Annotated in this window: 851 protein-coding genes, 12 tRNA genes, 3 rRNA genes, 7 pseudogenes, 4 riboswitches and 2 other annotated features (2 of these 879 cut by a window edge); of the genes and pseudogenes, 376 read left to right on the forward strand and 497 right to left on the reverse strand. The window is 57.5% G+C overall.

The window, feature by feature from the left end:
- Positions 1-221 carry the 3' portion of a tRNA-binding protein gene (locus tag AC22G1_RS08850; RefSeq protein ID WP_487316432.1) on the forward strand. The gene continues 118 nt to the left of window position 1, outside the view, so the window shows 221 of its 339 coding nt (coding positions 119-339); its start codon lies off the left edge, out of view; it ends in the stop codon at positions 219-221.
- Between the two features lie 36 nt (positions 222-257).
- On the forward strand, positions 258-866 hold the full coding sequence (locus AC22G1_RS08855; RefSeq protein ID WP_487316707.1) for a flavin reductase family protein: 609 nt from the start codon (positions 258-260) through the stop codon (positions 864-866).
- Here AC22G1_RS08855 and AC22G1_RS08860 read toward each other — a convergent pair.
- On the reverse strand, positions 838-2,268 hold the full coding sequence (locus tag AC22G1_RS08860) for an aminotransferase-like domain-containing protein (protein ID WP_487316433.1): 1,431 nt from the start codon (positions 2,266-2,268) through the stop codon (positions 838-840). The genes AC22G1_RS08855 and AC22G1_RS08860 overlap by 29 nt on opposite strands.
- A 179-nt stretch (positions 2,269-2,447) precedes the next feature.
- On the opposite strand from AC22G1_RS08860, the gene AC22G1_RS08865 reads away from it, so the two are divergent.
- On the forward strand, positions 2,448-3,854 hold the full coding sequence (locus tag AC22G1_RS08865) for a cytochrome ubiquinol oxidase subunit I (RefSeq protein ID WP_487316434.1): 1,407 nt from the start codon (positions 2,448-2,450) through the stop codon (positions 3,852-3,854).
- Entirely contained in the window at positions 3,854-4,864 is a 1,011-nt protein-coding gene (gene cydB, locus AC22G1_RS08870; RefSeq protein ID WP_487316435.1) for a cytochrome d ubiquinol oxidase subunit II, read from the forward strand. The genes AC22G1_RS08865 and cydB overlap by 1 nt, the downstream gene beginning before the upstream one ends.
- 32 nt (positions 4,865-4,896) lie before the next feature.
- On the opposite strand, the gene cobO is transcribed toward cydB, so the two are convergent.
- Positions 4,897-5,478, reverse strand: a complete 582-nt coding sequence (gene cobO / locus AC22G1_RS08875) for a cob(I)yrinic acid a,c-diamide adenosyltransferase (RefSeq protein WP_487316436.1) — start codon at positions 5,476-5,478, stop codon at positions 4,897-4,899.
- A gap of 70 nt (positions 5,479-5,548) precedes the next feature.
- On the opposite strand from cobO, the gene metH reads away from it, so the two are divergent.
- Positions 5,549-9,202: a methionine synthase gene (metH, locus tag AC22G1_RS08880; protein WP_487316437.1), complete on the forward strand. Its 3,654-nt coding sequence runs from the start codon at positions 5,549-5,551 to the stop codon at positions 9,200-9,202.
- Between the two features lie 38 nt (positions 9,203-9,240).
- On the opposite strand, the gene AC22G1_RS08885 is transcribed toward metH, so the two are convergent.
- Positions 9,241-9,459 (reverse strand): hypothetical protein, encoded by a 219-nt coding sequence (locus AC22G1_RS08885; protein ID WP_050660440.1) that lies wholly within the window; start codon positions 9,457-9,459, stop codon positions 9,241-9,243.
- Positions 9,460-10,393: 934 nt separating this feature from the next.
- Here AC22G1_RS08885 and AC22G1_RS08890 point away from each other — a divergent pair.
- The 7 genes from AC22G1_RS08890 (at position 10,394) to AC22G1_RS08920 (ending at position 17,353) form a co-directional block, all read left to right on the forward strand.
- Positions 10,394-12,043: a hypothetical protein gene (locus AC22G1_RS08890; protein WP_487316438.1), complete on the forward strand. Its 1,650-nt coding sequence runs from the start codon at positions 10,394-10,396 to the stop codon at positions 12,041-12,043.
- A 145-nt stretch (positions 12,044-12,188) separates the two neighbouring features.
- Positions 12,189-12,767, forward strand: coding sequence for a DUF6037 family protein (locus AC22G1_RS08895; protein WP_487316439.1), 579 nt, complete (start codon positions 12,189-12,191; stop codon positions 12,765-12,767).
- A gap of 119 nt (positions 12,768-12,886) precedes the next feature.
- Positions 12,887-14,434, forward strand: a complete 1,548-nt coding sequence (locus AC22G1_RS08900; RefSeq protein ID WP_487316440.1) for an RNA-directed DNA polymerase — start codon at positions 12,887-12,889, stop codon at positions 14,432-14,434.
- A gap of 348 nt (positions 14,435-14,782) precedes the next feature.
- Positions 14,783-15,076, forward strand: coding sequence for a hypothetical protein (locus tag AC22G1_RS08905; protein WP_487316441.1), 294 nt, complete (start codon positions 14,783-14,785; stop codon positions 15,074-15,076).
- Positions 15,077-15,192: 116 nt separating this feature from the next.
- Positions 15,193-15,480: a hypothetical protein gene (locus tag AC22G1_RS08910; protein ID WP_487316442.1), complete on the forward strand. Its 288-nt coding sequence runs from the start codon at positions 15,193-15,195 to the stop codon at positions 15,478-15,480.
- Positions 15,481-15,850: 370 nt separating this feature from the next.
- Entirely contained in the window at positions 15,851-16,435 is a 585-nt protein-coding gene (locus AC22G1_RS08915) for a hypothetical protein (RefSeq protein ID WP_487316443.1), read from the forward strand.
- 258 nt (positions 16,436-16,693) lie between these two features.
- Positions 16,694-17,353 (forward strand): DUF4291 domain-containing protein, encoded by a 660-nt coding sequence (locus AC22G1_RS08920; RefSeq protein ID WP_487316444.1) that lies wholly within the window; start codon positions 16,694-16,696, stop codon positions 17,351-17,353.
- 141 nt (positions 17,354-17,494) lie between these two features.
- Here the strand turns inward: AC22G1_RS08920 and AC22G1_RS08925 are convergent, their stop codons facing one another.
- On the reverse strand, positions 17,495-18,406 hold the full coding sequence (locus AC22G1_RS08925; protein WP_487316445.1) for a helix-turn-helix transcriptional regulator: 912 nt from the start codon (positions 18,404-18,406) through the stop codon (positions 17,495-17,497).
- Between the two features lie 288 nt (positions 18,407-18,694).
- On the opposite strand from AC22G1_RS08925, the gene AC22G1_RS08930 reads away from it, so the two are divergent.
- Together AC22G1_RS08930 and AC22G1_RS08935 are read left to right on the forward strand one after the other, a co-directional pair.
- Positions 18,695-19,645, forward strand: coding sequence for a GlxA family transcriptional regulator (locus AC22G1_RS08930; RefSeq protein ID WP_487316446.1), 951 nt, complete (start codon positions 18,695-18,697; stop codon positions 19,643-19,645).
- 584 nt (positions 19,646-20,229) lie between these two features.
- Positions 20,230-20,805 (forward strand): RebB family R body protein, encoded by a 576-nt coding sequence (locus AC22G1_RS08935; RefSeq protein WP_487316447.1) that lies wholly within the window; start codon positions 20,230-20,232, stop codon positions 20,803-20,805.
- Here the strand turns inward: AC22G1_RS08935 and AC22G1_RS08940 are convergent.
- Together AC22G1_RS08940 and AC22G1_RS08945 are read right to left on the reverse strand one after the other, a co-directional pair.
- Entirely contained in the window at positions 20,802-21,701 is a 900-nt protein-coding gene (locus AC22G1_RS08940; RefSeq protein ID WP_487316448.1) for an aspartyl/asparaginyl beta-hydroxylase domain-containing protein, read from the reverse strand. The genes AC22G1_RS08935 and AC22G1_RS08940 overlap by 4 nt on opposite strands.
- A gap of 94 nt (positions 21,702-21,795) precedes the next feature.
- Entirely contained in the window at positions 21,796-22,692 is an 897-nt protein-coding gene (locus AC22G1_RS08945) for a LysR family transcriptional regulator (protein ID WP_487316449.1), read from the reverse strand.
- A 99-nt stretch (positions 22,693-22,791) separates the two neighbouring features.
- On the opposite strand from AC22G1_RS08945, the gene AC22G1_RS08950 reads away from it, so the two are divergent.
- Both AC22G1_RS08950 and AC22G1_RS08955 read left to right on the forward strand, forming a co-directional pair.
- Positions 22,792-23,571, forward strand: a complete 780-nt coding sequence (locus AC22G1_RS08950; protein WP_487316450.1) for a dioxygenase family protein — start codon at positions 22,792-22,794, stop codon at positions 23,569-23,571.
- Positions 23,568-24,239 carry an alpha/beta hydrolase gene (locus tag AC22G1_RS08955; protein ID WP_487316451.1) on the forward strand — a complete coding sequence of 224 codons (672 nt, stop codon included), beginning with the start codon at positions 23,568-23,570 and terminating at the stop codon, positions 24,237-24,239. Before AC22G1_RS08950 ends, AC22G1_RS08955 begins: the two co-directional genes overlap by 4 nt.
- Positions 24,240-24,293: 54 nt before the next feature.
- Here the strand turns inward: AC22G1_RS08955 and AC22G1_RS08960 are convergent, their stop codons facing one another.
- Positions 24,294-26,549: a TonB-dependent receptor gene (locus AC22G1_RS08960; RefSeq protein WP_487316452.1), complete on the reverse strand. Its 2,256-nt coding sequence runs from the start codon at positions 26,547-26,549 to the stop codon at positions 24,294-24,296.
- A 238-nt stretch (positions 26,550-26,787) separates the two neighbouring features.
- On the opposite strand from AC22G1_RS08960, the gene AC22G1_RS08965 reads away from it, so the two are divergent.
- Complete coding sequence (locus AC22G1_RS08965) at positions 26,788-27,945, forward strand: E22 family MetX-like putative esterase (RefSeq protein WP_487316453.1); 1,158 nt, start codon at positions 26,788-26,790, stop codon at positions 27,943-27,945.
- 32 nt (positions 27,946-27,977) lie between these two features.
- On the opposite strand, the gene AC22G1_RS08970 is transcribed toward AC22G1_RS08965, so the two are convergent.
- The 3 genes from AC22G1_RS08970 to AC22G1_RS08980 form a co-directional block, all read right to left on the reverse strand.
- On the reverse strand, positions 27,978-29,255 hold the full coding sequence (locus AC22G1_RS08970) for a PepSY-associated TM helix domain-containing protein (RefSeq protein WP_487316454.1): 1,278 nt from the start codon (positions 29,253-29,255) through the stop codon (positions 27,978-27,980).
- Positions 29,252-31,504, reverse strand: coding sequence for a TonB-dependent receptor (locus AC22G1_RS08975; protein ID WP_487316455.1), 2,253 nt, complete (start codon positions 31,502-31,504; stop codon positions 29,252-29,254). The genes AC22G1_RS08970 and AC22G1_RS08975 overlap by 4 nt, the downstream gene beginning before the upstream one ends.
- 107 nt (positions 31,505-31,611) lie before the next feature.
- A complete protein-coding gene (locus AC22G1_RS08980) occupies positions 31,612-32,793 on the reverse strand; it encodes a multidrug effflux MFS transporter (RefSeq protein WP_487316456.1) in 1,182 nt (393 codons plus the stop codon).
- 85 nt (positions 32,794-32,878) lie between these two features.
- Here AC22G1_RS08980 and AC22G1_RS08985 point away from each other — a divergent pair, with 85 nt between their 5' ends.
- From AC22G1_RS08985 to AC22G1_RS09045, 13 genes are all read left to right on the forward strand, one after another.
- Entirely contained in the window at positions 32,879-33,298 is a 420-nt protein-coding gene (locus tag AC22G1_RS08985) for a MarR family winged helix-turn-helix transcriptional regulator (protein WP_487316457.1), read from the forward strand.
- A 55-nt stretch (positions 33,299-33,353) separates the two neighbouring features.
- Positions 33,354-33,620, forward strand: coding sequence for a hypothetical protein (locus tag AC22G1_RS08990; RefSeq protein ID WP_050657994.1), 267 nt, complete (start codon positions 33,354-33,356; stop codon positions 33,618-33,620).
- Positions 33,621-33,641: 21 nt separating this feature from the next.
- Positions 33,642-34,328 (forward strand): glutathione S-transferase family protein, encoded by a 687-nt coding sequence (locus AC22G1_RS08995; protein WP_487316458.1) that lies wholly within the window; start codon positions 33,642-33,644, stop codon positions 34,326-34,328.
- Positions 34,319-34,831: a GNAT family N-acetyltransferase gene (locus tag AC22G1_RS09000; protein WP_487316459.1), complete on the forward strand. Its 513-nt coding sequence runs from the start codon at positions 34,319-34,321 to the stop codon at positions 34,829-34,831. Before AC22G1_RS08995 ends, AC22G1_RS09000 begins: the two co-directional genes overlap by 10 nt.
- A gap of 69 nt (positions 34,832-34,900) precedes the next feature.
- Positions 34,901-36,913 carry a S9 family peptidase gene (locus AC22G1_RS09005; RefSeq protein ID WP_487316460.1) on the forward strand — a complete coding sequence of 671 codons (2,013 nt, stop codon included), beginning with the start codon at positions 34,901-34,903 and terminating at the stop codon, positions 36,911-36,913.
- Between the two features lie 638 nt (positions 36,914-37,551).
- A complete protein-coding gene (locus AC22G1_RS09010; protein WP_487316461.1) occupies positions 37,552-38,421 on the forward strand; it encodes a hypothetical protein in 870 nt (289 codons plus the stop codon).
- 202 nt (positions 38,422-38,623) lie between these two features.
- Positions 38,624-38,818, forward strand: coding sequence for a hypothetical protein (locus AC22G1_RS09015; protein ID WP_487316462.1), 195 nt, complete (start codon positions 38,624-38,626; stop codon positions 38,816-38,818).
- 308 nt (positions 38,819-39,126) lie between these two features.
- Entirely contained in the window at positions 39,127-39,666 is a 540-nt protein-coding gene (locus AC22G1_RS09020) for a hypothetical protein (protein WP_487316463.1), read from the forward strand.
- Positions 39,667-39,741: 75 nt separating this feature from the next.
- Positions 39,742-41,142 carry a hypothetical protein gene (locus tag AC22G1_RS09025; protein WP_487316464.1) on the forward strand — a complete coding sequence of 467 codons (1,401 nt, stop codon included), beginning with the start codon at positions 39,742-39,744 and terminating at the stop codon, positions 41,140-41,142.
- A gap of 117 nt (positions 41,143-41,259) precedes the next feature.
- Positions 41,260-41,667: a hypothetical protein gene (locus tag AC22G1_RS09030; RefSeq protein WP_487316465.1), complete on the forward strand. Its 408-nt coding sequence runs from the start codon at positions 41,260-41,262 to the stop codon at positions 41,665-41,667.
- A gap of 79 nt (positions 41,668-41,746) precedes the next feature.
- Positions 41,747-42,058, forward strand: a complete 312-nt coding sequence (locus AC22G1_RS09035; RefSeq protein ID WP_487316466.1) for an SMI1/KNR4 family protein — start codon at positions 41,747-41,749, stop codon at positions 42,056-42,058.
- Positions 42,059-42,174: 116 nt separating this feature from the next.
- A complete protein-coding gene (locus tag AC22G1_RS09040) occupies positions 42,175-42,582 on the forward strand; it encodes a hypothetical protein (RefSeq protein ID WP_487316467.1) in 408 nt (135 codons plus the stop codon).
- A 295-nt stretch (positions 42,583-42,877) separates the two neighbouring features.
- Positions 42,878-43,177, forward strand: a complete 300-nt coding sequence (locus AC22G1_RS09045) for a CPCC family cysteine-rich protein (RefSeq protein ID WP_487316468.1) — start codon at positions 42,878-42,880, stop codon at positions 43,175-43,177.
- A 98-nt stretch (positions 43,178-43,275) separates the two neighbouring features.
- Here the strand turns inward: AC22G1_RS09045 and AC22G1_RS09050 are convergent, their stop codons facing one another.
- Positions 43,276-45,036, reverse strand: coding sequence for a M61 family metallopeptidase (locus AC22G1_RS09050; protein ID WP_083445770.1), 1,761 nt, complete (start codon positions 45,034-45,036; stop codon positions 43,276-43,278).
- Positions 45,037-45,104: 68 nt separating this feature from the next.
- Between AC22G1_RS09050 and hinT the strand changes: the two genes are divergently transcribed.
- The 9 genes from hinT to AC22G1_RS09095 all read left to right on the forward strand — a co-directional run bounded on the left by hinT (position 45,105) and on the right by AC22G1_RS09095 (position 53,216).
- Complete coding sequence (gene hinT / locus AC22G1_RS09055; protein WP_050658004.1) at positions 45,105-45,455, forward strand: purine nucleoside phosphoramidase; 351 nt, start codon at positions 45,105-45,107, stop codon at positions 45,453-45,455.
- Between the two features lie 104 nt (positions 45,456-45,559).
- Positions 45,560-45,665: riboswitch (TPP riboswitch) on the forward strand.
- Positions 45,666-45,702: 37 nt separating this feature from the next.
- Positions 45,703-47,751: a TonB-dependent receptor gene (locus AC22G1_RS09060; protein WP_487316469.1), complete on the forward strand. Its 2,049-nt coding sequence runs from the start codon at positions 45,703-45,705 to the stop codon at positions 47,749-47,751.
- Between the two features lie 9 nt (positions 47,752-47,760).
- Positions 47,761-48,006: a hypothetical protein gene (locus AC22G1_RS09065; protein ID WP_050658006.1), complete on the forward strand. Its 246-nt coding sequence runs from the start codon at positions 47,761-47,763 to the stop codon at positions 48,004-48,006.
- Positions 48,003-48,602: a nicotinamide riboside transporter PnuC gene (pnuC, locus tag AC22G1_RS09070; protein ID WP_487316470.1), complete on the forward strand. Its 600-nt coding sequence runs from the start codon at positions 48,003-48,005 to the stop codon at positions 48,600-48,602. The genes AC22G1_RS09065 and pnuC overlap by 4 nt, the downstream gene beginning before the upstream one ends.
- A complete protein-coding gene (locus tag AC22G1_RS09075) occupies positions 48,583-49,353 on the forward strand; it encodes a choline/ethanolamine kinase family protein (protein ID WP_487316471.1) in 771 nt (256 codons plus the stop codon). The genes pnuC and AC22G1_RS09075 overlap by 20 nt, the downstream gene beginning before the upstream one ends.
- Positions 49,354-49,430: 77 nt before the next feature.
- Positions 49,431-50,522 carry a sensor histidine kinase gene (locus tag AC22G1_RS09080; RefSeq protein WP_487316472.1) on the forward strand — a complete coding sequence of 364 codons (1,092 nt, stop codon included), beginning with the start codon at positions 49,431-49,433 and terminating at the stop codon, positions 50,520-50,522.
- Complete coding sequence (locus AC22G1_RS09085; RefSeq protein WP_487316473.1) at positions 50,519-51,331, forward strand: LytR/AlgR family response regulator transcription factor; 813 nt, start codon at positions 50,519-50,521, stop codon at positions 51,329-51,331. Before AC22G1_RS09080 ends, AC22G1_RS09085 begins: the two co-directional genes overlap by 4 nt.
- A gap of 40 nt (positions 51,332-51,371) precedes the next feature.
- Positions 51,372-52,316, forward strand: coding sequence for a DMT family transporter (locus AC22G1_RS09090; RefSeq protein ID WP_487316474.1), 945 nt, complete (start codon positions 51,372-51,374; stop codon positions 52,314-52,316).
- Between the two features lie 231 nt (positions 52,317-52,547).
- Positions 52,548-53,216 carry a hypothetical protein gene (locus AC22G1_RS09095; RefSeq protein ID WP_487316475.1) on the forward strand — a complete coding sequence of 223 codons (669 nt, stop codon included), beginning with the start codon at positions 52,548-52,550 and terminating at the stop codon, positions 53,214-53,216.
- Between the two features lie 188 nt (positions 53,217-53,404).
- Here the strand turns inward: AC22G1_RS09095 and pyk are convergent, their stop codons facing one another.
- Together pyk and AC22G1_RS09105 are read right to left on the reverse strand one after the other, a co-directional pair.
- Entirely contained in the window at positions 53,405-54,841 is a 1,437-nt protein-coding gene (gene pyk, locus AC22G1_RS09100; RefSeq protein ID WP_487316476.1) for a pyruvate kinase, read from the reverse strand.
- 73 nt (positions 54,842-54,914) lie between these two features.
- Positions 54,915-55,772, reverse strand: coding sequence for a MurR/RpiR family transcriptional regulator (locus tag AC22G1_RS09105; RefSeq protein WP_487316477.1), 858 nt, complete (start codon positions 55,770-55,772; stop codon positions 54,915-54,917).
- A gap of 203 nt (positions 55,773-55,975) precedes the next feature.
- Here AC22G1_RS09105 and zwf point away from each other — a divergent pair, with 203 nt between their 5' ends.
- From zwf to AC22G1_RS09125, 4 genes are read left to right on the forward strand one after another with little or no spacing between them, the layout of a single operon-like run.
- Positions 55,976-57,424 (forward strand): glucose-6-phosphate dehydrogenase, encoded by a 1,449-nt coding sequence (zwf, locus tag AC22G1_RS09110; protein WP_487316478.1) that lies wholly within the window; start codon positions 55,976-55,978, stop codon positions 57,422-57,424.
- Positions 57,424-58,128, forward strand: a complete 705-nt coding sequence (gene pgl / locus AC22G1_RS09115; RefSeq protein ID WP_487316479.1) for a 6-phosphogluconolactonase — start codon at positions 57,424-57,426, stop codon at positions 58,126-58,128. Before zwf ends, pgl begins: the two co-directional genes overlap by 1 nt.
- Positions 58,125-59,954, forward strand: a complete 1,830-nt coding sequence (edd, locus tag AC22G1_RS09120; RefSeq protein ID WP_487316480.1) for a phosphogluconate dehydratase — start codon at positions 58,125-58,127, stop codon at positions 59,952-59,954. The genes pgl and edd overlap by 4 nt, the downstream gene beginning before the upstream one ends.
- Positions 59,951-60,583 carry a bifunctional 4-hydroxy-2-oxoglutarate aldolase/2-dehydro-3-deoxy-phosphogluconate aldolase gene (locus AC22G1_RS09125; RefSeq protein ID WP_487316481.1) on the forward strand — a complete coding sequence of 211 codons (633 nt, stop codon included), beginning with the start codon at positions 59,951-59,953 and terminating at the stop codon, positions 60,581-60,583. Before edd ends, AC22G1_RS09125 begins: the two co-directional genes overlap by 4 nt.
- Positions 60,584-60,678: 95 nt before the next feature.
- On the opposite strand, the gene AC22G1_RS09130 is transcribed toward AC22G1_RS09125, so the two are convergent.
- From AC22G1_RS09130 to AC22G1_RS09145, 4 genes are read right to left on the reverse strand one after another with little or no spacing between them, the layout of a single operon-like run.
- A complete protein-coding gene (locus tag AC22G1_RS09130) occupies positions 60,679-61,917 on the reverse strand; it encodes an ABC transporter permease (protein WP_487316482.1) in 1,239 nt (412 codons plus the stop codon).
- A complete protein-coding gene (locus AC22G1_RS09135) occupies positions 61,910-62,617 on the reverse strand; it encodes an ABC transporter ATP-binding protein (protein WP_050658019.1) in 708 nt (235 codons plus the stop codon). The genes AC22G1_RS09130 and AC22G1_RS09135 overlap by 8 nt, the downstream gene beginning before the upstream one ends.
- Positions 62,610-63,755, reverse strand: coding sequence for an efflux RND transporter periplasmic adaptor subunit (locus AC22G1_RS09140; RefSeq protein ID WP_487316483.1), 1,146 nt, complete (start codon positions 63,753-63,755; stop codon positions 62,610-62,612). The genes AC22G1_RS09135 and AC22G1_RS09140 overlap by 8 nt, the downstream gene beginning before the upstream one ends.
- A 4-nt stretch (positions 63,756-63,759) precedes the next feature.
- Positions 63,760-64,464 carry a YIP1 family protein gene (locus AC22G1_RS09145; protein WP_487316484.1) on the reverse strand — a complete coding sequence of 235 codons (705 nt, stop codon included), beginning with the start codon at positions 64,462-64,464 and terminating at the stop codon, positions 63,760-63,762.
- A gap of 181 nt (positions 64,465-64,645) precedes the next feature.
- Here AC22G1_RS09145 and AC22G1_RS09150 point away from each other — a divergent pair, with 181 nt between their 5' ends.
- Positions 64,646-65,425, forward strand: a complete 780-nt coding sequence (locus tag AC22G1_RS09150; protein WP_487316485.1) for an ABC transporter ATP-binding protein — start codon at positions 64,646-64,648, stop codon at positions 65,423-65,425.
- Entirely contained in the window at positions 65,425-66,609 is a 1,185-nt protein-coding gene (locus AC22G1_RS09155; protein ID WP_487316486.1) for an ABC transporter permease, read from the forward strand. Before AC22G1_RS09150 ends, AC22G1_RS09155 begins: the two co-directional genes overlap by 1 nt.
- Before the next feature lie 112 nt (positions 66,610-66,721).
- On the opposite strand, the gene AC22G1_RS09160 is transcribed toward AC22G1_RS09155, so the two are convergent.
- From AC22G1_RS09160 to AC22G1_RS09170, 3 genes are all read right to left on the reverse strand, one after another.
- Positions 66,722-66,967 (reverse strand): hypothetical protein, encoded by a 246-nt coding sequence (locus tag AC22G1_RS09160; RefSeq protein WP_487316487.1) that lies wholly within the window; start codon positions 66,965-66,967, stop codon positions 66,722-66,724.
- Between the two features lie 95 nt (positions 66,968-67,062).
- The gene (locus AC22G1_RS09165; RefSeq protein WP_487316488.1) at positions 67,063-68,403 is read right to left on the reverse strand and encodes a sodium-dependent transporter; all 1,341 of its coding nucleotides are present in this window, start codon (positions 68,401-68,403) and stop codon (positions 67,063-67,065) included.
- The gene (locus tag AC22G1_RS09170; RefSeq protein ID WP_487316489.1) at positions 68,400-69,722 is read right to left on the reverse strand and encodes a sodium-dependent transporter; all 1,323 of its coding nucleotides are present in this window, start codon (positions 69,720-69,722) and stop codon (positions 68,400-68,402) included. The genes AC22G1_RS09165 and AC22G1_RS09170 overlap by 4 nt, the downstream gene beginning before the upstream one ends.
- Positions 69,723-69,895: 173 nt before the next feature.
- On the opposite strand from AC22G1_RS09170, the gene AC22G1_RS09175 reads away from it, so the two are divergent.
- Entirely contained in the window at positions 69,896-70,498 is a 603-nt protein-coding gene (locus AC22G1_RS09175; protein WP_487316490.1) for an FMN-dependent NADH-azoreductase, read from the forward strand.
- A 46-nt stretch (positions 70,499-70,544) separates the two neighbouring features.
- On the opposite strand, the gene AC22G1_RS09180 is transcribed toward AC22G1_RS09175, so the two are convergent.
- The 6 genes from AC22G1_RS09180 to AC22G1_RS09205 all read right to left on the reverse strand — a co-directional run bounded on the left by AC22G1_RS09180 (position 70,545) and on the right by AC22G1_RS09205 (position 75,263).
- Entirely contained in the window at positions 70,545-71,204 is a 660-nt protein-coding gene (locus tag AC22G1_RS09180; RefSeq protein ID WP_487316491.1) for a ChrR family anti-sigma-E factor, read from the reverse strand.
- Positions 71,194-71,745 carry a sigma-70 family RNA polymerase sigma factor gene (locus tag AC22G1_RS09185; protein ID WP_487316492.1) on the reverse strand — a complete coding sequence of 184 codons (552 nt, stop codon included), beginning with the start codon at positions 71,743-71,745 and terminating at the stop codon, positions 71,194-71,196. Before AC22G1_RS09185 ends, AC22G1_RS09180 begins: the two co-directional genes overlap by 11 nt.
- 110 nt (positions 71,746-71,855) lie before the next feature.
- Entirely contained in the window at positions 71,856-73,073 is a 1,218-nt protein-coding gene (locus AC22G1_RS09190; RefSeq protein ID WP_487316493.1) for an FAD-binding domain-containing protein, read from the reverse strand.
- Positions 73,055-73,207, reverse strand: a complete 153-nt coding sequence (locus tag AC22G1_RS09195; protein ID WP_487316494.1) for a DUF2256 domain-containing protein — start codon at positions 73,205-73,207, stop codon at positions 73,055-73,057. The genes AC22G1_RS09190 and AC22G1_RS09195 overlap by 19 nt, the downstream gene beginning before the upstream one ends.
- Positions 73,177-74,694, reverse strand: a complete 1,518-nt coding sequence (locus AC22G1_RS09200) for a cryptochrome/photolyase family protein (RefSeq protein WP_487316495.1) — start codon at positions 74,692-74,694, stop codon at positions 73,177-73,179. Before AC22G1_RS09200 ends, AC22G1_RS09195 begins: the two co-directional genes overlap by 31 nt.
- 32 nt (positions 74,695-74,726) lie before the next feature.
- A complete protein-coding gene (locus AC22G1_RS09205) occupies positions 74,727-75,263 on the reverse strand; it encodes a glutathione peroxidase (protein ID WP_487316496.1) in 537 nt (178 codons plus the stop codon).
- Between the two features lie 66 nt (positions 75,264-75,329).
- Between AC22G1_RS09205 and AC22G1_RS09210 the strand changes: the two genes are divergently transcribed.
- On the forward strand, positions 75,330-76,055 hold the full coding sequence (locus AC22G1_RS09210) for an SDR family NAD(P)-dependent oxidoreductase (RefSeq protein WP_487316497.1): 726 nt from the start codon (positions 75,330-75,332) through the stop codon (positions 76,053-76,055).
- Positions 76,056-76,347: 292 nt separating this feature from the next.
- On the opposite strand, the gene AC22G1_RS09215 is transcribed toward AC22G1_RS09210, so the two are convergent.
- Complete coding sequence (locus tag AC22G1_RS09215) at positions 76,348-77,205, reverse strand: dihydrodipicolinate synthase family protein (protein ID WP_487316498.1); 858 nt, start codon at positions 77,203-77,205, stop codon at positions 76,348-76,350.
- A gap of 89 nt (positions 77,206-77,294) precedes the next feature.
- Between AC22G1_RS09215 and AC22G1_RS09220 the strand changes: the two genes are divergently transcribed.
- Entirely contained in the window at positions 77,295-77,720 is a 426-nt protein-coding gene (locus AC22G1_RS09220) for a VOC family protein (RefSeq protein WP_487316499.1), read from the forward strand.
- Between the two features lie 229 nt (positions 77,721-77,949).
- On the opposite strand, the gene folE is transcribed toward AC22G1_RS09220, so the two are convergent.
- Positions 77,950-78,501: a GTP cyclohydrolase I FolE gene (gene folE, locus AC22G1_RS09225; protein WP_487316500.1), complete on the reverse strand. Its 552-nt coding sequence runs from the start codon at positions 78,499-78,501 to the stop codon at positions 77,950-77,952.
- An 11-nt stretch (positions 78,502-78,512) separates the two neighbouring features.
- Positions 78,513-79,208 (reverse strand): dihydromonapterin reductase, encoded by a 696-nt coding sequence (gene folM / locus AC22G1_RS09230; protein ID WP_487316501.1) that lies wholly within the window; start codon positions 79,206-79,208, stop codon positions 78,513-78,515.
- A 69-nt stretch (positions 79,209-79,277) separates the two neighbouring features.
- Between folM and AC22G1_RS09235 the strand changes: the two genes are divergently transcribed.
- The 21 genes from AC22G1_RS09235 (at position 79,278) to AC22G1_RS09335 (ending at position 96,655) form a co-directional block, all read left to right on the forward strand.
- Complete coding sequence (locus AC22G1_RS09235) at positions 79,278-79,859, forward strand: 4'-phosphopantetheinyl transferase family protein (RefSeq protein WP_487316502.1); 582 nt, start codon at positions 79,278-79,280, stop codon at positions 79,857-79,859.
- A gap of 166 nt (positions 79,860-80,025) precedes the next feature.
- Entirely contained in the window at positions 80,026-80,721 is a 696-nt protein-coding gene (locus tag AC22G1_RS09240; protein WP_487316503.1) for a beta-ketoacyl synthase chain length factor, read from the forward strand.
- The gene (locus tag AC22G1_RS09245; RefSeq protein ID WP_487316504.1) at positions 80,709-81,533 is read left to right on the forward strand and encodes a lysophospholipid acyltransferase family protein; all 825 of its coding nucleotides are present in this window, start codon (positions 80,709-80,711) and stop codon (positions 81,531-81,533) included. Before AC22G1_RS09240 ends, AC22G1_RS09245 begins: the two co-directional genes overlap by 13 nt.
- Complete coding sequence (gene apeE, locus AC22G1_RS09250) at positions 81,478-81,738, forward strand: ApeE family acyl carrier protein (RefSeq protein ID WP_050658042.1); 261 nt, start codon at positions 81,478-81,480, stop codon at positions 81,736-81,738. Before AC22G1_RS09245 ends, apeE begins: the two co-directional genes overlap by 56 nt.
- Positions 81,735-81,983, forward strand: coding sequence for an acyl carrier protein (locus tag AC22G1_RS09255; protein ID WP_050658043.1), 249 nt, complete (start codon positions 81,735-81,737; stop codon positions 81,981-81,983). Before apeE ends, AC22G1_RS09255 begins: the two co-directional genes overlap by 4 nt.
- Positions 81,980-82,516, forward strand: a complete 537-nt coding sequence (locus AC22G1_RS09260) for a COG4648 family protein (RefSeq protein WP_487316505.1) — start codon at positions 81,980-81,982, stop codon at positions 82,514-82,516. Before AC22G1_RS09255 ends, AC22G1_RS09260 begins: the two co-directional genes overlap by 4 nt.
- A 53-nt stretch (positions 82,517-82,569) precedes the next feature.
- Positions 82,570-83,805, forward strand: a complete 1,236-nt coding sequence (locus tag AC22G1_RS09265; protein WP_487316506.1) for an AMP-binding protein — start codon at positions 82,570-82,572, stop codon at positions 83,803-83,805.
- The gene (locus AC22G1_RS09270; RefSeq protein WP_487316507.1) at positions 83,798-84,163 is read left to right on the forward strand and encodes an ApeI family dehydratase; all 366 of its coding nucleotides are present in this window, start codon (positions 83,798-83,800) and stop codon (positions 84,161-84,163) included. Before AC22G1_RS09265 ends, AC22G1_RS09270 begins: the two co-directional genes overlap by 8 nt.
- Entirely contained in the window at positions 84,160-85,839 is a 1,680-nt protein-coding gene (locus AC22G1_RS09275) for a glycosyltransferase family 2 protein (protein WP_487316508.1), read from the forward strand. Before AC22G1_RS09270 ends, AC22G1_RS09275 begins: the two co-directional genes overlap by 4 nt.
- On the forward strand, positions 85,836-87,362 hold the full coding sequence (locus AC22G1_RS09280) for an HAL/PAL/TAL family ammonia-lyase (RefSeq protein ID WP_487316509.1): 1,527 nt from the start codon (positions 85,836-85,838) through the stop codon (positions 87,360-87,362). The genes AC22G1_RS09275 and AC22G1_RS09280 overlap by 4 nt, the downstream gene beginning before the upstream one ends.
- Positions 87,349-87,768 carry an acyl-CoA thioesterase gene (locus AC22G1_RS09285; protein ID WP_487316510.1) on the forward strand — a complete coding sequence of 140 codons (420 nt, stop codon included), beginning with the start codon at positions 87,349-87,351 and terminating at the stop codon, positions 87,766-87,768. The genes AC22G1_RS09280 and AC22G1_RS09285 overlap by 14 nt, the downstream gene beginning before the upstream one ends.
- The gene (locus AC22G1_RS09290) at positions 87,756-88,250 is read left to right on the forward strand and encodes an outer membrane lipoprotein carrier protein LolA (RefSeq protein ID WP_487316511.1); all 495 of its coding nucleotides are present in this window, start codon (positions 87,756-87,758) and stop codon (positions 88,248-88,250) included. Before AC22G1_RS09285 ends, AC22G1_RS09290 begins: the two co-directional genes overlap by 13 nt.
- The gene (locus tag AC22G1_RS09295) at positions 88,247-90,367 is read left to right on the forward strand and encodes an MMPL family transporter (RefSeq protein ID WP_487316512.1); all 2,121 of its coding nucleotides are present in this window, start codon (positions 88,247-88,249) and stop codon (positions 90,365-90,367) included. The genes AC22G1_RS09290 and AC22G1_RS09295 overlap by 4 nt, the downstream gene beginning before the upstream one ends.
- Positions 90,364-90,909: an ApeN family LolB-like membrane protein gene (gene apeN / locus AC22G1_RS09300; protein WP_487316513.1), complete on the forward strand. Its 546-nt coding sequence runs from the start codon at positions 90,364-90,366 to the stop codon at positions 90,907-90,909. The genes AC22G1_RS09295 and apeN overlap by 4 nt, the downstream gene beginning before the upstream one ends.
- Positions 90,902-92,068, forward strand: coding sequence for a beta-ketoacyl-ACP synthase (locus AC22G1_RS09305; RefSeq protein ID WP_487316514.1), 1,167 nt, complete (start codon positions 90,902-90,904; stop codon positions 92,066-92,068). The genes apeN and AC22G1_RS09305 overlap by 8 nt, the downstream gene beginning before the upstream one ends.
- Positions 92,061-92,522: a hotdog family protein gene (locus AC22G1_RS09310; RefSeq protein ID WP_487316515.1), complete on the forward strand. Its 462-nt coding sequence runs from the start codon at positions 92,061-92,063 to the stop codon at positions 92,520-92,522. Before AC22G1_RS09305 ends, AC22G1_RS09310 begins: the two co-directional genes overlap by 8 nt.
- The gene (gene fabG, locus AC22G1_RS09315) at positions 92,519-93,244 is read left to right on the forward strand and encodes a 3-oxoacyl-ACP reductase FabG (protein WP_050658054.1); all 726 of its coding nucleotides are present in this window, start codon (positions 92,519-92,521) and stop codon (positions 93,242-93,244) included. Before AC22G1_RS09310 ends, fabG (AC22G1_RS09315) begins: the two co-directional genes overlap by 4 nt.
- Positions 93,244-94,470 carry a beta-ketoacyl-ACP synthase gene (locus AC22G1_RS09320; protein WP_487316516.1) on the forward strand — a complete coding sequence of 409 codons (1,227 nt, stop codon included), beginning with the start codon at positions 93,244-93,246 and terminating at the stop codon, positions 94,468-94,470. Before fabG (AC22G1_RS09315) ends, AC22G1_RS09320 begins: the two co-directional genes overlap by 1 nt.
- A gap of 4 nt (positions 94,471-94,474) precedes the next feature.
- A complete protein-coding gene (locus tag AC22G1_RS09325; RefSeq protein ID WP_487316517.1) occupies positions 94,475-95,731 on the forward strand; it encodes an NAD(P)/FAD-dependent oxidoreductase in 1,257 nt (418 codons plus the stop codon).
- A gap of 72 nt (positions 95,732-95,803) precedes the next feature.
- Positions 95,804-96,202 (forward strand): hypothetical protein, encoded by a 399-nt coding sequence (locus AC22G1_RS09330; RefSeq protein WP_123421278.1) that lies wholly within the window; start codon positions 95,804-95,806, stop codon positions 96,200-96,202.
- 33 nt (positions 96,203-96,235) lie between these two features.
- Complete coding sequence (locus AC22G1_RS09335) at positions 96,236-96,655, forward strand: META domain-containing protein (protein WP_083445776.1); 420 nt, start codon at positions 96,236-96,238, stop codon at positions 96,653-96,655.
- Here the strand turns inward: AC22G1_RS09335 and AC22G1_RS09340 are convergent.
- From AC22G1_RS09340 to ubiG, 5 genes are all read right to left on the reverse strand, one after another.
- Positions 96,652-97,212 carry a GNAT family N-acetyltransferase gene (locus tag AC22G1_RS09340; RefSeq protein ID WP_123421280.1) on the reverse strand — a complete coding sequence of 187 codons (561 nt, stop codon included), beginning with the start codon at positions 97,210-97,212 and terminating at the stop codon, positions 96,652-96,654. The genes AC22G1_RS09335 and AC22G1_RS09340 overlap by 4 nt on opposite strands.
- A gap of 112 nt (positions 97,213-97,324) precedes the next feature.
- Entirely contained in the window at positions 97,325-98,455 is a 1,131-nt protein-coding gene (gene nrdB, locus AC22G1_RS09345) for a class Ia ribonucleoside-diphosphate reductase subunit beta (RefSeq protein WP_487316518.1), read from the reverse strand.
- A 41-nt stretch (positions 98,456-98,496) separates the two neighbouring features.
- On the reverse strand, positions 98,497-100,818 hold the full coding sequence (gene nrdA, locus AC22G1_RS09350) for a class 1a ribonucleoside-diphosphate reductase subunit alpha (protein ID WP_487316519.1): 2,322 nt from the start codon (positions 100,816-100,818) through the stop codon (positions 98,497-98,499).
- 246 nt (positions 100,819-101,064) lie between these two features.
- Positions 101,065-101,718, reverse strand: coding sequence for an HAD family hydrolase (locus tag AC22G1_RS09355; protein ID WP_487316520.1), 654 nt, complete (start codon positions 101,716-101,718; stop codon positions 101,065-101,067).
- Positions 101,715-102,419, reverse strand: coding sequence for a bifunctional 2-polyprenyl-6-hydroxyphenol methylase/3-demethylubiquinol 3-O-methyltransferase UbiG (gene ubiG / locus AC22G1_RS09360; RefSeq protein ID WP_123421283.1), 705 nt, complete (start codon positions 102,417-102,419; stop codon positions 101,715-101,717). Before ubiG ends, AC22G1_RS09355 begins: the two co-directional genes overlap by 4 nt.
- A gap of 126 nt (positions 102,420-102,545) precedes the next feature.
- Here ubiG and gyrA point away from each other — a divergent pair, with 126 nt between their 5' ends.
- The 11 genes from gyrA (at position 102,546) to AC22G1_RS09415 (ending at position 113,571) form a co-directional block, all read left to right on the forward strand.
- Entirely contained in the window at positions 102,546-105,119 is a 2,574-nt protein-coding gene (gene gyrA / locus AC22G1_RS09365; protein ID WP_487316521.1) for a DNA gyrase subunit A, read from the forward strand.
- 46 nt (positions 105,120-105,165) lie between these two features.
- Positions 105,166-106,239, forward strand: a complete 1,074-nt coding sequence (gene serC, locus AC22G1_RS09370; RefSeq protein ID WP_487316522.1) for a 3-phosphoserine/phosphohydroxythreonine transaminase — start codon at positions 105,166-105,168, stop codon at positions 106,237-106,239.
- On the forward strand, positions 106,232-106,810 hold the full coding sequence (locus AC22G1_RS09375) for a chorismate mutase (RefSeq protein ID WP_487316523.1): 579 nt from the start codon (positions 106,232-106,234) through the stop codon (positions 106,808-106,810). The genes serC and AC22G1_RS09375 overlap by 8 nt, the downstream gene beginning before the upstream one ends.
- A gap of 1 nt (position 106,811) precedes the next feature.
- Positions 106,812-108,083 (forward strand): 3-phosphoshikimate 1-carboxyvinyltransferase, encoded by a 1,272-nt coding sequence (gene aroA, locus AC22G1_RS09380; RefSeq protein WP_487316524.1) that lies wholly within the window; start codon positions 106,812-106,814, stop codon positions 108,081-108,083.
- 72 nt (positions 108,084-108,155) lie between these two features.
- Complete coding sequence (gene cmk, locus AC22G1_RS09385; RefSeq protein WP_487316525.1) at positions 108,156-108,845, forward strand: (d)CMP kinase; 690 nt, start codon at positions 108,156-108,158, stop codon at positions 108,843-108,845.
- A 90-nt stretch (positions 108,846-108,935) separates the two neighbouring features.
- Entirely contained in the window at positions 108,936-110,609 is a 1,674-nt protein-coding gene (gene rpsA / locus AC22G1_RS09390) for a 30S ribosomal protein S1 (protein WP_487316526.1), read from the forward strand.
- Between the two features lie 50 nt (positions 110,610-110,659).
- Entirely contained in the window at positions 110,660-110,950 is a 291-nt protein-coding gene (locus AC22G1_RS09395) for an integration host factor subunit beta (RefSeq protein ID WP_487316527.1), read from the forward strand.
- Between the two features lie 104 nt (positions 110,951-111,054).
- A complete protein-coding gene (locus AC22G1_RS09400) occupies positions 111,055-111,312 on the forward strand; it encodes a LapA family protein (protein WP_417356732.1) in 258 nt (85 codons plus the stop codon).
- A 3-nt stretch (positions 111,313-111,315) separates the two neighbouring features.
- Positions 111,316-112,485, forward strand: a complete 1,170-nt coding sequence (gene lapB / locus AC22G1_RS09405) for a lipopolysaccharide assembly protein LapB (RefSeq protein WP_487316528.1) — start codon at positions 111,316-111,318, stop codon at positions 112,483-112,485.
- Positions 112,486-112,494: 9 nt separating this feature from the next.
- Complete coding sequence (gene pyrF / locus AC22G1_RS09410; RefSeq protein ID WP_487316529.1) at positions 112,495-113,196, forward strand: orotidine-5'-phosphate decarboxylase; 702 nt, start codon at positions 112,495-112,497, stop codon at positions 113,194-113,196.
- A 60-nt stretch (positions 113,197-113,256) separates the two neighbouring features.
- Positions 113,257-113,571 carry a ComEA family DNA-binding protein gene (locus AC22G1_RS09415; RefSeq protein WP_050658074.1) on the forward strand — a complete coding sequence of 105 codons (315 nt, stop codon included), beginning with the start codon at positions 113,257-113,259 and terminating at the stop codon, positions 113,569-113,571.
- 10 nt (positions 113,572-113,581) lie between these two features.
- Here AC22G1_RS09415 and rrtA read toward each other — a convergent pair whose 3' ends face one another.
- On the reverse strand, positions 113,582-114,151 hold the full coding sequence (gene rrtA, locus AC22G1_RS09420; protein WP_487316530.1) for a rhombosortase: 570 nt from the start codon (positions 114,149-114,151) through the stop codon (positions 113,582-113,584).
- 47 nt (positions 114,152-114,198) lie between these two features.
- Here rrtA and AC22G1_RS09425 point away from each other — a divergent pair, with 47 nt between their 5' ends.
- Both AC22G1_RS09425 and AC22G1_RS09430 read left to right on the forward strand, forming a co-directional pair.
- Positions 114,199-114,765: a tRNA-uridine aminocarboxypropyltransferase gene (locus tag AC22G1_RS09425; RefSeq protein ID WP_487316531.1), complete on the forward strand. Its 567-nt coding sequence runs from the start codon at positions 114,199-114,201 to the stop codon at positions 114,763-114,765.
- A 9-nt stretch (positions 114,766-114,774) separates the two neighbouring features.
- Positions 114,775-115,182 carry an acyl-CoA thioesterase gene (locus AC22G1_RS09430; RefSeq protein ID WP_464950783.1) on the forward strand — a complete coding sequence of 136 codons (408 nt, stop codon included), beginning with the start codon at positions 114,775-114,777 and terminating at the stop codon, positions 115,180-115,182.
- Positions 115,183-115,397: 215 nt separating this feature from the next.
- Here the strand turns inward: AC22G1_RS09430 and AC22G1_RS09435 are convergent, their stop codons facing one another.
- Positions 115,398-116,582, reverse strand: coding sequence for an amino acid aminotransferase (locus AC22G1_RS09435; protein WP_123421292.1), 1,185 nt, complete (start codon positions 116,580-116,582; stop codon positions 115,398-115,400).
- A gap of 130 nt (positions 116,583-116,712) precedes the next feature.
- Between AC22G1_RS09435 and rsuA the strand changes: the two genes are divergently transcribed.
- A complete protein-coding gene (gene rsuA, locus AC22G1_RS09440) occupies positions 116,713-117,405 on the forward strand; it encodes a 16S rRNA pseudouridine(516) synthase RsuA (protein ID WP_487316532.1) in 693 nt (230 codons plus the stop codon).
- On the opposite strand, the gene AC22G1_RS09445 is transcribed toward rsuA, so the two are convergent.
- Positions 117,402-117,977 carry a DUF5655 domain-containing protein gene (locus AC22G1_RS09445; RefSeq protein WP_487316533.1) on the reverse strand — a complete coding sequence of 192 codons (576 nt, stop codon included), beginning with the start codon at positions 117,975-117,977 and terminating at the stop codon, positions 117,402-117,404. The genes rsuA and AC22G1_RS09445 overlap by 4 nt on opposite strands.
- Before the next feature lie 64 nt (positions 117,978-118,041).
- Between AC22G1_RS09445 and AC22G1_RS09450 the strand changes: the two genes are divergently transcribed.
- Positions 118,042-118,878, forward strand: coding sequence for a 23S rRNA (adenine(2030)-N(6))-methyltransferase RlmJ (locus tag AC22G1_RS09450; protein WP_487316534.1), 837 nt, complete (start codon positions 118,042-118,044; stop codon positions 118,876-118,878).
- Here the strand turns inward: AC22G1_RS09450 and AC22G1_RS09455 are convergent, their stop codons facing one another.
- Positions 118,879-119,079: a zinc ribbon domain-containing protein gene (locus tag AC22G1_RS09455; RefSeq protein ID WP_487316535.1), complete on the reverse strand. Its 201-nt coding sequence runs from the start codon at positions 119,077-119,079 to the stop codon at positions 118,879-118,881.
- 137 nt (positions 119,080-119,216) lie between these two features.
- Here AC22G1_RS09455 and AC22G1_RS09460 point away from each other — a divergent pair, with 137 nt between their 5' ends.
- A complete protein-coding gene (locus AC22G1_RS09460; RefSeq protein WP_487316536.1) occupies positions 119,217-119,753 on the forward strand; it encodes a hypothetical protein in 537 nt (178 codons plus the stop codon).
- On the opposite strand, the gene AC22G1_RS09465 is transcribed toward AC22G1_RS09460, so the two are convergent.
- From AC22G1_RS09465 to AC22G1_RS09475, 3 genes are read right to left on the reverse strand one after another with little or no spacing between them, the layout of a single operon-like run.
- On the reverse strand, positions 119,747-120,622 hold the full coding sequence (locus AC22G1_RS09465; RefSeq protein WP_487316537.1) for a fructosamine kinase family protein: 876 nt from the start codon (positions 120,620-120,622) through the stop codon (positions 119,747-119,749). The two genes, AC22G1_RS09460 and AC22G1_RS09465, sit on opposite strands and share 7 nt — an antisense overlap.
- A gap of 58 nt (positions 120,623-120,680) precedes the next feature.
- Positions 120,681-121,415, reverse strand: a complete 735-nt coding sequence (locus AC22G1_RS09470) for an START domain-containing protein (RefSeq protein ID WP_487316538.1) — start codon at positions 121,413-121,415, stop codon at positions 120,681-120,683.
- Positions 121,327-122,676 carry a M20/M25/M40 family metallo-hydrolase gene (locus AC22G1_RS09475; RefSeq protein WP_487316539.1) on the reverse strand — a complete coding sequence of 450 codons (1,350 nt, stop codon included), beginning with the start codon at positions 122,674-122,676 and terminating at the stop codon, positions 121,327-121,329. The genes AC22G1_RS09470 and AC22G1_RS09475 overlap by 89 nt, the downstream gene beginning before the upstream one ends.
- A gap of 270 nt (positions 122,677-122,946) precedes the next feature.
- Here AC22G1_RS09475 and thrS point away from each other — a divergent pair, with 270 nt between their 5' ends.
- The 7 genes from thrS to ihfA all read left to right on the forward strand — a co-directional run bounded on the left by thrS (position 122,947) and on the right by ihfA (position 129,922).
- On the forward strand, positions 122,947-124,875 hold the full coding sequence (gene thrS, locus AC22G1_RS09480; protein ID WP_487316540.1) for a threonine--tRNA ligase: 1,929 nt from the start codon (positions 122,947-122,949) through the stop codon (positions 124,873-124,875).
- 3 nt (positions 124,876-124,878) lie between these two features.
- Positions 124,879-125,424, forward strand: a complete 546-nt coding sequence (gene infC, locus AC22G1_RS09485) for a translation initiation factor IF-3 (protein ID WP_487316708.1) — start codon at positions 124,879-124,881, stop codon at positions 125,422-125,424.
- Positions 125,425-125,502: 78 nt separating this feature from the next.
- Entirely contained in the window at positions 125,503-125,700 is a 198-nt protein-coding gene (gene rpmI, locus AC22G1_RS09490) for a 50S ribosomal protein L35 (protein WP_050658089.1), read from the forward strand.
- A gap of 13 nt (positions 125,701-125,713) precedes the next feature.
- Positions 125,714-126,067 carry a 50S ribosomal protein L20 gene (gene rplT / locus AC22G1_RS09495; RefSeq protein WP_050658090.1) on the forward strand — a complete coding sequence of 118 codons (354 nt, stop codon included), beginning with the start codon at positions 125,714-125,716 and terminating at the stop codon, positions 126,065-126,067.
- A 44-nt stretch (positions 126,068-126,111) separates the two neighbouring features.
- Positions 126,112-126,233 (forward strand) — a sequence feature (Phe leader region).
- A gap of 17 nt (positions 126,234-126,250) precedes the next feature.
- Positions 126,251-127,234 carry a phenylalanine--tRNA ligase subunit alpha gene (pheS, locus tag AC22G1_RS09500; RefSeq protein WP_487316541.1) on the forward strand — a complete coding sequence of 328 codons (984 nt, stop codon included), beginning with the start codon at positions 126,251-126,253 and terminating at the stop codon, positions 127,232-127,234.
- 15 nt (positions 127,235-127,249) lie between these two features.
- The gene (gene pheT, locus AC22G1_RS09505; RefSeq protein ID WP_487316542.1) at positions 127,250-129,628 is read left to right on the forward strand and encodes a phenylalanine--tRNA ligase subunit beta; all 2,379 of its coding nucleotides are present in this window, start codon (positions 127,250-127,252) and stop codon (positions 129,626-129,628) included.
- Between the two features lie 3 nt (positions 129,629-129,631).
- A complete protein-coding gene (gene ihfA, locus AC22G1_RS09510; RefSeq protein ID WP_050658093.1) occupies positions 129,632-129,922 on the forward strand; it encodes an integration host factor subunit alpha in 291 nt (96 codons plus the stop codon).
- Positions 129,923-129,937: 15 nt separating this feature from the next.
- On the opposite strand, the gene AC22G1_RS09515 is transcribed toward ihfA, so the two are convergent.
- A complete protein-coding gene (locus AC22G1_RS09515; protein ID WP_487316543.1) occupies positions 129,938-130,666 on the reverse strand; it encodes a DUF1853 family protein in 729 nt (242 codons plus the stop codon).
- 163 nt (positions 130,667-130,829) lie between these two features.
- Here AC22G1_RS09515 and AC22G1_RS09520 point away from each other — a divergent pair, with 163 nt between their 5' ends.
- From AC22G1_RS09520 to AC22G1_RS09580, 13 genes are read left to right on the forward strand one after another with little or no spacing between them, the layout of a single operon-like run.
- Positions 130,830-131,774, forward strand: a complete 945-nt coding sequence (locus AC22G1_RS09520; RefSeq protein WP_487316544.1) for a YbgA family protein — start codon at positions 130,830-130,832, stop codon at positions 131,772-131,774.
- The gene (locus AC22G1_RS09525) at positions 131,764-132,474 is read left to right on the forward strand and encodes a MerR family transcriptional regulator (protein WP_487316545.1); all 711 of its coding nucleotides are present in this window, start codon (positions 131,764-131,766) and stop codon (positions 132,472-132,474) included. Before AC22G1_RS09520 ends, AC22G1_RS09525 begins: the two co-directional genes overlap by 11 nt.
- Positions 132,471-133,859, forward strand: coding sequence for a deoxyribodipyrimidine photo-lyase (gene phrB, locus AC22G1_RS09530; RefSeq protein ID WP_487316546.1), 1,389 nt, complete (start codon positions 132,471-132,473; stop codon positions 133,857-133,859). Before AC22G1_RS09525 ends, phrB begins: the two co-directional genes overlap by 4 nt.
- Positions 133,859-134,287, forward strand: a complete 429-nt coding sequence (locus tag AC22G1_RS09535) for a nuclear transport factor 2 family protein (protein ID WP_487316547.1) — start codon at positions 133,859-133,861, stop codon at positions 134,285-134,287. The genes phrB and AC22G1_RS09535 overlap by 1 nt, the downstream gene beginning before the upstream one ends.
- Positions 134,284-135,003, forward strand: a complete 720-nt coding sequence (locus tag AC22G1_RS09540) for an SDR family NAD(P)-dependent oxidoreductase (protein ID WP_487316548.1) — start codon at positions 134,284-134,286, stop codon at positions 135,001-135,003. The genes AC22G1_RS09535 and AC22G1_RS09540 overlap by 4 nt, the downstream gene beginning before the upstream one ends.
- A complete protein-coding gene (locus AC22G1_RS09545; protein WP_487316549.1) occupies positions 135,000-136,232 on the forward strand; it encodes an NAD(P)/FAD-dependent oxidoreductase in 1,233 nt (410 codons plus the stop codon). Before AC22G1_RS09540 ends, AC22G1_RS09545 begins: the two co-directional genes overlap by 4 nt.
- Entirely contained in the window at positions 136,229-136,957 is a 729-nt protein-coding gene (locus tag AC22G1_RS09550; protein WP_487316709.1) for a DUF1365 domain-containing protein, read from the forward strand. The genes AC22G1_RS09545 and AC22G1_RS09550 overlap by 4 nt, the downstream gene beginning before the upstream one ends.
- Positions 136,954-138,195 carry a class I SAM-dependent methyltransferase gene (locus AC22G1_RS09555; protein WP_487316550.1) on the forward strand — a complete coding sequence of 414 codons (1,242 nt, stop codon included), beginning with the start codon at positions 136,954-136,956 and terminating at the stop codon, positions 138,193-138,195. The genes AC22G1_RS09550 and AC22G1_RS09555 overlap by 4 nt, the downstream gene beginning before the upstream one ends.
- Positions 138,180-138,659 carry a DUF2878 domain-containing protein gene (locus AC22G1_RS09560; protein WP_487316551.1) on the forward strand — a complete coding sequence of 160 codons (480 nt, stop codon included), beginning with the start codon at positions 138,180-138,182 and terminating at the stop codon, positions 138,657-138,659. The genes AC22G1_RS09555 and AC22G1_RS09560 overlap by 16 nt, the downstream gene beginning before the upstream one ends.
- Positions 138,656-139,102 (forward strand): chalcone isomerase family protein, encoded by a 447-nt coding sequence (locus tag AC22G1_RS09565; protein WP_487316552.1) that lies wholly within the window; start codon positions 138,656-138,658, stop codon positions 139,100-139,102. The genes AC22G1_RS09560 and AC22G1_RS09565 overlap by 4 nt, the downstream gene beginning before the upstream one ends.
- Positions 139,102-139,620, forward strand: a complete 519-nt coding sequence (locus tag AC22G1_RS09570) for a DUF3833 domain-containing protein (RefSeq protein ID WP_487316553.1) — start codon at positions 139,102-139,104, stop codon at positions 139,618-139,620. Before AC22G1_RS09565 ends, AC22G1_RS09570 begins: the two co-directional genes overlap by 1 nt.
- Positions 139,621-139,651: 31 nt before the next feature.
- The gene (locus AC22G1_RS09575) at positions 139,652-140,818 is read left to right on the forward strand and encodes a methyltransferase (protein WP_487316554.1); all 1,167 of its coding nucleotides are present in this window, start codon (positions 139,652-139,654) and stop codon (positions 140,816-140,818) included.
- The gene (locus AC22G1_RS09580; RefSeq protein ID WP_487316555.1) at positions 140,818-141,339 is read left to right on the forward strand and encodes an AraC family ligand binding domain-containing protein; all 522 of its coding nucleotides are present in this window, start codon (positions 140,818-140,820) and stop codon (positions 141,337-141,339) included. The genes AC22G1_RS09575 and AC22G1_RS09580 overlap by 1 nt, the downstream gene beginning before the upstream one ends.
- Here the strand turns inward: AC22G1_RS09580 and AC22G1_RS09585 are convergent.
- Both AC22G1_RS09585 and AC22G1_RS09590 read right to left on the reverse strand, forming a co-directional pair.
- Positions 141,336-141,752, reverse strand: coding sequence for an acyl-CoA thioesterase (locus AC22G1_RS09585; RefSeq protein WP_487316556.1), 417 nt, complete (start codon positions 141,750-141,752; stop codon positions 141,336-141,338). The two genes, AC22G1_RS09580 and AC22G1_RS09585, sit on opposite strands and share 4 nt — an antisense overlap.
- Before the next feature lie 75 nt (positions 141,753-141,827).
- A complete protein-coding gene (locus AC22G1_RS09590) occupies positions 141,828-143,723 on the reverse strand; it encodes a methyl-accepting chemotaxis protein (RefSeq protein WP_487316557.1) in 1,896 nt (631 codons plus the stop codon).
- Between the two features lie 159 nt (positions 143,724-143,882).
- Between AC22G1_RS09590 and AC22G1_RS09595 the strand changes: the two genes are divergently transcribed.
- The 3 genes from AC22G1_RS09595 to AC22G1_RS09605 all read left to right on the forward strand — a co-directional run bounded on the left by AC22G1_RS09595 (position 143,883) and on the right by AC22G1_RS09605 (position 145,769).
- Positions 143,883-144,383, forward strand: coding sequence for an MgtC/SapB family protein (locus tag AC22G1_RS09595; RefSeq protein WP_487316558.1), 501 nt, complete (start codon positions 143,883-143,885; stop codon positions 144,381-144,383).
- Positions 144,380-145,213, forward strand: a complete 834-nt coding sequence (locus AC22G1_RS09600; protein ID WP_487316559.1) for an NAD-dependent epimerase/dehydratase family protein — start codon at positions 144,380-144,382, stop codon at positions 145,211-145,213. The genes AC22G1_RS09595 and AC22G1_RS09600 overlap by 4 nt, the downstream gene beginning before the upstream one ends.
- A gap of 70 nt (positions 145,214-145,283) precedes the next feature.
- Complete coding sequence (locus AC22G1_RS09605) at positions 145,284-145,769, forward strand: aminoacyl-tRNA deacylase (protein ID WP_050658112.1); 486 nt, start codon at positions 145,284-145,286, stop codon at positions 145,767-145,769.
- 26 nt (positions 145,770-145,795) lie between these two features.
- Here the strand turns inward: AC22G1_RS09605 and efpL are convergent, their stop codons facing one another.
- Complete coding sequence (efpL, locus tag AC22G1_RS09610; RefSeq protein WP_487316560.1) at positions 145,796-146,365, reverse strand: elongation factor P-like protein EfpL; 570 nt, start codon at positions 146,363-146,365, stop codon at positions 145,796-145,798.
- A 57-nt stretch (positions 146,366-146,422) separates the two neighbouring features.
- Complete coding sequence (locus AC22G1_RS09615; protein ID WP_487316561.1) at positions 146,423-146,920, reverse strand: DUF3592 domain-containing protein; 498 nt, start codon at positions 146,918-146,920, stop codon at positions 146,423-146,425.
- Between the two features lie 121 nt (positions 146,921-147,041).
- On the opposite strand from AC22G1_RS09615, the gene AC22G1_RS09620 reads away from it, so the two are divergent.
- The gene (locus AC22G1_RS09620) at positions 147,042-147,854 is read left to right on the forward strand and encodes a M23 family metallopeptidase (protein ID WP_487316562.1); all 813 of its coding nucleotides are present in this window, start codon (positions 147,042-147,044) and stop codon (positions 147,852-147,854) included.
- Here AC22G1_RS09620 and sbcB read toward each other — a convergent pair.
- A complete protein-coding gene (gene sbcB, locus AC22G1_RS09625) occupies positions 147,851-149,266 on the reverse strand; it encodes an exodeoxyribonuclease I (RefSeq protein ID WP_487316563.1) in 1,416 nt (471 codons plus the stop codon). The genes AC22G1_RS09620 and sbcB overlap by 4 nt on opposite strands.
- Before the next feature lie 309 nt (positions 149,267-149,575).
- Between sbcB and AC22G1_RS09630 the strand changes: the two genes are divergently transcribed.
- The gene (locus AC22G1_RS09630) at positions 149,576-150,001 is read left to right on the forward strand and encodes a hypothetical protein (protein WP_050658117.1); all 426 of its coding nucleotides are present in this window, start codon (positions 149,576-149,578) and stop codon (positions 149,999-150,001) included.
- Positions 150,002-150,043: 42 nt separating this feature from the next.
- On the opposite strand, the gene AC22G1_RS09635 is transcribed toward AC22G1_RS09630, so the two are convergent.
- Positions 150,044-150,331: a hypothetical protein gene (locus tag AC22G1_RS09635; RefSeq protein WP_123421321.1), complete on the reverse strand. Its 288-nt coding sequence runs from the start codon at positions 150,329-150,331 to the stop codon at positions 150,044-150,046.
- Between the two features lie 129 nt (positions 150,332-150,460).
- On the opposite strand from AC22G1_RS09635, the gene AC22G1_RS09640 reads away from it, so the two are divergent.
- The 5 genes from AC22G1_RS09640 to AC22G1_RS09660 are packed head-to-tail and all read left to right on the forward strand — an operon-like array spanning position 150,461 to position 157,064.
- Positions 150,461-150,715: a hypothetical protein gene (locus AC22G1_RS09640; protein WP_487316564.1), complete on the forward strand. Its 255-nt coding sequence runs from the start codon at positions 150,461-150,463 to the stop codon at positions 150,713-150,715.
- 51 nt (positions 150,716-150,766) lie between these two features.
- Positions 150,767-151,969 (forward strand): TolC family protein, encoded by a 1,203-nt coding sequence (locus tag AC22G1_RS09645; RefSeq protein WP_487316565.1) that lies wholly within the window; start codon positions 150,767-150,769, stop codon positions 151,967-151,969.
- Complete coding sequence (locus AC22G1_RS09650) at positions 151,966-153,012, forward strand: efflux RND transporter periplasmic adaptor subunit (RefSeq protein ID WP_487316566.1); 1,047 nt, start codon at positions 151,966-151,968, stop codon at positions 153,010-153,012. The genes AC22G1_RS09645 and AC22G1_RS09650 overlap by 4 nt, the downstream gene beginning before the upstream one ends.
- Before the next feature lie 9 nt (positions 153,013-153,021).
- Entirely contained in the window at positions 153,022-156,165 is a 3,144-nt protein-coding gene (locus AC22G1_RS09655) for an efflux RND transporter permease subunit (protein ID WP_487316567.1), read from the forward strand.
- Entirely contained in the window at positions 156,165-157,064 is a 900-nt protein-coding gene (locus tag AC22G1_RS09660; protein ID WP_487316568.1) for a cation diffusion facilitator family transporter, read from the forward strand. Before AC22G1_RS09655 ends, AC22G1_RS09660 begins: the two co-directional genes overlap by 1 nt.
- A gap of 31 nt (positions 157,065-157,095) precedes the next feature.
- On the opposite strand, the gene AC22G1_RS09665 is transcribed toward AC22G1_RS09660, so the two are convergent.
- The gene (locus AC22G1_RS09665) at positions 157,096-158,889 is read right to left on the reverse strand and encodes a M4 family metallopeptidase (protein WP_487316569.1); all 1,794 of its coding nucleotides are present in this window, start codon (positions 158,887-158,889) and stop codon (positions 157,096-157,098) included.
- A 327-nt stretch (positions 158,890-159,216) separates the two neighbouring features.
- On the opposite strand from AC22G1_RS09665, the gene AC22G1_RS09670 reads away from it, so the two are divergent.
- The 5 genes from AC22G1_RS09670 (at position 159,217) to AC22G1_RS09690 (ending at position 163,776) form a co-directional block, all read left to right on the forward strand.
- Positions 159,217-160,278, forward strand: a complete 1,062-nt coding sequence (locus AC22G1_RS09670) for a 3-deoxy-7-phosphoheptulonate synthase (protein WP_487316570.1) — start codon at positions 159,217-159,219, stop codon at positions 160,276-160,278.
- The gene (gene tyrA, locus AC22G1_RS09675) at positions 160,278-161,387 is read left to right on the forward strand and encodes a bifunctional chorismate mutase/prephenate dehydrogenase (RefSeq protein WP_487316571.1); all 1,110 of its coding nucleotides are present in this window, start codon (positions 160,278-160,280) and stop codon (positions 161,385-161,387) included. Before AC22G1_RS09670 ends, tyrA begins: the two co-directional genes overlap by 1 nt.
- A gap of 123 nt (positions 161,388-161,510) precedes the next feature.
- Positions 161,511-162,161 (forward strand): hypothetical protein, encoded by a 651-nt coding sequence (locus AC22G1_RS09680; protein ID WP_487316572.1) that lies wholly within the window; start codon positions 161,511-161,513, stop codon positions 162,159-162,161.
- Between the two features lie 105 nt (positions 162,162-162,266).
- Positions 162,267-163,097 carry a hypothetical protein gene (locus AC22G1_RS09685; RefSeq protein ID WP_487316573.1) on the forward strand — a complete coding sequence of 277 codons (831 nt, stop codon included), beginning with the start codon at positions 162,267-162,269 and terminating at the stop codon, positions 163,095-163,097.
- Positions 163,098-163,239: 142 nt separating this feature from the next.
- Positions 163,240-163,776: a glycine zipper 2TM domain-containing protein gene (locus AC22G1_RS09690; protein WP_487316574.1), complete on the forward strand. Its 537-nt coding sequence runs from the start codon at positions 163,240-163,242 to the stop codon at positions 163,774-163,776.
- 24 nt (positions 163,777-163,800) lie between these two features.
- Here AC22G1_RS09690 and AC22G1_RS09695 read toward each other — a convergent pair whose 3' ends face one another.
- Genes AC22G1_RS09695 through AC22G1_RS09705 form a run of 3 tightly spaced genes read right to left on the reverse strand, consistent with a single transcriptional unit; the run spans position 163,801 to position 166,516 of the window.
- Entirely contained in the window at positions 163,801-164,451 is a 651-nt protein-coding gene (locus AC22G1_RS09695) for a MarC family NAAT transporter (protein ID WP_487316575.1), read from the reverse strand.
- 59 nt (positions 164,452-164,510) lie between these two features.
- Positions 164,511-165,827, reverse strand: coding sequence for a hypothetical protein (locus AC22G1_RS09700; protein WP_487316576.1), 1,317 nt, complete (start codon positions 165,825-165,827; stop codon positions 164,511-164,513).
- Positions 165,791-166,516, reverse strand: coding sequence for an SDR family NAD(P)-dependent oxidoreductase (locus tag AC22G1_RS09705; protein WP_487316577.1), 726 nt, complete (start codon positions 166,514-166,516; stop codon positions 165,791-165,793). Before AC22G1_RS09705 ends, AC22G1_RS09700 begins: the two co-directional genes overlap by 37 nt.
- A gap of 81 nt (positions 166,517-166,597) precedes the next feature.
- Here AC22G1_RS09705 and AC22G1_RS09710 point away from each other — a divergent pair, with 81 nt between their 5' ends.
- Positions 166,598-167,377 carry an IclR family transcriptional regulator domain-containing protein gene (locus AC22G1_RS09710; RefSeq protein ID WP_487316578.1) on the forward strand — a complete coding sequence of 260 codons (780 nt, stop codon included), beginning with the start codon at positions 166,598-166,600 and terminating at the stop codon, positions 167,375-167,377.
- A gap of 4 nt (positions 167,378-167,381) precedes the next feature.
- Here AC22G1_RS09710 and AC22G1_RS09715 read toward each other — a convergent pair whose 3' ends face one another.
- The gene (locus AC22G1_RS09715) at positions 167,382-168,152 is read right to left on the reverse strand and encodes a CoA-transferase subunit beta (RefSeq protein WP_487316579.1); all 771 of its coding nucleotides are present in this window, start codon (positions 168,150-168,152) and stop codon (positions 167,382-167,384) included.
- A complete protein-coding gene (locus AC22G1_RS09720; RefSeq protein ID WP_487316580.1) occupies positions 168,145-168,999 on the reverse strand; it encodes a CoA transferase subunit A in 855 nt (284 codons plus the stop codon). Before AC22G1_RS09720 ends, AC22G1_RS09715 begins: the two co-directional genes overlap by 8 nt.
- 287 nt (positions 169,000-169,286) lie before the next feature.
- On the opposite strand from AC22G1_RS09720, the gene AC22G1_RS09725 reads away from it, so the two are divergent.
- From AC22G1_RS09725 to modF, 5 genes are all read left to right on the forward strand, one after another.
- Positions 169,287-170,279 (forward strand): Bug family tripartite tricarboxylate transporter substrate binding protein, encoded by a 993-nt coding sequence (locus tag AC22G1_RS09725; RefSeq protein ID WP_487316581.1) that lies wholly within the window; start codon positions 169,287-169,289, stop codon positions 170,277-170,279.
- Between the two features lie 41 nt (positions 170,280-170,320).
- Positions 170,321-170,827 (forward strand): tripartite tricarboxylate transporter TctB family protein, encoded by a 507-nt coding sequence (locus AC22G1_RS09730; RefSeq protein WP_487316582.1) that lies wholly within the window; start codon positions 170,321-170,323, stop codon positions 170,825-170,827.
- Between the two features lie 63 nt (positions 170,828-170,890).
- Positions 170,891-172,372, forward strand: coding sequence for a tripartite tricarboxylate transporter permease (locus AC22G1_RS09735; RefSeq protein WP_487316583.1), 1,482 nt, complete (start codon positions 170,891-170,893; stop codon positions 172,370-172,372).
- Positions 172,373-172,420: 48 nt separating this feature from the next.
- A complete protein-coding gene (gene pcaF / locus AC22G1_RS09740; RefSeq protein WP_487316584.1) occupies positions 172,421-173,635 on the forward strand; it encodes a 3-oxoadipyl-CoA thiolase in 1,215 nt (404 codons plus the stop codon).
- A gap of 81 nt (positions 173,636-173,716) precedes the next feature.
- Complete coding sequence (gene modF, locus AC22G1_RS09745; protein ID WP_487316585.1) at positions 173,717-175,138, forward strand: molybdate ABC transporter ATP-binding protein ModF; 1,422 nt, start codon at positions 173,717-173,719, stop codon at positions 175,136-175,138.
- 43 nt (positions 175,139-175,181) lie between these two features.
- On the opposite strand, the gene AC22G1_RS09750 is transcribed toward modF, so the two are convergent.
- From AC22G1_RS09750 to AC22G1_RS09760, 3 genes are all read right to left on the reverse strand, one after another.
- A complete protein-coding gene (locus tag AC22G1_RS09750) occupies positions 175,182-177,074 on the reverse strand; it encodes a TRAP transporter permease (protein ID WP_487316586.1) in 1,893 nt (630 codons plus the stop codon).
- Positions 177,075-177,079: 5 nt separating this feature from the next.
- Positions 177,080-178,012, reverse strand: a complete 933-nt coding sequence (locus AC22G1_RS09755; protein ID WP_487316587.1) for a TAXI family TRAP transporter solute-binding subunit — start codon at positions 178,010-178,012, stop codon at positions 177,080-177,082.
- A gap of 248 nt (positions 178,013-178,260) precedes the next feature.
- A complete protein-coding gene (locus tag AC22G1_RS09760; protein WP_487316588.1) occupies positions 178,261-179,151 on the reverse strand; it encodes an aldo/keto reductase in 891 nt (296 codons plus the stop codon).
- Between the two features lie 303 nt (positions 179,152-179,454).
- Between AC22G1_RS09760 and cyoA the strand changes: the two genes are divergently transcribed.
- From cyoA to cyoE, 5 genes are all read left to right on the forward strand, one after another.
- Positions 179,455-180,369, forward strand: a complete 915-nt coding sequence (gene cyoA / locus AC22G1_RS09765) for a ubiquinol oxidase subunit II (protein ID WP_050658143.1) — start codon at positions 179,455-179,457, stop codon at positions 180,367-180,369.
- A gap of 2 nt (positions 180,370-180,371) precedes the next feature.
- Positions 180,372-182,354 carry a cytochrome o ubiquinol oxidase subunit I gene (gene cyoB / locus AC22G1_RS09770; protein WP_487316589.1) on the forward strand — a complete coding sequence of 661 codons (1,983 nt, stop codon included), beginning with the start codon at positions 180,372-180,374 and terminating at the stop codon, positions 182,352-182,354.
- A 12-nt stretch (positions 182,355-182,366) separates the two neighbouring features.
- A complete protein-coding gene (gene cyoC / locus AC22G1_RS09775) occupies positions 182,367-182,975 on the forward strand; it encodes a cytochrome o ubiquinol oxidase subunit III (RefSeq protein ID WP_487316590.1) in 609 nt (202 codons plus the stop codon).
- Positions 182,975-183,316 (forward strand): cytochrome o ubiquinol oxidase subunit IV, encoded by a 342-nt coding sequence (gene cyoD, locus AC22G1_RS09780; RefSeq protein ID WP_487316591.1) that lies wholly within the window; start codon positions 182,975-182,977, stop codon positions 183,314-183,316. The genes cyoC and cyoD overlap by 1 nt, the downstream gene beginning before the upstream one ends.
- A gap of 64 nt (positions 183,317-183,380) precedes the next feature.
- Positions 183,381-184,247 (forward strand): heme o synthase, encoded by an 867-nt coding sequence (gene cyoE / locus AC22G1_RS09785; RefSeq protein WP_487316592.1) that lies wholly within the window; start codon positions 183,381-183,383, stop codon positions 184,245-184,247.
- Positions 184,248-184,290: 43 nt separating this feature from the next.
- Here the strand turns inward: cyoE and thrC are convergent, their stop codons facing one another.
- From thrC to AC22G1_RS09805, 4 genes are all read right to left on the reverse strand, one after another.
- A complete protein-coding gene (thrC, locus tag AC22G1_RS09790; RefSeq protein ID WP_487316593.1) occupies positions 184,291-185,538 on the reverse strand; it encodes a threonine synthase in 1,248 nt (415 codons plus the stop codon).
- A complete protein-coding gene (thrB, locus tag AC22G1_RS09795) occupies positions 185,538-186,437 on the reverse strand; it encodes a homoserine kinase (RefSeq protein ID WP_487316594.1) in 900 nt (299 codons plus the stop codon). Before thrB ends, thrC begins: the two co-directional genes overlap by 1 nt.
- Position 186,438: 1 nt before the next feature.
- The gene (thrA, locus tag AC22G1_RS09800) at positions 186,439-188,832 is read right to left on the reverse strand and encodes a bifunctional aspartate kinase/homoserine dehydrogenase I (RefSeq protein WP_487316595.1); all 2,394 of its coding nucleotides are present in this window, start codon (positions 188,830-188,832) and stop codon (positions 186,439-186,441) included.
- A 219-nt stretch (positions 188,833-189,051) separates the two neighbouring features.
- Positions 189,052-190,134, reverse strand: a complete 1,083-nt coding sequence (locus AC22G1_RS09805; RefSeq protein WP_487316596.1) for a putative porin — start codon at positions 190,132-190,134, stop codon at positions 189,052-189,054.
- 124 nt (positions 190,135-190,258) lie between these two features.
- Between AC22G1_RS09805 and AC22G1_RS09810 the strand changes: the two genes are divergently transcribed.
- The gene (locus AC22G1_RS09810; protein WP_487316597.1) at positions 190,259-190,744 is read left to right on the forward strand and encodes a MarR family winged helix-turn-helix transcriptional regulator; all 486 of its coding nucleotides are present in this window, start codon (positions 190,259-190,261) and stop codon (positions 190,742-190,744) included.
- A gap of 93 nt (positions 190,745-190,837) precedes the next feature.
- A complete protein-coding gene (locus AC22G1_RS09815; RefSeq protein ID WP_487316598.1) occupies positions 190,838-192,022 on the forward strand; it encodes a DcaP family trimeric outer membrane transporter in 1,185 nt (394 codons plus the stop codon).
- A 286-nt stretch (positions 192,023-192,308) separates the two neighbouring features.
- Here AC22G1_RS09815 and acs read toward each other — a convergent pair whose 3' ends face one another.
- From acs to AC22G1_RS09830, 3 genes are all read right to left on the reverse strand, one after another.
- Positions 192,309-194,222 carry an acetate--CoA ligase gene (gene acs / locus AC22G1_RS09820; protein ID WP_487316710.1) on the reverse strand — a complete coding sequence of 638 codons (1,914 nt, stop codon included), beginning with the start codon at positions 194,220-194,222 and terminating at the stop codon, positions 192,309-192,311.
- A 150-nt stretch (positions 194,223-194,372) separates the two neighbouring features.
- Positions 194,373-196,031, reverse strand: a complete 1,659-nt coding sequence (gene actP, locus AC22G1_RS09825; RefSeq protein ID WP_487316599.1) for a cation acetate symporter — start codon at positions 196,029-196,031, stop codon at positions 194,373-194,375.
- The gene (locus AC22G1_RS09830; protein WP_050658155.1) at positions 196,028-196,339 is read right to left on the reverse strand and encodes a DUF485 domain-containing protein; all 312 of its coding nucleotides are present in this window, start codon (positions 196,337-196,339) and stop codon (positions 196,028-196,030) included. Before AC22G1_RS09830 ends, actP begins: the two co-directional genes overlap by 4 nt.
- Positions 196,340-196,471: 132 nt before the next feature.
- Here AC22G1_RS09830 and AC22G1_RS09835 point away from each other — a divergent pair, with 132 nt between their 5' ends.
- Positions 196,472-199,810, forward strand: a complete 3,339-nt coding sequence (locus AC22G1_RS09835; protein WP_487316600.1) for a hybrid sensor histidine kinase/response regulator — start codon at positions 196,472-196,474, stop codon at positions 199,808-199,810.
- On the opposite strand, the gene AC22G1_RS09840 is transcribed toward AC22G1_RS09835, so the two are convergent.
- Positions 199,746-200,411 carry a response regulator gene (locus tag AC22G1_RS09840; protein WP_487316601.1) on the reverse strand — a complete coding sequence of 222 codons (666 nt, stop codon included), beginning with the start codon at positions 200,409-200,411 and terminating at the stop codon, positions 199,746-199,748. The two genes, AC22G1_RS09835 and AC22G1_RS09840, sit on opposite strands and share 65 nt — an antisense overlap.
- Before the next feature lie 162 nt (positions 200,412-200,573).
- Here AC22G1_RS09840 and cobB point away from each other — a divergent pair, with 162 nt between their 5' ends.
- The gene (cobB, locus tag AC22G1_RS09845; protein WP_487316602.1) at positions 200,574-201,278 is read left to right on the forward strand and encodes a Sir2 family NAD+-dependent deacetylase; all 705 of its coding nucleotides are present in this window, start codon (positions 200,574-200,576) and stop codon (positions 201,276-201,278) included.
- Here the strand turns inward: cobB and AC22G1_RS09850 are convergent.
- From AC22G1_RS09850 to potA, 5 genes are all read right to left on the reverse strand, one after another.
- Positions 201,259-202,176: an alpha/beta fold hydrolase gene (locus AC22G1_RS09850; RefSeq protein WP_487316603.1), complete on the reverse strand. Its 918-nt coding sequence runs from the start codon at positions 202,174-202,176 to the stop codon at positions 201,259-201,261. The genes cobB and AC22G1_RS09850 overlap by 20 nt on opposite strands.
- 68 nt (positions 202,177-202,244) lie before the next feature.
- A complete protein-coding gene (locus AC22G1_RS09855; RefSeq protein ID WP_417360230.1) occupies positions 202,245-203,288 on the reverse strand; it encodes an extracellular solute-binding protein in 1,044 nt (347 codons plus the stop codon).
- Entirely contained in the window at positions 203,285-204,052 is a 768-nt protein-coding gene (potC, locus tag AC22G1_RS09860; protein ID WP_487316604.1) for a spermidine/putrescine ABC transporter permease PotC, read from the reverse strand. The genes AC22G1_RS09855 and potC overlap by 4 nt, the downstream gene beginning before the upstream one ends.
- A complete protein-coding gene (potB, locus tag AC22G1_RS09865; RefSeq protein ID WP_487316605.1) occupies positions 204,045-204,905 on the reverse strand; it encodes a spermidine/putrescine ABC transporter permease PotB in 861 nt (286 codons plus the stop codon). The genes potC and potB overlap by 8 nt, the downstream gene beginning before the upstream one ends.
- Positions 204,898-205,992, reverse strand: coding sequence for a spermidine/putrescine ABC transporter ATP-binding protein PotA (potA, locus tag AC22G1_RS09870; RefSeq protein WP_487316606.1), 1,095 nt, complete (start codon positions 205,990-205,992; stop codon positions 204,898-204,900). Before potA ends, potB begins: the two co-directional genes overlap by 8 nt.
- A gap of 112 nt (positions 205,993-206,104) precedes the next feature.
- On the opposite strand from potA, the gene AC22G1_RS09875 reads away from it, so the two are divergent.
- The 4 genes from AC22G1_RS09875 to AC22G1_RS09890 all read left to right on the forward strand — a co-directional run bounded on the left by AC22G1_RS09875 (position 206,105) and on the right by AC22G1_RS09890 (position 209,281).
- Positions 206,105-206,725, forward strand: a complete 621-nt coding sequence (locus tag AC22G1_RS09875; protein ID WP_487316607.1) for a LysE family translocator — start codon at positions 206,105-206,107, stop codon at positions 206,723-206,725.
- A gap of 96 nt (positions 206,726-206,821) precedes the next feature.
- Positions 206,822-207,796, forward strand: coding sequence for an oxygen-dependent tRNA uridine(34) hydroxylase TrhO (gene trhO / locus AC22G1_RS09880; RefSeq protein WP_487316608.1), 975 nt, complete (start codon positions 206,822-206,824; stop codon positions 207,794-207,796).
- Complete coding sequence (locus AC22G1_RS09885) at positions 207,789-208,526, forward strand: DUF975 family protein (protein ID WP_487316609.1); 738 nt, start codon at positions 207,789-207,791, stop codon at positions 208,524-208,526. The genes trhO and AC22G1_RS09885 overlap by 8 nt, the downstream gene beginning before the upstream one ends.
- Complete coding sequence (locus AC22G1_RS09890; RefSeq protein ID WP_487316610.1) at positions 208,523-209,281, forward strand: glucosaminidase domain-containing protein; 759 nt, start codon at positions 208,523-208,525, stop codon at positions 209,279-209,281. The genes AC22G1_RS09885 and AC22G1_RS09890 overlap by 4 nt, the downstream gene beginning before the upstream one ends.
- A 27-nt stretch (positions 209,282-209,308) precedes the next feature.
- Here the strand turns inward: AC22G1_RS09890 and ttcA are convergent, their stop codons facing one another.
- The 4 genes from ttcA to AC22G1_RS09910 form a co-directional block, all read right to left on the reverse strand.
- Positions 209,309-210,223, reverse strand: coding sequence for a tRNA 2-thiocytidine(32) synthetase TtcA (gene ttcA / locus AC22G1_RS09895; protein WP_487316611.1), 915 nt, complete (start codon positions 210,221-210,223; stop codon positions 209,309-209,311).
- An 86-nt stretch (positions 210,224-210,309) separates the two neighbouring features.
- Entirely contained in the window at positions 210,310-211,224 is a 915-nt protein-coding gene (gene uspE, locus AC22G1_RS09900; RefSeq protein ID WP_487316612.1) for a universal stress protein UspE, read from the reverse strand.
- A 51-nt stretch (positions 211,225-211,275) separates the two neighbouring features.
- The gene (locus AC22G1_RS09905) at positions 211,276-211,971 is read right to left on the reverse strand and encodes an OmpW/AlkL family protein (protein ID WP_487316613.1); all 696 of its coding nucleotides are present in this window, start codon (positions 211,969-211,971) and stop codon (positions 211,276-211,278) included.
- Between the two features lie 136 nt (positions 211,972-212,107).
- Entirely contained in the window at positions 212,108-212,830 is a 723-nt protein-coding gene (locus AC22G1_RS09910) for an FNR family transcription factor (RefSeq protein WP_487316614.1), read from the reverse strand.
- Positions 212,831-213,062: 232 nt separating this feature from the next.
- Between AC22G1_RS09910 and AC22G1_RS09915 the strand changes: the two genes are divergently transcribed.
- Positions 213,063-214,334 (forward strand): tyrosine-type recombinase/integrase, encoded by a 1,272-nt coding sequence (locus AC22G1_RS09915; RefSeq protein WP_487316615.1) that lies wholly within the window; start codon positions 213,063-213,065, stop codon positions 214,332-214,334.
- 77 nt (positions 214,335-214,411) lie between these two features.
- A complete protein-coding gene (locus tag AC22G1_RS09920; RefSeq protein WP_487316616.1) occupies positions 214,412-214,678 on the forward strand; it encodes a hypothetical protein in 267 nt (88 codons plus the stop codon).
- Here the strand turns inward: AC22G1_RS09920 and AC22G1_RS09925 are convergent.
- On the reverse strand, positions 214,675-214,935 hold the full coding sequence (locus AC22G1_RS09925) for a hypothetical protein (protein WP_487316617.1): 261 nt from the start codon (positions 214,933-214,935) through the stop codon (positions 214,675-214,677). The two genes, AC22G1_RS09920 and AC22G1_RS09925, sit on opposite strands and share 4 nt — an antisense overlap.
- A gap of 143 nt (positions 214,936-215,078) precedes the next feature.
- Between AC22G1_RS09925 and AC22G1_RS09930 the strand changes: the two genes are divergently transcribed.
- Entirely contained in the window at positions 215,079-215,636 is a 558-nt protein-coding gene (locus AC22G1_RS09930; RefSeq protein WP_487316618.1) for a hypothetical protein, read from the forward strand.
- A gap of 631 nt (positions 215,637-216,267) precedes the next feature.
- On the opposite strand, the gene AC22G1_RS09935 is transcribed toward AC22G1_RS09930, so the two are convergent.
- From AC22G1_RS09935 to AC22G1_RS09945, 3 genes are all read right to left on the reverse strand, one after another.
- Positions 216,268-216,927 (reverse strand): response regulator transcription factor, encoded by a 660-nt coding sequence (locus AC22G1_RS09935; protein ID WP_050658183.1) that lies wholly within the window; start codon positions 216,925-216,927, stop codon positions 216,268-216,270.
- 131 nt (positions 216,928-217,058) lie between these two features.
- On the reverse strand, positions 217,059-217,325 hold the full coding sequence (locus AC22G1_RS09940) for a DksA/TraR family C4-type zinc finger protein (protein ID WP_464950835.1): 267 nt from the start codon (positions 217,323-217,325) through the stop codon (positions 217,059-217,061).
- 77 nt (positions 217,326-217,402) lie between these two features.
- The gene (locus AC22G1_RS09945; RefSeq protein WP_487316619.1) at positions 217,403-218,293 is read right to left on the reverse strand and encodes an AraC family transcriptional regulator; all 891 of its coding nucleotides are present in this window, start codon (positions 218,291-218,293) and stop codon (positions 217,403-217,405) included.
- 133 nt (positions 218,294-218,426) lie between these two features.
- On the opposite strand from AC22G1_RS09945, the gene AC22G1_RS09950 reads away from it, so the two are divergent.
- On the forward strand, positions 218,427-219,164 hold the full coding sequence (locus AC22G1_RS09950; RefSeq protein WP_487316620.1) for an SDR family oxidoreductase: 738 nt from the start codon (positions 218,427-218,429) through the stop codon (positions 219,162-219,164).
- Between the two features lie 35 nt (positions 219,165-219,199).
- On the opposite strand, the gene AC22G1_RS09955 is transcribed toward AC22G1_RS09950, so the two are convergent.
- Both AC22G1_RS09955 and AC22G1_RS09960 read right to left on the reverse strand, forming a co-directional pair.
- Positions 219,200-220,060 carry a hypothetical protein gene (locus tag AC22G1_RS09955; protein WP_487316621.1) on the reverse strand — a complete coding sequence of 287 codons (861 nt, stop codon included), beginning with the start codon at positions 220,058-220,060 and terminating at the stop codon, positions 219,200-219,202.
- 46 nt (positions 220,061-220,106) lie between these two features.
- Positions 220,107-221,675, reverse strand: coding sequence for an esterase-like activity of phytase family protein (locus tag AC22G1_RS09960; RefSeq protein WP_487316622.1), 1,569 nt, complete (start codon positions 221,673-221,675; stop codon positions 220,107-220,109).
- Positions 221,676-221,901: 226 nt separating this feature from the next.
- Here AC22G1_RS09960 and AC22G1_RS09965 point away from each other — a divergent pair, with 226 nt between their 5' ends.
- Together AC22G1_RS09965 and fabA are read left to right on the forward strand one after the other, a co-directional pair.
- The gene (locus AC22G1_RS09965) at positions 221,902-223,884 is read left to right on the forward strand and encodes an AAA family ATPase (protein ID WP_487316623.1); all 1,983 of its coding nucleotides are present in this window, start codon (positions 221,902-221,904) and stop codon (positions 223,882-223,884) included.
- A gap of 79 nt (positions 223,885-223,963) precedes the next feature.
- The gene (fabA, locus tag AC22G1_RS09970; protein ID WP_050658190.1) at positions 223,964-224,482 is read left to right on the forward strand and encodes a 3-hydroxyacyl-[acyl-carrier-protein] dehydratase FabA; all 519 of its coding nucleotides are present in this window, start codon (positions 223,964-223,966) and stop codon (positions 224,480-224,482) included.
- A 48-nt stretch (positions 224,483-224,530) separates the two neighbouring features.
- On the opposite strand, the gene rmf is transcribed toward fabA, so the two are convergent.
- The 21 genes from rmf to prpB all read right to left on the reverse strand — a co-directional run bounded on the left by rmf (position 224,531) and on the right by prpB (position 255,464).
- Entirely contained in the window at positions 224,531-224,710 is a 180-nt protein-coding gene (gene rmf, locus AC22G1_RS09975) for a ribosome modulation factor (RefSeq protein ID WP_487316624.1), read from the reverse strand.
- Positions 224,711-224,912: 202 nt separating this feature from the next.
- A complete protein-coding gene (locus AC22G1_RS09980; RefSeq protein WP_487316625.1) occupies positions 224,913-226,574 on the reverse strand; it encodes a DUF3466 family protein in 1,662 nt (553 codons plus the stop codon).
- 24 nt (positions 226,575-226,598) lie between these two features.
- Complete coding sequence (gene uup / locus AC22G1_RS09985; protein ID WP_487316626.1) at positions 226,599-228,500, reverse strand: ATP-binding cassette ATPase Uup; 1,902 nt, start codon at positions 228,498-228,500, stop codon at positions 226,599-226,601.
- Positions 228,501-228,569: 69 nt separating this feature from the next.
- On the reverse strand, positions 228,570-230,699 hold the full coding sequence (gene rlmKL / locus AC22G1_RS09990) for a bifunctional 23S rRNA (guanine(2069)-N(7))-methyltransferase RlmK/23S rRNA (guanine(2445)-N(2))-methyltransferase RlmL (RefSeq protein ID WP_487316627.1): 2,130 nt from the start codon (positions 230,697-230,699) through the stop codon (positions 228,570-228,572).
- 127 nt (positions 230,700-230,826) lie between these two features.
- The gene (locus AC22G1_RS09995; RefSeq protein WP_487316628.1) at positions 230,827-232,500 is read right to left on the reverse strand and encodes a sulfatase family protein; all 1,674 of its coding nucleotides are present in this window, start codon (positions 232,498-232,500) and stop codon (positions 230,827-230,829) included.
- 111 nt (positions 232,501-232,611) lie between these two features.
- Positions 232,612-233,163: a cell division protein ZapC domain-containing protein gene (locus AC22G1_RS10000; RefSeq protein WP_487316629.1), complete on the reverse strand. Its 552-nt coding sequence runs from the start codon at positions 233,161-233,163 to the stop codon at positions 232,612-232,614.
- Between the two features lie 90 nt (positions 233,164-233,253).
- Positions 233,254-234,264: a quinone-dependent dihydroorotate dehydrogenase gene (gene pyrD, locus AC22G1_RS10005; RefSeq protein ID WP_487316630.1), complete on the reverse strand. Its 1,011-nt coding sequence runs from the start codon at positions 234,262-234,264 to the stop codon at positions 233,254-233,256.
- 57 nt (positions 234,265-234,321) lie between these two features.
- Entirely contained in the window at positions 234,322-239,172 is a 4,851-nt protein-coding gene (locus AC22G1_RS10010; RefSeq protein WP_487316631.1) for an NAD-glutamate dehydrogenase, read from the reverse strand.
- A 299-nt stretch (positions 239,173-239,471) separates the two neighbouring features.
- Positions 239,472-239,693: a DUF2835 family protein gene (locus AC22G1_RS10015; protein ID WP_487316632.1), complete on the reverse strand. Its 222-nt coding sequence runs from the start codon at positions 239,691-239,693 to the stop codon at positions 239,472-239,474.
- Between the two features lie 2 nt (positions 239,694-239,695).
- The gene (gene pepN / locus AC22G1_RS10020; protein WP_487316633.1) at positions 239,696-242,197 is read right to left on the reverse strand and encodes an aminopeptidase N; all 2,502 of its coding nucleotides are present in this window, start codon (positions 242,195-242,197) and stop codon (positions 239,696-239,698) included.
- A 48-nt stretch (positions 242,198-242,245) separates the two neighbouring features.
- Positions 242,246-243,697 (reverse strand): Na+/H+ antiporter NhaC, encoded by a 1,452-nt coding sequence (nhaC, locus tag AC22G1_RS10025; RefSeq protein WP_487316634.1) that lies wholly within the window; start codon positions 243,695-243,697, stop codon positions 242,246-242,248.
- Positions 243,698-243,735: 38 nt separating this feature from the next.
- Positions 243,736-245,103 carry a sodium-dependent transporter gene (locus tag AC22G1_RS10030; RefSeq protein ID WP_487316635.1) on the reverse strand — a complete coding sequence of 456 codons (1,368 nt, stop codon included), beginning with the start codon at positions 245,101-245,103 and terminating at the stop codon, positions 243,736-243,738.
- A gap of 81 nt (positions 245,104-245,184) precedes the next feature.
- Positions 245,185-247,215 carry a carboxy terminal-processing peptidase gene (gene prc / locus AC22G1_RS10035; RefSeq protein ID WP_487316636.1) on the reverse strand — a complete coding sequence of 677 codons (2,031 nt, stop codon included), beginning with the start codon at positions 247,213-247,215 and terminating at the stop codon, positions 245,185-245,187.
- Between the two features lie 3 nt (positions 247,216-247,218).
- Positions 247,219-247,830, reverse strand: coding sequence for an RNA chaperone ProQ (gene proQ / locus AC22G1_RS10040; protein WP_487316637.1), 612 nt, complete (start codon positions 247,828-247,830; stop codon positions 247,219-247,221).
- A 70-nt stretch (positions 247,831-247,900) separates the two neighbouring features.
- Positions 247,901-248,374: a free L-methionine (R)-S-oxide reductase MsrC gene (gene msrC, locus AC22G1_RS10045; protein ID WP_050658204.1), complete on the reverse strand. Its 474-nt coding sequence runs from the start codon at positions 248,372-248,374 to the stop codon at positions 247,901-247,903.
- A gap of 122 nt (positions 248,375-248,496) precedes the next feature.
- Complete coding sequence (locus AC22G1_RS10050) at positions 248,497-249,156, reverse strand: SIMPL domain-containing protein (RefSeq protein WP_487316638.1); 660 nt, start codon at positions 249,154-249,156, stop codon at positions 248,497-248,499.
- On the reverse strand, positions 249,153-249,413 hold the full coding sequence (locus AC22G1_RS10055) for a YebG family protein (protein WP_083445786.1): 261 nt from the start codon (positions 249,411-249,413) through the stop codon (positions 249,153-249,155). Before AC22G1_RS10055 ends, AC22G1_RS10050 begins: the two co-directional genes overlap by 4 nt.
- 131 nt (positions 249,414-249,544) lie before the next feature.
- Positions 249,545-250,720: a 2-methylaconitate cis-trans isomerase PrpF gene (gene prpF / locus AC22G1_RS10060; protein ID WP_487316639.1), complete on the reverse strand. Its 1,176-nt coding sequence runs from the start codon at positions 250,718-250,720 to the stop codon at positions 249,545-249,547.
- A gap of 82 nt (positions 250,721-250,802) precedes the next feature.
- Positions 250,803-253,391: a Fe/S-dependent 2-methylisocitrate dehydratase AcnD gene (gene acnD / locus AC22G1_RS10065; RefSeq protein ID WP_487316640.1), complete on the reverse strand. Its 2,589-nt coding sequence runs from the start codon at positions 253,389-253,391 to the stop codon at positions 250,803-250,805.
- Between the two features lie 57 nt (positions 253,392-253,448).
- Entirely contained in the window at positions 253,449-254,576 is a 1,128-nt protein-coding gene (gene prpC, locus AC22G1_RS10070) for a bifunctional 2-methylcitrate synthase/citrate synthase (protein WP_487316641.1), read from the reverse strand.
- 15 nt (positions 254,577-254,591) lie between these two features.
- Positions 254,592-255,464 (reverse strand): methylisocitrate lyase, encoded by an 873-nt coding sequence (gene prpB / locus AC22G1_RS10075; protein ID WP_487316642.1) that lies wholly within the window; start codon positions 255,462-255,464, stop codon positions 254,592-254,594.
- A 146-nt stretch (positions 255,465-255,610) separates the two neighbouring features.
- On the opposite strand from prpB, the gene AC22G1_RS10080 reads away from it, so the two are divergent.
- From AC22G1_RS10080 to AC22G1_RS10095, 4 genes are all read left to right on the forward strand, one after another.
- Complete coding sequence (locus AC22G1_RS10080) at positions 255,611-256,813, forward strand: paraquat-inducible protein A (RefSeq protein ID WP_170164071.1); 1,203 nt, start codon at positions 255,611-255,613, stop codon at positions 256,811-256,813.
- Positions 256,782-259,307 (forward strand): MlaD family protein, encoded by a 2,526-nt coding sequence (locus AC22G1_RS10085; RefSeq protein WP_487316643.1) that lies wholly within the window; start codon positions 256,782-256,784, stop codon positions 259,305-259,307. Before AC22G1_RS10080 ends, AC22G1_RS10085 begins: the two co-directional genes overlap by 32 nt.
- Positions 259,308-259,397: 90 nt before the next feature.
- Positions 259,398-260,762 carry a 16S rRNA (cytosine(1407)-C(5))-methyltransferase RsmF gene (gene rsmF, locus AC22G1_RS10090; protein ID WP_487316711.1) on the forward strand — a complete coding sequence of 455 codons (1,365 nt, stop codon included), beginning with the start codon at positions 259,398-259,400 and terminating at the stop codon, positions 260,760-260,762.
- A gap of 231 nt (positions 260,763-260,993) precedes the next feature.
- Positions 260,994-261,545, forward strand: a complete 552-nt coding sequence (locus AC22G1_RS10095) for a flavodoxin family protein (RefSeq protein ID WP_050658270.1) — start codon at positions 260,994-260,996, stop codon at positions 261,543-261,545.
- A 39-nt stretch (positions 261,546-261,584) separates the two neighbouring features.
- Here AC22G1_RS10095 and AC22G1_RS10100 read toward each other — a convergent pair whose 3' ends face one another.
- The 13 genes from AC22G1_RS10100 to yceD all read right to left on the reverse strand — a co-directional run bounded on the left by AC22G1_RS10100 (position 261,585) and on the right by yceD (position 271,858).
- Complete coding sequence (locus AC22G1_RS10100; RefSeq protein WP_487316644.1) at positions 261,585-262,370, reverse strand: TatD family hydrolase; 786 nt, start codon at positions 262,368-262,370, stop codon at positions 261,585-261,587.
- Positions 262,360-263,304, reverse strand: a complete 945-nt coding sequence (holB, locus tag AC22G1_RS10105) for a DNA polymerase III subunit delta' (protein ID WP_487316645.1) — start codon at positions 263,302-263,304, stop codon at positions 262,360-262,362. The genes AC22G1_RS10100 and holB overlap by 11 nt, the downstream gene beginning before the upstream one ends.
- Entirely contained in the window at positions 263,304-263,936 is a 633-nt protein-coding gene (gene tmk / locus AC22G1_RS10110; RefSeq protein WP_487316646.1) for a dTMP kinase, read from the reverse strand. Before tmk ends, holB begins: the two co-directional genes overlap by 1 nt.
- Positions 263,933-264,925, reverse strand: a complete 993-nt coding sequence (gene mltG / locus AC22G1_RS10115; protein WP_487316647.1) for an endolytic transglycosylase MltG — start codon at positions 264,923-264,925, stop codon at positions 263,933-263,935. Before mltG ends, tmk begins: the two co-directional genes overlap by 4 nt.
- Positions 264,922-265,683: an aminodeoxychorismate lyase gene (gene pabC / locus AC22G1_RS10120; protein WP_487316648.1), complete on the reverse strand. Its 762-nt coding sequence runs from the start codon at positions 265,681-265,683 to the stop codon at positions 264,922-264,924. The genes mltG and pabC overlap by 4 nt, the downstream gene beginning before the upstream one ends.
- Positions 265,684-265,746: 63 nt before the next feature.
- The gene (gene fabF, locus AC22G1_RS10125; protein WP_487316649.1) at positions 265,747-266,985 is read right to left on the reverse strand and encodes a beta-ketoacyl-ACP synthase II; all 1,239 of its coding nucleotides are present in this window, start codon (positions 266,983-266,985) and stop codon (positions 265,747-265,749) included.
- Between the two features lie 76 nt (positions 266,986-267,061).
- Positions 267,062-267,298, reverse strand: coding sequence for an acyl carrier protein (gene acpP, locus AC22G1_RS10130; RefSeq protein ID WP_050658220.1), 237 nt, complete (start codon positions 267,296-267,298; stop codon positions 267,062-267,064).
- A gap of 156 nt (positions 267,299-267,454) precedes the next feature.
- Positions 267,455-268,186 (reverse strand): 3-oxoacyl-ACP reductase FabG, encoded by a 732-nt coding sequence (gene fabG / locus AC22G1_RS10135; protein ID WP_487316712.1) that lies wholly within the window; start codon positions 268,184-268,186, stop codon positions 267,455-267,457.
- Positions 268,187-268,205: 19 nt separating this feature from the next.
- A complete protein-coding gene (fabD, locus tag AC22G1_RS10140) occupies positions 268,206-269,132 on the reverse strand; it encodes an ACP S-malonyltransferase (protein WP_487316650.1) in 927 nt (308 codons plus the stop codon).
- Between the two features lie 14 nt (positions 269,133-269,146).
- Complete coding sequence (locus tag AC22G1_RS10145) at positions 269,147-270,100, reverse strand: beta-ketoacyl-ACP synthase III (RefSeq protein ID WP_487316651.1); 954 nt, start codon at positions 270,098-270,100, stop codon at positions 269,147-269,149.
- Positions 270,101-270,107: 7 nt separating this feature from the next.
- Entirely contained in the window at positions 270,108-271,130 is a 1,023-nt protein-coding gene (plsX, locus tag AC22G1_RS10150) for a phosphate acyltransferase PlsX (RefSeq protein WP_487316652.1), read from the reverse strand.
- 15 nt (positions 271,131-271,145) lie between these two features.
- Positions 271,146-271,313 (reverse strand): 50S ribosomal protein L32, encoded by a 168-nt coding sequence (gene rpmF / locus AC22G1_RS10155; protein WP_050658224.1) that lies wholly within the window; start codon positions 271,311-271,313, stop codon positions 271,146-271,148.
- A gap of 23 nt (positions 271,314-271,336) precedes the next feature.
- On the reverse strand, positions 271,337-271,858 hold the full coding sequence (gene yceD / locus AC22G1_RS10160; protein WP_487316653.1) for a 23S rRNA accumulation protein YceD: 522 nt from the start codon (positions 271,856-271,858) through the stop codon (positions 271,337-271,339).
- Between the two features lie 153 nt (positions 271,859-272,011).
- Between yceD and AC22G1_RS10165 the strand changes: the two genes are divergently transcribed.
- Positions 272,012-272,593, forward strand: coding sequence for a Maf family protein (locus AC22G1_RS10165; RefSeq protein ID WP_487316654.1), 582 nt, complete (start codon positions 272,012-272,014; stop codon positions 272,591-272,593).
- Here the strand turns inward: AC22G1_RS10165 and AC22G1_RS10170 are convergent.
- Positions 272,590-273,231 (reverse strand): HAD family hydrolase, encoded by a 642-nt coding sequence (locus tag AC22G1_RS10170; protein ID WP_487316655.1) that lies wholly within the window; start codon positions 273,229-273,231, stop codon positions 272,590-272,592. The genes AC22G1_RS10165 and AC22G1_RS10170 overlap by 4 nt on opposite strands.
- Entirely contained in the window at positions 273,228-274,187 is a 960-nt protein-coding gene (gene rluC / locus AC22G1_RS10175) for a 23S rRNA pseudouridine(955/2504/2580) synthase RluC (protein WP_487316656.1), read from the reverse strand. The genes AC22G1_RS10170 and rluC overlap by 4 nt, the downstream gene beginning before the upstream one ends.
- A 413-nt stretch (positions 274,188-274,600) precedes the next feature.
- On the opposite strand from rluC, the gene rne reads away from it, so the two are divergent.
- A complete protein-coding gene (rne, locus tag AC22G1_RS10180) occupies positions 274,601-277,477 on the forward strand; it encodes a ribonuclease E (protein WP_487316657.1) in 2,877 nt (958 codons plus the stop codon).
- A gap of 67 nt (positions 277,478-277,544) precedes the next feature.
- Here rne and AC22G1_RS10185 read toward each other — a convergent pair whose 3' ends face one another.
- Positions 277,545-278,024 (reverse strand): low molecular weight protein-tyrosine-phosphatase, encoded by a 480-nt coding sequence (locus AC22G1_RS10185; RefSeq protein ID WP_487316658.1) that lies wholly within the window; start codon positions 278,022-278,024, stop codon positions 277,545-277,547.
- Positions 278,025-278,269: 245 nt separating this feature from the next.
- Here AC22G1_RS10185 and AC22G1_RS10190 point away from each other — a divergent pair.
- The 3 genes and pseudogenes from AC22G1_RS10190 to AC22G1_RS10200 all read left to right on the forward strand — a co-directional run.
- Positions 278,270-278,989, forward strand: a pseudogene (locus tag AC22G1_RS10190) (PAS domain-containing protein); the annotation flags it as partial.
- Between the two features lie 201 nt (positions 278,990-279,190).
- Positions 279,191-279,571, forward strand: a pseudogene (locus tag AC22G1_RS10195) (methyl-accepting chemotaxis protein); the annotation flags it as partial.
- 65 nt (positions 279,572-279,636) lie between these two features.
- Complete coding sequence (locus tag AC22G1_RS10200) at positions 279,637-279,864, forward strand: hypothetical protein (protein WP_487316659.1); 228 nt, start codon at positions 279,637-279,639, stop codon at positions 279,862-279,864.
- On the opposite strand, the gene radD is transcribed toward AC22G1_RS10200, so the two are convergent.
- The 5 genes from radD to htpX form a co-directional block, all read right to left on the reverse strand.
- Positions 279,861-281,537 carry a DNA repair helicase RadD gene (gene radD, locus AC22G1_RS10205; RefSeq protein ID WP_487316660.1) on the reverse strand — a complete coding sequence of 559 codons (1,677 nt, stop codon included), beginning with the start codon at positions 281,535-281,537 and terminating at the stop codon, positions 279,861-279,863. The two genes, AC22G1_RS10200 and radD, sit on opposite strands and share 4 nt — an antisense overlap.
- Positions 281,534-282,421 (reverse strand): tyrosine-type recombinase/integrase, encoded by an 888-nt coding sequence (locus AC22G1_RS10210; protein WP_487316661.1) that lies wholly within the window; start codon positions 282,419-282,421, stop codon positions 281,534-281,536. The genes radD and AC22G1_RS10210 overlap by 4 nt, the downstream gene beginning before the upstream one ends.
- Positions 282,418-283,407, reverse strand: a complete 990-nt coding sequence (locus AC22G1_RS10215) for a DNA-binding protein (RefSeq protein ID WP_487316662.1) — start codon at positions 283,405-283,407, stop codon at positions 282,418-282,420. The genes AC22G1_RS10210 and AC22G1_RS10215 overlap by 4 nt, the downstream gene beginning before the upstream one ends.
- A 203-nt stretch (positions 283,408-283,610) precedes the next feature.
- The gene (locus tag AC22G1_RS10220) at positions 283,611-284,132 is read right to left on the reverse strand and encodes a putative glycolipid-binding domain-containing protein (protein WP_487316663.1); all 522 of its coding nucleotides are present in this window, start codon (positions 284,130-284,132) and stop codon (positions 283,611-283,613) included.
- Positions 284,133-284,216: 84 nt separating this feature from the next.
- Positions 284,217-285,098, reverse strand: coding sequence for a protease HtpX (gene htpX / locus AC22G1_RS10225; protein ID WP_050658237.1), 882 nt, complete (start codon positions 285,096-285,098; stop codon positions 284,217-284,219).
- Between the two features lie 132 nt (positions 285,099-285,230).
- Here htpX and pepE point away from each other — a divergent pair, with 132 nt between their 5' ends.
- From pepE to AC22G1_RS10245, 4 genes are all read left to right on the forward strand, one after another.
- Positions 285,231-285,932: a dipeptidase PepE gene (pepE, locus tag AC22G1_RS10230; RefSeq protein WP_487316664.1), complete on the forward strand. Its 702-nt coding sequence runs from the start codon at positions 285,231-285,233 to the stop codon at positions 285,930-285,932.
- Positions 285,933-285,990: 58 nt separating this feature from the next.
- Positions 285,991-286,605 (forward strand): FKBP-type peptidyl-prolyl cis-trans isomerase, encoded by a 615-nt coding sequence (locus AC22G1_RS10235; protein ID WP_050658239.1) that lies wholly within the window; start codon positions 285,991-285,993, stop codon positions 286,603-286,605.
- A gap of 52 nt (positions 286,606-286,657) precedes the next feature.
- On the forward strand, positions 286,658-287,329 hold the full coding sequence (locus tag AC22G1_RS10240; protein ID WP_487316665.1) for an alpha/beta hydrolase: 672 nt from the start codon (positions 286,658-286,660) through the stop codon (positions 287,327-287,329).
- Positions 287,330-287,401: 72 nt separating this feature from the next.
- Positions 287,402-287,866 carry an NlpC/P60 family protein gene (locus AC22G1_RS10245; RefSeq protein ID WP_487316666.1) on the forward strand — a complete coding sequence of 155 codons (465 nt, stop codon included), beginning with the start codon at positions 287,402-287,404 and terminating at the stop codon, positions 287,864-287,866.
- A 25-nt stretch (positions 287,867-287,891) separates the two neighbouring features.
- Here the strand turns inward: AC22G1_RS10245 and AC22G1_RS10250 are convergent, their stop codons facing one another.
- Entirely contained in the window at positions 287,892-289,070 is a 1,179-nt protein-coding gene (locus AC22G1_RS10250) for an MFS transporter (protein WP_487316667.1), read from the reverse strand.
- A gap of 78 nt (positions 289,071-289,148) precedes the next feature.
- Between AC22G1_RS10250 and AC22G1_RS10255 the strand changes: the two genes are divergently transcribed.
- Positions 289,149-290,093 (forward strand): AraC family transcriptional regulator, encoded by a 945-nt coding sequence (locus AC22G1_RS10255; protein ID WP_487316668.1) that lies wholly within the window; start codon positions 289,149-289,151, stop codon positions 290,091-290,093.
- Here AC22G1_RS10255 and yjjG read toward each other — a convergent pair.
- From yjjG to bioB, 5 genes are read right to left on the reverse strand one after another with little or no spacing between them, the layout of a single operon-like run.
- Positions 290,090-290,758, reverse strand: a complete 669-nt coding sequence (gene yjjG, locus AC22G1_RS10260; RefSeq protein WP_487316669.1) for a pyrimidine 5'-nucleotidase — start codon at positions 290,756-290,758, stop codon at positions 290,090-290,092. The genes AC22G1_RS10255 and yjjG overlap by 4 nt on opposite strands.
- A 36-nt stretch (positions 290,759-290,794) precedes the next feature.
- A complete protein-coding gene (gene bioD / locus AC22G1_RS10265; RefSeq protein WP_487316670.1) occupies positions 290,795-291,433 on the reverse strand; it encodes a dethiobiotin synthase in 639 nt (212 codons plus the stop codon).
- Positions 291,412-292,149, reverse strand: a complete 738-nt coding sequence (locus tag AC22G1_RS10270) for a methyltransferase domain-containing protein (protein WP_487316671.1) — start codon at positions 292,147-292,149, stop codon at positions 291,412-291,414. Before AC22G1_RS10270 ends, bioD begins: the two co-directional genes overlap by 22 nt.
- A complete protein-coding gene (locus tag AC22G1_RS10275) occupies positions 292,136-293,224 on the reverse strand; it encodes an aminotransferase class I/II-fold pyridoxal phosphate-dependent enzyme (RefSeq protein WP_487316672.1) in 1,089 nt (362 codons plus the stop codon). The genes AC22G1_RS10270 and AC22G1_RS10275 overlap by 14 nt, the downstream gene beginning before the upstream one ends.
- Positions 293,225-294,259: a biotin synthase BioB gene (gene bioB / locus AC22G1_RS10280; protein ID WP_487316673.1), complete on the reverse strand. Its 1,035-nt coding sequence runs from the start codon at positions 294,257-294,259 to the stop codon at positions 293,225-293,227.
- A gap of 98 nt (positions 294,260-294,357) precedes the next feature.
- Between bioB and bioA the strand changes: the two genes are divergently transcribed.
- Positions 294,358-295,629, forward strand: a complete 1,272-nt coding sequence (bioA, locus tag AC22G1_RS10285; protein ID WP_487313314.1) for an adenosylmethionine--8-amino-7-oxononanoate transaminase — start codon at positions 294,358-294,360, stop codon at positions 295,627-295,629.
- A gap of 44 nt (positions 295,630-295,673) precedes the next feature.
- On the opposite strand, the gene AC22G1_RS10290 is transcribed toward bioA, so the two are convergent.
- The 4 genes from AC22G1_RS10290 to AC22G1_RS10305 are packed head-to-tail and all read right to left on the reverse strand — an operon-like array spanning position 295,674 to position 298,692.
- On the reverse strand, positions 295,674-295,925 hold the full coding sequence (locus AC22G1_RS10290) for a hypothetical protein (protein WP_050658250.1): 252 nt from the start codon (positions 295,923-295,925) through the stop codon (positions 295,674-295,676).
- Between the two features lie 42 nt (positions 295,926-295,967).
- Entirely contained in the window at positions 295,968-296,732 is a 765-nt protein-coding gene (locus AC22G1_RS10295; RefSeq protein WP_487313315.1) for an SAM-dependent methyltransferase, read from the reverse strand.
- Positions 296,729-298,474 carry a tetratricopeptide repeat-containing diguanylate cyclase gene (locus tag AC22G1_RS10300; RefSeq protein ID WP_487313316.1) on the reverse strand — a complete coding sequence of 582 codons (1,746 nt, stop codon included), beginning with the start codon at positions 298,472-298,474 and terminating at the stop codon, positions 296,729-296,731. Before AC22G1_RS10300 ends, AC22G1_RS10295 begins: the two co-directional genes overlap by 4 nt.
- Positions 298,475-298,476: 2 nt before the next feature.
- On the reverse strand, positions 298,477-298,692 hold the full coding sequence (locus AC22G1_RS10305; RefSeq protein ID WP_487313317.1) for a hypothetical protein: 216 nt from the start codon (positions 298,690-298,692) through the stop codon (positions 298,477-298,479).
- Between the two features lie 149 nt (positions 298,693-298,841).
- Here AC22G1_RS10305 and asnS point away from each other — a divergent pair, with 149 nt between their 5' ends.
- The 3 genes from asnS to AC22G1_RS10320 all read left to right on the forward strand — a co-directional run bounded on the left by asnS (position 298,842) and on the right by AC22G1_RS10320 (position 302,723).
- Entirely contained in the window at positions 298,842-300,242 is a 1,401-nt protein-coding gene (gene asnS, locus AC22G1_RS10310; protein ID WP_487313318.1) for an asparagine--tRNA ligase, read from the forward strand.
- A gap of 87 nt (positions 300,243-300,329) precedes the next feature.
- On the forward strand, positions 300,330-300,923 hold the full coding sequence (locus AC22G1_RS10315; RefSeq protein WP_487313319.1) for a LemA family protein: 594 nt from the start codon (positions 300,330-300,332) through the stop codon (positions 300,921-300,923).
- Positions 300,924-300,926: 3 nt separating this feature from the next.
- Positions 300,927-302,723, forward strand: coding sequence for a M48 family metallopeptidase (locus tag AC22G1_RS10320; RefSeq protein WP_487313320.1), 1,797 nt, complete (start codon positions 300,927-300,929; stop codon positions 302,721-302,723).
- 28 nt (positions 302,724-302,751) lie between these two features.
- Here AC22G1_RS10320 and AC22G1_RS10325 read toward each other — a convergent pair whose 3' ends face one another.
- From AC22G1_RS10325 to yejK, 3 genes are all read right to left on the reverse strand, one after another.
- Positions 302,752-303,405, reverse strand: coding sequence for a hypothetical protein (locus AC22G1_RS10325; RefSeq protein ID WP_487313321.1), 654 nt, complete (start codon positions 303,403-303,405; stop codon positions 302,752-302,754).
- A gap of 95 nt (positions 303,406-303,500) precedes the next feature.
- Positions 303,501-303,779, reverse strand: coding sequence for a PilZ domain-containing protein (locus AC22G1_RS10330; protein ID WP_123421412.1), 279 nt, complete (start codon positions 303,777-303,779; stop codon positions 303,501-303,503).
- A 182-nt stretch (positions 303,780-303,961) separates the two neighbouring features.
- A complete protein-coding gene (gene yejK / locus AC22G1_RS10335; protein WP_487313322.1) occupies positions 303,962-304,978 on the reverse strand; it encodes a nucleoid-associated protein YejK in 1,017 nt (338 codons plus the stop codon).
- A 66-nt stretch (positions 304,979-305,044) separates the two neighbouring features.
- On the opposite strand from yejK, the gene AC22G1_RS10340 reads away from it, so the two are divergent.
- The 3 genes from AC22G1_RS10340 (at position 305,045) to AC22G1_RS10350 (ending at position 307,508) form a co-directional block, all read left to right on the forward strand.
- Positions 305,045-305,269 carry a YejL family protein gene (locus AC22G1_RS10340; protein WP_487313323.1) on the forward strand — a complete coding sequence of 75 codons (225 nt, stop codon included), beginning with the start codon at positions 305,045-305,047 and terminating at the stop codon, positions 305,267-305,269.
- Between the two features lie 63 nt (positions 305,270-305,332).
- On the forward strand, positions 305,333-307,189 hold the full coding sequence (locus tag AC22G1_RS10345; RefSeq protein ID WP_487313324.1) for a DUF3413 domain-containing protein: 1,857 nt from the start codon (positions 305,333-305,335) through the stop codon (positions 307,187-307,189).
- 242 nt (positions 307,190-307,431) lie between these two features.
- Positions 307,432-307,508, forward strand: a tRNA-Pro gene (locus AC22G1_RS10350).
- Here the strand turns inward: AC22G1_RS10350 and AC22G1_RS10355 are convergent.
- Positions 307,487-307,672, reverse strand: a complete 186-nt coding sequence (locus tag AC22G1_RS10355) for a hypothetical protein (RefSeq protein ID WP_487313325.1) — start codon at positions 307,670-307,672, stop codon at positions 307,487-307,489. The two genes, AC22G1_RS10350 and AC22G1_RS10355, sit on opposite strands and share 22 nt — an antisense overlap.
- A gap of 55 nt (positions 307,673-307,727) precedes the next feature.
- Between AC22G1_RS10355 and AC22G1_RS10360 the strand changes: the two genes are divergently transcribed.
- The 3 genes from AC22G1_RS10360 to AC22G1_RS10370 all read left to right on the forward strand — a co-directional run bounded on the left by AC22G1_RS10360 (position 307,728) and on the right by AC22G1_RS10370 (position 308,982).
- Positions 307,728-308,249, forward strand: a complete 522-nt coding sequence (locus AC22G1_RS10360) for a P-loop nucleotide/nucleoside kinase family protein (RefSeq protein WP_487313326.1) — start codon at positions 307,728-307,730, stop codon at positions 308,247-308,249.
- A 100-nt stretch (positions 308,250-308,349) separates the two neighbouring features.
- Positions 308,350-308,426, forward strand: a tRNA-Pro gene (locus AC22G1_RS10365).
- 94 nt (positions 308,427-308,520) lie between these two features.
- Entirely contained in the window at positions 308,521-308,982 is a 462-nt protein-coding gene (locus AC22G1_RS10370) for a hypothetical protein (protein ID WP_487313327.1), read from the forward strand.
- 42 nt (positions 308,983-309,024) lie between these two features.
- Here AC22G1_RS10370 and AC22G1_RS10375 read toward each other — a convergent pair whose 3' ends face one another.
- From AC22G1_RS10375 to AC22G1_RS10390, 4 genes are all read right to left on the reverse strand, one after another.
- Positions 309,025-311,667 carry a putative bifunctional diguanylate cyclase/phosphodiesterase gene (locus tag AC22G1_RS10375; protein ID WP_487313328.1) on the reverse strand — a complete coding sequence of 881 codons (2,643 nt, stop codon included), beginning with the start codon at positions 311,665-311,667 and terminating at the stop codon, positions 309,025-309,027.
- 72 nt (positions 311,668-311,739) lie between these two features.
- Entirely contained in the window at positions 311,740-313,095 is a 1,356-nt protein-coding gene (locus AC22G1_RS10380) for an FG-GAP repeat domain-containing protein (protein WP_487313329.1), read from the reverse strand.
- Between the two features lie 29 nt (positions 313,096-313,124).
- Complete coding sequence (locus AC22G1_RS10385; protein ID WP_487313330.1) at positions 313,125-314,330, reverse strand: DUF945 family protein; 1,206 nt, start codon at positions 314,328-314,330, stop codon at positions 313,125-313,127.
- Between the two features lie 131 nt (positions 314,331-314,461).
- Entirely contained in the window at positions 314,462-316,651 is a 2,190-nt protein-coding gene (locus AC22G1_RS10390) for a S46 family peptidase (RefSeq protein ID WP_487313331.1), read from the reverse strand.
- Between the two features lie 164 nt (positions 316,652-316,815).
- On the opposite strand from AC22G1_RS10390, the gene AC22G1_RS10395 reads away from it, so the two are divergent.
- Positions 316,816-317,670 carry a tetratricopeptide repeat protein gene (locus tag AC22G1_RS10395; protein WP_487313332.1) on the forward strand — a complete coding sequence of 285 codons (855 nt, stop codon included), beginning with the start codon at positions 316,816-316,818 and terminating at the stop codon, positions 317,668-317,670.
- A 24-nt stretch (positions 317,671-317,694) separates the two neighbouring features.
- Here AC22G1_RS10395 and AC22G1_RS10400 read toward each other — a convergent pair whose 3' ends face one another.
- From AC22G1_RS10400 to apbC, 6 genes are all read right to left on the reverse strand, one after another.
- Positions 317,695-318,006: a putative signal transducing protein gene (locus tag AC22G1_RS10400; RefSeq protein ID WP_487313333.1), complete on the reverse strand. Its 312-nt coding sequence runs from the start codon at positions 318,004-318,006 to the stop codon at positions 317,695-317,697.
- Positions 318,003-318,752: a lipase family protein gene (locus AC22G1_RS10405; RefSeq protein ID WP_487313334.1), complete on the reverse strand. Its 750-nt coding sequence runs from the start codon at positions 318,750-318,752 to the stop codon at positions 318,003-318,005. The genes AC22G1_RS10400 and AC22G1_RS10405 overlap by 4 nt, the downstream gene beginning before the upstream one ends.
- A 74-nt stretch (positions 318,753-318,826) precedes the next feature.
- Positions 318,827-319,243 carry an alternative ribosome rescue aminoacyl-tRNA hydrolase ArfB gene (arfB, locus tag AC22G1_RS10410; RefSeq protein WP_050660044.1) on the reverse strand — a complete coding sequence of 139 codons (417 nt, stop codon included), beginning with the start codon at positions 319,241-319,243 and terminating at the stop codon, positions 318,827-318,829.
- A 7-nt stretch (positions 319,244-319,250) separates the two neighbouring features.
- Positions 319,251-319,838, reverse strand: coding sequence for a dCTP deaminase (gene dcd, locus AC22G1_RS10415; RefSeq protein ID WP_050660045.1), 588 nt, complete (start codon positions 319,836-319,838; stop codon positions 319,251-319,253).
- 9 nt (positions 319,839-319,847) lie between these two features.
- The gene (gene udk, locus AC22G1_RS10420) at positions 319,848-320,477 is read right to left on the reverse strand and encodes a uridine kinase (RefSeq protein ID WP_417356485.1); all 630 of its coding nucleotides are present in this window, start codon (positions 320,475-320,477) and stop codon (positions 319,848-319,850) included.
- A gap of 47 nt (positions 320,478-320,524) precedes the next feature.
- Positions 320,525-321,559: an iron-sulfur cluster carrier protein ApbC gene (gene apbC / locus AC22G1_RS10425; RefSeq protein WP_487313335.1), complete on the reverse strand. Its 1,035-nt coding sequence runs from the start codon at positions 321,557-321,559 to the stop codon at positions 320,525-320,527.
- 181 nt (positions 321,560-321,740) lie between these two features.
- Between apbC and metG the strand changes: the two genes are divergently transcribed.
- Complete coding sequence (gene metG / locus AC22G1_RS10430) at positions 321,741-323,750, forward strand: methionine--tRNA ligase (protein WP_487313336.1); 2,010 nt, start codon at positions 321,741-321,743, stop codon at positions 323,748-323,750.
- A 57-nt stretch (positions 323,751-323,807) separates the two neighbouring features.
- On the opposite strand, the gene AC22G1_RS10435 is transcribed toward metG, so the two are convergent.
- The 3 genes from AC22G1_RS10435 to AC22G1_RS10445 are packed head-to-tail and all read right to left on the reverse strand — an operon-like array spanning position 323,808 to position 324,692.
- Positions 323,808-323,930 (reverse strand): hypothetical protein, encoded by a 123-nt coding sequence (locus tag AC22G1_RS10435; RefSeq protein ID WP_487313337.1) that lies wholly within the window; start codon positions 323,928-323,930, stop codon positions 323,808-323,810.
- A 9-nt stretch (positions 323,931-323,939) separates the two neighbouring features.
- Positions 323,940-324,179 (reverse strand): hypothetical protein, encoded by a 240-nt coding sequence (locus AC22G1_RS10440; protein WP_487313338.1) that lies wholly within the window; start codon positions 324,177-324,179, stop codon positions 323,940-323,942.
- Positions 324,180-324,194: 15 nt separating this feature from the next.
- Positions 324,195-324,692 carry an acyl-CoA thioesterase gene (locus AC22G1_RS10445; protein WP_050660050.1) on the reverse strand — a complete coding sequence of 166 codons (498 nt, stop codon included), beginning with the start codon at positions 324,690-324,692 and terminating at the stop codon, positions 324,195-324,197.
- A 153-nt stretch (positions 324,693-324,845) separates the two neighbouring features.
- Here AC22G1_RS10445 and AC22G1_RS10450 point away from each other — a divergent pair, with 153 nt between their 5' ends.
- The gene (locus tag AC22G1_RS10450) at positions 324,846-326,912 is read left to right on the forward strand and encodes an acetyl-CoA hydrolase/transferase C-terminal domain-containing protein (protein WP_487313339.1); all 2,067 of its coding nucleotides are present in this window, start codon (positions 324,846-324,848) and stop codon (positions 326,910-326,912) included.
- Here AC22G1_RS10450 and arsB read toward each other — a convergent pair.
- From arsB to AC22G1_RS10475, 5 genes are all read right to left on the reverse strand, one after another.
- The gene (gene arsB / locus AC22G1_RS10455) at positions 326,866-327,921 is read right to left on the reverse strand and encodes an ACR3 family arsenite efflux transporter (protein WP_487313340.1); all 1,056 of its coding nucleotides are present in this window, start codon (positions 327,919-327,921) and stop codon (positions 326,866-326,868) included. The genes AC22G1_RS10450 and arsB overlap by 47 nt on opposite strands.
- Positions 327,921-328,628, reverse strand: a complete 708-nt coding sequence (gene arsH, locus AC22G1_RS10460) for an arsenical resistance protein ArsH (protein ID WP_487313341.1) — start codon at positions 328,626-328,628, stop codon at positions 327,921-327,923. The genes arsB and arsH overlap by 1 nt, the downstream gene beginning before the upstream one ends.
- Positions 328,621-329,085, reverse strand: coding sequence for an arsenate reductase ArsC (locus AC22G1_RS10465; RefSeq protein WP_487313342.1), 465 nt, complete (start codon positions 329,083-329,085; stop codon positions 328,621-328,623). Before AC22G1_RS10465 ends, arsH begins: the two co-directional genes overlap by 8 nt.
- Positions 329,086-329,120: 35 nt before the next feature.
- The gene (locus AC22G1_RS10470; protein WP_487313343.1) at positions 329,121-329,462 is read right to left on the reverse strand and encodes a metalloregulator ArsR/SmtB family transcription factor; all 342 of its coding nucleotides are present in this window, start codon (positions 329,460-329,462) and stop codon (positions 329,121-329,123) included.
- 62 nt (positions 329,463-329,524) lie between these two features.
- Positions 329,525-330,100: a manganese efflux pump MntP gene (locus AC22G1_RS10475; protein ID WP_487313344.1), complete on the reverse strand. Its 576-nt coding sequence runs from the start codon at positions 330,098-330,100 to the stop codon at positions 329,525-329,527.
- 15 nt (positions 330,101-330,115) lie between these two features.
- Positions 330,116-330,277, reverse strand: a riboswitch (yybP-ykoY riboswitch).
- 122 nt (positions 330,278-330,399) lie between these two features.
- Between AC22G1_RS10475 and AC22G1_RS10480 the strand changes: the two genes are divergently transcribed.
- Both AC22G1_RS10480 and AC22G1_RS10485 read left to right on the forward strand, forming a co-directional pair.
- Positions 330,400-330,840: an SH3 domain-containing protein gene (locus AC22G1_RS10480; protein WP_487313345.1), complete on the forward strand. Its 441-nt coding sequence runs from the start codon at positions 330,400-330,402 to the stop codon at positions 330,838-330,840.
- 136 nt (positions 330,841-330,976) lie between these two features.
- Positions 330,977-331,435, forward strand: a complete 459-nt coding sequence (locus AC22G1_RS10485) for a hypothetical protein (RefSeq protein ID WP_487313346.1) — start codon at positions 330,977-330,979, stop codon at positions 331,433-331,435.
- 51 nt (positions 331,436-331,486) lie between these two features.
- Here the strand turns inward: AC22G1_RS10485 and AC22G1_RS10490 are convergent.
- From AC22G1_RS10490 to AC22G1_RS10525, 8 genes are all read right to left on the reverse strand, one after another.
- A tRNA-Leu gene (locus tag AC22G1_RS10490) sits at positions 331,487-331,573 on the reverse strand.
- Positions 331,574-331,584: 11 nt separating this feature from the next.
- A tRNA-Cys gene (locus tag AC22G1_RS10495) sits at positions 331,585-331,658 on the reverse strand.
- A 55-nt stretch (positions 331,659-331,713) separates the two neighbouring features.
- Positions 331,714-331,787, reverse strand: a tRNA-Cys gene (locus AC22G1_RS10500).
- A 160-nt stretch (positions 331,788-331,947) separates the two neighbouring features.
- Positions 331,948-332,022: transfer RNA gene (locus tag AC22G1_RS10505), tRNA-Gly, on the reverse strand.
- A 163-nt stretch (positions 332,023-332,185) separates the two neighbouring features.
- Positions 332,186-332,734 (reverse strand): CDP-diacylglycerol--glycerol-3-phosphate 3-phosphatidyltransferase, encoded by a 549-nt coding sequence (gene pgsA, locus AC22G1_RS10510; protein WP_050660059.1) that lies wholly within the window; start codon positions 332,732-332,734, stop codon positions 332,186-332,188.
- Positions 332,735-332,753: 19 nt separating this feature from the next.
- A complete protein-coding gene (gene uvrC / locus AC22G1_RS10515) occupies positions 332,754-334,562 on the reverse strand; it encodes an excinuclease ABC subunit UvrC (protein WP_487313347.1) in 1,809 nt (602 codons plus the stop codon).
- A gap of 1 nt (position 334,563) precedes the next feature.
- On the reverse strand, positions 334,564-335,208 hold the full coding sequence (gene uvrY / locus AC22G1_RS10520; RefSeq protein WP_487313348.1) for a UvrY/SirA/GacA family response regulator transcription factor: 645 nt from the start codon (positions 335,206-335,208) through the stop codon (positions 334,564-334,566).
- A gap of 122 nt (positions 335,209-335,330) precedes the next feature.
- Positions 335,331-335,933, reverse strand: a complete 603-nt coding sequence (locus tag AC22G1_RS10525) for a TetR/AcrR family transcriptional regulator (protein ID WP_487313349.1) — start codon at positions 335,931-335,933, stop codon at positions 335,331-335,333.
- A gap of 145 nt (positions 335,934-336,078) precedes the next feature.
- On the opposite strand from AC22G1_RS10525, the gene AC22G1_RS10530 reads away from it, so the two are divergent.
- On the forward strand, positions 336,079-336,636 hold the full coding sequence (locus tag AC22G1_RS10530; RefSeq protein ID WP_487313350.1) for a carboxymuconolactone decarboxylase family protein: 558 nt from the start codon (positions 336,079-336,081) through the stop codon (positions 336,634-336,636).
- A gap of 45 nt (positions 336,637-336,681) precedes the next feature.
- Here the strand turns inward: AC22G1_RS10530 and moeA are convergent, their stop codons facing one another.
- Positions 336,682-337,902 carry a molybdopterin molybdotransferase MoeA gene (gene moeA / locus AC22G1_RS10535; RefSeq protein WP_487313351.1) on the reverse strand — a complete coding sequence of 407 codons (1,221 nt, stop codon included), beginning with the start codon at positions 337,900-337,902 and terminating at the stop codon, positions 336,682-336,684.
- A gap of 309 nt (positions 337,903-338,211) precedes the next feature.
- Between moeA and AC22G1_RS10540 the strand changes: the two genes are divergently transcribed.
- From AC22G1_RS10540 to fdhD, 8 genes are all read left to right on the forward strand, one after another.
- Positions 338,212-339,105, forward strand: a complete 894-nt coding sequence (locus AC22G1_RS10540) for a LysR family transcriptional regulator (RefSeq protein WP_487313352.1) — start codon at positions 338,212-338,214, stop codon at positions 339,103-339,105.
- A gap of 267 nt (positions 339,106-339,372) precedes the next feature.
- Positions 339,373-340,341, forward strand: coding sequence for a GTP 3',8-cyclase MoaA (gene moaA / locus AC22G1_RS10545; protein WP_487313353.1), 969 nt, complete (start codon positions 339,373-339,375; stop codon positions 340,339-340,341).
- Complete coding sequence (gene mobA / locus AC22G1_RS10550; protein ID WP_487313354.1) at positions 340,342-340,890, forward strand: molybdenum cofactor guanylyltransferase; 549 nt, start codon at positions 340,342-340,344, stop codon at positions 340,888-340,890.
- Complete coding sequence (gene moaB, locus AC22G1_RS10555) at positions 340,887-341,390, forward strand: molybdenum cofactor biosynthesis protein B (protein ID WP_050660096.1); 504 nt, start codon at positions 340,887-340,889, stop codon at positions 341,388-341,390. The genes mobA and moaB overlap by 4 nt, the downstream gene beginning before the upstream one ends.
- A gap of 1 nt (position 341,391) precedes the next feature.
- Positions 341,392-341,880, forward strand: coding sequence for a cyclic pyranopterin monophosphate synthase MoaC (gene moaC / locus AC22G1_RS10560; RefSeq protein WP_123421438.1), 489 nt, complete (start codon positions 341,392-341,394; stop codon positions 341,878-341,880).
- Complete coding sequence (gene moaD, locus AC22G1_RS10565; RefSeq protein WP_487313355.1) at positions 341,873-342,118, forward strand: molybdopterin converting factor subunit 1; 246 nt, start codon at positions 341,873-341,875, stop codon at positions 342,116-342,118. Before moaC ends, moaD begins: the two co-directional genes overlap by 8 nt.
- Before the next feature lies 1 nt (position 342,119).
- Positions 342,120-342,584, forward strand: coding sequence for a molybdopterin synthase catalytic subunit MoaE (moaE, locus tag AC22G1_RS10570; RefSeq protein ID WP_487313356.1), 465 nt, complete (start codon positions 342,120-342,122; stop codon positions 342,582-342,584).
- The gene (gene fdhD, locus AC22G1_RS10575; protein WP_123421441.1) at positions 342,581-343,390 is read left to right on the forward strand and encodes a formate dehydrogenase accessory sulfurtransferase FdhD; all 810 of its coding nucleotides are present in this window, start codon (positions 342,581-342,583) and stop codon (positions 343,388-343,390) included. The genes moaE and fdhD overlap by 4 nt, the downstream gene beginning before the upstream one ends.
- Positions 343,391-343,457: 67 nt before the next feature.
- On the opposite strand, the gene AC22G1_RS10580 is transcribed toward fdhD, so the two are convergent.
- Complete coding sequence (locus AC22G1_RS10580; protein ID WP_487313357.1) at positions 343,458-345,785, reverse strand: FdhF/YdeP family oxidoreductase; 2,328 nt, start codon at positions 345,783-345,785, stop codon at positions 343,458-343,460.
- A gap of 342 nt (positions 345,786-346,127) precedes the next feature.
- Between AC22G1_RS10580 and mog the strand changes: the two genes are divergently transcribed.
- Positions 346,128-346,664, forward strand: a complete 537-nt coding sequence (gene mog / locus AC22G1_RS10585) for a molybdopterin adenylyltransferase (RefSeq protein ID WP_487313358.1) — start codon at positions 346,128-346,130, stop codon at positions 346,662-346,664.
- 25 nt (positions 346,665-346,689) lie between these two features.
- On the opposite strand, the gene AC22G1_RS10590 is transcribed toward mog, so the two are convergent.
- Entirely contained in the window at positions 346,690-347,445 is a 756-nt protein-coding gene (locus AC22G1_RS10590; protein ID WP_487313359.1) for a molybdopterin-synthase adenylyltransferase MoeB, read from the reverse strand.
- Positions 347,446-347,596: 151 nt separating this feature from the next.
- Between AC22G1_RS10590 and AC22G1_RS10595 the strand changes: the two genes are divergently transcribed.
- Together AC22G1_RS10595 and AC22G1_RS10600 are read left to right on the forward strand one after the other, a co-directional pair.
- Complete coding sequence (locus AC22G1_RS10595; RefSeq protein WP_487313360.1) at positions 347,597-348,484, forward strand: bestrophin family protein; 888 nt, start codon at positions 347,597-347,599, stop codon at positions 348,482-348,484.
- Positions 348,485-348,800: 316 nt separating this feature from the next.
- Positions 348,801-351,077, forward strand: a complete 2,277-nt coding sequence (locus AC22G1_RS10600) for an FdhF/YdeP family oxidoreductase (RefSeq protein ID WP_487313361.1) — start codon at positions 348,801-348,803, stop codon at positions 351,075-351,077.
- Between the two features lie 66 nt (positions 351,078-351,143).
- Here AC22G1_RS10600 and AC22G1_RS10605 read toward each other — a convergent pair.
- Positions 351,144-351,233: transfer RNA gene (locus tag AC22G1_RS10605), tRNA-Ser, on the reverse strand.
- A 183-nt stretch (positions 351,234-351,416) separates the two neighbouring features.
- Between AC22G1_RS10605 and AC22G1_RS10610 the strand changes: the two genes are divergently transcribed.
- The 7 genes from AC22G1_RS10610 (at position 351,417) to AC22G1_RS10640 (ending at position 356,886) form a co-directional block, all read left to right on the forward strand.
- On the forward strand, positions 351,417-352,076 hold the full coding sequence (locus AC22G1_RS10610; RefSeq protein ID WP_487313362.1) for a Bax inhibitor-1/YccA family protein: 660 nt from the start codon (positions 351,417-351,419) through the stop codon (positions 352,074-352,076).
- A 48-nt stretch (positions 352,077-352,124) separates the two neighbouring features.
- The gene (tusD, locus tag AC22G1_RS10615; RefSeq protein WP_487313363.1) at positions 352,125-352,493 is read left to right on the forward strand and encodes a sulfurtransferase complex subunit TusD; all 369 of its coding nucleotides are present in this window, start codon (positions 352,125-352,127) and stop codon (positions 352,491-352,493) included.
- Positions 352,487-352,849 (forward strand): sulfurtransferase complex subunit TusC, encoded by a 363-nt coding sequence (gene tusC / locus AC22G1_RS10620; protein WP_487313364.1) that lies wholly within the window; start codon positions 352,487-352,489, stop codon positions 352,847-352,849. The genes tusD and tusC overlap by 7 nt, the downstream gene beginning before the upstream one ends.
- Before the next feature lie 3 nt (positions 352,850-352,852).
- Positions 352,853-353,113, forward strand: a complete 261-nt coding sequence (locus AC22G1_RS10625) for a DsrH/TusB family sulfur metabolism protein (RefSeq protein ID WP_487313365.1) — start codon at positions 352,853-352,855, stop codon at positions 353,111-353,113.
- Positions 353,114-353,431 (forward strand): TusE/DsrC/DsvC family sulfur relay protein, encoded by a 318-nt coding sequence (locus AC22G1_RS10630; protein WP_050660107.1) that lies wholly within the window; start codon positions 353,114-353,116, stop codon positions 353,429-353,431.
- A gap of 163 nt (positions 353,432-353,594) precedes the next feature.
- Positions 353,595-354,620 (forward strand): patatin-like phospholipase family protein, encoded by a 1,026-nt coding sequence (locus AC22G1_RS10635; RefSeq protein ID WP_487313366.1) that lies wholly within the window; start codon positions 353,595-353,597, stop codon positions 354,618-354,620.
- Between the two features lie 121 nt (positions 354,621-354,741).
- A complete protein-coding gene (locus AC22G1_RS10640; RefSeq protein WP_487313367.1) occupies positions 354,742-356,886 on the forward strand; it encodes a TonB-dependent receptor in 2,145 nt (714 codons plus the stop codon).
- A gap of 25 nt (positions 356,887-356,911) precedes the next feature.
- Here the strand turns inward: AC22G1_RS10640 and AC22G1_RS10645 are convergent, their stop codons facing one another.
- Positions 356,912-357,079 carry a rubredoxin gene (locus tag AC22G1_RS10645; RefSeq protein WP_487313368.1) on the reverse strand — a complete coding sequence of 56 codons (168 nt, stop codon included), beginning with the start codon at positions 357,077-357,079 and terminating at the stop codon, positions 356,912-356,914.
- A gap of 359 nt (positions 357,080-357,438) precedes the next feature.
- Between AC22G1_RS10645 and AC22G1_RS10650 the strand changes: the two genes are divergently transcribed.
- From AC22G1_RS10650 to AC22G1_RS10660, 3 genes and pseudogenes are all read left to right on the forward strand, one after another.
- Positions 357,439-358,050, forward strand: coding sequence for a hypothetical protein (locus AC22G1_RS10650; RefSeq protein ID WP_487313369.1), 612 nt, complete (start codon positions 357,439-357,441; stop codon positions 358,048-358,050).
- A 573-nt stretch (positions 358,051-358,623) separates the two neighbouring features.
- Positions 358,624-359,262 (forward strand): annotated as a pseudogene (locus AC22G1_RS10655) (PAS domain-containing protein); the annotation flags it as partial.
- Positions 359,263-359,409: 147 nt separating this feature from the next.
- Positions 359,410-359,850, forward strand: a pseudogene (locus AC22G1_RS10660) (methyl-accepting chemotaxis protein); the annotation flags it as partial.
- Between the two features lie 134 nt (positions 359,851-359,984).
- Here the strand turns inward: AC22G1_RS10660 and AC22G1_RS10665 are convergent.
- The 5 genes and pseudogenes from AC22G1_RS10665 to AC22G1_RS10685 form a co-directional block, all read right to left on the reverse strand.
- A complete protein-coding gene (locus AC22G1_RS10665) occupies positions 359,985-360,311 on the reverse strand; it encodes an SIMPL domain-containing protein (RefSeq protein WP_487313370.1) in 327 nt (108 codons plus the stop codon).
- 35 nt (positions 360,312-360,346) lie between these two features.
- The gene (locus AC22G1_RS10670) at positions 360,347-360,784 is read right to left on the reverse strand and encodes a hypothetical protein (protein ID WP_487313371.1); all 438 of its coding nucleotides are present in this window, start codon (positions 360,782-360,784) and stop codon (positions 360,347-360,349) included.
- Positions 360,785-360,977: 193 nt separating this feature from the next.
- Positions 360,978-361,310: pseudogene (locus AC22G1_RS10675) on the reverse strand (DMT family transporter).
- 196 nt (positions 361,311-361,506) lie between these two features.
- A complete protein-coding gene (locus AC22G1_RS10680) occupies positions 361,507-361,992 on the reverse strand; it encodes a hypothetical protein (protein ID WP_487313372.1) in 486 nt (161 codons plus the stop codon).
- 257 nt (positions 361,993-362,249) lie between these two features.
- Complete coding sequence (locus tag AC22G1_RS10685) at positions 362,250-362,900, reverse strand: hypothetical protein (RefSeq protein ID WP_487313373.1); 651 nt, start codon at positions 362,898-362,900, stop codon at positions 362,250-362,252.
- A gap of 125 nt (positions 362,901-363,025) precedes the next feature.
- Here AC22G1_RS10685 and AC22G1_RS10690 point away from each other — a divergent pair, with 125 nt between their 5' ends.
- On the forward strand, positions 363,026-363,979 hold the full coding sequence (locus tag AC22G1_RS10690) for a transposase (protein ID WP_487313374.1): 954 nt from the start codon (positions 363,026-363,028) through the stop codon (positions 363,977-363,979).
- A gap of 444 nt (positions 363,980-364,423) precedes the next feature.
- On the opposite strand, the gene AC22G1_RS10695 is transcribed toward AC22G1_RS10690, so the two are convergent.
- The 12 genes and pseudogenes from AC22G1_RS10695 to lrp form a co-directional block, all read right to left on the reverse strand.
- Positions 364,424-365,092 carry a hypothetical protein gene (locus AC22G1_RS10695; RefSeq protein WP_487313375.1) on the reverse strand — a complete coding sequence of 223 codons (669 nt, stop codon included), beginning with the start codon at positions 365,090-365,092 and terminating at the stop codon, positions 364,424-364,426.
- A 97-nt stretch (positions 365,093-365,189) separates the two neighbouring features.
- Positions 365,190-365,615 carry a hypothetical protein gene (locus tag AC22G1_RS10700; protein WP_487313376.1) on the reverse strand — a complete coding sequence of 142 codons (426 nt, stop codon included), beginning with the start codon at positions 365,613-365,615 and terminating at the stop codon, positions 365,190-365,192.
- 114 nt (positions 365,616-365,729) lie between these two features.
- Positions 365,730-366,365, reverse strand: a complete 636-nt coding sequence (locus AC22G1_RS10705; RefSeq protein WP_487313377.1) for a hypothetical protein — start codon at positions 366,363-366,365, stop codon at positions 365,730-365,732.
- Between the two features lie 1,010 nt (positions 366,366-367,375).
- Positions 367,376-368,278 carry an aspartyl/asparaginyl beta-hydroxylase domain-containing protein gene (locus AC22G1_RS10710; protein ID WP_487313378.1) on the reverse strand — a complete coding sequence of 301 codons (903 nt, stop codon included), beginning with the start codon at positions 368,276-368,278 and terminating at the stop codon, positions 367,376-367,378.
- Between the two features lie 231 nt (positions 368,279-368,509).
- Positions 368,510-368,866 (reverse strand): GIY-YIG nuclease family protein, encoded by a 357-nt coding sequence (locus AC22G1_RS10715; protein ID WP_487313379.1) that lies wholly within the window; start codon positions 368,864-368,866, stop codon positions 368,510-368,512.
- Positions 368,859-369,698: an NAD(+) synthase gene (gene nadE, locus AC22G1_RS10720; protein WP_487313380.1), complete on the reverse strand. Its 840-nt coding sequence runs from the start codon at positions 369,696-369,698 to the stop codon at positions 368,859-368,861. The genes AC22G1_RS10715 and nadE overlap by 8 nt, the downstream gene beginning before the upstream one ends.
- A gap of 53 nt (positions 369,699-369,751) precedes the next feature.
- Entirely contained in the window at positions 369,752-371,038 is a 1,287-nt protein-coding gene (gene serS, locus AC22G1_RS10725) for a serine--tRNA ligase (protein ID WP_487313381.1), read from the reverse strand.
- Positions 371,039-371,057: 19 nt separating this feature from the next.
- Positions 371,058-372,401 carry a replication-associated recombination protein A gene (locus AC22G1_RS10730; protein ID WP_487313382.1) on the reverse strand — a complete coding sequence of 448 codons (1,344 nt, stop codon included), beginning with the start codon at positions 372,399-372,401 and terminating at the stop codon, positions 371,058-371,060.
- The gene (gene lolA / locus AC22G1_RS10735; RefSeq protein ID WP_487313383.1) at positions 372,398-373,000 is read right to left on the reverse strand and encodes an outer membrane lipoprotein periplasmic chaperone LolA; all 603 of its coding nucleotides are present in this window, start codon (positions 372,998-373,000) and stop codon (positions 372,398-372,400) included. The genes AC22G1_RS10730 and lolA overlap by 4 nt, the downstream gene beginning before the upstream one ends.
- A 1-nt stretch (position 373,001) precedes the next feature.
- Positions 373,002-374,834: pseudogene (locus AC22G1_RS10740) on the reverse strand (DNA translocase FtsK); the annotation flags it as partial.
- A 102-nt stretch (positions 374,835-374,936) separates the two neighbouring features.
- Positions 374,937-375,482 (reverse strand): annotated as a pseudogene (locus tag AC22G1_RS10745) (DNA translocase FtsK 4TM domain-containing protein); the annotation flags it as partial.
- Entirely contained in the window at positions 375,475-375,966 is a 492-nt protein-coding gene (gene lrp, locus AC22G1_RS10750) for a leucine-responsive transcriptional regulator Lrp (protein ID WP_050660635.1), read from the reverse strand. The pseudogene AC22G1_RS10745 and the gene lrp, both read right to left, overlap by 8 nt.
- A gap of 133 nt (positions 375,967-376,099) precedes the next feature.
- On the opposite strand from lrp, the gene ald reads away from it, so the two are divergent.
- The 5 genes from ald to infA all read left to right on the forward strand — a co-directional run bounded on the left by ald (position 376,100) and on the right by infA (position 380,016).
- The gene (gene ald, locus AC22G1_RS10755; protein ID WP_050660636.1) at positions 376,100-377,218 is read left to right on the forward strand and encodes an alanine dehydrogenase; all 1,119 of its coding nucleotides are present in this window, start codon (positions 376,100-376,102) and stop codon (positions 377,216-377,218) included.
- Positions 377,219-377,311: 93 nt separating this feature from the next.
- Complete coding sequence (gene trxB, locus AC22G1_RS10760; RefSeq protein ID WP_487313384.1) at positions 377,312-378,259, forward strand: thioredoxin-disulfide reductase; 948 nt, start codon at positions 377,312-377,314, stop codon at positions 378,257-378,259.
- A gap of 73 nt (positions 378,260-378,332) precedes the next feature.
- Positions 378,333-379,040, forward strand: a complete 708-nt coding sequence (aat, locus tag AC22G1_RS10765; protein ID WP_487313385.1) for a leucyl/phenylalanyl-tRNA--protein transferase — start codon at positions 378,333-378,335, stop codon at positions 379,038-379,040.
- Positions 379,031-379,750 (forward strand): arginyltransferase, encoded by a 720-nt coding sequence (locus AC22G1_RS10770; RefSeq protein ID WP_487313386.1) that lies wholly within the window; start codon positions 379,031-379,033, stop codon positions 379,748-379,750. Before aat ends, AC22G1_RS10770 begins: the two co-directional genes overlap by 10 nt.
- 47 nt (positions 379,751-379,797) lie before the next feature.
- On the forward strand, positions 379,798-380,016 hold the full coding sequence (gene infA / locus AC22G1_RS10775; protein ID WP_008482294.1) for a translation initiation factor IF-1: 219 nt from the start codon (positions 379,798-379,800) through the stop codon (positions 380,014-380,016).
- A 60-nt stretch (positions 380,017-380,076) separates the two neighbouring features.
- On the opposite strand, the gene clpA is transcribed toward infA, so the two are convergent.
- Together clpA and clpS are read right to left on the reverse strand one after the other, a co-directional pair.
- The gene (clpA, locus tag AC22G1_RS10780; RefSeq protein WP_487313387.1) at positions 380,077-382,335 is read right to left on the reverse strand and encodes an ATP-dependent Clp protease ATP-binding subunit ClpA; all 2,259 of its coding nucleotides are present in this window, start codon (positions 382,333-382,335) and stop codon (positions 380,077-380,079) included.
- Between the two features lie 27 nt (positions 382,336-382,362).
- Positions 382,363-382,677, reverse strand: coding sequence for an ATP-dependent Clp protease adapter ClpS (clpS, locus tag AC22G1_RS10785; RefSeq protein ID WP_050660672.1), 315 nt, complete (start codon positions 382,675-382,677; stop codon positions 382,363-382,365).
- 201 nt (positions 382,678-382,878) lie between these two features.
- On the opposite strand from clpS, the gene cspD reads away from it, so the two are divergent.
- Positions 382,879-383,088, forward strand: coding sequence for a cold shock domain-containing protein CspD (cspD, locus tag AC22G1_RS10790; RefSeq protein ID WP_050660641.1), 210 nt, complete (start codon positions 382,879-382,881; stop codon positions 383,086-383,088).
- A 108-nt stretch (positions 383,089-383,196) separates the two neighbouring features.
- On the opposite strand, the gene AC22G1_RS10795 is transcribed toward cspD, so the two are convergent.
- Positions 383,197-385,425 (reverse strand): NADP-dependent isocitrate dehydrogenase, encoded by a 2,229-nt coding sequence (locus AC22G1_RS10795; RefSeq protein WP_487313388.1) that lies wholly within the window; start codon positions 385,423-385,425, stop codon positions 383,197-383,199.
- A gap of 237 nt (positions 385,426-385,662) precedes the next feature.
- On the opposite strand from AC22G1_RS10795, the gene rluE reads away from it, so the two are divergent.
- The 6 genes from rluE (at position 385,663) to AC22G1_RS10825 (ending at position 391,060) form a co-directional block, all read left to right on the forward strand.
- Complete coding sequence (gene rluE / locus AC22G1_RS10800; protein WP_487313389.1) at positions 385,663-386,277, forward strand: 23S rRNA pseudouridine(2457) synthase RluE; 615 nt, start codon at positions 385,663-385,665, stop codon at positions 386,275-386,277.
- Positions 386,274-386,693: an NUDIX domain-containing protein gene (locus tag AC22G1_RS10805; RefSeq protein ID WP_487313390.1), complete on the forward strand. Its 420-nt coding sequence runs from the start codon at positions 386,274-386,276 to the stop codon at positions 386,691-386,693. The genes rluE and AC22G1_RS10805 overlap by 4 nt, the downstream gene beginning before the upstream one ends.
- A 56-nt stretch (positions 386,694-386,749) precedes the next feature.
- Positions 386,750-387,865, forward strand: coding sequence for a tRNA 2-thiouridine(34) synthase MnmA (gene mnmA / locus AC22G1_RS10810; RefSeq protein ID WP_487313391.1), 1,116 nt, complete (start codon positions 386,750-386,752; stop codon positions 387,863-387,865).
- Between the two features lie 8 nt (positions 387,866-387,873).
- Positions 387,874-388,470: a high frequency lysogenization protein HflD gene (hflD, locus tag AC22G1_RS10815; RefSeq protein WP_487313392.1), complete on the forward strand. Its 597-nt coding sequence runs from the start codon at positions 387,874-387,876 to the stop codon at positions 388,468-388,470.
- The gene (gene purB, locus AC22G1_RS10820) at positions 388,470-389,837 is read left to right on the forward strand and encodes an adenylosuccinate lyase (RefSeq protein ID WP_487313393.1); all 1,368 of its coding nucleotides are present in this window, start codon (positions 388,470-388,472) and stop codon (positions 389,835-389,837) included. The genes hflD and purB overlap by 1 nt, the downstream gene beginning before the upstream one ends.
- A gap of 101 nt (positions 389,838-389,938) precedes the next feature.
- Entirely contained in the window at positions 389,939-391,060 is a 1,122-nt protein-coding gene (locus AC22G1_RS10825) for a ribosomal protein uL16 3-hydroxylase (protein WP_487316713.1), read from the forward strand.
- A gap of 26 nt (positions 391,061-391,086) precedes the next feature.
- Here AC22G1_RS10825 and AC22G1_RS10830 read toward each other — a convergent pair whose 3' ends face one another.
- The gene (locus AC22G1_RS10830) at positions 391,087-391,554 is read right to left on the reverse strand and encodes a DUF4826 family protein (protein ID WP_487313394.1); all 468 of its coding nucleotides are present in this window, start codon (positions 391,552-391,554) and stop codon (positions 391,087-391,089) included.
- Between the two features lie 211 nt (positions 391,555-391,765).
- Here AC22G1_RS10830 and AC22G1_RS10835 point away from each other — a divergent pair, with 211 nt between their 5' ends.
- On the forward strand, positions 391,766-392,836 hold the full coding sequence (locus AC22G1_RS10835; RefSeq protein WP_487313395.1) for a Glu/Leu/Phe/Val dehydrogenase dimerization domain-containing protein: 1,071 nt from the start codon (positions 391,766-391,768) through the stop codon (positions 392,834-392,836).
- A gap of 71 nt (positions 392,837-392,907) precedes the next feature.
- Here the strand turns inward: AC22G1_RS10835 and ilvC are convergent, their stop codons facing one another.
- The 9 genes from ilvC to AC22G1_RS10880 form a co-directional block, all read right to left on the reverse strand.
- Positions 392,908-394,344 (reverse strand): ketol-acid reductoisomerase, encoded by a 1,437-nt coding sequence (ilvC, locus tag AC22G1_RS10840; RefSeq protein ID WP_050660648.1) that lies wholly within the window; start codon positions 394,342-394,344, stop codon positions 392,908-392,910.
- 14 nt (positions 394,345-394,358) lie between these two features.
- Positions 394,359-395,861 (reverse strand): threonine ammonia-lyase, biosynthetic, encoded by a 1,503-nt coding sequence (gene ilvA / locus AC22G1_RS10845; protein ID WP_487313396.1) that lies wholly within the window; start codon positions 395,859-395,861, stop codon positions 394,359-394,361.
- The gene (ilvD, locus tag AC22G1_RS10850; RefSeq protein WP_417358324.1) at positions 395,855-397,681 is read right to left on the reverse strand and encodes a dihydroxy-acid dehydratase; all 1,827 of its coding nucleotides are present in this window, start codon (positions 397,679-397,681) and stop codon (positions 395,855-395,857) included. The genes ilvA and ilvD overlap by 7 nt, the downstream gene beginning before the upstream one ends.
- A complete protein-coding gene (locus AC22G1_RS10855) occupies positions 397,668-398,603 on the reverse strand; it encodes a branched-chain amino acid transaminase (RefSeq protein ID WP_487313397.1) in 936 nt (311 codons plus the stop codon). Before AC22G1_RS10855 ends, ilvD begins: the two co-directional genes overlap by 14 nt.
- Entirely contained in the window at positions 398,600-398,818 is a 219-nt protein-coding gene (locus AC22G1_RS10860; protein ID WP_487313398.1) for an ACT domain-containing protein, read from the reverse strand. The genes AC22G1_RS10855 and AC22G1_RS10860 overlap by 4 nt, the downstream gene beginning before the upstream one ends.
- Before the next feature lie 3 nt (positions 398,819-398,821).
- Positions 398,822-400,462: an acetolactate synthase 2 catalytic subunit gene (ilvG, locus tag AC22G1_RS10865; RefSeq protein ID WP_487316714.1), complete on the reverse strand. Its 1,641-nt coding sequence runs from the start codon at positions 400,460-400,462 to the stop codon at positions 398,822-398,824.
- Positions 400,463-400,813: 351 nt separating this feature from the next.
- Positions 400,814-401,170, reverse strand: coding sequence for a hypothetical protein (locus tag AC22G1_RS10870; RefSeq protein ID WP_487313399.1), 357 nt, complete (start codon positions 401,168-401,170; stop codon positions 400,814-400,816).
- Positions 401,167-404,166 carry a D-2-hydroxyglutarate dehydrogenase YdiJ gene (gene ydiJ / locus AC22G1_RS10875; protein WP_487313400.1) on the reverse strand — a complete coding sequence of 1,000 codons (3,000 nt, stop codon included), beginning with the start codon at positions 404,164-404,166 and terminating at the stop codon, positions 401,167-401,169. Before ydiJ ends, AC22G1_RS10870 begins: the two co-directional genes overlap by 4 nt.
- 68 nt (positions 404,167-404,234) lie before the next feature.
- Complete coding sequence (locus tag AC22G1_RS10880) at positions 404,235-405,512, reverse strand: dicarboxylate/amino acid:cation symporter (protein WP_487313401.1); 1,278 nt, start codon at positions 405,510-405,512, stop codon at positions 404,235-404,237.
- A 163-nt stretch (positions 405,513-405,675) separates the two neighbouring features.
- On the opposite strand from AC22G1_RS10880, the gene AC22G1_RS10885 reads away from it, so the two are divergent.
- Positions 405,676-407,427: a monovalent cation:proton antiporter-2 (CPA2) family protein gene (locus AC22G1_RS10885; RefSeq protein ID WP_487313402.1), complete on the forward strand. Its 1,752-nt coding sequence runs from the start codon at positions 405,676-405,678 to the stop codon at positions 407,425-407,427.
- Positions 407,428-407,455: 28 nt separating this feature from the next.
- On the opposite strand, the gene AC22G1_RS10890 is transcribed toward AC22G1_RS10885, so the two are convergent.
- Positions 407,456-408,454: an XdhC family protein gene (locus AC22G1_RS10890; protein WP_487313403.1), complete on the reverse strand. Its 999-nt coding sequence runs from the start codon at positions 408,452-408,454 to the stop codon at positions 407,456-407,458.
- A 189-nt stretch (positions 408,455-408,643) separates the two neighbouring features.
- Here AC22G1_RS10890 and AC22G1_RS10895 point away from each other — a divergent pair, with 189 nt between their 5' ends.
- Positions 408,644-409,201 (forward strand): nucleotidyltransferase family protein, encoded by a 558-nt coding sequence (locus AC22G1_RS10895; protein ID WP_487313404.1) that lies wholly within the window; start codon positions 408,644-408,646, stop codon positions 409,199-409,201.
- A gap of 75 nt (positions 409,202-409,276) precedes the next feature.
- Here the strand turns inward: AC22G1_RS10895 and ppsA are convergent, their stop codons facing one another.
- On the reverse strand, positions 409,277-411,619 hold the full coding sequence (ppsA, locus tag AC22G1_RS10900; protein ID WP_487316715.1) for a phosphoenolpyruvate synthase: 2,343 nt from the start codon (positions 411,617-411,619) through the stop codon (positions 409,277-409,279).
- Positions 411,620-411,785: 166 nt separating this feature from the next.
- Here ppsA and ppsR point away from each other — a divergent pair, with 166 nt between their 5' ends.
- The gene (gene ppsR, locus AC22G1_RS10905; RefSeq protein WP_487313405.1) at positions 411,786-412,598 is read left to right on the forward strand and encodes a phosphoenolpyruvate synthetase regulatory kinase/phosphorylase PpsR; all 813 of its coding nucleotides are present in this window, start codon (positions 411,786-411,788) and stop codon (positions 412,596-412,598) included.
- Positions 412,599-412,622: 24 nt separating this feature from the next.
- Here the strand turns inward: ppsR and AC22G1_RS10910 are convergent, their stop codons facing one another.
- A complete protein-coding gene (locus AC22G1_RS10910; protein ID WP_487313406.1) occupies positions 412,623-413,591 on the reverse strand; it encodes a 2-dehydropantoate 2-reductase in 969 nt (322 codons plus the stop codon).
- A 130-nt stretch (positions 413,592-413,721) separates the two neighbouring features.
- On the opposite strand from AC22G1_RS10910, the gene AC22G1_RS10915 reads away from it, so the two are divergent.
- Positions 413,722-414,042: a hypothetical protein gene (locus AC22G1_RS10915; protein WP_487313407.1), complete on the forward strand. Its 321-nt coding sequence runs from the start codon at positions 413,722-413,724 to the stop codon at positions 414,040-414,042.
- A gap of 52 nt (positions 414,043-414,094) precedes the next feature.
- Here the strand turns inward: AC22G1_RS10915 and AC22G1_RS10920 are convergent, their stop codons facing one another.
- Positions 414,095-415,420, reverse strand: a complete 1,326-nt coding sequence (locus tag AC22G1_RS10920) for an SLC13 family permease (protein ID WP_487313408.1) — start codon at positions 415,418-415,420, stop codon at positions 414,095-414,097.
- A gap of 250 nt (positions 415,421-415,670) precedes the next feature.
- Between AC22G1_RS10920 and AC22G1_RS10925 the strand changes: the two genes are divergently transcribed.
- Genes AC22G1_RS10925 through AC22G1_RS10935 form a run of 3 tightly spaced genes read left to right on the forward strand, consistent with a single transcriptional unit; the run spans position 415,671 to position 417,689 of the window.
- Positions 415,671-416,042, forward strand: a complete 372-nt coding sequence (locus AC22G1_RS10925) for a GntR family transcriptional regulator (protein ID WP_123421478.1) — start codon at positions 415,671-415,673, stop codon at positions 416,040-416,042.
- Positions 416,026-416,877, forward strand: coding sequence for an ABC transporter ATP-binding protein (locus tag AC22G1_RS10930; RefSeq protein WP_487313409.1), 852 nt, complete (start codon positions 416,026-416,028; stop codon positions 416,875-416,877). The genes AC22G1_RS10925 and AC22G1_RS10930 overlap by 17 nt, the downstream gene beginning before the upstream one ends.
- Positions 416,877-417,689: an ABC transporter permease gene (locus AC22G1_RS10935; protein WP_417361150.1), complete on the forward strand. Its 813-nt coding sequence runs from the start codon at positions 416,877-416,879 to the stop codon at positions 417,687-417,689. Before AC22G1_RS10930 ends, AC22G1_RS10935 begins: the two co-directional genes overlap by 1 nt.
- Positions 417,690-417,754: 65 nt before the next feature.
- Here the strand turns inward: AC22G1_RS10935 and AC22G1_RS10940 are convergent, their stop codons facing one another.
- The 12 genes from AC22G1_RS10940 to AC22G1_RS10995 form a co-directional block, all read right to left on the reverse strand.
- The gene (locus AC22G1_RS10940) at positions 417,755-418,132 is read right to left on the reverse strand and encodes a DUF1801 domain-containing protein (protein ID WP_487313410.1); all 378 of its coding nucleotides are present in this window, start codon (positions 418,130-418,132) and stop codon (positions 417,755-417,757) included.
- 27 nt (positions 418,133-418,159) lie between these two features.
- A complete protein-coding gene (locus tag AC22G1_RS10945) occupies positions 418,160-418,552 on the reverse strand; it encodes a GFA family protein (RefSeq protein WP_487313411.1) in 393 nt (130 codons plus the stop codon).
- Between the two features lie 137 nt (positions 418,553-418,689).
- Positions 418,690-418,953, reverse strand: a complete 264-nt coding sequence (locus tag AC22G1_RS10950) for a hypothetical protein (protein WP_487313412.1) — start codon at positions 418,951-418,953, stop codon at positions 418,690-418,692.
- Between the two features lie 106 nt (positions 418,954-419,059).
- Positions 419,060-419,482 carry a DUF4279 domain-containing protein gene (locus tag AC22G1_RS10955; protein ID WP_487313413.1) on the reverse strand — a complete coding sequence of 141 codons (423 nt, stop codon included), beginning with the start codon at positions 419,480-419,482 and terminating at the stop codon, positions 419,060-419,062.
- A gap of 202 nt (positions 419,483-419,684) precedes the next feature.
- Positions 419,685-419,909, reverse strand: a complete 225-nt coding sequence (locus tag AC22G1_RS10960; RefSeq protein ID WP_487313414.1) for a hypothetical protein — start codon at positions 419,907-419,909, stop codon at positions 419,685-419,687.
- Positions 419,910-420,197: 288 nt separating this feature from the next.
- Positions 420,198-420,662 (reverse strand): DUF4265 domain-containing protein, encoded by a 465-nt coding sequence (locus tag AC22G1_RS10965; RefSeq protein ID WP_487313415.1) that lies wholly within the window; start codon positions 420,660-420,662, stop codon positions 420,198-420,200.
- A gap of 107 nt (positions 420,663-420,769) precedes the next feature.
- The gene (locus AC22G1_RS10970; protein WP_487313416.1) at positions 420,770-421,231 is read right to left on the reverse strand and encodes a hypothetical protein; all 462 of its coding nucleotides are present in this window, start codon (positions 421,229-421,231) and stop codon (positions 420,770-420,772) included.
- A gap of 122 nt (positions 421,232-421,353) precedes the next feature.
- A complete protein-coding gene (locus AC22G1_RS10975; RefSeq protein WP_487313417.1) occupies positions 421,354-421,767 on the reverse strand; it encodes a hypothetical protein in 414 nt (137 codons plus the stop codon).
- Positions 421,768-421,895: 128 nt separating this feature from the next.
- Complete coding sequence (locus tag AC22G1_RS10980; protein WP_487313418.1) at positions 421,896-422,816, reverse strand: toll/interleukin-1 receptor domain-containing protein; 921 nt, start codon at positions 422,814-422,816, stop codon at positions 421,896-421,898.
- A gap of 108 nt (positions 422,817-422,924) precedes the next feature.
- Entirely contained in the window at positions 422,925-423,368 is a 444-nt protein-coding gene (locus tag AC22G1_RS10985; protein ID WP_487313419.1) for a GNAT family N-acetyltransferase, read from the reverse strand.
- A 1,246-nt stretch (positions 423,369-424,614) separates the two neighbouring features.
- Entirely contained in the window at positions 424,615-425,829 is a 1,215-nt protein-coding gene (gene sstT, locus AC22G1_RS10990; protein WP_487313420.1) for a serine/threonine transporter SstT, read from the reverse strand.
- Between the two features lie 177 nt (positions 425,830-426,006).
- Entirely contained in the window at positions 426,007-426,486 is a 480-nt protein-coding gene (locus AC22G1_RS10995; protein ID WP_487313421.1) for a LabA-like NYN domain-containing protein, read from the reverse strand.
- A gap of 143 nt (positions 426,487-426,629) precedes the next feature.
- Between AC22G1_RS10995 and AC22G1_RS11000 the strand changes: the two genes are divergently transcribed.
- Positions 426,630-427,682 carry an FAD:protein FMN transferase gene (locus AC22G1_RS11000; RefSeq protein ID WP_487313422.1) on the forward strand — a complete coding sequence of 351 codons (1,053 nt, stop codon included), beginning with the start codon at positions 426,630-426,632 and terminating at the stop codon, positions 427,680-427,682.
- A gap of 46 nt (positions 427,683-427,728) precedes the next feature.
- On the opposite strand, the gene AC22G1_RS11005 is transcribed toward AC22G1_RS11000, so the two are convergent.
- The 3 genes from AC22G1_RS11005 to AC22G1_RS11015 all read right to left on the reverse strand — a co-directional run bounded on the left by AC22G1_RS11005 (position 427,729) and on the right by AC22G1_RS11015 (position 431,202).
- Positions 427,729-428,799, reverse strand: coding sequence for an alkene reductase (locus AC22G1_RS11005; RefSeq protein ID WP_487313423.1), 1,071 nt, complete (start codon positions 428,797-428,799; stop codon positions 427,729-427,731).
- A gap of 165 nt (positions 428,800-428,964) precedes the next feature.
- The gene (locus AC22G1_RS11010) at positions 428,965-429,780 is read right to left on the reverse strand and encodes a formate/nitrite transporter family protein (protein ID WP_487313424.1); all 816 of its coding nucleotides are present in this window, start codon (positions 429,778-429,780) and stop codon (positions 428,965-428,967) included.
- A 504-nt stretch (positions 429,781-430,284) separates the two neighbouring features.
- On the reverse strand, positions 430,285-431,202 hold the full coding sequence (locus AC22G1_RS11015) for a D-2-hydroxyacid dehydrogenase (protein WP_487313425.1): 918 nt from the start codon (positions 431,200-431,202) through the stop codon (positions 430,285-430,287).
- A gap of 184 nt (positions 431,203-431,386) precedes the next feature.
- Positions 431,387-431,561: riboswitch (cobalamin riboswitch) on the forward strand.
- 77 nt (positions 431,562-431,638) lie between these two features.
- Between AC22G1_RS11015 and AC22G1_RS11020 the strand changes: the two genes are divergently transcribed.
- Complete coding sequence (locus AC22G1_RS11020) at positions 431,639-433,561, forward strand: TonB-dependent receptor (RefSeq protein WP_487313426.1); 1,923 nt, start codon at positions 431,639-431,641, stop codon at positions 433,559-433,561.
- 12 nt (positions 433,562-433,573) lie between these two features.
- Positions 433,574-434,083, forward strand: a complete 510-nt coding sequence (locus AC22G1_RS11025) for a DUF6580 family putative transport protein (RefSeq protein ID WP_487313427.1) — start codon at positions 433,574-433,576, stop codon at positions 434,081-434,083.
- Positions 434,084-434,137: 54 nt separating this feature from the next.
- Here AC22G1_RS11025 and AC22G1_RS11030 read toward each other — a convergent pair whose 3' ends face one another.
- Positions 434,138-435,913, reverse strand: a complete 1,776-nt coding sequence (locus AC22G1_RS11030) for an SLC13 family permease (protein ID WP_487313428.1) — start codon at positions 435,911-435,913, stop codon at positions 434,138-434,140.
- Between the two features lie 195 nt (positions 435,914-436,108).
- Between AC22G1_RS11030 and AC22G1_RS11035 the strand changes: the two genes are divergently transcribed.
- Both AC22G1_RS11035 and AC22G1_RS11040 read left to right on the forward strand, forming a co-directional pair.
- Complete coding sequence (locus tag AC22G1_RS11035; protein ID WP_487313429.1) at positions 436,109-436,669, forward strand: LemA family protein; 561 nt, start codon at positions 436,109-436,111, stop codon at positions 436,667-436,669.
- A 10-nt stretch (positions 436,670-436,679) separates the two neighbouring features.
- Entirely contained in the window at positions 436,680-437,702 is a 1,023-nt protein-coding gene (locus AC22G1_RS11040) for a hypothetical protein (protein WP_487313430.1), read from the forward strand.
- A gap of 24 nt (positions 437,703-437,726) precedes the next feature.
- On the opposite strand, the gene AC22G1_RS11045 is transcribed toward AC22G1_RS11040, so the two are convergent.
- Together AC22G1_RS11045 and AC22G1_RS11050 are read right to left on the reverse strand one after the other, a co-directional pair.
- A complete protein-coding gene (locus AC22G1_RS11045; RefSeq protein ID WP_487313431.1) occupies positions 437,727-438,860 on the reverse strand; it encodes an E22 family MetX-like putative esterase in 1,134 nt (377 codons plus the stop codon).
- Between the two features lie 9 nt (positions 438,861-438,869).
- On the reverse strand, positions 438,870-440,168 hold the full coding sequence (locus AC22G1_RS11050; RefSeq protein ID WP_487313432.1) for a GntP family permease: 1,299 nt from the start codon (positions 440,166-440,168) through the stop codon (positions 438,870-438,872).
- 202 nt (positions 440,169-440,370) lie between these two features.
- On the opposite strand from AC22G1_RS11050, the gene AC22G1_RS11055 reads away from it, so the two are divergent.
- Positions 440,371-441,021, forward strand: coding sequence for a response regulator transcription factor (locus AC22G1_RS11055; protein WP_487313433.1), 651 nt, complete (start codon positions 440,371-440,373; stop codon positions 441,019-441,021).
- Here the strand turns inward: AC22G1_RS11055 and AC22G1_RS11060 are convergent.
- The 6 genes from AC22G1_RS11060 to AC22G1_RS11085 all read right to left on the reverse strand — a co-directional run bounded on the left by AC22G1_RS11060 (position 441,002) and on the right by AC22G1_RS11085 (position 450,037).
- The gene (locus AC22G1_RS11060) at positions 441,002-444,358 is read right to left on the reverse strand and encodes a PAS domain-containing hybrid sensor histidine kinase/response regulator (protein ID WP_487316716.1); all 3,357 of its coding nucleotides are present in this window, start codon (positions 444,356-444,358) and stop codon (positions 441,002-441,004) included. The genes AC22G1_RS11055 and AC22G1_RS11060 overlap by 20 nt on opposite strands.
- Positions 444,358-445,098 carry a 3-hydroxybutyrate dehydrogenase gene (locus AC22G1_RS11065; RefSeq protein WP_487313434.1) on the reverse strand — a complete coding sequence of 247 codons (741 nt, stop codon included), beginning with the start codon at positions 445,096-445,098 and terminating at the stop codon, positions 444,358-444,360. Before AC22G1_RS11065 ends, AC22G1_RS11060 begins: the two co-directional genes overlap by 1 nt.
- Position 445,099: 1 nt before the next feature.
- The gene (locus AC22G1_RS11070; RefSeq protein WP_050660008.1) at positions 445,100-445,756 is read right to left on the reverse strand and encodes a CoA transferase subunit B; all 657 of its coding nucleotides are present in this window, start codon (positions 445,754-445,756) and stop codon (positions 445,100-445,102) included.
- Between the two features lie 3 nt (positions 445,757-445,759).
- Complete coding sequence (locus AC22G1_RS11075) at positions 445,760-446,452, reverse strand: CoA transferase subunit A (RefSeq protein ID WP_487313435.1); 693 nt, start codon at positions 446,450-446,452, stop codon at positions 445,760-445,762.
- Between the two features lie 110 nt (positions 446,453-446,562).
- Positions 446,563-447,528 (reverse strand): protease SohB, encoded by a 966-nt coding sequence (gene sohB / locus AC22G1_RS11080; protein WP_487313436.1) that lies wholly within the window; start codon positions 447,526-447,528, stop codon positions 446,563-446,565.
- A gap of 85 nt (positions 447,529-447,613) precedes the next feature.
- The gene (locus AC22G1_RS11085) at positions 447,614-450,037 is read right to left on the reverse strand and encodes a VolA/Pla-1 family phospholipase (RefSeq protein ID WP_487313437.1); all 2,424 of its coding nucleotides are present in this window, start codon (positions 450,035-450,037) and stop codon (positions 447,614-447,616) included.
- Positions 450,038-450,206: 169 nt separating this feature from the next.
- Between AC22G1_RS11085 and AC22G1_RS11090 the strand changes: the two genes are divergently transcribed.
- A complete protein-coding gene (locus AC22G1_RS11090) occupies positions 450,207-450,950 on the forward strand; it encodes a YciK family oxidoreductase (RefSeq protein WP_487313438.1) in 744 nt (247 codons plus the stop codon).
- A 38-nt stretch (positions 450,951-450,988) separates the two neighbouring features.
- Here AC22G1_RS11090 and AC22G1_RS11095 read toward each other — a convergent pair whose 3' ends face one another.
- A complete protein-coding gene (locus AC22G1_RS11095) occupies positions 450,989-451,978 on the reverse strand; it encodes a carbohydrate kinase family protein (RefSeq protein ID WP_487313439.1) in 990 nt (329 codons plus the stop codon).
- A 103-nt stretch (positions 451,979-452,081) separates the two neighbouring features.
- Between AC22G1_RS11095 and AC22G1_RS11100 the strand changes: the two genes are divergently transcribed.
- Positions 452,082-453,230 (forward strand): 3-phenylpropionate MFS transporter, encoded by a 1,149-nt coding sequence (locus AC22G1_RS11100; protein ID WP_487313440.1) that lies wholly within the window; start codon positions 452,082-452,084, stop codon positions 453,228-453,230.
- 35 nt (positions 453,231-453,265) lie between these two features.
- On the opposite strand, the gene tesB is transcribed toward AC22G1_RS11100, so the two are convergent.
- From tesB to AC22G1_RS11115, 3 genes are all read right to left on the reverse strand, one after another.
- Positions 453,266-454,141 carry an acyl-CoA thioesterase II gene (gene tesB / locus AC22G1_RS11105; RefSeq protein ID WP_487313441.1) on the reverse strand — a complete coding sequence of 292 codons (876 nt, stop codon included), beginning with the start codon at positions 454,139-454,141 and terminating at the stop codon, positions 453,266-453,268.
- Between the two features lie 11 nt (positions 454,142-454,152).
- On the reverse strand, positions 454,153-454,797 hold the full coding sequence (locus tag AC22G1_RS11110) for an MBL fold metallo-hydrolase (protein ID WP_487316717.1): 645 nt from the start codon (positions 454,795-454,797) through the stop codon (positions 454,153-454,155).
- 69 nt (positions 454,798-454,866) lie between these two features.
- Entirely contained in the window at positions 454,867-455,328 is a 462-nt protein-coding gene (locus AC22G1_RS11115; protein WP_487313442.1) for a hypothetical protein, read from the reverse strand.
- 84 nt (positions 455,329-455,412) lie between these two features.
- On the opposite strand from AC22G1_RS11115, the gene AC22G1_RS11120 reads away from it, so the two are divergent.
- Complete coding sequence (locus AC22G1_RS11120) at positions 455,413-456,633, forward strand: diguanylate cyclase (protein WP_487313443.1); 1,221 nt, start codon at positions 455,413-455,415, stop codon at positions 456,631-456,633.
- 42 nt (positions 456,634-456,675) lie between these two features.
- Here the strand turns inward: AC22G1_RS11120 and sucD are convergent, their stop codons facing one another.
- The 8 genes from sucD to sdhC all read right to left on the reverse strand — a co-directional run bounded on the left by sucD (position 456,676) and on the right by sdhC (position 466,249).
- A complete protein-coding gene (gene sucD, locus AC22G1_RS11125; RefSeq protein WP_050659998.1) occupies positions 456,676-457,548 on the reverse strand; it encodes a succinate--CoA ligase subunit alpha in 873 nt (290 codons plus the stop codon).
- Positions 457,548-458,714 carry an ADP-forming succinate--CoA ligase subunit beta gene (gene sucC / locus AC22G1_RS11130; protein ID WP_050659997.1) on the reverse strand — a complete coding sequence of 389 codons (1,167 nt, stop codon included), beginning with the start codon at positions 458,712-458,714 and terminating at the stop codon, positions 457,548-457,550. The genes sucD and sucC overlap by 1 nt, the downstream gene beginning before the upstream one ends.
- Positions 458,715-458,826: 112 nt before the next feature.
- Complete coding sequence (gene odhB / locus AC22G1_RS11135) at positions 458,827-460,029, reverse strand: 2-oxoglutarate dehydrogenase complex dihydrolipoyllysine-residue succinyltransferase (RefSeq protein WP_487313444.1); 1,203 nt, start codon at positions 460,027-460,029, stop codon at positions 458,827-458,829.
- Positions 460,030-460,047: 18 nt separating this feature from the next.
- Complete coding sequence (locus AC22G1_RS11140; RefSeq protein WP_487313445.1) at positions 460,048-462,864, reverse strand: 2-oxoglutarate dehydrogenase E1 component; 2,817 nt, start codon at positions 462,862-462,864, stop codon at positions 460,048-460,050.
- A 169-nt stretch (positions 462,865-463,033) separates the two neighbouring features.
- Positions 463,034-463,741, reverse strand: a complete 708-nt coding sequence (locus AC22G1_RS11145) for a succinate dehydrogenase iron-sulfur subunit (protein ID WP_487313446.1) — start codon at positions 463,739-463,741, stop codon at positions 463,034-463,036.
- 10 nt (positions 463,742-463,751) lie between these two features.
- Positions 463,752-465,473, reverse strand: a complete 1,722-nt coding sequence (sdhA, locus tag AC22G1_RS11150; protein WP_464950910.1) for a succinate dehydrogenase flavoprotein subunit — start codon at positions 465,471-465,473, stop codon at positions 463,752-463,754.
- A gap of 57 nt (positions 465,474-465,530) precedes the next feature.
- Entirely contained in the window at positions 465,531-465,878 is a 348-nt protein-coding gene (gene sdhD / locus AC22G1_RS11155; RefSeq protein ID WP_050659992.1) for a succinate dehydrogenase, hydrophobic membrane anchor protein, read from the reverse strand.
- Positions 465,872-466,249, reverse strand: coding sequence for a succinate dehydrogenase cytochrome b556 subunit (gene sdhC / locus AC22G1_RS11160; protein WP_123421906.1), 378 nt, complete (start codon positions 466,247-466,249; stop codon positions 465,872-465,874). The genes sdhD and sdhC overlap by 7 nt, the downstream gene beginning before the upstream one ends.
- A gap of 446 nt (positions 466,250-466,695) precedes the next feature.
- Between sdhC and AC22G1_RS11165 the strand changes: the two genes are divergently transcribed.
- The 10 genes from AC22G1_RS11165 to AC22G1_RS11210 all read left to right on the forward strand — a co-directional run bounded on the left by AC22G1_RS11165 (position 466,696) and on the right by AC22G1_RS11210 (position 484,365).
- Positions 466,696-467,976, forward strand: coding sequence for a citrate synthase (locus AC22G1_RS11165; RefSeq protein WP_123421720.1), 1,281 nt, complete (start codon positions 466,696-466,698; stop codon positions 467,974-467,976).
- 215 nt (positions 467,977-468,191) lie between these two features.
- On the forward strand, positions 468,192-469,745 hold the full coding sequence (locus AC22G1_RS11170; protein WP_487313447.1) for a S10 family peptidase: 1,554 nt from the start codon (positions 468,192-468,194) through the stop codon (positions 469,743-469,745).
- A gap of 178 nt (positions 469,746-469,923) precedes the next feature.
- A complete protein-coding gene (locus AC22G1_RS11175; RefSeq protein ID WP_487313448.1) occupies positions 469,924-471,573 on the forward strand; it encodes a phospholipase C in 1,650 nt (549 codons plus the stop codon).
- Between the two features lie 35 nt (positions 471,574-471,608).
- Positions 471,609-472,988, forward strand: a complete 1,380-nt coding sequence (locus AC22G1_RS11180; RefSeq protein WP_487313449.1) for a cytochrome-c peroxidase — start codon at positions 471,609-471,611, stop codon at positions 472,986-472,988.
- A gap of 163 nt (positions 472,989-473,151) precedes the next feature.
- Complete coding sequence (locus AC22G1_RS11185) at positions 473,152-474,186, forward strand: efflux RND transporter periplasmic adaptor subunit (protein WP_487313450.1); 1,035 nt, start codon at positions 473,152-473,154, stop codon at positions 474,184-474,186.
- Positions 474,183-477,296 carry an efflux RND transporter permease subunit gene (locus tag AC22G1_RS11190; RefSeq protein WP_487313451.1) on the forward strand — a complete coding sequence of 1,038 codons (3,114 nt, stop codon included), beginning with the start codon at positions 474,183-474,185 and terminating at the stop codon, positions 477,294-477,296. The genes AC22G1_RS11185 and AC22G1_RS11190 overlap by 4 nt, the downstream gene beginning before the upstream one ends.
- Complete coding sequence (locus AC22G1_RS11195) at positions 477,289-480,321, forward strand: efflux RND transporter permease subunit (protein WP_487313452.1); 3,033 nt, start codon at positions 477,289-477,291, stop codon at positions 480,319-480,321. The genes AC22G1_RS11190 and AC22G1_RS11195 overlap by 8 nt, the downstream gene beginning before the upstream one ends.
- A gap of 107 nt (positions 480,322-480,428) precedes the next feature.
- A complete protein-coding gene (locus AC22G1_RS11200; RefSeq protein WP_487313453.1) occupies positions 480,429-480,659 on the forward strand; it encodes a hypothetical protein in 231 nt (76 codons plus the stop codon).
- Positions 480,660-480,731: 72 nt separating this feature from the next.
- On the forward strand, positions 480,732-483,248 hold the full coding sequence (locus AC22G1_RS11205) for a hybrid sensor histidine kinase/response regulator (protein ID WP_487313454.1): 2,517 nt from the start codon (positions 480,732-480,734) through the stop codon (positions 483,246-483,248).
- Positions 483,220-484,365: a response regulator gene (locus AC22G1_RS11210; RefSeq protein WP_487313455.1), complete on the forward strand. Its 1,146-nt coding sequence runs from the start codon at positions 483,220-483,222 to the stop codon at positions 484,363-484,365. The genes AC22G1_RS11205 and AC22G1_RS11210 overlap by 29 nt, the downstream gene beginning before the upstream one ends.
- Here AC22G1_RS11210 and cheB (AC22G1_RS11215) read toward each other — a convergent pair.
- Genes cheB (AC22G1_RS11215) through AC22G1_RS11255 form a run of 9 tightly spaced genes read right to left on the reverse strand, consistent with a single transcriptional unit; the run spans position 484,362 to position 492,737 of the window.
- A complete protein-coding gene (gene cheB / locus AC22G1_RS11215; protein WP_487313456.1) occupies positions 484,362-485,381 on the reverse strand; it encodes a protein-glutamate methylesterase/protein-glutamine glutaminase in 1,020 nt (339 codons plus the stop codon). The genes AC22G1_RS11210 and cheB (AC22G1_RS11215) overlap by 4 nt on opposite strands.
- Positions 485,378-485,947, reverse strand: coding sequence for a hypothetical protein (locus AC22G1_RS11220; RefSeq protein WP_487313457.1), 570 nt, complete (start codon positions 485,945-485,947; stop codon positions 485,378-485,380). The genes cheB (AC22G1_RS11215) and AC22G1_RS11220 overlap by 4 nt, the downstream gene beginning before the upstream one ends.
- 2 nt (positions 485,948-485,949) lie before the next feature.
- Entirely contained in the window at positions 485,950-486,765 is an 816-nt protein-coding gene (locus tag AC22G1_RS11225) for a CheR family methyltransferase (protein ID WP_487313458.1), read from the reverse strand.
- Positions 486,750-489,143, reverse strand: coding sequence for an aerotaxis transducer Aer2 (gene aer2 / locus AC22G1_RS11230; protein WP_487313459.1), 2,394 nt, complete (start codon positions 489,141-489,143; stop codon positions 486,750-486,752). Before aer2 ends, AC22G1_RS11225 begins: the two co-directional genes overlap by 16 nt.
- Positions 489,134-489,616 (reverse strand): chemotaxis protein CheW, encoded by a 483-nt coding sequence (locus tag AC22G1_RS11235; RefSeq protein ID WP_487313460.1) that lies wholly within the window; start codon positions 489,614-489,616, stop codon positions 489,134-489,136. Before AC22G1_RS11235 ends, aer2 begins: the two co-directional genes overlap by 10 nt.
- Positions 489,606-490,058 carry a chemotaxis protein CheW gene (locus tag AC22G1_RS11240; protein ID WP_050659976.1) on the reverse strand — a complete coding sequence of 151 codons (453 nt, stop codon included), beginning with the start codon at positions 490,056-490,058 and terminating at the stop codon, positions 489,606-489,608. Before AC22G1_RS11240 ends, AC22G1_RS11235 begins: the two co-directional genes overlap by 11 nt.
- 8 nt (positions 490,059-490,066) lie before the next feature.
- Positions 490,067-492,103 (reverse strand): chemotaxis protein CheA, encoded by a 2,037-nt coding sequence (locus AC22G1_RS11245; RefSeq protein ID WP_487313461.1) that lies wholly within the window; start codon positions 492,101-492,103, stop codon positions 490,067-490,069.
- An 8-nt stretch (positions 492,104-492,111) separates the two neighbouring features.
- Positions 492,112-492,471 (reverse strand): response regulator, encoded by a 360-nt coding sequence (locus AC22G1_RS11250; RefSeq protein ID WP_050659974.1) that lies wholly within the window; start codon positions 492,469-492,471, stop codon positions 492,112-492,114.
- Positions 492,468-492,737 carry a hypothetical protein gene (locus AC22G1_RS11255; RefSeq protein WP_487313462.1) on the reverse strand — a complete coding sequence of 90 codons (270 nt, stop codon included), beginning with the start codon at positions 492,735-492,737 and terminating at the stop codon, positions 492,468-492,470. The genes AC22G1_RS11250 and AC22G1_RS11255 overlap by 4 nt, the downstream gene beginning before the upstream one ends.
- 122 nt (positions 492,738-492,859) lie before the next feature.
- Between AC22G1_RS11255 and AC22G1_RS11260 the strand changes: the two genes are divergently transcribed.
- Positions 492,860-493,648: a CLCA_X family protein gene (locus AC22G1_RS11260; protein ID WP_487313463.1), complete on the forward strand. Its 789-nt coding sequence runs from the start codon at positions 492,860-492,862 to the stop codon at positions 493,646-493,648.
- Here the strand turns inward: AC22G1_RS11260 and AC22G1_RS11265 are convergent.
- Positions 493,635-494,792 carry a benzoate/H(+) symporter BenE family transporter gene (locus tag AC22G1_RS11265; RefSeq protein ID WP_487313464.1) on the reverse strand — a complete coding sequence of 386 codons (1,158 nt, stop codon included), beginning with the start codon at positions 494,790-494,792 and terminating at the stop codon, positions 493,635-493,637. The genes AC22G1_RS11260 and AC22G1_RS11265 overlap by 14 nt on opposite strands.
- A gap of 63 nt (positions 494,793-494,855) precedes the next feature.
- Between AC22G1_RS11265 and AC22G1_RS11270 the strand changes: the two genes are divergently transcribed.
- Positions 494,856-495,377, forward strand: a complete 522-nt coding sequence (locus AC22G1_RS11270; protein WP_487313465.1) for a helix-turn-helix domain-containing protein — start codon at positions 494,856-494,858, stop codon at positions 495,375-495,377.
- Between the two features lie 26 nt (positions 495,378-495,403).
- On the opposite strand, the gene AC22G1_RS11275 is transcribed toward AC22G1_RS11270, so the two are convergent.
- The 6 genes from AC22G1_RS11275 to AC22G1_RS11300 all read right to left on the reverse strand — a co-directional run bounded on the left by AC22G1_RS11275 (position 495,404) and on the right by AC22G1_RS11300 (position 502,747).
- A complete protein-coding gene (locus AC22G1_RS11275) occupies positions 495,404-496,783 on the reverse strand; it encodes a family 43 glycosylhydrolase (RefSeq protein ID WP_487313466.1) in 1,380 nt (459 codons plus the stop codon).
- 194 nt (positions 496,784-496,977) lie between these two features.
- Positions 496,978-497,733, reverse strand: coding sequence for a 3-deoxy-manno-octulosonate cytidylyltransferase (gene kdsB / locus AC22G1_RS11280; RefSeq protein WP_487313467.1), 756 nt, complete (start codon positions 497,731-497,733; stop codon positions 496,978-496,980).
- Positions 497,730-497,918: a Trm112 family protein gene (locus AC22G1_RS11285; RefSeq protein WP_050659967.1), complete on the reverse strand. Its 189-nt coding sequence runs from the start codon at positions 497,916-497,918 to the stop codon at positions 497,730-497,732. The genes kdsB and AC22G1_RS11285 overlap by 4 nt, the downstream gene beginning before the upstream one ends.
- Entirely contained in the window at positions 497,908-498,876 is a 969-nt protein-coding gene (gene lpxK / locus AC22G1_RS11290; RefSeq protein WP_487313468.1) for a tetraacyldisaccharide 4'-kinase, read from the reverse strand. The genes AC22G1_RS11285 and lpxK overlap by 11 nt, the downstream gene beginning before the upstream one ends.
- Complete coding sequence (gene msbA / locus AC22G1_RS11295; RefSeq protein ID WP_487313469.1) at positions 498,876-500,657, reverse strand: lipid A export permease/ATP-binding protein MsbA; 1,782 nt, start codon at positions 500,655-500,657, stop codon at positions 498,876-498,878. The genes lpxK and msbA overlap by 1 nt, the downstream gene beginning before the upstream one ends.
- 2 nt (positions 500,658-500,659) lie before the next feature.
- Positions 500,660-502,747, reverse strand: coding sequence for a DNA internalization-related competence protein ComEC/Rec2 (locus AC22G1_RS11300; RefSeq protein WP_487313470.1), 2,088 nt, complete (start codon positions 502,745-502,747; stop codon positions 500,660-500,662).
- Positions 502,748-502,808: 61 nt separating this feature from the next.
- On the opposite strand from AC22G1_RS11300, the gene AC22G1_RS11305 reads away from it, so the two are divergent.
- Positions 502,809-503,297: a DUF2062 domain-containing protein gene (locus AC22G1_RS11305; protein ID WP_336407661.1), complete on the forward strand. Its 489-nt coding sequence runs from the start codon at positions 502,809-502,811 to the stop codon at positions 503,295-503,297.
- Between the two features lie 26 nt (positions 503,298-503,323).
- Here AC22G1_RS11305 and AC22G1_RS11310 read toward each other — a convergent pair whose 3' ends face one another.
- The 3 genes from AC22G1_RS11310 to AC22G1_RS11320 form a co-directional block, all read right to left on the reverse strand.
- Positions 503,324-504,556 (reverse strand): FtsX-like permease family protein, encoded by a 1,233-nt coding sequence (locus AC22G1_RS11310; protein WP_487313471.1) that lies wholly within the window; start codon positions 504,554-504,556, stop codon positions 503,324-503,326.
- Positions 504,553-505,176 carry an ABC transporter ATP-binding protein gene (locus AC22G1_RS11315; protein ID WP_232338737.1) on the reverse strand — a complete coding sequence of 208 codons (624 nt, stop codon included), beginning with the start codon at positions 505,174-505,176 and terminating at the stop codon, positions 504,553-504,555. The genes AC22G1_RS11310 and AC22G1_RS11315 overlap by 4 nt, the downstream gene beginning before the upstream one ends.
- An 85-nt stretch (positions 505,177-505,261) precedes the next feature.
- Complete coding sequence (locus AC22G1_RS11320; protein ID WP_487313472.1) at positions 505,262-506,455, reverse strand: ABC transporter permease; 1,194 nt, start codon at positions 506,453-506,455, stop codon at positions 505,262-505,264.
- A 78-nt stretch (positions 506,456-506,533) separates the two neighbouring features.
- Between AC22G1_RS11320 and AC22G1_RS11325 the strand changes: the two genes are divergently transcribed.
- From AC22G1_RS11325 to AC22G1_RS11355, 7 genes are all read left to right on the forward strand, one after another.
- The gene (locus AC22G1_RS11325) at positions 506,534-507,079 is read left to right on the forward strand and encodes a hypothetical protein (RefSeq protein WP_487313473.1); all 546 of its coding nucleotides are present in this window, start codon (positions 506,534-506,536) and stop codon (positions 507,077-507,079) included.
- Positions 507,080-507,082: 3 nt separating this feature from the next.
- Complete coding sequence (locus tag AC22G1_RS11330) at positions 507,083-508,132, forward strand: agmatine deiminase family protein (protein ID WP_487313474.1); 1,050 nt, start codon at positions 507,083-507,085, stop codon at positions 508,130-508,132.
- Entirely contained in the window at positions 508,129-509,010 is an 882-nt protein-coding gene (locus AC22G1_RS11335; protein ID WP_487313475.1) for a carbon-nitrogen hydrolase, read from the forward strand. Before AC22G1_RS11330 ends, AC22G1_RS11335 begins: the two co-directional genes overlap by 4 nt.
- A gap of 65 nt (positions 509,011-509,075) precedes the next feature.
- A complete protein-coding gene (gene mfd / locus AC22G1_RS11340) occupies positions 509,076-512,540 on the forward strand; it encodes a transcription-repair coupling factor (RefSeq protein ID WP_487313476.1) in 3,465 nt (1,154 codons plus the stop codon).
- Positions 512,524-513,279, forward strand: a complete 756-nt coding sequence (locus tag AC22G1_RS11345; protein WP_487313477.1) for a CsiV family protein — start codon at positions 512,524-512,526, stop codon at positions 513,277-513,279. Before mfd ends, AC22G1_RS11345 begins: the two co-directional genes overlap by 17 nt.
- Before the next feature lie 132 nt (positions 513,280-513,411).
- Positions 513,412-514,479, forward strand: coding sequence for an ABC transporter substrate-binding protein (locus AC22G1_RS11350; protein WP_487313478.1), 1,068 nt, complete (start codon positions 513,412-513,414; stop codon positions 514,477-514,479).
- Entirely contained in the window at positions 514,476-516,092 is a 1,617-nt protein-coding gene (locus AC22G1_RS11355; protein ID WP_487313479.1) for a hypothetical protein, read from the forward strand. The genes AC22G1_RS11350 and AC22G1_RS11355 overlap by 4 nt, the downstream gene beginning before the upstream one ends.
- On the opposite strand, the gene nagZ is transcribed toward AC22G1_RS11355, so the two are convergent.
- The 3 genes from nagZ to psrA all read right to left on the reverse strand — a co-directional run bounded on the left by nagZ (position 516,053) and on the right by psrA (position 520,188).
- Positions 516,053-517,051, reverse strand: coding sequence for a beta-N-acetylhexosaminidase (gene nagZ, locus AC22G1_RS11360; protein WP_487313480.1), 999 nt, complete (start codon positions 517,049-517,051; stop codon positions 516,053-516,055). The two genes, AC22G1_RS11355 and nagZ, sit on opposite strands and share 40 nt — an antisense overlap.
- Positions 517,052-517,163: 112 nt before the next feature.
- Complete coding sequence (locus tag AC22G1_RS11365) at positions 517,164-519,494, reverse strand: acyl-CoA dehydrogenase (protein WP_417357783.1); 2,331 nt, start codon at positions 519,492-519,494, stop codon at positions 517,164-517,166.
- A gap of 31 nt (positions 519,495-519,525) precedes the next feature.
- Positions 519,526-520,188, reverse strand: coding sequence for a TetR family transcriptional repressor PsrA (psrA, locus tag AC22G1_RS11370; RefSeq protein ID WP_487313481.1), 663 nt, complete (start codon positions 520,186-520,188; stop codon positions 519,526-519,528).
- Positions 520,189-520,534: 346 nt separating this feature from the next.
- Here psrA and AC22G1_RS11375 point away from each other — a divergent pair, with 346 nt between their 5' ends.
- From AC22G1_RS11375 to secF, 7 genes are all read left to right on the forward strand, one after another.
- The gene (locus AC22G1_RS11375; RefSeq protein ID WP_487313482.1) at positions 520,535-520,951 is read left to right on the forward strand and encodes a hypothetical protein; all 417 of its coding nucleotides are present in this window, start codon (positions 520,535-520,537) and stop codon (positions 520,949-520,951) included.
- A gap of 57 nt (positions 520,952-521,008) precedes the next feature.
- The gene (locus AC22G1_RS11380; protein WP_487313483.1) at positions 521,009-521,458 is read left to right on the forward strand and encodes a GNAT family N-acetyltransferase; all 450 of its coding nucleotides are present in this window, start codon (positions 521,009-521,011) and stop codon (positions 521,456-521,458) included.
- Positions 521,459-521,545: 87 nt separating this feature from the next.
- Positions 521,546-523,486 carry a protein-disulfide reductase DsbD family protein gene (locus tag AC22G1_RS11385; protein ID WP_487313484.1) on the forward strand — a complete coding sequence of 647 codons (1,941 nt, stop codon included), beginning with the start codon at positions 521,546-521,548 and terminating at the stop codon, positions 523,484-523,486.
- A complete protein-coding gene (locus tag AC22G1_RS11390) occupies positions 523,483-524,067 on the forward strand; it encodes a thioredoxin family protein (RefSeq protein ID WP_487313485.1) in 585 nt (194 codons plus the stop codon). Before AC22G1_RS11385 ends, AC22G1_RS11390 begins: the two co-directional genes overlap by 4 nt.
- Positions 524,068-524,114: 47 nt before the next feature.
- Positions 524,115-524,501 carry a hypothetical protein gene (locus tag AC22G1_RS11395; RefSeq protein WP_487313486.1) on the forward strand — a complete coding sequence of 129 codons (387 nt, stop codon included), beginning with the start codon at positions 524,115-524,117 and terminating at the stop codon, positions 524,499-524,501.
- A 61-nt stretch (positions 524,502-524,562) separates the two neighbouring features.
- On the forward strand, positions 524,563-526,347 hold the full coding sequence (gene secD, locus AC22G1_RS11400; RefSeq protein WP_487313487.1) for a protein translocase subunit SecD: 1,785 nt from the start codon (positions 524,563-524,565) through the stop codon (positions 526,345-526,347).
- Positions 526,347-527,264 (forward strand): protein translocase subunit SecF, encoded by a 918-nt coding sequence (secF, locus tag AC22G1_RS11405; RefSeq protein ID WP_487313488.1) that lies wholly within the window; start codon positions 526,347-526,349, stop codon positions 527,262-527,264. Before secD ends, secF begins: the two co-directional genes overlap by 1 nt.
- Positions 527,265-527,293: 29 nt before the next feature.
- On the opposite strand, the gene mtgA is transcribed toward secF, so the two are convergent.
- Positions 527,294-527,971 carry a monofunctional biosynthetic peptidoglycan transglycosylase gene (gene mtgA / locus AC22G1_RS11410; protein ID WP_487313489.1) on the reverse strand — a complete coding sequence of 226 codons (678 nt, stop codon included), beginning with the start codon at positions 527,969-527,971 and terminating at the stop codon, positions 527,294-527,296.
- A gap of 84 nt (positions 527,972-528,055) precedes the next feature.
- On the opposite strand from mtgA, the gene AC22G1_RS11415 reads away from it, so the two are divergent.
- On the forward strand, positions 528,056-528,910 hold the full coding sequence (locus AC22G1_RS11415) for a nitrilase-related carbon-nitrogen hydrolase (RefSeq protein ID WP_487313490.1): 855 nt from the start codon (positions 528,056-528,058) through the stop codon (positions 528,908-528,910).
- Positions 528,911-528,949: 39 nt separating this feature from the next.
- On the opposite strand, the gene AC22G1_RS11420 is transcribed toward AC22G1_RS11415, so the two are convergent.
- The 5 genes from AC22G1_RS11420 to AC22G1_RS11440 form a co-directional block, all read right to left on the reverse strand.
- Complete coding sequence (locus AC22G1_RS11420; RefSeq protein WP_487313491.1) at positions 528,950-530,386, reverse strand: carbon starvation CstA family protein; 1,437 nt, start codon at positions 530,384-530,386, stop codon at positions 528,950-528,952.
- 100 nt (positions 530,387-530,486) lie between these two features.
- Positions 530,487-531,185 carry a two-component system response regulator BtsR gene (btsR, locus tag AC22G1_RS11425; RefSeq protein ID WP_487313492.1) on the reverse strand — a complete coding sequence of 233 codons (699 nt, stop codon included), beginning with the start codon at positions 531,183-531,185 and terminating at the stop codon, positions 530,487-530,489.
- Entirely contained in the window at positions 531,182-532,846 is a 1,665-nt protein-coding gene (locus AC22G1_RS11430; protein ID WP_487313493.1) for a LytS/YhcK type 5TM receptor domain-containing protein, read from the reverse strand. The genes btsR and AC22G1_RS11430 overlap by 4 nt, the downstream gene beginning before the upstream one ends.
- Positions 532,847-533,848 carry an isoaspartyl peptidase/L-asparaginase family protein gene (locus AC22G1_RS11435; protein WP_487313494.1) on the reverse strand — a complete coding sequence of 334 codons (1,002 nt, stop codon included), beginning with the start codon at positions 533,846-533,848 and terminating at the stop codon, positions 532,847-532,849. It abuts the gene before it with no gap.
- Between the two features lie 64 nt (positions 533,849-533,912).
- Positions 533,913-534,533: a hypothetical protein gene (locus tag AC22G1_RS11440; RefSeq protein WP_487313495.1), complete on the reverse strand. Its 621-nt coding sequence runs from the start codon at positions 534,531-534,533 to the stop codon at positions 533,913-533,915.
- Between the two features lie 134 nt (positions 534,534-534,667).
- Here AC22G1_RS11440 and AC22G1_RS11445 point away from each other — a divergent pair, with 134 nt between their 5' ends.
- Positions 534,668-536,338 (forward strand): AMP-binding protein, encoded by a 1,671-nt coding sequence (locus AC22G1_RS11445; protein WP_487313496.1) that lies wholly within the window; start codon positions 534,668-534,670, stop codon positions 536,336-536,338.
- Between the two features lie 76 nt (positions 536,339-536,414).
- Positions 536,415-537,620: a phospholipase D-like domain-containing protein gene (locus AC22G1_RS11450; protein WP_487313497.1), complete on the forward strand. Its 1,206-nt coding sequence runs from the start codon at positions 536,415-536,417 to the stop codon at positions 537,618-537,620.
- A gap of 57 nt (positions 537,621-537,677) precedes the next feature.
- Here the strand turns inward: AC22G1_RS11450 and gnd are convergent, their stop codons facing one another.
- The 9 genes from gnd to AC22G1_RS11495 all read right to left on the reverse strand — a co-directional run bounded on the left by gnd (position 537,678) and on the right by AC22G1_RS11495 (position 549,019).
- A complete protein-coding gene (gene gnd / locus AC22G1_RS11455) occupies positions 537,678-539,192 on the reverse strand; it encodes an NADP-dependent phosphogluconate dehydrogenase (RefSeq protein WP_487313498.1) in 1,515 nt (504 codons plus the stop codon).
- 227 nt (positions 539,193-539,419) lie between these two features.
- A complete protein-coding gene (locus tag AC22G1_RS11460; protein ID WP_487313499.1) occupies positions 539,420-540,088 on the reverse strand; it encodes a phytanoyl-CoA dioxygenase family protein in 669 nt (222 codons plus the stop codon).
- Between the two features lie 85 nt (positions 540,089-540,173).
- On the reverse strand, positions 540,174-540,527 hold the full coding sequence (locus AC22G1_RS11465; RefSeq protein ID WP_487313500.1) for a pYEATS domain-containing protein: 354 nt from the start codon (positions 540,525-540,527) through the stop codon (positions 540,174-540,176).
- A complete protein-coding gene (locus tag AC22G1_RS11470; RefSeq protein WP_487313501.1) occupies positions 540,524-541,126 on the reverse strand; it encodes a hypothetical protein in 603 nt (200 codons plus the stop codon). Before AC22G1_RS11470 ends, AC22G1_RS11465 begins: the two co-directional genes overlap by 4 nt.
- Before the next feature lie 172 nt (positions 541,127-541,298).
- Positions 541,299-542,138 (reverse strand): IS3 family transposase, encoded by an 840-nt coding sequence (locus AC22G1_RS11475; RefSeq protein WP_487316718.1) that lies wholly within the window; start codon positions 542,136-542,138, stop codon positions 541,299-541,301.
- The gene (locus tag AC22G1_RS11480) at positions 542,074-542,472 is read right to left on the reverse strand and encodes a transposase (protein ID WP_487313502.1); all 399 of its coding nucleotides are present in this window, start codon (positions 542,470-542,472) and stop codon (positions 542,074-542,076) included. The genes AC22G1_RS11475 and AC22G1_RS11480 overlap by 65 nt, the downstream gene beginning before the upstream one ends.
- Before the next feature lie 256 nt (positions 542,473-542,728).
- Entirely contained in the window at positions 542,729-545,056 is a 2,328-nt protein-coding gene (locus AC22G1_RS11485) for a hypothetical protein (RefSeq protein ID WP_487313503.1), read from the reverse strand.
- A 549-nt stretch (positions 545,057-545,605) separates the two neighbouring features.
- Complete coding sequence (locus tag AC22G1_RS11490) at positions 545,606-545,908, reverse strand: DUF2004 domain-containing protein (protein WP_487313504.1); 303 nt, start codon at positions 545,906-545,908, stop codon at positions 545,606-545,608.
- Positions 545,909-547,138: 1,230 nt separating this feature from the next.
- Positions 547,139-549,019 (reverse strand): methyl-accepting chemotaxis protein, encoded by a 1,881-nt coding sequence (locus AC22G1_RS11495; protein ID WP_487313505.1) that lies wholly within the window; start codon positions 549,017-549,019, stop codon positions 547,139-547,141.
- Positions 549,020-549,288: 269 nt separating this feature from the next.
- On the opposite strand from AC22G1_RS11495, the gene AC22G1_RS11500 reads away from it, so the two are divergent.
- Positions 549,289-549,849, forward strand: coding sequence for a PhnA domain-containing protein (locus AC22G1_RS11500; RefSeq protein ID WP_487313506.1), 561 nt, complete (start codon positions 549,289-549,291; stop codon positions 549,847-549,849).
- A gap of 166 nt (positions 549,850-550,015) precedes the next feature.
- Positions 550,016-553,135 (forward strand): EAL domain-containing protein, encoded by a 3,120-nt coding sequence (locus AC22G1_RS11505; RefSeq protein WP_487313507.1) that lies wholly within the window; start codon positions 550,016-550,018, stop codon positions 553,133-553,135.
- On the opposite strand, the gene AC22G1_RS11510 is transcribed toward AC22G1_RS11505, so the two are convergent.
- Positions 553,098-554,009, reverse strand: coding sequence for a LysR family transcriptional regulator (locus AC22G1_RS11510; protein WP_487313508.1), 912 nt, complete (start codon positions 554,007-554,009; stop codon positions 553,098-553,100). The two genes, AC22G1_RS11505 and AC22G1_RS11510, sit on opposite strands and share 38 nt — an antisense overlap.
- Before the next feature lie 104 nt (positions 554,010-554,113).
- Here AC22G1_RS11510 and AC22G1_RS11515 point away from each other — a divergent pair, with 104 nt between their 5' ends.
- Positions 554,114-554,875: an SDR family NAD(P)-dependent oxidoreductase gene (locus tag AC22G1_RS11515; RefSeq protein WP_487313509.1), complete on the forward strand. Its 762-nt coding sequence runs from the start codon at positions 554,114-554,116 to the stop codon at positions 554,873-554,875.
- Positions 554,876-554,916: 41 nt separating this feature from the next.
- Here AC22G1_RS11515 and AC22G1_RS11520 read toward each other — a convergent pair whose 3' ends face one another.
- The 3 genes from AC22G1_RS11520 to AC22G1_RS11530 form a co-directional block, all read right to left on the reverse strand.
- Positions 554,917-555,402 carry a hypothetical protein gene (locus tag AC22G1_RS11520; protein WP_487313510.1) on the reverse strand — a complete coding sequence of 162 codons (486 nt, stop codon included), beginning with the start codon at positions 555,400-555,402 and terminating at the stop codon, positions 554,917-554,919.
- 63 nt (positions 555,403-555,465) lie between these two features.
- A complete protein-coding gene (locus AC22G1_RS11525; RefSeq protein WP_417358739.1) occupies positions 555,466-555,855 on the reverse strand; it encodes an ABZJ_00895 family protein in 390 nt (129 codons plus the stop codon).
- Entirely contained in the window at positions 555,852-556,664 is an 813-nt protein-coding gene (locus AC22G1_RS11530) for a helix-turn-helix domain-containing protein (RefSeq protein ID WP_487313511.1), read from the reverse strand. Before AC22G1_RS11530 ends, AC22G1_RS11525 begins: the two co-directional genes overlap by 4 nt.
- 118 nt (positions 556,665-556,782) lie before the next feature.
- Between AC22G1_RS11530 and AC22G1_RS11535 the strand changes: the two genes are divergently transcribed.
- Positions 556,783-557,244: a carboxymuconolactone decarboxylase family protein gene (locus AC22G1_RS11535; RefSeq protein WP_487313512.1), complete on the forward strand. Its 462-nt coding sequence runs from the start codon at positions 556,783-556,785 to the stop codon at positions 557,242-557,244.
- Positions 557,245-557,267: 23 nt separating this feature from the next.
- Here the strand turns inward: AC22G1_RS11535 and AC22G1_RS11540 are convergent, their stop codons facing one another.
- The 4 genes from AC22G1_RS11540 to AC22G1_RS11555 all read right to left on the reverse strand — a co-directional run bounded on the left by AC22G1_RS11540 (position 557,268) and on the right by AC22G1_RS11555 (position 559,413).
- Positions 557,268-557,396: a hypothetical protein gene (locus tag AC22G1_RS11540; RefSeq protein ID WP_487313513.1), complete on the reverse strand. Its 129-nt coding sequence runs from the start codon at positions 557,394-557,396 to the stop codon at positions 557,268-557,270.
- An 81-nt stretch (positions 557,397-557,477) separates the two neighbouring features.
- The gene (locus AC22G1_RS11545) at positions 557,478-558,317 is read right to left on the reverse strand and encodes an EamA family transporter (protein WP_487313514.1); all 840 of its coding nucleotides are present in this window, start codon (positions 558,315-558,317) and stop codon (positions 557,478-557,480) included.
- Positions 558,314-558,853 (reverse strand): HdeD family acid-resistance protein, encoded by a 540-nt coding sequence (locus AC22G1_RS11550; protein WP_487313515.1) that lies wholly within the window; start codon positions 558,851-558,853, stop codon positions 558,314-558,316. The genes AC22G1_RS11545 and AC22G1_RS11550 overlap by 4 nt, the downstream gene beginning before the upstream one ends.
- Positions 558,854-558,939: 86 nt before the next feature.
- The gene (locus AC22G1_RS11555; RefSeq protein WP_487313516.1) at positions 558,940-559,413 is read right to left on the reverse strand and encodes a DUF6438 domain-containing protein; all 474 of its coding nucleotides are present in this window, start codon (positions 559,411-559,413) and stop codon (positions 558,940-558,942) included.
- A 239-nt stretch (positions 559,414-559,652) separates the two neighbouring features.
- Here AC22G1_RS11555 and AC22G1_RS11560 point away from each other — a divergent pair, with 239 nt between their 5' ends.
- Positions 559,653-560,900: a NupC/NupG family nucleoside CNT transporter gene (locus AC22G1_RS11560; RefSeq protein WP_487313517.1), complete on the forward strand. Its 1,248-nt coding sequence runs from the start codon at positions 559,653-559,655 to the stop codon at positions 560,898-560,900.
- Between the two features lie 27 nt (positions 560,901-560,927).
- On the opposite strand, the gene AC22G1_RS11565 is transcribed toward AC22G1_RS11560, so the two are convergent.
- Complete coding sequence (locus tag AC22G1_RS11565; RefSeq protein WP_487313518.1) at positions 560,928-562,136, reverse strand: Aq_097 family APC-type transporter; 1,209 nt, start codon at positions 562,134-562,136, stop codon at positions 560,928-560,930.
- A 76-nt stretch (positions 562,137-562,212) separates the two neighbouring features.
- Complete coding sequence (locus AC22G1_RS11570; RefSeq protein ID WP_487313519.1) at positions 562,213-562,986, reverse strand: IclR family transcriptional regulator; 774 nt, start codon at positions 562,984-562,986, stop codon at positions 562,213-562,215.
- A gap of 123 nt (positions 562,987-563,109) precedes the next feature.
- On the opposite strand from AC22G1_RS11570, the gene AC22G1_RS11575 reads away from it, so the two are divergent.
- Genes AC22G1_RS11575 through AC22G1_RS11585 form a run of 3 tightly spaced genes read left to right on the forward strand, consistent with a single transcriptional unit; the run spans position 563,110 to position 567,187 of the window.
- The gene (locus AC22G1_RS11575) at positions 563,110-564,555 is read left to right on the forward strand and encodes an NAD-dependent succinate-semialdehyde dehydrogenase (RefSeq protein ID WP_487313520.1); all 1,446 of its coding nucleotides are present in this window, start codon (positions 563,110-563,112) and stop codon (positions 564,553-564,555) included.
- Positions 564,556-564,599: 44 nt separating this feature from the next.
- Entirely contained in the window at positions 564,600-565,766 is a 1,167-nt protein-coding gene (locus AC22G1_RS11580; protein WP_487313521.1) for an iron-containing alcohol dehydrogenase, read from the forward strand.
- Between the two features lie 56 nt (positions 565,767-565,822).
- Complete coding sequence (locus AC22G1_RS11585) at positions 565,823-567,187, forward strand: hypothetical protein (RefSeq protein WP_487313522.1); 1,365 nt, start codon at positions 565,823-565,825, stop codon at positions 567,185-567,187.
- Positions 567,188-567,211: 24 nt separating this feature from the next.
- On the opposite strand, the gene AC22G1_RS11590 is transcribed toward AC22G1_RS11585, so the two are convergent.
- The 3 genes from AC22G1_RS11590 to AC22G1_RS11600 form a co-directional block, all read right to left on the reverse strand.
- The gene (locus AC22G1_RS11590; protein ID WP_487313523.1) at positions 567,212-568,312 is read right to left on the reverse strand and encodes a threonine aldolase family protein; all 1,101 of its coding nucleotides are present in this window, start codon (positions 568,310-568,312) and stop codon (positions 567,212-567,214) included.
- Between the two features lie 90 nt (positions 568,313-568,402).
- Complete coding sequence (locus tag AC22G1_RS11595; protein WP_487313524.1) at positions 568,403-569,020, reverse strand: DUF2971 domain-containing protein; 618 nt, start codon at positions 569,018-569,020, stop codon at positions 568,403-568,405.
- A gap of 64 nt (positions 569,021-569,084) precedes the next feature.
- On the reverse strand, positions 569,085-570,047 hold the full coding sequence (locus AC22G1_RS11600) for an alpha/beta hydrolase fold domain-containing protein (protein WP_487313525.1): 963 nt from the start codon (positions 570,045-570,047) through the stop codon (positions 569,085-569,087).
- 152 nt (positions 570,048-570,199) lie between these two features.
- On the opposite strand from AC22G1_RS11600, the gene AC22G1_RS11605 reads away from it, so the two are divergent.
- Positions 570,200-571,081 (forward strand): transporter substrate-binding domain-containing protein, encoded by an 882-nt coding sequence (locus tag AC22G1_RS11605; RefSeq protein ID WP_487313526.1) that lies wholly within the window; start codon positions 570,200-570,202, stop codon positions 571,079-571,081.
- A 78-nt stretch (positions 571,082-571,159) separates the two neighbouring features.
- Here the strand turns inward: AC22G1_RS11605 and AC22G1_RS11610 are convergent, their stop codons facing one another.
- The 9 genes from AC22G1_RS11610 to AC22G1_RS11650 form a co-directional block, all read right to left on the reverse strand.
- A complete protein-coding gene (locus tag AC22G1_RS11610; RefSeq protein WP_487313527.1) occupies positions 571,160-572,038 on the reverse strand; it encodes an SPFH domain-containing protein in 879 nt (292 codons plus the stop codon).
- Between the two features lie 174 nt (positions 572,039-572,212).
- Complete coding sequence (locus tag AC22G1_RS11615; RefSeq protein WP_487313528.1) at positions 572,213-572,836, reverse strand: hypothetical protein; 624 nt, start codon at positions 572,834-572,836, stop codon at positions 572,213-572,215.
- 79 nt (positions 572,837-572,915) lie between these two features.
- On the reverse strand, positions 572,916-573,317 hold the full coding sequence (locus AC22G1_RS11620) for a GNAT family N-acetyltransferase (protein WP_487313529.1): 402 nt from the start codon (positions 573,315-573,317) through the stop codon (positions 572,916-572,918).
- Positions 573,318-573,329: 12 nt separating this feature from the next.
- On the reverse strand, positions 573,330-573,710 hold the full coding sequence (locus tag AC22G1_RS11625; protein ID WP_487313530.1) for a VOC family protein: 381 nt from the start codon (positions 573,708-573,710) through the stop codon (positions 573,330-573,332).
- An 18-nt stretch (positions 573,711-573,728) separates the two neighbouring features.
- Entirely contained in the window at positions 573,729-574,109 is a 381-nt protein-coding gene (locus tag AC22G1_RS11630) for a VOC family protein (protein WP_487313531.1), read from the reverse strand.
- Positions 574,110-574,205: 96 nt separating this feature from the next.
- Positions 574,206-574,640 (reverse strand): NUDIX domain-containing protein, encoded by a 435-nt coding sequence (locus tag AC22G1_RS11635; protein ID WP_487313532.1) that lies wholly within the window; start codon positions 574,638-574,640, stop codon positions 574,206-574,208.
- A 5-nt stretch (positions 574,641-574,645) separates the two neighbouring features.
- The gene (locus AC22G1_RS11640) at positions 574,646-575,095 is read right to left on the reverse strand and encodes a SixA phosphatase family protein (protein WP_487313533.1); all 450 of its coding nucleotides are present in this window, start codon (positions 575,093-575,095) and stop codon (positions 574,646-574,648) included.
- A gap of 72 nt (positions 575,096-575,167) precedes the next feature.
- Positions 575,168-575,467, reverse strand: a complete 300-nt coding sequence (locus AC22G1_RS11645; RefSeq protein ID WP_487313534.1) for a hypothetical protein — start codon at positions 575,465-575,467, stop codon at positions 575,168-575,170.
- 75 nt (positions 575,468-575,542) lie between these two features.
- Positions 575,543-575,983: an SRPBCC domain-containing protein gene (locus AC22G1_RS11650; protein ID WP_487313535.1), complete on the reverse strand. Its 441-nt coding sequence runs from the start codon at positions 575,981-575,983 to the stop codon at positions 575,543-575,545.
- A 233-nt stretch (positions 575,984-576,216) separates the two neighbouring features.
- On the opposite strand from AC22G1_RS11650, the gene AC22G1_RS11655 reads away from it, so the two are divergent.
- Positions 576,217-577,464 carry a DEAD/DEAH box helicase gene (locus AC22G1_RS11655; protein WP_487313536.1) on the forward strand — a complete coding sequence of 416 codons (1,248 nt, stop codon included), beginning with the start codon at positions 576,217-576,219 and terminating at the stop codon, positions 577,462-577,464.
- A 160-nt stretch (positions 577,465-577,624) separates the two neighbouring features.
- On the opposite strand, the gene AC22G1_RS11660 is transcribed toward AC22G1_RS11655, so the two are convergent.
- From AC22G1_RS11660 to AC22G1_RS11670, 3 genes are all read right to left on the reverse strand, one after another.
- Entirely contained in the window at positions 577,625-578,164 is a 540-nt protein-coding gene (locus AC22G1_RS11660) for a DUF6265 family protein (protein WP_487313537.1), read from the reverse strand.
- 428 nt (positions 578,165-578,592) lie between these two features.
- Positions 578,593-579,876 carry a DUF4910 domain-containing protein gene (locus AC22G1_RS11665; RefSeq protein WP_487313538.1) on the reverse strand — a complete coding sequence of 428 codons (1,284 nt, stop codon included), beginning with the start codon at positions 579,874-579,876 and terminating at the stop codon, positions 578,593-578,595.
- A complete protein-coding gene (locus AC22G1_RS11670) occupies positions 579,869-580,654 on the reverse strand; it encodes an AAC(3) family N-acetyltransferase (protein WP_487313539.1) in 786 nt (261 codons plus the stop codon). Before AC22G1_RS11670 ends, AC22G1_RS11665 begins: the two co-directional genes overlap by 8 nt.
- Positions 580,655-580,997: 343 nt before the next feature.
- Between AC22G1_RS11670 and AC22G1_RS11675 the strand changes: the two genes are divergently transcribed.
- Both AC22G1_RS11675 and AC22G1_RS11680 read left to right on the forward strand, forming a co-directional pair.
- Positions 580,998-581,246, forward strand: coding sequence for a hypothetical protein (locus AC22G1_RS11675; RefSeq protein WP_487313540.1), 249 nt, complete (start codon positions 580,998-581,000; stop codon positions 581,244-581,246).
- Positions 581,247-581,281: 35 nt separating this feature from the next.
- Positions 581,282-582,238: a transposase gene (locus AC22G1_RS11680; protein ID WP_487313541.1), complete on the forward strand. Its 957-nt coding sequence runs from the start codon at positions 581,282-581,284 to the stop codon at positions 582,236-582,238.
- 236 nt (positions 582,239-582,474) lie between these two features.
- Here the strand turns inward: AC22G1_RS11680 and AC22G1_RS11685 are convergent, their stop codons facing one another.
- The 5 genes from AC22G1_RS11685 to AC22G1_RS11705 form a co-directional block, all read right to left on the reverse strand.
- Entirely contained in the window at positions 582,475-582,810 is a 336-nt protein-coding gene (locus tag AC22G1_RS11685) for a hypothetical protein (protein ID WP_487313542.1), read from the reverse strand.
- A gap of 126 nt (positions 582,811-582,936) precedes the next feature.
- Entirely contained in the window at positions 582,937-583,473 is a 537-nt protein-coding gene (locus tag AC22G1_RS11690; protein ID WP_487313543.1) for a hypothetical protein, read from the reverse strand.
- Between the two features lie 108 nt (positions 583,474-583,581).
- Positions 583,582-583,953: a hypothetical protein gene (locus AC22G1_RS11695; RefSeq protein ID WP_487313544.1), complete on the reverse strand. Its 372-nt coding sequence runs from the start codon at positions 583,951-583,953 to the stop codon at positions 583,582-583,584.
- 835 nt (positions 583,954-584,788) lie between these two features.
- Positions 584,789-586,837: a dipeptidyl-peptidase 5 gene (locus AC22G1_RS11700; protein WP_487313545.1), complete on the reverse strand. Its 2,049-nt coding sequence runs from the start codon at positions 586,835-586,837 to the stop codon at positions 584,789-584,791.
- Between the two features lie 56 nt (positions 586,838-586,893).
- On the reverse strand, positions 586,894-588,405 hold the full coding sequence (locus AC22G1_RS11705) for a fumarate hydratase (protein ID WP_487313546.1): 1,512 nt from the start codon (positions 588,403-588,405) through the stop codon (positions 586,894-586,896).
- Between the two features lie 79 nt (positions 588,406-588,484).
- Here AC22G1_RS11705 and pabB point away from each other — a divergent pair, with 79 nt between their 5' ends.
- The 3 genes from pabB to AC22G1_RS11720 all read left to right on the forward strand — a co-directional run bounded on the left by pabB (position 588,485) and on the right by AC22G1_RS11720 (position 591,873).
- Positions 588,485-589,816, forward strand: coding sequence for an aminodeoxychorismate synthase component I (gene pabB / locus AC22G1_RS11710; RefSeq protein ID WP_487313547.1), 1,332 nt, complete (start codon positions 588,485-588,487; stop codon positions 589,814-589,816).
- On the forward strand, positions 589,813-590,370 hold the full coding sequence (locus AC22G1_RS11715; RefSeq protein ID WP_487313548.1) for a CoA pyrophosphatase: 558 nt from the start codon (positions 589,813-589,815) through the stop codon (positions 590,368-590,370). The genes pabB and AC22G1_RS11715 overlap by 4 nt, the downstream gene beginning before the upstream one ends.
- A gap of 120 nt (positions 590,371-590,490) precedes the next feature.
- Complete coding sequence (locus AC22G1_RS11720) at positions 590,491-591,873, forward strand: L-serine ammonia-lyase (RefSeq protein WP_487313549.1); 1,383 nt, start codon at positions 590,491-590,493, stop codon at positions 591,871-591,873.
- Positions 591,874-592,049: 176 nt separating this feature from the next.
- On the opposite strand, the gene AC22G1_RS11725 is transcribed toward AC22G1_RS11720, so the two are convergent.
- From AC22G1_RS11725 to AC22G1_RS11745, 5 genes are all read right to left on the reverse strand, one after another.
- Positions 592,050-592,268 (reverse strand): VF530 family protein, encoded by a 219-nt coding sequence (locus tag AC22G1_RS11725; RefSeq protein ID WP_487313550.1) that lies wholly within the window; start codon positions 592,266-592,268, stop codon positions 592,050-592,052.
- A 74-nt stretch (positions 592,269-592,342) separates the two neighbouring features.
- On the reverse strand, positions 592,343-592,999 hold the full coding sequence (gene msrQ / locus AC22G1_RS11730) for a protein-methionine-sulfoxide reductase heme-binding subunit MsrQ (RefSeq protein ID WP_487313551.1): 657 nt from the start codon (positions 592,997-592,999) through the stop codon (positions 592,343-592,345).
- A gap of 3 nt (positions 593,000-593,002) precedes the next feature.
- Complete coding sequence (gene msrP / locus AC22G1_RS11735; RefSeq protein ID WP_123421811.1) at positions 593,003-594,007, reverse strand: protein-methionine-sulfoxide reductase catalytic subunit MsrP; 1,005 nt, start codon at positions 594,005-594,007, stop codon at positions 593,003-593,005.
- Positions 594,008-594,177: 170 nt separating this feature from the next.
- Entirely contained in the window at positions 594,178-594,735 is a 558-nt protein-coding gene (locus AC22G1_RS11740; RefSeq protein ID WP_123421812.1) for a hypothetical protein, read from the reverse strand.
- A 91-nt stretch (positions 594,736-594,826) separates the two neighbouring features.
- Entirely contained in the window at positions 594,827-595,993 is a 1,167-nt protein-coding gene (locus tag AC22G1_RS11745; protein WP_487313552.1) for a mandelate racemase/muconate lactonizing enzyme family protein, read from the reverse strand.
- A gap of 90 nt (positions 595,994-596,083) precedes the next feature.
- Between AC22G1_RS11745 and AC22G1_RS11750 the strand changes: the two genes are divergently transcribed.
- Positions 596,084-596,977, forward strand: a complete 894-nt coding sequence (locus AC22G1_RS11750) for a LysR family transcriptional regulator (RefSeq protein ID WP_487313553.1) — start codon at positions 596,084-596,086, stop codon at positions 596,975-596,977.
- A gap of 24 nt (positions 596,978-597,001) precedes the next feature.
- Here the strand turns inward: AC22G1_RS11750 and AC22G1_RS11755 are convergent, their stop codons facing one another.
- The 5 genes from AC22G1_RS11755 to cysB all read right to left on the reverse strand — a co-directional run bounded on the left by AC22G1_RS11755 (position 597,002) and on the right by cysB (position 607,355).
- On the reverse strand, positions 597,002-600,976 hold the full coding sequence (locus tag AC22G1_RS11755; protein WP_487313554.1) for a hypothetical protein: 3,975 nt from the start codon (positions 600,974-600,976) through the stop codon (positions 597,002-597,004).
- Between the two features lie 98 nt (positions 600,977-601,074).
- Positions 601,075-602,451, reverse strand: coding sequence for a Re/Si-specific NAD(P)(+) transhydrogenase subunit beta (gene pntB / locus AC22G1_RS11760; protein WP_487313555.1), 1,377 nt, complete (start codon positions 602,449-602,451; stop codon positions 601,075-601,077).
- 4 nt (positions 602,452-602,455) lie between these two features.
- Positions 602,456-603,979, reverse strand: a complete 1,524-nt coding sequence (locus AC22G1_RS11765; protein WP_487313556.1) for a Re/Si-specific NAD(P)(+) transhydrogenase subunit alpha — start codon at positions 603,977-603,979, stop codon at positions 602,456-602,458.
- Positions 603,980-604,597: 618 nt separating this feature from the next.
- Complete coding sequence (locus AC22G1_RS11770; protein ID WP_487313557.1) at positions 604,598-606,283, reverse strand: diguanylate cyclase; 1,686 nt, start codon at positions 606,281-606,283, stop codon at positions 604,598-604,600.
- Between the two features lie 97 nt (positions 606,284-606,380).
- Positions 606,381-607,355, reverse strand: a complete 975-nt coding sequence (cysB, locus tag AC22G1_RS11775; RefSeq protein WP_487313558.1) for an HTH-type transcriptional regulator CysB — start codon at positions 607,353-607,355, stop codon at positions 606,381-606,383.
- 147 nt (positions 607,356-607,502) lie between these two features.
- Between cysB and AC22G1_RS11780 the strand changes: the two genes are divergently transcribed.
- A complete protein-coding gene (locus AC22G1_RS11780; RefSeq protein ID WP_487313559.1) occupies positions 607,503-608,276 on the forward strand; it encodes a hypothetical protein in 774 nt (257 codons plus the stop codon).
- A 79-nt stretch (positions 608,277-608,355) separates the two neighbouring features.
- Here AC22G1_RS11780 and topA read toward each other — a convergent pair whose 3' ends face one another.
- On the reverse strand, positions 608,356-610,902 hold the full coding sequence (gene topA / locus AC22G1_RS11785) for a type I DNA topoisomerase (RefSeq protein ID WP_487313560.1): 2,547 nt from the start codon (positions 610,900-610,902) through the stop codon (positions 608,356-608,358).
- Positions 610,903-611,121: 219 nt separating this feature from the next.
- Between topA and astB the strand changes: the two genes are divergently transcribed.
- Both astB and AC22G1_RS11795 read left to right on the forward strand, forming a co-directional pair.
- A complete protein-coding gene (astB, locus tag AC22G1_RS11790) occupies positions 611,122-612,462 on the forward strand; it encodes an N-succinylarginine dihydrolase (RefSeq protein ID WP_487313561.1) in 1,341 nt (446 codons plus the stop codon).
- A 185-nt stretch (positions 612,463-612,647) separates the two neighbouring features.
- The gene (locus AC22G1_RS11795; RefSeq protein WP_487313562.1) at positions 612,648-613,988 is read left to right on the forward strand and encodes a dicarboxylate/amino acid:cation symporter; all 1,341 of its coding nucleotides are present in this window, start codon (positions 612,648-612,650) and stop codon (positions 613,986-613,988) included.
- A 29-nt stretch (positions 613,989-614,017) separates the two neighbouring features.
- Here AC22G1_RS11795 and AC22G1_RS11800 read toward each other — a convergent pair whose 3' ends face one another.
- The gene (locus tag AC22G1_RS11800; RefSeq protein WP_487313563.1) at positions 614,018-614,809 is read right to left on the reverse strand and encodes a DUF3025 domain-containing protein; all 792 of its coding nucleotides are present in this window, start codon (positions 614,807-614,809) and stop codon (positions 614,018-614,020) included.
- A gap of 94 nt (positions 614,810-614,903) precedes the next feature.
- Here AC22G1_RS11800 and AC22G1_RS11805 point away from each other — a divergent pair, with 94 nt between their 5' ends.
- Complete coding sequence (locus AC22G1_RS11805) at positions 614,904-615,650, forward strand: HAD-IIA family hydrolase (protein ID WP_487313564.1); 747 nt, start codon at positions 614,904-614,906, stop codon at positions 615,648-615,650.
- Between the two features lie 147 nt (positions 615,651-615,797).
- Entirely contained in the window at positions 615,798-617,417 is a 1,620-nt protein-coding gene (locus AC22G1_RS11810; protein WP_487313565.1) for a M28 family peptidase, read from the forward strand.
- On the opposite strand, the gene AC22G1_RS11815 is transcribed toward AC22G1_RS11810, so the two are convergent.
- A complete protein-coding gene (locus AC22G1_RS11815; RefSeq protein WP_487313566.1) occupies positions 617,386-617,871 on the reverse strand; it encodes a glutathione peroxidase in 486 nt (161 codons plus the stop codon). The two genes, AC22G1_RS11810 and AC22G1_RS11815, sit on opposite strands and share 32 nt — an antisense overlap.
- 71 nt (positions 617,872-617,942) lie before the next feature.
- Here AC22G1_RS11815 and AC22G1_RS11820 point away from each other — a divergent pair, with 71 nt between their 5' ends.
- Complete coding sequence (locus AC22G1_RS11820; RefSeq protein ID WP_487313567.1) at positions 617,943-619,532, forward strand: cation:proton antiporter domain-containing protein; 1,590 nt, start codon at positions 617,943-617,945, stop codon at positions 619,530-619,532.
- Here the strand turns inward: AC22G1_RS11820 and AC22G1_RS11825 are convergent.
- The 3 genes from AC22G1_RS11825 to AC22G1_RS11835 form a co-directional block, all read right to left on the reverse strand.
- Entirely contained in the window at positions 619,483-619,788 is a 306-nt protein-coding gene (locus AC22G1_RS11825) for a hypothetical protein (protein ID WP_417355162.1), read from the reverse strand. The genes AC22G1_RS11820 and AC22G1_RS11825 overlap by 50 nt on opposite strands.
- 88 nt (positions 619,789-619,876) lie before the next feature.
- Positions 619,877-620,716 carry a mechanosensitive ion channel family protein gene (locus tag AC22G1_RS11830; protein WP_487313568.1) on the reverse strand — a complete coding sequence of 280 codons (840 nt, stop codon included), beginning with the start codon at positions 620,714-620,716 and terminating at the stop codon, positions 619,877-619,879.
- A 76-nt stretch (positions 620,717-620,792) separates the two neighbouring features.
- On the reverse strand, positions 620,793-621,410 hold the full coding sequence (locus tag AC22G1_RS11835; RefSeq protein ID WP_487313569.1) for a trimeric intracellular cation channel family protein: 618 nt from the start codon (positions 621,408-621,410) through the stop codon (positions 620,793-620,795).
- Positions 621,411-621,582: 172 nt separating this feature from the next.
- Between AC22G1_RS11835 and AC22G1_RS11840 the strand changes: the two genes are divergently transcribed.
- From AC22G1_RS11840 to AC22G1_RS11850, 3 genes are all read left to right on the forward strand, one after another.
- Entirely contained in the window at positions 621,583-622,005 is a 423-nt protein-coding gene (locus AC22G1_RS11840; RefSeq protein WP_487313570.1) for a hypothetical protein, read from the forward strand.
- A gap of 122 nt (positions 622,006-622,127) precedes the next feature.
- Positions 622,128-624,365, forward strand: a complete 2,238-nt coding sequence (locus AC22G1_RS11845) for an aminotransferase class V-fold PLP-dependent enzyme (RefSeq protein ID WP_487313571.1) — start codon at positions 622,128-622,130, stop codon at positions 624,363-624,365.
- A 70-nt stretch (positions 624,366-624,435) separates the two neighbouring features.
- Positions 624,436-624,603 (forward strand): hypothetical protein, encoded by a 168-nt coding sequence (locus AC22G1_RS11850; RefSeq protein WP_487313572.1) that lies wholly within the window; start codon positions 624,436-624,438, stop codon positions 624,601-624,603.
- Between the two features lie 24 nt (positions 624,604-624,627).
- On the opposite strand, the gene AC22G1_RS11855 is transcribed toward AC22G1_RS11850, so the two are convergent.
- The 3 genes from AC22G1_RS11855 to AC22G1_RS11865 form a co-directional block, all read right to left on the reverse strand.
- The gene (locus AC22G1_RS11855; RefSeq protein WP_487313573.1) at positions 624,628-626,259 is read right to left on the reverse strand and encodes an amidohydrolase; all 1,632 of its coding nucleotides are present in this window, start codon (positions 626,257-626,259) and stop codon (positions 624,628-624,630) included.
- 9 nt (positions 626,260-626,268) lie between these two features.
- Positions 626,269-626,571 (reverse strand): MGMT family protein, encoded by a 303-nt coding sequence (locus AC22G1_RS11860; protein ID WP_050659471.1) that lies wholly within the window; start codon positions 626,569-626,571, stop codon positions 626,269-626,271.
- Between the two features lie 91 nt (positions 626,572-626,662).
- Positions 626,663-627,793: a hypothetical protein gene (locus AC22G1_RS11865; protein WP_487313574.1), complete on the reverse strand. Its 1,131-nt coding sequence runs from the start codon at positions 627,791-627,793 to the stop codon at positions 626,663-626,665.
- Positions 627,794-628,028: 235 nt separating this feature from the next.
- On the opposite strand from AC22G1_RS11865, the gene AC22G1_RS11870 reads away from it, so the two are divergent.
- Positions 628,029-628,307, forward strand: coding sequence for a hypothetical protein (locus AC22G1_RS11870; protein WP_050659469.1), 279 nt, complete (start codon positions 628,029-628,031; stop codon positions 628,305-628,307).
- Here the strand turns inward: AC22G1_RS11870 and AC22G1_RS11875 are convergent.
- Positions 628,304-629,572: a cyclic di-GMP phosphodiesterase gene (locus AC22G1_RS11875; protein WP_487313575.1), complete on the reverse strand. Its 1,269-nt coding sequence runs from the start codon at positions 629,570-629,572 to the stop codon at positions 628,304-628,306. The two genes, AC22G1_RS11870 and AC22G1_RS11875, sit on opposite strands and share 4 nt — an antisense overlap.
- A gap of 155 nt (positions 629,573-629,727) precedes the next feature.
- Here AC22G1_RS11875 and AC22G1_RS11880 point away from each other — a divergent pair, with 155 nt between their 5' ends.
- Positions 629,728-630,780 (forward strand): PepSY-associated TM helix domain-containing protein, encoded by a 1,053-nt coding sequence (locus tag AC22G1_RS11880; RefSeq protein ID WP_487313576.1) that lies wholly within the window; start codon positions 629,728-629,730, stop codon positions 630,778-630,780.
- On the opposite strand, the gene AC22G1_RS11885 is transcribed toward AC22G1_RS11880, so the two are convergent.
- The 4 genes from AC22G1_RS11885 to mscL all read right to left on the reverse strand — a co-directional run bounded on the left by AC22G1_RS11885 (position 630,770) and on the right by mscL (position 636,298).
- Positions 630,770-632,335: a polyhydroxyalkanoate depolymerase gene (locus AC22G1_RS11885; protein WP_487313577.1), complete on the reverse strand. Its 1,566-nt coding sequence runs from the start codon at positions 632,333-632,335 to the stop codon at positions 630,770-630,772. The two genes, AC22G1_RS11880 and AC22G1_RS11885, sit on opposite strands and share 11 nt — an antisense overlap.
- Before the next feature lie 129 nt (positions 632,336-632,464).
- On the reverse strand, positions 632,465-635,107 hold the full coding sequence (locus AC22G1_RS11890) for a M1 family metallopeptidase (RefSeq protein ID WP_487313578.1): 2,643 nt from the start codon (positions 635,105-635,107) through the stop codon (positions 632,465-632,467).
- 105 nt (positions 635,108-635,212) lie between these two features.
- Entirely contained in the window at positions 635,213-635,812 is a 600-nt protein-coding gene (locus AC22G1_RS11895) for a YIP1 family protein (RefSeq protein ID WP_487313579.1), read from the reverse strand.
- 9 nt (positions 635,813-635,821) lie between these two features.
- The gene (mscL, locus tag AC22G1_RS11900) at positions 635,822-636,298 is read right to left on the reverse strand and encodes a large conductance mechanosensitive channel protein MscL (protein ID WP_123421832.1); all 477 of its coding nucleotides are present in this window, start codon (positions 636,296-636,298) and stop codon (positions 635,822-635,824) included.
- Between the two features lie 135 nt (positions 636,299-636,433).
- Here mscL and thiD point away from each other — a divergent pair, with 135 nt between their 5' ends.
- Positions 636,434-637,198 (forward strand): bifunctional hydroxymethylpyrimidine kinase/phosphomethylpyrimidine kinase, encoded by a 765-nt coding sequence (gene thiD, locus AC22G1_RS11905; protein ID WP_487313580.1) that lies wholly within the window; start codon positions 636,434-636,436, stop codon positions 637,196-637,198.
- Here thiD and AC22G1_RS11910 read toward each other — a convergent pair.
- The gene (locus AC22G1_RS11910; RefSeq protein ID WP_487313581.1) at positions 637,195-637,935 is read right to left on the reverse strand and encodes a methyltransferase domain-containing protein; all 741 of its coding nucleotides are present in this window, start codon (positions 637,933-637,935) and stop codon (positions 637,195-637,197) included. The two genes, thiD and AC22G1_RS11910, sit on opposite strands and share 4 nt — an antisense overlap.
- Positions 637,932-638,687: a Nif3-like dinuclear metal center hexameric protein gene (locus AC22G1_RS11915; RefSeq protein WP_050659461.1), complete on the reverse strand. Its 756-nt coding sequence runs from the start codon at positions 638,685-638,687 to the stop codon at positions 637,932-637,934. The genes AC22G1_RS11910 and AC22G1_RS11915 overlap by 4 nt, the downstream gene beginning before the upstream one ends.
- Positions 638,688-638,824: 137 nt before the next feature.
- On the opposite strand from AC22G1_RS11915, the gene AC22G1_RS11920 reads away from it, so the two are divergent.
- From AC22G1_RS11920 to AC22G1_RS11930, 3 genes are all read left to right on the forward strand, one after another.
- Complete coding sequence (locus AC22G1_RS11920) at positions 638,825-639,172, forward strand: hypothetical protein (RefSeq protein WP_487313582.1); 348 nt, start codon at positions 638,825-638,827, stop codon at positions 639,170-639,172.
- Between the two features lie 117 nt (positions 639,173-639,289).
- Entirely contained in the window at positions 639,290-640,765 is a 1,476-nt protein-coding gene (locus AC22G1_RS11925; protein ID WP_487313583.1) for a DASS family sodium-coupled anion symporter, read from the forward strand.
- Positions 640,766-640,886: 121 nt separating this feature from the next.
- Positions 640,887-643,475 (forward strand): TonB-dependent receptor, encoded by a 2,589-nt coding sequence (locus tag AC22G1_RS11930; RefSeq protein ID WP_487313584.1) that lies wholly within the window; start codon positions 640,887-640,889, stop codon positions 643,473-643,475.
- A 27-nt stretch (positions 643,476-643,502) separates the two neighbouring features.
- On the opposite strand, the gene AC22G1_RS11935 is transcribed toward AC22G1_RS11930, so the two are convergent.
- The 8 genes from AC22G1_RS11935 to rnm form a co-directional block, all read right to left on the reverse strand.
- Positions 643,503-643,838, reverse strand: coding sequence for a hypothetical protein (locus AC22G1_RS11935; RefSeq protein WP_487313585.1), 336 nt, complete (start codon positions 643,836-643,838; stop codon positions 643,503-643,505).
- A 65-nt stretch (positions 643,839-643,903) separates the two neighbouring features.
- Positions 643,904-644,185, reverse strand: coding sequence for an excalibur calcium-binding domain-containing protein (locus tag AC22G1_RS11940; RefSeq protein WP_050659456.1), 282 nt, complete (start codon positions 644,183-644,185; stop codon positions 643,904-643,906).
- A gap of 19 nt (positions 644,186-644,204) precedes the next feature.
- Positions 644,205-644,942, reverse strand: a complete 738-nt coding sequence (locus tag AC22G1_RS11945) for a c-type cytochrome (RefSeq protein ID WP_487313586.1) — start codon at positions 644,940-644,942, stop codon at positions 644,205-644,207.
- A gap of 43 nt (positions 644,943-644,985) precedes the next feature.
- Complete coding sequence (gene rluB / locus AC22G1_RS11950; RefSeq protein ID WP_487313587.1) at positions 644,986-645,867, reverse strand: 23S rRNA pseudouridine(2605) synthase RluB; 882 nt, start codon at positions 645,865-645,867, stop codon at positions 644,986-644,988.
- Entirely contained in the window at positions 645,860-646,426 is a 567-nt protein-coding gene (scpB, locus tag AC22G1_RS11955; RefSeq protein ID WP_487313588.1) for an SMC-Scp complex subunit ScpB, read from the reverse strand. The genes rluB and scpB overlap by 8 nt, the downstream gene beginning before the upstream one ends.
- A complete protein-coding gene (locus AC22G1_RS11960) occupies positions 646,410-647,234 on the reverse strand; it encodes a segregation and condensation protein A (protein ID WP_050659452.1) in 825 nt (274 codons plus the stop codon). Before AC22G1_RS11960 ends, scpB begins: the two co-directional genes overlap by 17 nt.
- Entirely contained in the window at positions 647,231-647,851 is a 621-nt protein-coding gene (locus AC22G1_RS11965; RefSeq protein WP_487313589.1) for an L-threonylcarbamoyladenylate synthase, read from the reverse strand. The genes AC22G1_RS11960 and AC22G1_RS11965 overlap by 4 nt, the downstream gene beginning before the upstream one ends.
- Positions 647,848-648,675 carry an RNase RNM gene (gene rnm / locus AC22G1_RS11970; RefSeq protein WP_487313590.1) on the reverse strand — a complete coding sequence of 276 codons (828 nt, stop codon included), beginning with the start codon at positions 648,673-648,675 and terminating at the stop codon, positions 647,848-647,850. Before rnm ends, AC22G1_RS11965 begins: the two co-directional genes overlap by 4 nt.
- Positions 648,676-648,822: 147 nt before the next feature.
- Between rnm and AC22G1_RS11975 the strand changes: the two genes are divergently transcribed.
- The 9 genes from AC22G1_RS11975 (at position 648,823) to AC22G1_RS12015 (ending at position 656,708) form a co-directional block, all read left to right on the forward strand.
- Positions 648,823-649,032 carry a hypothetical protein gene (locus AC22G1_RS11975; protein ID WP_487313591.1) on the forward strand — a complete coding sequence of 70 codons (210 nt, stop codon included), beginning with the start codon at positions 648,823-648,825 and terminating at the stop codon, positions 649,030-649,032.
- Positions 648,926-649,025, forward strand: a sequence feature (Trp leader region). It overlaps the preceding gene by 100 nt.
- Positions 649,033-649,049: 17 nt before the next feature.
- Positions 649,050-650,063, forward strand: coding sequence for a 3-deoxy-7-phosphoheptulonate synthase (gene aroF / locus AC22G1_RS11980; RefSeq protein WP_050659449.1), 1,014 nt, complete (start codon positions 649,050-649,052; stop codon positions 650,061-650,063).
- Positions 650,060-651,574, forward strand: a complete 1,515-nt coding sequence (locus AC22G1_RS11985) for an anthranilate synthase component 1 (protein ID WP_487313592.1) — start codon at positions 650,060-650,062, stop codon at positions 651,572-651,574. Before aroF ends, AC22G1_RS11985 begins: the two co-directional genes overlap by 4 nt.
- Entirely contained in the window at positions 651,571-652,149 is a 579-nt protein-coding gene (locus AC22G1_RS11990; protein WP_487313593.1) for an anthranilate synthase component II, read from the forward strand. The genes AC22G1_RS11985 and AC22G1_RS11990 overlap by 4 nt, the downstream gene beginning before the upstream one ends.
- Positions 652,146-653,156: an anthranilate phosphoribosyltransferase gene (trpD, locus tag AC22G1_RS11995; RefSeq protein WP_487313594.1), complete on the forward strand. Its 1,011-nt coding sequence runs from the start codon at positions 652,146-652,148 to the stop codon at positions 653,154-653,156. Before AC22G1_RS11990 ends, trpD begins: the two co-directional genes overlap by 4 nt.
- Positions 653,149-654,489 (forward strand): bifunctional indole-3-glycerol-phosphate synthase TrpC/phosphoribosylanthranilate isomerase TrpF, encoded by a 1,341-nt coding sequence (gene trpCF / locus AC22G1_RS12000; RefSeq protein WP_487316719.1) that lies wholly within the window; start codon positions 653,149-653,151, stop codon positions 654,487-654,489. Before trpD ends, trpCF begins: the two co-directional genes overlap by 8 nt.
- A complete protein-coding gene (gene trpB / locus AC22G1_RS12005) occupies positions 654,486-655,664 on the forward strand; it encodes a tryptophan synthase subunit beta (RefSeq protein WP_487313595.1) in 1,179 nt (392 codons plus the stop codon). Before trpCF ends, trpB begins: the two co-directional genes overlap by 4 nt.
- A complete protein-coding gene (gene trpA, locus AC22G1_RS12010; RefSeq protein ID WP_487313596.1) occupies positions 655,661-656,443 on the forward strand; it encodes a tryptophan synthase subunit alpha in 783 nt (260 codons plus the stop codon). Before trpB ends, trpA begins: the two co-directional genes overlap by 4 nt.
- A gap of 43 nt (positions 656,444-656,486) precedes the next feature.
- A complete protein-coding gene (locus AC22G1_RS12015; RefSeq protein WP_487313597.1) occupies positions 656,487-656,708 on the forward strand; it encodes a DUF3820 family protein in 222 nt (73 codons plus the stop codon).
- Between the two features lie 46 nt (positions 656,709-656,754).
- On the opposite strand, the gene cspE is transcribed toward AC22G1_RS12015, so the two are convergent.
- Together cspE and AC22G1_RS12025 are read right to left on the reverse strand one after the other, a co-directional pair.
- Positions 656,755-656,964: a transcription antiterminator/RNA stability regulator CspE gene (cspE, locus tag AC22G1_RS12020; protein WP_050659441.1), complete on the reverse strand. Its 210-nt coding sequence runs from the start codon at positions 656,962-656,964 to the stop codon at positions 656,755-656,757.
- Positions 656,965-657,242: 278 nt separating this feature from the next.
- Complete coding sequence (locus tag AC22G1_RS12025) at positions 657,243-658,325, reverse strand: peptidase C39 family protein (protein WP_487313598.1); 1,083 nt, start codon at positions 658,323-658,325, stop codon at positions 657,243-657,245.
- Between the two features lie 150 nt (positions 658,326-658,475).
- Between AC22G1_RS12025 and AC22G1_RS12030 the strand changes: the two genes are divergently transcribed.
- The gene (locus AC22G1_RS12030; RefSeq protein WP_487313599.1) at positions 658,476-659,894 is read left to right on the forward strand and encodes a RimK family ATP-grasp domain-containing protein; all 1,419 of its coding nucleotides are present in this window, start codon (positions 658,476-658,478) and stop codon (positions 659,892-659,894) included.
- A 33-nt stretch (positions 659,895-659,927) separates the two neighbouring features.
- Positions 659,928-660,461, forward strand: coding sequence for a septation protein A (locus AC22G1_RS12035; RefSeq protein WP_487313600.1), 534 nt, complete (start codon positions 659,928-659,930; stop codon positions 660,459-660,461).
- Positions 660,462-660,486: 25 nt separating this feature from the next.
- Here the strand turns inward: AC22G1_RS12035 and AC22G1_RS12040 are convergent, their stop codons facing one another.
- Positions 660,487-662,511: a methyl-accepting chemotaxis protein gene (locus tag AC22G1_RS12040; RefSeq protein WP_487313601.1), complete on the reverse strand. Its 2,025-nt coding sequence runs from the start codon at positions 662,509-662,511 to the stop codon at positions 660,487-660,489.
- Between the two features lie 180 nt (positions 662,512-662,691).
- A complete protein-coding gene (locus tag AC22G1_RS12045; protein ID WP_487313602.1) occupies positions 662,692-664,293 on the reverse strand; it encodes a methyl-accepting chemotaxis protein in 1,602 nt (533 codons plus the stop codon).
- A gap of 331 nt (positions 664,294-664,624) precedes the next feature.
- Between AC22G1_RS12045 and AC22G1_RS12050 the strand changes: the two genes are divergently transcribed.
- Positions 664,625-664,924 carry a YciI family protein gene (locus tag AC22G1_RS12050; protein ID WP_487313603.1) on the forward strand — a complete coding sequence of 100 codons (300 nt, stop codon included), beginning with the start codon at positions 664,625-664,627 and terminating at the stop codon, positions 664,922-664,924.
- A gap of 38 nt (positions 664,925-664,962) precedes the next feature.
- On the opposite strand, the gene AC22G1_RS12055 is transcribed toward AC22G1_RS12050, so the two are convergent.
- Positions 664,963-665,820, reverse strand: coding sequence for an NAD(P)-dependent oxidoreductase (locus AC22G1_RS12055; RefSeq protein ID WP_487313604.1), 858 nt, complete (start codon positions 665,818-665,820; stop codon positions 664,963-664,965).
- Between the two features lie 181 nt (positions 665,821-666,001).
- Between AC22G1_RS12055 and AC22G1_RS12060 the strand changes: the two genes are divergently transcribed.
- The 4 genes from AC22G1_RS12060 to cdd are packed head-to-tail and all read left to right on the forward strand — an operon-like array spanning position 666,002 to position 668,905.
- Positions 666,002-666,352, forward strand: coding sequence for a CidA/LrgA family protein (locus AC22G1_RS12060; RefSeq protein WP_157052946.1), 351 nt, complete (start codon positions 666,002-666,004; stop codon positions 666,350-666,352).
- Complete coding sequence (locus tag AC22G1_RS12065; protein ID WP_487313605.1) at positions 666,321-667,037, forward strand: CidB/LrgB family autolysis modulator; 717 nt, start codon at positions 666,321-666,323, stop codon at positions 667,035-667,037. Before AC22G1_RS12060 ends, AC22G1_RS12065 begins: the two co-directional genes overlap by 32 nt.
- A complete protein-coding gene (locus tag AC22G1_RS12070) occupies positions 667,034-668,023 on the forward strand; it encodes a 2-hydroxyacid dehydrogenase (RefSeq protein ID WP_487313606.1) in 990 nt (329 codons plus the stop codon). The genes AC22G1_RS12065 and AC22G1_RS12070 overlap by 4 nt, the downstream gene beginning before the upstream one ends.
- A gap of 3 nt (positions 668,024-668,026) precedes the next feature.
- Positions 668,027-668,905, forward strand: coding sequence for a cytidine deaminase (cdd, locus tag AC22G1_RS12075; protein WP_487313607.1), 879 nt, complete (start codon positions 668,027-668,029; stop codon positions 668,903-668,905).
- Here the strand turns inward: cdd and AC22G1_RS12080 are convergent.
- Positions 668,902-669,084 (reverse strand): type II toxin-antitoxin system antitoxin, encoded by a 183-nt coding sequence (locus AC22G1_RS12080; protein WP_487313608.1) that lies wholly within the window; start codon positions 669,082-669,084, stop codon positions 668,902-668,904. The two genes, cdd and AC22G1_RS12080, sit on opposite strands and share 4 nt — an antisense overlap.
- A gap of 3 nt (positions 669,085-669,087) precedes the next feature.
- Entirely contained in the window at positions 669,088-669,942 is an 855-nt protein-coding gene (locus AC22G1_RS12085; RefSeq protein WP_487313609.1) for an SPFH domain-containing protein, read from the reverse strand.
- Between the two features lie 124 nt (positions 669,943-670,066).
- Here AC22G1_RS12085 and AC22G1_RS12090 point away from each other — a divergent pair, with 124 nt between their 5' ends.
- The 7 genes from AC22G1_RS12090 to AC22G1_RS12120 all read left to right on the forward strand — a co-directional run bounded on the left by AC22G1_RS12090 (position 670,067) and on the right by AC22G1_RS12120 (position 678,954).
- A complete protein-coding gene (locus AC22G1_RS12090; protein ID WP_487313610.1) occupies positions 670,067-671,110 on the forward strand; it encodes a hypothetical protein in 1,044 nt (347 codons plus the stop codon).
- Between the two features lie 66 nt (positions 671,111-671,176).
- A complete protein-coding gene (tpiA, locus tag AC22G1_RS12095; protein WP_487313611.1) occupies positions 671,177-671,929 on the forward strand; it encodes a triose-phosphate isomerase in 753 nt (250 codons plus the stop codon).
- A 126-nt stretch (positions 671,930-672,055) separates the two neighbouring features.
- On the forward strand, positions 672,056-672,988 hold the full coding sequence (locus AC22G1_RS12100) for an isopenicillin N synthase family dioxygenase (protein WP_487313612.1): 933 nt from the start codon (positions 672,056-672,058) through the stop codon (positions 672,986-672,988).
- A 332-nt stretch (positions 672,989-673,320) separates the two neighbouring features.
- A complete protein-coding gene (locus tag AC22G1_RS12105) occupies positions 673,321-675,228 on the forward strand; it encodes a winged helix-turn-helix domain-containing protein (RefSeq protein WP_487313613.1) in 1,908 nt (635 codons plus the stop codon).
- A gap of 148 nt (positions 675,229-675,376) precedes the next feature.
- Positions 675,377-676,444 (forward strand): OmpA family protein, encoded by a 1,068-nt coding sequence (locus AC22G1_RS12110; protein WP_487313614.1) that lies wholly within the window; start codon positions 675,377-675,379, stop codon positions 676,442-676,444.
- 54 nt (positions 676,445-676,498) lie between these two features.
- A complete protein-coding gene (locus AC22G1_RS12115; RefSeq protein WP_487313615.1) occupies positions 676,499-677,116 on the forward strand; it encodes a DUF502 domain-containing protein in 618 nt (205 codons plus the stop codon).
- 50 nt (positions 677,117-677,166) lie between these two features.
- Positions 677,167-678,954 carry a DUF885 domain-containing protein gene (locus AC22G1_RS12120; RefSeq protein ID WP_487313616.1) on the forward strand — a complete coding sequence of 596 codons (1,788 nt, stop codon included), beginning with the start codon at positions 677,167-677,169 and terminating at the stop codon, positions 678,952-678,954.
- Here the strand turns inward: AC22G1_RS12120 and AC22G1_RS12125 are convergent.
- Positions 678,928-679,557 (reverse strand): putative metalloprotease CJM1_0395 family protein, encoded by a 630-nt coding sequence (locus AC22G1_RS12125; RefSeq protein ID WP_487313617.1) that lies wholly within the window; start codon positions 679,555-679,557, stop codon positions 678,928-678,930. The genes AC22G1_RS12120 and AC22G1_RS12125 overlap by 27 nt on opposite strands.
- A 169-nt stretch (positions 679,558-679,726) precedes the next feature.
- On the opposite strand from AC22G1_RS12125, the gene yfbR reads away from it, so the two are divergent.
- Positions 679,727-680,287 (forward strand): 5'-deoxynucleotidase, encoded by a 561-nt coding sequence (gene yfbR, locus AC22G1_RS12130; RefSeq protein ID WP_464948813.1) that lies wholly within the window; start codon positions 679,727-679,729, stop codon positions 680,285-680,287.
- A complete protein-coding gene (locus tag AC22G1_RS12135) occupies positions 680,247-681,560 on the forward strand; it encodes an anti-phage deoxyguanosine triphosphatase (RefSeq protein WP_487313618.1) in 1,314 nt (437 codons plus the stop codon). Before yfbR ends, AC22G1_RS12135 begins: the two co-directional genes overlap by 41 nt.
- A gap of 25 nt (positions 681,561-681,585) precedes the next feature.
- On the opposite strand, the gene AC22G1_RS12140 is transcribed toward AC22G1_RS12135, so the two are convergent.
- Together AC22G1_RS12140 and AC22G1_RS12145 are read right to left on the reverse strand one after the other, a co-directional pair.
- A complete protein-coding gene (locus AC22G1_RS12140; RefSeq protein WP_487313619.1) occupies positions 681,586-681,741 on the reverse strand; it encodes a hypothetical protein in 156 nt (51 codons plus the stop codon).
- A 56-nt stretch (positions 681,742-681,797) separates the two neighbouring features.
- Complete coding sequence (locus tag AC22G1_RS12145; protein ID WP_050659418.1) at positions 681,798-682,430, reverse strand: YchE family NAAT transporter; 633 nt, start codon at positions 682,428-682,430, stop codon at positions 681,798-681,800.
- Between the two features lie 214 nt (positions 682,431-682,644).
- Here AC22G1_RS12145 and AC22G1_RS12150 point away from each other — a divergent pair, with 214 nt between their 5' ends.
- From AC22G1_RS12150 to AC22G1_RS12160, 3 genes are all read left to right on the forward strand, one after another.
- Complete coding sequence (locus AC22G1_RS12150; protein WP_487313620.1) at positions 682,645-683,301, forward strand: 2OG-Fe dioxygenase family protein; 657 nt, start codon at positions 682,645-682,647, stop codon at positions 683,299-683,301.
- Positions 683,302-683,386: 85 nt separating this feature from the next.
- Complete coding sequence (locus AC22G1_RS12155; protein WP_487316720.1) at positions 683,387-683,731, forward strand: YchJ family metal-binding protein; 345 nt, start codon at positions 683,387-683,389, stop codon at positions 683,729-683,731.
- A gap of 66 nt (positions 683,732-683,797) precedes the next feature.
- The gene (locus tag AC22G1_RS12160) at positions 683,798-685,081 is read left to right on the forward strand and encodes a short-chain fatty acid transporter (RefSeq protein ID WP_487313621.1); all 1,284 of its coding nucleotides are present in this window, start codon (positions 683,798-683,800) and stop codon (positions 685,079-685,081) included.
- A 43-nt stretch (positions 685,082-685,124) separates the two neighbouring features.
- On the opposite strand, the gene metA is transcribed toward AC22G1_RS12160, so the two are convergent.
- The 4 genes from metA to AC22G1_RS12180 form a co-directional block, all read right to left on the reverse strand.
- Positions 685,125-686,078 (reverse strand): homoserine O-acetyltransferase MetA, encoded by a 954-nt coding sequence (gene metA, locus AC22G1_RS12165; protein WP_050659414.1) that lies wholly within the window; start codon positions 686,076-686,078, stop codon positions 685,125-685,127.
- A 104-nt stretch (positions 686,079-686,182) separates the two neighbouring features.
- A complete protein-coding gene (pdxH, locus tag AC22G1_RS12170) occupies positions 686,183-686,818 on the reverse strand; it encodes a pyridoxamine 5'-phosphate oxidase (protein WP_487313622.1) in 636 nt (211 codons plus the stop codon).
- Between the two features lie 42 nt (positions 686,819-686,860).
- Positions 686,861-688,093 carry a cysteine desulfurase-like protein gene (locus tag AC22G1_RS12175; protein ID WP_487313623.1) on the reverse strand — a complete coding sequence of 411 codons (1,233 nt, stop codon included), beginning with the start codon at positions 688,091-688,093 and terminating at the stop codon, positions 686,861-686,863.
- An 88-nt stretch (positions 688,094-688,181) separates the two neighbouring features.
- Complete coding sequence (locus AC22G1_RS12180; RefSeq protein WP_487313624.1) at positions 688,182-688,664, reverse strand: VC2046/SO_2500 family protein; 483 nt, start codon at positions 688,662-688,664, stop codon at positions 688,182-688,184.
- A 113-nt stretch (positions 688,665-688,777) separates the two neighbouring features.
- On the opposite strand from AC22G1_RS12180, the gene AC22G1_RS12185 reads away from it, so the two are divergent.
- The 7 genes from AC22G1_RS12185 (at position 688,778) to AC22G1_RS12215 (ending at position 692,019) form a co-directional block, all read left to right on the forward strand.
- Positions 688,778-688,862 (forward strand) — tRNA-Tyr (locus tag AC22G1_RS12185).
- Between the two features lie 50 nt (positions 688,863-688,912).
- Positions 688,913-688,997, forward strand: a tRNA-Tyr gene (locus tag AC22G1_RS12190).
- A gap of 71 nt (positions 688,998-689,068) precedes the next feature.
- Positions 689,069-689,797 (forward strand): hypothetical protein, encoded by a 729-nt coding sequence (locus AC22G1_RS12195; protein ID WP_050659410.1) that lies wholly within the window; start codon positions 689,069-689,071, stop codon positions 689,795-689,797.
- Positions 689,798-689,876: 79 nt separating this feature from the next.
- Positions 689,877-690,173, forward strand: coding sequence for a hypothetical protein (locus AC22G1_RS12200; protein ID WP_487313625.1), 297 nt, complete (start codon positions 689,877-689,879; stop codon positions 690,171-690,173).
- A 37-nt stretch (positions 690,174-690,210) separates the two neighbouring features.
- Positions 690,211-690,591, forward strand: coding sequence for a RidA family protein (locus AC22G1_RS12205; RefSeq protein WP_050659408.1), 381 nt, complete (start codon positions 690,211-690,213; stop codon positions 690,589-690,591).
- Between the two features lie 86 nt (positions 690,592-690,677).
- Complete coding sequence (gene xthA, locus AC22G1_RS12210) at positions 690,678-691,487, forward strand: exodeoxyribonuclease III (protein WP_487313626.1); 810 nt, start codon at positions 690,678-690,680, stop codon at positions 691,485-691,487.
- Between the two features lie 58 nt (positions 691,488-691,545).
- Positions 691,546-692,019 carry a DMT family transporter gene (locus AC22G1_RS12215; RefSeq protein WP_487313627.1) on the forward strand — a complete coding sequence of 158 codons (474 nt, stop codon included), beginning with the start codon at positions 691,546-691,548 and terminating at the stop codon, positions 692,017-692,019.
- Here the strand turns inward: AC22G1_RS12215 and AC22G1_RS12220 are convergent.
- From AC22G1_RS12220 to AC22G1_RS12235, 4 genes are all read right to left on the reverse strand, one after another.
- Positions 692,016-692,372, reverse strand: coding sequence for a hypothetical protein (locus AC22G1_RS12220; protein WP_487313628.1), 357 nt, complete (start codon positions 692,370-692,372; stop codon positions 692,016-692,018). The genes AC22G1_RS12215 and AC22G1_RS12220 overlap by 4 nt on opposite strands.
- 81 nt (positions 692,373-692,453) lie before the next feature.
- The gene (locus tag AC22G1_RS12225) at positions 692,454-694,145 is read right to left on the reverse strand and encodes an NAD-dependent malic enzyme (RefSeq protein WP_487313629.1); all 1,692 of its coding nucleotides are present in this window, start codon (positions 694,143-694,145) and stop codon (positions 692,454-692,456) included.
- A gap of 3 nt (positions 694,146-694,148) precedes the next feature.
- Positions 694,149-694,547: an acyl-CoA thioester hydrolase YciA gene (gene yciA, locus AC22G1_RS12230; RefSeq protein WP_050659403.1), complete on the reverse strand. Its 399-nt coding sequence runs from the start codon at positions 694,545-694,547 to the stop codon at positions 694,149-694,151.
- 58 nt (positions 694,548-694,605) lie between these two features.
- On the reverse strand, positions 694,606-695,037 hold the full coding sequence (locus AC22G1_RS12235; RefSeq protein WP_487313630.1) for a DUF412 domain-containing protein: 432 nt from the start codon (positions 695,035-695,037) through the stop codon (positions 694,606-694,608).
- A 268-nt stretch (positions 695,038-695,305) separates the two neighbouring features.
- On the opposite strand from AC22G1_RS12235, the gene pta reads away from it, so the two are divergent.
- A complete protein-coding gene (gene pta, locus AC22G1_RS12240; RefSeq protein WP_487313631.1) occupies positions 695,306-697,345 on the forward strand; it encodes a phosphate acetyltransferase in 2,040 nt (679 codons plus the stop codon).
- A gap of 336 nt (positions 697,346-697,681) precedes the next feature.
- Here pta and rssA read toward each other — a convergent pair whose 3' ends face one another.
- Positions 697,682-698,659: a patatin-like phospholipase RssA gene (rssA, locus tag AC22G1_RS12245; protein WP_487313632.1), complete on the reverse strand. Its 978-nt coding sequence runs from the start codon at positions 698,657-698,659 to the stop codon at positions 697,682-697,684.
- A 189-nt stretch (positions 698,660-698,848) separates the two neighbouring features.
- Between rssA and AC22G1_RS12250 the strand changes: the two genes are divergently transcribed.
- The 3 genes from AC22G1_RS12250 to AC22G1_RS12260 all read left to right on the forward strand — a co-directional run bounded on the left by AC22G1_RS12250 (position 698,849) and on the right by AC22G1_RS12260 (position 699,993).
- Complete coding sequence (locus AC22G1_RS12250; protein WP_487313633.1) at positions 698,849-699,007, forward strand: hypothetical protein; 159 nt, start codon at positions 698,849-698,851, stop codon at positions 699,005-699,007.
- 66 nt (positions 699,008-699,073) lie between these two features.
- A complete protein-coding gene (locus tag AC22G1_RS12255; protein WP_487313634.1) occupies positions 699,074-699,373 on the forward strand; it encodes a hypothetical protein in 300 nt (99 codons plus the stop codon).
- A gap of 41 nt (positions 699,374-699,414) precedes the next feature.
- The gene (locus AC22G1_RS12260; protein ID WP_487313635.1) at positions 699,415-699,993 is read left to right on the forward strand and encodes a CBS domain-containing protein; all 579 of its coding nucleotides are present in this window, start codon (positions 699,415-699,417) and stop codon (positions 699,991-699,993) included.
- A 130-nt stretch (positions 699,994-700,123) separates the two neighbouring features.
- On the opposite strand, the gene putP is transcribed toward AC22G1_RS12260, so the two are convergent.
- The 8 genes from putP to AC22G1_RS12300 form a co-directional block, all read right to left on the reverse strand.
- Complete coding sequence (gene putP / locus AC22G1_RS12265; RefSeq protein ID WP_487316721.1) at positions 700,124-701,602, reverse strand: sodium/proline symporter PutP; 1,479 nt, start codon at positions 701,600-701,602, stop codon at positions 700,124-700,126.
- Positions 701,603-701,960: 358 nt separating this feature from the next.
- Positions 701,961-702,719 (reverse strand): SDR family oxidoreductase, encoded by a 759-nt coding sequence (locus tag AC22G1_RS12270; RefSeq protein ID WP_487313636.1) that lies wholly within the window; start codon positions 702,717-702,719, stop codon positions 701,961-701,963.
- Positions 702,720-702,721: 2 nt separating this feature from the next.
- Positions 702,722-703,597, reverse strand: a complete 876-nt coding sequence (mmsB, locus tag AC22G1_RS12275) for a 3-hydroxyisobutyrate dehydrogenase (RefSeq protein ID WP_487313637.1) — start codon at positions 703,595-703,597, stop codon at positions 702,722-702,724.
- A 9-nt stretch (positions 703,598-703,606) separates the two neighbouring features.
- Positions 703,607-704,716: an enoyl-CoA hydratase/isomerase family protein gene (locus tag AC22G1_RS12280; protein WP_487313638.1), complete on the reverse strand. Its 1,110-nt coding sequence runs from the start codon at positions 704,714-704,716 to the stop codon at positions 703,607-703,609.
- Positions 704,713-705,489: an enoyl-CoA hydratase gene (locus AC22G1_RS12285; RefSeq protein WP_083445896.1), complete on the reverse strand. Its 777-nt coding sequence runs from the start codon at positions 705,487-705,489 to the stop codon at positions 704,713-704,715. The genes AC22G1_RS12280 and AC22G1_RS12285 overlap by 4 nt, the downstream gene beginning before the upstream one ends.
- Positions 705,490-705,498: 9 nt before the next feature.
- Positions 705,499-706,656 (reverse strand): acyl-CoA dehydrogenase family protein, encoded by a 1,158-nt coding sequence (locus AC22G1_RS12290; protein ID WP_487313639.1) that lies wholly within the window; start codon positions 706,654-706,656, stop codon positions 705,499-705,501.
- Between the two features lie 13 nt (positions 706,657-706,669).
- Complete coding sequence (locus AC22G1_RS12295) at positions 706,670-708,160, reverse strand: CoA-acylating methylmalonate-semialdehyde dehydrogenase (protein ID WP_487313640.1); 1,491 nt, start codon at positions 708,158-708,160, stop codon at positions 706,670-706,672.
- Positions 708,161-708,171: 11 nt separating this feature from the next.
- Positions 708,172-709,344: an acetyl-CoA C-acyltransferase gene (locus AC22G1_RS12300; RefSeq protein ID WP_487313641.1), complete on the reverse strand. Its 1,173-nt coding sequence runs from the start codon at positions 709,342-709,344 to the stop codon at positions 708,172-708,174.
- Between the two features lie 479 nt (positions 709,345-709,823).
- Here AC22G1_RS12300 and AC22G1_RS12305 point away from each other — a divergent pair, with 479 nt between their 5' ends.
- The 6 genes from AC22G1_RS12305 to AC22G1_RS12330 are packed head-to-tail and all read left to right on the forward strand — an operon-like array spanning position 709,824 to position 716,794.
- Positions 709,824-710,243 carry a MerR family transcriptional regulator gene (locus tag AC22G1_RS12305; protein WP_050659390.1) on the forward strand — a complete coding sequence of 140 codons (420 nt, stop codon included), beginning with the start codon at positions 709,824-709,826 and terminating at the stop codon, positions 710,241-710,243.
- Between the two features lie 27 nt (positions 710,244-710,270).
- Positions 710,271-711,440, forward strand: a complete 1,170-nt coding sequence (locus tag AC22G1_RS12310; RefSeq protein ID WP_123421874.1) for an isovaleryl-CoA dehydrogenase — start codon at positions 710,271-710,273, stop codon at positions 711,438-711,440.
- A 47-nt stretch (positions 711,441-711,487) separates the two neighbouring features.
- Positions 711,488-713,092, forward strand: coding sequence for a carboxyl transferase domain-containing protein (locus AC22G1_RS12315; RefSeq protein WP_487313642.1), 1,605 nt, complete (start codon positions 711,488-711,490; stop codon positions 713,090-713,092).
- A 9-nt stretch (positions 713,093-713,101) separates the two neighbouring features.
- A complete protein-coding gene (locus tag AC22G1_RS12320) occupies positions 713,102-713,896 on the forward strand; it encodes an enoyl-CoA hydratase-related protein (RefSeq protein WP_487313643.1) in 795 nt (264 codons plus the stop codon).
- Complete coding sequence (locus AC22G1_RS12325) at positions 713,889-715,868, forward strand: acetyl/propionyl/methylcrotonyl-CoA carboxylase subunit alpha (RefSeq protein WP_487313644.1); 1,980 nt, start codon at positions 713,889-713,891, stop codon at positions 715,866-715,868. Before AC22G1_RS12320 ends, AC22G1_RS12325 begins: the two co-directional genes overlap by 8 nt.
- Entirely contained in the window at positions 715,868-716,794 is a 927-nt protein-coding gene (locus AC22G1_RS12330) for a hydroxymethylglutaryl-CoA lyase (RefSeq protein WP_487313645.1), read from the forward strand. The genes AC22G1_RS12325 and AC22G1_RS12330 overlap by 1 nt, the downstream gene beginning before the upstream one ends.
- A gap of 24 nt (positions 716,795-716,818) precedes the next feature.
- Here AC22G1_RS12330 and AC22G1_RS12335 read toward each other — a convergent pair whose 3' ends face one another.
- The 7 genes from AC22G1_RS12335 to AC22G1_RS12365 form a co-directional block, all read right to left on the reverse strand.
- Positions 716,819-718,696, reverse strand: coding sequence for a sensor domain-containing protein (locus tag AC22G1_RS12335; protein ID WP_487313646.1), 1,878 nt, complete (start codon positions 718,694-718,696; stop codon positions 716,819-716,821).
- Positions 718,693-719,256, reverse strand: coding sequence for a heme NO-binding domain-containing protein (locus AC22G1_RS12340; RefSeq protein ID WP_487313647.1), 564 nt, complete (start codon positions 719,254-719,256; stop codon positions 718,693-718,695). The genes AC22G1_RS12335 and AC22G1_RS12340 overlap by 4 nt, the downstream gene beginning before the upstream one ends.
- Before the next feature lie 92 nt (positions 719,257-719,348).
- On the reverse strand, positions 719,349-720,446 hold the full coding sequence (gene proB / locus AC22G1_RS12345; protein WP_487313648.1) for a glutamate 5-kinase: 1,098 nt from the start codon (positions 720,444-720,446) through the stop codon (positions 719,349-719,351).
- A 42-nt stretch (positions 720,447-720,488) separates the two neighbouring features.
- Positions 720,489-721,070 carry a thymidine kinase gene (locus AC22G1_RS12350; protein WP_487313649.1) on the reverse strand — a complete coding sequence of 194 codons (582 nt, stop codon included), beginning with the start codon at positions 721,068-721,070 and terminating at the stop codon, positions 720,489-720,491.
- Positions 721,071-722,540, reverse strand: a complete 1,470-nt coding sequence (locus tag AC22G1_RS12355) for a Na+/H+ antiporter NhaC family protein (RefSeq protein ID WP_487313650.1) — start codon at positions 722,538-722,540, stop codon at positions 721,071-721,073.
- Positions 722,541-722,584: 44 nt separating this feature from the next.
- A riboswitch (Lysine riboswitch) is annotated at positions 722,585-722,761 on the reverse strand.
- An 81-nt stretch (positions 722,762-722,842) separates the two neighbouring features.
- Entirely contained in the window at positions 722,843-723,769 is a 927-nt protein-coding gene (locus AC22G1_RS12360; protein ID WP_487313651.1) for an electron transfer flavoprotein subunit alpha/FixB family protein, read from the reverse strand.
- Positions 723,769-724,518 carry an electron transfer flavoprotein subunit beta/FixA family protein gene (locus AC22G1_RS12365; protein ID WP_487313652.1) on the reverse strand — a complete coding sequence of 250 codons (750 nt, stop codon included), beginning with the start codon at positions 724,516-724,518 and terminating at the stop codon, positions 723,769-723,771. Before AC22G1_RS12365 ends, AC22G1_RS12360 begins: the two co-directional genes overlap by 1 nt.
- A gap of 137 nt (positions 724,519-724,655) precedes the next feature.
- On the opposite strand from AC22G1_RS12365, the gene AC22G1_RS12370 reads away from it, so the two are divergent.
- Complete coding sequence (locus tag AC22G1_RS12370; protein WP_487313653.1) at positions 724,656-726,284, forward strand: electron transfer flavoprotein-ubiquinone oxidoreductase; 1,629 nt, start codon at positions 724,656-724,658, stop codon at positions 726,282-726,284.
- A 111-nt stretch (positions 726,285-726,395) separates the two neighbouring features.
- Entirely contained in the window at positions 726,396-726,800 is a 405-nt protein-coding gene (locus AC22G1_RS12375) for an H-NS histone family protein (RefSeq protein ID WP_487313654.1), read from the forward strand.
- Positions 726,801-727,155: 355 nt separating this feature from the next.
- Here the strand turns inward: AC22G1_RS12375 and ribA are convergent, their stop codons facing one another.
- Positions 727,156-727,803, reverse strand: a complete 648-nt coding sequence (gene ribA, locus AC22G1_RS12380) for a GTP cyclohydrolase II (protein WP_050659375.1) — start codon at positions 727,801-727,803, stop codon at positions 727,156-727,158.
- 256 nt (positions 727,804-728,059) lie between these two features.
- Between ribA and rimO the strand changes: the two genes are divergently transcribed.
- From rimO to AC22G1_RS12410, 6 genes are all read left to right on the forward strand, one after another.
- Positions 728,060-729,376 carry a 30S ribosomal protein S12 methylthiotransferase RimO gene (gene rimO / locus AC22G1_RS12385; protein ID WP_050659374.1) on the forward strand — a complete coding sequence of 439 codons (1,317 nt, stop codon included), beginning with the start codon at positions 728,060-728,062 and terminating at the stop codon, positions 729,374-729,376.
- Between the two features lie 144 nt (positions 729,377-729,520).
- Entirely contained in the window at positions 729,521-730,525 is a 1,005-nt protein-coding gene (locus AC22G1_RS12390) for a phospholipase C/P1 nuclease family protein (protein ID WP_487313655.1), read from the forward strand.
- The gene (locus AC22G1_RS12395) at positions 730,509-731,513 is read left to right on the forward strand and encodes a hypothetical protein (RefSeq protein WP_487313656.1); all 1,005 of its coding nucleotides are present in this window, start codon (positions 730,509-730,511) and stop codon (positions 731,511-731,513) included. The genes AC22G1_RS12390 and AC22G1_RS12395 overlap by 17 nt, the downstream gene beginning before the upstream one ends.
- Positions 731,510-732,010 carry a hypothetical protein gene (locus AC22G1_RS12400; RefSeq protein WP_487313657.1) on the forward strand — a complete coding sequence of 167 codons (501 nt, stop codon included), beginning with the start codon at positions 731,510-731,512 and terminating at the stop codon, positions 732,008-732,010. Before AC22G1_RS12395 ends, AC22G1_RS12400 begins: the two co-directional genes overlap by 4 nt.
- 121 nt (positions 732,011-732,131) lie before the next feature.
- Positions 732,132-733,640, forward strand: a complete 1,509-nt coding sequence (locus AC22G1_RS12405; RefSeq protein ID WP_487313658.1) for a methyl-accepting chemotaxis protein — start codon at positions 732,132-732,134, stop codon at positions 733,638-733,640.
- Between the two features lie 71 nt (positions 733,641-733,711).
- Positions 733,712-734,902: a class I SAM-dependent rRNA methyltransferase gene (locus AC22G1_RS12410; protein ID WP_487313659.1), complete on the forward strand. Its 1,191-nt coding sequence runs from the start codon at positions 733,712-733,714 to the stop codon at positions 734,900-734,902.
- 24 nt (positions 734,903-734,926) lie between these two features.
- On the opposite strand, the gene AC22G1_RS12415 is transcribed toward AC22G1_RS12410, so the two are convergent.
- From AC22G1_RS12415 to AC22G1_RS12430, 4 genes are all read right to left on the reverse strand, one after another.
- Entirely contained in the window at positions 734,927-736,357 is a 1,431-nt protein-coding gene (locus AC22G1_RS12415) for a KAP family P-loop NTPase fold protein (RefSeq protein ID WP_487313660.1), read from the reverse strand.
- A 78-nt stretch (positions 736,358-736,435) separates the two neighbouring features.
- A complete protein-coding gene (locus AC22G1_RS12420) occupies positions 736,436-737,050 on the reverse strand; it encodes an ankyrin repeat domain-containing protein (protein ID WP_487313661.1) in 615 nt (204 codons plus the stop codon).
- Positions 737,051-737,123: 73 nt separating this feature from the next.
- Positions 737,124-740,981: an ATP-dependent RNA helicase HrpA gene (gene hrpA / locus AC22G1_RS12425; RefSeq protein WP_487313662.1), complete on the reverse strand. Its 3,858-nt coding sequence runs from the start codon at positions 740,979-740,981 to the stop codon at positions 737,124-737,126.
- A gap of 109 nt (positions 740,982-741,090) precedes the next feature.
- Positions 741,091-741,504: a CBS domain-containing protein gene (locus AC22G1_RS12430; protein ID WP_487313663.1), complete on the reverse strand. Its 414-nt coding sequence runs from the start codon at positions 741,502-741,504 to the stop codon at positions 741,091-741,093.
- Between the two features lie 117 nt (positions 741,505-741,621).
- Here AC22G1_RS12430 and AC22G1_RS12435 point away from each other — a divergent pair, with 117 nt between their 5' ends.
- Positions 741,622-742,440 carry a M90 family metallopeptidase gene (locus tag AC22G1_RS12435; protein ID WP_487313664.1) on the forward strand — a complete coding sequence of 273 codons (819 nt, stop codon included), beginning with the start codon at positions 741,622-741,624 and terminating at the stop codon, positions 742,438-742,440.
- A gap of 26 nt (positions 742,441-742,466) precedes the next feature.
- On the opposite strand, the gene AC22G1_RS12440 is transcribed toward AC22G1_RS12435, so the two are convergent.
- The 6 genes from AC22G1_RS12440 to fabV form a co-directional block, all read right to left on the reverse strand.
- Positions 742,467-742,829, reverse strand: a complete 363-nt coding sequence (locus tag AC22G1_RS12440) for a hypothetical protein (protein WP_123421891.1) — start codon at positions 742,827-742,829, stop codon at positions 742,467-742,469.
- A 75-nt stretch (positions 742,830-742,904) separates the two neighbouring features.
- The gene (locus AC22G1_RS12445; RefSeq protein WP_487313665.1) at positions 742,905-743,849 is read right to left on the reverse strand and encodes a CorA family divalent cation transporter; all 945 of its coding nucleotides are present in this window, start codon (positions 743,847-743,849) and stop codon (positions 742,905-742,907) included.
- Positions 743,842-745,203, reverse strand: coding sequence for a class II fumarate hydratase (locus AC22G1_RS12450; protein ID WP_487313666.1), 1,362 nt, complete (start codon positions 745,201-745,203; stop codon positions 743,842-743,844). Before AC22G1_RS12450 ends, AC22G1_RS12445 begins: the two co-directional genes overlap by 8 nt.
- Before the next feature lie 15 nt (positions 745,204-745,218).
- Positions 745,219-746,073, reverse strand: a complete 855-nt coding sequence (locus AC22G1_RS12455) for a M28 family peptidase (protein ID WP_487313667.1) — start codon at positions 746,071-746,073, stop codon at positions 745,219-745,221.
- Between the two features lie 31 nt (positions 746,074-746,104).
- Positions 746,105-746,944: a glycerophosphodiester phosphodiesterase gene (locus AC22G1_RS12460; protein ID WP_487313668.1), complete on the reverse strand. Its 840-nt coding sequence runs from the start codon at positions 746,942-746,944 to the stop codon at positions 746,105-746,107.
- A 119-nt stretch (positions 746,945-747,063) separates the two neighbouring features.
- Positions 747,064-748,266, reverse strand: coding sequence for an enoyl-ACP reductase FabV (fabV, locus tag AC22G1_RS12465; RefSeq protein WP_050659359.1), 1,203 nt, complete (start codon positions 748,264-748,266; stop codon positions 747,064-747,066).
- Between the two features lie 255 nt (positions 748,267-748,521).
- On the opposite strand from fabV, the gene imuA reads away from it, so the two are divergent.
- Genes imuA through AC22G1_RS12480 form a run of 3 tightly spaced genes read left to right on the forward strand, consistent with a single transcriptional unit; the run spans position 748,522 to position 753,594 of the window.
- Positions 748,522-749,187 (forward strand): translesion DNA synthesis-associated protein ImuA, encoded by a 666-nt coding sequence (imuA, locus tag AC22G1_RS12470; RefSeq protein WP_487313669.1) that lies wholly within the window; start codon positions 748,522-748,524, stop codon positions 749,185-749,187.
- 1 nt (position 749,188) lies between these two features.
- Positions 749,189-750,565, forward strand: a complete 1,377-nt coding sequence (locus tag AC22G1_RS12475) for a Y-family DNA polymerase (protein WP_487313670.1) — start codon at positions 749,189-749,191, stop codon at positions 750,563-750,565.
- Entirely contained in the window at positions 750,565-753,594 is a 3,030-nt protein-coding gene (locus AC22G1_RS12480; RefSeq protein WP_487313671.1) for an error-prone DNA polymerase, read from the forward strand. Before AC22G1_RS12475 ends, AC22G1_RS12480 begins: the two co-directional genes overlap by 1 nt.
- A 2-nt stretch (positions 753,595-753,596) precedes the next feature.
- On the opposite strand, the gene AC22G1_RS12485 is transcribed toward AC22G1_RS12480, so the two are convergent.
- From AC22G1_RS12485 to AC22G1_RS12545, 13 genes are all read right to left on the reverse strand, one after another.
- Positions 753,597-753,953 carry a hypothetical protein gene (locus AC22G1_RS12485; protein ID WP_487313672.1) on the reverse strand — a complete coding sequence of 119 codons (357 nt, stop codon included), beginning with the start codon at positions 753,951-753,953 and terminating at the stop codon, positions 753,597-753,599.
- 112 nt (positions 753,954-754,065) lie between these two features.
- The gene (locus tag AC22G1_RS12490) at positions 754,066-754,752 is read right to left on the reverse strand and encodes a response regulator (RefSeq protein ID WP_487313673.1); all 687 of its coding nucleotides are present in this window, start codon (positions 754,750-754,752) and stop codon (positions 754,066-754,068) included.
- Positions 754,752-756,359, reverse strand: coding sequence for an ATP-binding protein (locus AC22G1_RS12495; RefSeq protein WP_487313674.1), 1,608 nt, complete (start codon positions 756,357-756,359; stop codon positions 754,752-754,754). The genes AC22G1_RS12490 and AC22G1_RS12495 overlap by 1 nt, the downstream gene beginning before the upstream one ends.
- A gap of 30 nt (positions 756,360-756,389) precedes the next feature.
- Positions 756,390-757,931: a tripartite tricarboxylate transporter permease gene (locus AC22G1_RS12500; RefSeq protein WP_487313675.1), complete on the reverse strand. Its 1,542-nt coding sequence runs from the start codon at positions 757,929-757,931 to the stop codon at positions 756,390-756,392.
- A 3-nt stretch (positions 757,932-757,934) separates the two neighbouring features.
- Complete coding sequence (locus tag AC22G1_RS12505; RefSeq protein WP_487313676.1) at positions 757,935-758,402, reverse strand: tripartite tricarboxylate transporter TctB family protein; 468 nt, start codon at positions 758,400-758,402, stop codon at positions 757,935-757,937.
- A 9-nt stretch (positions 758,403-758,411) separates the two neighbouring features.
- Positions 758,412-759,362 carry a tripartite tricarboxylate transporter substrate binding protein gene (locus AC22G1_RS12510; RefSeq protein ID WP_487313677.1) on the reverse strand — a complete coding sequence of 317 codons (951 nt, stop codon included), beginning with the start codon at positions 759,360-759,362 and terminating at the stop codon, positions 758,412-758,414.
- 9 nt (positions 759,363-759,371) lie between these two features.
- Positions 759,372-760,637, reverse strand: a complete 1,266-nt coding sequence (locus AC22G1_RS12515) for an OprO/OprP family phosphate-selective porin (RefSeq protein ID WP_487313678.1) — start codon at positions 760,635-760,637, stop codon at positions 759,372-759,374.
- A 566-nt stretch (positions 760,638-761,203) separates the two neighbouring features.
- Positions 761,204-761,318, reverse strand: a 5S ribosomal RNA gene (gene rrf, locus AC22G1_RS12520).
- A gap of 116 nt (positions 761,319-761,434) precedes the next feature.
- Positions 761,435-764,330 (reverse strand): 23S ribosomal RNA (locus tag AC22G1_RS12525).
- 229 nt (positions 764,331-764,559) lie between these two features.
- Positions 764,560-766,096, reverse strand: a 16S ribosomal RNA gene (locus tag AC22G1_RS12530).
- The 16S, 23S and 5S rRNA genes sit together here, the layout of an rRNA operon.
- Positions 766,097-766,481: 385 nt before the next feature.
- Positions 766,482-767,036: a D-glycero-beta-D-manno-heptose 1,7-bisphosphate 7-phosphatase gene (gene gmhB / locus AC22G1_RS12535; RefSeq protein WP_487313679.1), complete on the reverse strand. Its 555-nt coding sequence runs from the start codon at positions 767,034-767,036 to the stop codon at positions 766,482-766,484.
- Positions 767,033-768,736 (reverse strand): PglL family O-oligosaccharyltransferase, encoded by a 1,704-nt coding sequence (locus AC22G1_RS12540; RefSeq protein WP_487313680.1) that lies wholly within the window; start codon positions 768,734-768,736, stop codon positions 767,033-767,035. The genes gmhB and AC22G1_RS12540 overlap by 4 nt, the downstream gene beginning before the upstream one ends.
- A 15-nt stretch (positions 768,737-768,751) precedes the next feature.
- Positions 768,752-770,095, reverse strand: coding sequence for a UDP-glucose dehydrogenase family protein (locus AC22G1_RS12545; protein WP_487313681.1), 1,344 nt, complete (start codon positions 770,093-770,095; stop codon positions 768,752-768,754).
- A gap of 275 nt (positions 770,096-770,370) precedes the next feature.
- Between AC22G1_RS12545 and AC22G1_RS12550 the strand changes: the two genes are divergently transcribed.
- On the forward strand, positions 770,371-770,562 hold the full coding sequence (locus AC22G1_RS12550; RefSeq protein WP_050660363.1) for a hypothetical protein: 192 nt from the start codon (positions 770,371-770,373) through the stop codon (positions 770,560-770,562).
- 26 nt (positions 770,563-770,588) lie between these two features.
- On the opposite strand, the gene AC22G1_RS12555 is transcribed toward AC22G1_RS12550, so the two are convergent.
- From AC22G1_RS12555 to rfaH, 21 genes are all read right to left on the reverse strand, one after another.
- The gene (locus AC22G1_RS12555; protein ID WP_487313682.1) at positions 770,589-771,596 is read right to left on the reverse strand and encodes an NAD-dependent epimerase; all 1,008 of its coding nucleotides are present in this window, start codon (positions 771,594-771,596) and stop codon (positions 770,589-770,591) included.
- A 63-nt stretch (positions 771,597-771,659) separates the two neighbouring features.
- Entirely contained in the window at positions 771,660-772,673 is a 1,014-nt protein-coding gene (galE, locus tag AC22G1_RS12560; protein WP_487313683.1) for a UDP-glucose 4-epimerase GalE, read from the reverse strand.
- Positions 772,674-772,675: 2 nt separating this feature from the next.
- Positions 772,676-773,557, reverse strand: a complete 882-nt coding sequence (gene galU / locus AC22G1_RS12565; protein WP_487313684.1) for a UTP--glucose-1-phosphate uridylyltransferase GalU — start codon at positions 773,555-773,557, stop codon at positions 772,676-772,678.
- Positions 773,558-773,568: 11 nt separating this feature from the next.
- Positions 773,569-775,515: a polysaccharide biosynthesis protein gene (locus AC22G1_RS12570; protein WP_487313685.1), complete on the reverse strand. Its 1,947-nt coding sequence runs from the start codon at positions 775,513-775,515 to the stop codon at positions 773,569-773,571.
- 23 nt (positions 775,516-775,538) lie between these two features.
- Positions 775,539-776,090 carry a sugar transferase gene (locus tag AC22G1_RS12575; protein ID WP_487313686.1) on the reverse strand — a complete coding sequence of 184 codons (552 nt, stop codon included), beginning with the start codon at positions 776,088-776,090 and terminating at the stop codon, positions 775,539-775,541.
- A 15-nt stretch (positions 776,091-776,105) separates the two neighbouring features.
- Entirely contained in the window at positions 776,106-777,032 is a 927-nt protein-coding gene (locus tag AC22G1_RS12580; RefSeq protein ID WP_487313687.1) for an NAD-dependent epimerase/dehydratase family protein, read from the reverse strand.
- Positions 777,029-778,099 (reverse strand): glycosyltransferase, encoded by a 1,071-nt coding sequence (locus AC22G1_RS12585; protein WP_487313688.1) that lies wholly within the window; start codon positions 778,097-778,099, stop codon positions 777,029-777,031. Before AC22G1_RS12585 ends, AC22G1_RS12580 begins: the two co-directional genes overlap by 4 nt.
- 87 nt (positions 778,100-778,186) lie before the next feature.
- Positions 778,187-779,755, reverse strand: a complete 1,569-nt coding sequence (locus AC22G1_RS12590; protein WP_487313689.1) for a heparinase II/III family protein — start codon at positions 779,753-779,755, stop codon at positions 778,187-778,189.
- Between the two features lie 76 nt (positions 779,756-779,831).
- The gene (locus AC22G1_RS12595) at positions 779,832-781,973 is read right to left on the reverse strand and encodes a bi-domain-containing oxidoreductase (protein WP_487313690.1); all 2,142 of its coding nucleotides are present in this window, start codon (positions 781,971-781,973) and stop codon (positions 779,832-779,834) included.
- A gap of 31 nt (positions 781,974-782,004) precedes the next feature.
- Entirely contained in the window at positions 782,005-783,021 is a 1,017-nt protein-coding gene (locus AC22G1_RS12600) for an acyltransferase family protein (protein ID WP_487313691.1), read from the reverse strand.
- Positions 783,018-784,316 (reverse strand): hypothetical protein, encoded by a 1,299-nt coding sequence (locus AC22G1_RS12605; protein ID WP_487313692.1) that lies wholly within the window; start codon positions 784,314-784,316, stop codon positions 783,018-783,020. Before AC22G1_RS12605 ends, AC22G1_RS12600 begins: the two co-directional genes overlap by 4 nt.
- A gap of 86 nt (positions 784,317-784,402) precedes the next feature.
- A complete protein-coding gene (locus tag AC22G1_RS12610; protein ID WP_487313693.1) occupies positions 784,403-785,473 on the reverse strand; it encodes a glycosyltransferase family 9 protein in 1,071 nt (356 codons plus the stop codon).
- Positions 785,470-786,705 carry a hypothetical protein gene (locus tag AC22G1_RS12615; RefSeq protein WP_487313694.1) on the reverse strand — a complete coding sequence of 412 codons (1,236 nt, stop codon included), beginning with the start codon at positions 786,703-786,705 and terminating at the stop codon, positions 785,470-785,472. Before AC22G1_RS12615 ends, AC22G1_RS12610 begins: the two co-directional genes overlap by 4 nt.
- 7 nt (positions 786,706-786,712) lie before the next feature.
- A complete protein-coding gene (locus AC22G1_RS12620) occupies positions 786,713-787,279 on the reverse strand; it encodes a D-sedoheptulose-7-phosphate isomerase (RefSeq protein WP_487313695.1) in 567 nt (188 codons plus the stop codon).
- 2 nt (positions 787,280-787,281) lie between these two features.
- Positions 787,282-788,220 (reverse strand): ADP-glyceromanno-heptose 6-epimerase, encoded by a 939-nt coding sequence (gene rfaD, locus AC22G1_RS12625; RefSeq protein ID WP_487313696.1) that lies wholly within the window; start codon positions 788,218-788,220, stop codon positions 787,282-787,284.
- Position 788,221: 1 nt separating this feature from the next.
- Positions 788,222-789,619, reverse strand: a complete 1,398-nt coding sequence (hldE, locus tag AC22G1_RS12630; RefSeq protein ID WP_487313697.1) for a bifunctional D-glycero-beta-D-manno-heptose-7-phosphate kinase/D-glycero-beta-D-manno-heptose 1-phosphate adenylyltransferase HldE — start codon at positions 789,617-789,619, stop codon at positions 788,222-788,224.
- Positions 789,612-790,901, reverse strand: a complete 1,290-nt coding sequence (gene wecC, locus AC22G1_RS12635; RefSeq protein WP_487316722.1) for a UDP-N-acetyl-D-mannosamine dehydrogenase — start codon at positions 790,899-790,901, stop codon at positions 789,612-789,614. Before wecC ends, hldE begins: the two co-directional genes overlap by 8 nt.
- A gap of 71 nt (positions 790,902-790,972) precedes the next feature.
- Positions 790,973-792,043 (reverse strand): non-hydrolyzing UDP-N-acetylglucosamine 2-epimerase, encoded by a 1,071-nt coding sequence (gene wecB, locus AC22G1_RS12640; RefSeq protein WP_487316723.1) that lies wholly within the window; start codon positions 792,041-792,043, stop codon positions 790,973-790,975.
- Positions 792,044-792,139: 96 nt separating this feature from the next.
- A complete protein-coding gene (locus AC22G1_RS12645) occupies positions 792,140-793,102 on the reverse strand; it encodes a Wzz/FepE/Etk N-terminal domain-containing protein (RefSeq protein WP_487313698.1) in 963 nt (320 codons plus the stop codon).
- A 96-nt stretch (positions 793,103-793,198) separates the two neighbouring features.
- Positions 793,199-795,940, reverse strand: coding sequence for an SLBB domain-containing protein (locus tag AC22G1_RS12650; protein WP_487313699.1), 2,742 nt, complete (start codon positions 795,938-795,940; stop codon positions 793,199-793,201).
- Between the two features lie 768 nt (positions 795,941-796,708).
- Positions 796,709-797,206 (reverse strand): transcription/translation regulatory transformer protein RfaH, encoded by a 498-nt coding sequence (gene rfaH / locus AC22G1_RS12655; RefSeq protein ID WP_050660351.1) that lies wholly within the window; start codon positions 797,204-797,206, stop codon positions 796,709-796,711.
- A gap of 263 nt (positions 797,207-797,469) precedes the next feature.
- On the opposite strand from rfaH, the gene AC22G1_RS12660 reads away from it, so the two are divergent.
- The gene (locus AC22G1_RS12660) at positions 797,470-798,963 is read left to right on the forward strand and encodes a peptide MFS transporter (RefSeq protein ID WP_487313700.1); all 1,494 of its coding nucleotides are present in this window, start codon (positions 797,470-797,472) and stop codon (positions 798,961-798,963) included.
- A 167-nt stretch (positions 798,964-799,130) separates the two neighbouring features.
- Positions 799,131-801,134: a BCCT family transporter gene (locus AC22G1_RS12665; RefSeq protein ID WP_050660349.1), complete on the forward strand. Its 2,004-nt coding sequence runs from the start codon at positions 799,131-799,133 to the stop codon at positions 801,132-801,134.
- 27 nt (positions 801,135-801,161) lie between these two features.
- Here AC22G1_RS12665 and AC22G1_RS12670 read toward each other — a convergent pair whose 3' ends face one another.
- The 12 genes from AC22G1_RS12670 to ccmA all read right to left on the reverse strand — a co-directional run bounded on the left by AC22G1_RS12670 (position 801,162) and on the right by ccmA (position 812,384).
- Positions 801,162-803,324, reverse strand: a complete 2,163-nt coding sequence (locus tag AC22G1_RS12670; RefSeq protein ID WP_487313701.1) for a GGDEF domain-containing protein — start codon at positions 803,322-803,324, stop codon at positions 801,162-801,164.
- A 99-nt stretch (positions 803,325-803,423) separates the two neighbouring features.
- On the reverse strand, positions 803,424-804,539 hold the full coding sequence (locus tag AC22G1_RS12675; RefSeq protein ID WP_487313702.1) for a PP2C family protein-serine/threonine phosphatase: 1,116 nt from the start codon (positions 804,537-804,539) through the stop codon (positions 803,424-803,426).
- Between the two features lie 210 nt (positions 804,540-804,749).
- The gene (locus AC22G1_RS12680) at positions 804,750-805,541 is read right to left on the reverse strand and encodes an MlaA family lipoprotein (RefSeq protein ID WP_487313703.1); all 792 of its coding nucleotides are present in this window, start codon (positions 805,539-805,541) and stop codon (positions 804,750-804,752) included.
- A 13-nt stretch (positions 805,542-805,554) separates the two neighbouring features.
- Positions 805,555-806,748 carry a c-type cytochrome biogenesis protein CcmI gene (gene ccmI / locus AC22G1_RS12685; RefSeq protein WP_487313704.1) on the reverse strand — a complete coding sequence of 398 codons (1,194 nt, stop codon included), beginning with the start codon at positions 806,746-806,748 and terminating at the stop codon, positions 805,555-805,557.
- Entirely contained in the window at positions 806,748-807,206 is a 459-nt protein-coding gene (locus AC22G1_RS12690) for a cytochrome c-type biogenesis protein (RefSeq protein WP_050660369.1), read from the reverse strand. The genes ccmI and AC22G1_RS12690 overlap by 1 nt, the downstream gene beginning before the upstream one ends.
- Positions 807,206-807,736, reverse strand: coding sequence for a DsbE family thiol:disulfide interchange protein (locus AC22G1_RS12695; protein ID WP_050660344.1), 531 nt, complete (start codon positions 807,734-807,736; stop codon positions 807,206-807,208). Before AC22G1_RS12695 ends, AC22G1_RS12690 begins: the two co-directional genes overlap by 1 nt.
- A complete protein-coding gene (locus AC22G1_RS12700) occupies positions 807,733-809,685 on the reverse strand; it encodes a heme lyase CcmF/NrfE family subunit (RefSeq protein WP_487313705.1) in 1,953 nt (650 codons plus the stop codon). Before AC22G1_RS12700 ends, AC22G1_RS12695 begins: the two co-directional genes overlap by 4 nt.
- Positions 809,675-810,136, reverse strand: coding sequence for a cytochrome c maturation protein CcmE (gene ccmE, locus AC22G1_RS12705; RefSeq protein WP_487313706.1), 462 nt, complete (start codon positions 810,134-810,136; stop codon positions 809,675-809,677). The genes AC22G1_RS12700 and ccmE overlap by 11 nt, the downstream gene beginning before the upstream one ends.
- Positions 810,120-810,338 (reverse strand): heme exporter protein CcmD, encoded by a 219-nt coding sequence (ccmD, locus tag AC22G1_RS12710; protein ID WP_487313707.1) that lies wholly within the window; start codon positions 810,336-810,338, stop codon positions 810,120-810,122. Before ccmD ends, ccmE begins: the two co-directional genes overlap by 17 nt.
- On the reverse strand, positions 810,338-811,075 hold the full coding sequence (locus AC22G1_RS12715; RefSeq protein ID WP_487313708.1) for a heme ABC transporter permease: 738 nt from the start codon (positions 811,073-811,075) through the stop codon (positions 810,338-810,340). The genes ccmD and AC22G1_RS12715 overlap by 1 nt, the downstream gene beginning before the upstream one ends.
- 8 nt (positions 811,076-811,083) lie before the next feature.
- The gene (gene ccmB, locus AC22G1_RS12720; protein WP_487313709.1) at positions 811,084-811,755 is read right to left on the reverse strand and encodes a heme exporter protein CcmB; all 672 of its coding nucleotides are present in this window, start codon (positions 811,753-811,755) and stop codon (positions 811,084-811,086) included.
- The gene (gene ccmA / locus AC22G1_RS12725; protein WP_487313710.1) at positions 811,752-812,384 is read right to left on the reverse strand and encodes a cytochrome c biogenesis heme-transporting ATPase CcmA; all 633 of its coding nucleotides are present in this window, start codon (positions 812,382-812,384) and stop codon (positions 811,752-811,754) included. The genes ccmB and ccmA overlap by 4 nt, the downstream gene beginning before the upstream one ends.
- Before the next feature lie 186 nt (positions 812,385-812,570).
- Between ccmA and AC22G1_RS12730 the strand changes: the two genes are divergently transcribed.
- Entirely contained in the window at positions 812,571-813,215 is a 645-nt protein-coding gene (locus AC22G1_RS12730; protein ID WP_487313711.1) for a hypothetical protein, read from the forward strand.
- A gap of 1 nt (position 813,216) precedes the next feature.
- Complete coding sequence (locus AC22G1_RS12735; RefSeq protein WP_487313712.1) at positions 813,217-813,522, forward strand: EscU/YscU/HrcU family type III secretion system export apparatus switch protein; 306 nt, start codon at positions 813,217-813,219, stop codon at positions 813,520-813,522.
- Here AC22G1_RS12735 and AC22G1_RS12740 read toward each other — a convergent pair.
- The 32 genes from AC22G1_RS12740 to AC22G1_RS12895 form a co-directional block, all read right to left on the reverse strand.
- Positions 813,519-813,896, reverse strand: a complete 378-nt coding sequence (locus AC22G1_RS12740) for a DUF2802 domain-containing protein (protein ID WP_123422262.1) — start codon at positions 813,894-813,896, stop codon at positions 813,519-813,521. The genes AC22G1_RS12735 and AC22G1_RS12740 overlap by 4 nt on opposite strands.
- Entirely contained in the window at positions 813,896-814,387 is a 492-nt protein-coding gene (locus AC22G1_RS12745) for a chemotaxis protein CheW (protein WP_487313713.1), read from the reverse strand. Before AC22G1_RS12745 ends, AC22G1_RS12740 begins: the two co-directional genes overlap by 1 nt.
- Positions 814,384-815,226: a chemotaxis protein CheW gene (locus tag AC22G1_RS12750; protein ID WP_487313714.1), complete on the reverse strand. Its 843-nt coding sequence runs from the start codon at positions 815,224-815,226 to the stop codon at positions 814,384-814,386. The genes AC22G1_RS12745 and AC22G1_RS12750 overlap by 4 nt, the downstream gene beginning before the upstream one ends.
- Complete coding sequence (locus AC22G1_RS12755; RefSeq protein WP_487313715.1) at positions 815,223-815,996, reverse strand: ParA family protein; 774 nt, start codon at positions 815,994-815,996, stop codon at positions 815,223-815,225. The genes AC22G1_RS12750 and AC22G1_RS12755 overlap by 4 nt, the downstream gene beginning before the upstream one ends.
- 15 nt (positions 815,997-816,011) lie before the next feature.
- Positions 816,012-816,920, reverse strand: a complete 909-nt coding sequence (locus tag AC22G1_RS12760; protein ID WP_487313716.1) for an OmpA family protein — start codon at positions 816,918-816,920, stop codon at positions 816,012-816,014.
- A gap of 1 nt (position 816,921) precedes the next feature.
- Positions 816,922-817,665, reverse strand: coding sequence for a flagellar motor protein (locus AC22G1_RS12765; RefSeq protein WP_487313717.1), 744 nt, complete (start codon positions 817,663-817,665; stop codon positions 816,922-816,924).
- A complete protein-coding gene (gene cheB, locus AC22G1_RS12770; protein ID WP_487313718.1) occupies positions 817,658-818,770 on the reverse strand; it encodes a protein-glutamate methylesterase/protein-glutamine glutaminase in 1,113 nt (370 codons plus the stop codon). The genes AC22G1_RS12765 and cheB (AC22G1_RS12770) overlap by 8 nt, the downstream gene beginning before the upstream one ends.
- Before the next feature lie 15 nt (positions 818,771-818,785).
- Entirely contained in the window at positions 818,786-820,933 is a 2,148-nt protein-coding gene (locus tag AC22G1_RS12775; protein ID WP_487313719.1) for a chemotaxis protein CheA, read from the reverse strand.
- A 12-nt stretch (positions 820,934-820,945) separates the two neighbouring features.
- Positions 820,946-821,677, reverse strand: a complete 732-nt coding sequence (locus AC22G1_RS12780; RefSeq protein ID WP_050660327.1) for a protein phosphatase CheZ — start codon at positions 821,675-821,677, stop codon at positions 820,946-820,948.
- A gap of 9 nt (positions 821,678-821,686) precedes the next feature.
- Positions 821,687-822,058: a chemotaxis response regulator CheY gene (gene cheY / locus AC22G1_RS12785; protein WP_417357653.1), complete on the reverse strand. Its 372-nt coding sequence runs from the start codon at positions 822,056-822,058 to the stop codon at positions 821,687-821,689.
- Between the two features lie 70 nt (positions 822,059-822,128).
- Positions 822,129-822,869, reverse strand: coding sequence for an RNA polymerase sigma factor FliA (locus tag AC22G1_RS12790; RefSeq protein WP_487313720.1), 741 nt, complete (start codon positions 822,867-822,869; stop codon positions 822,129-822,131).
- Positions 822,841-823,713, reverse strand: a complete 873-nt coding sequence (locus AC22G1_RS12795) for a MinD/ParA family protein (protein ID WP_487313721.1) — start codon at positions 823,711-823,713, stop codon at positions 822,841-822,843. The genes AC22G1_RS12790 and AC22G1_RS12795 overlap by 29 nt, the downstream gene beginning before the upstream one ends.
- A gap of 32 nt (positions 823,714-823,745) precedes the next feature.
- Positions 823,746-825,056 carry a flagellar biosynthesis GTPase FlhF gene (gene flhF / locus AC22G1_RS12800; protein ID WP_487313722.1) on the reverse strand — a complete coding sequence of 437 codons (1,311 nt, stop codon included), beginning with the start codon at positions 825,054-825,056 and terminating at the stop codon, positions 823,746-823,748.
- 5 nt (positions 825,057-825,061) lie between these two features.
- Complete coding sequence (gene flhA / locus AC22G1_RS12805; protein WP_487313723.1) at positions 825,062-827,173, reverse strand: flagellar biosynthesis protein FlhA; 2,112 nt, start codon at positions 827,171-827,173, stop codon at positions 825,062-825,064.
- An 83-nt stretch (positions 827,174-827,256) separates the two neighbouring features.
- Positions 827,257-828,390: a flagellar biosynthesis protein FlhB gene (flhB, locus tag AC22G1_RS12810; RefSeq protein WP_487313724.1), complete on the reverse strand. Its 1,134-nt coding sequence runs from the start codon at positions 828,388-828,390 to the stop codon at positions 827,257-827,259.
- Positions 828,390-829,169, reverse strand: a complete 780-nt coding sequence (gene fliR, locus AC22G1_RS12815; protein WP_487313725.1) for a flagellar biosynthetic protein FliR — start codon at positions 829,167-829,169, stop codon at positions 828,390-828,392. The genes flhB and fliR overlap by 1 nt, the downstream gene beginning before the upstream one ends.
- On the reverse strand, positions 829,166-829,435 hold the full coding sequence (gene fliQ / locus AC22G1_RS12820; protein WP_487313726.1) for a flagellar biosynthesis protein FliQ: 270 nt from the start codon (positions 829,433-829,435) through the stop codon (positions 829,166-829,168). Before fliQ ends, fliR begins: the two co-directional genes overlap by 4 nt.
- Positions 829,435-830,178: a flagellar type III secretion system pore protein FliP gene (fliP, locus tag AC22G1_RS12825; protein WP_050660319.1), complete on the reverse strand. Its 744-nt coding sequence runs from the start codon at positions 830,176-830,178 to the stop codon at positions 829,435-829,437. The genes fliQ and fliP overlap by 1 nt, the downstream gene beginning before the upstream one ends.
- On the reverse strand, positions 830,175-830,495 hold the full coding sequence (locus AC22G1_RS12830) for a FliO/MopB family protein (protein ID WP_487313727.1): 321 nt from the start codon (positions 830,493-830,495) through the stop codon (positions 830,175-830,177). The genes fliP and AC22G1_RS12830 overlap by 4 nt, the downstream gene beginning before the upstream one ends.
- The gene (gene fliN, locus AC22G1_RS12835; protein WP_123422268.1) at positions 830,492-830,884 is read right to left on the reverse strand and encodes a flagellar motor switch protein FliN; all 393 of its coding nucleotides are present in this window, start codon (positions 830,882-830,884) and stop codon (positions 830,492-830,494) included. The genes AC22G1_RS12830 and fliN overlap by 4 nt, the downstream gene beginning before the upstream one ends.
- Positions 830,871-831,947 (reverse strand): flagellar motor switch protein FliM, encoded by a 1,077-nt coding sequence (fliM, locus tag AC22G1_RS12840; RefSeq protein ID WP_487313728.1) that lies wholly within the window; start codon positions 831,945-831,947, stop codon positions 830,871-830,873. Before fliM ends, fliN begins: the two co-directional genes overlap by 14 nt.
- A 10-nt stretch (positions 831,948-831,957) precedes the next feature.
- Positions 831,958-832,485, reverse strand: coding sequence for a flagellar basal body-associated protein FliL (fliL, locus tag AC22G1_RS12845; protein ID WP_487313729.1), 528 nt, complete (start codon positions 832,483-832,485; stop codon positions 831,958-831,960).
- 50 nt (positions 832,486-832,535) lie between these two features.
- Positions 832,536-834,311, reverse strand: a complete 1,776-nt coding sequence (locus AC22G1_RS12850) for a flagellar hook-length control protein FliK (protein ID WP_487313730.1) — start codon at positions 834,309-834,311, stop codon at positions 832,536-832,538.
- 32 nt (positions 834,312-834,343) lie between these two features.
- Complete coding sequence (fliJ, locus tag AC22G1_RS12855; protein ID WP_487313731.1) at positions 834,344-834,781, reverse strand: flagellar export protein FliJ; 438 nt, start codon at positions 834,779-834,781, stop codon at positions 834,344-834,346.
- Complete coding sequence (fliI, locus tag AC22G1_RS12860; protein ID WP_487313732.1) at positions 834,778-836,127, reverse strand: flagellar protein export ATPase FliI; 1,350 nt, start codon at positions 836,125-836,127, stop codon at positions 834,778-834,780. Before fliI ends, fliJ begins: the two co-directional genes overlap by 4 nt.
- The gene (locus AC22G1_RS12865) at positions 836,114-836,872 is read right to left on the reverse strand and encodes a flagellar assembly protein FliH (protein ID WP_487313733.1); all 759 of its coding nucleotides are present in this window, start codon (positions 836,870-836,872) and stop codon (positions 836,114-836,116) included. The genes fliI and AC22G1_RS12865 overlap by 14 nt, the downstream gene beginning before the upstream one ends.
- A 13-nt stretch (positions 836,873-836,885) precedes the next feature.
- Complete coding sequence (fliG, locus tag AC22G1_RS12870) at positions 836,886-837,920, reverse strand: flagellar motor switch protein FliG (RefSeq protein WP_050660310.1); 1,035 nt, start codon at positions 837,918-837,920, stop codon at positions 836,886-836,888.
- Positions 837,910-839,646 (reverse strand): flagellar basal-body MS-ring/collar protein FliF, encoded by a 1,737-nt coding sequence (gene fliF, locus AC22G1_RS12875; protein ID WP_487313734.1) that lies wholly within the window; start codon positions 839,644-839,646, stop codon positions 837,910-837,912. The genes fliG and fliF overlap by 11 nt, the downstream gene beginning before the upstream one ends.
- A gap of 10 nt (positions 839,647-839,656) precedes the next feature.
- Positions 839,657-840,025, reverse strand: a complete 369-nt coding sequence (fliE, locus tag AC22G1_RS12880) for a flagellar hook-basal body complex protein FliE (protein WP_050660309.1) — start codon at positions 840,023-840,025, stop codon at positions 839,657-839,659.
- A 60-nt stretch (positions 840,026-840,085) separates the two neighbouring features.
- Entirely contained in the window at positions 840,086-841,393 is a 1,308-nt protein-coding gene (locus tag AC22G1_RS12885; protein WP_487313735.1) for a sigma-54-dependent transcriptional regulator, read from the reverse strand.
- Positions 841,390-842,400, reverse strand: a complete 1,011-nt coding sequence (locus tag AC22G1_RS12890) for a sensor histidine kinase (protein WP_487313736.1) — start codon at positions 842,398-842,400, stop codon at positions 841,390-841,392. The genes AC22G1_RS12885 and AC22G1_RS12890 overlap by 4 nt, the downstream gene beginning before the upstream one ends.
- Positions 842,401-842,532: 132 nt before the next feature.
- On the reverse strand, positions 842,533-843,981 hold the full coding sequence (locus tag AC22G1_RS12895; protein WP_487313737.1) for a sigma-54 interaction domain-containing protein: 1,449 nt from the start codon (positions 843,979-843,981) through the stop codon (positions 842,533-842,535).
- A 224-nt stretch (positions 843,982-844,205) separates the two neighbouring features.
- Between AC22G1_RS12895 and pseB the strand changes: the two genes are divergently transcribed.
- The 7 genes from pseB to pseI are packed head-to-tail and all read left to right on the forward strand — an operon-like array spanning position 844,206 to position 851,691.
- The gene (gene pseB, locus AC22G1_RS12900) at positions 844,206-845,207 is read left to right on the forward strand and encodes a UDP-N-acetylglucosamine 4,6-dehydratase (inverting) (RefSeq protein ID WP_487313738.1); all 1,002 of its coding nucleotides are present in this window, start codon (positions 844,206-844,208) and stop codon (positions 845,205-845,207) included.
- Positions 845,204-846,343: a UDP-4-amino-4,6-dideoxy-N-acetyl-beta-L-altrosamine transaminase gene (gene pseC / locus AC22G1_RS12905; protein WP_487313739.1), complete on the forward strand. Its 1,140-nt coding sequence runs from the start codon at positions 845,204-845,206 to the stop codon at positions 846,341-846,343. The genes pseB and pseC overlap by 4 nt, the downstream gene beginning before the upstream one ends.
- Positions 846,340-847,158, forward strand: coding sequence for an aldo/keto reductase (locus tag AC22G1_RS12910; protein ID WP_487313740.1), 819 nt, complete (start codon positions 846,340-846,342; stop codon positions 847,156-847,158). The genes pseC and AC22G1_RS12910 overlap by 4 nt, the downstream gene beginning before the upstream one ends.
- Before the next feature lie 10 nt (positions 847,159-847,168).
- On the forward strand, positions 847,169-847,918 hold the full coding sequence (locus AC22G1_RS12915; RefSeq protein ID WP_487313741.1) for a cytidylyltransferase domain-containing protein: 750 nt from the start codon (positions 847,169-847,171) through the stop codon (positions 847,916-847,918).
- A complete protein-coding gene (locus AC22G1_RS12920; protein ID WP_487313742.1) occupies positions 847,911-849,194 on the forward strand; it encodes an aminotransferase class III-fold pyridoxal phosphate-dependent enzyme in 1,284 nt (427 codons plus the stop codon). Before AC22G1_RS12915 ends, AC22G1_RS12920 begins: the two co-directional genes overlap by 8 nt.
- Positions 849,194-850,645, forward strand: coding sequence for a UDP-2,4-diacetamido-2,4,6-trideoxy-beta-L-altropyranose hydrolase (pseG, locus tag AC22G1_RS12925; protein WP_487313743.1), 1,452 nt, complete (start codon positions 849,194-849,196; stop codon positions 850,643-850,645). Before AC22G1_RS12920 ends, pseG begins: the two co-directional genes overlap by 1 nt.
- A complete protein-coding gene (gene pseI, locus AC22G1_RS12930; protein WP_487313744.1) occupies positions 850,642-851,691 on the forward strand; it encodes a pseudaminic acid synthase in 1,050 nt (349 codons plus the stop codon). The genes pseG and pseI overlap by 4 nt, the downstream gene beginning before the upstream one ends.
- 31 nt (positions 851,692-851,722) lie before the next feature.
- Here pseI and AC22G1_RS12935 read toward each other — a convergent pair whose 3' ends face one another.
- The 24 genes from AC22G1_RS12935 to AC22G1_RS13050 form a co-directional block, all read right to left on the reverse strand.
- On the reverse strand, positions 851,723-851,983 hold the full coding sequence (locus AC22G1_RS12935) for a hypothetical protein (protein WP_487313745.1): 261 nt from the start codon (positions 851,981-851,983) through the stop codon (positions 851,723-851,725).
- The gene (locus AC22G1_RS12940) at positions 851,980-853,278 is read right to left on the reverse strand and encodes a motility associated factor glycosyltransferase family protein (protein ID WP_487313746.1); all 1,299 of its coding nucleotides are present in this window, start codon (positions 853,276-853,278) and stop codon (positions 851,980-851,982) included. Before AC22G1_RS12940 ends, AC22G1_RS12935 begins: the two co-directional genes overlap by 4 nt.
- A 109-nt stretch (positions 853,279-853,387) precedes the next feature.
- On the reverse strand, positions 853,388-854,026 hold the full coding sequence (locus AC22G1_RS12945) for a GNAT family N-acetyltransferase (RefSeq protein ID WP_487313747.1): 639 nt from the start codon (positions 854,024-854,026) through the stop codon (positions 853,388-853,390).
- 331 nt (positions 854,027-854,357) lie between these two features.
- Positions 854,358-855,041: a class I SAM-dependent methyltransferase gene (locus AC22G1_RS12950; RefSeq protein ID WP_417357682.1), complete on the reverse strand. Its 684-nt coding sequence runs from the start codon at positions 855,039-855,041 to the stop codon at positions 854,358-854,360.
- The gene (locus AC22G1_RS12955; protein WP_487313748.1) at positions 855,041-857,209 is read right to left on the reverse strand and encodes a motility associated factor glycosyltransferase family protein; all 2,169 of its coding nucleotides are present in this window, start codon (positions 857,207-857,209) and stop codon (positions 855,041-855,043) included. The genes AC22G1_RS12950 and AC22G1_RS12955 overlap by 1 nt, the downstream gene beginning before the upstream one ends.
- Positions 857,210-857,223: 14 nt before the next feature.
- Positions 857,224-857,544 carry a hypothetical protein gene (locus AC22G1_RS12960; RefSeq protein ID WP_487313749.1) on the reverse strand — a complete coding sequence of 107 codons (321 nt, stop codon included), beginning with the start codon at positions 857,542-857,544 and terminating at the stop codon, positions 857,224-857,226.
- Positions 857,545-857,961 carry a flagellar export chaperone FliS gene (fliS, locus tag AC22G1_RS12965; RefSeq protein ID WP_170164148.1) on the reverse strand — a complete coding sequence of 139 codons (417 nt, stop codon included), beginning with the start codon at positions 857,959-857,961 and terminating at the stop codon, positions 857,545-857,547.
- 45 nt (positions 857,962-858,006) lie between these two features.
- Positions 858,007-859,440, reverse strand: coding sequence for a flagellar filament capping protein FliD (gene fliD, locus AC22G1_RS12970; RefSeq protein WP_487313750.1), 1,434 nt, complete (start codon positions 859,438-859,440; stop codon positions 858,007-858,009).
- A gap of 27 nt (positions 859,441-859,467) precedes the next feature.
- Positions 859,468-859,863 (reverse strand): flagellar protein FlaG, encoded by a 396-nt coding sequence (locus AC22G1_RS12975; RefSeq protein ID WP_487313751.1) that lies wholly within the window; start codon positions 859,861-859,863, stop codon positions 859,468-859,470.
- Positions 859,864-859,929: 66 nt separating this feature from the next.
- Positions 859,930-860,745: a flagellin N-terminal helical domain-containing protein gene (locus tag AC22G1_RS12980; protein ID WP_123422282.1), complete on the reverse strand. Its 816-nt coding sequence runs from the start codon at positions 860,743-860,745 to the stop codon at positions 859,930-859,932.
- A 207-nt stretch (positions 860,746-860,952) separates the two neighbouring features.
- Entirely contained in the window at positions 860,953-861,771 is an 819-nt protein-coding gene (locus AC22G1_RS12985; protein ID WP_487313752.1) for a flagellin N-terminal helical domain-containing protein, read from the reverse strand.
- A gap of 81 nt (positions 861,772-861,852) precedes the next feature.
- Positions 861,853-863,070: a flagellar hook-associated protein FlgL gene (gene flgL / locus AC22G1_RS12990; protein ID WP_487313753.1), complete on the reverse strand. Its 1,218-nt coding sequence runs from the start codon at positions 863,068-863,070 to the stop codon at positions 861,853-861,855.
- 4 nt (positions 863,071-863,074) lie between these two features.
- Complete coding sequence (flgK, locus tag AC22G1_RS12995) at positions 863,075-865,051, reverse strand: flagellar hook-associated protein FlgK (RefSeq protein WP_487313754.1); 1,977 nt, start codon at positions 865,049-865,051, stop codon at positions 863,075-863,077.
- A gap of 11 nt (positions 865,052-865,062) precedes the next feature.
- The gene (flgJ, locus tag AC22G1_RS13000) at positions 865,063-866,043 is read right to left on the reverse strand and encodes a flagellar assembly peptidoglycan hydrolase FlgJ (RefSeq protein ID WP_487313755.1); all 981 of its coding nucleotides are present in this window, start codon (positions 866,041-866,043) and stop codon (positions 865,063-865,065) included.
- Positions 866,040-867,122 carry a flagellar basal body P-ring protein FlgI gene (locus AC22G1_RS13005; RefSeq protein WP_487313756.1) on the reverse strand — a complete coding sequence of 361 codons (1,083 nt, stop codon included), beginning with the start codon at positions 867,120-867,122 and terminating at the stop codon, positions 866,040-866,042. The genes flgJ and AC22G1_RS13005 overlap by 4 nt, the downstream gene beginning before the upstream one ends.
- A gap of 10 nt (positions 867,123-867,132) precedes the next feature.
- Positions 867,133-867,804: a flagellar basal body L-ring protein FlgH gene (gene flgH / locus AC22G1_RS13010; RefSeq protein WP_487313757.1), complete on the reverse strand. Its 672-nt coding sequence runs from the start codon at positions 867,802-867,804 to the stop codon at positions 867,133-867,135.
- 9 nt (positions 867,805-867,813) lie between these two features.
- Positions 867,814-868,602 carry a flagellar basal-body rod protein FlgG gene (flgG, locus tag AC22G1_RS13015; RefSeq protein ID WP_487313758.1) on the reverse strand — a complete coding sequence of 263 codons (789 nt, stop codon included), beginning with the start codon at positions 868,600-868,602 and terminating at the stop codon, positions 867,814-867,816.
- Positions 868,603-868,612: 10 nt separating this feature from the next.
- On the reverse strand, positions 868,613-869,359 hold the full coding sequence (gene flgF / locus AC22G1_RS13020) for a flagellar basal-body rod protein FlgF (protein ID WP_487313759.1): 747 nt from the start codon (positions 869,357-869,359) through the stop codon (positions 868,613-868,615).
- A gap of 108 nt (positions 869,360-869,467) precedes the next feature.
- Positions 869,468-870,775, reverse strand: coding sequence for a flagellar hook protein FlgE (gene flgE, locus AC22G1_RS13025; RefSeq protein ID WP_487313760.1), 1,308 nt, complete (start codon positions 870,773-870,775; stop codon positions 869,468-869,470).
- Between the two features lie 17 nt (positions 870,776-870,792).
- On the reverse strand, positions 870,793-871,491 hold the full coding sequence (locus AC22G1_RS13030; protein WP_487313761.1) for a flagellar hook assembly protein FlgD: 699 nt from the start codon (positions 871,489-871,491) through the stop codon (positions 870,793-870,795).
- Between the two features lie 12 nt (positions 871,492-871,503).
- Complete coding sequence (flgC, locus tag AC22G1_RS13035; protein ID WP_123422289.1) at positions 871,504-871,917, reverse strand: flagellar basal body rod protein FlgC; 414 nt, start codon at positions 871,915-871,917, stop codon at positions 871,504-871,506.
- Positions 871,918-871,919: 2 nt separating this feature from the next.
- Entirely contained in the window at positions 871,920-872,321 is a 402-nt protein-coding gene (flgB, locus tag AC22G1_RS13040) for a flagellar basal body rod protein FlgB (protein WP_487313762.1), read from the reverse strand.
- Positions 872,322-872,375: 54 nt separating this feature from the next.
- Positions 872,376-873,212 (reverse strand): CheR family methyltransferase, encoded by an 837-nt coding sequence (locus tag AC22G1_RS13045; protein WP_487313763.1) that lies wholly within the window; start codon positions 873,210-873,212, stop codon positions 872,376-872,378.
- Between the two features lies 1 nt (position 873,213).
- Positions 873,214-874,143: a chemotaxis protein CheV gene (locus AC22G1_RS13050; protein WP_487313764.1), complete on the reverse strand. Its 930-nt coding sequence runs from the start codon at positions 874,141-874,143 to the stop codon at positions 873,214-873,216.
- 83 nt (positions 874,144-874,226) lie between these two features.
- Between AC22G1_RS13050 and flgA the strand changes: the two genes are divergently transcribed.
- The 3 genes from flgA (at position 874,227) to AC22G1_RS13065 (ending at position 875,842) form a co-directional block, all read left to right on the forward strand.
- Positions 874,227-874,958, forward strand: coding sequence for a flagellar basal body P-ring formation chaperone FlgA (gene flgA, locus AC22G1_RS13055; RefSeq protein ID WP_487313765.1), 732 nt, complete (start codon positions 874,227-874,229; stop codon positions 874,956-874,958).
- 97 nt (positions 874,959-875,055) lie between these two features.
- On the forward strand, positions 875,056-875,388 hold the full coding sequence (gene flgM / locus AC22G1_RS13060) for a flagellar biosynthesis anti-sigma factor FlgM (protein ID WP_050660579.1): 333 nt from the start codon (positions 875,056-875,058) through the stop codon (positions 875,386-875,388).
- Positions 875,389-875,398: 10 nt separating this feature from the next.
- A complete protein-coding gene (locus AC22G1_RS13065; protein WP_487313766.1) occupies positions 875,399-875,842 on the forward strand; it encodes a flagellar protein FlgN in 444 nt (147 codons plus the stop codon).
- A 24-nt stretch (positions 875,843-875,866) separates the two neighbouring features.
- Here AC22G1_RS13065 and AC22G1_RS13070 read toward each other — a convergent pair whose 3' ends face one another.
- A complete protein-coding gene (locus tag AC22G1_RS13070) occupies positions 875,867-876,325 on the reverse strand; it encodes a hypothetical protein (RefSeq protein ID WP_487313767.1) in 459 nt (152 codons plus the stop codon).
- Positions 876,322-876,903 carry a FlgO family outer membrane protein gene (locus AC22G1_RS13075; RefSeq protein WP_487313768.1) on the reverse strand — a complete coding sequence of 194 codons (582 nt, stop codon included), beginning with the start codon at positions 876,901-876,903 and terminating at the stop codon, positions 876,322-876,324. Before AC22G1_RS13075 ends, AC22G1_RS13070 begins: the two co-directional genes overlap by 4 nt.
- A 116-nt stretch (positions 876,904-877,019) precedes the next feature.
- On the opposite strand from AC22G1_RS13075, the gene AC22G1_RS13080 reads away from it, so the two are divergent.
- From AC22G1_RS13080 to luxS, 4 genes are all read left to right on the forward strand, one after another.
- A complete protein-coding gene (locus AC22G1_RS13080) occupies positions 877,020-878,087 on the forward strand; it encodes a flagella assembly protein FlgT middle domain-containing protein (RefSeq protein WP_487313769.1) in 1,068 nt (355 codons plus the stop codon).
- Positions 878,088-878,160: 73 nt separating this feature from the next.
- Positions 878,161-878,236: transfer RNA gene (locus AC22G1_RS13085), tRNA-Arg, on the forward strand.
- A gap of 472 nt (positions 878,237-878,708) precedes the next feature.
- Complete coding sequence (locus AC22G1_RS13090; protein ID WP_487313770.1) at positions 878,709-879,191, forward strand: FKBP-type peptidyl-prolyl cis-trans isomerase; 483 nt, start codon at positions 878,709-878,711, stop codon at positions 879,189-879,191.
- Between the two features lie 77 nt (positions 879,192-879,268).
- Positions 879,269-879,781, forward strand: a complete 513-nt coding sequence (luxS, locus tag AC22G1_RS13095; RefSeq protein WP_487313771.1) for an S-ribosylhomocysteine lyase — start codon at positions 879,269-879,271, stop codon at positions 879,779-879,781.
- Between the two features lie 42 nt (positions 879,782-879,823).
- Here the strand turns inward: luxS and AC22G1_RS13100 are convergent, their stop codons facing one another.
- The gene (locus tag AC22G1_RS13100; protein WP_487313772.1) at positions 879,824-882,205 is read right to left on the reverse strand and encodes a fatty acid cis/trans isomerase; all 2,382 of its coding nucleotides are present in this window, start codon (positions 882,203-882,205) and stop codon (positions 879,824-879,826) included.
- Between the two features lie 109 nt (positions 882,206-882,314).
- Positions 882,315-882,974 (reverse strand): hypothetical protein, encoded by a 660-nt coding sequence (locus AC22G1_RS13105; RefSeq protein WP_487313773.1) that lies wholly within the window; start codon positions 882,972-882,974, stop codon positions 882,315-882,317.
- 59 nt (positions 882,975-883,033) lie between these two features.
- Between AC22G1_RS13105 and AC22G1_RS13110 the strand changes: the two genes are divergently transcribed.
- Positions 883,034-883,690 (forward strand): DUF2982 domain-containing protein, encoded by a 657-nt coding sequence (locus AC22G1_RS13110; RefSeq protein WP_487313774.1) that lies wholly within the window; start codon positions 883,034-883,036, stop codon positions 883,688-883,690.
- Here AC22G1_RS13110 and AC22G1_RS13115 read toward each other — a convergent pair.
- On the reverse strand, positions 883,678-884,544 hold the full coding sequence (locus AC22G1_RS13115; RefSeq protein ID WP_487313775.1) for an EamA family transporter: 867 nt from the start codon (positions 884,542-884,544) through the stop codon (positions 883,678-883,680). The two genes, AC22G1_RS13110 and AC22G1_RS13115, sit on opposite strands and share 13 nt — an antisense overlap.
- Positions 884,517-885,020 (reverse strand): GNAT family N-acetyltransferase, encoded by a 504-nt coding sequence (locus tag AC22G1_RS13120; RefSeq protein WP_487313776.1) that lies wholly within the window; start codon positions 885,018-885,020, stop codon positions 884,517-884,519. Before AC22G1_RS13120 ends, AC22G1_RS13115 begins: the two co-directional genes overlap by 28 nt.
- Positions 885,021-885,114: 94 nt before the next feature.
- Between AC22G1_RS13120 and AC22G1_RS13125 the strand changes: the two genes are divergently transcribed.
- Positions 885,115-885,492 carry a DUF3634 family protein gene (locus tag AC22G1_RS13125; protein WP_487313777.1) on the forward strand — a complete coding sequence of 126 codons (378 nt, stop codon included), beginning with the start codon at positions 885,115-885,117 and terminating at the stop codon, positions 885,490-885,492.
- A gap of 64 nt (positions 885,493-885,556) precedes the next feature.
- Here the strand turns inward: AC22G1_RS13125 and AC22G1_RS13130 are convergent, their stop codons facing one another.
- Positions 885,557-888,676: an ExeM/NucH family extracellular endonuclease gene (locus AC22G1_RS13130; protein ID WP_487313778.1), complete on the reverse strand. Its 3,120-nt coding sequence runs from the start codon at positions 888,674-888,676 to the stop codon at positions 885,557-885,559.
- A gap of 254 nt (positions 888,677-888,930) precedes the next feature.
- On the opposite strand from AC22G1_RS13130, the gene slyD reads away from it, so the two are divergent.
- From slyD to AC22G1_RS13145, 3 genes are all read left to right on the forward strand, one after another.
- Positions 888,931-889,413, forward strand: coding sequence for a peptidylprolyl isomerase (gene slyD, locus AC22G1_RS13135; protein ID WP_050660592.1), 483 nt, complete (start codon positions 888,931-888,933; stop codon positions 889,411-889,413).
- 129 nt (positions 889,414-889,542) lie between these two features.
- The gene (locus tag AC22G1_RS13140; protein ID WP_487313779.1) at positions 889,543-890,406 is read left to right on the forward strand and encodes a TraB/GumN family protein; all 864 of its coding nucleotides are present in this window, start codon (positions 889,543-889,545) and stop codon (positions 890,404-890,406) included.
- Positions 890,403-891,206 (forward strand): hypothetical protein, encoded by an 804-nt coding sequence (locus tag AC22G1_RS13145; RefSeq protein WP_487313780.1) that lies wholly within the window; start codon positions 890,403-890,405, stop codon positions 891,204-891,206. Before AC22G1_RS13140 ends, AC22G1_RS13145 begins: the two co-directional genes overlap by 4 nt.
- Here AC22G1_RS13145 and AC22G1_RS13150 read toward each other — a convergent pair.
- The 3 genes from AC22G1_RS13150 to AC22G1_RS13160 form a co-directional block, all read right to left on the reverse strand.
- The gene (locus tag AC22G1_RS13150; RefSeq protein WP_487313781.1) at positions 891,203-892,156 is read right to left on the reverse strand and encodes an alpha/beta fold hydrolase; all 954 of its coding nucleotides are present in this window, start codon (positions 892,154-892,156) and stop codon (positions 891,203-891,205) included. The genes AC22G1_RS13145 and AC22G1_RS13150 overlap by 4 nt on opposite strands.
- Positions 892,157-892,206: 50 nt before the next feature.
- Positions 892,207-892,283 (reverse strand) — tRNA-Pro (locus tag AC22G1_RS13155).
- A 39-nt stretch (positions 892,284-892,322) separates the two neighbouring features.
- Positions 892,323-892,399 (reverse strand) — tRNA-Pro (locus AC22G1_RS13160).
- 528 nt (positions 892,400-892,927) lie between these two features.
- Here AC22G1_RS13160 and AC22G1_RS13165 point away from each other — a divergent pair.
- On the forward strand, positions 892,928-893,854 hold the full coding sequence (locus tag AC22G1_RS13165; protein ID WP_487313782.1) for a glycosyltransferase family 9 protein: 927 nt from the start codon (positions 892,928-892,930) through the stop codon (positions 893,852-893,854).
- Here the strand turns inward: AC22G1_RS13165 and AC22G1_RS13170 are convergent.
- Entirely contained in the window at positions 893,841-894,887 is a 1,047-nt protein-coding gene (locus AC22G1_RS13170) for a DUF418 domain-containing protein (RefSeq protein WP_487313783.1), read from the reverse strand. The two genes, AC22G1_RS13165 and AC22G1_RS13170, sit on opposite strands and share 14 nt — an antisense overlap.
- Before the next feature lie 25 nt (positions 894,888-894,912).
- On the opposite strand from AC22G1_RS13170, the gene smrA reads away from it, so the two are divergent.
- Positions 894,913-895,488, forward strand: a complete 576-nt coding sequence (smrA, locus tag AC22G1_RS13175) for a DNA endonuclease SmrA (protein ID WP_050660627.1) — start codon at positions 894,913-894,915, stop codon at positions 895,486-895,488.
- Positions 895,489-895,529: 41 nt separating this feature from the next.
- Here smrA and AC22G1_RS13180 read toward each other — a convergent pair whose 3' ends face one another.
- Positions 895,530-896,324 carry an extracellular solute-binding protein gene (locus AC22G1_RS13180; protein WP_487313784.1) on the reverse strand — a complete coding sequence of 265 codons (795 nt, stop codon included), beginning with the start codon at positions 896,322-896,324 and terminating at the stop codon, positions 895,530-895,532.
- Positions 896,325-896,490: 166 nt separating this feature from the next.
- Here AC22G1_RS13180 and AC22G1_RS13185 point away from each other — a divergent pair, with 166 nt between their 5' ends.
- From AC22G1_RS13185 to AC22G1_RS13210, 6 genes are all read left to right on the forward strand, one after another.
- The gene (locus AC22G1_RS13185; RefSeq protein WP_487313785.1) at positions 896,491-897,585 is read left to right on the forward strand and encodes an MBL fold metallo-hydrolase; all 1,095 of its coding nucleotides are present in this window, start codon (positions 896,491-896,493) and stop codon (positions 897,583-897,585) included.
- Between the two features lies 1 nt (position 897,586).
- Positions 897,587-897,898, forward strand: a complete 312-nt coding sequence (locus AC22G1_RS13190; RefSeq protein WP_050660600.1) for a hypothetical protein — start codon at positions 897,587-897,589, stop codon at positions 897,896-897,898.
- Entirely contained in the window at positions 897,871-898,707 is an 837-nt protein-coding gene (locus AC22G1_RS13195; RefSeq protein WP_487313786.1) for an MbnB/TglH/ChrH family RiPP precursor modification enzyme, read from the forward strand. Before AC22G1_RS13190 ends, AC22G1_RS13195 begins: the two co-directional genes overlap by 28 nt.
- An 8-nt stretch (positions 898,708-898,715) precedes the next feature.
- Complete coding sequence (locus AC22G1_RS13200) at positions 898,716-899,408, forward strand: HvfC/BufC family peptide modification chaperone (RefSeq protein WP_487313787.1); 693 nt, start codon at positions 898,716-898,718, stop codon at positions 899,406-899,408.
- 8 nt (positions 899,409-899,416) lie between these two features.
- Positions 899,417-900,001: an HvfX family Cu-binding RiPP maturation protein gene (locus AC22G1_RS13205; RefSeq protein ID WP_050660602.1), complete on the forward strand. Its 585-nt coding sequence runs from the start codon at positions 899,417-899,419 to the stop codon at positions 899,999-900,001.
- 194 nt (positions 900,002-900,195) lie between these two features.
- Positions 900,196-900,841: the 5' end (the start) of a cytochrome ubiquinol oxidase subunit I gene (locus AC22G1_RS13210; protein ID WP_487313788.1), read on the forward strand. 782 nt of this gene lie beyond the right edge of the window; only the first 646 of its 1,428 coding nucleotides appear in the window; its start codon is at positions 900,196-900,198; the stop codon falls past the right edge of the window.

Genomic DNA, 900,841 nt, shown 5'->3' on the forward strand with positions numbered 1-900,841 from the left:
GCCCGGAGCTTGGTGTGCGAAAATCCTCGGCGCAAATTACCGACCACTACACGCCAGAAGAACTGGTGGGCCGCCAGGTGGTGGCGGTGGTCAATTTTCCGAGAAAGCAGATAGGCCCTTTGATGTCCGAGTGCCTGGTGACCGGCTTTCATGACCAAAACGGCGCCGTCGCCCTTTGCGTACCGGACAAACCCGTGCCCCTTGGCACCCGGCTGCTCTAAGCGCCGGTTCAGTAAAACGAGATGTCTATGTCACAGATGCATTTTTATCAGCCATCCCTGGGCCACGGCCTGGCCCACGACCCTTTTAACAGCATCATCGCGCCTCGGCCCATCGGCTGGATCTCCAGCCAAAGCGGCGATGGCGTGCTAAACCTCGCGCCCTACAGTTTTTTTAACGCCTTTAACTACGTGCCGCCCATCATCGGCTTTGCCAGCATCGGCGCTAAAGACAGCCTCAAGAACATCCAAGAGACCGGCGAGTTTTGCTGGAACCTTGTGACCAAGCCACTGGCAGAAAAAATGAACCAAACCTGCGCCGCCGTCGGCCCGGAGGTAGACGAATTTAAGCTAGCGGGGCTGACCCCCAAAGCCTCAAGCGTGGTTGCCGTGCCCCATGTGGCTGAGACCCCGGTGGCCTTTGAGTGCAAACTCAGCCAATGCATCCAGCTCACCACCGCTGCTGGCGCTGCCGTTAACAGCTGGCTGGTGCTGGGGGAAGTGGTAGGGGTGCATATCGACAAAAGCCTTTTAAAAGACGGCGTTTTTGACACCATTGCTGCCCAGCCAGCCCTTCGCGGCGGCGGCCCGGCCGATTACTTCACCATCAGCGAGGCGCTTAAATTCCAGATTTACCGCCCCGCTTAAGCCCGTCAGCCAAGGTACGAAGCCGGGCCAGGGCCTGGCGCCTTGGCCCGCTCCAGGGGTGGGCAAAGCTTAGCCGAAGGCAGTGGCGGTAAAGCCCTTGCTGGCTGGTGAACATAGGCCCTGGGGTGATCATGATGCCTTCTTGCCGGGCGCGCTGATAAAGCGCCAGGGTATCGAGCTCTGGCTCCAGGTTCAGCCAAAGGCACAAGCCGCCATCGGGCACCCTGTAGTGGCAATCGCCAAAGTGCTGGGCCAGCAAGTCGAGCAGTGCATTGCGCTGCACCCGCAGGCTTTGTTGCTCCCGGCGCAGATGGCGGTCGTAATCGCCACGGCGGATGAAATCGTCCAGGCCCTGCTCGATAAAGCGGTTACTGGCAAGGGAGGTTATCTGCTTTAACTGGGCCAGGCGTTTGGTAAAGGCGGGGCCTACCACATAGCCCAGGCGTAAATCCCGCGACAAACTCTTTGAAAACGAGCTGCACAGCAGAGTGTGCTCGGGGGCAAGCGCCAGCATCGGCGGCAAGGGTTCGCTGCTGAACGAAAGCTCGGCGTAGATGTGGTCTTCTATCAGGGTCAACCGGTGCTGCTTTGCCAAGGCCGCCAGTGCAAGACGTGCCTCAAGCGGCATAAGGGCGCCGGAGGGGGTGGCAAAACTGGGGGTTAACACCAGCGCCGTGATTGGCCACTGGGCCAGGGCCTTGGCGACATCGGCGGGGTTAAGGCCGGTAGTCGGATCGCAAGGTAGCTCCAGCACTTTCAGACCAAGCTCTTGCAGCAGCTGCAAGGTACCAAAATACCCTGGGCTTTCCACCGCCACCACATCCCCTGGCTGGGTACAGCTTTTCAGCGCCAGCAACAGGGCGTGTTGGCAACCGTGGGTTACCACAATGTCGGCGGCCTGCGAAGCGCAGCCTTGCTGGCGCAGCCTATGGGCCAGGGTCTCGCGAAGCTCAGGCAGACCGGCAGGGTCTTCATAATGCTGATGCTGCGCGCCCTTGGTATGGCGCATGGCCCGGCTGATTGCCCGGTGCAGTAGCTCAATGGCGGGGGGCTTGGCGTCAAAGCGGCTCTCGGCAGGCAGCAGATCGAAGGCGGCGCCTTTAAGCATCACATCATGCACCACATCATCAATGCTCAGCAGCCGTGGGGCGGCCTCAAGGCTTGAGGGGGTGGCGGTGGGCGCTTTGGCCGGACGCGGGGTCACAAAGTAACCGCGCCTTGGCTGCGCTTCCACCCAGCCCTGTGCTTCCAACTCGCCAAGTGCGTGTAGCACCGTTGCCCGGGACAGCTGCAAACGCTGCATGAGCTGCCGCACCGACGGCAGCATGTCTCCTGCCTGCCAACGGCCTTTTTGAATGTCGTCTAATAAGGCTCTGGTCAGGCGCTGGTAACGAAAGGCCACGGGCTTGGCTCCGGCTAAAAAGGGGCCCCAGTGTAATCTGTTCCTATAAAAATTAAAAAAACAGTGTCTGTTCTCAATTGGATGCGCGCCCTAGGCTAGCCCCGCTCGCCAAACCAAGGGGCATACCATGACAATCCAAACACTGCTTCGTTATTGCTACCGGCACGGAGGGGCTTTTTATGGGCTTCTTTGATGCTTTGCACCTGGCCCGGGTCCAGTTCGGGTTTACCGTGTCTTTTCACATTATCTTTCCGGCCATCACCATTGGCCTAGCGTCCTTCCTGGCTGTGCTAGAAGGCCTGTGGCTTTTGAAAAAAGAACAAGTTTACAAAGACTTGTATTTTTTCTGGTCCAAGATCTTTGCCGTTAACTTCGCCATGGGGGTGGTCTCTGGCATCGTGATGGCCTACCAATTCGGTACCAACTGGAGTTATTTCTCCACCTTTGCAGGCTCCGTGACCGGGCCGCTGCTCAGTTACGAAGTGCTGACCGCCTTTTTCCTTGAGGCCGGCTTTCTTGGCGTGCAGCTGTTCGGTTGGGGCCGGGTTAGCCCGCGCATGCACTATTTCGCCACCCTGATGGTGGCCTTGGGCACCTTGATCTCCGCCACCTGGATCCTCGCTTCCAACAGTTGGATGCAAACCCCTCAGGGCTTTGAGGTCGTAGATGGCAAGGTGATACCTGTTGACTGGTTTCGCATCATCTTCAACCCGTCCTTTTTCTATCGTCTACCGCACATGGTGTTGGCGGCCTACCTCAGCACCGCGCTGTTTGTGGCGGCTACGGCGGCCTGGCACCTGCTGAAGGGCAACGGCAATAGCGCGGTGAAAAAGATGCTGTCTATGGCGATGTGGATGCTGCTTGGCGCCATGCCGCTACAGCTATTGGTGGGGGATGCCCATGGCATTAATACCCTGGAGCACCAACCGGCCAAGCTCGCGGCAATTGAGGCGCACTGGCAGAACCGCCCCGGTGAGGCGGTGCCTTTGGTGCTGTTTGCCCTGCCAGACAACGACGACGAGACCAACCATTTCGCCCTTGAGGTGCCTCATCTTGGCAGCCTCATCCTTACCCATAGCTTCAGCGGCCAGATCCCGGCCCTCAAAGACTTCCCCAAGGAAGACCGGCCCAACGTGCCGGTGGTGTTCTGGACCTTCCGGGTAATGGTGCTGCTGGGCATGTTGATGCTGGCCTTAGCGTTTTGGGGGCTTTGGCTTAGAAGGAAAAATCGGCTCTACAGCCATGGCGGCTTCCTGCGCTTTGCGCTGCTGATGGGGCCAAGCGGGCTGGTTGCGCTTTTGGCGGGGTGGATGACCACCGAAATTGGCCGCCAACCTTGGGTGGTGTATGGCCTGATGCGCACCAAAGACGCGGTATCCAACCACGCTACCGCCGCCATGGCTGGCACCCTTATCACCATCATCGTGGTTTACCTGCTGGTGTTTGGCACTGGGGTGTATTACTTGCTGCGCCTGGCAGCTAAGGGCCCACAGCAGGCATTGCCCGTAAATCCCGATCCCAACCATAGCCCGGCCCGGCCGTTAAGCGCCGCAGAAGAAGGCTTGTACGACGAGGAGACACACTGATGGGTATCGACTTACCGGTGATCTGGGCGGTGATCATCGCCCTTGGGGTGATGCTTTACATCATCATGGATGGCTTCGATCTTGGCATTGGCATCCTTTTCCCTTTGATCAAAGACCGCCAGGAACGGGATTTAATGGTGAACACCATAGCCCCGGTGTGGGACGGCAACGAAACCTGGCTGGTGCTGGGCGGTGCAGGCCTGATGGCCGCCTTCCCTCTGGCCTATTCGGTGATCTTAAGCGCCCTTTACTTGCCGCTGCTGGCTATGTTGATTGGCCTGATTTGGCGTGGAGTTGCCTTTGAGTTCCGCTTTAAGTCCGACGAATCCCACCGGCCCTTTTGGGACAAAGCCTTCTTCAGCGGCTCGCTGTTGGCCACCTTCAGCCAGGGGGTGGTGCTGGGCAGTTTTGTGCAGGGCATCAAGGTGGTGGATAACGCATACGCCGGGGGCATTTTTGACTGGTTCAGCCCCTTTAGCCTCTTTTGCGGTTTTGGGCTGGTGGTAACTTATGCCTTGCTGGGCAGCACCTGGCTGGTGCTAAAGACCGAAGGGCGGCTTTATGCTCAAGTGTGCCGGCTTAGCCGCCAGTTGGTGTCCTTGCTGCTGATGTTCATGCTGGCGGTGAGCCTGTGGACACCGCTGCAATCACCGGCGGTCTTTGCCCGTTGGTTTAGCCTGCCGAACCTCTATTTCTTCCTGCCGGTACCGGTGCTAACCCTGCTTGCCTGCTGGGCATTGGTCAGGTCGGTGAGCGGCAAGCCCCACCTGGCGCCCTTTGTGCTGACGCTAATGCTGGTCTTTTTGGGGTACAGCGGCCTTATCATCAGTATTTGGCCACACGTTATTCCGCCCGGCATTACCCTTGAGCAGGCCTCTTCGCCGCCGCAAAGTCAGGGGTTTGCCCTGGTGGGGGGGCTGCTGATCTTGCCGGTTATCCTCGGCTATACGGCGTGGTCCTACTACGTATTCAGAGGCAAGGTCCGCCTCGGCGACGGTTACCACCACTAGCAAAAAGCCCCGCAATGCGGGGCTTTTTGCTTTTAGTAATCGAGGCCGAGCTGGGCTTTTATGCCAGCGTCAAAGGCGTGTTTGACCGGGCGGATTTCTGACACCGTATCGGCCATCTCCACCAGGCGGCGGTGGGCGCCGCGGCCGGTCACCACCACATGCTGCAGGGCAGGGCGGCCAGCGATGGCCTCCAGCACCTCGTCAACATTGAGGTAGTCATAGCTCAGCATGTAGGTAAGCTCGTCCAGTACAACGAGGTTAATAGCCGGGTCTGTAAGCCAGGCCTTGGCTTCATCCCACACCTTTTGGGCGGCAGCCATGTCCAGCTCGCGGCTCTGGGTTTCCCAGGTAAAGCCGGTGGCCATTACCGCGAAGGGTACGCCGTGGCTCTGTAACAGGTCGCGCTCGCCACAGGCCCAGCTACCTTTGATAAACTGCGCCACGGCCGCCGTTTGGCCATGGCCCACGGCCCGGCACACGGTGCCAAAAGCGGCGGTAGATTTGCCTTTGCCGTTGCCGGTTAATACCAGCAGGATGCCTTTTTCATCGGTGGCGGCCTCGATACGGGCGTCGACCTTTTCTTTGAGCCGCTGTTGGCGCGCTTGGTGGGACATTAGGGCTACCTGTTTTTTGCCAATTTGCGTATTATGGCCGTCCAAACGTATAAACGTCCAATGGTGTCCGATGTCCGAACAACTCCTTGCCGCTCTCAAAGACCGCATCCTCATTATCGACGGCGGCATGGGCACCATGATCCAGAACCGCCAGCTGGAGGAGAACGACTTTCGCGGCGACAGGTTCGCCGATTGGCCGAGCGATCTCAAGGGTAACAATGACTTATTGGTGCTCACCCAGCCCAAAGTCATTAAGGACATCCACCGCCAGTACCTGCTGGCGGGGGCCGACATCATCGAGACCAACAGCTTTAACGCCACCCCCATCGCCATGGCCGACTACGGCATGGAGGCGCTGTCCAAAGAGATAAACCTTGAAGCGGCTCGCCTGGCCCGCCAGGCCGCCGATGAAGTGGCGAGTGAAACCGGCATTCCCCGCTTCGTTGCCGGGGTATTGGGCCCCACCAACCGCACCTGCTCCATCAGCCCCGATGTCAACGACCCCGGCTTTCGCAACGTCAGCTTTGACCAGCTGGTCGCGGCCTACACCGAGTCTACTGAAGCGCTGATTGACGGCGGCGCCGACATCATACTGGTGGAAACCATCTTCGATACCTTGAACGCCAAGGCGGCGCTCTTTGCGGTAGACGCGCTTTTTGAGCAAAAGGGGATCAAGCTGCCGGTGATGATCTCCGGCACCATTACCGACGCCTCCGGCCGTACCCTTACCGGCCAGACCACCGAAGCCTTTTACAACTCCCTGCGCCACGTGCGGCCGCTGTCCATGGGCCTTAACTGCGCCCTGGGCCCCAAGGAGCTGGCGCCCTACATTGAAGAGTTGTCGCGCATTGCCGAGTGCTATGTGTCGGTGCACCCCAACGCCGGCCTGCCCAACGAATTTGGCGGCTACGACGAAACACCCGAGCAGATGGTCGAATTTATCGGCCAGTGGGCCGAGGACGGCTGGCTGAACCTGGTGGGGGGCTGCTGCGGCACCACCCCTGCCCATATCAAGGCCATGGCCGAAGCGGTCAAGGGCCTCAAGCCCCGGGCGCTGCCGGACATCCCGGTAGCCACTCGCCTGGCTGGCCTTGAGCCTTGCAACATCTTTGCAGATAGCCTCTTTGTGAACGTCGGTGAGCGCACCAACGTCACCGGCTCGGCGCGGTTCTTGAAACTCATCAAATCCGGCGATTATGAAACCGCCCTTGAGGTGGCGCGCCAGCAGGTGGAAGCAGGGGCACAAATTATCGACATCAACATGGACGAAGGCATGCTCGATGCCGAAGCGGCCATGGTGCGCTTTTTAAACCTGATTGCCTCGGAGCCCGACATCAGCCGGGTACCGATCATGATAGATTCGAGCAAGTGGCACGCCATCGAAGCGGGCCTTAAATGCATTCAAGGCAAAGGCATTGTTAACTCCATCTCCATGAAAGAAGGGGTGGAGAACTTTAAAGCCCAGGCCCGGCTTATTCGCCGCTACGGCGCCGCCATGGTGGTCATGGCCTTTGACGAAGACGGCCAGGCCGACACCTATGAGCGCAAGGTGGAAATTTGCACCCGCGCCTACCGCATCTTGGTAGACGAAGTGGATTTCCCTCCCGAAGACATCATCTTCGACCCCAACATCTTCGCCGTGGCCACCGGCATTGAAGAGCACAACGACTACGGCGTCGCCTTTATCGAGGCCTGCCGCACCATTCGCGACACGCTTCCTCATGCCCGTATCTCCGGCGGCGTCAGTAACGTCAGCTTCTCGTTCCGGGGCAACAACCCGGTGCGCGAAGCCATCCACGCCGTGTTCCTCTACCATGCCATCAAGGCGGGGCTGAGTATGGGGATCGTCAACGCCGGCCAGCTGGCCATTTATGACGATATCGACGACAAGCTCCGTGAAGCGGTGGAAGACGTAGTGATGAACCGCCGCGAGGATTCCACCGAGCGGCTGCTGGCCATTGCCGACGACTACCGGGGCGACGGCATCGAGAAAGAAGCCCAAACCCAGGCCTGGCGCGAACTGCCGGTCAATAAACGGCTGGAATACGCCCTGGTTAAAGGCATTACCGATTTTATCGACGAAGACACCGAACTGGCCCGCGCCGCTGCCACCCGCCCCTTGGATGTAATCGAAGGGCCGCTGATGGACGGCATGAACGTGGTGGGGGATTTATTCGGCGCCGGCAAGATGTTCCTGCCCCAGGTGGTGAAATCTGCGCGGGTCATGAAAAAGGCGGTGGCCTACCTCACCCCTTATATCGAGGCCGAGAAAGAAGAGGGCAAGTCTAACGGCCGGGTGGTGATGGCCACCGTCAAAGGCGACGTGCACGATATCGGCAAGAACATTGTTGGCGTGGTGCTGCAATGTAACGGCTTTGAGGTGATTGATCTGGGGGTGATGGTATCGGTCGAGAAGATCATCGAGGCCGCCAAAACCCACAACGCCGACGTGATTGGCATGTCGGGGCTCATTACCCCGTCGCTCGACGAGATGATCCACAACGTCAAAGCCTTTAAAAAGGCCGGGATCAGCCTGCCGGTGATCATCGGCGGCGCCACCACCTCGAAAATCCACACCGCCGTGAAAATAGCCCCCCACTACGAGCACGGCGCCCTGTACGTCGCGGACGCCTCGCGCACTGTGCCGGTGGTCAGCAAGCTCATCGGCGGCGGCCGCGACGCCCTGGTGGCCCAGGAGTACAAAGAGTACGACATCATGCGCGAAAAGCGCCTCAGCCAAGGCCGCCGCAAGGCCCTGGTGAGCTTGGCTGCCGCCCGCGACAACCGCGCCAGCACCGACTGGGCCAACTACCAGCCCTTTAAGCCCAACAAGCTGGGCATCCAGGTGTTTGACGACTACCCCCTTGAAGATTTGATTGAGCGCATCGACTGGACGCCGTTTTTCCGCTCTTGGGAGCTGCACGGCCGCTACCCGGACATCTTTAAAAACCCCACCGTCGGTGCCGAGGCCCAAGAGCTGTTCGACAACGCCCAGGCGATGCTTGAGAAAATCCTTTCCGAGAAATGGCTCACCGCCCGCGCCGTGATTGGCCTCTTCCCGGCCAACAGCGTCGATTTTGACGATATCGATATCGAAACCGATGAAGGCACGGTGCGCCTGCACCACCTTCGCCAGCAGATGGAGCGGGCCGGTAACCACAACTTTGCCCTGTCAGACTTCGTGGCCCCCAAAGGCACGGTGCAAGACTACATGGGCGGCTTTGCGGTAACCGCCGGTGTCGGCATCGACCCTTATGTAGAAGCGTTCGAAAAAGCCGGGGACGATTACTCGGCCATTATGCTCAAGGCCCTGGCCGACCGTTTGGCCGAAGCCTTTGCCGAGCGCATGCACGAACGGGTGCGTAAAGAGTTCTGGGGCTACGCCGCCGATGAGGCGCTGAATAACGAAGATCTTATCCGTGAGCGCTACAAAGGCATACGCCCAGCCCCCGGCTACCCCGCCTGCCCGGACCACACCGAGAAGGGCCTGCTGTGGGAGATCTTAAAACCTGACCAGCGTATCGGCCTTAACATCACCGAGAGCTTTGCCATGTTCCCCACCGCCGCCGTGTCCGGCTGGTACTTTGCCAACCCCGAGTCCCGCTACTTTGGCGTGTCGGATATCGACCGTGACCAAGTGCAAGATTACGCGCGGCGTAAGGGCTGGACTATCGAGCAGACGGAAAGGTGGTTGGCGCCGATTTTGGGGTACGATCCCGAATAAAGAAAAACCGCCTGATGGCGGTTTTTCTTTATTAAGCGTCAAAGGAATAGGTAAGCGTGTAGCTCAACCGCTAACACCCAAAGCGGCGCCAACACCAGCCAGAAACCGTTGAACATGGCGATGGCACAAATCACCACAATCACTGCGCCTGGGCCTTTTATCAGGGCTATCAACAGATCCGCCGACATGGTGGCTTTAGGGTCATTAAAGAAGGAACGGGCGTAAGCCATGATCCCGCAGTAGCCAATGCCAATCATGGCCACTCCAAATCCCCCAAGCAGTAACAACTCGACCACCGAATATCCTCCCTGAAATGCCCAATTGAGCCTGAGTATTGCCATTCTACCGGCGTCAGCTCCCAAGTCGAAGCCATCATCAGCCCAGGATCAGGCATACCTGTATCTTTTTGTCTTTTTTATGCCTCACGGTTTACCCGCAGCATCGATGTGGTTATGGTGGTTTAAGTTGCGTTTATGTCGATGTAAGCAAAGGGGTTTTGCAAAGGGCGGGGAAGCTCTTTGGGACAGCGATGATAGGGATATCAGCATTTGGGGGCTGTAACTCAGGGGCGGTAGCGTGGGTTTTGGTTTACTCCGCAATAGCTTGAAAACGCCTTTATTTGCCGGTTCGCGCACCGGCGGGCGCCCAACTTTTGTTTCGGCAAAAGTTGGCAAAACCATCGCCCACGTTCCGCGATATCTTTGCTTCTGGTCGTTCTCGGTTCACCGGTTCATACGCGTGTCCCGACGCGTACTCACCTGCTTCGACGTCCCTGTCTCAGCTGCCCCTTCACTCCCGCCAGCAAAGCGCTGCACTTAACGGGCAAAAGAGCTGGTGGCTTCGTTGGGGGCGTTTAGAAGGTGTGCCTTTACGTTTTCTGTTTTTATATACAGTGTATCTGGTGCAGATATCTGAACAGGGCTATTGTGACAACGCGCTAGGCTCGCTTTTACTGGAACGACCAGTAATAAGTTGCTAAAAAATAATATGATTTAACTCATCCGATGTGATGATAACGAGCGCATGTCTCGCATAAAAATGAGACCGCTCGGCTTCATCGAGTCAAAGAAACTGTATGAGTAGAGAATAAATAGGGATATCAGTTGGTTAGCATAACAAATAGCAACTGATCTGATGAGTGAAAGCGAGCGCGCTCGCTAATAAAACTGTTATGCCCTAAAGAGGTAATTTGTGAACCTAGATAGCCTAATTACAGTTGCAGGTTTGTTTGTTGCGGTTTATGCCATTATCCCTAGGGTAAGAAGGCTGGAAATTTCTCTTAGATTTGGAAGATTAGGTTGGCTAATACTATTTGTAGCGTTAGCATCGATCTTGTATTTGCAGTTCTATCAGACATTTCGTTCGCTTGGGCTTACGCCGGGGTATAACCTTTCCAGGTGGTCAATTACTACCTCTAATGCATCATTCATCATTCTTCTTCTGATGTCTCTAGGGTTATATGCCTACCTCAGAGTTAAGAAAATATCCAAATCAAATGTAGTTAAGTTTAGAGAATATGTCTTCGAGCTTTCCAGGGAGAAGAAATACTCAGAGTTATTTTCTTTAATTGAAGGAAACATTGCTCAGTTAGCTCGCATATATAATGGGCATTATCCCTTATCAAGACTTCAGGATTACCTTAAAAGTCAATCAGCAGAGTATCCAGATCTTCAAGCTTTGCTTGCTGAGACAGAGGGTACACAAAAACAAGCCAAACCAACTCTCCGCGATAAATTGGCTAAATTATTTCGGAAAATAATCGGATCTCTTGCTGATCTTCTGCCGTCCTACAACCGAGAAAAGGAGGTTGCCAAAGAAATAGTTCATGAGGTTTTAATAAATAGAAACACCGTAGAAGCAATTTCGAGAATCAGGCCGTATTTCGCATTGCAAATGCTTTCATCAGATTTTTATGAGAATAATGAGTTTGTAGATACCTATCTAAGGTGCTTGGCGGAAGATACAAAGAGCGTCCTTTATCATGAAATACGAAACAATCAAAATTTAGCTTATAGAGATAGCTATGCGCTACCGAAAAGAAATAGGCTCATTCATTATTTTTTCGCAGATTGTAAAGTTGCTGAAAAGTTTGGTGTATATAAACCTTTTGGTGAATTTGTTATAGCTCATTTGGATGCTCTATACAGTCGCTCGGCGCCTGATCCATATAACGAGCCAATGGGTGATTTTCATGAAAATGGGCAATGGGATTCAGAGCTGCTCGTTGGGATTAGATTCTTCGATATCATGATTACTAGTGCTTTATATCAAAATATACAGTGGCACATGTGGCTTTATTATTTCCCACATTTTGTTGAGCGCATATTAAGAAACCTGTCCCCTAACGAAAAACTTGTCGACCCTTGTGCAGAATGGCCAACTAAGTATCATTACGCACTCTATGAAATAACGTCATGCTTGTGTAAGTGGGTTGAATCCGTCGATCATATTCCGTTAGAACAAGACAATGTGGTATTAGAGTCAACATCGGCAAGCCATGAAAATGGAAACATACCCAAAAGTAGCATGTTAGCGCTAGGTCAAATTGTGAAACAAATATTAGTGAGTGATGTGGTTGCTGACAGGTTTAAAAAATACATAACAGATATGGTGTACCGGAGATATTTTGAGCTGAGAAAAGTGGATGCGACTAAATCTTATGCAGATACATTAATAAATTGCATTCGATGTGGAGGTTTTAGTATGGGAAAAACCTCTCCTGATTACACTCAATATCTTCTTGATGCATTTGACGATTTTGATCGCATCCCGTATGAACTTGATCTTTCTGATGAACTACGGCAAATACTGCAAGACGATGCCAGTGCTGCTATGGCATAACAAGGTGCTGCTGTCGGACAATTTTTCCGCTGCGCTCCAAAATTGCCGCAGAGCACGGCGTTATGTAACTAAATCAATTTAAGTGCTTGAATTTCAAACAGGTATCCCCATCTAAGAATTATGTATTCATAGTATGAGGGATTATATGTTTTTCAGTAACATACAGGCATTTGAGCAACGAATGTGGCAGCAGGGCGTAGAGGTCGCATTCTTTACCGTCCAGTATCACAACTGTGCAATAGAGGTGGCGTACTCTAAGGCACAAAAGAAATTTTTGTTTGCGTTTGTGGACCATAATTTGGGTTTTACTTGCTCGTTAAAGGGGGCTTACGCAAATGGGTACATAAACCACTACGAAGCAGTTGAACAGTTAGCTGCATGCCGAAATCATGGAACTTTTGATCCTATTCATTTTTATGAGTTCCTTAATGCTCAGTTGCCACGCGTAGCCTTTGGGGAACTAACTACCAGAGAATATGTAGGTGTAGTTGGTAAAGCTGTCTCTAATTTTGAAGATAGAATTTACTTCAATCATTGGCGTAGGGCTTCTATTTCGGATAAGCAAGAGAAAAAAGCTCTTGAGTTAATGGGGTATGAGGTAGTTAAATTCTGTAAAGATAACGGGCTTACTCCAGTATTTTATCCATATCCTACAGAACGAACGCTTAAGGCATTTGGTGACTTTGGTAGGGACTATGATGCTCATGGTTTAAGTCAAAAATAACCGTTACATAACAAGTCGAATCAATTGACAAAATACATGTCACGAATTTTTCTTCGTAAAATATAGTGCCAAGTATTTTGCAACTGTTCTTAGCGTTATAAATACACAACGGATAAAACGTGGATCATTTAAAAAAAGAATCAATAGACTGGGCGATTACCCATATTCGCCGATTTGGAGATACGGATATTTTTCCTATCCCTTTTGAATACGAAGCCGTTAAACATTCTTGGGAAAATTTGAAGAAGGCAATATCTGAGATAAATATAGAAGAATATGAAGGACGGCCGTTCAAAAGAATGCTGGTTCCGAAACAAAACGGCGGCTATAGAGTAGCAATACAGCTCGATCCAATAGATACAATTATTTATACAGCTTTAGCATATGAGGCTGCGGTACTTGTGGAAGAATCCAGGGTCCCCCTAGATCAAAAAATTGCTTGCTCATATAGAGTGCAACTTGGAGCAAAAGGAGAGTTGTTTCGGAGCAATAATGGATGGGATGATTTTCATGAGAAATCACAAGAATTAGCTAAAAGTGGAAATTTTGAACTAGTAGTGACTGCGGATATTGCTGATTTTTTTAATCAAATAGGCCATCACAGGGTTAGAAACTCACTTGAACATGCTGGAGTTGACCCCGAAAGAGCCAAGAACATAGAAAATCTACTGATGAACTTCACCCGAGGTCAGTCTCAGGGCATACCAATAGGGCCTAGCGGTTCTGTTATATTTTCTGAGGCTTGCTTGAGTGATGTTGATAACTTTCTATTAAGAAAAGGTTACGTTCACACTCGATATGTAGATGATTTCCGAATTTTCTGTAGAGACGCTGAGCAAGCTCATAAAGCACTTCATGATCTAACCGAGTATCTTTACACCGCACACAGGCTATCACTTCAGGCGCACAAAACGAAATTCTTCGACGTGGATGATTTTATTGACGAAGAGCTTATAGACCCTGAAGAGTTGGAAAATAAATCTCAAGAGGAAAAACTTGAGGCTCTACAAGAGTTCTTCAATCAATACCAAGATCAAGATGAAGATGATGGTCCAGACATTAACGCGGTAATTAGAGATAATTTAGTCGAGCTTTTTGATGCTTGCCTTAATCAAACACCTATACATCTTGGCACAGCAAAGTATCTTCTTCGGCGAGCTACGACATTAAGAACCGGACTTCTTCGAGAGATCGTTCTAAATAATATCAATAAGTTAGCTCCCACAATGCGCGAAGTTGCTTACTATATAATGGCAACAACATCAGGCGGGTACGCAAAAGAAGTAGCTGATAAATTTCTCATTGGATGCGCCGAAACAGATTACGAATTTTTGCAATATGTTCAATCATGGATTCTTGAGCTGTTATTGGTAAAGATGGCCACTCCGATGGAAGCAAAAATTGCTGAACTATGTGAAAAATATCGGATGTCTCTTGGCCAAAGACCTTATGCATTGCTAGCTCGAGAAAAGGGTTATAACGATTGGGTAAGAGAGCAGAAAGAAACTTGGCTGAATAATTCCCCTTGGGATCGTCGCGCTATAATTTGGTCCGCAAAAGCTCTATCTAAAGACGAGATGAATTTTTGGCTTAAAAGAGTACAAAACGCTGGTGATATATTAGATAAGGCAATTGCTGAGTCAGTGCTTAATACAGAGAACTCATAGAATTCTTCTAACAAAAAAATAAAGTACATATATGGACGCCCCGTATTTTGCAGTTGTAACAATAAAAGGGAACATCCATCTTCTGAGTAACTAAAAGACGTATTTCTTGAATGCATCGGATCCAGCAAGCCGGGCATGTCTTTAATTGGCTTTAACATAAATGTGAAAAAGGACACCCATCTTCAGTTTTTCAAAATTTCAGTGAATTAGGGTGTGAAAGGGCGTTCAGTGTGGCAGCAGGCAGTGCACTCCAAGCCAGTAGCGCACTGCGCAGGGCTGGATGAAGGGGAGGGAGTGGTACGCTATAAATGCCGAGTGCAATGACCCTGTTTGTCCTGGGAGTGTAGGATGGTGATTTGGGTTCTCAAGATAATTGCGTTTGTTTTGGTCGTGTTGTTTGTTTTTTCTGCTTTGCATGCAATCCATTTTATTAATTCTGGCATGCTTAGGGTCAAGGATGAATATAAAACCTTAGTTAGAGCAGTTCCATTTTTCTTTCTTGTAAAAAGAATATATAAAGAAGATGGTTTGTTATTTAGACGGCAAGGGATTAGATGGTTGCTTATCTCTGTTGCTGCACTTTTAGCTGTTTTTTGTGTTTTCTATTTTTCCTATTATTTTGGGTTTTATCATCAGACATAATTTTTTCTTCTGCATTATTACTCATTTGGTGAGTTGAGAAATCTAAAGAGGGCATATATGTCCTTTTTTACTTTTCGCCGCTGCATTGTGGCAATGCCAGTTAGATGAGGTAAACCATGAAGAGAAAGCAACTGGCCATTGCCCTTGTGCTGGTTGGCATTGCTTCGGCAGGCGCCTTTATGGCGCCGTTCAAGCAGTTGGAACTCTACGGCCTTTATGGCGTATATGAGCAAGGCTCTGGGTTGGACGACGATGCCTTGGCCTTTGTGGATGCTCATAAGGCCCGTTACCGCGATACCTACCTTCACCTGCTTAACGGTGCCCAGCCTGGTTCCATTGCTGAAAAAGTGGCGTTTGTTTTTGCCGATGTCTTTAAAGGCGATGCTGAGATAGCCCAGACATAAAATATCTGGCGTCTTCCGCTGCCAGCAAAGACAGCCGCTGCCATTGGGCCGATGAAGAGAGCAATAGGTTTGAGCTGGAAAGAATCCAAATTTCTGAGCGAGCCCAAGAAAATGCCAACAAGATGTTGGGCATAACAACTGCTGATCGCCCCTCTAAAAATACCTTTGCCGCATATCGGGTGGTGGATAAAGGCTCTACCTGCCAATAAATTAAAAATACGAGTGTCATTTTTTATTTTTATCTTTTTATATCGGTTGCATCAACACCTCCGGAATTTATGCGTGCAGCACGCTGCATTAGAGATTACTTTAAACGTAAATCATCATTGAAATTTAAAGAATGAATATAAAAGTTCTTATCCTTTTTCTAATGTTTTTTGTACAAGGATGTGCATATGTAGTGGTAGATAGTTCTTACTATCCTAAAGCAACTGAGAATGTTTTAGATGATAGTAAAGTTTATAACCCTAACGATGTATCCAATGTTATTTCATTTGATGGATACGATTTTTATATCTCCACCGATGATTATGAAACAGTATATAGAGGATTTCAGATCTTAGGATTTGAAGTTCAAAGAGATGATGACTATAAATATAAAAGTAAACAGTTGCGAATTTATCTTGGAGTTAAAAGTGAGAAAAAAGTAGCTTATTTAAGTGACTTTTCAATTGTAAACTCTCAAACGGGAGAGGTAACAACTCCATCTAAGTTGTGGAAAGTTAGTGATGGGGACGGTTGTTATCTCGAAAAAGATGTAGGTAAGCATGAAAATAGTCTCCATGGAGAGATTAAAGTTATAAGAAAAGATGTTGGGTTTTCATGTTTTAATATGTTATATGATTTAAATGATTATTTATCAAAATATCACTATTTGATTTTGAAAACAGGAGAGGGAAAGGAATTTCATATATTCTTCTCTCGGAAAAATGTGATTTGGAAACAGACCCATTAAATGGTCACAATCTACAAAGGAAACCATCTTCAGCCTCTAGGAGGTCTAGTAAGTCTATGAAAAATAAAGAAAAGCACACCCATCTTCTAAGTTATATATTTTTGTAAATTTCTCAGTGTTAGGTTTGCGTAATTAAACGGTTTAGAGATGGGACTCCCATTTTATTCGTTGCCTGATAAAAGCAAAGGATGCCTTTTTTAATCTTGCCATGTCTCTCGCTATGGATAATAATTTTATAGATTTTAAGTCTAAATAATAATGATGTTGAAGAAAGTGAATATTGGTTTAAAAATAGATAAGTACGAAAATCAGAAAGCACATTGGCCAATTGAAGGTCAACATATTCTAGCTCAATATAACGATGAATATGTGGTGGTTTATCAGGCCTATCGGCCTGCTATTGGTCTTTTTGCCGCTGAGAATCAGTACTTCGGTGGCGAATTCAGTTACACAAGGATGAGCTGGATAAAAACGAATTTTCTATGGATGATGTATCGCTCTGGTTGGGGTACTAAAGAAGGGCAAGAAGTCACCTTAGCAATCAAGCTTAAGGCTAGTTATTTCAGAGCGATTCTTGAAAATGCTGTGGAGTCACGGTTTCAGCCCGATAAATTTGCAGATATGGCGACATGGAAGCAACACATGCAGTCTTCTGATGTAAGGTTGCAATGGGACCCGGATCATTCACCTAATGGTGATAAGGAAGTGCGAAGGGCTGTTCAATTGGGTCTAAGGGGGGAATTTCTTACTCCTTTTAAAGGTGATGGTATATTGGAGATTGAAGACATAAGTCAGTTTGTCTCAGAGCAGAGAGAACTCGTACTTTCTGGAGATTATGGTAATCTTTATACTCCCCTTGAGTCAGTCTATGTACCCGATAGTGAAAAAGCTATTTTCAATATTGGTCTTACCGTTTAAGTAATAGAAAATAAAGGATATCCATCTTCTGAGTGACCTAAAGAATTACTATTAAAAGTTTCTGCCCTCGAATTTTCTTCTTTTTCTCCAGTCCTGTTCTGATATTAATATCCCACTTTTGATATTTTCAGTGGGGCTCTATTACGATCTGCGATCGCGGCGCCAGGCACCTGGCGTTACGCCTACCCAATATTTGAACACTCTTGTAAAGTGGCTTTGGTCAGCGAAGCCGCAATGAAATGCAATTTGGACAAGTGATAGATTGGTTTTAAGAAGCAAGCCTTTGGCGGTTTCTATTTTGTACCACCTTAACCACCTGTGCGGAGGCATTCCCGTTGCTTCTTTAAAGCCACGAACAAACTGGCTCATTGTGAGATCGCAAGCCTCGGCTACGGCTTCAAGAGAAAGGTCTCTCTGTAGACAACCAGCGAGTACTTCTTTTGCCCGTTCTTGTTGTGAAAGAGAAAGCCTGTGTCGTGTGGTGGGGGCTGCTACAGGCATACCACCATAGGTATGAGCAAGATGTGCACCTAGGGCATAGGCGATGTTGTCAACGAAGAACGCACTGGTGTGCTGAGGGTTTTCAATGAACGGGATCATAGCTCGCGCTAAATGCGCCATTACCGGATCTTGAACACCCCGGCCAGACAAAACGGATAGTTCATCAATGCGCCTTACGCCAATATCGTCCGCAATCTGATGTAGAAGCTTTTGTGGTACGTAAAACTGGACACAGTCGAAGGGGCTCTGCAAGAAAGCAAGGGTATCGTTCCTCAAGTCATAAAAACTGGCTTCATTCTCCCTAAAGCCCGGTTGAGGAACGGATCTCCCATTGAGCCAAAGCTCACCAGAGGGAAAATCTTTGAGCTGAAGCGCTATCACGTGAGCATCTTCGGTGGGTATCGGCGTTGTGAGGCCATGGCCTTCAGTTGCGCAGGTTAGCCGCGTAGCAGAGAAACGTGTGTCCTTTTTCAGGGTTTTCACGACTGTGGGAGCATCTTCGATGCGAAAATGCTCTCTCACCCGGTCACCATAGTCAGAAATCTTCGACATGGTCGAACACCACTCATCCCTACCAAAGCGCTTAATGGGCCATTATGCCCACCACTGTTGAGGTGCGCAATTTACCAAGTCACCCACCTTTCTTGTCATCGCCCAGGCGCTGGCGTTCTCGTTATCGCAGCTCCGGCCCTGCCGGGCTAACTGCGTGTAACGTTCAATGAGCAACTTCTAACGTTCAATACAGTGCCAAACGCTCCCTTCTAACATGGCGTGCTAATGGCTCGTTTCTCCTTGTGGGAGATGAGTGAGAGTAGCCCAAGCAAACGAAGGGACGAGGTCATGAGAAAGGTAGCGATCGTGCTCTATCCCGATGTTCTGATGCTGAATGTGGCAGGGCTTCTGGACGTCTTTACCGTCGCTAACCGCTACTTGCCTAAAGATGAAGCGTACAAGGTCTACACTGTCGCTGCGGATAAGGAGCCTTTCCATGCCTCTAATGGGGTCAAGATGGTGGCAGACTTCAGTGTCGATGATGCCTCTCAGAACTTCGATTTAATCCTGATCCCAGGGGGGCCGGGCGCAGATCCTCAAACTCACCCCGAGCTTGTCTCCTGGATAAAGAACAAATTGGCAGCAACCAATAGGTGTGTGTCGGTCTGTGGCGGCGCCTTTATCCTTGCTGCAACCGGGCTGCTGGAACAACGCCGCGTCGCCATTCACTGGAATGATGTCGATAAATTTAGCCGGCGATTTCCCGAGGTGATTATCGAGCGAAATAAAATAATTGTTCGCGATGGTAATATTTTATCCTGCGCAGGCGCCGCAGCTGGTATAGACCTTGCCTTGTCTCTTGTTGCTGAAGACCATGGAAAACCGCTAGCAATTGATATAGCGACGGCTGTACTCGCTGTTACGCAATATAAAGGCCAACAGGTACAGTTTGGGCCTGTATTGGCTGAGGTGTCAGACTCTGAAACGCCCATCAGCAAAGTTCAGTGCTACATAATAGAAAACATATCTGAGCCGCATAATATTGAAGAGCTGGCCGATATCGCCAATATGAGTGTGAGAAACTTCACTAGACAATTTAAAAATGAGACCGGTTTTTCACCAATAGAGTACGTGCAGCAATGCCGATTTGATAGAGCGCGGCAGCTTTTAGAGTCTACTAAGCTACCGCTCAAGACGGTTGCATTTCACTGTGGGCTGTCTGGAGCACGGCAACTTAGAAATCTCTTTATCAAGTACTTTGAAAGATGCCCATCAGCATATAGAGAGCAATTCGAATAGTGATAAATAGCGATAAAAGTGAGTAATAGAAAAAACCTATCTTCTGATCCCTTTCAGGCTTCAGATTTTATTAAACTTTCTCAACACGTTGATGAATTGAAAAAGCTCCTCTTCATTCAATCCCTCTAGTCGTGAAAAGAATGCATCCGATTTAACCATGCTTGCAGCCTGAACCCTCTCGTGACCGCTGCTGGTGAGGCTGTAGACAATGCCTCGCCCGTCGTCGGGATCTGCCGTCGCTTGCGCCAGAGCATTGTTGGCACAGTGCCAGCTGTGGGATAAAACGAGCGAAGTTCTCTCGCGCTTCTACTGATACGGTGTCTGCTCAACAAGCTATTTGGCGCCGATGCGAAAGGGCATCGTCTCGGTCGCAGAGTGTCTGATTGCAGCGCTGGGCGCTCTGGCTGGCTGACGCTGATGCTGCCGCTGCGCCAAAAAGAAGGGGGACCGTTTGTGTTCATGCGGGGCTATGTTGCAAAGCGCGGTATGGCATGATGCTGATCTCGCGTGGCTAATCGCAAGCTTGTCAACGAGCTACGCTTACCCTTTCGCCCGGTTACTTCCCTGTAAGCAAGGAGCGCATCATGTCCCAAAGCACCACGGTCAACCCGATGATCACCGACGCTGTTACCCAAGCCAATACCAAGGTCGTGGCCGAATCGCCAGCTATGGCCATGGCCACGATCTACCAAACAGTGGCCCATGCCACCGGCCTGGCCCTTGAAAATGCCGTTAACGCGCAGAACCAGCAAAATATCGTTGCCCAGGCCGCGACGACCCAAGGGGTGATGCAAATTTACTCTCTGGACACGGCGGCGAATCCCCAAGGGGTTTTAGATGCGTTAAATGGTGGCAGTGCCAAGGTCCAGGCGGCAAGCTTTGGGGGCATAAACTCGCAGATAACCGATGCTGTGAACCAAACCCTTCACGCTGTGCTGGGGAGCGCCGGGGATTTTTCCTATGCGGTGCGAAGCGCCAGTGAGGCGATGCAAGCCACCTTGAATGAGATGAGTGCCGTCAATTACCAAGGCGCGCTGCATACGCTGCAGCTGGCTGCCACCGCCACTTGCCTGCGCTTGATGCTGGCAGACCCTACTCAGGCCGAGGCCTATGGCGAGGTGCTAAATACCATTCGCCGTCTTGGCCAACCGCAGGTTTAAAAGAAAATGGCGTAAATCAGCCCGGCGTACAGTGCGTATTGCAGCAGGTAGTAAAGGGGTTTGTTGAAGGCTTTGATCCGCTTACCCAGCAAGCGCACCTTGTAGATCCCGGCAAAGAGCCGGTTAAGCAGGCCGACTTTGTCGCCCTCCACGTTCTTGGTGGCGGAGGCGGCCATCACCAGGCTCGAAAAGGCGCGGTTAAGCCAGCGTATCGGCGCCCAGGTCAGGGGGCGCTCAATGTCTAAAAACAGCACGATGCGGTTTTGCGCCGATGTGTTTTGGGCGTGGTGAATATAGGTTTCGTCAAACATCACCGCCTCACCGTTACGCCAGCTATAACGCTCGCCATCTACTTCGATAAAGCAGTCGTTTGACTCGGGCACATCCAGCCCCAGGTGGTAGCGCAGCGAGCCGGCGTAAGGGTCGCGGTGGCGCACCAGCTTGGCGCCGGGTGGCAGCATGGCAAACATGGCGCCTTTTACCGAGGGCAGGGTGCGCAGCAGCGCCAGGGTTTGTGGGCAGCTTTGCCGGGCAGAGTGCAGATCGGCCCCGTACCATTTGAGGTAATAGCGCTTCCAGCCGGTTTTAAAAAAGGAGTTAAAGCCGATATCGTCTAGCTCTGCCGAGGCTTTGATGCCCGCTTGCGCGTCAAGGGCCAGGGCCTCGTCACGAATGCTTTGCCAGTGCTTGGAAAGTACCGCCAGTTCAGGAAACTGCTGAGGGTTGATGTAAGGGCGGTTATCGATGCGGGAAAAAAGATAAAACAGGCAGTTTATCGGCGCCAACAGGTTGGCATGGTCGGTAAACTTGCGGCGCAGCTTGGCGTGCTGCACCTGGCCGCGATGCTGGACATAAAACCCACAGGCAATAAAAACCAGCAGTACGTAAAAACCCATCCGTTTTCTCCAGCGCCACGCTCCTAACAGCTAGTTAATCGTGCTTGCCGGCATTGAGCAACTACCTGTTGGGAAACTCAGTCTCGCCTTGGGGTTATCCCCAGTTCACTTGCGAAAATTTCTCCACCAAAAAGGCCACCAGGCTTTTTACCCGGGCGGGCAGCAATTTTCGGCTCGGATACACCACATAAATGCCAAGGGTAGGGGCCTTGTACTGAGGCAAAAGCTCCACCAGACGCCCGGCTTTAAGGTCGCTGCCTACCATAAAATCGGGCTGCAACACGATGCCGCCCCCGGCCAGGGCGATGGCGCGGCAGGTGTCGCCGTTGTTGGTATAAACCCGGCTTTGGGTGCGCACCGTTACCGGACCTTGCGGCCCCTCAAAGCGCCAATCGTCCCCCTCAGACCAATGGCTATAAGCGAGCACCGGGTGCTGACTCAGCGCCTCAATAGCCGCCGGCGCGCCATGGCGCTCAACATAGCTAGGTGCGGCGCAAAGGCGCATACGGGTGCTGGCAAGGCGCCGGCTCACCAGGCTTGAGCTGGGTAACCGGCCAATGCGCACCGCCAAGTCAAAACCTTCTTCCACCAGATCCACCACCCGGTCGGCAAGGCTGATGTCCAGCTCCACCTTGGGGGCAAGGGCCAAAAATTCCCCCCAGAGCGGCGCCAAGTGGCAGATGCCAAAACTCACCGGCACATTCACCCGCACCCGGCCTTGGGGTGCCAGGGTGTCGCTGCTGACCATGGCCTCCACTTCCCCGATGTCTGCCAGTACCGCTTTAGCGCCGGGGTAGAAGCGCTTGCCCGCCTCGGTAAGGGATAAACGCCGGGTGGTGCGGTGCAACAGCCTTGCTCCTAGGCGCTGCTCCAGGGCATCAACATGGCGAGACACCGCCGCTTTTGACATGCGCAAGGCCTCGCTGGCCGCCACAAAGCTACCGGCATCCACCACCGCCACGAACACTCGCATTTCAAGGTCCCGGTTCATTTTATTGTCTCACTAGGTGGGATAGTTAATCTGGGTGTTAGCGGTTTATCACGAGTTTTGGCGGTAACACAATGGGCCATCAGCAGAACGGAGGGGATCATGGCTCCTGCACTTTTTGTTTCTCACGGCGCGCCCAGCTTTGCGTTGGAGCCGGGCCTGGCGGGCCCGGCCTTACAAGCTCTGGGCGTCAACCTTAAACCCAAGGCGGTGGTGATTGTCTCGCCCCATTGGATGACCCGTGGCGGCGTTGCCGTTACCACCGGCACTCACCTTGAGACCATCCACGATTTTGGCGGCTTTGCCCCGGCACTGTACCAACTGGCGTATCCGGCCAAAGGCGACCCAGTTCTTGCCAGCGAAGTAATGGCGCTTCTTGAAAAGGCTGGCTGGCCGGTAGTTGCAGACCCTCACCGCGGCCTGGACCACGGCGCTTGGGTGCCCTTGCTGCACCTTTACCCCAAAGCCGATGTGCCGGTGGTGGCGGTGTCCATGCCGTACCCCATGGACGCCAAAGCGGCCCTCGCGCTTGGCCAGGCCTTGGCGCCCCTTCGCGCTCAAAACGTCTTGGTGCTGGGCTCGGGTAGCCTTACCCATAACCTTTATGAGTTTCGCCAGCACAGTCTGGAAGACGAAGCCTATGTGGCACGTTTTGCCGCTTGGGTGCGTGAAAAGCTCGCCACCGGTGACGATGCCGCCTTGGTCGATGTATACAACCAAAGCCCGGATGCCCGCCGCGCCCACCCCACCAACGACCATTACCTGCCGCTGCTGGTGGCTCTTGGCGCCCGCCGCCAGGGCGATGCCTTTGGCGTGCTGGAAGGCGGTATTACCCATGGCGTGCTGGCCATGGACAGCTTTTTGTTTGGAGAGGCTCAATGAATCAGCGTCAGTTAACAGCCTTGAGCCAAGATGCGGCCTCCGGCCTTTATTACCAAAAGCGCCAGGCCACCGGCCAATGCCGTGGCCAACTGGTGCTGCTGCACGGGGTAGGGGGCAATGAAAGTAACCTGCGCGCCTTGGCCGAATTTTTGCCGCCCGACTGGGCGCTGTGGTTTGTGCGCGGCCCTCTGACCCTGGGCCTGGGCCAATTTGCCTGGTTTCAGGTGAGTTTCACCGCCGCTGGCCCCAACCCGAACCTCGGCCAAGCCGAAGCCAGCCGCCAAAAGCTGCTGGCCTTTATAAAAAGCGCGCTTGATACCACGGCGCCCCGGGTGGTGGCCGGTTTTAGCCAAGGCGGTATCATGAGCGCCAGCGTTGCCCTTACCGAGCCAGAGTCTGTTACCGGCTTTGGCATGTTAAGTGGCCGCATCCTGCCGGAGCTGGCGCCGCAGCTGGCGAGCGCTGGGCGCCTGGCGGTCCTTGAAGGCTTTGTGGCCCACGGCCGCTATGACAATAAATTGCCCATCGACTGGGCCGAGAAAGCCACCACCTGGCTAACTGCACTCGGGGTGCGCCACCAGCTAAAACGCTACGACATGGACCATCAGCTAAGCGCCGAGGAGTGCCGCGATTTTAGCCGCTGGCTGGGGCAATTGAGCGCTAAGTAACGGGCACAAAAAAGGAGGCATCAGCCTCCTTTTTTATCCCTTCGTGGCGCCCGCTTAGAAGCGGTAGCCCACCGAGAGGCTCACCGTTCTTGGGTCGCCGTAGTAACCCACTATGGTGTCCTCGCCGCCAAGGCCGGGGCCTGTCACATTGCCTTGGGCATCGCGGGGGGCGGCAAAGTTGTAGCCCGCCAGGCGGTATTCTTTATCCCCCAAATTGCGGCCGGTGAGCTGCACTTCCCAGTTGCCCTTGTACCAGGCGACAGAGGCGTTCCACAGGGTGACCGAGCCGGCATCGAGCATGGACGGGGTTTCAAAAATCTGGGTTTTGTCGCGGTAATTCACGCCGCCGGAGATCACCATATCGCCGCCAAAGGCCTCCAGGTTGTATTGGGCCAGCAGGCTGCCGGTCCATTTGGGGGTATTGGCAAAGCTCCACAGATCTGACACGTCCACCACTTGCCCGGCATTGGGGTCAAAGTAGTCAACCCGCTTGAATTTAGGATCCACGTAGCCGAGGTTGGCGGTAAATTGCAGGGCCTCGGTGGCAGCCAGGGTCGCCTCCAGCTCCATGCCTTTGATTTCTGACTTACCGGCGTTTAGCACTTGGGAGGCCACGTCGGTGTTGTTGTTCACCGCCCGCTGCACCGTGATTTGCATATCGTCGTAGTTGGAATAGAAGGCGGCGATATTGGTGCGCAGGCGATGGTTAAACCACTCGGCCTTGGCGCCAACCTCGTAGGTGTCGACGATTTCCGGGCTGTAGGGCTTGTCAGCGTCGGGGTTGACCGCTTTATTGGCCCGCATGTCAAAGCCGCCGGACTTAAAGCCGTTGGTGTAGGAGCCGTAGACCATCAGATCTTGGGTCAGCTGATACTCCAGGCCCACCCTGGGTGAGAAGCGGCTAAAGGTGGCGCTGTCGGCAAAATCCGATTGCACCGCAAAGGGCGGGGTGGCCGGATCGTGCGGGTAGCGAATGCCAAGGTAGACATAGCGGTACACGTCGGCGTCTTTTTTGTCGCGGGTGTAGCGGCCGCCAAGGGTCATGGACAAATCCTTGGTGAGCGGGAAGGAGCCCTGGGCGTAGGCCGCGTAGCTCTTGGTGTCAACGCAGCCGCCGTTCTCAACCGTTACCCCTTGCAGGCCAAGCACCGTCTCAAACACGCCACAGGCCTGGCCGTCCAGGTAGTAAACCCCGCCTACCGCCTTCCAGCCGCCGTTATCAAAATTGAGCTGGAATTCCTGGGTGAACTGGCGGTCGTCGTAGAGCGCCGGAATATCCAAAGACGGCTGGGCGGTGGAGTCAAAATCGATATTGGTGTCGGTGTCGCCATCGCGGTGGGCGGTGATGGATTTAAAGGTCCAGTCGTTGTTGATGTTGTAGGTGATGGTGAGCGCCTCGCCGCCGGTTTCCACGCTGTTTTTGGTGGGCATGGAGGTGTCGGAGTCATAAACGCTGCCGTAGGGCTGCTGGCCGGTTACCAGGGAGGGGGTCAAGCGGTAACCGCCCTTGGCGTTGGAGTCGTCCCAGGTGCGGTCGGCCATGAAGTTAACACTGAGGTTGTCGCTCGGGTACCAGGCAAAAGACACCCGGCCGGCCTGGATGTCTTTGTCGTAGTTGTCGGCGCCGGTGTTTTTAAACTTGCCGAAGCCGTCGCGGTTAAAGGTGCCGTAGGCAAATCCGGCCCAGAAGGTGTCAGACAGCGGCATTTGCCCCGAGATAGTAAAGTCCCGCTGGTTGTAAGAGCCCACCGTGCCTTTGAGGTGCAGCTCTGGGTCGCCGTGCAGTTTTTTTGTGACGTATTTCACGGCGCCGCCAATGGTGTTGCGCCCATAAAGGGTGCCCTGGGGGCCGCGCAGCACTTCGATGCGCTGCACATCGAGAATGTCCATCACCGCCCCTTGGGGCCGCGCCACATAGACATCGTCAATGTAAATCCCCACCCCTGGCTCAAAACCCCAAAGCGGGTCTTGCTGGCCGATGCCGCGGATATAAGCGGTCAGGGTGCTATTGGTGCCGCGGCTCACTTGCAAGGTGGTATTTGGTGAATACCACTGCACGTCGGCCAAGTCTTCCACCCCCCGCTGGCTCATCTGCTCGGCCGAGAGGCTGGTAACGGCTACCGGCACCGATTGCAGGTTTTCGGCGGTGCGCCGGGCGGTGACTTCAATCACTTCCAGGCTGGGTTCGTCGCTTTTGGCGGCGGGTTCGTCGGCGGCCAGCGCCGGGGCACTGGCGGCAAGGCCCAGGCAGACAGCTAGGGCGATGGGTGTGAGGTTGTAACTGGGCTGCATTTTTTGTCGTACTGACATGGTTAACACTCTCCGTGTCTATTGTTATTTCGGTGTTAACTGTATGCCTATTCGTCAATTGTTAACGCTGTACCTTAGTACTATGGCCAAGGGGGCCTGTCTCTATCAGACTGATTTTGCAAGGAAGATAATAAGGAACAGCAAAAATGTGCAGCATAAACCGCCTTTTGCCGGGGCAGCCGTTGGCGCGCGCCGGGATCCATTTACGTAACAATCTGGCAGTCGCGGAGGGCAGGGCATGAAGTGGCTTCTCTCCCTTGGGCTGCTGCTGGCAAGCCTGGGTATTCAGGCGCTGCCGCTGGTTGAAAAGCAGCGTTTTGATCTTGCGAGCTTTACCACCCAATCCGGGGCCGTGCTGAAAAAGGTGTCGGTGGGGTGGGAGGCTTACGGCACCCTCAATGCCGATAAATCTAACGTTATCCTCATTACCCATTTTTTCTCGGGCACCTCCCATGCCGCCGGTAAATACCACGACAGCGACCCGGCCCCCGGCTACTGGGACGCCATCATCGGCCCGGGCAAGGCCATCGACACTGACAAGTACTACGTGCTGAGCGTCGACACCCTGGCCAATGCCAACGCCTTTGACCCCAATGTCATCACCACCGGCCCGGCCAGTATTGACCCTGCCACCGGCAAGCCCTACGGGCTGCGCTTTCCGGTGGTCTCCATCCGTGATTTTGTGCGGGTGCAAAAGGCGCTGCTCGATAGCCTTGGTATCCACAAACTCCATGCGGTGGTGGGGGCGTCCATGGGGTCGTTTCAGGCCCTTGACTGGGCGGTGGCCTACCCCGATGAAGTGGAGCGGATGGTGAGCGTGATTGGCGCCGGCGAAATGGACCCTTGGACGGTGTACGGCCTTGAGCGCTGGAGCGACCCCATCAAAGCCGACCCGGCCTGGCACCACGGCGATTACTACGCCAGCGGCCAGCCGCGAGAGGGCCTTAACAAGGCGCTGGCTTACATTATCTATGACGCCAGCTACCCGGACGGCTTTAACCGCCGCTACCCGGCCCCCACCGACAAGGCCCCGAAAGTGGATATCGACGCCGGCTTTGCCTCGGTCAAGGCGCTTTTGAGCCAGGCCGCCCTTCGCGCCAAATACCAAGATGCTAACGCCATCTTGTATCTGGTGCGCGCCTCGCAAATTTACCTGGCAGGCTACGAGGGCAATTTGGAGGACAACCTGAAAAAGGTCACCGCCAAAACCCTCTTTATGCCGGCGAGCCACGACAGATTGCTGGTGCCTAAAATGGCCCGCAGCACCTTTGAAACCTTAAAAAAACTGGGTAAAGACACCCAGTATCAGGAAATAGACGGCCCCTGGGGTCACCTGGACGGGCTGGTGTCCATTCCCAGCCAGGCCGGGGTGTTAAAGGCCTTTTTGGCACAGTAAAAAAGCGGCCCGAGGGCCGCTTTTTCATAGGCTCAGCCAGCCAAGTTGAAAAAGCGGCGAAGCCTGGGGATACGCTTAAGCAGCGCCCACTCCAATGCCAGCAACATCAGCAAGGATGCCAACAACATGGGCAGCACCAGGCTCAGCCCCAGCACCAGGGCGGTAACGGCGCCAGCCGCGTTGGTGCTGGGCGGCGCGCCCAGGTTGTGGCTGGGTTTGCGTTTTAGCCAAAGCCAGAGGCCGGATAGGCTCAGCAGGCTAAGGGCCAAGGCTGTCATCAAACCCAGCAGTTGGTTGGCCCAGCCAAAGAGCTGCCCCTCGTGGGCGGCGATGCCCACCCCGATGACGCGGTCCACCAGCGGCTTTTGCGAAAAATCCTCTCGCTTTAGCACGCTGCCGTTCGCCGCCAGCCAGGCGGTGGCGCGAAGGGGGCGGTTTTGGGTATCGGACGCGACCTTCCACTGGCCACTGTGAGCGTCGCTGACCGACAGCTCCACCGGCGGCGCCAGGCCCAGGCTTTGGGCCTTTGCAAGCACCGCGGGGCCGAGTTGGTGGTAATCGCTGACCATGGCGCCGAAGTGGTGCTTTTTCTCAGCGGGACTGGTGGTCCAGTCCTGGCTGACCGGCGCGCTATAAGCGCGCAGCGCCTTGAAGGCGCCGCCCCAAACGCTGGTCCAGGGCAGGGCGGTGATGAGCAGAAAAAGCGCCAGGGCCGACACCCAAATCCCTACAACACTGTGCAGGTCTCGCCAAAAGGCGCGGCCTTTGAGGCTAAAGCGTGGGTAAAGCAGCCCGCCCAGGCCCCGGGCACCGCGCGGCCACCACAAATACAGGCCGGTTAGCACCAGCACCAGGGCCCAGGAACCGGCCAACTCCACCAGCAAGGCACCGGCTGTGCCAGCCAGTAGCTCGCCGTGCAAGGTCTTGGCCCATTGGCTGAGGAGCGCACTGGCAGGGGCCTTGCCCAGTACGGTCAGGCGGTAAGGGTCAACAAAGAGCTGCCAAGGCTGGCCCTGGTATTGCAGCGTGACCCGCACCGCCTCGTTGTCGCCTTGAGGGAGGCGGTAACTGGCAAAGCGGCTGCCAGGCAGTGCCTTGAGGGCCGCTTCTATCTGGGCTGTGGGGCTTGCCCGGTCGCCGCTTTGTGCCAGATGGTGATAGGGCTCTTCCGCCTTTGCATCGAGCTGAGGTTTGAAAAGGTAAAGGGCCCCCGACAGGCTCAATACCAACACAAAAGGGATACAAAAGAGGCCGGCGTAGAAATGCCAGCGCCAGAGAGTGGCATAAAGGGGTTTACGCGAAGGGCTCATAGGTCGTAACTCAAGCTCAGGTAGAAGGTGCGGCCCGGCCAGGGGTGGGCGACGTAGTCAACATCATTGGTGAGGTTATCCACTCCCAGAGCGAGCTTAAGCTGGTCGGTTGCGGCATAGCGGGTTCTCAAACCCAGGCGCAAATAGCTGTCGATAGCGCCGTAGACATGACGCGCAGTGTCGCTGTTATCCAGTTGGCCGTAGCTGTTGCTGGCGTACTGAAGGTTGGCACCGATGTTCCAGCGGGCGCTGAGGTCGTAATCGGCCAGGAGATTGGCCCGCCATCTGGGCAGACGCGGGTAACGCTTGCCTTCAAGCTCGGGAGCGGCGCTGTTTTCGATGATTGTGCTGTCGGTGAAGGTGAGGTTGAAATTGAGGTGCAGGCCGCTTGTCAGCAGGTCACGTTCGCTGGCAATAAACTCCACGCCGCGGGTGCGCACCTCGTCAATGGGCACAAAAGTCGTGAGGCTCAGGCCGCCCGCCAGGGTGGTGGACTGGGACTCGATAACGTCCCGAACCTTGTCTTGAAAGAGGTTCAGGCGCAGGTAACCGCCGCCATTGTCTTTTTGCAGCATCAGGTTGTGGTGGGTGCCGTTTTCCGGTTTGAGTTCTGGGTTGGCCTGGCTGATGGCGTTAAAAGCTTGGTACTGGCTAAAGAGCTCCTCGACGATGGGGAAGCGGTAAGCCTTGGCCCAGGAATAACGCAGTTGCCAATCCTCGGCCGGCTCATAGCCCAGGCTGAATTTGGGGGAGAACTTGTTGCTTGTGGTGCCGGGCACGGCCTCGCGCACCAGCTCGCCGTTGTCCTGCTTGCTAAAGTACCCCTTCTTACTCTCGAAAGACTCAAAGCGGCCACCAATATCGACGCTCCAGCGCGGCGCCAGTTGCCAGTGCAGCTGGGCAAAAAAGGCATCGATTTGGGTTTGGCCGCCGTTCTCGCTGGTCAGGATGTCCCTGTCTTTGGCGCGAAAATCAGCCGAGCTGTAGAGGTTGTAGTGCAGCTCATAGGCTTCATGGCGAAGACCTGTGACCAGGCTCAAGTCTTCGCTACCCAGCTCACGGATCCGTAGTTTCACCTCCGCCGTCTGCCAGCCGGTGTCATCATAGTCGGCTACCTGGCCAGCGGGAGTGAAGGCCGGATCTTGGGGGTTACGGGCAGAGGTGCCGGTGCGGTCTTTGAGGATATCAAAGCGACTGAGGTTGACCTCCAGCGCCAGGTTGGAGGTCAGATCCCCTTTGACACGCAGCCCCGCCGACAGGCTCTGCCGGTCTTGCTCGCTCACCCCAAGGCGGCTCGCCGGTACCGAAAAGGTGACGCCGTCCTGGGTGACATCCCCTGAATAAACAGGGTTGCCCTGGCTATCGCGCAGATAAGTGTTGGGGTCATCCTGCAGGTTCGCGCGGTCTTCAAAAGCCAGGTTCAACAGCGCCGACCAATTGCCAAAGTCATAACCGGCTTTGAGCTTGAAGTTGTCGGTCTGGCTGCTCACCTCGCCGGTGTCGCCAAAGTAGCGTTGGTTGACGCCCTTGGTGTCCTGCCCCTCTATGGCGCCGGTGACGGGAATGGGGGCGGCCGCCTGGCTCTTGCCGCCAAAGTAAAAGCTTTGAGGTTGGGAGTCGCTTTGCAGGTGGTTGTAGGAAACATAAAGGCTCAGATCGCCAAACTTGTTGCCTGCCGACAAAAAGCTTTTGTAGCCGCCGGGGTGGCTGTTGTAGCCGTAGGCGTCAAAGTCCTGGGTGAAATAGGTGCTGTCAAAGTGCAGCTGTGGGCCCTGGGGTATGGCGGTTTCAATCAGTACCACGCCACCCATAGCGTTGCCGCTGTATTCGGCGCTAAAGGGCCCGTAGAGTACCTCGACACTGGCAATTTCGCTGGCTGACACCAAGGTCCAGCGCGGCGCGCCGTTCCAACGCGATTGCAGAAAATAATGTAGCGGCACCCCGTCGGCAAAGACCATGGAGCGGGTGGTTTGGAACATATTGGCGCCGCGAATACCCAGCGTGCCGTTGGCGTCGCCAATAAAGCGGCGGCGAATGGCGATGCTGGGCTCGTATTTGACCAGATCTTCGGTGGTGACCAAGTTGGCACCGTTGAGATCGGCCGGGCTCAGGTGGGTAGCGGGGCTGGGGCCCTGCTCGGTGCTGAGGTTTTTATTTCCCCATATCACCAGCCTTTCTACGCCCTCATCGGCAAAGCCGGGGGTTGCAAAAAGGGTGGCAATGGTGGAGGCAAGCAAATGTTTGCGCACGTTTTTTCCCTGGATTGGCAAATTGCCGCCGAGTCTAGGGAAATGGCCGTCCTTAGCAATGCGACATATTGTCGCAGGGGGGGCACCGCGCCCGTAAAAAGCCGCCTTTAGGCGGCTTTTTTGCTGGTCCAGATAAGGGCCAGGCACAGCAGTGAACAGACCCCTTGGGCCAGTACCACGGCGATGACTTTTTCTGGCAGCAGCGCCGAGCCTGCCGAGATAAGCCCGGCAATGGAGAACTGAATGGCCCCCAGCACCGCCGCCGCCGTGCCGCCGTGCTCGGCAAAATACTCCATGTAACTGGCCTGAATGTTGGGGGTAATGGCCCCCATGGCGCCAACGGTTACGATCATCGCCGGCAAAAACAGCCAAAGGTGGGGGGCAAAGCTCATCACCAGCAGCAGCGCGACAATGCCAAGGGCCTGCAGGCTCAGGCTCCAGCGTAAGATTTGCTGCGGCGCAAAGTGGCTTAACAGCTTGCGGTTGGACAGGTTCATCACCAGCATCATCACGATATTGGCGCCAAACAGCAGCGCAAAAACCCCAGGACTTACCCCAAAGTGCTGCTGGTAGATAAAGGAAGAGTGGGTGATAAAGAGCATCATCACCGAGAAGGCAAAGGCCTGCAGCCCCATGTAACGCAGCGCCGGTTTAACGGCAAATACCGCGCCGTAGCGCTGCCAGACGCTGACATGGGCATGAGGTTTGGCCTTGCCCACCTCGCCGGTAAACACGAAGCCCTTCATCAAGACCGTTAAGAGCGCGCCGTAAATGGCCAGGAATAAAAAGATGCTCTCCCAGCCAAAGCCCAGCAGCAGGCTGCCAAAGCTGGGGGCAATGGCTGGCGCCACCACCATGATAAGGCCAATCAAGCTGAAGAACTTGGCCGCCTCCCGGCCCGAGAGGCTGTCGCGCACCAGGGCCGGTACGCAGACAATGGCCCAGCCGGCGCCAAAGGCCTGCACGGTGCGAAGGGCAAGCAGCATTTCAATGCTTTTAATGCGGGTGATGGCAAAGCTTGCCACGGCAAAAATCACCAGGCCGCACAGCATCACGGCCCGGCGCCCGAAGCGGTCAGACAAAGGTCCTGCCACCAGTTGGCCGATGGCAAGGGTAAACACATAAACCGAGATGCTAAGGGCGATTTGGTGCACCTCGGTGCCCAGGCCTGCGGCCATGGCCGGGAAAGCGGGCAGGTAGGTGTCAAGGGCAAAGGGCCCCAGGGCCATGGTCATGGCCAGCAACACGGCAAAGCCGAAGTGAAGTTTGGGAGCGGCGGGGTTGTTCAAAAGCGCTGTCCTCTCGATGGTGCTTGACGGGGCGGCGCACCAAGGTGATAGTTGATTAAGTCAACCAGTTTAAAGCATTCCTGCCATGCCTAACAGCCCCTCGCTGGAACTCACCCTTTCGGCCCTTCGCAACCAGATGCGCCAGGCCCTTAACCGCAGCCTTGGCGAGCAGGGCATTGCCTTGTCGCCGCCCCAGACCCAATTGCTGCAATTGGTGGCCAGCCACAGCGGTATCTGCGCCAAGGCCCTGGCCGAGCGCACCGGCCGCGACAAAGCCACCATCACCCGCATGCTCGGGCCGTTGCTGGCAGAAGGGCATATCCTGCGAAGCGCTGACCCGGCTGACGGCCGCCGGCAGATGCTCAGCTTGAGCGCCTCGGGCCGGCAATTGGCCGAGGCCTGCCTAACGGCCCGCCGCCAGGTGCATGAAACGGTTTTTAGCCCCCTGAGCGAAGCCGAAAAGGTGCAGGTGGCAACGCTCTTGGAAAAATGCCTCAACCGCTAGCGCCCTTGGGGGCTATCAAGCATCATAGGCCTGACATTTACCAACCCGGTTTGCCATGAGCACCCAAGACAACCCCTTTGATCAAGAAGAACTCCTTGAAATCGTTGAAAACCAACTGGCCGACAACGAGCCGGTGAAGGTCAAGGAGACCCTGCTGCGCCTGACCATGAAAGGCATGGCCCGCGAAGAAGCGGTGGAGTACATCGCCTGCGCCTTGTCGCTGGAGATAATCGACGTAGTGGAAAACGGCCAGCCCTTTAACCACAAACGCTACGCCGCGCATCTGGACACCCTGCCCGAGATGCCCTGGCTGGAAGAATAACCCGCGCCGCAAGGAGGCCCCGTGTACCAGCTTTATATTGCCAACAAGAACTACTCGTCTTGGTCGCTGCGGCCCTGGTTGCTGGCCAAGGTGCTGGATATCGGTTTTGAGGAACGGCTGGTGCCCTTTGAAGACGGCTCAAGCTTCGAGGCCTTTCGCCATTTCTCGCCCACCGGCAAGGTGCCGTGCCTGGTGGACGGCGACATCACGGTGTGGGACAGCCTTGCCATCACCGAATATCTGGCCGAGCGCCACAGCGGCGTGTGGCCGGCCGATGCCCGGGCCCGCGCCTTTGCCCGCAGCGCTTGCAGCGAGATGCACTCGGGGTTCTCGGCCCTTCGCAACCTTTGCGGCATGAACTGCGGAATACGGGTAAAACTCTTTGCCATGCCGGCGGCCCTTGAAGCGGACATCGCACGTATCAAAGCCCTCTGGCAACAAGGGCTCGATAGCTTTGGCGGCCCCTATCTTGGTGGCAGCGCCTTTAGCGCCGTCGATGCCTTCTTTGCACCTGTGGTGTTTCGCTTCCAAACCTACGGTATTGCCCTTAGCGGCCCCCTGGCTGACTACGCCGCGCGTGTGCTGGCGCTGCCGGCCATGGAGCAGTGGTACCAGGCGGCCCTTGAGGAAACCTGGCGCGAGCCCAGCCACGAAGCCGAGGCCAAGGCCGCCGGCCAGTGGCTGGAGGATAAGCGCGCATGCCGCTGATAAGCACCGCCCGCCTTTACTTGCGTGAGGTTGTGCCTACCGACGCCGCGTTTTTGCTGGGGCTGTTAAACGAGCCCGGCTGGCTTGAGAACATCGGCGACCGGGGCGTGCGCGATATCGAGGGTGCCCTTAACTACATCGAGCAGGTGCCCCTTGCCTCCTACCGCGCCCACGGTTTCGGGCTTTATATGGTGTGCCTGCAAGATGCCACCCCCATCGGCCTTTGCGGCCTTATCCAGCGCGACTACCTCGACTGCCCTGACCTCGGCTATGCCCTTTCCAGCCCTTATTGGGGTAAGGGTTATGGCGAAGAGGCGGCGTTGGCAGTGCTGGCCCTGGCCGGGCAAAAGGGCATTGCCACAGTGAAGGCCATTACCAGCCAGCACAATGTAGCCTCGGCCAAGTTGTTGGAAAAAATCGGGTTTTCAGAGGTTGCCCCGGTTACGCCACCGGGGAGCGACAGCCCCTTACGTTGCTTTTGCCGCGCCCAGGCAACGACTTGACCGGCGGGCGCAGCCAGCGGGCGCACTTTGCATTAGGGTAAGGCGAATGTAAAAAAATTGGGAAGCCCGATGAAACCTTGCGCCTTCGCCCTGGCCATATTGGCCGCCTTGCCGGCACTAGCTGCCGAGCCTTTTGAACCCATTGATGTTTTCAGCCTGCAATACGCCACCGATCCCGAGCTTTCCCCCGACGGCAAGGCGGTGGCCTATGTGCGTACCGTTATGGACATCAAATCTGACCGGAGCCTCGGTAACCTTTGGCTGGCCGCCACCGACGGTAAAAGCGACCGGCCCCTGACCTCCGGGCCGCACAACGCCCGCTCGCCGGTGTGGTCCCCCGACGGCAAAAAGCTGCTCTATATCGCCAACGACGACGGCTCCAACCAGCTTTACCTGCGCTGGATGGACAGCGGCCAAACCGCGCGGCTTACCAACCTCACCCAAAGCCCCGGCAACATCAGCTTCTCGCCAGACGGTAAATGGATAGCCTTTACCATGGCGGTGCCCAACACCCCGGCGCCTTTTGCCAAGATGCCGGCCATGCCCAAGGGCGCCCACTGGGCAGAACCGGCCAAGGTGATTGATAAGGTCTACTACCGCGCCGACGGGGCAGGGTACTTGGACGACAGCATCACCCAACTGTTTGTGATGGGCGCTGACGGCGGCGCGGTGCGCCAGCTCACCAAAGACCCATTCAATCACGGCGGCAGCTACAGCTGGGACGCCGACAGCCGCTCGCTGGTATTGAGCGCCAACCGCCACCAGGACTGGCAATTCCAGCCCATTAACACCGAGCTGTACCGGGTTGGCCTGAATGGCGACATTACCGCGCTCACCGACCGTAACGGCCCCGACAACAACCCCCGGGTCTCCCCCGACGGCAAGCGCATTGCCTACACCGGCTTTGACGACAAAAAGCTCGGCTACCAAAACAGCGCCCTGTACCTGATGAACAAGGACGGCAGCGGCAAAAAAGTGCTGGCAACCGGCCTTGACCGCGCCATCAAAGACGCCTTTTGGGACAAAAGCGGCGATGGCCTCTTTGTCAGCTTTGACGACAAAGGCCACACCAAACTCGCCTATGTCAGCCTTGCCGGCAAGGTCAGCACCCTCACCGACGACATGGGCGGCACCGAGCTTGGCCGCCCCTACGACAGCGGCAGCTTCTCGGTGGCGGGTAACACCCTGGCCTACACCCGCACCAGCACCAGCCGCCCGGCCGACGTAGCGGTGCTCACCAAAGGCGGCAAGGTGCGCCAGCTCACCCACCTAAACGACGACCTGTTCTCCTTTAAGCAACTGGGCAAGGTGCAGGAATACTGGGTGACCTCCAAGGTCGACGAGCTGCCCATCCAAACCTGGCGGGTATTGCCGCCGGACTTTGACCCGGCCAAACAATACCCGCTGCTCCTTGAGATCCACGGTGGCCCCTTTGCCGATTACGGCGCCCGCTTTGCCGCCGAAATGCAGCTCTACGCCAACGCCGGTTATATCGTGGTGTACGCCAACCCCCGTGGCTCAACCAGCTACGGCGAGGCTTTTGCCAACCGCATCCACCATAACTACCCCAGCCACGACTATGACGACTTGATGTCGGTGGTGGACGACGCCATCGCCAAAGGCAATGTCGATACCCGCAACCTCTTTGTCACCGGCGGCTCCGGCGGCGGGGTACTGACCGCGTGGATAGTGGGCAGCACCGACCGTTTTCGCGCCGCCGTGGTGGCCAAGCCGGTGATCAACTGGCTGAGCTTCACCCTCACCGCCGATTTCAGCCCCTATTTCAGCCAGTACTGGTTTGCCAAAAAGCCCTGGGAAGATCCCATGGGCTACTGGCAGCGCTCGCCACTCTCAAAGGTGGGCAATGTTAAAACCCCCACCATGCTGCTTACCGGCGAGTCGGACTACCGCACCCCCATCTCCGAGACCGAGCAGTTCTACCAGGCCTTGAAGCTGCAAAAGGTCGACACCGCCATGGTGCGCATCCCCGGCGCCGGCCACGGCATCACCGCCCGGCCCTCCAACCTGATGCGAAAAGTGGTCTACGTGCTCTCCTGGTTCGACAAGCACAAAGCGAACTAACCAAGAAGGCGCCCAAGGGCGCCTTCTTTCTCTTTACCTAACAGAAACATCAGCTTAGTCTGGAACCTGAATAAAGGCTGACCTCAAGCCGCCGCCTGTTTGTCGCGACTTTTGCGCAGCAAGCCACCAGGGATGGGTAACAACTCAGGATGAGAACGGGACATTGAGAACCACACTCAAGGGCGGTAGCGTGTTTTCTGTTCCCTTTGTTTTTCACATATCCATTTGATAATAAATGATTTTGTGCTGTTTCTTCTTTGACGGTGTGCTCTTTTATCGCAAGGGTTATTCGGGTCGTCCATGCTCCTCACCTGCCGGGTCGAATGGCTGTATGGATGTACAGTTTATCTGCTGGGACAGCTGCTTCAGGTCATTTATGACGATAAAGAACGCTCGTTTTTCCCGGTTTGACCGGTTTTACTTCATTGAAGTAGAAGACGTTATTTCTCATCCGATGTGATGATAACGAGCGCATGTCTCGCATAAAAACGAGACCGCTCGCTTTTGTGGAGTCATTCTTGGCTTTCACACGAAAATCTATAGGACGATCAGCTGGTTAAGCTTTCAATACCGACTGGTCATATGAGTGAAAGCGAGCGCGCTCGCTAATAAAACTGTTATGTGCCAAGGAGTCTAGGTTGAAACGATACAAAGTCATTCGTTTTCAGTTTGATGGAAGGGCTGCTGTTCTCAATCAAATAATATCGGACGACTGGGAACCTAGCGTCAAGGACAACTGGCTTGAGAATAAACGAAAAGTTAAAGAAGAGATTATTGCTGAATTTGGTGCAATTAACTGCTTTCGAAAGATTCAGGACTTTTCAGATTTAGATTCAGATCAACCATCTTTAATAGCGTTTCATAACCAGTTTATGAAACAAATTTCTAACGCTTATTCTTTCGGGGCATATTATCCGGCTCTCACTGGTGCATCTTCTTTGGGGGAAAGGATATTAAACCACTTGGTTCTAAAGCTAAGAGAATATTTCAAAGCTACTCCTGAATACCAGAAAGTGTACAGAAAGAACTCTTTTGATAACTGGGATTTAGCTATCAACACTTTAGAATCATGGGATGTCTTACTACCTGAAGCAGTCGCAACCTTTAGAGAGTTAAAAATTATTAGGAATCACTCTATTCATTTTAATCCTGAAACGGATGAAAATTACAAAGAGGCGGCTTTAAAAAGTATTTTGTTGTTAAAAAAAATCATAGGTCAGCAGTTTTCGGGTTTTGGGGCTCAGCCATGGTACATCGCCGGCACTATGGGGGCTTGTTACGTAAGAGAGTCATTTGAAAACGTTCCATTTGTTAAAGAGATAGTATTACCTAATTGCGTAAAGGTTGGTCATCTTCATTCTGTTGAAAGAGTCGGACATCAATTTCAAATAATAGATGAGGAAAATTATGCAGATATTAGTGTTACAGATGAGCGCTTTAAAGAGTTGGTAAACAATGCCAGCAAATATGATAAAAATAACCTGTTAATAGATGGAGACGGCACATAACAAAACGCTGTTGTCGCTCCCTTTGGTCGCTGGGACGCAAACATGTGGGCGCTGGGACGCAAACATGTGGGCGCTGCGCTCTCGCCCACATGCTTGCGCCCCAAAGCTTAGCGTTAGATGCTCGCCAAGAAATTTACATTGAAGGAATAATTTATGAAAAGGAAACTAACAGGGAATGATGGTAAAGCAATAATTATCCCTGATGGATATCGAGGCCTTCAAGGTACGGATGGTCGCATGGTTCCTATTCCGCCTGGAGGACGAGGACTGCAAGGAAACGACGGCCGAATGGTGGCCATTCCCTCTGGCGCCAGAGGTCTACAAGGTTCTGATGGAAGAATGGTTGCAATTCGTTCAGGTGCACGGGGGTTGGAAGGAAGTGATGGCCGAATGGTAGAAATCCCAAGTGGTGCTAGGGGCTTACAAGGCTCCGATGGAAGAATGGTCGCAATACGTGCAGGTCACCGAGGCCTGGAAGGCCCTGATGGGCGAATGGTTAGCATTGCGCCAGGAAAACGTGGTGTGCCTGATGCAAAAGGCAGAATGCGAAATAAATAGTATGCATCTAACAAGGCAAATCAGTCCGACGGTTTTTCCGTTGTGCGTTTTGTGGTTTAACGCTACGCTACCACAAAACACTCCACTCCAAAACCGCGGCTGTTTGCGGCGTTAGACCGCCATGAAGCAACAGGAAGCGTCAATAAAATGAGTCCCGCCCAGCAAGCCAACATCGCAGCTGGTCAGCTACTGATCGTTGCTGCCCAAAAGATTAGCGCTTCATTGGATAGCTTCTCGGGCTGGCTTGCTGCTGGGTTCGGAGCGGCTCTGGCTCTTTTCATCGCTAATCTAGACACTGTTTCAAGCTACATTGAACCTCACAGCATTCGGTGTGCGGCCATCCTTTTTCTCATATCTGCCGTTCTGGCGGTCATTCAAAAGCTTCTAGCCGTATTTATCGGCGCCGGCACCGCCGCTGGTGTTGCAGGCGCTGCGTTTGGTAAAGATCTGGCTGATCGTGGCGTAGATATCGACATCACTACGTTCTTTGCAGAGACAAAGAGAGCGCTTTACTGGCCTGGTAGTGCTTTCGCTAGCCGGGCCTTTGTCAAAGCGCAATCCGGAGACTTTGCTGGTCCCGGGCGCATGTACGTAAAGATTGGGCAGCTCCAAGCTCTCATCGTTGTGATCCAGGCAGCACTTTCACTGGCCGCAGCCTCAGTTGTAGTGTGTGGGCTGGCGGTCTAACAAGTCATTCAAGCCGATGCCGCTTCGCGGCACGGCTTAATTCCAGCGTTATAGCTCAATCGAAATGGAGTATTCATGTCTTACGCATTAATTGACAATGCATCACTTACCGCTGTAGATAGAGTTACGGGGCGGATATTAGTAAAAAATCCAGATACTATAAATGGCGATCTAGTTGCATTTGAAAATGTTATTCAAGCAATTCTTTTCTATGATGATTTGGTGTGCATCGATAACTATAAACCCGAACACCGAGAAACTAGGATTAACACCTTCGATTTTATTAGATTCCTTCCACAAGATGATTTGGGGTTAACAGGTGTTGATCAATTAGCTAAAAATGAAGCTCAACAGATTAAACCTGAACTACGAGGTGGTGAATTTGTAGATGATGATTTTAAAACGCTAGTAGAAATGTTAAAGCTTAATATGGTTTGCACTTGGGATATGCGTTCAAGTGTTTATTATCTAACACTGAAAATGCTAGGGCAGCCATATACTCCTGAGTATGAGAAATATAGTGAGTTAAGTGCATCAATATTTAACGAACTATCAGATGTCGGTGATACAAAAGGAAGATGGTCTACAGACGTAAAATTGGTTGGCTCTGATGGTCATCATCACACAATTCAAGAAATGAAGGCCCAAACCAATGGATATGGTGGTATAACTCGTCCGTTGGAGATGTTTATAGCTTCTCTAAATTGGTTAGCCTATAAATCAATTTATTACAGTATGGCGGCAAAGCATTTAAAAGCAGATTCATTCATACACCCTATTAGACATGCATACCAAATGCACTGGATGTCAAAAACTGGAGCTTTTGGTCACGATTATACTTCTAAGTTAATAGGTAACCTAAGCAATAAAATTTCTACTACAACCTCCGAAATATTAGATCATGGAAGAGCAAGTTCTATTTCAATGGATCTCCCTATTTTTTCTGCTTGGCTTACCGTTGAAGCAGGTGGGATTGATAATGTTATTGCGTCGGCACTTGAACTTAAAGAATCCAATCACTTTATTACAGCAAGAGAAGTAATCAGAGAAATTAAAATAGCTTACGATGAAGATGGAATTGCATCAGCGAATTCTAAAGTTACCAAGCTGATGGGCGACCTGGATAAAATAACTGGTGACATCAAACGTAATTTTGGCGTACCTTCGTCACAAGGTATTCAAGGTAGTTTCCTAATCAAGTCTATTAATGGTTTAACAGCTCTAGCTGGTATCCCTCCCTTACCGGATAAAGAGTTTGCATTAAGCACTCCTGAGTTCATGAAATCGAAACGAACTAAAGCGTTTTCGACGATATTTAAAGATGTGGCAAATGAATTGACTTCTATAGAGAGGTTAGGAGGAGTAAGAGATTCTATGGCATCATCTTTTAATATCGATGATGAATATTACGTACGTCCGAAAACCGAAGATCCTAGATTCAGAAGATCAACATCTAGTTGGAAAATACCCATGTAACAAAGAGCTATAACAAGTTGCTCAAACGGACAAAAAACAGCTGGCTTTTGCTCGTTCCTCGCTAATTTTACCCAGCTATTTTATTGCCGCTTAGCAAAGCGTTAGGTGAAATCACACATGGATTTAGACCTGTCCATAGCAGGCGCGAAAGAGGAGCGCGCGAGACTTATGCAGTTTCACGTACTCTTGAACAGCCCGGATATCATCCCTGAGCAGGCCTATCGAATGTCAGCAAACCTGTACCCTCTCGTTTGCTACATCAATAACATTATCGGTCTGTACCTCAGTAAAAATTATGAAATTATACCTCTTTTCATAAGCCGTGCTCTATCACATATAAGCAATCATCCAGCACAACCTGCGGGTATCGCTTATCAAACTACCGCCATGCTTTACCTAAAACACATGACGCATATTCTCAAATCATATTCAGCTATATCTCGCGAGTTTCTATATGAGCTTATACCTGAAGAAGTTTTGAATGCCGGCCCTCAGCAAGTTCCTTTCAACGCAGAGAGCACCTAAAAAATGGTTCAAGTTGCTCGCTTCGCTCACTGCGGGACCGGCTAAAGCCGGCCCCTTAACCAAACGTTAAATGGCCAAGATGAATATCGCAGAAATTAAAGAAACTCTGAAAACTTGGATTGATGAAGGATTCATCGAGGGAGAGTTATCTGTCGATCCAGAATGGTATGTACTTTGGAAGCCAGAAGAACTCGAAGAGTTTAATCGGGAATATGAGTTGGCCGAATTCGCACCAGGATTTATTACATTCGGCAGCAATGGTGGTGGCGAGCTTCTGGTCGTAAATGAAGAAGGGGTAGTGTTCTATATCCCAGCAATAGGCATGGCTCCTGATACAGCAATAGAAATCGCAAAAAATCTCAGCGAGTTTAAAGGGTTTATGCAGCGGTGAAAGGGCCATTTAAGAAGTTGCTCAAGTTCACTCCGGCCGCAAAAGGCGCGGCCTCCGCAGGACAACCTACGCTGCGTTTCGGTGCCCATTAGCAAAAGCGTTATACGTAAAAGAGCATGAATCGAGCTATCGAAGATGAAATGAAAATTCTTTGGTCTGATTTTGAAGACTATGACGTCGCTCAAAAGCTTGAGGCATTTGAAAGATTAAAAAAGTCGACAACTGAAGAAGATCTACCTAGATTGGTTGAGTTATTGAAATCTGAAAAGAACGATTTTTGGGTTCGTGAGCTACTATCAGAGCCAATTTCAGATCTAGGTGGCACGAAATACTTACTTGAGTTATTTGATGCTCTTGAGCTAAATGCACAAGAAGGTCATGATAATGACAGTTTTAACCATTTTCTCACGGAAATTGCTTGTTCAGATCCTGAGGGGTGTAAAGAGAAATTGTCCAGCCTATTGGCGCAGCCTGGGTTTCGTCATCGAGAGGCTGCCCAATGGCTGCTAACATTCTGCGAGTAACTACGCATAACAAGTGACTATGACGTTCCATCAATAAATTATGTCTAATTTTCGTCCCATTTCTCGCCATTCTTAATCATGAATTGGGGATGGCGATTTGCGTTCTCAAATAGGCGTTCGGGCCACTCTAGAGACCTTTCCTGGTTTGAGCGATTTACTAAACAGGCTATAAGCCAGCAAGTTGCTCACGCTTTATACATGGGTGTTTCACTTTGTCTTTTGAAAGCAGGCTCAACAGTACAAGACTTGGCTAAAATCATCCTTCGAGATTTTTGCTATTGCGCAGGTGAATAACATGAGCAGAGAACAAGCCGCGAACGGATTGTTTGCTTGTCCTTGTTGTGGTTATGCCACATTGGAGGAGCCGAGCAGCTACGAGATATGCGACATCTGTTTTTGGGAGGATGACGGCCAGGACGACCCGGATGCCGATGGATTCTTTGGTGGCCCGAATCACCTGCCCTTGACCGAAGCGCGGGTTAACTTTTTGACCATCGGTGCTTGTGACCCAAAAGACAAAGCCCACGTGCGTAGCCCCACTGAGCGGGATATCAATGTCAGGTTCTACAGCAAAAATAAGCTTTACCATTCGTAGCGGATTTATCGCCGCCGGTTTGGGCTGCGTGGGTAAGCCACTGCGCCATAAAAAAACGCCGCTTTCGCGGCGTTTTTTTGTTCTTCTAAGCCAGCGGCTTACAGCTCCAGCCAGCCTTTGAGTTGGTCAGGGTCTGTTATTTCCAGCACGGCGGTGTCGAGGGGGGCCGGTTGGGGGGTGAGGTCAAAGGTCATGAGCTCGTCGCGGCGAAAGGCGTGCACTTCCACCGGGCGCTCGCCGATGGCGGTGAGCTGGGTTTGCAGCTTGCCAAGGCGGGCGCGAAGGCCATCGATGGCGACTATCACATCGCCAGCGGCAAGGCCGGCTTGGTCGGCGGCGCTGCCGTGGGTGACGGATAGGAGCTTGATGCCGCCGTCGGCGTCGGCCAGTTTGGCGCCAAGGGTGAGGCGTTCGCTTCGGGCCTTACCGGGGTTGCCGCCGGTGTCGTTGTCGTCACTGGCGGGTTTAAAGCTCAGGCTCACCCCAAGGGCGGCTAGCAGTTTTTGTACCGGCAAATCTTCGGTGCCGTGGAGCGCTTGGTTAAAGAAGCTTTCCAGGGATTCGCCCAGCAGGCTCTCGGCAATGCGCTGGTGGCTGGTGTCGTCGGTGCCGAGGCCCTGGCGGCCAAAGTCTTCCCAGAGCCGCTCCATGACATCGTCAAGGCTGAGGCTGTGCTCGGAGCGAAGGCGAAGGGTTAAATCCAGGCACAGGGCCATGATGGCGCCCTTGGTGTAGTAGCTGACGATGGCGTTGGGGGCGTTTTCGTCTTGCTGGTAGAACTTGGTCCAGGCGTCGAAGCTGGAGTCGGCAAGGCTTTGCACCAGGCGGCCCGGGCCTCGGGCCACTCGGGTGAGGGTGGTGGCCAGGCGGTCTAAGTATTCGGCGGCGTCGATAAGGCCGGCGCGGTGCAGCATTAAGTCGTCGTAATAAGAGGTAATGCCTTCATAGGCCCACAGCTGAATGCTGTGGCTCTCGCGTTCAAGTTGGTAGGGCAAAAAGGCCTGGGGCTTGATGCGTTTGACGTTCCAGTTGTGAAAGTACTCATGGGAGCACAGCGCCAGGAAGTCGTTGTAATCCTTACCGTTCAGCAGATAACGGGGGATCATCAGCGCCGTGGAGTTGCGGTGCTCAAGGCCGCCGTAACCGTCGCTGGTGACCATGGTCAGGAACCAGTATTCGTCAAAGGGGTAGGGGGCGCCGAAGAACTGCAACTGGGTTTCGCAGATGGCGGCCAAGTCCCGCTTGAGCCGCTCTTTGTCGCCATAGTGGTGGCCGGTGAGCACCAGATGGTGGGGAATGCCGCAGGCTTCGAAGCTCAGCACCTCGAAATCGCCCATCTCCACCGGGTGGTCGATAAGGGCGTCGTAGTCTTGGGCGCTAAAGCGGCCAAAGTGCCAGGGGGCACTGCTTTGGCGGGTCAGCCCGGTTGCAAGCTGCCAGTGGGGCGCCTCGACGGGGGGCTGGATATCCAGGGTCACCGGCTCGTTTTCCTGGCCGGCGACGGCTAAAAACACCGAGGTGCCGTTAAAAAAGCCGTGGGTTTCATCCAGGTGGCTACCGCGCACCGATAAATCCCAGGCGTACACCTGATAGCGCACCTTGACCGGTCCCTCGCAGGGCGCCAGTTGCCAGCGGGCCTTGCCCAGCTTTTGCACGGCGATGGGGGTGTCGTCTTCGTCGCTGGCCTCTATCCACTGCAGGTGTTTGGCAAAGTCGCGGATAAGGTAGGAGCCGGGGATCCAGGCGGGCAGCCACAGCTGCTGGCCCAGGTGGTCTGGCTCTTCAATGCTGAGGGTCACGTCGAACAGGTGGCGGCTGAGATCAGCAGGCTTGATGTCGTAATGGATGGCGGCGATCATTGGCGTGCACTTTCAAGGATTTGCCATGCAGTCTAGCATGGTCTTCGAGGCCGCTTAAGGAGCCAACGATGAGCGAAGAAACCATTTTTTCCAAAATCATTCGCCGGGAAATTCCTGCCGATATCCTGTACCAGGACGATCTTGTCACCGCTTTTCGTGACATCAACCCCAAGGCCCCCTTGCACGTGCTGGTGGTGCCCAACATCCTCATCCCCACCGCCGATGACATGGCCCAAGAGCACGAGCCCTACCTTGGCCGAATGATGACGGTGGCCGCCAAAATCGCCCGTGAAGCGGGCGTTGCCGAAGACGGCTATCGCCTGTTGATGAACTGCCGTGACCACGGTGGCCAGGAGGTGTACCACATCCACCTGCACCTTTTGGGCGGCAAACCGTTGGGGCCAATGCTGGCCCGCTAAGCCCAAGTCTTTTTAGTGCCGGGTAACGCCCGGTGCCAGTGGCGGCGGCGCCAACTGGCGTTAAGGGGCTGACATCCTGTGACAGCCCCGTTACAATCAGCGCGATTTTCACCAGGGGGAGGCCTTAGAGGCCTGAGATGTCGGTGCACCGACAGACCCTTTGAACCTGATCCGGCTCGTACCGGCGTAGGGATGGTGCCCGCCATAACTGCCGCACGCCCCGGATCTCTTATAAAAAGAGGTCCACATGTTCAAAAAGTCTCTTATTGCGCTCGCGCTGGCCAGTACCACGGCCATGGCGGACGACAGCATCGAACGCATTCAGGTGACCGGGGACTTTCGCGCCCAGGCGCTGAGTGACCTTACCGACTCCGTGTCGGTGCTCTCTGCTGACACCCTTGAAAAACGCCACACCCAGGCCCTCGACGAAGCCCTGGCGCTGGTGCCTAACGTCAACGTGGCAAGCGGCGCCAGCCGTGGCCGCTTTTTGCAAATTCGCGGCATTGGCGAGCGCAGCCAGTTTGTTGACCCGGTTAACCCCTCGGTGGGGCTCTTGGTCGACGGCTTTGATTTTTCAGGCCTTGGCCTTGCCGGGCTTATCAGCGACGTGAGCCAGGTGGAGGTGTTTCGCGGCCCCCAGGGCACCCGCTTTGGCGCCAACGCCCTGGCCGGATTGGTGAACATTCGCACCCAGGACCCAACCGATACCCTCGAAGGCTATGGCCGGGTGAGCCTGGCTAACCACGACGCCCATCGCCTGGAAGGGGCCATTGGTGGCGGCCTGGGGGGCAGTTGGTCGGCGCGGCTGTCGGGCTCAAGCTACAAGAGCGATGGCGACAACCACGACGCCTTTTTGGGCAAAGCCACCAACGACCGCGATGAAGACACTGCCCGCCTTAAGCTGCGCTACCAGCAAGGCGACTGGCAGTGGGATGTCACCGGCCTTTTTATCGACGTTAATAACGGCTACGACGCTTTTAGTTTCGACAACTCCCGCACCACGCTCTCCGACCAGCCCGGGCGCGACAAACAGCTGAGCCGGGGCCTTGGCTCCCGGCTCAGCTACAGCGGCTGGAGCAAGGCCCGTGTTGAGCTCAACACCACCATCAGCCACTCCGATAGTCTTTATAGCTATGACGAGGATTGGTCCAACCCCGGTTATTGCCAAAGCCGCGACTGCCCCTATGGCGACTACGAAAGCTTTGACAGCTATCAGCGAGACCGCAACACCAAGGTGGTAGACCTTCGCCTGGTGTCCAGCCCCGAAGGGCGGCTCGGCAACGCCGACTGGGTGCTGGGGCTGTACGGTAAATTCCAGGACGAATCCTTGGTGCGCGATTACACCTACGGCGGCATTCAAAGCGATATCAACAGTGACAACAAAGCGGTGTACGGCCAGCTTTCACTGCCCCTAGCCAGCCGCTGGCGCCTTGATTTTGGTGGCCGCCTTGAGCGCTGGAGCGCCGACTATCATGACTCCAACCCCTTGCAGCTCGCTCACGGCGAGACCTTGTGGGGCGCCAATGTGGACCTTTCCTACAGTCTTGATTCGGGCCTCTATTACCTGGGCCTGAGCCGGGGCTACAAACCCGGCGGCTTTAATACCGAGGGCGGGGTGCCGGACGACAAACGCAGCTTTGACACCGAAACCGCCCTTAACCTCGAAGCAGGGGCCAAGTGGTGGCTTGAAGACGATTTGTCGGTGGCGCTGAGCGTCTTTCAGATGTGGCGCGACGACATGCAGGTCAAAACCTACCAGACCCTGCCCCGCGACGACGGCTCCACCGAGTTTGTGAACTTCCTCGACAACGCCGCCTCCGGCCGCAACTATGGCCTGGAAGCCGAGGCCGACTGGCAGCTGCTGCCAAGCCTTCGCCTGCGTGGCTCGCTGGGGCTGCTTAAAACCCGCTATAAAGACTTTGTAAACGCCGAGGGCGTGCGCCTTGACGGGCGCGACCAGGCCCAGGCGCCGCGCTGGCAATACTCGCTGGCCGCCGATTGGCAGCTTAGCGACAACTGGCTGCTGACCGTCGAGAACGAAGGCAAAGACAAATACTATTTCTCAGACACCCACAACGAGCAGTCCTGGGCCTATAGCCTGTGGCACGCCAACCTGGCCTGGCAACACCAGCACTGGGAGCTGTCGCTGTACGGGCGTAACCTCTTTGACCGCAAGTACGCTACCCGCGGCTTTGGCGGTTTTGGTAACGATCCGGCCGACGGCTATGCCGAACACCCTTATTACCAGTTGGCCGACGGCCGGGTGGTGGGCGCCAGCGCCACTTACCGTTTTTAAGGAGCCTGTATGAACCTGTCTGTTGAGATCTCCATGTACCCCCTGGCGGACGATTACATTCCGCCTATTCAAGGCTTTATCGATACCCTCAACCGCCACCCACAGCTGACGGTGCTCACCAACACCATGAGCACCCAGGTGTTTGGCCCCTACGACACCGTGCTCAAGGTGGTAGGGGAGGCCATGAAAGCCTTTCATGCCGAGGGCAAGGCGAGCTTTGTCTGTAAATTCCTGGGTGGGGATCTGCGCCCGTGACGGCCTTTGTGGCGGCGGTTATCGAGCAGCTCAAGGCCACCTCGCCCCTTGAAGGCGTTGCGGTGCTGCTGGCCGTTGCCTACCTGTGGCTGGCCATGCGCCAAAGCCAGTGGTGCTGGCCGGCGGCGCTGGTCAGCACCTTGCTGTACGTGTGGCTGTTCTACGATGTGGCGCTACTTAGCGAGTCGCTGCTCAACGTCTATTACATGGCCATGGCGGTTTATGGCTGGTGGAGCTGGCGCCAGGGCACGGCCGGCGGCAGGTTGCCGGTCAATAGCCGCCCCCTTGGCTGGCACCTTAAGGTGATTGGCGCCGGGGCGGCGCTATCCCTGGCCTGGGGCCACCTGATGGCCACCCATACCCAGGCTGCCTTTCCTTATCTGGACGCCGCCACCAGCTGCTTTGCGGTAATAACCACCTGGATGGTCACCCGCAAGGTGCTGGAGAACTGGCTCTATTGGATTGCCATCGACGGTTTGTCCATCTGGCTGTACCTGCAAAAAGACTTGGCCATGACCGCGCTGCTGTTCGTGGCTTATGTGCTGATGGCCATCGCCGGGTATTGGAGCTGGCGCCGTGCCTTGCAACCTGCCTGAGCCCTGGCAAGAGGCTAGCCGCACGCCCTTTAGCGGCGGCCTTACCAACCGCCACTGGCTGCTTAGCAGCGTTGAGGGTAGGGCGCTCCTTCGGCAAAACAGCGCCGCCCTTGAGCTTGGTATCAACCGCCAGGCCGAGCACCAGCTGTGGCAAGCGGCAAGCGAGGCAGGCATCAGCCCGGCGCTTATCTGGCAAGAGGGCGACTGGGCCTTAAGCCGCTTTATCGACGCGCCAACAGGCGCTGCTAACACCCCGGCGCGGCTCGTTGCGCTCCTAAAAGCTGTTAACTGGCTGCAAGGCGTTGAAGGGGCGAAGTTACCCTTATTGCCCCTTCGAGAGCGGGCCCTGGCCCTTGGCGCCACCGACGGCCCCTGGCAGGCCTACCGGCTGGTGGAGGCATCTCCCTTACCAGAAGTGCCTGCCCATGTGGATTTGAACCCCGAAAATTGCCTGTGGCAAGGGGAGCGTTTGTGGCTGATTGACTGGGAATACGCCAGCCTTGCCGACCCTTATTACGACCTGGCAGCCATTGTGGTCAGCCATGAAGTGGCGCCACAGCTGCTTTGCAGCCACTGGCAATCGCTCACCGGCAAGGCGCTGGTGCCAGAGCGGCTACTGGCCATGTGCGCAATCTATGCACACCTTTGTGAATGCTGGTGTCGCCACCCGCAGGCGGGCTACCTTGCTTACGCTGCGCATTATCGCAAAGCATGGCAGCACTGCCTTGTGGCGCTGGCAGGGGTCGATTAGCCTCTGCGTCAGATCCCTTACCGGCAAGCTTGCATGCCTTCTGTTGATTTTTCCTGCCGCTGTGGTGGGAGCCTTTTATGAGACGCACCCTGTCCGATGACCCTCGGGATGTGGGTAAAGCGCTGTTTGGCGAGAGCCACGATCGCTACTTCTGGTTTTTGCATACCCTTGGCTGGTTCAGCTACGGGGTACTTTTTTGGATCTCCAACTATCTTGCCGGCAGCCCCGGGCGCTACTGGGTGCATATCGTCTTTTTAAGCTCCACCGGCTGGCTGCTGTCCATTCCGCTGCGCTACCTCTACCGGCGGGTGTGGAATTTCAAGCCCCGCACCATTGTCATCATCGCCATCCTTGCCTGCCTGGTGGTGGGCATGGCCTGGCAGCTGGGGCGTAACTTCTTCTTCTACGCGGTGCTCTATCCCAACCGGGCGCCGGATGCGTGGTCGGGTTATTACGGCTACGTGGTGGCAACGGTGCCGATTCTGGCGGCCTGGAGCTGCCTGTATTTCGGTATCAAGTACTACCGGATGCTGCAAATTCTCAACGAAAAGGCCCTCAAAGCGGCCAACGCCGCCCAACAGGCACAGCTAAAAGCGCTGCGTTACCAGCTTAACCCGCATTTTTTGTTCAATACCCTCAATGCCATCTCGACCCTTATCATGGTCAAGGAGAACGACACCGCCAATCGCATGGTGGGAGGGCTGGCCGAGTTTTTGCGCTATTCGCTGGAGAACGACCCCATTCGCCGGGTGCCGTTGGAGCAGGAAGTGCGGGCCATGCAAAAATACCTGACCATCGAGGAGATCCGCTTTTCCGATCGCCTCAAGGTCCACTGGCAGATAGAGGATGAGGCCAAAGGGGCCTTGGTGCCGTCGCTTATCCTGCAGCCCATTATCGAAAACGCCATCAAGTACGGGGTGGCCGGTAAGCTCGATGGCGGGAATATCTGGATTTTAGGTAAACGTTTTGGTAGTGATCTGCTGCTGGAGATCACTGACGACGGCCCCGGCCTTGGCCAGGGCAAGAGCACCAGCACCGGCCTAGGCCTTGCCAACAGCCGCGAGCGCCTCGCCACCCTGTACGGTGACGACTTTGCCTTTACCTTGTCACCCCACGAACCATCGGGGCTGACAGTAAATTTACGCATACCCTACCAGACAGAAGAATGACCATAACAACCCTTATCGTTGACGACGAGCCGCTGGCCCGCCAAGGCCTCAAGGTCAGGCTGGCCCAGTGCCCACAGCTGCAACTGGTAGGCGAGGCCTCCAGTGCCCATGACGCCCTTGAGGCCATTGCCACCTTAAGACCGGATTTGATGTTCCTGGACATCCAGATGCCGGGCATGACCGGCATTGAGCTGATTGAGTCCATGCTGGAGCGGGATTTGGACATGCCGCTGGTGGTGTTCGTGACCGCCTATGACGACTACGCCGTCAAAGCCTTTGAGCTGCACGCCCTTGATTACCTGTTAAAGCCCATCGACGAAGAGCGCCTTAGCGCCTGCCTTGAGCGCATCGACGAGCAGCTTGGCCAGCGCGATCAGGCCCGGCGCGAAGCGCGCATGTTAAAGGCCCTGGCCGAGCTTGCTGGGGTCAGCATCGACGAGATGCAGCAGCGCCTAGACCGCGGCGAAGCGGTCACTGGCGATTACGCCAGCCAACTGGCCATTCGCGACGGCTCGGAAGTGAGCCTGGTGGCAGTGGAAGACATCGACTGGGTGGACGCCGCCGGCGATTACATGTGCATCCACGCCAAGGGCGTGACCCACATCATGCGTAAAACCATGAAAGAACTGGAAGCGATGCTGGACCCGCGCCGCTTCGTGCGCATCCACCGCAGCGCCATCGTCAACCGTGAACGTATCGGCCAGCTGATCAACCTAGCCAGCGCCGACTACCTGGTGCGCCTTAAAAGCGGCGACGAGCTGAGGGTAGGGCGCTCCTATCGCGAAAAGGTCAAACAACTGTTGTTGTAATAAAAGGGCCTGCGGGCCCTTTTTTCATGGAGTCTATCGAATGTCCCTGTCTGGACGCGCCGGCCTTGGGGCCGGACTATCCCTGACCACCGCCGTGCTCTGGGGGCTGCTGCCCATCGCCTTAAAAGAAGTGCTGGTGGACATGGACGCCTACACCATCACCTTCTACCGCTTTTTTGTCTCAGGGCTGCTGCTGGCCCTGTGGCTGGGGGCAAGGGGCGCCTTACCCAAGCCGTCGCGCCTTAAAGGCACGAGCGGCGCGCTGATGCTGGTATGCGTGGTGGGGCTTTTGGCCAATTACGGCTTTTATCTGTTGGCCCTTCGCCATCTTGACCCACGCACCGCCCAAACCGTTATCCAACTGGCGCCGCTGCTGTTATTGCTCGGCGGCGTTTGGCTTTATAAAGAGCCCTTTGGCGGCGCCCAGTTAATTGGGGTGTTGATGCTGGTGCTGGGCCTTGGTTTGTTTTTTAACGAGCGGCTGGTGGCGATTTTTACCGACGTTAACGGCGCTGGGTTTGGGGTGGCGCTGATGGTGGTGGCGGCGGTGAGCTGGGCAGGTTACGCCCTTGCCCAAAAAAAGCTGCTGCGGGCCTTAAATTCCATGCAGATCATGATGCTTATCAACCTCGCCGGTGGCTTGTTCTTTTTAACCTTGGCCCATCCGCTGCAAATTCTGGCGTTAAATGGCCGGGAGCTGGGCTGGTTGGTGTTTTGCTGCCTCAATACCCTGGTGGCCTATGGCGCCTTTGCTGAAGCCCTTAACCACTGGGAGGCGTCCAAGGTTTCGGCGCTGCTGTCTATCGCGCCGCTGTTAACTTTTTTCTTTGTGGCGGTACTGGCGCCCATCATGCCCTTTGGTTTTGATACCCGGCAATTACCCTGGCTTTCCTACCTGGGGGCGGCGTTGGTGGTGCTGGGCTCGGTGGTGAACGCCCTTGGCAGCCGCCTTAACCGCAAGCGGCGCGGCAATATCGAGGTATAAGGGCCTTGCTGGCCCTTTTCCTGCCAAACCGGCCTTAGGCCCTGTTCAGGGGGCCTAAGGCGACCCCTTTTCTTGGATACTTAAACGCCGCTTCACCATCTTTATGCGATTTGTCTGTCGTCATTGCTTTACATTTGCCCCTCTTTTGTTAATTTAATGTTCAACCTGCTGTAAAAGCAGGAAAAGCGGGGCAATTAAGACCACCGCTGTAAAGATGAGGGAGTCTTTAAAATGGATAAGGGGATCTGTGTCAGGACACTTGCCCTGCTGCTTGCATTCTTTTCTTTGCATCTTCATGCCCTGGATCAGCGCATATTGCCACCGCTGTTGATGGTGGGCGACACCAGCCAATCGCAATACGCGGTGCGTTGGTGGCAATGGCAAAAATCGGTGCCAGGTCCGGCCAGCCCGTACTCGGACATGACCGGCCTTCGCTGCGACTACAACCAGCACGGTGACGTGTGGTTCCTGGCGAGTGCCCCCAATGGCCAACTGGTGGACCGCTACTGCAACGTGCCGGCCGGCAAATACCTGTTTGTGCCGCTGTTCTCGCAGCTCGCTGCCCCCAATTTTGAAAACGAATACGACTGCGCCGCCGTCAAAAATGCGGTGGCGGTGGACTGGCCACGAATGAGCGAGCTGACCCTGGAGATTGACGGCGAGAGTGTCGGCAGCTTGGCGCCGTTCAGGCAAAAGTCCAAAAGCTGTTTTGATCTTCTAGGCGGGGTGGCTCGTGACCGGCTGCCGCCGAAGATATTCCCGTCTGCCACCGAAGGTTACTGGGTGATGATCAGGCCCCTTGAGCCTGGCGAACACAAGCTTAAGATCCTCTCTCGCTACAACGCTGCAGACGGCCGCGAGCTGGTGCAAAACATCCGCTACACCGTCAATATCTACTGATATCGACCAACAAAAAAGGTGCCATCAAGGCGCCTTTTTTACTGCCAGCGTCATTAATCGACGTGCGGGATTTTACAGGTATTGGCGTCGCCGATGGTTTCCATACGGTCGCCATGGGACTATCGGTCCCCGCAATAGAACCAACAAAAAAGGCGCCATCAAGGCGCCTTTTTTACTGCCAGCGATTATCAATCGACTTGCAGAATTTTACAGGTATTGGTGCCGCCGATGGTTTCCATACGGTCGCCATAGGTCATCAATACCAGGTCGCCGGTGCTCACCAGGCCTTTGGCCTTGAGCAGGGTCAGCGCCTCGCGCTTAAGGGCCTCATCCCGGTAGTGGCTGGAGTCGAACGCCACCGGGAACACGCCGCGATACAGCGCCAGGCGATTGAGGGTGCCCGCATGGCGAGACAGGGCGAAGATGGGCAAGCCGGAGCTGATGCGCGACATCAGCAACGGGGTACCGCCGCTTTCGGTCAGGGCGATAATGGCCTTGACGCTACCAAGGTGGTTGGCTGCATACATAGTGGAGAGGCTGATGGTTTCTTCCACCGAGTTGAAGCTGTGGTTCATGCGGTGGGTGTCGATGATGGCCGCCGGGTTTTTCTCGGCGCCCACGCAAACCCTGGCCATGGCCGCTACCGTCTCGGCCGGGTATTTACCGGCGGCGGTTTCGGCAGACAGCATCACCGCGTCGGTGCCGTCGAGCACCGCGTTGGCCACGTCCATCACCTCGGCGCGGGTGGGCATGGGGTTTTCGATCATCGTTTCCATCATCTGGGTTGCGGTGATCACCACCCGATTAAGCTCGCGGGAGCGGCGGATAATGCGCTTTTGCTGGCCTACCAGTTCGGCGTCGCCAATTTCCACACCCAGGTCGCCCCTTGCCACCATCACCGCGTCGGAGGCGAGGATGATGTCATCAAGGGTTTCGTCGGTGGCTACGGCTTCGGCCCGTTCAATCTTGGCGCAAATAAAGGCCTTGGAGCCGGCCGCTTCGGCCAGTTCGCGGGCGTAGCGCAGGTCGTCGCCGGAGCGGGGGAAGGACACGGCCAGGTAATCGACGCCGATAGCGGCGGCGGTTTTGATGTCGGCCTTGTCTTTTTCTGTCAGGGCAGGGGCGGTCAGGCCGCCACCTTGGCGGTTGATACCTTTGTTGTTGGACAGCGGGCCACCAATCAGCACCTCGGTGTGTACCTTGGCGCCTTCTACGTTGGTGACTTTCAGTTGTACCCGGCCGTCGTCAAGCAACAACACATCGCCCGGGCTGACATCGTCAGGCAGGGCTTTGTAATCGAGGCCCACGGCGCCCTGGTGGCCTTCACCCTTGGCCATGTCGGCGTCAAGGATAAAAGGTGCACCGATGGCCAGTTGGATGGGGCCGTCTTTAAAGGTGGAAACACGGATCTTGGGGCCTTGAAGATCGCCGAGGATGGAAACGTGGCGACCCAGGCGTGCTGCGATATCCCGCACGGCTTGTGCCCGTTGCAGGTGATCTTCTGGTGTACCGTGGGAGAAATTCAGACGAACAACGTTGGCACCGGCACGAATGACTGCTTCGAGGTTATTGCCTTTATCCGTGGCGGGGCCCAGCGTGGTAACAATTTTCGTTCTTCTCAACATGACCGATTACCCAAAAATGCGGTGACGCCACTATAGCATATCACCGCTTTTTTTGTAATTTTACTACAATCGGTCAGTGTTTATCCTCTTCCTTCTCCAGGCGGGACTCGCGAAGCACGTCCTTAACCCGTCGCAAATTTTCACGAAAACGTGGACCACGGCGCAAAACAAAGCCGGTGGCGAGGATATCAATCACGGTCAGCGACGCCAAACGAGAGGCCATGGGCATATAAACGTCGGTGTCTTCAGGCACTTCCATGCCGATGGCAATGTTAGCTTCGCGTGCCAGCGGCGAGTCTTTGGAGGTGACCGCCACCACGGTGGCGTCGTTGTCACGGGCGATGCGAGCTAGCTCTACCAGGCTCTTGGTACGGCCGGTGTGCGACAGCAACACTACCACGTCGTCGGTGCTCGAATTCATGCAGCTCATGCGCTGCACCAACACGTCGTCGGAGTAGACCACCGGCACGTTAAAGCGCAGGAATTTATTTAGCGCATCGTGGGCCACAGCGGCGCTGGCACCGAGGCCAAAGAAAGAGATTTTCTTGGCCTGGGTCAGCAGATCCACGGCGCGGTTGATGGCGCTGGTGTCCAGGCTGCGCCTGGCGGTATCCAGGCTTGCCATGGCAGATTCGAAGATCTTGGCGGTGTAGGCATCGGGGCCATCATCTTCTTCTACATGGCGGTTTACATAAGGGGTTCCGTTGGCCAAGCTTTGGGCCAGGTGGAGCTTGAAATCAGGGAAGCCCTTGGTGTCGAGGCGGCGGCAGAAACGGTTAACCGTAGGCTCGGAAACATCAGCCGCCTTAGCCAAAGAGGCAATGGACGAATGGATGGCGGACTGGGGGTTGGCGAGGATCACCTCGGCCACTTTGCGTTCCGATTTGGAGAGCGTACCCAGGCTCTTGGCGATTTTATCCAGGGTATTCATGGCGACATTTTCCTTATGGTTTTAGTGCTCTGCCGAAAGTGACTGCCACTTTGAGTGATCATTTTCGTCATTATTATGAAAAAAAACCTCTTATGAAAGTTAGCGCGACGATTTTCTTTGGGGTTTGGATGGACAAGACAGGGCGAATGGCGCTTATAATGTAGTTAAATTACAACCTTATTGATCAGCGGAAGGAAGCACGCATGAAACGGGATCACGCCATAGGCCCGTGCGATCTGGTGTTGTTCGGTGTGAAAGGGGACCTGGCAAGGCGTAAGCTGCTGCCGGCGCTCTATCAGTTGGACAAAGCCGGCCTGCTGCACGCCGACAGTCGTATCATCGGTGTCGCCCGACACGAGGCCGACCTCATTGAGAAGACCCTCGATACGTTCCTCAAAGAGCCTGCCGACCCGGCAGTGCTGGCAAGATTCAAAGCCCGCCTGGGCCATGTCACCCTCGACTTTGCCGACACCGACGCCTACCAGGCCATAGGTGAAGCGGTTAACCCCGACACCCCCGAAGTTTATTACTTCGCCACTCCCCCTTCTTTATATGGCGACATCTGCCAGGGGTTGTCTGCTGCCGGGCTTATCCGCGACAACAGCCGGGTGATCATGGAAAAACCCATCGGTCACGACCTCGCCTCCAGTCAGGTGATCAACGATAAGGTCGACGCCCACTTTGCCGAGCGCCAGATCTACCGTATCGACCACTACCTGGGTAAGGAAACGGTTCAAAACCTGCTGGCGCTGCGCTTTGCCAACGCCATCTTCGCCAACAACTGGGATTACACCTGCATCGACCACGTGCAGATCACCGTGGCCGAAGAGGTGGGTATCGAAGGGCGCTGGAGCTACTTCGACAAAGCCGGGCAGATGCGCGACATGGTGCAAAACCACCTGTTGCAGGTGCTGAGCCTGATTGCCATGGAGCCGCCGGTGAGCCTGGATGCCGATGCCATCCGAGACGAAAAGCTCAAGGTACTCAAGGCCCTTCGTCCCATTACCAGCAGCAACATCAATGATGTGGCGGTACGCGGCCAGTACACGGCCGGTTTCTTGCGCGGTAAGGCGGTGCCCGGCTACGCCGAGGAAGAAGACGCCAACACTGGCTCGAACACCGAAACCTTTGTGGCGGTGCGGGTGGATATCGACAACTGGCGCTGGGCCGGTGTGCCTTTTTACCTGCGTACCGGTAAAAGGATGCCGTCCAAGACCACCGAGGTGGTGATCAACTTCAAGGCGCTGCCCCACAACATCTTTGCCAAGTCTCAGCAGCAGTTGCAGAGCAACAAGCTCATTATCCGCCTGCAACCCCACGAAGGGGTTGAGCTGCAGGTGCTGAACAAGGTGCCGGGGCTTGAGTCCAACATGCGCCTGCAAAGCACCACCCTGGACTTGTCCTTCTTCGACGCCTTCAAAGACGAGCGCATTGCCGACGCCTACGAGCGTCTGCTGCTGGAAGCCATGATGGGCAACCAGGCGCTTTTTGTGCGCCGCGACGAAGTGGAAGCGGCCTGGAAGTGGGTTGACTCCATCCTGACCTCCTGGGAGCTAAGCGGCGACAAGCCCAAGAGCTACCAGGCTGGCAGTTGGGGCCCGGTGGCCTCCATCGCGCTCATTACCCGCGACGGCCGCAGCTGGGAGGAATGATGAAACTGACAGTAGAAAAGCGCTTTAACGACCGCGCCCTGCTGGCAGAGCAGCTGGCCACCAAAGTGGCCGGCCAGCTGCAAGAAGCCATCGACGCCAGGGGTAAAGCCTCCCTGGTGGTCTCTGGCGGCCGCACGCCGCTGGCGTTTTTCCTCGCCCTGTCGCGCCAGCCCATCACCTGGTCCAAGGTGCTGGTGACTCTGGCTGACGAGCGCTGGGTGGACGTAGAAGACGCAGCCTCCAACGCCGCCCTGGTGCGTGACAACCTCTTGCAAGGCCGCGCTGCCAGTGCCCGCTTTGTGGGCCTTAAAACCCCCCATGCCACGGTGGAAGCGGGCTTGGCCCTTGCCACCGACTGGCTGGGCGCGCTGCCCAAACCCCTTGATGTGGTGATCCTTGGCATGGGCAACGACGGCCATACCGCCTCGCTGTTCCCCGATTGCCCGAACCTCAAGCATGGCCTTGAGACCCGCGACACATTGATTGCCGCCCATCCTGCCAGCCAGCCGCTGGCGCGCATCTCCATGAGCCTGGCCACCTTGCTTAACAGCCGTCAGATCTATCTGCACCTGGAAGGCAAGGACAAGGCCGAGACCCTGGCCAAGGCCCTGGCGGATACCGACGTTACCGCCATGCCCATTCGCGCCATTGTTGGCCAGAAGCAGACCCCTGTGGATGTGTACCTGTACCAGGAGGAAGCATGAATAAGGTAGTGGCCGAGGTTACGGCCCGTATCGAAGCGCGCTCCAAAGGCGCTCGCGAGCAATACCTCAAGCATATTGCCCAGCAACGGGCCGGCGGCGTGCACCGCTCCAGCCTCTCTTGCGGCAACCTGGCCCACGGCTTTGCCGCCTGCGGCATGGAAGACAAAGACAGCCTCAAGTCTTTTACCAAGGCCAACATTGCCATTGTCTCGGCCTACAACGATATGCTCTCGGCCCACCAGCCCTACGAGACCTACCCGGCGCTGATTAAAAAGGCGCTCCATGAGGTGGGTTCGGTAGCGCAGTTCGCCGGTGGCGTACCGGCCATGTGCGACGGGGTAACCCAGGGCCAGCCGGGCATGGAGCTTTCCCTGCTGTCTCGCGACATCATCGCCATGAGCTCGGCGGTGGCGCTGTCGCACAACATGTTCGACGGCGGCCTGATGCTGGGTATCTGCGATAAAATCGTGCCCGGCCTTTTGATCGCCTCTGCCACCTTTGGCCACCTGCCGTTCGTATTTGTACCGGCCGGGCCCATGCCGTCTGGCATGCCAAACAAAGAAAAGGCCCGTATCCGTGAAGCCTATGCCCAGGGCCAGGTTGACCGTAACGAGCTGCTGCGCGCCGAGAGCGAGTCGTATCACAGCGCCGGTACCTGCACCTTCTACGGCACTGCCAACTCCAACCAGCTGATGGTGGAAGTGATGGGCATGCAGCTGCCGGGCTCTTCCTTTGTGAACCCCAACACCAAGCTGCGTGACGCCCTGACCGAAGCGGCCGCCAAACAGGTGGCGCGCTTGAGCGAGATGTCCGGCAACTACACCCCCTTTAGCGAGATTTTGACCGCCAAGACCCTGGTTAACGCCATGGTGGCGCTGCTGGCCACCGGCGGCTCTACCAACCACACCATGCACTTGGTGGCGGTGGGCCGCGCCGCTGGCATCACCATCAACTGGGACGACTTTGACCAGCTCTCCAAAGTGGTGCCGCTGCTGACCCGTATCTACCCCAACGGCCAAGCCGACATCAACCACTTCCAGGCTGCCGGCGGTATGGGCTACCTCATTAAAGCGCTGCGTAAACTGGGCCTTTTGAACGAAGACGTCAAAACCATCGTCGGCACCGGCCTTGACCAATACGAACTGGAGCCCTGGCTTAACGAAGGCAAGCTCGAATGGCGCGCCTGCCCCGAGAAGAGCCTTGATACCAGCGTGCTGGCCGACCCTGAAGCGCCCTTTAGCCCCGAAGGTGGCCTCAAGGTACTACACGGCAACCTCGGCCGCGGCGTGATTAAGGTCTCGGCGGTGCCGAGCGCCAATACCGTAATTGAGGCGCCAGCGGTGGTCTTTTCTGACCAGCACCAGTTGGACGCCGCCTTCAAAGCCGGCGACCTCAACCGCGACTGCGTCGTGGTGGTGCGTTTCCAGGGCCCCAAAGCCAACGGCATGCCGGAGCTGCACAAGCTCACTCCGCCGCTGGGCGTGCTTCAGGAAAAAGGCTACAAGGTGGCGCTGGTGACCGACGGGCGTATGTCTGGCGCCTCCGGTAAGGTACCGGCCGCCATTCACCTGACTCCCGAAGCCCTGGACAACCCGGTGCTGACCAAGGTCCAAGACGGCGACATCATTCGCCTCGACAGCCACAGCGGCGAGCTGACGCTGCTGGTTGACGAGGCCGAACTTGCCAAGCGCGAGAGCGCCAAGGCCGACTTGCTGCCCAACAGCATCGGCATGGGCCGCGGCCTCTTTATGAACCTGCGCCCGCAACTGTGCGGCGCCGAGCAGGGCGCTACCTTGTTCCGCTTCCCCCATGAGGACAACCAATGACCTGGAAACTTGCCCCCAAAGACGTGCTCACTGCCAGCCCGGTAATGCCGGTACTGGTGATAGAGAAGCTTGAGCACGCCGTGCCCCTGGCCAAAGCGCTGGTGGCCGGCGGGATCAGGGTTCTGGAAGTCACCCTGCGTAGCGACTGCGCCCTCGATGCCATCCGCCTTATCGCCCAAGACGTACCCGACGCCCTGGTGGGCGCCGGTACCGTGCTGAACGGCGAAGACTACGAAGCAGCCATCGAAGCCGGCGCCAAGTTTGTGATAAGCCCTGGCATGACCCCTTCGTTGGTTCAAGCGGCCCTCAAAGGCCCGGCGCCGCTTATTCCCGGCGTCAGCACCCTGTCTGAGGTGATGGAAGGCATGGACTTGGGCCTTGGCTACTTCAAGTTCTTCCCCGCCGAAGCTAGCGGCGGCGCGCCTGCCCTTAAAGCCATGGGCGGCCCCATTCCGCAGGTGAAATTCTGCCCCACCGGCGGTATCAGCGAGAAGAACGCCGCCAGCTACCTTGGCCTGCCCAACGTATTGTGCGTAGGCGGCAGCTGGCTGGCGCCCAAGGAGCTGATTGAAGCGGGCGACTGGGATGGCATTACCGCCATCGCCAAAGCGGCCTCAAGCCTGAAATAAAAAAGCGCCGAAAGGCGCTTTTTTATTGTCTTGGCTTTGAAAGCCAGTTGCTTTTGGTTTGAGCAAGCGGCGAATAAAGGCTCCCAGGGGAGCCTTTATTCATATCGGAGGGCGTCTATGGGGTGCAGGTTGGCGGCCTTGATGGCTGGCAGGATACCAAAGAGCACCCCTACAAATACCGAAAACCCCAGCGACAGTGCGATGGCCCACAACGGCACGGTGGCCGCCGGAATGCCGGGGATCACCGCCGTTACTCCCAAGGCCAGGCCATAACCCAGGGCCAGGCCTATTACCCCACCCAACAGGCACAGCAGCACCGCCTCGGCCAAAAACTGCCAGAGGATATGGGCGCGGGTGGCGCCAAGGGCTTTTAAGATGCCAATCTCGCGGGTGCGCTCGGTCACCGACACCAGCATGATGTTCATGATGCCGATGCCGCCCACCAGCAATGACACCCCCACCACGCCGGCGGCTACCCAGGTGGTGCCATTGGTGATGGCGCCGATGCGGTCTTGCAGCTGCTTGGCGGTTTCCAGCTTGAAGTCGTCAGGGGCGGTGCCGGTTAGCTTGTGGTTGCGCCTAAGCAAGCGAGTGAGCTGGGCGGTGACCTTATCCTCCTGGGAAGGGTTATCCACCGCCATGGAGATGGTGAGGTTGGGGGTGGAGACAAAGCCTTGCAGGGCCCGGGCGGTGGAGTAGGGGATGAATATCTGGTCATCCTGATCAAAGCCAAAGAAGCGGCCCCGTTCTTCCAGCACGCCGATGACTTTGAACCACTCTTGGCCCAGCTGCAGGTACTGGCCTATGGGGTCGCCCGTTATCTTGAGGTTACTGACCACGGTTTTACCCAGCACCACCACCCGGCGTCGGTATTGCTCGTCACTTTTGGAGAAAAAACGGCCCTTGTCGGTGTAGACGCCGTTTAGCTCCTGGTAGCTGTAACCTACTCCAAAGGCCATAGAGGTGGTCTTGCGGCCCTGGTAGCTCAGCAGCCCCAAGTTGCCCGACAGCGGCGTTGTGACAGTGACGCTGGACACCCCGGAGACACTGTTGCGGATAGACTCCACATCGGTCTCGGTGAGCTTGGCAAAGTTACCGGCAAGCTGCTCCTTAAGGGGGGTGTCGGCCCGCACCGACAGCACGTTGCTGCCAAGGCCGGAAAGTTGTTTGTCGATACTGGCGGTAAGCCCCTGGAGCACCGCCACCACAGCTATGACCGAGGCAATGCCAATAACAATACCCAAGGTGGTGAGCACCGAGCGCATGCCGTGGGCGCGAATGGCGTTAACGGCGGCGCGCAGGCTCTCATAAGCGGTAGCACTGAGATTAGACAAGGCGCGATCCCTCCCCATCCACCAGAGAATCGCTGGTGATCAGGCCGTCCATAACCCGCACCACCCGCTGGCAGTGGTTGGCGATATCCTGCTCGTGGGTCACGATAACAATGGTTTGGCCCTCGCCGTGCAGCTCGTCAAACAGCGCCATGATGTCGCGGGTGGTTTGCGAGTCGAGGTTCCCGGTGGGTTCGTCGGCCAGCAAAATGGCGGGCCGGGTCACCAGGGCCCTGGCAATGGCTACCCGCTGGCGCTGGCCACCGGATAACTGATTGGGTCGGTGCTTGGCTTTGTCGCCAAGGCCCACCTTGTTGAGGGCGTCCATGGCCTTTTGGTGGCGCTCTTTAAGGCTAAGGCCCCGGTACACCAGCGGCTGGGCCACGTTATCTAAGGCACTGGCCCGGGGTAGCAGGTTAAAGCTTTGAAAGATAAAGCCTATTTGCTGGTTTCGCACCTGGGCCAGGCGGCTTTGCGGCAGCCCGGCTACGTCTTCTCCCCCCAGCCAATACTGGCCGCCGGAGGGAATGTCCAGGCAGCCAAGGATATTGAGCAACGTCGATTTACCCGAGCCTGACGGGCCGATAATGGCCAGGTAGTCGTTCTGGCGCACCGCCATGTCGATGCCCTTTAAGGCCCAGAATAACTCGCCGGCCATATCGAAGGCCTTGGTAATGCCTTCGAGACGAATGACATCAGTCATGGGCGACTATCCTGTCGCCGTCCTTGAGGCTGCGAAGGGCACGGGCCGGGCCTTTGACCACTTTATCGCCGGCCTTAAGGCCGCTGGCTATCATCTGCTGGGTGTCGTCAGACAACCCCAGGGTAACAGCCTGGCGATGGGCGACACCGTCTTTGTCCAGCATCACGAAGGGCTTGTCGTTGTCGTCGTAACGCACCGCTTCAATGGGCACCAGCAGCGCGTTGTCGGCGGTTTCGGTGTAAATCTCGGCGCGGCAGCTCATGCCGGGGCGAATGGCCTTGCCTTTGAGGTCGCTCAGCAAAATCTTCACGGTAAAGCTCATGCCCTGGCGGCCCACGGCCTGGCGAGCAGTGGTGGCGATAGACTCGACTTTGCCGGTAAGCGGGGTGTCGGGGAAGGCCACGGCAAAGATGTCGGCGCTCTGGCCCACCTTAACCCCGGCGATATCGGCTTCGTCCACTTCCACCTCGGTGAGGATGGCGGAGGTGTCGGCCAGGGTCATCAGGCTGGAGCCCACGATATTGGTGGTGCCGGGGATAACGGTTTCCCCTTCCTTGATGTCCACCGCCGTCACCACCCCGTTCATGGGGGCGTAGAAGCGGGTCTTGGCCAGCAATTCCTTGACCCGGTTAAGGTCGGCCTCGGCTTGCTTGAGGGCCTGCTCGCGGGTTTGCAGGTCAATCTCGGCAAGGGTGAGGTCCGATTTGGCGGTCTCAAAGGAGTCGGTGTCTAATAGGCCTTTGGCGTGCAGGGCCACCTTGCGGGCCACTTGGGCGCGCAGGGTTTGCAGGTAGCTTTTTTGGCGCTCAATGGCGATACGGCTCTGGCTGACATAGGCGCTTTGGGCGTCTACCTGAGCCTGGTAGGTTTGAGGGTCGAGCTGAATAAGCAGCTGGCCTTTTTTGACGGTATCGCCTTCTTCGACGTACACGTGCTGCACCATGGCCGAGACTTCCGAGCGCAGCTGCACCTGTTCGCGATAGGCAAGCTTGCCTGAGGCCAGCACCGAGCGTTTCAGCTCGCCGATGGTGGCGCTTGCTACATCCGCCTTGATGCCAGCAGGGCCGGAGTTGACCTTGATAACCACAATCAAGCCCAGTACCACCAGGATCGCCAGGCCAATCAGGATACGACGCATCGGCTCAGCCTTTGGTAAAGAAGATTAAGACGGCCAGAGCGCTGTAAGCCACCACGTAGGGCAGGGTAGCTATCACCCAGGCCCGGGTTTTGTCGATGCGGGTCCAAAGGGTAATGCCAAGGGCCGACAGGAAGATGCCCCAAAAGGTAAAGAGGGTCAGGGTATTGGCAAAGTTGGCCCAGGGGTTAGTGGGCTCAAGGCTTAGCAGTGCGTTGAGGGAGAAGAGGTTGGCATCAGCAAGGGTCGGCAACGGCGTGGAGATGGCCACCACCAAAAACGACACCAGGGACGAGAGCAGCTCCGGGGCACGGGCCCAAACCGCCAGGGCAAACCAGTCGCCAAAGCCATGGGTATTTTCGTCATCCACCTTGGTGGCAAGCATTAGGTAAAGGCCATGAAGGGAAAATATCACCAAAGAGAGAACTATTGTCCCAAGGCTAGAGGTAACCAGTAGAGCATATGGTGTTAGCTGCGCTTCAATGTTCTGGCGCTCGGCCGGGCTTTTGTCGGCCAGGGGGGCCATGAACTGTTCTTTGATGCTGTCAAAGTCGTGGCCCAGGAAATAAAAGGCAAAAAAGGCGATGGGCAAACCGACATACAAAAGGAAGGGGAGGAAGGTCCAGTATTTGCTATGGTTGACGCCGTTAAGAGCGCGGCTTGGCGATACGCAAATATCAATGATGGCCGAAAATGGCGACGAACTTTGCATGAAAAGCCCCTTGTTGTTTTTTGGCCGAGTTCAGGCCGTAAATTTCCACCTGTGGCAAGTTTCCCGGCAGGCTGCAAGTGGTGTCAAGGGCGCGTTTGGCATGTTTACTTTTTGTAACAAACTGGATTGTATGGAAATTAAGCACTGGTAGATGATAGAGAAAAAGCACAGGGGAGTTGCGATGATAAAAGTTACGGGGTTGGCCAAACGTTTCGGGGTGCCGGATCCGAAGAAATTGACCGAAGAAGAAAAAGCCGATCCGCGTTACAAGGGGCGTTTTTTCCACTCGGTGCTCAATGTCGGTTTTGAATGTGAACAAGGCCAGGTACTGGGGCTGCTGGGCCCCAATGGCGCCGGTAAAACCACCACCTTGCGGATGCTGAGCTCCGCCCTTAAACCCGACGCTGGCAGCATTGAAGTCGGTGGTGTCGACGTGGTGAAAGACCCGGCCAGCGCCCGTAAAAAAATCGGTTTTTTATCTGCCAGTACCGGCCTTTACGGGCGCCTCAGCGCCCAGGAAAACGTCGCCTATTTTGGCAAGATGCACGGCCTTGGCCCCGAGCTCTTGGCCGAGCGCATGGAAACGCTCTTTAGCCTTTTGGACATGAAAACCTTTTTGCACCGCCGCGCCGACCAGATGTCGTCTGGCATGAAGCAGCGCACCTCCATAGCCCGGGCGCTGGTGCATAACCCCAGCGTGGTTATTCTCGACGAGCCCACCACCGGGCTCGATATCATGGCCACCGAAACGGTACTGGCGGTGGTGCGGCATTTAAAGGAAACCGGGGTGCCGGTGATTTTCTCAACCCACCATCTGGACGAAGTCTCTGCCCTTTGCGACAGGGTGGTGGTCATCGATAAAGGCCAAACCGTTTTTAACGACAGTTTCAGCGCCTTTGCCCAAGACCAAGGTGATTTACGCCAGGCGCTGCTGGCATTGGTGAAAAAGGATGCCGCCTGATGTGGACGCTGTATAAGAAAGAATTGCTGGAACTGGTGCGGGACAAAAAGACCCTCTTTTTTGCCATCGCTATGCCGCTGCTGATTTTTCCGCTGCTGTTTGGCGGTATCGGCATTATTACCGCCAAGCAAATGCAAAAGGCCGAATCGGAAGAATTAAAGGTGGCCATTACCCGGCCGCTGCCGATGGTGACCGACGCCATCCGTAACGCCAGCCACCTGCAACTGGTGACCGACGCGCCCCTTAGCGATATCAGGGCCGTTATTCGTAGCGGCAAGGTGGATGTGGTTATCAAGGTGCCAGACGATTTTGATGGCAAGGCACTCAAGCAAAGCCAGTGGCAGGTCTATTTTAACGATGCCTCGGCGCTTGGGGCGGTGATGAACCGTATCGGCACCGCTTTGGAGCCGGTAGAAAACCGCCTTCGCCAGCAATACAGTGACGCGGCCGGTATCGACGAAACCGTGCGCCTGGCGCTTGGTGAGCCCATTGATTTGCAAAAGGTGTCGGTGGCGGACAAACGCGAGTCCATCGGTGAGCGCATCGGCGGCTTCTTGCCCTACATCCTCTTTTTTACCTGCCTGATGGGAGCCATGATGCCGGCCATCGACTTGGGCGCCGGTGAAAAGGAGCGGGGCACCCTGGAAACCTTGTTGCTCTCGCCGGTGCCGCGCACCCAACTGGTGCTGGGTAAATTTCTGGTGGTGTTTACCACCGCCGTGCTGGCGTCATTGCTCTCGGTGTTCAGCTTTGGCTTTTGGGGCATGCTTATCGGCCAGCATTTCGCGGTAGACGCCATCATCAAGGTGTTTGCCACCATCGGCGTACGCGACATGCTGCTGGTGCTTTTGATGCTGGTGCCCATCGCCGCCATTTTCGCCTCGGCCATGTTGTCGCTGTCGGTCTATGCCCGCAGCTATAAAGAGGCCCAAAACTACATGGGCATGCTCAATATCCCCCTTATCATGCCCATTGTGCTGGCCATGCTGCCGGGTATCAGCCTTGATGCCCAGTGGGCGCTGGTGCCCATCACCAACGTGGCGCTGGCCATCAAGGAGATCTTAAAAGGCACCGTCGATTACGGCCTGCTGGGGCTTATTCTGCTCTCAACGGCGGTGATAGCGGCGCTGCTGATAAGCTTTTGCGTCTATTGCTTTCGGCAAGAAAAGGTACTGTTTCGCTGACAAAAAGGGCGCCTGCGGCGCCCTTTTTTATGGCCTTAACTTTGGTGCGCTTGGTTGAGATCGGATGCCAGCCCCATATCACCCCCCCACGCCCATCATCCATGCTGATGTATCAATGTGATTCGGTAGTAGTGCCGTCTTTGGCCGGCAAGGGCTTTTGGCCGAGCTTGTCGAGGGCGGCCTTTTGGGATTCGAGGTTGAATTTGTCCACCAGCGCCTGCATTTGCAGGTCGAGGTTTTCCTGGGTGAGGCTACGTACCTGATGGAGCTGAATAAGGTTAAAGGCGACTGAGGCAATAAAGAGCAGCGCGATAACCACCATGGCATCAAGGTGCAGGGTAAATTTTCGTTTGAGCATATTGGCGCTTGGCAAGCTGACGTGGGCACACCTTAGCAACGCCCCAAGGCGCTGCCAACAAGGTTAATAAAAAGCCCGGCGAGCTGGGCTTTTTTTCAGCGAAAACTCTGGGCCAACAAGGCGGCAATAAGCAGCGGGCACACCCATTTGACGTACCAGCGCCAGAACCGCAAGACGCCGCTCGAAGCCAGGGTGGAAGAGCCTTCGGCCAGGGCCTCAAGGCAGCGGTGGCGGTGCCACACCCAGCCGGTAAAGACGCACAGCAGCAGCCCCACAAAAGGCTGCAGGTACTGGGTGGAGACGCTTATCACCAACCCGAACAAGCGGTCGAACTGCCAGAGGATAGCCAGCGCCAGCAGGCTCACGCCGGCGCCGATAAGCCAGGTGGCCTGGGCGCGGCTAAGGCGGGTTTCTTCAGCCACAAAGCTGACCGGCAGCTCCAAAATGTTGATGGACGAGGTAATGGCGGCGATGCCCATCAGCAAAAAGAACGCCAGTGCTACCCAAGGGCCCAGGGCGCCGAGCTTGGCAAAGAGCGCCGGCAGTAAATCAAACACCAGGGTGGATGACGACACCAGGTTGCCGTCGCTGCCGTGAATTTGCACCCCAAGGTTTTGCGCTGCGTACATGGCCGGCAGAATCAGCAGCCCTGCCAAAAACGCCACGCTGGTATCCACCAGGGTGACCGACAGTGCCAGCTTGGGCAGGTTGGAGTCGGCCTTGAGGTAAGAGCCGTACACCATCATTGCCCCCACCCCGAGCCCAAGGGAGAAAAACGCCTGGCCGGTGGCCGAGAGCAGCAGCGCCGGGTCGCCAAGGGCGCTCAGATCTGGCGTTAAGTAACGAGCCAGGCCTTCAGCGGCGCCCTCGCGGGTGAGCATAAAGCCAATCAGCGCCAGCAGCAGTGCAAACAGCATCGGCATCAGCCGCTTTGACCAGTTCTCCAGCCCCTGGCTGACACCACGGCTCACCACAAAGGCGGTCATGGCCATAAACACCAGGGTAAAGAGGGTGTTGCGCACAAAGCCAAAGTGCTCGCTCCACTGGGCTGCGGCATCAAGGCCACCCAAGCGAAGGCCGGCGCCCAAGAGGTAACTCAGTAACCAACCGGCGACAATGGCGTAAAAGCTCAAAATCAAACAGACGGTAAAAATGCCGGCCAGGCCGGTAAAGACCGCCAGTTTCTTTTGGCCAAGGGCCATCAGGGAGCGCACCGAGTTGGCTTGGCCATGGCGGCCTATCAAAAGTTCGGCCACCAGCACCGGGTAGGCGAGGGCAAACACCAATATCAGGTAGACCAGCAAAAAGGCGCCGCCGCCGTGCTGGGCGGCCTGGGTTGGGAAACCCCAGATATTGCCAAGGCCGACGGCCGCGCCGGCGGCGGCCAGTACAAAGCCCAGGCGCGAGCTGAATTGTCCACGGTTTTGGGTTGTCATTGGATACTCTGGACCATCACCAGCAGGATAAGTAAGGGGCAAACCAGTTTGACATAGCCGGGCCAGAGCCTCCAGAACCATGATTTTGCAAAGGTTTCGTCCTCGGCTGCCAGGGCTTTAAGGAGGCTGTCGCGCCGCCATAGCCAGCCGACATAGACGCAGAACACCAGCCCCAGCAGTGGCTGGGCGTATTGGGTGACCACTTTGACCACCAGCGAGAACAGGGTGCCAAACTGCCAGCAAATGAGCGTCATAGCGATAAGCACCAGCCCCAGCACCCAGGCGCTGGCAACTCGGCGGCCACTGCCGGTGCGGGCCACCAAAGACGCGGTGGGCACTTCCAGCATCGACAAGGTTGAGGTCAGGGCCGCCACCGCCAGCAACAGGAAAAAGCCAAAGGACAGCACCAGGCCAGCGCTGCCCATGGTGGCAAACAGCCGGGGGAAGAGGTCGAACACCAGGGTGTCTGAGGAAATAAGCTGGCCTTGGGCATCGAGGATGGCAAGGCCCTGGGCTTTGGCCACATAGAGAGTTGGGATCACCAACAGCCCCGCCAAAAAGGCGATGCCCGAGTCAATCAAGGTGACTTGCAGGCCAAGGCGCGGCAAGGAGGCGTCTTTATCGAGATAACTGGCGTACACCATCATCACGCACACCCCGATTGACAGCGAGAAAAACGCTTGGCCGGTGGCGGCCAGCCAGAGGTTGGGTGCCAAGAGCTTTTGCGGGTCTGGGGTGAGGTAGGCACTAAGCCCTTCGCTGCCACCGGGTAGGGTCAGCACGTAACAGGCCAGTGCAATAAGCACCACCAAGAGTGCCGGCATCAACCGTTTGGACCACTTTTCAATCCCTTCTTGCAGGCCGCGCTGCACCACCCACCAAGTAATAAGGCCAAACAGCAGCCCCAGAATGAGGTTACGGCCGAGGCTAAAAGCAGTAAGCCAAGGCCAGCTCACCCCCACCAGCCGCAGCAGGGCATCGCCCATGTAGCCCAGCAGCCAGCCAGCAATGATGAGGTAAAAACTCAAAATGGCGCTCACTGCCAACAGCCCCAGCCAGCCGGTGAGTTTGCCCAGGCCGCCTGCCAGGGAGCCAAGGTCGGCAATGGGCTCTTGGTGGCCACGGCGGCCAATGGCCATTTCCGCCACCAAGGCCGGGTAGGCCAGGGCAAACACCAGCAGCAGGTACAACAGCAAGAAGGCGCCGCCGCCGTGCTGGGCGGCTTGGGTGGGAAAGCCCCAGATGTTACCCAGGCCCACGGCAGAACCGGCCGCAGTCAGTACAAAGCCCAGGCGGCTGGAAAATTGGGTTTTAACCATGTCTTAGCAAAACGTAAAGAAAGGAAGGCGCATCATACCGGCTTGCCGTCGCCAGCGTCTATTGACAAGGTTATCTTTCGATTTATCAGAACGTAGGTTGCGATTTTTAGCAGTATTTATTTGTTTTTTTGTCGGTAGAGTAAGCCTCAACGTTAACCCGCGAGGATCTCCCCATGAAAAAAGTACTGCTTCTGACCAGCTCCATCTTCGGTGACAACGGCAACTCTTCCCAACTGGCCGGTTACTTCAAGGCTGCTGCTGCCGGTAAAGACCTTTCCATCACCGAAAAAGATCTGATAGCGCTTGATCTCCCCCACCTGGCCGCCCCTGAGCTGCTGAGCTGGATGGCTGCCCCTGGCGAGCGCACCGCCGAGCAAGCCGAACTGGCCAAGCTCTCTGACAACCTGATTGAAGAGCTCAAAGCTCACGACGTTGTCGTGCTGGCCGTACCCCTTTACAACCTCGGCATCCCCAGCCAGGTCAAAGCCTACTTTGACCGCCTGGAGCGCGCCGGCGTGACCTTCAAATACACCGAGAATGGCCCGCAAGGCCTTATCGAAGGCAAACAGGCCGTGGTACTGGCTGCCCGTGGCGGCGTGTACGCCGGCAGCGAGTGGGATTCACAAACCCCGCACCTGTCTACCCTGTTCACCCTGATGGGCATCACCGAGCAAAGCTTTGTCTACGCCGAAGGCCTGAACATGGGCGACGAGCCCAAAGCCAAAGCTCTGGCTGAGGCCAAAACCAAAATCGAAGAGATTGTGGCTGCCCTCTAAGGCGCACCATAAGAAAAGCCCGGGCAAGTGCCCGGGCTTTTTTGTGTCAGAAGAAAAGCCGCAATAGCGGGTTGGCAAGGCGCCCCAGGGGCCCGGTGAACACCAGCGGCGCGGTGAGCACCGTCAGGCACAGGCAAGGGGCGTCTTCGGTGTAGGGCTGGTGCTCGTGGTGCTGGTCAAGATGGGTAAAATCCCCCTCCTGATAGCGGCCAGACTCGTCCTTGATATGGCCCGACAGCACCAGGGTCAGCTCTTCGCCGCCGTGGGTGTGCTTGGGAATGCGGGTGTGACTGTCGATATACAAAAAGCTGGCCTTGGCCGCCTTTTCGCCAAGGTCTACATCGGCCGACCAGACTTTCGAGCCCAGGCGGCGCCAGCTGCCCACTTTGCCAGCCAGAGGGCGAAGCGCCCGGGGCAGAGTGAAGGACTCGCCGTTGACGGTAAGGGTCTCGTTTTTTGCCGGCACCGCCACCGGTGCCGGGGCATCATCCAGGCGCAGCAGCAGCGCGTCAAAGAGGCTGTCGTCCAGGGCCATGATCTCACCCAGCTCCTCGCCGGCGGCGTCCTGCTCCAGCTCGTCGCACAGGGCCCGGCAATAGCTGCACGCCTCCACATGGGCGGCCAGGGCCGCGCTGGTGGCCGCAGGCAGCAAGCCTTTGGCATGGGCGGCCAGTAAATCGGGAGCGGGATGGTGCTTAATCTTCACGGTGCAAATGCTCCTTGAGTCGTTCCAGAGCGAGACGGACCCGGGATTTCACGGTACCCAGGGGCACCCCCAATTCAAGGGCGGTTTCCTGCTGGGTTTTGTCTTCCACGTAAATTTTTTCAATAACTTGGCGCTGGGCATCGGGCAATAGCGCCAACAGCGCCCGGGCCTCGTCACCCAAGATTTGCTCGTCAACTGGCACGTCGTCAGCTTCTTGGCTGGCCAGCGGCCAAAGATCGTCGGCCATCAGGGTTTCGGGGCGGGCGGCCTGGCGGCGCATCATGTCAAAACTCTGGTTGCGGGCCACCCGGTAAACCCAAGTGCTCACCGCTGCTTTTTCAGGGTCGTACAGGTGCGATTTGTTCCACACCGTCAGCAACGTTTCCTGCACCAGCTCCAGTGCCAGTTGCTCATTGCCAAATTGCTTGTAACCAAAGGCCTTAAGCCGGGGAGCAAAATAGGTAAACACCCGGCCAAACGCCTTTTTGCAGCGGCCGGAGGCGATTTTTGCAAGATCGTTGGCCAGCTCGTCGCCACTCACGTTGCTATCCCTAGGGTTACCTTGATGCTTGGCAGTATACCTTGCCTGAGACCAAGCCGGGGTGCTCATCGAAATTGCTCCAAAGGGGGCTGATGAGGCTCGATACGTGCTCAGGTGCTGTTTGGATCACTGGCTTTAAAGCCCCAGGAGGCCAAAGAGACTGGCGCCGGATAGCCCTCGGGGCGCTTTGCTTGCAGCCAGGGCAGGTTGTGAATGGTATCTGCCGGTAACAGGCCAAGCTCTGGCAGCCAAGCCTTGATGTAGCTGGCATCCAAGTCGTGCTGGCGGCTTTGCCAGGCCACGTCAAAGTATATGGGCCTGGTGCTGGCGCCAAGGCCGGCAATGTAGGCCCAGTTGCCCCAATTGGCGGCTACGTCGTAGTCCAGCAATTGGCGCTCGAACCAGTCGGCGCCGGCGCGCCAGTCTTGTTTGAGGTCGTGCACCAAAAAGCTCGCCACATTTTGGCGGGCGCGGTTACTGATGTAACCGGTGGCCAGCAGCTCGCGCATGGCCGCGTCCACCAGCGGCAGGCCGGTGTGGCCCTGTTGCCAGGCGAGCAGGCGCTCATCGGTTTGGGTGCTGGCGTGGGGGGCAAAGGCCTTTGCCCCTTGCTGGGCCAGCCAATGCTGGAAGAATTCGCGCCACAGCAGCTCGTCAAGGAGCTTATCGCGGCCCTGGCTGGCCGGGGCGCTGTGCAGGCATTGCCAGACGTGGTCTATGGCCAAAACCCCTTCGCCCAAATACACCGACAGCTGGCTTGAAAAGCTGTTGCCCAAAAGGCCGTTACGGCTCTGGTGGTAGCCTGCCAGCAGCTGGTCGCGAAAATACAGTAGCCGCTCGTTGGCGGCATCTTCACCCGGGTCAAAGCGAAAGGCACCAGAGGGCAGAGTTATGGTCGGCGCCTTAATCGGCGTGGTAGGCGGCAAGGCGTTGAGCCGGCCCATGGAAGGCGCCTTGAGACTTTTTCGAAACTGGCTGAAGCTGCCTTTGGCCTCGCGATGGTCAAACAACCTATTGGCCGGGGCAAGCTCTGCGCCAAGGGCTTTGGCCAGCGCCTTTTCTTCAGGGGCCACCGGGCTTGCCATGCGAAGGGCGCTCAGTTGATGCTCGCGAATAAATGCGGGCAGCGCTTCAGGTTCGAGCACGAAAATATCGCTGCCTCTTGCCCTTAGCGCTTCTTGAATTTTGCAAAGATTGGCTTGCAGCCAGGCGCGGCGCAGGGCGCTAACACGCGTTGGCCAGCACCACAGCAACATCGCCTCACCGATGTTTTCAAATAGCGGGTTGCGGTGCAGCCTGAGCTGGCCGTTTAGCAAGATCCCCTGCATTTTCTACTCCTTCTACAACGCTCGGAGCAGTATTTGACCTGATCCCAGCTGTCTCTGTACTTACGCCGCCACTGAAAAGTCAGGCCACAGACAGGGCAAACCTTTACAGGTCGTTGTTTTCTATGCGCCGCCATTGCCAGGCCACCTGCTGGTTAATGGCATCGAGTTTGGCCTCGTCCCAGCGGTCCAGGGTGCGATACACCATGGCCAGCCGTGGGTTACCGGCAAGGGTGGTGCGGTTACGGGCCAGAAAATGCCAATAGAAGCTGTTGAAGGGACAGGCGTCGGCGCCGGTCAGCTTGTTCACCTTGTAGCGGCAGTGCTGGCAGTAATTGGACATGCGCTGAATGTACTTGCCGGAGGCGGCGTAGGGCTTGGAGGCCAGCAGGCCGCCGTCGGCGTGCATGACCATGCCCAAGGTATTGGGCAGCTCCACCCATTCATAGGCGTCCAAATACACGGCCAGGTACCAATTGCAGATGGCTTCAATGTCCAAACCTGTGATCAAGGCAAAATTTCCGGTGATCATCAGCCGCTGAATGTGGTGGGCGTAACCGTTTTGCAAGGTGTTGCGAAGGGCCTCGCTCATGCAATGCATGCCGGTTTTGCCGCTCCAGTACAGCTCCGGTAGTGGCCGGGTGCTGTTAAGGGCGTTGTGGCTCTTGTAGCCCGGCATCAGGGTCCAATAAAGGCCGCGCACATACTCGCGCCAACCGAGGATCTGGCGCACAAAGCCTTCCACGGCATTGATGGGAGCATGGCCCCGGTAATAGGCCTGGCAGGCCGCCTCGCACACTTCTCGGGGGCTTAATAGGCCCAGGTTGATAAGCGGCGAGAGCCGGGAGTGATAAAGATAATCTTCGCCGCTGGCCATGGCGTCTTGGAAGGTGCCAAAAGCCGGGAGCCGCTGGGTAATAAAATCGTCCAGTTCCTCAAGGGCCTGCTGGCGGGTCACGGCAAACTCAAAGGGCAGCAGCTCACCGATATGGTGGGAAAAACGCGCTTCAACCAGCGCCAGCACCTCCTGGGTAATGGCATCGGGAGCGTAGCGCTTTAAGGGCGGCAGAGCCTGGGGTTGCCAGGCTTCGCGGTTTTGATGGTCAAAATTCCACTGGCCACCCTCAGGCTCGGCGCCAGCCATCAGCAGGCCGGTATTTTTGCGCTGCTGGCGGTAAAAGTGCTCCATGCGCCATTGGCGCCGGCCCTGGCTCCAGCGGGCAAATTCTCTTCGTGATGTGAAAAAGCGGTCGTCCTCAAGGAGGGTTACCCCAATCCCAAGCTCGGTCTGCCAATGCTGCATCTCGGACAGCAGCCGGTATTCGCCGGGCTCGGTAATGAGCACCGCGTCGGCATCATCAAGGTGGCGTTTTACCGCGTCCAGCAGGGTCGATGGGCTTTCTGGCAGCGCGCTGTAAATGACCTTGACGCCTTGCTCGCCAAGGGCCTTAGCAAAGTGGCGCATGGCACTAAACACCAGGGCCAACTTTTTTTTGTGGTGGGGGCTGTAGGTGGCTTCGGCCATGACCTCTGCCATCAAAACGCGGTCCCCTGGCTGGTAGTGGCGAAGGCTTGAGAGGTCGGTACTTAACTGGTCACCCAGGACCAAAATGAGTTTTGCCATCGAAAATTAAAGCGGGCACGGGGCCCGCTTTCCTAAAGTGCCTTTTCGATGGCTGTACGCAGCTCCTCGCTGTCCGGTTTGGTGCGGCTGGAAAAGAGCTCGATAACCTTGCCGTCTTTACCAACCAGATACTTGTAGAAATTCCACTTGGGCGACTGGCCGTCTGCTTCACGGGCCAGAATGCGATAGAGCGGATCGGTCTCGTCCCCTTTGACATGGAGCTTTTCAAACATGGGGAATTTGACCTGGTACTTGGTAAAGCAGATATCGGCGGTGGTTTTTTCGTCGTCCGCTTCCTGGTTGAAGTCGTCAGACGGGAAGCCCAGTACCACCAGGCCTTTGTCCTTGTACTGGCTGTACAGGGCTTCAAGGCCATGGAACTGGGGGGTAAAACCGCAGTAACTGGCGGTATTGACGATGAGCAGTGTCTTACCTTGATACGCCTGGCACAGGTTAACGGTCTGCTCGGAATTGAGCTTGCGCTTGACGAACTTGAGCGCGTCGGGGCAGTCCGCCGCCAGGGCGGGCATGGCCAGCAAGGCTAGGGCGGGGATCAGTTTCTTTAGCATCACATAAGCTCCATTTAAGACTGAGAGTCGTACGACATCAGACCCGGCATCAGATCAGGAGCTTTCATGTTCAGCCATCTTCCGTCTCGCTGCAATGCACTTGTGATAGGCGCCAGTGGCGGTATCGGCGCCGCCCTTTGTGACGAGCTGCAGGCACTGGCGCAAGTTGAGCGCCTGTATGGGGTCAGCCGCCGGGGTCAGGGGCCCGCCACCTTTAATCTCGCCGCCGAGCTTGCCACCGATGAAGGCAGGGCAGAGCTTGCCCGCTGGCTTGCCGGCCAGCCGCTGCACCTAGTTATCAATACTTTGGGGCTATTGCATGGCGAAGGGGTTTGGCCGGAAAAGCGGATAGAGGATGTCAGCGCTGAGGCGCTTTTAAAAAGTGCCCTCATTAACGCCTTTAGCCCGGCCCTTTGCCTGCAGGCCTTGTGGCCCAACTTGGCCTTGGCCAAAAACGCCCTGGTGGGGCATTTGTCGGCAAGGGTTGGGTCTATCTCGGATAATCGCCTTGGCGGCTGGTACAGCTACCGCGCTGCCAAGGCGGCGCAAAATCAGCTTAACCGCACTCTTGCCATCGAACTTGGCCGGCGGCTGCCGGGTGTCTGGCTGCTGACCTTACACCCCGGCACCACCATCAGCGATTTATCCACGCCCTTTCTTGGCAATACCCCCAAGGATAAGCAGTTCAGCCCACAGCGCGCCGCCCGGCAGCTATTGTCGGTGCTGGCCGGAGCCGGGGCCCAGCACCATGGCGGCTTTTGGGCCTGGGACGGCCAACCTATACCTTGGTAGGGGATATCAACAAAATCTGGGGGCAAGGCTGTGGATAACTGCATTTATCCCCAGCCAAGGCCCCTCAACCGGGAAATCTGCTTGGCTGGGTGTTTTTTGCCCAGCAGTTGCCGGGCTGTTAACGCATGTGATGCGCAAACGTTTGAATGGGCGCAAAAAAAAGCCGCCACATGTGAGATTGATCAGGAGGGAGTCTCTGTGGCGGTGTCAAATGACAAATGCTTGCCCCTGCAATAAACGACACTGCCGGCATCCGCCTAAAGTACTAGGTGAAATAAAATTTTTAATTTTTCTAAATGCCTAAAAGCTCCAGGGCGACCAACACCTCTTTTACCTGGCGCACAGCTTCCGGGCTCAGGGGCTGCAGCGGCTGGGGCAGGGTATGGCTAGCAAGGCCCAGTAGCGCAGCGCTGGCTGCCATCACTTTAAGGGAGCCAAAGCGGGTAAAAAGCGCCCAAAGTGGGGCCAGGGTGCTCTGCTGCTTCTGGGCTTTGGCGGCCAGATACAGCGCCCTGCACGCGTCGGGGAAGAGCCCGGCGGCCACTGAATGCCAACTGGTTACCCCGCTGCCAAGGGCCTCTGCCGCGGCCCCATCCCCTGCCACTCCCAAGTTGATGTGAGAGGGAAGCAAGGCGCGCAGCCGCCGGTTATCTGCCGGGGTGAGCCCAGGTAACTTGAAGGCGGCAACCCGGGGAAGTTGCGCCAGGGCCTGGCGCAAGGCATCGCTGAAGGTAAATTGGGTGGTGCGGGGGTTTTCATAAACGCAAAGGGGCAGGTCGCAAGCGGCGCTCAAGCTTTGGTAGAGCCCAAAGACTTCGTCCTCATTCAAGGGCTGGTAAGACACCGGCGCCAGCAGCAAACTGGCGGCGCCTTGGCGCTGGGCCCCTTCGGCCAAACGCAGCACATCGCGGGTAGCCAGGGCGCTTATTCCTACCATCACCGGCACCTGCCCGGCCTGGGCTATCACCCGCTCACTGATGGCAAGGCGCTGGCCAACCTCAAGATAAGGGGCGCAGCCGGTGGAGCCGAGGGCGCCGATGCCATCGACCCCAGCTTCGGTGAGGCGGGCCACCAGCCCATCGAGGGCCTGATAGTCGATGCCGTTACCGGCAAAAGGGGTCAGGGGATAGGCGTAAAGGCCGGCTTTCATCGCTAAAATCCTTGAGTCGAGGCGCTTTGGCAGCGTACTGTCAATAGCGAGATTAACCAAGGGTTATCAATAGCAATCAAGGAGTTGCCATGGCACTTTCGCCTTTTCACCTGGCCATTCCGGTCTTCGATTTGGCCCGGGCCCGGGCTTTTTACGGTGAGGTATTTGGCCTTACCGAAGGCCGCTCGTCCAGCCAGTGGGTCGATTTTGATTTTTTCGGGCACCAACTGGTGATCCACGAACACCCCAAGACCCCTTCACAGCAAGCGGCCCATACCAACCCGGTAGACGGCCACGACGTGCCGGTCCCCCATTTTGGGGTGGTATTGCCTTGGGAGCAGTGGCAACAACTGGCCGAGCGCCTCAAGGGGTTCAAAATCCCCTTCGTAATAGAGCCTTATGTGCGTTTTCGGGGGCAGGTTGGGGAGCAGGCCACTATGTTCTTGCTAGACCCCTGCGGCAACGCGTTGGAGTTTAAGGCCTTTAAGGACATCAGCCAGCTTTTTGCCAAGTAACGGATAAAAGAAAGCCGCCACAGGGAAGAGAGAGGGTCTGGGGGCTGTGGCGGCCAAGGGACTTGCTTGCCCTGGCATTGTATCGCCATCGCATTCAGCCAGAAGCCCCAAGCCGGACAACAGTGCGTTACGAATAAATGTGACGAAAATCACTGTTTGCTGAGTGTAACGATAATCCGCATTCAGCCATGAAAAAGGGCGCCCAGGGCGCCCTTTTTGCTGCCGTTTATCAGCGGATAAGCGACAGGAACTCGCGGCGGGTGTCGGTAGACTCGCGGAACGAGCCCAGCATTACGCTCGATTTCATGGAGCTGTTTTGCTTTTCAACGCCGCGCATCATCATGCACATGTGCTTGGCTTCAATCACCACCGCCACCCCTTGGGCGCCGGTAACTTCCTCGACTGCCAGGGCGATTTGGCGGGTGAGGTTTTCCTGAATTTGCAGGCGGCGGGCGAACATATCGACGATGCGAGCAAACTTGGACAGCCCCAGCACCTTGCCGTTTGGCAGGTAGCCGATGTGGCATTTGCCAACGAAGGGCAGCAGGTGGTGCTCGCACAGGGAATAGAGCTCGATGTCCTTAACAATCACTAATTCGTCATTGTCGGAGCTGAACACGGCGCCGTTAACCAATTCTTCAAGGGATTGCTCGTAGCCACGGGTCAGGTACTGCATGGCTTTGGCGGCACGCTCGGGGGTTTTTAGCAGACCTTCACGAGAAGGGTCTTCGCCCAGGCCACGGATGATGGCTTCATAGTGCTTGGCCAGTTGTTCTGTCATGAATTGCTCTCTCAACGGATATGTCGGCCGCCATCCACATGGAGGGTGCGACCGGTAACGTAACGGCTGTTCAAAAGGTAGTGGACGGCAAGCCAAATCTCGTCGCAGCCCGGCTCAATGCCCATCACCGACTTGGCCAGGGTCTTGGCCTTGTACTGGGCGTCGTCATCTTCGTTAAAGATGATAAGGCTGGGAGCGATGCTGTTTACCCTCACCCTTGGCCCCAATAGCTTGGCAAAGGACAAGGTCAGGCTCGACAGCGCCGCCTTGGAGGCCACGTAGGCAATGTGCCGGTCACTTCCTTTTTCTACGGTGTAATCGGTTATGTGGATGATGCTGCCGCCATCTTCTATCTGGCCGGCCAGGTGCCGGTTAAGCAAATAGGGCGCCTTGGCATGCACCTGCATCATGGCATCGAAATGGCGAGCGGCGTCATTGATATCGGCTTCCAGATCCCAGCTCGAGGCGTTATGGATAATGGCGCCAAGGGGTTGGCCCGAAAGCTCGCCCACCAACGCAGCGATACCCTCATCGGTGGCAAAATCGGCCTGGATGCAGCGCACGCCCTGGGCGGTCAATTGGTCAATCTGCTCGCGGTGCTGGCGGTAGGTCATGATGACCGGCTGGCCTTGTTCCAAAAAGCGGTTAACCAGGTGCAGGCCGACGCGCTTGGCAGCGCCGGTAATAAGCACGGGATTGGCCGTCATTTGGCTTTCTCAACGGTTAAAGTCAAACTGGGCAGTCATACTACCTGCTTGGCCGCTTTGGATCATCTCATGCCGCTACTTTTGTACAGTCGTTGCCCCCTTGCCCTGTTGCGCGAACCGCTAGGGTTGGTGGCTGGGCAAAAATCGGCCCAGCGCCAGGGAGCGGCTTGGCTGGGGGCGGCGCTATTAAGCCGGCTGCTGGGAAGGGCAGTGAGCCCTAGCGAGATAAGTCGCAGCCCACAAGGGGCGCCTTTGCATCCCGAGGCCCAGCTCAGCCTGTCCCATAGCGGTGATTGGGTAGCGGCGGCGGTGGCCTTTTCACCTGTGGGTATCGATATCGAGGTGCCCAAGGCCGGGCGTGATATCCCGGCTATGGCCGCTTATCTCGGCTGGCCGGCAGAAGACTTTTACCGCAACTGGTGCAGCTTTGAAGCGGCGGTGAAAACCGGAGTGGGGGAGCTTGGGCCGCGCCAATTGCAATGGCAGGAAAAGACCCTCGTTCTACCCTGTCAAAACCTGCTGTATTGCTTTACGAGGCAACAACCTTTTTTCATGTCTTTAGCGTCTGTCACAAAAACCAGGCCCAGATGGCAGAGCCCAGTGTTAATGCTTGCTGAATATTTGCTAGAATGCCGTGCTCCAACGGGCTAAAAGGCAACGGCGCCTTACGCAATGGTTTTAGTGCTTCTTGGCAGGGAATGGACAAGCGAAGAAGCGATGAAGGATGCAGGACAAATAATGACAACCGGCTTTGGCGCCACGCACAAGATGGACAATAACGCGTGCTCCGGCCCCTTCGTAAAAGAGGGCGCCCGCCGTGCTGAGTTTTAAGGTCAACGCCTGGTGCGCCTGGGCCCCCGGCATCGAAACCCCGGCCCAGTGGCAACAATGGCAGCGCGATGGCGAACTGGGCGAGCCCCAGATGCCGAGCCTTGACTGGGTAAGCGCCGCCCAGCGCCGCCGCCTCTCTTCCCTGACCCGTATTCAGCTTGCCTGCGCCAAAGCCGTTATCGGCGATGACAGCCTGCCGGTGATTTTTGCCAGCCGCCATGGCGAGCTACACCGCACTTTTCAATTGCTCACCACCCTTGGTGAGCAAGAGCCCCTGTCGCCCACCCATTTCAGCCTGTCGGTGCATAACGCCGCCGCCGGTCTTTTTGGCATTCTTCGCGAGGACAGAGCCCCTGCCAATGTGGTGGTGGGGGGCGATGACAGCTTGATGCTGGGCCTGGTGGAAGCCTGCGCCATGCTCGGCAGCGGCCAATGCGAAGAAGTGCTGTTGGTGGCCGGCGAGCAGCAAGTGCCCGCACCTTATGTTCAGTTTATGGCTAGCCGGCAGGTGGATCATGCCTTGGCGCTGCGCCTTGGCCGCGGCAGCGACATTAAGCTGACCAGCGATGCCCTAGGCCAGGCGCAGCCTTGGCCCCTTGCCATGCAGCTGGCCGCATTGCTGGCCAGTGGGCAAAGTGGCCGGTTGGCACTGGCAGAGCAGGGGTGGGCATGGCAACGCTAAATAAACTGTGGCGCATCTTGGCAACCGGCTTTGCCTTCAGTGCCTTTGGTATTGGTGGGGTTTGCTTGAGCCTGACCGTCTTTCCCCTTATCAGCCTGCGCTATGGCAATACCCTTAAGCGCAAGTTGGTGGCAAGAAAGGTGGTAAGCCGCAGTTTTCGGTTTTTCCTCAATAGCCTGCAGTGGCTTGGGATCTGCCGTTACCGGGTAGACCGCGAAGAGGCCCTTAACCGCCAGCCTTGCGTGGTGGTGGCCAACCATCCGTCGCTGCTTGACGTGGTACTGCTTATTGCCCACATGCCCAAGGCCGATTGCGTGGTCAAGGCCGGTATCTGGAAAAACCCCTTTATGCGCGGGGTGGTTAAAGCCACCGGCTACATCAGCAATGCCCACCAGGGTGAAGCGCTACTGGAAGCGGCCCGGCAAAGCTTGGCCCAGGGTTTTTCACTGATCATCTTCCCCGAGGGCACCCGCACCGAACCCGAGGTGAGCCTCAACCCCCTGACCCGGGGTGCGGCGCAGCTGGCGCTTAAAAGCGGTTATCCGCTGCTGCCAGTGAACTTGGACATCACCCCCCGCACCCTTACCAAGCAAACCGCCTGGTACCAGGTGCCGCCAGAGCCGTTTCGGCTCAGCGCCAGGGTAGGGCAGCCGGTGGCGCCCCAGGATTTTAACCATCAAGACAACTGTACTGCCCTGTCGGCCCGGGCCCTGACCCGTTATTTGGCCGAGGTTTTAGATAAGGAAAACAACACAGATGAGCAATCTGGAAACCGAACTCAAGGCACTGATTATCAGCGCCTTGGAACTTGAAGACGTGACCGTTGACGATATCGACACCCAGGCGCCGCTGTTCGGCGAAGGCCTGGGCCTGGATTCCATTGACGCCCTGGAACTGGGGCTGGCCATTCAGAAACGTTACCAGGTGAAGATCGACGCCAACGCCAGTGACACCAAGTCACATTTCGCCAGTGTCGCCACCCTGGCCAACTTTATCCGCTCTCAGGAGGCCGCATGACCCGCGACCAGGTATTTGCCGAATTGAAGACCATTCTGGTCGAAGACTTTGAAATCGACGCCAGCAGCATCGTGCCCGAGGCGCACCTGTACAGCGACCTGGATCTCGACTCCATCGACGCAGTGGATCTGGTGGTCAAGCTGCAAGATCTCACCGGTAAGAAGATCCAGCCCGAGCAATTTAAGGCGGTACGTACCGTCGAGGACGTGGTAGACGCCGTACTGAGCCTGGTGGCCGCGGCTTGAAACCCGGCGCCTTGCTGTGGTTGCTCTACCCGCTGGTGATGGCCCTTGGCCTGCGCTGGCTCGAGCCGATTTGGCTGGCGCTGCTGGCCCTTGGGCTGTTGGCGCTGCGCTGGCGCGTTGCCAGCGGTGCCGAGCGGGTATGGCTGCCACTGGCGGCCCTGGCCTTGGGGTTTTCGGCGCTCAGTAACAGCGCCCTTGGCCTCAAGCTCTATCCGGTGATGGTCAACCTGGGATTATTGCTGTCCTTTGGCGCGACCTTGTGGCGCGGCCCCAGCATGATAGAGCGCTTGGCAAGGCTCAAAGAGCCTGACTTGCCGCCCTCCGGCGTCGCTTATACCCGCAAAGTCACCTGGGTTTGGTGCGGTTTTTTCCTCGCCAATGGCGCCATGGCACTCTTTACGGCGCTGCTTGGCTCCCAGCAGCTTTGGGCCCTGTATAACGGGGTCATCAGTTATTGTCTTATCGGCGGTCTTTTTGCCGGCGAATGGTGTTTTCGACAGTGGTTTATTCGCAGCAACAATCAGCCTGGCTAGACGCCCTTAACGAGCGCCTGACAAGCCGCGCCCCGTTATTTCTTGCCCCAACCATGAGCGGCCTGGCCCTTTCACGCCATGCCGGCGGCCTTGGCGCCCAGCTCAAATCTGGCGAGCGCTGGGTGCTGTGGGATCAAGACCCGGCAGCCTTTTTTGCCGCGCTGCTGGCTTGCTGGCAGGCGGGCGCTACCGCGATTTTGCCCGGTAACGGCCAACCCGGTACCTTGGCGCTTATCGAGGCTGATGGCCTTATCAGCAGCGAGGAATTGGCCTTTGCTGGCCGCCAACTCGACCCCTTGGCCTTTTATGGTGAGCCTTGCTGCCCGGCGGTCTTGCCCATCGTGCTCTTTACCTCCGGCAGCACCGGCGAGCCCAAAGCGGTGGATAAAAGCGCCGAGCAGCTGCTTGGCGAACTGGAGGCGCTAAGCGCCACCTTCGGGCCGTTGCGCGGCGCGGTGCTGGCAACGGTCAGTCACCAGCATATCTACGGTTTGCTGTTTCGCCTGCTCTGGCCCTTGGTGAGCGGCGCCGCCGTGGCGCGCGAAACCATCAGCTACCCCGAGCAACTGGATGCCATGGCAGCGGCTCTTACCGGGCCCTTGGCACTGGTGGCAAGCCCGGCGCATCTTGAGCGGCTGCCCGATGCCTTTATGGTGATAGGTTCGCGCCTTGACGCCTTGTTCAGCTCCGGCGGTTTGCTGGGCGAGCAGGGCGCGGCCCAGGCTCACCAGCGCCTCGGGGTCATGCCTACCGAAGTGTTCGGTTCCACCGAAACCGGCGGCGTGGCTTGGCGCCGCCAGGGCCAGAACCGGCGCTGGACCCCTTTTGCCGGCGTCGATTGCCAAATCGACGTTGAAGGGGGCCTAGTGGTCAGCTCGGTGGTTGCCGGTGGCTGCCAAAGCATGGGTGATAGGGTCGAGATAGGCGCCGATGGCCGCTTTGCGCTGCTGGGCCGGCGCGATCGCATTGTCAAAGTCGAGCAAAAGCGCCTTTCTCTTGATGCTATGGAGCAGGCCCTGATAGGTAGCCCCATGGTCAGCCAGGCCCGTTGCCTGCTCCTTGAAGGCCGGCGCCAGCAACTGGGCGCGGTGCTGGTGCTCACCGAGCCTGGCCGTGAGCAGGTGGCGCGCCTTGGCAAACACGCCTTTTACCAGCAGCTTCGCCAGGGGCTGTTGGCCGAATTTGAACCCGTGGTGCTGCCGCGCCGCTGGCGCCTGGTGGCGCACTTGCCGGTCAATGCCCAGGGCAAGATAACCAACCTGGCGTTAAGTGCCTTATTTGATGAGTGATGTCATGCCGACACTGCCCCCCGTTTTAGCTCGCCATCCAGGCGAGGACCAGCTGACACTGGTGCTTGAAATAAGCCCCGAGCTGCCCCAGTTTCAGGGCCATTTCCCCGGCCTTCCCATTTTGCCCGGCGTGGCGCAGCTCGATTGGGCCGCCCGCTTTGGTGCCGCTGAATTTGGCCTGGTGCTGGACAGCCAGCGCATGGAAGCGGTGAAGTTCCAGGCCCTGGTTCAGGCAGGCACTCCGTTACATCTGACTTTGTCCTATGACGACGCCAAAGGGCGCCTGGCCTTTACCTACAGCTCGGTCAAGGGCAACCACGCCAGCGGCCGCATTGTGATGGCAAGGGAGGCGAGGTGAGTTTTCGCCCCTGCCTGGTGGTGCCGGTCTACAACCATGGCCCGGCCGCCCGTCGTACCTTGCCAAAGCTGGTTGAGACCGGTTTGCCGCTGGTGGTGGTGGACGACGGCTCGGCGCCCGAGCACAGTGCCGTGCTGGACGAGCTGGCCGCGCGCTATAGCGCCATCACCCTGGTGCGCCATAGCCAAAACCAAGGCAAGGGCGGCGCCGTTATCACCGGCCTTCGCACCGCGCTTACTATGGGCTTTAGCCACGGCCTGCAGGTGGACGCCGACGGCCAGCATGCCTTTGACGATATCCCGCGTTTTTTAACCCAGGCGCAAGTCACCCCCGCCGCGCTTATCGCCGGGCAACCCGAATATGATGCCTCGGTGCCCAAAGGCCGCCTTTACGGGCGTTATGTCACCCATTTTTGGGTGTGGGTGGAGACCCTGAGCTTTGCTATCAAAGACGCCATGTGCGGTTTTCGGGTCTACCCCCTGGCTGCCACCGTGGCCCTTTTTGACCGGGTGCAGCTGGGCCGGCGCATGGATTTTGATATCGAAGTCATGGTGCGGCTCTATTGGTCCGGCATGGCTATCCACCAGCTTAAAACCCGGGTTATTTACCCCGAGGACGGCGCCTCCCACTTCAAGGCCTGGCAAGACAACTGGCTTATCTCCAAGATGCATACCCGGCTCTTTTTCGGGATGCTCTGGCGACTGCCCAAACTCATCGCCCGGCATTTTCAGCGCCCCAAGCACTGGTCGTCGGTGGCAGAGCGGGGCAGTCGCCTGGGAATGCGTAGCCTTTGGCTGGCCTACCGGCTCTTTGGCCGCCCCGGCTTTCGGCTCTTTTTGTACCCGGTGATGGCGTACTTCTTTATAACCGGGGCCAGCCGCCGCCACTCCCTCGATTACCTGACGCGGCTTTATCGCCATGAAGGCCCCTTGCCGGGACTCGCCAAAGCCCCTGGGCTCTGGGCCGGTTTTCGCCATCATCTGGCCTTTGGCGAGAGCATTCTCGATAAGCTCGCCGCCTGGGCCGGGCGGGTGGAAAAGCAGCGAGAGGTTCGCTTTGATGGGCGCCAACATATTGAAGACATTAAACAAAGTGGCCGCGGCGCCTTGCTGGTTGGTGCCCACCTTGGCAACTTGGAGCTGTGCCGGGCGCTGTCGGAACAGCCGATGACGGTGCTGGTGCTGACCGAGCACGCCCTCAAGTTCAATGCGCTGTTGGCCGAGATAAACCCGGCGGCGCGGATGAACATGCTGGAAGTGAGCCAAATGGGCCCCGATACCGCCATGGTGCTGCGCCAGCGCATCGACGCCGGCGAGCTGGTGGTGATGGTGGGAGACCGCACCTCGGCCAGCAAAGCTGGCCACACCCAGGCCTGCGATTTTCTTGGCGAGCCGGCGCCTTTTCCCATCGGCCCCTGGGTGCTAGCCCATGTGCTGGAATGCCCGGTCTACACCCTCTTTTGTGTGCGCCAGGGGCAAGGTCATCTGGTGAGCCTTGAGCCCTTTGCCCCGCAAGGTATCAAGCTTGAGCGCAAGACCCGCCAGCAAACCCTGGCCCTTTGGGCCCAGCGCTTTGCCGATCGCCTGGCGGCCCATTGCCGCCAGGCGCCGCTGCAATGGTTTAACTTTTTTGATTTTTGGCAGGCCGATAAAGGCCAGCGCAAGGACCCTTTATGACGGTGGTTTTCGGCCAAGGGCCGCTACGCATTGAAGACATTAACGCCCTGGCTGCACGTGACGTGGCGGCCGAGCTGGACGGCACTGAGCCCTACCGGGCCCTGATTGAAAAAGGCGCCGGCTTTTTAGACCGGCTCTGGCGCGAAGAGGGCGAGATTTACGGGGTGACCACCGGCTACGGCGACTCGGTCACGGTAGACATTCCCAAATCCCTGGTTGAAGCGCTGCCCCTTAACCTGACCCGCTTTCATGGCTGTGGCCTTGGCCGCCACTTTAGCGTGGAGGAGGGGCGGGCTATTGTCGCAAGCCGTCTGGCGTCCCTCAGCAAGGGCCACTCTGGGGTCACCTGGGCGCTGCTGGCAAGGTTGCAATGGCTGCTCAGTGAAGACGTTATTCCGGTTATTCCCGCCGAGGGCTCGGTGGGAGCCTCAGGGGATCTCACTCCGCTTTCTTATCTAGCGGCGGTGCTGGTCGGCGAGCGCGATGTCTATTACCAGGGCCGTATCCGCCCAACTAAGGACGTGCTGGCCGAAAAGGGCGTTGCCCCTTTGACCTTGAAGCCCAAAGAGGGCCTGGCCATCATGAACGGCACCGCGGTGATGACGGCCCTTGCCTGCCAAGCCTTCACCCAAGCCAAGTATTTAAGCGCCATGGCCACCCGTATCACGGCGCTGATGAGTAAAGCCCTGGGCGGCAACAGCTATCACTTTGACCAGACCCTCTTTGCGGTCAAACCCCACCCGGGGCAAAGCGAGGTGGCCAGCAGGCTAAGGGCGGATTTGCATTATCACGGTGAAGCGAGCCACAGCCGCCTGCAAGACCGCTACTCGCTGCGCTGCGCCCCCCATGTGATTGGGGCCTTGGAAGATGCGCTGCCCTGGCTTCGCGGCCTTATCGAGACCGAGCTTAACAGCAGCAACGACAACCCCATTATCGATGCGGTGGGCGAGCAGGTGCTGCATGGCGGGCATTTTTACGGCGGCCACATCGCCATGGCCATGGACACCCTGAAGGTGCAGGTGGCTAACCTTGCCGACCTTTTAGACCGCCAGTTGGCCTCCTTGGTGGACAGCCGTTACAACAACGGCCTGCCCACTAACCTCACCGGCGCCCAGGGCCCTGAGCGGGCCATCAGCCACGGCTTTAAGGCGGTGCAGATTGGGGTGTCGGCCTGGACTGCCGAAGCCCTCAAGCACTGCATGCCAGCATCGGTGTTCTCCCGCTCTACCGAGTGCCACAACCAGGACAAGGTCAGCATGGGCACCATCGCCGCCCGCGATTGCCTGCGCATCATCGAGCTGACCGAACAGGTAACGGCGGCTGCCTTGCTGGCCGCCAGCCAAGGTTGTTGGCTGCGCCAGCGCGACCACGGCTTGGAGCTGGGCGACGAACTTGCCGAGTTTTGCGCCAGCGTGCAACGCCTTTGCCCCCCGGTTATTGCCGACCGCCCCTTGGAAGGGGAGCTTCGCCAAATGATGGCCGAGCTTCGCGCCCGTACCTGGAGTCTTTATGACAATCCGTGAAGTGACAGTGGAACTGCAAGTGCCTTTTCACGACCTAGACCCGATGCGAGTGGCTTGGCACGGCAATTACCTGCGGTATTTCGAGGTGGCCCGCAGCGCCTTGTTGGACAGCTTTGACTACAACTACGAGCAAATGGAAGCCTCCGGCTACGTGTGGCCCATTGTCGATTTGAAGGTCAAATACATCCGCTCGGCCACCCTCAACCAAAAGCTGCTGGTGAGCGCCAAGCTCACCGAGTTTCACAATCGCCTTGGCATGAGCTTTGATGTGCGCTGCAAGGAAACCGGCCAGCGCCTTACCAAGGGTCAAAGCGTGCAGGTGGCGGTGGATAAAACCAGCGGCGAGATGCAGTTTGTCTCCCCTCGGGTGCTGTTTGAAAAACTGGGGGAACCATGGCCTTATTGAGCGCCTTGGCCCTTGGCGCCGCCCTTGCCACGCCGGCCCCCTGCGGCACCTTCAGCCAAGAAAAGTCCCTGGCGGGGCTCGCCAAACCTTTTGTCAGCGAAGGGCGCTATCAGCTTAAAGACGGCTTACTTAGCTGGCACACCCTCAAACCCTTTGAGAGCACCCTGCAAATCTCAAAAGCAGGCCTTTATCAGCAGCTGCCAGGCCAGGCGCCCCAGCAAATAGCCTCGGCCGATAACCCCCTGGCGGCGAGCCTTGCCGAGCTGTTAGGTGCCGTGGTGCGGGGCGATACCGCCGCCCTTAAGGCGCACTTTAGCGTTGAAGACGAGGGTGCCCAGCAAACCCTGGTGCCCAAGGATGCCTTGTTGCAAAAAGCCATCAGCCGCATCGTGATTGACGGTGAGCCGCCAACGGCCATTCGCCTTGACGAGCCGAAGGGCGGCCAGACCCTTATCAAACTGCAACCCGGGCAGTGTCAGTGAAGGCCTGGTGCCTGGCGCTGGTGCTATTGGTATTGCTGGGCTGGCGACTGGCCCTTGGGGTGTCGCCATCCACCCAGCTTGCCGATCTGCTGCCTGCCAACCTGGCCGGGCAAAGCGCGGGGGACAGCGCTGCCTTTGCCACCCTTAAGGCCCGTTTTGACAACCAGCTGTGGCTCGTCGTCGAAAACACCGACCCCAAGGCGCTGGTGCGCGACGCCAACACCCTCGCCAAAGCGCTGAGTCAGGCCGACTTTCTAAAAAGCTGGCAAGGCGGCCCGGACAGCCGCTTTGAGCGCTACGGTGAGTATCGGGCTCAGCTGATGGCACAAAGCGATCGCCAGCTGAGCGATGAGGCACTTGTTAACCGGGCGCTGGGGCTGTGGTTTGGGCCAACCCCTTCGAGCCTGCGGGCCGACCCGTTATTGACCTTCAGCCACTGGCTCGACAGCCAAAAGCCGGCAACAACGCCGCTGGTGCTGCAAGAGGGCTGGCCCCTTTGGCACAAAGACGGCCGCTATGCCGCCATCCTTACCTTGTCCCTAAAGGGCTCGGCCTATGACGGCGCCTTGCAGGCCAAGGTTTCCTCGTGGCTGGCGGCGCTGCCGGTAAAAGTGCAGGCGGTGGGAACGCTGCTTTATGCCCAACAGGGCGCCAACCAGGCCCAGCGGGAGGTGAGCCGCTTTGGCACCCTGGCGCTGGCGGCAGTGCTGGCGCTCATTGCCTGGGGTTTTGGCGGCTGGCGGGCCTTGGGTTTTATGGGGGCCTTGCTGGGGCTGTCGCTGCTGGGGGCGCTCACCGCCTTGTGGTGGTGTTTCCCCCACGCCCATTGGCTGGCCCTGGTGATGGGGGCGAGCGTTATCGGCATTTGCGCCGATTACGGCTTTCACGCCCTGGCGGCAGGAGCGGCGCAGCGCAGCATTCGCGGGCCGCTGCTGGGCGGCCTGGTATCGAGCCTGGTGGCCTATGGGGTGCTGGTGCTGTCGCCTTTTCCGGGGCTTTCGCAACTGGGCGTCACCGCCCTTGGCGGCCTGCTGATAGCCTACGGCTACGTGCGCTACGCCGCCAAGGTGCCGCTGGCTCCCAGCCGCCAGTGGCCGGCGCGTTTTATGGCGGCGGTTGATAAGCGCCAAGGCGTTGCCCGCTGGCTGCTGCTGGCTGTTATTGTGCTGTGGTGCGCCTTGGGGGCAGGGCGCTTGTCTTTTGATGATGACATTCGCCAGTGGCAGCCCAAAGATGCGGCCTTGGAGCAAGTGGCTTCGCGCCTCGAATACTGGCTGGGCCAGCGCCCTGGCGGCCAATACCTGTTGCTGCGAGCGGCCGATACCCAAGGGCTTTTGGAACAAGAAGAAGCCTTGATGCCAAGGCTCGATGCCCTCAAAGCCAAGGGCCAGTTAGGCTCGGTGCTGGCGCTCAGCCAAGGCTTTCCGTCCCTTAAGCGCCAGCATGGCGACCACCTTCGCATCAGCGCGCTGTGGCAGCAGCTCGATAGCCGTCTGGGCGGCGCCCTGGGGCCAGCGCCCGCTTTCATGCCGGGATTGACGCCACAAAGTTGGCCCAAGGGCGATGGACGCCTGCAACTGCTGCTCGAAGGCGCGAGCCCAGCCACAGTGATGGTGCTGCAAGGCCTGACCCAAGAAGGGGCGGCGGCCCTTGGCGATCTGGGGCTGATTGACCCTACCGCGCGTATCACCCACACCTTTGGCCATTATCGTGACCAAGTGTTGTGGCTGGTGCTTCTGGCCTTTGGCATCCTGGCGCTGGTGCTGCTCACAGCCCTTCGCGCCAAGGGCGTAAGGGTGCTTTTTGCCACTGCCCTGGCCCTTGGCGCCGCGGCGGTCACCCCGGCCTACCTTGGCCAGCCTTTTAACCTTATCCATGCCCTGGGGCTGATTTTGGTGCTGGGGCTTAGCCTCGATTACTGCCTGTTTTTTGTCTCAGACAAGGTCAGCAGTAGCCACACCCTGCTGGCGGTGCTGCTGTCGATGCTCTCCAGCCTGTTTGCCTTTGGGCTGCTGGTGGCGTCCAGCACCCCGGTATTGGCCGGCTTTGGGGCGCTGGTGGCGGTGGGGCTCTTGTGCGCCTGGTTAAGCAGCCTGTTTTGGGCGAGGTCTTTATGAAAAAAACGCTCCTCATTTTGGTGCTGCTGTGGCTGGCCGGTTGCCAGAGCCTGACACCGCCGCCGCAAGCAACCGTCAACCTTGGCGATAACATCCAGTGGCGGCTGCCACCTTTGGATTGGGTGAAAGTGCCCAGCCAGCGCACCCAGCAGGTGGTGGCCTGGCATGGCGATAACCGCTGGCAGCTGGTGGGGGAGCTTGGCCTTGACCAGAAGGCCATGACCCTCACCGCCCTGAGCGGTTTTGGCACCTTTTTATTCCAGGCCCGCTTTGACGGCCAAGCCATCACGGAGCAGCGTTCGGCGTTGTTGCCGCAACAGGCTGATCCGGCCCATCTGCTGGCCGACTTGCTGCTGTGCTTGATGCCGCAGCAAAGCCTGGAAAAAAGCCTCGCTGGCGAGGGAGTTGAGGTGATTGACGGCGATGCCACGCGCCAGATCGTAAAGGGCGGCAAGGTGATCGCCACCATCGCCCATCAAGCCAAGGGCTTTCGCTTTGAACAGCAGCAACTGGGTTACGGATTTGAGGTGACCTATGAATGAGCTTTATTTGTCGGCGCCAGGGCTGGTAACGCCACTGGGTAGTGATTGCGCAACTGTCTCACAGGCCCTTTTTGCTGGCCAAAGTGGCCTTTGTCAGATCTCCGATCTGTTGCTGGGCGACGCTCCTGCCTGGGTGGGCGCCGTTACCGAGCCATTGGCGCCGCTGCCTGAAGCCTTTGCGGCCCTCGATTGCCGTAACAACCGCATGCTGCGCCAGGCCCTTGACCAAATCAAAGACGCCATCGAGGCGGCCAAAGCCGACTACGGCGCGGCGCGGGTGGCAGTGGTGCTGGGTTCGTCTACCGCCGGTATCGACGTGGGGGAAAAGGCCCTGGTCCAGTGGCAGGCGAGCGGCGAGCTGCCGGATGATTTTCAGTACGAGGTGCAAACCCTTGGCTCGGTTGCCCGCTTTGCCGGCGCCTACCTGGGGGTAAGTGGCCCCTGTTACACCCTTTCCACGGCGTGCTCCTCGGCCGGTAAGGCCTTTGCCAGCGCCCGGCGCCTTATTTTGGCCGGGCTTGCCGACGCTGTGGTGGTTGGCGGCGCCGATAGCCTGTGCCGGCTGACCCTCAACGGCTTTGCCGCCTTGGAGTCTATCTCTGCCGGGCCCTGCGCGCCCTTTAGCCAGGGCCGCCAGGGCATCAGCATCGGCGAAGGGGCGGCGGTGTTTTTACTGTCACGGCGTAAAGGCGCTGTAACGCTTGCCGGGGTGGGGGAGTCGTCCGACGGTTACCATATCTCGGCGCCCGACCCTAAAGGCACAGGCGCCCGCCTTGCCATGCAAGAGGCCTTGGCCCAGGCCGGTATCGGCGAACAGGATGTCGGTTATGTCAACCTGCACGGCACCGGCACCCCAAAAAACGACGAGATGGAAGCCCATCTTGTGGCCGATTTTTTCAGCGCCGCCCCTTGGGTCAGCACCTCCAAAGCCCAGATAGGCCACTGCCTGGGCGCGGCCGGTGCCCTTGAGGCGGCTTTTTGTTACCTTGCCCTTTGCCATGGCAAGGTGCCTCCCCAGTTGTGGCGTGGCCAATACGACAGCGCGCTGCCGCCGCTGCGTTTTGCCGATGCCGGCCAGGACGCAGCCCTGCGTCATGTGATGTCCAACTCTTATGCTTTTGGCGGCAGCAATGTCAGTGTGATTTTGAGCCATGAATGAACAACCGCTTTTTAAGGCGCCCAGCCATTACCTGGCGCATCGCGCGCCGATGCTGCTTATTGATGAGGTGCTGGACGTTGGCCACGACTTTGCCCGCTGCCGGGTCGTTATCAGCCCCGATTGCCTCTTTGCCGACGCCCAAGGGGTGGGAAGCTGGGTCGGCATTGAGTTTATGGCCCAGACCATCGCCGTTTATGCCGGTTGGCTGGCCGAGCAGGCCAGCGAGCAGGTGAAAATGGGCTTTTTGCTGGGCACCCGCCGGTTTGAGTCTGACTTTCCCCGCTTTGCCTTTGGCGAGGTGCTGGAAGTGTCGGTCAGTAAGAGCTTTGCCCAGGAAAACGGCCTGAGCGTGTTTAGCTGCACCCTGAGCGGCCCAAGGGGCGAGCAACGGGCCCAGCTCACCGTCTATCAGCCAGAGGATGCCAGCCACCTTTTGGCAGGAGAACAACCATGAAACAGATACTGGTTACCGGCGCCAGCCGCGGCATCGGCGCCGCCATCGCCAAAACCCTGGCCGGCCCGGGGTGCGCCGTGGTCATTCACTATCGTAGCCGCGAAGAGGCCGCTGCCAAGGTTTTGGCCGAGATTGAAGCGGCTGGTGGCAATGGCCGCCTGCTGGCCTTTGATGTGGCCGACCGCGAAGGCGCCAAGGCCGCCCTGGAAGCGGATATGGCGGCCCATGGCGCCTATGACGCGGTGGTAGTGAACGCCGGCATTAGCCGCGACGGCGCCTTCCCGGCGCTCACCGACGAGGACTGGGACAGCGTTATCCACACCAACCTCGATGGCTTTTACAACGTCCTCAAACCGGTGGTGATGCCCATGGTGCAGCGCCGCAAGGGCGGGCGCATCGTGACCCTGGCATCGGTGTCGGGCCTTATCGGCAACCGCGGCCAGGTGAACTATTCGGCCTCCAAGGCCGGCATTATCGGCGCCACCAAGGCCCTGGCCCTGGAGCTTGCCAAGCGCAAAATCACCGTTAACTGTGTGGCGCCTGGGCTGATTGAGTCTGACATGACCGATAACTTGGAAGCCGCCGAGCATATTAAAGAGCTCATCCCGCTGCGCCGGGCCGGCCAAGCCCAGGAAGTGGCAGACTTGGTGGCCTTTTTGTGCTCCGACAAGGCAAGCTACATCACCCGCCAGGTGATCGCCGTTAACGGGGGGCTGTGCTGATGCGCCGAGTGGTGGTGACCGGCATGGCCGGGTTGAGTTCTCTTGGCCATGACTGGCCCAGCATCAAGGCTGCCATGCAGGCCGGGCAAAACGGCATAGTGCGGATGGACGAGTGGGACCGCTTTGAGGGCCTTAACACCAAACTGGCCGGCCCTGTGGCCTTTGAGCGCCCGGGGCATTATTCCCGTAAACAAGTGCGCTCCCACGGCCGGGTGTCGATGATGGCTACCCGCGCCACCGAGCTTGCCCTGGAGCGGGCCGGGCTTTTGGGCCATGCCTGCCTGAGTGATGGCCGCACCGGCATCGCCTATGGCTCGTCTATCGGCTCGACGCCGCCGATCATGGGGTTCTCGGCCATGCTTGAGCGCAACGATTGCTCCAAGATAACGGCCACCAGCTACATCCAGATGATGGGGCACACCACTTGTGTCAACGTCAGCCTGTTCTTTGGCCTCAAGGGCCGGGTGATCCCCACCTCCAGCGCCTGCACCTCGGGCTCCCAGGCCATAGGTTACGCCTATGAGGCCATCAAATACGGCCACCAGGAAGTCATGGTGGCCGGCGGCGCCGAAGAGCTGTGCCCCACCGAGGCGGCGGTGTTTGACACCCTTTATGCCACCTCGACCCGTAACGACAGCCCGGAACTCACCCCAAGGCCCTTTGATGCCGGCCGTGACGGCCTGGTGATAGGCGAGGGCGCCTCCACCCTGGTGCTGGAATCTTACGACCATGCCAAGGCCCGTGGCGCCACCATCCTCGCCGAGCTGGTGGGCTTTGGGACCAACTGCGACGGCAGCCATGTGACCTCACCCACCTCCGAGACCATGGAAGTGGCCATGCGCCTGGCATTAAAAGACGCCAGCCTCGATGCTGGCGCCGTGCAGTACGTCAGCGCCCATGGCACCGCCACCGAGCAGGGCGATATTGCCGAGAGCCAGGCCACCGGCCGGGTTTTTGGTGAGGGCATTGCCATCAGCTCACTGAAAAGCTACTTCGGCCACACCCTGGGGGCTTGCGGCGCCCTGGAAGCTTGGCTTGGTATCGAGATGATGCACGATGGCTGGTTTGCGCCAACCCTTAACCTCACCGAGCGCGACCCGCGCTGCGCGGCGCTCGATTATCTTACTGGCGGCGGCCGGGACATGGCCGTGGATTGCTGGATGAGCAACAACTTTGCCTTTGGTGGCATCAATACTTCGCTGATCTTCACCCGTTTCAAGGATTAAAAAAATGAGAAAGGACGACAGTGGCGACAAGGTTCAAGTTGCCATCATTGGTGCCGGCCCGTCAGGGACCTTGGCGGCCACGTTGCTGCATCGCCAAGGCATCAAGGTCAGGGTGCTGGAAAAGGGCCATTTCCCCCGGTTTTCCATTGGCGAGAGCCTGCTGCCCCAATCCATGGTCTATCTGGATGAGGCCGGTTTTGGCGAGGCGGTGGCAAGCCAGGCGGCAGAGCTTGGCTTTCAATTTAAAAACGGCGCGGCCTTTCGCCACCGTGGCCGCTATATCGATTTTGACTTTACCGACAAGTTCTCCCCTGGCCCCGGCACCACCTTTCAGGTGAAAAGGGCGGCCTTTGATAAATTGCTGGCCGACCAGGCCCAGGCCCAGGGCGTGGATATTCGCTTTGGTCACGGCATTGAGGCGGTGGCCATCACCGACGAAGGGGCAACCCTTACCGGCCATGATGACAAAGGCCAGCCCTACCGATTGGACGCCGATTTTGTGCTGGACGCCTCGGGCTTTGCCCGGGTTCTGCCAAAGCTCTTTGACCTTGAAGCGCCCTCTGGCCTTGCCAGCCGCCAGTCCTTTTTCACCCACGTCAAAGACAACGCCCATCCGAGTGAGCTGGATAGAAACAAAATTCTCATCAGCGTCCACCCTGAGCACAGCGATATCTGGTATTGGCTTATTCCGTTCAGTGACGGTACCTGCTCACTGGGCGTGGTGGGGGAAGAGCGCTACTTTGCCGGGCGTGACCTCGACAACGCCGCCATGCTCAACGCCCTGGTGGCCGAAGAGCCTGACCTGCAAAAGGTGCTGGCGCGGGCCGAGTTTTTAAACCCGGTCAACACCTTAAAGGGCTACTCGGCCAAGGTAAAAAGCCTCTATGGCAAGGGCTATGCGCTGTTGGGCAACGCCGGGGAGTTTCTCGACCCGGTGTTTTCCTCCGGGGTGACCATCGCTTTTACCTCGGCCAGCCTGGCAGCCAACACCCTGGTGCGCCAGTTCCGGGGCGAAGCGGTAGACTGGCAGCGCGACTTTGCCGAGCCGCTGCAAGGGGGCGTGGACGTGTTTCGCACCTATGTCGAGGGCTGGTACGACGGCCTCTTTCAGGACGTTATCTTCTATCCCGCGCCGCAGCCGCAAATCAAACGCATGGTGTGCTCCATCCTGGCCGGTTACGCCTGGGACAAAACCAATCCCTACGTCAAAGAGTCCACCCGCCGTTTGGGGGCCTTGGCCGAGGTTTGCCGGGCCGGATGAACCACCAGGCGCCCCTGCTGGCGCCTTTGGCCGGTTTCTGCGACAGTGAGCCTAACTAACAAAGGAGGGGCCATGAAAAAGTGGGCCTTTTTAATGGCGCTGGGCCTTGGCGCCTGCACCAGTGTGCCCCCGGAAGGGGTGGACGCCCGCATGCACCAGTGGCAGGGCTACAGCGCCGAAGCGTTGATGGACAAATGGGGCGTACCCGCCCAGACCAACAAGGTAGAAGGCCAAGACTGGCTTATCTACCGCGACACCAAAACCGGCTCTAAACCCAGCATTGGCATCGGAGTCGGTGGTGGCTCGGGGAACGTGTTTGGCTCTCTAGGCACCGTCTTTGGCGGCGGCCCCAGTGTGGACGGCTGCACCCGCCAGGTGGTGGTGGTGGACGGTAAGGTTTCGCAGATCCGCTGGCAGGGCGATCCTAAGCTATGCTGGGAGTTGACGCCGTCACCGACCGGCAGTCAGTAACGCCAAACAGGCTGGCAGACAGGGAGGTCAATCATGAAAAAAGCGTTAGGGATGATGGGCTTGGCGCTTGGACTCTGTGCCTGCCAAAGTGCCAGCGACCCCGGCTTCTACGACAACCTCTGGCGCCTTGATGCCAGCCAAGTCAAAGGCCCCCTGGCCACCGCCGCCCGTTCGGTGAAAGGCATTACCCTCAAACTCAGCTCCGACGGCCGCTTAAGCGGTGAGGGCGGTTGTAACCGCTACTTTGCCGACTACCAACTGGTAAACGGCGCAGCCATGACGGTGGGGCATATTGGTAGCACCAAAATGGCCTGTATGGGGGAGCTGATGCAGGCCGAAGGGCTTTACCTGGACCGGTTGCAAAAGGCCAACTGGCTGGAGCGCGACGGCGCCAATCTCAAGCTGTTCTCAGACGGTTTTGAAAGCCCGCTGGTGTTTGTGCCAAGCCCTTAATCGGACTCCAGCACTTCGCGGTTTTGCCGCAGATCCATGTTCACCCGCAGCAGGCCGTCTTCCATGATGGTGCGGGTGGGAAGCCCAGCCCGGCGAAACACCCCAATCATGCCGCGGTTTTGCGGCAGCACTTCGGCGATAAATTCCTCTACCCCTTGTTCCCGAGCAATTTTCAGCAGGTGCTGAAAAAGGATGCTGCCTACCCCCAGATTTTGCAGGCTATCGAGCACAGCGCAGGCAAACTCGGCCCTTTTTACCTTGCTGCCCGGCAACAGGATGTAGCGGCCTATGCCCAGAGCCTCTTCTTCGCCTTTCTCGCTGTAATGGCCAGCGGCAATGGCCACATGGCTTTCAAAGTCCACGTCGGTAAAGCGGGCAGCTTCGTCCAGGCTCATCTGCCACTTGGGGCGCATAAAGCGGTAGTAGATGGAGCGGTCCGACATGTGCTCGTAGGCTTTGAGCAGCGCGTATTTGTCTTCCCGGCGGATGGCGCGGACAAAGACGGGGGTGCCGTCTTTCATGCGGTCAAAGGACAGATAATGGCGGGCGTTGATCATGGGCGGCTCAACCGGAATTTGCGCATAGTGTAACCACTTATGAGTGCAAACACAGGATCTGGATCAACAGCGCGGAGGAGTTGTTAAAAACCCCGCCGAAGCGGGGTTTGGTTTAGAGGTCGAAGTCGTCCAGATCGCCAAGGTCGACGTTGGCGTCGATTTGGCCCACCAGATAGGAGCTTATTTCCGACTCCTGAGGTGCCACCTGCACGTTGTCCGAGACCAGCCAGGCATTGATCCAGGGGATGGGGTTGGAGGCGGTGGCAAAGGCCGGGGCCAGGCCCACCGCGTTCATCCGCACGTTGGTGATGTATTCCACGTACTGGCTGAGGATGGACTCGTTCAGGCCGATCATCGAGCCATCTTTAAACAGATACTTGGCCCAGGCCTTTTCCTGCTCGGCGGCTCGTTTAAAGAGCGCTTCGCACTCGGCTTTGCACTCGATGGCAATTTCGGCCCACTCGTTGCCTTCTTTGCCGTCACGCATCAGGTTCAGAATTTGCTGGGTGCCGGAAAGGTGCAGCGCTTCGTCGCGGGCGATGAATTTGATGATCTTGGCGTTGCCTTCCATCAGTTTGCGCTCGGCAAAGGCAAAAGAGCAGGCAAAGCTGACGTAGAAGCGGATGGCTTCCAGGGCGTTGACCGCCATCATGCACAGGTACAGCTTCTTCTTGAGGTCGCGAAGCGCTATCTCATAGGTTTTGCCGGCCACTACATGGGTGCCTTCGCCGTGCAGCTGCCAGATCTGGGTGTATTCGATGAGCACATCGTAATAACCGGCGATTTCATCGGCGCGCTTTTGGATTTCCTCGTTCATCACGATGTCGTCGAACACCTTGGACGGGTCGGCGACGATATTACGGATGATGTGGGTGTAGGAGCGCGAGTGAATGGTCTCGGAAAAAGACCAAGTCTCAATCCAGGTTTCCAGCTCAGGGATAGACACCAGCGGCAGCAGCGCCACGTTGGGGCTGCGCCCCTGGATGGAGTCCAGCAGGGTCTGGTATTTGAGGTTGGACAGGAAAATGTGCTGCTCGTGCTCGGGCAACTGCGCAAAGTCGACGCGGTCTTTGGAGACGTCCACTTCTTCGGGGCGCCAAAAGAACGACAGCTGCTTTTCGATCAGCTTTTCAAAGACTTCGTATTTTTGTTGATCATACCGGGCCACGTTGACCGGCTGGCCGAAGAACATCGGTTCGGTCAGGGCGTTGTTGTTGACCCGGCTGAAAGTGGTGTAACGCATTGGTAGCTCCCTGAGAAAGGGGGGCCAAGCCCCCCTTTAAATCAAATCTTGCAAGCGCCGCCGGCACAGCCGTCGTCGTCTTCTTCCACTGCAACCGTTGCCTGGGGCAGGGAAGCGGCGGTGACGGTAAAGTCCTTTTGGGCGTCCGCCGCACCGTCACGGGTGTTGTGGTAGTAAAGGGTCTTCACACCGTATTTATACGCGGTGAGCAGGTCTTTGATCATCGACTGCATCGGCACCTTGCCGCCCGGGAACTTGGCCGGATCGTAGTTGGTGTTGGCGCTGATGGACTGATCGATGAACTTTTGCATGATGCCGACCAGCTGCAGGTAACCGTCGTTGTTGGGAATGTCCCACAGCAGTTCGTAGGCGTCCTTGAGCTGCTCGAAATCCGGTACTACCTGACGCAGGATGCCGTCTTTGGAGGCCTTCACCGAGATGTGGCCGCGCGGCGGCTCGATGCCGTTGGTGGCGTTGGAAATTTGCGAGCTGGTCTCAGACGGCATCAGCGCTGACAGGGTGCTGTTACGCAAACCGTGCTGGACGATGTCTTTACGCAGCTGTTCCCAATCGAGGTGCAGCGGCTCTTCGACAATTTTATCCAAGTCTTTCTTGTAAGTGTCGATGGGCAGCACGCCTTTGGCGTAGGTAGTTTCCTCAAACATCGGGCAGGCGCCGCGCTCTTTGGCCAGTTCCATGGAGGCTTTGAGCAGGTAGTACTGCATGGCCTCGAAGGTCTTGTGGGTCAGGCCGTTGGCGGAGCCGTCGGAGTAACGCACGCCGTTTTTAGCCAGATAGTAGGCGTAGTTGATAACGCCCACGCCCAGGGTGCGACGGCCCATGGTGGCGATGTGCGCGGCTTTAACCGGGTAGTCCTGATAGTCCAGCAGGCTATCGAGGGCACGCACGGAAAGCTCAGCCAGCTCTTCAAACTCGCTGACATCATTGATGGCGCCGAGGTTAAAGGCAGACAGGGTGCAAAGCGCAATCTCGCCGTTCTCGTCGTTGATGTCCATCAGCGGCTTGGTGGGCAGGGCGATCTCCAGGCACAGGTTGGACTGGCGCACCGGCGCCACAGCCGGGTCGAAGGGGCTGTGGGTGTTGCAGTGGTCGACGTTCTGAATGTAGATACGGCCGGTGGAAGCGCGCTCAGACAGCAGCAGGGAGAACAGATCCACCGCTTTAAGGGTCTTCTTGCGGATGGACTCGTCCTGCTCGTACTTGGCGTACAGCTCTTCAAACTTGGCCTGATCGGCAAAGAAGGCGTCGTACAGGCCGGGCACGTCAGAGGGGCTGAACAGGGTGATGTCGCCGCCCTTGATGAGGCGCTGGTACATCAGGCGGTTGATTTGCACGCCGTAGTCCATGTGGCGGACCCGGTTTTCCTCAACGCCACGGTTGTTCTTCAGCACCAGCAGGTTTTCCACTTCCAGGTGCCACATGGGGTAGAACAGGGTGGCAGCGCCGCCCCGGACCCCGCCCTGGGAGCAGGACTTAACGGCGGTCTGGAAGTGTTTGTAGAAGGGGATACAGCCGGTGTGGAAGGCTTCACCACCGCGAATGGGGCTACCCAGAGCGCGGATGCGGCCAGCATTGATACCGATACCGGCACGCTGGGAGACGTACCGGACGATGGCGGCCGCAGTGGCGTTGATGGAATCGAGGCTGTCGCCGGTTTCGATCAGTACGCAGGAGCTGAACTGACGAGTAGGGGTGCGCACACCGCTCATGATTGGGGTGGGCAGCGACAGCTTAAAGGTGGACACGGCGTCGTAGAAACGCTTGATGTAATCCAGGCGCGTGTCGTGGGGGTAGTCGGCAAACAGGCAGGCCGCTACCAGGATGTACAGGAACTGGGCAGACTCGTAAATCTCGCCGGTCACCCGGTTTTGTACCAGGTATTTGCCTTCGAGCTGCTTGACCGCCGCGTAGGAGAAATTCATGTCGCGGCTGTGGTCGAGAATGTCGTTCAGAGCATCGAAGTCGCTGCGCGAATAGTCGCTCAGCAGGTGCTCGTCGTATTTGCCCATCTCCACCATTTTGCTGACATGGTCAAACAGGTGGGGCGGCTCGAATTCGCCGTAGGCTTTTTTGCGCAGGTGGAACACCGCCAGGCGGGCAGCCAGGTATTGGTAGTCCGGCGCTTCTTCGTTTATCAGGTCGGCAGAGGCCTTGATCAGGGTCTCGTGGATATCCGCCGTCTTTATGCCCTCGTAGAACTGGATTTGGGCACGCAGTTCCACCTGGGATACAGACACATTGTTAAGGCCTTCGGCAGCCCAGGTAACCACACGATGGATCTTCTCAAGATCAATGGATTCCTGTTGGCCGTTACGCTTGGTGACTAGGAGGTTCTTGTTCATGACGTACCTATCGGACTTTTCCCTAAGCTTGCGCCAGCAAAGACGGCGACACTGGCGTATGTTTCTTGTGCATTAGATACACAAGATGTTGGGTTTGGTTTTGATTTTAGAAACAAGATAGTGAGGTATGGGCGGTCTTTCAAGGTGTAAAAGTGACGGCTTTTTGACCCCGTTAGTGGCCACTAACCTAAATGGGGTCGGCTTTGCCTAAGTTGTCAAAATGCAAGCCCCGATCAAAAAAAGCGATCAGCTGTTTGATCGTGTGATCTTGCACCAATTCAGCAGATCCTCCGGTGCCGCCAGCACCGCCTTGGCCGGCCAACTGGGGTGGCTGTCGTCCACATAACCCCAACTGGCCACAAAGCCCTGCATGCCGGCGCCCTGAGCCGCTTCCATGTCGGTCAGGGCATCACCAAGGTAAAGGCAATGCCCCGGCTCTACTCCCATCAACTCGGCGGCGTGAAGGAGCGGCGCCGGGTCAGGCTTGCGACTGGCAAGGGTGTCGCCGCAAACCAGGGCCTTGCAGGCATCAAGCGCCGGAAAATGGGGCAGGGCGGCCACCGTCAGGTGGGTCACCTTGTTGGTAACAATGCCCCAGGGAATTTGGGCGTCGTTGAGCGCGCCAATCAGCTGGCTGACCCCTTCAAAAAGCCGGGTCTCGGCAGAGATGTCGCGCAGGTAGGCGTCCCAAAAGGCCTGGCGCAGCGCCTCTTGCTCAAAGGCGCCTTCGCCAAAGCCTAAAGTCAGCAGGCTCTTGGTGCCGTGGGTGGCATGGGGGCGAACCTCGGCCAGGGTTTTTAAGGGCAGGTTGTGGGCGGCCAGCACTTCGTTTAGCGCCCGGCGAAGGTCGGGCGCGGTATCAAGCAGGGTGCCGTCGAGGTCGAAAAGAACCGCGCTCATGCCGGTTTCCGGGCGGCGACCAGGTAGTTCATGTCCAGTTTTTCTGAGCGGCTGAACTGGCCGGTCAAGAGGTTGTAGCTCATGCCTACGGCTTTTAAAGGAATAAGCCCGGCGTTGTCGCAAAAGGCCATCAGCTCGGCCGGCTTGATGAATTTTTGAAAGTCATGGGTGCCGGCGGGCAGCCAGCGCAGGATGCGCTCGGCGGCAAAAACCCCAAGGGCCCAGGCTTTGGGGGTGCGGTTAAGGGTAGAGAACACCAGCATACCGCCGGGCTTACAGAGCTTGGCGCAGGCGCTCACCACCGATTGCGGGTCCGGTACGTGCTCGAGCATCTCCATGCAGGTCACCACGTCAAACTGGCCGGGCAGCTCTTCGGCCAGGGCTTCGGCGGTTATTTGCCGGTATTCAAGGGCTACTCCCACTTCTTCGGCGTGAGCGCGGGCCACGTTCAGTGGCTCGGTGCCCATGTCAGCGCCGGTCACCACCGCGCCCAGGCGGGCCATGGACTCACTTAAAATGCCGCCGCCGCAACCGATATCGACGATGCGCTTATTGCCAATGCCATCGGCCATTTCCTCAACGAAGGCCAGGCGCACCGGGTTTAACTGGTGCAGGGGTTTAAATTCCCCTTCTTTATCCCACCAGCGGTGGGCCATGGCTTCGAACTTGGCAATTTCAGTGTTATCAACGTTGTTATTCATCTTTACCTTCCGACATTGGCAGACGGGCCATTATAGCCCTGAGTGCGTTGCCTTTTCATGGTCAACGTCGACCGTTGTGGTATAGTGGCTCACTTTGTTGGAAGACCTTTAAAAGGGACGACTGAGATGAGCGATCTGGCCAAAGAAATCGTACCGGTCAGCATCGAGGATGAGCTCAAAAGCTCCTACCTTGATTACGCCATGAGCGTTATCGTCGGCCGGGCGCTGCCCGATGTCCGCGATGGCCTCAAGCCGGTACACCGGCGTGTTCTGTTTGCCATGAACGAACTGGGCAACGACTGGAACAAAGCCTATAAGAAATCGGCCCGTGTGGTAGGGGATGTTATTGGTAAATACCACCCCCACGGTGACTCGGCGGTCTATGACACCATAGTGCGTCTGGCCCAGCCTTTTTCCATGCGTTACACCCTGGTAGACGGCCAGGGCAACTTCGGCTCCGTGGACGGCGACTCTGCCGCCGCCATGCGTTATACCGAAGTGCGGATGGCCAAGATCTCCCACGAGCTGCTGGCGGATCTGGATAAAGAAACTGTCGATTTCGTTCCCAACTACGACAACACCGAACAAATCCCCGATGTCCTGCCGACCCGTGTGCCGAACCTCTTGGTTAACGGCGCCGCCGGTATTGCCGTGGGTATGGCCACCAACATTCCGCCCCATAACTTAAAAGAAGTGGTGGGCGGCTGTGTGGCGCTGATTGATAACCCGGATTTGACCATCGATGAGCTGATGGAATACATCCCGGGCCCCGATTTCCCCACCCACGGCATCATCAACGGTAAAAGCGGTATCCGCGACGCCTACCACACCGGCCGTGGCAAGATTTACATCCGTGCCCGCGCCGAAGTGGAAGTGAACGAAGACAATGGCCGCGAGACCATCATCGTTCACGAGCTGCCCTACCAGGTAAACAAAGCGCGGCTGATTGAAAAGATTGCCGAGCTGGTTAAGGAAAAACGCCTCGAGGGCATCAGCGCCCTGCGCGACGAGTCCGACAAAGACGGCCTGCGGGTGGTTATCGAGCTCAAGCGCGGCGAAGCCGGCGAAGTGGTACTGAACAAGCTCTACTCCCTGACCCAGATGCAGGTGGTGTTCGGCATCAACATGGTGGCCCTGGACCAAAACCAGCCGCGCCTCTTTAACCTCAAAGATGCCCTTGAGTGCTTTATCAATCACCGCCGTGAAGTGGTGACCCGCCGCACCATTTATGAGCTGCGTAAAGCCCGCGAGCGAGCCCATGTGCTGGAAGGCCTGGCCATTGCGCTGGCCAACATCGACCCGGTTATCGAGCTGATTCGCCGCAGCCCAACCCCGGCCGAAGCGAAAGCTGGCCTGGTTAGCACCCCCTGGGAGCTGGGTAACGTAGCAGCCATGCTTGAAGGCGCCGGTGTTGACGCCGCTCGCCCCGAGAGCCTGGAGCCGCAATACGGCATCCGTGACGGCAAATACTTCCTGACCGAAGTGCAGGCCCAGGCCATTTTGGACCTTCGCCTGCACCGCCTGACCGGCCTTGAGCACGAGAAGATCCTCGACGAGTACAAAGGCCTGCTGGACATCATCAAAGAATTGCTGTTCATCCTGGCCTCCCCTGAGCGCCTGATGGAAGTGATTCGTGAAGAGCTGGTGGCCATCTCCGAGCAATATGGCGACGAGCGCCGCACCGAGATCAGCGAGTCTTCTGCCGATATATCCATCGAAGATCTGATCAATGAAGAAGACGTGGTAGTGACCCTCTCCCACGAGGGTTACGTGAAATACCAGGTCCTGACCGATTACGAGGCCCAGCGCCGCGGCGGTAAAGGCAAAGCGGCCACCAAGATGAAGGATGAAGACTTCATCGAGCAGCTGCTGGTCGCCAACACCCACGACACCATCCTGTGCTTCTCCAGCCGTGGCCGCCTCTATTGGCTGAAGGTGTACCAGCTGCCGCTGGCCAGCCGTACCGCCCGTGGCCGCCCCATCATCAACCTGCTGCCCCTGGAAGCAGACGAGCGCATCACCGCCATTTTGCCGGTGCGCGAGTATGAGGAAGGCAAGTACATCTTTATGGCTACCGCCTTTGGTACCGTGAAGAAAACTGCCCTGACCGAATACAGCCGCCCACGCTCCAGCGGCATCATCGCTGTTAACCTCAATGACGGCGACCAGCTGATTGGCGTGACCATCACCGACGGCAGCAACGAAGTGATGCTGTTTAGCGATGAAGGCAAAGTGGTGCGTTTTAGCGAGCAGCAAGTGCGGGCCATGGGCCGCGGCGCTACTGGTGTGCGCGGTATCAGCCTGGAAGACGGCCAGTCTGTGGTGTCCATGGTTATCCCCAGTGAAAACGTGGATATCCTCACCGTGACCGAAAACGGTTATGGTAAGCGCACCGAGCAGGCTGAGTATCCGGCCAAGAGCCGGGCCACCAAAGGGGTGGTATCCATCAAGGTCTCCGAGCGTAACGGCAAGGTGGTGGGTGCGGTAGCAGTTGAAGATGGCGATGAAATTATGCTTATCTCCAACCGTGGCACCCTGGTGCGCACCCGGGTCAACGAAGTGTCCCGAGTCGGCCGTAACACCCAGGGCGTGACCATCATTCGTACCGCAACGGATGAGAAGGTTGTCGGCTTGCAGCGCATCGCCGAGGTGGACGAAGAAATTGTCCCCGAGGCGCAAGGCGAAAACGCCGACGAGTAATTCAAAAGCGGCCATGGGGCCGCTTTTTGTTTTTAGATAGGGTCGTATGAACAACGTATTCAATTTTTGCGCAGGTCCCGCCATGCTTCCGCCGGCGGTGATGCAACGTGCCCAGAGCGAGATGATTGACTGGCAGGGCCGCGGCGTGTCGGTGATGGAAGTGTCCCATCGCGACAAGCCCTTTATGGCGGTTGCGGCCAAGGCCGAAGCCGACCTTCGGGAATTGATGGCCATTCCCGATAACTACAAAGTGTTGTTCCTGGCCGGCGGCGGCCGCAGCCAATTCACCGCCGTGCCCCTGAACCTGCTAAAGGAAGGCGAACAGGCCGACTACCTCATTACCGGCCAATGGTCCAAGGCGGCTTATGAGGAGGCCAAGCGCTTTCGCGATGTGGCCATCGCCGGCGAAATCGATATGAACACCAAACCCATCTCGCTGCCCACTGATATCAAGGTGCGTGACGGGGCCAAGTACCTGCACTATTGCCCCAACGAAACCGTTGATGGCATCGAGATGTTCGAGGAGCCCAAGGTAGCGGTGCCGCTGGTGGCGGACATGTCCTCTTGCATCCTGTCGCGCCGGATTGATGTGTCCAAGTACGGCCTCATTTATGCCGGTGCCCAAAAGAACATCGGCCCCTCCGGCCTGGTGGTGGTGATCGTCCGTGACGATCTGCTTCGTGACGACGTGTTGGTGCCCTGTATCTGGGATTACGCCAAGCAAGCCGAGCAGGGCTCCATGCTCAACACCCCGCCAACTTATTCCTGGTACCTGGCGGGGTTGGTGTTCGAATGGCTCAAAGAGGTGGGGGGCGTTGCCGCCATGGAAGCGCATAACGCTGCCAAGGCTGAGCTGCTGTACGGCGCTATTGATAGCATCGGGCTGTATCAAAACTTGGTGGCCCCGAGTTGCCGCTCACGGATGAACGTGGTGTGGCAACTCAAAGATGAAAGCCTCAACGAGGCCTTCCTTGCCGAAGCCGAAGCCCTGGGGCTGATGGCCCTTAAAGGCCACCGTTTTGTGGGCGGCATGCGCGCCTCCATGTACAACGCCATGCCGCTGGAAGGTACCCAGGCCCTGGTGACCTTTATGGCGGACTTTGCCAAGCGCCATGGCTGATCTCAGCGCCCTGCGCCAGCAGATAGAGGAGATAGACAACCGCTTGCTGGCTCTGCTCAGCCAGCGGTTGCTGGTGGCCGACGAGCTAGGCGAGCTCAAAGGGGGTAGGGTGTTTGACCCTACTCGCGAGTTTGCCCTGGTCGAGCAGCACGTGGAGAGCTTTACCCAGCTGCCGGCGCCACTGGTGCGCCAGTTTAGCCGCGACCTCATCTCCCTATGCCGGGCCCGCCAGGGGCCGTTTCGCATTGCCAGTCGGCAACCGCCGCTGGTGCATGCGCTGCTTGGCCGCTATACCCAAACCTTGCCAAGCGATGCCCCCTTCGAGGCGGTGTTCGAAGGGCAGGCCCAAGGGGTATTGTGGCTCGGCGACCTGCCAGACTCCCTGGCCGGGTTGCTACCCGCAGCTACCTTCGCTTTTGAGGGGCAGCAGGGCTTTTTGCTGACCACCCAAGGCGCCACCGGTGGTGCCTGGCAACTGAGTGACAAGGCACCCGGCCAAGGCGTGGGTGCCAAATGGTTTTTGATTTCCGGGCATCAGTTTGATGCCTGGCCCTTACTCTCGGAAGATTGATATGGAATTACTGACACTGGCCGCCGGCGGTACTGTTGCCGGAACCTTGTCTATGCCTGGTTCAAAATCCCTGTCCAACCGGGCATTGCTGCTGAGCGCCTTCTGCGCCGCGCCCACCGCCTTGAGCAACGTGCTGGACGCCGACGACATCCGCCATATGCGCGGCGCCTTCAAGGCGTTGGGGGTGGCGGTGGCTGAGCAGGGTGAGAGCCTGGTAGTGAAGGGCCCCTGGCGTCCCGGCACGCCAGCCGAGCCGATTTTCCTCGGTAATGCCGGTACCGCCATGCGCCCCTTGACCGCGGCTCTTGCTTTGACCCCGGGCACCTTTGAACTGGTGGGTGAGCCGCGCATGTACGAGCGGCCCATCGGCGATCTGGTGGACGCCCTTCGCCAGCTGGGTGCCGACATCCAGTACCTGGGTGAAGAGGGCTACCCGCCCCTTAAAATCAACGGCAAGAAACTGGCCGGCGGCACCCTGAGCGTTAAAGGGGATCTGTCCAGCCAGTTCCTGTCTGCGCTGCTTATGGCCGCGCCTTTGTGTGAAGGGGACGTCACCATCAAGGTCGACGGCGAGCTGGTCTCCAAACCCTATGTGGAACTGACCCTGGGTTTGATGGCCATCTTCGGCGTGGTTGCCGAGCGCCCCGACGACCAGACCTTTGTCATCAAAGCAGCCAGCCAATACCAAAGCCCCGGTAATTACTATGTGGAAGGGGACGCCTCTTCCGCCTCCTATTTTGCCGCCGCTGGCGCCATTGGTGGTGACGTCACCATCAAGGGCCTTTTCAAAGGCATGCTGCAAGGGGATGTGGATTTTGTGGACGCCCTTGAGCAAATGGGGGCCAAGGTCCAGTGGGGCGAACATCAGGTGCGGGTGCAAAAAGGCGAGCTCAAAGGCATTGATATCGATGCCAACGCCATTCCCGATGCTGCCATGACCCTCGCCACCACGGCGCTTTTTGCCGAGGGGCAGACCGTCATTCGCAACATCTACAACTGGCGCCTTAAAGAAACCGACCGGCTGCACGCCATGGCCACCGAGCTGAAAAAGGTGGGCGCTGAGGTGGAAGAAGGGCAGGACTTTATCAAGGTCAGCCGCGGCCAAGCCATCCGCCATGCCGAGATTGACACCTATAACGATCACCGCATGGCCATGTGTTTTGCCTTGCTGGCACTGGGCAATAGCACCATGGGTATTCGCGATCCCAAGTGCACCGCCAAGACCTTTCCGGATTTCTTTGCGCGTTTTGCGGCAATCCGTAAAGGTATTTGAAAGACTTTTGCCCTATAATGCGCGCCCGACGCCTGCAGGCTTTAGCCTGTATCCGTAGAAATGGAGGATTTTATGGCTGAACTGGTACCCGTCGTTACCGTAGACGGACCAAGCGGCGTAGGCAAAGGCACCCTGTGCCAATTGCTGGCGGACAGGCTCGGTTGGCACTTCCTTGACTCCGGTGCCATCTACCGGGTGTTGGCCCTGGCGGCGCTGCATCATCAGTGCCCCTTGGAAGACGAGGAAGCCCTGGTGCCGCTGGCCGCGCACCTGGATGTGCAGTTTGAGCCGGTAGCTGAAGGGGTGAAGGTTATCCTCGAAGGCGAGGATGTCACCAAAGCCATTCGTACCCAGGAAGTGGCCGGTACTGCCTCGCAAGTGGCGGCCTTCCCTCGGGTGCGCGAAGCGCTGCTGCGCCGTCAGCGGGCCTTTCAGAAAGCTCCTGGCCTGGTGGCAGACGGCCGGGACATGGGCACGGTGGTCTTTAAAACTGCCCCGGTGAAACTGTTTCTGACCGCCAGCGCCGAAGTCCGCGCCGAGCGCCGATACCAGCAGTTGCTGGCCTCAGGGCAGGATGCTAAAATCGAACGTCTTTTAACCGAGATCCGTGAGCGTGACGAACGCGATGCCAATCGCGCCGTGGCGCCACTGAAGCCAGCGGAGGATGCTCTGGTCATTGATACCAGCCATCTTTCTATCGAGCAGGTGCTCGATGCCGCCTGGCAGGCGGTCTGTGCCAAGATACCGGCACTGGCCAATTAAGAACCCTTCTGCGCCAAGGAACGGTGTAGAACACATGAACAACCCCATGTCGGATGGATGCCACATGGTTTGTTAAATAAGCAGACACACATGACTGAATCATTTGCTCAACTGTTCGAAGAAAGCTTGAAAGAGATCGAAACCCGCCCGGGTTCCATCGTTAAAGGTACTGTTGTTCGCGTTCAAAAGGACATCGTACTGGTCGACGCTGGTCTGAAATCTGAGTCCGCTATTCCTGCCGAACAGTTCAAAGATGCCAACGGCGAAATCACCGTAGCTGTCGGTGACGTTGTTGACGTCGCGCTGGACACCGTAGAAGACGGCTTCGGCGAGACCATCCTGTCTCGCGAGAAAGCCAAACGCTACGAAGCCTGGCTGGTTCTCGAGAAAGCTTACGAAGAAAACGCCACTGTTATCGGTATCATCAACGGTAAAGTTAAAGGCGGTTTCACTGTCGATCTGGACGGCATCCGTGCCTTCCTGCCTGGTTCTCTGGTTGACGTTCGTCCTATCCGTGACACTGCTCACCTGGAAAACAAAGACCTGGAATTCAAGGTCATCAAGCTGGACCAGAAGCGCAACAACGTTGTTGTTTCCCGTCGCGCTGTGATCGAATCTGAGAACAACGTTGAGCGTGAGCAACTGCTGCAAAACCTGCAAGAAGGTATGGAAGTCAAAGGTATCGTTAAGAACCTGACTGACTACGGTGCCTTCGTTGACCTGGGTGGCGTTGACGGCCTGCTGCACATCACCGACATGGCTTGGAAGCGCGTTAAGCATCCTTCCGAGATCGTCAATGTTGGCGATGAAATCACCGTCAAGGTACTGAAGTTCGACCGTGAGCGTACCCGTGTATCTCTGGGCCTCAAGCAACTGGGCGCCGATCCGTGGGTTTCCATCGCCGAGCGTTACCCTGAAGGTCACAAGCTCAAAGGCCGCGTGACCAACCTGACCGACTATGGCTGCTTCGTTGAAATCGAAGAAGGCGTTGAAGGCCTGGTACACGTTTCCGAAATGGACTGGACCAACAAAAACATCCACCCCTCCAAGGTTGTTAACCTGGGCGACGAAGTGGAAGTTATGGTTCTGGACATCGACGAAGAGCGTCGTCGTATCTCCCTGGGTCTCAAGCAGTGCAAACTCAACCCCTGGGAAGAGTTCGCTGGCCGCTTCAACAAGGGCGACCAAGTCTCCGGTAAGATCAAGTCCATCACTGACTTCGGTATCTTCATCGGTCTGGACGGCGGCATCGACGGTCTGGTTCACCTGTCCGACATCTCCTGGAACGCTACTGGTGAAGAAGCCGTACGTGAGTACAAAAAAGGCGAAGAAATCACCGCAGTTGTTCTGCAAGTGGATGCCGAGCGCGAGCGCATCAGCCTGGGCGTGAAGCAACTGGAAGCCGATCCTTTCAACAACTACCTGAACGATAAGAAGAAAGGTGCTATCGTTAACGGTACCGTGATCGCTGTAGACGCCAAAGGTGCTACCATCGATCTGGGTGAAGGTGTTGAAGGCTACCTGCGTGCCTCCGATATTTCTCGTGAGCGCATCGAAGATGCTTCCACCGTGCTGAAAGCCGGCGAAGAAGTTGAAGCCAAGTTCATGGGTGTTGATCGTAAAAACCGCACCATCTCCCTGTCCATCCGCGCTAAGGATGAAGCAGACGAGCGTGATGCCATCGATCACCTGAACAGCCAGGACGACGTGGTTATTCCTAACGCCATGGCTGAAGCTTTCAAAGCTGCTAAGAGCGAAGACTAATCAGGCGGGTGGGGTTTTGGCCCCACCCTCTTTGGCGCCGAGGAAACCTTATGACCAAATCAGAACTCATTGAGAGTTTGACCGCCAAGTATGCTGACCTGCCTGCGCGGGATCTGGAACTGGCAGTTAAAGAAATTCTGGAACAGATGGCCAACACCCTGGAAGCAGGGGAGCGCATCGAGATCCGGGGATTTGGCAGTTTTTCCCTGCATTACCGGGCACCGCGGGTTGGGCGTAATCCCAAGACCGGGGATTCGGTGGAGCTGCCTGCCAAGCAGGTACCCCACTTCAAGCCGGGTAAGGAACTGCGGGAAAGGGTCAATCTGAGCGCTGGTTCCTGATCAGTATTTAAGAAAAAAAGGCATGCGAGAGCATGCCTTTTTTGTGTCTGAGGCCGCTTTTAGGCAATAATAGCGGCGTTCGATTTTGGCCCACAGGAGGTGCGGTGCTAACCCTCATCAAATGGCTTGTTGCCGTCGTTATCTTTATCCTGGCTCTGGCTGTTGGTGCCGAAAATGCCCAACCTGTTGCCGTTAACTATCTGGTTGCCCAGAAAACCTTTTCTTTGGGGCAGTGGCTGGGGATCGCCTTTGCTTTTGGTGCATTACTGGCTTTTATTGTGCTTGGCAGCCTGTGCTGGGTACAAAAGCGCAGAATTGCCCTCCTGCAGCGCAAGTTGAGCGCCAAACAAAAAGACGCCTGATTTATGGTTGAACTTCTGTTCCTGCTTTTGCCCATTGCGGCCGGTTACGGCTGGTATATGGGCCGTCGCAGTGTGCGCCAGGAACGGGAGGTTCACCGCAACCGACTCTCTCAGCGTTATTTCAAGGGCCTTAATTTCCTGCTCTCCGACCAGCCAGACAAAGCGGTGGACCTGTTCATCGACATGCTGGCGGTAGACTCCCAGACCCTCGAAACCCATATGGCGCTGGGTAACCTTTTTCGCCGCCGTGGTGAAGTCGACCGAGCTATTCGCATTCACCAAAACCTGGTGGCCCGCCCCTCTATTGGAGAGGAAGACCGGCGCCTGGCCATGCTGGAGCTTGGCCAGGACTTCATGGTGGCCGGGCTTTATGACCGGGCCGAGAATATCTTTGACGAACTCAAGGACGACCCTGAGCATAGCCAGCAGGCCCAAGAGCAATTGCTGGCCATCTATCAGCACACCAAGGACTGGCACCAAGCCATCAAGGTGGCCAAGCGCATGGGTAAAGACAGGCCCATGGCCATTACCCGCGCTCTGAGTCACTTCTACTGCCAGCTGGCCGGGCTTGCCCTTGATAAGGGCAATAGCCGTGAAGCCCTCAAGGAATACAAAAAAGCCTTGGATGTGGACGGCGGCTGCACCCGTGCCCGAGAAGGCCTTGCCAAGCTCTACCGGGAGGGCGGGCAACTCGAAGAGGCGCTCGCGGTATTGGTGCCGGTGGTCAGTACTGACCCTGATAACAGCTCCGAAGTGCTGCCTGTTATCGCTGACCTTTTTAGCCGTCTGGGTGACAGCGAGGGCTACTATAACTTTCTTGCCAAAGCCGTCAGCCAGGACAGCGGCGTTTCGGTGGTGCTGGCTTATGCCGATCTCACGCAAGCGCAAGCCGGTATTGGCAGCGCCGAAGCGCTGCTGCTTGATGAGCTAAAACGCCACCCCACTCTCAAAGGCTTTCGTCGCCTTATTCAGTATCAGCGCGAGAAGGTCGCCGAGCCTTCCGCCAAGGAGAGTCTCAATCTGCTGGCCGAGCTGGTTGAGCAACAGATCCGTATTCGCCCCACTTATCGCTGTCGCCACTGCGGTTTTAGCGCCAACAAGCGCTACTGGCTCTGCCCATCTTGCCAGCAGTGGGGGCAAATCAAACCCATCCGTGGCCTGGATGGTGACTAAGGAGAACCCATGCCAAATAAGCCTGTCGTCGTTGCGCTGGATTTTGATGACAAAGCCAAAGCCCTGGCGCTGGTTGACCAGCTCGACCCGCAGCAGTGCCGCCTGAAAGTCGGCAAGGAAATGTTTACCCTCTTTGGCCCCGATTGGGTGAAAACCCTGGTCGATAAAGGATTCGATGTTTTTCTCGACCTTAAATTTCACGACATTCCCAATACCGTGGCCAAAGCCGTGGCCGCAGCGGCGGAGCTGGGTGTGTGGATGGTCAACGTCCACGCCAGTGGTGGCCGCCGGATGATGGAAGCGGCCAAAGCGGCCTTGGCGCCTTATGGCGATAAAGCGCCGCTGCTGATCGCGGTCACGGTGCTGACCTCCATGACCGATGAAGAGCTTCAAGAATTGGGCGTCAGCGCTAAGTGCGCCGAAGAGCAGGTTTTGCTCCTGGCTTCTTTGACCAAGGCTGCCGGCCTTGACGGCGTGGTGTGCTCGGCCAAGGAAGCCCAGCGACTCAAGGAAGCCCTTGGCCAGGACTTTAAACTGGTCACCCCGGGGATCCGCCCGGCCGGCAGCGACGCTGGCGACCAGCGCCGGGTACTGACCCCCAAAGAGGCCTTGGCGGCTGGTTCGGACTACCTGGTTATTGGCCGGCCCATTACCCAGGCCGACGACCCCATGGCGGTGCTTGGCGCCATCAATGACAGCCTGAAAAACTGACTATACTTACCTCTGAGCTAAGGATGTGCTCATCTGGGACAACCAAGGTAAGGACAACCTATGAAACGGACTTTGCAATTGCTGTTACTGGCGGCCAGTGTACTGGCCTGCAATGTGGCTCTGGCGGTAGACGTCGATAAGACGACAACTGACCAAGGGGTTGTGCAAGAGACTGCTGAAGCCATTGATATCAATTCTGCCTCGGCAGAGGAAATCGCCCACACACTCAAGGGCGTCGGAGCGAAAAAGGCAGCGCTTATTGTTGAATACAGAGAGGCCCATGGCCCTTTTACCAGCCTTGAAGACCTCAAGAAGGTAAAAGGTCTTGGAGAAAAGCTTCTCAGCGCGAACGCCGATAAAATTCGCTTTAAATAACAAGGGGCCGTCAGGCCCCTTTTCTTTTGCGCCAAATAATACTCACCACCCACCAAGGCAATACCGCCAAGGCCCCGAACAAATGGGCATCGGTTGCCACCGGTGCGCCGATAAGATTGATGGTTTCAGCCGCGGCGCCATGCCACTGCTCCCAGCCAATCTTGGCTATAACCCCGATGATGATAAGCCAGCCGGTTTTCTCGCCTCGGCGAATGTCTTCTAGTGCGCCCATCAACAGCAGGCCATGCAAGATACCCGAAAGCCCAACGTACCATTGAAGGGCAGGGCAGAAGGCCAGTAATCCAAGGCTGCTGGCCACACTCAGGTAACCCAGGCGGTCCCACCAACCCCAAAAGCTGTAATAGCGGCCATGGAGCCAGGCAATGACGAGGGCGCCGGCACTGTTCATGGCCAGATGCCAGCCATTGGTATGCAGCAAATGGCCGGTGACTAGCCGCCAAAGCTGGCCGTCGAGGATGGCTTGGCGTTGGTACATCAATTGCTGGTGCAGATCGGCCGGCAGCAGCATCAACAGGCTGGCCAACAGGATCAGGCTGAAAGCTCCGACCAGATGTGGCATCAATGGCAAACTCTTTTTAGAATGGGCCTCCATCCTAAGGGGGAGTCATGGCCCGAGCAAGTTGCCCAAAGTGCAATCGTTTGATAATTCACTGTATTTGTGCGCTTATCCGGCCTTTGGCATGCCGCACCCAGGTAACGCTGGTGCAATATCCCGGCGAGGAAACCCACCCTCTGGGTACCGCAGCATTGGTGCAAGGCGCTTTGGATTGTGCCTTGCTCCGCACAGATGCGCTGCTCGAGGCGCCAGCCTGGCCGGATGGAACGGCTCTGTTGTTCCCGGGGGAAGGGGCCCGCAACCTCGCCACTTTGGCTAGTGCGCCGTCCCATCTAGTGGTTTTGGATGGCACCTGGCGCAAGGCCCTTCGGCTCTACGAGCAGAGCCCGGCACTCAAGGCCTTGCCTAAGGTGTGTTTGCCCCAAGGGGCAGTGAGCCGCTATAGGCTTCGCAGCACCCGCAAAAAAAGTGCCTTGAGTACGGTAGAGGCGGTGATGATGGCGCTTGCCATCATCGAACCGGGTATCGATTTATCTCCCCTTGAAGACGGCTTCGAGGGGCTCATTGAGCGGGCAATGACCCGCCTGCCGGCATCGGTTCGGCAACAATATCTATAAGGAAATCCCATGGCAGTACACCACACCCTGATCAAGGTTCGCGGCTATCACCTGGACGTCTACCAGCATGTCAACAATGCCCGCTACCTGGAGTTTCTCGAAGAAGCCCGCTGGGGCTGGCTGGAAGACTCGGGTGAGCTGGCTTGGTTCCAGTCCCACAAGCTGGCCTTTGTGGTTGTTAACATCAACATCAATTATCGCGCCGCGGCCACCCTTGGCCATACCCTTCGCATCAAAACCCAGCTTGCCGAACTGGGTGAGCGCTCTGGTGTGGTGCGCCAGGAAATTTATTTTGATGGCTCCGACACCCTGGTAGCGGACGCAGCCATTACCTTTGTGTGCATGGACCAACGCACCGGCAAAGCTGTTGCCATGGAGGGAGAGCTGGCGACCTTTTTGCAAAAACACCTAGAGTGAATTTGACGAAAACGTTACAATGCGCCCGACCCTACAACAGAGGCCGGAGTGCAGCATGGAACACCATGACACCCACGAGCCTTACTACCAGCTTCAAGACGAGGTAGTCAAAGAACTGCCCCTGGAGTTGGAAGAAGATGCTCATCTTTGCTAGATGCATTACGTGAAACAAAAAAGGCAACCCTCGGGTTGCCTTTTCTTTTTCTATCAAAACCTTAGAGCACTTTGGTGATGGCGTCGGCCAGGTAATCCACGTTGCTGTGGTTGATGCCGGCCACGTTCATGCGGCTTGAATCCACCATGTATACGGAAAATTCGTCCTTGAGGCGATGCACTTGCTCTTTGCTGATCCCCAGGAACGAGAACATGCCGTACTGCTTGGTGATAAAGGAAAAGTCCTTTTTGTCCTGGCGGGCGTGGAGTTTATCCACCAGCAAGGAACGCAGCTCATGAATGCGGCCACGCATCTCGGCCAGCTCGGTTTTCCAGAGCTCGGTGAGCTCGGTTGAACCCAGCACGATATCGATGATGGCGGCGCCGTGAGCTGGCGGCATGGAATAGATGCAGCGGGCTACGTTTTGGATGACGCTGGACAAAATCGCCACGCGAGTGCTGTTTTCACCAACCAGGGTCAGGGCGCCGATCCGCTCGCGATAGAGGCCGAAGTTTTTTGAACCTGAGGTGGTGAGCAAGAATTCGGGCAACGTCGCCGCCAGGGTGCGGGGGCCAAAGGCGTCTTCGTCGAGGCCATCGCCAAAGCCCTGGTAAGCCATATCAATAAGGGGAGTAAAGCCCTTTTCCTTAGCCAGTTCGGCAAAGGCCAGCCACTGCGCTTGGTTAAGGTCGGCGCCAGACGGGTTGTGGCAGCAGGCGTGCAGCAGCACCACATCACCTTTGGGGACCGACTGCAGGGCATCCATCATGCCGGCAAAGTCGACGCTGGAATTGTCCTTGTCAAAATAACGGTAGGATTTGACTTGGATGCCGGCGGCGTTAAAGAGGGCGTTATGGTTGGCCCAAGTCGGGTCGGTTACCCAGATGGTGGCGCCGGGGTTACAGCGTTTGATGAACTCGGCGGCCATGCGCAGCGCGCCGGTGCCGCCCGGGGTAGACACGGTGCACTGGCGGGCCAGCACCGGGTTGCCTTCGCCAAAGACCAGCTTGGCCAGTTTGTCGTTAAAGCCGGCGTCCCCTGCAGAGCCAATGTAGGTCTTGGTGGTTTCGGTCTCAATGCGTTGGCGCTGGGCCAGGGCGACCGATTTGAGAATGGGTGTTTCACCCGTCTCGGTTTTGTACACACCAACACCGAGATCCACCTTGCTGGGGTTTTCATCGTTTTTATAGGCGATGGAAAGGCCAAGGATGGGGTCGGCGGGCACGGCTTGCAGGCTTTCAAACATGGTCGGTTGTTCCAAAAGGGTGGGCGAGAAATCGTTTCCCCTAGCCTAAGCCAAATAGCGGCCAAGGTTAAGTGGGTTAAGGCGGCAAATGTGGCTAGAATAGTGCACTTTTTCTTAAGGGCGAGACTCAATGCGTCTGGATAAATTTCTTGCCGACAATTCCCTTTACTCCCGTGCCCAAATCAAAAGATTGATGCACCGGGAAGAAGTCACCGTCAACGGCGAGGTGGTTAAAGACCCCGGCTTTAAGGTGACTGACACCGATGAGGTGGTGTTGGAAGGCGAAGCTATGCGGGCGGTTGGCCTGCGTTATTTTATGCTGCACAAGCCCAAGGGGTATGTGTGCTCCACCGACGATCCTGAGCACAGCTCGGTGCTGGCTCTGCTGGACGACAAAGAGCGTTTTGGGTTGCACATGGCTGGCCGCTTGGATCTCGACACCACCGGGCTGGTGCTGCTCACCGACGACGGCCAATGGTCGCACCGGGTGACCAGCCCCAAACACGACTGCGCCAAGCGCTACCGGGTTTGGCTTGACGATCCCTTGATTGACGATGCCGAGCAGCGTTTTGAGGAAGGCGTGCAGCTAAGGGGCGAGCGGCATTTGACCAAACCGGCGACCCTTGAGCGCGTGAGCGAGACCGAAGTGCTGCTGACCATCAGCGAAGGCAAGTACCATCAGGTCAAACGGATGTTTGCCGCCCTGGACAACAAAGTGGTGGATCTGCACCGCGAAGCCATCGGTCCCTTGGAGCTCGATGCCAGCCTTGCTGAAGGGGAATACCGGCCGCTAACCGCCGAGGAAGTGGCGCTACTCGGTTAACGGGCCAGTTCAAAGGCGAGGCTGAGCTTTTCGGCCAAGCTGTCGTCGAGTTCGGTCGTCGATATCAGGCGGACCTTGTGGGTAATGCGGTCTTTTTTGGCCAGGCCGCCGCTATCGACAAAGCGCTCATCAAAGGGTTGGCCCTTCCCCAGGGCCAGCCCCAATTCCAACTGCTGGTTCCCGGCGGCTTTAACTGTTGCAAAAACCTTGTTGTGATAGGCCGCCACCTGGGTTTTGGCCGGGCAAAGCTTCACCTCGTCCGACAACGACAGCAATAAATCCTCCACCGCATCATAAAGGGGCCTCAAGGCCGCCTTGCCGCCGCTGTATTGGGCATCGACCAAACGTGGCGCTTCAAGAAGATAGTGCTCTTCATCGGTGCTGTGGCTATCGAGGATAAGGGCAATGGTTGCTCCGCCCAGGCCATATTCGTCTTTGAGCCAGGTCTTGGCGTCCTTGGGCGCTTCGGCGGCCACCAGGGCGCGCCAGTCTTCCAGTTCCCGGCCGGTGGTGGCCGCCAGGTTCTGGGCCATGGCCTGCGCGTGCTTAATGGCGGGGTGAAGATGATACATGCTTAGGTGATCTCAAAAGGCCATGGCTTTAGAATGCCTGCACCCATTCTTTTAGACCAGTGCCATGCTCAGCTACCGTCACGCCTTTCACGCCGGCAACTATGCCGACGTTCTCAAACATGCCGTTATTGCCTTTGTGCTTGATTACCTAAAGCAAAAGGACAAACCCTTTTATGTGCACGATACCCACGCCGGTGCCGGCCGCTACCTGCTGAGCGATGCCAAGGCCCAGAAAACCGGGGAATTTAAAGACGGCATTGCCAAGGTGCTGGCCGCCGCCGATGCGCCGCCAGCCCTGGCACCCTACCTTGAAGTGGTGCGCGCCATGAACAAGGGCGAGCTGCTGCATTACCCGGGCTCGCCCTTTTTGACGCGTGCGCTGCTGCGAGACCACGACCGCCTGTTTCTAACCGAGCTGCACCCTGCAGACATGGTGCTATTGGAGCAGCTCTTTGCCAAAGACCGCCAGGTGAGGGTAGAAAAGGCCGACGCCTACGAGACCCTGGTGGCTAAGATGCCGCCCAAGGAAAAGCGCGGCCTGGTGGTCATCGACCCGCCCTATGAGCTCAAAGAAGACTACCAAGCGGTGGTGCATGCCATCAGCGACGCTCACCGGCGCTTTGCCACAGGTACTTATGTGCTTTGGTACCCGGTGGTAGAGCGCGCCCGGGTTGAGGCAATGATGGCGGCGTTCAAAGCCACCGGCATCAAAAAGCAGCTGCGTATCGAGCAAGGCCTGCTACCAGATACCGATCAGCACGGCATGACTTCTGCTGGCCTGCTGGTGGTCAATCCGCCTTGGACCCTCAAGGCTGCCATGGACGAAACCTTGCCCTGGCTGGACAAGGTGCTGGCCAAGGGGGCAGGGCAGTATCGTTGTGAGTGGTTGGTGGAGGAGTGATCAGTAAAGCTGCTCGTCGTCGCCGTCTACCTGGACGCTGAGCTGGCCGTCTAAGTCTTCGGTTACCTGGATATGGATGGGGCTGCAACAGTTGGCGCAGTCTTCGATGAAATCCTGGCCGACATCATCCGGCTCTAGGGTAATAAAGGTGTGGTGGCCGCAGGTAGGGCATTCAACCCGCCATTGCCTGACTTTATCCATAACGCCTCCAAAAGCGTGGCGATGACTGTCAGTATGGCATTGGGCCAGCGGGTTTACGTTTATTTACCCGCCATTGTTCGAGTTGGTTTAGGTGCATGGGGCATACTTGAACTGTGACGTAAATGAGGAACTTTCCCATGAAAAAGACCCTGATCACGGGCATCGCTGCCCTAAGCATGATCCTGGTACCGACACTGGCCGAGGCCCATGGCGGCCACTACGACGGTCATTATGGTGGTCACGGTGGTCCAGGCCGGGTCATCGTGGTGAAACCCGGCTACCATCACTACGGCCCGCCGCCGGCCCGTCGCTCTTACCACCACGGTAATGCCCTGGCCGGTATTGCCACCTTTGCGGTCTTTGCCGGTATCACCTATGCCATCGTCAACAACGCCTATTATCGCCAGCAAGGGAATAACTACGTTTATGTGGATAATCCCCCGGCCGGCAGCTACCGGGTGGTCAACCAGCCTGGCACCACTACCACCACCGTAACCACCACTACTTCCGTGGCGCGTGGCGAGGGCCTGAGCCCCGGCACCGTGGTGGATGAAATCGTCGGGCCCACCAAGAAGGTGGCTTATGAAGGGCGGCTTTATTACATCGCCGATGGGATCTGGTATCTGCCGGTCGATGGCGGCAGCCAGTTCGTGGTGGTGCAACCCCGTTACTGATGGTGATAGAGGTTCAGCAGGGCGCTGGCGCTCTGCTGGGCTTGTTGCCAGTAATGCTCGCCAAAAAGGTTGGTGTGGTTGAGCAGGTGGTAGAGGTTGTATAGCTCGCGCCGGCTTTCGTAGTTTTCATCCAGCGCCAGGGTATCGTCGTAAGCGGCGTAAAAGTCCGGGTCGAAGCGGCCAAAGAGCTCGGTCATGGCGATATCTGCCTCCCTGTCCCCGTAGTAACAGGCCGGATCGTAAAACACCGGTTGGTCTTTAATAAACCCGATATTGCCTCGCCAAAGATCCCCATGAAGCAGGCTCGGCGTCGGCTGATGATGCTTTAACAGCCGGCAGGCACAATCAAGAAGCGCCTCTTGTTGAGGCAACAACAAACCTTTCTCTGCCAGCATCCCCAGCTGGAACGCCAAGCGCTGCTCGCAAAAAAAGCGGTGCCAATGCTTATGCCAGGCGTTGGGTTGAGGGCTGTTACCGATGAAGTTGTCCTCGTCAAAGCCGTACATGGCTTGGTCCTGGCGCTGGTGCAGGGCGGCAAGCCCTTCGCCAAGGCGCTGCCAGCCCAGGCGGCTGGGGGCGGCAAACTCAAGATACTCAAGGACCAGGTAGGCAAAGCCCCGGGTGGCGCCCACGCATACCACCTCGGGGCTGCGCAGCGGGCCAAAACGGGATAGCTCACCAAGGCCAAAGGCCTCTGCCTGTAGCTGCTCTAGGTGACACGACTCGCTTATCTTGACGAACAGGCTCAGGCGCCCATCGCCCACCACGTAGCTTTGCCAGCGCGGCCCGGTTTGATGCAGGCGCCGCTCAGACAAGACAAAAGGCCTGCCGATAAAGGCCGAGATCTCTTCTTGCAAGGCATGCCACATGGTCGTTCTCCTACCGCAATCGCTGGTGATAAGCGTAGCCGTAAATACCCAGGCAGGCTCAGCGCTCGCTGCGGGTACGGGTGGCCGGAGGTTCCTTGATAAAAGGGTATTGGCTGTCCTGGTATTTCAGTTCGGTGATGCGATTGCAAAGCCCGGCCAGGGTTTTGGCCGTTGAGCTGACACTGAGTTTGTTAACCAGCCAATCGGGCAGCCAACCGGCCGGGTCGGCGCTACCGGTGTAACGAATTTCGGTCAGCCCCTGGCCAAGGGGCGTCAAGCGCCACTGCCCCGACACCCCGTGCATGCGCACATAGCCTTTGAGTTGCGGGTAGCGCTCGGCGGCGTCTTTGATGTCAAGATGCAGCGTGAAGTCTGGGTCTTGGCGCCAGGCCGAGAGGGTGACCGCGTCACGGTTTTTGGCCGGCCAGGGCAAATGAAAGCGGGTATGGATAACGTCTTCGGTAGCGGACGGTTTGTCGAGGCGTTTTACCGCCTCGACATGGGCCATCCATTGGGGTACGGCTTCAAGATCGTTCATCACCGCCGCAAAGGCCGAAAGCCGGGTGACGACCTGGCACTGGGCCTGCACACTGACCAGGCCATCGCGACCTTGCTCAATCCACAGCTTGACCCCGTTTCGCTCCGGCTGGGCCTGCCATTGGCCAAAGGCGAGGGGAGGGGCCAGTAGCAGCCCCCACAGCAGTTTAGAAAGCGCCGGCTGCGCCCGGGAATACCACCGGGCTTTCGGTGCCGTCTTTGGCAACGGCGGCAACGCCGAAGAAGTAATTGTCAATGACCACTCCTTTGAGGGTGTAACTATCTGTATTTCCAACGTAACGACTGTGCGTCCAAGTCGGTTCGGTGGTCAAGCGCCAATACACCTTATACCCCGCCAGTTGTTTATCTTTGCCGGCCTGCCAGCTCAGGGTGGTATCCGGGCTGACTGCACCTTTGATGGTGACATCCGCAGGCGCCGTGGGCGCCCAGGCCATGGAGGCGAGGGTAATGGCATCAAGCGCTGCTACCTTGCGGGCGTAGTCAAAGTCCACCCCGGCCAGCACATCGCCATAGGCCACGCCGTTTTCGGTGCGAAGGTCTTGGTGCTGGCGGTTGTAGTTTTCGTGGGTTTCCATCAGCCGCACCCCGGGATAACCGGCGTCATTAAAGGGACTGTGGTGGCCGCCCCGGCCGAAGCGGTCGAGGCGATAAACCATCATCACGTCCAGCATCGGCAGGTACTGGTGAGCCAAGGCTTTGATATAGCGGCCCAGGTTGCGGGAGGGGGAGTCCAGCTCGCCGCCGGTAAAGCGTCGGGCCCTGGCTTCTGCTGGCGTTTCCACCGCGCGGGTGCCCTCGGAGAACACCCGGACCGTGTGGTTATCTTTGATACCGTCAATGCCCTCGGTGTTGCCAATCATATCGTTGTTGATCACCGCATCGATATTCCAGCCCTGCTCGCGAGCGTATTTGGCGAGGATCTTGCCGCCAAAGAGCCCTTGTTCCTCGGCAGAGAGGGCGGCAAAAACGATGGTGCCGGGAAAGTCGTATTTGGTCAGTACCCGCGCCGATTCCAAGGTGGCCGCGATGCCAGAGGCGTTGTCGTTGGCGCCGGGGGCGTCGGCGGTGGCGTTCATCACATCGGTCACCCGCGAGTCGATATCGCCTGAGAGTAACGCCATGCGTTTTTTGTCTTCACTGCCCCATTTGATGGCGATGACGTTGGTGATGAGGGTCGGGTTAGGGATGCGTTTTTCACCGCTGACGGTATCGGATACCCGGATCACCTCCAGGCAGCCGCCGCACTCTTTGCTGATGGCCTTGAACTGGGCTTCTATCCAATCGGTGGCAGCGCCGATGCCGCGGGTCTTGGACGTTTGGCTAGAAAGGGTGTGGCGGGTGCCAAAGCTTACCAGTTTGGTCACGTCAGCCTTCATGCGCTCGGCAGACATGGCGGCGCCAATGTCATACAGCTCGGGTTTTTCTGCCGGCGGTACAGTCTGCGCCTGGGCAAGAAACGGCAGCAAGGTGGCGGCCAGCAGGGTCTTTTTGATCATGGTTATCTCCTGTTGTCAGTGCCTCTAACCTAACAGCGGCATCGGGCCAGGCCAGTGCTCTGCGCTGGTGCGTCTTGCTGATGCGACCAAAGGGCGGGGTCATTGGCGTTGCACCGGGCCGACCAACACCGCTATCATTGCCTCTCTTTTGGTCAGGGCGGGGTTCCCGCTGCCGAAGCGCCCTTGGTTTGGGTGGTAAGCAACTGACGTTTCACGATTTTAACTTTCAAGTGGCCCTTGGTACGGGTCACCACTGACAAGGACATTCTCATGCCTGCTATTACCCTGCCAGACGGTTCCGTTCGTCAATTTGCTAACCCGGTCTCCATTATGGATGTGGCCATGGACATTGGTCCTGGCCTGGCCAAAGCCACCATTGCCGGCCGTGTCAACGGCGAGCTGATGGACGCCAGCGACCTTATCGAAAACGACGCAACCCTGGCCATCATCACCGCCAAGAACGACGAAGGTCTTGAGATCCTTCGCCACTCCTGTGCCCACCTGTTAGGCCATGCCATCAAGCAGCTGTGGCCCCAGACCAAAATGGCCATAGGCCCGGTGATCGATAACGGCTTCTATTACGACGTCGACCTGGACTTTCCTTTGACCCAGGAGCATATCGAGCAGCTCGAAGCCCGCATGCACGAGCTGGCGGAAAAAGACTACGACGTCATCAAGAAAAAAGTGAGCTGGCAGGAAGCCCGGGACACCTTCGAGTCTCGCGGTGAAAGCTACAAAATGGCCATTTTGGACGAGAACATCAGCCACGATGATCGCCCAGGCCTCTACCACCACGAAGAATACGTCGACATGTGCCGTGGCCCGCACGTGCCGAACATGAAGTTCTGCCATCACTTCAAACTGATGAAGGTGGCTGGCGCCTATTGGCGTGGCGATGCCAAGAACAAGATGCTGCAGCGCATCTACGGCACCGCCTGGGCCGATAAAAAAGCCCTTAATAGCTACCTGGTGCAGCTGGCCGAAGCCGAAAAACGCGATCACCGCAAAATCGGCAAGCAGCTGGACTTGTTCCACTTCCAAGAAGAAGCGCCGGGTATGGTGTTCTGGCATAACGACGGCTGGATAATCTTCCGCCAGCTCGAGACCTTTATCCGCGAGAAACTGCGCGAGTTTGACTACCAAGAAGTCAAAGGCCCGCTGATGATGGACCGGGTGCTGTGGGAGAAATCCGGGCACTGGGAAAAATATGGCGACGCCATGTTCACCACCAGCTCCGAGAACCGCGATTACGCCATCAAGCCCATGAACTGCCCGGGCCACGTGCAGATCTTCAACCAGGGCCTCAAATCCTACCGCGACCTGCCGCTGCGCATGGCCGAGTTCGGCTCTTGCCATCGCAACGAGCCGAGCGGAGCCCTGCACGGCCTAATGCGGGTGCGCGGTTTTACCCAGGATGACGCCCACATCTTCTGTACCGATGACCAAATCCAGGCGGAAGTGGCCAGCTGTATCGACATGGTTTACAGCACTTACGCCACCTTCGGCTTTGAAAACATCAAGGTCAAACTCTCTACCCGCCCCGAGCAGCGCATCGGCTCCGATGCCATCTGGGACAAAGCAGAGCAGGGCCTGGCCGAAGCGCTGAGCGCCAAAGGCATCGAGTACGATCTGCAGCCCGGTGAAGGCGCCTTCTACGGCCCGAAAATCGAATTTACCCTGCACGATTGTCTCAACCGTGCCTGGCAATGTGGTACCGTGCAGCTCGACTTCGCCCTGCCGGGCCGTCTGGGTGCCAGTTTTGTGGCCGAAGACAACGACCGCAAGGTGCCGGTGATGATCCACCGCGCCATCCTGGGGTCCTTGGAGCGTTTCATCGGTATTCTTATCGAGGAATACGCTGGATTCTTCCCGGCATGGCTGTCGCCGACCCAGGCGGTGGTGATGAATATCACCGATGCCCAGGCCGATTACGTGCAGGAAGTGGTAAAAACCCTTGAAAGCGCGGGTATTCGTGCAAAAGCCGACTTGAGAAACGAGAAGATTGGCTTTAAAATCCGCGAGCACACGCTTAAGCGCGTCCCCTACCTGCTGGTTGTAGGTGATAAAGAACGGGAAGCAGGCGAAATCGCCGTCCGTACGCGCAAAGGACAAGATCTCGGCAAATTCAAGCTGGAAGACTTCATTAGCCAGCTGCAAGGCGAAATTGCCAGCCGAGGCAAACAAACCGTGGAGGAATAACGTATTAAAGGCGGAAGACGGGGCCCAGTGGTCCAGCAGAAACCGAAACACCGTATCAATGACCTGATCCGTATCCCTGAAGTTCGCCTGATCGGCGCTGAAGGTGAGCAGCTTGGCGTCGTTAAAATCCAGGATGCACTGGCCCAGGCTGAAGCAGCCCAAATGGACCTGGTTGAGATCAGCCCTAACGCTGAGCCGCCGGTCTGCCAGATCATGGATTACGGTAAGTTCCTCTACGAGAAACAAAAAAGCGCAAAAGAACAAAAGAAAAAGCAGAAACAGATCCAGGTGAAGGAAATCAAATTCCGCCCTGGCACAGATGAAGGCGACTACCAGGTAAAACTGCGCAACCTGGTTCGCTTTCTGGAAGACGGTGACAAAGCCAAAATCACCCTGCGGTTCCGCGGTCGTGAAATGGCGCACCAAGAGCTCGGTCGTGACCTGCTTGAGCGGATCAAGGCTGACCTCGAAGAGCTGTCTGTTGTTGAGTCCTTCCCGAAAATGGAAGGCCGCCAGATGGTGATGGTGCTGGCACCCAAAAAGAAATAATCAGGCGCCCACAAGTAGCGGGCCATTTCGGCCCGTTCGCCCTGGTTGTTGGTTGTTAACAATGCGGAGTTATTCGTAATGGCTAAAATGAAGACCCATCGTGGTGCTGCCAAGCGGTTCAAAAAAACCGCGTCTGGTGGCTATAAGTTCAAGCAGTCCCACCTGCGCCACATCTTGACCAAAAAATCCTCCAAGCGTAAGCGTCAGCTGCGCGATACCCATCAGGTTGCCGCTGCGGACAAGCCGCTGGTCGACCGTATGCTGCCTAATCTGTAAGGGGATTTGAGAGATGCCAAGAGTTAAACGTGGTGTAACTGCTCGCGCTCGTCACAAGAAGGTAATGAAGGCCGCCAAAGGTTACTATGGCGCCCGTAGCCGTGTTTATCGCGTTGCCTTCCAGGCCGTGATCAAAGCCGGTCAATACGCTTACCGTGACCGTCGTGCCAAGAAACGTCAGTTCCGTCAGCTGTGGATTGCCCGTATCAACGCGGCTTCCCGTCAGAACGGTCTGTCCTACAGCCGTCTGATCAACGGTCTGAAGAAAGCTTCCGTGGAAATCGATCGTAAGATCCTGTCTGACATCGCTGTACACGACAAAGCCGCCTTCACTGCTCTGGTCGAAAAAGCCAAAGCAGCACTGTAAGACGGAGGGGGGCTCCGGCCCCCCTTTTTTGCCCAAAGAGACAACCCAATGCCAACACTGTTTTTCTTTAGCTTCTTCTTTACTTCCTGAATGTCAGGAGGCCTTACCTTGGTGAAGAAGAAGCTAAAGGAAACCCAAGGCCTCCCAGACGGGAGGCTTTTTTGTTTGTGATACGAGGACGCCATGCAACATCTTGACGAGATCGTCAGCCAGGCCAAGGCAGCCATCGACGCTGCTGCGGACATGGCGGCACTGGATGCCATCCGGGTCGATTACCTGGGTAAAAAGGGCCTGTTGACCCTGCAAATGCAATCTCTGCGTGACCTGAGCCCGGAAGAGCGCCCCAAGGCTGGCGCCGTGATCAACCAGGCCAAAGAGGCGGTTCAGGAAGTACTGAACGCCAAGAAAGACGCCATGATGGAAGCCGAGCTTAACGCCAAGCTGGCTGCCGAGCAGGTGGACGTCACCCTGCCTGGCCGTCGCCAAGCCCTGGGCGGCCTGCATCCGGTAACCCGTACCATCGAGCGTATCGAAAGCTTCTTCGGTGAGCTGGGTTTTGCGGTCAAAGAAGGCCCGGAAATCGAAGATGCCTTCCATAACTTCGACGCCCTGAACATCCCGGCCCATCACCCGGCCCGTGCGGACCACGATACCTTCTATTTCACCCCTGACATGCTGCTGCGCACCCAAACCTCCGGCGTGCAAATTCGCACCATGGAAGTGGAAAAACCGCCGCTTCGCATCATCTCTCCTGGCCGCGTCTACCGTAACGACTACGACCAGACCCACACCCCCATGTTCCACCAGGTCGAAGGCCTGCTGGTAGACGAGAACATCTCCTTTGCCGATCTCAAAGGCATTCTTCACGACTTCCTGCAGAACTTCTTTGAAGAAGACTTGGAAGTGCGTTTTCGCCCCAGCTTCTTCCCCTTCACCGAGCCCTCTGCCGAGGTGGACGTGAAAGGCAAAAACGGCAAGTGGCTGGAAGTGCTGGGCTGCGGCATGGTGCACCCCAACGTGCTCAAGGCTGTGGGTATCGACCCGGAAAAATATACCGGCTTTGCCTTTGGTATGGGCGTGGAGCGCCTGACCATGCTGCGCTACGGCGTTAACGACCTGCGGGCGTTCTTCGAGAACGACGTACGTTTCTTGAAGCAGTTCAACTAAGGCAGGGAGTGAGTCATGAAATTTTCTGAAAACTGGCTGCGCCAATGGGTAAGCCCCGCTATTGATACCCAGGCCCTGTCCGAGCAATTGTCCATGGCCGGCCTGGAAGTGGACGGCATCGAGCCGGTCGCCGGCACCTTTCACACCGTAGTGGTGGGTGAAGTGGTGGAATGTGCCCAGCACCCCGACGCCGACAAACTGCGCGTTACCAAGGTCAACGTCGGTGAAGACGAGCTGCTGGACATCGTCTGCGGTGCGCCCAACTGCCGAGCGGGCTTGAAAGTGGCCGTCGCCAAAGTAGGCGCTGTGCTGCCCGGCGATTTCACCATTAAAAAGGCCAAGCTGCGCGGCCAGCCGTCCCACGGCATGCTCTGCTCCTTCACCGAGCTTGGTATTGATATCGAAGCCGACGGCATCATCGAGCTGCCGGCAGACGCCGTTGTCGGCACCGATATCCGCGACTACCTGGCGCTCAACGACAGCATCATCGAAGTAGACCTCACCCCCAACCGCGCTGATTGCCTGGGCGTACTAGGCCTGGCCCGGGAAGTAGGGGTTCTCAATAACCTTGACGTTACCAATGAGCCCTGCGCACCTGTTGCCGCCACCATTGACGATAAGCTCGCCATCAACCTCAAGGCCCCTGATGCCTGCCCGCGCTACCTGGGCCGGATCATCAAAGGTGTGGATCTGTCCCGCCCCAGCCCCCTGTGGCTGACCGAGCGCCTGCGCCGCAGCGGCATTCGCAGCATCGACGCGGTGGTGGATGTCACCAACTATGTGCTCATTGAGCTCGGCCACCCCATGCACGCCTTTGACTTGGCCAAACTGGATGGCGCCATTGAGGTGCGCCTGGCCGATAAGGGTGAAAAGCTGGTGCTGCTGGACGAGTCCGAAGTGGAACTGGCTGACAACACCCTGGTTATTGCCGATGCCAATAAAGCCCTGGCCATGGCCGGTGTCTTTGGCGGCATGCATTCTGGCGTGACCAGCGACAGTAAAGATATCTTCCTGGAAGCCGCCTTCTTTGCGCCTACCGCCATCGCCGGCCGCGCTCGCCAATACGGCCTGCACACCGACGCCTCCCACCGCTACGAGCGCGGCGTCGACCCGCAGCTGACCCATAAAGCCATGGAGCGTGCCACCGCACTGCTGCTGGCCATCGTCGGCGGCGAAGCCGGCCCTGTGGTGGAAGCGGTATCCGAAGCGCATCTGCCTAAAGGCGCGCAAATCGTGCTGCGTAAAGCGCGCCTCGCCAAAGTGCTGGGCGCCGACATCGCGGACGAGAAGGTGACCCAAATTCTCGCGCGGCTTGGCACCGAGCCTGCCTTTGACGGCAGCCAGTGGACCGTCACCGCCCCGAGCTACCGTTTTGACATGGAGATTGAAGAAGATCTCATCGAAGAAGTGGCCCGGGTCTTTGGCTACAACAACATTGCCAATAAGGCGCCGCTGGCCAGTCTCACCATGACTCGCCATAAAGAGGCCGAACTCAGCCTCAAGCGGGTGCGCTCCTTGCTGGTGGACTTGGGTTACCAGGAAGCCATTACCTACAGCTTTGTGGAGCCCAAGGCCCAGGCCGCGCTGTTCCCGGCTGAAGAGGTGCAAATCCTGCCGCACCCCATCTCGGTAGAAATGTCTGCCATGCGGGTTTCCTTGTGGCCGGGTTTGTTGCAAGCGGTGCTGCATAACCAGAACCGCCAGCAGGGCCGGGTGCGCTTTTTTGAAAGCGGCCTGCGCTTTATCACCCGCGATGGTGAGCTCAAGCAGCAGAAGATGCTGTCAGGGGTTATCACCGGCAGCGCCTATGGCGAGCATTGGACCCTGGAGCAGCGCGGCAGCGACTTCTTCGACCTCAAAGGCGATTTGGAGCAGCTGCTGTCACTGACTGCCGCCCTTGACGAGTTCCGCTTTGAGCGCAGCAGCCTCGATGCCCTGCATCCGGGCCAAAGTGCCCAGATCGTGCGTAATGGCGAGGTGGTTGGCCACTTCGGCGTGCTGCACCCGGCCGCTGCCAAGGCCCTTGGCCTCAAGTCCCAACCCTTGGTCTTTGAATTGCAATGGGAATTGCTCGGTGAGCGCCGGATCCCCGATGCCAAGCCGGTTTCCCGTTTCCCTGCCAACCGCCGTGACCTGGCTGTGGTGGTGAAAAATGAGGTGGCAGCGGGAGAAATTCTCGAGGTTTTGCAAAAAATTGGCGGAAAACAAGTAGTTGACGTAAACTTGTTTGACCTGTACGACGGTAAGGGCGTTGCCGATGGCCATAAGAGCTTGGCTGTCAGCCTGACGCTACAGGACACAGCGCGTACCCTTGAAGACGGCGAAATCGCCGATGTAGTCTCCAAGGTGGTTGACGCGCTGAAAAGCCAGTTTAATGCATCCTTGAGGGAGTGATCTATGGCGCTGACCAAGGCAGAAATGGCCGAGCACCTCTTTACCAAGCTGGGGATCAACAAACGGGTAGCCAAGGATCTGGTGGAGTCCTTTTTTGAGGAGATCCGCCAGGCACTGGAAAACGGGGAACAGGTCAAATTGTCCGGCTTCGGCAATTTTGAACTTCGGGACAAGAATCAGCGTCCCGGCCGTAACCCGAAGACCGGTGAGGATATTCCCATTTCTGCCCGGCGCGTGGTGACATTCCGCCCAGGCCAGAAACTCAAGAGCCGCGTGGAAGAGGTTCAAGAGTAACGAAAAGGAGAGCCATTATGGCTCTCCTTTTTCGTTATTGGGCCAACCTGCCGGCACCAGCATATGCCTACGGCCGCTGCGGCCGTCCTGCACCATGATGGGCGCCTGGCACTGGCCGGTAAAGGCCGCTAACTCGCTACTGGGTGTGGTGGCCAGCCACTGCCAGCGCGCCAATGCCCGCCAGTCTCCGTCCGGCAGTTTTCCTGCCTCAAACCACTGACCTTGCTGATGCCCGGGCGAAAGCCAAGGGTAAGAGGGGCCGTCGCCAAAGAGTATGCCCCGGCTACAGAGCTTGGAGCGCGCCGGTTGCCAGCCTTTTGTCGCCAGCCAGGCTTGTGCCTCGGGCCTTGCTAAAAGTGGCAGTTGCCGCGTTGTAAGATGCGCCGCCTTTTGCTCCAGCCAATCCCGCTTGCCCGGCCCCAGCCAACCCGATGGCAGACCCAGGTAGAATTTTACGGTCAGTTCCCAATGCTCAATCTCGCCGCGCTCTACATCTTTGACGATAAGGTCCGGCGCGCCGAGGGTGCGGCCTTGGGCGGTAATTTGGCAATCTTGCGCCAAGATCTGGTAGCGGCCGCTGCCGCGAAGAAGCGCGGCCACCAGTAACTCAAAACGCCGGCCAAGTTTGGTGGTAGCCGCCAGCTGCTGGCCAAGAGCAACCAAGTCTATTTGCCCGGGGGCGGGCAGTAAGGCGGTGTCGCCTATCTGTAGCAGGGCGGGCGTACTGGCAACCCAGTCAAGCATCTGCCGGACCTGCTGCGCTGAAAAGGGAGGTGAGCTTTGCATGGGGCGAGATTACCAGAAAAAATCCTGACCAGCTGATCCACCACTAAGTTGTACCCGTATGCGCTCTCAATGCTGAAAACCTATACGTGAATTAATATTTGTATAGATAATTGGGGGTGCTATGGAGATCAAAGTTGGCGTTAGTGCCTGTGTGATCGGCCAAAAGGTGCGGTTTGACGGTGGCCACAAGCTGTCGCGTTTTATCAGCGATGAGCTGGGCCGCCATTTTCGCTTTGTGCCGGTTTGCCCGGAAATGGCCATCGGCATGGGCTCGCCCCGGCCCACCATTCGCCTGGTGGGCGACCCGGAACACCCCAGGGTGCAAGGCAGCAAAGGCCCCGAGCTTGACGTAACCGAGCAGCTGCAGGCTTTTGCCGATACCGCGTTGCCGGGCATGAGCGAGCTAAGTGGCTACCTCCTTTGCGCCAAATCCCCCACCTGCGGCATGGAGCGAGTGCGGGTTTATCGCCCTGACGGCGAAGGCCTGGGTAAGGTTGGGGTAGGGGTGTTTGCCAAAGCTTTGATGGCGCGCTTTCCCAACCTGCCGGTAGAAGAAGACGGGCGCCTTAACGACCCCTTGCTGCGCGAGAACTTCGTGCTGAGGGTGATGGCCTATCACCAGTGGCAGCAGCTGCGCCAAGACGGGTTGACCCTCGCTGGGCTTATGGCCTTTCACCGCCGCCACAAGTTCTTGCTGCTGGCCCATAACCAACCAGTTTACCGCGAACTGGGCCCGATGCTGGCTGCTGCAGACACGGCCACCCTCAAGGAGGTGGCCGAGGCTTATATCAGCCGTTTTATGCAGGCACTTCACTCTCCGGCCAGCCGCAAAGATCACACCAATGTGCTGATGCACCTGCAGGGCTTTTTTAAAAAAATGCTGAACGGCACCGAGAAACAAGAGCTTGGCGAGCTGATTCAGCAATACCGCCAAGGCCTGGTACCCCTGGTGGCGCCCCTGACCCTGATTAACCATCACCTGCGGTTGCACCCGGTGAGCTACCTCGCCGAGCAAAGCTACCTCAACCCTTATCCGGCAGACTTGAAACTTCGTTATGGACTCTGAACTTCTCAAAATTGGCGACCTTGCCGAGCGCAGCGGCGTATTGCCGGTGACCCTGCGGGCCTGGGAACGCCGTTACGGGCTGCTAAAGCCCCAGCGCACCGCCAAGGGCCACCGGCTCTACCCGGTGAGCGAGCTGGCCAAGGTGGCGCAAATTCGCCAGTACCTGGCCATGGGCGTTAGCCTCGGCGACATCAAAACCTTGCTGGCCGGGCTTGGCGAGCCGGTGGTAACGCCACTTGCCGAACCGGTATTGGCTCTGGCGCAAAGCCTGAATGTCAAAGCCCTTCGCCAAGCCCTCGATAACTTATTGAAAGAGCAGCCCCTGGGGCTGTTGTGCGAAGCGCTCTGGCAGCAGCTTCAGCAGTGGCCACAGGGGCCTTTCTCAAGCGCCGGCCAGGGGCTTTTGGAGGCTGAACTTAGCCTGCGCCTTAGCGCTATCAGCCGTTTGCAGCAGCCGCAAAAAAGGCCGGTTGCGCTGCTGGCCGGTACCATGGCGCCGCTGTGGCGGTTGATGGTGCTGGCACTGTTGTCTCAGCGCTATCAGGTGGTGGACTTGGGGCCGCACCTTTCTGACCGCGAGTTGCAACTGGCTCTTAATGCCATTTCGCACCAGCAGCTTTTTCTTGGTGCCATCAAAGGTTCGCTGCCGGCCCACCAATCGGTGCTGCCGGGCGCCTTTTCTCTCAAGGAGTGGTTATGACCGCCCTGGTCTGGTTTCGAAACGATCTTCGCAGCATCGACAACACCGCCCTGAGCCGTGCCATGGAGGCAGGGGAGGCGAGGGCGCTTTTTATCGCTACCCCCGGCCAGTGGCAGCGCCATCACATGGCGCCGGCTAAATTGCGCCTTATCAATCACGCGGTGGATAACCTTGGCGAGCATTTGGCCAAGGCTGGGGTGAGGCTCGATGTGCTGGTGGTGGAGGATTTTGCCGCCGTGCCAGCGGCCCTTGCCGCGTATTGCCGCGAGCACCGGATCTCCGCTCTTTATGCCAACCGCGAGTATCTGGTCAACGAGCTGGCCCGGGACAGCGCCGTGGCCGAGGCTCTGGCTTGCCCCTGCTATTTCCTGGACGATGCTTTGCTGGCTCCCCCCGGCTCGGTGCTTACCCAACAAGGCGAGCCCTACAAGGTGTTTACCCCCTTTAAAAAGCAGCTCAAAGAGCGATTGTTGCAGCACCTTGGCCAGGTGCAGCCAAGGCTGAAGGGCGATGCCATCGAGCCGCCGGCAAGGGTAGCCTTCTCAAGCCCCGATGGTGACGCATTGCTGGAAGGTTGGCCGCTGGATGAAGACGCGGCGCTTTTAACCATGCGCCGTTTTGTCACTGAACGGGCGGCCGATTACAAAGCCCAGCGCGATTTTCCCAGCCTTGATACCACCTCAAGGCTGTCGGCGGCGCTCTCCATCGGCCTTATCTCGGTGCGCCAATGCCTGTGGCGGCTTTTGCACGAGCATGGCGACGTGGTCTGGGATGACGCCTCCGGCCCCGGCACCTGGCTTAATGAGCTGATTTGGCGAGATTTTTACCAGCATGTGGCCTGGCATTTTCCCCGGGTAGTCAAAGGCCGGGCCTTCCAGGCCGATACCGACGCCATTGCCTGGTCTTATGACGAGGCGGCGTTCAAAGCCTGGTGTGAAGGGCGGACCGGCTTTCCCATCGTTGATGCTGCCATGCGCCAACTGGTGGCCACCGGCTGGATGCACAACCGGCTGCGGATGATCGCCGCCTCTTTCTTGGTCAAGGATCTGCAGCTCGACTGGCGCCTGGGGGAAACCTTTTTTATGCGCCACCTGCTCGATGGCGATTTTGCCGCCAACAACGGCGGTTGGCAGTGGGCGGCCAGTACCGGCACCGATGCGGCGCCGTATTTTCGAATTTTTAATCCCACCGAGCAGGGCAAACGCTTTGATCCTAAAGGGCAATTCATCCGTAACTGGGTACCGGAGCTGCAAAGCGTGAGCGACAAATACCTGTTTGAGCCAGCCGCTTACCCCGGCGCGCTCGACTACCCGCAGCCCATCGTCAATCACAAAGAGGCCAGGCTGAAAACCCTGGCCCTGTTCAAGGCCATCAAGGAGGGCTGATGGACGCTGCACTGACCCGGTTCTTAGAGACCTACCAGCGCCTGGACAAGCACAATCTGGCAAGCCTTGGCGAGATTTACGCCAAGGATGTGCTGTTTGAAGATCCCGCCCATCGCTTGAAGGGCCTGGCGGCGCTGCAAGGTTATTTCGCCTCTTTGTATGAAAACGTCAGTGCCGTGCAATTTGCCTATGCTGCGCCTTGGTTACACGGCGAAAAGGCCCAGGTGCAATGGACCATGACCTTAACCCACCCGCGCCTGGCCGGTGGCCGGCCAGTGGCGGTGGAAGGGGTCAGCCTGCTGCGCTTTGCCGGTTCTGGCAAGGTGGAGCATCACCGGGATTACTTTGATCTGGGCGCCATGCTTTACGAGCAGCTGCCGCTATTGGGCCCGGTAGTCAAAGCCGTTAAACGCAGGCTTGCCTCATGAAAGTGCTGATAACGGGCGCTACCTCCGGCATTGGTTGGCAACTGGCCCACGATTATCTGGACGAAGGCCACGACGTTATCGCCGTTGGCCGCAAGCGCCAGGCCCTGGCGGTGCTTAAAGACAAGGGCGCCAAGGTGCTGGCACTGGATTTAACCGACCGGCAGGCAACCCTCGACGGCCTGGCCGGGCTTGGCCCGCTCAACCTTGCCATTCTCAACGCCGGCACTTGCGAATACCTCGACATGCCCGATTTCGACTCGGCCGCCTTTATCCGGGTGATGCGGGCCAATGTGGAGTCCATGGCCATTTCCATCGAAGGGGTGCTGCCCAGCCTTATCGGTTGCGAAGGGGCAAGACTCGTGGGGGTGGCGTCGGCGGCAGCCTATCTTCCCCTGCCTAGGGCCGAGGCCTACGGCGCCTCCAAGGCGGCTATCCATTATTTGTTCGACACCCTGGATATCACCCTGGCTCGCCAGGGGGTGGCGGTGAGCACCGTGTTCCCGGGTTTTGTCAAAACCCCCTTAACCGACAAAAACGACTTTGCCATGCCGATGCAGCTCTCTGCCCAAGCGGCGGCGCGCTGTATCCGCCGGGGCATCGACAAAGGCCAGCGCCATATTCACTTTCCCAAAACCTTCACCTGGACCTTGCAACTCTTGGGGCTGCTGCCTCAGGGGCTGTGGCGCCGGCTTGCCAAAAGGATGATAAAAGCATGAAACGTATTGCCGTCGTGGGGTCCGGTATCGCCGGTATGACTGCCGCTTATTACTTGTCGCGCCAGCATCAGGTGAGTCTCTTTGAAGCAGGCACCCGCCTTGGGGGCCACACCCATACCGTAGACGTGACGGTCGATGGCGAAAAGAGCGCCATCGACACCGGCTTTATCGTCTTTAACGACCGCACCTACCCCAACTTCCGGCGGCTGCTGGCCGAGCTGGGGGTGGCCTATCAGCCCACCGAGATGAGCTTTTCGGTGCGTAACGATGGCGTCAACCTTGAGTACAACGGCCATAGCCTTCGCACCCTCTTTGCCCAAAAGCGCAACCTGCTGCGCCCGGCATTTTGGCGCCTTATTCGCGACATCTTGCGCTTTAACAAGGCTGCCAAGCTGGAGGCCGCCAAAAGCGGCAGTCAAACCCTGGGCGACTTTCTGGCCGAGGGGCAATTCGGTCCGCTTTTTATCGACAACTACCTGCTGCCCATGGGCGCTGCCATCTGGTCCATGGGGATCGATGAAATGCGCGACTTCCCGCTGAGCTTTTTTGCCCGCTTTTTTGAAAACCATGGCCTTTTAGACGTGGCCAACCGGCCGCAATGGTTCACCATCGAAGGCGGCTCGCGCCAATACATAGCGCCGCTGACGGCGCCTTTTAAAGACAATATTCACCTAGCGACCCCCATCAACCGTATCGAGCGCCTAGGCGGGCAGGTACGGCTTATCAGCGACGGCAAGGATTGGCTGTTTGACGAGGTGGTGCTGGCCTGCCATGCCGACCAGGCCCTGGCCATGTTGGCGGCGCCGAGTGCGGCAGAAAACCAGGTGCTTGGCGCCCTGGGGTTTAACGACAACGACGTGGTGCTGCACCTTGATACTGGCCACTTACCCAAGCGCCAAGCCGCCTGGGCCAGCTGGAATTACCGCATGGGCCGTAGCCGCCAAAAGGCGGTGCTGACCTACCAAATGAACATCCTCCAATGCTTGGATAAGCGCCACCAATACCTGGTGACCTTGAACGACGAAGTGGATGAGGCCAAGGTGCTGGGCCGTTACCGTTACAGTCATCCGGTTTACACTTTGGCGGCCATTGAAGCCCAGCAGCAGTGGCGCGACATCTCCGGCGTCGACGGGGTGCACTACTGCGGCGCCTATTGGTTTAACGGCTTTCATGAAGATGGCGTTAATAGCGCCCTGAGGGTATGCAGCGCCCTTGGAGTGAGCCCATGACCAGCGCCCTTTACACCGGCCAGGTACGCCACCGCCGGCATCTGCCCAAGGTGCATGGCTTTAGCTACCCCTTTTTCATGTGGTATCTCGACCTAGACGATCTGCCGGGCGAGGAGGGCCGCTGGTTCTCTTGCCGCCGTTTTGCCCTGGCGCGGTTTTACCGGCCTGATTACCTCGGCGCCAAAGGCCAGCCCCTGGCAGACGCCCTGCGAGAAACCTGGCAGGCGCAAACCGGCAGCGCCCCCGAGGGTAAGGTGTATGGCCTTTTAAACCTGCGCACCCTGGGCCTTTACTTCAGCCCGGTTAATTTCTATTACGGCTTTGACAGCCATGGCGAGCTCACCCACTTTTTGGCCGAGGTGTCCAACACTCCCTGGAACGAGCGCCATTGCTACGGCCACCGGGTGGTGGATGGCAAGTTGCCTGACCACCCCAAGGTGTTTCACGTATCCCCCTTTAACCCCATAGCGCAGCAGTACCGCTGGCGCATCAAGCCCCCCGGTGAGCAGCTTTTTGTACACCTTGAGAACCATGACCCCCGTGGCCACGTATTTGATGCAACCCTGGCCTTAAAGCGCCATGCGCTGAGCCGCCAGCATATTCGCCGCCAGTTGCTGCGCCGCCCGGTAATGACCCTGACCGTTGTGCTGGGCATCTACTGGCAGGCCCTCAAACTCGCCATTAAAGGCCTCAAATTTTACAGCCACCCCAAGGAGACGGCATGACTGAACCTGTAGCCGCGGCCATTGCCGCCGACCTTCCGCTTTCGCAGCGCCTTGCCCGCAAAATCGTGCTGGGCCTTCTGGCCAAGCTGGAGTACGGCACCTTGCGGGTAAAAGACGGTGAAGCCGAGCTGCAATTTGGCAGCGGCCAGCCGGTGGCAACCCTCGAAGTGCTGGACAGCGCCTTTTACCCCCAGCTGCTTCTTGGCGGCTCCATTGGCGCCGGGGAAGCTTATATTGCCGGGCTGTGGCGCTCGGACGATCTCACCAGCCTGGTGCGGATTATGGTGCTCAACCTGCCGCTTTTAGACAGCCTTGAGCGGCGCCTGGGCTGGGTCACCTGGCCGTTGCAGCGGCTCAAGCACCTGGTTAACCGCAATAGCCGCCAGGGCTCGAAGAAAAACATCCTTGCCCACTACGACTTGGGCAATGAGCTCTACAAAAGCTTTTTGGACCCAAGCCTGATGTATTCGTCAGCCCTCTATCCCCACGCTGAGGCGAGCCTGGAAGAGGCGCAGCAGCATCGGCTGGATGTGATTTGCCAAAAGCTTGACCTGAAACCGGGCGATCATCTGCTGGAGATAGGCACCGGCTGGGGCGGCCTTGCCCTCCATGCGGCCAAGCACTTTGGCTGCAAGGTCACTTCTACCACCATCTCTGATGCCCAGTTTCAGGAAGCGAGGGAGCGGGTAAAAGAGGCCGGGCTTGAGGGGCAAATTACCTTGCTCACCGAGGATTATCGCGACCTAGACGGCCAGTACGACAAGCTGGTCAGTATCGAGATGATTGAAGCGGTAGGGCACCGCTACCTGCCGGCTTTTTTTGAAAAGTGCCAGTCCCTTCTCAAACCCGACGGCGTGATGCTGCTCCAAGCCATCACCATCAGCGACCAACGCTACGACAGCTACGCGCGCTCGGTGGATTTTATCCAGCGCTACATCTTCCCCGGCGGCTGTCTGCCGTCCAACAGCCGGATGCTGGGCCTGATGGCCAGGCACACCGACTTTGTGGTGCGCGACCTCAAAGACTTTGGTTTTGATTACGCCCGCACCCTAAAAGAGTGGCGCCAGCGTTTTCATCACGGCTTTGAAGGGCTGCGCCCCCATGGCTTTGACGAGCGCTTCAAGCGGCTGTGGGACTACTACCTCTGCTACTGCGAAGGGGGGTTTTGGGAGCGAGCCATCTCGGTGGTGCACTTGGTAGCCACCCGGCCCGGTAACAGGCAATGCATTGGCTGTTAAACCTGCTGCTCTACCAAGGCGCCTGGCTGGCCGCGGTGCTGGCCAAAAGCGCCTGGCCGGTGTTGGCGATATTGGCGCTGCACTTGTGGCTCAGTCGCCAGCGCCGCGCCGATAGCCGGCTGATGTTGCTGTTCATGTTCACAGGCGCCTTGGTTGACGGCAGCTTAAGTGCGCTGGGGCTGTTTGATTTCGGCCCCGGGGTGCACTTGGTGCCGTTGTGGCTCTTGGCCCTTTGGGCGGCCCTTGCCATGCTCCCCAACCACAGCCTTGTCTGGCTTAAAGGCAGGCCTTTGTTCAACCTGCTGCTAGGCGCCCTGGCTGGGCCCTTGGCCTATTGGGGCGGGGTGCGCCTGGGGGCGGCCCAGTTTGGTTGGCCTTTAATGCCAGCCTTGGCCACCCTGGCCATGGTGTGGGCGGGTTTGTGGCCTGGTTTGATGGCGCTGGCAAAGCGGGAGGCGGTATGAAAACGCTGTGGCTTTTGTGTCTGCTCGCCATGCCAGCCTTAGGGCAGTGGCAGCTTAAAGGGCAGGGCCGCTTTGAATATCTTTTTTGGGACATCTACGACGCCCGCTATTACACCGGCCCAAAGGCCCAGGCGCTTTCGCTTCATTATTTACGGGACATAAAGAGCCAGGACATCGTCAAGCAAACCGCCAAGGAGTGGCGCCATCTTGGCCTTTATCGCCAGCCTTGGCTGGACTGGTTTGCCGAGCATTGCCCTGATGTGAAAAAGGGCGACACCCTGCGCCTGGAAGTCACCCAAAGTGAAAGCCGCTTTTATCTCAACGGCGAGCGACTGGCCAGCAATAGAGACCCTGACTTTGGCCCGGCCTTTCTGGCCATTTGGCTGTCGCCCAAGACTCGGGCCCCTGAACTTCGCCTGGCACTGCTGGGCAAGGAGGATTGATGCGCGTTTTATTACTAAGCCTTTGCCTGCTACTGGGGGGCTGCGCCGCTGGCATCGAGGATTACCAAGGCACGAAGCCTGCCCTTGAACTGGATACATTCTTTAACGGCAAGGTGCTGGCCCACGGCATGTTCCAAGACTACAGCGGCAAGGTTATCAAACGCTTTACCGTGGTAGTTGAGGGTAAATGGCAGGGTAATACCGGCACCCTGGACGAGCACTTTACCTACAGTGACGGCAGCACCCAGCGCCGGGTCTGGACACTCAAAAAACTGCCCGGCGGCCAATACCAGGGCCAGGCCAGCGACGTGATAGGCACCGCCAAGGGTAAGGCGGTGGGTATGGCTTTTCAGTGGGGCTACACCTTGCGCCTGACCATGGATGACGGCGATACCCTGGATGTGACCATGGACGATTGGATGTACCAGCTCGATGCGCGGCACCTGATGAACCGCACCACCATGAAAAAGTTCGGCTTGGCGGTGGGGGAAGTCACGCTCTTTTTCGAAAAGCAGTAAAATGGCCGGCCGTTACGTATAATGCGCCGCCATGCAAAGCCACCTTGACCAATTTCATGCCTTAAGCGAGCTGCTTTCCCGTTACAAAGGGGACTGGCAGCTGATGCCCTTTACCCAGGCCACTTGGCCCTGGCCCGAAATGGCAGGCCTTGAGGCCTTTAGCGCCGACGAACTGGACGCCCTCGCCCTTGACGGCCAACGGGCTCTTATCGAGCTGTATCGGCCCGGGCTTTTTGCCTGGATGCAAACCGAGTTGGGCGCTTTTGCCGCCGAGGGCCCCGAGCCCCTTGCCCGGCTTTCGGTGAGCATGAAGGGGCGAAAATGGCAGCAAATCACCGATTTTAGCCAGGCGGTGCGCCCAGTCGCATCGGTGCTGGAATGGTGCGCTGGCAAAGGCCACCTGGGCCGTGTTTATGCCAGCCAAGGCCATGCTGTAAAGGCCCTTGAGCTGCAAGCCGACCTTTGCGAGCAAGGGCGCGAGCAAGCCCTGCATTGGCAGCTGGACCACCAGTTTGTGTGCGCCGATGCGTTGTCGGCAGAGGCGGCGCAGTATGTGCGCCAAGACCAGCACGCCATGGCGCTTCACGCCTGCGGGGATTTACACAGCCGGCTTTTACAGCTTGCCGTAAAGGCGGGAACCGAGGCGGTGAGTATCTCGCCCTGTTGCTATCACCTTATCGCCACCGAGCACTACCAGCCGCTTTCAAACGCCGGGCGCCAGTGGGATTTAACCCTCACCACCTTTGACCTTCGCCTGCCGCTGCAAGAGCTGGTAACGGGCGGCGAGCGGGCGAGTCGCCTTCGCCACCTGGAGCAGCAATACCGCCTCGGCTTTGATGCCCTGCAACGGGCGCTAAGTGGGGTGGATGCCTATCTGCCGGTGCCCAATGCCCCAAAATCACTTTTTACCGCCGATTTTGCTGGCTTTGCCCGCTGGGCCGCCGACAAGAAAGGCCTGGCGCTACCCGCCAGCATCGATTGGCAGCATTACCTGGCGCTTGGCCAAGCTCGCCAGCAGGTGGTCAGGCGCATGGATTGGGTACGGCACTGGTATCGAAAACCCCTGGAGCTGTGGCTGTTGCTGGATAGGGTCTGCTTCTTGGAAGAAGCGGGCTACCAGGTAAGCCTTGGCACCTTTACCGACAAACAGCACACACCACGTAACGCCCTGATTGACGCACGAAGAGGACGCTTCTGATGTACCTGCCTTTAACCCTGCAACAGCAACGGCTAACCCAGGCCCGCATGTCGGCCCGCCAGCGCCTGGTAACCGGCACCCTTATCGGCTGGGAACAAGGGCAAGGGGTGGTGCGCCTTGGCAAGGGCTATCACCCGCTAAAAGCCAGCGATTTGTTATGGCTACCCGCCGACACCCTGTTTGCCCTGGGCGCCGGCAGCGACAGCGCCTTTAGCCAATTGTGGGTGTCGGCAAGGTTGCCTTTGGCGCTACCAAACCGGGCCGGGCTGATTAGCGACCCTTGGCTCTTGGAAACCTTAAAACGGGCAGGGCAAGCCAATCAGGAGCAAGGCGCCCTGTTGCTGTCGGCCTTGGCTGGCGAGCTTGCCAAGGCCCGCACCCATCCCCTTGCTAAGGCGCTGGATTGGCCGGTAAGCACCGGGCCCTTGGCCGATCTGCCGCTTATTGAAGCCGGGCGCCAAGGCCAGCATCAGCAGCAGCGGGATATCGACCCAAGGCCGCTGGCGCTGACCCCGGCTTAAACCAGCGCTTTAAAGGCCTCTGGCACCGCCACGGCGCAGCGTTCGGCGGTGTTGAAAAACACGATACCAACTTTAGCGACGGCCACCGGCCGGCCGTCTTGGCGGGATAAACGCTGAAACACCTCTACCCCTTTGCGGCCCATCTCGCCGACGGCAAGTTCCATGGTCAGTTGCTCGGGGTAGAAGGCTTCTCCCTGGTAGTTGACCACCAATTCGGCAATCACCTGGGCGGCGCCTCCGATGTTCCCCTCCCCAAGACCATGGCTGGCAAGCCACTGGCAGCGCCCTTCGTGCAGTAAGGTCACCAGGGTGTCGTGGCCAAGATGCTGGCCGTAGTTGATGTCGCTGATGCGAAGCGGCAAAGCGCACTGAAAGAGGGGCGTCTCGGGAAAGGTCAGTTGTACTCTGGCCATGCACAGTTCCTTTTGGCAAAAACTCAGGCTAAGGCATTGGTGGGCAATAAAAAAGGCACCCGAAGGTGCCTTTTTTCACAGCTGGAACTTGGCCACTTCCGTGGACACCTGGTGGCCCAAGGCTCGGAGCTGGTCGGCTTGCTGGGCCGCCTGGTGGCTGGCGCTCGACATCTCGTCGCCGACGCCGCGGATGATCTCGGTGTTTTTGCTTATCTCCTGGGTCACCGAGGTTTGCTCTTCGGCAGCCGAGGCGATTTGTGCCGCCATGTCGTTGATCTGGTTGATGGCGCCCAAGATCTCCCCAAGGCGTTGGTTGGCCGCTTCGGCGTCGGTAACGCTCTTGTCGGCCATCATCCGGCCCTTGTCGGTGGCGTCCACCGCCTTGCTGGCGGCCCCTTGCAGCACCTCAATCATGCCCTGAATTTCCTGGGTAGAGCTGTGAGTACGCTGTGACAACACCCGTACCTCGTCGGCCACCACTGCAAAGCCGCGGCCTTGGTCGCCGGCCCGCGCCGCTTCGATGGCAGCGTTCAGTGCCAGCAGGTTGGTCTGCTCGGCAATGCCACTGATGGTGGAGAGGATGGAGGTAATGTTCTGGGCATGCTGGTTCAGGTCGCCAATGATGCTGTTGGCGCGAGACACTTCTCCGGCCAGGCCTTCAATGGAACGCTGGCTTTGCTCCACCTGGCGGCGGCCTTCTTCGCTCAGGCCCACACAGTTACGGGCCGACACCGCGGTTTGCTCGGCGTTACCGGCAATTTCCTGGGTGGCAGAGGCCATTTCGGTCACGGCAGTGGCTACCATGTGAATTTCGGTTTGGTGGCGCTGGATACGGTCATTTTGGCTGCGGGCACCCTTGGCGGTTTGCTCGGCTTCGGCCAGCAGCCCTTGGGAGGCGTCTTTAAGCCTAGAGATAATGCCGTGTAGCTGCTCCACAAAGCGGTTGAAGCTCCCCGCCAGGCGGCCAATTTCGTCCTGGCTGTTTACCTTAAGACGAATGGTGAGGTCACCGTTACCGTTGGCGATGGCATCGAGGTTCTCGGTGATATCAGACAGGTGGCTTAGCAGCATGCGGATAAGCCAGGACAGCACCAAGCCTACCACCACCAGGATCAGCAGGCTGATCCCAAGCTGGGTGTAGAGCTGCTTGCGCACTGGTGCCATCAGGGTGTCTTTGTCCATCACCAGGATAAGGGCCCAATTGGTGCCGGGAATGCTCTCGGCAAACAGGTAACGCTGGCGGTTATCCAGCACTTTTTCTTGTAAGGCGTGGGTCTTTAACAGGGCGTCAAGGCCGCTGCCGGTGAAGTCAGGGGTGATGTCCGAGGCTTTTTTTGAGCGGCGGCTTTCATCGGGATGGGCGATCACCTGGTCGCTTTTATCCACCAGCACCGCGTAGCCGTTACCGGGGATCTTCAAGGCGTTAACGTGCTCGGTGAGCTGCTCAAGAGGCAGGTTGCCCCCTACCACACCGATTATCTCGCCGTTCTTCCACACCGGTTCGGCAACGGTTACCACATACTGGTTGTTGGTGGCGGAGACAAAGGGCTCGGTCAAAAAGCTGCCGCGCACGCTGGTGGCCCCTTTGTACCAGGCCCGTACCCTAGGGTCGTAACCGGCCTTGTTGGGAATACTTGGGTCGTTGCGGTACATGCCGCCATCGGGGGTGCCGAGGTAGGTCAGGGAAAAGCCCACCCCTTCCTTGGCCTGGTCCAAAAAGACGTAGCTTGGGATGTCGGGATGGTCGGCAATGGATTTGGCGGTTTTTATCATGGTTTGGCGACGGTCAGCCATCCACTCGCCAACGCTTGCGCTGAAGGTGTTGGAGAAGAGGTTGACCTCTTCTTCAAGCGAACTGTTGATGTTTCTCTGCAAGGCGCTAAGGCTTTGCCAAAGCACCGCGATAAAGAAAACGATGAAACAAAGGCCGGTAATGGCCAGGATCTTCAAACGCAGGGACCAGTTATTCATCTTTTTACCCAGGCGGTGCTATGTACCCTTCATTATCGGCACTGGGGTTAACTTTCTTTACGTTAAGGGAAAGAATATTTTCACCATTGCCATTTGCGGTTACATTGGCCGCCCCCAGGGCAACCGGGGCTAGGGAACTTACTTTTTGGAATAAACATCATGTGGCCAGAACTTATCGATATTGCCCCTTTTAGTTGGACAGACATCTTGATGTGTGTGCTTTGCGGCGCCGTGGTGGGGCTTGAGCGCCAGCTAAGAGGCAAGCCGGTGGGCATTCGCACCTCGGCGCTGGTGGTGCTGGGCACCTATTTCTTTGTGGCTTCGGCTTTGTCGGTCACCAACGAAAGCTCCGACCCGTCGCGGATCATCGGCCAGGTGGTCACCGGGGTCGGCTTTTTAGGGGCGGGAGTGATGATGTCCCGTGACGGGGTAGTGGTGGGGGTCACCTCAGCCGCCGCCATCTGGGCACTGGCCAGTATTGGCGTGGTTATCTCCCTTCATCATGACTTTACCGCCCTGAAACTGTGTCTGGTGGTGGTGGCGGTACTGACCGGCGTGGATATCTTGGAAAACAGCTTCCAGTCTCTGCGCCGCGGGGTGCACCAACGCTACCAAAGCTGGCGGCAAAAACTGCCCAAAGAGCCCTGGGAGGGGCAATGACCCTCTTGGTGACCGGCGCCAGCGGCCGCCTTGGCCGCGAGGTGGTACGCCAGGCAAGGGCCGAGGGCAGGGCGGTGCTGGGGCTGGATCTCACCCCAAGCGACACCGCAGAAGCCTTTGATTTACGCAAAGACGAGTTGGCGCCGAGGTTAGAGGGGGTAACGGCGGTTATCCACTGCGCCGCGCTGCACGGGCGCCATTTTGACTTGGGTGTAAGCCACCAGGCCTTTATCGACACCAACATCAGCGCCACCTTGCGTCTCATCCAAGCGGCCAAACAGGCTGGCGCCAGCCGCTTTGTCTACACCAGCACCACCTCTATTTACGGTAAGGCCATGGTCGATGCCGACAACGCGGTGTGGGTCGATGAACACCTGGTCCCCAAACCCAGGGACATTTACGACATCACCAAGCAGGCCGCCGAGGCCCTGTGCGCCGAGGCCTTTGCCCCGGGTTTTGTTACCACGGTACTGCGGGTTTCCCGCTTTATGGACGAAAGCGCCAACGATATTGCCAACTACCGGCTTTACCGGGGTCTTGACGAGCGAGACGGCGCCGGCGCCCATCTGCTGGCTGCCTGCGCCCCGCTCAGGGCCTTTGAGTGCTTTAACATCTCCAACCGCTCTCCTTTTGGGCGGGATGATGTGGCCGAGCTTAAGCGCAATGCCCCGGCCGTTATCCGCCGCTACTACCCTGAGGTTGACGCCTGGTACCAGGCGCGGGGCTGGCAGCTGCCGGCCAGCATCGACAGGGTCTATGACATCAGCAAAGCCTGCCGCCTTTTAGGCTATGGGCCGAGGTTTAACTTTGAGGTGCTGGCCGCGCCTTAAAGCCCTTTGCGGCGCGCCAGCAAAGGGCCACACCTATACTGAATGCTGGGCGTTGACGAAGGAGGTTGTGATGAGCATGTCAGAGTCCCTGCGCAACTACCTCGCTGTCAGAAAGGTGCGTGCCGAGCACATCCACCATGCGTACAGTGAAGGGGCGCTGCAAAGCGCCATTGCCAGCCAGGTGCCGTTGAAATACATGGCCAAGGCGGTGGTGCTTGAAGATCACGAAGGCCGCCAGATCATGGCGGTAGTACCGGCCAGCCACAAACTCAGCTTGTCCAGGGTCAGGGCGCTATTGGACAGGGATTGTCGGTTGGTGTCAGAACGTGAGCTGGCCGAGCGTTTCCGCGATTGCGAACTGGGCGCCATTCCGGCCCTGGGCGAAGCGTTCTCGATGGAAACCCTGGTCGACGAGTCACTGTGGTGGCGAGACGATATCTTCATGGAAAGCGGCGATCATAAGGATCTGTTGCACATCAAAGGTGAACATTTCAGGGCCCTGCTACCCCATGCCAAGCAGGGCGCCATCGCCTTTGAAGAGCAGCAATGGCATTAAAAAAGGGCCGCTAGCGGCCCTTTTCCTTACTCGGCGCGGCCCATGAAACGCCGCTCCGTGGTGTGGATCTTCACCTTATCCCCCACCTTGATGTATTCCGGCACCTGAATGGACAGCCCCGTGGCAAAACTGGCCGGTTTGGTGCGGGCGGTTGCGGAGGCGCCTTTCATTTCTGGCGCGGTATCCAGTACTACCATTTCCACCGACTGGGGCAGCTCCAGGCCCACGACCTGGCCGTCTACCAGCAACAGCATGATGCCTTGGGTGTTTTCGTCCAAGAACAGCAGTTCATCCTGGATGTCGGTAGACTTGATGGGGTATTGGGTGTAGTCGGCTTGGTCCATGAAGATGTGCTCGTCGCCATCAACATAGGAGAGCACCGCGTTGGCCCGCTGCATGTCGACAATGGTCAACAGATCGTCGCCTTTAAAGCGCTCTTCAACCTTGAGGCCAGTTTTCAGATCGGAAAACCGCATCTTGTACAGGGTGGCAGCGCCGCGGGCCGAGGGGTTTTGCACCTCAATTTCCCGCACGATAAGCAGCTTGCCGCCCAGTTCGACCACAAGGCCTTTTTTGATTTCGTTTGCCCTTGGCATAAGGCACCTCACACAAATGGATGGCGCATCTTATGCCAGGAGCGGCCTGGCCGACAATCAGCTCTTGCTGCGTTTAAGCCAGATGTAGATGAGCGGGCCAAAGCCGAGCAGGGCGGAGAACAACAGGAATACCCCTTCGAGGATCACCGGCAGCCAGAAGGCGTTAAAACCGGCCAAGCGGGCATTGGCAGGTTGGTTTGGCATGTAGTAAAGCCAAAGGCGCTCACCCACCTGGGGCGGAACGGCAAAGGGGTTGTATTCGGTCAGGTCGCTTTTGGAGATGAATTCGTGCCAGTGGCCTCTTTTATCGTTGTAATAAATGGCCAGTTGCAGTTTTTCTTTCATGCCAAAGCGTTGCGGCAGGTGGCGAATAAGGTGCTGGCGCACCACGCCCCGGGTTTTTTCGGCGTGATCGAGCCAACTGACCCGGTCGTGGACCGACAGGCTGAACTTGATGGCCATCAATACGGCGATGACGGCGAAAACCACAAAGGGCACCAGCAGCAGATGCGGTAACCAGCGGCCTTCGTTGTTGTTTTGATTGTCGCTTTGCATTGAGGGTCAAGCATGTTTCGATAACAGTGAACGAGTAAACCATATTTTCAGGCCAAGTTCACGCCCGGCGTTAAGCTACATTCGCTTAACAAAGTAGTTGATCTTTCAAGGTTTTAAACCCATGTTGCGCCGATATTTTTGGCTTTTTGCATTGCTGTATGCCAAACCGCTGCTGGCCTGTAGCCAGGAGCCGGTGTGCGTACAAATGCAGGAGCTGGGGCAAGAGCTCAAACTGGTGGCCAGTAACCATTCCACGGCGCCGGTGACGGTCAGAGTTGATGCGGTGCTGTCGGGGCTGAAAGCAAGCCCAGGCCTGCCGGCGGTGATGGAGCTGGGGCCAAAGCAGCAAAAGACGCTGCAGACCCTGACCATCATCGCGCCCTGGAAGCTCCACTACTGGTCTCGCTGGTCGCGCGGCTCGGTCAGCGCCCGCCAAGACCAAGACGCCCGCTATCGGCTGCCTTGGCAAACCGGGCGTTATAAGGTGTTGCAGGGCTGGGGCGGTATGTTCAGCCACGATGAGCCCTTTAGCTTTTATGCCGTGGATTTTGCCATGCCAGAAGGCACGGTGGTGACCGCTGCCCGGGCCGGGCGGGTGGTGGCCATGAAAATGGACTCAACCAAGGGTTGCGCGTTCGCCCGCTGCGCAGGAGACGCCAACTACCTGGTGCTTGAGCACAGCGATAAAACCCTGGGGGAGTATTTTCACCTGCAACCCGGCAGCGCCTTGGTGCGAATTGGCCAGTGGGCTGAGGTTGGTACGCCCTTGGCCCATTCCGGCAATACCGGGTTTTCTACCGAACCGCACCTGCACTTTGTGGTGAAAACCGCAGGGGAGGATGGTCGCCCTCATTCCCTGCCGTTTGTGTTTGCCACCGATGAGGGAGACATCTCTGGGCTAAGCACCGGCCAGGGCTACAGCCCCGGCCCTTAGAGGGACTGGGCGTACTGGTAGAGGCTTTTCAGGATGCCCATGGCCTTGGCATCCTCGGCGCGCTCCTCGGCCAACTGCTCAAGCTCCACCATGAATTCCTGTAGCCCAAAGCCGCGGCTGCCTTGCATCAACACCTCTTCGCGGTAGCGCTGCCAGCGCAGCTGCTCCTGTTCGCTAAGGGTTTGGGCGAAATAACGCGCCCGGTAACGGAACAGTAAGGTGTTAAGGCGCTCATCCTTAAACTGAATACCGCTAAGGCGGTTTGGATCTTGGTTTTCTCTAACCAGAGCCATGGCCGCTTTGTCGGCATCAGAGATAAAGCCACTGTAAAGGGCTTCTTCTGCGTCCGGGGTAGGATAGTCCCCTTCCTGTGCAAACAGGGCGCCCAGCTTCTCTCTAAGCTCCGGGTGCTGCTTTAGCAGCTCAAGGTTATCGCGGCAACGAGCCCGGTCTATGCCAAGGGCATCGGCCCGCTCCGGCCCCAGGGTCTTGGCGGGCGCCAGGATAGGGCACTTGTTGATGTGCACCAGTTTTACCGGTAGCCGCGACTGGCCTTCATCGAGATCGGCGGTTTTGGTGTAAAGGCGCTCAACCAATGCCTGGCCGTCAAGCTCAAGCAGTGGCGTCAGATCGCCATTGAGATCCACCACCACCACCGCATTTTTATTGACCGGGTGCCAGGCCATGGGCACCACATAGGTGGTGCAGCCCTGGGCGGCCGAAAAGCGGCTGGAGGTGTGCACCAGAGGCTGGAGATTAATGATGTCGATAAGCTCGGCCACTGCCTGCTTGCGCCGCAGCTTGAAAAAAAACTGGTACAGCTTGGGTTGGTGCTGGCGAATAAGCTTGGCAAGCGCAATGGTGGCTTCCACGTCGCTTAAGGCATCGTGGGCCTTGCTGTGCGCCAGCCCATTGGCCTGGGACAGGGACTCGAGCTTGAAACTGGGCAGGCCGTCTTCGTTTTCGGGCCAGATAATGCCGTCTGGGCGCAATGCATAGGTAGCCCGGGTCATATCGATGAGATCCCAGCGGCTGTTGCCGTGCTGCCATTCGCGCTCATACGGATCGTAGAAGTTGCGATAGAGCATGAAGCGGGTCACTTCATCGTCAAAACGCAGGCTGTTGTAGCCCAGGGTGCAGGTTTGTGGCTGGCTCATCTGCTGGTGGATAAGCCGGGCAAATTCGGGTTCGGCCATGCCTTGCGCCAGAGCCTGCTGCGGCGTAATACCGGTAATAAGGCAGGCCATGGGGTGGGGCAGGTAATCGTTACCAGGCTGGCTGAACCAGACTTTGGGCTCATCGATGATGTTGAGATCTTCATCGGTACGGATAGCGGCAAACTGGCAGGGCCTGTCCCTTTTGGGATTGGCACCGAAGGTTTCAAAGTCGTGGAATAGCAGGCTGGCGGTCATGGATAGGGGAAGTCTGGCCAAAAGGGCAGTCTAGCCTAAACACAGTGCAGGCCCAAGGCGCGACGAATTTTGGGCGAAAAAAAAGGCCGCAGAGGTGGGAAAAGCGGCCTGAATAAGAGGGGTCTCGACAGGGTCGATTACCTTGCTTGCGAAATTCATTCTACGCAGGGAGGCAAAGTTGAAAAGTGTGAAGCTGCGCGTCGTTTAACGGGTGTTCAGTATTAGTGGAAGAGCAATTTGTTACATCTTTAACTATATTTGCCTAGGCGTTTTACATCCGCAATTTCAACGGCAAACACAGGGTGATATATGGACTTACGCTTGTTGTTGGCAGCCGCATTCTCTCTGGCCTATTGCAGCTTTATCGGCCTGGTCATGGAACACTACTACAGCAACCGTCAGGGCTACGAATTTGTGGACTGGCGGTCATTGGCCGCAAGCAAATGCGAAGACCATCTTCGCAAGCGGCTCAAAGATCCCCTGGCTCGCCAGTTCTCGGTATGGAGCAGCAATATTGCCGAGCTGGACGAGCGCCGCTTCTGGGTGTCGGGGACTTTGTCCGTGGAGAACTACCTGGGGGAATGGCAGGACGCCAGTTACCGCTGCGATCTGGAAATCTCGTACAAACTGACCGACCCCTTCGACAACCAGTTCTGGTTGGTCAACGCCATTGATACCCAAAACGATGCCAGCCTTCTTCGCCTGACACGGGTCGAAGTGCCGTACCTAAAATAAACCTTGCAAGCATCCAGGGCCGCCTTAGGGCGGCCTTTTTCGTTACTGGGATTTGGGGTCTTGCTTGAGGGCCAGGAGGTCTAGGTGAGTCAGTTGCAGCTCGTCACGCTCATCGATGGTGAACTGGCAGATAAAATTCACCGGGCCCTTGCTGACCAGCGCCTTACCGCTGACCACCAACACCAGATCCCGCTGCTCGACATTGATGGCATCGGTTCTAACCATACCCAGCCTTGCCCTGACCGCCATTTCACAGACGCGGGTTGCCTTGGCTCGATAGGGAACAGGGGCGGTGGCCATCTGGCTGGCCAGCAGCAGTGCGCTCAACATCAACGGACTTCCTCTTTCTTGGCTCGGGGACATTTGCTAGAGTCCCTGCCCATGCAGACTACGCGAACTCTTCGACAATGGCGACGCATCTGTACTTGCGTCCTTGCCCTGTTACTGGCTTTTCAGTCAATGCTGGCCGTTGCCGACGTAGTGACGCCGCTTAACGCGCCTGAAACTGCAACTGTGCAGCAAGCGGCGCTAGGCGATGCCGACGGCCTCGTTCACCACCATTGCTGCCATTGCCATGGCGGCCACACCATGACCCCAGGTGAACTGTGGAAAGCCGCCCCCGTTTTTGTTGAAAAGCCTCGCCAAACCGGCGCGGCCTTTGTGTCTTTGCACCCCGACTCGCTGTTTCGCCCTCCCATCCTCCTTCTGGTTTGAGCCTTAACGGGCGTTTTTCGCCCAACCGTTCAACCGATGTGAGGACACTTCATGTCTTTGTTTTTTGTACGGCTGGCCCTCTGTGGGCTGGCGGCTGCGGCGTGCTTTGGCGCGCAGGCGGCGGATTTTGCGAGCTGGCTTGACCGCCAACTCTTGGCGCAGCCAGCGGTTATTGCCGAGCAGCAGCGTTTACTTGAAGCCAGGGCCGAGGCCGACGGCCTGGCCAAACCCCTCTATAACCCGGTGTTGTCAGCCTTTGGCGAGAAAAACGGCAACGACAACAACGTCGCCCTGGGCCTTGAGCAAACCCTGGATTGGTGGGGGCAAGGGGATAGCCAACAGCAGGAAGCGAGGCTCACCCGGGTACAGGCTGCCTTGGCTTTCGATGCCAGGCTCCAGCAACAAAAGGCCAAGGTGCTCGCTGCCATGGCTCGGTTTTTAGCGGCGGCCGACGAGCAGCAGCTGGCCCAGCAGCAGCGCCGCTATCTGGGCACCTTGCTGGCACTGGTGAAAAAACGCCAGGATGCCGGGGATCTTGGGGTAGTGGATGCCGAGCTTGCCCGCTTAAATCTCAGCTCCCGCCTAAAGGCCCTGGCCGATGCCGATGCTGCCTATGAAGAGGCACGCGCTGAGCTTGAAGCCTTGTTGCCCAACGCAAGCGTGCAAAAAAGTACGGAGCTTGACGGTTACCTGGCGCGCCTTCGCCTTCCCGAAGGTGAAGAATGGCTTGCCAGCCATCCTGCCGTAGCCCTCGCCAAAGCCCGCTGGCAGCTAAGCCGCCAGCAGGTTGAAACCCGGCGCCGGGCGGTAAAAGTCAAACCGACTGTGGGGCTCAGTGCTGGCCGCGACGGGGGCAGCAGCAGCGTCGGGGTTGGGGTTTCCATTCCTTTGAACCTTCGTAACGACTTTCAAAGTGACGTGGCCGCCACCGGCTACCAGGCCCTGGCATCGGAGGCTGCCTACCAGCAGCAATACCTTGACCAACGCGCTGCCTGGCGCGCGGCCAAGGGCCGCTTGGCAAGCTACCAGCGCCATTACCGCCAATGGCAGCAGTGGCGCGAGCAAGACGTGCAGCCCCGTCTCGAACGATTTTGGCAACAAGGGGAGCTGGCTACCGCCCAGTACCTTCAAGGGCTCAATGCCCTGGCCCAAAGCCAAAGTGACGGTATCGCCCTTGAGCAACAAACCCGCCTAGCCCTTATTGATGCATTGGCCCAAAGCGGCCAACTCTCTGTCAAAGGAGTGACGCTATGAAAGCTTCACTGATTTTTTTGCTGCTGGCCTTCGCCCTGCCAACCCAAGCCGAAGAAGGCGTCACCTTAAGCCCCGAGCAACAGGCGGCCGTGGGTATTGAAACCCGCGCCATCACCCCGGCGCCGGCCCAGTATCGGTATCTGGTGCCAGGGGAGGTGTTGGTGGATCAGTACCGCAGTTACCTTGCCTCCCCCCGCTTGCACTCTGTGGTGCTAAGCCGCCATACCGCCCTTGGCGACCACGTCGTTAAAGGCGCGGTGCTGGTGACCCTCTTTAGCGCCGAACTTGCCGAGGCCCAGGGCGATTATCTGTCGGCCCGGCCTGAATGGCTGCGGGTAAAAGGGCTTGGCAAAGCGGCAGTGGGCGAGCAGCGCTTTGTGGACGCCAAAAGCCGCTTTGACGCCAGTCTCGCCAAATTGCGGGCCTATGGCCTGGATGAGGGCGACATCGCGGCTGCTCCTTTGGGCCAATATCCGCTGCGCTCGGCAATAGACGGCGTGGTGCTATCTGACAGCTTCCAGCAAGGCCAGGCCGTGGCCCCCGGTGAGGCGCTGGTCCAGGTGGCCGATGAAACGTCGCTTTGGGTGCAAGCCCAGTTACCCGGCACCAGCACTCTGGATATTCCCAAAGGCACCAAGGCCTTGGTGAGCATCGGCGATACCGCCTGGCCTGCCACGGTTAGCCAGGCTGGCCATACCCTGGACCCGGTTACCCGCACCCGCACCGTGCGCCTTGCCCTGCCTAACCCCCAACACGCCCTTCACGCCGGCATGTATGTGGATGTGGCCTTTCTCTTTGAGACCCCGGCGCCGGTGATGGCGCTGCCGCAAGAGGCCCTTATTCGCAGCAGCGACGGCGACTGGACCGTCTTTGTAGAGCCCGAGCCCGGTCATTTTGAGGCAAGGGAGGTCACCCTCGGCCAGGTTTTTGACGACCAGCAACAGGTACTGGACCTTGAGCCCGGCACCAAGGTGGCGGTGAAGGGTGCATTTTATATCGCCTCCGAGCTCGCCAAGGCGGGCTTTAGTACCCACAACCACTAAGGGGCCAGCATGCTAAATCGTATTGTTGATTGGGCCGTTGCCAACCGGCTGCTGGTGGTGTTGGCGCTATTGGGGGTGATGGCCATGGCGGGGTGGCTTATTCCCAAGCTAAACCTCGATGCCTTCCCCGATGTCACCAATGTGCAGGTCACGGTAAACACCGAGGCGCCCGGCCTTGGTGCCGAGGAGGTGGAGCAGCTTATCAGCTACCCCATCGAATCGGTGATGTACGCCTTGCCGGCGGTGGAGGAGGTGCGTTCCATTTCAAAAACGGGCCTCTCGGGCGTGACCGTGGTGTTTAAAGAGGGCACCGACATCTACTTTGCACGCCAGTTGGTGTTTGAGCGCCTGGAAGCGGCAAGCGCCCTTATCCCCGATGGAATAGGGGTGCCACAAATGGGGCCCAATACCTCCGGCCTTGGCCAGGTTTACCAGTATCTGCTGGTGGCCGAGCCCGGCAGTGGCTACGACGTTATGGCTCTTCGCAGCCTCAACGATTACCTGGTCAAACTGATGCTGATGCCGGTTGAAGGGGTCACCGAGGTGTTGTCCTTTGGCGGCGAGGTGCGCCAATACCAGGTGAATTTGAGCCCCTCGCGGCTGCTTGCCTACGGGCTTACCCAGCAACAGGTGCAGGCGGCAATCGAGGACAACAACCTCAATGTGGGCGGCTGGTACTTGGACCGAGGCGCCGAGCAACTGGTGATCCGCGGCACCGGCTGGCTTGCCCCGGGGGATAAAGTGCTGGAGGAGCTTGGCAAGCTGCCCCTTAAAACCGCTGACGGCGTCGTGGTGCGGGTTGAAGACGTAGCCCAAGTGGAGCTTGGCCCGGAGATCCGCCAAGGCGCTGTAACCATGACCAAGCGCGGCGAGGGCGATACCCCGCAAGCGTTGGGGGAGGTGGTGTCCGGCATTGTCCTAAAACGGATGGGGGCTAACACCAAAGCCACCATCGATGGCATCAAAGCGCGGGTTGAGCGCATCAACCAGGCGCTGCCCAAGGGCGTGCGTTTTGAGCCCTTTTACGATCAGGCCTTCCTGGTCAGCCAGGCAGTGGGCACGGTCGAGAAGGCGCTCCTTGAAGCCTTGGTGCTTATTGCCATCATCCTCACCTTGTTCTTGCTCGATCTAAAGGCCGTTACCCTGGTGCTGGTGTCGATTCCGCTGTCGGTGGGGATGGCGCTGATGGTGATGAGTCTTCATGGCAGCTCGGCCAACCTGATGTCCCTTGGCGGGCTGGCGGTGGCCATCGGCATGATGGTAGACGGCGCGGTGGTGATGACCGAAAACATCTTCAGGCGCCTTGGAGCCAAGGCGCCGGGCACCTCGGCGCGCCAGCAGGTGGTGCTGGCGGCAAGGGAAGTGGCCAAGCCGGTGTTCTTTGCCGTTACCATCATCTTGGTGGTCTTTGCGCCGCTCTTTGCCCTCGAAGGGGTGGAAGGCAAGCTCTTCAAACCCATGGCCATTTCCATCATGTTGGCCATGGCCACCTCGCTGGTGGTGTCGCTGACCCTAGTGCCGGCCCTTGCTAGTTACTTCTACCCAAGGGGCGTTAACACTCGGGTGAGCCCGGTGGTAAGGGTTAGCGAGGGCGGTTACCGGCGTTTGCTCGGCTGGGCCATGGGCCATAAAAAGGCGCTGCTGGGCGCCGCCTTGTTGCTTTTTGTGGGGGCGCTGGCCATTTTGCCGCGCCTTGGCACCGAGTTTGTGCCTGAGCTTGAAGAGGGGACTATCAACTTGCGGGTGACCCTGGGGCCGTCCACCAGCTTGGATAACGCCCTGGCGCTGGCGCCCAAGCTGGAGGCAACCTTGATGGCTTTTCCCGAGGTCACCTATGCCTTGTCGCGCATCGGCCGCGCCGAGATAGGGGGCGACCCGGAGCCGGTCAGTAATATCGAAATTTATATCGGTCTGCTGCCCACCGGCCAGTGGACCAGCGCCCCGGACCGCCAACACCTTCAACAGCGGATGCGAGAAGCGCTGTCGGTCTTCCCAGGGCTGCTGCTCAATTTCTCCCAGCCCATTGCCACCCGGGTTGACGAGCTGCTGTCTGGGGTCAAGGCCCAGTTGGCGGTGAAGCTGTTCGGGCCGGATCTCTCGGTGCTAACCGCCAAGGGCCAGGCCATTGAAGCGCAAATCAAAAACATTGCCGGCACCAAGGACGTGGCCCTTGAGCAAGTCAGCGGCGAGTCGCAACTGGTGGTCTCACCCAGGCGCGATGCCCTTTCCCGTTATGGGCTGTCGGTGGGCGATCTGATGCGCTTGGTTAGCCAAGGGTTGGGCGGCGCCAGCGCCGGGCAAATCATCAACGGGAACGAGCGTTACGACATCTACGTGCGTCTGGATAACGCCTTTCGCAAGGATGCAAGCCGCATAAGCGAGCTGCGGCTGCGTGCCCCTAGCGGCGCTTTGTTGCGGGTAGCCGATATTGCCGACGTACGTTTTGCCTCTGGGCCGCCGCAAATTCGCCGGGACGACGTGCAGCGCCGGGTGGTGGTGCAAGCCAACGTAGGGGGGCGGGACATGGGCTCGGTGGTGGCCGAGATTAAGGCGGCGCTCAGTGCCAAGGTGGCGCTGCCGGCGGGCTACTCGGTGGAAATCGGTGGCCAGTTTGAAAACCAGCAGCGGGCCCAGCAGCGGCTGTTGCTGGTGGTGCCGGTCTCCATTGGCCTTATTGCCCTGTTGCTGTATTTCGCCTTTGGCTCGGTCGGCCAAGCCCTGCTTATCCTCGTTAACCTGCCGCTGGCGCTGATTGGCGGCATTGTCGCGCTTTACATCAGTGGCCAGTATCTGTCGGTGCCGGGCTCGGTGGGTTTTATCACCTTGTTTGGGGTGGCGGTGCTGAACGGGGTGGTGCTGGTGGAGGCCATTAACCATCGCCTTGAAGCGGGGCAAAGCGTGCGCGAGGCGGTGCTTGAAGGGGCGGTGTCGAGGGTCAGGCCGGTATTGATGACGGCCACCACCGCTGCTTTGGGGCTTATTCCCATGCTGCTGGCAACTGGTATTGGTTCAGAGATCCAAAAACCCCTGGCAACGGTGATTGTTGGCGGCCTGGTAACAGCCACCTTGCTGACGCTCCTGGTGCTGCCGGTGTTGTATCCCTGGTTCTCAAAAGGCAAGCTCGGGGAATTGCGCGCTGGCAAGGAGTTGTAATGAGCCACAGTCATCATCATCATGCCCACGACGACGTGGGCAATATCAAGGTCGCCTTTTTTCTCAACCTGGGCTTTACCCTGATAGAGATAGTAGGGGGCCTACTCACCAACTCGGTCGCCATCCTAAGCGACGCGGTGCACGACTTGGGCGACAGCCTGGCCCTTGGGCTTGGCTGGTGGCTTGGCAACAAGGCTAAGGCCGGCCCCAGCGCCCGCTTTAGCTACGGGCCCAAGCGCCTTAGCCTGCTGGCGGCCCTTATCAACGCCTTGGTGCTGGTAACGGGCGCGGTGCTGGTGCTGAGCGAAGCCATCCCCCGGCTTTGGGACCCGCAAATGCCCCATGCCGGGGGCATGATTGGCCTGGCGATACTGGGGATAGTGGTTAACGGCGCGGCGGTGTTTCGCCTTAAAGGCGCCAAAAGCCAAAATGCCAAGGTGGTCAGCTGGCACCTGCTGGAAGACGTGCTGGGTTGGGTGATGGTGCTGGTGGTCGCGGTGGTGATGCTCTTTGTGAAGTGGCCGATACTGGACCCGCTGCTGTCGGTGTTCTACACCGCCTTTATCCTCTACAACGTGGTGAAGAACCTGTGGGACACAGTGCTGCTGTTTTTGCAGGCAACCCCGGCGGACATCGATTTGGCTGCGGTTAAACGAGATATCCTGGCGATTGACAACGTCAGCGACGTTCATCACCTCCATGCTTGGTCCTTTGACGGAGAGCAGCATGTGGTTACCGGCCATGTGGTTGCCAGCCACGCCTTGGATGCCAGCGGCTATCTGGCGCTCAAATCTGCGTTGGCGGGGCTTTGCCAGCATTACCCCTTGGCTCACACCACCTTTGAAATCGAGTATGGCGATGAGCCATGCCGACTATCAGAACCGCATCATGCCCATTAAAAAAGGGACCGGTTTAACCGGCCCCTTTTCATTAGTTGCTGTAACTGCCTACCAGGCTGACGCCAGAGTAGCTGGAGTAGCCGCGCAGCATCACATAGTAGGTGCCGCTTTGTGGCGAGCTGAATGAGCAGGTTTCATTGTTGCCGTTGCGATAAGGGCGACAATCATAGCTGCTGGTGGTCGGCGCGCTGCCAAAGCGCACGTACAGGTCGGCATCGCCGCTACCACCGCTGATGTTAAAGCTAAGGCCGCTGGCGCCGCTCGGTACCGACAGGGTCCAGACTTGCTCGGAGCCGGACGAACCGCTGATGCCAGTCACGGCCTGGCCGTTGGTCAGGGTGCTGCCACTGGGCGGCGGCGTGCTGCCGCAAGAGGCGTCAACATCGACCCCGCTAAAGGCCGCTTCCACGTCGCTGACCGAATAGCCAAGGTCGTCTGCGGCCTGGGCAACACCGCAGGCGGCATCGTCGTAGTCGGAGTTGGCGTTCCAATACAGCTGGTTGGCGGTCACGAAGGCTTCAAAAGCTTTGTGGGTATCCCAGCCGCTGGTGGTGGCCAGCAGGTAGAAGGCGCGGTTAAAGACCCCTGAGCTGTAGTGCACATCCAGGCCGCTGTAGTAGTCGTCGGCACTGTCGATGGAGCTGCCGTCGAGGCTTGGCTGGTTCATGTAACGCAAGGCACCGGAGCCTTTGAAGATCTCGGCGCCCACTTTCCAGTCGTTGCTGCCCTTCATGTAGTACTCGGCCGCTTCGCCAGCCATGTCAGAGAAGGCTTCATTGATACCGCCGCTCTGGCCGGAGTAGGTCAGGCCGGAGTTTTGCTCGGTAAAGCCGTGAGACACCTCGTGGGCAGAGACATCAAGGCTCACCAGCGGGTAGAAGGTGGAGCCGCCATCGCCGAAGGTCATGGCCGAGCCGTCCCAGAAGGCGTTCTGGTAGTTGTTGCCGTAGTGCACCTTCATGGTCAGCTTGAAGGTCAGCGGGCTGGTGTTAAACCAGTCGGAGTACATGTTGAAGATAACGCCACCAAAGTAGTGGGCATCGTTCAGCGGCGAATAGGCGCCGTTCACCATGGGCTCGGTGCTGTTTGGACAGGTGAACTGATGCACAGAGCCGCCGGAGGTGGCGTTGTTCATATCCACCGTGGTGACGTTGGTATTGTCCATGCGGCAGTTGTCGTCCACCACCAGGTAGCCGTAGTCGGTGCCGTAGTAGTACTCGCCGGTCTTGGTGTTACCGCCGGGGCCGGTGGCGTTTTGTGAAAAGGTCAGCTGATCCCAGGTTTTAAGCACCGCGCCGGTGTGGGCATCGATAAGGGTAAAGGGGCGGCGCGGGTTATCGCCGGCCACAAACTGGTCCACCTGGTACACCAGATGAGCCTGCTGCGCCTCGTCCAGCCAGATAAACAGCTTGGCATTGGAGCGGTCCACCTTCTTCAGCCCGGCATGGCGCTGGGCTCGAGCCACGGCCATTTTCTCCGACAGGGTCGGGGTGACATCCGGCAAGTCGCCATCAATGCCTTCAACGTAGCGGCCCACCAGGTTGGAGTAGATCCCCATGGCATCGGTGTCGGCCACTACCGACACCCCGTACACCTCGACGCCTTTGTAGTACTGGCGCAAGCGCGACTTACTGGCTTTACCCACCTTAACTGCCTGGCCTTTAAAGCTTTGGCTGTCGCTCAGGCCCAGCATTTTTACCGGATCCTGGTCGGCGCCCAGGGCTTGAAAGCGCGGGCTGTTGGGTTTGATGTCAATAATAGTTGCCGACATGGCGGGGGTGCTGACTGCAACCGCCAAGGCGGCCAGTGCGAAAGTTCTCTTCATGTAGTCCTTCCTTAACCTTTGTTTTTAATTGGCTTATTGACGCCCACTCGTTTTGGTGGACATGCAACAGTTACGTAACAAAGTCAGAAATTGCAACTAAAGGGTAAAAAACAAGCAAATGTATTTATTGCGATGTGTTGGTATGCCTGCCACGGGGTGTCGTGGCACAGTCAATGGCCAATAAAATCGAGGCAAGGGCTAGGAAAATAGGGGCTGTGGTGGTAGTGTTGGGGTCGTTGCGTAGGCTGGTTTTATCTAAAGTCAATATAGATTTCGATTAAAGCCTTGCCATGTTGTGTAAATAAAAGTTTAAGCAAGGTGTAAACAATGCAAAGAGATGCCCTTAACAACGTTCATATCCGTGGCGAACAAGTCCTGGTTTCCCCCGCCGAATTGAAAGCCGCCATTGCGGTCTCAGAGCAGGCCCTGGCCCAGATAGCCAAGGCGCGCCAGACCATCGCCGATGTGATCTGCGGCCAAGACGATCGCCTGTTGGTGGTCTGTGGCCCCTGTTCCATCCACGACATCGAAGCGGCCAAGGCCTACGCAACCCGTCTTAAGGCGCTTCACGATGCATATCAGGACCGGCTCTATATCGTCATGCGGGTGTATTTTGAGAAGCCCCGTACCACGGTTGGCTGGAAAGGCCTTATCAACGATCCCCACCTGGACGGCAGCTTTGCGCTGGAAACCGGCCTGCGTCTGGCCCGTGAATTGTTGGTGTGGCTGGCGGAGCTGGGCATGCCGGTTGCGACCGAAGCCCTCGACCCCATCAGCCCGCAGTATTTAGCAGAGCTTTTTGCCTGGTCAGCTATCGGGGCCCGTACTACCGAATCCCAGACCCACCGGGAGCTGGCGTCCGGTTTGTCGATGCCGGTGGGCTTTAAAAACGGTACCGACGGCAGTCTTTCCACCGCAATTAACGCTTTACAAGCCGCGTCTCAGCCCCATTGTTTCATGGGGATCAACCAGAGCGGCCAAGTGGCGGTGCTTCAGACCGAGGGCAACCCTCATGGCCACGTAATCCTCCGTGGCGGCAGCGCGCCGAACTACGATGAAAGCTCCGTAAATGATGCTTTACAAAGCTTGCAAAAAGCCGGCCTTAACGAAGCCATTATGATTGACTGTTCTCACGCAAATTCCGGCAAGGATCACCGCCGTCAGCCGATGGTGGCAAGGGATGTGCTGCGTCAGCGCCAAAATGGCAACGGCGCCATCATGGGTGTGATGCTCGAATCCAACCTGGTGGAAGGCGCCCAAAGCGGTGGCCCGCGTGAGTCATTGGTTTACGGGCAGTCCATTACCGATGCCTGCATGGGCTGGGACACCACCGCCCATCTTCTGGAAGAGCTGCACGGCGGCATGCAGCAGGTAGAGGTAGCGTCCTGATGCTTGAGGATCTGCGTAATCGCATCGATGCGGTGGACAAAGCGCTGCTCGATCTGCTCGACCAGCGCCTGGCGCTGGTGCGGGAAGTCGGTGAGGTCAAGCGGGAGCATGGGCTGCCGATTTACGCACCGGACAGGGAGGCCAGCATGCTGGCCTCCCGCCGTGAGGAAGCGCAAAAACGCGGCCTGAGCCCCGACCTTATCGAAGACATTTTGCGCCGCTGTATGCGCGAGTCTTACCAGCAGGAAGTGGGGGCCGGCAGCAAGTGCCTGCGCCCGGATCTTGGCCGGGTGGTGGTGGTGGGTGGGCGAGGGCGCCTGGGTAAGCGCTTTGCCGAATACTTTACCGCCTCGGGCTATCAGGTGTCGGTGCTGGATAAAGACGATTGGCACCAGGCAACCGAGCTGCTGGCCGATGCCGGTCTTGTCATCCTGAGTGTGCCGATTAATGTCACCGAGGCGGTGACAGAGGCGCTGCCAGCATTGCCGGCTGATTGCACCTTGATGGATCTGACCTCTATCAAGGAAAAGCCCCTCGGCTGGATGCTGGCAAAGCACCCAGGACCGGTGCTTGGGCTGCACCCCATGTTTGGGCCCGATGTGTCCAGCTTTGCCAAAGAGGTGATGCTCTATTGCCAGGGCCGGGGCGATAACGACTGGCTCATTGCCCAAATGGGGCTGTGGGGCGCCAAACTGGTGGCGGTTGACGCTGCCGAGCACGATGCCAGCATGGGCTTTATTCAGGCGCTTCGGCATTTCAACAGCTTTGCCTATGGTCTGCACCTTAAAGCCAGCGGCGCCGACCTCAATAAACTGCTGACCATGAGCTCGCCCATCTACCGCTTGGAGCTGGCCATGGTAGGGCGCCTTTTTGCCCAAGACCCTTCGCTGTACGCCGACATTATTTTGTCCAACAGCCAGCACCTTGGGGTGATAAAAGGCTTTCGCGAACAGCTCAATCAGGTAATTGCCTTGCTCGAAGCCAATGATAAGGCAGGTTTTATTGAGCGATTCGAGGAAGTTGCGTCCTATTTTGGTCCATTAGCATCCGATTTTATGCACGAAAGTCAGCTACTCTTAGCCAAGAGCAAGGACAGCCGCAGTGGTTGATACAGGGCGCCAGCCGTCTGCTCGTATCCCACCTGCTGCTTCGCTCATCTTTACCCAAACCGGAATTTTTAGATAAAATCCGCTCGGCGCCAGGAAGGCGCCTTAACCATCAAGGACTTGATCATGATGAGAACCGTACTCTTTTTAGGTTACGGACTGCTGTTGGGGGCCTATCCCCTGTCCGCCCTGCTTGCTCCGAATTTGGCTTTCAATCCGTTTTTTGCCGTGATGCTGGTAGTGCTTTGGCTTGGGCTATATAGCCATGCCCGCCGCACCCCAGTGCTGCTGCCTGGTATCTGGCAGGCATTGGCGGTGGCTCTGATGCTGCTGCTGCTGTTCCAGGGCCTGACCGCCTGGCAATACCACATTTTGTCACCCGATCATCACTGGTACGATTTTTCCGATACCAACAGCCTCTCTACCTTTTTGGTGCAGCTGGCGCTGCTGCTGCCTTGGGTGGCACTGATGCTGCGCTACGGCGATTGGCGCCACCCGGCCTGGCTAAAAAGCCCCAAGGGCCGCTGCGCCCAGTGGCTGGCCGAGCACTTTGACGGTGAGGGCCGCCTGCAGCTCTTTACCCTGGGTTACGACCTCAAGGCCGAGCTCATCCCCAAAGGTGTGGCCGTTACCCTGGTAAGAGGGCGCCAGCAGTTCCACCAGGTCTTGCCAGACCTTTACCATCTGGCCGATTTTTTGGTGGCCAACACCCCCTTTATGGACGACTTGGTCGACGAGCCGCTACCTGCGGCCGAAGACGGCGCCTTGGTTCGCTAAACGAAATCCCAGCCCCGGTGGCTGGGATTTTTACTGTTAAGCCGATGCTGCCGACACCTTTCTTCCCTTGCTCCCATTGCCATCTTTGGCAAGAGATCAGCTGATATGCAAAAGCTGGCTTTGGTTATTGCATTGCTGCTTATTGGCCTGTGGTGGTGGCAATACGCGCCGGCGCCGCTCGTAGCGCCTGAAGATAAGGCGCCGGCACCTGGCGCCCAAACCTTGCCGCCGCCAACCCTTACTGAGCCAGAGCGCCCGGCGGGTGAGATTGAAGCAATGCCTTTGGATGCACCGCCAGATAACCTTGCCATCTTGCAAGGGCGCTTGGTGCCCTTTGATTACGCCTTTGATGTGGCCAAGCTGTTGGACGCCGCTTCTGCCTGGCCGGACATCGATGCCGAGGCCATGTACCGCCTGGCAGAGGGCATGGAGCGCTGCGCCATACCGCCCAGCCAGGCAACCGAAGAAGAGCGCCTCTGGCTGACCCATTGCCAAGGGTTGCCAGCCGCCTGGCGGCAAAAAGACTTTATTCAGCAGCTTAAAGTCGCCTCGGCCGACCAGGGGTTTATCCTTGGCCAGCTGATGCAGGGCTTTATGCTGAGTTATCAGGCCGACTCGGCCCGCTTTGAGGGGCGCGACTGGGCGGCCTTGCAGGCCAAAGCCATCAGCTACTTTCAGGCGGCGGCAGACCAGGGCGCCATCATGGCGTTGGCGGTGCTGGCCAATGCCTACGCCGACCCCAATAACGGCGAGTATTACCAGCCGGTCAGGGCCCTGGCTTACACCCGTTTTTTAAAGGCGCTGGTGCCCGATTTCTCGGCGCCGGGGCTGGAGAGCCGGGTGGCGGACTTACCCTACTACGACAAAGACGAAGCGGCCGAGCAGCAACGGGCATTGGAAGATGCCTGGCTGCAACTGCCGCAGCTGTGGCGCTAGCCATTCAGTTTTCTCTCAGTTTCTGCCTGCAATCTGAATGCACCGGCAAAGAAGGCCGCTTTTTTCGCGGCGTTCAGCCTTGGCAATGGGTTGGGTGCCTAAGGTTTGTCGGGTCTCTTGTAAGAGGAGAGGAGGGAGAACAATGAACAAATCCATGGTTGCAGGTATTGCCGTGGGCGTGGCTCTGGCCGCCGGTGGCGGCGCCATCGCCGCATATAACCTTAACGACGGCCAGGACTATGCCAAGGTGCTGGACGTGCAAGCGGTCACCAAAGACATCAGCACTCCAAGACAGGTGTGCCAGGATGTCACCACCACCGTCAGAAAACCGGTTCAGGACGAGAACCGTGTGGCCGGCTCGGTGATTGGCGCTGTCGTGGGTGGTGTGCTGGGCCATCAGATAGGTGACGGTAATGGCCGCAAACTGGCCACCGTTGCTGGGGCGGCTGCCGGTGGTTACGCCGGTAACCAAGTGCAGAAAAACATGCAAGACGGTGACCTTACCACCCGCACCGACCGCAAGTGCCACACCGCCTACGACCGCTCGCAAAAACTGCTGGGCTACGACGTCACCTATGAGCTGGATGGTAAGCAAGGCAAGGTGCGCATGGCCCATCGCCCCGACGACACCATACCGGTACAAAACGGCCAGCTTCAGTTTGCAGCGCCCAACAGCTGAAAAAGGCGCCGCAAGGCGCCTTTTTTATAGCCCCAGCCCCGATTTTATCTTGGCAAGCAGGTCCGGGTCCGTTACTCCGTTCACCACAAACTGCACCGCGATACAGAAGATCAAAAAACCCATGATCTTGGTCAGGGCCTGCATGCCGGTTACCCCCAGCCAACGGGTAATGAAATTGGAGGCCAGCAAGGTCAGATAGGTGATCACCCCCATGATGAGCACACCAAGGATGATGGCCAGGTAGTGCATGATGGTGGTGGCCAAGGTCGCGAGGGTAATGATGACGGCAATGGCGCCGGGGCCGGCCAGGCTCGGCATGGCCAGCGGGAAGAAGGACACGTCCTTGCGTTGCCGGTTTTCCTTGTGGGCGGCGTCGGTAAAGCCCTCGTCCTTGGGGTAAAGCATGCCGATTGCCACCCGGCCAACCAAGATCCCCCCGGCGATACGCACCCCCGGCAGGGAAATGCCGAAAAAGTTCATGATAAGGGTGCCAGCCAGCAGGAACACCACCAGGATGGCCACCATGTAAATCACCCCCATCTTGGCCTGTTGCCGGCGCCAACTGGGCAAGTCGCCTTCGGTAAGGCCAAGGAACAGCGCCGCCGTGCTGAAGGGGTTGATGATGGGCAGCAAGGCGGCAACCGTGGTAAGGGTCAGCTCGAAAAAGTGATTCATGGCAAGGCGTCCTTTCTGGCAACCTCACCAGCTTATCAATATTCCGATAAAAATCAGCCCTATGCGATAAAGATCATGGCGCCAATGGCAAGCGCCAGGCTTGCGGCCACAAAGGGCAGGTTATGGCGCCGCAACGCCGGGTAGGGCAGACCATAGCGGGACACCATGGCCAGCATGGTACCGGAGAAGGGATTGGCCACCACGCCGATGCTCCAACTGGCAAGGTAGGTAAAGGCCAGCAGGTTGGGGTCGACCGTCATCGCCTGGGTCCAGGAGCCAGCAATGGCAATGGAGGCAATGGGGTGCAGCCCCAGATAGGCAAGTACCACTATTCCCACCAAAATGGCGGCGGTATGCCAGTGGTTGAGGGTCACCGCCATGTGCCCGGCCCCCAGGGCGTTAAAGGCGCTGGAAAGCCCCACCGCAAAGACCCCCGCCGCCAGGAACAGGCAAAGCTCCCCGCCCATGGCTGGCATTTGCAGCCGCGCATGACGGGCAACGTCCCCCAGCCCCTGGCGGCCGCCGCCCAGGCCTTTTATCAGCAAGGTGATAAGGGGCGCCGCGCCCGACACCAGCAGCGGAATGGAAAGGCTGGGCTCAAAATGGCTGATGGTCAGCACCAGCAAGGTGAGCACCAGGGGAATGGCCAAGGACCCCAATGACACCGGAAAACCGTTGAAACCCAGGAACTCGGTTTTGTCGTTTAGCCTTATCTGCCAAACGGTGATGGCCATCATCAGCAGGGAAAGGGGCAGGCCCCAGTGGATCAGGCTGCCAAGGCTGGCCCCCGGCGCCCAGCTAAGGGCCAGCGCCATGCCGGCCATCAAGGGCGACCAGAACATGCTGGTGGTAAAGGCGCGGGCCAGCAGTGAGCCCTGGTTGAGGGTCAGCGGCTTGTGGGCACTTAAGCGGTCACCGGCGACATAGAGCGCCGACATGTTGATGGCCGCTGAAAAGGCGTGCACCCCCAGCAAGGTTTGCCACAGCGCCCTTGGCCCCTGAGCCAGCTTGCCTTCCTTGCCCTTGGGGGGCAGGCACACCAGTTTGAGCATGCCGGCGCCCATGATGATGCAAATCAGCGGCATGTTGATGGCCAGGGCCCGCTGCCACTCCACCGCCTTGCCCATGTACAGCACCATGGACATGGGCGCCAGGCCACAAAGGCTCAGCAGCAGCACCTGGTTTCTCAGCAGCGCCGACAACCTCGGCAACTGGATAAGGGCCGCCAGCCACAGCGGCAAGGCTCCCCAATAAAGAGGAATGGGCAAAAAGAGATGCGCCACCGCCAGAGCCAGGCCGGTGGACATCAACAGTGTTAGCAGGGTGCGGGCCCCTTCGGTCATACCGGTGCCAGCCCGGTGGTGACGCCGCCGCACACATAGAGGGTTTGGCCGGTAATAAAGCCCGAGCGCTCGTCGAGGAAAAAGCTCATGGCGTGGGCAACGTCTTCGGGCTGGCCCATGCGGCCTACCGGAATGTTGTTGACGATTTTTTCAGCCTGGGGGCTGCCGGGAGGGTTGTTTTCCCAAAAGGCACCGGTGGCGATGGGGCCAGGGGCGACGTTGTTCACCGTGATGCCAAAAGGCGCCAGCTCCAAGGCCCAGGTGCGGGCCATGGCCAACAAGGCGCCCTTGCTGGCGCTGTAGGCGCTACGCTCGGTTTTACCCAATACCACCCGGCTGCAGTTGTTAACGATGCGGCCAAAGCCTCTGGCCTTCATGACCGGGCTCAGCGCCTGCACACAGTGCAGTGCGCATAGGGTATTGAGGTGCATCAGCTGCAAAAAATCGGCTTCGCTGACATCTTCCATCAAGGCCGGTTTTACCAGGCCCACGTTGTTAACCAGCCGGGTGATGGCAAACTCCTCGGCCAGGGCCTTAACCAGGGTGGTGGTGGCTTTGCCGTCACTTAAATCAATCTGGTAGTGGTGGGTCAGGGAGCGGGCCTCGGGGGTGTTGATGTCCAGTACTATCACCTGGTAACCCTCTTGTTGCAGGCGCAAACTGATGGCTTGGCCGATATTGCGGGCACCGCCGGTAACAAGGACATAAGGGGCTGAAGACATAGATTAACTCCTGAAGAAACTTGGCGATGGGACTATCATGTGCGATATTCGCACCAAATGTTCGGTATTCAATAAAAAGCCATGGCAGAGCAGCAAAAAAACGACACCGTAGACAAAGACTTTCTGGCCACCTTTGCCCGTGGCTTGGAGGTCATTAAATCCTTCGATGCCCAAACCCCGGCCATGACCCTGACCGAGGTGGCCAAGAAGAACGATCTCTCCCGCGCCTCGGCCCGCCGCTTCTTGCTGACCTTGCAAAAGCTCGGTTACGTGAGCAGTGACGGCAAACAGTTTCGCCTCACCGCCCGGGTGCTGGATCTGGGCTACAGCTACTTGTCTACCCTCAACTTCGGCGGCGTTATTACCCGCTACATGGAAGAGGTGACCTTGAAGCTTGGCGAGTCGTGCTCGGCCTCGGTACTGGACGGCCAGAGTATCGTCTACATTGCCCGGGTGCCGGTGCGCGGCCTGCTGCCCATCAACCTGCAAATTGGCGCCAAGCTGCCCGCTTACGCCACGTCCATGGGCCGGGTACTGTTGGCTGCCATGCCGCAGGAACACCTCGACATCTTCCTGGCCGAGGCGCCCTTTGAGGCCCTTACCCCTTACACCCTGACTGAGGCCAGCCAGCTTCGTGAAGAGGTGGACAAGGTACGCCAGCAAGGCTACGCCATTAACGATCAGCAACTGGAACTGGGCCTGCGCTCGGTAGCGGTGCCGGTGTTTGACCGCCATCGCAATGTCCGTTTTGCTTTGAATGTCAGTACCCATGTGTCCAAGGTCTCGAAAGAAAAACTGATCGCCGAATTCGTGCCGCTACTGGAAGAAACCGCAAAAAAAATCACGGCATCGCTGCCGTGATTGTTCAGTTGTAGGCGGCCTGGGTCCGGGCATTCAAGTCCCGTAATATGGCCAGCTCCTGCTCGGTTGGGGCAGGGGTGATGGCCACCTTGTCTGCCACTTTTAGCGGCCAACCTGTGGCTTCAACCACCTGCTCGACGCTCACCCCGGGGTGCACTGAGGTCAGGGTCAGCTCGCGGCTCACCGGGTCTGGCTCCAATATCCCCAGATCGGTTATCACCATGGCCGGGCCCTTGCCGGGCAACCCAAGCTTTTCACGGCTGTCGCCGCCATCGAGAAAGCCCACCGAAGTAATAAAATCGAGCTTTTCAACAAAGGCGCGGTTGGAATGCTTGAGGGTAATAAGCACCCGCTGGCAGTGAGAGGCTATCTCCGGCGCGCCGCCAGCGCCAGGCAGGCGCACCTTGGGATTGGCATAGTCGCCAATGACGGTGGTGTTGATGTTGGCAAAGCGGTCAATCTGGGCGGCGCCCAGGAAGCCGGTGCGAATTTTGCCGCCCTGCAGCCAGTAGCGGAACATCTCCGGCACCGACACCACGCCCTTGGCGGTATCGGCCAGTTCGCCATCACCGATAGACAGCGGCAGCACCTGCGGTTTGGTGTCTAAGGTGCCGCTTTCATAAATCAGCTTGATGTTACGGGCGTGGCTTAGCCGCGCCATGTTGGCCGCCGCGCTTGGCAGGCCGATACCGACAAAACAGACATCGTCTTCGGCCAGCATCCGAGATGCCGCCACCGTCATCATTTCAGAAGAGCTGTAGCTCGCCTCAGACATAATCGGCCTCGCGCAGTTTATCCATGAATTGCTGGTGGTCCTGGGTGTCCAGCACGAATTGCTGCATCCAGGCGCTGAAGGTGGCGTGATCCCGCGCTATGGCATCCCACTTGATATAAAAGCGGTTGTTGCGAGGGTAATAGCCGCTGGCATAAGAAGGGAAGGCGCCCATGGGCACACAGCACACCGCTTCAATCACCCAAGACGGGATGATGGTGCCGCCTTGGCTGTCATCTACGCTCTCGACAATCTCTTCAACGGTGACAATGGCCACCTTGGCTGCCAACACCGCTTCTTTTTGCACCCCAACGATGTCTTTGAGCCAGACATTGCCTTCTTTGTCGGCCTTTTGGGCGTGGATGATGGCCACGTCCGGGTTGATGGCCGGCACCGCCGCCAACACCTTGCCGGTGAAAGGGCAGGTGAACGACTTGATGTTGGGGTTGACGCTGGCATAAGAGGTGCCCTGGTAGCCGTCAAAAATGGCGACCGGCAGGCCACTGGCGCCGGCTGCATAGGCGTTGGCCATGGCGGCGTGGGCGTGTTCTTCGATGGCAAGGGGTTTGGGGTTGTGGTTCTCGAAGGCATCGCGAAAGCGGTGCAGGGAGCCCACCCCGGGGTTGCCGCCCCAGGAGAACATCATCTTGTCGACACAGCCCATACCGATGAGCTGGTCATAGATAAGGTCTGGGGTCATGCGAATAAGGGTCAGGCCGGTGATCCCCTGACGGATGATCTCGTGTCCTGCCGCGAAGGGGATAAGGTGGGTAAAGCCTTCCATCGCCACTGTACTGCCGGGCAGAACATAACGACTGATGGCTTCCGTTAAGGTCAAGTGCTGAGCCATGATTTCCTCTATGTTCGTATATCGCACATATGTTCGATTAATGAAAAGCGTAAGAGCTGCCTTAAGGCCTTGTCAAGGGACTTTGCAGGGGGTTTTGTGCCCTGAACTGGACGGATCTGTACGAAAGGCCCCGTGTTACAGGGCGTTAGCCTCTTTACGCTTCCGTAAAATGCAAATTGCCATAGCCTTTAGTCGTAACTGGCTTGATCGGCCTGCACTTTCATGCAAGAGTCTAATCGTCAGCATTTACGAACAAAAGTTCGATAATCGAACGAGAGGTGATAACGATGAAAAAACGCACATTTGTGGGGGCTCTGTTTGCCATGGGAGCCGCAGCTGCGCTCTCCTTTACGTCATCTGCCAGCGCGGCAGGAGACTGGCCGCAGGAAAACATTACCTTGGTGGTGCCTTACGCCGCCGGCGGTACCACCGACATCCTGTCGCGCCGCGTTGCCGACTTGCTGCAAGGGGAACTGGGTAAGCCGGTTATCGTTGAAAACCGCCCCGGCGCCGGCTCCACCGTTGCCACTGCGCAACTGACCCGAGCCCGCGACCCTAACTACCGCATTCTGATGGCCTCACCGGGCCACTCCATCGGCGCCGCCATCTATCCTGGCCTGCGCTACGATCCGGTGAATGATTTTCGCTTTATCCGTAACGTCATCAACATTCCCAACGTGCTGGTGGTACCGGCCAACAGCCCTTACAACAGCGTGGCGGATGTAGTTAAGGCGGCCCGTGAGAAAGACGGCATGGCCTTTAGCTCCTCCGGTGTGGGTAGCTCCATCCACATGTCTGGCGAGCTCTTTAAAAGCATGATCCACGGCAAAATGGTGCACGTGCCGTTCCGTGGCTCAGGTGAAGCGCTGCCGGCTCTCATCTCCGGCGACGTAGACTTGTCCTTTGAAAACCTGCCCGCGGTGCTGCCCTCTATTAAAGGTGGCCAGCTCAAAGCCCTGGCGGTAACCACCACTCACCCCTCTCCTTACCTGCCTGGCGTACCTACCATCGCTGAAGCGGGTAAAGACTTGGGTCTTGCCGATTATCAAACCTCCGCTTGGTTCGGCTTGATTGCCAACAAGAAGATGTCTGATGAAGCGGTAACCAAACTGCAAGCCGCCCTCACCAAAGTCATGGCCAGCGACGCTTTCAAGCAGTTCCTGCCGCAGATCGGTGCCGAACCTGCCACCGAACAAGGCGAAGCCTTCAAGGAATTCGTAGCCAAAGACGTGAAAAAGTGGGCCGCCGTGGCTGAAGAAGCCGGCATCCGCCGCAACTGATAGACCAAGGGCGGGGGCAACCCCGCCCGAGGAGAAGACCGATGGAAAGCCTTTCCATGACCCAACCCAAATCCCGCACCCTGCATTTTAACGTCGATGTCCTTTTGGGCATGGTGTTTCTGGTGGCCTCGGCCGTGTTCCTGTGGGAGCTGGTGCCCAACTACATCGAACAACCCGGTTACATGCAGCACCCGCTGCTGTCACCGCGCTTCTTGCCCGAGGTGATGGGCTGGATAGTGCTGGTACTGAGCCTGGGCCTTATCCTCGGCGGCTTGACCCGCCAGGTAGGCAACAGCCAGGAGCGCCTGCTAAAAGACGTTCCCTTTGCCCAGTACGCCAGCATCTTTGTGGCCCTGGTGGTTTACGGCTTTGGCTTTCAATGGCTTGGTGCCATGGTCAGCGGAGTTGGTGCCACCTTATTGCTCTTTGCCGCCCTTAAGGTGCGACACCCTTTGCTGTACGTATTTGCTGTGCTGTTCCCACTGGCCGTTTGCTGGGCCTTTATCAGTGGCTTGAATGTGCCATTGCCCAGCGGTGACCTGTGGTGATCCGATGCAAGGACGCGACGAGCCGTCGCCGGCTCGCCCTGAAACACACTTGAGACGTATCGGATGGAAAACTTTCACGAGGTGCTCAGCCTTTTCCTGAGCTGGAACAACCTGCTGATGATTGCCGTTGGCGTGCTTATCGGCGTTATCATCGGTGCCATTCCTGGCCTGACCGCCACCATGGCTGTCGCCCTGGCGTTGCCCTTTACCTTTGCCATGGAGCCCATCACCGCCATTTTGCTGCTGGTGGGGATCTACAAAGGGGGCATGTACGGCGGCTCCATTACCGCTATTTTGATTCGAACCCCCGGCTCGCCGGCTTCGGCCTGTACCTTGCTTGACGGCTACCCGCTGGCCCAGCAAGGCCAGGCCAAGAAGGCCCTGCAAATGGCCCTTTATGCCTCTTGCATCGCCGATTTCATCTCCAACCTGTCCTTGATCTTCTTGGCCGGTTACCTGGCGAAAATTGCCCTCAGTTTCGGCCCGCCGGAATACTTCTGGCTGATCTGTTTTAGCTTGACCATCATCATTTCGGTGTCTGGCAACTCCATTCTCAAGGGCCTTATCGCTGCCGCCTTTGGCATCATCGTGTCCACCATCGGGCTCGATGCGGTGTACGGCACCCAGCGCCTGACCTTCGACAACTTCGATTTGATGGACAAGGTCAACTTCGTGCCGCTGCTGATTGGTCTGTTTGCCATCCCGGAGATCCTCGATTTCTACCTGACCAAGGCCAAGCCCCATATCCAGTCCGCTGCCAAGGGCGCCTCTGTGACGATGGGCGAGCTTAAGCAGTCGCTAAAAACCATCATCCGAGGCTCGGTTATCGGCGTGATCATCGGCGCCATTCCCGGCACCGGCGCCACCGCTGCGTCCTTTATTTCCTACTCCGAAGCGCGCCGCACCTCGCCGCGCAAAGACAACTTCGGCAAAGGGGAAATCGAAGGGGTAGCGGCGGCCGAGTCGGGCAACAATGCCGTGGCCGGGGCGACCCTCATTCCGCTGCTGTCTCTTGGCATTCCGGGGGATGTGATCACCGCCATCATCCTCGGCGCCTTTATGCTGCACGGCCTGACGCCGGGCCCGCTGATGTTCCAGGAAAACATCAACCTCATCTATGCCCTGTTCTGCGGCATCATGCTGAGCTCTGTGGTGCTCTTTATCACCGGCAAGGTGGCCATCCGCTACTTCTCGCTCATCGCCGACATTCCCAAGGCGGTGCTGTTCCCGGTGGTGCTGATGTTCTGTATCTACGGCGCCTATGCGGTGAACAACAACACCTTTGATATCAGCATCATGCTGCTGTTCGGTATTGTTGGTTTCATCTTCAACCGCACCGGTATTGCTGCCGCGCCGTTTTTGATTGGCTTCATCCTCGGCCCCATGTTCGAGGACAACCTGCGCCGCACCATCTTGATTGGCAAGGGCGAAGCCAGTGTCTTCTTCCGCAGCCCCATCGACTGGTTCTTTCTGGCTCTGACGCTGCTTTCCCTGGGTTTTGCCGGCTTCCGTTACTGGCAGTCACTGAAAAAAGGCAAAGCCTGATATTTCGGGCCGGGCAGCCGCCCGGCCCCTTCAACTCGGTAGCATGTTATGACTGATGCATATATCTGCGACGGTATCCGTACCCCCGTGGGCCGCTTCGGTGGCGCCCTGGCACCGGTTCGCCCCGATGACTTGGGGGCCATGGTGCTCAAATTCCTGCTGGAAAATAACCCTAAGCTGGCCCCCGACGCCATCGACGACGTGGTGTTTGGTTGCGCCAACCAAGCCGGTGAAGACAATCGCAACGTCGCCCGGATGTCGGCGCTGCTGGCCGGGCTGCCCGAATCGGTCCCCGGCACCACCGTCAACCGCCTTTGTGGCTCGGGGATGGACGCCATCGGCATTGCCGCCCGCGCCATCAAAAGCGGTGAGCAGCAGCTGGTGTTGGCAGGCGGGGTCGAATCCATGTCTCGCGCGCCTTTTGTCATGGGCAAAGCCGAGAAGGCCTTTAGCCGCGAGCCCAACGGCCTTTACGACACCACCATCGGCTGGCGCTTTATCAACCCGCGCATGAAGGCCCAGTACGGGGTGGACGCCATGCCGGAAACCGCCGAAAACGTGGCAGATGACTTTAATGTCAGCCGTGAAGACCAAGATCTCTTTGCCTTTGCCAGCCAGCAGAAGGCCGCCAAAGCCCAGCAAAAGGGTATTTTGGCCGAAGAGATCATGCCGGTGACCGTAGCCCTAGGCCGCGGTAAAACCCTCGAATTCAGTGCCGACGAGCACCTGCGCCCGGACACCACCCTTGAAGCCCTTAACGCCCTCAAGGCGCCGTTTAAGCCCGATGGCAGCGGCTCTGTTACCGCAGGTAACGCATCGGGCGTCAATGACGGCGCCGCCGCCCTTATCGTTGCCTCCAAGGCCGCTGCCGAGAGCCATGGCCTGACCCCCAAAGCGCGCATCGTGGCCATGGCCACCGCCGGGGTGCCGCCCCGGGTGATGGGCATTGGGCCGGTACCTGCCGTGAAAAAACTGTTGGCGCAGACCGGCATCAGCCTTGATGAGATTGGCGTTATCGAGCTTAACGAGGCCTTTGCCGCCCAGGGCCTGGCGGTGCTGCGCGAACTTGGCCTCAAGGACGACGATGCCAGGGTCAACCCCAACGGCGGCGCCATTGCCATCGGCCATCCTCTGGGCATGAGCGGTGCCCGCCTGGTGCTGACCGCCACTCGCGAACTGCACCGCAGCGGTGAGCGTTACGCCCTTTGCACCATGTGCATTGGCGTGGGGCAGGGCATTGCCATGCTGTTGGAAAGGGTTTGAGCACCCTTGCGCCGATAACGGCTTTGTGACAAAAACAAAAAGGTGCCCAAGGGCGCCTTTTTTGACCCAGGGAGCCGTTGTATGTGGAGTATCAAAGAGGCCCGGTTTCGGGTAACCCAAGAGCTGTCCCTCGAGGTGCCAGCCTTGAGCTTGGAAAAAGGCGGCTGCCTTGCCGTCACCGGCGGCAACGGCGCCGGTAAATCGCTGCTGCTGCGGGCCATCGCCGGGGAATTAGCGCTGCTTGCCGGGGAGCGAACCGGCCCAAAGAGCGACGCCCTGGTGTCCATGGACCGGCAACTGGCGCTGTGGGATGAGGCTTTTAAAGACGCCAACACCGATTGGGTCAAAGACGACGAAGCGCTGGTGCCCAGTGCCCGCACCCTGCTGGGCGCTACCTTGGCGCCAAAAGCCCTGGCGCTGGTTGACGCCTTTGGCCTGGGCCATGCCCTGGATCGGCCCTTTACCGTGCTCTCCAGCGGCGAAGGGCGAAAGTTGCTGCTTATCAAAGCGTTGCTGGACGAGCCATCGCTGTTGCTGCTGGACGAGCCCTTTAGCGGCCTGGATAAGGGCGCGCGCCAGGCGCTGATGAGTGAGCTTAAAACCCTCAACAGCCAAGGCACTACCCTGGTTCTGGCGCTAAGCCGCCTGGACGAAGTGCCGGATTTTTGCCCCCAGGTGGCGCTGATGGACCGCTGTGTGTTAACGCGCCTTAGCGACAAAAAGGCGCTGCTTGGCGAGCGCCAGCAACAGGTGCTGCCCGAGTTGCCACCGGCTCCTAAAGCCTTGCCGGAGGTGAGCCGGCCGCTGTTGAAAGTCGACAACCTCAAGGTGAGCTACCAGGACAACCTTATTATCGACGGCCTGAGCTGGACTTTAGCGCCGGGCCAGCACTGGCAAATCGCCGGGCCCAATGGCGCCGGTAAATCCACGTTGCTGTCGGTGCTGACCGGCGAGAATCCCCAGGGTTTTAGTAACGAGGTGTACCTTTTTGGCAAAAAGCGCGGCTCCGGGGAGACCTTGTGGGATATTCGCCAGCAGCAGGGGTTGGTGTCGCCAGCTCTGCATGGCGCCTACCGGGTCAATTGCAGCGCCCTTGAGGTGGTGCTGTCGGGGTATTTTGATTCCATTGGCCTTTACCAAAGCGCCGGTGACAACCTGCGGCAGTTGGCGGCGCGCTGGCTTGGCATTGTTGGCCTGGCGCATAAAGCGGGCAGCGCCTTTTTATCGCTCTCTTATGGGGAGCAGCGCTTGCTGCTTATCGCCAGAGCCATGGTTAAACACCCGCCGCTGCTTATTCTCGACGAGCCTTACCAGGGCATTGATGAAGGGCACCGTCAGCAAATTAACGGCTTTTTGAGCTTGCTGATGGCCAAAGGGGAAAGCCAGTTGCTGCTGGTAAGCCACCACGATGAAGACATGCCGGTGGGGATCACCCATCAGCTGCTCTTTGAGCAGGGCGAGGGCGGCTGGCATTACCGGCAAAGGCCACTGAGCGCGGGGTAAAAAATACCGGGCAAGGCCCGGTATTTTTATCTCAAGGGGCTGATTAATCGTCAGCCTTACCTTTTTTCCAGTCCCACAGCATGATGGCGGCCAGCACTACCAGTGCGCTGATACGCAGCACCGGGTTGTGCACCAGCATCAGGCAGGCGATGACCAGCAATACCACGCGCAGCACGGGGCCCAAGCGGTTTACCAGACGGCCTTCCACGCCACAGGCGAAGGAGATAATAAGGCCGATGGTCGCCAGGATGGCCACGGTGAAGTCAAAGGCGGTTTCATCGGCGCGCCACAGCAGCCCGGAGTAGGCCATCATCAGCGGGATGATGAAAAAGCCAAAGGCGAGCTTGAAGGCTTGCACGGATGACTTCATCGGCGACGCACCAGCGATACCGGCGCCGGCAAAAGCAGCCAGAGCGATGGGCGGGGTCACGTTGGAGGTCTGGGACAGCCAGAACACGATAAGGTGCGCGGTCAATACCGGTACACCAAATTCGTTCAGGGCCGGCACCGCCATCACCGACAGCACGATGTAAGCCGCAGTTACCGGCAGGCCCATACCCAGCACCACAGCAGCGATGGCGATAAGGATAAAGGCGCCCCACAGGTAGCCACCGGACAGCGCCAGCAGTGCCTGGGTAAATTGCAGGCCGATACCGGTTTGGCCGACCACACCCACCACGATACCGGCCGTGGCACAGGCGGCGCTGATGGGGAGGATCATCAAGGCGCCGTCGCGCAGGCCTTCGAGCAGCGCTGAGAACTTCACCCAGGTTTTGCGGCGGCTAAAGGCAGCCAGCACAATGGCCAAGCAGCCTGCCAGGCCCACCAGCACCGGTGAGTAGCTCATCAAGAGCAGCACGGTGATAAGTACCAGCGGCACCAGGTAATGCCAGCCCTGTTTTACCACGACCCGCACTTTCTCGACGTTGTCCATGCCCTTGAGACCGAGCTTACAGGCCATCAAGTGCACGTACAGCAAGGTACAGAAGAAGTACAGGATGGCCGGCGCGATGGAGACCAAGAGGATCTCGGAGTAGGGCAGGCCGGTAAATTGCGCCATTACAAAGGCGCCAGCGCCCATGACCGGCGGCATGATCTGGCCCCCTGTGGAGGCTGCCGCTTCAATGCCGGCGGCTTGCTCGGGCTTGTAGCCGAGCTTTTTCATCATCGGGATGGTCAGGGCGCCGGTGGTCACGGTGTTGGCGATGGCCGAACCGGAGATGGAACCCAGAGCCGCCGAGGCCAACACCGACGCTTTGGCCGGGCCACCGCGATAACGGCCGGCAATGGCGAAGGCGCAGTCGATAAAGAACTGGCCGGCGCCGGTTACCTGCAACAAGGCACCGAACAGCACGAACACGAACACTACGCCCGCGGAGATAGCCAGCGGAGCGCCGAATACGCCGTTGGTTGAGAAGATGTGGAAGCGAATAAGCTCCTGCAAATCAAAACCTTTGCTGGCAAATTCGTCCGGCAGCAGGTTGCCCCACAGGGCATACACCAGGAACAGAATGGCGATAAGGCTCATCACCCAGCCCACGGTGCGGCGCGTGGCTTCCAGCAGCAGTACGATAAGCACGGCGCCGGTGTAGAGATCCACGTTACCCAGACCGTCCAGCAGGAAGCTCAGGTCGTCATAATCAAAGTGCGACAGGCGATAGCCTGCCCAAACCGCGATAAGGGCGCAGATAAAATCGAGTCCGCGACCTAGAACATAGAGACCGTTGGGGGAACCGTCTTTCTTGAAGGTGGGTTTGACTAGGAAAATGAGGACCAGCACCCAGCTCAAGTGGATGGGCAGGAACACCGGCGCGGAGAGTTCAGCAGCCAGGCCATGCCAAATCTGGAAAACAGTAAGGGCTATCGCAATAGCCCCGATTAAATAATCGAACCCGCCAAGCTTGACGGGTTCTTTTGCGACTTCTTGTTGCTGCATGGGGCTTATTTGCCTTTCATCTCATTGTAATAAGCCAGGCTGCTTGGGTGCAGAGGCGCACCTTCGAGACGTTCCATGTTAGCAACGGTGGTGTTTTTGGCATCGGCGATGACGTTTTTGATCTTGTCCATGTTAGCAAAAGCGGTCTTCACCATTTCGGTGGCCAGTTTCGGGTCAAGATCCTTCTTCACAACCAGCACGTTCCAAACGGCAGGGGCAGTGAAGGCCGGTACCTTGTTATAGGTTTCGGCGGGGATGTCCATACCGGCATAGGCGGGCAGGGCAGCGTGGATCTTGGCCAGCTCTTCTTTACTGAAGGACAGCACGCGAACGTCGCGGGTCAGGGCCAGCTCGGTGATGGCACCGACACCGGCGCTGCCGATGATAACGCCAGCGTCAATCTGACCGTTGGCCAGGGCTTCGGTGGTGGCGGTGTAGTTCAGGCTCTGGGCTTTGAAGTCGCCTTCATTGATGCCAAGGGCTTTGAGGATGGCGGTAGAACCTACGCGGGTACCGGAACCGGGGGCGCCAACAGACACTTTTTTGCCTTTGAGGTCTTCAACGGACTTAATGCTGGAGTTGGCAGGAACGATGAACTGCACCACGTTGGGGTACAGGGCGAACAGAACGCTGACGTTCATGGGGCGGCGGAAAGGCGCTTCGCCTTTCATGGCGGCCAGCACGGAGTCGCCCATGGCGATACCGGCCAACTGTTGGCCAGAAGCTACTTTAATGATGTTTTCAACAGAAGCGGCGGTAACTTCGGCGCGCATGTTGAAATCTTTGATGTTTTCACTCCACACCTTGGCCAGCATGCCGCCGAAGGGGTAGTAAGTGCCGCTCTGACTGCCGGTACCGATGGTGTAGTTGGCCGCGGCTACAGGCAGGCTGACTGCCAGTGACACGGTCACCAGTGTGCGTTTCAACCAGGATGTCATAGTGGATTTCCTTCTTAGTATTGTGTCTCGCCAGTTTATGAATAATTGGCATTTTGTCAGTGAGACTTTAGTTTAATGTGCTTTTGCTTCACGGCAACGACAGTTGACGTTAGCCGGTCGTTATCTGCGTTAAGTGGTAAGCGACCAAATAACCTCGCATTTTGAAACGCTGGCTACCGTTAACGTCGACCTGCCGTCATGATAACAAAGCTTCTTTATGCCGAAACACGGTAATGCTGAAACCTTGCTCAGGGCACATCGTGACCGCGACAGGCCACCCATAACCGATACCACTGCTCGTTACTCAGCCTTACCTCAAGGGCGGCTGTGGCTTCTTGCAGCGCCGCAACGCGGCCTGAGCCGGTAATAGGAAGGGGCTGGCTGGGGTGGCGCAGTATCCAGGCGTAGGCGAGGGTGGCTAGGCTACAGCCGTGCTCTTTGGCGAGGTCTTCAAGCACGGCCCGCACCCGAAGGGCTGCCGGGTCTTGGCCACTAAATAATCTGCCACCGCCAAGGGGAGACCAAGCCATAGGCCTGATGCGTTTGCCCTGGCATTGGCTAAGGGTGCCGTCGTCCAAGGATTGGTGTTCAAGGACCGACAATTCCAGTTGGTTGGTTACCAGCGGGAACTGGTCATCAAGCAGTGAAAACTGCGCGGCGCTGTGGTTGGATACCCCAAAGTGCGCCACTTTTCCCTCTTTTTGCAGTTCCCTGAAGGTTTCGGCGAGGGCGGCGGCGTCCATCAGATAATCAGGGCGATGAATAAGAAGAAGGTCGAGCTGCTCGACCCCCAGATTGGCTAACGAGGCCTCAACCTGGGAACGGACATAAGCCGCGGAAGTATCATAATGATTAAGCTGATAGGGGCGATTGTCGCTTGTCAGCTTAATACCGCACTTGGAGACAAGCTGGATTTGCGCCTTAAGATGAGGGGCAATCTTCAGCGCTTCCCCAAACAGCTGTTCACAGCGGTAGTCACCGTAAATATCTGCATGGTCAAAGGAGCTGATCCCTAATGCCAGTGCCTCCTCTATAAAACGAATGCGAGCTTGAATATTGAGCTGCCAGTCGGCCAAACGCCACATGCCAGCTACAATGTTCGACAACTCAGGCCCGTTAGGGGCAACTGCTACTCTCATATATCCCTCGGGAAAACAAAAGAAAGAGTGTGCCAGAGTCGCTTGCTAATACAAGCAAGGTCATGCCGGGGAAACGGTCTGATACCTTGCTTTTTGTCAAATGAAGTCAATAACTTTTAACGGAATGTAAGGCGAGACCGTACGAAAAGGTGTTTTGTTCCCCACGCGGGTTGAACGGGGTGTTTTTCACTGGAAATGGTAGGGTTTTTCTTGGTACATTCCGCGGCTAACAATTACAACGCAAGTCCCCTGTAGCGAGCTCTTATGTTCCTCGAGGCAGTCATTTTGAGGTGAGGTTATGATATGAAAAGTAAGTGGTTAACCAGTCTTACTAAGGTGCTCTCCCTGGGAGCGGCCTTTTTGTTGGCTGGGTGTGACGATATGGTTCTGATGAACTCCAAGGGCCCGGTAGGGCAGGGCGAATGGTCGTTGATCGTTACCGCCTTCATCCTGATGCTGATCGTGGTTGTTCCCGTCATCATCATGACTGTGCTCTTTGCTTGGCGTTATCGCGCATCCAACACCAAGGCTACTTATACCCCCATGTGGTCTCACTCTAATGCCCTTGAGGCAACAGTGTGGTCCATCCCTCTGGTCATCATCGCCATCCTTGGCGTGATCACTTGGAAGTCCAGCCACGAGTTCGACCCCTATCGTCCTCTGGATTCGGACAAGCAACCTCTGACTGTTCAAGTCGTATCTCTGGATTGGAAATGGCTGTTCATTTATCCGAAGCAAGGCATCGCTTCCGTGAATGAGCTGGTGATCCCGCCCGGTACCCCGGTGAAGTTCGAGATCACCTCCGGCACTGTTATGAACTCCTTCTTCATTCCGCAGCTCGGTGGCCAGATTTACGCCATGGCGGGGATGTCGACTCAGCTTCACTTGCAGGCCGACCACCCGGGTACTTATGACGGTATCTCTGCTAACTACAGCGGTGCTGGCTTCTCCGGCATGAAGTTCAAGGCCATTGCTACTGCCAATGACCAAGACTTTGAAGCCTGGGTTGCCAAGGTTAAGAGCGGCTCCAAAGAGCTGACTTATCCTGGCTACAAAGCGATCGCTCTGAAACAGGACCATATGCCTGTTGAGTACTTCTCTTCTGTAGAGCCGCAGATTTACCACCAAATCGTGATGAGCTTTGACCAAGTGGTTGAGCACAAGATTGAATACAATCACGAAATTGGCGAGAAAATGGGCGCTGGCGCTGAGGAATAACGATGTTTGGAAAATTAACCTGGGATCAAATTCCCTATAACGTGCCGATCCTGGTAGGCACCTTTGCGGTAGTTGCGCTGCTAGGGATTGCCCTGGTCGGCGCGCTGACCTACTACAAAAAGTGGGGCTACCTGTGGCGTGAGTGGCTGACTTCGGTTGACCATAAAAAGATCGGTGTCATGTACATGGTTGTTGCCATCGTGATGCTGCTTCGCGGCTTTGCCGACGCCATTATGATGCGTTCGCAGCTGGCCCTGGCCCATGATGGTCAAGGTGGCTTCCTGCCTCCGCACCACTACGACCAAATCTTCACCGCCCACGGCGTTATCATGATCATCTTTATGGCCATGCCTATGGTGATCGGCCTGATGAACATCGTGGTTCCGCTGCAGATCGGTGCCCGTGACGTTGCCTTCCCCTTCCTCAACAGCATCAGCTTCTGGCTGTTTGTGGGTGGCGTGATCCTGGTAAACATCTCCCTGTTCGTTGGCCAGTTTGCCACCACCGGCTGGGTTGCTTATCCGCCCCTGTCGGAGAAGGCGTTCAGTCCCAGCGTGGGGGTTGATTACTATATCTGGGCGATGCAGATATCCGGTATCGGTACGACCCTGACCGGCGTTAACTTCTTCGTGACCATCCTGAAGATGCGTGCCCCCGGCATGTCCCTGATGAAGATGCCCGTGTTCACCTGGACCATCTTCGTTACCACCATCATCATCATGGGCGCGTTCCCGATGCTGACTGTGGCACTGGGTATGCTGACCGTAGACCGTTACCTGGACTTCCACTTCTTTACCAACGATGCGGGCGGCAGCCCGATGATGTACGTCAACCTATTCTGGGCCTGGGGTCACCCCGAGGTGTACATCCTCATCCTGCCTTGCTTCGGTGTGTTCTCTGAAGTCATATCGACCTTCAGTACCAAGCGCCTGTTCGGTTATACCTCCATGGTATATGCCACCTGCGCCATCGGTTTCCTGTCGTTCGTAGTGTGGCTGCACCACTTCTTCACCATGGGCTCTGGCGCCAGCGTCAACGCCTTCTTCGGTATTGCGACCATGATTATCGCCATTCCGACGGGTCTGAAGATTTTTAACTGGCTGTTCACCATGTTCCGTGGCCGCGTGCAATTCAATGCACCGGTACTGTGGACCCTGGGCTTTATCATCACCTTCTCCATCGGTGGTATGACCGGCGTACTGCTGGCCGTTCCCGGTGCTGACTTCCTGCTGCACAACAGCCTGTTCCTGATTGCCCACTTCCATAACGTGATTATCGGTGGTGTGGTGTTCGGTGTTATGGCCGGTATCAGCTTCTGGTTCCCCAAAGCCTTTGGCTTTAAGCTCAACGACAAACTGGGCCAAGCTTCCTTCTGGTGCTGGTTCGTGGGCTTCTTCCTGGCCTTCATGCCGTTGTACGTACTGGGCTTCATGGGTATGACCCGTCGTCTGAACCACTACGACAACCCGGCTTGGACTCCCTGGCTTAACATTGCCGTTATCGGTGCTGTGGTGATCCTGTTCGGTATCATCTTCCAGCTCATCCAGATCTTTGTGAGCATCCGTAACCGTGATGCCAACCGCGATCTGACTGGTGACCCGTGGAATGGCCGTACCCTGGAATGGTCCACTTCCTCACCGCCGCCTTTCTACAACTTCGCCCATACCCCGGTTGTTCATGACCTTGACGCCTGGTGGGATGAAAAAGAGAAAGGTACTGCCTACAAGCAGGTTGCTCCCTATGAGCCTATCCACATGCCTAAGAACACTGCATCCGGTGTCTTTGTCGGTGCGTTCATGACCGTGTGTGGTTTTGCCCTTATCTGGGACATCTGGTGGCTGGCTGCCGTGACTTTCATCGGTGTTATTGCGACCGTTATCGTTCGCTCCAACATCAAGGACGTTGATTACTACGTCCAAGTTGATGAAATCGAACGTATCGAAGGCGAGCACAAAGCTAAGCTTGCCGCCGCAGCGAAGGTGTAAGGAATTTCAACTATGTCGAGTGAAGCTATTCACGCACACGATGCCCACGACCATGGGCATCACGATGCAGGAGCCCTGAAGGTTTTCGGCTTCTGGATCTACATCATGACCGACTGTATTCTCTTCGCGACCCTGTTCGCGGCTTATGCAGTCCTTTATAGCCACACCGCAGGCGGCCCGTCTGGCAAGGATATTTTCGAACTGCCTTTTGTGCTGGTCGAAACCTTCCTGCTGCTGATCAGCTCCTTTACCAGTGGCCTGTCTATGCTGGCCGTTCACGCTGGCAAGAAGAGCCAAACCATCGGTTGGCTGATCGTCACCGCTCTGCTGGGCGCTGGCTTCGTTGGTATGGAAATCTATGAGTTCCATCACCTGATCCTGGAAGGTGAAGGCCCTCAGCGCAGTGCCTTCCTGAGCGCCTTCTTCAGCCTGGTAGGTACCCACGGTCTGCACGTTAGCTTCGGCTTGCTGTGGATGATCGTGATGATTTTCCAAGTTGCCCGTAACGGCCTGACTGATGTGAACAACGTCCGTCTGCAGTGCCTGAGCTTGTTCTGGCACTTCCTGGATATCGTCTGGATCTGCGTATTTACCGCTGTTTACCTGATGGGGGCCCTGTAATGAGTGCACATTCTCATACTGACGCCGGCGCAAGCCACGGCTCTTTCAAGTCCTATTTTATTGGCTTTATCCTGTCGATCATTCTGACCGTGATCCCCTTTGCCATGGTGATGAACAGTGCAGCCTCCACGGCTGTTACCGTTACTGTCATGGTCATTGCCGGGTTGGCTCAGGTACTGATCCAGTTGGTATTCTTCCTGCACATGAACAGCTCGTCTGAGCAGCGCTGGAACGTCAATGCCTTTGTCTTCGCCGTGATCATCGTTGCCATTCTGGTGGCGGGTTCCGCTTGGATCTTCTGGCATCTGTACGGTCTGACCATGCCAATGATGGGCCACTAAGGCCTATCCCAAAGGGGGCAGCCGAGAGGCTGCCCCTTTCACTCTCAAGCCAGCAGTATCACCCATGATTAAGAAGTTCATTGGCATCACCAAGCCAGGCATCATCTTCGGTAACCTTATTTCGGTTGCCGGTGGTTTTTTTCTGGCCTCCAAGGGCAGCTTTAGCTGGTTGACCCTGGTAAGCACCCTGGTGGGTGTTTCCTTGGTGGTGGCTTGTGGTTGTGTGCTGAACAACTGTATCGACAGGGACATCGATAAAAAGATGGAACGGACGCGTAATCGAGCCACCGCTACTGGTGAGCTGCCGATGGGCGTTGCCCTGGTATACGGTATTGTCTTGGGCGTGCTGGGTACCGCTTTGCTTTGGGCTACTACCAACCTGTTGGCGGTTGCCATTGTCTTGGCCGGCCTGGTCATCTACGTGGGCTTATACAGCCTGCTGTTCAAGCGCCATTCGGTACATGGCACCCTGATTGGCAGTTTCTCTGGCGCTGCGCCACCTTTGGTGGGGTATTGTGCTGTGAGCAACCAGCTGGATCTGGGCGCCGTTATCCTGTTTTTGATTTTCAGCCTCTGGCAGATGCCCCATTCCTACGCCATTGCCATCTTCCGCCTCAAAGACTACTCGGCCGCATCCATTTGCGTGCTGCCGGTGGCCAGAGGGGTAGGGGTAACCAAGAAGCACATCATTGCCTACATTGTCGCCTTTGTGGTGGCCAGCTTGTTGCTGACCGTTACCGGCTACACCGGCTATGCCTACTTCGTGGTGGCACTGGGTCTGGGCACCTACTGGTTGCATATGGCCATCAAGGGTTACAAAACCAAGGATGATGCCACCTGGGCACGTAAGCTGTTTGGGTTCTCCATCCTCACCGTGACGGTGCTGAGCCTGATGATGTCTATCGATGCGGCCGTAGCTGCCGCCGGCTGAACCATCAATAGCCATTAAAAAGGCGCCCATTGGGCGCCTTTTTTCATGCCTGAAGTAAATAATGCCGAAGCTGCTGCCAGTCGTTCCCCAGCTTTTTGGAAAGGTTGGGCTTTTCCATGGCATCTTGCAGGGCCTTGGGTAGCGGCACCGGAATACCGAGAATGGTGCTGACGCTTTCGGCAAACTTGGCCGGGTGGGCGGTACAAAGGAAGGCGCCGCGCTCTTTGTCTTCAAGGTTATTGAGCAGGGCCTTGAACGCCACGGCGCAGTGGGGCTCGCCTAGGTAGTCGAGAATTTGCAGGGTCTGCATCGCGGCCTTGGTATCGGCTTCACTGACCGCTTCCCCTGTCAAAGACCAGCCATGGCTGGTCAAGAGGTGTTCGACCCTTGGCCAGTTGTTAGGGCGGCTCACGTCCATGGCGTTGGAGAGGGTGGCAACGGTGGCATGGGGCTGCCATTGGCCGTTGGCTAGATAACGGGGCACGGTATCATTGCTGTTGGTGGCGGCGATAAAACGCTTGATGGGGGCGCCCATGGCCTTGGCCATCAGGCCGGCGGTCAGGTCGCCAAAGTTACCGCTCGGCACGCTCACCACCAGGTTGGGCTCGGTCAGGGCCAAATCCCAAAAATACAGGATTTGTGCCAGCAAACGGCTGATGTTAATGGAGTTTGCCGAGTTAAGGCCGATGGCGTTTTTCAGCTCTTCGTCGTCAAAAGCCGCTTTTACCAGGGCTTGGCAGTCATCGAAACTGCCTTCCACGGCCAGGGTCTCGATATTGCCGCCTAGGGTGCAAAAGAGCTGCTCCTGGGGGCGGCTTATTTTGCCCTCAGGGTAGAGCACCACCACCCGCACCCCTTTTAAGCCGTGAAAGGCATGGGCGACTGCCGCGCCGGTGTCGCCCGAGGTGGCGGTGAGGATGGTGATGGGCTTGCCGTCGCTGAGCCGTGCCAGGCACTGGGCCATAAAGCGGGCGCCGAAATCTTTAAAGGCAAGGGTCGGGCCGTGGAACAGCTCCAGGGCAAAGTGTGGGCCGACCGGCACCAGCGGCGCTTCGAAGGGAAAGGCCTTGGCGATCATCTCGGAGAGCGTCGGCTCGGAGAAAGTGTCTTTTAAAAAGCCTGACAAAATCTTCTGGTAACGCTGATGGCGAGGAAGCTCAGCGAGCTCACTGGCGTCCAATACTGGCAAGCTTTCCGGGAAGAACAGTCCTTGGTCTTTACCCAGGCCCTGGCGCACCGCCTGGCTGAAGCTAACCCGTTGTTCGGGGTGTTTGAGGTTATAAAACTGCATCATGACTCCAGAGTCCGTGCGCCGAGGTCGTCAACCCGGCAAAGATGGGCAAAGCCGTTATGGGGGGCCACCCATTGCTGGGCGTCGGCCAGGGCCTGTTCGGCAGCGGCCATGTTATCAAAGACGGCAAAAAGGGTAGGGCCGGAGCCTGACAAACCACTGCTTAAGGCCCCTTGGGCCATCAATTTATCTTTTAACGCCAAAAAGCCCGGCACCAGCGGGGCGCGGCATGGCTCAACTACGTTATCGACCATCAGCTTGGCCGCCAAACGCCCCTCGCCGCGATGGAGCGCATCGACAAAACGCCCCAGGTTGGAGGCCTGCGCCACCGCTTGGCTAAGGGCAATCTCTTTGGGCAGGATGGCGCGCATGGCTTTGGTTTCCAGGCGAATACCGGGGTAGGCCAGCAGCCAGACCCAATTTTCTGGCACCGGCAGCTTGGCGTCATGCAGGCACAGGCCGCCCAGCAGGCAGGGCAGCAGGTTGTCCCAATGCACGCCGCCGGAAAGCTCGCCTTCCAGTTCTGCCATCAGTGCCTTGGCCGCATCAAAATCCAAAGGAGAGCCAAAGTAGCGATTGATGGCCTCCACTGCGGCCACCACGCTGGCTGCCGACGAGCCGATACCGGAGCCGATGGGCATGCCTTTTTCAAGATGCATGGCAACCGGAGTGGTAATGCCGGTCAGCTCGCGAAACCGCCACAACGCTTTTTCGACGATATTGGTGCCGCTTAGCTCATGGGCGTAAGGGCCTGTGACCTCAAGGCTGTCTTTAACCGCTTCTTCGACTGTCAGCACATCACCGATGGCGGGGCCATCAAGGGGCGCCAGGGCAACCCCCAGGCTGTCAAAGCCGACATTGAGGTTGGCGGAGGTGGCGGGGGCAAAAACGCGGACCATGTTAAACCTCCCGCATCCAGTTAAGGGTACGCAGCACGTCGGCAAAGATGCCAGCGGCGGTAACATCGGCGCCAGCGCCGTAGCCGCGCAGCAGCAGCGGCACCGGGCTGTAATAACGGGTCAAGAAGGCCAGCGCATTTTCGCCGTCGCGAACCCGGTGCAGCGGGTGGTTGGCGTCCACCGCCTGCACGCCAACCAGGCCTTCGCCATTCTCTATTCGCCCGACATAACGCAGTACCTTGCCTTCGGCCTTGGCGTCGCTGACCTTTTGGGCCATGGCGTCATCAAGCTCAGGGAGCCTTGCGAGGAATTCGTCCTGGCTGAGGCTGGCAAAGCTTTGGGGCAACAGGCCAGTGAGTTTGATGTCGGCAAGTTCCAAATCGAGACCGGCTTCACGGGAGAGAATAAGCACCTTGCGGGCCACATCGAGACCGGACAAATCATCTCGTGGGTCAGGCTCGGTAAAGCCTTTTTCCATGGCTTCACGTACCGCCTGGGAAAAGGACACACCGTCTTCGAGGCGGCCAAGCAAAAAGGACAGGGAGCCTGAGAGAATGCCGGAGAAACTTTGCAGCTCGTCACCGGCGTGCAGCAGGTTTTGCAGGTTCTCGATAACCGGCAGGCCAGCACCCACTGTGGTGTCGTAGAGGTAGCGGCGGCGGTGCTGCTTGGCGGTTTTCTTAAGCGCCTTGTAGTGGGCGAGGGCGCCGGTGTTGCCTTTCTTGTTGGGGGTGACCACATGAAAACCCGCTTCCAAAAAGGCCTGATACTGCGCCGGCAGTTCGTCGCTTGCTGAGCAATCCACCAATACCGGGTTTAATAAGTCCTGGCTCAGGGCTCTTAACGCCGCCAGATCGAGTGGCTGGCCTTCGGCTTCCAGCGCCTGGTGCCAATGGGCAAGGGACAGCCCCTTGGTATCCACCAGCATTTTCTGGCTGTTGGAAAGCGCCACCACCCGGGCGTTGATGCCCTGTTTGGCCAGCCAATGGCCCTGGCTTTCCAATTGGCGCAACAGCTCAGAGCCCACATTGCCGCAGCCTAGCAGTACCAGCTCCAGCGGCATGGAGCTGTCAAAAAAGGCCTGGTGCACCATCTTCAATCCGCGAGCGGCGCAATCACCTGGAATAACGGCCGAGATGGCCCGCTCCGAGGAGCCTTGGGCGATGGCCACCACATTGATGTTGGCCCGGCCCAGTTGAGTAAAGCAGCGCCCGGCAACACCCTTGGCCTGGCACATGTTGTCGCCAATCAAGGTGAGGATGGCCAGATCCCGCTGGACGCTGACCGGCTCGAGCATGCCCGAGGCAAGCTCAAGGGAGAAAGCGTCTTCGATGGAGTTAACGGCGCGGCGCTCGTCCACCGAGTTCAAACAGAAACTGATGCTGTATTCGCTGGAGGACTGGGTAATGAGCAGCACCGATACTCCGGCCTGGCCAACGGCGGCGAAAATGCGGCTGGCCATACCCACCATGCCTTTAAGGCCGGGGCCGCTGACCGACACCATCACCACATCGTTGAGGCTGGAAAGGGCCTTGACCGGCTTGTCAGACGGCTCCACTTGGGTATCGATGCGGGTGCCTGGCAGGCTGGGGTCGAGGCTGGAGCGGATCCAGGTGGGGATATGAAAGCGGCCTACCGGCCCCAGGGTTTTGGGGTGCAGTACCTTGGCGCCAAAGTGGGAGAGTTCGAGAGCTTCAGAAAAGGAAAGCTGGCGCAGCTTTTGGGCCTCAGGCACCAGGCGCGGGTCGCACTGGTAAACGCCGTCCACGTCAGTCCAGATGATCAGCTCTTCGGCGCCCAGGCAGGCAGCCAGCACGGCTGCCGAGTAATCCGAGCCGTTACGGCCCAGCAGGCACTGGCCGCCGTCTCGGTGCCCGGCGTAAAAGCCGGCCATGATGGCAAGACGCGGCTGCTTTTCTCTCAGCCCCCGGCATTTATTGCGAGAGGCGTCCAAGTCCACCAAGGCGTCAAGACGAGGCCCATAACCGAGGAAGAGACCGGCCGGGTCGAGCTGCACCGGTTCATCCGCTTCAAGAATGTGGCTCAGTACCAACACTGACAAACGCTCGCCAGCACTGGCGATGGCAACCCGGGTGCCTTCAGGGCAATGGCCCAGCAAGGCAATGCCCTGGCACCAGGCTTCCAGTTGGTTGGCCCATTGCGCTAACGCATCGGTCAGGGCCGGGTAACGCGCCTGCCAAGGCGCCGTGATGGCCTGAATATCAGTGGCCTGGGTATCGTCGCACAGGGCAACCAGTTGATTGGTTACCCCTGCCGGCGCCGATAACACCACGGCTACGGCGCTGTTTTCCAGGGTTTCTCTTACCTGCCGGGCAACAGATTCAAACCTGTCTGGCGTGGCAAGGGAGCTACCACCGAATTTCATGACCTGCATTTTTTACTCTCCATAAACAAAAAGCCCGCCGGTGAGGGCGGGCTTTTCTGATGTTTGAATTGCTTCTTGTCAATTCACCAACAGCGCCCGCCAGTGCCACACAATGGTGGTACCGGTAATGGTGCGGGTAATGGTGGTGAGTTGACGCAAATTCATGGCTGACTCCTAAAGCGATGGCTATATCCTTCTCTTATCAGGGCCATCCTTGTCAACAAATTTTTAAAAATAATAGCCGATGTTGATGTTGAGCCTGGAGTGCCAACCGTTGTTGTCGGGGCTATCAAAGCCGATACCGTCGCCACCGGCAAACCACATGTTTTTACCGGCTATCCAGTCAATGTAGGTGTAAAGGCCGCCCTTGACTAACAGACAGCCCGTCACGTTCTGTATTGAATTATCGATGCCCTGGCCGGATGCCAAGGTCTGGGTGTGGTCGTTATAACAGGTAACGGTGTCAACAAAGTCGTTGTTCACTGTAAAGGTCTTGGCGAGATTGAGCGACACCACATCGGCTTCACTTGCCACCGGAAAAGGGAATTGGAAGGCGGAAAGCTCAACGGTATCGGTACCGGTGTCGTACTTGTAGTGCGCTTCTTGCAGCTGCACCTGCCAGCCGGCATCGTTGCTCCAATCGGCATGAAGGGCGCCAGCCCAGCGGCTATCGTGCGTCTTGGAATCATACCGATACAAACGACCAAGTTGAGCGGATGCGCCTAACTTCAACTTACTGGATGCAAAATGCAGGGTGCGCTCTGCCCGCAAGTTGATTTGGCCATTTTCGTCGGCCCGCTGGCCGTCAACGGCGGCCAGATCGAAAGAATATCGGTCGTAGCGGTCGCCGCTCTGGTATTCGGCATTGTGAAAATAGGCGGCGTGAAATAACCAGTCGCCGTCTTTTTGCTCGTACACCACGCCGGTGTCGTAATCGTCTTCGAGCCCAAGATAATAGGTGCCGCCGAACCAAAATCCGTGGGAGGAAACGGGCAGTAGCCCAAAGGGCACTAGGGTGACACCCACTTTGACGCTGCGGTCTTCATCGAATTTGTAGCCGACATAGGCGTGGTGAATGGCTTCAAAGTCCTGATACCAACGGTACTGCGCCGAGTAAAACCAATTGCCGTCGTCACCGTTGATGTCGATACGAAACAGCTCAATATCCCACTCGCCGTTTTTATCCTTGTTGCTCTGGTCGTAGTCCTTCCAAGCGTAATTGAGGCGCACCGCGCCGCCAATTTTAACGTCAGCCCAGGCAGGTTGCGTGCCAGTGAGCGCCAGTACGGCGATAAGGAGATGCTTTTTCATGGCAGGTCCATATTGTTCGTGGGCGAACAAGTATGGTGCTGATGTTTCAAAGGATCAAATCAAGTACTTATCAAAGCTATCCTTCGCAGTCTAAAATACCGCTTTTGTTCCGGGGGTAAGCTGTATGCAACCAGTAGATGAAGTATTGACCGCGCTTCGGCGCATCATTCGCGCCATTGACCTCCATTCCCGGCAGTTAACCAAGGAAACCTCCCTGACCGGCCCTCAGCTGATGTTGATGCGGGCCATCGCCGAGCATCCCGGCGATACCACCCGTAGTATCGCCAAGGTGGTAAATCTCTCTCAGGCTACAGTTACCAGCATAATTGACCGCCTAGAAGCAAAAGGGCTGGTATTTCGTCAGCGCTCGACCCTCGACAAGCGCAAAGTTGAATTAACTTTGACCGATCAGGGTAAAGAGGCTGTCTCCACCGCTCCGGCATTACTGCAAAATGCCTTCATCAAGCAATTTGAAGAATTAGCGCTTTGGGAACAAACTTTGATTCTGAGCTCCCTGCAAAGGGTGGCCAGTATGATGGATGCTGAAGGGATAGATGCATCACCCATGTTGACCTTGGAACAGCATTTGGCTTCGACCAAAGGCGAATAGGAAACTTAGGGAACTTTTGCAATATTTAAAGAATGAACTTCGGCAACATTAAAAAGATTGCCAATTGCAGCTACCACTACAGGAAGAGAGAACATGAAAAAGACTCTGCTCGCTGGCGCCATCGGTGCCATCGTATCCATGCCCAGCCACGCCGCTTTTGAATTGCTCAAAACCGACAACACCACTGTGACTTTCGGCGGCTACGCCAAAGCCTCTTTGAACGTTAGCAAGTTCAGCGAAGGCGCGCCTGCCAGCTCCAGCCTGGGCCGCATCTATTATGTTCCTAGCACCGTCTCTACCTCTGGTGGTAACGGTAACAACGACGACACTCTGCTGGATTTCACCGCCCGTGAAACCCGCTTTAACTTCGGCACCAAGACCCTGATCGACGGCCACGTCATCACCAGCTACCTGGAACTGGATTTCATGTCTGGCTACCCGGGCGACGAGCGTACTTCCAACTCCACCTCTCCTCGTCTGCGTCACGCTTACTTCACCTACGACAACTGGCTGTTCGGTCAAACCTTTACCACCTTCGAGAACACCACTGCACTGCCGGAAACCACCGACTTCCTGCCGGCTTCCGACGCTACCGTGTTCAACCGTCAGCCGATGGTACGTTACACCTCTGATTCCGGTGCTTGGCAGTTCGCTCTGGAAAACCCGGAAACCACTTACAGCCCCTACAACTCTGCCTCTCGTGTAGACGAAGACAACAGCATCCTGCCTGATCTGGTTGGTCGCTATAACATGAAAGGCGACTGGGGCAGCCTGGCCGTTGCCGGTCTGGTGCGTCAGCTGCGTGCCGACACCGTTGATGCCAACGGCGACGTACAAGACAACGAAACCAAAATGGGCTTTGGTGTGAACCTGTCTGGCCTGCTTAAAGCTGGCGATATGGACGATTTCCGCTTCAGCGTAACCGCTGGTGAAGGTATCGGCCGTTATGTGGCTCTGAACACCTTCAACTCCAGCAACGTCAAAGCCAACGGCGACCTGGACACCATCTCCACTGTCAGCGCCTTTGCCGCTTACCGTCACTTCTGGACCGAGAAACTGCGCTCCAGCTTTGTACTGTCTGGCACCTGGGCTGACAACAACGATACTGCCTCTCAGGCCCTGACCAAGAGCGTACAGTCTGTTCACGCCAACCTGATGTACTCTCCGGTTAAACCGATCTCCTTCGGTGCCGAGATTGTTTATGCCGAGCGTAAACTGGAGAACAACGACAAAGGCGACCTGACCCGTCTGCAACTGTCTGCCAAATACACTTTCTAATAAAGTGTTGGCCGAAAAAGCGCCGCTTGATGCGGCGCTTTTTTTATCCCTTTTTAAGCCTCGCCTGTTCCTTTCTTCCCTTGCATAACCATTCCCGTCACCAAAGAACCCTTACCGGACAATAAAAATGCGCGGTTTATCACCCGCCAATTTTTGTCAGGAGCGAAGACTGCGAAGGAGGCTTACGCCAAGAGAGTTGGATTAAAAGCTGCAGCGCTATGGTGAATTAGAAGAAATTGAACGTAAAAAAGCCCGCCTTAAAGGCGGGCTAATGGTTGGTAGGGTACTACTTGTTAAGACGGCTCTCGATAAGCACATCAATAACGCTGGGGTCGGCAAGGGTGGTGGTATCACCCAAAGCCTCACACTCGTTGGCGGCAATTTTACGCAAGAAACGGCGCATAATTTTACCGGACCGGGTTTTGGGCAAGCTCGGTGCCCACTGGATAAGGTCGGGGCTGGCCAGGGCGCCGATTTCTTTACGCACCCATTGGCGTAGGGCTTGGCGCAGCTCTTCGGTGGCTTCAACCCCGGCATTGAGGGTGACATAGGCGTAGATGCCTTGGCCCTTGATGTCGTGGGGGTAGCCAACGACCGCTGCTTCTGCCACATCGTGGTGGGAAACCAGTGCCGATTCCACCTCGGCAGTACCCATACGGTGGCCGGAGACGTTAATCACGTCATCGACCCGGCCTGTTATCCAGAAATAACCGTCTTCGTCCTGGCGGGCACCGTCACCGGTGAAGTAGTTGCCAGGGAAGGTGGAGAAGTAAGTTTGGATAAAGCGCTCGTGGTCACCATAAACGGTGCGCATTTGGCCGGGCCAGGAGTCGCTTATCACCAGGTTGCCTTCCCCCTCAACCGGGTTGCCGGTGGCGTCCACCAACTGCGGCTGGATGCCGAAGAAGGGCAGGGTAGCCGAGCCGGGTTTGGCATCTACCGCGCCTGGCAGCGGGGCGATCATGATGCCGCCGGTTTCGGTTTGCCACCAAGTGTCGACGATAGGGCAGCGGCCCTTGCCAATCACCTCGTGATACCAGCGCCAGGCCTCGGGGTTGATGGGCTCGCCCACGGTGCCAAGGATGCGAAGGCTCTTGCCGTCAAGCTTGGCAAAATGCTCGTCGCCCTGGGCCATCAGCGCCCGGATAAGGGTTGGTGCGGTGTAGAGAATGGCTACCTGATGGCGGTCTACCATTTCGGCCAGGCGGCTTGGGCCGGGAGAGTTGGGCACGCCTTCGTGCAGCAGGCAGGTAGCGCCGTTGGCCAAAGGCCCATACACCAAGTAAGAATGCCCGGTGATCCAGCCGATATCGGCGGTACACCAGTACACTTCACCGGGTTTGTAATCAAAGACCACTTCGTGGGTCAGGGCGGCATACACCAGGTAACCGCCGGTGGTGTGCAGCACCCCTTTGGGTTTACCGGTAGAGCCGGAGGTGTAAAGGATAAAGAGCGGATCTTCGGCGGCCATTTCTTCGGCCGGGCAGTCTTTGCCGGCGCCTGCTTCCAGGTCATGCCACCACAAGTCGCGCCCTTCAACCCAGTTGATGTCGTTGCCGGTACGCTTGTAGACAATCACCTTGTCCACAGTGGTGATGTCTTTGTGCGACAGGGCCTCATCCACGCTGGCTTTAAGGGGAATGGCGCGGCCGCCACGCAGGCCTTCATCTGCGGTGATAACCAGTTTTGATTTGCCGTCGATGATGCGCCCGGCAATGGAGTCGGGGGAGAAACCGGCAAAGACCACGGAATGGATGGCGCCAATGCGGGCACAGGCCAGCATTGAGACCACCGCTTCCACCACCATCGGCATGTAGATGGTGACTACGTCGCCTTTTTTAATGCCCTGGGCTTTGAGGACATTGGCAAAACGGCACACTTTGGCGTGCAGTTCGCTGTAGGTAACGTTGGTAATGGTGTTGCCGTCATCCGATTCCCAGATAAGGGCCACGGTGTCGCCGTTCTTGGCAAGGTGGCGGTCAAGGCAGTTGGCACTGGCGTTGAGGGTGCCGTCTTCGTACCAGCGGATGTGGAGGTTATGAGGGTCGAAGGAAACGTTCTTGACCTTGGTATAAGGCTTCATCCAGTCAATGCGTTTACCCTGCTCGCCCCAAAAGGCCTCCGGGTCTTTCACCGACGCCTGGTACAGAGCCTGGTATTTGGCCTTGTCCACATGGGTGTTGTCGGCGATGTGCTGCATGACGGGGTAGCGATCTTTCAACATAGCATTCCCTATCTTGTTATCGGATTGTTGGTCCGAGTATGTATAGCAAGGGGGGCCCCTCACCATTAGACCAAAGTAGAAAAAACCCGGCAGTTGCCGGGTTTTTGACGGGTGATGGCGGCTGTTTTAGTGCTCTACGGCACCGGTAGCGCCCACCCCGGTATGGCAGCGAACGAACTGGGGTACAAAGCGTGCCCGTTCCTCGTCTGCCGCTTCGGACTTGTCGGTAATGCTGAAGAACCAAGTACCCACAAAGGCCACCACTACCGAGAACAGCGCGGGGTATTTGTAGGGGAAGATGGCATCTTCAAAGCCAAGCACCGCCACCCACACGGTGGGGCCGATGATCACCAGGGTAACCGCGGTGATAAGGCCCATCCAGCCGCCAATCTTGGCGCCACGGGTGGTGAGCTTGGACCAGTACATGGACAGGAACAGCACCGGGAAGTTGGTGGAAGCAGCGATGGCGAAGGCTAGGCCCACCATGAAGGCGATGTTCTGTTTCTCAAAGGCGATGCCAAGGAGGATGGCAACGATACCAAGGGCAACGGTGGCCATGCGCGACACTTTCAGCTCTTCACGCTCGGAGGCTTCGCCGTGGCGGAACACGCTGGCGTACAAGTCGTGCGACACCGCAGAGGCGCCAGCAAGGGTCAGGCCGGAGACCACCGCCAGGATGGTGGCAAAGGCCACGGCAGAGATAAAGCCGTAGAACAAGTCGCCGCCCACCGCTTTAGAGAGGTGCACCGCTGCCATGTTGTTGCCACCCAAGAGGGCGCCGGCGGCATCCTTGAATTCCGCATTGGTAGACACCAGCAGGATGGCGCCAAAACCAATGATGAAGGTCAGGATGTAGAAGTAGCCGATAAAACCGGTGGCAAAGAACACCGATTTACGGGCTTCTTTGGCGTCACTGACGGTGAAAAAACGCATCAGGATGTGCGGCAGACCGGCAGTACCGAACATCAGCGCTATCCCCAGGGAGATGGCGGAGATGGGATCTGACACCAAGCCGCCCGGCGCCATGATGGCCGCGCCTTTGGGGTGTACCTTGACCGATTCTTCAAAAAGGTGCGACGGGTTAAAGCCCACATGGTAGAGCACCATGATGGCAATGAAGGTAGCACCGAACAGCAACAATACTGCCTTGATGATCTGCACCCAGGTGGTGGCCAGCATGCCGCCGAAGGTCACATACAGCACCATCAGCACACCCACCAACACCACCGCATAGTGGTAGGGCAGGCCGAACAGCAGTTGGATAAGCTTACCGGCACCTACCATCTGGGCGATGAGGTACAGGGCCACCACCGCCAAGGAGCCACAAGCAGCCAGGGTACGGATGGGTTTTTGCTTGAGGCGGTAGGACGCTACGTCGGCAAAGGTGTAGCGGCCGAGGTTACGCAAGCGCTCTGCAATCAAAAACAGAATAAGCGGCCAGCCCACCAAAAAGCCGATGGAGTAAATCAGGCCGTCAAAGCCGGAGAGATACACCAGGCCGGAGATCCCCAAAAAGGACGCGGCCGACATATAATCGCCGGCGATGGCCAAACCATTTTGAAAACCGGTTATGCCGCCCCCAGCGGCGTAATAGTCGGCGGTGCTTTTGGTGTTTTTGGCCGACCACCAGGTGATAGCCAAGGTCAGGGCCACAAACAGCAAGAACATGACGATGGCCGACACGTTCAAGGGTTGCTTATGCACTTCCCCTTCAATGGCACCGGCGGCACTGGCCAAGCCCGGCAGCATCAACAGGGTGGCGGGGAGGAGATGTTTCATCTTCATTTTTTGGCCTCCTCGATAATGGCGCTGTTTTCTGCGTCAAACTCGCGGTTTGATTTGCGCACATAGATGCCGGTCAGTACAAAGGCGCTGATAATGACGCCAAGCCCAACGGGGATCCCCCAGGTCACAACAGAGCCTTCGCTGATCGGTTTACCGAAAGTGGCGGGGCTAAAAGCGATGATCAGGATAAAAGCGAAGTAAATAACCAGCATGATCGCTGACAAAAACCACGCAAAGCGCTCCCTACGCGCCACCATGTCCTGAAATCGCTTGCTGCTGTGTATTTTTTCGTATAGCGGATGGTCCATGATGGAACTCCTTGTTAACAGGTCGTTCACAAGTTAGTCAGGTTCCGGTAATTTCGGCCAGTCGACTTTAGTCGAACCCACAGAAATACAGGGCTGTGGTACAAATAGCGGGTAACATTTGGAGGGGATGGAATGCCGCTTTGGTTAATGGGGACCTTTTCCCTGGCCTACGTTTTATTGCTGTTTGGTATTGCTTATTGGGGCGATCGCGCCCGGCGCAAATTCAACCCTCCCAGCCGTAAATTGATCTACGCCTTTTCGCTGGCTGTTTATTGCTCGTCTTGGACCTTCCTTGGCACCGTCGGCCAGGCCTATCACTCGATTTGGTCTTTCCTGCCGGTCTACTTGGGGCCGGTATTGCTGCTGGCCTTTGGCTACCCGATGATCAAAAAGCTCATCCGGGTCTGCCATGCCCAGCGCATTACCTCGGTGGCGGATTTTCTGGCCGCGCGCTACGGCAAATCACAAATCCTGGCGGTAACCGTCACCTTGATTGCCATCCTGGCCAGCCTGCCGTACATCGCCTTGCAGTTAAAAGCCATGGTGATGGGGTTTGAGCTGCTGGCCGATACCCGTTTGCCCCGCACCGCTATTGCCGCTGCGGTGGCGCTGGCGCTGGTGCTGTTTGCCTCCTTGTTTGGCACCCGAAAGCTCGATGCCACCGAGCATCACCCCGGGCTGATGCTGGCCATGGCCTTTGAGTCGGTGGTGAAACTCGTCGCCCTTATCACCGTGACGCTGGTAGTGGTGTACGCCAGCTTTGACGGCTTTGGGGATCTCATCACCGAGGCGGTTATCAAAGACCGCATCACCCAGGAGGCCTCTTCCTCGCTGCCGGCGGTGCTGGCCCAGAGCCTGGTGGGGGCCTGCGCCTTTTTATGCCTGCCAAGGCTGTTTCATGTGATGGTGGTGGAGAACCAGGAGCAGCGAGATTTAAAAACCGCCCGCTGGATCTTTTGCTGCTACTTGGTGCTGATGGCCATTCCGGTGGTGCCGCTTGCCATGGCCGGTAGCCTTATCGCGCCGGTTGACCACAGCCCAGACGGCTTTGTGATCTCCCTGCCGCTCTACCAAGGCCACCCCTGGGTAGCGGCGCTGGCACTGCTGGGCGCCATTTCCGCCTCCACCAGCATGGTGGTGATGGCGGCGGTGACCATCGCCATCATGGTGTCCAACGAATTGGTGCTGCCGCTGCTGCTACGTACCGGCTCTATCGCTGGCCGTAACTTCGAACGTTTCTCCACCCTGCTGCTGCGCATTCGCCGCTTGATCATCCTGGTGCTGATGGCCCTGGGTTTTGGCGCCTATTACCTGATGGGCCAGCAAGAACGGCTGGCCGGGTTTGGCCTTTTTGCCTTCGGTATCTTTGCGCAGCTGGCGCCGGCGCTGATTGGTGGCCTGTATTGGAGCCAGGGCCACCGCAAAGGGGTGATGCTGGGCATTGTGGCCGGCCTTGGGGTCTGGTGGCTGCTGGCCGGGCAAATGCTGTCGAGCTACGCCATGCTGGTGTCCCTCCTGGTCAACGCCATGACCTACGTGCTGGCCTCCATGGCCCTTCGCGCCGGGGTGCGAGACCGGCTCCAGGCTGCCGCCTTTGTTGCCCACCAGGGCGGCCGTAATGGCGGTAAGCACCAGGGGTATCTGAGCGTGCAAGACCTCAAGCTGCTGGTATCGCGCTTTGTGGGCCCTGAGCGGGCCGAGAGGATGCTCCAGCGCTATTTGCGTGACGGGGTGATGAGCCGCCAGTCGCTGCCGCGCCTGGCCCCTGACGATTTACTTGAAGAAGCCGAGCGCTTAATGGCCTCGGTCATTGGTGCCTCCAGCGCTGCCCTGGTGCTGCGCTCGGCCCTTGAAGGGCGCGACATCGGCCTTGATGAAGTAGTGACCCTGGTGGATGAAGCCACCGAGCAGCTGCATTTTTCCCGCGACTTGCTGCAAGGGGCTATCGAGCATGCCTCCGAAGGCATGTCGGTGGTGGACAGAGACTTGAATCTCGTCGCCTGGAACCGCCGTTATTTAGAGCTTTTTGAGTATCCTCCCGGCTTTATCTACGCCGGGCGCCCTGTGGCCGATCTGATTCGCATGAACGCCGAGCGCGGCTGGTGCGGTAAAGGTTCGGTGGAAGAGCACGTGGCGCGGCGGGTCAACTACATGAAGATGGGCAGCCCTCACAGCTCCGAGCGCCAGCGCCCCGACGGGCGGGTGATAAAGCTGCAAGGCAATCCCATGCCCAACGGCGGCTTTGTAATGACCTTCTCCGACATCACCTCCTATCGCGCCGCCGAGCGGGTGCTAAAAGACGCCAACGAGGCACTGGAGGCCCGGGTTGAAGAACGCACCCACGAGTTGGTGGTGGCCAAGGCCGCCGCCGACAAGGCCAACCAGGGCAAAAGCCGGTTCCTGGCCGCCTGCGGCCACGACCTGATGCAGCCCCTGAACGCCGCCCGGCTCTTTGTGTCGGCGCTGCTGCAACGCACCGAAACTGGCACCGAGCAGGCTTTGTTGCTGGAAAACACCACCATCTCCTTAAAAGCCGCCGGCGAGCTGCTCACCGATCTCTTGGACATCTCCAAGCTCGATGCCGGCACCATGAAGGTGCGGCGGGTCAATTTTGCGCTGGATGAACTGCTGGGCAACCTTGCCTACGAGTTCAAGGCCCTGGCTGACGAGCAGCAAATCGACTTTCACTGGGTCAGCTCCGATGCGGTGGTGGATTCAGACAAAATGCTGCTGCGCCGCATCGTGCAAAACTTTTTAACCAACGCCTTTCGCTATTCTCGTGGCGGTAAGGTATTGCTTGGCGCGCGCCACCGTGGCCGCGACCTTTGCATCGAGGTGTGGGACACCGGCCCCGGCATCGCCAAGGAAAACCTCGCCATCATCTTTGAAGAGTTCAAACGCTTTGATAAGGGCGAGAAGGGCCTGGGCCTTGGCCTTGCCATCGCTGACAGGATGAGCCGCATTTTGGGCCACACCTTGTCGGTACGGTCCTGGGAAGGGCGCGGCTCGGTGTTTTCGGTGACGGTGCCGCGCGGGGTGCGAAGCGCCGCGGCGCCGCAACAGTTGATGCCCATGAACGACCGCACCCTCACCGGGCGCCACGTGTTGTGCATCGACAACGAGACCGCCATCCTCGATGGCATGCGCTCCTTGCTGACCGGCTGGAACATGAAGGTGTCGACGGCCCGTAACCGTAGCGAAGCCCAGGCCATCATTGCCCGCGAGCAAATCGACATGGTGCTGGCCGATTACCACCTCGACGAGGGGGACAACGGCCTGCAGGTCATGCAGCTACTTCGGGAACAAAAAGGCGGTTTGCTGCCGGGGATCTTGATAACAGCCGACACCCGTCAGGAGCTTATCAGCGAGACGCAGCAGTCCGGTTTTGGCTTTATGGCGAAGATGGTTAAGCCAGCGGCCCTGCGTGCCATGATGGATCGGGCACTGGGCCCAGGCTCTGCAGGGCGATAACCGCCTGGGTGCGGTTACGCACATCGAGCTTTCGAAAAATGGCGGTGGCGTGGGCCTTGATGGTGGCCTCCGACACCCCCAGCTCGTAGGCGATTTGCTTGTTCAAAAGGCCGTCGGAGAACATCACCAGCACTTTGTACTGCTGCGGGGTGAGAGACGCCAGGCCCTGGGCCAGCTGATGTTCCTGCTGGGATTGGGGCTCGGGCATAAAGCCGGGCGGAAACCAGGTATTACCAGCCAATACCTGATTAAGGGCTTCGGCGATGGCATCGGGGTGGGAAGACTTTGGCACAAAGCCCAAGGCGCCGTGATGGTAGGCGCGGCTCATTGAGCTGTTATCCTCATGGGCAGACACCACCACCACCGGCACCGCCGGGTAATGCTGGCGCATCAGGATAAGAGATGAGAAACCATTGGCCCCTGGCATGGTCAGATCCAGCAGCACTAAATCGGGGTTGGCGACACTCAGGGCCGCTTCCAGCGCTTCGACATCACTGGCTTCACGGATCTGGGCCTGGGGCAGGGCGGCTGAGATAGTCAGCCTAATGGCGGCACGGAACAGTGGGTGATCATCTGCTATCAGGATATCGACCGGGATCATCAGGAGCCTTGTATATAAGATCTGCTGCTTGAGTGTATCGGTTATGGGCTGGTAAAAAAAGACTTAGCAGCTGGTCGGGCATGTGTAACGAGCCCCAGCGCAATAGATTGAAAATCATAAGATTACACTTTTAAGTGTAATAAAAGACATGGGAAGTGTAACGTGAGCCAAGGCCATTACAGTCGTATTGTTGTGCTGACCGGCGCCGGGATCAGCGCCGAATCCGGTATAAAAACCTTCCGGGATAACGGTGGGCTTTGGGAGCAGCACCGCCTGGAAGATGTGGCCACCCCCGAGGCCTTCTTAAAAGACCCGGCCCTGGTGCAGCGCTTTTATAACGAGCGCCGTGCCCAACTGCCCGAGGTGTCCCCCAACGCCGCCCACCTGGCCCTTGCCGAGTTGGAAAAGGCCCTCAGCGGCACCCTGGTCATTACCCAAAACATCGACGACCTTCACGAGCGAGCCGGTAGCCACCACCTGGTGCATATGCACGGTGAGCTCAGCAAAGCGCGCTGCGTCAAAAGCGGGCAACTGTTTAGGGTCACCGAACCCTTGGACGAGCACAGCCTGTGTACCTGCTGCGTGCCGGCCAATACGCTGCGCCCCCATGTGGTGTGGTTTGGTGAGATGCCCCTGGGGCTTGATAGGATCTTCCACGCCCTGGCCCAGTGCGATCTGTTTATCGCCATCGGCACCTCGGGCCAGGTTTACCCGGCGGCGGGCTTTGTGGACGAAGCCTTATCACAAGGGGCGCACTGCATTGAGGTAAACGCCGAGCGCTCGGAAATAAGCCACAAATTCCAGGAGCACCGCCGCGGGCCAGCGTCTGTGGAGGTGCCCAAGCTGGTCAAGGAACTGCTGGGCTGACAAAGTCGGCAATGTACGCGCTGATGGCGCCGGCCTGGGTGTAAAACAGCTCATGGCCGGCGCCGCCAAAGGGCACCAGCTTGGCGTTGGGAATATGGGCCAGCACCGCCGTGGCATTGTCAAAGCCCACCACCTCATCTTCCAGGCCATGCAAAATCAAGGTCGGGCAGCGGGTTAGCGGCTGGGCCAGGGGCGTAAGGCGTTCAAACTGGCGGACATCGTTTTGTAGGCCATCGGCAAAGTAGGGAAACAGCGACAGGTATTCCTCGAAGGCCAGCTCCATCTCGTTCTGCCTGCCTTGGTTCGGGAAATAATGGCTCAGTACCGGTGATGCCAGCCAGGCAAGGTAGGTGTGGTCTAGCGCCAGGCGAATAAGCCGGGCGTAACGGCCATCGCGTTTGTCTTCTGGCAGCGGTAGCGCCAGGGCCTCAATCAGTATCAGCGCCTTGCACTGCTCGGGGTGGCGATGAGCAAAGGCCAGGGCACTGGGCCCGCCACCGGAGATCCCCACCACCACCACCTGCTGATACCCAAGGTTAGTGACCAGCTCTGAAAACGCATCGGCCTGCTGGGTAGGCGTGGCGCCGGTTGTCAGCGGCGTGCGCAGGTAACCGGGGCGGCTGACCGAAATAAGCGAAAACCGGTCATCAAAAAGGGGTTGGTAGAGCGGGAAGTTGAGGTTGCCCCGGTAGCTCGAAGGGGTGCCGTGGAACTGCAGTATCGGCTCGCCTTTACCTTTTATCTGGTATTCCAGCGGCCCCTGGCGGGTCTGCATCAGCTGGCTTTGGGCTGTCCATTTCTCGTAGCTAAGCTGTTGGAACCGTAAAAAGCGTTGATAACCCAGGGCCAGCAGCACCACTATCACCAGCCCCAGTACGATGAACAGCCGTTTTAGCATGGACAGACCCTCGCAGCAGGCACTTTCCAAGCATAGGAAACAAAAAAGGCTCCCGAAGGAGCCTTTTTTCAGTGGCCGGTTTTGAGTTTGGTCCAGTACTTCTCGTAGATACCGATGGCATCGCCAACGTCGGTCTGGAACTGGCCCTTATCCACGGTGGCTTTGTCGGGGAAGATAACCTTGGAGTTCTTCAGCGCGTCAGGCAGCAGCGCCTTGCCGGGCAGGTTGGGGGTGGCGTAACCCACGTACTCCACGCATTCCTTGGCCACTTCGGGGCGCATCATGTAGTTGATGAATTTAAGCGCCGCCTCGGTGTGCTCGGCGTGAGAGGGAATGGCAAAGGAGTCTACCCAGAAGATGGCGCCTTCTTTGGGGTAGATATAAGCGAGATTCCCGCCTTCCTTGTTGGCCATGTACACCTCGCCGTTCCAGATCATGCCGATGTCGGCATCGCCAGACAGATACGGCAGGCGCGGCGCATCGGAGTTGAACACCTGGGTGTTGGCCACCAGCGGCTTGAGGGTCTCGTAAGCCTTTTCAATCTCTTTAGGGTCGGTGGTGTTGGCTGAGAAACCGTTCAGCGTCAGGCCAATCTGAAACACTTCGCGCACATCGTCGGTCAGCAGCAGCCGGCCCTTGTATTCGGGCTTGAACAAGTCCTTCCAACTGGTGATGGTTTTGGGGTCGATTTCATCGGCGTTAACGCCAATGGCGGTAGAGCCCCAGAAGTAAGGCACCGAGTATTGGTTGTTCGGATCGTAGGGCTTGTTGAGCAGCGCCGGGTCGAGGTTTTTGAAGTTATCGAGCTTGCTCTTGTCGATTTTTTGTAAGAGGCCGTCTTTGCTCATCACGCTGATGTAATAGGTGGATGGCACCACCACGTCGTAACCGGCGCCGTTGGTGAGCTTGAGCTTGGCAAACATCGCCTCGTTGGACTCGTAGTTGGTGACATTCACCTCGATGCCGGTTTCCTTGGTGAAGTTCTCAATCACGTCATCGGGAATGTATTCAGACCACACATACAGGTTCAGCTCTTTGTCTTGTGCCTGGGCGGCAAAGGCACTTAGCCCCAGCATCAGCGCCAGGGCGCCGCGGCGGATCTCTTTGTTCATTTTTTCTCCCTCATCAACCATTGGGACAGCAACACCAGAATTAGCGATATCCCCAGCATCACCGCTGCCAGGGCATTAACCTCGGGTTTGACCCCGACTTTCACCATGGAAAAGATCTTCACCGGCAGCACATCAAAGCTGGGCCCTGTGACAAAACTGGAGATGATCACGTCGTCCAGCGACAGGGTGAAGCTTAGCAGCCAGCCACCAGCAATAGCGGGTTTTGCAAGTGGCATCAAGATCTTGCGAAACACCACAAACTCGTTGGCACCCAAGTCTCTTGCCGCTTCCACCATCCGTACGTCAAAGCCTTTAAGGCGCGAATAGACGGTGACAACCACAAATGGCAGGCAGAAGGTGATATGGGCAAACAGCAGCGGCCAAAAGCCCTGACCAAGACCCAACAGCACAAAGAGCGCCAGGAAGGACACGGCCATCACGATGTCTGGCGACATCATCACCACAAACAGCAAGGTTGAGAGCGCTCCTTTGCCCTTGAACTGGTAGCGAAACAGCGCCACCGCCGCCAGGGTGCCGATAAGGGCGGCAAAGGTGGCCGCCAGCAGGGCTATCACCACCGAGTGCCAGGCGGCGTCCATCAGGCCGTGGTTATTCCAAAGCTCCACAAACCATTTCAGGGTAAAACCCTTCCATTCCAGGCCAAAGCGGTGCTTGTTAAAGGCGTTAACCAGCAAAATGCCAATGGGCACATACAGATACACCAGCACCAGGGAGATGATAAGGGCGCGAAGTGACTTAACCATCCAGCGCCTCCCGGCGGTTGATACGCTTGGCCGCCTGCCAGTAAAGCGCCAGCAGCAGGCCCATAAAGAGGGTGATCACCACGCTGGCCGCCGACCCAAAGGGCCAGTCTTGCACCAGCAGAATTTGCCGCTTGATGATGTTGCCCACCAGCATATCCTTGCCGCCGCCCAGCATGTCCGAGACATAGAACATGCCCATGGCCGGCAGGAACACCAGCAGGCAACCGGCAACGATACCGGGCATGGTCAAGGGCAGTACCACATGAATAAAGGTGCGGATTTTGCCGGCGCCAAGGTCGGCGGCGGCTTCAAGGTAACGGCCGTCGAGTTTTTCAATGGCACTGTAAAGGGGCAGTACCATAAAGGGCAGCAAAATGTAGACAAGGCCGAAGATAACGGCACCATTACTGTAAAGCCAGGTGATGCCGTTATCGGTAATGCCGGTAGCGATCAGCACCGCGTTCAGCAGCCCTTTCTTACCCAGCAATATTTTGATGGCGTAGGTGCGAATTAGGCTGTTGGTCCAGAACGGCACTATCACCAAAAACAGCAGCACCGGCCGCCACTTGGGGTTGAGGCTGGCGATGGCGTAGGCAAAGGGGTAGCCGATGAGCAGGCAAATCAGGGTCGCGATAAACGACAGCTTGACCGACAGATACAACACCTCGGCGTAGAGCGGGTCCATCAGCTGCTTGTAGCTGTGCAGGCTAAGAGGCAGCTGCACCAGGCTGTTGTCGCCTTTGCTGAGGAAACTCGACACCAGGATCATCAGGTTCGGCAGCAGTACAAATACCACCAGCCAACAGCTGATAAGCCCTATGGCCCAGAATTTAAAGGACTTGAGCTTATTCATCTGCCAGCACCACCTCCCATTGCGGCACCCAACTCACCACCACCGTTTCATTAAGGCTGTGGTCGAAATCCGGGTCGTCCTCGTCGAAAAACTCCGACACCTGGATCCGGTTGCCGTCGGCCAGCTCCACCAACGAATCAAGAGTCGCGCCTTTATAGGTGCGCTCAACCACCCGGCCGGCGAGGCCTTGCTCGCTGCTGACCGCATCAAGGCGCAGGTCTTCGGGGCGCAGCATCACTTTGACCTTTTGGCCAGGCGCAAAGCTGTCTTTACCGTTCACCTTGAAGGGCTTGCCAAGGATGGTGACATCCAGATGGGTGCCGTCGTGGCCCACCACCTCGGCGTCAAAGATATTGATTTCGCCAATAAAGCGCGCCACAAAAAGGCTTTCGGGAGTCTCGTAAATCTCCCTTGGGGTGCCCAGCTGCTCGGCGCGGCCGTTATTCATCACCAAGATGCGGTCAGACATAGACAGCGCCTCTTCCTGGTCATGGGTGACGAAGATAAAGGTGATGCCCAGGCTGCGCTGGAGCTGCTTAAGCTCCCACTGCATGGCTTTTCGAAGCTTGAAATCGAGGGCCGAGAGGGATTCGTCCAGCAGCAACACCTTGGGCTTGTTCACCACCGCCCGGGCGATGGCAACCCGCTGCTGCTGGCCGCCGGAGAGCTGATGGGGCTTGCGCTTGGCAAAGCTGTCCAGCTGCACCATTTTCAGCGCGTCCATTACCCGGCTTTGAATGTCGCCGGCGGCGACTTTCTGCATTTTCAGGCCAAAAGCGACATTGTCGAATACCGTCATATGGGGAAAGAGCGCGTAGCTCTGGAACACGGTATTCACATTGCGCTTTTCAGCGGGCAGGGCGGTGTTGTCGATACCGGCTATTTCAACGGTACCGGCGTCGGCGTTTTCCAGGCCGGCGATAAGGCGCAGCGCCGTGGTTTTGCCGCAGCCTGACGGGCCAAGGATGGTAAAGAACTCACCGTCTTCGATGGTCAGGTCCAAACCGGCCAGCACGGCCTTGCCGTCAAAGTGCTTCTCAACACCTTTAAGCACCACTACCGGGGGCTTTTTCTCAACGTGGGTCATGTTTGTTTGTGCAAGTTGGCCAGCAAAAGAGGGCATTTTAAAGAAATGCGCTGGCACTGATAAGGGTAATGAAGGTAAAAAGCGGGGTTAAGTCTTGTGAACGCGGTTTTTTATGTCTTTTGAACAGTTTTTGCTGCTGGCCGGCGCCCACTTGTTGGCGGTGGTAAGCCCGGGGCCGGATTTCGCTGTGGTGAGCCGCCACGCCATTGCCTTTGGCCGGCGCTGCGCCCGTTTTGTGGCCTTTGGTGTTGGCTGCGGCATCCTAGTGCACATGGCCTACACCTGGGCCGGGGTGGCTTTGCTACTAAAAACCCACCACTGGCTGGAGGTGAGCTTTTCGGTGGTGGCCGCCGCCTATCTTCTTTACATGGCCTGGGGCGCCCTTCGCTCAAGCCAGGGTATGGCCCTTAGCGCCGAGCAGGGCGATGCCCCTGATGCGTGGCTGTCCTTTCGCCGCGGCTTTTTAACCAATGCCCTTAATCCCAAGGCAACGCTGTTTTTCCTGGCGCTGTTTGGCTCAGTGCTCAATACCAGCCCCAGTGGCTGGCAGATGCTGGGGATCTCCGCCTACTTGGCCTTTGCTACCGGCCTTTGGTTTGTGGTGCTGGGCTGGCTGCTTACCGCCGGGCCTTTGGGGCGATTCCTGGCGGTGAAGGGCTATTGGATAGACCGTATCCTTGGGGTTTTCCTGGTGGCGCTTGCCGCACGTCTCATTTACGGACTTTTCTGGTAGAATGCTGCCTTAACATCAAAAAGGGCGCCAACAGGCGTCCTTTATCTTGGTTACGCGCCGGCTTTACGGGTCGGTCAGCTGAAAGAGGACATCACTATGGCCCAGTTTGTGGTCGCGGCCTTGTATAAATTTACCCGCCTGCCTGAATTTGAACGCCTCCAGCAACCGCTGCTGGACTTGATGAGCAAGCACGAGGTCAAAGGCACCTTGTTGCTGGCCGCCGAAGGCATTAACGGCACCGTTTGCGGCCCCCGAGCCGGTATCGACACCCTCAAAGCCTTTTTGGATGCCCAGCCTGCCTTTGCCGGCTTGAGCTACAAAGAATCGTTCAGTGACGAGCAAACCTTCTATCGCACCAAGGTGAAGCTCAAAAAAGAAATCGTCACCATGGGCGTTGAAGGCATCGACCCCAACCGGGTGGTGGGCACCTATGTCAAACCCCAGGACTGGAACCGTCTGATAAGCGACCCCGAGGTGCTGCTGGTTGATACCCGCAACGACTACGAAGTAGCGGTAGGCACCTTTAAAGGCGCCCTTGACCCCAACACCAAGGCCTTTCGCGATTTCCCCGCTTATGTAAAAGAACACCTGGACCCGGCCCGCCACAAAAAGGTGGCCATGTTCTGCACCGGCGGCATTCGCTGCGAAAAATCCACGGCGTACCTTAAAGAACAAGGCTTTGACGAGGTCTACCACCTTGAAGGCGGCATCCTTAAATATTTGGAAGAAGTGCCAGCCGAGCAAAGCCTGTGGCAAGGCGAGTGCTTTGTGTTCGACCAGCGGGTTACCGTTAAACACGGCCTTATCCAGGGCAGTTTTGACCAGTGCTTTGCTTGCCGCCGCCCCATCAGCGACCAAGACAAAGCCTCTGACCGCTACCAGCAAGGGGTGGCTTGCCCCCACTGCTTTGACGAGATGAGCGAAGAGCAAAAGGCACGTTTTAGCGAGCGCCAAAAACAAATCGCTCTTGCCAAGGCGCGCAACCAAACCCATATTGCTGCCGACGTCACCCAACTCAAGGCTGAGAAAGAGGCCCGCAAACAGGCCCTGGCTGAAAAGAACAATGACTGAACAAGAACCCCAGACCGTCCACGTAGGTGGCTCGGTAGATAAAGCCCTGGCCCGCGCCATTTCGCTCGATATCGGCGCCATGCTCAAAGAAGCCTGGCAAGGGGCTGCCCGCCTTGACCGTGGCATGCTCTCACCGCTATTGATGCTGGTGGGCCTGAGCCTGGTACTGGGCTCCATCATGCTCGAAGTAATGGATATGCTGGGCTGGTCTATCACCGACATCCAGGGTCAAAGCCTGCTGCAACTGGTGCTCACCGTGATGTTGGCGCCGGCCTACGCCGGTATCCAATTGATTGCCCTGCAACATGTGGTGGGGCTACGCCCCCCGCTTAACATGCTCTGGCACTGGTATCGAATTGGCCCGGTGCTGAGCCTGGCGGCCTTGCTGACCATGGCCATCTCCAGCCTCGGCACGGCGCTGTTCATTATTCCCGGATTGTTGCTGCAAGTGGTGCTGGCTCCGGTGCTGATGCTGGTGGCCGATAAAGGCATGTCGCCTTTTGCTGCCATTCGTGTCTCGGTGATCGTTGGCTTCAAATACTTTGCGGCCTTCCTGGTTTGCCAACTGCTGCTGATTGTCACGGTGGTGGCAGGGGTGCTGACCTTTGGCCTGGCAGCCTTGTGGCTGGCGCCGTTTTATCTTCGTTTTCAAGCCATTATCTACCGCGAGCTGTTTGGTGTGCGGCTTAAACTGGCCCGTGGCCAGCAACAGGCGCTGTTTAACGCATGATGGTGCAAACCCTGCGTGCGCCGCTGTTGCTGCTGGTGGTATTGCTGGCGCTGCTGGCCTGGCTGCGCCAAGGCGGTGAGGCGCCGGCGCGCCAGGCCAGTATCGGCTCGACGGTCGTGCCGGACTTTAGCCAGTACCAGGATGTGGCCGAGAAGAAAAAAGCCTTTTTCTCTTACCTGCGCCCCCTGGTGGAGGCCGAGAACGCCCGCATTCTTACCGAGCGTGGCCGTTTAAAAGCGCTGCTGGGCAAAAGCAAATTAAGCCCCGCCGAGCAGGAATGGCTGGATAACCTTGCCATCCGCTACGACGTGCCGTTGCCTCTTGATACCGAGAACCGCCAAACCTTGCTGCGCCGGGTAGATAAACTGCCGGTGGCGCTGGTGCTGGTGCAGGCCGCCAATGAGTCGGCCTGGGGCACCTCCCGCTTTGCCATCGACGGCAACAACTTCTTTGGCCAGTGGTGTTACGTGGAAGGTTGCGGCCTGGTGCCGCAAGACAGGGTAGAGGGGGCCAGCCACGAGGTGGCCAAGTTCAGCTCACCCCAGGCGTCGGTGCGCAGTTATATCCATAACATCAACACCAATAACGCGTATCGCGGGCTTCGGGAGATCCGCCAAACGGCTCGCCAAAAGGGCCAGGACCCTAAAGCCGAGAGCTTGGTGCAGGGCTTGATGCGCTACTCAGAGCGAGGCGGCGCCTATGTGCGGGAGCTGTCGAGCATGATAAGCCACAACCGGCGCTACATGACCGATTAAAAAACGCGCCCTTGGGCGCGTTTTTCGTTACAGGGCTTTGACTGCCAAGGTCAGGGCCGGGTCAATCTCGATGCCGTCTTCGTCGTCTTCAACCACCGGGTTGGTAAAGCTTTCCCGGTCAAAGGCGGTGTCGCCATCCAAACCCTCGGCGTTGTCGCGGCTCAGGCCCTTGAAGTCGAACAGGGCGGTGTCAGCCAGATGCGAGGGCACCACGTTTTGCAGGGCTTTAAACATGGTCTCGATGCGGCCTGGGTATTGGCGGTCCCAGGTTTGCAGCATCTCTTTAATCACCTGGCGCTGCAGGTTGGGCTGCGAGCCGCAGAGGTTACAGGGAATGATGGGGTATTCCCGGGCCTCGGCGTACTTGATGATGTCTTTTTCGCGGCAATAGGCCAGCGGACGGATCACCATGTGTTTGCCGTCGTCCGACACCAGCTTGGGCGGCATCGCCTTCATCTTGCCACCGTAGAACATGTTCAGCAGCAGGGTTTCGAGGATGTCGTCGCGGTGGTGGCCAAGGGCAATTTTGTTGCATTTAAGCTCGGTCGCGGTGCGATAGAGGATACCGCGGCGCAGCCTTGAGCAAAGCGAGCAGGTGGTTTTGCCTTCTGGCACCTTTTCTTTAACGATGGAGTAGGTGTCCTCGTTAACAACGAGGTACTCCACGCCCAGAGTGTCGAGGTACTGGGGCAGAACATGCTCGGGAAAGCCGGGCTGTTTTTGGTCAAGGTTCACCGCCACCAGGTCGAAATGCACCGGGGCCGAGGCCTTGAGGTTCATCAGGATCTCAAGGAGGGTGTAGGAATCCTTGCCGCCGGACAGGCAAACCATGATGCGGTCGCCGTCTTCAATCATGTTGAAATCGCTAATGGCCTGACCCACATGGCGACGCAGCCGCTTTTGCAGCTTGTTGAAATTGTATTGTTGCTTGTGGCCGGACATGCCCGCTCCCATACAGCCTGCTTAGGGGCGCATATTATACGCAAAAGAAAACGCCGCGCTATGCGCGGCGTTTCAAGTTGCGGGCCTTAATCCTTGGCGGCGGGTTTAAGGGCCAGAAGGTCGCTCTCGAGGCGGTCAATCACCTGCTCGGCGGTGTTGCCGATAAGGGCGGCAGTCAGGCCGGTGCGGCCCACGGTGCCCATGATCACCAGCTCCGCGTTAAGGCTCTCGGCCACGGCCGGGATAACGTCTTCGGGCAGGCCTTCTTTGACATGGATATGGTCACCGGCAATACCAAAGGCCGCGGCATGCTCTTTGGCCTGCTTCTCGTGGTGTTCCTTCATGGCCTGGGTGTAGGCCTGAGGGTCAAACTCCGGGATCTCGATGGCAATGTTCACCGGGGTGCCGGGGTAGGCGGTAACCAGATGCAGGTCGGCGTTGATAAGCTCGGCAATGGCTTTACCTTCGCGGGTAATGACATCGTCCAGCTGTTGGTGGGCGTCGTCTTCAGAGCCGCAGTTCACCGCTGCCAGTACCACGCCGTTCTCGGGCCATTCATGGTCTTTTACCAGCATCACCGGTACCGGGCATTTACGCAGCAGGTGCCAGTCGGTGGGGGTAAAGATAACGGCCTTGAGGGTGGAATGTTCGTGGGTGGATTTAAAGAGCACGTTAAAGCCGCCTTCGCTAACGGCTTTGAGGATGCTTTCATAGGGCCTGTTGTGCCAGGCGGTCATGACTTCCACTTTCAGGCCATCGGCCTGCAGGGGTTTTGCCAGCTCGTCCAGCCATTCGCGGCGCTGGCTGAGAATGCCGTTACGCATTGCCTCGCGCTCGCTGGATGAGAGCATGGTGGTCATTTCGTAGGAGAAGTCGTAAATGGTCAAAAACAGGGTGATCTGGGCACCGGTTTTCTTGGCCAAAAAGGCTGCTCGGGACAGGGCAGGTTGCTGCGTTTCATTAGGATCCACAACAACCAGGATTTTATTGAAATCTGCCATGATACACCTCCATCAGAAGGGGCCCGGTACGGACCCCTTTTTCATAAGGTATTAAAAACGATAGCCAATAGCCAGGTAGGCGACAACAGGGTCGATGTCCACATCGACTTTTTGCACGGTCTGGCCATTTACTTTAACCCGGGCCTTGGTGTCGATGTCGGCATACCACACGGCAGCGCGCACAAAGAACTGTTGGTTGATGGCCCAGTCAACCCCTACCTGGCCCGCCAGGCCTACGCTGTCGGACAGGGTCAGCTCTTTGTCACCGGTCAGGCCAAGGGAGTCGAGGGTGTCGCTCATCTGGCCGGAGATCTTCTCGTTAAAGAACTTGGTGTAGTTCAAGCCGATGCCCACATAAGGGCGCACCGGGTTACCGTCAAGAAAACGGTACTGAAGGCTCAGGGTAGGGGGCAGCTGCTTGGTTTTACCCACGTTCAGGCCGTCAACCGGGGTGCCGGGAGAGCTTAGGGTGATTTCGTGGCTGAACGGGGTGGCGGCCAGCAGCTCGACAGACCAATTGGCGTCGATGTCGTAGTTGACGGTCAGGCCCAGTTGGGTGTCGTCGTCCACCTTCACTTCGGTGGAGTTGGCCGGCAGACCAGCCGCGGCCTCAACGTTGGTCAGGTGGCTGGAGCTGTCGTTGGGGTTGACGTTGATGGCGCCAGCGGTGATACGCCAACCGGCGTCATCAGCTACAGCAGAACCACAAACCAGAGCGGCCGCAAGGGCCAGAGCAGAATAGCGCATGGGAACTCCCTACCAAATGCTTTAAGGGCTAATGAATAACTGGCAGCAAGAGTAGTCCCGGGGTTGGGCGGTTAAGTTGTTCTGGATCAAAAGAAAAAGGCCCCTTGGGGGCCTTTGGCGTTGCAGATGATTTAGATCAAACCTCGAGGGGATCGGCGGCAACTTTAGAGAGGCCTTCAAGGTCCACCACGGTAATGAACTTACCCGATACTTGGATAAATCCGGCCTTTTGGAAGCGGCCCAGCAGGCGGCTGATGGTTTCGACCGTCAGTCCCAGGTAGTTACCGATGTCGCCGCGGGTCATGGTCAGGCGAAATTCCTTGGGGGAAAAGCCGCGGGCGCCAAAACGGTTGGAAAGGTTCATCAAAAACGAGGCCAGCCGCTCTTCGGCAGTCTTTTTAGAAAGCAGCAGCAGCATGTCCTGGTCGCCCTTAATCTCTGAAGACATCAAGCGCATGATCTGCTGGCGAAGCTTGGGCATGGTGCCGGAGAGGCTATCTAAGGTATCAAAGGGAATTTCGCAGACCATGGCTGTTTCCAGCGCCTGGGCAAAGGACACATGGTTGCCCTGGCCGATGGCGTCAAAGCCGATGATGTCGCCAGGCAGGTGAAAACCGGTGATTTGCTCTTCGCCTTCTTTGGTGAGGGTGTAGCTTTTGATGGTGCCGGAGCGAATAGCGTAGAGCGAGTCCAGGTTCTGGCCAGCCTCAAACAGGGTGTCGCCTTTGTGCACCGGCTTTTTGCGCTCGATGATGCTGTCCAGCTGGTCCAGCTCTTGAGTGCTCAGGGTAAAAGGAATGCACAGCTCGCTCATGGCGCAGTCGTGGCAATGAATGGCGCAGGTAGAATTACGATGCATCTTGGTATCCCTCTGGCTGGCTGACCTGGGCCCGGATTGGCTTCAATGCCTTTTAATGGGTACAGCTGTGGCCCAATGTTTGCCTAGGATAACGGCAGCGGCGCCTCTATTGCCAGCATGTGGCTAAAAAAGGCAGGGATGTTGGCCCGTTCCTGCCTAAATTTCGACACGCTGTATATAAATACAGTTAATGGTAATATCCCCACCATCACCTGCTTTACAACCCGCCATCATGCAATTGCCCCCGGTATTACCACTTTTTGACCGTACCAGCCTGGATGAAGGCAACCCTGTTATTAATCAGCACCTTGCCGAGCTAAGCTTGGCCGCGGTGCCACAGGCGGGGCTGATTTACCAGTTTGCAGTGCAATACCTGGCAGAATCGGCTCACCACGACAACAACTTCAAAGCCTACCGCTCCGAGCTCACCGGTTTTTTGCACTGGTGCTTTGATGTGGCCAAGCAAAGCCCGGTAAGCCTCGACAGGCGCGGCTTTGGCCAATACATCCTTTATTGCCAGGCGCCGCCAGACGAGCTGATCGCTTATCGCAACGTGGCCCAGTTTGTGGCCGACGCCGGTTGGCAGTGCCGGTTGCCCAACCCCCACTGGCGCCCCTTTCTTGGTAAAAAGGGCCAGCCGTATCAGCTCAGCCCCCGGGCCCTGGCAACAAAAGTGGCCATCCTTTCTTCCTTTTATACCTTCTTGATTGATGAGGAACTCACCGAGCGAAACCCCGCCACCCAATGGATGCGCCATAACGCCCGCAGCCGCCAGGTACCGGTTTCCCTTGCCTGGGACGGCGAGGACGATCTCAAAGCCTTCTCCGAGTTGCAGTGGTCCTACGTTATGGCCACCGCCAGAGCCATGGCTGACCAGGCGCCCGAGCGCCACGAGCGCACCTTGTTTTTGGTAAGCCTTCTTTATGGCTGCTACCTGCGCATCTCGGAAGTGGCCGCAAGGCCCGGGTTTTCGCCGGTGATGGGCCAGTTTCGCCGCGACAGCAAAACCGGCGTCTGGGGTTTTCGGGTGCCGGTCAGTAAAGGTGGCAAGCGGCGCAATGTGGCGGTATCCAAAGACTTGCTGGTGGCCCTTGAGCGCTACCGGCGCTTTCTAGGCTTAAGCCCGCTGCCAGCGCCGGGGGACAGCACGCCCTTATTTATCCGCCAAAAGGCGGCCGGGCGGGGCAGGGAACAAGGCCAGCTCAATGCCAACCTGGGGGTGAGGCAACTTCGAGAAGAAATAGACAAGCTGATAAGCCAGGCCTGCGACGCTGCCATGGCCGACGGTTTTACCCAGGACGCCCAGGAAATGCGCGAGATGACCGCCCATAACATTCGCCACACCGGCATCAGCCACGACATCAACCTCAACCACAGGCCGCTTTCCCACGTGCAGGCCGACGCCGGCCACGACAGTATCCATACCACCAGCCTTTACCTGCATACCGCCGTGCAAGAGCGCCACCAAAGTGCCAGCAATAAAAAGCTCGACCCCCTTGAATAAGGGAGCTTGATTTCAATCAAGCTTTTCCACATTAGCGGCGAGTAATGTAAGGCGGTGCTAAAAGAGGAGGGCAGGGAATGCAAACACCGTCGCACTATATATTGAGTTTCGATACCCCATCGAACTTGTTAAGCCTGGAGCTACACAACCTGCTTATCAGCTGGCACGCCAAACGGCTTTGCCGCCACAGCTGGTACCTGGAAACCCGGCTCCACCACTTGGCAGAGCCGATACTGGACGAGCTGAAAAAGCACCTTGGCGAGAAGGACAGGGTAGTGGTGGTGCAATGCCAGCAATTGGCGCTCTTTAATACCCTGACCGACCCTTTTAAAACGTCCCGTTAGTCGTCCACTTTGTCCGGCTCTGAGTCCACCGCCGTGACCGACACCTCAACCCGCGCCCCCGGCGCCCAGCCGGTTTGGGCAAGCAGCGCTGCATCAGCCGCTGCTGGCACCTCAAAGTAGTAGCCAATCACAGTGTTGCCGTCGGCCGACAGCACTGGGTCCAGCTCCGCTTTTAGCGACTCCCATTGCTGATGGCTGATCCCCAGCTCCTCGGCAATGGCGGCCCCTTGCTGGGCATCTCCAAAATAGTTTTCCATCTGTATTCTCCCATGGGTTAACGCCACCACTTATGCCGCCAACCAGCACTCGCCACAACCTATATCTGGGTATAAGCGTTAATGCCGATAACGGGATTTATCGGCATTGTAATTATAAGGAAGTAAGGAATAGAATAATTTACGTGTATAAAGATAAGGGACTGCATATGCCGTATCCAAAAGACAGGGGCGAAACAGATAAAAAGCATGACTTAGTCTTGAACTATTCAAAAATAGCATATGAGGACTGTCAACAAACATTAAATGATATCGAGTCAAAAGCAGCTAAGTTCATAAGTCTTCTTTCGACAGGAATCGTTGCATTTACGGTTTTGATTAGAATTTTTCAAGAGAAAATTTTTTCAATGGACTCATTTGGAAGTGTTTTTAGTTTTGTTTTAGTCCTCATTACGTACTTTTTCTTCTCCGTTGCGTGGTACCGTCTTTATAAAACGCTGAGTATATCGACTCATCCTATTAGAAAGTTCGATCGTTATTTCATGAATGTTCTGTTAAGCAGAAGCTTAAATAAGGCTAGGAGAGGACTTGCAATACATCACCGAGATGCTATTAAAGTTATGTGTGATGTAATACACGTTAAATCAGATAATCTTCAGATAGCTTATGATTTTGTGTGTTACTCAATGGTGTCTTTCACAATTTCATTTGTTTGCTCTGGTTTTTTAATGAAAGGAGATTGATATGCTTTACAGGGTTGATGACGAAGATGATGACGATCGAATTTCGGACCCTGAATGGGTAAGAAAGCAGCATGCTCCACCTCCACGTAATAGCGACGACTGAAAAAAGCCCCGTAGGGGCTTTTTTATTGCGAATCTTATAGTGGCCAGGGGAGTTAGGCTGTTCGCAAGCCTAAAGCGAGTAAAATTAGCTGAGATGCAGGCGCAGCGTGGTCTCTAATATGTAGTCAGCTATCACCAGTAGCGCGCCAAAACAGACGAAGAACTGTCGATTTGGACCACGTTAGCAGTGTGCAAGCCACGGAGCAGCGGCTAGCGTGGCTGCCTTGATGCTGTCTCTGATGCCGCTGAAACCCGTCTACGCCGGTGCGCATAACATTGCGCATAATGTATATTATGTTAAATCGCATGTGGCATTATACCAGCCCCTGGTCATTTAGGTTTAGACGTCTACTGCTCTTGGCTTTGGTTTAGCTTTATTCCTGCTGCTGCCAACCTTTTTCGGGCTGCACTGTGCCAATAACCATATGGGCAAGCTACGAAGCCACGGTGCGTGGGCGCCGCTACGCTTACCGATCGGCATATTGCCCCTGCTTGCGGTTAACTTTTCACGTAGCGACGCGTCGGTTTTTTAGCTTTGGGTGGAATATCCCAGGCCCCGGCGGTTAATCACCGGCAGCTCGCCACCTTGGCTGCGCACTTTGCGGCGGATATACGACAAATGCACTTGCAGCGCGTTATGGCTGATCTGATGGCCTTGCTGGGTCAAGGTGCTGATGATGCTCTCGGGCGTTACCGCCAGGCCCTGGCCGTTGAAGATGCACAGCAGCACCTGGAATTCCACCGGCGTTAAATGGACTTGCTGGTCGGCAAAATACAAAGATTTACTGCGCACCGACAAGCTGTAGTCGCCGGCCTGGTGGCTCTCATGGCCCCACTTGATATTGCAGCGCCTTGATAACGCCTTGAACTGCGCCACCAGCTCCTGGCAAGAGCTGAGTTTGGAGATAAAAACGTCGGCCCCATTTTCCAGCGCCGAGACCAAGGCGCAGCCGCTACTGGCCACCGCCACCAAGGCGGTATGTTGGTGCTGCTGGCGTAGCTGCTCTATAAGCGCCAGCCCTTGCGTGCTGTCGTTATCAAGGTCCACTACCACCAGCTCCGGCTGGGTGGCCAGTACCTTTTCCATGCTGTCTGGCGCCGGCGTGGCTTCAACAACTTGCACGGCAGCCTCTTGGCAGCGGGCCAGAAAGCGCGGGTCCGGGTCATGGGAAAATAACAGTGCCTTCATTGCCCACCTTTGCAGGCAAAACGGCGAAATGTGTGGAAAGCCATGAGATCTCGTATCAATAGCATTTGTATTGACACTAGAGAGTCAGCCTTAAGAGTCTGTTAAATCTGGAAGATAGTTTTGCAGGTCGCCTAACGTAACTGACTGTCTTTACTGCCTCTTCTGTTGTAGAGGGCATTTTTATCGGCCTTGGCATCCATTGCCTGCTGGCAGTTGACGCAATATTGCACGCCGGGCAGTGCCTGGCGGCGCTTTTGGGGAATAGGCTCGCCGCATTCTAGGCAAAATTCACTGCCAGGGCCCTTGCCGAGCTTGGCCCGCGCCGCCGCAACGGCGTCGTCTATTGTGGAGTCGATTTGCTTGGTAACGGCGTCGTCACCGGCCCAACCTGATGCCATGGTGCCCTCCTCTTCTACTCTTGCTCTTTCAAGCCTAGCATTGCTGCCTTGCTCGCCTCAAAGCCACGGTTATCAGGCTATACCGACAAATTCAAACCATGGCCCTGGCGCAAGCGGCCGGCATCGGCTGCCGGGCTGTGGCCAAAAAATCGCCGGTATTCGCGGCTAAACTGCGACGGGGTGCCGTACCCTACCCTGTAAGCTGCCTGGGCCGCATCGAAGCCTTCAAATACCATCAGCCGCCGGGCTTCGTGCAGGCGCAGGCTGGTGCGGTAATGAATGGGGCTAAGGGCCGTTAATGCCTTGAAGCGCTCAAAGAGTACCGACTCGCTAAGGCCCACTTCACTGGCCAGTTCCTGCACCGTAAAAGGCTCGCAAAAATGCCCTTTTACCCACTGCACGGCGCGGCCGACGGCGTTGTCGCCAAGGTTGCCGGCGATATGGCGCAAGGTGGCACCAGCGCCGCCTTTAACCAGGCGGTAGACAATCTCCTGCTCGATAAGCGGCGCTAAGGCGGCGATATCTTCCGGGGTGTCGAGCAGCGACAGCAGCCGAAAGCAGGCATCAGCCAGTTCTGGCTCTGTAGGCGTGGTCGCCATAGGCGCTGCCAGGGGCGCGGCAGGAAGCGCTTCTACATAGCGGGCTACCAGCGCCGTATCAAACCCCAGGTGAAAGCTTAAAAACGGCTCGTCAACACTTGCCTTGGCAATGTGGCTAACCGCCGGCAGATCCACCGACACCACCAGATAGCAGCTTGGGTCGTACCGGTACGACAGGCCGTTCCAAAGGGCCGCTTTGGCGCCCTGGGCCACTACGCAAAGAGACGGCCGGTACGCCCAGGGAATGGGCAAGGTTGGGCTGTGGCTACGCATCAGCCGCAGCCGCTCTATGGGGGTGTCGTTTATTCCATCCACCTTGGCATGCCGGTCAATCAAGCAAGCCAGTGGCGATAATTCTTCTCTAACCATTTGACTTTATTGGTTCTGATCCGTTTTTAGGTGAGCGCTCCGGAGGATAGTGCAAGGAATGCGGAGTGCAAGCCAATGTAACGCGCTCGCGTGGCGGTAACAATAGCCAGGCATTTTCACACCGGAGCCTGTTATGAAACCGACCAACCAAACCGCTATTATCACTGGTGCCTCTCGTGGCATTGGCGCCGTACTTGCCAAACGTTTAGCCAAAGACGGCTTTGACGTGGTGGTGAACTACACCGCGTCCCAAGCGGCAGCCGAAGCGGTAGTAGAAGACATTATCGCCATGGGCGCCAAGGCTATCGCAGTGCAGGCCGATATCACCCAATCTGGCGATATCGCACGGCTTTTTGATGCCGCCCAGCAGCTTGGCCCCCTCGGCGCCGTGGTATGCAATGCCGGCATTTTGGAGCTGGCGCCTATGAGCGAGTTTAGCGACGAGGCCTTTGCACGATTGATGGCAGTAAACCTTACCGGCGCTTTTTACACCCTCAAAGAAGCGGCCCGGCGCTTGGATAAAGGCGGGCGCATTGTGGCGATATCGACCAGCGTTAACGGCAGTTATCTTCCAAGCTACGGCCCTTATGCAGCCAGCAAGGCGGCAGTTGAAGCCATGTGCAAAGTGCTTTGCAAGGAACTGGCCGGGCGCGAGATCTCGGTTAACGTGGTGGCGCCAGGGCCTGTGGCTACCGAGTTATTTATGGAAGGAAAATCGGATGAGCTGGTGGCCCGTATTGCCGGCATGAACCCCTATGGCCGCCTCGGCCAGCCAGAGGACATCACTGATGTGGTCAGTTACCTGTTAAGCCCGGCCGCGGTTTGGGTTAATGGCCAGGTGCTGAAGGTCAATGGCGGTATGGTGATATGAAAAAGGCCCCGTTCGGGGCCTTTTCTTTTGCCAAGTTAGTTACAAAAGCCCGAGGCGTATTGGTAGACCGCCTGGGTTTTGGTGGTGCCGTCCGGCTGGTTCCAGGCGCTAAGGCCCTGCATGGCCTCAAAAGCCTGCTTGGCACGTTGCACCACCTTTTGGATGTAATCGGCGCCGGCGTCTTCATATTTAAAAGAGGCCTCGGCTACCATGGGCCGCAGCGCGCCGCTGGGAGATTGGCTGTACCACAAGGTCAAGCTCAGCTCGGCATCGATGGAGCCAAGGTCAAGCACCAGCCCCTTATAGACCCGCTCATACACCACCAAGCCCCCTACCCGCGCCAGGCTCAGGCTGTCGCTCATGTAATTGGCATCGGCAAAGCCCGAATAGAGGGTGTTGATGTCGTCCCCGGCGTTAACGGTGCGGTTGCTGGGCACGGTGGTGGAATGGCTGTAAATCACCTTAAAGCTGTCGCTGCTTTTGGCGGTGATGTCGGCTTCGAGTTTGCTCTCGCTGCCACTGGCGCTGCTGGAGACATCTTCAAAATCGGCAATGTAACGGTCCGGGCTTCTGAATTTGAGGGTCAGTTCGGTGTCGCCCTCTTCGGTGCGCTGGCGAAAGCTGTAGCCCAGGGCCTTTAGCGGGCAGCTGCCGGGGTGGTCGTAGAAGCTGACGGTACGCACTTTTTCCAGGGTGAGATTACCGCTGATGCTGCGGTTGATGGCGCTTTGAACTGCGCTTTCAAAGGCGGCGGCATATTGGTCGGCCTGGCCCTGCTCACCGGCGAAGGTGAAGTTGGCCGGGTTTAGCATCAGTTTGTATTCGCGGGATGTCACATCGGGGTTGGCCATGGCGGCAAGCGGCAGCAATGCGGCGGCCAGGAGGTATTTTTTCATCATTCGCTCCATGAAAAAAGCCGGCGCTGGGCCGGCTTTTTGGGGGTTACTCGATACCTAAATCGAGGCCTTTGACGATATAAAGGGTGTTGGCGTCGATGCGCGATTTGGCGTCATCGAGGTATTTTTGCTCTAGCTCGCCATCGTCGGTAGACCACACCGCGAAGTCGTCGTCGTTCAAGACGCCGATGCGGCTGTTGTTGATGATCCACAGCCCTTCCATTTTGTCGTGGGGGTAGCCAACTTCGGCCACCATATCCACCACCATCTTCTTGGTTACCGGCATGATGCCGTCGTTGGCCAAGAGATCCCAGCCGGCGCTGCTGTCACCGTTTGCCAGGTTGTCGTTTACCACCTGCTCAAGGGTGCGCCCATCGATGGTCAGGCCAACGCTTGGGTCTTGAACCATGTTGGTGGCAGCGGCCACTTTTTCGAGATCGGTAGCAGCGCTGATATCAATCTCGTAGACGCGCTTCATGGCGTTGGGGTTGGTGTTGTAGAAGGCGCCGTCGCGCTCAATCACCAAAAAGCGGGTCGCGCTCAGGGCCTTGATGGCGCAGTTGGAGTTCTGCAGCTTCTCCTGGCGGTACAGGTACTGGGAGATAGCGCCGGTTTCGAGGTTGACGGTCACGATACGGGTGAGATCGGTGCGGTTCTTGCCGGGGTTATCCAGGCTCGATTGCATGATCCCCACCAGGGTCTTTTGGTCAGGGGTGACGGTCAGGCCTTCCATGCCGCGGTTGGCCCAGCGGTGGGCAAACTCGGCAGGCAGGTTGAAGTTGTCACGGCTGTCGGCGGCAAAGGGGTTGATGCGGCCAATTTCTTTACCTGTGGCATCAAAATGCACCATATGAGGGCCGTACTCGTCGCTCACCCAGAAAGTGCCGTCTTTCATGGCCACCAGGCCTTCGGAGTCCAGACCATAGTCGTCGGTCTTGGTGGGGTTGGTGGTGGCGTCATAAGGCTGGGTGGGGTCAACCAGAATGGGGGTGCCGTCGGCGTCGTAAGGAATTTCGTTGGTGCCGCCAAGGGCGGCGCTGTTAGGCAGGCCGCTGATGGGGTTGCCGTCGCGGTCTTTAAGCAAAATGGTGCTTACTTGTCGTACTGAGCCGGTGGCCTGGATCTCAAACAGGCCGATGCGCGGTGTGTAATCCGGGGTCGGGAACTTCTTACCTGCGCCCAGGCTGCCGGTGTAGCTGGCGTTGGGGCCTCGGTCGGTCAGGCCGTAAAAACGCATGGGGTTGGCCGGATCGGCGTCCATATCGGAGCCGTAGCCGCCGTTGCGAATTTCCATGGTGGAGCCGGGAATGGCGGCGTTGGGGAGATCGTTGCGCATCACCGAGTAAGGCAGCTCAACACCGCTGGAGGAGAAGTTGTCAGGGTTACAGACATAGGAGGTTTTGGCGATCTCACCGGCTTCAAGGGTGCCGTTGCCGTTGGCGTCGACGCCACTGTCGATTTGCACGCCGCCCAGCCAGCATTGGCTGTTACCGGTGGCAAGGTCGGTTTGGGTAACCAGGCTATTCAGGCCATTGCTGCCGTTATCGCCATCGTCGTTACAACCGGTTAGCGCGACCAGGGTTGCCAGGGCAACCAGAGACAGTTTCCTTTTCATGATTATTTTTTCCAGCAGGTTAACAGGACGCTGGAAGGCTAGAGGGTAATTACTGCATATTTATGAATGGGTTGTGACATATATGTATGGGCCCTGTCGCAAATTGTCTCAGCCAAGGTGCTTGATAGGCAGGCCTTGGTGCCAGGCCTTGCTCCGGGTAACAGCCGCTGCCACCACTGATGGGGCGTGATATCATGAATCATTATTTCTTCTTTCTAAGTCTTTGATGCTCAACAACCTGCTTTTAGAAGCGACTCAGCTTCGGCCAGGCTTTTCCTTGCAAGCCCTGCCCTTTGGCTCCGCCTTCCTGCTAGGGCAGGAAAACGGCGTGGCAGAACTGGCCCAGGCCGCTGCCGACCACAGCCCCCTAGGCCACGTTTACATGAGCGCGCCGTCTTACCTCGACACCATCGCCATATTCAAAGCCGCCATCGCCGGCCAGCCCAAGGCGCAGCGCCTGGGTAAACTGTGGGACTGGTGCTACGCCGAGAACCTTTTTGAGCCGCGCCGCCCTTATTGCTTGAAACTCAAAGCAGGCAGCGGTGATGACTTTTGCAATGCCGTCACCGAACTGCTGGACGCCGCCATTGGCGGCAAAGACACTGAGGCCCTGCTGGCTGCCATTATCCAAAGCCAGCCCCAGGAGCCAAGGCTTGGCGCCTACCTGCCAACTTTGCTAGCCCAGGTTGCCAAAGGCGAAGGCTTCGCCCACCCGGTGCTGCTCAATTTGCTTGTCAATCAAAAGCCCGATGAAGTGCCTATCGTCCACAACCGGGATTTATCCGAAGTGGGGCTTTTTGGCGAGATCACCTTCGAGACTCAAGAAGGCACGGTGCTGGTTAACCAGCACCTGCTGCGCCCAGGGGATTTGCACAAAGCCAACGGCGGTTACCTTTTGGTGTCGGCCACCGAACTGGTCGAGCAACCAGAGCTTTGGACCCGCCTTAAAGAAGCGCTTTTTTCCCAGCGAATTCATTGGAGCCAGTATCGCGGCCAGCTCCAGGGGAACCCGCTCTTTATGCCAGACCCCATGCCGCTGGATGTCAAACTGGTACTGTTTGGCGACCGGGGCGATCACCTGGATCTGTTGAGCCTCGACAGAGATCTGGCGCCACTTTTCCCCTACTTTGTGGAATGGCAGCCTTTTGTGGCAGCAAGCTGTGCCAGCGAGCTGGCGGCGCACCTGGGCTTTGAGGCCCAGAAAAAAGCCCTCAAGCTCCCCTCCCCTGGTGCTCTAGCGGCCCTTATCGCCCACGGCTGCCGCCTCTTTGAAGATCAGCACCGCATTGCCCTTTGCCACCACCGCTACAACGAACTGCTCAGCCGCGCCAACTTCTTTGCCAAAGGCGAGATGATTGAAGCGCAAGACATTGAAGCGGCCATCAAGGCCCGGGATAACGCCCAGTCGCTGTCTAAAAACATGAGCCGCGACGCCATGGCCAAGGGGCAAATTCTTATCGACACCCAGGGGCTTTGCATCGGCCAGGTGAACGGTTTGACGGTGCTGGACATGGGCAGCGTGGAGTTCGGAGAACCGTCACGAATCACTGCTACAGTGCACTACGGTGATGGTGACATCATCGACATTGAGCGAAAAGCCGAGCTGGCGGGGAATATTCACGCCAAAGGGGTAATGATCCTGACCGCCTTCCTGGCTGCCCGTTTTGCCCAGGAAAGCCCGCTGCATTTATCTGCCTCTTTGGTATTTGAGCAGTCCTACCACGAGGTAGACGGCGACTCGGCCAGTGCCGGCGAGTTGGTGTGTTTGCTGTCAGCGCTGGCGGAATTGCCGGTGCGCCAGGACATTGCCATTACCGGCGCCATTGACCAGTTCGGTAACGTGCAGGCCATTGGCGGCGTGAATGCCAAGGTAGAAGGCTTCTTTGACGTTTGCCAAAGCCGCGGCCTAACTGGCAGCCAAGGGGTGATTTTGCCCAAGGCCAACCTTGAGCAACTAAACCTCAATGACGAGGTGTGCCAGGCAGTGGCTAAGGGTGAGTTTCACCTCTGGTGTGTCAGCCATGTCGATGAAGCCATTGCCTTGATGATGGAAACCGACGCAGGCCAGGTAGACGATGAAGGCCTGTACCCAAAAGACTCGGTGTACGGCCGTATTCATCTTCGCCAAACGGCACTGATGGAGCTGGAAGAGCCTATATCTACGGTCGGTAAGCGCTTTTTGAACTGGCTGGGGCTCGGCAGGCACTGAATCTGTTGGCTGGTCTGCGTTGTTTAGCGTACAGTTGTTCGCTAATCTTTCGCCCGTTCGTGAATTAAAGGATATCTTTGTGCTGACAGACAAACACAGTTTCAGTCGTGAAGAGTTGCTGGCCTGCTCCAGGGGCGAACTCTTTGGTCCCGGTAACAGCCAGCTGCCTGCGCCCAACATGCTGATGATGGACAGAGTGAGCCATATTCACCTTGAAGGCGGCGAATTCGGTAAAGGCCAAGTGATTGCCGAACTGGATATCAACCCTGATCTGTGGTTCTTCCAATGCCATTTCCCGGGTGACCCAGTGATGCCGGGCTGCCTTGGCCTTGACGCCATGTGGCAGTTGGTGGGCTTTTTCCTTGGTTGGCAAGGCGGCCCCGGTAAAGGCCGGGCCCTGGGCGTAGGTGAAGTGAAATTTACCGGCCAGATCCTGCCTACCGCTAAGAAAGTCACTTACCGCATCAACATCAAACGCCTTATCAACCGCACCCTGGTGATGGGCATTGCCGATGGCGAAGTAGAAGTAGACGGCCGGGTGATCTACACCGCTAAAGATCTGAAAGTGGGTCTGTTTAAAGACACCTCCAGCTTCTAAAACAAAAGAGCCCCGCGGTTGCGGGGCTTTTCTTACCATCGATATCAGTTATTTCAGTTCCACACCATTGATGACCCTGTCTTCGACGGCAGTGCGCCATCCTGAATACCAGTGACTTCGAGCATCCACATTCTGGTAAGGGCAAGCCTCTCTTGGCTTACCACCGATCCCGGCCTGATAGCCGCGAGATTGAGCCCTTTCAAGACGGTCACGTTTTTGTCTTCTCATCCTTTACATCCTCTTCCTAATGAAGCTGAAGGTACGGAAACGCACAGCCGATGATGCTGTACCTTTAACTAATTAGAGAAAATGACGGGGATGATCAAATCGGGATCTGAGAGCATAGCACTTGACATCACCCAAGCACTTGACTTCCCTTTTAATTTTTTATGACAAAAAAAACCGCTCAGAGAGCGGTTTTTCATCGTCTTTAGTGTTTGCGTCGGCGTAGCCCCAGCAAACCCAGGACCCCGAGGCCGAAGACGCCAAAGCTGCCGCCGCCGGAACGGCTGTAACTCTCATCCTGATTGTCTTCACAGGTGGTGGCAGTTTCATCTGAAGGTTCCAGCAGAACTGGGCGCAGTACATATTGGACGTTACCGTCGTCATCCAGCACCTGATTGCCTGAGCTGTCACGCAATGTGGTAACTGCCGTGGCTGCGATTTGGCCAGCATCGTTTATCTTACGGGCTCCCTCCAGTACCCAGTCTTCCCGGGCGGCACAGGTGTCGCCGTTGTAGACCTGACTCAGGGTGCTGCTGTCAAATTGCAGGCGTGTGTTGATGTCGGCAAAAACGTCGTTATCAGCATCATAAACGAAAGCATGTTGACGCCGAGAACTGGACGGTGGCAGCTGCTCGTAGTCGGCGGCGCCAACCACCAAATCACTGCTATTCACGTCATAAGCGGTGGAGTTAGCACTCTCGTAAAAGGTAGACGGATAGGTGATGGTGTCTGTGTCGTAGTTATAAACAAAGAAGCGGTAGGTACTGTAGCTGGCAGGATAGCTAGTTTTTCCGACCACTAGGTTGTTATTGTTGATGCCGTAGGCAACGGAAGAGCTTATGTCGCTGTTGGTCTTGGTAATGGCCTTGATGGGCTTACCGGTACTGACATCAAATATAGTCGCAACCTGGCGGTTGGAGTCACCGTCTAAATAGGTGGATTCACCAGCAACAATGCCGTTGTCATTAATGGCATAGCCGTAGGAGTTATATGACGCTGGATTATCGTCATCGCCGGTTCTTTCACCCAAGATCCCGAGGGATACCGGGTTACCGGGCACGCCGTTAGCAAGAGGCCAAACAGTAGCCCGGTATTGATAGCCACTGTTCCTCATGCACACAAGGATCGGCAGAACTTCGTCGCTTTCACTGCAGCTATCCAAGGCCGTGCTGCTGCCGGTAGAGAACTTGGATGAGCTGTAGCCAACGATATAGCTGCTCGAAGCGCCTTCGGCAACGGAGATCCCACCCAGTTTTTCATCGGCGGTCACCACTGTAGTGTCTCCGCGGGTGATGTCTGGGTAGGTAAAAAGCGGATAGAGCGGATAGCTGGTGCCGTTATTGTCGGTAAAAAAACCGCGGTTGTCGTAATTACGCTGGTAAACCGACACATCATCATCGCTGCTGTCTTTGTAGGTGACCAACTGCCAAGGCGCGGTGTTATACCCGAAGTAAAAATTGTCGATACCGCCAGTCACATAACTGGTAACGGTCAGCAAATCATCGCTACTCGCCAGACCAGGCACCAAAGACACGGAAGGGTCGGCCACAAAGCCGTTACCTGAAGTCCGTGCCCGGTAGCTGCCTGAGGTTGAGTTTGTAATATCATCTACAAGATCGGTGACGGTTTCATCGTCGTAGACACCAAAGAGATCGGAATAAATGTCGTTAGTGGTATCTGTCTCGGTGATCCTGGACGTCAAAACACCGGTAACTACACCGCTCTCAGTGAGGCCTTGAACACTGAGGTGATAAGGCGCGACCGGCTGAGTATCAATAGGCACCAGCTTGTAACTGGTGGGAATGGCGGCAATGGCCTGGTTGGTGGCCAATGCCACCAATGAGAGGGTAAAGAGACTTTTTTTCATGAATTCGGTATTCCTGCACACAGCTTATTGTTGGGCGTCCAATGCTTCCCACCGGGCAAAGGCCTCTTCCAGGGCTTGCTCCAGTTCGGCCAGCTTGTCCAGCATTGGCTGGGTTTCGCTGACGGGGCGTGTAAAAAAGTCCGCCTCGTTGATTTGATTCTGCACTTCGACCATCTGGGTCTCGAGTTGTTCAATCAGACCCGGCAGACTTTCCAGCTCGCGCTTGTCTTTGTACGACATTTTGGCATTGTTGAGCGGTTTTTCGGTGTCTTTTTTCGGCTTAGCGTCAGCTTTGACGGCTTTTGCCTCATTTGCCACAGCTTGCATTCTGGTTCGCGCCGCGGCGGCATCGACGTAGCCGCCGGCGTGCACCTCAAGATTGCCGTTACCGGCAAACCACAGCACGCTGGTTACGCTCTGGTCGATAAAGGCCCGGTCATGGCTGACCAGCAGCAGCGTGCCTTGATATTCGGCAAGCATTTCTTCAAGCAATTCAAGGGTTTCAATATCCAGATCGTTGGTCGGTTCGTCAAGGATAAGAAGGTTAGATGGCCGGGCAAAGAGCTTGGCCAGCAGCAAGCGGTTACGCTCACCACCGGAGAGCGCCTTAACCGGCACCCGAGCCCTTGCCGGGGTAAACAAAAAGTCTTGCAAGTACCCCAGCACATGACGGCTTTTACTGCCAAGGGCCACTTCCTGTTTGCCGTCTGCCACCTGCTCAGCGGCCGAGAGCTCCGGGTCCAAAACGGCACGGTGCTGATCAAAATAGGCAATTTCAAGGTTGGTGCCCTGGCGCACCGTACCGCTGTCGGGGGCCAGTTGGCCGGTCAGCAGTTTGATAAGGGTGGTTTTACCGCAGCCGTTAGGGCCCACCAGCGCCAGGCGGTCGCCGCGCTGCACCACCAAGTCCAGGTGCTGAACTATGGGTTTTCCCTGATAGCTATAGCTCATGTCTTCGACATCAAACACCAGCTTGCCTGAGCGGTCTGCTTCTTCCACCTGGCCCCGTACTTTGCCAATGACATTACGGCGCTCGGAGTGGGTTTGGCGAAGCGCCTTAAGCGCCCTCACCCGCCCTTCGTTGCGGGTGCGGCGAGCCTTGACGCCCTGGCGGATCCAGACTTCTTCCTGGGCCAGCTTTTTATCAAACAGCGCGTTTTGCTCGGCTTCCACCCGCAAGTCTTCTGCTTTGGCATCAAGGTAGGCGTCATAACCCACGTCATAGCGGGTCAGCTGGCCACGGTCCAAGTCCAAAATGCCGGTGGCCACCTGGCGGATAAACTGCCGGTCGTGGCTGATAAACAAAATGGCACCGCTGTAGGACTTACAAAATTGCTCCAGCCACTGGATAGACTCGATATCCAGGTGGTTGGTGGGCTCGTCCAGCAGCAAGACAGTGGGATCACCAGCCAGGGCCTGGGCCAGAGATACCCGGCGCAGCCAGCCCCCGGAAAGCGCATTGAGCTTCTCTTCACCACTCAGCCCCGCCAGTTGCAGGGCGCGCTGAATTTGGGTGTCCAGCTGCCAGCCGTCGCAGGCGTCCAGTTGGCTTTGCAAGGATGCCAGCTTGTTGAGGGTTTTCTCGTCGCTGTGCTCGGTAAGGCTTGCCGAGAGTTCGTGGTAAGCCAGCACCAGTTCCCCGACTTCGGCTAGGCCCTGGGCCACAAAGGCGTAACTGGTGATGTCTTCGCGCGGCGGCGGATCTTGAGAGAGCCGCGCCACGCCACCGTCATGGTGGAACTGCAAGGTGCCGTCATCGAGGGTCATGTCGCCGCTGATGATTTTCATCAGGGTCGATTTGCCGGTGCCGTTGCGGCCCACCAGGCACAGGCGCTCGCCTTCTTGCAGGCTAAAGCCGGTGTTGGCCAGCAGGGGCGCATCGGAAAAGGACAGGTAAGCGTTGGTAAGGGTCAGGACTGCGGCCATGGTAAAAGGCTTCTGTTATTCCGGTTTAAAAGGGCAGCCGGAGCTGCCCTTGGGTTAAGGGCTAGAGTGTCAATCTCTGGGGGAAAACACCAGCTTAAAGCACACATGGATGTGCGGATTGCGCTTGTAGTCTTCCGGCAAGGTGGCCTTGGATACATCTTCAATCTGGTAACCCAGGGCCTCCACGGCGTCACGGTCGAGCTTGAAGTGGCGCTTGTTGTTGGAAAACACCACGGTAGCGCCGGGGCTCAGCACGTAGCTTATCTCGTCCAAAAGCTCGATATGGTCGCGCTGCACGTCAAAGCTTGCTTCCATCCGCTTGGAGTTGGAGAAGGTGGGCGGGTCAACAAACACCAGGTCAAATTTGTCTTGGCAGCGATGCAGCCAATCCAGCACGTTGGCCTGCACCAACTGGTGATCGCGGCCCTTGATACCGTTGCCGCGCAGGTTCTCCTCTGCCCAGTCCAGATATGTGCGGGACATATCCACCGAAGTGGTGGTCATGGCGCCGCCCTTGGCGGCATGCAAGGTGGCGGTGCCGGTGTAGCAAAAGAGGTTCAAAAAGCGCTTGCCCTTGGCCATCTCCCCTACCCATTTGCGGGTCAGGCGGTGGTCAAGGAACAGGCCGGAATCGAGGTAATCAAAGAGGTTAACCCGGCAGCGCACGCCGTATTCTTCCACCCAAAAGTACTGGTGGCGGCTTTCCAGCTTCTCATATTGATTGCTGCCGCTTTGGCGGGCCCGGGTTTTCACGGCGATTTTATCGGACTGCACCCCGGTTACCGCCACCGTGGCCACAATCAAGTCTTGCAGGCGGCGGGCCGCCTTTTCCGGCTCGATGGTTTTGGGCGGCGCGTATTCTTGGATAACGATGCGATCGCCATAGCGGTCGACGGCGGCGTTGTAGTCGGGCAAGTCGGCATCATAAAGGCGGTAGGCTTCAATGCCTTCGCGCTTGGCCCATTTCTCAAGAGCTTTGATGTTCTTTTTCAGGCGGTTGGCATAGGCCTCCACCGGGCCGCTCAGGGCCGATTGGGCTACTTCGCTACTTTCTACCCGCGCTTCACCCTGGCGCTCGTCCAGCTCGTAGCTGGCCAGTACCGCTTCAATGGCGCCGTTATTGAGTTGCCACTGGTTGGATTTCAAGAGTTTTAACTGGCGCAGGCTTTCTGGGCTACCGGTGTAAACCCCCAGGCGCCAACCCATGAACTGGCGCGCTTTAACGCCAAGCTCTCTGTAAAGGTACAGTACTTCGGCCATATCCCCCAGGCGCTCGCCATAGGGAGGGTTACACAGCAGCAGGCCCCGCTCGCCGGGTTTGTCACCCAAGTCTTTGAGCGGCTGGGTTTCGAAGGTCAAAGCGCGACCAACGCCGGCGGCCTTGGCGTTGTTTCGGGCCTTCTCTACAACCCGTTTGTCGCTGTCAAAACCAAAGAACTTACCTTCAATGGGCTGGGCGGCGTCGATGGCGGCTTTAACTTCTGTGTTCCAAATCTCGGCGTTGTGCAGCGCCCAGTTTTCAAAGGCAAAGGCGCGCTTGAGGCCAGGGGCGCGTTTACCGCGAATAAGGGCCGCTTCAATCACCAGGGTGCCGGAGCCGCACATGGGGTCGACCAGAAAGTCGAGGCTGGGGTCTTTGTGCCAGCCGAGCTTGTACAAAATAGCGGCGGCTAGGGATTCTTTGAGCGGCGCGTCGCCAGCCTGGGTGCGATACCCCCGCTGGTGCAGCGGTTTACCCACCAGATCAAGATAAATGGCCAGGCCCTTTTTACCCAAGTGGGCATGGACGCGGATATCCGGGTCTTTCACATCCACCTGAGGGCGCTGGCCGCGCTCTTCGCGAAACACATCGACGATGGCGTCTTTGATTTTCATGGCGCCAAATTGGGTATGGCGGATCTCGCTATTTGAGCCGGTGAAGTCCACCGCAAACTTGTTGCCAACCGAGAAATGCGAGGGCCACAGCACCTTGGCAGCCAGGGCGTAGATGTCGTCAGCGGTTTCGGCTTCACCTTCGGTCAGGGGCCACAGTACCCGGCTCGCCAGGCGCGACCACAGGCAGATGCGATAGGCGTTTTCCAAGGTGGCATCGGCCTTGACCCCGCCGTGGCCGGGTTTGGCGGCGATATCCAGCAACGCCAGTTCGTCCACCAGCAAAGCTTCCATGGCGGGGGCACAGGTAATAAAGAGTTGAGACATGGGAAGATCCTGACCAAGTTAGCCCGCGATTATAGCGCCTTGGGCCCCCTTAGCTCAAAGCCTGCAACAGGGCTTTGCGCCAAGCTCTGGCAAAAAAGCGGCGCCACCGGGGCGCCACTTTTTATCGTCAGGCCAAAAGCGCCTCAGGATCTTGGTTAAGGTTTCGGGGCAATCGTCTTTTGCTGGCTCTTTGCTCGGCCAGCAACTGGCAAAGGGCTTCAAAAATCGGCTCGGGCAATTGCTGGCGATTAGCCGGGGCCATCAGGTTGATTTGTTCAAGCGGGTCGGCATCAAGGTTGTAGCACTCAAACTGGGCCTTGACGCCGGTCGGCACCGGCAGGTTGTCGGCGTTGCCCGGGCCTTGGCTGAAACGGGGGTTGTCAAAGTAGCGAGAGAACTTCCAGCGCCCGCCCGGAAGCGCGCTGGTGATGATGGTCTCCAGGTGCTTGGGCTGGGTAACGGGTTTGTAGGGTTTGTCGGTGATGGCGCTTCGCATGTCGGCGCCGGTTTCTATGGTGTCGTCCGACATGAAATAGAGGGTGCGAGACTTGCCGTCGTTGTTGTCCCTGAGCCAACTGGCCAGGTCTTCGCCCACCAGAGGCGCCGCTTCGGTATATCGGCGGCTAAAGCGCTCAGCCATGGCGTGTTGCTCGCGGCTGCCTGCACCGGCCAGGCCCAAGAGGGTCGGCAGTAAATCCAAGTGGCTGGTGAGCCCTTTGTGCTCACCCGGCTTGAGCTCGGCTGGGTATGACAGATAAAAGGGCACATGGACCGTTTCTTCATAGGCGTTGTACCACTTTTGGTGCAGGCCGCCATGGGCGCCCAGCATCTCGCCGTGGTCCGAGGTAAAGACCACTATGGTGTCTTCAAAAAAGCTGCATTGCTCAAGTGTTTGGTAAACCTTGTGGATATGGCGGTCTACCTCGGCAATCAACCAGTAATAAAACTGGCGATAGCGGGCGATATCGGGCTGTGGCAGGTAAAAGAGCGGGTATTGGCTGGCGTAATCGGCCTGGCAACTGGGCTTGCTGGCCAAGTCTTCATCGGCGGTGGGGGCCGGGTCGATTTGCGGCAGGTGGCCGGCTTTCACCTGCTCTTGAAAGTGCTCGAACCATTGCACATCGAAAAAGACGATGTCATGGGGGTTCACAAAGCTTGAAACCAACACAAAGGGCTGGTCGTCCCCTGCCCTTGCCTTGGCATCCAGCTCTTCGAGGGTGCGGCAAACCTGGTCTGCAAAGCCCGGGTCACGGTTGGTGCCGTCGTTGGCTTGCAAGGAGCCGTGAGGCTCGGGGCCTATCCAGCCGTGCCAGCCATAGGGCTGCAGCCGGTTGGCGACCTTGTAGTTACCTATTTTGTCGGGAATGGGGCTGCCGTCGGTCTCGGTGGTCAATAACGCGGTGCGGGTACCCGGCACCAGCAAGTCTTCGTCCGACAGATGCCATTTCCCCCGGTAGTAGGTTTGATAGCCAAGGGCCTCAAACCAGTGGCCCATGGTGGGCAGGGTGTCGGCGTCCAGCCAGAACATGGCCGGATCGAACGAGGATTTGCCCATGCCCGGCGTCTGGCTCACCCCATGCAGGGACGGATATTGGCCGGTAAAAATCGTGGCTCTGGCTGGCGAACAGGCGGTGGCGCCGGTGTAATGGTTTTGAAAGCGGATACTGTTTTTGGCAATGGCTTCCCGGCCGGGGCAATGGGCCAGGCGCCAGGCTTTGGCGTCAGCATTTTCGTAAGGGGGCGGGAAGCGTTCTTCATCGGTCATGATGACCAAGATATTGGGGCGTTTGGGCGATGCCATGTGTCCTCCTGACAGTGCGTCGATTGGCCTAAGCGGCCAGACTGGCAGGAAAACAGTGCTTGGCGTCCCTGCCACCGCTTAGCCTAGCAGTGGCAAAGGACACTCGCCGGGTCAGCTAACCCGGCGCAGGTTATCGCCTTGACGTTGCCACTGGGACGGCCAGAGGCGATTGTTCATCACCTTGACCACCTGGAAGCAATCGAGGGTTTGGCTGTCCGATAAGCCCAGCGGGCCATCCAGCAGCATGCACAGGGTCGAGTTGGACTCGAAGCTCTCGATGGCCAGGCATTGGCCGCGGCCAAAGGCGGTTTGCAGTGACACCAGTGCCGGGCTTGTCGCCGCCTCTACCCCTTGGGGGTTCTCGGCAAAAAACCAGCTTTTGGGCATGGAGGGCTTGGCAAAGCGGCGAATGGCGCAGGCGTTAAGCGCAGCCTGCACCCGCTCCGGGTCTGACAGCGTATCGCAGGGCGCCAGAGCGTTGATAACGGCCGCATAATAATGGGCATCGTCAACATCGAAAGCGCCGCCAAGGCAGGCATCGGGGATGAGCCACTTGGAGCCGTATGGCGTCATGAACACAAGGCCGCCACCAAGCTCGATGCTCAGTCGGTTGTGGTCTTGGTCAAATTGCCAGGCCCAAGTGTGGGCCGGTTCCAGAATCATGCTGCATCTCCCTGATAAGATGTTAAAAATTATACAGCATGATCCTGAAAATTAAAGGTTTTTTGAAAATCGTTCAGGATCGCGGCGCGATCATTCGATCCCATCCACGATCGCCTTTACCAGCGCGGGCCCTTGATAAATAAAACCGGTATAGATCTGCAACAGATCGGCCCCGGCATTGAGTTTTTCCTGCGCACTTTGCGCAGAATCTATACCGCCCACCCCGATAATGGGCAGCTCGCCGGCCAGCATGCCCTTGAGTTTTGTCACGGTTTGGGTGCTGAGCGCGCGCACCGGCCGGCCGGAAAGACCACCGGCTTCGCTGCCGTGTTTAAGGTGCTCGACACCGGTGCGGGCCAAGGTGGTGTTGGTGGCAATCACCCCGTCCATGTGGTGGCGGCGCAGGCAATCGGCCACCGATTGGAGCTCTTCATCGTTCATGTCGGGGGCGATTTTCACCACCACCGGCACGTAGCGGCCGTGCTGCTCAGCCAGTTTCAGCTGGCGGGCTTTGACTGATGAGAGCAGCTCGTCGAAGGCCTCGCCGTATTGCATGCTGCGAAGCCCGGGGGTGTTGGGAGAGGAGATGTTTACCGTCACATAGGAGGCATGGCCATAGACTTTGTCCAGGCAGATTAGGTAGTCCTCGGTGCCCTTTTCAACCGGCGTGTCTTTGTTCTTGCCGATGTTGATGCCGAGAATGCCCTTATAGTTGGCCGCTTTGACGTTGTTGACCAGGTTATCGACGCCGAGGTTGTTAAAGCCCATGCGGTTGATGATGGCATCGGCTTCCGGAAGGCGGAACAAACGAGGCTTGGGGTTACCGGCCTGGGGGCGCGGGGTGACGGTACCCACTTCGATAAAGCCAAAACCCATGGCGGCAAAGGCGTCGATACAGGCGCCGTTTTTATCCAGACCCGCCGCCAAACCCAGCGGGTTTTTAAAGGTCAGCCCCATACGTTCAACAGGTTTATCCGCAACCGATTGCGCAATGAGCCCTTTGAGGGGACTTTTACCCAGCCAGGCCAACTGGCCAAGGGTCAGATCGTGGGAACGCTCCGGGTCCATCCGAAACAACAAGGGCTTAAGCAAGGAATACATGTCACCTCCAAAAAAAACCTCGGCACCAGGCCGAGGTTTTGCATTATACCCACAAAATCAGGCGGCTGTGGCCGGCTGGCAGTGGTGAATAAGGATGCCCAGCTCACGCAGCGCCACCGAGAACTTGGCGAACTCGTGGGTTTGGCTGGTGCGGAACTCAGACAGCATCTGGTTCCAACGGGTGAGGATGGCTTCATGCCCCTCAATCCACTGCTCCACCACATCTTCTACCGGGCAGCTGTCGTCGGTGCAGCTTTGCAGCACGGCGGCGGTCAGCTGGCGCTGGTGCCAGTCCAGCTCTTCGCGGTAGGAAGCGCGGGCCAGGGCTTGCCAGTGGTTGGTAACCGGCTGGCCGATGATCTGCTCGAGGAACCAGTGCAGGCCCAGTTGCGCGCCCAGTTTGTAGTAGCTGTTGGCCACCAGGGTTTGAGGCAACTGCTGCTGCTGGGCCACTTCGGCGATGTCCATCACGCAGAACAGGCTGGAGAGCTGCTCTATTTCATAGGCAAGGGATTTGGGCACACCGGCTTCCACCAGTTGCTCTGCCTCGGCGCGAATGCCCTCGGCTTCGTCTTCCACCATGTAACCCATCAGGTTGGCTTTGATTTTCTCAACGCCGTCCTTGTAGAAGGCAACCCCTTCTTCGATGGTCATGGCCTTGTTGCGATGGCGCAGGAACCAACGGGTAGCGCGGCGGATGGTGCGGCGCAGCTCGAACAGCAAGCCAGACTGCACGTCGCTGGCGATGACGTTATCCAGAGCGGTGACTTCAGCCCAGAGGCGGCGCAGGTCGAAAATGGCCGCGGCCATGGCGTAGCTGTGGGCGATGTCCACAGCGGTGCCGCCGGTTTCGTCCATCATGCGATGCACGAAGTTCAGGCCCATGTCGTTGGTGATGCGGTTGGCAAGCTGGGTCGCGATGATTTCGCCGCGCAGCGGGTGGTTAGCCATGGCATCACTGAACTGGTCTTGGATCAGCGCCGGGAAGTTGGCCTTGAGCAGTTTGGAGTGGTAGGCATCTTCGGTGATCTCCGCCACGTTAAACATCTCTTTGAGAACCATCTTGCTGTAAGCGGTCAGTACCGACAGCTCAGGCCGGGTCAGGCCCTTGCCTTGGGCGGCGCGCTCGGCCAGCTCGTCTTCAGATGGCAAAAACTCCAAGGCTCGGTCCAGCTTGCCAGCTTTTTCCAGCTCTTGGATAAAGCGGCTTTGCTCTTTGAGGGCGCTGCCCCCTTTAAGCTCGGTGATGGAGATGGAGTGGGTCTGCTCGTAGCAGTCTTCCAGCACGATGCGGGCCACGTCGTCGGTCATGTCATACAACAGCTTGTCGCGCTGCTTGCGGGTCATATCGCCGCTTTGCACCAGAGTGTTCAGCAGGATTTTGATGTTCACTTCGTTATCGGAGCAATCCACACCGCCGACGTTGTCGACAAAGTCGGTGTTGATGCGCCCGCCACCCAGGGCGTATTCGATACGGCCGCGCTGGGTCAGGCCCAGGTTACCGCCCTCGCCTACTACCTTGGCACGCAGCTCGCCGCCGTTGATGCGGATGGCATCGTTGGCACGGTCGCCCACTTCGGCGTTGCTTTCGCTGGCCGCTTTCACGTAGGTGCCGATACCGCCGTTCCACAGCAGATCCACTTCCATCTGCAGGATGGCTTTCATCAGCTCGTTAGGGGTCATGCTGACTTTTTTGGTGTCGAGCATGCGCTTCATCTGCGGGCTGAGCTTGATGGCCTTGAGGCTACGGCTGAAGATACCGCCGCCTTCGGAGATAAGCTCTTTGTTGTAATCGTCCCAGGTGCTGGTGGGCAGGTTAAAGAGACGCTCGCGCTCGGCAAAGCTCAAAGCGGCATCCGGCTCTGGGTCGATGAAGATGTGCATGTGGTTAAAGGCGGCCAGCAGGCGGGTGTGCTTGGACAGCAGCATGCCGTTACCAAATACGTCGCCGGCCATGTCACCGATACCGGTCGCGGTAAAGTCGGTAGTCTGGCAGTCGATACCCATTTCCCGGAAGTGGCGCTTGACCGACTCCCAGCCGCCACGGGCAGTGATACCCATTTTCTTGTGGTCGTAACCCACGGAGCCGCCAGAGGCAAAGGCGTCGCCCAGCCAGTGGCCGTACTCTTCGGCAATGCCGTTGGCAATGTCAGAGAAGGTTGCGGTGCCTTTGTCGGCCGCTACCACGAGATAAGGGTCGTCTTCGTCGTGGCGCACCACGTCAACCGGCGGCACGATGTCGCCGCCGACAATGTTGTCGGTGATGTCCAAGAGCGCGCGGATAAAGGTGCGGTAGCACTCTTTACCTTCGTTGAGGAAGGCTTCGCGGCCACCGGTGGTGGGCAGCTTTTTACAGACAAAGCCGCCTTTGGCGCCCACAGGGACGATAACGGTGTTCTTCACCTGCTGGGCTTTCACCAGGCCCAATACCTCGGTGCGGAAGTCTTCGCGGCGATCAGACCAGCGCAGGCCGCCACGGGCCACCTTGCCACCACGAAGGTGCACACCTTCAACCCGCGGGCTGTAGACGAAGATCTCAAAAGCCGGCAACGGCAGCGGCATGTCGGAGATCATGTCCGGCTTCATCTTGAAGGAGATATACGGCTTCTCGTTGCCGTCTTTGCTCTTTTGGAAGAAGTTGGTGCGAAGGGTGGCGCTGATAAGCTCCACGTAGGAGCGGATGATGCGATCGTCATCGAGGTTGGAGACTTGGTCCAGCTCCTCGTTGATTTGGCCAACCAGCTTCTCCAGGGTTTTTTCGGCCGCCGGCTTTTTGGGGTCGAAACGCTTGGTAAAGAGCTGCACCAGCATCTGCGCCAGGTGCGGGTAACGCACCAGGGTTTCTTCGATGTAAGACTGGCTGAAAGACGAGCCAATCTGGCGCATGTACTTGGCAAAGGCGCGCAGGATAACCACTTCGCGGCCGCTTAGGCCGGCGCCGAGGACCAATTTGTTAAAGCCGTCGTCTTCGAAGTCGCCGCTCCACACCTTGGCAAAGGCGTCTTGGAAACGATGCTGGCTCTCTTCGAGGTTCAGCTCCTTGGCGCCGGTCAGCTCCATGTAGAAATCCAGCACCCAATACGGCTTGCCGTCACTGGTGCGCACTTCACAGGGGCGCTCGCCGATGATGCGAAGGCCCATGTTTTCGAGCATTGGCATCACGTCAGACAGGTAAATGGGCTGGTCCATGTGGAACAGCTTGAGTTTCACCAAGCGCGGGTTACGAAATTCCTGTGGGCGATAGAACAGCATGCCAAGCTGGTGCTCTTCGCTCAGGGCTTCGAGTTGCGCGATGTCAACAGCGGCGGTGCTGGGCAGCACTTCTTCCTTGTAGGAACGGGGGAAGGCCTGCACGTATTTACGGGCCAGCTTTTTGCCGTTGGCTTCGCCATGGATAGACAACAAGGCCGCTTCCAGCTTGTCTTCCCAGCTGCGGGCCGCTTCGATGAGGTTCGCTTCTATCTCTTTCACGTTGATATCTTTGTCAGCGTCCTTGACCCGCACTAGGTAATGGGTGCGGCACAGGGCGGATTCGGAAAAATAAGTGGTAAATTCCACTTCCTCTGAAGAGCCCAGGGCCTGTGCCAGGATGCGCTGGGTGGCGATCCGCAGCTGGGTGTTGTAACGCTCTTTGGTCACATACACCATGCAGGAGTAGTAGCGGCCAAAGACATCCTTGCGGATAAAGAGCCGGGTACGGTCCCGCTCCTGCATCTGCAGCACGCCAAGGCCGACTTGCATCAGCTCTTCTTCCTTGGCCTGGATCAGCTCATCGCGCGGATAGGTTTCCAGGATGTTCATCAGCGCCTTGTAGGCGTGGCTGCCCTTGGCAAAACCGGAGTTCTCCAGCACCCGCTGCAATTTTTTGCGGATCATCGGAATTTGCATGGCCGAGTTGTTGTAGACGCTGGAGGCGTACAGGCCGATAAAGCGGTCTTCGCCCACTACATTGCCGTCGGCGTCAAAACGCTTGATACCGATGTAATCGATATAAGCGGGGCGATGCACCCGGGATTTGGAGTTGGTTTTGGTGAGCACCAGCAGGTGCGGGCTTAAGGCTTCTTCCCAGGCGCTTTCGCCAAGGGCCGAGAGGCTACGCTTGTGCACTTCTTTGGACGCGCGCATCAAACCGAGGCTCGAGTCGATTTGCGGGCGCAGCTCATAGTCGCCCTTGACCGGCTCGATGGCGTAATAGCGATAGCCCATCAGGGTAAAGTTGTGGTCGTTCACCCACTTTAAGAAGGCGTCCACCTCTGCCCTTTCTTCTTGTTCTACCGGCAGTTTGGTGTTTTCAATGCGGCCGATAACCTCGTCCATGCGCTCTTGCATGGGTTGCCAATCGGTCACCGCCAGGGTGACATCGGCCAGCACCACCCGCAGCTCGTCGGTGAGGTTGTCTATCACCTTCTGCTCGGTCTGGCGGTCCACCTCGATGAGGAACACCGTCTCGGCCTTGTCGCTTTTCTTTTGCTCTGACAAGCGGCGCAGCGCCGTCACCTGGCTGTGCTTGTCCCGGGCAAAGGCCAGAGGAATGTGCAGCATCAGGTGCGAGGTGATGGCATGGCGGCTAAGGGCCATGCGAATGGAGTCCACCAGGAACGGCATATCGTCGTGGACGATTTCGATGATGGTGTGGCTCGACTGCCAGCCGTCACGGCTCACTTCCGGGTTAAAGACGCGGATATAGCTCTCACCGGCCTTTTTCTTATTCAAGGCATTCCAGAGGCTTAAGGCGGCGCCATAGAGGTCGGCATCGTTACGACCGGAAAAGTCGTCCACCGACATGGTGCCATAGATCTTCTGGACAAAGCTGGTGATGAGCGGGGCGCGATCGGAAGGAACTTTGGAATCAATGAGTTTGCAAACGTTATCAAGCAGTACGGACGAATGACCGTCTATCAGTGCCATGTGACTCTCTTCCCTTAGGTACTGCAAAGCGGAAAATCCGCTTACCCCGTGATGTGAGTGGAATTGGGTTGCCTAGTATCAAGCGACCGCCAAGCGGTAATGCTTGAAAGCACGAACAATTCTATGCCTTTCCACAGCAGGTTGCGAGGGGCGCCCAGCAAAAATGCCGGTTGCCAAAGCACTGGTTAGACCTCAATTAAAGGCCAGTAAAAACAAGGGCTGGCGCGCCCTTGCCAGGGAAGGTTTACGCTCACGTCAAAGCGCCATTAACGGCGGTAATGGCAAAAAGGTCTCAAAGACTATGGCAGGGCGTAAAAACGGACAATGTCATTGTTTGGCCCGAGCTCCAGGGCAAAGCGCCCGTGGAGCCCGGCCAGGGTGACATGGGGGCGCAGGTGGCGAAACGGCACCGACAGCAATTGGCCGCCGTCGGCGCGCAGCAGAATACGGGTATCGGGCCGCTGGTAAGCGGCCTCCAGCGGCCCGTAATCCACATCCAGAGTCAGGGTAAACTGACGCATCCTCAGCCTTTAAGAGCCTTGCCCAGCAGCTCGCCAAGGTCGGCCGAGGTTTGCGGGGTTTGCAGGCCTTTGAGCAGCGCTTCCAGCCCTTGGCGACGTTTCGGGTCAAAACGGCGCCATTGCAGCAATGGCCCCACCATCCGGGCCGTGGCCTGGGGGTTGATGGCGTCAAGCTTTGGCAGCACCTCGCCCAGCCACTGATAGCCGGCCTCGGTATGGCACTCGGGGTTGGTGGCGATAAAGGTACCGATAAGGGCCCGGGTGCGGTTGGGGTTGTTCCAGTTAAAGGCGCTGTGCGCCATCACTTTACCCATGCGTTTAAGGGCGCCGCTGCGCTGGCCTTGTAGCATCAGCCACTTGTCCATCACCTGGGGGTTATCCTCAAAACGCTCGGCAAAATCGGCAAGCAGCACGTCGCTGTTGGCCAGATCCCCTGCCACCGCTGCGGCCAGGGCGCCTTGGCGCTCGGTCATGTTGCGGGCTTGCTGGTAGCGGTCAAACACCCCTTGCTCCAAGGGCTCGGCCAGCAAGGTCAGCAGGCTGTTGGTAAGGGCGCGGGCGCCTTTTTCTTTGACGTCTTTGACCATCTGGTAACGGTCGTGCAGCACCGCAAAGAGTCGCTCGCGCACTTGGCTGCGAAGGCGCTGGCGAGCCGCCACCAGGCCGTCCAGGTCGATTTGGTCAAACCAGCCTTGCATGGCGTTAACCGACGGCACCTTAAAGAGCTCGGCGTCCAGGAAGGCGTCGGTCAAAGGCCGGGTGGCAATGCCGTGCAAGGAGCGCAGCCACAGCTCCAGGGCTGGGTGCTCTTCCCCTTGCAGCCAGGCGGCGACCAGCCGCTGCAACAGCCGCTCGGCGGCGTCCACCCGCACAAAGCCGTCGCCGGCCTTTTCCATCAGCGCCGCCAGTTCGTCGTCAGACTGCTCAAACACCAGTTTGACCGGCGCCGAGAAGCCGCACAGGGGCGCGAGAATGGGCTTTTCGTCAAACTGGCCGAGGGCGAAGGTCTGCTCGGCCTCTTGCAGCTGCAATACGTCCTTGCCGTGGCCCAAGAGCTCGATGGCAAAAGGCAGCGGCAGCGGGCCTTTTTCAGCCTGATCGCTGGTGGGCGGAGTCAACTGGCTGAGCTTGATGCCGTAGTGGCCGTTTTCCCAAATCTCTTTGACGGTCAGCACCGGGGTGCCGGACTGGCGATACCAGCCTTTGAAGCGGGTGAGATCCACATCGTTGGCGTCGGCCATGGCGTCCACGAAATCGTCGCAGGTCACCGCCTGGCCGTCGTGGCGCTTGAAGTAGAGATCCATGCCGGCCCGAAAACCCGCTTTACCCAAGAGGCCATTTAGCATGCGGATAACTTCGGCGCCCTTGTTGTATACGGTCACGGTGTAGAAGTTGTTCATCTCCGCCACTTCTAAGGGGCGGATGGGGTGGCTCATGGGGCCCGCGTCTTCGGCAAACTGCAAGGTGCGGATCACCTGGGCTTCTTTTATACGGGTGGCGCTGGAGCCGGCCCAGTCGCTGCTGAACTGTTGGTCGCGAAATACCGTCAGGCCTTCTTTGAGGCTGAGCTGGAACCAGTCGCGGCAGGTCACTCTGTTACCGGTCCAGTTGTGGAAGTACTCGTGGGCGATGATGGCGGCGATGTTGTCAAAGTCCTGGTCGGTGGCGGTGTCGTCATCGGCCAGCACGTACTTGGCGTTGAAGATGTTAAGGCCCTTGTTCTCCATGGCGCCCATGTTGAAGAAATCCACCGCCACAATCATGAACCGGTCGAGGTCGTACTCGAGGCCGTAGGTGTCTTCGTCCCACTTCATGGAGAATTTCAGCGCCTCCATGGCGTGGCGGGCCTGCACTCGCCTGCCCTTGTCCACGAAGATCTGTAGCAGCACGTCACGGCCACTGGCGGTGGTAAAGCTGTCTTCCAGCAGGTCAAAATCCCCGGCCACCAGGGCAAAGAGATAACAAGGCTTGGGGTGCGGGTCGTGCCAGGTGGCAAAGTGGCGGCCACCTTCGAGCTCGCCGCTTTCAACCAGGTTGCCGTTGGACAAGAGCTGCGGATACTGCGCTTTATCGGCTATCACCTTGGTGGTGTAGACAGCGAGCACGTCCGGGCGGTCGAGAAAATAGGTGATGCGGCGAAAGCCTTCGGCCTCGCACTGGGTACAAAAAGCGCCGCCGGAGCGATACAGCCCCTCGAGAGCGGTATTGGCGGTGGGGTCAATCTGGGTGACGATTTTCAACGTGGCGCTGTCTTTTGCCACCTCAATCACCAGTTGGTCGTTTTCAAAACGGGGGGTAACGGCTTTGCCGTCCAGCTCTACTGACACCAGCTCCAGCTGCTCGCCGTCCAGGCGCAGCAAGGGGTCGGTGCCGTTCTTGGTCAAGGTACTGACGGCGGTGACCCGGGTTTGGGTATCGTGCAGCTCAAAGGTGAGGTCGAGAGCGCTGATGAGAAATGCGGGGGCTTTGTAATCCGCCAATCGTTTTACCGGCTTGTTGGCCATGCCTACTCCTTTGAAAGGAAAGCCCGGCAATGCCGGGCTTGGAACAGGTTACTGCGCAGGTCCCGCGGCAGGGGGACTGAGCCTGAGGATCTTGACACCCAGGTAGGCGTATATCACCGCCAGTACCGGATTGATGAGATTGAACAGAGCATAAAAGATATAGTCCGCCGGGGAAACATGCAGAACCGAATGCATGTACGCCCCGCAGGTATTCCAGGGTACCAGAGGCGAGGTAATGGTGCCGCCATCTTCGAGGGAGCGAGACAAGTTAACCGGCGCCAGGCCGCGCCGCTCGTACTCTTCTTTGAACATTCGGCCCGGCATGACGATAGCCATATATTGGTCGGCGGTAAGAATGTTGGAGCCAATACAGGTGGCAATGGTGGCCGCAATGAGGCTACCGGCGCTTTTGGCCGCCCCCAGTAGGCCGCGAATAAGGCGGGTCAGCAGCCCGGTGCGCTCCATCACCGCGCCAAAGCTCATGGCGCACATGATAAGCCAGACGGTATTGAGCATGGAGCTCATGCCGCCGCCGGAAAGGAGCTTGTCCAAGGTGGGGTTGCCGGTCTCGATGCTAATGCCGTTAAAAAGGGTGGTCCACATCAGCTTAAGGCCGGCCACCAGCCCCTCGCCCCCTAGGCGATGCACCAACTCGCTCTGGAATAACAGCGCCCACACGCCTCCCAGCAGCGCGCCGATAAACACCGCCGGGAAGGCGGGCATCTTGCGCATGGCCATCACCAGCAAGGCCACCAGCGGCACCAGGTGCCAGACGGAGATATCAAAGTTCTGGGTCAAACCGGTAAGGATGGCGTCGATGCGGGCGCTGGAGGCGTCGCCCTGGCTGCCAAGGCCCAGCAGCAGGAAGATAATGAGCGCCAGCACAAAGGACGGCACCGTGGTCCACATCATGTGGCGAATGTGGGAGAACAAATCTGAGCCCGCCACCGCTGGTGCCAGGTTGGTGGTTTCAGACAGCGGCGAGATTTTATCGCCAAAGTAGGCGCCGGAGACCACGGCGCCGGCGGTGGCGGCCGGTGACAGGCCAAGGCCCCCTGCTACCCCCATCAGCGCCACGCCAATAGTGGCGGCGGTGGTCCAGCTCGAGCCGATGGCCAGGGACACCACGGCGCAGATAAGGCAGGTGGCGGCATAGAAAATCGACGGGTTGAGGATCTTAAGGCCGAAGTAAATCAGGCTCGGTACGGTGCCGGCCAGCAGCCAGGTGCCGATAAGGGCGCCCACGGCCAGCAAAATCAGCACGGCGCCCAGGGAAATACTGATGCCCTTAATGATGCCCTTTTCAATGTCGTGCCACTGGTGGCCGTTTTTAAGAGCAATGATGGCGGCCACCATGGCAGAGAGTAGCAGCGCTATCTGGTTGGGGCCGTAGGAGGAGTCGTCGTGGAACAGCGTCACCGACGCTGCCAGCAAGGCAATAAGGACCACCACCGGGATGATGGCGTCCAGCAAGGAAGGCGCTTTTATTTCGGCTTTCATCGGGCTCTCTTTATAAAAGGCGGCCGGGGCCGCCCTGACTACAGGTTGATGATCCCAACAAGTTGCAGGAACACCAGCAAGATGGCGACAGGCGCCAGGAATTTGATGACCGGATACCAGCTTTTGAACACCACCGGGGCGTCAATCATGTCGGCTATCAAGGATTTATTGGCCACCCAACCGGTAAAGATGGCAATGGCCAGGCCGCCGATGGGCAGCAGGATATTGGCGGTCAGGTAATCAAGCACCGAGAAGAAATCGGTGCCGGCAAACTGGGCGATGGGCAGCTCTGCCACCGAGGCAATGGTGCCAAGAGACAGCAACCAAATCCCCAAACCGGCAGTGATGGCGGCGCCCCAGCGGCTAAAGCCGCGTTTTTCCACCAGCCAGGCCACCGACGATTCAATCAGCGCCAGCGCCGAGGTAAAGGCGGCAAACACCAGCATGATGAAAAACAACACCCCCACCAAGCGCCCGCCCGGCATCTGGCCAAAGGCAATGGGCAGGGTCTGAAAGATAAGCCCCGGCCCGGCGCCCGGCGCCAGGTGGTGGGCAAAGACGATGGGGTAAATGGCCATGCCGGCGATAAGCGCCACCAGGGTGTCGAAAAAGGCTATCCACAGCGAGCTTTTGGCGATGGATACCCCCTCTGGCAGGTAGGCGCCGTACATGATCATGATCCCCGAGGCCAGGCTCAAGGTGAAAAAGGAATGGCCCAGGGCCACCACCACCCCGTTGATGGTGAGCTTGGAAAAATCCGGGTCAAACATGAAGTGCAGGGCCGCCGCAAAATCCCCTTCGCTGGCGGCGTAACCGGCCAGCACCAGCAGCAGCAAAAACAAAATGGGCATCAGGGTCGATACCGCCCGCTCCAGGCCGGCCTTAACGCCTTTGCCTATCACCAGCACCGTGCCAAGAATAACCAGGCTAGTCCAGCCCAGCAGCGCCCAGCCGTTGGAGGTCAGCCCTTTGAACAGCGCTTGTACCGCCGCTGGGTCGCCATTGCCAAAGTCCCCTGCCCCGGCTTTAAAGATATAAGCCAGGCCCCAGCCGGTAATGACCACATAAAAAGACAGGATAAGGTAGCCGCTTATCACCCCCATCCAGCCCACAAAGCCCCAAAAGGCCGGCTTACCCGAGGCTTTGGCCACTTCGGTGGTGGATTTACCGGGGGTGCGGCGCCCGTATTTACCGATGGCCACTTCCGCCATCATCACCGGTATGCCAATGAGCAGGATACAAATGAGGTACACCAGCACGAAGGCGCCGCCGCCGTTCTCACCTGTGATGTAGGGAAACTTCCAGATATTGCCAAGGCCTACGGCGGCGCCGGTGGCGGCGAGGATATAGGCGAAGCGGTTCGACCAGCGGGTGGCCCCGCCTTTCTTGCTGTTAGCTTGCTGCATTGGCCGTCCTTGTTGTTATTGTTCGATAAAACCCTAACAGAGCAGCCAGAAAAAAAAAGGCCCCAAAATCGGGGCCTTATCTCATTTTTTAGCTAAGTCATCGACTTTGACGTAGTCGAGAGTGATGCGGGCGGCTTCGGCCAGATCCACATCGGGAAGCTCGAAGTCCTTGGGCACGTCGTCCAGGGTCTTGTAAGTCGGCTTGCCTTCGAATGTGGCCCAGGAGTTGATGCGCTCCAGGCGTTTGGCTTCGTCGTCCTTACGTTCTTTTTCCCGGTCGGCTTTATTCAAAGACACCGTTTTGTCCGCTTTGTGGGCGTTATATTCCTTAAGATCATCAAGGATATAAGCGTAGCGGGGGTCTTTGGCCATGCGCGCGTCATGCAGTTTTTGCAGCTCGGCGGTGTGGCTGACCATGTCCAGCGGCTGGTAATCGGCCGGGGGGATCTGATCCCAGGGCAGCGAGTTGTCGTTGGTGCTCTCGCCTACTTTATCCGGGTCGATTTCTGGGGGCAGCAGTACATCCGGCTCCACCCCTTTGTGCTGGGTGCTGCCGCCATTGATGCGGTAGAACTTGGCAATGGTGTACTGGATAAAGCCCATTTTGTTGTCGAACATGTCGTACAGGCGGCCAAGACCGCGGTGCTGCTGCACTGTGCCTTTACCGTAGGAGTTCTGGCCAATGATAAGGGCGCGGCCATAGTCTTGCAGGGCAGCCGAGAAAATCTCCGACGCAGAAGCGCTGTAGCGGTCAATCAGCACCGTCAGCGGGCCGCTGTAGGCCACTTCGCCGTCGGAATCGCCTTCCACATCCACCCGGCCATTGGCGCTACGCACCTGCACTACCGGGCCCTCGTCGATAAAGAGGCCAGTCAGGGCCGAGGCTTCGGTCAGCGCGCCGCCGCCGTTACCGCGAAGGTCCATGATGATGGCGCCAACCTTGTCTTTCTTCAGTTTGGCGATTTCTTTTTTCACGTCGGCAGACAGGCCCACATAGAAGCTCGGCACGTTAATCACGCCCACCTTCTGGCCTTTGTATTCGCCGTAGGGAATGGTGTAAACCTCGCCCTTGGCGGCGCGGTCTTCCAGGCGCACCTTGTCACGCTCAATGACAACGGTCTTGGGCTTGGCCGAGACCGAGCCACCGGGCAGCACTTCCAGGCGCACCTTGGAGCCTTTTTTGCCCTTGATAAGCTCGACCACGTCGTCAAGGCGCATGCCAACCACGTCGGTCATCTCGCCCTTGGTGCCCTGCCCTACGGCAATGATTTTGTCCTCGGGCTTGAGCTGGCCGGATTTATCGGCCGGGCCACCTTTAACCAAAGAGGCAATCACGGTGTAGTCGTCGATGGACTGCAATACCGCGCCAATGCCTTCCAGTTGCAGGTTCATCTCCACGTCAAAACGCTCGGCGCTACGGGGAGACATATAGCTGGTGTGGGGCTCTACCTGGTTGGCAAAGGCGTTCATGGCCAACTGGTAGACATCCTCGCTCTGGGACTGGCTAAGACGCTTGATGGCGTTGTTGTAACGCTTGGTCAAGGTGTCTTTGATTTCGTCCCATTTCTTGCCGGTCAGGCTGAGGTTGAGCTCGTCGTATTTGACGCGCTCGCGCCAAATCTCGTTAAGCTCGGCCTCGTCCTTGGGCCAGGGGGCTTCGGTACGGTCGTAGACATATTTGTCTTCGGTATCAAAGCTCATGGGTTTATCCAGCAGCGACAAGGCATAGGCAAAGCGTTCAAAGCGGCGCTTCATGCCAAGGTCGTAGATGGCGTAGGCCCAGCTGTTGTCGCCGTCGATAAGGTCGTTATCGATTTGGGTGGCGTAGAGCTTTTTAAAACCGTCGATGTCGCTTTGCAAAAAGATGCTGCGGTTGTAGTCGAGATCTTTTAAGTAGCGGTCAAGGATCTCGCCGGACAGTTTGTCGTCCAGCGAGAAATGCTTGTAGTGGGAGCGGCGCAGCAAAGTGGTGATCCGCTTGGTCTCTGTCGCGTGCTGTGCTTCTGGTGCCAACTTGGGCAGCGCATCTTCACCGAGGGTGGGTGCCACCGCATAGCTGAACGTGGACACCATGGCCGCGGTTAACGCGGCCAGTCGAATCACCTTTACCATCCGTTACTCTCCCTTGGCGGCGATCAAATGCTCGCCCTTTACATGCATTACCATGCCGGTAACCAGCTGAACCTGCACAGAATCCTTATCAACGGCTACCACGGTGCCCGGCAGAGGGCGCTGGCCCCCAACCACCCGCACATCGTCACCCACTTTCAGGGCGTTGATGTCCAGGCGCGGTGCCTGGCGGGGTTTGGGCTTGGCGCTAGGAGCCGGTTTACGCGGCGCCTTTTTATCATTGGGTTTGCGCTGGGGCTTTTTGTCCGGGTCGACACCGGCCTTACGCATGGACTCATGCAGGCTGGTTTGGGCGTGCTCGGCTTCGCTGTCGGTAACGGCGATGCTGTCGGCGCCGTCCAGATCAACCCGCGCGACACCGGCTTTAACGCTACGCAGGTAACGCCAGGCGTTGGTGTAGTGGCGCAGCGCCATGCGCAGTTGGGTCTTGGAGACCCGCTCGTCGCTATCCAGGCGCTCGGCCAAGTCTTGAAAAATACCGATTTTCAGCGGTTTGGCTTCGCCCTTGAGGGTAAAGCATTGCGGGAACGTCTCAGCCAGAAAGGCAAGTACTGCCTTGGTATCGGGGAGTTTTGACGAACTTTCAGTTTGTTCCATGAGTATTCCTTTGCCAGACACGCAGGGCCTTAAAACCTGCGCAGCGGCTTATTCTAAAAGGTCAGGCAGCTTATTTACCAGTGTTGCTGAGGGCATCGCCCAGCGCCTTGACGAATGCATTAAGCCCGGCTTCGTCATCGGCATCAAAGCGACTGAATGAAGGGGAATCTATATCCAGCACACCGATAATGGCGCCGTTGACCACCAGGGGCACGACTATCTCGGCGTTGGAGGCGCCATCACAGGCGATATGACCGGGGAAGGCGTGAACATCGTCCACTCGCTGGGTGGCCTTTTGGGCAACGGCTGTTCCGCACACCCCTTTGCCAACCTCGATACGCACACAGGCAGCCTTACCCTGGAACGGCCCCAGCACCAGGGTGTCGCCCTGAAGCAGGTAGAAGCCGACCCAGTTGAGGTCATCAAGGTGTTCATTCAGCAAGGCGCTGATGTTGGCCAGGTTAGCGATAAGATCCGGTTCACCGTCGATAAGACCCAATGCCATCTGGGTTATTTCGGTATAAAAAGCGGCTTTATTGCTCATAGATTTTTGGTTTTGCCCTTAGGGCCTTAAATTCGAACTGTCGGTATAACGTAGGAAGCTTGGCCCTGTCCAGTTAAGGATGCGCCAGACAGGGCCTAAGGCGCTATTTTAGAGCCGGGCGGTCAGTCTTTAATCGCAAATCGGGCTGACACGCTGGCGCTTACATCAATGGTGCCTGGGGTTTGCATAGGGCCACTGTCCATGGCGGCAGCGCGCATGTACACCACCGGCGCCCGGCCGCCGCCCTGCTCGTCCACACTCACCATTTTACCCAGGCTGGTGCCACCGGCATTGGCCAGCAGCGCGGCTTTACTCTTGGCATCCATCACCGCTTGGGCCAGCAATTCACGATAGAGCTTGTCTTGCCCCGAATAAGCCAGCTGTACCTGGCCGATACCGTCGCTGTGGGCGTCTACCGCCACTTTCAGCGCCTTGGGGTAAAGGTCAAAGTCGTGCACCGTTACCCGGTAGCTTTGCTGAGCGCGAAGGCCGGCGGCTTTGCCGTCTACATAGCGCGGCGATACGTCAAAGCGGGTGCCCTGGATGTCTTTGTCGGCCACGCCGAGCTTTTTAATGGCCGCCAAAAACGGTTTGGCTTTGGCTTCGATGTCTTTTAGCAGCACATCAGACTGCTCCCCTTCGCTGCTAAAGGACACGGTGAAGCTAACTTCATCCGGCGCCACGGCGCGGCTTGCTTCGCCCTGCACCGCTACGTAACGGTCCATGGCCATGGTCAGTGGGCTGGCTACCGCCAGCACCATGGCCAACGCTGCTACTTTCATGGGCTCTCCTTTTTCGGTTTGGTTGCTGCCGGTTTGCCTTTAAGGGCCGCCAGCAGCGCATCCTTTTCGGTAGCAAGGAACAACCCCAGTTGCTCCCGGTGCTCTTCACTTAAGGTCACGGGGCCTTTTTCCAGCAGGTCGGCCAACAGATCGGCGCTGTCGAGCAGCTTGTCATAGGCATCTGCTTCCTGTTTGCTGGTAAAGGTCATCTTCTCTATCCCCTTGCGTACTACGACGTATTGAATAACGACGGCCATAACGACTCCTGATTTACTGTATGAATGAACAGTAAATCATTTCCTCGGTCAGGTCACGCCGAAATTCAGAGGACAGGGGCAGTATTGCAAAGCTTTATGAGAGGCTGATGAACGCCCCGCTTTACGCCGGGTTAAAAGCACTCCTCGGGCACCCTCACCCAGCCCTCCATGATGATGCGGGCGCTGCGGCTCATGGACACTTCTTGCACCTGCCAGTTGCCGCTGGCGTCCTGCCCTGCCTTGGCGCCTACCAGCAAGGTGCCAGAGGGGTGGCCAAAGCGAAGGCTGTTAGAAGAGCCGCCGGCCGCTTCGCTCACCAAGGTGCCGGGAATGGCCGCCGCGGTAGCGATGGCGACAGCCGCAGTGCCCATCATGGCGTGGTGCAACTGGCCCATGGACATGGCCCTGACACAAAGGGCAATGCTGTCGCCAGCCACGGTTTTACCGCTCGACGCGTTATAGCTAGTGGGAGGCGCCACAAAGGCAACTTTCGGGGTGTGCTGGCGGGTGGCCGCTTCTTGTGGGGTTTTGATAAGCCCCATCTTGAGGGCCCCGGCGGTGCGCAGCGCTTCTAAGCGCGCCAAAGCGGCTTTATCGCCATTGATATCACCTTGCAGCTCGGTGCCCCGGTAACCAATGTCACGGGCGCGCACAAAGATGGTGGGAATGCCGGCGTTAATCAGGGTGGCCTCAAGGCTGCCAAGGCCGGGGACGTCCAGTTGGTCGACAAGGTTTGCAGTGGGGAACAGCGCCCCTTCATCGTCAGCCGGGTCAACAAAGGTCAGCGGCAGCTCTGCGGCCGCAAAGGTGACACCGTCTAGCTCAAAATCGCCGGTCTCCTGGACCTGGCCCTCACTGATGGGCACCCGGGCGATGATGGTTTTGCCGATGTTTTGCTGCCAGATATGAATGTCAACGTGGCCGTTTTGGGGCAGCAAGGCGCTGTCAACCAGGCCGCTGTGAATGGCAAAGGCGCCCACCGCTGCCGAGAGGTTACCGCAGTTACCGCTCCAGTCCACAAAGGGCTTATCGATGGCGACTTGGCCAAAGAGGTAATCCACATGGTGGCCCGGCCTTTGGCTTTTACTGAGGATAACCGCCTTGGAGGTGCTGGAGCTGGCGTTACCCAGGCCATCAATCTGTTTGCCGTAAGGGTCTGGGCTACCGAGCACCCTAAGCAGCAGCTTGTCTCGGGCTGGGCCCGGCTCACGGGCGGCAGGGGGCAAGTCGTTTAAGCGAAAAAACACCCCCTTGGAGGTGCCGCCGCGCATGTAGGTAGCCAGAATTTTGATTTGCGGTTTACTCATTACATCACTCCACACCGGCTGCCCGGCAAAAAGAGCCCCATAAAAAAGGAAAGCCGCCTTCCCTGGCGGCTTAAGGGGATGATCAGTTATTGGCGTCCAAAAAATCCTGGGCAAAGCGCTGCAGCACCCCGCCCGCCTGGTAGATAGACACCTCTTCGAGGGTGTCGAGGCGGCAGGTGACCGGCGCTTCAAGGCGCTCACCGTTGTGGCGGTGCAGCACCAGCGTCAGCTCGGCGCCGGGGGCAGGAGTGCCTTTAACATCAAACGTCTCGGTGCCATCAATGCCCAGGGTATGGCGGTCGGTGCCGTCTTTAAATTGCAGCGGTAATACCCCCATGCCAATCAAGTTGGTGCGGTGAATGCGCTCAAAGCCTTCGGCCACGATGGCCTCAACCCCAGCCAGCCGCACCCCTTTTGCCGCCCAGTCGCGGCTTGAACCTTGGCCGTAATCGGCGCCGGCGATAATGCAAAGGGGTTGGCGCCGGGCCATGTAGGCCTCGATGGCCTCCCACATCCTCATTACCTTGCCTTCAGGCTCCAGGCGCGCCAGGGAGCCTTGTTTTACGGCGCCGTCCACCACCGCCATCTCGTTGATAAGCTTGGGGTTGGCAAAGGTGGCACGCTGGGCGGTGAGGTGATCGCCTCGGTGAGTGGCGTAGGAGTTGAAGTCCTCTTCGGCCAAGCCCATTTTGGCTAGGTACTCGCCGGCGGCGCTGCTGGCCAGGATAGCGTTAGAGGGCGACAGGTGGTCGGTGGTGATGTTATCCCCCAGCACCGCCAGCGGCCGCATGCCCTTGAGGCTGCGCTCACCGGCCAGGGCGCCTTCCCAGTATGGCGGGCGGCGAATATAGGTGCTTTGTGGCCGCCAGTCATACAGTGGCTTGACACTTTGGCCGTAGTCCACCTTCAGGTTAAACATGGGGTCGTACACGGCTTTGAACTGCTCTGGCTTTACACTTTGCTTGATGATGGCGTCTATTTCGCCGTCATCGGGCCAGATGTCCTTGAGGGTAATACTGCGGCCTTCGGCGTCCACCCCCAGGGCGTCTTTTTCGATATCAAAGCGGATGGTGCCGGCAATGGCGTAGGCCACCACCAGCGGCGGCGAGGCCAAAAAGGCCTGCTTGGCATAGGGATGAATGCGGCCGTCAAAGTTTCGGTTACCGGAGAGCACCGCCGTGGCATAGAGGTCGCGCTCGACGATCTCCTGCTGGATAACCGGGTCCAAGGCGCCGCTCATGCCGTTACAGGTGGTGCAGGCAAAGCCCACCACCCCAAAACCGAGCTGCTCGAGGTACCCCAGTAGCCCTGCTTCTTTCAGATACAGCTCTACCGCTTTGGAGCCCGGTGCCAGGGAGGTTTTGACCCAAGGCTGGCGCACCAGGCCCTTTTGCACCGCGTTGCGGGCCAAGAGGCCGGCGGCGATGACGTTGCGGGGGTTAGAGGTGTTGGTGCAGCTGGTGATGGCGGCGATGATAACGGCGCCATCTGGCATCAGCCCCGGCTCTTGCTGCCAGGCGCCGGCAATGCCCCGTTTGCCAAGCTCGCTCACCGGCACCCTTTTATGGGGATTGGAGGGCCCGGCGATGTTGCGCACCACCGAGCTTAAATCAAAGCGCAGGGTGCGCTCATACTCGGCGCTCTGAAGGCCATCGGCCCAGAGCCCGGCGGTTTTGGCGTATTGCTCTACCAGTTGCACCTGGGCCTCTTCGCGGCCGGTCAGGCGCAGGTAATCAAGGGTCTGCTCGTCAATATGGAACATGGCGGCGGTGGCGCCGTATTCTGGGGTCATGTTGGCGATGGTGGCCCTGTCGCCCAAGGTGAGGCTGCGAGCGCCCTCGCCGAAGAATTCAAGATAGGCACCCACCACCTTTTCGCTACGCAAAAACTCGGTGATGGCCAGCACGATGTCGGTAGCGGTAATGCCGGGCGCCGCCTTACCGGTCAGCTCAACGCCGACGATATCGGGCAGGCGCAGCCAGGAGGCGCGGCCCAGCATCACGCTTTCGGCTTCAAGGCCCCCTACCCCCACGGCTATTACCCCCAGGGCGTCAACATGGGGAGTGTGGCTGTCGGTGCCCACCAAGGTATCGGGGAAGGCAACGCCGTCTTTTACTTGCACCACCGGCGACATCTTCTCGAGGTTGATTTGGTGCATGATGCCGTTGCCAGGAGGAATAACCTCGACGTTTTCAAAGGCGAGCTTGGTCCAGTTGATAAAGTGGAAACGGTCTTCATTGCGCCTGTCTTCGATGGCGCGGTTCTTATCAAAAGCGTCTTTGTCAAAACCGGCGTGCTCGACCGCAAGGGAGTGGTCAACAATCAGCTGGGTAGGCACCACCGGGTTGACCTTGGCCGGGTCGCCGCCGCGCTCGGCAATGGCGTCGCGAAGGCCAGCAAGGTCTACCAGGGCGGTCTGGCCGAGAATGTCGTGGCACACCACCCGGGCCGGGAACCAGGGGAAATCCAGCTCCCGTTTGCCGTGGATGATTTGCCCCAGGTAATCGTTAAGGCGCGCCGGTTCTGCTCGGCGCACTAGGTTTTCGGCCAGCACCCGGGCGGTATAGGAAAGGCGCGCATAGGCCCCCGGCACCAGGGCGTCGACGGCGGCGCGGGTATCAAAATAGTCAAGCGAGGTGCCCGGCAGGGCTTTTCGAAATTGGCTGTTCATGCCTTGAACTCGTGTTGTCACTAACGGCAAAGGGCCCCGAAGGGCCACTTTTCTTTATCAGGAGCGGTTTTCCAGGGCAACAAATTCCCTGACATCAGGCCCGGTGTATTCGGCCGAAGGCCGGATAATGCGGTTGTTGGCCCGCTGCTCCATTACATGGGCGGTCCAGCCCGATACCCTTGAGCAAACAAAAATCGGGGTAAAAAGCTTGGTGGGAATGCCCATGTAGTGATAGGCGCTGGCGTGGAAGAAATCGGCGTTGGGGAACAGCTGCTTTTTCTCCCACATAAACTGCTCGGTGGCCTCGGAAACCCGGTACAGACGGTCGTCCCCAAAGTCCCGGGCCAAGGCCTTGGACCAATACTTGATAACGGCGTTGCGCGGGTCCTTGGTGCGGTAGATGGCATGGCCAAAGCCCATGATCTTCTCTTTTTGCTCCAGCATGGCGTTTAGGCGCGACACCGCTTCTTCTTCGCTGGCCCAATGCTCAATCATGGCCATGGCCATCTCGTTGGCACCGCCGTGCAGCGGGCCACGGAGCGAGCCGATGGCGGCGGTCACGCAAGAGTGCATGTCAGAAAGGGTGGAGGCGCAGACCCTGGCGGTAAAGGTGGAGGCGTTGAACTCATGCTCGGCGTAGAGGATGAGCGACACGTTCATCACTTTTTCGAAAAGCGCGCTCGGCGCTTTGCCGTGCAGCAGCGCCAGGAAGTGGCCGCCGATGCTGTCGCAGTCCGAGTCGGTGTCAATGCGCACTCCGTCATGACTAAATCGGTACCAGTAGTTGATGATGCCGGGAAAAGTCGCCAGCAGGCGGTCGGATACGTCCATCTGCACGCTAAAGTCCCCTTCTTGCTCCAGGTTACCCAGGGCCGAGCAACCGGTGCGCAGCACGTCCATGGGGTGAGCGTCGGCAGGGATTTTCTCCAACATCTCGCAAAGGGTGGCTGGCAGCTTGCGCATGCCCTTGAGCTTGGTCTTGTAGGCGCCAAGCTCGGCTTCATTGGGCAGCTCACCGCGCAGCAGCAGATATGCCACTTCTTCAAAGCAGGCTTTGTCGGCCAGGGTTTCAATGTCGTAGCCGCGATAATGCAGGCCGTTACCGGCGGTGCCGACGGTACAGATGCTGGTTTGTCCGGCGACCTGGCCGCGAAGGCCAGCTCCCCCCAATGCTTTATCAACCATGCTGCATTCCTCTTTTTATTTATCTTTGGCAAATAGGGCGTCGAGCTTTTGCTCGTACTGGTGGTAATTGAGGTAGTCGTACAATTTGCTGCGGGTTTGCATGGTGTCTACCACGGCGTTTTGGTGGCCGTCGCGAAGGATGGCTTCAAAGACCTTGACCGCGGCGGCATTGGCGGCGCGAAACGCCGACAGCGGATAAAGCACCATGTCAACGCCGTGCTCGGCCAACTGGGCCTTGTGGTAAAGCTCTGTTTGGCCGAACTCGGTCATGTTGGCTAGCACCGGCACGCCGCAGGCAGCTTTGATGCGGTCGTAATGGTTAAGGTCGGTCATGGCTTCGGCAAAGATCATGTCGGCGCCGGCTTCGGCGTAGGCAGCGGCGCGCTCGACGGCGGCGTCCAGGCCTTCTACAGCCAGCGCGTCGGTGCGGGCCATGATTACGAAGTTGCTGTCCTGGCGGGCATCAACGGCGGCTTTGATGCGGTCTTGCATTTCGCTGGTGGAGACCACTTCCTTGTTGGGTCTGTGGCCACAGCGCTTTTGCGAAACCTGATCTTCCATATGCACGGCGGCCACCCCGGCCCGCTCCATGGTCTTGATGGTGCGGCCAATGTTAAAGGCGCCGCCCCAGCCCACATCGATATCCACCAACAGCGGCAGATCCACGGCGCCGGTAATGCGCTCGGCATCGAGAGCCACATCGTTAAGGGTGGTAATGGCCAAGTCAGGCAGGCCAAAGCTGGCGTTGGCCACGCCGCCGCCAGACAGGTAAAGGGCTTTAAAACCAGCCGCTTTGGCCATCAGCGCCATATAGGCATTGATGGTACCGGCAATTTGCAGGGGGTGTTCGCTGGCAACCAGCTCGCGGAATTTGCGTCCCTGAGACATGACAAACCTCACATGGGGAAAACTCCTCTCAGACTAATCCTTGCTTTACGTTAACGTCAACCTCAAGCTGAAAGACCTTGATCTGCTTGAGGCTGCCTGGCTGAGCAGATAGCATGGGCGGATCGCCGTTAACGGATCGGCCCGCCATGTCCGAACCCCAGATAGTCTGCCCCCACTGCTTGCTGCATATGAGCGGCTGCGCCTTGGATACCGGCCATAACGCCTGGTGCCCGCGCTGCGGCGGCGCCATTGCCGAAGGCCGGCGCATGAAAACCCGCACCATGGTGGCCCTGGCGATGACCCTCTCCCTCGGCACCCTGTGTTTGCTGTTCATGCCCCTGGTGAGCTTTAGCGTCTTTGGCATCAGTACCGATGCCACCTTGCTAAGCGGCATTATCAACCTCGCCCAAGAAGGCCAGTGGATCCCGTCTTTTCTGGTGTTCCTGACCGCGCTGGCGGTACCTATCTTGATGTCTTGCCTGCTGCTCTTTGTGCTATTTGCCCCCGACAGCCATATGCGCCGCCAAAGCATGGTGGCCCTTGGGTATCTCAAGGAATGGTGCATGCTCGACATCCTGCTGGTGGGGCTTTGCGTGTCCATGGTCAAACTGGGAGACATTGGCGATCTGCACCTCAAAGCCGGCATGTGGAGCCTGGTGCTGGGGCAGCTGGCCATGGCGGCATTGCTGCAAGGTATTCGCCCGGCCGAGCTTTGGCAGCGCATTGCCGAGCAGCCCCTTAAAAATGTCGATGGGCTACGAAGCTGTGTGCGCTGTTATGCCCTCAATGTGGCCTCCGCCGAGTATTGCTGGCGCTGCCAGCGCCATTTGGAAAGCCGCCCTACCCAGGGCCGGCGCCTTTGCTGGATGCTGCTTATCGCCTCTTGCGTGCTACTGGTGCCGGCCAACTTTTTGCCCATCAGCTACACCACTTCTTTTGGCTCCACCGGCGCCGATACCATTCTTTCCGGGGTGCTTACCTTAAGTAACGCTGGCAGCCCCGGTATTGCGGTGCTGGTGTTTGTGGCTTCCATCGTGGTGCCCATCGGTAAGATTTTGCTGCTTGGCATCATTCTTTACCGTTCCAAGGGCCATGAGTTTTCGCCGCGCCGCGCCCAAAAGCTTTACAAACTGGTGCACTTTGTCGGCCGCTGGTCGATGTTGGATATTTTTGTGATCACCATTATGGTTACCCTTGTTGATCAAGGGGTTTTGTCTCAATTCGAGGTGGGCCCCGCCGCCACACCTTTTGCCATGGTGGTGGTGCTGACCATGCTGGTCACCATGCGTTTCGATACCCGTTGGTTATGGATACAAGATGAAAAAAACCGCCGTCAACGTGATGGATAAACCCGAGATCCGCAAGGTGCGGCGTGTGTCTTTGGTGTGGGTGGTGCCGCTGCTGGCCATTGCCCTGGCCAGCTATTTGATTTATCAGCAGTTTGTGGAACGCGGCCTGCTGCTCACCCTCACTTTCCCCGAGGCCAAGGGCCTGGTGCCCGGCAAAACCGAGCTGCGCTACCAGGGCTTTAAGGTAGGAGTGGTTAGCCGCCTCAGTTTTAACGCCAAAACCGGGGAATTTACTGCCCACATCAACGCCATGCGCGATGTGGAGCCGCTTTTAAAGGAAAACACCCAGTTCTGGCTGGTTAAACCCACGGCCAGCCTGTTGGGGGTATCGGGCCTTGATACCCTGCTCTCCGGTAACTACATCGCCATGCTGCCCGGTGACGGCAAGCCCCAGCGGGATTTTGTTGCCCGCCATACCCCGCCGCCCGAACCGGTGCCAGAAGGGGTGTTCATGGTGGAGCTTGCGCTGCGTAACTTAGGCTCGCTGACCGACGGCTCCCCTGTCTATTACCGGCGCGTGCCCATCGGCGAGGTGCACAGCTACCGCCTGGACAAAGAAGCCGGCGCCGTGGTGTTGCAGCTCACCTTTGATGAAAACTATGCCGACTTGGTGAAAAGGGACAGCCGCTTTAAAGATGTGTCCGGCCTTAAAATTCAGGCCGGCCTTAACGGCGTGAAAGTCGACAGCCAGGGCCTGGTGTCCATGCTAAGCGGCGGGCTGCAAATGGACTCCCCGGACGACTCCCCGGCCGCCAAATACGGCCAGCGCTTTGTGCTGGACCAGGAGCGGCGCTTTAACCACCAGGTGCACCTTAACTTTGACCAGCAGGTGTTCCTGCCCAAAGGCACTCCCATCATTGCCCATCAGCAAGTGGTGGGTGAAGTGATGGACAGCAACGACTCCGGGGTGTTGCTGGGCTTTAACGAGCAGCCGGTCAATCCCTTCTACGCCTGGGTAGCCCAGCGTAGCCTCAAAGATTTACAGGTCGCCACCCTGTTACATCCCCAGTACATTCGCTTGCTGCAAGGGGTGGATGGCCGCCATATCCTCCACAACGAGCCACCGCTGCCCAACAAGAGCGACAGCGAGCTTTTGGTTAAGATCAGCAGCGACCACAAGCTGGCCGATGGTACGCCCATTCAGTACAAAGGCTTTACAGTAGGTGAAGTGATTTACTCGCACCTTGAGGGTGACAAGGTCATTGCCGAAACCAGCATTCAGCAGGCTTACCGGCAGCTGGTTCGCCGCGACAGCCGCTTTGAATCTGCCGATCCGTTGCAAGTGGACGCCAGTTTTCAAAAGTTCAAGCTGAAAACCGCCCCTCTCGAAACCTGGTGGGAAGGGGCCGTTAACATCCTGCCCGGCAAGGGCGAAGACGCCCCCTATGACAGCCTTTTCGTGTTGGATAAGCAAAGCGCGGTACCGATGCAGCATTTGACGCTGCATGTCTCGCCGCCCCACTCCCTGCCCACCGGTACCCCGGTGCGCCGCAACGGCTTTACCATAGGGGAAGTGCAAAGCAGCACCCTGGAAAAAGGCGGCAAGGAAGCGCAGATCAAGGTGGCCATTCGTAAGGACATCACCCTTGGCGCCAAAAGCCGCTTTTATTGGCAGCCTCCTATCGCCATGAAGGCCGATCTTAAAGGGATCCGGGTCAGCATTCCTGACCTTGCCTCGGCCGTTGCTGGCAGCATTGAGCTGGTGGATGCTAAAGACCCGGGCAGCAAGGAAGAGCGCACCCGCATCTTTACCAATAAAGACAGCGCCCTGGCCGTTGGCCCCGAGATAACCCTGTTGGTACCGGCTCTTACCGAGATAACCCCGGATGCGCCGGTCAAATACCTCGGTTACCCGGTGGGCAAAGTGGTCAACCTCGATGACAACGACCAAGGCCGGGTGTTGACCATCCGCTTTGACAGCAATCTTGCCGAACGCTTTGCCCGCCACGGCAGCCAGTTCAGCCTGGTGCGCCCGCAGCTGTCCCTTGGCGGGGTTGACCATCTTGACGCCCTGCTCGGCCCTTATATCGCCGTGATGCCGGCTAAGGATAAGAGTGCCCAGCAAGAGACCGCCTTTACCCTCTCCCCCACCCTTTATCCCCATAAAGAAGTGGTGGTGGCTGCCACCAGCGCCGCCGGGCTCAGTGCCGGGGCGCCGGTGTGGTACCGGGATCTGCCGGTAGGCCAGATCTTGAGCCTTAAACTGATGCCGACCGGCGATGGGGTCTTTATTCGCCTTGCCATCCGCGATGAGGCGGCCCAGTGGGTCACCAGCAACAGCCGTTTTTGGGTGAAAGCCGGCTTCAAAGCCAGCTTCGGCTTCCTGGACGGCTTTAAATTCAACACCGACAGCCTGCAAGCCATCGCCCAGGGCGGCATTCAATTTGCCACCTTTGGCGGCGGCCAGCCGGTCGACAAACCCATGCCGCTGCAAAGCGACGCCCCCGAGCACTGGGAGCAATGGTCGCCGGAGCTGCCGCGTCCCCAAAGCTAAGGCTTTTTGCTACACTCTCGGGCCTGTTTTAAAGGCCCGAGAGTCAGCGTGCACAGCAAAGCCTTCCTTCCCCCTTCCTTCCTGGCGGCCATGGACGCCATCATGCCAAGCGAGCTTAGCCGCGAAGACTTTGCTGCTGCCTGCCAGCGGCCGCTGAGAAAGGCCATCCGCGTTAACACCCTCAAGATAAGCGTTGCCGACTTTCAGGCGCGTATGGCGCCCAAGGGCTGGCAACTTTCTCCCATTCCCTGGTGCGAGAGCGGCTTTTGGGTCGAGCGCGACGACGAGTCAAAAATGCTGGGCAACGAGCCCGAGCATCAGCTGGGGCTTTTTTACGTGCAGGAAGCCTCGTCGATGATGCCACCCACGGCCCTTTGGCATGTCCTTGAAGGCCAAGCACAAAAGGTGCTGGACATGGCCGCGGCACCCGGCTCCAAAACCACCCAACTGGCCGCCCTGATGCAAAATGGCGGGGTGCTGGTGGCCAACGAGCTATCAGCTTCGCGCCTTAAATCCATGGCCGCCAACATTCAGCGCCTGGGGGTGGCCAACGTGGCCCTGAGCCATTTTGACGGCCGGGTCTTTGGCAGCGCCCTGCCGGAAACCTTTGACGCCATCCTCCTCGATGCCCCTTGCGGCGGCGAAGGCACTATCCGTAAAGACGCCGACGCCCTGAAAAACTGGTCCCAAAGCCATATCGACGAGATAAGTGCCCTGCAACAGCAGTTGTTGGCGTCGGCCTTTTCGGCCCTTAAGGTTGGCGGCGTGCTGGCCTACTCCACCTGCACCCTTAACCGCCAGGAAAACCAGCAGGTGCTGGACAGCCTTATCAAGGCCCACCCAGGCAAGGTCGAAGTGCTATCTCTTGAAGGGCTGTTTGAGGGAGCCGACAAGGCGCTGACCGAAGAGGGGTACCTGCATATCTGGCCGCAGATTTACGACTCCGAAGGCTTCTTTGTGGCGGCCATTAAAAAGACCGGCAGTGTCGAGAGCGAGCCCCCCGGCTTTAAGCTCGGCAAGTTTCCCTACCAAAGCGCCCCGAAGAAAGTGGCCGAGGCTTTTGGCCACTACCTTGCCGAGCAGTTCGGTTTTACCCAGCCGCTAAACCTTTGGCAGCGCGAGCAAACCTTGTGGCATTTCCCCAAGGCAGGAGAAGCGCTCATTGGCCGCTTTCGCATGGACCGTCTCGGTATCAAGGTGGCCGAACAAGCCGGCAAGGAATGGCGATTGCATCAAGATTTCATTCAGGCCTTTGGCCAACACTGTCAAAGCATTGCCCTGAGCCTTGACGAGGCCAGCGAGTTCTTAAAGGGCCGCGACATCGCAAGAGACACCCCCGCCGGTGGCGAGCAGCTGGTTTCCCTGGAAGGATATCCACTGGGTAGCGTCAAGGTTATCAAGAACAAACTGAAGAACAGGCTGCCCAGGGAATTGGTTAAAGATCAGGGGCTTTGATGAATAAAGCCCGGCGTTTTATTGAATAAATGGCGTTAATGGCAGGCAAAGTGAGCAAGGCTCAGCTACCCTAAATCACAGGTTTTGCACACTTTGTACACACCGTTAATTAGCGCACGGCTCTCACCGAGAGCCATTCCCCTAAGCCCGAAACAAGGACCTGGTTTCGGGCTTCTTTTATGTGCAAAGCGCCGGCTTTTACCCACCCGTTGAACCGACATGGAGTACGACATGCCCAAGACCAGTGTTGTTTATCATTCCGGCTACGGTCACACCCAGCGCGTAGCCGAAGCGGTGGCCGAAGGCGCCGCTGCCACCCTTATCGCCATCAGCAGTGAGGGGGACATTAGCGAGGCCGACTGGGCCACCCTCAAAGACAGCGCCGCCATTATCTTCGGCACCCCCACCTACATGGGCGGGCCCAGCTGGCAGTTTAAGAAATTCGCCGATGCCAGCTCCAAGGTGTGGATGCAGCAAGGCTGGAAGGACAAAGTCTTCGGTGGCTTTACCAACAGCGGCAGTCTCAACGGCGACAAGCACAGCACCTTGAGCTATTTACAGGTGTTGGCCAGCCAACATGGCGGGTTGTGGGTGAGCTTGGGGCTGATGCCGGCCAACACTTTGGCCGCAAGCCGCAGCGACATCAACAACCTGGGCGGCTCCATGGGGGTGCTGGTGCAATCTCCCACCGATGCCGGCGCCGACGCCATACCCCAGGGCGATATCGATACCGCCCTTGCCTACGGCAAACGCGTAGCTGCCATTGCGGCGCGCCTTGGCTGAATACCCCTTTCGTAAAAAAGGCGCCATCCGGCGCCTTTTTTAGTTAGCCAGCAGAGGCTTGGCCTTGGGAAAGCAGCGATAGAAGTTGTCGGTGGTTATCTTGGCCAACGCTTCAAGGCTTACCCCTTTGAGTTCGGCCACAAATTCGGCCACGTCGCGCACATATTGTGGCTCGTTGGATTTCCCCCGGTGCGGCACCGGCGCCAGGTAGGGGCTGTCGGTCTCCACCAGCAACCGCTCCAGCGGCAGGGCTTTAACGGTTTCGCGAAGCGCCTCGGCGTTACGAAAGGTCACGATGCCGGAGATGGAGATAAAAAAGCCAAGCTCGATGGCCTGCTGGGCCATGTCCAGATCTTCGGTAAAGCAGTGCAGCACGCCACCGACCTCAGCCGCCTTTTCTTCACGCAAGATGCCAAGGGTGTCTTCCTTGGCGTCGCGGGTGTGAATGATAAGGGGCAGCTGGCGTTGGCGCGCAACCTGGATGTGGTGGCGAAACGATGACTGCTGAACCTCGGCGGTTTCCGGTGCGTAAAAATAATCCAGCCCGGTCTCGCCGATGGCCACCACTTTGGGGTGGGTGGAAAGGTCATGCAGGGAGGCCAAGTCCTGGGCTTCTTTTTGGTCCAGCGGATGCACGCCGCAGCTTGCCACCACGTTATCAAAGCCGTCGATGGCGGCCATCATGTCCGGGAAATTCTCTAAGGTCACGCAAACGCACAGGAAGCTGTCTACGCCTCGGCCTTTGGCGCGGTCAAGGGCCGCTGCCAGAGTGTCGTCTTCGCTGAGTTTCAGTCTTTCCAGGTGGCAATGGGAATCAACCAACAAGGCTATCGCTCCTTCCTTCCAATAACTGCCAGGCAATGTCCATCAACAACCATTTGCTGTTAACGGCGGGCTGCTCCAAGAGCAAACGGCGCTGGCCGAGGACCGCTTGCCAAAGTTCGGTCAAGGCCGCTTCGCTTAGCCGCTCCTGCCTGTCGAGGCGCTCATGATACAGGGCTGGCAGCCCCTGGGCCAAACGGGCTTGGTCAAGCAACCGGTGGGTTAGCTCGTCCAGGCAAAAAAGCGCCTCTTTGTGCCAGCGGTCGGCAAAGGTTTCGGGAGTAAGCCGCCGGGTTTCAAGGGCTACCAAGTCGCCCTGGAGCTTTTGCACGTTTTCAAGGTACTGGCCGGCAAGGGCGGCTTTGAGGGCCAAGGGCGCGCCGTGAAAACGCCGCAGCAGTGGCAGGTTGGCCGCAATGCCCTCCCCGGCCAGCCATGCCAGGGAGTCGGCTTCGCTAGGCGCCGGGACATGCAGCTTTTGGCAGCGCGATAAAATGGTGGGCAGCAGCTGCCCCGGCTGGCTGCTGGTGAGTAGCCAATAGGTTTGGGCTGGAGGCTCTTCCAAGGATTTAAGCAGCGCATTAGCGGCATTGAGGTTAAGGTGCTCGGCGCCGTTCATCACCACCACTTTGGCGCCGCCCATCAAGGCGGCGCTATACACAGGCCCGGTGAGCGCGCGGATGGCGTCCACTTTGATGGTGCCGTTATCCGGCTCTACCCGGTACAAATCGGGGTGGGTACCGGCCGCCACCAACTGGCAAGCATGGCACTGGCCACAGCCGACCCGGTTTTTACACAAAAGATGACGGGCCAGCTCGTCTGCCAACAAACCCTTGCCAACCCCATCTGGGCCGGTCAGCAAATAGGCGTGGGCCAGGCGATCATGAGCCTGCCACTTGGCAAACTGGTCAAGATAAGGCGCCAGCCAGGGCAGCATCAGTGGCGCTCCAAAAAGTCGCCAAGCGCCTTGTCGATGGCCTGGTGCACCAAGGCCAGCTCTTGGCCGGCATCGATGGTGACAATGCTGGGGTCTGCAGAGGCTAACGCCAGGTAGCGCGCGCGGGTGCGCTCAAAAAACGCCAGCTGCTCAAGCTCGATGCGGTCAAGCTCGCCCCGGGCTTTTGCCCGCTCCAGGCCCAGTTTTGGGTCAATATCCAGATACAGGGTCAGAACCGGCTTGAAGTCCCCCAGCACCGCTTGGCGAATGCTGTCGATAAGGGCGCTGCTGAGCTGCCGGCCGCCGCCCTGGTAGGCGCGGCTGGAAAGGTCGTGGCGATCGCCCACCACCCAATTACCGGCGGCAAGGGCCGGTTTAATGACATTCTCCACCAACTGCACCCTTGCGGCGTACATCAGCAGCAATTCAGCCTGGGGCGTCAGGGGCTCGTCGTGAACGTTTTTAACCAACTCGCGCATTTTCTCTGCCAGCGGCGTGCCGCCAGGCTCGCGGGTTTGCACCACGGAGGCGCCGCGGCTTTCCAAAAAAGCGCGCACCCTGGCGACGGCGGTGGATTTACCGGCGCCTTCCAGGCCCTCGATAACGACAAATCCGGGGGCATTCAGGGTCATTTATGGCCTCGTTGGTAGCGGTTGACCGCGTTGTTATGTTCACGCAGGGTCTTTGAAAAGACGTGGCTGCCGTCGCCTTTGGCTACAAAGTACAGGTAATCGGCCTGGTCCGGGTGCAACACCGCATCAATGGCGGCCCGCGACGGCATGGCGATGGGGGTAGGCGGCAGCCCTTTAATCACATAGGTATTGTACGGGGTCGGCTTTTTAAGGTCAGCCCTGGTGATGTTGCCGTCAAAACTTTCGCCCAGGCCGTAGATCACCGTGGGGTCGGTTTGCAGGCGCATACCCTGGCGCAGACGGTTGATAAAGACCGAGGCAATAAGCGGCCGCTCGGCCGGTACCGCCGTTTCTTTCTCGACAATAGACGCCATGATAAGCGCTTGGTATGGGTCGCTGTAAGGTAATCCGTCGGCCCGGTTTTGCCAGGCGCTATCGAGGTAGCCGAGCATCGCCTTGTGGGCGTGTTCAAAAATGCTGAGCGCCGTATCACCGCAGCGGTACTGATAGCTGTCAGGTAGCAGCCAGCCTTCTACGTTATCAACCCCCAACGCCTTGGCCACTGCTGCTTGGCTAAGCTCACCGGCTTTCAGCTCAGGCTGGTTGGCAAGATGGGCGCGCCACTGGCTAAAGCGCTCCCCTTCCACCAGGGTGGTTAAAAAGGTCTGCTCTTTACCAGCAGCTGCGTCAGCCAGCAATTGCTGAGCGGTGGTGGTTGGGGTCAGGGCGTAACAGCCCGCTTTGATGTGCGCCAGCTGCGGCTGAAGCTTTAGGAGCACCTTAAAAGGCCAGCGCTGCTGTAGCCAGCCAGCGCCTTGCATAGTTTTAATGAGCTGATAGGCGCTGACGCCGCTATCTATGCGGTAGGTCTGGGCCACCGGGACGGCCAACGGCCTCTCAAGAGCCTGGCGATATTGCCACGTCGCCACACCGATAAAGGCCACCCCGGCGGCCATCACTACCGCCAGTACCCAAAACAGTTTTTTCATAGTTGCAAGCTATTGATAAGAGAACGGGTTTGCGAAAAATCGCCAAAATGTTTTTGCTCGATGCGCCGCACCGGCACCACGCCCATCAGGGCGTTGGTGACAAAGACTTCGTCAGCAGCCAACAAGGCAGCAAATCCCCAGCACCCCACCCGCACCGAGCTTTGCGCGAGGATCTGCGAACGCAGCGTGCCTTGCACGCCAGCTTTATCAAGGCTCGGGGTATGCAACTTGCCATCGTTGAACCAAAACACATTGGCACTGATGGCCGAGACTACATGGCCGCTTTCGTCCAGCAAAATGCCGTCGTCACAATTAAGTTCACTCAAGGCCTGGGCCGCCAACACTTGCTCAAGGCGATTGCAATGCTTGAGCCCGGCCAGCAATGGGCTTGAACCGAGGGTAATGGGAAGCTGCGCCAGGCTGATGCCTGCCTGGCGCCATTGGGGGTAATGGGCAGGCTCGGCAAAGCGGCTTAGCCAAATGTGATTGTCACCTGGGCCCGGCTTGTAGCCGCGGCCACCGGGGGCCCTTGCCACCAAGATCTTAAGGCCACCCTGCCCTTGCCGCTTGGCCTCGGCCATTACTGCCGGTGTCAGTGTCTGCCAGTCGATGGGCGCCATGGCAAGGCGCGCACAGGCCTCGTCCAGACGATATTGGTGGGCCAGCCAGTTAACCGGCAAGCCGGCGCTGACGCGCACCGTGGTGAAATGACCGTCGCCGTATTGCAGGCGGCTGGGATAAGGTTCGAGGCTTAGCATAGGTAATAAAAAACGCCTGATAAGCCGTAAGGTTATCAGGCGTTTTTGCCAAGTTACACCCTTTTAGACGCGGCTGAACAACAAGGAGCCGTTGGTACCGCCAAAGCCAAAGGAGTTACACAGCACATGGTCGACCTTGGCTTGGCGTGCCTGGTGGGGCACGTAGTCCAGGTCGCAACCTTCAGCGGGGTTGTCCAGGTTGATGGTGGGCGCGATGGCGTTGTCATAGATGCTCATCACCGAGATGATGGCTTCAATGGCGCCTGCCGCTCCCAATAGGTGTCCGGTCATGGATTTGGTGGAGCTCACCATCATCTTGTAGGCATGGTCGCCAAACACCGCTTTGACCGCGTTGCTTTCGGCAATATCGCCGGCTGGGGTGGAGGTGCCGTGGGCGTTGACATAGCCCACCTGGCTTGGGTTAAGCCGGGCATCTCTAAGGGCGTTGACCATGGCCAATGCCGCACCGGCGCCGTCGTCCGGCGGTGAGGTCATGTGGTAGGCGTCGCCGCTCATACCAAAGCCGGTAAATTCCGCGTAGATGCGGGCGCCACGGGCCTTGGCATGCTCATAGTCTTCCAGCACCATGATGCCGGCGCCGTCACCCAGCACGAAGCCGTCGCGGTCGCGGTCCCAGGGGCGGCTGGCCGCTTGGGGGGCGTCGTTACGGGTAGACAGCGCGCGAGCGGCACCAAAGCCGCCCATACCCAGCGGCGTGCAGGCCATCTCGGCGCCACCGGCCAACATGATGTCGGCATCGCCGTAGGCAATCATCCGCGCTGCATGGCCGATGTTATGAACCCCTGTGGTACAGGCGGTGGTGATGGCGATGTTAGGGCCACGCAAACCATGCATGATGGACAGGTGTCCGGCCACCATGTTGATGATGGTGCTGGGCACGAAAAAGGGCGACATCTTACGCGGGCCGCTGGCCAGCAAGGATTCGTGGTTTTTCTCAATGAGGCCCAGGCCACCGATGCCGGAGCCGACAGCCACGCCAAAGCGGGTCATATCGGTCTTATCCAGTTCGATGCCACTGTCTTTAAGGGCCTGGATCCCTGCAGCAACGCCGTATTGGATAAAAAGATCCATTTTCTTGGCGTCTTTGCTGGACATGTATTCGGTGACGTCAAAGTTCTTAACGTTACCGGCGAAACGGGTGGTAAAGGCGCTGGTATCAAAGCAGGAGATGGTATCGATGCCACTCTGCCCTGCCAGAAGGGCTTGCCAGGATGCGTTTACGCTGTTGCCCACCGGCGACAGCATGCCCATACCGGTTACAACGACACGACGCTTGGTCACGGCGTTAGCCTCCGAAAGGAATATTTACGAGGGTCTAGACAGGAAACAGGCGGCCAGTTGGCCGCCTGTTGGAAGATTAGCCTTGGTGAGCGGTAACGTAATCGATAGCCGCTTGCACGGTGGTGATCTTCTCGGCTTCTTCGTCCGGGATCTCGGTGTCGAACTCTTCTTCCAGCGCCATCACCAGCTCAACGGTGTCCAGAGAGTCAGCGCCGAGGTCGTCAACGAAAGAAGCTTCGTTTTTGACTTCTTCTTCTTTAACGCCCAGTTGCTCGACGATGATTTTCTTAACGCGTTCTTCGATAGTGCTCATAGCTTGTTATTTCCTTAGCAGTACGCTGTGAATAGCGAATGGGGGCTAGTGTATTCGATCCCCAAATCTTTGCAAGGGAAAGGAATTCCGCGAAGTTGCTGGTCAAACCACGAATAAATAACGGTGTTCGACGCAATTCGCGCAATTTCCCATCACTTACGCCATCACCATGCCGCCATTGACGTGCAAGGTTTCTCCAGTGATGTAGCCCGCTTCATTGGAAGCAAGAAAGGCAACGGCACTGGCAATTTCTGCGGGACTTCCCAACCGGTCAAGGGGTACTTGGCCGAAGATCGCCGCTTTTTGTTCCTCAGTCAGCTCACGGGTCATATCGGTGTCGATAAAACCGGGAGCCACTGCATTAACGGTGATATTGCGTGAGGCCAGCTCACGAGCGAGGGATTTGGTGAAACCCAACAGACCTGCTTTGGCAGCAGCGTAGTTTACCTGTCCCTGGTTGCCCATGGTGCCGACCACAGAGCCGACGGAAATGATCCGGCCGGTCCGTTTCTTCATCATGGGCCGCAACACGGCCTTGGAAAGACGATAAAGGGATTTGAGGTTGGTGTCGATGACCATGTCCCATTCTTCATCTTTCATGCGCATCAACAGGTTGTCGCGGGTGATACCGGCGTTGTTGACCAGAATATCCACATCCCCTGCCCGCTCCTTGACGGTGGCCAGGGTCGCTTCGATGCTGTCGCTGCTGGTGACATTGAGGTTAAGGCCACGGCCTTCACCCAGGTAATCACTGATGGCTTGGGCGCCGTTATCAGATGTGGCGGTACCGAATACGGTAGCGCCCTGGGCACTCAAACGCTCGGCAATGGCGCGGCCAATACCACGGCTGGCACCGGTAACCAGGGCCACTTTGCCGGTCAATGACAAAAAGTCAGACATGTTTTCCTCACTTAACAGCGGCCTGCAGCTCTTCACTTGAGTGAAGCGCGCTGGCGTTCAGGCCTTTATCAATCCGTTTTACAAGACCGCACAGCACTTTGCCGGGGCCGCACTCGAAAAGCTCGCTGATACCGGCCTTGGCCATGGCTTCAACCGATTCAGTCCAGCGCACCGGGCTATAAAGCTGGCGCACCAGCGCGGCTTTGATGGCCTCGGGCGAAGTCTCGGTGGCAACGTCCACATTATTAATGACGCTGATCTCTGGCGCTTTAACCTCAAGGGCCGCCAGACGCTCGGCCAGTTGCTCGGCCGCAGGCTTCATCAGCGCGCAGTGGCTTGGCACTGATACGCTAAGCGGCAGCGCCCGTTTAGCACCTTTGGCTTTGAGTACCTCGCAAGCGCGGTCCACCGCCGCTTTGCTGCCGGCGATAACCACCTGGCCGGGGCTGTTGAAGTTAACCGCTTCAACCACGTCGCCTTGGGCCGCTTCAGCGCAACCTTCAACTACGCCATTATCGTCCAGGCCGATAATGGCGGCCATGGCGCCGCTGCCCGCTGGCACCGCGCTTTGCATAAACTGCCCGCGGGCTTCCACCAGAGCAATGGCGTCTTTAAATGCCAAGCTGCCGGCGCAGACCAGCGCCGAATATTCACCGAGGCTATGGCCAGCCAGCATCGCTGGCGCCTTGCCGCCAAGGGCCAGGTAAGCGCGATAGGTGGCAACAGAGGCGGCCAGCAAAGCCGGTTGAGTACGCTCGGTGGCGTTCAGGTCGGCCTCAGGGCCATTTTGCACCAGGGCCCACAAGTCGTAGCCCAGCACTTGTGATGCTTCGTTAAAGGTTTCCAGCACCACGGGGTGGGCTTGTGCCAGCTCGGCCAACATGCCGACGCTCTGAGAACCCTGCCCCGGGAAGATAAAGGCTGTTTGTTGCATTTTATATGGCCTTATTAATAACGAACCAGGGCCGCACCCCATGCAAAGCCGGCGCCGAAGGCTTCCAGCAGCAGGAGTTGGCCACGCTGAATACGGCCGTCCCGCACCGCCTCGTCCAAGGCGACCGGCACGGAGGCAGCAGAGGTATTGCCGTATTTGTCGAGGTTAACCACGACACGGTCCATGCCCATGCTGAGTTTTTTAGCGGTGGCGGTAATGATCCGCAAGTTGGCCTGGTGGGGAACCAGCCAGTCGATGGCTTCTTTTTCAAGGCCATTGCTGTCGAGTATTTCGGTCACCACACTCGCCAGCTTGGTCACCGCCACCTTGAACACTTCGTTGCCCTTCATTTGCAGCCAGGCATCGGCTTCGTGTTTGACGCGGCTCGGCAGCGGCGCGCACAGCAAGTCGCCGTAGTGGCCGTCGGCATGGATGCAGCTGCCAAGAATGCCGGGCTCCAGGCTTGCCCCCAGCACCACAGCCCCGGCGCCATCACCAAAGAGAATGATAGTGGAGCGGTCTTCAGGGTTGCAGACCTTGGTCAGCACATCGGCGCCTACCACAAGTACCTTCTTGGCAGAGCCTGCGCGAATGAATTGGTCCGCCACCGTCAGCGCATAGGTAAAGCCCGCGCAGGCAGCGCCCACGTCAAAGGCGCCGATACCGGGAATACCCAGTTCGGCCTGCAGCCAGCAGGCGGCAGAAGGGAAAGAATGCGGCGCCGTGGTAGTGGCAAAGATGATGAGGTCGATGTCGCCTGCTTCGATGCCGGCGGCTTCGATGGCGGCTTTGGCGGCAGGGACAGCCAGGGTGACTACGGTTTCGTCTTCAGCGGCGACACGGCGCTCGCTGATCCCGGTGCGCTCAACGATCCACTGATCGCTGGTTTCGACCATCGCTTCCAAATCGGCGTTGGTGCGCACCTTCCCAGGCAGATAGCTGCCTGTACCCAGAATTTTTGAATGCATGTAAGGCTCAGTGCTTGTCCAATAAAACGGTGCCGATGCTGCTTTCGATGCCGTCTGGCAAATGGCGCTCTGCACTGTGCAGTGCCTGCTCGATGGCATTAAAGAAAGCATCAATGCCGGCATTCCCGTGGCTCTTCACGACAATACCGCGCAATCCTACCAGACTGGCCCCGTTGTACTGGTCGGGGTTCACCCTGGCGTAAACCGTTCTTACAAAAGGCCGGATCAACCAGCCAAGCACCCGGCCCCAAAGGCTCTGCCCGAAGCTTTCCTTGAGCTGAGCCAGGAAAAACTGGGCGATACCTTCACAGGTTTTGAGGGTTACGTTGCCAACAAAGCCGTCGCAGACAATCACATCAGCCTTGTTGGTGAAAATGTCATGGCCTTCGAGGTAGCCGATGTAATTGATGCTGGGGGCATCTTGCAGCAGGTTAGCGGCGTGGCGAACCTGGTCGTTCCCCTTCACCTCTTCCTCGCCGATATTAAGCAGCGCCACTCTTGGCGAGCCGATACCTTCAACGGTACGGGCCATGGCTGAGCCCATCACGGCAAATTGATAGAGGGTCTCGGAGTCGCAGGCGACATTAGCCCCCAAATCCAGCATATAGACGCGCTTACCGTTCACTGCCGGCATGGCAGAGACAATGGCGGGCCGGTCGATACCGGGCAGGGTCTTAAGAAAATGCCGAGAAAGGGCCATCAGCGCCCCGGTATTACCGGCACTGACACAGGCCTGGGACTGGCCATCGGCCACATCTTTGATGGCTTCGCCCATGGTCGAATCGCGTTTGGTGCGAAGCGCACTGGACGGGCGTTCATCCATGCCGACGGTACAGGCAGCCGACACCTGCGTCAGGCGCGGGTGGTTTTCAAGACCGGCGGATTTGATGTCACTGCTGATATCGCCGCAGACAAAAAGGCGGACCGATAAAGAGGGGTAAAGCAGCAGTGCCCGCGCTATGGCGGGCACTGTTACGGCGGGGCCTAGGTCCCCACCCATGGCATCTACCGCTATGGTAAACGCTTGCAAGTCAGTTACCGGGGATTAACCGATAACTTTCTTGCCACGGTAAAAACCGTCGGCAGTCACGTGGTGACGGCGATGGGTTTCACCGGAGGTTTTGTCCACAGACAGGGTAGCTGCGGTCAGTGCGTCGTGTGAACGACGCATATCGCGGCGGGCCCGGGACTTTTTGTTCTGTTGAACGGCCATTGACTAGTCTCCTTAAATCGTGATCACTTCTTCTTCAACTGTTCGAGAACAGCGAAGGGGTTCGGACGCTCATCAGCAGGCTCGATTTTGCCAAAACTCATCTCTGACGAAGACACTGCACACTGGTCTTCAGCATGCATTGCGACCAAGGGCAGTGCCAGGATCAACTCGTCTTCGATAAGTTTTCGCAAGTCCATCTCGCCATTTTCGTCGAGTTCGACAGGCTCATAAGCTTCCGGGAGCTCTTCTATTACGGTTTTGGCAAAAACAGGCGTGTAGGCGAAGCTTACCTCTGCGAGGAAGGACATCGGCTCATTGCAACGCTGGCACTCCAGCTCAAGCTCCACGGCGGCTTTACCTTCGGTAAAGACCAGCCCCTGGGGGTCAACACCACAATGTAGCTGAATATCCACTTCACCCTGCCGGGTCAGTGACAATTCCATTAAACGCGTCAATTCGGTGACAGGCACCATACCGTCGTAATCATCACGACGTTGGGCGGCTTTCACCGGATCGAGAGTTAAGGGCAGCTTAACTTTTCGCATAAGGCGCGCATCTTACTCGGGACCTAAGTCCCTGTCAAAAAAGCCAACAGGCCCTTACGGGCCCGAGAAATTAACAAAGCAGTGAGACTGCCCTGTTTTGCCCGCGCATTTTACGGGAAAATGCCCCGGCAAGTGAAGAAAAATAGGTGGTTTATGAAGGTGATTTTGGGCTCAAGCTCAGTATTTCGTCAGCAGTTGCTGAAAAAACTGGCAATCGCGTTCGATTGTGTCAGCCCTGACATCGATGAAAGCCCCCTGGAGGGGGAGTCGATAACGGCTTTGGTTGAACGCTTAGCTGTTGGAAAAGCAAAAAAAGCAGCTGAGATAACGGCTGAGCCGGCGCTGGTTATCGGATCAGACCAGCTGTGTGTGGTAGACGGCACCATCTGCGGCAAACCCCTTAACCGGGAAAATGCCATTGCCCAACTGACGGCGGCCTCTGGGAAAACCGTGACTTTTTATACCGGCCTTGCCCTTTTTAATAGCGAAACTGGCAGGTGCCAGTCGCTGGTGGAGCCCTTTGAAGTGACTTTTCGCTCTTTAAGCCAGCGCCAAATTGAAAACTATGTTGATAAAGAGCAGCCGTTTTGGTGCGCCGGTTCTTTTAAATGTGAAGGTTTGGGCATTGCCCTTTTTGAACGCCTTAACGGCCGCGACCCCAATACCCTTATCGGCCTGCCTTTAATTGCACTGACCCGGATGCTGGAAAACGAAGGCGCCGGCCCGCTCGATTAAGCCAAAGACCAATCACGCCAGTCATCGATAAGTAGGTCTGCACCAGCGGCGCGCAGTTTCTCGGCGCCATGTACCCCAAAGGTCACGCCAGCGGCCCACATGCCAGCCGCCTTGGCCATAGTGATATCCAGCACCGAGTCGCCAATCATCAAGGCCCGCGACGGGCTTATTCCGGTTTGCGCCAAGATCTGCTCCAGCATATCAGGGTGCGGTTTAGACTGGGCGTCATCGGCAGTGCGGCTGGTAATAAAATGCACTTCAAGGCCGGTTTGGGCAAAGACCCGCTCCAGCCCTGCCCTGGCCTTGCCGGTTGCCACCGCCAGGGTTTTGCCGCAGGCGCGAAGCTCACCCAGCATGGCTTCAACCCCGGGGAAAAGCGGTGTTGGGGTTGGGTCAAGGTCCACATACTGGTCACGGTACACCGCGAGCAGCTGCTCGCGGCCTTTCTCATCGAGGTTGGGAAAGAGCTGGTCCAGCGCCGGGCGAAGGCTAAGCCCAATGATGTTACGCACCGCTTCTTCACTGGGCTCAGGCATAGCCAGTTCCCTGGCCGTTGCCTGCATACTCGAGACAATTCGCCCCACCGAGTCCATCAAGGTGCCGTCCCAGTCAAATACCACCAGCGCGATGTCCTTCACTGACTCTTCTCCAACTGGGCAAGCAGGGCGGCAAAGCTGCCATCCGGTTTGGCGGTGACCGACACGGCGTCACCCGTGTTTGGGTGGGTAAAGGAAAGGTGCCAGGCGTGCAGCATCAAACGCGCCAGGCCGGCGTCTTTCAAGCGAGCATCAAAGTCCTTGTCACCGTACTTGTCATCACCGGCGATAGGGTGCCCGGCATGCAAAGTGTGCACCCGGATTTGGTGGGTACGGCCAGTAACAGGGAAGGCGTTAACCAAGGTTGCCAAGCCGCCAAAACGGCGCTCAACCTTGAAGCGGGTTTCAGAAGCCTTACCCTCGGTATCCACCCGCACTACCCGCTCACCCGATTGCAGGGTGTTTTTCAAAAGCGGCGCCCGAATAACCTTTTTATTACCCGGCCAGTCGCCACGCACCAGGCACAAGTAATCCTTTTGCATGGTTTTTTCGCGAAGAGCTTCGTGCAGGCCGCGAAGCGCCGAGCGCTTTTTGGCAATCAGGATGCAGCCGGAGGTGTCACGGTCCAGGCGATGGACTAGCTCCAAAAACCGGGCGTCAGGGCGCAGCGCGCGCAGCCCTTCAATAAGGCCAAAAGACAGCCCGGAGCCACCGTGCACCGCCAAACCGGCCGGCTTGTTGACCACCATCAGGTAGTCGTCTTCATAGAGCACACAATCGTTAAGGCGCGACACCTGGCTTAAATTGGCATTGGGCAGCGCTTTTTCTTCGGCCACCCGCAGCGGCGGAATGCGCACTTCGTCGCCCGCCTGCAACTTATAGTCAGGCTTGACGCGCTTTTTGTTGACCCGGACCTCGCCCTTACGTAAAACACGGTAAATGAGGCTCTTCGGCACTCCCTTGAGGAAGGTCCGTAAGAAGTTATCGATGCGTTGACCGGCCAAGTCCGGCTCAACGGCCACATACTGCACTGTGGCGGTGTTGTTGGCTGTGCTCATAGGGCGCGCATTCTACCACAGGGAAAATGGCCGCAGTATGCTTGCCGAAATAACTGATCCAATGGGATAATAGGTAAGCCTGCATCGACTAAGATGAGTCAGGCCAAATGAATTTACAGGGCGCGGTAACCAACACCGGGCCCTGATATGGAAAAAGGCACAGCTTCGCGCCGATTGCGTGCGCGTCACTGGACTTGCAAAACGACTGGATGCCTTTTTGGTGAAAAGCCTTTGGACAAAACCGTTGTCCCTTCACCAGACATCGTTCAAACGAATAACAAGTGGAAACGCCGAGCGCGCCCCAACCTTCAACCAGCCGTGAGGCTGCCTGTAATACCTGCACGGGGCCAGGCCCAGAGGATGCGCACTCCGTCAATGTGAGTGCTGTGGCCATTACAAGGTAATGAGTCACTATGAAAAGAATGCTAATCAACGCAACTCAGGCTGAAGAGTTGCGGGTGGCTTTGGTGGACGGCCAGAAACTATACGATCTGGATATTGAACACCCTGGTCACGAACAGAAAAAAGCCAATATTTACAAAGGTAAAATCACTCGCGTAGAACCCAGTCTGGAAGCGGCTTTTGTCGATTACGGTGCTGAACGCCACGGTTTCCTCCCCTTAAAAGAAATTGCCCGCGAATACTTCGTCGAAGGCGCCAAGGTTTCCGGCCGTCCCAACATCAAAGATGTGTTGAAAGAAGGCCAGGAAGTCATTGTCCAAATCGACAAGGAAGAGCGTGGCAACAAGGGCGCCGCCCTCACCACTTTCCTGAGCCTTGCCGGTTCTTACTTGGTATTGATGCCCAACAACCCCCGCGCCGGTGGTATTTCCCGCCGTATCGAGGGTGACGAGCGTACCGAGCTCAAAGAAGCCATGTCTGGCTTGGAAGTGCCGGAAGGCATGGGCCTGATTGTCCGCACCGCCGGTGTCGGTAAATCTGCCGAGGAGCTCAAGTGGGACTTGGACGTGCTACTGCACCACTGGCAGGCAGTCCAGGAAGCAGCCAACAGCCGCCCTGCCCCCTTCCTTATCCACCAGGAATCCAACGTAATCGTTCGGGCGATCCGCGATTACCTGCGCCGTGACGTAGGCGAAATTGTTATCGACCACAGCCGAGTGTTCGAACAGGTTAAAAACCACATCCAGACCATGCGTCCGGATTTTTTGAACCGGGTCAAGCAATACAAAGGCGAGATCCCGCTGTTCAACTACTACCAGATTGAGTCGCAAATCGAGTCCGCCTTCCAGCGCGAAGTGCGGCTGCCTTCCGGTGGCTCTATCGTTATCGACACCACCGAAGCCCTCACCGCCATCGATATCAACTCGGCTCGCGCCACCAAGGGCGGCGATATCGAAGAAACCGCGCTCAACACCAACCTGGAAGCGGCCGACGAGATTGCCCGTCAGCTGCGTCTGCGTGACCTTGGCGGCTTGGTGGTCATTGACTTTATCGACATGACCCCGGCCCGCCACCAGCGGGAAGTGGAAAACCGCCTGGGCGAAGCTGTCCGTGCCGACCGCGCCCGCGTGCAGCTTGGCCGCATCAGCCGCTTTGGCTTGATGGAGATGTCTCGCCAGCGCCTGCGCCCGTCTCTGGGCGATGCGTCCAACCACATCTGCCCGCGTTGTACCGGTACCGGTTTTGTGCGCTCTACCGAGTCTCTGGCGCTGTCCATCCTGCGTCTTATCGAGGAAGAGTCTCTTAAAGACAACACCGCCCAGGTAGAAGCGCAGGTTCCCGTGAGCGTTGCCGCTTATCTGCTGAACGAAAAACGGGGCGCTATTCGCTTTATCGAGCAGCGCCACGACGTGCGCGTCTTTATCGTGCCTAACACGCACTTGGAAACGCCGCATTTTGAGGTGCTCCGTCACCGCGAAGACGACGAAATCGAAGATGCGTCTTACGACTTGGCCAAAGCCCCCGAGCAGCAAAAGGCCGTTTACGTGCCGCCAGTCGCCGCCAAGCACAAGCGTGATGAACCGGTGCTCAAAGGCCTGCAAGCCCCTGCCGCTCCGGCTCCGACCGCACCTGTTGCCAAACCGGTGCAGGCTAAGCCGGTAGCGGCTAAAGCCGAAGCCAAACCGAGCCTTATCAGCCGCATTATCAAAGCGCTGTTTGGTTCCAGCGAAGCCGAAGTGCAACAGCCTGAAGCCAAAGACAACAAGCGCCAACAACACAACCGCAAGGGTGTTGACGCCCGTCGCCAGCAAAAAGGCCGTGGCAATAATCGCAACAACCGTGACGACAACCGCGACAGCCGCAACAACCGTCAGCGCAGCGAAGGTGGCGAGCGCCGTGAGCGCAACGCGCCGGTGGCCAAAGCCGACAACCGCGAACGTGACCGTGAGCGCGATGCCAAGGCTGCAGAGAACCGCGACAACCGCCGCGAGGAAGAGCGCAACAAGCGCCGCCAACGCAGCGACGAAGACCGCAACAGCAAACGCCAGCAAAAAGCGCATGAAGAGCAGCAGGTTGAAGCCGTTGTTGAAGAGGTCAAGGAAGAGGTTGTCAACGAAAGGCCAGCACAAGTGCGCCGCGAGCGTCGCCAGCTGACCCAGTCGGTGCGCATGAAAGACGGTGAAGCCCAGGTAAGCCGTACCGAGGTGGACGCCGCGCCGCAGGTTGCCGAGCAGCCCAAGCCGCAACCAGCCAAAGTGCAGCAGCCCAAGGTTGAAGCCGAGCAAGAAGACGTTGCCGTAGTTGAAGCCGGTGAAGACACCACGTCTCATTACAACAATGAAGACGGCGACAACCGTCAGCGTCGCCGTGGCCCGCGTCACCTGCGCGGCCATCGTCGCCAGCGCCCTGACCGTCAGGCTGAAAGCACCGAAGAGCAAGGCGAGTTGGACTTGGCTGTTGCCCAAGAACAAGCAGAGCCGAAGATCGATACTGTCGAATCCGTTGAGCCGGCCGTACAGATCGCCGAGCCTGCGGTAAAAGAGGTGGTGCCTGAGCCGGTAGTCGAAGTACAAGCAGCCGCTCAAGAGCCTGTTGCTGCCCCGGTTGTTGAAGCAGCACCCGTTGTTGAAGCAACCCCGGTGGTGGAAGCCGACGCGCCAAAAGCTGAGCCGGTGAAAGCCAAGCCCAAAGCCGAAGCAAAAGCGCCCAAAGCTGCCAAGCCAGCCGGCCGTGCCCAAGCTCCGATGGCTCGCCCTGCCGAAATCGACCTGGCGCCTGTGGTGCGTAACCCGCAGCCATTTGATCGCCAGCCGGTTGCCAGCAGCGGTAAAGCCGGTGGCTTGAATAGCCCTGACAGCCGGGCTTCAAGCCCCATGGCGAAGGTCTAAAAGACCCTAAAAGAAAAGGCGCCGAAAGGCGCCTTTTTTATCGCTGCGTTTTAGTTCGCTGGCCTGGTTACTCCGGGCTCTTCACCAGGGTTTCTATCAAGCCGTCAACCGCGGCTTCCACCAGACTCAGCACTTCTTCAAAGCCCTTGGCTCCGCCGTAGTATGGGTCGGGCACCTCATCCACCAGGCTTTGGGTTGCAAAGTCCATCAGCAACTTCACCTTGTGCTTGTGGCGCTCAGGGCAGCGGCTCATCAAATCCCCCAGATTGCGCCTGTCCATGGCCAGCAGCAGATCGAAGTGAACAAAATCGTCGCTGGAAACCTGCCGTGCATGGATATTGGCAAAGCTATATCCCCTTTTCTCCCCGGCCTGGCGCGCGCGGCGATCCGGCTCTTCGCCAGCGTGATAGGCAATGGTGCCGGCCGAGTCCAGATCAACGTTTAGATTTCTATCGGCGAAACGTTTCCTGGCCACGGCTTCAGCCGTGGGCGACCGGCAAATGTTGCCCATGCAGATAAATAAAATGCGGTGTTGCTTGGCGGTCATCAACATTGACTCCCTGCTCACTGGCTGCCTGACTTTCTTGCTTTTTCTTTTCTAAAGATAAGATACAGATAATGAAGAAAAAAACACCTCCATCAGAAAGGCAGGGCTGATTGAGCCGCTTAGTACAGGGCCAAATGATGTGATGGCCGTCACGTAACGATGAGAAATCGTCTAGGCACAAGCCCATCAACGCATTAGCGACCGCCTATTAATAAAGGAATGTAAAAAATGATTAAGGGACGAACATGTTTCAGCATAAGAAGCAGTGGTTGGAGAAGATTGATAGCCTCCAACAACAGGTAGCGGACCACCAACACGACTTGGCGGCCATCAAGGAACATGTCGGCTTTATCAGCTTCAGCCCAGACGGCGTTATCGAGGAAGTGAATACACTCTTTAGCAAGGTAACCGGCTTTCGCGCCGAGGAACTGGTGGGGCATCATCATCGGATGCTTTGTGAACCAGACCTCGCCTCTTCTCCTGGTTACAAAGCCTTTTGGGCCGACTTAGCCCAGGGTAAGCCGCAACAAGGCACCTTCAGGCGGCGGCGCAAAGACGGTTCAGCCCTGTGGTTGGAAGCGACCTACTTCCCGGTTGAAGACGAAAATGGCGCCATTTACAAGGTCATCAAAATCGCCTCAGACATTTCCGAAGCCTTCAAAGCCTCTCAGGAAAAGTGCGCCATCTTTGAGGCGGTGAATAAATCCCAGGCCGTGATTGAGTTTACCCCTGACGGTTACGTACTGAGCGCAAATAACAATTTCTTACGGGTATTTGGTTATCGCCTGGACGAGGTACTCGGTAAGCATCACCGGATGTTTTGTAAGGCCGATTTTTACGAACGTAATAAAGACTTCTGGCAGCGTCTGCAATCCGGGCAACACTTTAGCGGTAAGTTTGAAAGGCTGAGCGCCGACAGCCGCCCGGTGTGGCTGGAAGCCACTTATAACCCGGTATTCAACGAAGACGGCAAGGTCTACAAGATAATTAAGTTCGCCTCCGACATCAGCCGGCGGGTCAACCAGCTGCAGCAGGCCGCCGAACTGGCGGCCTCCACCTCCGAGCAAACATCGCAAATCACCACCAATGCCAAACATGCCCTTGAAGATGCAGTAAAGGCCTCCCAGCACATTACCAGCCAAGTGGAAGAAGCCCGCAGCACCAGCAGCACCATGGAGCTACATTCATCGTCCATCAGCGACATCGTCTCTACTATCAGGGCCATTGCCGAGCAGACCAATCTGCTGGCCCTTAATGCCGCCATTGAAGCGGCCCGTGCCGGTGACCATGGCCGGGGTTTTGCGGTGGTCGCGGACGAAGTGCGAAAGCTGGCCACCCGCACTGGAGAAGCGACTCAGGAGATAGCCCGGGTGGTATCGGACAATGGCCAGCTCATCACCACCATCAGCAAGCAGATGGAGGGGATCAACGCCGAAGCTGGGCAAGGCCAGCATATGATCTTGGATATCAACCAAGGCATGGAGGAAGTGGAAAAAGGCGTTCTTAACTTTACCCGCCTTATCCACGAACTCACCACCGCCGTTTAATGGCCTGCATCCAATGGGCTGTTGCATACGTAGTTGAAAGACGTGCAACACCAAGGATGCAGAAAATGGAAAATTACTCGGCAGTGGATATGGCTGAACGGCTAGCCGTTATGGAGTTTATCGTCACCCAAACCTTGTCAATGGCGCTACAAGGCCATCCCCAACAGGCACAATTGCTCACCCGGCTTGAAAGCCAACTGGTTGAGCGGCTCAGCAGCAGCGCCTTTGCAGACAGGCCCGCCTCCTCCATGGCCAAGCGCATCTTGAAAAACGCGAAGGCGGGGCTTGCTTAATCCTCTTGGTGTTGGCTGATGCGGCCCTGGTAGTCAAAGACCCGCTCTTTCACGCGCCAGCCTTTTTGCTTGGCAAGCACCAAAAATTTGGGTTTACGAAGCTTTGCCAAAAATCCGCCAAGGCGCGCATCGTCCGGTAAAAATAATGCGCCGGGGGCCGGATTTGCTTCGGATAAAAAGCGGCGCAGCGCCTTGGAGCCCCATTTCAGGCTTTCAGTTACATCTTGCCCGTCTAGGTCAAGGTAAGTCAGCGTGAGAGCATCATCCGTGATGGCGCAGTGCCAGTCGGCCACCTTGAACAGGTGCTTGTCGCGGCTCTTCATGGCCTCTCTGAGCTGTTTGTCGATATCCACCAGGGCATGTTGGCAATGAGGACAGTGGCGGGCAGCAATATCGGCCTCGCCGCCACACTGGCCGCACAGGCGAAAGCGAAAGCGAAAATCGCATTGCTGCTCGGGCCCGGTCATTCCCTGGCAGCGGCGGCCAAAGTGCTCGATGATGTCGCCGTCTTCATCCACCTTGCCCCAGAAGGTGTTGGTAAAGTCGCACACAGGGCATGGCACCGAAACCGGCACCGTACCGGGTGGCTTGGGTTCACCTACCTCGGGGCTGAAGATATCGACATCGCTGCCGGCATAATCAAGCACCAGGCAATCGTCTTTTCCCTCAAACAAGCGAAGGCCGCGCCCCACCATCTGCTGGAAAAGCGACACCGATTCGGTGGGGCGCATCAAGGCAATAACATCCACATGAGGGGCGTCAAAGCCGGTGGTCAGCACCGATACGTTGACTAGGTATTTGAGCTTTTGCGCCTTAAATTCGCTGATCAGCCGCTGGCGCTCGGCGCTTGGCGTGTCGCCAAGAATAAGGGCGCTTTGCCCCTCAGGCAGGCAGGCGAGGATCTCCCTGGCGTGTTTACGGGTCGCCGCGAAGATCATCACCCCGCGGCGCCTATCACTGAGCTCAACCAGGTGCTGCACCAAGGCCGGTGTCAGCTTGCCCTGCCCGGCTAAGGCGCGGTCCAGGGCCGCCTCGGTCCAATGCTCTACCTCTTGGGAAAAGTCGTAACGGATGGCGGGCGCCGGCACCTTGTGCACAGGGGTCAAAAAGCCGTCTTTTATCAAGCGGCGCAGGGGAAGCTCATAAACGCAGTATTTGAACAACTTAGGCTCGGTACTACGCACTTGGCCACTGGCATGAAACTGATAAAGCCAGCCACCGTCCAGGCGATAAGGTGTGGCGGTAAGGCCCAGCACAAAAGCCGAGGCGAAATGGCGCAGCACCTGGCGGTACTGGCTTTCATCATCGGGGCCTATGCGGTGGCATTCATCCACCACCACCAGGGAGAAGTCGTCGCCAAATTGCGAAAGATTAGGCGCTACCGATTGTATTGAGGCAAACACCACCTTCCCCGTACTGCACTTTTGCCCAAGGCCTGCCGAAAAAATAGAGCCGTCTTCTCTCACCGCCTCGTACTTGGCGGCGTTTTGCTCCACCAGCTCGGCCACGTGGGTGAGCATCAGCACCCGGCCCTTGGCTATGCGGGCAAGTTCGGCGATCACCAAGCTCTTGCCGGCGCCGGTAGGCAGTACCAGCACTGCCGGCTCGCGGTTTTTCTTAAAGTAATTGACGGTCGCGCGGACGGCTTCTTGCTGATAGGGCCGCAGTTTCATGAAAAGGCTTTGGCTATGGCTTCTTTGGGGGTGGCATCGACATATTCTTTCAGGCTTTCCAGGCTCTGCCAACGCCCTACCGCCGCCACATCCACCAGGCTGACCCCGTTACGCACCGCCAAGGTGGCAAAACTGCGCCGCAAGCTATGGCAGCTGACCCCTTCCAAACCCAATGCTAAGGCCCGTTTTTGCAAAGCATGATTGAGGCCATGGGTGGTCATGCCCTCGCCCATCACCGCCCCATGGCGATTAACCCGGCGCAGCAACAATCCTGAGCAGAGCGCGCTCTGCTCGCGCCACTTTTGCAGCCAAAGGCCTGGGTCAAGGGGCGCTGGCAGCTTTGGCAGCACCAAGACCTTGCCAAGGCCCTGCTGATCGGTCTTGGAAAAACGAATACGAATGGCAAGGCCGGCCTCTGTAAGCTCCAGATCCTCAAAGCGCAGGTTGGCAAGCTCGCTGCGCCGCATGGCAGCGGAGAGCCCCAGGCTTATCATCAAGCCGTCGCGAAGGCCAAGGAGGCCGTCTTTCTCGCAACTTCTTAAGAGGGTGTCGATTTGCGCCCGGCTAAGAGTGGCGGCCTTTTTTTTGTCGGTGCCTTTTTGTAAGCGGCCAAGGGCCTTAAAGGCTTGGCGCACCTCGTCGTTCACGGGGTCAACAAACCCTTGGCGCCGATGCCAGGCCTTGATGGCACTGATATGGCTGCGAAGGGTGCTAACCGAAAGATGTGCCCCTTTTATCCCCAGGTAACGCTTTAGTTGGCTTGGGCTTGCTGGCAGCGTAAAGCCAGCGGTTACAAATTGCTTAAGGCCAGCGCTGTATTGGTTGCGGGTGCCTGGCGCCGTTGCCAGCTCCAGCCAATCGTCCGGCAGAGCAGGCAGGCTCATGCGCCACCCAGGGAGGTTTTCAGGGCTTCGAGCTCGCTTTTAAGCTGCTGGCGCTTTCGTACCTGCTCAGTCAAAAAGGCCACCTCGCCTAACAGCGTATCTAGCTGCTGCTGTTGCTGCCCAAGAGCCTCGGCAAGCTCTGGCGCAGCGCTCTTGCGGGTAAGTTCGCTATTAAGAGCCGCTATCTCTGCCAAGGCCTGCTCAAGTGCCTGGGCCTTTTTATCTGCCTCGGCTTTTAGCGCCGGCAAGGCGCTGGCTTGCTGCTGCAACGATTGCACCATACCACTTAGGTTGCGGTTGTCTTCCTGGCTGTCTCGAAGGGCATCTTCGAGCTTTTTCTGGGCGTTTTGCCACTGCCAGCGGCTCTCCTCAAACGCCTCTTGGCGTTTACTGGCTTCGGTTTGCCAACGTTCCTGAAAGTGCTGCTGCTGGTGAAAAAGGTGATTGACCTGGGCCCGGTTGTCCTCGGCCTCGCGCTGCCATTGCCCGGCCTGCTGGCGCACCAGTGCCAACTGCCGCTGGCTCTCGGCCAGCAGTTTTTGTTGCTGGCCCAACTCTTCGCCAAGGGCCGCTTCGCGCTCTGCGCCGGCCTGCAAGGCTTGTTGCTGCTTGGCTTGCTCCTCGCGGGCTGTAGCGAGAGCGGCCAGCGCGTCGTTTTTTTCCTGCTCTAAGGCGGCAACGCGGGCATTAACCGCGGCTTCAGCGCTGTTGATCGCTGCGTCTTTGTCCTTTTCCATTTGCTGAAAAAGCGCGTCCAGAGACTGCTGAAGGTGTAACGGTGTAGCGAGCCTTACACTGCGCTCTTCCTGGGAAGAGGCGTGCCACTCCTGCAAATAACGGCTAATAGAGCTGTTGGAGCCGCCCCCCAGCCATTGGCGAACGTTATTCACCGATGGCTGCTTGCCCTCGTCCACCAAGGTCTGCGCCGCTTTCCATACGTTGTCGCGATTGGCCCTGAGTTGCTGGCCGAGGGGGTTAACAGGCATAAAGCACCTTTATGTAAATGTGTAATAGTTACATTACACACATTTTTACGGACAAGTATCATTCAGTCAATCTTATTCATTAAATTTTAAAATGGATATTTTGGTAAGTTATATTGTGTTTTGTAACGCCAGCGCTGGGGAGCATCAGGCCAATAAAATCGGGGCCTTAAGCCCCGATAAAATGCCTTTGTGATGCCCGGACATCAACATAACTGACACCACAACTCGCCATAATCTTTGACCATACCGTTATCGTCGATACTGAGGTCGGCCGTAAAGCCGGTAGCCAGATTGGTGTAACGGTAAAGCCGCGGTGCGAGGTGGGCGTAGTTTTGCTCTACCACTTCAAAGCGGCCCTGAGGGAAGCGATACCAGATAACCTTGATGGTTCTGTCGTCTCCGACAGCCAAATCGAGCCTTTTGATGGGTAACATGTTGGTGGCCAGGGTAAAGCCAAGATCCACATCCAGGCAGCCTTGCCACTCGGGCCGGGGCTCGCCGTCGCAGGTCCAGTTGCCCTCCCCGTCGCCGATAACGGCAATGGGCAGCCCCCGTTTGGGGATCACCGTCGCCTGGCGGGTGCGCCAACAGGAAAAGCAGCGAATTTCGTAATCGATGGCAAAGGCCTTGCCTTCATAGAGCCCCAGTACCGTGCCTTCCAGGTCGTGCTCGTTAAAACTCAGATGCTCAAGGCTTTGCCAGGGCCCTTTCCACAACATGTCCATCCACACACTCCGCCGACTGATGTTTCTTTCAGCCTAGGATAAAAAAAAGGCCGCACAAGGCGGCCTCAAGGAGTGGGGATAAGGTTAGCCGGCACGCAGGGCGGCGATACGTTTCTCGATGGGCGGGTGGCTCATCAGCAGCTCACCCAGAGTGCGTTTGCCGCCTTGGATGCCAAAGGCCGCCAGTTGGCCTTCAAGGTGGGACTCTTCATGAGCACGGCCCAGACGCTCCAGCGCACCAATCATTTTTTGGCGACCAGCCAGGGTGGCGCCGCCGGCATCGGCACGGAACTCACGTTGACGAGAGAACCAGGCGACGATGATAGAAGCAAGGATACCGAACACCATCTCCAGCACCATCACGATGGCAAAGTAGGCAAGGCCGCCAAGGCCTTGGCCTTCTTCCTCGTCGTTGCCGCGAAAGAAGTTGGAAATAATGCCGGCAACGACCCGCGCGAAGAAAATCACAAAGGTGTTGAGTACGCCCTGGATAAGGGTCATGGTCACCATGTCGCCGTTGGCTACGTGGGAGACCTCATGGCCCAGCACTGCTTCCACTTCGTCACGGTCCATCTTGTATAAAAGGCCGGTGGATACCGCCACCAGCGAGTTGTCTTTGCTGGGGCCGGTGGCAAAAGCGTTCATGTCGGGTGAGTCGTAGATGGCCACTTCCGGCATTTTGATACCGGCTTGCTGGGCCTGGCGGGCAACGGTGGTTACCAACCATTGCTCCATTTGGTCGCGGGGTTGGTCAATCACCCGGGCTCCGGTGGAGCGCTTTGCGACCCACTTGGACATCAACAAGGAGATAAAGCTGCCGCCAAAACCAAATACGGCAGCGATCACCAGATAGCCGCCGATAGAGTGATATTGCACACCCAGCGCCGACATCACGATGTTTAGCACCACGGACAACACCAGGATCACGGCCAGGTTGGTTGCCAGGAACAATATGACGCGTTTCACAATAAGACTCCTTTGGTCAAAGACGCGTTGGTCTGATTGACATAATATGTCCGCACTTTTGGTTTTCAAGCCCACCGACAATAAATTTTCGTTATCATTGGCACCTTTACCGTCACCATAAAGGTTTCACTGATGCGAGCCTTACTGCTTTCGGCGTCCCGCGTTGGCGATACGCCCTATCTTGTCCATGCCCTGCCCTTTATCGACGCCCTACTCAAAAGCGGCGAGCGCGAGCTGCTGTTTGTGCCCTATGCCGGGGTCACCATTTCTTGGGACGACTACACCGGTAAAGTGGCCGAAGCCCTGGCGCCACTCGGTATTACCGTCACCGGTATTCACAGCACTGATGACCCCATCAAGGCGGTGCGCCAGGCCAAGGCCATCGCCGTTGGCGGCGGTAATACCTTTAGGCTGGTGACCGAGCTTTACCAGCAGCAGGTGCTGGGCGCCATCAAAGAGCAGGTGCAAGCGGGCACGCCTTATATTGGCTGGAGCGCCGGCTCCAATGTGGCGGGCAAAAGCGTGCGCACCACCAACGACATGCCCATCGTCTACCCGCCAAGCTTTGACGGCATCAACCTGGTGCCTTTTCAAATCAACCCCCACTTTACCGACTACGTACAGCCGGGCCATAACGGTGAAACCCGTAGCGACCGCCTCAACGAGTTTTTGACCTTAAACCCGCAAGAGCGCGTGGTATGCCTGCCAGAAGGCACGGCTCTGAGCCTCGATGGCAACAAGCTGACCTTGCTGGGCGGCAAAGGCGGTTACCTGATGCGCTTTGGCGACACCCAGCGCATTGAAGAAGGCAGCGATCTCAGCCACTGGCTGTAACGAGGCCGGGGGCTCTGCTAAGATCCCCTTTCTTTTTAGCTAAGTAAGTGAGTCAGACATGGCTGATTATCAAACCCTCGAACAGAAAGCCAGTTACGGTGTAGGCCGCCAAATGGGCGACCAGCTGGCCCAGCAAGCCTTTGACGGCCTGGATATCCCCGCCGTTCAGCAAGGTCTGGCCGACGCCCTGCGCGGTGAAGAATTTGCCGTTACCCCGGACGAGATCAACGCTGCCTTTGACGTTATTCGCAGTCGCCTCGAAGACGAAGAAAAAGCCCGCCACAGCGCCTTTATCGGTGCCAACGAGGCTTTCCTGGCCGAAAACGCCCAGAAAGACGGCGTAACCGTGACCGATTCTGGCCTGCAGTACGAAGTGCTGACCGAAGGCAATGGCGCCATCCCCACCGCAGCCAACAAGGTCAAGGTGCATTATCACGGCACCCTGATTGACGGCACCGTTTTTGACAGCTCCGTTGCCCGTGGCGAGCCCATCAGCTTCCCGGTGACCGGCGTTATCAAAGGCTGGGTTGAAGCCCTGCAATTGATGCCGGTAGGCTCCAAGTGGCGCCTGACCATTCCTCAGGATCTCGCCTACGGCGAACAAGGTGCCGGCCGGGCCATTCCGCCCTTCGCAGCCCTGGTGTTTGAAGTCGAGCTGCTGGACATCGAATAACCAGCCACGATGCAAAAGGCAGCTTCGGCTGCCTTTTTTAATGGAATTGCCCATGAGCCTTTTGCCACACCTGACCCTTGAAACTGCTCCCAACCCCGATGCGGCCGTTATCTGGCTCCATGGTCTGGGGGCCGATGGCAACGACTTTGCCCCGGTAGTGCCCGAGCTTGGCCTGCCCCAAGGGGCGGCAGTACGTTTTATCTTCCCCCACGCGCCGAGCAGGCCGGTGAGCGTTAATGGCGGTTATGTCATGCCGTCTTGGTACGACATTTTTAGCCTCGACCTCGAACGCAAGTTGGATGAAGGGCAGCTCAGAGCCTCAAGCGCTGCTGTTAAAGCGCTTATCGAGCAAGAGCTGGCCCGGGGCATAGCCAGCAACCGCATTGTGATAGCCGGCTTTTCCCAAGGCGGCGCCGTGGCTTATGAAACGGCGCTGAGCTATGACAAACCCCTGGCCGGGCTATTGGCGCTCTCGACCTACTTTGCCACCAAGGCAACGGTTGAGCGGAGCCCTGCCAATAACAGCCTAGCCATCGCCATTCACCACGGCGTGCAAGACCCGGTGGTACCGGAGCTTTTGGGCCAGCAAGCCAAGGATGCCCTTACTGCCATGGGTTACGCCCCTGACTACCGGCGCTATAACATGGAACACAGCCTTTGCTTGGTGCAAATCAAGGACATTGGCGCCTGGCTTACCCAAGTGCTGCGCCTAAACTCGCACTGAAACAAGGCCTTGCCCAGCTGGGCAGGGCCTTTAGCTGCTGCTAAGGTGGCAAAAACACCTGCCGGCCCCGCCATGAGATTTGTCACTGCCCTCGCGTTTTGCCTTTTGTTAAGTAGCTGCGCCAGTAAGGCGCCGCCCCCAGCACCTGCGCCGCAGCCCAAAGCGGCCAGCACCGTTACCGAAAAGCTCCATAGCCAGTATCGCCAGTGGCGTGGGGTGAAATACCGCCTGGGGGGCACCAGCAAAAGTGGGGTGGATTGCTCCGCCTTTACCCAAATCACGTTTGCCCAGCAGTTTGATGCGTCGCTTCGGCGCACCACCGCCGAGCAGGTCAAACAAGGCCATTGGATAAGCCAGCAAAAGCTGCGCCCGGGAGACTTGGTGTTTTTCAAGATTGGCCGGGTGCGCCATGTGGGCATTTATCAAGGCGACGGGATGTTTTTGCACGCCTCCACCAGTTTAGGGGTAACCGTCTCAGCCCTTACCGACCCTTACTGGCAAGCCCATTACTGGACGGCCCGGCGGATACTCCAGTAAAAAAGCCGCCTCTTGGGCGGCCTTTTCAACGCAGCTTACACAAGGAGCGGTAGGTAATGGCTGCGGCCACCAGCATCAATATGCCGCTCGCCAGCATCACGCCCTGGGCGTCGCTGCTGTCGACAATCACGCCGCCAAGGGCCGCCCCCAGAGCAATGGCCAATTGCACTGCCGAGACAATCAACGCGCCGCCGCTCTCGGTTTGGTCCGGCACCACCTTGGTTATCCAGGTTGACCAGCTGACTGGCGTGCCGCCAAAGGCAAGCCCCCACAGCACAATGGCCGGCAGGCACAATAACCCCGCGCTCCCCATCGCCCCCAAGGCCAGCAAAGCCGCCATCATCATCAGCGCGGTGAGCAACAATACCCTGGCCAGGTGCCGGCCAATCAAGCGCCCGGCCAGCAAGGTGCCGAAGAAATTGGCAAGCCCGAAGCCCAGCAGTACCAACGCGATGGTTTGCAGCCCGAGTTGCTGGCTTTCAAGATAATCGCGAAGGTAGGTAAAACCGGCAAAGTGGGCGGTAAAGATGAGCACAACCACCCCTATACCCAGGCCAATACCCGGCCTTTTCAGTACCATCCACAGCCCCGACACGCTGCCGCCAGCTTGCGGGCTTAGCGGTGGCAACAGCAGCCATTGGCCAGCCATAGTAAGGGCGCTCAGCACTGCGGCCATCATAAACACCTCACGCCAACCCAAAAGCCCGCCAAGATAACTGCCGAGGCCAGCGGCGGTGATGGTAGCCAGCGGCACCCCGCTAAAGATAAGGGAGAGCGCTCTTGGCGCCTGCTCTTCGCTGACCAAGCGAATGGTGGTGGCCGCGGCTATGGCCCAAAAGCCGCCCAACGCCAAGCCTAGGCCGATGCGCGCTGCCAGCAACACCCACAGGTTTGGCGCGGCGGCCACCATCAGGTTGGACAGCAGCATCAGGCCGCTCAGGCTCACCATTACCCGGCGCCGGTCGATATTGGCGGTCAAAGGCACAACGGCAAGACCTCCCAACAGCGCCATCACCGCCGTCACTGTTACCGCCTGCCCCATTTGGCCGGCACTGACCCCAAGCTCGTTGCCCATGGGGGTGAGCAGGCTGGCCGGCAAGAATTCGGCAGTCACCAGGGCGAACACCCCCATGGCAATGGACCAGACCGCAGCCCAGCCGGTAGTGGAGGCCCCGGCCGCGGCAGGAGTGGAAGAGTCGGACATGCTTACCTCTGAAATTATCCAAAATCGGGGCTAAGAATACGGTAAGCTTTCCGGACGAACTATCACACTAAGTCCGTAATGATTGATACATCGTCTGGAGCACCGCCGTCCAACCAAGACCGGCTCAGCCAACTGCTGATGGGTATGCGCCTTTTTGGCGTCTGTTATCGCCATGTGCAGGCCGAAGCGCCTTTTGGCCTGAGCTACAGTCATCAGCCCGGCCGCAGCCATCTGCATGTGGTGATTGAGGGCGAGTTGGAACTGCGTACCGCCAGTGGTTACCAGCGTTTGGTGGCCGGGGATGCCTTGCTGCTGCCGCGCAGCCAGGAGCACGCACTGCTAAGCGAACGAGAGCTGGCCTGCGCCGACATCCTCTCATTAGACGCAGAACCGGTGTGCGACCATTTCGGGTGCCTGGGCGGCAACCCGGACAGCAGCCACCGTTTTTTCAGTGCCTGTATGGCCATGGATCTGGGGCCAATGCAGCCGCTGGTGGCGCAAATGCCGGAGGTTATCCACGTTGGCACCTTGCTGGACCGCTACCCCGAGCTTGGCGCCATCCTCGATGCCATGCGCCGCGAGTCGTCTTTGATGCGGGCAGGCGCGGCAGGTATTTTATCGCGTCTGGCAGAAGTGCTGGCCGCCACCCTTATTCGTGGCTGGGTTGAATGCCAATGTGACAACAGCACCGGCTGGATACAGGCCATCAAAGATCCGCGCATGGGCACCTTGCTAAGCGCTCTGCATCAAGATCCCGGCCAAAGCTGGACCGTTGCTTCCATGGCCAGCCATATCGGCATGTCCCGCTCGGTATTTGCCGAGCGCTTTAAAGCCATGACTGGCCTCACGCCTCTTAGTTACTTGAGTGAACTTCGCATGCAGCTGGCTCGCCAGTGGCTGGAGCAGGACAAGATGGCGTTATCGGAAGTGGTGTATCGGTTGGGGTACGGCTCCAGTAGCGCTTTCTCGCGCGCCTTTAAAAAGGCCACCGGCCAGACGCCGGGGGCCCTTCGTAGCCTTTAAGCCAGCAGCGCCTGCAGATCGCTAAGGGCGCTCACTTCAAAAGTGGGGGTGATGCCGTCAGGGCGAGCCTTGCCGTGGCGGTTAAACCAGCAGGTATCCAGGCCCACACCGGCGCCACCGGCCACATCGGCGTGGGGGTTGTCCCCTACCATCAGCGCCTTTTGCGGCTGGCCGCCCATTTTTTCAAAGCTGTAATGGAAAATAGCCGGATCTGGCTTGGCAATGCCCGCCTCTTCGGAGGTGACCACCAAGTCGAACAGCTCATGCCAGCCAGCCTTGGCAAGACGCCCCGGCTGCATGGCCTTAAAGCCGTTACTGATGATGCCAAGCTTGGTGCGACCCTTGAGGCTTTGCAGCAGCTCATGAGCGCCGGCCATGGGCGGGCAGTTGTCAACCATGGCGTCTTGAAACTGGCTGTTAAGGGCGGTGGGCTCCACCCCGAACTGGCGGCCAAAATGGGCAAAGCGGCCTTGCTGCAATGCCAGCATGTCGATTTGCCCCAGGTGGTATTGGTCCCAGAGCTTGAGGTTGGCGGCCTGGAAATCGCTATAGCATTGCTCGGTCATGTCATGGCCATAGCGCGCCAGCAGGCTTTTCAGGCCCCCTTTGGAGTCGAAATAAAACAAGGTTTCGTCGGCGTCAAAAAGCACCCATTGATACTGCATGAAAGGCTCCGCTGCCGTGAAAAGGCTGGCAGCCTATCACGGATGCCAGTTGACTTCGATATCGGCGGGGTTGGGGCTGTGGCCGGCGGTGGCCAGCAGCGGCGCCTGGATATGGCGTTTCAGATATGCCAGGTTCTCCTCAACGCGGTCCATCTTGCCAAGGCCGCAATTGGCCACCCAGCCCATCAGCTCAAGGCCATCACGCTCAATGGCCTCGGCGGTCAGCAATGCATGGTTGACGCAGCCAAGCTTCATGCCCACCACCAACACCACGCCGCCGCCCCAGCTTTTAGCCAAGTCAGAAAAGCGCTGCTGCTCGTTAAGCGGCACCCGCCAACCGCCGGCCCCTTCCATCAATAGCCAATCAGCCTGTTGCTGCTGCCAGGGCGCCATGGCACTCAGCACGGTATCGACATCGAGCGCCACCCCGGCTTCGGCCGCGGCTAGATGCGGCGCTATGGGCGGCGCGAAATAAAAAGGGTTGTGGGCATCGAGGGGCAATTGCAGGTTGGAGTGGCGCCAAAGGCGCTCGGCGTCGTCGCGGCCACCAGAGGCAATGGGCTTGAGCCCGGCCACCTTGTGCCCTTGGCGAGCGAGATGTGCAAGGATGGCACAGCTAATGTGGGTTTTACCGGCGTCGGTGTCGGTGCCGGTTACAAAAAGGCGTTTTGCCATGAAATCAATCCAATTCGGTAGGTCAGTGGCAGCCCCAGCAGCGTACGTTTCGCCTCAATGGCGGCCACAAATTGGCGGTAACGCGCCTTGCCGGTGAGGCCCTGGGCTCGCCCTGGCACATGGTGAGCGCCAATGCCCTTAAGGCTTTGGCGTAGCGCGGCAAGGTCATCAAAGTGCACCACAAAGTCTTTGACCTTGAGGCGCGCGCCTGTGGGCAGCATGGCTGCCAAATTGTTTTCATCGGGCATGGCCAGAAGATGGCCCTGGCTTTTGCCCCAGGCGCTTGCCAGCTCGCGAAGGCTGCCTGCCAGCGGCAAAGTGAGCAGCGCCTGGCCGCCGGGAGCCAACACCCGGCCAACTTCCCCAAGGGCCAAAGAAAGGTCGCTGCACCATTGCAGCGCCAGGCTCGAGACCAGCAAATCCACTGAGCCAGAGGCAAGTGGCAAGTGCTGAGCATCGGCTTGAATAAAAGCGCTGTCCGGCGCCTTTTGCTGCGACTCAAACAGCATGGCGCTACTGATGTCCAGGCCAAATCGCTTCTGGGCATTGAGCCTTGCCAGGCAGTAACCGGTGCCGCAGCCCAGATCCAAAGCGGTGTTTACCCTCGCGGGTGCCGCTTCAAGCAACCAGTCGGCCACTTGTTGCTGCAAGTGCGCGCGGCTGTCGTACTGGCGGGCGGCGCTGCCAAAGGCGCGGGCCACATCAGCAAGGGCCATGGCAGGCCTCCAGACAATCAAGCAGTGCATCCAATTGTGAAGTACTGAGTCCGGCATTAAGGGTGATGCGAAGTCTGGCCTGGGGCACGGTGGGTGGGCGAATGGCCGGGCAGAAAAAGCCCGCTTCCAGCAGCTTTTGCGACAAGGCAAGGGCCGCCGCGCTGTCTTGGCACAATACCGGTTGAATGGCGGTGTCGGAGGCCAAGACCGCTATGCCCCGCTGCCGGCAACCGGCCTGAAAATGGCGAATCAGCTCGCCGAGCTTTTCCCGGCGCCAAGGCTGGCTTTGCACTTTTTTAAGGTTGCTTTGCACCAGGTTGACGGTGGCCAGCGGCAGCGCCGTGGAGTAGATGTATTCTCGGCAAAGGTTGTCGATGGCCTCCCCCAGAATTTGGGGGCCAGCCACAAAGGCGCCGCCGGCGCCAAGGGCTTTACCGAAGGTCGCCATCAGAATATCGGGCTTGGCGCCTTGCTGCTCCATCAAGCCGCGGCCATTCTCCCCCAGCACGCCTATGCCGTGGGCATCGTCGATATAAAGGGTTTGCCCCAGGGCTTTTAATGCTGGGATGTCGGCAGTGTCGCCGTCCATGGAGAACACGCCGTCACTGACAATCAGGCTGGGGGCTTTAACTAGCCCCTGCAGCTGGGCCACATCTAGGTGGCGATAGCGGCGAAAACGCCCACCGCTTTGCAAACTGCCGTCCAGCAAGGAGGCGTGGTTAAGGCGGTCGTGAAAGACCGGCACCTCGCCGAAGAGTTTGAGCACGCCGCTGTTGGCGGCAAAACCGGAGGAGAAAAGCCGTACCGACTCAAACCCCAGCCAGTCGACTAGCGCATCGCAAAGCTGCTGGTGCGCCTCACTTTGGCCGCTCACCAAGGGCGACGCCGTGGCACCGCCCCCAAAACCTTGCCCTTCGGCGGCCAGCGCCAGGTAATCGTTACCGGCCAAGTCCAGGGCATTGAACCCTGCCACCTGCACCCGGCCTTGACCCAGGCGGGTCACCTGGCGGCTTTGCCGCCAGAGTCCTTCGGCCCGCGCTTTATCGAGGCGCGGGCCTAGCCAGCTACTGAGCATTTAGCGCACTTCGTAGTAATTGACCGGGGTGTTTTCCATGGCGATTTGTGCCGACAGCACCGCTTCGGTGGTTTCGTCGTCGGCGCCGTGGTACTGCTCGGTGTTGATACCCAGCTTGGCGAACAGTTGCAGATCGGTGTTGGCTTCCGGGTTCTTGGTGGTGAGCAGCTTGTCGCCGTAGAAAATGGAGTTGGCACCGGCAAAGAAGCACAGCGCCTGCATTTCTTCGCTCATTTTCTCGCGGCCGGCCGAGAGGCGCACATGGCTTTTAGGCATCAGGATGCGGGCCACGGCAATAGTGCGCACGAATTCGATGGGGTCGAGATCGTCAACGTTTTCCAGCGGCGTGCCTTTGACCTTGACCAGCATGTTGATTGGCACCGATTCGGGATGCACGTCGAGGTTGGCCAGCTGCTGCAAGAGGCCGGCGCGGTCACGCTTGTCTTCACCCAGGCCGACGATGCCGCCGGAGCAAATTTTCATGCCGGCGTCGCGCACATGGCTCAGGGTATTGAGGCGGTCTTGGTAGGTGCGGGTAGTAATGATCTGCCCGTAAAACTCGGGGCTGGTATCGAGGTTGTGGTTGTAATAATCAAGGCCAGCGGTTTTTAGTGACAGCGCCTGATCGGCGGTCAGCATCCCCAAGGTCATGCAGGTTTCCAGGCCCAGGGCTTTCACCTCTTTGACCATGGTCATCACATAGGGCATGTCTTTTTCTTTGGGGTTCTTCCAGGCCGCGCCCATGCAAAAACGGGTGGCGCCCACTTCCTTGGCCCTGCGTGCTTCGGCTACCACCTTTTCCACTTCCAGAAGGCGCTCGCGCTCCACTTCGGTGTGGTAATGGCCTGATTGCGGGCAGTATTTACAGTCTTCGGGGCAGGCACCGGTCTTGATGGACAGCAGGGTGCTGACCTGCACTTCATTGGGATTGAAATTGGCGCGGTGCGCGGTTTGGGCGCGGAAAAGGAGATCGTTAAAGGGCAGATTGAAGAGAGATTCGATCTCGGCAATGGTCCAATCGTTACGCAGGCTCACAGGCGTTCCTTATCATTTGTCTTTGCTTGGCTAGTGTAGGGATAGCCGTTAAGCTGTCAACGCCTACCAGTTAAATCACATTTACAGTTGGTTATTTAGTGAGCATTTCAAGTTCCGACACCCAGTTTGACCGCCACCATATCTGGCATCCCTACACGGCTCTTCGCGATCCCCTGCCCACCTATCCCATTGCCCGCGCCAACGGCGTGCGGCTTTACTTAGAAGATGGCCGGGCGCTGATTGATGGCATGTCCTCCTGGTGGGCGGCCATTCACGGCTATAACCACCCTGCCCTCAACGATGCCGTGACCGCACAGCTGGGCAAGATGAGCCATGTGATGTTTGGCGGCATTACCCATGAACCGGCCATTCGCCTTTGCCAGCAGCTGGTGGCCATGACCCCGGCGCCCCTGGAAAAGGTCTTTCTGGCCGATTCGGGCTCTATCAGCGTGGAAGTGGCGCTGAAGATGGCGGTGCAGTACTGGCAAGGGCGTGGCCAACCGCAAAAATGCCGCTACCTGACTCCTCGCCGCGGCTACCACGGCGACACCTTCGGCGCCATGTCGGTGACCGACCCGGACTCAGGCATGCACTGGATGTTCAAAGGTTTGCTGCCGGGCCATGTGTTTATGCCGATGCCAGAGGCGCCCTTTGACAGGGACGCCAGCAGCGATCTGGCCATCGCCGAGCAATACTTTGCCGAGCACCACCAAGAGCTGGCCGCCGTTATTTTGGAGCCGGTGGTGCAAGGGGCTGGCGGCATGCGCATTTACTCGCCGGATTATGTGAAAGGCATCAGGGCGCTTTGCGATAAGTACCAGGTGCTGCTTATTCTCGATGAAATTGCCACCGGCTTTGGCCGCACCGGCAAACTGTTTGCCATGGAATGGGCCGAGGTTTGCCCCGATATCCTTTGCCTGGGCAAGGCCCTTACCGGCGGTTATATGACCCTGGCCGCCACCCTCACCACCCAGGAGGTGGCGGATGGCATCAGCGACTCCCCGGCCGGCTGCTTTATGCACGGCCCCACTTTTATGGGTAATCCGCTCGCCTGCGCCGTGGCCTGCCAAAGCCTGGCATTGCTAAGCGAAAACCGCTGGCAACAGCAAGTCACAGCCATTGAAGCTCAGCTCAAAGCCGAGTTGCTGCCACTCAGCGCCCATGAGGCGGTTGCGGATGTGCGGGTGCTGGGGGCCATTGGCGTGGTGGAAGTCAAAGACCCGGTGAAGATGGCCGAGTTGCAGGCCAAATTTGTCGCGCTAGGAGTGTGGATCAGGCCCTTTGGTAAGCTGATTTACCTGATGCCGCCTTATATCATCAAGCCGGATGAACTGACTCAACTGACGGCGGCCATTAAAGCGGCGCTGTAAATGGCGAGAAAAAAGGAGGCAGCTGCCTCCTTTTTTATATTCGCTTAGAAACCTGCGCGGCTGTATACCGCCACGGTGTCGCCTAAAAATTGCACCGTGATAGTTTTGTCACCGCTTTTCCATTGGCAGGATTGGGCTTTTAATACCGCATCGCCACAGCTGTCGGCTTTACCGAGCAGCGCTTCAACATCGGCTTTTTTCATGCCAACACTGAGTTTGTCGTAATTTTCCAAAGTCACCTTGGAGCAACCCGCCAGGGCGGCCATCAGGGCAAAAGGTAAGATCCAGCGTTTCATCGTTGTTCTCCATGTAAAACCCCTAGAGCATATGCCAGAGCCTTAAATGGCCTCTAGTCGCTCGCGCCAAAATTCATCCACCTCTAAAGGTTTCGTTAAGGCGGGCACCACCAAGGTGGTGATTTGGCTGGTCACGGCGTGCTCGAGATCCTGCAGTTTCACCCGCTCGGCCCGGCAATCGCCAATGGGGTAAATATTGGCTTCGTAGAGGATCACTTCGTGGTCACCTGGGTACCATTGCATCAGCTTATCGGCCAACAGCGCCAACCATTTGGGCTCGGTATCAAAGCGTTTGAGGCTCAAGTCGCCGGTCAAGCCCACCTGCCAGAGGATCAGTAGCGCGCTTGGGTCAATGCTGCGTTTAAAGAGTAAAAACTGGGTGGCTTCCATGCTTTGGCAGCCTCTTTTGCCTGGGTCGAGGCCAAGGTCGGCATAAAGGCAGGCGTCGGCGGAGATCCCAGGGTCGAGGCGAGCCTCGATACCGGCTTTTTTAGCGGCCTGCATCAGCATGTGGGGTACATCGGCAAAAATAGCCGGATGGCCGTAAAAGACGGCGCAGATATTCTGGCCGGTTTCAGCCGCCGCCATCACCTGATCGCGCATATCGACATAGGTTTGCGGGCGATACTTGCCTTCGGCGTAATGGGTATGAAGAGACTCAAGATCGGGGCGAACATTTTGCAGCCAGGCCAGCGCCAGGCCATCAACCAACGCAAACACTTTGTCTGCCGTTTTAATCTCGCTGAGCGCCCTTTCACTCAAATGCTTACCCAGGGTGATCCCCAGGCCCACGATGACCAGACTCATACGGAGTTTTCCTTTTCCGTTGCCACTTCCACGCTGTTTTTGCCGTTTTCGCGGGCCAGGCACATGGCCTTTTGGGTCCGCTGGAGCAGGCTCTCAAAAGTGCTGTCGTCTTCGTTTTGCTGTGCTATTCCAAAACTCAAGGCATAAAGGAGGTCAAGATTGACGTCTTCGCCGCGTAGCCCCGGTCGCTGGCAGGCCCTGACCCGCTCTTTGGCCACTTCTATCGGCACATCTTCCATGACCGCCACAAACTCGGCGGCGCCAATGCGGCCCAGCAAGAACTCGGAGCCCACAGCCGAGGCAAAACGCTGGGCTACCCGGTGGATCACCCGGTCCGAGGTTTGCACACCGTATTGCAGGTTGAAGCGGTAAAAATTATCCACTCCAACCACCACTAAGGTCAGTGGCCTACCCTCGGCAAAAAGCGCATCGCATTTTTTAAAGAAGGTGGTCCTGTTGTAGAACAGGGTTAGCTCGTCCCGCTCGGATAACGCCTTAAGTCGTTTTTGTTGATGGCGATTTCTAAAAAGCAGCACCATCAGCAGCGCGCAAAACAGCACCAAACCTAGCAGACCTTGCACCAACAACCAGAAACGTTGGTGGGCGTTGTCGTCTTGCAACGTGAGCAGCTGGTTTTGCTGCTCAAGCAGGGAGATTTGCTGCTTTTGGCTATCAAAACGCAATTTGGCCTGCAGGTAGGACAGCCGGGTATTTTTGCTCTCATTAGCCAGAGACTCGACAGCACTGGCATACTTTTCGGTATAACCCACCAGCTCTTTGTCTTTGTCAGCGGCATTGATTTTGGCCATCAACAAATACAGGTCGCTTTTTTCCTTCCATTGGCTGCCCCCCAGCATATCGAGGCCACGGCTGGCCCAGCTGTAAGCGAGAGCTTTATTGCCCAAGGCATAAAAACTTTTGGCAATGCCGATGCTGGTATTGAGTTGGCCGTCTTTGTAACCGGCATCGTCAAAGCCATTTTTGGCTTTCAAAAAATAGCCAAGGGCATCGGTGGCATCGTTTTTCTTGAGATAATAATGGCCAATCACCAGGTTAGCGCTGGCCACATAAATAGGGCCTGCACTCTTGGAGCAAACCGCTAATTGCTTTTGAGCCGCCGCCAGGCTTTGTTCCGCATCGCCCTTGAGGTGATAAATGGTGGTGAGGGACTGCTGGGCAATACAGCGCTGATAAGGGCTGCCCTTCTCTTCCACCAAAGCCACCAATTTTTCGGCATTGGCAAGAGCGGTATCAAAGTCCTCTACCCGGCTGTACATGTAAGTCATGATGTAAAAATAATCGACCTTGGCCTGGGTCTCGGTCAGTTTTGGATACAGCTCACTGGCCCGTAAAATGTATTCAAAACTGGCATCAAAGTGGCTGCGAATACCTTCCATTTGGGCAAGTAAATAGAGGGCCCGCATTTTACGGTCTGGGTTCTCGGTGGCTGCAAGGATTTGCTTTAACGAACCGGTGGCGGTTTCGTATTGCCCTTTCAATATTTCCTGGTGGGCTTGCAACAATTGGTAACGAATAAGCTCGTCTTCTGTGGCGCTGTCTATTTTGCCGGCCAACTGCCGAAGCAAGGCTTGCGTTGCCTGAGGGTCTTTAACGCGAGACGCTTCAGCCTGGGTCAGCAGGTTTTCAACATCCGACTCTGCCGCCGTTGCAAACGAAGACGGCCCGCCAAGGGCAAGCAGTAAAAACGCTGTCGATGCCAGGCGGGCCAGCAGCTTTGGCAAAATTACTCTCCGAAGCTGGTTACAACGCTGATGATCATATTGACGGGGGGGACAGCGGCCAGTGTACCCACCTGGGCCATGTCGCCTTGCAAGAGCGCATCCTGACAACGGCTATCCAAACCTCTGGATACCATCAACGCGCGGGGATTGTGTTGAAACTCACGGGCCACTGCAGCATCCCGGCCCAGCTCATTAAGGAAGTTCAATAACTCAACCATAAGTTTTCTACCTTCACTGGTTAACCCCGACCTAATGTACTCCTTTTAGCAGGGAAGTAAATTGCCCGCCAATGCCGCTTGTCTTGGCCTACGTTGCAGGTATCATGTCTGCTCCTTAACGAAGTGAAGCCAAATAAAAGGAAAAAGGCATGACGCAAGCGTCGGTAAAAGCGGTATTGGCCGGTGAGTTTCCGGTTGGTACCGAAGTGCAGGTTAAAGGCTGGGTACGTACCCGCCGGGATTCCAAAGCCGGGATCTCTTTCGTGGCTGTCTATGACGGCTCCTGTTTTAATCCCCTGCAAGCCGTCGTGCCCAATTCGCTGAATAATTACGAAGACGACGTCAAGAAACTGACCGCCGGCTGCTCAGTGGTTGTGACCGGCAAGGTGGTGGATTCTCCTGCCTCCGGCCAAGCCTTTGAACTGGACACCAGCAGCCTTGAGGTACTGGGTTGGGTAGAAGATCCCGACACCTACCCCATGGCGGCCAAGCGTCATTCCGTTGAATACCTGCGGGAAGTGGCGCACCTTCGCCCCCGCACCAACTTGATTGGCGCCGTGTTCCGGGTTCGTAACTGCCTGAGCCAGGCCATTCACCGCTTTTTCCATCAGAACGGGTATTTCTGGATGGCCAGCCCCATCCTGACCGCCTCCGATGCCGAAGGTGCCGGTGAAATGTTCCGGGTATCAACCCTGGACTTGGCCAACCTGCCGCGCACCGACAAAGGCGACGTGGATTTCAGCCAGGACTTTTTCGGTAAGGAAACCTTCCTGACCGTATCCGGCCAGCTGAACGGCGAAACCTACGCCTGCGCCCTGGGTAAGATTTACACCTTCGGCCCCACCTTCCGCGCCGAAAACTCCAACACCAGCCGCCACCTGGCGGAATTTTGGATGGTGGAGCCGGAAGTGGCCTTTGCCGAGCTCAAAGACATCGCCCAGCTGTCTGAAGACATGCTCAAGTTCGTGTTCAAGGCGGTATTGGAAGAATGCCCTGACGACATGGCCTTCTTTGCCGAGCGCGTCGACAAGGACGCTATCAACCGTCTTGAGAAGATGATTGATGCCGAGTTCGTGCGCATGGATTACACCGATGCGGTAGAGATCTTAAAAAACTGCGGCAAGACCTTCGAGTTCCCGGTGGAATGGGGTACCGATCTGCAATCCGAGCATGAGCGTTATCTGGCCGAAGAGCATGTTGGCGCGCCGGTTATCCTGCAGAACTATCCCAAGGACATCAAAGCCTTCTACATGCGCCTTAACGACGACGGTAAAACCGTTGCCGCCATGGACGTACTGGCCCCCGGTATCGGCGAGATCATCGGTGGCTCCCAGCGCGAAGAGCGCCTTGACGTGCTGGACGCTCGTCTCGAAGAAATGGGCCTGAATAAAGAAGACTACTGGTGGTACCGGGATCTGCGCCGCTACGGCACCGTGCCCCACGCCGGTTTTGGCCTTGGTTTCGAGCGTTTGGTGTCTTACGTGACCGGTGTGCAGAACATCCGTGACGTCATTCCCTTCCCCCGCTCGCCGGGCAACGCAAAATTCTGATACAAAAAGCCCCGCACCTGCGGGGTTTTCTTTTTAGGCCATCCATCAGTAAAGTGGGGCTAACTCTTTGACCAAGGAAGAATCCCGATGACCGGATTGATCGTACTGGTGGTGATCGTCGCCATCCTCGCTTTTTGGCTGGTATCCATTTACAACCAGCTGGTAACCCTCAAAGCCCGTTTTGAAAATGCCTTCTCGCAAATCGAAGTGCAGCTCAAGCGCCGCTACGACCTTATCCCCAACCTGGTAGAAACCGCCAAGGCCTACCTCAAGCACGAAAGCGAAACCCTGACCAAGGTCACCGAAGCCCGTAACCTGGCGCTGGCGTCCTTGCAGGCAGCCAGCAGCCAGCCCGGCAACCCTGACGCCATTGCCGCCCTCAGCCAGGCCGAAAAGCAACTGACCAGTAGCCTGGCCGGTTTTAACGTGCAGCTGGAGGCCTACCCGGATCTCAAGGCCAACCAGAACATGATGCAGCTCACCGAAGAGCTGACCGCCACCGAAAACAGGGTAGCCTTTGCCCGCCAGGCCTTTAACGACGCGGTGACCGGCTACAACATTTACCGTAAATCCATCCCCAACGTGCTGGTTGCCGCCACCTTCGGCCACCCCACCGACGCTTCCTTGCTGGAATTTGAGGACAGCGCCGCCATCCAGGCCGCCCCTAAAGTCAGCTTCTAAGCCATGGATTTTTATAGCCATCAGGACCAGGCCAGAAAGAAGACCTTCTGGCTGCTGGTCTTTTTTGTGGCAGGGCTCTTGCTGCTGTCGCTCGTTACCACGCTGGTGGTGGGTTTTGGCCTCAATGCCAACCAGAGCGACGGCTACCAGGACACCAAACCGCTATTGAGCCTCGGCCTTTACGGCTGGGTGACGGCCGGGGTGATGAGCGCGGCCATACTCGCCGCCCTTTTTAAGTACTTCAGCCTCAAGGGCGGCGGGCGCAAGGTGGCCGAAGCCCTCGGCGGCCGGCGGGTCAGCCAGGACACGCAGGATCTAGCCGAGCGCAAACTGCTCAACGTCGTGGAAGAAATGGCCATCGCTGCCGGGGTGCCGGTGCCGCCGGTGTACATTCTTGAAAATGAGAAAGGCATCAACGCTTTTGCCGCCGGCTTTTCCATCAACGATGCGGTGATTGGCGTGACTCGCGGCGCCGTAGACACCTTCACCCGCGCCGAATTGCAAGCCGTTATCGGCCACGAATTTAGCCACATCTTTAACGGTGACATGCGCCTTAACCTGCGTTTGGTGGCCTTGCTGTTTGGGTTGCTGTTTGTAGGCCAGTTGGGCCGGCTGCTGCTGCACGCCGGCTCCGGGTCATCGCGGAACAACAAGAAGGACGGCAACGCCCTGCCCCTTATCGGCCTGGGGCTGGTTATCATGGGCTACCTGGGGGTGCTTTGGGCGCGCATCATGCAATCGGCCATCAATCGTCAGCGTGAATACCTGGCCGACGCCTCGGCAGTGCAATTTACCCGCCACCCCGAGAGCCTGGCATCGGCCCTTAAAAAGCTGGGCGGCCACGTGGTGGCCTCGGCGGTGCAGCACCCGGACACCCAAAACTACAGCCATTTGTTCTTTGGCCCGGCGCTCACCGCCCAGTTTGGTGGGCTCTTTGCCAGCCACCCGCCGCTACGCCAGCGCATTTTACGGCTCGACCCCAACTGGGACGGTAACTACAGCCGCCAAGAGCCCAATCAAAGCGAGATGGTCAGCCCCAAGGTCAAACCAAGCCGCCAGGCCGATATCGCCATGCAGGCCGCCGTTGCCCTGGCAGCCACCCTACCCTACGGCTTGGATAAGGCCAGCCGCGACCCGCTGGACAGCTGTTACCTTGTTTTTGCGCTGCTGCTGGACGAAGACAGCGCCGTGCGCGAGCGGCAGCTGGCCATGCTGCAAAACCCGGCGCCGGTAGCCAAGCTTTTCGAACAGCTTGGCGAGTTGCAACCGGGGCAGCGTTTCCCGCTGGTTGAAAAGGCTATTCCCAGCCTTAAGGCGCTGTCTGACAGCCAGTATCGCCAGTTCCGGGATACCTTGATGAAACTGGTGCAGGCCGACGGTAAAACCAGCCTCTTTGAGTGGCTGCTCTACCGTTTGGTTACCCATCAGCTGGGCGCTCAATACGAAGCGCCGACCGGCCAAGGCATGAAGGTGCGCAAACTCTCCGCCTTGAGCGAAGAGGTGCAATTGCTGCTGAGCGCGCTCGCCCACCTTAACCCCGATAGCAACGCCGCAACCCGCGCCTTTGGCATGGGCGCCAACAGCATGGGGCTTTACAACATCACCCTGTTGCCAGAGGCGCCAACGCCGCAGGCACTGGGGCAGGCCCTTAGCAAGCTGCAAGGCGCCTCTGAGCCGGTGCGCCAGCGGTTTTTACAAGGGGCGCTCAAAGCCATCCGCCAGGACGGCGTGGTGACAGGAGAGGAAGCAGAATTTTTCAGGGTGCTAGCGGTGTGCCTTGATTGCCCCGTGGCCTTATGAAAAAGCCGTGGCAACCGCCACGGCTTTTTTAAAGGGCAACCACCACAAACCGCCCATGACGGGCACCACGTAGCGGCAGAAAATAGACATCGCCCACGGCGTAATAGCGGGTGCCTGCCACCCACACTTCAATGGCGCCGGGGGGTAAGGCACTGACCACAGTACCCACAGCCCAAATCTCGCTGGGGTCGACCAGGCCGTAATAGCCATAGCTTGGGTACCAGCGATAGTAACTGTCGTAGGCGCTGTAAAAGGTCAGGCCCCCCAACACAAAGCTCACCGCCACCCTTGGCAACTGGCGCACATAGTAATGATGGCGCGACGGGTGCCAGTGTTGGGTATACCCGGAATACCGGGGCGGCTGATGGTAACGAGGCTTGGGCTGTTGCCAATGGGGATAGGACGGTTTGCCCTGCCAATCAGAGCGGTGTTTGGGCTCGTGACGCTGGCCCTGCCAGTTATCCTGTCGACGATGCTCTTGGCGCCCTTTATGTTCTTGGGGCGCAAAGCGTTGGCGTTTGAACTCTTCGCCTTTTTGGCGGGTTTGATGGGGGTTATTGAGGGTGACCGATTTATTTTGCCACTGGGGCGAGTCACGGCGGCGCTGCTCATCCCTGTCGGCGTAGGCCGGCATGGCCAGCACCGCCGTTGTCAGCGCCATGGTAAGGGCAGCTTTTAACATAAGGGACTCCTGTGACAGCTTTCCCTTATAAGACCGCAGCACCCCGGTGAAAGGTACAACGGACCGCCCTTTTGTTTAAAAAGCGCTCACCTTTGTTAGTTTGAGAAGGACAGGCCGACTTCAAAGCCCGGATCTTTAGCCTCACAGCGGATCACTACTGCATCGGCCATAAAAGGCGGTAACCGGTCCATGCCTCCTTCTATCTTGACTTGCACCTGGGTGCCTTCGGCCAGAGGTTCATCAAGCATCACCCCCATGCCATTACCGCTCAAGTTGCTGCAATGGCCAGCAAGATGCGCATCCTGCACGATTATCTCTACCGGCGAGTTGATTTCCATACGCCGCTCGCGGCGCAGATCTTCGGCTCTTATCATGCTGTTCCCCTTTTAAGGTACCGCGTTCTTATTGTGCTCGGGCAGCCTGAAGGCTGCCGCTCTCCTGCCTTTTCCCTACCAGCCGACCGCCGGGAAAAGTTGCGCTCTGTCGAGAATTTATACTGCCGACCGGCAGAATCAAGCCTCTTTGGCCAATAAAAAACCGGCTGACGCCGGTTTTTTCAATCCGTGCTACCTAGCCGACGTTTTAGCTGGTCGCGCAGGTTGGCCGGCAAACCCTTGATGGTGAGGGTGTCGGTGGCGGCGTTGTAGACAACCCGCTCGCCCAGGTGCTTTTCTTCAAAGCTGATGGTGACGCCAGCGCCAGTACCGGAAAATTTCACCAGCGGCTTAAGGGCACTTTGCTCCACCGGGAATTTGTCTTCCAGGCCGTATTCGCCTTGTACCGCGAAATCGGCAAAGCGGCTTTCCCCTTCCCAGGGCGGCAGCGCATCGGAGAGCTCAGCAACGTCCACTTCGTCACCGCTTGAGGCCTTTTCCTTACAATAATCAAAGACCTGTTTGCCCACTTCCTGGCGCTCTTGGCCTTCAAGGCCGGCTGCGGCGCAGTAGTCGTCCACGGCGGTGAGCAGGGCCTGACTCTGGGCCTTGGCATTAACCCCTTCTTCGCAGCCGAGAAAATCGAGGAAGAAATCCGAGACTTTGCGCCCGGCGCGGCCACGGATAAAGCTGATGTATTGGCGCCGCTCAGGCTCCACCTGCCAGGCGGTCAAATCGATACTGGCCGCCAGTTGCAGGCTTTTGAGTTCCAAAAAGCGGGTCTGGCCCAGCTCCAGGGCGTCGGTGATGGTCACTGAATCCTGGGCTTTGAGCTGCATCACCAGCAGTTTGTCTACCGCCAGATGCTGGTAGTGGGCGATGAGCAGATAACCGGTTTCAATCAGCGCGTAGTGATTGAGCTGGGCTTGCAGCAGTTCGGCGGCTTGCAAGGAGAAGGGCACAAAGGGCTGCTGGCCGTCGAGGTAATTGGCAAGAGCTTCGGCAAAGCCGCTACCGCCGTCTTTAAAGGCGGCAAAACCTTTACCGGGCTTGGCGGCGTAGCTGGCGTGCAGCTCGGCAATGAGGTTGGACACGGCGTCGCTGTTGGGCAGTTGCTGCTCACGGGGACGCACCACCAACAGGCCTTCCTGGTTAAGATCCAGGCGATGGAGAATAACGGCTTTAACGTCGATGCTCATAGGGTATCTGGCAGGTTAACAGGGCGTGGTATCATACCAGCTTTGCAGACAGACCGAGACCACCCCATGCCCTTTCAATCCAAATACGATCCCGAGCACATCACCAAACTGTCCAGCGACATGCTGGCGCTGCTGAGCAAAGAAAAGGTGCCGGTAGACTTGGCCCTGATGGTGCTGGGTAACGTGCTGAGCAACGTGGTCAACGACAACGTTCCGGCGGGCCGGCGCAGCGAACTGGTCAAACAATTTGCCAAAACCCTTGAGCAAAGTGTGGTCGGCGGGCACCACTGATTGCCGGGCGGGGGCATTCAATGTGACAATGCCCCTGCCAAATCAACAACAAGCAGACAGGCAATGACGGGACAGGAAAAGGACAGATTGGAGCCACGGCTGGCCGAGCGTATCTCCAGGCTGATTAACTGGGGCCACTGGTTTACGTTCTTCAATATCTTGCTGGCGATGCTGATTGGCAGCCGCTACCTCATTGAAAACGGCCTGCCCGACACCTTCCTTGGCCTGCTTTATACCCTGGTGACCTGGGCCGGACATTTTGCCTTCCTGGCCTTTATCGTTTTTGTCATCACCCTCTTTCCCTTCTCGATACTGGTGCCGCTGCCGCGGCTGGTGCGCTTTTTTGGCGCCCTGGTGGCGACCCTTGGCCAATTGACCCTGGTGGCTGACACCTTTGTGTTCAGTCAATACCGGCTGCACCTTAACGGCTTCTTATGGGATTTGATTGCCTCAGGCGAAGGCCAGGTACTGACCCGCCACTACTTTACCTGGATGGCCCTTGGCATCCTGCTGGTGGTGATCTTTGCCCTGGAGCTGGTGGCCGGGAATTTCCTCTGGCGCCGGCGCCACCGCTTTAAAGAAACCCGCATGGGCTTTAATGTGGCCGCTGCCTTTGTGGTGTGTTTTTTCGCCTCCCACAGCATGCACATCTGGGCTGATGCCCGGGTTTATTACCCCATTTTGCGCCAAGGGGCGGTGTTCCCCGTCTCCTACCCCGCCACAGCCAAGACCTTCCTGGCCAGCCACGGCCTGCTGGACATGGACGATTACCAAAAGCGGCTGCAAGACACCAAAGGCACCGAAAGCCTGTTAAAGATGCCCAAGACCCTGGCCCCCTTCAGCCACCCCGACACCAAGGTCATCGTGGTGGTGGTTGAGGGTCTTCGCGCCGATGCCCTGGCCCCCGACACCATGCCGCACCTCGAAGCCCTGGCCGAGAAGGGCCTTCGCTTTAATGACCATTTCTCCGGCTCCAACGAGCCGCGCGACGGCATGTTCAGCTTCTTCTACGGCCTGCCTGCGGTCTACCAGAATGCGGTCAAGCTGGGCCGCGACCCATCCTTATTGGTGCAAAGCTTTAAAGACCTCAACGACCCCATCGGCGTCTTTGCCTCAGACGGCCTCACCCAGAACGACCTGGGGCAAACGGCCTTTCGCGGCATGAGCATTCCTGATTTTAGCGGCAGCGTCTCTCACCGGGACCAGCAGGCGCTAGACGCCCTCCTGGATTGGACCGCCAAGCGCCAGGGCGGCTACTTTGCCTACTTGCAACTGGGGGCGCCGGCCAGTTTCTCCACGCCCAAGGATTACCCCAATCCCTTCCAGCCAGATTGGCCGGTGGTGAACCTGGCCGAGCTGGACGCCAGCAGCGATGTGGATCAGGTGAAAAACCGCTACCTTAACGCCGTGCATTTCAGCGATGGCCTGCTGGGCAAGCTTATCGACACCCTCAAAGCGCGGGGCGAGCTGGACCACACCTTGCTGCTGGTCACCTCCGACCATGGCATGGAGTTTAACGACAACAAAAACGACACCTGGGGCTACAACAGCGATTTCAGCCGCTATCAAACCCAGGTGCCACTGGTGATCAACTGGCCCGGCATGGCCCACCAGACCTTTGATGGCTTGACCAGCCATCAGGATATCCTGCCTACCCTAGTGGGCAGCGCTCTGGGTAGCCAGGTGCCTGGCAACCAGTACAGCTCCGGCACCAGCCTTTTTGCCGACCAACGGCCTGGCTGGGCCATTCTTGGGGATTTCCATGAGTTTGCCATCTTGCAAAACGATCGCGTGCTGGTCATGAACCGCTTCGGCCAGTACAGCATTCGCGACAACAACTACCGGCCCATTAAAAAGGCCCACGTCAGGATTGGCACCCTGATGGAAGCGTTAAAAGAACTGAAACGCTTCTACCGGTAAAAAAGGCGGCCAGATGGCCGCTTTTTTATTGCCGTGCTTTTGCTTGGCCACTGATATTGCAGGTAAAAATAGGCGCCCCAATGCCGTAAAGGGCGAAAAGCCGCCCTCTTAGGCCCATCTCGGGCAAAAAGTCGCCAAACAGACCGTCAAGCACCAAACAGGGCTTGCATGAAAGGCGCGGATGAGTAAACTTGTCGGCGTTGCAAGGCAAGTCCCCACGCTTATTGCAACAACGTGGTCAACGGCGCGTAGCGCAGCCTGGTAGCGCACTGTCATGGGGTGTCAGGGGTCGGAGGTTCAAATCCTCTCGCGCCGACCATAACGGAAAAAGCCCTCGTCTAAAGACGAGGGCTTTTTCTTTATCTGCGCCTTGCCCGCCGCTTCGTTGCCGGGCATGCTGGGGGCATGACGTTTTTTGCCTTTTATTTCAGCCAGAAAATTATCGCCATTCCCTAAATGGCGGGCTGAACCTTGTCTTCCCAAACCCGCCTCGAAAGGCGGGTTTGTCGTTTTTCGGGGCCTTAATCAGGAGAGCGCCATGCCCCACCCACAATTGCACCTTTTTTGCGGCCATATCGGCTCGGGTAAATCCACCCTCGCCCGCCGTATCAGCGCCGAGCAGCATGCACTGCTACTGAGCGAAGACAGCTGGCTTGCCAACCTCTACGGGCCGCAGATGCGCACCCTGGCCGATTACGCCGCCTTCGCGCCCCGTTTGAAAGCCGCGCTCTTTGAGCATCTGCTTGCCCTGTTAAAGGCCAGCAATACCCTGGTGCTGGATTTTCCCATGAACACCCGCCAAAGCCGGGTCTGGGCGCGCCAGCTGATTGACGCCAGTAATGCCCGCCACCGGCTGCACTGGCTTGAGGTGCCCGAGGCCATTTGCCTTGAGCGGCTATTGGCACGAAACCGCCGGGCCGAGCACCCTTTTGCCCCCAGCGCCGAGCAATTTGCCGCGGTTTGCCGCTACTTCGAGCCGCCAAGCAGTGACGAGGGGTTTGACCTTTGCCATCACCCCTGGGCAAATTCCGGGCAGGACGCGCACAAAGCCAGCAGTTAAGCGCGAGGGCGCAAACTTTGCTTGCATCCAGAGCCCAGATCGGTGAGAGTAGCGGCCGCTGCATGGCAAGCCCCCACGCTTATTGCAGCAACGTGGTCAACGGCGCGTAGCGCAGCCTGGTAGCGCACTGTCATGGGGTGTCAGGGGTCGGAGGTTCAAATCCTCTCGCGCCGACCATAACGAAAAAGCCCTCATCGCAAGATGAGGGCTTTTTTCATGGCCCTTTTGCCGCCACACTGTCCCTTTCCCATTCTTAAGCGAGCAACCGCCCATGTCGCTGGTCCTTTGCCATATCGATGACAGCTTCTCCCACACCATGCTGCTGGAAAGAGGCAGTCAATATCAGCTCCTCGACGACGAAGAGGCCCTGCTCCACTACCTGACCGAAGATTACTTAGGGATGGTGGCCCACGCTGGCGAGCTGGACGAAGACCAGCAAGAGTCGGCCCGGGAGCGCTTTATTCAACTGGGCCAATTCATGGAAGGCCAGGCCCTGGCCGATGCCCTGAACGATCTCACCGTTGGCCTTCGCCGCATCGTTTATCTGGACACCCTTGACGCCCTTTGCGAGCAAAGCAGCCCCTTCGCCGACGCTCTTCGCCGCTTCTTCTGGGAGCAAGACGAAGACGGCGACGAAGACGACCCCACAGCCCCGGTACCCATGGACAGAGCAGACGATCTGTTGGCCGTGCTGGACGAGTTTTTGGTGGATGGTGAATACCGCCATATTTAACGAACAAAAAGGCCCCTGACCGTCAGGGGCCTTTTTGTTCGGTCAGGCCAGGGTGGCCGGCAGGGATTGAAGCTCTTCAAGCAAGGTGGGCTGATCTATGGCGTAGCCCTGGACCATGTCCACGCCCAAGCGTTTTAAAAGGGTCAGGGTTGTCTGATCGGTTACATACTCGGCGATGGTCACTTTCCCCAAGGCCCTTGCCAGCGAGGCAATGGTACGCACTGCCACCCGGTCAAAGTGGGTGTTCTTAATTTCCCGGATAAAGGCGCCGTCAATCTTGATGTGGTCAACCGGCAGCGCCTTTAAATACGACAAAGAGCTCATGCCCGAGCCAAAGTCGTCCAAGGACAAGGTGCAGCCCAGGGCCCGCAGCGCATCCATCAGCTCGGTGGCGTGGCCCAGGTGTTCGATAACAGCGGTTTCGGTGACTTCAAAGCACAACCGCTCTGGCGCCAAGTGACCCTCTTTGAGGGTGGCCAGCAGCCACTGGCAAAAACCTTGGTCAGAAAGCGACGCCCCGGAGAGGTTAAAGGCCAGGCGCTCGGCAGGCCTGGTGGCGAGCCAAGCAAGGCCCTTGGCGATCACGGCTTTATCCAGGGCCACCATCAGGCCGTAGCGCTCGGCGGCCGGAATAAAGCGCCAAGCCGGAATAAGCTCGCCGCTATCCCAAAGCCGCACCAGCACTTCCCGGTGCACCACCTTGGCCGGTTGTTCGGTTCTGGCAATGCTTTGTACCGCCAGCGCCAGGCGGTCTTCCGAGATGGCGCTTCGCACCTTTTCGGCCCAGACCATGGTCTCTTCACGGGCTTTGAGCCAGCCGTCGCCGTCGCGGTAGCACTGCAGGCGATCGCCTCCTGCTTCCTTGGCGGCGTAGGCGGCCATATCGGCAATACGCTTTAAGTCGGCGGTGTCGCTGGCGGCGCCAAAAGGCACCAGCCCCATGGAGGCGGTGACCGGGAAACGGTGCTCGCCCGCCACCACCGGCGCCTGTCGAAGGGCGTCAAGCAATTGCTGGCCTTGGCCGGGTAAATCCTCGCCGCTCAGTAAGATGCCAAATTCGTCGCCTCCCAAGCGGGCAATAAAGGCGCCAGGGGCCAGCCCTTCGCATAAGCGCTCGGCCACCCCCAGCAGCAGCTGGTCGCCTTTTTCGTGACCGAAACGGTCGTTTACCAGTTTGAACTGGTCCAGGTCCATCAGCAGCAGTGCCTGGCGGGCAGCGCCTTGCTGCCAGGCTTTGGTCAGGGCCTTGTCGAAGGCATAACGGTTGGCAAGGCCGGTCAAAGCGTCGTGGCTGGCCTGATGGCGAATGCGGCGCATCAGCTCTGCCTCATCCGTGACATCCCTCAGTAGCCCTTCAAACCCAAATTCGACCTTACTGAGCACCACTTCGATATGGCGCTCCACCTCTTTGATGCAAAGCGGCAGCTGCACCCGCACCGAGTCTTCGCCGTTATTAAGGCGCTGCTTGGCCTCACGCCAGCGCTGCTGGCCACGGAGCTGGCTAAATACCTCGCCGATGTCCTCGTTGCCAAAAAGCTCGGCCGCCCCTTTTGATAAAAACTCCGGCTCGCCGCGCTCATCCAGGCTGAACACCAAATGGCCCCTTAACCCTTCGATAAGCCGGCGGTATTTGGCTTCCCTGGCAGCAAGGTCGGCTTCGGCCAGTTTTAGTTGGGTGATGTCACGAACCGTGATGGCAAGGTTGCTTTTGGCCCGCACCCCTTGCAGGTGCAGGCTGCGCCCAGCAAGGGGCTCCAGGCTGGTAATGATGCTGTCACCAATGTCGAGCCCGGCCAGTTGGCCGGTCAAGGAGGGGGCAGCCAAGGCCTCGCAAAAGGCGCTTAAGGTCATGTCAGGCGCCGGGCTAACCAGCCGCACCGCAGAGTCGTTGTATTCGGCAAGGTGCCACTCGCCGCCGTCCGGGGTGAATACCAGCAAGCCATCGACCGACGCCTTGGAAGCGGCCTGGAAAATACCGCGGCTGCGGTTTAGGGCCCAGGCCCTTTTTAACGAAAAGTGCATCAGTACCGACAGCATCAGCGCCACCACCATGGCGCAGCCCAGCATCAGGTACAAGTGGCCATTAAGGCCGGCGCTGGGTGAGAGTTGTAGCTGTAGGTTTTTGTTAAACCAAATAAAAGGCTCGCGGATGGTCACTTCACCGGGGTGGCCAAGGGCGTAGACCGCCTGCTCATCTAGCCGCACCGAGGCGGCAAAACCGGTGGCAAGGGCGCTGTCGATGATGGTGGGCAGCACCTGGCAAAGGGCGATGCCGTAGCGAATAGCGCCAAGGCGCGCATTGATGGGTTCGCTCCCCCATAGCCACTGGCAACCTTGGGGCACCTTTTCCTGGCGGGCGATACGCAGAGCGCCGCTGCCGTCCACCCAGGCCAGATACCCCAGCCCCGGCAACATGTTTTGCAGGTTGCCCGCTTCCTGGGCAAACCAGTTCTCGGTATTGGGGTGGGTTTCGGGCCACACCGAAGCGAGCTGCTTGATGGCAGCCTGGCGTTCGGTGGCAAAGGTTTTGAGGCGCTCGCGAATTTGCAGGGCCAGGATATGGGTTTGTTGGCGCTGGTGGGCCCGGCTTTGCTCTATGACCCAATAGCCGGTACTGCCCAGCAAGGTCCAGAGAAACAGCAGCAGTGCCACAGGCAGCAGGCGATGGGGAGTAAGGCCAGACACGGTTAAGGCTCAGGCTTGTTCTTTACCGAAAAAGCTTACCCCCGCTTAATGACAACCCGGTGACAAATCCCCTTAAGGCCCAGTGGCGGCGGCGTCCAGCTTGTCGGCAAGGACCAGGATATGGGTTTGGTCGCTATCACTTGGCCCCGGCAAAATCGCCAACCAGCCCTTGCCCTGCTGCCAGCGGCTACCATCCTTGGGTAGCGGCAAGGTCAGGCTGCCATCGCGCTTGAGGCGGCCATCGCTAAAGCGATAAAGCGCCAGTTTATTTTCGCCATCCTTGATGGCAAAGAAGGTGCCTCCGGCGAGCTCGGTGGCGGCCATCAGCGGAATGCTGAATTCGCCGCTGCCAAGGGATACGTCCATGTCCGCGTCGATACCGTCATCCAAGGCCACCAGGGTGCGCCCGTCCAGGCGGCGAATATCCAGCGCCACCGACACCGAACCGGTCAACAGCGCCGAGACTATCTTGCCAACCCCCAGCTTTACCGACGGGGTGTATAAATCCATATGGCCGTCGCCATCTAAGTCTTGGCGGTTGAGCTTGAACACCACGCCCTGGGTGTTGAGCGCCGTGTCGGGGGCGACCGCAAAGCCCAGGCCATTGGCGGTTTTGATGCCAAAGCGCACCTCAAAGGACTGGTTTTGGTCTAAAAGGCTTTTCGATTGCACGCTGGAGACAATCAAATCACTCAAGCCATCGCCATCAAGGTCGGTCACCGAGGCAATGGTACGAATGCGCAGCTTTTCAAAGTCTTCGCCGTCGTTAACCCGTAGCAGCCGCTTGGCGAGCGGGGTCAGGTTAAGGGCCGGGGCAAAGGCCAGGGGCCGGCTTTCAAAGCCCCCTCCCTTGGCCAGATAAAGGCTCAGGCCGTTGTCGTCTTCCACCAACAGATCAGGCTTGCCGTCCAGGTTAATGTCGGCCAGAAACAAAGCCTTGGCGCTGTAGCTGGGGTCGCCCTGGCGAAGCTCCATAAAGGCCGAAACCGGCAAGGTGCTGACCAGCGTCAGCCCGCTTTCAGACGCGCTAAAGACCCGCAGCGCATCAAAGTCCGGCACAAACAGGCGGTTGCCCTGGCACCAATCAACCTTGTGGAGCTTTTTAGGGGCGACGCTTCGCCAGATGCTGGGGGCGCTGCCAAGGGCTTTGGGGCCGCTGGCCGTGCCTAGGAAGATTTGGTCGCGGGCAAAGAGCAGCAGGCGGCCGTCGTCCAGGGTGCAAAAGCGGTCACCGTCTTTGGGAAGCGCCATCAAGGCGGCCTGCCAGTTTTTGGTATTCACCCGAGTCAGGCTGCGCTTATCTTGGCTGTTGCCGGCCAGATACAAAAAGTCCCCGGCTTGCTGCCAGGCACCGTTGGCCGGTGCTGGCAACGCCAGGGACACCCATTGCACGGCTCGGACGGGAAGGCAGGCGACGAGCAGCAACATTCCCCATACCTTCGCCATGGCCGAGCTCCTTATAAGGCTTTCATCAAGGGCTGCTGGTTTAAGGTCAGCAACTTGTCGGCCACCTTGAAATCAAGGCCCAGGCCGCCGGACTCTTCACGCACCCAGCCGCGCTGGGCCAGCACGTTGAGGGTGTCGGTATCCAGAGACGCCAGCTCGCCAAAATGGCGCGGCACCACCAATTTCAGCTCCCCTTGGCTGGCAGCCAGGAAGCTCTCGATGCTGTCTACGGTACCGGCTTTGAGCGCCAGTTGGCCACGGCCAATGAGCTTGCCGTTTACCGAGTCGAGGCTTAAATCGTCCAGTTGCAGTTTACCGCCGCCAGAGAGCAGCGCGCCAAGGGCCGTACTGAACTGGCTGCGGGCTTCTGCGTCGCCGGTCAGGCCGATACCCAGGGCGCTTAGCAGCAGTTTATCCAGGGCGTGGTTATTGACCGACTCCATGGCCAGGGCAAGGTCGAGATGGCTAAAAGGTTCGCGGTTGAATTTTGCTTCTTCGGCCTGCAGCCGCCCCTTGGTGAGCTTGTCGCTGTCGGTGCCTTTGAAGGTCATGCCCGAGAGGCCAACAAAATGCTCGCCGGTGTAGGTAACGGCGCCCAACTGGCCGTCAAAGTGGCCATCATCGCCCTGCCCTTCTTTTTTGAGCTTGACCCCGGACAGCACCAGGCGACCTTCCGGGCTTTTGGCCTCCATGCCGTTCCAGTTAAAGCTTTGCTGCCAATGCTGTTGGCTATGACTGGCGCTGAAGGTCAAAGGGTAGAAGTTGAGCAGCTCGCCGTCTTGCTGCCAGCTCGCCATACCTACCCGGCCCTTGAGGCTTTGGGTGCCCCAGATCCAGTGGTGGCCTTCGACTTTCAGTGCAATGTCTGAGCCGAATAAGGCTTTGAACGGCGCACTTTTCTTGTCCCAGGCGATGGCGGTGCTGCTGGCCACTTGCCATGGCCACACCTGGAACTGGTGCACCAGCACCAGGCTGTCGGGCAGGCCCCGCTCTGCGAGGCTCGCTTTGAGTACCGGATCGGTCACGCTGAGTTTGGTTTTGGCACGAGGAGCAAACAGGCTGGATTCAAAGTCCAGGCTCTTGGCGCTGATACCCGGATGCGCCGATAAGCTGTTTACCCACTTGAGGTATTCTTTTTGGGTCTGGCTGCCCAGCAACAGGCTGCTTCCCGCCGCTGCCACCACCAGCAAGGCTCCCACAATAAGTGTTTTCTTCAACGTCCTAATTCCCTGTTTTTACGCCGTTTATTACGGTCTACTTGGTTACGGGAACATGTTACTGCAATGTAAAGCCTTAAGTACAGATAGAAAAAACCCGGGACAAGCCCGGGTTTTCTCTGTTTTGGCTGTCAGAGATCGTCTGGCAGGTTAACGATGGTCATTTCCTGCAACAGGTTGTCGGCACCGTCCAACTTATCCATCACCCACAGCATGTAGCGAGTATCGAGGTGGATGGAGCGGGTATTGGGGGTGAAATCCCAATCGGAGTTAATGGAGTCGTAGGTGCCGTCAAACAGGAGGCCTACCAACTGGCCTTTGGCGTTGAGGGTGGGTGACCCCGAGTTGCCGCCGGTGGTGTCCACGGTAGACAAAAAGTTGACCGGCACCGAGTCCAGCGCCTGCACGTAGTAAGGCCCAAAATCCTGATCGGCAATGGCATCAAGCTCGGCTTTGGGGGCGTTAAAGGGCACCTTGCCGGTGTTCTTGGCGACAATGCCCTTCAAGGTGGTAAAGGGCACGTAATAAGAGACGCCTTTGGGGTTGTAATGGGCGCCGTCTTCATCGCCTCTGATGGTGCCAGGCGCCGGGGTATAACCCTTGACGTGGCCATAGGTTACCCGCAGCGACGAGTTGGCGTCGGGGTAGACCAGCTCGCCCAGGCTTTGCTTGTAGGCAATCAGCGCGTCCATGTATTGCGGGCGCAGGCTCAAAAAGCGCCCGTCGCGGTCTTTCTCGGCATCGTCCAAGGCTTTGAGGGCCGGGTAGCTGGCCACCGCCAGGCGAATGAAGGGATCGCTGCTCTTTTCAAAGTCCGCCGGGGGTTTATCTACCCAGGCCAGGCGCTTGGCGCTGTCGGTAAGCTCGGTGCCGGCGTAAAAGCCGTCCACCGCTTTGGCCGCATCGCTGCCAATGGCGCTGTCTACCGCGCCGATGCGCTCTTCTTTGGGCAGGCTTTCGTAGCCTTTGAGGCCGTCTAGCCACAGCGCTTTGTCTACGGTAACCGCAAAGCGGCGGTCCATGGCGTTAAGGCTACCCAGCAGGCGGTCTTTGTCGCGGTTTTGGTAACCGGCTTCACGCTCGGCGTCGGGCTTTTGCTGCTCCAGCGACCAGCGATAAAGCCGGTAGGCGGTGGCAAAGAGCTGGCTGTCCATCACGCCGCGGCGCTTAAACTGGGCAAGGTCGGCCTTTTGCTGCTCGTCTATCAAGGCGCCCAAGTCGCTAAGGGCCTTGCCGTAGCGGCTTTCGCGGTCGGGGTCTGCACTAACCCAGCGGTTAAGCTCGGCCTCGAGCTTCACTTTTCTTACCACCAAATCGCTTTTGGCAAAGCCGTCCAACTGGCCTTCAAAATTCTTGGCGTAGTTTTTCAGGCCCTGGCGATAGGAAGCATATTTGATGCAATCCCCCTCTTCAGCGGTGCAGGCCTTGCCGATCAGCTCGTTAAGGTGGGCCAGGCGCTTTTGCATGGCCGGGTAGTAATCCTTGATGGCAAAACGCACTTCTTCGCTGGTGCGATAGCGGTTGGTGGAGCCCGGGTAGCCGGCCACCATCACAAAGTCATCGGCCGAGACCCCGGCACCGTCGATGGTCAAAAAGGATTTAGGGTGGTACGGCACGTTGTCGGCGGCGTAATCGGCCGGCTTGCCGTTTTTATCCACATAAGCGCGGTAGAAGGAGAAATCCCCGGTTTGGCGGGGCCACATCCAGTTGTCGATGTCGCCACCGAAGACGCCAATGGCTTCAGCCGGGGCATAGACCAGCCGCACGTCTTTGATTTCCATCTGTTTAAGCAGCCAATACTGGGCGCCGCCGTAGTAGCTGAAAACGTTGCAGCGATAACCGGGGCTCGACTCGCAGGCCGCGACCAGGGATTTTTCCTTGTCTTCCAGGGCCTGGTAACGGGCGCTACCGGTTTTGTCGCCAAGGGCGCTACTGACCGCAGCGCTGACATCGGTCATGGATTCGGTGACCCAAATGCGGGTGCCGGGGGCGGCCGGTTTTTCCTCGCCCAGGGTCTGGGCCAGGAAACCGTCGGTAATGAGGTTATGCTGCTCGGTGCTGTTGTATTGCAGGCTGCCGTAAGCGCAGTGGTGATTGGTGACCACCAGCCCCTTGGGGGAAACAAAAGAGGCTGTGCAGCCACCGAGGCTTATCACCGCATTCATGGGGGCTTTACCTAAATCAGCCAGATCTGCCGGGTTGAGCTTAAGGCCGGCCGACTTGAGGGTATCGGCCATTTGGGGCAATTGGCTCGGCATCCACATGCCTTCATGGGCCAGCGCCGAGGCCGACAACAAGGCCAGGGGCAGTAACCGTTTCATTCTTCTTCTCCCTGATTGTTATAGTATCACCTCGACATTGCCCCAAAGATCGGAAGCTGGCAAGGCAGATGCGACAAACGCAAGGGTAACGGACACCACCTGCCCTTGCATTCTGCCAACGAGCCCCCATATTGCACAGCATCACCCAAAGAAAAAATGTCTTTATGAGCCAGTACATAGTCGACGTCACCACCGAAAATTTTCAGCAAACCCTGCTGGATGCTTCCTTCACGCAGCCGGTCTTGGTGTTCTTCTACGTTAACGGGCATGAGCCCTGCGACAGCCTCGCCCCGGTATTGAGCCAACTGGCGACGGACTACCAGGGCGGCTTTGTGCTGGCCAAGGTTGATTGCGACGCCCAGCAGATGCTGGCCGCCCAGTTTCAAATTCAAGCCGTGCCGACCCTCTACTTGCTAAAAGAAGGCCGCCCAATCGACGGCGTGGCTGGCCCGCAGACCCAAGAGAGTGTCCAGCAGCTGCTGGACAAACACCTGCCGGCCCCCCTGGACCCGGACTTTGAAGAAGCCCTTGCGTTACTGGAAGCCGGCAAGGCCGCAGAGGCCATTGCCAAGCTGACCCAAGCCATGGCCAACGCTCGCGATCCGCACCCGGTAAAACTGGCGCTTATTCACGCCTACTTGCAGGAAAACCGCCTGGACGAGGCCGAAGCGCTGCTCGGCAGCATCGCCATGAAAGACCAAGACGCTGACTACAAAGGGCTTCTCTCTGAGTTGCAGCTGAAAAAGGATGCCGCCGACACCCCCGAGATCCGCGCCCTGGCCGACGCCCTGGCCCAGGCGCCAGAGGACGACAGCCTGCGCCTGAAACTGGCGGTGCAGCTGCACGCCGCCGGGCGTAACGAGGAAGCCCTCGATAGCCTGATGACGGTGCTGAAAAAGGATTTGAACTTCCAGAACGGCGAAGCCAAGAAAACCTGCCTGGATATCTTGGCCGCCCTTGGCCAGGGTAACGCCCTTGCCGCCAAGTACCGGCGCCAGCTCTTTAGCCTGCTGTATTGAAAAAGGCGCCGGTTGGCGCCTTTTTTATCCCGCTTTTTTCGGGGCCTGGCAGTGCCAGCACAGCTCAAAGGCGCTGCCGTTATGCTCGCCGCATTGGCCGCAATACCAGTCCTGGCCGCTGTGGTTGAAATATCCCTCCAGCACCGCTTGGGCCTCCATCAGGTGGTAGCTGAAACACCACAGCCGTATATGCTGCACATCGGCCGGTAGATCCCCCACCCCGCCCATCAACAGATCGCTGTCGAGCCGCACCTTGATGCCCTCACCGGCAAGCAGGCCTTGCAGCAGATGGGCCTCCAAGGTGTTGGTGGCGGTGTAAAGCAGGGTCTCACTCACGATTTGCTCCCCAGGCTCAGTAGCTGGTATTCGTCTACCGCGTGTTCTGCGATGTCTTTCATATCTTTAGCAAAAAGCCACTGGCCATGGTAGTGGCAACGATCCCAAAATCCATCCCACCAGGGCTGGCCACCGCCAAGGTGTAACCTGCCTGTGGCGTCGAAGTAACTCAACTGGCCACCATGGCGATAGCCAAAGCAGCGCGGCGGTAGCCGGGTTATCACGTCCTCGTCGTTCACCACCCGCCAGTAACGCTCACCCAAGAGCGCCTCCATGGCGCCCGCCAGTTGGTTGTCAAAGACCCGGGGGCTGCCAAAGGTGCAAAGGCCGGTGAGCTCGATGTCTTCATTAAGGGCAAGCTCGGCAGCCAGCACCGAGGCCACGGCGCCGCCCAGGCCATGGCCACAAAGCCACAGGGCCATGCCGGAGCGAAGCTCTTTGGCCAGTACCGGCCTGATGCGGGGCAGCAGCTCTTGGGCCTGGCGCAAAAAGCCCTGATGAACCCGGCCAAGGGGCGGCCAGGGCACCAGCTGCGCGCTAAGGTCAGTGGCCCAGTCCCGGGTGTTGGCCTCAAGGCATTGCACCACCAGGATAAGGTGATGGCGGGTGGCTTCGATACCAATGCGGGTATTGCCCTGGGTAAGCACCGGGCCGTGAAAGAGCTGCTCGCTCAGCTCGGCGCTCAAGGTGCTCAGGTGTGCCAGGTTGGCACGGCTTAAGTGCTGGGGATGGTTGTAAAAACTCACGGCGGCATCCTCCTGGTCATTTGCAATGACCATAGCCGCCTTTTAGCTACTGTTCCAAACCGCCGCCCAGGCGGTTAATCGACACGGACCTTGCCCCGTTTGGCCTTCACGTCGCCCCGGCCCTTTTTGCTTTGAATGCGCCGCTCTTTGGAGGCGCGGGTGGGGCGGGTGGCATGGCGCACCTTGGGGCGAATACCGGCCTGCTCAATCAAGGCCTTAAGCCTCTCAAGCGCCACTTCGCGGTTCATATGCTGGGAGCGGTGCTCCTGGGCTTTGATCACCACCAGCGGCCCGTGCACCAGGTGCGAACTCATGCGCCTGAGCCCGTCCTTGTAGTGGTCGGGCAGGCTCTGGGAGTCTTCGAAATTGAATTTAAGCAGCACCGACGAGTCAGTGGTGTTGACGTGCTGGCCGCCGGCGCCTTGGGCGCGCTGGGCCGAAAACTGCAGTTCATGGGCCGGGATAGTAACCCGGCCGGATATCTCGAGCATGGGCTCCTTACTTACTGTCCTGGTCTATCCGGCTGGCCACCGCGCCTTGTTGATCCTTGTATTTGGCATCAACACGCTTGTTATAGGGGCGAGCCGCCGGGGCGGACAGGGTTTCAAAATTCAAAGCACCGATCTTCATATGCGGGCGCAGGGCCAGGGGCAGTTTGCCGGAGTTGTAGAACTCCAGCACGATGCGCCCAGACCAGCCTGGGTCGATACGGTGGGCGGTTACGTGCACCATCAGCCCCAGGCGCGCCAGGGAGGAGCGGCCATCGAGCCAGCCGACGATGTCATCAGGCAAGGTGACCGACTCATAGGTCACCGCCAGGGCCAGCTCGCCGGGGTGCAGGAAGAAGGCTTCGCCTTCGGGAATAACGATTTCATCGCTCATCACCCGCTCAAGGGCGGCGTTGACCTGGCTGCGCGGGCCGGACAAATCGATAAAAGGGGCGGTGTAGCCGTTAAATACGCGAAATTTGTCACCCAGGCGCACATCGACACTCACCCCGCTGATGGCGTCTTTGCCCGGCGGCGGCTCAATCACGATACGGCCGTCGGCCAGGTATTCTTCGATATGGGTATCACACAAACGCATGGCATATTCCTACAGATGCTGGCGGATCTTGGCTTTAAGCATGTCGATGGCGATACGGTTCTTACCGCCCCGGGGCACTATGATATCCGCATATTGCTTGGATGGCTCAATGAACTGCAAGAACATGGGGCGCACCGTCTCCATGTATTGCTTGAGCACCGATTCCATGGTCCGGCCCCGGTCTGCCACGTCCCGCTGCAGGCGGCGCATCAGGCAGATATCCAGGGGCGCGTCGACAAACACCGAGGCTTGCAGCATATCCCGAAGCGGCTTGTAGGACAGCAGCAGAATGCCTTCGAGGATGATCACCTTCTTGGGGGTGACGGTATGGGTGCTGGTCTTGCGGGTGTGCTCTTCGTAGGAATACTCGGGGATCTCTACCGCCTGGCCGTCTTTAAGGGCTTGGAGGTGTTTCACCAGCAAGTCGTGCTCAAAGGCCTGGGGGTGGTCGTAGTTGGTTTTAACCCGCTCTTCCATGGACAGCTGGCTCTGGTCCCGGTAATAGCTGTCTTCGGTGATAACAGCGATTTCCTCTCGCCCCACTTCTGCCTTGAGTTCATTAAAAATGGTTCTTGCAATCAATGACTTGCCTGATGCTGACGCACCAGCGATACCGATAATGACACAAGGGTTTTCCATGGGGCGCTGTCCCTTAATTGGTTGCCTGGCAAAAAATTGCGGCGAGTCTACACCATTTTGACGTCGATGGGGGCCGGGGGCACCGGTCTTTTCAGCATCTCTCCCAGTAGCTTCCTGGCCAGTTGCAGGTAGTTGTGGGCATCGTCCCCTGACGGGTCACTCAATACCACCGGCTGGCCGGCATCGGTGTGGTGGCGGATGTTAAGGGTCAAAGGAATGGTGCCAAGCAGCGCCACGCCTTTTTCTTCGGCCAGGCGCACCCCACCGCCATCGCCAAACAACGGCTCATGGTGGCCACATTGGCTGCAGCGGTGATAGCTCATGTTCTCTACCAGCCCCAAAACCGGGGTATTGACCTTCTCAAACATGGCCATGCCTTTGATGGCGTCGCTCAGGGCCAAGTCTTGCGGGGTGGTGACAATCACGGCGCCGGTGAGCGGCAGCTTTTGCGACACCGTCAGCTGGATATCGCCGGTGCCGGGGGGCATGTCAATCAGCAGCACATCCAGCTCTGGCCAGTGGGTCTCATTCACCAGTTGCATCAGAGCAGTGCTGGCCATGGGGCCGCGCCAGACGGCGGCGTCGCTGTCGTCCACCAGATAACCGATGGACTGGGTGTAAAGCCCCAGGGCTTCGATGGGGTACATGGTCTTGCCGTCGGGGCTATCCGGGTGCTGGCCACGGGTGCCCACCATGATGGGAAGCGACGGGCCGAAGAGGTCGGCGTCCAGCACCCCTACCTTGAGCCCCAGCTCTTTGAGGGCCAGGGCTAAGTTGATGGTGGTGGTGGATTTACCGACGCCCCCTTTGCCAGAGGCAATGGCAATCAGGTTTTTGACCTTACCCAGGGGTTTACCAAAGGCCGGCAAGGCGCCTTCAAGATGTAAGGTGCGCCCGGCCAGTACCGGTTTTAAGGCTTCTTCGAGCTCTGAGGCGAAGGCATCAACAGGGTAAGGCAGGCGCAGCGCCAGACGCTCGGGCTCGTCTTCAACGCTAAGGGCCAGCGCCGCCAGCGCCAGCCCCGAGAGGGGGCAACGGATGTCATTGAGGTTTGGCTGCGGCTTGTTTTGAAAAAAACGCATGGCGGTTCAAGGTGTTGGGTAGTCACCACAGTCTAGCACCGGGGCCTTTGCCTTGGCAGCGCAGCGGCGCTTTTAAAGTGCTTGGCTTTCAGCACATTGGCCCCGAACTTGAGTTCAATGAGCCTTAAATTTGGCGTAAACTGTCGCCCTTCAATCATCCAAGCAATCAAGAGCGATAAAGATGGCTACTTCGCGCCGCATTCTGGTTACCAGCGCCCTGCCCTATGCCAACGGGCCTATTCACCTGGGCCACATGCTGGAATATATCCAGACCGATATCTGGGTCCGTTTTCAAAAGCTGCGTGGTTTTGAGACCTACTATGTCTGCGCAGACGATGCCCACGGCACCCCGATCATGCTCAAGGCGCGCGAGCAAGGCATCACTCCCGAAGAGATGATTGCCAAAACCAACATCGAGCACCAGGCCGATTTTGCCGAGTTCCTGATTGGTTTTGACCAGTACCACAGCACCCACAGCGATGAAAACCGCGAGCTGTCGGCGATGATTTATAACCGCCTCAACGACGGCGGCTACATCAAAACCGAAACCATCTCCCAGCTGTTCGACCCGCAAGAGCAAATGTTCCTGCCGGACCGTTTTGTCAAAGGCACCTGCCCCAAATGCGGCGCCGAAGACCAAAACGGCGACAACTGCGAAGTGTGCGGCGCCACTTATCAGCCCACCGATCTTAAAGATCCCAAGTCGGTGGTGTCTGGCGCTACCCCGGTACTGAAAGACTCGGTGCATTACTTCTTCGACCTGCCCGCCTTTGGCGACATGCTCAAGGCCTGGATAAGCTCCGGCTCCTTGCAAGAAGAAATGGCCAACAAGCTCCAGGAATGGTTCGAGCAGGGCCTGGCCCGCTGGGACATCTCCCGCGACGCGCCTTATTTTGGCTTTGAGATCCCCGGCGCCCCCGGCAAGTATTTTTACGTGTGGCTGGACGCCCCCATCGGCTATCTCGCCTCCTTCAAGGCCCTTTGCGACAAAACCGGCCTCGATTTCGACGCCTTCTGGAAAGCCGACTCCGACGCCGAGGTGTATCACTTCATCGGCAAGGACATCATCTACTTCCACAGCCTGTTCTGGCCTGCCATGCTCGACGGCGCCGGCCTTCGCAAGCCCACCAACGTCTTTGCCCACGGCTATGTCACCGTCAACGGCGCCAAGATGTCGAAATCCCGTGGCACCTTTATCAAGGCCCGCACCTATCTCGACCATCTGGACCCGGAATACCTGCGTTATTACTACGCCGCCAAGCTCTCTAACCGCATCGACGACCTGGATTTGAACCTCGAAGACTTCACCCAGCGGGTGAACTCCGACTTGGTGGGTAAACTGGTCAATATCGCCTCGCGCACCGCTGGCTTTATCGCCAAGCGTTTCGACGGCAAGCTGGCCGATAGCATCGACACCACCCTCTTTGACGAATTCGTCGCCAAGAGCGACGACATTGCCAAAGCCTTTGAAGGCCGCGAGTTTGGCCGCGCTGTGCGCGAGATCATGGCACTCGCCGACAAGGCCAACGTCTACATCGCCGACACCGCCCCCTGGGTGCTGGTGAAAAACGATGACACCCTGGGTGAGGCCCACCAGGTCTGCACCCTGAGCCTGAACCTCTTTAAAGTGCTGGTGACCTACCTCAAGCCGGTACTGCCAGAGCTTGCCAAGAAAGTGGAAAACTTCCTCGGCGTGGAGCTGCGCTGGGACAACCGCGGCGAGCTGCTGGTGGGCTGCGCCATCAACCCCTTCCAGGCGATGATGAGCCGCATCGAGCCGGCCAAGGTTGAAGCCATGGTGGAAGCCTCCAAGGAGAGCATGGCCAAAAAGGTAACCGGCCCCCTGGCGGATGACCCCATCAGCCCTGAGATAAGCTATGAGGATTTCGCCAAGATTGACCTTCGCATCGCCCGCATTGCCAAGGCCGAGCACGTTAAAGGCGCCGACAAGCTGCTGCGTCTGGAGCTGGACTTGGGCGGCGAAACCCGCCAGGTGTTTGCAGGCATCAAATCGGCCTACGCCCCGGAAGAGTTGGAAGGCAAGCTCACGGTGATGGTGGCCAACCTGGCGCCCCGCAAGATGAAATTTGGCATGAGCGAAGGCATGGTGCTGGCCGCCGGCCCCGGCGGCAAAGACTTGTGGGTACTGAGCCCGGACGACGGCGCCCAGCCCGGTATGCGCGTTAAATAACGCCAATTAAAAAACCGCCCTTTGGGGCGGTTTTTTATTGACGGAGCATTTCTCCAGTTAAGGGCCGGGATCAAAACTGCAAAAAGCAAAGTCGTCGCCGCAGCAGCCTTTGCCGCAGGCCAACACCTCGCCGTCATCAAAGTAGACAATACCGCCAAAATCAAAGGTAAAGGACCGCATCTGGCCACCCTACATCACCTGCCCTTTAACCGAACAGCCGGTGCTGGCGTAATGGTCGTGAAGGCTCTGGGGATCTACCCATTGGCCCTTATCCAATACCCGGCGGATATCGGCAAGGTTCGGCGTCTGGCATTGGTAGTGGTTGAGATCCGACAGGGCTAAATCAGAGCCTATAGGCCCAAACTCTCCAGCATCATTTGCCCGACATCCACAAATCGCCAACAACGCCAAGGTAAAAAGGTATCGCATCCGTGCCTCTGTCTTTTACAGCTCCAGCTGCTGCACTTCCTTTTTAATGGCGTCGTGGGCGGCTTCCTGCTCTTGCAGCAGTTTGCGGCGCAGCTTGGCGGCTTCGAAACGCTGTTTTTCTTCTTCTGATTGCGGCACCAGCGGCGGCACGGGAATGGTGTTGCCGTTATCGTCCATGGCCACCATGGTGAAGTAGCAGCTGTTGGTGTGGCGCACCACCCGGTTGCGGATATCCTCGGTCACCACCTTGATGCCCACCTCCATGGAGGTGCGGCCGGTGTAATTGACCGAGGCCAAAAAAGTCACCAGTTCGCCGACGTTAATGGCCTGGCGAAACATAACCCGGTCTACCGACAGGGTTACCACATAGCTGCCAGCGTAACGACTGGCACAGGCGTAGGCCACTTTATCAAGGTACGACAGCAACTCGCCGCCATGGACCTTGCCGGAAAAATTGGCCATATCCGGTGTCATCAGCACCGACATGCTCAACTGGTGATCGCGAAATTCCATCAGTCACTAACCTCTGCGTATTCTTGAGCTGAAGATAACAGTAAGGGCAGGCACCAACCAGCCTTGCAGCGACTTAACAGACCAGTTTCTGTTAGCGATTACGAAAATGTTTTCTGCTAGCGTATCAACAACCTGCAAAACATAGGGGTAGCCATGCAGCAAGGATTGATGGAGCAGATTGAGGCGCAGCTCGGGCCAAATTGGGTGGTAGGTGCGCCTCTTGGGGTCGGCAAGGCCAACCGGCTGCTAAATGCCCTCTACCGCCATGCCAAGGCCCACCCTCATATCAAGCTGACCTTGATAACGGCGCTGTCGCTTAACCCACCGGTCGGCAAAAGCTTTCTTGAAGAGCGCTTTATGGCGCCCCTTCGTGAGCGCGTGTGGCGAGGCTACCCGCGCCTTGAGTACCTTGATGACCGGGAAAACGGCGCTCTGCCGGCCAACATTGAAGTACTGGAGTTTTACACCCGCTCCGGCGCCATTTTGCATAACCCCCGAGCCCAGCAGCACTACATTTCCAGTAACTACACCCATGCCGGGCGTGACATTCTGGCCCGCGGCATCAATCTTTTGGTGCAAGCCGTAGCCAAGCACCCTGACGGCCACCATTACAGTTTGGGCTCCAACCCCGACCTCACCCTCGACGTGGCCCCTGCCATGCATCAGGCCGAGCGCCCTACCCTGGTGATTGGCGAAGTGAACCCGCAAATGCCCTACCTGGGGAACGACGCCGAAGTAGCGGCGGCGTTTTTTGACCTTATCGTCGATGACCAAGACGACGGCTACCCGCTCTTTGCCACGCCCCAAGAACCCATTGGCCTTATGGACTACGCCATTGGCCTGAGGGCTTCAACCCTGGTAGAAGATGGCGGCACCTTGCAGGTGGGTATCGGCGCCCTGGCCGACGCCGCGGTAAAAGGCTTGCTGCTGCGCCAAGATTCGCCCTCTGACTACCAAGCCATGCTTGGCGCCCTTGGTGAAGCGCCCCGGCCGCCCCTTGCCGAGGGCCTTTATGTGGCCAGCGAGCTGATTTCCTACCCGGTGTATCGCCTTTTTGAAGAAGGCCTGGTGCGCCGCCGGGTCTACGAAGACGAAACCCTCCAGCAACTGGTTAACGACAATGTGTTGGGGGATGTACTGCCCGCCGATACCTTTAGCCGGCTATTGGCCGCGGGCGCATTGCCTGCTGTCTTGAGCGAGCGGCATCTTGCCTGGCTTGAGCGGTTTAATATCGCTGACATCAGGCTCCATGAAGACCGGCTGCACCTGGGCACCACCACCCTGGCCAACGATTTGACTGACGCCGCTACCCTCACTTTTCTAAACGCCCACAGCGCCGGGCGAGAGCTTGCCGGCGGCATTGCCCTGCATGGCGCCTTTTTTATCGGCCCCAGCGCATTTTATAAAGCCTTGCACGCACTTCCTGAGGCGCGCCGCGCCTTGATTGGCATGACCAGTGTCAGCGAAGTCAACCGCATCTACACCCACTACCGCCTTGAACAGCTGCAGCGCCAGCAGGCGCGCTTTATCAACATCACCATGAAAGCCACCCTGCTTGGTCATGCGGTCTCCGACCAACTGGCAGACGGCCAGGTGGTGAGTGGCGTGGGGGGCCAATACAACTTTGTGTCTATGGCCCATCAGTTGCCGGACGGCCGTTCGGTGCTCCTGGTAAAAGCCACCCGCGGTAGCGGTAAGAGCCTGGAGTCCAACATCGTTTGGGAATACCCCCACAGCACCATCCCCCGCCACCTGCGAGATGTGTTTATCTCCGAATACGGCATAGCGGAGCTTCGCGGCAAGACCGACAGCGAATGCATCGAGGCGATGATAAAAATTGCCGACAGCCGCTTTCAGGATACGCTCATCGCCAAGGCAAAGGCGGCCGGCAAATTGCCAGCGGCCTACCAGTTACCGGCTCAGTACCGCAACAATCTGCCAGCCGCCCTTGAAAATGCCCTGGCGCCTTTTAGCGGCAAACTCGAGCCCTTGCCCTTTGGCAGCGAGCTTACCGATGCCGAGCTGGAACTGGCCCGGCGCTTAGGAGGGCTTAAAAAAAGCGCCAGCTCCGTTACCGGTAAGCTGGCGCTTTGTTGGCGGGCGTTGACGGCAAGCGCCAGTACCGAGGGCGACAAGGCCCTCGCTTACCTTGGCTTAACGGCCCCGGCCAACCTTAAGGAGCGGATCTTTCAGCGCCTGGTACTGAGCCTTTATCGCTAAACCAGTGGCGGGTGCGGTTGGCAAAGGCCACCAAAGACAGCATTACCGGCACTTCCACCAAGACGCCGACCACGGTGGCAAGGGCTGCCCCCGAGTGCAGGCCAAACAGCGAGATAGCCACTGCCACCGCCAGTTCAAAGAAGTTGGAGGTGCCAATCATGGCCGCCGGCGCCGCCACCTGATGGCCAAGGCGCAGTTTGCAGCCGGTAAAGTAGGTCAGCGCGAAAATGCCGTAGCTTTGCACCAATAGCGGCACCGCGATAAGCACAATCACCAGCGGCTGGGCCAGGATAGTTTGGGCCTGAAAGCCAAACAACAGCACCACGGTGGCAATAAGGCCGAGGATGGACCAAGGCTTGGCCTTACCTAAAAAATCGCCAAGGCGCTGGTGATCGTCTTTCTTATCAAGCTTATGGCGGGTCAACACCCCGGCCAACAGCGGCAACACCACATACAGCAGCACCGCCAGCAGCAGGGTCTGCCAGGGCACCTGGATGTCACTTACCCCCAGCAGCAAAGCGGTGATGGGGGCAAAGGCGAACACCATCACCAGATCGTTCACCGACACCTGCACCAGGGTGTAGTTGGCATCGCCCTTGGTGAGCTGGCTCCACACAAACACCATGGCGGTGCACGGCGCTACCCCCAGCAAAATCATGCCAGCGATGTATTGCTGGGCACTGGCAGCGTCCACCAAGCTTGCAAAAAACACCTTAAAAAACAGCCAACCCAGCGCCGCCATGGTGAAGGGTTTGATAAGCCAGTTCACCACCAGGGTCAGGGCCAAGCCCTTGGGTTTGCGCCCCACATCTTTGATGGCGGAAAAATCCACCTGCACCATCATCGGGTAGATCATCAGCCAAATGAGTACCGCCACCACCAGGTTGACGTGAAAGAGCTCAAGGCCAGCCAGCATTGCAAAAAGCCCGGGGAAAAGGCTGCCCAGCAGCAGGCCAGCCACAATCCCAAGGCCCACCCAAAGGCTTAAATAGCGCTCGAAAATCCCCATCACAGGCTCCTTTGGTTAACGCGCTTAGACAGAGCCTCGGCGCTTTCAACTCGCTCGGAATAGCGGTCCAAAAGCACCTGGTTGTGGTCGCGGGTCAGCAGGGTAAAGCGCACCAGCTCCTCTACCACATCGACGATGCGGTTGTAGTAAGGCGAGGGCTTCATGCGGCCATCTTCCTCGAACTCCAAGAAGGCCTTGGCCACCGACGATTGGTTGGGGATGGTCAGCATCCGCATCCAGCGCCCGAGGATGCGCATCTGGTTGACGGCGTTAAAAGACTGGGAGCCGCCACAGACCTGCATCAGCGCCAAGGTTTTGCCCTGGCTGGGCCGCACCGCCCCCATCGACAGGGGGATCCAGTCGATTTGCGCCTTCATGATGCCGGTCATACTGCCATGACGCTCAGGAGAGCACCACAGCTGCCCTTCGGACCACAGCACCAAGTCGCGAAGCTCTTGCACCTTGGGGTGGCTGTCAGGCTCGCCGTCGGGAAGCGGCAAGCCGGCGGGGTTAAAGATGCGGGTCTCGCAGCCCATGGCGCTAAGCAGCCTTGCCGACTCTTCTACCACCAGGCGGCTGTAGGAACGCTCTCGCAAAGAGCCGTACAACAGCAGGATACGGGGAGCATGGCTGCTAAGAGGCCGGTTAAAGTCGGCCGCCGCCGGCACTTTGAACTGATCGACATCAATATTGGGCAGCTCAGACATGGGCCAGCGCCTCCATCTTGGCCTTAAGGGCCTCACCTGCCAGTGGGCCAGCGTCTAGCAAGCGTTGGATGCGCTTTTCCAAGATGCCGATAGTAGCCAGAAAAGCGGCTTTTACGTCCTCTTCGGCGCCAGAGAGCGCACTGGGATCTTTAAGGCCCCAATGCACTTTAACGGCTTTGCCAAACCACACCGGGCAGGCTTCGCCGGCGGCGCTGTCGCATACAGTGACCACCAGATCAGGGGCAAAGTCTTCAAACTCGTCCCACGATTGGCTGCGAAGACCGCCGGTGCTATAGCCCGCTTGTGCCAGGTATTTAAGGCTCAAAGGATGCACCTGCCCGGCCGGCTGGCTGCCAGCGCTTCTGACCTCCAGCAAGGCGCCGCCCAATTGGCGGCTGACCGCCTCGGCCAGAATGCTGCGACAACGGTTATGGGTACAGACAAAGAGGATCTTCATATATGGATTTCCATATGTTTTGAGACAAAAAATTTTCAGCAGCAGCGCTTGCCCGGCCGGTTGGCCATGGCGCCCAGGGCGGCTTTGGCCTCTGCCAGCGCCGGGTTGGCACCCGCCGCCGCTTCACCCAACATGCCTTTGGCCCAGACCGGCAACTCGGGATGCAGGCGATAAAACACCCACTGGCCGTCACGGCTATCAAGCAGCAACCCGCATTGGCGCAGCTGCGCCAGATGGCGCGACACCTTGGGCTGGCTTTCGGCCAGGGCCTCGGTCAGCTCGCAAACGCAAAGTTCCCCTTCTTCGGCCAGCAGCAGCATGGCGTTAAGCCGGGTGGGCTCGGCGAGGCATTTGATGAAGGTCAGGGTATCTATCATGACGACTCCTAAGACATACGGAAAATCATATATATGATTTTCCGTATGTGAAAGCGTTTTTATCAGGCAAGGCCCAAAAGGTGTTCGCGAAGGATAACGCTACCGACCACGATCAACACCACGCCCCCCAGCAGCTCGGCCCGCTTGCCGATCATCGCGCCAAGGCGCTGGCCCAGCATGATGCCGAAGGTCACCATGGTCAGGGTGGCAAGGCCAATAAGGAGCGAGGCTTCAAAGATATTGACGTCGATAAAGGCAAATCCCAGGCCAATGGCCATGGCGTCAATGCTGGTGGCAACAGCGGTCAGCAGCATCATCACTCGGGAGCGTTTGGCCTTGTCGTCAGCCTCTTCCCCTTCTTCGGGTTTTTGCAGGCCTTCATGGATCATCTTCAGGCCCAGGGCCAGCAGTAAGCCGAAGGCCAGCCAGTGGTCCCACTTGACAATATAACTGGCGGCGCCGATACCAATCAGCCAGCCGATCAGGGGGGAAATGGCTTCTACCGAGCCAAACAGCACGCCGGTTTTAAAAGCACGGCCAAAGTGGGGGTGTTTAAGGGTGGCGCCTCTGGCAACCGCGACGGCAAAGGCGTCGGTTGACATGGCAAAAGCGATAAAAAGCAGAGATACAAAGCTCACGGTTACGTTATCCAGGCCGGGCGGTAGTTACCACGACAGCACGCACGCCCAGCCTTTATGGCGCGAAACTGTCGATGGTCTCACCTACCTTTCGGTCGCCTGTACCACGGTCATGAGGACCGAGAATGTTGACACAGGCACTTTCCCAGAAGGAAAGTCGGCTACTCCCCAAAGCGGGGCCAAAGGTAGCAATTTTGCCTGTGAACCGCAACCATAACTGAACGCAGGCCCTAGAGCTGTTGCGGTAAAGGCGCCATGAAACCTTAGAATCGGCTCAATTACCCACAAAGAGAACAGCCATGAAAGTCATTCTCCCCCTGCTGGCTGCGGCCAGCCTGCTGCTCCCCGCTGTTTCACAAGCTGCGCCCTGCAAAGAAGGCAAACCTTGCCAGGAAAGCCACTCTCCCCAACCAGAGCAACATCACGACCAAAACATGCACCAGGGCATGGGTGATAAGGCCGAGCAACACAAACCCGAGCACGGCCCCGGCAAAAATGAACATGCCATGGCCGGCAAAGGGGAACATCGTGGCCCGCCCCATGCCGTACCTGGGCACAACTACCGCATTAAGGTAAAAAGTGCCCGTATCCGCAGGGGCCCCGGCACCGGTTACGGTATTGTCCGCACCCTGCCCCTTGGCCATAACGTGGTGCCGGTTGAAGTATCCGGCAACTGGGTCAAAATCGATGTGGGCGGCCAGGTAGGCTGGGTATCGATTAGCCTGCTGGCCGAGCTGTAAGGACAAAAAGCCCGGCATCTGGTGCCGGGCTTTTCCGAACATATCACTGTTCGCTCTTTCGCCTTCTCTCGCCTCGCTGGTTGCACTCCTGTCAAAGCGCACTATCTTTGCTGAATATGTAGCAAGGATGCTGAACATGACAACACGCAAAGCAAGGCAGCGTTTCCAACCATCCTCACGCGTTTCTCCTGCGGCAATCCGTGGCCATTACCTTAGCCAAATGCTGGCTTTGGCCCTGTTCACCGGTGTGGTTATTGCCTGGGTTGCGTACGACATCCACAACCGTATCCGCCAGGCTGGCCAAATGACGTTGGCGCAGATCAACGCTCTGCCGGCGCCAGCGGCCGGCTTGCCCACAGGCTTTTCCCCATCAGACAGCTCCAGCCTGGCACTGGTGAAATACGTTAAAGGGCATATGGATAACCCAGGCAGTTTCGTGCACGTCAAAACCGACTATGAAGACCACTATCCCGACTATTACCTGGTTACCATGACCTACGGCGAAGGCAACGACCAAGGCAAGGTGGTGACCCGCCATATCGAAGCCAAAATGGATACCGATGGCGACTTGATGCAGGTGACGGCGTATTGGTGATAGGAAGGGTAAAAAACAAAAAAACCCAGCTCTGCAGCTGGGTTTTGCGTATGGTGCCCGGAGCGGGACTTGAACCCGCACAACGCGAACGTCGAGGGATTTTAAATCCCTTGTGTCTACCAATTTCACCATCCGGGCTGGTGTAATGATGGAGGCGCGACCCGGAGTCGAACCGAGATCCACGGATTTGCAATCCGCTGCATAGCCATTCTGCCATCGCGCCATTATCGGGTTAGGCTTGTCGCCCAGATAACCGCTTGAAGCCGTTATCTTTTATCTGGAGGCGCGACCCGGAGTCGAACCGAGATCCACGGATTTGCAATCCGCTGCATAGCCATTCTGCCATCGCGCCTTGGGTGAACATCGCTGTTCTTTTGATAAGAACCGGTAGGTTACCGGTTTTATCTAATTCGACGTGGGAAACCAGACTAGCCTCTGCCGACATTCGGCTCGCGACCGTCGCGATTCTCACACCGCGTAGCCAGTTAATCTCACCAACTACGTCGTAAATTTGGAGCGGGAAACGAGACTTGAACTCGCGACCCCAACCTTGGCAAGGTTGTGCTCTACCACTGAGCTATTCCCGCATTGTCTTTGCTCTACAACCTGGCGCAAGGCCCGGTCTACAGCCGCCGGGTACCCCCGGAAGTGCGAGCCATTCTACCTTTCTGCCGGGGCGAGTCAATAACGTAAAACATTGAGTTATGACTGTTTAGCCAAAAAAACAGCAATCAGGCGCTGTTTTGAGCATTAAGCCCCGGCCTTGCTCCACAGATCCTTCCAGGCAGCGGCAAGGTAACTGATCATCGACCACAAGGTCAGGATCACCGCGATATAGAGTAGCGGCATACCCAGCACCACAAAGGGCTCCCAGCTAGACACTAGGCCAATCAAAGCCAGCATCTGGGCAGTGGTTTTTACCTTGCCAATCCACGACACCGCCACATGGGAACGTTTGCCAAGCTCCGCCATCCATTCACGCAGGGCAGAGATAACAATTTCACGGCTGATCATGATGATGGCCGGCACCGTTACCCACAGGCTCTGGTAATCCTCAACAATCAGCACCAGGGCGGCAGTGACCATCACCTTGTCGGCAACCGGGTCTAAAAAGGCGCCAAAGGGGGTGGTTTGCTGAAGTTTGCGGGCCAGATAACCGTCCAGCCAGTCGGTGATGGCGGCCAGCCAGAAGATAAACGCAGCGCCATAGTGTGCCCAGGACACCGGCACGTAAAACAGCACCAGGAAAATGGGGATCAGCAGCAGCCTGAACAGAGTAAGCAGGTTTGGGATGGTCATGACAGTACGGGGAGGCCCTTCAATGGCTGTGCAGTGTAGCATGGATCTTCTCGGCCAATGAACGACTTATACCCGGCACCTTGGCCAGTTCGTCGATGCTGGCCGACCTGACTTGCTGCAATCCACCCAGGAATTTCAGCAGTTGTTGGCGCCGCTTGGGGCCCACCCCTTCGATGTTCTCCAAGGTCGAGGTACGCCCGGCTTTGGCTCGCTGGCCACGGTGGCCGGTAATGGCAAAACGGTGCGATTCATCGCGAATATGCTGCACCAGATGCAGGGCCGGACTGTCCGGCGGCAAGGTCAGCTCCTTGCCGCTGTAGCCAAAAATAAGCACCTCCTGCCCTGCCCGTCGGTCGACCCCTTTAGCCACGCCAATGATCAGCGGCGCCCGCGGCCAGTCTTCAAAATGGGCTTCGGCCTGGGCCAACTGGCCCTTACCACCGTCGATAAAAAGGATGTCCGGCAAGGTGTCTTCCGGGGATTTAAAGCGCCGGGCCATAGCCTGGGCCATGGCGGCGTAGTCGTCCCCTGGGGTAATGCCCTCGATATTAAAGCGCCGGTAATCGGATTTGAGCGGGCCTTCAGGGCCGAACACCACGTTGGACGCCACGGTATGGGTGCCCTGGGTGTGGGAGATATCAAAGCACTCCATCCGCTCAATGGGCGTTTCCAGCCCCAAAAAGCTTTTCAGGGCCTTATAACGCCCGGCAAGGGTACCTTTATGGGCCAGCTGGGCATCAAGGGCGGTTTCGGCGTTCTTGCGAGCCAGCTCCAGGTAGCGGCGGCGCTCACCCCGGACATTGGTTTTAAACTGCACCTTGCGCCCGGCATCTTCGCTCACCGCTGCCGCAATCAGGTCTAGCTCAGGCAATTGGCGGTCCAGCAGCACTTCGCTGGGGACCTGGCGGCCATGCATGCCGCCTAGGTAGAACTGCTGCAAGAAGGCCTCAAAGGCCTCGATGCTGTCGGTGTCTCTGGGGATCTTGGGAAAATAACTGCGCGAGCCCAGCACTTTGTTGTCTCGCACGATAAGCACCTGTACCGCCAACACTCCCTGGCGCTCGGCGGTGGCGATAATGTCCAGCTCTTCGGCGTCGCCGCTTACCCACTGGCGCTCTTGAACGGTCCGCATGGCTTGAATTTGGTCGCGAAACCGGGCTGCGTCTTCAAATTTCAGGCCTTTGGAGGCCGCTTCCATATTGGCTACCAGATCGGCAATCACCTGCTGGTTCTTGCCGCTCAAAAACAATTTGGCAAGTTTCACCTGCTCGGCGTACGCCTCGTCGCTCACATAGCCCGCCACGCAAGGGGCGAGGCAACGCTTAAGCTGATATTGCAGGCAAGGGCGGGAACGGTTGCGATAAACGCTGTCGTCGCACTGGCGCACCGGAAACAGCCGCTGCATCAGTTTTAAAGACTCGCGTACCGCGCCGGCCGAAGGGTAAGGGCCGAAGTAGTCGCCTTTTTCTTTGCGAGCCCCCCGATGCACCCCAAGGCGGGCATGGCGATGACCGGACACCAGAATATAGGGGTAGCTTTTATCGTCCCGCAGCAGCACGTTGTACTTGGGTCTGTGGGCTTTGATCAGGTGGTTTTCGAGGATAAGGGCTTCGGTTTCGGTGTTGGTTACCGTCACCTCGATATGATTGATGTTGGCCACCAGCGCCACTGTTTTCGGGCTTTGCTGGGAGCGGGTAAAGTAGCTTGATACCCGCTTTTTCAGATCCTTGGCCTTACCCACATAGATGACGGTGCCGTCACTGTCGTACATGCGGTAAACACCGGGCTGGCCGGTGAGGTTTTTCAGGAAGGCTTTGACATCAAACATCTCAGAGCTTGCTGGTATCCAGCATCCCGTGGCGAATGGCCAGGTGGGTTAGCTCCACGTCGTTGGTGATGTCCAGCTTCTCAAAGAGGCGGTATCGGTAACTGTTCACCGTTTTGGGGCTCAGGTTCAGCTTCTCGGAGATGTCCTGCACCTTCTCGCCCCGGGTGATCATCATCATGATCTGCAATTCACGCTCGGACAGCTGGTTAAAGGGGTTGTCGTCCACCCCGCTGAACTGGCGCAGCGCCATCTTCTGGGCAATGTCCGGCGCCAGGTAACGCTGGCCGACGCTTACCGCTTTGATGGCTTTGATCATTTCATCGGGGTTGGCGCCCTTGGTGAGGTAACCGGCAGCGCCGGCCTGCATCACTTTTTGCGGGATGGGATCTTCGGTGACCACGGTCAGCACGATGATCTTGGTGTCGGGGCAGTAACGGGCCAGCTTGCGGGTAGCTTCCAGGCCGCCGATACCGGGCATGTTCATGTCCATCAGCACCACGTCGGGGGCATCCTCGCGGCACAGCTTGATGGCTTCTTCGCCGGTTTGGGCTTCGCCAACCACCTTGAAACCTTTTGTATCTTCGATGATGCGGCGAATACCGGTTCGCACCAGGTCATGATCATCAACCAGCAAAACCTTGATCAAGCGAGCCCCCAACAGGCGATAAATATCTGGATCCCAATCTAAGCAAAGGCCGCCAGCCAAGCAAGTTGTTCCCGGCCATTACCGCGACAAGTGCCCATAAATAAAACAAAAACCGCGATTTATCAGGCTGCTGCTACCCGCATCCCCTCGATTTGCGCGGCCAAGTCCTCGGCAAGGGTCTTTAAAAGCTTAGGGTCGTGGCGGCGCTGGGCATAAGAGCGAAGCCCCATAATGGCTACCTGCAAGCGGCTGGCCAGCAGCGCCGGCTCGGCATCATCAGCCAACTGGCCAAGGGCCTTTGCCTCGGCAAAAGCGGATGCAAAGCGCGCTTCTATATCGGCAAGGCAATGCTCTGCCAAGGCTTTGCTGGCAGCCTCCCCTTCCCCTAATTCGAGCAAGGATTTAACCAGCATGCAGGCACAGGACGGCAACCCGGCATCCCCCAGGCAACCAAAGCGGCGCACATGCTCGGCAAGGCCATGCAAAGGGTCGCGGCTTGCATCCAGGCTTTTTTGAAGCTCGCCAGCGCCAAGCTCGGCGTAGCGCGCCAAAGCCTCTTGAAATAACCCTTCTTTGCTGCCAAAGGTGGCGTAAATGCTGCCGGGGCGCATATCCAGGGTCTTTTCCAGGTCCTTCATAGATGTGGCATAAAAGCCCTTTTGCCAGAACAGTGCCATGGCGTCATCCAAGGCTTGTTGGCGGTTAAAAAGCGTACTTCTTGCCATGGGGTATCGGGGCCGTTTTTGATTAAAGGGAAGTATTTAGGCCAGATAATAAACCAACTTGAACGATCACTCAAAAATTAACTTGAGTGATCGCTCAAAATGCTTTTAGAGTGACGGCACACCCATTGCCATCACAGGCTCACCCATGACCGATTTTACCGTCTACACCCTCGATAACGCCCCGGAGCAAAGCAAAGCCCTGCTGCAAAAATCCATCAGCGCCTTTGGCCGCCTGCCAAGCCTGCATGCAGTGATGGCCGAAGCCCCAGGGCTCTTGGAGGGTTACCAGCAGCTGCACCAATTGTTTTTAAACAGCAGTTTTAACAACGACGAAAAAACCGTGGTGTGGCAGACCATCAACGTAGAGAACAACTGCCACTACTGTGTTCCGGCCCATACCGCCATTGCCAAAGCAATGGCGGTGAGCGACGAGATAAGTAACGCCCTTCGCGACGAAACTCCGCTGCCCACCGCCAAGCTCGAGGCCCTGCGCACCTTTACCCTGGCGATGATGCGCCAGCGCGGCTTTGTGGAAGACGATAAGGTCCAGGCCTTTTTAGACGCCGGCTTCACCCGCCGCCAGGTGCTGGAAGTGGTGCTGGGTCTTGCCCAAAAGGTGATGAGCAACTACACCAACCATCTGGCCAAAACCCCCATGGACAGCGCCTTTAGCAAGTACGAGTGGCACAAGAAAAGCGTCTGATAAAAAGGCCACCCGAAGGTGGCCTTTTTTAGCGCGAAGTGAAACTCAGCTTGCCAGCATGCTGCCAAAGGGGGCAATTACTACCCCTGCCCCGGCTTCCACCGATCCGGCATCTTTACCCAGCAAGATGTAGCAGTTGGCGTAGGCCACCGAGCTCAGCACCCCGGAGTTTTGATTGCCGGTGCTACGCACCATCAGCCGCCCGTCTTCCTGCCAGAAAAAGCCGCGCTGGTAATCGGCTCGGCCCGGCTGCTTTTTCAGTTTATCCACCGTGGTTGCCTGCCAGCCGTGCGCCGCTGCAGCCAGCTCACCGGTCAGGGCTTTAAGCACAGGTTGCACCAACTGATCGAGAGTGACCGCCGCCGCCACCGGGTTACCCGGCAGGCCGAAGAACCAGCAATCACCCAGTTTGCCAAAGGCGAAGGGTTTACCGGGTTTGATGGCTACCTTCCAAAAGCCAATCTCCCCCATTTTCTCGAGGATCTGGCGGGTATGGTCGGCGCTACCCACCGACATGCCGGCGCTGGTCACCAGCACATCGGCCTCGGCCACGGCGCGTTTGATGGCCGCTTCAATTTGCAAAGGGTCATCTGCCACCAGGCCCAAGTCCAATACATCGGCGCCAAAGCGCTCGAGCATGGCCTTGATAAGAAAGCGGTTGGAATCATAAAGCTGGCCTTCAGCCAGGGGCTGGCCGGGCAGACGCAGCTCGTCACCTGTGGAAATAACGGCGACTTTCAAGCGCTTGTGTACCTTAAGCTGGCCCTGGCCAAGGGAGGCCAAAAGGCCGATATCCGCCGGCTGCAGGCGGTGGCCGGTTTTTAGAATGGTGCTGCCTTCTTGGATGTCTTCACCCTTCAAGCGCACGTTATCTCCCTGGCGCGGGGCGGCGCTGAAACGAACCTTATTGCCATCGACCAAGGCCAGTTCCTGCATCACCACCGTGTCGGCCCCTTGGGGGATAACGGCGCCGGTCATAATGCGCACGCAGCCGCCTTGGGGCAGCTCGCCACCATAAGGGTGGCCAGCCAGGGCTTCGCCGCACAAGGTAAGAGCGGCACCTTCGGCAAGGTCGGTAAAACGCAAGGCGTAACCGTCCATCGCCGAGTTATCGAAACCGGGTACCGAGAATCCGGCCACCACGTCACCGGCCAACACCCTTCCCAAAGCCTTATCAAGGGCCACCGATTCGGTTTGGCTGGAAGGTTCGACGCGGCTTAGCATCTGGCTCAGGGCATCAGTAACGGGAAGCAGTGGGTTATTCATCTTTTGCCTCATGAAGTGGGCCGGGCAGGCACAATCGCCCTTACACTTTTTATGTAAATCATTTACACATCTACAGCGAAAAACTCGCCACATCTTCTTGATAAAAGATAAAAAAGACACACCAAGAAGACACTTGTTCGCAATTGGACCCGCCGAGATGCATATGCCAATGGCCGAAGAATAACACTGGCGGGCGGGCTAAAGGCAAGCTGGGAACAGGTCGGGCCGGGGCCAGCGCGGGTTCAAGTTTCTGTATTCTTTTAAGGTATTACCGCACAATAACAACAGCAGAGTTACCCCGGTCTATCTATGGATATCAAACAGCTTAAATTTCTGATCGCCCTCGATCAGACCCGCCATTTTGGCAAGGCAGCAGAGCTGTGCCACGTTACCCAACCTACCCTTTCCACCCGCATCAGCGGCCTGGAAGACGAACTTGATCTCACCCTGGTGCGCCGGGGCCACCGTTTTGAAGGTTTCACCGAAGCTGGTGAGCGCATTTTGGCCTGGGCTAAAACCTTGCTGGCGGCCCACGACGGCTTGCAAGCAGAGGCGGCCAATTTTCGCGGCCAGTTGGTGGGAAACCTGCGTATCGGCATGGTACCGCTATCAAGCTTTGACCCCATGTTGCTGCTAAAGCCGCTTTCCGAGCGTTACCCGGAGCTGAGCTTTCAGCTCTCGGCGCTAAGCTCGGAGCAAATTATCGACGGGCTTGGCCGTAACCATCTGGACTTGGGGCTGTGCTATCTCGAGCACATCAATCTTGAGCAGTTCGAGGTGCTGGAGCTGGCTCAAACCAGCATGGGTTTGCTGTTTGACAGCCGCTATTTTCAGTTCACCCAAGAAGCGCTTTCCTGGCAAGAGACCTGCGAAGTGCCTCTTGGCATGTTGTCCAAGACCATGCATTTTCGCCAATCCATTACCGCCAGGCTCAGAAGCGAAGGCTTAGACCCACAGCCGGTGATGGAAAGCGACTCCACATTTCACCTGGTGCAGGCCGTTCGAGCCGGGATCTGCTGCGCCATCATGCCCCTGCATATCGGCCTTGAAAGCCTAAGCGGCGACATGCGTATGCTGCCGATCGCCAATGCCCACACCAAGGCGCCAATCGGGCTGCTGCGCCGCCTGGGTGAGCCAAGCTCGGCCCTTGCCGAAAAGTGCTTTGAAGAAGCCCGCGCTCTTTTTGGCGGCCAGACCAGCTAAGCGCCTTGGCACCGGCCTGTTAAGCTTGAAAGAACAAAGCGTTCCAGCCGGTCAATAGACAGCCCTTATTGGCGAGTTACGGATTTCAATTGGACCGCACCGGCCACGGCCGGTACCCTTTGTAATCAAATGCATGCCAGCCAGGCAACGCATTGTTTCGTAGCCGGTTCCCCATGGATGCAGGGCCAAATGTTACAGTGAGTTAAGGTTGTTCCCCGGTGAGGTCGATACCGGCCAACCTGCCCGCCCGGACAGTTGTGAGGACACATGCTGCAAGACAAATTTGGTCGCCGTTTTCACTACCTGCGGTTGTCCATTACCGACGTATGTAATTTTCGCTGTAGCTATTGCCTTCCCGACGGCTATCAGTGCGATAGCCCGCGCGATTTTCTCGAGCTCGATGAGATAACCACCGTGGTCAAGGCCTTTGCCGGCCTCGGCACCTCCAAGATCCGCATCACCGGCGGTGAGCCGTCGCTGAGAAAGGACCTGCCCGAGATAATCAAAACCTGCGCCGGGACCGAGGGCATTAAAGAGGTGGCCGTTACCACCAATGGCTACAAGCTACCCCAGATGATTGATTCTTGGGCCGAGGCGGGGCTGACCAACCTTAACGTCAGCATCGACAGCCTCGACCCACGCCAGTTCAAGGCCATTACCGGCCATGACAAGCTGCAAACCATACTGCAAGGGGTCGACCGGGCCCTGGCCCTTGGGCTGAAGGTAAAAATCAACAGCGTTCTGCTCAAACCCTATTCCGAAGCGCTGCTGGGCACCGCCCTTGATTGGCTCAAAGAAGTGCCGGTGTCACTGCGCCTTATCGAGCTGATGCAAACCGGCGATAACCACGACTTTTTCAACGCCAACCATGTTAGCGGCCTGCCCATTAAAGAGCAGCTCTTGGCCCTTGGCTGGCAGCAAGCCGAGCGCAGCGTCACCGCAGGCCCTGCCCAGGAATTTAGCCACCCCAACTACGCCGGGCGCATCGGGCTTATCATGCCCTACAGCAAGGACTTTTGTTCCAGCTGTAACCGGCTGCGGGTATCTGCCACCGGTAACCTGCACCTGTGCCTCTTTGCCGAGCAAGGCCTGCCGCTGCGCCCCTTGCTAAAAGAAGGGGACGTGGCCGCCCTGCAAGCGCGGCTCCAATCCCTGATGGGTAAAAAGGAAGCCACGCACTGGCTGCACGAAGGCTTTACCGGGGCCACCAAACAACTGGCCATGCTGGGTGGTTAAATGCTGTACGGATTGGTGTTGGCCGGCGGGCAATCAAGCCGCATGGGGCAAGACAAAGCCCAGTTACAATTTGACGGGCAATCGCTGTTAGAACGTGCCAAAGCCCTGCTTGGCGCCAGTGGCTGCCAAGAGATACTGGTTAGCCGTAACCAGAACGGGTTTATCCAGGATATCGTTGCCAACGCCGGGCCCCTTGGGGGCATTCATGCCGCCTTGGCACAGACCCCCAATGGCGCGGCGCTGCTGGTGCTGCCGGTGGACATGCCCTTTATGGACGCGCCCCGGTTGCAAGCTCTGATCAACGCCGGCAAAACCCATGGCCGCCCCAGCTACTTTGACGACTGCTTCTTGCCCCTCTATTTACCGGTCAGCCAGGCTGCCAAAGATTTTCTCGGCAATTTACTGGCCAACGAGGGCCAGGGTCGGGTGCGGCGCCTGCTCGACCACCTCGATGCCATCGCCCTGCCCTGCCCATCGGCGCCGCTGCTGCAAAACCTCAACACCCCGGCCGATTGGCAACAAGCCACCAGGAGTGAAACCCTCTCATGAGCCATGAACCTTTGAATATCGCCGTACTTACCCTGTCAGACCGCCGCACCCTGGCCGAAGACAGCTCCGGCCAATACCTGGCCGAGGCCCTGGTCAGTGCCGGCCATCGCCTTGGCGACCGCCAGCTTATTGCCAGCGACCGTTACCAACTGCGCGCCCTGGTCAGCCAGTGGATAGCCGATGCCGCCATCCAGGTGGTGCTGATTAACGGTGGTACCGGGTTTCACCCCCGCGATTGCGCCCCCGACGCCCTAAAGCCGCTGTTTGACCGGCCGGTAGAAGGCTTTGGCGAGCTGTTCCGGCACTTGTCTTTTAACGAAATTGGCACCTCGTCACTGCAATCCAACGCTTTTGCCGGCCTTGCCAACGACACCCTGATTTTTTGTATGCCAGGCTCCACCAATGCTTGTCGCACCGCCTGGGAGCAGCTTATCGGGCCGCAACTCAGCATCGACACCAAGCCGTGCAACTTCGTGACCAAAGTCAGCAAGAGCAACTGAAATGAGCACCCTTAGCCACGTTAACGCCCAGGGCGAAGCCTCCATGGTGGACGTGACCGAAAAAGCGGTCACCCAACGCCAGGCCAGAGCCCAGGGCTTTATCACCATGAAGGCCGAAACCCTGGCCCTTATCAGCGACGGCCAAATGCCCAAAGGCGACGTGCTGGCGGTTGCCCGTATCGCCGGTATTCAGGCTGCCAAGCAGTGCGCAAACCTCATTCCCCTGTGCCACCCGCTGATGCTGAGCAAAGTGGCGGTGGATTTTGAGATTGACCACGCCAACCGGCGCATTGCCATTACCAGCCTTTGCAAACTGGCCGGGCAAACCGGGGTGGAAATGGAAGCGCTGACCGCCGTGTCGGTAGCGGCCCTGACCCTCTTTGACATGTGTAAAGCGGTAGACCCCGGTATGCAGATTGACGGTATCCGCGTGCTGGAAAAGCAAGGCGGTAAAACCGGCCACTGGCAGAGCGAGGCCGCCGATGATTAACGTGCTGTTTTTTGGCCAGCTCCGCGAGCAACTGGGCCAGGAGCAATTAACCCTTAGCGAGGTGCCGCCAACCGTTGCCGCCCTTCGTGAGTATCTGGCCCGCGAATTTGCCGATAAGGCCAGCCAGCTGGCCGCCGGTAAGGCGCTGGTGGCGGTTAACCAGACCATGAGCGACGAGCAGGCCCCCCTGGGGGCTGGCGACGAAGTGGCGCTGTTTCCGCCGGTGACCGGAGGCTAAGATGCAAGACCATATCGGGGTGCAAACCGAGGATTTCAGCCTGGCCGAACAGTACGCTCTGCTCTGCCAGCAAAACCGCCAAGACGGCGCCGTGGTGACCTTTGTCGGCCTGGTGCGCGACATGAACCAGGGCAATCAGGTAACGGGCCTGACCCTCGAGCATTACCCAGCAATGACCAACAAGGTGCTGGCCGATATCGTGGAACAAGCCCGCGCGCGCTGGCCCCTTGGGCGGGTGCGGCTTATTCACCGGGTTGGCCCCCTCGATTTGGGCGATCAAATCGTGTTTGTTGGGCTCAGCGCCGCCCACCGAGGCGACGCCTTTGCTGCCTGCGAGTTCATCATGGACTTTTTAAAGACCCAGGCGCCCTTTTGGAAAAAAGAGCGCAGCACAGACGGCGAGTACTGGGTTGAAGCCCGCCAGCAAGACCAGCAAAAGGCTGGCCGCTGGGACGACAAATCATGATCCTGCCTGACGCCGACGGCTTTAACGCCGCCCCAGAAGCGGCCAGCGAGTTTGAATTTGCCGAACTCGACGGCACCAAAGGTCACTTCCCGCTGGCCAGCGAAACCGCCCTTGCCATCAGTTACAACGGCATCAACCAGGCGGTGATGATGGTCTCCCCCGGTAACCTCGAAGATTTCGTGCTGGGCTTTAGCCTGACCAACGAGATAGTCGAGTCGCCGGCCGATATCTACGACATCCAGCTAAGCGCCGGTGAAGAATCCCACAGCGCCGAGGTGGAAATTGCCAGCCGCAATTTCTGGGAGCTGAAAAAAAGCCGCCGCCTGATGGCCGGCACCACCGGCTGCGGAATTTGCGGCGTTGAGGCCATAGAACAGGCCCTGCCGGAGCTGATTGCCCTCACCCCGGCGCCGCTGCCGCCCGCCGCGCTTTTTGACAATCTGCGCCAGCGCATCAGCGAGGCGCAAGAAGTGGCCCGCGCCAGTGGCGCCCTGCACGCCGCCCTTTATGTCGACGCCAAGGGCGAAATTTTGCTGTGCCGCGAAGATATTGGCCGCCACAACGCCCTGGATAAACTGATTGGCGCGCTCTTTAACCACCACATCGATGCCGCCAGCGGCTTTGTGGTGATGACCAGCCGCTGCAGCCTTGAGCTTATTCACAAGGCGGTGCGCGCCAAAATCGCCACCCTGGTTACCCTCTCGGCTCCCACTGCCCTTACCGTGAACTGGGCCAGGCGTTATCGGTTAAACCTTATTCATGTGCCGCATCGAAGCGCCCCCAGGGTGTACAGCCCCGCCCCTTAACGGGCAGCGCCAAAACCCCATAAAAAAAAGCCACCTCAATGAGGTGGCTTTTTTGCATCCGTTTGCCTTAGCTGACGGCGGCGCTGGCGATAAGGTTATCGGCCTTGGCCTTTTCCAACTTGATGGCAATGAACTTGGAGGTGGGCGTGAAGGTACGGTCGCCGTAGCTCTCCAGGGGCACCAGCGGGTTGGTCTCGGGGTAGTAAGCCGCCGCCTGACCTTCCGGGATGTCGTATGCCACCAGGGTAAAGCCACTGACGCGGCGCTCACGGCCGTCGTCCCACAACGACACCATGTCGACCTTGTCGCCAGGGGCAAAGCCTAGGCGGCGGATCTCCGCTTCGTTGATAAACACCACTTCGCGCATGCCGAACACGCCGCGGTAGCGGTCGTCCAGGCCGTAGAGGGTGGTGTTGTACTGATCGTGCGAGCGCATGGTTTGCAGGATAAGGTCGGGCTTGTCGCCACGGGCCAGCACACCGGCGTTGATCAGCTCTTCAGGCAGGGCATTGGCGTTGAACTGGGCCTTACCGCTGTCGGTATTCCAGTTACGCTCGGCCGCGCTGTTACCCAGGTGGAAACCGCCGGGGTTTTTGAGCTTTTCGTTGAAATTGGTAAAGCCGGGGATCACATCGGCGATCAGGTCGCGGATGCGGCTGTAATCGGCGATGAGGTGGTCCCAGTCCACCGGGTGGTTGCCGAGGGTGGCCTTGGCAATACCGGCGATAATGGCAGGCTCGGAGCGCAGCAGCTCGGAGCTTGGGCGCAGCTGGCCAAAGGAGATATGCACCATGGAGAAGGTGTCTTCTACGGTGATGCCCTGCTGGCCTTCGGCCTGCATGTCAATCTCGGTACGGCCCAGGCACGGCAGGATAAGCGCGTCTTTGCCGGTTACCAGGTGCGAGCGGTTGAGCTTGGTGGCAATGTGCACGGTGAGGTCACAGTTGCGCATGGCCGCGTGGGTACGGGGGGTGTCAGGGGTTGCCTGGGCAAAGTTACCGCCCAGACCGATAAACACCTTGGCACGGCCCTCTTCCATGGCCTGGATGGCTTGCACGGTGTTGTGGCCGGGCAGGCGCGGGGCCTTGAAGTTAAAGCGTTTTTCAACGGCATCGATAAGCCAGGCCGGGGCCTTTTCATCGATACCCATGGTGCGGTCACCCTGCACGTTGCTGTGGCCACGGACCGGTGACAAACCGGCGCCAGGCTTGCCGACGTTGCCGCGCAGCAATTGCAGGTTGGCAATTTCCTGCACTGTCGGTACGGAGTGGCGATGCTGGGTGATACCCATGGCCCAGCACATGATCACACGCTCGGCCTGGCGATAAAGGGTCGCCGCCTGCTCAATCTCGGTTTTGCTAAGCCCGGATTGCTCAACGATTTTGTCCCAAGAGGTGGCGTCAACTTCTGCCAGGTAGGCATCCATACCGGTGGTATGGGCCTGGATGAACTCATGGTCGAATATCGCCGGTTCGCCTTTTTCCTGGGCTTCGCGTTCCCATTGCAGCAGGAACTTGGCCATGCCGCGAATGGCAGCCATGTCGCCACCGAGCGCCGGGCGGAAATACGAGGTATTGGTAGGCTCAGAGCCGTTGCTGAGCATCTCCAGCGGGTTCTGGGGGTTTTGGAAGCGCTCCAGGCCACGCTCTTTGAGCGGGTTGAAACACACCACCCGGGCGCCGCGCTCAACCGCTTTTCGAAGCGGCTCAAGCATACGGGGGTGGTTGGTGCCGGGGTTTTGGCCAATCACGAAAATGGCGTCGGCCTTTTCCAGATCGTTAAACACCACGGTGCCTTTACCCACGCCCACTGCGCCTTTCATGCCCACACCGCTGGCCTCGTGGCACATGTTGGAGCAATCGGGGAAGTTGTTAGTACCAAAGGCACGCACAAAGAGCTGATAAAGGAAGGCGGCTTCGTTGCTGGCCCGGCCGGAGGTATAGAACTCGGCCTGGTCAGGAGAAGAAAGGCCGTTGAGATGACGGGCCACCAGGGCAAAGGCGTCGTCCCAGCTGATGGCTTCGTAATGGTCGCTTTCGGCGTTATAACGCATCGGGTGGGTCAGGCGGCCCTGGTATTCGAGCCAGTAGTCGCTCTGGCGAGCCAGCTGCGAGAGGCTGTGCTGGGCAAAAAATTCCGGGGTAACGTAACGGCCGGTCGATTCCCAGTTAACGGCTTTGGCGCCGTTTTCACAGAATTTAACCATGCCGTTTTCCGGGGATTCACCCCAGGCGCAACCGGGGCAGTCAAAACCGTTGTTCTGGTTGGTTTTGAGCATGGCGCGCAGGTTTTTCAGGGGCTTTTCGCTCCCGAGCCAGCTTTTGGTTACGCTCTTAAGGGCGCCCCAACCTGCGGCAGGCCCGTTGTAATCTCTGATATTGCCTTTATCACTCATTGAAGCCTCCACGGCGCATCAAACCAATAGTGAGAGCATTGATCTGAGAATCAAATACTTGGACGATCTCATATATTGAAAGCGCGGTAACCCGGTGTAAACCTAGACCTTAGTATCCCACTCTCGCGCAGCCCTCACCCAGCTTCCCACAGAAGCCCAGGATGGCACCGATAAATATTCGGACCGTAAAATCTATAGGGCCCCATAAGGGACGTCTAATTGAAATAAGCTAAGCGACCATAGGCTGGCTCAATGAAAGCGCGGCGGTTGCCCGTCTGGCGCCTTTTCTTTACCCTTTGGCCCATTATCAATGGCAGCAAGCCGTTAGAACAGGACAGTTTAATGACCAGCAAAGCCCGCATCGGCATTGTCACCGTCAGCGATCGCGCCAGCGCCGGCGTGTATGAAGACATCTCCGGCAAGGCCATCATCGAGACCCTTAACGATTATTTGACCAGCGACTGGCAACCCGAGTATTTGGTTATTCCCGACGAGCAGCCGTTTATTGAGCAAACCCTCAAGACCCTGGCTGACGAAAAAGGCTGTTGCCTTATCGTCACCACCGGCGGCACCGGTCCGGCCAAGCGCGACGTGACCCCCGAAGCCACCGAAGCGGTGTGCGACAGGATGATGCCAGGCTTTGGCGAGCTGATGCGCAACGAATCCCTCAAATACGTGCCCACCGCCATTCTTTCGCGCCAGACCGCCGGGCTTCGCGGCAGCTGCCTTATCATCAACCTGCCCGGCAAGCCCAAGGCCATCCGCCAGTGCCTGGATGCGGTGTTCCCGGCAGTGCCCTATTGCATCGACTTGATGGAAGGGCCGTTCTTGGAATGCAACGAAGACATCATCAAGCCGTTTCGGCCACGAAGCGCATAAAAAAACGGCGCCTAGGCGCCGTTTTTTAGTTCCCTGCGCACACCGGGCACTGGGGATCTTTGGCCAGTTTGAACTGGCGCCACTCGCTGGTGGCCGCATCAAAAAGCTGCAACCGCCCATAAAGGGGTTTGCCCACTCCGGCCAATATCTTGATGGCTTCCAGGGCTTGCAAGGTGCCCACCACACCTACCACCGGGCTTAACACCCCCGCTTCCATGCAGCTCAGCTGCTGCTCGCCAAAAAGCCGGCTCAGGCATTGGTAGCAAGGGTTATCCCCGGCCATGGCAAAGCTGCTGACCTGGCCTTCAAGGCGAATGGCAGAGCCCGACACCAGCGGCACCTTGGCGGCAAAACAGGCCTGGTTGATGGCGTTACGGGTCGCGAGGTTATCGCAGCAATCCACCACCAGGGAAAATTGAGGGATAAGGGTTTCAAGGGCGTCGGCGTCGAGGCGCGCTTTCATCACCTTAATGGCCACATCGCTGTTCAGGGCTTTGAGGCTGGCAGCGGCCTGTTCGGCCTTGCTTTTACCCACATCAGCTTCGCGATACAGGATTTGGCGCTGCAGGTTGCTGATATCGATGGTGTCGTCGTCTACCAGGGTCAATGCGCCCACGCCGCTTGCCACCAGGTAGGGCGCCACAGCGCAGCCAAGGCCGCCCATACCCACCACCAGCACCCGGCTTTCAAGGAGTTTTTCCTGCCTGTCAAAGTCCATGGCCGGCAGCATCAAGTGCCTGCTGTAGCGCTTTACCTGCTCTTTGGTCAGCTCTTTGCTCATGGACTTTCTCCTCGGACAGTGCAACGGGGCCAGATTGTGCGCCGGGGCGGTTATAAGCTCAAGACACAATGATGCCAGTTTCGCACCTTGCTCTGTGCCAGCGCCGCTATCTAGCATGATCCCTAAACGCCGCGCTTATCAGGAAAGCCCTATGATAGTCCGCCCCCACCCCAACTGGCTTGCCATTCTCACCACCTTGAGAGGCTCCATCGCCAAGCGCATTGCCCTGCGCTGCGCCATGGTCACGGCTCTGGCCGCCATCATCGTGCTGGTGGAATCCGAGCACCCGGCACTGTTTGCCAAGGTCAGCGCCACCCCCTTCACCCTGCTGGGGTTGTCACTGTCCATCTTTATGAGCTTTCGCAACAACGCCTGCTACGCCAGGTGGTGGGAGGGGCGCCAGCTGTGGGGAAAAATCGTCATCGAGATGCGTTCTTTTGCCCGCCAAAGCGCCAGTATTTCTGACAAGCATGTACAAGAAGCCATGCTGCGCGCCCTGTGCGGTTTTGCCCATGCCTTGAATGCCAAGCTGCGCGGCGAAGACGAACTGGCCGCCGCCAGGCCCTGGCTCAAAGAGCCGCAGGGGGTAGCCCCCCATAACGTTAGCGACGCCATCTTGCGCCAAGTGGGGGCGCTATGCGCGGCCCAACCCTTGAGCCCCTGGCAGCATTACCACCTCGAGCAGCGCCTGGTGGGCCTTGCCGATGCCCAGGGCGCCTGTGAGCGCATCAAAGGCACACCGCTGCCCTTTCCCTATACCCTGCTGCTGCACCGCACCAGCTATATCTTTTGCGTCTTGCTGCCCTTTGCTATGGCCCAGCCCCTGGGCTGGATGGCGCCGCTCTTTACTGCCATCGTCAGCTACACCTTCTTTGGCCTTGACGCCATAGGTAACGAGTTGGAAGACCCTTTTGGCCGCGATGAGAACGATCTGCCTACCGACGCCATGGTACGCACCATAGAACGAGACCTGCTAAGTACCCTTGGCATCACCGATTTACCCCCCGCCCTTAAGCCCATTAACGGGGTACTTAGCTAGTTGCATCTTGGTGGACAGTCTTTAAGGCCTTTTATGACAATGGCTTGGATTTACCGCCGACCAAGATGCCGCCCCGCCACGCCAGCCTTGGCTTAGCGCCCAGCAATGGCGAAAAAGCAACCAGCACCATGGCCGTTTTTCGCTACCTTGACAGCCCCTGCCCCCCTGCCTAGCTTGACCTTTAAAGGAGACACCAAACGGGCAGGAAGCCAAGGAGTATTGGCGCACCATCCACGGGGCTGCGCCTTGCCTTCACCTTCGCATCTGAGCCCTCGGCCAAAGGCCAGGGACTTGCAGCATTCTGTAAGGAACCATCATGGCCAACAAACGCAAGGTACCTGGAGTTCGCAATTACAATGGCCCCGCCGGCGGCTGGGGGGCGCTCAAAGCCACCGCCACTGCGGTGCGAGAGCAGATGGATACCTTCAAGGCACCGGTGACCCTGCTTCGTACCAACCAGCCCGACGGCTTTGACTGCCCGGGTTGTGCCTGGCCAGACAAAGAACACAAATCCACTTTCCAGTTTTGCGAAAACGGCGCCAAAGCGGTGACCTGGGAAGCCACCAACAAGCGGGTCACCCCGGAGTTCTTTGCCGGTCACCCCGTCAGCACCTTGTTGCAGCGCAGCGACTACGAGCTGGAAGACTTAGGCCGTCTCACCCACCCCATGCGTTACGACAGAGCCAGCGATACCTACCAGCCGGTCTCCTGGGACGACGCCTTTGCCCGCATCGGCGAGATCTTGCGATCGTTAGATCCCGAAGCGGTGGAGTTTTACACCTCGGGGCGCGCCAGCAACGAAGCGGCCTATTTGTTTCAGCTATTTGCCCGGGAGTTTGGCACCAACAACTTCCCCGACTGCTCCAACATGTGCCACGAGCCCACCAGTGTCGGCCTACCCCGCTCTATCGGCATCGGTAAAGGCACAGTATCCCTGGACGACTTTGACCACTGCGAGATGATCATCGCCATGGGCCACAACCCCGGCACCAACCACCCGAGGATGATGGGGGTGCTGCACGAAGCCTCGCGGCGCGGGGTGCCCATTGTAGTCTTCAACCCCCTTCGTGAGCGGGCCCTGGAGCGTTTTGCCGACCCGCAAAACATGCTGGAAATGGCCACCTACCGCTCAACCCCCATTGCCTCATCGTACTTTCAGGTCAAAGCCGGCGGTGACGCGGCGGCCCTCAAAGGCATCATGAAGTCTTTGCTGGAGATGCAAGAAGCCTGTGGTGATGTGCTTGATAAAGCCTTTATCGCCGAGCACACCAACGGCTTTGAGGCCCTTGCCACCGATTTGGCAGCAACCCATTGGCAGGACATCGTTCGCGAAAGCGGCATCAGCCAGGGGGATTTGGAAGCGGTAGCCGCCGCCTATGCCAAATCAAACGCCACCATCGTCACCTACGGCATGGGCATTACCCAGCACAACGAAGGCACCGCCAATGTGCGCCTTATCTGCGATCTGTTGTTGCTAAAGGGCAATATGGGCAAGGAAGGGGCCGGGATCTGCCCGCTGCGGGGCCACTCCAACGTGCAGGGCAACCGCACCGTTGGCATCACCGAGAAACCCTCGGCCGATTTTTTGGGCAAACTCCAAGACGTGCTGGGTTTTACCCCGCCCACCAAGCACGGCCACGATGCAGTGCGGGCCATGCAAGCCATGGTGGCAGGCGATGCCAAGGCGCTTATCTGCCTGGGGGGTAATTTTGCGGTGGCACTGCCCGACCCCGGCCAGTGCTTTCCCGCCATGGGCAAGCTCGACCTTAGCGTACACATTGGCACCAAGCTCAACCGCAGCCATCTTCTGGTGGGTAAAGAAACCTTCCTGTTCCCCTGCCTTGGCCGCACCGAGCAGGACATTCAGGCCATGGGCCCTCAGGCGATAACAGTGGAAGACTCCATGTCCATGGTGCATGCCTCCATGGGTAAGCTCAAACCCGCCTCCGGGGAGCTTCGCTCCGAGCCCGCCATCGTGGCAGGCATGGCCAATGCCACGATGCCCGCCAGCAAGGTTGCCTGGAAAAACCTCATTGCCGATTACGGGCAAATTCGCGAGCTGATCGCCAAAACCATCCCCGGCTTTGAAGATTTCAATGCCCGCATCGCCAAGCCCGGCGGGTTTCGCCTGCCCTTGCCCCCGGCCGAACGTCAGTGGACAACCCCATCAGGCAAGGCCGAGTTTTTTGTATTCCCCGGGCTTCATGAAGACAAACAAGTGCAGAGCGACGACATGCTGCGGCTTATCACCATTCGCAGCCATGACCAGTACAACACCACCATCTACGCCATGGATGACCGCTACCGCGGGGTGTTTGGGCGCCGCGACGTACTGTTTATGAACCCGGCAGATATGGAGGCCCGGGGCCTTGCCCATGGCGACAAGGTGGACATCGAAACCCTGACCCCAGGGCGCAAGCTGCGCTATGAAAAGCTCACTGCCATCGAGTTCAACATCGCCCCCGGCTCGGTCGCCGCCTATTATCCTGAGGCCAACCGCTTGGTGCCCCTTGATTACATGGACGAAGACAGTGGCACCCCGTCGTACAAATCGGTGCCGGTCAAGGTGCTCAGCTCGGAAACCAGCCAGTAAAATTCAGGCAATAAAAAAGGGCCCAGCGTTAGCTGGGCCCTCGAAAAACGTTGTTTTTCATCAATTTGGCGGAAGGTTAGGGATTTGAACCCTAGATGGGCGTTAACCCATGCCGGTTTTCAAGACCGGTGCATTCAACCGCTCTGCCAACCTTCCAATATCAGCAACAAAGCGGCTTCGTTGCTGACGGCGAGCACTATAGCCAGATGCCTGGGTGCTGTAAAGAGGCCTTTGAATTGTTTGCCTAAATCGCAACCAAAACCGTATAAACCGCGCCATTGAACTTTGTTAAGATGGCAGGGTTCAAAAGGGTAAGTGTTTCTTCTAAGGAGCTTTCTGATGCAGCAATATCAGGTTCATACACAAACAGCCGGCCGGGCGCTCAGCACCAACAAGGTACTGCGCAACACCTACTGGCTGCTGGGCATGACGCTGGCGTTCAGCGCCGCCATGGCCTTTGTATCCATGAGCATGGGGCTGCCCTATCCGGGAGCCCTCATCACCATAGTGGGCTTTTACGGCCTGCTGTTTTTGACCGCGAAAACCAGCAATTCAGGCTGGGGTATCCTCTCGGTGTTCGCCCTGACCGGTTTTATGGGCTACACCCTGGGGCCCATCCTCAACCTGTACCTGGGCGCTGGCATGGGCGATATCGTGTTCCTGGCCCTCGGGGGCACGGCCACCATCTTCTTTGCCTTGTCAGCCTATGTGCTGGTGTCCGGTAAAGACATGTCCTTTATGGCGGGGATGCTGCAGGCCGGGTTCTGGGTACTGCTGCTGATGGTGGTAGCCGGGTTCTTCGTGCACGCGACCGTCTTCCACCTGGTGCTCTCTGGCCTGTTTGTGTTCTTCTCCAGCGGCATCATCCTGTTCCAGACCAGCCAAATCATTCATGGCGGTGAGCGCAACTACATCATGGCCACCGTGACCCTGTTCGTCAGCCTCTACAACATCTTTGTGAGTCTGCTGAACATTCTGGGTATCATGAACGACGAATAACATTGGCAACCGAGAAGCAAAGGCCCCGGTTGGGGCCTTTTTTATTGCATGGCAACCTTTACTTTGTTGATAACAGAAAGCCCCCAGGCTGGCCTTGCCTTTGCCCGGGCGGCCTTGGCCAGCGGCCACCAGTTGGCCTCGGTGTTTTTTTATGGCGAGGCGGTGCGTATCGCCAATGGCCTGGTGCCCCAAGTGGGTGACGAGCCGCACCTTGGCGATGCCTGGCGCGAATTTGCCACGCAAAATGGCCTGGAACTGGCGGTGTGTGTGGCCGCCGCCGAGCGGCGCGGCATTCTCGATACCGAGCAGGCCGCCGAGCACGAACTGGCCCCCTCCATGGCCGCCCCCTTTCGCCAGGCCGGCCTTGGCGAGCTGATCACCGCTTCGGCGCAATCGGACAGGACAGTGCAATGGTAGATAAAACCATCGCGGTGATATTTACCGCCCCGCCCTTTGCCGCAAGTTTGGGCCGCGAAGCCCTGGACACGGTGCTGGCTGCCTCAGCCTACGAGGCGCCACTTAGCCTTATCTTCACCGGCGACGCCCTTTGGCAACTGGTCAAAGGCCAAGACCCTTTACAAGCCGGCTCAAAAGACTATCTTTCCACCTTCAAGGCCCTGGCGCTTTACGACATCGACGCGGTGTATGTAAGCCAAAAGGACTTGGCGGCCAGGCAACTGACCCAGGATGATTTGAGCATCGAGGTTAGCGAACTGGACGACCAAGGGATCCGCGAACTGCTCGCAACGCAGGATTGCATCTACAGGTTTTGATGTATGAGTACCCTACATATCATTTCCAGCCGCCAGGCTTTCGCCAAGGCCCATGGGCTGATGGCCAGCAGTGATGCGGTATTGTTCCAGGGTGACGGTTGCTATCAAGCACTGGAAGCCTTACCCTCCCTGCCCTGTTATTGGGTAGGCTCCGACGCCAAGGCCCGCGCCCTGGCATCACGCTGCCCGGCTTCGGTCATGGCGGTGGAGTGGCCCAAGGTGGTGTCTTTGACCCTGGATTTTGATAACACGGTAACCTGGTAAATGCTCGACGGCATCAAAAGAGACAAGCAAGGCTATCTGCTTAACACCAACGACTGGACCGAGGCCATGGCCCCGGCGCTGGCCGCCGAAGAAGGCATCACCCTTACCGACGCCCACTGGGAAATTGTCCGTTTCGTGCGCGACTTCTATGCCGAGTACAAAACCTCGCCGGCGGTGCGGCTGCTGGTGAAATCGGTCAAGGAAAAATACGGCGAGCAAAAAGGGAATTCACCTTATCTTTTTAAGTTGTTTCCAGAGGGGCCAGCCAAGCAGGCCACCAAGATAGCGGGTTTGCCCAAACCGGCTAAATGCCTCTAAAAGACGCGCCCCGGTGGCGCGTTTTTTTATGCAAATTTTTCACGTTGTTTCATTTTCCTAAAAAACAAAGGTTTGGCCATTTCCCCGGCGCAAAACGCCCGGCCTCGACTAAGCTTTTGCCGCTGCCAACGACAGCGCCCACCCCAAGGAAAAGGAACATTCCATGCCTAAAGTGATTTTATCCCTCGACGGCGGCGGCATTCGCGGCGCCGCCATCAGCCAGTTTCTGGCCCAGGTTGAAGACGCGCTTTTTGAGCGCCACGGTAAAAAACTGCGCGACTGCGTGGATTTTTATGCCGGTACCAGCACCGGCAGCATCATCGCCCTGGCGCTGGCCACCACCGACATGACCATGGCCGAGATCAATAGCCTCTACGACCATGACAGCGCCAAAGCCATCTTCAAGGAGAACCGGGGTTGGTTTGAAGTAGACGGCATCAACGCCCCCAAGTATGAGGCAAGCGGCAAAACCCAAACCCTGGAAACTCACTTTCGTCACGCCCGCCTGGCCGATGTGCCCCCCAACAAAGACGTGCTGGTGGTGGCCTATGGCGTAGAAAACCGCATGCCGGTGGTGCTCAAATCCACCAAAAGTGAGCACCGTGAGCTGTTTTCCAGTGACGCGGCAGATGCCTCCAGCGCCGCCCCCACCTACTTTCCTACCCGCAATGCGATGATTGGCGGCAAAGAGCAATGGCTGGTAGACGGCGGTGTTACCGCCAACAACCCTACCCTGTGCGCCATTGCCGAAGTGCGCCGCAAGTGGGGCACGCCCCTTGCCGATATCAAGGTGCTGTCTATCGGTACCGGCCAGCGCACCCGCAAGATAAACGGCCCTGAGTCTAAAAAATGGGGCGCCATCCAGTGGATGACCAAAGGCCATATCCTCGATGTGCTGAGCGACGAGCGGGTGGTGGCCTACCAGGCCATTACCCTTGCCAACACCGGGAATTACATCCGGGTAAATGCCGAGCTGCGCCGCCAACCGGGCCTGCTGCATCCGCCGAGCGATGAGATGGACGACATCAGCGCCGGGAATATCGACAAACTCAAAGCCCTGGGGCGCTTTTGGTTTAACGCCTATGGCGAAGCGACCCTAGCGCTGCTGACCGGCGAGCCACTGTTGCATTCGCTGGACGGCATCAACCCCGACACCGGCGCGCCAGAGCCTTACCCGCCGCAGTTTTAAGCCCTTAAACAACGCGCCTTCGTGGCGCGTTTTTAACATCCACATCCACCCCGGTTATTGCAAGTGATAATGGTTATCAATATTATAAATTAACTAACTCATTGATAACCCTTACCCCACCATGGATGCTTTTCGTTTAACCCCTCTTTGCAGCGCCCTGGCACTGCTGTTGGCCGCCCCCGTCTTTGCCGACGACGCCCCAAGCAACAGCGGTGTGGAGCGCCTGACCGTTATCGGCCAGAAGATCGCCCGCACCGAGCAGGAAACCACCGACAGCGTGGCGGTGTTTAACAACCAGGAAATCAACGCCCTACCCTCCTTTGAACTGGGGGATCTGCTCAATCGGGTGCCCGGGGTGCAGCGCGATGCCTTTGGTTATCACATTCGCGGCATCAGCCAGGCGGGCGCTGGCACTGGCGCTGGTACTGCCGAAACCATCAGCACCCGGGTTGATGGCGCGGTGATCAGCGGCGCCGGTAACTGGTACGGGCCTTTTAGCCTGTGGGACATGGACCAAGTGGCGGTGTATCGCGGCCCGCAATCCACCAGCCAGGGCCAGAACGCTCTGGCCGGCGCCATCGTGCTGCAAAGCGCCGCCCCGCGTTTTGATACCGAAGCCGCCGCTCGCCTGGGCATTGGCAACTATGGCCAGCAGCTCTATTCGGTGATGGCCAACACCCCGATACTGGATGACACCCTGGCCCTTAGGGGCAGCTATGACGAGCAGCGCTCAGACGGCTTTATCGACAACCCCACCAGGGGCATCGACGATGCCGCTAAAAGCGTGCACCGCACCGGCCGGGTAGCACTGCGTTACCTGCCAAAGAGCGACCTGGATATCACCTTGCGCCTCAGCAGCACCGACAACACCGACGGCGTTAATGCCATCAACAGCGCCGCCTGGCAGCAAGACCACAGCCGCGTTGATTACTCCAATGCGCCGCACCGCTGGACCAACCGCGTCAACATTGCCGATCTGACGGTCAAATATGACCTCAGCCCCTACTGGCAGCTCTTTGGCGAAGCCAACTACAGCGACCAGGACCTTCGCCGCGACGAAGACAGCGACTACAGCGCCGCCGATCTTGGCCACACCCACAGCAGCTACCGCCAAAATGCGCGCCAGCTTGAACTGCGGGGCAACTATGACAACGGCGATAACCTTCGCGGGGTGGTGGGGCTTTACTACTACAACATGAACCGGGACCAGGATCTGAACGTGGCGCTGGCCACCAGCGTCTACATTCCCAACATCGAGCAGATGATAGGGTACGACCCCATCGTCTACTCCCAGCAGTACAACCACTATGACGCCTCCAACAAGGCGCTGTTTAGCGAGTGGGATTATCGTTTTGCCAGCCACTGGCAAATCACCGCTGGCCTTCGCATCGACCAGGAACGGCGCCAGAACGACGAGTTCGTTACCGCCTACACCGTGCCTGCCGTACCGCCGGCGCTAAGTGGCCTTATCCCGGAAGACCAACTGGCCCAAGGGGATATCACCAACACCGAATGGCTACCCAAGTTCAGCCTGGGTTACCTCATCACCCCCGAGATGAGCCTCACCCTGACCTACCAACGCGCCTACCGGGCCGGAGGCAGCGGCACTAACCTCGGTGGCAACCCCATCTACAACTACCGCTACGACCCCGAATACACCAATAACTATGAGCTGGCACTGCGCTCGGCCTGGCTGGACGAGCGGCTCTTTGTTAACGCCAACCTCTATTACATCGACTGGCGTGACCAACAGGTGCAAGTGAGGGGCGACAGCACCAACTCCCTCGATTACGACGTGCGCAACGCCGGCAGGTCCACAGTTCAAGGCCTTGAACTCAGCATCGATTGGCAATTGGCCGACTGGTTTAAGCCCTTTATCAGCGCCGCCTATAACAAAACCGAGTTTAAAGACTTCACCACCCTCGACACCTCCGGTAGCCAGCTGGTGGACTTGTCCGGCAACAGCTTTGCCAACGCACCGCGCTTTACCGCCTCGGTTGGGGCTGAGAGCCGCTGGGCCAACTGGTTTGGCAACCTGCAATACAGTTACCGCAGCCAAAGCTATATCAACATCTACAACCAGGACCGTTACCCAAGCTATGGGCTGCTGAGCGCTAAACTGGGGTATGAGGCGTCAAACTGGACCTTATCTCTTTACGGCCAAAACCTTCTTAACCGTGAGTACATGGCCAACTACGCCACAGTGAGCCGCTTACAAGCTGGGGCGCCCCGAACCTTTGGGCTGATGCTGGAAGTGCAGTATTAAGAAGGGGAGCCGCTAGGCTCCCTTTTCATATCTCGTCAAAGGCCGCTTTGGGGGCCCCGCAGTCGGGGCAGAACCAGTCATCGGGGACATCCTCCCAGCGCGTGCCGGGGGCAATGCCGGTGTCAACGTCGCCCCGCTCTTCGTCATAGATATGCTCGCAAAGGCTGCATTTAAATTTGCGGTAGGGCTTCATGGCGCGCTCCTTTTGAACATTTTGCTCCAACTAACCCTAGCAGTTGGTTACTCAGGCACCCTCCCTCTTAAAGCATCGCCACCTTCGCTAATTTTTCGCCTGCCTTTTCCCGGCAAGGGCCATTGTATTAGCGTCAATTTTGCGTTTTGAGAGGCTACCTTTAGCCCAATCCAACTTTGCCGCAACGGAGTGCAAGCATGGCGATACGTAAGATCCCACCGGCCAATGCCAATGGCCGTACTCGTAAGCAGTCCATCATCCATAAAGTGGTACAACTGCAACACGGCGCTAGCCCAAATTACGGCCCCTGCCCTATGTCAAATCCTGCCAACCAGCAGATTTGTACAGGAGGCACAGCAATGGTCGCCCTGTTGGGGCCCGACCTGGGTGACGGGCAAATGGTGGGTTCCAAAACCAATAGCACCAGCCTGCAACCGCTGATGGGCCTTTTAAATGCCCACAGCAATAAGAAATGGATAGCCGGGCACCTACTCAACGCCGACTTGGGCGGTAATGGGGTAAGAGACAATAACCTCACGCCCCTGACCGTGGCAGCCAACAACGCCCACCGGGTTTTTGAAGGCCATATCAAGCGCATGCTATTGGCCTGCAACCAAATCGACCGAAGCGACCAAGACATCAACCATTGGTATGGGGTGCGTTATGCGGTGCAGGTATCCGCCCCCCGCTACGCCGCCGCGCCCGCCCCCAATGACATGCACAGCTACGCCCCTTCCCATATCACCCTCGATTACCGGTTTGTCAGGCTGCCTAAGTTCCCACCGGGCGTGCCGGCCCATACTGCCCCAAGCCCGCCCAAAACCTCCCAGCCGGTAGCCGCTGGCGATCCGCACTTTGCCACGTTGGCCGCGGTAGTGCGCCCCAACTTTGCCCCTAGCCAGAACATCAATGCCTGGCAGGTGCTGGACGGTGGGCTGCGCTTTGGTGTCGAAATTCATAACGAGGCATAAAGCCAGTAGGCCTGTATCGATAAATTCAAATATCCTCCAATAGGGGGCGGCGCCCCCTTCTACTTTTACGCTTCTCGCCTCGCCACTACGGATAGTGCAGCCCTTGCTGTTTAATTAGCAGTGATTATCCCGGCCTGAAAGATTAAGCCCCCTAGCATGCGACACTCCCGTTACCGCCCTGGTTGCCTTATGCCCACCACCGGCCTCAACTGTAAAAATCCCACTTGAGCTTGTTTCGTGAACGCCTCGTGGGCTTGGCAATGCGGTACAACGGGATAATGCGGTAGGCTCCTTTGCAAATGCAGTCTGGGCAGTTAGCTATATGGGCTTAGGGCGTATCCCTAAAACTGCGATGGTTTTGGTATCAGGCGTCGCCGTTTTAAAGCAACGTATTGCTAGCGCAGTCATTTTTATTCAGATAGAAGTGAAAGAAACACCTAGACTATACCCTCTGGACACCACGGCTTAGCTGAGGCGCAATCAATGTTTGGCTCCAAACTCAAAAAGGAAAATCAGGCGTTACGTGACGAGCTGTATAGCTTGAAGCAGGAGCGTGAGGGCCTGTACAACGAGATGCTGTCTCTCCAACTCGACAGCCAGGGCAAGGTGCTTACCGTTAATGAGGAGTTCGAGCGCGAATTGCAATTAAGCGGCGCGGAAATAATGGGCCGTCCACTCAAGGAGCTGGTGCCCAAAGAGCATCGCGGCACCGACCATTACAAACGGATGTGCGAAGCCATCGCTAGCCAAGAGCATTGGGTTGGCGCGCTGCAGCTGGGTAACAGTAAAGGCGCCCAATTCTGGCTTCGCGCTATTCTCCACCCCGTTCAATACCGGGGCCAAGGCATTAGCCACTTTACCGTGTACGCCAATAACTTAACACGCACCATTGAAAGCTCGCTGCATTACGAGAACCTGATAAAAGCCCTGCAACGCTCAACGGCGGTAATAGAGTTTGATATGACGGGCCAGGTGATTACCGCCAACGAGATTTTCCTTCGGGCTATGGGGTATCGCCTGCAGGACATCACAGGCAAGCATCACCGCATGTTTTGTACCAGCCAGGAGGTCAACTCCCCTGCCTACGAGCAATTTTGGAGCGAATTGCGCCGCGGCCAATTTTCGTCAGGCCGGTTTCAGCGCATCGATTGCAATGGCAATAATGTCTGGCTGGAAGCCTCGTACAACCCGATTTCCGATATGAACGGCAAGTTTTACAAGGTCGTCAAATTTGCCTCAATAGTGACCGATCAGGTAAGCCGAGAAGAAGCTATCTCCGAAGCAGCCAATGTGGCTTTTGATACTTCCCAGGCCACCGATGCCAGTGCCCGTAATGGCCGCAAGGTTATGAAGGAAACCGAATCGGTCATGCAGCGGTTGTCAGAGCAAATGAGCAAAGCCTCAAAGGGCATTGCCGATCTGGATAACCAGTCCCAGCAGATCAGCGCCATTATTCAAAGCATCAGCAGCATCGCCGACCAAACCAACCTGCTGGCCCTTAATGCCGCTATTGAAGCAGCCCGCGCCGGCGAACAAGGCCGTGGTTTTGCCGTTGTCGCCGACGAGGTGCGCTCGCTGGCCTCTCGCACCACCTCTGCAACAGATGAAATCGTCGGCGTGGTAGGGCAAAACCAGACCCTCACCGCCAACGCGGTAGGGATCATCGAAGGCGGCAGGGAGCAAGCAGAGAAGGTAATGGTGCTGGTAAAACAGGCGGGACTGGTTATCGAAGAAATTCAAGAAGGCGCCCAAAAAGTGGTGGCCGCCGTCTCGCAATTTTCAAACCAGCTTTCAGACTAAACCACAGCCACTCTCGCCAGATTTGCCCGCCCCCCTAAGCGGGCAACGGGGAGAGTGGCGTTATTTTGAAGACAGCGATGGGCGATCATCATCACAGCTAGATAGCCGAAAATCCGCGTTGAAATGGAACAATCCTATTTAATAAGGAAAACAACATTCACGCTCTGCTTGATATTTATCCTTTTAGGGACAAACATCATCATGTGCTGAGCGTTATTTCTATACAAATCAGCCGATACATTTCTCTCTTTAATTCCAAAGGCGTTGAAATATGGATTGAAGTCTGCTGATTCGGAGATTGCAAAAACCGATTTAATTTCAGTAACGAGACTTTTTGCCATTTTTTCAGCTTTATTTCTTGCATCTTTGCTGGCAGAGTCAATTAATTTTTCTGCTATCGACTTGTGATTCGAGACATCAAATTTGGCCCCCGTACTAAAAACGCTATTGATAGCTACCAAGTCACTATTCTAGCAGTACGGAAATAGGTATTAAATTAATATACACAGGCCATAGAAGAACCGTGCATCAATACCTGAAAGTTCTTAACCTGTATCTCTGGGATTTGTTGTGGCCAACTTTCGAAGGCACTCATACCGGCACGGACAGGACAACTACTGGTCGGATACAATTTCCTTTGATAATCCACCACATCGATATTGTACTTAAAGTTGAACTTCGTTGGGTTTTTAATAGAGAGCATCATACCACTATCCGTTTTCATGAAATGAAAAACCATGGTGGTATCTGGATGTTCAATCGTTGAAACCTGCTTAATAGAGGTTACTGAGTTATTTGAAGTGATGATCTCAACATAGACTTTCTGATTTTGTTTTATTGAAAGTGGTTTCCCATCAGGCAAGGGGTTCATCGCCGTAGAGGCGCAAGCAGAGAGGAACAGCATCCCAAAGACTAGTGGTATATTTTTCATCATTTTCTTTCCTTTATAAAAAATAACATCGACCGATATAAGGTCAAACGATGTACTAGCGTCTTATAGTCTTAGTCAGCTCTCGGGATAACCTGAAAGGCAAATCGAACTACTACAAGGAACGCTAGCGATAAATCATATGCTGATAATACCCATGTTTTCTCGTACTGCTACCACGCCAGTGCAACTGGCATTACTAATGCGCACCGACCTTAGAAAAAACGTGAATAACCAAAACCCCGGCAATAATCAGGGCCATGCCAATAAAGCTCGCCACATCCAGTTTTTGGCCAAAGAGCAGCCAACCGACAATGGACATCAGCACTGTCCCAAGCCCCGCTCATATGGCATAAGCAAGACCAACGGGTATCGTCTTTAGGGACAGCGAAAGAAAGTAGAATGCCGCACCATAGCCAATTACCACAAGCAGACTAGGCAACAGCTTGGTAAAGCCAGCACTGGCTTTAAGGCTGGACGTTGCCACGACTTCAGCAAAAATGGCAAGAAATAAAAACAACCCGCTTTTCATTGAAGTGCCCCAGATAAAAATCCACAGGACATCTTACTTAATAATAAATATTAAATTCAGTCTTGTTATATTCGCTTATTTGTGTGCAAAGCCAATTTTGAGAAAGCTTATCGACACCTCCAGCACTATGGTGAATAGCAACGAGAAATGGGGTGAAAAAGGGATTAATTAATTTCCAGAACATCACAGTTAGTTATTATGTAGCATCTTCAAAGAGGTTTTCTTCGATGCGCTTTATGGACATCCAGAAGTCATCCGGTGGCTTAGGTAGATTTTTAGCTATTGGCGATTCTTTCCATAAGTCTTCTTCATCATAATACGTGTACTCAAAATTGAAGTCATGACTCTTGCCAATTACATAAATTGGGGTCGGGGTGTTGAGATTATAGTGAATTGAGTAGACATCAAATCTTGCACCAGGCTTAGTGCATTCATCGTGTATCTTCCAAAATTCAGGAAGAAAATGCCGTGACACTTGCTCTGCAAAGAGAACGGCGTTTTCGATATCACTCCATGCCGCCTCAACGGTCTCCTGAGCCCTCGCCAGGTATGGTACTGGTGACTCATTTTTTGGATATTGCACGTAAATAAGTCTTTTACCAAATTGATACTCACACTGCGATATAGAAGGAGAAACATCCCAGTGGCCAAGCATCGATTTTGAGATGAGGTCAATAACCATAATTGCTATACACCTGACGCCCGCGACTTCGGGCTACTTAGAGCGCGGTGGAAAAGTATTCCGATGGCCTGCGCTTATTAATTTTTACCCATGAACACTGGCATAGACCGATGTTAGGAATTCATCGATTTCTCTTTCGCTGACCAATATACGGTATTCAGTAAATAGTGACTACTCCGAGGTAGCATCGACAGCGATCAACATCGCACTGGGCATCCGAGCGAAATGTCATAAAATGGGCGTCCTTTGCTTTTTACCTAGCTCTGCTTATTAGGCATTACTGCCTCCATGAGTAGACCTCTGAGCTTACTTTTAACGATGGGCTTATATCTACCTTCACTTTGTTCGAATAGTTTTAGTGCCTCTTCTCCTTTCCCCTCCCTCGCTAAGACAAAAGCCAATGCAAGCTCGTGAGGAGTGAACATACGGAATTTCGATCGCCCCTCGGGTAAGTCTTTATCGTAGTAATGCCGGATTTTATCGAAAGCCGACAAAAGCTGCCCTTCTGTTGAGCACGTAGCCCAAAACTCTCTTGCTTTCTCTATTGCGGGAGGTATAACTTGTGGAGCTTTTTCTCTAATAACAAAAGGGCCTTGATGGCAAGGAAACTCAAGCATTCGATCGTAAACATCATATATAAGGTCTGACTGTGCGGACTTGTCAGTCCGGTGCCACTTCACTGAACTACCAGATACATGGGGGACAAAATCAAGGGAAATTGAAACACGTGGAGCAACCATACCCCCTTTCCATGGAAGCAACTCGAATATAAATCGTATCGGTGCACTATGGCACCTAACCCACTTTAAGTTCGAATAACTTTCAAAACCATCATCTTTTAGAAAAGATTCAACCGTGGGAGCTACAATGCGGTGTATTTCTGAAATATCAACGGGCTCAAATTTCATTTTTTTCCTAAACAATGAAAACAAAGAAAATAGGGCAAAGAAAATAGGACACCCATCCAATCATGGCGAAACTGCCTCGCAAAAACTAGCCTTGAAAGACCCTCGCTTAATAAAGGCCTGTGGCCATGACCCGTCCTCGTGCTGAACTGGTGTCGGTGAACGACACGCCCTACTACCACTGCATTGGTCGTTGTGTACGCCGTGCCTTTCTCTGTGGCAAAGACACGCTCACCGGCCAGGACTTCAGTCACCGCAAGGCTTGGGTGATGGAGCGGCTGAAGGTACTGCAATCTGTCTTTACCATCGAGCTTTGTGCCTATGCGGTGATGTCCAATCATTACCACTTGGTGGTGCATGTAGATGCCAAAGCCGCAGCGGCGTTAGACGATGACGCAGTGATGGCTCGCTGGGAGCTACTGTTTGCTTTGCCGCTCCTCATCAGCCGCTATCGGGCCGGTAAGTTGACCTGTGAAGCTGAGCGGACTGTGGCGCGGTCACATATCGATAAGTTGCGTCAGCGGCTCTGTGACCTGTCCTGGTTTATGCGTTGCTTGAATGAGCATATTGCCCGCAAGGCCAATGAAGAAGACAAGTGTAAAGGCCGGTTTTGGGAGGCACGCTTTAAGTCCCAAGCCATTTTGGATGAAGCAGGCTTATTGGCCTGTATGGCCTATGTCGACCTCAACCCCCTTCGCGCCAAGATAGTGGATACCCCGGAAGCCTCAGCCGATGTGTCACTCTCAGCACGGCTTAATACTGACGACAGCAAGCCAGCGTTATTGCCCTTTGTTACCCAGTTTAAAGACAGCCCCAAAGGCATTCCTTATGCACTGGCTGATTACTTGGCGCTGGTGGATTGGACTGGCCGGGCGCAACGAGAAGACAAGCGCGGTTTCATCAGCCAAGAGACACCCGCCATTCTGGAACGCTTAGGCCTCGATGCCGACAGCTTCCTTATCGCCCTTGGCCAACATCAACTTTCCCGTGGCTCTGTGATTGGCCACAAACAGGCCCAAAGTGCTTACGCCAAAGCCCATCATCGACGACACGTCGTTGGCCCGCCGATAAAAGCCGCTTAATCCCCTTACAGCGCCACACTCACATGCCCTCAGCACCCGCTGAAAATCTCGCTCGCCTCTAATTTGCGTTTTTAACGACAAAACGCGGTATCAGCGCGAAGCAAACACCCTCAAGGCTGATTAATACCGCACTGTCGATGCAATGCAAAAACTGGACTTTAGTTACTCAAAAGATGGATGTCCTTTTTATTTTTTTTATTTTTATTTTTTTATTTTTATTTAGCCTTGATAGCCTGTATGAGAAAGCTCATCGTCATCCTCAATACCATGGTTAAAAACGGTGAGAAATGGACCGAAAAAGAGGCTTAATTAATTGACAGAACGCCACAGTCACTTGTTAAGGTGTGAGGCACGCAATACCTGAGTCTCCGCATACCGCCTTAACCACTAAAACTAACGCATAGTAAAAATGCCACGCGTGCCGAATCACTCTTGAAAAATTTGTTATGTCTCGGATAGGCTCATACTATGAACCCTTTTTAGAAACCAATCATTAAGTTCTGTCGATGAGAGCATTTCTATTGCTCCTGCATCTAAATGAGATACGCCTTGATCTTTTAATAGCCCTTTTGATACGAGGTCAGCACAAAATAGCATTGAGGATGACTTAGTGAGTGAAGACAACACTGAAGGCAACTTCTCCACCAAAATGTACTCATCGCTTTGATGAGCAATTTTCAATATTTTCACTTGGATATCAGACAACTCATTAACTAAATTTATTGCAGCTTCAGTTTCGTCCCATGAGCACTCTCCATTTAGACATGAAGTAGATAAACTAGCGAAACGCTTAATCTTGTCGCTTGACTTAGTTTTTGTAACTTTATCAAGTACTGATTGAAATAAGTCAAATATAACTTCATCATCTTGACTTATCGATTGAATTTTCAATTCTTTGACTTGATCTGATAGCTCAGAAATATATAACTCTATTCGCCTTTGAGCGAAACTCTGAGCTTTGTCGGTAAGTACATTATCGATATATGTACCTATCAATGGAATTTCAGAGATTAGCGATCTAGTTATTTGAGAACCACTATACAGCTTAATAATTTTAGTACCTAAGGAAAGATCTGAATCATTTCCAATTTCAAATTTTTCATTACGATTCATAATGTTACTCTATAGAGACATAACGCTGCCGGCAGGGACAGCTTACCTTGTTATGCATATTTCTTAAGCACCCTTTTAAGCCTGCTTTTATGTTTAGTTACCGCCTTCCAATCCCATGCTGAAGGAGGCTCATATTCTGAATGCATACCTTCCCATTTTTTTCTCGAGCTTCTGAATTGGCATTGATTTTAGATTCAATACCGAGATCTGGTGAGGCAATTTTAACTGTAATTAGCCCCCATCCTTCCCAAGTGTATCGGAACTTATGGCCAGAAACTTTCTCCGATTTTAGATTGATTTTCCTAATGCAGGGTTTACCAACCATTTCAGGGTAAACGACAAATAGGTGAGCTAAGCCTTTGGGATTTCTTATTTTATTTATCACATACTTTTCGAGGTCAACTGCTCGAGAAAACGATAAAGGCTTTTTATCAAATTCCGAATACGCTTCAACCACAAAAGGATTATCGAAAGCGAAGATAGCCTCACACAGCTCTCGAACACCTTCTTCATAAATTTGCATTCAGACTACCTTGTGTGCATAACGCCGCATTAAGGTGTGAGCGGCGCTTGGCTATACTTGAGCGAAGCGAAACTGCCAAGCGTTGCGAATCACTCTTAAATGCATTGTTAGGTATTAAGCAAATACCGCATTAACAAATGACAACATAGAAACATGATTATTATAGACGCTGAGCATACCTAAAAATAATGGCACTCCCCAGTCAACAACGTAAATCCGACCAAGTTGTAGCCAGTTGACAACTCTCATTTGAGTTTTTAGCTTATCAACCGAGTCTACGTACTTTGTAATTTCATCATCCGCTTTAATTACTATGGCATCGATAACACCGGACTGACTTTTTATTGCATCAACTACGGAGTCATCATCAGAAGTCATTTTTCCACGTATGTACCCAAGTTGGTCTTTGGTCTGCCTCGTGTGTTCAGATATTTTATTAAGCGTGTCTGCATGAAATTTATGAATGATAGAGTTTGCCTTTATAACCCAAGACCGATGATCAATTGTTCCATACACAATGAATGATATTAACTCATAGAGTGCTATTAGCGAAATTGCGCCAATAGCTAAACTAGAAGATACATTGTCGCTCAGATTTATTCCAAACAGTGAACCAAATTTAATTCCATCTACGGAAAGAGCTATAGCTATTGATGAAACTACCAGTAAGTTTCTTCTAACTGTTCGTGTCGTTCCTGAAAACTGATCACTCAATTTCTCTACACTGAACTCTTTATAATTATTTTCCATCGATACTCTCAATTTTAATACCTAACAGTTTTATTAGCGAGCGCGCTCGCTTTCACTCATATGACCAGTCGGCATTGAAAGCTTAACCTGCTGATCATCCTCTAGATTTTCGTGTGAAAGCAAAGAATGACTCCACAAAACCGAGCGGTCTCGTTTTTATACATGACAAGCGCTCGTTATCATCACATCGGATGAGAAATAACTTCTTCTACTTCAATGGACTAGAACTGGTCAAACCGGGAAAAACAAGCGTTCTTTATCGTCATAAATGGCCTGAAGTAGTTGGACCAACAGATACACTGTACATCCAAACAGTTATTCGACCCGGCAAACTACGATGTCCCTCTGCCAGGCTGACAAGTTTGTCAGAAACAAACTTGAACATCGTCATACCGACGATGGCCCAGTGGGTGAAGACCATGGACGGTCCGAATAATCCCGGCATTAAAGGAGCAACCACACATGATCTAAACCAAAAAATAGTTAATTATCAGCACAATAGGTTGAACATCGATACAAATTGAATTCACGCTACCGCCCCTGAGTTGCAGCTCCCACATGCTGATAGCGTCCTTGTTATCAATTTTGTCCGGTGCCAGGAAGCCGTTCCTGGCGAGTCGCTGGCTGTCGTCACTCTGCTGATAAGTAATCTAACCCTCTAAAAAGAAAGGGTAAACCGCTATTTGGGGAGTTGGCCAGAAGATACAGCCCTACACCTGCGAGGATGCCGGAAGGTACAAGGGTTAAAACCGGGCATTGGGGGAAAGATACACAAGGGATTTAAGACCCCTTGGCGGGGTTTAAGTACCGCTCCGGGCATTAAAGAGGGCACGCTGTGCCGATGTTATTCCGCGACAACCGTTGCCAACCCAAAGCGAGGACAAATGGCAACGCCATCGCTCCGGCTTGTCTCTTAGCAGGGCGCCCGGTTATGACATCTCGGCATCACTATCATTGCCACAGGCAACAAAAAAGCGGGCCTTGGCCCGCGTCTTTGCTTTGGATATCGCTTAGAAAAAAATCAGATAAATCAAAGCGGCATAGAACCCGTATTGGACCAGGTTGTACAGGGGCTTGTTGATGCCCTTGAGCTGGCGAACCCAGTTGCGCACCCTGAACAGGTAATGGAACGCTTTGTTGATGATGCCGACTTTATCGCCCTTCACGTTCTTGGTGGCCGAAGCGGCCATCAGCGTGTAGGACAAAACGTTGTTGAACCAGTCGATAAGAAAGAACCGCACCGGCCTTTTAACATCCAGGAACAGGATGATGCGGTTTTTATCGGTGTTGTTCTCGGCGTGGTGGAGGAAGGTTTCGTCGAACATTACCGACTCGCCATCTTTCCAGTGGTACTTTTGCCCGTCCACCACGATGTTGCAGTCTTCGGAGTTTGGCGTCACCAGCCCCAGGTGATAACGCAGGGAGCCGGCATAAGGGTCGCGGTGCTCACCGAGGCGAGAACCCGGCGGCAGCATGGTAAACACCGCCGCCTTGACGCAGGGAATACCGGACAGTAACGCCACCGTCTTGGGGCAAAGCTGCTGGGCGGATTTGAGGTTAGTGCCGCCGTACCACTTAAGGTAAAAGCGTTTCCAGCCGGTACGAAAGAAGGAGTTGAAGCCAAGGTCGTCCAAGTCTTCAGAGGCCTTGATTTGCGCGGCTTCATTGAGGCTCAGCGCTTCGTCGCGGATCATTTCCCAATTCTCATCAATGACTTTTAGCTCGGGAAAATCATTGACCTTGAGAAAGGGGGTATTTTTAACGCTGGAAAACAAATAGAAGATACAGTTGATGGGCCCCATCAGATTGGCGTGATCCGTGACCTTACGCAGGAACTTGCCATGGTGCACCACGCCACGATTTTGAACATAGATGCCACACAAAATAAAGACAGCTAAAACCACCAGCCCCATGACCTGCTCCTCGTCGGTAACCCCTGTGATAACTACCTAAAATCGCCCCAAAACGCCTGGCTGCCCTTTATAAAGGTGCTCGGAAGCTGGGCTTTCCCAAGTCCCGGCCCTTAGCGGCCCGTCCCTTGAGGTCGGCGTGTCTCTACCGCTATGCCAGCACGTCCACTCTGCTCCTTGGGTGCTACGCTCTCGGCTGATGTACACACGAGAAGCGTGAACCCCCTTAGAACCTCAACCAGCAGACCTGCCTGCCTCAAACTCCCTTTGGCCAGCAGCCACCAACGCTTCCTTGCGCGCTTTTGTATAACGCTTTACTGCCATCTCGCGCCGAAGCGCATCGGAATGGGACCCAGCCGGCTCAACATAAACCAAGGCAAGCGGGCCCTTGCCGCGCAGCGCCTTGGCGCCCTTGCCTGCCTGATGCTCGGCAAAGCGCCGTGCCACGTCAAGGGTAATGCCGGTATAAAGATGGCCGCGTTTGGTACGCACCAGATACAAAAACCAAGGTTTATCCCCTAACAAAAGGGGCCTTTCGGCCCCGCTTTGCTCAGTTATGCCTGGGTCGGCAGTACCGGCTTTATCAGTCATAGATAGTGGGAATGGCTTTACGCTTGTGCTGGGTGCGAAGGTAAATCTCCACCAGGCGGTCGCGCACGGCGGTATCGACGTTTTTGCCTTCGAGGAAATCATCGATTTGCTCGTAGGTGAGGCCAAGGGCGGCTTCGTCGGCCAATTGCGGGTTGAGGGTTTCAAGATCCGCGGTGGGTACCTTGTTGACCAGCACATCCGGCGCGCCCAGGTGTTTGGCGAGCGCCCGCACCTGGCGCTTGGAAAGGCCAAAGAGCGGCACCAAGTCACAAGCGCCATCGCCCCACTTGGTGTAAAAGCCGGTGATGTTCTCGGCGCTGTGGTCGGTGCCCAGCACCAGGCCACGGGTGAGGCCGGCAATTTCGTACTGGGCGATCATCCGGCTACGGGCCTTAACGTTGCCTTTTACAAAGTCGCGGTGAAAATCGTCCTCCGGCACCAGGCCGGTGGGGGCCAGGCCGTCGTGGGCGGCGGCAGAAAGGCCATCAACCCCGGCTTTGATGTTCACGGTAACGGCGTGGCTGGGCTTAATGAACTCAAGTGCCAGTTGGGCTTCGTCTTCGTCTTTTTGCACGCCGTAAGGCAGGCGCACGGCAATAAAGCGGTAGGTTTTATCGACGCTGGACTCGCTATTGAGTTCCTCTACCGCCAACTGCGCCAAGCGGCCACAGGTGGAAGAGTCCACCCCGCCACTGATGCCCAGCACCAGGGTCGAGAGGCCTGAGGCCTTGAGGGTGTTTTTGATGAAATCGACACGGCGGCGCACTTCAAATTCCACATCGATCTGCGCCAGCACGCGCATTTCATCGCGGATCTCTTGTTCAATGGACATGGGTTAAATCCTTCCACTATTCAAGGTAAAAGGGCGCCAAAGGCGCCCTGCTGTTAACCGATATGGGTCTTGCCGCCCATGTAGGCGCGCAGTACTTCAGGTACTTCGATGCGGCCATCGGCAGTTTGGTAGTTTTCCATCACCGCCACCAGGGTGCGGCCGACGGCGAGACCTGAGCCGTTGAGGGTATGTACCAGCTCGGGCTTGTTGGTCTCGGGATTGCGGAACCGCGCCTGCATGCGGCGGGCCTGGAAGTCGCCAACGTTGGAGCAGCTGGAGATCTCGCGGTAGGTGTTTTGCGCCGGCAGCCACACTTCCAAATCGAAGGTCTTGGTGGCGCCAAAGCCCATGTCACCGGTGCAAAGGGCCACGGTGCGATACGGCAGGCCGAGTTTCTCCAGCACGGTTTCGGCGTGGCGAGTCATCTCATCCAGGGCCGCGAAGGAGGTGTCGGGATGGACGATTTGCACCATTTCCACTTTGTCGAACTGGTGCATACGAATAAGGCCACGGGTGTCACGACCGTAAGAGCCGGCTTCAGAGCGGAAACACGGGCTGTGGGCAGTGAATTTCAGCGGCAGACTGGCAGCGTCAACTATCTCGTCGCGCACCAGGTTGGTAAGCGGCACTTCGGCGGTGGGGATCAGCGACAGCATCTGGCGCTCTTCGGTAGCCGGTTTGATGTTAAAGAGATCTTCGCCAAATTTTGGCAGCTGGCCGGTGCCTTTGAGGCTGTCTTCGTTAACGAGATAAGGCACGTAGGTTTCGAGGTAGCCATGCTGCTCGGTGTGCAGGTCCAGCATGAACTGGGCCAGGGCCCGGTGCAGCTTGGCCAACTCGCCGCGCATCACCACAAAGCGAGAACCCGACAGCTTCACGCCGTCTTCAAAAGACAGGCCGTTAAGGGCGCCGCCCAAGTCAACGTGATCTTTGACCTCAAAATCGAACTCACGAGGGGTGCCCCAGCGGCGCACTTCGACGTTTTCGCTTTCGTCTTTACCCACCGGTACCGACTCGTGGGGCAGGTTGGGAATGGCCATGGTGATGGCGTCCCAGTCGGCCAGCACTTTGTCCAGTTCGGCTTTAACGCTGTCCAGCTCGTCGTTGATTTGGGTAACGGCGGCTTTTAGCGGTGCGATGTCTTCACCGCTGCGGGCTGCCTGGCCAATGGCCTTGGAGCGGGTATTGCGCTCGTTTTGCAGCTCCTGGGTGCGCACCTGCAGGGCTTTGCGTTTTTCTTCGAGTTCTTGGATGGCGGCCACATCCAGTTTAAAGCCGCGAGAGGCCAGACGCTCAGCAGTCGCTTCGAGTTCCTGGCGCAGAAATTTGTTATCCAGCATGGTGTTAATTCAGATCCGTTCAGTCTTCGGGCAGTGTACCAGAGCCCTCGGCGTCCGAGTAGCGCTTGACCGGGCTTTGCCGGTCCCTATCCAGCAGATAGTTGAGCTTTTCGCCGATCTTCTGCTCAAGGCCGCGGTTTGAGGGTTGATAGTAACGCCTGTCTTTAAGCTCGGGGGGAAAAAAGTTCTCGCCGGCCGCGTAGGCGCCGGGTTCATCGTGGGCGTAACGGTATTCGGCGCCATAACCGAGCGAGGCCATCAATTTGGTGGGGGCGTTACGAATATGCACCGGCACCGGCAAGTCGCCCGCTTCTTTGGCGTCGCGCCGGGCTGCTTTAAAAGCGGTGTACACGGCGTTGGATTTTGGGGCGCAGGCCATGTAAACGGCAGCTTGGGCAATGGCCCGCTCCCCTTCGGCGGGGCCAACCCGGGTAAAGGTATCCCAGGCATTGAGGCCGATGGTGAGCGCCTTTGGGTCGGCGTTACCGATGTCTTCCGAGGCGATGGCCAACAGGCGCCGCGCCACATACAAAGGGTCGCAGCCCCCTTCGAGCATCCGGCAATACCAATAGAGGGCGGCGTCTGGCGACGAGCCGCGCACCGATTTATGGAAGGCCGAGATCATGTCATAGAAAAGGTCGCCGCCTTTGTCATAGCGGCGGATCTCGGCGCCTAGGGTGGAGGCGATAAGGTCTTTGGTGATACGGCCGTCGTCGGCCATATCCGAGAGCATTTCGAGATAATTCAAGGCCCGGCGGGCATCGCCACCGGCCATTTGGGTGAGCACATCAAGGGCTTCGTCATCAAGGCTAATGCCTTGAAGGCCCTCTGGCGCCACCAACGCCCGTTTAATCAGGCCGCTGATGTCGTCATTTTCGAGGCTTTTAAGCACATAAACCCGGGCCCGGGACAGCAAAGCGCCGTTCAGTTCAAAAGAGGGGTTCTCGGTGGTGGCACCGATAAAGATAAAGGTGCCGTCTTCGATATGGGGCAAAAAGGCGTCTTGCTGGCTTTTGTTAAAGCGGTGCACCTCGTCCACAAACAGCAGGGTTTTGCGGGCCCGGCTGTGGGCCCGTTCCACCACGGCGCGAATATCCTTGATGCCGCTGGTGACCGCCGAGATGCGCTCCACCTCGGCGTCGCTGTAGCGGGCAATGAGTTCGGCAAGGGTGGTTTTACCGGTGCCGGGCGGGCCCCAGAGGATCATCGAGTGGGGTTTACCGGCCTCCAAGGCGCGGCGCAGGGCTTTACCCTCGCCCACCAGGTGCTGCTGGCCTACGTAGTCGTCAAACTTTTTGGGGCGCATCCTGGCGGCCAATGGCTCCACAGGACCGTCCCCAAAATCAAAACCCAAGTTGCTCATCGCTGATCGTCAACCGCCACCCCGGCCGGCGGGGTAAAGCTGAAGCTGACTTTGTCGTCCTTGGCGCGGGGCGACTGAAAATCGGAAAAGGTAACGGTATTTTGCTGGCCGGAGGCGTCGTGAATAACCAGGCCCGCCACCTTGTTGGCGCTGAATTTCACGGTAAGGGCGGTGACGTAGGCGTCTTTTTCGTCCTTGGGTTTGATGTCGTAATCCTGGCCGTTGGCCTTGATGTCAAACTGGCTCCACACTGCTGGGTCCTGGCTTGAGAGCAGCAGCATCGGGGTGCGGCCCACCGCTTCTTTGGGCGAGTAGAGGGTCACTTGCTCCACGAAGGGGTTGTACAGCCACAGGGTTTTGCCGTCTGACACCAGCAGGGTTTCGTCGGGTGATTGGGTGTGCCAATAGAGCTTTTGCGGGCGCTCTACCGCCATTTCCCCGGTGGCCTGCATGGCCAAGTTGCCTTCGCCATCCACCACTTTTTGGGAAAAGTTGGCCGAAAAGCTCTGGTACTGGGCCAGCTTGGTTTTCAAATCAGTGGCATCGTCCGCCATCGCCAGGGAACTGGCCAACAAACACGCCAGCGCAACTACTCGCATATTATTCTCCGTGGTGAGGTACCAGCACGTCGCGGTTACCGTTGTGGCCGGCAGGTGAAACGATGCCGGCCATTTCCATCTGTTCAATCAGGCGCGCGGCGCGGTTGTAGCCGATTTTAAGCTTGCGCTGCACGCTGGAGATGGAGCCGCGGCGGCTCTCGATAACAAAGGCCACAGCTTCATCGTAAAGGGGGTCTTTCTCGGCATCGTCTTCCATGGACTCGCCCGGCAGCAAGGTCTCTTGGGTCATCTCGCCAGAGAGAATGGCGTCGATGTACTGGGGCTTGCCGCGTTTTTTCCAGTCTTCCACCACCCGGTGCACTTCGTGGTCGTCTACAAAGGCGCCGTGAACACGGGTCGGCACACCGGAGCCCGGCGGCAGGTACAGCATGTCACCCTGGCCCAACAGGCTCTCGGCCCCTTGCTGGTCCAAGATGGTGCGCGAATCGATTTTACTGGACACCTGAAAGGCGATACGGGTAGGGATATTGGCCTTGATAAGGCCGGTGATTACGTCCACCGACGGGCGCTGGGTCGCCAGAATCAGGTGAATACCGGCCGCCCTCGCCTTCTGGGCGATACGAGCGATGAGTTCTTCCACCTTCTTGCCGACGATCATCATCATGTCGGCAAATTCGTCCACCACCACCACGATGCGCGGCAAGGGCTCGAGGTCCGGCGCGACCGGCTCCATGGAGCTGTTGGGGTTCCACAAGGGGTCTTTAAGGGGCGCGCCGTCTTTGATGGCGTCTTTAACCTTTTGGTTAAAGCCCTTGAGGTTACGCACCCCCATCATGGACATCAGCTTGTAGCGCCGCTCCATTTCCCCAACGCACCAGCGCAGGGCGTTGGCGGCGTCTTTCATGTCGGTGACCACCTCGGCCAGCAGGTGCGGAATGCCCTCGTAGACCGACAGTTCCAGCATTTTCGGGTCAATCATAATGAGGCGCACGTCTTCCGGGGTGCTCTTATACAGGAGCGACACCAGCATCACGTTAACCCCCACCGACTTACCCGAGCCGGTGGTACCGGCCACCAGCAGGTGGGGCATTTTGGCCAAATCTACCACCACCGAGTTACCGGCGATGTCTTTACCCAGCACCATGGCGAGCGGCGAGGCGTTGTCATTGAATTTGTCGTCGTTGATAACTTCAGACAGGTACACCACTTCGCGGTGCTGGTTGGGCACCTCAAGGCCGATAACCGATTTACCAGGGATCACCTCCACCACCCGCACCGAAATGGCCGACAGCGCCCGTGCCAAGTCTTTGGAAAGGTTGGAGATTTTGGAGACTTTAACCCCTGGGGCCAAATCCAGCTCAAAACGGGTGATAACGGGGCCGGGGTGCACATCCACCACGTTGGCCTGTACGCCAAAGTCCAGCAGCTTTTCTTCCACCAGGCGGGACACCATGTCCAGCTCTTCCTGGCTGATGGGGTTGCGGTTTTTATCGGGGCGGTCCAAGAGGTTCATGGACGGCAGCGGCGCCATGTCTGTGCCTTGGCTACCAGCCATGGCCTCGTCCAGCACCTCGGTAAAGGCCGGCGCGGCTTTCACTTGGGCCTTGGGCGGCGCGGCAACGGCCACATCGGCCGGTTCGTCCAGCCAGGGCAGCTCCAGCTCGTCGTCGTCTTCGTCGTCAAGAGCGGTAGAAAGGGACAGCAGCGGCTCTTCTTTCTTGGCAGGCTCCGCCTTGGCCTTGGGCGCACTGCCAAGGCTCAGCACCGGCTCTTTAGGCTCAATACGTTTGGGCTCGGGGGCGGGCTCGTCTTCTTCAGGCTCGATATCGAGGGTTTGGGGCTTGTCGGCCCGCGATTGGGTAGCGATGCCGGCAATCTTTTCCCAGCACCAAAGGGCCCCTTCCACCACTAAGGCGCCGAGGCGGTCTACCACCGCGACCCAAGACAGGCCTGTCACCATGGTTATGCCGGCGGCGGTCAGCGCCAGCAGGATAAGGAGGGTACCGACAAAGTTAAACCAGGGGCGAAGGGCGGTGGCCATCAGGTCCCCCACCAGGCCGCCGGCCGAGTAGGTGTGGATATCGCCAAGGTAGACTGACGACAACCCGGCAAGGCCGAGGAAACTCAGCACCACGCCAATCAGGCGAAGGCCGGCCGCGAGATAGTCAATCTCCACCAATGAGCGGTAGTGGCGAAAGCAAAACCAGCCGCACAGCGCTACCAAAAAGGGCAACAGATAGGCCAGTAGGCCGGCGCTGAACAACAAAATATCGGCCACCCAGGCGCCGATGGTGCCAGCGGCATTTTGGATGTGGCCCGGCACGCCGGTTTGCGACCAGCCGGGGTCAGCCGGGTTGAAGCTTGCCAGGGCCACCAGCAGAAATAATGAGAAAAGGGTGCAAAGTACCAGACCGGCTTCCAAAAGCCGCTGTACACCGGATAAGCGTCTGAGCTCCATGCGCTCCAAGGGCCCTACTCCAAACTTGTTTCTTAACTTTGCGATGATACCAGCCTCACCCATCAATCAGTACCTTGGATACGTTTTTCACTTCTTCCATCACCACATAGGTACGGGTTTCCTTCACCCCCGGCAGCCTTAGCAGGGTCTCCCCTAAAAGCTCGCGGTAAGCAGACATATCCGCTACCCGGGTCTTAAGGAGGTAGTCAAAATCACCAGACACCAGATGGCACTCCTGGATGATGTCGAGCCGTTGTACCGCCAGGTTGAACTGGTCAAATACCTCGGACGAGGTGCGCTCCAACGTCACCTCCACAAACACCAGCAGCGCCGCCCCCAAGTGGCGAGGGTTTATAATGGCGGTGTATCCCTGAATAAAGCCTTGCCGTTCAAGGCGTTTTACCCTTTCCAAACAAGGCGTTGGCGACAGCCCCACTCGCTTGGATAATTCCACGTTGGAAAGGCGGCCATCATTTTGCAGCTCTTTCAATATGTTGCGATCGATGCGGTCGAGTTCTTTGACCCCTTTTCGAGCAGAAGGCAGCATAAAATCTCTAGGGATATGGGCTTTATCAGAACAAAATACTGAAAAATCCCTAAATAAAGCAACTCATTCTCTAAGTGGGTCCCTATACTGGCGGCAATTTCACTACCCCTTTGATAACAATAGGAAACAGCAGATGATCATCGGCGTACCAAAAGAAATAAAAAACCACGAATACCGCGTCGGCATGGTGCCCGCTTCCGTACGTGAGCTGGTGAACCACGGCCACCAGGTGATCGTGGAAACCAACGCTGGCCTTGGTATCGGTTTTACCGACGAAGACTACCAAGCCGCCGGTGCCGCCATCATTGGCAGCGCTGAAGAGGTGTTTGCCAAAGCCGAGATGATCGTTAAGGTCAAAGAGCCCCTGGCCAACGAGCGCGCCCGCCTGCGCGACGGCCAACTGCTGTTTACCTACCTGCACCTGGCCCCCGACCTGGCCCAGACCGAAGATCTGGTCAAATCCGGCGCCGTGTGTATCGCCTACGAAACCGTGACCGAAGACAAAGGCGGCCTGCCGCTGCTGGCCCCCATGTCTGAAGTGGCTGGCCGTATGTCTATCCAAGCCGGTGCCCAGGCGCTTGAAAAATCCCGTGGCGGCAGCGGCCTGCTGATCTCCGGCGTGCCCGGCACTGAACCTGCCAAAGTGGTAGTGATTGGTGGCGGCGTAGTGGGCTCCAACGCCGCCCGTATCGCCGTTGGCATGCGTGCCGATGTGACCATTCTTGACCGTAACATCGACGCCCTGCGCCGCCTGGACGCCGAGTTCAACGGCCGCGCCAAAGTGGTTTACTCCACCGCTGACGCCCTTGAGCGCCACGTGCTGGAAGCCGACCTGGTGATCGGTGCCGTGCTCATCCCCGGCGCCGCCGCGCCCAAGCTGGTCACTGCCGACCACATCAAACGCATGAAGCCCGGTAGCGCCATTGTTGACGTGGCCATCGACCAAGGCGGCTGCTTTGAGACTTCCAAAGCCACCACCCACGCCGACCCGACCTACATCGTGGACGACGTAGTGCACTACTGCGTGGCCAACATGCCTGGCGCCGTGGCCCGCACCTCCACCTTCGCCCTGAACAACGCCACCCTGCCCTACATCATCAAACTGGCCAACAAGGGCTACAAACAAGCCCTGCTGGACGACAAGCACCTGCTGGCCGGCCTGAACGTGATGAACGGCAAGGTCACTTGTAAAGAAGTGGCTGAAGCGCACGGTCTGGAATACGTAGCTCCGCTGGCCCTGCTTGGCGCCTGAGCGATTGCTTGAATCGAAAAGCCCTGCGAAAGCGGGGTTTTTTGTTTGGGCCCTTTTCCATAGAATGCGGGCAAAGAAATTTGAGGAGTACTTATGAAACACGCTCGTTTGATGATTTTGGGCTCAGGCCCTGCAGGCTACACCGCTGCGGTGTACGCCGCTCGAGCCAACCTCAACCCTGTTTTGATCACCGGCATGCAGCAAGGTGGCCAGCTGACCACCACCACCGAAGTGGAGAACTGGCCCGGTGACGCCGATGACCTGACCGGCCCGCTGCTGATGGAGCGGATGCAGCGCCACGCCGAGAAATTCAACACCGAGATCATTTTTGACCACATCGGTTCAGTGGATTTCTCCAAGCGCCCCTTCGTGCTGAAAGGCGACAACGGCGAGTACTCCTGTGACGCTCTTATCATCGCCACCGGCGCCTCAGCCAAATACTTGGGCCTTGAGTCCGAAACCGCCTTTGCCGGCCGCGGCGTCTCCGCCTGTGCCACCTGTGACGGTTTCTTCTACCGCAACCAAAAAGTGGCGGTAGTCGGCGGCGGCAACACTGCTGTGGAAGAAGCGCTGTATCTGGCCAACATCGCCGGTGAAGTGCACATGGTGCACCGCCGCGACAGCTTCCGCGCAGAGAAGATCCTCATCGACCGTCTCTACAAGAAAGTGGAAGAAGGCAAGATCGTGCTGCATCTTAACCGTACCCTCGAAGAAGTACTGGGTGACGACATGGGTGTTACCGGGGTGCGCCTGGCTTCTACCCTTGGCGAAGCCGATGAGGAAGTGGCAGTAGCCGGTACCTTTATCGCCATCGGCCACAAGCCCAACACCGACATCTTCGCTGACCAGTTGGACATGAAAGACGGCTACCTGAAGGTGCAAAGCGGCCTGGAAGGCAACGCCACCCAGACCTCAGTACCCGGTATCTTCGCCTGCGGCGACGTCATGGACCACATCTACCGCCAGGCCATCACTTCGGCCGGCACCGGCTGTATGGCCGCCCTGGATGCCGAGCGTTATCTCGACAGCCTCGACAACTAATCTAAAAGGGCCGCTTTCGCGGCCCTTTTAGTTAGCGCTACACTCAAGGAGTAGAGGATGTATTGCGAACGCCATGACCATAGCGCTACCCGAATTACCTGATAACCCCTGCCTTTTTCCTGATCCGGTGCACGCACTGGACCAGCCTAATGGCCTGCTCGCCTTTGGCGGCGACCTCTCCCCTACCCGGCTGATGACCGCCTATCGCCAGGGGATCTTCCCTTGGTTTAATCCCGGCGAACCCATTTTATGGTGGTCGCCGAACCCTCGCGGGGTTGCGGTACCGGGAGATATGGCCATTTCATCAAGCCTGAGAAAATGGCTGCGAAAAACCCCTTACCAATACCGCTGTAACACCGCCTTTGGCGAGGTACTGACCGGCTGCGCAGGCCCCAGGAACGGCCAGCGCGGTACCTGGCTAAGCCCACAGATGCGGGCGGCCTACACCAAGCTCAATGAGCTTGGCTATGCCCACAGCGTTGAGGTATGGCTGGAGGGCGAACTGGTAGGTGGGCTTTACGGCATCACCATCGGCCGCATCTTTTGCGGCGAGTCGATGTTTCACAAAACGCCCAATGCCTCCAAGGCCGCCTTTGCTGCCTTGCACGCGAGACTTCAAGGCCATGCCCGGCTGATAGACTGCCAGCTGATGAACCCGCATCTGGCCACCCTCGGCGTGAAGGAAATGCCGCGCAGCCAATACCTGGGCATATTGGCCGAAGAGCGGGACAAAACCATGAGCCCGGCGCTCTGGCAACAAGGAGAATGGCCATGTCCGTAAATCTCCTCAAAGGCCTCTATTGTGGCCTGACCAAGCCCTTCCCCTGTGCTTATCTGCCCGATAAAAACGAGCAGCTGCTGGTGGTGACTCAATCCCCCATGGACGCCGAGCGCTACGAGATGCTGCTGGCCATGGGCTTTCGCCGTAATGGCTCAGACGTTTATCGCCCCTATTGCAACCAATGCCAGGCCTGCGAATCGGTGCGGGTCGATGTTGAAGCCTTTAGCCCCGATAGGCGCCAGCGCCGGGTCCTTGCCAAAAACCAGGACGTATCGCTGCGCATCGAGCACCAGTTCCAGCCCCATCACTTTGATCTGTATTGCCGCTACATCAGTGCCAGGCACCGCGACGGCGGCATGTACCCGCCGTCCGAGAGCCAACTGACGCATTTTGCCAAGGCCAATTGGCTACCCATGACCTTGCTGTGCCTTTACCGGGGTAAAACCTTGCTGGCCTGCGCCGTTACCGACGAAACGCCCCTGGCCTACTCGGCCCTTTACACCTTTTTTGACCCCGATGAAGACAAACGGTCTTTGGGTACCCTGGGTGTTTTAATGCAGCTAGAGGCCGCTAAAACACGGGCTAAAAAGTGGCTTTACCTTGGATATCAAATCGATGCGTGCAAGAAAATGAACTACAAAACCCAGTACCACCCCTATGAGCGATACAGTGATGGTGCATGGCAACGCTTTACAGGGGCCGCCACTTGAGGCAAGATCGGCGCCGATTTCTCGGTAATAAGAGGTTTTGCATCTAAATGTCGAAAGAAGACGTGATTGAGTTGCAGGGAACAATCCTGGAAACCCTGCCCAACACCATGTTCCGCGTCGAGCTTGAAAACGGCCACGTGGTAACCGCCCACATCTCCGGTAAAATGCGCAAGAACTACATCCGTATCCTGACCGGTGATACCGTTACCGTGCAGATGACGCCGTACGACCTGAGCAAGGGCCGCATCGTCTTCCGCCAGCGTTGATGGAAAACCTCATTAAAAAACCCGCCTGAAGGCGGGTTTTTTAATTGGGCCTGAGAATCCTCAGGCCGTGGTGGCAGCTTCTTGGCCGGCCACATCCAGTTTCAGATCGTCATCAGCGACGGTCACCAACACCCGCCCACCTTCTGCCAGCTTGCCAAACAGCAGCTCGTTGGCCAGCGGCTTCTTGAGGTGCTCTTGGATAACCCTGGCCATGGGGCGAGCGCCCATGGCGTGGTCGTAGCCCTTCTCTGCCAGCCAGGTTTTGGCTTCGGCATCGACTTCGAGAGTCACGCCACGGGCATCGAGCTGGGCTTCCAGTTCGGCCAGGAATTTCTCCACCACCTGGGCGATAACCGCCGGGCTCAAATGATTGAACCAGATGATCCCGTCCAGACGGTTACGAAACTCGGGGCTAAATACCCGGTTGATCTCGTCCAGGGCGTTATCGTCATGCTCGACCGATTTAAAGCCCATGGATTTGCGCTCGGTTTCCCGAACCCCGGCGTTGGTGGTCATCACCAGGATAACGTTACGAAAATCCGCCTTACGGCCGTTGTTGTCGGTCAGGGTGCCGTTGTCCATCACCTGCAGCAGCAGGTTAAAGACATCCGGGTGCGCCTTCTCGATTTCGTCCAAGAGCACCACCGAATGGGGGTGTTTGATAACGGCTTCAGTCAGCAGGCCGCCCTGGTCGTAGCCAACATAGCCCGGAGGGGCACCGATCAGGCGGGATACCGTATGACGCTCCATGTACTCGGACATGTCAAAGCGGATGAGCTCAACCCCCATCTGGCGCGCCAGCTGCTGGGTGATCTCGGTCTTACCAACCCCGGTGGGGCCGGCAAAGAGGAACGAGCCCACCGGTTTGTGCTCAACCCCAAGCCCGGCCCGGCTCAAGCGGATACTGGCTGACAGGGCGTCGATGGCCTTGTCCTGGCCAAACACCACCAGCTTGAGGTTCCTGTCCAGGGCCGCCAAGGTGTCCTTGTCGTTGCTGGATACGGATTTTTCCGGGATGCGGGCCATACGGGCCACCACAGACTCGATATCCGCTTCGTTGACAGTCTTTCTGCGTTTGGGCATCAAGCGGGCACGGGCGCCAGCTTCGTCAATCACATCGATGGCTTTATCCGGCAGGTGCCGCTCATTGATGTATTTGGCCGACAGCTCCGCCGCCGCCTTCAGGGCGCCTTGGGTGTAGCGCACATCATGGTGATCCTCGTAATGGCTTTTCAGCCCCTGGAGAATCTTGATGGTGTCGCTGACCGACGGCTCAACGATGTCGATTTTTTGGAAGCGACGAGCCAGGGCCACATCCTTTTCAAAAATACCGCGGTACTCCTGATAGGTGGTAGAGCCCATACATTTGATGTTGCCCGAGGCCAGCAGCGGTTTGATGAGGTTGCTGGCATCGGTCTGGCCACCTGAAGCGGCGCCGGCGCCAATCAGGGTGTGGATCTCATCGATAAAGAGGATGGCGCCGTCTTCTTCTTTGAGCTCCTTAAGGAGGCCCTTGAAGCGTTTTTCAAAGTCGCCGCGGTACTTGGTACCGGCCAACAGCGCGCCCATGTCCAACGAATAAACGGTGCAATGGGCAATCAAGTCAGGCACTTCGCCATCGACAATGCGCTTGGCAAGGCCTTCGGCGAGAGCGGTTTTACCCACCCCGGCTTCCCCGACAAAAAGCGGATTGTTCTTACGGCGGCGGCACAGCACCTGCACCGTGCGCTCAAGCTCGGCCTCACGGCCAATAAGGGGATCGATGCGGCCGCTCTCGGCCTGCTCGTTAAGGTTCACGGTGAGCATATCTAGGTAGCTCTCGGCCTTACCTTCAGCCTCGGCTTCCTTGGGCGGGATCTCGCCGCCAGGGGACTGTTCGTCTTCGTGTTTGCGCACACCGTGGGAAATGAAATTCACAACGTCAAGGCGGGTGATGTCGGCCTTACGCAGGATATAAACCGCCTGGCTTTCCTGCTCGCCGAAGATGGCCACCAGCACGTTGGCTCCGGTGACTTCCTCTTTTCCGGAGCTTTGCACGTGGAATACCGCGCGCTGCAACACCCGCTGGAAGCCCAGCGTCGGCTGGGTTTCGCGATCGTCGTCGTCTTCCGGAATACGGGGGGTGGTTTGATCGATAAAGCTGCTCAGCTCATTGCGCAGTTGAGGGAGATCTGCACCGCAGGCGCTGAGCGCTTCTGCTGCTGCACTGTTATCTAACAGCGCCATCAGCAGGTGCTCCACGGTGAGATATTCGTGGCGTTCGTTCCTGGCACGACGGAAAGCTTCGTTCAGGCTTTGCTCGAGCTCTTTATTCAGCATGTACGCCCCCTTGGTTTACTACTTGGGTCAAGCCGGTTCCATGGCACAAAGTAAGGGATGACCGTTGTCCCTTGCAAAGCGGTTCACCTGAGCCACTTTGGTTTCAGCGACATCTGCGCTGAACACTCCACACACCCCTTTTCCCTGATAATGCACTGACAACATTACCTGAGTTGCCTTCTCATGATCCATGGCAAAAAAGCGTTGCAGAATTAGCACCACAAAATCCATGGGGGTGTAATCGTCATTCATGAGAACCACTTTATACATAGGCGCACGCTTGAGCGCCGGATCTGCATTCTGTGTTTTCTCTGTATGTTGAATATCGGTACTGCCAGCCATGCTTTTCAAGTCCTGTATTAAGATTTTTTGCTCGCAAGCACCCTTGCGAAATGTTTGCTCATTGGTTGTTAATTCAGTGTTAAAAAAAACTTGACTCAAAGGTTTTCTTCACTAAATTGTACTTTGAGGTAGGTCGGGGCTCCACTCGTGTAGCTTGTACCGACGAGATGCAATCAGGTTAACAAATGACGGGAATGACGTATGGCTATCGGAACAGTCAAATGGTTCAACAACGCCAAGGGCTTCGGTTTTATTTGTCCTGAGGGGGGCGGCGAAGACGTCTTCGCTCATTACTCTACCATTCAAATGGATGGTTACCGAACGCTCAAAGCCGGCCAGGAAGTAAATTTCGACATGACTCAGGGGCCTAAAGGCTATCACGCCGTTAACATTAAGCCCCAGGAAAGGTGACCGTCACCGAGCCCGGCCACCAAAGCCCCCGCCACGGGGGTTTTTTTATGCCCGTCATCCCATAAAAAAACCGCCTCATGTGAGGCGGTTTTTTAGTACCAAAGCGGCTTAGAGCGCGGCAATAGCGGCGTTCAGGGTTTGGCTCGGGCGCATGGCCTTGGCGGCCAGCTCCAGGTTGGGCTTGTAGTAACCGCCGATGTCCATGGCAACGCCCTGGGCACCGTTCAGCTCGCCAACGATGGCCTCTTCCTCTTTGGTGAGGGTTTCAGCCAGGCCGGCAAACTGGGCTTTGAGCTCAGCATCTTTGTCCTGGGTAGCCAGGGCCTGAGCCCAGTACATGGCCAGGTAGAAGTGGCTGCCACGGTTGTCGATTTGACCCACTTTACGGGCAGGCGACTTGTTGTTGTCCAGGAACTTGGCAGTCGCCTGGTCAAGGGTGTCGGCCAGCACTTGGGCTTTGGGGTTGCTATTGAACTGGGCCAGGTGCTCCAAAGAAGCGGCCAGGGCCAGGAACTCACCCAGGGAATCCCAACGCAGGTAGTTTTCTTTTTCAAACTGCTGCACGTGCTTGGGCGCAGAGCCGCCAGCACCGGTTTCGAACAGGCCGCCGCCGTTCATCAGCGGCACGATGGACAGCATCTTGGCGCTGGTACCAAGCTCGAGGATCGGGAACAGATCAGTGAGGTAGTCGCGCAGCACGTTACCGGTTACGGAGATGGTGTCCTTGCCGTCTTTCATGCGGGCCAGGGAGTAACGGGTGGCCTCAACCGGAGACTTAACCAGGATCTCAAGGCCGCTGGTGTCGTGCTCGGGCAGGTAGGCATGCACTTTTTTGATGATCTCGGCGTCGTGGCCACGGTTTTCGTCCAGCCAGAACACCGCCGGGGTGCCGGTAGCACGGGCGCGGTTAACGGCCAGCTTGACCCAGTCGCGAATAGGCGCGTCTTTGGTCTGGCACATACGCCAGATATCACCGGCTTCCACGCTGTGCTCAAGCAGCACGGCGCCGCTGGCATCGACTACCCGTACGGTGCCGGCAGCAGCGATCTCGAAGGTTTTGTCGTGAGAACCGTACTCTTCGGCTTTTTGCGCCATCAGGCCGACGTTGGGCACAGAGCCCATGGTGCGGGGGTCAAAAGCGCCGTTTTCTTTACAAAACGCGATGGTTTCTTGGTAAACACCGGCGTAGCTGCGGTCAGGGATCACCGCCTTGGTGTCTTGCTGCTCGCCTTTGGCGTTCCACATTTGGCCGGAGCTGCGGATCATCGCCGGCATAGAGGCGTCGATTATCACATCAGAAGGCACGTGCAGGTTGGTAATACCGCGGTCAGAATCCACCATGGCCAGCGCCGGGCTGTTGTCGTACACAGCGCTAAGCTCAGCTTCGATGGCCTGGCGCTGCTCGGCTGGCAGCTCCGGCAGGCGCGCGTACAGGTCACCGATACCGTTGTTTACGTCCACACCCAGCTGCTTGAAAAGATCGCTGTGCTTGGCGAAAACGTCTTTGTAGAACACCTTTACCGCGTGGCCGAAGATGATGGGGTCGGAAACCTTCATCATGGTGGCTTTCATGTGCAGGGAGAACAGCACGCCTTGGGCCTTGGCGTCGGCGATTTGCTCTGCGAAGAAGGCTTCCAGTGCGTTTTTGCTCATGGTGGAGGCGTCAATCACCTCACCGGCCAGCAGGGCCAGCTTGTCTTTGAGCACCACTTTGCTGCCATCGGCCTTGACCAGCTCGATGCTGACGTTGGCGGCGTCTTTGAGGGTCACGGATTTTTCAGAGCCGTAGAAGTCGCCATCGGCCATGCTGGCCACGTGAGACTGGGAGTCTTTGCTCCAGGCACCCATGGAATGGGGGTGCTTGCGGGCGTACTGCTTGACGGAGGCCGGGGCGCGGCGGTCAGAGTTACCTTCGCGCAGTACCGGGTTTACCGCAGAGCCTTTGACCTTGTCATAACCGGCTTTGATGGCTTTCTCGGCGTCGTTTTTCGGCTCTTCCGGGTAGTCGGGCAGTTTGTAGCCCTGGGCCTGCAGCTCCTTGATGGCCGCTTTTAACTGCGGCACAGACGCGGAGATGTTGGGCAGCTTGATAATGTTGGCGTCGGGAGTCTTGGCCAGTTCGCCAAGTTCGGCCAAATCATCGCCGATGCGCTGGGCGTCGGTCAGATATTCGGGGAAGGTGGCGATGATACGACCGGCCAGGGAAATGTCCCGGGTCTCAACGGCCACGCCAGCCTTAGCGGCATAGGCTTCAATGATGGGCAGCAGAGACTGGGTTGCAAGTGCCGGAGCTTCGTCGGTGATGGTGTAAATAATCTTCGACTTGCCTGTTGTCATAATTACAACTTCCTAAGCGTGAGTGGCGAATCATCTTCGCAGTGCTCGAAGGGAAAGGCCCTTCGAAAGTGTGAAGTAGGTAGCAGAGTATACCAACACCAACCGACATTGTGCGCAACTGCAATCTGGGTAGGACCAGTTGCGCAGCTTTTGTTCAAACCCGAAGCCCGCCGCTTTGGCCAAGGCCGCCAGGATGCTAGCCTTAGGCCATTCGCCTTTTTCGGTTAAGGTTATCGATTGCAACCCAAGCGCCCTTTTCAGCGCCAGCCGCGTACCGCGCGCCCGGCTCGCCGCCCTGTCGTCAATAAAGGTCCAGCCAGGCTGGTGCTGTTCAACAAACCTTTTGATGTTCTGTGCCAGTTTACCGATGAAGCCGGTCGCCAGACCTTAAAGGACTTTATTCCCATCCCTGATATCTATGCCGCCGGGCGCCTCGACCGCGACTCAGAAGGCCTGTTGCTGCTCACCAACGACGGCGGCCTCAATGCCCGCCTGACCCAGCCGGGTAAAAAGACCGCCAAAACCTATTGGGTGCAGGTAGAAGGGGCGCCAACAGAGGCAGAGCTTAGCCCGCTGCGCCAAGGGGTGACCTTAAAAGACGGCCCCACCCTGCCCGCCAAGGTCAAGGTAATAGAAGAGCCGGCGCTTTGGCCAAGAACCCCGCCGGTGCGTTTCCGAAAGGCCATTCCCACCACCTGGCTTGAAATAAGCATCAGCGAGGGGCGTAACCGCCAAGTACGGCGCATGACCGCCCATATCGGCTTTCCCACCTTGCGCTTGGTGCGGGTTGCCATAGGCCCGTACCGGCTTGATGCCCTGCAACCTGGTGAATATATAGAGGTTGCGCCGTGATCCAGGCCGCCACCATCGCCTGGGTTATCGAAGCTAAGGGCCAATACCTCTTTGTTGAAGAAGACATCGGCGGCGTGTTGACCCTCAACCAGCCCGCCGGGCACTGGGAGCGCGGCGAAAACCTCATCGAGGCGGCCAAGCGCGAGTTAAAAGAGGAAACGGGCCTGAGCCTTTCGCCTGAAGGCCTGGTGGGGCTTTATCATTTGGAGCTTCCCCATAAGACCTTCTGGCGCCACGTGTTTTACGCGCGTCTGCCAGCGCCGGTAGACACCTACCCCGAAGACAGCGACATCCTTCGCTGCCTCTGGCTTACCCCCAAAGCACTTGAAAATCGCCCCCTTCGCAGCCATTTGGTGGTTGAGGCCATCCTCGATTTCGAGGCTGGCAGCCATTACCCCTTGTCTGTGCTGCGCTAGGCATTGCCTTTTGCTACAATGCGCGCACTTTTTTCGCCGAGGTTATTTGAAGTCCCATGAGCGACAAGCCCCTTAGTGAGACCAAAGTCATCGTCGGCATGTCCGGCGGTGTGGATTCTTCTGTCTCTGCCTACCTGCTCAAAGCCCAGGGTTACCAGGTCGAAGGCCTGTTCATGAAGAACTGGGAAGAGGACGACGACACCGATTACTGCACCGCTGCCGAAGACATGGCGGACGCGCAGGCCGTGTGCGACAAGCTCGGTATCAAATTGCACAAAATCAACTTCGCCGCCGAGTACTGGGACAACGTGTTCGAGTACTTCCTTGACGAGTACAAAGCCGGGCGCACCCCTAACCCGGACATCATGTGCAACAAGGAAATCAAGTTCAAAGCCTTCCTTAACTACGCGGCCGATGCCCTTGGCGCCGATTTTATCGCTACCGGCCACTACGTGCGTAACCGCGTCGTGGACGGCCACTGGCAACTGCTGCGCGGCCTTGACGACAACAAGGATCAGTCCTACTTCCTCTACGCCCTTGGCGAGCAGCAAGTGGGCCAGACCCTGTTCCCGGTGGGCGAGCTGCCCAAGCCCGAGGTGCGCCGCATCGCCGAAGAGCAAGGCCTTATCACCGCCAAGAAAAAAGACTCCACCGGTATCTGTTTTATCGGTGAGCGCAAATTTAAAGACTTCCTGCAGCGCTTTTTGCCGGCCCAGCCCGGTGATATCGAAACGCCGGAAGGAGACATCATCGGCCGCCACGAAGGGCTGATGTATCACACCCTTGGCCAGCGCAAGGGCCTTGGCATCGGTGGCCTGAAAAACGCCTCTGACGACCCTTGGTACGTGGTGGACAAAAACGTCGAGCGCAACGTGCTGGTGGTGGCCCAGGGCCATGACCACCCGCTGCTGTTCTCCAACGGTCTCATTGCCACCCAGCTCGATTGGGTTGACCGCAACGGCCCGCTTGAAACCACCCGGCTGACCGTCAAGACCCGCTATCGCCAGCACGACATCGACTGCACCGTCGAGCCCTTGGCCAATGGCGACGTCAAAGTGCTGTTCGACGAGCCGCAAATTGCCGTGACCCCCGGCCAAAGCGCCGTTTTTTATCAAGGCGAAGTCTGCCTGGGCGGTGGCATCATCCAACGTTATATCCGAGGTGAGCAATGAGCCGGGCCATGGCACTTGCCGCTAGCGCCCAGGCGGTAAGCCTGGTGCAAAAAATCGCCCGTCAGGGCAGCTGCGACATGGACGACTTCTATGCCGTGGTGAAAGGCGTGCTGGTTACCAACCCCCAGGTGCCGGCCGATGTCTACGCCGGTGGCAACCTCGACACCGGCTATCGGCTGGTGATTGAGCTGCTTGGCGACACCTCCTCTCGCAAGGACCCGGAGCTGACCCGCTACCTGATAGGCCTCTTGGCCCTGGAGCGCCGCCTTGCCAAGCGCCGCGACGTGCTGGCCCTGATGGGCGAGCGCATCGAACAAGTCAAACGCCAGGTCAGCCACTACGGCATCGAGGATGAAAAAGTCCTCAACAACCTGGCCGATATTTACGTTGAACTCATCAGCCCCCTGGGTGCGCGCATCCAGGTGGCCGGATCCCCTATCCATCTGCAACAAAGCCTCAACCAACACCGCGTACGGGCCGCCCTTCTAGCCGGTATCCGCGCTTTGGTGTTGTGGCGTCAACTGGGCGGCAACCGCTGGCAGTTACTGCTCAAGCGTCGCGCTCTGGTCGATGAGGCCCGCCAATCCTTAAGGAGCCCCCAATAATGGAACTGTCCGCCCTGACAGCCATCTCCCCCGTCGACGGCCGCTACGGTAGCAAGGCCGCCGCACTGCGCCCGATCTTCTCGGAGTTCGGTCTCATTAAATATCGCGTCCAGGTAGAAGTGCGCTGGCTGCAGCTGCTGGCCGGTGAGCCGAAGATAGCCGAGGTTCCGGCGCTCTCCGACGCGGCTAATGCGGCCCTTAACGCAATCGTTTCCGGCTTTAGCGAAAGCGACGCCCAGCGGGTCAAAGACATCGAGAAAACCACCAACCACGACGTGAAAGCAGTGGAGTATTTTCTCAAGGAAAAAGTGGCCGACAACAGCGAGCTAAACGCCGTTACCGAGTTCATCCACTTTGCCTGCACCAGCGAAGACATCAACAACCTCTCCTACGGCCTGATGCTGATGGAAGCCCGCCAGCAGGTGATGTTGCCTTACTGCGACAAGCTGATTGGCGCCGTCAAAGCCCTGGCCGACAAGTACGTCACCGTACCGATGATGGCCCGCACCCACGGCCAGCCCGCCTCCCCCACCACCATGGGTAAGGAAATGGCCAACGTCGCTGTGCGCCTGGAGCGCCAGCGCAAGCAAATCGCCAATGTCGAGCTGCTGGGTAAAATCAACGGCGCCGTGGGTAACTTCAACGCCCACTACAGCGCTTACCCCGATGTTGACTGGCCCGTGCTTTCCGAGCGCTTTGTCACCAGCCTCGGCCTGGTGTGGAACAAATACACCACCCAAATCGAGCCCCACGACTACATCGCCGAGCTGTTTGACGCCCTGGCCCGCTTTAACACCATCTTGATTGATTTTGACCGCGACGTTTGGGGTTACATTGCTCTGGGTCACTTCAAGCAAAAAACCGTGGCCGGCGAGATTGGCTCTTCCACCATGCCCCACAAGGTCAACCCCATCGACTTTGAAAACTCCGAGGGTAACCTGGGCCTGGCCAACGCCGTGTTCGGCCACCTGGCCGCCAAGCTGCCGGTGTCGCGCTGGCAGCGAGATCTCACCGACTCCACCGTGCTGCGTAACCTGGGTGTGGGCACCGCTTACTCGGTAATAGCCTATGAAGCCACCCTCAAAGGCATTTCCAAGCTGGAAGTGAACGAGCAAAGCCTGCTGGACGAGCTCAACCAGAACTGGGAACTGCTGGCCGAGCCCATCCAGACCGTGATGCGCCGCTACGGTATCGAGAAGCCCTACGAGAAGCTCAAAGAGCTGACCCGTGGCCGCCGCGTCGACCAAGCCGGCATGCACGCCTTCATCGACGGCCTGGAGCTGCCTGAGCAGGTCAAAGCCGAGATGAAACTGATGCGCCCCGACAACTACATCGGCATTGCCGAGCAGTTAACCCGGGAACTGTAAAGAGAGCGGCCTTAAGGCCGCTTTTTTTGTGCCGCATCAAGCAGCACGGCGCGCTTTGCGTTACATTACGCCCATCAAAACTCGGTGAACCCACACAGATGATGAAACTGGCTCTCCCCGGCGGTATTCAAGGCTTTTTGACTGAGTACTGGCAGAAAAACCCCTGCCTTATCAAAGGCGGTATCGAAAACTTTGTCGACCCTCTGGACGCCAACGATCTGGCGGGTCTGGCCATGGAAGCGGAAATTGAATCGCGCATCGTGGTCAGAAACGGCGAGCACTGGGACGTGCAGCACGGCCCCTTCGAGCATTTTCCCACCAGCGAGAAAGACTGGACCTTGCTGGTTCAAGCCGTTGACCACTGGTTTGAGCAAAGCAGCGAGCTGATGAACCTCTTTAGCTTCATGCCGCGCTGGCGCATCGACGATTTGATGGTGAGCTTTTCGGTGCCGGGCGGCGGTGTCGGCCCGCATCTTGACCAGTACGATGTCTTTATCATCCAAGGCGAAGGCAAACGCCGCTGGCGGGTGGGTGACAAGCAGCCGCTGAAAACCCAGACCCCGCACCCCAGCCTGTTGCAGGTTGAGCCCTTCAGCGCCGCCCTTATCGATGTAGAGATGGAAGCGGGCGATATTCTTTATATTCCGCCGGGCTTTCCCCACGAGGGCTACGCCATTGAAGCCGCCCTTAACTACTCGGTGGGTTTTCGGGCGCCGTCGGGGCGCGATCTGCTGAGTCATTTTGCTGATCTGGCTATCGATGAAGAGCGTTACAACCACCGCTATGGCGATCCGGACCTTCGGGTGCGCGAACACACCGGCGAAATAACCTTGCCCGAGCTTAACCGCCTGAAATCCAACCTGACCCAGATCTTCGACGACGAAGCCACCTTGCACCGCTTCTTTGGCCTGTACCTGTCAGAAGCCAAGCATGAGTTGGACTTGGCTCCCAGCGAGCCGGAATACGACGTTGACGAAGTGCAGCAACTGTTGGAAGAAGGCGCGGTGCTGCGCCGCCTGGCCGGGGCCCGCGCCCTGTACCTGGCAACGGTCGCCGACACCCTCTTTGTAGACGGTGAAGCCTACCCCATGCCCCAAGCCGCCGCACAAACGCTGGCCGACAGCGATGCGCCCGAACCGGCGCTACTCGCCGCGCAAACCGAGGCGCTGGTGGTGCTGACCCAGCTTATCAATAAAGGCTATTTCTTCTTCGAAGAGGCCTAAAAAAACCGCCCCGAGGGGCGGTTTTTTCATACCGGCTGACGCTGCCAGAGGCCTTCATCTTGATGGATTTGATACAGGCCTTCGGCACGGTTAACCAGCAGGCGGGCAAAATCCAGTTGCACCGGATCGTTGCGGCCAGGGCCCTGCACGATGTTCTCGGCCTGGACTTGCCATGTCAGGTAAAAGTGGCGCAGGGCATCACGGGGGCTGGCTGCGGTTTTTACCGAGACGTGATCGGTGGGCAGGTTGCCAGACAGCACCCAATAATCGGCTACGCGGTTGTTTTCACGGCCTTTAATGCGCCAGATGGCGATAAGGGGCGGCAGCAGGCGGCTCTCGGCCTGAAGTACACCCTGGGGCATGATGCCTTTTTTCGCCAAATAGCTGTTGGCCTTTTGCAGGCTGTCACGCACCCACTGGGCCTCAAGCTCACGACGCTGTTCGTCGGTGATTTGCGGCGCTTGACCTTGTACGTTTTCTTGTTGTTCGGCCATTTTACATTCTCTTATCAATACAGCTTGCGGCCTACGATAACGGGGCCGAGGGCCCTTGGCAAGGGGCCTTATGTCCATATTTCTTTACTGGTTGGATCAGCCCCTGTACCCTTCTGGCCGTCTGGAAAGGATGGCGATAACTCTCTAACATGTGCGCCGTCACGAGCACCTTTATTTTACGTTTACGGAAACGTAAACTTACCCGTAAACAATGGTGCAACCCTTACCTATAACGGAGAACAACGACGTGGCTGTATTCAATCACACAGCGTTCGACGGTCATGAAGAAGTGGTCTTCTGTCATGATGTTGAAACCGGACTCAAGGCAATCATCGCCATCCATAACACTAACTGCGGCCCTGCCGTCGGTGGTTGCCGGATGTGGAACTACGCATCTGACGATGAAGCCCTGACCGATGTCCTGCGTTTGTCCCGTGGCATGACCTACAAAAACGCCATGGCAGGTCTGCCCTTTGGTGGCGGTAAGTCCGTGATCATCGGCGATGCCAAAACCATGAAATCCGAAGCCCTGTTCCGCGCCTTCGGCCGTTTCCTCAACACCCTGGGTGGCCGCTACGTGACCGCCGAGGACGTGGGTACCTCCACCACCGACATCGCTCATATCAACAAAGAAACCGACTTTGTTGCCGGCCGCGAAGGCCTGTCTGGCGATCCGTCCCCCTTTACCGCCCTTGGCACCTACCTGGGTATCAAGGCCGCCGTGAAACACCAGCGTGGCAGCGACAGCCTCGAAGGCCTGAAAGTGTCAGTTCAAGGTCTGGGCTCTGTTGGCTATTACCTGTGCGAGCACCTGGCCCGCGCCGGCGCCAAGCTGTTTGTTACCGACATCAACGAAGCGGCGCTGAAAAAAGCAGAAGCCGAACTGGGCGCCACCATCGTTGGCCTGGACGAGATTTACGACTTGGACGTCGACATCTACGCCCCCTGTGCTCTGGGTGCCACCGTCAACGACAACACCGTTGATCGCATCAAGGCCACCATCATTGCCGGTTGTGCCAACAACCAGCTGGCCGAAGCGCGTCACGATCAGTTGCTGCGCGACAAGGGCATCCTCTATGCCCCTGACTACGTCATCAATGCCGGCGGCATCATCAACGTGTCCTTCGAGAAGGACTACGACAAGGCCAAGGCCACTGCCAAGGTTGAAGAAATTTACGCCACCCTGCTGGATATCTTCGGCCGCGCCGATGCCCAGCAAAAGCCGACCGGCATCATCGCCGACCAAATGGCCCGCGAAATCATCGCTCGCGGCGGCAAATAAGCCTCGCCACCGGCACAAAAAAAGGCCCCGAAAGGGGCCTTTGGCATTTAAGGGTCCTTGCCTTTATCGCCTCAACGTTCGCGCATGTAGGCGCGCAGGGAAGCCCCGACGGCTTCGATGGGATGATTCTGGTTCTGCTCGTCCACCAGGGACAAAGTGGCGTCGTCCACGGCGTCAAACTGGCCGCCTTCACCCAATTCCTTGAGATCCCAGCCAGCCATCACGTCTTTGACAATGCCGGTGGCAACGTTGGAGAACAGGTAGTTACCGTATTCGGCGGTGTCGCTGATGACCACGTTCATCTCGTGCAGGCGGCGACGAGCCAGGGTGTTGGCAATGAGCGGCAGCTCGTGCAGTGACTCGTAGTAAGCAGAAGCAGGGCTGATACCGGCTTCCACCATCACTTCAAAGGCCAGCTCAACACCGGCGGCGAACAGCGCAACCAAGCCGGTGGCACGGTCAAAGTCCAGCTCGAAATGGCTGCTGGGCGGCGCTTGCTCGAAGCCGGTTTCGGCGGTGTTCTGGCGCCAGGTCAGCAAGTCGATATCGTCCTTGGCCCAGTCGGCCATCATACCCTCGGCAAACTGGCCGCCGATGATGTCGTCCATGTGTTTTTCAAACAAGGGGCGGAAGGCGGCTTTGAGTTTGTCGGCTTCGCGGCGAGCATGGACACGCTCGGCCGGGCTCAGCTTGGAAAACGCCAGGCGCACGCCACCGGCCTTCATGCTCTCGGACACCTGTTCGATACCGAACTGGTAGAAAGACGCCGCTTGGGCCGCCGGGACATTCAACTCAACCAAGCGCTCAAAGCCGGCTACGCACACCGCTTGCGGCAGGCCGCACAGCACGGTTTGCTCGCCCATCAGGTCAGATTTGACTTCCGCTTCAAAGCTCGACAGCAGCACACCGGCGTGGTGGCCACCTGTACCGGCGCACCAGGCTTTGGCCCAAGCCAGGCCCAGCCCTTGCGGGTCTTGGTGGACGGCGATAAGGGTTGGCACACCAAAGCCGCGCAGGTATTCAGCGCGCACTTCGGTGCCGGGGCACTTGGGCGCCACCATGATAACGGTAATGTCGTCACGAATTTCGCGCTGGGCTTCAATCACATCAAAGCCGTGGGAATAGCCCAGGAAGGCGCCTTGTTTCATCAGCGGCATGATGCCGTTAACCACCGGGCCGTGTTGCTTATCGGGGGTGAGGTTCATCACCAGATCGGCATTGGGCACCAGCTCTTCAAACGAACCGACATGAAAGCCGTTGTCCTTGGCGCGCTGATAGGAGGCGTTTTTGCTGTCGATGGACGACTGACGCAAGGCGTAAGCCACGTTCAGGCCGCTGTCGCGCAGGTTAAGGCCCTGGTTCAGACCCTGGGCACCGCAGCCCAGAATAACGATCTGCTTACCCTTAAGCACCTCAACGCCGTCACTGAAGGCGCTTTTGGGCACCGGGTGACATTGGCGCAAGGCCTGCAGTTGGGTACGCAGGGGCTTTTGGTGAAATGCGGTCATGGGTTCTTGCTCCTTCAACATAAAAATCGGCTGTAAGCGGGATTATCGTCTTCGGCCCGGTACGGGTACCCGATGGAATCGAGGTGCCGGGTCAAGCTGTCGTTTTCGGCGTCGGCAAAGGCAGCCAGTACCCGGCCGACGTCGGCGCCATGATGGCGATAGTGAAAAAGAGAAATATCAAACTGGCTGCCAAGGTTCTCAAGGAACGCCAGCAGCGCTTTGGGGTGTTCGGGAAACGCAAAGCTGTATAGGCGCTCAGAGCGGTGCACCGGCGGGCGGCCGCCCACCATGTAACGTACGTGCAGCTTGGCAAGCTCGTTGTCGGACAAGTCCAACACGTCAAAGCCGCTTTGCTCCAAGTCCGCCACCAGGGCGGTGCGTTCGTGGATACCGCCGGTACGCACACTCACCAGAATTTGCGCCTCGGCGGTGTCGCGGTAGCGGTAGCTGAACTCGGTTACCGCCCTGCCCTTTAAGGTGCGGCACAGCGCCAAAAAGCTGCCGGGCCGCTCGGGGATGGTTACCGCCAATACCGCTTCGGTGCCTTCGCCCAGATCGCAGCGCTCAGACACCTGGCGTAGCAGGTGAAAGTTGAGGTTGGCGCCAGACAGCACCGCCCCCACCTGCCCCTTGAACTCGGGGTGCTGTTCGCACCAGGCTTTAAGCCCGGCCAGGGACAGGGCGCCGGCCGGTTCGGCCACGGCGCGAACGTCTTCAAAGATGTCTTTGATGGCAGCGCAGATGGCATCGTTACTGACGGTGATGGCCTCGTCCACAAACTGGTTCATCACCCGAAAGGTTTCGCTGCCGATGCGTCTAACGGCGACGCCGTCGGCAAAGGTGCCCACTTCGTCCAGAGTGACGGGGGCGCCCGCTTCAAAAGCGGCCTTGAAACAAGCGGCGTCATCGGGTTCGACGGCCACCACGCGAATTTCAGGCTTGAGCTGCTTGATAACCGCCGCCACACCGGCAGCCAGGCCGCCGCCGCCAACGGGCAGGAACAGCACATCGAGTTTTGGCAGCTCCTTGATAAGCTCAAGGCCCAGGGTGCCCTGGCCGGCAATGACCTTTTCGTCATCAAAGGGCGCCACAAAAGCAAAACCCTGTTGGCTGCTTAAGGTCTGGGCATGGTCCTTGGCGGCATCGAAGTTATCGCCAAACAGCACCACCTCGGCGCCCAAGGCTTTAACGGCTTCGACCTTGATGGACGGCGCCTGGGTAGGCATCACAATAATGGCTTTAAACCCCAGGGCACGTGCCGACAGCGCGACCCCCTGGGCATGGTTACCGGCGGAAGCCGCCACTACCCCGGGGCAATCGGAGGGCAGGCTGGCGATTTTGTGGTAGGCACCACGCAACTTGAAGCTGTGTACAGGTTGCAGGTCTTCGCGCTTGAGCCAGACATCCTGGCCCAGGCGTTCGGACAATCTGGCCAGCCGGTTGACCGGGGTGGCTTTGGCCACCTCATACACCGGCGAGCACAGGGCTTCGCGCAGGTAACCGTAGCCGTCTAGCATGGCGCCCCCGACAGGATGTCTTTGTCGCGCACGCCGCCCTTGTCAGCCGAAGTGGCCAGCAGGGAGTAGGTGCGCAGCCAAGCGGTGATCTGCCGCTGGCGCGGGCCAGGCCGGTAGGTGGCGGTTTTCGCGCGCTCGGCCAGCGCCTCGTCGGTCAGTTTTACCGACAACTCACGGGTGGGAATGTCGATAACGATGGTATCGCCCTCTTCCACCAGCGCCAGCGGGCCCTTGGCGGCCGCTTCCGGCGCCATGTGGCCGATGGACAGCCCCGAGGTGCCGCCGGAGAAACGGCCGTCGGTGATAAGGGCACAGTCTTTATCAAGGCCCATGGATTTCAAATAGCTGGTGGGGTACAGCATTTCCTGCATGCCCGGGCCGCCACGGGGGCCTTCATAACGAATGACCACCACATCGCCCGCTTTTATCTTGCCGGCCAGAATGGCTTCAACGGCGCTGTCTTGGCTGTCAAAAACCCGGGCTGGGCCTTCAAAGTGCAGCTGCTCGTCGGAAACGCCGGCGGTTTTCACCACCGCGCCATTGGGGGCCAGGTTGCCGCGCAGCACCGCTAGACCGCCGTCTTGGCGGTAAGCGCCTTCGACGCTTCGGATACAACCGTTGTCTCTGTCCAGGTCCAGGGTGGGCCAGTAACTGTTCTGGGAAAACGCGGTACTGGAGGGGATCCCACCCGGACCGGCCAGATAGAACTCGGCTTGCTTGGCGGTTTCAAAGGCCGCCAGGGTGTCTTTTAAGGTTTCGCCGCGCACGTTGGGGGTGCTGGTGTCCAGCAGGCCGCCTTTGGCCAGCTCGCCCAGGATGCCCATCACGCCGCCGGCGCGGTGTACATCTTCCATATGATATTTGTTGGTGGCCGGGGCCACTTTGCACAGCTGCGGTACCTTCTTGGACAGGGCGTCGATCTCGGTCAGGCCAAAATCCACCTCCCCTTCCTGGGCGGCAGCCAGCAGGTGCAGGATGGTGTTGGTAGAGCCGCCCATGGCGATGTCCATGGCCATGGCGTTCATAAAGCTGGGGCGGCTGGCGATGGTGCGCGGCAGGGCCCGCTCGTCACCTTTGTCGTACCAGGCTTCCACCAATTCCATGATGCGTTTACCCGCTTCCAAAAACAGGCCTTCACGCTTCTTGTGGGTGGCCAGCATCGAGCCGTTACCGGGCAGGGCCAGGCCCAGAGCCTCGGTCAGGCAGTTCATGGAGTTAGCGGTGAACATACCCGAGCAGGCGCCGCAGGTGGGGCAAGCGGATTTTTCCACCTGCTCGACATCAGCGTCAGACACATTGGGGTCAGCCGCTTTGACCATGGCATCCACCAAATCCAGCTTGATGATCTGGTCCGACAGCTTGGTCTTGCCAGCTTCCATGGGGCCGCCGGAGACAAAGATGGTGGGAATGTTCAGCCGCAGCGCGGCGTTTAACATACCGGGGGTGATTTTGTCGCAGTTGGAGATGCACACCAGGGCGTCGGCGCAGTGGGCGTTGACCATGGTTTCCACCGCATCGGCGATGAGTTCGCGGGACGGCAGCGAATAGAGCATGCCGTCGTGGCCCATGGCGATGCCGTCGTCCACGGCGATGGTATTAAATTCGCGCGGGGTGCCGCCCGCTTCGCGCACGGCGCCTGCTACCAAGTCGCCCAGGTCTTTTAAATGCACATGCCCGGGCACGAACTGGGTGTAAGAGTTGGCAATGGCGATGATGGGCTTTTTCAGGTCGCCATCACCCAAACCGGTGGCCCGCCACAGGGCACGGGCGCCGGCGTTGCGGCGGCCCTTTAAGGTGGTGTCACTTCTACGCTGCGGCATCTTTGGTCTCCACGCTGTCCAACCAGCCCCATTTGTCTTCGGTTTCGCCGTTAAAAAGGCCAAAGAAGCGTTTTTGCATCAGCTCGGTTACCGGGCCACGCTTGCCGTCGCCTACCGGGCAGCGGTCGATGGAGCGCACCGGGGTAACTTCGGCGGCGGTGCCGGTAAAGAAGATTTCGTCAGCCACGTACAGAGCCTCACGGGCGATGGCCCCTTCCACCACTTCAATGCCTTCGGCGCGGGCCAGGGTGACGATGGTGTCGCGGGTGATCCCCGGCAAAATCGAAGCGGTAGCCGGCGGGGTGTACAGCACGCCGTTTTTCACCAGGAAGATGTTCTCCCCTGCCCCTTCAGAAACCTGGCCACGGGCATCCAGGCCAATGCCTTCGTGAAAGCCGTTACGGCGCGCTTCGGTGGCAATCAGCAGGGAAGACAAATAGTTACCGGCCGCTTTGGCACCGGTGGGGAAAGTATTGGGGGCCGCGCGGTTCCAGGAGGACACGCAGGCGTCTACCCCTTCTTCCAGGGCGCTTGCCCCCAGGTAGCGGCCCCAGGCAAAGGCGGCAACCAGTACCGACATGTCCATGTGCTGGGGCACCACGCCCATGCCCACCTCGCCCATGTAGGCCAAGGGGCGGATGTAGGCGCTGCGCAGGTTATTGGCGTTCAGTACCTGGCGGGTGGCCGCCATCAGCTCGTCCACGGTATAGGGGATGGTGAAGCGGTAAATCTTGGCCGAGTCCTTGAGGCGCTGCATGTGGTCGCGATGGCGAAACACCACGGGGCCGGTGGGCGTGTCGTAAGCGCGAACGCCCTCAAAGAAGGCCGTGCCATAGTGCATGCTATGGCTCATGGGATGGACCTGGGCGTCGTTCCAGGGGGCCAGGTGCCCGTCCATCCATATAAAATCCGCGCGGTTCATACTGCTTCCTCCGAAAGGGATACCACGTCAGCCAGCTTCTCCAGCTGCCGGGTTAAATGAGTCAAGGGATGTTCGTGTGTCACACTCAGGCGCACGCCTTCTGGCTGCCATTGCACCTGGGTTAATTCAAAGCCGCGGTGGCGAACCAGGCGCAGCAGGCGCTCCAGGGCAGCGGGCGCGGGGCGTAAGGTGATGTACAACGTGCTCTGGGTCACCGCTTAAGCCTCCATCATTTGGTGATTGCCCTTGCCGGGGGGAACCAGCGGCCACACCCCCAGTTCGCTGGGAATGGCCACATGCAGGAAGTAACTGCCTTTGGCGGCCAGGAAACGGTCCAACGCCGCATCCACTTGGTCCGGGTGGCTCAAGCGCTCGCCTTGGATACCAAAGGCGCTGGCGATGGTCAGAAAATCGGGGTTGTCGGACAGATCCACTTCGCTGTGGCGCCCTTCAAAGAACAGGGTTTGCCACTGGCGCACCATGCCCAGACGCTGGTTGTCCAGCAGCAGAATTTTCACCGACAGGTTCATACGCTTGATGGTGGCCAGCTCTTGGATGTTCATCATGATGGAGCCGTCACCTGTTACCAGGATGGTCTCGGTATCGGGGCAAGCCAGCTTGGCACCGATGGCGCACGGCAGGCCAAAGCCCATGGTGCCCAGGCCGCCGGATGAGATATGGCGGGTGGGATGGTCAAACTGCATGTGCTGCGCCACCCACATTTGGTGCTGGCCTACGTCGCAGCAGACCCGCGCTTCGCGGCCGGCCTTTTGGGACAGCTCGCTCAGCAGCCAAGGCGCATGAATGTGGTCCGGCGCGCGCGGGGCGGTGAAAGAATGTTCGGCCTTGTAGGTGGCGCAGTGGGCCTGCCAGTCAGGGCTGGTTTGCACCCGGGCCAGGTGTTTTAAGGCTTCTTTGGCGTCCATGGCCAGGGGCACGTCGGCATGGCGGCGCTTACCCATTTCGGCGGCGTCGATGTCCACATGGATGACCCGGGCGTTGGGGGCAAACTCGTCCAGCTTGCCGGTCACCCTGTCATCGAAACGGGCACCGATCACCACTAGCAGATCGGACTCCTGCACCGCCATGTTGGCGCCGCGGCTGCCGTGCATGCCCAGCATGCCCAAGTTGAAGGCGTAATCCAGGCCGCCAGTGCCCAGGCCTTTTAAGGTTTCCACACAAGGCATGCCGGTGGCCAGCAGGTACTCACGCATCTCCTCCACCGCGCCGCTCATGCCAACCCCGCCGCCGATGTAGGCGATGGGCTTTTGGGCAGTGCGCAGCAGGGTTTCGGCTCGGTTCAGGGCAGCAAAGTCAACCTGGGTGGCCTTGGTAGCGGCCTTGGTTTTGGCCTGGCGGCTGATGGCGGCTTGCTGCACGTCTTTGGGGATGTCTACCAGTACCGGGCCGGGCTTGCCACTTTGGGCCAGGGCGAACGCCTCTTCGATGATACGGGGCAAGTCTTCAGGGTCTTCCACCAGATAGCTGTGTTTGGTGCAGGCCAGGGACAGGCCCAGCACGTCGATTTCCTGGAAGGCATCGGTGCCCATGGCGGCGCGGGCCACCTGGCCGGTGATAGCCACCAGGGGGATAGAGTCCATCATGGCGTCGGCCAGACCGGTGATGAGGTTGGTGGCGCCAGGGCCGGAGGTGGCCATCACCACACCCACGCTATTGGTAGCACGGGCGTAACCGATGGCGGCGATGGCAGCACCCTGTTCATGGCGGCACAACACGTGGTTCAGCTCAGCTTCGTACAAAGCGTCGTAGATGGGCATGATGGCGCCGCCGGGATACCCAAACAGGGTATGGACGCCGTGTTCCTGCAGGCATTCAACCAGGGCTTGCGCCCCTGTGATGCTTTCAACTATCGGTCTGGCTTGGTTCATGACTGTGTTTTCCTTGGCCCTTATACGAAAAAACCCCCGGGCTTCTCAGCGCGGGGGTTTTTAGAATCTTGCTTTCGTTAGCGTTTACACAAAAGCACCCCGCGCGGTTGGCGAATAATCACCACCACGAGCACGAGTACGAGGAGAATGGCTTTTTGTGTAAAGGTGTTCACAGTTAGGCTCTGCTTGAACGTTGCTAAAGTGCTAATAGAACTAGCATGGGCAGACAAATTGGCACAAGGCTTTTTTTGAAGTTTTTTTAACTCTTTAAAATCAACACCTTGAAAGATGGCCGTCCAGCCATCTTCTTTGGAGTTAACGTCAGAGTAAGGCACCTTTCAGGGTGTTGCGATCCTTTTCAGACAACTGGCCGGACTTCAGCAGCAGCTTGAAGGGGGCGGTTTTGAGCAGATAACCGCCATGGACTTTAACAAGATGTTGCCTTGGCACCATCAGCGACAGGGTGTCAAATTGCAGAATAAGGGTGTCACCGGCCACCTTTACTCCGCGAAGCTCACCCAGTTGCCGGCCCCCTCTTACCGCCAGTAACCACTCAAAAAGCACCGCCAGGAACACAAATCCCAGCAAGATGGCGGTAGGCCAATGCCAGCCGGTGTCCATTTCCCGGTTAAGGCCGGCCAGTACCAGCAGGTAAAGCATCCATCTGAGCCATCTCATCGGCATTGCTCCAGCAGCCACTGAATGGGGTGTAGCGGCTTGGCGCCATCGAGCCTTGCCACCTGGCAGCGGCAGGAGTAGCCGGTGGCCAGCACCGTATCGGCTTTGGCCACGGCGCTGCGCCAAGACAGCTCATAGATCCCCTTGGAGTTGCTTAGGTTGGCCGCTTCATGGCCGTAGGTGCCGGCCATGCCGCAGCAACCAACGTTGGCCACCGCCAGCTGGTGCCCGGCCTTGGCAAAAATGCGTTGCCAGCTTTGCTCGCTGGTAGGGAGCGCCGTTTTCTCGGTGCAGTGGGCAAAAAGGGTGGCATTGCCCTGCCCTTGAATCGCCGAAAAGGCGCTATCTGGCAGCGCGCTTAACCACTCCTGGGCCAACAGCACCTGGAAGTTACCGCGCTTATCACCCAAGGCCTTTTGGTATTCGTCCCGGTAGCAAAGCACCAAGGAGGGGTCGACCCCCACCAGCGGCGCACCCAGCGCGTCAAGTTCATTGAAAAACGCGGCGGCGTTGGCGGCGGTTTTGGCAAAGCGGGCCATAAAGCCTTTAACATGCTCGGGCTTGCCATTGGGCTTAAAGGGCACCAGCTTGGGCACAAAACCGAGTTTCTCGATAAAGCGCACCAGGTCCGCTACCACCTTGGCGTCATAGAAGCTGGTGAAAGGGTCTTGCACCACCAGCACCAGGCGCTCGCGCTCGGGGTGCGCTTTTAGGTCTGTAAGGTTCCAGTTCAGGGCGTCGTGGCCGTCGAGCTGGCTGGCCAGGGTGGGCACCGACAACAGTGGCGTATCCACCATGCCGGTGGTTTTCTTTAATAGCCCCTGCACCCAGCTTTGGCCCAGCAGGCCATTAACCAGTTTGGGAAAACGCGCCATCAGCGGCGTGCTCTGCTCCACATTGGCCACTAGGTGGTCCTTTAGCGGCCGCAGGTAGCGCTGGTGGTAGAGGTCTAAAAAGCGGGAGCGAAAGCTCGGCACATCCACCTTGATGGGGCATTGGCTGGAGCAGGCCTTGCAGGCAAGGCACCCGTCCATCGCTTCTTTGACTTCTTGGGTGAAATCGTACTCGCCGCTGAAGGTGTTACGCAGGCGGTTGAAAAACGGCAGCTTTTTACCGCTTTTTTGTTCGAGATCCGGGTCTACGCCTTTCTCGGCCAAAAGCCGCAGCCATTCGCGCATCAGCCCAGCGCGCCCCTTAGGAGAATGGCGCCGGTCACCGCTGATGCGATAGCTGGGGCACATGGGGGTGGTGGCGTCATAGTTAAAGCAAAGGCCGTTGCCGTTACAGGTCATGGCGCCGCCAAAGCTGTCGCGCACCGAAATCGGAATTTGCCGGTCCTGGGCGCCGCGCTTGGGCCCGTCCACCGACACCAACTGATGGCCCTCTTCCAGCGGAATACAGACTTTACCGGGGTTCATGCGGTTGTGGGGGTCAAACTGGCTTTTCACCCAGCGAAGGTCGTCCCACAGCTCACCAAAGAAGGTGGGGCCGTATTCTGAGCGAAAGCCCTTGCCGTGCTCGCCCCACATCAGGCCGCCGTATTTAGCCACCAAAGCCACTACCTCGTCGGAAATGTCGCGCATCAGCTTTTCTTGCGCCGGATCGATAAGATCCAGCGCCGGGCGCACATGCAGCACCCCGGCATCCACATGGCCAAACATGCCGTAGTAAAGGCCCTTGCTGTCCAGCAGCGCCCGAAACTCGAGGATAAAATCCGCCAGGTTCTGGGGCGGTACCGCGGTGTCTTCGGCAAAGGGCTGGGGCTTGGCGCGGCCCGGGGTGTTACCCAGCAGCCCCACCGACTTTTTACGCATGGCGTAGATGCGGTTTATCTCGCCCAAGTCCTGGGTGAGCTGGTAGCCGATAATGCCGCTGTCGGTGCCGACGGCGGCGTCCAGCTTGGCGCAGATGGCAGCGACTTTGGCCTCTTGGGAGGCCTGGTCGGTGTCGTTGAACTCAACGATGTTGATGCCTTGCATGTCAGCGCCGGGCACGTCGCTGATAAGATCTTTGACCTGATGCCAGATGATGTCCTCGCGGGCTAGGTTCAGCACCTTTGAGTCCATGGTCTCCACCGAGGTGGCCTTGGCTTCAATCATCAGCGGCGCGCTTCGAAGGGCCTTTTCAAAGCTGTCGTACTTGACGTTGATAAGGGTCTTGTAAGGCGCGATGGCGTTAACGTGCAGCTTGGCTTCGGTCACGAACACCAAGGAGCCTTCGGCGCCACAGATAAGGCGGCCGAGGTCGAAATGGGCCATCTGTTCGTCAAAGACATGTTCAAGGTCGTAACCGGTCAAAAAGCGGTTAAGGCGCGGGAAGGTGCTAAGGATAAGCGCGCGTTTAGCTGCCATGCGCTCGGCGATGGCGCGGCTAAGCTGCCCTTGCTTGCCTTGCAGCTCGCTAAGCTCCGCCACCGGCACCTGGCCGGTGCTGAGCTCATCGCCGTCTATGGTTACCGCTTTGATGGCCAGCACATGGTCAGAGGTTTTGCCGTACACCAAGGAGCCTTGGCCCGAGGCATCGGTGCTTATCATGCCGCCGATGGTGGCGCGGTTGGAGGTGGATAAATCCGGCGCGAAGAAAAAGCCGTGAGGGCGCAAAAAGGCGTTGAGCTCGTCTTTGATGACCCCGGCTTGCACCTTGACCCAGCCCTCTTCGGCGTTGAAGTCGATAATGCCGCGCATATGCCGGGACAAATCCACCACCAGGCCGGTATTGAGGCTCTGGCCGTTGGTGCCGGTGCCGCCGCCCCTGGCGGCAAACACCACCTCGGGGTGCTGGCGGGCGATACGGGCCAAAAGCACCACGTCGCTGTGGTCTTTGGGCAGCAGCACCGCCTGGGGCAGCAACTGATACACCGAGTTGTCGGTTGCCACCGCCAGGCGCTCACTGTAGCGCTTCTCGATTTCCCCTTTAAAACCAGCATTGGCCAGGGCTTCAAGGTAGGCCTGATAAGGCGCTGACAAGGACGGGACGGCGTCGATTCTCGGGATCATAGTGCTGCTGTCATAGGTAGTTTTGGGCCAGTATATCAAAGAAAACCCCGGCCAAGCCGGGGTCTTTTTTATCCTTCCACCAAGATGTTATCGGTGCTTTTCAAGGCGTTGTGGCAGATAGAACCCTCGGTTTTTGCCACCAGAGTCGACACCGCCGTGTCCCCCACCACGTTGGTGGCGGTGACAAAAGCATCGCAGATCCGGTCGGTGGCCAGGATGATGGCCATGGCTTCCATGGGTAGCCCCAGTTGGTGCAGCAATACCCCGGTCATCACCGCCGCGCCTCCCGGCACCCCGCCGGTCGCGATGGCCAGCATAAAGGTGGTGGTCGCCAGGGCCACCATCTGGCTGGCATCCAAACCGGCGCCATAGGCATTGGCCACAAAGATGGTGGCCACCGTCATATAGATGGCAGAGCCTGACATGTTCATGGTGGCGCCAAGGGGCACACCGAAACCGGCCACCGTCTTATCTACCCCCAGTTTTTCAGTCAGGGTCTTGAAGGTCACCGGGATGGTGGCATTAGAGCTGGCAGTAGAGAGCGAGAAGAAAATCTGCTCGCGCAACTTAGCCAGATACAGCCAGGGGCTGATGCCGGTAAACAGGCTCACCACCATGGGGTAGAACACCAGCATCCACAGCAGCATGATGGCGATATTGCTGCCCACGTAAGAGCCAACAGCTGCGATAGAGCGGGTATCGAGGGTGGCGGCAAGGCCGGTGGTTAAAAACAACACCCCCAATGGCGCCAGGGACATCACCATCACCACCAGTTTCATCATCACGTTATTGGCGATGGCAAAACCCCGGGCCGCTGCGCGCGACTCCTCCCCGCCCAGGCCCTTGATGGCAATGCCGGTGATGATGGCCATAAACAGGATTTGCAGCATGTTGCCGTCTACAAAGGCCTTGAAGGGGTTGGACGGCACCACCGAGGCCACCAGTTGCAACAGCGACGGCGGCTCGGTGAGGCTGGGAGTAAAAGGCTGCCCATTAAGGGTAAGGCCTGCGCCCTCCCCCGGCGCCAACCACAGGGCCAGGGTCAGCGCCACAGCGATGGCCAGCACGGTATTTACCAGATACAACAAAAAGGTCTTGGTGCCCAAGCGGCCGAACTGGCCGAGGTTTTCCAGCGAACAGACGCCGTTGACGATAGAGATAAACACCAGCGGCACCACCATCAACTTGATAAGGGACACAAACAGGCCGCCGGCCGTCCCGAACAGGTCGTGGATAAGGGTCTGGTGGATAAAATCGACATCCGCGAAGAACACGCGACTGAGGGTTCCGAGTATCAGCCCCGCTGCAAGGGCGATAAAGATCCGGGTGGTCAGGGAGGACTGCATAAGCTCACCTTGTTTTTTGGTTATGTTTTTTAGTCGCCCGGGACTATACCCAAAGCGCGCAAAACAAGCCCGTGATCGGCTTCACGTCTTATTGCGTCCTTGCTGCCAGTTGGCGACAATCAACGCATTTGACACACTGCTCTCTTTGCCACCGGAACCGGCCATGTCCCACCCCGAGTTGATCTTGTTATTTTTGTTGGCCGCCGTTATCGGTGTGCCGCTGTTTCGGCGCCTTAAATTAAGCCCGGTGCTCGCCTATCTGGCGGTGGGGCTGATCCTCGGGCCCTCGGCCTTTAACCTGGTGGGCGATACCGACACCCTCCTTAAATTCTCCGAGCTTGGCATCATCATGATGCTGTTCGTGCTGGGTCTTGAGCTCTCTCCCAGCCGGGTGGTGCAGCTTAAAAGCGCCATTTTCGTGCTGGGCACCGGCCAATTGGTATTAACCACCCTGGTGTTTACCGGAGTAGGTATGGCCTTTCATTTAAGCTGGCAAACCGCACTGGTGATTGGCTCGGCGCTGTCGCTTTCTTCTACCGCTTTTGCGGTGCAGCTCCTTAAAGAACATGGCCTTATTACCTCGAAACTTGGCCAGGACAGCTTTGCCATTTTGCTGTTCCAAGACATGGCCGTGGTGCCGCTACTGCTGCTGTTGGCGGCCCTCTCCCCTGGCGGCGGCGAGACCCACGTCGCGCCTTGGTATCTCATCATCGGCGCTCTGGCCGGGGTGGCGCTTTTTGCCCGCTTTGGTCTGGCTCGCTTGATGGAAGCGGTAGTGGCCTCCAAGGTCAGGGAAGTGCTAACTGCCATGACCCTGCTGCTGGTCCTTGGCAGCGCCTGGTTGATGGAAGAGCTGGGGCTTTCGGCCGGTATGGGCGCTTTTTTGGCCGGTACCTTGCTGGCCAACTCGTCTTATCGCCACCAACTTCACGCCGATATCGAGCCCTTTAAAGGTTTGCTGCTGGGGCTGTTTTTTATGGCCATCGGCATGACCTTAAAGCTCGAGCTTCTCTGGACAGCGCCCAGAGATGTGCTGGTAGCCCTGCTTATCTTCCTGCTGGTTAAAGTGCTGGTGCTCTGGCCGCTCGCCCGGCTTTGGGGCCATAACTGGCTCAAGGCCCTGCAACTGGCGGTACTGCTCAGTGAAGGCGGCGAGTTTGCCTTTGTTATGGCAAGCCAGGCCGGCCTGACCGGTTTGATGACCGAGCGCCAACACGAGCTGCTGGTGATGGTGGTGGGGCTTTCCATGGTGCTCACCCCCTGGTTTTTCGGGTTCGTTAAAAAGCTCTGCAATCAAGGCAAGCAAGCTGAAGATGCCCCCAAACCGGCGCCCTCGGATAAGCCCCGGGTGATTGTGGCGGGCTTTGGCCGCTTCGGGCAGATAGTAGGCCGGGTGCTGGCTGCCTATCGCATTCCCTTTATCGCGCTGGATAAAAACGCCACCCACGTTTCCTTGGTACGTAAATTTGGTGCCGAGGTGTTCCTGGGAGACGCCACCGAATACGATCTGCTGGACCAAGCCCGCGCCCACGAGGCCGATATTCTGGTGGTGGCGGTAGACGACAAGCGCGACTCCATGGCCATTGTCGCTCTGTGTAAAGCGCGCTTTCCCAACCTGAAATTGCTGGTACGGGCCATAGACCGCCTGCACGCCATTGAGCTTAAGCAGCAAGGCATCAACAAGGTGTTCCGGGAGACCTTCAGTACCGGCTTGCAAGCCACTCACGCCACCTTGATGGAGCTGGGGGTGCCTGAGTCGGAAGTGCTGGATATCATCAAGAAGTTTCGCGAGCACGACGAGGCGCTGCTGGAATCGGCGGTGGAGCACCTGGACGACGAGCAAGCCCGTATCCGTTTGATAAGGGCCAGCCGCAACCAGTTGGCAAAACTCCTTCGAGAAGACGCAGAGTTGTAAAAAAAGGCCCGGCAGATGCCGGGCTTTTTTATGCCAAGGCCATTTGCCTGGCAGGCTTGATGGCGCCGAGCTTGTTTTTGTGGCGCACGATATCGGCCAGTACCGAGAGCGCAATTTCAGCCGGGGTTTTACTGCCAATATCCATGCCGATGGGGGCATGGATACGGGCCATTTGCGCCGGGGTCATCTCCCCCAGCTCTTTGAGCCTTGCCATACGGCTTTGGCTGTTGCGCTCCGAGCCCATGGCGCCGATGTAAAAGGCGTCGGTGTTCACCGCTTCCAGTAGCGTCATGTCGTCCACCCTCGGGTCATGGGTCAACGACACCACCGCCGTGCCCGAGTGGCAACCGTGCTTTTCAAGGTAGCGGGCCGGGAATTCCCGCACCAGCACCACCCCTTTGCTGAGCGACGGCTCAAAATTGGCCAGCACCTCTTCACGGCTTTCGCACACCAGGGTTTCAAAGCCTAAGGCCACCGCAAAGTCAGCGCAAAAAAGCGCCACTGCCGAGAGCCCGGCTATCACCAGGCGCGGCGCCGCTGATACCGTCAGGCTCACGGCATTATCGTCATATTCGGCGATGGTGTTACTGGCGTACTCGCGGGGAGTCAGGGTTTGGCAGGGCCCTGGCAGCACAATGTGTTTATAAAGCGAGGTGGCGCCGCCAACGGCGCTTCGCATCTGCTGCAAATAGTGTTGGCTGGCCGCACCAGGGGCCAGGCGCTCCACCAGAATATCCAGCACCCCGCCACAAGGCAGCGCCCGGTTGGGGGTGAGCCCCCCTTGGCCGTAGCGCACCACTTGGCTTGGCTGGGTAAAATCACCCGCCTCGATGCGGGCCATAAAGTCTTCTTCCACGCAGCCCCCGGATAGGGAGCCACAATAAAAGCCCCCTTGCTTGAGGGCCATCAGGGTGCCGGGGGGCCGGGGGGAAGAGCCAAAAGTGCTGAGTACGGTGCAAAGCCACACCACATCTTGCGCCGCCCATTGGCCAGCTCTGTCTAACACCTGGATATCAAGGCTTTGCATATCCGCCTCCGCCGTTTGCCTTAAAAAGAATACTGCGGCGGGCATTGCCCGCGCCACCTTACTATACAGGCAGAGCAAGCCCTTGATATGTCCCCACTATTCAACAGTGTTATGAATAAAAGGCATCAATGGTGAGGCCTAAGTTGCACCGAGGCGGGTTACCATGGCCGCAAATAAAAGAGGAAGCCCATGGCCGATATTCGCATTATCCTTGCTGCCGCTGGCCTTGGCCGCCGTTACCAGGCTGCCGGAGGCGCTGGCAATAAACTTGAGCAAAGCATCGATGGCGAGCCACTTTTTGTAAAGGCGCTGGATAACGCCCTGGCCTCGGGCCTGCCGGTACAGGTGGTAACCCGCCCCGAGTACGCAAATCTTCAAGCTTTTTGCCAAGCACGCCAGGTACCGATCACCCAGGTTGATTCAACAGGGCTTGGCCAAAGCATTGCCGCCGGAGTGGCGGCCAGCCATGACGCTGAAGGCTGGCTTATCTTGCTGGCCGACATGCCAGCCGTGCCGAGTGCCATTGTCCGCCAAGTGGCCGATGCCCTTAGCCACCATGACGCCGCCCGGCCGCTTGTGAAGGGCAAACCCGGGCACCCAGTAGGCTTTGGCGCCAAGGCGCGGGAGGGGCTACTGGCCCTTGCAGGCGACGACGGCGCCAAAGCCTTGCTGGCCACCTTTAAGCCGCACTTTATCGAGTGTAACGACAGCGGCGTGACCACCGATATCGATCTGCCCCTTCGTTAACAGCCATCTTCTTAGGAAGTGGTTTAACGCCGATAAAAAAAGCCCCGGTAAACCGGGGCTTTTTTCGGGTTAGGCTCAGGCCTTGGCGCATTGCTCGGCCAGGTACAGCCAAGTGTCCACCACGGTGTCGGGGTTCAGGGACACCGAATCGATGCCCTGCTCCACCAGCCAGGCGGCAAAGTCTTCGTGGTCGCTTGGGCCCTGGCCACAAATGCCCACGTATTTGCCGCGGGCCTTGGCGGCCTTGATGGCCATGGCCAGCAGCGCTTTCACCGCTTCATTACGCTCGTCAAAGAGGTGAGCGATGATGCCAGAATCGCGGTCCAGGCCCAGGGTCAGCTGGGTCAGGTCGTTGGAGCCGATGGAGAAACCGTCGAAGTGGTCAAGGAACTGGTCGGCCAGCAGCGCGTTGGACGGCAGCTCGCACATCATGATCACTTTCAGGTCGTTCTCGCCGCGCTTGAGGCCTTGCTCGCCCAGCAGCTCGATAACCTTCTCGGCTTCGCCCAAGGTACGCACGAAGGGGATCATCACTTCGACGTTGGTAAAGCCCATGTCGTTACGTACCCGTTTGATGGCTTCACATTCCATGGCAAAGCAATCGCGGAACTCGGGGCTGATGTAACGGCTGGCACCACGGAAACCGATCATCGGGTTCTCTTCGTGGGGCTCATAAGCCTCACCGCCCACCAGGTTGGCGTATTCGTTGGATTTAAAGTCGGACATCCGCACGATAACGCGCTCAGGGCTAAAGGCGGCGGCCAAGGTGGCGATACCTTCTACCAGCTTGGTGATGTAGAACTCGCGGGGGCTGGCGTAGCCGGCCATCATCTCTTCGATTTCGGCTTTCAGGGCGGCGGGCTGCTGGTCAAGGTTCAAAAGCGCCTTGGGGTGCACGCCAATCATGCGGTTGATGATGAATTCTACCCGGGCCAGGCCGATACCAGAGTGCGGCAGGCGGCAGAAATCAAAGGCGCGGTCGGGATTACCGACGTTCATCATCACCTTGATGGGCAGAGGCGGCATTTTGCCCACTTCAGAGGTTTCCACCGCGAAGTCCAATTTGCCCTGGTAGATAAAGCCGGTGTCGCCTTCGGCGCAGGAAACCGTCACTTCCTGGCCGTCTTTGATAAGGTCGGTGGCATCGCCACAGCCCACCACTGCCGGGATCCCCAGCTCACGGGCGATGATCGCCGCGTGACAGGTACGGCCGCCACGGTTGGTAACAATGGCGCTGGCGCGCTTCATGATGGGTTCCCAGTCCGGGTCGGTCATGTCGGTGACCAGCACGTCGCCGGGTTTAACCAAGTCCATGTCCTTGATGGAGGCCAGGACCCGGGCGGTACCGGCACCGATTTTGTGGCCGATGGCGCGGCCTTCGGCGATAACCTCGGACTTACCTTTAAGGGAGAACCGCTCCAGCACCTGGCCAGACTCATTAGAGCGCACGGTTTCAGGGCGGGCTTGCACGATATAGAGGTTGCCATCCAGGCCGTCTTTGGCCCATTCGATGTCCATGGCGCGGCCGTAGTGCTTCTCGATGATCATCGCCTGTTTGGCCAAGTCTTCGACTTCGGCGTCGGTGATGGAGAAGCGCAGGCGATCGCTGGCGTCGATTTTCTCAATCTTGACCTGCTTGCCGTGGGCTTCATCGCCAGAGTAGACCATGCGCTCGGCTTTAGAGCCCAGGGTACGGCGCAAAATGGCCGGGCGGCCAGCGGCCAGGGTCGGCTTGTGCACGTAGAATTCGTCAGGGTTGACGGCGCCTTGCACCACCATTTCACCCAGGCCATAGGCGGAAGTGACAAACACCACTTTGTCAAAACCCGACTCGGTGTCGATGGTGAACATGACGCCGGAGGCGGCGATGTCAGAGCGCACCATGCGCTGGATACCGGCAGACAGGGCCACGCCTTTGTGGTCGTAACCTTGGTGCACGCGGTAGGAAATGGCGCGGTCGTTAAAAAGGGAGGCAAATACGTGCTTGATGGCTTCCATGACTGCATCGATGCCGCGCACGTTCAGGAAGGTCTCCTGCTGGCCGGCAAAAGAGGCGTCAGGCATGTCTTCGGCAGTCGCGGAAGAACGCACCGCAAAGGAAACGGCGTCGCCATGCTCACCGGTGAGCTTTTGGTAGGCGTCGCGGATGGCGCTGTCGAGCGCCGGCTGGAAGGGAGTCTCAATTACCCATTGGCGAATTTGGCTACCGGCCTTGGCCAGGGCATTGACGTCATCAACATCCAGACTGTCGAGGAGGTCATAAATCTTGGCGTTAACACCACTTTGCTCGAGGAATTCGTTAAAGGCGTGGGCAGTGGTGGCAAAGCCGCCTGGTACCTGTACACCCAGACCGGAAAGGTGGCTGATCATCTCGCCCAAAGAGGCGTTTTTGCCACCAACGCGGTTGACATCGTTCATGCCAAGGTCTTGATACCAGAGAACATAATCTTGCACTGTTGGGACTCCCTAAGTTTTTCCAGCAGAAGGGTTTGTGCATAAGCGCGCGGCCATCATACACTGCCGGTCATCGAACGGTAAAACGTTTGTCTTTCATGTTGTTAACAGTCTACAAAAAGGCGTCTGGATGGATAGACACGTATATTTTGTCTCTGATGGAACAGCCATAACCACCGAAGTTTTCGGTCATGCCCTGCTCTCACAATTCCCTGTTAAATTTAAACAATTCACCGAGCCTTTCGTGGATAACGAACGCCAGGTCGGGCGGGTTTTAGAGAAGATAAACCGTAGTTTTATTACAACAGGGCAACGGCCGCTGGTGTTCCACACCATTGTGGATGCCAAGCTTCGCACCCTGATTGAAGAAGGCGACGGCATCTTTTACGACATCCTCTCCACCTTTGTGAACCCGCTGGAAGTGCAGCTGGGGGTTAAGGCTGAGCCCAAGATTGGCCGCTCCCACGGCATGATGGATGACGCCTACCATCAGCGTATTGAAGCGGTGAACTACGCCATGGCTAACGACGATGGCGCCGTCACCAAATATTACAGTGACGCCGACATCATCCTGATTGGGGTATCGCGCTGCGGCAAAACCCCCACCAGCCTGTATCTGGCGCTGCAATACGGCATCAAGGCGGCCAACTATCCGTTCACCGAAGAAGACATGGATAACCTCAAGCTGCCCTCGCCGCTAAAAGATCACAAACACAAGCTCTATGGCTTGGTGATTGACCCCGAACGCTTGGCGCAAATTCGCCACGAACGGGCCCCCGGCAGCCGCTATGCGTCCATGCGCCAGTGCCGGCTTGAAACCAAGGAAGTGGAGCTGATGTTTAAAAAGGAACGGATCCCCTTTTTAAATACCACCCGCCATTCGGTGGAGGAGATCTCGGCCCATATCCTTCAAGACACCGGCCTTGAGCGCCACAAGTATTAAAAAAGCCCGCAAATGCGGGCTTTTTTATGGGGCAAGGAGCGCCTTGGCGTCTAACTGCGGGCAAACTCCCTGGTGCTCGGCCTCTTCTACCAGCGCACAAAGGTGGCAGTTTATCGGCACCAATAATCCCAGGGCTTCTGCTTCTCGCACCACCCAGCCATTTAAAAAGGCAATTTCGGTGGGCCGCCCAGCGGCCAAATCGTCATAAAGGGACGAGCGGGCCTCGGCCTCCATGGCCAGCAGCCCCTTGGCCAGGCGCGTAAAGGCTTTGTCTGGCAGGCGTAATACATAAGGCAGCAAAGCCGCCGGCACTCCCAGCAATTTGGCCGGTTTAATGCCTTTGGCTTTAAAGACCTTGAGCGCCTCTTGCTGAGCGCCAGCCAATACCTGGCGAAACGGCTGCTGGCTGAGCTCTTGAGCCAAGGGCAAGCCGCACAGGCCATTGATGGCGTTGTTGAGGTTAAGCAGCAACTTGCCGGCCTGCACCGCCGCAATATCATTGGTGACCTCGGCGTCCCAGGCGCTGGCAAAGACCCCCAGCTCCCGTGGCACCACCACCTGGCCGCCGGTGGCTTGGTAAAGCTCGCCCGGGGCCAGCCATTGCAGGTTAAAGGGCACCATCAGGGCATGGGCGCTGCATCCACTGAGCTCGGCCGCGGTATCGGCGGCCCCCAGGCCGTTTTGGGCAACGATAAGGGTGGGTTTATGGGCAAGCACCTCGGGGATGCTGTCCAGTAGCGCCTGGGTGTCGGGCCTTTTACAGGCGAGGATCACCCAGTCAAAGGCCTCAGCGCTATGGCTAACCACAGTGAGCTTTTCAAGGGCGAAGGGCTCGCCCAAGCCGCTGACTTTAAGCCCGTTTTGTAAACGCTCGAAAGTGGCCTCGCGGCCGAGGTAACACACCTCAACCCCTTTGGCCTGTAACCTGGCTCCCAGCCAGGTGCCGATGCACCCGGCCCCGGCCACCAATACACGGCTTTGCTCTGTGCGCACCGTCTGTCCTCTTTTAGCCAAGGCCCAAGACTAACAACCACCGGGCCTGCTGCAAATAGTGTTAACGCCTGCTTGGCGATTTTGGCAACAGCGGTCTTTACTTAAGCAAAAACCCCAAGAAGAAATCGCCATGTATCGCAGCTTGCTTTGCCTCGCCCTGGCCAGTTTCAGCGCCGTTGCCCTCGACGCGCCCACGCTGATGGCGCCGCCAGAAAAAGACGCTTGGCTTGATGAGAGCCTGGCCACCCGCTGGATGCAACAAGACCCTGCCCTCACTCACGGCGTGCCCTACGCCCAACCTGCCCAGCAGCGTTTTGAAAACGACAGCCAGATGCTGCGCTATCGCTACCTTTGGCACCACAGTGCGGTGGAGATATCCCTTGGCGACAAACATGTTCTGCCGGGGGAGAAAGAAAACATCCTGCTGTTTAACTTTCAGCACCGCTTTTAAAGAAAAAATCCCGCGCCCAAAGGCTGCGGGATTTTTTTAACGCTCAATTGCCTCAGGTACCAAAAGCTACCGTCAGTACCACAATGGACACGAGGTTCAACCAAAGCCCCACGCGCATCATGGTGCGCTGCTGGATAAGGCCGGTACCGAACACAATGGCGTTGGGCGGGGTGGCGACCGGCAGCATAAAGGCGCAGGACGCAGCGATGGCAATCAGCACCGCCATGTTCTGCACCGGCAGGCCAAGGGCGGTGGCAATGCCACCAAAGAGCGGCACCAGCAAAGCGGCGCTGGCGGTGTTGGAGGCAAGCTCGGTGAGGAACACCACAAAGGCGGCGATGATGCCGTACAGCACCCATACCGGCGCGCCTTGGGTCAGCTCAGACAAGCCATGAGCCAGCCAGGCGCTGGCGCCGGTAGCTTTGAGCACGGCAGAGAGAGTCAGGCCACCACCAAACAGCAGCAGCACGCCCCAATCCACGTCACGCTCGATGGCCTTCCAGGAAGAGAGCTTCAGGCCGCCCACCAGGATAGTGGCGCACAGTGCCACCAAGCCGTCCATGTCTTTAACGCCGCCAAGGGCTTTGCTGATCACCGAGGAGAAGATCCAGCTCAGCACCGTGATGGCAAACACCACCAGGGTCAGCACCCGGCCACGGGTCCAGACGAACTCTTCCTTGGTGGCGCCGACTCGTTGGTTAAGCTCGGGCTTGAGCTGCCAGTACAGCACCACCCAAGACAGCGGCAGCAACACCGCCACCATGGGCATACCCACTTTCAGCCAGTCGTTAAAATTCATGTGCAGGTAACCGGCGGCGATGGCATTGGGGGGGCTCCCCACCAGGGTGCCCATGCCGCCAAGGCTCGCCGAATAGGCAACACCCAACAGCACAAACACCTGGGTGGCGGGGGTCGGCTCTTGGTCCATCCGGCGAAAAAGCCCCATCACCAGCGGCAGCATCATGGCCGCGGTGGCGGTGTTGCTGATCCACATGGACAAAAAGGCAGCAGTGATAAACAGCAGCAATACAGACAACCAAAACCGGCCCCCGGCAAGGCGCATCACCGCCGAGGCCATGGCCCGGTCCAGGCCTTGTTCTTTCAGGGCCGACGCCAGGGCAAAGCCGCCGAGGAACAAAAAGATAATAGGGTTGGCAAAGTTACTCAGGCCGGCCCGCAGGTCCAGCACGCCCAGCACCACGGCCAGCACCGGCACCAACAGAGCGGTAATAGTGACAGGTAGCGCCTCGGTCATCCACAGCACACCGGCGAGGATAAGGATGGCAAGGCCGGCATTGACCTGGCCTTCAAAGGGCGCGTCTATCACCAGAAAACCACTGACCAGGATGGCCAGTACAACGATAAGACGAGTGATCATAACGTAGGGGGAGTTATTGTTAGGGGGCCTCATACTGACAAAATTCCCCAAAGGGGTCGAGCATGAGCGCAGCCATCCGACCTCTTGCCTGTGCTAAAAGCCGCATCCAGCCACTTAAAAACAAGCCTCCTCAACATCTTGGCGGCGGTTTTAACGCAACGTAATAACACTTTTCATTTATCGGCAGCATTGCCAGCGACAAAAGCACTGTGTTACAACACCAACACAGTTAACCGCGAGGCAGGCAGCCGTGTCCCAAGCGCCCAGCATACCGCTCTACGAACAACTGGCCAGTGAGCTGGTTGATGCCGTTCTGGACGGCCGCCTTGAAGAAGGCAGCGCCATTCCCAGCGTGCGGCAGTTGGCAGCCCAGCAACAGATAAACCCCCTTACCGTGCAGCGGGCCCTGGCCCTGCTGGCCGATAGAGGCATTATCGAGCGCCGCCGCGGCCAAGGCAGTACCGTGGCTCAAGGGGCACGCCAAAAGCTGCTGATTGAGCAGCGCCAACAGTTTTTAGAACACGACTGGCCCCGTATTCGGGCCCAGATCAAACGCCTGGGCCTGGATTTACACGCCCTTAGCTCAGAGGCAAATGGAGAAGTAGATGGAAACACTGATTAGGCTGGAAGGCCTTACCAAAGCCTTTGGCAGCAAGAAGGTACTCAGCGGCCTCGACCTTGAGATAAAAAGGGGCGAAATCGTAGGCCTGGTTGGGGTTAACGGCGCCGGTAAAAGTACCTTGCTAAACACCCTGCTGGGGCTCGACAGCGCCGAAGGCCATATCGAAGTACTGGGCCAGGCGCCCATGACCCACCGCGCCAAACTGCTGCAACGGGTGGCCTACATTGCCGATGTGGCCTGCCTGCCGCGCTGGATGCGGGTAAACCAGCTGCTCGACTACACCGCCTCGGTGCACCCCCGTTTTGACCGGGCCCGCTGCCAGGGCATTTTGGACGGCACCCAGATCCCCCCTCGCGCCCGGGTAAGAGAGCTGTCCAAGGGGATGGTTACCCAGTTGCATCTGGCACTGGTGATGGCTATCGACGCCGATATCCTGGTGCTGGACGAGCCCACCCTGGGCCTGGATCTGGTATATCGCCAAGGCTTTTACCAGCGACTGCTGGAAGACTTTTTTGACCACCAGCGCACCATTATCGTCACCACCCACCAAGTAGAAGAAATCGAACACATCCTGACCCGGGTGCTGTTTCTGCACGGCGGCCGCTTTGTGCTGGATAGCAGCATTGACGATATCGCCAGCCGCTATTGCCAGTTGCAGGTGGCAAGCGACCAGCTTGACGCCGCTCGCGCCCTGGGGCCGCTGGCCGAAAAAGCCACCATGGGCGGCCACGTGCTGACCTTTGAAGGTGAACAAGCGCAACTGGCGGGCCTGGGTAAAGTCACCACCCCGTCCCTTGCCGATATCTTCGTTGCCAAAGCCGGGAGGGCTGCCTGATGAACGCCTTTATCGCCCTGGTGCGCAAAGAATATTGGGAAAACAACAAATCCCTGCTGTGGTTGCCGCTGGTACTGACCGTGCTCACCTGGCTCGGTTGCCTGCTCATTGCCAGTAAAGGGGTGATCACCATCGAAGGTGATATTCCCAAGGTGAATGTGCTGCCGTTCCTGGCCCTGCCCTTTTTCCTAAGCGCCGGCCTCGCGGCCATCACCTACTGCGGTAATAGCCTCAACGAGGAGCGCCGTGACCGCTCCATCCTCTTTTGGCGCTCCCTGCCGGTGAGTGACATGCAAACGGTAATGGCCAAAGCCTGCACCGTGCTGGTGTTGCTGCCTGCCATCAGCTTTTTGGCGGCGGTGATTGCCCAGCTGCCGCTGGCACTGCTGATGACCCACCTTGGGGTGCAAAGCTTTGGTGAAGTGCTGGCCGCCCTTGGCAAACAAGCCGGGCATTTTTTGTGGCTATCGGTGCTGATGGCGCCCTTTTACGGCGCCATGATGCTGCTGTCGGCCTGCACCCAAAGGCCGCTGCTGTGGATGCTGCTGGGGCCCTTGCTGCTTTTTATCGGCGAGAGCGTGCTGCTGGATGGCCACCCGGTCAGCCAGCTGCTATTTGGCCACTTGGCCCGCGAGATAATGCTGGTACTGGGTAGCCTGATTGCCCAGCCCATTTTGGTTAACGGCGCCGAACTGGTTACCACAGGGGCTGTGCTCTCCACCGCCTGGACCATGGTAACCGGCGTAGCGCTGGCCCTTATTTTCTGGGCGCTTTGCGCCGAGATACGGCGCCGGCGGCTAATAAAAGACTAAGCCCTTAAATTGGATGTAAAAAAGGAGGCTAATGCCTCCTTTTTCATACTCTGCGCCCTGCCCTATTAACGCCGATAAAAGGCCGCCGCCTCCTGCATCAGGGCTTTAAAGGCGTCGCCATCAAGGGCCTCACCTTCAGTTATATCGATGGCGCGGCGCGCCTTACCGTCAAAGCCTGCGTTAAAGAGCCCGGCAGGGTCGGCAAGAGCCGCGCCATGGGCAAAGGTGAGTTTAACCTTCGCCTTATAGCACTCACCGGTGCAAAGGAGCCCGCCAAGGTACCACACCGGCACGCCACCGGGATTAGTGGGTTTAACCCACTTCACCTCCTCCACGACCTTCGGCAGCGCCGCCTTTATCAGTGCCCGCACCTCGGCCAGCACCTGGCCACGCCAATCAGATTTGGCGGCGAGCAACTTATCGATACGGGTGGCATTATCCACAGCGCGCTCCTTGGCTAACGGTTTTGTCTAAAAAAGATGCTCGGCGTCCGGCACCTTGACCCAAGCATGCATCCGCTCTTCATACACCGAGACCTCAGGCGCCGGAAATTGTGGGTCAGCAAAAGCGCCCACCGGTATCGCCACGGTGTCATCCAAGCCTTCGTTAAGGTAATAGAGGGTAGCACCACACTTGGGGCAAAAATGAAACGTGGCCTTGCTGCCCTCATCCCCTACCCGCTCAAAGGCCGTGGACGCCCCCGACACCCGCACCTGGGCCAAGGGAAAACGGGCCTGGTAACCAAAAGCGCTGCCGGTGCGCCGCTGGCAGGCAAGGCAATGGCAAACCGACACACGGGTAGGCTCGCCCTCCACCTCAGCTTTTAACTGCCCACAGCTACAAGAGGCCAAACGGCTTGTCATATCACGCTCCCAAGGGCCGTTACGGCTTTGCCCGCTCAGAAAATTGGCCTGATTTATCCAATGATGTTCACCCGATAAAGCGGGTGAGGTCTAGAAAAAATAAAACCGTTTGTTAGACATTTTATAGTGAAAAACAATCAAAGCCTGAAAAGGTATTCAACAATAGAAATAAAAATAACACACAAAAGTATTGTATTTCTCAAAAAGAATAAAAACACTGCCAATTTTAAGTGTTCAGCCTTTACGTGAGCCTTTAATGATTCAATGGAATTAAACCTCCAAAATGGAGATGCCAGTTTATTTTCATCTTTAACATTAGCTCTTCGAGCCCAAACGAAAATACTATAAATAACTGAAATTTCCATGAATAAAACCATGAGAATTTCAATTGTCAACTTCATAGAGTCACCTTTTAACACCAAGACCCGCAGTAGCTTATTGGAAGTTATGCATCTTTTTAAAGCAACTCAGAAGATGGGTGTCTCCTGTTATTAATTAGGGTCAAGACTATGCCCCCTGATAAATATCATGAACTAGCGTTGCACCCAACGATGCGATACGTTCCAACAAGCGAGGTGATAACTCAAATGCGTAATTTCTACGGCTCTGAGAGCTTATCCATATTCGTACCATACCGCCTTGACTAATCTCCTTAAGAAAGCCGCAATACGGTTCTAAATAGCCAATTAACTCTTCAAGTGCATCTTCTATTTGGGCGTTTGTGGATTCCTGCCAACCATATGAGAAAGGATTAGTGGTCCAATACCCAGTAGGGTAAACCCCAACAAGTTCTGTACCCTTGGAGGTTTTTCGAGGCTCCCCCTTCCGCCAGACTATGTCTGGCTCCAATCCTAGTGTACTAGTGACAAGCTCTGGGTCTAAATCAGGATGGCTAATTCTAAGATCGAGAATGTATGAGTATAATTGCATTATAGTTAAACCCTAGATAGCCCCAAATCGAAGGTAATTTGGAATCGAAGACGGGCATCCTTTATTGTTGATGATTAAAAATGGCGATGAATGAAAAAAAGAGACTTGATTAATTAACAGAACGCCACAGTCACTTGTTATGTTCAAAATCTCAAGACTATCTGTTAGCAACTCAGAAGATGGGTGTCTTTCTTTTCATATCTTATTTTCCAATGCGCGCCGCCTTCTCAAAGATTGCGCCAAGCGATAGGGATCCATTCATCTCGGCCAAGCCGAAGTTGTACCGTTTGCGCAAACCACTATCGTAGAAGTTGAACTCAAGGCAGTCACCCTCCCAGTCGGCCAGTTTGGCGGGATAGATTGAGCGATAAATGTCGTAGATGTCGTCATCAGGATGCAGCTTGAGCACGTCGGCGTCTCTAATCATGAATGCATCCTTGAACACTGCGAGGAATTCTCGTATTGCTTCCTTCGAGGCGGAAGGAAACTGCTCTTTCCAGGACTTTCCTTGGCATGATCGATCGGTGAAGTCTGACGATAGATACAGAGTTCGAAAGAGTAGCTTAAGGAAGCGAACAAGAGACCGGAACTTCATCGGAGTGCCTCGCTTGGCTCATACCGCCGCAACCATGGGCAAAGGCCAGCGTCTTGTCGCGCCGTGGCCTTTGTCCCCGAGGAGCGCAGCGACGAGTTAGTGAGCTGCATTGTTAGCTGATTACTCGGCATCAAAACCGAAGCCCTCTCTTGCTTCGCAAGTTTCGTAGGACAAAATACCCTGATTCTCCCACTTATATAGAATGTCACAGACAGCGCCGTAATCACCTTCTGGTTCGACGTCTATTGCGAAGAGGGTTCCATTAGCGTTCTCAAGATACGCCTTAAACTGATTTAGCGTAGACAATCTATCTGCCCGCTCTTTAGCCGAGTCACCATCAAGAAATATGACTCGCAGTGTTTTATGACCACAAAACTCATGCACCCTTAGTATTGAAGGCTTTAATTCCTCAGATACAGCTTCCGCATACACTATGTCGTAAAAGTTAATTCCATAGGCATGAAATGGAGTATTCCGCATACGATAAAAATTATTGCCAAGGTCCTCAGCCCAAAAAGATTCACCGTCTACCTCTTCATTTCTTGGTAGATCGAGATGGATTTTGGTTAATTTCTCTTCGCTCATAGTTGATTATTCAGCTAACGCCCAGTTATAGCGCGGAAAATGCTTGGCTAAAATTAGCGACGAAGGAGCGCAAGCCAAGCTTTTTGCGTCCCATCATAAACCGCTTGTTATAAGCCCGATTGCAAAATTTTATTGCCTATGTTTTTTGCCTGTAGAACACTACCATCGCCAATTGGAGCTTTTGACGCAACAGAAATAACAAAGCTATGATGTTTACTTTTAACTAAATAAAAGTACGAGTATGCCGTAGAATTTTCTAATTCTGCTTGAGCTTCTGCATACATAGCTTCACAGTTTTCCCCGCATGATACCGCTGATAGCTGACTTCCCATTGGCTTTATTGTCTCATTCACTCGCTCAACGATTTTAGAGAACTGCTCGTTCACGCCCAGACCGAATTCGATATTAATAAAGGGATTATTACCATTACCAAAGGCAAGAATTCTATTCATTTTATTGGTTTGTACCTGCAAATCGTCGGGCAATTCGATCGTAAAAGAGTTTGTCACTACTTCCTGAGCAACTACTGACAAAGGCAAGAATAAAAACAAAATTAGAATTGTACGCATAATTTCCTTAGGGCTTATAACGCCGCCATATGGGGCATTGTTTATGGAGCGGAGCTTTGGGGTAAAGTGGCGTAGCCACCCCAAAGCGCAGCGGAGTAAACAATGTCCCTATGATGGCCTTGTTAAGCGATTGATGCCCAGATTTCATCGGCTACCTTCGCGTTTTTGGGTATTAAATTGTTTAGCTGTTCTTCCAAGAAGCTATTTGCATAAGCTAAATCATCGCACTCAAAAAAATAGTGATCGATAAGATAACCAAAATGCACTTCTGGGATTTCTATATCCCGACCCATGCACTCAGAGGATACCCATCTAAGGAATCTTTGTTTGTCACCCTCTGAAGCCAAATTAAGAATTCGTGTTCGTAGAGCGAACTCTTCGATGAACGAAAACTCACGGGGTCTTGGGAACTCATAACTTGGTAACTTTAAACAGTAGCTAGGCCCTTTAAGTGACAGCAATGAAATATGATCAAAATTCTCGGTCTCTTTTAACAGCTGCTCATCCGCCCAAGCAATGACCTCTTTATCGGTCATAAAGCCCAAATTATACAGAGTCATTACTGTTGGGATTTTCGTCATATTCTTATTCGCTTAACGCCCTTCAACAGCGGCGCGGCGGCAGCCACGTCCGGCGCCCGCAGGGCGCAAACTGGTTGAGATTGTTAGAGCTTGCTGTCGAACTCATCTAGCAATCCTCTGGGAAGACGCTTTCCTAGCTTTCTTGTTATGTATCTTAGAGGATCGTCCACCTCTTTAACTAAGCGAATCAATTCCTCCAGAAACCCCATATCAAGCCTCCTGCCTGTTTCGCCCTCCCTTCTTGCTGCTTCTACGAATTTCAAGAGTTCTCTGTATTTAATGACCATATGCTCAAATGCATCAGCATGGACAGCTATAGACATACCTCTGCCGCCGTCCCTGATAGAGGGGCGCTCGTCGATTCTATCCAGTAGATAATAAAAGTACTCTCTGGGTAGAAGCGCCTCGGGATCCCTAAGTAGCTTCTGATTCGTTCGACTAAGCTCAAGCAGCTCTTCCAATATTCTTGAAAAATACTCTTCATTTCCGACCCCCACCTCAATGGGTTCCTTTTCGTCTTGAGCCGTTTCATCAATGGCATCCAAGCTTGCCTTCAATTGAGGCCACCAGACTTCAAACGCCTTTTCTAATTGATGCTCAGATATCCCTGCATCTTCACTAGCCTCATTAATAGACTTCAGCAGCTTAAATGTGTCCTTTTTGTCATAGACCGTTGATTGAAACTGAAGTATCGGCCCTTCAACTTCTGACCTCTTGATTCTGAATAAAAATGGGCAAACCTTACTCTTCTCGATGCTCTTCCCAAGCGCTCCTGCTTCAAAATTCAACCAAGGTGCTGTTACGTTTTCTTTTGTAACACATAAAATTCCATAAGCAGATTGGTCAAGCTCAGAAGCTATATCTGACGACCATCTAGCACCCTTATCGATATCTTCGGAAGAGACATAAGGAGAGATGGTTTGAATCACTGAAGGAAGCCAATCTCGCAGCACTACGGCAACCTTATGACTTAGCCCTCCAGACCAACTAATAAATACTTTCAATTTTGACTCCTTGGCTGCTCTAACGCCCCGCTAAACGGCGAGCGTTAGCGAGTCCAGTGGAGGCCGCGCTCTTTGCAGCCGGAACGATGTTTGAGCGGCTTGTTAGCATTAAACTTTTAACTCCATTGGTTGATATGACACACCGTCTTTCGAACCAATTTGTCCAGATTCACAAAACCCAAACCGCTTATAAATTGGGACTGCATAAACTGAAGACCTTAAGGTAAATGAACCATGCTGCCCACTATTTTTTACATGCTCCCAAAGTAAGCGAGAAATACCTTTGCCTTGAAATTGTTCCAAGACAAATAAATGATAAAGGTGGTTTGGCTGTTTTAGAGAGATGTAGCCGATAATTTTATTATTTTGTTCATAGACAAAATTTGTATAACCGCCATTAGACAGTCTTTCTAAAAATGCGTTTTCTGTTAATGTTTGGGAAAGCCAAGCTGGAAGTTCGTTTTCTGGTTCATCAAGGTAAAAATGAGACAATGACTTCACCAAACTAGATACTTCTATTACATCAGCTTCTGTTGCTTGACGAATACTCATATGTTTCCTTTTGAATGCTAACAGTTTTATTAGCGAGCGCGCTCGCTTTCACTCATATGACCAGTCGACATTAAAAGCCTAACCGACTGATCGTCCTCTAGATTTTCGTGCGGAAGCCAAGAATGACTCCACAAAAGCGAGCGGTCTCGTTTTTATGCGAGACATGCGCTCGTTATCATCACATCGGATGAGAAATAACTTCATCCACTTCAATGTATTAGAACTGGTCGTGCCGGACAGAGCGTGCTCAATATATTTTCATATAAGTGTTTGTAAAGATGAACTAACCCGGAGTGTTCAAATGACTCAAAGGCGGCACCTCTCTTGTCCGTTAAGTAGAGCGCTTTGCTGACGGGGCGAGCGCGTTAAGAAATCAGTCCGGTGGACTGATTTTAGCTGGTGAGCGCGAGCGGCTTGTCCGCGAGCTGACGTGGAGGGGCAGCTGAGACAAGGATGTCGAAGCAGGTGAATACGTGTCGGGACACGCGTATGAACCGGTGAACCGAGAGCGACCAGAAGCAAAGACATCGCGGAACATGGGCGATGGTTTTGCCAACTTTTGCCGAAACAAAAGTTGGGCGCCTGCCGGTGCGCGAACCGGCGAATAAAGGACCGAAAACTTAAGGTAAAAAATTGGAGAAAAGCTTGATAATCAATAAATTAGGTTAATTTTTAAGGTGAGTGAAAGACACGCTACCGCCCTTGAGTGTGGTTCTCAATGTCCCGTTCTCATCCTGAGTTGTGACCCATCCCTGGTGGCTCCTTCCACCTCGCACGTCCTGTGTTACTCGGGCTATCCCTACCCTCGCCCTCTGGGCCGTCGTCGCTGCACTCCAACGTTCAAATCTTTTCCCGAAAGATTTGTCTCGTAATACTGCGCGAAAGCTGTGCTTGCGCTTCGAGCATTACCCTGAGTTATTACCCATCCCTGGTAGCTTGCTGCGCGAAGACAAGCTTCTTGCGTTCGCCCGCTAAAAACGGTTCGCAGGACTTTTTTTAACGCGCTCACGCCATCTCGCACACCCTTTGTTACTCGGGCTATCCTGCCCTCGCCCTTTGGGCTGCCTTTATCGGCGCCAAGCCAGTGCAGATGCAAAGGGCTTTATTGCCCGCGGCAAGTCATAACCCCAAGTTAACCGACCATAACCCTATTGAAATCAAGGGTAAATAGCCTTTTCGGGATTTTATTGGCCAGCTGCGGGCATAAAAAAACGCCCCGTAGGGCGTTTTGGCAATGAGGGGATACTCAGCGTTTTTCTACCCCGCAACCGGCGGCGGTAAAGAGCACGTCGGTGGAGCTGTTGAGGGCGGTTTCGCACGAGTCTTGCACCACGCCGATGATAAAGCCGATGGCTACCACCTGCATGGCGATGTTGTTGTCGATACCGAACAGGCTACAGGCCAGGGGAATAAGCAGCAGTGAGCCGCCGGCCACACCGGAGGCGCCGCAGGCGGCTACCGAGGCAACCAGGCTCAGCAGCAAGGCGCTTAGCAGATCAACGTCTTGGCCCATGGTGTGGGCGGCAGCCAATGACAGCACGGTAATGGTGATGGCGGCGCCGGCCATATTGATGGTGGCCCCAAGGGGAATGGACACCGAATAGGTGTCTTCGTGAAGCTCAAGGCGCTCGCAAAGGTCCATGTTCACCGGGATATTGGCGGCGGAGCTGCGGGTAAAAAAGGCGGTCACGCCGCTTTCGCGCAGGCATTTAAAGACCAGCGGATAGGGGTTACGGCGCAATTTAATAAAGACGATAAGCGGGTTAACCACCAGCGCAATAATGAGCATGGAGCCAATCAACACCAGCAGCAGGTGGCTGTAGCTGGCCAGGGCTTTAAAACCGGTCTCGGCGATGGTGTGCGCCACCAGGCCAAAAATACCCAGCGGGGCAAAACGAATAACCCATTTCACCACCGAGGACACCGCTTCGGCGGCGTCTTCTAACAGCGCCCGGGTGTTGTCGCCAGCCTTTCTAAAAGCCAGCCCCAGCGCCGCCGCCCAGGCGAGGATCCCCACGAAATTGCCGCTGACCAGGGCATTGACCGGGTTGTCGACAATGCGCATCAGCAAGGTGTGCATCACCTCCCCTATGCCCTGGGGCGCTGCTGAATCCGCGCCTTTAATGGCCAACTCCAAGGTGGTGGGGAACAAAAAGCTCATGCTCACCGCCACCAGGGCCGCGCAAAAGGTGCCAATCAGGTACAGGTAAAGAATGGGGCGAATATGGGTTTGGGCGCCCTGGCGGTGGTTGGCAATGGCCGCCATCACCAGCACGAATACCAGCACCGGTGCTACCGCTTTTAAGGCGCTGACAAAAAGGTTACCCAGTAGGCCTGCCGCTGAGCCAAGCTCAGGGGCGCCCAGGGCCAGGGCAATACCCAGCACCATGCCAATAATAATTTGCACCACCAGGCCCGGGGCGCGGCGATGGGAAACAACGGCGGATTCTGTGTGACTCATGGACTTCCTTCATTCAGGCTGTGGTGGCGCCTGTTCATTGCTTTTTTATCGCCCTCTTTAGCGGGGCCGGGTCACTCTATAGCAGAACGCGCAGCAAGGACAGGCCCGAGCCGTGCAAGTAGCGCAACGTACCGCCCTGTTGTTAAATGCCGCGATCACAAAGCCCTTTTATTTCCTTTACCCCTTGGCCAGCAGCAGCTCGCCCTCGATGGGAATAAAAAGACTGGCGGCGTTGATAAGCGAGGCAGCGGTGAGCGGCGCCACCGCGTACACCTCGACCACCACGCCTTTGGCGCGAAGGGCGCTGGCCAGCAGATCAAAATCGCCATCACCAGACACCAGCACCACCACATCGGCCTTGGCGCCCTCTTCCAGGGCGTCGATGGTAATGCCCACGTCCCAGTCGCCTTTGGCGGAGCCGTCGCTGCGCTGGATAAAAGGCTTGAGTTTGACGGTAAAGCCGATGGCCCTGAGGATATTTTGAAATTGCTGCTGTTTGGCATCGCCCCGGTTAATGGCGTAGGCATAGGCGCTCAGCACCTGGCGGCCTTGAGTGGCGCGGGCCCAGAGCCGGTTGTAATCAACATTGCCGCCAAAGGCCTGGCGGGCGGTGTAGTAGGCGTTTTGCACGTCTACGAAAAGGGCGACGGTTTGCATGGGTAAGTCCATTAGCCGGGGTGCGGGCAGCATAACATCCCCTTGGCCCTTCGCCTTATCCATCCGCCATTGGCCGGGGGAATGTAGAGTCGCCGGGGCGGCGCTGGTAGACTCTCGCCAACATTTTTGGACTAAGGCCCGTCATGATCTCTGTATCCCCCGTTTTTTGGCGCCAGAGCGCCCTCGCCTTGGCCGCTGCCCTGTTTGCCAGCAGTTGCAGCCAGCCGCCCCTGGTGGAAAAAGTCGAAGGCTTTGCCCAGGGCACCAGTTACCACATCAGCTGGTGGAAGCAAGGCGGCGACGACCCGGCAGCCATCGAGCAAGACTTCAATGCCACCCTGGCTCAGATTGATAAAGAGCTCTCCACCTACCGCGACGACTCCTACATCTCTGCCTTCAACCACAGCCCCTCTACCCAGTGGCAAAGCGCCTCGAAGGACTTTATCGAGCTGATTGATATCGCCAAGGACATCGATACCAAAACCCAGGGCTGTTACGACCCCACGGTCGGCCCGCTGTTTGATCTTTGGGGTTTTCAAAAGAACATCCTGAACGTGCCGAGCGCCGAGCAAATTGCCGCCATCAAGGCCGATATCGGCATGGACAAAATCGAAGTGGACCACGCCGGCATGAGAATTCGCAAAACCGTGCCGGGGCTGCAGATAAGCTTCTCCTCCATGGGCGAGGGTTACACCATAGGTAAGCTCAGCCAGGTGCTGGAAAAACACGGCGTAACCAATTACCTGGTGGAATTTGGCGGCGACATGAAAATTAAGGGCCGCAAGCCCGACGGCGCCAAATGGCGTATCGCCATTCAAAACCCCACCGCCAAGCGTGACCAGGCCAGCGTCTACCAGATCATCACCATTGACGATGCCAGCGGCGTTACCCTTGATACCTCAGGTACTTACCGCCATCACTTCGATGCCAACGGCAAGCGCTACTCCCATATTCTTGACCCGCGCAGCGGCGCGCCGGTCACCCACGACCTCATCTCCGCTTCGGTGTTTGGCACCGACCCAAGAGTGAGTGACGCCTGGGCCACCGCCATGCTCTGCCTCGGCCAGCAAGAAGGCCTGGAGGTTGCTCAAAAAGAAGGCCTGGAGGTGTTCTTTATCCAGGACGATAACGGCAAGCTCACCAACTCTGAAAGTAAGGCGCTGGCAGACACCAGCCGCATTACGCTAGAAAAATAAGCCATAAAAAAACGCCGCATTCTCGGCGTTTTTTATTTAACGGCGATCAGGCCATGGCCGGGTAGTCGGTGTAACCGGCTTCGCCCGGTGAATAAAAGGTGGCCACGTCGGGGGCGTTGAGCGGCGCTTTGGCGGCAATACGGGCTGGCAGGTCGGGGTTTGCCAGAAAATCACGGCCAAAGGCCACCGAATCGGCTTTACCTTCGGCTATCACCTGGGCGGCTTCGTCATAGCCGTAGGCCATGTTCACCATCAGGTGCCCCTTGTAGTGCTCACGGGCAATATCCAGCACATCACCTTGCTGGATGCCAAGAATGTCACCCCGCAGGATGTGCAGGTAGGCCAGGTTAAAGCCATTGAGGTGCTCGGCCAGGTAGCGCATCCAGGCGGCCGGGTCGCTGTCTTTCATGCTGTTGTAGCTGTTAAAGGGCGACAGGCGCAGGCCCACTTTGTCGCTGCCAATCTCTTCGCACACCGCGCTCAGCACCTCGGTCAGGAACCGGGCACGGTTTTCCAGGCTGCCGCCGTATTGGTCGGTGCGCTGGTTGGCACTGTCACGGAGGAACTCGTCAATCAGATAACCGTTGGCGCCGTGCACTTCCACACCGTCAAAACCGGCGGCAATGGCGTTGGCCGCGGCCTGGCGAAAATCCGCCACAATACTGGCGATGCCTTCTTCGGTCAGCGCCACCGGCACGGTGTAGGGCTTTTTGCCTTCGGGGGTGTGGGTTTCGTCGTCAATGGCAATGGCGCTGGGAGCCACAGCGTCTTTACCGCCGTTCAACAGCGGATGGGCGGCGCGCCCGGCGTGCCAGATCTGCAAAAAGACGCGGCCACCGGCCTGGTGCACGGCCTCGGTGGTGAGTTTCCAGCCTTCAACCTGCTCGGCGCTGTAAATACCCGGATCGTTACCAAAAGCCGAGGTGCCGGGGCTGACCATGGTGCATTCGGTGATCAGCAAACCGGCGCTGGCGCGCTGGGCATAATAGGTGGCCATCAGTTCGTTGGGCTGATGGTTAACGGCGCGGCAGCGGGTCAAAGGCGCCATCACAAAGCGGTTAGGCAGAGCCAGGGCACCGGCGCTGACCGGCGAGAAAAGTGCAGCAGTATTGGACATGAGTGGTTCCACAGTCAGAGAAAAGCGTCCCCCTTACTGTGGGGATGAGCAGCGGCTTTTACAGCCGGTTCTTTTAAGACAATGCGTTTTATCTATCTGACAGTACCTCGCCGCCAATAAAAAAGGCCATGCAGTGCATGGCCTTTTTTCTTAAATATCAAAGCATCAGGCTTTGGTGGTGCTGCCTTCTACTTCGGCAGCAGCTTGGGGAGCATTGCTGTCGCGCACCAGAGCGATGTAATAAGCCACGCCGACAAACAGGGCGCCACCTACTACGTTACCCAGGAATACCGGTACGAAGTTACCGAAGTACTCGCCCCAGGTTACAGCGCCAGCGAAGATGCCCAGCGGGATAACGAACATGTTGGCCACAACGTGCTGGAAGCCGATGGCAACGAACGCCATAACCGGGAACCACAGGCCGAGGATTTTGCCGATGGCTTCTTTGCTGGACAGACCCAGCCAGATACCCAGACACACCAGCCAGTTACAGCCGATACCGGATACAAAAGCGTGCATGAAATCAGCGTGAACCTTGGCCTTGGCCACGGCAACGCTCTTAGCGAGGAAGGCGCCTTCAGCCAGGCCCAGGAAGTGGCCGAAGAAGTAGGCGATAAACACCGCGCCGATAAAGTTGGCGATGGTTACCACAACCCAGTTACGCACCAGGGCAGCCACACCGATTTTGCCGGAGAACAGGGCGGTAGCCATGTACATCATGTTACCGGTCAGCAGCTCACCGCCAGCCAGTACGGTCAAAATCAGGCCCACCGGGAACACGGCCGCGCCCAAGAAAATGGACAGTGAAGCCCACTCATGCGGCAGCAGTGCAGTGACACGGATATCCAGCAGGAAGCCGATGGCGATAAAGGCACCGGCCATAAAGCCGAGGATCAGCAGGGATAAAAGCGAAAGGCCGCTTTTACGCACGCCGGTCTGAACAACGGCGTTAGTAATTTCGGTTGGCGTCTGTACAGACATGACAAACCTCGAATTAAAAAATTAAAGTAAGGCGCTCAATGAATGTACGCCGGCCTATGCAGAGCCCAACCACCCCGGCAATAAAATTACCGAGACATCAAGGTCGGGTGCATAAATCTGAGGTGTATTTATGCCATGTTCCTTATATAAGGGTCAAGATTTACAGTGATGTAAACGCAGAATTTCCGAATAATTCACCACGCCAAAGCATTGACGCTTAAAATTCGAATATCGAACAAAATCAAACACCTAATTAACCACACAAAATAAAGGGAAATAGCGCTCACTTTTAATACCCAGCGAAGGATATGCCGATAAAAATCACGATGTTAATCACACTAACACGGTGAAAAAGACGCGCCTCACCGACAACTGTTAAATCAAAGTTAAATGACGCCTTTTGCAAATGCTTCTTACAAAAAGTGGTACGACCAGATTTAAAAGCACGCTGTCATAAAAATGAAAAAAAGCGCCCATCAGGGGCGCCCTTTTTCTTGGCCAGGCTTAAAGCAGGCTGCGAATATTATTGGCGGTAATATTGACGATATTTTGCCGCGCCTCGGGGCTTATCCAGGCGCTATGGGGCGTCACAATCAGATTAAGGGGTTCGGCCAGAGCATCCAGTAACGGATGACCCTCTCTTGGCGGCTCAACCGGCAGCACGTCTACCGCCAACCCGCCAAGGCGCCCGGCTTTAAGGGCCTCCAGGGCCGCCAGCTCGTCAATCACGCCGCCCCGGGCGCAGTTTACCACCAGGCAGCCAGGCTTAATGGCGGCCAGCCGCTCGGCATTTAACAGGTGGCGGGTCTGCTCGGTAAGGGGGCAATGAAAGGATAAAGCGTCAGCATCGCTCAAGAGGCTGTCGAGGCTGGGGCGGGTGTCTTCGGCGTTGCCGGGGCGAGCCGCGAATTTCACGGTCATGCCAAAGGCCTCGGCCAGGCGCGCCACTTCCGAGCCCAGGGTGCCCGAACCCACCAGCACCAGGGTTTTACCGGCAAGCTCCAGGGTTTTATTGCCCATCAGGCAGAAAAAGGGGCTTTGCTGCCAGGCCCCGGCGGCCAGCTCCTGCTGGTAAAGAGGCAGCTTGGCGGCCAGGGACAGCAGCAGCATCAAGGTATGCTGAGCCACCGAGGCGGTGCCGTAGTTATTGACGTTCAGAACCGGGATGCCCTTGGCCTTGGCGGCGGCCAGGTCGACATTGTTGGTGCCGGTGGCCATCACCAGCAGGCCTTTGCGCCCGGCCATGATGCCCTCGCCCAGCTGCACCTTGTTGGTGAGCAGCAGCTCGGCGTCACCGGCATGTTCGGCCAGCTGCGCCGGGCTGGTGGTACCAAACACCCGAAGCTCGCTCACCACCTCGCGGATGGGAGCCAAGTCGATATCGTCGCCCAAAGTATCGGCATCCAGCAGTACGGCTTTCATAACAGGTCCGCTAAAAGTCAAAACCCTGTTTTAAGCAAAAGCCGCAGGCAGGGCAAGTCGCCTTTAGGCTAATAAGGTGGAGGAAATAACGTCATTGTCATAAAACTGATATGCCATTGACAGGGCCGTCTGGACTTCCAAAACCCAAGCCACTATCATGCCGCAGTCTGTTAACAAGACCCAAACACAAGCCTTTTTCTGTGGTGCCCGCAAGGGATAATCGGGAAGCCGGTGTGAGTCCGGCACTGCCCCCGCAACGGTAACAAAGTTGCGGCTTCAACACGCCACTGTGGCAACACGGGAAGGCGAAGCCGCTAAGCCTTTGAAGTCCGGAGACCGGCCACAGGAGAAAACCCGCAGCCTTCGGTGGGCAAGGTGCGGGTTCGGCAACCTTGCTGTGGTATTGCTTTTGCCCCCATGAAGCTGGACTGACTTTATGGGCTACGCCAAATCTCTCGTTTCTCTCGCCCTGCTGCCGCTTTTGGCACAGGCCGCACCTTCTACCAACGACACCGACGAGCACATTGTGGTGCTGGGCCGTCAAGCGCAATCGGTTGACCAAATCGCAGCAGCGGTGTCGGTTATCGACCAAAGCGATATCGAGCGCAGCGGCGCCACCAACCTTGAAGATCTGCTGCGTGGCCGCGCCGGTATTCAGGTGTCCAACTCCGGCTCCGGCCCGGTACTGAGCCTGCGCGGCTTTGGCCCGGACCAAGCCGGCTCCAACGTGCTGGTGCTGGTAGACGGGCGCCGTCTCAACAGCCAAAGCCTGGCGGGCCCTGCCCTTGCCGGGGTGCAACTGGCCAACATCGAGCGCATTGAAATTCTCAACGGCTCGGCCGGCGTCCTTTACGGGGACCAAGCGGTGGGCGGCGTTATCAACATCATCACCAAGCACGGCGTTGACGGCGGCCAGGTATCGGCCACCCTCGGCACCGACGACCACCAGGCCCTTGGCGCCAGCGCTTCCAAAGGTTTTGCCAACGGTCTTTATGTAGACACCAACCTGGCCTGGGACAAAAACGACAACTACCGCGACCACGCCCAGAGCCGCACCCAAAGCGCCGAAGGCCGGGTGGGGTATAAAACAGACCACCGCCATCTTTTTGCCGAGCTGAGTTTTAACCAGGATGACCGCGACCAACCGGGTCCCCTGGCCTTTAGCCAGCAAGGCCGTAAAGCATCGCGCCCCGAGTTTGCCAACGACTTTATCAACGAGATAACCCGGGTTGGCCGCCTGGGCTGGGAAGAGAAGCTCGATGAAAACTGGCAATTGCTGGTAGACGGTTCGTCGAGCCACCGCAAACGCGACTACAACCAAAGCTTCATGGACTGGGCCGTGGATAGCCCCTACCAAGGTAATGAGCGCCTGAACCGGGTTTCACCGCGCATCAAGGGTAGCTTCGAGCATTGGCAGTGGCTGGGCGGCATCGACTACGAGCACGGCAAGTACGATGACAACAACCCCAATCTGCGGGTACATAACAAGCGCGATTCCAAAAGCGCCTACGGCACCGGCCAGTGGCAACAAGGAGCGCTGACCCTGGGGGCTGGCCTGCGTTACACCAAGGTCGAAGACGATTTGTTCTACGCCGGCACCTACGACAATGGCGTTAACATCGACAACCACGCCACCACTTGGTCGCTCTCTGGCCAATACCAGCTGAGCCAGGGCCGGATCTTTGCCCGGGTCGATCGCAACGTGCGTTTTGCCAAGCTCGACGAGCAAGGCTACACCCCGGCAGGGGTTGTCGGCCTAAAGCCGCAAACCGGTTATTCCTACGAACTGGGCTGGGCCCAGCCTGGGCTTAGCATCTCGGCCTTTCGCCTGGATCTGAAAGACGAAATCGTCTTTGACAACAACGCGCCGGCCCCTATCGGCGGGCTCTTTGCCGGTGCCAACGTCAACGCCGACAAGTCTCGCCGCTACGGTATTAACGTTCATGGCGACCACAGCTTTGACGCCCTGACCCTCGGCTTTGACTACCAATGGCTGGACGCCAAATACACCAAAGGCAGCAGCGATGGTCACCAGGTGCCTTGGGTGTCCAAGCAGTCCGGGAGCCTCTATGGCCAGTACCAATGGGCCGCTGCCTTTTCCAGCCGCCTTGAATACCAATATCGCGGGCCGCAGTATCTGTTTTCAGACAGCCTCAACCAGGCCGGTAAGCTGGGCGGTTATGGTCTTTGGGCACTGTCTGGCCAATGGCAACAAGGGCCTTGGCAAGTGGTGCTAAGAGCCGATAATCTTTTTGATAAACACTATGCTGACTATGCGGTTTACAATGCCTACGGAGAAAACTCCTGGTATCCGGGCAATGGCCGTGAGGTCAACCTGACCGGCCGCTACAGCTTCTAACGAGGACAACGGATGAACCCGCGCCTGACCACCCTTATCAGTATCATTGCCCTTTGCGCGCTGTACCGGGTGCTGCCGCATCCTTGGAACGTGTCGCCAGTGGCGGCCATGGCCCTGTTTGCCGGGGCCCATTTCCAGACCCGCGCCATGGCGGTGCTGGTGCCGCTGGCCGCTATGGCGGTATCCGACTTGCTGCTGGGTTTGCACCCTACCCTGCCCTTTGTGTACGGGGCTCTGGTGGCAACGGTGGTGCTGGGCTTTTGGGTGGGCAAGGACATCAACCCGGCCAGGGTCTTGGCCGGTTCCTTGAGCGGGTCTTTGTTGTTCTTTTTTGTCACCAACGCCGCGGTGTGGCTGGTGGGAGATTACTACCCTGCCGGCATTAACGGCCTGTGGCAGGCCCTGGCCGCCGGGGTGCCGTTCTTCCAATACACCCTGCTGGGAGACTTGGTATTTAACGCCTTGTTCTTTGGCCTCTTTTACGCCTTAGAGCGGCATTTCCCCAAGCAGTTTGCCCATTAAAAAAAGGCCCCTTTCGGGGCCTTTTTTTTACCCCGCCGTCGGCGGCTTTTTAGCTTAGGGCTGAAGCGGCCACCCGATCAGCAGCACCGCAATGGTGGCGGCGCCCACCAGGATATTCATCGGCACCCCGACTTTTAAGAAGTCATTGAAGCGATAGCCGCCAGGGCCAAACACCATCAGGTTGGTTTGGTAACCGAGGGGAGTCGCGAAACTGGCCGAGGCCGCCATCATCAGCGCAAACACAAAAGGCGTGCTGTTAAGGCCGGCCTTGGTGGTTATCTCCAGCACAATGGGCAACATTAGCAGCGCCGCAGCGTTATTGGTGATGACTTCGGTCAGCAAAGACACCGCCACATACACCAAGATAAGCAGCAGCCAGGGGTGGCCACCGGACAGCGCCACCAATTGATGGGCAATAGAGGCAGCAACCCCGGTCACTTGCAGCGCCGTGCCCAAGGCAAAAGAAGAGGCAATGGTGATGATAAGCGGCAGATCGAGACTTTTTTCGGCCTGGCCGACCGACATACAGCCAGTGAGCAGCATCAGCCCGGCGCCCATCAAGGCGGCGTTGAGCATGCTGATAAAGCCAAGGCCAGCGGCGCCCACTACCCCTAGCAAAATAGCCCAGGCCAGCAGCGCCTTGCGGTGGCGCGGCGGCTCCACGTCGAGATCGTTAACCAGCAAGAAGTCCTTGTTATAGCGCTGACGGCTGACAAAAGCCGGGCGCGCTTCCAGCAGCAGGGTGTCCCCCGCTTCTAGCTTGATGGAGCCGAGGTTTCCTTTAACCCGTTCGGCGCCCCTGGCCACCGCCAGCACGATGGCGCCATAGCGGTTACGAAAACGGGCGTCGCGAATGGTCTGGCCGATGGCGCTGCAATGGGGCGACACCACCACTTCCACCAGGCGGCGGCCATCACGGGGCTGGGCCAGGTGCTCGGCGCATTGGTTGTCTGCCGAGGCAACAATGCCGTTGATGCGCAGCAGTTCGGAAATGGCCTCGGTATCACCGGCAAACACCAACCTATCACCCCCTTGCAGATGTTCCTCAGGGGCTACCGCCATCAGCAGGTGGCCGTTGCGCTCAATTTCCACCAAGAACACCCGTTGCAGCTCCCGAAGCCCGGCTTCGCGAATGCTTTTACCCACCAGCGGGCCGTCGTGGGCTACCGCCACCTCCAGGGTGAACTCACGCATGTTCTCAAAGGGGGTGTCGTCTTTGCGGTTCGGCAGCCAGCGGGGGAAAAACAGCCACATAAAGGCAATGCCAATGACCGCCACCGGCAAGCCCACCAGAGTGATGGAAAAGAGATGAAAGCCGTCTTCGCCGGTCAGGCTCTGGTACTGGCCATTCACAATCAGGTTGGTACTGGTGCCGATAAGGGTCAGGGTGCCACCCAAAATGGCGCTGTAGCTTAAGGGGATCATCAGCTTGGAGGGGGCCAAGCCAATCTTGCGGCTCCAGGCATGGATGGCCGGAATAAAGGTGGCCACCACCGGGGTGTTGTTCAAAAAGGCGCTTAGCACTAACACCGGCGGGAAGATACGGCCAAGGGCGCCGCGCAGATGCTTGGGGTTACCCAGCACCTTGTGCACCAGCCAGTCCACCCCGCCCGAGGCGCTAAGCCCCCCAGCCACCACCAGCATCGCCGCCACCGTGATAAGGCCAGCGTTGGAAAAACCGGCCAGGGCCTCTTTGGCATCAAGGATCCCGGTCAGGCTCAGCAGCACCAGCACCCCGGCCATGACCAGATGCGGCGCCAGGCGGCTGAACATCAAGGTCAACAAGGCGACCACCGTCAGCCCAAGGACAAAATACCCCTGCCAATCCATCCCGTTTCAATCCAAGGTCAAAGCGTCATAAAGGAGCCATTGTGAGGCCTATCGAATAGAACCTATAAGACTGTTTGTGAATTTTAATATTCTGATTTGGAATCAATATCTGCGCTCAGCTACCCCTAATGACTGCGCTAAGCTCCTGAAACTGATAAAGTCCTGCCCCAGACTCATTTCAAGGAAGGAATTACCATGTACGTTGTATTAGTGGTTATCGCGGTGTTGGTGCTGGGCACCATCCTTATTCACAACGCCATCATCGGCCGCTTTAACGCCAGCCGCCGCGCCTGGGGCGATGTGATTGCCCAGGAACGGCAGAAAAATGAGATATTGCCGGCCCTCGAAAAAGTGGCCAAAGACTACGCCAGCCACGAACAAGGCCTGATGGAAAAGGTAACCGCATTAAGAAGCGCCCTGGCCGGGCTCTCTGGCGAGCACATCGACACCCGCCAACTTGCCGAAGCCGAGCAGCATATGGGTGAGCTGTTGAGCCGCTTGAACCTCACGGTTGAGGCCTATCCCGACCTCAAAGCCACCGACACCTACGGCAAGCTGATGCACGAGATAACAGAGCAGCAGCAAAACGTGGGCGCCGCCATCCGCATTTTCAACCGCAATGTGGAGCGCTTTAATACCGGCATTGAGGTGTTCCCCAATAGCTTTATCAACCGCCTTTTTACCCACAAAAAGCCGCTGGATACCTTTGACGACAGCCAGGCCGCGGCCGGCATCGAATTTAAGCCCAAGTTCTGAGGGAAGGCCGTTGTCGTTTTTAAAACAAAACAAGGATGTTGACGCCCTGGTGGCGGTGATGAAAAGCCGCCTTAGCGAAGCCCGCGACAAAAATGCCCTTTACGCCCTGCTGACCCCGGCGCTCTCCTTCAAGGGCCCGGTGAAATACAACAACACCCCGCTATGGGTTGTCGCTCTGGTGGGAATAACCATTGCGGCCCTCAATGCCGCGAATCAACGCAACTTGCGCTTTAACGGTTACCAGGACCTAGTCACCACCTTATGGGTGCTGGCCACGCTGGCAACCCTCATCCCCCTTGGCTGGATAGCGTGGCGCTATCGTCGCCTAAAGGGCCTGAGTGACGCCATCTGGCAAAAAAACCTTTTATTGGACAACCAATTGGCGCCCGTTCCCTGCGACGGCGCCAAAGAGGCCAAGGCCCTTGGCCAACGGTTTTATGATTTTCGCCGGGGCAACCACAGGCGCAGTATCGACGCTCTATACCAAGGGCATTATCAGGGTGAGCAGCACGGTTTTGATTACCGGGTCTTTCATTTTCATTATGTGGACAAGCACACCCACACCAGTACCGATAGCAAAGGCCGCACCACCACCCGCACCAGCTACAGCCATTACCACCGCTACGGGTTGCTGCTCGATTTCGGTTATGCCCGCAATATTGCCATTCTCGGCAACGGTAGCAGTGGCCATAAAGGCAGCCGCTGGGAGCCAGCCTCGCTCGATTTTCGAAAGCACTTTAAGGTCCTCACCGAAGACGAGATGGCCGCGGCCCGCTTTTTAAAACCGGCGGTGGTCGAAGCGCTCACCACCCTTGGTGAGCAATTTAGGCGCGCCAACATCGAATTTAATGCCAGCGGCGCCCTTTGTTTGTCGGTGTCTGACAACGATCTGGTGAGCCTTCCCCGCCCCTTGGGGCTCGAAGCTCCCCAGGCGTTCCTGGCGCTGTTAAAGGAAGACACGCCCCTGCCCAAACTGCGCCAGCTTCTAAAAGAAGTGCATCTTCTACTGGTGCACAGCGACAACAACTTTTAAAAAAAGCCGCCTCAAGGCGGCTTTTTATCGCGCGGTTATGGCGCCTGACTCACTTTCGATAAAGCGGCGCAGCGTCTCGGCCTGGCTGGGGATACTGGCAATGCCGTCGAGATGGCCCCAAATGCCGTCGATTTCCTGGTACTGGCTGTCTTTACCCAGGCTTTGCAGCAGTTCGTGGGCCTGGCGGGCAAGGTATGGCATCAGCAGGCGGTCATGGCTGGCTGGCATAAAGAGGCAGCGCGCCTGCACCCGTTGCAGGTTCTCGCCAAGGTTGCCGCTAAAGCCGGCAATGAAGTTTTGCGAGGCCCGCACCAAATAAAGGATGCTGTTGGCGTCTACAAAAGCGGCTTTGGCTGCCATGGCGGCCAAATGCTGGGTAACGCACTGGTGGCGGGCACCAATGTCCCTAAGGGGGCGCTCGTCAATGGGCGGCGCGTAGAGGCTATTGATACTGGCGGGCGCCGTGGCATCCAAAAAGATGTACCCCAAGGCCAGGTTGATGCCCTCGGCTGGCTGGCCGCTGGCGTAATAGTCGCCGCCTTGCCAGGCCGGGTCACTTTTTACCGCATCGCTCCAGCGCTCAAGGCCAAGCACTGTCCAGGCATCGAGCTGGCCAGCGCCGATAACACTTGCCATTCTCGGCACCCAATCGGGGTATGCCACCGCCCAATCGATAGCCTGGAACGAGCCCATGGACGGCCCCACCACGGCATAAAGGGCGGTGATGCCCAGGCTTTCGAGAAGTGCCTTTTGCACATTGACGAAATCGCGGATAGCCACCACCGGAAAATCCAGGCCATAGGGGTGGCCGGTGGCGCTGTTGATGCTGGCAGGCCCGGTGGTAATGACATCGGGGCTCAGCGGTTGCAGGTTGGCAAGGCTATCGACACTGATCACATAAAAACGGTTGGTGTCGATAGCCTTGCCCGGCCCAATGATGGCGTCCCAGTAACCGGGCTCGGCATCGCTAGTGCGATACCGGCCAGCGGCATGGGAATTGCCGGAAAAATAATGGGTGATGAGGATAACGTTGCTGGCATCGGTATTGAGCTCACCGTAGGCCTCCCAGCCTACGGTGACATCCAGCACCGCCCCGCCCTGGGTTTGAAACTGCTTGAGGTTAAATTGGCGTTTCTCGACCAGCGGCAGGGATTCCATCACAACTCCTTAGAACAGGCTGAACAGGGCAATGGCCAAAATAACCCCGAATATCGGCACCACTACCGTCAGGGCGGCCAGGGGCCAGTAGGCATCTTCATGGCGCTCACCACAAATAGCACGGATGGTGGTTACCACATAACCGTTGTGGGGCAATGAATCCAGGGCGCCGGAGGAAATGGCCACCACCCGGTGCAAGGCGCTGGGGTCGACCCCCAGTTGCAGATAATGGGGCGCTACCGCCGGCAAGGCGATCACCTGGCCACCGGACGCAGAACCGGTCAGCCCCGCTATCACCGACACCGCTACCGAGGCGCCGATAAGCTCGTTGCCCGGCAGGGAGGTCATGGCGTCCACCACGGTATGAAAAGCCGGTGACAACTTGGCCACGGCGCCAAAGCCCACCACCGCAGCGGTGTTGCCGATGGCCACCAAAGCGCCGGTAGCGGCCGCCGACATGGCCGCCTGCTGGTTGATAAAGTGCTTGAAGTTAATCAGCCACAAGGTGGCCACGCCGCCAGCCAGGGCTACTATCAAGGCTGCTTGGGCCATGCTGTCGTGCAACAGGTAAGAGAGCACCAGCACCACCACCAGCGGCAGCAGCCCGGTCCAAGCTTTGGGCAAGGTGCGCTCATCCGGGTGGGTGTCGCCTTCGCGGTCAACAAAATGCTCGCCACGGGCCACGGCTTTTTTCAGCATGTAGCTAAGCCACAGGTAACCCACCACCATCATGAAAACGGCCACCACCAAAGATACCTGCCAACCGGCATAGGGGCTGGTGTGCAGATATTTGATGGGGATCCAGTTCTGGATCTCCGGTGAGCCGGCCGAGGTCATGGTGAAGGTCACCGAACCAAAGGCCAGGGCCGCCGGAATAAAGCGCCGTGGCAAGTTGGCGTCTTTAAAGAGCGACAGCGCCACCGGGTACACCGAGAAGGCCGCCACAAACAGCGACACGCCGCCGTAGGTCAGTACCGCACAGGCCAGCACCACCGCCAGGGCGGCATGCTTGACGCCAAGTTTGTTGATAATGGCCCTCGCCACCGCTTCGGCAGCGCCAGTGTCTTCCATGAATTTGCCGAACATGGAGCCCAGCAGGAACATCAGGAACCAGGCCGAAACAAAACCGCCAAAGCCGCCCATGTAGCCGGTCACAAAATCGTTTTGGCCGCCGTGCCAGAACGGCACGCCGCCGGTAAAGGCCACCAGCAAAGCGCAGAGCGGTGCACTCAAAAAGAGGTTCACACCACGCATGGTGAGCCAGATAAGTCCCCCAAGACCCACCAGCAAGCCGATTAAACTCAACATGGTAATTTCCTGTTTATGATGTTGTTAACGCAGTCTGGGGGAACTTCAAAATCTTGACCATAGTACTAAGGTACAGCGTTCAACGGCCCCTAATGGCCCTATTGTTTTGAAAGTGCAAGGGTTATCCGGCCCTTATCTAGAACAAGTGCTGCGCTGGCGACGCAGTGCCGGTACACTAGCCACCAGAGTAGACAAGGTATTTATGCCAGCCGTGCATGCCATTATTGCTGACGACCATCCCCTCTTTAGGGGCGCCCTTAAACAGGCGACCGAAACCCTCCTCGAAGGCCCCGTCATGGAAGCGGCCTGTATGGACGAGGTGTGGGAGCTGCTAAAGCGCCACCCCAGTACCGAGCTGGTCTTTCTGGATTTGATGATGCCGGGCACCGACGGCTTTGCCGGGTTGTCCATCCTCAGGGCCGAGTACCCCGATGTGGTGGTTATCATGATCTCCGCCCACGAAGACGCCACCACCATTGGCCGGGCCATGGCCCTTGGCGCCAGTGCCTTTGTGCCCAAATCGGCGCCGCTGCCACTGCTGGCCGAGGCCATTGCTGCGGTGCGAAACGGCGATACTTGGCTGCCCGAAGGCATTGAGGTGGTCAGTGGCGACGACACCCAGCATCTGAGCCTCTTGGCCAAGCTCACGCCCCAGCAGCTAAGGGTGCTGAAAATGATTGCCGATGGCCTGCTCAACAAGCAGATAGCCTATGAAATGGACGTGCAGGAAACCACCATCAAGCAGCATGTGTCGGCCATTTTGCGAAAGCTTGAAGTTAACAACCGCACCCAGGCCGGGCTTCTTTACCAAAGCCTACAGCAGGTGGATCACCTCAAGCCAGCAACCTTCTAACCAAGTTCTTAAGTGGCATGGGTTTGACCGGTTTGAGCAGGAAGTGAAAGCCGGCGTCGATAACGGCGCTGCGAATAGCATCCCCTTGGTCGGCCGAGTGAATGACACAGGGCAGCTCCCCCCACCGCTCTTGCAGGCGTCGCGCCACATCTACCCCAAGGGCGCCATCATCCAGGTGATAGTCAATCAGCAGCAGCGCCGGCGCGGCCAGCTTCTGGGTCTCTGCCTCATAACGCACGGCGTGTACCTCGGCGCCCCAACTTTCCAACAGCGCCGTTAACGCTTCGCGGACGTTATCGTCGTTATCCATCACCAAAATCGGCAATTTTGGCAGCCATTGCTGGGTTTGGCGCTGGCTCAAGGCCTTTTGAGGCGCCGCCCCGGCGCGGGCCCGTGGCAGGCTGACCCCAAAGGCTGCCCCCTGCCCCGGCGCCGATTCCAGGGCCAGGCGGTGGCCAAGCAGGCGGCAAAGCCTGTCGGTGATGGCAAGGCCAAGCCCCAGGCCCTGCCCCTGGCCGGGGCTGAGCTGCTGGAACTCGGTAAAGATGCGCAGTTGGTCCTCTTCTGCAATGCCGGGACCGGTATCTCGCACCCAAAGCGTTAGCCCAGGGCCCTGGCGCCTGACTCCCAACAGCACCGTGCCGCGCTCGGTATAGCGCACCGCGTTGGCCAGAAGGTTCTGGGCGATACGGCGCAGCAGGCGTTTGTCAGAGCGCACCCAAAGCGCAGTAGGCACGGCGCGAAGGGCTAGGCCTTTATCCGAGGCGATGGCGGAAAATTCACGCACCAACGGCTCCAGCACCTCGCTTAAGGGAAAATCGCTCAGCTCCGCCTTGACGGCGCCAGCCTCGATTTTGGTTATCTCCAGCAACGCCGAAAGCAGGCTCTCGGCGGACTGCAGCGAGCTTTGCACGTTATCGGCCAGGGCCTTTAACGCCCCTTCTGGCGCTTTTTCTTTTAACAGCGCGCTAAAAAGGATGGCGGCGTTAAAAGGTTGCAAGAGATCGTGGCCGGCTGCGGCAAAAAAACGGGTTTTAGCGGCGGTGGCTTCTTCAACGGCGCGGTTGGCAGCCAGCAACTGGCTGTTGACGGTTTGCAGGGCCTGGGTGCGCTCCTCTACCCGCTCTTCCAGCGCTTCGTTAAGCTCGGTGAGCTGCTGCTGGGCCTGGATAAACTCGGTGATGTCGGTGTAGGTGGTAACAAAGCCGCCGCCGGGCAGAGGGTGGCCTTCCATCTCCACCACGGTGCCGTCGTCCTGGCGGCGCTGGTAGCGATAGCGTGAGCCCGAGCGCAGGTGATTAAGGCGCTTTTGCACTTCCTGGGTAGGGTCCCCGGCCAGAAGGCCGCGCTCGGCGTTAAAACGAATTAAGTCTTCGACCGGCCTTCCCACCGTTACCAGGTCGTCGGGGTAGTCGAACAGCTCCAGGTAGCGCCGGTTCCAGGCAATGATGCGCATGTCCCTGTCCACCACGCTGATGCCCTGGGAGATGTTCTCGATGGTGGCAGTCAGCAGGCTCTGGTTAAAGCGCAGCACCTGGGAGGCTTCGTCCACAAAGCTCGCCACTTGCGACAGCGGCAGCGCCTTTTGGGCCCGAAGCGCGTCCATCACCATGCGCATGGAGGCGCCGCCAATCACCGCCGAGAGGTGTTTTTCCACCTGCTGGACCAGCGCCACCGGCGCCGCCTGGCGGGAAAGCTCGGTCGCACCGGGGTACTGGCGGCGAATAAGGCCCTCGGCCACTTCTTCACCGGCAAAGCGTTTGACCAACTCAAAGCAGTCTTGCACCGTCAGCACCGATGAGGCGACGTGCAGGGGCTGGCGCATAAAAGAGTCGGCCTGCAACTGCTCGCTGACCGAGGTGTGGGACAAAAATGACACCAGCACAGTGAGCGCCAGGTTGACCCCAAGGCTGAGCAGCGTGCCAAAACTGATGGCGTCCATGGGCACCGGCAACCCCGGCACCGCCACCCCAAAGCCTTGAGGGAGCAAAAGGGTGTAAGCCCAAAGCAGCGAGCCTGCCATTAACCCGGCACGGGCGCCCTTGGAGTTGGTGCCGCGCCACACCAGGCCCAACACCAGCGGCGGGAACAGCTGCGCCACCAGCACAAAGGCCATCAGCCCCATTTGCGATAAGGTGTCGCTGCTGACACTGGCCCGGTAATAGAAAAAGCCCCCCAGCACCACCACCAGCATCGCCAGGCGCCGCAGCCACAGCAGCCAGCTGCCCTGCCCCGTCTCCGGCAAACCTCGCACCTTGAGCAGCAAGGGCGCGGTGAGATCGTTGGTGATCATGATTGATAGCACCACCGTTGCCACCACCACCATGGCGGTAGAGGCCGAAAGGCCGCCAAGGTAAGCCAGCAAAGTGAGCCAGGGCGAGTTCAGCGCCATGGGCAGGTAGAGCACGTAGCGGTCCGGGCTTACCGAATCGCCCAGCAACACGGCACCGGCGAGGCCCAGCGGCAGGGTAAAGATGCCAATGGCCACCAGATAGGCCGGGAACAGCCACCGGGTACGGCGCAAAAAGGGCAAACGGGGACTTTCAACAAAAGCGAGGTGAAAAAGCCTTGGCAAACACAAGGTGGCGGCCAGCCCCAGCAGGGTATGCACCCAATAGACATAACCGGGGGCCGCTTGCTGCTGCAATTTGGCCACATGAGGGCTTTGGGCGGCCACCTCCAGCAGCGGGCCAAAACCGCCAAACTGGCCGTACACCACCACCAGCGCCAGCACCCAAAAGGCAATCAGCTTAACGATGGACTCAAAGGCGAGCGCCGTCATCATACCAGCGTTATGGGCCTGGGCCTGGGTGTGGCGCGAGGCAAACAGCATGGCAAAAATGGCCATGGCCAGGGCAACCCCCAGGGCGGTGTCTTGCCACCAGTGGCTGCTTTGGTGATCGGTCAGAACATTGATGGCATCGGCCACCGCCCTTAACTGCAAGGCGATATACGGAATGATAGAGGCCACCGCCACCAAGGTGACCGACACCGCCAAGGCGCGGCTGCGGCCAAAGCGGGTAGCGATAAAATCGGCAATGGACGTGATGTTGTTGCGCCGGATATGAATAGCAAGGCGCTTTAAAGCAGGGAAAGCAAAGAGGTACAGCAAGATAGTGCCGGTGTAAGTGGGGGGGAGCCACCAGCCGTTATGTACCGCTTGCCCTGTGACCCCGAAGAAGGCCCAAGACGTGCAGTAAACCCCCAATGACAAACCGGCTGTCCATCCGGACAGCCGGTGCCTGGCATTAACGCGCTCGCCCCAATAGGCGATGGCGAACAGCAGGGCTATATAGGCAAGGGAGACCAGGGTAACCGGCCCCCACCCCAGCGGCATCACCTGGCGGTCCAGCCTCCGTCCAGCACCAGGGTCTGGGCCGTGATGTTACGGGCCGCAGGGCTGGTGAGGAACATGGCAGTACCGGCTATCTCCTCGAGGGTGATAAAGGCCTTTTTGGCCATGGGCGCCAGGAAGATTTTGGACACCACATCCTCTTCGGTCATGTTGTTTTCCCGCGCTTGGTCGGCAATTTGCTTGTCTACCAGCGGGGTTTTCACATAAGCCGGACAGATGGTGTTGACGGTAATATCCGCCTCACCCAATTCCAGGGCCAGGGTCTTGGCAAAGCCTAAGAGGCCATGCTTGGCTGACACATAGGCTGATTTATAGGGGGATGCCACCAGCGAGTGGATAGAGCCAATATTGATGATGCGGCCAAAGTTCTGCTCGCGCATGGCGGGCAGGAAGGCTTTGGTCATGATCATCGGCCCCACCAACATGATATCAATCAGCTGGCGCCACTTGTCGGCCGGGAAGTCTTCGAGCCGCGCCACGTGTTGAATACCGGCATTATTGACCAGCACATCTATGGCGCCCACTTCTTTGGCCAGGGCCTCGGAAGCAGTTGCATCGGTGACGTTAATGGCCACGCCTATGGCCTTGGGTAGCTTGGCGGCGGCTTCAGCCGCCTTGGCGCCGTCCAGGTCCGCCAGCACCAGCTCATGGCCAGCGTTAGCAAACTGTTCGGCGATACCAAAGCCGATGCCAGAGGCACCACCCGTTACCAGCACTTTCATGTCATACCTCCATTTCTGGAACATCGTCGGCAGCAATGAGCTTGCCGGCAGTCTTTTCACGGATTTCCTGAACGCTGACCCCGGGCGCACGCTCTTTCAGAACGAAGGCGCCATTCTCTATTTCGAAATACCCCAGGTCGGTAAGGACCTTTTTGATGCAACCGGCCCCGGTCAGGGGCAGCTCGCACAGGGGAAGCAGTTTTGAATTGCCGTATTTATCGGCATGCATCATGGTGACGATGATGTTATCGGCCCCCGCCACCAAATCCATGGCGCCGCCCATGCCCTTGACCAGCTTGCCGGGGATCATCCAACTGGCAATGTTGCCTTGAATGTCCACCTCAAAAGCCCCCAGCACGGTCAGGTCCACGTGGCCGCCACGGATCATCGCAAAGGATTCGGCAGAGTTGAAGAAGCTTGCACCCTTCACAGTGGTGACAGTCTGTTTACCGGCATTGATTAAATCCGGGTCGACTTCGTCTTCGGTGGGGAAAGCGCCCATGCCCAGCAGGCCATTCTCCGATTGCAACATCACATCGATGCCCTCGGGAATGTAGTTGGCCACCAGGGTGGGAATGCCGATACCGAGGTTGACGTAGTAACCGTCTTTGAGTTCTTTGGCGACACGGGCCGCCATTTGTTCGCGGGACAGTGCCATGACTCAGCTCCTTACGGTCCGTTGCTCGATGCGTTTTTCAAAGGTGCCCTTGATAACCCGGTCGACATAAATGCCGGGGGTATGGATAAATTCAGGGTCCAATGCGTCAACGATTTCTTCGGCTTCCACCACGGTGATTTTGCCGGCGGTGGCCATCATCGGGTTGAAGTTCATGGCAGTCTTGCGAAAAGTCAGGTTACCGAAGCGGTCCGCCTGATAGGCGCGCACCAGGGCAAAGTCGGCGGTCAGGCTGGGCTCCAGCACATAGTTGCGGCCGTTTATTTCGCGGGTTTCTTTGCCTTCGGCAACCGGGGTGCCGTAGCCGGTGGCGGTGAAAAAGGCCGGGATACCGGCGCCGCCAGCACGAATTTTCTCGGCCAGGTTACCTTGGGGGGTCAGTTCCACTTCCAGCTCACCAGAGAGCATCTGGCGCATAAATTCGGCATTTTCGCCAACGTAGGACGCAACCATCTTCCTGATCTGCTTGGTTTGCAGCAGCAGGCCAAGACCAAAGTCATCAACCCCGGCATTGTTGGAAATGCAGGTCAGGCCTTTGACACCGGTATCGCGCATGGCGGTGATAAGCCCCTCGGGAATACCGCACAGGCCAAAACCACCCACCATTACCGTCATGTTGCTATCGATGCCAGCCAAGGCCTCGTCGTAACTCTGAACGATCTTATTAAACCCAGACATCACAGTCTCCTTATGAAACTTGGGCCATGCTAGCGCCCAGCTTTGCCAAGGCACCAGCCTACTTTAGTGTTAGAGGTTCGCTCCCAGGGTATACCTTGCTTTACAGTGCCTTACAGACCAAGCCGTGTCAGCACGGCGCGCAAGGACAAGCCCAGCTTCTCACCCAGTTTGCGTTTGAGTTGGTAACTGACCGCCAAGATCCGATGGCTGCCCAGCTTGCCGCTCAGATAAGCATCGGAGGTGGCAATGTCGTCAATCAGGCCTTTCTCCAGCGCGTCGACCCCCAGCCACACTTCGCCGGTAGCCACCTGCTCCACATCCAGTTGCGGCCTAAATTGGCTCACGTGGTTACGAAAGTGACCGTGGATCACGTTGAGATCGGCAACAAACTTCTCGCGCCCTTCCTCGGTGTTCTCCCCCAACACGGAAAGGGTTCGTTTGAATTTGCCAGCAGTGTGTTGCTCATAATCGATGTCGTGCTTTTTCAAAACCTTATGCAGGTTAGGAATGCCCGCTATCACACCGATAGAGCCCAGCATGGCAAAGGGCGCTGCCAAGATCCTGTCGGCAACGCAGGCCATCATGTAACCGCCACTGGCGGCCACCTTGTCAACCACAACGGTAAGCGGAACCCCGGCATCCCGGACTCGCGCCAGTTGTGAAGCGGCCAGGCCATAACCATGGACCACGCCGCCCGGAGATTCCAGCCGCAGCAGCACTTCGTCTTGTACCCCGGCCACCGCCAACACGGCGGTCACTTCCTCGCGCAGGGCTTCTACTTCATGGGCGTCCATGGAGCCGTGAAAATCCAGCACAAAGAGGGTGGGCTTGCCGTCGTCACTGGCCTTTTTAGCGGCCTTTTCTTCGGCTTTAAGGTTTTTTTTGTCCAGCAGTTCGGCTTTGAGACGCTGGCCGTAGCCGCGCAGGCGTTTACCCAAGTCGGTAACGGTCAGCTCCCCTCGCTGGCGCTGCTTGCGAAGGGAAAGCGCCGCCACCACCACCAGCAATACCACTATGGCTACCACCAGGGTCAGGGTCTTGGCCAGGAACAGGCCGTATTGAGAAAGAAAATCCAATTTCACTACTCCGTGACTGCAAAGCCTTGAGTGTAAAACAAAACACCCGGCCAGTGGCCGGGTGTTTTTATGCATTAACGGCGACTTAGTCTTGCGCCGCGTCCGCCAATACCGAGCTGTTTGTCACCAGGATGGTCAAACCTTTGCTGGCCAGGAAGCTGGCCACTTGGGATTGCATCTCGGTCGTTACCGCAGCTGAACTGGTCGGGTCGAGCAAGGAGCCGTGCGCACCGGCATTGAAGTGCGCCACACCGCTAACCTGGGTGGTGCCGTCAGTGCTGGTCAGAGTAGCGGTGATAGGGCTCAGGCCCAGGCTTGCCACCAGCGGGTCAGTACCAGACAGCGGGTAGCCGAAGGCGGCGTTGCTGTTGGGAATAACCTGGTCGCTGGTACCGGCAGTGCCGTTACCCACTACTTCGTGAACCAACAGGCCCGGGGTGTTGGACTTGAGGGTCACGCCATAGGCGATGGGGTCGGCAGAGTCCAGTACCGTTTGGGCGGCAAACAGGAACTGCGGCAGGAACTGCTCGTACACCGCATCAACCAACTGCTCGTAACCGGTATCACCGGGTTGCAGGTTGTTGGTGTTGGCAGCGGTCAGTGCGCTCTGGAAGCTAGAAGACGCCACCAGGCCATCTTGCACCGTGGCGGCAAAGGTCGGCGAGAAGGCGAAGATACCGGCTACACCGGCGCCAGGCACGGACAGGGCCGCGCTCTTGAAGCTAAAGAAGGCGGAGTAGTCGGTACCGCTCGGGTCCTTGGTTTCGGTGTTACCCACCGCAACCGCTTCAGAACCGACGATGGAGCCCAAGGAGATACCCATGTAGCTGACATCGGTGCCGTCCAGGTTGGTGCCGCCGCCAAGGGTCTGGGCGGTCAGGGCGGCGCGCAGGGACAGCTCGTCCATCACGCTTTCGCGCAGGTTGTCACGCACGGTGCCAAGGCTGGCCAAGTTGGTGTAAATACCGACGTTATCACCGGCATTGAGGTTCTCTTGGCCGTCACCGGTCAAGTCCAGGCCACGGGTGCCATGCAGCGGCAGGTCGATGGCGATCATCGCCTGGCCGTTAAGGGCCAGGGTACCGGCGATGGCAAGGCCGGTTTCTTTATAGGAGGTAATGCCGTGGCCGTAGACCACGGTAGGCCAGCCGGCGGCGCCTTTAGCAATGGTGCCGTCCATACCCAAACCGCCACGTAGAACATTGACGGTGCTGGGGATAGGCAGGGTAACCAGTACGTCGATGGTCTTGATGGAGCGGACCTGGGGCACCGGGTTGTACTTGGTGATGAATTTGAGCGGGTCAACATCAGCGCCAGCGTCGTTGGTGAAGCTGGCGCCGACCAGCAGCGCGTTGTTGGTCAGCGCAGCGGTCGGGTCGATGCCTTGGGCAACGGCTTGCTGGGCGTAGTTGGCCTGGCTCAGGGTGCCGTTTTGCAGGGCCAGCAGCACGGCAGCCGGGCTGTCACCAGAGGCTATCCATCGTGAAGACAGGGCGTCGCACTGGGTCAGGTCGCCAGTGGCGATGTTACAGGCACCGCTGGCAAAATCAGCCGCAGTGGGTTTATCCAAGAAGTACGGCAGGCTCAGGGTGGCTTTATACACCTCGGCGCCGCTCGCCAGTTGGCCGGCGGTGGTGGAGCCATCCAGGCCCAGTACATCGGCAGCGGTCATGCCGGTGTCAGTCAAAGCAGACAAGCTCAGTTGCCCGGCGTTGAGGGTCTGCATCAACACCAGCTTGGCGTATTGCAGGGTATCGATGGTGCTCTGGGTGGTGAACAGGCCAGAGTAGGTGACGCTGTCTTTGTCGATGCCGGCAGCAGCCAGCACGTTTTCATAGGAGTTGACGGCGGTTTGCGCGGACAACTGGTCGGCGGTACCCAGCGGGGTGGTGGCCACGTCCTGCTTGAGCAGGTTATAAGTGGCAGAGCCTTGCACTGAGCGGCCTTCGGAGTCGTGCACCAGGGTGGTGGTGGCCACAACATAGGCGGATTTGGCATCCAGTGGCTTGAGGGGCACGATAACGATGGTGTTGTCGTTGGTCACGGCGGTGGTGAAGTCGGTGCCGAAGGTCAGAGCCGACTCGAAGGTGCAGGCGTCAACAGAAGACGCATCGGCACAGTTGGCATCGTCGCCACCTTTGGTGACTTTCAGCAGCACCACAGCGCCGGCTTGCTGCACGGAGGTGTCATCCAGGGTGATGCCGGTGGGCAAGTCAACACTGATGGTAAAAGGCGTGCTCAAAGACCAGCCGTCCATGCCGGACAACACGGCTTGAGGATCGTAAGGGCTGGATTCGTCGGCGACACCGGGGATATTAAGGGTGCCGTCCGTGGTACCGCTCAGCAGCAGATCGTTGGGGATCGGCAGCACTCCATTGGAGGGATCGTAAGCGATACGGGCAGTTGCGATGCTGTTATCTGTTCCGGGTGTTTCGCTGTAGGAGTCATCTCCACAGGCACTCAGGCCCAGTGCTGCCAACACAGCGATGCTGACAAATTTCTTATCCATGATATTCCCCATTAAATGGTTGTTTTGTTTTAGTTGACCATCGGGTCAATACGTTACTCACTGGTCCGACTTTTTACAAATCTTTCCCGTAAAAACTTCTATCCTCGCCTATTTGGGCCCTTCTAACCCTTCGGGTAGACTGGCCACAAACTGCCGAACGGAATTATCCATGCTCGACTACCAAGCCTCAAAAGATATCTTAAAAAACAGAGTTGTTCTGGTAACAGGCGCCAGCACCGGCATCGGCCGGGAAGCCGCCCTCTGTTATGCCACCCATGGCGCCACCGTGCTGCTACTGGGGCGAAATGTTAAAAACCTGGAAAGCGTTTATGACGACATCGCCGCCATGGGCGCGCCCCAGGCGGCCATCATCCCTCTGGATATGCTGGGCGCCACCGACCAACACTATCGCGATATGGCGCTGACCATTGAGAACCAGTTCGGGCGGTTGGACGGCGTGCTGATGAACGCCGGTGAGCTTGGCACCCTCACCCCCTTTGAGCAGACCGACGACGACAGTTGGGACAGGGTGATGAAAATCAACGTCGATGCCACCTTTCGTATGACCCGCGCCCTGTTGCCGCTGTTAAAGGCCAGCGAAGATGGCCGCCTTATCTTCACCAGCTCTGGGGTGGGCAAAAAGGGCCGCGCCTACTGGGGCGCTTACGCGGTGTCCAAGTTCGCCACCGAAGGCATGATGCAGGTGCTGGCCGATGAAAACAGCAAAGGGCCATTGCGGGTTAACTGTATCAACCCCGGCGGCACCCGCACCGCCATGCGCGCCAAAGCCTTCCCAGCCGAAGATCCCATGACCTTGAAAACCCCGGCCGATCTGATGCCCCTTTATCTGTACCTGATGGGGCCTGACAGCAAGAGCGTCAACGGCCAGAGCATCGACGCCCAGCCCAAATAACGGGCCCATAAAAAAGCCGGGCTAAAAACCCGGCTTTTTTATGGCTGCCAGGGCGAGCGCTTAAAGACGCGGGTATCCGCCGCAAGCTTCTTCTCAAGACTGGGTTTATCCAGCAGCTGATTCTTGGCGCCTTTAAAGGCCAGCACCGACTCGGCGTTGAGCATGCCGGCTTTTACCGCCTGCTCCAGCGGCCGGCCACAGGCCAAAGCCGCCACAAAACCACTGGCAAAGGCGTCGCCGGCGCCGGTGGTTTCAACGATGGTCAATTCCCGCTGCGGCTCGGCCCACACAACAATGCGCCGGTCTGTGGCTATGGCGCCAGCGGCGCCGTCGGTGATGGCAATCACCGGTATGGCAACCTGGCTGGCCAGGGCTTTGAGTAATTCATCGCTGCCGTGGTTTTCCCGCTCGTCCCAGCCCAGCAACATGGCGCTCTCTTCTTTGTTGAGCACCAGCACCGTCAGGCGCTCAAGGATGGGCTGCAACGCCGCCAAGCCCTCTTTGGCAAGATAACTCGAAGGGTTAAAAGCCACTTTGGCCTCGGTTTTAGCGACCAGCGCCTTTAACGTGGCAAGGCTTTGGCCCAGCATCGCCGAGCAATAGAGCCAGCGGCACGGCGGCAAAAGGGCCTCATCTTCACTTAAAAAATCGTTGGCGCCTTTGAACGCCAAGATGGTGCGGTCGTCATCAATGGAGTCAAGAATAACCGACAGCCCGGTCTGCCCGGCTTTTACACCGACAAAATCAACCCCCTCCGCTGCCAGTAAATCGAGCACCTGCTGGCCTTGGGGGTCATCGCCAATTTTGCCCAAAAAGGCGGTCTTAAGGCCCTGGCGGGCAAAGGCGACGGCGGTGTTGGTGCCGCCGCCACCCACCGTGATATTCAGGTCTTTAATAAGAATTTTGCCCCCCAGCGGATAGGCGATAAGCCGCTCTAAGCTGTGGCGGGTTTCGATTTGCACCAGCTCCGAATCGGTGTCGGCAAAAAGGTCTACCGTTGCCGAGCCCAGGGTAACCACGTCAAACATAACGCCTCCTTTTTATCGAGCATGGCAGCCCCCTGCCCCGGCTGCCTTGACCCGGCGCAATTGGCAGGCGAAGATCCCAGCCCCGCTGCCCAAGGATGCTGTGATGACCCTGAGCCCTACACGTTGGCTGTCTTTGTTTTATATACACTTTTTCTTAGGCTGGGGGATCTATCTGCCGTTTTGGTCGCTTTGGCTCAAAGGCCAGTCCCTGACCCCGGCCCTGATTGGCATTTTGCTGGGGGTTGCCCAGGGCACCCGCGCCATGGGCTCGCTTTTTATCACCACCCGCATTCGCCGCTCCGAGCAACTGATGCCGGCGGCAAGGCTGTTGTCCCTGGCCACCTTGGTGCTGTTTTGCGGCTTTCTCCTTCCTCAAAGCCTGCCGCTGCTGCTGGGGCTGACGTTAATAAGCTCGCTCCTCTACTCGCCGCTAATGCCCATCTCCGACGCCATCGCCACCCGCATGGTGGCGCAGATAGGCATTGATTACGGCAAGGTGCGGCTGTGGGGGTCGGTGGCCTTTGTGGTGATGTCGACCCTGATGGGCTATTTCACCGGCCTGTGGGGGAGCCAGGCGGTACTGTGGTGCCTGCTGGTCACCCAGTTGATGATGTTCCTCGGCACCCTGCCGGCCATGTCGGTGCCGCTCACCGATGGCGCCGCAGCTAAAGCCAGCACGCCCTGGCATCAGCTACTTAAGCTCCCCAAACTGCGCCGTTTTTTGTTTACCAATATGGCCATTCAAGGCAGCCACGCCGCCTATTACGGCTTTTCAGCCATTTATTGGCAGTCCCTTGGGATCAGCGCTGGCACCATCGGCTTTTTATGGAGCTGGGGCGTGGTGGTGGAAGTGGCGGTGTTCTTCTTTGCTAAACGGCTTTTTGGCAACAAGCGCGCCAGTTGGCTGCTGAGTATTGCCGCCTGTGCCGTGATGCTGCGCTGGACCGGCACCGCCTTTGCCAGCAGCCTGTGGCAGCTGATTTTGCTGCAAGCCATGCATGGCCTCACCTTTACCCTCGCCCACCTTGGCGCTATTACCTACATCAGCAAAGAGCTGCCGCGCCACCATGGGGTGGGCACCCAGGCGCTGTATTCGGCCCTGGCCTTGAGTTTGTCGGTGGCGGCGATGATGCTGGTCACGGGGGGCCTCTTCGAGGCCCTGGGGGGCAAGGTGTTCCTGGTGATGGCGGCCCTTGGCCTGCCGGCGCTGCTGCTGGCAAGAAAGGTTCGGCCCATCGAAGAGCCGGCATGAAAAAAGGCGCCCTTAGGGCGCCTTTTTGTAGGCGGTTATTGCGGCGTTTTTGGCTTTCGCTGGCGAATAAGCCCTTCTTGCTGGGTAGAGGCCACCAGCCGGCCCTGGCGGTCAAAGAACTGGCCGCGAACCAAGCCCCTGGCGCCACTGGCAATGGGGCTTTTCACCACGTACAGCAGCCAGTCGTCCATCCTAAAATCCTGGTGGAACCACATGGCGTGGTCGATGGAGGCTACCTGCAGGGTCGGCTCCATGTAGCTGCGGCCATGGGGCTGCAAAGACGTGGGCAGGAAGTTGAAGTCGGAGGCATAGGCCAGCAGGTACTGATGGATGCGCGGGTCGTCCGGCATCATGCCGTTGGCCTTTATCCACACGTAACGGACCGGCTCGGCCACTTCGGGCGCGGTGGGGTCGTGAAAAACCACCGGGCGCATCTCGATGGGCATTTCGGTGAGGAAATTCTCGAGAATGCGCTTGGGCAAGCGCTCGGCCAGCGGCTCGGCCAGCTCACGCTCGCTTTTTAAGCCCTCAGGGCCGGGCACTGCCGGCATTTCGTCCTGATGGGAAAAACCTTCTTCGGCTATCTGAAAGGAGGTAGTGAGCTCAAAAATAGGCCGCCCATGCTGAATGGCCTTGACCCTTCTCGTGGAGAAGGTGCCACCGTCGCGCAGGTTTTCCACCAGGTACACCACCGGGCTTTTGGCATCGCCTGCTTCAAGAAAGTAGGCGTGCAGGGAGTGGGCGCTGCGGCCGGTATCGACGGTGGCCTGGGCGGCGCTCATGGCCTGGCCCAGCACCTGGCCGCCGAACAGGGCCGGAAAGCCCAAATCCTGGCTCTGGCCACGAAAGATACCCTTCTCTACCGGCTCAAGTTCCAACAGCGACAACAGTTCATTTAATACAGGAGACATGGAAACCTTCCTCAGCCAAAGCGGCTATCGGCAACAAAGGGGTTGGTACGGCGCTCTTCTCCGAGGGTGGACATGGGGCCGTGGCCGGGCACGAAACGCACGTCGTCGCCCAGCAGGAACAATTTATTGCGAATGGCATCCAGCAGCTGCTGGTGGTTGCCCATGGGAAAATCGGTGCGGCCGATGGAGCCTTTGAAAAGCACGTCCCCCACTTGAGCCCAGCGGGCCTCGCGGTTAAAGAGCACCACATGGCCAGGGGTGTGGCCGGGGCAATGGAGCACCTCAAAGCGAAGGGTACCGAGGGTTAGCGTGTCGCCATCATCGAGGTAACGGTCGGGGCTAAAGGCAACCGGGGCGGGAAAACCGAACATCCGCGCTTGGTCGTCCAGGCGGCTTAACCAGAAATCATCGGCTTGATGAGGGCCAATCACCGGCACCCTAAGGCGCGCTTTAAGCTCGCCGGTGGCACCAACGTGGTCAAGGTGGCCGTGGGTCAGCCAGATGGCGTCAAGCTCAAGGCCCTTTTGGGCCAGCTCGGCCAGGATGCGCTCGGGCTCGCCGCCCGGGTCTATCACGGCGGCTTTGCGGGTTTGCGGGCACCAGACCAGCGTGCAGTTCTGGGCAAAAGGCGTGACGGGAAGCAAGGTAAATTCCATCACTGTCGACTCATGTTCATTCAGGCAATTGCTCATGGTACCCCGAGCCAAGGGGCCAAAGGCAAGTGCTTATGGCGCCGGTCGCTTGCCACGGCATTGCTCAAGCCGGTGCAATACCTGCTCGGCCCTGGCCGCCACCCAACTTGGCAGCACCGCGTCAACGTTCATGGTTTGGCGGTCATACACCCGCCCTGGCCACTTATCGCGGCCGCTCTCGGTCAAGCACAGCCCCACCGACGGAAACACGTGATGGTAAACCAGGCCAAGAGTCTCTATTTCCTGCCAGGAAACATGGCCCTTGCTGAACCAGTAATGGAGAGTCAGGCCCTGCTCATCGGCTGCCAGGTACATGCAGCTACGGCTAAGGGCGCTTAAAAACAGCAGTGCGAAGAGACTGAAGATCCCCATCACCCACACACCGTAGGCTTCCCCTACTTGCCAGCGCCAGCCGCCAATGGCGGCGATCAGCAAGCAAAGTAGTACAGACAGCAGCACAATGCCTTTATTGGCACCTCGGCTATAGTGGTTCATAGGTCCTCCCATTCGTGGCGGGCCAATCATACGACGTTGATAAGCGCTTGTCTTTCAAGGATGAAAATTACCGGACCCAGGCCAATGACAGCAGCATCACCTTCCGAAAAAGCCGCAACGGGGGGCCTTAAGGCAACATTGGCACCTTTTAGCCTCCATTTTGTGGGTAACCAGGCTGACTGGGAGCAGCCCTTTCGCGAGGCGTATTTCCACAACACCTTGGGCCAGGCCCGCATTGCCATCGGTTTTGGCGTCTTTTACTTTTCGCTGTTCGCCATCTTGGATTTATTGGTGCTGCCAGAGCGCCTCCTTGAGGCGTGGATTTGCCGTTTCGGGGTGTTTTTGCCGGCCGGGCTCATGGTGCTGGCCCTGTCCTTTCATAAAAGCTTTATGGGTTACTACCAAGGCGCGCTGGCTTTTTTGGTGCTGCTGGGAGGTAGCGGGGTTATTTATCTCACCACCCTCACCTCCCAGACCGACAGCTACCTCTATTACGCCGGGCTTATTCTCGCCTTCATGTTCGGTTACGGTTTTGCCAAGCTGCGCTTTGTCACCGCCACCTGCTGCTGCTGGACCCTGGTGCTGATATTCGAGGTGGTGGAATTTACCGTCAATCACCCCAGCCTCAAGGGTTTGCTGTCCAACCAGTTCTTTTTTATTGGCGCCAATATCGTCGGCATGATGATTTGCTACCACCAGGAAAAATCCGCAAGGCTGGCGTTTTTACTGCAAAACCAGCTTGCCGAGCAAAACGCCCTGCTGCTCAGCCACAACCAGAATCTTGCCAAACTCACCAACCTCGATGGCCTGACCAAGGTGGCCAATCGTCGCCACTTGGACCAATTCTTTCACCAGGCCTGGAAGCAATGCCTGGATGAGCGCCATCCCCTTGCCATCATCATTTGCGACATCGACGTCTTTAAACAGTACAACGACCATTACGGCCACGTGGCGGGCGATGATTGCCTGATAAAGGTCGCCAAGGCCTTGAGCCAAAGCGTGCGCCGGGCCGATACCCTGGTGGGCCGCTACGGCGGGGAGGAGTTTGCGGTGGTGATGGCAGGCGCCCATACCGAAGAGGCCCAAACGGTGGCCGAGCGCATTCGCCAGGCGGTGCAGCAACTGGCCCTGCCCCACCAAAAGTCTGAGACCAAAGTGGTGACTTTAAGCCTGGGGGTGGCAGCGGCCGTGCCCAGCCAGTACCTCACCCAGCGGGAGCTGTTTCAGTGCGCCGACAGCGCCCTGTACGAGGCCAAGCTTGCCGGGCGCAACCAAGTGAAGGTGGGCCAGCTTATCAAGACATAAAAAAAGCCGCCCTAAGGCGGCTTTTTAGCAAAACAACCGAGCTTACCAGCCGGTTACTTCGCGCAGGGCTTTGCCGATGTCGGCCAGGGAGCGCACGGTTTTAACACCCGCGTCTTCCAGAGCAGCGAACTTTTCGTCAGCAGTACCGGCACCGCCGGAGATGATGGCGCCAGCATGGCCCATACGTTTGCCCGGAGGAGCAGTTACACCGGCGATATAGGACACAACCGGTTTGGTGACGTTGGCTTTGATGTAGGCAGCCGCTTCTTCTTCAGCAGTACCGCCGATCTCACCGATCATCACGATGGCTTGGGTTTCGTCGTCGTTCTGGAACATTTCCAGAATGTCGATGAAGTTGGAGCCCGGGATCGGGTCGCCACCGATACCCACACAGGTAGACTGGCCGAAACCTTCGTCAGTGGTTTGTTTAACCGCTTCGTAGGTCAGGGTGCCAGAGCGGGAAACGATACCCACTTTACCTTTCTTGTGGATGTGGCCAGGCATGATGCCGATTTTGCACTCGTCCGGAGTGATAACGCCGGGGCAGTTCGGGCCGATCATGCGCACGCCGGTCTCTTGCAGCTTGACTTTAACGTCCAGCATGTCGAGGGTCGGGATGCCTTCGGTGATACAGATGATGAGCTCGATACCAGCGTCGATAGCTTCGAGGATGGCGTCTTTACAGAACGGAGCAGGAACGTAGATAACAGTGGCAGTCGCGCCAGTGGTTTCTACGGCGTCACGCACGGTGTTGAACACCGGCAGACCCAGGTGAGTGGTGCCGCCTTTACCCGGAGACACACCGCCAACCATCTTGGTTCCGTAAGCAATGGCTTGCTCGGAGTGGAAGGTACCTTGACCACCGGTGAAACCTTGGCAGATGACCTTGGTATCTTTGTTAATCAGAACGCTCATTATTTACCCTCCGCAGCTTTGACAACCTGTTGGGCAGCGTCAGTCAGGCTGGTGGCGGCAATGATGTTCAGGCCGCTTTCGGCCAGCTTCTTGGTGCCCAGCTCTGCGTTGTTACCTTCCAGACGAACAACAACCGGCACTTTCACGCCGACTTCTTCCACAGCACCGATGATGCCTTCTGCGATCATGTCGCAGCGCACGATGCCACCGAAGATGTTGACCAGTACCGCTTTAACGGCGTCGTCAGACAGGATGATTTTGAAGGCTTCGGATACGCGCTCTTTGGTAGCACCGCCGCCTACGTCCAGGAAGTTGGCAGGTTGGCCACCGTGCAATTTCACGATGTCCATGGTACCCATGGCCAGGCCAGCGCCGTTAACCATACAGCCGATGTTGCCTTCCAGGGCAACGTAGTTCAGTTCCCACTGAGCAGCACGGGCTTCACGGGCGTCTTCTTGAGACGGATCGTGCATTTCGCGCAGCTTGGGCTGACGGTACATGGCGTTGGAATCGATGTTGATCTTGGCGTCCAGGCAGTGCAGGTTGCCTTTGTCGGTGATGACCAGCGGGTTGATTTCCAGCAGGGCCAGATCGTAATCGGTGAACAGTTTGCCCAGACCCATGAAGATCTTAACGAACTGCTTGATTTGGTCGCCTTCGAGGCCCAGCTTGAACGCTAGCTCACGGCCTTGGTAAGGCTGCGGGCCGACCAGCGGGTCGAGGGCCATTTTGAAGATCTTCTCAGGGGTTTCGTGAGCAACGGTTTCGATGTCCACGCCACCTTCGGTAGAAGCCATGAACACCACGCGACGGCTGGCGCGGTCCAGAACGGCACCCAGGTACAGTTCTTTGGCGATGTCGGTGCAGGATTCAACCAGGATCTTGTTGATCGGCTGACCTTTCTCGTCAGTCTGGTAAGTCACCAGGTTTTTGCCCAGCCAGTGCTCGGCAAATTCGCGCACTTTCTCTTTAGAGTCGACGACCTTTACGCCGCCCGCTTTACCGCGGCCACCAGCGTGTACCTGACATTTTACGACCCACTCGGAGCCGCCGATGGAGGAGGCAGCTTCTACAGCAGCCTGAGGGTTGTCAACCGCGAAGCCTTCGGATACGGGCAGACCGTACTCGGCGAGCAGTTGCTTAGCCTGATACTCGTGCAAGTTCATTATGCTCAGTCTCTTTGCGTGTTTGTGGCAGCTAGGGGCTACCATCCCAAAAAAGGCCTTGCGGCCTTTCGTCCAGATTTAGGGGGGCCTTGGCCCCCCTTTGCCTGAAAGCTTAAACGTCCAGCAGAAGACGCGTCGGATCTTCCAGCATGTCCTTGATGGTGACCAGGAAGCCTACGGACTCACGGCCATCGACGATGCGGTGGTCGTAAGACAGGGCCAGGTACATCATCGGCAGGATCTCGACCTGACCATTCACCGCCATGGGGCGATCCTTGATGGCGTGCATGCCAAGGATAGCGCTTTGGGGCGGGTTGATGATGGGGGTAGACATCAGCGAACCGAATACACCGCCGTTGGTAATGGTGAAGTTACCGCCGGTCATGTCTTCGATGGACAGCTTGCCGTCACGGGCCTTGATGGCCAGGTCGCGGATCGCTTTTTCGATGTCAGCCAGACCCATCTGGTCGGCGTCGCGCAGCACAGGGGTAACCAGGCCTTTGGGCGTGGATACGGCAATGCTGACGTCGAAGTAGTTGTGGTAAACGATGTCGTCGCCGTCGATGGAGGCATTAACATCGGGGAAACGTTTGAGCGCTTCAACAACCGCCTTCACGTAGAAGGACATGAAACCCAGCTTGATGCCGTGTTTCTTCTCGAAGATCTCTTGATACTGCTTACGCAGGCTCATGATCGGCTTCATGTTGACTTCGTTGAAGGTCGTCAGCATGGCGGTGTTGTTTTTGGCGTCCAGCAGGCGCTTGGCAATGGTTTTGCGCAGGCGGGTCATGGGCACGCGCTTCTCGGAGCGCTCGCTCATGGCAGGCGCTGCAGCGGCAGCCGGAGCGGCTTTGGCAGCACCGTTTTTGATGTAGTTGTCTACATCTTCTTTAGTGATGCGGCCACCCACGCCAGTGCCTTTGATGCCTTCCGGGCTCAGGCCTTTTTCAGCCAGGGCGCGACGCACAGACGGGCTCAGCACGTCAGAGGTTTCGTCGCTGGTAGCAGCAGCGGCAGGCGCAGCGGCTTCGGCCTTGGGCGCGTCGGCAGCGGCAGCCGGAGCAGCAGCAGGGGCAGCACCCGCTTTAAGGATGGCAATCACTTGCTCGGCGGTGACGGTGGCACCTTCTTCGAACAGGATCTCACCCAGCACGCCGTCTTCAGGAGCGGGTACTTCCAAAACCACTTTGTCGGTTTCGATATCAACCAGGTTCTCGTCACGGGAGACCGCTTCACCGGGTTTCTTGTGCCAAGTGGCGATGGTGGCGTCCGCCACAGATTCCGGCAGGACGGGTACCTTGATTTCGATGCTCATTCTATTGTTCCTTTTGCCTTAATCTTTTACTTCGAGGTTGAGTGCATCGGCGACCAGCGCCTGCTGCTGCTTGGCGTGCACCGAGGCATAACCCACGGCCGGTGCAGCGGACGCTTTGCGACCGGCATAGCCAAGGTTGGCACCTTTGGGCAGGGCCTCACGGATGTCGTGCTGGATGAAGTACCAGGCGCCCTGGTTCTTCGGCTCTTCCTGGCACCAGGCAAATTCAGTGACATGGCTGTACTGGGCCAGCACCTTCTGCACTTCCTCGGCCGGGAACGGATAGAGTTGCTCGATACGCACGATGGCGATGTCCGAAATCTCGTTCTTGCGGCGCGCATCCAGCAGATCGTAATAAACCTTGCCGGCGCAGAACACCACTTTCTTCACTTTTTTCGGATCCAGGGCGTCGACTTCGTTGATGACGTTCTGGAAGCCTTCGGTCGCCAGCTCATCCAGGCTGCTAACGGCCAGCGGGTGGCGCAGCAGGGACTTGGGTGACATCACGATCAGCGGGCGACGCACCGGACGCACTACCTGGCGGCGCAGCATGTGGAACACCTGGGCCGGAGTAGAGGGTACGCAAACCTGCATGTTGTTGTCAGCGCACAGCTGCAAGAAGCGCTCAAGGCGGGCACTGGAGTGCTCAGGGCCTTGGCCTTCGTAGCCGTGGGGCAGCAGCATGGTCAAACCGCACAGACGGCCCCATTTCTGCTCGCCGGAGCTCAGGAACTGGTCGATAACCACCTGGGCACCGTTAACGAAGTCACCGAACTGGGCTTCCCAAATGAACAGGCCGCGTGGCTCGGCAGAGCTGTAGCCGTATTCAAAAGCCAGTACCGCTTCTTCAGACAATACCGAGTCGTAGATATCCAGCTTGCCTTGGTCCTGCTTGAGGTTGGCCAGCGGCAGGTACTCGGAAGCGTCGGTCTGGTTGTGCAGCACAGCGTGGCGGTGGAAGAAGGTGCCACGGCCCACGTCTTGGCCGGTGATGCGGACATGGTAGCCCTCATCGAGCAGGCCAGCATAAGCCAGAGTTTCACCCATACCCCAGTCCAGGGCTTTCTCACCTTTGGCCATCAGCAGCCGATCTTCATAGATCTTGCCAACCTGGCGCTGCAGTTTCACGTCGTCAGGGATAGTGGCAAGGGTCGTACCCAGCTCAGCCAACTTCTCGGTTTTGATACCGGAGTTGTAGGCGGCGTCGAACTCTTTATTGAGGTAGGGGTTCCAGTCGGAGCTGTGCTCGCTCATGGGACGCCACTCTTCAACCACACACTCGCCTTTGTCCAGCTGGTCACGATAACCGTCGGACAGAGCCTTGGCTTCGTCGGCAGAGACGCTGCCTTCACTGGCCAGACGGTCAGCGTAGATAGCGCGCGGCGTCGGGTGGCTCTTGATTTTCTGGTACATCAGCGGCTGAGTCGCATTGGGCTCGTCCGCTTCGTTGTGGCCATGGCGGCGGTAGCACACCAGGTCAATCACCACGTCACGCTTGAAGGTGTTGCGATAATCCAGGGCCAGCTGCGACACAAATACCACTGCTTCCGGATCGTCACCGTTCACGTGGAAAATGGGCGCCTGTACCATCTTGGCGATGTCGGTACAGTACTGGGTGGAACGGGCATCTTCGCGCTTGGAGGTAGTGAAACCCACTTGGTTGTTGATGACGATACGGATGGTACCGCCCACACCGTAAGCGCGGGTTTGAGACATGTTGAAGGTCTCGGCAACCACACCTTGGCCGGCGATGGCCGCGTCACCGTGCACGGTGATCGGCAGCACTTTGGAACCGTCTTTGTCGCCACGGCGGTCCATACGGGCACGTACGGAGCCCATTACTACCGGGTTAACGATTTCCAGGTGCGAAGGGTTGAAGGCCAGTGCCAGGTGCATATTGCCGCCCGGGGTGGCGAAGTCGGAGCTGAAGCCCATGTGGTACTTCACGTCACCGCTACCCAGGGTGTCCTTGTGCTTACCGGCGAACTCGTCAAAGAGATCCTGAGGCTTTTTACCCAGCACGTTGACCAGCATGTTCAAGCGGCCACGGTGGGCCATGCCGATCACGGTTTCTTTGACGCCCTGCTCGCCAGCGCGGCGGATGATTTCCTTGACCATAGGTACCAGGGCATCACCACCTTCCAAGGAGAAACGCTTGGCACCAGGGAACTTGGCACCCAGGTATTTTTCCAGGCCTTCGGCAGCGGTCAGGCTGTTCAGAATGCGGGTTTTGTCTTCTTTGCTGAAGGTGCCAGAACCGGCAACCGCTTCCAAGCGGGATTGGATCCAGCGCTTTTCTTCGGTGTTGACGATATGCATGTACTCGGCGCCGATGGGGCCGCAGTAGGTTTTCTTCAGCAGGTCAGTCAGCGCGCCCAGCTTCATGGTCTCATCTTTGACCGCCAGGGAGCCGACGTGGAAAGCCTTGTCGTTATCGGAACTGTCGAGGCTGTGGAAGGCCGGGTCCAGTTCAGCAACACGCTCTTGCTGCCACAGGCCCAGAGGGTCGAGGTTGGCGTGTTGGTGACCACGGAAACGATAGGCGTTGATGAGTTGCAGGACTTTAACCTGCTTGGCGTCTACGCCGTCGCCGGAGGCGCTGACAAAACGTCGGGGTTGCGATGCCATGACCCGGAATTGCTCGCGGATTTGGCTGAAATTGGCTTCAGGAAAGCCTTCTTTGACCTTGGGAAGCTTGTCGAACTCGGCTTTCCATTCTGAGGGTACAGAACTTGGGTCTTCCAGGTAGCTCTCGTAGAGCTCCTCGATGTAGCTGGCATTACCGCCCGCAAAGGGAGACGATTCCAGCCACGCCTGCATTGTGCCTTCGTGCATAGTGATCCCTTGAACCTCGCGTTTTCTCGCAGTTGGGATTGGCCTGGTTTAAACGGCTGCTGTTACCACAGCCACCTTCTTTCTTTTTCAAAAAAATAGCCACCCCTCGGCAGAGGCGTGGCTATTTAGCTAGCGCTCGGTCCCCAGTCCAGGCTGAGGAAGCACGAGACTAAACAGCCCGCTTAAGCAGCATGGACTTGATGTGACCGATGGCCTTGGTGGGGTTCAACCCTTTAGGACACACGTTCACACAGTTCATGATGCCATGGCAGCGGAATACGCTGAATGGGTCTTCCAGACCGGCCAAACGTTCCTCGGTGGCGGTATCGCGGCTGTCGGCCAGCCAGCGGTAAGCGGCAAGCAGACCGGCAGGGCCGATGAACTTGTCCGGGTTCCACCAGAAAGAAGGGCAGGAAGTGGAGCAGCAAGCGCAGAGAATACACTCGTACATGCCGTCAAGCTTGGCGCGTTCTTCAGGAGACTGAAGGAACTCGCGAGCCGGCGGTTGCTTGCTGTCGTTGAGCAGGTAAGGCTTGACCTTTTCCCACTGGGTATAGAACTGGCCCATGTCCACGACCAGGTCGCGGATAACCGGCAGGCCAGGCAGCGGACGGATCACCACGTGCTTGCCAAGGGCTGACAGCGGGGTGATACAGGCCAGGCCGTTCTTACCGTTCATGTTCATACCGTCGGAGCCACAAACCCCTTCACGGCAGGAACGGCGCAGGGACAGGGTCGGGTCCTGTTCCTTCAGACGAATAAGCGCGTCCAGCACCATCAGGTCGGAGCCGTCCGGCACGTCCAGGCTGTAGTCCTGCATGCGCGGCTTGGCGTCGACGTCCGGGTTGTACCGGTAAACAGAAAATGTAACTTTCATCCCGTACTCCTTAGTAGGTCCGCGCCTTGGGCTTGAACTTCACCAGCTCTTCATCAGTCAGCAGGGTCGGCGCGCGGTTGACTTCGCGGCGGCTCATCTCACTGGTGATCGGGTCGAACAAGCTGTGGCACAGCCACTCTTCGTCGTTACGATCCGGGAAGTCAAAGCGGGTGTGGGCGCCACGGGATTCGGTACGGAAGTTGGCAGCCAGGGCGGTCGCGAATGCGGTTTCCACCAGGTTGTCCAGTTCCAGACACTCGATACGCTGAGTGTTGAATTCCTTGGAGGTGTCGTCCAGACGGGCGTTTTTGACACGCTCGCGGATTTTCTTGAGTTCCTCCAGGCCTTCGGCCATGGCTTCGCCTTCACGGAACACAGAGAAACTACGCTGCATGCAGTTTTGCAGATCTTTTTTGATCTGAACCGGGTCTTCGCCAGTCTTGTTGCTTTCCCAGCGGTTGTAACGCACCAGGGCGTTTTCGATGTCTTCATCGGTAACGCTAGGCGCTGGCAATTCGTCCAGAGCCTTGCCCAGATGCAGACCGGCCGCACGGCCGAAGACCACCAGGTCAAGCAGGGAGTTACCGCCCAGACGGTTGGCGCCGTGTACGGATACACAGGCAATCTCACCTACCGCGAACAGGCCGACAACCGGCTCGTCCTTGCCATCGACCTGCTTGATAGCTTGGCCATGAACGTTGGTAGGAATACCACCCATCATGTAGTGACAGGTAGGGATAACGGGGATCGGCTCTTTAACCGGGTCCACGTGGGCAAAAGTGCGGGACAGTTCCAGGATGCCGGGCAGACGGCTTTCCAGAACTTCCTTACCCAGGTGATCGAGCTTGAGCTTACAGTGAGGACCCATGTGGGGGTCGTCAAAGCCACGGCCTTCACGGATTTCGATCATCATGGAACGGGCCACCACGTCACGGGACGCAAGGTCCTTGGCGTTAGGTGCATAACGCTCCATGAAGCGCTCGCCGTCTTTGTTCAGCAGGTAACCACCCTCGCCGCGGCAACCTTCGGTTACCAGCACGCCGGCACCGGCGATACCGGTGGGGTGGAATTGCCACATTTCCATGTCCTGCAGGGGAACACCTGCACGGCTGGCCATACCAACGCCGTCACCGGTGTTGATGTGGGCATTGGTGGTGGACTGGAAGATACGACCGGCACCGCCGGTAGCCAGTACAACAGCCTTGGACTTGAAGTACACCACTTCACCGGTTTCGATGTCGATGGCGGTACAGCCAACGATGTGGCCTTCGCTGTTCTTTACCAGATCCAGCGCGTACCACTCGGAGAACACGGTGGTGTTGTTCTTCACGTTCTGCTGATACAGGGTGTGCAGCAGGGCGTGGCCGGTACGGTCAGCAGCAGCAGCGGTACGAGCGCCCTGCTCGCCACCAAAGTTTTTGGACTGGCCGCCAAAGGGACGCTGGTAGATTTTGCCGTTCTCCAGACGGGAGAAAGGCAGGCCCATGTGCTCGAGTTCGAGGATGGCTTCAGGGCCTACATTACACATGTACTCGATAGCGTCTTGGTCACCGATGTAATCGGAGCCTTTGACGGTGTCATACATGTGCCATTTCCAGTTGTCATCATGGGTGTTGCCCAGTGCCACAGTGATACCGCCCTGAGCGGAAACAGTGTGGGAACGGGTCGGAAACACCTTAGACAGCAGAGCGCAGCTCTTGCCTTCTTTGGAAATTTGCAGCGCAGCGCGCATACCGGCACCGCCGGCACCCACTACCACTGCATCGAATTCATAAGTTGGAATAGTCACTTACACACCCCACAGAATCACAAAGCCGCTGATCACATAGGCAAAGGCAATGATGTTCAGTACGAACTGCAGCACGATGCGAAGGCCAGTCGGTTTGACGTAGTCAGTCAGAACCTGCCACAGGCCAATCCAGGCGTGTGCCAACAGGCTGATCAGGGTCAGAAGAGTGAATACCTTAACGCCCAGATTGCTGAAAAAAGCAGTCCAGGTAGCGTAGGTCAGGTCGGGGGTAATAACGAGAAAGCCAACAAGGAACAACACATAAAGTGTCATTACAACGGCGGAGGCCCGCACCAGGACGTAGTCATGGACGCCAGTGCGGCCGAGGGTGCCTGCATTAGTTACCATAGCCACACTCCTGCAAGAACGGAAAGGATCACGGTGATGATAAAGGCGGCGGAAGCGGAGGCTTTACCGCTGGGAAGTTCTTCCCAATAACCCATATCCATGATCAAGTGACGGATACCGCCTACCAAGTGGTATGCCAGAGCGGTCAAGATGCCCCAAACGATGAACTTGGCAAAAAAGCCACTCATCATGCTTTGCACGGCAGCAAAGCCGGCTTCAGACGACAGGGACTTGGCCAGCATCCACATCAGGATGGCAACGGCAAAGAACATGATAACGCCAGAAACGCGGTGGAGGATTGACGCAATAGCAGTAATTGGAAAGCGGATGGTCTGCAATTCTAAATTGACAGGTCTTTGCTTTTTCACGATGTCTGCCCACTCGGCTCTTAATGAGCCTTTGTTGTTGTATCACCAGCTAAACCGGATGGAGGTGCCCCTGGGCTTCGCTGGTCATGTCCCGAAAGCGGAAACATGCAACTGGGTGACTGATAAAAAGTCAGACAGCATACGGCAAAGCCGGCAAGGCCAACCCGGGGCCAAGTATAATGAGCCAAGATGCCAATTTCAACGACTTGAGCTCGATCACAAATCACTCTGCGTTCTGCGGATTATCAGTACCTTGAAAGCAAGAGTTCAGATGCAATTGTGCCTTTCAGAAAGTGCAAATATGACCCATTAAATAAAGGTGCCATTTAGGGTAATTCGACAAATCCCAAATTTGTCTTAAATTGACAAATCGGACCATTTGCGATTAAAAAGGGCGGCTGTTTGCGACCGCAACATCGACGAATTCACGACCAAAGGAGACATGTTGTATGGCGGAAAATATTGCCAAACTTATGGTGGAAGGCAAGGAAGCTATTGAATTGCCTATCCTTTCTGGCACCGCCGGCCAGGACGTAATCGACGTCCGAACTTTGGGCAAACACGGTCTTTTCACTTTTGACCCTGGCTTCCTGGCCACTGCATCCTGCGAATCTGCCATTACCTTTATCGACGGCGGTAAAGGTGTTTTGCTGCACCGTGGCTACCCCATCGACCAATTGGCCGAAAAGGCAGAATACCTGGAAGTGTGCTACATCCTGCTCTACGGCGAAGCCCCCAATAAAGAGCAGTTTGACGAGTTCCGTAACATCGTTAAAACCCACACCATGCTCAATGAGCAGCTGCGCGCTTTCTTCCAGGGCTTCCGCCCTGACGCGCATCCCATGGCTGTCATGTGTGGTGTAGTCGGCGCCCTGTCTGCGTTCTATCACGACTCTTTGGACATCAGCAATCCTCGCCATCGCGAAGTAGCGGCCTTCCGCTTGCTGTCCAAAATGCCGACCATCGCTGCCATGTGCTACAAGCACAGCATCGGCCAGCCTTACATCTACCCGCGTAACGAACTGTCTTATGCAGAAAACTTCCTGCACATGATGTTCGCCACCCCGTGTGAAGACTATAAGGTGAACCCGATCCTGGCCGACGCCATGGATAAGATCTTCATCCTCCACGCCGACCACGAACAGAACGCTTCTACTTCTACTGTGCGTCTGGCCGGCTCCTCCGGTGCCAACCCCTTCGCCTGTATCGCAGCCGGTATCGCCTCCCTGTGGGGCCCTGCCCACGGCGGCGCCAACGAAGCCTGCCTGCGCATGCTTGAAGAGATTGGTTCTGTTGACCGTATCCCCGAGTTCGTGGCTCGCGCCAAGGACAAGGACGATCCGTTCCGCCTGATGGGCTTTGGTCACCGCGTCTACAAAAACTTTGACCCCCGTGCCAAAGTGATGCGTGAAACCTGCCACCAGGTGCTCAAGGAGCTGAATATCCAGGATCCGCTGCTGGATGTGGCCATGGAACTGGAGCGCATTGCCCTGTCTGATGAATACTTCGTTGAGAAGAAGCTCTACCCCAACGTGGACTTCTACTCCGGTATCATCCTCAAGGCCATCGGTATCCCCACTTCCATGTTCACCGTGATCTTCGCCATGTCCCGTACCATCGGCTGGATCGCTCACTGGAACGAAATGCACTCTGACCCGACTGCCAAAATCGGCCGTCCCCGTCAGCTGTATGTTGGCCAGACTCTGCGCGACTTTGCTTCCAAGAAGTAAGGTTGTCCAGAATCAAAAAGAGCGGCTTAGCCGCTCTTTTTTTTCGTTAAAACGTTAGTTTCACGCCGCAAACCGTACGTTATAACGGTTCTATCCCTCCGCTTAAAAGCGCATGCTGATAAAGCTGCCCCTGTCACGCCGTCTCGAAAGAGCACTTTTCATCCAACCAGGGCAGCCCTGATAACAACATCGTTCAGGAAGCTGAGAGTATCGACATGCATTTTGCCAAACACCTCTTGATCACCTGCCTGGCCGCCGCGCCTATGGCATCGGTCATGGCCGCGACCGACCATGAACCCCAGCAACAATCCCAAACCGCCGAGCCCAAGGAAGACGCGGTTACCACCAGCCACGAAGTGCGCCTGCACGGCGACAGCATCGATTACAAGGCAACTGCCGGTAACCTGCTGATCCGTAAAGACGACGGTACCGCCGACGCCTCGGTGTTCTACGTTGCCTATACCGTCAAAAGCGACAAGCCACGGCCGGTCACCTTCCTTTATAACGGTGGCCCAGGCTCGTCTTCCATCTGGCTGCACATGGGCTCGGTTGGCCCTGTGATGGTGCAAACCGCCGACGGTAAACCCACGGCGCCGCCGCCTTACAAAGTCACGGCCAACCCCAACAGCATCCTGGATAAATCCGATCTGGTGTTTATCGACGCCATGGGCACCGGTTTTTCCCACGGTATTGCCCCTAAAGACGACAAGGCCGACAAAGGCGGCAAGAAGGAAGACCCTTCCAAGCCGTTCTGGGGTGTAGACCAGGACGTTGACGCCTTTGCCCGCTTTATCGAGCGTTATGTCACCGTCAACAAGCGCTGGAACGACCCCAAGTTCCTGATGGGCGAGTCCTACGGCACTACCCGCTCCGCAGCTCTGGTTAACCGCCTGCAAGAAGACGGCGTGACCATGAATGGCGTGGTGCTGGTATCGAGCATCCTCAACTACGGCGCCGAGATGCCCGGCCTGGACCGCGAATACATCAACAACCTGCCCACCTACGCCGCCATCGCCTGGTACCACAATAAGCTGGCCAACAAACCGGCTGAGCTGGCGCCTTTCCTTAAAGAAGTGCGCGACTTTGCCAGCGGCGAGTACGCCCATGCCCTGGCTCAGGGCCAGAACATCTCTGAAAGCGAGGCCGACGCCGTCGCCCAGAAGCTGCATCAGTACACCGGCCTTTCCGTGCAGTACATCAAAGAGGCCAACCTGCAGGTTGACCCCAGCCGCTTCCGTAAAGAGCTGATGCGTGACGAACGCCTGACCGTGGGCCGCTACGATGGCCGCTTCATGGGTATCGATGAAGACGCCGCCGGCGAAACCCCGGACACCGACGCTTCCGACACCGCCGTTACCGGCGCCTTTGTGGCCGCTTTTAACAGCTACCTGGCCAACGACCTCAAATTCGAGAGCAAGGTGCCCTATAAGCTGTTCGCCATGGACGCCATCCGCACTTGGGACTGGAAACACGCCGTGCCCGGCAGCCACTGGCCGGTGCCCATGCCTTACGTGGTCGCCGATCTCGGTAACGCCATGCGCACCAACCCTTACCTCAAGGTGTTCAGCGCCAACGGTTACTTCGACTTGGCCACGCCGTTTTTCGGCACCGAGTTCGATTTGGCCCATATGGAGCTGCCAAAATCTCTGCAGAAAAACCTGCAGTTTGGCTACTACCCTTCAGGCCACATGATTTACCTCAACCCCACCGCCCACAAAGAACTGGCGGACGACCTGGAAAAATTCTACGACCAGGCCACCCACAAATAAGCAAAGGGACCTTCGGGTCCCTTTTTCATGCCGCCACAGCCAAGCCGCCCCGATTCTCAGCCCTTGCAATAAAACTGACATACCGGTGTCAATTTGATTGCCGACCATGGGCTGCCAACGCGCGTTATTGCCATTTTATTTCTTTCATCCGATACGCCCGTCCATAAGGAAGATACCGATGTTTCGTTTGACCTCCGTTTCCCTGGCGCTTGCCCTTAGCGCATTCCCTGCTCTGGCCTTGGCTCATCCTCATCACACCCAGGCCGACCACCTTGCAACCCAAACGCCCATCAAACACCTGGTGGTGCTGTACAGCGAAAACGTCTCTTTTGATCACTACTTTGCCACTTACCCAAGGGCCACCAACCCTGATGGCGAGCCGGCGTTCCATGCCCTGCCCCACACCCCTAAGGTCAACAACCTGGTCAGTGCCGGGCTGCTTAGCAACAACCCCAATGCCACCAACAGCGCCAACGGCAGCGATGCGGCCAATCCCTTTCGCCTAGACCGCACCCAGGCCAACACTGCCGACCAAAACCACGCCTACAGCGCCGAGCAGCAGGCCTATGACGGCGGCAAGGCCGACCTCTTCCCCAAATACACCGGCCGCGGCTCGGCTGGTAACGTGGGCGCCTTTGGTACCAAGGGCCAGGTCATGGGCTATTTCGACGGCAATACCGTCACTGCGCTGTGGCACTACGCGCAGCGTTTTGCCATGAGCGACAACGCCTACACCGACACCTACGGCCCCTCCACCCCCGGCGCCCTGGAAGCGGTATCGGGCCAGACCAACGGCCTGCAATTGGTGGAATCGTCCAAGCACTCTTACTACGTGGATGACGGCCAGGGCGGCTACACCATGATCAACGACGTCGACCCGGCCACCGATGTTTGTTCCTCGGCCACCGATCAGGCCTGGATGACCGGCAAAAACATCGGCGATCTGCTCAACAGCAAAAACATCAGCTGGGGCAGCTTTATGGGCGGTTTTGACCTTAGCGCCAATAACGCCAACGGCTCCACCGACTGCCAGCGCAGCACCTATTCCCAGGTGGTGAGCAGCAGCGTGACCGACTACATCCCGCACCACGCCTGGTTCCAGTATTACCAGTCCACCGCCAACCCCAGCCATGCCCGCCCCTCTTCGGTGTTGGCCATCGGTTACTCCACCCTCGCTGACGGTAAAACCGCCGAGCCAGCCAACCACGAGTACGACCTGACCGACTTCTTTGCCGCCGTCAAAGCCGGCAACTACCCGGCGGTGTCCTATCTCAAGGCCCCCGCCTTCCAAGACGGCCACGCCGGTTATTCCGATCCGCTGGACGAACAGGCCTTTATCGCCAAGGTGGTCAACTTCCTCGAGCAGCAACCGGATTGGAAAAATACCGCCATCATCGTTGCCTGGGACGACTCCGACGGTTGGTACGACCATGCCTACCAGGCGCCCACCCATGCCTCTTATGATGACGCCGACAAGCTCGGCGGTGACGGAGTCTGCGGCCGCGGCGATGCCCCGGATGGCCTTGCCGGCAAGCCGGTCAACGGCCGCTGCGGCCCCGGTACCCGGGTCCCTTTTTTGGTGCTCTCTCCCTTTGCCAAGCGCAACTACGTGAGCCACACCCCCATCAGCCAAGCCTCCATTGTCCGCTTTATCGAAGACAACTGGCTGGCCGGGCAGCGCCTGGGTGGCGGCTCCTTTGATGCAGGCGCCGGCAGTATCATGGACATGTTTGATTTCAAACACCGTGATGAGAAGCCGCTGTTCCTTGACCCGGATCTTGGCACCCCGGTAAAAGGCCGCGACCAGCATCATCATCACCAAGCCTGAGTGAAAAGGCCGCCTGCGGGCGGCCTTGATTGCTGATGTCAGTAACACACCTATTAAAAGCGCGCTGGCTGCTGTTGCCAGCGCTGGCGCTTATCGCACTGGTGGGCCTTTCCCCTCTGAGCCTTGCCAGTTGGATTCATCCCGTCGATGCCCTGAAACTCAGCTTTGGCATCAACCCTCACCCCAAGGCACTGTTATTGCCTGCGCCAAAGCCGCTCTCGGCCATGGCCGAACTGGGTAAGGGGCTTTTTTTTGATAAAACCTTGTCTGGCTCCGGGCAACTGGCCTGCGCCAGTTGCCACAGCCCCGAGGCCGACTACGGGCCACTAGGCAATGCCGCCTTGATGGCCGGCGGCCCGGCCCTGCACCAGCAAGGCTTCAGGGCGGTGCCTTCCCTTAAATACCTCTACCGCCAGCCGCTTTTTTCCATAGGCCCTGATGCGCCAGGCGACAACGACCAGGTGCTGACGGTGCAGCAGCAGGCGGCGTTGGCCGCAGCCAGTACCCACGCGAACAAGAGCGCCAGCAATACCGCGCGCTCTGCCGCCAACCTGGTGCCCATGGGCGGTCTCTTTTGGGACGGCCGCGCCGACACCTTGCAGCAGCAGGCAAGCGGCCCTCTGTTTAACCCGGTGGAGATGGCGGCCCCTTCCGAGACCTTCGTGGCCAAGGCCCTGGCCAGTGGGCCTTATCGCCAGCAGATGCAGCGCCTCTTTGGCGAGCAGGTGTTTGACAGCCCGCGCCAGGCGGTAAGCGAAGCGATGTTTGCCATCGCCCGCTACCAGATGGAAGACACCGCCTTTCACCCCTTTAGCAGCCGCTTTGATGCCTGGCTGCAAGGTAAGGCGAAGCTCAGCCAGAGCGAGCTGCGCGGCTATCTGGCCTTTAACGACCCCAAAGCCGGTAACTGCGCGGCCTGCCACCTGGATACGGTCAGTAAAGACGGCCTGCCGCCGCTTTTTACCGACTTTCAATATGAAGCCTTGGGCGTACCCCGCAACCCAGCCATTGTGGCCAACCACAACCCCCACTGGTTTGATTTGGGCCTGTGCGGCCCCTTTCGGCAAGACTTACAGGCCCAGACCCAATACTGCGGCATGTTCCTGACCCCAAGCCTTCGCAACAGCGCCAGACGCCGCCACTTTTTCCACAACGGCGTCTTTTCGTCCCTCAATGAAGTGCTGGACTGGTATGTGTACCGGGATTTGGCGCCAGAGCGCTTCTACCCCAAAGACCCAAGCGGCAAGGTGTTGGCCTTTAACGACCTGCCAAGGCGCTACCAAGCCAACATCGACACCACCGACGCGCCCTTTGATCGCCACCCCGGCGATAGCCCCGCGCTAAGCGCCGCCCAAATCAAGGACATCATCGCCTTTTTGGGCAGCCTCAACGACGGTTACCGCCCCGGCCACTAAGGCCGGGCGTTTTTTAACCTTTTGCGATCAATTTCGCCACGCAGTGGTGAAATTTACCAACACAGCCTGAACACAAAAACATAACTAAATGATTTTAAACAAATAAAAATCTTGGCACGGCCCTCGCTAATTAAGAGCATCTGCGAACGTTAAGGAACACGTCATGCAAAAGTCTCTTATTGCCCTGAGCCTGGCCCTGGTGCTGAGCGCCTGCTCTTCCGGTGAAGCCACTGCCCTCAAAGACACCCAGGAAAAAGCCGTCAAGATCCCGGTCAACATTGCCATCGTCAAAGTGGCGCCCATGGCGGCCCGCTTTGAAAGCCACGGCACCCTGAGCGCCGAGCACGAAGCCCAGGTAGTAGCAAGGGTGTCGGGCTTGGTGGAGTCTTTCGATATCGAAGAAGGAGACGAGGTGAAGGCCGGGCAGGTGTTGGCCCGCATCGAGCCGGACCGCTACCAGTTCGAGCGTGACCGCATGGCCGCCCAGGTACGGTCGGTGTCCCAGGAGCTGGAGCGCACCCGTAACCTCTACGCCAAAAAGCTGGTGAGCGCCGATACCCTGGACAAACTGGAGCAGTCTTTGGCCAGCCTCAAGGCCCAGTTGGGGCTGACCGAGCTTGACCTGAAATACGCCACCGTCAAGGCGCCCATTAGCGGCACCATCTCGCGCCGCTATATTAAAGCCGGCAACCTGGTGAATCCCGACCAGCCGCTGTTTGACATCGTTCAGCACCAGGATCTGCGCCTGGATATCGCCGTACCGGAGCAATACCTGGGCCAGCTGAAAAACACCCACGGCGCCCACTGCACCTTTGCCGCCCTGCCCGGCCAACGCTTTAACGCCGAAATAACCCGCCTAAGCCCGGTGGTGGACCCTAAAACCGGAACCGCGCGCCTGACCCTGCACCTTGCCAACAGCGACGGTCGGCTGATGCCAGGCATGTTTGCCAACGTGCAGATTGAATACAACCTGCACCCCGACGCCCATCTGGTGCCGCGCCAAGCCCTTATCAACCAGAACGGCGCCTATAAGCTCTTTGTTATCGAAAACGGCGTGGCCAGCCTCAAGACCGTCACCCTGGGTAACGGCGACAAAGATTGGGTGGAGGTCAATGGCCTGACACCCGGCGCCGAAGTGGTCACCCTTGGCCAGCATCACCTCAAGGACAAAGCCGAAGTTGAGGTTATCGCCGGATGAACAGCCTGGTTGCGTTTTCCGTCCGCCGCCCGGTGACGGTGGCCATGATGACCCTGGCGGTGATGCTGTTTGGCATGGTCGCCCTTGGCAAACTGGCGGTGACCTTGCTGCCGGACTTGAGCTACCCGACCCTGACCATTCGCACCGATTACGACGGCGCGGCGCCGCTGGAGATAGAAACCCTCATCTCCAAACCCGTCGAGGAATCGGTGGGGGTGGTCAAGGGCCTCAAACGCCTGACCTCCTATTCGCGCCCTGGCCGCTCCGATGTGGTGCTGGAGTTCGAGTGGGGCACCGACATGGACTGGGCCAGCCTTGAAGTGCGGGAAAAACTCGACTTGGTGCTGCTGCCCCTTGACGTGCAGCCGCCCATTATCCTTCGCTACAACCCCAACCTGGACCCGGTGCTGCGCCTGGCCCTAAGCGCCCCCGAAGGCGATCTCAAAGCCCTTCGCAGCTTTGCCGACGACGACCTCAAGCAGCGCCTTGAAGGCATAGACGGCGTGGCCAGCGTGCGCCCCGGTGGCGGTTTGGAGCAGGAAATTCAGATTCTGGTGGACGATGTCAAAGCCTCGCAGCTAGGCCTGAGCCTTGCAGACATTGCCGATCGCCTAAAAGCCGAGAACATCAACCTGGCCGGTGGCCGCATCGAAGACAGTGGCCGCGATCTTTTGGTGCGGACTCTTAACCAGTACACCAGTCTGGACGCCATAGGCGATACCTGGGTGGCCGACGGCGTGCGGCTCAAAGACATTGCCACCGTCAAGGACGGCCACAAGGAGCCGGATGCCATCAGCCGGGTCAACGGCCAGCAGATGATTGAGCTCGCCCTCTACAAAGAAGGGGACGCCAACACTGTGGCCATGGCCACTGCAGTCAAGGCCGCCCTGCCGCGCCTTGAAAAAATGCTGCCCCCCGGCGCCACCCTTACCCTGCTTTACGATCAATCCACCTTTATCGACAACGCCATCAAGGAAGTGATGGACTCGGCCTGGCTTGGCGGCCTGTTGGCGATGCTGGTGCTGTACCTTTTTTTACGGGATTTCAAAGCCACCGCCATTATCTCCCTGGCCATTCCGGTGTCGGTTATCGCCACCTTTAACCTGATGCTGTTCGAGCATGTCAGCCTCAACATCATGTCCCTGGGGGGGCTCGCCCTGGCGGTGGGCATGCTGGTGGATAACGCCATCGTGGTGCTGGAAAACGTAGCCCGTTACCGGGCCCAGGGGCTTTCGCCTCTGGAAGCGGCTCACAAGGGCGGCACCGAGGTTGCTGGTGCCATTACCGCCTCGACTCTTACCTCGCTGGCGGTATTTGTGCCGCTGGTGTTTGTTGAAGGCATTGCCGGCCAGCTGTTTCGCGACCAGGCCCTGACCGTGACCTTTGCCCTGTCGGTATCCTTGCTGGTGGCGCTGAGCCTTATTCCGATGCTGGCCGCCCGTGGCAAGGTAACGGATACCGTAAAAAGCACTCCGCCCCTTCGCCGCCGCGCCTTGCCGCTGATGTGGCTGCTGGCCGCCTTTTACTGGCTGTGGCGCCAGGCAGGCCGACTGCTGGGCTTGCTGTTCTGGCCGCTGCGAAGCGCCTTTGGCGCAGGCTTTAACGGCCTTGCCCAGAGCTACAACGCGCTGCTGCCACGTTGCCTGGCCCGGCCCTGGTTGACCCTTGGGGCACTGGTGCTGGTGGTGGGTACCTGCGGCGCCCTGGCCACCCGCTTGCCGGTGGCCTTGCTGCCCAACCTTGCCCAGGGCGAATTCTTTTTAGACCTCACCTTGCCAGCCGGCGCTCGCCTGGAAGACACCGATAAGGCTCTGAACCAGCTAGCGCAGGTTTTAAAAGACGACCCCCGGGTAAAACACGCCTACACCCAAGCTGGCGGCGCCTTGCTGGCCAACCAAGGGGCGGCGGATAACAGGCCCAACAAGGGTCGCCTGAACGTGGTGCTGAACCACAGCAGCGACGAAGCGCAGGTGATTGACACCATTCGCCAGGCGCTGGATCTGCGGCCCGGCGTGGAAGGCCAGTTCAACCGGCCGGCGCTTTTTAGCTTCAACCAGGACCTGAGCATCGAAATAAGCGGCCATAACCTCGATAGCCTGGCCACCGCGTCGCGGCTGGTGGCAGCGGGCCTTGAGAGCCAAAGCCGCTTTACCGACATCAAAGCGGCGCTGGCCAGTGGCCAACCGGAGCTGACCGTGGATTTTGACCACGCCCGCCTGGCAAGCCTTGGGCTGACCGCGCCACAAGTGGGCCATCGCATCGCCGACAAGGTAAAAGGTGCGCTGGCCTCCCAGTACCAACTGGATGACCGCAAAATCGACATGCTGGTGCGCCTGGACGACAGCCACCGCGATGAAGTGGCAGACGTGGCCGGGCTTTGGATAACCCCACAGCTGCCGCTCTCGGCAGTGGCCAAGGTCAGCCAGCGCATGGGGCCGAGCGAAATTACCCGTATTGACCAGTCGCGGGTCGCCCTGGTGGACGCCGCCATCGCCCAAGGCGACTTAAAAGAGGGCGAACAGGCGGCCAAGGCGGTGATTGCCAGCCTCAAACTGCCCCCAGACGTGCACTTAGAGCTGGGCGGCCAAAGCGGCGAGCGCCAGGCGGCGTTCTCGTCCCTCGAAGCGGCGTTGCTGGTGGCGATTTTCCTGGTGTACCTGGTGATGGCCTCGCAATTTGAGTCTTTTATCCAGCCGCTGCTGATTCTGGTGACCGTACCCTTGGCCGGCGCCGGCGCCGCATTGGGGCTGTGGCTGACCAACACGCCGCTGTCAGTAGTGGTGTTTATCGGCCTTATCATGCTGGCCGGCATTGTGGTTAATAACGCCATCGTGCTGATTGACCGGGTTAACCAGCTGCGCGCCGAGGGCGCCGCCCTGCAAAGCGCCATCATTCAATCAGCCCAAAGCCGGCTGCGCCCCATCGTTATGACCACCCTGACCACAGTGCTGGGGCTGCTGCCCATGGTGCTGGGCTTTGGCGACGGCAGTGAAGTGCGGGCGCCTATGGCCATCGCGGTGATGTCGGGGCTGGTGTTTGCCACCTTGCTGACCCTGATTGTGCTGCCGGTACTGCTTAAGCTCACCAGCCGGGAGAGCGCTCATGAATAACGCCGCCGCTCGCCTTGCCAGCCTGTCGTTAAAGCGCCCGGTAACGGTGCTGATGGTGTCTATCTCCATGTTGATGATGGGCTTTCTGGCCTCCCGCTGGTTGCCGCTGGAGATGTGGCCGGGCATCGAGATCCCGCAAATCAGCGTGCAGGTCCCCTACGCCAACGCCACCCCTCAGGAAGTGGAAACCAACATCACCCGCCCCATCGAAGAGGCCCTGGCGGGGCTTTCTGGGGTCAAGGAGATGAAATCCGAGTCCACCAGCGACGGCGCCTCTATCGAGATGGAATTCGACTGGGCCACCAATGTCAACGCCAAGAGCATTGAGGCCCGCGAGCAGATTGATAGCATCCGCCACCTGCTGCCCAAAGACGTCGAAAGGGTGTTTGTGGTGCAGTTTTCAACCAGCGACATGCCGGTGCTAACCCTGCGCCTTTCCGGCAAGACCGACTTTGCCACCGCCTATGAGCTGTTGGACCGTGAACTAAAACGCCCCTTGGAGCGGCTGCCCGGGGTGTCCAAGGTGCAGCTTTATGGCGTCGACAAGCCGGAGCTGAAAATCGACCTTAGCGCCGAGCGCCTCTACGCCATGTCTCTGAGCCCGCTGGCGGTGGCCAAGCGGCTGCAGGCGGCCAACTTTCAACTGGCGGCGGGCAACATTTATGGCGTCCACCAGCAATGGCTGGTGCACCCCAACGGCACTTGGCTAAGCCCCAAAGACGCCGGCGATATCTACCTCACCCCTGCCGTGCAGCTAAAAGACGTGGCTAACATCAGCGTTGGCGAGCCCGAGCGCCGTGAAGGCCGCCATTTTGACCAGACCTACGCCGTCGGCCTTGATGTCTACAAGGAGTCCGGCGCCAACCTGGTGGATGTGGCCGGTGAGGTGCTCAAGGTCATCAAAGACGCCGAGCACAACCCGGCCCTCGATGGGGTACGCCTCTACGTGATGGAAAACCAGGCCCAGTCGGTGCAGGACTCCCTGTCTGGCCTGTTGCAATCGGGCATGGTGGGGGCGGCGCTGTCGGCCCTGGTGCTCTTTGCCTTTTTGCGCCGCTTTGCCATGACCGCCGTAGTGGTGCTGTCGGTGCCCTTTGCCATCTGCCTGACCCTGGCGGTGATGTACTTCATGGGGCTGAGCCTCAATATTCTGTCGATGATGGGGCTGATGCTGGCCGTAGGCATGCTGGTGGACAACGCCGTGGTGGTGGTGGAGTCCATCGCCACTGAGCGGGCCCGGGGCTTGAGTGGCGATGAGGCGGTGACCGAAGGGGTGAACAAGGTGGCGCTGGCCATGGCGGCCGGCACCTTGACCACCGCCATCGTGTTCCTGCCCAACCTCTTTGGCGCCAAGATTGAGCTGACGGTGTTTCTAAAACATGTGTCGGTGGCCATCTGCATTTCCCTGGCAGCCTCCTTGCTGCTGGCCATTACCCTCATTCCGCTGCTCACTAAGCGCTATTCAGGCAAGGCGCCCATCGCGGCGAAAACCCCGGCCCGTTACCTCAAAGCCCTGCGCTGGCTGCTGGCGCGGCCGGTAAGAGCCTGGCTGCTGTTTATCCTGCTGGGGGCCTCGACCTTCCTGCCCCTGAGCCAGTTGCCCTCCGACGACGGCTATGACGGCGACGACAAGCAGCTGTATATCTCCATGACGCTGCCCGGCGAGTTTCCCCTGGCCATGGTAGAGGCGGAGGTGACCCGCATGGAAACCTACATCTACGCCCACAAGGACGAGTTGGGGGTAGACAGCGTTTATTCCTACTACGCCCCCTCTGAAGCCACCCTCACTTTGCTGCTGGCAAAACCGGCGGTGATACCAAGGGATGCCCTTAAAAAGACCCTCCGTGAGCATTGGCCCAAAACCGCCCTGGCCCGGCCCCAGTTTGGCTGGTCCAACGGCGGCGGCGACGGCGTGCGCCTTACCTTGCAAGGGCCGTCCAGCGAGCGGCTGCGGGCACTCGCCGGCGAGCTGGTGCCTCAGCTTGCCACCATCAAGGGGCTGACCGACGTGCGGGCCGACCAAGACGCCCTGGCCCGGGAAATTCGTATCTACCCCATCGCCGAGCGCCTGGACGCCCTGGGGCTTAAAGCCAACACCGTGGCCGAGCAAATTAGCCTCGCCCTTCGCGGCGCCCCGGCAAGAACCCTGCGTAACGACCAGGGGGAAACCGATGTCACCCTCTTTAGCGACCATCAAAGCCACCGGGATCTTGCCATGCTAAAAAGGCTGCCGGTGGGGCTCAGTGACGGCAAGCTGATTCGCCTGGAACAGGTGGCTCGCATCGAAGAGCAGCCCCAGGTGGGCGCCATCAAACGCTACGACCGCCAGACCACGGTGGCCATCGGCGCCAACTTGGAGAAGCTGCCCCTGTCCGAGGCTCGCCAGCAGATCAGCGCCATGATGGCGCAGGTGGCCCTGCCGCCTGGCTACCGCTGGAGCCTGGATGGCCGCTTTAAAAACCAAGATGAAGGCCAGCAGGCGATGATGGTTAACATGCTGCTGGCGCTGGTGATGATCTACATCGTGATGGCGGCGCTGTTTGAGTCGGTGCTGATGCCGCTGGCCATCATCACCGCCATCTTCTACTCCATGACCGGCGCGTTCTGGGCGTTCTGGCTGACCGGCAACCCCATGACCATCATGGGCATGATTGGCCTGCTGGTGCTGATGGGCATCGTGGTGAACAACGGCATTGTGCTGGTGGACCGCATCAATCAGCTTAAAGATGCCGGCCCGCTTCAGGAGATGATTGTCACCGCTTGCGGCGAGCGGCTTCGCCCCATCTTGATGACCGTTGCCACCACGGTGTTGGGGCTGGTGCCGCTGGCCCTTGGCGGTACCCGCATCGGCGGCGGCGGCCCCAGCTACGCCCCTATGGCCATCGCCATTATCGGCGGCCTGCTGCTTTCAACCCTGGTCAGCCTGTTTCTGGTTCCCCTTTGCTACCAGAGCCTGACCGGCCTTCGCCGCCGCTGGCGCGAGGTGAGCAGCCACGCCCGCCTCAAAGTAGGCATCAGCGGATAAAAAAAGGGCCAACCGGCCCTTTTTTCAGCAAAGCATGATAGACAAGATGATCCAGTCAGGAATGCATTACGTAGCGCTAAAACACCTTTTGACAAGGAACGTTGACCATGCCATTTCAAGACCGCCACCACTGCCGCCAATGTCGCCAGCGGCGCGAACAAAAAAGCGCCCTCTTTAACCTCTCCAGTAATGTGCACCTGCTGCTGTTTTTAGTAACGGGCGGTTTGTGGCTGCTGGTGATGCTGGCAGGGTATGTGCTGCGCCCGTTGCAGGAGCGGCTTACCGGCTGGTACTGCTCATCTTGTCAGGGCCACAGAGAAAAGCTGCTTTTGCCCTGAAATCAGGCACTTTTTTTGAAAAATAGCTAATCGCTTCCATACTTTGGCTCAGATCCCAAGGAACGGAATGCGATGGCGGGCCTTTTCCCTAAACTCATTACCTTGCGCTGGCAACCGGGCCAGCCATCGGTTTGCCTCGAGCAAGACGGCCAGCCCCGGACCTTATCGGTCAAATCCTTCTTTCGCCAATGCTTTCAAAGCCATGCCACGGCCGTGCTGCGGGCCCTTCGCCTGCAACTGGCCAGCCACAACCAGGCGGTACTGGAATCCCAAGACGAGCATCACCACCACTGGCTGTCGGCCATTGTCGATAACCAACAGGTGCAGTTGCAGGTGATGACCACCCTCGCCGGGCGCGACAGCACCCTTTTGCAGATGGCAGACGAGCTGTGCGGCATTGGTTATTGGCACTGGCAGCTGCGGGACAACCGCTTCTTCTGGTCGCCCCAGGTCTATCAAATCCATGGCCTGCCCCCCAGCCACCCGGTGACCCTCGACGATACCCTGAGCCACTATCACCCCGACGATCAGCCCCAGCTGCGCGCCTTGATGGCCGAAGTGACCGCCGGGCCGGTGCGTCGCCAGTTCCAGGGGCGCATCCAGCGGGCCGACGGCCAGTGGCGGCGCGTCAGCGTCAAAGGGGTGTCGGTCAGCAGCGACGGCGGCGCCGTCACCGACGTATTCGGAGTGGTCCAGGACATCACCCACCACCAGCAGAGCCAGGCCAAGATGCACCGCCTGGCGCTGGTGGCAGCCCAAACCGCCAGCGGCGCCCTGATTTGCGACAAGCACCGCCGGGTGGAATGGCTCAACTCGGCCTTTGAGCGGCTCACCGGCTATGGCCTGGATGACCTCTACCAAAAGCGGCCCCGGGATTTCCTGGCTGGCACCGGTACCGATCCGGCGACCCTGGAGCGGGTTGGCCAGGCCATGGAGAGGCACCAACTGTTCCAGGGCGATCTGCTCAATTACCGAAAAGACGGCACCCCTATCTGGCTTAACCTCTCCATTACCCCCATCTACCACGAGATGCAGCACGACGGCTTTGTGGTGATCGTCAACGACGTGTCGGCGCGGCGCGCCAGCGAGGACAGGCTGCGGCTTTACGAACAAGCCTTCGACCAAGCAAGCCTTGGGCTGCTGTTTTTGCACCAGCAAAACGGCCAGTTGCGGGTAAAAGAGGCCAACAGCGCCGCCAAGGAGCTGCTGGCCAGCCCCAGTCACAACTTGGTGGATATGCCCTTTCCGGGGGACTTTTTCGTCAGAACGCCCCTTGAGCTGATGGAAACCGAAGGCGAAAGCCTCGAGCTCAGCCCCCGGCGCGCCCCGGACGACAGCCTGCAACTTATTCACACGCCGCTGATAAGGCCGGGGCAAGCGGCCTACCGGCTGGTTATCCTGCGCGACACCACCGAGCAGCGCCGCACCGAGCGGCTGCTGGCCCACAACCAACGCATGGAGCTGATTGGCCAGTTGGTGTCGGGCATTGCCCATGATTTCAACAACATCATTGGCATCATCCAAGGCAACTTGGAGCTGCTGGCTGGGCGCTTGGACGCCGAACACCCAGGCATGCGAAGTGTCGACAAAGCCCTCAAGGCCGCCAGCCGCGCCTCCACCCTCACCCGCCGCCTGACCCAGTTTTCTCGCCAGGAGCCGGTCAACAACGAGCAGGTGGAAGCCTATCAGCTGCTGCTGGAGGCAGAAGAGCTGCTCTCCCCCAGCCTCGGCAAGCACATTGCCCTGGAGATTGAACTGGATACCCAAAGCGGCTCGGTGAAGGTGGACCGGGGCGATTTTACCGACGCCATCGTTAACCTTGCCATCAACGCCCGGGATGCCATTGGCGACAAAGGCACCATTCGCCTGAGCTGCATGCCGGTGCTGCTGGGTAGCCATATTCCGAGCCTGGAAGCCGAAATAAAACCGGGCTCCTACGTCGAGTTTGGGGTCAGCGACGACGGCGAAGGCATTGCGCCCGCCATCATGGACAAAATTCTCGACCCTTTCTTTACCACCAAGCCCAAGGGCCAGGGCACAGGACTTGGGCTGTCTATGGTCTATGGCTTTGTCAAACGCTCAAAGGGCTATCTGCAGGTGCGATCCGAGCCTGGGCAAGGCACCCAGATCCATATCTGGCTGCCGCAAAGCACCAGCGGCCAACCTCGGCCGCAAGCGGATGACCGCCACCTCGACGCCCTCAAAGGCAAAAAGCTGCTGTTGGTGGACGACGAGAACGACTTGTTGCAGGTGATGGCCGACCAACTGAGCCTACGCGGCTTTGCCATCAGCGCCTTTGACGACCCACTGAAAGCGCAAAAAGCCATGGCCGACACCGCCTTTGATCTGCTGCTTTGCGACGTGGAAATGCCGGGGTTGTCTGGTTTTGAACTGGCCGAAGCCTTTATGCGCTGTCAGCCGGGCAAGCCGGTGTTGCTGATGTCCGGTTTTGTGTTTTCAGTGCCGCCGCACCTGGCTCACCTGCCGCGGCTAAGCAAACCGGTGTCTGTGACCCGGCTGCTGGGCTATCTGGTTACTCTGCTCAACAAACGGGAAGCTTATGGACAACCACATTCTTGTCGTGGATGACGACCCCCAATTTCGTGAACTGGCCTTGGAGATCCTGGACGGCAAAGCCGCCCGCCTGGCTGCCGTTGCCAATGCCACCGAGGCCCAGGCCTATTGTGAGGAGCTGGACCCGGACATCATCATCTTGGACTTGTCCCTGCCCGACGAAGACGGCATTAGCCTCGCCCCAAAACTGGTGGCAGAGCACCGGGCGGTGATTTTTGTCTCGGGCCACAGCGACATGGAAAAACGCATTCAGGCCTGGCAGGCAGGGGCGGCGGATTTTATCGCCAAGCCCTTTGCGGTGGCCGAATTTGTGGCAAGGGTCGAGCATTGCAGCCAATACCTGGCCAGCAAAAAGCGCTTGAGTGAAAAGGAAGCCAAGTCCCGGGCCATGGCCTTTGCCTCCATGAAGGAGGCCTCCCAGTACGGTTTTATTACCCAGTTTTTAAAAAACCTGATGGCCTGCCAGAACGAGGAGCAACTGGCGGATTTGTTTTTCGCCGCCACCGACTTTTTTGCCTTCAAGGCGAGCCTGTGTTTTCACAAAGACGACGAACTGCTCTTTTTCGGGCCCTGCCGCCAACCGGTCAGCCCCATAGAGCAGAACATCTTCAGACTGCTGATAAGCGAAGGACGGCTTTACCCCTTCCAGAGCCGGTTGATGGTCAACGACCAGCATGTGTCCTTTTTGGTCAAAGACATGCCCCAGGATGACATTGAATCGGGCAAACTGCGGGATGTGGTGGCGGTACTGGTGGAAGGGATGGAAGCCAAATGGCGTGACCTGCACCGCCAGCGCACCATGTCCAACATGGTCGATGCCTTGCAGCATTCCATGACGGAACTAGCCGATACCATTCGCCAATACGACAAGCGCCTGGAAAGCCTGATTGGCGATCTCAACAACGAAATTCGCATGAGCTTTCACATCTTGGAACTCAACGAGCAGCAGGAGGCCTTTTTCAGCGGCCTTATCGAAAAAGGCGCCGAGACCTTGCGCGATACCGAAGGGGATTTGCGCGAGCTGCAAGTGCGGCTCAAAACCATGCTCGATGCCGCCAAGACCGCCATCGCCCTGGAGCAGACCACCGCCCCGCCCCCTCAGGCCGAAGACGACGATGTGGAGCTGTTCTAGGCTTTGAGCAGCTCCAAGGTGCGGGCCGCCAGGGTGTCCAAATCCCCTTGAAAACTGGCGGCCCCCAGCTCCCAAGCCGCCCTTGGCATGCCCCATACCACCGAGCTTGCTTCATCCTGCACCCAGGTGGTGGCGCCGCCGTTTTTGAGCGCCAGCATGCCGTCGGCGCCGTCGCGGCCCATGCCGGTCAGCAGCAGCGCCAGCATCTTGGCCGGGCCGGCGCTGGCAGCGCTGGCAAAGAGCACGTCCACCGCCGGGCGATGGCGGCCGACCGGTTCATCGTCAAAAACCTGGGCCACCAGCTTGCCGTTTTTACGCACCAGTCGCATGTGCCGGTCACCGGGGGCCACCCACACCTCACCGGCTTTGATGGCGGTGTCCCGTTCCAGCTCGGCAACATCGAGGGGGGTCAGGCTATCGAGGTGGCGGGTAAAGGCGCTGGAGAAGAAGGGGCGGATATGCTGGACGATAAGAATGGGCGGCATGGTGGCCGGCCATTGGCACAGCACCCTTTTTACCGCCTCGGTGCCGCCGGTGCTGGCGCCAATCAAGATGGCGTCGAGCTTGCGGGTGTTGATGCCAAAGGTAGCCCTGTTGGGCAGGCTGCGCTGCTGCTGCAGGTTGGCAGACGCCGCCGCCTTGACCTTGTCCCGAAGGAGCTCGCTGTAGGCCACCAGCGCCGAAGTGGCGCCGGCACTGGGCTTGGGCACGTAATCGATGGCCCCCAGCTCCAGCGCTTCAAGAGTTACGGCGGCGCCATGCTGGGTGAGGGTTGAGACCATCACCACCGGCATCGGCCTTAAGCGCATCAGGTTTTTTAAAAAGGCCAGGCCGTTCATTTTTGGCATTTCGATATCGAGGGTCAGCACATCGGGCTTTAGTGCCTTGATGGCATCGCGGGCCTCGAAAGGGTCGGCCGCCTCCCCCACCACGGTAATGTCCGGGTCCTTTTCCAGAATGTCGCTGATAAGGGCCCGCATCAGCTGCGAATCGTCCACCACCAGCACCCTGATCATGAGAACAGCTCCACGGCCTTGGGTTGGCCCGCGCCGCGTTTAGCCAGCGCTTCTTCCCTTACTTGCAAGGTGTCGTTGGCCAGGCGTTTAAGCTGCTTTATCCAGGCAAGACCGGTAGCCGGCTCAAAAAGCACCTTGCGAGGGTAAAGGCCCCCCAGGGATTCTCCAACCAGAGCCAGCCGCTCCCGGGCCACAAAGCGTTTTACAAAATCCACGTTCATATCGCCGACATTTCCTTGTCCAAATACCCGCCCGCCGCCAGCCAGCTTGACCTGCAACCGACTGCGGGCAGCGCCGAGGTGCAACAGGCCGTTGATAAGGCTCTCCATGGCATGAACGCCATATCGATTACTTTGAGACAGCGGCCCCATGCTGCCTTTGTCTTCCGGCAGCATGAAATGGTTAAGGCCGCCGACCTTGGCCACCGGGTCCCAGATGCAGGCGCATACGCAGGAGCCTAAAGTGGTGGCCACCAGCTCTTCGCCGCCGGTTACGTAAAACTCCCCTGGCAGTACCTTGACCATCAGTCGTTGCCGGGTGGGGTCGAAAAAACAATTAACTGCCACAGTCACCCGGCTACCTTCTGGTAAATGGTCTTACCGATAGACACAAAATCCCGCTGGGATTTATCCAACCCCTCGGCGTGGCCCAGTAGCAGGTAGCCGCCGGGTTTAAGCTGCTGGCAAAAGCGGGTTACCAGCCGGTTCTGGGTTGGTTTATCAAAGTAAATCATGACGTTGCGGCAAAAAATCACATCAAAGCTCTGCTTGAAGGGCCAGGGGCCAATCAGGTTGAGTTGCCGAAAGCTCACCCTTGCCCTGAGCGCGCGGCTGGGCTGCATCAAACCGCCATGGCGGCCGGTGCCTTTTAAAAAGGTCTGCTTGAGGATACCTGGCGGAATGCTGGCCGCCTCGTTGATGTCGTAAAAGCCGGTCTCGGCGGTATGGAGCACCTGGGTGTTGAGATCGGTGGCAAGAATGCGGTCTTGCTCCCGGCCAAGGGCAACCAGCTGCGCGGCAATGGAATACGGCTCCTCGCCGGTTGAGCAAGCGGCCGACCAAATCCGTAGCGGTTCACTGTGGCCCGCCGCCAGCTCTGCCAGAAAATCAAAGTGATGGCTTTCTCGAAAGAACTGGGTTTTGTTGGTGGTCAGGGCATTAACAAAATGGACCTGCTCGTCGCGGCTGCTGTCCAAAAAGCGCAGATACTGGGAGAAATCCCCCAACCCCAACTCGCGAATGCGCCGGCTAAGGCGGCTGTAGACCATTTTGTCTTTTTGGTCCGACAGCCTAATGCCCGCCATGTCGAAGATGCGGCTGCGCACAAAGGCAAAATCCTCGGCAGTAAAGACAAAGCCGTCGGCCGGGTTTAGAAGGCTTCCCATTCCTCACCCTCATCGGCCAGCTTGGCTTTGCTGGTTTTAGCGGTACTGGCACTGGCCTTGGCTTTAACCTTGGCCGCAGGCGCCGTTCTTTTGGCAGCCACCACCGGCGGGGTCTGCTCAAGCATCTCGCCGTTGAAAAACGCCATCAGCTGCACCAGTTGCCGCGCTTCATCCAGTAACGACTCGGAAGAAGCGGCCGCTTCTTCTACCAAGGCGGCGTTTTGCTGGGTCATTTCATCCATCTGGGTAACGGCGCGGGTGACTTCATCGATGCCGGTGGCCTGCTCCTGGCTGGCGATGTCGATTTCCTTCATCAGTTTGGTGACTTCTTCAACGGCGGTGACGATTTCAGTCAACCTGTGCCCCGAATCGCCTACCAGCTTGGAGCCCTGAGACACCTTGGCCACCGAGTCCTGAATCAGGGCTTTGATTTCCTTGGCGGCGCCGGCGCTGCGCTGCGCCAAGTTACGCACCTCCGAGGCCACCACCGCAAAGCCGCGGCCTTGCTCACCGGCGCGGGCCGCTTCCACGGCGGCGTTAAGGGCCAGCAGGTTGGTCTGGAAGGCTATCTCGTCAATCACGCCGATGATGTCGGCAATTTTGCGGCTGGCGCTTTCGATTTCGGTCATGGCGTCAACCGCTTGAGTTACCACCTCGCCGCCGTCACGGGCGCGGCCCATGGCGTCCTGGGCCTGGCGGCTTGCCAGCCGCGCGTTGTCGGCGCTGCTTTTCACCTGGGCAGAGAGCTCTTCCATACTGGCGGCGGTTTCTTCGAGGCTGGAGGCCTGCTCTTCGGTGCGCTGTGACAAGTCGTTATTGCCCTGAGCGATTTCGGTGGAAGCATTGGTCACCTTGGCGGCCGCGGTGTTGATTTGCGCCACCATGTCCCGAAGGTTCTCAATGGAGGTGTTGACGGCCGTGGCCAAACGGCCGAATTCGCCGCCAAAGCGGTCTGACATGGTCTGGTTCAAATCCCCCTGGGCCATGGCACTCATCACTTCGATGCTGTCGCTGATAGGGGTCACGATGGCTTCAAGGAGGCTGTTGATGCCCTCCCCCAGGTTTTTCATAAAGCCCTGGTATTGCGAGACATTGATACGCTCGGTCAGCTCGCCTTCGGTAGCCTTGGCAATGAGCGACGCCACCTGGCGCTGGGCATCCTGCACCTCGGTGATATCCAGCCACTGCACGGCGGTGCCGATATGCTTGCCGCCGCCGTCGCGCATGGCGATCACAATAAGCTCAAACTCCAGCTCGCCAACCCGGATATTGGCGCTGTGGGGCAGGCGGTCGGGGTCGTTGATGATGCCGCGCTGGTGGCGCGGGTTCTTGTGGAAGCGGTCGATGTTCTCGCCGAGCAGTTTGGCCACTTCAAAGCCCGGGAAGATCTGGGCAAGCGCCGCTTCACGGCTTTTAAGGAGTTTCTCCAATGAGGGGTTCATAAAGACGATGCGCCCGTCCAGGTCCGCCATCATCAGGTTGGTGGTCATGCCCATCACCGCCGAGGTCAACCGTCCCACCTCCAGCTGCCGGGCCCGCTCGGCGGTTACGTCCCGCCACTCCAGGGTGTTACCGATATAACCGCCCTTGGCATCGAAGATGGTGGAGACATTGAGCTCAATCAGCACATCGTCGATGCGAATATCGGTGCGATACGGCAGGTTGTCGGGGTTGGCCAGCAGCTTGCGCTGGTGCTCCGGGCGCTGGTGAAACTCGTCGATGCAGCGGCCCATAAGCCAGCTGGTCTCGGCCTTGAAATCGGGCCAAACCTTACGGAATTTGTCCTGGTGGCTGGTAAAGAGGTCCAGGGACGACTGGTTGACATAGGTAATGAGAAAATCCCGGTCAATGGTGACGATGGCGGTCTGTACCTGATCAACGGTGGAGCGCAGCCTGGCGATGTCCCCTTCCTGGCGCCGAAGCCCGGTGACATCGGCCCATTCAAGGCTCGAGCCCACGTACTGGCCGTCGCCGTCCATGATGGCACCTACGGTCAGCTCAAGCTTGAGCGGCCCGATGGTGATGTCGGTTTGATACGGCAAATTGTTCGGATCGCTCAGCAGCTTGCGCTGGTGGGCCGGCTCCTTGTGAAAGCCGTCGATGCAGCGGCCCATCAGAAAATCGTTGCTGGCCCGAAAATCCGGCCAGATGCTCTGGAACACCCTCTCGTTCTTTTTGAAAAGCTCTAGGCTCTGGCGGTTGAAGTAGGTGATGCGAAGGTCTCTGTCGACAATCATCATGGCGGTCTGGGTGGAGTCCAGCGCCGCCTTGAGATGGGCCTTGCTGATACCTTTGTCGTCGTCCCGCCGGGAGCCCAGGCGGCCACTTTGGCGAGAGAACAGTTGACCGAGTTTTTTAATGGATACGGTTACGGACATGAGGGACTCTCCTCCTCTGAGAGGGCGCTGTCGACCAGCGTGAAGATCTCGTCGAGATCAAAAAGATGCTGAACATCCAACAGCAGCAGCATGTCGTCGTTGATGGCCATGACGCCTTTGATGGCGCCCTGGATAAGCTGTTTACCCATGGGGGGCGGCGCTTTGAGTTGGGTATCGCCGGGTTGCACCACATCGGCCACGGCGTCCACCACCAGGCCCAGTAGCGGCCCTTGTTGCTGCTGCACCACAATCACCACGGTGGTGGTGTCGATAGTTGTCTGGTCAAGGCCCAGGCGCCAGCCGAGATCCACCACCGGCATCGGTTCTTCTCGCAGCATCACCAGCCCTAAAAGGTGGCGGGGGGCATCGGGTACCTTGCGCGTTTTTTGCCAGCCGCGAATTTCCCGCACCACAGAAATAGGCAGGGCAAACAGCTCATTGGCGCAAAGAAAGGTCAGTAATTCAGGCTGCATGGTCGCCCTCCTGGCAAGGCAGGGAGTCAAGATCCATCAGGGCGTCTACATCCAGCACCGCGATCACCTGGCCCTGGTGGCGAATAAGAGTGTCTAAAAACGGCAGTACGCTGTTGTGGCCGCTAAGGCGCGCCGGCACCGCGTCCTGGCCAGCCAGGCTTAACACATCGGCCACCGCGTCTACCACCAGCCCCATCAACCGCTCTTCACCGTTGCCGAGGATCAAGGTCACGGTATTGGCGTCTACCTCGGCCGAGCCGATACCAAAGCGCAGCCGAAGGTCGAGGATGGGCACTATCATGCCGCGAAGGTTTATCACCCCGCACACGTAGTCGGGGACAGCCGGCAGCCGGGTGGGCGCCGACCACACGCGAATTTCCCTCACCCGCAGGATATCCACCGCGAAACGTTCATTACCAAGCACGAAGGTCAGGCATTCCATGTGGCCTCCTAGGCGGCGCTGACGCCGTCACTGTCGCCCTGCTGGCCCACATGCAGGGCAACCAAGGCAGGAACATCGAGGATAAGGCAGACCTGGCCATCCCCGAGGATGGTGGCGCCGGAGATACCGGGCAGACGCCGAAAGTTCTGCTCCAACGACTTGATAACCACCTGCTGCTGCGCCAACAGGGCATCCACCACCAGCCCCAGTTTGCGCCCGGCCGCTTCCACTACGCATAAAAGCGGCATCGCCCCCGGCTCGCCCCTTGTACCCAGCAGCTGAGAGAGCCACAGCACCGGCAGCATCTGCTGGCGAAGCTGGTAAAACACCACGCCGCCGCCGGCTTTTAGCAGGCATTGCGGGTCCAGTTTCAGCGATTCGACAATGTTGATAAGGGGAATGACAAAAAGCTCTTCTCCTACCGCCACCAACTGGCCGTCGAGGATGGCCATGGTGAGCGGCAGGCGGATGCGAAACAAGGTGCCACGGCCAAGCTGGGATTGGATCTCCACCGAGCCGCCCAGCTCGCTGATATTGCGCTTGACCACATCCATGCCAACCCCGCGCCCGGAAAGGTCGGATACCGCCACCGCCGTGGAAAAGCCCGGCGCAAAGATAAGGTCGAACACCTGGGCGTCACTGAGCTCGTCAAGGCGCCGGTCACGGGTTAGTGGCAGCGCTTTTTCGCAAGCCTTTTGCCAGAGCTTGTCGCGGCTAAGGCCTGCGCCGTCATCCTGGATATCGATAACCACATTGCCCCCTTCGTGGCGCGCACAGAGGGTCAGGGTGCCGCCGAGCGCCTTGCCCTTCTGGCGGCGAAGCTCCGGGGTCTCAATGCCGTGGTCAAGGGCGTTTCGCACCATGTGCACGAGGGGGTCGGTAATGCGCTCAAGCACGGTTTTGTCCAGCTCGGTCTGCTCCCCAACCAGTTTGAGGTTCACCTCTTTACCCAGCTGCTGGCTGATGTCCCTGACCAACCTTGGAAAGCGGTTAAAGGCAAAGCTGATGGGCAGCATGCGTATGCCAAGCACACTCTCTTGTAGCGCCTTGGTGTTGTTTTTCAAAAGCGACAGGCCCTTGGCAAAGCGCTCCTGGGTATCAAGCCCGTCAGTGCCTTCAAGGGACGCCAGCATCGACTGGGTAATAACCAACTCGCCAACCAGGTTGATGAGCTGGTCAATCTTGCGAATATCAATGCGGATACTTTGCTCGGCGGCCACGGCCCGGGCGGGCGCGGCTTTGTCGGCTGAAACTGCGGCTGAGGTTGTGGCAGGCGCCGCTTCCGGGGCCTCTGCCTGCGGCTCGCCAACGGCGCCGCTTTGCGCCGTTGGCGAAGCCGCTGGCGCCTGGCGAGTCAGCACAACGTCGCACTCGTCTTCCACCCAGTCGAAGATCTCGACGATGTCTTGGCGGGCAATGTCTCCCGGGCCGGTCAAGGTCCAGCTCAGGTAGCAAAGCTGAGGGTCGAAATCGTCGTCATAGAGCTTGCCAAAATTGCACTGGCTGGCCACCAGGCCAAGCTCGGCCAATTCACGCAGCAGCCGCACCGGGTCATTACCGCTGGCAAGAATATCGCTATAAGGGGTAAACACCAGTTGCCAGGGGCTGTGGCCGTCATCTGCCGCCTCAGCCGTGGCAGCAGCCACTTCAGACACCTCTGCCCCCAGCGCCGCCTCAAGCTGCGCGCTGACCGAGGCGGCATCCGCGCTTTGGCCGGTGCCACCGGCGGCAGCATCGTCGCGCATCCTGGCAATCACATCGGTGGCTTTTAGCATTAAGGCCACCAGCGCGGGCGTCGACTGGCGCTTGTGGCTACGCAGCTCATCGAGCAGGGTCTCGAGATGATGGGTAAAGCGGCTCATCTCACCCAGGCCAAAGGTCCCTGCCCCGCCCTTGATGGAATGGGCGGCGCGAAACACCTTGTTGATGGCGTCGTCATCGGTAAGGCCGGCTTCCATGGCCAGCAATTCGGCTTCCAGTACATCCAGGTTCTCTGCGCACTCTTGCAAGAAGATCTGGCGAAAACGCTCCATGTCCAGTTCCATGGCGGCCTCTATCGTACCTTGTTGACGGTTTTGAGCAGGGTGTCGGGGTTGAAGGGTTTGACTATCCAGCCGGTGGCGCCGGCGCCTTTGCCCTCGGCCTTTTTCTCGGCCGAGCTTTCGGTGGTGAGGATAAGAATGGGGGTAAATTGGTAGCCGGGCAGCGCTCTAAGGGCCTTGGTAAGGCCAATGCCGTCCAGATTGGGCATGTTGACGTCGGAGATCACCACGTCATATTGGCTGACCTTGGCCAGCTCCAGTGCCTTAGCGCCATCTTCGGCGCATTGCACGTCAAAGCCGGCACTTTCCAGAGTAAATTGCACCATTTCGCGGATAGAAGCGGAGTCGTCGGCAGCAAGGATCCGGGTCATGACTGTCCCTCTTGTTGGCCTGGCAGGGCAAGCATGGCCTCGACGCCGGCCAGGCTGGCAGCCTGATACAAGGCGTCGGAGTGGGCTTCCCAGGTCAGTTGATTGGCCAGTTTCAGTTTCAACAGCAGTTGCAATCCAGCGACATCCACCTGATGCACATCCTTCACGTCAACTACAAGCTCTTGTTTTTGAAAACCTTTCCATGACTCCCACAGTTCGGGTGTCTGGGCAACGGTCAGGCGTTGAGGTAAGCTGATGCGTTCCATGTTTTCACTTTGTTAAATCCCCAACTAGTTATAGCAAGGCGCTACAACTTTGCTGGCGATCCAAGGAAAAATACCCAGATGTTTTACAAGGTCTTTTTCCTGCAAAAGGCAGGTTTGAAGGCATGAAAGAGCCCTCGCGCATCAGCCGCCCCTTTTTCAGGCGTGGCCCGGATTACCGTATGGGAGAGGACCGCAGCTTTGCCGAGGTGCGGGCGCAGTTTGCCCTGGCGGGGGTGAAGGTGGGGGCCTGGGTTAGCAGCGAAGAGCAGCAACTGGCGGCTAATTTGGTGTTTGATGCCCTGGCCGACCTGGCCTGGGTGATGAAGGTGCCGCCAGAGCTTCTTGGGTTAAGAGGCAATCTGCAACTGGCTTTTGGGACAAGGGGTCAGCGCAATGTGCAGGCCCACTACGAGCCCGCAACCCGCATTCTGGCCCTGGCTAAAAACGCCGGAGCCGGCGCCCTTGCCCATGAGTTTTGGCATGCCTTTGACCACCACATCGCCCGCCATCTCTACCCTGACGCCGGGCCTCGGGAATTGGCCTCGCACCTGTGGCTGACCGAGCGCCGCCAGCACCCTCACCCCTTAAATCAAAAACTGAGCGCCTTGTTACAAACGGTGCTGCTAAGTAGCGACGCCATGGAGCCGAGCGATTACATGCGCCGCGCCATCGCCCTTGATGAGCAGCGCTCAAGCCTCTATTTCAGCCAGCCCACCGAGCTTCTGGCCCGCGCCTTTGAGTCCTGGGTGCAAGACAGCGCCGAGATAACCAACCATTACCTGGTGAGCGGTACCCAAAAAAGCACGGCCGCCAAACACGGCGCCTTCCCAGAAGGCGAGCATCGGCGCCGCTGCGCCAAGGCGTTTGCCGATTACTTCTCGGCCCTTGGTGCGGCCCTTAGCGGCGGCTGAAAAACACCAGGCTAAGGCCGCCTATCACCAGCCCCCAAAAGGCGCTGCCAATCCCCCAAAGCGACATCCCGGAGGCGGTTACCAAAAAGGTGATAAGGGCCGGCTCGGTACTGGCACTATCGGCTAGCGCCCCTTTAAGGCTGCCGGCAATGGTGCCCAGCAGCGCCAAACCGGCCAGGGCCATCACCAGCGCCTTGGGCATAGCGGCAAAAAGCGCAACGATACTGGCGCCAAAGAGCCCGGCCAGCAGGTAAAAACCGCCGGCGGCAACGGCGGCCTTGTAACGCTGGCGCGGCTCTTGCCCGGCTTCTTCTCCCATGCAGATGGCAGCGGTTATGGCGGCAAGGTTAAAGGCAAAGCCGCCAAACGGGGCCAACAGCAGATTAATCAGGCCGGTGCCGGTCAGCACCTTGGAGATGGGCACCTCAAAGCGGTGGCTGCGAAGTACCGCGACGCCAGGCAGGTTTTGGGAGGCCATGGTCACCAAAAAAAGCGGCAGCGCTACCCCTAGGATGCCCGAGAGAGTGAACTGCGGCGTTACCCACTGGGGGGTAGCCAAGGTGAGGCTAAGGGCCGGGCCGCGAAATAACCCCAATAGCAGCGCCAACGCCACCCCAACCACCAGTACCAGCAACATGGCGTAGCGGGGCAGCCACCTTTTGGCCGGTAAATACACCAGCAACATACCCCCCACCAGCCAGGGGCTGGCTGCCAGCTCGGTAAAGATACCGGTGCCAAATTGCACCAAAATGCCGGCCAGCATGGCGTTGGCAAGGGGCATGGGAATGCGGTCCATCACCTTTTCAAACCAGCAGGTCAGGCCACTGGCAAGAATAAGCAGCGCCGATACCACAAAGGCGCCATACGCCTCGGCAAGGCTATGGCCACTGAGGGCGGTAACCAGCAGCGCCGCCCCCGGGGTAGACCAGGCTGTTAACACCGGCACCTTGTAGCGCAGGGAAAAGCCAGCGGAGGTGAGCGCCATGCCCAGGCCCAGCGCCAAGATCCATGAGCTTATCTGCCCCTCATTGGCGCCAGCGGCCCTGGCGGCCTGGAAGATAATGGCCACCGAGCTGGTAAAGCCCACCACCACCGCCACCAAGCCGGCGCTCAAATGACTGATAGAGAAAAACTGGCGACTCATGACGGCTCCTTGTACGCTATAACGCACAACAATCTAGCACCCGTGCGTTATAGCGCACAAGCCATGGATCCATTAAACCAACAAATTCAGCAGGTCCTCAAAAATGCGCGGGCCGACAAGGGCTGGAGCCTGACCAAGGCCGCCGAGCAAACCGGGGTGTCCAAGGCCATGCTCGGGCAAATTGAGCGGGGCGAGTCGAGCCCCACCGTGGCCACCCTCTGGAAGCTCGCCACCGGCTTTGGTATTTCCTTCTCCGCCTTTTTGCTACCGGGCGTCCCCTCCCCCCTGGCCGATGTGCAAGACATGGCGGTGGTGACTTTGTTTCCCTTCGACAAGACAACCGGCCTTGAGATGTTTGCCATCACCCTGGCGCCCGGCTTTACCCGCCAGTCAGAGCCTCACGTTTTTGGGGTTATCGAGCATGTGGTGCCCGTCGACGGCGCCATGGAAGTGCTGCATCAGGGCCAGTGGCAGCCCCTGGCAAGAGGCCAGGGCCTTCGCTTTGACGCCAGCCAGCCCCACGGCTACGCCAACCCCGGGCCGCTGCCGGTGACTTTTCATAATGTGATTTGCTACCCCCATTAAAAAACCCGGCGCCGCCGGGTTTTCATTTAGTAGCGGGGCCAGCCGCTGGCATCCCAGTTGAGCTTACTTATCAGCAGCTTGGCGTTGCCGTTATCCTCGGCGTCGTAGGCGTGGCGCACAATCACGTTGTTGCCGACGATATCCTCGCCGCCCGGGCCCACCCAGCGGGCATTACCGCCGTCGAGCAGGCTGCCACCACCGTTCATCATGTCCACCCCGTCTTTATCAAGATAGGGGCCGGTAATGCTGGTGCTGCGGCCATAACGGATCTGATAGGTGCTGTCGGTCCCGGCGCAGCACACCCCGGTCGACACAAAGAGGTAGTAATAGCCGTTTCGATAGGTGATGGACGGCGCCTCAATGCCACCCGAGCGGGCCGCCAGGCCGTAAAAGCTGCCGGTGGGTTTCATGGTGCTGCTGTTAAGGCGAGTCAGCTTGATGCCACTGTTCCAAGACCCCAGCACCAGCCAGGGTTTGTTGTCGCGGTCGATGACCAAGTCGGGGTCGATGGCGTTGTAATTACTGGCGGTGGTGGTGTTGATCACCAAGCCCTCGTCTTGCCAGTTATCGCTGGCAAGGCTGTCCGCCGACAGCAGCCCGATAGCCGACACCTTAGAGCCAAAAGTGGACACCGCGTAATAAAGCCACACCTTACCGTTATAGGCTTTTACATCAGGGGCCCAGACATCGATACCGGCTTGGTCCGGCACGTAGTTTTGCCACCAGCCAAGGCCGTTTGGCAGCACCGAGGGCAACGGCTCCCAGGTCAAGCCGCCATCATAGGAGACTTTCCGGTAAATGCCGGGGCCGGTTTGAAACTCGTACCAGGTGCCATTCTCGGCCATGGCGGTAGGGTCGTGGGTACCTAAATCCCCTGCCAGCGGCCAGTGGTAACTGGCGCCGGTATCCAAAGACTCAAAAGCCCAGCGCTGAATATCCAGCCCGTTGTCGGTCCATTGGGAGACATTGGCGCCGTCGGAGCTGTCCCAGTTGTACACCTCCATGGCCTTGCCGGTCGCCGCGTTAACCACCTTGAAGGTGCCATCACCTTGATCGCTCAGCTGCCAGTTCTGAATGGCAAGGCCGTTGGCCGTCCACTGGCTGATATTGGCGCCATCACTGGTGTCCCAGTCATAGACTTCGGCGGCGCCGCCCCCGGCCACATTGGTGATGCGGTAGTTGCCGCTGCCAAGATAGCTGACCTGCCAATGCTGATTGGAGGCGCCGGTCTGGCTGTATTGGATGATGTTGGTGCCGTCGGCGGCGCTGCCGTTGACCAGATCCAGCACCTTACCGGTGAACTTATTGCGAATAACATAGGTGCCGTTATCCACCTGCTGGGCGGCGACAGCGCTGGTTGCCAGGGGCAACAGCAGCAGCCCCAGTATCTGTTTTTTGCTGAACATAACCTTTTCCTTATTGTGGTGTTGTCACTGCTTGATGCAGTTCGGTATGCGGGCCTAGTGGCGATCCCTCCAAGGATCGGTGCCGCAAATTAAAATTATCGTAATACAAAAATAACAATCACAACACGGAGAAAGGGACAGGCTGGAAAGGCGGTACAGCGGCATGAAAAAGCCGCCCTTAGGCGGCTTTTTTATCAGCTAAGCAAGCGGTTAACCCGCTCTAAATCGTCCGGGGTGTCGATGCCCGCCGGCGGCAGCTCACAGGCGTCGGCAACGATGATGCGCTTGCCGTGCCACAGTACCCGCAGCTGCTCGAGGGCTTCGAGTTTCTCGATGGGGCTGGGCTCAAGGCTGGCGTAGCGGGCCAAAAAACCGGCCCGGTAGGCATAAATGCCTAGGTGGCGGCGAAGGGCGCTGCCTTCAAGCTCGGGCTTTTGCCCGGCCAGCACCTTGTCGCGCTGGGCAGGAATGCTGGCGCGGCTGAAATACAGTGCAAAACCGGCTTTGTCGGTAACCACCTTGACCGCATTGGGGTTTACCGCCTCTTCTTGGTCAAGGATGGGGGTCGCCAGGGTCGCCACGGCCGCATCGGGGTGGTCGGCCAGCAGTTTGGCCACCTGGCTTATCACCGCCGTGGGAATAAGGGGCTCGTCACCCTGAACATTGACAATAATGGTGTCGCTATCGAGCCCCAGGCGCCTTGCCACTTCGGCCAGGCGGTCGGTGCCAGACTCGTGATCTTTGGCGGTCATCATCACCTGGCCGCCACTGGCGGCAACGGCCGCTTCGATACGTTCGTCGTCGGTTGCCACCCAAACCGCCTCGGCGCCGGCGGCATTGGCCTTGTCCAGCACGTGCAGCACCATGGGTTTACCGGCGATGTTCAACAGCGGCTTACCCGGCAAGCGGGTAGAGGCGTAACGGGCCGGAATAACGACGACAAAACTCAAGGCAGCACCTCGTCCAGGCTCAGTTTGCGCGCTTCGTCGGGCAACATCACCGGAATGTCGTTACGGATGGGATAGGCCAGCTTGTCAAAGCTGCAGCACAGCTCGCTTTTTTCTTCGTCCAGTTTCAGCTTGCCCTTGCAGATAGGGCAGGCAATCACATCCAGCAAACGCTTATCAAAGGCCATGACGGCTCCTTAAAGTTTCCAGTACCGCTTGACAAAGTTGAGGGCCAAAGGCGGCGTCAACCGGCACATAATACCAATGCTCGGGGGCAAAGGCCTGGCATTTGACCGCGTCTTTTTCAGTCATTACCAGGGGCCCCTGAACGTCCTTGAAATCGGCTTGGGTAAAGTGGTGGTGGTCGCCAAAGGCGAGCGCCTCGCTCAGCTGATAACCGCGCTGGCGAAGGCTTTGGAAAAAGCGCTCGGGGTTGCCGATACCGGCAGCGGCGCTGAGGGTCTCTGGCAATGCCTGCCACTGTACCGGGCTGTCATCACAAACCCGGCGCGGCAGGCCTTGGTTAAGGGTCATAGCGAACTGGCCGGCGCCGGCATCGTTGCCGTTCACCACCACAAAATCGACGCTCTCAAGGCGCCAGGCCCCTTCGCGAAGTGGCCCCGAGGGCAGCAGGTAGCCGTTGCCAAGGCGCCGCTGGCCGTCCATCACCACGATTTCGATATCCCGGGCCAGGGCGTAATGCTGCAGGCCGTCGTCGCAAATGAGCACGTCAATGTGGTGATGAGCCAGCAGCAGCTCGATGGCGGCGCGCCTATCGCCCCCCACCGCCATGGGAAGATTGCTGCGTTTGACCAGCAACCGCGCTTCGTCCCCTACCACATTGGCCTCGCTTTGAGCAGAAACCAGGGCCGGGAAAGGGCCTTTGGCGCCATAGCCCCTGGCGATAAGGCCGGGGCGAAGCCCGGCAGCCTTCAGGGCTTCGGCTAGTGCCAGCACCACCGGGGTTTTACCGTTGCCCCCCACCGACAAATTGCCCACCACCACCACCGGCACCGGGGGGCGGTAGTGCTTTTTAAGGCCAAGGGCGAAGAGTTGGCGGCGCAGGGCGCTTATCAGCCAGAAAAGCCCGGTCAGCGGCAACAATAGCCAGGCGCGCCAACCGGGGTTTTGGTACCAAAAATCCATCAGTTACCGAACTGCATCTTGTAAAGGCCGGCGTAGTTGCCGTCTCGTTCCAACAGCTCGCTGTGGGTGCCCTGTTCAAGGATTTGGCCGTGGTCGAGCACCAGAATTTGGTCGGCGTTCTCGATGGTGGAGAGGCGATGGGCAATCACCAGGGAGGTGCGGTTTTTTTGCAGCGCTTCAAGGCCCGCCTGGATATGGCGCTCTGACTCGGTATCAAGGGCCGAGGTGGCTTCGTCCAAAATCAGCAGCGGCGCGTCACGCAGCAAGGCCCGGGCAATGGCGATACGCTGGCGCTGCCCGCCCGAGAGCATCACCCCGTTCTCGCCAATCACGGTATCCAGGCCTTCAGGCAGGCGCTCGATAAACTCCATGGCGTGGGCGGTGGTGGCAGCTTGGATGATGGCCTCGCGGCTCACGTCCCCTTCCAGGCCATAGGCGATGTTGGCGGCGATAGTGTCGTTAAAGAGGTATACCTGCTGGCTCACCACCGCGAACTGGCGGCGAAGGTCGTGCAGCCGGTACTGGCGAAGATCGTTGCCATCCAGGCAGATACTGCCGCTGTCGATGTCGTAAAAACGGGTCAGCAAGGAGCTGATGGTGGTTTTGCCCGAGCCCGAGCGACCCACCAGGGCAATGGTCTTGCCAGCCGGCACCTCGAAACTGACGTTTTTAAGGGCCGGCTCTTCCTTGGTGGGGTAGCTGAAGGTGACGTCTTTAAAAGCGATGTTGCCCTTGGCGCGCTCGGCAAGGGTCAAGGTGCCTTCATCCACTTCCACGTCTTTATCCAGTACTTGGAAGATGGAGTCAGCGGCGGCAATGCCCCGCTGCATCTCGGAGTTAACGTTGGTCAGGCGCTTTATCGGGCGCATCATCATCAGCATGGTGGTAACCAGGCCCACAAAGGCGCCGACGGTCAGCTCACCGCTGTTGGCCAGGGTACCAGCGATGTACAGCACCACCGCCAAGCCAATACCGGCCAGCAGCTGGATAAAGGCATCGGAGCTACCCTGGGTAGCCAGCACCTTCATATTTTGTTGGCGGTTGTGGTTGTTGATGTCGCTAAAACGCTTGGCTTCCATGTCTTCTGAGCCAAACAGCTTCATCACCTTGTTACCGCTGACCATCTGCTCCGATTTGGCAGTCACCCGGCCCATGGCGGCCTGAATTTGCAAACCGAGTTTGCGAAAACGGCGGGACACAAACTTCACCGAAAAGGCGATAGGCGGAATAACCAAAAAGAACACCAGGGTCAGCTGCCAGCTGTAGCTGAACATGGTGTACACCAAGAACAGCACATAGGCGCTTTCGCGCACCAAGATCAATAGCGCTTTGGTTACCGAGTTGGCCACCAGCTCCACGTCAAAGGTGATCTTTGAGATCAAGGTGCCGGCGGTGGTCTGGTCAAACTCTTTGATGGGAAAACGGATAATTTTTTCAAAGAGTTCCTGGCGCAGCGACTTGACCACATGGCGCCCCACCCAGGCCAGGCCATAGTCGGCCATAAAGGAGGTAATGCCTCGGGCAATGAACAGCACAATCACCACAATGGGCGCCAGCATGAACATATCGCCCGCCGGGCTCAGCGCGCCATCGGGGGTTTGCGCTTGGCCGGTACCAAAGGAAGTGTCTAAAAAGGGGCCCATCAGGCGCGCAAAGAGGGCTTCAAAACCGGCGTTGGCCACCATACCCACAATGGCCAGAGCCAGGCCCAGACGAAAGGGCACGGCGTATTTTAAAAGCCGCTTGTAGGTATCCACTCGGGAAGAATTTGTATCTGACATGCTCAAGGTTCTTTGCATTTGAGGCCGCTAGTGTAGCCGCAGCGCTTGGCTTCGCCAACATCAGTAGCCTCCCACCACAATGCTTTAAGGCCCTGGCACCCACTCTTTGCACAAAAAAGCGCCCCTTGGCGGCCGGTATCCCAGATAGCGCTGCCGTTGGCGCGGTAGCGGGCCAACACTTGTGGTGCCGGAAAACCAAAGGGGTTTTGCCAGCCTCGGCTAAAAACGGCCAGGCGCGGGTTCACCTCCTGGATAAAACCCTCGGAAGACGAACTCTTTGAGCCGTGATGAGGCACCGCCAGCCAGTCGGCTTCGGGCCACTGCCGTAGCCCCTCACTGCTCTGGCTGATGTCCCCGGTCAGCAGCAAGGAGTGCCCGGCGATATGGGTAAAGAGCACGCAGGAGCGGTCGTTGTCTTCGCCGCCAGGCGCCTCTGGCCATAGGGTCTCCAGCACGCCGCCTTGCCAAAACCAGCGCTGCCCGGCGATACAAGGCGCCTCGCCGTTTTCGGGCTGCCCGGCCAAAACAGGCGCAGCAAAGGCCGCGCGCCCACCCACATGGTCTTTATCGCTATGAGAGAGCACCAATAGCGCCAGCGGGTGGCTGGCAGCCAGGCGCCTGGCACCATCGGTGGCCCAAAGGCCAGGGCCGGTGTCCACCAGCACCATGGCCTTTGGGGCGATAAGGGCGGTGCTGGTGCCCTGCCCTACGTCCAAAAACCACACCCCGCTGGATTGTGGCCGAAGCCCCCAGGCCATCAACCAACAGAGCCCCAGCGCCAGGCGGCTACGGCCATTGAGGGGTAAGGCGGCGATAAGGGGCAGCAATAATAATCCCAGCCAGGCCGCCGGCATCTCCCCTGGCAACCAGGTAAGGCCAATCATCAGCAAAGCCAGCAACTGGTCAGCCAGCCACCAAAGCCCCGGCACCACCAGCCCCGCCATCAGCAGCGGCATCACCAGCAGGCTAATAAGGGGCACCGCCAAGAGGTTGGCGATAAGGGCAAAGGCCGGCACTTGACCAAAGAGCCAGCTTTGCAGCGGCCACATCAGTACCCCGAGCCCTAGCTGCAAGATGATAAGCGAACGCCAGCCGCGCCCGGGAAAGCGCCACAGCACCAGCAAAATAAGGGCGACGGCGAAAAACGACAGCCACAGCCGCGAGTCCAGCAGCACCATGGGATTGAACGTGGCAAAAAGGCTCAAAAGCCCCAGCCACAACCTTGCCCCTTGCAAGGGCCGGCGCCAGCCAAGCCACAGCACCCAGGCGCCAAGGGCCACCAAGGCGCGAAGGGCCGGCGGCGCCAGCCCCGACTGCCAGGCATAGAGTCCGGCCATCAGTAATCCCAGCAGCCAGCCCCAGCGCCGGCCATTTCCCGGCAGTAAATGCCCTAAAAAGAGCCCCAGCATCGCCACCAACGACACATGAAGCCCGGAGATAGCCAGCAGGTGCGCGGTGCCGGTTTGGGCCAGCAGCGCCCGGGTGTCGGTTGCCATCAGCGGCCTGTCGCCGCTCAAGAGCGCCAGCATCAACCCTTGCTGGCCAAAGCCGGCCAATTGCCGCTCCAGGTAGCGATGCCAGCGCCACTGCCAGTTAGCCTCACCCCTGATGGCGACCACGTCTTTGACATAGCCCACCGCCACCAGCCCCATGGCTTTGTCACGCCTGGCGCTGGCGCGGCTGCCGGGGTTTAAGCGGTGGCGAAGGGGCTTTAGCCTGGCGCTTGCCGCCAGCACCTGGCCGGGCACAGGTTTTTCCTCGTCGAGATACCAGCCAAGGCGGGCTAAAAAGGGGGAAACCGCTTGGTCATCAAGGCGATAAATTTGCACGTAAAGTGCAGCTTCTTCTGCCAGAACAGTGCCTTCTATGCTATGGTCCTGTGCGGATAGCGCCGGTGGCTGCTGGTGGTAACCCACCAGGCTGGTGTAACAAACGCCCACCAGGAAAACCGCCAGGTGGCGCCACTTGAGCCCCAGCAATGCCAGCGCCAAGCACGCGAAAGCGGCCAAGGTTGCCAGGCTCGGCAGCTGCTCCCATAACAACGGGGTTATCATCCCTGACAGCCAGCTCAGTAAAGGCAAGACTTTCATCCCTTAAGTGGTTCCCTGGAGTGAATAGAGCTTCATGCCTAAGAAAACGATAAAGCGGTTCATGCCGGATCACGCCAAGATCCGTAACCACAAACACCTGAAGATCTTCGGTAGTTTGGTCCATGAACCCAACCTGTGGTGCCTGAACCGTCGCAGTGCGGCTGGCGCCTTCGCCGTTGGCCTCTTCTTTGCCTTCGTTCCCGTTCCTTTCCAGATGCTGCTGGCCGCCGGTGGCGCCATTTTATTCCGGGTCAACCTGCCGCTGTCGGTTGCCCTGGTCTGGCTCACTAACCCGGTGACCATGCCCCCCATCTTTTATGGGGTCTATAAAGTGGGTTCCTTGATCCTTGGCCGCCATGGCGACAAATTCCATTTCGAGCCCACTTGGGATTGGCTGGTGGGCAGCATCGAGACCGTTGGCCCGGCCTTTTTGTTGGGCTGCTTGGTCTGCGCCAGTGTGGCGTCGCTGATTGGGTATTTTGGGATCTCCTGGCTGTGGCGCTACTCGGTGGCCAAGAGCTGGCAGAAACGAAAAGAACAGCGCCGATAAAAAAAGCCCCGCAATGCGGGGCTTTTTTATGCGCCTGAGAGCACCCTTGCCGGCTGCAACCGGCTGGCGTGGACGGCGGGATAAAGGGTGGCGATAAGGGCCACCGCCAGGGCCAACAAAGCGGTGACCGCCACGTCGCCCGGCAGAATTTGGGTAGGGATGGTGTCGGTAAAATAGATGTCCCCTGCCAGGATGGTTTTACCGGTCAGCTGCTGCCAGAAAGACAACAACCCCGGCAACGCCCAGGCCAGCAGGATGCCAAAGCCGGTACCCAGCACCACCCCGAGGCCGCCCAGAAGGCAGCCGCGCCACAAAAACAGCAGGCTGATGGTACTTTGGCGGCAACCGATGGAGCGCAGCATGGCGATTTGCGGCGCCTCTTCGCGCACCGTCACCATCAGCAGCGAGATGATATTAAAGCTCGCCACCAGCATGATAAGCCCCACCACCAGGTAGATGATCACCCGAACCATTTGAATGTCTTGGTACAAATGGCCCTGGGTGCGGGTCCAGTTGTCCATGTACAGGGCTTCGTGGGCGCGAAAGCCGATGTCCCTGGCGACCCGGTCGGCCGCAAACACATCGTTCACCTTAAGGCGCAGGCCCTGGGCATGGCTGCTGTCGTTCCAGCCGTTGGCGGTGGCAAGGGGCATGTAGGCCAGGCTGTAATCCAGTTGCCCGCCAATTTTCACCACTCCTACCAGGGTCAACTGGTGGCGCCGGGGGGTAGAAAGGCCGCCGCTACCGGGCGGGGCCACCAAGATGCTGAGCTTTTGCCCAACCTTGACGCCAAGCTTCTTGGCCAGGGCGTCACCGAGGATGAGGGCGTTGGGCTCGCTTTCAAAGGCCTTGATCATCTCGGGGGTAATGTAGCGGGCAAGGCCGGAGACCTTAATTTCTTTTTCCAAATCAATGCCCCTAAGGGCAAGGGCGTTTAAGTGCTCACCGCTTACCGCCAGGGCGTTGATGCTGCGAAAAGGCGCTACCGCCGCCACTTGCGGGTCGGCCTGGGCCAGGCTGGTAAGGCTCTGGGGGCGCTTTAACTGGCCGCCCATGGCGATAAGCTCCACCTGCGGCACTAGGGACAAAAACCGCTCGGTCAGCACTTTTTGAAAGCCGTTCATCACGCTTAGCACCAGCACCAACACCAGGCAGCCAAGGGCCACACCACTGACGGCAGCGGTACGTAAAAAACGTTGCAGGCGGTTGAGGTGGCCCTGGCGAAACTGGCGCCAGGCCAAGTGGAAACTGAGCATCATGGGTGTTCCAGCACCCCTTTTTTAAGGGCCAACACCCGGCCCATTTTGGCGGCGAGGCTGCGGTCGTGGGTGACCACCACAAAGGCGATGCCAAACTCCTGGTTTAGCTCCTGAATAAGCTGGTAGACCTGCTCGCCGCTGGTTTCATCGAGGTTACCGGTGGGCTCGTCGGCCAGCACCAAGCGCGGGGAATTGACCAGCGCCCGGGCGATGGCCACCCGCTGGCGCTCGCCGCCGGAGAGCGCCGAGGGCCGATGGTTAAGGCGGTGGCTGAGCCCGACCCGGTCGAGCAGCATTTTGGCTCTTTCGGTGGCCTTGGCCGGGCTGTCACCCTGGATAAGGGCCGGCATGGCGGCGTTTTCCAGGGCCGAGAACTCCGGCAACAGGTGATGAAACTGGTAGACAAACCCCAGGTGCTGGTTGCGAAAGCGGCAGCGGGTTTCTTCATTCCAGCCTTGCATGTCTTCGCCGTCAAACAGCAACTGGCCGCTGGAGGGTTGGTCCAGGGTGCCCATCAGGTGCAACAAGGTGCTCTTGCCCGAACCCGACGAGCCAACAATGGCCAGGGTCTCACCGGCTTCAACGCCGAGGTTGACACCGGTCAGTACCGCCGTGTCCATCCCTTCGTCGTGGTAGATCTTGGTCAGCTGTTTACAGCGAAGCACGTTCAATCCTCAATCAGCGCCGCACTGGCGGCGACCTTGTTTAATCTCGTTCCGTCAGAACCACGGCCGGGTCGATGCGAGCCGCCCGGTGGGCAGGTGCCAGGGTAGCCAGGGCGCAAATCACCACCACAAAAAGGGCGATAAGGCCCATTTGCAGCGGCTCACGAATAACCGGCAGCCCCTCTGGCCCGTAGCCAAAGGCCATGCCACCCAGCCCCACTAGGTTCAGCGCCAGATTCAGGTGCTCTGTCACCAAAAAGCCAAGAGACAAGCCAAGGGCCGAGCCCAACACCCCGGTGCCAATGCCCTGGGCCACAAAAATGCGCTTAAGGGCTTTGGGGGTCATGCCAAGGCTGGCCAGCACCGCAATATCGCGGCGCTTGTCAGACACCAGCATCGCCAGCGCCGCCAGGATATTAAAGGCGGCCACCGCGATGATCAGCACCAGCAGCATGGACATGGTGCGTTTTTCCTGGGCCACGGCGGCAAAGAAATCGCCGTAACGGGCGCGCCAGTCCCAAAGGCTTTCGCCGGGTTTGGCAAGATGGCTGAAGGTGTCGGTGGCAAAGGGGTCAGCCAAGGTCACCTTGAGTTTGTCGACCCCCTCTGGGCTTTTGCCGTAGAGGCGGCGAAGGTCCTGGTAGTTGGTGATGGCCAGCACGTCGTTAAGCTCAGAGGCCAAGTCCACCACGGCAATCACCGTGAACTGGCGCTGGGCCGGCAACCGGCCAAGGGGAGTGTAGATGCTGCGCCCCGGCAGGTAGACCCGCACCACATCACCCACCAGCAGTTTGAGTTTGCGGGCAAGGCCCACCCCCAGCACCAACTGGTATTGGCCGGCTTGCGGCTTGGTGGCATTGTCGGGGAGCGGATCGGTGGGCCACAGCCCTTGCAGCCAGCCCCCTTGCAAACCCTCTGGGCTTTGCAGCATCACTTCGCCGTCAATATAGGGCACCACCGCCCTCACCCCTTTTTGGTTTTCCAGCGCCTCGGCCCGTTTGGGCCAATCGCTGTAGCCTTGCTCGCTACTGATTAAAAGGTGCGGCACCCGGTCTAAAAGGCGGCTTTTGAGCTGACTTTCAAAGCCGTTCATGACGCTCAGCACCACGGTCAGCACCATCACCCCTAAGGTGACACCGAACAGGGCAAATAAATTGACGAAGTTGGCAAAGCCGCCCCGTTGGCCGCGAAGCAGGTAGCGGGTGGCTATGAAGAGCGAGGCAGGTCGGAACATCCCGTTATTAGAGGTTTTATTTGCAAAGGAAGTTACGGGATAATACGGGACTTATTTCAATATGAACAGCAAGCTGCCATGGCCGATCGCCTTTTTGACGACTACTTCAGTGTCCGTTTGGGCTGCGACGTTCACCTCGACTGGTTGAGTAGCACCGCTGCCGTGCCCGACACCCAGCAGTTGGCCGACAGCTTGCCGCCCCTTCGAAAACAGCTCGATCTGTTGGCCGAGCAGGAACAGCTGCTGCTGACCGAGCTCAAAGACGAGCGCCAGTCGCCCCTGGCAAGGCTGCTGCTGCTGCATCAGCAAAAGCTTGAGCTGCTGAGCGAAACGCTGCTAAGCCAAGACTTGCAGGACAAACACTGGCGGCGCACCGTGCATTTTAGCGCCGGCGGGTTTTCCATCCCCCACAGCGACATCGAAGGGCAAACCGCCAAAGTGACCCTGCGCCTGCCCTTGGGCCAGGTAACGGGTTATGCCACCCTGGTTAACCAGGATGATGAATACGCCTACTTTCAATACGTTAGCTTGCTAGACTCGGACCGTGAAAAACTGGTTCGCCTGGCACTGCAAACCCAAAGCGATCAACTGCGCGCTCGCCGTGAGCGCAACGAGGAGAAGTGATAAGTGCAACGCCTGCTTGCTGAATGGGAAGGCCTGGATGGGGTTTTGCTCACCTGGCCCCACAAAAACACCGACTGGGACCACATGCTGGACGAGGTGATCCCGCTGTATGAGGCCCTGGCCTATGTGATCAGCGACTACGCCGATGTGCTTATCGCCGCGCCCGAAGACGAAGTCGAATCCATCAAGGAAAAGCTGCTGGCCCTTGGCATCAGCGACGACGCCTTTATGGTCTACGGCGTGCCCAGCAACGACACCTGGGCCCGCGACCACGGCCCGCTGACGGTAGAAACCCCCGAAGGCCTCAAGCTGCTGGACTACACCTTCACCGGTTGGGGCAACAAGTTTGACGCGGCCCTGGACAACCAAATCACGGCGCGCCTCGATGAGTTGGGCGCTTTTGCGGTGCCGGTTGAGAAAAAAGCGCTGGTGCTGGAAGGCGGCGCTATCGAGTTTGACGGTGACCGCACCCTGCTCGCCACCAGCGAGTGTTTGCTCAACCTCAACCGCAACCCGCATCTCTCCAAAGAGCAAATCGAGGCCCAGCTCAAAGCCGATTTTGGCGCCGAGAAAATCAACTGGCTGAACCACGGGTATCTGGCCGGTGACGACACCGACAGCCATATCGACACCCTGGCGCGCCTTTGCCCCAATAACGTCATCGCCTACGTTAAATGCGACGACGAGCAAGACGAGCACTTCGAGGCCTTCCAGAAAATGGAAGCCGAGCTCGAAGCCATGACCGACGCCGACGGCAAGCCTTATAAACTGGTGCCCCTGCCCTGGCCTTTTGAAGTCTATGACGATGAAGGCCAGCGCCTGCCCGCTACCTATGCCAACTTCTTGATTTGTAACGGCGCCGTGCTGGTCCCTGTCTACAACGACGACCGCGACGAGGAAGCCCTGGCTGCCATCAGCGAAGCCTTCCCGGGCTTTGACGTGGTGGGCCTGAACTGCCTGCCCCTTATCAAGCAACACGGCAGCCTGCACTGCGTGACCATGCAGCTGCCCCAGGGCACCCTGAGCCTGCTGCCCCCCGGAGTGGAACTATGAGCATCATCAACGTTGGCCTGGTGCAGCACGCCTGCACCGGCAACCTGGACCAAAACTTGGCCAAATCCATCGAGGGTATCAGGGACGCCGCCGAAAACGGCGCCCAGTTGGTGGTGCTGCAAGAGCTGCACCGCAGCCTCTATTTTTGCCAGGTAGAAAGCACCGACCTTTTTGATTTGGCCGAACCCATCCCCGGCCCCAGCACCGCGCTGTTTGGGGAACTGGCCAAAGAACTGGGCATTGTGATTGTTACCAGCCTTTTTGAGCGCCGCGCCCCCGGTATCTACCACAACACCGCCGTGGTATTGGAAAAGGACGGCACCATCGCCGGTAAATACCGCAAGATGCATATCCCCGACGACCCGGGTTTCTACGAGAAGTTTTACTTCACCCCCGGCGACTTGGGCTTTGAGCCCATCCAGACCTCGGTAGGCAAACTGGGCATCCTGGTGTGCTGGGACCAGTGGTTCCCGGAAGCGGCCCGGCTGATGGCCATGAGCGGCGCCGAGCTGCTCATCTACCCCACCGCCATCGGCTGGAACCCGGACGACGACCAAGCCGAGCAAGACCGCCAGCGCAACGCCTGGGTGACCATCCAGCGCGCCCACGCCATCGCCAACGGCGTGCCGGTGGTATCGGTGAACCGGGTTGGCCACGAGCCCGACCCGGCCGGCGGCCCCGGTACCGAATTCTGGGGCACCAGCTTTGTGGCCGGGCCCCAGGGGGAATACCTCTTTGAGGCCGACACCGAATCCGAGCTCAGCGTGGTAGTGCCGGTAGACTTAGCCCGAAGCGAATCGGTACGGCGCTGGTGGCCCTACCTTCGTGACCGGCGGGTTGACCATTACGGGGATCTGCTGAAGATCTACCGCGATTGATGATAAAGGGCCGGGGCGGCCAAACCGCCCCGGCCCGCGCTTTTCAAACAACAAGACAGGATGTAATGAAGGCACTGGAATCTTTGGCGCTGCCGGCGCGCGGTGGCGATCGTCAACACTGGATAAACCTGGCCGGTGACGCTCAGGTATTGGCCATTTTAGAGGCTGCCAAACGCCACAACGGCTTTACCCTGCTGGTGACCAGCGACAGCCCCAGCGCCAACCGCCTAGTCGAAGCCCTCAGCGCCCTGAGCCCCGATGTGCAGCTGTTTCCCGACTGGGAGACCCTGCCTTACGATAATTTCTCGCCGCACCAGGACATTATCTCCGAGCGCCTCACCGCCCTCTATCAGCTGCCGTTGAAACAAAGCGGGCTGATGGTGCTGCCGGTCACCACCCTTCTGGGCCGCATTGCTCCGCGCGGCTATGTGGACGGCGCCACCTTGCTGCTTAAAAAAGGCGAGACCCGGCCCCTGGAAACCCTGCGCGGCCAGCTCAGCAACGCCGGTTACCGCTTGGTCGACCAAGTAATGGAACACGGCGAGTTTGCGGTGCGCGGCGGCCTGATTGACCTCTACCCCATGGGTGAGTCCAGCCCCTACCGGGTGGATTTTTTTGACGATGAAGTAGACAGCCTGCGCCGCTTTGACCCGGAGTCTCAGCGCTCCACCGGTGAGGTGGAAGAGATACGCCTGCTGCCCGGCCACGAGTTTCCATTAACCGATGTCGGCATCGAGCGTTTTCGTAAAAACTACCGGGCCCGCTTTGACGCGCCCACGGCGCCAGAGTCCATCTACCAGCAGGTGTCCAAGGGCCAGCAGCCCCCCGGCATCGAGTATTACCTGCCGCTCTTTTTTGACGACACCGCCAGCCTCTTTGATTACCTGCCGGACGGCAGCCAAATTCTCACCATTGGCGACCTGGAAAGCGCCATGGCCGCCTTCTGGGCCGACCTTGAATACCGTTTCGAGGAGCGTCGCCACGACCGGCTGCGCCCCATCCTCGCCCCCAAGACCTTGTTTTTAGAGGCCAGCGACTGTTTTACCGCGCTCAATCACTACCCCCGCTTGGCCCTGCACCAGGGCGGCGAGGTCGAAGGCAAAGGCGGCGTCCATGACGCTGGCGCCCAGCCCCTGCCGGAACTCTCTATTGACGCCAAGCACGAGCAGCCCCTGCACAAGCTCACCGAGTGGCTGGCAAGCACCCCAGGCCCGGTGCTCTTTGTGGCCGAATCCGAAGGCCGCCGCGAAGCCTTGGCGGTGCTGCTGGCCAAGGCCGGCATCCAACCGGCGCGCATCAAAAAGCTGGCCGACTGGCTGGCGGCCCCCCAGCGCGAGCACGGCATCTTGGTGGCGCCCCTGGAAGCAGGCTGCATCATTCAGTACCAAGGCCAGCTGCTAAGGCTGGTACCGGAAGCGGCCCTGACCGGCCCCCGGGTACTGCAACGCAAACGCCGCAAAAAAGACGATGAGGGCATCAACACCGACGCCATTATTCGCAGCCTTGCCGAGCTTTCCATCGGCCAGAGCGTGGTACACCGCATGCACGGCGTCGGCCGCTACATGGGCCTTGAGACCTTAAGCGCTGGCGGCATCGACACTGAATTTTTGATGCTCGAATACGCCAAGGGCGACAAGCTCTATGTGCCGGTGGCGGCGTTGAACCTCATCAGCCGCTACGCCGGCGCCGAGGAGCCGCCGCTCCATCGCTTAGGGGGCGAAACCTGGGAAAAAGCCCGCCGCAAAGCGGCCGAGAAGGTGCGCGACGTGGCGGCAGAACTGTTGGACGTCTACGCCCGGCGCGAAGCCAAGCCGGGCTTTGCTTTCCATTTTGATGACGACGGCTATGCCGCCTTTGCCGCCGGTTTTCCTTTTGAGGAAACCGACGATCAGCAAGATGCCATCGATGCGGTGGTGCGGGACATGACCCGCAACAAAGCCATGGACCGCCTAGTCTGTGGCGATGTGGGCTTTGGCAAGACCGAGGTGGCCATGCGCGCCGCCTACATCAGCGTCTCCAACAACAAGCAGGTGGCGGTGCTGGTGCCCACCACCTTGCTGGCCCAGCAGCATTTCGAGAACTTCCGTGACCGCTTTGCTGACGTGGCAGTGCGTATCGAAGCCATCTCCCGCTTCCAGACCCCGGCCGAGCAAAGGGCCATCTTAAAAGACGCCGCAGAAGGCAAAGTCGACATCCTTATCGGCACCCACAAGCTCTTGCAAAAGGACGTCAGCTTTAAACACCTGGGGCTTTTAATCGTCGATGAAGAGCACCGTTTTGGGGTGCGCCAAAAAGACAGCATCAAAAAGCTGCGGGCCGAGGTGGATATCCTCACCCTCACCGCCACTCCCATTCCCCGTACCCTCAACATGGCGATGTCCGGCATACGAGACTTATCCATCATCGCCACCGCCCCGGCCCGGCGCCTTGCCATCAAGACCTTTGTGCGGGAATTCGACAAAGCCCTGGTGCGCGAAGCGGTGCTACGGGAAATTCGCCGCGGCGGCCAGGTTTATTACCTGCACAACGAAGTGGAAAGCATCGAAGAGACCGCCAAGATGCTCGAAGGCCTTATACCCGAGGCCCGCATCTCCATTGCCCACGGCCAGATGCGCGAGCGCGAGCTGGAAAAGGTGATGGCGGACTTTTACCACCAGCGCCACAACCTCTTGGTCTGTACCACCATCATCGAAACCGGTATCGATGTACCCACCGCCAACACCATCATCATGGACAGGGCCGACAACCTGGGCCTGGCGCAATTGCATCAGCTGCGTGGCCGGGTGGGCCGCTCCCATCACCAGGCTTACGCCTACCTGATGACGCCAAACCCCAAGCGGATGACCAAAGACGCCATCAAGCGCCTCGATGCCATCTCTTCCCTCGAGGCCCTTGGCGCCGGCTTTTTGCTGGCCACCCAAGATTTGGAAATTCGCGGCGCAGGGGAGCTTTTGGGCGACGAGCAAAGCGGCCAAATTGCCGCCATCGGCTTTGATTTGTATATGGACATGCTGGACGAAGCGGTCGAAGCCCTCAAAGCCGGCAAGGAGCCTAGCCTCACCGGGGTGCTGGCCAACCAGTGTGAGGTAGACCTTCGCCTGCCAGCCTTGCTGCCTGGTGATTACATCCACGATGTGGGCACCCGGTTGCAGCTCTATAAACGCATCGCCTCGGCCAAAGACAGCGAGGAGCTCAAAGAGCTTAACATCGAGCTGATTGACCGCTTTGGCCTGTTGCCCGATGCCGCCAAACACCTGTTGGCGGTGACCGAGCTTCGGCTGCAAGCCAACACCCTTGGCCTTAGCCGGGTGGAGGCTTCGGCCAAGGGCGGCATCACCCTCGACTTTTCTGAACAAACGACGGTGGACCCCGGCTATCTCATTGGCCTTTTACAACAAAAACCGTCACTCTATCGCCTCGATGGCCCCAGCCGTTTCAAGGTATTGAAACAACTGGATGACCCGGCCAAACGCCTGGGCGACGTGCAGCAACTTCTGGAGGACTTGGCACGAAATGCAAAAGCTGCTTAAAGGATGGGTGCTGCTGACCGCCCTGGTATCAAGCCAACTGATGGCCGCCACCGTCTTTGATGTGGAAGTGGTGATTGTGGCCCGTCAGGACGCCAGCAACGAAACCTGGCCGCCGCGCCCGTTGCCAGACGGCAAAACCAACCCGCTGCTCATCGATGCCATCAACGCCCAGTGCCCGCCGCCTTGCGCAGCCGTGCCGCAAGCCATAGTGGGTAGCGCCCCTGACGCGGCCACCGGCACAGACGATGACAGCCAATTGCCCCGCCTGCTGCGCGCCGACGAGCTAAAACTGGACGACGCTGCCAGTCGCCTCACCGGCCTGCCCGGTGGCCGGGTGCTGCTGCACACCGGCTGGCGCCTGGCCCCCAAGCAGCCCCGCTACGCCACGCCTATGGCCGTGGAAGCGGGCCGTGACTTGGGCAGTTATGTACTCCAACCCGTTGCCGAAAACACGGCTGTGGATGTGAGCGCCGCCCCTGCCGAGCCCCAAACCGGCGAAGCCCCCGTTGACGCAACAGCAATGCCGGCCATGGTGCCGGAGCTTGCCGGGCAAATTCAGGTGGCGCTAGACCACTACCTGCTGGTGGACATGGCCTTGGACCTTAAAACCGTGCAAGGCGACGGCCAGCCGCTACTGGTGAAGACCCTTCGCCAAAAGCGCCGCCTTAAAAGCGGCGAGTGGCATTATTTCGACAACCCCGCCATGGGCGTGTTGATGCAGATACGGCCAGTTCGCTGAGCCTTGTTAAAGAAAAGCGCCCTTCGTGGCGCTTTTTTAGTGCAAGCCAAAATCATCCTGAATAAACAAGGGAATAGCGCTTTTACCCCAGGACGAAGCATGTAAAATGCTTGTGAATAACAAAGGATCACCATGGCGCGGTTTGTTCTTCTCCTGTTGTTGCTGTTATCCCCCCTGGCGGCCCATGCCGTTACCAGGGTGACCTTCCTGAACCCGGGTTATGCCAACGAACCCTTCTGGGAAAATGTCGACCAGTTTTTGATAGCGGCCGCTGCCGACCTGGACGTACAAGTGGAGATCCTCCACGGCAACCGCGACGAGAAAACCCTGCTGGACTTGGCCAAAGCCGTTAGCCGCCGCCAGGACAAACCCGATTACGTGATGGCGGTTAACGACAAGGGCCTGGGAGTAGAGCTGGTCAAGTTGTTCGACAGCGCCAAGATCCCCATCATGCTGGTGCTAAACGACCTCGACCAAGGCCAGCAGCAACAGCTGGGCCTGCCCCGCCAACATTACCCTTACTGGCTTGGCACCCTGGTGCCGGATAACCTCCAGGCAGGCGAGCAGGTGGCAGGCGCCCTCTCCGGGCTGATGCCAAATAAAACCGTGCCGCTGGTGGCCATTGCCGGCGACAGGGGCACCCCGGCCGGCCTTAACCGCCAAGCCGGCCTCCTTTGGGCAACCCGTAAACACCCCGAGCTCAAGCTTCGCGCCATCCGCTACGGCTTTTGGCAAGAATCCCGTGCCCGCCGCCAGATGGCCCAACTGCTGACCCAATACCCGGACATCAAAGCGGTGTGGGCCGCAGACGACCAAATGGCCTTTGGCGCTATCGACGCCATCCGTGCCAAGGGCCTGGAACCGGGCCGCGACATTTTGGTGGGCACCTTTAACAGCTCGGCCAAGGCGCTGCGGCTACGCCGCTCCGGGGCCATTTCGGCCCTGGCTGGTGGCCACTTCATGGCGCCGGGCCTGGCGCTGGTGTTGTTGGTGGATTACCAAAACGGCTTTGATTTTGCCAAGGACGACGGCCTGCAAATTCAGCTGCCGCTCTTTCACCTGCTCATTCCCGGCACGGCGCTGTTCAACATGATGGCCGCCCACGACTGGCTGGATATCAACTTTCGCGCCATGAGCAAGGTGCACACCCCCTACCAGGGTCCCCACCGCTTCGAGCTGCAAATGAGGCCCCGGCCATGAACCTTCGCCGCCTGCCCCTTGGCACCCGGTTTTTGTGGAGCGTGATGCTCTACTCGTCGGTACTGACCTTGCTGTTTGTGCTGGTCAACCTCTATGCCCGCTACCAGCAGGAGCTGACCGAGCTTCGCCAGCGGGTCGACCAGATAGAAAGCATTACCCTGCCCGCCCTCGCCCAATCGGTGTGGGATCTCAACCAGTCCCAGGTGGAGTTGCAGCTAAAGGGCATTACCCGCATCCCCGACGTGGTATCGGCAAGGCTGGTCACCACGGAAGGCACCATCACCACCCTCGGCCACCCCGGCCGCAAGGACAACACGGTGCTGTTTGCGGTGCGCCGGGCAACCCAGGAGCTGGGCCAGCTGGAGGTTGGGGTTAGCTACCAGCGCATTTACGACGAGCTGTGGCAGCACGCCGAGGTGCTGGTACTGACCCAAGGGGTGAAGACCTTTTTAGTGTCTCTGCTGATGGTGATGCTGGTGGGCCGGATGATCACCCGCCACCTGGAAGACTTATCACTGCAAATAAAAGAAGGGCAAAGCCGCTTTGCCCTTAACCGCCAGGGCGACGAGAAAGACGAGCTGGCCACCCTGGTTGAAGCCCTTAACCAGCTTTCCCAGGAGCGGGAGCGCCAGCTCTCGGCCCTGGCCGATTCCAAAGCTGCGCTGGATAACCAGCACAAGCGCCTGGAAGCCGAAGTGGCGCGGCAAACCCAGGTGCTAAGAAAAGAAAGCGAACTGGCGGTGATGATGGGCGAACTTGCCGCCAACCTTTTGGAGCAGCGCTTTGAAGACCTGGATCGGGTGCTGCAACAAACCCTCACCCTCCTTGGCCGCAAGCTGGGGCTTAAAAGCCTTACCCTCTTTGAACAGGTATTGGTGCGGGCCCACTGGCCCGAGGCCGAACCGGTGTGGCCGCTTTGGAGCGCCCCTGAAGCACAGCGGGTGCTGCGGGCCGGCCAACACTTTTTTGACCCGGCCAAAGGGGTGCTGGCGCTGCCGCTAAAAGACCAGGGCCTTAACCGCGGCGCGCTGATGGTAACCGGCAGCCTCGATGAGCAGTGGATGGACAGCTACTTTAACCACCTGCACCGTTTCACCTCCTTTGTGGCCGCCCTCCTGGCGCGCCAGCAAAGCACTCAGCTGTTTACCCCCATTGGCTGGCAGCGCGAGCAACAGCAACAACAATGGCAAGACGAGCGCCAGGGCCGTACCGCCCTGGCAGCCCTTGCCGCCAACCAAGCCGGGGCCGGCGGCTTTTTAACGGTCATTTTGTGGGAATTTTCCGGCCGTGGCGAGCTGCCAGCCGACCGCTTTGCCGAGCTGCGCTCGGCCATCAGCCACGGCATGCCCGACACCTTGTTTGTGAAATTGTCCCAGCGATTATTGATGGTGGCCCTGGCCGGCCCCGGCCCCCAGGCCATCGACACCCTGGCCAAGGCGCTGATGAGCGAGCTGAGATCCCTGGCTAAACCCCTTGAGGTGCACGCCGGCGGCTTTTGCCTGCAGGTAAGAGCCGCCCTGCCCTACGAGCAGTTGATGGAAATGGCCGACCGGGCGCTGTTTCAAGCCCGCAGTCAGGCCGGTGGCTGCTTTATCGAAACCAGTAGCGACTGAGCCCGGGCCAAGGTTTCAAGGCTCACCGCCAGCGGGCCGGCCCTAAGGGCGTCAAAATCCACAGTTGCCTCCCCTGCAATAGCGGCAAGGATGGGCGGGTAATTGGCCGGCTCGTTGCAGCACAGCAATAAATCGCAGCCTGCCAGGCTCGCCGCCACTGCCCGCTCGGCAGGACTGCCAAGGCCATGGGCGCCTTTCATGCTCAAGTCGTCCGAGAACACCAAGCCCCTAAAGCCCAGCTCGCCGCGCAGCCTTCCTTGCAGCCACAAGGGGGAGGATGAGGCCGGTTTGTTATCCAGCGCCGGGTAAATCACGTGGGCCGGCATGATGGCGTCCAGGCTGCCAGCCTTGATAAGCGCCCGAAACGGCTGCTCGTCGGTGGCGGCAATGTCCTTGAGGGAACGGTTGTCGATGGCTTGGTGAAGGTGGGTGTCTTCGGTGACCTGGCCGTGGCCGGGGTAGTGTTTGGCGCAGCTTGCCATACCGCCGTCACGCATGCCCTTGGCGTAGGCCGCCGAGAGCCGGGTTACCCAGAAAATATCGGCACCGAAGGCGCGGTCGCCAATCACGCTCTGGTTAACGCCAAGGTCCAGCACCGGGGCGTAGCTCATGTCTACTCCCACTTCGATAAGCTCGGCGGCCATCACCAGGCCAGAGCTCCAGGCCAGATACTCGGCCACCGCCAGGTTATCCCCGGCCAGGGCGCGCAGCTCCCCTGCTGCTGGCAGACGGGTAAAGCCGCTTCGAAACCGCTGCACCCGGCCCCCTTCGTGGTCAACCGTGACCAAAATGGGCTTACCGGCGGCGGTGCGGCAATCGAGAATAAGCTGCTTGAGCTGCGCCGGGTTCTCATAATTGCGGGTAAAGAGGATAAGACCGGCGCAGGCCTCATGAGCCAGCCACAGGGCTTCGTCTTCGGCCAAGGATTTGCCGCGAAGGTCGATTAAAAGCTGGGCCATCCGGCTCTCCAAAACACTGTTTTTGCCAGTATACCAAGGCCTTACCTTAACAAGGCCCATCTTCTGCCAACAAAAAAGCCGCCCGAAGGCGGCTTTTTCACTGCACCGTTATTTAGGCGGCACTGGAGGGGCTGGCCCCTTCACTGGAGACACCGTGGCCTTCCAAAACGCCGGGGGCGAAATGGTCAACCTGGATGGCTTGGTAACGCAGGGCTTCGGCGGTGCGGATTTGCTCGGCTTCTTCCTGGCTAATGACGCCCGCTTCCAGGCCCAGCTCGATGGCCTGGTTAAAGGGAATGCGCTTGGCGATGGTACCGCTGCGCTGGGCCTTGAGAATTTTCTTCTCGATGCCGGCTGCACCTACCATGGCCTGGAAGGCACGTTCCATCACGCCCACGGCGTCGTCTTTGTCGTCAGAGACAAACACCAGGTGGGTCAGGCGGTCACGGGCCACGCCAGGCTGCATCAGGGCGGTGGCGATTTGCTCGCCAATCTTATCGTTCGGCATTTTGTAGTTCACGCCAAACGGGAAGATCACGCGCTTGAGCACATTGGCCATGAAACGGTTGTCGAAGTTGGCAAAGAAGCCTTCGAAAGCGACGCCAATTTCGAACAGCAGTTTTTGGATGCTGTAGTGCACGTACGGCAAGTCAGCGACCTGGCGGCCTTCGTCTTCGTAGCGTTTAAGAACCGCTGAGGCCAGATACAGGCTGGACAGCACGTCGCCCAGGCGGGCAGACAGCCGCTCGCGGCGCTTGAGATCGCCACCCAAGGTCAGCATGGAGATGTCGGCGCACAGGGCCAGGCCCTTGGACATGCGAGATAGCTGCTTGTAGTAGCGGGCCGTTTCGCCAGACACAGGGGCACTGTTGAACGCGCCGCCGGTCAGGCCCTGGAACAGGGAGCCGAAGAAGTTACCCATGCCAAAGGCAATGTGTTTAACCAGCAGGCCGTCAAAGTCTTTGAGGCCCTGGGCTTCGTCGGGGTTGGCCGCCGCTTCCATTTCGCCAAAGACGTAAGGGTGACAGCGGGTGGCGCCCTGGCCGAAGATCATCAGGTTACGGGTCAGGATGTTGGCCCCTTCCACGGTAATGGCCACCGGAATCCCCAGGTAACCGTGGCCCAGATAGTTCTGGGGCCCGAACTGGATACCTTTACCGGCATGGATGTCCATGGCGTGGTCCAGCACCTTACGGGCGCGCTCGGTCATGTGGTATTTAGCGATGGCGGTGACAACCGACGGGCTCAGGCCCATGTCCAGCGCGGTCACGGTCAGGCGGCGAGACGATTCCAGCAGGTAGGTGTCGGCACCAATCTCGGCCATGGCCTCCTGGATACCTTCAAAGCGGCCGATGGACAGGCCAAACTGGCGGCGAACATAGGCGTAAGCGCCGGTCATGCGGGCAGACAGGTGGCCGGTGGCGGTGCCCAGTGCCGGCAGGGAGATACCACGGCCAGCAGACAGACATTCCACCAGCATGCGCCAGCCTTTGCCTGCAAAGTCGGGGCCGCCGATGATCCAGTCGATGGGGATAAAGACGTTTTCGCCGAAGGTCGGGCCGTTCATGAAGGCCAGACCCAGCGGGAAGTGACGGTCACCCACGCGCACACCGGGGTGGCTGGTGGGGATAAGGGCACAGGTGATGCCGATGTCTTTTTTGTCGCCCAACAGGCCATCAGGGTCTTTGAGCTTGAACGCCAGGCCCAGCACGGTGGCCACCGGGGCCAGGGTGATGTAGCGCTTGTTCCAGTTCAGGCGAATACCCAGCACTTCTTTGCCTTCGAACTCGCCTTTGCAGACGATACCTTCGTCGGGAATGGCGCCGGCGTCAGAGCCCGCTTCAGGGCCGGTCAAGGCAAAACAAGGTACTTCGGTGCCGTTGGACAGACCCGGCAACCAGCGATTTTTCTGCTCGTCGGTACCGTAGTGCATCAGCAGCTCGCCCGGGCCCAGGGAGTTGGGCACCATCACGGTCACGGCGCAAGACAGGGAGCGGGTGGCGATACGGGAAACGATGGTGGAGTTGGCCACAGCCGAGAACTCACGGCCCCCAAAGGCTTTGGGGATGATCATCGCAAAGAAGCCTTCTTTTTTCAGGAAGTCCCACACTTCCTTAGGCATGTCTTTGGTTTCATGAACAATCTTGTAGTCATCCAGCATTTTCAGCAGGGTTTCTACCTGGTTGTCCATAAAGGATTGCTCGTCACTGTTGAGCTCGGAGCGCTTGGTGTCCAGCAGCTTTTTCCAGTCGGGCTTGCCGCGGAACAGATCACCGTCCCACCAGACATCGCCCGCTTCCATCGCTTCCCTTTCGGTTTGCGACAGCGGCGGCAGGATTTTTTTGAAGATACCAAACACCGGTTTGGTGATGAGATTGCGGCGTATATCCGGGACCCCGAGGATCACGGCCAATGCCACCAGGATCAGCAACAGAAACACCATTTTCCTTTCCTCTTACGTAGTGGAACGCAGTTCAGGCTGCGTCTTGTGAATTGCCAACAGCCACAGGCAGCGGCGCGGTCATAGCCGACGCCAGGTAGGGCACCAGCCTGTGAATGAGACTCTCGATACTGTTTTGCTCGCCAAAATCGCTCTCGGCGATTTCGGTCAGGGCCATGCTGGACGCCATGGTGAACACCACGGTGCCCAGGGTGAAGTGCAGCCGCCAGAACACCTCGTTATCGGGGATGCCCGGCGTGGCTTTCTTCACCGCCGCCATAAAGGCGCCGAGGGCGTCGCCGTAACTGCCGGTAATAAAGCGGCGCAGGTGGCCCTGCTTCTCGCTGTAGCCGCGCCCCAACAGCTGCATGAAGATGCCGGTACCGCCGGGGCGAAAATTCCCCAGTGCCAGCAGCGGCGCGACAAAAGCCCCGAACACCTCGGTCATTTCCAGGCTGTCCTTGGCCAGCAGCTGGTCCATGCTGTGTTTGAGCGACGGCATGAAGGTGTCCATGTAGCGGGCCAGCACCGCCTGGATCAGGGCTTTTTTGGAACCAAAATGATAGTTGACGGAGGCCAGGTTCACGCCGGCATCGGAGGTGATAAGGCGCAAGGAGGTGTCGTTGAAGCCCTGCTCGGCGAAGAGCAGCTCGGCAACGTCAAGGATTTGCGCTTTGGTATCAGGTCGACGGGTCATGGCAAACACCGGTATCAAACAGGTGTTTAAAATTTATGTTTACTCATCGGACTTGTCAAGTGAAGTCTCTAACCGCCTAAAAAACCTGCACAAAAAAATTTCACCTGATTTTGTGAACTCCCGCAGAGACTGCTGGTCATAAGTTGTGCACGGCATGCGATACCCGTGCATTTTGAAGTTCTCTCCCTGGACCCGGTAAGCCCCCAACCGTCAATTGAAGGCTTACCGGGCTTTTTTATGCGCGCTCGCCAGCAGCTTTGAACCAAGCGGCTTGAATTCGGCCCTCGAACATGGTCAGTTAACAGCAGTTATTCCTGCTAGATCATTGTTTTCGAAAGGAGAATTTATGCGCGCCTATTGTCTTTCCCTGGTAGCGCTGTTCAGTATCGCGGCCCACGCCGTCAGCCTGGACGACCAGTTCGATCGCCAGATCGAGGTCCCCGGCAAGGCGCAGGTGATTTTCTTCGCCGCGGACATGGATGCCAACGATCTCATCAAGGATGCCTTCGGCAAGGACAAAGACGACACCATGGCCAAGGCCGGGGTGCTCTATGTGGCCGATATCTCCAAGATGCCGGGGCTGGTGTTTAAGCTTTTTGCCAAATCGAAGATGCAAAAATACCCCTACCGCATGGCCCTTGATAAAGAAGGTGACGCCACCGCTGACTGGCCCCACGAAAAGGGCGCGGTGACCATCATCGAGGGTAAAGAGCATCATTTCTGTAAAGACGTGAGCTGCCTTAAATCGGCCCTCGCCCCCTAATGCCAAAGGGAGCCAGCGGCTCCCTTTTTTGTTGCCTTCCATTTATTTAGAGCCGCCATGGAACTCACCATCGCTTCTCTCTTGGCCACCCCTACCCTTGCCGCCGCCTTGGACGCGTGGGTGGGCTCAGCCGCCGAGCGCACCCGCTGGGCCGGCCCCGGCCTTAAAGACGGCTTTACCCTGGCAGAGCTTGGCTTTGACCAGCGCCAAAACTTCGGCGGCTTTTATGCCGGGGAGCTGATTGCCTTCGCCCAAATGGGCCCGCGCCACGGCTGCCTGCACCTATCCAGAGTGATTATCCACCCGCAGTGGCGCGGCAAAGGCCTCGGCCGGTTGTGGCTACAGCAGCTGATGGCCACCTCCCCCGATACCGCCTTTGGCCTTAACGTTTACCCGGATAACCTGGCGGCCATTGGCTGTTACCAGAGCCTCGGCTTTGCGCCCTGGCCAGCGCTTTGCGACCACCCCGGCGTGCTCTATTACCGGCGCCAGGCAGATGGCGGTTAACAGCGGCGGCAGATGACCAGGCCATCAGGTGTTAACCCCGGGTAAGCTGGTTTATGCTGACTGCCCGGCCAGCCCAAAGGACTCAACATGCGGCCCGCTTTATTTTTCGCCTTGCTCCTGGCACTGCTGACCATCAAAACGGCCAGGGCCGAGCCGGTACAGGCGCCCCACATTGCCGTTGATATCAAAGCCGATGTCAGCACCTTCGTCCCCGGCCAGCCATTTTGGGTGGCGGTTAACTTTGTGCCCGAACCCCACTGGCATACCTATTGGCAAAATCCTGGCGACTCGGGCCTGGCCCCCACCCTCGAATGGCAACTGCCCCCCGGCTGGCAGGCTGGCGCCATTCAATGGCAAGTGCCCAAAGCCATCGACATCGGCGGCATTATCAACTTCGGTTTTGAAGGCCCATCGACCCTTCTGGTGCAGCTCACCCCGCCCAAAGACGCCCAAAGCCTAGCGGTGAAGGTCAAAGCCTCCTGGCTGGTTTGCCAGGAAGCCTGTATTCCCGGAGACGCCATGCTGAGCCTGGCACTTAGCGCCGGTAAGGCGGCGCAAAAGGACAACAGCGGCTTTTTCGACGAGGCCCGGCAAAAGCTGCCGGCCGTGTTGCCCGGGCGGGGGCGCATGGAGCTACAGCAAAACGTGGTGTCTTATGCCCTGCAGGTGCCCGAGCTTATAGGCACCCTGCCCAAGGTGTTTGTGGCCAACCCCGAGCTGGTGGAAAACGGCGCCAAGCCGCAGCTCTTGTGGCAAGGCGACACCTTGCTGCTGAGCCTGCCTAAAAACCCCTACTTTACCGAGCCCCCCACCGATCCCAAGGTGCTGCTGGTGACCCCGGATAAGTCCGTGTTGGTCACCATGGCCCAGCCCAAGGCCCCGGCGGCCGGGCACAAGGCGCTGTGGCTTTTGTGCCTGATGGCGCTGGCTGGAGGCTTGGTGCTTAATATCATGCCCTGCGTGTTCCCGGTGCTGGCCATCAAGGCCCTGCACCTTAAAGCCGGGCAAGGCCTGCAATACCTGGCCGGGGTGCTGGTGAGCTTTTGGGTGCTGGCGCTGACCCTCTTTGCGCTTCGCCAAGCTGGCGAAGCGGTGGGCTGGGGCTTTCATTTGCAATCGCCGGTGTTCGTGGCCCTTTTGGCCAGCCTGTTCGCCTTTATGGGCCTGAGCCTGTTGACCCGGTTGGAGCTTGGCACCCGGCTGATGTCCCTTGGGCAAGACAGCATCGAGCACGGCCACCCGCTTGAAGCCTTTTTAACCGGAGTGTTGGCGGTGGTGGTGGCAAGCCCCTGCACCGCCCCCCTGATGGCCCCGGCCATCGGCATCGGCCTGACCTTGCCCCTTTGGAAGTTGCTGCTGGTGTTTAGCGCTCTGGGGCTTGGCTTGGGGCTGCCCATGGTGCTGCTGGAGAACCTACCCGCATTGCGCCGCGCTTTGCCGAGGCCAGGGCCCTGGATGGCGACCGTTAAAAAGATACTCGCCTTTCCGCTGCTGCTCACCGCCGTCTGGCTGCTGTGGGTGATGAATAACTTGAGCGGCCAGGGCTTTTGGCTGCTGGCGGCCTGGGTGCTTGGGGTCGGAGTCTGGCTGCTGCCCCATCGGCTGTTCAAGGTATTGGCCTGGTTGCCGCTGCTGCTGGTGGCGCTGCTGCCCCTTTGGCGCTCAGTCGACAAGCCGCCCTCCCTTGCCTTTGACGAGACCACCCTCAAAGAAAGGCTGGCCCAGCACCGGCCGGTGCTGGTGAACATGACCGCCGACTGGTGCATTACCTGCAAGGTTAACGAAAGCACCACTTTGGCCCGGGAGGAAACCCGCGCCCTGTTTACCCTCTATGACGTGACCTACCTCGAAGGCGACTGGACCGCCCGCGACCCGGTCATAACCCGCTATCTGGAGAGCTTTGGCCGCGCTGGCGTGCCGCTCTATGTGCTCTATGATCAGCAAGGCAAGCCCCATGTGCTGCCGCAACTGCTGACCCCTGGCCTGCTGGCAAATGCCCTCAAAGATGCCTTGGAGAACACCCCATGAAAGCCTGGTTACTGCTCTGCCTGCTTGCCCTGCCCGCCCTGGCGTTGACGCCGGGCGACAAGGCCCCGGATTTCACCCTCCAAGGCAGCGACGGCAAACGTTATCAGCTCAGTGAGTTTACAGGCCGCTATGTCATTCTCGAGTGGACCAACGACCAATGCCCCTTTGTGCAAAAACACTACGAGTCTGGCAACATGCAGGGCTTGCAGCAGGCCTACACCGGCCAAGGCGTGGTGTGGCTGTCGGTTATCTCCTCGGCCCCTGGCAAGCAGGGCCACGTTACTGCCACCGAGGCAAACCAGCTCAGCGCCAGCCGCGGCGCCCACCCCAGCGCCGTGCTGTTTGACCAAGACGGCGCCGTTGGCCGCCGCTATGGCGCCCGCACCACGCCGCACCTTTTTATCATCGATAAAACCGGCACCTTGCAATACATGGGCGGCATCGACTCCATCGCCAGCGCCGATCCGGCTGATATCCCCAAGGCGCGCAACTATGTCAAAGCCGCCATGGACGCGCTGTTAGCCGGTAAAACGGTGCCAACACCGGTCTCCCGCCCTTACGGCTGCTCGGTAAAATATTGAGCTGAGTAACGGGCCGGTGGTAGATTGGCCCGGCTAACCCACACCGGATGACGACGCTGCGCACCTTTTTCACCGCCTTATTGCTGGTTTTTGCCCTGGGGACCCTTGGTCACCCGGTGCCTTCGGCCGTGGCCGCGCCCCAGCATGGCAGCACCGTCAAGCAAAGCCAGGGCGATAAGGTCCCGGCGGTACTTAACCTCATCAAGCTGCAACGTCACTTCACCCATCAGGGCCTGGATGACGAGCCCCGCACACCCAATTACGGCCTGGTATTCGAGGCCAAAATCGCTCCCGCACCGGCCTTTTGCCGCGGCTTTCGCCAGCAAAAACCGCCGGGCTGCGACTGGGCCCTCAATATTGCCGACAGCCCCGGCTTTGTTGCCGGCGGCCGCTTAACCCACAACCTTGACCGCTTCGCTGCCTGGCGCAGCTGATCTCCTCACGCAAAGACCGATTTTTATTTTGCAAAGCGGCCCCATGCCGCGAGGAGACCCTATGCCTTATCCACGGGGCAATGCCCCTGTGCTCATCAACCGGCTGGCCGGTTGGAAATACGCCGTGCTGCTTATCAGCCTGGTGCTGCTGACCTTAAGCGCCCTGCCCACCCTTTTTGGCGAAAGCCCAAGGATTGCTGTCACCGCCAAGGCGCCCCTAAGCGCCAGCACCTTAAAAACCCTGCTGGGCGAGGTGGAAGTTACCGCCATCAAGGCAAGCGGTAACCAGGCCGATATCGTGCTGGCAAACGCCAGTGACGCCCTGCCCACCCAAAAAGCCCTTAAGGCCGCCCTGCCCGGCGCGGCCGTGGTGCTGGACCAGCAAAGCAAAGCACCAACGTGGCTGCAAGAGCTTGGCATGCGCCCCATCCACCTGGGCCTTGACCTTCGCGGCGGCGTGCAGTTTATCCTCGCCGTGGATACCCAGGCGGCCCTTAATGCCCAGCTCAGCAGCGCCCGCGACGACATCAGCGAGATGATGGATGTGGCCAGCGTGCAGTTAAGCGGCCAGGCCCTGGTTATTCACCCGCGCCACGGCAGCAGCCTTGGCCAGTTGCAGCAGCTGTTAACCCGCCAATACCCCAAGTGGCAGCAGCGTCTTGACGGCGATGCCATCCGCCTGAGCTTTAGCGACCAGGAGCAGCAAAGCCAGGTGCAGCTGGCCATGGACCAAACCCTTGGCATCATGCGAAGCCGCATCAACGAGCTGGGGATCACCGAAGCGGCAGTAATGCGTGACGGCAAGGCACGCATTCGCATCGAGATCCCCGGCGTGCAAGACCCCACCGCCGCCCGCAACATCATCGGCGCCACCGCATCCCTTGAGTTTCGCCAGGCCTTTACCGGGCCGGGCGCCGGGCGGGTGCAGGTGAGCGGCGAGCAGGGCCAGCCCCTGTGGCTGAGCCGCAAACCGGTACTGACCGGCAGCCATATCATTGACGCCCGCTCCGGGGTCGACGACATGGGCCGCCCCCAGGTGTCGATTGAGGTAGATAGCCAAGGCGCCGCGCAAATTGGGGATTTCAGCCGCCAGCACGTGGGGGATGCCATGGCCACCCTCTTTACCGAATACCAAAAGAGCGCCGAGGGCAACACCGTTAAAACCAGCCGGGTGATCAACGTGGCCACCATCCAAAGCGCCCTGCCGGCCAGCTTTCGCATCACCGGCATTGGCAGCCAGCAACAGGCCCAGCAACTGTCCTTGCTGCTGCGGGCCGGCTCCTTGACGGCGCCGGTCACCATCATCGCCCAAAGTACCCTGGGCCCGAGCCTTGGCAGTGAGAACATCCATAACGGCCTGATGGCCCTGAGCCTGGGCCTTGGCACCTGCCTGCTATTTGTGGCGCTGTGGTACCGGCGCTTTGGCTGGGTGGCCAACCTGGCACTGGTGGCTAACCTGTTCATGCTGCTGGGGCTGATGGCGCTGGTGCCAGGCAGCGTGCTGACCCTGCCCGGCATCGCCGGCCTGGTGCTAACGGTGGGCATGGCGGTAGACACCAACGTGCTTATCTTCGAGCGGGTCAAGGAGCTACTGCGGGAAGGTAAAAGCCTGGGCCAGTCCATCCACTTGGGTTACGACAACGCCTTTCGCACCATCTTGGACGCCAACCTCACCACCCTTATCACCGCCATCATCCTCTATGGCCTGGGCCGTGGCCCGGTGCAGGGCTTTGCCATTAGCCTGGGGCTGGGGTTACTGACCAGCATGCTCACCGGCATCCTCGGCACCCGCGCCATCATCAACCCCATCTGGGGCCGCGATAACCGTAAAGGGGTCAAGATCTAATGAAAAACCTCAAAACCCTGTCTTTCTGGCGCTACTGCGCCCTGGCCCTGTCTACGGTGATGGTGCTAAGCGCCCTGGTGCTACTGAGCTGGCGAGGCCTGGCCCTTGGCCAGGACTTTACCGGCGGTATGGTGCAAGACATTACCCTGAGCCAGCCGGTCAAGGCCGAGCAACTCACCCAGCTGCTCACCCCCATCCTTAAAGAGCGGCCACAGGTGGTGAAAAACGGCGACGGCTGGCGGATAAGCTACAAACAGGACCCCAGCCCCGATTTTGCCCTGGCCAAGGTGCTGTCGGCCAAGCTCGGCAGCCCCGTAACCCTGGTCAACTCCAGCTTTGTGGGCTCGCAGGTAGGCAGCGGCCAGGTGGCCCAGTCGGCACTGGCAGTGGCCATGGCCGCCCTTGGCATCCTTGCCTATCTGGCGGTGCGCTTTGAGTGGCGCCTGGCAACGGGGGCCATCTTAGCGCTGCTGCACGACGTGGTGCTGGTGCTGGGGGTCTTCTCGCTGTTTGGCTTCGAGTTCGACCTTACCGTCCTGGCGGCGCTACTGGCGGTGATGGGGTATTCGGTGAACGACTCGATTGTGGTGGCCGACCGCCTGCGCGAAACCTTAGGTAAGCGCCATAAAACGCCGATGCCCGAGTTGGTGGATAACGCCATCCGCTCCACCTTTTCCCGCACCTTGGTTACCTCCGGCACCACCCTTTTTACGGTGGGCGCCATCTTGCTGCTGGGGGGCGAGCCGCTGTTTGGGTTTGCCCTGACCCTTTTTGTGGGAATAGTGGTGGGTACTTGGTCGTCTATCTTTGTAGCCGCCACCCTGGGCGAATTGTTTGGATTAAAACCCGAGCACTACATTAAAAAACCCCGGGAGCCCAAAGAAGGCGAACACCTACCGGCAGCGCATTTTCAGTAGCCCCTGCCCGGCCAATGGCCGGGCTTTTTTTATTCCAGCACCCCATCCAGGTAATGGCTGCCAAGCTGGCGCATCTGCCGCTCCACCCAGCTCACGCGCTGGCTAAGATAGGGGGTCAGGTGATTGGGGTCGCGGCTTCGTGGGCTCGGTAGCAGCACCGCCAGCCGCGCCGCCTCATTGGCGGTGAGATAACGAGCCGATTTACCGTAGTAGTGGCGGCTTGCCGCCTCCACCCCATAAATGCCCTTGCCGAACTCGGCCACGTTCAAATACACCTCAAGGATGCGTTTTTTTCCCCACAGCGCTTCGAGACTCAAGGCGAGCCCCGCCTCCAGGCCTTTTCGCACAAAGCTACGCCCCGGCCATAACAAGAGGTTCTTGGCGGTTTGCTGGGTCAGGGTGCTGGCGCCGCGCAGGCCGCCGCCGTCGTCAAACTGGTCCAGGGCCTTGCTGATGGCGGTAAAATCGAGGCCGAAGTGGTCAGGGAAGCGTTGGTCTTCCGAGGCAACGATGGCAAGGGGCACCGTCTTTGGCAGTTTGTCGATGGCCAGCCATTGCTGGTGTACCGGATAGGGGCTTTGCAGCATAAAGGCGGTGGTGGGCGGCGGCACAAAACGCAGCATCAGTAGCACCAGCAGCACCACCACCAAGGCTCGCCATAACGCAAACCAAACCCAGCCGAAAAAACCGCGCCTGCCTTTTGCCATTCGCCTTGCATCCCCATAACCTGAAAAGACAAGTCTAACCTCTGGTTGCAAATCGATGAAAATCAAATGCTTTGAGATTCAGCCATGGTGAATATTGCCAGCTGCCAATACAGGGTTGAAGCGCTGCCCTCCTTTGCCGCCTGGGCCGAAAAGCAGGCCCGGCTGGTGGCGGCCTGTCACGGCGACTTGCTGCTCTACCCCGAGTACGCCAGCCTAGAGCTGCTGGGCTGGCTGCCAAGTCGCACCGCCAAGCACCTGGGCCGCTCCTTAGACGCCTTGCAAGGCGGGCGCGAGGTGTTTGTTGAGACCTTCAGGGCCCTTTCGGCCGGCTTTCACAAGGCCATAGTGCTGCCCAGCTTTCCCTGGCGCCTGGACGACGGCCGCGTTGTTAACCGCGCCTGGTATGCCGATAACGGCCACATTCGCGGCTTTAGCGACAAACAACTGCTGACCCGCTTTGAAACCGAGCGCTGGAGCATCAGCCCCGGCGAGCCAAGCCCCTTGCTGGATTTTCGCGCTATCCCCTTTTCGGTGCAGATTTGCTACGACATCGAATTCCCGCAGCTTTGCCGCCGGCAAGTGGAAGCCGGCGCCCGCTTTGTGCTGGTGCCCTCTTGCACCGACACCCTGGCCGGCTTTCACCGGGTGCGCATCGGCTGCCAGGCAAGGGCTTTGGAAAACCAAACCCTGGTGGTGCAAAGCCCGCTGGTCGGCGAAGCGCCTTTTGCGCCGGCCATCTTTAAAAACCAGGGCAAAGCCGGGTTCTTTACTACCCCTGACTACGGCCTGCCGGATAACGGCGTGCTGGCAGAGTCTGAGCAGCTTGCGCCGCCGCAAAGCCTCTGGCTTAGCCAGCAGATTGACCTCGACGCCCTGGAGGCGGTGCGCCGGGACGGCCAGGTACTCAACCACCGAGACTGGCCCAAACAATGGCCATAAAAAAGCCGGGGCGAACCCCGGCTTTTTTTGTACTCAACCTCAGGCGTTATCCAACAGGCGCTCGGCTTCTTCTTCCGGTACCTGGTGTTTACCGCGCAGCAGCAGCCAGGCCAGTACCAGCACCGAAGAGACAATACCGATGGGCCCAGCGATAGAGAGCGGCAGGTTAAAGCCAATCTCGGCGCTCAGCAGGTAGGCGTTAACCACGCCGGTCATAAACACCGCCGGGATGGTGCACACCCAGTGGAACTTGTCGTGGCGTTTGAGCCAGGCTGCAGCGGTCCACAGCATCATGACGGCGGTCATCTGGTTGGCCCAGCCGAAGTAACGCCAAATCACGTTAAAGTCCATTTTGCTGATCATAAAGCCCACCACGAACATGGGCAGGGCAATGAGCAGGCGCTTGACGATGGGCTTTTGGTCGAAGTTCAAAAAGTCGGCCAGGATCAGGCGCGCCGCGCGGAACGAGGTGTCGCCAGAGGTAATGGGCAGCACCACCACCCCGAGGATGGCCAGGATGCCGCCCACGCTGCCGAGCAGCGAGGTAGACACTTCGTTGACCACGGCAGAGGGGCCGCCAGAGGCAAGGGTGGCTTGCAGGGCGGCGGGGCTATCGTAGAAGGACATGCCCAGGGTCGCCCAGATCATGGCGATGATACCTTCGCCAATCATGGCGCCGTAGAACACGAAGCGGCCATTGCTTTCGTTTTCCACGCAGCGGGCCATCAGCGGCGACTGGGTGGCATGAAAGCCCGACAGCGCCCCACAGGCGATGGTGATAAACAGCAGCGGCCACAGCGGCAAGTCTTTGGGATGCAGGTTCTCAAGGGTAATGCCGGAGGAGTAGAACGGCTTGTCGCTCAGCCCCAGGCCCACCAGCAGGCCCACCGACATAAACACCAGCAGTGCCCCGAACAGCGGGTAGAAACGGCCGATGATCTTATCGATAGGCACTATGGTAGCCAGCATGTAGTAGCCGAAGATAATGGCCACCCACACCGGTACCGAGGTGCCGGAGAGGTTACCCAGCAGCTTGGCCGGGCCCAGGGTGAACACCACCCCCACCAGCAATAGCAGCAATACCGCAAAGCCGTTCATGAAGTGCTTGGCGCCTTTGCCAAGCTCGCGGCCCACCACAGTGGGCACCGAGGCGCCACCGGCTCGCACCGACAGCATGCCCGAGAAGTAGTCGTGTACAGCGCCGGCAAAGATGGAGCCAAACACTATCCACAGCAGGGCTACCGGGCCGTACAGGGCGCCGAGAATGGGGCCGAAAATGGGGCCAAGACCGGCGATGTTCAGAAGCTGCACCAAGTACACCTTTTTGGTGGACATGGGCACAAAATCGACACCGTCGTTCTGGGCAATGGCAGGGGTTGGACGCGCCGGCTTGATGCCGAAGATGCGTTCGATGATTTTTCCGTAGATGAAATAACCGGCGATGAGGGTACAGACGCCGAGTAGGAACCACAGCATTAAGGTTCTCCCGCTTTATAGTTTGCGAAAGAACCTATATACCGTTGACGCACGCGTCACTTTTTTTGCCGCCCAGTGGTCGTAAAGGGCACCTGAGCGGTCAAATGGGCAGCAGGTATTTCTCTTTGAGGAGTTTGAGGTAACGGCGAGACACCGGCACCTTGGTGCCAAAGTGGGTTTCTATCTCGGCGCCGCTTTCTTTGATGGCAATGCCCTTGATGGCATCGGGGTTGACCAGGTATTGGCGGTGCACCCGCAGCAGCGGCAACCGCGCTTCTAAGGTTTTAAGGGGCAGCTGGCAGTGCAGTTGCTCGCCTTGAGAAACCACCTGGGTACCGGTGAGATCCACATAGGCGCAATCGATGTCCTTGGGGGCCACCAGCCGCACCGTATTGCCCTGGTAGCAAGCCAGGCGCTCAAGGGGGGTGGTTTCGTCTTCGCCGGTGGTCAGCCCTTCCAAGCGCTTTAAGGTCTTGGCAAGGCGCGCCGGGTCAACCGGCTTTAGCAGGTAATCCACTGCCGCCTCGTTAAAGGCCTCCAGAGCGTATTGCTGATGGGCGGTCACAAACACCAGGGCCGGGCGGGGCTCGGGCAGCAGGCTGCTCACTTCCACGCCAGACAGCCCCGGCATGTCTACGTCCAGGAAAATCACATCCGGGGTCAGCTCACGGGCTTTGAGCAGGCCATCTTTGCCGTTACCGGCCTCGCCCACCACCTTCACGCCACCGGCTTCTTCCAAAAGGGCCGCCAGCTCATCCCGTGCCAAAGGCTCATCATCGACTAACAACGCCCGGATCATGACAACACTCCTCTTGGCCAACGTAGTTCTGCGCGGGTGTACAGGCCCGGCTCATGGTGGAGCTGAAGTGTACAAGATACCCCCAGGGCGGCAAAGCGCTCGCGCACCAGCTTGAGCCCCAGGCCGTCGCTCTTAACCGGCAGCCTGGCGGCGCTGTCGTCGATGACGATATGCACCTCGTTGCCGTCAAGGCGCGCCTCCAGGCTAACCTGGCCGCCCTCCTCCGCCTGGCTGATGCCGTGCTTGATGGCGTTTTCCACCAGGGTTTGGATGGCAAGGGCAGGCACTTTCTCCCCTTCAAGGCCGGGGCCGAGAGTCTCGATATAGGTGAGCCGCTCGCCAAAGCGCACTTTCTCGATGGCCAGGTAATGGTCGATATGGGCAAATTCTTCGGCCAGGGTCACGGTGACGCTGTGGCGGCCGAGGTTACCGCGCAAAAAGCCCGCCAGGTGCACGATAAGCTCCCGCGCCTTTTTGGCGTCGCGGCGCAGCACCGCCGCCACGGTATTGAGGCTGTTAAACAAAAAGTGCGGGTTAACCTTGGCTTCCAGCGCTTTTAGCTCGGCCTCGGCCAGCAGTGCCCGGTTGGCCTGCAACTGGTCGTGCAGGAGCTGGTTGGAAAGCACCCCGGCAATACCCACCCCGAGGCTGCGGTTGAGGTTTCGAAACAATTTGCGCTTGGGCTCGTAGAGCTTGATGGTGCCCACCACTTCTTTTTCGCCCTTAAGCGGCACCACCAAAGACGAGCCCAGCTCGCAATCGGTGGTGATGGAGCACTGGTAAGGGGTAGAGAGGCCATCGGCAAACACCACCCGGTTAAAACGGATGGCGTCGAGGGTAATGCGTGACGAGATGGGCCGGCCCACCTTGTGGTGATCAGCCCCCATGCCGGTAAAGGCAAGAATTTGCTCGCGGTCGGTAATGGCCACCGCCGCCACCCCGGTTTCGTCTTTGACAATCTCGGCGATGGTGGCTGCCGAGCGGGCATTAAAGCCTTGCTCCAGTACTCCCACGCAGCGCCTGGCGATACGTAGCGCCCGGTCTGACACCGTGGCCGCCAGCTCCTCAGCGCGAAACTTGGCATCGCGGATAAAGCTCATAAAAAGCGCGGCGCCGATGGAATTGGCCAGCATCATGGGCAGGGCAATTTGTTCTACCAGTTCTTTGGCCTGGTCTGAGGGGTGGGCGACGATAAGGATAATGGCCATCTGGCAGCCCTCGGCAAAGAGCCCCAAAAAGAACACTTGCCAGGGGTTGAAGATGCGCTCGGTCTGGCCACAGCGCTGCCAAAAGGCGTGCACCAGCCCCCCTAAAAAACCCTCCCAGGTGGTGGAAATGGCGCAGGCCAGATCGGTAAAACCGCCCATGGAAAAGCGGTGCATGCCGCCGGTAAGGCCCACCGCCGTGCCCACAAAGGGCCCGCCCAGCAAGCCGCCCAAAATGGCACCAATGGCGCGGGTGTTGGCTATGGCCCCCAGGTTCTGCTGGCCAAAGTAGGTGCCCATGATGCAAAAGCCGGAAAAAATGGCATACACCATCAGCTTGTGGATGGGCCAACTGGACAAGCTGGCCAAAGGCCGAAACAGCGGCGTCTTGGAAAAGACGTAAACGATCAGCAGATACACACTCATCTGCTGAAAGAGCGGGAGCACAAGCTGCACTTAGGGGTTTCCGTAGATAAGGGTTTTCTCTTCGGTCCGGGTTTTATAGCCCCGGTACATGCCCTCGGTGTTGAAGGGCTGGGTGATGCTACCATCGGCGCCCATCACGATCACCCCGCCGGTGCCGCCAAGGCTTTGAAGTCTGCCGTGGATCACCTCGTTGGCCGCGGTGGTGACGTCTTTGCCCTGGTAGCGCACCCGGGCACAGATATCGGCAGCAATGTTAAGGCGAATAAAGTACTCGCCATGGCCGGTGGACGACACCGCGCACACGCCGTTCTCGGCATAGGTACCGGCGCCGATAATGGGCGAGTCGCCGATGCGGCCATAGCGCTTGGCGGTCATGCCGCCGGTGGAGGTGGCAGCGGCCAGGTTGCCATTGGCATCCAGGGCTACGGCGCCAACGGTGCCGTATTTGTAGTCGCCGGCCAGGTAATTGCGGGCCTGGTAGCCGGTTTGGGAAATGGCTTTTTTGGCTTTATCCAGCGCCCGTTTGCGGGCCTCGGTATCAAAGTAGTGGTTGTTGACGGTATCGAGCCCCTCGCTCTTGGCAAAGGCGTCGGCCCCGGCGCCAGAGAGCATCACATGGGGGCTGTCCATCATCACCTTGTAGGCGGCGAGAATGGGGTGTTTGACGGTCTTTACCCCGGCCACGGCGCCGGCGTTCAAGGTTTTGCCGTCCATGATGGAGGCGTCCAGCTCGTGCTCGCCGTCCCAGTTGTAAACCGCCCCCTTACCGGCGTTAAACAGCGGCGAGTCTTCCATCACCATGATCGCCGCCTGCACGGCATCCAAGCTGCTGCCGCCTTTATCCAGCACCGCGTAACCGGCGTCCAGGGCCTCGGTGAGCTTGGCGTGGTAGGCCTTTTCCTGGTCCGGGCTCAGGTTGGCACGGGTGATGGTGCCAGCGCCGCCATGGATGGCGATGGCAATGGGCGGTTTGTCGGCGGCTTGGGCGCCCAATGCGGCCCCCAGCAGCAGGCTGCACAGCAAGGTCTTCATGGTGCTCTCCTTGGTTTTTTATGCATCTTTCCAAGCCTTTATTGTTAACACAAGGTCAACACGATCAGTGGTCATCAGGCCTGTCTGAACGGCCGGGCGTCTCCCCCTTGCCGATGAAAAACGCCCCCAGCGCCGCCAGCAGCGCCGGGTGGCCAGCTCGGCGGCGCTGGCGGGCGATTTTGTGGTCAATCAGGCTAAGGTCGTGGTCATCCCCCAGCAGCTGGCCAAGGCCATTGAGGGTGTTGGCGGTCTGCGCGGCCCCCAGCCAATCGCTGTAGGCCTCCAATTGTTTGATGCTCTTTCGTAGCCGGTGCAGAGGTTCGCTTTTGGGATGTTTGCCGTGGCAGGCGCGGTATTGGGCCCGGCCTTTGCAAAAAGCCCGGCTGTAAGCGCTGAGCAGAGCATCGGTCTCTAGCGGCGGCGCCTTTTTAATGGCGGCGGCCAGGGCGCTTGGGTCCGGCACCGGCATCTTGGGCTCGGTTAAGGGCGCCAAGGCCAGCTGCTGATGCCAATAGTGCAGTACCTGGCGGTTACGGGCCGCGCCCAGCTGCTTTTTAAGGCCTTTGGCGGCCTTGGCAAGGGGTCTACAACGGCAGGCCTTGGCCCACGCTTCGGCCTTTTTGGCCACCTTGCGGCACTGGTGTACCGAGCCGCCCTCAAGGGCCGCAAGCAGTTCGGTAGCCATGGGGCTTAACTTTTCCAACCCTTTGTTTTTACTGGCCATAAATCCACATTAGACAAAAGGATAAAGGTAGTGGCGGCGCCGGCATGCTACATCTTCACCATCGCGTAAATTGGAGTTTATCCTTGATGGCCGCCATGGAAAGTGTGTTTACAGGCGAATCTCAGCCACCTCTGTCATTTCAAACCATAGGTGATTGCCTCAAGGACAGGGCCAAGGCGCACCCCAACCGGTTGGCGGTGGTGGTGCGGCATCAAAATATCCGCTGGACTTACCGCCAGTTTCAGCAGCAGGTAGACCGCCTGGCCACAGGACTTTATCGCCTGGGTATCGAGAAGGGCGACCGGGTAGGCATTTGGGCCCCCAACTGCTACCAGTGGTTGCTGGTGCAGTTTGCCACGGCCCGCCTTGGCGCCATCATGGTCTGCATCAATCCCAACTACCAAAAACCGGAGCTGGCCTACGCCCTTAACAAGGTGCAGTGCAAGGCGCTGGTGTGCGCCGAGGGCTTTCGCCACCTCAACTACCAGGCGATGCTGGACGACCTGGCCCCGGAGCTTGCCCGCACCACCTCAGGCAAACCGCTAAAAGCCAAGGCCCTGCCCCACCTTCGCCATGTCATTACCCTCGGCAAGGCCCATAACGGCTACTTGGCCTTTGACTGGCTGATGGCCGATTTTAGCGCCAGTGACCGCGCCCTGCTGGACGCCCTGGAGCTAACCCCTGGCGAGCCTATCAATATCCAGTTCACCTCCGGCACCACAGGTAACCCCAAAGGCGCCACCCTCTCCCACCACAACATTCTCAACAATGCCGCCCTGGTGGGCGAAGCCATGGATCTTGGCCCCAAAGACAAGCTGTGCATTCCGGTACCGCTTTATCACTGTTTTGGCATGGTGCTGGGCAGCCTTCTTTGCGTCACCCGCGGCGCGGCCATGGTGTTCCCGGCAGAAGCCTTTGATGCCGCCAGTACCCTGGCGGCAGTCAGCGAAGAAAAATGCACCGCCCTGCACGGGGTGCCCACCATGTTTATTGCCATGCTTGAGCACCCGGATTTTGCCCAATTTGACGTATCGAGCCTTCGCACCGGGGTGATGGCTGGCGCCACCTGCCCCATGGAGCTGATGAAAAAGGTAATGGGGCCGCTCCATGTGCCAGAAATTCTCATCGCCTACGGCCAGACCGAGTCCAGCCCCATCAACCACATTACCCGCCGTGACGACCCCTTGGAAAAACGCATCACAAGCGTTGGCCGCGCTGGCGCCCACCAGGAAGTCAAACTGGTGGACCCCATGGGCCGCACCGTGGCGCTGGGGGAAAAGGGGGAGATTTGTAACCGCAGCTACTCGGTAATGCTGGGTTACTGGGACGACGCACAAAAGACCGAGGATGCCATAGACAGCCACGGCTGGCTGCACTCGGGGGACCTGGGCATCATGGACGCCGAAGGCTACGTGCAGGTGGTGGGGCGCCTTAAGGACATGATCATCCGCGGCGGCGAGAACATCTACCCAAGGGAGGTGGAAGAGTGCTTCTACCGCCACCCCAAGGTGCAGGAAATACAAGTGTTTGGCATTCCCGACGAGCGTTACGGCGAGGCGGTGTGCGCCTGGGTCCAGGCCCGTAAGGGCCAGAGTCTGAGCCGCGACGAGCTGGTGGAGTTTGCCCGCGAGCAGCTGGCCCACTTTAAGATCCCCAAATACTTCCACTTCGTGGACAACTACCCGATGACGGTGACCGGCAAAATTCAGAAGTTCAAAATGCGCGAGCTGATGCTCGAAAGCCTCAAGGATGCGGTAAAAAGCTAGGGCCACGCGCCCTTTATCATGGCGTTGTCATGGCAAAGTGCTAAGGTAGGCGTTTTTGGCTTTCTGGAAATCTTCCATGCGTAAATCTCTCCTGCTATTGGCTTTTTTAAGCCTCGGCGCCCGGGCCGACTTTGCCATTCCCGGCTATGAACTCATTCACACCGTGCCGGTGGAAACCTCCCTGGCCACCCCGGACCTGCGCGGCCCCACCGAGGTGTGGACCCAGCTGTTCGACAAAGCCCAGCACAGCATCGATATCGCCCAGTTTTATGTCTCCGGCAAACCCGGTGAGCCGCTGGACACCGTCATGGCCCACCTCAAGGCGGCCGGTGAGCGGGGCGTGAAAATTCGCTTCCTGCTCGATAAACACGGCCTTGGCATCTCCGAGCAAGCCACCGTCGAGCAGCTCAAAGCCATCCCCAACCTCACCTTCAAGCTGATTGATTACAGCAAGGTGGGCGGCGGCATCATCCACGCCAAATACATGGTGATTGACGGCAGCGAGGGCTACCTTGGCAGCCAGAACTTCGATTGGCGCTCGCTAAAACACATCCACGAAGCCGGCATTTTGGTCAGCAACACCAAAGTGGCTGGCCAGATGCAGATGATTTTTGACATCGACTGGCAAGCCCAAGCGCTGGTGGCGGCTGGCAAACCGGTACCCAAGCTCAACAACAAGCCGGTACTGGCCGACGAGTCCCAGCAAGACTACCTGGTGGCAAGCCCCAACGCCTTTAACCCGCCTGGCGTCGGCGACTCTCAAAGCGAGCTAGTGCGGCTGATGGCCAAGGCCAAAAAAGAAGTGCTGGTGCAGGTAATGGAATACGCGCCGCTCTCTTATGCCCCCGGCATTCGCCCCTACTACGCGGTGATTGACGACGCCATTCGCGCCGCCGCCCAGCGCGGGGTTAAGGTCAAGCTGATGGTGGCCGACTGGAACACCAAAGAGCCGGAGCTGAGCTACCTCAAGAGCCTGGAAGTGCTGCCCAACGTTGAAGTGAAAATTGTCTCTATTCCGCAAGCCAAAGAAGGCTTTATTCCCTTTGCCCGGGTTATTCACACCAAGGCCATGGATATAGACGATAAAATTGCCTGGGTTGGCACCAGCAACTGGGAAGGCGGGTATCTGGACAACTCCCGCAACCTGGAAATGGTGATGCAAGACCCCAAAATGGCCAAGCGCATCGGCGAGCTGCACAAGCAGCTGTGGGACAGCCCCTACGCCAAGGAGCTGGACATCAACAAAGCCTACCCGCGCCCGCATCCGGGCAGCGAAAAGTAAGCCACAAAAAAGGCGCCCAGATGGGCGCCTTTTTTATCACTGCGTTTATCTAACCACTTAGCGCTTGATGGCCACCTGGGGCCGGCCCGGCAGGCTCCACTCGACGTGGAATTTCTTGCCAAGGGGCTTGTCGGTGCGCTCAAAGGTGTGGGCGCCAAAGTAATCCCGCTGGCCTTGCAGCAGGTTGGCCGGCAGCACCGCACTACGGTAAGAGTCGTAGTAGTTAAGGGCTGACGAGAAGCCGCCGCAGGGAATGCCCATCAAAGTGGCGTTGGCAATGGCACGGCGCCAGTTACCCTGGTAGCGGGTAATTTGCTGGGCAAAGTACGGGGCCAGCAGCAGGTTGGCCAGGCCTTCGTTTTGCTCGTAAGCCTCGGTGATAGATTGCAAGAAGGAGGCGCGGATAATGCACCCAGCCCGCCAAATCTTGGCAATACCGGCAAAATCGAGCTTCCAGCCCTGCTCCTTGGAGGCCATTTCCATCAGCTGAAAGCCCTGGGCGTAGGCACAAATCTTGGAGCAATACAGGGCGTCGTGCAGCGCCTCGATGGCGGCCGCTTTCTCTTCCTGGCTAAGCGCAGCCTTAGCCGGGCCTTCCAGCACTTCGCTGGCGGCAACCCGCTCGCTTTTGAGGCTAGAGATACTGCGGGCAAACACCGCCTGGGTGATGGTCTGGGCCGGGCTACCCACTTGCAGGGCGCCAACCGCTGTCCAAAGGCCGGTGCCTTTTTGGCCGGCGCGGTCAAGAATGACGTCCACCAGCGGCTGGCCGGTTTCGCTGTCCATCATCGCCAGCACTTCGGCGCTTATTTCCATCAGGTAGCTGTTTAGCAGCCCCTGGTTCCACTGGCGGAACACGGCGGCAATATCGGCCGGGCTCATATCAAGGCCAGTGCGCATGATTTGGTAGGCCTCGCAAATAAGCTGCATGTCGGCATACTCAATGCCGTTATGCACCATCTTCACGTAGTGGCCGGCGCCGATGGGGCCGATATAGGTGGCGCAGGGCTCACCTTCTTTTACCGGCTTGCCGGGGGTAAACGATTCGATGGGTTTGCCGGTTTTAGGGTCAACCTTGGCGGCGATGTCCTTCCATACCGATTCGATGCGGGTCCAGGCATAGGGGTCGCCAGAGGGCATCAAAGACGGCCCGAACCGGGCGCCCACTTCACCGCCGGAAACGGCCGTGGAGAAGAAAATAAACTTGCCCTTGTAGTTGGCTTCGCGCTCCAGGGAATCGGTCCACAGGCTGTTACCGGTATCCACCACGATATCGTCAGCACCGATACCGGCATTGATAAGGTGGCGGCAAACGTGGTCAACCGGCTCACCGGCAGGCACCGACAGCACAATCAGCCGGGGCTTGGCCAAGCGGCTTAGCAACTCGGTGTAGGAACGGCAGGCAAAGACCCGCGGCGGCTGCTCGCCTCTTTCTTCGTTGTCCTGCTCGATAATGGCATCGACCTTGGCCTGATCGAGGTCGAAACAGGCGATCTTGTAGCCGTTGTCGGCCAGGTTTAACGTCAGGTTCTTACCCATGACGCCCAGACCGATAAAGCCGATGTCACACATTGAATTTTCTTGGGCCATTAAAAAATCCTACTGTTTGCCAGGGACCACTTTTCAGCTGGGGGCGGATTATACACATTCTGGCGCCGTTGTTTTTTAAATCCCGCCAACCCCTTGTAAAGACAGCTGAGCGGCCACATCCGGGGCCTAAAAGGTGAGGCGCTGTTGCCTTTGTCGCCATTAGCATAGCGACCAAACAAAAAGGGCACCCAAATGGGCGCCCTTTTTGTTTATTCTTCAGCCACATAAGGATGGCTGGCTGGCAAGAATCGCTCATGGCAGGCCATCCTCACGCCCCGTAGCGCCGCCGTCTCGGCGTGGCTTTGATAAAGGGGCTCGGCAAAGTAGCCCATCAGCAAACTGCGCCGCCGCTCGCCGCTGTGGTTAAGGCCGGCGCCGTGTACCAAATCGGCATCAAACACCAGGATATCGCCGCCCTGCCCGCTTAAAACCACGGCCCCGGTTTCATCGCCGCCCCCTTGCCAGGGCCCTCTGTGGCTGCCAGGCACAATGCGGGTAGCGCCGTTATCGGGGCCATAGTCATCCAAAAAGGCAATGGCATTGACGGTATCGCCGGGCCGCTTGGCACTGAAATCACGGTGCAACTGCTGCCAGCCACCTCCTGCCAGCGGCTCGCGCCCCTCCACCTGGGCCAGGAAGAACCGCTCACCAATCAGCTCCCCCACCGCCGCCAATAACACCGGCAACCGGCACAGCGCCATCACCTCTGGCGCCAAATCCACCTGCGCATGGCGCCAATCCCTTCCCCGAGGCACCGGCCACTTCTCAGACGCCATCACCCCCGCCTCAAACACCCTCTGCAATTCCCCAAGCCAATCCCCCGGAATAGCCTGGCGTAATAAGATGTAGCCGTTTTGGTGAAGGGAATTTGGGGGCATGGGGTTGGTAAACCGGAGGTAAGAGTGGGTTTATTGGAAGAGATTAAATCACAGATTAGGTGTTGTTTGATGCCACAGTCACTTGTTAGAAATCACTTACGTCTACGTAGTTAGAACCATTATCTGGTGGTAAGTCGAATTTCATTGGATAAATAAAGCGTTCCACTTGCCCACTCGACTTATGAAGTCTAACTTCAACATCAAACATACCCCATGCCCAAAATGTTACGGAGAACCCGTTGCTCCGCGCTCGCGATGATCTAATTGGGTTCTTAAAGGTAGAATGGAGTTTGTATTCAACTTTTTCTACTTCGCTTAGTTCTTCTGCGGGGCCATCCACCCATATACCCACATGGAAGTACTCCCGACCTCCCTCAGAAAGTCTTTTGTATTTTATTCTTCGCGCAGGGTTCTTTATCAACGTGCTATAGGCTTTCATTCTTCAACCACCCTTCTTGTGAACTCACGGATATCAGCATCATGAGATACTGTCTGCTCCACAAGAGCATCTTCATCTACTCGTTGAACATCAATCTCATTAGGTTGAATAGGAGAAATACTTGAGACAATTAAATTTTTCTCAGCTGCCTGTCTATGCGATGGGGTAACTGCGATATCTGATGCCGTGAGATTCCCCAGGTGTCTATCGAAGTTTTGGAAAACGGTTTGTTCCTCAGCATAATCAACAGCTAAATACAAGCCTCGACAGCGGCTTGCCAAATCTGACTTCAACGATTCTATTTGTTTCCAGGTATCCCAACTTTCCCTCTGCGCCTTTTCTGGACTCAGGGCTTGAGAGATCACAGCTGTTGCAGCTGTGATTACTGCTGGAACCATGGTGAAGTTGTATTGCTGGAATTCAGGAATGGTGGAAATGGCGGTACAAATACCCGAAAAAATCGTTGCGTAGCTTAGGTAATTTGACAGTATGGCCTTGGACTTGTATCGATCATGGTACGCAATACCAAATGCCTCTACTCGTAGCCAGAGCGCTCGACCATCACCAAGCAAGTGGGCAACTTCTTGGTCATTCAACATGTTGATCCTCCATGTAGTAATCCACTCCGTGATTTCTAACGCCCTGTTAAGGTGTGAGCAACGCTATACCTAAGCTTCCGCATACCACCTTAAATACTAAACGCAACGCATAGCAAAAATGCCAAGCGTTGCGAATTGATGTTCACCCGATAAAACGGACACGCAGTTGTGATTAAGCGGCTTGCTCGTACTGTATCGGTGATACGTAATCGAGGCTACTGTGCAGCCGCACCTTGTTGTAAAAATGCTGGATGTAATGGCCCACTTGTTGGCGCAGTGACGCTACCGTGCCGAAGTGATTATCGTGTATCAGTTCGGCTTTGAGCGTCTTAAAGAACGACTCCACTTCTGCATTATCCGTGCATTGCCCTGGGCGGTTTACGCTATGGCGAATACCATATCGATTGAGCCATTCTTGCATCACTTTCGCCCGGGACTCGATGCCGCGGTCGGTGTGCAGTATCAGTCCTGGCTTGGGCTTACGCTGCTTAATGGCTTTATAGAGCGCCACTGTGCTGAGTTCGGTGTTGAGGGTTTCGTGTAGCGCCCAGCTAACGATTTTTCGTGACCACAGGTCCACTATCACCGCCAGAAACACATGGCGGCGACCAAAACGGATATAGGTGACATCGCTTGACCACTGCTGATTAGGGCTGCTGGGTTTTGGCATGTCCAAACGATAATTGGGCAACACTTTGAGCTCGGCCCGGCGCTTGTTCATTCGCCGGTAAACCCGTTCGACACGGGCTTTTAACCCGGCTTCACGCATCAACCTCGCCACCCGTTTGGCGCCAACCCGAATACCTTCTAGGCGCAGAGCGCGGTGTATTTTGGGGCTGCCATAGCGACGCTTTGCCTTCTCAAATACACGGCAGATATCGGCCAGCAGCGCCTGGTCCTGCAATTGACGTTGGCTAGGCTGGCGCTTGAGCCAGTCGTAGTAGCCGCTACGTGAGACCTTCAGCCTGGCACACAGCGCTTTTACCGAGATTTGCCCTTGCTGGCGTTGGATGAAGCGATACCGCTGCGTTGTTCCTCCGCCTGGAAACGCTGCGGCTCTTTTTTAGGATGTCGTTCTCCATTTCCAGCTCAGCTATGCGCTTTTTGAGCTGTTTGACTTCATCCTGCTCTTTGAGCTTGCCCTCGGGCTTGGGGGGCTTGTTGGCCATGCCGTATTTACCTTCACGAAATTCCTTGCGCCAACGAGACAACATGAAGGGGTGAATGTCCAGCGCCTCAGCCACTTCCTTGACGCTGCGGTGCGGTTCATGGCTCCACAGCACGGCTTTTTTCTTGAACTCCAGGCTGTACTGCTGAGTGCGTTTTCCGGTCTTGTAAGCAGGCATCGACTTCCTCTCAGTGAGTTAGCGATGCGTGTCCGTTAAAGCGGGTGAAGTCCAGAGCGAACTTGATGGAATTGTTAGGAGTGTTTGTATGTGCCATTTACGCTATCACCACTGACCTTTCCCAATCAACGGGACGACCATGAGGCCGTCATAAACACGATCCAAAACCAAATATTTCAGCACATCGATATCGGGGGCGGGTTTCAAAATCATGCATATGCGGCATTGCAGCACCTGCCCCAACATTTTTGATGAATTACAGCTTTATCCCACCACTGCCAACACCTATCGCTCTATTAATTTTATCTAGTCCTTTCTGCGTCTCCTTTCTCGCTTCTCTCTCGTAGTGTTGACCGGCATTCTTTATTGTATCGAGAACCACTTGTGCGCCCTTAGCAACTTCCTCGGAGACATTGTTTGCAGCTTGATAAGCATCATCAATTACCCGATTGGCATCCCTAATCGCGTTCTCCGTCTCGCGAGAAAAATCAGCCTCAGCCTTCGCTATTGCAATATTGAGGTCCTGATGTGCCATGCTCACCTCCCGGTCAATATCTTGTAGTGCCTTTTCGGTATTCCCACCGACGTCTTGGATTATTTTATCAGCATGTTTGACCGCCTTAACAAACTCATTGTTCTTACCCGGGCCGTTACGTATATCAGACAATCCATGATTAAAATACTTGTCCAGTTCGTGATTCTTGCCGGGCATAATGGCGTTATCAACAATATAGGTGAGCGCACCGCATGCTTCAGCATTATTGCCAACGGCATTGCATGCATCCCTACGAATATTTTCTATCTGGACACGGAAAAAGTTATTCTTCCCAAAACACCCATCATCAGTACCAAAACCACTCTCCAAGCATTTTGTGACTTCCTTTGCCGCCAACCGGCCCCCAACGCAAGCTGCATACGACTGAGGTCCTGTGGAGGCTGCGCCAGCACACTCAATGAATGTTTGTTGCTCATACGTAAGTTTTTCACCGGCCGCGCAAGCTGCGGCGCCGACATACGATGATGAAGATGCTGCACATGTGGCAAGGCGTAGCGCTTCACGCTCGTTCTCGCCCATATTGCCCTTCGCAGCGCAATTTAGTCGAGCGACATTGTCATCAGCCTTGCTTAAGCAGCGGGCCACCTCAAGCGCAGCTGCTTCATTCTTTCCAAGCCTGCCGTCCACGGCACACATGAATTTATCTTCGTCGCTCTTTGAGTCTGACAAGCATGTCGCAAGCTCTACTGTATCACCGCCGACGCTATCCGCTACGCACTTGGCTCTACCTTTATTGGTCCACGCCTTAGCGAAGCAATTAAGATCGCTGGCGAGCTTCTTCTGACCATCTGTTAGCAGCGATTCACCAAAGCACCCCGCAGCATCCTTCTTGTCAATACATGATGCAATCGCCAATGTCTTCTCATCGCCCTCGTTTAACCTGCTCTTAAGGCAAACCGCCTTCTCGGCTACAGTGGCTGCATCTTGTAGGCACGTATACGACGCTTTCGCCGACTCTAATTCGACGCCAATACGATCTGCTTTAGCCATTACGTCGTCACTAATAATGCAATTCATAAACTGGCTGGTTTTTTCTAAAGCATCCTGCGACGTATCGGAGGCAGCAATATGATTATCCCTTTCGCACTCTGCGGCACGTGACAGCACTGTATTCTTTGTATTCCCAACTGGCTTAGAAGCGCCATTCCTTAACGCTATCGCGGTCTTTACGCTTCGCAGATTACGATACTTCTCTGATTCCGCTGCGTAGGTATCAGCCATTTTAGTGTCCAAGGTTCTGATGATATCTGATTGTTTAAGCTCGGTTTCGATGCCAACAGATTTAAGTATTTCGCGGCGATATCGCTGGAGATCGCTTTCGAAAGCAATCGTTTGCGTCAAAGGTGATCCGTAATAGACCGCATTTCCATTCCAAGCAAAATTTATCCGCCATTTGAATATCCTTTGGTCGGAAAATGTATTTGTGTTACTCTCAAGCGGAGCGAAACGTGCAGGCTTAGGAATACTACGCTCAAATGCCTGCCGGTATGAGCTCAAATAATAATCAACGGTATCAACGAGCTCTTGTTTAGTGCCAGTAAAATGAAACCAGAAACTTGGTTGGGGAATTACAAAAACTGAATAGTCAGTACCATAAGGTAAGGCCTCTGGCTTAAGGAATTTATTCTGAGAGTACGACGCATGAATCCCAAGAAGTCTCATAAAATCTATTCGAGACTTAGCCATTTGCAATTCAAATTGAAGAGAGCGACTCATTCCAGAACCTGTGTAGCAGTTTTCCGGGTACGATATCGAAAACTTTCCTCTTATTTTCCAGCTCTCTGAGCCAATAGGATATTGCAGCTCGTAAAATAATGGGGCCGCACTTTCTTGGCCCTTCTGCGACGTGTCGTTGTAGAACCGGCGTCGCTCCTTTTTAGCTATATCTTCATAAGCATCGACGAATTCATCAATATTGACAGAGCCTATTGAGTTAATAGTATATCTGCTACCGCTAAAGCACACCGTTGTCGCTGATGCAGTCGAACCCGCGGACAAAATAAATATGAACACCAATAGCCTTTGCATATCTATAGTCACCTTATATACTCCACTGGCAATCGACTCGAATTCGACCCTTTGAAAAGCGTTTAATCGATTAATTGACCTGCCTCACGAGCATCCCTTTTGAATAACTCGATCAGTCTATGATCATCTACCGTACACTTCTCTTTCGACTCAAAGTACGAGTGGCATGGGTAGGATGATAAAATTGATTCACAAATATTATCAGATGAATATTTTGTCTTTACATAGCTATCAACGTTACCTGCCACCCACCCAGACGTATCGATATAGACATGGCATCGTGGCTTTTCGTCATCTGCTGAAGCCGAGAAGTTGCTTGCAAGACCAAATAATACGACACATAATTTCAGACTATTCGTCATTGTCAGATCCTTTATATTGCTCATTTCATTAATCCAAAAGCAGAAAAATAATTCACAACAACCCCACTGTACCCAACCTCCTAACGCCCGCTTATGGGGCGCATAAAGGCTTGGCTAAAATTAGGAACGAAGTGACGCAAGCCAAGCTTTTTGCGTCCCATCATAAAGCGTTTGTTAGGTGCTATAACTAGCTCTCCATTGTGATATCTTCGACTTCACCATCTTCGTTAAAAGACACACTTACAACATAGTCGGTAACATCATCTGGAAGTGTAAAATCATAAATTTCTTCATCGTCCCATTTACTGCTTAGAAGTAATAAATCAATCACTTGTGTTTCTGATGGCGTTGAAGTGCCCACATGTTCTTCCCAGTAACTACTCGGGAGTTCCTCTAAATGATGCGAAACAAATTCATCAATTCCGTATTCACCTTGTTCGGTGCCTGCCGATTTTTTTATTGCCTCAAGGGCTTTTGTTTCGTTACTCAACTCTAAACTCCATTATGCACCTAACAGTTTTATTAGCGAGCGCGCTCGCTTTCACTCATATGATCAGTTGGCATTAAAAGCTTAACCCACTGATCCTCCCTTAGATCCTCTTGTAAACACCAAGAGTGACTCCACTAAAGCGAGCGGTCTCGTTTTTATACATGACAAGCGCTCGTCATCATCACATCGGATGAGTTAAATCATATTATTTTTTAATAACTTATTACTGGTCTATCCAGTAATAGCGAGCCCAGTGCGTTGTCACAATAGCCCTGTTGAGATAGGTGCAACAGATACACTGTATATAAAAACAGAAAACGTAAGGGCACACCTTCTAAACGCCCACAACACCAAAACCCTAACGAGGCCACCTGCTCTTTTGCCCGTTAAGTGCAGCGCTTTGCTGGCGGGGCGAGCGCGTTAAGAAATCAGTCCGGTGGACTGATTTTAGCTGGTGAGCCCGAGCGGCTTGTCCGCGATCTGACGTGGAGGGGCAGCTGAGCGCGAGGCCCTGGATGGCCGAGTTGGGCCCAACCACCATGGAGGGTCCGCATCACCTTAGCCATTCGAGAATTGAGTCAGCGGCAAGCGACCAGAAGTAAAGACATCGCGACAAATCTGTCTGGAACAGATTTGCACATCGCTTGCAATGACCCGGAAGGCGAAGACCATGGATGGTCGCAGTCAACATGGGCGGTGCCTTTGGGTAGGCAGCCCTGCTGACTTTGTGCGAAAACAAAGTACCTCGCCTGACGGCGACGACAAGTTTGTCAGGAGCAAACTTGAATATCGTCATGCCGACGATAGCCCATTGGGTGAGGACCATGGACGGTCCAAATAGTCCTCGCGATAAAGAAGCAAGCTGTTAATACAACATCGAGATAATGACTTAATTATCAAAACTTTAAGACCGAGTTGTAAGTAAGCAGCGTGTACGCTACCGCCCTTGAATTGCAGCTTTCAATCCGCTGATAACCGTCCCTGTCATCGTTTTATCGTCCTTGCCCGCCAGCACTTCCTGAGCTGGCGGTTTGCCGCTTGGCCTGCAAACCACTGATAGGCATATAAGCCCTGCAAGCCAAACACATAAGCACAAGCATTAACAATGTAGAAACAAATTAGAGTCTTTGCTCGGCGAGCACCCTGTAAAAAAGGACAGGTTTAGAGGGGGGACACAAAAAATCCGGCCTCAGGGGCCGGATGGGCTAGCTGGTATGCCGCTCTAAAACCCTAAAACCGAAACTGCGCCATCTCGGTGTGCAGGGTTTTGGCGACTTGGGCGATGCCGTCGGCGCCTTGGCGGGATTGGGCGGCGACGGTTGACAGGGCATCGGCGGCTTTTTTGACCTGATCGGTGTTGCGGCTTATCTCGTCGCTGACGGTCTTTTGCTGCTCGGCGGCGGAGGCTATCTCCACAGCTTTGTCGTTGATGCGGGCAATGGCGGCGGTAATGCCATCGAGGCTTTGGCTGACCGATTCGGCGTCGCTTACGCTGCCTGCGGCCAGTTGCCGGCTCTTATCCATGCCCTGCACCGCTTTTTGGGTGCTGGTTTGCAGCTGCTCAATCATCTTTTGAATTTCTTCGGTGGCGGTGTGGGTGCGGTGAGAGAGTACCCGCACTTCGTCGGCCACCACTGCAAAGCCACGGCCCTGCTCGCCAGCCCGGGCCGCTTCGATGGCGGCATTCAATGCCAAGAGGTTGGTTTGCTCGGCCACCCCCTGGATGGTGGTAAGAATGCCGCTTATTTGCTCTGCATGGGCGCTAAGCTCGTTTATCACCACAGTGGAGCTGTCCACTTCACGGGCCAGCGACACGATGGAGTCGCGGTTACGCACCACCAGTTTCATGCCGTCTTTACAGTCGCCATTGGCGGCCATGGCCATGCCAGCCACCGCTTCGGCGTGGCCTGCAACATCGTTGGCGGAGGCGGCAAGCTCATGCATGGCGCTCACGACCGAGGTGATCTCCTGCTGCTGGCGGCCAAGCTCCTGATTGATGGTTTCAACGTTTTCGCGGCTTTGGCTCGATTCTGAGCCCAGATGCCGGGCCGCTTCGGCCACCCGCTGCATGATGGGGCCGATATGCTCGACAAAAGTATTGAAGTTGCGGGCGATAAGGCCCATTTCGTCGTGGCTTTTCACGTTCAGGCGGCGGGTCAGATCTCCCTCCCCTTTGGCGATGTCGTAAAGGGCCTCTGAGACATCCGAGAGCGGCTTTAATAGCCGGGTTACCCCCACCACCGACAGCAATACGAAGATAACCAGCACCGAGCCCCCCGCCAGCAGCGAGTGCAGCAGCAGGTTATCCAAGGAAGCGTAAATCTCGCTGGGGTCCACCAGTGCCACCAGATACCAGTCGCTGCCGGTGACCTTGGTCACCTTGGCGAGCTTCTCGGCGCCATCAAGGGTGACCTCGGTCAGCCCCTTGCGGGCGCTGAGGCTGGCAAGGGCATTGGCTGAAATGCCGCCCACCAGCTCGGTAAAGGGCTTGAGAATGGTGCCGTCCTGGCGATAGGCAATTACCAGGCCTTTGCTGTTTACCAGCATGGCGGCGCCTTTATCACCCAGCGCCATATCCAGCACCGTTTTGACGATATCGTTGATAAAGACATCGCCGCCATAAACGCCACGGCGCTGGCCCTCGCCGTCATGGCCTGGGGTAGCAACGGTTATCACCAGATTGCCGGTGCTGGCGTCCACATAAGGCTCGGTAACCGACATACCGCTGTTGCGCTCGGCAAGCTGGTACCAGGGGCGTTTGCGGGGATCGTACCCTGCCGGCGATTGCTGGTTGTCTGAGTAGTTCATCTGGCCATCGTCGTAACCGGCGTAGGTAACGGCAAAGCCGCCGGCATCGGCTGCCAGGGCCAGAGATTGGTGCAATAGCGCGGCAGTGGGGCTGGCTTTGGCCAGGCTGGCGATGGTGTGGCGTTTGTTATCCAGCCAGGTTTCGATGCGCCCGGCGGCTTGGTCGTTAATGAACACCACCCGGTCCTGGCTCTCCTGCTGAATATTGCTGTGCAGGCGGCTGTAGGTGGAGGCCGTGAGGGTGCAGGTGACAATCAGCACGATAAGGCTGACAAAGGCGAGCAGTTTCTTTTTTAGTGTCATGGGGACATCCAAGTACGCAAACACAATGAACGCGCCTTGTGATGCTGTCCCCACACAGCAGGCGCCGCACTTAACCCGGCTTGGCCGGTAACGAGCCTTTGGCTCTTATTGTTATGGCTTTGTTATCTCAAGGATCGGCCGCCCGGCGCCATACTTTAGCGTTTGATTTAACGGATTTTTGTTGGCGCTGTGATGCTCACCCTATATAGCCTCACAAAGAGAAGGGGTATGTGCTATAGTCCGCCGACTTTTTTTCAAGGACCCTGCCCATGAGCCTGGAAAACCACCTCAATACCCGCAGCCAGGGCCGCTGCGAACTGTGCGCCAGCCAAACCGATCTGGCCCCTTACCTGCTGCCGGCCAGCAGTGGCGACGACAACGACACCCACCTGCTGCTGTGCGCCACCTGCCGCAGCGAAGCCGAAGCCCCGGCAGACGTTAACCACTGGCGCTGCCTGAACGACAGCATGTGGAGCCAGGTGCCGGCGGTGCAGGTGCTGGCCTGGCGCCAGCTCAAGCGCCTGAGCGCCGAAGTGTGGGCGCGGGATCTGCTGGACATGCTCTACCTTGACGAAGCCACCCTCAAATGGGCCGAAGCTGGCCTTGGGGATGACGACGGCGAGCCCACCCTTGATAGCAATGGCAGCCCCCTTAGCGAGGGCGACAGCGTTACCCTTATTAAGGATCTCGAGGTCAAAGGCGCCGGTTTTACCGCCAAGCGCGGCACCTTGGTTAAAGACATTCGCCTGACCAACAACCCCAAGCACATCGAAGGCAAGGTCAACGGCGTGCAAATCGTGTTGGTGGCGGCTTATTTGAAAAAAGCCTGAGAAAAAGCGGCAATAGCCGCTTTTTTTAGGTCTTTTGAGCTGACGCAAGATTGCCCGGCCCCCGGTCGCCTACTATTGCAGGTGACAAAAACACGTGGGGTGCCCTTTGCGACAAACTCAAACCCCAGGGACGACTCGCTTGCGCCAGCCTTTACGGACACTGGCATTGATACTGCTGCTGGCCATCGGCTTTAAGGCCAGCGCCCACCTGCAGCCGCCAGCGCTTTCGCCGGTGTCGCCCACCGCCACCGCCCAGCCCGCAGCGGGCCAAACCTTAAGCGCCACAGTACAAGGCCTCAAAGACAGCCAGCGCCGGCAACTGGCCTTTTTGACCGGGGTATTGGTGTTGCAAGGGTTTATCATCCTGGCGCTGGCCCTGGGTATGCGTTTTTGGCGCAAGCTTCAGGAAGAAAAAGGCCAGTTGGCCCATACCCTGGGCAACGTGCTGGACGCCGCCTCCGAGTTCGCCATCATCGCCACCGACGCCGAAGGGCGCATCACCATCTTTAACCGTGGCGCCGAGAAAATGCTCGGCTACCAAGCCAAAGACATGCTCGGCCAAAGCCCGATGCAGCTGCACCTGGCCTGCGAAATAGCCGAGCGCGCCAAGACCCTCACCCAAGAGCTGGGCCGCCCTGTCAGCGGCTTTGAGGTCTTTGTGGCTGGCGCCCGCCAAAAAGGCAGCGAATCCCAGCAGTGGACCTACATCCACAAAGACGGCCACCGCTTTACCATCACCCTGGTGGTAACCATTCAGCGCGACCACAAAGGCCAGGTAACCGGCTTTTTGGGTATGGCCCGCGACATCACCCGCGAGCAAGAGGCCGAGCAGGCCTTGCGCCAAAGCAAGCAGCGTTATCGCTCGCTGTTTAGCGCCATGAGCGAAGGGGTGGTGATGCAGGACAAAAACGGCCAGATTCTGGCGGCCAATAAGGCGGCGCAAGCCATTTTGGGGCTGGACGAAGAAACCCTTCAGGGCCGCCTGTCAGGGGATTTTCAAACCGTTGACAGTAACGGCAATCCCCTGCCCGGCCACCGCCACCCGGCCATGCAAACCCTGGCCACCGGCGCGGCCTGCCACAACCAGGTAATGGGCCTTACCCAACCGGGCGGCGCCATCCGCTGGTTGTCGGTAAACAGTGAGCCGGTGCTGGGCGATGGCGACAAAGAGCCGCAGGCGGTGGTGGCCACCTTTGTGGATATTACCGAGCGCAAGGCGGCCGAAGACAAACTGCGGCTCTCGGCCAGCGTATTTGCCAACAGCTACGAAGGCATCATGGTGACCGACGCCGCCAACCGCATTGTCGAGGTAAACCCCGCCTTTACCCGCATCACCGGTTACAGCGCCAAGGAAGTGATCGGCCGTTCCCCAGCCTTACTGGCCTCTGGCCGCCAAGACCAGGCCTTTTACCAAAGCCTGTGGGACAGCCTTAACGAGCAAGACGCCTGGCGCGGCGAGATTTGGAACAGGCGCAAATCCGGCGAGGTGTACGCCGAGATCCTCGCCATCTCGGCAGTGCGTGACCAACGAGGCCAGGTGCTCAATTACATTGGCGTGTTCTCAGACATCAACCAAATCAAGGCCCACGAAAAAGAGCTGGACCTTATCGCCCATTACGATCCCTTAACCGGCCTGCCCAACCGCCGCCTGCTGGGCGACTTGCTGGGCCGGCAACTGGCCTACTGCAAGCGCCGCCAGCAAAGCTTTGCGGTGGCCTTTATCGACCTGGACGGCTTTAAACCGGTAAACGACACCTACGGCCACCAAGCCGGGGACGAGCTATTGGTAGAAATCGCCAAACGCCTGAAAATGGCCCTTCGCGACAGCGACGTAGTGGCCCGCCTTGGCGGCGACGAATTTGTGGTGCTGCTAAACGATGTGGCCAGCCCCCAAGAGATGGTGCAGTCCCTGCGCCGGGTGCTGGCGGTTATCAACGAGCCGGTGGATATCGAGGGCAACCTGGTGCAGGTCTCGGCCAGTGTTGGGGTAACCAGCTACCCCGAAGACGGCTCCGACGCCGAAATTTTGCTGCGCCACGCCGATCAGGCCATGTACAAGGCCAAGCAAGCGGGCAAGAACCGCTATCACCTGTTTGACCTTGAGCGCGACAAAGAGGTGACCGGTTATCAAAGCTGGCTTAACCAGCTGCAAGACGCCTTAAACGGCGACCAGTTGCAGCTCTACTACCAACCCAAGGTGGATTTGGCCAGTGGCGAGGTGACAGGCTGCGAAGCGCTGCTGCGCTGGCAACACCCCACCGAGGGCCTGAAGGTGCCTGGGGATTTTTTGCCGCAGCTACTCAGCAGCGACCTTGACCTTCGCCTGGGCCAGTGGGTGCTGGAAAAGGCTCTTTGCCAGCTTGAGCACTGGCAGCAGCAGGGCCTGGCGTTGTCTTTGAGCGTCAATATCAGTGCCAGCCACCTGTTGCAGCAGGACTTTGCCGAGCAGCTAGCCACCTTGCTGGCTAAGCACCCCAGCGTATCGCCGCGCCATTTGGAGCTGGAGATCGTCGAGACCTCGGCCCTGACCGAGCTAGACCAGGCCGCCCTTAACCTCGCCCACTGCAAAAAGCTGGGGGTGCGCACCGCCCTTGACGACTTTGGCACCGGCTACGTCTCCCTTACTTACCTGCGCCGCCTGCCCCTGGACTGCCTAAAGATTGACCAAGGCTTTGTCTCGCAAATGCTCGACGACCCAAACGATCTTTGCATCGTTGAGAACGTGATAACCATGGCTCGCGCCCTAAACCGCAACGTGGTGGCCGAAGGGGTAGAAAGCCAGCAACAGGCCCAAGCCCTTTTACAACTGGGGTGCAGCCAGGTACAAGGCTACGGCCTGGCAAGGCCGATGCCAGCCAATAGCCTTGATTTGTGGCTGGCCAGTTGGCAGCGCAAACCGCGCTGGCGCGCCCAAACCCTGCCGCCCTATCACCCGCAATTGCCGCTGGTGGCCGCGGCCGCCAGCCACCGCCTCTGGGTGGAGCGCAGCCTTGAAGCCCTGGCCCAAGCGAGCAGTGGCAAGCTGGAGCTGAGCTGCCAGCATTGCAGTTTTGGCCAATGGTTCTTCTCGGCTGGCATGGCCCGCTATGGCCATCTAGAGAGCTTTCTCGCCCTTGAAGCGCTGCACGAGCAAAGCCACAGCGCATTGCAACAGCTTGTGGAACAACAGCAACAAAACCCTGAAGCGAAGGTCAACCCGCAAGGGCTCTTTGACGCCCGCGACCGGTTGCTCCAGCAGATTGGCCGCATTACCGAGCAGTTGGCGAAGACCCAGCAGGTTGGCTGAGGGAATCGGCCAGCCAGTTACTGAAGGCCAGCAGCCGCTTGGAGAGGTGGCGCCGGTGCGGGTATAAGAGCCACAGCGGCATCGGCGGCGGCACATAGTCGGCCATAATGGCCACCAGCGGCGCCATGGCCTGGCCCGGCAACACCGGCACCTGAATAATGCCAAGCCCCGCCAGGCAGGCCTGCTGATAAGCCTCGGCAGAGTTGACGGTAATGCGGCTTGGCATCGCCACCGCCACCAGTTGCCGGCCAGCCACATAATCAAAGCTGCCCTCGCCCGCTCCCAGCACCTGGGCGTAATTAATCAGGTAGTGGCCGCCAAGCTCGTCGGGATGCAAAGGGATGCCGTGGCGCGCCAGGTAATCGGGGCTGGCCAGGTTTTGATGCTTAAGATCCGCCAAATGGCGCGCCACCAGGCCCTCGTCTTGTACCGCCCCGCCCCGCACTACCGCGTCAAACCCTTCGGCCACCACATCCACCCGCCGGTCAGTGCAGGACAGCTCGATATCCAATTTAGGGTGGGCGTCCAAAAAGGCGCCAAGCCTTGGCAGCACATGCTTGCGGGCAAAGCCGGTGGGCATATCGATGCGCAGCACGCCGCTTAGCTCGGCCTCCTTGGTGGTAAACAGGCTTTCAAGATCCTGCATTTCGTCCAGCATCAGCTGGCAGCGCCGGTAAAACTGCTGGCCGTCGTGGGTCAGGGTGACGCTGCGGGTAGTGCGCTGCAACAGCCTAGCCCCAGCCCACTGCTCCAGCTGCGCCACCCGGTTGGACACATGGGTTTTAGATAGCCCCAGCACCAGGGCGGCCTGGGTAAAACTGCGAAGCTCGGCCACCCGCACAAAGATGTGCATGGCACTGAGGGGATCTTGCATGGCTTTTGTCCGCTATTAACTAACACTGCATGCAGTATGCCTTTATTTATCCACCTGGTGACAACCAATAAGCTGGGCACCGTTAACTTACCGGAGCCAAAACCATGCACCACCATCCCATTGCGCTTATCACTGGCGGCAGCCGGGGCCTTGGCCGCGACACCGCCCTGACCCTTGCCAAACGCGGCATCGACATCATCATCACCTACCACAGCAACCAACAGGCCGCCGACGCCGTGGTAGCAGAGGCAACCGCCTTGGGCGCCAAGGCGCAAGCGCTGCAACTGGACACCAGCAACATCCACGCTTTTGGCGCATTTAAAAGCCAGCTGAGCGCCCTGCTTGCCAGCAGCTGGCAAGGCCGGCCCCTTAACTATCTGGTGAATAACGCCGGCACCTCCCTTCATGTCCCCATGATGAGTGCCAGTGAAAGCCAGTTCGACGAGGTGATGAACGTCCATGTCAAAGGGGTGTTCTTTTTAACCCAGGCGCTGGTGCCGTTGATGGCCGATGGCGGCGCCATTGTGCACATATCGAGTGGCCTGACCCGCTTTACCCTGCCCGGCAGCGGCCTTTATGGCGCCATGAAAGGGGCGGTGGAAGTGCTGAGCCGCTACTGGGCCGCGGAGCTGGCCGCGCGGCAGATCCGCGTTAACACCCTGGCACCGGGGGCCATTGCCACTGACTTTTCCGGCGGCATGGTGCGGGACAACCCCGACGTACACGAAAAGGTGAAAGGCTTCACCGCCCTTGGCCGGGTTGGCCAGCCAGAGGACATTGGCAAAGCCGTGGCCATGTTGTTGTCAAACGACAGCGGCTGGATAACAGGCCAGCGCATTGAAGCCTCGGGCGGCATGGTGCTGTAAAAACAAAGGCCGCTGCTGCGGCCTTTTTATTTTATCGCCCTTTACTGCTCATTGATGCTCTGCCAGCCGTCGCGGCCCACCACCAAATAGGCGCAGTAGCGCGATTTATACGGCGCTTTTACGTCAAAGCCGGGCTCAAGGCTTGCAAGGCTAAGGTTGTAGCCAAGGTAGTGCACCGCCCCTTGGTCCTCGCTGTAGATAAGAAAGAGGGCCGGGGAGAAGTCGCCTTTTTGCACCGTCAGCCTCAGCTGGCCCTGGCAGGATTTACCGGGGGCGCAGCGCGGGTCGACCCCGATATCGTCAAAGCTCACATGCAGATCTTCCCCCAGCACCGCCACCTGCTGGCCAAGGGCCAGGGCAAAGCGCCCCAAGGGGACCTCGGTGCGGGTATCGGCCAGGCAGCCACTGATGGCGGGCTTGGGCGCAGGGGGCGGCGCCGGGGGTGGCGGCGTCTTGGCAACGGGGGGCGGCGTTTGGCTACAGCCAAACAAGAACAGGGCAAACGCAAGCAGGCAATGAGCTTTCATGATGATTTTCCAAGCATTCCTTTGGCTTTTAGCCTAGTAAGCTTGCCATCATTTGCCTACTTTTCAGGCATCAAAGCGGGCGCGGCGGCCTTTTAACAAAAACAGCGCCACGGTGGCGGTCACCAAAGACAGCGCCAGGCTGACCGCCAAACCGGCCATCACCGCACTTAATGCCAAGGCGCCGCTTTGGATATGCAGCCAGGAGCCCGGAAATTGCAGCGCAAGGGCGATCACCACTGTGCCAAGGGCCACCGCCGGCCGCTCGCGGCCTTGAAAGTAGCGGCCATTGGCCCGGCAAAACTGGCGCCCGGCAGCGAGGGTCGCCAGCAGCTGGACGATGATGCCAAGGGAAAAGCCGCCTTTAAATCCAAAGACAACAGCCGCCACCACAAACAGGGCCAGCAGCCCCAGATAGTAGAGGGTAAAACGCACAAAAAGCCCGGTGAGGGTCATGGTTGGTCCTTGTCGCGGCGCCGTGCCTTGGCCAGATACTGGCCCGGGGTAATACCGATAACCGCTTTAAAATCATGAATAAAATGAGCCTGATCGCTAAAGCCACGGGCCAGCGCCGTGTCCAGCAGCGCCAGGCCTTGTTTGAGATCTTGGCGCACCAGGGCTACCCGCTGGATGCGGCTAAATTGCTTGGCGGTCAGCCCCACCTGCTGCTTGAACTGCCTCTCCAGCTGGCGCTGGCTAAGAGGGATAGGCGCCATCAACTCGGCAAGATTGCGCTGGCCCTGGTGCGTGGTAATGGCCGCCAGCAGCTGCTGCACCGCAGGCTTTGGCGCCGGCGCTTTGCCAAGGCGCGCCAGCAACCAGTGCTCCAAAAGCCCTTGCTGCTTGTCGGTCGCGATAAAGGCAAGGGCGTCGGCCAGGGCATTCAAATCCAGGCCCGGCAAGGCCTGGGGCGCAAAACCTGCCAGCTCGTTAAGGCCCATTCCTAAAAAGGCGCTGCCCATACCCGGCACAAAGCGCACCCCCAATAAATCCACCGTTGGCCCCAGTTCAAGGCGGGTGCTGGTTAGCACCGGGGCGCTGACCAAAGCCGGCGGCGCCAGGGATTGGCCGTCAAAGAGCAGCGGCTCGGCAAAATTAAAAATCAGCCCCGAGCCGCCGTCTGGGTGCAGCATTTGCAGCGGCAACCCCGCCCCCGATGCACTTTTTAGCCACCAAAAACCCTGCACAAAGCTCGCCAGCGCCGGGCACGGCGGGCGCTGCGTAAAACCGCTAAGGGCAGGCAGATTGGCGGGGGTAACGGGCATAACAACTCCGGCAGTTAGGCCAGAGTGTATCGGGAAATGCAGAATGTCGAAAATCTACAATTATCCCAAGGCCCCCTCTCATAGAGTGAACCCATACCCACATAGCGGAGTGACCACCATGAGAATGAACTACCAAGCAGCCGCCCCAGAGGCGATCAAAGCGATGATGGCCCTGGAAATCTACCTGGCCAAACAGAGTAAATCCGAAGACGGCGTCGACAAGCCCCTGATGGAGCTTGTGAAAATCCGCATCTCCCAACTGAATAAATGCGCTTTTTGCATCGACATGCACACCAAGGACGCCCGCGCCATGGGCGAAACCGAGCAGCGCATCTATGCCCTTAATGCCTGGCACGAAACGCCGTTTTTCAGCGCCAGGGAACGAGCCGCCCTGGCTTGGGCCGAAGCCAACACCCTGCTGCCCCAAGGCGGCGTAAGCGACGCCTTGTACCAAGAGCTGCGCCAGCATTTTAACGAGGCACAGCTCACCAACCTGACCCTGGCGGTGGCCACCATCAACGCCTGGAACCGTTTCGGGGTGAGCTTTGCGCCGGATGTCGGCAGCTACCAGCCAGCATGAAAAAAGGGCCTCAGGGCCCTTTTTTATTGCGCTGGCCGAGCCGGGGCGCAGACCCGATCGCCGTAGTAGTTGTCACTGAAGTTACACACCAGCGCGGGGGTGGAGGCTTTGGGGGCAAAACGTTGGGCAAGGCGGACAAACAAGCGGCTCATGGCATTCTCCTTTGAAAGAACCACGAGCATACCGATTAGAAGACACGAATTTAATTCATAAAAACAGATAAGGGTGGTCGGTTAGGCCGACGCCCTGGCGCGGATCACCAGCCCGATACCGCCGAGAATCGCGCAGGCTGCCAGCACCAGCCGCCAACTTAGCCCCTCCCCCAACAGCAAGCCGCCAAGGGCTGCCAGCAGCGGCACGCTAAGCTGCACCGTCGCGGCAACCGTTGCCTTAAGGGCTGGCAGCACCCGGTACCAAAGGGCATACCCCAGGCCCGATGCCAAAGCACCGGAAGCAATGGCGCAAACCACCCCAAGGGCATCGACACGCAGCGACGGCATCAGCCACAGCGCCAACAACAGCGCCGGCAGCAGGGCCTTTAGGAAATTACCGGCGCTGGCCGCCAGCGGGTCGGTTGCCGCCCTGCCCCACAGCGAATAACAGCCCCAGCAGGCGCCGGCCAGCAGCATCAGCAGCGCCGAGGCCAAAGGCGGCGCCGTTATCCCCGGCAGCAGCAACACCACCACGCCGCCAAGGGCCAGCATCAAGCCAAGCCACTGGCCCGTGCCGAGGCGCTCCCCCCGATAAAGACCAACGCCAATCATGGTGGCCTGCACGGCGCCAAACAGCAGCAAGGCACCGGTGCCGGTGGCAAGATTGAGGTAAGCAAAGGAAAAGGCCGCCGCATAGCCAAAAAGCGCCAGCGCACTTTGCCAGGAGCCATGGCCAGCCAAGGGCCGGCGCCGCATCAGCACCAAAAGGCTCAGCATCAGGGCGCCGCTAACCAGGCGCAGCAGCGTAAAACTGGCCGCATCGATACTGCTTTGGGTCAGGGCAATACGGCATAAAAGGGAATTGGCGGCGAAGGGCACCATGGTCAGCGTGACGGCCAGCCACAGCCGCCAGGGGTTCATTGACGGCGCGCCACCAGGGCCAGGGCAATGAGCGCCCAGCCGTTGAGGATAAGCTCGATGGCGATAAAGGTGCCAATCACCCAAAGCCCAGACTCGGGCCAGCCAGCGATGATCAGCACCGCCAGCACCAAGCCACATAAGCCGCTGATAAAAGGCCAGATATATTGGCTGAACACCTTAAGGTGAAAGGCAAGCCACAGGCGCAGCAGCGCCACAAAACCGATACCGATGGCAATCAGCAAGGTCAGGGCCGAGGCGGCAGCCATGGGCGATACCAGCAGGTACAGCCCCAGCAGGCCGTAAAGCACCCCAACCCCCACCACCAGGGCGCTGGCCGGGCGGGAGCGCAGCCCCTGCACGGTTTGCAGCGCGCCGCCCAGCAGCAGCAAGACCCCGAAGTAGATCATGCTGGTAAGGGTTAAAAAGCTCGCCATGCCAAGGCCAATAACCCCAAGCAGCACGAACACCGCTCCCAGGGCCAGCAGCCAGCGCCAGTGCAATTGCAGTTGGGCAAACAGCGGGGAAACCGGCAGCATAAGCGCTCCTTGGCAGTGGGGGACACGGCTTGACTATGGGCGCCAAGCTGCTGTTTATCAAACCTTATTGCCGTTTCGATTCAGGCTCAGCGTTTGGGATCTTTCACCCATTGGCTGCTTTGGGTCAGGGTATCGATGGCGGTGGCCAGAGTTTGTAGGCGCTGCTGGCCATCGAACTGGCACCCGGTGTAGTAGCGCACCGTTTTGTCCTTTTCTGCCGTGCGGTAGCGGATGATGATGCTGGGGGCGTCGGTGCGCACCGCCGTGCAGCCGTCCTTCTGGCTGCGATATTGGTTGTTCAGGGTAAAAAAATCTGCCTTATCAAAGGCCTGTTGTAGCTCGCCCAGGGCTTTTTTATCCAGCTTGGCGCTGCCGTCGGTGCTGCCGACAAAACGCTCGCCCTTGAAGGTCACTGTGCCGTCTCCTTCCACGTTGAGCTGGTAGACGGGGCAAAAACCGTAGCAGGCGGTGCGGGCCAGCTCGATATGTTCAAACTTGGCTGGGCTGCTGGCACAGGCGCCCAGCGACAAAGCCGCCAGGGCCAAAAACACGTTTTTCATCACTCCCCCTTCCGTTGTTATATGCAACGCTTCCCTGTCCTTTTAAAAAAGACGGGCAGCCGAAACCGACTGCCCGCCAGTGCAGTCACCTTGATTTTGAAAACCAAGGGTTCTCTCATGTCCATCCCTGGACACTCGCCTTTAAATCCTTGATCAAATTTGCATAATCCTCGCTGAACCTAGCGCAGGCTTCGCGCTATACTCCCCCGCTTGCCTTTCAGACGACCAACGAGCAACAGATGCAGATCCTAATGGGGCTGGTGGGGATTATTTTCCTGCTGGCTGTCGCTGTTTTATTTTCCGAAAACCGCAAGGCCATCCGGCTGCGCACCGTCGCCGGCGCTTTGGCTATCCAAGCCGCCTTTGCCGCCCTGGTGCTTTACGTGCCCTTTGGCCAGCGCTTGCTGCAAGGCATCACCGGGGGTGTCCAGCAGGTGATCAACGCCTCTCACGAGGGTATCAACTTCCTCTTTGGCGGCCTGGTTTCGCCCAAGATGTATGCCCTCTTTGGCGGCAACGGCTTTGTGGTGGCGCTGCAGGTGCTGCCTATTATTGTGTTCTTCTCGTCGCTCATTGCCGTGCTCTATTACCTTGGCATCATGCGCTGGGTGATCAACATCATCGGCGGCGCCCTGCAAAAGGCCCTTGGCACGTCGCGCCCCGAGTCGCTGTCGGCCACCGCCAATATCTTTGTGGGGCTGACCGAAGCGCCGCTGGTCATCCGCCCCTTCGTGGCCCGCATGACCCAATCGGAGCTCTTTGCGATCATGGTGGGCGGCACCGCCTCGGTGGCAGGCTCGGTACTGGCAGGCTACGCAGGCCTTGGCATCGACCTTAAGTACCTGATCGCCGCCTCCTTTATGGCGGCTCCCGGCGGCCTTTTGATGGCCAAGATCATCGTTCCCGAGACCGAGACCCCCAATCAGCGCCTGGAAGACGTGGCCGACGGCATCGACGATGCCCCCGCCAACGTCATTGACGCTGCCGCCTCCGGCGCCGCCACCGGCCTGCAACTGGCTCTAAACGTAGGCGCCATGCTGCTGGCTTTTATCGGTTTGATTGCCCTGGTTAATATCGTGCTGGGCGGCATTGGTGGCTGGTTTGGCATGCCTGAGCTGTCGCTGCAGATGATCCTCGGCTGGGCCTTCTCGCCCCTGGCTTTCCTGCTCGGCGTGCCCTGGCACGAAGCCAAGGTGGCCGGCGCCTTTATCGGCGAGAAGCTCATCCTTAACGAGTTTGTGGCCTATGCCGATTTTGCCAAGGTGGCCAGCACCCTTAGCGCCCACACCCAGGCCATTATCACCTTTGCCCTGTGCGGCTTTGCCAACCTCGCCTCCATCGCCATTTTGCTGGGCGGCCTGGGGGGGCTGGCCCCCGGCAGGCGCCACGATATCGCCCGTTTGGGGGTAAAGGCGGTGCTCGCAGGTTCGCTATCCAACTTGATGAGTGCCACCCTGGCCGGGTTATTCCTGGCCCTGGCCGGTTAATAAAAAAGGCGCCCGAGGGCGCCTTTTTTATTCAGAGGGAATGCCAAAGGCAAAGATTAATGCGCACAGCAGGGTAAGCAGCGCGAACAGGCCAAGGTAGCGGCGGCGATTCGGCAGCGCCCGGCGCTGCCAAGCCACAACAAAGGCCACGGTGCATTGCAGCATGTAAAAGAGCGCAAAGGCCCGGGAGGCGTAGGCGATGATTTCGTTAACGTCGGTCTGCCAGGTCAGCACCACAGTGATAAGGATGATGGCCAAATAGGCGTAGCGCACCGGCAGCTTTTTGTGGGCAATATCTTCAATCAGGCCGCCCGCGCCGGAGGTGTCAGCAACGGCGGCGCTGAACTGGCTGCCGATGGCAGCCACCGCAATCAAGATGGGCAGCACCGAGGCCACCGGCATCACCATGGTGGTAATGGCGGTGACATCGGCAGTGAGCTTGCCGTGAAAAAGCACTGTGGCCAGCGCAATAAACAGCAGGTAGATCCCCGAAGAGAGCCACTGGGCCAGGCGCATGGTGCGAATGCGCTCGTCGCTGCTGTGCCCTTCTTGCAGATAGCGGGAGGTTTCAAAGCCCTGCACCACGATAAGCAGCCCCAGCAACACCCGAAAGTCGTGCAGATCGATGGCTGAGCTGATGTCCGGCAGCTGCCAGTGGCCACTTGCCGCCAGCCGGATGTTGTAAACCAAAAGCCCCAGCAGCAGCGCCGCTATCATGCCGAGGTTGAGGCTCACCGCATAGCGCTCCACCTTCTCAAGCTCCCCCAGGCCCCGCCACATGCCGATACCGCCAATCACCAGCAGCAAGGCGGTGGTGATGAGGTGGGCGTAGAAGGCATCTTCAGTACCGAAGGCCTTTAACAAAAAGGCCGCCAGCAACTGCAGGTAGTAGGTCACCGAAATAAAATAGGCGCCGGCCAGCACAATGCGGGACAAAAAGGCGATGTCCTGGGCCGGGCCATGGCCGCTGTTCTCGATGGGCTCAAAGTAGCGGATATTAAAGCGAATGGCGGCGCCCACCCCATAGGCCAGTAGCAACAGTGCCGCCATGCAAAAGAGCGCCAGGTTACCCACGGTAATGGCCAGCAAGGGGGCGCTGACCAAAAAGCCGCTGCCCATGATGGAGGCAAGCGGCGTCACCGTTGCCTTCCAGGCCGAGGAGCCCGCCAGGCGCCGGGAAAAGGCCAGATACAGGGTCAGCAGCAGCGCCGTCGCCAGGATAAGGGTGTTGAGCATGGCGTTATTCCGTCAATCCAAGTGCCCTCACCTTACCGCAGCGCGGTTAATAACGCATTGATCTTAAAGAAAAGCCTTAGCGAACCATCAACTTTGCCGCCAGCTCGCCCACAATGACGCCACAGTCCTTGAGCGTCGCAGCGCTGGCCTCGGCGCTGGTCATGGAGATGGCGATACCGGCTACCGGCTGGCCGCTGCGGTCTTTAACTGCGGCCCCCAGGCAAACCATGCCGTCACGAATTTCGCCGCGGTCAAGGGCGTAGCCCAACTGGCGCCATTGGCTGAACTGGCCCTCCAAGGCCTCAGGGCTTGCCACGCTGTTGGCGGTAAAGGCCGCCGGCCAGGGGCCGGCAAGAAGCCCCTGGCGCTGCTCGCTTTCCATCAGCGACAACATCGCCTTGCCGGTGGCGGTGTAAATGGCCGGCAGGCGCATCCCCAGTTGAAAGGTAAAGCCCAGGGGTTTGGCGGCGTTGCGGCAGGCAAGGTACATCACCTCGGCGCCAGACAAGGTAGAGAGGGTAACGGTGTAATCATCCAGGCGCCTGTCTTCTGACAAAATGCGTTCAAATTCGCTGACCAAGTCTGAGCGGTCCAGAAAAGACGCGCTCCAATGCAGCGACCTTGGCCCCATCTCAAAGCCGCTACCGGCAAGCCGCAGCAGGCCCAGGGCGCAAAGGGTGTCGCAAATGCCGTGCACCGAACTTTTGGCAAGGCCCAAGCGGCGGGCCAGCTCCGAGACCCCGGCCGTGCCCGGCTCGGCGGCGATGAGGTCGAGCACCATTACCGCCCTGTCGATGGCCGGTACCAGCCGTTTTTGCTGGGCGTCAGCCATGTCTACGACTTTGGTCATATACCCCTCTTGTTGACATATTGCCCAGTTCTCCCCTAGGCTAAATTCAATATTTAGAACGGCGTTCAATATATTGAACGACATGTTCTGCGTCAAGCATCAAATCAACACCGGGAGGCCAAATTGTATTCATTAAAGGACCCGACTCTGCTCAAGAGTTTATGCCTTATCGATGGCCAATGGGTGGCGGCGGCCGATGGCCAAACCCTCTCTGTTATCAACCCCGCCGACGACAGCGAAGTGGCCAAGGTGCCAAACCTGGCGCCAAGCGCCATACCGGCCGTTATCGACGCGGCCGCCAAGGCCCAAAAAGCCTGGGCGGCCCAAAGCGCCAAGTCGCGCAGCGCCATTTTGCGCCGCTGGTTCGAGCTGATGCTCGAGCACCAGGAGGACTTGGCCCTCATCATGACCCTGGAGCAAGGCAAGCCGCTGGCCGAGGCCAAGGGCGAGATTGGCTACGCGGCGTCTTTTATCGAGTGGTTTGCCGAAGAGGCCAAGCGCATCTACGGCGAGACCATCCCGGCGCCTCGCACCGATCAGCGCCTGACGGTGCTGCGCCAGCCCATTGGGGTTACCGCTGCCATTACGCCCTGGAACTTCCCGGCCGCGATGATCACCCGCAAGGCCGCCCCGGCCCTGGCCGCAGGCTGCGCCATGATAGTGCGCCCGGCGGACCTCACGCCCCTCTCCGCCCTCGCCCTAGGTGAGCTGGCCCAGCGCGCCGGGCTGCCGGCCGGGGTGCTGCAAATCGTCACCGGCCCGGCCAAGGAAATTGGCCAGGTGCTCACCGATTCCGAAACGGTGCGAAAGCTCTCTTTTACCGGCTCAACCCAAGTGGGCCGGCTGCTGATGGCCCAAAGCGCCCCCACCATCAAGAAGCTGTCGCTGGAACTGGGCGGCAACGCGCCTTTTATCGTTTTTGACGATGCAGATCTCGACAGAGCCGTTGAAGGGGCCATGCAGTCCAAATTTCGTAACGCCGGGCAAACCTGCGTCTGCGCCAACCGCATCCTGGTGCAGCGCGGCGTGTACGACGCCTTTGCCGCCAAACTGGCCGAGAAGGTCAAAGCCCTTAGGGTGGGCAGCGGCCTGGAGACCGGCACCGACATTGGCCCGATGATAGAAGCCAAGGCGCTGGACAAAATCGAAGAGCACATTCGCGACGCCCTGGCCAAAGGCGCCACCCTGGCGCAAGGCGGCAAGCGCCTGGGCGGGCTTTACTTTGAGCCCGCGGTACTGACCGGGGTAACCGCCCAGATGAAGGTTGCCAAGGAAGAAACCTTCGGCCCCCTGGCGCCGCTTTTTGTGTTCGACACCGAACAAGAAGCCGTTGCCATGGCCAACGACACCATCTTTGGCCTGGCCGCCTACTTTTACACCCGCGACTTTGGCCGCTCGGTGCGGGTGGCCGAGCAGCTCGAATACGGCATGGTGGGCCACAACACCGGCCTTATCTCCAACGAGGTGGCGCCCTTTGGCGGCGTTAAACAATCGGGCCTCGGCCGCGAAGGCTCGCGCCACGGCATCGATGAATACCTGGAACTCAAATACATCTGTAGCGCCCTGTAAGGCCGCCAGGCGGGCATGACCCGCCTGCATAAAGGAGCATTTTTATGACTCAAGGTATCCGCCCTTTTAGCTTCACCAGCCCCGGCGCCCTGCACCTCGAATGGGGCAGCGCCCGGCGCCTTGGCGAGCTGATGGCCGGCTGGTTTAGCCAGCGCCGCGTGCTGGTTGTTACCGATAAATTCCTGCACCAAGCAGGGCTTTTAGAGCCGGCCAAGGCCTCCCTTGCCGCCCACGGCTTTGAGGTCACAGTGTTTGACGACGTGGTGGCCGACCCGCCGGAGGCCCTGGTGCAAAGCGCCACCGCCACCGGCCACAATGCCCGGTGCGATCTGGTAATAGGCCTTGGCGGCGGTTCGTCTATGGACATCGCCAAGCTGGTGGCGGTGATGCTGGTGGCCGAGCAGCCCCTGGCGGCGATGTACGGCATCGGCAATGTGCAGGGCCAGCGGGTGCCCCTGCTGCAAGTGCCCACCACCGCCGGCACCGGCTCGGAAGTCACCAACATCACCATCCTCACCACCGGCGAGACCACCAAAATGGGGGTGGTGGCAGACCAGCTCTATGCCGACCGGGTATTGCTGGACGCCGAGCTCACCACCGGCCTGCCGGCCATGGCCACCGCCGCTACCGGCATTGACGCCATGGTGCACGCCATCGAGGCCTACACCTCGGCCCACAAGAAAAACCCGCTGTCGGACGCCTTTGCCCGCGAGGCCTTAAAGCTCCTCACCCAAAACCTGGTAACGGCTTGCACCGACGGCAGCAACCGCCAAGCCCGCGAAGCCATGCTGCTGGGGGCAACCCTTGCCGGCCAAGCCTTTGCCAACAGCCCGGTAGCGGCGGTACACGCCCTCGCCTACCCGCTGGGCGGCCACTATCACCTCTCCCATGGCCTCACCAACGCCCTGATGCTGGGGCCAGTGCTGCGCTTTAACCTGCCCAAGGCGGCGCCCCTTTACGCCGAACTGGCCGAGGTGGTGATGGGCCAGCAAAAAGGGGATATTGCGGCGCGCGCCCAAGCCTTTGTGGCCTACATGGAAGCACTGATGGACGCCTCCGGCGCGCCCCGGCGCCTTCGCGACGTCAAGGTCAGCCAAGAGAGCCTACCGATGCTCGCCAAAGACGCCATGGCCCAGAGCCGGCTGCTGATCAACAACCCGGTTGAGGTGACCGAGGCCGACGCCCTGGCCCTTTACCAACAAGCCTATTAACTACCGGCCGGGTTCGCCCGGCCACCCTACCCACAATAAAAAGAGTCAACGATCCCATGAGAAAGCAGCGCATCGACAGGCAGGAAACGCCCTATTGGGCCCTGGGCCCCTTTAAAGTACGGCTCCCCTTTGTTCACTATCGCTTTGAGTGGCCTGATTATTTTCAAGGCCTGTTGATGTGCGCCGTGGACTTGGCGGCCATTCCCCTGATGACCGATCTGCTGGGGATGCCCTTTGAGGTCGCCCTGGCGGTGGCCATGCTCAATGGCCTTTTCTACCTGCTGCACCACCTTTTGGGAGACCCAGTGGTGCCGGGCTGGATCACCCCGGCTATTCCGCTGCTGATGGCCTACTGCGCCAGCTTCCCCGAGGGCCCTGAGCGGGTGCACGCCTTGGTGTCCTTCCAGCTGATGCTGGGGCTCTTTTCCATGTTTATCGGCGCCACCGGCCTTGCCCACAAGGTGGTGCAGCTTATTCCCCAGGCCATTAAGTCGGGGATTATCGTTGGCGCCGGTATTGCGGCTGTTATCGCCGTGTTTAAAACCGGCGGCCGCTTTGACAGCTACCCGGTCACCATTTCCGTGGCAGTAGGTATCGCCTTTTACGTGATCTTCTCCCGCCACTTTGCCCGCCTCAAAGCCCAAAGCAAGCTCTTTGGCCTGGTGGGTAAACTGGGCATCTTCCCCATCGTGGCGCTGGCCATCATCGTGGCGCCCCTCGCCGGTGAAGCGCCCTGGCCCGATATTAAATGGGGCATTTCCAGCCCCGACTTTGCCACCTTGTGGCGCGAATACACCGTGTTTGGCCTGGGCCTGCCGCCGCTATCCATGTTCTTAAGCGCCATCCCCACGGTGCTGGCCGCCTATATCGTGCTGTTTGGCGACATACTGCAAAGCCGCGCCATTTTGGAAGAGGCCGACCAAGCCCGGCCGGACGAAAAGGTAGAATACAGCCCCGACCGCGCTCACCTGATCTTCGGTGGCCGCAACGCCGCCATGTCCATCCTTGGGCCAGACGTGACCATGTGCGGCCCGCTGTGGGCCGCCATGCACGTGGTCATCGTCGAGCGTTTTAGCCAGGGCAAAAAGGCCATGGATTCGCTCTTTGGCGGCGCCGGCTCCTTTCGCTGGGGCACCAATACCGGCCTGCTACTGATGCCCATCGTCACTCTGGTGCAACCCATTCTCGGGGTGGCCCTGGCACTGACCTTGCTTATTCAGGGGTATGTGTCGGTGAAGGTTGGGGTGATGGAGGCGCGCTCCCAACGCGATTTGGGTATCGCCGGGGTAGTAGGCGCGGTGCTTGCCACCCGCGGCGCCGCCTGGGCCTTTGCCGTGGGGGTGGTATTGTGCCTGCTGGTGTATGGCCGCGACTTTTTCAAAGGGGAAACCGACAAAACCTTTGTTAAAGACCAAGAATGAAAAAGGCGCCGCAAGGCGCCTTTTTTATGCCATCACCTGGCGGTGAAAATCTTCAAGTGCATCTTGCCAGCGCGCTTGGGGTAAGGCATCAAAGGCCGAGCCCAAGGTGATTTCGCACCAAAGGGCGTGCTCATCCACCCGGTACGGCGCCGTTACCAGTGCCATGTCATGCTCAGCCATCCAGTGGCAGGCCTTGGCCATAAAAAGGTGCGGCTCGCAGTCAATGCGCATCCGAAACATATTGGTGTGGGGCACTAACGGCCAGGTGGAAAAGCCCTCCAGGGCGTTAAATTGCTCGGCCAGCCAGCGGGCGCTGGTCAAGCGTTTGGGCATCTGCCCCAGATGCTCGCCAAGGCCTTCTCTTGCCGCCACCACATAAGGCGCCAGGCTATAAAGATTGCCGCCAGCGCGGCGCAGCCAGATGCGAGCCTCGTTAATAAAGCGGCTATCACCCGCCAGCACGGCCCCGGCAATACCGCCCAAGTCTTTGTAAAAGCTCACATAAACCGAGTCGAACAGGCCGGCTATCTCGGCAAGGGAGCGCCCATAGGCCGCCGGGCATTGCCACAGCCGGGCGCCGTCAAGGTGCAGCCGGATACCTTGTTCTCTGGCCCACTGGCTTTGGGCAACCAGCGCGTCCCAGGGCGGCAGCTGGCCACCAATTTCGCGCATGGGTAGCTCCAGCAGCAAAGCGGCCAGGGGCGATGCCTGGTGGGCCGCTTGCATATCGCCAAGGCTGGGCACCGCATCACTTGGCCCTATGGGCGCGGCCTCAAGGCCATAGAGCGCCTGATAGGCCTGGTGTTCGTGCAGCAAAAGGTGGCTGGTTGGGTGCAGGCCGATAAGCGGATTGCCCAGTTGCTGGCACCAAATCTTCATGGCCAGGCACTGGGCCATGGTGCCGCTTGGCAAAAAGAGCGCCGCTTCTTTACCCAGCATCTGGGCCAGCTGCTGCTCGAAGTCGTTGATAAGAGGGCCAGCGCCGTACACATCGGCTTGCTCGTCTGGCAAGACGGCGTCAGCCAGCCGCTGCAAGGTGTTTTTGAGAGAGACTTTTTGGTTGCGGGCCAGTGCAAAGCTGCACCGGCCCAGGGCCTCGCGAAAGGCAAGAAGGGCGTCGGCCATGGGCTGCTCGTTATTATGGGAAAGGTTTGCCCAAGCTTACCAAAAAAGCGGCGCCGGTTTGGGTGGGCAAAGCGCCCGGCCTTTGCGCCGTTACACCAGGGCGTCGACCTTTTTGCGCCAGCTCTCGTTGGACAGCAACGTGGTACGCACCACTTTTAGTTTTTGGCAGCCTTCAATGCTGTGGATGGTCTTTTTCACCGTGTCCACCAGTGCTTCTGGCAACCAGGGGCTCAGCACAATGCGCTCAATGGCGCCAAGCTCGAAGGGCACGGCTTTGACCGCCAGCGGCACCTGGGATTCGAAGATCACCCGAAACTCTTTTTCGTCCCGGTAGGGAAAGCGCTTTAAAAACGGCACGTCTTGGAGGGTCAGCGCCTGGTCGTCATGGAGCTCGCGGTACTGCACATCGCCATAGCGAAGGCCAATGGCATCAAAAGCCTCTTGCAGCCCGGGGCGGCGAAACCGAATGCAAACTCCCGAGCTGCCCGGGGCAAACACGCTCCAATGGTGGTAGGTCTCGAATTTGCTGGTAAAACAGAGCGCCAGCAACGACTGCAACTGGCGCTTTTGCTTGTAGCTCGCCATGAAATGCACGTCGTTTTTGTCGCTCCAGTGGCCAGGGTCCAGCAGCACCAGGCGTTTGTGGGTGAGGATATCCAGCAGGGCCGCCAGATCGGTATAGCGGTGCAACAGCGCGGGGGTCGCCAAAGGGCATTCCTTCTTTTTATATCAAGCAAGATGTCTAAGCGACACTCTACCAGAAGACCCTGAATCAACCTGGGGAATGTCCGACCACTTGCTGCATAAAACGGTCGATCTCGGTGGCGGTTTGAGAAAGGTAGGGCTCGAAAAGCCAGAAGGTGTGGATGGTGTCAAAGGCGTAAAAGCGGTGGGCGATACCCGCTTTGGCAAGGGCGGTAAACACCCCTTGGTAGCCGGCGCTAAATCGCGGTTGGCCGGAGCTTATCACCAAGGTCGGCGGCGCTTTGGCCGACACATGGCTGGCAGGCGAGGCCTCGCGCCAGCGCTCAGGCGCGTGCTGGTAATCCCCTCCCAGCCATAACGCGGCGGCAGAGGCGGCGCCTTTTTTGTTTTCATTAGCAAGGGCCAAAGGGTCGGTAAAATCCAGCACCCCGTCCATATCGATAAGGGCCGCCAAGGAATAATTCCCGGCCGCCGCGTCTTTATAAAGCGCAGTTGATGCAGTGTAAGCCAGCAGGCTTGCCATCTGCCCGCCAGAAGACCCGCCGCCAATAGCCAGGCGGCCCACGTCCAGCCCCAGCTCTTTGGCATGGGCCTTGGCCCAGGCGATGGCCTGGTTGATGTCTTCAAGGCCTGCGGGATATGGCGCTTCGGCAGACAGCCGGTATTCGGGGAGGATAACCACATAACCCTTTTGCGCCAGCAGGTTTGCCAGGGGGTAAAAATGGGATTTATTGCCAGAGCGCCAACCGCCGCCGTGAATTAGCACGATTCCGGGGTTTGAGGCGGCCTTGGAGACCGCTTTAAACACATCCAGGTGCAGCTCGCGCTTACCTAGCTCTCGATAACGGCGCTCAAAGAGCACCTCTTGGCCGGCGGCAAAAGCCAGTACCGGCAGGCGCAGCTCGGGGTGGGTTTGGCTATAGCGGGCAAAGCGCTCGGAGGGGGGGTAGCTGTCGTCTACCGCCAACAGCTCGCCCCTGCACAGCGGGCTTAGCACCAGGGCCAGCCACAGCAGGCTTTGTTTGGTCATCGCCTTTCCCTTTTTTGCCAAAAACCTTGGCCCACCTTCGCTTATTTTTCCCAAGCAATACAGCCTGTTGGATAACATTAACCCGTGCGTTTCGAGGGTGAATCAAAAGACCTTCCTATAATGAGCCAACACCATTTGCAAAGGTTGACGTGATGAAAGTGATCGGCTTTTTTTCGGCCTTATTAATGAGTGCTGCGCTTAACGCCAATCCGATGATTTACCGCTACCACATCCCCGAATCTGCACAAGACCATCGTTATGACTACCACTGGGCACTACTGAAGCTGGCCTTGGATCAAACCTCGGCGCAATACGGTGAGTATCAACTGGAACCCGCGCCTTTGGTGATGAGCGAAAGCCGCCAGTTTCAAGCGCTGGGCGGTCCCTTGCTATCGGTGATGGTATCGTCGGCAGATATCGATAACGAAAAGCGATTCTTGCCGGTACGGATCCCTTTAGATAAAGGCCTAATCGGTTATCGGGTGCTGTTGATCCGCAAGGAGCGGCAACCTGAGTTTTCGCGGATCAACAACCTGGAGCAGCTACGAAAGCTAACCGTGGGCCAAGGCCGAGACTGGCATGATGTCAGAGTGTGGCAAAGGAACGGTTTTGACGTAGTGCAAGGCTCAAACTACAACGGCCTTTTTCAAATGTTACTAAGCGGCCGCTTTGATTTTTTTTCGCGAAGCATCGTTGAGGTACAGGACGAATTGGCCCAGCGGCGCCAACAGATGCCGGATCTGGCCATTGAAAAGTCCATTCTCATTTACTACCCGTGGCCCTTTTATTTCTACTTTGCCCGAACAGAAGCGGGGCAGAAATTGGCCGACAGAGTACAGGTAGGATTGATGAAAGTTTTTAACGATCCCGTGCTGTTCGATCCACTTTTTAACCGTTTCAACGGCGCTACGTTGACGCAGCTCAACTTACAAGATCGCAACGTTTTCTATCTAGAGAATCCTTTTTTGTCTGCCGAAACGCCACTGCAAAATCCGCAGTTGTGGCTAGACCCTTTCAACCATCCAACCCACTAAGAACATAGGCTTGTGCACAGACGCAGCCATCTAGGCCTTTAGTGATTGCTCTTGCCGGGGCTTTCGCCCCGGCACAGGTTACTTTTTGGTGTCAAAAAACGGCAGGGTGCTGTTGGGCAGCATGGTGCTGGGCAGCTCGCCGTTCCATTTCTCGGCTTTGGTCAGCTCTATCAAGTCTTTGTTTTGCGCCAGGGCCTCGGCGCGGCTTTTGATGGCGGCCGCTTCCGCTTCACCTTTGATACGAATGGCCTCGGCTTCGGCCTTGGCGCGGGCCAGTTGCGAGTCGGCTTCGGCCTGGGCTTTGGTTACCGCGATTTGCGCGCTAACCCGCTCTTTTTCCAGGTTTTGCTTTTGGGTCTGCACTTCTACTTCGGCGCGCATCCGGTCTTCCACCGACTTCTCGTAAGCCGAGGAAAAATCGATGTTTTCAACTTGCACCGAGCTTATCTCGATAGGGCCCTGCACCGCTTCTTTGATGGCGTTGGTCACGTCCATCACGAATTTCACCCGCTCCTGCACCGCAGAAATGGCGGTGTATTGGCCGAAGATGTTTTCCACCTGGGTGGGCACGGCGCGATCGACCAGACGGTTTACCATTAAATCGATGGTTTTGAAGTTGGCGTAGACCTCGGCCACCTTGTCTTCTGGCACCCGGAAGGTCACCGAGGCGCGAATGGTGGCGGGTTGCTGGTCACGGCTGTAGGCCTGCAAACGCTCGTAACTGACGGTGTGGGTTTGGGTGGAAACCTTCACTATCTTATCCATCAGCGGCATCTTAAAGCCCATGCCAGGCTCGGCGATACCGACAATGCGGCCGTTACGCAGGTGCACGCCGCGCTCGCCTTGGTCGACGGTAAACCAGCTGCCATAAGCGATAACCACTACCGCCAGGATGATGAGCAGGGTGATGAGTTTTGCAAGACTGAGTGCAGAGGGGGTTTTGAGTGGGGTTGCCATATTTTTGTGTCCTTGTGTCATCCATGAGGAGGCGGGGCCAGGCGCTCCGTTTGGCCGGTCCCAGGCCAGATAGTACCCTGGCAAGCCCCCTCAGCAACGCCGTAACCTTGTTATTTTGTTAGAGAAAGTAACGGCGGTTGCAAATGTTAACAGACTGTATAGCAAGGCGCACAATTAATGGGAATAACGGCCATCGTAGGCCGCTTCCACGGCGCTAATAAATTGCTCGAAATCCTCTCCCAGGGAGTAAAAACGGTAAGCCACGGCAGCGGCGCCAAACTGCTGTTCGAGGCGTTGCCAGTCCTGGCGAGCCAGAGCCAGGAAGGCGCGGTCACTGCTGTGCGTACTGTCGATGAGATAACGCACCTCGTGAGAGGGCTGCACCGCCAAGTTGAGATCGAGATAGCCGCGCAATAGATCGTCCCGGTTGCCCATCATGCGAAGGGGCTGGCGTTTTTCACCCAGCACCAAAAACAGGTTATCGCCGGTGCCTTCCAGCGCCACAGCAGGGAACCCTTCGCGCCGGGCCTGCTCGTTCCAAGCGTGCTCCGGCTCGTCATCGGAAGATAAAAAGAGCTGGGGGTGGGCCAATACCAGCGGCCAGCTGTCTTCGGTCTTGGCGAGGGCCATGATCTGGCTAGCCACCTCGGCAGCGCTTTGGGGCGGCGTTGGAGGGAGAGGGGCGCCGGCGGGCGCCGGCATTTCATCGTTTGCGGCTGGCCGTTGGCGCTCGCGGGTCAAATACAGCAGCACCAGGGTAAAACCCACCAGCAAACCGAAAAACAGCAGCAGTTTCATTTACTTTCCTTCAACACCAAAGGCAGAGGCGCACTCACCGCCAGTCTACCCCAAGCGATTGCCGCCAACCTGATCCGGCTCAAACAAAGACCTTATACATACCGATGCCACCAGGGGCTGTGGGCAGGTAGCCGCGTTTTTCATAAAAGCCGGGCTTGTCGCCAATCAGCGAGACATAAGAGCCTGGCAAAGCTACCGCGTGAAGGTAGGCCTCGATGTGGTCCATCACCCGGTTGCCAAGGCCCTGCCCCTGGTAGTGTGGATGAACCGCAATATCCACTATCTGGAAAAAGCAGGCGCCATCGCCCACCACCCGGCCCATGGCGACAAGGCGCCCCTCGTCCCGCAGGCAAAGCGCAAAAAGCGAGTGCGGTAAGCCCCGGCTGGCCGCTTCAAGGGATTTGGCCGACAAACCGGCATCAAGCCGCAGCTGGCAATACTCTGCCGCCTCAGGGGCGCACTCTGTTATCTGATACGTCATGCTTTACTTCTCTTAGGTAGATTCTGGGGCGGGGCCTATACGCAACTGAAAGATATTGCCTTCGCAATCACAGGCATCACATACCGTGCGCCCATCCATCATCCAGGGCTTGGGCGCAAACACCTCGCCGCCTTGTGCACGAATGCGCACTTGCAGCACATCCAAGGGGATATCGACAAAAAAGGTGGGCTTAATGGCCACGTTTTCTCTTGGCGCCGCCACCGGCGAGCCTTGGCGGGACACTGCGGTTTCGAGGATAACCAGCTCCACACCTCCCCGGCAAAGCTGCACCGATCCGGCGTCGCTCACCAGGGGTTCCAAGGCAAAAACGGCGCTATAAAATTGCGCCAAGGCCGCCTTGGAGCGCGCGTAAATCACCAGCCCTGCTTGCATCTTCCATTCCTTTTGCCATTATTGCCCCGGCGGCGGCTCCCAAAGCTCGACCTTGTTGCCGTCAGGGTCCATCACCCAGCCGAATTTACCAAACTCGGACACTTCGGTGTCGTCCAGTACCTCGCAGCCCTCGGTGCGTAGCGCGTCGAGCAGGGCGTCCAAGTCGGCCACCCGGAAGTTGACCATAAAAGGTGCGCGGCTGGGGGCCATTTTCTGGCCGCCTTGGGCGAACACGCTCCAAATGGTCATCCCCGGCGCACTGCCCTCGCCGCCCCATTGAAACACCGCCCCGCCCCAGTCGGCGACATCAAGGCCCAAATGCTCGCGATACCAAGCGCCAAGGCGCTGCGGGTCGGGGGAGGTAAAAAAGAGGCCGCCAATACCGGTTACCCTTTTCATACGCGTTGCTCCTTAAAGACGTGGGTTGCGTTGATGTACAGGTCGCGGCTCGAGCAAGAACATGCATGCTGCTGCCCCAGCGCACTGGCAAAGCCCCTACTCTTTCAACATCGAGCCTAGGGGTGCCAGTTGGCCACGCCACTCTGGCAGCGCTGGCAAAATGGTTTCAAAGAAATGGCGGCCTGCGGCAAAGGTAGGTTGCAGCCTGGCAAACTGCGCCGGCCGAATCCAGCGCACCGCCGCTATCTCGGCAGGCGCTGGGTCCAAGGTAGATGACAAGGGTGCAGCCAGCCACCAATGCAACCGATAGGCCGCGCCCTCGGCCGGACATTGCCAGACGCAGCGTAGTGGCCGCACCGCCAGGGCCAGCTCTTCTTGCATCTCCCGGACAAGCGCCTGAGGCTCGGTCTCTTTGGCATTGATCTTGCCCGATGGGGGCGTCCAATAACCGGCAGCCGGGATACCGGCGGCCCGCTGCACCACCAGCACCTTACCCGCCCGCACTATCACCGCGACCACGGCCGTTTTCATAACAGCTAGGGCGCCAGCACGGTACGTATAACGCATTGCTGCTCGCCTGCGCGTGTGCGGCTACTCAGCCACCACAGCGCCCCTTTTTTAATGGCCCAAGGCATTGGCTGGCCGGTAAGCAACAAAGACGCCAGCAACCCCAAGCTGGGCTGATGCCCCACCAACAACACAGGCGCAGAGCCCAAAGGCCATTGGCAGAGGGTCACGAGCTCTTGCACCTGGCAGCCGGGCGCCAGCAACTCCGACACCTCTATCTTTTGGCAAAAAGCCTTGGCCGTTTCCCGGGTGCGCGCCGCCGGGCTCACCAAAAGCCGAAGCCCACCCGGGCCATGGCGCCCCAGCCAGGCGGCCATCTTGCTTGCCTGTTGCTGCCCTTTGGGCGATAGCGGCCGCTGAAAGTCGTCAATGCCGTCCAGGGCTTCGGCATGCCGCCACAATAAAAGCTCCATACTCATCTGCCCTCTTCGCCATCGGCCTCCATGGCAGTGTAGGCTCGGCGGCTCCGTACTGGGCTCTCCCCTACCCCATCAACGCCCTGGCTCAATCACCTTGCGGTGTGAGAGCGCCTGATATAAACCCGCCCCACCCAATAAAAGCATCACCCAAATACCAGACAGCAGGCTAACCACAACCGGAAAAGAAAGAAGGCCCCCATCAAGCTCCACGTTAAAAACAAAACCGCTCACCAAGGCCAATAGCCCCGATAGCAAAGTTAACCTTAAAGGTTTAATGGTATATCGTGGCCGCAGGAGCAAAGAGAGTGCAAAGGTAATGCCTAAGCATGGCAAAAAGGAAATAAGAGTCAGCAGCAGATAAATCAGCGCCATAATAAATTCCAGCACATCAAAAAAGACACCAAGCCATTGGCACCAGGAGTGCCCAATTCAAGGCCAACTGAGCATCTAGCCTTTATTATTCTCATTTAGAACCCGCGTTAGCTTGTCGATATTTTGCTCGTTGGCAGCTCCCGCCATTTGCTTGATGGCCTGCGCCGTTTTTGCGTCATCAAAGACTTGCTCCCAGGTTAACAGGGTCCCTTCACCTTCAGCAGCCAGGCGGATGGTGAGAATAAAATTCGGTGGGCAGTCATGGTGGATCACTATCTTGGTGCCGGGCACCAGTTCTTCAAAGACACTGTGGTTCTGATAATCGACTCCGTCTGGGCCGTGCATGACAAAATGCCAGCGCCCACCGACGGTAAAGTCGAATACCTCAAAAGTGTTGGAAAAACCTTCCGGCCCCCACCACTTGGCCAACAAATCGGCTTGAGCAAAAGCGCCGTAAACCTGTTCAGGCGAGAAAGGCAGTGTTCTTGACGTGCGTAATGTCCGCTCTTCACTCATGATTGATTTCCCCAGCTATCTGTTTTCTGTTTTCTGTTTTCTGTTAAGACTCAGGCATTAAAAGTGATGCCCTGTATTTAAAAAATCGGGACCTATCCTGACTGATTAAAAGCCAAAATAACAATGCCGCCATTTTCACCCAGGCCATGGGCATCCTTGAGCGGCGCCTACCTGACGCTTAAAGCTCCATGCTATGATGGCGCCGCCTCACTATATTAAAAGCGGTGCTTTTTATGCGTTTTTCTACCCTTGGCCTTCACCCGGATTTATTGGCTGTTCTCGATACCCTGGGTTATCAAACACCAACGCCTATTCAACAAGCGGCGATCCCCCAGGTGCTGGCGGGTTTTGATGTAATGGCGGGAGCGCAGACCGGCACCGGTAAAACGGCCGCTTTTGCCTTGCCATTGATCCAGCGCCACCTGGCTCGGGAAACCTCTGAAAAAGCCATCCGCGTGTTGGTGCTGACCCCAACGCGGGAGCTGGCGCAGCAAGTACACCAAAGCTTTGTGAAATACAGCCAGGGCCTCGGCATCCGCTCAGTGGTGGCTTATGGTGGGGCCAGTATCAACCCGCAGCTCGATGCGTTAAACAAAGGCTGTGACGTACTGGTGGCAACACCGGGCCGGTTGCTGGAACTGGCCATCAAGGGGCTTATCGACGTAGGCACGGTAGAGACCCTGGTGCTCGATGAAGCCGACCGCATGCTGGACATGGGTTTTATCACCGATATCAACCGCATCCTAAAGCGCCTGCCCGAGACGCGCCAAACCTTATTCTTCTCCGCCACCTTTAACGATGAGGTGTTTGCCTTAAGTAAAACGATTTTAAAGCAGCCCAAACTCATTGAAGTGGCCGAGCGTAATGCCGCAGCGGCAAAAATCGAACAGCGCTTTTATGAAGTCGACAACAAACGCAAAGCGGCGTTGGTGGCCTACCTTATTGGCTCAAAAAATTGGCAACAGGTGCTTATTTTCACTCGCACCAAGCAAGCGGTAGACGAACTGGCCAAAGAGCTCGTAAAAGACGGCATTAGCGCGGCAGCAGTGCACGGCGATAAATCTCAAGGCGCCCGCGATCGCGGTTTGGAAGAGTTTAAAAACGGTAAAGTGCGCGCTCTGGTTGCCACCGATGTCGCCGCGCGCGGCTTGGACATAGCGCAGCTGCCATGCGTGATCAATTATGAGCTGCCTTACAACGCCGAAGACTATATTCACCGCATCGGCCGAACCGGTCGCGCAGGTCAGGCCGGCCTGGCGGTTTCTCTGGTCTCAAACAAAGAGAAATACCTCCTCAAAGACGTAGAAAAACTCACCGGTGAGCACTTTAACCTGCAATGGATAGAAGGTTTTGAGCCCGACCTGCTGGCCCAAGAAGAAGCAAGTAGCCCCAAAGGTAAAGCCTCCAAGAAAACCCTGCGCGCCAAAGCCCTTGGGCAAAGCAGTAGCAAAGCGAAAGCCGGAAAACCGCGCCGACGTTAGATTTTAGGCGCCTCGGCACTTCTCTGAGGCTACGGTGGGGCATGACTCGCTTTTTGAACACCAGGCTGCGCTGCTAGAGGGCAAATATCCTCTATTCTTCAATGCAGCACTTTGCAGCGGAGCAGTTAAAAGCCCGACTCCGCTGCAAAGTAGCCTCTATTTAGTGCATGAACGAATCCGATTTGGTGAAATCGAATGCTAGGTTTTTCACGCTGCCATCATCATCACGAATGTTTACCGATATTCGCAAACCATCAGCACCATGCTTTTCAAATACAATCCCATCAAACTTGGCAACCTTATCATCCAGCGAGACAAGTGAAAAAACGACGGACTTATCTTTTTCCTCCCAGCCGGTCATATCAGGGTTGAAGTGTTTTATCTTTAGCAACAGACTGCCGTCATGCGGTGATATAGACATAAATTCGTAGAACACAACTTTTCCGTCCTTGACCTCACGGAAGGTGCCAGACATCGCCCCACCTAGTGGAGGAAACCAAGTTTCTTCGGAGATGGCGCCATCTTTCTCGCTCCGCCAATGGCCAGCAAGCCATGCGATATCATTGATGCCAGCCTTAGCTGATGCAGTTGGCCTTTCCTCGGACCGAACGGCCGCCCCTTGGAAGATTGATACAAAAAATAGCGCCCAAAAGAAATGCTTTGTACGCAGCTTTGGCTTCTCGAACATTGACAGACTCATGCGACCTCCATGTTATATATGCAGAAATAAACGACTACACTTTGTGTAGCAAACGAACCAGTCCCTTATACTTATAGTCCGTTTTAATTTCCAAGGTAGTACTTATTTTTCAACACGAAGTCCATGTGTCCGTTAAAGCGAGTGAGGTCCAAGATGAAGTCAATTCCGTACTTTCCTTCACGAAACTCGGCTGCCGGCGAAGCACAATAAATAGGGAATATCCAACACCTCAGCAACTTCCTTGACGCTTCGGTGCTGTTCTTGGCTCCGCAGTACGGATTTTTTCTTGAAATCAGGCCTGCAATGCTGATTTCGCTTCCCGGTCTTTTAAGCAGGCATCGACTTTCTCTCAATAAGTGGTTCGTGTCCGCTATAACGGGTGAGATTCATATCCAAGCACACCTTATATTTTAAATACTTTCTAGTGATTACACTACTGTCTCAAGCACTCCTTCGCTCTTCAATTTATCAATTATTTCTTTGAGATCCCACAAAGGAACATTTATTCTCTCACCGATTTCGAGACTGCTTGATGAACCATCACAATAGGCCAAAAAATTCATCATATCCCTTACCTTCGAGCTACTACTTTTAGTGCTAATCGTCGGGTACAGTCCTCTTTTTCCAAGTTGCGGCTCACAAAGAACAGTAGAAGATAACACTTCATCCGTCTCAAGGCAGTCAATTGCTTTTGCAAGAACCTCGTATCCCCCCAATAAGCCAGTTGGAGTAACGAAACTTAAGTCATCCAAGGATGTATGATACTCAGGATAGCAGCCATACTTAGTTCGCATTATCGAACAAATAGGTAAGTCTATTCCTGGGCTGCAATATTGTCGCTCATCACTCCCTCTATCCAAAAAACTGTAGCTTACAAATTCAGGATGCATGTGCTTCAATACATGTAATGCTACCTTGTCGGATAAGGTATTTTCCTGACGAGATGGCAAATATGAATAAGCTCTATCATCTCCAATACAGGTGACATTAAATCCTGCGACAACATTTTTTTTGAGAGATTGTTGGTTTTTGCTAAGATATGCAATTGAGCCTATTGTCTCTGGAACAATGATGATACGGTAGGTATATTTTCGACTTTCTAGCTCTGCAATTTTTTTCGCAAGAAATGTGCTAACAACTGGGCCAGAAAGCTCATTATTTGCCATCGAAGGATGACAAAGGTAGCTAGAAATAAATATCTCTTCTTCGGAGTCTCCTGAAATAATTAGCTCACCGTAAGTGAGAGCCCCATTTTTTAGCTCACTATCAATAAATACTCGATACTCCCCTGGCGTTAATTCATCTCTTTCCTTTTGGGAAAGGCAGAACCCCCAACGCTCTTTGTAGTACGAAGTTATATAAGGGATTGCATCCGGTTGTTCTGGAAGTGAATATAAATGTTCTTGTAATTCATCAAGCGTAATCACCTTATCTATGGGTGTTGAGTATCCCATTACGTGTAAGTTTGATTTATTGAAGTCGCAAATTTTGACTCCACGCGGAGTAATGATATAGGCATCCTTTATATTCCATTCCTTTGGAATTTCCCAATCAAAGCATTTTGTACCTGTTGGAACTTCAACAGTTCTCATTTCTGGAATATGTTTTTGTAAAATCGTCAATGACTTGCGAAATCCATCACCTGTTATGCTTCGGCAAATAGGGAAAAGCTCCCGACAAAGCTCATACATCGCACTACCTAAGCTAGGCATTCCCTTCTTCCTTAATTCGATAAAGAATATTACTTGCCTTACCTGATGTGATAATTTCTGAAACAAAGTCATACATGCTTTGCGCTGGAACCGTTCTTAAACCAGAACCCTCGTTTGGTCTACAGCCGGAATATAGACCATTTTCCCACATTAACTCTCCTGCTGGATCTACATGTGTTACAACGCCCTTTTCTAAATCACGTACAAACAGTCCGTACGTTTTTAGCTCTGCCTTCCCTGAACCATCGGTATAGTAGGCACTAAACGTTTTGTGATAGCGATATTCTACTTCCAGCATTTCTTCCACATGATGATAGAATGTCATGCTATTCTGGTCTGGTAGATCTAAAACAGCAATTCGCCCATTCATTTTTCTTAGTATCGCGAATGGCGAATCAGCGCCATATCCGCTGAAGTTATCAACATTCTTGAATACATCAGCAGCAAACCCAATTGCTGCAAACGAGTAAATTGGATGACCAGTTCTTACCGCAAGTGGGTGTACTCTTGCAGCCTCTGTAAGAGCTCCCATGTGGGAAGGAGTATTTCTTTTATCAAATGGCACACCTTCAGTGAAATCGAAATTAAATAACGGCAGAAGTAAAGTTCCTGTTGGTCCAATTGCCTCTAGAAATGATTCGAGAACATCATTTGGAGAAACCCTTACACCTGACCTGAGGTAACGTTTAAAAGTTCGCTTGATGCTACTATGTACAAGAAGAACATCGCCCTCATGTACTCCAGCTTCTCTCCATTCATCTGATAGCGTTTGTATCATTTATACCCTCCAATGGTTAAGGTTGTTGATTTTTTCATATTACGCCAAGCTAAAAGCACAAACGCTATGGCACAATCGCGAGCTTCCCTAGAATAATGTTCACCCGATAGAACGGATACGCAGTTGTTATTAAGCAGCTTGCTCGTACTGTATCTGTGATACATAAAATAAAAATAGACACCTACTAATTATAAAAAGTGATAAAAATAAAAAGTAAAAAGTAAAAAGTAAAAAGTAAAAAGTAAAAAAGTAAAAAGGTAAAAAGGACACCCATCCAATCATGGCGAAATTGCCTTTTGAAAACTAGCCTTGATAGACCCTCTCTTGATAAGGGCCTGTGGCCATGACCCGTCCTCGTGCTGAACTGGTGTCGGTGAACGACACGCCCTATTACCACTGCATTGGTCGCTGTGTACGTCGGGCCTTTCTCTGTGGCAAAGACACGCTCACCGGCCAGGATTTTAGTCACCGCAAGGCGTGGGTGATGGAGCGGCTGAAGGTGTTGCAGTCTGTCTTTACCATCGAACTTTGTGCCTACGAAAGTAAAAAGGACACCCATCCAATCATGGCGAAGTTGCCTATCGAAAACTAGCCTTGAAAGACCCTCTCTTGATAAAGGCTTCGGCCATGACCCGTCCTCGTGCTGAACTGGTGTCGGTGAACGACACGCCCTATTACCACTGCATTGGTCGTTGTGTACGCCGTGCCTTTCTCTGTGGCAAAGACACGCTCACCGGCCAGGATTTTAGTCACCGCAAGACCTGGGTGATGGAACGGCTAAAGGTGTTGCAGTCTGTCTTTACCATCGAGCTTTGTGCCTATGCGGTGATGTCCAATCACTACCACTTGGTGGTGCATGTGGATGCTAAAGCCGCAGCGGCGTTAGACGATGACGCGGTGATGGCCCGTTGGGAGGTGCTGTTTGCTTTGCCGCTCCTCATCAGCCGTTATCGGGCGGGTAAGTTAACCTGTGAGGCTGAGCGGACCGTGGCTCGGTCACATATTGATACGTTGCGGCAGCGCTTGTGTGACCTGTCCTGGTTTATGCGTTGCTTGAACGAGCACATTGCCCGCAAGGCCAATGAAGAAGACAAGTGTAAAGGCCGGTTTTGGGAGGCACGCTTTAAGTCCCAAGCCATTTTGGATGAAGCAGGCTTATTGGCCTGTATGGCCTATGTCGACCTCAACCCCCTTCGCGCCAAGATAGTGGATACCCCTGAAGCCTCAGCAGATGTGTCTTTATCGGCAAGACTTGATACTGAAGACGACAGCAAACCTGCACTACTGCCTTTTGTCACCCAGTTTAAAGACAGCCCCAAAGGCATTCCCTTTGCACTGGCCGATTACCTGGCGCTGGTGGATTGGACAGGTCGGGCGCAACGAGAAGACAAGCGCGGCTTCATCACCCCAGGAACCCCTGCCATTCTGGAACGCTTAGGCCTTGATGCCGACAGCTTCCTTATTGCCCTTGGCCAACACCAGCTTTCCCGTGGCTCGGTGATTGGCCACAAACAGGCCCAAAGTGCCTACGCCAAAGCCCACCACCGACGACACGTGGTCGGCCCGCCGATAAAAGCCGCCTAATTCTACCCCGCACCACCACACTCACACGCCCTCAGCACCCGCTGATAGTATCGCTCGCCTTGGATTTGCGTTTTTAACGACAAAACGCGGTATCAGCGCAAAGCAAACACCCTCAAGACTGATTAATACCGCACTGTCGATGCAATATGAAAACTGGACTTTCGTTACTCATAAGATGGATGTCCTTTATTATCCTTTGGTGAAGTCCAGAGCGAATTTGATGGCCTTGTTATGCATTACTTACGAGAAAAATAAAAGGTTACGATCATGGTTGTGAGAGAACCAACTAAAGGAAAAATTTGATCGAACTTTGATTCGTTCCCCGCATTTATAAACGCGTAAATGTAGAACACTAAGAGAACCATCATGACAATCATAAATGGCAGACGACTTATTAACCGAGCGGTCTTTGGTTCTGCTTTACCGAGCCCATTGCAAACCTGGCATTTGACAATTTTTGATTCTTTTTTGGCCTTCGCTTCTTTGAGACAGGAGCCACATGAAGCACCATCATCAACTTGGCACGTTCCTGTTTGTTGGCAATGAGGACAATCTACAAGAGTCACTTCCATGATGCTTCCTTATGCATAACGCCCGGAGTAACGCGCATTTTGGCTAGATTGTAGTTTTGGGTAAAGTGGCGAAGCCACCCAAAACGGAAAGGAAGCCAGAATGTCGCGGTTTACCCGTTTGTTAGATTAATACTCCAGAGATTTTTTGATATACGATTCAATTTTTTCACTTATAACATGTATAACCAACACAAATATTTGATCGTCATCCAAGCTGTTGTAATAATTCTTTGCCACTTGCTGTTCGTATTTTATAAGGTTTGCACTTACTAATGTGTCTAGATCTGCACCTATACGGTTGAATGTTTTCTCTCTAACAGGCGATTCGAAGGTCGTGGTTTGACGTTTAACTAAGTCATTCCAAAAGTACGAAGTGTTCTTTCTAATATTGATAAGAGCACCTAATACTTTGTGATCGATGCGCTCTTCAATCTTCTTACCTACAACGTCGCTACCTTCTTTTTCCAACTCGGATTTTATTTCAATCAGGTCTTGGACGGATTGCCCTCCTTTTGAGAGGATTATTTCGTTGTCTCCTAATTTAAATGACGAAATTCTACTAAAAATCCCCCTTATTTCTTTTCTTAAAAATACTACAGAAAATATAGCAACCAGTTGCCAAAAACTAAATCCAAGTTTATTCAATGCTTCTACTATAACCACCCCTATTCCTCCAAAAAATCTAACGCCTTTGCCACAGGCTGACGCCGCGAAGCAGTGGCAGTCCAGCGCAATTTATTGCGCGATTGTGCGCAAACTTGTTAGAAGCCATTAATATGCCTGAACTTTGAAGTTACATTGTATTAACGGGGAGCCATAACCTGCACCAACAAAATTTAACTCATATTCTAGTGGTGACAGTTGTTTTAGACGAACAACACCACCTTCTCGGGTAGTTACCTCAAAGTAATCAGGAGCTTTTGCAAATTTTAGAATGTATTCAGGGACAGAAGTATTAAGATTGACATGCAAACCATAATCTTTGAAGCCTTTATGGGATAAAACGGTTCCATCACTACTGACCAGCGCATATTCAGTGAAATATTTTTTGCTTTTAAATGCAGTCGCGATAGAAATTATAATGGCTAAAATTGCACAGCTTGCACTTATCCAAGATGGCCAATCTATTCCTGTACTTGGCATATTCTCTGTTCTCCTCTTGCTTCTAACAGTTTTATTAGCGAGCGCGCTCGCTTTCACTCATATGACCAGTTGGTATCACAAGCTTAACCTACTGATCCTTCTTTAGATCCTCTTGTAAAAGCCAAGAATGGCTCCACAAAAGCGAGCGGTCTCGTTTTTATGCGAGACAAGCACTCGTTATCATCACATCGGATGAGTTAAATCATATTATTTTTTAACAACTTATTACTGGTTGTTCCAGTAAAAGCGAGCCTAGCACGTTGTCAAAATAGCCCTGTTTAGATAGGTACAACAGATAAAAGCAAACGTAAGGACACCTTCTAATCGCCCACAACGCCGTTCTCTCAACGAAGCCTCCCGCTCTTTTGCCCGTTAAGTGCAGCGCTTTGCTGGCGGGAGTGAAGGGGCAGCTGAGACAGGGATGTCGAGGCAGGCGAGTACGTGCCGGGAGCGCGTATGAACCGGTGAACCGAGAACGACTAGAAGCAAAGACATCGCGGAACATGGGCGATGGTTTTGCCAACTTTTGCCGAAACAAAAGTTGGGCGCCCGCCGGTGCGTGAACCGGCATATAGAACAACGCTCAAGGAAAGATGAACGCTATAAAACCAGAGGCCTACAGACATTGTTCTAAGAACCAACACCCACGCTACCGCCCTTGGATCGCAGCCTCCAACTTGCTGATGCCTTCCCTGCCATCGGCCTAGGCTGCCCTTTAGCGCGGCCCAGCTTGAACCTAACCTTAACCACCCTGCCCTTAGCAAGTAAAGCTAAGCCCATCAAATATCGACAAAAAAAGGCGCCACAAGGGCGCCTTTTCAATCGCGGGTAACCGTTACTTTTTGGCGTCAGCCGCCGGTTCGGTGTTGCCGGTGTGTTTGTCCATCCAGCCGAGCACTTCTTTGTACCAGACCTTCTGGTTCTCGGGGTGCAGTACCCAGTGGTTTTCGTTGGGGTAGACCACCAGACGAGACTCTACACCGCGGCGCTGCAGCGCGGTAAAGGCGCCCAGGCCCTGGCCCAGAGGCACGCGGAAGTCTTGCTCGCCGTGTACCACCAGCATGGGGGTTTTCCAGTTCTTCACGAAGTTGGCGGGGTTCCAGCGGTCGTACATAGCGGCGTTGTCCCAGGGGGTGCCTTCCATGTCGTGCTCGGGGAACCACAGCTCTTCGGTGGTGTAGTACATGGATTTAAGGTCAAAGAGGCCGTCGTGGTTGACCAGGCACTTGAACTTGTCGCTCCAGTTGCCGGCTATCCAGTTGATCATGTAGCCGCCGTAGCTGCCGCCGAGGGCGCAGGCGTTGTCGGCGTCTATCCACGGCTCTTGCTTGGCGATGAAATCCAGGCCCTTTTGCAGGTCTTCCAGTGGCCGGTCACCGTAGTGGCCGGTGATGGAGTCGGTAAAGGCTTGGCCGTAACCGGTGGAGCCGTGGAAATCGATCATCACCACCGCATAACCGGCCGCGGCCCACAGCTCGGCGTTCCAGCGGCCATGCCAATGGTTGGAGAAGCTGCCTTGGGGGCCACCGTGGATTAGGAAGGCAACGGGGTATTTCTTGCCTTCAACGTAGCCCACCGGTTTCACCCAGTAGCCGTACACGGTTTCGTTGTTCCAGCCGGGGAAGCTGAACTGGGCAAAATCACCCATTTGTAGATCTTTGAGCTTGTCGGCGTTGACGTGGGTGACTTGCTTTAAGCCAAAGCCGTCTTTGTCTTCCACGTACAGGTCGCTGGGCTGGTTGAGGCTGTCTTTGGAGAACAGCACGCGCCCGGCGCCTTCGGAGAAGGAGCCGACGGTGCCGTCACGGCTCAGCACCTTCATGTCGCCAAAGTCGACGTTAAAAGCGTAAAGGCCGTGCTGGCCGGTGTCCTGGGCGGTTACCAGCAGGGTTTTGGCGTCAGAGGCAAAGGCCAGGGAATCGGCGCTGTGGTCCCACTGGGGGGCCAGCTCGCGGGCTTGGCCGGTGCGAAGGTCTTTGAGCATGATGCGGTAGCGGTCAGACTCGTAACCGGGGCGGCTCATGGCCAGCCAAGCCATATATCGGCCGTCGCTGCTAAAGGTGGGCTGGGCGTCCCAAGCCGGGTTGTCGCTGGTGAGGTCGACGGTTTGGCCGGTGGCAAGGTCGACTTCCCAGAGATCAAAGTTGGTGGTCCAGGGGTGGTCTTTGCCAGGGGCTTTGGCCGAGTACACCAGCTTGGAGCCGTCGCTGTTAAAGGACACCTCTTCCATGCCGGAGAACGGCTTGGGCGGGCTGTCGGTATCGAGGCCCTGCATTACGTCTTTAAAGTCGCCTGCCTTGCCGCCATTAACATCGGCCACAAAGAGGTGGTTTACAAAACCGTTGGCCCAGGTGTCCCAGTGGCGCACGAAGAGTTGGTCGTAGGTGCGCTCGGTGGATTTTTTACCGGCCAGTTCTTTTTGCTTGTCGATGCTGCATTCAAGGGTCTTGCAGCTCGGCCATACCGACATCTCCACCACGATCTTTTGGCCATTGGGGGCCAGCTTGTAACCGGCCACATCCAGCGGCAAGTTGGTAACCGGGCGGGCTTCACCGCCGCCAAGGGGCAGCATGTAAACCTGGCTGCCTTGGCCACGGTCAGCCAGGAAGTAAACGGCGCTGCCGTCACTGCTGACGGTCACGTCGCTTTCGGTGCTTGGGTTGCTGGTGAGCTGTTTGCGGCTGCCGGTGTCCAGGTCCTGCCAGTAGAGGTTGGACTGGCCATCCTTTTTGAGGCCGAAAATGGCGGCTTTGCCGTCGGGGGTGATAACGGCGCTGTGTACCTTGTTGAGGCTGATAACGTCGTCAATGGTCAGGGGTTTGGCCAGTGCAGGCAAGGTTGAGGCAGCGGCCAGCGTGGCCAGCGCCAAAGTGGTCATTTTCATTATTGTTGCTCCCTTAAAAAACAAGAGGGCCAGCCAGGCTGACCCTCTTTCCATCATCAGGCTTTGATGGCTTCCTGGATGCGCACTTTCCATTCGGCCGGGCCTTGCTGGTGAGCGTTGTTGCCGAGGCTGTCCACGGCCACCGTCACCGGCATGTCTTCTACTTCAAATTCGTAAATCGCTTCCATACCCAAGTCTGCAAAACCTTTGACTTCGGCTTTCTTGATGGCTTTGGCCACCAGGTAGGCAGCGCCGCCCACGGCCATCAGGTACACGGCCTGGTGGTTGCGGATGGACTCCACGGCAGCCGGGCCGCGCTCGGCTTTACCGATCATGCCGATAAGGCCCGTTTCTTCGAGCATCATATCGGTGAATTTATCCATACGGGTGGAGGTGGTGGGGCCGGCTGGGCCAACCACTTCGTCGCCCACGGCATCAACCGGGCCCACGTAGTAGATAAAGCGGTTTTTGAAGTCTACCGGCAGCGGCTCACCGTTTTTGAGCATTTCCTGGATGCGCTTGTGCGCGGCATCACGGCCGGTGAGCATTTTGCCGGACAGCAAAATGGTCTCGCCCATTTTCCAGTTGGCTACGTCTTCTTTGGTGACGGTGTCGAGGTTGACGCGGCGCACGTCGCTACCCACTTCCCAAGTCACTTCAGGCCAGTCGGAGAGTTTGGGCGGGGTGAGCTCGGCCGGGCCGGTGCCGTCCAGGTGGAAGTGCACGTGGCGGGTAGCGGCGCAGTTGGGGATCATCACCACCGGCTTGGAGGCGGCGTGAGTGGGGGCGGATTTGATTTTGATATCCAGCACCGTGGTCAGGCCGCCAAGGCCCTGGGCGCCGATGCCCAGTTGGTTGGCTTTTTCGAAGATTTCCAGACGCAGTTTTTCTTCGGTGGTCTGGGCGCCACGCTCTTTAAGCTGGTGAATGTCCACCGACTCCATCAGGGATTCTTTGGCCAACACCGCAGCTTTTTCGGCGGTGCCGCCAATGCCAATACCCAGCATGCCCGGCGGGCACCAGCCAGCGCCCATGGTGGGCAGGGTTTTGAGTACCCACTCGACGATGTCGTCAGAGGGGTTGAGCATGGCCATCTTGGATTTGTTCTCAGAGCCGCCGCCCTTGGCAGCGATTTGCACTTCTACGTGGTGGCCCGGCACCATGTCGATATGCACCACGGCCGGGGCATTGTCTTTGGTGTTTTTACGGGCGCCGGCCGGGTCGGCCACAATGGAGGCGCGCAGCGGGTTGTCGGGGTTCAGGTAAGCACGGCGCACACCTTCATCCACCATCTCTTGCACGGTGAGGTCGGAATCCCACTGCACCTTCATGCCGATTTTCACAAAGCAGGTGACGATACCGGTATCCTGGCACAGCGGGCGGTGGCCTTCGGCGGCCATGCGCGAGTTGATGAGGATCTGGGCGATGGCATCTTTGGCCGCTTTGGATTCTTCCTTGTCGTAGGCTTCTTTCATGGCCTGGACAAAGTCGAGAGGATGGTAGTAGGAAATGTACTGAAGGGCGCTTTCGACGCTCTCGATAAAGTCTTCTTTACGGATTACGGTCATTTGCTCACCTGGACTCGCGTCCGAGTCGTTATAATGTGCCGCTAATCATACATAGCCACGGCCATGGAAACCAAGCCTGATGGAACTCAATTGCCTTGCGTTGCCCTATCTTGACCGTAATAGTCTGTTGCAGCGGTTTGCCCCGCTGAGCGCCCTACCCTGGGCGGTTTTACTGGACTCTGCAGCCAATACCCACCCCGACAGCCAATACAGCATTTTCAGCGCCGATCCCTTGGTGCGCCTGGAAAGCCGCGCCGGCAAGGTGGTCAGAAACGACAAGATGCAAGACAGCCTCTCGCCCTTTGCCGCCATTGCCGCTGAAATGGCCGCCTGGCCCGAGGTAGAGAGTGATTTGCCCTTTGCCACCGGCGCCCTTGGCGCCTTTGCCTACGACCTTGGCCGCAGTCTTGAAGCCTTGCCGAGCTTGAGCGATGCCGACATCGCCTTGCCAGAGCTGGCCTTAGGCTTTTACGACTGGGCCGTTATCTCCAACCACGACACTCAAGAGACGGTGCTGATAAGCCTTGACGACCCGGCCCTTCGCCTGGCCTGGCTTGAGCGCCAGCTTGAGGCAGAGGCGGCGCCTTTTAAGCGCACCGGCGAGTGGCAGGCCAATATGAGCCGCGCCCAATACGGCGAGAAATTTCAAACGGTGCAGCACTACCTTGGCAGCGGCGATTGCTACCAAATCAACCTGGCCCAGCGCTTTAGCGCCCCTTATGAGGGGAACGAGTGGCAGGCGTATCTCACCCTTCGCGAGCAAAACGCCGCGCCGTTTTCGGCCTTTATGCGCCTGGATGAAGGCGCGCTGCTGTCTATCTCCCCGGAGCGGTTTTTAAAGGTGCAGGGCCGCCAGGTGCAAACCAAGCCCATCAAGGGCACCCGGCCGCGCCACAGCGACCCGGTTAAAGACGCCGCCGAGGCCGCCGCCCTCAAGGCAAGCCCCAAAGACCGGGCCGAGAACGTGATGATCGTCGATTTACTGCGTAACGACCTTGGCCGGGTAGCCGCTCCCGGCACCGTTGCGGTACCGGCGCTTTTTGAGATTGAATCTTTCCCGGCGGTGCATCATCTTGTCTCCACCGTGACCTGCGAGCTGGCCGAAGGCAACAGCGCCGTCGATCTGCTGGCTGCCGCCTTCCCCGGCGGCTCCATCACCGGCGCCCCTAAAGTCAGGGCCATGGCAATCATCGAAGAGCTAGAGCCCCAGCGGCGCAGCTTTTATTGCGGGTCAATGGGGTATTTGTCGGCCAATGGCAACATGGACACCTCCATCACCATTCGCACCCTGGTGGCCTGGCGCCAGCAGCTTTATTGCTGGGCCGGTGGCGGCCTGGTGGCCGACTCCAATGAACAGGACGAATACCAGGAGACCTTAGACAAGGTGTCGCGCATCTTGCCGTTGTTATGAATCCCTTCGCGCCCGAATTTCTGCTGCGCCCCCTGGCCCCGGCAAGCCGGGGCATCAGGCTCAGTAACCCTCGAGAGGCCGCCGTGCTGGTGGCCATACTCGACAAACCCGAGCCCACGGTGCTACTCACCCGCCGTACCCAAACCCTTCGCAGCCACAGCGGGCAAATTGCCCTGCCCGGCGGCCGGGTAGACGACACCGACCCAAGCCACACCCATGCCGCTCTTCGCGAAGCCTGGGAAGAAGTGGGCCTGCCGCCGGCCGATGTCATGCCCCTGGGCCAGCTCAACCCCTTTTTTACGGTGTCGCGCTATCGCATCACCCCCATCGTAGGGCTGGCGCCGGCGGATTTTCCCTGGCAGCTCAGCATTGACGAAGTAGACGCGGTATTCGAGGTGCCACTGTCGGTGGTGCTGAACCTTAACAACTACCACCAGATGCAGGTAAACCGCCTGGGCCAGCCCCACAGCGTTTACTTCCTGCCTTGGCAGGACTGGTTTATCTGGGGCGCCACCGCCGGTATCTTCCACGACCTGGCGCTGCACATGGTCTGAGCTGGCCCCGGTCTTTTCGCATAAGAAAATTTAGGGGTAATAAGCTGGGCTGGCACCCTTGCCAATGTTAACGTTGACGTTCACACTCTGCGCCGTTTAAGCACTACTGGATTTAACGTCATGATTTCGGTTTTTGACATGTTCAAGGTGGGCATTGGCCCGTCCTCTTCCCACACCGTTGGCCCCATGAAGGCGGCCAAGAAATTTACCGAGATCCTTGACGAGCAAGGCCTGCTGGCCAATACCACCGAGGTGCTGGTGGAGCTGTACGGCTCCCTTGGCCAAACCGGTATTGGCCACGGCACCGGCAAAGCGGTGATTTTGGGCCTGGCCGGGGAAGATCCCGACACCGTCAATGTCGATGAAATCCCCGCCATCCTCGCCGCCACCGAAAAAGACGAAACCATCAGCCTGCTGGGTAAGCACAGTGTTGCCTTTCCCAAAAAAGGCGCCATTGTCTTTCACCACCGCAAAACCCTGAAGAAACACTCCAACGCCATGAAACTGGTGGCCTACCAGGGCGAGCAGGAGCTGCTGAGCAAGATTTATTACTCCATCGGCGGCGGTTTTATCGTGGCCGATGAAGACTTCGACGCCGAGAAAGAAGCGGCCATCGTGGTGGCCGACGCCACCCGCGAGCCCTATCCCTTCGATTCGTGCGATCAGCTCATCACCTTGTGTGAAGAAAACGGCCTGTCTATCTCCAGCCTGGTGATGCAAAACGAGCTGGCGCTGCGCTCCCGCGACGAAGTGGAAGAGAATATTTGGCAGATTTGGCTGGTGATGAAAGCCTGTATCGACCGGGGCTGCAAAACCGAAGGCATCCTCCCCGGCGGCCTTAAGGTTAAGCGCCGGGCGCCGGGTCTTTATCGCAAATTGCTGGCCGAAGGGGACCGCAACGTTGACCCCTTAAACACCGTGGACTGGGTTAACCTCTTTGCCCTGGCGGTCAACGAAGAAAACGCCGCCGGCGGCCGGGTAGTGACTGCCCCCACCAACGGCGCGGCCGGTATTATTCCGGCGGTGCTGGCCTACTACGACAAGTTCGTGCAGAAGGTGGATAAAGAACTGGCGGTGCGTTACCTGCTCACCGCCGCCGCCATCGGCAGCCTTTACAAGAAAAACGCCTCCATCAGCGGCGCCGAGGTTGGCTGCCAGGGCGAAGTGGGCGTGGCCTGCTCCATGGCCGCCGGGGCCTTGGCCGAGATCCTCGGTGCCAGCAGCTACCTGGTGGAAAACGCCGCCGAAATCGGTATGGAGCACAACCTGGGGCTGACCTGCGATCCGGTAGGCGGCCTGGTGCAGGTGCCCTGCATTGAGCGCAACGCCATGGGCGCGGTCAAGGCCATCAACGCCGCTCGCCTCGCCCTTCGCGGCAGTGGCGACCACAAGGTGAGCCTGGATAAGGTCATCAAAACCATGTTCGATACCGGCAAGGACATGAAGGCCAAATACAAAGAAACCGCCCGCGGTGGCTTGGCCGTGAACATTATTGAGTGCTGATCAAGCCTGCCTAGCTCGTTGATACGGCGTTAAAAGCCGGCTCGAAATGCTCATTTACGCCCTTGTAAACTGCGCTTTCGTGTCGGCTTTTGCCTTGTCTCCACTTCGCTCGCGACGGCTTGATAACTTGGGCGGTCAGACAATCAGAAATAAAAAAGGCGCCCCAGGCGCCTTTTTTATTTGAAGGTACGGATAAAGAGGTTTTCTACCTCGGTCCGGGCCCAGGGGGTTTTACGCAAGAATTTAAGGGAGGATTTCACCGACGGGTCGCTTTTAAAACAGTTGATATTAACGTGCAGCGCCAGCTGGTCCCAACCGTAGTAGTCCTCCAGGCGGGTGACGATTTGCTCAAGAGTAATGCCGTGCAGAGGGTTGTTGGGTTGTTGATTGCTCATGAAATGCCTGCCTTGGGGTAAGGCGGGCAGTATACCCGAGCAGCGCCTTGGCTGCCCGGGCAACACACGGGCAGCTATGAGGCGCGCTTGGCAACCGGCGCCGGTTTACGCCGCTTAGAGAGCCACCAGTTCTTCAGCTTCTGGCGGCGGGTGTAGAGCACCAACAAGGTTGCCGCCCAGTAAATAAGCGGGTCGCCCCACACCGTTTTCAGTGACCACGAATAATGCAGCAGCGCCAAAAACAGGCACAGATACACCATATTGTGCAGCTGCTGCCAGCGTTTACCCATCTTGCGGCGTATGGCCATAAAAGAGGTGATGCTCAGGGCCAGCAGCAGCATCAGCGCGTTAAAACCCACCAGAATGTAAGGCCGCTTGGCTATCTCGCTGGAAAGCAGGGCGAAGTTGAGCTGCAGCTCAAACACCAAGTAGGTGGAAAAGTGGCAAACGGCGTAGGCAAAGGCATAGAGCCCTACCATGCGCCGAAAGCGCATCAGATCGCCACAGGGCAGCCAACGGGCCATGGGGGAGATGGTTAGGGTGGCAAACAGCAGGTTGACGGTGCCAATGCCGGTGAAATTGAGCAGCCCTTGCACCGGGTCGGCCCCCAGCTGATCGGTCACCGCCTGGTAGAAGGTGAGCGCCAAATAGCCCAGCAGGTACAGGTGAACCAGAGTCTTTAACCCCAGCAGCCAGGGCCGTGACAGGCGCAGCGGTTTTTTCAGCAGCATCGTTTAGAAGAACCTCTTCAGATCCATGCCCTGATAAAGCGGCGCCACTTCTTGATAGCCATTGAACATCTCGGTGGGGATCACCTTGGTGGAGAACAGGCCACCGGTGGTGATGCGCCGCTCGGTTTTCTGGCTCCAGCGAGGGTGGTCTACATGGGGGTTCACGTTGGCATAAAAGCCGTATTCATCGGGCGCCAAAATGTTCCAGGTGGACCCGGGCTGCTGATCGGTGAGGGTGACCCGGACTATGGACTTGATGCCCTTAAAACCGTACTTCCAGGGCACCACCAGGCGGATGGGAGCGCCGTTTTGTGGCGGCAGGGTTTTACCGTACAGGCCGACGCTCAGCAACGTTAGCGGGTGCATGGCTTCGTCAAGGCGCAGCCCTTCCACATAGGGGTAGTTGATGCCGCCGCCCACAAAACGGCTCTTTTGCCCGGGCATCTGCGCCGGATCGTAAAGGGTGGTAAAGGCCACGTACTTGGCGCTACTCAAAGGTTTGGCGGCCTTGATAAGGGTACCAAGCTCAAAACCAATCCAGGGAATGACCATGGACCACGCCTCAACGCAGCGCATACGGTAAATGCGCTCTTCCAGTGCAAAGCGTTTGGTGAGGGCGCCGTGGTCGAGGGTCAGGGGGTTTTCCACCATGCCGTCGATGGTCAAGGTCCAGGGGTCGGTTTTAAAGCCCTGGGCATTTTCGGCCGGGTCGCTTTTGTCAGTCCCAAACTCGTAGAAGTTGTTGTAGGTGGTGACCTTGTCATAGGGCGTTTGGGTCTCGCTGGTCTGGTATTTGGCCGATTTGGTAAAGACCAGCGGCTGGGTACTGGCCACCGGGGTTTTATCGTCGGAGCCAAACAAGCCAAAAGCCTGGGCCGGGCCGCTAAGGGCCGCCGAAGCACCGACAAAACCCAGGGTTTTCAAGAACTGCCTGCGCTGGCGATACACAGACTCGTCGGTAACGTCGTTGTCGGTGAGCTTGACTGAAGGGGTAAATTTTCGCGCCATCACATCGGCCTCATGGGCAAGGAGAGTTACCTACCAGACCTTTGCCCGAGCCGTTGTCTTTCAGGCCAGAGCAAAAAAATCCGATCGTTATCAAAACCTTGAGCCCTTACTGGCGCGCCGTAAAGCCCTTGGCCGTGAAAAGACTATCGCCCCAAAAGCCGCCGCCCGCTTTACACGGCTTGCCAGCTGTCGCTGCCTTTGAGCTTGCAGTGGCTGATGTTGGCCACCGGGATGGGGGTAAGAAAGTACACCTCGTTGCCTTTGCTGGTGATGGCGATCAGCCGGGCGGTGGCCAGATCGCCGGTGTCGGTGATGACCTTGGCGCCAAAGTGGCTGGTCACTTCCAAAGAATCGGGGTTGTGGATGACAAGGCCGGTTTGGCTGTCATGGCTGTAGAGGGTGTCAAAGCGCATCTTGAAGATGTTGCCACTGGCATAACCGCCGCATTCGGGGGTGAGGTCGGTCGAGACCTGCACGCTGGTGCGGTCGCGGATGACCTTCACATAGCGGGTCAAATCAAGCAGTTTGGCCTTCTTGCCGGTATTCACCTGGGCTATCAGCCGGTGCGCCTGGCGCGGCAGGTCTACGTCATCGGTGCTGGCATTGTTAAAGCGCCCCACCAGGGCTCTTGCCTGAGTAAGGGTAAGGGACACCCAGGCACCAAAGCCGCCAGCATCTCGAATAGCCTCGGGGCTGCGCTCATCGCCGCGATAAAGGGTATAGGGCATGGTTCACCTCGTCCTTGAATGTGATGGTCCGGTTTAAGCCTTTGAAGGATAGCGGCAGGGGGCAAACTTACCCCCTGCCTAGCAATACAGGTTAACCGGCCAATTTTTGCATTTGGGCAAAGAGGTCGCTCTTGCCTTCAAAACCGATACCGGGCAGTTCGGGCAAGGTGATAAAGCCGTTGTCTACCTTCACCCCGTCTGGGAAACCGCCAAAGGGCTGGAACAAGTCTGGGTACGACTCGTTCCCCCCCAGTCCAAGACCGGCAGCGATGTTAAGGGACATCTGGTGGCCACCGTGGGGAATGCAGCGCCTGGCACTCCAGCCGTGCTCTTTGAGCATGTCCAGGGTGCGCAGATACTCAACCAGGCCATAGCTCAGGGCGCAGTCAAATTGCAGCCAGTCGCGGTCGGGGCGCAGGCCGCCGTAGCGAATGAGGTTGCGAGCATCTTGCATGGAAAAAAGGTCTTCGCCTGTAGCCATGGGCTTGCTGTAGTAGCCGCGCAAGGTGGCTTGCAGCTCGAAATCCAGCGGGTCGCCCGGCTCTTCAAACCAGAACAAATCGTATTGCGACAAGGCTTTGGCGTATTGGATGGCGGTGTCGAGATCAAAGCGGCCATTGGCGTCTACCGCCAGCTTCTGGCCGTCTTGCAGCACGCTTAAAATCGAGTCGATGCGGCGTAAATCTTCATCCAGGCTGGCGCCGCCGATCTTCTTTTTGACCACGGTGTAACCCCGGTCGATGTAGCTGCGCATCTCGTCTTTGAGCTGATTGTGGTTTTGGCCCGGGTAGTAATAACCGCCGGCGGCGTAGACAAAGATTTTGGGGTCGGGCTTGCCATTGCCGTAGCGGTCGGCCAGCAGCTGAAACAGCGGTACACCTTCGATTTTGGCCACCAGATCCCAAATCGCCATGTCCAGGGTGCCAATGGCTACCGAGCGCTCGCCATGGCCGCCGGGTTTTTCGTTGCTGAACATGGTCGCCCAGCATTTGTGGGGGCAAAGATTGTTGCCGGTGCTGTCTTGCAGGCTTTCAGGGCTGGCGTCTAAAAGCCTTGGGATAAAGCGCTCACGCATCAGGCTGCCCTGGCCGTAGCGGCCATTGGAGTTAAAGCCGTAACCCACTACCGGTTTGCCGTCGCGTATCACATCGCTAACGATGGCCACCAGGCTCAGGGTCATCTTGCTGAAATCGATGTACGCGTTACGGATGGGCGAGCTGATGGGCAGGGTGACTTCACGAATATCGACGATTCTCATAGGGCCTCAAGGCAGGTTGCACAAAGCCCTAGCTTAAAAAAGAAAACCGCGCCTAAAATTCACTAAAAGTCACTTCATTATTTACTCAAAGTGAAAAGCGACAATAGCACCGAGATGCAGTTTTTTGTGCTGCTGGCCCAAACCGGCAGTTTGTCCGGCGCCGCCAGGGCCCTGGATATCACCCCACCGGCCGCCACCAAACGCCTAGCGCAGCTGGAAAACCGCCTTGGGGTGCGGCTGGTTAACCGCACCACCCGGCGCATCAGCCTCACCCAGGAAGGCAGTACCTACCTGCACCATGCCCGCCACATTCTTGCCAGCATTGCCGAGATGGAAGATGCGGTCACTACCGCCGGGCAGACTCTGCAGGGGCTTATTCGGGTCAACAGCACCTTGGGGTTTGGCCGCACCACCATCGCGCCGCTGGTCTCGCGCTTTTCCAAACGCCACCCCGGCCTGGAGGTGCAGCTTGACCTTACCGACAAGCCGGTTGATTTGGTGGCCCAGGGCATTGATTTGGCGGTGCGCTTTGGCGCCCTGCCCGACCAGCGGCTAAACGCTCGCAAGTTGCTGTCCAACCGGCGCTTTTTATGTGCCTCCCCCCGCTATCTCGCCGAGCATGGCACCCCGGCGCAATTGGCAGACCTGGCCAGCCACCAGTGCATTATCCACCGCCAAAACGAAGACGCCTTTGGGCTGTGGCGCTTTATCGACGCCCAGCACAGCGAGGTGGTAAAAGTACAAGGTGCCCTTTCCAGCAATGACGGAGACGTGGTGCTGGGCTGGGCGCTGGACGGCCACGGCATTCTTATCCGCTCCCAGTGGGACCTGGATAAATACCTAAAAAGCGGCCGCTTGCAGCAGGTATTGCCCCACTGCCGCCTGCCGGACGCCGACCTTTACCTCTACTACCCCAGCAAAAGCCACCAAAGCGCCAGGGTGCGGGCCTTTATCGACTTTCTGGCCGAGCAGTTCGCGCCATGAAAAAGGCGCCCGAAGGCGCCTTATTTAGTCTTTGGGATTGGCCGTTTCCCCAGGCTGCGCGGTGGTGGCGATATCGCTCCACACCTTTTTGTGCCAAAAGCCGCCTACATTAAGGCCCTGCCAGGCCAGACGCACCCAACGGATCACGGCAAAGCTCAGCCAAATTGCCCACAGCAACATCGCCCCTTTGTACACCCACAGCGGCAGGTTAAAGGCCCAAAGCGTTGGCAGGGCGCCGTCGCTTAAATCCTGGTACCAATGCAGGTGGTTGCTGCTGGCGTCGCTGACCATCATGTCAGGCCTTGAGAGCAGCCCGGCCGGCACCGAGAACACCAACAACAGCAAGGCCAAGGCACTTAAGATAAGTAGCGCCACCTGCAGCGGGTTGAACCAGCTTTTCGCCAGCAAATCGGCCTTACCGGCCCGCCATTTCACCGCCATCAGCCAGGCCAGCACCAACACCAGCACGCTCCAGGCCTGGGTAGAGAGCCCCAGCCCCAACAGCAGCAGATCGCCAAAGCCGATGGGTAGCAGCGCCGTGCGGCTAAGGCCCCAGGCCAGCAGTAAAAACACCACCAGTGCGCTCCAATAAAGCACCACCGGCCCCATCACCGGGCCCTGGGTAAAGAGCAGCCAGCGGTCGGCGCCAAGGCTGAGGTTAATGTCGATATTGGCAGCGCCAAGGCCGAGGTTAATGTCAGGCAGCCCCTGCACCAGGCTCACGCCCTGGGCGCTGCGAAGCCTGATGCCAAGGGTGTGCTCGCCGGGCAAGATGGGCAGGGTCAACGCATCGGCGTCTTTGGCAAGCACCAGCGGCGCGCCGTCCTGGCGAGCGTCCACCAGCTCCCAGCCCGCCGGCAAGGTGAGCTTGTGCTTGCCGCCCAAGGTGGCGCGATAAGCAATGGCCAGTTGGCCACTGCTGCCGTGACCGGCTACATCCAGCGCCAAGGTCACCCCGTCAAAGGCCAGGGTATCGCCCCCCAATTGGCGGGGCCTGCTTAAGGTGACCGCCAGGGTCTCGCCGCCCCTTGGCTGGTAGAGCTGTTGCCAGTCTTCGCCGTTAAGGCTTTGTATCTGCGGTGTGCCGGTGGCTTCAAGGCGCCAAAGATTGGTGGGCTCAAGGCGCCACTGCTCCACCCGCTGACTGAGCGGCGGCGCGGTAAGGGTAAGATGCTCGCGCCGCTCCAAGATGCCGGCAAAGCTCAGCTGCGACTGACCAGCCGCAAAGTTAAGTTGCACCCCATCAGGCCCTTGCGGCAGCTCGCTTTGCAGCCGCTCACCGCTAAGCAAGGGGATAAAGACCGAGAACGGCTGGTTCTTCGGCGCCATACGGATAACCTGGGTGTCCACCGACCAACGCTCGCCAAAATGCAGGGTGCGAATCACCTTCACATAGGGTTTGACACTGAGCTTGCCGGTTTTGAAATCCGCCGCGTCTTTTATCTCCCGCTCCAGCACCAGGCTATTGCCGCTTAGATGGCCACTGGCCAGCCCCTGAGCCTGCCAGCCGCTTAAGGTGACCAAAACGCGGTTTGGCACCAGCCGAAAGCCGAGGTTAACCCTGTCAGCATCGGCCGCCGGGCCAGAGAGGGTTAACTGGTGGCGGCCTTTAGCCAGTGCCACCCACAGCGCGCCATCGTGCCAACTGGTGGCGCTAGGCGCGCCGTCAACCCACACCGTATCGGGCAGCCAGCTGCCGGGGGCGCCGGGAATGGGCAAGGCACTGCTCGCCAGCGCCTCGGCGCTCAGCTCAAGCTGCCAGCGGCCATCTTTGGCGCTTAAGGTGGCCTCATCTAAAGCGCCACAATAAGGGGCACATTCTGGCGGCGCCGTGAGACGCGCCTTTAAGGCATCAAGCATCTGGCCATCCGGCAGGGCCGCTTCGGCTGGCTTTGGCAGGGGCGAGAGCATTATCACCAGCACCAGCGCCGCCCCTTTTGCCGGCCAGCGGCCTCTAAGCTCCCTGGCCAGCCAGGCAAAGAGCCCAAGCATGGCAAGGGCAATGAGCGGCGCCCTTAGCCAATAGGGAAGCACCCAAAGGCGCAGGCTTTCATTGGCCGCCACCGGCCCGTTCCAGCGCAACTGATAGCGGTGCCAGGACCAGTCAGGCAAGCCGCTGCCGGCGCTGGCCACTTGGTTGTCGGTGTAGCGCTCCACGGGCGGCGCTTGATAGGCGGCATCGGCCAGGGCTTTGGCCGGTGCATTGGGGCTCCTTAGCCGCGAACTGGTCACGTCGATACGCTCCAGCTCCTGGGGGGCGCTGGCCGTACCGGGAAGCGGCATTTCGTACAGCGAACGGTCTTGGCCCTGGATGGGCCACTCCAGTTGCGGGTGCAGCAAGGCGCGCACCAGGTGACTGGCAAAGGGCAGCAACGCCAGCACCAGCAGCGCGAGACTCGCCCACTGATAGGCCGCGGTGGCCTTGGCAAACTTGCCGCCAAGCTCCCGTGCCAGCAGCAGGGCGATGGCGGCGTTCAGTACCAGCCACACCGGCATGCCGGGCTCGTGAAAGAGCGCGGCCAGCGCCACGCCTGCCACCAGGGCCCAGCGCCAACCGCTGAGCTTAAAAACCAGCACCGCACTTAACACCAGCACAAACATGTCCAGCAGGTTCCAGGCCCCCAGCCAGCTGTAACTGACCTGCTGCGGGCCGCTGGCACCCAAAAGCCGATAACCGGGCGGCAGATTTACGGTCATATCCACCCCGTCAAAGCCGCTTTGCCAGCCGGCAACGGGCCAATGGTTGCTGTTATCGAGGGTGCCGCTGGCATCAAGCTCGAGATTTTGGGCGCGAAGCTCAATACCCCGCTGGCCATTTGGCCCTTCGGTCAGGGGAAGCGCCCGCTCGGCTTGCTGGGCTTGTTGCAACTGATAAGGCGCGGCCATATCCAGCCGCCAATCGCTGCGCATGGTGCCGCTGATAGCGTCGCTGAAGTGATACCCCTTGCCGCTAAAATCGAGCCACAGGTCGCGGCTCAAATGCAGGCTGTTTTGGCTTTGCTGGCGGCCACGGCTTTGCTCTACCAGCGCCAACCCCAGGGAGGGGCTCAGCACAAAGGCCGGCAGCTGGCGCCACCCGGCTGGCATGCGGGTCTGGTTTGGGTCTATGGGGCTTGCCCCTTCAAAACGCAGGCTGCGAAGGCGGCTGTCCGTTGCCACCGACCATACCTCTTGCCCTGGCATCAAGCCGTTTTGCACAAAGCCAAGCTGGCTTACCGCCGCCAGGCTTCGCGCCCTGATGGTAAGGCTCTTGTTGCCAGCCAGGGCCTGGATGCGCAAGGTGCCATCAGCGTCAAACCGGGCTGGCAGCTCGCTTTGCAGCGTCAGCACGCTGTAGCCATCGGGCAAGACCTTACCCAGGTTCAGCTCGCGCGCCGGGCCGGCGATATCAAGGCGCAGCACTGTGGTTAGCGTCGCCGGCAGGCCGTCTTCAAAGCGGCGAAATACCGAGACGTCAAGGCTCGCCTGGTGGCTGTCACTGCCCTGGGCTTGGCTGGTCAGCAGCAGGTAGCCGCCTTCGCGTTGGGGCTGGCCGACACCCTTGCCACCAAGGCTGAGCTGAACCAGGGCCGCACCCTCTGGCAAACGCAGCTTGGCAGGCAGCTGGCTCCAGCCAAAGTGGCCGTCAATGCGGTGCTCGCCTTTTGGCACCCAAAGAGCGGGGCGGCCGCCAACGTTCACCAGCGCTAGCGCTTTGCCATCAAGCTGCATCTGCCTTGGCCAGCTTTGGCCGGGTTCGCCCGGCAGCCACACCCAGCCGTCGTTGTAGCGCGATACCGCCATGCTGAACTGCCCTGCCCCATCGTCCAATTTCAGCACCAAGGGCCGGTACCACAGGCAAGAGAAATCCCCGGCCCCTTGGGCTTCGGTGCCAAGGTTTAACGGGCAGTGGCGAAAGGGTTGGTCGGCAAGCACCCAGTCTTGCCAGGGCTGAAGGGGTTTGGGGATGGCGGCCAGGGCCTGGCCACAACAGAGCAGCAGTAACAGCAACACACGCATGGCAATGTCCTTATCTTCGTGCAGGCCACCAGTGTAGCGCGCCCTAACGATAAAGACAGGCCTTTCAAAAAGTTAAGGCGCCCGAAGGCGCCTTAAACTCAGAGGCTTTTCAAAATGGCCTCGACGCTTTGTTTGGCATCGCCAAACAGCATCACGGTGTTATCGCGGAAGAACAGCGGGTTTTGCACCCCGGCATAGCCGGTATTCATGGAGCGCTTGAACACCACCACTTGTTTGGCATTCCACACCTCCAGCACCGGCATGCCGGCAATGGGGCTGGAAGGATCTTCGGCGGCGGCTGGGTTGACGGTGTCGTTGGCGCCAATGACCAGCACCACGTCGGTGTCGGCAAAGTCGTCGTTGATTTCGTCCATCTCCAGCACGATGTCGTAAGGCACCTTGGCTTCAGCCAACAGCACGTTCATGTGCCCCGGCAGGCGCCCGGCCACGGGGTGGATGCCAAAGCGCACCTTGACCCCTTTGGCGCGCAGCTTAGCGGTGATGTCTGCCACCGGGTATTGGGCCTGGGCCACCGCCATGCCATAGCCGGGAGTGATCACCACCGACTCGGCGTTTTTGAGGGCTTCTGCCACGTCTTCGGCGCTCACTTCGGTGTGCTCGCCGACGATCTCTTCGCTGGCGGCGCTGCTGTCGTTGCCAAAGCCACCGGCAATCACCGAGATAAAGGAGCGGTTCATGGCCTTACACATGATGTAGGACAGAATGGCGCCGCTTGAGCCCACCAGGGCGCCGGTAACAATCAGTAAATCGTTGCCCAGCATGAAACCGGCCGCCGCCGCCGCCCAGCCCGAGTAGGAGTTGAGCATGGAGATCACCACCGGCATGTCGGCGCCGCCGATACTGGCCACCAAATGCCAGCCAAAGGCCAAGGCGATAAGGGTCATCAGCACCAGGGCAAAACCGCTGGTACCGCCACCGCTGACAAAGTAAATCAGCAGCAGCACCGAGACCACCACCGCCGCCAGGTTGAGCTTGTGGCGATGAGGCAGCATCAGCGCCTTAGAGGCAATGGTGCCGCGCAATTTGCCAAAGGCCACCACCGAGCCGGTCAAGGTAACGGCGCCGATAAAGACCCCGAGGAAAATCTCGGTAAGGTGAATGCTGAGCAGGCTGCCACTTAAGGGGCCGTGATCGAGCCAGGAGTTATAACCCACCAGCACCGCTGCCAAGCCCACAAAGCTGTGCAGTATGGCCACCAGCTCCGGCATCTGGGTCATTTCCACTTTAAGTGCCAGCCGCGCGCCGATAGCGCCGCCGATCACCATGGCCAGGAGGATCCAGCCAAGGCCAGACACACCAGGGCTAAGGATGGTGGCCACCAACGCCAACCCCATGCCGATAATGCCAAAAAGGTTACCCCGCTTGGCGCTTTCCTGTTTGGAAAGCCCGGCCAGGGCGCCGATAAAACAAAGTGCCGCGATGATGTAAGCCGCACTGACTAATCCATGAGACATCGACTTACCCCTTTTGGAACATTTTCAGCATGCGGCGGGTTACGGTAAAACCCCCGAAGATATTGATGCTGGCCACCAGCACCGCCACAAAGGCCAAAAAGCCGGTCAAGCCGCCAGAGCCCGCTTGCAACAATGCCCCCACCACAATGATGCCGCTGATGGCGTTGGTCACCGACATCAGGGGCGTGTGCAGGGCGTGGGTAACATTCCACACCACGTAATAGCCCACCACGCAGGCCAGCACGAATACCGTGAAGTGCGAGAGAAAAGCTGGCGGCGCGGCATTGGCCACCCAGGCGAAGGCCAAGAGGCCAATGCCCCCCAGCACATATTTCTTGCGGCTGGGCTGGGCCGGTTCTGTTGGCGCCTCAGGGGCCGCTTTTTCTGGCGCCTTGGGCTTAGGCGCGGCAGAAACCGCAATGGGCGGCGGCGGGAAGGTCAGTTCACCCTCTTTAACCACCGTCATGTTGCGAAGCACCACATCGTCAAAATCGATGTTGATGTTGCCGTCTTTTTCCTTGCAAAGGAGCTTGGCAAGGTTCACCAGGTTGGTGGCGTAAAGGGTAGAGCTTTGCCCGGCCAGGCGGCTTGCCAGATCGGTATAGCCAAGGATGATAACGCCGTTGTCTGACTTGAACCTTTTGCCCGGTTTGGTGAGCTCGCAGTTGCCGCCGTTAGGGGCGGCCAAGTCTACAATCACCGAGCCTGGCTTCATGGCTTTGACCATCTCACGGGTAATGAGCTTGGGCGCAGGCTTGCCGGGGATAAGGGCGGTGGTGATGATAATGTCCACCTCCTTGGCCTGCTCCAAAAAGAGCGCCATCTCGGCATCGATAAAGGCCTGGCTCATCTCTTTGGCATAACCGTCGGAGCTGCCGCCCTCTTCTTCGAGGTGCACTTCCAAAAACTCGGCGCCCATGGACTGAATTTGTTCCTTGACCTCGGGGCGGGTATCAAAAGCGCGTACCACCGCCCCCAGGCTACCGGCAGCGCCAATGGCGGCAAGGCCGGCCACACCGGCGCCAATCACCATTACCTTGGCAGGAGGCACCTTGCCAGCGGCGGTGATTTGCCCGGTAAAGAAACGGCCAAAGGCGTTGGCCGCTTCCACCACCGCCCGGTAACCGGCGATATTGGCCATGGATGACAGCGCATCAAGAGATTGTGCCCTGGAGATGCGAGGCACCATGTCCATGGCCAGCACGTTCACCTGTTGGGCTTTGAGTTTGTCCAGCAGTTCAGGGTTTTGGGCCGGTTGGATAAAACTCACCAAGGTGGTGCCGGCCTTAAGACGGGCAATTTCCTCGTCGCTCGGGGCGTTAACCTTAAAGATAAGGTCGCTCTCCCAGGGGTCGGTAAGCTCTGCGCCCGCCTCGAGGTAGGCGCTGTCGTCAAAACTGGCGCCCTGCCCGGCCCCCGGCGCAATAAGCACCTCAAAGCCGAGTTTTTTCAGCTCCGCCACCGATTTGGGGCTAGCGGCAACCCGGTTTTCTCCGGATAAACTTTCTAGCGGTATACCGATACGCATGCCATCTCCATCTTGGTTGTTACCACCCCGTGCCGGCAAAACGACAACGGGTAAAACGGATAGTTAAAGTGCCGGTATTTCTATCAGAAAGGTCGCGGGCACCGGCAAGTCTGTTTGGTTCTATGAGTATGCTTTTTAGACTTTTACTTCAATTGTGAACCGACAACAACCGCAGGTTATCGGCCAATCGCTCTGCCCCAAAAGCACCAGAAAAACGTTTATTCACAACTACTTTGCCAAAGCGAAGGTGTGAATGCAGCCTCAGTTTAGACCTTGCAAAGACACTGTGTTGCCAACCCTAAAGGGCCGCAAAAGCAAAATCACCCGGCTAAAAAGACAGCAAACACCAGCAAGGACTGTTGTAAAAGGTTGTTGATGCTAAAGACAGCTCTAAAAACGCCGGTAACAGGAAATGGGAGAGTTACAGCCGCCATGTTGTGGCTTTGGTGAAGTGAAATAACAAGCGCAATCGCATTGCACTTGGAAAAAAGCCGTTCCATCAAAAGACGGGTAAGAAAAAACCCGGCCAAGGCCGGGTTAAACAGTCAGCAGAGTAGTTGAAAGCTTGGCTTTCGAGAGGCAGTGTACCGCTCGTGCCTGGCAAGACTTTGATGCAGATTAATTTTTCTGCCGATCCTTGATAAGGGCGATATTGCTGGGTGGCAGCGGCGTTTCGTCAAGGGTGCTTTCACGCTGAATTTGGTCCCGCCCTGCCGCCTTGGCCTGGTAAAGCAGGCAATCGGCCCGAGACAGCATCTGCTCAAAGCAGCTGTCATCGTCGCCCCTAGCTACCACGCCGGCACTGACGCTGATGGCGATGCGCTCGTGGGGATTGAGGGTAAAAGAATGCACACTTAAGCGGTTTTTAAGGCGCCTAGCCATGGCCATGGCTGATTCCACGCCACTGCCGGGCAATAAAATGGCAAATTCTTCGCCGCCCAGGCGCCCGACAAAGTCGTCGGAGCGGATGGTGTGGCGCAGCACTTCTCCCAGGTGGCACAGCACCAAGTCGCCAATGTCATGGCCGTAGCTGTCGTTAATGCGCTTGAAGTGATCCACATCCACCATAATGAGCGATAACGGCTCCTGGTCCCTTACCGACATGGCAAAACTGCGATGGCCCGCTTCCATCAAAGCGCGGCGGTTGCCAGTGCCGGTCAGAGGGTCGGTATAGGCTTGGGAGCGAAGCTCCTGCTCGATGTCGTGGCGCCTGGCCACCTCCAGGCTAAGGCGCTTATTGAGGCGCCGAAACTGGTAAAGCACCACCAGCGCTCCTACAAAGGCAATGGCAAAGATAGTGGCAGGCCAGTTCCACTGGCTTCTGGCAGTTTGCGGGTTAAACAAAAAGCCGGAGAGATCGGCCTTGTCTTTAATCAGCCCCAACTGCAGGTTGAGGTCTAATATGCGCTCCCAGCGCCCCTGGTTCATATGGCCGATAGCCACCAGATCCGGCATCACCAGTTCGCGAATTTGCTGGCCTTCAAAGCGCAGCTGCTCGAGGGATTTTTGCGGGGCGTATTTGCTTTGAATAAGGCTGGCTGTGCCATCGATATTATCCAGCGCCGTGCGCCAGCCATGCAGGGTCGCGTCACGAAATTTCTTCACCAGCTCAGGGTGGCGGTTTGCCAGTTCCCGGCTGGTGATAATGACATCGCCGTAAAAATCCACTCCATAGGTGCGAGGCTCAATCAGCCGATAGCCGATGCCCTTTTGGCGCAGCACAAAAGGCTCATTGCTGTTATAGGCGGCGTAGGCATCGGTATGGCCCTTGATAAGGGCGTCAACGCTGAACTCGCTGGGTACCCAGTTGAGGGTGTCGATGGGGATGCTTTCCATGGGGAACGGCGCCAGCAAATCTACCATTTGTTCCTGGGGAAAGGCGCTCATCAGCCGCTTGCCGGCTAAGTCGTGCAGATTTTTGATACCGCTTTTTTCAAGCACCAGCCACACCAGGGGCGAGTGCTGAAAAATCGCTGCCACCGCCACCACCGGCTGGCCCTCAGCGTAAGCAGCGATCACTCCGGCGCCAGCAACGGCAAATTCCACCTGGTTGTTAGCCACTTCACTGATGCCACCGGGCAGGCCGGGGCCGTTTTCAAGCAAGGTTACGTCAAGGCCGGCGTCCCGGTAGTAGCCATATTCCTTGGCCACGTAGTAGCCGGCGAACTGGAACTGGTGTTTCCAGCGCAATTGCACCCGAACCTGCTCCAGCGCTGACGCGCCAAAACTGGCCAACAGCAATAACGCAAATAAAGCCTTTACCCAGCCCACGATACCGTCCTCTTGCAGCCCTGCCCGGGCCATCCGTCGGCCCGGTTAGATACGGCGGGCAAAAGCCCGCAAGAGGAGTGTTGTACGGCGCTGCAGACTTTGCCAGCAAAGTGCCTAAAAAATGACGCTTTTAGCGCACCGGCAGTGACACATTGGTAAAGAGAGCCTCTACGGCCTCGCTGTCGCGCAGGCGGATGGCTTCGTCCACCAGGCTACGGGTCAGGTGCGGGGCAAAGCCTTCGATAAAGTCGTACATGTAGCCGCGCAGGAAGCTCGATTTTCGAAAGCCGATCTTGGTGGTGGAGGCCCGGAACAAATGGCTGGCGTCGATGGCCACCAAGTCGCTGTCTTGCTCAGGGTCATAGGCCATGGACGCAATCACCCCCACTCCAAGCCCCAGGCGCACATAGGTCTTGATAACGTCGGTATCGGTGGCGGTAAAGACGATGTGCGGCTCCAGCCCTTCTTTGGCAAAGCCTTCGTCGAGATCCGAGCGGCCAGTAAAACCAAATACGTAAGTGACCAGCGGGTACTTGGCGAGTTCGCGGATACTGACTTTGTCTACCGCCAGCAGCGGATGGTCTTTTTTCACCACAATGCTGCGGTTCCAGTGGTAGCACGGCAGCATGATGAGGTCGTCATAAAGGTGCAGCGCCTCGGTGGCGATGGCGAAATCGGCGTCGCCCCGTACCACCGCCTCGGCTATCTGAGTAGGCGTGCCTTGGTGCATGTGCAAAGAAACCTGCGGGTAGCGCTCGATAAAACCGCGAATAACCGGCGGCAAGGCATAACGAGCCTGGGTGTGGGTGGTGGCGATATGCAGCTTGCCCCGGTCCGGCTGGGTATGCTCGAAGGCAACCGAGCGGATGGCATCGGCCTTGTTGAGCATCTCTTCGGCGATGGCAATGATGGCTTTGCCAGCAGGGGTTACGTGGGTCAGATGTTTGCCGCTTCGGCCAAAAATTTGCACCCCCAACTCGTCTTCCAGCATACGCACCTGCTTGGAAATACCAGGCTGCGAGGTATACAGGCTTTCGGCGGTCGCCGAGACATTGAGATTGTGGTTACGTACTTCGACGATGTAACGCAACTGCTGCAACTTCATCTAAAAAGGCTCCGCCACCGGGTTATGCCAAAAAAGTATAACTTATCCGGGTTCTATATCATCACGCAAATGGTTGATATGCTATCGGAACTGGAGCACTTCCTATACAATTTGCTGAAATGTGCGCAGGCGCAACAGGATAATAACATGATGACTTACATTGTGATTGCCGTGATTGTGATACTGCTGGTGGGCATAGTGGTAATTAATGTCTTTCAGCAACAGCGGCAAAAACAAGAAGCCGAACGGCGCCAGGAATTTGCCAAGCAAAAAGCCATTATCGACGAAACCGAGGCATTGCTGCCCATCGCCGGCCAAATGCCCATCTCCAGCAACTTGGTGGCCATGCTCTATGGCCGCTTGGCCGAAGCCCTGCAAGCGGCAGCAAGGCTTAGTGGTGGCAAGGACGGCACCTTAAAAAGCCGTGCCGAGGATGCCGTTAACCAGCAAAAACAAGCCTTGCAAAGCTACCGCGCCAGCGACGACAACCTACGCCTGCCTGATAACGAGCAGCAGATGGTGCAGTTGCTGCAAGCGGTGAAACTGCTGATCGCCGTGCTGCGCACCGAGTTCAACAAGGGCAAGGTCGATGCCGACACCTTTCGCATGGAGTCAGCCTTTCTTGACCGTATCCGTTTAAAGATCAACGTTGAAGGCCTTATCTCCCGCGGCGTGTCGGCCAAAATCATCAAACAGCTCGGCTCAGCCCGCCAGTTCCTTAACAAAGCCAAGCAGTTGGCTGCCCCCCACGCCCACCAGGACAACTATCTGCGGGCCAAACTGGGGGAGATTCAGCAGCACCTGGACGAAATCAACGCCAACAACGGTAACCTGCCTCCCGCCAAGCCGCCCAAAAAAGAGGGCGAACCCCAGCAGCCGGACGATATGGATTTGCTGTTCTCACCCAAGAAAAAGTGGTGATGAAAAAACCGCCCCGATGGGCGGTTTTTTTACGGCCTGTTAACGCCAAAAAGAAGCCCCGCATCAGCGGGGCTTTTGCTTACTTGCCGTTATCGACCCATTTGCCGTTCTCATAAAAGGCCATCCAACTGGTGGCTTTACCGTCTTTTTCCGAGCCCACGTACTGGCTCTTGGTTTTACGGGAGAACTTCACCACTGCCGGGTTGCCGTCCTTGTCCTTGGCCGGGGCCTTGGCCAGGTACTTGAACTTCTCGGGCAGGCGGTCTTCAAAGCGCTTGAGCTCTTCCACCTTGGGCGCCCGGGTTTCCCGGGATTTGGGGAAGGTGTTGGCGGCCAGGAAGATACCGGCAGCGCCGTCACGCAGCACAAAGTAGGCGTCGGACTTTTCGCAAGGCAGCTCCGGCAATGGCACCGGATCTTCCTTCGGCGGCGCTGGCTCGCCGTTACGCAAAATCTTGCGGGTGTTCTTACAGTCGGGGTTGGTGCAGCCAAAATACTTGCCGAAGCGGCCGTTTTTGAGCTCCATGTCCGAGCCGCATTTGTCGCACTCGATAACTGGGCCGTCATAGCCCTTGAGCTTGAACTCGCCGGTTTCCAGCACGTAACCGTCGCAATCTGGGTTGTTACCGCAGACATGCAATTTGCGCTTGGCATCCACCAGGTAGGAGTCCATGGCGGTGGCGCAGATGGGGCAACGTTTTTTGGCGCGCAGGGCGTTGGTTTCGGCCTCGTCGTCATCAACGTTGATCACTTCCTCACCGGGGGTGAGGTTGATGGTGTTTTTGCAGCGCTCCTTGGGCGGCAGGCTATAACCGGAGCAACCGAGGAATACCCCGGTAGAGGCGGTACGGATACCCATCTTGCGGCCACAGACGGCGCAATCGATGTCGGTCATCACCATGGCGTTGCCGCGCATGTTGTCGTCGGCGTCGTCAAGGCGCTTTTTAAAATCGCCGTAGAACTCGTCCAGCACCCCGTGCCATTCTCGCTCGCCGTTGGCGATGCCGTCCAGCTCGTTTTCCATGCGGGCGGTAAAGTCGTAACTGAGCAGGTTGGCGAAGTTCTCCACCAAGCGGTCGTTGACTATCTCACCCATTTTCTCGGCGTAAAAACGGCGCGTCTCCACCTTCACGTAACCGCGGTCTTGGATGGTGGAGATGATGGAAGCGTAGGTGGACGGGCGGCCGATACCGCGTTTTTCCAGCTCTTTGACCAAGGAGGCCTCGGTGAAGCGGGCCGGCGGCTTGGTAAAATGCTGTTTGGGGTCGAGCTTGTCCAGACGCAGCGCCTCGCCCACTGCCACGTTGGGCAGCTGCTCGTCGTCGTCTTTACGCTTCATCGGGGTCAGCACCCGGGTCCAACCGTCAAAACGCTGCACCCGGCCCTTGGCCTTGAGGGTGAAGTCGCCTTTGCCGGTTTGGGCGGTGGCGGTGAGCTGGGTGACGTTGTAAACGGCGTTGGTCATCTGGCAGGCCACGAACTGGCGCCAGATAAGCTCGTAGAGGCGCTGGGCGTCGCGCTCGACATCCAGGTTCTCGGATTTGACGCTGACATCGGAAGGACGAATGGCTTCGTGCGCTTCCTGGGCGTTGGCTTTGGCACCATAGGTCAAGGGCGAAGCCGGCAGGTATGTCTGGCCATATTCCTTGCCGATGTAGCCGCGCACCGCGTCCAGCGCTTCGGCGCTGAGGTTGGTGGAGTCGGTACGCATGTAGGTGATGTAACCGGCCTCGTAGAGGCGCTGGGCCAGCATCATGGTCTTTTTCACCCCAAAGCTCAGGCGCGTGGAGGCGGCCTGCTGCAGGGTGGAGGTAATAAAAGGTGCAGAGGGCCGAGACTGGCTAGGCTTGTCTTCACGGTCGGTGATTTGGTAGCTGGCGCCGTTGAGGGCATCCACCGCTGCCATGGTCTGAGCCTGGTTGACCGGTTTGAAAGCCTGGCCACCCTGGTGGGTCACCATCATCCTCAGATCGCCTTCTTTGGCGCCAAGGTCTGCGTGCAGATCCCAGTACTCTTCGGGCACGAAGGCGCGAATTTCACGCTCGCGCTCCACCACCAGTCGCACCGCTACCGATTGCACCCGGCCGGCAGAAAGGCCACGGGCAATTTTCTTCCACAGCAAGGGCGAGACCATGTAGCCCACCACCCGGTCAAGGAAACGGCGCGCCTGCTGGGCGTTAACCTTTTCCATGCTGACGTGGCTGGGGTGCTCAAAAGCCTGGGTGATGGCGTTCTTGGTAATTTCGTTGAACACCACCCGTTGGAAGCGGTCTTCATCGCCACCGATGATCTCGCGAAGGTGCCAGGCAATGGCCTCTCCTTCCCTATCCAAGTCCGTTGCGAGATAGACCTTATCCGCTTTTGCGGCCAGGGATTTGAGTTCAGCGACCACCTTTTCTTTGCCGGGCAGCACTTCGTAGTGCGCCTGCCAGTGGTTGTCAGGATCCACACCCATGCGCGCCACCAAGGGGTTGGCAGCGGGGCTTTTCTTGCCCTTGCCGCCGCCACTGGTGGGCAGATCGCGGATGTGGCCAATAGAAGATTTAACGATGAAGTCCTTACCAAGATATTTATTTATGGTCTTGGCCTTGGCTGGGGACTCCACGATCACCAATGATTTTGCCATGTGTCTCTTAGGTCTGGTTGGCTGGGGCCCGTCCGGGTGGCCCATATATAGTGTTTTGACTCTCGCTATGCAAGGAGCCTACTCGAACTCATCTTTTTTTCTAATTAATTCAACTTATCCGTCATTTGCAAGGCCAAGGGCCGATAAAAAGGTGGCACAGGTATAATGCGGACAAGTATTGACGTCCCTTTAACCAAAGGATCATCAAAGGAACACGGCATGAAACATTTCGAAGTCAATTTCGATGGCCTGGTCGGCCCAACCCATAATTACGCGGGCCTGTCCTTTGGCAATGTCGCCTCTTTGTCCAACGCCAAGGCCGCCTCCAATCCCCGCCAAGCCGCCAAACAGGGCCTGAAGAAGATGAAAGCCCTGCACGACCTTGGCCTAAAGCAAGGGGTGCTGGCGCCTCAGGAAAGGCCCGACATGGCCACCCTGCGCCGCCTGGGCTTTACCGGCACCGACGCCCAGGTGCTGGCCAAGGCCGCCAAGGACGCGCCGCATCTGCTGGCAGCCTGTTGCTCGGCGTCCAGCATGTGGACCGCCAATGCCGCCACCATCTCGCCGTCGGCCGACACCCACGACGGGCGGGTGCATTTTACCCCGGCCAATCTGACCAACAAATTTCACCGCAGCCTGGAGCCGGCGGTCACGGGGCGCATATTAAAAGCCATTTTTAGCGACGAGCGCTACTTTAAACATCACAAACATCTGCCGGACAACGATCATTTCGGCGATGAAGGCGCCGCCAACCACACCCGCCTTTGCAGCCAGTATGGCCACGCCGGCGTGGAATTGTTTGTCTATGGCCGCGAAGCGTTCAACAGCCAGGCCCCGGCGCCGCGCCGTTATCCGGCCCGCCAAACCCTGGAGGCCTCCCAGGCCATCGCCCGCCTGCACGGCCTGGACGAGAGCAATGTGGTGTTCATGCAGCAAAACCCGGAGGTGATTGACGCCGGGGTGTTCCACAACGACGTGATAAGCGTGGGCAACCAGAACGTGCTGTTCTACCACCAGGACGCCTTTGCCAACACCGCTGCCGACTTTGCCGAGATACAACGCAAGTTCGGCGAACATCCGCTGCATTTCATCGAGGTTCCCCGCCAAAGTGTCAGCGTCAGCGAGGCGGTGAAAACCTACCTGTTCAACACCCAGATAGTGACCTTGCCCTCCGGGCACATGGCCATTATCGCCCCTACCGAGTGTGAAGAGTCCGATGCGGTCAGCCGTTATCTGGCCGAGCTGGTGGAAAAAGACACCCCCATCCGGGAAGTGCGCTACATGGATGTCAAAGAGTCCATGAAAAACGGCGGTGGCCCGGCTTGCCTGCGCCTGCGTGTAGCCCTGAACGACCAGGAGCTGGCGGCCGCCAACCCACATTGCCTGCTGGACGACGCCCTCTTTACTCGCTTGAACGCCTGGGTGGACAAGCACTATCGCGACCAGCTGCATGTGGCCGACCTAGCCGACCCGGCGCTATTGACAGAAAGCCGCCAGGCCCTTGACGAGCTAACCCAGATTTTGGCCCTAGGCTCGGTCTATCCCTTCCAGCTCGACTGATAAAAAAGCCCGGCAACGCCGGGTTTTTTCTTGCCTCAGGCCCTCGCCAGTCCTTCAGCTTGCCCTGGGCTCGTGCCAACTGCTGGCAGTGGTTTTCGTGATCCCGGCCCGAGGTGGTCGGTTGTTCGAGTTGCCGTTAAGCTGCTAGATTAGCGGGAATTTGCTAGCAACCTTTTGGAAAGGCCATGTCAAAACAACAAGGAAAATTGGGCCTTACGGCACGTATCGTCATCGGTATGGCGCTGGGTCTTATCGTGGGGCTTATCTGCTTTTACCTCACTCCCCACGCCGAGCCTGGCAAGAGCGCACCTGAGCCGGGTTTTGTGCAAACCTGGCTGACCGGCGGCCTTTTTCAAATCGGCAGCCAACTTTTTATCAACTCATTGAAGATGCTGGTTGTGCCCCTGGTGTTTGTGTCCTTGGTGTGCGGCACCTGCTCGCTGTCGGACCCAGCCACCCTTGGCCGCCTTAGCCTCAAGACCATCGGCCTTTACCTCATCACCACCGCCATCGCCATTACCCTTGCCATCGTGATGGCGCTGCTACTCAAACCCGGCAGCGGCCTGGACCTTAAAACCGACGCCAGCTATCAGGCGGCCAAGGCCCCGGATTTGGCCGATGTGTTTGCCAATCTGGTGCCCTCTAACCCCATTGAGGCCATGGCTTCTGGCAACATGCTGCAAATCATTGTGTTTGCGGTACTTTTTGGTATCGCCATCGCCCTTTGTGGCAAAGCCGGCGAGCGCATTGCCAAACTCTTTGAGGATTTCAACGAGGTGATCATGAAACTGGTCACCATCCTGATGAACCTGGCGCCGTTCGGGGTGTTCTTCCTGATGGCCAAGCTTTTTGCCAGCAAGGGCTTTGAAACCCTCGGCAGCCTCGCCATGTACTTTGGCCTGGTGGTAGCGGTGCTGCTGATGCACGCCTTTATCACCTACCCGGTGCTGCTCAAGGCCTTGACCCGCCTGAGCCCGCTGATGTTTATCAGCAAGATGCGCGACGCGGCGCTTTTTGCCTTCTCCACCTCTTCCAGCAACGCCACCCTGCCGGTGACCCTGGAAACCGTGACCAAGAAGCTTGGCGCCAAAAACACCATCGCCTCCTTTACCGTGCCCCTTGGCGCCACCATCAACATGGACGGCACCGCCATCATGCAAGGGGTGGCCACCGTCTTTATCGCCCAGGTGTACGGGGTGGACTTGTCGGTCAGCGATTTCCTGATGGTGATAGTCACCGCCACCCTCGCCTCCATCGGCACCGCCGGTGTGCCCGGCGTGGGCCTTATCATGCTGGCCATGGTGCTTAACCAGGTGAACCTGCCGGTTGAGGGCATCGGCCTTATCATGGGCGTAGACAGGCTGCTGGACATGACACGCACTGCGGTCAATATCACCGGCGATTCCATGGTGACGGTGGTGGTAGCCAAATCCGAAGGGGCCTTGGATGAGGCGGTCTACAACGACCCCCATGCCGCTCAGAAAGAAGAAGAGGTGCACCTGCCGCACCGCACTTCACAGAGTTGAGAAAAAGGCCGCTTAACAAGCGGCCTTTTTTATAGCGGCGCGCGGGGTTTGAAAAGCGGCCGAAAATACTGCGCGTTGTCGAAAAAGGCGCTGTCGGTATTGCCAGGCCACCAGCCCGGCACCCCCAGCAGCGGCAAAGGTGATAGCCGCTTTTTGTTATCCAGGGCGCCCTTGGCCAGCATGGCGGCCAGGGTGGCATCCAAAAACCGGTAGCGCTCTTTAAGGCTCAAATCGAAATACTCAGGCGCCACTTCAATGGGAAACATCTTGGCGGTCAGGCCCAGATAAGGGGTCAGCCCCTGCTCGTACACCGCATGGCCAAAGACCCGCGCCTCGATATCCCGCCCCCAGCGCCCGCGCTGGGTAAAGAACACCTCGCGCCAATGGTGCTGGCGAAGGGCTTCAAGGAGTGATTTGTCGCTCGATGGCACCAGCACCCCGCACTCGTCAAAAAGGGTCAGGCTGTCGCGGCGCAAGGTTCTGGGGTGCAGGCCAAAAGCGGCAATATCCGCTACATGCAAAGCGTTGATGCGGGCCTTGGCTTGGGGAAAGAGCGCCCAGGCAAGGGCGTTAAACATATCGTGCCAGTTCTGCTCGCGGGTCGGCACCCGGCCGGCTTGCATCACCTGCAACTCGTAGTAATCCCCTGGCGGCTCGGCACAAAAGCCGATGGCTTGGCCCTGCTCTGTGAGGGTATCGGGGGCAAGCCAACTGGCTAAAGTGTTAAGGCTTGGGAAATCGCGCTGGCTGGCCAGAGCCGGGAACCACTGCTGCAGATCGCAATAAAGCCCGCTCTTAAGAAAATCGCACTGCCAGTTCACCAATGAAATCCCGCTCGTTAAAAGGCGGCCAGTGTAGCAAAACACCGCGCTTTTCTGGTATCACTGGCGTAAGACCGCTAACCGTCAGACTTTCATGAAAAATATCATCTGCGATATCGATGGCGTGCTGATGCACGACAACACCGCCGTTCCCGGCGCCGACGGCTTTATTCGCCGGGTGCTGGAACAGGGTAATCCGCTGGTTTTGTTAACCAACTACCCCTCTCAAACCGCTCGTGACCTGCACAACCGCCTGGCCGCCGCTGGCATCGAGGTGCCGGAAGAAAAGTTCTACACCTCGGCCATGGCCACCGCCGATTTTTTGCGCCGCCAGGACGGCACCAAAGCCTATGTGATTGGCGATGGCGCCCTGACCCACGAGCTGTACCAGGCCGGTTTTACCATCACCGATATCAACCCTGACTTTGTGATCATCGGTGAAACCCGCTCCTACAACTGGGACATGATCCACAAGGCCGCCCGCTTTGTGGCCGGCGGCGCCCGCTTTATCGCCACCAACCCCGATTTTAACGGCCCCAACCAGAGCCCGGCCTGCGGCGCCCTGTGCGCGCCCATCGAGCGCATCACCGGCCAGCAGCCCTTTTATGTGGGAAAACCCTCCAGCTGGATAGTGCGCTCGGCCCTTAACCATATCGGCGCCCATTCCGAGAACACGGTGATTATCGGCGACAACCTGCGCACCGATATCCTGGCAGGCTTCCAGGCCGGCCTTGAGACCATTTTGGTGCTCTCCGGGGTGTCGACCCGCGACGACATTCCCAAGATGCCCTTTCGCCCCAACCACGTTTTTAAAAGCGTCGCCGAAATCGACGTCTTTTAAGACCAGGCCCAGGTGCAAAAGCGCCTGGGCAACTTTTCACCGCTCCTGCCTTTTGCCGCATCTTTGCAACCGATAACCGCCTTGCCGTTGGCGGCCAGGGCGCCCTGTGCCATGGTGCAACATAACGTCAACAATAAGGATAAAGACATGAAGACCCGACTCAGTCTCATTGCCGTGGGCCTGATGCTGGCATCCAGTGTCAACGCCGCCGTGCCGGGGGATCACCTCTCCAAGGGCCTGGACGCGCAAAGCTACGGCCAGTTTGTTAAAACCCTGTCAGGGGATGACTTCCAAGGCCGCCTGCCGGCCACCGAAGGCGAAACCAAGACCCTTGCCTTCCTCGAAGCTCAATACAAACGCCTGGGGCTCAAGCCCGGTTTTGGCCAAAGCTACCTGCAAACCGTGCCGCTGGTGTCCATTACCAGCCACCCTGGCGCCCTAATGCTGGGTAAGCTTAAGCTCGATTACCTCAAAGACATGGTGATCAACAGCCCCAAAGCGGTGACCAATACCGAAGTCAAAGACGCCGACCTGGTGTTTGTGGGCTACGGTATCCACGCCCCTGACCTCGGCTGGGACGATTACAAAGGCGTTGATGTTAAAGGCAAAGTGGTGGTGATGCTGGTCAACGACCCCGGCTATGCCACTGGCGATAAACGCTTTGACGGCAAAGCCATGACCTACTACGGCCGCTGGGATTACAAGTTTGACGAAGCGGCCCGCCAGGGCGCTGCCGGCGCCCTTATCATCCACCAGACAGCCCCCGCCTCTTACCCCTGGTCTGTGGTTGAAAACTCCTGGGGTGGCGCCCGTTATGACCTGGCCGGCCAGGACATCGCCAAGTCTGATTTCTCCGGTTGGATAACCGAAGACGCCGCCAAGCGCGTCTTTAGCCAAGCCGGGCTCGATTTTGCCAAGGTCACCGCCGATGCAGGCCTAGCCCCAACAGCGCTAAGCCTTGGCGCCAAAGCCAGCGTGGCCATGACCAGCGAGGTCAAAAACACCGAGTCTCATAACGTGATGGGCATCTTGCCGGGCCAGACCGACGAGACCGTCATCATCACCGCCCACTGGGACCACCTGGGCATGGACCCAAGCCACAAGGACGACCCCGTCTATAACGGCGCCATGGACAACGCCACCGGCACCGCCGGCCTTATCAGCCTGGCCCAGTCCTTGAAGGGGCTTTATGAGGGCAAGGAAAAACCGCGCCGCTCGGTCGCCTTCCTGGCGGTAACCGCCGAAGAGCAAGGCCTGCTGGGCTCCAAATACTATGTGGCCAACCCGTCCATACCCCTTGGCAAGACCGTTGCCAACATCAACATGGACAGCCTAAACGTCTTTGGCCCCACCAAGGACATGGTGGTGGTCGGCCAGGGCAAAACCAGCCTGGAGCGTGAGCTGAGTGCGGCGCTGGCCAAACAAGGGCGAGTGCTGGTACCGAACGACAGGCCGGAAGCCGGCGGCTACTACCGCTCCGATCACTTCAACTTCGCCAAGGCGGGGATCCCGGCGCTGTATGCCGGTGGCGGTACCCAGCCCTGGGACAGCGATGTGGCCAAGTACCGGGCGATGATGCAAAAACGCCTCAAAGGCTGCTATCACAATGCCTGTGACGAATACCAGGCCGACTGGGACCTGCGCGGCGCCCTGTCCGACCTGCAGGCGCTGCACGACGTGATTGAATCTTTGGCCACCAACCGCGATTGGCCAAGCTGGCAGCCGGGGGCAGAATTTAGTCGCCCGCCGGCAACCACTGCTCAATAACGTCTTTGATGCGCATCGGCGCCGTGCGGGGAGCGTAACGCTTTACCTGCCCGTTGGGCGCCACCAGGAACTTGGTAAAGTTCCACTTCACCGCCCGGGATCCTAGGACCCCGGGCGCGTTTTTTTTCAGCCAGGCATAAAGCGGGTGCGTCTCGGGACCATTGACCTCGATTTTGGAATACATCGGGAAGCTGACCTTGAAATTAAGATCGCAAAAGCTGGCAATGGCTTGGTTGGAGCCAGGTTCCTGGTGCATGAACTGGTTACAGGGAAAGCCCATCACCACCAAGCCGCGGTGCTGATACTGCTGCCACAGCGCCTCCAACTCCTGGTACTGGGGGGTAAAGCCGCATTTACTGGCGGTGTTAACCACCAGCCACAGCTTGCCTTGGTACTGGTCGATGTTTTCCCTGGTGCCGTCAAGGCGGGTCAGTGCAATATCCTTTGGCTGCATGGTTCTCTGTAACGCGTTGAAAATAGATGCTGTTATCATGAGGTAAAATTTGCCGGGGAACCATTACAGTTATGAGTGCAGCCGTTATCGCATTGGCCTTTTTCTGCGGCCTGGCCCTGAGCCGCCTGGGCTTGCCACCGCTGGTGGGCTTTCTGGTTGCCGGCTTTGCGCTGCACGGCGCCGGTATTCCCACCCCCGATAGCCTGCATACCATTGCCGATCTCGGCGTCACCCTGCTGCTGTTTACCATCGGCCTGAAGCTGAAAATCAAAAACCTTATCAAGCCCGAAGTCTGGGGCGCCACCACCTTGCACCTGGTGGGCTCGGTGGCCTTTTTTACCGTCGGTATTGCCTGCCTGGCGCTTTTAGGGCTGGTGCAGGGGCAGATCAGCTCCTGGCTGGTGGTGGCCTTTGCCCTGGCTTTTTCCTCGACGGTGTTTGCGGTCAAGGTGCTGGAAGACAAGGGCGACACCAGCTCCCTCTATGGGCGCCTCGCCATCGGCATTCTGGTGATGCAAGACATCTTCGCAGTATTGTTTTTAACCTTTGCCCAAGGCAAGGTGCCGGCCTTTTGGGCCCCGGCGCTGCTGGCTCTGCCGCTGCTACGCCCGGTGCTCTATAAACTGCTCGATTGGTGCAGCAACTCCGAACTGCAAAGCCTGGCTGGCCTGTTTTTGGCCATGGTGGCCGGGGTCAGCCTGTTTGAGGCAGCGGGCCTCAAACCCGACCTTGGTGCCCTGGTGATGGGGATGATGGTGGCCGGCCACAGCCGCGCCGATGCGCTCTCCAAAACCCTCTTTAACCTCAAAGAGTTGCTGCTGGTGGGCTTTTTCCTGAGCATTGGCCTTAACGGCCTGCCGGACCTGCCGATGCTGCTGCTCGCCATCGCCCTGGTGCTATTGCTGCCGCTGAAAACCGGCCTGTATTTTTGGGTGCTGAGCCTCTTTGGCCTTAGGGTGCGGACCGGGGTGCTGGCCTCGCTGTCTCTTGCCACCTACTCCGAGTTTGGCCTTATCGTGGCCGCCCTTGGCGCCAAGGCGGGTCTGCTGAGCGGCCAGTGGCTGACGGTTATTGCCATCGCCCTTTCCATCTCCTTTGCCCTGGCCTCGCCCCTTAATACCTGGGCCGAGAACGTGTATCGGCGCCTCACTCCTAACCTCAAACGCTATGAAAAGCGCCACCTGCACCCGGACGACGCCCCCATCGACATCGGCGGCGCCAAGGTGCTTATCTTCGGGATGGGCCGCCTGGGTACCGGTGCCTACGACCAGCTCAAGGCCGAGTTTGGAGAAGCGGTGCTGGGGATCGATCACGCCGCCGACAAGGTGGGCGAGCATCAAGAAGCCGGGCGGCAAGTGCTGGTGGGGGACGCCACCGACTCGGATTTTTGGTCCAAAATCCGCCACGACGAGTTTTTAGAGTTGGTGCTGCTGGCCATGCCCAACCACCACGGTAACCTGTTCGCGGCAGAAGAACTCAAGGAGCGGGGTTATAAGGGCAAGGTTGCGGCGGTGGCCAAGTTCCCCGACGAGGTCGAAGAACTTAAAGCCATGGGTATCGAAGTGTTCAATATTTTTGAAGAGGCGGGCGCCGGTTTTGCCCGCCATGTGCTCAATATCGCACGCCTGGGGCCACAGCGTCCTTATCATCAAGGACTTTGATGCTGTTGATGCGAAGGGGGGTGCCCCATTGTTGGATGGTCATTACGTCAGGGTCGGGGGTGCCGTCCACTTCCACCACCAGGCCCGGGCGGCGCATCTCCTTGGGTAGGCTCAGGGGCAGCCATTTACGGCCAGTGTCGTCGATAATGCCGAAAAAGCCCCCTTCCAGGCCCTGAAACACCACCTTACCCTTGAAGGTAACCGCCACACCTTTGACCGGCTTTAACGGTTGGCTCTTGTCGCTTTTGGTGATCACGGTTGGCTCCTTGGCAGGGGTTGAGGCGGCTTGCGTACAGCCACAAAGGGCCACTGCCGCCAGGGCTAAACTCCATTTTGCACTCATGTTATTGCGCTCCCTTTTCCGTTAACTCATTCAAGGCTACCACAGTCGCCGGGCTGGCCGGTGCCATGCCCGCCCCATCCAGCACCTGATACAGCTTGAGGTTCAGTGCCAGGCGCTGCTGATGATAATGGGCGGTGGGCACCCAGGCTCTGACCACCAGCCGGATCCCAAGGGCGGTAAAGGCATCGATACCTAGTTGCACCTTGGGCGCTTCTTTGGCATCGAACGACGCCAAGGCCGTCTCCAGCAACGCAAGGGCTTGCTCCGGGTTGGCTTCTTTTGGCAGTAGCAGCGTGGTCTCTACCAGCTTGAACTGATTGGAATTTTGGTAAATCTCCCCCAGCACCTTACGGTTGGGGATGTGGATGCGCTCGCCGTCTTCGGTAATCAACACGGTCTGGGCCAGGGTGATGTCGTCCACCAAACCAGCCCGCCCTAAAAGCTCAAGGGTGTCCCCCACCGAAAAGGGCCGGGTCAGGATAAGTGCCACCCCGGCGCCGTAGTTGGCAACAGGGCCTTGCAAAGCGAGGCTCAAACCGAAAGTGGCGGCGCCGATGGCGGCAATGAGGGGGCTGATGGTGATGCCGAGCTTGCCGGCCGCTATCACCAAGAAGATAGCCAGTACCGCCAGGCGCACAAGATTGGAGAAAAACCGCACCAGGGTCTGATCCCACTGGCGGTTATCCCCCAGGCGGCGCAGCGAGCGCCCGGCCCAGTTGGAGGCCAGCCAGCCCAGCAGCACGATCAGCATGGCCCCTAGCAGCTGGAAGCCGTACTGCACCAGATAGTCGGTCACCTGCTGGGTAAGGCTGGTCAGATAATCGAACTCTTCGTTCAGCATCCTTTTGATCCCTAAAACACTTTTAGTTGAGCTTATCGCTAACCGGCGAAAATGTCTCAGGGGTGTTAAAGGTTATTCAGTCGTGCTCGCCCTGGTATTGGAAAACCGGCAGGCCGATGTTAAAGCGAAGGGCCAGCATGCGCATGGAAAAGCCCACCGCCAGGGTCACCAGGGTTGCCAGCAAGTCCGGTTGGCCAAGGGCGGTGAGCGCCAGATACAGCACCGCCGACACCAAAGACACCCCGGCGTAAATCTCTTTTTGGAACACCAAGGGGATGCGGTTACACAGCATGTCGCGCAGGATGCCGCCAAAGACCCCAGTTATCACCGCCGAGATAACGGCAACGCCCGGGCCAAACTCCATGGACAGCGCCACCTTGACACCGATGATGGAAAACACCACCAGCCCCAGGGCGTCGAGCAGCAAGAACACTTTGCGCAGGCGGCTCATCAGCGGCGCTATCCAGGTGGTCACCAAGGCGGCGCAGCAGATGATGAGAATATACTGAGGGTGGGCAACCCAGGTCAGGGGGTAGTGGCCCAGCAGGATGTCGCGGATGGAGCCGCCGCCGATGGCGGTAACGCAGGCGATGATCATGACCCCGAACAGGTCCATGCTGCGCCGGCCTGCGGCCAAGGCGCCGGTCATGGCTTCAGCGGTAATACCGATAATGTATAAAACAGTCAGCAACATGGCGGCCATCCTTTGATAAGGTGCAGCGATTATAAGGAGCCAGCGGCCAGTGCGCACATGACCTTTTTTGCATTAACCCATTACTTTTATTGATGCAAAATAAGCATAAAAGCCTTTATTGGTGAGCAACTGACCGCGCAAACCTTTTCCTGAACATAAGATGGAGTGATAAATGAGAGCTGCCTTGCTGATCGCCCTTTCCCTGCTGCTAAGTGCCTGTAGCCAGGCGCCGGATACCGGCGACATGACCCGCATCCTAAGCCGCCAATATCAGCAGCAATTGGGGCCGGATGCGGTGCTTATTCGTAACCTCGAGAAGGTGGACGGCAAAGCCAAAGGCAAAGACGGTTATCTGGTGGATGTGAAGTACGACTTAGTTTTTCTCAAAGGCTTTGACCAGCTCACCGGCGAGGCGCAGGATAAAGTCCGTGACGGCCAGTGGCTGGGCATGTTGGACAAGGGCCTGAGCCTTTGGCAGCTGCACCTGACCTTCGGGAATTTCAAAAGCGGTGATGTGGTGCCGGTCGAGCAGCGCTATGAGCTGGTCAAAACCGACGCTGGCTGGGATCTTGCCGCCAACTGGGACAGCCACTGATTTGTTTTTTATGGCTTTTTGCTATCAATAACAAAGCCATATTCCAAAAGTGAATATCATTATTCATTTAGTGAATATAGTATCGAGCTTTGTTCAGTCGTATAGGTTCAAGGAGCAGTAATATGGGCGCGCTGACCCCCTCCGGCATTGATGAAGTGTACCTCGATACCAACGCCACCACCCCGGTGCTTCCCGAGGCCGTGGCCGCCGTGGAAGAGGTGATGCAGGCGCTTTACGGCAACCCCAGCTCCACCCATATTACCGGCCTCAAGGCTCGCCACCTGATGGAAAGCACCCGCCAGTTGGCCCGCCAGGTACTGGGCGCCAGTAATGGCCACCTCATCTTTACCTCCGGTGCCACCGAAGGCATTCAAACCGCCGTGGTGTCGGCACTGTCGTCGGTTAAAAGCCAGCCTGAGCTTCTCAATCGCCCCGGCAAGCTGCTGCTATACGGAGCCACCGAGCACAAGGCGGTGCCCAACACCCTCAAGCACTGGAACCAGCTGCTGGGCATTGATGCCGAGGTGATGGCCATTCCGGTGAATCACCAAGGGCTTTTGGATCTCGACTTTATCCGCCGCCACGCAAAAGACGCCTTGATGATCTGCACCATGGCGGTGAACAACGAAACCGGCGCGCGTCAGGATTTAAGCGCCGTTGAAGAGGCGATTCGCAGCCAAAACCCGCAATGCCTGTGGATGGTCGATTGCGTGCAGGCCCTGGGTAAAATGCCCCTAGCCCTTAGCGACACCAGCATCGATTACGCCCCCTTCTCCGGCCACAAGCTTTACGCCATGAAAGGCATCGGCCTTTTGTATGTGCGCCAAAAGGCGCCGTTTTCGCCCTTTATTGCCGGCGGCGGCCAAGAGCAGGGGCTGCGTTCTGGCACCGAGAACCTGCCGGGTATCGCCTCGTTAAAGCCCATTCTTGAGGCCTTACTGGACCCGGCCCACAGCACCTTTCGCTCGGTTGACACCCTTAATGGTTTTCGGGCGCAACTGGCCGACGCCCTGCTCACCGCCTTTCCCGGCCTGGTGTTTAACAACGATTTTTCGGTAAGCGTGCCCACCACCCTGAATTTTTCGGTAAAGGGCTTTGCCTCAAAAGAGCTGCTGGACTTGTTTGATGCCGCCAATATCCGGGTATCGAGCGGCTCGGCTTGCTCCTCCGGCGCCACCCGCTCTTTTGTGCTGGACGCCATGGGCCTGCCAGCCTGGCAAAGTGAAGCGGCCATTCGCCTCTCCTTTGGCCCAGCCATGACCCAAGCCCAGCTTGACCACGCCTGTGAACGTATCGCCAAGGCCAGCGACGCGCTGCGCTACTCCTGCCGCCACCCGGGCCATCTCAAGCCCACTGAGCAACTCGACGGCCTGGTGCAGCTTAAAAGCGGCGCCGATTGCTGCTATTTGCTGGTTAGCCAAGGCCAGGCGGTGGTGATTGACCCGGTCTCGCCCCTTGTCGAGCGCCTGGTTGAAACCATCAGCTGCCAGGGCTTGCAGGTGAGCGCCATCCTCGACACCCACGGCCATGCCGACCACCTCTCTGCCGCGCCAGTGCTGGCCGAGCGCCTGGGCCTTGCCAGCAGCGACGTAGACGCCCTTGGCTGGCCACAGCAGGCAAGCACTGGCCCCCTTGGCCTGCCCGCCATTGCTGTTGGCGACAATTGGCTAAGCCGCATGGCAACCCCCGGCCACACCAGCGACGCCGTCGCGCTGCTGCTGAGTAAAGGCGAGGATATTCAGGCGGCATTTGTGGGCGACACCGTGCTGCACGGCGGCCTTGGCCGTACCGATTTTGAAAGCTCCGATGCCAAGGCCCTTTATCGCTCCCTAAAAGCGCTGGGCCAACAGCTGCCGGCCAAGGCCTTGTTGCTGCCTGCCCATGACTATCACAACCTGCTCTTTACCTCCCTGGAGGCTGAGCGGCGCAGCAACCCGCTGCTGGCCCAGGTACTGGCGCCGGTGTCGATGCTCGACGAAACGGCGTTTGCCGACGAGAAAACCCGCCTCGACCAAGCCCTCGACACCCCCATGGAGGGCTGCGAAATTCGCTGCGGGGTAACCAACCTCAACCTTGAACTCAGCGCCGAGCAGGAGCTGACATTGGACGATCTGGCCCATCTCGACACCCCCTTGCTGGTGGATGTACGGGAAAGCCACGAGCACCACCTGCAGCATCTGGGCAATGACGCCAGTGCGCCGCTGTCTCGGCTGGCCCAATACCTTTTGGAGCACCCCGAAGACAAGCCGCTGGTCTGTTATTGTCGCAGTGGTTCGCGCTCCCAGGTGGCGGCCGCCGCCCTCACCCGCCTTGGCCGCCGGGCTTACCACCTTAAAGGTGGGGTGGCCCTCAGCCAGTAACGGATATTGCAAGGCCGGCGCCAATGGCAAACAATGAGCGCCACAACAACGACATAAACGGGTAAGAGGGATGTTCGAACAGTTTGACCACGTGGTGAGAGTGATAGGCCTGGTGCTGCTGATACTGGGCTGGCTGCTGAAAAGCCGCAACACCATGCTGATTGGTGGCCTGCTTATCTTTGGCGCCGCCTTTATCAGCACCGAGCTGAGCGGCGCCATCAACAAGGCCGGTCACTAAAAAGGGCGCCATTGGCGCCCTTTTTTATTCCTCTTTGCGGTACACCGCCTTGCCTGCCAGCCAGGTTTCCCTGGGCTTTAACTGCCAGATTTCACTGTCCGGCACGCTAAAGTAGTCGTCGTCCAAAATCACCAAATCAGCCCACTGCCCCGGCGCCAGGCTGCCGGTGAATTTGTCCATAAAGGCCGCATAGGCCGCGCCACGGGTAAAGTCATAGAGCGCTTCTTCACGGGTCAGGGCTTGTTCCTTGTGCCAGCCCTCCTTGGGCTGGCCATGGTGGTCTTGGCGGGTAACCGCCGCATAGAGACCGTAGAAGGGATTGGGGCTTTCCACCGGGAAATCCGAACCGGCCGCCATCTTGACCCCGGCTTTGACCAAGCTGCGCCAGGCATAAGCCCCTTTGAGGCGCTCTTTGCCGATGCGGCTCTGGGCCATGTTCATGTCGGAGGTGGCGTGGGTGGGCTGGAAGGAGGCGATAACCCCGAGCTTGGCCATACGCTCGATGTCGCCAAGGGTCATCACCTGGGCGTGCTCGATACGGTTGCGCCGGCCCTTGCGCTCGCTGGGAGGAAAGCTGGCGAAGGTGTCCAGCACCCGCTGGTTGGCGGCGTCGCCAATAGCATGAACATTCACCTGAAAACCGGCGTCAAAGGCGGCGCGCATGACCTTCTCCAGCTCGCCAGGGCCATAGAGCATTGAGCCTTTGTGGCCCGGTTTGTCGCTGTAATCAGCCAACATGGCCGCGCCTCGGCTGCCAAGGGCGCCGTCAGCAAATACCTTGACCGCCCGCGCCGCCAACAGATCGCTCCCTTGCCAGCCGACAGGGGCCTTTACGGCTTGCCAGGTGGCAGGCTTGGCTTCGAGCATGGCGTAAATGCGGGTAGTAAGGCTGGCTTGGCGCTGCTGATAGAGCTGCCAGGTGGGCAGGTCGATACCGGCGTCCCCTACCCCGGTAAGGCCCACTTTGGCCATGATCTCAAGGGCGGCGTCCAGCGCCTGGCCGCGTAGCGCATCGCTGAGCAGTGGCAGATGAGCGGTCATTAAATTCATGGCGTTATCCACCAGCACCCCGCTGGGCTGGCCATCGCGGCCACGCAGAATTTGGCCGCCACTGGGCTCGGGGGTTTTGGCGTTGATGCCAGCGAGAGTCAAGGCGGCCTGGTTGGCCCAGCCGGCGTGGCCATCCACCCGGCTTAGCCACACCGGGCGACCGTCGGTGAGCATGGCCAAGTCTGATGCGGTGGGCATGCGTTTATCGGGCCACAGCTCCTGGTTCCAGCCCCAGCCTTGGATCCACGGCAGCTGGGGGTGCTTTTTAGCAAAACGCGCCACTCTGGCCAGGGCGTCGGCCAGGGATTTGGCGCCGGTTAAATCCACATTGAGGGTCCCTTCCCCGAGGGCCATTACGTGGCCATGGGCATCAATCAGCCCCGGCAGTACTGTTTTCCCGGCCAGGTCCCTTACCTCCGCTCCTTGGGGGATGGCCAGGCGGTTATCGCCCCTTGCCAGGACTTTGCCGTCTTCAATCACCAGCCGGCTAAACGGCACCAGCTTGTCGCCCTGCCAGCCATAACCGGTGACGTTATCCAGCACCAGGCTTTGGGCTGAAAGGCCAAATGACAGCGCCGCCAGGGCCCCTACCAAACCACGAACCATGACCACTCCTTACAATCCTGACCATAGCGCCTGGCGCAGATCCACCCGGCCACTGCGCTTGATAACCACCCCTTCGGCCAACAGCAGTTGATGCTGCTCCAAGTGCCCTTGGCTGTCTCTGACCGAGCAACCGCCCTGGGCGTTCACCACCCGGTGCCAAGGCAGGCCCGCCGGGCAACTGGCCATGTAGCGGCCCACCAACCTTGGGTTCCAGCCAAGGATGGAGGCCAGTTGGCCATAGGTAGCCACCTGGCCTGCCGGAATAAGGGCAACCAAGGTGTATAAGCGGGCGGGGTCGGTACTGGTGGCCATGGCAATTACAGGGGTTAATTTGCCTATAGGGTACCAGCGCCCGGTACCCTGGCACAGCGAAATGAAAAAGGCGCCTTGCGGCGCCTTTGCGTTATTTACCGAGGTAGGACTGGCCTTTACAGAAGTGCTCGACACAAGGGCTGGCAAAGCGCTTTTCAAGCCCTTTGAGGGTGGCCACCTTTTGCGGGGTGTCGAGGTTTAGCAGGGTAACGGCGGCGTCTTGCACACCGTCACGGCGCACATGCACCGGCATTACGGTGCGCTGGCCTTGGCCCAGCTCTTCCATAATTTGGCGCGCCTGGCCGCAGCTGAACACATACTGGCCCTGGAAGGTCTGGCGGCTGGCCGACCAGTAGTTCCATTGCATTTCAAAGTCGTCCGGCTTGTAGGCGCACCAGTACTGGGTCAGGGACACCATCTGGCCCAGGTGATAATCCTTGGCTCGCACCGACCCCATCACCTCTTGGTTAACATCGCGGGTCGCTACCTGGAAGGTACCCATATTCATGCCTTTATGGCGCGATTTGGATACCCCAACGTACTCCGGCAGCTGCCAGCTGTCAGGGCCGTCACTGCCATGAGCCACGGGCGCCATTGGCGCTTTAGGAGCGGCAGGAGGCGCTTCGGCCACTTGGGTTTCAGCCTTGGCCGGTGCCGGCATGGGCACGGTCATGGTATCAGTGCTGGCAGTTATTACCGGCGGCGCTTTGCCGTCCAGCTGCAGATAAGAGCGGCTTTTAAGCATCTCAAAACGGGTTTTGATGCTGTCAATCTTGGCTACCGGCAAGGCGGTGCGCTGGCCGTTCTTCACATAGGTTTGAAAGGCGATGGTGCCGTACTGGTCGAGGTAGAGGTCGATGTCCTGCTCGTCCATGCGGCGGCTGCCGTCGGGCAAGGTCAGGCGCCAGTCGGCGTCTTCTTCGTAACCGAACAGGTTACCGCCGTCGACAAAGTAAAAGTGCTCACCGTAGCCGCCCTCTCCGGCTTCCAGTCGCTCTTTGAGGTATTTGAGTTCACCCTGGTCGAAGTAGGCAACATAGCTGGCGGTGCCATAACTGTCCTGCAGCTCACCGGCGACTTTTTTCATGTCGTCGGTGTGGGCCAGGATCCAGTCCCGTTTGTTGTCCAGAGCGTCTCGAATTTCCGGCGATGGCAGGCCGATGTCTACGGTGCGTTCGTCCGACGCCATAGGTACCGGCGCCTTGGTGGTGGGCTTATTCACACAGCCACAGAGCGCCAATGTTGCAAGCAACGCAGTCCCGATTTTTTTATTGTGCATGAGGCGTTTCTCAAGTTGCGGCAAACAAGGTTTTGGTTTTTTGTTAAAAAAAGGATAGCAAACGCTATCCCTTTTTGTATTGCCTTACAAGGTCTTATATAAGAACAGCATTTATGATGATGACATCACCTATTTATCAAGAAAATGCTTTGCTGATGCCGATGCATAAGGAAAAACCATGATGAGCAAAAAACTGGTATTGCTGCTGCCCCTGTTGCTAAGTGCCTGCGCCGCCCATACCGGCGGCCGCGACGAATGCGCGGCCAACCTCGACAGCGCCTGGCAGGAACTGGACTTGGCCAAGGCCGAGGGCTTTGCCGGCACCGTCAGCTACACCAAAGCTCTGGGGCTGCTGTCTCTTGCCAAGGGCCAGCAGCAAATTGAGCGCTACCCCAGCTGCATTGAGAAGGCCAAGCGGGCCCGTTTTTACATCAGCGAGTCCCGCCAGGGCCGTTAATTGCCTCCCCGGGCTTCCATGTAATAGCTGATGTGGCTGCGGGGCTTGAGGTAGTCGAATACCGCTTGTGGCAACGCCGTTGCCTTGACGGTCCGGCTGACCGCCAGCCCCGCCTCCTCCAAATCGATAATGGCGGCCTGCTCCCTGGGCACTGCCGGGTCGTACACTAGGACCGCCGGGCTCAATAGCTTGGCGGAGTTGACTGTCATCACCAGGCCGTACTGGTCGTCATTGAGTTGCACCAAGGTCCCTGGGGGATAGACCCCCAACACCCGAATAAAATACTGCACGATGCTCTGGTCCAGCCGGTGCTGCTCATGTTTGTAAAGATGCGACAGCACCGCGTGGGGCGACATGCCCGGCTCCTGGCGGCGGCCATGGCAGAGGTTGTCGTATTCGTTGGCCACCGCTACCAAGCGGGCCAGTTGGGCGATCTCTTCGCCCTTAAGCCCCTTGGGGTAACCGGTGCCGTCCAGCGCTTCGTGGTGCTGAAAGATAACCTCGCGCACCGCGTCGGGAAAGTCGGGATATTGCCCGGCCAGCTCATAGCCGTATTGGGTATGCAATTTGAGAAAGTTCTGTTCGGCTTCGGTCAGAGGCTCGGTTTTACGCAGGATCTGGCTTGGCAACCGGCTTTTGCCCAAATCGTGAAAAAGCCCGCCAAGGCCGGCATCCACCATCTGCGCTTCGCTCATGCCGGCGGTGCGGGCAATCAACATGGCCAGCACCGCCACATTAAGGCTGTGACAATAAAAACCGTCGTCGGTCTTGGGCTCGTTCATCAAGTGCAGCACCACGTCGCTCTGACTGGTTAACACCCGCACTATTTCAGTGACCATGGCCTTGCCTTCGCCAAAGGCCGATTGGGGCCGGCGCTGCATGTCCTGCATCACCGCCTTGGTGTGTACCAGGGCGCGCTGAAAATCCTGCTCGGTATTTTGCAGGCCGCGCATATAAGCCTTTTGGCGGGCGATTTGCTGCTCTTTAAGGGCAAAGGCGGCAGCCAGTTCGGCGTCCAACGCTTCATCCTTGGCAGCGGGGGCCGGCTCGGGCTTTTTAGGCGGCTCCAAAGGTTTGGCATCGGAGCGCTCGGGCACCACCAGCACGAAGTCCAGCCCCAGGCTCTGGATGATGGCTACCTGCTTTTGCGAGCGAATCTTAAAGCGGTTAAACACAAAGGGGTGCTTGGCCCAGCGAACCGGCAGGATCACATAAAGGCCAGGGCACAGCTGATGGGGCGTGACAGCAAGCTTGTTTTTTTTCATTCACATCCACTTATTGTTTTAATGGTTATTGCGCATCGGTAACTGCCGTCGTCTCCCGGCAGCGGTTTCCCGCAAAGCCCAGGGGAAACCAATGAAAAGCATTCTCAATCGTGCTATGTTGCGGCCCAGTTCGTCACGCGCTTTCCTGGAGTCTCATGCGGCGCACCCTCTGGAAATGGCATGGCTGGCTTGGCCTGACTGCCGCCCTCCCCCTCTTCATTATTGCCCTGAGCGGCAGCCTGCTGGTGTTTAAAAACGAGCTGGACGGCCTGCTAATGCCTGCCGTTATCACCAGCAAGGGCGGCCCCGCTCTGGACATGAACACCTTAATGCATGATGCCGAGCGCCAGCTCAACGGCTATGAACTGCTGGGTTGGCAACCGGGCGAACCGGGCCAGAACACGCTCCTTTATCTGTCCAAAATGGGCAGCTACGTTTGGCAAAAAACCTATATCGACCCCAGCACCGGCCTGGTAACGGCACCGGTAAAGCCGGTTGACCATTACCTGACTGACTGGCTGCTGAGCTTTCACTACACCTTTGTCAGCGGCGCTGTGGGCATTGCCGTGGCCGGGGTGACAGCGCTGCTGCTGCTGGCGCTGTCTATCAGCGGTTTTATCCTGCACCGGCGCTTTTGGAAGACCTTTTTCACCCTGCGCTGGGGCAAAAGCCTGCGGCTTTTTTTAAGTGACGGCCACAAGATGCTTGGCATCATCGGCGCGCCGGTATTTTTGATCCTTGGCTTTACCGGCGCCTGGTGGAACCTCGACGAATTCAGCCACGAAATCGAAGCCCATGACGACAGCGCCTACATCATCACCCAGCGCTACTACAACGACGAGCTGGATTTCGATGCCATCCTGGCCCGCGCCAAAACGGCGATACCGGGCTTTGTTACCACCTATATCCGCCTGCCAGACAAAAGTTACCCGGGCATTCACTTGTTTGGTCACCCGGCAGATGCTGGCCCCTTGCGGGGTAGCGCCGGCTCTATCATCAGCTTTGACGACCAAACCGGGGCGCTGACCGGGGTGATGAACGCCGCCAGCCTCGGCGCCCTGTATCAGTTCAAAGACAGCTTCAAGCCCCTGCACTTTGGCACCTTTGGCGGCCTGACCACACGGGTGCTGTGGTGCCTGATTGGCTTTTTCCCCTGCCTGATGGCCCTGTCAGGCTTTTGGATGTGGCGAAAGCGGGTCAAGCGCTAGGTTTACGTTTGGCCCGGGTAACGGGGGCTTTAGCGGTATCGGCCTTGGCTGGCGCCGATTTAGCCGCTGTCGGCGAAGCTTTGGCGGGTGCTGCTTTCGCCGCTGCCGGTGGGGTCTTAGCTGGCGCGGCTTTTACAGCAGGTTCTGCCTTGGCTGGCATGGCTTTCGCGGTGGGCGCCTTGGCTTGAGCGGGCTTTTTCGGCGCGCTGGCGGCCGGTTTTACCGGCGCGGCCTTAGCGGCAGGCGCGGCTTTGGCAGCAGGTGCGGCTTTAGCGGGCGACGCTTTGGCAACAGGCGTCGCGTCAGCGGCGGCTGGCGCCATAGCCTCAGCCGGTGGCTGCTGGTGGCTGCGGATAAAGTCTTTGACCTTGGGGCCCACTTCTTCACGAAAGCGTCGGCCGTTGAAGATGCCGTAGTGCCCTACCCCTTTTTGCACATAATGAAGCTTGCGCGCCGGCGCTATGCCTGAGCAAAGCCGCTGAGCCGCCTCGGTTTGGCCCATGCCGGTAATGTCGTCAAACTCCCCTTCAATGGTCATCAGCGCCGTTTTCTCGATGGCGCCAGGGTCAATCACCTGGCCACGGTAGGTCATCTTGCCTTGGGGCAGCTGGTGCTCGATAAAGACCTTTTGCACCGTTTCGAGGTAGAAATCGGCAGGCAAATCCATCACCGCCAGGTATTCGTTGTAAAAATCGCGGTGAGCTTCGGCGCTGTCGCCGTCGCCGTGGATCAAATCCTCGTAAAACTTAAAGTGCTTACGGATATGTAAGTCCGGGTTCATCATCATAAAACCCGACAGCTGGATAAAGCCCGGATAGACCTTCTGCCCCACCCCTACGTATTGCTCTGGCACGGTGCACACCACGTTTTCTTCAAACCATTCCAAGTCGTGGTCAGAGGCGTAGTCGTTCATCTCGGTGGGGTTGATGCGGGTATCCACCGGCCCACCCATCAGGGTCAGCGACAATGCCTGGCGCTCGGACTTTCGCATCGCCATCAAGGTGCAGGCCACCAGCACCGGTACCGACGGCTGGCACACCGCCAGTACGTGGACGTCCGGCCCCAGCTGCTCGATAAACTCAATCACGTAGTCCACGTAATCATCAAAGCTCAATCCCCCTTCGCTCAGGGGCACTTCCCGGGCATTGACCCAATCGGTGATATACACCTCATGGTCCGGCAGGAAATGGGCCACGGTGCCGCGCAACAAGGTGGCGTAGTGGCCGGACAGCGGCGCGACGATCAGTAACTTGGGATCTTGGCGCTTGGTAAAGCGGCGAAAGTGCTTGAGCTCGCAAAAAGGCCGGGTGGCGGCCACCTGCTCGCGCACCATTACCGTGGTGCCGTCGATTTCGGTGGAGTTGAGGCCAAATTCAGGCTTTTCGTAGTTATTGGTGCAGCGCTCCATAAATTCGATACCCGCCAGCAGGTAGCGTCCGGTCTGGGTATAGGGCGCGAAGCTCCAGGGAAGCGTTAACTGCTTTTTCAGGGCCTGGGCCCACAGGTGCCAAGGCTGCATGGCTTGCAAAGCGGTGGCATGAAATTGATAGAGCATCACAACATCCCCTGTAAAAAAAGTAATGAGACTGGACACTTAACAAGATAGGCGCCACTTTGAGCCTGGGCAATTAATAACCGCACGGCTTTGATGCAGGCCAAAAAAAAGCCCCTTACGGGGCCTTTTTCAGTGCTTGGCGCGGGCGCTGCAGAGCTCGATTTGCTCCACGGCTCCTTTGAGGTTGCGCTCACCGCCTCGGTAGTCGAGCTTGGTGAAGTACTCTTCCAGGTCTCGGGCTTTGTCTTCGGAGCAAAAGCCGCTGAAAGCGCTGACAATGCGCTTGCGGTTAGACTCGGGCCAGATGGCCTCCACCGCCTGGCGATTGGCTTTGAACCAGGCGTAGGTCTGGTCGCGGGTTTCATCGCCGTAGGCTTGGCCGCCCATCAGCATGAACCGCTCGTTGACCCGCAAGTCGCCGTTGATGGCCATGTCCAGCACCTGAGCCGACAGTTTCGGCGCTTCAAGCCCCGCCAGGGCCATCACTGCCCGCTGGCGAACCACCGCATCTTCGCTCTTGGCCAGGCGCGCCTTGAGGGTGTCAAAGGCACTTTGGCCTTTGTCCTGGGCCCAGGCTTCCATGGCAAGGCCGATAAGGTCGGGGCTGATACCGGCGTCTTTACCGGCCAGGTGCGCCTCGGCGGCTTTATCCAGTTGGCTGCGCACGGTTTTGTCTTTGACGGTGCTGGCCATAAAAGCGGTCAAGGTGGCGCGCAGCAGGGTGTCGTCCTTGGCCTCGCCAGGTTTGGCACTCAGACCAAGGGCCTTGAGGCGCGGGCCGTACCAGGCGGTCAGCTTGGCCTTGAGGGCTGCCTGGTCCTGGGTTTGGTGCTTGAGAATAAAGCCAAGCTGGCCCAGGGGCGCGGTGGCCAGTTCCCGGTCTTTGAGTTTGGCTATAAACGGCACCTGCGCCAGGTACGCATCAACGCTCAGGGAGCCGTCAGCCAGGGCCGCGTTAAAGCTATCGAGCACCGACAGGGCTTCGGCCTTGGACAGGCTGGATAGATCGCTTATCAGCGGCTGCCAATTGCTGACGCTAAAGCGGTAGTAACCGGTGCCATCGGCATTGGGAACAATGTGTTCTGGGCAGCTGGCGAGGCTCAGGGCGGTGCTCTTTTGGGTGAGCAGCTCGCAGCTTCGCTGGCCATCAACGCTGTAGCAAAATGGCAGATCCCAGGTGCGGGCCGGGTCGCCTTTAGAGCCCAGAGGCAGGTAGCGGCTCTGGGTCAGGGTCATGCTGCCCTTGCCGTCCTTGCAGCTGGTTTCAACGGTCACCTTGGGCACGCCGGTCTGGGTCAAAAAGCTCATGAAGGCGTTGTTGACTTCCGGGTTGTTAGCGGCCACGGCGATGGCGCTAACAAAATCCTCGGCGGTGCCGTTACCCCAGGCGTGGTCCACCAGGTATTGGTGAACCCCTTTTTGGAAGGTCTCTGGGCCCACGAAGTATTCGAACATCTTCAGCACCGCCCCGCCTTTTTGGTAGGTGATGCCGTCAAAAGCGTTGGAGATGTCGCTGTTGTCCAAAATCGGCTGGCGAATTTCACGCATGTTGACCAGGGAGTCAGCACTCATGGCCCGCTGGCCACCTTGGGCGATGCCAAGGCCATAGCCCCAGTCCGGCGCCCAGGTGGCAGCGGCTTTGTTGCCGGCCCAGGTGGCGAAGGCTTCGTTGAGCCAGATATCGGTCCACCAGGGCATGGTGACCAAGTCACCAAACCATTGGTGCGCCAGCTCATGGGCATGGACAGAGGCATAGGAGCGCTTTTGCCAGAACGGCGCGTCGTCATCCATCAGCAGCAGCTGCTCGCGGTAGGTAATGGCGCCGGGGTTTTCCATGGCGCCAGCGGCGAAGTCCGGTACGGCGATGATGTCGAGCTTTTTATAGGGGTATGGGATCCCGAAGTAGTCTTCCAAGGTTTCGACGATACCGGCGCTGTTCTCAAGGGCGAACTTGAGCTTCTCGCCCTTGCCATGCACCGCCACGCCGCGAAGCGGCACTTCCCGGTCACGAAGGGCGGTCTTGGGCATGGGTTGCCAGTCGACGATGTCCAAATCCCCCACCGCAAAAGCCAGCAGGTAAGTGGGCAGCGGCTTGGTGGTGGCGTATTGGATGTAGGTCCAGTCGCCGTCGTCCTTGCGGGCCACTTCAGGGGTGTTGGCAATGGCCTTCATGCCCTTGGGAATGGCCAGGGTCACATCAAAAGGCACCTTGAAGCGCGGCTCGTCAAAGCCGGGGAAGGCGCGGCGGGCATCAATAGCCTCAAACTGGGTAAAGGCGTAGTTGCGGCCACCTTCGGAGACTTTATACAGGCCTTCAAGGGACTTGTTGTACGGCGCCTCGTAGCTCACTTTGAGGGTCAGCTTCTGGGCGTCGATGCTGTGGGGAAAGGCCACTCGAATAACGCCTGAGTCGTCCATTTCCTGAATTTGGGTATCGAGGGTCTCGCCTTTGGCGGTCACGGCCTTGATGGTCAGGGCGGTCATGTCCTTGGCGTGCATCCAAAGGTGATCGCTGGCTTTGTCCAGGGTCATCTGGATCTCGCCTTCCCCTTTGAACTCGCCGCTATCAGGGTTTATCCACAGCGTCAGCTGGTAATGGCTGGGGGCCGCCCACTGGGGCAACTGGGCGGTGGGAATAGACTCTGCCTTCTCAACCGGCTTGGCCACTTCGGCGGCAGCGGGGGCTTGAGTATTGGCTTTGGTGTCGGTGGCGGCGGGGTCTTGGCAGCCGAGTAAAGCGAGGCTTAAGGCACTGAGCATGAACTTGCGCATGGACAACGGGATCCCTGTTGTTTTAATTAACGCAACGTTAACACTTTCAGGCAGTTAACGGAAATCCCTTCGCCAAACCGACCCCAAGCTGCGACTAAATTCTCCCTAGCGGAGCAGCAACACCAACACGCTTACCAGTACCGCCAAAAAGGCGGCTGCAATCAAAATGAGTACAAGGGACAGAAGCAAGGTGGCAAGGCCCCGCCAGGCGCTAAAACCGTTGGCTTCGCCCAGCATGATACTGGTGGTAAAGAGGCTATAAATGCCAAACACCAGCGGCAACAACGACACCAGCAACACCAGGGGGTTATCGGGCCACTGCATTTGCTCTATCCACAGCAGCTGCTCGCCCCAAAAGAAGTAGCCGATGATGCCAAACAGCGTGGCGAGGGTCACCGGCACCCCGCCCCAGCTTATCGCCACCCTTGCACCAAGCGGGTCACCGCTGCCATCGAGCCAGCGGCCAACCTGGCGCAGCACCCACCCCTGGAAATACAGCAGCAACACGGCAAAGACCGGCAGCAAAATCACCACCATGGCTACCACCAGCGACGGCATGGCACTGGCAAGCCAGTGCTCAAACCAGCTCAGATACCAGGCCACCACATACAGCAGCACCGAGCTGTTGCCGGGGCGGGAGGCCATGACCAACCGGTAGGCGGCACTGGGTTGCAGCCACAACAGGGCCAGGGCTTGCAGGGGCATAACGACCTCTTAGTGCGCTTCTTCGGCTGCGACCGGCAACACCGAGGTGCAGCAGGGGCAGCGCTTGGCCTTGATGGCAATGGCGGAAAAGCATTCCGGGCATTCTTTGGTACTGGGCGCCGGTTTCGGTGCCGCCTCTTCTTTGCGCTTGAGGCGGTTGATGCTGCGCACCAGCATGAAGGTGGCAAAGGCAACGATAACAAAGCTCACCACGTTGTTGATAAAGACACCGTAGCTGATGGTCACCGCCCCTGCCGCGTTGGCATCGCTCAAGGTGGCATAAGGCCCGGCGGCCTTGGCGCCCTCTTTTAGCACCACAAAAAACTGCGAAAAATCCACGCCGCCCAGCAGCAACCCGATAGGAGGCATCAACACGTCAGAGACCAGGCTTTTGACAATAGTGGTAAAGGCGCCGCCGATGATAATGCCCACTGCCATGTCCACCACATTGCCTTTTACAGCAAATTCCTTGAATTCTTTCAGCATCTTAGTTCCTCGCTCCAGGCCGAATACCGGTTGGTGTCATGATAAACCTTTTAGCTGCCGCTGCCAGCCGCCCCTTGCCCTTGGGCGCCCCTTGTCCGACCATTAGCGTTATTTTCCACGGACCAGGACAGTGCCATGCGCTACCCCGTGCTTTTTATCGGCGGCTCCGACCCCAGTGGCGGCGCCGGCATTCAGGCCGACATTAAAAGCTGCCAGGCCCTTGGCGGCTATGCCATGGCGCTGCCGACGGCGCTGACGGTGCAAAACAGCCACGGCGTCAAAGCCTTGGAGTTGCTGCCACCAAGCTTGGTGGCGGCCCAGGCCGAGGCGGTGCTGAGCGACATTCGCCCCCAAGCGGTCAAGATAGGTATGCTGGGGTCAGTCGCCATCGCCGAAGAACTGGCCCGGGTACTGGCCCGCCTGGAAGGCAACGTGCCCATCATCCTCGACCCGGTGCTCTCGGCCAGCAGCGGCATGAAGCTTGGCGCCCTTGAGGCCGTCGAGCGGCTATTGCCCCTTTGCACCCTGGTAACCCCCAACCTCCCGGAAGCGGCCAGCATCCTGGCGGCACCGGCCATGCCGGCGCCGAGGCTTATCCAGGCGCTGAAAAAAGCCCTGCCCTGCGCTTTTTTACTCAAAGGAGGCCATGGTGACGGCGCGGTGCTGACCGATTGGCTGTGGGACGGTAAACGCCTGACCAGCCTCAATGCCCGGCGCCAGCAGGGTAACCAGCTGCATGGCACCGGCTGCACCCTGGCGGCGGCCATCGCCACCGAGCTTGCCAAAGGAAAATCCCTGCACCTGGCCACCATCCTTGCCCATCAATACCTGCAAGGGGCCATTCGCCGCGCCGCCACGGCGCCCCTTGGCCAGGGGCACCACGGGCCGCTTTGGCATTAGCTGGGCTTTTGGGCCAGCACATGAATATAGCGGGCCAGGCTGCGGTAAGGTTCGCGGTTGGCGACCCATTCTTCCCACTGGATGCGGGTGGCAAGATCTGGGGCAATTTCCCCTTTTTGAAAGTAATCGGAAAAGCAGCGAATGCCGGTTTGGGCTTTGATAAGCCAGCCTTCCTGCGTCAGCCAGCCATAAACCTCTTCGGGCCAGAGCGGGCTGTGGGGGGTCAAACTGTTGTGGCCGCCGTAGCGACCCTTTTCCAGGTGCTTGAAATTGCCGCGAATAAGATGGTTAAAGTCGATGCTGTGACGGTTGTAGAACAGCAGGGAAAGGTGGCCGTCGGGCGCCACCCGCGCCATCACCTTGGCAAGCGATTGCTGCTGCTCGCCAAGCCATTCGAGCACCGCGTGAAACAGCACCAGCGGGTACTGGCCTTCAAGCTCTGAGAGGCTCGCCTGGCGGCAGGCAACGGCGACCCCGGCCTTTTCAAAACGCGCCTGGGCCTGGGCCAGCATCTCGGCCGAGGGCTCGGCCATCAGCACAGAGTGGCCAAGGCTTGCCAGCTTTAGGCTCATCTCGCCGGTGCCACCACCGATATCCACTACCTGCTGTGGCTTTGCCAATACCTCGGCCAAATCGCGCATGACCAGATGCTGGCGCAGCTCCCCCTTGTAGCTTTCATAAATACGGCGGCCAAATTTGGCCGCCAGTTGCCCATCAAAGATGCGATCGGACTTCATACAGGGTTAGGCACATCCACAAAACGCACCTCTAGGCCAAAGCGCTCGGCCAGGTGCTCGCCAAGGGCCTTGATGCCGTAACGCTCGGTGGCGTGATGGCCAGCGGCAAAGTAATGGATGCCGCGCTCAGCGGCAATATGGGTGGTGCGTTCGGACACCTCCCCTGAGACAAAGGCATCGACACCGGCGTCAGCGGCGAGGTCGATATAATCCTGGGCGCCGCCGGTGCACCAGGCCAGGGTCTCGATGCGCTCAGGTCCGCCGGGCAGGTGCAGGGGTTTACGGCCCAGCTTGGCTTCTAAAAAGGCGGCAAAATCCACGGCGCTCATGGGCACCGGCAGCCGGCCTTTAAACACCAGGGCCTTACCTAGCTCGTCGTCCAGGCCGCATTGCACATCCAGCTCCAGCAAACGGCCAAGTTGGGCATTGTTACCAAGGGCGATGTGGGCATCGAGGGGCAGATGGTAGCCGGCCAGGTTGATGTCGTGGGTCAACAGGCTTTTGATGCGCTTGGCCTTGATGCCGGTAATGGTCTGGGATTCGTTCTTCCAAAAATACCCGTGGTGCACCAGCAGCAGATCGGCTCCCCAGGAAATGGCCTCGTCAATCAGCCCCTGGCTGGCGGTGACGCCGGTCATCACTTTGGTGATTTCTTCGGTGCCCTCTACCTGCAGGCCGTTGGGGGCATAATCGCGAAAACTCCCGGCCTTGAGCTGGTCGTCCAGGTAGTCGAGCAGTTGCTTACGTTCCATGACTCCTCCTTGCATGGCGCCTAGGGTAAATGAGGCCAATGGCAGAGAAAAGCCATCAAATTAGACAGCTCTTGTTAAAAACAGTATAAAATTGTCGGGTTTTAGACGTTGAAACATAAAAAAGAAAGGAAACGGCCATGGCCACTTTGGATAAAGACCAGGTGTTGGCAGACTTCACTGCTGCCTATAACGCCAAACACGGTAAAGATCCCGAGATCGAGCAAAAAGGCAGCTGGTACGCCATCGATGGTGGTAAGAGCGTACGCCTGGCAGACATCGTCGACATGACGGCTGAGCTGGCCGGCACCGCGCCTGCCGCTGCCAAAGCCGCCCCTGCGGCCCCGAAAAAAGCCGCTGCCAAACCGGCAGCGAAAGCCAGCAAACCCAAGGCCAGCGCCGGTAATGGCGGCCTGCTTCCCAAAGCTTACTGGGAAGATCTGCTGGAACAGCGGGATCATCACTGTCGCCGCCCTCGCGGCTTCTGAAAAAACGCCGGCTTGCCGGCGTTTTTTTATGCCCAAATACAAACACTTGATCCACATCACCCCACCTTTCCCAAGAGGGCGCACAGTACCGGCATTGTTGTACAAGGAGAGTCCCGAATGCCCGCTACCGCTACCCTCCCCAAACGGCTGCCGCCGCTGGGCTTCTTTGCTGCGCTGCTGGTTTTAATTGTCGTATTGCTGCTGCCAGAGGCGACCGGGCTGCCGCTAGCCGGCCAGCGGCTGCTGGCCATTCTCGCCTTTGCGGTCGTGCTATGGCTGACCGAAGCGGTGAGCTACGAAGTGTCGGCGGTGCTGATTGTGGCGCTTATCGCCCTGCTGGTGGGGACAGCCCCCAATATGGCGGCGCCAGAGCATGCCTTGGGCACCTCCAAAGCGCTGTCCATGGCCATGGGCGGTTTTACCAGCTCAGGGCTGGTGCTGGTGGCCGCCGCGCTTTTTATCGCCGCCGCCATGACCATCACCGGCCTTGACCGGCGCATTGCCCTGCTGACCCTATCCCGCCTTGGTGTGGGTTATGGCCGCATTCTGATTGGCACCCTGGTGGTAACTGTTGTGCTAAGCCTGCTGGTGCCCAGCGCCACCGCCCGGGTAGCCTGCGTGGTACCCATCATGATGGGGATGATCGCCGCTTTTGGGGTCAGCAAAGACTCCCCCTTTGCCGCCGGGGTGATGATCATGGTGGCCCAGGCCACCAGCGTCTGGAACGTCGGCATTCAAACGGCAGCGGCCCAGAACCTGCTGACCACCGATTTTATCCACCAAGTAACAGGCCAAAGTATCAGCTGGAGCACCTGGCTGCTGGCCGGCGCGCCCTGGGCCATTTTGATGTCGGTGGCGCTTTATCTGGTGGTGCACCGCTTGATGCCGGCCAAATCGGTTGCCATTGCCGGCGGCAAAGACACCGTTAAAAAGGCGCTTCAAGAGCTTGGCCCCATGTCTCGCAACGAGAAAACCTTGCTGGGGGTTACCCTGGTTTTACTGCTGCTGTGGGCCACCGGCGGCAAGTTGCACCATTTTGATACCGCCACTGTCACCGCCACCGGCCTTGGGGTGTTGCTGCTGCCGGGGATCGGGGTGATGAGCTGGAAGGAAGTGCAAAGCCGCATCCCCTGGGGCACGCTTTTGGTGTTTGGGGTGGGCATATCCCTTGGCTCGGCGCTGTTGCAAACCCACGCCGGGCAATGGCTTGGCAATGTGGTGGTTCAGGGCATGGGCCTTGAGTCGTTGAGCCCATTCTGGCTGTTTGCGGTATTGAGCCTGTTTTTGATTGTGGTGCACCTGGGGTTTGCCAGCGCCACCGCGCTTACCTCCACCATGATGCCGATTTTGCTGTCGCTACTTACCGCCATCTCCAGCGAGCTTAACGTACCGGGCATGGCGCTGCTGATGGGCTTTGCCATCAGCTTTGGCTTTATCCTGCCCATCAATGCCCCGCAGAACATGGTGTGTATCGGTACCGACACCTTCACCAGCCGCCAGTTCATCAAGGTGGGGATCCCTGTGACCATCATCGGTTACCTGGTGATGTTGCTGCTAGCCGCCAGCTGGTGGCCGTTGCTGGGTTTGATGTAACACCTGCTTATTTAACAGGTAAGAAACAACAGGTTGCCTTTCCAGGGAGGCCTCAGAGACCTTTATGTTGTCATTTGTTGCCATATTGCAACAAATTAAAAACATAAAGAGAGAGGACTCCATGTATCGCAAAACGCTGCTGGCCAGCGCCGTGTTAACGGCCCTGGTCTCGCCCCTTCATGCTGCCGAGCAAGACCAGAGCATCGAGCGTATCCAGGTTACCGGTTCCCATATCAAACGCACCGACATGGAAGGCCCCTCCCCGGTGCTGTATATCGATGCCAGCCAAATCGCCAATTCCGGCGCCCGTGATTTAGGCGAGCTGCTGAAAAAGCTGCCGGTGAGCGGCGCCGGCTCCTTTACGCCCCAGGGTAACGATTCTGACTCCACCGCCAACGGCGCCGCCGGTATTTCCCTGCGGGGCCTGGGTGCCGACTCCACCCTGGTGCTGCTAAACGGCCGGCGTATTGCCGTTAACGCCTTTGCCCAGGGTATCGACACCGCCTTTGTGGACATCAACTCCATTCCGGTATCGGCCATTGCCCGGGTCGATATCCTCAAAGACGGCGCCTCGGCCATTTATGGCTCCGATGCCATCGCCGGGGTGGTGAACATCATCCTTAAGGAAGACTTTGAAGGCACCGAGATCAACGCCAGCGTCGGCGATACCAAAGACGGCGGCGGCGCCGAAAAATCCGCCTCGCTGCTGTGGGGCCATGGCGACGAAAAAGCCCACACCACCGTGATTTTGGATTACTTCAAGCGCGACGAGACCTTCTACAGCGACCGCGATTACTCCAAAAACGCCAACCAGACCAGCCGCGGCGGCTCCGACCTTCGCTCTTCTTCCGGCAACCCCGGCTCTTATATCCCCGCCACCATCGGCAGCGACGGCTCCATCACCCCCAAATCCGATATCTACAACTGGCAGGCCGACGCCAATTGCCCGGCTGACGACGACATCGGCACCTATTGCCTGTTCAACTATGCCCCCTGGATGACCATGAACCCCGCCACCGAGCGCATGGGGCTTATCCTCAACCACCGCCAGCAGCTTACCGACAGCATCAGCGGCTTTATGGAGGCCAACGTCCAGCATTCGCGCAGCGACGTGCACGGCGCCCCCAGCCCCTCCTTTGGCGAGTTCTACATCACCGCCGACAACCCGCTATTTACCTCGGGCGAGGCCATCAACCCCTTCCCCGGTGAAGACCTGACCATGCGCCGGCGCACCACCGAGGCCGGCGCCCGCCACAAGCAGATGGAATCGGACAACCAGCGCCTGGTATTTGGCCTTGACGGCCAGGTGGCCGAAATAGACTGGGAGCTGTCCTACACCTATTCGCGCTCTCGCAACCACGAATACGGCAAAACCGGCTTTGTGCAGTCGACCCGCCTGCAAGACGCCATCAACAGCGGCGAGTTCAACCCCTTCTCCACCACCCAAGACCAGGGGGTGATTGACGACATCAGTGTCCACACCACCCGCTCCGGCCGCTCGGTCACCCAGGCCTGGGACGGGCAGATCTCCGGCGCCGCCTTTGCCCTGCCCGGCGGCGATGCCCAGTACGCCCTGGGGGTGGAATACCGTAAGGAAGAAATTGAAGACAACCCCGACGAGCTGTTCCTTCGCGGCGAAGTGTTCGGCACCGAAGCCACCACCGCCTACGGCAGCCGTGACCAATACTCGGTGTACACCGAGTTCTCTCTGCCCCTTATCGAGAAACTCGAGGCGCAATTGGCGGTGCGTTACGAGCACTATTCCGACTTTGGCAACAACACCAGCCCCAAAATAGGCCTGCAATACCGCCCCACCGATTCGCTGATGCTACGGGGCTCCTGGGGTAAGGCGTTCAGGGCGCCATCCTTGGTGCAACTGGGCCTGGGCCCGACCCAGGAATCCCCCGGCCTTATCGACACAGCCCGCTGCGCCCTGACCGGCGCCGACGAGGATTGCCAGCCTCAGGAGCGTACTGTCGAGCTCTCCGGTAACCCGGACCTCAAGCCCGAGAAATCCGACTCCTATAACCTTGGCATCGTCTGGCAGCCGGTCGACGCCCTCGAATTGGTGCTCGATTACTGGAATTACGACCAAAAGGGGCTCATCAGCACCGATACCCAGTACCGCCTCAACCAATACAACGCCGGCATCGCCCAAAGCGCTTTTGATGTGATCCGCGAGCCGTCGTCAGGGGGCGTGCCGGGGAGGATCTTCCGGATCGTCGACCAATACCAGAACCTTGGTGGCCAGAAGACCGACGGTATTGATTTGGACAGCCGCTACCACCTCGACACCCAGTACGGGGCCTTTCAGTTTGGCTACCTGCTGACCTGGGTAAACAGCTTCAAGGAGATCAAGGCTGACGGCACCGAGCGGGACTTGGCTGGCAAGTGGCGCCATCCCAAGTGGCGCTGGAATGCCACCCTCGACTGGACCCTCAATGACTGGAGCGCCACTGCCCGGGTCAACTACATCAGCAAGTACGATGACGACATTGATGCCGGTGCCACCGGTACCGTGGACAGCTTCACCACCCTCGATACCAACCTCAGCTACCAGGGCTTTAAAAACCTCAAGCTGACCCTGGGGGCCAACAACCTCTTTGATGAAGAGCCGCCGTTCTCGGCTGCCGATTTCATGGGGTACGACACCGAAACCCACTCCTCCCAGGGACGTTTTGCCTATGTGAAGGCAAGCTACCGCTTCTAAGTAAAAAGCCGCCCTCGGGCGGCTTTTTTAATACTCAACCGTGGTCTTGATGTCCATGGGGTACAAGAACTCGCGATAGTCCGGCTCTTGCGGTTTGGCGACCTTGAACTTGGCGCTGTAGAGGTGTTTTCGAAACATCATGGCGGACCTGTCGTTATCCAGCTTGGACTTGAGCAGCTTGACCTTCACCACATCCCCTTGCCTATTCACCATCAGCAAAAACAGCAGCTCGGCGTCGGACTTAGCAAATTCCTTGCGGGCTTCAAACAAGGCCTCGTCCGAGGAGCGCCAATCCGGCAGTGCTTCGCCAGCACTGGCGCCAGCAGCGGCCATCAATACCAAGGCTATCAATGCATTATTCATGTCAGCATCCGTGCAAAAAATTTGCAAAATACTCACATTTTTAAGCAGCTATGACAACCTTATTGTCACCAGCGGCTATCGCGTTCGCAGGGGATGCCGTCGTGGTCACCATCCATCTTGGTGCCGGGGCAGTTGGCGAGATAAAACTCGGCTTCGGCCCGCGAAGTCATTTGGCTGCAATAGACCTTGCCCTCACAGCGAAAGGCCGGCTTTGGCACGGGTTTGGCGGGTAGTTTATCGGCAAGCACCGGCGGCAGACTGCTGGCGCTCACTTTCTTGTGTTGGTAGAGGTATTGCACCGTACCCAGCACGGCGATAGCGCCGATAACGATATGGCTAAACTTCATAGACTGACTTCCCTGCCGGTTAATGGTTCTCCCAAAGATAGTGCACCAGGGCGTCCAACTCCTTGTCTGTAAGCGTTTTTTCATCAAAAGCTGGCATCTGCTGCAACGGCCAGGTGCGCACGGCTTTGGGGTTACGCACTATGGCTTTGAACCCGCTTTGGGTCAGGTAGTGGCTGACCGCCATGGGCCGGCCTAAATCCGGCCCCACCTCACCTTCCCCGGCGCCGTCTAAGCGATGGCAGGCAAAGCAGTTGGCCAAAAACAGCTGCTGCCCGGCAAGGGCCTTGGCGTCGCCTCGCTTTGCCGCCAGTTGCGGCCAGCGCTCAAGGGGGCTTTGCACCAGGCTGATACTGGCAATGGCATAGGGCCATTGCTCGGGGCTGACCTTTTGGCCTGGCCAAATCAAATAAAAAGGCCCGGCGTTGCTGCTTTTACCGGGTAGTGCTGGCCAGGGTTTGTCCTCCACCGCCAGCCATGGCTCGCCCTTGGCGATAAGGCGGGTTGGGAGCTGCGCCACAAAGCCGTCGGTGGCGCGAAACGCCAAGGTGCCGTTAGTGGGCACCTTCATCAGCGCCTTTAACGGCAGCGCCCGGTAATCGGCGGGGCGATGGTAGGCCATGTCATCATCCACATGCACCGTTTTGGCTTGCGGGCTGGCCAGCAGCGCTGCGCTGTCAAAGGTCTTCCCCAAAATGGCTATCTCGGCCGCCGAGGCGGGCAATGCCGTCAGCAGCAGCGCGAAAAAGGCGGTTTTCATGGTTCTGTTCTCATAAAAAAAACGCCGCTAAGCGGCGTTTTTGTCAGGTAGGCTTACGGGCGCGGCGCCCTTGGGTCTGGGTGCTTTCCCGGGCGCGGTCGCGTTTAACGGCGCGGCGAATACGGGCGGCGCGCACATAGGGATTGTCCTTGGCGTCGGCGCGCTCATCGATGATGGAGCGGGTCTCTTCCTTCAGGCCCACCATGGCGCGCAGGTAGTTAACATCGACCTTCTGAAGCTCCTTCCAGCCACCTTGGGGCAGCTTGCGATCCAGCTCCATTTTGCCGTACTGGGTACGGATAAGGCGCGATACCTTCACGCCCTGGGACTCCCACAGCCGGCGCACTTCACGGTTGCGACCTTCGGCAAGGGTAACGGCAAACCACTGGTTGATGCCTTCACCGCCGGTACGCTTGATGGTATTGAAGCTGGCCGGGCCGTCTTCCAGTTGCACCCCTTTACGCAGGCTTTGCACCATGGCCTCCGGCACTTCGCCAAAGACCCGCACCTGGTATTCCCGCTCCACCTGGTGGCTCGGGTGCATCAGGCGGTTGGCCAGTTCCCCGTCGGTGGTAAAAAGCAGCAGGCCTGAGGTGTTGATATCCAGGCGCCCTACCGCCACCCAGCGGCCTTGCTTGAGGCGCGGCAGGCGGTCAAATACGGTCGGGCGGCCTTCGGGATCTTTACGGGAGCACAGCTCGCCTTCGGGCTTGTTGTACATCAGTACCCGGCAGATCACCTCTTCTTCGCTGGCAATCGCCACCTGGTGACCGTCGATACGCACGTCGGCGCTGCTGTCGATGCGGTCACCCAGGGTGGCGACCTTGCCGTTGACGCTGATGCGGCCGGCGGAGATCAGGGTTTCCAATTGGCGGCGGGAGCCGTGGCCGGCACGGGCCAGGACTTTTTGCAGTTTTTCACTCATGTGTTGCCTCTTCGAGCCTCTCGGCTGGGTTGGTGATTTCCATCAGCTCGGGCAATTCGCTCAAGCCTTTTAAATTCATGTCGTCCAGAAACTGGCGGGTGGTGCCATACAGCGACGGCCGCCCCGGTACTTCTTTGGTGCCCACCACTTTTATCCAGCCGCGCTCTTCAAGGGTGCGGATGATCTGGGTACTGACCGCCACCCCGCGCACTTCTTCGATTTCGCCGCGGGTAACCGGCTGGCGATAGGCGATAAGGGCTAGGGTCTCCAGGGTGGCCCGGGAGTATTTGGGGGCCTTTTCCACCCACAGCCTTGAGAGCAGCGGGCTTAGGGCATCGTCAGCTTGAAAACGCCAGCCGCTGGCCACTTCCACCAGGTGGATGCCGCGGGGCCGGTAGTCCAGCTCCAGCCCTTTAAGCGCCTTGACCAGTTTGGGACGCGAGATTGTAAAGCCTTGGAAAACGCTGTCCAGCAAATCCTGCGGCGTCATAGGCCGGCCAGCCACCAGCAGGGCCGCTTCCAGCACCTGTTTGAGCTGCTCGTCACTGATCTTCGCCATGGCGGATCTCCACACGAATGGGGCTAAGGGGCTCGGGCTGGATAATGCGTATTGCCGCCAGCTTCTGTAATTCAAGGATAGCCACGAAGGTGACCACCACCCCGGCGCGGCCCTCTTCGAGGGTAAAAAGCGCCACAAAAGGCAGGTGCCCGGCCTCGCTCAAGATCTCCAGCACCCGCGCCATGCGCTCGCGGGTAGAGAGCTTTTCTTTGCTGATCTGGTGCTTTTCAAACATGGCGGCACGCTTGAGCACCCCGGCAAGGGCGGTGACCAGCTCGTCGAGCTCGACATCAGGCAGCAGCCGGATGGGGGCGCAGCTGGGGCCGGTGTCGGCATCGGCGAGGAAGGTGTCTCGCTCTACCCTTGGCAGGGCATCGATGTCTTGGGCGGCCTGTTTGATGATTTCGTATTCTTGCAGGCGGCGAATCAGCTCGGCCCTTGGGTCGACCTCGATTTCGCCGTCTTCGCTGGTGCGCCTTGGCAGCAGCAGCCGCGATTTAATTTCGGCCAGGATGGCGGCCATCACCAGGTATTCGGCCGCCAGCTCCAACTTGAGCTCCTGCATCAGCTCCACGTACTCCATGTACTGGGCGGTGATGCGGGCGATAGGCATGTCGATGATATCGATTTTGTCGCGGCGGATAAGGTAGAGCAGCAAGTCCAGCGGGCCTTCAAAGGCCTCCAGGAACACTTCCAGGGCCTCTGGCGGAATGTACAAGTCTTCGGGCAGCTCGGTGAAGGGCTGCCCGTGCACAAAAGCCAGCGGCAGGGGTTGCTGGACAGGTTGGGTTGGCGCGTCCTGGGTCATTGAAAGGGGGTCACGTCTCCGGAGCCTACCCTGACAATCTCAACGGCCTCTTCGCTCATGTCAATGACGCTGGTGGGCTTTTCACCCAGTACGCCGCCATTGATGATGAGGTCCACCTGGTTCTCCAGGCCATAGCGGAACTCCTCCGGGTCGGCCTCGGTGAAATCGTTACCGGGCAGAATCAAAGAGGTGGACATCATCGGCTCGCCCAGAGCTTCGAGCAGCGCCAGGGCAATGGCGTTGTCCGGTACCCGAAGGCCGATGGTTTTACGCTTGGGGTTCAACAGCCGTTTGGGGACTTCCTTGGTGCCTTTCAAAATAAAGGTGTAAGGCCCCGGGGTGTTGTTGCGAATAAGGCGAAACGCCTGGTTATCCACCCGCGCGTAAAGGGACAACTCCGACAGGTCTTTACAGACCAGGGTGAAGTTGTGGTCGTCCTGCAATTTACGGATGCGGATGATGCGCTCCAGAGCGCCTTTGTCGCCCAGGTGGCAACCCAGGGCGTAGCCCGAGTCGGTGGGGTAAATAATGACCCCGCCACCGCGAATAATGGCTACCGCTTGGCTTATCAGCCGCGCCTGCGGGTTCTCTGGATGGACATAAAAAAATTGGCTCATACTGGCTCCCTTTCCCAGACTGCGCGGCAACCGGCCGGCAGGTAAAGGTTTCGCCCAAGCTCGGCATAGGGGCTTGGGTAATGAAAATCAGACCCTTGGGACCCGGCCAGCTGATGCTCGGCGGCCAAGTCGGCCAAAAAGCGCCGCTCGTTTTGCGGCTGCTGGCATTGGGCCACTTCCAAAGCGCCGCCGCCCATGGCGGCAAAGTCACAGATCAACTGGCGCAGCCACTTGCCGGTCAGGCTGTAGCGGCCGGGATGGGCCAGCACCGCCACTCCGCCGCTGGCGGTAATGGCGTCAATGGCTTCACTCATCTCGGGCCAGGGCGGCGGCACATAGCCGGGGTTACCGCGGGTCATGTACTTTTTAAAGACACCCTGCATGCTGGTGGCCTTACCCAGCTCCAACAGGTACTGGGCAAAGTGGGCGCGGGTCAAGGTGCCCGAGCCGGCGTAGCGGCGAGCACCCGCCAGGGCATCAGGGATACGGGCCTTTTCCAGGCGCCGGGCGATTTCCTCGCCGCGTGCCTCGCGGCGGTCGGCCTGGGCGTCAATCAGCGCCAGCAGCCCCGGATGCGAAGGGTCAACCCACAGCCCAACGATATGTATCTCTTTGTTTTTCCAGCAAGTCGAAAACTCAATGCCGTTGATAATGGTCAGTTCGGTGCCGCTGGCCGCCGCTTGGGCTTCGGCCAGGCCCGACACCGAGTCGTGATCGGTAATGGCAAGGTGGGTCACCCGCCGCTCAAGAGCGCGGGTAACCAGCTCTGTGGGGCTCAGGCGACCATCAGAAAAATGGGTGTGGCTATGGAGATCATGATGCATGGCGCCATTCTACCTGAAATAAGCCGTTGACAGCGGTAAAAAACGGCTTTAGTTTGAAGGCGACTTTTAAAGACGGCAGAGACAAAACTCATGCAAAACCAAGCAATCAACCTCATCTGGTGGTGGCACAACCCATAAGCGGGCTGTGTGCTTGGTCGTATCCGTCAAAGCATTCCTAAGGCCCGCAGCAAAGCGGGCCTTTTTCGTTTAAGAGCAGATAAAAATGAACACTTTCGCAAGCAACATGAAACTTTGGTGGTGGTGGCAATCCTGGCGTCAGGCGGGCTAGCTGCACCTTGTTGTTTGCAAACAAAGATTGCTAAAGCCCGCCCCGAAGCGGGCTTTTTTATTTTTTAAATTCAAAGAGAAACATCATGATCATCGTACTCAAACCCCATGCCACCGAAGCCGATGCCCAAGCTATTCTGGCCCGCATCGAAGCCAAAAACCTCAAGCCCCTTTACATGCCGGGGGTCGAGCGCATCGTGCTGGGCGCCATCGGCGACGAGCGGGTACTGGCTGAGCTCAATATCGAAGCCGACCCCATAGTCGAAGAAGTCAAACCCATCCTCTCCAAGTACAAGCTGGTTGCCCGCGAACTGCACCCCCACGACACCCAGGTGCCGCTGGGCAACACCCAGATTGGTGGCGAGCGCTTTGTGGTGATTGCCGGGCCCTGCTCGGTGGAGTCTCGCGAGCAATTAATGGCAGTATCGAAAATGGTCAAGGCCAACGGCGCCGTGGCCATTCGCGGCGGCGCCTACAAGCCCCGCACCAGCCCTTATGCCTTCCAGGGCCTGGGGGTTGAGGGCCTCAAACTCCTTAAAGAAGTGAACCAGGAGCTGGGCATTCCCACCGTGTCGGAAGTTATCAGCCCGGAAGATGCCGAGATGATGGCGGGCTACGTAGACATGCTGCAAATCGGCGCCCGCAACATGTACAACTATCGCCTTTTAGAAGCGGTGGGCAAAACCGGCAAGCCGGTGATGCTAAAACGTGGCCTTAGCGCCACCATTGAGGAGTTCCTGCTGGCCGCCGAGTACATCCTCGCCCAAGGCAACCCCAATGTGGTGCTCTGTGAGCGCGGCATTCGCACCTTTGAAACCGCCACCCGCAACACCCTGGATTTAAACGCGGTAGCGCTGCTTAAGCAAAAAACCCACCTGCCGGTGGTGGTGGACCCTTCCCACGGCACCGGTATTCGCGAGCTAGTTATTCCGCTGTCCCGCGCCGCCGCCGCCGTAGGCGCCGATGGCATCATTGTCGAGTCGCACATGAACCCCAAAGAGGCACTCTCTGACGGCCACCAGGCCCTGACCCAGGACCTTTTCGAGCAGCTGATGCGTGAGCTCAAACCCTTTGTAGCCGCCGCCGGGAGGACCCTGTGAGCCCTGCCCTGCTGCGCCTGCGTCTGGGCAACTGCCCGGACCCGTTAAGCGCTTATAAAACCTTGGCCGACAGGCCCAATACCTTGCTGCTGGAATCGGCTGAGCCCAGCGCCGGCAACGCCACCCAGAGCCTTATCATCACCGATGCGGCCCTGAAAATTACCGCCCTTGGCCGCGAGTTGACGGTCAAGGCCCTCACCGCCAACGGCCAGACCCTGCTGCCGCGCCTTTGCGAGCGCCTCGGTATGAATGCCAGCCTCACCGGTGACACCCTGACTTTGTTGGTGCCCAAGCCCGACCCAGAGCTGGACGAAGACTCCCGGCTCAAGGCGCCTTCGGTGTTCACCCTGGTCCGTGAGCTGCTGACCCTGCTGCCCAAAGACACCGACATGCCCTTTTCCAGCATGGTGGCCGGGCTCTTTGGCTTTGATTTGGTGGCAAGCCTTGAAGAGCTGCCCGAGGTGGGCGGCGATGAAGACGTGCCGGACTTGTGCCTCTACCTTGCCGAAACCGTGCTCTACATGAATCATCGCAACCAGAGCGCCACCTTGCTGGCCCTGGCGCTTGAAGGCACCCAATCGGCTGCGTACTTCGAGCTGTCCCGGCGCCTGGCAAGCTACCAGCAGCTACTGAAAGCCCCGGTGGCGCTGCCCAAGGTGGCCATCGAGGCCCCGGCGGTGCCCACAGTGGTGCCGGAAGACGACACTTTCAAAGCTCAGGTGACACAGCTTAAAGAACACATCCTCGCCGGTGATTGCTTCCAGGTGGTGCCGTCCCGGCGCTTCCTGGCGCCCTGCCCGGCGCCGCTTATCACCTACCAGGCGCTGCGCACCCAAAACCCCAGCCCCTACATGTTCTTTTTAAACGCCGGCAGCTTTAGCCTCTTTGGCGCCAGCCCGGAAAGCGCCCTGACCGTTGACAGCCAAAGCCGCGAACTGGCGGTCTACCCCATCGCCGGCACCCGCCCCCGCGGCATCGATGCCGACGAAGACGGCCGCTTCGAGCTGGAAATGCGCCTGGATGAAAAAGAACAGGCCGAACACCTGATGTTGGTGGATTTAGCCCGTAACGACGTGGCCCGGGTGTCGGAGCCTGCCAGCCGCACCGTTACCGATCTCTTGAAAGTGGACCGCTACGAGCGGGTGATGCACCTCGTTTCCCGGGTCAAAGGCACCCTGCGCCGCGACCTTGACGCCCTGCACGCCTACCAGTCAGCGCTCAATATGGGCACCTTGACCGGGGCGCCGAAGATCATGGCCACCCACCTTATTCGTCAAGTGGAAGGCCGGCGCCGCGGCGCCTACGGCGGCGCCATCGGTTATGTAACCGCCCGTGGCGACATGGACACCGCCATAGTTATTCGCTCGGCAGTGGTACGTGACGGTGAGGCCTGCGTGCAAGCGGGCGGCGGCGTGGTGTTTGACTCCACCCCGCAGTTTGAGGCCGATGAAACCCGCCACAAGGCCGCCTCGGTGCTGCGCGCCCTGGGCGCCAAGGAGGTCAAAGCATGATAGTGCTGCTCGATAACCTCGACTCCTTTACCTACAACCTGGTGGACGATTGCCGTCGTCTGGGCGAAGAAGTGGTGATTTACCGCAATACCGTGTCGGTAGACACCATCATGAACAAGCTGGCCAGCACCCCCGATGCGGTGCTGCTGCTCTCCCCCGGCCCCGGTAACCCGCAATCGGCCGGTAACCTGATGGCCGTGCTGCAAAAAGCCCTGGGCCGCTACCCCATCCTTGGGGTTTGCCTGGGCCACCAGGCCCTGGTGGAAGCCACCGGCGGCAGCCTCAAGCGCTCGCCCCTGCCTCGCCATGGCAAGGCCTTTCGTCTGAACATCAAGCCCCATGCACTTTTTGACGGCATGGGCGAGGCGCCCATGGTTGGCCGTTACCACAGCCTGGTGGCCGATACCGTCTCCGATAAGCTTGACGTGGTAGCCGATGCCGAACAGCAAGTGATGGCAGTGGTCCATAAATCGGCGCCCGCCATTGGCCTGCAGTTCCACCCCGAATCCCTGCTGACCCGCGATGGCCACAAACTGCTGGTAAACGCCCTGAAACTGTTACGGGGGGCGGCATGAGCCTTGAAAAACTCCTTAAAGGCGAGCGCCTGAGCGCCCTTGAGTCCCAGGCCTTTTTTGCCACGATGGCCGCCGGCGACATGGACCCACTGCACCTGGCGGCCGCCCTTGCCGCCATGAAGGTGCGCGGCGAAACCAGCGAAGAGCTGCAAGGCCTGGCCCAGGCGCTGCTGGCCGCCGCCAATCCCTTCCCGCGCCCGGCAGGGGATATTGTCGATTGCTGTGGCACCGGTGGCGACGGCGCCAACACCCTCAATATTTCCACCACCGCCGCCTTTGTGGCGGCAGCGGCCGGGGTGCGGGTAGCCAAGCACGGTAACAAGGCGGTGTCGTCCCAGTCAGGCAGCACAGACGTGCTGAGCGCCCTTGGCATCCCGGTGCTGGTGGAGCCCGAATTGGCCAGAAAGGCCCTGGAGGCCAACAACCTGTGCTTTTTGGCCGCGCCCCAATACCACCCCGGTATCAAGCACGCTATGCCGGTGCGCCAGGCGCTCAAAACCCGCACCCTCTTTAATCTGGTGGGCCCCCTGGTCAACCCGGCGCGGCCCAACTTCCAACTGATGGGGGTCTACGACCCGGCGCTGCTGGAAACCATTGCCCAGGCGCTAATGGCCATGGGCGTGGAGCGGGGCCTGGTGGTGCACGGCAGTGGCCTTGATGAGCTGGCCCTGCACGGCCCCACCGATGTGGTGGAAATTCGTGACGGCGCTTTGATCCAATACCAGCTAACCCCTGCCGATCTCGGCCTTGAAAGTGCCAGCATTGAGCAGCTGGCCGGGGGCGATGGCGCCTTTAATGCCCGCGCCCTTGAAAAACTGCTGGCAAGGGGCGAGCCAGGCCCGTACTTTGATGCAGTTGCAGCTAATGCAGGTGCCCTGCTCTACTTGGCCGACATTACCCACACCTTGAAGGAAGGGGTGGCCAAGGCCGGCGACATCATAAAAAGCGGCCAGGCCATGGCCACCCTTGTTCAGTTAAAGGAGACTCTCCGTGGCCACAGTGCTTGAAGACATCGTTGAACGTAAAAAGGCCGATTTGCCCGAGTTGAAGGCTCGCTACCCACGTGCCGCCACCATGACCCTGCCGCTGTCCAAACGCTCGTTGGAGCATAATTTGCGCTACGGCAGCGGCTTTATTCTGGAGTGCAAGAAGGCCAGCCCCTCCAAGGGCCTTATTCGCCAAGACTTTGACCCTAAAGCCCTGGCCGCCATTTATCAGCAATATGCCTCCGGCATTTCGGTGCTGACCGACGAGCCCTATTTTCAAGGCCACCCCGATTACCTGGCTGCCGTGGCGCAAAGCGTCAAGGTGCCGGTGCTGATGAAGGACTTTTTCATCGACCCCTTCCAGGTGCGCCTGGCCCGCTACCTGGGCGCCGATGCCATTTTGCTGATGCTCTCGGTACTGGACGACGCCAGTTACCTGGCCTTGGCCGAAGAAGCGCAAAAGCTGAATCTGGATATCCTCACCGAAGTGGCTACCCCGCAGGAGCGCGACCGGGCCGTCAAACTGGGCGCGCGCATCATCGGCATCAACAACCGCAATCTGCACGACATGACCATTGATCTGGCCCGCACCGAACAGTTAGCCAAAGCCATTCCCGAAGACCGGGTGGTCATTAGCGAGTCAGGCATCAAAACCCACAGCGATGTTAAGCGCCTAAAAGCGGTAGCAAAGGGCTTTTTGGTGGGCTCGGAGCTGATGAGCAAACATGATGTGAACCTTGCCTGCCGCCAATTGGTGCTGGGCGAGCACAAGGTCTGCGGCTTGACCAAAGCGGCCGACGCCAAGGCCGCCTATGACGCAGGTGCTACTTACGGCGGTTTGATTTTTGCTGGCAAAAGCCCGCGCACCGTCACCGAAGCCGAAGCGGCCACCATCAAGGCCGGGGCGCCCCTGGCCTATGTGGGGGTCTTTGTGGACGCCCCTGCCGAGCACGTGGCGGCCATTGCCGATCGCCTGGGGCTGTTTGCGGTGCAGCTGCACGGCAACGAAGATGCCGCCTATGTGGCCGCGCTTCGCGGCAAGACCCAGGCCCAGATCTGGAAGGCCTGCACCGTCGATGCTGTGCCAGCACTGGCGGTTGACCGGCTAGTGGTGGATTCCAAACACCAAGGGCAATTTGGCGGCACCGGCGCCACGTTTGATTGGGCCAAACTGCCCCAAGACGCTGCCGCGCCGCTGATGCTGGCCGGCGGCCTTGGCCCAGACAACGTCCAAAGTGCCCAAGATGTGCCCGGCATCATCGGCCTTGACCTTAATTCCAAACTGGAGCTGGCCCCCGGCGTGAAAGATCCAGCCCTTATTCAAAAGACTTTTCAGTTGATGAGGCAAGCATGAGCCATTTCTCCCCCTACTTTGGCGAATTCGGCGGCACCTATGTGCCGGAGATCCTGGTCCCGGCCCTGGACCAACTGACCGAGGCCTTTGAAAGCGCCCTGGTCGACCCGAGCTTTCAACAAGAGCTGGGCAAGCTGCTCAAGCACTATGCCGGCCGCCCCACCCCGCTTTATGAGGCTACCCATTTAAGCCCCAATCCCTTGGTGCGTATCTTCCTAAAACGCGAAGACTTGGTGCACGGCGGCGCCCACAAGACCAACCAGGTTCTGGCCCAGGGCCTGCTGACCCAGCGCATGGGTAAAAAAGAAATCATCGCCGAAACCGGCGCCGGTCAGCACGGGGTGGCTACCGCCATGGTGGCGGCCATGCTGGGGCTGAAGGCCCGCATCTACATGGGCGCCAAAGACTGTGAGCGCCAGCAGCCCAATGTCTATCGCATGAAGCTGATGGGCGCCGAGGTAATTCCGGTGCATTCGGGCTCCGGCACCTTGAAAGACGCCGTCAACGAGGCGCTGCGCGACTGGGCCGCTAACTACGACAGCGCCCACTACCTGCTGGGCACCGCTGCCGGCCCGCACCCCTTCCCGCATCTGGTGCGCGAGTTCCAGCGCATTATCGGTAAGGAAGCCAAGGCCCAGATGCTCGAAGCCATCGGCCGCCTGCCCGACGCCGCCATTGCCTGTGTGGGCGGCGGCTCCAATGCCATTGGCCTTTTTGCCGACTTTATCGAGGAAAAAGGCGTGGAGCTTATCGGTGTCGAACCCGGCGGCGAAGGCCTGGATACCGGCAAGCACGGTGCCCCTATCCACCTGGCCCGGGTCGGGATTTTGCACGGCATGAAGAGCTACCTGATGCAGGACGGCGAAGGCCAGGTGGAAGAATCTCACTCCATCTCTGCCGGCCTTGATTACCCGGCGGTAGGGCCCCAGCACGCTTATCTCGCCCAGACCGGCCGCGCCCAGTATGTGGCCATCACCGACGATGAGGCCATCGAAGGCTTTAAAGCCCTGTGCCGCTCAGAGGGCATCATTCCAGCCATTGAGTCTTCCCACGCCCTGGCCTATGCCCTCAAGCGCGCCAAAGCCGCCACCCAGGAAGAAGTGCTGCTGGTTAACCTCTCGGGCCGAGGCGATAAAGATCTCAACACCATCATGAACCTGGAGGCCGCGCAATGAGCCTGTACGACGCGATGTTTGAGCGCCTGCGCGCCGACAAAGAAGGGGCTTTCATTCCCTTTTTGACCCTGGGTGACCCGGGTCTGGAAACCAGCTTCGAGCACCTTTGCATCATGGCCGAAAACGGCGCCGACGCCCTGGAGCTGGGCATGCCCTTTTCTGACCCGGTAGCAGACGGCCCTACCATCCAAGCCGCCACCCTGCGTGCCCTGGGCGCTGGCACCACCCCGAAAAAGGCCCTTGGCCTGATTCGCCGCTTAAAAGACAAGTACCCGCAGCTGCCGGTAGGCCTGCTCACCTACGCCAACCTGGTGTTTGCAGCCGGTATTGAGCAGTTCTACCAAGATGCCAAAGCCGCCGGGGTGGACTCGGTGCTGGTAGCCGATGTACCCATCAAAGAATCCGCGCCTTTTGTGGCCGCGGCCAAAGCCGCCGGGGTGGCGCCGGTGATGATAGCGCCCCCAAACGCCACGGACACCACCTTAAAAGCGGTGGCCGAGCTCAGTGAAGGCTATGTGTATCTGGTGTCCCGCGCCGGGGTAACCGGCACCGAAACCGCCGCCGGCAAACCCATTGGCCACATCATCGAGACCTTAAAGGACTATAACTCGGCGCCTGTGGTGCTGGGCTTTGGCATCAGTGAGCCGTCTCAGGTCAAGGCAGCTATCGCCTCGGGCTGCGACGGCGCCATCAGCGGCAGTGCCACGGTTAAAGCCGCCGAACGCAGCCCCCACGCCCTGGCTCGCTTCGTGGAAGGCATGAAGGCGGCCAGCCGCTGACACCCCAAGGGCCCAAGCGGGCCCTTTTTCACAAGAGACACCGATGCTGGATAAAGAAAGGGTTTTAAAGCTCGCCAACACCCGGATGCCCTTTGGCAAGTACCAGGGCAAGCCGCTGATGGCGCTGCCGGAGGAGTATCTTTTGTGGTTTCAGCACAAGGGCTTTCCCGAAGGGGAGCTGGGCCAGCTGATGGCCCTGGCCTTGGCGCTGAAGGTAGAAGGGTTGGACCGGTTGCTCGACCCGCTACAGAAATCGCAGCCATAAAAAAAGGACGCCTAAGCGTCCTTTTTATTCACCGTGATATTGTCTCTTACTGAGCAATAACGTTGGCAGCTTGAGGGCCTTTCTGGCCTTGCTCAACGGTGAAAGAAACTTTTTGGCCTTCTTTCAGTACTTTGAAGCCAGTACCTTGGATAGCGCGGAAGTGAACGAATACGTCAGCACCGCCGTTTTCGGGGGTGATGAAGCCGTAACCTTTCTCTTCGTTGAACCATTTTACGGTGCCAGTAGTGTTGGACATGGTAGTCTCCTGAAGTTTGACTGTGCGCCTGAGCGCAAATAACAAATTACTTATGATTACAAACAGTTAGTGAAGCTTCAGGACAACATTACTGGGTAAAGCGAATGTGTAGAGAAGTATTCAAATCTTGACTGTTACATAAAGTAAGACCGCACTTTACGGCCGGTGCGAATAATAGCACAAGGACACCGGCAGTACAGGACTATTTTCAAAACCTTAGATAAAACGCAATTGGCTGTTTATTAACAAGATTCGCCAAAGGCAAAGGTTTCAGCATGTTACCGGAGCAGCAGCGCGGCCGAATATTGACGCCGCCCGAGCCGAGCCATACGCAAGAAGGCCTCCAGGGGAACCGGCATGGCGATGTTATCGGTCACGCTCTCCACGTCTTCGAGATCCGGGTCATGAAGGTAGACAAAACGTTGGTCCATGGCCACCACCAGCACCCAGTGCGGCGCCTTCTCATTGTGCATCAGATAGGTAGAGATAAGCACCAGCGCCAGGCCACCACCGTCCAAGTGCCGGGCCAGGGCGTCCAGCTCCAGGCGCTGATGAATACGCTGAATACCGGCCTTTTTAAGGCGCTTGGAAAAGTCCTCATGGACCACCGTCACAATGCGCTTTTTCTCAAGGTTTCTGACCCCTTCGATAAAGGGCACTTCCCGGTCCGACACGCACAGGCTCACTTCCAGCCCCTGGGCGGCGGCGGCCAGGGCCAGGCCTTCACCGGAGCAGCCGCCGTGGCCGGAAGTCATATAAATGGTGGTGGACTCGCGCCAGAGATTGAGTTCGTCGCTGATGCGCGGCTTGTGCTTTTTCTTGAGCGCCGACAGCGCCATCAGCAGGCAAGACGGGCCGCAGGTAAAACGGGTTTGCTGCGGGTAAAAAGGCACCTTGAGGCTGCCCTTGGGCAGTTTTCCCTTGATGCGCTTTTCCATACGCAGGCCATCGCTGCCGTCTTCGTAATAAGCCAGCAGCGGCGCGATGGTCTTAAAACCAAAGCGCTCATAAAGGCCGATGGCGGCCACGTTGTCGCCCTGCACTTCCAAACGGATGGCAACCGAGCCCTCGGTAATGGCGGCGGCTTCGATTTTTTCCATCAGCAATTTGGCAATGCCCCGGCCACGGGCAGCGGGGTCTACCGCCAGCGAATACAGGCGGGCGAGCGCCGTACCCTTTTTCAGCAGCAGCACGGCAGCACCGAGCAGCTTGGTCTTGTCCTCGGCCACCCACACTTGGCCATGGGCCTCTTTTAACAGATGGCGCCAGCGGCGCCGGTCCAGGCGGTCGTGGGTGAAGGCTTTGTTCTCCAGGGCGTGGAGATCGTCAAGGTCGGCAATGGTGGCCAGGCGCACTTTCATGGGTCATACCCTTTACAGGACTGGCTGCACAATAGCCATAATTAACGCCAACTTACAGCGAAGGATATTTGTCATTAGAACAAGAAATCCTTGTTTGCGAGCCTCGCTTATTGCGCGCATCCTTTGTGCCAATTAACACAGGAGTGACCCATGACCCGGCTTTACATCCTCCTCAAGGACACCAAACAGTGGGGAGGCCTCTACCCTTCCGACGATCTGCTCACCGCCCGCCAATACCTGAAACTGCCGCCAGTCAAAGGCGACGACAAAGTCCAGGTGCTAAACCTCACCGGCAGCTACCGCTACCTGGGTGAAGGTTACTATTGCTCCTTGCTGGCCGAAGCCCGCGGTCACCGGGTGCTGCCCTCCGTTGCCACCTTGAATGACCTGGCAAGCCGCGGCCTGTACGGCCCTGAGCTTAAGACCCTAAAAGCCCCCAAAGAGGCGGACCTGACCTTTCGCATCTTCTTTGGCCGCACTCTTAACCCGGAGTTTGCCGAGCTTGGCCTGCAACTGTTTGACCGCTTCCCGGCCCCTATTTTGGAAGCGAGCCTCAAAGACGGCATTATCACCAAGCTAAAACCCAAGGGGCTTTCCAACCTCACCGATGAGGAAGAAACCCTCTTTGCCGAGGCCCTGGACGCCTTTTCCCACAAGATTTGGCGCGTCAAAAAGCCCAAGCGCAAATACCGCTTTGATTTGGCGATGCTGGTGGACCCAGAAGAAAAGCTGCCGCCGTCCGATACCGGCGCCCTTAAGCGCTTTATTCGCGCCGGCCGCACCCTGGGCGTGCAGGTAGACCTTATTACCCACAAGCAAGCGGCGCGTCTTGCCGAATACGACGGCCTTTTTATCCGTGAGACCACCAGCATTCACGGCCCCAGCTTTCAAATGGCGCGCCGCGCCGAGAACCTGGGCCTGGCAGTGATTGACACGCCGGAGGCCATTCTTCGCTGCACCAACAAGATTTATCTGGCCGAACGGATGGAGCAGGCCAAGGTGGCCATTCCCAAAACCCGAGTGGTGCAGCGCGGTGACGACGACGCGCTGGAAGCGGCAGCGGCCGACTTGGGTTTTCCGCTGGTAATGAAAATTCCAGACGGCTCCTTCTCGCGCGGGGTCGTCAAAGCCCAGAGCCTGGAAGATGTGCGCAAACATGCCGCAGGCTTCTTCAAGCAATCGGCCATGATCTTGCTGCAAGAATATTGCTACACCGAGTTCGACTGGCGGGTGGGCGTGCTCAATAAAGAGCCGCTTTTTGTCAGCAAATATTTCATGAGCCGCGGCCACTGGCAGATCTACAACCACTCGGGCAAGAAAACCCAGTCCGGCGGCTTTGAAACCCTGCCGGTAGCGGCGGCACCGAAAAAGGTGGTGGAAACCGCCGTCAAGGCCGCCAACCTGATGGGTGACAGCCTGTTTGGGGTGGACTTGAAAGTGGTAGACGGCAAACCGGTGGTGATTGAGGTGAACGACAACCCCAACGTCGACTCCGGCGTTGAGGACAAGATCCTCGGCGACCAGCTGTATCTCACCATCATGCAGGAATTGGTCAAGCGCATGAGTTGACGTAGACTGGGCGGCAGTTGTTCGGAGGAATACATGGCTTTTCTCGATTACCTGCCGCTTATCGCGTTTTTTATTGCATACAAGTTGACCAATATCTACACCGCCACCTGGGTGCTTATTGGGGCCAGTGCCCTGATGCTGGGGGTGGTGAAACTGGTTAGAAAATCGGTTTCCAAGCAGCAGTGGTGGCTATTTGCCGCCGTGGTGGTCTTTGGTGGCCTGACCCTGGCCTTCCGCTCCGATCTCTTTATCAAGTGGAAAGTCACAGTGGTTTATGCCGCCTTTGCCATCGCCCTTATCGGCGCTCAGATGAGCGGTAAAAGCCTGCTTAAATCCATGCTGGGCGAGCAGCTTAAATTGCCTGACGGGGTGTGGCGCAACATCACCTTTGGCTGGGGTGGGTTCTTCCTGGTGATGGCCGCCTTGAACTTGGTGGTGGCTTATCACTTCTCCCAGGATGCCTGGGTCAACTTCAAGCTGTTTGGCACCACGGCCCTTAGCCTGCTGGCCTGTGTGATAACCGGCATGGTGATTTACAAGCACTTGCCGGAAGAAGAGAAATCCTAAAAAAAGCCGCCATCTGGCGGCTTTTTCATATCTTAAATCGCCCTACCACTTGGCTTAGCCGCAGCGCCGTGTCTTCTACCGCATCTCCTTCTTCGGCGCTTTGCCTGGCGTGGTCGGCGCTTTGCTTGGCCATGCCATCGATGTTGCTCAGGTTCTGGTTGATATCGCTGACCACCATCGATTGCTGCTCGGTAGCGGCTGCTATCTGGTCGGCACGGTTACTGACGGTGCTGAGCCGCATCTGAATTTGGGCAAAGGCCTGGGTGGCCTCTTCCACCGCCGCCAAGGTGCCGTCTACCTCAATAAGGCCGCTTTCCATGGCCTCCACCGTGCCTTTCACGCCGCTTTGCAGGCGGGTGATCATCTGCTGGATATTCTGGGTGGACTCCTGGGTGCGCCCGGCAAGGGTGCGCACTTCATCCGCCACCACCGCAAAGCCCCGGCCAGACTCCCCGGCCCGGGCCGCTTCAATGGCGGCATTAAGGGCTAACAGATTAGTCTGCTCGGCAATGGAGCCAATCACGTCCAGCACCGTGACGATGTTCAGGGCTTCTTTTTCCAAAAGCGATACCGCTTCGGAGGCCTGGGCCATGGTGCTGGATAACGCGCGGGTCTGGCTTACCGACTTTCCGGCAAGCTCAGAGCCGTGCTCGGCGTCCATACTGGCGGCGCGGGCTTCTTTGGCTGAGTCGCCGGCGCTTTGCGCCACTTCCTGGATGGAGGCGGTGATTTGTTCGGTAGCCGTTACCAGCTGCTCCAAGGAGCGCACCTGATCGTTAATGACCCCCAAGGTCCGTGAGCCGCTGCCTTTGACCTCCTGGGCATGGCTGCTCATCTCCTTGGCGACACCGGCTACTTCCTGCATTTGCAGCTGTAACTGGCGCATCAGATCGTTGAAGTGGTGCGCCAGTTGGCCCAGTTCGTCGTTGTTGGTGACGTCGAGGCGGGCAGTCAGGTCGCCATCGCCTTCGGCAATATCCTTGATACGGCGCTGCAAGTGGCCGGTGGTGCGGGCCACGTAGCTCGGAATATAGACACCGATGGCAATAAAAATGGCAAGGATCACCGCCGCCGCTCCCCAGAGCATAAAGAGGCGTCGCTCGGCCGCGTCATGGGCGGCCTTGGTGGTGTCTTTGGTGTAGCCGTCGATAAGCTCGGTGCTTTGGTCAAGCAAGGTGCGGATCTTTTCAAATTCCTCGCTCGAATCAAGGCTACTCAAGCTGGTGTGGTTGGCAAGTTGGGCGTCCGAGTGCTTGAGCCACTGCTGGGCGTTTTCGTGAAAGGCGGTTACCAGTTGGGTGACCTTGGGCAGCTGCGCCTTCTCAGCGGCGGTGGTAGAGCGGGTCATAGCCTGCTGGAAGTTGTGGTCACGAATGGCAAGGGCTGCTTTGGTGTCTTTGCCTTCCATGGACAGCACCACGGCCTCCTGCTGGGCCACCAGCGCCTGGTAAAAATCCCGGTCAGCCTGGATAACGGCATCGATGGCCGGCAGCAGTTTGGCAAGCTCGCTGCTGCCCATGATTTGCGTGCCGTCGCCACTGGCCTTTAGCAGCGCATTGATGTGTTCTTCAATAAGTTCGGTGCTTTGGTCCATGTAAAGGCGGATTTTTTCAAAATCATCGGTGGAGTCGATGCTGCTAAGAGACACCTGGGTATTGAGCTTGGCGGTGGCCTTTTGCTGCCAGGCCACCACCTGGCGGCGAAAATCAGCCACCAGTGCATCGACTTTGGGCAAGGGTGTGAGGTCGGCCGCCAACTGCGAGCGTTTTAATGCCTGGCCGATATTGTCATTGAGGGTGGCCATGGCCTCGGAAGTGTCCTTGCCTTCGATTTTGCGCACCATGGCCTGCTGGCGGGCCACTAGCGACTGATAAAAATCTCGGTCAGCCTGCAACACCGCATTGACTGCCGGGATCAACCTAACCAAGGTATCGTCATTTTGCTGCTGCAACGCCTTAGTACCAAAATGGGCCAGGGCAGTCAGGCTCAGGGTGAGCGCGGTCAACACCAGCAAGGCAATGCGTATTTTATTGCTAAGGGAAAGCGACATAGGAGGCCCCGATGTGAGTGAACCAGTCATCGGCATCCCGCCTTAAATGACCGAAAAAACAACCACAAACGACACCTTATAGATAGTCAACAATCCTTGGCCCGTAAAATGCGCCCCCCCAAAACTTCCCTCTAACACCCATAAAAAAGGCCTGCATTATGCAGGCCTTGGGTCATTGGCTTAGAGCCTGAAGCGCCCTACCACCTGGCTCAGGCGCCGCGCGGTTTGTTCCACCGCTTTACCTTCCTGGGCGCTGCTTCTGGCATGCTCGGCACTTTGCTTGGCTTTACCGTCGATGTTACTCAGGTTCTGGTTGATATCGCTGACCACCATCGATTGCTGCTCTGTGGCCGCCGCTATCTGGTCGGCGCGGTTACTGACGGTGGTAAGCCGCACCTGAATTTGGGCAAAGGCCTGAGTGGCTTCTTCCACCGCTACCAGGGTGCTGTCTACTTCAATAATGCCGCTTTCCATGGCTTCCACCGTGCCTTTCACGCCGCTTTGCAGGCGGGTGATCATCTGCTGGATATTCTGCGTGGACTCCTGGGTGCGTCCGGCAAGGGTGCGCACTTCATCCGCCACCACCGCAAAGCCCCGGCCAGACTCCCCAGCCCGGGCCGCTTCAATGGCGGCGTTAAGGGCCAACAGGTTGGTCTGCTCGGCAATGGAGCCAATCACATCCAGCACGGTAACGATGTTCTGGGCTTCTTTTTCCAAAAGCGACACCGCTTCAGAGGCCTGGGCCATGGTGTTTGACAGCGAACGGGTCTGGCTGACCGATTTACCGGCAAGCTCGGAGCCGTGCTCGGCATCCATACTGGCGGCGCGGGCTTCTTTGGCTGAGTCGCCGGCGCTTTGGGCCACTTCCTGGATGGAGGCGGTAATTTGTTCAGTGGCCGTTACCAGTTGCTCCAAGGAGCGCACTTGGTCATTGATGGCGTTAAGGGTCAGGCCGCCGGCGCTTTCCACTTCCTGGGCGTGGCGGTTCATCTCACCGGCCACCGCCGTCACCTCCTGCATCTGTTGATGCAGCTGGCCCATCAGTTTGTTGAAATGCCCAGCCAGTTGGCCCAGCTCATCGTCACTGGTGACCTTGACCCTGGCGGTCAGGTCGCCATCGCCCTCGGCGATGTCTTTAATGCGCCGCTCGATACGGCCGGTGGCGGTGGCGACCGATGCCGGTACCAGCCAACCTATCAGCACAAAGATAACCAAGATAATGCCGCCAGCGACCCACAGGGTTACCAGCCGGCTATTGGCCGCCTTGTGCTCACGGGTCGCAATCTGCTGAATGTGGTTTTCAATCAGCTCGGTGCTTTTATCGAGGTAACGGCGGGCATCTTCAAAGCCGTAGTGTTCTTCGATGTTGGCCATGGCTGCCGTCCCTTGCAGCATGGTTTTGGCTTTTTGCTGCCAGGCAGCCACATCTTGGCGAAAGGATTTAATTAACGCGTCCACTTCTGGCAGTGGTGTGAGATCGGCCGCTTTTTGCGAGCGATCCAGCGCCTGCTGGATGTTTTCGTCACGGGTTTTAACGGCAGCGGTGAAATCCTTGCCCTCGGCCTTTCTGACCATGGCATCACGCTCAGCTACCAGGGCCTGGTAAAAGTCGCGGTCGGCTTGCAATACCGCATTGATGGCAGGTAGTAGCTCGGTAATGGTGTTGTCGTTCTGCTGCTGGAGCGCCCTTGTGCCGAAATGGGCCAAGGTCAGCAGAGAAAGGGTTAATAGGGTCAGCAGCAGCAGCGGCAGGCGAATTTTGTTGGCTAGGGACAACGACATGGCAACATCTCAACAAAACAGGTTATCGGTGTTATCGGCAGGTACAGCGAAAACTCAACCGAAACTTTTTCTTTGTATCAGCAGCTTAACGGGCATCGCTCGCCGCTGACACAGCCTTTTGCAATGACGCGCCAAGGCCGTTTGCCAAGGCCAGAGACGTCATCAAAGCGTTTTCAACCAGTCATAAAACTGTCACCCCCTTTCGGCAGAATGCTCGCAGCTGGCATTGCGATACAGTGTCTGTGCATCTCTGAGACATCCTGATATTTTGGCCCCTGGTACCTTACCCGGGGCTTTTTTCTTTTTGGCCCTTTTTTCAGGAGACACCACAGTGCTGTACACCATCATCAGTGAAGACGTACCCAACTCCTTGCCGCTTCGCAGCAGCGTTCGGCCCGCTCACCTGGCCCGCCTCGAAGCGCTTAAAGCGCAAGGCCGCCTGGTACTGGCCGGCCCAAGCCCGGCCATCGACAGTGAAAACCCCGGCGACGCCGGCTTTACTGGCTCGGTGGTGATTGCCGAATTTGCCAGCCTTGCTGAAGCCCAGGCCTGGGCCGATGCCGATCCTTATGTGGAGGCCGGTGTCTACAGCGCCGTTAAGGTAAAGCCGTTTAAGAAGGTATTGCCCTGATCTCAAACAAAAAACGCAGCCAATTGGCTGCGTTTTTTTCAGCTGTTCTGTAACCTCACCAAGAGGCTTGAGGTGTCCCAGCGACTCCCCCCTAAGCGCTGCACGTCGGCGTAGAACTGGTCCACCAGGGCGGTAAGCGGCAAGGCGCTGCCGTTTTTGCGCGCCTCACTCAGGGCAATAGCAAGGTCTTTACGCATCCAGTCCACCGCAAAGCCAAAATCGTACTGGGCCTTGTCCATGGTCAGGGCGCGGTTTTCCATCTGCCAGCTTTGGGCGGCGCCTTTGGAGATAACCTCCACCACGTCGGCCACATTGAGCCCGGCTTTTTGAGCAAAGTTGATGCCCTCGGCAAGGCCCTGCACCACCCCGGCGATACAGATCTGGTTGACCATTTTGCAGAGCTGGCCGCTACCGGCATCACCCAGGCGCTTGATTTGCTTGGCGTAAGTGGCAAGCACGGCTTCGGCGCGCTGGTAGACCGCCTCGTCGCCCCCCACCATGATGGTGAGCTGGCCGTTCTCGGCGCCGGCCTGGCCGCCGGAGATGGGGGCGTCCAAAAAGCCTAGGCCTTGGGCGCCAAGGGCCTGGTGAAGCTCGCGGGCCACCTCGGCGCTGGCGGTGGTGTGGTCCACCAGGGTGCTGCCCGGCGCCATGGCGTCTTTGGCCTGGTAGGCCACGGCGCGCACGTCGTCATCGTTACCGACGCACATCATCACTAGCTCGGCGCCTTGCACCGCGCCGCTGATGGTGGCGTCAAAGCTTCCGCCGTGCTGCTTGGCCCATTGCTCGGCCTTGGCGGTGGTGCGGTTGTAGACACAAACCTCAAAACCGGCGGCCTGCAGATGCCCTGCCATGGGGTAGCCCATGACACCCAATCCCAAAAATGCGACTTTCATTACCACTCCTTAAAAGGACGCTTGGCGCTCATAAGGGGCCTAGCTTGCCACAAGCGGGGCAAGATGTCCGGCCCGGCGCCTTAGGGCGCACTTTGCTTGCGGCCAAAGGCACCGGTGCGGCTTCGCAGCCTGTGGGGCTCATGCTAGACTGGCTCAAGGTTAATTGCATTTTGTTATTAAAATGAATATGTTACGGGCAGTATTTATCATCTTTGCCTGCCTTTGGGCCGGCAAGGGCCTGGTGGCTTTGCTGCCGGTGCCCATCCCTGGCAGCATCATCGGCATGTTGCTGCTGTTTTTGCTGCTGTCGAGCAAGCTGGTCAAGGCCGACTGGGTGATGCCGTTCAGTGCCCCTCTTATCCGCCACATGACCTTGCTGTTTATTCCGGCCGGGGTGGGCCTGATGAATTACCTCGATGTGATTAAGGCCCATGGCCTGGTGCTGGTGGGAGCCTGTTTTTTCTCCACCTTGCTGGTTCTTATCACCATAGGCCGCTGGCATGACCGCCAGGGAGGCCGCCGTGGTGACTGAGTCCTTGCTGTATCTCGCCCTGACCTTGGCCATTTATGCCTTGGTGAGAAAGGCTCAGGCCCGCTTAAAAACGCCGCTGTTAAACCCGGTGCTGATTGGCATTGCGGTATTGGTGCCGCTGCTGGTGGCCCTTAAGGTGCCCTACCAGAGCTACATGCAGGGCGGGCGCTTTATCAACTTCTTTTTAGAGCCGGCGGTGGTGGCCCTCGCCTACCCCTTGTACCAGCAGCTTGACCTTATCCGCGCCCAGTGGAAGGCGCTGCTCAGCACCTGTGTGCTGGGAGTACTGGTGGCCATGGTGTCGGGGCTGGTCATTGCCTGGCTGCTGGGGGCCGACAAACCGGTGCTGCTGTCCATGGCGGCAAAATCGGTGACCACTCCCATCGCCATGGGAGTGAGCGAGCGCATCGGCGGCATTGCCTCCCTGACCGCCGTGTTAGTGCTTTTTGCCGGGGTAACCGGCGCCATCCTCGGCCCTTGGCTGTTGACCCTTTGCAAGGTGAAAAGCCCACAGGCCCGAGGCCTTGCCATGGGCTGCGCCGCCCACGCCATCGGTACCGCCCGGATCGTTGAAGAAAGCGCCGAAGCGGCGGCCTTTTCCAGCCTGGCCCTGAGCCTGTGCGGCATTATCACCGCCTTTGTGGCACCCTTAGTGGTACCCCTGCTAACGGAATGGATGCTATGAAAGTCGCGGTATTTTCGGCCAAGCCCTACGACCAAGCCTCCCTGGGCGCAGTGCAGTGCCCGCTCACCTGGCATTATCTCGAGCCCAAGCTCGATGTGGAAACCGCCAAGCTCGCCCATGGGCACCAGGTGGTGGTGGCGTTCGTTAACGACGATTTGTCCGCCCCGGTGCTGGCTGAGCTAAAGGCGGCGGGGGTGAAGATGGTGGCGCTTCGCTGCGCCGGTTATAACAACCTCGACCTCGACGCCGCCAACGCCCTTGGCATAAGGGTGGCAAGGGTGCCGGCCTACAGCCCAGAAGCGGTGGCCGAGCATGCCATTGCCCTTATCATGATGCTCAACCGGCGCCTGCACCGGGCGTACAACAGGGTTAGGGAAAACAACTTCAGCCTCGACGGTCTCTTAGGCTTTAACCTGCACGGCAAAACCGCTGCCGTTATCGGCACCGGCGCCATTGGCCTTGCCACCGCCCGCATCCTGGCAGGCTTTGGCTGCACCCTCACCGGCTTTGATGTCAAACCTAACCCGGCCTTTAGTGCCCTTGGCGGCCAGTATCTGGGCTTTGATCAATGCATCGAGGGGGCCGACATCATCAGCCTGCATTGCCCCCTGACCCCAGACACCTACCACCTCATCAACGCACAGCGCCTTGGCGCCATGAAACGTGGCGCCATGTTGATTAACACCAGCCGCGGTGCTCTACTAGACACCCAGGCGGCCATAGACGCACTCAAATCGGGGCAGTTGGGTTACCTGGGCCTGGATGTGTACGAACAAGAGGGAGACCTGTTTTTTGAGGATCTGTCCAACCGTATCATCCCGGACGATGTATTCCAGCGGCTGCTGACCTTTCCCAATGTGGTGATCACCGGGCACCAGGGGTATTTCACCCAAGAAGCCCTGAGCGCCATTGCCTGCACCACGGTGCAGAACATTGAAGCCTTCGCCAAGGGTGGTCGCAGCGGCAACGAATTGACCAAGGCTTAATGGATGAACAAATCACTGCTGGCGGCTTCATTGCCGCTTTTGCCGTCTGCGATTGAAAAGCAGGCCGCCGCCTGGCTCAGCCAGCCTCACTTTATCGCCCAATTACCCCCCGCCGAAGTGGCAAACTGGTGCGCCCTGACCCGCTTGAGCAAAGACGAGCTAATGCTGGCGCTATTACCCCTGGCCCGCTGCTTTGCCAATGCGCCCATTTCCGAGTTTTATGTGGGCGCCATTGCCGAAGGTGCCAGCGGCACCTGGTATTTTGGCGCCAACCAGGAATACAGCCCGGCTCCCCTTGGCATGACGGTACACGCCGAGCAATGCGTTATCACCCACGCCCGCCAAAGCGGCGAGCAGCAAATCACCACCCTGGCGGTTAACTACAGCCCTTGTGGCCATTGCCGCCAGTTTATGAGTGAGATGAGTGAAGCGCTGGATTTACGGGTACTGCTGCCGGGCCGCCCGGCAAGGCTACTGGCCGACTACCTGCCGGACGCCTTTGGCCCCTGGGATCTGGATAAGAACGAGCGCCTGCTAAAACCGGCGCCCACGGCTTTTACGCAAAATTCGCCAGAGCCGCTGAAGCAAGCCGCCATTGATGCGGCAAGTGCCAGCCACGCCCCTTACACCCACACCCGGGCCGGGGTGGCCCTTGAGGTGGCCGGGCGCATTATCACCGGCAGTTACCTTGAAAACGCCGCCTACAACCCCAGCTTGCCTCCCTTGCAGGCCGCACTGGTGATGCTGGCGGTGCAAGGTTTGCCCTTAAGCGCCGAGCGCCTGGTACTGGCCGAGCAGCAGGGGAAGGTGTCACTGCTGGCCAGCACCCAGGCCCTAGCCCAGGCTCTTGGGCTGCCGGCCCCTGAGTACATCGCCCTTTAGTCCTTACTGTCTTCCAAGGCTTGTGGCTTGGGCGGCTTTAGCCGCCCTTGCTGATACAGGGCTTGGCGCAGCACGTATTCAATCTGGGCGTTCAACGAGCGCAGCTCGTCGTCGGCCCAGCCTTGCAAGGCGCTAAGCACTTGGGGGTCGATACGCAGCGGATAGGCTTTTTTAGCCATGGCTCAGTAAAGGCTACCGGCGTTAACCACCGGCTGGGTGTGGCTTTCACCGCAGAGCACCACCAGCAGGTTGGACACCATGGCCGCCCGGCGCTCTTCGTCCAGTTCCACCACCCCTTGCGCTTTTAACTGCTCCAGCGCCAGTTGCACCATGGAAACCGCCCCTTCCACCACCTTGGTACGGGCCGCCACCACCGCAGCGGCCTGTTGGCGGCGCAGCATGGCAGAAGCAATTTCCGGCGCGTAGGCCAAGTGCGAGATACGCGCTTCAATCACCTCTACCCCGGCTTTGTCGAGGCGGGCCTGAATTTCGGCCTTGAGCTGCTCGGCAATGTCCTGGGTGTGGCTGCGAAGGGCCACTTCACCGGTTTCGTGCTGATCGTAGGGGTAGGAGGTGGCGAGGTTACGCACCGCCGCCTCGGACTGAATGGCCACAAAGTCGGTAAAATCGTCCACCTCGAATACCGCGTCGTAGGTGTCCACCACCCGCCACACCACCACGGCGGCAATCTCGATGGGGTTACCGGCTTCGTCGTTGACCTTGAGCTTGTCACTCTCGAAGTTACGGATACGCAGCGACACCCGCTGCTTGCTGTAAAAGGGGTTGGCCCAGCGCAGGCCGGGGGCCACCACGGTGCCAGTGTAGCTGCCAAAAAGCTGCAACACCTTAGCCTCGTTGGGGGCCACCATGAAAAACCCCAGCAGGCTTATCACCGCGCAAATGCCCACCACTATGGCAACCAGCTTGAAGAATATCCCTGGCGCGGCCGCCACCCCCAGCAGTGCCAGCACGATCAATACCGGCAGTACCAGCAGCATCAGGTAGCCGGAGGCTACGGTTCTACGTTGTTCTTGCATTCCCTGAACCCTCAAATTGATATCACAATGATATCTAGTTGAGATTTTCACTTCGGTCAAGTCGTTGTCCCGCCGCCACGGCTTTGGCATCCTTGGCCCATTCACAAGCCAGCGGGCAACCACCATGACCTTACCCTTCGTAATCAAAGCAGGCGCCAGCGCCCGGGCCAAACTGCTAAAAGACGGCTTCGAGCCAGCGCAATTCTCTGCCATGCTCGGCGCCTCCGGCGGCCCCAAGTGGTTTGTGCTGGCAGGGCTTGACCAGCAGCTGGCCAGCGACTTTTTACCAAAAGCCGGCCCCCTTAAATTGCTGGGAAGCTCGGTTGGCGGTTGGCGCATGGCCGCCCATGCCACCGCCGAGCCGGTGGCGGCCATTGAGCGGTTTAGGGATTTTTACCACCACCTTTCCTACGCGGATGGCGCCACCCCACGGCATATCTCCGATTCGAGCCGGGCCATGGTAAAAGCGCTGCTGGGTGATAGTGGTATTGATGAGATCCTCACCAACCGCCAGCGCCAGCTGCATCTGGTGACCGCCGGTTGCCGGGGGCTCCTTAAAAGCGAGCGCAAGGGCCCGCAGATGCTGGGCCTGGGCCTGGCGGCCCTTGGTAACCTCATCAGCCGCAACACCCTTGGCGCCTTTTTTGGGCGCAGCATCTTTCATACCGGCGCCCACAGCCCCTGGCTTGGCCGCGATGCCATTGCCACCGAGTTTGTAGCCCTTGACCGCCACAGCCTGCCCCTGGCCCTGGAAGCCACCGGCGCTATTCCACTGGTGCTCGAAGGGGTAAAGCTCGCCGCCAGCCGCCACAGCGTGCACCGGGACGGCGGCATCATCGACTACCACTTCGACCTGCCGCTAGACACCGAAGGCCTGGTGCTCTATCCGCACTTTTACGACAAAGCCATTCCCGGCTGGTTTGACAAAGGCCTTGGCTGGCGCAAGCCAAAGCCCGAGCATTACGACAAGGTGGTGATGGTGGCGCCAAGCCCGGCGCTGGTGGCGTCCTTGCCGCACCAAAAGATCAGTGACCGCAAGGACTTTGAACGTTTTGATGACAAGGCGCGCATCGAATATTGGCAACAAGTAATTGATGCCGGTAGGAAAATGGCAGACAGCTTTGCGCAAGCTGTCAAAAACGGACAATGGCAACAAGCTCTGGTTTAAGCTGTGGTATTCTCCCGCACCATAATAATATCGTTACCCTACAAAGCTTAAGGAGACCAGAAAAGGATGCGACGTCCACTGGTAATGGGAAACTGGAAGCTGCATGGCACCAAGGCTTCCGTTGAGAAACTGCTGGTCGACCTGATGGCGAGCACCAGCGAGCTTAAAGACGTCGATATCGCCGTCTGCCCTCCTGCCATTTTTATCGGCCAAGCCGAGCAACTGCTGCGCAATGGCGCTATCGAGATCGGCGCTCAAAATATCGACGTTAACCGCCAAGGCGCTTTCACCGGCGAAATCGCGGCCGACATGCTGGGCGAGTTTGGGGTCAAATACGTGCTGGTGGGGCACTCCGAGCGCCGCGCCATGCACCACGAAAACGACGACTTGGTGGCCCGCAAATTCGAGGCCGTCAAGGAAGCGGGGCTGATTCCGGTGCTGTGCGTCGGTGAAACACAAACCGAGCGCCACAACGGCGAAACCAAAGACGTGATTGGCCACCAAATTCAGGCGGTCATCAAGCGCTGCGGCCGCAAGAGCTTTGAAAACGCGGTGGTAGCTTACGAGCCGGTGTGGGCCATCGGCTCCGGCCAGGCCGCGAGCCCGGTAGACGCCCAAAAAGTGCATCAGTTTATCCGCGAGCTGGTTGCCGCCCAGGACAAAGACAGCAGCGAGGCGCTGCGCATCCTTTACGGCGGCTCGGTAAAAGCCAGCAACGCCCAGGCGCTCTTTTCCATGGACGACGTAGACGGCGCCCTGGTGGGAGGAGCCTCCCTCGATGCCGGCGAGTTTGCCAGCATCATCAAGGCTGCCAAGTAACGCAAACGAACCGCCGCAAGGCGGTTTTTTTATGGCCACAACCCTTGCCTCGCGGCAGCGGCATGACTAGTATCCTCAGGCTTTTTTGGCTTACAAAAACCGCTTTCCAATAATAAGGAACAGAACATGGCTTCCATCCCGCATATCGACATGAGTCGCTATGACACGGACTTCGACGCTTTCGTTCAGGACATCGGCCAGGGCTATGAGTCCTTCGGCTTTGTGGCCCTGACCGACCACGGCATCGACAGCGACACCATCCACGGTGCCCTGGACATCAGCCGCGAACTTTTTGCCCTGCCGGAACAAACCAAGAAAAAATACTACCTGCAAGGCAAGGGCGGCGCCCGTGGCTACACCCCCTTTGGCACCGAGATCGCCAAAGACGCCAAACATGTCGACTTAAAAGAGTTTTGGCACGTCGGCCGGGAACTGGAAGGCCAAGCGCCCTACCCGCAGCTCACCCCCAACGCTTGGCCCGAAGAAGTGCCGGCTTTCAAGCCGCGCATGGTCGAGCTGTACAAGGCCCTGGACGCCCTGGGCAACAAAGTGCTGGACGCCCTGGCGGTGTACCTAGACCAGCCCCGCGACTACTTCCGCGACAAGGTCAACCTGGGTAACTCCATCCTGCGCCCGCTGCACTACCCGCCCATTATCGACGAGGGCACCCCCTCGGTACGCGCCGCCGCCCACGAAGACATCAACGTGCTGACGTTGCTGGTGGGTTCCCGCGAGCCGGGCCTGGAAGTGCTGGCTAAAGACGGCAGCTGGATTGAAGTGTCCATCATCGAAGGGGCCATCATCTGCAACATCGGCGACATGCTGCAGCGCCTCACTAACTACCGGCTGCCTTCTACCACCCACCGGGTGGTGAACCCGCCGCTGCCCTACAGCGCCAGCTCCCGCTATTCCATTCCGTTCTTCCTGCACTTCAACCCGGACGTCATCATCGACGCCCTGGAAAGCTGCGTTAGTGACGAGAACCCCAAGAAAGATCCGGCCATCAGCTCCGACGATTACCTGATGGAACGGCTGCGGGAAATCGGCCTTATCAAATAAGGCCACCCCTTACAAAAGGCGCCCTCTGGGCGCTTTTTTTATGCAAAAAAAGCGGCTTCCCGAAGGAAGCCGTAGAGGGTGCGTCCAAAAAACCGCTGGGAAAGTCCAGGGTTATAGCGATGCGACGCCGGATTGAAGTGTGCCTCCAAGACGCTGCCTGTCCCTCTCCCTTGCCTGGCTTACCGGTATCAAACCGGCTTGCCTTAGCAGAGCAGGAGGCGCGCTTCACCCCGACGCATTGACAGGTTGCCCGCTGTTTTGGCCAAGGGGCATGATAAGGAGGTGAGATATTGATGATCTTTTTATTTTACAAATAAAATCAGGAAGATACGTTGACTAAAAACCGGGACGTTGCCCTTGAGAACATCAAAAACGCCTTTGTTATTGGCGATTTTGTAGTGCGCCCGGAGCACCACAGCCTGGTAAAAGACGGCCAGGAACAGCTACTTGAACCCAGGGCCATGACCATCCTGATGCTGCTGGCACGCCAGGCTGGCGAGCTGGTCAGCCGCGAAGCGCTGCTTCTTGAAGCCTGGCCGGGGCGGGTGGTGTCAGACAACGCCATCAACCAGTTCATCACCAAACTGCGGCGAAGTCTGGGCGACGACGCCAAAGAGCCCCGTTACATCGTTACCGTTCCCAAGCGCGGCTACCGGCTGATAGCCCCGGTAGAAGAAGTGCTACTTGAGGCGCCGCGCCTGCCGCAGCCCCTGACCAACCAGCCCCCGGCGCCGCCAGAGCGTGCCACCTGGCCAGGCTGGGCCCTGGCCCTGCTGTTGTTGCTGCCAGTGCTGCAAGGGGTCTTTACCACCTTGAAGCGCCAAAGCGGCTTTAACCACCAAGAGCCGCTGGTCAGGCTCCCGGGGAGCCAGCAACAGCCAAGGCTCTCTGCTGACGGCCAATACCTTGCCTTTAGCTATCGTGAAGAGGACGGCCCCAGTCAGCTTTATATCCAAAAACTGGCCCAGCCCCATCAGCCGCCCCAAAGGCCGCAGCCCCTCACCGGCCAAGACGCCGACCGCCAGGCACCGGCCTGGTCGCCAGACGGTAAAGCGCTCGCTTACCTGTGGCGCCATGGCCAGCAGTGCCAAATTCGCCTGGCCGCCCTTGACCGGCAAAGTGGCCGGCTAAGCGGCGCGCGCGCCCTGACCTTTTGCCAAACGGCCGACAACCACAGCCAACTGGCCTTCAGCCACGACGGCAAAAGCCTGTATTTCAACCGCCGCTCTAAGCCGCGCGCGCCATATCAGCTTTATCAGCTGCACCTTGGCACCGGCCGCTTGACGGCCCTGACCCACCCCACCGAACCCGGTGATGGCGACCTGGCCTTTGCCTTGTCACAAGACGGCCGCCAGCTGCTGGTGGCCAGAGACAGTTACTGGCAGAGCCAATCTGTGTACCTAAAAGACCTTACTAGTGGCCACGGGGTGCGCTTGCTGCAAGATACGGCCGTCAACGCTTTGGCTTGGGGTGAGGATAACCGCCACTACTACCTGGCGCGGCCAAACGGCGAGGTAAGCCGTTATGCCCTTGGCAAGCAAAAAGGAGAGGCGCTGGCGGTCGGTTCGGTTGAGGCGATGGCCTTTAGTGGCGACAAGCTGGTGGTGAGCCAGGGACACTGGCAGAGCGCGCTCTTTGAACTCAAGGCGCCCTTTAGCGGCGCCAGGCCGACCTTAAAGGCGCTGCAAGCAGGCCGCGCCAGCCCAGGTTTTGCCGGCATGGATAACCGCCAACCCAAAGCCACACCGCCCCTGCCTACCGGGGCCAGAAATCTTGCCTGGAGCGATGATGGCCATAGCCTTTATTTTGCGTCCAACCAGCAAGGAGACTGGCAAATCTGGCGCTACCAGGGCGATGACCGGAGCGTTCGTCAGGTGACCGAGCACGGCGGCTTTTGCGCCAGGCCAGATAGCCAACAGCACTTTCTTTATTTCACCCGCCTGCATAAAACCGGCCTTTGGCGGCAGAATTTAAAAACCGGCTCTGTGACTGCCATTAATGCCAACATCGATTGGCAGCGCTGTGAAAGCTGGGCAATAACTGACCAGGCCGTTTTTTATTTAACGCAGGCCCCTCATCCTAAATTGATGCGTTTTGATTTCAGCCTGGGTTTGGAAAATGAAGTCACGCAATTGGCAGATGCCGAGCAAACACAATTTGCCATAGCCAAAGATGAATCGCGGATACTTTTTACCCAGCAAAGCCGCGATAAATCCGCCATTTCATTACTGCGCCGTTAAGGGGTATCATTTGCGCCCTTTCTGGCTTAATGGTCAGTAAACCCTTGGCTAAATTGGCATTGTCGCAATTTAGTTTCCTTGCCTAAACTTTGCCCCGTCGTAACCCCTTAGAGAGGGATACGCCTTTTACCTTTTGCAGGGAGTGATTATGAAAAAGGTTAGTGCTTTTCGTTTGTCTGCTGCTGCCACTTTGATGGCATTTGCTTTTGCTTCTCAGGCTGCCGATGTATCTACAGACGATTTGGCAGGTCGCGTTTACCTGGGTGGCCACATTGGCGCCATGGACCTCGATTCCGATCGCATGATCGAGAAACATGGTGGTATCTATGAACCCAAGCAAGATTTCAAAACCTTCGTTCCTGGCCTGGAACTGGGCTACCGTATTTCCCCGCTGTGGGAAGTCCGTGGTTATTATGACTACCTGCAAGCCGATCTGAAGAACAGCAATTCTTCCGGCTACGGTGAGTCTTACGGTGCCGACGTATTGTTCAACGTCACCGACCACTTTTACACCGGTCTGGGTATCAACCGCACCAAGGTTGAAAACCTGAGCGACACCTTTGCCCGCCTGACTCTGGGCTACCGCACCTTCTTGACCGACAGCCTGGCGTTTCGCACCGAAGTCGCGGCCCAGCAGAACGACAGCAACTTCACCGATTACGTGGCCAACGTTGGCTTCCAGTACTTCTTCGGTGGCGCGCCCAAGCAGGAAGTGGCTCCCAAGCCCGCCCCGGCCCCTGTGGTCGTAGACTCCGACGGTGACGGCGTACCGGATGACCGTGATGCCTGCCCGGGCACCCCGGCCAACTACAAGGTCGACGAGCGCGGCTGTACCAAGTATGAAACCCAAACCGTGACCGAAAAACTGCTGGTGAACTTCGACACCAACTCGGCCACCGTCAAGCCTCAGTACTTCTCTGAGATTGAGCGTGTTGCCAAGTTCATGAAGGACTTCCCGCAGCTGGACGTCGTGATCGAAGGTCACACCGACGACACCGGCGCCGCCAGCTACAACCTGAAGCTGTCTGAGCGCCGCGCCAAAGCTGTTGGCGACGTACTGGCCAGCCAGTTCGGTATCGACAAAGCCCGCATCAAAACCGTAGGCTACGGCGAAAGCCAGCCGGCTGTTGAAGGCACCAGCAAAGAAGCCCGTGCTGCCAACCGCCGCATCGAGGCCAAGCTGTCCGCTACCAAGCGGGTTCCAGACACCAAGTAAGTTGACCTTGGTGCAGGGGGAGCCTTAGGCTCCCCTTTTTTATGGGAGAGTGACATGTTTAAACCGCTGCGCTGGCTGCTCCAGGGCTTTTTGATAACGGCGCCCGTGCTGCTCACCATCTACTTGGTGTGGGCCCTGTACCGCTATTTTAATAACGGCCTGTTCCAACCCATTGCCCTGCTTCTCGAGCCCCTGCTTGGCGCCCCAGTCCCCCAATGGCTGGTGGCCCCGGTTGGCTTGCTGCTGACGCTGCTCATCATCATGACCATTGGCCTTCTGGCCGGGAACTTCCTTGGCCGGCAGCTATTTAGCCTGGTGGACAACATCATGGAGCGCCTGCCCCTGGTCAAGCTGCTCTACGGCGCCATCAAGGACGTGCTGGGCGCCATTACCGGCCAGGACAAACGCTTTTCAAAGCCGGTGCTGGTCCGAATTAACGCCGATATCGAAGTGATAGGTTTTGTCACCCGCGACAGCCTTGATGAAATGGGCCTTGAAGGCCGGGTGGCGGTGTACCTGCCCCAGTCTTTTAACTTTGCCGGCAACCTGGTGCTGGTGGCCAAGGACAAGGTGACTCCCCTTAACATGTCGGCGGCCGAGGTGCTGCCCTTGGTGGTGGCTGGCGGCGTTTCAAAACAGGGAAATGGCGACTCGTCCCGCCAGGGATTGTAAAGACGGCTACCCTGTTGGATGCTCGCCGCGATCACCACAGGGAAAACACAATGAAAAAGACCCTTCTTTGCTTGGCGCTGTCCAGTTCCTTACTGGGCTGCGCTACCACCACCAGCGCACCACAAAGCACCACGGCAAACAGCCAGGTTGCCCCGCAGCAACAATTTAAGGCACTGGTTAACGACTTCATCCCGGCCTTCTGGCAGCAGTTCCCCACCTGGGGGCTGTACGTGGGTTACACCCGCTACGCCGGCGAGCTGGTTATTCCTACCCCGGCCGCCCGCCAGCAGGAGCTGGCCTTTGCCAAGCACTGGCAGGACAAGCTCCATAGCCTGGATTTCGAGGCCCAGAGCCCGGCCAGCAAGATTGACTACCTGCTCATTCAAAATCTGCTGGGCAGCATCGTTTTTGATGTCACCGAGCTGAAAAGCTGGCAGTGGGATCCGTCCCAGTACAACATCGCCGGCGCCATCGCCGAGCTTGGCGCCAGCAAGGCCATCAGTGAGCCCGATGCCCTTAACGCCATCAGCGCCCGTCTGGAAAAGGCACCTGCCTATTACCAGGCAGCCCGCCACAACATTGAGCGCCCCACCCTTGAGCACACCCAGCTTGCCATAGTGCAAAACCAGGGCGCGTTCTCGGTGATAAACGATGCGCTGGTGGCCCGCGTTGACGCCAGCGCCCTGAGCACCGCCGACAAAGCCCGCTTTCATACCAACTACCAAGCGGCCCGCAGCGCCATCAATGGCCAGATTGACTGGCTCAAGGCGCTGGCCGCCAAGCTTGAAAAAGACGGCAATGCCCGCTCCTTTCGCTTGGGTAAGGCCCTTTACGAGCAGAAGTTCGCCTTTGACATCCAGTCTGGGCTAACCGCCAAAGAGCTGTACGACAAGGCCCAGGCTGACAAGGCCAAGGTGCTTGGCGAGATGAACCGCATCACCGATAGCCTGTGGAGTAAATATTTCCCGGGCGAGCCGCGCCTGGCCGGCAATGCCGGGGTGAAAAAACTCATCGACAAACTCTCGGCCCACCACGTGAAGCGCGATGCCTTTGTTGACGCCGTCAAGGCACAGATCCCAACCCTTGAAGCCTTCGTCAACCAGCACCAGTTGCTGACCCTGGACCCGAACAAACCGCTGGTAGTGCGGGAGACCCCCGAGTACATGCGCGGCGTAGCCGGTGCCTCGGTGTCGGCCCCGGGCCCCTACGACAAGGGCGGCAACACCTACTACAACGTCACTCCCCTTGACGGCATGAGCGACGCCCAGGCCGAGAGCTACCTGCGCGAATACAACCATTGGGTGTTGCAGGTACTGAATATCCACGAGGCCATTCCTGGCCACTACGCCCAGCTGGTGTATTCCAACCAGTCGCCGAGCCTGGTCAAAAGCCTGTTCGGTAACGGCGCCATGGTCGAAGGTTGGGCCGTCTATGCCGAGCGGATGATGCTCGAAGCGGGCTACGGCAACAACGAGCCAGAAATGTGGCTGATGTACTACAAGTGGAACCTGCGCACCATCTGCAACACCATCCTCGACTACAGCGTGCATGTGCTTGGCATGAGCCGCGATCAGGCGCTGGACTTGCTGATGAACCAGGCCTTCCAACAACAAGCCGAAGCCGAAGGCAAATGGCGGCGAGTGACCCTGTCTCAGGTGCAGCTCACCAGCTATTACGCCGGGTTCAGGGAGATTTACGATTTCCGTGAAGCGCAGAAAAAGGCCCTGGGTGCAGACTTTAACCTCAAGGACTTTAACGAAAGGTTTTTGAGTTATGGCTCGGCGCCGGTGCGGTATATCAAGGCGCTGATGTCAGGCGAAAAGATTGAGCCCCAGTGACGCCTTGGGCTTAGCCGCCGTTTCATAGGCACGCTCAGGCGTGCCTTTTAATTGCTCTTGCTGCTGGGCAAGGATTGCAGCCCGGGCTTCGGTGATCATCTGCCGCGCTTCGCTGGCAACTTGCTTGTCTTGACCTGACGGCTGGGCCGGGGCCAGAGCCGCTTTCAAGATGGTCTGGGCTTTGGTGAGGGTGGCTTGAGGGTCGCCAGCTACCTTGGAGGTGTCAATCTGCACCTCGCCGTCCACCGCATAGCTTTTGCCATCGGCGCCCTTTTCAAAGCTTAAGTGCATCCCTTTGGAGTAACTGCCAGCCGCGCTCTGGTGGGCCTGCTCGTGGGTGCGCACTTCCTGGTCGCGCGCCTTGAGAGAATCAAGCTCAGCCTGGTCGCTCTCGTCAAGGGCTTGGCCAGAGGCTTGGCCTTTACTGGCCGGCGCGTTGCGGCTTGCTTGCTCTGAAGAGGCCTTATCCGGCGCTTGGGTGGGATTGGCCTTATCGGTAGTGGCGCCAGTGGTAGCGGGTTGCGACGCCACAGCGCTTGCCGCCGGCACCTGGGTGTCAGCAGCAATGGACTGGCTGTAAGAAAGGGCTCCAACCTGAAGCATCAACACACTCGCTCAAAAATTGGCCACACACCTGTCATACACTAATCGCCCTTGCGCCCTTTTGCCACAAGTGTTACCTCTTTTGTGAGCCAATCTTTAGGAGTGTATTTTGGCGAGCCACTTATTTGCTCAACTAGCCCGACTGCGGCTTATTCGCCGCTGGCCACTGATGTATAACGTGCAACCGGAAAACGTCGCCGAACACAGCCTGCAAGTGGCCATGGTGGCCCATGCCCTGGCCCTTATCAGCAACCATTGCTTTGGCACCCAGTTGGACGCCAACCGAGTAGCGGCCCTGGCGCTGTTTCACGACGCCTCGGAAGTGCTTACCGGCGATTTGCCGACCCCGGTCAAGTACTACAACCCGGCCATCGCCGACGAATACAAGAAAATTGAAGCCGTTGCCGAGCAGCGCCTGGTGGACATGGCGCCGCCTGAGCTTCGCGAGGCGTATCGCCAGCTCTTTGTGGCCAGCGCCGACGAAGCGCCGCTGCAAAGCCTGGTAAAAGACGCCGACACCCTCTGCGCCTACCTCAAATGCCTGCAAGAGCTAAACATGGGTAACCACGAGTTCACCCAGGCCAAGGGCCGCCTGGAGGCAATGCTGGCCAAACGCATGAATCCGCCGATGCGCTATTTTCTCGACCAGTTCGTGCCGAGTTTCTCCCTTTCCCTGGACGACATCGCCGATGACCCAGAACACCCTCTGGTCCGCCCGGGCCAGCAATAACAACAGCCAGCGCCAGGACGACCATCGCAGCCCCTTTCAGCGCGATAAGGCAAGGGTGCTGCATTCGGCCGCCTTTCGCCGCCTGCAGGCCAAAACCCAGGTGCTGGGGGTCGGCCAGAGCGATTTTTACCGCACCCGCCTCACCCATTCTTTGGAGGCGGCGCAAATTGGCACCGGCATCCTTACCCAGTTAAAACGCAAGGCCCCACAGCATCAGGCGCTTTTTGCCGAAGAGGCCCTTATCGAGGCCATTTGTCTGGCCCATGACATTGGCCATCCGCCTTTTGGCCACGGCGGCGAGGTGGCTCTTAATTATCTGATGCGCAGCGACGGCGGCTTTGAGGGTAACGCCCAGACCCTTCGCATTCTCGCCAAGCTCGAGCCCTACACCGAGGGCAACGGCATGGATCTTTGCCGGCGCACCCTGCTTGGGGTGGTGAAATACCCGGTGCTGCAAAGTGCGGTCAGGGGCCCCTTGGCGTCAGAGCCCGCCAATCCGCGGCAGCTGAAAGTCAGCGACTGGTACCCGGCCAAGGCCAATTACGATGAAGACGCCGACAGCCTCGAGTGGATCCTCGCGCCCCTTGGCAACCACGACCGAGACCTTTTCAGTCAGTTTCAACCCCTCGCCCCCCACGGCAAGGCCAAGTTCAAATCGTTAGACAGCGCCATCATGGAGCTGGGGGACGATATCGCCTATGCCATCCACGACATGGAAGATGCCATCGTCATGGGCCTGGTTGGCCGTGAGGTGTGGGACAGTGAAGTGGCCAGCGAGCTTAAAACGTTGTCGCTGCCCGGTTTTGCCATGAGCCTTGAGGAGCTAGGCAGCCAGCTTTTCTCCGGCCAGCACCACCTTCGCAAGCAAGCCATCGGCGCCCTGGTCAACGGCCTTATCACCGCCACCACCCTGGTGGCGGTGGACGGCTTTGAATCGCCGCTGCTGGCCTTTAACGCCGGCCTGCCCGAGCACTACGCCCGGGCACTTAAAGTGTTCAAGGATTTTGTCTACAACCAGGTGGTAACCAAACCGGAGCTGCAACTTCTGGAATACAAGGGCCAGCAGATGGTGATGGCGCTGTTTGAGGCCCTGGCCTCTGACCCTGCCCGGTTGCTACCGCACAATACCCGTCGCCGCTGGCAAGCCGCTGGCCAAAGCCCGAGGGTCATTGCCGATTACATTGCCGGCATGACCGACGAATACGCCAGCCGCCTTTACGGCACCTTGTTCCTGCCCAAAACCGGTACGGTGTTTGAGCGCCAGCCCCATTAAAAAAGGCGCCCTTGGGCGCCTTTTCTTAGCAACGGCCTTTTTTGGCCTGGCCGGGCGGGCAATGGGTGCCCTGGCCATCAACCACCACTTCCGGCGCTTTGACCCGGACCTCCGGGCCCCTCAAGGTACAACCGGCGAGTAACGATAGCGCTGCCAGGGCAGCGAGCAAGCGAGCGGACATGACATTCTCCTTTATTTGTTTTGCCTTAAGTCTAGGAGAATTGCCCCAACCTGCCCTTAACCTGCCAGAGCCGGGAACAGCCCTTTGAGGCCTTTGGCCATAAATTCCACCGCCAGCGCCATCATGATAAGGCCCATCACCCGGGTGATAAGGTTGATACCGGTGGTGCCCAGCCAGCGAGCCAGCATCGGCGCGCACAAAAACACCCCCCAGGTCACCAGGCCCAGCAGCGCAATGGCAATGCCCAGCGCGCCTTTGTCCATGACGGTATGGTGAGCCTGGGTAAAGACGATGACGGTGGTAATGGCGGCGGGGCCGGCGATCAGCGGCAGCGCCAGGGGCACCAGGGTCACCGAGTTCATGTGCGCCGCTTCACGGCCTTCTTCGGTGGTGCGGCGGGTCTCGCCGAGCTTACCTTGCAGCATCGACAAGGCGGTAAAGCTCAGCAGCACACCGCCCGCCACCTGGAAGGAGGACACCGAAATGGAGAAGAAATCCAGCAGGCTTTCCCCCAACAGCAGCACCACCCACAGGATCACCGCCGAGGCAAAGGAGGCCATCATGGCGGTGCGGCGCCGCTCAACCAGGGATTGATCCGAGGTCAGGCCGATAAACACCGGCAGCAGCCCAAAAGGGTTGACGATAGCCAGCATGGCCACAAAAAATTGAGTGTAAATAGCGTAATCCACTGCTGGCGCCTCCCCTAACGAGACCTTAAGTGGCGCAGAGTCTAAACGCCTTGCAGGGCGCCGCATAACGAGATATTTTGGCCCGCAAGCATTAGTTTTTTTGATTATTCCCTGTACGTTAAAGTTGACGTTTACGCCTGCGGCAACGCGCTGACAATACCGGCGGTTCTGCGTATAATGCCGCCCCTGTTGCATAACAGAGGTTTTCCCGCGTATGACAAAGGTTCTCGAACACAGCACCGATTTCAGCCTGGTCCAGGGCCTGCTGGCAAAAGACACCGGTTTTGAAATGCTGGCATCGAGCTTTGCCGACTTGCCGCTGGACCCCTACATCCAGGGGGACTTTCGTTACCGCTGCTATTCCAATGTCAAAATCGAGGCCGGCCACATTCGCCGCCAGCCCACCAAGACCTTTATGCAGCCCAGCCACATCAACCAGTACCTGGGCGATGTGGAGCGTCAGTATCAGGAGATCCCAGAGCAGACCCTGACCGGCGCCGCCATGAGCGCCATGCTCAAGGATTTTAAAGGCCAATGCGCCCTGAGCGACGACGCGGTGATTGAAATTCACCAAATTCGCATCAAGACCCAGTCACGCAATGCCACCCCGCCGGCCCCAGAGGGGGTCCATCAGGATGGCTTTAACTACCTGGGGATCTACGTGATTGGCACCCAAACCGTGGAAGGTGGCGAGGTGATGCTGTATCAAGCCAAAGACGAGGCGCCGTTCTTTTGCGAGCGTTTTGCCGACGGCCAGTACGTTATCCTCAACGATGCCCGTTACTTCCATAACGCCGCGCCGGTCCTGCCCCTCCCAGGCCAGGACCAAGGCTACTGGGATGTGGTGGTACTGACTGCCCATGCCGGCTGATTGCCCCTGCGGCAGCGCCCGCCTGTACCCAGAATGCTGTGGCCCCCTACACCAGGGGGCCCGTGCCGAAACGGCAGAGGCGCTGATGCGAGCCCGCTACTGCGCCCATGTGGTCAATGCCCCGCAGTTTATCCTCGATAGCTGGCACCCGGACTCCCGCCCCATCCTTGCCGATATCGCCCCTTTTATCGCCCTGCCCTGGCATGATTTGCAGATACTCGCGCACCAGCCTGGCGAGCAGGAAAGTTTTGTCACCTTTCTTGCCCGTTACCAGCAAGATAATGGCCTTGCCTTTCATCTGGAAAAGAGCCGTTTCCTGAAAATAGACGGGAATTGGTTATTTTATTCAGGCACTTACCCTGAGCCCGAACGTAATGCCCCCTGCCCCTGCGGCTCTGGACGAAAGTATAAGACCTGTTGCCGCCGTTAATTGCTAATCTAGCCCCAGGCAAGTTGTGCCCTCTTTCATAACAATCAATAGAAAAAGGAACCGTTTATGGGGTGGTTAGTTAAAGGCGCGGTGCGCATGGTGGAGCGGTATCTTCCCGATCCTTTTGTGCTGGTACTGCTATTGACCATGCTGGTACTGGGCCTGTCCATCGGCGTGCAAGGTATGGCGCCCATGGATGCGGTCAATGTCTGGGGTAAAGGGTTCTGGAACCTGCTGAGCTTTGCCATGCAGATGGCCCTGATCCTGGTGCTCGGCCACCTGGTGGCCTCCACGCCGCCGGTGAGAAAAGCCCTGGGCGCCCTTGCCCGCCGGCTGCCGGGGCCGAAAAGCGCCATCATTACCGTCACTCTGGTGGCTTTGGTAGCCTCCTGGCTCAACTGGGGTTTTGGCCTGGTGGTAGGCGCCTTTTTTGCTCGCGCCATCGCCCGGGAAATTGCTATTGATTACAAACTACTGGTGGCCTCGGCCTACTCGGGGTTCCTTATCTGGCACGCCGGCCTTTCCGGCTCCATTCCCCTGACCATCAACACCCCTGGCAATTTTACCGAAAAGCAAATCGGCCTTATCCCCACCAGCGAAACTATCTTCGCCTCTTATAACCTCATCATCGTGGTGGCGCTGCTGATTGTGATGCCACTGCTGAACATGCTGATGCTGGATAAAAGCAGCAAGCTCAGCAAGGTACAAAGCCAAGAAGAAGAAAACCGCGTTGCTGGCCACGGCCCCATGCTCAACCAGCGCTGGCCCATGTACCTTGGCGGCGCCATCATGCTGGCCTACCTGGTGCCCTATTTTGTGGGCGGCGGTGGCCTTAACCTGAACGTGCTGAACTTGGTGTTTTTGATGCTGGCCATGGTGCTGTTCGGCACCGCTTCGCGCTTTTTGGGCGCCCTGCCTCCGGCGGTGGCCAGTGCCGGCGGCATCCTTATTCAGTTTCCCTTCTACGCCGGCATCATGGCTCTGATGCAAGGCTCTGGCCTTGCCACCCGCCTGGCCGAGTTCTTTGTGCATGTGTCCACCGCCGACACCTTGCCGCTGTGGAGCTTCCTCTCTGCCGGCCTTATCAACCTCTTTGTGCCCTCTGGTGGTGGCCAGTGGGCGGTGCAGGCGCCGGTTATGTTGCCTGCCGCTCAAATGCTGCATGTGGATGTCGCCAAGGTGGCTATGTCGGTCGCCTGGGGCGATGCCTGGACCAACCTGCTGCAACCCTTCTGGGCGCTGCCGGTGCTGGCCATCGCTGGCCTTGGCGCCAAGGATGTGATGGGCTATTGCCTTATCCAGCTGCTGGTATCCGGGGTGGTGATAGGCCTGGGCTTGAGCTTCCTGTAAGCCCCATTGGACAGAAAAAAGGCCGCAGTAGCGGCCTTTTTTATTACCCGGCCAGTTGCTTGGCCTGGGGCTCGTCTTTGGGGGGCATCTTGGCCAGATCGTAAGGGGTTATCTGGTAGACGCAGTAGTTTATCCAGTTGCTGTACAGCAAGCTGGCATGGCTGCGCCAGCGCGCCCTTGGGGTTTGGCTGGCATCGTCTTGCGGGTAGTAGTTCTCGGGCAGCACCGGGTTGATACCGGCCTTGAGGTCGCGCTGATATTCCTGGTCCAGGGTGTCGAAATCGTATTCAGGATGCCCGGTCACAAAAATCTGCCGAAGGTCGTCGCTTGCCGCCAGATAAACCCCGGCCTCGGGGTGGTCGGCAAGGATCTGCAGATCGGTGTGCTCGCCGATAAAGCCGGCGTCAAAGTCGGCATAACGGCTCAGCGGCGCCAGGAAGTAATCGTCAAAGCCGCGCACCAGCGGGTTATCGCGGTTGAGAGTACGGTGCTCATAGACCCCGGAAAGCTTCTGGCCGCGGGTCATCTTCGGCAGGCCGTAGAGGTAGTTCAGGGCCGCCTGGGCCGCCCAACACAAAAACAGCGTGGAGGTGACATGGGTACGGGACCACTCGATGACATTTCGCACCTCGTCCCAGTAATACACCTCGTCAAAAGGCACCTGCCCCAGAGGCGCGCCGGTCACGATAAGGCCGTCAAAGTTCTGGTCCTTGATGTCGTCAAAATCGCGGTAAAAGCGCTCCAGATGCGAGCTTGGAGTGTTGTTGGACTCGCGATGATCGATACGCAGCAGCTTGACGTTGACCTGCAACGGGGTGTTGGCCAAGAGCCTTAAGATCTGGTTCTCGGTATCGATTTTCTTGGGCATCAGGTTGAGCAGCACCACCTCCATGGGACGGATGTCCTGGTGGATGGCGCGGGTTTCATCCATCACAAAGATGTTTTCCTTGCGCAGCACTTCGGCGGCCGGCAAAGCATCGGGAATTCGGATGGGCATGGCAATCTCCACGGCATTAGCTTGGATATTTAAACGTCTAAACGTCTAAATGTCCACTTCCAAGCCGACAACAGGCACAAAAAAGGCGCCCATCGGCGCCTTGTTCAGGGTTGCAGCCATTGCAACTGCCATTTGTTGTCGGTGCGTTGGTAACGCACCCGGTGATGCAGGCGATTCTCCCGACCGGCCCAAAACTCCATAAGGCTCGGCACCAACACATAACCACCCCAATGCGGCGGGCATGGCACGGTATCGCCAAAGCGCGCTTCGGCCTCGGCCAGTTGGCGCTCCAGCACCGAGGCATCGCTAATGGGCTCAGACTGATGCGAGGCCCAGGCTCCCAGCTGCGAGCCCCGGGGGCGGGAGGCAAAATAAGCCTCTGAGTCGCTACGCGGCAGTTTGGTAACCAAGCCCTGTACTCGCACCTGGCGGGCCAGATGAGGCCAGTAAAAATTCAGGCTGGCCCGCGGGTCGGCCGCCAACTCAAGGCCCTTGTGGGACTGGTAGTTGGTAAAAAACTGCAGGCCCTGCTCGCTTATCCCCTTCAAAAGCACGATACGGCTTTGGGGAAAGCCGTCCAGCCCCTGGGTACAGAGGGTCATGGCGTTGACTTCCAGCCAGTCCACCGGGGCGCTGTCTTTGGCTTCGTCAAACCATTGGCCAAATTGTTTGAGGGGGTTGGGGTCCAGTTCGGTAAGGGGGGCGTGGCGGAACACCCGGCGCATGGCATCAATGCTCATCATGGCTCCAAAGAAAAAAGGCAGTCCAAAGACTGCCTTAGCTTACTGCACCAGACCTTGCAGCACATCAAAGAAGCGCGCCAGCTCATCGGTGGTGTTGTAGTGCATGCACCCAACTCGCACTATGCCGCTCTCCTCCAGCCCCAGTTGGCGCACCAAGCCCAGGGCATAGAAGTTACCATCGCCAAGGCAAATACCGGCCGCCGCCATGGCCTCGGACACCGCCCTGTTGGCCACGTCGCCCAGGGTGAAGGCAAAAGTAGGGGTGCGCTCGGCAAGGCGAGCCGGGTCGGTAATGCCGAAGATACGAAGCCCAGGCACGGTCGCGGCGCGCTCCAAAAAGTACTGGCTAAGCTGCATTTCATGCTGCTTGCTGGCGCTATAGGTGGCCGCCAGGCGCTGGCGCCTAGGCACATCCTGGCTAAGGCCACTAAGCTCGGCCAGATGCTCGATTGTCGCCACAAAACCGGCCAGGGCTTCAAAGCTCTGGGTGCCGGTTTCAAACTTGTTCGGAGCAAGGTTGGTGGCAGGCTCCACCTTATATGGGGTGATGGCGTCTAACAGCTGGTGGCGGCCAAAAACCATCCCCAGGTGCGGGCCAAAGAACTTGTAGCTGCTACAGGCCAGGAAATCGCAGCCGATGGCCTGCACGTCCACCAGTTCATGGGGGGTAAAGTGCACGGCATCGACCCACACCAGCGCCCCCACCTTATGGGCCGCTTCCACCACCTTTTTAACATCGACGATAGAGCCGGTGGTGTTGGAGGCGTGGGTCAGGGCCACCAGCTTGGTGCGCGGCGACAACTTGGCAAAGAGCGCCTGGTAATCGAGGGTGCAATCGGCTTCGACAAGCGGCACTTGGTGCACGGTGGCGCCTTTGTCGGCGGCGGCCTGTGCCCAGGACGACACGTTGGAGTAGTGGTCCAATGCCGTGACGATAACCTCGTCCCCGGCTTGCCAGCCGCGGCTGATGGCGCGGCTCATGGCAAAGGTCAGGGTGGTCATGTTGGGGCCGAAGATGATTTCATCGCTACTGGCCGCGCCCAGCAAATCCCGGGCGGCGGCTCGCGCCTCGCTCATTACGGCGGTGGTTTTTTTCGACGAGAAATAGGTGCCTCCCAGATTGGCATTAAAGCGGCCCAGGTAGTCGGTCATGGCCGCCAGCACCGAGCTTGGTACCTGGGCGCCGCCGGGGCCGTCCAGGAAGATGGGAGTCAGGCCGTCTACTTGCTGATTAAGGGCGGGGAATTTTTCACGCAGGGCTGCAATATTCACAACTGGATTTCCGTTCACGTCAAGGCGGCGCCAGTGTAAAGAGCCCCTTCGGGCAAGTCCAGCCTGGGGCTGTGCGGGGGGTCACTTTTCAGAACGGTTGATGCTGCCAGCGGGACAAGACATCCCCAAGGTCGGCATTGGCGGTAAGCCCGGGCCGGGCCGGCAGCGGCTCACCTTTCACCTGCCAGGCGGCTTTAGGGTCAAGGTCGGCCAGCACCTCTTCTTGAATAAAGCGGGCATCCTCGGCGCGGCCCAGTTGCGGCTCGGGGTCGAGGCAGTCAAACAGCCTGGCGGCCACCATGCCCTGCTGGTGAAACACCTCAGACAGCGCGACGGAGCGGGCCGGGGTACGGGCATCGGCGCCAAAGGGCCTTGGGGGAGCCGTTTCCAGCGCGCCTTTTGGCAAGCCCTGTTGCAACTCGGGGCTGGCAATACCGGGCTTTTCCAACAAATCGTTGCCCAGCATCGCCAGCAGCAGTGCAAAATCCGAACGCTGGCCAGACGCCACCGCTGACGCCAGTTGGGGCGCCAGGGTTAGTTCGTCTTGGAAGGCAAGGCCGTTGATTTGCACAGAAAATCATCATTTAACAGGGTTAAACCCTATATCGGCCGCTAAACCGGGATTTTTAGCAAATTTCTTCCTTTACATCAGATCGGATTTTGGTAGTATGGCGGCGCATCGGCGGTGGGGTTCCCGAGTGGCCAAAGGGATCAGACTGTAAATCTGACGGCTCAGCCTTCGAAGGTTCGAATCCTTCCCCCACCACCATCCTTTACAACGAAAGTGGCTCACGCGGCGGCTTTCCATATACCGAACCCGGTGGGGTTCCCGAGTGGCCAAAGGGATCAGACTGTAAATCTGACGGCTCAGCCTTCGAAGGTTCGAATCCTTCCCCCACCACCATATATGCCGCCTTTCGGGCGGCTTTTTTTTTGGGTTATACTGCCCGCCCTTTTGCGACTAAGGCTTTGTCAGTGGAACTTCAGGAACTCACCGATCAGTTGGTTGCCCGCTACCAGGAAGGCCTGGAGATGTGGCAGTACAACCACGAAACCGAAGCCGGCCAGTTTACTGGCAGCTTTCTGGTGCATCGTGATTGGGAAACCCTGACCACCACCGAGCCCGGCAGCTGGCTGGCGTGCCTCATTTATTGCCTGGAAGTGGCCGCCGTGGTGCGCCTGGCCAACGAACTGCCTGGCCTTGGCACCCTGCCCGACGCCAAGCAATTGGAGCTTGCCGCTCTTATCAGCGAAGCGGAAATGAGCGCAGCGCTTCTTCGCGCCCTGCCCCAGGGCTTTGGCGACGACCACCCCAAAGGTGACGAAGAGCGCGAGTTTATTCCCGACGAAGCCCACGAGATGCTGGACATACTGGTACGCCTGGCCGACTCGGCTCCCGAGGAGCACCAGCACGACGGCGACTCCTTTATCTGCCTGATGGACACCTTGCAGTCCGGCGCCGTGGATTTTGCCGCCCAGTACGTGGCCGAAGACAGCAACATGATGCAGCCAAGCCTTGGCGCCAGCGCCATTTTGCAGGACATGCTGGTGGAAATGACGGTGCTGGACCAAGACTACGTCGCCCAGCGGCTGCTCACCTTTATCCAGCGCTTCTGTAATCCTCTGCTCACCGCCCAGCGCCTGGAAATGCTCACCGAAATGATGGGCAAACCCACCAAAGCCCCCATGGGCCGCCTGCACTAAAACACAGGTAAGCAACAGCGGACCTTGCGCCCCCTGGTTAAAAGTTCAACAATGAGAAGAACTTACCCAGGGGGATAACATGAAGACAACAGCCCTAGCCCTGCTCGGCAGCACCCTGTTGCTGAGCGCCTGTACCTCAACCAACCCTTGTGAACGCATTGTTGAAATGAGCGACCAGGCCCGGCGCTGCGACATGATGCGCCGCAACATGGACAACCTCAAAGACAACCCCCAGTTGATGAGTGCCGCCAAAGCGCGTTATCAGCAAGAATGCGTCAACTTCCTTTACTACCAAGAGAACTTTTCCGACGAAGAGCTCAAGTGCCTGAGCCCGGAGGAGAAGAAGGCATTGCGCACTCGCAGCCAGGAAAAGTAGCTGGTAACCTTCAGCCATCTGAAGGAGGAAAAGCGCGATGTCTCAAACCATTATCAACACCCAAGACGCTCCGGCGGCCATCGGCCCTTACGTGCAGGCCCGCCGAGTGGGGCCTTTCCTTTATACGTCCGGGCAGATCCCCATCGACCCTAAAACCGGTGACGTAGTCGAGGGTATCGAAGCCCAGACCGAGCAGGCCCTTAACAACCTGCTGGCCATTCTCAAAGCCGCCGGTTTCGACAAAGAGCACGTGCTCAAAACCACGGTTTTTATCAAAGACATGAACCAGTTCGCCACCATCAACGGCATCTATGAGCGCTTCTTTGGCGACCATAAGCCGGCCCGCAGCTGCGTAGAAGTGGCGCGCCTGCCTAAAGACGTGCTGGTGGAAGTCGAGGCGGTAGCCTACGGCGAGTAAAAGAGGCGGCCCAGGCCGCCTTTCATCGCCGCCGGTAACGGCGGCCTGTGTTACCCTAGCCTCACCATTTAGCGACACACCTAGCCATGAAAATTATCTCATTCAACATCAATGGCCTGCGCGCCCGCCTTCATCAACTGCAAGCCCTTATCGACAAGCACCAGCCCGATATTATCGGCCTGCAGGAAACCAAGGTGCATGATGACCAATTCCCGCTGGAAGAGGTTCGCGCCATGGGTTACGAGGTGCACTTTCATGGTCAAAAAGGCCACTACGGCGTGGCCATGCTCTCCAAGCAATCGCCGGTATCGGTGCAAAAAGGCTTCCCCACTGATGGGGAAGAAGCCCAGCGCCGCATGATCATCGGCCGTTTCACCTTGCCGGACGGCAGCCCGCTGACAGTGCTGAACGGTTATTTCCCCCAAGGTGAAAACCGCAGCCACGAGCTGAAATTCCCGGCCAAGGAAAAGTTCTACGCCGATTTGATGCACTACCTTGAGCGGCACCACAGCCCCGATGAGGCGGTGGCGATCATCGGTGATATGAACATCTCCTGCACCGACTTGGACATCGGTATTGGTGAAGCCAACGCCAAGCGCTGGCTCAAAGAAGGCAAATGCTCGTTCTTGCCCGAAGAACGCCAATGGATGGATAAACTGCTGGGCTGGGGCTTGGTGGATACCTTCCGCGCCGAGCACCCCGATACCGCCGACCGCTACTCCTGGTTTGATTACCGTTCCAAGGGCTTTGACGACAACCGCGGCCTGCGTATCGACCTGGTACTGGCCACCCGCCCCCTGGCACAAAAGGCGGTGGAGACCGGCATCGACTACGAGCTGCGCGGCATAGAGAAACCCTCGGACCACGCCCCCATCTGGACCACCTTCAAGGTCTGAACAAAGCCGGTCGCCAGACCGGCTTTTTAGCCTAAGGGCCACCTCAAGGACAGCATTTGTGACCGCATCAACCAAGGCAACTATGGACACCCTGACTCTTTTTATCGTTATCACTCTGGCAGCTGGCGCCATGATGCCGCTACAGGCCGGTATCAATGCCCAACTGGCCGCCAACACCGGCGGCGCCATCTGGGCGGCCTTTATCAGCTTTGGGGTTGGCACTGTGGTGCTGGCCCTTTACCTGCTGCTGACCCGCCAAGGCGTGCCCAGCTCTGGCGCCCTGGCCGCCCTGCCCTGGTGGCAATGGAGCGGCGGCCTGCTGGGGGCCTTTTTTGTGGCGGTGGCAGCTTTTGTGGCGCCGCGTTTAGGAGCGGCAGCCTTCATCGGCTTTTTGGTGGCCGGGCAAATGCTGGCGTCACTGCTGCTGGACCATCAGGGCTGGGTGGGTTACCTGCAAAAGGAGATCAACCCTTACCGTATCGCCGGCGCCCTGCTGGTTATTGGTGGCGTGGTGCTTATTCGCCGCAATTAATCGCCGATAAGCTGGGTGTCTTGCTCGGTATGCAAGAACAGCCATAACAGCTTTTGGCTGGCCGACCAGAAGGCCAGGCCATGCTCTAAGGGCGATTTGAAAAACGGCTCTGCATCGATACTTTGAAAATCCACAGGCACTTCGGTAATGGCCCGGCGCACCGCGCCGTTACCGATGAGGTTAAATAGCTGCGGGTCGGGTGGTGCCAGGGTATCGGCGTGGCATTGGGGCAACTCGTCGAGCCCGACCTCGGCAAAAAACCACCAGCCGTGGCTGCCGTTATCGGAGACAAAACAGGTATGAAGCGGGGACAACTCCCCCAAATTGACGTAGCGGGGCAAAACAGTGGACATGCTACCCTCCTTGGTTCCCAAGGGCACAGTCTGCCCAAAAGCGCCGCTAAAAAAAACCCGCCTTTCGGCGGGTTTTTCATATCAGAACGAGGTGCGGCGGTAGTTACGATAGCGCGGCAACCAGAAGTTCTTCTCGATAGCGGCGATCAGCGCCTCATCTGAGGTGGTGAGTGCCACATCGTCGTCCTGGGCCTGTTTGGCCACAGCCAGAGCGATGTACTTGCTCACTTCCTGAATGTCAGACACCAGCGGCAATACCGGGCCGGTGCCTTCATTGGCGAGCGGCGAACAGTCAGCCAAGGCCCTGGAGGCGGCCATCAGCATGTTGTCGGTCACCCGTTTGGCTTTGGCCGCGATCACCCCAAGGCCGATACCGGGGAAGATATAGGAGTTGTTGCATTGGGCAATGGCCACTTTCTCGTCGCCCACCAGGGCCGGCGCGAAGGGGCTGCCGGTGGCGACCATGGCTTTGCCGTCGGTCCAGTTGAGGATCTCCTGGGGCGTGGCTTCCACCCGAGAAGTGGGGTTGGACAGCGGCATAACAAACGGGCGCTCGCAGCCAGCCAGCATGGTTTTGATGACTTCTTCGGTAAAGAGGCCGCGCTGGCCGGACACCCCGATCAGGATGCTTGGCTTGGCGTTTTTGATCACTTCCAGCAGGGAGATGTTCTCCCCTTCGGTTTGCCAGTCCTTAAGCAGTTCAACGTGCTGGGACAGGCGGCTTTGGAAGTTCATCAGGTTGGGCATGTCGCTGGTCAGAAGGCCCCAGCGGTCCACCATGAACACTCGGGCGCGGGCCTCGGCTTCGGTCAGGCCTTCGGTTTGCATGGCCGCCACGATTTGCTCGGCAATGCCGCAACCGGCGCTACCGGCGCCGAGGAACACCACTTTTTGGTCTTTGAGCAGCTCGCCTTTGGCCTTACAGGCAGCCCACAGAGTGCCAACGGTCACGGCAGCGGTGCCTTGGATGTCATCGTTGAAGCAGCAAAGATCGTCTTTGTAGCGCTCCAAAAGCGGCATGGCGTTGGCCTGGGCGAAGTCTTCAAACTGCAACAAGGCATTGGGCCAGCGGCGTTTTACCGCTTGAATGAAGGTTTCAACGAAGGCGTAGTATTCGTCGCCGCTGATACGGTTTTGACGGCGGCCCATGTACATGGGGTCGTCCAGCAGATCGGGGTTGTTGGTACCCACGTCCAGCACCACCGGCAGGGTGTAGGCCGGGCTGATACCGCCACAGGCGGTGTACAGGGACAATTTACCGATGGGAATGCCCATACCGCCGATGCCTTGGTCGCCAAGGCCGAGGATACGCTCACCGTCGGTCACCACGATGATCTTCACGTTCTGCTTGGTGGCGTTTTGCAGGATGTCGTCGATGTGGTCTTTATCTTCGTAGGATATAAAGAGGCCACGGTGAGTACGGTAGATTTTGGAAAATTCCTGGCAAGCCTGGCCGACGGTGGGGGTGTAGATGATCGGCATCACCTCATCGAGGTGCTCTTCCAGCAGGCGATAGAACAAGGTTTCGTTATTGTCCTGAATGGAGCGCAAGTAAACATGCTTGTCCAGATCAGAGGTGCAGCTGCAGAACTGGGCATAGGCCCGCTCTTTTTGTTCTTCAATGGTTTCAACGTACTGCGGCACCAAGCCCAGCAGGTTGAAGTGAATGCGCTCGTCCTGGGTAAAGGCACTGCCTTTATTGAGCAGGGGGGACTCCAGCAGGGCCGGGCCCGCGTAGGGGATGTACAGAGGGCGTTTCGGGCTTTGGCTCATTGGTTAATCCTTCGGTACTGGGCGGGGGCGGCCAGCATCGTCGATGGCAACATAGGTGTAAGTGGCTTCGGTTACGCAATAACGTCCGGCATTTTCATCGCGCAGCAGCGGCTTGATCCACACTTCGAGTTTTATGGTCATGGAAGTCCGGCCGATGCGGGTACATTCACCATAGACGCAAACCACATCGCCGACCTTGACCGGTTGATGAAAGGTCATCCCTTCAACGGCAACAGTGGCAATACGGCCTTTGGCGATTTCGGTAGCGAGCATGCCGCCACCAAGGTCCATTTGGGACATGATCCAGCCGCCGAAAATGTCACCGTTTTGGTTGGTGTCGGCAGGCATGGTTTGGGTACGGATGATGAGATCCCCACTGGGATGGCGTTTGGCGTCGGTCATACAGCACTCCTCAAAAGAGGCTGTTAACTATACCGATATCAATGGCTTTTGACTACGTTCACTCGGTCCGACCAAAGGCCTTGTCGCCCTTGCTGAAGGCTTGCTCCATGGCAAGCGCCAACTCCAGGTAACGGGCGCCCTCCAGCTTGACGCTGGGCTTGATGCCCTGGCCTTTCATGCGCTCGGAAAGCTGGGCCAGCCAGTGGCGGTCGCCGGGGCTGAGGGGTTTGCGCCCTTCCTTACCCAGCCACAGCAATCCTTGCAGCGGCAGGCTCAGCATCAGCAGCGCCATCATGCCCTGAAGTGGGCTCAGACTTTGGTGGTTGAGGTTGAAACTGATCAACAACCAGGCAAAGGTCATGCCCGGCAGGTAATAAAGCAAGCCTTTGGCGAGCAGCACCGTCTGAGTGAGGGGAAAACGCAGCATCAGGGAGCGACGCACCGGCCAGTGCTTGAGCAGACGGTAACCATCTCGAACCAGTTCCCACATGGCGGGCCTCCTGATACAACCTTATAAGAAGCAGACACTCTACTTCCTCACACTAGCACGACTCAACGGATTTTGGGCGGCCAAACAGGCAAGGTTCAAATGCGTAACCTGTTATCTGCCGCCACGGCTTTACACCCCAGACGCAAGTCGAATAGCCAACAGGGGCAGCTTTGTGGCTTATGAATAGTTAAGCTTTCACCCATACAACCATAAGAATCGGCTTTGCAGGCCGGTCAGCAGAAACGATGCAGCATAGAAAGGACAATTCATGACCAAGCCACTGTTGCTGGTTCCCCTTTGCACCGGTGTCGCCCAAACCTCCCTGAGCCTGGGGCTGGTGCACGCCTTGCAGCGACAAGGCATCCGGGTTGGCTTTGGTAAGCTGATGCCCGCCGAGCGGGTCGATAAAGACCGGACCCTGGCCATCATGGCAAAGCTGGTAGAGAGCCCCTCGGCGCTGGTTATCGACGATCTGGCGCCTCTGGCCAGCCTGACAAAGCAGCTAACTGCCTTAACCGAAACCTCGGGTCTCCCCCTTATCATCGCCGGGCTTCCGGCCATCAACGGCGCCACCAATCCGCTGAACCTGGAGCTGGCCAACGCCTTGGGGCTAGATGTGCTGCTGCTGGGCAACGGCGCTCCGGCGAGCAAACTCCTTCCCAGTGTTGAAAAGGTACTGACCCAGCTTTCGAGCAGCCAGGTACAAGGGCTGGTACTGAACCAGTGGCCAGCCGATAACAGCGACGGCCCTATCAGCAAACTGGGCCAGGGTAGCCAGAGCCAGCCAGAAGACGCCCTTGGCCCCGCGCTACCGGTTCCGCTTTGGGCCACCATTCCCTGGGTGCCAAGGCTGCTCGCTCCCCGTATTGAAGACGTGGCCAAGCACCTCGGCGCCCTGCCCCTTTGCAGCGGCGATTGGTCTACCCGGCGGGTAAAGGAGGTGATCCTCGAGTCCCGCTCCCTGACCAATATGGCAACACTGTTTAAACCAGGCGCGCTGCTGGTGACCTCGGGGGATCGTAGCGACCTTATCGTTGCCGCCGCTCTTGCCACCCGCAACGGCTTGCAGCTTGGCGGGTTGTTGCTCACCGGCGGCTACCAGCCAGAGCCGGCGATCATGGATTTGTGTGAAGGCGCCTTTGACGATGGCCTGCCGATGCTACTGGTGGAAGACGACACCTGGCATACCTCCCAGGCCCTACAAGCGCTGTCACTGCACCTGGAGGTGGACGACAGTAATCGCCAGCGCTGGATCATGGAATGGATAGCCGACCATCTCGACACCGAGGCGCTGCTGCGCCGCCATCAAGGTGAAGAAAAACGGCTCTCCCCTACCGCCTTTCGCTACCAGTTGATGCAAAAAGCCCGGCGCCAACGCCAGCGGGTGCTGCTGCCAGAAGGTGAAGATGCCAGGGTGGTGGAAGCGGCGGTCAAGGCGGCGCAGCTCGGAATAGCCCAGTGCCTGCTGCTGGGGAACCCGGCCCGCATCCGCGCCGTGGCGCAAAGCCATGATGTGCAGTTAGGCCAAGACGTGGTCATTATTGACCCCGATTCCATTCGGGAACGCTACGTGGCGCCGATGATGAAGCTGCGCCAGCACAAGGGCCTCGAAGAAGTCATGGCCAGAGAGCAGCTTCAAGACAACAACGTGCTGGGCGCCATGATGCTGGCCCAAGACGAGGCCGATGCCATGGTCAGCGGTGCCCAGGGCACCACCCTCAGCACCCTGCGCCCGGCGCTGCAGCTCATTAAAACAGCGCCGGGGCAATCTCTGGTTTCCAGCGCCTTTTTACTGCTGCTGCCTGATCAGGTGCTTATCTATGGCGATTGCGCCATCAACCCCAGCCCCAATGCCCAGCAGCTTGCCGAAATTGCCTTGCAATGCGCCGATACGGCCGCCTTGTTTGACCTTACCCCGCAGGTGGCGATGATCAGCACCGCCAGCAGCCAGCCCAAGGTGCAACAAGCCACAGCGCAGGCCAGAGCCCAAGCACCCAAGCTGGTAATAGAAGGGCCTCTTGCCTACGACACCGCCATTATCGAGTCCCTGGCCCGGGCCAAAGCGCCGGGCAGCCCTATTGCCGGGCGCTCCAATGTCTTTATTTTTCCCGAGCTCAACCTCGGATACAGCACCTTTCAAACCGTGCGGCGCTCGGCAGAGCTGGTGACCCTGGGGCCCATGGTGCAGGGGCTTAAAAAGCCGGTGAACGATCTGTCACGGGATGCCAGTATCCATGACATCGTGCAGACCATTGCCCTGACTGCGGTACAGGCCGCACATCCGGGCATAAAAAAAGCAGCGACTTAAGTCGCTGCTTTTCGCACAAAAAAGAAAAGGCCAGTCAGACTGGCCTTTTGGTTTTGTGTACCACTGCAGTGCAATGATTGCACAAAGTACCCCGTTTTTTTGCTGCTTGCTTTTATTTTATTTACCGCACTCGACGGTGGGCATTCTTATTTTTGTTTCCCTTTTGTGTAACCCCTGGCCATCCTTAGCCAAGTCTTCTCCCCCAACGAGAATTCTGTTTCGAGTCCGCATCTTGCGCCTCAAGTGGTGCTAACTATATGACCTCTTTACGCACGCGTAAAGCGATAAATAGAAAAAACCAACTAAGCAGACCAGTAAAATTACCTTCGCGTAAACTCAAGACTTGATTTCTTCGTCTGTGGGAGGGAGTTGTTCGGGTTGAACGACTTCTTCTTCGCTTTCGTCCACCGGCTCGGGATGGATCCCCAGGTAAGCCAATTCGGCCAACAGGAACTTGGACATCCTCTCGACACAGGCCTCGCCTTCGGCAATGGCTTCTTCGGCGCGGTGAAACTCCATGATGTTGATTTCCGACACCCGGGGCTTGAGTTCCATTTCCGGCGGGTCCCCTGCCATGCGGGCGCGGGTAATGCGCTCTTGCATGATGTTGATGGCGCCGCTCATCACGTTCCACATGGACGGCAGGGCCGGCTCTTTCTCCTTGGCGCCGCGCTCCGGGCGAATTCGGCTGATCCACTGGCGCAGCATGCCCTCTTCTTCTTCTTCCTCTTCTTCTACCGCCACCTTATGGGGCTGATCGCCCGCCAGGTTGACGGCAATAACGATCTCGGCGCCCATGGCCCGAGCCAGGGACACTGGCACCGGATTTACCACGGCGCCGTCAATCAAGAGGTGATTGTCACGGTAGATGGGCACGAAGATCCCCGGCATGGCGCAGGAGGCACGTACCGCCGAGACCATATCGCCGTCCTGGATCCACAGCTCGCGGCCGGTATTGAGGTCGGTCGCCACCACCCCAAAAGGCAGCTTGGTTTCAGAGAAGTCTTTATGCTTCATGCCATTGGCAATCACGTTAAAGACCTTGTCACCGGAAAAGAGCCCCCGGCCACTGAAGGTGGGGTCCAGCAGTGACATCACCTGTAACTTGGTAAAACCGCGCACCCAGGATTCGAGCCGGCCAAGGTTGCCGCCAGCATAAGCCGCGCCAACCAAGGCACCGATGGAGCAACCACTGATAAGGTCGGGCTTGATGCCCAACTTGGCCAGCCCATTGAGAATACCGATATGCGCCCATCCCTTGGCCGCGCCGCTGCCAAGGGCAATACCCAAAATCGGCCTATGACGACCTGTCATCTGTGGTTTCCTCCTCTTAATCCTGCTTAGGGCCAGACTACCAGTTTGCCGACCGAGGCCCAATAAAAAGGCTGTTTGCAGCTTTTACCATAACCTTAATCGGATATATCAATACTGACCGGCAACGCTGCGTAATCGTATCGGGGAACTATCCTTTATTAACCAACCCTAAAGTTGATGGAGAGCGATATGAAAGACCCATACCAAGGCCCTGAGCGCCGGTTTCACGAGCGTCGCAACGGCCATGAGCGCCGCGAAGAAATGCGTTGGGAGCCCGACAAAGAAGACCGTCGGCGCAACGAAGGCCGCCGCAGTTGCGATAAACAAAACAGTTTGTGGCAACGCTAGGGGCTTGTATTTGGTTTAGCAAAGCTCCATAACGTACCCATAGGCATTTTTGAAAGGCAGTATCTGATGTTCTCCTTCTCCCCGGCTCTTCGCAGCGTAACCTGGGTCATCCTGATGACCCACGCTTGGCTGAGCCTGGGTGAAGCGGTAGCCCAATCCCAACAAGATGGCTATCAGCAGAGCCAGTTACTGGATCAGAACGCCAGCCCCGACCTGGACTCGTCCCTCCCCGGCACCCTCTCTCCCAGCCCCTGTAATGTCTTGGCCTGGACGCTGGCAAGAGAAAGCCATACCGAGCCCATGTCTTCGGCGCGGTGCCAATTGCCCCCTCCCAGGGCACCGCCGACTGACCTCACCGGTTTTTAGTCAAGCAGTCAAAAAAACAGTTAGGTTCAGTAGAGGTAGTTATGAACAATTTCAGCGCCATTCCCACCGTCGCGATGACCGACGTAGACCATTTTGTTGATGCCGAATATCCCGCTCAATTGAGCCTGGAAAGCCCAGCCGCCTGGATCACCACCGACTTTGCCCGCCGTGCTCCGTTGGTTATCGAGCATGACGTTCGCATTGACGACGCCCTGTACATGATGAAAAAAGCCCACGTCAAAGCCAAACTGGTGGTCGACTCAGGCAATCGCTTCTTAGGCATCGTCAGCGCCTCTGATTTGCAGAGCCACAAAGTGCTGATGCATGCCACCAACAAGGCCATCCACCGCAACGAAGTCACCGTGGGTGACGTGATGGTCGATAAGGCCCATCTGCACGGTTTTGCCTACCAGGAGCTGGAAAGCGCCACCATCGGTGACGTGCTCTACACCCTGCAAGAGTTGGGCGAGCAGCACATTCTGTTGCTGGATAAAAAGATGAACAGCCTGCGCGGCATGATCTCCGCTGCCGATATCGCCCGCGCCCTGCACATCCCTATCGATATCACTCAACGCGCCTACAGCTTTGCCGAAGTCTTCCATGTGCTGAAATCCGCCTGATTGCGCACAAGCCAACGTCTTATGTTGACCGGCCTGATGGCCGGTCTTTTTTTGGGCGTAATAACCAGCCCGGCCCAAAGCCAGGCACAAAAAAAGCCGGCCTTGAGGCCGGCTTTTTAACTGCTCTCACTTAGGCATGTTCTTCGATGATTTTCTCCATCTCGTCGAAGTGGCCACGCATCGCCTCACTCGGCGCCGGCGTCACCAAGCTGACCACCACAATGGCGATTGAGCTCAGGATAAAGCCGGGCACAATTTCATAGAGGTAGGCTGACAGCGGCTTGCCGTCGATGGTGACAGGGCCGTAAATCCAGAACAGCACCGTTGCCGCGCCCACCAACATACCGGCCAGAGCGCCCTGGCGAGTCATACGCTTCCAAAAAAGCGCCAGGATGATCACCGGGCCAAAAGCGGCACCAAAACCGGCCCAGGCGTTACTGACCAGGCTCAAAATGCTGTTTTCCGGGTTCCAGGCCAAGACGATGGCCACTACCGATACCAGCAACACCGACAAGCGCCCCACCAGCACCAGCTCCTTTTGGGTGGCCTCGCGGTGCACGAAGGCTTTGTAGAAGTCTTCGGTCAGGGAACTGGAGGTGACCAGCAGCTGCGACGAAATGGTGCTCATGATCGCCGCCAGAATGGCCGCCAGCAAGAAGCCGCCAATCAAGGGACTGAACAGGAATTGGGAGAACACGATGAAGATGGTCTCCGGGTCAGCCAGAGTCATCTTGGTCTTGGCTACATAGGCAATGCCCACAAAACCGGTCGCCAAGGCGCCGATGATGGACACCACCATCCAGCTAATGCCGATGCGGCGGGCGGTTTTAATGTCACTCACCGAGCGAATGGCCATAAAGCGCACGATGATGTGCGGCTGGCCAAAATAGCCAAGGCCCCAGGCCAGCAGGGAGATGATCCCCAAGGTCGACACGTCTTGAAGCACACCGGATTTAGCGGCGTCCTTGAAGAAATCAAGATACAGCGGGTTAAGCCCTTCAACCTTGTCCACCGTCGCGCTCACGCCGCCAAGGTCGGTAAAGGCAACAATGGGCACCAGCACCAAGGCGATAAGCATGATGCAGCCTTGCACAAAGTCGGTCATGGAGACCGCCAAAAAGCCGCCAAAGAGGGTATAGGCGCACACCACGGCAGCAGTAACGATAAGGCCGGTGCCGTAGGACATGCCAAAGGAACTGTCGAACAGCTTGCCACCGGCGACCAGGGAAGCCGAGGTATAAAGGGTAAAGAAGATGATGATCACCACCGAAGACAACAGCCGCAAATGGCGTTTGTGGTCTTCAAAGCGGTTACCGAAGAAGTCGGGAATGGTAATGGAGTCATGGGCGACTTCGGTATAGGTGCGAAGCCGTGGCGCCACGATGATGTAGTTAAGAAAAGCGCCAATGACCAAACCCACTGCAATCCACAACTGGGAGACACCGGAGACATAAATGGCACCGGGTAGACCCATCAGCATCCAGCCACTCATGTCGGAAGCGCCAGCAGACAGCGCCGTTACCGCAGGGCCAAGGCCGCGGCCGCCCAACATGTAGCCTGATACATCGTCCGTTGATTTTTTATAGGCATACAAACCAATGCCCAGCATGGCAATAAAGTAGGTTGCCAGCGAAATAAGCGTGCCTGTTTCCACTCTGCACTCCTGTTTTTATTGGGTGAGTGTTGTGCTTACGTCTCGGCGAAAACGAAAATATCGGCCGACAAACGCGCACATTTCATTCGAGTTCAAACAAATACCTTAACATGGTGGAAGAATAATTTCTCCCCCGCATCCGGGCCGCTGCCGGGGCTGTGGCAAGCACCCCAGTGGTGGCGGCAAAGATTATGGTGTCAAAGCCTCAAAATGCGCAGTTACCACCAGCAAGGCAATAAAAACCCCGGCGACAACATGACGCCAGGGCATATAAAAGGCAAGGGCTCTGGGCCCTGTCAGGCCGGTAAAGCCATTAAATGCGGATACCTCCGTCAATTTCCAGTACCCGAGCGGTGAAATAATCATTTTCAAAGATGAATTTCACACCATGGGCAATTTCGTCGGGCAAACCCATTCGCCTTAAAGGTATTACCGACTCCATCCGCTCTATGGCTTCGGGCTTCATTTGGTCGGTCATGGCGGTTTTAACAACCCCTGGCGCGATGGCGCCGGTGCGAATGCCAAAACGGGCCAGCTCCTTGCCCCAGGTCACCGCCATGGTGGCCACAGCCGCCTTGGAGGCCGAGTAGTTGGTCTGACCCATGTTGCCAGCCCGGGACACGCTGGAGATGTTGATTATCACCCCTTGGGCGCCCTTGGCCACCATGGTGGCTGCGGCTTCGCGGCCACACAAAAAGGTGCCCACCACGTTGACATTAATGACCGACTGGAACTGCTCGAGGCTCATTTTGCTGAGTTCGCCGTCCCGGGTTTTTAAGAGCATGCCGTCACGCATTACCCCGGCGTTGTTGATAAGCCCATTAAGGGTGCCAAAATCCTCGCCGATACGTTTGAAGGTGGCCTCGACAGCCGCCTCTTCGGTGATATTGCAGCCGTAGGCCCGCCCCTGGCTGCCGGCCTTTTCGACCAGGCCCAGGGTCTCGGCCAGGTCGGCCTCGTTGATGTCAATCAGCGCCAGTTTGGCGCCCTGCTCGGCCAGCATCACTGCCATGGCCTGGCCCAGGCCGCGCCCGGCACCGGTAACGGCAATCACCGCGTCGTTCAACTTCATGGTTACTCCTCGAAAAGCGCCAGCAGGGACGAAAAGTCCTTGGCGCCATTACCTTTCTTGTTATGCATTTGATAGAGGGAGCGGGCCAGGCTGCCCATGGGCACCGGCGCGGCCACTTCACCGGCCGCCCCCATGGCGAGTTCCAGATCTTTGCTCATCAGTTGGCTCATAAAGCCGCCCTGATAACCGTTGGACGCTGGCGCAGCGTCCATGACCCCGGGCACCGGGTTGTATTTTTCCAGCACCCAGTTGCCGCCGGAGCTGACCTTCATGATGTTGGAGAGCACCTGTGGGTCCAGGCCGTGGGCCATGCCCAGCTTCAGCGCCTCACAGGTACCGGCCATCAGCACCGACAGCAGCATGTTGTTGCAGATCTTGGCCACCTGCCCTGCCCCACCGAGGCCAGCGTGAAAGATGTTAGCGCCCATGGCGTCCAGTACCGTTTTGGCCCGTTCAAAGGCCTGGTCGCTGCCGCCGACGATAAAAGTGAGAGTGCCAGCATTGGCGCCGGCGGTGCCGCCGGAGACCGGCGCGTCGACAAAATCAACCCCCTTCTCGGCCGCAGCTTGGTGCACCTTCTTGGCGGTGGCGGCGTCGATGGTGGAAGAGTCGATAACCAGGGTGCCGGCTTCCAGTTTGGCCAGCAGCCCGTTATCGCCAAGGTAAATACCGGCCACCTGATGCCCTGCCTGCAGCATGGTCACCACCACCGGGCAGCGGCAGGCACTGGCCAGGTCGCCGGCTTCGGCGCCGGCTGCCACCAGCTCGGCCACCGCCTTGGCATTAAGATCCACGGCCAGCACTTCATGGCCGGCTTTGAGCAGGTTTTTGGCCATGGGGCCGCCCATGTTGCCAAGACCGATAAAGGCAATTTTCATAACCACTCCTTAGATATCTGCCAGGGGGTGCTGCCCCCAGGGACTCTCGAAGAATCGCGCCAGCACCTTGGGGTCCACTTCGGCAACGCTGCCAAAACGCCAGCGAGGCGCTTTGTCCTTGTCCACCAAGAGCGCCCGTACCCCTTCCAAAAACTCGCCAAATTCACCGCAGCGCCAAGAGAGCCCAGCCTCCATGCGAAACACCTCGGCAAGGCTCATCTCTCTGCCGCGCTTGAGCTGCTCGAACACCACCGCCGCCGACAGCGGGCTGCCGTTTCGCAGGGTGTCGCGGGCGCGGGTAAGCCAGGGGTCGTCGGTTTCAAGGCCGGTAATGGCCTTGACGATGGCGGCAAGGTCATCGCCCTTGCAGAGGCGGTCGATGGTGTCCTGGTGGGCTTTTACCTGGCCACGGGGCAACTTGGCCCGGGCCGGCATCTCCAGGGTTTTCAGGGCCTGGGTGAGCTTTTCGTGATTGAGGCTCACGGTCTCGCCCCAATTGACATGGCAAAGGGCGTCAAAGAGCCGGCCTTTGTCTTCGGCGGGAATAAAGTGGTCTGCCAAGTCCACATAGAGGGCGTCGGCGGCGTTGATGTTGGCGCCGGTCAGGCCCAAAAAGAGCCCGCTTTTACCCGGCATGCGCGATAAAAAATAACTGCCGCCCACATCGGGATAAAGGCCGATGGTGATTTCCGGCATGGCGATGCGGGCGGTCTGGGTGACCACCCGGTGGGAGGCGCCGCTCATCAGCCCCAGGCCGCCGCCCATGATGATGCCGTGGCCCCACACCAATACCGGTTTTTTCAAACAATGGATTTGATAATCGAGGCGGTATTCTTTGACAAAGAACGTCTCCACCGCCTTGCCGCCGTCGTCACTGCCGTTCATGGCGTTATACAAGGCCACCACGTCGCCGCCGGCGCAAAAGGCTTTGTCCCCTGCTCCTTCCAGCACCACCATGGCGATGCGCGGGTCAGCATCCCAGGCCGCCAGCTGCGGCCCCAGGGCATCAATCATGGCCTCGCTGAGGGCATTGAGGGATTTTTCACTGTTCAGGCGAGCCACACCGATGGCTTTGCCGTTGGCGGTGTCCAGTTCTTCGATTTGCAGGAATTCGGTCATGAGTTTTGCCACTTGGGTTGTCTTTTTTCCAAGAAAGCCTGCACGCCTTCGCGTTGATCCTCGCCGTCAAAAAGTTTGACGAAGTATTCGCGCTCAAGGGCACGGCCCTTTTCCAGGGGCGCATGGCGGCAGGTCTGCACCAGCTTCTTGCAGTAGGCAACAGCCATGGGGCTCTGGTTCCCCACTTCTTGGGCCAAGGTCATGGCGGCGGCGAAGCTGTCGCCGGTGGCCACCACTTCTTCGACCAACCCAATTTCCAGCGCTTTGCGGGCCGTGACCTGCTCCCCGCAAAGGATAATGCGTTTTGCCCAGCCTTCGCCCACCAGGTGAGTGAGCAGCTGGGTGCCACCGGCGCAGGGCAACAGCCCCACCCGGGCTTCGGGCAGGGCCATCAGCGCCTGTTCTTCGGCCACCCGCAAGTCGCAGGCCAGGGCCACTTCCAGGCCGCCGCCCATGGCATAACCGTTGATGGCGGCAATGGACACCCCGCGAAAATCGGCAAGGGTCTCAAAGGCGCGGCCAAAAAGGTGGGCCATCTCGCCGGCCACGTCTTTATCGCCGTCGGCAAAGACCTTGAGATCGGCGCCGGCGCTGAAGAACTTCTCGCTAACCGAGCGTACCACCAGCGCATAGACACTGCGGTTGGCGTTGAGCTCTTCCACCGTAGCGGCAAGGCCGCGCAGGCTCTCGGCTGTCCAGGTATTGGCCGGCGGGTTGTTGAGGGTCAGCACGGCAACGTGGCCGTCTATCTGCAAATCCAGTGGCGATTTCACGATGGCTCCTTAGACGATGGGGTGGCGGTGCTCGGCGAGCAGGCGCCGGCCGATGATAAGACGCATGATCTCGTTGGTCCCTTCGAGGATCTGGTGTACACGCACATCCCGCAGATGGCGCTCCAGCGGGTACTCACGGATATAACCGTAGCCGCCGTGCAGTTGCAGTGCCTGGTTGCACACCTCAAAACCCACGTCGGTAGCAAACCGCTTGGCCATGGCGCAATAGGCGGTGCGTTCAGGGTCTTTTACGTCCAGCTTGTAGGCCGCCAGGCGCACCAGTTGCCGGGCCGCCACCAGTTCAGTGGCCATATCAGCCAATTTAAATTGCAGCGCCTGGAAGGCGGCCAGGGGTTTGCCGAACTGGCTGCGCTCAGTCATGTAGCGGGTGGCTGTGTCCAGCGCCTGCTGGGCGGTGCCTACCGAGCAGGTAGCGATGTTGATGCGGCCGCCATCGAGCCCCATCATGGCGAATTTAAAGCCCTCGCCCTCTTCGCCCAGGCGATAGTGCTTGGGCACCCGCACCTTGTCGAAGGTAACCATCCGGGTGGGCTGGGCGTTCCAGCCCATTTTTTCCTCGGCTTTGCCGAATTCGATACCGGCGGCATCGGCCGGTACCACAAAGGCGCTAATGCCCGACGGGCCGGCCTCACCGGTACGGGCCATCACCACCAGCACCTGGGTGCTGCCGGCGCCGCTGATAAAGACCTTGGCCCCGGACAGCAGGTAGTCGTCACCGTCTTTGTCGGCGCGGGTGCTGAGATTGGCCGCATCGGAGCCGGCGCCCGGCTCGGTCAGGCAATAAGAGGCAAGTTTTTCGCCGGTGACCAGCGCCGGGCAAAACTCGTCAATGGCCTCCTGGGTGCCAAAGCTTGCCACCATCCAAGTGGCCATGTTGTGAATGGTCATAAAGGCGGTGGTGCTGGTGCAGCCCATGGCCAGCTGCTCGAACACGATGCTGGCATCGAGCCGGCTAAGGCCAAGGCCGCCGGCGGCTTCCGGGGTGTAGAGGCTTAAAAAGCCCAGCTCACCGGCCTGCCTTATCACCTCAACCGGGAAGTAATGCTCTTTGTCCCAGCGGGCGGCCTGGGGCGCCAGTTCGCTGCTGGCAAACTGGCGGGCGGTATCTTCAAAGGCCTGCTGATCGTCGGTCAGATGAAAGTTCATGGCTCACACTCTTTTACTTCAGGTGGATGGTCATGTTGGGGCCGGCCGGGATGTCTCCCTCGAACCAGCGGGCGGTCACGGTTTTGGTTTCGGTGTAAAAACGCACCGCTTGCTTGCCGTAGGCGTGCTGGTCGCCATAGAAGGAGCCCTTCCAGCCGGTGAAGCTGAAAAACGGCAGCGGTACCGGGATAGGCACGTTGATCCCCACCTGGCCGACGCTGATCCGGTGCTGATATTTACGGGCAGCAGCGCCACTGGCGGTAAAGATGGAGGTGCCGTTGCCATAGGGATTGGCGTTGACCACCTCGATGGCCTCATCCAGCGAGTCGACGTTCATCAGGCACAGTACCGGCCCGAAAATTTCCTCGTTGTAGATGCGCATATCGGTGGTTACGTCGGCAAAGAGGGTCGGGCCGACCCAGTTGCCCTGCTCATGGCCCTTGACGGTAAAGGCAGAACCGTCCAGCAGGCAGCGCGCGCCCTCTTCCTTACCGGCCTTGATGAGCTCCAGCACCCGTTCTTTGGCCTTGGGAGAGATCAGCGGGCCGTAGGCCGCCTGGTTATCGCTCCAAAGCCCCGGCGTCACGCCGCCAAGGGCTTGTTGGATGTCTTCGGCCCAGGCCTGGGTTTCACCCACCAGCACCACCACCGAGATGGCCATGCAGCGCTGGCCAGCGGCCCCTACCGAGGCACCAACGATGTTGCTGATCACCTGTTCTTTATTGGCATCGGGCATCACCACCATGTGGTTTTTGGCGCCGGCAAAGGCTTGTACCCGTTTGAGGTTCTCGGTGCCGCGCCGGTAAATGTATTGGCCAACCGGCACCGAACCCACGAAAGACAGCGCCTTAACGGCCTGGTGGTCGAGGAGGAAATCCACCTGCTCCTTGCCGCCGTGAATCACTTGCAGCACCCCTTCAGGGGCGCCGGCTTCCACAAAGAGCTCCACCAACCGGGTTGGGGTCATGGGATCTTGCTCTGAGGGTTTAAGGATAAAGGTGTTACCGCAAGCGATGGCCAGCGGGAACATCCACAGCGGGATCATGGCCGGGAAGTTAAACGGCGTGATACCGGCGCACACCCCAAGAGGCTGGGTGAGGCTATAGCAGTCGATGCTGCGGGCCACGTTCTCCACCGTTTCGCCCATCATCAGGCTGGCGATATTGGCGGCATGTTCCACCACCTCGATGCCGCGCCACACGTCGCCTTTGGCATCTTCAAAGGTTTTGCCGGTCTCAAGGGAGAGAATTTCGGCGATTTCATCGTGGTGGGTTTTCAAAAGGTGCTGGTAGCGCAACATCAACCGGGCCCGCTCCGACACCGGCGTCTCCCGCCAGCTCTCAAAGGCGCGCTGGGCGCTGTCTACCGCGGCCTGCATTTCGCTTTGGGTGGCACAGGGCACCCGGGCGATAACGCTGTTATCCGCCGGGTTGGTTACGTCGATAAAGGTGTCAGCCTGGCTCTGGGTGAAGTGGCCATCAATAAAAAGCGGAAGGGTTTTCATCGTGCCGGTCCTTAGATGAGTTCGATGGCAACGGCCGTGGCTTCGCCACCGCCGATACAAAGGGAAGCAACGCCGCGTTTGAGGCCGCGCCGCTTAAGGGCATGGATAAGGGTTACCAGCAGCCGCGCGCCGGTACAGCCTATGGGGTGGCCGAGGGCGCAGGCGCCGCCGTTAACGTTGACCTTGCTATGGGGCAGCCCCAGCTCGTTGATGGCCAGCATCGCCACCATGGCAAAGGCTTCATTTATCTCAAAAAGATCCACCTCATCCTTGTGCCAGCCCACCTTATCCAGGAGCTTTTGAATGGCACCAACAGGCGCGATGGTAAATTCGCTGGGGTGCTGGGCGTGCTGCACTTGGCCCTTGATGCGGGCAAGCGGGCTCAGGCCACGGCGCTCGGCGTCTTCTTCGCGCATCAGCACCAAGGCGGCGGCGCCGTCGGATATAGAAGAAGCGTTGGCAGCGGTGATGGAACCGTCTTTGGCAAAAGCCGGGCGCAGGGTGGGTATTTTTTCAGGCGCGGCCTTACCCGGCTGCTCGTCCACCTCCACCTGCACCTCGCCCTTGCGGGTTTTAACGGTGACCGGGGTTATCTCGTCGGCAAAGTAACCGTTGACGATGGCGGCCTTGGCACGGGTCAGGGACTCAATGGCAAAGGCGTCCATGGCCTCACGGCTTAACTGGTACTCATCGGCGGTGTCCTGGGCAAAAGAGCCCATCAGGCGGCCACTGTAGGCATCTTCGAGGCCGTCCAGAAACATGTGATCTTTGATTTCGCCATGGCCCATTCGAAGGCCGCCCCGGGCTTTGGGCATTAGGTAAGGGGCGTTGGTCATGGACTCCATGCCACCGGCTACCACTGCATCGGCGCTGCCAGCCAAGAGCAGGTCGTGGGCCAGCATCACGGTTTTCATCCCCGAGCCACACACCTTGTTGACGGTGGTGGCGCCGCAGCTGTCGGGCAGCCCGGCATGGCGGCTGGCCTGGCGGGCCGGCGCCTGGCCAAGCGCGGCGGGCAGCACGCAGCCCATCAGGGTTTCGCTGATATCGGCAGGTTTAAGACCGGCGCGGCTCACCGCCGCCTTGATGGCTGCCGCCCCAAGCAACGGGGCCGGCATTTCACTCAGGGCACCTTGGAAAGCCCCCATGGCGGTGCGGGCCGCCCCCAGGATCACGATAGACATGACTTAACTCCTTAAAGCATTGGTCACAGCCTATCGCATGATTAACGTTTACGGCAACGTAAAGATAAAATTCACAAGACCCGTTTAAACACACCTTCTACCAGTAAGAGCCTTTCCTTTTAGCCGCTAGTAACGGCGGCTAAAAAAACACCTGCCGCTCCCCCTCTCCCTCTGCCTTCACTGGAAGGTCTTTTGCACAAAAAAGCGGCCGTCAGCGTTAAAGGAAGGCTTTAGACTAAGGTCGAATTTATAAATTATCGTAAACAGTGATTTGCCTCCGGGGTAAGCGGTATACAAAGGGGCATTTTTATGCCTTATATGGTAGTGTTGTTAACTTACAACAGCACTGACACCCCTTGATGAGGCTTGCCTTTTCAAGGCGAGAAAGTCAGTCTAGACAGTAGTTTGCGTGTTAATTTCCCCCGAGCACCGCAGACTTTACCTTTACGTAAACTTCCAGTAAGGTAGTAGCATCGACGATGAGCCAAGACACCATGTCCAACATCACTTACAGCATCAGCGAGCTGGCAAAAGAATTCGATATCACCACCCGGTCGATTCGGTTCTATGAAGATCAAGGTTTGATCACCCCAGAGCGTAAAGGACAAACCCGTATCTACAATCGCCAGGACAGAGTGCGTTTGAAGCTGACCCTGCGCGGTAAAAGGTTGGGCTTTTCCCTGGCTGAGATCCGTAAGTTGTTTGATCTGTATGATGCCGACAAATCCTCGCTCACCCAGCTGCACACCATGCTGGAGCTGGTTTCCGAGAAGAAAGCGGCATTGGAGCAGCAGATGGAAGACATCAAAGTGGTGCTCATGGAACTGACGTCGGCAGAAACCCGCTGCCGTAGCGCCTTGGACGAGATCAACAACAAGAAAAAGGCCAGCGGCAGCTAAACACCACGCATCTCGGGGGAGACGCTGATGATTAGCCCGTTCAAGAGCCTGAACTTCGGTTTGGGCGATACCGCGGACATGCTCCGCGAACACGTCAACCATTTCGCCCGCGAGGTCATTGCACCCCGCGCCGCGCAAATCGACCACGACAACCTTTTTCCCAACGAACTGTGGCCCCGTTTCGGTGAAATGGGCCTGCTGGGCGTGACCGTCTCGGAAGAATACGGTGGCGCCGGCATGGGCTATCTGGAGCATGTGCTGGCCATGGAAGAAATCTCCCGGGCCAGCGCCTCGGTGGGGCTTTCTTACGGCGCCCACTCCAATCTCTGCGTCAACCAGATCTACCGCAACGGCTCTGCCGAGCAAAAGCAAAAATACCTGCCCAAACTCATCAGCGGCGAGCATATCGGCGCCCTGGCCATGTCCGAGCCCAATGCTGGCTCTGATGTGGTCTCCATGAAGCTCAGCGCACGCGACGCCGGTGACCATTTTGTGCTGAACGGCACCAAGATGTGGATCACCAACGGCCCCGACGCCCACACCTATGTGGTGTACGCCAAAACCGACACCAGCAAGGGCCCCCACGGCATCACCGCCTTTATTATTGAGCGCGGCTTTAAAGGTTTCTCCCAGGCCCAAAAGCTCGACAAGCTGGGCATGCGCGGCTCCAATACCTGCGAACTGGTGTTTGAAGACTGCATCGTGCCCAAGGAAAACATCCTCGGTGAACTGAACCAGGGGGTACGAGTGCTGATGAGCGGCCTCGATTACGAGCGGGTGGTGCTGTCTGGCGGCCCTCTTGGCATCATGCAGGCTTGCATGGATGTGGTGGTGCCCTACGTCAACGAGCGCGAGCAGTTTGGCCAGGCCATCGGCAGCTTCCAATTGGTACAGGGCAAGCTGGCCGACATGTATACCCGCATGAACGCCGCCCGCGCTTACGTCTATACCGTGGCCCGCGCCTGCGACAGGGGCGAGACCACTCGCAAGGACGCCGCCGGCGTTATTTTATATTCCGCGGAACTCGCCACCCAAATGGCGCTGGATGCCATCCAACTGCTGGGCGGCAACGGTTACATCAACGAATATCCCACCGGCCGGCTGCTGCGCGACGCCAAACTCTATGAGATTGGCGCTGGCACGTCCGAGATCCGCCGCATGCTCATTGGCCGTGAACTCGTAAACGAGTCCCGCTGAGTCGTTGTGACAGGCGGCCTTAGGCCGCCTTGAAAAAGGGCCTGTCGATGATCCTGTCATCCAATATCAACACCAAAAGTGACACCTTCTTGCAAAAAGACGCCGCCATGCGCGCCTTGGTGGCCGACTTGCAGGAAAAAATAACCACCCTCACCCAGGGCGGCGGCGCCAAAGCCTGCGAGCGGCATAAGTCGCGCGGCAAGCTGCTGGCCAGGGAGCGCATCGATTTATTGCTCGATGCCGGCTCGGCATTTTTGGAAATCGGCCAATTGGCCGCTTTTAATGTCTATGAAGACTATGTGCCCTGTGCCGGCGTGGTGGCCGGTATTGGCCGGGTCAGTGGCGTCGAGTGCATGATTGTGGCCAACGACGCCACCGTCAAAGGCGGTACCTATTACCCGCTGACGGTCAAAAAACATCTGCGCGCCCAGGAGATAGCCGCCCGCTGTCACCTGCCCTGCCTCTATCTGGTGGACTCCGGCGGCGCCTTCTTGCCCCGCCAGGACGAAGTGTTCCCTGACCGTGACCATTTCGGCCGCATCTTCTTCAACCAGGCGCAGATGTCTGCCAAAGGCATACCGCAGGTAGCGGTGGTGATGGGGCTTTGTACCGCCGGCGGCGCCTATGTGCCGGCCATGGCCGACGAGTCCATCATAGTGCGGGGCCAAGGCACCATCTTTCTGGCCGGGCCGCCGCTGGTTAAAGCCGCCACCGGTGAAGAGGTTAGCGCCGAAGACCTCGGGGGCGCCGACGTGCACTGCAAGGTGAGCGGTGTGGCCGACCACTACGCCCAGGACGACGCCCATGCCCTGGCTATGGCCCGTGACGCCATCGCCAACCTCAACTGGCAAAAGCCACAGCAGTTGGTCCTCAAGGCACCCAAGCCGCCCCGTTTCCGGCCCGAAGAGCTGTACGGCATTGTCGGCACCGACCTTAAAAAACCCTTTGATGTCAAAGAGGTTATTGCAAGGCTGGTGGACGACTCCGAATTTCACGAATTCAAGGCCCTGTACGGCCCTACCCTAGTGTGTGGCTTTGCACATATTCAGGGCTACCCGGTGGGCATTGTCGCCAACAACGGCATCCTTTTTAGCGAAAGCGCCCAAAAAGGCGCCCACTTCATCGAGCTTTGCTGCCAGCGCAAGGTGCCGCTGGTGTTCTTGCAGAACATCACCGGCTTTATGGTGGGCCAGAAATACGAGGCCGAGGGCATTGCCAAGCACGGCGCCAAGATGGTGACCGCCGTGAGCTGCGCCAGCGTGCCCAAGTTCACCCTGGTGATTGGCGGCTCCTATGGCGCCGGTAACTACGGCATGTGCGGCCGCGCTTACGACCCCACCCTGATGTGGATGTGGCCCAATGCCCGGGTATCGGTCATGGGCGGCGAGCAGGCTGCCGGGGTGCTGGCTACCGTCACCCGCGACAACAAGGCCAAGCAGGGTGAAAGCTGGAGCGATGAGCAGGAAAAAGCCTTCAAGGCGCCTATCATCGAACAGTACGAACAGCAGGGGCATCCCTACTATGCCTCGGCCCGGCTTTGGGACGACGGCATTATAGATCCGGCCCAAAGCCGCGAGGTATTGGCCCTGGCCCTGGCTGCCTCCCTCAACGCACCGATAGCCGAAACACGCTTTGGCGTGTTCCGCATGTAAGGAGAGATCATGGATTGGTTAATCACCGACATCGACCCGCGCGGGGTAGCCACCCTTTGCCTGAACCGGCCGGACAAATTCAACGCTTTTGACGACGCCCTCATCGGCGAGCTGGTACAAGCCCTGGCGGAACTGGCCGAAGAGCCCAAACTGCGGCTACTGGTGCTTAAAGCCGAGGGCAAGCATTTCTCCGCCGGCGCAGACCTTAACTGGATGCAGCGCCAAGTAACCCAGAGTTTTGACCAAAACCTGGCCGAGGCTGAGGCCCTGGCCGAGCTGATGATGCGCTTAGACAGCTTCCCTCACCCCACGGTGTGCCGCGTGCAAGGCAGCGCTTTTGGTGGCGCCCTGGGCCTTATCGCCTGCTGCGACGTGGCGGTGGCCAGTGACGATGCCAAGTTCTGCCTGTCCGAAGTAAAGCTCGGCCTGGTGCCGGCGGTTATCAGCCCCTATATGGTGCGCAGCATCGGTTATCGCCAGACCCGCCGCTACGCGCTGACCGCCGAGCGCTTCGACGCCGCCACGGCCCTTGATTTATCCCTGGTGCACGACGTGGTGCCAGCCGCCAGCCTTGACGACAAAGTCGAGCAGTTCGTCAATCAGTTGTTGGCCAACGGCCCAGAAGCGCTGACCGCCTGCAAGCTGCTCCTTGAACATGTGGCTACCCAGCCCCTAAACAACGAACTGCGCCACTTTACCGCCAATGAAATCGCCCGTATTCGCATCAGCCCCGAGGGCCAGGAAGGTCTGAAAGCCTTCTTCGACAAGCGCCCGCCGGGTTGGCAGGGGAAACGCCGTGTTTAAAAGCCTGCTTATCGCCAACCGCGGCGAAATCGCCTGTCGGGTGATCCGCACCGCCCATCGCATGGGCCTTCGCTGCATTGCCGTGTATTCCGACGCCGACAAAGACGCCCGCCACGTGCAACTGGCCGACGAAGCCTGGCACCTGGGGCCAAGCGACGCCGCCCAGTCTTACCTGCGGGCCGATAAAATTCTCGCCATTGCCAAGGCCGCCGGCGCCGATGCCGTGCACCCAGGCTACGGCTTTTTGTCTGAAAACAGCCACTTTGCCAAAGCCTGCCTGGATGCCGGCATCGCTTTTGTTGGCCCACCGGTGGGCGCCATCGAAGCCATGGGCTCCAAATCGGCGGCCAAGGCCATCATGGCCGATGCCGGGGTGCCACTGGTGCCGGGCTATCACGGCAACGACCAACATGACGCCACCTTGCTGCGCGAAGCCATCGACATCGGCTTTCCGCTACTGATCAAGGCGGCCATGGGCGGCGGCGGCAAGGGCATGCGGGTAGTTGAAGGCCCCGAGCAGCTCAAAGAAGCCATCAACAGCGCCCGGCGCGAGGCCCTAAGCGCCTTTGGCGACGACACCCTGCTGCTGGAGCGCTACCTCACCACCCCACGCCATGTGGAGGTGCAAGTCTTTGCCGATACAAAAGGTAACTGCATTTATCTGGGGGACCGCGACTGCTCGGCCCAGCGCCGCCACCAAAAGGTTATCGAAGAAGCGCCGGCCCCTGGGCTTAGCCCCCGGCTCAGAGCCGCCATGGGCGATGCGGCGGTCAAGGCCGCCAAGGCCATCGATTACGTCGGCGCCGGCACCGTGGAGTTTTTGCTCGACGGCAACGATTTCTACTTTATGGAAATGAACACCCGGCTGCAGGTGGAGCACCCGGTTACCGAGATGGTGACCGGCCAGGATCTGGTGGAATGGCAGCTCAATGTAGCCGCCGGCCAGCCCTTGGCCCTCACCCAAGACCAGGTGCGCTGCCAAGGCCACAGCGTTGAAGTGCGGATTTACGCCGAAGATCCCTTCAAGGGCTTTTTGCCTCAAAGCGGCCAGATAGCCCTGCTGCGCGAGCCGCAATCAGATGTGCGCATCGACACCGGGGTGCGCCAGGGCGATGAAATAAGCCCCTATTACGACCCGATGATCGCCAAGCTTATCGTCCACGGCGAGAACCGCAGCAGCGCCCTTGGCAAGATGGCCAGAGCCCTGGACAACTACTGCCTGGCCGGCATCCAAAGCAACGTCGGCTTTTTGCGCCGCCTGGCCAGCCACCCGGCCTTTATTGAAGGCGACTTGACCACCCGCTTTATCGAGCGCCATAGCGACCAGCTCACCAGCGAGCCGCAATGGACCGAGCATCGCCTGGCCCTAGCGGCACTGACGGTGCTTTGTTATCGCCGCCAGGACGCCCGCGAGCAGCGCCAGCAAAGCGCTGAGCCCGGCTCGCTCTGGCACCGCGCCGACGGCTGGCGCCTCAACGGCAAGGCCGGCACCACCTTGCACCTGGATATCGGTAACAGCGAGCCGCTGCGGGTCGAGGCCCAAAGCTGCGGCCAGGGGTGGCAGCTGCGCTTTCACGGCCACCAGCTGTTGGCCGAAGGGGAGCTACAAGGCGAGCGGCTCAATGCCAGCCTCGACGGCCACCAGCTGCACCTGCCGGTGTGGCGCCATGGCGACTGCGTGGTGTTCTTCGACCAGGGCCAACCTTTTGAAGTGCGTAACCACCAACGTGATACCCAACTCGATACCGGCCTTGAGAGCGACCTTTGTGCACCGATGAACGGCACCATCGTCGCGGTACCAGCCGTGGCCGGCGCCCAGGTAAAAAGCGGCGAGGTGCTGGTGGTGATGGAAGCCATGAAGATGGAATACGCCATCACCGCGCCCCGTGACGGCCAGGTGGCTGAGGTGTTCTTCAAGCCCGGCGAGCGGGTCAGCGATGGCGCAGAGCTGGTGCGTCTGGAGGAGGCTTGATGGCGCTGCCGAGCAAGGTCCGCATTGTCGAGGTAGGCCCCCGCGATGGCCTGCAAAACGAGCCGGGGCAACTGAGCCTTCAGGACAAAAAGCAGCTTATCGAGATGCTGGCCGGCGCCGGCCTTAGCCACATCGAGGTGGGCAGTTTTGTCTCGCCGCGCTGGGTGCCGCAAATGGCCGACACCGGCGAGCTATTTGCAAAGCTTGCCCGCAAAGAAGGGGTGCTGTACTCGGCGCTGACGCCCAACCTCAAGGGCTTGGAAGGGGCCCTGGCCGCCAAGGCCGGTGAAGTAGCGGTGTTTGGCGCGGCTTCCGAGACCTTCAGCCAGACCAACATCAACTGCTCCATCACCGAGAGCATGGAGCGCTTTGCCCCGGTGGTGGACAAAGCCCGCGCGGCCGGGCTTAGGGTGCGGGGCTATGTGTCTTGCGTGCTGGGCTGCCCTTACGAGGGCGACATTGCCCCGGCCCAGGTGGCGAGAGTTGCGCAAGACTTGTGGGACATGGGCTGCGACGAGATTTCCCTTGGCGACACCATAGGGGTGGGCACTCCCCTTCGCACCCAGGCACTTATCGAGGCGGTGGCGGCGGTGGTGCCGGTTGAAAAGCTTGCCGTGCATTTTCACGACACCTACGGCATGGCCATCGCCAATATCCACCAGACGCTTTTGCTTGGGGTTGCGGTGGTTGATGCCGCCGTTGCCGGCCTCGGCGGCTGCCCCTATGCCAAAGGCGCCAGCGGCAACGTGGCCACCGAAGATCTGGTGTATCTCCTCAATGGCCTGGGTATCGAACACGGGGTTGACTTGAGCCGCCTGTGCGAAGCCGGCTGGTTTATCAGCGAGCGCCTTGGGAGAAAGCCCACGTCCAAGGTATCCCAAGCCCTTAAGGGCCGGGAAAAGGACTGCCTGCTGACCCACCTTTGAAAAAGGCCGCTTTGGCGGCCTTTTTTATCGCATGCTGGCAAAAAGCGCCTTAACCCGTTGATGAACTTCAGGAAGCTCGTGCGGTGCCACCGGCCGGCTGAACAAAAAGCCCTGGCCAAAGCCGCCGCCAAGGGACAACACCTGCAGGAACTCCTCCTGGGTCTCGATACCTTCCACCACCACCTTTAGGCCGAGCTTGGCCGAGAGGTTCAGCACCATCTCCAAAATGGCGTATTTATCCGAGTGACTATCAAGGCCCGACACCAGGCTGCGGTCGACCTTTAAAATATCGAGCGGCAGTTGGCGAAGGTAGGCAAGAGACGAGTAACCGGTGCCAAAGTCGTCCAACGCCACCTTCATGCCGAGCTGGCGCAGCCGGGTGATAATATCGATGGCGCTTTTGGGGTCGGCCATCACCGCCGACTCGGTCAGCTCCAGCTTGAAACGGCTGGGCTCTACCCCTTCTTTTTCAAGAAGCGCAGCTATGCGGTCCGGCAGAGCCGGGTCGTGTAGTTGCAGCGCCGACAGGTTCACCCCTAGGGTAAAACCCGTTGGGTGCAGCGCCTTGAGGCCTTCATCGGCAGCCAGAGCCACCGCCTGTGCCATTACCACGTCGCTTAGCTGGCGAATAAGTCCGGTTTCTTCGGCCACCGGAATAAAGCGGCCAGGGCTGATGGTGCCCTTGGTGGGATGCTCGATACGGGCCAGGGCCTCGTAACCGCTTACCTCGCCTCGCTCAAAATCGACGATGGGTTGGAGTTTAACCTTGACCCAGTTTTGGCGAAGGGCCATACGCAGCAGCTGCTCGGTGTCGAGGCGCTCGAGGCTGGAGGCACGCATGCTGTCTTCAAAAAGCCGGTAATCACTGCCCTGGTGAGAACGCATGTCCCGAAGGGCAAGCTGGGCGGCATAAATGCCCTCTTCGGCGCTAAGGGCTTCCATGCTTTGCAAATCGCAAGCCCCGATGTGGCAAGACAACCACAAGCGCTGCTCGCCAAGCACAAAGGGCTCGTCAAAAATCGCCATCAACTCGCGCACGAATTTCTCAAGTTTGCGAGGCTCGCCAATGGGCAGCAAAAAGCCGTAGAGCCCTACCCCCAATAGCGCCAAAAGGGAGTGGTGATCGGTCTTGGCCATCAGCCTTTCGACCACCGCCTGCACCAAAAACAGCACATCGCGGCGGCTGAGGTTCTCCACCACCAGGCCGCGGTTGGCAATATTGAGCACCACAATGGACAGGGGCTCGCCGCGGCTTAGGCGCTCGTTGGTCATCAGCTCAAAATACTGGCTGTTCACCAGCCCGCTTTCCTTGTCGTGAAAGCGGGCCTTGGTGATATCCGACACGGTGCCGGACATCCAGGTAACCTTGCCGGTGTCGGGGGAGCGATCGCAAACGCCTCGGCATAACACCCAGCGATAACCGCCAGCGCCATCGCTGATGCGATATTCCACCTGCAACCGCTCGCTGACCCCGTTCATATGAAGATGCAGGGCCTTTTTAAAGTTGCCCACATCCTCGGGGTGCATTTGCGCCAGCCAGTGATTAAGGCCGAAGGTGCTGTCACCATTGTTGGCCACCAGGGAGCCCAGCCATTGGGTGGAGACGGTCACCAAGTCTTGCTCCGGGTCCCACTCCCAAATGCCAACCCCGGCGCCTTTAACGATGAGGTCGAGGCGCTTGGTGCGCTCCAGCACCCGTTGTTCCAGTTCCTGGCGGCTCTCCTCCAACGATTGCAGGTTCTCTTCCATGGACTCGAGCAGGAAGTTGGTCAGGATGGCCAGTTTTTGCAGGTCGACATCAGTGCTGTCAGTAGTGACCCGAAAGGAGAAATCCTGGTCCACGGCCCGGCAAAGCTGGTCGGCAATACTGTTGATGCCTTCTCGAAGTAACTGCTGGCTCATGGGCGCTTCCCGTCAAAAAACAGCTCAAACTGGCATAACTCGTCGCCGCGGTGCACGCAGCGCCCATGTTCAAGGCGACCGGTTTCCCCGTATTCCTCCAACAAGCGATAAAAAAGGGCCTCGTAAAGGCCGCACAGGGCGTTTGGGGAACGGTAGTTGACCCAAAACCGGCCTTGTTCTTCAAGCAGTTCAAACTTGCTGGCCACCGCCTTTTTGGTGGAGTGGTCCACCACGCTGGACGCCAGCGTCTGGTGGATACGGGGCTGGCGCCGCAAAAAGTCGTAGGCGGACTCGGCCATGTCGTAGAAAAGTGGAAACTGCTGGCGTGACGCTTTGATAAAGCAGTCGGCATAGAGGGCATAAAGGGCCTTGTCGTCCAGGCCAAAATGCTCGCCGGTGGCCTTTATCAAGGCCAGGCACTGGGCATTGTCGTAATCGGTGTCGATACGAAAGGATGGCAGCGCTTTGAGGCCGGCCTTTTCGGCAACGGCCACCAGGGCCTCTTCGCCCCCCAACTCGCGCACACTGTTAACCAGCACATACTGGATATAGCCAAGCATTCTGTACCCCTTAACCAAGACATCACGTACTCGTCCCTGATCTCAGGCCATTTGCCCGGCAAACCCCTTTAACGGCTGGGGAGCGCCAAAATTTAGTCCAGCAGCACCAGATCGTCCCTGTGAATAACGACAGGCCCCCTGTCGTACCCCAGTGCCATGGCGATGGCGTCGGAATGTATGCCAAGGATAGCTGCCATTTCAGCGGCGCTGTACCGGCATAGCCCCACCGCCAGGGTATTACCATCGGGGCCGAGCAGTTTTACCGCATCGCCCCGTTCAAACTGCCCGGACACCGCCTTTACCCCTTTGGGCAGCAGGCTGGCGCCCTTGCTGAGCAGGGCGTTGACCGCACCGGCATCGAGGTGCAGCTGTCCTACGGGCGGCGGCCCGGCAAGGATCCATTGCTTGCGATTTTCCAGCGGATCGTCGATGGCGCTAAAGCGGGTGCCAACCCGTTCACCCTGCACCAGGCGGCGGATCACATCCGGCCCCTGGCCACTGGCGATCACCACGGTAATACCGGCCCGGCGCGCCACGTCGGCCGCTTGCAGCTTGGTGGCCATGCCGCCGGTTCCCAGCCCCGAGACGCTACCCCCAGCCAGCCGGTGCAAGGTGGCGTCGATGGTCTTGACCTCTTGTATCAGCTCGGCATCGGGGTTGGCACGGGGGTCTGCGGTAAAGAGACCCGGCTGGTCGGTAAGCAGCATCAGCAGCTCCGCCTTGGCCAAAATAGCCACCCTTGCTGACAGGTTGTCGTTGTCGCCCACCTTTATCTCGTTGGTGGCAACCGCATCGTTCTCGTTGATAAGGGGAATAACGCCGTGGCTGAGCAAGGTGCCGAGGGTGTCGCGGGCATTTAAAAAGCGCTCGCGGTCTTCCAAATCGGCCCGGGTCAGCAGCATCTGGCCGACGTTAAGGCCATAGAGCCCAAAGAGGTGTTGCCACAGATGCACCAACTGGCCCTGGCCGATGGCCGCCAGCATCTGTTTATGGGGAAGATCGGCCGGCAGATCCGGAAACCCCAGCAGCTCGCGGCCGGCAGCCACGGCGCCGGAGGTGACCACAATCAGCTTATGGCCGGCCTTTTGCAGCAGGGCGCATTGGCGCACCAGCTCCACCATGTGGGCCCTGTCCAGGTGCTGGGCACCGGCGGTCAGGACACTGGTCCCCAGTTTGACAACAACGATCATCAGGCAGCTTCCGAGACAATAAAGCCCCGTTATACCTGCGCCTCAGGGCCTTGCCAATGCCTCGATATAGTGTTTTCGGCACACCGACACGTAGCGGTCGTTGCCGCCTATCTCCACCTGGGCCCCTTCCTTGATGGGCTGGCCGTCAATGCCGACCCGCAGCACCCGGTTGGCCTTGCGGCCACAGTGGCAAACGGTCTTGAGCTCCACCAGCTTGTCGGCCCAGGCCAGCAGGTACTGGGCGCCTTCAAAAAGCTCGGCCCGAAAATCGGTACGAAGACCAAAGGCCAGCACCGGAATGCCGAGCTCGTCGACAATGCGGCAAAGCTGCGCCACCTGGGCTTTGGTCAGAAACTGGGCTTCGTCCAGCAGCAGGCAGTGAAAGCGTTGGGTATGGGAAAGCCCCAGCACCTCGGCAAACAGATCGCTCTTGTCGTCAAAGATCTGGGCTTCGCTTTCCAGGCCGATGCGGGAGCTGATAACGCCCTTGCCGCTGCGGTCGTCCACCGCGGCGGTGTAGAGGAGCGCGTTCATGCCGCGCTCCTTGTAGTTGTACGCCGACTGCAGCAACGACGTGGATTTCCCGGCATTCATCGCCGAGTAATAGAAATAAAGCTGGGCCATTTAGACTTCCTGTTTTTTGGGCGCCAGTGTACCCCATCCCCCCAGCAGCGTCACCGCTACCACCAGGGCGGCCAGCAGCGCGCCCCACAGCGCCCAAAGGGGGAGCGCCAGGGCGCTAAGGCCATAACCGAGAACACAAAGCCCGGCGGCAAGGCCAGCGTAGGGCAGCTGGGTCAGCACATGGTCCATGTGCTCACACTCGGCCCCGGCCGACGACAAAATGGTGGTGTCGGAGGCCGGTGAGCAGTGGTCGCCAAAGACGGCGCCGGAAATAACGGCGCCCAGCGCCATGGGCAGCATGGCAGGCTCCACCAACTGGCCGGCCAGCGGCAGCATGATGCCAAAGGTGCCCCAGCTCGAGCCAGTGGCAAGGGCCATGACCATGGCCACCACAAAGAGCGCCAGGGGCATCCAGGGGCCGACCGAGGCCGCCTCGATAAGGGAGGCAAGGTAGCGGCCCACCGCCACATCCTTCATCACCGCCGCCAACAGCCAGGCGCTCAGCAACAGGTAAATGGCCGGCAGCATGGTCTTGGCCCCTTGCCAAGCGGTGGCAAGGCGATGGGTCTTTTGCTTGAAAAAACTCCAGGCAAGCGCCGGCACGGCGCCAAGCACCAGCGACAAACCCACGTTGGTGTTTTCAAGGGCGGCGATGGCTGAGAACGGCCCGCTGCTGGCAAGGGCGCCGGTGATAAAAAGCGCGGCCAGCGTCACCAGTATCAAGGCCAGTAGCGGCCCCAACAGCGGCATCAGCTGGCCCTTGGCTGCCTTTACCTCGGCAACGGCACCCGGCCTTGCCTTGGCCTTTTTCATGGCGCCCAGATCCCAGTCAAACCAAGCCGTTATCAGCACAATGGCCAGCGCCAGCCAAGGGTAAAAAGCGGCCTGGCTCATGTCCACAAAAAGCCCCATGGGGCTTGCCGCCATAGGCGCCAGCAAGGAGAGCATAAAAGCGCCCCAGGACGAGAGCGGCATCAGCGCGCAGACCGGCGCCGCGGTTGAATCAATGTAATAGGCCAAGCGCTCGCGGCTCAGCCGGTAGCGGTCGGCCAGTGGCCGGGTGGCCTGCCCTACCGCCAGGGCGTTGAAGTAATCGTCGATGAAAATGGCCAGGCCCAGGCCAACGCTCATCAGGCTGACCCCACGGCGGGTGGCGATGCGGCTGGCGCAGGCTTCGGCAAAGGCCTGGGCGGCGCCGCTTGCCTGCAACAGCCGGGACAGCGCCCCAAGCATCAGCAAAAAGCCCACGACTTGCAGCGTCCACCAGCTGATGCCGCCGTCGTAAAACAGCGCCAAGGCCTTGCCAGCAAGATAGCGAGGCGCATCCAGGCTACCGGCCAACAGCCAGGCACCGGTGGCCGAGCCCAGCAGCAGCGACAACAAAATGCGCCGGGTGGCCAAGGCCAGCCCCAGGGTCAACAGGGTGGGTAACAGCGCGAGGGAGGATTGGGAGAGATCGTTTAAGTCCATGGAATTTCCAAAAATTCCCATGGAGAACCACAAAAGGAGCCAGGGCCTTCGGTAGCGCTCCATAGTGATTGTTCAAACTATGGCAGTGACGCAGCTTTCGCTTACGGCACCAGCCGGGCGGCTTGATATCGGCCCGACTTCGGCGTACTGACCTTTTGCCGGGGATCTTGGGCATCACCCTCCCCCCGGCGACTCTTCCAGGACGCACCTCTACTTGGCGGCGCGTACTCTGGCAGGGGCGGTAAGTGATTGCAAACAAAAAGTGCGCCACCAGGGCGCACTTTTTAGCCGAAGGCGCGGGCTCAGAGCTTGCGGGTCAGCTCCGGCACCAGCTCGAACAAATCCCCCACCAGGCCGTAGTCGGCCACTTGGAAGATGGGCGCTTCCGGATCTTTGTTGATGGCGACAATGACCTTGGAATCCTTCATGCCGGCCAGGTGCTGGATGGCGCCACTGATGCCCACGGCGATGTACAAGTCCGGCGCCACTATCTTGCCGGTCTGCCCCACTTGCCAGTCGTTGGGCACAAAGCCTGCGTCAACCGCGGCCCGCGAAGCGCCGATGGCGCCGCCCAGTTTATCGGCCAGGGCTTCGAGCATTTTGAAGTTGTCGCCGCTTTGCAGACCACGGCCGCCAGACACCACCACCCGGGCGCTGGCCAGCTCCGGGCGCTCACTCTCGGTAAGCTCGGCGCTGACAAAGCGGCTGCGGCTGTTGTCCTGGCCGGCGGCCAGGTTCTCAACCGGGGCGCTGTTGGCGCTGCCGGTGGCCTCAAAGGCGGCCGGGCGTACCGTCACCACTTTGATGGGGTCAAGCGCCTGGACAGTGACAATGGCGTTACCGGCGTAGATGGGGCGCCGGAAGGTATCGGCGCTTTCTACGGCGACGATATCGGAGATCTGCGCCACATCCAGCAAAGCGGCAATACGCGGCATCAGGTTCTTGCCGGTGGTGGAGCTGGCCGCCACTAGGTGGCTGTAAGCCGGCGCCAGGGCCACCAGGGTTTGGCTCAGGCCTTCTGGCAGCGGATGCGCAAAACGCGCCTCATCCAGCACCAGGACTTTGGCGACACCATCAAGTTCAGTTGCAGCACGGATAACCTCCTGACACTGATGGCCGGCCACCAGCAAATGAATATCGTCGCCCATGGCAAGGGCAGCGCTCAGCACCCGCGCCGTTTCGGGCTTGAGGTGTTTGTTGTCGTGTTCAGCAATGACCAGAATGCTCATCAGATCACCTTCGCTTGGTTACGCAGTTTATCCACCAGGGTATCGACCCCATCTAGGATCTCCCCGCCTTGGCGCACCGCAGGCGCCGCGACCTTAAGCACCTTCACCCGAGGCGCCAAATTCACCCCAAGGGCGGTGCCGTCCAGCACGTCCAGGGGTTTGCGCTTGGCCTTCATGATGTTGGGCAAGGTGGCGTAACGGGGCTCGTTCAGGCGAAGATCGGTGGTCACCACCGCAGGCAGAGCCACGGCGATGGTTTCCAGGCCGCCGTCCACTTCCCGGGTGACCAGCAGCTCGCGCCCCTCGACCACCAACTTGGAGGCAAAGGTGGCCTGGGGCCAATCGCTTAGCGCCGCCAGCATCTGGCCGGTCTGGTTGTTGTCAGAATCGATGGCTTGTTTACCGAGGATCGCCAAGTCAGGGCTTTCCTGCTCGCACACTTTGGCCAGCAGCTTGGCCACCAGCAAGGAGTCGAGGCCGTCCTCGGTTTTAACCAGCACGGCGCGGTCGGCGCCCAGGGCCAGCGCGGTACGCAGCTGCTCCTGGCAGGCATCAGAGCCCACAGAGACCGCCACCACTTCGGTGGCAACGCCTTGTTCTTTAAGGCGTACCGCCTCTTCTACCGCGATTTCACAAAAGGGGTTGATGGCCATTTTCACGTTGGCCAGGTCAACGGCGCTGTTGTCGGATTTGACCCGCACCTTGACGTTGTAATCGATGACGCGTTTGACGGCGACCAGTACCTTCATGGGTTGTACCTCTGGGCTCATCCAAGCCGGCCACTGGACCGGCGCAACCTTTACCGTCAAAATACTTACTGTTAACGTAAACGTCAACCTGACAAGTCACAGATAAGAGCAGCCCCCAAGGCTACCGAGGAGCCCTTATGGAACGCGAAACCATGGAATTTGATGTCGTCATCGTCGGCGCCGGCCCCGCCGGGCTGAGTGCCGCCTGTCGCCTAAAGCAACTGGCGCCAGAGCTGATGGTTTGTGTGGTGGAAAAAGGCTCGGAGGTGGGGGCCCATATTCTGAGCGGCGCCCTGTTCGAGCCCCACGCCTTAAATGAGTTGTTTCCCGATTGGCAGCAGCGCCAGGCGCCCCTCACCACCGCCGTCAATAAAGACGCCCTGTACCTTTTAAAAGAAAACGGCGAAGTGGAATTGCCAGGCTGGGCCATCCCCCCATCCATGCACAACAACGGCAATTACATCATCAGTCTTGGCAACCTGTGCCGCTGGCTGGCCGAACAGGCCGAAGCCCTGGGGGTGGAGATTTACCCGGGCTTTCCCGCCGCCGACATCCTTTATGGCGCCGACAACCAGGTCATCGGCATTCAAACCGGCGACATGGGCCGCCTAAAAGACGGCAGTGAAGGCCCGCAGTTTCAACCCGGCATGCAGCTTCTGGCCAAATACACCCTCTTTGCCGAGGGGTGCCGGGGCCACCTTGGCAAAGAGCTTATCGAGCGGTTTGAACTCGACAAAGGTAAAGATCCCCAGCACTACGCCCTGGGGTTCAAGGAGCTGTGGCGAATCCCTAAGGCCCAGCACCAGCCAGGCCTGGTGGTTCACGGCGCCGGTTGGCCCTTGGACGACACCGCCAGCGGCGGCAGCTTTCTCTACCACCTTGACGACGACCTGGTGTCGGTGGGGCTGATCGTCGATTTGAACTACCGCGACCCTTACCTCTCGCCCTTTGACGAATTCCAGCGCCTAAAGCACCATCCGCTTTTTGCAAAGTACTTAAGCGGCGGCGAACGGCTCAGCTATGGCGCCCGCGCCATCGCCAAGGGCGGTTTTAACGCCCTGCCCCAGACGGTATTCCCAGGTGGCCTCTTGATAGGTTGCGACGCTGGCACCCTGAACTTTGCCAAAATAAAAGGCAGCCATACCGCCATGAAGTCCGGCATGCTGGCCGCCGAAGCGGTAGCGGCTGACCTATCTGGCAATCAGGCGCTGACCCCACAGAGCTTTGCAGAGCGCTTTGAGCAATCCTGGCTTTATGGGGAGCTTTACCAGCACCGTAATTTTGGAGCGGCGCTCCATAAATGGGGGCCGCTGTGGGGCGGCGCCTTTAACTGGTTCGAACAAAAATGCCTGGCCAATAAAGCGCCCTGGACCCTTTCAGACGCCATTGCCGACCACCAGCAATTGGAAACCATTGATTCCCACAGGCCGCGTGAATATCCAAAGCCCGATGGAAAATTAAGCTTCGACAGGTTGAGTTCAGTTTTTATTTCCAACACCAACCACGAAGAAAACCAGCCTTGCCATTTAAAACTCAAGGATCCGTCGCTGCCGGTAAGCTACAACCTGCCGCATTTTGCCGAACCGGCGCAGCGTTACTGCCCGGCTGGAGTTTATGAGATTGTTGATGAAGGGGACGCAAGACGTTTACAAATCAATGCACAAAACTGCATCCACTGTAAAACCTGCGATATAAAAGACCCCTCATTGAATATTCGCTGGTGCCCTCCGGAAGGGGGTGGCGGGCCAAATTACCCCAATATGTAAGAAAAAAAGCAGCAAAAGCTGCTTTTTTTCTTTTAAGGGCTTGCAAGAAAGGCAATCCTTTTTTAAAAATAGAGTATCTTCATTCCTTGCTAATCTCTTAAGGGAACTTCAATGTCAGATTTTCTGCAAATTCTGGGCAACCAACGTCGCCTGAACGCCGCCACTAAAGAACTCACCCTGGCTGAGCTCGAAGAAATCAAAGGCAAACTGGACGCGATCATCGAGTCTCGTGCCGAAGAAGAAGCCGAGCGTCAAAAAGAAGAAGCCGAGCGCACCGCTAAAATCGACGAGCTGCGCAAAGCCATGGCTGAAGCCGGCATTTCTGCAGAAGACATCCTGGGCGGCACTGCCGCTGCTCCTTCTCGCCGCGGCGGCAAAGGCGCCAAGCGTCCTGCCAAATACCGCCTGGAAAAAGACGGTGAAGAGCACCTGTGGACCGGCATTGGCCGTATGCCCAAAGTATTCAAGGAAATCGTCGACAACGGCGGTAGCCTGGACAAGTACCTGATCAAATAAGTTTCAGGTATTTGCAAAAAAAGGGCCTTAGGGCCCTTTTTTATTTCCCGCTTACTCCTGTTTTGCCGTAGCAATAGCACGCTGTTATTGCGCTCAAAAAAACAGCACCACAAAGACCGTGACATTTGCCTGCGCTCAATCCACCACTTTTACAGTGCCAGCATCCTCTAAAAATCGCCTACAGGTCTGTTCTGCTGAACCTTGACTGAAATAGCCCGCAAGGCAGGACAAAGGCTACCAGCAACAATCATTTACAAAATTTCAGGTAGTTGATTTTAAATTAAATTAGCCATGCTGCCTTGGGCTTTCGGCAAAGCCTGGCAACAAAAAAGGCCGCTTGCGCGGCCTTTTGGCATCAAAATTTACTGTGGGCAGGGCAACAACTTTCGTCGTCGCTTTCCAGGGCATGGTGCCCTTCTTCTTTTTTCGCCGCCAGGTAACGGGCGTTATGGGCGTTACGGTAAACCCGGGTGCCGACTCGGTCGTCCACATGAATACCGTTGGCTTGCAATTGGGCAATTTTGCGCGGGTTGTTGGTCAACAGCCGAATATGGTCAATCCCAAGGGCTTTTAGCATTTCGGCCGCGACGGTGAAATCGCGCTGGTCGTCTTCAAAACCCAAGGCGCGATTGGCCTCGTAGGTATTCATGCCTTCGTCTTGCAGGGCATAGGCGTCCAATTTATTGATAAGACCAATACCGCGGCCTTCTTGGCGCAGATAAAGAATAAGACCACCTTCGGCGCTGATGCGCACTATGGCTTCTTCCAATTGCGGGCCGCAATCGCAGCGGGCAGACATAAACACATCGCCGGTTACGCACTCGGAGTGCATCCGCACCAGCGGCTCGCTGCGTTGCCAGTCGCCAAGGGCTAGGGCAAAGTGCTCCTTGCCGTCAGCCAGATTATCGAAGGTGATGAAGGTCGCCAGGTAACGGCCTCCAAGAACAGGGATCTCTACCTGACGTCGTACCTTGACTGCCATATCGCCAGTATCAGCTGTCATCGCTTCACCTATACATCACGATTTATCGCAAGGTTGCCCCTGCTCTTAAGAAAATGCTTTTTAAGCTTAGCCCCAACACCTTTGGGGGGTGCCATGATAGATCAGTCGCGCCATTTAAAAACCCCTGAAAAAGGAATGACTTTGTTCGCTTTCCTGCAAAGCCGATCACAAGGGCCATTTCACTGGATGCATCCCGGTGCCGACTTGGCTAGAATGTGGCGCCTTTTTGGCGGCATTTTTTCATTTGAGGTAGAGCATGAGTAACCAGACCGTCGGCTTTGTCAGCCTGGGCTGCCCCAAGAACCTGGTGGATTCCGAGCGGATCCTGACCCAACTGCGGGTTGAGGGCTATAACATTGTGCCCAGCTACAACGACGCCGATCTGGTGATCGTCAATACCTGCGGCTTTATCGACAGCGCCGTGCAGGAATCCCTGGACGCCATCGGCGAAGCCCTCAATGAAAACGGCAAGGTCATCGTTACCGGCTGCCTGGGCGCCAAGGAAGATGAAATTCGTGAAATTCATCCCCATGTGCTGGGCATTACCGGCCCCCACGCCTATGAAGCGGTGCTGGACAAGGTTCACGAGCACCTGCCGGTACCCAAGCAGCACAATCCCTTTTTGGATTTGGTGCCGCCGCAAGGGGTGAAGCTGACCCCGCGCCACTACGCCTACCTGAAGATCTCCGAAGGCTGTAACCACCGCTGCAGTTTTTGCATCATCCCCAGCATGCGCGGCGATCTGGTATCCCGCCCGGTGGGCCAGGTGCTGAGCGAGGCCGAGCGCTTGGTCAATGCCGGCGTCAAAGAGCTGCTGGTGATAAGCCAAGACACCTCCGCCTACGGCGTTGACACCAAGCACCGCACCGATTTTTGGAACGGCCGCCCGGTGAAATCCGACATGTACCAGCTCACCGAAGCCCTTGGCGAGCTGGGGGTCTGGACCCGCCTGCACTATGTGTACCCCTACCCGCACGTGGACAACATCATTCCGCTGATGGCCGAAGGCAAGGTACTGCCTTACCTGGATATGCCGCTGCAACACGCCAGCCCCGCCATCCTCAAGCAGATGAAACGCCCCGGCCAGGTAGAGCGCACCCTTGAGCGCATCCAGCGCTGGCGCCGTGACGTGCCGGATTTGACCCTGCGTTCCACCTTTATCGTCGGCTTCCCCGGTGAAACCGAAGACGACTTTAAAATGCTTTTGGACTTCATCAACGAAGCCGAGCTGGACCGGGTGGGCTGCTTTAAATACAGCCCGGTGGAAGGCGCCGCCGCCAACGCTCTGGCCAACCCGGTGGACGAAGCCGTTAAAGAAGAACGCTTTGCCCGCTTTATGGAAGCCCAGCAGCGCATCAGCGCCGCCAAGCTGCAACGCAAAGTCGGCACAGTGCAAGAGGTGCTGATTGACGAAGTGGACGAAGAAGGCGCCATCGGCCGCACCAAGGGCGACGCTCCCGAGATTGACGGCGTGGTGTACCTCAACGGTGAAAGCGGCGTGAAGCCCGGCGACATCGTCAAGGTCAATATCGACAACGCCGACGAGTACGACCTCTGGGGCAGCAAGCTCTAAGCAATAAGCCGGCGCAAGCCGGCTTTTTTATCAGGCCCGTTCGGGCTAAGCCAGGCGGGCGCAAATGCCGCCAGCCATGTCATCGTCATTTGTCCTCCCTAGATTAAAAGCGGTTTTACCTCACTACCCTAAGGGACAAGGACAATGAAAAAACTGCTGTTAGCCGCTCTGCCCTGCCTGCTGGCAAGCCAAGCCCAGGCCTTTACCCAAGAAACCCACAAACGCATCGTGCTCGATGCCGTGGCCTACATGAAAGCCCACCCCGCCGCCACCCAGTACGCCCGGCTTGCCCAATACGCCACCCAGGCCGGCCTGAGCGTGGACCAACTGGCCGAGCGCCTGGGCCAGGGCGCCTATGACGTGGACGACTTCGAAGACACCTACCTGTGCGGCGCTGTCACCGGCGATTGTGTCAGGGCGCCGCTGTGGGGCACCTTGAGCAGCATCGTCTCCTACAGCTCCTACTGGCACTTTCAAAACCACACCCAGGGCCCCGACGCCCACGGCAACGACTTTGGCGGCTACAACTACGCCAAGCTCACCGTGTCTGGCGATGTCGACAACCTGGCCGCCGCCTGGCTGAGCGGCGATCACTTAGACGACGGCCCTGGCGGCCAGGGCGGCTGGTTTGGCGACGACTCCGAGTACAACAGCTACGGCATCACCGAAGCCCACTACCGCCAGGGCTCCACGTCCAGCTACAGCATGTACAAAGACTTCGAGACCATGCCATTCCAGCCCATCGACAACCTGGCCCAGTACTGGTACGGCCGTTATCTGGCCAACCACAGCGTTGACGCCCTGGGCTACAGCCTGCACGCCACAGACCTCCTTCAGCCCCACCATACCTGGACCACCTCGGCCCTCAATCACTCGGGCTGGGAGTCTTGGGTGCGGGATTATTACGACAGCGAGCAGCTCTCCAGCGACAGCCTGGTCACCGACGCCCTGGCGGACTTTGACACCATCAGCCCAAGCGAAGACGACATTCGCCCCTTGCTTACCGAAGGCGGCGATATCTCCTACAGCCAGGGGGGCCTGGTGCTGAACTCCCAGGACCACAATGAGCGGGTCATGATTGGCCGCATCGTCATTCCCCACGCCATCGCCATGGTGGTCAAGGTGCTGAACCATGCGATGCAGCGTTAACCTGTTTGGCGCCTTGGCGCTGGTATTTAGCGGCCCCCTGTGGGCCGCTTGCCCCACGGCGGATCTGCTGGCGCGCCTGACACAGATGAGCAAATTGCCGCAACAGGTTGTGGCGGCGCAGCTCGCCGACGACACCCTACTCGGCCCCTATGCCAGGGGCCATTTTGCCGATACCGTGCACCAGCCCAGCCGCGTGGGCAGCAGCCACCAGCGCCAGTTGGACGAGCAGTGGCTGGGGCTCATTACCCCGGATATTGAAAAGCGCGCCAGCCGCGCCCGCCAAGCGGCCCGTTTTGACGATGACGGCCTGCACCTTGAAGGCCAAAGCTGGAGCCCGGCCAGCCTTAGCGGCCTTAACCTGCAGCAGCGCCTGGCGCTAAAGGACGGTGACAACGCCACCTTAGAGCACCTTCTTTGGCAGCAGGCGCTGGTGGCGCTGGCCCCCAACTGGCTCAAAGATGCCGGCTGGCCAGAGGAGAAAATAGCCTGCTCTAAAGCCTTGGTGGAAAACCGCCTCGACAGGGTCTGGCTGATGCAGCGTTTGGGGGTATCAACCGACCCGCATCACCCCAGCCCCGCCCTCGATGCCCTGGCAAAGGCGGTAAGCAGCGATGACATTGCCGCCTACTACCAAGCCCACCAGGCGGATTTTCGCCAATTGGCCGCAGTGGACGCGCGCCTTTTTGAGGCGGACAGCGCGGCGGGCATTAACCGCCTGCCGCCCGAGATAACTCACCTCACCCGGCAAGAGGCCCAGGGCCAGGTGCTCAAAACCTTGGCCTTTGTGACCCCGGAGCTGGGCCGCTCGGCGGTTATCCGCCTGCCCTCAGGCCGCTATGGCCAGGTAGAAGTGCTAAAGCGCCACTACCAGCAGCTTGCGCCAGATTCGGAATCAGTGGCCTTTGTGGCCCGCCAGGCCATCGCCAAGGAACAAGCCAAGGCCAACTGGCAGGCGCTGCTGGTTACGCTTCGCCAGGAGGCACAATGAAGGTTGCCATCGCTCTTTTTAGCTTGCTGGCCGCTCTTGGCTGGTTGTTCTGGCCCAAGGCACCGATCGCCTTGCCGCCGCCAGCAAAAAAGCCTCTGCCAAGGGTGATTAGCCCCGCGCCAGTTATCACGGCTACGCCTTTGCCAAAGGCCGCCCAAAAGGCGCCGCCGCCACAGATAACAGCCAAACCACCAGTGCCCCTTAGGGACCCGCTGGCGCCCGGCATCAACGCCCATCAGCCGGTGGCGCCGCAGCCCCTTGGCGACCCTGAGCAATACCTTGAGGCGGAAAATGCCCGCCACCAGGCGCTGCTGGCCGACTTTGCCAAAGCCGCCCGCCCCAAGATAGCCGAGTTGGAAAGGCTCATTGCCAAAGGGCGGGCCGAGGGCATCAGCGCTGGTCAGCTTGCCGAGGGAGAGCGCAAGCTTGCCGCCCTCAAGGCGGCCCTGGCGGCGCTTGAGGCAAAAGCGCCCGTTCCCCGGCTGGCGCTGCCTTAGCGGGCGCATGCGCGGCTAACTCGTTGTACCGGCACGGCATTTGCTTAAGTACGGTTTCTGGTGTCAAGTTCCCGCCGCAGAGGAACACGGCGCCCAATGAGCCGTACTTTTAAGGAATGTTATGCGCGAAGTGAAATTCAGATGGGTCGATAAATACCTCGTCCATCTCAAACTCCAGGAAAAGCTCTTTTTGCTGTTTGGGCTGCCGATGCTGATGATGGTTATCCTCGCCGCCATTGGCATCAGCCGCGACTTCACCGCCTTTGAGAACGAGCAGCGCCACCAGGCCCACGCCGAAGTGGCGGTGCTGGCCCGGGTGCTCACCAGCCTTGACCAGCAACAGGCCATAAAGGCCGTTAAGGACGCCGGTAGCAACCTGGCGCTTTTTGACGGCAGCGGCCGCCCCTTTAGCGGCTTTTCCGGCGCCATGGCCAGCGAGCTTGACCGGCTGGAAGGGAAAACCCGGATTGAACAGGGGCAAGTACTCGCCGCCGCCTCGGTACCGGGCAAAAACTGGCAACTGGCCCTGGCCCAGCCCCTGCAAAAAGCCGCGTTTTGGGACACCAGCAAGGATTACTTCATTCTGATGGCCATTGCCCTGGTGGTGCTGGCCTTCATCACCTACTACGTCTCCACCTTTATCGGCGGGGCGCTGTTTAGCCAGGTACAAGCGCTGACCAAGGTGGCCGAAGGGGATCTCACCTTTCGCCTTAACTTCTTGCCGGTGCGGGACGAGTTCTCGGCCCTTGCCATTGCCATCGACAAACTGGCCGAGCGCCAGCACCAGTTGGTAAAACTGGTCAAAGACAGTTCCGATGCCCTGGCGGGCTCTGCCGACCTGTTTGGCACCGAAGCGGCCAATACCGACCGCCTGGCCCAGTCCCAGCGCCAAAGCCTGGATTCTCTGGCCACCGCCATGGAAGAGATGAGCGCCACCGTCAAGGAAGTGGCGCGCCACGCCGAAGACGCCTCTGGCGAAACCCAGCGCGCCTCCAACGAGTCGCAAAAGGGTACCCGCAATATCCAGCAGACCATCGGCGCCATCGAGGCCCTGTCGCGGGAAATTTTTGATGCCAGCAGCGCCGTGGCCAAGGTTAACGACAACGCCAGTCACATCGACGAGGTGGTGACCACCATCAAGGCCATTTCCGAGCAAACCAACCTGCTGGCGCTAAACGCCGCCATTGAAGCGGCCCGCGCCGGCGAGCAGGGCCGCGGCTTTGCGGTGGTGGCCGATGAAGTACGCACCCTGGCGGCCCGCACCCAGCAGGCGACGGTGGAAATTCAAAAGATGATTGAGTCCTTGCAAAGCGGCACCGGCGAGGCCATTCGCATCATGGACAAAACCGTGCAGCAGGCCGAGCACAGCGGCACCTTGATTGCCCAGGCCGGGCAAGATCTCAGCACCATCAACCGCCACTCCGAGCAGGTGTTCTCGATGATGGCGCAAATTGCCGCCAGCGCCGAAGAGCAAAGCGCCGTGGCCGAAGACATTGCCCACAACATCTCCTCGGTGCGCCAGCAGTCTTTGGAGGTGGAAAAGGCCGCCAAGGACAACGCCGACGGCACCCGCGAGCTCAACCGGCTGTCGGGCTCCCTGGCCGACATCCTCAAAGGCCTGAAGATCTAAGCAAAGCCGGGCACTGCCCGGCTTTTTATTTGCTACAATCTTCGCCCCAAAATCGTCAACAAGGCAGCCTTATGCCCCGCAATGCCCTGGTTCTGGCCGAAGGCCGTGAAAAGTCCGTAAAACGCCGCCATCCCTGGATCTTTGCCGGTGCCGTGCACCACAGCAAAGGCAAACCCAAGGCCGGCGACACCGTGGAGATTTACAGCCACGACGGCACCTGGCTGGCACGGGCCGCCTACTCCCCGGCCTCGCAAATTCGCGCCAGGGTCTGGACCTTCGATAAAAACGAAGAAGTAGACGCCGATTTCTTTGCCCGCCGTATCAATGCCGCCGACGAGCGCCGCCGCCCCATGGTGGAGCGTGAAGGTATCACCGGTTACCGGGTGGTAGCGGCCGAATCTGACGGCCTGCCGGGCATCACCATCGACCGTTATGATAACGTGCTGGTCTGCCAGCTGTTGTCCATCGGCGCCGACAAATGGCGCGATGCCATCGTTGCCGCCCTAAAGGCCCGCTTCCCCGGCTGCGTTATCCATGAGCGCTCCGACGTGGAAGTGCGCCGCAAAGAAGAGCTCGAGCCCCTGGTGCAAACCCTCGAAGGGGAACTGCCCGGCAAAGTGGCCATCATGGAAAACGGCATCAAGCTGTGGGTGGACCTTATCCAGGGCCACAAAACCGGCTATTACCTCGACCAGCGTGACAACCGCGCCGCCGTGCTGCCCTATGTGGAAGGCAAAGAGGTACTGAACTGCTTTTCCTACACCGGCGGTTTTGGCACCTACGCCCTTAAAGGCGGCGCCAAGCATGTGACCCAGGTGGACGTGTCAGAATCGGCCCTGGCCCTTGCCCGCGACAATCTCAAGCTCAATGGTCTGGATGAAAGCCGCTGCGACCTAATCAAGGAAGACGTGTTTGCCCTGCTGCGCCGCTACGCCAGCGAAGGCCGCCAGTTTGACGTTATCGTGCTGGACCCGCCCAAATTTGTGGACTCCAAGTCCAGCCTTAAAGGCGCGGCTCGCGGTTACAAGGACATCAACCTGCACGCCCTGAAATTGCTGCGCCCTGGCGGTATCTTGCTGACCTTCTCCTGCTCGGGCCTGATGGAGCAAAGCCTGTTTCAAAAAATTGTCGCCGACGCCGCCCTGGATGCCGGCCGCGACGCGCAAATTCTGCGCTTTTTAAGCCAGTCTGCCGACCACCCGGTCAATGTCCACTACCCCGAAGGCCTCTACCTTAAAGGCCTGGTGGTACAAGCCAGTTAGTAAAAAGCCCCGCGATGCGGGGCTTTATTCTTTAGGTACAAATTGAGTCGCAAGTTTGACCGTTTTCCAATACTCGGCGAAGGAATCTCGCCTGTATAAAGACCCCATTTCTCTATAGAAATCACAGGCTAATGAATTAACATCCAGCGACTTCCCACTGAAGCATATACTTCCATGTTGCCACTTAACCTCACTAAAAATCATCTTCAGCAAATCACCTAAAGTAACTTTTTCATCTACCTCGAAAACTTTATTGCCAAGGTTGTTATTGGACTGCTCGTCGCTTATCGGCAGTACTACGAGATGCCCGGGTAAAGGTTGGTTGATAGAAAGGTTCTGGCCATATTGGGTATGGTGATGGACAACGATCATACAGATCAAAATGAAGTGGTTTAACTCCGGCCTAGCTTTGACACAAGCATTGAACCTGTCTAGGTGCTTAAAAATGGTGCGAGGATTGTCAGTGTAGAAACTCAGCACCTCATAGAAAACATCATTAGGTAGCACTGTTGACCCAACGTAATTGATTCCTTTTCTTTCCAGATAGGTATCAACCAAGGTGGAAAGCTCCGTTTGGCCTTCTAAATGAAACTGGATGTTAAAAAAACGCTCCAAGTACTTACTGCCGTTAAACCCCGCCCCATAAAGCCCAGCTACGGTATGCTGCAACTGGTCGGTATCGGTAGCGATCACAAAGACCCAGTTGGGAATGTCAAAAAGGTGCTTAATCAGCTCCAGCATCTCTACCGCATAGGTGGGGCGGCAGCGGTCCAGCTCATCGACAAAAATAAACACCGGTAGTTGAGTTGCCTGGGCTTTGGCGATTTCTGTTGTCAGCTTGGCCATGGCACTTTGAAACTCGGCCATCGCTTGCACTCGGGTTTGCTGCTCGGCCAGCAACTGGCGCACCGCCACATCGGCCATGCCTTCCAAGCCATTGGTAACAGCGTCTCCCACTATGCCTGCAAACCTTGACCCCGCCTCGCCGGCAAACCAATGGGCGCCGCCTTTTACCAGCGCTGCCAACCCTTCAAGGGCGATGGGTTTTAATGCCTCAAAGCTTTTTTCCAACCGGTTTTTAAAGCCGCTGATGCCTTTAACCTGGGCCAGTAGCTGCTTTTGAATGTCGCTAAGCAATACCGCCAGCGGGTCTTGGCAAAAGTCGTGGCGCCAGGCATCCACGTACACCACCGGATGCTGTTTACTGCGAAGGTGAGTGCGCCAGCATTTCAAGAAGGTGGTTTTACCGGCCCCCCATTCGGCATTGAGGTTAAGCACATAACTTTTGCCCTCCCCTTTGCGTTGCCGGTCACCGCAGCGCTCGGCAGACTCAGCTACCAAAAAACTCGTTAAAAAGTCGGCGGTATCCTGGCGCTTTAGGTGGTCGTCAGCCTCAAAACACCAGTCTTCCAGTTCCCTATCAAAATCCGCCATTTTCGTGTCGTCCCTGGCCATGCTTTGCCCTCAATAAATATCAGCCCATGCTGCCACGCTCACCCCTTAGTAAAAAGCCCCGCGATGCGGGGCTTTTTACTAACCCAAATCCTTGGGCACTCGGCCATCATCGGCTTGGGCCTCGGGGTAGGCGCCAAAGGCCAGCAGCAGGGCCACCAGCTCCGGGTGTTGTTGGTGGTAGGCGCTGTGCAGCGCGCTAAAGCCGCCGGCCTGGCGGGCATTGACCTCGGCCCCGGCTTCTAACAATGCCTGGGTGCAGTTAAGGCGGCTTTCGCTGTCGCTGCCAGCCACCGCCGAGTGCAGCGGCTGCACCTGTGAGTCATTGGCTGCGCTTTGGTTGACCTCGGCGCCGGCGCCCAGCAGCTCCTTTAGCGCCTCAAAGGCGCCGAAAAAGGCGGCCAGATGCAGCGGGCTAAAGCCATCGCGGGCCAGTAAAGACACCAGGGCGCCGTTTTCGCCCAGCACCCGCTGGATGGCCGCTACGTCGTTAAGGGCGGCCGCCTCCCAGATGTCCAAATCGACCCTTGCCGCCAGCTCTTTGGCTAGTAGCGGCTGGCCCTGGTAGCTGGCATAGAGCACCGGGCTGACGCCATCTTGGCGGCAGGCAATAAGCCCGGGGCTTTGCTTTAACAGCTCGAAGACCTTGATCTCGTTGCCCTGCCCTATGGCGTTAAAAAAGCTGGCTTTGTCCACAGAGACTCCTTTTATTCGGCTTTTCATAACCTTAGCTGCAAATAGAAAAGGCGCCGCAAAGGGCGCCTTTTCGTCAGCCAGCTTTGGCCTTCTCTTCCATAAAGTTCCAGATGCGCTTGTCGGAGATAGGGTAAGGGGTGCCCAGCTGCTGGGCAAAATAACTGACCCTCAGCTCCTCTATCATCCAGCGCGCTTCTACCAGCCAGCCGGGCTCGCTCAGGCCCTTGGGCACCTTGGCGCGGTATTGGCCCAGTTTGTCCTGCACGTTTTCCACCTTGCCCTGGTGGACCCGGTCACGGTTGGGGTCGATGGGCAGTTTTTCCAGGCGCCGCTCTATGGCGTCAAGGTAGCGGGTAACGTCTTTTAAGCGCGCCGCGCCGGTGGCGGCAACAAAGCCCTTGAACACCAGGCCGTCGAGCTGGGCCTGGATATCGGCCTGGGCCCGCACCATGGTGAGATCGGTCTTGCCCTTGAGGCGCTTTTTAATGGCGTTATGGCGCACCAGGATTTGCTCCACCAGCTTGGCGATGTCCACCACGGTGTCGTTCAGCTCGGCGCGCACTTTGTCTTTAAGGGCCACAAAGGCGGCTGCATCGCGGCAATCAATGCCTTGGATAAGGCTGTCGACGGCGGCGCTGATGCAGTCATCAATCAAATCGCCAATCTTGCCAAAGGGGTTGAAGTAAAGCCCCAGCTTGGCCTTGTTGGGCAGGGTGTCTTGCAGGTGCTTAATGGGGGACGGCACGTTCAACAGCAGCAGGCGGCGCAGGCCCTTTTGCTGGGCATCGAGCTGCGCGGCGGGGCTGTCAAAGAGCTTGACCGCGACGCTGTCTTTTTCGTCCACCAGCGCCGGGTAGGCTTTGATTTCCAGGCCCTGGCGCTTTTCTACAAAGACCTCTGGCAGGGCGCCAAAGCTCCACTCGGTGAGCTTGGCCTTCTCAATGCCGGGGGTGGCCACTTGCGCCAGAGTTTCTTTGACCGCGCCTTTGAGCTTGGCTTTAAGCGCCAGCAAGTCGCGCCCCGCCGCCAGCTCTTTGCCGGTCTCGTCCAGCACCGAAAAGCGCATCTTAAGGTGCTCGGCAATGCTGGAGTGCTCCCAAAGCTCTACCTCGGTGCGCACCCCGGTCATTTGCCGCAAGGTGTCGCTGAGCTTTTCAATCAGCCGCCCATCCAGCGGCGCCATGCGGCCAAGGGCGGCCTGGGCGTAGTTGGGGGCCGGCACAAAGTTGCGGCGCACCGGCTTGGGCAGGCCCTTAATCAGGGCAATCACCAGCTCTTCACGCAGGCCCGGCACCTGCCAGTCAAAGCCTTGGGGCTCCACCTGGTTTAGGGCCGCCAGCGGCAGCTGTACCGTTACGCCATCGTCGTCCTGGCCCGGCTCAAAGCGGTATTTGAGGGGGAAACGCAGGTTGCCCTGGGCCCAGCTGTTGGGGAAGGCGTTTTCGGTAACGTGGTCGGTGTCCTGGGCCAGAAGGTCTGCTTCGGTAAACAGCAGCGCTTTTTGGGCCTGCTCATCAGTGCGGCGCCACCAATGGTCCAGGGTGCGGCCGTCAAAGACGTTTGGGGGGAGCCTGGCATCGTAGAGATCAAAAAGGGTGTCGTCTTCAATGAGGATGTCGCGGCGTCGGGATTTGTCCTCCAGGGCCTCAAGGCTCTTAATCAGCTGCTGGTTGTGCTTAAAGAACGGCAACCGGCAACGAAACTCCCCTTCCACCAGGGCGCTGCGGATAAAGATGGTGCGCGCCTCTACCGGATTAATGCGGCCAAAGTCGATGCGCCGGCGGGGGATAAGCACCAGGCCGTAGAGGCTCACCTGCTCGTAGGCCACCACGTTGGCGCGGTTTTTCTCCCAGTGGGGCTCAAAGTAGCTGCGGTTGACCCGCTCCCCGGCCAGCTGTTCGGCCCATTCCGGCTCAACCCTTGCCAGGGTGCGGGCAAAGAGGCGCGAAGTCTCGGTAAGCTCGGCGGCCATCAGCCACTTGGGCTTTTTGTCGATGGTAGAGCCCGGGAACGGCAAAAAGCGGCTTTGGCGGGCGCCAAAATATTCCCGTTCTTTGTCTTTAAAACCGAGGTTGGACAGGTGCCCGGCCAGCAAGGATTGGTGAATGGCCTCGTAACTGGCCGGCTCGCTGTTTTCCTTAAAGCCCAGTTCGTCGCAGAATTCGCGCAGCTGTTCGGTGAGATCCTGCCACTCGCGCATGCGCACGTAGTTTAAGAACTCCTTCTGGCAAAGGCGCCGCCACTGGCTGCTCGACAGGGCCTGCTGCTGGGCCTCGGAATAAGCCCAGAGGTTTACGAAGGCATAGAAATCGGACTCGGGGTGGGCAAAGCGCCGGTGCTGCTCGTCGGCTTTTTGCTGGGCATCCAGGGGGCGCTCGCGCGGGTCCTGGATGGCAAGGGCCGCACTGATAATCAAAAGCTCTTTTAGCGCGCCCCGTTTGGCCCCTTCTACCAGGCAGCGGGCCAGGCGGGTGTCTACCGGCAATTTGGCCAACTGGCGGCCGATGTCGGTAAGCTCGCGCCCGTCTATGGCGCCCAGCTCGTCCAGAAGGTTAAGGCCGTCTTTAACAAAGCGGCTGTCCGGCGCTTCCACAAAGGGGAAGGCTTCGATGTCCCCCAGGCCCAAAGAGAGCATTTGCAGGATAACGGCGCCGAGGTTGGTGCGCAGGATCTCCGGCTCGGTAAATTCTGGGCGGCCGGTAAAGTCTTCTTCGCTGTAAAGGCGGATACAGATGCCGGGTTCGGTACGGCCGCAGCGGCCCTTACGCTGGTTGGCACTGGCCTGGCTGATGGCCTCGATAGGCAGGCGCTGCACCTTGGTGCGGTAGCTGTAGCGGCTGATGCGGGCCGTGCCCGGGTCAATCACGTACTTGATGCCGGGCACCGTCAAGGAGGTTTCGGCAACGTTGGTGGCCAGTACGATGCGCCGCCCGCCGTGGGAGGCGAAGATGCGGTTTTGCTCGGCGGCAGAAAGCCTTGAGAACAGCGGCAAGATCTCGGTGTGGCGAAGCTTTCGCTTCTCAAGGGCGTCGGCGGTGTCGCGAATTTCCCGCTCACCGTTCATGAAAATCAGAATGTCGCCTCTGGGGCCTTCGCGGAACAGCTCGTCTACGGCGTCAAAGATGGCCTGGAGCTGGTCCTTTTCTTTTTCTTCGTCGGTAATAGGCCGGTAGCGCACTTCCACTGGGTAGGTGCGGCCAGAGACTTCCAGCATGGGAGCGTCATTGAAATGCCGGGAAAAACGCTCTGGATCTATGGTGGCGGAGGTGATGATCACCTTGAGATCGGGGCGCTTGGGCAAAATGGTGCGAAGGTAACCCAGCAGGAAATCGATATTGAGGCTGCGCTCGTGGGCCTCGTCGATGATCAGGGTGTCGTAGCGGCGAAGCAGCTTATCCTTTTGAATTTCAGCCAAAAGGATACCGTCTGTCATCAGCTTGACGCAGGTTTGGGCGCGGGTGTGGTCGGTAAAGCGCACCTGGTAGCCCACCAGACCGCCCAGCTCGCTTTGCAGCTCTTCGGCAAGGCGGGTGGCCACGGCGCGGGCCGCCAGCCGCCGCGGCTGGGTGTGGCCAATCAGGCCGTCCACACCTCGGCCCAGCTCCAGGCAGATTTTCGGCAGCTGGGTGGTTTTACCCGAGCCGGTCTCGCCAGCGATGATAACCACCTGGTTCTCGCTGATGGCTTTTTTGATGTCTTCTCTTGCCGCCACCACCGGCAGCTGCGCCGGGTAATCCAGGTGCAGGCTGCGGTTTTTGCGGGCCAAGAGGCGCTCGCGGGCTTTATCCACTTCCTTTTGCAACATGGCCAGGGTAGCGGCGCGCTTTTGCTCGTCCTTTACCTTATAGGCGCCTTCAATACGGCGGCGCAGGCGGCTGCGGTCAAGGCTGGGCACATCTTCAAGGGAAATTTGCGGGGCAGAGTCAGACATCAAGTTCGCTTGTGGCTAAATAGAAACCGCACAATGCTACTGGATTGTCGCCCGTTGAGAAAGGTAAAGGCCAGCCTGGTTGGGCAGGCTGGCCTTGGCAACCAGGGTGTTAGCTGGCTTTGTAGCAGTCGTGCATGTGCTTATCGATGGCCAGCAGCACCTGGCGGCGGTTGATGATACCCACCAGCACCCCTTGCTCTACCACCGGGTAGATCTTCGGTTTTTGGGCGGTCATCTGCTGGGCCAGCTCAAAGACCGAATCGTTGGGGCCAACGGTGAGCACCTGCGTGCGCATGATGTCGGACACCTTGGCCACGGTTTCGCAGTGATAACTGCACTCGATGAGCTTGGCGAGAAAGTCTTGTTCGGACACAAAGCCCACCAGGCGGTTGCCGCTGTCCACCACCGGCGCGCCGGTTTGCTGGCCAGCCAGCAGTTTTTCAACGGCGGTGGCAATGGGCATTTCCGGGTGTAGACTCAGTGGCCGGTGCTGCATGTGGTCTCTGATAATGAGTGATTGCATAGTGAGCCTCTTGTGTTATCTCCCCTAACACCTAAAGCATAGGCCCGTATTGTTGCTGCGGTTGTAATTTAGCCTAGCCGTCCCCACCTTGGTAAAAAGACCAGAACGGAATCCTCCATGGCGATACTGACCCTCATTGTGCTTGGCCTGCTGCTGATCGCCTGGTGGCTTTACGGCGACACCTTCAAGCAGCGTTATTACCGGCAAAAAGAGCGCCCGCTAGACCAAAACCAGCGCCGCCAGCTGGCCTATGACATGCCTCTCTACCCTCGCCTGCCCAAGGCCCAGAGCGACAAGCTCGACACCCTGATGCGCGCCTTTTTAAGCCGGGTGGAGTTTATCGGTTGCGACGGTTTGGTGGTAAGCGATCGCATGCGCTATCTGGTTGCGGCCCAGGCTTGCCTGCTGCTGATTGGCCGCGACGAGCCGGCCTACCCCAACGTGCACAGCGTTTATCTCTTTGAGGGGGATTTTATCAACAAGATGCCCCAGTACCTGCCGGGCGGCATTGTCGATACCCAGGGCAAGCACCTGGCAGGAGAATCTTGGGGCAATGGCCGGGTGCTGCTGAGCTGGCAGGGCTGCCTGCGCTCGGCGGCCCACCCTTTTGATGGCGAGAACCTTATCGTGCACGAATTTGCTCACCAGTTGGACCAAGCCAAGGGCCTTGCCACCGGCGCGCCCTTACAGCGCTCAATGCCCGATGCAGCCCGCTGGCAGCAGGTGTTTCGTGAGGCCTTTATCCGCCACTGTGAGGCAACCTTTCATGGCCACCGCGGCCTGATTGACCCTTACGGGGCCACCAACCCGGCGGAGTTTTTTGCGGTGGTGTCAGAGGTGTACTTCGAGCAGGGCCAAGCCCTTAGCGAGCAAGAGCCCGCCATGTACGAGCTGCTGGAGCATTTCTACGGCATCAACACCCGGCTCTGGCATTAAAAAAGCCGCCCCGGTGGGCGGCTTTTTTAGTCGTGGCTGCAGTGCTCGTCGCACTCGTGTTCGTCGGCTTCCAGGGTTTGCACCAGTTTGCCTTTATAGAACACCCGCACCCGGCGCAGCGGCGACTCGTCGCTTTCCAGGGCGCTGATAAGGCCACGGGCTTCGCGGTTAAAGCGAGCCAGGGCGACATCGCGCTGGGACAGGTTGGTTACCAACAGGCTGCCGCCTTCGGTGCTGACCAGCAGTTGGTCGCCATCCTGCCAGCCGAAATCGGCGATAACGTCCGGTGCCAGTGCCAGCTCGTCCTTGCCCAGGACTTTCAGTTCCGGGATCAGGTACAGCTGGGGGCGATTGACAACGGTTTTGGCCTGCTGACGCGGCTTAAGCATGGGTAACTCCCCTGAGCATCAATGTAAAAACCGCGCCATGATAACGGCTTAACCGGCGTTAGGAAACAGCGGCCGTTAAAACCAGCGCCGCCACCACATCACCAGCCCCGAGATCCCAAGGCAGCCGCCCATCAAAATGGAGACCCACAGCCAGCCGTCTTTGTCTTCCACCCAGGGTAAGCCGCCAACGTTCATACCGAAGTAACCAGTAATAACCGACAGCGGCAGGAACAGCGCGGTGATGATGGACAACAGATACAGGGTCTTGTTCATCTGGGCGTCGCGCTCGGCGTTCATGTCGTCGCGCAGCAGTTTGACCCGCTCGCGCAGGATGTTAAGGCTCTCCAAAAGCCGGGTCATGCGGTCTTGCACTTCCAAAAGCAGGCGCAGGGCGTCGGCTTCTAAGTCGTCTTCGAGATCGTCGGTCAGCTCTTCGAGCATCTCCTGCTGGGGCTCGATGTAACGGCGCAGGCTCAAAAGACGCCGGTCGAGGTTCAAGATGGGGGTGCGAAGCTCGGGCTTACTCTCAAGCCAGGCCATCTCCATATCCAGCAAGCCTTCGGTTAGGCGCTTTAAGTGCTCGTCGGCGCCGCGCACCAGGTTTCGAAGAATATCCCCCAGCACCGCCCAGGTGGAGGTGCCTTCCGAGGCCCGGCACAGTTTGTCGCTTGCTTCCGATACCGATTTAAGGCTCTGCCCGGCCAGGGTAACAAGGTTGCGGTCGTTGACCAGGCAGCGGATAGACACCATGTCCTCGGCTTCCTTGCCGGGGTTGAAGTTGATGCCGCGCATGATGAGCAGCAAGGTGCCGTCGGGGTCGTATTGCCAGCGCGGCCGGGTTTCCTCGGCCAGGGCCGCTTCCACCAGGTAACGGGGGAAGCATTTTTTCAGCAGCTTGCGGCTTTGGTCATGGTTGCGGTCAAGGTGCAACCAGGCCGGTATCTCGTCGCCCACGGCATTAACGCGGGCGCTTTCATCCAGGGGTTGGCGGCTGTCGAGCCAGTATCCGTATTCATTCATCCTGTGGCCTGCAAAGCTTCCTTGGGTCCAGTAAATCTTTGAGCTGGGCTTCGCCCAGGTCGGTTTCTTCCTTGGCCACCTCCAAAATGGGGCGCCCTTGTGCATAGGCCTTCTTGGCGATGGCCGCGGCCTTAAGGTAGCCGATCTCGCTGTTGAGCGCTGTTACCAAAATGGGGTTTTTATCGAGGCTCTCGTTGACCCGCTCTTGGTTGACGCTAAAGCCGGCAATGGCTTTATCGGCAAGGTGTTCGCAGCCTTTGGCAAGGATATCCACCATCTGGTTGAGGTTATGGGTCAGCAGCGGCAGCATCACGTTGAGCTGGAAATTCCCGCTTTGGGCGGCGATGGTGTTGGCACTATCGAGGCCGATAATTTGGGCGCTGATCATGGCCAGGGCCTCGGGAATAACCGGGTTGACCTTGCCGGGCATGATGCTTGAGCCCGGCTGCAATGCGGTGAGGCTGATTTCCCCAAGCCCGGCCAGGGGGCCCGAGTTCATCCAGCGCAGGTCATTGCTGATCTTGGTGAGCGCTACCGCCAGTTGGCGCATGGCTGCCGAGGCCGCCAGGGGCGCTTCTACCGCCGCCATGTGGGCAAAGGGCCAGTCGTGGGCTTCCACGTGGATGTGCATCCGCTCGCTAAGGCGCACACAGACGCCGCCCGCCAGTTTGGGGTGGGCATTGATGCCGGTGCCGACCGCAGTACCCCCTAAAGGCAATTTTGCCAGCCGCTTAATGCCGTGGCGGATGTCTTCTTCCACCTCTTCGAGCTGAACCTGCCAGGTGGTGAGCTCCTGGCCGAAGGTGAGCGGCATGGCGTCCATCAGGTGGGTGCGGCCGGTTTTTACTACGTGCTCAAGGCTCGCCGCCTTTTTCTCGATGGTTTTGATGAGGTGATTGAGCTTTGGCAGCAGCACCTTCTCAAGCCCGGCCAGCACCGAGATTTGCAGCGCCGATGGCACGGTGTCGTTGGAACTCTGGCCCATGTTGACGTCGTCATTGGGCTGCACGCCATTGCCGGCAAGGCTGGCTATCACTTCGTTGACGTTCATGTTGCTGGAGGTGCCGGAGCCGGTCTGGAACACCTCTACCGGGAAGGCCGCCAGGGGTTTATCGGCCAGCAGCTTGTCGGCCGCCTTGATGATGGCCTGGGCCTTGGTGTCGTCCAGCAGCCCCAAGGTCAGGTGGGTTTGGGCGGCGGCGCGTTTGATCTCGATAAGGGCGGCTAAAAAGCGCCAGGGCATGGTTTGCCCGGAGAGCTGGAAATTGTCGACCGCACGCTGGGTTTGCGGGCCGTAGAGGGCATCGTCAGGCAGGCTGACTTCACCCAGTGAGTCTTTCATTACTTTTGCCATGGTATACCTCCGTTTTCAGTCACCCTGCCACGATGCCAAGGTGTTGTCATCTAAGAGATTTATCAGCATTAAGGTGGTTTGGGCCGCACCGGCCAGAAACACAGGGTTCAGGCGGTCTGCGGTATCGGTGCGATTGTGCCAATCGCTGTGGGTGTCATTGCCAAGGTACAGATAAGGAATATGGGCCTGCCGAAAGGGAGCGTGGTCCGAGGCCTGACGCCAGTCAGTGTAAAGGCTCGAACCCTGCTGTTGCTGGCGCCGGTCATGGCCCGGCTTGAAACACAGCGGTGCCTTGGCGGCAACAGCCGCCACCAGTGGCGCCAGCATGGGGTTGTCCTTGGTGCCGGCGCCAAAGAGCACCGGGCCGCGCCCAACCATGTCGAGGTTTATCACCAGCTTAGGGAGTGTAAGAGGCGGCGCGGCCAACAGCGCCTTGGCCCCGAATAGGCCCCGCTCTTCGCTGTCGGTGGCGATAAGGGCAATGTCGGCCATCGGCAGAGCCCGGGCCAGTGCCAGCAGCACTGCAACCCCCGAGGCGTTGTCGTCGGCGCCGGGGTAGCCTGGCCCCAAGTGATCGTAATGGGCCAGCACCCAAAGCTTGGGCTGGCCACGCCAGGCGATGATGTTATGCCCACCCTCGGCAATGGCCTGGCGCTTGACCAAAAAGCCCTGGCGCAAAAATCCGGCAATGATGTACTGCTGCGCCAAGTGGTGCCCTGGCGTTCCCGGGCGGCGCCCGGCCATGCTGGGCGCACTCAAAGCCTTTACATCGGCCATCAACGGGGCTGGGTCCAGGCTTGGCTGTAACGGGCGGCAAGGCTGAGACTGGCAGCCGGCCAGTAGCAGCAGCCCCAAGATGGCAAGGCGCATTCATTAAAAAAGGGCCCGAAGGCCCTTTTTGTCAATGCTCGCGATACCCCACCGTCAGCGGCTGGCTGCGGTTTTCCGCCAGCAGGCTGTTGAGGCGGTCGGGGTAGTCGGTTTCGATGCCATCAACCCCCAGACTCAGCATGCTTTGCAGCGCCTGGCGTGAATGGGCGCCCCAGGCAATCACCTTGAAGCCCTGGCCGTGGGCCTGGGTGAGGAACTCGGGGGTCAGCAGGCTGTAGTAAACCTGCAGGTAACTGACCTTCATGGCCAGGGGATTGACCCGGCGAATTTCGTCGTCCAGCAACAAATTAAAGCGGGGAGACCAGCCAAAAAAGCCGTAAAGACGCGGAATATCGGGGGCAAGAGTGGCGAACCGGTCGAGAATGTCTGGATCAAAGGATTTAATGATCACCCTATCTTGCATCTGGTAGGTGCGGATATGGGCCAGCACCTCTTCTTCCATGCCCGGCTCTTTTAGCTCGAGGATAAGCCGCGGGGTGCGGCTGGCAAGGGCTTGCATGACTTCGGCCAGAGTGGGGATCCACTCGTCCTGGTATTGAGGGCCAAACCAGGCGCCGGCATCCAGGGCGTTAAGCTGGGCAAGGGTAAGATTGCTGATTTTGCCGTGGCCGTTGGTGGTTCTGTCGACACTGTCGTCATGAAACACCACCAGGGCGCCGTCTTTAGCCCGGCGCACGTCCACTTCGATGGCATCAACCCCCAGATGCACCGCCTTTTCAACGGCAGCCAGGGTGTTTTCAGGGGCGAGGCCCGCCACCCCGCGGTGGCTGATGACCATAACCTTGGCCATGGCTGGCATGGCAAGCAACAGGACGCTGGCCAGCAAGGCGGCTTTGTATTGTCTTCCCACGTTGATCCCTCAAACCGGGGTTAATCCCCGTTTATTTTTTTGTTATTGAATTTGAAGGCGCTATCTTACGCAGTTTGTAACAGGCCGACAACAAAGAAGGGGCACTAGGCCCCTTCTTGTCAGACGTTCAAAAAGTGTTGCGGCGGGTTGGGATTAACGTCGGCCTCGTAGTCGACCTCATCCAACCCAAAACCGAACAGTTTCAAGAACTCTTCCTTGTAACCGTCGTAGTCGGTCAGCTCGCGCAGGTTCTGGGTGGTCACCTGGCTCCACAGGGCTTTACAGGCGTTCTGCACATCTTCTTGCAGCTCCCAGTCGTCCATGCGGATACGGTCCATGTCGTCGGTGTCGCAAGCGCTGCCATCGGCTTTGTAAAGCTGCTGGCTGAACAGGCGGAACACGTGCTCCATGGTGCCTTCGTGCAGGCCTTTTTCCTTCATCACCTTGTAAACAATGGCGATATACAGCGGCATCACCGGAATGGCGGAGCTGGCCTGGGTGACCACAGATTTGAGCACGGCCACGTGGGCTTCGCCGCCGGTGCCTTTGAGGAGCGCATCGATGGCGGCTGCGGCGCGGTCCAAGTCTTCCTTGGCCTTGCCGATGGTGCCGTGCCAGTAGATGGGCCAGGTGATCTCGGTACCGATGTAGCTGTAAGCAATGGATTTACAGCCATCAGCCAGTACGCCGGCCTCATGCAGAGCCTTGATCCAAAGTTCCCAGTCCTGGCCGCCCATCACGGTGATGGTGTCCTGAATTTCCTGCTCGACAGCCGGCTCCACATCGACGGAGATGATCTCGTCTTTGTTGGTGTCAACCGCCGTGGCGCTGTAGGGCTTGCCGATAGGCTTGAGGGTGGAGCGCACCAGCTCACCGGTATCAGGCAGTTTACGCACCGGCGAGGCGATGGAGTAAACCACCAGATCAACCTGGCCAAGGTCAGCCTTGATGGTGTCGATGGCTTGTTGCTTCACCTCGTTGGAGAAGGCGTCGCCATTGATGGACTTGGCATAGTAGCCCGCTTCGGTCGCCAGCTTGTCAAAGGCAACGGCATTGTAAAAACCGGCGGTACCCGGCTTGGTATCGCTACCCGGTTTCTCGAAGAAAACCCCCAGGGTATCGGCACCGGCACCGAAGGTGGCTGCAATACGGGACGGCATGCCGTAACCGCTGGAGCTACCAATTACCAGCACCCGCTTGGGGCCATTTTCGATGGCAGGATGCTCTTTGGTGTAATTGATCTGTTCCAGAATGTTGGCTTCACAGCCCGCAGGATGGGCAGTAGTACAGATGAAGCCACGGATCTTGGGCTTGATAATCATGTGGGGGTCCGTGTGTGTTTCACAATCAGCGCTGATGGTAGCCCATTTTTAGCAAGACAAACATCCGATCACCTTCCCGCCCTGCACTTCCCTTCTCCTTGTCGACAACGGCCACAGGTTAAAAAAAGCACAACAGCAACAGTCAGTTAGCATTCATGTTGGATCTTTTTTTAACCAACCGGCTTGCCAGGTGGCACCTCAGCAATTACTGTATGCCCATACACTGTATATGATTACAGTACTCAGGAGAGCCCCATGGACCCGCGTTTGAATCAACTGCTGCAAAACAACACCGTATGGACCGGTCGTCATTGGCAACAGCAAGTGCCAGCCCATAGCACCGGTTACCAGGAACTGGACCAACACCTGCCGGGCCAGGGGCTCCCCAAAGGCGCCATCACCGAGATCCACTATCACCAAGACGGTATTGGCGAGCTGCGCCTGCTAATGCCCATGCTGGCCAAGCTGTCCCAGGAAAAGCGCTGGATAATCTTTATTGCCCCGCCCCACATCCCTTACGGGCCGGCTCTGGCCGCCATGGGCGTGGACTTGTCCAAAGTGCTGGTGGTGCATCCTTCCAAGATAAAAGACGAACTGTGGACCCTGGAACAGGCCCTGAAAAGCGGCGCCTGCAGCGCTGTGCTGGCCTGGCCCAAAGACGTGACAGACCCACAGATCCGCCGCCTGCAACTGGCCGCCCAAAAAGGCGACGCCATGGGCATTTTCTTTTATCGCCGCCAGCGCGCTCAAAGCCCGGCCGCCCTGCGCCTGGCACTGAGCAGCCAGCAGAACGTGGTCAATATCGGCATTGAAAAACGCAAAGGCGGCTGGCCTCTGCCCGCCCAAAAGGTAGACCTTGGCAGTGATGCCATTACCGGCCAGCAAAGCGCCAACGTGCTCAAGGGCCCCTGGGAACACTGACATGCGCTGGCTCTACCTGCACTTTCCCGACTTAGCACTGGAGCTTGGCAATGGCGGCCTCGTAGCCGAGCAGCCCCAGGCTTGCCTCGATAAAGAAAACCTCATCAGCAGCCTCAACAAGGCCGCTGCCGATGCAGGATTGCAACAGGGCATGCGCCTCAGTACTGCCCTGGCCCTGTGCCCGGTACTGGAGCAAGTCTCGGTTTCGCCCCTGCAATTGCACCAGGGCCTGCAAGCCCTGGCCCAGGCCGCTTATGACTTAGCTGGCCCCTTAAGCCTGGCGCCCCCCAGTGGCCTGCTGATTGAGCTTTCCTCCATGCAGCGCCTCTACGGTAGCGACCAGGCTCTGCTGGCCTGCCTGCATGACAATTTTCAACAGCTTGGCCACCAGCTTTGCAGCGGCATTGGCGCCACGCCTCTGGCCGCCCGCCTGTTGGCCGAGGTGGATATGGGCCCAATGCCCCTTGAAAGCGGCTGGGAAGTGCTGCGCAGCCTGTCCCTTTGCGCTTTGGGTTTGCCGGTTAACCTCAACGCTCGCCTGCAAAGGGCCGGGTTGCGGCAAATTGGCCAGTTGCTGGACCTGCCGCGCATGGAGCTGGGTAAACGCTACGGCGCCACCTTATTGTCGGTACTGGGCCGCTTGGAAGGCAGCCTCAAAGAAGCCCGCCAGCTTTATCACCCCCCTGAAGGCTTTGAGCGCCAACTGATCTTTAACCACGAAGTCAGCCAGGCTCAGGCCTTGCTGTTCCCACTCAGTGCCCAGCTGCAAGCCCTGGCTTTGTTTTTGGAAAAGCGCCAGCTGGCCTGTAGCCAGCTGCAATTAACCTTGTATTTTCGTGCCCAGGAGCCTTTGGAGCTTCCCCTAAGAGGCGCGGAGCCGCTGTGGCGCCATCATGACTGGCGTGATATTGCTCAGCTGCAGTTGGAAAAGCTGCGGCTGGACGCCCCGGCGGTGGCCATCGCTTTGCAGGCCCAGCAATTTAGCCCCAGAGCCCCGGGCAACAACGCCTTGTTCGAACCCTCAAGGCCAAACGAGCCCTTGCTTGGCCGCCTTATTACCCGCTTGGGCGAACAGGCCATACAGGGTATCTGCCTTAACGAAAACCACTGCCCGGAAGAGGCCTTTTTATGGGTAAGGCCCGGGGATAATTGCGCGGTAAAACCACAAAGGGCGCTACGGCCCCTGTGGCTATTGCCCAGCCCCGAGCCCTTGGATGATGCCCCCGACATTATTCGCGGCCCTGAGAGGCTGGCCAGCGGCTGGTGGCAAAACAGCATCAGCCGAGACTATTTCATTGCCCGCCATCCCCAAGGGGGGCTTTGCTGGACATTTAAAGACAAGGAAGAGCGCTGGTATCTGCACGGCTGGTTTGGCTGATGTTTGCCCAGCTGTGTACCCGCAGCAACTTTACCTTCCTGACCGGGGCCTCCCACCCGGAAGAGCTGGTCACCCAGGCCCATGCCCTTGGCTACCAGGCCATTGCCATTACCGATGAATGTTCGGTAGCCGGGGTGGTGCGGGCCTTCAGCGCTGCCAAAGAGTTGAGCATCAAATTGCTGGTTGGCAGCCTTATCCGGGTGGAAGACAACCTGGAGCTGACCTTGCTGGCCCCAAGCCTTGCCGCCTACCAAGAGCTTTGCGCCCTGATAAGTGATGCCCGACGCCAGGCGCCCAAAGGCCAGTACCGGCTGGCCCGCGAGCGCCTCTGCCAGTTGCGCCACTGCCTGCTGCTTTGGCACGCCAACCAAGCCGATGATGCTCTGGCCGACTGGTTGGCCCGCCATTTTGCCGGGCGCCTGTGGCTGGCACTCGGGCGCTACTACCACGGCGGAGAGGATGAACATATCGGCCGCCTTGAAAGGTGGGCCAAGGCCCGCCAGCTGCCCATTGTCGCCGCCCCCCAGGTACTGATGCACAGCCGCGATCGCCAGTCGCTGTTGGACTGCCTAAGCGCTCTTCGCCACCACACCACAGTCCAAGAAGCCGGTTGGCGCCTGAGCTGTAACCAAGAAGCGGTGCTGCACGACCTGCCCACGCTCGGCCAGCGCTATCCACAAGCCTGGCTAACCGAAACCCTTGCTATTGCTAAGCGCTGCCAGTTCAGCCTGGAAGAGCTCAAATACCGCTACCCAGACGAATGGCTGCCGCCAGGGCTCAGCGCCAGCCAGTACCTGGCCCAGGAAGTGGAAAAGGGCCTACACCGGCACTTCCCCCAAGGCCCTTCAGTCAAGGTACAAGGCCTTATCGCCAAGGAGCTGGCCCTGATTGGCGAGCTGGGTTACGAGCATTATTTTTTGACCCTCTATGACATCGTCAATTTTGCCCGCAGCCAAAACATTCTTTGCCAGGGGCGCGGCTCAGCGGCCAACTCGGCGGTCTGCTTTTGCCTGGGTATCACCTCGGTCAACCCCGAGCAGGGCAACCTGCTGTTTGAACGCTTTGTCTCCAAGGAACGCAAGGAGCCGCCGGATATCGACGTGGATTTCGAGCACGAACGCCGCGAAGAAGTGATCCAGTACATCTATCGCCGCTATGGCAGGGCCCGCACCGCCCTGACCGCCACGGTGGTAAGCTACCGGCGTAAAAGCGCCATTCGCGATATCGGCAAGGCCTTAGGGCTGGAGCTGCCGGTGATTGAAAGCCTGCTCAGCCAGTTGGATTGGCGGGACAAGCTGGACCCTTGGCGTGAGCAGCTCAAACGGCTTTGCCAAGCTAGAGGCGGCGTTTGGCCGCATTTTCTGGCGCTGGTCGATAGCCTTATCGGCTTTCCACGGCACTTGTCCCAACACGTGGGGGGCTTTGTGATAAGCCAGGTTCCCCTGGATAACCTGGTGCCCCAGGAAAATGCCGCCATGGAAGGGCGCACTGTCATTCAGTGGGACAAGGACGACTTGGAAAGCCTGGGGCTGATGAAAGTGGATATCCTGGCCCTTGGCATGCTCACCGCCATCCGTAAATCCCTGGCGATGATTCAGGAGCAAGGAGGCCCAGCCCTCACCTTGGCCACCATTCCCCAAGATGACCCTCGGGTATACGCCATGTTGCAAGAGCCCGACAACATCGGCGTGTTTCAGGTGGAGTCCCGGGCCCAGAGCAACATGCTGCCCAGACTCAAGCCCCGCATTTTTTATGATTTGGTCATCGAAGTGGCCATAGTGCGCCCCGGCCCCATCCAGGGAGACATGGTGCACCCCTACCTCAAGCGCCGCGACGGCATTGAACCGGTTAGTTACCCCTCCCCGGCTTTGCAGAAGGTGCTGGAGCGCACCCTAGGGGTGCCGCTTTTTCAAGAGCAGGTCATCGAAATTGCCATGGTGGCGGCCGGCTTTAGCGGTGGCGAGGCCGACCAACTACGCCGGGCCATGGCCAATTGGTCTCGTAACGGCCATATCGAAGCGTTCCGGCAAAAGCTGATTCAAGGCATGCAGGCTAATGGCTACGAACCGGACTTTGCCGAGCGTATCTTCGAGCAAATAAAAGGCTTTTCCGGCTATGGCTTTCCCGAGTCCCACTCGGCCAGCTTTGCATTGCTGGTTTATGTGTCGGCCTGGCTCAAATGCCACCACAGGGCCGCCTTTTGCTGCGCCCTGCTGAACAGCCAGCCCATGGGTTTTTACACCCCTGACCAACTGATACAGGATGCCCGCCGCCATGGGGTTGAGGTGTTGGCGGTGTCAGCGGTGCACTCTTATTTTGAGCACCGCCTTGAAGGCCAGGCACTGCGCCTGGGCTTTTGCCTGATAAAAGGCATCAACGCGGCCGCTATCGAGGCCTTTATCACCCAAAGACAGCAAGGGTCGCTCATGGCTGCCCTTACTGCGCTGCCCGCTGCCCAACAAGAACTGCTGGCCGGCTGCGGCGCCTTGGATGGGCTCTACCAACACCGCTTTGAGGCGACCTGGCAAAGGGCCAGCTTGGGTGAGCAACTGCCGCTTTTTGCCGGTATCGAAGAAAGTGCCTCTGCCAGCACGCAACTGGCGCCCCCCAGCGACCATGAAGTCATGCAGGCCGATTACCGCCAATTGGGGCTGACTCTGGGTACCCACCCTATGGCGCTGCTGCGCCGCCGGGGCCATTTTAGCCAATGGGTGACGGCGGCTGCTTTGCCACAATGTCGCCACGGCCAACTGGTACGAATTGCAGGATTGGTCACCGGCCGCCAACGCCCGGGCACCGCCTCGGGAGTGACCTTTGTCACCTTGGAAGACGAGACCGGCAATATCAACCTGGTGGTATGGGCCGCTACCGCCCATCATCAGCGCCAGCCCTTTCTCAAAGCCAGGTTGCTGGAAGTGGCAGGCACAGTAGAAAAGGAAGGGGCGATAGTGCATGTGGTAGCCGGCAAGCTTATCGACCACAGTCTGTTGCTAGACAAGCTGCCGGTACCGTCGCGGGATTTTCGCTGAGGTTAACGGCTACAACGGATCTGCCAGGTCAGCTGGTACTCGCCGTCGTCCGACACCATGGCGGCCATGTCGGCGTCGTCATCCAGGGTGGCACCGGTCATGGTGCGGTCAGAGGCGCGGTTCTTGGCCAGGGTATCGTCAGGCGCCAGCAGCTCCTGCTGGACTATGGTGAAGGAGGCAAAATCATGCTCCTGGCACTGCTCAAGGGCTTTGTCCTTGGCATCACTCAGTACCTCGGCGCGGCTATCCCCTTTGGCGGTAATGACATAGGTGCCTTCGGGCTTTTCCATGGCAGTGGTACTGCTGCAACCGGCCAACAACATCAGGGTGGCACTCGCGGTTAAAGCTAAGGTCTTCATATGACACTCCTTTTTCCTTGAAGTCCTGATTCAGGCTAGCCGCTCCCCCTTGGCTATAACCTGAACAGTGCCCCCAGAGCGCCGTTAACAAAAACGGTGGTACAGAGTGCGTTCAGCGCCGCCAGCGATAACAGCGCTCCGGCCGGCCAATGCTGCCGTAGGAAAGGTCGGCCACCAGTTCGTGCTGGGTCAGCAAGAACTCCAGATAACGCCTCGCAGTAGAGCGGCTGGCCCCGATAAGGGCTCCCACCTTCTCGGCGCTCAGCTGCGCCTGGGCGTCTTCTTGAAAGAGTTGCCGCACCTTGGACAGGGTCACCGCATCAATGCCCTTGGGTAGCCGGGTGTCGCTGGCCGCGCTGGCGCCGCTGTCGGTGCCCAAGAGTTTGTCCACCAGAGATTGGGTCAGCACTTCGCCTTGCTGCAGCTGCTGGTGGCGGGCACGAAACTTGGCAAGGGCCTGGTCCAGCCGGGCCAACATGATGGGCTTGACCAGAAAATCAAAAGCCCCCAGTTGCATGGCCTTTTCCAAGGCCGCCACCTCTTTGGCGGCGGTCACCATGATCACATCGCTCCCCACACCTTGGCGGCGCAGCTCACCCAGCAGCTCTAGGCCATTGCCGTCAGGCAGGTGGATATCCAGCAGCAACAGCTCCGGCTGGCCCAGCGCCACCAGCCGGCTTGCCGTGGCCTTGTCGGTGGCTATCCCCAGTACTTGGAAGTCGTCACATTGGCCGAGGTAATCGGCCAGCAGCTGGGCAACGGCAATTTCGTCTTCGACTATCACCACCGAATGGGGCATCAACGGGGTTCCTCCTGGGTTGGAGTCTTGGGCAGGTAAACACTGAAGCGGGCGCCGCCCAGTATGGATTGGCCAAGCTCCAGGCTGCCGCCCAAGGCTTGAATATAGGTTTGCACAAGGTATAGGCCGACACCGTGCTGGCGCCCGTCTTTGCTGGAATACTCCGGCGAGCAGAGACTGGCGAACTGGTCATCGCTGATGCCGCAGCCGCTGTCTTCCACATCAAAGATGATGTTGTTGCCCACATCGTCCAGCATTACCGAGATCCTGGGCGGGCGCACACGGGTTTTGACCGCCGCTTCAATGGCGTTATCAATGAGGTTACCGAGGATGGACAGCAGTTTCTCCACCAGCGCCGCCTCCCCGACCGCTTGCATCAGGCTGTCGGGCTCCACCGTCATCTCAACGCCCAGTTCCCGAGCCTTGTGGTATTTACCAAGCAGCAGGCCCACCACCATGGGCTCTTGGATATGCTCAATCAACTGATTGACCTGCTCTTGGTAGCCCTGGCTTTCAAGGCCGATAAACTCCACCGCCTTCTGGTAGGCCCCCATTTGGATAAGAGCGCCCAAGGTATTGAGCTTGTTGGAATAATCATGAGTTTGCACCCGCAACAGCTCCGAGAAGGCCTGCACCTTGGCCAGCTGCTGGCTGAGCTCTTCTATCTCGTCAACCGGGCGAAAGCTGATCAAGACGCCGTCGGTTTGGTCCTTGACCTTGAGGGGCAGGCGCGACAGCACCAGCCAGCGGTCGTTGGCGAAAAGCTCCACGCCGTTAAGGGGCTGCTCTGGGTCTTTGAGTAAGAACTCGGCCTGCTCTGGCAGCAGCATCTGGATATGGCGCCTGGGCTGGCCCGGTTGGCGGTCAGGCAGGCCCAACAAATCCTTGGCGCGGCGGTTGAGTTTGCGCACCACCCCATGGTTATCTAGGGCCAGGATACCGGTACGTACCGTGTTGAGGATGGCGTTTTGCTCCGCATAAAGGCGCCCTATTTCCTCCGGTTGCAAACCGTAAAGCGCCCCTTTGACCCGCCGGGCTATCCAAAGGGAGGCCAGGACGCCCAGCACCAAAAGCCCGGCGACCGCCGCCACCAGCGTGGCGAGCTTGGCCGATATCAGGGAATTGACCGAGGTCGCCAAAAAGCCCACCGACACCAGCCCCACCACCTTGCCTTGGGTATCGCGAACCGGCACCTTGCCCCGTAGCGAATAACCCAAGGAGCCTTTGGCCTCGGAGATATAAGAGCGCCCGTCCAGCGCTTCGCGACTGTCGCCCCCCACCATCAGCGAGCCGATGCGGGCAGGGTCTGGGTGGGTCAGGCGGATGCGCCTAGTGTTACCCACCACGATAAAGTCGGCGCCGGTGGAGCGGCGCAGCTTCTCGATAAAATCTTGCAGCCCTTGAGTGTCGCCATAAGCCAGGGCGTTTTGCACCTCGTCGAGCTCAGCGATGGATGAGGCCAGTGCTAACGCCTTTTTCCCCACTTCTTCACGCACGCTTTTTTCCAGCAAATGCTGGCCCAAAAGCGCAAACAACAACGCCTGGATAAGGCTAAGGGCCGTTATCCAGACGATAAGACGGGTTTCCAGACGTTTGATATGCCACATAGGGTCAAAGGGCCCCGCAGGGCCCTGCCGTCATAGGTTGTCCAATTGAGCGTCGCCCGGCGCCTTGTTGGCGCCGCGCCGGCTGCGAAGGTAATCGACCAAGGGTACCAGCAAAACCCCCACCGCCAACAGCATGATGCATAAGGTCAACGGCCTGTCCCACAGGAAGCTCAGGGAGCCGTCGGAGATCATCATGGCGCGGCGGAAGTTGCGCTCTATCATGTCCCCCAGGATAAAGCCGAGGATCAGCGGCGCCATGGGAAAGTCCATCAGCCGCAGCACCAGGGCGATCACCGCAAAGAGCACCATCATCTGCAGGTCGAAGGTGTTGAACGATACCAAGTACACGCCAATCAAGCTGAAGAACAGAATAAGCACCGTCAGCAGCTGCCGAGGCAGAGCTAGGGTCTTGGCGATGTAGGGAATCATCGGCAGGTTGAGGATCAGCAGCACCACGTTGCCGATGTACATGGACATGATCACCGACCAGAACACGTCGGGGTTTTCTTCCATCAGCAGCGGCCCGGGTTGCAGCCCGTAGGCGATAAGCGCGCCCAGCATCACCGCCGTGGTGCCCGAGCCCGGAATGCCCAGGGTCAGCAGCGGTACGAATGAGCCGGTACAGGCCGCGTTATTGGCGGTTTCCGGCGCGGCCAGGCCACGCAATGAGCCTTTGCCAAACAACGCCTTTTTGGCGCCCCGCGCCAGATTACGCTCGGCAGCGTAGGCCATGAAACTGGCGATGGTTGCCCCGGCCCCCGGCAATATCCCTACCAAAAAGCCCAGCACCGACGAGCGGCCAATCACAGGGGCAATCTCTTTGACCTCTTCCTTGCTGAGCTTGAGGCTGCCCATGTCGGTGTTGGCGGCCGCTTCGCTCTTGGCCTTGTCCTTTTCAGGCTTAAGTACACCAATGAGCGCCTCGGACAAAGCGAACATGGACATGGCCACCAGCAGGAAGCTGATACCGTCCAGAAGGTTGCTTTGCCCAAAGGTAAAGCGCTCAGCGCCGGAGGACGGGTCTATGCCAACGGTAGAGAGCATCAGGCCCAGCACCGTCATCATCATCGCTTTGAGGAACTGCCCTTTGTTGGAAAAGGCCGCGATGGCGGTCAGGCCCATCAGCATCAGCGCAAAGTAGTCGGCCGAGCGAAAGCTCAAAGACACCTTGGCCAGCAGCGGCGCCGCTACCATCAGGAAGATAGCGGCGATGGTACCACCGCTAAAAGAGGCGTAAGCCGCAATGGCCAGCGCCTTGCCGGCCTTGCCTTGGCGGGCCATAGGGTAGCCGTCAAAGGAGGTGGCCACGGTGCCGGCAACACCGGGAGCGTTGATCAAGATAGACGAGGTGGAGCCGCCGAAAATGGCGCCGTAATACACACCGGCCATCAGGATCATCCCGGAAGAAGGGTCGATGCTGTAGGTAACCGGTATCATCAGGGCGATGGCAGTGATGGGCCCGAGGCCCGGCAGCATGCCGATAAAGGTGCCGGCAAAGCAGCCCAGCACCACGTACATCAGATTTTTTATGCTGAGCGCTGTGGTCAGCCCCAGCAGGATCCCGTCAAGCATGGGTTAACTCCACAGTGAACCAGAAACAAGATAGATGCCCAGCAGGCGGGTCATCACCAGCCAGAACAGCACCACCACCGGCACTGACGCCAACAGCAGTACCTTGATGCGCCGCTCCCCCATTACCCAATAGCCGGCCAGCAAAAACGCCAGGGTCGCCACTATGAACCCCAAGGACTCCATGGCCAGCGCGTAAAGCAGCATCAGCCCCAGCAAGGCTGCGGTGCGCCCCATGGCGCGGCGAGAAAAGCCGGCGCCTTTTGCCTCGCTTTTGGCTTCGGTAAAGCTCAGCACCAAGGCCAGGAGGCTGAACAGCGCGCCAAGGCCGGCGTAAATTTTGGGCAGGGTTGAGGAGGTGACCGCGTCCCTTGCCTCGATGGGTAGTGGCACTATCTGCCAGGCGTAAAAGCCGTAAGCCAGGGAGAACACCAGGAACAGAAAGGCGCCCAGGCTGTCTTTGGTTATGTTCATCAGGTGCTCCTACTGGATAAAGCCGAGATCTTGCATGACCTGGCGCATGTCGGACTCTTGGCGCTCCAAAGACTGCAAGAAGGTCTTGGGCTCTTCATAAAGATTCAGCCAGCCGTTGCGCTTGCGCACCGCCTCCCACTGGGGCGTGGCCATCAGCTTTTTAAAAAGCGCGGCGTATTCGGCGACTTTGGCATCCGGCGTATCGGGAGAGGCAAACAGGCCTCGCCAGTTGGTAAAGCTCATGTCGCAGCCAAGGGACTTGAGGGTGGGGATATCGGGCCTGTCGGCTAACGGCTGCGGCGCCGTCATCGCCAAAATCTTGGCCTCGCCGGAGTCGGCCAAGTCCAGGGCTTCGCTCAGCCCAGTCGAAAGCAACTGCACCTCACCGGACAACAGCCCGGCTTTGGCACGGCCACCGGCGTCGTAAGGAATGTACCTAAGGGCCCGGCCATTGCCGGTAGCGGCTTCAAAAGCCTGGGCCGCAACCAGGTGGTCCATGCTGCCCCGGGCCGAACCGCCCGCCACTTTGACCAGTCTTGGGTCCTTACGGTAGGCCGCCACCACGGCGTCCCAGCTTTGATAAGGGGAGTTTTTGGTCACCACAAAGGCGCCATAATCGGCGATAAGCCCCACCACGGGTTTTAGATCCCTGAAGCTATTGGGTATCTGCCCGGACAGCGCCCGCAGCACTATGGGGGTGGAGTTGATCATCAACATGTCCCCCTGCTTGTTACCCATTTCGATAAGGTAAGCAATGGCGCGGCCGCCGCCGCCGCCCGAGAGGTTTTGAAAGGAGGTGTTGTCGGCAAGGCCAGCCTTCACCAACGCCTCTCCCGTGCCCCTGGCGGTGGTGTCCCAACCACCACCGGGCCCGCCGGGGATCAAAAAGTGGATATCGGTTTTGGCCAGCAGGCTACCGGGGAAAACCAGCAGCGCAGCCAACAAATAAAAGGCCTTCATGGCAGGCTCCTAGAACAGGTATTGAGTTCTGAAGGTCAGGGCGTTACCGGTATCTTCATCGCCAACAAGGGCTGCCCGGCCCGGTCCCCCCACCTTGGAGTGAATAAGGTTAAGCATGAACTTCACTTGCGGGCTGTAGTAATAGGAACTGCCCAGGGTGTAGGAAGTCACCTTGGTACCTTGGGTATCGGAGGCGGCATCCATACCGGAGACTCGCCCATAAAGCTCCCAGGCATTTTTAACGCCTTTGGGTTGGCTGAACACGGCGCTACCGGCTTTGTACTGGCGCTGCTCGCCGGTCAGGAAGTAGCTGGCCGTAACCGAATAACCGTTGTAATGCTGGCCGTCCAGGGGCGAGGTGGTGTCAGAGGTGTGCAGCTGGCGCTGGGCAAACTCGCCCTGCAGAGAAAACGCCTTCCACTGCCCTGCCGCTTCCAAACCGTATTGAGTTAAGTGATCGATAGCCACGGTCTCGCCGCCGGCGGCGTAATCGGCCAGCTTGACGCTGGTTTCACGGACCTCACCACGGGCAAAGGCACTGGAAAGTGTGTCGCCCCCCATTTCCCGATAAGAGCCCCAAAGGCCAAAGTGCAGGGTTTTACCGTCTCCTTGGATAGGCGCCCAGGTCAAACGCCCGGTCGTTGCCAAATCCAGGTTATTGTTCTTATTTTTACCGCTGTCGCCAAACGCATCGTTCTTATAAACACCGACGGCATAGCGCACCTTGGATGCCGGGAAGTACTGATAGGCCGCAACGCCCCAGCGAAAATAAGGCGAGAAGGCATCAGCCAGGTTGGAGCGCTCGATGGTGGTGATGTACTTGCTGCTGGAGAGGGCTTCAAGGGAAATGTCCTCCCTTATCTTACCTAGCTTGATAACCGGGCCGCCGTTAAAGCCCCTGTATTGAAGCCGGGCCATGGTGATCTCAGCGCCATCCTCGGCGAACTCCAACAGCAATTTATAGTCCCAGTCACCGCTTTCTTTTTCTGCAAAAAGCCGCGCCCTGCGGGCAAAGAGATCCGAACCGGTATGGCCTTGATGGTTGGCGTTATAGGCTCCATCAAAAAGGTTGTAATCGAGCTGCAAACGGCCACCGATGGAAACGCTGGCGAAGGGCTCGCTTTTCTCTTCCTTTGCCTCAAGCTCACCGACCTTCTTGGACAAAGCGTCGATCTGCGCTTTAAGACTCTCCACAGATGTATCTGCTCCCCAGGCCGGGTTAAGCCCGGCAACACTCCCCAGCACAACCAGGGAGCCCAATGCTGACATTCTCATTATTCGCTGCCTTTCGTTTATTAAGGTTATTGTCGCGAGTGGCACCCCAAGCGCCGCCGCAACAGAACGTTAACGTCAAGGAAAAGCAAAGAGAACTTATCGGCCATAACGAGCGTTTTGTGCTTTTTGTTCACAGGCATCATCCAATAGCACGTAAACAAAATGCACCGTCGTTAGGTAATGCCCATGTCAAAAGCCAGGGTAAATCTGCCCGGAGAACGCTCAAGTAGGAAATGTTCGGCAGGTTAAGAACGCCCCATCCGATTGAAGTTTGGGGATGGTCAACGAACTCAATGTATCCCTCAGATGACATTGCTGAGGTGCAGAATACTATTGAGCTTCGACACTCAGCAGGGATGAGCTAAGGGTGAGCGCCAGGGAGGGCGCGAGTCATGCCACACCGCTAGCGGCGGTGGGTAAGCCTTGAAGTGAAAGCGCCGCTTTCACGCAGGCAAACGCGAGCACACAGGATGTGCAAGCCGGGTGACTCGCCAGGGAAGGTTTGCGATAGGGGGCTAAAACGAAAAAGGCCCAGTCGTTAGACTGGGCCTTTTTGTTTATTAGGTGCCTGGCGGTGACCTACTCTCACATGGCGAATGCCACACTACCATCGGCGCGGCTGCGTTTCACTTCTGAGTTCGGAATGGAGTCAGGTGGTTCCACAGCGCTATTGCCGCCAGGCGAATTCGTTTAAGTCCGCTCTTGCGAGCCAACTTATCAATTCGGATTAAGCTGATAACAGTGCTTTCGATTCTCTCGCCTTACTTTGGCGTCCCACAAAACCCTTTGGGTGTTGTATGGTTAAGCCGCACGGGCAATTAGTACTGGTTAGCTCAACGTATCGCTACGCTTACACACCCAGCCTATCAACGTCGTAGTCTTCAACGACCCTTTAGGAGACTCGAAGTCTCAGGGATGACTCATCTCAGGGCTCGCTTCCCGCTTAGATGCTTTCAGCGGTTATCGATTCCGAACTTAGCTACCGGGCAGTGCCACTGGCGTGACAACCCGAACACCAGAGGTTCGTTCACTCCGGTCCTCTCGTACTAGGAGCAACTCCCTTCAATCATCCAACGCCCACGGCAGATAGGGACCGAACTGTCTCACGACGTTCTGAACCCAGCTCGCGTACCACTTTAAATGGCGAACAGCCATACCCTTGGGACCGACTTCAGCCCCAGGATGTGATGAGCCGACATCGAGGTGCCAAACACCGCCGTCGATATGAACTCTTGGGCGGTATCAGCCTGTTATCCCCGGAGTACCTTTTATCCGTTGAGCGATGGCCCTTCCATTCAGAACCACCGGATCACTATGACCTACTTTCGTACCTGCTCGACGTGTCTGTCTCGCAGTTAAGCTGGCTTATGCCATTGCACTAACCTCCTGATGTCCGACCAGGATTAGCCAACCTTCGTGCTCCTCCGTTACGCTTTAGGAGGAGACCGCCCCAGTCAAACTACCCACCAGACACTGTCCTCAACCCGGATAACGGGTCTAAGTTAGAACATCAAACATACCAGGGTGGTATTTCAAGGTTGGCTCCACCCGAACTGGCGTCCGGGTTTCATAGCCTCCCACCTATCCTACACAAGTAGGCTCAATGTTCAGTGTCAAGCTGTAGTAAAGGTTCACGGGGTCTTTCCGTCTAGCCGCGGGTACACTGCATCTTCACAGCGATTTCAATTTCACTGAGTCTCGGATGGAGACAGCATGGCCATGGTTACACCATTCGTGCAGGTCGGAACTTACCCGACAAGGAATTTCGCTACCTTAGGACCGTTATAGTTACGGCCGCCGTTTACCGGGGCTTCGATCAAGAGCTTCACCTTACGGCTAACCCCATCAATTAACCTTCCGGCACCGGGCAGGTGTCACACCGTATACGTCCTCTTTCGAGTTTGCACAGTGCTGTGTTTTTGATAAACAGTCCCAGCCATCTGGTCACTGCGACTCTCGTCTGCTTACGGAGCAAGTCCTTCACAAACAAGAGCGTACCTTCTCCCGAAGTTACGGTACTATTTTGCCTAGTTCCTTCACCCGAGTTCTCTCAAGCGCCTTAGTATTCTCTACCTGACCACCAGTGTTGGTTTGGGGTACGGTTCCTATGCAACTGAAGCTTAGAGGCTTTTCCTGGAAGCGTGGCATCAACAGCTTCGTCACCGTGGTGACTCGTCTCGTGTCTCGGAATTAAGCGCCCGGATTTACCTAAGCACTCTCCCTACGCACTTTCACATGGACAACCAACGCCATGCCTGCCTAGCCTTCTCCGTCCCCCCATCGCATTGCATAGAAGTACAGAAATATTAATCTGTTTCCCATCGACTACGGCTTTCGCCCTCGCCTTAGGAGCCGACTCACCCTGCCCCGATTAACGTTGGACAGGAACCCTTGGTCTTCCGGCGTGGAGGTTTTTCACCCCCATTAACGTTACTCATGTCAGCATTCGCACTTCTGATACCTCCAGCATGCCTCCCGACACACCTTCGCAGGCTTACAGAACGCTCCTCTACCGCTCACGCTAAGCGTGAACCCGTAGCTTCGGTGCATAGCTTAGCCCCGTTACATCTTCCGCGCAGACCGACTCGACTAGTGAGCTATTACGCTTTCTTTAAAGGGTGGCTGCTTCTAAGCCAACCTCCTAGCTGTCTAAGCCTTTCCACATCGTTTCCCACTTAGCTATGACTTTGGGACCTTAGCTGACGGTCTGGGTTGTTTCCCTTTTGACAACGGACGTTAGCACCCGCTGTCTGTCTCCCGGATAGTACTCTTGGGTATTCGGAGTTTGCATGGGTTTGGTAAGTCGGGATGACCCCCTAGCCCAAACAGTGCTCTACCCCCCAAGGTATTCGTCCGAGGCGCTACCTAAATAGCTTTCGAGGAGAACCAGCTATCTCCCGGTTTGATTGGCCTTTCACCCCTAATCACAGGTCATCCCCTACTTTTGCAACAGTAGTGGGTTCGGTCCTCCAGTACCTGTTACGGCACCTTCAACCTGCCCATGACTAGATCACCGGGTTTCGGGTCTATACCTTGCGACTGGACGCCCAGTTAAGACTCGGTTTCCCTACGGCTCCCCTATTCGGTTAACCTCGCCACAAAATATAAGTCGCTGACCCATTATACAAAAGGTACGCAGTCACACCACGAAGGTGCTCCTACTGCTTGTACGTACAGGGTTTCAGGTTCTATTTCACTCCCCTCGCCGGGGTTCTTTTCGCCTTTCCCTCACGGTACTGGTTCACTATCGGTCAGTTAGGAGTATTTAGCCTTGGAGGATGGTCCCCCCATATTCAGTCAAGATACCACGTGTCCCGACCTACTCATCGTGTGCAACAACAGCTGGCATTTCATGTACGGGACTATCACCCTGTATCGCGGCACTTTCCAGAGCCTTCCACTATACCAACCGCTGATAAACACACTGGGCTCTTTCCCGTTCGCTCGCCGCTACTGAGGAAATCTCAATTGATTTCTGTTCCTCGGGGTACTTAGATGTTTCAGTTCTCCCGGTTCGCCTCTGCACCCTATGTATTCAGATACAGATACTGACTTATGTCAGTGGGTTTCCCCATTCGGAAATCATTGGCTCAAGCGGTTCTTATCACCTCACCAATGCTTATCGCAGATTAGCACGTCCTTCATCGCCTCTAACTGCCTAGGCATCCACCCTGTACGCTTAGTCACTTAACCATACAACCCCTAAGGGTTTCGCTTGCGCGAACATATCGCCCGTTAATGGCGACATCCGTATGTGACTAACACCTGGTTTTTCGCCGGACGCTCAAAGTAAAACTTGAGAATCTCGTTTAAATTGCAGTGTTATCAGCTTTCCGAATTGTTAAAGAACTAGAAAGCCCGCTCGAAAGCGGGCTTTTCCAAATAATCTGTGTGGACACTGCAACAGCAGGTATCTCTTTAGTAAGGAGGTGATCCAGCCGCAGGTTCCCCTACGGCTACCTTGTTACGACTTCACCCCAGTCATGAACCACACCGTGGTAAACGCCCTCCCGAAGGTTAAGCTATCTACTTCTGGTGCAGCCCACTCCCATGGTGTGACGGGCGGTGTGTACAAGGCCCGGGAACGTATTCACCGTGGCATTCTGATCCACGATTACTAGCGATTCCGACTTCACGGAGTCGAGTTGCAGACTCCGATCCGGACTACGACGCGCTTTTTGGGATCCGCTTACTATCGCTAGCTTGCTTCCCTCTGTACGCGCCATTGTAGCACGTGTGTAGCCCTACTCGTAAGGGCCATGATGACTTGACGTCGTCCCCACCTTCCTCCGGTTTATCACCGGCAGTCTCCTTTGAGTTCCCGACATTACTCGCTGGCAACAAAGGATAAGGGTTGCGCTCGTTGCGGGACTTAACCCAACATTTCACAACACGAGCTGACGACAGCCATGCAGCACCTGTCTTAGCGTTCCCGAAGGCACCAAGGTATCTCTACCAAGTTCGCTAGATGTCAAGAGTAGGTAAGGTTCTTCGCGTTGCATCGAATTAAACCACATGCTCCACCGCTTGTGCGGGCCCCCGTCAATTCATTTGAGTTTTAACCTTGCGGCCGTACTCCCCAGGCGGTCAACTTAACGCGTTAGCTCCGGAGTCCACGTTTCAAGAACACAAACTCCAAGTTGACATCGTTTACGGCGTGGACTACCAGGGTATCTAATCCTGTTTGCTCCCCACGCTTTCGCACCTGAGCGTCAGTCTTTGGCCAGGGGGTTGCCTTCGCCATTGATGTTCCTTCCGATCTCTACGCATTTCACCGCTACACCGGAAATTCCACCCCCCTCTCCAAGACTCTAGCTTGCCAGTCTTAAATGCAATTCCCAGGTTAAGCCCGGGGCTTTCACATCTAACTTAACAAGCCGCCTGCGTGCGCTTTACGCCCAGTAATTCCGATTAACGCTTGCACCCTCCGTATTACCGCGGCTGCTGGCACGGAGTTAGCCGGTGCTTCTTCTGCGAGTAACGTCACAGCTGATACGTATTAAGCATCAACCTTTCCTCCTCGCTGAAAGTGCTTTACAACCCGAAGGCCTTCTTCACACACGCGGCATGGCTGGATCAGGCTTGCGCCCATTGTCCAATATTCCCCACTGCTGCCTCCCGTAGGAGTCTGGGCCGTGTCTCAGTCCCAGTGTGGCTGATCATCCTCTCAGACCAGCTAGGGATCGTCGCCTTGGTGAGCCGTTACCTCACCAACTAGCTAATCCCACGTAGGTGCATCTGATAGCAAGAGGCCCGAAGGTCCCCCTCTTTGGTCCGTAGACATCATGCGGTATTAGCCATCGTTTCCAATGGTTATCCCCCACTATCAGGCAGCTCCCTACGTATTACTCACCCGTCCGCCGCTCTCAAGGGAAGCAAGCTCCCCTCTACCGCTCGACTTGCATGTGTTAGGCCTGCCGCCAGCGTTCAATCTGAGCCATGATCAAACTCTTCAATTAAAAGTGTTTGATGCTCAATGAATTGCTGAAGTGTTGAACACTTCACTTCATCGAGTAGTTCTCAATTTTTGAGTCTACCCAACTGTGAGTGCCCACACAGATTACTTGGATTCAATTGTTAAAGAGCGTCGCTTTCTCAAGCGAGGAGGCGCATTCTACAGCCTCCCAATACAGTGTCAAGCCCTTTCGCTTCACACTAAACTTCGTTTTTTAAGCCTTTCGACTCAACCCCCGAAGCGGGCCGCCATTTTACTCTTCCGCCCAGCACCGTCAAGCTTTCTTTTCAGGCGCTTTGCCGAAGCCTCCTTGGCGACGGGAAGCGAAGTATGGGCGCCTCCTAGAAAAAAGGCAAGCCCAGAAAAACACTTTTCAGCTCAACTGGTTGTTATTTGTTCACGACAAGCCAGCCGGGAACATCGGCAATGCTGTCAAGCACCACGGTTGCCAGCGAAACACCGTCATTAGCAATAGATTTGCCGGTTTTTACCAGAACCGCCTTGCTGATGCCAGCCGCTTGGGCAGCCCGCATATCATCGGCTTTGTCGCCGACAAAGGCCGAGCGAGCGAGATCAATATTGAGGTCATGCTGCGCTTCCAACAACATGCCAGGTTTGGGTTTTCTGCAATCGCAGTCGACTTTGTACTGACCGATACCCTTTTCAGCATGGTGAGGGCAGTAATAGACACCGTCGAGCAAGACCCCATGGTCTTCAAAGTTCCAGTCCATCCACTGGGTCAACTCTTGGAAATCTTCCTCGGTATACATGCCACGGGCAATACCAGACTGGTTGGTGATAACAACAACCAGATAACCCTGCTCCTTAAAGGCACGGCAAGCATCGAAAACACCATCGATAAATTCAAAGTCATCTGTTTTGCTCACGTAACCGTGATCGACATTAATGACTCCGTCGCGGTCAAGAAATACGGCAGGTTTCATCTTGGCGCTGCTGCTCCACTGGCTGAAAGGTCGAAAGAGGGATTGTTAGGGTAAAGCCACTTGGCACGTTTTCTTATGGCTTCTTCCTGTTGCTTGTCGCCAAGAGCTTGGGCGGCTTCAAGCATATATATGAAGGTGTCGGCTCTGACAACATGGTCACTGAACTGCCAGCCCCACTGAATAAACGTCTGCAGAGTTTTGATGTCGTGACTCTTAAGGGCAAGTTGTAGACGAGCATACATGGCGATGTGCTCGATATGGCTTTGAAAGACGATGGGATTAACAATATCCAGCAGCGGAGCCAGAGGAGAATCCCCCTCTTTAGCCACTTTGTTGGCTCGAGCCACCTCAACCAGTTTATAAATAGTATGTAGGTTGGTCACCATGAACAAGCACCCTACCAGCAGCCCAATCACGCTCAACGACTTGAACACATAAGGTAACTTTACCTCACGCTCGTGAACCTGAGCCATCCTTGACTCGGCAAGGAACAGTAAAAAGAGAAACGCAAACCAGTGAGTAGCCGAATGGTAGAAGGGGTATTCAGTAAGGGAATGCAAAGCAAAGGGCAGTAACAACGCGCCGTAGCCAAGGCCACATCGCCCTAACCGAGCCAATCGCCAGATAAAGTAACCAACAAAAGTCAGCAATGCGAAAAGTGGCAGGCACCCGCCCTCCACCGCCCAAAACAATAGCTCGTTATGGGGATGGTCAACATTAGCTAGAGCCAGCACACCGGATTGTGAAAAGGTAACGGCTCGCTGCTGGGCATAGGCAGCTTCAAAGCCGCCAAGGCCAACACCGGTAAAAGGATGTTCACTGAAAAGTGCCCAGCTAACCCGCCAGATATCCGTGCGTCCACTGCTGCTTTCAGCCACGCCAGCCCGAATAAGTGCGGATAGTTCAGTAAATACCATCCCGGCCAATTCACCGATGACAATAAAGGCAAGTGCCGTAAACAAAGCCCGCCGGTTCTCGCCTTTAGGCGCCCAAAGCAACAAAAGCAGCACGCCAACCAATGCCAAAATGCCGGTCCGGGACAATGTGACATAAAGACCAAAACCACAGAGCCCAAGAGTCAGATAGATAACACCCAGCCACATGGACTTTTGCCAAGGCTTGGCGGCAGGTAGGGGGTGTTTTATCAACAGCCAAAGGCCTCCAGCAATACCCATGGCAAGATAGCTGGCAAAAACGTTAGGCTGTTGGAAGATACCTTGTGGACGAATGGCATCACCGGCTATGCGCCCTATCGGCAGCCACTGCCACCCAAATAACTGCAGCGCCCCCAATAAGGTTTCAATGCCCACTGAGCACAGTAAAATGAAGAGCAAAGTTCGCTCATCGCGCTTTGCATCAAAGCATTGAAAGAGCGCAACAAAGAAAAACAGCCCTCCCAGCACGCCAAAGAATCGCCCAATGGCATATTCACCGGTCTGCTGTGACCAGGCAAAAGGAAGAAATAAGGCGATAAAAAGCAACATATAAGCCAGCCAACTTGATGGCAGGCGCCAAACACCTCGGTTTGCCGCACTAAACACCCCAATGGTGCCAAGCAGCAGGGCTGCCACCCAAACCGTGTTATTAAAGGCTATTTGAAGGCCATAACCGCCAAGATTGTGTTGAAAATAGTGGGCTGAAAACAAAAAGAGCAGCCCAAAGGCTGCCCATGCAAGCTTATTATTCTGGGCGTTATCCACGTGGGATATCCTTGCTTATTGGTTTTGGCTGATACTATCACCCCGGCCAATAGCGTAGTAGGTAAATCCTTGCGCCTTCAGGGCCGCCGGCTCATACAGGTTGCGCCCATCAAAGATCACCGGCTCAGACAACGACGCTTTGATCCGTTCAAAATCCGGTGCTCTAAAGGGCTGCCATTCAGTACAGATGGCCAATGCATCGGCACCGGCAAGGGCCTCTTCCAAGGTGGAAACCAATTTAAGATCGGAGCGCTGGCCATAAATGCGAGTGGTTTCGTCCATGGCTTCAGGGTCGAAGGCCTGCACTTTAGCGCCGGCTGCCCATAACGCTTCCATCAGCACCCGGCTTGACGCTTCTCGCATATCGTCGGTATTGGGTTTAAATGCCAACCCCCAAAGCGCAATGGTTTTTCCCTCGAGCTCACCTTTAAAATGACGGTTGATGAACTGGAACAGCTTCTGCTTTTGCCGGTAATTAACGTCCTCAACAGACTGCAACAGTGCGGGCTCATAACCCACCTGCTGCGCCGTGCGTACCAGAGCCTGTACATCTTTGGGGAAACAGGAGCCGCCGTAGCCACACCCGGGATAGATAAAGTGGTAGCCAATACGCGGATCAGAGCCAATCCCCTTACGCACTGCCTCAATATCCGCGCCCAGCAGCTCGGCAAGGTTGGCGATTTCATTCATAAAGCTGATCTTGGTAGCCAACATGCAGTTAGCCGCATATTTGGTCAACTCAGCACTGCGCACATCCATCACAATCACTTTGTCATGGTTGCGGTTAAAGGGTGCATAAAGCTCACGCATGGCTTTTTCAGCCTCGCTATCGACGGTGCCGATAACAATACGGTCAGGCTTTTGGCAATCACTCACCGCGGCGCCTTCTTTTAAGAACTCCGGGTTAGAGACCACGGCATAAGGCAAAGACTCGCCCCGCTCAGCAAGCACTGCGGCGACCTTGGCACTGACCTTATCCGCAGTACCGACCGGAACCGTCGACTTGTTGATGATAACTTTACGCCCCGCCATGTGCCGGGCAATGGTTTCAGCCACGGCAAGCACGTACTTGAGATCTGCCGAGCCGTCCTCATCAGGCGGTGTACCTACAGCGATAAACTGCAACTGCCCATGGCCTACGCCCATGGCGGCATCGGTAGTAAATACCAAGCGCCCTTCCCTTGTCCCTTTGAGCACCAGCGCTTCGAGGCCGGGCTCGTAAATAGGAATAACACCCTTTTTCAGGCCGGCGATCTTGTCTGGGTCAATATCGACACAGCACACATGATGCCCAGCATCCGCCAACACGGCAGCCTGCACCAACCCAACATACCCAATACCAAAAACGGTGACCTTCATCCGCGACTCTCACTAGACTCGAGCTTAAAGACTGCCAGCACTATACCAGCAAGGGCCTGGCTGCGCCTGCTCAGTGGCTGCATCTGCCTATTTTGCAAACACAGAATCCCCCCTCACCGCGCCGTAACAAATGTTTCAGGCCAGAGTGAAGCCGTGGTATCTTAAGCAAGTATTATTTCCTCTGTAACACTCGATATTCCTTTGAACCGGCAAGGGTTGCCCCAGCGCAGATCGCGGGTTAAATTTGTTACGCTAGATAGAAGGTAAACTGGAAAATGAAAACCAGTGAAGACTGGCTTCCCCATTTTAGACGAGCAAAAAGTCTTGAAACCTTGGAGCTGATGGTCAAACGCGCTTTAGAAGAATGCGCGACAGCCAGTGAAAAATTTCAAGTTTATAAAGCCGAAGAATTAAGGGAGCAAGAGCTGGAAAGGCTCAATGCCCCCGAGCGATTTAGACGCCTTTAAAACAGCCCCTTATGTGGGCTGTTTTTTTAGACGCCGTAAAAATCGCGATACCACTTCACGAAGTTGGCAACGCCGTCCTTTACTGACACTTTAGGCCGATAATCAATAACCTGGAATAGATCTTCAGTTTCAGCCCAGGTAGCGGGTACGTCGCCAGGCTGGATAGGCATCAGGTTACGTTTGGCACTTTTACCTGATGCACTTTCGATGGCTTCAATAAACTCGGTTAGTTTAACCGACTGGCCGGCACCGATATTAAATACGCGGTAGGGCGCACTGCTCTGCCCTGCACTGCCTTGCTCTGGCGACCATCCATTTTGAGGCGCAGGAGGCTTTTCAGCAATACGCAGAATAGATTCGACGATGTCATCAATATAAGTGAAATCACGTTGCATTTGACCGTGGTTATACACGTCGATGGCATCGCCATTGAGAATGGCCTTAGTAAATTTAAACAGCGCCATATCCGGGCGCCCCCAGGGGCCGTAGACGGTGAAAAACCGCAAACCGGTACAGGGAATGTTATAAAGATGAGCATAAGTGTGGCTCATCAACTCATTGGCTTTTTTGGTCGCGGCGTAAAGCGAGACCGGGTGATCGACCGAGTCTGCCACCTTAAACGGCATACTGGTGTTTAAGCCATAAACTGAGCTGGATGAGGCATACACCAAATGCGGCGTTTTTTGGGCACGGCATCCTTCCAGCACATTCAGGTGACCAACAAGGTTGGCGTCGGCGTAAGCGTGTGGGTTGTCGATAGAATAACGGACACCAGCCTGGGCCCCCAGGTGAATCACGCGGTCAAAAACAGGGCCGGCAAAAAGTGCCGCCATACCGGGGCGATCAGCCAAATCAAGCAATTGAAAAGTAAAGGCGGGGTATGCGTTTAATTGTGCCAGACGCGCCTCTTTGAGGCTGACATCGTAATAGTCGTTCAGGTTATCAATGCCGGTTACCTGAAAACCGGCGTCAAGCAAGCGCTTGGCAACGTGAAAGCCGATGAAACCAGCAGCGCCGGTGACTAGATAATGCATGGGATGCCCTCGTATTTTACGCGTCAATGCTAACAAAAAAGGGCACCCGAAGGTGCCCTTTTATCAGCTGCGATAGCCATTGGGGTTTTGCGACTGCCAACGCCAGGCGTCTTGCATCATCTGCTGCAGCGTCTTTTGTGCGCGCCACTCCAATTGCTCGGCGGCAAATTGCGGGTCTGCAAAACAGATGGCGATATCTCCGGGCCGGCGTGGTACTACCTTGTATGGAACCGGCCGCTGGGCGGCATCTTCAAAAGCCTTGACCATATCCAGCACCGAATAGCCGTTACCTGTGCCCAGGTTATAAGCCTGCCCCCCCTGCTGCCCTTTAAGCTTGTTCAAGGCGCATAAGTGCCCTTTGGCGAGATCCACCACATGGATGTAGTCACGCACGCCGGTGCCGTCAGGGGTTGGGTAGTCATCGCCAAACACTTGCAGTTCTTTTAGGCGACCCACCGCTACCTGGCTTATGTACGGAAGTAGATTGTTGGGAATGCCGTTAGGGTCTTCGCCAATCTGGCCCGACTCATGCGCTCCGACGGGGTTGAAGTAACGCAGCACAGCGATAGCCCAACGCTCATCAGCCTTGGCAAGGTCTGCTAACACACACTCAACCATGTGCTTTGACGTGCCATAGGGGTTGGTGGTCCCCCCGGTTGGTGACTGTTCGGTAAGCGGAACCGTCTGGGGATCGCCATACACTGTGGCGGATGACGAAAACACCAGTTTGAAGACGTTGGCTTTCGCCATCGCCTCACACAGCGTGAGCGTACCAGTGACGTTATTTTGGTAATAACGCAGCGGCTGCTGCACGCTCTCGCCGACCGCTTTGAGGCCAGCAAAATGAATAACCGCCTCGATGGGGTATTGGGCAAACAGGCTATCGAGCAGAGCTCGGTCAAGGATATCGCCTTCAACGAAGCTCGGCTCACGGCCAGTAAGCCTCGCAACCCTCACTAAACTTTCTGTGGTGCTATTGGAGAGGTTATCGAGCACCAACACCTCATGCCCTTCGCTTAAAAGCTCAAGCACTGTATGAGAGCCGATATAACCGGCGCCGCCGGTAACCAAGATCATGGTCAGATATCCAAGGACTTAAGGAAGGCGGCGAACTTTTTACCCAGCTTGGGGTTACGTAAGCCGTAGGTAACAAAGGTCTTCATATAACCCAGTTTGTCGCCACAGTCATGGCTGTAGCCTTTGATACGATAAGCCTCGACATCCTGGCGCTCCATCAGCAGCGCGATGGTGTCAGTCAATTGGATCTCACCGCCGGCGCCAATGGGGGTTTTTTTCAACAGTGGCCACAGTTCTTTGCCGAACACGTAGCGCCCTACTACCGCCATGTTAGACGGCGCCTCTTCCTTGGCTGGCTTTTCGACAATGGCAGACATCTTGGCTGATTCACCAGCGGCTATATCAGCACCCTGCAAATCCACCACGCCATAGCTACTCACCGCTTCCATGGGCACCGCTTCTACCATCACCTGGCTGACGCCGGTTTCTTCAAAACGCTTAACCATCTCCGCCATGTTATCGGCTCTAGGATTAGCTGCCGTGTCGTCGATAAGCACGTCAGGCAGCACGACAGCAAAAGGCTCGTCACCCACCAGCGGCTTTGCACACAAAATGGCATGGCCAAGGCCCTTCGCCTCGCCCTGGCGCACCTGCATGATGGTCACACCATCAGGGCAAATGCTCTGCACTTCTTCCAGTAGCTGCCGCTTGACCCGTCGCTCCAGCATGGATTCAAGCTCAAAACTCTTATCAAAGTGGTTTTCGATGGCGTTTTTGGAGGAATGGGTGACCAGCACAATCTCTTTGATGCCAGCGGCAATACATTCATTAACCACATACTGGATAAGAGGCTTATCCACCACCGGCAGCATCTCTTTGGGGATAGCCTTAGAGGCAGGTAACATGCGGGTGCCGAGGCCGGCAACGGGGATCACTGCTTTCATTTGACAATTCCTTAATACTTAACGTGCGGCAGAACGGAGACCTTAGCCGGTTGAGGTCCTTTAGGCAGGCCCTTCTGCTGCCATACCAAGTCACAAATACCATCTGTAGGGCTGAACCCGGTTGGAGTATCCAGCAAGATCTCCCTTATTCTCTCATGTTTAAAGTTGTGGCAAGCTTCATCCAGCTGAACAAGTACCGCCTCCAACTCACTCCAAGGAAGATACACCTCTGAAGCAGTCATTATTCTTTCGTGCTCCGTACCAGTAACATTATCACCTATCAAAAGCTCCTCATAAAGCTTCTCACCCGGTCTCAAACCAGTAAACTCAATAGAGATATCACCATCAGGGTTAACATCATCCTTTACATCAAATCCACTGAGGCGAATCATCTTTTTCGCCAAGTCGACAATTTTTACTGATTTTCCCATATCAAGAACAAATACATCTCCACCTTTACCCATGGCGCCAGCCTGAATAACAAGTTGGGATGCTTCTGGTATAGTCATAAAAAAACGTGTAATTTCCGGATGCGTAACGGTAATAGGACCACCATTAGCAATTTGCTTTCGGAACAATGGCACCACAGAACCACTCGAGCCTAAGACATTACCAAACCTCACCATACAAAAACGGGTTTCTGTATCAGTTTTGGCCAAGGCTTGCAGAACTAACTCAGCCATGCGCTTAGTTGTCCCCATTACATTAGTTGGTCTTACCGCTTTATCAGTAGAAACAAGAACAAAAGTATCTACTTTAGCTTCTATTGCTGCGCGGGCTGTGAAAAAAGTGCCAAAGACATTATTCCTTACTCCTTCGACAACATTATGCTCAACTAGAGGGACATGCTTGTAAGCAGCGGCGTGGTACACTGTGTTAACAGCAAATGCCTCCATTACCATTTTCACTCGATTCTCTCGCTGAACAGAACCGATTATAGGAAATATTTCAACTGATGAAGCTAGACTTTGACTAAGTGAATTAAGTTCTTTCTCAATCGAGTACAATGCAAACTCAGACACTTCAAAAAGGACCAGCTTTTTGGGGGAAAATTTCAATATCTGGCGACAGAGTTCTGAACCAATCGAGCCTCCAGCTCCAGTTACCATCACCACTCTCCCGGTGATATTGGCACTCATAAGATCATCTCTAGGCTCGACAGAATCACGGCCCAGAAGATCTTCAATGTCAACTTCTTTTACATCACTAAACAACTTCTCTCCACTGACAAGATCAGCCACAGCTGGTAATGTCATGACTTTCACCCGAAGAGGTTCTAGGAAGGACAAAACTTGCTGACGTCTTTGCCGAGATGCACTAGGTATAGCTAACAGTATGCGAGTGACAGAGTGCTCTCTCAATAAATCAGACACCATAGATGGAGAATAAACATAAAGACCTTGTATAACAGTACCTTGCAAAGATGGGTCATCATCCACAAAAGCCACAGGTGAATATTCGTGGCTTTGTGCCAAAGCTATAGCTGTCTGTCGGCCACTAACTCCCGCTCCATAAATAACGACATGTTCACCGTTTCTAGTCATACCCGCACCAACCACGGAGCGAATCAATGCGCGAGAGCCACCTACGAAAACCAGAGAAAATGCAGAGTAAATAAATGGAAGAGTTCTCGGTAAATCCACCCCCGTATAGTAAGCAATCAATACCATAACGGTTGCAGAGGCAACAACTCCCCAAAGAATAGCCATAAATGCTTGGGCACTGAGAAATCGGATAACGGCTCGATACAACCCTAATTTAACAAAAAAAATAATACTAATAGGACAGACTGCTATTATCAATTTCCAATAGGCATAGTTAGTTAAAACTGAAAGAACATCCATTCTAGCTAAAACTGCCAGCCAAAAAGAAAGCAAAATAAATACCGTGTCAAGCAACACACTTACAATGCGCTTTTTGGTTCGGCTAAGAGAAAAAAGAAGTTTTATAAAATCCATGTTTCCTCCTAAACTGACCAATATTAGTTCTTAACTCTATCACCTTGACCTCGACCAGAAAAGGTCAACAAAATATATCGGAAATAATCCTTTAGAGACATGGATGCGATCATCTTCTGATCCGTTTCAGCAAGAAGGACAGGAGTGGACATATCGATATCACTTACCTGCGCGAGTCCAGTTATACCTGGTGGTACATTATAGACTCCCCTTGTCTCTCTTTCATAAATCAACTCTTCTTGATTGAAAAGGTTTGGCCTGGGACCAACGAGACTCATATCACCTTTAAGTACATTCCATAACTGTGGAAGTTCATCTAGCTTACTACGTCGAAGAAATTTACCGAAACGAGTTATCGAGGAGAAGCTAGCGAGATGACTTGCAACTGAAGCAGTATCTTTATGCATTGTTCTAAACTTAACCAACACAAAAGGTTTTTTATGTTTACCCACACGTTCCTGCTTAAATAAAGGAGACCCTGTATCGAAGTAGCCGACAACTGTAATGATAAGAAAAAATGGGAGTCCTAATATCAAACCCATCAAGGAAAAGAAAACATCGAACAAACGAAGCATAAAGCACCTATGAATTTAATTAAATGTTCTCCGAATCCCTTCACGAAGAGATACCGGTGCTTCCCAGCCTAGCAAGGCTGTAGTTGGTGAAAGATCAATCTGTAGATTTCCACAAACTTTATCGAAGACAGCTTTTTTTCTCATGACAGAAAATATTCGACTTAGCAACTTGTGTGGAACAGGAAGTAAAACACTACGCCCTCTACTTTCCTTTTTAATTATCTTAATAAAAACAGATGTGGAGACATCATCACCATCACTAACTAAAAAAACACCATTTTTCGCTCTTGGATGATATGTACATAAGAAAATAAAATCAGATAAATTATCAACGTAAATAAAACTTCTCAGATTATCTATAGCACCAAATGGTAAGACTAATGGCAGCCTTGCAAATCTAACTAGCACACTAAAGTTTCCCGGCGCCTCTTTTCCATAAATCAAGGGGGGTCGGATTATAACGATCTCTAGCTCAGAACTTGCAGCCACTTCCATCAACTGACGTTCAGCCTCTAGTTTAGATATCGTATAATTATCATGCGGCTGAGGCTCATCGTCAAAACGAAAAGGCGCTTTTGAGTTATGACCGTTAACACCAATACTACTGATAAAAACAAACCTTTTTACTCCGGCTAATACTGCCTGACGGGCTAATGCAATTGTCCCTTCGATATTAATTTTATCAATTTCACTTTTACTTGCAACTTGGGCATTACTATGAGCTAAAGCGGCAGCATGGACAATTACATCAATCCCCTTCAATGATTCACTCCAAGAGTCACTAGGAATTGCCAAATCTATATATATAGATGAGCTGGGTTGATCTCTCACCAGGTCTTTATTTCGGCTTGCAATATAGGTTTTCACTGAAGGTTGTTTATCAAAGAGATGTTTTACGGACTTCCCCAAAAATCCCGTTGCGCCGGTTAGAAGTACATTCATAACTTAGAACCTAGTTTTTCAAAAAAAGAGGCTGTGCTTTTTTCTCTTATATATTCTCGCTCTATTTTTTCACTATTTTCAATGGAAATCCGTTGATAAAGAGCTTTATCTGCCACATTTTTTATCGCATCTACTAGCGCCATAGGATTATCCGGTTCGATAACAATATTATTATCAAACTCTTTAAGTATTCTTTGCGCCTGGTCAATCCCTCCATATATTATATATTTACCTGTGGAAAGATACTCATAAAGCTTAGACGGCATCGCACCAGAATATTCTCGGCTGAGCTGAGCATAAAGAATATCAGTCTTACAATAAAGCGATGGAATTTCAGACCAGTCAACACGCCCCAGAATTCTAACATTTTTCAGTTTTTTTGTTTTACTGTAAGCTTCGATACGAGCGTGATCCGTTCCAGCTCCAGCAATCACAAAATCTACCTCTGGAAGCAGTTCAGCCGCATCCAACAGCACGGTAAGGTTCTGTGCTATGCCGACATTGCCTGCATAAGTCACTGTCAATCTCCGTTTACCCACCATAGATTTCTGCTGCAAAGGCTTCAACTGTCGAAATTGTTTATTTGATACTCCATTAGAATTCTTTATGACCTTATCAAAAGGTTGACCATAATCACTAGTAATTGTCGAATACTCAGTATCATTGGTAACTGCTATGAAATTGGATTCATGAAATCTTTTACGGGCAATGATTTTAAAAACAAATTTAGCTAGTCGATAAACTGGGTTTTTATCAGGCAAGTATTCCCATGTAAGGTCTCGCACGTCTATACAAACTTTCGCCGCACTGAGGATCCGAGTATTAAAAAGTAGGAACATCGAAGGAATTGTAATTACTATGATTCCTTCGGAAACTTCCTTTACCTTTTTCAGAATAGCTGTTGAGTGTTTATACTCTCTCCAAGCACGTTCAATGAACCCCCGCCCATAGTCCGGTTTCTCTATAAAGATGCTATTAAAAGAATCGCTAATGGATAATTTAACAGGTGCACAATCACCTGAAACAACATTTACCTCGTAACCGGCATCCAATGCAATATCGATCATAGGCTGAAGTCTATTCTTTATCACTGGCTCGCTGCTTAACGGATATGTTGTAACGATAGTTATTTTTTTCATATTTATGATCTATCTTTACCAATCTAAGTGATAGTTCATGATGTTAGATGTAAATGACACCTTGATTACCTTATTAGGTACAATATCACCAAACCCCCTAAACCAAAATGCATCAGAAACAGAAATTAAAGCATCCCCTCGGCAGGAAAAAAGGACTCGATTATTGGAAAACTCCAGTTCGATAATACCCGAATCTCGTTTTCGGAAATTCACATCAGGATGGAGATAAAAATAGGCAACCTTGTCTATATCTTTGCCGGGGTCGATAACATCAACAATATGAAGACTATCAGGTAGAAAATGCCAACTCCGTTGATGAACTGAGGGTTTTCGAAACCGAGAATAGCCATCATGGCTCGCCATAATATTTTTTGCATATCCATCGATAGTTACAGTTCGGCTTAAAATTTTAGCCCGCTGACCTACCCTGAATCCTGACCAAACATCAGAGCTATTTCGATCGCCAATTACCAAGGTATTGTGACTCTGAGTAGCTCTCTGTAACTCCCTTTGGCCACCCAATCCATACTCAGAGGTACCAGAGTTAACAAAGACCCTGTGTCCATTGACACTCAGTTCAAAACTAAGTGTATCTGCATGCGCATGCCCTGGCTGGTAGTTTGGTCCCACTTCCGCAGCATCAACAATAAGCCGAGTTCCAGAGTCTTGTGAAACAGAGATATAGCCAGTCTCTCTCAAATCTCTGATTTCTAAATCTTTATTAATATCCAATTTAATGCCAAGCTCTAAAGCATAGTTCACTAATTCTTTATAGCTTCTGGCAACACCAAAACTACTATCATTAAAAAATGAAATTTCACCATCTGGATGGACCATTGCTCCCAACCAATTCAAGCCCGCTTGTATTCGTTGATTCAATGCATCTTTCAGCGAGCTAAGTTCAATTAACCCGGCGACAACTACCAGCTGATAAACATCGAGTAAATCTTCTAGTAAGATGGAATGATACATAGGGCTAAGCTCAAAATGCCCGCCATCTTCTAAAAACTGCTCGGTCATCTCTCTATCAAAAATAGAGAGCCCCAATTGCAAGGCTTCTTGACCTAAAGGACCTTCAAGAAAGGCTCCACTGAAAAGTAATGCTTTGGCATTGGCAAACAAATGATTAGCCAGCAGATGGTACTCCAATCTTTGAGAGAGAAATAAAACCTGCTGATTAATACTAGCCAGAATTTTAGCTTCTTTTATACCGATACGATTACACCACTTTATCCAGTTAACCAAACGCAACGATAGAGTATAAGGCTCCCAGCCATTCCCATGGCCTACAGGATTATTATCAATCCAGTTGAGTATCAGCTCTAGTTGCTCCGCCCAACGTACAGAGCTATCAGCTGCATTTAGATCATCGAAATAATGCAAATTATACAGCCAAAGCTTATCTTTCTGAATACTATTCCAATCCTCTGGCGCCTTCACGTAGCCTTTTTTATTGAGGAAGACGAATTCACCATTACCCAAATAGGAACGCGGAAAACGAGTTCCTAACTGCCACGGCCAGGATCTTGACTTACTATCGAAAACACTTCCAATCTGTTTGGGCTTACTAAAGCGATACTTCATGCGATAATAAAGCTGTTCCCAACGAAGAGGTTTAACCGTATGGTATAAACGATGTATTTTTCCTAACGATATCATCTCAGTCTTTTTGTTCTCTCAAAAGCTTCGCTACTTCAATAGTTATTCTGGCCACTTCAAATATTTCATCTGCGCTAATAGGCGTATTACCGCCTGCGGCAATGGCATCCAAAAAAGCACTTGCACAGGCTTTTTGTCCCTTATCTTGACGCCATAGGTTCATTTTTTTGAAGCCAGGCCAGCCAAATCCCTTCATTTTTCGGAAGTTGTCCAACTGCAGCACCCGCCCGGCGCAGAACACCTCAACACGCTCCTTGGGGAAACTGGCGGCACCATTTGCCAAATAGTGAATAGTACCGAAAGAGCCGTCAGCAAATCCCAAGGTGATAACGGCCTTGTCTTCAGTTATTCCTATGCCATCAACATCGCCCATACGTCGTGCTTGTACTGAAATTATCGGACTGTCAGCCAGGAAACGCATCAAATCAATAAAGTGACAGGCTTCGCCAATGATACGGCCACCGCCAATTTGAGTGTCCTGAGTCCAATGATCTGCAGGAATGGCACCGGCATTCATGGTCATAATAAAAGACTTAGGCTCCGTCACCGCCTTCAGCAATTGCTTTATTTTTTGGATCTGAGGGGAAAACCTCCGGTTAAATCCAACCATAAGATGAGGCGCCTTACCTTGACTGTAAGCGTCTTTATAAGACTGTTCGACAACATCCAACCCATTAATATCTATCGCAAGTGGTTTTTCGACAAAGACATGCTTTCCTGCCACCAGAGCTTTACTGACAAAAAGAGCATGGCTGTCATGACGGGTTACAATAGCCACCGTATTGACCAGCTCGTTTTCGAGCAGTGCATCAAGGTCCGTGGATGCTTCGCTAAAACCCGCTTTATTGCCGTGGACCACGCCGTTCAGGCCCCCGGAGGTCACTATGCTGTACAGTTGCGCACCAGCGCCCTTGAAAGCCGGAATAAGAATACGAGAGGCGTAGTTACCCGCACCAATAAAGCCCACAACGGGCTTTGCCCCATCAAATTTCTGATCATGCAACTTCACACTGGAAACCAATCTAGGCGCGAGATCACTACCGTAGCTAAGCAGGATCCCGAGAGCACTGCGGTCAGATGTTAATAACTCGTAGGCAGCAGGGGCGTGTTCAAAATCAAACCGTTTAGAAATCAAAGGCTTAACATCAATTCGCTCAGACGCCATCATATCGAGAACGGCTTCAAAGTTTCGCTGCTCAGTCCAACGCACAAATCCTAGAGGGTAGTCCTGCCCTTGTTCTTCATAAGCAACATCGTAACGACCCGGGCCGTAGGAGCAGGAAACCTGGAAACTCAGTTCTTTTTCATAAAAGTCAGCACGGTTCAACTCAAGGCCCGTGACCCCGACCAACACAATACGACCACGCTTACGTGACATCCGGGCTGCTTGGGTTACAGGATCATTAGTCTTAGTAGACGCCGTAATAATAACAGCATCGACACCTTTACCTCTGCTGAAAGCCATGCCTGCTGCTACTGGATCCTCACCCCTCCCTGGATTGCAGGTATCGGCGCCGAAAGCGTGGGCCAGCGCCAACTTATGTTCATCAAAATCGATGGCCAGTACACGACACCCCTGTGCTCTTAGCAGCTGTACTGTCAGCAAGCCGATGAGCCCAACACCAGTCACCACAACTGACTCTCCCAGCGTCGGCTGAGCTAAACGCATGCCCTGCAAGCCGATACTGGCGACGACTGTGAAAGCAGCTTCTTCGTCAGATACCTCATCTGGGATCTTGGCGCATAAGTTCTTACCAACCCGCACAACATCTGCATGGGCGCCATTGGATACCACACGATCCCCTGCCTTGAATTCTTCTGCCCCTCGGCCAACCTCCTGTACCACGCCCACATTGCAGTAGCCTAAGGGCAGTGGTTGAGCCAATTTTGATTGGACGGCATCTATCGTGGTCATCAGTCCATCGGTCTTGACCTTTTCCAATACCATCTTCACTCTTTCCGGCTGCTGACGTGCCTTGTCCAGATAGCTGGCCTTACCAAAACCAACCAGCATACGCTCTGTACCGGCTGATATCAGACTAACTTTACTGGCAATCAACAGACTATTGGCCTTTGCATGAGGTGCCGGCGCATCCACCAAAATGGTTTGTCCATCCTTAAGATCTTGTAATACAGCTTTCATCATCACACTCACACAAATTAGAAGATAAAATTTAGCGTTTAAAGGTTAGTAACCTCTGAGTTTTCCGCTCGATTAAAAACAAAAAAAACGACAACACAATTACTAAAAGTATAGCGCTGGTAAAAGCCAACCACTTATTTACAAAATTACTTAATTGGTTTATCAGGATATATCCTATATTTTGATGGCACAAATATATTGGATAACTAAGACCACCAAGAATTTTGTAGTCTACTTTTCCAAGTCCGAAAAAATCCCCCCCCTTTTCGATACCATAAAAAATAGAATACGAAACAAGAATAAAAAAAATTGATGCCGAGTGTTCAAACACAGAATTGAACTCTAGACTCAAATTGTCCATTTGCTCATTCATTTGGTAAATAGAGAGACCAATACACGCTGTCAAAATCAGATATTTTAAATTTCCAACTTTACCTTTCATGGACAAATAAAACACAATCCCGGCCGAAAAATAGCATGAGTAATCTGTCAAAAATACGACATTAAATATCTTTGAAAAAGAAAAAAACTTACTCATGAATGAGATAAACAGAAAAATCACGATATAGAATGTTATGTTCTTAACACTTCTAGTGGAAATCAACACCCAACACCAGAAGTAGAAAATTATTTCGTATGATAAGGTCCAATATACGCCATCAATATCTTTCACACCGAGAAATTTTTGAAACATTGTAATATTAATAAGAATTTGACTCAGGGACAAATTCAATGCTCCGAGGCCAAACTCCAAAATAAAAAAAGATGTCATTAGTACCGCGATTATATACGCAGGATACAATCTTCTAGCTCTAGAGAAAACAAACTCGAGCGGCCTTTTTTTCTCTATTGATAGAAAAATAACAAATCCACTTATTATAAAAAACAGTTGAACACCAAGATAGCCATACTTGAATAAAAACCCAATCTCATCATAATTAACACTTAAATATGAATCACCTTGACTCCCTCTAAAGAGATAATGAAAAAGAACGACAATGATCGCTGCTAAAAACCTTAATAAATCAAGTATTTTTAATCTATTCATTTCATTATCGCTATTTTTGTCTTAGTGATTACCATTAGCCACTTGGAAAATAAAAACATAAAAGAACAGTATACGATAAAAACCGTAATATCAGCTAGATGGAATACTCCTTCAACAAGTAAGTTTAAAATAAACAAACAAAATGTTGTTAAAATAGGTATCGCCAAATAGCTTTTTGAAATTACATTCCAGACAGTTAATATCGCTATCGAGAAAAAAAATGAGAACAAAGGGAAGAAATATTTACTAAAAATCATCAACGACATTGCGACTATCCCGGGAGATCGATAGTCACCATCTCTGTAGACTCCAACTAAGTTGTTCGTAAAGAAAAGACTTAATCCCTTACTTTCTATCTCGGTAAAAAAATACTGATAGGAATCAACCCGGTTACTAATGAAGTGTTCAAAGTACCAAACACCTTCTGCGCCAATAATTCTATTGGTCATTCTGAACAACGACTCGCCCAATATACTAAAGACATTTCCATCTAAGAGGTCTTGAAATGCAAGGAATATAGCATCATGGTAATCCGTTCCTTTCAGTAGATATCCTCGTATTGAAGTGAAGTAGGAGTATGAAATTGCAATAATAAAAAAAGATAACAAAATAAAAAATATCTTTTTCTTTGTTATCAGTCCTTGAAGTGACCAAAAGGAAAAACAAAGGAATATAAAGTAAATAAGTCCAGACTTGCTTCCCGAAATCAATGACAATGACACATAATGAACAAATAATGAAAGTAATGAAAAAAACTGAAATCTACTATTTTTAACATCCGAAAAGATCCACGCAAAATAGATAAGTAATCCCGGTATTATTATCTCTTGCGTTCGAAACATTAGAGTGAATAATAAACCTGTCTGGGCATTATCTTTACCCATAACGCCGACTCCTAGCGACGCCCTAACTAAAGTTAATATTACACTTAAAGTAAAAATAAAAATCACCATCAACTTAGAAAGTGAAATAAACCGACTGCTATGTAATATTTTTTTATCTTGCGATGGTTTTTTTATATTGAAAAACAAAAATGGAATTGAGAAAAACAAGAAAAAAACAGATATGAAAAACATAGAGTTTTCAATATCAGGCTTTTCAATAAAATACCATTCTTTATATATGCTAGATATTTTGACACTGTCATCTATTATGCTTAACGTATACACTGTTTTATATATGTAGCCAAAAATAAATACAAACAACATTAAATGTAATGGCAGGGTTTCTAACTTTGAGTTTAGAGATTTATTAAGAACGACAATAAATATGACCGAAGATATCAATAAACTCATTGGATATACAACGTCACTATCCCTAACCGTGATGAAAAAGGACGCTATAAAAAAAGATAAGAAGAGGAAGTTGATCAGTATTTTTTTCAAGAGTCAGCCTCATTCGATAGGCGACCTTTTACCAGGGAAAAATCGACATTATTAAGAGATAGGTCTTTCATACATACAGGCTTTCCACACCCCATAATAAAACCGCGCCGGTAACAGGGAGCACAATCCAAGGCCAGGGTAACGATCTGGAGCTTGTCGGAATAAGGCCCTGTGTAGTGAGGATCGGTTGGGCCATAAAGCCCCACCACTGTAGTGTCCACCGCCGATGCCATATGGGACAGGCCATTGCAGTTGGCTACCAGCTTATCGGCACTGTTAAGCAGGTTCAGGGTATCACCGAGGGACAATTGGCCGGTCAGATCGTAAAAGCACGGGTGTAGTCCAGCCTTAGCCGCGATGACTGCGCCCAAGGGCTCTTCCCCTGAGCCGCCCAACACCACCACAGAGCGGCCTTGCTCCAGCAGTTTTACGGCCAAGTCCGCATACTTCTCGATAGGCCAGCGCTTGTGCTTTTCCACTTCACCTGAACCGGGCGCCAGACAAATGGCATTGGCGTCCAGCAGACCGGGAAAGCGCGCCCGCAACTCCTCAAGAATGCTTGCGTTGGGGTTGAAAGGCGGAAAGCGGGGCTTAACGGCAGGCCGGGATATTCCCTGCCATGAAGCCAAAGCCTGCAGATAGATGTCGTTATTCAATACAACCTTGTGGGCCGGCTGACCTTTGCGCCAGTTAAAGTGATTCAGCCAGGCCAGCTTGCCACCGTGTCCAACCCGGTAACGGGCACCGCTGAAAAAGGCCAGCAAATTGTACCTGACCTCGCTTACCCCTATAGCTGGCATTATCATATCGGCTTTCAGCTTTCTTAGCGCCACGAGAAAGCCGAAATAGCCTCGGATACCTTGCTGGGCATAATCTTGAAAGTGAATGAATCGCAAAGCGCCATTTTTCGGTACAAACATCTGCCTGACCAATTCGGCTTCCAGCTTGGATTTGACAGTAAGAGATATGCGGAAACCATCTTGGTCAATCTCCCGCAACATTGGCAAGGTCATCACCATGTCACCTAAGCCATGGGTGTTGAGAACGTGGATATGTTTTGAATTCATGCAAAAATCCTGTACTTCTTTCTACTTTGCATGAGCGCCGATAAGCACACTACAAACAGGTTGATAACCAATAACCCTAACACGAAGCCGCTGAGGGAGATTTCAACATTAAAAAAACTAGTGGTCATGATGAAGATCAAATACAAGCTGGACTTCAAGAAAGACATGGATGCTACCAACCAGTTCATCCGCTCAAACATCTGCCATTTGGCGTTGAACATGGTGTAAATGACTTCCAAAGCGCCAACCAGAATAAATAGGAATAATGATTCCCTGGAAAAATCGATGCTGTGATAAATCAAGGTAATCATTGCGTAGCCGAACAACATGGAAAAGGCCACAAAGCCAGCCAAAAGCCAGTAGAACCATTTTTCCGCCTTCAAGTATTGTCCATAAGCGCTCAGGATCTTTGGCTGCGCAGTGCGGATCAATATGTCAAAGAACTGGAAAACCAGTTGATAGAAGAGAGCGAAGAAAATGGACAGCTGCCCGATCTCCGCTGCCGGCAGCAAAAAGCTGGCCAGGAAAACCAAGCCCCCCCGTGTGACCAACAGGCTTAAATTATTGATAAAGTAAGCCATGGACGATCTGACCAGACTACCAAGTTGTGCAGTTCCCCACACCACGCTATCGTAATCAATCTCACATTTGCGTTTGCAAACATGGCTGGCATAGAAACCGGACAACAGGAAAACGGTGCTGTGAATACCCAACAACACCATTACCGGCGCTCCCAACAGTGCGCCTGTCAGCACCGCCAAAAAAGCCACGGCATAAGTAGCAGCTTCAAGGGACTTTCGTAGATGAAATAGTTCATAGGCCGATAACAAGGCGAGGAAGGGAATAAAGAGCGACCGCGCCAGCACCAGCAGATAAAACAGTAACAACCAGCGAAGGTTCAGAACGGTCAAGACAGGTGAGATTTGGCTGATGGCCGCAAAAACCGCGAGGAAAGCCAGAGCGACCAAGGTAAACAGCAATACCGCGTTACCAACCAACCGGTTGTTTTCTGCCACGGCGCCCGGCTTGCCCCGGCGCTCGATAAAGACCCGTAGCAGGTACTGGCCCACCCCGAGATCGGACAAGGTGAAAAATAACGATAAACTCAGCAACACCGACCAGGTGGCAAAGTCCGTACTGTCCAGGGTATTGGCCAAGTAGGTCGTCAAAGCAAAAGCAAAAGCGGCCTTCACAGCGAAGGCCAGATTACTCAGTAATAACGAACGTAGCATCAGACAGTTACCCTGCTTCGAAGCAGGCTTCTTCTACACGGTCACAGAGATAGTGGCCAATAACCAGATGAGCCTCTTGAATATGAGCCGTCACCTTATTGGGGACAACAATGGCCACATCCGCCAGTTCCTTGATGCGACCGCCATCACGTCCCAGCAGCGCCAGGGTTCGTATACCATTTGCCTTGGCCCACTTTAACGCCAACTCGACGTTCTCGCTATTACCCGAAGTACTGATCCCGACAACGACGTCGTTGGCGCTGGCCAGGGCTTCGACCTGTCTGGCAAAGACCGTTGCATATTCATAGTCGTTACTATGGGCAGTCAGCAAAGAGGAATCCGTTGTCAATGCCAGAGACGCTATGGGTTTGCGGTTACGGGTGTAGCGCACCATGAGTTCCGCCGCATAATGCTGCGCGTCGGCTGCGCTGCCACCGTTCCCCATCCACAATACCTTGCCACCAGAAAGGGCTGAACCAATCAGCAAATCCGCGGCCGCTTCCACCTCAGTGGCACAGCAGCTAAGGGACTGTATGGCTTCCAAATGGCCGTTGACTGCTTGCTCAAACGTCATCTTTATTCCTTACCAATTTCAGCCAGATAAGCAGAAACGCCCTGCTCTACATTCATGAATGGTTTGTCGTAACCTACAGCTCTCAGCGCAGAGATATCGGCTTGCGTGAAACTTTGATAACAATCCTTAAGCTTCTCGGGAAAATCGACATATTCTATTTCCCCCTCTCCCCAGAAATCGATAACCGCTCTGGCGACATCATTAAAGGGCTGCGCTTTACCTGTCCCCAGGTTGAAAATTCCCTGGGCCTGTGGGTGCTCAAGGAACCACAATACAACTGAAGCGACATCCCTTACGTAAACGAAGTCACGCTTTTGTTCACCAGGCTGGTAGCCATCGTGGGCACCGAAAAGCTTAACGACACCGGCGTCTCGAATCTGGTTGTAGTTATGAAAAGCAACAGAAGCCATGCTTCCCTTGTTTTGTTCTCCAGGGCCATATACGTTGAAAAAACGAAAACCGGCCACTTGGTTGCCAACAGGATTGTTTCTGACAAACTCGTCAAAGAGCCATTTGGAATAGCCATAGACGTTTAGCGGCCCCTCGTACTGCTCTTCTTCCTTGAACACCTCTGTAGCCCCATATACCGCTGCCGACGACGCATACAGAAACGGAATGTTCTGCTGTCGGCAGAACTCGAAGAGCTGCTTGGAGTACTCGTAATTGTTGCGCATCATATATTGGCCATCCCATTCCGTGGTGGCGGAACAAGCTCCCATATGCACTATGGCTCTGACTTTTTCTTGATAATGGCCTTGCTCAAGCTGGACCAGAAAATCCTGACGGTCTTGGTAGTCGGCTATCTTGCAGCCCACCAGATTTGAGAATTTCTTGCCGTTTTTCAGGTGATCAACCACCAGAATATCGCGAACGCCTTTGGCGTTGAGCATTTTAATAATATTCGAGCCAATAAAACCGGCACCGCCGGTTACAATAATCATGTCACGCGTACCTTTGGAGCTTCTCAATAATGCGGGTCGTAGAATGCCCATCCTTGAACGACAGCACTTTTACCTCCCCTCCAGCCCGTATCACCGCATCAGCACCGGCTATCTCATCAATCTTATAGTCCCCCCCCTTTACCAAAATGTCCGGTAGGAATTCGGCGATCAGCTCAGTAGGGGTATCACTATCAAAGCTAACGACAAGATCGACAGAGGACAGCGCCTTTAGCATGCTGGTACGGTGCTCAAGATTGTTGACCGGCCGACTTTCACCCTTAAGACGCTTTACCGAATTGTCACTGTTTACCGCTACAACCAAGACATCACCCAGTGACTTAGCCTCTTGAAGGTAATTGACATGTCCGGGGTGCAGGATATCGAAGCAACCGTTGGTCATTACAATGGTTTTGCCCTGGGCCTTGTATTGACGGATCTCTGCCAAACCGCCTACAGCCTCTTGAACGGTATGGGACTTCGGTACTCCAAACAGTTCTTCTGGCAATACTATTGAAGTGCCAAACTTACCGACCACGATGCCAGCCGCATCGTTAGCTAAACGGGTGCTTTCATCTAAAGAAAGTCCCATAGCAAGACCGGATGCCAATGTGGCAATGACAGTATCTCCAGCTCCAGTGACATCGAATACCTCTTTGGCCTTAGCAGGAAAGGTTATCGGGGGGGCGTTCCGCTGAACCAGGGTCATGCCCTTTTCACTACGGGTTACCAACAAAGCCTCCAACTCAAGGCTTTCCAGCAGCTGCCGGGCCTTATCGAGCAAGCTGGCCTCATCAGGACAGGGACCAACAACGGCCTCGAACTCCGATAAATTGGGTGTCAACAGTGTTGCTCCCCGGTAGGGCTCGAAGTCGGTACCTTTAGGGTCAATCAGAACAGGCTTGTTCTGCGCAACGGCGGCCTGGATATAGGCTTGGACATTCCTAAGCGCACCTTTGGCATAATCAGACAAGATCAGTACCTGGTGTTCTGCAAGTTGCTCCAGTACCACCTCATCCAAACGCTTAAGATCAACAGATTTCAGAGATTCCTCCCTGTCCAGGCGCAGCAGCTGTTGCTGCTGGCTGATGACACGGGTCTTGGTAATAGTTGGAATAGCGGCCAAGGGAACAAGCTGTTCCAGAACCTTTGCCTGACAGAGGCAGGTGCGCAGTGCCTCGCCCTCATCGTCTTGCCCGACTATACCGACAATGGTAGCGCGCACTCCCAATGCAGCAACGTTGAGAACAACGTTGGCGGCTCCACCAGCCCTGTCCTCCACCTCATTGACTCTTACAACAGGTACAGGGGCTTCAGGCGATATACGCTGGCTGTCGCCATTGACATAACGGTCAAGCATTACATCACCGACAACAAGCACTGCGGCGGAGCTTTCAAACATACCGAACCCACTCCTTAGAAATAATCCCCCTGGTATCAACAATATTGAGTCCACTAAGTGCCACAGCGCTATCAATAAATTCTTTGTGATCGACAAGAATGACGTGAATATCAGCAGCTTGCAGCGATTCTGACAACCCAACCAACTCAACATTCTTTTCCTGTAAGGATGATGGCAAGCTATGGATATTTGGCTCCACAGCCAAAACCTTACCAGGGTAAAGAACAGCTAGGTCACAGGTTATATTCAATGCCGGACTTTCACGCAGGTCATCGATATTTGCTTTGAACGCAAGCCCATAACAAGACACCACCACATCCTTGGCTGATTTCTCCGGATTTGATAGAAGAAAATCGGCCATCGCCATTTTTACCTGATCAATAACCCATTGCGGCTTGCCATCGTTAACCTGTCTTGCGGTGCGAATTAATTTTGCTTTCTCAGGCGCCTGACTGACAATAAACCAAGGATCGACAGCAATACAGTGCCCCCCCACTCCTGGCCCCGGTTGCAGGATATTTACTCGCGGATGGCGGTTGGCGAGCTTGATGAGCTCCCAAACATTAATATCTAACTCATCACAGATAATGGACAGTTCATTGGCAAAGGCGATATTAACATCGCGGAAGCTATTTTCTGTCAGCTTTGCCATTTCAGCCGTACGAGCATTGGTGACAACGCATTCACCTTGAACGAATGTTTTATAGAGAGCAACAGCAGCTTCGGAGCATTTTTCCGTCATGCCACCAATAACCCGGTCATTCTCTACCAGCTCACGCATCACATGTCCAGGGAGCACACGCTCAGGGCAATGCGCAATCCTAATATCGGAGTTTTCCCCACTAGTTTGGGGAAAACTTAGGTCAGGGCGAGCCTCTGCCAACCATGCAGACATCTGTTCTGTTGCACCAACAGGAGATGTTGATTCCAGAATAACCAAATTGCCCTTAACTAAAGCAGGGGCTATGGCTTTTGCTGCAGCTTCAATGTAGCCCAGATCCGGCTCATGGTTATCACCCTTAAATGGGGTTGGAACCGCAACCAAAAATGCATCCGCTTTCTCAACCCGGGTTGTAGCACGCAAGTATCCCTCAGAAACGGCAGCATGAACAACCATGTCCAATTCCGGCTCTACGATGTGTATGTCACCTTTGTTAATGGTGTCCACTGCATGCTGATTAATATCAACACCAATAACCATTTTCTTACGCGCCGCAAAAACTGCTGCTGTGGGCAAGCCAATATAACCGAGACCAATCACTGAAATGGTGTCAAATTGCATGGTCATTAATCCTAATCCTTTCAAAACCGTACAGACTGCAGTTCCACGTGAATGCAAAACGGCATCTAGGTTTACTTCATTAGTGTCTCTAAAATTCGGCCGCAGGCTTCACCGTCGCCATAGGGGTTGTGAGCCTGGCTCATCATAGCGTAGGCCTTTGAATCAACTAGAAGCTTTAATACTTCACCAGTAATTTTCTCCACATCGGTACCGACCAATTTCACCGTACCAGCAGCAACCGCCTCAGGACGTTCGGTAGTATCGCGCATGACCAATACAGGTTTTCCAAGCGAAGGGGCTTCTTCTTGAATGCCACCGGAATCAGTCAATATGACGTGAGCTCGCATCATCAGATAGACAAACGGCAGATATTCTTGCGGTTCGATAAGATAGACATTATCTACGTCATGAAGCAGCCTATTCACAGGCTCCTGCACGTTAGGGTTAAGATGAACGGGATATACCACTTGGCAATCATGATGCTGTTTAGCAATTTCCTTTAAACTTTCGCAAATACGTTCAAACCCGCCGCCAAAGCTTTCACGTCTGTGCCCAGTAACTAAAATAAGCTTTTTATCAGGGTCAAGAAATGGGTAATTATCAGCCAATTTTTTAGCTAAATTATCATCTTGCGAAATTTTTTCCTTTACTAAAAATAGGGCGTCAATAACCGTATTACCAGTTACCGTAATATCGATAGTTTTAACGCCCTCTCCAATAAGGTTTTCTTTGGATGTTTCTGTAGGCGCAAAATGGTAACTGGTTATCGCTCCAGTAAGCTTTCGGTTCGCTTCTTCAGGCCAAGGGGAATAAATATCTCCCGTACGTAATCCAGCCTCTACATGTCCTACCGGTATCTGTTGATAATACGAAGCAAGGGCGGCAGCAAAAGTGGTAGCAGTATCACCGTGAACAAGCACTATATCCGGCTTAAATTCTTCCAAGACCGGTTTCATATTTTGAAGGATAATGGCAGTTACGTTATTAAGTGTTTGGCCAGGTTCCATGATATCTAAATCATAATCTGGAGAGATCTCAAATAACTCTAATACTTGATCCAACATTTCGCGATGCTGGGCAGTAACACATACTTTTGATTCAAAGCGTGTGTCATTGGCCAACGCACGCACCAAAGGTGCCATTTTTATGGCTTCAGGCCTGGTGCCAAAAACAACCAGTACTTTTCGTTGATTCACACCTTACTTCCCATTCTAGTTCGTCATGTGGCTATAGAGGGCTTAATCTTTCTTATAGAAATTTCTGACCAAAACCCACGTTACTCCCAACATACTCCCCAACAAGAGACCTAGCACACAAATCAAAGCGCGTTTAGGTTTATCCTTCTCTTCGGGCACGATTGCGGGGTCCACTGTCTTAAAGACATACTCGTCACGAACCTCGGCAAACATCAAAGTTTTAGTTTGTTGCTCAACTAATTGATAAAGCATCGCACGGAGGTCGGTCAGATTAGTCTTATTAATTTGGTCATCCAGATACTGGATGCTTTTTTTTGCTTCAGCCATATCTCGCTGACGCATTACATCATTAAGATCCTTTACCAACCAGGTTGACCACTGCTGCGCCATTTCAGGCGAATAAAAGCTAATAGAGACGGTTACCATGCCAGTCTCTTTATCTTGGCTAGATCTTAAAATATTTTCAGTAAACTCTTTGTAGGCTTCCTGTGCAGAGGGCTTTGGCTGATAAGGTGGCTTAACCTTACGCACCCATTGTTTATTTTCAGGGTTGTAGACGTCCGTATCCCAGATCAGCGAGTCAGTATCTCTGTTCCAGCCTTTTGCTGCCATTAACGGCACCAAAATATGATGCTTATCAATAAAATTACCGATGAACTCTCGGGATTGTAGTACCTGTAGAGCTAGAGCAGTTTTATCGGTATTGCCTCCACCAAGGTTTATCCCGGCCAATGATGCAAGACCGCCAAATTGGCTGGCCAAGCCGGCAAGGCCACCTGACTGTTGCTGATCGTCCGCTGGGGCCAGCAGCACCTCGGATTTATAGATATTGGGGAGATATAAAGCGATTGCGGCAGAAGCCATGGCGAATATAGCGGTAAAAGCGAGTACCAACCATTTATCACGCCAGATGGCAGAAAAAATCTCGCGAAGATCTATCTCATTGTCTTGGATAACCAGCTGCGGTTGATACTGCTGGGAAGTGGGAAATTCAGCGTCCTTCATGGAACCCTCATTCCTGCGAATTCTGTGCAGGGTGTTTACAGCATAAGAGTGAAACAGCAAGAGGCTGCATTTTGTAGCCTCTTATTCAGATAGTATTTACAGCGTTGCTATAGCCGCCAAGGCGACAGCGCTTTGATAAATGATCTGAGTCACGCTGCTCCAGGTAGTCAGGTTGTTCATGTACTCGGTATCGAGGGGCACAACGATGGTGTCGCCAGCCCGGAGCTGATCACTGTTGGAGGCAAACCAACTGCTATTGTGCCCAGGGATCATCACTGAGCCGTCGGCGCGAATAACGTAGACACGGTCCTCATCAGCTCGCTTACGGAAGCCGCCTGATAGATTGAGATAATCATCAACACTCATGCCAGGCTTGAAGCGGTGGCTGCTGGCATGCTGCACTTCACCCACCACGGTAACGGTGGAGGTTTTGCGCGGCACGTAGAGGATATCACCGTCTTCCACTTGCATATCGGCATCGCGGTCCCCCGCCAAAACATGCGGTAAGTCGATTACCAGGCGCCCTACAGGCTGGATTTTTTGCAGCTCGCCAATCATGGCCATGGCGTCTTGATAGGTAATACTGGTCTTGTCGGCAGAGAGGGCCCGGGTAGCCACATCGCTACGCAGCTGCTCAATCAGCTTGTTCACCTGCATCTTTTCCCTGTCTTGTACTTGTTTACGGGTAAAGACGGCACCATCAACAAAGGCGTATTGGGTCACGCCACCGGCACGTTGCAGTACATCTTCGAGGCTTTCGCCACGATGTACAGTGTAAGAACCTGGGAAGCGCACTTCACCACGGATCTCCACGGTACGGTCAACCTTCCAATCGGGGGTGGAGAACACGTTCAGGTGGTCTCGGCTGGCGAGCACTAGGTTATCTGTACCGCCTTTAATCGCATCGCTTATGTCGACAGCGCGGTGGGCAACTTGAATACCGTTGATGTCCTTGTTGGTACCTTGAGCGCGGGTAAGTTCAGCCCGGCCAAGATAGGCAGAAGCGTTCAGGCCACCGGCAGCGGTAATGAGGCTGCGCACGTTGGCACCACTGGCAAGCGGATAATCACCAGGGACTTTGACATCACCACTGACTGACACCAGCTGAAGGCGGGACCCATTACGGGCCTGGCTTTTGAGCTTTTCAAGCACAGGGAACAGCAGCTCCTGGCGCTTAAGCTCCGGCGTCAGCGAAATGAGATCCGGGTCGATAAAGATGCGTGAAAGCAGAGTCTGAGTAGCCTCACTCAAGGTAGAGACTTGCTGCTCTTGGCTAAGGCCGCTATCACCCGCTGGTGTAGTGACAATAGTGCCGTCGGCCAGGCGCTGCTGGATAAGCTGCTGCTGAGTTTGTTGTTTATCCGTAGCGGCATCTTTTATGTCAAAGCCGGCAACAGACTTCACATCCTTCTTCTGCGCGCTGTCTTGAATATACTGGAAGCCTTTGGCGAGCAAATCGTCTGAAAGCCAACGCTCGTCGCTGGATTTATCCAGCACCGGCTGAAGTTGCTTGGTGATGTACTTATTAAGATTGGTACGTTCAAGATTGGCGTCGTCGTAGTTAAAGACCAGCACCACATCTTTGGGTGACAGGGCGATGTCGTCCTGGCTACCCGGCTTGGTAACCGCATTGCCAATGGCAAACTGTTTGACTTCTATGTCCCCCAGGGCATTAACCTGACGCACCACCAGGGCGTAATCCAGGTCAGCCGAGAGCCGCAGATCGGCCCAAAGACTATTTACCAAGTCATGTACGTGCATACCCTTGCGCCAGGCATATTTACCTGGCCGCACCACGGCACCAGCTAGTACCACGGCATTTTCGGTGCGGTTGGAGGTAACGCCAACCCGCAGCACATCTCCACCACGCACATGCTCTGCAAGCACTTGGCTATTGGTCAGGTCAACGTTCTGGATATCGCGAAGGTTTTGGCTGTTGATGCGCTCAAGCACCGAGGCTTGAGGGTAAGCCTCTGACTTGGCACCACCAGCCATGGCCAACAGATCGGCCAGGGTGTCATCTTTATTGAGTTCGTAAAGCGCAGGGCGACGTACTTCGCCTTTGACTTCGGCGATGCCGGTGTAAGGCGGGATAAACACCACATCACCAGACTGCAAGCGGATGTCATCTGAGGCATTACCGCGAAGCAGCAGATCGTAGAGGTCGAAGTTGGTTACCGTTTTACCGGCACGCTTCACCACGATATGCCGAAGGCTACCAATGTCGCTTACTCCACCAGCGACAAAAAGCGCTTGGGTAACAGTGGTAAGCGCAGGAACGGCGTAAGCACCAGGGTATTTGGCTTCACCCGCCACGAAGATGCTGATGGTACGCAGGCTGTTGAGGGTAACGGCCGCAGTGATACCAATCATCTGCTCTTTGACTCGCCCTTCGAGCAGGGCTTTGACCTTACCAAAGCTCAGGCCGCCGACCGCAATAGGGCCTAGGTCAGGAAAGTTAACGGTGCCGTCTCGCTCCACATTCAAGCTGAGCTGCTGGCTCTCCTTACCAAACAGCAGCACGCTGATAACGTCATTAGGGCCGACAACGTAGTCATCCGGCACAGGCGCATTGTCTACCGGAGCAAAGCTACTGATGTCGGCATTAAACAGGTTTAAACCGTAACGGACAGGCTTTTTGGCCCCGTCATCACCCGGTATTTTGTCGTCTTTGGGGCTGGTATCAGTTGGGAGTACTTGGCGCTGTTGTAAAACGGTGCTCTGCTGACGGGTGCCTTCCCCTCCTTGCGAACCAGTGATTTGGGATAAATCGACCCCATACTGTTTTGCCAGCTGTTCCTGCTGGGCACGCGGCAGGCTCTTAAACTGCTCAATCATTGCCGGTGATATGCCGCCGGGCAACGCCGCAGCATAGGCACTCCCCCATGCCAGCAGTGCTAGAAGAACAAACCCAATTTTCCTAAACACTCGATGCTCCGTTTAAAAAGTAATCAACGCCATTAACTCTCATATGACAAAACACATGAACCTGTAGAAACCCTGTACGCCGCACTCTGCCAACGTCCAAAAACCATTCCCGAACAAAAAAGAAAAAAACAATAAAATCAAAAACTTGCTTTACAGCATTTCAATTACCGCAGACACGCTACCGCCCCTGGGTTACAGCTCCCACAGTGCTGATGTCATGGCAAATTGTTATTTTTGGCTTTAAAAAAGCCTAAACGACCCTGAACCTACAAACGACAACACCCTGAATGCGGACCTCACATCAGGGTGATTAATAATCTAAAAATCATGAAGATAACTGCAAAAGCACCAACATTTTCTATTTACCACTTGCTCATTCTGACGCTTTTTTAGTCTCAGGAAGCGATGAAACTAGCGAGATCACCTACATTCCTTAACAGCCTCTAGATTACCAGCAAGCACCTACAATTTAAACCCGAAAAGGAAACCCTAACTCAATGATAAAAAACAACTTTTCATATTAAATATTATTGGATACACGTTTCTTTGAGCTGCATCCATTTTTGGCGAAAAATTGCACTTTTCTCTATAAAGTTCAAACTCGTAGTAAATTAGAGGTCAACCGCTAAAAAAACACTCTCAGCAAGCCAGATAAGCAGTCCTAAGACAAGTATCTATTTACAATCGTTCAACGTCTTTTAAGGAAATAGACAACGGCGATTGGCTGTTGAGGATCTCAACCATCACTTTGATGCGCTCTTGGCCTTCATTCATGGTGTAAACCGCGCTCAAGCCTTTGAACGGGCCGTTCAACAGCCGTAGCCGCTGCCCGGGCTTAAAGCCTTCATCAAAGACCCCCGCCTGCTCAAGGCGCTCTTCGTTTAAAGCCAGGGTTTTTATGAGTTTCGAAGGGATCTGGGCCGGTTTGTCGCCACTGCGAACAAAACCGCTAACGCCACGGGTAGAGCGGACTTTATAGAAATCGCCACCTTCAGGATCAAGGTGTACAAACAGGTAGTTGGGGAACAGCACCGTCTCGGCAAGCTGGCGCTTACCACGGCTGATTTTTTCGCTGAGTACCCGAGGAAGGTAGGTCTCAAAGCCTTGATTATTGAGGTTTATCTTGGCACGCGCTTCCTGCTTTGCACGGCAATAAACCAGATACCAACCTAACACAGAACCTCTCTGGACAATTCCTATGTCGCAATAGACAGGTAGTCTACTCCAGACTTAACAAGTTGCAATAACCGTGAAACTTGTTTGCCTACTAGACAACCAACAGTCTAATGCCCCCGGCGCACTCTACGCGAATTGGCTCTACATCGCATCACATCACAACTACAACGCCCTTTTATTGTCTTTTTCAGGGCCTATCGGTATAAGAAGCCGTCAAACTAACAAAACTATAACTGAACCATCGAAGGACGGGAGTTCAATCAATGAGTCAACAGATCCCACAGGGGACCTTCCTGGGCCACCCTAAGGGCCTTTTCCTCCTCTTTACTACAGAGATGTGGGAACGGTTTTCCTACTACGGAATGCGCGCCCTGCTGGTACTGACCATGGTGGCAGCTACTGATGCAGCAAACCCCGGTTTTGGCATGACGACTGCCGAAGCCCTGAAACTTTATGCCTACTACACCTCGCTGGTGTACCTGACCCCCATTTTCGGCGGTTGGCTGGCAGACACTTTTATTGGCCAGCGCCGCGCCGTGATTTTGGGCGGGGCCTTGATGTCGGTTGCGCAGTTTGTACTGTTTGCCGCAACCCCTCATAGCTTGAGCCTGTTTTATGTGGGCCTTGGCATCCTCATCATCGGTAACGGTTTCTTCAAACCGAACATCTCCACCATGGTGGGTGACCTTTACGAGCAAGGTGATGCCCGCCGCGACTCGGCTTTCTCCATTTTTTACATGGGGATTAACCTCGGCGCCTTTATCGCCCCGCTGATCTGCTCCACCTTGGGTGAAGATCCGGCCTGGGGTTGGCGCTACGGCTATCTGGCTGCCGGTATCGGCATGGCACTGTCTGTTGTTATCCAACTGTTTTTTGCTCAGCGCTTCCTGGGCGATGTTGGGGTAGTTGCCGGTGCAAAGCGCTCTTTGGACGCTGCTGGCGGTAAGAAGCAGCCACTGACCAAGGTCGAGTTGGACAGGCTGCGGGTTATCCTTACCCTCTTTATCTTCGTGGTGATGTTCTGGCTGGCCTTTGAGCAGGCTGGCGGCCTGATGAATATTTTTGCCCAGGATAAAACCGACCGCATGATTGGCAACTCGGAAGTGCCAGCCGGCTGGTTCCAGTCACTAAACGCGATGTTCATCCTGATCTTCGCGCCGGTGTTCTCCATCCTTTGGGTGAAGCTCAACAAAATCGACAAGAACCCTGATGCGCCAATCAAGATTGTGGTGGGCCTGTTTATGACCGCCATCGGTTTTGGCTTCCTGGTTGCCGGTATCTTCCAGATGCAGACTACCGGTGATGCCAAAGCCTCGATGATCTGGCTGGTACTGGCTTACATGTTCCACACTCTGGGCGAGCTATGCATCTCGCCGGTTGGCCTGTCGCTGATGACCAAGCTGGCGCCGATGCGCCTGGCCTCTCTGGTGATGGGGATTTGGTTCCTGATGCCGGCGCTGGCTCAGCTCCTTGGCGGCCTTATCGGCGCCTTCTCCGAGCAGGCCGGTGAGTACGAGTCGGTACGTCACTTTGCAGCAGGCCTTGGGATCCGCGCCGAAGACGCTGGTATCCTGGCTATCTTCGGCTCCATTGCCATCTTCCTTTGCTTGTTTGCCATCATCCTGTGGTTTATCTCCGGCAAACTGGTGCTGTGGATGCATGGCGCCGAGAAGTTCAGCGCCGATACCACTGAAGCGGCGCTCAATGAGGAGCTGAACGTGGTCGGCGACCACGAAGCGCTCCGAAAACAGCACTAACCTTCCAAAGCCCCGCAACGCGGGGCTTTTTTATTGCTATACCTTCCTTCAGCAGCATTTAGCTCCCTCCCGACAAAATCAATTGCACTGTAATAAACTAAGTGCCTTTGAGACTCACGCGAAAGCCCTTTAGACTAGGGCAAAGCCTAAAAAAGAAGACGTCGCATATGACTGACAAGGAAAATTCCATTAGCCATCAACTGAATCCGCCGGTTTTTTTTGGCTCGGCTCTTATCATCTTTGCCGTGGTGCTGTTTGCAGTGCTCGCCCCGGATACCGCAGGCACCGCCTTTGGCAACCTGCAAAGCTGGATCATCACCAACACCGGTTGGTTCTACATTCTGTCGGTGGCCATCTTCCTGTTTTTTGTGGTGGGGCTCGCCTTTAGCGGCTACGGCAAGATAAAGCTGGGGCCAGACCATATTGACCCGGATTTTAGCTACGGCTCCTGGTTTGCCATGTTGTTCTCGGCCGGCATGGGCATTGGCTTGCTCTTTTTCGGTGTCGCCGAACCGGTGATGCACTTTGTCAGCCCACCGGTTGGCGAGGGGCAAACCATTGAGTCGGCCCGCGAAGCCATGCGCATTACCTTCTTCCACTGGGGCATCCACGCCTGGGCAATTTATGCAGTGGTGGCGCTGTCGCTGGCTTATTTCAGTTTTCGCCATGGCCTGCCGCTGACCATTCGCTCAGCCCTCTACCCTATTCTTGGCGAGCGCATTCACGGTCCCATCGGCCACGCCGTCGACATCTTTGCCGTGCTGGGTACCATGTTCGGGGTAGCAACTTCCCTTGGCCTTGGGGTGATGCAGGTCAATGCCGGCCTGCATTATATGTTTGATGTACCGACCGATCTGACAGTACAAATACTGCTGATCTGCGGCATTACCTTGCTGGCCACTATCTCGGTGGTGGTGGGGCTTGATGGCGGTATCCGCCGCCTGTCTGAGCTAAACCTGCTGCTGGCCGTAGCCTTGTTGCTGTTTGTACTGCTGGCCGGCCCTACCGTGTTCTTGCTGCAGACCTTGGTGCAAAACACCGGGGCTTATCTGTCCGATATTGTCGATAAAACTTTCAACCTTTACGCCTACAAGCCTGACCACAGCTGGATTGGCGGCTGGACCCTCTTCTACTGGGGTTGGTGGATAGCCTGGTCGCCCTTTGTCGGCATGTTTATCGCCCGGGTATCCCGTGGCCGTACCATTCGCGAGTTTGTGATTGGGGTGCTGTGCGTCCCTGTTGGCTTTACCTTCATGTGGATGACCTTCTTTGGCGATACCGCCATCCATATGATGCTCACCCAAGGCATCGACAGCATCGGCCAGGCGGTTCAAGACGACACCTCCACCGCTATCTTCAAATTTCTCAAGGAATTGCCCTGGTCCGGGGTGATGTCGCTGCTGGCAACCTTGCTGGTGGTTACCTTCTTTGTTACCTCGTCAGACTCGGGCTCCTTGGTTATCGACATGATCACCTCCGGTGGCCGTGAAGAGCCGCCTGTATGGCAGCGTATCTTCTGGGCGTTGACCGAGGGCGCCGTTGCCATCGCACTGCTGGTAGCGGGTGGCTCAGATGGCCTCAAAGCCTTGCAGACCTTGTCTATTGCCTCTGCCCTGCCCTTTGCGGTAGTGATGCTGGTGATGTGTTACGCCCTTTGGAAGGCGCTGCGTATTGAAGGCGTCAAGCAGCTTAGCCTTCGCCATGCCGTTACCACCCCAAGGGCGCCAGCGCCGGCTACAGCTAAGAACACCTACACCTGGAAGACCCGGCTGCAGCGCATTGTGTCCTGGCCCAAGCGCAGTGAGGTTAAAGCCTTTATTGGTGAAACAGTAAGGCCGGTGCTCGAGTCGGTAGCCCAGGAGCTGCGTGACACCGGTATGGAGGTAACCGTCAAGCAAGAGCCCGAAGACAGGGTGAGCATGGTGGTGTCGCACGGCGAAGAAATCGACTTCATCTACGAGGTGCGTACCCGAGGCTACACCGCTCCCACCTTTGCCTTTCCGGAATTCAACTTCACCGAGAAAGATGAAGCCAAGCATTTTCGGGCCGAGGTATACCTGCGCGAAGGGGGCCAAGGGTATGACATCTACGGCTACACCAAGGAGCAGGTGGTCGGCGACGTGCTGGACCAGTACGAAAAGCACATGCACTTTTTGCATCTGGTGCGTTAATAATCAAGGGGCCGACAGGCCCCTTTTTCATGCGGCAACCAGGCAGTTTCGCCCTTGGCGTTTAGCTTGGTAAAGCGCGGCATCGGCCCGGTTGAGGGCTTCATCGCCATTGTCGTCAGCCCCAACCAAAAAGGTACTGCCCAGACTCACCGTCAAAGTAACGGCCTTGCCATCTTGCATGAAGGGCTGCTGCGCTACCGCCAGGCGCAGGGCTTCAAGTAACGGATAGTTGGCCATGCCATCTTTACCCTCTAATAACCAGACGAACTCCTCCCCCCCAATGCGTGCCAACACATCGGTGGATTTCGCATGTTGGCGAAGTAACTGCGCAAAATGCTGCAATACCTTGTCACCTGTGCTGTGGCCGTAGGTGTCATTGATTTGTTTGAAGTGGTCTAAGTCCATCAACACCAGGGTGTAAGGTTGGTGCTCGGCGATGACTTCGTCCAAGGCCCGGATAAAGGCGCGGCGGTTTAGAAGCCCGGTGAGGGTGTCGGTACTAGCCAGCAGCGCCAATTCGGCTTCGGCTTCGCAGCGAGCTTTTTCCACCAAGCGAGCGTGCATCAACATGCCAAGAGTATCGATAAGGGGGTTAAGGAAGGTTATCTCATCCTCGCTGTACCCTTCTGAGCGGTTGGCAAGACCCACTAAACCTAGAAGCTCCCCTTGATAGCAAATCGGCAGCCCCAAGAACGAATCCAGGGGCGGGTGGCCCTTGGGCGTGCCGCCAGAGTTTGGGTCGCGGCGCACGTTATTGGAGATCACCGCTTTGGCGGTGAGGATCACCTGGCCAAAGAGGGTTTCCATGTTGTGAAACTCTAGGCCGTTTTGGATGTGCTTTTTATAAAGGGCGCGGCTGGGAGCGTCCCAGCTAATGTCCGAGATGGTTTTCACCCGCATGAAGGGCTTGGCTTCTTCGCTATAATGCACCTCGCTGATAAAGCCAAACTGGCTTTCGGCAAGGGCTAGCAAAGGCTCAAAGATACTTTCACAGGCGGCCGCCAAGTCTTGTTCTTCCAAAAAGATGGATTGCGCCTGGTGAATGAGGTTGAGCAAGGACTGCTGGCGCTCCCTGGCTTTCTCCTGATATTTGCGGGCGCTAATGTCCTGGTGCATAAACAGCATGCGAAGAGGCTGCCCATCACTACCAAACTCCACCACCCGGCCGTGGGACTCCAGCCAGCGCACCTCGCCGTTATGCAGCAAGATGCGGTACTCACAATGAAAATCTGTGCTTAGGCCAGTCAGGTGTTTTTTCAACGCCTCGTCGACATCGTTGATGTCTGCCGGGTGGATAAACTGCTGCCAGGAATGCAGGCACGGCTCCAGCTCTTCGCGCCCGGCCCCGAGCATCGCCACACATTGCGGGCTCATCAGCAATTGGTCCTGAGCCAGATCCCAGTCGGCTACCCCCATTCCCGAGGCGTCCATCACCATGGACAGGCGGTCGCGGGTGGCTTTGATTTGCAGCTCAAGTTGCTTGCGGTGAGTTTGCTCTAACAAAAAGCCGTAAATGGCAGTGACATTGCCATTGATGTCGTATTGCACAACGCTGTGCTGGCGTACCCAGTGCACCTTGCCATTCTGCCCTTTGAGGCGGTAATCGAGTTCTGATTGCCTGGCGCCACGGGCATGGGCATTTAGCAGCCGCAAGAAGGCTTTGACATCATCTTCATCAAGCCAGTCTTCAAAGCGGGCGGCGCCGGTGCGCACTGCCATCACATCAATGCCCAGCAACGATTGCGCGTTGTCGCTGATAAAACACACCGGCAAGGCCGGGTTGGCCTCCCACATCACCATCACTACCGGGCTGTCCTTGAGCTTGACCTGTTGCAACGGCAATTGGCCAATAAGGTCGCGCATTTTCAGCTCTTCGGTAACCAGCGCCGCCACCTCCTCAACACCGGGTGGCAGAGCTTCACCCTGATGCCATATCCCGAGGGTGGCAATCACGTTGTTGGCGTCAGTTAGCGGAATAAGGTGCAGGGTGCCGTTGGCAAGGTATTGGGTTTTGTTGTGGCGCACTAACGGCAGCAATTGCTCGGTAGGGTCTGATGGGAAAAACCAGCTGCGCCGCCGCCGTTGGCAGGTCACCCCCACCCGTTCAACCCCAAGGCAGCTTGTGCACAGTTGCAGTACACGCTCTAAAGCAGCGGGGGCAGTGTCACCCAAGGCAGGCGTCCTTACCATCGAAAGTCCTCAATCCAGCGGGTATAGGCGATAAACAGGCCGATATACAGGCTTTTTGAGTGTAGCTGCCCAATTAAGGCTTTGCAGATAGAGCGCGGATCACCGCCACACTTGGTGAAAAACGCCTAACAGCAGCAGGTCGTCATCTCGCCCGCCTTCTTCGGGCAACGCCAGTTGTTCAGAAAGCGCCTGGCGAGGGTCTAACGGCCAGTTCCACTCCAAAGGGCGGTTAGCCATCAGTAACTGGGTATTGGCCACAAAGGGCTCAATATGCTCCTGGTAGCGACTCCACTCGAACATGCCAAGGGGCGCCTGGCCGTCCTGTAGAGGCTCGCCAGACAACACCGGGCCGGGTTGGTAACCGGCGTTGGCGTAGTGCAGCTGATGCTTCTCTCTGTCGATAACCAGATAAAAGGCGCGCACCGGCTGTTCAAGCTGGCTTTTTAACAGCTCAACATTGAGGTAATCAAGGAAGGCCCCGGGGTTTAACAACACCGAGGGCTCACCCGGCCGGTACTGCTTAAGCGGCTGATTAAAAAGCGTTTTAATAACAACTGACAAAAAGGCGCTGTTGCTACCGGCATGGGAGAAACGGCCAATGATAGCGGCAAGGTAGCGATCGTCCAACGCCACATAATCGATAAACTGGTCGGCAATTTCACTGGCGGTAAAGAGTTGATAACGAAGGGTGATTTCGTGCCAGCGGATGAGAGTTTCAGGGAAAAGCTGTTGCTGCACTTCCCGGCCGGCCAGTTTGCTTTCTTCCAAAAGCCGAAGGTTAAGTTGCAGCTCGACGTTAGCCGCTTCGAGCTCCTCGGTAAGCCGCCGGTTCTCCTGCTGCAACCGATAGCGCTCCAGCGCCGACTCCACCGCATACTCCACCATGGCCAGCTCGTTGATGGGTTTGAGCAGTACGTCAGTCGCCCCCAACCTGAGCGCGGTGGTGACATCGTCCATCTGGGCGGTGCCGGAGATCATCACCACCGGCAGGTCGAGGTGGTGGTCTCTCACCTCTTTTAGCACCGTCATGCCACTGCCATCACCCAATTGCAGATCGCAGAGCACCAGATCCACCGTCTCCTGGGCCAGAGTATCCAGAGCAGAACGCAGGCTAAGAGCATCCAGCACTTCAAAGTCCAGCCGGCGAAGAAAAGCACTAATGAGCTTTAGAAACACCGGCTCATCGTCAACCACTAAAATACGCTCTCTTGCCATGGGAATTACGCCAACCTCTCTACGCCGCGACCTTTTAACCCTTGTTCAGAAGGGTTCTGGTGTCAATTTAGTCAGGAGATTATTAGTCTTGTGCAATTACAAAAAACAAAAAATCAAAATTGCCTACTTGCAACCTACACCATCTGCAAAGCGGACCCAAGACTTCAATACTTAAACTTGCCCATTAAAAAAGGCCCCGAAGGGCCTTTTTTATTCTTTGGTATTGGTCGGAGCCGGAGGCTCGGTGCTGTCATCTTCGTCCAGGTATTGGTCAAGATCGAAGTCATCAACCGGCTGCGGCATCGCTTGGCCATAAGTGTCGTAATAGGATTTTTGGAAGTAGGCTTCACGAATGAAGGCGTAGGGGTCGACACTCTGATTGATAAGCCCTTCCTGAGGGATAAGCTTGGCTCGAGTATCGATACCTTCAATGCCCCAGCGGATGGCCTTTTCGGTGAAGTTAAGCACCGCCAGCGGGGGATAAAGATAATCCACCAGGCCGCCCACTTCGTCCCGAGGTGTGCTGGGGCCAAGTACCGGCAGCATCAGGTAAGGGCCGGATGACACGCCGTAGTAGCCCATTACCTGGCCAAACTTGGTTTCTTCCTTATCAATACCCGCCATAGTAGCAACGTCGATAAAACCCAGCAGACCAAACGTGGTGTTGAGCAGGAAGCGACCAATGGTTTTGCCGCTGCGGGCGAACTTGAATTCTAAAAACTGGTTAAGGGCGCTGGACGGCTCAGAGAGGTTTTGTGCGAAGTTCAGCAGGCCGGTTTGCACTGGCGTTGGCACGTGTTTGGTATAGGCAACAGTTACCGGGCGGGCAACGTTCGGGTCCAACACATCCCAGTTGAACTTCCACATTTCCCGGTTGAAGCTCTCAATGGGGTCCCGGTCGTTGGCAGGGGCCAGGGTCGGTGCCTTGGCATCTGGCAGCACCATGGGCTTGCTGGCACAACCGGCAAGGAAAGCAACACAAAGGGGTAACAACCACCGCATTTATTTCGTCCTTTTATTTTAAAATCAAGCTGACTTGCTTTTCGGAACTATCCACCGGCCCGATTTCACCGCTGAGATCCCCGGCTTGTTGCTGGCCCACCACACCACTTTGACTGATCCTCGCTCCCACCAGATAGCTGCTGGCGTCCGCCAGGCTGCGCCCTGGGATCATCGAGGTGGCGTCCGACAATGCCACTTCGGTAGGCAATCTTGATAAAGGTAGCCTAACCGCTGCCAAAGGAGGGCCCCCTTGAGGTGCCTTGGCGTAGACAAAGAGTGTTGCCGAAGGCGGCAAATTTGCCTTGCGCTCGGCCGCCACATCAATCTTGACCAGCAATCGGTGCCCTTCGCCTTGCAGCTTACTGCGAGCATCGCTCACTCTTGCTGCCACCATTGCCTTGCGCGGATCACCCTCAGGCAGCGCATTGTCCAACTTCTGCCAGAGGCTAAGCGCCTGATTATAATCTTGCTTTTGATAAGCGACAAAGCCTTGCAGCAACAGTGCGTCGTGATTGGCCGGATCGGCGGCCAATAAGCGCTTGAGGGCATTGTTTGCCGTTTCAAGGCCGGCCTTGTCGCCATCAAGCAATTCAACCTGGGCGAGCCCCAGAAGCGCCGAGCTATTGGCCGGCTCGCTTACCAGCGCTTTTTGGTAGGCATCAACAGACAGTTCCTTTTGGCCCAGTGCAAACCCTACCCGGCCAAGGAAAACCCAGGCATTGGTGTCGTCCTGCTGGCTAAGGCGGGTGCGGATCCCAAGGGCCAAATCCTGCATCTGCTGCGGGGTAAGATTTTGGCCAGGCTCTGGCCGCAGCGCTTTTTGGGCTAGGCTTGGCAGCTCGGTCATCACCTCTTGCCAGTGGCTAAGTTGCTGCCAGGCGCCAAAACGCCAGTAAAGCGCTGCGCTCAGCGCCACCATCAACAGCACGCCGGGCAGCAACACTTGCCAGCCCAGTGCATTGCCTGTTCCCTGATGCTGCTCGGCATCGTCTAGCAGGCTGCGTTTGAGCTCACTGTCCAGCTCGTTAAAACGGCTTGGGTCCACCAACCCTTGCTCAAGCTCGCGGGTCAGCTCAAGGCGGCGGTCCTTGTACAACGCCAGGTTCAACTGGCGCTGCTCAGGCCCCTGCTGTGAAAGGTAAGGCACCAACACCACAGCGATGGCCAGCAGCAGCATCAACGCCATACCCAGGCCAAGCCACAGCATCAATGTTGTTCCTTCTCATTAAGCAGCTCAGACAATCGCCGGGCTTCTTCTTCATTGAGGGGCGAGGCTTGCTCGCGGCTGGCACGAACAAAGATAAAGATAAGGCCGGCTATCAGCACCAGAATGGGGGCCAGCCACAGCACAATGGTGTCAAGGCGCAGCGGCGGCTGATAATGGATGAAGTCCCCGTAGCGGGCCTTCATATAGCTGATGATTTCCTTGCGGCTCTTGCCCTGCTCGGTCATCTCATAAACCTTTTCCCGCAGATCCTTAGCAAGCTCGGCATCGGAATCGGCAATATCCTGATTCTGGCATTTAGGGCAGCGCAGCTCTTTGATCAATTCTTTGAACTGAGTTTCCTTGGCCGGATCGGTAAAGGTATAGGCATCCACGGCCGCAGTGGCGGCAACGCAATAAAATGCTACTGGAAGCAGCAATATATACAGCAGCGTTCGCATCATGGCTTCAGTCCGTTGTAGATAGGTTTAAGGGTCTGATTCCAGACCCTGTCGTTCACATCCCCGACATGGCGGTAGCGAATAACGCCCTGCCCGTCGATAAGAAAAGTCTCGGGTGCTCCATACACCCCAAGATCCAACCCCAACTGCCCTTTGGGGTCAAAAAGCACCTCTTCATAAGGGTTACCCAAGCGGCTCAACCAATCAACGGCGGCGTTGCGCTCGTCCTTGTAGTTAACCCCCACTATTCTCACCCCCTGGCGAGCCAGGGTGTTGAGAAACTGGTGTTCGGCATAACAGGTGGGGCACCAGGTGGCCCAAACGTTCAGCAGTACCGGCTGGCCGGTGGCCAGCAGCTTTTGGTCATAATGCTTGTTATCGTCAAAGAGGTCGACTTTTTGAAAGTCAGGTACCGCTTTACCCACCAGTACCGAGTTTAACTCCCTTGGGTTGGAATAAAGCCCTCGGTACAAAAACACGGCCAACACCAAAAAACAGGCCAGCGGCAGCAACAGCCATAACTTCTTCATGCCTTGGCCTCCTGCAACCTGGCAAAGCGATAACGCCGGTCAGATACCATCAACACGCCGGCCAGGGCCATCAGAATGCCGCCTCCCCAGATCCAGCGAACAAAAGGCTTAACATGGACCCGGATGGCCCAGGCGCCGTCATCAAGCTGCTCGCCAAGGGCAATGTACAGGTCGCGGCTTAGCCCCCAATCGATACCGGCTTCGGTCATCACCGAGCGGGCCACGGTGTAAAAGCGCTTTTGCGGGTTGAGTGTGGCCTCCAGCTTACCGTCACGGGTGACGGTAAAATGGCCGCCGTAGCCTTGATAATTAGAGCCGGCGACCGGCTCAATGCCATCGAAATGAAAGGCGTAGCCAGCCAGGGTATAGCTTTGACCGGTTTTAAGGCGAATATCCTGCTCTTGGGAGTAGCTGGTGGTAAGGGCGATACCAATCACCGTGACCGCGAGCCCCACATGGCCCAGCACCATGGCCCAGTGGCTGCGGTTTAGCACTTTGAGGCCTTGCCAGAGGTTGCCCTTGTTGCCGGTGCGAAGGTGCACTTCTTGCAACGTGCTGACCAGCACAAAGAAGGCCAGCACCAGCCCCAGCATGGCGTACCCCTTAGCCTGGCCGGTGATAAGCAGCGGCAGCAGCACGCCCAACACCAGGCTGATACCAAAGGCCAGCATCAGCCTTTTGATGAGTTTATTGGCCGGTTCTTTTTTCCAGCGCGCCAGCGGGCCAGCGCCCATGGCAAAGGCGAAAGGTATAAACAGCCAGGTAAAGAGGCTATTAAAAAAGGGCGCCCCCACCGAGATAGAACCCAGCCCCAGCTCTTTGTGCACCAGCGGCATCAAGGTGCCCACCAGTACCACCAGACAGGCTGTGGTCAAAAAGACGTTATTGCCAAGCAGCAGGCTCTCGCGGCTAAGCAGGGTAAAACTGCCTTGGCTGCGCACCTGGGCGGCGCGAAAGGCGTAGAGGGTCAAGCTGCCGCCAATCACAATCACCAAAAAGGCCAGGATAAAAAGGCCCCGTGCCGGGTCGGAGGCAAAGGCGTGCACCGAAACCAGCACCCCGGAGCGCACCAGGAAGGTGCCCATCAGGCTTAAAGAGAAGGCAGCAATGGCCAGCAGTACTGTCCAGGCCTTAAATACCCCGCGCTTCTCGGCAACCGCCAGCGAGTGCAGCAGCGCCGTACCAGCCAGCCAGGGCATGAAGGAGGCGTTTTCTACCGGATCCCAGAACCACCAGCCGCCCCAGCCCAGCTCGTAGTAAGCCCACCAAGAGCCAAGGGTGATACCGATAGTTAAAAACAGCCAGGCCGCCGCCGTCCAGGGCCGGGACCAGCGGGCCCAGGCGGTGTCGAGTTTACCGGACAAAAGAGCAGCAATGGCAAAAGCAAAGGCGACCGAGAACCCCACATACCCCATGTACAGCATGGGGGGGTGCACCACCAGCCCCGGGTCTTGCAGCAGCGGGTTAAGGTCGGCGCCGTCTACCGGGTAGAAAGGTAAGCTGCGGCTGAAAGGGTCGGAGGTGAAGAGGATAAAAAGCAAAAAGCCGGTGGCTATCATGCCCATCACCGACAACACCCGCGCTACCGCCGGCAGCGGCAACGGCTTTGAAAAAAGCGCCACTGCGCCGGCCCAACCGGTGAGGATAAGCACCCACAGCAGCAAAGAACCTTCATGGGCGCCCCAGGTGGCACTGATACGATAGGCCAAAGGCAATTGGGTGTTGGAATGGGCCGCCACGTAGGCAACGCTAAAATCGTTGCTAATAAAGGCGTAGACCAGAGCGCCAAAGCTAAAGGCCACCAGCACAAACTGGCCCAGGGCCAAGGGCCGGGCCAGGCTCATCAGCCGAAGGTGCCCTTTATAGGCGCCCCACAGCGGATACACACAAGAAAGCAGCGATAAACCCAGCGCCAATATCAGCGCAAAGTGGCCAAGTTCAGGAACCATTGACCCCTCGCTTATGCATGTTGATAGCCGCTTCTGAAACTTCAGGAGGCATATATTTCTCGTCGTGTTTGGCCAGCACTTCACTGGCCCTTACCGTGCCTTTGTCGGTAAAGGTGCCCTGGGCCACGATGCCCTGCCCTTCACGAAACAGGTCCGGCAGGATGCCTGAGTACAGTACCGTGACCCGGTAGCCGCTGTTATCGGTCAGCTCGAAACGGACATCCAGGGTTTTATCGTCACGCTTTACCGTACCCGGCACCACCAAACCACCAATGCGAAGGCGCTGGCCAGGATGCGGCTTGACGCCGTCCTTGCCGCTTTCCACCTCACCGGGCGTGAAAAACAAATCAATGTTCTGGCTCAGGGCATAGAGCACCATGCCTGCGGTGGCAGCCAGGCCCAGCAGCACCGCCCCCGCGACGATTAGCCGGGTTTTACGACGAGGATTCATTACCGCTCACCTCTTTGTTTCTTTGCGCCTGTCTTTGCTGGCGGGCATGGCGTTTTTTAAGGTCGGATAGCAACGAACGTTCTTGTTGCCACAGCCAGATAATGAGCCCAACCAAGGTGACAAAGGTCACCCCATAGGCGAGCCAGACAAAAAAGCCATGGGTGCCCTGAGCCAGAAAATCCTTCAGGCTATGAAAATACATCAGCGGCCCTCCAACAGTGTGACAACCCAGGGCCGGCGGGCTTCCATGCTGAGAATGAGGGTCGCCATCCGTTTTACCGACAGCGCCGTCAGCAGCAAGGCAAAACCCAACAGGTTGATCAACAGCGGCCAGAGCATGCTGTCGTCCATGGAAGGCCGGGAGAACTTACTGATGGTGGCCCCCTGGTGAAGCGTGTTCCACCACTGGACCGAATAATGAATGATGGGCAGGTTTATCACACCGACCAGCGCCAAAATGCCTGCGGCCCGGCCAGCGGTCTTCTTGTCGTTGAAGGCACCATATAAGGCGATCACCCCCAAGTACAGGAACAATAAGATAAGTTGTGACGTTAGCCGCGCATCCCACACCCACCAAGTGCCCCAGGTCGGCTTGCCCCACACCGCCCCGGTAAAGAGCGACAAAAAAGTAAAGACGGCACCGATAGGGGCAATAGCCTGCACCGTGACATCAGCCAGGCGCTGCTGCCAGACAATACCGACAAAAGCAGCGATGGCCATGGCCAGGTAGCCCCCCATGCCGAGCATAGCAGTGGGTACATGGATATAGATGATGCGAAAACTGTTGCCTTGCTGGTAATCGGGGGGCGCAAAGGCGAGGCCCCATACCGTGCCAACCAGCAACACAATCAGGCTTGGCCAGAAGAACCAAGGCGCCAGGCGCCGGCACAGCCAGTAGGCACGTTCGGGTTTAGCGTAGGGGTGTAACCAGTTCCACATGGCCATTCCTATCCGTTAATACTTATTTTCAGCGCCGAGGCGATGGCAAAAGGACAAAGGGTTAAAGCCCCCAGACTAAAGGCGGCCAGCAGCGCCAACTGGCCACTGTAACTCAAACCCAGGGCAGCGGCTTCGAGGCTGCCGGTGGCAAAAATAAGCACCGGGATATAAAGCGGCAGCACCAGTAGGCTAAGTAGAATGCCGCCACGCTTGAGGCCAACAGTCAGTGCCACCCCAACCGCTCCCACCAGGCTCAAGGCCGGCGACCCTGCCAGCAGGGTTAGCACCAACGCCAGCCAACCGGCGCCATCAAGGTTCAACAGCAGCGCCGCCAGGGGCGATAGCAACACCAACGGCAGCGCGGTCAGCAACCAATGGGCTACCACCTTGGCCAGCGCCACCAGCGGCAAGGGCAGCGACGTAAGCATCATTTGCTGCAAGCTGCCATCGGCCAAGTCGTCTTTAAATAACCGTTCAAAAGACAGCAGCGCCGAGAGCAGCACCGACACCCAGATGATACCGGGTGCCAATCTTGCCATCAGTTGCGGCTCTGGTCCCAATCCAAGGGGAAACAGTGTTATTACCAGCAAATAAAAGATAAGGGGGTTGAGCACATCGGCCTTGCGCCGAAAAGCAATGGCCAGGTCGCGGCGAATAAGGCTGATAAAAAGACCCGTCAAGAGACCGCCTCAAGTAGCAATCGCTGGCTCGGTGGCTTGGTCAAATCCTGGTGGCTGGTCATCAGTACCGCGCCGCCTTGCTGGCAGTGTTGCCAAAGCCGCTGCTCCAGCGCCGCCACACCTTTTTTGTCGATGGCGGTAAAGGGCTCGTCAAGCACCCAGACTCGGGCGCGGCTCAGCCACAACCTTGCCAGCGCCACACGCCGCTGCTGGCCAGCGGACAATTGCCCCACCGGCACGTCCTCAAAGCCAAAAAGGCCCACCGTATCTAGCACCTGCCAGTGGTCCAGCGGCTGGCAGGGTTGGATCCGGGCATAAAAAGCGAGATTTTCAAAGGGGGTGAGCACGGTGTTGATGCCACTGTGGTGACCAATAAACAGCAAATCCTGATGGTATTGTGCCCGAACCTCGCCGATGGCTTGGTTCAGGTAACACACTTTTCCCGTCGCTTTATCACCAAGACCGGCAACAATGGCCAGCAGGCTGCTTTTGCCTGCGCCATTAGGGCCTTCTACCTGAATGAGCTCGCCGGCCTCAAGATCAAACGAGAGACTGGCAAACAGGGTGCGTTCTTCGCGAATGCAGGATAAATTTTCAACAGAAATAAGGGGATAGCTCACCAGGGTCATCCGGCTGTCAAAGCTGTCGCGATGATAGCATACTGACCTAAAGTGGCTAGGCAGTGCAAAGACAACCTTATGAAAGTACCGACGAATTTGCCCCCAGCCGGCATCCGGGCGCAACAAGCGCCGACCACGCCTCAATCGGCCCCGGCCAAAACCATGAGCGCAGCTCTGCTCGCAAGCAGTCCGGACATGGCGCGGCTCGCCCTTGGCTTGACCCTCCCAGCCCCGGATGCAGGCGCCTTAAGCCGGGTGTTACCGGCGCTTTTAACCAGCCAGTTGCCACAGCTTCTGACCAGTTTGCTCAATCCGGCCGACGGTAAGGCGCCCATGGTTCGCCAGTGGCTGCTGGCCGCCCTCGGCGCGCGTTTGCAAAGCAAAGACATTTCCCTGCCGGCGCCGTTGAAGGCCTTGCTGCAAAGCCTCGATGAAGGGCAAAAGCAGCTCCTTTCAGATGGCCTTGGCAAATTGGAGCAAGCGCAGTTTCAATCCCGCCAGGACACCCTTTTTTGGGCGCTACCCCTGCCCTTTGCCCAGGATTGGCTGGAGCTTGCCTGGCCCAACCCCAAGGAGCAAAAACGCAATCAGGAAAGCGAACCGGTGCTGACTCTGCTCTTTCCATTGCCAGGCCTTGGCCGCTTGCTGGTAAAAGCCGGGGTGCAGAGCGTGCGCTTTTATGCCGACACCCCGGCTTTAAAACAGCGGGTAGACGACACCCTGCCAAGGCTTGCCAAGCGCCTTGCCGACTTAGAACTCGCTCCGCAGCTGATGAGCTTTCAGGGCAAGGTACCGGCCAAGCTTATTCCGCCGGTCGGCGGTATCAACGAATTGGTGTGAAATGAGCGACCCAAAGGAAACCAAAGCCATTGGCTTGTCCTACGACGGCAGCCAGCCGCCGAAACTGGATTTCAAACTCACTGGCGAGGAAGCGAAAGCGGTTATCGAGATAGCCAGGGAAAAGGGCCTGCTGCTCCATGAAGACGCAGCGCTTACCGAGAGCCTGATGCGCCTTGAACAAGGCCAGGGAATACCGCCGGAGCTTTACCTTATCGTGGCGGAGCTTATCGCCTATGCCTGGCTGCTGATGGGCAAGGAACCCGATTATTGGCGCACCCCAGATGGCGGGGTGCGGGCTCGGGGTTAGGGCTTTTTGTGCAGATTAAAGAGGAGTTCGGCCTCGGCGCGGGGCAGTTCGCATTCACGCATCAACTCGTCGATATCGGCGCCAAGGGCCACCATTTTGGCGGCGCGGCTGTAGAGCTTACTTTGTGGGTCGACGCTTTTCAGCTCGTCCTGGGCGCCTTGCATCCGCTCTACGTCTGCCGCCAGGCTCAACAGCCGTTGGCCCATACCTAGGGCGCCTGAATGGATCTCATGGAGCAGGTTTTCCCGGTCTTGAAGCTGGCGCTCCAAGTCGTCGATGCGGCCGACAAGTACCGTTTGACGGCGGTACATCAAGACGATGACCGCCACCACCAGCAATAACAGCAGCGTTTCGAGAAAGGTAACCAGGCTCATCACAGATTCATTATCTCTTCCCACTCCTCGTCGGTGAGCATTTTGTTGAGATCCACCAGGATCAACAGCTCGCCGTCGCGGTTGGACACGCCCTGGATAAACTTGGCGCTCTCTTCGGTGCCCACATTAGGCGCCACTTCGATTTCGGAGCGTTTGAGGTAAACCACCTCGGCCACGGCGTCCACCAGGATACCGATGACTTCTTTCTCGGCCTCGATGATGACAATCCGTGATTGCTCGCTAACCTCAGAAGACGCCAGGCCGAAACGGGCACGGGTATCAATGACCGTAACCACGTTGCCACGCAGGTTGATGATGCCCAGCACATAGTCGGGTGCACCGGGAACCGGCGCGATTTCGGTGTAACGCAGTACTTCCTGCACCTGCATTACGTTGATGCCGTAGGTTTCGTTATCCAGCTGGAAGGTTACCCACTGCAGGACTTCGTCGTTGGCTTCCGCCACTTTCGCCAGCTTTTGCTTGTTGCTCATGCTTTACCCTTATTCTCTTCCAGATCCAGACCACCCAGGCCCTTGTCGAGCATGCCCAGCAGGGCATCAACGTCAAGCAAGGCACACATACGTTCTTTGACCATACCGGCCAACCAAGGCCTTTTACTGCCGCCCTGGCGCCAGCGAACCGAGCTACTGTCGATACGTTCGGTGCGAACCAGGCTATAACAGGCCAGCCCCCAGGGACTGTCCCCCAACATCACTAGATATCGGTAGTTTTCGGCATTTTCTTGATTTTTTGTTTTGTCGGGCATCACCCAACGGGCCGTGTCCACCACCCGCATTTTCTGATCGCGGTGCAGCATCAGCCCTTTGAACCAATCAGGCTTGCCAAAAAGCGGGCTCACCTCGCCTATCTGGTGGATGCCGCCCAGTTTATCCAGCGGCACCGCAAGCTCAAGCCCCGCTACGTCAAAAAGCAGTACTTGAAAGTCTCCTTCCCGCACCACCGCGTCCACCGGCGCTTCGGGGGGCGGCGGCTCGGCGCCTTTTTGCTCCCTGGCTACCGGCACAGCAACCGGCGCCTCTACCTGCGGTTTTACCGGCGCCGCAACTGGCGCTGGCGGCGCTTTGACTGGAGGCTCGGCCGCCTTGGCTTCAACCTTGGGCGCAGCCAGTTCTTCTTGGGCCGCTCGAACCTGTGCCAACAGCTTGTTGAGGGTCGCCTTGTCTTCGCTTGCCGGCGCTGGGCGCTCGGCAAAGGGTTTGGCCGGGGCCTTTTCTTCGACTTTGGCCTGCACCTTGGGCTCGCTCTTGGCAGGCTCCGGCGGCGAAGGCTCAGCTAAAAGGGCAGCGAAGTAGTCGTCCATCAGGCTCATGCACTCACCTCCAGCGGCAGCAGAGACTCGAGCAGTTTTTCATAGGCCTGCACCCCTCTTGCCAGGGGCGAAAGCACCGGCAGCGGCACATGCTCGCGGCTGGCATCACGAAACTTGGTATCCACCGGCACCATGCCTTGCCAGACATTGCCGCCATATTCCTGGTGCAATTCCTTAAGGGCTTCCAGGGAGGCACGGGTACGCTTGTCAAACATGGTAGGCACGATAGTGACCTGGCGCTTGCCTTTGAGGGATTTTTCCATCATCGACAGGGTACGGAGCATCCGCTCCAAGCCCTTGATGGCCAAAAACTCGGTTTGCACCGGCACCAGCACCCGCTGGCAGGCGGCCAGGGCATTGACCATCAACACCCCAAGCACCGGCGGGCAGTCAATAAGCACATGGGCGTAAAGGCCGTCGAGCTTTTCCAGCAATTGCTTTAACAACAGGCCCAAGCCTTCGCGGCTACCCAGTTGACGGTCGAGAGTGGCAAGCTCCATGGCCGCCGGCCACAAGAAGAGGTTATTGCCCACTTCCAGGGTGGCTTTGTCGATAAGGGCCGGGGTCAATTGTTGGCTGGACATCAAATCAAACAAGGTGGCCTCCAGGTTTTCCTGGGTGCGATTGAAATAGCTGGTCAAAGAGGCATGAGGGTCCATGTCAATCAGCAGCACTTGCTCGCCCCGGGCCGCCAACAAGGCGCCAAGGGTAACGGTGGTGGTGGTTTTGCCCACCCCGCCTTTCTGGTTCGCAACAGTCCAGATATTCACGCTGTTCTCATCGCCTCAGTTATCTTCCCGGGTGGTATAACGAACACCGCCCCCCGGCAAGGCTACCTCTTTGATCTCGGGCTCACCGGGCATCGGCTTGGACGGCAATGGCTGTGGCTTTTGCCAGCCGTAAACCGACAACGCCAGCACCACCCGGCGCCGGTCTGCCTGGTCAGTCTGGAGCTGGTCGCCGTAGGCGCCATAGCCTTCCAAGGCCAGCCTCGGCGCTTCCACACCGTCGGCCACCAGTTGGCGCAGCACCGCTGCCGCCCTCGCTGCCGACAGCTCCCAATTAGACGCAAAAATGGCATCGCTGATGGGGGTGCTGTCGGTATAGCCTCGAACCCGAATGTAATTGTTGGCCGACTTCAAAGCCGGCGCCAAAGACGAAAGCAAGTCTCGTGCCGGTTTCTGCAAGGTGGCGCTGGCCCTTGAGAAAAGCAGGCTGTCTGGCAGTTCCAGGGTCAGCCAGTCTTCACCCAATTTGAGTTTGGCGCCGCCGAGGTTGGCGTCACCCTCCAGGGCTTTGCTGAGCTCATTGGCCAGCTCTTTTAGCGGCTTACCGGCTACTTGCTGGGGCTCGCTGGCTAACAGGCCATCATCGGCCGCCACTTTGCCCTGCCCGGCCTCTTTAAGCTGTTGGCCGCCATCTAGCAGGCCAGCGCCATCGGGCAGCAGGGTTTGGCCGCCCCCTTGAGCCGCTGCGCCGCTTTCGGTGTTTTTAGGGTAAGGCTTGGCCACCCGCTGCACCGCGCTTTCGAGATTGGAAACCACTTCTTTGAATTCGTCTTTTTCCAGCAGCACAAAGGCGTAGAGCACCACAAATAGCGCGAACATCAGCGTCATGTAATCGGCATAGGACACCAGCCAGCGGTCGCTGTTGTCTTTATGTTTGACCCTGTGCTGGCGCCGGTAGCGATACACCTTAGCCCCCCTGGTAGCTTTGCAGCTTCATGGCCACCTTGGCCGGGTGCTCCCCAAGGCCCAAAGCCATCAAGCCGACAATGGCCGCCTCCTGGTAACGGCTGCGCCCGTCAATCAGGGCATGCAGGCGCCCACCCAGGGGCAAAAAAATCAGGTTGGCAAAACCCACGCCGTAGATGGTGGCCACAAAGGCGGTGGCAATGCCTGCGCCCAGGGCCTCGGGGTTGGTGAGCTGGCCCATGGCCTGGATAAGCCCCAGCACGGCGCCGAGGATGCCCATGGTCGGGGCGTAGCCTCCCATCATCTGAAACACATCGGCCGCTTTGTAATCGCCGTCCTGTTGCAGGTAGAGATCGCTTTCAAGCATTTCCCGAAGCTGCTCGGGAGTGGCGCCATCCACTAAAAGTTGCAGGCCTTTACGCACAAAAGGTTCAGGGTAAGACTCGGACGCCGACTCCAGCGCCAGGATGCCCTGGTTACGACACTGCTGACTCCAATGCTGGAAGTTATCCAGCAAGGCGTCAAGATCTTGACGAGGCGGGGTTACCAGCCACTGGCAAAGGGACAGCCAGCGGGTAAAGCGGCCCCAGGGGCTTTGCACCAGGGTCGCCATAAAGGAGCCCCCCACCACAATCAGCACCGCCGGGCCGTTAAGGAGGCTGGCAAGGTGACCGCCTTCCAGCCACAAAGCCAAAAGGATGATCCCCATTCCCAGCACAACAGCTGGCAGCGCCAGTCTATCCATGGCCAATCTCGGCCAGAATGCGCCCGGCAATGCGGTCAAGACTGATGGACTCATCGGTGAGGCCTGCGGCGGTTACCGCCTGCGGCATGCCGTACACCACGCAGCTCGCTTCGTCCTGGGCAAACAAGGTGGCGCCCTGGGCTTTAAGCAGCCTTGAGCCATCGCGACCATCGGCGCCCATGCCGGTCAAAATCACCGCCAGCACGTCACCCGTCACCTTGGCCGCTGAGGCGAAGGTAATGTCTACCGACGGCTTATAAACCAGCGATTCTGGGCCTTCGGTGACTTTTAAACGCATCGCCGAGCCAGAGCCCTCTACCAGCATCTGCTTGCCACCGGGGGCCAGATAGGCTGAGCCTGGCAGCAGCCGGTCGCCGTTCTCTGCTTCTTTGACATTGATTTGGCAAAGGCCGTTAAGGCGCTGGGCAAAAGCCGAGGTAAAGGTGCCGGGCATGTGCTGGATAAGCACGATGGGCAGCGGAAAATTACCGGGCAGGCGGGTCAGAATTTGTTGCAGCGCCACAGGGCCGCCTGTTGAGCAGCCAATGGCCAGCAGCTTGTAAGGCATACTGCGGCGCCGGCGCGGCGCGGGCGCCGGTGTATCGTGCCGCTCGCTAACCGGCCTTGTGGGCGCGGGTTCGGGCTTGGCAATGGTTGGTGCCGAGCTTGAACTTCGCAGCTGGCGCGCCTTGATAAGGGACAAACCTCGGCGATTGGCCAGGGTTTTAACCCGGGTCAGCAAGGTGGCAACAGCGTCGTTGCGGTCTTTGGCGATGTCCTCAAAGCGCTTGGGCAGAAAATCCAAGGCCCCGGCGTCCAGCGCGTCAAGGGTAGCCTTGGCACCGTCATGGGTCAGGGAGGAGAACATCAAAATCGGGGTGGGGTTGGCCAGCATGATCTCGCGCACCGCCGAGATGCCGTCCATAACCGGCATCTCGATATCCATGGTGATCACATCCGGGCGCAACTCTTTTGCTTTTTGAACGGCTTCCTTACCGTTCATTGCGGTGTCGATAACCTCCACGCCTTTGTCGGAGGTCAGTATCTCTGACACCCGGCGACGGAAAAAACTGGAGTCATCGACCACCAAAACACGAATCGGCATAGCAGGGTTATCCCTTTACATCTTGCGGGCATAGCGCTTGAGCAGCGCCGGTACATCCAGAATAAGGGCAATGCCCCCGTCAGAGGTAATGGTAGCGCCGGCCATGCCAGGGGTCCCCTGAAGCATCTGGCCAAGCGGCTTGATCACCACCTCTTCCTGGCCGATAAGGCCATCGACCACAAAGCCAACCTGCATGGTGCCTTGCTGGATGATCACCACATGCCCCTGGCCACGGCGCCGCTCGCGGTTTGAGCCGCGCACCAGCCAATGGTCCAGATAGAACAGCGGTATGGCCCTATCCCGCACTATTATCGTCAACTGGCCGTCAACAACATTGGTCTGGGACAAATCCAGGTGGAAAATTTCGTTGACGGTGGCCAGCGGGAAGGCAAAGGTCTGTTTGCCCACCAGCACCATCAGGGTCGGCAAAATCGCCAGGGTCAGCGGCACCTTGATGGTGATGCGGGTGCCCTCGCCTTTGGCCGAGTCAATATGGATGGAGCCATTAAGCTGGCTGATTTTGGTTTTCACCACGTCCATGCCCACACCACGGCCGGAGATGTCGGAGATCTCCTTCTTGGTGGAGAAGCCCGGGGCAAAAATCAGGTTGTACGCTTCTTCGTCAGATAAGCGGTTGGCAGCGTCTTGGTCCATGACGCCGCGCTCGACGGCGATGGATTTGAGCCGCTCCGGGTCCATGCCAGCGCCGTCGTCGTTAATGGCCAGCAGGATGTGGTCACCTTCCTGGCTTGCCGACAGCACAATGGTACCGGTTTTGGCTTTACCGCTTTTCACCCGGACATCGGGCATCTCAATACCGTGGTCCACCGAGTTACGCACCAAGTGCACCAGCGGGTCGGCAAGGGCCTCTACCAGGTTTTTATCAAGATCGGTTTCTTCCCCCACCAACTCCAGGTTGATGTCCTTTTTAAGGCTGCGGGCAAGGTCACGAACCACCCGCGGAAAGCGGCCAAACACTTTCTTGATGGGCTGCATGCGGGTTTGCATCACCGCGCCTTGCAGGTCGCCGGTCACCACATCGAGGTTGGCAACGGCTTTGGAAAGCTCTTCGTCTTCGGCGTTAAGGCCGATAGACAGCAGGCGGTTACGCACCAACACCAACTCGCCGACCATGTTCATGATCTCATCGAGCTTCTTGGTATCGACCCGCACCGTGGTTTCGGCCGGCGGGTTAACGTGGTTTTGCGCGGCACCAGCAGGAGCTGCTTGCGGCGCAGGCACGGGCGCCGCCTTGGCAGGCTCGGCTTTAGGAGCGGCAGCCTTGGGCGCCGCAGCACTGGACGCAGCCGGCTCATTTACCGAGGGCCCTTTGCCTTTGCCATGAAGCTCATCGAGCAGCGCTTCAAATTCATCATCGGCGATAAGGTCGCCACCACCGCCAGCCGCGGCTGGGGCTTTAACTTCTTCGGCCGCGGGCGCTTTAGGCGCTTCGGGCTCGTCGGACTCCACAGCGCCACTGAACTTGCCTTTGCCGTGCAACTGGTCAAGCAGCGCTTCAAATTCGTCGTCGGTGATGTCATCACCGCTGCCACCGGCCGGCGCGGCAGGCGCCGCTGGCTCAGGCGCAGCAGCTTTGGCCGAAGGCCCTTTATTGCTGCCATGCAGCTCGTCAAGGAGGGCTTCGAATTCATCGTCGGTGATATCGTCGATGCCGCCTTCGCTGGTGGCAACCGACGGTTCGGCAGCCTCTTGGCTGACCTCGGGCTCGGGAGCAATCTCAGGCTCAGGCTCGGGAGCTGGCGCCGGAGCGGCGTCTGGGTCGGTCAGGCGGTGCAGCGCTTCGATAAGCGCGGGATCGGCCGGGCCGGGGATCTCCCGTTCCTGGATAAGGGCAAACATCTCGTTGATGGTGTCCAGAGCGCTCAGCACCACGTCCATCAACTCGGCGTTTACCGCCAGTTTGTGGTTTCGAAGCAGGTCGAAGACGTTTTCTGCGCCATGGCAGACATCAACCAGGTTGGACAGGCCAAGGAAACCAGCACCGCCTTTAACGGTGTGGAAGCCACGAAAGATGGCATTGAGCAGATCACTGTCCTGGGGCCGTTTTTCCAGCTCCACCAGCTGCTCGGAGAGTAATTCAAGGATCTCTCCGGCCTCAACCAGGAAGTCCTGCAGGATGTCTTCATCCAATTCGAAGCTCATTGCTCAGCCCCTTTAGAAACCCAAACTCGATAGCAGGTCGTCTACGTCATCCTGCCCTGTGACTACGTCGTCTCTGCCTTCAGGGTTAAGAATGGGCCCTTCCGGCTCAGTGCTGGATTTTTGGCGCTCGTTGGCCATTTTCGGCTCGCCAAACATGGCAACCAGGCTCACCAAACGCTCTTCCACTTCCCTGACCAGTTCGATGACACGGCGGATGATCTGCCCGGTAAGGTCTTGAAAGCCTTGGGCCATCAGCACTTCGGTCAAGGCACCGCGCAACTCGTCGGCTTCGTTTTTGGAATTGACCAAAAAGCCGTCGAGATCGTGAACCAGGGTCTTGAACTCCCCAACCTTCATTTCCCGTTCCATCAACCGCTGCCAGGCAGGGTTGAGGCTGTCGATGCTGTCCACCAGCTTGTCGGCGATAGGCAGGCAAGACTCCACGGCATCCATGGTGGTGTTGGCCGCTGACTCGGTCATGGTGATGACATGCATCAACCGGTCTTTGGCATCGGGAATGTCCTGGGTGGCCAGGGTGGCAAGACGCGGGTCTTGCTGGAACTCAAGCAGCGAGTCGTGCAATTCGCGGGTCAGTTTACCGACCTGGGAAAACAGCTCGGTGTTGGCACTGACGGCCATTTCCCGCAGCACCGCTTCCGCCTGCTGCTCCTGACCAGCTTCCAGGTGGGCCACCAACGCTCTGGCCTGCTCCAGGGAAATGCCTGTTTTTTGGCGCTCAGTCATGGCGTGTCCTTACCCCATCCGCTCAAAGATTTTGTCGAGCTTTTCTTTTAGCGTGGCGGCGGTAAAGGGCTTGACCACATAACCGTTCACACCGGCCTGGGCGGCGGTGATGATCTGCTCGCGCTTGGCTTCGGCAGTTACCATCAGTACCGGCAGGTGCTTGAGGTTGTCGTCAGCACGAATGGCCTTCAACAGGTCAATCCCCTGCATGCCTGGCATGTTCCAGTCGGTGATCACGAAGTCAAAATCACCGTTTTGCAGCATCGGCAGCGCGGTGTTGCCATCGTCGGCTTCAAAGCAATTATTGAAGCCCAGATCGCGCATGAGGTTTTTGATGATGCGGCGCATCGTGGAGAAGTCGTCCACGATGAGGATCTTCATGTTCTTGTCCAATGCTTCCTCCAACGAAGCGTGAGCTGATTTCTTATCGGCCTGATTTATAAATACTTAACTAAATTATGCTGCTGTCTTGGTGCCACTCGGTCAGGCGCCCTTTAAGGCGGGACATGGCCTGGCCGTGAATTTGGCAGACCCGGGACTCGCTCACCCCTAGCACGGCGCCTATTTCCTTGAGGTTAAGCTCCTCTTCGTAATAGAGCGACAGCACGATGGCTTCCCGCTCCGGGAGCTTTTTCAAGGCGTCACTCAGGGCGCTTTGGAACTGGCTGCGGTGGTGGTTGAGATCCGGCCTGTCGCTGTCGTCCGGGGCATACACCTCTTCGGTGACGCCCAGGTCTTCCATGGCCACCAGCCGGCCGCAGTTAACGTCGTTGAGCATACGGTGGTAGTCGTCGACACTGACTTGCAGTTTGGCCGCCACTTCCACGTCCCGGGCTTCTACACCGGTTTCACGCTCCACTTCATTAATAGCATCGCTGATGGCGCGGGCATTGCGGTGCACGCTGCGCGGCACCCAGTCACCCCGGCGAATTTCATCCAGCATGGCACCGCGGATACGGATACCGGCATAGGTTTCAAAACTGGCACCTTTGGAGCCATCGAAGTTACGGGCAGCTTCGATAAGCCCCATCATGCCGGCCTGAATGAGATCGTCCAGCTGTACCGATGGCGGCAGGCGCATCAGCAGATGGTGGGCAATACGCCGCACAAGTTCGGCGTAACGGGTAACCAGTTGGCTCTCCCGCTGCTCACCATAGGGATTTTTATTGAGTATCTTGTTCGCTCCCGACATGAGATTTTTCGCCGATCAGTTGCTCAAGGAAAAACTCCACATGACCGCCCGGTCTGTTAGGAATGGGCCAGGTCATCACTTTGGCAGCCAGGGCCTTGAAGGCGATGGCTGCCGGGGCTCGCGGATACAGGTCGACCACCAGCTTCTGCTTGCGCACGGCCTGGCGGACATGTTCGTCAAAGGGCACGGTACCAACCAGTTCCAGAGCAACATCCAGGAAGCGGTCGGTCACCCGCGACAATTTGGTAAAGAGCTCTTGCCCCTCTTTGAGGCTACGCACCATGTTGGCCACGATTTTGAAGCGGAACAGGCCGTAGTCACGGGACAGAATTTTGATAAGAGCGTAGGCATCGGTGATGGAAGTGGGTTCGTCACAGACCACTACCATTACGTCCTGGGCGGCGCGGGAGAAACTCAGCACCATGTCCGAGATACCGGCAGCGGTGTCGATGATCAATACATCGAAGGTTTCTTCCAGCTCGCTAAAAGCGCGGATAAGGCTGGCGTGCTCAGCCGGGGTCAGCTCCACCATGGACTGGGTGCCAGACGTGGCCGGTACGATTTTAAAGCCGCCTGGGCCTTCGAGCAGCACGTCTTTTAGCTCGCACTCGCCGGCCAACACATGGCTGAGGTTTTTCTGGACCCTAAGACCCAACAGGACGTCAACGTTCGCCAGGCCAAGGTCAGCGTCCAGCAACAGCACTTTCTGCCCAGCTTGGGCCAGGGCTGCCGCGGTATTGATAGAAACGTTGGTCTTACCGACACCGCCTTTACCGCCGGTGACAGCTACCACTTTGGTGATGCTCTGACGCTTCATTTGCCTCAAGCCGCTCGCTTGATCCATGGGTGTTCCTTATTTTACTTGTCGCCTCGGACTTAAGCCGCAGCAGTGCCCACAAAAAGTGCCAGAGCACGCTCAAGCAGGTTCTCCGCCTGGGCAACCTGCAGATCCTCTGGTACACGCTGACCGTCGGTAAGATACCCTATTGGCAAGGCATTTTGTATCGCCAGGCCAAGGACTTCTCCCAGGCTCAGGGTCTCGTCGAGCTTGGTCAGCACCAGGCCATCAAGGGGGACCTGGGAAAAACGGTTCAGTGCATCTTCCAGCACCCGCTGTTGGGCGGTGGCAGAGAGCACCAGGTAACGCTGAATGGGTACCTGCCCGGCCTGGACCAGGGTAGAAAGCTGCTGGTTCAGGCGCAGGTCGCGCTGGCCCATACCGGCGGTGTCAATCAGCACCAAAGAGCGGTTGCGCAGCTGATACAGCACGTCTTCCAGTTCTTCGGCGTCTTTGGCCACCTTAACAGGGCAACCGATGATACGGCCATAGGTGGCAAGTTGTTCGTGGGCACCGATACGGTAAGTGTCCGTACTGACCAAAGCGACCTCATCGGCGCCGTGCTTAAGCGCATAATGAGCAGCCAGTTTGGCCACGGTGGTGGTTTTGCCAACCCCGGTGGGGCCCATCATGGCTACCACGCCGCCTTTGCGAAGAATGGTGTTGTCACTGGTAAAGAGGCGCTTTTTCAGCTGCACCCGCAGCCATTTCCAGCCATCGTTGGCGCCAAGAGCTTCAGGCATGGGCGCCGTGACTTCCTCTGCCAGTGTAGAAGGAAAGCCCATTTTCACCAGCCGCTCTTCCAGCAGGGTACGCACCGGCTGGCGCCGGGCCTTGGCATCCTGGCGAAGGCCGGAGAGTTGATGTTCAAGTAATTGACGCAAGCTGTGCATTTCTTCGGACAGGTCAGCCATGGTCACTTTTTTGACGGGGCTGGCCGGTTCGGCGGCGGCAACAAACTCGGATTGTTGCTCCATGGCCTGGCGGGCCAGACCGCGGGACCACTCCGGCAGGCTTTCGCTGCGGCTATCTTGCTCGCGGCTTTGCCAATCCCAGTTAAGGGTAGGCGCTGCCTTTTTACGGGGCTCGGCCTTGGCAGCCTGGCGGGGCGCGGCTTGGCGCGGGGCGCTTGAGAGCGTCACCCTGTCTTCCGGCAGCTCGCGCTCGCCGGCGCGGCCTGCGCTGGGGCGACCCTGCGGGGTTTTGTCTGCAACATCCACGGCCGCCACAATTTCGACACCGCCATTGACCTTGGTGTTGGACAGAATAACGGCGTCCACGCCCAGGGTGTCTTTGACCTCTGCCAGTGCAGAGCGCATGTCTTTGGCGAAAAAGCGATGGATTTTCACTGGCCTTAGCCTCCGCTACCTATGCTGCTGACAATACGGATCTGCTTGTCATCCGGTACTTCCTGATAAGACAGGACGCGCAGGCCCGGGATCGAATATTTGACGAATCGGGCCAGGGAGCCACGGAGCACCCCGGATGTCAGCAGCACCGCTGCCTGACCGTTCATTTCCTGTTGATTGGCGGCGTTCTCGAGGGATTTTTGTAGCCTTTCTGCAAGGCCCGGCTCCAATCCCGCGTTTTCGCCACCGGCTTGCAGAGTCTGATGCAACATCTGTTCCAACTCTGGCGACAAAGTAATGACGGGCAGCTCGGCCACTGGCCCGAAGATCTCTTGGACCAGCAGGCGCTTGGTGGAAATACGGGCGGCAGCGGTCAGTACGTCGGCGTCCTGAGACTTGGGACCATACTCGACCATTGTTTGTACCAAGGTGCGCATATCGCGGATAGGCACCCCTTCGTGCAGCAGGTTTTGCAGCACCTTGACCAGAATGCCCAGCGGCATGATGTCGGGAATAAGGCCTTCCACCAGCTTGGGCGCCTTCTTGGCCAGCATGTCCAAGAGGTTCTGCACTTCTTCGTGGCCAAGTAGTTGCGCGGCGTTATTGGCCAGCAACTGGCTAAGGTGAGTGGCCACAACGGTGGCAGCGTCCACCACGGTGTAACCGAGGCTTTGGGCGTGGTCACGCTGGGATGGGGTTATCCAGTAAGCCTCCAGGCCAAAGGCAGGCTCCTGGGTGGGAATACCGTCGATTTTGCCAAAGACCTGCCCTGGGTTGATGGCCAGCTCCCGGTCGCCGCGAATATCGGCTTCCCCCACCGCCACCCCCATCAGGGTGATGCGATAGATATTGGGTTCGAGCTCCAGGTTGTCACGCACATGCACCGGCGGCACCAAAAAGCCCAAATCCTGGCTGAGCTTCTTGCGCACCCCTTTGATACGAGACAGCAGCTCACCGCCCTGGGCTTTGTCCACCAGCGGAATAAGGCGATACCCCACTTCCAGGCCAATGGTGTCAACCGGCTGCACATCGTCCCAGCCCAGCTCGCGCTGATCCGGCGGCAGCACTTCCCCGCTCTTGGGCTCAGGCTTGGCCGCCTCGACCAGCGCCGCCTTTTGCTTGCGCTTGTATTGCACATAGGCGCCAACACCACAAAGGGTACCGAGCAGCAAAAAAGCCAGATGGGGCATGCCGGGCACCAGGCCCATCACCACCAGAATGCCGGAGGCAATCACCAGGGATTTAGGGTTGTCGAACATTTGCCCGACCAACTGCGCGCCCATATCGCCGTCGGTGTTTTCACGGGTCACCATCAGGGCCGCTGCGACCGACAGCAGCAGCGAAGGAATTTGCGCTACCAGGCCGTCGCCGATGGTCAGCAAGGTGTAGATCTGCAAGGCATCGGCAAAGCTCAGGCCATGCTGGACGATACCAATGACAAAGCCGCCGATGACGTTGATAAAGAGGATGAGGATACCGGCGACGGCGTCACCCTTAACGAATTTGGAGGCACCGTCCATAGCCCCGTAGAAGTCCGCTTCGCTGGTCACTTCCTTACGGCGTTTGCGGGCTTCTTCCTGGTTGATGATGCCGGCGTTAAGGTCGGCGTCGATGGCCATCTGCTTACCGGGCATGGCGTCCAGGGTAAAGCGGGCACTTACCTCAGAGATCCGCCCCGCACCCTTGGTGACCACCACAAAGTTGATGATGATAAGGATGGCGAACACCACCAGACCGACAGCGTAGTTACCACCAATAACCACAGAGCCGAAAGACTCAATCACCTGGCCAGCGGCGCCGGGGCCATTATGGCCTTCCAGCAGCACCACCCGGGTAGAGGCGACGTTAAGGGCCAACCGCAGCAAGGTAGCCACCAGCAGCACGGTGGGGAAAGCCGCAAAATCGAGAGGCCGGCCGGTGTAGATACAGACCAGCAGCACCACCAGCGACAGGGAAATGTTGAACGAGAACAGCATGTCCAGCAGCAGTGGTGGCATCGGCAACACCACCATGGCCAGGGTGGCCAGCACCATCAAGGGGGCCCCGATGCCTTTGAAGATTTTGCCTCGGGAAGCCTTGATATTCAGGAAGACGTTTTGCCAGTTTGCTACAGCCATGCCTTGACGCTCTCGATCAGGATACCAAGACCAAAGCAAAGACCAGGCCAAGTATTTTTATTATTTAAAAACAGAAAGTTAAGTTACCAGTGTCGAAACTCTGGCGGTACCGGCACTTCCGTTGGTAGCTTCTTGGGCCGGGTACCTCTGCCCTTCTTCCAAAGCCGCAACTGGTAGACATAAGCCAGTACCTGGGCCACCGCCACAAAGAGGCCATCGGGGATGGGTTTATCCAGCTCGCCACTGTAATAAAGAGCCCGGGCCAACATGGGCGAGCGCAGCATGGTGATGTTGTTGCCGTTGCCGATATCGCGGATGTGAGCGGCCACTTCGTCCACCCCTTTGGCCAGCAGCATGGGGGCATGGTCGCGGCTTTGATCGTAGCGCAGCGCCACAGCGTAATGGGTGGGGTTGGTGATGATGACATCCGCCTCCGGTACCTTGGCCATCATACGGCGGTTGGCCATCTGCATCTGCATGCGGCGAATTTTGGCTTTGACCTCAGGCTTACCCTCGGCGTCCTTGTATTCGTCCTTGATCTCCTGCTTGCTCATTTTGAGCTGCTTGTTGTACTGCCAGAGCTGAAAGGGCGCATCGATGATGGCAATCAGCAGATAAGGCGCACAAAGCGCCAGGCACAGCCAAAGCAGGATCTCCAGGCCGTCAATAATGGCCCCTTCCACCGGTTCGCCGGCCAGGGCCAATACCTTGGTAAACACCGAATGGAGCAAAAACCAGGCAGTAGCGCCTATCACCAGGAACTTGGCCAGAGATTTTAAAAGCTCCACCCCGGCCTGGATCCCAAACATGCGCTTGAAACCATTAAGGGGGTTGAGCTTGGAGAATTTGGGGGCCATGGCCTCGGTGCTGAAGTTAAAGCCCCCTAGAATCACCGAGCCCACCAGGCTGACAAAAGCCATCACCAACAGCAGCACCAATAGCGGCCAGGCCACAGCCCAGAGAATGCGCCCAACCTGAGACAGCAGCTTAGAAAAATCAAAAAGGGTATCGCGGTCAAGCTCCAGGCTCTCGTGCATCAGCCCCATCAGATTTTGGCCCAGCCAGCCACCAAACCACATCAGCGCGACGATGCCGCCCAAGAGGCCCACAGCGCCAGCCAGATCTTTGGAACGCGGTAGTTGCCCTTTGTCGCGGGCCTGCTGTTTTCGTTTGGGTGTCGCCTCTTCTGTGCGTTCCCCTGCTTGATCTTCGGCCATCAGCAGCTAGTCCTTAAGACTTCACAGACAGCGCCTTGCCCTGCCCGCCAGGCGGTCAGGAAATGGTCGAGCAGGTTGGAGGCGGTAACCCACAAAAAGAGCAGCCCCGACACCATGATGATGGGAAAACCGATGGTAAAGATGTTGAGCTGAGGCGCGGCGCGGGTCATGTAGCCGAAGGTGATGTTGATCATCAGCAGCGCGATCACCTCGGCAATGGCCATGCTCAAGCCCCCGGCAAAGAGGGTCGAACCAAAAGCCGCCACCACGTGGAAGTTGGGCCAGGTGATACCATCAACCCCCACCGGAATGAGGAAAAAGCTCATATGCAGCATCTGTAGTATCCAAAGATGCCCGTCCAGCGAGAAAAACAGCAAGGTGGAGAGCATCAAAAAGAGCTGCGACACCACCGGAGTTTGCTGCCCCGATACCGGATCTACCATGGCGGCAAAGCCCAGGGATGATTGCATGGCGATGATGGAGCCGCCCATCACCATGATTTGCATCACCATCAGGGTGACAAAGCCAATCACAGCCCCCACCACCACTTGGATGCCGGTAATGACCATGCCTTTGACCGAAAACAGCGCATCACTGGGCATCGGCGGCAAGGTAGGCACCACTACCAGAGTAATGGCCAGGGTCAGTATCACCCGCACTCGCCTGGGTACCAGTTGGGTACCCAACACCACCATGGCGGTGAGCATGGCGCTGATACGGACGAAGGGCCAGGCGTAGGCCGCTATCCAGTCCAGTAACTGCGCCACCGAAAAGGTCATTGCATCACCGAAGGGATCTGCTGCATCAGTTCAACGAAGTAATCCATCAACAGCCGGGTCAGCCAGTGGGCCAGCAGCATCAGGGTGATGATGGTTACCAGCAGCCTTGGCAGGAACGACAGAGTCTGTTCGTTGATGGAGGTGGCGGCCTGGAAAATTGACACCACCAGGCCCACCAACAGCCCGGGGATCATGATGGCCGCCACCATGATCAACACCAGGTAGAGGGCATGTTGGAAGAGATCCACGAACTGTTCGGGTGTCATCAGAAACTCCTGGCCAGGGTGCCAAGCACCAGGTTCCAGCCGTCCACCAGCACAAACAGCATCAGCTTGAACGGCAGGGATATGATCATTGGTGACAACATCATCATACCCATGGCCATCAATACCGAAGCCACCACCAGGTCGATGATAAGAAAAGGGATAAAGAGCATGAAGCCGATTTGAAAGGCGGTTTTCAGCTCAGAGGTCACAAAGGCCGGAATAAGAATGCGCATCGGCACATCCTGCGGGGTATCAAAGCTCTCCACCCCGGCCATGGAGGCGAAGGTTTTCACGTCGGTTTCCCGGGTCTGCTTGAGCATGAAGGCCCGCAAAGGCTTTTGCGCCTCCCCAAGAGCCTGCTGGAAAGTGAGCTTCTCCTGGGAGTAGGGCTGCACCGCATCGTTATAAATCTGGTCAAAAACCGGACTCATCACGAAAAAGGTCATGAACAAGGAGATACCCATGATCACCTGGTTGCTGGGCACCTGCTGCAACCCCAGTGCCTGACGCAAAATGCCCAGCACCACCACGATACGGGTGAAGGCGGTCATCATCATCAAAATGGCCGGGATAAAGGTCAGCAGCGTCATCAACAGCAGCACCTGCAAGGTGACGCTGTATTCCTGGCCGCCGCCCGGGGTGTTAGTGACGGTTACCGCCGGCAGGGAGCCGTTAGGCAGGATGGGATTGGCATAGGAAAAAACGGGCAGCAACAGCAACGCCCACAGCAACCAGCGCTTCACGCACTCTCCTTGTTAACCGGGTTGTCCAGGGCTTTGATAAGGCGAATATCGTTGCCACTGACCGAAATAAGCATCTGCTCGCTGCCCACTTCCACCAGCAGCAGCCGGGCGCGGGCACCCAGTTGTTGCTGGGCCACTACCTTGATGGGGCCGGCCTTGAATTGGGGCATATGGCGGCGGGCGAAATACAGCACTGCCACCAGCAGCGCCACTACCCCCAGCAGCGACATCACCAGGGTGCCGAGCTTGTCGGTCGGGGTCACCATGGAGGTTTTATCCGCCGCCACCGTGGCGGCGCTAACCAGCAGGCTAATCATTTGAGTTTCTTGATCCTTTCCTGCTGACTGATAACGTCGGTCAGGCGGATACCGAACTTGTCGTTCACCACCACCACCTCGCCGTGGGCGATAAGGGTGCCGTTCACCAGCACATCCAACGGCTCACCGGCCACCCTATCTAGCTCCACCACCGAGCCTTGGTTGAGCTGCAACAGGTTACGGATAGTGACTTTGGAGCGGCCCACTTCCATGGAAATGGTGACCGGGATATCCAAAATGGTGTCCAGGCGGCGCTTTTCTTCGGCCGACAACTGCGGGCCTTCGCCGGCTTCGTCAAATTCTTCCAGCTCTACCGCTTCGGGCTGCTCCTGCTCGGACATGGCCGCAGCCCATTCGTCAGCCAGTTTTTGTTCTTCATCCGATACCATCGCTATCCCCTTCCCAATCGGTTGCCAGCTCTTCGAGGCCGGAAATGTTGTCTATGCGTACGCCGCGCCTAGTGATGTTCTGCATCTCAGCCTTGGCCGAGCGCGGGCGTTTTAATTTTTCGGTGATTTTCAGCGCCACCTGCTCACCACTTCGCCCCATCTGGGCCCTGAATGTGGGCAAGTCTTCAACAAAAACAGTTAGATGCTCGGGCATGTCTACCGGAATAATGTCCCCGGCCTTCATTGCCATCATCTTACGCAGGCTCAGTTCCTTTTCCAGTAACGTGGCGCGAATGCCAACCGGCACGTCCATTATCTCGTCGCGCAGCGCCTTGGACCAACGGTGGTCGGTGTCTTCCTTGTCGGACTGGACACCGGCATCGAGGATCTCGCGGATAGGCTCGAGCATGGAGTACGGCATAGCGATGTGAAAATCGCCGCCGCCCCCTTCCAGTTCGATGTGAAAGGACGACACCACAATCACCTCGGTAGGCGAGACGATGTTGGCCATGGAGGGGTTTACTTCCGAGTCCAGATACTCGAAGGCCACGTCCATCACCGGAGCCCAGGCCTCGGTGTAGTCCTCAAACACCAACTTGAGCAGCATCTGGATGATGCGCCGCTCGGTGGGGGTAAATTCCCGGCCCTCGATACGGGCATGAAAACGCCCATCGCCACCGAAAAAGTTATCCACCAGGATAAACACCAACCGCGCTTCCAAGGTGATAAGCGCCGTACCCTTAAGCGGGCGAAAACGCACCATATTCAGGCTGGTAGGCACAAAAAGAGTGTGCACGTACTCGCCAAACTTCATGGTCTGCACACCGTTGATGGACACCTCGGCCGGGTGGCGCATCATGTTGAACAGGCTGATGCGCATATGGCGGGCGAAACGCTCATTGACGATCTCCAGGGTCGGCATCCGGCCCCGGACAATGCGGTCCTGAGAAGAGAAGTCGTACTGCGCTACACCTTCACCGGTTAACGCAGCGCCGTCTTCCTCAACCTCGTCTACCCCGTGGAGCAGGGCATCGATTTCGTCTTGCGATAAAAGATCGCTCACCAAGCCTCCTTTACTGCATCACAAAGCCGGTAAAGAGCACCCGCTCGACAACGGGTTTGCCGGCTACCGGGGTCAGGGCGTCGCGCACCGCCTGCTGAGCGGCGGTGCGCAGGTTTTCCCGGCCCTGGCTGGTAGACAGTTGCTCTTCGGTAAACTGGCTGAATGTGGACAACAGTACGCTCTCAATCAACGGCAGGTGTTGTTTGGCCAAGGCTTCGTTGTCGGCGCCTCTGACCATCACCTGCACACTTATCTGCACCAGACGGCTGCGTTGGTTACCCGGCACATTGAACACAAAAGGCTGAGGCAGGGCCACATAGAGCGCCTCGCCGGCCTCGTTGGGCTCGGCTTTGCCTTCCTTGTCCTGGGTTTGCTCGGTGCCATCGGTTTTAGCCGGCTCCTCGCTGCTGCCAGCGAGCAGGAACCAAGCCACACCGGCGCCGATAAGCAGTACCAGTACAGCGACAATAATGATGATTAACTTTTTCTTGCCGCCGCCTTTTTTACCGACAGGTTCCAGTTCCAGTTCTTCAGCCATTGTCCATGTTTCCAATAAAAGTCTGGTTGTACTTTACCTTAGCTGTCGGCTCAGGCGTAGGCATCAACCAAGCCATCTGGGGTCAAGGCGTAACGATAGGGCAAGCTTTCATCAATTTCGCCCTCGTCCCCCTGCCAAAAACCACCATTGCCGCCGCCCTGGCCTTGCCCCTGGCGGCTCTCGCCCCCATTGGCGCTTTGGTCACGCACCTGGCCGTCGGCCAGGTTAAAGCCCTGGTCGGCCATCATGTCCTTAAGCCTTGGCATGGCATCTTGCAGCCACTCGCGGGTTTGGGGATGGCTGGCCTGGAATTGAACCTGGGCATCCTGGTGATGCACCTGCACCCGGATCATCAAACTACCAAGCTCGGGCGGGTCAAGCTGGATGTGGGCTTCTTTGAGGTTTTTAGACAGCATCACCCCCACCTTTTCGGTCAAGGCCTCGGCAAAACGCTGCTGCGGCACCAGGGTAACCCGGTCGCTGACCTGGGCGTCACGCGGCGCAGCGGCGCCATTATTGGCCGCTGTTTGCTGGGGCGCGCTGGCGTCGGTTTTGTGCAGGCTTTGCACCTGGGCATCCGCGGCTTGCTGAACCTGGTGCTGCACCGGGTTTATGCGGCTGTTGTCCTGAGCGCTGGCCGCTACCGGGGCATCGGTTTTGGCTGGCTTATCGGTGCCAAGCAGGCTGGCCAGGCTACTGTCTTTATCGCCCTTGTGCTCGCCAGCGCCTTTAACGGCTTTGTCGTCACCGTCTTTATCAGCTTTGTCAGCTTTATCGCCCTTGGCCTGCACTTTACCGGCACTCGCCACCTGAGCTACCGGGGCGGCCTGGGCGGTATCGGTCTTGGCGCTGCCTTGTTGCAAGCTGGCCAGCACCTGGCGGGCCTTTTCAGCGGCAGGGTTGGTCACTTCCGCCTTAGCGGCGCGCACGCCATCTTTGCCAACCGCCATTTGGGAGGCGACTTCAGCCGCATCGTCATTGATGGTTGAGGCGGCATCGCTATTGGTGGCAGTGCCCGCTTTAGCTGCGCCAGCATTAACACCGGGCATTGATGGGGTGGCTTTTACCTCGCCATTACCATCGGTTAGAGGCGCCTTGCCATCGGCCTTGGCCGTTTTGCTGCTGCCATCAATGTGAGCCTTATCGCTCTTGGCCGATTGGGTATCAGCGGTTTTAGTGCCCCCGCTCAGCTCGCTTGGCAGCTTGCCGCCCTTACCCTCAGCGTTGGTTGTTTTACCGTCTGTCTCGCTAGCCTTGGCCGTATCAAGCTCGGTTTCACCCGGCGCCAAATTTTTGGCATCCGTGGTTTTGCCATCCGTAGCGGCAGCCTCGGTCTTGGCGTCCACGCCCCCTTTGACCACAAAGCGCGGCAATACGGCGGCTTTGTCTTTGCCGTCCACTTTAACGTCGCCGCCCTCCTCGGCTGGCGCGCTTTGCTCAGGCAGGTGCTTTTGGGCATTGACCACCAAGTTGATAAGGTCGTCACTGCTATCAGTGCTTTGGCCATCGGCTTGAGCGTCGCCTTTGCCAGCCTTGTGGTCTTTGGCCTTGCCGGCTTTGGCGTCATCAGCCTTGGCCTGCTCGGCTGGCGCACTCTCGGCAGCGCCGTCTTTTGGGGTCTCGGTGCGAGCACAAACGTCAGCAGGGCCGGGCTTTTCGTTGCCCTCGCCGCCTTCGGTTTTATGAGAATGTTTGGACGGCACCGTCTTGCCGCTGCCTTGCAGGGCTTGGCCAAAGACGCTAACAAACTGGTCGCCGCCCTTATCCAGGGCTTTAGGGGCTTGTTCGGCAGTGGTGGCGGGTTGCGTGAGCGCTGGCAGTTGCATAAGACGGTCCAATCCCAATCAGATGCAATAACCTATGCAATTGGTGTTCCAACCTTACGGCCAACCAGATCGTCAAGCTCCCGTTGCTCACGGCGCTGGGCAGCTACGGCGGCGTCTTGCGCTTTGCGCTCAAGCAGCAGATCGATGGCTTTGGTGTCTTGGCGGGCAACCCGCCAGGCTTGTTCGCGGCTGGCCACCGCCTGCTGGTGCTGCACCAGTTGCCCTTGCAAGTCGGCAAGGCCGCTGTCGAGGCGCGCCACAAAGCGCTGGTAGTGGACCATGTTAACGGCGGTAAGACCAACACCGGCTTTTTGCTGCATCTCCCGCAGGTAACCATTGCGGTAATTTTGCAGGGTATTGAGCTTGCCCTGAAGCTGCGCCAGGGCCTGGCGAGCTTGGGCCAGTTGCGCCAGGGCGCGGTCTTCTTGTTGCTTGCGCTGGTCCAGCACCAATTCCAAGCCTTTACTCATGCGCCCTCCCCGGCGGCTTTGGCCAACAACTCAAGGGCTTGCAGGCAATCGTCATAGGGGCAGACTTCCTGCATCGACTGGCGCAAAAAAAGATTCATGGGCTCTTTCAAGCGAATGGCGGTATCGACTCGCGGGTCTGAGCCCTGGCGATAGGCGCCCACCTGAATAAGGTCCCTGGATTGCTCGTAGGCACTGAACAGTGCCTTGACGGCTCTGGCCTGCAATTGGTGCGCCTCGGAGGTGACCTGGGGCATGACCCGTGACACCGAGGCGCCCACATCGATGGCCGGGTAGTGGCCGGAGTCAGCCAGGGTCCGGGACAGCACGATGTGGCCATCGAGGATGGCCCGGGCGGCGTCCGCGACCGGATCTTGCAAGTCATCCCCTTCGCTTAGCACGGTGAAAAAGGCGGTAATGCCGCCCTGGCCATCGCCGCCGTTACCGGCGCGCTCCACCAGACCCGGCAGGCGGGCAAACACGGACGGCGGGTAGCCCTTGGTGGCAGGCGGCTCGCCTACGGCAAGGGCTATCTCCCGCTGGGCCTGGGCGTAACGGGTCAAGGAGTCCACCAGCAGCAGCACGTTAAGGCCTTGGTCGCGAAAGTACTCGGCAAAGGTCAAGGCCGTTTCGCAGGCCTTAAGGCGCATCAGCGGGCTGGTGTCGGCAGGGGCCGCGACCACCACGGCGCGGCGGCGGCCTTCGGCGCCGAGAATTTCGTCAATGAATTCACGTACTTCCCTGCCCCGCTCCCCCACCAGGCCCACCACAATCACATCGGCGCTGGTGCCTTTGGTCATCATGCCCAGCAGCACCGATTTGCCGACACCGGAGCCGGCAAAAAGCCCCATACGTTGGCCCTGGCCGACGGTCAGCAAGGTATTGATGGCCCGCACTCCCACATCCAGGGGTTTGCGGATGGGGCGACGGGTCAAAGGGTTTAAAGGCCGGCCCTTAAAGCCCACCCGGTTTTCGGCGCGCACCGCGCCCATGCCGTCGAGCGGGCGGCCCAGGCCATCCACCACCCGGCCCAGCAGGCTCATGCCCACCGGCAGGGTGGCAGACACCCCAAGAGGCGTGACCCTGGCGCCGGGTAAAATGCCGGAAACGTCCTGGTTTGGCATCAGATAGAGGGTGTTGTTGCCAAAGCCCACTACCTCGGCTTCCACGTCTTGGCTGTGACCTTCGATGCGGCACAAAGAACCGATGGGGGCGCGGCAGCCCTGGGCTTCAAGGGCAAGGCCCACCACCCGCACCAAGCGGCCGGCCACGCTGGGCTTTGGCAGCTGCATCAGCCGCTCAAAGCGCCCCAGGCGATCGGCCAGGCTCTGGCGCTCAGTCCCCTTCATGGCTCAGCCCGGCTTCGGCCAAGATGCCCTGGCACAGGATGCGAAGCCGCTCTTGAAGGTCCACATCCACCAGGGATTGGCCCGCTTCGATGCGGCATTGGCCATGGCGCAGGGTGGGCTCTTCTCGCACCTTCCAGCGCCGGTCTTTGAGCTCGTCTTCGCTGTATTGCTGGTGCAGGAGGCGGGCGTCGGTAGGAGCCACCTCGATGGTGATGGTGGTGTCGTCTTCAGAGAGGGCGTCAATGCCTTGGCGGATAAGGTGATGAACCAGCTCTTTGTCGGTTTTGAGCTCATGGCCCAGCACCGCCTGCATGCCGGCCACCAGTAAGGTCACCAGCTTGCCTTCGACGCGTTGGTCTTTATCCAAAAGCGGCGCTGCCAGCTCGTCGGCCATGGCTTGCCAATGATTAACGGCGTCAGTTATCTGTTGCTGGCCAGCAGCGAGGCCCTCTTGAAGACCCTGCTGGTAGCCTTGCTCTTTGCCTTCGTCGAGCCCTTGACTATGGCCCTCGGCATGGCCGGCTTTAAAGCCTTCGTCTTTGCCTTCGTTAAAGCCTTCTTCGGCGGCGTCGGCGCGCAGGGCTTCGAGTTCGGCAATGCTCATGCCCTGGGGGCGGGCAGCCGGCGCCTCAGGCTCGTTGTCCTGGCCTTGCTTGCGCCGGTGAATATGCAGCGCTCTTGATATTTCATCCGGCTCCGGCGGCGTAAAATCGCCCCCTTCCCAGCGCTGAATTTCGTCAGACACGGCCTGTTACCTGTTAGAGGAATTCGTCGGCGCCGCCGCTGGCCAAGGCAATTTCGCCAGCATCGGACAAGCGCCTTGCCACACTGAGGATCTCTTTTTGGGCCGCTTCCACTTCGGAGATGCGGATGGGGCCCATGGCTTCGAGATCGTCGCGCATAAGATCGGCGGCCCGTTTGGACATGTTCTTGAACATTTTTTCCCGAAGGCCGTCGTCGGCCCCCTTGAGGGCACGAATAAGGGTGTCCTGCTGCACGTCGCGCAGCAGCGTCTGGATGGCGCGGTCGTCCACGTCGGCCAGGTTTTCGAACACGAACATCAAATCCTGAATTTGCTGGCTGAGCTCTTCGTCGGTCTCGCGGATGCCTTCCATCAGCTGGTTTTCTACCGCCGTATCCAGGTAGTTCATGATGTTGGCGGCCGCCTTGAGGCCACCCATCTTGGCGGCTTGGGCGCCGCTTTGGCCGGCGAATTGCTTCTCCATGATCTCATTGAGCTCTTGCAGCGCCGCCGGTTGTACCTCTTCGAGGTTGGCGATACGCATCAGCAGATCCAAACGGTCCCGGTCGGCAAACTGCGACAAAATCTCGGCGCTTTGGTCCGGGTCAAGATAAGAGAGCACGATGGTCTGAATTTGCGGGTGTTCGTTCTGGATGATGCTGGCCACCTGGCGAGCGTCCATCCATTTAAGGGAATCAAGGCCCTTGGCGTTACCGCCGAGGATGATTTTGTCGATAAGGGCGCCGGCCTTGTCCTCGCCCAGGGCATGGTTCAGGGCCTTGCGGATAAAGTCTTCGGAGTCAAACCCGATGGAGGAATACTGCTGGATGTCCTCGATAAAGGATTTATGCACCGCCAGCACCTTCTCCTGGCTGAAATCCTCCATGGACGCCATCATCATGCCCACTTTCTGAACCTGTTTAGGCTCCATGTGGCGCAGGATAGAGGCCGCATCTTCCTCGGTGAGGCTCAGCAGCAAAATGGCGGTTTTCTCAATGCCATTGAGCTTGCTGACATCAAAGGTCTTTTTCTCAGCCAGATCATTTGCCATCGTCGGTCAACCACCCTTTCACCACCTGGGCCGACAGCTCAGGTTCGTTGGCCACCAAGGCGCGGATCGCCTTGAGCACTTCTTCATCTTTACGCAGGTCCGGCAGTTTAACACCCCCAACCAGGGTCACGCCGGGCACCAGGGCATCTTCTTCCATACCGGACAGGCTTTCCAGTGCATCTTCGTCACCCAGCCCGTAATGGCCGCCGTCCAGCGCCAGGTTATCGGCTTGGGCATTGCCGCCCATCAGGCGTTTAAGGAGCGGGCGAACCACCACGAAGATCAGCACGATGATGATAAGGGCACCAGCCAGTACCTTGGCCAGCCGCGCAAACCAGCCGGTCTCGTAGAAGGGGATGGCGTCGGGCAAGTCAGCGTCAGGGCGGGCAAAGGGCACTGACAACACTTCCAGGCTGTCGCCACGGGCCGGGTTGATACCCAGGCCTGCCATCAGCAGACGCTTGATGCTGTCCAGCTCTTCGGGGCTGCGCGCCACCTTGGTGACTTTGCCGTCAGCATCGGTCTGGTTTTTGTAATCCACCGCTACCGATACCGTCATGCGGTCTATGGTGCCCACCTGTTGCTGGGTGTGGCTGATGGTGGTGTCCAGTTCGAAATTCTTGGTGCTCTCCGAGCGGCTGGAGCCGGGGGTTTGCACGGTATTACTTTGGGTATTGGTGGCGTCTTCAGGAATTTGAGAGGCCGCCGGCGGCTGGTTGGACAGCGCGCCCGGTACGCCACCAGGGGTGCCGCCATTGCGGTTTTCTTCAACGCTCATTTCCGAGCGCACCGCTGGCTGGTCTGGATTGTAGCGTTTTTGGGTCTGCTCGACGGCGGTAAAGTCCATGGAGACATCCACTTGGGCGGTGTAGTTGTCCAGGCCCACCACCGGCGACATGATGGAGTCGACTTTATCCAGGTATTGCTTCTCGCGGGCGGTCTCCAGCTCCAGCTCTTTGCGGGAACGGGCCGCCAGAGCGTTTTGGCTGCCGGAGTTGAGCAGGCGGCCGTTTTGGTCGGTCACCGTGACTTTGTCGGGGCTCAGGCCGTGAACGGCAGAAGCCACCATATCGACGATGGAGTCTACTTCTTCTTGCTTGAGGGTAGAGCCGCGAGCTAGGTTCAGCACCACGGTGGCAGAGGGCTGCTGGCGCTCGCGAAGGAACACCGAATCTTTGGGAATGGCCAGCAGTACCCGGGCGCGCTTAACGGCAGACAATTCTTCGATGGCGCGGGACAGCTGCTGCTCGCGGCTGAATTTCAGGCGTTCTTGCTCCAGGCGCTGACTGACGCCAAAGCCCATATCCTTCATCAGGATGTCGTCGCCGGTGTTTTCCTGGGCCGAGCTCATGCCGGCACGGGTCATGGCCAGCTTGATCTTCTGGTAGTCACCTTCCGGCACCAGCACGGTATTGCCTTCAATCTTGTAGCTGTATTGGTGCTGGTCGAGAAAATCGAGGGTAGAGACCAGTTCGTTGGTCTCCATGCGCCCCAGGGGGCGGTATTCAGGTTCTTTGGCCCACAAAAACACCAGTACCACCAGCGCCAGGCCGATGGCCAGGCCCAGCACCAGGCTTATCTGACGCAACACATCGGCGTTGCCGAGGTTGGACATCAGGCTAAAGCTCTGCTCGCCGTTGTCACCGGCGCCGGCGCCTTGCATGTCGGCAGTGCCGGGAGCCGGCGCATTGCCGACGGTAGCCAGTTGGGTGTTTTCGTTTGCCACGGCCTACTCCTTACACCGGCATGTTCATCACGTCCTGGTACGCTTGCATCAATTTGTTGCGTACCTGGACAGTGGCTTGGAAGGCAATACCGGCTTTTTGGCTGGCGATCATGGCATCGGCGATGGACACGTTAGGATCGCCCATTTCAACGGCGGTTTGCTTGGACCCGGCATCCTGTTGCAAACCGTTGACCTTGTCCAGTGCCTGGGTAAAAAGGTTGGAAAAATCGCTCTGGATCTTGTTGGGACCCTGGGCGCTGCCAAGGGAGCCAAGGCTGTCCGGGGCCATGGCCTCGCGGCTGACGCGCGGGCCTTGGGCCTGGTTGATAAGCGACTGCATCTGTTGCAGCAAAGCTGAGTTTTCACCACCGATCTTCATGTCAGGATTCCGTCGTTAGGGACTGTGACAGAGACATCCTTGCAATCAGCAGGCCAAGTTTTAAGCCGGTATGCTGATCCCCGCATCACGAAGCCTGGCGAGCTTGTAGCGCAAGGTGCGAGGGCTGATGCCCAGCTTCTCGGCTACCGCCTGGCGCGAGCCGTTGCAGGCTTCGAGGGTGTCGAGGATGATTTGCGCTTCCTGGGCTTTAAGCTCCCCAGAGAGGCCATCGGCGCTAGGTATCTCCAGCGCTTCGTCGTCGGTCTCGATGTAGAGTGCGTCGGCGTCAATCCATTGGCCTTCGGCAAGGATAAGGGCGCGCTGCACCACGTTATCGAGCTCTCGTACGTTGCCGGGCCAGCCGTGCAGCGTAAGGCGCTCACAGGCATCCTCGGTCAATTGCGGCGCCTCGCCCTTGCTGTGGCGGGCCAGCAGGTGGCGCGCCAGCGGCACGATGTCTCCCGGCCGGTCTTTAAGGGCCGGCCAAGTCAGCGGGAAGACGTTGAGGCGGTAGTACAAATCTTCACGAAAACGGCCCTGGGCCACCGCTTCTTTGAGGTCGCGGTTGGAGGTGGCCAGCACCCGCACATCCAAAGACACCGGCTTGCGGGCCCCCAGGCGCTCCACTTCGCGCTCTTGCAGTACCCGCAGCAACTTGGCCTGTAGGTTGAGATCCATCTCGGTTATCTCATCGAGCAGCAAGGTGCCGCCGTTGGCCTGTTCAAACTTACCGGGGCAAGCTTGGATGGCGCCGGTAAAGGCGCCCTTCTCGTAACCAAAGAGGGTGGCTTCGAGCATGTTGTCGGGGATGGCGGCGCAGTTGATGGCCACAAAAGGGGCGTTGGCCCGAGCTGATTGCTGGTGCACGAAACGGGCCAGCACTTCCTTACCCGAACCGCTGGGGCCCAGCACCATAACGGTGGCGTCGGTCTTGGCGACCTTGGCCGCCAGTTTCAGCAGCGCCTCACTTTTGGGGTCAGCCACCACCGGGCCCTTGTCGTCGGCCTCTTCGGCCAGGGCGTAGCGGCTCACCATATTAATCAGCACTTCCGGGGCGAAGGGCTTGGCCATGTAGTCGATGGCGCCAAGCTTCATGGCCTCTACGGCGTCGTTCACCTTGGCGTGGGCGGTCATCAGCAGCACCGGCAGCTCGGGGTGGGATTTACGCAATGAGCGCAGCAGCGCCATGCCGTCCATCCCTGCCATTTGCACGTCGGATACCACGATTTGGCAGTGATGGCTTTTCAGGGCCAGCAGCGCCTCTTCGCCGTTGATGGCGGTCTGCACCGCAAAACCGGCCAGCTCCAGGGTGTCGACCAGGGCCTCAGACAGGGCCGCGTCGTCTTCAACAATCAAAACCTGGGTCATGCGTTGTCCTCCATCAGCGGCAGGATAAGGGTCATGCGGGCGCCGGTGGCGCCGTTGGCCATGTGCAATTGGCCGCCGTGGGCCTGGGCCACCGAGCGCACCACCGACAGCCCAAGGCCGGTGCCATGGCTCTTGGTGGTAAAGAAAGGTTCGGCGACTTTGAAAAACAGCTCTTCGGGAATACCTGGGCCGTCGTCTTCCAGGCACAGGGTCAGCCAGGGGGACTGGGCACTGACGCTCAGCACCAGTTGCCGGGCGCCAGCCTGCAGGGCGTTGTGAACCAGGTTGCCAAGGGCCGAGACCAGGGCTGTCATCGAGCCCATAACCTTGGCACTCGGTGCCAGGTTGCGAATTTCAAGGGAGGCTTGGTGGGTGTCGAGCATGGACTCGGTCGCTTGAGTCAGCTCCTCGGTAAGGCTGGCGGCATCCAGCTTGTCGGCCACCTTCTGCTCGCCGCTTTTGGCGAACAGCAGCATGTTATTCATCTGGCTTTCCAAGTCCCGAAGCCTTGCTACCAGTTTTTGCTGGAAGCGGTCATGGGTGCTGGCAGGCAGGTCTTGGCTGAGCTGGCCAGCATAAAGCATGGCGGCCGACAGCGGCGTGCGAATTTGGTGGGCAAGGGAGGCCACCATGCGCCCAAGGGATGAGAGCCGCTGCATGTGGGCCATGCGGGTTTGCATGGCGCGGGTCTCGGAAAGGTCCGAGATCACAATCAGCTGGCCCGGTTCGCCGTCCAGCGGGCAGATATCGAGCTTAACCCGCCGGCCATTGACCAAGGACACCTCGGCGCCGTCATCGGCCTGAGGGCGAAAGGCGCGGCCAACCACATCCAGCCAGCGGCATTTCAGCAAAGGCTCACCCAGCAGGCCGATAGCGGTAGCATTGGCTTCGGTCACCCAGCCGGTGCCGTCCAATACCACTACCCCAACCGGCAGTATGCTCAGAAGCTTGTCCAATTGCCTGGCCGCCGGCTCTGCCGCCGGGTACCACTGTTGTGCCAAGGCCATAGCTCACCTTTCGTTTTGAACCTGATAACAGGCCTAATGCGAAAGACGTGCCAAAACGTAACACTATGAATTTAATGAAATTAAAAGAAGGAAAGTGGAGTGCCAAGGATTTGACACTCCGATTGGAAAGGCTTAATCGAGGCTCTTGCCGAGGCCGTACTTGCGCATTTTCTCCACCAGGGTGGTGCGGCGCATGCCGAGCAGCTCGGCGGCTCTGGCTACCACGTTGTCGCAGTTGTCCAGGGCCTGGCGGATAAGGTCGGTCTCAAGATCTGCCAGCATTTCTTTAAGGTTGATGCCATCGGGCGGCAGGGTCGCAGCCCCTACCCCATCGACCGCCATTGCCACCGGCGCTGCCAGCTCGGCTTCCATTTCATCTGACAAGGGCTCGTCGAGGAAAATCGACATCAGCGCTTCGCGCTCCAGTGCCTCTTCCTTGGCGGCGTCAAAGTGGCTGACCTCACCATACTGGTAGGTTCGCGGCAAATGCCCCACATCCACCTGCTGGTTGGGATAGAGGATAAGCAGCCGCTCTACTAGGTTGGCAAGCTCACGCACGTTGCCAGGCCAGGGGTGCTGGGCCAGAGATTCAAGCGCCCCTTGAGAGAAGGTCAGTGCCTTGCCTTCTTCGGCTTCGAGCCGTGACAAAAGCTCATTGACCAGCAGCGGAATATCGTCGGCACGCTCGCGAAGGGCCGGCATTTCAATGGGGAAAACATTGAGCCGGTAGTACAGATCTTCACGAAAACGGCCGTCTTCAATCATCTGAGGCAGTGCCCTGTGGGTCGCCGCGACGATGCGCACATCCGCCTTGATGGGTTTGGCACCGCCAACCCGCTCGAAGGTTTTCTCCTGCAATACCCGCAGCAGTTTGACCTGCATGTTAAGGGGCATGTCGCCAATTTCGTCCAGGAACAGGGTGCCGCCCTGGGCCAGCTCGAAGCGCCCTTTGCGGGACGCCACGGCGCCGGTAAAAGCGCCCTTTTCATGGCCGAACAGCTCGCTTTCGAGCAGCTCAGCCGGAATGGCGCCGCAGTTGACGGGCACAAAGGGGCCGTCTTTGCGGTTGGACTGGAAATGCAGGTTACGGGCAACCACTTCCTTACCGGTACCGGACTCCCCAAGAATGAGGACCGAGGCATCGGTAGGGGCCACCTGGGTGATCATCTGGCGCACCTGCTGCATGGCCTTGCTGGTACCGACCAGAGAGCGGAACAGGCGGGCATCACTGCCGCTAAAATGATGTTCGTGGTGGAAGTGCTGGCGCCGCGACAAAGTGCGCAGCAGCTCTTGGAACTGGCTGAGCTTGAACGGCTGGTTAAGGGCGCCGAGGTAGGCACCGTTACTTTTTACCGGTGTCCAGCCAAGGGTGATATAGGGTTTCTGGCAGCCGTTGAGCCACTCTTCGGACACTGCGCTGCCGGCCACCACCACCCGGCAAGCCGCTTGCTGCGCCCCCTCGGGCAAGGCGTCGGGGGGCACACTTTCACAGTGTTCCCCGATGAATTCCAGCAGTGTATGTACGATTTTCTGACGTTCCCGGTCAGCATCGACGACCAGGAAACCATGTTGGGTCTGCATGCCTACTAAACCATGTGCTTGTTTGCGTCGCTGCATACTGGATGCAAGCTTTTGTTATAGTGGGAAAAAGCACCTATGCCTAGGGCGCCCTGCTGTTTAATGATGCCGTCCGTATCAGGCAGATGCCAGTGTTCAGCGAACATTAATTTTAATATCTTTGTGTTTTGCGTCATGGCGCGCATTTTGCTTTAGCCCTGTGAGCCAACCCCATTTGGAGAAATGGCATGTTCGATAACAAGTCAATCCTGGTTACCGGTGGTACCGGTTCTTTCGGCCACATGTTCGTGCGCCATGTGCTGGCCCGTTACAACCCGAAACGGCTGATCATTTTGTCCCGGGACGAACTCAAGCAGTTTGAGATGCGTCAAGAGTTCGACGCGCCCTGCATGCGCTATTTCCTGGGCGACGTGCGTGACCGAGAACGGCTGGTACAGGCCTTCAAGGACGTTGACTACGTTGTTCATGCCGCGGCCCTCAAACAGGTACCGGCCGCCGAATACAACCCCACCGAATGTATCCGCACCAACATTACCGGCGCGGAAAACGTCATTCATGCGGCGCTTGCCAATAACGTCAGCAAAGTCATTGCCTTGTCCACCGACAAAGCGGCCAACCCCATCAATCTGTACGGCGCCACCAAGCTGGCCTCAGACAAACTTTTTGTGGCAGCCAATAATATGGCAGGGCGACACCCCACCCATTTTTCTGTAGTGCGTTATGGCAACGTGGTGGGTTCTCGCGGCTCAGTGGTGCCGTTTTTTCAAAAACTTATCGATAACGGCACCGACCACCTGCCCATTACCCACAAGGACATGACCCGCTTTTGGATCACCTTGGAACAAGGGGTGGAATTTGTGCTAACCAACTTCCAGCGCATGCAGGGCGGCGAGATTTTTGTGCCGAAAATTCCCTCGGTGCGCATTCCGGATCTGGCCACCGCCATGGCGCCAGGGCTGGCACAAAAAGAAGTGGGGATCCGCCCCGGCGAGAAGCTGCATGAAGTGATGTGTCCAGCCGATGACTCCTACCATACCTACGAATATCACGACCATTTTGTGATAACCCCGTCTATCACTTTCTACAGTCGCACCAACGACTTCAGTGCCAATGGCCTGGGTGAAAACGGCAAGCTTGTGGAGCCGGGATTTGAATACAACTCCTTCAATAACGATCACTACCTGACCGTGGAAGAACTCAAGGTCATGAACGAACAGGCCCTGAAATGATCCCCTATGGCCGCCAGCATATCGACAACGACGACATCCAGGCGGTGCTGGAGGTCCTCAGTAGCGACTTTCTGACCCAGGGGCCGCTGGTGCCCCGCTTTGAGCAGGCTATTGCCCAGTTTTGCGGCGCCAACTATGCAGTGGCGGTCAACTCCGCGACCTCGGCGCTGCATCTCGCTTGCCTGGCATTAGAGCTTGGCCCTGGCGACAGGCTGTGGACCAGCGCCGTTTCTTTTGTGGCGTCGGCCAACTGCGGCCGTTACTGTGCCAGTGAGGTGGACTTTGTCGATGTTGAACCGCTCACCGGCAACCTTTGCTTAAAAGCGCTGGCTGCAAAGCTTGGTGAGGCGGAGCGCCAAGGTACCCTGCCCAAGGTGCTGGTGGTGGTGCATCTGGCTGGCCAAAGCGTCGACATGGCCGCCCTTGCTGCCCTGACCCGCCCCTATGGCATTCGCATCATCGAAGATGCCAGCCACGCCCTTGGCGCCTATGACGGCGCCGATAAGGTAGGCCAGTGCCGCCACAGCGATATCTGCGTGTTCAGCTTTCACCCGGTCAAACCCATCACCAGTGGCGAAGGCGGCATGGCGGTTACTCAAAATCCGGTGCTGGCCGAACGCATCAGCAGCCTGCGCAGCCACGGCATTACCCGCGACGTACAAAAGATGCCGAGCGCCCCCGACGGCGACTGGTACTACGCCATGACCGAGTTGGGCTTTAACTACCGCCTGACCGACATCGGCGCCGCCCTTGGCCTCAGCCAGCTGCACAAACTGCCAGGCTTTATGGCCAAGCGCCAGGCCCTGGCCGCAAACTATGACAAGGCCCTGCCCGCGCCCTGGCAGCCCCTTGCCATCAACGCGCCGGCCCACTGCGCCTACCACCTGTACGTGGTGCGCTACCCTGGCATCAGTCTTTCGAAAAAAGCAGAGAAATTTAGCGCCTTGCGCGCCGCCGGTATCGGGGTGAACCTCCATTACATCCCCATTCCCAACCAGCCTTATTACCAAAACCTTGGCCAAAACCCGGCTCATTACCCCGGCGCCCAGCAGTATTACCGTGAGGCACTGACCTTGCCGCTGTTCGTTGACATGACCGATGCCCAGCAGCAACAGGTACTGGAGTCGCTGCGGTGAAGCTGGTGCTGGGTACAGTGCAGTTTGGCCTGTCTTATGGCATCGCCCACGACGGTTCGACACTAGGCGACTCAGCACTATCGGCCTTACTGACGCAAGCCTATGAAGCAGGTATCGACACCCTTGATACCGCCGCTTTGTACGGCAACGCCCAAGCGAGGCTAGGCCAGCTGATGCACCACCCTTTTGACATTGTCACCAAGCTCGGCGATTGGCAGCCGGGCCAAGCACGTATGCAGCTGGAGCAATGCCTTAGCGCCCTTGGTCGCAATCAGGTAAAAGCCGTACTGGCCCATCGCGCCCACTCGCTGCTGGCGCCACAACGTCTTGGCGAATTTGCCGCGCTGAAAACCGAGGGATTGTGCCAACAACTGGGCGTGTCCGTTTACAGTCCAGAAGAGCTCAAGCAGGTGCTCGACAGCGCCGATATAGATGCGGTGCAACTGCCGGCCAACCCTTTGGATCAACGCTTTTTTGCCATGCTGCCTGAGCTTAAGGCGCGGGGGATAACCGTTCATGCTCGCTCGTTGTTCCTGCAGGGGCTGCTGTTAATGCCCCAAGCCCAGCGCCCTCACTGGACCGCCAATGCCCAGGCACTTGAGCGTTGGGACAAATTACCCGGCGAGCCGCTGCAGCGCGCTCTGGATTTTGCATCAGCGCAAACACAGGTTGATGGTTGGGTTGTCGGAGTGCAAAACCCAGAACAGCTAACCGCGCTGATTGCGGCCAAAACCAAGGCCAAGCCGGACTCGATGAAAGCACTCGCCTGTAGCGACGTACAACTGATTAACCCGTCCCTTTGGCCCACATCCTGAGAGGTTAGAGATGATCCTGGCAATACTGCAAGCGCGCATGAGCTCAACCCGGTTGCCGGGCAAGGTGATGGCGGATGTGCTGGGCATGCCGATGATTGGCCGCCAACTGGAACGTTTGGCCCGCTGCAAGCAAATTGACAAACTGGTGGTAGCCACTTCGGATGATGCCAGCGACGATCCCTTGGCGAACTGGTGCACTGAGAACGGCATCGCCCTATATCGTGGCAGCCTGCGCGATGTCCTAGCTCGTTTCAGTAGTGCCGCCAAGGCTTACAAACCGACTCAGGTGGTGCGCCTGACAGCCGATTGCCCCCTTGCCGATCCAAGCGTCATTGACCAACTCATCGAGCAGCATCTTCGCGGCAACTTTGACTACAGCAACAACTGCTGGCACCCGACCTTTCCCGATGGCCTGGACGCGGAAATAGTCACCGCACCCTGGCTGGAAAAACTCTCTCAGTTGGCCAGCACCGCCATGGAGCGAGAGCACGTCACCTACTACTTCCAGGCCCACAAAGACGATATCCGCTGGAGCGAGCTAAAGCGTAACCCGCCCCGCCCGGAGCTGAGGCTGACCGTGGACAACCCGGAGGATCTGGCGCTGGTCAGGCAGATCTACCAAGCGCTCTACCCCTCAAACCCAGCTTTCACCACTCAAGACGTTATCGACTATTTAGACCTGCACCCCGACCTTGCTCAAAGCAACCAACACCTAGTGCGCAACGCCGGCAGTACCTCCAAGGAGAAACAGGATGCGTAACTTCGACAATTCTGCGGCCTGGCTAGAGCGCGCCGAAAAAACCATTCCCCTGGCCACCCAAACCTTTTCAAAAAGTAAGTTGGCCCAACCCCAAGGGGTTGCCCCGCTGTTTTTGCAAAAAGGCAAAGACAGCCAGGTGTGGGACCTGGACGACAATCAATACACCGATTTCATCTCCAGCCTGCTGTGTATCAGCCTTGGTTACGCCGACAACGAGGTAAATCAGGCGGTGGTAGCCCAACTGGAGCAAGGCTCTATCCTATCCCTCCCCCACCCGCTTGAGGCACAGGTCGCAGAGCTCTTGGTAGAGCTCATTCCCTGTGCCGAGCAGGTGCGGTTTGGTAAAAACGGGACCGACGCCACCTCGGCTGCTATTCGTCTGGCGCGCGCCTTTACCGGCCGCGAGCGGGTAGCCGTCTGTGGCTATCACGGCTGGCAAGACTGGTACATCGGCGCCACCTCACGAGACCTTGGGGTGCCCAAGGCCGTTAAGGCATTAACTCATACCTTTGCCTATAACGATCTGGCAAGCCTCGAACAGCTGCTCGCCAGCCACCCCGGCGAGTTTGCCGCGGTAATCCTTGAGCCGATGAACGTGCAATACCCCAAGCCCGGTTTTTTAGAAGGGGTTGCCGAGCTGACTCGCCGCCATGGCGCAGTACTGGTATTTGATGAAACCATCACCGGTTTTCGCTTTGATATCGGTGGCGCTCAGGCCCTGTTCGGCGTAACCCCCGACCTAGCCACCTTCGGCAAGGGCATGGCCAACGGCTTCCCGCTGTCGGCAGTGGTGGGCCGCGCCGACATCATGGCAAAAATGAACGACATTTTTTTCTCCGGCACCTTTGGCGGCGAGACCCTGTCTCTAGCCGCTGCCAAGGCCTGCATTGAGGCACTTCGCCGCCGCAAAGGCCCGGAGCGCCTAGCTGAACTTGGCAACAGGTTGATTGACGGGCTGCAAAACCTTATCGCCAGCCATGGTCTTGGCCACCTTTTTAACGTGTCGGGGCACCCTAGCTGGTCCTTCTTAAACATCACTCCTAACCGTTATTCGGTGCTTGAGCTGAAAAGCCTTCTGATGCAAGAACTTATCGAACAGGGCTTTTTGAGCCTTGGCTCTCACAACCTCAATCTCAGCCATAGTGAGGCCGATATCGACGCGCTAATCGCCTGCTACGCTAACGTGCTGCCGCTGCTGGCCGAAGTAGAAACTGAGGGCTCTATGGCAAAGCATTTTCGGGGCAAATTCCTGGAGCCGGTGTTCAAGGTCCGTTGATGAAACTGGTGTTTAGGGTCGACAGCAGCCAGCGTATTGGCCTTGGCCATCTCAGCCGCTGCCTGACCCTGGCCACAGCTTGGCCAGGACAGGTGCAGTTTATTTGCAGGGCAATGCCTGGCGCTGCCAGCACTTGGCTGGCAGACTGGCCAGTCACCTGGCTAGAAGCAAGTAACAAAGACGATGGCAGCTGGCTGACCGTCAGCCCGCAACAAGATGCAGCAGAGACCTTAAGTGCGCTAGACAGCGACGCCGCACTGCTGCTGGTCGACCATTACCAGTTGGATGCCGCCTGGGAGCGGCAGGTACTGAAAAGCCGTCCGGCCCTGAAACTTGCCGTGATTGACGACCTGCCCGGCCGGGCGCACCTTGCAGATTTACTCATCGACAGCGGCCCAGGCCGGACTCAGGCCGACTACCCACTTCCCGTATGGAATTGTGCCCTAACCGGCCCGGACTTTGCGCCGTTAAGGCCGGAGTTTTACCCGTCAAAGGTACAACATGCTCCTAGCAACAAGTTGCTGCTGAGCTTAGGGGGTATGGATAGCGAGAACGACAACAGCCGGTTACTGACCTGGTTGGCAAAGCTGCAACCCACACTGGGTTTTGAGGTAACGTTGGCCATCAGCAGCAAGGCACCACATCTTCGCGACTTAACAGCGCGCGCCAAGCAGCTTCCCTGGTTAACCCTGGCGATAGATTGCAACACCATGGGGGAACAGATGCGCCTAGCCCGGCTCGCCATTGGCGCGCCAGGCACCAGTGCATGGGAACGCTGCGCCTGCGCTCTGCCCAGTCTGCAACTGGTGCTGGCAAGTAATCAGATACATAACGCCCAAAGCCTAGCGGCCGCCGGAGCCGCTATAACCCTGCCCCGCTTTGACGAACATATGTTTGTACAAACACTAACAAAGGTTTGGCAGGACCAGGCGCTTTGCCAGCAGATGAGCCAGTGCGCACAAGCCCTTTGTGATGGCAAAGGAGCTGAACGAATTATCCGCGCCCTCGAGTCCTTATCAAGCGCGACAGTGACGCTTAGAGCCATGACCACCGAGCATTGCGAGGCTCTTTTTGCCTGGCAAAACGAGCCTGGTGCGCGCACTTATTCGCGTAATCCAGAGACGCCTGACTGGGCTGGCCATCAACGCTGGTTTGCCAGCGCCCTTGCTAACGACAACTGCCTGCTTTGGGCAATTGAGCTAAACGGCGAGGCCCTTGGCATGCTGCGTTTGGATAAACAACATGAGGGGCAAGGAGAAGTCTCCATCCTTCTTAGCCAACAGGCTCGCGGTAAGGGCCTGGGGCTGCAAGCCTTGATACAATTGCAACGTATGCAAGTGGTCGGCAGGCTAACAGCGGAGATCCACCCAGATAACCGCGCCTCCCAATCCTTATTTGCTAAAGCGGGGTTCGGCCAGACCGGGCCACGCCAATATGAGGTCGTTTTATGAGCCACGGCTTTTTTATCGACAAGTTCCCCATCGGGGCCGGTGCGCCGCCCTTCATCATTGCCGAGTTGTCGGCCAACCACAGCGGCTCACTGGATAAGGCGCTAGCCCATGTCGATGCAGCAGCTGCGGCGGGAGTGCAGGCCATCAAACTGCAAACCTACACCGCAGACACCATGACGTTGAACCTAAACTTACCCGACTTTCAGATTGAGGGCGGATTGTGGGATGGTTACAACCTTTATCAGTTGTATGACAAGGCACATACCCCTTGGGATTGGCACCAAGCGCTGTTTGAACGGGCAAGAGAAAAAGGCTTGGCGGTATTCTCCTCGCCCTTTGATGAAACGGCGGTAGATTTTCTCGAATCGCTGGACGCGCCGGCCTACAAGGTGGCGTCATTCGAAGCCACCGATCTGCCACTGGTGGCCAAAATGGCCAGCACCGGTAAGCCCCTTATCATCTCCACTGGCATGAGCAATTTTGAGGAAATCGCCGAGACTCTGGCTTGTGCGCGGGATAATGGTGCCCGGGATATCGCTCTGCTCCATTGCATCAGCGCTTACCCGACACCACTCAAAGATGCCAACCTTAAACGCATGCTGACCTTGGCCGAGCGCTTCAAGGTGGTAGTGGGATTATCGGACCATACCCTGGGTACATTGGCTGCCAGCAGCGCCGTAGCCTTGGGGGCCAGCATTGTCGAAAAGCACTTTATCCTCAGCCGCAATGACGACAGCCCGGATGCGGCCTTTTCGTTAGAACCGGATGAGCTAGCTAGGCTTGCCAGCGATTGTCTTGGCGCCTGGGAGGCCCTTGGCAATGGCGAAGATCAGCGCAGTGAAGGTGAGAAGGCCAACCTGCGTTTTCGTCGCTCCCTCTACTTTGTTGCCGATCTGCCGGCAGGCACTGTGATAGCGCCGCAACATATTCGCCGGATCCGCCCGGGGTTCGGCCTTGCTCCTAAACATCAGGATGCCGTTATCGGCAGGCGCACCGCCAAACCCATTACCGCCGGTACTGCCGTTGCCTGGGAGCTGCTGGTGTGAAAAGAAAGAACCGGCATTCTCGCCGGTTCTTTCATACTGGGGTACTTATCAGTTCCTGCAGCTCGAATTCTAGATAGTCGGCGAGTCCCAGCCAATCCTGGCGTTCCTGGCAGCCCAACATCATCCCAAGGACTTGCAACAGCTCTGGCTGGTGCTGACCTCCAGCCGTAAGCTGAGCGGTTATCTGCTCAAGCAGCGGTACCATCTCAAGGGCCGCTTCGGTATTCATACCTAAACGAAATAAGCGGGCCAGGGCCAGGCATTGCTGCTGGCATTGGGCAAGGGTCTTCATAAGATCACCAAATCGGGATGAAAGGCCGCGCCCTGTATTAAAGCACCGGCTTTTGAGGTGTTATAGAAGGTGACATGAGGGTGCCTGGCAATAAAGCGTTCCACCCCGCACAGGTAACTGCGAAAGTTGCGAAGCGTCTTGACCCGCTGACCATAGCCGTCGAGAGTCCACTCCACGCTTTGCCCCGGTGCCAGCCCAAGCACGCCGTTCTCCCACCCGGCGTGGGTGCGATCGCCCGGGAACGCAAAATCAGCGCCAAACATCACCACCTGCTGCCCACCGGCCTGAACAGCCAAGTCAAGCGCCGGATGGATAACCGAGCCGGCGTTGTTAAGTAGGCCCCTATCCAGTTGCTGGCGAAGCCGGTCAAAGAAGGGGCTGGTGGTCAATGCCAGGTAACGAAGCCCCTGCCATGCCGCCAAAACATCGCCGTTGGTGGTAGGAAAATACACCAAGCCGATGCCGCCGCTTTGGCTGCAAGGTAGCTCCTGTTCGATGATGCCAAAGTCTAGGGTTACGACAACGTCAGGGCGAATACCATTATCCAGCAAGGGCTTAAGTGCGGTATCCACGGCGATAAGCAGCGGCGCATTGGCCTGCTTACGTCGCTCACGGATATAGGCGTAATGCTGCTCAAGAGAAGGGCCTGTGGCAGCCACCCAAACCTCTGGTGTTTTCGCTGTGCCAAACAGCTGACGAACATCCAGGTCTTTGGCAAAAAAGTGACGGTTAGCCTCGATGCGAGCCAACCGCTCGGGCGCATCGGCCAGAAAACGCCGGTTATTGAAGGGCAAATCCAGCTCGCTTACCAACCTGTCACGGATCTTGGCGTTGGTGTCACTAACCAACACCAACTCGGCGGGACTGACCAGAAACGGCAGTTGGATATCTGGGCTGTTAGCTGCCAACTGCAGAGAAACCCTGGGATCACTCAACCAGTGCCGTTGGTCCAGCAGCTGCAATACCAAGAGGAATATGGCTTCGTTGAGGATGTGCACTTGCAACTGCTGCAGGTTACTGCGCGCCAGCAGCACCTGCTGAATATCACCAAGGGCTGTGCCATATAGATGCACGGTAGCGGCCGTCTCGGGCAGGCTGGCCGCTTGAGTCTTTGCCTCGGTGATGCGAGCGTGACGGCTGGTCAACTGCACACCGTTAACCATCAAGGTACTATCAAGGCCTTCTACCAGCTGCGCCGCATCCAGAGGAATGGAAGATACTTGGTTCAGACTAGCCATCAGCTCGGGCCAGCGCTGCGCGATCACCAACAGGTTGGCGTCAAGAAATTCACTCATGGGTCCACCGGTCATTGAAGAACTCAGGAATAGGCCTCAAGGCGTTTGCTGATTCCCTAGCCCTATAAAGCAACGGCCAAGGTACCACCTTTGAAGACCTAGGTCAGGCTTATCGAGCCAGACGGAGGCAAAGCCAGGGCTGTAAGTCGCCACCAAAGCCGCGTTTAAACAGCCCGATTTGCGCCAATTTAGGGTCGCCATCACCGGCAAAAGCGATAGGCCCCATGTCCATGACGGTACAACCACGCTCACGAGCCCGCAGCAAGCCAGCGTACAGTGGGTAGTGAGAGATGGGCAGGTTGAAGCGGTCCCTGTCGTAAACACCGACGCCATAATAGGCACGACTGGCACCACAGAGAAAAAGCGACGCCGCAACAAGTTGCCCATCAAGGGAGGCAAATACTGCAAATGCTTCGTTTTCGGCGATAAGCTTCTGCTGGGCCAGCCAAGACGACAATGAGCGGGTAGCACGCCCGGCCACCCGCTCATGGAATAACCGAAACCGCTCCATGTCGCTAACATCGAGGTTGGTAGCGTCTACTAAACGCAGTTCAAGATTTTGCTGCCCCCAACGTACTCCTTGGCGGTAACTCTTTCGCACACCGCTCCACAGTACGTCATCATCGCCAAGGGCAATTTCCTGCTCAAAATGCACGGCAGTAGTAGCGCCGGCATCCAACAAGGCAGTGGCGATACCGTCAGGAACCTTGGCCGGGAACTGATAGGAAAGCACGCTGGCCTTATCCATAAACTCTGCGGAAAAAGCCTTGGTTAGAAGTCGCTCAGCCTCCAACTTGCGCGCCTCGGCGAGCCCAGGAGCAATAAGTAGCCGAGCCGGGCCGCCAAAAAATCCAAGTTGCCTATCGTCAAGAGTGGCTAGCAGGACCCCGGCCAGTTGACCTTGGTGAACAACAGCCAAGCTATGGTCAACAAAAGGCCGCTGGAAGTATTGGCGGTAATATTCACGATGACAGGGAGACCACAGTGCCGAGCAATTGGGCAAGCGGCTAAGCGCCGGCCAATGGGCATCCGTCAGAGGCATCAGTTCCACGAGAAGTCCTTACCGGCAGATAACCTGGTTACCCCTTGGCGGCGGTCAACACTAAGTATTCAACATGCTGAGCCTGCTGGCCGTAACTGCGTACCAGAGTATCTACCGTCACGTCTGCTAAACCGGCATCACAGGCAAGGTTCTTGAAGCCATTTGCACTCAAAAATGCTGTTTGGCCATTCCCGGCCAGCGGATAACCGGCTGGAATGTCGGCAAGAGTCACTTCATCAAGACGTGGCGCATCAGCAGCAAAGGCGCTGGAACCTTGTCCTAAGTGAAAGGAAAAGAACTGGCCACCGGGTTTAAGGCAACGCTGTACCTCGGCAAGAGCCTTACGGTGCTGTTCGAGAGTCAGGTGCTGCATAGAGACCACGTCGACAATGGCATCAAAGTCGGCATTTTCATAAGGTAACGCCGTCATATCTCCCTGCTTGAGTTCGGCACTCACGCCCCAGTCGTCTAATACCTGCTGACACAAGGTCAAACCGGAAGGCGCGTAGTCCAAGCCGTGGGCATCAAAACCTTCTCGGGCAATCATCCAAAGATTTGCCCCAGAGCCACACCCTAGTTCAAGCACTTTTATCTGGCGCCTCTCGCTCAACGGCAAGCGAAAGTAATGCCCGGCCAGAAAACCGATAAGAGCGTCGTTTGGGTAACGGCGCTGAGACTGCAGTCCTCTGGCCTGGTACTGGTTTTCAAAGACGTTAGTCATCAGGCGCCCTCACCTTCTTCGGTCACAATCCAGTCGTTATAGCCTTCTTGCAGCGACAAACTGTTGGGGCGCTGGTAGTGCATGCGGTAATGCGCCGGAACAGCCCTCAGAAAGTCTAAATAAATCTGCTTCAGCTCGTTATAAGCCGCTACACAACGCGCGTCATCGGTGGGAGCATAAAGCACGCGAACCAGAACAGCGTGATAGTAGAGCATGCTGCCTTCAAACAGGGAATTAAGGTAAGGACGACCGGCCCGGCTTTCATCACGCAGGCGCTCCATCACTTCTTCCATCTGTAAAGAACCGGCCCGGCGGCTCTCCACATCCGGTTGCAGAATAGCAAGCAGCGCTTCACTGAGCGCGTCCACCTTGGGCGGCGCCAGACAATCCCAGTAGGGTGCTTCAAAACGGCTGGCACCTTGGCTGTCCACATTAAAATGGGTAGCCATCTCCATGACATCCGCCTTGTCCACCCCACTGGCCAGCAATACATCTTCTTGGCTGCAGGGAATGGCACCTCGAATAAGTGCCCCTTCACCCAGATTGAAACACATCAATTCAGGTCGGCGACGAAGCAATCGCTCGATACAAATACGGGAGAGGTTAAAAAAGGCATTGGTCACCACCTCACCGCCAAAGTTACCGGGTACAACATAGTCGTCAGTTTCGCGATAAATACCACGGTCTGCACCATCGGCCTTGTAGTAGACACTGTGCACTGAGTGGTGATTACCATCCCGTTGGTGACCCAGGTCGACACCGAAAAGGTAGAGGGTTCGAAAGCCAAGGGCATGAGACATGAACACAGCAGTGTTGGCAACGGTCGGGTTGATGTGTAGCGCCGATTCAAACTCGTCGCCAAACCCAGGAATACTTTCCAGCGCATCGGTCGCAGGTTCACCATGCTTGGGAGCCATAAAAGCCTTGGTAAACTTTTTAAAGACCTCAGGGTGTACCGTTCCCGGAGCCAGCAGCACCCGGTCTCGCAAAAACTCAGGATCTTTGATGTCGTCTAGCAAACCGGCGATAGGATAGGTCCGCTCCTGCTCACAATGAAAGTCCGGCGTAATACCATGCTTTTTCAATGCGCGCAGCGCAGTGCCGCAGGAAATCACAATGCCTTTGTCTTGGTTTTTCCGCAAAAACTCGGCATGGCGATCCAAAGACGGGCCATTGCCACAAATAAACACCGGAACGTTCTTCAGCTGGTGTGCGGTCTTACCAGCAATTTTAACGAAGGGTACATCGTTATGAATATTGCGCCCTTGGTGGGCAATCGACATTACCGCATCATCATAAAAGCCCCAGCCCATACTGAGCTCGTAATATCGATTTTTATAATGTTCCAGAAGCTCGGCAATGGCTTTGGTTTGATAGTGTACAAAGCCATAGGTAGAGATGATGTTATAGCGACCACGAATAGAACTGTCGCTCATGTGAGCTTCAAAAAACTCTTCCGCTTCGACACCCAAGCTTAGCTGCAGAGTACCGCCTCGCTCATCAATCAGAGGTAAAATATGAAACCAGGCAGTAGTAAAAAGACTGGCGTAAAAAATGTCCAAGTCTGGCTCAATGATATAAAGGTGGTGAATGTTGTGGTTGATGGCAAGCAGCTCGACATGAAAGCCAAGACCCATACCAAACACCAGCATCATGCCCACGTCTTTAGGTAAACGCTCGCCACCAACACTTTCTTCTACGAATTTATCCGATGCGGTTACCAGCTGGTTCAAATAGTCCACATGCATAAACCCCATGGGGTTTTCATGGGTATATTGGATCCGCGAGTGTGACATCTTCGGTGCCAGGCAAAATTCTTCGTACTGACAAAGTGATGTGGTAAATGCTGGCTGAGTGTAAACCAGTGCACCTGTTTCTTTATCTCGGATATTGGGTAGGTTATCAACAACATCGATGTGATAACGAACAGGCTTATATTCCAGCATTTCCTTGTGTACATCAGGGAAATACTTCTCCAAAGCCGCCATATTTTGATGGTAGTGGCCCAAGAGGTAATTATCGTCAAAGCCAATCAGAGTAAAGCTTTCGGACAGTTCCTTGTAATCGGTAGACTGTTGCTTTTGCCTGTCGACAATGCCCTGGAGAACATCAATTTTCTCTTCTAGATCCCGGATGGTTTCTTCAATCAGTGGCAATGTGTCAGACATATTCTGGTTTACCTTTAGTTTTGAGCCGCGTTACTCATGTAGTTCTTTATCGCCTTGGCACTTTTTTTTTGCTTCAGCATATTCGATTCTACTGTTTGAAGCTGTGTTTTGGCATCTTTTTGGAAAGCGCGATCAGAGGATGCCACCTTCTCGGCGACAACGCGAAATTCAGCGAACTTTTCTTCTTGCAACGCCGCTTGATGCAACGCATTCAAAAGAGATTGTCGTTGTGATAACTGCTGAGAGTGAAGCTGCCACTGCTGGTCTTGGAAGCTGCTTGCAAGAGAAGTTTGCAACGCTTCCAAGTCGACCAGCAGCTCTTCAAAGGAGGCCATTTAAGCCGGCGCTTTTTGGCGGAGTTTTTCCATGCCTTGGTCTTTGTGCTCTTGCGGCATGTCTCGCCAGGCATTTCTCAGAGGGGAGAAGAGTTCGTGTAGCTCATCAAATGCGGAAGGTTCACGGGAGGCGCTGACTTCCAGTAGCTTGCGGATCATCACGTCATAAAAACTAGCGAAGTTTTGGGAAACCTCAGGCTCACTGTCAAAATCCAGCACCCCTTGCAGACCACTTATCAGTGACACCGCACTGTTGATAGCCTGCGATTTACCCTGAATATCCTGGCGCTCAACACAACCTTTGGCTACGGCAATCTTTTCCAGTACGCCATCCATCAACATCAGAATGACCTGGTGCGGATCGGCATTCAGTAGCCTTGCGTTTTTGTCTGCACCTTGATACTGCTTGATGTTCATTCGCATAACTTAGGCCCTTTTCTGGTCAGTAACGCCTCCGGCTATTTAGTCCTTGCTTTTGACTGAGGGCAAGGAAGCCAGAGCACTCGTCAGGTAATCCCCCGTCGACTGATACTGTGCGACGATTTGGTCCAAGGCATCGAACTGAGCTCGCATGGTTGCCTCGTAGTTGGACAGTCGCAACGTCAGGTCATCTCTCTGCTGAGAAATAGACTTGAGTGTATCATTCAGGGACCCTTGCCTTTCTGCGATAGCTCCTTTCGGCTCAGTATAAGAGGTTAGGATCTCATCGAGTTTTACGGCAAATCCCTTATCCTTGGAGTCATTTCCAGTCGGGTTATTCCTAGCAAAAAGCTCGCCAAGTTGTGCGGCATTATTGTTGATAGCGTCGGTAAGGCGGTCTTCACCGCTGGGGCCACTGCCGATACCATAGGAGAGGATCTCCATGTTACCGCTGTTGTCGAAGGTGATCCCCATCTTGTAAAGACTATCCATTCCTCCAGAAAGAGCTTCTATAGAGCCGGTCAAGGAGTTTTGCGTCTGGTTCTTGATAGACCGTACCAACGGGTCAAATGCCAAGGCGCCCCCTGCCACAGAATCATCGCCGTCACCACCGCTGCCCGGCGCCCCTAACGTGTCGAGGGAGGCTTTGAGTGCGTTATAGCCGTCAACAAAATCCTTGATCATGCTCTTGATACCATCGGTATCACGGCTGACATCCAAGGTATTTGCCCCGGTTGTTACTGTTTTGGCGGTCAAGGTAACCCCAGCGATAGCATCCTTAAAGGTGTTGGTATCGCTACTGATGGTGGTGCCATCAACGGTTATTACCGCATCTTGCGCTGCCTGAGTAACAGACAACCCCGTAGAGAGTGCTGACAATGATGCGTCACCGGTTGAGGTAACCGTCAGATTATTGGCACTTCCTGTTGTATTGGAGGTCAGGGTCAGCCGGGCACCGTCATCACCGTTGATGATGTTGGCGCTGACCCCCAAATCACCACCAGCGTCGTTTATTTTCTGACGAATGACCGAAAGGGTGTCACCGTCGTCAACCGTGATATCAAGAGACTTATCACCAACATTGAATGTCAGCTTACCGGCACCAAAGGTGGTGCTTGAGCCACCGGCAATGGCAGCCGATGACAACCGGGTCCCTTTTGCCAACTGTTGCACTTCTACTTGGAAGTTACCTTTACTGGCATTGTTGGTTTCAACAGAGAAAGCGTCGGTGTCGGGGCCGGTGATAGCAACGGTGTTTTGGTCGAACGCCTTAGGATCGGTCAGTTTTTTGACGATATCCTGAAAGGTCGACAACGCAGATTTCAGCTGCCCGATACCGGAAAGCTGGGAATTAGTGGTTTCTTCTTTCTGATCAAGGATCGCCTCTTTAGGCGCCTTTTCAGCGTTGACATAGACGCTGATGAGATCTTCGAGTTGAAGGCCTGAACCTATACCCGCATTCGTTACACCAGCCATGACTATGTCTCCTCTGTCTGAACGTGATCAGACGTTACTATCAAGAAATATGCCGATTTTAGCTCCCAGCTCTTCTCGCAACTGACGAACTCTGTCTGCCGTTTTCAGCACTTCTTCAGAAGGAATTTGCCGAATAACGTCCCCCGTCTGTGCATCAAGCACTTTGACAACAGTACGGCCGCTGGATTCATCTGTAGAAAAGTTGAGGTTGTGGCCCCGCAGATTCACGAACTCGGCAAGGACTTGCACTGCATCGGACAAACTTTGCCTTGTATCCGCAGGCGTATCTTCTTTGCCAGAAACAGGCTGCGTTACAGTCGTGTCAAAGCTGGGAGTCGCAGAAGTTTTGCTGGAAATGGCAGGAAGAGAACCGGAAGCGGTATCGCCAAGGCTGTTTGAGAGCATAGTAGATACGTCACTCATTGCCCATTCTCCCGTTATATCAAGCTGAAAATGGATGGTGCCCAAATAGGCACCATCCTATCAACCTTATTGCAACAGCGACAGTGCGATTTGCGGCTGCTGGTTGGCTTGGCTCAGCATGGAGCTGGCAGCCTGTTGCAGTACGCTGTTACGAGCCAGAGTGGCAGTTTCAGCGGCGTAGTCAGCATCCTGGATACGAGACCGGGAAGCAGACAAGTTCTGAGAGGTGTTCTGTTGTGAACGGATAACCGAGCTGAAACGGTTCTGGGTGGCACCCAGGTTGGCACGGGTGGTGTTCACAATGTTCAGGGCGCAATCCAGAGCCGCGATTTGACTCTGGGCAGCGTCGAAGCTTGCAATGGCGGTACCCAGGCCAACACCAGAGTGACCGAAGCTTTGGGTGATGGCAATACTGATGGTTTGCGAAACGTTGGCACCGATCTGGAAGCTAGCTGAGTAGCTACCATCCAGCAGGTTAACACCAGCAAACTGGGTCTGGTTGGAAATACGGTCCAGTTCGGTAGCCAACTGGCCATATTCCTGGCTCAGTGCGGTACTGTCAGCGGTGCTGTTAGAACCGTTGGAGGCCTGAACAGACAGGGTACGCATACGCTGCAGCAGGTTGGTGTATTCGTCCAAGGCACCTTCAGCGGTTTGAGCCAGAGAGATACCGTCGTTGGCGTTACGAACGCCTTGGTTCAGACCGTTGATCTGAGCGGTCAGACGGTTGGAGATCTGCAGACCGGCGGCGTCGTCTTTTGCACTGTTGATGCGCAGACCGGATGAGAGGCGCTCATAGCTAGTACCCAGTTCTTCAGTAGACCTGGACAGTACACGCTGAGAGTTCAGAGAAGATATGTTGCTGTTGACGTACAGAGCCATGATAAAGTCTCCTGTTAATTCGAGTCAGGCGTGGTGACTTGGCATACGCCCTGGCTCACCTCTCGCCACACATTTCGTTCACCTCCTGTATCGCCCTGCCTGAAAAAAACTTTTAGAACTTTTAGTTATAAAAAAAGAAAAAAATAGAAAAACCGCCTAACCGGCGGTTTTTTATATCAATTTCCTGTGCGACTACTTCCGCAAAAATTAGCCTTGCAGCAAGGACAACGCGATCTGCGGCTGTTGGTTGGCTTGGCTCAGCATGGAACTGGCAGCCTGTTGCAGCACGGTATTACGGGCCAAGGTCGCTGTTTCAGCAGCGTAGTCGGCATCCTGAATACGAGACCGGGACGCTGTCAGGTTCTGTGCGGTGTTCTGTTGTGAACGGATAACCGAGCTGAAACGGTTCTGGGTAGCACCCAGGTTGGCACGGGTGGTGTTCACAATGTTCAGAGCACAGTCCAGAGCCGCGATTTGGCTTTGGGCAGCATCAAAGGTAGCAATGGTCGTACCCAGGCCAACACCGGTATGGCCAAAGCTCTGGGTAATGGCGATGCTGATGGTTTGCGAAACGTTGGCACCAATCTGGAAGTTGGCAGAGTAGCTGCCATCCAGCAGGTTTACGCCAGCAAACTGAGTTTGCGCGGAGATACGGTCCAATTCGTCAGAAAGCTGGCCGTATTCCTGGCTCAGTGCAGTACTGTCGGCAGTACTGTTGGAACCGTTGGACGCCTGCACCGCCAGGGTACGCATACGCTGAACGATGTTGGTGTATTCATCCAGCGCACCTTCTGCGGTCTGGGCAAGAGAAATACCGTCGTTAGCATTTCGGGCTGCTTGGTTAAGACCGTTTATCTGCGCCGTCAAGCGGCTGGAGATCTGCAGGCCAGCGGCATCGTCTTTGGCGCTGTTGATACGCAGGCCAGAAGACAGACGCTCGTAGCTGGTTTGCAGCTCATCGGTAGAACGTGACATGACTCGTTGCGAGTTCAGTGAGGCCACGTTGGTGTTCACATAAAGTGCCATGATCCTCTCCTTCGAGATTGAAGAATCTGTTCAGCGCAACGAAACTGCGCCACCCTTTTGTTAAAGCAATAGACGTGCCAACTACTTCACGTAGTTGAATAAAGTCAGTGAATTCACCATTTGGAACCCGGAATACGCGGCCTGCATGATGGTTTGTTGCTGAGCGAGCTTCGATACAGCCTCACCGATATCCACTTCTGCGATATCAGCGCGGTTGGATTTGATGATGATGTCGGAGGCCTGGGAGCTGTTATCCAGGTTCTCAATCACATTGACCCGTCCCCCTATCTGCGCCTGCCCGCCCACTACGCTGTTGTAGGTCTGAACGGCAATGTTTTGCGCATACTGGGCATCCGCTTGCCGCTGATCAGTGGTTCGGGTGGGATCCGTCAAAAGTCCGGCGTAGTCGGTCAACACGTTCAAAATGTTGTCGCGCTTGGGCGGATCGAGGGTGACATCGGCGCTGGCACCGGCGGCGCCATCGAGGGTGACGTTAAGGCCGTTGAAGTTGATTGGCTCGCCCGGCACATAATTGCCGCTGGCCAGCACATTGCCGCCGCTGTCAGTTACTTGGTAGGTATCGGGGGCACCGGCAGCGGTGGTGAAACTGAAAGTATTGCCGGCCGGGGTGTTAGGGTCGTAATTGCCCCGATAAAAAGACTCAAACTGGCCTTCATCGGCAATATCGGTGGTCACAGTGCCGCCGCCAGCCGTCATGGCGCCGGTGGCGGAGAACACCGGCGACAGATTGTCAAACAACTCAAAACCAGGGAAGTTGGCATTGAGTTTGACCTCGGATGCCACCTGGATCATCTGTTTGCCTTGGTCGCCTTGGTATTCGTAGCGGCCATTGACTATCTGATAAGGCGCGGTGCCGCCTTCGTTGCCCGAGAAGATGTAATCGCCGTTGGCATCCTGGGTATTCATGGCGTCGAGCAACTGATCCCGCAGTCCGATCAGCTGATCGGCCAGAGCCTTACGGTCTTCATCACTGTTAGCGCCGTTGTTGGCCTGGATAAGTAAGGTGCGAGTGGTACCCAGGGTATCGGTCATGCTCGACAGCGTACTTTCAGCCAGCCCCAGCCTGGACTTCAGATTGCTGCCGTTACTGCGAAACTGATCGGAGATCCCCAACTGCTCGTCCAGGCGCAACACGGTGCCGGCGCCGGTGGGGTCGTCAGAGGGCTGTAAAATGCGCTGTTGGGTACTGACCTGGTCACGCAGCTTCACCAATGAATCCTGGCTGCCCAAAATGTTGTTCAGCCCGGACTGGAAAATCATCTGAGTCGATACGCGCATAACCTTACCCTATGGCTTGCAGCAGATTGTCAAAGACGCTCTGTGCGGTGGAGAGGATCCGGGCCGTGGCCGTGTAGGCCTGCTGGAACTGGATGAGGTTGGCCGCTTCTTCGTCCAGGTTGACCCCGGACACTGCCTGCAGCCGCCCCTGACTTTCGTCATGCAGGGCTTGGGCAGCCTGGTTTTGAATTTTCATGGTGCCGGTGCGGTCCCCCACTTGGCTGACCATGCCGGAAAAGGCATTGGACACGCTTTGGTAGGTCACAGGGGAGTCGCCGGATTGGTTCAACCGGACAATGTTTTCGGTTTGCAACTTGGCCAGTTTCAGGCCATTACCGTTATCCGACTTGGCGGTCATCACCCCGGTACTGTCGATATTGGGGCTGATGGTAAATTCGTCCCCTGCCGCCGGTGTGCCGGAGAGCTTGATGGAAAAGCCGTAATCCAGAGGCGGCGCCGGAATGGCAGTATTGGGGTCGAAGGCGGTCACGCCGCCAATGGCAGCGCCTGACTGGTCATACAGCTGGTATTGGCTGTCGTTGACGAACACCACTCGCCCGGGCGCCGTGGTGTCCAGCAGCGGCGGCGGGGTGGCGCTAAAGCCGGAGGTGGCCGGGTCGGTATTGGTGACATCGACGCTGGAAACGGTGGCGCTGCCCAAGTTTGAAGAGCCTTGGTCTACCCGGATGGGAGAGGCCAGCGCCAACGACTCAGGGTTTTGCATCACCATTGTTATCTGGGCAGCGGCATCCCGGGTGGGCCTTAAGGTAAAGGTATCTCCAGCGGCAAAAGCGCCGTTGGGCACCAGGTCGATTTGCAAACCGTCCACCGTGGTGCTGGCCGGCACAGTGCCACTGGCTAAGGTGCCAGTGACCTTGCCAGATTCATCCAGAGCCTGTACGTCGTAATCAGTAGCCGAGGTAAAGACGATGCGATAGTCCTGGTCAGTCAGCTGGGTACCGTCCACCACAGTGCCGGTCACTTGGTGCAGCTGCGAGGAGTTATCGGCGTCGCCGTAGGCGGTGGCAACCGGCAGGCTGAAGATATCGCCGCCAAGTTTACCGTCGAGATCCAGGCCCTTATTGTTCTGCTTATTAAAGGCATCCATCATCGCCAGGGACATCTGCCCCAGTTGGCGCTGCGCCGGTTCCAGCACTTCTTCACGATAAGCGCCCAGGCCGCCGAGCTTACCGCCCACTTTTTTGGCTTCAATATCATAAGGCTGGGTGCCAAGTTTCACCGACAGTTCCAGGCGGCGCGGTTCCGGGTCACCTGCTACAGCACTGATGGTGGCGCGGCTGTCGGGCAGTACCAACGCCTGGCCATTGGCCATGGTCAGGTTAACGGCATCGCCCTGGGCCGGGGTCACTTGCACGTCCATCAACTCGGAAAGCTGCTGAATGTACTGGTCTCGCTGGTCCAGCAAGGTGGAGCGCTGGCTGTCGTTTTGGCTGGCCCCTACCGCCCCCAACTGCTGGTTGAGGTTGTACACGTTGCCAATCAGGGTATTGGCCTTCTCGGCGTAGGAGGTTATCTGCTTGTTGACTTCATCCTGCTGCGAGCTCAGCTGCTCGGACTGGCGCTGATAAGAAGCCAACATGTTCTGAAATTGCGAGAGCGCCAGCTGCCGGTTGGAGATGGAGCTGGCCTCGTTGTTCATGGTGTTGATGCTGGAGAACAAACTGGTGATGTTGTTGCCGATGCCGGTGCTGGCATCCCCCAGCAACTTGTCGGTCTGGTCAGCCTGGGCGAGATAAGACTCGGTAAAGCCCAGGTTGGAGGTATCTTTGCGCAGTTGGGTTTGGGCAAACTGATCCAGCAGCCGGGTCACGGTTACCCGGTCCACGCCCCCTAGCTTCTCGGCGGTAAATTCCACCCGCTGACGAGAATAGCCGTCGGTGTTGACGTTGGTAATGTTGTTGCCGGCGATATTCAGGGCGATCTGGTTGGCATAGATCCCTGATACCCCGATCCTCATCATATCGTTAGACATTACGGCGTACCCTTAGTCAAAGCGGGATGGTCAAGCACCTGAAGGATCTTCTTGGCGTACTGCGGATCCGTGGCGTAGCCCGCGCCCTGAAGCTCCTGCAGGAATCGTGCCGGTTCTTTAACCCACTTGAGGGCATCCTGATATCGCGGCGATTCTTTGAGCAATTTGACGTAGTCGCTAAAGCTCTGGGCCGGGTTTTGATAGGCGCGGAACTGGGCCGTTTCGCGCTTGGGCTTGCCACCGTCGTACTCGAGGGTACTGGCGGTAACCTTGTCGCCATCCCACTGGCCACCGGCCTTGATGTTAAAGAGGTTCAGGCTGCTCTGGCCGTCTTTGCCCTTGAGGATCTTTTGGCCCCAACCGGTCTCAAGGGCCGCCTGGGCCACCAAGACCTCAGGGCTGACCCCAAGGGCGGAGGCCGCTTGCCGGGCATAGGGCAAGAGGCTGCCGACAAAGCTTTGCGGGCTGTCAAAGTCCAGTGCCGGAGCCGGTGCTGGCGCCGCTTGTGGCTGTTCGCTATCGGCTTTGGCTGCTGGCGCGTCACTGCCGACAGTATCAGCAGCCGCACTTGCCGCTGGATTGATGCCAGGCTTGGCCGGGAGCGCCAAGGATTTGGCGCTCTCATCTGCGCTACCGGCAAAGTGGCGGTTAACCCCCAGCGCCGAGGCAGGCATCAGGTGCTTGCCGTCAGGCTGCAACTGCTCGGCGATGATCTCTGCCAAGCCGAGGCCGCCTTTGGATGACATATCCAGGGCCAGCTGCTGGTCCTGCATGTCTTGGTAGAACTTCATGGAAGAGGAGTTAAACGGGCTGTCTTTTTCAAACACCGCGTTGGCTTCACGCATGCTTTTCAGGAGCTGGCGGACAAAAATCGACTCAAATTGCTTTGCCGTTTCCAGCAATGCCTTTTTATCGTGCTTTTGTGCCCCTTGGCGCAGGTCATCAAGCCCCGCCAGATCCGTGAAAAGCGGCCCGTTCATATGACAATCAACTCCCCAGACAGGGCGCCGGCTTGCTTGAGCGCTTCCAAAATGGCCATCACATCAGAAGGCGCTGCGCCCACCTGGTTTACTGCCCGCACTAAATCTTGCAAGGTCACGCCTGGGTCGAAATAGAACATCCGGCCCTGCTGCTCGCTCACCTGCACATTGGAGTTGGGGGTCACCACGGTTTGACCCTGGCCCAGCGGATTGGGCTGGGAGACCTGCGGGTTCTCGCTGATGGTGATGGTCAGGCCGCCGTGGGTGATGGCTGCCGGTTTCAAATGCACTCCCGAGCCCACCACGATGGTGCCGGTGCGAGAGTTAACAATGATTTTTGCCGCCTCAGTGGCCGGGGTGAACTCCAGGTTCTCAAGGGTCGACAAAAAACTGACCCGTTGGTCTACGTCACGAGGGGCACGTACCTGCACTGAAGCGCCGTCTAGCGCCCGCGCCACACCGGGGCCAAGCAGGTTGTTGATGGTGTCTTCCATGCGCTTGGCAGTGGTGAAATCGGAGCGATGCAGGTTAAAAGTGATGAAATCGGAACGGCCAAAGGGCGAAGCCACTTCCCGCTCGACAATGGCGCCACCGGGAATACGGCCGGCGGTGGGGGTATTACCCACTATCTTGGAGCCATCGGCTCCTTCGGCGCTAAACCCCGATACCACCAGGTTGCCTTGGGCCAGGGCATAGATTTGCCCATCCACCCCTTTGAGGAAGGTTTGCAGCAAGGTGCCGCCGCGCAGGCTCTTGGCCGAGCCCACCGAAGACACGGTAATGTCGATTTGCTGGCCGGGCTTGGCAAAAGGCGGCAAGGTGGCGCTGATGGCAACCGCCGCCACGTTCTTGATGTTGGGGCGCCGGCCGGTTGGCATCTGGATACCAAAATTACGCAGCATCGAGGCAAAGGACTGCTCGGTAAAGGGGCTCTGCTCGCCGGTCCCCGGCAAACCTACCACCAGGCCGTAGCCAATCAATTGGTTGTCACGCACCCCGGCCACATCGGCCACATCCTTGATGCGTTCAGCCTTGGCCCCAAAGGCCAGCAATAACACCAGAAACCAAAAGCGTTTCATATTGGCGTCCTCAGAATGGCCACAGCGGCGAGTTGAAGAACCGGGCCAGCCAACCTTGCTTTTGCACGTCAGAAAAAGCGCCGGTACCGGAGTACTGGATGCGGGCATTGGCAACCCGGGTCGAGGAAACGGTATTGTCGGCGGTTACGTCGTCCTGGCGTACCACGCCGGTCAGGCGCACGTATTCATCGCCGTTGTTGAGGGTGATCCACTTCTCGCCCCGTACCATCAGGGTGCCGTTGGGTAATACTCGAATCACATGCACCGAGATAGCACCGCTCAACTGGTTGGCTTGGTCGGCGTCGGACTCGCCTTTGAAATCGTTGTTGCCATCAATGCCCACCCCCAGGGTGTTGCCGTTAATGGTCAAGGGCTTACCCAGCACGGTAGGCGTTGCCAAATCGACCGAGCTTTTCTTCTTAAGCTCAGTGGTGGAGGATTTCTTGGCGCTGGTGCTCTCTTCGAGCATTACGGTGATGATGTCCCCCACCCTCGCCGCTTTGCGGTCGGCATAGAGGTCACGGGCACCGGCGTCGTAATACATCGAGCCGGTAGCCACCAACGGCTTTTCTTCAAAAGCCGGCAGCACAGGTGCAAAGTCCGGGTCATCGGGAATAGGCTTGGGCCCATAAGTGGCACAGCCTCCCAGCACCATCAGTGTCAATACAGCCAGGCTACGCATAACGCCCCCTTACAACTGCTGGTTGATGTAACCCATCATTTCGTCCACGGATGAAATCACCTTGGAGTTCATCTCGTAGACACGCTGGGTTTCGATAAGGTTGACCAGCTCCTCGGTCACGTTGACGTTGGAGGTTTCCAGCGCGCCCTGCTGAATGGTGCCAAGGCCGTCAAGACCAGCAACGCCCTGCTGGGGCGCACCGGAGGCACCGGTTTCCTGAAAGAGGTTTTGGCCGATAGGCTCAAGCCCTTGGGGGTTAACAAAGGTAGTGACGTTAAGCTGGCCCACCACTTGGTCTTGCGCCTGGCCAGGGATCTTCACCGACACCTGACCGTCGTTGCTGACTGAAATCGACTGGGCGTTCTGAGGAATGTTGATGGCCGGCTGCACCGCATAACCGGAGCCGGAGGTCACCAGGTTACCGGCATCGTCCAAGGCAAACTGGCCGTTACGGGTGTAGGACATGGTGCCGTCAGGCATCAGGATCTCGAAAAAGCCTTTGCCCTCGATCATCATGTCCAAGCTGTTGTCGGTAGTCAGGCGGTTACCTTGGGTAAAGGTCTTTTGGGTAGCCGCTACTTTGACACCGGTACCCAGCATCAGGCCGGACGGCATCTCGGTGTTCTGAGAAGACTGGGCGCCGGGTTGATGCACGTTTTGGTACAGCAAGTCTTCAAAAACGGCGCGGCCCTTTTTGAAACCGACGGTCGATGCGTTGGCCAAGTTGTTGGAGATAACCGAAATGTCGGTTTGCTGGGCATCAAGGCCGGTTTTGGATATCCACAATGCGGGATTCATGGGTGACTCCTTAGCTCAAACGCATGAGGTTGGTCTGGGACGAGTCCATGTCCTCAGCGGTCTTCATCATCTTCATCTGCACCTCGAACTGCCGTTGCAGCTCGATAAGGGCGGTCATCTCCTCAACGGGGTTGACGTTGGAGCCTTCCAGGGCGCCCTGCATGATGCGTACGTTGGCGTCGGCCGGCGCCGGGTTGCCATCTTTCTGGCGAAACAGGCCGTCTTCACCTTTGGTCAGATCTTTCACATCGGGATTGACCAGCTTGATGCGGCCTACCACTTCAATGGCATTGGCCGGTGCCCCTTGGGGCAGCACGCTAACGGTGCCGTCACCACCAATCTCGAGCTTGCTATAAGGCAGCGGGATGGTAATGGGGGCATTGCCGTCACCCAGTACCAAGCCGCCTTTGGCGTTTTCCAACAGGCCGGTGTCGGAGATGCGCAGGTTGCCAGCCCGGGTATAACCCTCGGTGCCGTCGGTGCCCTGCACCGCCAACCAGCCGTCACCTTCAACCGCCACGTCCAGAGGACGCCCGGTGGTCTGCAGAGGACCCGCGTCAAAACGTTGACCCGGTCTTTCGCTCATGGCGAAAACCCGGCTGGGCAGACCTTCACCAAAAGCCTGCATGGCGCGCGCCTGGGCAAAATCGGCCTTAAACCCCGTGGTTTTAGCGTTTGCCAGGTTGTTGGCACGGGCCGTCAGGGATTGCATGTCCTGGTTGGCGCCGCTCATGGCCAGGTAAAGCAGATGGTCCATCTGTCAGTCCTCTGTCACCAAAGTGTCGATGCTTTAACCGAATGCAATTGCAATGCCAAAAAAGAAAAACCCGCCAATTGGCGGGTTTTTAACGCGGTGCTTTTAGCCTTAGCGGATCTGCAGGATGTTCTGCTGCAGGGTGTTGGCCACGTCGATGGCCCGGCTGTTGGCCTGGAAGTTACGCTGGGCGCTGATGAGATCCACCAGCTCCTGAGTCAAATCCACGTTGGACGATTCCAAGGCACCGGAGCGGATGTTACCGAAGGTACCGGTACCGGCTTCACCAGCCAGGGGGTCGCCGGAGGCGGTGCTGGCCTTCCAGTCGGTGTTACCTACTTGGCTAAGACCCTGCTCGTTGGCAAAGCGCACCAGCGCTACCCGGCCCAGCGGCTCGGTGGTGCCATTGGAGTAAGAGGCTTGTACTAGGCCGTCTGCGCCCACTTCTACCCCGGTCAGGCGGCCAACGGTGAGGCCGTCTTGGGAGATGGAGTTAACGGTAAAGGCGTCAGCGTACTGGGTTTGATCCTGATAGTTGATGGTCAGGGTCTGGGTGGCATCGGCACCGTTACTGAGCACTGACCCTAAAGGATCGGTGGTGATGGTGGCCGGTACGGTGGGCGGCGTGCCGGGCTGGCCGGTGGAATCGAAATTCAGTACATAACCGTTAACGGTGGTACCGGAGGTAGCATCGGTGTAGCTCGGGCCGGTACTGCCGTTGATGTTGACCGGCTGACCGTCAACAAAAGCAAAGGCGTTCCAAGTGTTGGTAGAGCCGGTAGGCTTCACATAGTAGGTGGTCATGGTGTGGGACTGGCCCAGGGAGTCGTACACCGTTACCGAGGTGGCATTGTTGTAGGTGTTGGAATCGCTGGGGTCGAAGTTGGCCACATCATAGGTGTCGTCACCGGCCGGCAGGTTAAGGTCGATATCCACCTTGGATGAGGCCAGCGGCGTACCCACTGCGTCAGGCACCTGCAAGGATTTGGCGGTAGACAGCGCTGCCGAGGCGGAAGTGCCATCGGGGTTAACCGGGAATACCTTCAGGTAGTTGCCCTGGTTGTCCACCACGTAGTTATCTTTGTTGAGTTTGAAGTTACCGGCACGGGTATAGACCATGTCGTTAGAATTGACATCGCTGCTCATAGCAAAGAAGCCGTTACCGTTCACCGCCAAGTCGAAGGTGTTGTTGGTGAACTGCATCGCCCCTTGCTGGAACTGCTGAGCAACGGTGGAGGTCACCGCACCGTCACCCACCTTGGTACGGGGGTTGGAGAAAATGGAGCTGGCGTACACGTCCGCAAACTCGGCACGGGATTCCTTAAAGCCATAAGTGTTGGCGTTGGAAATGTTGTTACTGGTGACATCCAGGTCTTTCTGGGCCGCGTTCAGGCCACTGAGCGAGATGTTGAATGACATAACGTTATCCTCTCAAATCAGGTTTTGGCCACTTCCAGGACATCACTCAATTTGATGCCCCCGAGGCCCTTCAGGTTAAGTACTACGCCACCGGAGGACGCCGATCCTAAGGTGACAGATTCAACATTGGCATACGCCGCCACACTCAAGTCGGTACGGGTGTTGCCCACCAGTGCCTGCGCCTTAAGGGTGTAGTTACCGGCTGCTGCAGGGGTACCTGCATTATTGGTGCCATCCCACTCAATACGGTTGTTGCCTGCCGGCAAGTCGCCCATGTTGATGGTTTTAATCAGCTGGCCGTTTTCATCTTCAACACGCACCACCACGTCCTGCATCGGGTCGCTAGAGGTGAGCATGCCGCTCATGGTGCCGCCAGACGCCAGATAACCGGTGTCGGTGGGGACCAGCACCTTCTGGCCCACCAGCGTGGAGGCCTGCAGCGCCTGGCTGGAGGTCATTACCTCGTTGAGGCTACCAACCTGATCAGACATGCTGTTGATGCCATTCACCGTGGCAAAAGAAGCCATCTGGGAGATCATCTGGTCGTTGTCCACCGGCTTGAACGGGTCCTGATAGGCCAGCTGCTTGGTTAGCAGCGACAAGAAGTCTTCCTGATTCAGGGTGCCGTTGTTGTCAGTAGAACTGGTGGTGTCGTCGGTGGTCCAGCGGGAGTTAGCCAGCGGATCGACGTTGTTGTTGTTGATCACATTGCTCATGGGTTACTCCCTTTACTGCCCAAGTTGCAGGGTGCGCATCAGCATCTGCTTGGCGGTGTCGGCAACCTGGACGTTAGTTTGGTAACTACGGGACGCCGAGATCATGTTGGTCATTTCTTCCACCACGTTGACGTTGGGCTTGTAGATAAAGCCGTCCTTGTCTGCCATGGGATGGTCAGGGTTGTATTCCTTGACCAGCGGTTTTTGTGACTCCACCACCCCAAGTACCTTCACCCCAACCCCTTGCTGGTCGGCTTGGGCATCGTCCAAAGCCGCAGCAAAGACTGGCTGGCGAGACTTATAGGTGGTGTTGACGGAACTGGATATCGAATCGGCGTTAGCCAGGTTCGATGCCGTGGTATTGAGGCGAACGGATTGGGCGCTCATGGCGCTGCCAGCGATATCGAAGATCCTATAAAGGCTCATCATTACTCCCCTTTAATCGCGGACATCAGTCCTTTGATCTTGCCGCCAAGGAATTGCACCGAAGTTTGGTACTCCAGCGCGTTTTGCATAAAGAGGCTGCGTTCCACCTGGGCATCAACGGTGTTGCCGTCGCCGGTATCTGGCTGGTTGGGGTTGCGGTAACCCACTGCCGGGTCCAGGCCAAGACTTGCCGCCAGGTGTTTATCGCTGGTGCGTTCCAATAACATGCCCTGCTGCTGGCCGGATACGGCGTTGGCTAAGGCCGACTTGAAGTCGATATCCCGGGCCTTGTAACCAGGGGTATCGGCATTGGCAAGGTTGCTCGACAGCAATTCTGCCCGCTCAGAGCGGACTTTTATCGCTGCCGGGTGAATACCAAATGCGTTATCGAAGCTGATTGCCATGAACTTGCCTCCGTTAAGTGCTTATAACGAAGGCAAGAAGCGTGCCAAGGAAGGTTAGATATTGTCTTTGCGGCGGTAAATAATGCCGGGGTTGCAGCGCACCATCTCGAATTCGGTGGCAGCGGTAGGCATGGACTCAGACGCCCCCAGGAACAGGTAGCCCCCGGGATTCAAGGTTTTGGCGATGCCGGAGAGGATCTTGAGTTTGTTTTCCTGCGAGAAATAAATCAGCACGTTACGGCAAAACACCAAGTCAAATTTACCCAGCAGGGCATAGCTCGACAACAGGTTGAAATGCCGGAAAGTCACCAGCCTTTTGACGTTGGCCTTCACTTTCCAGGTGCCATCGCTGGTTTCGTCAAAATACAGACGTTTGCGCTCGTCACTCATGCCACGGCCCAGGGCCAGACTGTCATATTCCCCCACCTGGCACTGGCTGAGCATGGCCTGGGAGATATCGGTGGCAAGAATTTGCACGCCCCCCGGCAAGGTGCCGGGTTTGCGAACCTGATGCTCTAACGACTTGATAGCAATGGAATAAGGCTCTTGCCCAGAGGAGCAAGCGGCAGACCAAATCTTGACGGTCTTGCCGCCCTTACCCAGCTCAGGGAAGAGTTTGTCGGTGAGCAGTTCAAAGGGGTAACCGTCGCGAAACCACAAGGTTTCGTTGGTGGTCATGGCATCAATCACCGCGCTTTGCAGCTCGCGATCACGCCCAGCCATAACAGCTTGAATAAGCTCCCCAAGGCTACCCTGCCGATAACGCCCCAGCAGGGGCGTCAACCGGCTTTTAACCAGATATTGTTTGTTATCTCCCAGCACGATACCGCACTGCGTCTCTAGATATCGGCGAAAGGTTCCGTAATCCTGCTCGCTTAGCGCTTTATCCACTCTAACCCGCCTCAATCATCAGGCTTTCTTTAACGGCACTGGCCAGCTCATCCGGATCGAACTTGGCAATAAATTTGTTGGCGCCCACTTTCTGGACCATGGCCTGATTGAACACCCCGGACAGGGAAGTATGCAAAATTATCTGCAAATCCTTAAGCTTAGGATTCGCTCGTATCTCTGCAGTCAGTGTATAGCCGTCCATCTCCGGCATTTCCACATCGGAGATCAGCAAGCACACTTGCTCGGTGATGGATTTTTGGCACTTCTCCGCCATATCCCGCAGGTAATCCAGGCCCTGGCGGCCATCTTTGACCAGCTCAAGAGGAATGCCCAACGGCTCCAGGGCCCTTTTGATCTGCGCACGGGCTACCGAGGAGTCATCAGCGATCAGCAGCACCCGGTCTTTTTTCAGCGACTCAGTACCTTGGTAGGCATCGGCACTGGCCACGGCATTGGTGGGATTGATTTCATCGAGGATTTTTTCCACATCCAACATCTCGACCATTTCGCCATCGACTTCGGTAACGGCGGTCAGATAACTGGCACGGCCGGCCCCTTTCGGCGGCGGCTGGATGTCTTCCCAGTTGCAGTTGACGATACGGTCCACCGAATGCACCAAAAAGCCCTGCACCGAGCGGTTGTACTCGGTGATGATGATAAAGCAGTTGGTGACGTCTTCGGTGGGCCGGCCGCCCATGGCCTGGCGAAGGTCAATCACGGAGAGGGTTTGGCCACGAATGTGCGCCACGCCGCGAATGCTGGACTTGCGCTTTGGCAAGGCGGTCAACGGTGGGCATTGCAGTACTTCACGCACCTTGAACACGTTGATACCGAAACGCTGTTTCGCCCCCAGCCGGAACATCAGCAGTTCCAGGCGGTTTTGCCCCACCATCTGGGTTCGTTGGTTGACCGTATCGAGAATACCCGCCATACCTTACCTCTTGTCGTTGTTGTGCAGATGGGCACAGTCCTTGCCTGTCATCTTATCACAGCATCATGTGACTGATTATTGACGTGAAATTGATTAAACCCAAGAAACACGCCCTTCCCCGAGCCCTTATCGGCCTGTTGGGTGCTTTCTTTACCCTGGTCTCGGTATCGGCAGCCAGTGCCGACACTGCTCCCCGGCTAATGCCCCTGGATCAGCTAAAAAGCGTAGCGCAAGCGGCGGTAAAAGAGGCAGTAAAGGTGCCAGCCCATGGCCGCATCACCATCGAAGCCAGCGACCCCGATAGCCGCCTGCGCCTTCCTTACTGTCCCGACGTTCAAGCCAGCCTGCCCGGCAACCAAAGTATGGATGCCAATATCACCGTCAAACTATTTTGTGAAAATCCCCACTGGCAATTCTACCTGTCGGTCAATACCACCATAACGGTGCCCATGCTGGTGGCCAGCCGCGCCCTGCCGGCAGGCCTGGTGCTGGATGACAGCGACCTTGCCCAAGAGTGGCAATCGCAAAATCGCCTGCAAGGGCGCATTTTTACCGATAAAAGCGTCATTACCGGCGCCAAACTGAAGCGCGGCGTGCAGGCCGGCGCCCCCATCACCGCCGATAACCTGTGCCTGGTATGCCGGGGCGACAAAGTCACCCTGCGCGCCGGCGCCGGGGCGCTTAGCATTACCGCCATGGGCACCGCGCTTTCTGACGGCACTTTGGGCGATACCATCAGGGTCCGTAATCTGGGTTCTGGAAGGGTGGTGGAAGCCCGGGTTGATGCCCAGGGGCAAGTCAGCGTCAGTTATTAAAAATCATGCTAAAGTGAACCGCCTTTTAGCCGATAAAGGTGCGATGACCCTGTTTTACAGGTAGGGTTGTCAATAAATTGACAGTTGCGAGGTACCCATGGCAATCAACAAGGTCAACCAGGGCCAGACGGCCGACATTCAATCTGCCCGGCTTAAGCAGGCAGAAGGGCAAACCAAGGCCCAGCAGGCACAGAGCCAGCAAACCACGGCGCCGCAAACCACAGCCAAACTGGCTCAGGACGCGGTTTCCATTACTCCTCAGGCTGCTGGCCTGGACAAGATGCAAAAGAACATGAGCTCGGAAGCCCCCTTCGACAAGGACAAAGTGGACAGCCTGAAAAAAGCCATCGCGGCGGGCCAGTACAAAGTCGACCCTGACAAATTGGCAGACAAATTGCTTGATTTCGAGGACACCCTCTTCGGAAATTAAGGCAACCGCCATGACCCACGCAACTGGTCAAGCGCATCCCGAGGAGACTCTGGATGCGCTTTTGCTTTTTCAGGACAAACAGCTCAAGGCCATGATCGCCCTATTGGCCGAAGAAAAATCCCTACTGATGGGCCGGGACCACCACACCCTGGCTCGGGTATCGGACGATAAGGCCGAACTGGCCATGCGCCTGCAACATATCGACCAGCGCATTGCCGGCCACCCCGACCGCGACCAGCCCAATTGGCTCGACCCGCTGCGCGCCCTCAAAGGGCTGGCCCGCCAGTGCAGCGACGCCAACGCCGTTAACGGCCGCATTATCGAGTCGCTCCAGCAGCGCCAGACCGAGCAAAGCGAGCTGTTGCTACGCGCCCTCGGCCGCTCCAACCGCACCTACAACAACAAGGGTGTGACCCATTCCCGCACCCGCCTGCTGGGCGATATCCAGGCCTGAAAAAGCCCGCCGAAGCGGGCTTTTTTAATAACCGCGGATAACCCTAGGCCTGGGCCCTTTGGGGCCGGTGGCGATGGTGGTAGCAAGCATCTCGCTGCCCTGTCCATCAAGGCTGGCCATGCGGGCAGTGTCGAGACGAAGCTCGGTGACATAACGCCCGTCAAGCTGGTAGCTTCGCAGCACCTCAGCGCCTTTCACTACCCCTTGCACCCGCACCTGGCTGTAGTCTTCCACCAGCTTGCCTTGCTTGAGATCGGCAAAGCCAGAGAGCTTGACGCCATACAGCTGCTCGGCAAGCTCTTGGTAGGCTTGCAGCTTGGACGCCTGCATGGCTTGGCGCTCCCGCTCATGGGCAGTGCTGCCGGGCTGCTCGCTGATAATGGCGATACCCACGCCCTTGAGCACCACAGCGTCACGGCCATGCACGCTGGCGCAGGCGCTCAGCAGCAGGCTGAGTAGTAACAGGCTGGTGATTCGCATCATTGCATCTCCTGAATAGGTCCGGCGCGGCGCTCAAGGTAGCCGTCACGGCTGGTCACGGCGCGCTGCAATTCGCTGTTGGCCCCCAGGGCCTTGGCCGGCAAAAAGCCCTCGGCGCTGGCCACCACCAGCTTGGACTTGATGCCGATAATCCGCACATTGACGTTCACCCCTTCAGGGGAGGTCTCATAAGTGCCGGCCAGTACGAAATCCACCGGCAGTTTGGCCCGGAGTTTGTCGGCATCGCGGCTAAAGATAAAGTCGCCGCTCTGGGTGATGTTCACCGCCCCTTGGCTTTTCAAATCCACCAGGGTGTAGCCCGCCTGGTGCAGGTGGCTGGTAAAACTCTCGGCCATGGCTTGGCCGAGCGCCGTACCCTTGGTAAGGGCATGGCTGTCCACCAGAGTCGCCACCACCATGGGGGTTTTGTAATCCACATAACGGGCGTTTTGCACCAGTTTGTCGGTCAGCTGCCCGACAAAGGTATCCAGAGGCGCATGGGCCGCTTGCTCTGGCGCCGGCGTTTTTGCTCCCGCCAGCACGCTGAAAAATACCAAGGCCAACAGGCCAGATCTCAACATGGCTGTATTCCTCAAGACCAGTGTTTGGCGTATCGGCGGGTAAGCCATATTCTTTACCCTTCTTTTTGGAACGGCTTTTGCAGAAATCTTGCCAAGTTCACCGGAATTTGACACCCATGAAGCTGCCGATACTGCTTTTCGCCTTGCTGACACTGCCCGCCGAGGCCGCCTGGTACCAGGTGACAGGCTATGCCAGCCTAAGTAGCGACGACCCCAAAGCCCAGGCGACAGACGACGCCCTGGCTCAGGCCCGCTTTTATGCTGGCGTGCGCCCAGAGGCCGAGAGCGACGATCCGGTGCGGCAAATCCAGCAATACGGCGAGAAAGAACAAGACGGCCAGCTGGCCCTGACCTTATTGGTGGAGCTGGACGACAACGGCCAATACCAGTGCCAGGGTACCCAGCCGGTTAGCCTGCACCGGCTCAGTTGGGCCAGCCCTGACCAGGCCATCACCGGCCTGGTGGGCGATCCGGGGCAAGGAATTGCCGCCGAGATGGCAAGGTTGCTGCGCGAGCGCCACGGCGCCCTGATGCCAGTGCAAGGCATTGGCGCCACCCTGGATCAAAGCCAGGGCCGCAATACCGACGATCTGCAACAGGTTGCCGAGGAGCAAGGCGCCCGTTATCTGGTGGGGGGAAGGCTACTGCGCATGACCGACAAGCTGCAAAGCTCGCCCTGGTACCTGCCCTGGCAGGATGACCACCATCAGCTTTCCATGGCCGTGGATACTTGGCTTATCGATAGCTTCTCCGGCAAACGCCTGTTTGAGCGCCGCTACATTGCCCATGGCGTGTTGCCCACCGGCACCCTCCTTGACACCCAAGAGCCCAATTTTTGGTTAAGTCCTTTTGGCCAGCACTTGCAGCGCCAGCTCCAGCAATGGGCACTGGATGTGGAAAGCGCCCTGCCCTGCCAAACCAGCCAGTGGCCGGTATTGGCGGTGAGCGACGAGGGGGTGTTGATTGATACCGGCAGCCAAGGCGGCATCCACAGTGATGACCATTTCACGGTGCTGCAAAAACGGACCCTGACCACCAGCCAGGGCGAGCGGCGCCAGGTGCTGGTGCCATCCAGCCAAAAACTCAGCGTGGCCTGGCAGTCGGCCACCCAGACCCTACTGGCCAGCAAAGGCACCCCAAGCACGCTGCAGGCCGGTGATTTTGTTGTAAAAACCCCTGATTGAGCAGGATTTGGGCAGATAAAAGCCGGCGCCTTTTCATCGCCGGCTATCTGGGTATAATCGACTGGCCTTTTGGGTCCCCATAGCTCAACAGGATAGAGCACCCGCCTCCTAAGCGGGCGATCCAGGTTCGAGTCCTGGTGGGGACGCCATCAAACAATAAGCCTCGCTAATGCGGGGCTTTTTGTTTTCGCCCTCCCTCATACGGACTGCTAGGCCTAAGCAAAGCGGCGGCCGCTTCGGGGGGCCGAACCGCGCTCGGCTTATTCCCCCTTCGCCCTGGTGGGGACGCCATCAAACATCAAGCCTCGCTAACGCGGGGCTTGATGTTTTCGCCTTCCCTCATACGGACTGCCAGGCCGATCCATGGCGGCGGCCGCTTCGGGGGCCGAGCAGCGCTCGGCTTATTCCCCCTTCGCCCTGGTGAGGACGCCATCAAACATCAAGCCTCGCTAACGCGGGGCTTTTTGTTTTCGCCTTCCCTCATACGGGCTGCCAGGCCTATGCAATGCGGCGGCCGCTTCGGGGGACCGAGCAGCGCCAAACTCTTACAAATACGCGGCAGGCTACCCCCTACCTTGTAGCTCGGCTATTATGGCGGCCTTTGAGGCGAAGGATATTCCCATGCAAATCACCGACAACAAGGTAGTGCAGTTCCACTACCAGCTTAAAGACGAGACCGGCAAAGAGCTGGAGAACAGCAACGGCCAGGAGCCGCTGGCTTACCTGCACGGCCACAACAACATGATCCCGGGCCTGGAAAAGGCCATGGAAGGCAAAGCCAAGGGCGAGACCTTTACCGTGACCCTGGCCCCGGAAGATGCCTACGGCGAGCGCCGTGACGGCCTGACCCAGCGGGTACCCATCAAACACCTGCAAGGCGCCAAGAAATGGGCTCCCGGCATGGTGGCGGTGGTTAACACTGACCAAGGCCAGCGCCAGGTGCTGGTAGTCAAGGCTGGCCGCTTTATGGCCGATGTGGATCTCAACCATCCCCTGGCCGGCAAAACCCTGACCTTTGATATCGAAATTCTCGATATCCGCGACGCCAGCGACGACGAAGTGGCCCACGGCCATGCCCACGGCGTTGGTGGCCACCAGCACTGATAGCGCCAGGGCCGTGTCGCAAGCCAAGCCGGTTCTGCTAACATGGCCCTCACAGCCCCTGACATAGGACCATCACCATGCCTCTTCTCGACAGCTTTACCGTCGACCATACCCGCATGAAAGCCCCGGCAGTGCGGGTGGCCAAAACCATGAAAACCCCCGGTGGCGACACCATCACCGTCTTTGATCTGCGCTTTTGCCTGCCTAACCAAGAGATCCTCTCTGAAAAGGGCATCCATACCTTAGAGCACCTCTTTGCCGGCTTTATGCGTGACCACCTCAACGGCGACAAAGTGGAGATCATCGACATCTCCCCCATGGGTTGCCGTACCGGTTTTTACATGAGCCTGATTGGCAGCCCCAGCGAGCAGCAAGTGGCTGACGCCTGGCTGGCAGCCATGGGTGATGTGGAGCATGTGGAAGATCAATCCAAGATCCCCGAGCTCAACCTCTACCAGTGCGGCACTGCGGCCATGCACTCCCTGGCAGAAGCCCAAGCCATCGCCAAGAACGTGAAAAGCCGCGGCGTGACCGTCAACCTTAATAACGACCTGGCCCTGGACGAAGACTTCCTCAAAAGCCATTCCTAAGGCGCCAAGGACAAAAAAGCCCGCTTGAAGCGGGCTTTTTTATTAGCGATTTTCCAGCCGGTTGTAGTCCAGCAGCCCCTTCTCGATGGGGTGGCGCTCGATATTGAGGCGGTTGAGCTTGTCGCTGAACGCCCAAAAGCCGGGGTCGGTGCGCCGCACCCCAAAGCCATCGAGCAGCGCCCGGTAGCTGGCTTGGTCGTCCACCGCTTCGGCCTGGGCCACCAGCGCCGGCAACTGGGCTTCTTTGACATGCCAGAAGGCGCCGGGGTAACTGCCGAGAATGCCGTGCACCAGGGTTACATCGTCGTTGACGTAATCGCGGTTTGCCTTTTCATCAAAGAGGCTCGAGATATTGGTGTGGGCGCTATTGCGCACCAGAGTAAAAAGCTCGCTCTCGCTGCCATCGTCCGGGTCGACCATGATGAAGGTCAGCTCCGGGAAGATGTGCACGTAAGGGCCTTTAAGGCCATCGAGTTGTCGCAGCAGCGCTTTGGAGCTGTCTTTAAGCTTGGCCGCGTCAATGCGGTAACGGGGCGATTGCACCGGCGCTTCTCGCTTTTCGAGCATGGCATAAAGCTCGGCCTTGGGGTCGTCGGTAATGTAGGTGACCCCACTTGGCTGCTTGAAGGGGTTGATATCCCCTTCCAAAAAGCGGGTCAGGTTTTCACCAGCGCCCCGGTACCAGGACCTAAATTCGCGGTGGCGCGTTACCGGCGGCAGCAGCGCCAGGAAGTTGGACTCCCCTTCCATCCGCAAAAAGTCCATGTACAGGCGGGTCAAGAGCTGGTGCCCGTAGTTGCCGTAGACATCAAAACCCGCCACCAGCAGGTAATGAATGCGCTCCAACAGCGCGTAATCAATCACCCAAGTGGTTTTCGGCGGCCGGCCCACCAGGCCTTTGACCACGGTGGCACTGTCAAAGTGGCGAAGGATGGTCAGGGTAGCGTTGGGGTTGGTGCCGCCGCCGTCCCAGATACCGTTGAGGTTGAGGTGGCGGCCGTCCTTGAAGGCATGGTTCATAAAGTCGATACGGGCCCGCACGTAATTGCCCTGGCGCTTGGCATAGCCCAGCCAGTTGGAGGCAATGGTGGTGCTTTCCTTCTCGGCCGGCATGCGCAGATTGGCCAATTGGCTGTGATAAAACGCGGTTACGTCCGGGGCATCGGCCAAAGACGGGTCCACAAACAGCACCCAGAAGCGGTCGTTAATCACGTCCAGCGCCACCTGGCCGCGGCACACCGGGCCTTTGATAAAGCCCATGATGGTGTTTTCAACGTTATCGAGCATAAAGCGATAACGGGCGCCCACCGGCAACTGCTCAAAGGCGTTGAGGGGGTTGGCCGCCACTTCGGGCTCGTAACCCGGCCAGCGGCTGACCTGGTAATCAGGCTGGTAAAAAAGCGCCTGCCAGCGGGCCATCACCTTGGGGCTAAGGGCATAAGGCATATGGGTTTTATCGACGATGGTGGAGCGCACCGGCACCAGCCGGTAATAGACAGTCTTCACCCCCGGGTCGTCAAAGGGGCGGCGGGTGGGAATGATGTCCACCGGCTGGCCGGGGGGCGTGGTCGAACGCACCAGGTCAAAAAAGCGCGGCGCCTGGCCGGCGTGGCTTTGCTCGGTAAAGTAGAGGTGCGAAACAAAAAGGTGCTCGTAGATATAGCGGTTAACCAGCCGCTCTTTGAGGCTGGTGCCGTTTAAAAAGCGCTCCCAGCGAGCGACCCTTTCTTCGGTGTCTTCGTTCAGGGCAGGCAGCGGCGCCATCTCGGCCCCTTGGTCTACCCAGGTCATCAAGGTTTGGTGCTCGGCCGGGGTCAGGCCCGGCATGGCATAGGGCATACCCCACAGCGGCTTGTTCTGCTCAAAGTCGGGCATTTCCTCGATGGTGGGGCAAACCTGGGCCCTGTCGAGGCTCAAGTCAAAGCTGTCATCGAGGATTTTTTGGTCAGGCAGCGGATGGGTCTGCTTGAGCAGCAGCATCCGAGCCAGCACGCTGGCCTGGGTGTTGGCAAGGGAGGTTTGGTCCCGCTCGTTCAGCACCGGGTAAAACCCCTTTTGGCGCCACTGCTGGGTATCTTTGGCATCGATAAAGAGCCGGCTAACATTGGCAGCCAGAAGACGGGTGCCCTGGTAGACCTTCTCTTTGCTGGCGCCCCGGTCAATGCCCTCGGGGGAGGAGAGCTTGAGCTGGCAAGGTGCGTCGTAGCAGGCGTGGCACACCACGCAGCGCTCTTCCAAAATAGGCTTGACTTCGGTCAGGTAAAAATCGGCCTCTTGTGAGATTGGCGGTGCCACCCGCTGGCGCACTTCGGGTTTACCGTAGCGGTCATTGAGGGTGAGCTTGGCCACCAGCGCACAGCCGGAGACAAACGCCAGCAGCGCACACAGCAGCAGCCAACGTTTGGTAAGCAGCGTCTTTAACATCTCTATCCTTGGCTTAACCTGTTTTGGCCCATTATAAAGAACTGCGCCGCCAAACTGGCGGCGCAGAGCATAAAGACAGTGTTACAAAAATGATGGCAAGAGGTTTGCCTTAGAACACCACCCGGTAGTAGATGCCGAAGTGGTCACCGTCGCCGGAAAGGCCGGTGCCAAGGTCAACCCCGTTCACTTTGTCCACGTCGTAGTCAATCCACTCGTAGCGCAGGCTCACCCAGTTGTGGTGGGTGATTTGGTAGTCGTACTGGATGATGGCGCCGACGGCGTCGTCAAAATCCACCCGCACATGAGTGTTTTCTTCGCTGGTGGTGCCGTCGCCGTTGTCCACGGTGTCGGTCACGTCCAATTTACCCCGCACACCCAGGTGCCAGGCGGCACCCACCGAAAACTTGTGACGCCCGTAGCGGTAATAGGGCAGCAGCTCGACGGTGTAGCGCTCAAAGTCCACTTTGCCATTGGTGCCGTCGGCGAAGTTGAAGTGGTAACCGAGGTTAAGGGCGGTACCGAAGTTCTCCCCTTCCCACAGGGCACCCACCCCGATATGAAAGCGGTTACCCATGCGAAAATGCTCGCGGGTATCGTCGGTGTAATTGATGGTGATGAAGTTGTCACCGCCTTGGGTGTAGCCACCGAACAGGGTAAAAGCCAACCCGTCGCTTTGGCCGAGGGTCGGGTCGGAATTGTCGATATAGGGGTTGTCCTGGGCAAAAGTCGGCAGGCTCAAAACGGCCGCCAATAGCAAGCAAGGTTTCATTGATCCCTCCATGGGAAGTCTGCGTTATGATGAACAGACTCTAGCTCAGTTAAGCCTTTATGCACGCTCGGGAACTGTCCAGCCACCGCTATCGCAACGGCCTTACCCTCACCCTGCTGGGATTACTGCTTCTTATCCTTGGCCCCACACTGCTCGCCTTCGGCTGGTTTGGTCCGGGCATGGTATTACTGCTGACCATGCCGGTACTGCTGATCTTGGGGATAGGGAAACTCACCGAGCCCAAAGTCAGCCTGTCACTGAACCACAACAGCCTTAGCCTGCACCACCGACGTGGCGGCTGGAGTCTGCGCTGGCAGGATATACAAAGAATCGACCAGTTGGCTATAGGCAGCGGCTTTGAACGCATGGAACTACCCTATATCGGCTTTCGCCTCAAGGCCCCCGAGGTGCTTCTCGACACCATCAATACCCGCCTGGCGGTGGGGCTGCTAACCGAGCAGCGCAATGTGCTTGTCCTGGCGCTGCGCGCCCAAAGCCCCAACCCGCAGGCAGACGATCTCTTTGAAGCCAGCTATTACCGCAGCCCCACCGGCAAGGAATACCGGGGCGTGCTAGGCATGCTTGGCCAGCGCATGAAGCGGTTTCGCGAACTCACCGGCTTTGACATCATCATTGCCGAGGAGCTGGCCGGGGAAGAAGGGATGTGGCTGCTGAAAAAGTACTGGGCCAAGGCCCAGTACCCTCAAGAAGACTGACTCCGGCGGCAAAGCCACAGCGCCGCCACCATGCAGGCGCTGCCAAGGGCAAGCCTTGGCCAGTCCGCCTGGCCATTCCAGATAAAGACGTTCACCAAAATTCCGGCCGGAATAAGCATGTTGTTCATCACCGCCAGCTGCTGGGCACTGACCCGGGTTGAGCCGTAGCTCCAGCCCAGGTACCCAAGCCCCGACGCCACCACGCCCAGCCACAGCAATACCCCCTGCTGAAGGTGTGTTGCCGGCCATTTTTGCCAATCGGCCAGTGCCAGCATCGCTGCCAGGGTCACCACCAGGGCGCCGAGGAAAAACCAGGCAAAGCGGGCTCTGTGGGTGAGCGGCGAGTGCTGGCTTTGGTGGCGATACCAGACCTGGCCAAAGGCAAAGCAGGCATTGGCGGCCTGAATAAGGGCAAAGCCGTGCCAGTACTGCTCGCTCAAATCGGTCCAGCGAATAACCGCCGCACCGGCCACTGCCAATAAGGCCGGCGCCCAGAACTGGCGAGGCCAGCGCCGGGCAAAAAGGTCGGCAAAAAGGCTCACGTAAAGCGGCGTGAAAATGGTGAACAGCAGCAGCTCGGCAACGCTCAGGTACTGATAACTCTTATATAAAAAGAGATACATGATGCCGATTTCCACCGCGCCGGTGGCCATCAGCGTCAGCGCCTGGCGCCAGGGCAGTGGCCGCCAGAACGGCAAAAAGATAAGGAGCGCCAGCGCCATTCTCGAGGCCACCGCGATGTAGGCATCCACTTGCCCGGCGAGATACACGCCGATGAGCGAAAACGAAAAGGCCCACAGTACTGTGATAAGCCACAGCAATCCCATCAGCCGCGCACCGAGGCGTAGAGCCACACCGGCATGCCAAAATAATCAGCCTGCTCGCCACGGCGCATGCCGATTTTCTCGGCGACCCGAATAGAGCCGATGTTGTCGGGATGAATAAGGGCCAGGATATGGTCAAGGCCCAGCTCGTTGTGGCCGTGGGCCAGCACCACCTTGGCCGCTTCGCTGATAAGCCCCTGGCCCCAGTAGGCAGGCAGGATGCGATAGCCAATCTCCGGCAGTGAAAACTCCGGCAGATATTTGATGCCGCAAAAGCCAATCACCTCGCCACTGGCCTTGTGCTCTACCGCCAGGCGGCCGTAACCGTATTTTTCATAGTCCGCCAGTGGCGCGGCGCGCATGGCCTGCTCGGCCTCGGCAAGATTGGTAATGGCCTTGTCGCCACCGGTAAAGCGCAGAATCTGCGGATCGGTGTTCATGGCCAAAAAGGCGGGCACATCGTCCAGAGTGAAGCGGCGCAGAATAAGTCGTTCGGTCTCTAACATGGTGATGACCTTGGTATTTTAAAAAAACGCAGCATACCAAAGCCGCGCCCTGAGCTATAAAAAGAAAAGCGACAAAAAATTGACGAGTCTGCCCATGGATCTGTCCCGGTTTTCCATCAATAGCGAAGCGCTGATTGTCTTTTCCCTGCTGATGCTGGTGGGGTATCTGCTGGTCAAACAGCTGTTTTGTGTGTTCAGCCTGCAGTTTAAAAAAGGCAAGGTGAGAGTCACCAAGGGCAGCGTGCCCCCCGACTTCCTGGCGGCCTGCCAGCGCATTGCCAATAAAACCAACATCAAAGGCTCGGTGTTTGCCTATAAAACCCGCCTGGGGTTGCAGCTGTCGTTCTCGGCCAACTTCCCGCCGCTCATGAAAGACAAAGTGCTGTCGGCCTTTCCCCACGAGCGGCTGGACCGCAGCTTTTTCCGCCGCCACCCCAAAAAGGGCGAGCTGCCCGATAAAGACCAGCCCTGAACCCTTACCGGTGGAGCAATAAAAAAGGAGGCTTTCGCCTCCTTTTTTATTTTGCCTTTTAGGCTTATTTGCAGAGATCGCCGCTGATGGCAGAAGCCTTGCCAGCGCCTTTGCCGATAAAGCCAAACTCCACGCTTTGGCCCGGCTCGATGCTGTGGTTCCAGCTCAAGTCGCTGCCGGTGTAGGGGCCGGCGCCTTTGACGTCTGCACTCCAGCTGTGGCTGATGGTGCTGCCGTCAAGGAAGGACCAAGCCACTTGCCAGCCGAAGATGGGCGCCGCTGACGTGTTGGTGATGCGCACCTTGCCCTGGAAGCCGCCCGGCCAGCTGTTATCCAACTGGTACTCGCACTGGGCGCTCGGCAGGGGCTGGGTGTCGTCGCCATCGTCTTGGTCGTCCGCGGCTTGGCAGATATCACCGGTGACGGCGGTGGCATGGCCATCGCCCTGGGCGGTAAAGCCCACTTCCACGGTTTGGTTAGGCGCGATGGTGCTATTCCAGCTCAGGTTCTTGGCGTTATAGGGGCCTTCGCCTGTGAGCGCAGCGCCCCAGGCACCACCTACATGGCTGCCGTCGGTGTAACCCCAGTTCACATCCCAGCCCTTGATGGGCTTATCGGAGGTGTTGGTGATACGGATAGCGCCCTGGAAGCCGCCGGTCCAGCGGTTAACCACTTTGTGCTCGCAAAGGGCGGGGCCGCTGTGCTCTTGGGCGCCCCAGTCCAGCTCAACCACCACCGGGTCGTGGTCGGAAGAACTGAACGGCCCTTGGGATTTCACCAGGCTACCGGTGTACTGGGTTTCGTAGGTAAAGAGGTTGCTCTCGGCGGAGTTGATGTTCCAATCGGCAACCGCCACCACTTTTTTGGCCAAGTCTTTGGTAGCCAGGGCCTGGTCAAGGCGGCCAATGGCGCCGTCGTACTGGTAGGAATAGGCCTTGGGCTCGGTGAGGTTCACCAGGCCATAACCTTGGCTAATAACACGGGCCGGGCCTTCCAGCAGGGGCGCCTCGGTGGTGTCGCCCAGATAGGTGTCGTGGGCGGTTTTCAGCTCACGGTTAAGGGCCGGGATCTCGGTCAGTACCAGTAAGGGATCTTCGCTGCCGTAGGCGTTGAAGTCACCCAACAGCAGCGTCGGGGTTTTGGTGGCGAGGATATGGTCAGCCAGGCGCGAGACTTCGGTGTTGCGAAGCTCGTTACAGCTGCCCTGCCCGTCTACCACTTTACCTTCTTCGTCCTCGGCGCAGCTTGAGCCTTTGGAGCGCAGGTGGTTGATGGCGACGCGGAAGGCTTTACCCACCGCCTTGCCTTTGGCATTTACCCGCTTGAAGGTTTGCAGCAGGCTGGGGCGGCCACCGTGGTGGATGTCTTCAACCCCGTCGGTGACGGTGATCTGATTGGGCATCTCCAGGATATCCAGAGCCCCTTGCGCCGCTACCTTGGCCGGGCGGTACAAAATGGCCGAGGTGATGGCGTCAGAGCCGATGCTGCCGCCTGCTTGTGGGCTGACAAAAGCGTATTGCTTGTCGCTTGGCAGCTCGGCGTTAAGGGCATCAACCAGGTTACGAATGGCCGAGTTCTCGCCAAAGCCGTTGTTTTCCACCTCGATAAGGCCCAGCACATCGGCATCGATGGCGGTCAAGGCGCTCACGATCTTAGTGCGCTGCAGGGCAAAGGCATCGGCGGTTTCGGCGCCGCGGTTAACCCCCAACGGGTTGGCATCGCCGCCCACCGCTTCGTTAAAGAAGTTGAGCACGTTAAAGCTCGCCACCCGCAGCGAGCCGGTCTCGGCTACCACAGGGGCCGCAGTACGGTCTTGCAGGTGCACGAAATCGGCGGCGCTGAGGCTGGCATCAGTGCCGGCTACCAGGCGGTAGTTGCTGTAGGAATAGGCTACAACCCCGGTCAGGTTCTCAACCCGGTCACCCACGCGGATATAGCCCTGCTCGGCGTCCAGCCCAGGGAAGTAAGGCACCACGCCATCGGCCGGCTTGCTGTCGGTGTCGATATAAAGGGTGCGCTCGGCGTTGCTCTTGGCCAGGGCCACAGCGTCGTCGCTCAGCGCCGGGTAGAGCTGGGTCGGGGTGTAGAGCGGGCCGCCGTAGGCCAGCACCATGTTGTTGCGAGAAGAATCGTAGTCGTAGCTGAAGGGGCGGGTTACCTGCATGTCGCTGCTGGCAGTCAGGCGCACCTTCATGCCTTCCACCCGCTCCAGGGAGCCGGGGATGTCTTTGGGGTCAATCACCAAATCAACGGGCTCAACCTGGGCCAAGTCCAGCGGGCTCTGGGCCATGTTGTCCATGACGATTTCGGTAAAGCCGTAGTACTCCTGCACCAGGCCTTCAACGCACACGGCCTGGCCCGGCTGAATGCTGCTGTCAGGCGCAGAGCCGGTGTAAACGAAGATACCGTCAGAGGTGGCCGGGTCGCCGTCACCGGCGCCGTCTTGCAGGAAGAAACCTTTAAGCAGGCCGCGCATCACCTGGGTTACCCGGCCTTGGGTAACCACTTTGTCGGTGCTGTAGTAGCTGCCGTCTGGCACCAGCGGCGAGCTAAAGCCGCTGCCCTGGATGCTGGGAATGGTTTGGTAATCGCTGGGGCAAACCCAAGCCTCGGGAGGCGTGCCGTCACCATCGTCGCCGTCACTACCGCAATCGCTCAGGCCGCTACAACCGAGGCCCGCAAAGCTGTCTTTGGCAAAGGCTTGCCACTGGTCAAAGTCAAAAGTGGTGCTGGGGCTGCTGCCGGGAATGCGGCGCAGGGTCATGTCCTTGGTGGACTTGCCGTCCTGGGTGTATTCAGAACCCGGGTCAACACCGATGATGCCGATAAGGTCCAGCACCTGGCCGTCACGCTCCAGGGCCACGGCATCGTCGCCATTGAAGTTGACCGAGCCGGAGCGGATGTCGGCCTGGATGCTGTCATCGGCGCTGGTATGGGCCAGCACCAGGCTGGCACCGGCGGCCAGGGTGCCGGACAGCGCGATGTGGGTAGTAGTGGTGCTGGCGCCGTTGAAGTAAACCGCCACGTCGGCGCCGTCGAGGTTCTCGACGCTGTCACCGGTGTTGGTGATCTCCAGGGCCTTGTTGTAGCTGCTGCCTTCCACGTATTCGGTGATCAGCAGATCAGCCATGGCGCCATGGCTGCAAAGCGCCATGGCCACCACGAGTGAAGATTTCTTAAGCATGTTTGTTGTCCTGTTTATAGTGTTGTTCCGTGCGCAGCCATTATCACAATGAAACCTTTTATTAACAGAGCACCCCCTCAATAAGGTGCTGATAGCAAGCTTGTTTTGCTAAAAAGATCGCTTTTTGAAAAGGCTGACACGGCTTTTTAACAGAACACTGTGACAGCGGCGCGACAGCCCTGTGGTTTGTGACCAGGGCCCGGCCTGTGCTAGGCTCAGCGGCTTACTTCGCACCAAAACCTATAGGGGTCATCATGACCATCAGCAAAGACAAGGTAGTGACCATCCACTACACCCTTAAAGACGACGCCGGCACCGTTCTGGATACCTCCTCCGGCGGCGAGCCGCTGGTATACCTGCATGGTCACGGCAACCTGATCCCCGGCCTTGAAAGCCAGCTCGACGGCCAAGCCCCTGGCGCCAAACTGGAAGTGACCGTTGCCCCTGAAGACGGTTATGGCCCTTACCACCAGGAGCTGGTGCAGGAAGTTCCCCGCAGCGCCTTCCAAGGTGTTGACGATATCGAAGCTGGCATGCGCTTTACCGCCCAGACCGACGCCGGCCCACGTACCGTGGTTGTGCGTGACGTAACCGACGAAACCGTCACCGTGGATGGCAACCATCCCCTGGCCGGTCAGTTCCTGCACTTTGCGGTAGAAATCGTCGAGCTGCGTGACGCTGAAGAAGAAGAACTGGCCCACGGCCACGTTCACGGCGCCGGTGGCCACCACCACTGAGCCGAATAAGCCCGCGCCAGCGGGCTTTTTTAATGCCTCCTTTCAGGGCCGCGCCAAAGCGCCACTAGCAGCGCTGAACCGCAGATGAAAGTCGGTGACGCCGCACAGGTGTTGGGCTACTATCAGCCCATGCTGAGACGAACTATCTTCCTGATCCTACTTGTCATTTTCCCTGCTGCCAGCCAGGCGGCGCCGGCGCTTTGGCAAGTTGACACCCCCAGCGGCCGGTTCTGGCTACTGGGCTCTATTCATGTCGGCAAGGCCGATAACAGCCAGCAGCTTGAAAAGATGCTGGCGACCCTGCCCAAGGTCACCACTCTGGTGCAGGAACTCTCTCCGGATGAGCTCAGCCCCAAAGCCATACAAAGCGCCTTGGTCCATTACGGCATCCTCACCGAGGGTAAGCTCAGTGACCATCTCTCGACCGAAGCGTACCGTCAGGTAAGCGACATGGCAGACGATTACGGCCTGCCCATGGCCCAGCTTGACCGCACCCGGCCCTGGTTTGCCTTGATGACCCTGATGCAGGCCGCCCTTGCCCACAGCCATTACGATCCGTCTTTGGGTATCGACAACCAGGTGGCCGCCCTCGCCCGCCAGCGCCATTGGCCCATCAAGGGGCTGGAAACCGCCGAACGCCAATTCAAGGCCCTGGCCGCCAGCGACGCTTATGCCAATGACATGGTCAGTGACAGCGCCAAAGAGATGGACAGCCTCGATACCACCTTAAGCCCCATGCTGAGCGCCTGGGAGCATGGCAAGCTTAAAGAGCTCAACGAGCTGTGCCCCTTGAGCCAGGGCGACAACGCCGTCAACCGCTTTATGCATGACAGCACCTTGAAGGCCCGCAATGTCGAGTGGGTACCGAAACTGCTGAGCATTGCCCAGCAGCGCAACAGCCTGGTGGTGGTGGGCCTTGGCCATATCATCTGCCAAGACAATCTGCTGGGGCTCCTTAAAGCCCAAGGCGCCAGCGTGCAAAGGCTGCAATGAGCGAAAGGCTGCGTTTACTGACCGAATACCGCACCCTCTGGGCCACGGCGCCAGCCACCTGGAAGGACGAGTACCCGGTGCTGTATCACCTGATGCAGCAAGAGGCCCGTCACCCCCTTATCCACCAGGGCCAGGTACGAACCGCCCCCTTTTTGGACGAGCTACCCTGGCTGACCCGCCTAAACCGCCACCTGTCAGGGGAGCTGCCGCGCCTTAATAACCTCACCGATGCGGTGCGCCCGCTGCTGCAACCGACGCCCGGTGTACTGGTGGAATGGGGGCATCTGCTGCCAGAAGTGCTCTCGGGCTTTGAGGCGATTTGCGTTGGCCCTACCGCCCCTCAGGGCGAGGGGCGCCAATGGTTTGAAGCGGACCTTAACAGCGGCGAGGCCTTTGAGCCCATCCGCGGCCAGCGCCAATTGCTGGCCCTTGGCCTTGGCCTGGAAGAGGCCCAGCAATTACTGCTAAAAGGCACCGAGCGGCGCCTGCCGGCCATGGTGCTGGCCATCAAGGACTATCACCTCATCAACACCTCAAGCTACCAGCCGCTGCAAACAGACGAGATGCCTGACATTCCCATTGGCAGTTTAAGGATGTTGTCGATGACCCAGGAAGAAGCGGCCAAGGACTGGCCGTCGCGGCTGCTGCGCTGGCTGTTTCGCCCGGCGCTGCGCCAGGCGATATTCGAAGACTTGGCAAGCTTTGCCCGCCTGGAAGGTTACCAGGCCGACATCCAGCCGCTGCCGGCGGTTCAGGGCCGCCAGATGCACGCCCTGGTGATGGTAAGAAAAGAGGCTTAGTCGTTAAAAAAAGACCAGAGGGTTGCCAGGGTCAGTAGCCGGTAATCGTCACTTTCCAGCAGCAATTCGTGCCAGCCGCCGGCCACAATATCCAACCGGCCATCAGGCAAGGCCTCCACAAAGGCGCGCTGCCCGGCCAGGCTCACCACCTTATCGTCCCCCGCCGCAATCACCAGCACCGGCACCTTGATGTTCACCGCATTGGCGATGGCCTTTTCCATGGCCAAGAAGGCGGCGTTAAGCCACTGGGCCGAAGGGCCGCCAAGGCGCGCGCCAGGCAGCTCGTCGAGCCAATCGAGGTTCCGTTCAAAGCGCAGAGTGGAATGGCTCAGCTCGTTGTTTTCAAAGGGGCGGCGCTGATAGGGGCCGGCGGTGGGCACATAGCGGGGCTGGCCGCGCTTTTCGTCTTGCAGGCTTTGCCAGCGGGCCATGCCTCTGGCCACCCACAGCGGAAAAGGGGCGGTGTTGATGGCAAACATCGGTGATGTCATCACCACTTTTTCAAAAGGATGGGGGTAGCGCTCAAGGTAGAGGGCGCTGATGCAGCCGCCCATGGAATGGGCCAGCAGCCAATGCCGCGCATAACCCAACGGCACCACCACTTTTTGCACGAAATGGTCGAGATCGGCGCCGTAGTGGTCGAAATCTTCCACAAAGCCCAGCTCGCTATCCTCGGTGAGGCGCCCGGACAGCCCCTGGCCCCGGTGGTCGAGGGCCGCCACGGCAATGCCCTTTTGGCCCAGCTCGAAGATGAGCTCTTGGTATTTAATGACGCTCTCGGTACGCCCTGAGCTCAGCACCAGCAGGGTGCTCGCGCCCTCGGGCAGGAACAGCCGGTAGTGGAGGCTGACACCGTCAAGCCCCTCAAGGTGGCCTTGCTGGCCGGCATCAAAGTAGCCCCGAATGGCATCGGGATACAGGCGTTCAAACTGTGCTTCGGTCAGCCACATGCGTCTGGTCCCTGAAAAAACAAAAGGCAGCCCTCAGGCTGCCTTATTATTGGTCGGAAAGACAGGATTTGAACCTGCGACCCCTACGTCCCGAACGTAGTGCTCTACCAAGCTGAGCTACTTTCCGTTGCCTGCCCGAGGGGCACTGCAAATTCATTGAATGCTTTGGTCGGAAAGACAGGATTTGAACCTGCGACCCCTACGTCCCGAACGTAGTGCTCTACCAAGCTGAGCTACTTTCCGATACAACGGCGTGCATTATAGCGATCTGCCAAGGGCATTCAAGCAAAAGCCATGGGCCCGGCTATAGCCTGCTGCATTTTCACCCAAGTGGTTAACAGCCAAAAGAAAAGGCCCCGCACAAGGCGGGGCAAAGTCATGATGTCAGTATGGTTTGTGCCATTAACAACATTTGTTAACAACACCGCCGGTACTGGCAACCGGCGCTACCACCCATGGGTGAAGTAGTCGTTCCGCCAGGGCCTTGGCAGGCCTTGGTGGTGTCATCGTCATGATGACGGCATCCGGTCTACCCCTCGTCCGTCCTACCCTGCTCTGGCTGTACTGAAATCATGGCCTTGAGCGCCGGGCAGGCATGGGGAGCTTGATACTCCCACTGATGATTTTTCGATCTGCTTCAGCCCTGTTATGGTAGTACTGCAAGGGTTGGGCTAATGCTGCACGTCTGCTGCACGATGCTGAATATAAACAAAACGAAAACCCTTCATCAAGCAAAATGAAACAATATCGAAACATTTGTGAGGGACCGCCATGGCCAGGCGCATACTTTGCTTGTTGGATCAGGAAGACGACGCCACCCTGCCCTGGGCGTTGCCGATGCTCAAAAGCCTCAGCCAGACTTGCCTGGTCCAGGTTTTGTGCAAAGCGCAGCACGCCGCGCTCTTTCATCAGCTCCCCTGGCTGGCCCCGCCGCTGGTGGCCTACCATCCCGGCAGTTGGCCAAGGCTACTATGGCAACTGCGCCGCCAAGTGTGGGACAGCATCTGGGATCTGAGCCTGCCGCCGCTGACCCCCTGGCGCCAAACCCTGCCGTTTTTATTACCAAGCGCCCACCGGCTGCTGCTGGCCGGCAGTTCCCCCTTTAAGGCCCAGCGCCTGCCCTATAACCAGCAGCAACATGTCAGCGAACGCTTTAATCAGGCCCTGGCCACCTTGCAGTTAAGCCCTCACCACCAGTGGCTGCCGCCGCTGGCGCCCAAGGAGCAGGATTTGCTGGCGCGTATTGGTGAAAGGGAAATCGTGGCCATCAACCTACTTGACGACGACGGCCAGGCCTTCACGCCGTTGGTCGAGCAGTTTCGGGCGCTATTAAATGGCTTGCCGCGCATGGCACTGGTGCTGCTGCACCCAAGGCCTGAGGCCTTGGGAGGCCTGCAATCGCCACGGCTCTTTTATCTCGATGGCGGCGCAGATCTTGGTGGCTGGCAAATCCTGGCCAGGGCCAAGAGCCTGCTAGGAATAGACTCGGCCTGGGTGCACAGAGCGGCGGTGCTAGGGGTTGGCCAACTGGCCATCTTCCCCGAAGACGGCCAGTATTTATCGCGCTGGCACCCTAACGATTTGCACGCCCTTATCTGGCGCCACCCCAATGATGCACCGCTGCCGGTCGCCGAGCTGTTAACTCAGCTTCGCAAGCTGCAAAAGACCTTAAAAGAGCCCAATCTCAGCCTGGTGTAGTGTCGCGGTGCGCCAGGCGGCGCCATAGCCACTCCATGGGCCCTTGGCTGAAATAACGCAGGTAAAGCGGGGTTAGCGCCAGCGCCAGCGCGATATAGCCAAGGGCGATGGCCAAAAGCGTCAGCCTCGAAAACTGCCCATAAAGGCCAAAGCCGTAGAAGACGCAGGTCATCACCAGGCTTTGCAGCAGGTAATGGCTTAGCGCCAGGCGCCCGGCCCGTTGCAACAACTGCCAGTGCTCACCGATACGCAGCATCAGCCCCAGATAACCCAGCGCCTGGAAGGGCGAGAACATCAGCAACCAGCCATAGCCGCTGTCAGGCAGCCGCCACAGCAGCAACCAAGACGGCACCAACCCCAGCAGCAGCCAGCCATACCAGTAGCGCTTGAGCACCATAAACCAGGCGGGCCGCTGGGCAATAGCCGCGCCTGCCAGCATCAGGCCGCTGACCATGGGCAGGATAAACACCGGCCAGGAGGCGATGGTGTAGCCAAAGCTCGACAGCCGATAGAGGCACTGGCTGAGGTAACTGCCCTGGTTGTAGATGGCAAGCGGCGTGGTGTCCGGCTCGCCGCCCTGAGTGGTGAGCAGCACCAGGGCCACAAACACCAGGGTGGCGAGAATAATCAGTAAGCCTGCTATCAGTAATTTGAAGCGCGGCCTGCCCATCACAAAAGGCAAAACCACCATGGCGGTCAGGGCGTACATCAGCAAGATGTCGCCGTCCCAAATCAAAAAGCCGTGCACGGCGCCAAACAGCGCCAGGTAACGCAGCCGCCGGTATTGATAGCTGTTGCCGGCCTTTTGCAGCCACACCAGGCCCATGCCAAACAGCAAGGACAACAGGCTGATAAACTTGCCATCGGCCAGCAACATGTTGAACCACCACACCACCTGGCTCACCAAGCCTGGCTCGGCCAGCCGGTGGTAACGAAACTCATCCAGTTGGCCAAAGGACTGGATATTGATCAGCAGGATGCCGAAAATGGCCAGTCCTCTGGCACTGTCTATGGCGGCGAATCGGGTTGTCATGAATTGCCAGCAGTTGGAGGTAAAGATGCACGATGATGACAAGAGTTTGTTTGAAAAGGAAATGCTGGGCGTCAAACCGATATCCCGGGGCGACCACATTGGCCTGGCCCCCAAGGATGCCAACAGCAACAGCGAGGCCCGGCGCGCCGCCGCCGAGGCAGAGTTGGCAGAAGATCTCAACTACCTGTCATCAGAAAGTGTCGAGCTGGTGGAGCCTCACGATGTGCTCTCCTACAAGAAAGCCGGGGTCCAAGACGGGGTATTCAAGCAATTGCGGCAGGGTAAATACGATATCCAGTCGGTGCTTGACCTGCACAAAAAGCGCTTTATCGCCGCCCGCAGTGAAGTCTTCGATTTTATCCGCACCAGCCATCGCATTGGCCTTCGCACCCTCTTGGTGCTCCACGGCCGCGGCGAACACGCCCAACCGGTGCCGGCGCTGCTGAAAAGTTACTGCGCCAAATGGCTAAAGGAGATGCCCGAAGTGCTGGCCTACCATAGCGCCCAGCGCCATCACGGCTCCACCGGCGCGCTCTATGTGCTGCTTCGAAAAAACGACGAGCAAAAGCGCGAGAATTTCGAGCGCCACGCCAAACGTTAAAAAGCCGGCCCAGGGCCGGCTTCGTTATTGCGCGGGGTAACTTAACGCACCCAGCCTTCGGTTTTCATTATCTTGGCGCCGCGATCACTGGTCAGGAAAGCCAAAAAGGCCTTGGCACTCGGGTCAGCATCGTCGGCCATTACCATGTTGACATCACGCCATACGGTGCGGTCCTTGGCCAATTTGACCAATTGCAGTTCATCGGGGTGGGTGATAGGCCAGTTGGGCCAGGTGATCCAGGCATCGGCATGTTCAGAATTGAACTTTTTGAACGCAGCGCCGCTACCGGTACCAGAGCCGACGATGTTGTTACGAAACGCCTTCACTTCGGCAAGGCTACCATGGCTGCCAGCAATGTCTTCCCAACTGCCGGTACCGGAGGTATTGGCAACACCGGCGCCCTCAGTCACCACAATGCGCATGCCCGGTTTGAGCAGGTCAGCAAAGCCGGTGATGTGCTTGGGATTACCTTTACGCACCGCAATTACTGCCGGGCGCAGGTAAATGGGCTCTACCTTGGTGGTGTCAAAATCCTTGTAGGTCTCCAGCATTGCCGTGATCTGTTCTTCGGCAGTGCCCCACAGAATGTCAGCATTGGCCTGGGCACGTTTTGACCAGGAAGACTCGGGGCCACCATTGATCTCTACCGGTATACCCGTTTCTTTGGTAAACACCGCCGCCACCTTTTTAAAGGCCGTATGAGGACCACCAGCGCCATAAAGACGCACCACCCCATCTCGCGCATTATGGACAATAGATGGGTCCGCAACCTCATGTGCCAGACTCAGCGCCGAGAAAGCCAAAAGGGGGACCGCCATCAATTTCAACATTTTCATTGTTCACTCCAATTTAAGCAACTGATACCCGAAGGCGGTATCTGTCACTTAAAACGCCTACGTCAGAATTTTATTCCAAAAAAATCACCTCTATTTTTTAAATTCCCACCACCAGACACCGTTCAGATTTTCTAAATACCTAGTTAAGAAAATATGGATTTATTGAATGCCCGTGACTTTATATACTCTCGTCGGACTTAAAATTTATCTGCAGGCAAAGGGTCCCCCCATTAATAATATGGACGCTCAGGCCATTTTATTAATCAGTAATCAACATCCGAATGACGGCTATTTATACGCAGGAGAATGGCTAATGCCCGCTTTTAAAAAATCACTGGCAATACTTGGACTTTCAGCCATCAGTATGTCTTGTTTTGCCGTTTCGACACAATGCACCAGTAAAGAGTTTACGCTACAACTATTGGGAAGTGGCGGGCCTATTTCTGATGACATGCGCGCCTCATCCGGCGAATTAATCTGGTGGAAAGGAAAACCCCGGGTACTTATTGATGCCGGTGGCGGTACCTTTTTGCGTTTTGGTCAAGCCGGTGCTCACTTAGAAGATGTCGATTTTATCGGCATATCTCATTTCCATACCGATCACAGTGCCGACTTACCCGCCATTCTTAAAAACAGTGTCTTTTTCAGTCAAGAAAAGGATATTGATATTGCTGGCCCTGACGGTAGCGATGATTTCCCCAGCCTGACTCAATTCATGCACCGTATGTTTGCTCCCAGCACCGGTGCCTTTAGTTATCTGGCTGGCATGTTTGACGGTAGCGATGGCGTCAATATCAAAGTCCACCTGACTAACGTCGATTACCACCTCACCACTCCAACCCAGGTATTCGATAAAGACGGCCTCAAGGTTTCAGCCATCGGCATTCCCCACGGCAATGTTCCAAACCTGGCCTATCGTGTGGACACTGCAGACGGCAGCATCGTGATATCAGCCGACCAAAACGGCTCCAATCCGGCCTTCATCAATTTTGCCAAAGGCGCCGATATTCTGCTGCTGCCTGCCGCCATCACCGAAGATGCCGATGCGGTATCCAAGTTCTTGCACGGCACCCCGTCAGCCATGGCCAAACTGGCCAAAGCATCTGCGCCAAAAATGGTTGTACTTAACCACTTCATGGGCAAAAGCCTAGTGGAAAAAGACCAGACCTTGGCAATCTTCAAGCAGTACTACAACGGCCCGGTTTATGCCGGCCGAGATCTGTCCTGCTTCCCCGTCGTAGCCCCGACTCAAGGTGAATAACATGAAAAACCGCGTCCTGCTCTCTATCACCGTTGGCACCCTTTTCAGCCTCGGTAGCGCTGCTGCCCAGGCCCAACAAGCACCAGAAGCACCTCAAAAAGCCGTCAAGAAAGAAACCTCCCATGGCGGCAAATGCGCCAGCGGCAAATGTGGTACCGAGAAGATCTACGGTAAAGCGGCTCTCAAACACGACCCCCAAGGGAAACTGGTACGCGCCCGGGACGGTAAGTGCGGCATGACAGGCAAAGGCGTTGATGATGAACCGCAAAAGGCAGGAGACTCCAAATGTGTCAGCGGTGTCTGCGGCCAATAACCCCGAATACCTTTGGTATAGGCCTTCGCAACGAACATCTGCAGGAACTTTGTCAGTCACCAGTGAATGCCGATATCGACTTTCTGGAACTGGCACCAGATAACTGGATGGGTATTGGTGGTTTCAAACGTCAATATCTTGAACAGTTGGCAGAGAAATATCCCTTGGTCGCCCATGGCCTGAGCCTTTCCATTGGTGATCCTCAGCCACTGAATCTGGATTACATCCAAAAGGTGAGGGATTTTCTCGATAGATATGAGATAGATCTGTATAGCGACCACCTTTGTTTTTCTCGGGATGAAAACGGATATTTGTATGATCTGCTACCCATCCCCAAACGCAGAGAAAACATTGACTACCTTGCAGACCGTATTTATCAGGTGCAAGAAATTATCAAAAGGCCACTCATTTTAGAGAACATCACCTATTATCATCGCTATCAAAGGGAAATGTCTGATGCGGAATTTATGGCCGAACTGATAACAAAGTCCGGTTGTAAGCTACTGCTTGATATTAATAATTTGTATATCAACAGTCGGAATCATCATGGCAGCCCATTGGATTTTCTCAATACCATTAACAGTAATGATATTGCCTACTATCACATTGCAGGTCATCTCGATGAGGGAGATGGTCCCATTATCGATACCCATGGAAAAACCACCTCAAAGGCAGTGATAGATTTAGCAAAAGAAGTGGTCAAGATACATGGCATGAAACCGATGTTGCTTGAGAGGGATAACAATATCCCCACTTTAGCTGTATTGACTGGCGAGCTATGCACCATAAAAAGGGACTTATCTCATTAGGAACCGTTATGAAAATGCCTCCAGAGCGTCTCAAGCAGGATATAAATTCATTGTCCAACGGTATCAGGCAAGCCAGGGAGAGTAAAAGTAGCCTTTACGGTAGTTTTATTCTCGGCAATATCAAAGACGCATTTGAAAACAGCTATCCCATTTTAACCCAGTATCTGACTCAGGAAGAGAAACAAAAGCTATTCATGGATTTCCTTGCTGAGCACAACGCCATGGAGCCGGAATTCCACCACATTGCTACCGAGCTGCTTATTTTTGTTCAACAAAATAAAAGCTGGCCAGTGGATGCAATAAAACTGATGGAATATGAGTGGCTGCTGTTGTCAGTGGAGATCAGCGAGCATGCTGTCAAAAAATGCATAAGCATTCCGATACCTCAGTGGACAGAGGATACCCGGATAACAGCCAACCCAACCCTAACATTTATTCGCCTACCCTTTGAAATTTTACCAAGCACGGCGATTGCCACTCAGAAGGAACAACATTACCTCATTTACCGTAGCAGTCATCATGACGTGCTCTACAAGAAAGTATCTGAGAACGATCTTTATATTTTCAGCTACATCCTAAGCAAGCCAGAAATTACGTTAAGTCGGCTGAGGTCTGCAACACGGGATTTTATGTCTGATACCGAATTAAACCAGTGGGCTGAGATCAGCCTAGATGATGAGCTTATTTCTATAACGCGATAGAGGAATTTATGTTAAAGAAAATCCAGCAGTACTATGATGCATTAGTTGAAAAGTGCAAACACGCAGACTTCCTCGCGTTATTGGCGATACGGATTTATCTGCTTCCCGTTATCTATGAGGGAGCACACTCCAAGGTATTGGGATTCTCCAACACCGTCGCCTGGTTTGCGGCCCCTCACTCCCAAGGTGGTCTTGACCTACCCTTCCCCACTTTTTTGGCATTTTTGGCGACATCAACCGAAGTGCTCGGTCTTATTCTTATTGCTCTGGGGCTCTTTACCCGCATTATCGCCATCCCCATGGCGTTTGTAATGAGCGTTGCCAGTGCCATGGTGCATTGGTCCCATGGCTGGCTAGCCATCGCCAGCAACGACATGGAATCGGCCCAGCGCATGGCCGGATTCATTCACTGGCTCTCGGTTAATTTCCCCGGTCGTTATAACTACATCACTGAGCTGGGCGATCCGGTAATATTGAATAACGGCATGGAATTTAGTGTGACTTACTTCATCATGCTGATGGTTTTATTTTTCTACGGTGGCGGGCGTTATGTCAGTGCCGACTACTGGCTAAAAAGATTAACCTTACGATAATAAAAATCCTGCATGAAAAATGCAGGCTTTTCTTCATTAACTTCACCAGTGTTTTTCCAATCTGTAGACAGTCCTTATTGAAACACGGGCAGTTCACACCCAATGCAGTAATTAATATACCCATGTATAGGTCAAAAAACGTTACTGCTTAGGCACCTTATATTTTGCTTCACCCTAACTGCGGGACACTCAGCATGTTTGACCTAACAGCCTTTTACCTGGCAAGGATACAGTTTGCGTTTACTGTATCTTTCCATATTATTTTCCCTTCCATAACCATAGGGTTAGGTCTTTACCTGGTGGTATTGGAAGGCCTTTGGCTTTACTCGAAAAAAGACGTCTGGCGCGAGCTTTACCATTTTTGGTTAAAGATCTTTGCCGTTAACTTCGGCATGGGTGTGGTGTCAGGGTTGGTCATGGCCTACCAGTTTGGCACCAACTGGAGCGGTTTTACCGCTTTTGCCGGGAGCATCAACGGGCCCATGCTCACCTACGAGGTGCTCAGCGCCTTCTTCCTTGAAGCGGGCTTCCTTGGGGTCATGCTGTTTGGCTGGAACCGGGTCGGTGCAGGGCTGCATTTTTTCTCCACCTGCATGGTGTCCCTTGGCACCTTGATCTCTACCTTCTGGATCTTGGCTTCCAACAGCTTTTTGCAAACCCCAGCCGGGTACACGGTAGAAAACAACCAGTTGGTGCCCACCGACTGGCTGCATGCCATTTTCAACCCGTCTTTCCCTTATCGCATGGCGCACATGACCATGGCGGCTATCATCGCAGCAGCCTTTATGATTGGCGCCTCAGGGGCCTGGCACATGCTTAAGGGCAACCGCTCGCCAGCCA

The sequence above is a fragment of the Gallaecimonas zhanjiangensis genome (assembly GCF_057624825.1).

What these genes read in the sequence shown, in the direction of transcription:
- AC22G1_RS08855 (WP_487316707.1), top strand. Translation starts at nt 258, where the DNA reads ATGCATTTTTATCAGCCATCCCTGGGCCACGGCCTGGCCCACGACCCT.
- AC22G1_RS08865 (WP_487316434.1), top strand. Translation starts at nt 2,448, where the DNA reads ATGGGCTTCTTTGATGCTTTGCACCTGGCCCGGGTCCAGTTCGGGTTT.
- cydB (WP_487316435.1), top strand. Translation starts at nt 3,854, where the DNA reads ATGGGTATCGACTTACCGGTGATCTGGGCGGTGATCATCGCCCTTGGG.
- cobO (WP_487316436.1), bottom strand. Translation starts at nt 5,478, where the DNA reads ATGTCCCACCAAGCGCGCCAACAGCGGCTCAAAGAAAAGGTCGACGCC.
- metH (WP_487316437.1), top strand. Translation starts at nt 5,549, where the DNA reads ATGTCCGAACAACTCCTTGCCGCTCTCAAAGACCGCATCCTCATTATC.
- AC22G1_RS08885 (WP_050660440.1), bottom strand. Translation starts at nt 9,459, where the DNA reads ATGATTGGCATTGGCTACTGCGGGATCATGGCTTACGCCCGTTCCTTC.
- AC22G1_RS08895 (WP_487316439.1), top strand. Translation starts at nt 12,189, where the DNA reads ATGTTTTTCAGTAACATACAGGCATTTGAGCAACGAATGTGGCAGCAG.
- AC22G1_RS08905 (WP_487316441.1), top strand. Translation starts at nt 14,783, where the DNA reads ATGGTGATTTGGGTTCTCAAGATAATTGCGTTTGTTTTGGTCGTGTTG.
- AC22G1_RS08910 (WP_487316442.1), top strand. Translation starts at nt 15,193, where the DNA reads ATGAAGAGAAAGCAACTGGCCATTGCCCTTGTGCTGGTTGGCATTGCT.
- AC22G1_RS08915 (WP_487316443.1), top strand. Translation starts at nt 15,851, where the DNA reads ATGTTTTTTGTACAAGGATGTGCATATGTAGTGGTAGATAGTTCTTAC.
- AC22G1_RS08920 (WP_487316444.1), top strand. Translation starts at nt 16,694, where the DNA reads ATGATGTTGAAGAAAGTGAATATTGGTTTAAAAATAGATAAGTACGAA.
- AC22G1_RS08925 (WP_487316445.1), bottom strand. Translation starts at nt 18,406, where the DNA reads ATGTCGAAGATTTCTGACTATGGTGACCGGGTGAGAGAGCATTTTCGC.
- AC22G1_RS08930 (WP_487316446.1), top strand. Translation starts at nt 18,695, where the DNA reads ATGAGAAAGGTAGCGATCGTGCTCTATCCCGATGTTCTGATGCTGAAT.
- AC22G1_RS08935 (WP_487316447.1), top strand. Translation starts at nt 20,230, where the DNA reads ATGTCCCAAAGCACCACGGTCAACCCGATGATCACCGACGCTGTTACC.
- AC22G1_RS08940 (WP_487316448.1), bottom strand. Translation starts at nt 21,701, where the DNA reads ATGGGTTTTTACGTACTGCTGGTTTTTATTGCCTGTGGGTTTTATGTC.
- AC22G1_RS08945 (WP_487316449.1), bottom strand. Translation starts at nt 22,692, where the DNA reads ATGAACCGGGACCTTGAAATGCGAGTGTTCGTGGCGGTGGTGGATGCC.
- AC22G1_RS08950 (WP_487316450.1), top strand. Translation starts at nt 22,792, where the DNA reads ATGGCTCCTGCACTTTTTGTTTCTCACGGCGCGCCCAGCTTTGCGTTG.
- AC22G1_RS08955 (WP_487316451.1), top strand. Translation starts at nt 23,568, where the DNA reads ATGAATCAGCGTCAGTTAACAGCCTTGAGCCAAGATGCGGCCTCCGGC.
- AC22G1_RS08960 (WP_487316452.1), bottom strand. Translation starts at nt 26,549, where the DNA reads ATGTCAGTACGACAAAAAATGCAGCCCAGTTACAACCTCACACCCATC.
- AC22G1_RS08965 (WP_487316453.1), top strand. Translation starts at nt 26,788, where the DNA reads ATGAAGTGGCTTCTCTCCCTTGGGCTGCTGCTGGCAAGCCTGGGTATT.
- AC22G1_RS08970 (WP_487316454.1), bottom strand. Translation starts at nt 29,255, where the DNA reads ATGAGCCCTTCGCGTAAACCCCTTTATGCCACTCTCTGGCGCTGGCAT.
- AC22G1_RS08985 (WP_487316457.1), top strand. Translation starts at nt 32,879, where the DNA reads ATGCCTAACAGCCCCTCGCTGGAACTCACCCTTTCGGCCCTTCGCAAC.
- AC22G1_RS08990 (WP_050657994.1), top strand. Translation starts at nt 33,354, where the DNA reads ATGAGCACCCAAGACAACCCCTTTGATCAAGAAGAACTCCTTGAAATC.
- AC22G1_RS09000 (WP_487316459.1), top strand. Translation starts at nt 34,319, where the DNA reads ATGCCGCTGATAAGCACCGCCCGCCTTTACTTGCGTGAGGTTGTGCCT.
- AC22G1_RS09005 (WP_487316460.1), top strand. Translation starts at nt 34,901, where the DNA reads ATGAAACCTTGCGCCTTCGCCCTGGCCATATTGGCCGCCTTGCCGGCA.
- AC22G1_RS09015 (WP_487316462.1), top strand. Translation starts at nt 38,624, where the DNA reads ATGGATATCGAGGCCTTCAAGGTACGGATGGTCGCATGGTTCCTATTC.
- AC22G1_RS09020 (WP_487316463.1), top strand. Translation starts at nt 39,127, where the DNA reads ATGAGTCCCGCCCAGCAAGCCAACATCGCAGCTGGTCAGCTACTGATC.
- AC22G1_RS09025 (WP_487316464.1), top strand. Translation starts at nt 39,742, where the DNA reads ATGTCTTACGCATTAATTGACAATGCATCACTTACCGCTGTAGATAGA.
- AC22G1_RS09030 (WP_487316465.1), top strand. Translation starts at nt 41,260, where the DNA reads ATGGATTTAGACCTGTCCATAGCAGGCGCGAAAGAGGAGCGCGCGAGA.
- AC22G1_RS09035 (WP_487316466.1), top strand. Translation starts at nt 41,747, where the DNA reads ATGAATATCGCAGAAATTAAAGAAACTCTGAAAACTTGGATTGATGAA.
- AC22G1_RS09040 (WP_487316467.1), top strand. Translation starts at nt 42,175, where the DNA reads ATGAATCGAGCTATCGAAGATGAAATGAAAATTCTTTGGTCTGATTTT.
- AC22G1_RS09045 (WP_487316468.1), top strand. Translation starts at nt 42,878, where the DNA reads ATGAGCAGAGAACAAGCCGCGAACGGATTGTTTGCTTGTCCTTGTTGT.
- AC22G1_RS09050 (WP_083445770.1), bottom strand. Translation starts at nt 45,036, where the DNA reads ATGATCGCCGCCATCCATTACGACATCAAGCCTGCTGATCTCAGCCGC.
- hinT (WP_050658004.1), top strand. Translation starts at nt 45,105, where the DNA reads ATGAGCGAAGAAACCATTTTTTCCAAAATCATTCGCCGGGAAATTCCT.
- AC22G1_RS09060 (WP_487316469.1), top strand. Translation starts at nt 45,703, where the DNA reads ATGTTCAAAAAGTCTCTTATTGCGCTCGCGCTGGCCAGTACCACGGCC.
- AC22G1_RS09065 (WP_050658006.1), top strand. Translation starts at nt 47,761, where the DNA reads ATGAACCTGTCTGTTGAGATCTCCATGTACCCCCTGGCGGACGATTAC.
- AC22G1_RS09080 (WP_487316472.1), top strand. Translation starts at nt 49,431, where the DNA reads ATGAGACGCACCCTGTCCGATGACCCTCGGGATGTGGGTAAAGCGCTG.
- AC22G1_RS09085 (WP_487316473.1), top strand. Translation starts at nt 50,519, where the DNA reads ATGACCATAACAACCCTTATCGTTGACGACGAGCCGCTGGCCCGCCAA.
- AC22G1_RS09090 (WP_487316474.1), top strand. Translation starts at nt 51,372, where the DNA reads ATGTCCCTGTCTGGACGCGCCGGCCTTGGGGCCGGACTATCCCTGACC.
- AC22G1_RS09095 (WP_487316475.1), top strand. Translation starts at nt 52,548, where the DNA reads ATGGATAAGGGGATCTGTGTCAGGACACTTGCCCTGCTGCTTGCATTC.
- pyk (WP_487316476.1), bottom strand. Translation starts at nt 54,841, where the DNA reads ATGTTGAGAAGAACGAAAATTGTTACCACGCTGGGCCCCGCCACGGAT.
- AC22G1_RS09105 (WP_487316477.1), bottom strand. Translation starts at nt 55,772, where the DNA reads ATGAATACCCTGGATAAAATCGCCAAGAGCCTGGGTACGCTCTCCAAA.
- zwf (WP_487316478.1), top strand. Translation starts at nt 55,976, where the DNA reads ATGAAACGGGATCACGCCATAGGCCCGTGCGATCTGGTGTTGTTCGGT.
- pgl (WP_487316479.1), top strand. Translation starts at nt 57,424, where the DNA reads ATGAAACTGACAGTAGAAAAGCGCTTTAACGACCGCGCCCTGCTGGCA.
- edd (WP_487316480.1), top strand. Translation starts at nt 58,125, where the DNA reads ATGAATAAGGTAGTGGCCGAGGTTACGGCCCGTATCGAAGCGCGCTCC.
- AC22G1_RS09125 (WP_487316481.1), top strand. Translation starts at nt 59,951, where the DNA reads ATGACCTGGAAACTTGCCCCCAAAGACGTGCTCACTGCCAGCCCGGTA.
- AC22G1_RS09135 (WP_050658019.1), bottom strand. Translation starts at nt 62,617, where the DNA reads ATGACTGATGTCATTCGTCTCGAAGGCATTACCAAGGCCTTCGATATG.
- AC22G1_RS09140 (WP_487316483.1), bottom strand. Translation starts at nt 63,755, where the DNA reads ATGCGTCGTATCCTGATTGGCCTGGCGATCCTGGTGGTACTGGGCTTG.
- AC22G1_RS09145 (WP_487316484.1), bottom strand. Translation starts at nt 64,464, where the DNA reads ATGCAAAGTTCGTCGCCATTTTCGGCCATCATTGATATTTGCGTATCG.
- AC22G1_RS09150 (WP_487316485.1), top strand. Translation starts at nt 64,646, where the DNA reads ATGATAAAAGTTACGGGGTTGGCCAAACGTTTCGGGGTGCCGGATCCG.
- AC22G1_RS09155 (WP_487316486.1), top strand. Translation starts at nt 65,425, where the DNA reads ATGTGGACGCTGTATAAGAAAGAATTGCTGGAACTGGTGCGGGACAAA.
- AC22G1_RS09160 (WP_487316487.1), bottom strand. Translation starts at nt 66,967, where the DNA reads ATGCTCAAACGAAAATTTACCCTGCACCTTGATGCCATGGTGGTTATC.
- AC22G1_RS09165 (WP_487316488.1), bottom strand. Translation starts at nt 68,403, where the DNA reads ATGACAACCCAAAACCGTGGACAATTCAGCTCGCGCCTGGGCTTTGTA.
- AC22G1_RS09170 (WP_487316489.1), bottom strand. Translation starts at nt 69,722, where the DNA reads ATGGTTAAAACCCAATTTTCCAGCCGCCTGGGCTTTGTACTGACTGCG.
- AC22G1_RS09175 (WP_487316490.1), top strand. Translation starts at nt 69,896, where the DNA reads ATGAAAAAAGTACTGCTTCTGACCAGCTCCATCTTCGGTGACAACGGC.
- AC22G1_RS09190 (WP_487316493.1), bottom strand. Translation starts at nt 73,073, where the DNA reads ATGCAGGGGATCTTGCTAAACGGCCAGCTCAGGCTGCACCGCAACCCG.
- AC22G1_RS09195 (WP_487316494.1), bottom strand. Translation starts at nt 73,207, where the DNA reads ATGGCGGCGCATAGAAAACAACGACCTGTAAAGGTTTGCCCTGTCTGT.
- AC22G1_RS09200 (WP_487316495.1), bottom strand. Translation starts at nt 74,694, where the DNA reads ATGGCAAAACTCATTTTGGTCCTGGGTGACCAGTTAAGTACCGACCTC.
- AC22G1_RS09205 (WP_487316496.1), bottom strand. Translation starts at nt 75,263, where the DNA reads ATGCTAAAGAAACTGATCCCCGCCCTAGCCTTGCTGGCCATGCCCGCC.
- AC22G1_RS09210 (WP_487316497.1), top strand. Translation starts at nt 75,330, where the DNA reads ATGTTCAGCCATCTTCCGTCTCGCTGCAATGCACTTGTGATAGGCGCC.
- AC22G1_RS09215 (WP_487316498.1), bottom strand. Translation starts at nt 77,205, where the DNA reads ATGAAAGCCGGCCTTTACGCCTATCCCCTGACCCCTTTTGCCGGTAAC.
- AC22G1_RS09220 (WP_487316499.1), top strand. Translation starts at nt 77,295, where the DNA reads ATGGCACTTTCGCCTTTTCACCTGGCCATTCCGGTCTTCGATTTGGCC.
- folE (WP_487316500.1), bottom strand. Translation starts at nt 78,501, where the DNA reads ATGACAGAACAACTGGCCAAGCACTATGAAGCCATCATCCGTGGCCTG.
- folM (WP_487316501.1), bottom strand. Translation starts at nt 79,208, where the DNA reads ATGACGGCCAATCCCGTGCTTATTACCGGCGCTGCCAAGCGCGTCGGC.
- AC22G1_RS09235 (WP_487316502.1), top strand. Translation starts at nt 79,278, where the DNA reads ATGCCGCTACTTTTGTACAGTCGTTGCCCCCTTGCCCTGTTGCGCGAA.
- AC22G1_RS09245 (WP_487316504.1), top strand. Translation starts at nt 80,709, where the DNA reads ATGGCAACGCTAAATAAACTGTGGCGCATCTTGGCAACCGGCTTTGCC.
- apeE (WP_050658042.1), top strand. Translation starts at nt 81,478, where the DNA reads ATGAGCAATCTGGAAACCGAACTCAAGGCACTGATTATCAGCGCCTTG.
- AC22G1_RS09255 (WP_050658043.1), top strand. Translation starts at nt 81,735, where the DNA reads ATGACCCGCGACCAGGTATTTGCCGAATTGAAGACCATTCTGGTCGAA.
- AC22G1_RS09265 (WP_487316506.1), top strand. Translation starts at nt 82,570, where the DNA reads ATGAGCGGCCTGGCCCTTTCACGCCATGCCGGCGGCCTTGGCGCCCAG.
- AC22G1_RS09270 (WP_487316507.1), top strand. Translation starts at nt 83,798, where the DNA reads ATGAGTGATGTCATGCCGACACTGCCCCCCGTTTTAGCTCGCCATCCA.
- AC22G1_RS09280 (WP_487316509.1), top strand. Translation starts at nt 85,836, where the DNA reads ATGACGGTGGTTTTCGGCCAAGGGCCGCTACGCATTGAAGACATTAAC.
- AC22G1_RS09285 (WP_487316510.1), top strand. Translation starts at nt 87,349, where the DNA reads ATGACAATCCGTGAAGTGACAGTGGAACTGCAAGTGCCTTTTCACGAC.
- AC22G1_RS09290 (WP_487316511.1), top strand. Translation starts at nt 87,756, where the DNA reads ATGGCCTTATTGAGCGCCTTGGCCCTTGGCGCCGCCCTTGCCACGCCG.
- apeN (WP_487316513.1), top strand. Translation starts at nt 90,364, where the DNA reads ATGAAAAAAACGCTCCTCATTTTGGTGCTGCTGTGGCTGGCCGGTTGC.
- AC22G1_RS09305 (WP_487316514.1), top strand. Translation starts at nt 90,902, where the DNA reads ATGAATGAGCTTTATTTGTCGGCGCCAGGGCTGGTAACGCCACTGGGT.
- AC22G1_RS09310 (WP_487316515.1), top strand. Translation starts at nt 92,061, where the DNA reads ATGAATGAACAACCGCTTTTTAAGGCGCCCAGCCATTACCTGGCGCAT.
- fabG (WP_050658054.1), top strand. Translation starts at nt 92,519, where the DNA reads ATGAAACAGATACTGGTTACCGGCGCCAGCCGCGGCATCGGCGCCGCC.
- AC22G1_RS09320 (WP_487316516.1), top strand. Translation starts at nt 93,244, where the DNA reads ATGCGCCGAGTGGTGGTGACCGGCATGGCCGGGTTGAGTTCTCTTGGC.
- AC22G1_RS09325 (WP_487316517.1), top strand. Translation starts at nt 94,475, where the DNA reads ATGAGAAAGGACGACAGTGGCGACAAGGTTCAAGTTGCCATCATTGGT.
- AC22G1_RS09330 (WP_123421278.1), top strand. Translation starts at nt 95,804, where the DNA reads ATGAAAAAGTGGGCCTTTTTAATGGCGCTGGGCCTTGGCGCCTGCACC.
- AC22G1_RS09335 (WP_083445776.1), top strand. Translation starts at nt 96,236, where the DNA reads ATGAAAAAAGCGTTAGGGATGATGGGCTTGGCGCTTGGACTCTGTGCC.
- AC22G1_RS09340 (WP_123421280.1), bottom strand. Translation starts at nt 97,212, where the DNA reads ATGATCAACGCCCGCCATTATCTGTCCTTTGACCGCATGAAAGACGGC.
- nrdB (WP_487316518.1), bottom strand. Translation starts at nt 98,455, where the DNA reads ATGCGTTACACCACTTTCAGCCGGGTCAACAACAACGCCCTGACCGAA.
- nrdA (WP_487316519.1), bottom strand. Translation starts at nt 100,818, where the DNA reads ATGAACAAGAACCTCCTAGTCACCAAGCGTAACGGCCAACAGGAATCC.
- AC22G1_RS09355 (WP_487316520.1), bottom strand. Translation starts at nt 101,718, where the DNA reads ATGAGCGCGGTTCTTTTCGACCTCGACGGCACCCTGCTTGATACCGCG.
- ubiG (WP_123421283.1), bottom strand. Translation starts at nt 102,419, where the DNA reads ATGAATAACAACGTTGATAACACTGAAATTGCCAAGTTCGAAGCCATG.
- gyrA (WP_487316521.1), top strand. Translation starts at nt 102,546, where the DNA reads ATGAGCGATCTGGCCAAAGAAATCGTACCGGTCAGCATCGAGGATGAG.
- serC (WP_487316522.1), top strand. Translation starts at nt 105,166, where the DNA reads ATGAACAACGTATTCAATTTTTGCGCAGGTCCCGCCATGCTTCCGCCG.
- AC22G1_RS09375 (WP_487316523.1), top strand. Translation starts at nt 106,232, where the DNA reads ATGGCTGATCTCAGCGCCCTGCGCCAGCAGATAGAGGAGATAGACAAC.
- aroA (WP_487316524.1), top strand. Translation starts at nt 106,812, where the DNA reads ATGGAATTACTGACACTGGCCGCCGGCGGTACTGTTGCCGGAACCTTG.
- cmk (WP_487316525.1), top strand. Translation starts at nt 108,156, where the DNA reads ATGGCTGAACTGGTACCCGTCGTTACCGTAGACGGACCAAGCGGCGTA.
- rpsA (WP_487316526.1), top strand. Translation starts at nt 108,936, where the DNA reads ATGACTGAATCATTTGCTCAACTGTTCGAAGAAAGCTTGAAAGAGATC.
- AC22G1_RS09395 (WP_487316527.1), top strand. Translation starts at nt 110,660, where the DNA reads ATGACCAAATCAGAACTCATTGAGAGTTTGACCGCCAAGTATGCTGAC.
- lapB (WP_487316528.1), top strand. Translation starts at nt 111,316, where the DNA reads ATGGTTGAACTTCTGTTCCTGCTTTTGCCCATTGCGGCCGGTTACGGC.
- pyrF (WP_487316529.1), top strand. Translation starts at nt 112,495, where the DNA reads ATGCCAAATAAGCCTGTCGTCGTTGCGCTGGATTTTGATGACAAAGCC.
- AC22G1_RS09415 (WP_050658074.1), top strand. Translation starts at nt 113,257, where the DNA reads ATGAAACGGACTTTGCAATTGCTGTTACTGGCGGCCAGTGTACTGGCC.
- rrtA (WP_487316530.1), bottom strand. Translation starts at nt 114,151, where the DNA reads ATGCCACATCTGGTCGGAGCTTTCAGCCTGATCCTGTTGGCCAGCCTG.
- AC22G1_RS09425 (WP_487316531.1), top strand. Translation starts at nt 114,199, where the DNA reads ATGGCCCGAGCAAGTTGCCCAAAGTGCAATCGTTTGATAATTCACTGT.
- AC22G1_RS09430 (WP_464950783.1), top strand. Translation starts at nt 114,775, where the DNA reads ATGGCAGTACACCACACCCTGATCAAGGTTCGCGGCTATCACCTGGAC.
- AC22G1_RS09435 (WP_123421292.1), bottom strand. Translation starts at nt 116,582, where the DNA reads ATGTTTGAAAGCCTGCAAGCCGTGCCCGCCGACCCCATCCTTGGCCTT.
- rsuA (WP_487316532.1), top strand. Translation starts at nt 116,713, where the DNA reads ATGCGTCTGGATAAATTTCTTGCCGACAATTCCCTTTACTCCCGTGCC.
- AC22G1_RS09445 (WP_487316533.1), bottom strand. Translation starts at nt 117,977, where the DNA reads ATGTATCATCTTCACCCCGCCATTAAGCACGCGCAGGCCATGGCCCAG.
- AC22G1_RS09450 (WP_487316534.1), top strand. Translation starts at nt 118,042, where the DNA reads ATGCTCAGCTACCGTCACGCCTTTCACGCCGGCAACTATGCCGACGTT.
- AC22G1_RS09455 (WP_487316535.1), bottom strand. Translation starts at nt 119,079, where the DNA reads ATGGATAAAGTCAGGCAATGGCGGGTTGAATGCCCTACCTGCGGCCAC.
- AC22G1_RS09460 (WP_487316536.1), top strand. Translation starts at nt 119,217, where the DNA reads ATGAAAAAGACCCTGATCACGGGCATCGCTGCCCTAAGCATGATCCTG.
- AC22G1_RS09465 (WP_487316537.1), bottom strand. Translation starts at nt 120,622, where the DNA reads ATGTGGCATGCCTTGCAAGAAGAGATCTCGGCCTTTATCGGCAGGCCT.
- AC22G1_RS09475 (WP_487316539.1), bottom strand. Translation starts at nt 122,676, where the DNA reads ATGATCAAAAAGACCCTGCTGGCCGCCACCTTGCTGCCGTTTCTTGCC.
- thrS (WP_487316540.1), top strand. Translation starts at nt 122,947, where the DNA reads ATGCCTGCTATTACCCTGCCAGACGGTTCCGTTCGTCAATTTGCTAAC.
- rpmI (WP_050658089.1), top strand. Translation starts at nt 125,503, where the DNA reads ATGGCTAAAATGAAGACCCATCGTGGTGCTGCCAAGCGGTTCAAAAAA.
- rplT (WP_050658090.1), top strand. Translation starts at nt 125,714, where the DNA reads ATGCCAAGAGTTAAACGTGGTGTAACTGCTCGCGCTCGTCACAAGAAG.
- pheS (WP_487316541.1), top strand. Translation starts at nt 126,251, where the DNA reads ATGCAACATCTTGACGAGATCGTCAGCCAGGCCAAGGCAGCCATCGAC.
- pheT (WP_487316542.1), top strand. Translation starts at nt 127,250, where the DNA reads ATGAAATTTTCTGAAAACTGGCTGCGCCAATGGGTAAGCCCCGCTATT.
- ihfA (WP_050658093.1), top strand. Translation starts at nt 129,632, where the DNA reads ATGGCGCTGACCAAGGCAGAAATGGCCGAGCACCTCTTTACCAAGCTG.
- AC22G1_RS09515 (WP_487316543.1), bottom strand. Translation starts at nt 130,666, where the DNA reads ATGCTTGACTGGGTTGCCAGTACGCCCGCCCTGCTACAGATAGGCGAC.
- AC22G1_RS09520 (WP_487316544.1), top strand. Translation starts at nt 130,830, where the DNA reads ATGGAGATCAAAGTTGGCGTTAGTGCCTGTGTGATCGGCCAAAAGGTG.
- AC22G1_RS09525 (WP_487316545.1), top strand. Translation starts at nt 131,764, where the DNA reads ATGGACTCTGAACTTCTCAAAATTGGCGACCTTGCCGAGCGCAGCGGC.
- phrB (WP_487316546.1), top strand. Translation starts at nt 132,471, where the DNA reads ATGACCGCCCTGGTCTGGTTTCGAAACGATCTTCGCAGCATCGACAAC.
- AC22G1_RS09535 (WP_487316547.1), top strand. Translation starts at nt 133,859, where the DNA reads ATGGACGCTGCACTGACCCGGTTCTTAGAGACCTACCAGCGCCTGGAC.
- AC22G1_RS09540 (WP_487316548.1), top strand. Translation starts at nt 134,284, where the DNA reads ATGAAAGTGCTGATAACGGGCGCTACCTCCGGCATTGGTTGGCAACTG.
- AC22G1_RS09545 (WP_487316549.1), top strand. Translation starts at nt 135,000, where the DNA reads ATGAAACGTATTGCCGTCGTGGGGTCCGGTATCGCCGGTATGACTGCC.
- AC22G1_RS09550 (WP_487316709.1), top strand. Translation starts at nt 136,229, where the DNA reads ATGACCAGCGCCCTTTACACCGGCCAGGTACGCCACCGCCGGCATCTG.
- AC22G1_RS09555 (WP_487316550.1), top strand. Translation starts at nt 136,954, where the DNA reads ATGACTGAACCTGTAGCCGCGGCCATTGCCGCCGACCTTCCGCTTTCG.
- AC22G1_RS09560 (WP_487316551.1), top strand. Translation starts at nt 138,180, where the DNA reads ATGCATTGGCTGTTAAACCTGCTGCTCTACCAAGGCGCCTGGCTGGCC.
- AC22G1_RS09565 (WP_487316552.1), top strand. Translation starts at nt 138,656, where the DNA reads ATGAAAACGCTGTGGCTTTTGTGTCTGCTCGCCATGCCAGCCTTAGGG.
- AC22G1_RS09570 (WP_487316553.1), top strand. Translation starts at nt 139,102, where the DNA reads ATGCGCGTTTTATTACTAAGCCTTTGCCTGCTACTGGGGGGCTGCGCC.
- AC22G1_RS09575 (WP_487316554.1), top strand. Translation starts at nt 139,652, where the DNA reads ATGCAAAGCCACCTTGACCAATTTCATGCCTTAAGCGAGCTGCTTTCC.
- AC22G1_RS09580 (WP_487316555.1), top strand. Translation starts at nt 140,818, where the DNA reads ATGTACCTGCCTTTAACCCTGCAACAGCAACGGCTAACCCAGGCCCGC.
- AC22G1_RS09585 (WP_487316556.1), bottom strand. Translation starts at nt 141,752, where the DNA reads ATGGCCAGAGTACAACTGACCTTTCCCGAGACGCCCCTCTTTCAGTGC.
- AC22G1_RS09590 (WP_487316557.1), bottom strand. Translation starts at nt 143,723, where the DNA reads ATGAATAACTGGTCCCTGCGTTTGAAGATCCTGGCCATTACCGGCCTT.
- AC22G1_RS09595 (WP_487316558.1), top strand. Translation starts at nt 143,883, where the DNA reads ATGTGGCCAGAACTTATCGATATTGCCCCTTTTAGTTGGACAGACATC.
- AC22G1_RS09600 (WP_487316559.1), top strand. Translation starts at nt 144,380, where the DNA reads ATGACCCTCTTGGTGACCGGCGCCAGCGGCCGCCTTGGCCGCGAGGTG.
- AC22G1_RS09605 (WP_050658112.1), top strand. Translation starts at nt 145,284, where the DNA reads ATGAGCATGTCAGAGTCCCTGCGCAACTACCTCGCTGTCAGAAAGGTG.
- efpL (WP_487316560.1), bottom strand. Translation starts at nt 146,365, where the DNA reads ATGCCAAGGGCAAACGAAATCAAAAAAGGCCTTGTGGTCGAACTGGGC.
- AC22G1_RS09615 (WP_487316561.1), bottom strand. Translation starts at nt 146,920, where the DNA reads ATGCAAAGCGACAATCAAAACAACAACGAAGGCCGCTGGTTACCGCAT.
- AC22G1_RS09620 (WP_487316562.1), top strand. Translation starts at nt 147,042, where the DNA reads ATGTTGCGCCGATATTTTTGGCTTTTTGCATTGCTGTATGCCAAACCG.
- sbcB (WP_487316563.1), bottom strand. Translation starts at nt 149,266, where the DNA reads ATGACCGCCAGCCTGCTATTCCACGACTTTGAAACCTTCGGTGCCAAT.
- AC22G1_RS09630 (WP_050658117.1), top strand. Translation starts at nt 149,576, where the DNA reads ATGGACTTACGCTTGTTGTTGGCAGCCGCATTCTCTCTGGCCTATTGC.
- AC22G1_RS09635 (WP_123421321.1), bottom strand. Translation starts at nt 150,331, where the DNA reads ATGTTGAGCGCACTGCTGCTGGCCAGCCAGATGGCCACCGCCCCTGTT.
- AC22G1_RS09640 (WP_487316564.1), top strand. Translation starts at nt 150,461, where the DNA reads ATGCTGGCCGTTGCCGACGTAGTGACGCCGCTTAACGCGCCTGAAACT.
- AC22G1_RS09645 (WP_487316565.1), top strand. Translation starts at nt 150,767, where the DNA reads ATGTCTTTGTTTTTTGTACGGCTGGCCCTCTGTGGGCTGGCGGCTGCG.
- AC22G1_RS09650 (WP_487316566.1), top strand. Translation starts at nt 151,966, where the DNA reads ATGAAAGCTTCACTGATTTTTTTGCTGCTGGCCTTCGCCCTGCCAACC.
- AC22G1_RS09655 (WP_487316567.1), top strand. Translation starts at nt 153,022, where the DNA reads ATGCTAAATCGTATTGTTGATTGGGCCGTTGCCAACCGGCTGCTGGTG.
- AC22G1_RS09660 (WP_487316568.1), top strand. Translation starts at nt 156,165, where the DNA reads ATGAGCCACAGTCATCATCATCATGCCCACGACGACGTGGGCAATATC.
- AC22G1_RS09665 (WP_487316569.1), bottom strand. Translation starts at nt 158,889, where the DNA reads ATGAAGAGAACTTTCGCACTGGCCGCCTTGGCGGTTGCAGTCAGCACC.
- AC22G1_RS09670 (WP_487316570.1), top strand. Translation starts at nt 159,217, where the DNA reads ATGCAAAGAGATGCCCTTAACAACGTTCATATCCGTGGCGAACAAGTC.
- tyrA (WP_487316571.1), top strand. Translation starts at nt 160,278, where the DNA reads ATGCTTGAGGATCTGCGTAATCGCATCGATGCGGTGGACAAAGCGCTG.
- AC22G1_RS09680 (WP_487316572.1), top strand. Translation starts at nt 161,511, where the DNA reads ATGATGAGAACCGTACTCTTTTTAGGTTACGGACTGCTGTTGGGGGCC.
- AC22G1_RS09685 (WP_487316573.1), top strand. Translation starts at nt 162,267, where the DNA reads ATGCAAAAGCTGGCTTTGGTTATTGCATTGCTGCTTATTGGCCTGTGG.
- AC22G1_RS09690 (WP_487316574.1), top strand. Translation starts at nt 163,240, where the DNA reads ATGAACAAATCCATGGTTGCAGGTATTGCCGTGGGCGTGGCTCTGGCC.
- AC22G1_RS09695 (WP_487316575.1), bottom strand. Translation starts at nt 164,451, where the DNA reads ATGAATCACTTTTTCGAGCTGACCCTTACCACGGTTGCCGCCTTGCTG.
- AC22G1_RS09705 (WP_487316577.1), bottom strand. Translation starts at nt 166,516, where the DNA reads ATGTCTTCAGCCCCTTATGTCCTTGTTACCGGCGGTGCCCGCAATATC.
- AC22G1_RS09710 (WP_487316578.1), top strand. Translation starts at nt 166,598, where the DNA reads ATGGCAGAGCAGCAAAAAAACGACACCGTAGACAAAGACTTTCTGGCC.
- AC22G1_RS09715 (WP_487316579.1), bottom strand. Translation starts at nt 168,152, where the DNA reads ATGTCTGAGGCGAGCTACAGCTCTTCTGAAATGATGACGGTGGCGGCA.
- AC22G1_RS09720 (WP_487316580.1), bottom strand. Translation starts at nt 168,999, where the DNA reads ATGGCTCAGCACTTGACCTTAACGGAAGCCATCAGTCGTTATGTTCTG.
- AC22G1_RS09725 (WP_487316581.1), top strand. Translation starts at nt 169,287, where the DNA reads ATGAAAAAACGCACATTTGTGGGGGCTCTGTTTGCCATGGGAGCCGCA.
- AC22G1_RS09730 (WP_487316582.1), top strand. Translation starts at nt 170,321, where the DNA reads ATGGAAAGCCTTTCCATGACCCAACCCAAATCCCGCACCCTGCATTTT.
- AC22G1_RS09735 (WP_487316583.1), top strand. Translation starts at nt 170,891, where the DNA reads ATGGAAAACTTTCACGAGGTGCTCAGCCTTTTCCTGAGCTGGAACAAC.
- pcaF (WP_487316584.1), top strand. Translation starts at nt 172,421, where the DNA reads ATGACTGATGCATATATCTGCGACGGTATCCGTACCCCCGTGGGCCGC.
- modF (WP_487316585.1), top strand. Translation starts at nt 173,717, where the DNA reads ATGTGGAGTATCAAAGAGGCCCGGTTTCGGGTAACCCAAGAGCTGTCC.
- AC22G1_RS09750 (WP_487316586.1), bottom strand. Translation starts at nt 177,074, where the DNA reads ATGCAGCAACAAGAAGTCGCAAAAGAACCCGTCAAGCTTGGCGGGTTC.
- AC22G1_RS09755 (WP_487316587.1), bottom strand. Translation starts at nt 178,012, where the DNA reads ATGACATCCTGGTTGAAACGCACACTGGTGACCGTGTCACTGGCAGTC.
- AC22G1_RS09760 (WP_487316588.1), bottom strand. Translation starts at nt 179,151, where the DNA reads ATGAGAGTAGCAGTTGCCCCTAACGGGCCTGAGTTGTCGAACATTGTA.
- cyoA (WP_050658143.1), top strand. Translation starts at nt 179,455, where the DNA reads ATGAAAAGTAAGTGGTTAACCAGTCTTACTAAGGTGCTCTCCCTGGGA.
- cyoB (WP_487316589.1), top strand. Translation starts at nt 180,372, where the DNA reads ATGTTTGGAAAATTAACCTGGGATCAAATTCCCTATAACGTGCCGATC.
- cyoC (WP_487316590.1), top strand. Translation starts at nt 182,367, where the DNA reads ATGTCGAGTGAAGCTATTCACGCACACGATGCCCACGACCATGGGCAT.
- cyoD (WP_487316591.1), top strand. Translation starts at nt 182,975, where the DNA reads ATGAGTGCACATTCTCATACTGACGCCGGCGCAAGCCACGGCTCTTTC.
- cyoE (WP_487316592.1), top strand. Translation starts at nt 183,381, where the DNA reads ATGATTAAGAAGTTCATTGGCATCACCAAGCCAGGCATCATCTTCGGT.
- thrC (WP_487316593.1), bottom strand. Translation starts at nt 185,538, where the DNA reads ATGCAGTTTTATAACCTCAAACACCCCGAACAACGGGTTAGCTTCAGC.
- thrB (WP_487316594.1), bottom strand. Translation starts at nt 186,437, where the DNA reads ATGGTCCGCGTTTTTGCCCCCGCCACCTCCGCCAACCTCAATGTCGGC.
- thrA (WP_487316595.1), bottom strand. Translation starts at nt 188,832, where the DNA reads ATGCAGGTCATGAAATTCGGTGGTAGCTCCCTTGCCACGCCAGACAGG.
- AC22G1_RS09805 (WP_487316596.1), bottom strand. Translation starts at nt 190,134, where the DNA reads ATGAAAAAGCATCTCCTTATCGCCGTACTGGCGCTCACTGGCACGCAA.
- AC22G1_RS09810 (WP_487316597.1), top strand. Translation starts at nt 190,259, where the DNA reads ATGCAACCAGTAGATGAAGTATTGACCGCGCTTCGGCGCATCATTCGC.
- AC22G1_RS09815 (WP_487316598.1), top strand. Translation starts at nt 190,838, where the DNA reads ATGAAAAAGACTCTGCTCGCTGGCGCCATCGGTGCCATCGTATCCATG.
- acs (WP_487316710.1), bottom strand. Translation starts at nt 194,222, where the DNA reads ATGCAGCACATCGCCGACAACACCCATGTGGACAAGGCCAAATACCAG.
- actP (WP_487316599.1), bottom strand. Translation starts at nt 196,031, where the DNA reads ATGAAGATGAAACATCTCCTCCCCGCCACCCTGTTGATGCTGCCGGGC.
- AC22G1_RS09830 (WP_050658155.1), bottom strand. Translation starts at nt 196,339, where the DNA reads ATGGACCATCCGCTATACGAAAAAATACACAGCAGCAAGCGATTTCAG.
- AC22G1_RS09835 (WP_487316600.1), top strand. Translation starts at nt 196,472, where the DNA reads ATGCCGCTTTGGTTAATGGGGACCTTTTCCCTGGCCTACGTTTTATTG.
- AC22G1_RS09840 (WP_487316601.1), bottom strand. Translation starts at nt 200,411, where the DNA reads ATGATCCCGGTCGATATCCTGATAGCAGATGATCACCCACTGTTCCGT.
- AC22G1_RS09850 (WP_487316603.1), bottom strand. Translation starts at nt 202,176, where the DNA reads ATGCTAAAACGGCTGTTCATCGTACTGGGGCTGGTGATAGTGGTGCTG.
- AC22G1_RS09855 (WP_417360230.1), bottom strand. Translation starts at nt 203,288, where the DNA reads ATGAACAAAGAGATCCGCCGCGGCGCCCTGGCGCTGATGCTGGGGCTA.
- potC (WP_487316604.1), bottom strand. Translation starts at nt 204,052, where the DNA reads ATGGTTAAGTCACTTCGCGCCCTTATCATCTCCCTGGTGCTGGTGTAT.
- potB (WP_487316605.1), bottom strand. Translation starts at nt 204,905, where the DNA reads ATGAATAAGCTCAAGTCCTTTAAATTCTGGGCCATAGGGCTTATCAGC.
- potA (WP_487316606.1), bottom strand. Translation starts at nt 205,992, where the DNA reads ATGACCCACGTTGAGAAAAAGCCCCCGGTAGTGGTGCTTAAAGGTGTT.
- AC22G1_RS09875 (WP_487316607.1), top strand. Translation starts at nt 206,105, where the DNA reads ATGTCTTTTGAACAGTTTTTGCTGCTGGCCGGCGCCCACTTGTTGGCG.
- trhO (WP_487316608.1), top strand. Translation starts at nt 206,822, where the DNA reads ATGGCCCAGTTTGTGGTCGCGGCCTTGTATAAATTTACCCGCCTGCCT.
- AC22G1_RS09885 (WP_487316609.1), top strand. Translation starts at nt 207,789, where the DNA reads ATGACTGAACAAGAACCCCAGACCGTCCACGTAGGTGGCTCGGTAGAT.
- AC22G1_RS09890 (WP_487316610.1), top strand. Translation starts at nt 208,523, where the DNA reads ATGATGGTGCAAACCCTGCGTGCGCCGCTGTTGCTGCTGGTGGTATTG.
- ttcA (WP_487316611.1), bottom strand. Translation starts at nt 210,223, where the DNA reads ATGTCCGGCCACAAGCAACAATACAATTTCAACAAGCTGCAAAAGCGG.
- uspE (WP_487316612.1), bottom strand. Translation starts at nt 211,224, where the DNA reads ATGGCAGATTTCAATAAAATCCTGGTTGTTGTGGATCCTAATGAAACG.
- AC22G1_RS09905 (WP_487316613.1), bottom strand. Translation starts at nt 211,971, where the DNA reads ATGCGCTATTCTGCTCTGGCCCTTGCGGCCGCTCTGGTTTGTGGTTCT.
- AC22G1_RS09910 (WP_487316614.1), bottom strand. Translation starts at nt 212,830, where the DNA reads ATGCATCGTAATTCTACCTGCGCCATTCATTGCCACGACTGCGCCATG.
- AC22G1_RS09915 (WP_487316615.1), top strand. Translation starts at nt 213,063, where the DNA reads ATGCAATTGCCCCCGGTATTACCACTTTTTGACCGTACCAGCCTGGAT.
- AC22G1_RS09920 (WP_487316616.1), top strand. Translation starts at nt 214,412, where the DNA reads ATGCAAACACCGTCGCACTATATATTGAGTTTCGATACCCCATCGAAC.
- AC22G1_RS09925 (WP_487316617.1), bottom strand. Translation starts at nt 214,935, where the DNA reads ATGGAAAACTATTTTGGAGATGCCCAGCAAGGGGCCGCCATTGCCGAG.
- AC22G1_RS09935 (WP_050658183.1), bottom strand. Translation starts at nt 216,927, where the DNA reads ATGAAGGCACTGTTATTTTCCCATGACCCGGACCCGCGCTTTCTGGCC.
- AC22G1_RS09940 (WP_464950835.1), bottom strand. Translation starts at nt 217,325, where the DNA reads ATGGCATCAGGTTGGGCCGGTGACGACGCCGTTACCAAGCAAATCGAC.
- AC22G1_RS09945 (WP_487316619.1), bottom strand. Translation starts at nt 218,293, where the DNA reads ATGGTTAGAGAAGAATTATCGCCACTGGCTTGCTTGATTGACCGGCAT.
- AC22G1_RS09950 (WP_487316620.1), top strand. Translation starts at nt 218,427, where the DNA reads ATGAAACCGACCAACCAAACCGCTATTATCACTGGTGCCTCTCGTGGC.
- AC22G1_RS09955 (WP_487316621.1), bottom strand. Translation starts at nt 220,060, where the DNA reads ATGAAAAAATACCTCCTGGCCGCCGCATTGCTGCCGCTTGCCGCCATG.
- AC22G1_RS09960 (WP_487316622.1), bottom strand. Translation starts at nt 221,675, where the DNA reads ATGAAAAGGAAACTGTCTCTGGTTGCCCTGGCAACCCTGGTCGCGCTA.
- AC22G1_RS09965 (WP_487316623.1), top strand. Translation starts at nt 221,902, where the DNA reads ATGCTCAACAACCTGCTTTTAGAAGCGACTCAGCTTCGGCCAGGCTTT.
- rmf (WP_487316624.1), bottom strand. Translation starts at nt 224,710, where the DNA reads ATGAGAAGACAAAAACGTGACCGTCTTGAAAGGGCTCAATCTCGCGGC.
- AC22G1_RS09980 (WP_487316625.1), bottom strand. Translation starts at nt 226,574, where the DNA reads ATGAAAAAAAGTCTCTTTACCCTCTCATTGGTGGCATTGGCCACCAAC.
- uup (WP_487316626.1), bottom strand. Translation starts at nt 228,500, where the DNA reads ATGGCCGCAGTCCTGACCCTTACCAACGCTTACCTGTCCTTTTCCGAT.
- rlmKL (WP_487316627.1), bottom strand. Translation starts at nt 230,699, where the DNA reads ATGTCTCAACTCTTTATTACCTGTGCCCCCGCCATGGAAGCTTTGCTG.
- AC22G1_RS09995 (WP_487316628.1), bottom strand. Translation starts at nt 232,500, where the DNA reads ATGGCATCGCCCAAACGCCCCAATATCTTGGTCATCATGACCGATGAA.
- AC22G1_RS10000 (WP_487316629.1), bottom strand. Translation starts at nt 233,163, where the DNA reads ATGATTCTGGAACCGGCCCACACTTGGGCCTGGCAATTTGACCAAGAC.
- pyrD (WP_487316630.1), bottom strand. Translation starts at nt 234,264, where the DNA reads ATGTATTCCTTGCTTAAGCCCTTGTTGTTTCGGATGGACCCGGAGCGT.
- AC22G1_RS10010 (WP_487316631.1), bottom strand. Translation starts at nt 239,172, where the DNA reads ATGGCACTGATAGACGGTCATTCGTCCGTACTGCTTGATAACGTTTGC.
- AC22G1_RS10015 (WP_487316632.1), bottom strand. Translation starts at nt 239,693, where the DNA reads ATGCGTCAGTTTACCCTGACTCTGGATGTGGATTACGGGCCGCTGGAG.
- pepN (WP_487316633.1), bottom strand. Translation starts at nt 242,197, where the DNA reads ATGGCCAACAAGCCGGTAAAACGATTGGCGGATTACAAAGCCCCCGCA.
- nhaC (WP_487316634.1), bottom strand. Translation starts at nt 243,697, where the DNA reads ATGAAAGCCGAAATAAAAGCGCCTTCCTTGCTGGACGCCATCATCCCG.
- AC22G1_RS10030 (WP_487316635.1), bottom strand. Translation starts at nt 245,103, where the DNA reads ATGCAGCAAGCTAACAGCAAGAAAGGCGGGGCCACCCGCTGGTCGAAC.
- prc (WP_487316636.1), bottom strand. Translation starts at nt 247,215, where the DNA reads ATGGTAAAGGTGATTCGACTGGCCGCGTTAACCGCGGCCATGGTGTCC.
- proQ (WP_487316637.1), bottom strand. Translation starts at nt 247,830, where the DNA reads ATGGAACAAACTGAAAGTTCGTCAAAACTCCCCGATACCAAGGCAGTA.
- msrC (WP_050658204.1), bottom strand. Translation starts at nt 248,374, where the DNA reads ATGAGCAATAAAGCCGCTTTTTATACCGAAATAACCCAGATGGCATTG.
- AC22G1_RS10050 (WP_487316638.1), bottom strand. Translation starts at nt 249,156, where the DNA reads ATGAAAGTAGCAGCGTTGGCCATGGTGCTGGCGGTAGCCAGCCCACTG.
- AC22G1_RS10055 (WP_083445786.1), bottom strand. Translation starts at nt 249,413, where the DNA reads ATGGCCGTCGTTATTCAATACGTCGTAGTACGCAAGGGGATAGAGAAG.
- prpF (WP_487316639.1), bottom strand. Translation starts at nt 250,720, where the DNA reads ATGAGTAAACCGCAAATCAAAATTCTGGCTACCTACATGCGCGGCGGC.
- acnD (WP_487316640.1), bottom strand. Translation starts at nt 253,391, where the DNA reads ATGAACAGCCAATTTCGAAAAGCCCTGCCGGGCACCTCGCTTGACTAT.
- prpC (WP_487316641.1), bottom strand. Translation starts at nt 254,576, where the DNA reads ATGGTTGATAAAGCATTGGGGGGAGCTGGCCTTCGCGGCCAGGTCGCC.
- prpB (WP_487316642.1), bottom strand. Translation starts at nt 255,464, where the DNA reads ATGTCTCAGGGACGCAAATTCCGCGAGCTGGTTGCCAGCGAACACCCC.
- AC22G1_RS10080 (WP_170164071.1), top strand. Translation starts at nt 255,611, where the DNA reads ATGTCCGAACCCCAGATAGTCTGCCCCCACTGCTTGCTGCATATGAGC.
- AC22G1_RS10085 (WP_487316643.1), top strand. Translation starts at nt 256,782, where the DNA reads ATGAAAAAAACCGCCGTCAACGTGATGGATAAACCCGAGATCCGCAAG.
- rsmF (WP_487316711.1), top strand. Translation starts at nt 259,398, where the DNA reads ATGGACGCCATCATGCCAAGCGAGCTTAGCCGCGAAGACTTTGCTGCT.
- AC22G1_RS10095 (WP_050658270.1), top strand. Translation starts at nt 260,994, where the DNA reads ATGCCCAAGACCAGTGTTGTTTATCATTCCGGCTACGGTCACACCCAG.
- holB (WP_487316645.1), bottom strand. Translation starts at nt 263,304, where the DNA reads ATGCTGCCCTGGCTGGCGCCTTATCTTGACCAGTTTGCCAAGTGGCAG.
- tmk (WP_487316646.1), bottom strand. Translation starts at nt 263,936, where the DNA reads ATGACCCTGAATGCCCCCGGATTTGTCGTTATCGAGGGCCTGGAAGGC.
- mltG (WP_487316647.1), bottom strand. Translation starts at nt 264,925, where the DNA reads ATGAAAAAACTGTTTTGGGTACTGGCGGTAGTGATGGCCGCCGGGGTG.
- pabC (WP_487316648.1), bottom strand. Translation starts at nt 265,683, where the DNA reads ATGCTAAGCCTCGAACCTTATCCCAGCCGCCTGCAATACGGCGACGGT.
- acpP (WP_050658220.1), bottom strand. Translation starts at nt 267,298, where the DNA reads ATGAGCACTATCGAAGAACGCGTTAAGAAAATCATCGTCGAGCAACTG.
- fabD (WP_487316650.1), bottom strand. Translation starts at nt 269,132, where the DNA reads ATGCAACAAACAGCCTTTATCTTCCCGGGGCAGGGTTCTCAGAGCGTC.
- AC22G1_RS10145 (WP_487316651.1), bottom strand. Translation starts at nt 270,100, where the DNA reads ATGCATTCAAAAATTCTGGGTACAGGCAGCTATCTGCCTGGGAAGGTG.
- rpmF (WP_050658224.1), bottom strand. Translation starts at nt 271,313, where the DNA reads ATGGCCGTTCAACAGAACAAAAAGTCCCGGGCCCGCCGCGATATGCGT.
- yceD (WP_487316653.1), bottom strand. Translation starts at nt 271,858, where the DNA reads ATGCGAAAAGTTAAGCTGCCCTTAACTCTCGATCCGGTGAAAGCCGCC.
- AC22G1_RS10165 (WP_487316654.1), top strand. Translation starts at nt 272,012, where the DNA reads ATGAAGGTGATTTTGGGCTCAAGCTCAGTATTTCGTCAGCAGTTGCTG.
- rluC (WP_487316656.1), bottom strand. Translation starts at nt 274,187, where the DNA reads ATGAGCACAGCCAACAACACCGCCACAGTGCAGTATGTGGCCGTTGAG.
- rne (WP_487316657.1), top strand. Translation starts at nt 274,601, where the DNA reads ATGAAAAGAATGCTAATCAACGCAACTCAGGCTGAAGAGTTGCGGGTG.
- AC22G1_RS10185 (WP_487316658.1), bottom strand. Translation starts at nt 278,024, where the DNA reads ATGACCGCCAAGCAACACCGCATTTTATTTATCTGCATGGGCAACATT.
- AC22G1_RS10200 (WP_487316659.1), top strand. Translation starts at nt 279,637, where the DNA reads ATGGAAAATTACTCGGCAGTGGATATGGCTGAACGGCTAGCCGTTATG.
- radD (WP_487316660.1), bottom strand. Translation starts at nt 281,537, where the DNA reads ATGAAACTGCGGCCCTATCAGCAAGAAGCCGTCCGCGCGACCGTCAAT.
- AC22G1_RS10210 (WP_487316661.1), bottom strand. Translation starts at nt 282,421, where the DNA reads ATGAGCCTGCCTGCTCTGCCGGACGATTGGCTGGAGCTGGCAACGGCG.
- AC22G1_RS10215 (WP_487316662.1), bottom strand. Translation starts at nt 283,407, where the DNA reads ATGCCTGTTAACCCCCTCGGCCAGCAACTCAGGGCCAATCGCGACAAC.
- AC22G1_RS10220 (WP_487316663.1), bottom strand. Translation starts at nt 284,132, where the DNA reads ATGGACATGTTGTGGAAAGGGCCCTGGCAAAGCCTTGAGCATCTGAGT.
- pepE (WP_487316664.1), top strand. Translation starts at nt 285,231, where the DNA reads ATGCGAGCCTTACTGCTTTCGGCGTCCCGCGTTGGCGATACGCCCTAT.
- AC22G1_RS10235 (WP_050658239.1), top strand. Translation starts at nt 285,991, where the DNA reads ATGGCTGATTATCAAACCCTCGAACAGAAAGCCAGTTACGGTGTAGGC.
- AC22G1_RS10240 (WP_487316665.1), top strand. Translation starts at nt 286,658, where the DNA reads ATGAGCCTTTTGCCACACCTGACCCTTGAAACTGCTCCCAACCCCGAT.
- AC22G1_RS10245 (WP_487316666.1), top strand. Translation starts at nt 287,402, where the DNA reads ATGAGATTTGTCACTGCCCTCGCGTTTTGCCTTTTGTTAAGTAGCTGC.
- AC22G1_RS10250 (WP_487316667.1), bottom strand. Translation starts at nt 289,070, where the DNA reads ATGTCCGACTCTTCCACTCCTGCCGCGGCCGGGGCCTCCACTACCGGC.
- AC22G1_RS10255 (WP_487316668.1), top strand. Translation starts at nt 289,149, where the DNA reads ATGATTGATACATCGTCTGGAGCACCGCCGTCCAACCAAGACCGGCTC.
- yjjG (WP_487316669.1), bottom strand. Translation starts at nt 290,758, where the DNA reads ATGCAGTATCAATGGGTGCTTTTTGACGCCGACGAAACCTTGTTTTAT.
- bioD (WP_487316670.1), bottom strand. Translation starts at nt 291,433, where the DNA reads ATGGCAAAACGCCTTTTTGTAACCGGCACCGACACCGACGCCGGTAAA.
- AC22G1_RS10270 (WP_487316671.1), bottom strand. Translation starts at nt 292,149, where the DNA reads ATGGCCCTTGCTGATGTGGCCCGCGCCTTTGGCAGCGCCGCCCGCCAG.
- AC22G1_RS10275 (WP_487316672.1), bottom strand. Translation starts at nt 293,224, where the DNA reads ATGCTCAGTAGCTGGCTAGGCCCGCGCCTCGATAAAGCGCGGGCCGAA.
- AC22G1_RS10290 (WP_050658250.1), bottom strand. Translation starts at nt 295,925, where the DNA reads ATGAAACGCTGGATCTTACCTTTTGCCCTGATGGCCGCCCTGGCGGGT.
- AC22G1_RS10295 (WP_487313315.1), bottom strand. Translation starts at nt 296,732, where the DNA reads ATGAGTCTGGTCATCGTGGGCCTGGGGATCACCCTGGGTAAGCATTTG.
- AC22G1_RS10305 (WP_487313317.1), bottom strand. Translation starts at nt 298,692, where the DNA reads ATGGTTGAGTTATTGAACTTCCTTAATGAGCTGGGCCGGGATGCTGCA.
- asnS (WP_487313318.1), top strand. Translation starts at nt 298,842, where the DNA reads ATGACGCAAGCGTCGGTAAAAGCGGTATTGGCCGGTGAGTTTCCGGTT.
- AC22G1_RS10315 (WP_487313319.1), top strand. Translation starts at nt 300,330, where the DNA reads ATGACCGGATTGATCGTACTGGTGGTGATCGTCGCCATCCTCGCTTTT.
- AC22G1_RS10320 (WP_487313320.1), top strand. Translation starts at nt 300,927, where the DNA reads ATGGATTTTTATAGCCATCAGGACCAGGCCAGAAAGAAGACCTTCTGG.
- AC22G1_RS10325 (WP_487313321.1), bottom strand. Translation starts at nt 303,405, where the DNA reads ATGTTAAAAGCTGCCCTTACCATGGCGCTGACAACGGCGGTGCTGGCC.
- AC22G1_RS10330 (WP_123421412.1), bottom strand. Translation starts at nt 303,779, where the DNA reads ATGATAAGAGCCGAAGATCTGCGCCGCGAGCGGCGTATGGAAATCAAC.
- yejK (WP_487313322.1), bottom strand. Translation starts at nt 304,978, where the DNA reads ATGAGCATCGACGTTAAAGCCGTTATTCTCCATCGCCTGGATCTTAAC.
- AC22G1_RS10340 (WP_487313323.1), top strand. Translation starts at nt 305,045, where the DNA reads ATGCCCTTTCAATCCAAATACGATCCCGAGCACATCACCAAACTGTCC.
- AC22G1_RS10345 (WP_487313324.1), top strand. Translation starts at nt 305,333, where the DNA reads ATGACGGGACAGGAAAAGGACAGATTGGAGCCACGGCTGGCCGAGCGT.
- AC22G1_RS10360 (WP_487313326.1), top strand. Translation starts at nt 307,728, where the DNA reads ATGCCCCACCCACAATTGCACCTTTTTTGCGGCCATATCGGCTCGGGT.
- AC22G1_RS10370 (WP_487313327.1), top strand. Translation starts at nt 308,521, where the DNA reads ATGTCGCTGGTCCTTTGCCATATCGATGACAGCTTCTCCCACACCATG.
- AC22G1_RS10380 (WP_487313329.1), bottom strand. Translation starts at nt 313,095, where the DNA reads ATGTTGCTGCTCGTCGCCTGCCTTCCCGTCCGAGCCGTGCAATGGGTG.
- AC22G1_RS10390 (WP_487313331.1), bottom strand. Translation starts at nt 316,651, where the DNA reads ATGAAACGGTTACTGCCCCTGGCCTTGTTGTCGGCCTCGGCGCTGGCC.
- AC22G1_RS10395 (WP_487313332.1), top strand. Translation starts at nt 316,816, where the DNA reads ATGAGCCAGTACATAGTCGACGTCACCACCGAAAATTTTCAGCAAACC.
- arfB (WP_050660044.1), bottom strand. Translation starts at nt 319,243, where the DNA reads ATGCTCGAGATATCCGGCCGGGTTACTATCCCGGCCCATGAACTGCAG.
- dcd (WP_050660045.1), bottom strand. Translation starts at nt 319,838, where the DNA reads ATGCGTTTGTGTGATACCCATATCGAAGAATACCTGGCCGACGGCCGT.
- udk (WP_417356485.1), bottom strand. Translation starts at nt 320,477, where the DNA reads ATGGAAAACCCTTGTGTCATTATCGGTATCGCTGGTGCGTCAGCATCA.
- apbC (WP_487313335.1), bottom strand. Translation starts at nt 321,559, where the DNA reads ATGCGTTTTTTTCAAAACAAGCCGCAGCCAAACCTCAATGACATCCGT.
- metG (WP_487313336.1), top strand. Translation starts at nt 321,741, where the DNA reads ATGGCTACTTCGCGCCGCATTCTGGTTACCAGCGCCCTGCCCTATGCC.
- AC22G1_RS10435 (WP_487313337.1), bottom strand. Translation starts at nt 323,930, where the DNA reads ATGCGGTCCTTTACCTTTGATTTTGGCGGTATTGTCTACTTTGATGAC.
- AC22G1_RS10440 (WP_487313338.1), bottom strand. Translation starts at nt 324,179, where the DNA reads ATGCGATACCTTTTTACCTTGGCGTTGTTGGCGATTTGTGGATGTCGG.
- AC22G1_RS10445 (WP_050660050.1), bottom strand. Translation starts at nt 324,692, where the DNA reads ATGGAATTTCGCGATCACCAGTTGAGCATGTCGGTGCTGATGACACCG.
- AC22G1_RS10450 (WP_487313339.1), top strand. Translation starts at nt 324,846, where the DNA reads ATGCAGCAAGGATTGATGGAGCAGATTGAGGCGCAGCTCGGGCCAAAT.
- arsB (WP_487313340.1), bottom strand. Translation starts at nt 327,921, where the DNA reads ATGGGGATTTTCGAGCGCTATTTAAGCCTTTGGGTGGGCCTTGGGATT.
- arsH (WP_487313341.1), bottom strand. Translation starts at nt 328,628, where the DNA reads ATGTCTGAGCTGCCCAATATTGATGTCGATCAGTTCAAAGTGCCGGCG.
- AC22G1_RS10465 (WP_487313342.1), bottom strand. Translation starts at nt 329,085, where the DNA reads ATGAAGATCCTCTTTGTCTGTACCCATAACCGTTGTCGCAGCATTCTG.
- AC22G1_RS10470 (WP_487313343.1), bottom strand. Translation starts at nt 329,462, where the DNA reads ATGATAGATACCCTGACCTTCATCAAATGCCTCGCCGAGCCCACCCGG.
- AC22G1_RS10480 (WP_487313345.1), top strand. Translation starts at nt 330,400, where the DNA reads ATGAAAGTCATTCTCCCCCTGCTGGCTGCGGCCAGCCTGCTGCTCCCC.
- AC22G1_RS10485 (WP_487313346.1), top strand. Translation starts at nt 330,977, where the DNA reads ATGACAACACGCAAAGCAAGGCAGCGTTTCCAACCATCCTCACGCGTT.
- pgsA (WP_050660059.1), bottom strand. Translation starts at nt 332,734, where the DNA reads ATGACCATCCCAAACCTGCTTACTCTGTTCAGGCTGCTGCTGATCCCC.
- uvrC (WP_487313347.1), bottom strand. Translation starts at nt 334,562, where the DNA reads ATGTTTGATGTCAAAGCCTTCCTGAAAAACCTCACCGGCCAGCCCGGT.
- AC22G1_RS10525 (WP_487313349.1), bottom strand. Translation starts at nt 335,933, where the DNA reads ATGGCAAGAAGTACGCTTTTTAACCGCCAACAAGCCTTGGATGACGCC.
- AC22G1_RS10530 (WP_487313350.1), top strand. Translation starts at nt 336,079, where the DNA reads ATGACCGATTTTACCGTCTACACCCTCGATAACGCCCCGGAGCAAAGC.
- moeA (WP_487313351.1), bottom strand. Translation starts at nt 337,902, where the DNA reads ATGAATAACCCACTGCTTCCCGTTACTGATGCCCTGAGCCAGATGCTA.
- AC22G1_RS10540 (WP_487313352.1), top strand. Translation starts at nt 338,212, where the DNA reads ATGGATATCAAACAGCTTAAATTTCTGATCGCCCTCGATCAGACCCGC.
- moaA (WP_487313353.1), top strand. Translation starts at nt 339,373, where the DNA reads ATGCTGCAAGACAAATTTGGTCGCCGTTTTCACTACCTGCGGTTGTCC.
- mobA (WP_487313354.1), top strand. Translation starts at nt 340,342, where the DNA reads ATGCTGTACGGATTGGTGTTGGCCGGCGGGCAATCAAGCCGCATGGGG.
- moaB (WP_050660096.1), top strand. Translation starts at nt 340,887, where the DNA reads ATGAGCCATGAACCTTTGAATATCGCCGTACTTACCCTGTCAGACCGC.
- moaC (WP_123421438.1), top strand. Translation starts at nt 341,392, where the DNA reads ATGAGCACCCTTAGCCACGTTAACGCCCAGGGCGAAGCCTCCATGGTG.
- moaD (WP_487313355.1), top strand. Translation starts at nt 341,873, where the DNA reads ATGATTAACGTGCTGTTTTTTGGCCAGCTCCGCGAGCAACTGGGCCAG.
- moaE (WP_487313356.1), top strand. Translation starts at nt 342,120, where the DNA reads ATGCAAGACCATATCGGGGTGCAAACCGAGGATTTCAGCCTGGCCGAA.
- fdhD (WP_123421441.1), top strand. Translation starts at nt 342,581, where the DNA reads ATGATCCTGCCTGACGCCGACGGCTTTAACGCCGCCCCAGAAGCGGCC.
- AC22G1_RS10580 (WP_487313357.1), bottom strand. Translation starts at nt 345,785, where the DNA reads ATGAGTGATAAAGGCAATATCAGAGATTACAACGGGCCTGCCGCAGGT.
- mog (WP_487313358.1), top strand. Translation starts at nt 346,128, where the DNA reads ATGACCAGCAAAGCCCGCATCGGCATTGTCACCGTCAGCGATCGCGCC.
- AC22G1_RS10590 (WP_487313359.1), bottom strand. Translation starts at nt 347,445, where the DNA reads ATGAGCAAAGAGCTGACCAAAGAGCAGGTAAAGCGCTACAGCAGGCAC.
- AC22G1_RS10595 (WP_487313360.1), top strand. Translation starts at nt 347,597, where the DNA reads ATGATAGTCCGCCCCCACCCCAACTGGCTTGCCATTCTCACCACCTTG.
- AC22G1_RS10600 (WP_487313361.1), top strand. Translation starts at nt 348,801, where the DNA reads ATGGCCAACAAACGCAAGGTACCTGGAGTTCGCAATTACAATGGCCCC.
- AC22G1_RS10610 (WP_487313362.1), top strand. Translation starts at nt 351,417, where the DNA reads ATGCAGCAATATCAGGTTCATACACAAACAGCCGGCCGGGCGCTCAGC.
- tusD (WP_487313363.1), top strand. Translation starts at nt 352,125, where the DNA reads ATGGCAACCTTTACTTTGTTGATAACAGAAAGCCCCCAGGCTGGCCTT.
- tusC (WP_487313364.1), top strand. Translation starts at nt 352,487, where the DNA reads ATGGTAGATAAAACCATCGCGGTGATATTTACCGCCCCGCCCTTTGCC.
- AC22G1_RS10625 (WP_487313365.1), top strand. Translation starts at nt 352,853, where the DNA reads ATGAGTACCCTACATATCATTTCCAGCCGCCAGGCTTTCGCCAAGGCC.
- AC22G1_RS10630 (WP_050660107.1), top strand. Translation starts at nt 353,114, where the DNA reads ATGCTCGACGGCATCAAAAGAGACAAGCAAGGCTATCTGCTTAACACC.
- AC22G1_RS10635 (WP_487313366.1), top strand. Translation starts at nt 353,595, where the DNA reads ATGCCTAAAGTGATTTTATCCCTCGACGGCGGCGGCATTCGCGGCGCC.
- AC22G1_RS10640 (WP_487313367.1), top strand. Translation starts at nt 354,742, where the DNA reads ATGGATGCTTTTCGTTTAACCCCTCTTTGCAGCGCCCTGGCACTGCTG.
- AC22G1_RS10645 (WP_487313368.1), bottom strand. Translation starts at nt 357,079, where the DNA reads ATGAAGCCCTACCGCAAATTTAAATGCAGCCTTTGCGAGCATATCTAT.
- AC22G1_RS10650 (WP_487313369.1), top strand. Translation starts at nt 357,439, where the DNA reads ATGGTCGCCCTGTTGGGGCCCGACCTGGGTGACGGGCAAATGGTGGGT.
- AC22G1_RS10670 (WP_487313371.1), bottom strand. Translation starts at nt 360,784, where the DNA reads ATGATGAAAAATATACCACTAGTCTTTGGGATGCTGTTCCTCTCTGCT.
- AC22G1_RS10680 (WP_487313372.1), bottom strand. Translation starts at nt 361,992, where the DNA reads ATGGTTATTGACCTCATCTCAAAATCGATGCTTGGCCACTGGGATGTT.
- AC22G1_RS10685 (WP_487313373.1), bottom strand. Translation starts at nt 362,900, where the DNA reads ATGAAATTTGAGCCCGTTGATATTTCAGAAATACACCGCATTGTAGCT.
- AC22G1_RS10690 (WP_487313374.1), top strand. Translation starts at nt 363,026, where the DNA reads ATGACCCGTCCTCGTGCTGAACTGGTGTCGGTGAACGACACGCCCTAC.
- AC22G1_RS10695 (WP_487313375.1), bottom strand. Translation starts at nt 365,092, where the DNA reads ATGAATCGTAATGAAAAATTTGAAATTGGAAATGATTCAGATCTTTCC.
- AC22G1_RS10700 (WP_487313376.1), bottom strand. Translation starts at nt 365,615, where the DNA reads ATGCAAATTTATGAAGAAGGTGTTCGAGAGCTGTGTGAGGCTATCTTC.
- AC22G1_RS10705 (WP_487313377.1), bottom strand. Translation starts at nt 366,365, where the DNA reads ATGGAAAATAATTATAAAGAGTTCAGTGTAGAGAAATTGAGTGATCAG.
- AC22G1_RS10710 (WP_487313378.1), bottom strand. Translation starts at nt 368,278, where the DNA reads ATGGGGCTGGTGGTTTTAGCTGTCTTTATTTTGTGTGGCATCTATGTT.
- AC22G1_RS10715 (WP_487313379.1), bottom strand. Translation starts at nt 368,866, where the DNA reads ATGACTGATAAAGCCGGTACTGCCGACCCAGGCATAACTGAGCAAAGC.
- nadE (WP_487313380.1), bottom strand. Translation starts at nt 369,698, where the DNA reads ATGTCCATTGAACAAGAGATCCGCGATGAAATGCGCGTGCTGGCGCAG.
- serS (WP_487313381.1), bottom strand. Translation starts at nt 371,038, where the DNA reads ATGCTGGATAACAAATTTCTGCGCCAGGAACTCGAAGCGACTGCTGAG.
- AC22G1_RS10730 (WP_487313382.1), bottom strand. Translation starts at nt 372,401, where the DNA reads ATGAGCAACTTGGGTTTTGATTTTGGGGACGGTCCTGTGGAGCCATTG.
- lolA (WP_487313383.1), bottom strand. Translation starts at nt 373,000, where the DNA reads ATGCGAGTAGTTGCGCTGGCGTGTTTGTTGGCCAGTTCCCTGGCGATG.
- lrp (WP_050660635.1), bottom strand. Translation starts at nt 375,966, where the DNA reads ATGCTGCCTTCTGCTCGAAAAGGGGTCAAAGAACTCGACCGCATCGAT.
- ald (WP_050660636.1), top strand. Translation starts at nt 376,100, where the DNA reads ATGATCATCGGCGTACCAAAAGAAATAAAAAACCACGAATACCGCGTC.
- trxB (WP_487313384.1), top strand. Translation starts at nt 377,312, where the DNA reads ATGAAACACGCTCGTTTGATGATTTTGGGCTCAGGCCCTGCAGGCTAC.
- aat (WP_487313385.1), top strand. Translation starts at nt 378,333, where the DNA reads ATGACCATAGCGCTACCCGAATTACCTGATAACCCCTGCCTTTTTCCT.
- AC22G1_RS10770 (WP_487313386.1), top strand. Translation starts at nt 379,031, where the DNA reads ATGTCCGTAAATCTCCTCAAAGGCCTCTATTGTGGCCTGACCAAGCCC.
- infA (WP_008482294.1), top strand. Translation starts at nt 379,798, where the DNA reads ATGTCGAAAGAAGACGTGATTGAGTTGCAGGGAACAATCCTGGAAACC.
- clpA (WP_487313387.1), bottom strand. Translation starts at nt 382,335, where the DNA reads ATGCTGAATAAAGAGCTCGAGCAAAGCCTGAACGAAGCTTTCCGTCGT.
- clpS (WP_050660672.1), bottom strand. Translation starts at nt 382,677, where the DNA reads ATGGCTGGCAGTACCGATATTCAACATACAGAGAAAACACAGAATGCA.
- cspD (WP_050660641.1), top strand. Translation starts at nt 382,879, where the DNA reads ATGGCTATCGGAACAGTCAAATGGTTCAACAACGCCAAGGGCTTCGGT.
- AC22G1_RS10795 (WP_487313388.1), bottom strand. Translation starts at nt 385,425, where the DNA reads ATGACAACAGGCAAGTCGAAGATTATTTACACCATCACCGACGAAGCT.
- mnmA (WP_487313391.1), top strand. Translation starts at nt 386,750, where the DNA reads ATGAGCGACAAGCCCCTTAGTGAGACCAAAGTCATCGTCGGCATGTCC.
- hflD (WP_487313392.1), top strand. Translation starts at nt 387,874, where the DNA reads ATGGCACTTGCCGCTAGCGCCCAGGCGGTAAGCCTGGTGCAAAAAATC.
- purB (WP_487313393.1), top strand. Translation starts at nt 388,470, where the DNA reads ATGGAACTGTCCGCCCTGACAGCCATCTCCCCCGTCGACGGCCGCTAC.
- AC22G1_RS10825 (WP_487316713.1), top strand. Translation starts at nt 389,939, where the DNA reads ATGAAACTGGCTCTCCCCGGCGGTATTCAAGGCTTTTTGACTGAGTAC.
- AC22G1_RS10830 (WP_487313394.1), bottom strand. Translation starts at nt 391,554, where the DNA reads ATGGCCGAACAACAAGAAAACGTACAAGGTCAAGCGCCGCAAATCACC.
- AC22G1_RS10835 (WP_487313395.1), top strand. Translation starts at nt 391,766, where the DNA reads ATGGTGCAACCCTTACCTATAACGGAGAACAACGACGTGGCTGTATTC.
- ilvC (WP_050660648.1), bottom strand. Translation starts at nt 394,344, where the DNA reads ATGACCGCATTTCACCAAAAGCCCCTGCGTACCCAACTGCAGGCCTTG.
- ilvA (WP_487313396.1), bottom strand. Translation starts at nt 395,861, where the DNA reads ATGCTAGACGGCTACGGTTACCTGCGCGAAGCCCTGTGCTCGCCGGTG.
- ilvD (WP_417358324.1), bottom strand. Translation starts at nt 397,681, where the DNA reads ATGCCGCAGCGTAGAAGTGACACCACCTTAAAGGGCCGCCGCAACGCC.
- AC22G1_RS10855 (WP_487313397.1), bottom strand. Translation starts at nt 398,603, where the DNA reads ATGAACCGCGCGGATTTTATATGGATGGACGGGCACCTGGCCCCCTGG.
- AC22G1_RS10870 (WP_487313399.1), bottom strand. Translation starts at nt 401,170, where the DNA reads ATGAGATGGCTCAGATGGATGCTTTACCTGCTGGTACTGGCCGGCCTT.
- ydiJ (WP_487313400.1), bottom strand. Translation starts at nt 404,166, where the DNA reads ATGATCCCGAGAATCGACGCCGTCCCGTCCTTGTCAGCGCCTTATCAG.
- AC22G1_RS10880 (WP_487313401.1), bottom strand. Translation starts at nt 405,512, where the DNA reads ATGCAGTCCTCCCTGACCACCCGGATCTTTATCGCCCTTGCAGCGGGG.
- AC22G1_RS10885 (WP_487313402.1), top strand. Translation starts at nt 405,676, where the DNA reads ATGTCCCACCCCGAGTTGATCTTGTTATTTTTGTTGGCCGCCGTTATC.
- AC22G1_RS10890 (WP_487313403.1), bottom strand. Translation starts at nt 408,454, where the DNA reads ATGCAAAGCCTTGATATCCAGGTGTTAGACAGAGCTGGCCAATGGGCG.
- AC22G1_RS10895 (WP_487313404.1), top strand. Translation starts at nt 408,644, where the DNA reads ATGGCCGATATTCGCATTATCCTTGCTGCCGCTGGCCTTGGCCGCCGT.
- ppsA (WP_487316715.1), bottom strand. Translation starts at nt 411,619, where the DNA reads ATGAACGATGTCAACCGCGTTGGTGGCAAAAACGCCTCTTTGGGCGAG.
- ppsR (WP_487313405.1), top strand. Translation starts at nt 411,786, where the DNA reads ATGGATAGACACGTATATTTTGTCTCTGATGGAACAGCCATAACCACC.
- AC22G1_RS10915 (WP_487313407.1), top strand. Translation starts at nt 413,722, where the DNA reads ATGTATCGCAGCTTGCTTTGCCTCGCCCTGGCCAGTTTCAGCGCCGTT.
- AC22G1_RS10920 (WP_487313408.1), bottom strand. Translation starts at nt 415,420, where the DNA reads ATGATCACTCGTCTTATCGTTGTACTGGCCATCCTGGTCAGTGGTTTT.
- AC22G1_RS10930 (WP_487313409.1), top strand. Translation starts at nt 416,026, where the DNA reads ATGGAAACACTGATTAGGCTGGAAGGCCTTACCAAAGCCTTTGGCAGC.
- AC22G1_RS10935 (WP_417361150.1), top strand. Translation starts at nt 416,877, where the DNA reads ATGAACGCCTTTATCGCCCTGGTGCGCAAAGAATATTGGGAAAACAAC.
- AC22G1_RS10945 (WP_487313411.1), bottom strand. Translation starts at nt 418,552, where the DNA reads ATGACAAGCCGTTTGGCCTCTTGTAGCTGTGGGCAGTTAAAAGCTGAG.
- AC22G1_RS10950 (WP_487313412.1), bottom strand. Translation starts at nt 418,953, where the DNA reads ATGAAGTTGACAATTGAAATTCTCATGGTTTTATTCATGGAAATTTCA.
- AC22G1_RS10955 (WP_487313413.1), bottom strand. Translation starts at nt 419,482, where the DNA reads ATGCAATTATACTCATACATTCTCGATCTTAGAATTAGCCATCCTGAT.
- AC22G1_RS10960 (WP_487313414.1), bottom strand. Translation starts at nt 419,909, where the DNA reads ATGATTAGAGACGCCGACGTGCTCAAGCTGCATCCTGATGACGACATC.
- AC22G1_RS10965 (WP_487313415.1), bottom strand. Translation starts at nt 420,662, where the DNA reads ATGAGCGAAGAGAAATTAACCAAAATCCATCTCGATCTACCAAGAAAT.
- AC22G1_RS10970 (WP_487313416.1), bottom strand. Translation starts at nt 421,231, where the DNA reads ATGCGTACAATTCTAATTTTGTTTTTATTCTTGCCTTTGTCAGTAGTT.
- AC22G1_RS10975 (WP_487313417.1), bottom strand. Translation starts at nt 421,767, where the DNA reads ATGACCGATAAAGAGGTCATTGCTTGGGCGGATGAGCAGCTGTTAAAA.
- AC22G1_RS10985 (WP_487313419.1), bottom strand. Translation starts at nt 423,368, where the DNA reads ATGAGTATTCGTCAAGCAACAGAAGCTGATGTAATAGAAGTATCTAGT.
- sstT (WP_487313420.1), bottom strand. Translation starts at nt 425,829, where the DNA reads ATGAGTCACACAGAATCCGCCGTTGTTTCCCATCGCCGCGCCCCGGGC.
- AC22G1_RS10995 (WP_487313421.1), bottom strand. Translation starts at nt 426,486, where the DNA reads ATGCAAACCGTCGCCCTTTTCGTAGACGTGCAAAACGCCTACTACACC.
- AC22G1_RS11000 (WP_487313422.1), top strand. Translation starts at nt 426,630, where the DNA reads ATGATCTCTGTATCCCCCGTTTTTTGGCGCCAGAGCGCCCTCGCCTTG.
- AC22G1_RS11005 (WP_487313423.1), bottom strand. Translation starts at nt 428,799, where the DNA reads ATGTCCAATACTGCTGCACTTTTCTCGCCGGTCAGCGCCGGTGCCCTG.
- AC22G1_RS11010 (WP_487313424.1), bottom strand. Translation starts at nt 429,780, where the DNA reads ATGTCTGTACAGACGCCAACCGAAATTACTAACGCCGTTGTTCAGACC.
- AC22G1_RS11015 (WP_487313425.1), bottom strand. Translation starts at nt 431,202, where the DNA reads ATGAAAGCCGTACTGCTGGATGCCGATACTTTGGGCGACGATATCGAC.
- AC22G1_RS11020 (WP_487313426.1), top strand. Translation starts at nt 431,639, where the DNA reads ATGGGCTACGCCAAATCTCTCGTTTCTCTCGCCCTGCTGCCGCTTTTG.
- AC22G1_RS11025 (WP_487313427.1), top strand. Translation starts at nt 433,574, where the DNA reads ATGAACCCGCGCCTGACCACCCTTATCAGTATCATTGCCCTTTGCGCG.
- AC22G1_RS11030 (WP_487313428.1), bottom strand. Translation starts at nt 435,913, where the DNA reads ATGGATTGGCAGGGGTATTTTGTCCTTGGGCTGACGGTGGTCGCCTTG.
- AC22G1_RS11035 (WP_487313429.1), top strand. Translation starts at nt 436,109, where the DNA reads ATGTACGTTGTATTAGTGGTTATCGCGGTGTTGGTGCTGGGCACCATC.
- AC22G1_RS11045 (WP_487313431.1), bottom strand. Translation starts at nt 438,860, where the DNA reads ATGGAATCCCTGCCGCTGGTCGAGAAACGCCAATTTAACCTCAAGCAG.
- AC22G1_RS11050 (WP_487313432.1), bottom strand. Translation starts at nt 440,168, where the DNA reads ATGTTGAGTTTAATCGGCTTGCTGGTGGGTCTTGGGGGACTTATCTGG.
- AC22G1_RS11055 (WP_487313433.1), top strand. Translation starts at nt 440,371, where the DNA reads ATGCCAGCCGTGCATGCCATTATTGCTGACGACCATCCCCTCTTTAGG.
- AC22G1_RS11060 (WP_487316716.1), bottom strand. Translation starts at nt 444,358, where the DNA reads ATGCCGCTGGGGTGGGGGCCGGTTACCCTGGTCTCCCTTGCCTATATA.
- AC22G1_RS11065 (WP_487313434.1), bottom strand. Translation starts at nt 445,098, where the DNA reads ATGAAAGTGCTGGTAACGGGTGGTGCCTCTGGCATCGGCTTTGGTATC.
- AC22G1_RS11070 (WP_050660008.1), bottom strand. Translation starts at nt 445,756, where the DNA reads ATGGCACTGTCCCGCGAACAAATGGCGGCCCGTGTCGCCAAAGAACTC.
- AC22G1_RS11075 (WP_487313435.1), bottom strand. Translation starts at nt 446,452, where the DNA reads ATGTCTGGGTTTAATAAGATCGTTCAGAGTTACGACGAGGCCTTGGCT.
- AC22G1_RS11085 (WP_487313437.1), bottom strand. Translation starts at nt 450,037, where the DNA reads ATGGATAAGAAATTTGTCAGCATCGCTGTGTTGGCAGCACTGGGCCTG.
- AC22G1_RS11090 (WP_487313438.1), top strand. Translation starts at nt 450,207, where the DNA reads ATGCTCGACTACCAAGCCTCAAAAGATATCTTAAAAAACAGAGTTGTT.
- AC22G1_RS11095 (WP_487313439.1), bottom strand. Translation starts at nt 451,978, where the DNA reads ATGTTTGACGTGGTTACCCTGGGCTCGGCAACGGTAGACCTTTTTGCC.
- AC22G1_RS11100 (WP_487313440.1), top strand. Translation starts at nt 452,082, where the DNA reads ATGACCCTGAGCCCTACACGTTGGCTGTCTTTGTTTTATATACACTTT.
- tesB (WP_487313441.1), bottom strand. Translation starts at nt 454,141, where the DNA reads ATGTCTCCTGTATTAAATGAACTGTTGTCGCTGTTGGAACTTGAGCCG.
- AC22G1_RS11110 (WP_487316717.1), bottom strand. Translation starts at nt 454,797, where the DNA reads ATGGAATTTACCTTGCTTCCCGTCACGCCTTTTGCCCAGAACTGCACG.
- AC22G1_RS11115 (WP_487313442.1), bottom strand. Translation starts at nt 455,328, where the DNA reads ATGAACCACTATAGCCGAGGTGCCAATAAAGGCATTGTGCTGCTGTCT.
- AC22G1_RS11120 (WP_487313443.1), top strand. Translation starts at nt 455,413, where the DNA reads ATGACAGCAGCATCACCTTCCGAAAAAGCCGCAACGGGGGGCCTTAAG.
- sucD (WP_050659998.1), bottom strand. Translation starts at nt 457,548, where the DNA reads ATGAGCGTTCTGATTAACAAAGATACCAAGGTCATCTGCCAAGGTTTC.
- sucC (WP_050659997.1), bottom strand. Translation starts at nt 458,714, where the DNA reads ATGAACTTGCACGAGTATCAGGCTAAGCAACTGCTCGCCGAGTACGGT.
- odhB (WP_487313444.1), bottom strand. Translation starts at nt 460,029, where the DNA reads ATGAGCATCGAAATCAAGGTACCCGTCCTGCCGGAATCTGTGGCGGAC.
- AC22G1_RS11140 (WP_487313445.1), bottom strand. Translation starts at nt 462,864, where the DNA reads ATGCACGAAGGCACAATGCAGGCGTGGCTGGAATCGTCTCCCTTTGCG.
- AC22G1_RS11145 (WP_487313446.1), bottom strand. Translation starts at nt 463,741, where the DNA reads ATGAAAGTTACATTTTCTGTTTACCGGTACAACCCGGACGTCGACGCC.
- sdhA (WP_464950910.1), bottom strand. Translation starts at nt 465,473, where the DNA reads ATGCGCGCTGCGCTGCAAATTTCCAAAGAAGGCAAGAGCTGCGCTCTG.
- sdhD (WP_050659992.1), bottom strand. Translation starts at nt 465,878, where the DNA reads ATGGTAACTAATGCAGGCACCCTCGGCCGCACTGGCGTCCATGACTAC.
- AC22G1_RS11165 (WP_123421720.1), top strand. Translation starts at nt 466,696, where the DNA reads ATGGCGGAAAATATTGCCAAACTTATGGTGGAAGGCAAGGAAGCTATT.
- AC22G1_RS11170 (WP_487313447.1), top strand. Translation starts at nt 468,192, where the DNA reads ATGCATTTTGCCAAACACCTCTTGATCACCTGCCTGGCCGCCGCGCCT.
- AC22G1_RS11175 (WP_487313448.1), top strand. Translation starts at nt 469,924, where the DNA reads ATGTTTCGTTTGACCTCCGTTTCCCTGGCGCTTGCCCTTAGCGCATTC.
- AC22G1_RS11180 (WP_487313449.1), top strand. Translation starts at nt 471,609, where the DNA reads ATGTCAGTAACACACCTATTAAAAGCGCGCTGGCTGCTGTTGCCAGCG.
- AC22G1_RS11185 (WP_487313450.1), top strand. Translation starts at nt 473,152, where the DNA reads ATGCAAAAGTCTCTTATTGCCCTGAGCCTGGCCCTGGTGCTGAGCGCC.
- AC22G1_RS11190 (WP_487313451.1), top strand. Translation starts at nt 474,183, where the DNA reads ATGAACAGCCTGGTTGCGTTTTCCGTCCGCCGCCCGGTGACGGTGGCC.
- AC22G1_RS11195 (WP_487313452.1), top strand. Translation starts at nt 477,289, where the DNA reads ATGAATAACGCCGCCGCTCGCCTTGCCAGCCTGTCGTTAAAGCGCCCG.
- AC22G1_RS11200 (WP_487313453.1), top strand. Translation starts at nt 480,429, where the DNA reads ATGCCATTTCAAGACCGCCACCACTGCCGCCAATGTCGCCAGCGGCGC.
- AC22G1_RS11205 (WP_487313454.1), top strand. Translation starts at nt 480,732, where the DNA reads ATGGCGGGCCTTTTCCCTAAACTCATTACCTTGCGCTGGCAACCGGGC.
- AC22G1_RS11210 (WP_487313455.1), top strand. Translation starts at nt 483,220, where the DNA reads ATGGACAACCACATTCTTGTCGTGGATGACGACCCCCAATTTCGTGAA.
- cheB (WP_487313456.1), bottom strand. Translation starts at nt 485,381, where the DNA reads ATGATCAGGGTGCTGGTGGTGGACGATTCGCAGCTGATGCGGGCCCTT.
- AC22G1_RS11225 (WP_487313458.1), bottom strand. Translation starts at nt 486,765, where the DNA reads ATGGGAAGCCTTCTAAACCCGGCCGACGGCTTTGTCTTTACTGCCGAG.
- aer2 (WP_487313459.1), bottom strand. Translation starts at nt 489,143, where the DNA reads ATGTCCGTAACCGTATCCATTAAAAAACTCGGTCAACTGTTCTCTCGC.
- AC22G1_RS11235 (WP_487313460.1), bottom strand. Translation starts at nt 489,616, where the DNA reads ATGCAGCCTGAATTACTGACCTTTCTTTGCGCCAATGAGCTGTTTGCC.
- AC22G1_RS11240 (WP_050659976.1), bottom strand. Translation starts at nt 490,058, where the DNA reads ATGGAATGCCTGACCTTCGTGCTTGGTAATGAACGTTTCGCGGTGGAT.
- AC22G1_RS11245 (WP_487313461.1), bottom strand. Translation starts at nt 492,103, where the DNA reads ATGGAACTGGACATGGAGCGTTTTCGCCAGATCTTCTTGCAAGAGTGC.
- AC22G1_RS11250 (WP_050659974.1), bottom strand. Translation starts at nt 492,471, where the DNA reads ATGACCCGGATCCTTGCTGCCGACGACTCCGCTTCTATCCGCGAAATG.
- AC22G1_RS11255 (WP_487313462.1), bottom strand. Translation starts at nt 492,737, where the DNA reads ATGGAACGCATCAGCTTACCTCAACGCCTGACCGTTGCCCAGACACCC.
- AC22G1_RS11260 (WP_487313463.1), top strand. Translation starts at nt 492,860, where the DNA reads ATGAAAGAGCCCTCGCGCATCAGCCGCCCCTTTTTCAGGCGTGGCCCG.
- AC22G1_RS11265 (WP_487313464.1), bottom strand. Translation starts at nt 494,792, where the DNA reads ATGAGTCGCCAGTTTTTCTCTATCAGTCATTTGAGCGCCGGCTTGGTG.
- AC22G1_RS11270 (WP_487313465.1), top strand. Translation starts at nt 494,856, where the DNA reads ATGGATCCATTAAACCAACAAATTCAGCAGGTCCTCAAAAATGCGCGG.
- AC22G1_RS11275 (WP_487313466.1), bottom strand. Translation starts at nt 496,783, where the DNA reads ATGTTCAGCAAAAAACAGATACTGGGGCTGCTGCTGTTGCCCCTGGCA.
- AC22G1_RS11285 (WP_050659967.1), bottom strand. Translation starts at nt 497,918, where the DNA reads ATGGCCTTTGATAAGCGTTTGCTGGATGTGATTGCCTGCCCTATCTGC.
- lpxK (WP_487313468.1), bottom strand. Translation starts at nt 498,876, where the DNA reads ATGGATTTTTGGTACCAAAACCCCGGTTGGCGCGCCTGGCTATTGTTG.
- msbA (WP_487313469.1), bottom strand. Translation starts at nt 500,657, where the DNA reads ATGTCAGATACAAATTCTTCCCGAGTGGATACCTACAAGCGGCTTTTA.
- AC22G1_RS11300 (WP_487313470.1), bottom strand. Translation starts at nt 502,747, where the DNA reads ATGAAAGTCTTGCCTTTACTGAGCTGGCTGTCAGGGATGATAACCCCG.
- AC22G1_RS11305 (WP_336407661.1), top strand. Translation starts at nt 502,809, where the DNA reads ATGCCGGATCACGCCAAGATCCGTAACCACAAACACCTGAAGATCTTC.
- AC22G1_RS11310 (WP_487313471.1), bottom strand. Translation starts at nt 504,556, where the DNA reads ATGATGCTCAGTTTCCACTTGGCCTGGCGCCAGTTTCGCCAGGGCCAC.
- AC22G1_RS11315 (WP_232338737.1), bottom strand. Translation starts at nt 505,176, where the DNA reads ATGGACACGGCGGTACTGACCGGTGTCAACCTCGGCGTTGAAGCCGGT.
- AC22G1_RS11320 (WP_487313472.1), bottom strand. Translation starts at nt 506,455, where the DNA reads ATGTTCCGACCTGCCTCGCTCTTCATAGCCACCCGCTACCTGCTTCGC.
- AC22G1_RS11325 (WP_487313473.1), top strand. Translation starts at nt 506,534, where the DNA reads ATGGCCGATCGCCTTTTTGACGACTACTTCAGTGTCCGTTTGGGCTGC.
- AC22G1_RS11335 (WP_487313475.1), top strand. Translation starts at nt 508,129, where the DNA reads ATGAGCATCATCAACGTTGGCCTGGTGCAGCACGCCTGCACCGGCAAC.
- mfd (WP_487313476.1), top strand. Translation starts at nt 509,076, where the DNA reads ATGAAGGCACTGGAATCTTTGGCGCTGCCGGCGCGCGGTGGCGATCGT.
- AC22G1_RS11345 (WP_487313477.1), top strand. Translation starts at nt 512,524, where the DNA reads ATGCAAAAGCTGCTTAAAGGATGGGTGCTGCTGACCGCCCTGGTATCA.
- AC22G1_RS11350 (WP_487313478.1), top strand. Translation starts at nt 513,412, where the DNA reads ATGGCGCGGTTTGTTCTTCTCCTGTTGTTGCTGTTATCCCCCCTGGCG.
- AC22G1_RS11355 (WP_487313479.1), top strand. Translation starts at nt 514,476, where the DNA reads ATGAACCTTCGCCGCCTGCCCCTTGGCACCCGGTTTTTGTGGAGCGTG.
- nagZ (WP_487313480.1), bottom strand. Translation starts at nt 517,051, where the DNA reads ATGGCCCAGCTTTTAATCGACCTTCGCGGCAAATCCTTGGCCGAAGAC.
- AC22G1_RS11365 (WP_417357783.1), bottom strand. Translation starts at nt 519,494, where the DNA reads ATGGTGTTTCTGTTGCTGATCCTGGTGGCATTGGCCGTGATCCTCGGG.
- psrA (WP_487313481.1), bottom strand. Translation starts at nt 520,188, where the DNA reads ATGACCCGTCGACCTGATACCAAAGCGCAAATCCTTGACGTTGCCGAG.
- AC22G1_RS11375 (WP_487313482.1), top strand. Translation starts at nt 520,535, where the DNA reads ATGCGCGCCTATTGTCTTTCCCTGGTAGCGCTGTTCAGTATCGCGGCC.
- AC22G1_RS11380 (WP_487313483.1), top strand. Translation starts at nt 521,009, where the DNA reads ATGGAACTCACCATCGCTTCTCTCTTGGCCACCCCTACCCTTGCCGCC.
- AC22G1_RS11385 (WP_487313484.1), top strand. Translation starts at nt 521,546, where the DNA reads ATGCGGCCCGCTTTATTTTTCGCCTTGCTCCTGGCACTGCTGACCATC.
- AC22G1_RS11390 (WP_487313485.1), top strand. Translation starts at nt 523,483, where the DNA reads ATGAAAGCCTGGTTACTGCTCTGCCTGCTTGCCCTGCCCGCCCTGGCG.
- AC22G1_RS11395 (WP_487313486.1), top strand. Translation starts at nt 524,115, where the DNA reads ATGACGACGCTGCGCACCTTTTTCACCGCCTTATTGCTGGTTTTTGCC.
- secD (WP_487313487.1), top strand. Translation starts at nt 524,563, where the DNA reads ATGCCTTATCCACGGGGCAATGCCCCTGTGCTCATCAACCGGCTGGCC.
- secF (WP_487313488.1), top strand. Translation starts at nt 526,347, where the DNA reads ATGAAAAACCTCAAAACCCTGTCTTTCTGGCGCTACTGCGCCCTGGCC.
- mtgA (WP_487313489.1), bottom strand. Translation starts at nt 527,971, where the DNA reads ATGGCAAAAGGCAGGCGCGGTTTTTTCGGCTGGGTTTGGTTTGCGTTA.
- AC22G1_RS11415 (WP_487313490.1), top strand. Translation starts at nt 528,056, where the DNA reads ATGGTGAATATTGCCAGCTGCCAATACAGGGTTGAAGCGCTGCCCTCC.
- AC22G1_RS11420 (WP_487313491.1), bottom strand. Translation starts at nt 530,386, where the DNA reads ATGCTGTGGTTCCTACTCGGCGTCTGTACCCTCATCGCCGGTTATTTC.
- btsR (WP_487313492.1), bottom strand. Translation starts at nt 531,185, where the DNA reads ATGATCCGGGCGTTGTTAGTCGATGATGAGCCTTTGGCACGGGATGAG.
- AC22G1_RS11435 (WP_487313494.1), bottom strand. Translation starts at nt 533,848, where the DNA reads ATGAAGACCTTGCTGTGCAGCCTGCTGCTGGGGGCCGCATTGGGCGCC.
- AC22G1_RS11440 (WP_487313495.1), bottom strand. Translation starts at nt 534,533, where the DNA reads ATGGCTACCGAACTGCTTGCGGCCCTTGAGGGCGGCTCGGTACACCAG.
- AC22G1_RS11445 (WP_487313496.1), top strand. Translation starts at nt 534,668, where the DNA reads ATGGAAAGTGTGTTTACAGGCGAATCTCAGCCACCTCTGTCATTTCAA.
- AC22G1_RS11450 (WP_487313497.1), top strand. Translation starts at nt 536,415, where the DNA reads ATGCGTAAATCTCTCCTGCTATTGGCTTTTTTAAGCCTCGGCGCCCGG.
- gnd (WP_487313498.1), bottom strand. Translation starts at nt 539,192, where the DNA reads ATGTGTGACATCGGCTTTATCGGTCTGGGCGTCATGGGTAAGAACCTG.
- AC22G1_RS11460 (WP_487313499.1), bottom strand. Translation starts at nt 540,088, where the DNA reads ATGCCCCCAAATTCCCTTCACCAAAACGGCTACATCTTATTACGCCAG.
- AC22G1_RS11465 (WP_487313500.1), bottom strand. Translation starts at nt 540,527, where the DNA reads ATGAAAGCCTATAGCACGTTGATAAAGAACCCTGCGCGAAGAATAAAA.
- AC22G1_RS11470 (WP_487313501.1), bottom strand. Translation starts at nt 541,126, where the DNA reads ATGTTGAATGACCAAGAAGTTGCCCACTTGCTTGGTGATGGTCGAGCG.
- AC22G1_RS11480 (WP_487313502.1), bottom strand. Translation starts at nt 542,472, where the DNA reads ATGCCTGCTTACAAGACCGGAAAACGCACTCAGCAGTACAGCCTGGAG.
- AC22G1_RS11485 (WP_487313503.1), bottom strand. Translation starts at nt 545,056, where the DNA reads ATGCAAAGGCTATTGGTGTTCATATTTATTTTGTCCGCGGGTTCGACT.
- AC22G1_RS11495 (WP_487313505.1), bottom strand. Translation starts at nt 549,019, where the DNA reads ATGACACTAAAAAAGAAACTGCTCGCCTTTGTCAGCCTTATCGTGCTG.
- AC22G1_RS11500 (WP_487313506.1), top strand. Translation starts at nt 549,289, where the DNA reads ATGAGCCTGGAAAACCACCTCAATACCCGCAGCCAGGGCCGCTGCGAA.
- AC22G1_RS11510 (WP_487313508.1), bottom strand. Translation starts at nt 554,009, where the DNA reads ATGCAAGATCCCCTCAGTGCCATGCACATCTTTGTGCGGGTGGCCGAG.
- AC22G1_RS11515 (WP_487313509.1), top strand. Translation starts at nt 554,114, where the DNA reads ATGCACCACCATCCCATTGCGCTTATCACTGGCGGCAGCCGGGGCCTT.
- AC22G1_RS11520 (WP_487313510.1), bottom strand. Translation starts at nt 555,402, where the DNA reads ATGAAAGCTCATTGCCTGCTTGCGTTTGCCCTGTTCTTGTTTGGCTGT.
- AC22G1_RS11525 (WP_417358739.1), bottom strand. Translation starts at nt 555,855, where the DNA reads ATGACCCTCACCGGGCTTTTTGTGCGTTTTACCCTCTACTATCTGGGG.
- AC22G1_RS11530 (WP_487313511.1), bottom strand. Translation starts at nt 556,664, where the DNA reads ATGCCCGTTACCCCCGCCAATCTGCCTGCCCTTAGCGGTTTTACGCAG.
- AC22G1_RS11535 (WP_487313512.1), top strand. Translation starts at nt 556,783, where the DNA reads ATGAGAATGAACTACCAAGCAGCCGCCCCAGAGGCGATCAAAGCGATG.
- AC22G1_RS11540 (WP_487313513.1), bottom strand. Translation starts at nt 557,396, where the DNA reads ATGAGCCGCTTGTTTGTCCGCCTTGCCCAACGTTTTGCCCCCAAAGCC.
- AC22G1_RS11545 (WP_487313514.1), bottom strand. Translation starts at nt 558,317, where the DNA reads ATGAACCCCTGGCGGCTGTGGCTGGCCGTCACGCTGACCATGGTGCCC.
- AC22G1_RS11550 (WP_487313515.1), bottom strand. Translation starts at nt 558,853, where the DNA reads ATGCTGCCGGTTTCCCCGCTGTTTGCCCAACTGCAATTGCACTGGCGC.
- AC22G1_RS11555 (WP_487313516.1), bottom strand. Translation starts at nt 559,413, where the DNA reads ATGAAAAACGTGTTTTTGGCCCTGGCGGCTTTGTCGCTGGGCGCCTGT.
- AC22G1_RS11560 (WP_487313517.1), top strand. Translation starts at nt 559,653, where the DNA reads ATGCAGATCCTAATGGGGCTGGTGGGGATTATTTTCCTGCTGGCTGTC.
- AC22G1_RS11565 (WP_487313518.1), bottom strand. Translation starts at nt 562,136, where the DNA reads ATGCTCAACACCCTTATCCTGGCGACGGCGCTGCTGCTGACCCTGTAT.
- AC22G1_RS11570 (WP_487313519.1), bottom strand. Translation starts at nt 562,986, where the DNA reads ATGACCAAAGTCGTAGACATGGCTGACGCCCAGCAAAAACGGCTGGTA.
- AC22G1_RS11580 (WP_487313521.1), top strand. Translation starts at nt 564,600, where the DNA reads ATGACTCAAGGTATCCGCCCTTTTAGCTTCACCAGCCCCGGCGCCCTG.
- AC22G1_RS11585 (WP_487313522.1), top strand. Translation starts at nt 565,823, where the DNA reads ATGAGAAAGCAGCGCATCGACAGGCAGGAAACGCCCTATTGGGCCCTG.
- AC22G1_RS11590 (WP_487313523.1), bottom strand. Translation starts at nt 568,312, where the DNA reads ATGGCCGACGCCCTTCTTGCCTTTCGCGAGGCCCTGGGCCGGTGCAGC.
- AC22G1_RS11600 (WP_487313525.1), bottom strand. Translation starts at nt 570,047, where the DNA reads ATGACCAAACAAAGCCTGCTGTGGCTGGCCCTGGTGCTAAGCCCGCTG.
- AC22G1_RS11605 (WP_487313526.1), top strand. Translation starts at nt 570,200, where the DNA reads ATGAAAGTGATCGGCTTTTTTTCGGCCTTATTAATGAGTGCTGCGCTT.
- AC22G1_RS11610 (WP_487313527.1), bottom strand. Translation starts at nt 572,038, where the DNA reads ATGGCAACCCCACTCAAAACCCCCTCTGCACTCAGTCTTGCAAAACTC.
- AC22G1_RS11615 (WP_487313528.1), bottom strand. Translation starts at nt 572,836, where the DNA reads ATGAAACTGCTGCTGTTTTTCGGTTTGCTGGTGGGTTTTACCCTGGTG.
- AC22G1_RS11620 (WP_487313529.1), bottom strand. Translation starts at nt 573,317, where the DNA reads ATGACGTATCAGATAACAGAGTGCGCCCCTGAGGCGGCAGAGTATTGC.
- AC22G1_RS11625 (WP_487313530.1), bottom strand. Translation starts at nt 573,710, where the DNA reads ATGCAAGCAGGGCTGGTGATTTACGCGCGCTCCAAGGCGGCCTTGGCG.
- AC22G1_RS11630 (WP_487313531.1), bottom strand. Translation starts at nt 574,109, where the DNA reads ATGAAAAGGGTAACCGGTATTGGCGGCCTCTTTTTTACCTCCCCCGAC.
- AC22G1_RS11635 (WP_487313532.1), bottom strand. Translation starts at nt 574,640, where the DNA reads ATGAAAACGGCCGTGGTCGCGGTGATAGTGCGGGCGGGTAAGGTGCTG.
- AC22G1_RS11640 (WP_487313533.1), bottom strand. Translation starts at nt 575,095, where the DNA reads ATGAGTATGGAGCTTTTATTGTGGCGGCATGCCGAAGCCCTGGACGGC.
- AC22G1_RS11645 (WP_487313534.1), bottom strand. Translation starts at nt 575,467, where the DNA reads ATGGCGCTGATTTATCTGCTGCTGACTCTTATTTCCTTTTTGCCATGC.
- AC22G1_RS11650 (WP_487313535.1), bottom strand. Translation starts at nt 575,983, where the DNA reads ATGAGTGAAGAGCGGACATTACGCACGTCAAGAACACTGCCTTTCTCG.
- AC22G1_RS11655 (WP_487313536.1), top strand. Translation starts at nt 576,217, where the DNA reads ATGCGTTTTTCTACCCTTGGCCTTCACCCGGATTTATTGGCTGTTCTC.
- AC22G1_RS11660 (WP_487313537.1), bottom strand. Translation starts at nt 578,164, where the DNA reads ATGAGTCTGTCAATGTTCGAGAAGCCAAAGCTGCGTACAAAGCATTTC.
- AC22G1_RS11665 (WP_487313538.1), bottom strand. Translation starts at nt 579,876, where the DNA reads ATGCCTAGCTTAGGTAGTGCGATGTATGAGCTTTGTCGGGAGCTTTTC.
- AC22G1_RS11670 (WP_487313539.1), bottom strand. Translation starts at nt 580,654, where the DNA reads ATGATACAAACGCTATCAGATGAATGGAGAGAAGCTGGAGTACATGAG.
- AC22G1_RS11675 (WP_487313540.1), top strand. Translation starts at nt 580,998, where the DNA reads ATGACCCGTCCTCGTGCTGAACTGGTGTCGGTGAACGACACGCCCTAT.
- AC22G1_RS11680 (WP_487313541.1), top strand. Translation starts at nt 581,282, where the DNA reads ATGACCCGTCCTCGTGCTGAACTGGTGTCGGTGAACGACACGCCCTAT.
- AC22G1_RS11685 (WP_487313542.1), bottom strand. Translation starts at nt 582,810, where the DNA reads ATGGAAGTGACTCTTGTAGATTGTCCTCATTGCCAACAAACAGGAACG.
- AC22G1_RS11695 (WP_487313544.1), bottom strand. Translation starts at nt 583,953, where the DNA reads ATGCCAAGTACAGGAATAGATTGGCCATCTTGGATAAGTGCAAGCTGT.
- AC22G1_RS11700 (WP_487313545.1), bottom strand. Translation starts at nt 586,837, where the DNA reads ATGAAAATGACCACTTTGGCGCTGGCCACGCTGGCCGCTGCCTCAACC.
- AC22G1_RS11705 (WP_487313546.1), bottom strand. Translation starts at nt 588,405, where the DNA reads ATGACCGTAATCCGTAAAGAAGACTTTATCGAGAGCGTCGAAAGCGCC.
- pabB (WP_487313547.1), top strand. Translation starts at nt 588,485, where the DNA reads ATGGAACTCAATTGCCTTGCGTTGCCCTATCTTGACCGTAATAGTCTG.
- AC22G1_RS11715 (WP_487313548.1), top strand. Translation starts at nt 589,813, where the DNA reads ATGAATCCCTTCGCGCCCGAATTTCTGCTGCGCCCCCTGGCCCCGGCA.
- AC22G1_RS11720 (WP_487313549.1), top strand. Translation starts at nt 590,491, where the DNA reads ATGATTTCGGTTTTTGACATGTTCAAGGTGGGCATTGGCCCGTCCTCT.
- AC22G1_RS11725 (WP_487313550.1), bottom strand. Translation starts at nt 592,268, where the DNA reads ATGAGCAATCAACAACCCAACAACCCTCTGCACGGCATTACTCTTGAG.
- msrQ (WP_487313551.1), bottom strand. Translation starts at nt 592,999, where the DNA reads ATGCTGCTGAAAAAACCGCTGCGCCTGTCACGGCCCTGGCTGCTGGGG.
- msrP (WP_123421811.1), bottom strand. Translation starts at nt 594,007, where the DNA reads ATGGCGCGAAAATTTACCCCTTCAGTCAAGCTCACCGACAACGACGTT.
- AC22G1_RS11740 (WP_123421812.1), bottom strand. Translation starts at nt 594,735, where the DNA reads ATGCCCTATACCCTTTATCGCGGCGATGAGCGCAGCCCCGAGGCTATT.
- AC22G1_RS11745 (WP_487313552.1), bottom strand. Translation starts at nt 595,993, where the DNA reads ATGAGAATCGTCGATATTCGTGAAGTCACCCTGCCCATCAGCTCGCCC.
- AC22G1_RS11755 (WP_487313554.1), bottom strand. Translation starts at nt 600,976, where the DNA reads ATGCGTGTGTTGCTGTTACTGCTGCTCTGTTGTGGCCAGGCCCTGGCC.
- pntB (WP_487313555.1), bottom strand. Translation starts at nt 602,451, where the DNA reads ATGTCTCATGGATTAGTCAGTGCGGCTTACATCATCGCGGCACTTTGT.
- AC22G1_RS11765 (WP_487313556.1), bottom strand. Translation starts at nt 603,979, where the DNA reads ATGCGTATCGGTATACCGCTAGAAAGTTTATCCGGAGAAAACCGGGTT.
- AC22G1_RS11770 (WP_487313557.1), bottom strand. Translation starts at nt 606,283, where the DNA reads ATGGCCCGGGCAGGGCTGCAAGAGGACGGTATCGTGGGCTGGGTAAAG.
- cysB (WP_487313558.1), bottom strand. Translation starts at nt 607,355, where the DNA reads ATGAAGTTGCAGCAGTTGCGTTACATCGTCGAAGTACGTAACCACAAT.
- AC22G1_RS11780 (WP_487313559.1), top strand. Translation starts at nt 607,503, where the DNA reads ATGATGACTTACATTGTGATTGCCGTGATTGTGATACTGCTGGTGGGC.
- topA (WP_487313560.1), bottom strand. Translation starts at nt 610,902, where the DNA reads ATGGCAAAATCATTGGTGATCGTGGAGTCCCCAGCCAAGGCCAAGACC.
- astB (WP_487313561.1), top strand. Translation starts at nt 611,122, where the DNA reads ATGAAACATTTCGAAGTCAATTTCGATGGCCTGGTCGGCCCAACCCAT.
- AC22G1_RS11795 (WP_487313562.1), top strand. Translation starts at nt 612,648, where the DNA reads ATGTCAAAACAACAAGGAAAATTGGGCCTTACGGCACGTATCGTCATC.
- AC22G1_RS11805 (WP_487313564.1), top strand. Translation starts at nt 614,904, where the DNA reads ATGAAAAATATCATCTGCGATATCGATGGCGTGCTGATGCACGACAAC.
- AC22G1_RS11810 (WP_487313565.1), top strand. Translation starts at nt 615,798, where the DNA reads ATGAAGACCCGACTCAGTCTCATTGCCGTGGGCCTGATGCTGGCATCC.
- AC22G1_RS11815 (WP_487313566.1), bottom strand. Translation starts at nt 617,871, where the DNA reads ATGCAGCCAAAGGATATTGCACTGACCCGCCTTGACGGCACCAGGGAA.
- AC22G1_RS11820 (WP_487313567.1), top strand. Translation starts at nt 617,943, where the DNA reads ATGAGTGCAGCCGTTATCGCATTGGCCTTTTTCTGCGGCCTGGCCCTG.
- AC22G1_RS11830 (WP_487313568.1), bottom strand. Translation starts at nt 620,716, where the DNA reads ATGCTGAACGAAGAGTTCGATTATCTGACCAGCCTTACCCAGCAGGTG.
- AC22G1_RS11835 (WP_487313569.1), bottom strand. Translation starts at nt 621,410, where the DNA reads ATGTTGCTGACTGTTTTATACATTATCGGTATTACCGCTGAAGCCATG.
- AC22G1_RS11840 (WP_487313570.1), top strand. Translation starts at nt 621,583, where the DNA reads ATGAGAGCTGCCTTGCTGATCGCCCTTTCCCTGCTGCTAAGTGCCTGT.
- AC22G1_RS11845 (WP_487313571.1), top strand. Translation starts at nt 622,128, where the DNA reads ATGGGCGCGCTGACCCCCTCCGGCATTGATGAAGTGTACCTCGATACC.
- AC22G1_RS11850 (WP_487313572.1), top strand. Translation starts at nt 624,436, where the DNA reads ATGTTCGAACAGTTTGACCACGTGGTGAGAGTGATAGGCCTGGTGCTG.
- AC22G1_RS11855 (WP_487313573.1), bottom strand. Translation starts at nt 626,259, where the DNA reads ATGGTTCGTGGTTTGGTAGGGGCCCTGGCGGCGCTGTCATTTGGCCTT.
- AC22G1_RS11860 (WP_050659471.1), bottom strand. Translation starts at nt 626,571, where the DNA reads ATGGCCACCAGTACCGACCCCGCCCGCTTATACACCTTGGTTGCCCTT.
- AC22G1_RS11870 (WP_050659469.1), top strand. Translation starts at nt 628,029, where the DNA reads ATGATGAGCAAAAAACTGGTATTGCTGCTGCCCCTGTTGCTAAGTGCC.
- AC22G1_RS11875 (WP_487313575.1), bottom strand. Translation starts at nt 629,572, where the DNA reads ATGAAAAAAAACAAGCTTGCTGTCACGCCCCATCAGCTGTGCCCTGGC.
- AC22G1_RS11880 (WP_487313576.1), top strand. Translation starts at nt 629,728, where the DNA reads ATGCGGCGCACCCTCTGGAAATGGCATGGCTGGCTTGGCCTGACTGCC.
- AC22G1_RS11885 (WP_487313577.1), bottom strand. Translation starts at nt 632,335, where the DNA reads ATGCTCTATCAATTTCATGCCACCGCTTTGCAAGCCATGCAGCCTTGG.
- AC22G1_RS11890 (WP_487313578.1), bottom strand. Translation starts at nt 635,107, where the DNA reads ATGCGCAAGTTCATGCTCAGTGCCTTAAGCCTCGCTTTACTCGGCTGC.
- AC22G1_RS11895 (WP_487313579.1), bottom strand. Translation starts at nt 635,812, where the DNA reads ATGCCCCTGCAAGCCCTGGCCCTGTTGTGGCTGCAACCCAGTGCCGCC.
- mscL (WP_123421832.1), bottom strand. Translation starts at nt 636,298, where the DNA reads ATGCTGAAAGAATTCAAGGAATTTGCTGTAAAAGGCAATGTGGTGGAC.
- thiD (WP_487313580.1), top strand. Translation starts at nt 636,434, where the DNA reads ATGCGCTACCCCGTGCTTTTTATCGGCGGCTCCGACCCCAGTGGCGGC.
- AC22G1_RS11910 (WP_487313581.1), bottom strand. Translation starts at nt 637,935, where the DNA reads ATGAAGTCCGATCGCATCTTTGATGGGCAACTGGCGGCCAAATTTGGC.
- AC22G1_RS11915 (WP_050659461.1), bottom strand. Translation starts at nt 638,687, where the DNA reads ATGGAACGTAAGCAACTGCTCGACTACCTGGACGACCAGCTCAAGGCC.
- AC22G1_RS11920 (WP_487313582.1), top strand. Translation starts at nt 638,825, where the DNA reads ATGGCCACTTTGGATAAAGACCAGGTGTTGGCAGACTTCACTGCTGCC.
- AC22G1_RS11925 (WP_487313583.1), top strand. Translation starts at nt 639,290, where the DNA reads ATGCCCGCTACCGCTACCCTCCCCAAACGGCTGCCGCCGCTGGGCTTC.
- AC22G1_RS11930 (WP_487313584.1), top strand. Translation starts at nt 640,887, where the DNA reads ATGTATCGCAAAACGCTGCTGGCCAGCGCCGTGTTAACGGCCCTGGTC.
- AC22G1_RS11935 (WP_487313585.1), bottom strand. Translation starts at nt 643,838, where the DNA reads ATGAATAATGCATTGATAGCCTTGGTATTGATGGCCGCTGCTGGCGCC.
- AC22G1_RS11940 (WP_050659456.1), bottom strand. Translation starts at nt 644,185, where the DNA reads ATGAAGTTTAGCCATATCGTTATCGGCGCTATCGCCGTGCTGGGTACG.
- AC22G1_RS11945 (WP_487313586.1), bottom strand. Translation starts at nt 644,942, where the DNA reads ATGAAAACCGCCTTTTTCGCGCTGCTGCTGACGGCATTGCCCGCCTCG.
- rluB (WP_487313587.1), bottom strand. Translation starts at nt 645,867, where the DNA reads ATGAGTGAAAAACTGCAAAAAGTCCTGGCCCGTGCCGGCCACGGCTCC.
- scpB (WP_487313588.1), bottom strand. Translation starts at nt 646,426, where the DNA reads ATGGCGAAGATCAGTGACGAGCAGCTCAAACAGGTGCTGGAAGCGGCC.
- AC22G1_RS11960 (WP_050659452.1), bottom strand. Translation starts at nt 647,234, where the DNA reads ATGACCCAGGACGCGCCAACCCAACCTGTCCAGCAACCCCTGCCGCTG.
- AC22G1_RS11965 (WP_487313589.1), bottom strand. Translation starts at nt 647,851, where the DNA reads ATGAGCCAATTTTTTTATGTCCATCCAGAGAACCCGCAGGCGCGGCTG.
- rnm (WP_487313590.1), bottom strand. Translation starts at nt 648,675, where the DNA reads ATGCATCATGATCTCCATAGCCACACCCATTTTTCTGATGGTCGCCTG.
- aroF (WP_050659449.1), top strand. Translation starts at nt 649,050, where the DNA reads ATGATCATCGTACTCAAACCCCATGCCACCGAAGCCGATGCCCAAGCT.
- AC22G1_RS11990 (WP_487313593.1), top strand. Translation starts at nt 651,571, where the DNA reads ATGATAGTGCTGCTCGATAACCTCGACTCCTTTACCTACAACCTGGTG.
- trpD (WP_487313594.1), top strand. Translation starts at nt 652,146, where the DNA reads ATGAGCCTTGAAAAACTCCTTAAAGGCGAGCGCCTGAGCGCCCTTGAG.
- trpB (WP_487313595.1), top strand. Translation starts at nt 654,486, where the DNA reads ATGAGCCATTTCTCCCCCTACTTTGGCGAATTCGGCGGCACCTATGTG.
- trpA (WP_487313596.1), top strand. Translation starts at nt 655,661, where the DNA reads ATGAGCCTGTACGACGCGATGTTTGAGCGCCTGCGCGCCGACAAAGAA.
- AC22G1_RS12015 (WP_487313597.1), top strand. Translation starts at nt 656,487, where the DNA reads ATGCTGGATAAAGAAAGGGTTTTAAAGCTCGCCAACACCCGGATGCCC.
- cspE (WP_050659441.1), bottom strand. Translation starts at nt 656,964, where the DNA reads ATGTCCAACACTACTGGCACCGTAAAATGGTTCAACGAAGAGAAAGGT.
- AC22G1_RS12025 (WP_487313598.1), bottom strand. Translation starts at nt 658,325, where the DNA reads ATGAAAGTGCGCCTGGCCACCATTGCCGACCTTGACGATCTCCACGCC.
- AC22G1_RS12030 (WP_487313599.1), top strand. Translation starts at nt 658,476, where the DNA reads ATGACCCGGCTTTACATCCTCCTCAAGGACACCAAACAGTGGGGAGGC.
- AC22G1_RS12035 (WP_487313600.1), top strand. Translation starts at nt 659,928, where the DNA reads ATGGCTTTTCTCGATTACCTGCCGCTTATCGCGTTTTTTATTGCATAC.
- AC22G1_RS12040 (WP_487313601.1), bottom strand. Translation starts at nt 662,511, where the DNA reads ATGTCGCTTTCCCTTAGCAATAAAATACGCATTGCCTTGCTGGTGTTG.
- AC22G1_RS12045 (WP_487313602.1), bottom strand. Translation starts at nt 664,293, where the DNA reads ATGTCGTTGTCCCTAGCCAACAAAATTCGCCTGCCGCTGCTGCTGCTG.
- AC22G1_RS12055 (WP_487313604.1), bottom strand. Translation starts at nt 665,820, where the DNA reads ATGAAAGTCGCATTTTTGGGATTGGGTGTCATGGGCTACCCCATGGCA.
- AC22G1_RS12060 (WP_157052946.1), top strand. Translation starts at nt 666,002, where the DNA reads ATGAATATGTTACGGGCAGTATTTATCATCTTTGCCTGCCTTTGGGCC.
- AC22G1_RS12065 (WP_487313605.1), top strand. Translation starts at nt 666,321, where the DNA reads ATGACCGCCAGGGAGGCCGCCGTGGTGACTGAGTCCTTGCTGTATCTC.
- AC22G1_RS12070 (WP_487313606.1), top strand. Translation starts at nt 667,034, where the DNA reads ATGAAAGTCGCGGTATTTTCGGCCAAGCCCTACGACCAAGCCTCCCTG.
- cdd (WP_487313607.1), top strand. Translation starts at nt 668,027, where the DNA reads ATGAACAAATCACTGCTGGCGGCTTCATTGCCGCTTTTGCCGTCTGCG.
- AC22G1_RS12080 (WP_487313608.1), bottom strand. Translation starts at nt 669,084, where the DNA reads ATGGCTAAAAAAGCCTATCCGCTGCGTATCGACCCCCAAGTGCTTAGC.
- AC22G1_RS12085 (WP_487313609.1), bottom strand. Translation starts at nt 669,942, where the DNA reads ATGCAAGAACAACGTAGAACCGTAGCCTCCGGCTACCTGATGCTGCTG.
- AC22G1_RS12090 (WP_487313610.1), top strand. Translation starts at nt 670,067, where the DNA reads ATGACCTTACCCTTCGTAATCAAAGCAGGCGCCAGCGCCCGGGCCAAA.
- tpiA (WP_487313611.1), top strand. Translation starts at nt 671,177, where the DNA reads ATGCGACGTCCACTGGTAATGGGAAACTGGAAGCTGCATGGCACCAAG.
- AC22G1_RS12100 (WP_487313612.1), top strand. Translation starts at nt 672,056, where the DNA reads ATGGCTTCCATCCCGCATATCGACATGAGTCGCTATGACACGGACTTC.
- AC22G1_RS12110 (WP_487313614.1), top strand. Translation starts at nt 675,377, where the DNA reads ATGAAAAAGGTTAGTGCTTTTCGTTTGTCTGCTGCTGCCACTTTGATG.
- AC22G1_RS12115 (WP_487313615.1), top strand. Translation starts at nt 676,499, where the DNA reads ATGTTTAAACCGCTGCGCTGGCTGCTCCAGGGCTTTTTGATAACGGCG.
- AC22G1_RS12120 (WP_487313616.1), top strand. Translation starts at nt 677,167, where the DNA reads ATGAAAAAGACCCTTCTTTGCTTGGCGCTGTCCAGTTCCTTACTGGGC.
- AC22G1_RS12125 (WP_487313617.1), bottom strand. Translation starts at nt 679,557, where the DNA reads ATGCTTCAGGTTGGAGCCCTTTCTTACAGCCAGTCCATTGCTGCTGAC.
- yfbR (WP_464948813.1), top strand. Translation starts at nt 679,727, where the DNA reads ATGTATAACGTGCAACCGGAAAACGTCGCCGAACACAGCCTGCAAGTG.
- AC22G1_RS12135 (WP_487313618.1), top strand. Translation starts at nt 680,247, where the DNA reads ATGACCCAGAACACCCTCTGGTCCGCCCGGGCCAGCAATAACAACAGC.
- AC22G1_RS12140 (WP_487313619.1), bottom strand. Translation starts at nt 681,741, where the DNA reads ATGTCCGCTCGCTTGCTCGCTGCCCTGGCAGCGCTATCGTTACTCGCC.
- AC22G1_RS12150 (WP_487313620.1), top strand. Translation starts at nt 682,645, where the DNA reads ATGACAAAGGTTCTCGAACACAGCACCGATTTCAGCCTGGTCCAGGGC.
- AC22G1_RS12155 (WP_487316720.1), top strand. Translation starts at nt 683,387, where the DNA reads ATGCGAGCCCGCTACTGCGCCCATGTGGTCAATGCCCCGCAGTTTATC.
- AC22G1_RS12160 (WP_487313621.1), top strand. Translation starts at nt 683,798, where the DNA reads ATGGGGTGGTTAGTTAAAGGCGCGGTGCGCATGGTGGAGCGGTATCTT.
- metA (WP_050659414.1), bottom strand. Translation starts at nt 686,078, where the DNA reads ATGCCCATCCGAATTCCCGATGCTTTGCCGGCCGCCGAAGTGCTGCGC.
- pdxH (WP_487313622.1), bottom strand. Translation starts at nt 686,818, where the DNA reads ATGAGCATTGATGCCATGCGCCGGGTGTTCCGCCACGCCCCCCTTACC.
- AC22G1_RS12200 (WP_487313625.1), top strand. Translation starts at nt 689,877, where the DNA reads ATGAAGACAACAGCCCTAGCCCTGCTCGGCAGCACCCTGTTGCTGAGC.
- AC22G1_RS12205 (WP_050659408.1), top strand. Translation starts at nt 690,211, where the DNA reads ATGTCTCAAACCATTATCAACACCCAAGACGCTCCGGCGGCCATCGGC.
- xthA (WP_487313626.1), top strand. Translation starts at nt 690,678, where the DNA reads ATGAAAATTATCTCATTCAACATCAATGGCCTGCGCGCCCGCCTTCAT.
- AC22G1_RS12220 (WP_487313628.1), bottom strand. Translation starts at nt 692,372, where the DNA reads ATGTCCACTGTTTTGCCCCGCTACGTCAATTTGGGGGAGTTGTCCCCG.
- AC22G1_RS12225 (WP_487313629.1), bottom strand. Translation starts at nt 694,145, where the DNA reads ATGAGCCAAAGCCCGAAACGCCCTCTGTACATCCCCTACGCGGGCCCG.
- yciA (WP_050659403.1), bottom strand. Translation starts at nt 694,547, where the DNA reads ATGACCGACGCCAAACGCCATCCCAGTGGGGATCTCATCATCCGTACC.
- AC22G1_RS12235 (WP_487313630.1), bottom strand. Translation starts at nt 695,037, where the DNA reads ATGTGGGAACTGGTTCGAGATGGTTACCGTCTGCTCAAGCACTGGCCG.
- pta (WP_487313631.1), top strand. Translation starts at nt 695,306, where the DNA reads ATGACCAAGCCACTGTTGCTGGTTCCCCTTTGCACCGGTGTCGCCCAA.
- rssA (WP_487313632.1), bottom strand. Translation starts at nt 698,659, where the DNA reads ATGACAGGTCGTCATAGGCCGATTTTGGGTATTGCCCTTGGCAGCGGC.
- AC22G1_RS12250 (WP_487313633.1), top strand. Translation starts at nt 698,849, where the DNA reads ATGAAAGACCCATACCAAGGCCCTGAGCGCCGGTTTCACGAGCGTCGC.
- AC22G1_RS12255 (WP_487313634.1), top strand. Translation starts at nt 699,074, where the DNA reads ATGTTCTCCTTCTCCCCGGCTCTTCGCAGCGTAACCTGGGTCATCCTG.
- AC22G1_RS12260 (WP_487313635.1), top strand. Translation starts at nt 699,415, where the DNA reads ATGAACAATTTCAGCGCCATTCCCACCGTCGCGATGACCGACGTAGAC.
- putP (WP_487316721.1), bottom strand. Translation starts at nt 701,602, where the DNA reads ATGCTGGGCATTGGTTTGTATGCCTATAAAAAATCAACGGACGATGTA.
- AC22G1_RS12270 (WP_487313636.1), bottom strand. Translation starts at nt 702,719, where the DNA reads ATGAAGTTGAACGACGCGGTGATTGCCGTTACCGGTGCCGGGCGCGGC.
- mmsB (WP_487313637.1), bottom strand. Translation starts at nt 703,597, where the DNA reads ATGAAAATTGCCTTTATCGGTCTTGGCAACATGGGCGGCCCCATGGCC.
- AC22G1_RS12280 (WP_487313638.1), bottom strand. Translation starts at nt 704,716, where the DNA reads ATGACCGAATTCCTGCAAATCGAAGAACTGGACACCGCCAACGGCAAA.
- AC22G1_RS12290 (WP_487313639.1), bottom strand. Translation starts at nt 706,656, where the DNA reads ATGAACTTTCATCTGACCGACGATCAGCAGGCCTTTGAAGATACCGCC.
- AC22G1_RS12295 (WP_487313640.1), bottom strand. Translation starts at nt 708,160, where the DNA reads ATGAAAACCCTTCCGCTTTTTATTGATGGCCACTTCACCCAGAGCCAG.
- AC22G1_RS12300 (WP_487313641.1), bottom strand. Translation starts at nt 709,344, where the DNA reads ATGTCTATCGTGATCCTGGGGGCGGCCCGCACCGCCATGGGGGCTTTC.
- AC22G1_RS12305 (WP_050659390.1), top strand. Translation starts at nt 709,824, where the DNA reads ATGAGCCAAGACACCATGTCCAACATCACTTACAGCATCAGCGAGCTG.
- AC22G1_RS12310 (WP_123421874.1), top strand. Translation starts at nt 710,271, where the DNA reads ATGATTAGCCCGTTCAAGAGCCTGAACTTCGGTTTGGGCGATACCGCG.
- AC22G1_RS12315 (WP_487313642.1), top strand. Translation starts at nt 711,488, where the DNA reads ATGATCCTGTCATCCAATATCAACACCAAAAGTGACACCTTCTTGCAA.
- AC22G1_RS12320 (WP_487313643.1), top strand. Translation starts at nt 713,102, where the DNA reads ATGGATTGGTTAATCACCGACATCGACCCGCGCGGGGTAGCCACCCTT.
- AC22G1_RS12330 (WP_487313645.1), top strand. Translation starts at nt 715,868, where the DNA reads ATGGCGCTGCCGAGCAAGGTCCGCATTGTCGAGGTAGGCCCCCGCGAT.
- AC22G1_RS12335 (WP_487313646.1), bottom strand. Translation starts at nt 718,696, where the DNA reads ATGAGCCAGCAGTTACTTCGAGAAGGCATCAACAGTATTGCCGACCAG.
- AC22G1_RS12340 (WP_487313647.1), bottom strand. Translation starts at nt 719,256, where the DNA reads ATGCTTGGCTATATCCAGTATGTGCTGGTTAACAGTGTGCGCGAGTTG.
- proB (WP_487313648.1), bottom strand. Translation starts at nt 720,446, where the DNA reads ATGATCGTTGTTGTCAAACTGGGGACCAGTGTCCTGACCGCCGGTGCC.
- AC22G1_RS12350 (WP_487313649.1), bottom strand. Translation starts at nt 721,070, where the DNA reads ATGGCCCAGCTTTATTTCTATTACTCGGCGATGAATGCCGGGAAATCC.
- AC22G1_RS12355 (WP_487313650.1), bottom strand. Translation starts at nt 722,540, where the DNA reads ATGGACTTAAACGATCTCTCCCAATCCTCCCTCGCGCTGTTACCCACC.
- AC22G1_RS12360 (WP_487313651.1), bottom strand. Translation starts at nt 723,769, where the DNA reads ATGAGCATTCTGGTCATTGCTGAACACGACAACAAACACCTCAAGCCC.
- AC22G1_RS12365 (WP_487313652.1), bottom strand. Translation starts at nt 724,518, where the DNA reads ATGAAGGTACTGGTCGCCGTCAAACGCGTCATCGATTACAACGTCAAG.
- AC22G1_RS12370 (WP_487313653.1), top strand. Translation starts at nt 724,656, where the DNA reads ATGGAACGCGAAACCATGGAATTTGATGTCGTCATCGTCGGCGCCGGC.
- AC22G1_RS12375 (WP_487313654.1), top strand. Translation starts at nt 726,396, where the DNA reads ATGTCAGATTTTCTGCAAATTCTGGGCAACCAACGTCGCCTGAACGCC.
- ribA (WP_050659375.1), bottom strand. Translation starts at nt 727,803, where the DNA reads ATGACAGCTGATACTGGCGATATGGCAGTCAAGGTACGACGTCAGGTA.
- rimO (WP_050659374.1), top strand. Translation starts at nt 728,060, where the DNA reads ATGAGTAACCAGACCGTCGGCTTTGTCAGCCTGGGCTGCCCCAAGAAC.
- AC22G1_RS12390 (WP_487313655.1), top strand. Translation starts at nt 729,521, where the DNA reads ATGAAAAAACTGCTGTTAGCCGCTCTGCCCTGCCTGCTGGCAAGCCAA.
- AC22G1_RS12395 (WP_487313656.1), top strand. Translation starts at nt 730,509, where the DNA reads ATGCGATGCAGCGTTAACCTGTTTGGCGCCTTGGCGCTGGTATTTAGC.
- AC22G1_RS12400 (WP_487313657.1), top strand. Translation starts at nt 731,510, where the DNA reads ATGAAGGTTGCCATCGCTCTTTTTAGCTTGCTGGCCGCTCTTGGCTGG.
- AC22G1_RS12405 (WP_487313658.1), top strand. Translation starts at nt 732,132, where the DNA reads ATGCGCGAAGTGAAATTCAGATGGGTCGATAAATACCTCGTCCATCTC.
- AC22G1_RS12410 (WP_487313659.1), top strand. Translation starts at nt 733,712, where the DNA reads ATGCCCCGCAATGCCCTGGTTCTGGCCGAAGGCCGTGAAAAGTCCGTA.
- AC22G1_RS12415 (WP_487313660.1), bottom strand. Translation starts at nt 736,357, where the DNA reads ATGGCCAGGGACGACACGAAAATGGCGGATTTTGATAGGGAACTGGAA.
- hrpA (WP_487313662.1), bottom strand. Translation starts at nt 740,981, where the DNA reads ATGTCTGACTCTGCCCCGCAAATTTCCCTTGAAGATGTGCCCAGCCTT.
- AC22G1_RS12430 (WP_487313663.1), bottom strand. Translation starts at nt 741,504, where the DNA reads ATGCAATCACTCATTATCAGAGACCACATGCAGCACCGGCCACTGAGT.
- AC22G1_RS12435 (WP_487313664.1), top strand. Translation starts at nt 741,622, where the DNA reads ATGGCGATACTGACCCTCATTGTGCTTGGCCTGCTGCTGATCGCCTGG.
- AC22G1_RS12440 (WP_123421891.1), bottom strand. Translation starts at nt 742,829, where the DNA reads ATGCTTAAGCCGCGTCAGCAGGCCAAAACCGTTGTCAATCGCCCCCAG.
- AC22G1_RS12445 (WP_487313665.1), bottom strand. Translation starts at nt 743,849, where the DNA reads ATGAATGAATACGGATACTGGCTCGACAGCCGCCAACCCCTGGATGAA.
- AC22G1_RS12450 (WP_487313666.1), bottom strand. Translation starts at nt 745,203, where the DNA reads ATGGCAAAAGTAATGAAAGACTCACTGGGTGAAGTCAGCCTGCCTGAC.
- AC22G1_RS12455 (WP_487313667.1), bottom strand. Translation starts at nt 746,073, where the DNA reads ATGCGCCTTGCCATCTTGGGGCTGCTGCTACTGGCCGGCTGCCAGTCT.
- fabV (WP_050659359.1), bottom strand. Translation starts at nt 748,266, where the DNA reads ATGATTATCAAGCCCAAGATCCGTGGCTTCATCTGTACTACTGCCCAT.
- imuA (WP_487313669.1), top strand. Translation starts at nt 748,522, where the DNA reads ATGGACCCGCGTTTGAATCAACTGCTGCAAAACAACACCGTATGGACC.
- AC22G1_RS12475 (WP_487313670.1), top strand. Translation starts at nt 749,189, where the DNA reads ATGCGCTGGCTCTACCTGCACTTTCCCGACTTAGCACTGGAGCTTGGC.
- AC22G1_RS12480 (WP_487313671.1), top strand. Translation starts at nt 750,565, where the DNA reads ATGTTTGCCCAGCTGTGTACCCGCAGCAACTTTACCTTCCTGACCGGG.
- AC22G1_RS12485 (WP_487313672.1), bottom strand. Translation starts at nt 753,953, where the DNA reads ATGAAGACCTTAGCTTTAACCGCGAGTGCCACCCTGATGTTGTTGGCC.
- AC22G1_RS12490 (WP_487313673.1), bottom strand. Translation starts at nt 754,752, where the DNA reads ATGCCCCATTCGGTGGTGATAGTCGAAGACGAAATTGCCGTTGCCCAG.
- AC22G1_RS12495 (WP_487313674.1), bottom strand. Translation starts at nt 756,359, where the DNA reads ATGTGGCATATCAAACGTCTGGAAACCCGTCTTATCGTCTGGATAACG.
- AC22G1_RS12500 (WP_487313675.1), bottom strand. Translation starts at nt 757,931, where the DNA reads ATGCTTGACGGGATCCTGCTGGGGCTGACCACAGCGCTCAGCATAAAA.
- AC22G1_RS12505 (WP_487313676.1), bottom strand. Translation starts at nt 758,402, where the DNA reads ATGAACATAACCAAAGACAGCCTGGGCGCCTTTCTGTTCCTGGTGTTC.
- AC22G1_RS12510 (WP_487313677.1), bottom strand. Translation starts at nt 759,362, where the DNA reads ATGAAGGCCTTTTATTTGTTGGCTGCGCTGCTGGTTTTCCCCGGTAGC.
- AC22G1_RS12515 (WP_487313678.1), bottom strand. Translation starts at nt 760,637, where the DNA reads ATGAGAATGTCAGCATTGGGCTCCCTGGTTGTGCTGGGGAGTGTTGCC.
- gmhB (WP_487313679.1), bottom strand. Translation starts at nt 767,036, where the DNA reads ATGAAACCTGCCGTATTTCTTGACCGCGACGGAGTCATTAATGTCGAT.
- AC22G1_RS12545 (WP_487313681.1), bottom strand. Translation starts at nt 770,095, where the DNA reads ATGAAGGTCACCGTTTTTGGTATTGGGTATGTTGGGTTGGTGCAGGCT.
- AC22G1_RS12550 (WP_050660363.1), top strand. Translation starts at nt 770,371, where the DNA reads ATGAAAACCAGTGAAGACTGGCTTCCCCATTTTAGACGAGCAAAAAGT.
- AC22G1_RS12555 (WP_487313682.1), bottom strand. Translation starts at nt 771,596, where the DNA reads ATGCATTATCTAGTCACCGGCGCTGCTGGTTTCATCGGCTTTCACGTT.
- galE (WP_487313683.1), bottom strand. Translation starts at nt 772,673, where the DNA reads ATGATCTTGGTTACCGGCGGCGCCGGTTATATCGGCTCTCATACAGTG.
- galU (WP_487313684.1), bottom strand. Translation starts at nt 773,557, where the DNA reads ATGAAAGCAGTGATCCCCGTTGCCGGCCTCGGCACCCGCATGTTACCT.
- AC22G1_RS12570 (WP_487313685.1), bottom strand. Translation starts at nt 775,515, where the DNA reads ATGGATTTTATAAAACTTCTTTTTTCTCTTAGCCGAACCAAAAAGCGC.
- AC22G1_RS12575 (WP_487313686.1), bottom strand. Translation starts at nt 776,090, where the DNA reads ATGCTTCGTTTGTTCGATGTTTTCTTTTCCTTGATGGGTTTGATATTA.
- AC22G1_RS12580 (WP_487313687.1), bottom strand. Translation starts at nt 777,032, where the DNA reads ATGAATGTACTTCTAACCGGCGCAACGGGATTTTTGGGGAAGTCCGTA.
- AC22G1_RS12585 (WP_487313688.1), bottom strand. Translation starts at nt 778,099, where the DNA reads ATGATCGATATTGCATTGGATGCCGGTTACGAGGTAAATGTTGTTTCA.
- AC22G1_RS12590 (WP_487313689.1), bottom strand. Translation starts at nt 779,755, where the DNA reads ATGAAGTATCGCTTTAGTAAGCCCAAACAGATTGGAAGTGTTTTCGAT.
- AC22G1_RS12595 (WP_487313690.1), bottom strand. Translation starts at nt 781,973, where the DNA reads ATGAAAGCTGTATTACAAGATCTTAAGGATGGACAAACCATTTTGGTG.
- AC22G1_RS12600 (WP_487313691.1), bottom strand. Translation starts at nt 783,021, where the DNA reads ATGAATAGATTAAAAATACTTGATTTATTAAGGTTTTTAGCAGCGATC.
- AC22G1_RS12605 (WP_487313692.1), bottom strand. Translation starts at nt 784,316, where the DNA reads ATGAGTTTATTGATATCTTCGGTCATATTTATTGTCGTTCTTAATAAA.
- AC22G1_RS12610 (WP_487313693.1), bottom strand. Translation starts at nt 785,473, where the DNA reads ATGAATTCAAAACATATCCACGTTCTCAACACCCATGGCTTAGGTGAC.
- AC22G1_RS12615 (WP_487313694.1), bottom strand. Translation starts at nt 786,705, where the DNA reads ATGCTACGTTCGTTATTACTGAGTAATCTGGCCTTCGCTGTGAAGGCC.
- AC22G1_RS12620 (WP_487313695.1), bottom strand. Translation starts at nt 787,279, where the DNA reads ATGACGTTTGAGCAAGCAGTCAACGGCCATTTGGAAGCCATACAGTCC.
- rfaD (WP_487313696.1), bottom strand. Translation starts at nt 788,220, where the DNA reads ATGATTATTGTAACCGGCGGTGCCGGTTTTATTGGCTCGAATATTATT.
- hldE (WP_487313697.1), bottom strand. Translation starts at nt 789,619, where the DNA reads ATGTTTGAAAGCTCCGCCGCAGTGCTTGTTGTCGGTGATGTAATGCTT.
- wecC (WP_487316722.1), bottom strand. Translation starts at nt 790,901, where the DNA reads ATGCAATTTGACACCATTTCAGTGATTGGTCTCGGTTATATTGGCTTG.
- wecB (WP_487316723.1), bottom strand. Translation starts at nt 792,043, where the DNA reads ATGGCACCTTTGGTGCGTGCGTTGGCCAATGACACACGCTTTGAATCA.
- AC22G1_RS12645 (WP_487313698.1), bottom strand. Translation starts at nt 793,102, where the DNA reads ATGAAGGACGCTGAATTTCCCACTTCCCAGCAGTATCAACCGCAGCTG.
- AC22G1_RS12650 (WP_487313699.1), bottom strand. Translation starts at nt 795,940, where the DNA reads ATGATTGAGCAGTTTAAGAGCCTGCCGCGTGCCCAGCAGGAACAGCTG.
- AC22G1_RS12660 (WP_487313700.1), top strand. Translation starts at nt 797,470, where the DNA reads ATGAGTCAACAGATCCCACAGGGGACCTTCCTGGGCCACCCTAAGGGC.
- AC22G1_RS12665 (WP_050660349.1), top strand. Translation starts at nt 799,131, where the DNA reads ATGACTGACAAGGAAAATTCCATTAGCCATCAACTGAATCCGCCGGTT.
- AC22G1_RS12670 (WP_487313701.1), bottom strand. Translation starts at nt 803,324, where the DNA reads ATGGTAAGGACGCCTGCCTTGGGTGACACTGCCCCCGCTGCTTTAGAG.
- AC22G1_RS12675 (WP_487313702.1), bottom strand. Translation starts at nt 804,539, where the DNA reads ATGGCAAGAGAGCGTATTTTAGTGGTTGACGATGAGCCGGTGTTTCTA.
- AC22G1_RS12680 (WP_487313703.1), bottom strand. Translation starts at nt 805,541, where the DNA reads ATGCGGTGGTTGTTACCCCTTTGTGTTGCTTTCCTTGCCGGTTGTGCC.
- ccmI (WP_487313704.1), bottom strand. Translation starts at nt 806,748, where the DNA reads ATGCTGTGGCTTGGCCTGGGTATGGCGTTGATGCTGCTGCTGGCCATC.
- AC22G1_RS12690 (WP_050660369.1), bottom strand. Translation starts at nt 807,206, where the DNA reads ATGCGAACGCTGCTGTATATATTGCTGCTTCCAGTAGCATTTTATTGC.
- AC22G1_RS12695 (WP_050660344.1), bottom strand. Translation starts at nt 807,736, where the DNA reads ATGAAGAAGTTATGGCTGTTGCTGCCGCTGGCCTGTTTTTTGGTGTTG.
- AC22G1_RS12700 (WP_487313705.1), bottom strand. Translation starts at nt 809,685, where the DNA reads ATGGTTCCTGAACTTGGCCACTTTGCGCTGATATTGGCGCTGGGTTTA.
- ccmE (WP_487313706.1), bottom strand. Translation starts at nt 810,136, where the DNA reads ATGAATCCTCGTCGTAAAACCCGGCTAATCGTCGCGGGGGCGGTGCTG.
- ccmD (WP_487313707.1), bottom strand. Translation starts at nt 810,338, where the DNA reads ATGTATTTTCATAGCCTGAAGGATTTTCTGGCTCAGGGCACCCATGGC.
- AC22G1_RS12715 (WP_487313708.1), bottom strand. Translation starts at nt 811,075, where the DNA reads ATGTGGAACTGGTTACACCCCTACGCTAAACCCGAACGTGCCTACTGG.
- ccmA (WP_487313710.1), bottom strand. Translation starts at nt 812,384, where the DNA reads ATGACCCTGGTGAGCTATCCCCTTATTTCTGTTGAAAATTTATCCTGC.
- AC22G1_RS12730 (WP_487313711.1), top strand. Translation starts at nt 812,571, where the DNA reads ATGGCGCGGCTCGCCCTTGGCTTGACCCTCCCAGCCCCGGATGCAGGC.
- AC22G1_RS12735 (WP_487313712.1), top strand. Translation starts at nt 813,217, where the DNA reads ATGAGCGACCCAAAGGAAACCAAAGCCATTGGCTTGTCCTACGACGGC.
- AC22G1_RS12740 (WP_123422262.1), bottom strand. Translation starts at nt 813,896, where the DNA reads ATGAGCCTGGTTACCTTTCTCGAAACGCTGCTGTTATTGCTGGTGGTG.
- AC22G1_RS12745 (WP_487313713.1), bottom strand. Translation starts at nt 814,387, where the DNA reads ATGAGCAACAAGCAAAAGCTGGCGAAAGTGGCGGAAGCCAACGACGAA.
- AC22G1_RS12750 (WP_487313714.1), bottom strand. Translation starts at nt 815,226, where the DNA reads ATGAGCCTGATGGACGACTACTTCGCTGCCCTTTTAGCTGAGCCTTCG.
- AC22G1_RS12765 (WP_487313717.1), bottom strand. Translation starts at nt 817,665, where the DNA reads ATGGATAGACTGGCGCTGCCAGCTGTTGTGCTGGGAATGGGGATCATC.
- cheB (WP_487313718.1), bottom strand. Translation starts at nt 818,770, where the DNA reads ATGCCGATTCGTGTTTTGGTGGTCGATGACTCCAGTTTTTTCCGTCGC.
- AC22G1_RS12775 (WP_487313719.1), bottom strand. Translation starts at nt 820,933, where the DNA reads ATGAGCTTCGAATTGGATGAAGACATCCTGCAGGACTTCCTGGTTGAG.
- AC22G1_RS12780 (WP_050660327.1), bottom strand. Translation starts at nt 821,677, where the DNA reads ATGACTGAGCGCCAAAAAACAGGCATTTCCCTGGAGCAGGCCAGAGCG.
- cheY (WP_417357653.1), bottom strand. Translation starts at nt 822,058, where the DNA reads ATGAAGATCCTCATCGTGGACGACTTCTCCACGATGCGCCGCATCATC.
- AC22G1_RS12790 (WP_487313720.1), bottom strand. Translation starts at nt 822,869, where the DNA reads ATGTCGGGAGCGAACAAGATACTCAATAAAAATCCCTATGGTGAGCAG.
- AC22G1_RS12795 (WP_487313721.1), bottom strand. Translation starts at nt 823,713, where the DNA reads ATGGATCAAGCGAGCGGCTTGAGGCAAATGAAGCGTCAGAGCATCACC.
- flhA (WP_487313723.1), bottom strand. Translation starts at nt 827,173, where the DNA reads ATGGCTGTAGCAAACTGGCAAAACGTCTTCCTGAATATCAAGGCTTCC.
- flhB (WP_487313724.1), bottom strand. Translation starts at nt 828,390, where the DNA reads ATGGCCGAAGATCAAGCAGGGGAACGCACAGAAGAGGCGACACCCAAA.
- fliR (WP_487313725.1), bottom strand. Translation starts at nt 829,169, where the DNA reads ATGACCTTTTCGGTGGCGCAGTTACTGGACTGGATAGCGGCCTACGCC.
- fliQ (WP_487313726.1), bottom strand. Translation starts at nt 829,435, where the DNA reads ATGACACCCGAACAGTTCGTGGATCTCTTCCAACATGCCCTCTACCTG.
- AC22G1_RS12830 (WP_487313727.1), bottom strand. Translation starts at nt 830,495, where the DNA reads ATGATTAGCCTGCTGGTTAGCGCCGCCACGGTGGCGGCGGATAAAACC.
- fliN (WP_123422268.1), bottom strand. Translation starts at nt 830,884, where the DNA reads ATGGTATCGGATGAAGAACAAAAACTGGCTGACGAATGGGCTGCGGCC.
- fliL (WP_487313729.1), bottom strand. Translation starts at nt 832,485, where the DNA reads ATGGCTGAAGAACTGGAACTGGAACCTGTCGGTAAAAAAGGCGGCGGC.
- AC22G1_RS12850 (WP_487313730.1), bottom strand. Translation starts at nt 834,311, where the DNA reads ATGCAACTGCCAGCGCTCACGCAACCCGCCACCACTGCCGAACAAGCC.
- fliJ (WP_487313731.1), bottom strand. Translation starts at nt 834,781, where the DNA reads ATGAGTAAAGGCTTGGAATTGGTGCTGGACCAGCGCAAGCAACAAGAA.
- fliI (WP_487313732.1), bottom strand. Translation starts at nt 836,127, where the DNA reads ATGAAGGGGACTGAGCGCCAGAGCCTGGCCGATCGCCTGGGGCGCTTT.
- fliG (WP_050660310.1), bottom strand. Translation starts at nt 837,920, where the DNA reads ATGGCAAATGATCTGGCTGAGAAAAAGACCTTTGATGTCAGCAAGCTC.
- fliE (WP_050660309.1), bottom strand. Translation starts at nt 840,025, where the DNA reads ATGAAGATCGGTGGTGAAAACTCAGCTTTGCTGCAACAGATGCAGTCG.
- AC22G1_RS12885 (WP_487313735.1), bottom strand. Translation starts at nt 841,393, where the DNA reads ATGACCCAGGTTTTGATTGTTGAAGACGACGCGGCCCTGTCTGAGGCC.
- AC22G1_RS12890 (WP_487313736.1), bottom strand. Translation starts at nt 842,400, where the DNA reads ATGGCCTTGGCACAACAGTGGTACCCGGCGGCAGAGCCGGCGGCCAGG.
- AC22G1_RS12895 (WP_487313737.1), bottom strand. Translation starts at nt 843,981, where the DNA reads ATGCAGACCCAACATGGTTTCCTGGTCGTCGATGCTGACCGGGAACGT.
- pseB (WP_487313738.1), top strand. Translation starts at nt 844,206, where the DNA reads ATGTTCGATAACAAGTCAATCCTGGTTACCGGTGGTACCGGTTCTTTC.
- pseC (WP_487313739.1), top strand. Translation starts at nt 845,204, where the DNA reads ATGATCCCCTATGGCCGCCAGCATATCGACAACGACGACATCCAGGCG.
- AC22G1_RS12915 (WP_487313741.1), top strand. Translation starts at nt 847,169, where the DNA reads ATGATCCTGGCAATACTGCAAGCGCGCATGAGCTCAACCCGGTTGCCG.
- AC22G1_RS12920 (WP_487313742.1), top strand. Translation starts at nt 847,911, where the DNA reads ATGCGTAACTTCGACAATTCTGCGGCCTGGCTAGAGCGCGCCGAAAAA.
- pseG (WP_487313743.1), top strand. Translation starts at nt 849,194, where the DNA reads ATGAAACTGGTGTTTAGGGTCGACAGCAGCCAGCGTATTGGCCTTGGC.
- pseI (WP_487313744.1), top strand. Translation starts at nt 850,642, where the DNA reads ATGAGCCACGGCTTTTTTATCGACAAGTTCCCCATCGGGGCCGGTGCG.
- AC22G1_RS12935 (WP_487313745.1), bottom strand. Translation starts at nt 851,983, where the DNA reads ATGAAGACCCTTGCCCAATGCCAGCAGCAATGCCTGGCCCTGGCCCGC.
- AC22G1_RS12940 (WP_487313746.1), bottom strand. Translation starts at nt 853,278, where the DNA reads ATGAGTGAATTTCTTGACGCCAACCTGTTGGTGATCGCGCAGCGCTGG.
- AC22G1_RS12945 (WP_487313747.1), bottom strand. Translation starts at nt 854,026, where the DNA reads ATGGATAAGGCCAGCGTGCTTTCCTATCAGTTCCCGGCCAAGGTTCCT.
- AC22G1_RS12950 (WP_417357682.1), bottom strand. Translation starts at nt 855,041, where the DNA reads ATGACTAACGTCTTTGAAAACCAGTACCAGGCCAGAGGACTGCAGTCT.
- AC22G1_RS12955 (WP_487313748.1), bottom strand. Translation starts at nt 857,209, where the DNA reads ATGTCTGACACATTGCCACTGATTGAAGAAACCATCCGGGATCTAGAA.
- AC22G1_RS12960 (WP_487313749.1), bottom strand. Translation starts at nt 857,544, where the DNA reads ATGGCCTCCTTTGAAGAGCTGCTGGTCGACTTGGAAGCGTTGCAAACT.
- fliS (WP_170164148.1), bottom strand. Translation starts at nt 857,961, where the DNA reads ATGAACATCAAGCAGTATCAAGGTGCAGACAAAAACGCAAGGCTACTG.
- fliD (WP_487313750.1), bottom strand. Translation starts at nt 859,440, where the DNA reads ATGGCTGGTGTAACGAATGCGGGTATAGGTTCAGGCCTTCAACTCGAA.
- AC22G1_RS12975 (WP_487313751.1), bottom strand. Translation starts at nt 859,863, where the DNA reads ATGAGTGACGTATCTACTATGCTCTCAAACAGCCTTGGCGATACCGCT.
- AC22G1_RS12980 (WP_123422282.1), bottom strand. Translation starts at nt 860,745, where the DNA reads ATGGCTCTGTACGTCAACAGCAACATATCTTCTCTGAACTCTCAGCGT.
- AC22G1_RS12985 (WP_487313752.1), bottom strand. Translation starts at nt 861,771, where the DNA reads ATGGCACTTTATGTGAACACCAACGTGGCCTCACTGAACTCGCAACGA.
- flgL (WP_487313753.1), bottom strand. Translation starts at nt 863,070, where the DNA reads ATGCGCGTATCGACTCAGATGATTTTCCAGTCCGGGCTGAACAACATT.
- flgK (WP_487313754.1), bottom strand. Translation starts at nt 865,051, where the DNA reads ATGATGAGGATCGGGGTATCAGGGATCTATGCCAACCAGATCGCCCTG.
- flgJ (WP_487313755.1), bottom strand. Translation starts at nt 866,043, where the DNA reads ATGAACGGGCCGCTTTTCACGGATCTGGCGGGGCTTGATGACCTGCGC.
- AC22G1_RS13005 (WP_487313756.1), bottom strand. Translation starts at nt 867,122, where the DNA reads ATGAAACGCTTTTGGTTTCTGGTGTTATTGCTGGCCTTTGGGGCCAAG.
- flgH (WP_487313757.1), bottom strand. Translation starts at nt 867,804, where the DNA reads ATGCGTAGCCTGGCTGTATTGACACTGATGGTGCTGGGAGGCTGTGCC.
- flgG (WP_487313758.1), bottom strand. Translation starts at nt 868,602, where the DNA reads ATGAATCCCGCATTGTGGATATCCAAAACCGGCCTTGATGCCCAGCAA.
- flgF (WP_487313759.1), bottom strand. Translation starts at nt 869,359, where the DNA reads ATGGACCATCTGCTTTACCTGGCCATGAGCGGCGCCAACCAGGACATG.
- flgE (WP_487313760.1), bottom strand. Translation starts at nt 870,775, where the DNA reads ATGTCATTCAACATCTCGCTCAGTGGCCTGAACGCGGCCCAGAAAGAC.
- AC22G1_RS13030 (WP_487313761.1), bottom strand. Translation starts at nt 871,491, where the DNA reads ATGAGCAATGTGATCAACAACAACAACGTCGATCCGCTGGCTAACTCC.
- flgC (WP_123422289.1), bottom strand. Translation starts at nt 871,917, where the DNA reads ATGAGCCTTTATAGGATCTTCGATATCGCTGGCAGCGCCATGAGCGCC.
- flgB (WP_487313762.1), bottom strand. Translation starts at nt 872,321, where the DNA reads ATGGCAATCAGCTTCGATAACGCATTTGGTATTCACCCGGCAGCGATA.
- AC22G1_RS13050 (WP_487313764.1), bottom strand. Translation starts at nt 874,143, where the DNA reads ATGGCGGGTATTCTCGATACGGTCAACCAACGAACCCAGATGGTGGGG.
- flgM (WP_050660579.1), top strand. Translation starts at nt 875,056, where the DNA reads ATGGCAATCAACAAGGTCAACCAGGGCCAGACGGCCGACATTCAATCT.
- AC22G1_RS13065 (WP_487313766.1), top strand. Translation starts at nt 875,399, where the DNA reads ATGACCCACGCAACTGGTCAAGCGCATCCCGAGGAGACTCTGGATGCG.
- AC22G1_RS13070 (WP_487313767.1), bottom strand. Translation starts at nt 876,325, where the DNA reads ATGATGCGAATCACCAGCCTGTTACTACTCAGCCTGCTGCTGAGCGCC.
- AC22G1_RS13075 (WP_487313768.1), bottom strand. Translation starts at nt 876,903, where the DNA reads ATGTTGAGATCTGGCCTGTTGGCCTTGGTATTTTTCAGCGTGCTGGCG.
- AC22G1_RS13080 (WP_487313769.1), top strand. Translation starts at nt 877,020, where the DNA reads ATGAAGCTGCCGATACTGCTTTTCGCCTTGCTGACACTGCCCGCCGAG.
- AC22G1_RS13090 (WP_487313770.1), top strand. Translation starts at nt 878,709, where the DNA reads ATGCAAATCACCGACAACAAGGTAGTGCAGTTCCACTACCAGCTTAAA.
- luxS (WP_487313771.1), top strand. Translation starts at nt 879,269, where the DNA reads ATGCCTCTTCTCGACAGCTTTACCGTCGACCATACCCGCATGAAAGCC.
- AC22G1_RS13100 (WP_487313772.1), bottom strand. Translation starts at nt 882,205, where the DNA reads ATGTTAAAGACGCTGCTTACCAAACGTTGGCTGCTGCTGTGTGCGCTG.
- AC22G1_RS13105 (WP_487313773.1), bottom strand. Translation starts at nt 882,974, where the DNA reads ATGAAACCTTGCTTGCTATTGGCGGCCGTTTTGAGCCTGCCGACTTTT.
- AC22G1_RS13110 (WP_487313774.1), top strand. Translation starts at nt 883,034, where the DNA reads ATGCACGCTCGGGAACTGTCCAGCCACCGCTATCGCAACGGCCTTACC.
- AC22G1_RS13120 (WP_487313776.1), bottom strand. Translation starts at nt 885,020, where the DNA reads ATGTTAGAGACCGAACGACTTATTCTGCGCCGCTTCACTCTGGACGAT.
- AC22G1_RS13125 (WP_487313777.1), top strand. Translation starts at nt 885,115, where the DNA reads ATGGATCTGTCCCGGTTTTCCATCAATAGCGAAGCGCTGATTGTCTTT.
- AC22G1_RS13130 (WP_487313778.1), bottom strand. Translation starts at nt 888,676, where the DNA reads ATGCTTAAGAAATCTTCACTCGTGGTGGCCATGGCGCTTTGCAGCCAT.
- slyD (WP_050660592.1), top strand. Translation starts at nt 888,931, where the DNA reads ATGACCATCAGCAAAGACAAGGTAGTGACCATCCACTACACCCTTAAA.
- AC22G1_RS13140 (WP_487313779.1), top strand. Translation starts at nt 889,543, where the DNA reads ATGCTGAGACGAACTATCTTCCTGATCCTACTTGTCATTTTCCCTGCT.
- AC22G1_RS13145 (WP_487313780.1), top strand. Translation starts at nt 890,403, where the DNA reads ATGAGCGAAAGGCTGCGTTTACTGACCGAATACCGCACCCTCTGGGCC.
- AC22G1_RS13150 (WP_487313781.1), bottom strand. Translation starts at nt 892,156, where the DNA reads ATGTGGCTGACCGAAGCACAGTTTGAACGCCTGTATCCCGATGCCATT.
- AC22G1_RS13165 (WP_487313782.1), top strand. Translation starts at nt 892,928, where the DNA reads ATGGCCAGGCGCATACTTTGCTTGTTGGATCAGGAAGACGACGCCACC.
- AC22G1_RS13170 (WP_487313783.1), bottom strand. Translation starts at nt 894,887, where the DNA reads ATGACAACCCGATTCGCCGCCATAGACAGTGCCAGAGGACTGGCCATT.
- smrA (WP_050660627.1), top strand. Translation starts at nt 894,913, where the DNA reads ATGCACGATGATGACAAGAGTTTGTTTGAAAAGGAAATGCTGGGCGTC.
- AC22G1_RS13180 (WP_487313784.1), bottom strand. Translation starts at nt 896,324, where the DNA reads ATGAAAATGTTGAAATTGATGGCGGTCCCCCTTTTGGCTTTCTCGGCG.
- AC22G1_RS13185 (WP_487313785.1), top strand. Translation starts at nt 896,491, where the DNA reads ATGCCCGTGACTTTATATACTCTCGTCGGACTTAAAATTTATCTGCAG.
- AC22G1_RS13190 (WP_050660600.1), top strand. Translation starts at nt 897,587, where the DNA reads ATGAAAAACCGCGTCCTGCTCTCTATCACCGTTGGCACCCTTTTCAGC.
- AC22G1_RS13195 (WP_487313786.1), top strand. Translation starts at nt 897,871, where the DNA reads ATGTGTCAGCGGTGTCTGCGGCCAATAACCCCGAATACCTTTGGTATA.
- AC22G1_RS13200 (WP_487313787.1), top strand. Translation starts at nt 898,716, where the DNA reads ATGAAAATGCCTCCAGAGCGTCTCAAGCAGGATATAAATTCATTGTCC.
- AC22G1_RS13205 (WP_050660602.1), top strand. Translation starts at nt 899,417, where the DNA reads ATGTTAAAGAAAATCCAGCAGTACTATGATGCATTAGTTGAAAAGTGC.